This window comes from Methylobacterium sp. FW102-HT35C08 (assembly GCF_058790235.1).
In genome coordinates this window covers 1,607,501-2,505,256 of record NZ_JBYTCL010000002.1, presented here as the reverse complement: position 1 = coordinate 2,505,256, position 897,756 = coordinate 1,607,501, and the positions used below count along the sequence as shown (strand labels likewise).

Sequence of the window (897,756 nt, the reverse complement as noted above, 5' to 3'; positions counted from 1 at the left end):
CGCACCTGCGGCGCCTGCACGCTCTGCTGCAAGGTCTACGACGTCCCGGCGGTCGAGAGCATTGCGGGGCAATGGTGCCGTCACACCAAGGCCGGCCAGGGCTGCGCGATCCACGCCACCCGGCCCGACCATTGCCGGGCGTTCCACTGCCTGTGGATGACGGAGGGCTGGCTCGGGCCGGAATGGAAGCCGGACCGCGCCAAGATGGTGCTGAGCCTCGATCCCGTGACCCGCAACATGAACGTGCAGGTCGATCCCGGGCAGGCCAACGCCTGGCGCCGCGAACCCTATTACGGCCAGCTCAAGCGCTGGGCCGTGGCCTCGGTGCCGCTGCGGCGGCACGTGCTGGTGCACATCAACAAGAGCACCACCGTCATCCTGCCGGACCGGGACGTCATCCTCGGCGTAGTGGGTGCCGACGAACGCATCGTATCCCACGACAGGATGACTCCGCAGGGACCGAGCTTCGACGTGCAGAAGGTTCCTGCCTGAAGGCGACGGGCGTTCGGACTTGCGTTCCCACGCCGCCCCGTCGCAACGCGCCGATGCCCACGATCCAGACCCGGCGAGCCGGCGGATTGCGGCGATCAGCGACGAAGCCCCTCAGCTCGGTTGAGCGCCGCGGACCGGCTCCCTGCGCAAGGCCGGGGATTCGATCACGAGGAACGTCATTTGGAACAGGATCAGGCCGGCGCCATCGGTCACCTCGATGCGCCAATCTTCACCTAGGGCGATGCGGTGAGCGTCGTGCTTCAGGATGTCGCCGGCGAGACGGATGGCCTCCAGCCGGGCGGCTTGCCAGTCCGCGAACTCGGCGCCCTCGACATTCAGCGCGGAATAGCCGTCATGGACGTGGAAGTGAAAGCGCGGCATCCACGCACCCCAGTCAAGTCTAGTCAGGGGGATGCGGCCAACCCTCACTCGCGGCTGGGCCGATAAGTGTCGCCGCGACTGTCGAGCTTGTATGCCGGATGTGCCGTATTGGCTATAATCCACATTAGAATATGAGGCATCGCTCGGCTTACACAGCCAAGGGCGCTGCTTCGGACCTGCGGGTGCACTGGGGCGGACCGGGCCATGAACCTTGCATGCGCGGTCCCTTTGGCCAAGGGATCGGGCATGACAACACTCCACGACCTCACCGTCGCCGCCGCCGATGGCACACCCTATCCGCTCGCGCAGCACCGCGGCCAAGTGCTGCTCATCGTGAACACCGCCTCACGCTGCGGCTTCACTCCGCAATATGAGGGGCTCGAGGCTCTCTGGCGCCGCCACAGGGAGGCCGGCCTGACGGTCCTGGGCTTTCCGTGCAACCAGTTCGGCGCCCAGGAACCGGGCAACGCCGCCGAGATCGAGCGCTTCTGCTCGCTCACCTACGACGTCACCTTCCCGGTGCTCGCCAAAGTTGCCGTCAACGGGCCCGGAGCCGACCCGCTCTACGCCCATCTCACAAGGGCGCGTCCCGGCCTGTTTGGCACGCGCGCGGTGAAGTGGAACTTCACCAAGTTCCTGGTCGGCCGGGATGGCCGGGTGCTGGCCCGTTTCGCACCGGGAACCAAGCCGGCCGCCCTGGAGGCGCGGATCGAAGCCGCCCTCGCGGCGTCTCGATAGGACGCCTGTGCCCGTCAGCAATCCTCGATCTCGGCGACCTCCGGAGCCCGGGCGATCGTGCGGCCGTTCCTGCGCTCACGCAGGCGGAGGATGGTCCGCAGAGGCACCGTCCGGTAGGGACGCACGGCCTCGCGCAGGATTCCGGTGAGGAACCGGACCTCCGCGATCTTGCGCAAGGTCAGGTCCGAGGCGCCCCCCGTCCGCGCCCGGCCTTCGAGGTCCATGAGCGCGTCGAACAGCGCATGGCGGGCACGCTCGTCGCCACACGTCCGCAGAGGCGCAATAAGCGCCGCCAGCTCACCTTCGAATCTGCATTTAACGGACTGATCTCTGCGCATGGGCGACCTGAACACAACAGATTCAGACCCTAATTCAGTCTTCGTGCAGAGTCAGCCGGCAGCGGAGGCCGCCCACCGCGAGTTCGGGATTGTTGCGCAATTGCATCTTCGCAATCGGCCCAGGCCTTGTGACCTCGTCAGCAGCGGGCACCGACGAAGTCGGCCGCAGCCTCGAATTCCGAGCGGCGGGCCTCCAGACGCGCCTCGGCCTCGGCATCCCGGCCCCAGACCTCCGCCTGATAGGTCTCGTCGACATGGGCGGCCGCCCAGGCCTCCGCCGGGGTCAGATGACCGCGCAGAACGGCCAGCGCGATCAGCAGGGATCCGCTGAGGGTTGTCAGGGTGTGCAGGCCCGCGAGCTGGAACGGATCGGTCACGGCCGCCACGGCGTCGGAGAGCGCCCGCACGGTGGCGGGCGGCTGCTCCACGTGCCGGATGCCCTCGCTCAGGATCACCTGCACGCCGAGTTCGTCGCGGGCCCAGGCGAGGATCGGGTCCCAGGCCGCCCCCTGCGCGGCCACGAGCCGCTCCGGATCCCCGGCGCGATAGGCCACGAGGTCGGTGCCCGCATAGGCGCAGAGATCGTCGACCACGGCCGCGTGCCGGGGTGCGACGCCGTCGATGGCCGTGTTCGCGAGCCGCGTGAGCGGCATCCGCGCCGGATCGATCTGCGTGTCCTGCGCCGCCCATTCGGCCGCGACCTTTTCGGCCAGCGCCCGATTGGGCAGGCGCAGCGGATTGCGGGCCGGCGTGTTCGCCGGACGCCCGTCCAGGGTCAGGCGCAACCCGCCCGCCTCCTCGGAGAAGCCGGTCTCGGTGTAGAAGCGCCGGGGCAGGGCGGGCTTGGCATGGCCGCGGGCTGCCCGCACCGGATCCGGTCGCTCATTCTCGCCCGGTCCGCCGAGCCAGTCCGTCGTCTCATCGCTCATGGACACGAGATAGGCGTTCCCGGCCTCGCGCGCGAGCCTTCGCGTGTGCTCGCGAGCCCTGCAGTCTCAGCGGATCGTATCCGCACCGTCGAGGAGTTGCGCCTCCAGCGCGCCAGCACTCGGCACCACCGTGACGGCGCCGGCTCCATAGAGCGCTTCGGGCGGGTGATAGCCCCAGGCCACCCCCACGGCGGCGGCGCCGGCCGCCACACCCATGGCGATGTCGAAAGTGGTGTCGCCGACCATTACGGTTGCCGCCGGCTCGCAGCCGGCCTCGCTCATGGCCTGCCGCAGCATGGCCGGATCGGGCTTGGACGGCGCATCGTCGGCGCTCTGCGTCGTCACGAACCAGTCGTCCCAGCCATGATGCGCGATCAGCCGTTCGACGCCGCGCCGCGACTTGCCGGTGGCGAGGCCGAGGAGCACGTCGTCGCGGGCTTTCAGCGTGGCGAGCAGCTCGGCCATCCCGGGAAACAGCGGTTCCTCGTAGGCGGGGTCGATCCGCAGCCGGTTGTAGGCCTGCTTGTAGCTCTCCGAAAGCGCGGCGACCGGTCCGTCCTCGCCGACGAGGCGCCGGAACGCCTGCGGCAACGAGAGGCCGACCACCGACAGAGCCTCCTGCCGGCCGGGGGCCGGCAGGCCGTTCTCCGCAAAGGCAAGGCCCTGGGCCGCCACGATCAGGTGCTGGCTGTCGACGAGGGTGCCGTCGACGTCGAAGACCACGAGCCTCATCGGCCGCCGGGGATTCGCGGTCGCCCAGAGGCCGCGCGCGGATCACCCGCGCTCACGGCTTGCGGGCCGGCTGCACCGGCTGGCCGGCCGGGGCGGGCTGCACCGCCTGAGCGCGCGTGCGCTCGTAGCCGAGCCGGCACCGGATCAGGAATCGCCGACGCTTGCCGCCGCGCAGGCCGCGCTGGTGCGAGGCGCGGTTGCAAGCCGCGTAGGAGCGACGCCGACGCTCGGCCCGGCCGGCGGAGGCCGAGCGCGGGCTGGCCTGCGCCGGTACCGCGGCCTCTCCGGAACCCGTGGCCGGATGCGGGGCCGCCGCATCGGCCGGGCGAGGGGCGGTCGCCGGGAGGGCGGGTCTGGCCTGCTCGCCCGGCGCGGCGTGCGCGATCGGCCCGGTGAGGCACAGGGCGGCGAGGCAGGCCAGCATCGCGAGCTTCATGCGTCAGGGTCTCGAACCGCGGGGAACCGGCCCCGCGACGGATCGGCGGGGCATGGCGAAGCATATGAGGTGGGGCGACCGGTTGCCAAGGCATGCGCGGCGCGAGACTTTCGGAAGATGGCGCGAACTTTACCGGCGGCAGCGTAGCGCGGTCGATCAGGCGCGCAATGGCTCTCCAGCGGCAGGGGTCGCGATCCGGCGATGAACCTCGTTCTGCTTCCCGGCTTCATGACCGATTCCGACCTCTGGACCGACATGGAGGTTCAGCTCGCGCGGGTCGGCGCAATCCACCACGCTGATCTGAGCCGTGACGCCGCGATCGACGACATGGCGTTCCGGGTGGCAGCGGAGGCGCCCGAACGCTTCGCCCTGGTCGGCTTCTCCATGGGCGGCTACGTGGCCCGCGAGATCGCCCGCCTTGCGCCAGAGCGGGTGCAGGCGCTGGTCCTGATCGCCACTTCGGCCCGGGCCGATACCCGCGCCCAGGCGGCGCGGAAGGCGATCGCCGTCGCACATGTCCGCGAGCAGGGCTTCGCCGGCCTCAGTCGTGGGGCGATCTTCCAGTCGGTACATCCCGAGCGGGCGGGCGACGCCGACCTCACCGGCCGTATCCGGCGGATGGGCGACCGGCTCGGCGGCCCGGTCTTCCTCCGTCAGGCCGGCCAGGCCCGCGCGAGCGATCTCGACCGGCTCGGCGCGATCCGCTGCCCGACCCTGGTCGTGGCGGCGGCTCAGGACGCACTGCGCGGCCTCGACGAGGCGCGGGAGCTTCGGGACGGGATCCCCGGCGCGACCCTGACGGTGATCGACGGGTCGGGGCACATGCTGCCGCTTGAAGCGCCCGACGCCCTCTCCGCCGCGATCGTGCCGTGGCTCCTGGCTCAGGCCTCCGGCGCCTCGACGATCGGGTCGTAGCGGGCGGCGTCGAAGCCGAGGAGGTTCCAGCTCTGGGCCATGTGGGGCGGCAGCGGCGCGCTCACGTCCACGGGCTTGCCGGTCCGCGGGTGCGGGATCACGATCCGGCGGGCGAGCAGGTGGAGCCGGTTCTGGATGCCGCCCGGCAGCTCCCAGTTCTCCACGGAAAAGTATTTCGGGTCCCCGACGATCGGGTGGCCGATATGGGCCGCGTGGGCGCGCAGCTGGTGCGTGCGGCCGGTGACCGGCTTGAACGACAGCCAGGACAGCTTCTGAGCGGCCTGATCGACCATCGCGTAGTAGGTCAGGGCGTGGCTCGCGCCCTCATCCCCGTGCTTGGCGACGCGCATGCGCGCATCGGCATCGGTGGGCTCTTCCTTGGCGAGATAGGTCGAGACGCGGCCCTGCCGTACCCGCGGCACGCCGGCGGTGAGCGCCCAGTAGATCTTCCGCGCCGCCCGGGAGCGGAAGCTCTTGGCCAGCGTCGCGGCGGCGAGCCGGGTCTTGGCGATGATCAGGCAGCCGGCCGTGTCCTTGTCGAGCCGATGGACGAGGCGGGGCTTCTGCCCGTCCGGGCCGGTCAGCGCGGCGAGCAGGCCATCGACGTGGCGGACCGTGCCGGATCCGCCCTGGACCGCGAGGCCGAAGGGCTTGTTGAGGATCATCATGTCAGCGTCCTCGTAGAGGATCAGCGACCGGATGAATTCGGCGTCGTCCTGCTCGCGGGCGGCGTTGCGCGGGCGCTCGGAGGGCTGATCGAGGCGCAGCGGCGGCACGCGCACGCTCATGCCTGGCTCCAGCCGGTCGTTGGGCTTGGCGCGCTTGCCGTCGACCCGCAATTCGCCCTTGCGGACGATGCTCTGAACCCGAGTGAAGGGGAGGAGCGGGAAGCGAGCGGTGAGAAACCGGTCGATGCGCATGCCGGCTTCGTCCGGCTCGACCGTCAGCGTCTGCACCCCGGAGGCGAGGGTCGCGGAAGCGGCGGCGCGCTGCTCGCGCCGGGTCGGGCCGGGGGCGGGAGCGGGTCCTTCGTGCCGCTTCGGCGCAGGTCTCGGCCCGGGCTTGGCGCCCGGTGCACCGCGCCCGGCCGGCGCCGTGTGGCGTGCCAGCGCACCGTCCGCGGCGGCACGGGGTTTTGGCGCCCGAGCAGGCGCGGCGGGTGCCGCACCGCCCCAGGGATCGCGCGCGCCGGCATCGTCGCCGCGGTTGCGGGCGGCGCGCTCGGCAGCGTCGCGGGCGCTGGTGCGCGGGCCGGTGCGGGCACGGCCGTTCGATTGGACCTTGCCGGCCTGTGGCTTACGCCCCTTCGGGCCGCCGCTTCTGGGAGGTCGTGTGTTCATGGTTCCGCCGGCACCCGTCACCGCCTCGGACGGGACGTCCGGGCGCATAGGCCGCGGCGTCGCGGACGTCGGGACCGATGGGGTTGCCCGGCTGTAGCACCGCCCCGGCGCAGCGGCAAAGGCGGAGAGAGGGACGGGAGCGGCGTGAATAAACCGGTCTCGTCCGTCCGCGCCGAAAACGCGCCGCTTCTTGCGGCGTCTATGCGCCGTGGGTTCGGACGAACCTCAGCCGAACACGTGCCCACGTCGGATGATCGTCGGGGGCGGAGCGCTCGTTTCCTGAGCCTCCGATGCAGCCAAGTGGGATCTTGCCTTGGCGGCGAGTTCGCTCCGGAGGTTCTGACAGCGCTTGCGCACGTCGGCGATGTCGAACTGGGCCTGCATCTCCATCAAGGTCTCCATTTCGACCCCGAACACCGTCTCGATCCGTAGAGCCAGTTCCGGAGACAGCGCGGCCTCCTCATTGAGGAAATCGAACAGCGTTTGACGCGGCACATCGAGCAATCCGGCTGCGTCCATGACGGTCAAGTTGCGCGGCTCGACGATATTCCGCCGCACATATCCACCCGGGTGGCCGGGATTTTCCAATCTATAGCTCATCTCTATCGGCCCTCCTTTACTGGTCCCCGTTCGAAAGCGCTACCGACCCGCTCTAATCCAAGACCTGTGTTCGGATAATCCCGATCCTTCCATCGGCACGACACGCGTTCAGTACGCAGCAGCACGTAAAAAGTTCCAAGAGCATACTACGGGATCGAACGTCTTCATTTCTGGTTTAATATAAAAAATACTCGATGTATTGCTTATTATTGAGAGTCTATATCATTATAAACAGAAAGTTACTATCAGTATGCGCCTCTTCACCCTCGCGCGCTGTGGGCACGAAGCCCGCCATCGCCGTCTGATCTGCCCCCATGAGAACCGACAGGGTCCTCGGCCCACGCCGCCACCGCGTTCGGCTTGACGCGGATGAACCGTAAGGCCAAGCTTATCGGCGACGGTTCCCTTCGGGGATCAAAAGGGAACGCGGTGAGGGGCTCGCCCCGAGGCCGCGGCTGTCCCCGCAACTGTAAGCGGCGAGCCCTTCACCACCACGTCACTGGGTCACTGACCCGGGAAGACGGTGCGAGGGCGGCGACCCGCGAGCCAGGAGACCTGCCGTCAGCCGTGGTCACACGCGAAACGCGCTGGGCGGGGTTGTCCTGGCGGGTGTCGAGACGCCCGTGCACCCGCGCGGTCGGCGAGACCTCGTTCGCGGTGACGTGCCACAGCAAGCGCGCCCGCGACACCGCTCCCGATGCCCGTCCTGACCGTATCGATCGCCTTTGGGGTAGCCGCACGCACCTGCGCGTCTGCGCCCACCGAGCTTCCGATGATTCCGAGCAATTGTAATGTTATTACACTGCTTGTAGGACGAGCCGGCTGGCCCGCGCCGCGCACGGACCTCCTCTGCCATGTCACCTACGAACAATCGCACGAGATCGGGCGGGCCCGCACCGCTCTGCGGCGTGCTCCTCGCGCTCTTCGCGAGTACCGCTGCCGCGCAGGAAACCGTCACCCTCGACCAGCTCTCGGTTGAGGGGGAGGGTGGCGGCTCGGACCGTGCCGTCCCGAACAGCCTCAACCTGCGCACCCGTGACCGGACCGCGAGCCGGATCGGCCTGACGCCCCTGGAGACGCCGGCCAGCCTCGACATCGTGTCGGGCGAGACCGCGCGGCTGCGCGGCCAGGACACGATTGCCGAGGCCGTGACCCAGGACGCCACCGGCATCACCACGATCGCCGCCCCCGGCAACGGCAACGGCGCGTTCACGTCCCGCGGCTTCGCCGGCCCGAACTCGATCCAGCAGCTCTACGACGGCACGCGCTTCTACGTGGGCGCCAACACCGTAACCTTCCCGTTCGATACCTGGAACGTCGAGCGGATCGAGGTGCTGCGCGGGCCGTCCTCGGTGCTCTACGGCGACGGCGCCATCGGCGGCGTCATCAACGTGGTGCCCAAGAAGCCGGTCTTCGTGCCGATCAACGCCGCGCGCGCGGTGGTGGGCACCGACGGCGTCGCGCGCCTCGCCCTCGATTCCGGCGGCGCGCTTGGCCAAGCGGAGTTCGGCGACACCTTCGCGTACCGCCTCAACGTCAGCGGCAACCGCGCCGACGGCTGGATCCGCCCCGAGGGCGATTTCCGCAACCTCGCGGTCTCGGCTGCCCTGCTGTTCCAGCCGAGCCCGGACCTGGCGTTCACGCTGAGCCACGACCTCGGCTACCAGGAGCCAGCCCGCTATTGGGGCACGCCGCTAGTCGAGGGGCGGATCCCGGACCTGATCCGGTTCAACAACTACAACGTCCGCGACGCGAAGATCACCTGGGCCGACAACTGGACCCAGCTCAAGACCGAGTGGTCGCCCTCGGCCGACATCACGGTGCGCAACACCGCCTACCGGCTCACCAGCCGGCGCCACTGGCTCGACGTCGAGCAGTATTCCTACAATCGCGGCACTGGGCTGGTGGACCGGGGCGACTATCTAGAGATCTACCACAGCCAGGAGCAGGTCGGAGACCGGCTCGACGCGACGTTCCGGGGCAGCCTCTTCGGCTTCGCCAACCAGTTCGTCGCCGGGTCCGACGTGAACCACATCGACTTCCGGCACACCAACAACTTCTATTTCGACGCTCCGACAACCAGCGTACCGCTCACCGGCTACGATCCGGGCTTCTTCCCGCAGAACGGCCGGGCGCGTCCGGCCTACGCCACGCAGACGAGCCAGGCCTCGGTCTTCGCCGAGGACCGGGTAATCCTGTCGGAGAAGCTGTCGTTCCTCACGGGCGTGCGCCTCGACGTGCCGACGCTGCACCGGGAGGATCTGCAGACGGGCTCGCGGTTCGAGAAGACCTACCGGGCGCTGGGCTACCGGTTCGGCCTCGTCTACAATCCGACGCCGGACAGCGCGCTCTACGCCCAGTACAGCTTCGCCACCGACCCGGTGAACAGCCTGATCACCCTGTCGCAGTCGCTCGCGGGGTTCCAGCTCGCCACCGGCACGCAGGTCGAGGTCGGCGCCAAGGGGCTCGCCTTCGACGGCGCGCTGGAATGGACCGTCGCCGGCTACCGCATCGTCAAGGACAATTTGATCTCGGCCGTGCCAGGGCAGCCGACCCTCTCGACGCAGGTCGGCCAGCAATCGTCGCACGGGTTCGAGCTGGCGCTGGGCTGGCATTTCGCCCCGGGCTGGCGGCTCGACGGCAACCTCGCGCTCCTGCACGCGCAGTATGACAAGTTCGATCAATCGGTGAACGGTGCCACAATCTCGTATGCCGGCAACCAGCCGATCGATGTGCCCGAACGCGTGGCCAACCTCTGGCTGACCTGGGACGTTGCGCGCGACTGGACCGCCCGGATCGGGCTGCAGAATGTGGGCCAAGTCTACAGCGACTTCGGCAACACGGCGCGGCGGCCGGCCTACAACCTCGTCAACCTCGTCCTCGACCATCAGGTCACCGCGGAATCCCGCTTGTCCCTGCGGGTCTACAACCTGTTCGACAAGGTCTACGCGATCAGCGGCAACGCCGTGAACGGGGCCGGCACCAACTGGCTGCTCGGGCGGCCGCGCTCGGTCGAGGTCGCCTACACGGTGACGTGGTGAGGCTGTCGCGGCGGATCGGGAAGGCGGCCCGGCGCTTCCTGCTGCTGTTCCATCGCTGGTCCGGGATCGTCATGGGGCTGCTTTTCGCCGCATGGGTCGGCTCCGGGCTGGTGATGCTCTACGTGCCCTTCCCGACGCTCACCGAGGCCGAGCGTCTGGCGCGGCTTGCGCCGCTCGTCTGGGACCACGTCGCGGTCGCGCCGGACGAGGCGCTCCGCGCCGGCGGCCTCTCGGGCGTCCCGGCCGCCTTCGACCTGGAAATGCGGGGCGCCGAGCCCGTCTACCGCATCGCCGGCCGCGACGGCGGCCGGGCAACGGTCTCGGCGCGGACAGGTGAGCGGCTCGGGCCCGTGACGCCCGAAGCGGCCCTGCAGCTCGCGGCCCCGGGATCCCCGAACGCCCGCGTCACGCCGGTCGAGCGCGACCAGTGGACCGTCACCGCCAGGTACGACCCGCTGCGGCCCTTCCTCAAGGTCGCCCTGGGCGACGCTGCCGGGACCGAACTCTACGTCTCGGAAGTCACCGGCGCCATCGCCCTCGACACGACCCGGTCCGAGCGTGCTTGGAACTGGGTGGGTTCAGTGGTGCACTGGATCTACCTGACGCCGCTGCGCGCCCGCGCGGAGCTGTGGCGGACATTCCTGCTGTGGCTGTCGGGCTTCGCCGCCCTTGGGGCGGTGAGCGGGTTCGCGATCGGGATCTGGCGCCTGCGCCTTCGTCGACGCTATGCGGGCGGCGCGGTGACGCCCTATCGTGGGCTCGCGCGATGGCATCACCTGCTCGGCCTCGCGGGCGGGCTCGGGCTGAGCACCTTCATCCTCAGCGGCTGGATCTCGATGAACCCGAACCGCTGGTTTGCGGCGTCCAGCCCGCCCGTGGACCTGCGCGCCGCCTATGCCGGAGCTCCGCCGGCGCTCGGCCTCGACCCGCCGCGCCTGCGCGCCTTCGCCGCGCTGGAGACCCGCGCCCTGCGGTTTGCCGCCATCGGCGGAGCCTGGTGGGTCATCGCCGAAGCGACGGGCGGTGGCCGCGCGGTCAGGGCAGACGGTGCGTCGGCGCTCGACGCCGGCACCATCGCGGCTGCAGCCGCGGAGGGCTTCGCGGATGGCCGGCTGCGGTCGATGCGCCAACTGACGGCCTACGACGCCTATTGGTACCCCCACGGCGCCGATCCGCGGCCGCTCCCGGTGCTGCGCTTGCGCTTCGGCGACGCGGCTGCGACCTGGCTCCATGTCGATCCCCGGGACGGCACGATCCTCCAGCGCCTCGACCGCTCCGGCCGGATCAACCGCTGGCTGTTCGACGCCCCGCATCGGCTCGACCTGCCGGGCCTCACCGGCAACCGGCCCCTGCACGATGCGGCGCAGTGGGTCCTGAATCTGCTGGCGAGCGGCATCGCGATCACGGGGGTCGTGGCGGGCGGGCGCAGGCTGCGGCGGACGCTGTCGGCCTGAGCCTCGTTCCGCGTGTTCCGTCGAGAGGTTGAGGTCGGCACGGCGGCAGATTCGACCCAATACAGCCGCTGAGACCACGGTCCGCGCTTCCCCAAAGCGGCCGTTCGTCGGTGGGCCGGCAACGTTGGCTCAGGGGTGGATCCTGCCATCGGCTGCCGGTCCGTAAGCGGTCAGGTCGTTTCTCACATCGGCGATCGAGCGGCGTGTCGAACGATTCAAGCTGCGTGAGGCACATGCCGGTGCTGCCAGCCGATCGTCAGAAAGGCCTCGATCTGGTCCCAGCGGCTGAGGAACGCCTCCACGACGCGAGGATCGAAGTGAGCACCGGCATTCTCGGCCATGTGAGCGCGGGCACGCTCCGGTGTCCAGGCCTCCTTGTAGGGGCGCTCGGTCGTGAGCGCGTCGAAGACGTCCGCCACCGCAACAATCCGGCCCGACAACGGGATCGCCTCACCTTTGAGATGGTGCGGGTATCCCGCCCCATCCCAGCGCTCGTGATGGCTCACCGCAATCTCGGCCGCGAGCCGCATCACCGACGAGGCGCTGCCGCCCAGGATGCGCTGGCCGCGGTCGGCGTGAAGCTCCATCTCCCGGCGTTCCTCGGGCGTGAGCGCACCGGGCTTGAGCAGAATGGAATCCGGCACGGCGATCTTGCCGACGTCGTGCATGGTTGCGGCGAGACTCAGCTGCCGGCACTCAGCCGCGGACTGGCCGAGCGCCTCCGCGATCAGCCCCACATAGGCGGAGACCCGGACGATGTGGTCGCCGGTATCCGCATCCCGGTGTTCGGCTGCCCGCATCAGGGTCGAGACGATCTCGCGCTCGCGCTCCTCAACCATGGCCACAGCGGTCGCGACCTCGCGGGCGAGTTGCGCCGCGTGCTCGCGCTGAATGCGATGAGCGGTGGAGAGGGCCAGAAGGTTCGACACGCGTGCGCGGATCTCGACCGGGTCGGCAGGCTTGGCCAGGAAGTCGGTCGCCCCGGCCTCCAGCGCCGCGCGACGGAGGCTGCGCTGGTCGAAGCTCGTGACCATGACAACCGGCACGGTCGCAAGCTCCGGAATGCGGCGCAGCGCCTGGATGAACGCGATGCCGTCCATACCGGGCATCTCGTAATCGGTGATCACCACCCCGATCTCGCAGGCGCGCGCCTCGGCGAAGGCGAGTGCCTCTTCCGGAGCTGTGAAGTCGTGCGGAGTGCACCCAGCAAGCGGCCGAAGCGCGGCCACGATCACCAGGTTGTTCATCTCCGCGTCGTCGAGAATGAGAGCTAACATGGCGGAACATGCTTCATCGTTGTTCTGTCTTCCGATGCGATGCGTCTCTTTCTCATGGCCGCGCTACGCGGCCGCCCGTAGGCCGGGTGCTTTCGACGCCTCGAACGAGCGCACGCAGTTGCGCCCGCCCGACTTGGCCGCGTAGAGGGCGCGGTCTGCCCGTTCGATCGTGTGGTCGACATCACCGTCGGTGAACTCAGCCTCGGCCATGCCGATGCTGATCGTTGCCGTGATGCATTGGCCTTCGGGCTCGAACACGGTGCTGGCCACCGTCTGACGGATCCGGTCCGCGAAGATGGCCGCGCCTTTCAGGTCGGTCTCGCGCAGCAAGACCACGAATTCCTCGCCGCCGAAGCGCGCGACCTTGTCGGTGGTTCGGATCGCCTCGCTGACGATATGCCCGACCTGGCGGATGACCTCATCGCCCGCGGCATGCCCGTACAGGTCGTTGACGCGCTTGAAGTGATCGATGTCGATCATCAGGATACAGATCGCACGCCGATAGCGCTTGAAGTAGCTCATCGCGTCGCTCGCCAAAGGCAGGAACGCGCGTCGGTTGAGCAGGCCTGTCAACGCGTCGGTGTCGGCCAGAACCTGCATGGCATGGAGGTCGGCCCCGATGCGTCTGACGCGGTCCTCCGCAGCATTGACTGCGTTGGTCGCCTCCGCCTCGATGAGGCGCGCATCCGCCTCAGCCGTGCCGATGCGCCTCAGAAGCGATCTGACCGAGGCAGACAGACGCAAAACCTCGGGCGAGCCGTGAACATGGCGCGTCATCCGTGCATCCGGCTCGCGGCCGATGCGGTCGACGGCCTCGGTGAGCTGCGTCAAGGGACGGGACAGGCGCGCCGCGACCCACCAGATCGCAGCAATGCCCAGTACAGCCGTGGACAGCCCGAGCAGGAGTATCAGGCCGGTCAGACGATTCGCCCCGGCCAGCGCGGTGTCGACCGGCTGCAGCGCGACGACGATCCAGCCCAGGCCCGGGTAGTCACCCCGTCCGCGCGTGGCGGCGGCCGTGGCGAGACGATCGCCTTCAGCGCTGTGGACGATGAAATGGCCCGATGTCAGATCTGCGGCCGTGTACGGGGTCACCCCGAGCTCGGATCCGAGCAGAACCTGGCCGGTGTGATCGAGGACGATGACGTCCTCCCTCAGCTCAGGTCTGCGAGACGACAGCACCTCGCGCCGGACGACGTCGGCCCATCGCCAGCTGAGATGAGCGCCGAGAACACCGAGGGTCTGGCCCGCGGCGTCAACGACCGGAACGGCCACATCCACAAACCGGAACGGCGCGCCATCGCTGTTGGGAGGAAGCTTGGATGCCAGCAAGGCCGCCGCGTGCACGTCCTCGACCGCGGATTGCCGAAGGCCATTGATGAACCAGGGGCGCTGGCTGACGCTCGCTCCTTCAAGAAGGCCGCCGGTGGCAGCACGCACTTGGCCGTCGCGATCGGCAAACCCGATCCAGGCGTAATCCGGCAGCGTTTTCTGCATCGTCTCGAGGACTTTGCGCAGGCTGCCGGTCTTCTCCATCCAGTGCGGCTGCAGCGGCTCAAGCGCGCCGACGTTGCGGATTTCCCGCAGACGCTCGGCCATGTCCTGATCGAGCCGATCGGCCATCGACCGGGCGACCTGCAAAAGGGCGTTCTGGGCCATATCGGTGGCCTGCCCGCGCGCCAGCAGGGCGGATCCGATCGTGGTCACGCCGACGATCGCGAGACTGATGGCGCCTGCGAGCAGGCTGATCTGACGCCGCAGTGAAACGCGGTCCGCGAGACGCTTGAACATCTTGAACCATCCTCGACCAGCGAGGAATATGCGGCTCAATTCATGACGGCGCGTGAAATTTGTTCGTAAACAACTCCTGCTTGCATGGCTTGGCGGTAGCAGCGTGACCGCCCGTCCCTGCTGGAGATCCTTGCTTCACCAAGCAGCCGACAAGCGGACATTCCACGCTTCTGCGAAAGGTTGAGAGCGGGCGAAACAGCGATGCCCGCTTCGATGCCAACCCCGCCCGGAAGCAGACAGGCCGAAATCCACCCGTCTCGGGCAACACCACAATCAAGCGGCCTGACATCAAATCCTAGAACCGCGCGGTCAGGAACAGCCGGACGTTCCGCCCGGGCAGCAGGATCTCGTCCTTCTTGAACGAGGTCGAATTGCGGATGTCGTCGTTGAGCAGGTTACGGCCCTGGAGTCCGAGGGTGATCTCGCTCGCGCCGTACACCGCCGGATCGACGGCCTTGGTGTAGCTGACCTCGGCGCGCAGGTCGTCCCAGCCTGGGGTCGGGGTCTCGAACACCGCGGTTGCGAGATGGTCGAATGCGTGGAGCAGGTTCACCCGGGCGAACCACCCGTCGGCCCGCAAGTAGACGCCGCCGCCGAGGCGGTAGGGCGGGATCCGCGGCACGTTGGTGCCGTCGTCGAACTTGGCGCGGACGAAATCGAACTGGGCCTCGATCCCGGCGAAGCCGTTGCCCACCGGGACGAGATCGTACTGGCCGATGATCTCGGCGCCGTAGAAGGTGGCGTTCTGCTGCTGATAGACGATCTGCCGGTTTTCCGTGCCGGTGCCGCAGGAGGCGAAGTCGTCGTCGCAGGTGAGCCCCGTGTAGTTGCGGTAGATGAAGCCGGTGTAGCGCGTGTAGTAGCCGGTGGCGTCGAGGCGCAGCGGTCCCTCCGCGCGCCGGATGCTGGCCTCCATCGTGCGGGCGCGCTCCTTCTTCAGATTCGGATTGCCGATCTCGAAGGTCGCGGTGGCGTCGTGCGGCCCCTGCGAGAACAGCTCGTAGCCGGTCGGCCCGCGCTCGACATAGGAGCCGGTCAGGCTTGCCACGAACCCGTAGGGCAGGTCCTGCAGGGCGCCGAAGCTGGCGCTCTTCGGGGCGAAGCGCCGGGTCCGCGCGTACTGATACGGCTCCTGCCCGTCGACCGGCACGTAATCGGCGGGGAACTGGGCGGCCGTGCTCGACAGCCGGTCGACCTCGTAGCGCCCGGCGGCCTGCAGCCGCGTGCCGGGGCGCAGCTCAAGCTCCTCGAACAGGTAGACCGCGTTGGCGCGGGACTCGGTCTTGGGCAGGAAGGATTCGAGCTGCGTGTTGATCACGCGCCGGTCCGACTGGAAGCCGAGCGCGCCGGTCAGCGTGCCGAATTCCGTGAAGACCGGGACGTGCTGGAGCTCCAGGCGGCCTTCCGCCTCGCGGTTCTTGAAGATCGCCTGGACACCCTCGATCCCGTCCTCGCCGATGCCGACCTCGTTGTGGCGATAGACCGAATAGCCCGCCCAGTAGCGGATCACCTCGAACGGGCCGTCGAGCGGGCGGTACTCGCCGCGAGACAGGACGCGGTCCTGGTTCGGGGTGAGCCGGGTGCGATCCTGCTCGGCCACCCCGCCGGGAATGGCGTAGACCGCGTCGTAATGGCTGAAGGAGATGCCGACGAAGCCGCGGTCGCCGATCGCCGAGATGCCGACCGCGCCGCCCTGCGACTCGTTGTAGGAGTTGCGCTGGATCCCGCCGGGGATCGCGTAGCTGTCGTTGGCGGTCTTGAACCCGTCAGCATGGACCGCGATGCCGTCGCCGCCAGCATCCACGGTCGCCGCCCCGAGCCGGCCATTGTCCACGCTGGAGAAGCCGCTGGTGACCTGCCCCTGCACCCCGTTCGCCGGGATGAAGGTCGGCACCCGGTTGTTGTCGGCCGAGACGACGCCGCCGATGGCGCCCGAGCCGTAGCGCAGGGTCGCGGGGCCGCGGATCACCTCGATCCGGTCGGCGACCAGCGGGTTTACCGGGACCGCGTGGTCCTCGCCGAGATCCGACACGCCGCCATTGACGATGCCGTTTTCCTGGATCCGCACCCGGGCGTTGTCGAGGCCGCGGATGATCGGCCGGGACGCCGCGCCCGGTGCGTAGGTCGTCCCCGAGATGCCGGGCCGATCGAACAGGGCATCGCCCAGCGTCCGCGGCTGGTCGCGGGCGATCTGGTCCTGCGTCACCACGGTGACCGGCGAGAACGTGTTGGTCGCCACTGGCAGGATCCCGACCGGTACCGAGAGATCCGGAATCGGCGCCGTGCGCGGGGCCTGGATCGGGCTCGGACTGGTGACGCTGATCTCTTCGAGCGCGACGGCTTGCTGCGCCCGCGCAGCGGACGAGGCCATGAGGCCGATGCCGACGGTCGAGGACAGGACAGTGCCGGCCAGGAAGCCGAAGGAGCGCGCGAGAGGCATTGAGACTCACAGAGTGTTATATCGTTTCATTGTTGCGGTGCCTCGGTCTGGCGCAAGGGATAATCCGGACTGGGATCAACAGGCGGTAGAAACGTTACATCGTTGCAACAACTCGGTGCGCGGCGAACCGGGCCGGCGATCACACGGATCGGACGGGGAGTCGTGCGGGCTCCGCGAGATCCAAGCCGGATCGGAAAATCATCTGCCGTGAACTCGGCTCGTCAGCCCGGGGACGCGGAGCAACGTCGGGGACCGATCTGCGCCGGGGGGCGATGTCGGGGCGCGTCCTCGGCTCTGGATGGCCCTCCGGCGTAGTCCTGCGGGTCGGGGCTCGCATACGGCGTCCCGGAATGACGGCGCGGAACGCCGATCCTGCCTGCAGTGTCTGGCCGCTGCGGCGCGGCGCCGGCCCGGCTTAGCGGCGCCGGTCAGGCCGGCAGCCCCTCCGTCTCATCCTCGGCCTCGATCTCGGCGTCGGCCTCGGTCACCTGACCGGACGCACCCGCCGCCTCCGCCAGACCGCGTGCGGCCTTGCGCAGGAGCTTGCGGAGACGGCGGCGGTCGGTCTTGTCGAGATGGTCGAGCAGCTCGGCCTCAACCTCCTCCTGGATCCGCTCGATCGCTTCGGCCTTCGCCAAGCCCGCCTCGGTGAGCTGGACCCGCACCACGCGGCCGTCGCCCGATTCGGCCCGGCGCTCGACGATGCCGAGGGCGGCGAGCCGGGTCACGGTCTTCGAGGCGGTGGGGGGTCGCACGCGCAGCAGCGCCGCAAGGTCGCCCATGGTCATCGTGCCGGCCGCGGCCAGAGCCTGAACCACCTGCTCCTGCCCAGCGAACAGGCCGAGCTTGGCAAGCCGGTCGCCGGTGCGGGCCCGGTGCAGGCGCGCCGCCTGCACGAGCGCCCAGCCGACGGAGCGGACGCCCGGCGGCCGCATCCGCTTGGAGGACGGATCCGGGGTCGCCCCATCCCCATCCTGACGATCGCGTTTATGCTTGTCGCCCACCGGAGCGCCCGAGTTCGTGCCGGCGGCCGCCGGATGATCCTGAATCTGCACCGTCCGCCCCCGTCACCGGCCGCCCCAGACCCTGTGGCGACGACCGGTGACGCTGCGATGACGGGACCGGACCAGCCGGCCGTTCAGCAGTGCATGAGGCGCTGGAGCCGGTCCAGGATATCCTCGCCCGTGCAGGGTCGGGCGATGAAATCGGCGTGCTCGGGCATGCGGGCGGGGTCCGGTGCCGCCCGCCCCGAGACGATCAGGATCGGCAATTGCGGGCGCGCTTCCGCCACCGAGCTGGCGAGGTCGAAGCCGTCCGTCTTGCCCGAGAGCTGCACGTCGGTGACCAGCCCGCAGATATCCGGGCGCGCCTGCAGGATGCTGAGCGCCCGCTCGGCGGAGGCGCACTGAACGGTGTCGTAGCCGCCTTCCTCCAAAACGTCGCCGAGGTCCATGATCGTCAGCGCCTCGTCCTCGACGAGGAGGATGACCGGCCGATCGCCGCTTGAACCCGTCTGCTCGCTCGCCACTGTGTACTCCCTCTGGCAGCGTCCGGCCGCGCGGGCCGCCGCACGCGTCTTCAGCCGTAGGCCCAACGGCAGAAACGGTCCCGGGTTGCAGCCGAGTCCGGCGCCCGCGCCCCATCGATGGAACAATCCGACGTCAGGCCATCGCGGAAGCCTGCTCGGTCACGACCGCCGCGACCGCGTCGATCAGCCGGTCAAGATCGGCGCCCGGTATGGTGAGCGCCGGCGTGAGGTAGATGATGTCGCCGAACGGCCGCACCCAGACGCCCCTGTCGAGGAGCCGGGCCTTCAGGACCGCGAGGTCGGGCGTGCGCGCGAACTGCACCGCTCCGATCGCCCCGAGAACCCGGACCTCGGCCACGCCGGGCACCTGCCGCAGCGGCGACAGACCGTCCCGCAGCCGGGCCTCGATGGCGCGGGCCTGATCCAGGCGCGGCTCGGTCTCGAACAGGTCGAGGCTGGCATTGGCCGCCGCGCAGGCGAGGGGATTGGCCATGAAGGTCGGCCCGTGCATGAGCGCGGCCGCCGGATCGTCGGACCAGAACGCCTCGAACACCTCCGTGCGGGCGATCGTGGCAGCAAGCGCCATCGTGCCGCCGGTGAGCGCCTTCGACAGGCACAGGATGTCGGGCACGATCCCGGCCTGCCCGCAGGCGAACAGGGTGCCGGTGCGCCCGAAGCCGGTGAAGATCTCGTCGGCGATGAGCGGCAAACCGTGGGCGCGGGCGAGCCGGGCCACGGTGGCGAGCACCTCTGGGGGATGCGTGCGCATCCCGCCCGCGCCCTGGACCAGCGGCTCGATGATCACAGCCGCCAGGGTCTCGCGATGCGCCGCCAGCGCCGCATCGAGCGCCTCGGTCTGCACCCGAGTCCGCGGCAGGTCGCAGAACAGCTGCGTCGGCAGGTAGGCGCCGAACCGGCGGTGCATGCCCTCCTCGGGATCGCAGACCGACATCGCCCCCATCGTGTCGCCGTGGTAGCCGCCGCGGAAGCTCAGCACCTTCGTCCGTCCGCTCACGCCGCGGTTGAGCCACATCTGCGCGGCCATCTTCAGGGCGACCTCCACGGCCACCGAGCCCGAATCGCTGAGGAAGACATGGTCGAGGTCGCCGGGCAGAAGCGCGGCCAGCCGCGCCGCCAGCCGCTCGGCCGGCGCATGGGTCAGGCCGCCGAACATCACGTGGGGCATGCGCGCGAGCTGGTCGGCCACGGCGCCGGCTATGTGCGGGTGGTTGTACCCGTGCACCGCGGTCCACCAGGAGGCGATGCCGTCCATGAGTTCGCGGCCGTCAGCGAGCACGATGCGGCTGCCGTGCGTGGCCACCGCCTCCAGGGGCGGGGCGGCGACGCGCATCTGGGTGTAGGGCCGCCAGAGATGATGCGCGGGCGTATCGGAATTCATGTGTTCGGCATGGTCGGGCCACGAATAGGGGTCAAGTGTCCGCTGCCTGCCGCTTGACTTTGCTGCCACGGCAGCTCCCATCCGCGCCCTGATGGACAGCCTCGACGCCTTCGCCCGCGGGAAACTCGACGCGCTTGAAGCCGGCAGCCTGCGGCGTCGCCTGACGCCGACCGAGCGCGGCCCCGGCGCCGCGGCGGCGCGGGGCGGCCGGACGCTCGTGTCGTTCTCCTGCAACGACTATCTCGGCCTCTCGCACCATCCCCGCGTGATCGCCGCCGCCCAGGCGGCGGTTGCGGCCCACGGCGCGGGCGCCGGCGGCTCCCGGCTCGTGACCGGCGATCATCCGTATCTCGGTGCGCTGGAGGCGGGGCTCGCGCGCCACAAGGGCGCCGAGGCCGCCCTTGTCTTCGGCAGCGGCTATCTTGCCAATCTCGGCATCACCCCGGCGCTCGCCGGGCGGGGCGACCTCGTCCTGCTGGACGACCTCTCCCATGCCTGCATGTGGGCCGGGGCGCGGCTCTCCGGGGCGCGGGTGCTGACCTTCCGCCACAACGATCCCGGCGACCTCGCGCGGGTGCTCGCCGAGCACCGCGCCCAGCATGGACGCGCCCTCGTGCTCACCGAGCGGGTGTTCAGCATGGACGGCGACCGGGCGCCGCTCGGTGACATCCTGAGCGTTGCGCAGGATTTCGACGCCTGGACACTGGTCGACGACGCCCACGGGATCGGGGTGGTCGAGGACGGGCCGCGGGCGCCGCTCGAGATGGGAACCCTGTCGAAGGCGCTGGGCTCCTACGGCGGCTATCTCTGCGCCTCGCGCCCGGTGATCGACCTGCTGACGAGCCGCGCCCGCAGCTTCGTCTACACCACGGGTCTGCCCCCGGCCTCGGCCGCCGCCGCCCTGGAGGCGCTGGCGATCCTGGAGGCGGAGCCCGAGCGGCGTGCCCGGCCCCTGACCCTCGCCCGACGCTTCACCGCCCGTCTGGGCCTGCCCGAGGCCGAGAGCGCGGTGGTGCCGGTCCTCATCGGGGAGGCCCAAGCTGCGCTCGAGATCTCGGCGGCCTTGGAGGCCGCCGGCTTCCTCGTCGTGGCGATCCGCCCGCCGACCGTGCCGGCGGGGACCGCGCGGCTGCGGGTCGCCTTCTCGGCGGCCCACGACGAGACACAGGTCGATGCCCTCGCGGCGGCGGTGGCGGCCCTCACCGGCCGCGCCTGACAGCCGCTTCCCGTCGGCCCCGCCGGCACCTATACCGGGCCCGACGGAGCGCGCGGCGCTCCGCAACACCCGTCACCGACGAACGGGCGAGCAGGATCGAGAGGACGACGCCATGGATGCCAGCGCGCTGCGGGCCCTTCAGGCTCCCATCAAGGACAAGTACCGCACCGAGCCGGATTCCGCGGTCATCACCCTGAAGGCCAAGGGCACGCTGGACGACACCAAGATCGCCTGCAAGGTCGAGACCGGCCGCGCCATCGCGGAGGCGGGCCTGCACCCGGCCACCGGTGGATCGGGCGCGGAGCTGTGCTCGGGCGACATGCTGCTCGAGGCGCTGGTCGCCTGCGCGGGCGTGACGCTCAAGGCAGTGGCGACCGCCCTGGAGATCCCGCTGCGCGCCGGCACGGTCAGCGCCGAGGGCGACCTCGATTTCCGCGGCACTCTCGGGGTCGACAAGGAGGCGCCGGTGGGCTTCCGCAGCATCCGGCTGTTCTTCGAACTCGACACCGACGCGCCGGAGGACAAGCTCGCGCAGCTCCTCAAGCTTACTGAGCGCTACTGCGTGGTGTTCCAGACCCTGAACCACAAGCCCGAGCTGTCGGTGGCCACGACCACGGTCTGAGAGCGGAGGGCATCATGGCGGGCGGCATCACTCAGACCGAGTACTGGAACGGCGAGGTCGGCACCCGCTGGGCGCGCAACCAGGCGGTCCTCGACGCGATGTTCGTCCCGCTGACCGAGGCCCTGTTCGCGCCGCTGGCGCTGCGCGCAGGGGCATCGGTCCTCGATATCGGCTGCGGCGCGGGGGCGACGACCCTGGAGGTCGCGCGCCGGGTCGGTCCCGGCGGCCGCGTGACCGGCGCCGACATCTCAGCGCCTTTGCTGGCCGTGGCGCGGGATCGCGCGGCGGCCGAGGCCCCCGGAGGCGCTGCGATCCAGTTCATCGAGGCCGATGTCGAGGCCGTCGATCTCGGTCGCTTCGATCATAGTCTTTCGCGCTTCGGCGTTATGTTCTTTCCCGATTCCGCCCGCGCCTTCGCGAACGTTCGCCGGATGCTCAAGCCGGGCGGCCGGCTGACCTTCCTGTGCTGGCGCACCCTGCCCGAGAACCTATGGGTGAGCGTGCCGCGCGACGCGGTGCTGCCGCTGCTGGCGGAGATCCCGCCGCCGCCGGAGCCCGACACGCCGGGGCCGTTCCGCTTCGCCGATCCCGACCCGCTGGTCGCCCTGCTGCGCGGCACCGGTTTCGACAGCGTGACCTGCGATGCGGTCGATCGGGACATCGTCCTCGGACAGGGCGAGACCGACGCGGCGGCGACAGCGGCCGCCACCCACGTCTCCCTGAACCTCGGTCCGAACTCGCACCTCGTCCGCGAGGCCGCGCCGGATCTGCGGGCGCGGGCCGAAGTGGCGGTGACCGAAATCCTCCGCCCTCACGCTGAAGGCGGGACCGTGCGCCTGCGCGCCGCCTGCTGGCTCGTTCAGGCCGAATAGGTTCTGCGCTGCTAATTCGGTCTGGGCCGTTGCTGCGAGCCTGCCGTCTTTGCCAGCGGAATGAAGCAATCCAGGGCAGCGCCACGATCCCAGACGTCCCGCTGCCCTGGGTCACGTCGCTCCGCTCGTGATGACGGAGCGCGTGACACGCGCCGAAGGAGCCGACCGGAAACGGTCTCAGAGCCCCAGCGCGCCGCCGTCCGAGCGTGGATCGTGGGTCGCCTCGATCCGCCCGTCGCGGGGATGCCGGACCAGCATCCCCGCATGACCAAGGGAGTCGATGTAGGAGCCGCCCAGCTCCTCGATGTCATGGCCGAGGCGGCCGAGCGCCGCGATGCAGGCCGGATCGAACCGGTCCTCCACCTTCACGCTGAGCGAGGGCGCGCCCCAGGTCCGACCGTAGAGGAGGCGCGGCGCGTCGACGGCATCGGCGACCGACATCCCGTAATCGGCGTAGCGGGTGAAGATCTGGGCCTGGAATTGCGGCTGCCCGTCACCGCCCATGCTGCCGTAGCTCATTACCCGTCCGTCATCGAAGGCGGCGATGGCGGGAATCAACGTGTGGAACGGCCGCCGGCCCGGCTCCAGCGGGTTGACGGCCTTCGGGTCGAGGGAGAACGACATGCCGCGGTTCTGCCAGCAGATGCCGGTGGCCGGCAGCACCGTGCCGGAGCCGTACTCCCAGTAGACCGACTGGATGTAGGAGACGGCGAGGCCATCCCGGTCGATCGCCCCCATCCAGACGGTGTCGCCGTGGCCGGGATCGGGCAGGGGCACGCGGGCGGCGCGGCCCATATCGACGAGCGCCGCCTCGCGGGCGAGCCGCTCCGGGGTCAGGAAGGCGGCCGGGTCGTGCCGCAGGCGGCCGAAATCGGTGACCACCCGGTCGCGGATCGCGAAGGCCCGCTTCGTCGCCTCGATCAGGCCGTGATAGTGGGCGGTGGTCTCGGGCTCCGTGACGTTCAGCCGGTCGAAGATCCCGAGGATCAGCAGCGCCGCGAGACCCTGGGTCGGCGGCGGAAAGTTGTAGAGGGTCGCGTTGCGCCGCCGGATCGACAGCGGCGCCCGCTCGGCCGCCGCGAAGGCCTCGAGATCCGCCCGGGTCACCGGCGCGCCGAGGCGTTCGAGATCGGCGGCGATCTCCCGCCCGATATCGCCGCGGTAGAAATCGCCGAGGCCCGCATGGGCGAGCTGCTCCAGGGTGGCGGCGAGCCGGGGAAGGGTCCGGATCTCTCCGGCCGGGTAGGGTTTCCCGTCCTTCAGGAAGGTTTTCGAAAAATTCGGCGCGTCGTGAAGCGTGTCGAGTTCCTGGGGCACGTAGCGCGCCTCGGAGGGTGAAACCGGGACGCCGTCCCGCGCCTGCTTGATGGCGTCTGCGAGAAGCGTCTCCAGGGGCAGCCGGCCGCCGAGCGCCCGGGCCAGCTCCAGGGCGAAGCGCCAGCCGCCGACCGCACCGGCCACCGTCACCATGGCGTCGGGGCCGCGCGCGGGGATCGCGTCGTACTGCTTCTCACGGTAGCGCTGCGTCGTGGCGAGGCGCCCGGCCGGGCCGCAGGCCTCGATGCCCCGCACCCGGCCGCCGCGCTCGCGCACTAGCCAGAAGCCGTCGCCGCCGATCCCGTTCATGTGCGGGTAGACCACCGCGATCGAGGCGGCCATCGCCACCATCGCCTCGATGGCGTTGCCGCCCTGAGCCAGAACCGTCTGGCCGGCCTGGGCGGCCAGGCTGTGCGGCGCGGCAACGGCGGCGGTGGAGAAGACGGGGGTCTCGGGCATCGGCGGTCCTGTGGTGTACCAGCCGCAGGGTTAGGCGAGCTTGTGCATCCTGCAAAGTCCGGACGTATCCGGGCTGTGCACCGTGCTATGCTGTGCCCGTGTCGGGACCGATTGCCGAAGCGGCGGAGCGTGGAGTGTCGATCCGTCCAACCCGCTCCCTCATCCTGAGGTGCCGCGCAGCGGCCTTGAAGGATCGCTCCGCCTTCCGGACGCCTCCTGCGAGGCCTCCGCTGCGCCGCGGCGCCCCAGGATGAGGGATTGGACTGGATCCGCCGGTTGCCTCACCGGTGAAGCGCGCATCGCGGATCGCAGCAGCGAGCACCGGAACGGAAGCCTCACGCTGCCGGCCCGTCTCGCGGTCGGCCTCGGCCTCCTGGTCACGCCGGCCATGGCCCAGCAGCAGGTCCGGACCGCGTTCGAGGGCGCGGGCGCCGATCCGCGCGTCTCGGTCTCCCAGCCGGAGACCACCAGCCAGGCCTCGGGCGGCTATGTCCGCTCGGTCGAGCCTTATCTCGGGCCGCTCGGCGATCCGCTGGGGATCCGCCCCGTTCTGAAGGAACGCGGCATCGAGTACAGCCTGACCTACATCGCCGATGTGCTCGGCAACCCTGTCGGCGGAGTCCGGCAAGGTGCGATCGTCGAGGACCGCCTCAACCTGCGGCTCAACCTGGACCTCGACCGGCTCGCGGGCTGGCAGGGCGCCACGGTTCACGCCAACGCCTACTTCATCCACGGCACCGGCCTGTCGCGCTACTATATCGGCAACCTGCTCACCACTAGCGTCATCGAGGCGCTCCCGTCGAGCCGGCTCTACGTGCTCTGGCTCGACCAGAGCCTGATGGACGGCCAGCTCGGCATCCGGATCGGCCAGCAGGCCGCCGATACCGAGTTCTTCGTCAGCCAGACCGCAACCCTGTTCGTGAACTCCACCTTCGGTTGGCCCGCCATCACCGGGCTCAACCTGCCGAGCGGCGGCCCGGCCTATCCGCTCGCGGCGCCGGCGATCCGCGCCAAGTACGTGCCCGGCAACGGCTTCTCGCTGCAGGTCGGGCTCTACGACGGCGATCCGGCCGGTGCGAACCGTCCCGGGGACGATCCTGAGGCGCAGCGCCTCGACCGGACGGGCACCAATTTTCGCCTCCACGACCCGGCCCTGCTGATCGCCGAGGCGACCTACGCGTACAACATCGCCCCCGGATCCACGGGCCTGCCGGGCGACATCACCCTGGGCGGCTGGCAGCATTTCGGCCGGTTCGACAGCCTGCGCTTCGACATCACCGGCGTGCCGCTTGCCGACCCGAACGCCACCGGGATCGGGCGGCCGGTGCGCGGCAATGCCGGCCTCTACGCGATCTTCGACCAGACGCTCTATCGGGAATCGGGCAAGGACGACGAGGGCCTGGGCTTCTTCGTGCGGGCCGCTTGGTCGCCGACCCGCTCCAGCCTGATCGACGCCTACCTGGATACCGGCCTCGCCTATAAGGGCCTGTTCGACGGCCGCGACGACGACACGATCGGCGTCAGCCTCGCCTACGCCCGCATCGGCGACGAGGCCCAGCGGGCCGACCGGGACACGATCCTCTACACGGGCCTGCCGATCCCCCGCCGCCGCGCCGAGGCGGTGATCGAAGCGACCTATCAGGCCGTCGTGGTTCCGGGCTTCACGGTGCAGCCGGATGCCCAATACGTCATCCGCCCGGGCGCCGGCATTGCCGGTCCGGACGGCCGGCGGCTGCGCAATGCGGCGGTGCTCGGCCTGCGCGCGACCGTTCAGTACTGAGCCGGCCTGCGACGGCTCGACCGGGAACGCTCGCACGACCCCGCCTCTTTCAAAGGCATGTTGATCTTCGAGTGGGTCGTCGGCGTGCTGTTCGGCGCGGTCCTGTTGGCCGGGCTGGCGCGGCGGCTCGGGGCGCCCTATCCGGCCTTCCTGGCGCTCGGGGGCGTCGCCCTCGCCTTCGTCCCGGGCGTACCCAACCTGCAGCTCGATCCCGAGCTGGCGCTGGCGCTGTTCCTCGCGCCGGTGCTGCTCGATGCCGGTTTCGACGCCTCCGTGCGGGACATGAAGGAGAACTGGCGGGCGGTGCTCGGGCTCGCGGTCGGCGCCGTCGTGGTGACGACGCTCGCCGTGGCCTTCGTGGCGCGGCTCGTCGTGCCGGACATGCCGCTCTCCGCCTGCATCGTGCTCGGGGCCGTGGTCGCCCCGCCCGACGCGGTGGCGGCCCTGGCCGTGCTCAAGCATGCGCCGATGCCCCATCGCCTCGCCACGATTCTGCGCGGCGAGAGCCTGCTCAACGACGCGGCCTCTCTGCTGATCTACCGGCTCGGCGTCACGGCGGCGATGGCCGGCAGCTTCCACCCGGCCGAGGTGGCGCCGATCTTCCTGCTCGGCGTGGTGGCGAGCCTCATCGTCGGCCCCTGTCTCGGGCTCCTGTTCGTGGCCGTCACGCGGCGCGTCACGGACCCGGCGAGCGCGATCGTGCTGCAGTTCGTGGTCGCCTTCGGAATCTGGCTCGCCGCAGAGCGGCTGGAACTGTCCGGGGTGCTGACCATCGTCAGCTTCGCGGTCACGGTCGCCCGACGGGCGCCGGGCACCACGGCACCGCGCGCCCGGGTGATCTCCTACGCGGTCTGGGACACGGCGGTCTTCGTGCTCAACGTCCTGGCCTTCGTGCTGATCGGCATCCAGGTCGACCCGATCCGGGAGCGGCTGACCGGCGGGGATGCGTGGCAGGCCCTGGTCCTCGCGGCCGCGACCTTCGCCACCGTGGTGGTGACGCGCCTTGCCTGGGTGCTGCCGACCACCCGGATGCGCGGCCTCGGCATCCGCCAGGCCGGGGCTCCGGCGCGCCTCGGGCCCGGGCTCGCGATGTCCTGGGCGGGCATGCGCGGCATCGTGACCGTCGCGGCCGCCCTGGCGCTGCCCGCCGAATTCCCGCACCGGGACCTCGTGGTGTTCACCGCCTTCTTCACCGTGCTCGGCACCCTGATCGTCCAGGGCCTGACCCTGCGGCCGTTGCTGGCCCACCTGCGCTTGGAAGACGACGATCCGGTGGGCCGCGAGACCGGCCGCGCCAGGGCCGCCGCCTACAAGGCCGCCCTGGACAGCCTCGCGGATGCCGAGGACGAGCCGGCGACGGATGCGTTGCGCGCCGAGTTCCGGGCGGCGCTCGCCGAGGCCGAAGAGCACGAGGAAGGCTTGGCGCCCGAAAGCCTGCCAGCGGATGCCGCCCGGCGCCGAGCCGTCGAGGCCGCCCGCGACGCGGTGCTGGCCCTGCGCCGCAAGGGCCGGATCGGCGACGACGCCTATTTCCTGCTGGAGGAGGAGTTCGATTGGGCCGAGCTCAGCGCGACGCCGCGCGCGGAGACGTGAGGGCGGCGCGGATCGGTCGCGCAGCGCAGGGCGATCAGACGCCCTTTCGGGCCGCGACCCGCGCCTCGATCGCATCCCACACCGCCACCGACAGGTCTGGGCCGCCGAGTCGCTGGATCGCCCGGATGCCGGTGGGGGAGGTCACGTTGATCTCGGTGAGGTGGCCGTCGATCACGTCGATCCCCACCAGGATCAGGCCACGGCGCGCCAGCTCGGGGCCGATCGTCGCGCAGATCTCGCGCTCGCGCTCGGTCAGTTCCGACGCCGATGCGGCGCCGCCCCGGACCATGTTCGAGCGGATGTCGTTGGCGGCCGGGACGCGGTTGACCGCGCCCATGGGGACGCCATCCACCAGGATGATGCGCTTGTCGCCCTCGGTGACCCGGTCGAGGTAGCGCTGCACCACCCAGGCCTCCGGGAAGGTCGCGGCGAACAGGTCGAACATCGAGCCGAAGTTCGGATCCTTCTCGGTGACCTTGAAGACGGCCGCGCCGCCGTGCCCGTGCAGCGGCTTCATCGCCACGGTGCCGTGCTCCAGCCGGAACGCCTCGATTTCCGCCTTGTCGCGGCTGATCAGGGTCGGCGGCATCAGCTCGGGGAAGTCGAGGACGAACAGCTTCTCGGGGGCGTTGCGGACCTCGAACGGATCGTTGACGACCAGCGTCTCCGGATGGATCCGCTCCAGCATGTGGGTGGCCGTGATGTAGGCCATGTCGAAGGGCGGATCCTGGCGCATCAGCACCACGTCCGTCTCCGCGAGGTCGATCCGCTCCGGCGGCGTCAGGGTGAAATGCGCGCCCTCGACGTCCTGGACGGTCAGCCGCTCGACCCGCGCGGTCACGCGCCGGCCCTGCATCGAGAGCCGGTCGGGCGTGTAGTACACGAGGGAATGACCCCGCCGCTGGGCTTCCAGCAGCAGGGCGAAGGTGGTGTCACCCGCGATCCGGATATTCTGGATCGGGTCCATCTGAACGGCGACGGTCAGGCTCATCCAATACGCCCCTTGTCGGCGGCGGAATCCTCGACCGCGCGCCGCCTCAATCGTCGGACAGCGACTTGCTGCCCGTGCGCTTGTCGTAGTCGCCGATGGCGGAGCGGCACTCGGGCGAGAGGCGCTTGCGATTGCGCATCATGCAGCGGTCCGCGTCCTGGCTGTTCGGGTCGACGCCGGCGCAGAGGCGGAAGTAGTCATTCGCACAGCCAAGCTGCAAGCCCTGGTCCTCGCGTTGGGCGTAGGCGGGGCCGGCGCTGAGCGCGAGCAGCGCCAGCGCCGCCATGGCCAGGCCGCGGCGGGAGAAGCGCAGGGATCGTTCCGGAACCAGTCGCATCCAGCGGTGTCCTCAAATTTCGCTCGGGCGGAGAACCGACGTGGCGGTCCCCCCTCCACCCGCGTCCGGCATATCGGTCGCGACAGGCGCTAGGCAAGCACCGGAGGTCCACAGGGGTTCCGCACAGCGCCGTCGCGGCCGCGGCTCTCCGGGCTGTGCCCTCCGGGACGCAGCATCGTTCGCGCCGGCAAGAAAAAGGCCCCGCCCGGGATCGGGCAGGGCCTTGAAGTCGAAGGGAGGAAACGCCCGCCATGGGCAGATCAGCAATCGCAAGTCGCGCGCCAACTCGCCTGCACGCCCGTCCGGACCCTGGTCCGAGCCGTCGAACCCCGGAAAGACTCCGTTAACCATGGCGTGCTGGATTGTTTCCGTAGCCCTTGCCGACGCCCTCCGCAGGGCCCGGGCCGGACGCTCGGACCGCCGACAGGAGCCGGAGACCATGACGCTTTTCAAACCACAGGAGATCGGCTGCCCCCGTCTGTCCGCGCAGGCGATCAGCCCGATGCGCGAATCGACCGCAGCCGCCTCGGCGGTCCTCATCCCGTTTCCCGGCCCGGAGGCGCGGCGGACCTGCCGCGTCCCGCGCTCCGGTGAGCGGCGCGGCGAGATCCTGCTGTTCCTCGGCGTGCGCTACGAGCGCCTCGCCTCCTGAGCGGGCGGATGCCCGGACGGCCGCGCGACGTCTCCCACGGTTCTCCCATGCCAGTCCCGGACAGAAGGCGTGTCACCCGCTTCCGCACGGCAGCCTGCCTCCTGCCGACCGGCATAGCCCTGGCCCTGCTCGCGGCTTGCACGCAGAGCGGCGATTTCGGGCGGCCGCGGACGGGCGTCTGGAACGGCCTCATCGACACCACGGGCAGCTTCAGCACCCATGACCGCGGCCGCCTGCTGCTGGACTCGGGCCTGACCGACGACGAGCAGGCGCTGCGCGACCGCGCCTGGCGCTTCGTGCAGCCCGCCAGCACCTTCTCGGCCTTCCAGGACGCCGTACTCGGCCTCGCGAGCGCCCATGCGACGCCGGCCACGTGGCGCGTCGAGGAGATCGGCGCCTACTACGCGACGTTGACCGCCGCACCGTCCCGCTCGCCCGTCTCCCGCTATCGCCAGCTCGGCGACGACGCCACCGCGGATGCCCGCCTGATCCCGATCTTCACGGCGCTCGCGGCCCGGGTCATCGACGCGGATGCCGCCCGGCTGCGCAGCCTGCCCTTCGCCAAGACCCTGAACGATGCCGACATCCGGCTGGCCGCGCAGCGCGTCGCCGAGAACCGCTGCCTCATCGCCTGGGTGCGGGTCGAGGCGGGCCTTCGGCTCGCCCGTTACCGGTTCGCCCTGGAGCACCTGTTCGCCGAGGCGCCGGCCGCCGAGTCGGTCGGGGCGGAGCGGTCGCTGACGATGCTGGCGGCCCGCCGCAACCTGCTCGACCCGCTCCTGCCGCCCGACGCCGCGGCGCGGTGCGGCTTGGAGCCTGTCCCGCTCCCGGTCGCCCAGGCCGGCCCGCTCGTCGTGAAGGACTGAAGCCGCCGCTAGCGGCCAGTGCCCTTGCCGGACGTGTCCTTCGACGTGTCATCCGTCGCCGTGTCGGTCGAGCAGGAGACGGCCTGGACCGCGGCATTGGCGGCGGGGCGCTGGCTCGGCAGGCCGGCGATCACCCGCACCACCACGAAGCCGCGATTGTCCGGCGCGACGATGCGCACGTCGCGGCTCGGGTCGTTCTCGTCGTCGTCGGCGAGCGCCTCGTCGTACTGGGCGCGGGTGAGGATCACGAGGTCGAGGGCGCCGCGGACCGCCGCCTGATCGGTCACCGCGTAGAAGGCGCCACGCCGCGCATGGGCGGCGAGCGACAGCGACAGCGGACCGGTCCGGGCCGAGACGCGCATGGGACCGTCGGTCAGGTCGTAGGCGCAGACACCCACCGCCACCGCCGGATCCGGGATCGGCAGCCAGGCCTCCGGCGGGGAGGGGTCGTCGCCGGTGGCGACCGTGTAGATCGGCTGCGGATGCTCCAGACTCTCGCTGGTGCGGGCGCGCGAGACGGCATCCGTCTCCGACAGGTGCGGGATGGCCAGGACCGCCGCGATGTGGACGATGCCGGCGATCACGAGCCCGAGCAGCGTGGCGTAGACGAAGCGCAGGCTCACGAGGCGCATCCCAGGCGGGTAATGGCCGGCACCGAGGTGCGGTCGAGGGATCCGACGCTCGCGGCGGCTGGTGTGTCGTAGAGGCGCAGCGCCAGCCGCACCGGGCCGCTCGCCCGGGGGCTTGGGAGCCAGTTCCCGGGCTGGACTTCGGGCCCGAGCATCACGGTGAACCGTCCATCGGGCGTCCGCAGGACCTCCGTCGAGGTGAAACCCTCGCGCACCGGCGGACGGCCCGGCTCGCGCGGGCCGCGGCCCGCCACCGTGAGCGTCCAGGCGCGGGCCGGGGGCGTCGCGCCGCCGATCTGGTAGGTGCAGGTGGCATCGAGCGCTCGGCCCATGTCGTCCACCGCCGCCGTCATCAGCAGGCCCTCGCCGACCGCGAGCGGGATCTCGCCCCGCCGGGCATTGACCGCACGCGTGTACGGATCGGCATTCGCCGCGCTGGCCCGGGGCCATGCGGTCCAGGCGCCAACCTGTACGCCGCCGAACGGATAGCCGCCGCTCGTGGCCCAGTCGGCGGTGGCGAGGCCGAGGGCGCCGCCGAGTGCGAGGGCGTAGACGGCCAGTCCCGCCACGGAGCTCTTGCGCCAGAGGCGGGCGACGAGCCGCACGGCGCCGCTACGCCGGGGCCCCTCGACCGCCGACATGCGGCCGAGGGCTTCGGGAATCGCGAGCTTCATGCGCTCACCGCATCTCGATGAAGCCGCCGGCCGAGCGGCCGCCTTCGGCCACAGCGCGGGGCTGGCCCGCCGGTCCGGCCGATGCCCTGTCGTCGGGCTTCTTTCCGGACTTCGGATCCGCGGCGCCGGACCGGGCGCCCGGATCCGCAGCGGGCGCCCGGTCGACCGTGCGGAACAGGCCGTTCAGGCCGCTGATCACCTCGAAGGAGCGGCGCGAGAGCTTGCCGTAGGCGCTGGCATTCGGGTCGGTCGGGGCCGTCGGGCCGCCGGAGGCCTGCTGCTGGGCAGCGCGCGGGCTGTCCTTCAGGCCCGGCAGGCCCTTGATCTCGATGCCCTGGTGGGCCGGCTCCATCACATCGTGCCAGGTCTGGGCCGGGAGCGAGCCGCCGGTCAGCTTGTTGGTCGAGGTGTGGTCGTCGTTCCCGAACCAGACCGCGCCGACGTAATTGCCGGTGTAGCCGACGAACCACGCGTCCCGGTAGGCGTTCGTGGTGCCGGACTTGCCTGCGACCTTCACGCCCTCGAGCTGCGCCCGCTTGCCGGTGCCTTCCTCGACGACCTTGTTGAGCATGAAGTTCATGTCGGCCACGACCTGGGGCGAGAGCACCCGCTCGGGCGCCTCGTCGGCGTGCCGGTAGATCACCTCGCCCGAGGAGTTCTTCACCTCCATGGCCGCGTAGGGCTTGGCCCGGAAGCCGCCGTTGGCGAACACCGCGTATCCGGCCGCCTGATCGATCACCGTCACCTCGTCCGAGCCGATCGGCATCGAGACCGTGTCGATCAGGTTCGAGGTGATGCCCATCTTGTGGGCCAGTTCGGTGATCTTCGCGCGCCCAGCCTTGGCGGCCCGGGCCTCGTGGCTGATGCCCATGGCCTTGCCCAGCGCGATCGAGATCTTGATCGGGATGGTGTTGATCGACTTCGCCACGGCGAGCCACATCGGCACCCGGCCCGCATAGGAGCGGCCGTAATTCTGCGGGCACCAGTTGCCGATGCAGACCGGGCTGTCGACGACCGTCGTATCGGGCTTGAACAGGCCCGAGGCCAGGGCTGCGGAATAGACGTAGGGCTTGAACGACGAGCCGGGCTGGCGCAGCGCGTCCGTGGCGCGGTTGAACTGGCTCTCGCCGTAATCGGCGCCGCCGACCATGGCGCGCAGCGCCCCGTCGGGGTCGAGGATGACCATGGCGGCCTCGTCGACATCCATGGCGTCGCCGGACTTGCGCAGGATGTCGGCCACCACCTCGTCGGCGCGCTTCTGGATCCCGAGGTCGAGGGGCGTCTTCACGGTCAGCACGCGGTCGTTGCGTAGCTTTCCGGCGTCGGCCATGCCCTTGATCTCGCCGAAGGCCCAGTCGAGGTAGTAGTCGGCGGTGATGTCGCGGGTGCGGGTCACCGGCGTCGCCGGGTTGCGCAGGGCCGTCTGGATCTGGCCCTCGGTGACGAAGCCGGCCTCGACCATGTTGTGCAGCACGTCGGCCGCCCGGGCGCGGGCCGCCGGCAGGTTGACGTGCGGGGCGTACTTGGTCGGCGCCTTGAACAGGCCCGCCAGCATGGCGGCCTCGGCGAGGCTGATGTCCTTGAGCGGCTTGCCGAAATAGTAATCCGCCGCCGCCACCGCCCCGAAGGTGCCGCCGCCCATATAGGCCCGGTCGAGGTAGAGCTTCAGGATCTCGTTCTTGGTCAGGTGGCTCTCGAGCCAGAGCGCCAGGAACGCCTCATTCACCTTTCTTTCGAGCGAGCGCTCGTTCGTCAAAAACAGGTTCTTGGCGAGCTGCTGGGTGATCGAGGAGCCGCCCTGCGTGCCGCCGCCGCCCTTCGAGTTGTTCACGAGCGCCCGGAGGGTACCGATCGGGTCGATGCCCCAATGCTCGTAGAAGCGCCGGTCCTCCGTGGAGACCAGCGCCTTGATCATGATGTCGGGAAACTCGTCGAGCTTGAGCGAGTCATCATGCTTAATGCCGCGGCGCCCGACCTCGGTGCCGTAGCGGTCGAGGAAGGTTACGGCGAGGTCCTGCTGCTTCAGCCAGTTCTCGCTGGTGAGCTGGAAGGCGGGCTGCGCCAGCGCCAGCATCAGCACGGCGCCGCCGGTGCCGATGGTGACGGCCTCGCTGGTGAGGTCGAGGGCAAAGCGCTTCCAGCCGCGCACCGCGAAGCGGCTCATGACGCGCTGGAAGCGCTCGTAGGCCTCGCCGGTGGACTGGCCGCCGTCGTACAGGCTGGCATTGACCCAGGCGTCGAACGCGAGGGCGGCGCGTTCGAAGCGGATCTTGATCTCGGTGAGCGTCGGCAGGCGCACGATGTCGAACCCGGCTTGTCGAGCGCCTCTGCGGCGGATGGTGACGCACCCGCGCCGCCGGCGCGAAGCCTGCGCCCGGACCACCGCGCGGCGCTCCCGTCCATAGCAGGATCCGGAACCGTCGGCGAGGCTCTGCGCAGTCTCGCGAATCGCCGCGGACGAGCTTGGGCATAACGCGTGAGGGCGCGATCGGGTCGCACCGCTGCGCCGATCAGGCTTGGAGCCCATCGACCCCCGTGGTTCCGGGGCGCCGAAGCCGAGCCCGGAAGGACGGCGTTGGTCGTGCAGGGCGGCCACACGCATCGCCCAAAAACTCTGGCGCTCATGGGCCGACTGCTACGCTTGCAGCGGTCCCGCGGCTCGGGCAGAGAGACGCACCTCCCGATCGAGAGACCTGAAAGATGCCCAAGCCCGAGGCGCCGCGCCGCGGGGCCGTCGAGCCGTTCTGGCGGACCAAGACCCTCGACGCCATGAGCCCCTCCGAATGGGAGAGCCTGTGCGACGGGTGCGGCCGGTGCTGCCTGATGAAGCTCGAGGACGAGGATACCGGCGAGGTCCACCACACGGATGTCGGCTGCACGCTCCTTGACGGGCTCACCTGCCGCTGCCGCGACTATCCGCGCCGCCAGAAGCGGGTGCCGGACTGCGTCCGTTTGACACCCGAGGCGGTGCGCACGATCGCGTGGCTGCCGCCGACCTGCGCCTACCGTCTCGTCCGGGACGGTGAGCCGCTGTACCCGTGGCACCCCCTGATCTCGGGACGGGCCTCGAGCGTCCACGAGGCCGGCATCTCGGTCCGTGGCAGGCTCTCCGGCAACGAGGAGGAATTCTCCGAGGACGAGTTGCCGGACCGGATCGTGGACTGGCCGGCCCGCGACCCCTACGGGGATTGAGGCCGGGACAGGCGCTCAGCCGGTTCCGGCATCGCGGCCGATCAACCTGCCCCCGGCCAGCCCGTTCAGGGCGATAACGATGGCGACCGCCGCCGCGTGGATCAGGAGGTCGGTCGCCGTCGCATCATGCGGATGAACCGGCATCAGCAGCGCCGCCGCCGCCGCCGCAACCGCGAGGCCGCCCAGAGCCGCCGTGAGATTCGGCCGCAGAGGGCAGGCGCGCCGCAGCATCACGACGATCAGCGCCGAGAGGGGCACCGACACGCAGATCAGGAAGCTGAAGCAGCCCGTCACCGTGTGGGCGCCCGGAATGTCGGATCCCGGCGCGACCCACTCGCGCAGGCAGCCGAGACCGCTCGCCCCGATCCACAGGGCCAGCGGCGGCACGGGCAGGAACGCCCAGCCGGCCGAGCGACCCGGCACGCTGGTGGCGAACGCCGCGAACGCGGCCGCAGCGGCGGTCAGCACGGCGCCCACGGCGGCCAGGGCGAGATCGGGGACGCGCATCCGAAGAATGAACCCGCCGGTGCCGAACCAGGCCGCCAGCCCGAGGCCGATCAGCAGGGCCGAGCCGAGCCACAGGGCCGCGCGCAGGCCCGGAGCCGGGAGCGGCCGCACGGGTTCGAGGTCGCCCGCGAGGTCCTCGACGAGTTGCTCGTGGCGGGACAGGCTGCAGCCGACGCGTTCGGGCATCATTCCCTCTCCTGCGTCAGGCTGGCCCGGAGCGCCTTCAGCGCGCGGTGTAGATTGACCTTGAGCGCGCCCTTGCTCCGGCCGGTGAGCGCCGCGGTCTCATCGAGCGAGAGTTCGCGCAGGCCGAGATGCTCCACCGCCTGCCGCTGCCCCTCGGGGAGGGACGCCACCGCGCGCGCCAGGGCGGCGGCGCGGTCCCGGGCCTCGAGGCCTTGGCCGGGGGCGGGTCCGGGATCGACCTCGGCCTCGTAGGCCAGGGGGTCGTTGACCTCCCGCGGCCGGCGACCCGAACGGCGCAGGCGGTCGATCACCCGCCGCTGGGTGATCGCGCGCAGCCAGGGCAGGAACGGGCGCGTCGGATCGTAGCTCGCCCGCGCCCGGTGGACCGTCATCAGCGTATCCTGCACGACGTCGTCCACCGCCTCGCCGCGCACGCCCTGACCCCTGGCGATCGCCGACACGACCGGCAGGCAGGCCTTCAGCAGGGCGCGATAGGCGGCTGCGTCGCCGCCCTGCGCCGCCACCATCAGAGCCGCAAGATCCTCTTCGAGCGCCATCCGGGCTCCGCCGTTCCGTCCGCCGGCACGCGCCGTCTTTTGCCCGCGTTCGGGTCCCGGCGCCAGCGCCCAGCTGCAGGCATCGGCGCCCGGCAGAGTCAGCATCATCGCAGCGCCTCCCGGTCCGTTGCGGTGCCGGGCTGATCCAGGCGGGCGGCCCCGAGGATGCGCCCGTCCTCCGCCTGCACGAGCAGGGCCGCGGTCTCGCCCTCCGGCAGGCCGGCCGTGAAGGTCGCGGCGGCGCCGGACCAGGGACCGAGCTCGCGGATCGAGCGGACGATGTTGGCCTGCTCGATGGCGCGCCCGGCATTCTCGCCGCGCAGCACCCGGGTGGTGTGGCTCGGATCGAAGCCGATCAGCAGGACCCGGGCGGTGCCGCGGCCGGCCCCGACCTGCGCGGCGACGTGGTCGCCGTCGCGGGACAGCGTCGCCGAGACCGCCGGCCCGGCCTCCCGGGCCCGCGCGATCGCGCCCCGCAGACCGGCCTCGTCGGAGCCGACGAGGCCGGTCCGACCGTCGATCACCGCTTCCGGCGTGTAGGCGCCGCCACCGAGCCGGGCCGCGTAGGCCTCCTGGCGCGCTGTGGCGGCGGGCAGGGCGTAGGGGTCGCGCCAGTTCAGGTGGTTCCAGTAGGTGACGTGGAAGGCGAGCGGCAGGATGTCGGCGTGCTCCCGCGCCAGCCGGCCGAGCAGCGCCTCGGCGGGCGGGCAGGAGGAGCAGCTCTGCGAGGTGAACAGCTCGACGACGACGGGACGCGCCGCCGCGGGGGTCGGGCCAGCGGCCGCGCACATCAGGGCGGCGATCAGCGCCGCAGGACGCAAGATTGGACCAATGACAGGACGCATGGCCGGGGCTCCCGCGCCGGCCCTCTGGGCCGGCGTACCGGCTCTTTCGCAGCGCGGCGGCAGCGGTTACGCCGGTTCCTGCCCGTCGAGCTCGAACGCGTCGACGTCGCGCAGGAGCGCCACGAAAGCCTGCGCCCCGTATTCCAGCGCGGCGTGGCCGGCTTCGGCCGTGCCGAGCCGCGCGTCGCCGATGGCGCCGGAGGGGTGGAGATCCTCGGCTTTCCAGGCGAAAGCGGCAGGGCGGCCGGCGCGCAGATGGGTGAAATCGCGGACCATCGCGCGGGTCCGCGGCGGGAAATCGGCGATCCGGTCGGTCCGCACGAGATCGGGGCGCAGCGCCAGCATCAGCGCGGTCTCGATGCCGCCGGCATGGATGCCGTGGGCGATCTCCTCGGCCGGGAACAGGCCGTCCGGATAGCCGAACCGCGCCCAGGAAGTCGTCACCGCGACCATGCCGAAGCGCGACCGCAGCTCTCCCGCCACAAGGTCGATGAGCGGGCTGTTGCCGCCATGGCTCGTGACGATCACCAGCTTGCGGCAGCCGGCGCGGCTGATCGCGGCGCCGAGCCCCGTCCAGGCCGCCAGCGCCGTCCCGGTCTCCAGGGACAGCGTCCCCGGGAAGGCGTCATGCTCGTCGGATTTGCCCACCGTCTGCACGGGCAGCAGCAGCACGTCGAGCTCCGCTGACACTCGCCCGCGCACGCGGGCGAGGTAGCCCTCGGCGATGTCGCAATCGGTCGAGAGTGGCAGATGGGGACCATGCTGCTCGATGGCGGCCACCGGCAGCACCGCGATCGCCCGCCGCATGTCGCGACGGGCGAAGTCGTTCGTGGTGAGGTCGGACCAGAGCCGCGCCGCCATATCCTGCAGAGGCCTCCTGCCGGCGCCGTGCGGCAACCGGTTACGGACGGCGATCTAACCGGAGCGTGGCCACCGAGTCGACGCCCGGACCGGCGATCCGGAGCGGCGCATCAGGCGAAGAGCGCGTCGATGTCGTCCTGGGAGGGTGTCGCCTCGACCGCCTGGGGGCCGTTGAGCAGCAGATCCTCGGCACGGGCGCGGCGGGCGCGCTCGGCCGGGTCCATAGCGCCGGTATCGCGGGCCTTCACGGCCCCGACGAACCGGGCCAGGCGCTGCTCGAACAGCCTGAGCGACTCCACCACCTTGGCGATCCGCTGACCGGTGATGTCCTGGAACGCGCAGGCCTCGAAGATCGTGTTGATCCGCTCCTCGACGGCGTCGCGGTAGCCGGGGCCGTCCGGGAGCCCGAGCATCGCTTCCGCGGCTTCCATGATGGTGTTGGTGGCGCCGGCAGTCGCCGCGACGACGCTGCCGAGCTCCTCATGCGCCATGGGGATCCGGTCGCGGCTCATCTCGTTCGCCCGCAGCGCGCCGATCTCCTCGCGCAGGTGGGCGATATAGTCCGCGATCTCGATCAACTCGGCGATGACGGCCTGCGGCTCCCGCATCCGCAAATCGGCCTGCCGCGCGACGGCTAACGACATGCTGTCCTCCTGGGATCGATGACCGTCCTGGCCGACCGTGCCGGTCCCGCGTGCCTTATGGCGCGTCGGTGATCCGGCGGGTCGGCGCGGGGGGCGCTGCATGGGGCCGATCAGCTCCCGCAGACCGCCTCGATCTTCGACTTCAGCGTGGCGGCGTTGAAGGGCTTGACGATATAATTGTTCACGCCGGCCTTCTTGGCGGCGATGACGTTCTCGGTCTTCGATTCGGCCGTCACCATGATGAACGGCGTCGTCCGAAGATTTTCATCCGCGCGCACGTGCCGGAGCAGCTCGTACCCGGTCATCGGCTCCATGTTCCAGTCGGAGATCACGAGGCCATACTTGCGGCCCTTGAGGCGCGCAAGAGCCTCGGTGCCATCCGAAGCATCATCGACTTCCTCGAATCCGAGCTGCTTCAGAAGATTACGGATAATGCGGACCATCGTCTGGTAATCGTCGACAACGAGGATCGGCATGCTCAGATCGAGAGCCATCGAACAACTGCTCCGTATTGCCCGGCGGGAAGCCGCGCCGGCTCCCGGATAGATTAACGCTTCGCTAACGCGGCAATTTAGCTGCGCTGCTCGTCATTTTAAATAGCGCACGCGCATTGCGAAGCCGTTAATCGGCGCGGTCGGCGCATGGCCCGGCGTCACGGCCGCGTTCCATGGGCCGGTCGCAGGGGCCCGCTTCGAGGCCTCGCTTGACCCTCCGGGCGCCTTTGGGCAGGGTCCGGCCGCGTCGGGCCCCTCGCGGACATGTCAGGCGAACCCATCCGACCCTTCCCAGCATCCGACCCCGGAACGATGGCCACAGGCGACGCAACGGCCGCGCGACCCTTCACGATCTGCCGCGCCGATGCGCCGGTGCCGCCGGCCCTGGCGGGGGCCGTGGCGGCGATCGGCAACTTCGACGGCGTCCATCTCGGTCACCGGGTGCTTGTCGATAGCGTGCGCCTAGCCGCCGCCGAGGCCGGACGGCCGGCGGCGGTGCTCACCTTCGAGCCGCATCCGCGGGCCTATTTCATGCCGGACGCGCCGATGTTCCGCCTCACCGGGCTCGCCGCCAAGGAGATCGTGTTCGCCCATCTCGGCCTCGACGGGCTGATCGTGCGCCGGTTCGACGGCGCCCTGGCGGCCACGGGCGCGCGCGCCTTCGTGCTCGATTTCCTCAAAGGGTCGCTCGGCCTGTCCGGCGTGGTCGTCGGTCACGATTTCCATTTCGGCTGTGGCCGCGAAGGCACGCCCACGATCCTGGCCGAGCTCTGCCGCGAGGCCGGGATGAGCTGCCGGATCGTCGACCCGGTCGCCCTCGGGGGCGAGACCGAGCCGGTCTCGTCGAGCGCGATCCGCGCCGCCCTCGGCGCCGGCGACGTGACCCGCGCCAACGCGCTGCTCGGCTATCGCTGGTTCGTCCTCGGCCCGGTCCAGCACGGCGACAAGCGCGGCCGCCAGCTCGGCTTTCCGACCGCCAATGTCCGGCTGCCGGATTGCGGGCTCGCCCACGGGATCTACGCGGTCCGGGTCCGCCTCGGGTCCGGTCAGTTCTACGACGGGGTGGCGAGCTACGGACGCCGCCCGACCTTCGACGACGGCGCCCCGCTCCTGGAGACCTATCTGTTCGACTTCTCCGGTGATCTCTACGGGCAGGAGATCGCCGTCGAATTCGTCGGCTACATCCGCGGCGAGGAACGGTTCGACAGCGCCGACGCCCTGGTCGCGCGCATGCACATCGATGCATCCGCCGCGCGGGACCTGCTGGCGAGCGATGAAACCCGGTCGATGCTGACCTGATTCTTCAGAGGCAGCGCGGCCGGCGCGGATCGTGTAGAAGTCCGACATCGATCGGGAGGCGGATGTGCTGGGTCGTTACGAACGCGCGAACAACGGCGAGGCGGTCGTCGAGTACGGCGACGGCACCATGCGGGTGGTCAAGCCGGGCAGCTTCGTGCGCTGCGCGGTGACCGGCGAGCCGATCCCGCTCGACGCCCTGCGCTACTGGAGCGCGGTCCGGCAGGAGGCCTACATCTCTCCCGAGGCGATCCTGAAGCGGCTCAAGGAAACCGGCCGCCCCTGACCGTCACGGCGCGCCGGCGAGCGCGCCCTGAACCTGTCGGCGCAGAGCCCCCGCGTCGTCGAAGGCGAGCCGGACGCGCAGCACGCGCACCCGGGCCGCGAAGGCGGGCGGCAGGCGCACCGCATCCTTCTCGGTGGTGACGAGATCGGCGCCGAGCCGCTGCGCCTCGGCGGCCAGGGTGGCCAGCTCGCCGGCCCGATAGCGATGATGATCGGGAAAGGGGCGCGTCGCCGCGATCACCGCCCCCGCCTCGGCGAGCGTTGCGAAGAACTTGTCCGGTCGGCCGATCCCCGCGAAGGCGAGACAGCGCTGGCCCGCCAGATCGTCCGTCTCCCGGACGAGGCGCGCCCGGTGGACCGGCAGCCCCCGAGCCTCGGCCGTGCGGGCGACCGCCTCGCCCGGTGCCCCGTCCCCGACCAGGATCAGCCCGGCGACGTGCCGCCATTGGCGGTCGAGCGGCGCGCGCAGCGGGCCGGCCGGGACCGGCAGACCGTTGCCGAGGCCGGCGGGACCATCGATCACGGCGAGGCCGAGATCCTTCACGAGGCTCGGGTTCTGCAGCCCGTCATCCATCACGATGGTGTCGGCCCCGAGCGCCCGGCACAGGGCGGCTCCGGCCGGCCGGTCACGGGACACCACCGTCAGCGCCCGGCGGGCCAGGAGCAGCGGCTCGTCGCCGACCGCGTCCGCATCGTGCCGGGCGAGATCGACCTGCACCGGGCCGGCCGTTCGGCCGCCATAGCCGCGGGACAGGAAGGCGGGCGTGCGGCCGAGGGCGGCGAGCACGGCGGCCAGGGCCAAGGCGGCCGGCGTCTTGCCGGCGCCACCGAGAGTGAAGTTTCCCAGGCACAGGATCGGGCAGCCCGCCCGCGCGCCCGGCCGGCCCATGCGCCGGGCCACGAGCGCTCCGTAGGCGGCCCCCAGCGGCGCGAGGCAGCGGGCGGCCGGATGATCCGGCCCCGCCGCCCAGAAGGCCGGCGGCCGCATCAGACCCGCGCGAGCGGGCGCACGGGACCGCCGCGGTCGAGCCGCTGAAGCTTCATCTGCGCGACGAAGGGATCGAGTACCGCGAGGGTGCGCGCGACCGCGCCCTCGAAGGGCCGCAGGGCGCTCTGCCCGGCCTGCATCATGCCGCCGAAGCGTCCCGGATCGCCCAGGAGTTCGCCGGCGACCGCCGCCAGCTCGACGCCGTCGCGCACCGACAGGGCGCCGCCGGCCCGGTCGAGGGCGCTGTAGATCACCGCGAAGTTCTCGGTGTGCGGGCCGTGCAGGACGACCGTGTCCAGACGCACCGGCTCGATCGGGTTCTGGCCGCCGCGCGACACCAGGGAGCCGCCGAGGAACACCAGAGGGGCGAGACGATAGAACAGGCCGAGTTCGCCGATCGTGTCGGCGACGTAGACCTCCACGGAAGGGTGGGGCCGTCCACCGGTGGAGCGCCGGGCGCTGCGCAGGCCGAGGGCGTCCGCGCACGCGACCACCTCGGCGCCCCGGGCCGGATGCCGCGGGGCGATGATGGTCAGGAGTTGCGGGAACCGGGCTTTCAGCACCGCGTGCGCATAGGCGACCATCGCCTCCTCGCCGGGATGCGTGCTCGCCGCCACCCAGACCGGCCGGCCGGCGAGCATGGCGCCCAGATAGGCGAGCTGCTGCGGGTCGGCCGGCGGCACCGGCGCGTCGAACTTCAGGTTCCCCGCGATGCTCACCCGCGGCGCGCCGAGCTTGGCGAAGCGCTCGCCATCCTCCTGCGTCTGGGTCAGGCAGATCGCAATCCGCGACAGAAGCGCCTTGGCGGTGCGGGGGCAGCGTTCCCAGCCATGGAAGGAGCGCTCCGACATGCGCCCATTGACCAGGATCAGCGGGATCTCGCGGTCGTCCAGGGCGAGGATCGTGTTGGGCCAGATCTCCGACTCGGCGATCACCGCCAGGTCCGGCTGCCAATGGTCGAGGAAGCGCGCCATCCAGCGCGGGGCGTCGAGGGGCATGTACTGGTGCACCGCGCCGGACGGCAGGCGGGAGCCGATCAGTTCGGCGGCCGCGCGCGTGCCCGTGGTCACCAGCACGGAGAAGCCGCGGGCGATCATGCCCTCGACGAGGCCGATCAGCGACAGCGCCTCGCCGACGCTGGCTCCGTGCATCCAGGCCAGCGGCCCGACCGGGCGCGCCCGGCCCGGCAGCCCGCGCCGCTCGGGCAGCCGCAGCGGATCCTCCTTGCCGCGCTGCGCCCGCCACGCGAGGAGCCCGGTCAGCGCCGGCTCGCCGATCCGCAGGCCCGCCCGGTAGGCCTGGAGCGGCAGGGTCACAGAGGGGCGCCTCACGCGACGTCTCCCGCCGAGGCCGGGGCGGCCGTCGCGGCCGGATCCCGATAGAGCGCCGCGCGGTCGGCGCGCCCGACCAGCGCGTAGGCGCGCGCATGCACGCGGTTCATCTCGGCCTCGACGAAGCGGCGCAGCGTCTCGAAGGCGTCCCCCTCGCTGTCGCGCGGCACGTAGATGGGATCGCCGAGCACGATCGCGCCGCGCCCGAACGGCAGGCCGAGACAGGCGCGGTCCCAGGATCCAAAGCGCAGGTGCCGGCTCGTGACCACGGCGGCCGGGACGATGGGACGGCCGGAAAGGCGTGCCAGCGTCAGGATCCCGGCGTCGCAGCGACGCGAGATCTTCGGCACGTCCGCGCTGAAGGCGACCGACTCACCCTCCTTCAGGGCCCGGAGCATGCCCCGCAATCCCTCGGCCCCGCCTTTCGCGCGGTGGTCGGTCGTCCGGTTCCGGCCCCGGGCGCCGGAGGCCCGCATCACTCGCACGCCGAGGTGCTCCAACGCGATGGTGTTGATGTTGCCGTCCGGATTCTTCGAGATGATCGTGGCCACCCGGTCTTTCGGACGGCTCATGAACGGCATCATGATGTGCTGGCCGTGCCACATCCCGGCGATGAGCGGGATGTGGGCGTCCATCCAGGCGTCCACGCCTCCCGGAGGCGCGCTCCCGGCATGGATCTCGAAGCGGTTCGTGCGCCGCACCAGCCGGAGATAGGAGGCCGCGAGGCGCCCGAGACTGCGCTGCACGAGGGGATGTCGGAGAAAACGCTTGCCGAGGCTCATGTCATGCCTGGGGCGGCTGGAAAGCCGCCGCCCGATCGGTTCCGGATCGAATTTGACCGCGCATGGTCTAGCTCCCGCGCCGAAGCCGAAACAACCGGCCACGTCCACAACCAGACGTTTGTGATCGGCCCGCCGGGGCGGCCGTCCCGGCGCAGCGCTTGCTCCCGCCGCACGGCAAAAACACGGCACGAGCCCTTGTTTAGACACGTTCCAAACTATAGATTGGAATTCGTCTAAACGGGAATCCAGCCCATGGCAGCCGTTCTCGAAAGCTCCGGTGGCGCGGCCGCGGACGCCCATCGCACCTTCGTCCTGCGCTACGTCCAGCCCGGCCTCGCCGGCTTGATCGACGGCTCCGTGTCGACCCTCGCGCCGATCTTCGCGGCGGCCTTTGCCACGGGTCACAATGGCGCGACCTTCCTGGTCGGCCTGGCTGCCTCGGTGGGCGCCGGGATCAGCATGGGATTCACGGAAGCCCTGTCGGACGACGGCAGCGTCACCGGGCGAGGCGACCCACTGATGCGCGGTCTCGTCTGCGGGGCCATGACGACGCTCGGCGGCCTCGGCCACACCTTGCCTTATGCGATCCCCGAAACGCTTCCCGCGGGCTGGCCGAACCCGTTTCTCCTCGCCACGACCCTCGCCGTGCTGGTGGTAGCCGTCGAACTCGTCGTCATCGCGGCGATCCGCACGCGCTTCATGGCGACGCCGTTCTGGCGGGCCGCGATGCAGGTGATGCTCGGCGGCGCGTTGGTGCTCGCCGCCGGGATCCTCATCGGTAGCGCTTGACGACGGGCCCCGCGCCCGCGATGCGGAGCGCGTCCCGTGGCCGTCTCGAGGGTGACCTCCGGCGTTGACCTTCCGCCTCGCCCATCTCAGCGATCCGCATGTCGGCCCCCTCGGTCGCGTGCGCCTGCACCAGCTCATCGGCAAACGCGCCACTGGCTACGCGAACTGGCGGCGCGGCCGCTCGCGCAGCCACGACATGACCGTCCTGGAAGCCCTGGTTGCCGACCTGAAAGGGCAGGGGGCGGGGCACGTCGCCTGTACGGGCGACCTGTGCAACATCGGCCTGCCGAGCGAGTGGGAAACGGCGCGGACCTTCCTCGAAGCCCTGGGCCCTCCCGAAACGGTGAGCTTCGTCCCGGGCAACCACGACGCCTATGTCCGCGGCTCGCTGGAGGGTTTGCTCGCCGCCTGCGGCCGCTACACGGGCGACGACACCGGGTCTTCGGGACGCTTCCCCTTTCTTCGGCGCCGCGGGCCGCTTGCCCTCGTCGGCCTCTCCAGCGCGATCCCGACCAAGCCCTTCGTGGCCACCGGACGGCTCGGCGCGCCGCAGCTCGCCGCCGCCGAGGTGCTGCTGCGGGCGCTGGCCACGGAGCCGGGCCGGCCGTTCCGCGTCGTGATGATCCATCACCCGCCGCAGCCGGGAGGGGCCTCGCCGGGGCGTGAACTGAAGGACGCGGCCGCCTTCACGGCGATGATCGGGCGGGCCGGCGCGGACCTGATCCTGCACGGCCATAACCACGTCACCAGCAGCGCCGTCATCCCGGGTCCGGACGGGCGCGGCGTGCCGGTCGTCGGCGCGCCTTCGGCCTCGGCCCGCCCCGACGGCCACGGGGCGATCGCCTCGCGCCGGGCCTCTTATCTGCTGTACGAGATCGCTCGGGCCGGAGACGGCTACGCGGTCAGCGCCCGGCGCCGGGGCCTCGATGCGGCGGGGGCAATGGGCGACCTTGGGCCCGTCGGCCTCGCCTGAGATGATCGGCCGGCACGGCTCCCGTCCTCGGTCGCGCCGGCCTGATGATCGTCGATGGTCGTCCGTGGGAGATCAGACGCCGACCGCCGCGAGATCGGCGCGCTGTTGCCGGCTGAGACTCGCTTCGTAGCGCTCGGCCTGAAGACGTGTCAGGCCGCAGATCAGCGCGAGTGCCCCGCGATACACGGTGTAAGTGCCGTCATGTGTCGGCTTGACGCGAATCACCTCTGCCATGGGAGCCTGCCTTTGTTGGAGGTTGCCTGCCTTCGTCTGAGGAGATCGTCCTTTTTGCTGGATTGGCGGGTCGAACGCGCGAACGACGACTAGGTTAGCCGTCGTTTACGGGCTGGCAAGAGTGCGAGGCGGACGAATGCTTAGGTAATTCTGCTGCAGCGCGGCAAACCCTTGCGGGCCCTGACGATCCCCAGCTGCATAAAAAAGCGGCCGCCCGCTTGCATATTGAATTAGGTTCGCGGAGCGCCCGAGGCGCCGCGAATCGCAGGATGGATCGGCCCTGTCGGGCCAGACGAAAGGAACCCCCATGCAGCTCTGGCGTCTGACGGCGACCGATCTCGCGGCCCTGATCCGCGCCGGCCAGGTCTCGGCGCGCGAGGCCGCGCAGGATGCCCTCGCGCGGCTCGACGCGGTCAATGGCCGGATCAACGCCGTGGTCGAGCATCGTCCTGAGGACGTGCTGAGGCAGGCGGACGCCGTCGACGCGGCGCGGGCGCGCGGTGCGGAAGCAGGGATGCTCGCGGGCGTGCCGGTGACCGTCAAGGTGAATGCCGATCAGCGCGGCTTCGCGACGACGAACGGCCTGCGCCTGCAGCGGGACTTGGTTGCCCAGGAGGACAGTCCCGTGGTGGCCAATCTCCGGCGTGCCGGCGCGGTGCTGCTCGGGCGGACCAACACGCCGGCCTTCTCGCTGCGCTGGTTCACCACCAACCAGCTGCACGGCGAGACCAAGAACCCGCGCGATCCGGCACTGACGCCGGGGGGCTCGTCGGGCGGGGCGGGCGCCGCGGTCGCTGCTGGAATTGGAGCGATCGCCCACGGCACCGACATCGCCGGCTCGGTGCGCTATCCTGCCTATGCCTGTGGGGTCCATGGCCTTCGGCCGAGCCTCGGCCGCATCCCGGCCTGGAATCCGTCCTCACCCGAGCGCGGGATCGGGCCGCAGCTCATGGCGGTGTCGGGACCGCTCGCCCGCAGCATCGCGGATATCCGCCTCGGCCTGGAGGTCATGGCAGCGCCCGATCCGCGCGACCCCTGGTGGGTCCCCGCGCCCCTGGTGGGCCCGGAATGCCCGCGGCGGGCCACGCTCTGCGTCCGGCCGGGCGGTCTCGCTGTGGTCCCGGAGGTCGAGGCAGCGCTGCGGGACGCCGCGCGCCGCCTGACCGAGGCCGGCTGGACGGTCACGGAGATCGCCGACACGCCGCCGATCCGCGAGGCGAGCGAGCTCCAGCTCCAGCTCTGGCTGGGCGACGGCTACGCGGCCGTCCGCGCCGCCGCGGAGCGTGAGGGCGACCCTGCCGCGATCGGCCTTCTGGAGAGCTTCCGGACGCGGGCGGAGACGATGACGCCCGACGCCATCGCCCGGGCCCTCACCCGGCGGGCGACCCTCGCCCGGGACTGGTCCCTGTTCCTCGCCGAGAACCCGGTTCTGTTGGTGCCGGTCTCCGGCGAGCTGCCGTTCCCGGACGGGCTCGACCGCACCGGCGATGCGGGCATCGCCCGGGCCTTCGAGGCGAACCTGCTGCAGGTCGGCCTGGCGACCCTCGGCATCCCGGCGCTCACCGTCACCACGGGCCTCGTCGGGCGCACGCCCGTGGGCGTGCAGCTCGTCGCCGCGCGCTACCGGGAGGATCTGTGTCTCGCGGCGGGCGCGGCGATCGAGGCCGGCGGGGTGCCGGACATGCCGGTGGATCCCGCCTGACGGGCGCGGGCCGCAGCGGATGCGGGCTCAGGCCTGCGCCGCTGCACCCAGATCCGCCAGCAGAGCCGCGAACAACTGCGCTCGCTGGGCCAGCGTGTCGATCAGTAGGTGCTCCTCCAGGGTATGATAGCCCTGGCCGAGCGGCCCGAGGCCGTCCAACGTCGGGATGCCATTGGCGCCGGTGAAGTTGCCGTCGGAGCCGCCGCCGGCGCTGCGGTGGGGCAGGGGGTGGCCGAGCGCCTCGCTCAGACGCTGCGCCCGCTCATAGAGGGCCAGGCCGCCAGCATCCGGCTCCCAGACCGGCCGGGTCACACCCCGGGTCACGGTAAAGCGGACGCCGTCCGCCTCGCCAGACAGGGCCAGCATCCGCGCGACGCCGCGGTCGAGGTCGGCCTGGCGCTTGGCCATGCTGAGCGCCTGCCCGCGGCAGACGGTCGGAACGCAATTCACCCATTGCCCGCCCGAGACCACGCCCGTGGAGAAGGTGCAGTCGGCATCCGACATGGCGTCGATCGCGAGGATCATACGGGCCATCGCGCGGATGGCCGAGCGGCCCTCGTGCGGCGAGGATCCGGCATGGCTCGGCCGGCCCAGAGCCTCCAGATCGAAGCGCGCGATGGCATAGCGTCCGGTGACGACGCCGTTCTCGGGCTGACCCGGCTCCGGCACCAGCACGAAGGCGTGCCGGGCGGCCTCGGCCTCGATCAGGTCGCGGGTCGAGGGGCTGCCGACCTCCTCGTCGCCGGTGAACAGGACGGTCACCGGCAGGGGCGTCGCGATGCCGGAAGCCGCCAGGGCGCGGAGCGCCGCCAGCGCGATCACGTTGCCGCCCTTCATGTCGAGGATGCCCGGCCCGTAGGCTCGGTTGCCCTCGATCCGCCAGGGCAGGCTCCCGAGCGTGCCGACCGGATGCACCGTGTCGAGATGGCCGAGCACCAGGATGCCCGGCACGTCCGGCCGGGGGTGCGGGAACCGTGCGCGGACGCAGTCGCTCAGCCCCATCCGGCCCGGGATCGTCTCGACGGCGGCTCCCAGGAGAGCGAGGTCGCGGGCGGCCACGCCCATCATCCGGTTCACCGCCGCCGCGTCGTGGGTCGGGCTCTCGCACTCGACCCAGGGGCGCAGGGTCGCGAGAATCTCGCGCGCGTCGAAGTGGAGATCCGGGATCATCGGGCTTTCTCCTCGGCGAAGGGATCGGCGACCCGCGGCCAGTAGGCGCCCGACCGCTTGGTGTAGGGGATGGCCCCGTAATCCGGCGGCACCGCCCCGGGCGCCGCGAGGTAGCGGACCTCGCTCGCGATCGGCGCGAAGGCGGCGTAGAAATGCTGCATCGACTTCACCACGATGATGCGCTTGTCGTCGAGGCTGAGGCCGAGACCCGTGAAGGCGTCGGGCGCGAAGGCCTGCTGGCGCTTGTGGGTCAGCACGACGTGGATTCCGTCCGCCTCCACCCAGGCCGCGGGGCCGAGATGGGCCCGGCCGCCGCTGAGCCCAGTCTGACTGTGATCCTCCGAGAGGCCGCGCACGGTGACGCGCAGGTCCACGGGGTTACCCGAGGTGACGCCGCACTTGCCGCCGATCCGGAGCGTGAAGGTCGCCCCGAGCCCGGCCTCGTGGCAGATGCCGACCGCGCCGGGATCCCAGATCAAGCCCAGCGCCGCGTCCTTGACGCCCCGCTCGGCGAGACGCGCGAGGATTGCGGTGTTGTCCGAGGGCGCGCCCGCGCCGGCATTGTCGGCGAAGTCGGCGAGCACCATCGGCCGCGGGTCGTCGGAGGCGAGGGCGAGATCGATCGCCGCGTCGATCGTGTCGCAGCGGCTCGCCGCCTCCTCGCGCATGGCCCAGACGACGCCGGCGAGTTCGTCCGCGAGCGCCTGCGCCTTGCCGGCATCGCCGTCGGCAACGACCAGCATCTTGGCGCCGACATCGGCCACGTCGCCCCACGGAAAGCCGTGCCCGAAGGAGACCGACAGGATCCCGTCGCGACCCTCCAGCGCCTCCATCCGGCGCACCAAGCCCGCCACCGGCTCGCGGCTGGTCCGCCACATGTTGATGATCCGGCAATCGGCGTAGGCCATCACCGGCCGGATCTCCTTCGACACCGTCCGCACCACTAGCGGATAGAGGTCGCGGGCGCGGTCGACGATGTCGGTGTGGGGGTATTCCTTGTAGATCACGATGACGTCGGCGCTCGTCCGCATCGTGTCGGTGAGATGGCAGTGCAGGTCGAGCTCGACGCCGATCGTGGCGTCCGGCCCGACGATGGCGCGGACCCGCTCCAGCGTGTCGCCCTCGCAATCGTCATAGCCCTCCGCGACCATGGCGCCGTGCATGAACAGCAGCACCGCGTCGACCGGCATCGCGGCCTTCAGATCCTCCAGCAGGGCGTCGCGCAACTCCTCGTAGACGGCGCGCAGGGTGATCCCGCCGGGCTGTGCGAAGGTCGAGAGACTCTCGACGACAGCGTGCCCGTCCGCCTCGGCCAGGTCGCGCCAGGCCTTGAGGCCGATATTGCTGAGGCTCGGCGGGTTCCGGGTGCCGTCGCGGCGCGCGTAATCGGCCCGGAACGCCGCTCGGCCCGTGGGCAGCGGCGCGAAGGTGTTGGTCTCGGTGGCGAGGCCCGCGATGAAGATCTTCAAGGGTCTGTCCCAATCCGTCCCGACGGCCCGGTCAGGACGCGCACGGGCTCAAGGTGATGATCGTCTCGGTCGCTGCATCCACGGCCGCGCGGCCGTAGAGCATCGGCACATGATCCTGGGCGCCCCAGACCGGGGCGAGGTCGGCGTAGTGCGGGCTTCGCGGGTCTCCCGACTGGCCCGGAACGTTGATGAAGACCGACTTGTCCCAGTCCCCCACGTCCACGACCATGCGGAACGAGGCGCCGTGGGTGAGCCGGAACGTGTCGGTCCGGTACTCCGCGTGCATGACCGTTGCCGCGGACCCGCCCACGGGCAGCGGCCCGACATCCCAGCGGGTTTCGGGCTTCTCAAGCGCGGTGAGGGGATGGGCGAACAGCGCGTGGTGCAGGCGGCCCCAGGACCAGCCTGCGCGGGGTTCGGGATGCGCGGTCGTCTCCGCACCCCGGCCGCCCCCCTCTGTAGGGGAGGGCGTGACGGCGCCTGCCGCTTCCGGTGCGAGCCTGCCCATGGGATCCGGCCCCATCCGTTCCAGGCAGTCGCGGAACGCGGCACCCAAGGCCTCCGCCAACAGCGCGTCGCGCACCGCCGGGTCGAGACTGGTCTCCAGCCGCTCGATCAGGCTCTGCGTGTCGCCCGGCGGCAGCAGGCGGCGCGTTCCGGCATCGAGCACCAGCGCGCCGAGCAGCGCCGGGCGCAGGTGGTGGACCCACAGGACCTCGATCAGGGCGGCCGCAGCGGAATCATGATGCAGCGCCCCGTCGAACGCGGCCAGCAGAGCCCGGGCGGAGGCGATATCGGGATCCGAGGGCGCCGGCAGCGCCCGTATCAGATCGGCGAGACGCAGGGCCGGCTCGGAGACGATGTCGGCCTGGAGCGCCTGCGAGTCGGCGAGGCTGTGCCGGGTCTGCCCGCCGAGCACCGCCCGGATGCGGCGGGCGCGCCAGGGCTCGGCCCACTCGAACCCGACCTTGCGATCCTCGGCCGGAAAGTCCGGCGGCAGGTTCATCTCGTTGGCGGTGGCGAGCCAGCCCGCCTCCGGGTCGACGCTGCGGGGCAGGGCGGCCGGATCGTGGAAGCCGGCCCAGTCGTAGCGGCCATCGCCCGGAACCGGCAGCAGACCGTCATGGGCCGGCCGGACGGGCGCCTTGCCGGCCATGAACCACGCGATCCGGCCGGTCGCGTCGGCGTAGAGCTGATTGACCGAGGGCGCCGACCAGTGACGCAGGGCCGCGCCGAAGGCCTCGGGGCTGGTGGCGCCGAGATAGGCGAGACTGCCGAGATAGGCGGCAGCGCCCGGTTCCGACCAGACGGTCCGCAACGCGAAGGCGCGGCCCCCGGCCTCGCGGATGATCGGCCCGTGCCGGGTGAAGCCCAGCACCACGGTCTCGTCCGGCCCGCCGCGCACCGGGATGCTTTCCGTGATGCGCGCGATCCTCTCCCAGCCATCGCCAGACCGGTAGCGATCGGGATCGGCCGGGTCGGTCGCACAGACAAAAAGATCCTCCTGATCCATCGGCGCGATGGTCAGGCTGAAGGCCGCGTGGCCGTTATGGCCGATGGAGATGCCCGGGAGCGCCGGCTCGCCGGCCCCGATCACGTCGAGACCCGGGGCGGTGAGGTGGACCGCGTAGCGCAGGGACGGCTGCAGGTAGACCCGGTGCGGGTCGCTCGCGAGGATCGGGCGGCCAGTCTCGCTGCGGGCGGGCCCGACCACCCAGTTGTTCGAGCCCTCTGCCGGCTCCTTCGGGGCGGCGCGCGGACCGAGGGTGACGGTGCCGTGCGCATCGACCTTGCTCCAGGCCCAGGCATCGTCGCGGGCGGCCGCCAGGCGCTCGGGGGAGAACCCGACCGTCGCCGTGGCGAGTCGGAAATCGTCGAGGAGGTCGTCCGGCCAGTCCGCCGCGTCGAGCCCGTCCGGGATGACCGGTTCGTGCGGCGGGCTGACGCGCTTGCGCAAATCGTCGGCGGCAAGCCCGGCCTTCCGGGATTTTGCGCGGGCCAGCACCCTGGCGCGGGCGACCTCAGAGAGGACGTTGCGGACCAGGCCGTGGCCGCGGATGCGCACCACGTCCTCCGGCTGCCAGCGGGCCGGGCGCGTGTCCGTCAGGGTGAATTCCGGCGGCAGCAGCTCGGGCCGCACCGCGGTGAGCGCCACGTAGGCGTTCAGCCCCTCCACGAAGGCCGTGACGATCGCCTGCGTGTCCTGCGGCCCGTAGGCGGCCCACTCGGCCGCCATGTCGCCGCGGTAGAGGAACAGCCGGGCGGCGCGATCCTGGGCGAGGTAGCCGGGGCCGAAATCCTCCGCCAGCAGGCCGAGGCCGCGCTTGCGCCACAGGTCGAGCTGCCAGAGCCGGTCCCGGCCGGCGTTGAACCCCTGCGCCCGAAAGGCGTCGAGCGCGGTGCCGGCCCGGATATGCGCCAGCCCCCAGCGATCGACCCGGATCTCGACCGGGCCATCCAGCCCGGGGAGCCGGTAGCGTGTCCCGCTCACAGAGCCACTTCGATGAGGTGCGGCCCCGGATTGGCCAGAGCGTGCTCGAACGCCGCGATGAAGTCGGCGAGCGTTTCGACTCGCCGCCCCTCGACCCCGAAGCCTTTGGCGAGGCTCACCCAATCCACTGCCGGCTCGTCGAGGCTCAGCATGCTGAGCGCCTTGGGGCCGGGATTGAGGGCGCCGACATTGGCGAGCTCCGCCCGCAGGATCGCGTAGGACCGGTTCGACCAGACCAGCGTCACCACGTCCAAGCGCTCGCGAGCCTGGGTCCAGAGCGCCTGCACGGTGTAGAGGCCGCTGCCGTCGGCCTGGAGGTTGATCACCTTGCGATCCGGGCAGGCGACGGCCGCGCCGGTCGCCATCGGGATGCCGAGCCCGATCGAGCCGCCGCTGAGCTGGAGCCAGGTGTGGGGCGCCGCATCCCGGGTAAGGGCGAAGAAGTTCCGGCCCGTGGTGATCGACTCGTCGCAGATCACCGCGCCCTCCGGGATCAACGCGCCGAGCACCTGCCCGATCGTGTCCTGATCGAGGGGGCCGGCGGCCGGGAGCTTCGGGCGGGGCCCGACGGCGACCGGCTCGGCCGGCGGAGCCGCGACGGCCTCGGCCAGCCGCTCCAGGGCGTCGATCTGGTCCTCCTCGGGGGTCGCCAGCGTGATCGTCGTGCTGCCCTCCGGCGCCAGCAGGCTCGGCTTGCCGGGATAGGCGAAGAAGCCCACCGGCGGGGTCGCGCCGATCAGGATGATGTGGCGGAAATCCTTCAGCGCCGCGATGCCCTGGTCGATCGGGTAGGGCAGGCGCTCGATCGGCACGGTGCCGGCGCCGCGGTCGATCCGGGCATTGGAGGTCATCGCCAGCATCTGCGCGCCGGTCTTGCGGGCGATCCGGTCGGCGAGCACCCGGCCCTCACTCCGGACCGCCCGGTCGCCGAGATGCAGGAGCACCTTCTCGCCGCTGTGAAGCGCCTTCACGGCGGCCGCGATCGCGTCGTCGCCGGCCTTTGCCCGCGCGGGGATATCGGGCACGGGCGCCGGCCCGGTGCCGGGATCCCAGGCGGTGTTGGCCGGCAGGATCAGGGTCGCGACCTGACCCGGGGCGGTGCGGGCGGCCGCGATGGCGGCGGCGCCGTCCGGGCCGATCTCGCCGGCACTCATCCCGGTCCGCACCCAGGACGACATCGGGTGGGCCAGACCCTCGATGTCGGAGGTCAGCGGCGCGTTGTATTCCCGGTGATAGGTCGCGTGCTCGCCGACGATGTTGACGACGGGGGTGCGCGCCTTCTTGGCGTTGTGGAGATTGGCGAGCCCGTTGGCGAGGCCGGGCCCGAGATGGAGCAGCGTCGAGGCCGGCTTGTCGGCCATGCGGGCGTAGCCGTCCGCCGCGCCGGTCGCCCCGCCCTCGAACAGGAACAGGACGCAGCGCATGCCCTCGACCCGGTCCAGGGCCGCGACGAAGTGCATCTCCGAGGTGCCGGGATTGGTGAAGCAGACCTCGACCCCACCCTCCACGAGGGTCCGAACGAGGCTCTCGGCCCCGTTCATGTTGCTCGGCGTTCCATCGCTCACGGGCAGCTCCCTCGCGCGCCGGCCCAGCCGGCCGGTGACTCGCATTTTTTATTATCGTGGCGCAGCCGGCGCCACGCGCAAGGGGCGACGTCCGGCATCTTCTGTTCGCCGGACGCAGGGCCTAAGCCTGAGCGTGGCGCGGGATTTGCGGTTGGCGCGCCGCAACTTCGACGAATGGAAGCACATGACAATTCGCCGCCTGATTGCCGCCGCCCTGGCCGGTACCGTCGCTCTGACCGCGCCGGCCAGCGCCGAGAGCGTGCTGCGCATCGCCATGACGGCGTCCGACATCCCCACGACCACCGGCATGCCGAACAACGGCTTCGAGGGCATGCGCTTCCTCGGCTACCCGATCTTCGAGGGGCTGGTGCAGTGGGACCTCAAGAGCACCACCAAGCTTGCCGGCATCATCCCGGCGCTCGCCGAAAGCTGGGAGCAGGATCCGAACGACAAGGCAGTCTGGACCTTCCACCTGCGCCAGGGGGTCAAGTTCCATGACGGCACGCCGTTCAACGCCGATGCGGTGATCTGGAACCTCGACCGCTACTTCAAGAACGACAGCCCGCAATTCGAGGCGCAGGCCGCCGGCATCTCCCGCGCCCGGGCGCCGATCGTCGGATCGTACAAGAAGATCGACGACGCGACGGTCCAGATCACCACCACGCAGGTGGCGTCCTACTTCCCCTACATGGTGGTCTACCTGCTGTTCACCTCGCCGGCCTCGTTCGACAAGGCCGGGCGCGACTGGAGCAAGGTGGCCGCACTGCCGGCGGCCGGCACGGGCCCGTTCAGGATCACCCGCGTCGCGCCCCGGGAGGCGGTCGATCTTGCCAGAAACGACGGCTACTGGGACCCGAACCGGATGGCCAAGGTCGACAAGGTCCGGCTGATGCCGATCCCGGAGGCCAACGCCCGGGTGGCGGCGCTGCGAGCCGGTCAGGTCGACTGGATCGAGGTCCCGGCCCCCGACGCGATCCCGTCGCTGAAGCAGGCGGGCTTCACCATCACCACGGGCTCGTACCCGCATGTCTGGCCCTATTTCTTCAACATCGGCGCCAAGGACAGCCCGCTGAAGGACGTCCGCGTCCGGCAGGGCCTGAATTACTGCATCGACCGGGCCGGCATCGTCGAGCTGCTCAACGGCACGGCCGAGCCGGCTTCGGGTTGGCTCAACGACAAGGACCCGAATTTCGGCACCCCGAAGAACCGCTACACGTTCGACGCCGCCAAGGGGAAGGCGCTCCTGGCCGAGGCCGGCTACACCGACAAGAAGCCGCTCAGCCTCAAGGTGATGATCTCCTCCTCCGGCTCGGGCCAGATGCTGCCGATGCCGATGAACGAGTACCTTCAGGAGAACCTGAAGCAGGCCTGCAACGTCGACGTCAGCTTCAACGTGGTCGAGTGGCAGGTGCTGCTGAACGGCGGCCGGGCGCTGCCCGACGCGCCGAGCCTCCAGGGCGCGATGGCGCTCAACGTCTCCTCGCCCTCGTCGGACGCCGCCGTCATGGCGCGCTACTTCGCGGGCGACCGGTTCCCGCCGAACGGCTTCAACTTCCCGACCTGGAAGGACGACCAGTTCGACGCCGCCCTCAAGGCGCTCGCCGAGACCACCGATGCCAAGGTGATCGACGCGCAGACTAAGATCGCCCACGAGCGCCTGGTGGACAATCCGCCGTGGCTGTTCGTCGTCCACGACCTCAATCCCCGCGGGATGTCGAAGAAGATCCACGGCTTCGTCTCGCCGCAATCCTGGTTCGTCGACCTCACCCTCGTCAGCGTGCAGTAAGTCCGATGCCCGATATCGATCCCGTCCACGCCTCCGCGGCCGAGCTCGGCCAAGCGATCCGGTCGCGCAGCCTCTCGCCGGTTGACGCGGTCGACGCGCTGCTCGGCCGGGTGGAACAGCTGGAGCCGAAGCTCCAGGCCTTCACGGAGGTCTTCGGCGCCGACGCGCGCCTCGCCGCCGAGGGCGCCGACCGGGCGATCCGGTCGGGCCACGCGGTGGGACCGCTCCATGGCGTCCCGGTGGTGCTCAAGGACCTGATCGACCTGGAAGGCCGGATCACCATGGGCGGCTCCGCCGCCCACCGGTCGCGCCGGGCCGAGCGCACGGCCACGATCGCTCGGCGGCTGATCGGCCAAGGCATGATCGTCCTTGGCAAGACCCACACGGTTGAGTTCGCCTACGGCGGCTGGGGCACCAACCAGCATCTCGGAACGCCCTGGAACCCCTGGGATGTCGAGACGCCGCGCACGCCTGGCGGGTCGAGCAGCGGCACCGGCGTCGCGGTCGCGGCGCGGATGGCGCCCTGGGGCATCGGCACCGATACCGGCGGCTCGGTGCGCCTGCCCTCCGCCTTCTGCGGGCTGACGGGCCTCAAGGTGACGGTCGGCCGCGTCTCGACCTGGGGGATCGTGCCGCTCTCGACCACGCTGGACTCGCCCGGTCCGCTCGCCCGCACCGTCGAGGATGCCGCACTCCTCTACGAGGCGATCTCCGGACCCGATCCCCTCGATCCGTCCACCCGCGGCATCCAGCCGGACGCGCCCTGGGCGACGCTCGACCGCGGCGTGCGCGGCCTGCGGCTCGGGCGCATGCCGGCGGCCGAGCGGGAGGGCGTCGCCGCCGACATGCTGGCCGCCTACGACGCGGCTCTGGAGGTCCTGGCCGCACAGGGGGCCGAGATCGTCGATGTCGCGTTGCCGTTCCGGTTCAGCGACTGCGTGGCGATGAGCGGCATCACCAATGCCGAGGCCTATTTCGTCAACGGCGCGCTGGCCGAGGATCCGGCCGCGCAGCTCGGTGACGCCGTCCGGGCCCGGATCCTGGCCGGCGCCAAGGTCTCGGCGCAGGAATATCTCGGCACGCTCCACCGCCGCGCCGCGATGAAGCTGCACTACGCGGCCGCCCTGGACGGGATCGACGCCCTGCTGACGCCGACGACGGAATGCGCGGCCGTGGCTCTGTCCGAGGTGGACGAGGCGCATCTGCCGTCCCGTTTCACCCGGTTCGGCAATCTGCTCGATCTCTGCGCCCTGGCTCTGCCGGACGGCTTCACCGCCTCCGGCCTGCCGCTGTCGCTCCAGATCGTCTGTCGGGCCTACGACGAGGCCATGGCCCTGCGGATCGGGCAGGCCTACCAGCGCGCGACCGACTGGCACCTGCGCCGGCCGCCGGTGGGATAGCGCCGGCCGCGCTCCAGATGAGAAGCCGGCGCGCGGTGGAAGAACGTCCGGCTTCCGAGACCAGGTCCCAGCATCGGCCGTCGCGAGCTTGACTATTCATCGCGTCATCGCGCCGGCCGATGCCAGTCGTCGTCGAACCGCTCGCGGTCATACTCTCGCCGTTTCTTTCGTTCAGGCTCGCGTCATCCTTCATCAACGAGACTGATCACGCGCGCTGCACGAGGCGGCGCGCACAACGTCGAGAGTATCCCCGCATGATCAAGCTGACCGCGGTCGCGGCCCTCGCCGCCGGCCTGACCCTTCCGACATGCCGGCCCGCCAGCGCGGAGCCGAGCACGCATAACGGGCGCTGGTCGGTGGAGCTGGTGACGGAGAGCGGCCTGTGCAGCGCCCGGTACACCTACGCCCTCGCCATCCGCGAGGGGCAGGTGCAGCTCATCTCGGGCGGCGCGGGTGCCCGGGTGAACGGGCATGTCGGCGCCGACGGCAGCGTCGGGCTGACCGTCAGCAACGGGACGGCGAGCGGCACCGGGACCGGGCGGCTCCAGTCCGGCAGCGGTGCGGGCACCTGGAAGGTGTCGTCCCTCTGCTCCGGCCACTGGACCGCGCGGCGCAGCGACACCCGCACCGCGCAGGCCGATTGACGGCGCTCAGGCCGCCGCGGCGAGCCAGGTGCGCGCCTCGTCGAGGCGGGCGCGGTCGAAGACCTTGATCTGGGTCGGCGAGACGAAGTTGAACGTCTCGGCGAGCGCCTTCAGCCACGGTGCGTCCGTCACCAGGGCGACGTGGCTGACGCTCTTCATCATCGAGAAACCGAAGCGCGGGTCCTTGAAGAAGGCCGCCGGCTCCATGCCCTCGAAGGCGCGGATATCCTCCAGCAGCTTGATCTTGCCGCCCTTGTCGAGGTCGGCCTTCATGGCGGTCATCGCCGCGTTCATCTCCTCGTCGGTGATCTTCCCGTCGACCACGATCTCGGCGACATTGGAATCCGGCGTCTTGGTGTAGGTCAGCACTGATCGCTCCTCCGGGAACCGCCCGCGTCCCGTCGCCGGTCTCCGGCCAGGGTCCGCCGCCCGTGGCAAGAGCCATACCCGATCGCGCCGCGATCGGACACGGCTCTGAACCCCTGCTCTCATGCTTCCGGCGGGCGATCCGGATTCGGCTTCGCCGGGAAGCCCGCGAAGTCTCCTACAAAAAGCTCTGCGGGTCGACATCGATGGCGACCCGGACGTTGCCGCGCACCTTCGGGCCGCGGGCGATCCAGGCGCGCAGGTAGCCTTGCAGGTCGACGTTGCGCTCGGTCTTCACCAGCAGCCGGAAGCGGTATCGCCCGCGCACCAGGGCCAGCGGCGCCTCGGCGGGGCCCAGGACCATCACGCCCTCGGGCGGCTCGGCGGCGCGGGCCAGCGCCTGCCCGTGCGCCTCCGCCACCTCGCGCTCGCTGGCCGAGACGATCAGCGCCGCGAGCCGCCCAAACGGCGGCAGGCCGGCCGCCTCGCGGGCCTCGATCTCCTCGGCGTAGAAGCGCTCGGCGTCGCCCGACAGCAGGGCCGCGATCACCGGATGGTCCGGCTGGTAGGTCTGGACGAGGGCCCGGCCGGGCTTCTCGCCGCGACCGGCGCGGCCGGTCACCTGCTGGAGCAGCTGGAAGGTCCGCTCCGCCGCCCGCGGGTCGCCCGAGGTCAGGCCGATATCGGCGTCGAGCACGCCGACCAGGGTCAGGAACGGGAAATTGTGGCCCTTCGCCACGAGCTGCGTGCCGATGACGACATCGCATTCCCCGGCCGCCACCGCGTCGAGTTCCTGCCGCAGGCGCTCGGCGCCGCCGGGAAAGTCGCTCGACAGCACGACGACGCGCCGGTCCGGAAACAGCGCAGTGGCTTCCTCGGCGATCCGCTCGACGCCCGGCCCGCAGGCGGTGAGGTTGTCGAAGGTGCCGCACTCGGTGCAGGCCTCCGGCCGGCGCTCGGCGTAACCGCACTGGTGGCAGACGAGCGCCCGGCGGAACCGGTGCTCCACCAGCCAGGTCGAGCAGTTCTTGCACTGGTAGCGGTGCCCGCAGGCCCGGCACAGGGTCAGCGGCGCGTAGCCCCGCCGGTTGAGGAACAGCAGCGCCTGCTCGCCACGCTCCAGGGTGTGCTTCACGGCACTGACCAGCGGCGGGCTCAAGAAGCGGCCGCGCTCGGGCTGGTCGAGGCGCATGTCGACGGCGGCGATGTCGGGCAGCCGCCGTCCACCGAAGCGCTCGGGCAGCCGCACGTGCCGGTAGCGCCCCCGGGCGGCATTGACCCGGGTCTCGATCGCCGGCGTCGCCGAGGTCAGCACCACGGGGCAGCCCTCCAGCCGCCCGCGCACCACCGCCATGTCGCGGGCGTGATAGTGGACGCCGTCCTCCTGCTTGTAGGCGGTCTCGTGCTCCTCATCGACCACGATCAGGCCGAGACGGGCGAAGGGCAGGAACAGGGCCGAGCGCGCACCCACCACCACGAGCGCCTCGCCCTCGGCCACCGCGGCCCGCAGGCGCTCGCGCCGCTTGCCGCCGATCCCGGAATGCCACGCCGCCGGCCGCACCCCGAACCGGGCCGCGAACCGGTCGAGGAACTGCGCCGTCAGGGCGATCTCCGGCATCAGGATCAGCGCCTGCCGGCCCGCCCGGATGCAGGCGGCCACCGCCTCGAAATAGACCTCGGTCTTGCCGGAGCCGGTGACGCCCTCCAGCAGGACCGGCCGGAGGTCGGTTTCCGCGAGCTCGGGGCGATCTGCGGGCGGGGACGGCTTCCAGGGGAACGGTTCGATGAGGGCCGCCACGGCCTCGGCCTGGGCAGGAGAGAGCGGCGTCCGCGGGAAGTCGGGGTCGGGTGGCGGCGCGACCGGCTCGGGCTCGACCGCAACGGTCTCCAGGACGCCGTCATCGATGAGGCCGTCGACCACAGAGAGCGAGACGCCCGCCTCCTTGGCCAGCGCGCTCTTCCCGCGCAGGGCGCCATCCACGGCGACGGCCAGCACCTTGGTCCGGGCCGGCGTGGGCCGGGACGGGGGCTTGTCGGTGATCCGCACCGCGACCCGGACGGTCTCGGCGGCGGCCGCCTCATCGGGCAGGCGCAGCACCATGGCGAGCGCCGAGCCCTTCGGCGCCAGCGTGTAGCGGGCGATCCAGTCGACGAGGCTGCGCAAAGGCTCCGAGAGCGGCGGGTAGGGCAGGCGGCCGGTCACCGGACGCAGGTTCGAGCCGCCGGCGGTCTCGGCCAGCCCCCAGACGACCCCGACGATCTCGCGCGGACCCAGCGGTACTTGCACGACGTCGCCTACGGCAAGCTCCAGCCCGGCCGGGACCACGTAGCTGTAGGGCGTATCGAGGGCCAGCGGGATCAGGATCTCGGCGACGATGGGCATGCAGGGCTTTTCGGGCGGCTCCGTTCCGGGTCCGTACCACAGGCTCGGAAAAAGAACCCCCCGCCTCAGCGACGCCGCAACCCGGGGACCAGCGGCAAGGCGGCGAGGCTCAGGGCGGCCATCGCCCAAAAGGCCCGGGCGCCGAAGGATCCGTAGAGCGCCCCGGAGGCCAGGGTCGCCAGCACGCCCGACAGGCCGAGGCCGAAGGTGCCGTAGAGCGCGAGCGCGGTCGCGCGCAGGTGGGACGGCGTCGATTCCTCGATCAGGCCGAGGCAGGCGAGGTGCAGCAGGGCGAAGCTCAAGCCGTGCAGCGCCTCCGCGGCGGCCAGCCACGGCACGGCGACGGTCGAGCCCAGCACCGCCCAGCGCAGCGCGCCGGCGCAGGCCGCCACCGCGACGCCGGCCGGGAGCCCGATCCGCGCCAGCAGGAGCGGCCCGACCAGCAGGAAGACCAGCACCTCGGCCGCCACCGACACCGACCAGAGCAGGCCGGCCGTGCCGGCCCCGATCCCGGACGCGCGCCACAGGATCATGGCGAAGCCGTCATGCAGGGCGTGGGCGCCGATCACCAGGGCGGCCGCCAGCACGGTGCGGCGGAAGCGCGGGCGACGGACCAGGTCGGCGAAACCGCGCAGCAGCGGCCGGGTCTCGACCGGCGCGGCCGACACCGCCGGCAAGGCCAGCGCCGCCGCGGCGGCGGCCAGGAACAGGATTCCGCTCGCCGCCAGGGCGGCGGCGAGATCCACGATCCCGATCAGCCAGCCCGCGGCGCCGGTCCCGACGATGAAGGCGGCCGAGCCGGCGGCGCGGACCCAGCCGTACTGGAACGCGGTCCCGCCCCGCGCGGCGGCGAGCGCGAGCGCGTCGGCCAGCGGCGCCGGGGCGGCCGTCCCCGCCGCGTAGAGGAGGGACGGGCCGATCAGCTGGGCGAACCCGGTGCCCGGGAGATGGGCCAGGGTGGCCAGGCCCGCCAGCGCGAGGCTCGCCGCCAGGATCGGACGGCCCGCGCCGCGCCGGTCCGCGACCGACCCGGCCAGCGGGCCGATCACGAGGCGCAGGGCGCCCGCGGCGGCGAGCAGGACGCCGATCGCGCCGGGATCCAGGCCGCGCGCCGCCAGGAACGCCGGAAGGATCGGCGACAGGCCGCCATAGGCCCCGTAGAGCGCTGCGTACAGGAGCAGGAAGCGGGCAAGCCCGCCGCGCCGTCCCGCCCTGTTCACCCCCGCCCGCATGCACGGAGCGTAGCATTGCAGGGCCGGTGGGCGTCAGTGTCTCGAAGCCGGTCTGCGTCCTGAGGGCCGTTCCCGATCACGTGGGGACGGCCAACGGCAGGAAGCCGGTTACTGCGCCCGGTCGCATCATCCCCTCCGCGGCCTCATCCTGAGGTGCGGCGAAGCCGCCTCGAAGGAGGGTTCCAGCCAGCCGCGCGATCCCTGGAAGCCTCCTTCGAGGCCTCCGCTGCGCTCCGGCACCTCAGGATGAGGGCGAGGATGGGACAGACGCACCTTATCGCAGCTCGCCAGCACGCGCCCCGCTCGCGAGGCGTATCGAAACCCGGACGGTCGCGGCTCTCAGTAGATCGGCCCGGTGCTCGGCGGCGCGCCGAGCTGAAGCGGCTCGTCGGACACCTCCTCGGGTTCCTCGGGGGCGACCGTCGCGACCCGCGGCGCCGGCCGGGCCGGGGGCGCCGAGGTGTAGGCCGAGGCCGCCGGCAGGCGTGACGGGGCGCGGGCGACCTGGGTCGGGCTCGCGGCCCGCGACATCGGCGAGACGCCGTACGGATCGTCCTCCTCGACATCCACGGGCGCCTGCGGGGCGGCCGGCTGGCGCGGGGGCGGGACCGGGCGGGACAAGGGCCGCTCGACGCCGGTGCCGAGCTGCGGCGTGAACTTGATCAGCGGCTGGCAGATCCGCTTCAGCCCGCGCGGGTCGTGCCGGGCGAGGTCCACGTGAATGTGATCGTAGTGGAAGACGTTCGAGCCGGGCGCCAGCACCGTGGTGAAGCGCTGGCAGGCGCCGAGGAAGATCTCGCGCAGGAAGCCCTGCTCGGCTTCCGTGCCGCGCCAGCCGCCCTTGACGGTGATCACGTGACCGTCGGCGAGCTTGATCGACATCACGTCGATGGCATTGCCGAAGCCGTGCTCGGAGAGCTTGGCGCCGGGCTGGTTGTTGCGGCCGCGGCAGGAATAGGAGCCGGCGTTGATCTCGGCCACGGGCACGCCGAAATAGAGGTTGGCGGCCGGCTGGATCGTATCGGCGAGCCACGCCTCGGCCTCGGCCAGCGCCGGGCAGCCGAGCGTCATCCGCTGCTTCAGCACCACGGAACCGCCGGCGAGCCGCGTCACCCGGAAGGGCTGCTGCATCCCGCAGGGTCCCGGACCGTCCATCGCCGCAATGGGCGTGATGAACTCCGACGGCTCGACGAGCTTCTTGGCCAGGCAGACCTGCTCCGCCTGATCGCGCCACGGGTCGCGTCGCTCGAAACGGTTGATCGAGCACGCGGTGAGGCCCGCGCCGAACAGCGCCAGGGCCGAGAACAGGGATACGCCACGCCACATGACACGGACGATGCGCACTTTCGCGTAAAGCGTTCGTCAACGGCGTTTTTGGAATGACGCGGCCTGTGGCGGCTCGGTTGACAGCGCGCCGGACCGCGGACTGAATGCATTATGCTTTCGCTCCTCGACCTTCGCGCCCGCATCGCAGCCGGCACCCTGACGCCCGCGGGCGCGATCGACCTGTGTCGCGCCGCGATCGCCGCGCGGGAGCCGGACCTGCACGCCCTTGTCACCCTCGATCCGGCGCCCGCGATCCCGGAGGCCGGCCCCCTCGCCGGCATCGCGGTCGGCGTGAAGGACATCATCGACAGCGCCGGCCTGCCGAGCCAGATGGGCTCGTCGATCTACGCGGGCTGGACGCCCCGGGGCGACTCCGCCGTGGTCAGCCGGCTGAAGCGGCTCGGCGCCGTCGCGCTCGCCAAGACGACCACCACGGCCTTCGCCAGCAGCGACCCGACCGAGACGGTCAACCCGCACGATCCCGGCCACACCCCGGGCGGCTCCTCGGCGGGTTCGGCCGCCGCCGTCGGGGCCGGGATGCTGCCCCTGGCCCTGGGCACGCAGACGGCGGGCTCGGTGATCCGGCCGGCGAGCTATTGCGGCTGCGCGGCGGTGAAGCCGTCGTTCCGGCTGATCCCGACCGTGGGGGTGAAGACCTATTCCTGGGCGCTCGACACGGTCGGCCTGTTCGCCGCCGGGGTCGCGGACGTCGCCCACGCCCTGGCGCTGGTGACCGGCCGGCCGGAGATCGACGGCGCCGAGGCCGGCTCGGCGCCCCGCATCGGTCTCGTGCGCCAGGATTTCGCCGAGGCCCCTGAGCCCGACGCCGAGGCCGCCCTGGCGCAGGCCCGGCAGGCGGCCGAGCGGGCGGGGGCGCGGGTCACGGACCTCGCGCTGCCGGCCGAGCTGGCGCAGGCCTGGGAGCGCCACCGGATCATCCAGAACTACGAGGGCCGGCTGGCGCTCGCCTGGGAGTACGACACCCAGGCCGACGCGCTGCCGCCGCGGGTCCGGGAGCATCTCGATGCGGGCGAGGCGTTCAGCCCCGCCCAATACGACGATGCCCGTCGCCACGCCCATCGCGCCCGGCGGGTGCTCAAGAGCCTGTTCACGGATTACGACGCGATCCTGACCTTCTCGGCCCCCGGCCCGGCGCCCGCGACGCTCGCCTTCACCGGCGATCCCCGCTTCAACCAGCTCTGGACGCTGATGGGCGTGCCGTGCGTGAACGTGCCGGTGCCGGGCCATCGGCTGCCGGTGGGCGTGCAGGTGATCGGCCGATTCGGCGATGACGGCCGGGCCCTGGCGGTCGCCCGGATGATCGAGGACGCCCTGCGCGGCTGACCGGCCGCGCACGTCATTCCGCGACCGCGAAGCGGAGCCCGGAACGACGGCGCTCAGCTGCTCGGCTGCTCGTGGAGGGTGTCCTCCACGTAGAGCTGCTCCAGCAGGACCTTGATCACCGCCATCAGCGGCAGGGCGAGGGCGATCCCCCACAGGCCGAAGATCACGCCCAGGATCAGCTGCCCGGCGAAGATCGTCGCCGGCGGGATGTCCAGCGCCCGCTTCTGGATGAACGGCGTCAGGCCGTAGCTCTCCAGGCACTGCACCGCGAGGTACACGCCCACGGCGCCGATCACCGCCTTGGTACCCGAGGCGAGGGCGGCGAGCACGATCACGATGCCCGCCACCAGCGGCCCGACCGTGGGCACGAAGGCGAGCAGGCCCGCCTGAAGCCCCAGGATCAGCGCCCCGCCGATCCCCAGGAAGGCCAGACCCGCCCAGGTGCACACGAATATCACCGCCATGATGATCAGCTGGCCGAACAGCCAGTGCCGCAGGGTCTCGCCGGCCCCATCAAGGACCTGCGTCGCCCGCCAGCGCCCCTGCGGCGGCACGAACCGGACCGCCCCGTCGCGGTAGGCCTTCGGATCGGCCGCGAAGGCGAGCCCGAGGAAGGCGATCACCAGGACGTTGCCCAGCGCGTCGAACAGCCCGAGGATCACCGTGGCCGCCGGGCCCAGGACGCTGCCCGCGTCGGAGACAAACGAGCTGCCGCCCTTGAGCAATCCGTTGGCGAGGCCGCCGAGGCCGCCCTCGCGCTGGCTGGATTCCGTCGAGCCGTCCTTTCCGCCGCCCTGCTGCGACAGGTTCGGAACGTCGATGCCGCGCTCGGCGAGCCAGCCGGTCACCGTGCCGGCCTGATCCTTGATCGTCGTGCCGAGGTCGCGCCCCTGCTGCACGATCGTGGCGCCGCCGTAGCTGGCGAAGCCGATCACCGCGACCGCGACCGCAAGGCTGGCGATGGTCAGCCGCACGCCGCGGGGCAGGGGCAAAACGCGGCCGAGCCCGCGCGTCAGGCCGTCGAGGAAGACCCCGAGGAGCACGCCGGCGAAGATCAGCAGGAGCGTGCCCACCGACATCCAGGCGAGCGCCAGCGCCGCCACGAAGCAGACGACCGCGATGCCCGACACGGCGAGCGGCGCCACGCCGCGCCAGGGCCCGACCGGGCCTTCGAAATCCTGAATCTTTCCGTCTGACATCATCGCTCCTGCGCAGCGGGCTCACGAACGCCGCGGACCCGCCGGGGTCAAGTGCGGTCAGCGCGCGGCCTGTGCGCAGCGGCGGCGGGACCGGACGGCCCGTCGCGCGTTGTCCGCCCGCGTGACGACCGGCCCGATGGGGGCCGGCCCCTCAGGAGAGCCCGACATGAGCAGCCCGTACGGCGAGACCCCGACCCGCTCCCTCGGCCCCGGCCGGACCGTCGATAACGGCGACCAGCTCAGCAGCGTCATCATCCTGGGTATCGCGGTCGCCGGCGCGGCCGTGGCCGTGCTGCTGAACGCCCTGATCGTGTAGGCGGCCTCAGCCCCACCGGCCGGCCGCCGCATCGTCCTGAGCGGTCGCCGCGACCCAGCCGCCGGTGGTTCCGTCGGCCAAGTGCTCGCGCTTCCAGAACGGGGCGCGGGTCTTGAGGTAGTCCATCAGGAAGTCCGCCGCCTCGAAGGCGGCGACCCGGTGGCTGGAGGCGGTGACCACCAGCACGATTCCGTCGCCCGGGCGCACGCGCCCGTGCCGGTGGATCACCCGCAGGGCCTGGAGCGGCCAGCGCGCCACGGCCTCCTCGGCGACCCGGAGGATCTCCGCCTCGGCCATGCCGGGATAATGCTCCAGTTCGAGCGCCGCCAGGCGCCCGTCCTCGTCTCGGCACATGCCCGTGAAGGTCACGACGGCGCCGGCGCGACCGCCGAGTTCGGCACCGATCCGGGCGATCTCGGCCGCGGTGTCGAAGGGCTCGGCCTGGATGTCGATGCTCGGAACGGTCGCGCTCATGGTGCGATCCATAGGTTTTCGCGGCTTTGCGGGCCAGCCCCGCGCCTGTCACGCCGGGCCGTGCCCCTATATGACACGGTCTGCCGCGCCCTGCCGCGCCGCAGGACGCCGTCCCATGCGGTCGCCGCGTGTCCGGTGCGTTGTGCGCGGTTGTCCGGATCACCGCGCGTGATCCGGCCGGCGGTGGAGAAGGATACCCGTGTGACCCCCGACCTGATCCTGCCCTACGACGGCGTCCAGCCCGATTTCGCCAGCCGACCCGTCTGGTGCGGCCGCGGCAGCACGGTGATCGGCGCGGCCCGGATCGGCGCGCAAGCCTGGATCGGCGACGAGGCGGTGATCCGGGCCGACGGGCAGAGCGTCGTCCTGGGGGACCGCTTCTGGCTCGGCCACCGCTCGACCGTCCACATCGCCACCTTCGCGCAGGGGACGCAGGTCGGCGACCGGGTGACGGTCGGGCGCAACAGCGTCGTGCATGCCTGCACGGTCGGCTCCGACGTGGTGATCGAGGACGACGTGGTGATCCTCGACGGCGCGACGATCGGCGACGGGACGGTGATCGAGGCGGGTTCGACCGTCTTCCCGCGGGCGAACCTGGCCGGCGGCCACGCCTATGCCGGCAGCCCCGCGCGGCAGAGCCGGCCGGTGGGGCCGGACGAGGTCGCCGAGCGCGCCGAGCGGCTGCGCGAGCGGATGGGAGACGGTCCCGCGCTCCCGGCCGGAGAGGCGCCCGAGATCGAGGCCAGCGTGTTCGTGGCGCGCACCGCCCATCTGCGCGGGCGCGTCAGCCTGGGGGCTGGCACGAGCGTGCTGTTCTGCTGCGATCTCAACGCCGAGGTCGGCCCGATCGTGGTCGGCGCCGACACCAACATCCAGGACAACACGGTGATCCGCACCCGGGGCGAGGGCGTCGTGATCGGGCGGGACACGACGATCGCCCACAATGTCCGCATGACCGATTGCCGGATCGGCGCGCGCTCCCTGATCGGCATCGGCGCGAGCATCACGTCCGGCACCCTGATCGCCGACGACGTCATGCTGGCGGCCGGCGCCACCACCGATCCCGGCCAGATCCTGGAGGCCGGCTATCTCTGGGGCGGCCGCCCTGCACGGATCCTCGCGCCCCTCGATGCCGAGAAGCGCGCGATGATGATCCGCATCGTCGAGGGCTATTGCCAGCACGGTCGTGAATACCGGGCCGCGCAGGAGGCGCTTGCCTAGCGCCCGGCCGTCCTCGGCTCTCCCGCCGCCCTCAGTGCTGCAGGATCTTCGACAGGAAGGTCTGGGCGCGCTCGGAGCGGGGGCTGCCGAAGAACTCGTCCTTCCGGGCGTCCTCGACGATCTCGCCGCGATCCATGAAGATCACCCGGTCGGCGACCTTGCGGGCGAAGCCCATCTCGTGGGTCACGACCATCATGGTCATGCCCTCCTTGGCGAGTTCCACCATCACGTCGAGCACTTCCCCGACCATCTCGGGGTCGAGCGCCGAGGTCGGCTCGTCGAACAGCATCACCACCGGGTTCATGGCGAGCGCCCGGGCGATCGCCACGCGCTGCTGCTGGCCGCCCGAGAGCTGGCCCGGGAACTTGTTCGCGTGCGCGCCGAGGCCGACCCGGGCGAGCAGGTCGAGGCCGCGCTTCTTCGCGTCCTCGGCGCCGCGGCCAAGAACCTTGCGCTGGGCGATGGTGAGGTTCTCGGTGATCGACAGGTGCGGGAACAGCTCGAAGTGCTGGAACACCATGCCGACCCGGGAGCGGAGCTTCGGCAGGTTGGTCGCCTTGTCGGCGACCTTGGTGCCCGCCACCGTGATCTGGCCCTTCTGGAACGGCTCCAGGGCGTTGACGCACTTGATCAGGGTCGACTTGCCGGAGCCCGACGGGCCGCAGACGACCACGACCTCGCCCTTGGCGACCTTCGTGGTGCAGTTGGTCAGCACTTGGAAGTCGCCGTACCATTTGCTGATGTTGTCGATGGCGATCATCGTCTCGCCGGGCGCCGCGACGGGCGCGCCGGAGATCAGACTGCCGGACTGTAGGCCGGCATCCTTCGGCGCGTGGGCCGCATCGACGACGGGTTCGGCGGCGGTGGGGGCCGGCATCGGGGACGAGGTCATGACACGGTCTCCAGTGTCGGTCAGCGGATGATGGCCACGCGGCGCTGCAGGCGGCGCACCAGGAACGAGGCCGAGAAGCAGATCGCAAAATAGACCACGGCCGCGAAGATATACATCTCGACGAGACGGCCGTCGCGCTGGGCCACCTTCGAGGCGGCGCCCATGAAGTCTGTGAGCGACAGGACGTAGACCAGGGACGTGTCCTGGAACAGCACGATGGTCTGGGTCAGCAGCAGCGGCAGCATGTTGCGGAAGGCCTGGGGCAGGACGACGTTGCCCATGGTCTGCCAGTAGTTCATCCCCAGTGCCTGCGCGGCGGCGGTCTGCCCCTTCGGGATCGACTGGATGCCCGCCCGCATGATCTCCGAGAAGTAGGCGGCCTCGAAGGCCATGAAGGTGATCAGCGCCGACGGGAAGGCGCCCACCTGGATCGGCGTCGTCGATCCGGTCACGTAGGCGCCGATATACGGCACCAGGAAGTAGAACCAGAAGATCACCAGCACGAGGGGCAGCGAGCGGCACAGCTCGACATAGCCCTTGGCGAGATGGCTGACGCCGGGGATACCCGAGAGCCGCGCCATCGCCAGAAGCGTGCCGATGATCACGCCGCCCACGGCCGCCATGGCGGTGAGCGTCACGGTGAAGACCATGCCCTGACCGAACAGGTAGGGCAGGGACGAGACGATGACGGAGAAATCGAAATTCGAGAGCATCGGGGCCTGTTACCGGTGGCCGTCGGGCGGGGTGGCGGGGCGGAAGCGGGTGGCCGTCAGCGCTGGCCGGGGATCGTCACCGCCTTCTCCAGGAAGGTCGCCGCCGTGACGACCACGAGGTTGATGATCACGTAGAGGATCGTCGCCGCCGTGAACGCCTCGAACACCTGGAAGGAGAATTCCTGCATCGAGCGCGCGCGGGCGGTCAGCTCGAGGAGGCCGATGGTCAGCGCCACCGACGTGTTCTTCAGGTTGTTGAGGAATTCCGAGGTCATCGGCGGCAGGATGATCCGGTAGGCGTTGGGCAGCAGGACGTAGCGGTAGGTCTGGTAGGTCGTGAAGCCCATGGCGGTGCCGGCCATGCGCTGGCCCCGCGGCAGCGACTGGATGCCGGCGCGGACCTGCTCGGCGACGCGCGAGGCGGTGAAGAAGCCGAGGCAGACCACCGCCGTGTAGAACGGCGCGTCGGGCAATTGCTTGATCGCGTCGCCGATCCGGGTCGGGACCACTTCGGGCAGCACGAAGTACCAGAGGAACATCTGCACCAGCAGCGGCACGTTGCGGAACACTTCCACGTAGGCGGTGCCGATGGCGTTCGCGGGCTTCGACGGCAGGGTCCGCAGCACGCCGATCAGGGACCCCAGGAAGAAGGCGATCACCCAGGAGCAGAGCGCGGTCGTGATCGTCCACATGAGCCCCGAGAGCAGCATGTCGAGATACGTGCCGTTGCCCTCCGGCGAGGCGTCGAAGAAGATCCGCCAGTTCCAGTTGTAGTTCATCGCGCCGCTTCTACTGTGAACTTATAGAGACGCACCGCAGGCCGGAGCCCGCGGTGCGCATCATGGCATGAAACCGTACCGAACGGATCTCAGTAGGCTGCCGGATCGGGGCTGGAGATCGGCGTCGTGAACTGCTTCTTCATCTCCGCGCTCATCGGCAGGTTGAGGTTGATGTTGCGCGGCGGGATCGGCTTGGTGAACCACTTGTCGTAGAGGGCCTTGCCCTCGGCGCTCGTGTAGAGCTTGGCGGTGGCGTCGTCCGCGACCTTCTTGAACTCCGTGTCGTCCTTGCGCAGCATGATGCCGTAGGGCTCGGGCTTCGACAGGGCCTCGGTGGAGATCTCGTAGGCCGACGGGTCCTTCGACGAGGCGGCGAGCGAGGCGAGCAGCACGTCATCCATCACGAAGGCGGCGGCGCGGCCGGTCTCGACCATCAGGAACGCCTCGGCGTGGTCCTTGGCCGGCAGGATCGTCAGGCCGAGCTTCCGCTCCGTGTTGGCCTCGTTGATCTGCTTGATGTTCGTGGTGCCCGAGGTCGACACGACGGTCTTGCCCTTCAGGTCCTCGATCGTGTGCAGGTTGGCCGACTTCTTCGAGACGTAGCGGGTCGCGGTCAGGAAGTGCGAGTTGGTGAACCACACCTGCTTCTCGCGCTCGGCATTGTTGGTGGTCGAGCCACACTCGAGGTCGATGGTGCCGTTCGCCATCAGCGGGATGCGGGTGGCGGAGGTGACCGGGTTCAGCTTCACCTCGAGGTTCGGGAGGTTGAGCTTGGCCTTCACGGCGTCGGCGATCTTGAAGCAGATGTCCATCGCGTAGCCGACCGGCTTCTGGTCGCCGCCGAGATACGAGAACGGCACGGACGCGTCACGGTAGCCGATGACGATGGCGTTGGAATCCTTCACCTTCTTGAGGGTGCCGGTCAGCTCCTGCGCCTGCAGGCCCATCGGGGCCAGGGCGAAGGTCAGGCCCAGCGCCGCGGCAACGCCGCGGCGAGTGAAATCAGACTGCATCGGTACGGAACTCCTGGATCAGGCCGAACGGTGTCGGCTGGCGGCGGCGCACGCGGGCCCGCCCGCTCGGGCGACGCCTTTGCAATGATGGTGCCGGGAGACAGGTCGAGGGGCCGCGCGGCGCTGCGGCCGAGTACGGAGAGGGCGCGGCCAAGCTCGTGCGCACGTCCGCAGACGCGATCCCCGCCGTCCTCATGGCCTCCTCCCAGGCGTCGAGCCGGCCCATCGCCCGCGCCGCCGGCATCATGCACACTTCTTAGGCGTACGCACGCGGTGTAGAGGACCGATCCGCCAACTTGGCTGACGAATCCACGGCATAGAAAACGACAGTGCCGCCCCGCACAGTCCTGCGAGGCGAAAACGGCTTGAGACTTACAGAACGACAGCGTGCCGAGACTCACCGATCCCGGAACTTCACTTATTCGGTTGGCGCGTGATCGGACCAAACGACCACCCCGTCATCCCGGGGCCGCGCAGCGGAACCCGGGATCCATGGCCGCCGGCGCGCCAAGCCCTGGCGATGACGGCGGGTCTGGATTCCGGATCCGCCTGCGGCGTCCCGGAATGACGGTGGTCGCGGCCCGTGCGGCTTACTTCGTCAGCTCGTTGCCGCTGTAGTCGATCTTGCCGTCGGCGCCCTTCTTCCACTCGTACATGACGTAGTCGGGCCTGGTGATGTCGCCCTTCTTGTCGTAGGCGATCGGGCCGACCACCGTGTCTACCGCCTTGCCCTGGTGCAGCCACTCGGCGAGCTTCTTGCCGTCGCTGGAGCCGGTCTCGGCCATGGCCTTGGCCAGGACCTGAACGGCCGCGTACGAGTAGAGGGTGTAGCCCTCGGGGTCGATGTTCTTGGCCTTGAAGGCGGCCAGCGCGCCCTTGGCGTTCGGGTTCTTGCGGGCGTCCGGCGGGAAGGTGGTCAGCGTGCCCTCGGCGGCCGGACCCGCGATCGCCACGAGCTCGCGGTCGACCATGCCGTCGCCGCCCATCATCGGCGCCTTGAGGCCCTGGTCGCGCATCTGGCGGAGGATCAGCCCGGCCTCGGTGTAGTAGCCGCCGAAATAGACGACATCGACGTTGGCCGACTTCAGCTTAGACACGAGCGCGGAATAATCCTTCTCGCCCGGGTTGATGCCCTCGTACATCGCCTCCTTGCCGCCCTTGGCCTTGAGCGCCTTCAGGGTCTCGTCGGCGAGGCCCTTGCCGTAGGGGGTCTTGTCGTGGACGAAGGCGATCTTCTTGCCCTTGAAGTGCTCGGCCAGGTAGGTGCCGGCCACCGCGCCCTGCTGGTCGTCGCGGCCGCAGGTGCGGAACGTGTTCCACATGCCGCGCTCGGTGAACTTCACGTTCGTCGAGGCGGGGGTGACCTGGATGATGCCGGCATCGAGGTAGACGTCGGAGGCCGGGATCGACACGCCGGAATTGTAGTCGCCGACGACCATCTTCACGCCTTCGCTGGCGAACTTGTTGGCCACCGAGACGCCCTGCTTCGGGTCGGAGGCGTCGTCGCCGACCGTAACGGTGAGCGTCGTGCCCTTGAGGGTGCCGGCCTTGTTGAGGTCCTCGACCGCCTGGCTGGCCCCGTTCTTGAGCTGCGCGCCAATGGCGGCGCTGTTGCCGGTGATCGGCGCGGCGACGCCGAGCTTGACCTCGGCGGCCTGCGCGGCCGCCACCATCGCGCCGAGGGCGAGCCCGGCCAGCAGAATCGATCTCATCGCGTACTTCCCCTTTAGTGTCAGGACCGCACGTGCGGATCCGGCCGCACTCATCGGACCTCGCCCGCCGCGGGCGCCCGTGCACGCCAGGTCAGCGGTGAGGTCTTCTCGTAGAGCCAGCGGTACTGGCTCGTCATCTGGCGCGTCCGCGTGTAGCGGAAGCCCGCCGCGCCGATGATCATGACGACGGCTGCGTCGACCGCATAGTAGTGCAGCGACAGCAGCGTGCCCGAAAACAGGGCGTAGTGGATGAAGCGCACGGCAGCCGCCACCAGGAGCAGCGCCAGGGCGCAGTGCGAGAACGGCCGCCAGCCCCGGGCGATGCCGCGGGCCGCCATCCAGCCGGCCCAGCCGCCCATCACGACGGTCACGAGCAGGAACAGCCAGGCCGACGGCTCCTCGTACAGGATCCCCTGCAGCACGCTCATGCCCCGACCGGGCCGGCATGGCCCCCCTCCAGATAGGCGGCCTTGACGTTCGGATCGTCCAAGAGCGCGCGCCCGGTGCCGCTCATGGTCACCCGGCCGTTGACCAGCACGTAGCCGCGATGGGCGAGCTTCAGGGCGTGGTAGGCGTTCTGCTCCACGAGGAAGATCGTCATGCCGTCGGTCCGGTTCAGCTCGCGGATCGCGTCGAAGATGCCCTTCACCACCAGCGGCGCGAGGCCGAGCGACGGCTCGTCGAGGAGCAGCAGCCGCGGACGGCTCATCAGCGCCCGGGCGATGGCCAGCATCTGCTGCTCGCCGCCCGACATGGTGCCGGCGCGCTGGTTCAGGCGCTCCTTCACCCGCGGGAACAGGACGCAGACCTTCTCCAGATCCTCGGCGAAGAAGCGCCCGTCGTGGAGCGCGGCGCCCATCTGGAGGTTCTCGTAGACACTCATCCGCGGGAAGACCCGGCGGCCCTCCGGCGACTGGGCGATGCCGAGGCGGGCGATGGCGTGGGTCGGCATCCGGGTGATGTCGCGCCCGTCATAGGTGATCGTCCCCGAGCGCGCCTGGGGGCTGCCGAAGATCGTCATCATCAGGGTCGACTTGCCGGCGCCGTTGGCGCCGATCAGCGTGACGATCTCGCCCTCGGCGACGTCGAGATCGACCCCGCGCAGGGCCGCGACGCTGCCGTAATAGGTCGAGACGTCGCGCACCGCGAGGAGCGGCGGCTTGGCCCCCGCCTGGATCGCCCGGGTCTCCTCGACCAGGACGTTGATGCCGGCGACACTCATGCCGGGGCTCCCGTCTGGGCGTCGGCGTGCGGCACGGTGATCCCGACCTCGGCCTCCACGGCCTCGACCTCCTCGTCCTCGACGCCGAGATAGGCGGCGATCACCTTCGGGTCGGCCCGGACCTCGGCGGGGGAGCCGTCGGCGATCTTCACGCCGTAATCGAGCACGACCACGTGGTCGGAGATCTCCATCACCACCGACATGTCGTGCTCGATCAGCAGCACCGAGGTGTCGTGCTCGTCGCGGATGTGGCGCAGGAGGCCGTTCAGCTCGGCCGATTCCCGCGGGTTGAGGCCGGCGGCCGGCTCGTCGAGGCAGAGCAGCACCGGGTCGGTGCACATTGCCCGGGCGATCTCCAGGCGCCTTTGCGCGCCGTAGGGCAGGGCGCCGGCCGGGTCGTCGGCGCGCTTCATCAGGTCGATCCGGTCGAGCCACGCCTTGGCGCGCTCGATCGCGGCTCCTTGCGCGTCCCGGTAGGCCTTGAGGCCGAGGAGCCCCAGGATCGTGTAGCCCGAGGCGCGCATCAGCGGCGCGTGCTGGGCGACCAGCAGGTTCTCCAGCACGGTCATGCCCTGGAACAGGCGGATGTTCTGGAAGGTGCGGGCCACCCGCGCGGTGCGGTTCACTTTGTGGTTGGGCAGCCGCTCCAGCAGGTGCGCGGTGCCATCCGTATGGGACAGCGTCAGCATGCCCTCGGTCGGCTTGTAGAAGCCGGTGATGCAGTTGAACACCGTGGTCTTGCCGGCCCCGTTCGGCCCGATCAGCGCGGTGATGTCGCCGCGGCGCGCCTCGAACGACAGGTCGGACACGGCGGTCAGACCGCCGAACCGCATGGTCAGGTGCTCGACCGCGAGCACCGGCGGGGCGAGGGGTGACGTCGCCATCAGCCGTGCCCCTCGCTGACATGGGCGCCCGAGACGGCGCGACGCTCGCCGAGCGACACCGAGGGCAGCCGCACCGAGATCAGCCCGCGCGGGCGCCAGACCATCATGGCCACCATGGCGAGGCCGAACAGGAGCAGACGGTACTCGCTCGGGTCGAAGCCCTCGCCGAACACGGCCTTCAGGAAGCCGAGGTTGCGCAGCATCTCCGGCCCGCCGACCATCGCCACCGCGGCGATGGCGACCCCGACCTGGCTACCCATGCCGCCCAGCACCACGATCGCCAGGATGATGGCGCTCTCCAGGAAGTTGAAGCTCTCCGGGCTGATGAAGCCCTGGCGTACGGCGAAGAACGAGCCGGCCACACCCCCGAAAGCCGCGCCCAGCGCGAAAGCCGTGAGCTTCGTGGCAGTGGTGTCGATGCCGAGCGAGCGGCACGCGATCTCGTCCTCGCGCAGGGCCTCCCAGGCGCGGCCGATCGGCAGGCGGCGCAGGCGCAGGGTGACGAAGTTGGTGATCAGCGCGAGCGCGAGGATCAGGTAGTACAGGAAGACGAGCCGGTGCATCGAGTCGTACGGGATGCCGAAGGTGGCCGCGAACCCGTCGTCGCCCGCCGTGAACGGGATCCCGAAGAAGGTCGCCCGCGGGATCGACGAGATGCCGGCGCCGCCGCCGGTCACGTCGGTCCAGTTGATCAGGACGAGGCGGATGATCTCGCCGAAGGCTAGCGTCACAATGGCAAGGTAGTCGCCGCGCAGGCGCAGCACCGGGAAGCCGAGGATCATCCCCCAGAGGCCGGCGAACAGGCCGGCCAGCGGCAGGCAGATCCAGAACGACAGGCCGAAGGTGGTCGACAGCAGCGCGTAGGAATAGGCGCCGACCGCGTAGAAGGCGACGTAGCCGAGGTCGAGCAGGCCCGCGAGGCCGACCACGATGTTCAGGCCCCAGCCGAGCATCACGTAGGTGAGGATCAGGATGCCGAGGTCGATCCAGTAGCGGGCCGAGGACAGGCCGCCGGTGGCGAGCGCCGCGAGGATCGGCAGGGTCAGGGCGACGGCGATGAAACTGTAGAGCCCGACCTTCGAGGTCTTCTGGCCGGCGTCGGGCTCGCCGTGGACCGCCTCGGTGGCCTGGACCGGGGAGGGGGTCAGCGCCCGCCGGGCGTCCCGGCGCAGGAGCACGAGCCGTTGGACGATGCGGGCGACGAAAATCGCCAGGCAGAGTGCCGCCACCAGACCCCAGCGCGGCACGAGCACCAGCTCGCTCCCCGGCCCGGGATCGGTGCGGTAGGCGATGATCGGCACGCAGAGGCCGAAGGTGACGAGGGCGTAGAGGGCAGCATCGCGCAGGATGCCGGCCATCGCGGAGCCCGGGAGCGCAGTCTGGGAACCGGCCATCAGACTTTCTCGACCTCGGGCCGGCCCAGGATGCCCGAGGGCATGAAGATCAGCACGATCGCCAGGATCGAGAAGGCGGCGACGTCCTTGTACTCGATGGAGAAGTAGGCGGACCAGAAGGTCTCGATCAGCCCGATGATCAGGCCCCCGAGCACGGCGCCCGGCAGGGAGCCGATGCCGCCGAGCACCGCGGCGGTGAAGGCCTTCACGCCGGGCACGAACCCGTCGGAGAACGACACGACGCCGTAATACATGAGGTAGAGGACGCCCGCGACGGCCGCCAGCGCGGCGCCGAGCACGAAGGTCAGCGAGATCGTGCGGTCGACGTCGATGCCGAGCAGAGCCGCCATCTTGCGGTCCTGCTCGCAGGCGCGCTGCGCCCGGCCGAAGGGCGTGCGCTGCACGAGGTACCAGAAGCCGGTGAGCAGCACGGCGGTGACCGCCATGATCAGCACCTGCTTCCAGGCCAGGAACACCGCGTAGCCGTCCCGCTCGAACAGGGTGATGCCGCCCGAAAGCATCGGCGGCGTCGGCTTGTTGCGGGCGCCCTGCACGACCTGCACGAAGTTCGACAGGAAGATCGAGACGCCGATCGCCGAGATCAGCGGCGCCAGCCGGAACGAGCCGCGCAAGGGTCGGTAGGCCACCCGCTCGATCGCCCAGCCCCACAGCGCGGTGAGCACCATGGCGACCACCAGCACCACCAGGAAGGCCAGCGCGATGGAGCTGATGCCGAGCCAGACAGTCAAAAGCAGGAACGTGATCAGCGCGATGAAGCAGGAGACCATGAAGACGTCGCCGTGGGCGAAGTTCACCATGCCGATGATGCCGAACACCATGGTGTAGCCGATGGCGATCAGGCCGTAGATCGAACCGAGCGTCAGCCCGTTGATCAACTGCTGTACGAAAACGTCCATGGACTCCCGCGCGCGCTCGTTTCTTGTGCTGCCCGCGCCGAGCGCGGGCGGATCGTCGCCGCAAGTCTCGTACCGCAAGCGTAGCCAACCGGCCACCGGTTTCATCGCCGCCCGGGCGTCGCGTGAAAACAGTCGACCGCACGAGTAACCGGGCCTGAATGGGCTTGCGTCTGGCGTAGTTCGTGCTTCACGTTAACGAACTTTAATGCTCGCTCATCCCGGGCACTGGCGAGGAGCAGTACCGATGGCAGGTTCACGGCTCACGACGATGATCTTCGTCGGCATGCTCCTCGGGATCGCGGTGGGCTACGCCTGCAGTATCACCTGGCCGGATCCGCAGACCGCTAAGGAGATCGCCGGCTATATCGCGCTGATCTCCGACGTGTTCCTGCGGCTGATCAAGATGATCATCGCACCGCTGGTGTTCTCGACGCTGGTCGTCGGCATCGCGCATCTCGGCGACACCGCCGCGGTCGGCCGCGTCGGCGGCAAGGCGCTGCTCTGGTTCGTCGGGGCCTCGTTCTGCTCGCTGATGCTCGGCCTGATCCTGGTCAACATCATGCAGCCGGGCGTGAACCTGAACCTGCCGCTGCCCGATGTCGGCGCCGGCACAGGCCTGAAGACCGCCTCGCTCTCGCTCAAGGAATTCGTGACCCACCTGGTGCCCAAGAGCGCCGTGGAGGCCATGGCCAACAACGAGATCCTGCAGATCGTGGTCTTCTCGATCTTCTTCGGCGTCGCGCTCGCGGCCCTCGGCGAGAAGGGCCACTTCCTCGCAAAGGGCATCGAGGGCCTGGCCGACGTCATGCTGAAGGTGACGGGCTACGTGATGCTGTTCGCCCCCGTGGCGGTGTTCGCCGCCATCGCGGCGACGATCACCACGCAGGGCATCGGCGTGCTCATCACCTACGGCAAGTTCCTGATCGAGTTCTACATCGGCCTCGCGGTGCTCTGGGCGCTGCTGATGGGCGTCGGCTTCCTGCTGCTCGGCGGCGGCGGCATCATGCGGCTGATCAACCTGATCAAGGAGCCGTTCGTGCTCGCCTTCTCGACCGCGTCGAGCGAGGCGGCCTACCCGAAGATGCTCACCAACCTCGAGCAGTTCGGCGTGCCCAACCGGATCACCTCGTTCGTGCTGCCGATGGGCTACTCGTTCAATCTCGACGGCTCGATGATGTACTGCACCTTCGCGGTGATGTTCATCGCCCAGGCCTACAACATCCCGCTGACCTGGGGTCAGCAACTCACGATGCTGTTCCTGCTGATGGTCACCTCGAAGGGCATGGCCGGCGTGCCGCGCGCCTCGCTGGTGGTGATCTCGGCGACGCTGGCGCAGTTCAACATCCCGGAGGCCGGCCTGCTGCTGATCATCGGCATCGACCAGTTCCTCGACATGGGCCGCTCGGCCACCAACGTGCTCGGCAACAGCGTCGCCACGGTGGCGGTCGCCAAGTGGGAGGGCCAGCTCAGCACGACCGACCAGCGCCTCGACCATGTCGGCACCGTGCCCTCGCCGGCGGAGTAGGGGCGGCGCGAGAGCGGGAGGACGGGTGATGGCAATGCGGCTCGTGGCGGCGATGGTCCTGGCGCTGGCTGGCGCGTCGCCGGCTTCCGCCATCGAGGTGCTCACCGGCACGCTCAAGAGCGTCGCCGAGCGCGGCGAGATCGTGCTCGGCTACCGGGAGAGTTCGGTGCCGTTCTCCTTCGTGGAAGGCAAGCAGCCGGACGGCAGCCCCCGGCCGATCGGCTACGCCATCGACCTCTGCGGCGAGATCGCCGACGACGTCCAGGCGGCGATCGGCCGCCCGGTGAAGATCCGCTACGCGCCGGTCACCGCAGAGACCCGCATCGACGCAGTGGCCTCCGGCAAGATCGACCTCGAATGCGGCTCGACCACCGCCAATGCCGAGCGCCGCCGGCAGGTCGCCTTCTCGCCGGTGGATTACATCAGCGCGACCCAGCTGCTGGTGAAGCGGGGATCGGGCATCGCGTCCTACCGGGATCTCGGCGGCAAGACCGTGGTGGTCACCGCCGGCACCACCAACGAGAAGGCCGTGCGCGACCAGCTCGCCCGGCTGAAGATCGCCGCCCAGCTGGTGACCGCCCCCGACCACGCCGCCTCCTACGCCATGGTCAAGGCCGGCAAGGCCGACGCCTTCGCCACCGACGACGTGCTCCTCTACGGGCTGATCGCCACCGACGCGCAGGACGGGGCGAACTACACGGTGCTGCCCGACAAGCTCTCCTACGAGCCCTACGGCATCATGTTCCGCAAGGACGACCCGGAACTCGCCGGCCTCGTGCAGCAGACCTTCACGCGCCTCGCCGAGTCCCGCGCGCTGCGCTGGACCTACGAGCGCTGGTTCCAGAAGCGCCTGCCCAACGGCGAGCGCCTCGACATCCCGATGTCGAACGACCTGCGGGTAAGCTTCCAGCTGATGGGTCTCGACGCGGGCGAGTGAGCGCCGCATCCACCGCGTCATCCCGGGGCCGCGCAGCGGAGCCCGGGATCCAGACACGCCGAGGCTCCAAGAATAAGCACTGACAGTGCGTCTGGATTCCGGGCCCGCCTCCGGCGATCCGGAAGGACGGAGCGGATGGCCCGGCTCACTGCCAGGCGCGATCGCCCGGGCGCCTCGCTTTCGCCCAACCGGCACGCGAGGAAGACCCGGCCTGACCGCTTCCCTCCCGCCGCGAGCGTGCCTTCGCCCATGCTGATCGCCGCGCACTGCCCGAAGCCGCGCGCCCTGGCGCTGGCCGCCCTCCTCGTCTGCGCCGCCTCGGGGGCGTCCGCGCACCCGCACGTCTGGGTGACCGCGAAGGCGCAGCTCGTCTACGAGGGCGGCAAGCTTGTCGGCGTGCGCGACACGTGGAGCTTCGACCCCGAATACACCGCCTACATCACGCAGGGCCTCGACACCAACAAGGACGGCACGCTCAGCCCCGACGAACTCGCCGGGCTCGCGGCCGAGAACACCGCCAACCTCGCCGAATTCGGCTACTTCACGAAGCTGAAGGTTGGCGGCAAGGAGCAGGCCTTCGCCGATCCGAGGGAGCCGGCGGCTCGCATGGAGGACAAGGCTCTGGTCATGACCTTCCTGCTGCCGCTCAAGACGCCGGTCCTGCAGGGTCGGGGTGTCGCCGCCCTGGAGGTCTACGACCCGACCTACTTCGTGGCCTTCTCGTTCGCGGACGGACCGGAAGCCGCGACGCTCGCGGGCGCGCCGCAGGGCTGCGCCGCCACCGTCACCCGCCCGAAGACCGAGCAGCCGAAGACGGCGGAGGCCGGCTCCTCGGGAATGACCGAGGCGTTCTTCGAGGCGCTGACCGCGGCCTCCAGCTACGGGGTGCAGTTCGCCAGCCGGGTTCTCGTGGCATGTCCGTAGGCATCGGGATCGCCGCGCCGGCCCAACCGGGGCGGCTGGGATTGCGGCTCGGCCTCATGGTTGTGGCCATCGGGCTCGCCGCCCTGCTGGCGGCCGCGATCGCGTGGCTCGTTGCGCCCGGCATCGTCGCGCCGCCGCCGCGCTCGCCGTTCGGGATCGGCTTCCGGGAAGCCGCCCCCGCCGCGACGGGGATCGGCGGCGTGATCCTGGCCCTGCAGGCGAGCTTCTCGCGCAGCCTCAACGCCGCGGTGAGCGCGCTCCGGGGCGGCGGCAGCTGGAGCCCGCTGGTCGGCCTCGCCTTCGCGTACGGCGTTTTCCACGCCGCCGGCCCCGGCCACGGTAAGGCGGTGATCGCGGGCTATATCCTGGCGGGCGAGCGGGCGCTCCGGCGCGGCGCGATGCTGAGCGTCTGCGCCGCGCTGCTCCAGGCCTGCATGGCCGGGGCGATCGTCGGCCTCGGCACGTTGGTCCTCAACGCCACGGCGGCGAGCATCACCCGGGCCGGCACGCTGATCGAGACGGTGAGCTTCGCCCTCGTCGCCCTCATCGGGCTGGTGCTGACGTGGCGCAAGGCCGGACGCCTCGCGCATCTCGGCGCCGGCTGCGGCCCCGGCTGCAGCCACCTGCCAGGGCCGCAGGCCCTCGACACCCATGACACGTGGCGCGAGCGGGCCGGTGTGGTGCTGGCGGCGGGCACGCGTCCCTGTGCGGGCGCTGTGCTGGTCCTGGTCTTCGCGGTGTCGCAGGGCGTGCCCGGGGCGGGCGTGCTGGCGGTCTTGGCGATGGCGCTGGGCACCGCGCTCACCACGACGGCGCTGGCCTGTCTGGCGGTCTTCGCCAAGCGCACGGCCCTGCGCCTCGCGGGCGGCCGGGGCCAGGCGGGGCTCCTGGCGCTCGGTGGCCTGGAACTCGTCGCCGCAGCCTTCGTGCTGGTCCTCGGCACCGCGATGCTCTCGGGCCTCGCGCCCGGGCTCGGCGGCTGAGGGGGCCTCGCCTTCCGGAACACGGCGTGCCACGCTGCGCACCCGAGACGGAGAGCGCGCCCATGCATCCCGACTTCGAGACGATCCTGAACTGGCGCCTGCTCGCCGGGTCTCACCCCTTCCCCGGCCCCGACGGCGGAACCTGCATCAACGAGGCCGCGATCGTGGCGGCCGGTCTGCCGTACCAGGCGATCCGCTCCAGCGCGGATTGCCCGCCCTGCTTCTCGCGGCCGATCGCCGCCTACGCCCTCGGCCTCAACGACGCCATGCCGGACGACATCCGGCCGCAGCTCTTGGCCTTCGTGCTGCGGCTCTCCGGCAGCGCCGACACGCCGGAGGTCGAGGCCGCGCGCACATCGCGGCTGGCGCTGGAGAGCGTGCGGCGCATCCTGGCGCCGCTCTGCACCCTCGCCGGCATGGCCGAGGATGCCGAGGCCTGCGCCGGGGCCTCGGACTGGCCCATCGCGCTGGCGGCCGCGAAGGCGGCGGCCTGGCGGGGCGGGGCGCTCGCGCAGGCGGCGGCCCGGGGACGCCGCTGGCGCGAGGGCGCGCTGACCGCAGCAGTGTCCCGGACGGCGACGGCCGCGCAGCGCTCCGGCGACGATGCGCGCTGCGCCGCAGAGGTCGCCGAAGGGGCCGCGCCCTTCGTGGCCGGGACTTGGAGCCAGGCCTGCGCGATCCTCGAGACGGCCCTCAGCCTCGGTCGGCAGGCGCCGGAGATCGCCTTGGCCGGGGCCCGGGAGCGGCTCGACGCGGCGCGCGCCCTCGCTCCGGCCTGATCAGGCCGCCACGGGCGCGGCGTCGAGATCGAGCTCGATCGTGCCGCAATTCTCCAGGAACGTGCCGGTGAGGTGATAGAAGAACGTGCCGTGCCCGACCACCGCGATGGTCCGTTCCGGCCGGGTGCGCAGCCAGTCGCGGAACGCCGCGACCCGGGCGTCGAACAGGTGGCGCGGCTCGACCGGGTAGCCGCCGACCTCGCAGCCGGCTTCCGCGTGCCACCAGATCTCGGGCAGATGGCCGACATCGAGATGCGGGAATTCGGCCGCGATCTCCGAGGCCGCACGGCCGACGTCGCAGCTGCTCTCCTGGCACTCCCGATGCAGCACCTCGACCAGAATGCGGGGCTCGCTCGGATGATCGCCGAACACGATCGCGGCGGTCTCGATCGCGCGGGTCAACGGCGACACCACCACCAGATCGAACGGGATCGACCGCAGCCGCTCCCGCGCGTCCCGGGCCTGCATCTGGCCGCGCGGGGTCAGCCGGGCGTCGGGCAGCCCGGGATCGCCGCGCCCGAGCTTGTGCGCGGCGTTGAACGTCGATTCCCCGTGGCGGAGGCAGACGATTCGGGTCTTGTCCTGCATGGAACTCGGATGCGTCTCTTGAGGGGTCGGCTGCGTTGGTTCCGGGCGTGTCAGGCGAAACGCCCGCCGCGCTGGATGACCTCGATCTTGTAGCCGTCCGGATCCGTGGCGAAGAAGAACCGGGCCAGCACGTCCTCGCTTTGCTTGAGCGCCTTCAGGTCCGTGACCGTGAAGCCCTCGCGCCGGTGCCGCGCATGCTCGGCCTCCACGTCATCGACCACGAAGGCGATGTGCCCGTAGCCGTCGCCCAGATCGTAGGGGGTGTCGCGCCCCTTGTTGACCGTGAGTTCCAGCTCGAACGGCGAGGCCGGGTCGCGCAGGTAGATCAGCGTGAAGTCGGGAAAGTCGTAGCGGTCGGACACCTCGAGGCCGAAGGCGCGGGCGTAATACTCACGCGCGCGCTGCTCCTCAAGGACCCGGATCATGGCGTGGACGGGCTTGGACATGCGTCTCCGGTTCCGTGTGAGCAGGCGACAGGTGGAGGATCCACCCCATGTGGCGCTCCGACCCGTCCCTGAAAAGACCGAGCGCCGCAGAGGCCTGCGCGACATCGACGCTCCGGGGCGCGCCGAACCAGCTCCGGTCGACCGGCTTCTCCTGCGAACCAACGCTTGCACTTGAGCGCAATAGCACGTCGTCCAATACAAATTGCCAAGAACTAATTCTGAGGCCAAATTCGCGAATATCAGTATTATTTATGCGAATAAACCACTCAATCGAGCGATACATATCAAGCATGCCGACTTGAAATTTCGAGCTTTATACCTCATAACAGACAAGAGCGATTAATTACTTTTTTACTCCCCACAGCCAATCCTTCGAATGACCATTCAGAACGGCCATATCGATTTTCAATCCGGGACATGAAGACTGTGATAAGGCTGTCAAACCTCAAGGTTCTGCCCAAGCTGATCGCCGTCATTGCTGTCATCAGCATGATTGTCGGCGCCTGTGTCTGGTATGCACAGGGGCGGATGCGCGAGATCGACCAAGCCTACAGCGACTTCCTCAGCAACGAGACGGTGGCGGCGGTCGAGGCCCGGCGCCTCAACCGCCTTATGTTCGAGCTCAATTACTGGGTCTACCGGATCATCGCGGAGACCGAGGAGGCGCAGATGCAGAGCGCCAACCGAGGCTTCGAGGCCGCCCTTCCGAAGGTGAGGCCGACAATCGAAGCCCTCCGCGCGCATGCGCCGGCCTTCGCGAAATCGATCAACGCGCAGGGCGAGCGCATCGAACGCTTTGTCCAGAACGTCGACGAAGTGCGCCGGCTCGGGACCACCAACCAGAACGACAAGGCCCTCGCGCTGGTCCACTCGGCGATCGACCCGACCTTCTCGGCGATGATCGAAGCCGGCAACAAGGTCGCCGACGACATCGGAGCTTATGTCGCCAAGGCGTCGGACGAGCTGACCGACAAGACCAACGCGACCCGCTACAGCCTGATCCTGTTCAGCGCCCTGGGCATGCTCGCCGGACTCGCCGCGGCGGTGTTCATCGCGGTGGCGGGGATCACGCGCCCGCTCTCGCGCCTCGTGTCGGTCCTGCAGCGCATGGCGCAGGGCGAGATCGATGCCGAGATCGAGGAGGCCGCCCGTCGGGACGAGGTCGGCGCGGTCGGGAAGGCGGTCGAGGGCATCAAGGCCATGGTGGCTCGCAAGGCCGCCGAGGAGGCCGAAGTCCGGCGCATCGCCGACGCGGCCGCCCAGGATGAGCGCAAGCGCACCATGCTGGAACTGGCCGACGGGTTCGAGCAGGCGGTCGGGAGCATCGTCGGGATGGTGTCGTCCTCGGCCACGGAACTGCAGGCCACCGCCCAAACCATGACGGCCAGCGCCACCGAGACGGCCAACCAATCCACTGCCGTGGCGTCGGCCGCCGAGGAGGCTTCCGCCAACGTCCAGACAGTGGCGGCCGCGGCCGAGGAACTCGGCTCGTCGGTGCAAGAGATCGGCCGGCAGGTGCTCGGCTCGGCCAGCCTCGCGCAGACGGCGGTCGGCGAGGCCGACGAAACCCAGCACCTCGTCCAGGCGCTGACCCAGGCGGCCACGCGCATCGGCGACATGGTCGGGCTGATCTCGAGCATCGCGGGCCAGACCAACCTGCTGGCTCTGAATGCCACGATCGAGGCGGCCCGCGCCGGAGAGGCGGGGCGGGGCTTCGCGGTGGTCGCCGCCGAAGTGAAGGAGCTCGCAGCGCAGACGGCGAAGGCCACCGAGGAGATCAGCCAGCAGATCGGCCAGATCCAGGGCGTGACCGGCCAAGCGGTCTCGGCCATCGACACGATCGCGGCGCGGATCCGCGAGATCGATGGGGTCGCGACCACCATTGCCGCAGCCGTGGAGCAGCAGGGCGCGGCCACGCAGGAGATCGTCCGCAACGTCGCGCAGGCGGCGACCGGCACCGACGAGGTGACGAGCAACATCACCGGCGTGGCCCGGGCCTCCGAGGAGACCGGCGCGGCCGCCGCCCAGGTGCTGGGCGCCGCCGGCGAGCTGTCGCGCCAGTCCGAGCATCTCGGCGCGGAGGTGTCCCGTTTCCTCGCGACGATCCGGGCGGCCTGAGACCGACTTCGCACGGCGCGAGCCCGGACGTGCCGAAGCATCCTGGCGCCCACAGCCAAGCCATCCGCGCGTGATGACGCGCGGGCAAAGCCGACCGTGGCCTTCAACCGGCTCCTGTCAGAGCCCCGCTCAGGCCCCGACCCGCACCACCTCGGTCCGGTCGCCGGTCTGCGCGAAGGCGGCCGGATCGGCGCCCGTCATCCAGACCTGGCCGGGCAGGGCTTCCAGAGCCTCGAACAAGCCCGCACGCCGGCGCGGGTCGAGGTGGGCCGCCACCTCGTCGAGGAGGATCACCGGGGCGATTCCGCTCATGGCCCGCACCAGGCGGGCATGGGCCAGGACGAGCCCGATCAACAGCGCCTTCTGCTCGCCCGTGGACGCCGTCCCGGCCGGCACATCCTTGGGACCGTGGCGGACCACGAGGTCGCTGGTCTGCGGCCCGATCAAGGTGCGGCCGGCGGCCCTGTCGCGGTGGCGGCCATTGCGCAAGGCCAGCCGGAACCGGTCCTCCGCCTCGATGGCGGGCCAGACCGCGACGAGATCATCGAGGTCCCCCTCCAGGCGGATCGAGGCCCAGGGGAAGGGCTGCGCATCGTCCCGGGTCTCGGCGATCAGCCGGTCGAGCCGCTCGGCGGTCTCGCGCCGGGCCAGCGCCACCGCGACGCCGAGCTCGGCCACCTCCCGCTCCACCGCCCCGAGCCAGCGGTCGTCGTCGGGTCGATCCTCCAGGAGGCGGTTCCGCGAGCGCAGGGCCCGCTCCATCGCCGAGACCCGCGCCCCGTGCCCGGCATCGACCGCCAGGACGAGGCGGTCGAGGAACCGGCGCCGGTCGCCGGCCGCGCCGCGGAACAGCCCGTCGAGGTCGGGCGTCAGCCAGACCACCCGGAGGAACTCGCTGAAGGCCACCGGCGAGGAGGCCGGCGCGCCGTCGATGCGGCAGAGCCGGCCTGCCCGCCCGTCCGGCCCGGGGGGCTCCAACCCGGTGCCGAGCCGGTGCTCGGCGCCGTCCCGATCGAGGGTGATCGAGACGGCGAAGCCGCCCGGTCCCCCGGTCCGCGCCATGGAGGCGAAGTCCGCCCGCCGTAGGCCCCGGCCCGGCACGAACAGGGAGATGGCTTCGAGCAGGTTGGTCTTGCCGGCGCCGTTCTCGCCGACCAGCGCGACGAACCGGGCCTCGGGCGCGAGTTCGAGATCGGCGTGGTTGCGGAAGTCGCGGGCGATCAGGCGGGTGATGCGCTGGACCGGCTCGTTCGACCCGATCTCCGGATCGAGTGGATTGCTCATCGTCGATCCGCAGGGCTGAGCCGAACGGCGCTCAACGCTCCCCTCTCATCTGCCATCCCGTACAACCACCGCGTCCTGAGGTGCCCGCTATCGGCGGGCCTCGAAGGAGGGCTCCAGAATCCATGTCGCCATCTGGAGGCCTTCTTCGAGGCCTCCACGATGCTCCGGCACCTCAGGATGAGAGCGGGAGCCGGAAGGACCGACGCAGTCCTACACCCGCATCGGCATCAGCACGTAGAGCGCGGCGGCACCCTCGCGGTCCTGAATCAGCGTTGGCGAGCCCGGATCGGCGAGCTTGAACAGGGCGGTGTCGCCCTCGAGCTGCGCCGTGATGTCGAGCAGATAGCGGGCATTGAAGCCGATATCGAGGTTGGCCGCCTCGTAATCGACATCGAGCTCCTCCGTGGCGCTGCCCGAGTCCGGGTTGTTCACCGAGAGGGCGAGACGGCCCTCGGCCAGCCCCAGCTTCACCGCGCGGCCGCGCTCGGACGAGATGGTCGAGACCCGGTCGACCGCCTTGGCGAAGGCGTCGCGCTCCACGGTCAGCCGCTTGTCGTTGTTGGCCGGGATCACCCGCTGGTAATCCGGGAAGGTCCCGTCGATCAGCTTGGAAATCAGGGTCAGGCCGCCGGCGAAGCGCAGGCGGATCTTGGCGGGCGACAGGTCGACCGCGACGGTCTCGCCGCCGTCGTCGAGGAGCTTCTGGATCTCCGCCACCGCCTTGCGGGGCACGATCACGCCGGGCATGCCGACGCTGCCCTGCGGCGCCGGGATCTCGACCCGGGCGAGCCGGTGGCCGTCGGTGGCCACGGCCCGCATCACCGGGCCGGCCTCGGTCTCCAGCGTGTGCAGGTAGATGCCGTTGAGATAGTAGCGCGTCTCCTCGGTGGAGATCGCGAATTGCGTCTTGTCGATCAGGCGCTTGAGATCGGCGCTGGCGATCTCGAAGCCGTGGGGCATCTCACCGGCGGCGAGGTCCGGGAAATCGCCTTCCGGCAGGGCCCCGAGGGCGAAGCGCGAGCGGCCGGAGCGGATCGTCATCTGGCCGGCCTCGCCGCCGGTCTCCAGGGAGACCTGCGCGCCGTCGGGGAGCTTGCGCACGATGTCGTAGATCACGTGCGCCGGCACCGTGGTGGCGCCCGCATCGGCGACGTCGGCCGGAACCCCCTCGGTGACCTCGATGTCGAGATCGGTGGCCCGGAGCTGGAGGCTCCCGCCTTCCGAGCGCAGCAGGACGTTCGACAGGATCGGGATCGTGTTGCGGCGCTCGACGACCCGGTGCACGTGGCCGAGCGACCTGAGCAGGGCCGCGCGCTCGACAGTGACTCTCATCGCAATACTCGAATGGTGTGGGCGGCGCCGCGGCCGGCAGCCGTCGCGGAATATGGCCGTTCAGCTTGGCGAAGGGGACTCGGGAACGCAAGGCCGCCATGGGTGCGCCGCACAGCGACCTCGACCATCCCGTCGGCGCCATGTCGGATTCAGGGTTTCCGTCCAGGCCGCCCCGTGCGAAAGCGCCGCAACCGAACCGAGACCGTCCAGATCATGCTGCAGAGCGTCGAGACCGCAGGCCCCACAGGCACCGCACCGAGCGCCGGGAGGATCCTGGCCGCGAGCTTCGTCGGGACGGCGATCGAGTTCTTCGATTTCTACATCTACGCCACGGCCACCGCCCTGGTGATCGGACCGGTCTTCTTCCCCGCCGGCGCGCCGGGCGTTCAGCAGCTCAGCGCCTTCGCGACCTTCGCCATCGCGTTCATCGCGCGGCCAGTGGGTGCAGCCCTGTTCGGGCATTTCGGCGACCGGGTCGGCCGCAAGGCGACGCTGGTGGCGTCCCTGCTGATCATGGGCCTGTCCACCGTCCTGATCGGCTGCCTACCGACCTACGCCACGGCCGGGTGGTGGGCTCCGGCGGCGCTCTGCATCCTGCGCTGCGGGCAGGGCATCGGGTTCGGCGGGGAATGGGGTGGGGCGGCTCTGCTGGCGGTGGAGAACGCACCGCCGGGCAAGCGCGCGTGGTACGGGATCTTCCCGCAACTCGGCGCGCCGGTCGGCTTCATTCTGGCCAATCTCGGCTTCCTGGCGCTGAGCTTCGGCCTGTCGCCCGAGAACTTCCAGGCCTGGGGCTGGCGGCTGCCGTTCCTGGCCTCCGCCGCCCTGGTCGGCGTCGGGCTCTACGTGCGCCTGAAGCTCACCGAGACGCCCGCCTTCAAGGCCGCGCTGAGCCAGGCCAGCCCGGAGCGCGTGCCGTTCGCCACGATGCTGACGCAGCACGGGCGCGCGGTCCTGATGGGCACCTTCGCCATGGTGGCGGTCTACGCGGTGTTCTACCTGTCGACCGTGTTCGCCCTGGGCTACGGCACCGGCACGCTCGGCTACACGCGGCCGAGCTTCCTGCTGTTCGAGTGCATCGCCGTCTGCTTCATGGCGCTGGGAACCGTGATCTCGGGCGCCGCCGCCGACCGGTTCGGGCGCCGGCCGGTGCTGCTCTCCGGTATGGCCGCCGTGTTCCTGCTGGGCTTCCTCATGGGGCCGATGCTGGGGACGGCCGCCGGCACCGGGACGTGGCCGCCGGTCCTCGGCTTCCTCTGCCTCAGCCTCCTGGCGATGGGCTGGGTGTTCGGCCCGATGGGCGCCCTGCTGCCGGAGCTGTTCCCGACCCGGGTGCGCTACACCGGCGCCTCGGTCACGTACAATCTCGCGGGAATCCTGGGCGCATCCGGAGCGCCCTACATCGCCCAGGAACTCGCGGCCTATGGCGGGATCGGCTTCGTCGGGATCTACCTGGCGGTCGCCGCGACCCTCAGCTTCGTCGCCGTCCTGGCGATGCCGGAAACGTCTGGCCGCTAGAGCCGTTCCGGATCGGATTGGGACGGGGTCGATGGACATGCCCATGCCGGACCACGCGTAGGTTTCCTCTCGCGTGCGGGAGAGATGTGCCCACGCAGTGAGCCGGGTGAGGGATCAGGTCTGCCCAGGCGAGGCGCAACCGGGCCCCGCGGCGCGGACGCCTCACCGTGAAGCGTCCTAGCATTCACCCCAACCCTCTCCCGCACGGGATAGGGGGCATGACGCGGCTGTCTCGGCAGGAGACGCTTGTCGTCCAGGCCGTGGCAACCGGATCGGGAACGGCACTAGGCCCGGCCGGCGCCCGGCTCGAAGCGGCCGAGGAACCGGGTCCGCTCCCACAGCTCGATCGTGTTGCGCTCCAGCATGGCGCGCACCTGGCGCTTCGCTTGGCTGTCGTCCTCGGCCAACACGACCTCGGCCGAGAAGACGCGTCCGGCGCGGTCGAGCTTGAACGCCCGGTAGGCGCGGCTGCGATGGGCGGTATCGGCGTTCAGGGCAAGCATCGGGACCTCCTCTGCGGCCGAACGTTCCAGCAGAGGGTTAACGGCACGTAAACGGCGCGCGGGCCGGGTGTTGCGCCTCGTTACAGCGCGCATCCTGGCCGGGGCGACGGGCCGTGACCGGATCCGGAGCGCTCAGCTCCGCTTGTCGAGGGGTCGGCCCAGCAATCGGGCGAACTCGGCCTCGATCTCCTCCACCGAGAACGGGTTGCCGGCTGATTTGGCGTCGGACCGGGTGACCGGCGGCTCGAACGTCGGAGCGACCTTCGGCAGCACCGGCTGGGCCGGCGGCTGCGGAGCCGGGACCGGCTCCAGCGCTGTCGGGGGTGCGGGCGACACGACCGGAGGTTTCGGCGTGACCGGTGCCGCCGGCCTGTCCGGGATCGCAGCCGCAGGCACCGGCTCAGGCGCGGGCGCCGGAGGGGTGGCGGCCATGGCAGCCGCCACCGGATCGACACCCTCCGGCGCGGCGGGCACCGGGGCGGGCGTGACGGCGGAGGACGGGCGCGAGAGCGCGGCCTGAAGCTGCCGGGCCATGTCGGACAGGATCGCCGGATCGACCGAGCGGCGTTCGGACGGGACGGCGAGGCTCGGGGCTTGCGCCGCTCCCGACTCGTCCGGCTCGGACTCGACCTTTCGCTCGGAGGCGGGGCGCGGCGGGGACTCAGCGAGCGGCGGCGCGGTCCGGCTCAGGATCCGCCGCGGCGTCGTCGACTCGCGTGGCGCCCGAGGCGGCGCGATGGGTGCCTCTGCGACCGGATCCGGCGCCAGGGGCGCGGAGACATCCTGGCCGGGCTCATCACCGCCGAGAAGGGCGGCGTCGAGCGGCAGGGTCACGGGCGGTGCGGCTGCGGAGCGTGGCACGGGTGACGGCACGACCACCGGCATCGCGAAGCCCGGATCGAACAGGGGCTCGGCGCGGCGACCGGCCGTCTCGGCCAGGGCGCGCGGCGGCTCGGGCAGGCGCCCGCCCTGGACCAGGGGATCGGGCAGCGGCTCGTCGAGAGCATCCGGGGCCGGCTCGGACCGGAGGCTCGCCTCCGGCAGCGGGCGCTGGGTGCGCTGGATGTTGCGCTCGACCACCACGTCGTTGGGGCCGCCCACTAGGAGCAGGTGCTCGACATTGTCCCGGCGCAGCAGGATCAGCTGGCGCGCGCGGTCGAGCTCGTAGACATCGACGATCCCGAGCCGGGGCTGCCGACCGCGGCCGCCCGCGCGCCCCGGCAACGCGAGGTTGCGTCCCGTGAGCCGCCGGACCGTGAAGACGATGGCCGCAAGCGCCGTGAAGATGACGGCGAAAATCACGACGTACTGGACGATGGGGGAGCCGTCAGAACCGAACACGGATTGCAGCCATCGCAAAATTACGCACTCGCACGTTCCGGCCGCCGCTGGTTCGCGACCGGCACGGCTTGTCCATACCACGCCGGCAGGGCTGCAAGGCAAATGACGTTAAGAGTTCGTTAACAGACCTTTTAAACCAACGCTATCAAGACAATAGGTTGTGAAGAGGGTCTCGCGCGGGCCCCTCGGGAACCGGATTGCCGCAGCCAGCACATGCCGGCCCCCGACCGCGCGGTCAGAGGCGATCAGGCAGGGACCGGCCTGACCGATCGGCGGCGTGGCCACCCGTCGTTGCTGGCTCACCCACATCTTTAACGCACCGTTAACCATGCAGGCGGCAGATTTTGCCGAGCCCGCCGGCTTCGGCGCGGCCCCGCCGGAGGCGACCTTGGCCCTCACAGACCTGCCCGTGCTCGGCATGCTGCGCACCCGGATGCAATGGGCCCAGGCGCGCCAGGGCGTGATCGCCGAGAACGTGGCCAATGCCGACATGCCGGGCTTCAAGCCCCGCGATCTCGTGGAGCCCCGCATAGACCGGGCAACCGGCACCCTGGTCTCATCGTCGACGACCCTGGCGCTGACCAGCCCGGCCCACATCGCCCCGGCCGGGCAGGGAGCGGGCGACGCCGCGTCGAAGCGCGCGAAGGGCTTCGAGACGCGCCCGAGCGGCAACGCCGTCAACCTCGAGGACGAGATGATGAAGGCCGGCGACAACCAGTCGGACTATCAGCTCGCCGCCTCGCTCTATCAGCACAGCCTGACCACCCTGAAGATCGCCGTCGGCAAGAGCTGAGCATCTGGGACAAAGGCTGTTCGGTCACGGCGCGGAGGGCCTGAACCATGGAATTCAGCAAGTCGCTCACGGTGGCGGCGGCCGGCCTCAAGGCCCAGTCGGGCCGGATGCGGATCATCGCCGAGAATATCGCCAACGCCGATTCCGCGCCCGCATCGCCCGGGGCGGAGCCCTATCGGCGCAAGATCCCGACCTTCACCAGCCATCTCGACGGCGAGACCGGGGCCCGGCTCGTGGAGGCCGGCCGCATCCGGCGCGACCCGTCGGCGTTCCGGACCAAGCACGAGCCCGGAAACCCGGCGGCCAACGCCCGGGGCGAGGTGCAGATGCCCAACGTCAACGCCCTCATCGAGAACATGGATCTGCGCGAGGCCCAGCGCTCCTACGAGGCCAATCTCAACATGGTCACCTCCACCCGCAAGATGCTGGCGCAGACGCTGGCGATCCTGAAGTGACCGCGTAGGAACGCGCAGCAAGGACTCTGGCCATGGCTTCGAGCAACTTCGCGGCGGGCGCCTACGCCGCCGTCCAGGGCCTGGCCTCCGGTCGGCCCACCCCCCGGGTGCAGCCGGCCGCGGAGGCGGGCGGCGACTTCATGCAGCTTCTCGGACAGACGCTGGACAGCGTCGGCGATGCCGGGCGGCGGGCCGACGCGCAGGCCGTCTCGGCCGCGTCCGGCAAGGCCAACGTGGTCGACGTGGTCACCGCGGTGGCCGAGAGCGAGACCGCCCTCCAGACCATGGTCGCGGTGCGCGATCGCATGATCTCCGCCTACGAGGAGATCATGCGGATGCAGATCTGACGCCGCGCCCCGACCGGATTACCGGCATCGGATCATCCAGCCCAGTCCCCTCAGGATGAGGGCGGAGGTTCGGATAGACGTTCGACCGGCGGGAACCGCCCCGCCTCCTGCGCCGCCATCCCGGCTCACATTGGCACCTTCATGACCGGCCTCGCCATTCTCGACATCGCCCGCGACGGCATCTTCGTCTTCCTGAAGATCGCCGGACCGCTGATGCTCGTCTCCCTCGCCGTGGGGCTCGCCGTCTCGCTGGTCCAGGCCCTGACCCAGGTCCAGGAGCAGACCCTGATCTACGTGCCCAAGATCGTCGCGGTGTTCGCCGCGCTGCTGTTGATGCTGCCGTTCATCGGTGACGCCATGGCCGGCTACATGGTCCGCATCGCCGCCCGGATCGCGGCGGGCGGCTGATGCACAATCCCGCCGCGACAGGGGCCAGATTCGCGTGCCATAGGGGCGGCGATGAACCTGCTCGTGCCCGGGATCGCGTCGGCCTTTCTGATCACCTTCGCGCGCGTCGGCACGCTGATCATGCTGATGCCCGGGATCGGCGAGCAGACGGTGTCGCCGCGGCTGCGTCTCGCCTTCGCGGTGCTCACGACGCTGGTGCTGTTCCCGACCGTGCGCCCGCTGCTCGGCGGCACGGAGGGGCTGGCCGGGCCCCGGCTGATCGGACTGCTGTTCGGGGAGACGATCGTCGGGCTGGTGCTCGGCCTCACGGTGCGGATGGTGCTCGCCGCCCTGCAGACCGCCGGGGTGATCATCTCGGCGCAGCTCGGCCTGTCCTACGCGATGACGGTGGATCCGAGCCAGGGCGGCCAGCAGGTGGCGATCGGCAACTTCCTGTCGCTGCTCGGGATCACGCTGATCTTCGCCGCCGACCTGCACCATCTCGCCATCGAGGGCTTGGCCCGCAGCTACGTCGTGCTGCCGCCGGACGGCGTGCCGGCCTTCTCGGACGCGCTGATGCTGGCGACCCGGGCGCTCGCCCGCGGCTTCACGCTGGCGGTCCAGATCTCCGGGCCGTTCATCGCCTTCGGCCTCCTGTTCAATCTCGGGCTCGGCGTGCTGTCGCGCCTGATGCCGCAGTTGCAGGTGTTCTTCCTGGCGGTCCCGGCCTCAGTTCTGGCCGGAATGGTCATCCTGATGGGCGCCCTCGGCGTCATGATGGGAGTCTTTCTGGACGATATCGGCCGGTATCTCGGCGCGTATGTCGGCCGATGACCGTGCCCGCCCCCCGCCGCTTCCGCACGCGCTGAGGTCGATGCGCGATGGCTGAGGGCGCGGATGACGAGGACAAGACCGAGGAGCCGTCCCAACGGCGCCTCGATCAGGCGATCGAGCGCGGCGACGTCGCGAGCAGCACCGAGATCAACACCTTCGCGTTGCTGGCCGCCTTCACCCTCGCCCTGATGGTTGCGGGCCCGAGCATCGCGCAGAACCTCCTGTACGGGTTGAAGGCCTATCTGGCGAACGCCCACACCCTTCCGGACGACGCCACCGCCATGAAGGCCGCCGCGACGCGGGGGCTCTGGCTGTGGCTCCAGGCGGTGGCGGTTCCGGTGGGCCTGGCCATCGTCGCGGGTCTCGCCGCGGGCCTGCTCCAGCACCCGCTGGTGTTCAGCACCGAGACGCTGATGCCGAAATTCGAGCGGCTGTCGCCGATGGCAGGCCTGAAGCGCCTGCTCGGCATCGAGGCCTGGTTCCAGTTCGGCAAGGGACTGGCGAAGATCACGATCGTGGGCGTGGTCGGCGCCGTCCTCCTGTGGAACGACCGCGACCGGCTCGAGGTGTTCGTTCAGCTCGATCCCACCGCGTGCCTGCCGGCGATCCTGTCCCTGAGCCTGCGGCTGCTCGCCGGCATGCTGTGCATGCACCTCGCGATCACCCTGGGCGACGCGCTCTACGCGCGGTTCCGCTGGCGCAAGCGCCACCGCATGACGAAGGAAGAGCTGAAGCAGGAGATGAAGGAGTCGGACGGCAACCCGGAGGTCAAGGGCCGCATGAAGCAGCTGCGCATGGCGCGGGTGAAGAAGCGGATGATGGCCGCCGTGCCGACCGCCACCGTGGTGGTGACCAACCCGACCCACTATGCAGTGGCCCTGCGCTACGAGCCCGGCATGGCCGCGCCGATCTGCGTCGCCAAGGGTGTCGATGCGCTGGCTCTGCGGATCCGCACGGTGGCGGCCGAGCACGGCGTCGCGGTGATCGAGAACCCGCCGCTGGCCCGAGCGCTGCATGCCACCGTGGAGATCGACCGCGAGATCCCCGCCGAGCATTACCGGGCGGTGGCCGAGGTGATCGGGTTCGTCCTGCGCCTGCGCCGGAGGGCCGCGTAAGCCCCGGCCGCAGCGGCGGCCGGACGATCGGCCGGGAAAGCCACGCTTCGTCCACCTTTTTTCGCGAGGCTGTGCCGAGGCTTGGCGCGACGTCAGTGGTGCCGCGCTGCCCTTGCCCTGATATGGCCGGCAGGCCTAACCGGGGGATCGTTCTGGAATGAAGCCGATGGCCGACGTCACTGGACCTCCGGCGCCCGCCGGGGGCCCGCAGAATTCTGGACTGCCGATCTCCGGCGCCCAGGGTCCGGTCCCGCAGGGGACGGGGTCGATCGACCGCTCGGAGCAGCCGGGCCGGGTCGGGCTGCTGCTGGTCCTTGCGGGCCTGCTGGTTGGGGCTGCGATCGGCCTGTCGTTCGTGGCGAACGAGCAGGCTCAGTCGCTGATCGTGTGGCTGCTGGCGCTTCTGGCCATGGCCGGCGTCTTCTTCCTATTCGCCCTTGCGATCGGCGCGCTCCAGCTCAGCGGCAGCGCCGCCCGGGACGACATCACCAAGGGCATCGTCGACGCCTCGCCCGACGGCGCGCTGGTCGTCGAGGATAGCGGCCGGCTGATCTACGCCAACGAGGCCTATCTGCGGATCGCCGGCGGCGAGACCTTCTCGAACCTCGTCCCGGTCGAGCGCATCCTGGTCGGCTCGCCGGAGGTCTCCGAAGCGGTCTACCGCCTGTCGCAGGCCTCGCGCGACGCCCGCGCCCATACCGAGGAAGTGCGGATGTCGCCGCCCCTGGGGCCGGTCGGCGGGGAGCGCAGCTTCGGCTGGTACCGGGTCTCGGTCCGGCCGCTCCTGCGCCCGCGCCGGGCCGCCGCGCTTTGGACGGTCGCCGACATCACCGCCGAGCGCGAGCGCCAGGAGAACGTCTTCCAGGAACTCCAGCACGCGATCGACTATCTCGACCATGCCCCGGCGGGCTTCCTGTCGATCGATCCGGCCGGCGCCATCGTCTACATGAACGCGACGCTCGCCGCCTGGCTCGGCTACGACCTGGCGAGCGTCGGCCCAGGGGGCCCGCACCTCACCGAGATCGCTCCCGAGGCGGACGTCCTGGTGCGCACCGCCGGGCTGCCGGGCGAGGTGCGCACCGACCGGTTCGACCTGGACCTGCGCCGCCGCAACGGCCACACCCTGCCGGTGCGGCTCTATCATCGGGTTGCCTTCGGCAAGGATGGCAAGCCGGGCTCCTCGCGCACCTTCGTGATCAACCGCTCCGCCGGCGCCGAGACCGACGAGCCGCAGCGCGCCGCCGAAGTGCGCCTCGCCCGCTTCCTCAACAACTCGCCCATCGCCATCGCGACCCTCGACCGGACCGGCCGGATCGCCCGGGCCAATGCCTCCTTCACCCGGCTGTTCGGCACGGTGCCGCGCCAGGTCGAGGACGGCGCGATCGGCGTCGAGGGCGCGACGCGGGCCGAGCCCAACGTCGCGGATTCGGTCGCCGACCGCACCGCCCTGGAGGCCGGCCTCGCCCGCGCGACAAGCGGCCTGACCGATCCCGAGCCCATCGAGGTCCAGCTGAACGGCCCGGGCGGCCGCTCGGCGCGGGTGTGGCTCAGCCCGGCCGACGGTGGCGACCCGGTTCAGCAGACCGACGAGGCCGAGCGCGTCATCCTCTACGCCCTCGACACCACGGCGCAGCGGCAGCTGGAGCAGCAGGTCGCGCAGGCGCAGAAGATGAACGCCGTGGGCCAGCTCGCAGGCGGGATCGCGCACGATTTCAACAACGTGCTGCAGGCGATCATCGGCTACTCGGACCTGCTGCTGGCCAGCCACCGGCCGACCGACCCGGCCTTCCAGGACATCATGCAGATCAAGCAGAACGCCAACCGGGCGGCGGGCCTCGTCCGCCAGCTCCTGGCGTTCTCACGGCGGCAGACGCTGCGTCCGGAGGTGATGAATGTCGGGGAGGCGCTCTCCGAGCTGACCCTACTGCTGAAGCGCCTGCTCGGCGAGCGCGTCGCCCTGGAGCTGAAGCACGGCCGCGAGATCTGGCCGGTGAAGGCCGACGTCAACCAGTTCGAGCAGGTGATCGTCAACCTCGCGGTCAATGCCCGCGACGCCATGCCGGACGGCGGCAAGCTGATGATCCGGACCGAGAACGTGACCGATCCGGGCCCTGCGGCGGTGGCGGACGGGCGCGGCGGCGCGCCGGCGGGCGATCATATCCTCATCGAGGTTCGCGACACCGGGCAGGGCATCCCGCCCGAGCTGATGGAGAAGATCTTCGAACCGTTCTTCACCACCAAGGAGATCGGCAAGGGCACGGGGCTCGGCCTCTCGACGGTCTTCGGTATCGTCAAGCAGTCCGGCGGCACCATCGACGTGCAATCGACCGTCGGGGAGGGGACCGCCTTCCGCATCTACCTGCCGCGGCACGTCCCCGTCGCCGAGCACGAGGAAGCGCCGCTCGTAACCGCCACACCGGCCCTGCCGCGGACCGAAGCGGCCGCTCTGCCGTCGCTGTCCGGGCAGGATCGGGCCGGCGGCGCAGCGCCCCCCGCCGGCGAGTCGGCCGCGCGCGCCGAGGCCAAATCCGAGGCCAGGCCCCAAGCGAAGATCGACGCACCGGCGCCGCGCAAGCCGGCGGCCGACCATACGGGGCAGGGGACCATCCTCCTCGTGGAGGACGAGGATCCGGTCCGGGCGGTCAACAGCCGGGCGCTCTCGGCGCGCGGCTACACGGTGCTGGAGGCCGCTTCGGGCCTCGAGGCCCTGGCGATCGTGCGCGAGGGGATTCAAGAGATCGACCTCGTCGTCTCCGACGTCGTCATGCCCGAGATGGACGGCCCGACCCTGCTGCGGGAGGTGCGCAAGCATCAGCCCGACCTGAAGGTGATCTTCGTCTCCGGCTACGCCGAGGATGCGTTCCGCAAGAACCTGCCGGAGGGTGAGACCTTCAACTTCCTCCCCAAGCCCTTCAGCCTGAAGCAACTCGTCGAGACGGTGAAGAAGACGATGGCGGATTGAGGCGGCGGTTCGTTGGCGACCTGCCCGGCACGAGGGGTTCGGCAGCATGCTACGGACGCCTGCGACGGCCGCGTCCAGCAGGTCGGACTGAGGGGCAGCTCCGGAACGGCAGACGGCCCCGGAGAAGCTCCGGGGCCGCCAAATGTCTCGCATCGATGAACCAGCCGCGCCCGTTCTGGCCGCGGTGGGGAGGCTTACGCCTCGCCCTCGTCGAGGTCGTCCGCCGTGGGCGTGGCGTTCTCCAGGATCTTCTCGGCAACGAGGCCTGAATTCTGGCGGATCGAGGCCTCAATCTTGGACGCGATCTCCGGGTTGTCGCGCAGGAACCCCTTCGAGTTCTCGCGGCCCTGGCCGAGGCGCTGGCTGTTGTACGAGAACCAGGCGCCCGACTTCTCGACGATCCCGGCCTTCACGCCGAGGTCGATCAGCTCGCCCACCTTCGACACGCCCTCGCCGAACATGATGTCGAACTCGACCTGCTTGAACGGCGGCGCGACCTTGTTCTTCACCACCTTCACGCGGACCTGATTGCCGATCGCCTCGTCGCGGTCCTTCAGGGTCGAGATCCGGCGGATATCGAGGCGCACCGAGGCGTAGAACTTCAGGGCGTTGCCGCCCGTGGTGGTCTCGGGGCTGCCGTACATCACGCCGATCTTCATCCGGATCTGGTTGATGAAGATGACCATGCAGTTCGAGCGCGAGATCGAGCCGGTGAGCTTGCGCAGGGCCTGGCTCATCAGGCGCGCCTGGAGGCCGGGCTGACTCTCGCCCATCTCGCCCTCGATCTCGGCCCGCGGGGTCAGCGCGGCGACCGAGTCGACCACCAGCACGTCGATGGCACCGGAGCGCACCAGCGTGTCGGTGATCTCAAGGGCCTGCTCGCCCGTGTCGGGCTGCGAGATCAGCAGGTCGTCGAGGTTCACGCCGAGCTTGCGGGCGTAGACCGGATCGAGCGCGTGCTCGGCATCCACGAAGGCGCAGACGCCGCCCTTCTTCTGGGCTTCGGCGATCGTATGAAGCGCCAGCGTCGTCTTGCCGGACGATTCGGGACCGTAGATCTCGATTACGCGGCCGCGGGGCAGACCGCCGACGCCGAGGGCGATGTCGAGCCCGAGCGAACCGGTGGAGATGGTCTCGACCTCCTGCACCTTGTCGTTCTTGCCGAGCCGCATGATCGAGCCCTTGCCGAAGGCACGCTCGATCTGGGCCAGGGCGGCGTCAATGGCCTTGGACTTGTCCTTGTCCACCGGGGGCATGTCGACCACTTTCAATGCGGGCTGGGCCATCTGGCGGGATCCTTATGAAGGGGTTGGGCGCCGTTCACAACGCGCTTCAACACCCGCTCTATGTACCTGTTTTGTTCTCATTCGGCAAGTGCGAGAGAACGGTTCGGGGCAGATCGCTCCACAGTTGAAAGGCCCAGGCCTTCCCTTGGCGAAGCGGCCGTGCCGCAAGCCTAGCCGCTGACGGCGCCCGGTACGGTTGCCAGTTGAAGGCTTCGGTCAGCGGGTCCCGCGTCATCACGAGCGCAGCGCAGGAACCCAGGGCAGCGCGCGCCTCGCCGGCATGGCGCTGTCCGGGTCGCTTCGCTCTGCTTGAAAAGACCGTGGCCTGGTTGTGGGGGGACACACAGACAACGATCGCACAGGTGATGCTTGATCTCCTCGACGCCGGCACAACCAACGCGATCGATCCCGAGGATCTGCGAGACATCCTCGACGGTCGCGATGAGATCGCCCGCGCTTTGAGCGCGTCGGTCAGTGACGCAACGGCTGCGTTCCGACGATTCGGCCTATGACGTCTCGACGGTCTAGCGGCGCCAGGCCCCACGAGAACAGGAGACCACGGCGCGGCCATCCCAGCCACCAGCTCATCCTGAGGCGCCAGCGCGAAGCGGAAGCTTCGAAGGAACCCTCCAGGGATCGCAGGGCTGGCTGGAGCCCTCCTTCGAGGCGCGCAACGCGGTCACCTCAGGACGAGGGAGATGAGATGGATGCCCGACCGATGTACCGCCACGTGCTATCGCGTGCAGCGATCGGCACCTTCCTGGATCCCGGAATGGTCCATGGCTTCGCCACCGCCACCGGTGCAGACGGAGCGATCAGAAAGTCCCGCGCTGTGCGAAGCAGACACCAAATCATCCTGGCGGCGAAAACGCGAAAGCCCCGCGTTGCCGCGAGGCTCCCACCGACAAGACATGACCCAACGTCGGCCCGGGATGCGCCAGGGCCCTGAGACCCCGACCGCCACCCGATCAGGCGGCCTCGCCGGTCTCGGCCTGCAGCGTCGCGTCGCCCTCGACCAGCTTCCAGGTCTTGGTCTTCGAGAACGGGCGGCACTCCTCGATGAACACCGTCTGCCCGACCTTGGCGACATTCGCCTCATCGTGCGCGTGGTAATTCTTCGAGCGACGCACGGTCTTCTTCATCACCGGATGGGTGAAGCGACGCTCCACCTTCACCACGATGGTCTTCTCACCCTTGTCGCTGACGACGGTGCCCTGCAGGATGCGCTTCGGCATGGTTGTCTCCTAAAACCCGCCTCAGCCCTTGGCCTGCTGCAGCGTCTTGGCACGCTGCAGAGTCCGGACACGGGCGATGTCGCGGCGGACCTCACGGACGCGGGCGACGTTCTCGAGCTGGCCGGTGGCCCCTTGAAAGCGCAGGTTGAACTGCTCCTTCTTGAGGTTGATCAACTCGTCATTCAGCTGATCCGGCGACAGGGCCTTGAGATCAGACACTCGTTGGGTCGACTTCACGATATCCTCCGTTCAGTCGGCGATGCGCTGGACGACCCGCGTGCGGATCGGAAGCTTCGCGGCGCCGAGGCGGAGCGCCTCCTTGGCGATGTTTTCGGCAACGCCGTCGACCTCGAACATGATCCGGCCGGGATGGACCCGGGCCGCCCAGTAATCCGGGGCGCCCTTACCGGAGCCCATGCGGACCTCGGTCGGCTTCGACGAGACCGGCACGTCCGGGAACACCCGGATCCAGACGCGGCCCTGGCGCTTCATCTCGCGGGTGATCGCGCGGCGGGCCGCCTCGATCTGGCGGGCGGTGACGCGCTCGGGCTCCACTGCCTTCAGACCGAACTGGCCGAAGTTCAGCTCGAAGCCGCCCTTGGCCGCACCGTGGATGCGGCCCTTGAACTGCTTGCGGAAGCGGGTCTTTTTCGGTTGCAGCATGGCTTCCTACCTTACGCGTGCTCGCGCTCGCGGCGTCCGCGCTCGCGGCCGCCCTCGCCATCGCGCTCACGGCGTCCGCCGGAGCGGCCGCCCTCTTCCTGGGCCTTCTTGTCCTGGGCCATCGGGTCGTGCTCAAGGATCTCGCCCTTGAACACCCACACCTTGATGCCGCAGGTGCCATAGGTCGTGAACGCCGTAGCGGTCCCGTAGTCGACATCGGCGCGCAGCGTGTGCAGCGGGACGCGACCCTCGCGGTACCATTCCTGTCGGGCGATCTCGGCGCCGCCGAGACGGCCCGAGCAGTTGATCCGGATACCCTCGGCGCCCAGACGCATGGCCGACTGGACGGCCCGCTTCATGGCGCGCCGGAAGGCGACGCGGCGCTCGAGCTGCTGGGCGATCGAGTCGGCCACCAGGGTGGCGTCGATCTCGGGCTTGCGCACCTCGACGATGTTGATGGTCACGTCGGCCTTGGTCATGGTGCCGACGAGCTTGCGCAGCTTCTCGATATCCGCGCCCTTCTTGCCGATCACCACGCCCGGACGACCCGAGTGGATGGTGACGCGGCACTTCCGGTGCGGACGCTCGATGACGATCTTGGAGACCGCCGCCTGCTTGAGCTGCTTCATGAGGGCGGCGCGGATCGCGACGTCCTCGTGCATGAGCTTCGCGTAGTCGCCCTTGTTGGCGAACCAGCGGGAATCCCAGGTCCGGTTGATGCCGAGCCGAAGACCGATCGGGTTGACTTTCTGGCCCATCAGTTCCTCCTCAAGCCGCTTCGGCCTGGCGGACTTCACGAACCACGATGGTGAGGTTCGAGAAGGGCTTCAGGATACGCGCGCCGCGGCCGCGGGCGCGGGCGTGGAAGCGCTTGAGAACCAGCGCCTTGCCCACGAAGGCCTGGGAGACGACGAGGTCGTCGACATCCAGATCGTGGTTGTTCTCGGCGTTGGCAATGGCGCTCTCGAGGCACTTCTTGACCTCGGTCGAGATCCGCTTGCGCGAGAACTGGAGCTCGGCCAGCGCCGTGTCGACCTTCTTGCCGCGGATCATCTGCGCCACGAGGTTGAGCTTCTGCGGGCTGACGCGCAGCATGCGCGCGACGGCCTTCGCCTCGTTCTCGGGGAGCGCGCGGGGGGTGGCTTGCTTGCCCATCTCAGCGCCTCTTCGCCTTCTTGTCGGCCGCGTGGCCCGGGAAGGTGCGGGTCGGCGAGAACTCGCCGAACTTGTGACCGACCATCTCCTCGGACACGTAGACCGGGATGTGCTTCTGCCCGTTGTGCACACCGAAGGTGAGCCCGACGAACTGCGGGAGGATCGTGGAGCGGCGGCTCCAGATCTTGATGACCTCGGAGCGCGAGGATCCCCGCGCCGCCTCGGCCTTCTTGAAGAGGTAGCCGTCGACGAACGGCCCCTTCCAGAGAGAGCGTGCCATAGCGATTACTTCTTGCGGTTGTGGCGGCTGGACAGGATGAACACGTCGGTCCGCTTGTTGGACCGGGTCTTCTTCCCCTTGGTGGGCACGCCCCACGGCGTGACCGGGTTGCGGCCGCCCGAGGTGCGACCCTCGCCGCCGCCGTGCGGATGGTCGACCGGGTTCATCGCCACGCCGCGGTTGTGCGGGCGCTTGCCAAGCCAACGGTTGCGCCCGGCCTTGCCGAGCGAAATGTTCATGTGGTCCGGGTTCGAGACCGCGCCAACGCTGGCGAAGCACTGACCATGGACCAGGCGCTGCTCGCCCGAGTTCAGGCGCAGCGTCACGTAGCCCTGGTCGCGGCCGACGATCTGCGCGTAGTTGCCGGCCGAGCGGGCGATCGCGCCGCCCTTGCCGATCTTCAGCTCGACATTGTGGACGATCGTGCCCACCGGCATCGAGCCGACCGGAGCGGCATTGCCCGGCTTGATGTCGACGCTCTCGCCGGCCACCACCTTGTCGCCCGGCTGCAGGCGCTGGGGAGCCAGGATGTAGCTCTGCTTCCCGTCGGGGAAGTTGATCAGCGCGATGAACGCCGTGCGGTTCGGATCGTACTCGATCCGCTCCACCGTGGCAGCGACGCCGAGCTGCTCGCGACGCTTGAAGTCGACGTTGCGCAGCACGCGCTTGTGGCCGCCGCCGCGGAAGCGGACGGTGATGCGGCCGAGATTGTTCCGGCCGCCGGAGGACGACTTGCCCTCCGTCAGCGCCTTCACCGGCTTGCCCTTGTAGAGCTCACGGCGGTCGACGAGCACGAGCTGGCGCAGGCTCGGCGTGACCGGTTTGAATGTCTTCAAGGCCATCGGCTTGGATCCCTAAATCCCGTCCTCAGAGCCCGGTCGTGACGTCGATCGAGTGGCCCTCGGCCAGGGTCACGATCGCCTTCTTCACGTCGGAGCGCTGTCCGCGGAGTCCGCGGAAAATCTTCTTCTTTCCCTTGGTGACAAGGGTGTTCACGGCCGTGACCTTCACGTCGAACAGCTTCTCAACCGCCTCCTTGATCTGAGGCTTGGTCGCCTTGGGGGCGACGCGGAAGACGACCTTGTTCTGCTCGGTCAGGTTCGTCGCCTTCTCGGTGATCACCGGGGAGACGACGATATCGTAGTGGCGCGGATCGGCACTCATTTGAAACGCTCCTCCAGCGCGTCGACGGCAGCCTTCGTCAGGACGAGCGTGTCGCGGCGCAGGATGTCGTAGACGTTGATGCCCTGCACGGGCAGCACGTCGATCTGCGGGATGGCGCGGGCGGCCCGGCCGAAATTCACGTCGACCTCGGCACCGCCGATGATCAGCGCGTTCGAGAGGCCCATCTTGCCGAAGCGCTCGACGAGACCCTTGGTCTTGTGATCCTCGATCTTGATGTCGTCGACGACGATCAGGGTCGAGGCCTTGGCCTTGGCCGACAGGGCGTGACGCAGAGCCAGCGCACGGACCTTCTTGGGCAGGTCGTGGCTGTGGTCGCGCACGACCGGCCCGAAGGCCCGACCACCGCCACGGAACTGCGGCGCCGAGGCCGCGCCGTGGCGGGCGTTACCGGTGCCCTTCTGCTTGTAGGCCTTTTTGCGGGTCCGGTTCACGTCCGAGCGGTTCTGCACGGCGTGAGTGCCGGCGCGACGCTTGGCGAGCTGCCAGCGGACCATGCGCTGCAGCAGGTCGGCGCGGGGCTCCAGGCCGAAGATCTCTTCGTTCAGCTCGACCGAGCCGGCACCGGCGCCGTCGAGGGTTTTGACATCGAGCTTCATCACGCGGTCTCCTCAGCCGCAGCGGCCTCAGGAGCCGGGGCGGACGCGCCGTTCTCACGGAACTTGCCCGGCAGCGGAACGTCGGCGGGGAGCTTGCGCTTCACCGCGTCGCGGATCTGGATCCAGCCGCCGGCGACGCCCGGCACCGCACCCTCGACCAAGATCAGGCCGCGCTCGGGATCGGTGCGCACGACGCGCAGGTTCTGGGTGGTGACCCGCTCGACGCCGAGGTGGCCCGGCATCTTCTTGTTCTTGAAGGTCTTGCCCGGGTCCTGACGGCCGCCGGTCGAACCGATCGAACGGTGCGAGATCGACACGCCGTGGGTAGCGCGCAGGCCGCCGAAGTTCCAGCGCTTGATACCGCCGGCGAAGCCCTTACCGGTCGTGGTGCCGGTGACATCCACGAACTGGCCGGGGATGAAGTGGTCCGCGGTGATCTCGGCGCCGACCGGGATCAGCGCGTCCTCGGACACGCGGAACTCGGCGAGTTTCTTCTTCGGCTCGACCTTTGCGACCGCGAAGCGACCGCGCTCAGCTGCCGAGACGTTCTTGACCTTGGCCTTGCCGACGCCGACCTGCAGCGCGACGTAGCCGTTCTTCTCGACGGTGCGGTGGGCAACCACCTGGCACTGATCGATCTTGAGCACGGTGACGGGGACATGCTCCCCCGCGTCCGTAAAGACGCGGGTCATGCCGACCTTCTGTGCGATGACGCCTGAGCGCATAGGTTCTCTCCCTCGCGCGATGAAACGGGAAGCTCTAAGTCCTCAGCGGACTCAGAGCTTGATCTCCACGTCCACGCCAGCGGCGAGGTCGAGCTTCATCAGCGCGTCCACGGTCTGCGGCGTCGGATCGACGATATCGAGCACGCGCTTGTGCGTGCGCATCTCGAACTGCTCGCGCGACTTCTTGTCGATGTGCGGCGAGCGGTTCACGGTGAACTTCTCGATATGCGTCGGGAGCGGGATCGGACCCCGGATGGTCGCGCCGGTGCGACGAGCCGTGGAGACGATCTCCTTGGTCGACGCATCGAGGATGCGGTGATCGAACGCCTTCAGGCGAATACGGATGTTCTGACCGTTCATGATCCTGGAACCTTGAGAGGGACGGCGGGGTGTGCGGGGCCTGTACCCCGCCGCGCCCTGCTAAGGATGCTTCTCTTGAGCTCAGTCGTTGATGGCGGCGACGACGCCGGCACCGACGGTGCGGCCGCCCTCGCGGATGGCGAAGCGCAGCTTCTCCTCCATGGCCACCGGCACGATCAGCACCACGTCCATGGTCACGTTGTCGCCCGGCATCACCATCTCGGTGCCCTCGGGCAGCGTCACGATCCCGGTCACGTCCGTCGTGCGGAAGTAGAACTGCGGCCGGTAGTTCGTGAAGAACGGCGTGTGACGGCCACCCTCTTCCTTGGTCAGGATGTACGCCTCGGCCTTGAACTTGGCGTGCGGCTTCACCGAACCCGGCTTGCACACGACCTGGCCGCGCTCCACGTCCTCGCGCTTCGTGCCGCGCAGCAGCACGCCGACGTTGTCGCCCGCCTGACCCTGGTCGAGCAGCTTGCGGAACATCTCCACGCCCGTCACCGTCGTGGTCTGCGTGTCGCGGATGCCGACGATCTCAACCGTCTCGCCGACCTTCACGATCCCGCGCTCGACGCGACCCGTCACCACCGTGCCGCGGCCCGAGATCGAGAACACGTCCTCGATCGGCATCAGGAACGGCAGGTCGATCGGACGCTCCGGCTGCGGGATGTAGCTGTCCACGGTCGCCATCAGCGCCAGGACCGCCTCCTTGCCGATCTTCGGCTCCTTGTCCTCCAGCGCCATCAGCGCCGAGCCCTTGGTGATCGGGATGTCGTCACCGGGGAAATCGTACTTCGACAGGAGCTCGCGCACCTCCAGCTCGACCAGCTCCAGAAGCTCCTCGTCGTCGACCATGTCGACCTTGTTGAGGAACACCACCAGCGCCGGAACGCCGACCTGACGCGCCAGCAGGATGTGCTCGCGGGTCTGCGGCATCGGGCCGTCGGCCGCCGACACCACCAGGATCGCGCCGTCCATCTGCGCCGCGCCCGTGATCATGTTCTTCACGTAGTCGGCGTGGCCGGGGCAGTCCACGTGCGCGTAGTGCCGGTTCTGCGTCTCGTACTCCACGTGCGCCGTCGAGATCGTGATCCCGCGCGCCTTCTCCTCCGGTGCCTTGTCGATCTGGTCGTAGGCCGTGAACGTCGCGCCGCCCGACTCCGCCAGAACCTTCGTGATCGCCGCCGTCAGCGACGTCTTGCCGTGGTCAACGTGGCCAATCGTGCCAATGTTGCAGTGCGGCTTGGTGCGGGAGAACTTTTCCTTGCCCATCAGAGCCTCCTAAATTCGAATTCGCGTTGCGGAAGAAGAGATACTTAGGCGTACTTGGCGATGACCTTGTCGGCCTCGCCGCGCGGCACCTCTTCGTAGTGGTCGAACTGCATCGTGAAGTTGGCGCGGCCCTGCGAGAAGGAGCGCAGCTGGTTCACGTAACCGAACATGTTGGCCAGCGGCACCATCGCGTTGATGACGTTGGCGTTGCCGCGCATGTCCTGACCCTGGATCTGGCCACGGCGGGAATTCAGGTCGCCGATGACCGAGCCGGTGTACTCTTCCGGCGAGACGACCTCGACCTTCATCACCGGCTCGAGCAGGACCGAGCCGCCCTTCTGGAGGGCCTCGCGGAAGGCGGCGCGGGAGGCGATCTCGAAGGCCAGCGCCGACGAATCGACATCGTGGTAGGCCCCGTCGACCAGCTCGACCTTCACGTCGACCACCGGGAAGCCGGCGAGCACGCCCGCGCCGAGGACGGAGTTCAGGCCCTTCTCGACGCCCGGGATGTACTCCTTCGGCACCGCACCGCCGACGATCTTCGACTCGAACGAGAAGCCGGCACCCGGCTCGTTCGGCTCGACGACGAACTTCACGCGAGCGAACTGGCCGGTACCACCGGTCTGCTTCTTGTGCGTGTAGTCGATCTCCTGACGACGGGTCAGCTTCTCGCGGTACGCCACCTGCGGCTGGCCGATATTGGCGTCGACCTTGTAGGTGCGGCGCAGGATGTCGACCTTGATGTCCAGGTGGAGCTCGCCCATCCCCTTGAGGATGGTCTGCCCCGATTCCTGGTCGGTGGAGACGCGGAAGGACGGGTCCTCGGCGGCGAGCTTCGAGAGCGCGATGCCGAGCTTCTCCTGGTCGGCCTTCGACTTCGGCTCGACGGCGATCTCGATCACCGGCTCCGGGAACTCCATCTTCTCGAGGATGACGGCCTTCTGCGAGTCGCAGAGGGTGTCGCCGGTGCGGGTGTCCTTGAGGCCGGCCAGGGCGACGATGTCGCCGGCATAGGCTTCCTTGATGTCCTCGCGGTTGTTGGCGTGCATCAGCAGCATGCGGCCGACGCGCTCCTTCTTGTCGCGCGAGGAGTTGAGCACGTTGGCGCCCGACTCAACCTTGCCCGAGTACACGCGGCAGAAGGTGATCGTGCCGACGTGGGGATCGTCCATGATCTTGAAGGCGAGCATGGAGAAGGGATCCGAATCCGTCGGGTGCCGGACGGTCTCTTCCTCGGTCTTGAAATCGATGCCCTTGATCTCGCCGCGATCGGCCGGGGAGGGCAGGTAGTCCACGACGGCGTCGAGGAGCGGCTGCACGCCCTTGTTCTTGAACGCCGAGCCGCAGAGCACCGGGTGGAAGGCGCGCAGCTGCACGGCCTTGCGCACCAGGAGGCGCATCTGGGCCTCGTCCGGCTCGGTACCGTCGAGGTAGGCGGCCATGGCGTCGTCGTCGAGCTCGACGCAGGCCTCAACCAGCTTGGTGCGGTACTCGACCGCCTGATCCTTCAGGTCAGCCGGAATCTCGACCTCGTCGAAGTTGGCGCCGAGCGCCTCGCCCGACCAGACGATCGCCTTCATCTTGATGAGGTCGATGACGCCCTGGAAGTTGGACTCGGCCCCGATCGGCAGCTGCAGGCACACGGGCTTGCCGGCGACGCGATCGATGATGTCGGCCACGCACTTGAAGAAGTCGGCGCCGATCTTGTCCATCTTGTTGACGAACACGACGCGCGGCACGTCGTACTTGTCGGCCTGGCGCCACACGGTCTCGGTCTGCGGCTCGACGCCCTGGTTGCCGTCCAGCACGCATACGGCGCCGTCGAGCACGCGGAGCGAGCGCTCCACCTCGATGGTGAAGTCGACGTGGCCGGGGGTGTCGATGATGTTCAGGCGCTTGTCGCGCCAGAAGCAGGTGGTGGCAGCCGAGGTGATCGTGATGCCACGCTCCTGCTCCTGCTCCATCCAGTCCATGGTGGCGGCGCCCTCATGGACCTCGCCGATCTTGTGGGACTTTCCGGTGTAGTAGAGGATCCGCTCGGTCGTCGTGGTCTTGCCGGCATCGATGTGGGCCATGATGCCGAAGTTGCGGTAGTCCTCGATCGCGTGCGTGCGGGGCATCGAATTGCTCCTGAGAGACGGCGGAACCGCTTACCAGCGGTAGTGCGAGAAGGCGCGGTTGGCTTCCGCCATCCGATGCGTGTCTTCCCGCTTCTTCACGGCGTTGCCGCGGTTGTTGGCGGCGTCGAGCAGCTCGGCGGAGAGGCGCTCAATCATGGTGCGGTCGTTGCGCGAGCGGGCCGCCTGGATCAGCCAGCGGATGGCCAGCGCCTGGCGACGCTCGGTGCGAACCTCGACCGGGACCTGGTAGGTCGCGCCGCCGACGCGGCGGGAGCGGACCTCGATCATCGGGGCAACGTTGTCGAGGGCGGCGCGGAACACCTCGATCGGGTTGGCGCGGGCGCGGTTCTCGACGATGTCGAAGGCGCCGTAGACGATCCGCTCGGCGGTCGACTTCTTGCCCTCGTACATGATCGAATTCATAAACTTCGTCAGCACCACGTCCCCGTACTTCGGGTCGGGGATGATCTCGCGCTTCTCGGCTGAGTGACGACGGGACATTGGGTTCTGCTCTCGAACAATATGGTCTTAAGCGCCCCGCGCAGGCCGCCTGAGCCCTGAGGCCGGCGACATCCTTACGAGGCCGTGGAAATATCCGACCGAAGCGAAACTTACTTCGGACGCTTGGCGCCGTACTTCGACCGGCGCTGCTTGCGGTTCTTCACACCCTGCGTGTCGAGCACGCCGCGCAGGATGTGGTAGCGCACGCCCGGAAGGTCCTTCACGCGGCCGCCGCGGATCATGACCACGGAGTGCTCCTGAAGGTTGTGGCCCTCACCCGGGATGTAGCCGATCACCTCGAAGCCGTTGGTCAGACGGACCTTGGCCACCTTACGAAGCGCCGAGTTCGGCTTCTTCGGGGTCGTCGTATAAACGCGGGTGCAGACGCCGCGCTTCTGCGGGCAAGCGTCAAGCGCCGGAACCTTGTTGCGGCTCCGCTGGATCTTCCGCGGCTGGGCGATCAGCTGGTTGATCGTCGGCATCCTGTGCCCTCTTCCTCGGTCACCTAGTTCGGACCGCGAAGAGCAGTCCGCAAAGCGAATATGCGCCGGAGGGCCAGTCACGGACCCTCGGCGCGGTGTGGGCAGAGGAGCACGTTCGACAGCGAACGCGCTCGTACCTACGGATCTGACTTAGAGCGTCAGGCGATTTGAACCCTCGGAGCGCGCGGGGCGATGGCGGCGGCGTCCGGGGGTATGCCCAAGGGCCGTCGGCAGCCGATGGCCGTCCGAAGTGGCGCGCTTCTAGACGCGGTTGCCCCTCAGGTCAATGCGTTCGCGGCAGAAAACTGCGCCGCGCCGGAGGTTAAGGATCGGTCAAGGCGCGGTTTCGTTCGGACGGGATCCCAGGGGCTCTGGGCGAGGCCGGCACACCTAACGACACGGCATGCGTCGGACAAGGCTTCTCGGGGCGGTTCGACGCGCGGCGCTCCCAGCGGTCACCATCGGCCGCGGGGATCATCGTCCGGCACGCGGAGGCTTCGGGATCGTCGAAATCGGGCTCGCGATCGCCGGAAAAGTTTTTCTCAGTGCCGCTCAGATTTTCTGCAGCAACATGCTCGCTATGACCGCACGAATGAAATTCTTGCCTGTTGCTTCGGAACGGGAACTCAGATGATAATACAGATGATCGGCGATGCGCCATGCAAACTGAATGCTCTAAGCTTCAGATCAGCACGCGCGCCGAGAGAACGGCCGATCGAGGATTATATAGGGTACTTTGATCTCATCATCTCTGGCCGCGGTAAACGTGATGGCCGCGGATACGGTCGGCTGCGGATCGCTCTGATGGAGACACCTGTGCGTCGCCTCTTCGCCTTTGCCCTTGCAACGCTTCTGTCGGTGAGCGCCGCCCAGGCCGACCGGCTAGACGAGATCAGACAGGCCGGAATCCTCCGGGTCGCCGCCTTCGACAGCAATCCGCCATTTGGGTTCGTCGATCCCGCGACCAAGCAGATCGCCGGGCTCGACGTCGACTACGGGCGCGCACTCGCCGACAAGCTGGGCGTGAAGCTCGAGGTCAGGCCGACGAATCCGGCGAATCGCATCCCGCTGCTGACCTCCGGCAAGGTCGATCTGGTGCTGGCAAACTTCACCATCACGGAGGAGCGAGCCAAGCAGCTCGACTTCAGCATTCCATACTTCGCGTCCGGGCAGCAGTTCCTGGCCAAGAAAGGAACCCTGTCGTCGCCCGAGCAGCTGAATGGCCTGCGCTTCGGCGCCGACAAGGGAACCACCAACGAGATCGTTCTACGCCGAGACTTCCCGGAGGCCACGGTCGTCGCCTTCGACGATACGCCGTTCGCATTTACGGCCCTGCGCAACGGCAACGTCCAAGCCATCACGCAGGATGGACCGAAGCTCGTCGGCCTGTTGGCGAAGGTGCCGGATCGCGAGAACTACGAGATCCCCGCCTTCACGATCTCCAATGACTATATCGGCGTCGGCATCCCCAAAGGTGAGACCCGGCTGCGGGAGTTCGTGAACGAGACCCTGCGGGACCTGGAGACGAGCGGCAAGGCGGCGGCGATCTATGACCGGTGGTTCGGGCCGAACACCGAGCAGCCGCTGCCGCGCCTGTTCCGGATCGGGGACCACAGCTGATGGAACGGCGGTGGAGGTGACCCAGCGCTTCGCTAGACTGTTCGGCGACCTTCTGGCGCCGCGCTATCTCGTGTGGCTGCTGCAGGGCTTCGGGGTCACCTTGGCCCTGTCGGCCGCCGTGTGCGTAGCCGGCACGGTCCTGGGCCTCTCGGCGTGCTGCTTGCGGGAAGCGGGCAGCGCGTCGGCACGGCGGGTCGTGTCCGCCGGCATCGGCCTCATCCGCAACACGCCGCTGCTCGTTCAGCTCTTCGTCTGGTACTTCGCGGTCGCCGCTCTCCTGTCGATCAGGCTGACCGTCTGGCTGAACACGCCGCACCGCCTGGAGCTGGGCGTCGGCGCACTGCACTGGCCCGCCTACGAGACGGTGGCCGGGTTCTGCGGGCTGACGCTCTACGCGGCCGCCTACATCGCCGAAGAGGGCCGCGCCGGCATCAACGGCGTCCGTCCCGGTCAGCGGGAGGCGGCCCTTGCCCTCGGCTTCACGCCGGTCCAGGCGTTCCGCCAGGTCGTGCTGCCGCAGGCCCTGCGCATCGCGTGGCTGCCGATCGTCGGCCAGTACCTCAATACGATCAAGAACACGTCGCTGACCATGACGATCGGCCTCGCCGAACTGTCCTACGCGTCCCGGCAAGTCGAGACCGAGACGTTCAAGACGTTCCAGGCCTTCGGCCTCGCGACGCTGCTCTATGTCGGCGCCGTCGCCGCGGTGGAAGCGGCGGGGCAGGTTCTGGCCCGACGCCATCGACCGGCGGGACGGCGCCGGTGAACCTCGCGATCATCGGCGACAATCTCGGCTACCTGCTGCTCGGCGCGTGGCCCGACGGGCCGGTCGGCGGACTGGCGCTGACGCTGATTCTCTCTGGCCTGTCCGGTCTCGCCTCGGCTGCGCTCGGACTCGTCCTGGGGATCGGCCTCGCGATGAGCACGGGGACGACCCCAGGCGCGCTCACCCTGGGCCTCGGGTTCTTCCGCGCCGTGCCGATCGTGATGCTGATCTTCTGGAGCTACTTCCTTCTGCCGATCCTGTTCGGTGTCTCGGTTCCCGAGATGGGCACCGTTGTCGCGGCGCTGTCGCTGGTCGGCGGCGCCTACCTGTCCTACGGGGTTGCGGCGGGCATCGAGAGCATCGGCCGCGGCCAGTGGGAGGCAGGCCTGGCGCTCGGCTTCGGCCGCTGGCGGATCCTGCGCTTCATCGTGCTGCCGCAGGCGCTACGCGCCATGGCGCCGTCCTTCGTCAATCAATGGACCGCGCTCATCAAGGACACGTCGCTCGCCTACGTGATCGGCGTGCCCGAGCTGTCCTTCGTGGCCGCGCAGGTGAACAATCGCGCCATGGTCTACCCGGCCGAGATCTTCCTCTTCGTCGGGGCCGTCTACGCCGGCCTGTGCGCCTCCCTCGACGCGTTGGCGTCCCGGCTGGCGCGAGGATCGCGTTCCGTCACGAAAGCCTGACCGGCTAGCAACGCGACTCGGCACATCCTGCCGAGCTGGCGCGAAGCGGCGTGCCGGATCGGGGCAGGGGGGCGCCGTCACGGTCTACGGAAGATTAAAGCGAACCGTCGAAACGTCGCGATCATCGGGTGGCCGGCAGGTCGCCATGGGTTCGGGTCGAGGATGTTGCGTATGGGTTGCGTCGCGGTCAGCAACGTCGTGCCGTTCCGACGGGCGGTTCCCGTCCAGGCGCCCGGCGAGCGCGAGGCGCGCAATCGCCGTCGCAGCGAGCAGCGTTCGCTCCTCGACGCGGTCTACGCCACCGGCAGCCTGATCGTCGCGGCGGAGGACCGCACGATGAAGCTGACGGCTTCGCGCCTGCAGGTCTACGGCTTCCTGGCCATCGAGGAGCTGGCCGACGACGGCACCGTGCGCCGGCTCCGCCCGTCCGAGGCGATTCGGGCCCGCGCGGAGCGGCCCTGGCGCCTGTCGAAGCCCGCCTGCGGCGGCGCCGTCACCATCCCGAGCCTCGACGGCTTCCTGTTCGAATCTGCCGGCCAGCCGGCCTGATTCCAGCCTCTTCGTGCGGCTTGCGACCGGCGTGCCGAAAGGCGCGCCGGTCGTTCTGCGTCAAAGCAGTCGTCCGTTCCGTCCCAGATCGGATCTCGAGCGCCCTCGTTGCGCACCTGCCGCGCCGAGAAATCCCGCCGCTCGGCTTGCCATTGCCGGCGGTCCGTAGTATCCGCCCGGCCTTCGCGACATTCCCGATGGGTGCTCGCACCCTGTGAACGCGGTGACCGCGCCGGTGTCCCAAGACACCGCCAGCGCGGTCGAACACATGAGCCGGGGACATCAGGTCCCCATCAGGCGTCGTCCGCCGGGCAATACCGCCCGTGTGCGGAAACCCGCCTGAAACAAGGAGTCACGCACGTGATCCAGATGCAGACGAATCTGGACGTCGCCGACAACTCGGGTGCACGCCGTGTGATGTGCATCAAGGTTCTCGGCGGGTCGAAGCGCAAGTATGCCGGCGTGGGCGACGTCATCGTCGTCTCCGTCAAGGAGGCGATCCCGCGCGGTCGCGTCAAGAAGGGCGACGTCATGAAGGCGGTCGTCGTCCGCACCGCCAAGGACGTGAAGCGCGCCGACGGTTCGGTCATCCGCTTCGACAAGAACGCGGCCGTTCTGATCAACAATCAGAAGGAGCCGATCGGCACCCGCATCTTCGGACCGGTGCCGCGCGAGCTGCGCGCCCGCAACCACATGAAGATCATCTCCCTGGCTCCGGAGGTGCTGTAATGGCTGCCAAGATCAAGAAGGGCGACACGGTCGTCGTGCTCACCGGCCGCGACTCGGGTCGCTCCGGCGAGGTCATCCAGGTTCTGCCGAAGGAAGGCCGAGCCTTCGTGCGCGGCATCAACCTGGTCAAGAAGCACCAGAAGCAGACCCAGAACCAGGAAGGCGGCATCATCTCCAAGGAGGCCGCCATCCAGCTCTCGAACATCGCGGTCGCCGACGCCAACGGCAAGCCGACCCGCGTGGGTTTCCGCATCCTCGAAGACGGGCGCAAGGTCCGGTTCGCCAAGACCACGGGGGATCAGATCGATGGCTGAGGCCGACAAGAACGCCTACACCCCTCGTCTGCGCAAGCATTACGAGGAAGTGGTTCGCCAGAAGCTGATCGAAGAGTTCGGCTACAAGAACCCCATGGAAGTGCCGCAGATCACCAAGATCGTGATCAACATGGGCGTCGGCGAGTCCACCGCGGACTCGAAGAAGGCCTCCGTGGCTGCGGGGGACCTCGCGCTCATCGCCGGCCAGAAGCCGGTCATCACCAAGGCCCGCAAGGCCATCGCGACCTTCAAGGTCCGCGAGGGCATGCCGATCGGCTGCAAGGTGACTCTGCGCAAGCAGCGCATGTACGAGTTCATGGACCGGCTGATCACCATCGCGCTGCCGCGCGTGCGTGACTTCCGCGGCCTGAACCCGCGCTCGTTCGACGGCCGCGGCAACTACGCGCTGGGTCTCAAGGAGCACCTCGTGTTCCCGGAGATCTCCTACGACAAGGCCGAGCAGACCTGGGGCATGGACATCGTCGTGGCGACCACCGCCAAGACCGATGCCGAGGCCAAGGCCCTCCTCGCCGCCTTCAAGTTCCCGTTCCGGCAGTGAAGCTTTCGGGCTTCAGACGCGGACACCGGAGATAGACCACATGTCGAAGAAAAGCTCAGTCGAGAAGAACGAGGCCCGCAAGGCGCTGGTGAAGCGCTTCGCGGCCAAGCGGAAGGCGCTCCTCGAGATCGCCAACAACGACGCCCTCGAGATGGAGGAGCGCTTCGAGGCGCGCCTCAAGCTCGCGGAACTGCCGCGCAACTCGTCGGCCACCCGCATCCGCAATCGCTGCGGCATGACCGGCCGTCCGCGCGCCTACTACCGCAAGATGGGCATCTCGCGCGTGGCGCTGCGCGAGCTTGGCAACCGGGGCCTGATCCCCGGCCTGGTCAAGTCGAGCTGGTAAGGAGGTCCCCATGGTTAACGATCCCGTGGGCGACATGCTCACCCGCATCCGCAACGGCCAGCTGCGCCGTCGCAACGTCGTCCAGACGCCCGGCTCGCGCCTGCGCGCCAGCGTCCTCGACGTGCTGAAGTCTGAGGGCTACATCCGCGATTACGCGGCGACCGACCTCGGCAACGGCCGCACCGAGTTCGCTATCGAGCTCAAGTACTATGACGGGCGCCCGGTGATCCGCGAGATCAAGCGCGTCTCGAAGCCGGGCCGCCGAGTCTACTCGTCGGTCGGCGAGCTGCCGCACGTGGCCGACGGCCTCGGCGTCACCATCGTCTCCACCCCGCAGGGCGTCATGGCCGACCACGAGGCGCGCGAGCGCAACGTCGGCGGTGAAGTGCTCTGCACCGTGTTCTGATCGGGACGGAGGAGGTTATCCCATGTCTCGCGTAGGCAAGAAGCCGGTCCCCGTACCGGCGGGCGTTACCGCCACCGTCACGGGTCAGACCGTGAAGATGAAGGGTTCGAAGGGCGAACTGTCGTTCGTCGTTCCCGCCCTCGTCAACGTGGCCCTGAAGGACGGCGCGATCTCGGTCGAGCCGATCAACCAGTCCAAGCCGGCGCGCTCCCTCTGGGGCACGTCGCGGGCGCAGATCGCCAACATCGTCGAAGGCGTGTCGAAGGGCTTCGAGAAGAAGCTTGAGATCACGGGCGTCGGCTATCGTGCGGCGATGGCCGGCAAGGCCCTCAAGCTGTCGCTCGGCTACAGCCACGACATCGAGTACGAGATCCCCGCCGGGATCACGATCGCAACCCCGAAGCCCACCGAGATCACGATCTCCGGGATCAACCGCCAGCAGGTCGGTCAGGTCGCCGCCGAGATCCGCGATTACCGCGGACCCGAGCCCTACAAGGGCAAGGGCGTGCGGTATGCGGGCGAGTTCATCTTCCGCAAGGAAGGCAAGAAGAAGTAAGGAGGGCATCATGTCTCGCAAGCTCGAAGCCCTCGATCGCCGCAAGGCGCGCGTCCGTCGCGCGCTGCGGGCGGCCGCCAACGGCCGTCCGCGGCTCTCGGTGTTCCGCTCGTCGAAGCAGATCTACGTGCAGGTCATCGACGACGTCGCCGGCAAGACGCTGGCCGCGGCCTCGTCGATCGACAAGGCGCTCAAGGGCGAACTGAAGACCGGCGCCGACGTCGCCGCCGCCAAGGCGGTGGGCAAGCTCGTCGCCGAGCGCGCCAAGGCCGCGGGCGTCACGAAGGTCATCTTCGACCGCTCCGGCTACATCTATCACGGCCGCGTCGCCGCCGTGGCGGAGGCCGCCCGCGAGGGTGGCCTGGAATTCTGATCGGGTTTCACCGAACCCCGTCATTCCGGGGCACCGCAGGCGAGCCCGGAAACCAGACCCTCGGCGCGGCAGGATCTGCACCGCCGACGGCTCTGGATCTTGGGCTCCGCTGCAGGGACCCGGGATGACGACAGAAACGGCGGAGGAAAGCGGTGCGCCGCTTTCCGCAGACAAAATCGAGCGAGCAGGCCCGCCGCCTGCGCCAGTGAGATGAACAGGTAGAAACATGGCACGTGAACGTGAAGGCGGGGGCCGCGGCCGCCGCGAGGATCGCGAGGAGCGCGACAGCGAGTTCGTGGACAAGCTCGTCCACATCAACCGCGTCGCGAAGGTGGTGAAGGGTGGCCGTCGCTTCGGCTTCGCTGCCCTCGTCGTCGTCGGCGACCAGAAGGGCCGCGTCGGCTTCGGCCACGGCAAGGCCCGTGAGGTGCCGGAAGCGATCCGCAAGGCGACCGAGGCTGCGAAGCGCGGCCTGATCCGTGTGTCGCTCCGTGAGGGCCGGACCCTGCACCACGACGTCAACGGTCGTCATGGCGCCGGCAAGGTGATCCTCCGCGCGGCCCCGCAGGGTACAGGCATCATCGCCGGCGGCCCGATGCGCGCCGTGTTCGAGACGCTCGGCATGCAGGACGTCGTCGCCAAGTCGCTGGGTTCCTCGAACCCCTACAACCTCGTGCGCGCCACTTTCGAGGCGCTCAAGAACGAGGACAGCCCGCGCTCCGTGGCGGCCCGCCGCGGCATCAAGGTGTCGACGCTCCAGTCGCGTCGCCGCGATGCCGACCCGGCCGACCAGTCCGAAGCCGCAGTCGCGTAAGGGGAGGGTCCGATGGCACAGAAGACCGTCCGCATCGAGCAGATCGGCTCGCCGATCCGCCGCGAGGCCAGCCAGCGCCAGACGCTGATCGGCCTCAAGCTCAACAAGCTCCACCGCGTGTCCGAGCTGGAGGATACCCCCTCCGTGCGCGGCATGATCCGCAAGGTTGCGCACCTCGTGCGCGTCCACGGCGACGTGGCGTGAGGAGGTCCCGATGAAGCTCAACCAGATCAGCGACAATCCCGGCGCCACCAAGGACCGGATGCGCGTTGGCCGGGGCATCGGCTCCGGCAAGGGCAAGACCGCAGGCCGCGGCGTAAAGGGTCAGAAGGCCCGGACCGGCGTTGCCATCAAGGGCTTCGAGGGCGGTCAGATGCCGCTGCATCGTCGCCTGCCGAAGCGCGGCTTCAACAACCTCTACGCTCAGGATCTGAACGAGGTGAACCTCGGCCGGATCCAGGAGGCGGTCGACGCCGGCAAGCTCGACAAGGCCGCCACCGTGACAGTGGCGAGCCTGGTCGCCGCCGGCATCATCGCCCGTCCTCGCGACGGCGTGAAGCTGCTCGGCGTCGGCGAGCTCACCGCGAAGCTCAGCTTCGAGGTCACCCGCGCCTCCAAGTCCGCCGTCGAGGCGGTCGAGAAGGCCGGCGGCTCGGTCAGCACCGTCTACGCCCAGGGTGCCTCCACCCGCGGCGGCAGCGAGGCGGCCACGGCCTGACGGGAGCGCGGAGGGTGCGATCTCGGGGACCCGTTGCACGGGCTCCGCGCACCCTTTAAGCCGATCCTTCGAGCGGCGGCCCTGCGACCACGCGGGCCGCCGTTTTTCGTTTCATCCGGGCCCGACCGCCCGGCGACATGTCCAGGACGCGACGCTTATGGCCTCAGCCGCCGAGCAGCTTGCCGCCAACCTCAACTTCGGTGCGATCGCCAAGGCCGATGAGCTGAAGAAGCGCATCTGGTTCACGCTCGGCGCCCTCGTGGTGTTCCGGCTGGGCACGTACATCCCGATTCCCGGAATCGATCCGGAGCAGTTCGCTCGGAACTTCCAGCAGCAGTCGGGCGGCGTGCTGGGCCTGTTCAACATGTTCTCGGGCGGTGCCGTCGAGCGCATGGCGATCTTCGCCCTGAACATCATGCCGTACATCTCGGCCTCGATCATTGTGCAGCTCCTGACTTCGGTGATCCCGAGCCTGGAGGCGCTGAAGAAGGAGGGTGAGTCCGGCCGCAAGGTCATCAACCAGTACACCCGCTACCTGACGGTGGTGCTGGCGCTGGTCCAGTCCTGGGGCATCGCGATCGGACTACAGGGCTCCTCGGCCGCCATCGATCCGGGCCCGTTCTTCCTGGCCTCGACGGTGATCACGCTGACTGGCGGGACCCTGTTCCTGATGTGGCTTGGCGAGCAGATCACCTCGCGCGGCATCGGCAACGGCTCGTCGCTGATCATCTTTGCCGGCATCGTCGCCCACCTGCCGGTGGCGATCGCGGGCGCGCTCGAGCTCGGCCGCACCGGCGCCCTGTCGCCGGCGATCATCCTAGGTGTGGGCGTCGCCGCGGTGGCGCTGGTCTACTTCATCGTGTTCATGGAGCGGGCCCAGCGCCGGCTGCTGATCAACTACCCGAAGCGCCAGGTCGGCAACCGCATGTACGAGGGCCAGACCTCGTTCCTGCCGCTCAAGCTCAACACGTCCGGCGTGATCCCGCCGATCTTCGCCTCCTCGCTGCTGCTCCTGCCGGCCACGGCCGCGAGCTTCTCCGCCAATGGCGGCGCGACCGGCTGGCTCGGCACGGTCACGGCCTATCTCGGCCACGGCACGCCGCTGTTCATGGTGCTCTACGCGGCGCTGATCATCTTCTTCACATTCTTCTACACCGCCGTGGTCTTCAATCCGCAGGAGACGGCCGACAACCTGAAGAAGCATGGCGGCTTCATCCCGGGCATCCGTCCGGGCGAACGCACCGCGGCCTTCATCGACAAGGTGCTGACCCGCATCACGGTGATCGGCGCCCTGTACCTGACGCTCGTCTGTCTGTGCCCGGAGATCCTCTCGTCCTACGCGGCCGCGAGCCTCGGCTTCGGCGGCACGTCCCTGCTGATCGTGGTCTCGGTGACGATGGACACGGTGGCGCAGATCCACGGGCACCTGATGGCGCACCAATACGAGGGCCTCGTGAAGAAGGCCAAGCTGCGTGGCGCCTCGACCACGCAACGCCGCCGCTGAGGCTGATACAGAGGCGGGACGAAGCCAAGCATCCTCCCGTCTCTGGCCCAAAGGTCCGAGTGTTTCCGCGCTCGGGACCCGCTAGAAATTCTTAAATCCGGCGATGCCAGGGAGGCTTCGCCACCGCGGCTTGAGCCCGAAGCGACCGGGCCGAACGAGGACAACGCCATGCGTATCATTCTGCTCGGGCCGCCCGGTGCGGGGAAGGGGACGCAATCCGAGCGGATCGTGCAGCGCTTCGGTATCCCGCAGCTCTCGACCGGCGACATGCTCCGGGCGGCGGTGGCGGCGGGCACGCCGGTCGGCCTTGAGGCCAAGGCCGTGATGGAAGCGGGCGGCCTCGTCTCGGACCGGATCGTGGTCGGCATCGTGGCCGACCGGATCGAGGAACCCGATGCCCGCCGCGGCTTCATCCTCGACGGCTTCCCGCGCACTGTCGCTCAAGCCGAGGCATTGTCCGAGATGCTCGCCAGCAAGGGCTTGAGCCTCTCCACCGTCATCGAGCTGAAGGTGGACGAGAACGCCCTCGTCGGCCGGATCGAGAAGCGCGCGGCAGAGACCCTGGCCCGTGGCCAGGCTGTGCGGAAGGATGATACCCCGGAAGTGTTCAAGCAGCGCCTGGAAGCTTATCGCGCCCAGACCGCGCCGCTATCGGCTTACTATGCCCAGAAGCGCATGCTGAAGACCGTCGACGGCATGCAGCCGATCGACAAGGTCACGGCCGACCTGATGTCGGTGCTTGAGCCGCACGAGGAGCGTGTGACGTCCTGAGCACCTGTTGCGATGGCGGTCCGCTGCGGGCCGGACGGGGACGCAAGGCTGGAGTGGAAGCGAAGCTCTCCTTGCCGCGGAAAAGGCGCTGTCAGGATGATCGCGTCCGACGGCGATTGGGTCGCCCTCGATCCTGAACCTCTCGCGGGCTCGACCGGTTGATTGGCGCAGCACCGATCGGAAACACCATGACCCTGCGCTTCGTCGCTACGACGGTTGTCCTCAGCCTCACGATCGCGCTGCCGGCCCTTCCGGTCGCGGCGCAGAGCCCCGCCCAATCCTTCGTGTACGGGCAGAAGCGGTTCCGCCACGCCTGCCGACCGCCCCTCAAGTTCGCTGCCGGCGCCTGTGTCCGCCGCTGCCCAGGCGGCTACCAGGATTTGGGCAGCTACTGCCGGTTCCGGAATCAGGGCTTCCGCTAAGAGACCCGGATCAGAGTCGTCCTTCCCGGCGCAGGGTACCGAAGAAGTTGACGACGTCCATCGCCAGGGATCGATGGCCGAATAGACGAAGCGGATAGCCCTCGGGGGTGTCCTCGCGCAGCTCGATCATGGCGGTCATGACGTTGTAGCGGAACACCATCCGGCGGCCCGCGAACGTGGCCCAGAGCAGGATCGGCCCGTGATCCGCGCCCTGAACCGCCACGGATCCCGGCTCTGCTTCGGCGAGCACGCCGCCGATCACCGCCAGTGTCACGGGGACGACTTCGTCCAGGGTCTCGGCGGCTTCCCGCAGGACGGCATCGGCGAAGGCCCGCAGGGTCGCACCGTCGCTGGTCAGCAGGGACATCCAGCCTCCTCGATCTCGTGCATCACGGCCCCGGGGCGTGACGCAGGGCGGCACGTCGAACCGGTCATACCACGTTGACATCGGGCCTTCCGCGCGCTAGCAGGCCCTCCTTCGTCCAGCCAAACGATGGTCCGAGGTGCCCTGTCCAGGGCCGCCCGCGGGCCGCGTCGTCGTTTCACGTGCGCAGGGGCCGGCCTCCACCGGACGCGCACGACACCGGCCCGGATCCTCGGGCCCAACATGGAGAGTGATTGTGGCCCGTATCGCAGGCGTCAACATCCCGACCAACAAGCGCGTCGTTATCGCGCTTCAGTACATTCACGGCATTGGCGCCAAGAAGGCCGAGGAGATCACCCAGAAGGTGAACATCCCCGCCGAGCGCCGGGTCAACCAGCTGACCGATGCCGAGGTTCTCTCGATCCGCGAGACGATCGACCGCGACTACATCGTCGAGGGCGACCTGCGCCGCGAAGTCTCGATGAACATCAAGCGCCTGATGGATCTCGGCGCCTATCGCGGCCTGCGTCACCGCAAGCAGCTGCCGGTCCGCGGTCAGCGCACCCATACCAACGCCCGCACCCGCAAGGGTAAGGCGAAGCCGATCGCCGGCAAGAAGAAGTAATTTTTTGGAACTGGGAGGCCGTGCTCAGCTCGGCCTCCTTCTCATCGCGCCAGGTGTCCCCCAACGGACCCGGCGCCGGCTCGACCGCCCTGCCTGGGCGCTCCGGCCAAGTCCCAAAAAGAATCCCGAGCGCCTGGTGTTACGGGCGTGCCTGAAGGAAGAGTGAGAACAGATGGCCAAGGAACCGCAACGCGTCCGCCGCCGCGAGCGCAAGAACATCGTGTCGGGCGTCGCCCACGTGAACGCGTCGTTCAACAACACGATGATCACCATCACGGATGCGCAGGGCAACACGATCTCGTGGTCGTCCGCCGGCGCGATGGGCTTCAAAGGCTCGCGCAAGTCGACGCCGTACGCCGCTCAGGTCGCCGCCGAGGATGCCGCCCGCAAGGCGTCCGAGCACGGCATGCGCACCCTTGAGGTCGAGGTTTCGGGTCCGGGTTCGGGCCGTGAGTCGGCGCTCCGCGCCCTTCAGGCTGCCGGCTTCACGGTGACCTCGATCCGCGACGTGACGTCGATCCCGCATAACGGCTGCCGGCCGCGCAAGCGCCGCCGCGTCTGATCGAAGTCTCGTGACGGAGAAGCTCATGACGGGATCGAAGCCGCTTCCGGGCGTGCTGCGTTGGAACCTCGGCGACCTCACGGTCACCGTGCTCAACGACGGCTGGTTTCAGGCCAGCCTCGATCTCGTCACGGGCATCTCCAAGGAAGAGGCCGGGCGGCTTCAGCTGGCGGGCTTCCGCACCGAGCAGCCCAAGATCACGCTGAACGCCTTCCTGATCACAGGTCCCGGCCTCAAGCCGACCCTGATCGACACGGGCTATGGCGACCTCGCGCCGGCACCGACCCTCGGCCGGGCCGGCGCGGCGCTGTCGCTCACCGGCGTCAAGCCGGAGGAGATCGGCACGGTGCTCGTCAGCCACCTGCACCCCGACCATGTTGGTGGTCTCGTGAAGGACAGCGCGGCGCGCTACCCGAATGCCGAGATCGTGCTGCACGCCGACGAGGCGGCGCACTGGCTTCCGGATGAGGCCCTGGCCCAGGCGCCTGAGGCCGCGAAGCCTTATTTCGAGGGTGCCCGCAAGGCGCTCGCACCCTACGCCGGCAAGGTGCGCGAGCACCGGGGCGGCGAGGTTCTTCCGGGGATCACAGCGGTGCCTCTGCCCGGCCACACGCCGGGCCATTGCGGTTTCCGCATCGTCTCCGGTGGACAGTCGCTGATGATGTGGACCGACGTGGTGCACCTGCCGGCGATCCAGTTCAAGAACCCTGAGGCCGGCGTCGGCTTCGACGTCGACGGCGACCAGGCACGGGAGACGCGCAAGCGGATCCTGGACGAGGTGGCAAGCGAGCGGGCGCTCATCGCCGGCGGCCATCTCGAATTCCCGGCGCTGGGCTACGTGGACCGGGAGGGGGCTGGCTACAGCTTCGTACCGGTGCTGTGGGTCGGCGGCGAGTAACGGCGGACAGACATTCAGGGACCGTTCGGGGCGCCAGGGGGCGGCGCCGGACGGCCGAAGCGCGGGGACGGTCGTCGCGGATCCCGGGCAAGGACGAGAGGTAGGATCGTGGTCATTCAGAAGAATTGGCAGGAACTGATCAAGCCGAACAAGCTGCAGGTCACGACCGGCGACGACCCCAAGCGGGTCGCCACGGTCGTCGCCGAGCCGCTGGAGCGCGGCTTCGGCACCACTCTGGGCAACGCCCTGCGCCGGGTGCTCCTGTCGTCGCTCCAGGGCGCGGCCGTGACCTCGGTGCAGATCGACGGCGTGCTGCACGAGTTCTCGTCGATCCCGGGCGTGCGCGAGGACGTCACCGACATCGTCCTCAACATCAAGACCATCGCGATCCGCTCGCAGACGGACGCGCCGAAGCGCATGACCCTGCGCAAGATCGGCCCCGGCCTCGTCACCGCCGGTGACATCGGCACGGTCGGCGACATCCAGATCCTGAACCCCGACCTCGTGATCTGCACGCTGGACGATGGCGCCGAGATCCGCATGGAGTTCACGGTCGCCACCGGCAAGGGCTACGTCCCGGCCGAGCGCAACCGTCCCGAGGACGCCCCGATCGGCCTGATCCCGGTCGACTCGCTGTTCTCCCCGGTGACCAAGGTCAGCTACCGCGTCGAGACGACCCGCGAGGGCCAGGATCTCGACAAGGACAAGCTGACCATGACGGTCGAGACCAACGGTGCGGTCTCGCCGGAGGATGCGCTCGCTTACGCGGCGCGCATCATCCAGGACCAGCTGCAGGTCTTCGTGAACTTCGAGGATCCGCGCAAGGAAGAGGCCGCGCCGCTCGCGCCGCAGCTGCCCTTCAACCCGGCGCTGCTCAAGAAGGTCGACGAGCTGGAGCTGTCGGTCCGTTCGGCGAACTGCCTGAAGAACGACAACATCGTCTACATCGGCGACCTCATCCAAAAGTCCGAGGGCGAGATGCTGCGGACCCCGAATTTCGGCCGCAAGTCGCTCAACGAGATCAAGGAAGTGCTCGCCGGCATGGGCCTGCACCTCGGCATGGACATTCCCGGCTGGCCGCCGGAGAACATCGAGGACCTCGCCAAGCGCTTCGAGGAGCATTACTAGGTCGCTCGTTCCCCCGCTCCGCCCTCATCCTGAGGTGCCGGAGCGCAGCGGAGGCCTCGAAGGAGGCCTCCAGGGATCGCGCGGCTGGCTGGAGCCCTCCTTCGAGGCCCGCTGACGCGGCCACCTCGGGATGAGGGTTTCGGTTTGGAGTCCCCGCCGCGGGGTCATGCGGAATCAACCGCCCTGTTCTCAGGGCACCCGGCCGTACCGTGGCACGGCGGCCGAGACGAGAAGGAAGCCAGCACCATGCGTCACGGTTATCGCGGCCGTCGTTTCAACCGCACCGCCGAACACCGCAAGGCGATGTTCGCCAACATGTCCGCCGCGCTGCTCAAGCACGAGCAGATCATCACCACCCTGCCGAAGGCCAAGGACCTGCGTCCGGTCGTCGAGAAGCTGATCACGCTCGGCCGCATCGACAGCGTGCACACCCGCCGTCTGGCGATGGCGCAGCTGCGCGACGCCGACATGGTCAAGAAGCTCTTCACGGTGCTCGGCCCACGCTACAAGGGCCGCCCGGGCGGTTACTGCCGCATCATGAAGGCCGGCTTCCGTCAGGGCGACAACGCCCCGCTCGCCGTGATCGAGTTCGTCGATCGCGACGTCGAGGCCCGCGGCAAGGATTCCGGACCGAGCCAGGTCGCCGAGGCCGCCTGATCCCGACCGGGCGTTCCTACGCCCCTGTCGTTCGAGAAGCCGTTCCGGATCCTCCGGGGCGGCTTCTCGCTTTTTGGCTTCTCGTCTGTGCGGGCCGGCGAAGCAATCCAACCCGCGCCATGCCGACTGACTATGCGGATCACCGGCCCGCCTTGCTGCGCTCGCGATGACGATGCGCTGATCACAAAAAACCCGCCGGCTCGCGCCGACGGGTCTGGAGCAGGGTCCACGTCTTGGATGGTCGCGGGAGCTCGCCCTGGCGGCCCGTATCGGACGGGCCGGGAACTCGACCGCGCCGCGCTCCGAAAACCCCTATCCCTGCTGATACGCGTCCGGTGGACCGTCCTGGTCCGGGTCGTTGTCACGCCTGTGGCGCGGGAAGATGCCGTGATCGCTCATGGTCCACCTCCTCATCGTAACCCGGGGCCCACGGGCCCCACATAGGTTCAATGAGCCGGCAACCGGTCGGTTCCCAGGCCCGGTCAGCCAGCCTGTCCGGCCGCGCCGTCGAGCAACGTGGCCACCCGGGCGGCCAGATCGGCCGAGCGGAACGGCTTCGAGAGAACCGGCAGATCCTCGGGGATCTGCATGGCCTCTGCGTGACCGGTCAGGATTAGGACGGGAAGACCCGGCAGCCTGCCGCGGATCTCGGCCGCCAGCTCGATCCCGCTCATGCCGGGCATGGCCAGATCGGCCACGACCATGTCGAAGCGGTCGTGCCGGAGACTTCTGAGCGCGGCCTCGCCGTCGGCCGCCTCGGTGGTGCTGTGCCCGAAGCCCGTCAGGAACGAGGCCGTCACGTGCCGCACCTGCGGATCGTCATCGACGATGAGGATGCGGGCCCGGCGCCCGGCGACCGGAGCTGCGCCGGCCTCCTCGGCAGGCTGCTCGGGAGCTTGGTCGGCGAAGGGCAGGGCCAGCTCGACGCGCGTCCCCTTGCCGACCTCGCTGTCGATCACCAGCCGACCTTTCGACTGCTGCGCCAGCCCGAAGACCATGGCGAGGCCGAGCCCGGTTCCCTGGCCCACGGCCTTGGTCGTGAAGAACGGTTCGCAGACCCGGCGCAGGATGTCTTCGGGGATGCCGGTGCCCTCGTCGGTGACGCTGATGCCGAGATAGCTGCCGTCGGCGATCTCCGGATCGCCGCTGATGTTGAGCCGCCGTGTCGCCACCGTGATGGTGCCGCCGTCCGGCATCGCGTCCCGGGCGTTGATGCAGAGGTTGAGCACGGCGAGTTCGAGCTGGTCCGGATCCACCTGAACCGCCAAGAGGCCGTCCTCCAGGTCGGTTCGCACGGTCACAAGGCCGCCGAGACTGCGTCCGAACAGGTCGCTCATCCCGGTGATCAGGCCATTCACATCCACGGCCCGGGCCTGCAGGTCGTGCGCACGGCTGAAGCTGAGGAGACGCTTGGTCAAGGACGCGCCGCGCTCCGCAGCTCCGCGGGCGTTCTCGATCAGGCGCTGGACCCGCGGCTGGTCGGCAATCTTCGGACCGGCGAGTTCTAGGCTGCCGAGGATCGCGGTCAGCAGGTTGTTGAAGTCGTGCGCGATGCCGCCCGCCAGCGTCCCGAGGGCCTGCATCTTGTCGGATTGGCGCAGGCGCGCCTCCAGAGTCCGCTGCTCGGTCACGTCGCGCTCGATCACCGCGAGATGGCTGATCGCGCCGCTCGGGTCGCGAATCGGCACCCGCGTCACGTGGCTCCACTGCTCGGCGCCCGTCGGGCCGTCGCTGATCAGGCTCTCGGCCACCGCGCCGGAGCGGATCGCGGCCTCGTCCGCCGTCGTTACCGGACCGGCCTTCGCGCCGAGCAGCTCGGCCTCGCGCCGTCCCAGGCAGGCGGCGATGTCGTGATGGAGAAGGGCTGCCTTGCGGGCGTTCAGCCGCACGAACCGACCGTCCGCGTCCTTGAAGCTGATCGCGTCCTGAGCGTGGTCGAGCAGACCCCGGAGAAGCGCCCGCTCGGTGGCGAGGTCCCGTCCGAGTTGGTGCCGCTCGAAGGCCTGCCGAACCGTGGAGCGCAGCAGGCCCGCATCCCAGGGTTTCGTCACGTATCCGACGATGCCGCCGCGATTGAGGGCGGCGATCACCGCCGTGATGTCGGCGTAGCCGGTGAGCAGGATCGCCTGCGCATCGTGAAAGGTGCGCGCTTCGGCGAGCAGCGCGTCGCCGGTCAGGCCCGGCATGCGCTGGTCGGACACCACCACGGCGATGTCGGGCTCCGCGCGCAGGATCTCCAGCGCCTCGGCAGGGCGCGAGGTCGTCAGCACCCGGTAGGACTCCTCGAACAGGTCCTCCAGGGCGATCAGGATATCCGGCTCGTCATCGACGGCCAGGATCGTCCCTACACCTGCCGTACTGTCACTCATGCACTGGCCGCCTGCCGCGGAATCCCGATCACGAAGCAGGCTCCCCCACCTGGGGCCGTCTCCACGGCGAGCGAGCCGCTATGCGCCTGAACGACGCTGTAGGCAATCGCAAGACCAAGTCCCGTTCCCGATCCCACCGGCTTTGTCGTGAAGAAGGGTTCAAAGATCTTCTCGCGCAACGTCTCCGGTATGCCAGGACCAGTATCGCTGATGCGGATCTCGTCAACATCCGGGGATGATTCGGTGACGATGCGAATCGTGCCGCCCTCCGGCATCGCGTCGGCGGCATTGCCCAGGATGTTCATCACCACCTGATTCAGCAGCGCCGGGGTGCAGTGGATCTCGGGCCTGCCCGCGAAGGTGCGCTCGACGACGATCCGGTCGCCGAGCTTGTGCTGGATCAGGGCCAGCACGGTGTCGATCGCCTCCGGCACGTTGACGAGGGCACGCTCACCCTCGTCGAGGCGCGAGAACTTCCGGAGGTTCAGAACGAGATCCTGGATGCGGGTCAGTCCCATCCGCATCGAGCCGACCCGCTGCCGGGCCTTGTCGATGGTACGGGCGGCCGCGTCCGGCGCAGCGTCCGGCAGCTCGCCGAGCAGACGCTCCACCGTGCCCTGATGAGCCAGGATGAAGGCGAGGGGATTGTTGATCTCGTGGGCGATTCCGGCGACCAGCTCGCCCAGCGAGGCCATCTTGGCGGCCTGGACGAGCTTGGACTGCGCGTCGGTCAGTTGGCGGTTGGCGTCGGCGAGGTCACGGTTCGCCTGCTCCAGGGCGTCGGCGAGCCGCGCCCGGGCCTCGGCCGCCTCGGCCTCGGCGCGGGCCCGCTCCACGGCGCGCTCCCGCTCGCCGAACTGGCCGGCGATGCGCCGATCGTCCTCTTCCAAGAGCCGGCGGCGTACGAACCCGCGCACCCGGAGCGCAAGGACCTCGGCATCGGTCTTCGAGACGACGTCATCAGCCCCCGCCGCGTAGGCCTGGACGAGAAAATCCTTGGCCGGATCGCTCCCGGCGATGGCCACGAGGTGGAAGCCGGCGCCGGCCGCCTGACCCGCGCGGCGCTGACTGATCGCTAGGCAGAGGGCGAGCCCGTCATAGGCGTGGCCGAGCAGGTCGACCGTCACGCAGTCGAACGCTTCGGTCCCGTCGGCCGCGTTCAGGGCCGCCAGGGCCGCCTCCGGCCCGTCCGCCGTGGCGACGTGGTGCCCGTCCTGGCCGAGCAGGCCGGACAGGAAGGTCCGGTAGGTGGCGCTGCCGTCGATCACCAGGATGCGCCCGCGGCGGAAGGCGGCCGCGCCCGGCCCTTCGCCGTCGCTCGCCGAGCGGCGCTCGCGCATCAGGGCACGGATGCGCAGGATCATCAGGTCGCGGTCGGCGGATTTCGGCAGGTAGGCGTCGGCGCCGCTCTCCAGCCCCTGACGCTCGCCACCGCTGCCGCCGGTCAGCATCAGGACCGGCAGGGCCCGGGTGCGCAGCGACAGGCGCATCTGCCGGATCAGCTCGTCGCCGTTCATGCCCGGCAGGTGGTAATCCGCCACGACGAGATCGGGCTGGCTGCGGTTGAGGTGATCGAGGGCCGTCTCGGCGGAGGGACAGCGCTCCACCGCGAAACCGTGCGCCTCGAGCAGGAGGCGCAGTTCGAGCGCCTGCGTCTCCGAATCCTCGACCAGCAGGATCCGGGCGGGCTCCTCGGGGGCGCCGGCCTCGGCCGCCGTCACGGACGCGCCCCCGGCTCCACCAGGCGCAGGACGTGGTCGGCGATCCGGTCCAGCGGAAGGACGGATCGGGCCGCGCCGAGCCGTACCGCGGCCGCCGGCATGCCATAGACGACCGCGGTGCTCTCGTGCTCCGCAACAGTCTGCGCGCCGGCCCGGTGCATGTCGGCGAGACCTGCGGCGCCGTCCTCGCCCATGCCGGTCAGGAGCACGCCGATCCCGGCCGCTCCGGCCTGCCGTGCCATGGAGCGGAACAGAATGGTGGCGGCCGGCCGCTGGCCCGAGACGGGCGCAGCGTCGATCACCCGGAGAACCCGGTTCGACCCGATCTCGAGGTGCCGATCCCCGGGTGCCACGTAGACGCGGCCGGGTTCGGCCCGCTCACCGTCCCGCGCCAAGCCGACGGGCAGCGTCACGACGCTGTCGAGCCAGCTGGCGAACCCGTCCATGAAGGCCGGGCCCATGTGCTGGACGACCAGAACCGGCAGGGGAAAGTCCTTGGGGAGCGCGCCGATCACCCGCGCCAGGGCCGGGGGGCCGCCCGTGGAAGCCCCGATCCCCAGGAGGCTCGGCGCCTGCCCGGGAATCTCGACCGGGGTCGCCTGCGCGACGGGCGCGGTGCGGCCGGCCCACTCGGTGCCGATCGGGCGGCGGCGGATCACCGGGACCTGAGCCATGATCCGCAGCTGCGTGCAGATCTCGCCCGCCACCGCCTCGTAGCCGGCATGGGTCGTGGCTACGGGCTTCTCCACCACGGACAGGGCGCCGGCCCGCAGCGCGTTCATGGAGATCCGCAGGGACGAGTCCTCCACGGAATCCGCCACCACCACGATCGGGGTCGGCTGCTCGGCCATGATCCGGCGCGTCGTCTCCAGCCCGTCGATCCCCGGGAGGCGGATATCCATCGAGATCACGTCCGGCCGTACGGTCCGGAGCTTGTCCAGCGCTTCCTCACCGGACGCGACGGCGGCCACGATCTCGAGCCGGGGATCGCGGGAGACGATGTGGCGCAGCAGCTCGCGCACCACGAGGCTGTCCTCCACGAGCATCACGCGAACCGGCGTCATAGGAGTTGCCCGATCGTATCGAGCAGCTGGCGCTGATCGAACTTCTGCTTGGTCAGGTACGCATCCGCACCGAGATCCAGACCTCGGGCCACATCGGCGGCGTCGCCGCGCGACGTCATCAGGATGGTCGGGAGGCGGGCGAAGCGCGGGTCGGACCGCAGCGCCTGGACCAGGCCGAACCCGTCGAGGCGGGGCATCTCCACGTCTGCGAGGACGAGGTCCACGGGCTCGATGTCGGCGCGCAGCCGGTCGAGGGCATCCTGCCCGTCGACGCAGACGACCACGCGGTAGCCGGCGGCTTCCAAGATTCCCTTCTCCAAGGTCCGGGTGGTGATCGAATCGTCGACGACCAAGATCGTCGCGCGCGCGGATGCGCGCGGCGCTGCATGAGTCGTCGAACGTGGAGCCTGCCCCATCGTTCCGGCCGAAGGTGCGACAGCCGCGCGCGCGGCGAGACCGTCCGGGTCGAGGACCAGCACCGGGACGTCTCCGGGCAGCACCGCGGTGCCCGCGATGAGCTCGGGATCGGCTCCGAAATCGGGGGCTGGCAGGACCAGGAGCGGTCGCACGTCGTGCAGGCGATCGACCGCCAGCGCCAAGCGGGTGCCCCCGGCCCGCAGCACCGCGGCCGTGAGGATCTCGGGGTCGGCCGGATCACCGGCCTGGCCGAGGATCTCAGCGAGTCCGACGACCGGGTGGCTCGTCGCGGCCTTGCCCTCGCCGAGCCGGAGCATCGTACGGCCCATCGCGACCGGCAGCTCCGTCCGTCGCAGGCGCAGCAGGCGCTCCACGGCGCCGCCCGGCAGCGCGTAGACACGCCCGGCCGCCTCGACCAAGAGCAGGCTGCGCCGGGCCGCCGACAACGGCAGGCTGAAGACCAGGGCGGTGCCGGCCGGCTCGCGCGGCTCGAGGCGCACGCTGCCGGCGAGCTGGCGCGCCGCATCCGCCGCCACCGACAGGCCGTATCCGCGCCCGGACAGGGTGTCGACGGCGTCCGCCGTCGAGAAGCCGGGCTCGAACACGAGGCGCAGCAAGTGCTCCGCACCGACGGCAATCTCCGGAGCGAGGAGGCCGCGCTCCCGCGCCACGGCCTCAATCCGGGCGAGATCGGGCCCTGGCCCGTCGTCGAACACCGTGACCTGCAGGCGCGAGCCGCGGACGGCGAGATCGAGTCCCAGACCCAGCGCCTCGGGTTTGCCGGCGGCGCGGCGGGCCTCCGGCGTCTGCCAGCCATGGCTCAGGGCGTTGCGCAGGGCGTGCAGCAACGGATCCTTCAGCACCTGCAGCGTGCCGCGCTCGACCGGCAGATCGAGGCCCCGCAGGTCGAGATCCACCTCGCGTCCCTGCTCGCGGGCGGTCTCGCGGAGCGACCGGGCGAGGGGCGCAAGCACCGTCTCGGCCGGCACCAGGGCCAGGCGTTCGGCCGCCGCGCGGACGCGGGACGCGGCACCCTCGATCGCGCTGGTGGCGGCCGCTTGGCGTCGGGACAGATCCGCAGCCTCCCGGGCGAAGGAACCGACCTCCGCCGCGAAGGCGCGCAATCCCGGCTGCTCCGTGGGCGCCTCGGCGGCGAGCGCCTCCGCGCCGGCGCGCAGGTCGCGAGCCAGGCGAGCGAGGCGGGCGAGGCTTTCGGCTGCGGGAGCCCGGGCCGCCAGGGTGCTCGCGAGGTCGTGGCTCGCACGGGCCATCGCGTCTACGGCTTCGCCGGGAACGCGCAGGAAGGCCGTGCCCGGATCGGCCGGCTCGGCCGCGGACTTCTGGACAACCGGCGCGCTCGCGGTGGCCGCAACCGGCGCCGCGGCCGGTGCATCGACGGCCGGTCTGGACGACTCGGCGGCAGCCGGGGCGCTTTCTTGCGCCGCGCCGGGCGGATCGAGGACCCGGCCGAGCGCCGTCAGGGCGTCCGACGGCATCTCCGGGCCGGCCCCGTCCTTGAGCCCGGCGACGTAAGCCTCGACGCGGTCGAGGGCGAGGTGGACGGCGTTCGCCGCATCGCGGTCGAGGGCCGTCGCGCCGGTCCGCACCCTCTCGAACAGGGTCTCAAGACGGTGGGCGACCGCCTCGACGGCCGGCAGATCGACGGCCCGCGACGCCCCTTTCAGGCTGTGGGCACGGCGAAAGACGTCGTTCCAATCCGGCGTGGCGCTGCCGAGCGCCCCGCGGATCGCCGTGACGTGCTCGCGATGCTCGACGTCGAAGGCGGCGAGCAGGAGCTGGCGGATATCCTCGGCCAAGACGCAGCCGGCCTCAGTGCCGGTAGCGTTCGGCGAGGGCCATGAGCGCCTGGGCCAGCTCCGTCAGGTTGGCCGAGGCGGTCTCGACCTGCCGCGTGCCGGCCGCCGTCTGCTGGCTGGCCTGCCGGATGTTCTGGAGCGCGCCCATCACCTGCTCAATGCCGAGCTGCTGCTGGTTCGTCGACGCGATGATCTGCTGGAAGGTCTGGACATTCTCCTCCACCCGGGCGGTGATTTCCTCGATGGTCCGCTGCGTCGTGTCCGAGCGCGTCTTGCCGGCGGCGGCGCGCTTGACCGCCTCCTCGGTGAGCATCACCGACGTGTTGATGCCCCGCTGGATCTCGCCCAGGATCCCGCGCACCTGGCCGGTCGCCGCCTTCGCCTGGTCGGCCAGCAGCTTCATCTCCGAGGCCACCACCGCGAAGCTGCGCCCGCTCTCACCGGCCGCCGCCGCCTCGATCGCCGCGTTGAGCGCCAGCAGGTGCGTGCGCTCCGAGATGTCGTTGACCGTCTCGATGATGTCGCCGATCGTCTGGGTCTTCTCCGACAGGCTCACGATGTTGCCGGCCACCGCCTCGGCCTGCTCGCGGATCGCGTCCATGGCCTTGGCGGTGTCCGAGACGGCGCGCCGCCCCTGGCGGGAGGTCTGGGCGGTGGCCTGGGCGGTGGCGATCACCTCGGTGGCGCGCTTGCTGATCTGCGCGCCCGAATGGGTGATCTCGTCGACCGTGGCGGCGGTCTCCTGCACGGCGGCGAATTGCTGCTCCACGGAGGCGGCCTGCTCCTGGGCCGAAGCGCGGATCTCGGCCGCGGCCGCGTTCAGGTCGGCGGTGGCGGCGCGGTTGGTGCGCGCGAGGTCCGACAGCCCCGCCACCATCGCGTTCAGCGTCGTGCCGAGGCGGCCGATCTCGTCGCCACCGCGCGCGTCCAGCCGTCCCGACAGGTCGCCCTCGCCTACACGGGCCACGAACGCCATGACCGTCTCCAGCGGGCGCACCACCGCGCGGCTGATCAGCCACGTGACGATGATCGCGAGGAGAACGGCGGCCGCCAGCGTCAGGTAGATCGAGAGGCGGGAGCGGTCGTAGACCTCCTGTGCCGCGCGCTGGCCCAGGGCCATGCCGCCGTCCAGCAGGGTTCTCAGGTTCTTGATCCCCTCCAGGAAGGGCACCTGGAGGCGCGTGATCTCGTCGTTGCGCGCCTCGACGGCGGCCGTGTCCTGCTTGAGGATGGCGGCGAACTGGGCCTCGCTGAGGCTTCGGACCTCGCGGAAGGCGCGCTGGACCTCGCCCGCCGCCGCGGCGATGCGGTCCCAGGCGGCGATGCGGTCGGCGGAGGGCGAGAAGGCCCTGTACTCATTGGAAAGCTGAATCGTGGCGGCGAGGCGGTTCTCCACCTGGGTCGCGGTCTGGCGCCACTTCGCCAGCGTGTCCTCCGTGCGGGTCAATTGCCCCTGAGGCTGAGACTGAGACTGCGTCAGCATCGCGATCACCGCGGTGCGGCGCAGGATCCCGAGATCCCGGGCCTCGTTCCCGAGATCGTCGAGTTGGCGCAGCACCGTCATGTCACGCCGCACGATCGCGTCCGTGGTGTCGCGCACCGCCCCGATCTGCTCCAGCGCGTAAAGGCCGAGCGCCACGATCACCACCGTGACGGCAAAGAAGCCGAGGAGGATTCGTCGTCCGATCGAGAGCGTCACGGTCGAGGGTGGCTCCGGTTGAAGCAGCGCCCGTCAGGGCAGGACGCGGCGCAGAAGGCGGGGGAGATCGATGACGACGAAGTCGGGACGGCCGTCGCTCGTTGCCCCGGGGGCATAACCCGAAGCGGCCTCGTTGCCCAATCCATCGGGATCCGCGATCCCCGACGACGCGGCGGAAGATCCGGCGGCGCGGACGATGCCGAGCACCCGGTCGACCGCGAAGGCGAGCGGCTGGACAAGGCCTTGGTGATGGGGCTGTGCGTGGGACAGCGCGCTCCGCAGCACGACCAAGTGCCCCCCGTCGGCCTCCGGATCGGGCGCGGCGTCCGGGCGTCCGAGCGCGCGCGCCAAGCTGAGCACCCCGACAATCCGGCCCGAGAGGGCGACGAGCCCGATGAGAGCCGGCACCGCGCCGGGCATGGGTGTGCACGGGCGCATCGGCAGGATCTGCGCGACGGCGGTCACCGGCAGCCCGTAGCGCTCGGACCCGCAGGCGCAGACGAGATGGTCGACGCCGGTCTCGGATTCCCCTGCGGCCGCGCCGCGCCGGGCGAGGGCGGCGGCGCGTTCGGCGCGCAGGTCCCGGTCCGTCCGGACGCGCTGATGGCCCTTCGGTCCGCTCGATGTTGCCTCCATCAGGATCTCCTGCGGTCGGCGCCGCGGCCACGTACGAGGCCGGCGCGGGCTGCCGCCGCACCGGCCGCGACCTCGCCGGCGGACGCGCCGTCACCCTCGGGCAGCTCCGTATCCGGCCCGAGGGCTTGGCTCAGGGCAATCGCATTGTCGAGGGCGCGGGCGGCCTCGTCCGGGCGGCCCAAGCCGAGGAGCAACAGGCCGAGATGGTAATGGGCCATCACGAAGGCCCGGTCGAGATAGAGCGCCGCCCGCAGCGCGCGCTCGGCCTCCGCGTCACGCCCGAGGGTGCGGGCGAGCAGGCCCTCGTAGAAGCGCAGGGCCGGATCGGTGGGATCTCGATCGAGAGCGGCGCGCAGCGCCCGCCAGGCTGCGCCAGTCTCACCCGCATCCGCAAGGGCGCGGATCGTGTCGATATCGCCTGAAGACGCCGTCTCGGCGCGGGGATCCGCTTCCTCCGGGGCCTGGCCGGCCGGCTCGCTCGTCGGCTTCGCGCGCGAGGCCGGCGCGCGATCCTGGCCATGCGGAAGTGCGTCTGCGGGAACCAGTGCGGCCGCGTCCTCCGGGCTGGCATGCGCGCGTCCATGCGGCACGGCCGGTGCTTCGACGAAGATCGGGACCGGAGCGGCTGGGGGTGGCGGCAGCGCCTCGACGAGGCGGCGGTAGACCACCGTGCCGGGCAGGCTGACGGGTGCAAGGAAGGACGCGAAAGCCGGGCTCGGCTCGGCATGGCCGAGCAGCAGCCAGCCATCGTCCCGCAGCCTGCCGCTGAGGCCGCGCACCACGGCGCTGACGGTACGGGCGTCGAAATAGATCAGCACGTTCCGGCACAGGATGAGGTCGAACACCTCGCCCTGCGGTGGTCCGGGCTCGGTGAGCGTCAGAAGGTTGCCGCGCTCGAACCGCACCAGCGTGCGGAATTCCGGCCTCAGGGCATAGCCGCCCTCGCGCCGGATCCCGGGGGCAGGCGGAAGCCGGGTGAAGTAGCGCAGCCGGTCCTCTAGCGGCATCGTGCGCAGGGCCCAGCGGCCGTACTCGGCGGCGCGCGCCGTGGCTAGCGCCTCCGTGCTGATATCGGTGCCGAGGATCGCGATCCGCCAGTCGGGCAGCGCCTCCCCGAGAAGCTCCCGCACCAGGATCGCCAGGGAATAGGGCTCGGCCCCCGTGGAGCAGCCCGCGCTCCAGATCCGCAACGAGCGCTCGGAAGCCCGCGCCTCGATCAGCGCCGGCAGGATCGTCTCCCGCAACGCCTGGAACTGCTCGGCGTAGCGGAAGAAGAAGGTCTCCCCGACGGTGATCTCCGCCTCGAGACGCGCCCATTCCGCCTCGCCCTGGGCGCCATCCGACAGGAGGGCGGTGTAGGCGGCGCAGTCGGTGGAGCCGGATGCGCGGAAGCGCCGCCGCAGGCGCTCGATCAGCAGATCGTCCTTGTCGATGTAGTAATGGTGGCCGGTTCGCGCGATGATCCGTGCCTTCAGCGCGGCATAGGCCGGGTCGGCGCCCGGATCGGGGCGGGGCGTACCCGAACGTGGCATCGGGCGGTCAGGCGGTCTGCGGCAGCGCGGCGAGCCGTTCGGCGGCGGCCTGCGACAGCGCGGCGACCCGGGCCTGTTCCTGCGCCGTCAGGAGCCGCTCCGGCGCGAGCGCGTGGATGAGGCGGTCGCCGAGGACGAGCTCGGCCGCGACACAGCCGTTGAGCGTCCCCTCCGCCTCGACCGGCCGGATCGCGGCCTCGGGGACGGTCACGAGGTCGGCGGCCCGATCCACGAGATAGGCGTGCGGCGCGGCGCGGGTGAGGACGAGGTGCGCGTAGAGGCCGGCCGCCGACACGGCCGGACGCAGCCCGAGCAGAGCGGCCAAGTCGATGACCGGGATGGGCGCGCCGCCGAGATTGAGGAAACCGATGAGCCATCCCCCGGCAGCGGGCGGATTGTGCAGATCCGGAAGCGGCAGAACCTCGGCCACGGCCGCACGGGGCAGGGCGCAGGGCGTGCCGGCAACGTCGAGGACGAGATAGGCCGAACCGTTGCTGGCCACCGCCACTCGCTCCCCCCTTATCCGGTCGCGGCCGAACCGGGACGGCTCGCGACATAGGCCGTGTTAACGCTCCCGGCAATGATCGGGTCCGCGGCGCATGTTCAGGCGGAACCAAGTCTTGTCTGAGCCGCTTATTTTCCGACGCAGCGGAATCGCACCTGACGAGGTGCGCGGCCTCGCCTGCGCCGGTCTACGCCAGGGATTGACGATGAAGAAACTTCTGATCGCTGCCGCGTCGCTGACGCTGCTCGCGGGCTCCGCCTACGCCCAGGGCAACTCGCCCTACAATTCCTCCGGCTCGCAGGCCGGTGGCCCGCGCGGCGGCATGGAGCGGGCAGCGGAAGGCGCCGCGATGGAGCAAGGTGCCGCCCCGGCCGCCCGGCCGATGATGCGCAAGCGCATGAAGCACAAGCGGATGATGAAGCATCACCGCCGGATGCGCCATCACATGTAATCACCGTCGGGCCTCGTCGCGCTGAGCGGCGTCGCCCATACGGCTGGCCTGTCGCGACTGCGGCAGGCCTTTTTTGTGCCTGTTCACAGGCCAGAAGCCGGCGGAGCAGCCAAGCAGCATAATGCAGCCGGCTCGCCGGTTGCCGGACACGATAGGGCGGTTCAAGCTCGCGCGAACCCGGCATCGACCGAAGGATGTTCGGAAACGAACACGGTTCGATCCGCGGTAGCGTATCTGGGGAGCGGGGAACCGCGGGGAGGATCGATGTCACGACCGCTCGACCGGAGATCCGAGGACAGGATCGAGGCGACCGGTGTCGAGGGGCGGCGCAGCGCCATCGTGGCCTCGGTACGCCAGCGGGGCTTCGTCACCATCGAGGCCCTGGCGGCGCAGTTCGGCGTCACCGTGCAGACGATCCGCCGCGACCTCAACGAATTGAGCGCCGAGGGTCGCCTCGAGCGCTACCGGGGCGGCGGCGGCCTGCCGTCGAGCGTCGAGAACATCGACTATGCCGACCGGCGCGTGACCCTGCTGCCGGAGAAGACCCGGATCGGTCGCCTGGCGGCAAGCCGGATCCCCTCGCACTGCTCGGTCTTCATCAACATCGGCACGACGCCGGAGGCGGTCGCCCGAGAGCTGACCCGTCACGACGATCTCAGCATCATCACCAACAACCTCAACGTTGCGATCTCGCTGGCGGAACTGACGGAGTTCCGCATCGTGGTGGCCGGCGGCACCGTGCGAAACCGCGACGGCGCGGTGCTCGGCCAGCTTACCTGCGACACGCTCAGCCAGTTCCGCGTCGACGTGGCGGTGATCGGGATCAGCGGCATCGACGCCGACGGGGCGCTCCTCGACTACGATTACGAAGAGGTTCGCGCGACGCAGACCATCCTGGCGCATGCGCGGAAAACCTTCCTGGTCGCCGACCACACCAAGTTCACCCGCCGTCCGATGGTCCAGGTCGGGCGGCTGGACCAGGTCGACACCTTCTTCACCGACCGGACGCCACCCGCCGAGATCGTCGCATTGATGGACCGTCAGGGCGTTACGCTGGCCGTGGCCGAGAGCGGTAGCGAACCCTAACGAACACTCGTTTTTTCGCTTGCGAAAATCCGTGGCAGGCTCAATATATCTCCAACCCGCCGCCAGGGCGGGACAGGAGGAACCATGGCGGCAGCAACGCGCCAGCCCGAGCCGTCGGACGCCTACGATCTCCTAGTCGTCGGTGGCGGCATCAACGGCACCGGCATCGCCCGGGATGCCGCCGGCCGCGGCCTGTCGGTCCTGCTGGCCGAGCGCGGCGATCTGGCCGGCTTCACCTCCTCATCCTCGACGAAGCTGATCCACGGCGGCCTCCGCTACCTCGAATATTACGAGTTCCGCCTCGTTCGGGAGGCGCTGGCCGAGCGCGAGCGGCTTCTGCGGCTCGCCCCGCACGTGATCTGGCCGCTGCGCTTCGTCCTGCCCCATGACGAGGGCCTGCGCCCGGCCTGGATGCTGCGGCTCGGCCTGTTCCTCTACGACCATCTCGCGCGGCTGCGGACGCTGCCGGGCTCGCACGGGATCGATCTGCGCAGTTCCGCCTACGGCGCCCCGCTGCAGAAGCGCCTGAACCGGGGCTTCGTCTATTCCGACTGCTGGGTGGAGGACAGCCGCCTCGTGGTGTTGAACGCCATGGATGCCCGCGAGCGCGGTGCCACAGTGCTGACCCGCACCGGTGTCGTCTCGGCGCGGCGCGCGGGTGACGGCTGGGTCGCGACGCTGCGCGATGAGCGCGGCGGGGCCGAGCGGACCGTCCGGGCGAAGGCCGTGGTCAACGCCGCCGGCCCCTGGGTGAGCGCGACGCTCGGCGGCACGCTCGGAATCAACAGCCGCGCGGCGGTGCGCCTGATCAAGGGCAGCCACATCGTGGTGAAGCGCCTGTTCGAGGGCGACCAGGCCTACATCCTGCAGCAGCCCGACAAGCGCATCATCTTCGCGATCCCCTACGAGCGGGACTTCACGCTGATCGGCACCACCGACGTGCCCTACGACGGCGAGCCCGGCCCGGTCTCGATCTCGGACGCCGAGACCGACTACCTCTGCGGCTGCATCAACCGCTCGTTCGACACCACGATCACGCCAGCCGACGTGGTCTGGAGCTACTCGGGCGTGCGCCCGCTCTACGACGACGCGGCCGAGAACGCCTCCGCGGTGACCCGCGACTACGTCCTCGACGTCGAGGACCAGGGCGGGACGGCCGCGGTGCTCTCGGTGTTCGGCGGCAAGATCACGACCTACCGGCGGCTCGCCGAGCACGCGCTGGAGAAGCTGAAGCCGTATTTCCCGCACCTCAAGAAGGCCTGGACCGGGGACGCGGTTCTGCCCGGCGGCGCCATGAAGGATGCCGACTTCGATCAGTTCCTCGCCAAGCTGAAGGCCGAGAAGCCGTTCCTGCCCGACGAGACCGCCCGGCGCCTCGCCCGCGCCTACGGCACCCGGGCGCGGGACATCGTCGGGACGGCGCAGTCGATGGCGGATCTCGGCGAGGCCTTCGACGGCGGGCTGACGGCGGCCGAGGTCGATTACCTGCGCACCGAGGAATGGGCGGTCACCGCCGACGACATCCTGTGGCGCCGCTCGAAGCTCGGCTTGCGCACGAGCCCGGAGAGCGCCGCGCGCCTGGCCGCCTATCTCGATCGCAGGGCCGAGGCAGCCTGACGATTTCGGACCCGTTCCGGCGCAGACCGACCGGGCATAACAGGGGAGGGAACGATGAGCCGTTACGTCGGGGCCATCGATCAGGGCACCACCAGCAGCCGCTTCATCGTGTTCGACCGGGAGGGCAGCGTCATCGCGCTGGCCCAGGCCGAGCACGCGCAGATCTATCCTGCGCCCGGTCATGTGGAGCACGACGCGTCCGAGATCTGGGCCAAGACGCAAGGGGTGATGCGCGAGGCGCTGGAGAAGGGCGGCCTGCAGCCCTCCGACCTCGCCGCGGTGGGCATCACCAACCAGCGCGAGACGACGGTGATCTGGGACCGGACGACCGGCAAGCCGCTGCACAACGCCCTGGTCTGGCAGGATACCCGCAACGACCGGCTCGTCGCCGAGTTTGCCCGCGACGGCGGCCGCGACCGGTTCCGCGACCTCACCGGCCTGCCGCTGGCGAGTTATTTTTCGGGTCTCAAGCTCCGCTGGCTGCTCGATCATGTCGAGGGCGCCCGCGAGAAGGCCGAGGCCGGCGACGTGCTGTTCGGCAACATCGACACGTGGCTCGTCTGGAACCTCACCGGCGGCACGAACGGCGGCCTCCACGTCACCGACGTGACCAATGCCAGCCGCACGCAGCTCATGTCGCTCAAGACCTTGGAATGGGACGACGGCATGCTGAAGACCTTCGGCATCCCGAAGGCGATGCTGCCGAAGATCGTCTCGTCGAGTGAGGTCTACGGCGAGACCAAGGCGCCGTTCGCGGGTGTGCCGATCGCCGGCATCCTGGGCGACCAGCAGGCCGCCCTGTTCGGCCAGACCTGCTTCGCTCCGGGCGAGGCCAAGAACACCTACGGCACCGGCTGCTTCGCGCTGATGAACACCGGCGAGGAGCCCGTTCCCTCGAAGGCCGGCCTCGTCACGACGCTGGCCTATCGTCTCGACGGCCAGAAGCCGGCCTACGCGCTCGAAGGCTCCATCGCCATCACCGGCGCCCTGGTGCAGTGGCTGCGCGACAACCTGCACATGATCAAGGATTCCGCGGAGGTCGAGACGCTCGCCACCACGGTCGAGGACAATGGCGGCGTCTACTTCGTGCCGGCCTTTTCGGGCCTCTACGCGCCGCACTGGAACGAGGGCGCCCGCGGCCTGATCATCGGCCTGACCCGCTACGTCAACCGCGGCCACATCGCCCGCTCGGTGCTGGAGGCCACCGCCTTCCAGACCCACGAGGTGCTGGACGCGATGGCCAAGGATTCCGGCATCCCCGTCAAGGAGTTGCGCGCCGACGGCGGCATGGTCGCCAACAACACGCTGATGCAGTTCCAGGCCGACATGCTCGACGTGCCGGTGGTGCGCCCGAAGGTGGCCGAGACCACCGCGCTCGGCGCCGCCTACGCGGCGGGTCTCGCGGTCGGCTACTGGAAGGGACTCGACGACCTCAAGCGCAACTGGGGCGTCGACAAGCGCTGGACGCCGAAGATGGATGCCGGCCGGCGCGAGACCATCGCCGCCGCCTGGAGCCGGGCGGTGCAGCGCTCCTTCGACTGGAAGACCGACGAGGATTGACGGCATCGCCCTCGGACCCGTGTGCACGGCGTGCGGCCCGAGGGCCTCGTGACCACCTCCATCACACCCGCGACCTCATCCTGAGGTGCGGCGAAGCCGCCTCGAAGGAGGGGTTCAGCCAGCCGCGCGATCCCTGGGACTCGCCTTCGAGGCCTTCGCTGCGCGTCGGCGCTTCACGATGAGGGAGGTGGATGGGATCCGCGCAGATATCAGTGACCGCCTCCGGCGATCACACGCTCGCACAAGCTTTGGAATCTCACAAAAAGCAGCGAACGGGGGAGACAGGACGATGACATCACCCTTCCTGGGCGAATTCCTGGGCACGATGACCTTGATCGTGCTCGGCGACGGCGTCGTGGCCGGCGCCCTGCTCAAGCATTCCAAGGGCGAGAACGCCGGCTGGATCGCCATCACGGCGGGCTGGGCCTTCGCGGTCCTCGCCGGCGTGTTCGTGGCCAACGCCACCGGTAGCGCCGATGCCCACATCAACCCGGCGGTCACCGTGGCGGGTGCGGTCAGCTCCGGCGATTACAGCAAGCTCGCCACCTACATCCCGGCCCAGATGCTCGGCGCCTTCGTGGGCGCCGTGATCGTCTGGCTCCACTACCTGCCGCACTGGGGCGCGACCCAGGATCCCGGCCTCAAGCTCGCCTGCTTCTGCACCGGCCCGGCGATCCGGGACGCGAAGGCCAACTGGCTCTCCGAGATCATCGCGACCTTCTTCCTGATCCTGACCATCTCCGCCCTCGTGACCACCACGCTGGGCTCAACCGGCGCGATCCCGCGGGCCGTCGCGCCCTATATGGTCGGCATGCTGGTCTGGGGCATCGGCCTGTCGCTCGGCGGCACCACCGGCTACGCCATCAACCCCGCCCGCGACCTCGGGCCGCGCGTGGCCCACGCGGTGCTGCCGATAGTCGGAAAGGGCACCTCCGACTGGGGCTACGCGCTGATCCCCGTCGCCGCACCGTTGGTCGGGGCGGTGCTCGCCGGGCTGTTCGTCCGGGCGCTCGGGATCTGACGGAACGACCACACCCTCAACCGCCGCGGGGCGGCCCGGCGTCGCGGTGGTTTGCGGCGCGCGGCCTTGAGCCTTAAGTCAGGGCGATCCCGACCGCGCCCCCGGGCGCTTCCCCGCGGTGTGGCATGGCCATCGTCCTCGACATTCTGAAGAACGATCCGCGCGCCGCGCGCCTGCGCCATCCCGAGAAGGCGCACCGGCCCGACCAGCCGGTCCAGGCCAAGAAGCCGGACTGGATCCGCGTGAAGGCACCGGGCTCCAAGGCTTGGACCGAGACGCAGAAGATCGTGCGCGAGCACGGGCTCGTTACGGTCTGCGAGGAGGCCGGCTGCCCGAATATCGGCGAGTGCTGGGAGAAGCGGCACGCCACCTTCATGATCATGGGCGACACCTGCACGCGGGCCTGCGCCTTCTGCAACGTGCGCACCGGCCTGCCCGACGCCCTCGACCTGGGCGAGCCGGACAAGATCGCCGATTCGGTGGCCAAGCTCGGCTTGCACCACGTGGTCATCACCTCGGTGGACCGGGACGACCTGAAAGATGGCGGCGCCGAGCACTTCGCCCGCACCATCGCGGCGATCCGGCGGGCGAGCCCCGGCACGACCGTGGAGATCCTGACCCCCGACTTCCTGCGCAAGGACGGCGCGCTCGAGGTCGTGGTCGCCGCCAAGCCGGACGTGTTCAACCACAACCTGGAAACGGTGCCGGCCAAGTACCTCACGGTGCGGCCGGGCGCCCGCTACTTCCACTCGGTGCGCCTGCTGCAGCGGGTGAAGGAGCTCGACCCGGCGATCTTCACCAAGTCGGGCATCATGGTCGGGCTCGGCGAGGAGCGGAACGAGGTCCTCCAGCTCATGGACGACCTGCGCTCGGCCGACGTCGACTTCCTGACCATCGGCCAGTACCTGCAGCCCTCGAAGAAGCACCACGAAGTCGTGCGCTTCGTCCCACCCGACGAATTCAAGGCCTACGAGACCACCGCCTACGCCAAGGGCTTCCTGCTGGTCTCGGCCACGCCCCTGACGCGTTCATCGCACCATGCGGGCGAGGACTTTTCGCGACTTCAGGCGGCGCGTCTGGCCAAACTGTCGCCCGCGCTCTCGGCCTGAGGAAATCCGAACACGATGCCGTCCTTCCGGGTCACCCGCGCGGTGAAACATTCGCCGCAGCAGATGTACGACCTCGTCGCCGACGTGGAGCGCTACCCCGAGTTCCTGCCGCTCTGCGAATCCCTGCGGGTGATCCGCCGGCAGGACATGCCCGAGGGCGGGCAGGTCCTGATCGCCGAGATGGGCGTGGGCTACAAGGCGATCCGCGAGCGCTTCACCACCCGGGTCACCCTCGATCCGGCGAACCTCAAGATCGTGGCGGAGTATATCGACGGCCCGTTCCGGCACCTGGAGAACCGCTGGCTGTTCAAGGATGGCCCGAACGGCGGCTGCAACGTCGACTTCTTCATCACCTACGAGTTCAAGAGCCGCACCCTCGGGCTCCTCATGGGCACGATGTTCGATCGGGCCTTCCGCAAGTTCACCGACGCCTTCGAGGGGCGGGCGGACCGGATGTACGGGGCGCGGGCGTAGCGCCCCGCCGGCGCGGGCGCCGCGACGGTCTCAGGCCCGCGCCGGCATCCGCACGTGCTCGGGCCGCACGCCCATCCCGATCATCCGCGCCGGCAGGACCTGAAGCCGCGGCAAAGCGTCGAGGAGGCGCAGGGCCAGCGGCGCCCGGAACGGCGCTTCGGCCGCTAGCGACGCGGCGATGACGCGGGACTGAATCACCCGCTGCAGCGCCTGCGTGGCCCGCACCGGAAACATCCGCCGGGCCTGGACCCGGGCGAGGTCGGCCTCCGTGGGGCGACCGGCCCGCAGAGGCTCGGCCAGGAGGTTGGCCGCCGCCACCGCGTCCTGGATCGCGAGGTTGATCCCGACGCCGCCCACCGGCGACATGGCGTGCGCGGCGTCGCCGATGCAGAGCAGCCCCGGGCGATGCCAGCGGTCGAGCCGGTCGACCGTGACGGTCAGGAGCTTGACGTCGTCCCAGTCGGCGATGGCCTCGGTGCGGTCGGCCAGGAACGGCGCGAGCTGCGCCACTGCGGCCCGGAAGGCCGGCAGGCCCTTCGCCCGGAGCGCGGCGTCGCCGCCCTTCGGCACCACGTAGGCGCATTGCCACGTGTCGCCCCGGTCGAGGGTGATCAGGATCCGTCCCGGCCCGAACCGCCCGGCCGCCGCCTCCGGATCGCCGTCCCGGCGCGGCAGGCGGAACCACAGCACGTCGATCGGCGCGCCGAAGGCCCGGGGGGTGAATCCCGCCTGCGCCCTCATCCGCGAATGACGGCCGTCCGCGCAGAGCACGAGATCGGACCGGATCTCGACCGGACCGTCCGGCCCGGCGGCGCGCACGCCCGCGACGCGGCCCTCCGCCTCGATCAGGTCCTGCGCCTCGGTGCGGCGGATCAGGCGGAACGCCGGGTAGCGCGCGGCCTCGGTGGCCAGGAAATCCAGGAAGTCCCATTGCGGCATGAAGGACAGGAAGCGGTTCCGGGTCGGCAGCCGGCTGAAATCGGCGACCCGGTAGCTGCGCCCGTCGACGACGCCGGAGAAGTTCTCGACGCGGCGCTGGGGGAGGGCGCGGAAGCGCGCGGTGAAACCCAGCTCGTCCATTAGGTCGAGCGTCGACGGGTGGATCGTGTCGCCGCGAAAGTCGCGCAGGAAGTCCGCGTGCTTCTCCAGCACGGTGACATCGATGCCCGCGCGGGCGAAGAGCAATCCGGCCATCATCCCGGCGGGGCCTCCGCCGACGATGCAGAGGCGGGTCGTCACCGTGTCCATGGGCCGTCCTCCCGTGCCGTGATCAGTCGCTGAGGGCGTCCTCCAGCAGACCGAGCGCGTCGGCCACGGCGGCGCGGCGGATGCCCGCGCGCCCGAGATCGCCGTAGCGCCGCTCCAGATGACGCGTCTCGCCGTCCCGCTGGCCGAGGCCGAAATGCACCAGCCCGGCGGGCTTCTCGGCGCTGCCGCCCCCGGGACCGGCAATGCCGGTGATCGCCACCGCGACGGAGGCCCGCGACGCGGCCAGCGCCCCGGCGGCCATCGCCCGGGCCACGGGCTCGCTGACCGCGCCGTGCCGGCGGATCAGGTCCATAGGCACGCCGATCGCTTCGGCCTTGGCCTCGTTCGAGTAGGTGACGAAGCCGCGCTCCAAGACGGCCGACGAGCCCGGCACCGCGGTGAGCAGGCCGGCCACGAGGCCGCCCGTGCAGGATTCGGCCGTGGCGACGGTGCGCCCGGCCGCCGCGTAGGCCGCGACCAGCGCCTCGGCGCGGGCGAGAAGCTCTGCGTCGTCGATCATCGCGAACGGGCTCCCCTCGGGCGGCGGCGCCCTATCTCATGTTGTGACCCAAGGCCGAGCCCGGCTCAAGGAGCGGCGGGCCCCGATCGGAGACACCCTTTCCATGATCTTCCCCGCGACCACGGCCTTCTACGCCGGGCTGCTCGCCCTCGTGTATCTGGGCCTCTCGGGATGGGTGATCGGGGCCCGCGTCTCCGAGAACGTGCTGTTCGGCGACGGGGGCGACGACACGGTGCTCAAGCGCGTCCGCTCGCACGCCAATTTCGCGGAGTACGTGCCGCTGGCTCTGATCGTCATCGGCCTGCTGGAGGCGAGCGGCGGCAGTCACGGCCTCGTCCGGGCGCTGCTGATCGCGCTGCTGGTCGCCCGGATCCTACATCCGATCGGGATGTTCGCGCCCCCGAACTCGTCGCGCCAGTTCGCCTGCCGCGGTGGCGGCATCATCGTGACGATGGCGGCCCTGGGCGTCGCGGCGATCGCGCTGCTGGTGCGGGTAGCCTGAGACGGGTCGCGGCCCGGCGCGGGTCCCATCGCCTTGTTCCTCTCTCGCCCGGGCGAGCAGATCCGCGCCCGGTGCCGAAGCCGCGTTGCCGAGGCGGACGGGTAAATCGGCGAGCCCCAACGACAGAGGGGCCAGTCGCGTCCCGTCCACGCCCGACCCGAAACCGCTCAGCGCTGCCGCATCGCGGTCTCGGCCTGCGCGTCGAGGGCGGGGCCGTCCTCCTCGGGCAGCCGGACCGTGGCGGCCGCTTGAGCCGCAAGACCCTCGGCTCGCCCGACGAAGCCGAGCTTCTCGGTGGTCGTCGCCTTGATGGAGACCGCCGAGAGCGGCACGCCCGCGATGGCGGCGATGCGCGCCCGGATCTCCTCGCGGTGCTTGCCGATGCGCGGCGCCTCGGCGAGCACGGTGATGTCGAGATGGTCGATGCGGCCGCCGCGGGCGCGGACCAGATCGCAGGCATGGGCCAGGAACTGGTCCGAGGCGGCGCCGCGCCAGCGCTCGTCGGAGGGCGGGAAGTGGGTGCCGATATCGCCGTCCGCGATGGCGCCGAGCAGGGCGTCGGTCAGGGCGTGCAGCGCCACGTCGCCGTCCGAATGGGCGAGCACGCCGCGGTCGGCCGGGATCTTCACGCCGCCGAGCCAGACATGGTCGCCGGTGGTGAAGGCGTGCACGTCGAAGCCGGTGCCGAGGCGGGTCACGTAGGTGGTCATGGCGCGGGCTCCCGGCGCTGGCAATTCGGTGGTCTCGGTCGCGAAGGCGCGGTCCGCCTCGATCAGGTCGGCGGGCTGAGTGATCTTGCGGTTGGCGATGTCGCCCGCGAACACCACCACTGGCAGGCCGGCCCATTCGGCGAGGGCGCCGTCGTCGGTAAAGCCGTCGAGGCCCTGCGCGGCGGCGTCCCGGTGGCCCTTGAGGAGCGGGCCGAAGGCGAAGGCCTGGGGGGTCTGGACCGCGCGCAGGTGCTCCCGCGGCGGGGTCTCGTGCACCCGGCCGATGCCGGGCGCGATGTCGACGACGCGCTTGACCGTGTCGGTCACCGGCACGCCGGGAACGGCCGCGCCGTGGTCGCGCCCGGCCGCGATCGCCCGGGCGATCAGCGCAGAGTCAACGTAGGGGCGGGCGGCATCGTGGACCAGCACGATCTCCGGCGCGTCGCCGGCGGCCAGGGCCTCGAGACCGGCGCGCACGGAGAGTTGGCGCGTCGCGCCGCCCTCGACCGGCGCGGTGATCTTGGCGCGAAACGCGGGCGCGAGTTCCTCCAGGCAGCTCCGGAAGAAGTCCGCTGCGTCGGCGGCGATCACCGGTTGGATCCGCGCGATCGCGTCGTCAGTCGCGAGCGCCGCCAGCGTGCGGGTCAGGACCGCCTGCCCGCCGACCCGGCGGTACTGCTTGGGCGTGCCGCCGCCGATGCGGATGCCGCGACCGGCCGCCACCACCACCGCGGCGACGCCGGCTCCCGCGCTGGCGGGTCCGGTGGCTGGCGTGCCGGTGGCGGGCATGGGCGACGAACTCGTGAGGTCCTGAGGGGCGGAGGGGCGGCCAGCGCGCGGGCCAGCAGTGCCGGCGCAACCCTGCCGCGGAGGGTGCCCGTCGTTTAAGCGGGGGAGGGCCCGAAATCAACGCGCGGCCCCGCTTGCCAGCGGACCGGCCTTGCCTCATTGTTGTGCAGAATGACGACTGACCATTATTTGAGCGCGCTGCGCCGCGACGGTGCGAAGGCTGGAGCGGCAGACCCTGTCCCGCTCTGCCTGCTCGCCCCTCTTTCGGGCGTCACCGACCTGCACATGCGCCGCATCGCCCGCCGCTGCGGCGCCGACGCGGTCATTTCCGAGATGGTGGCGGCCCGGGAATTCACCCGCGGATCCGGAGAGGCCAGGCTGCGTGCCGAGGGTTCCGGCGTCGACCTGCACGTGGTCCAGCTCGCGGGCTGCGAGGCAGCTCCGATGGCGGAGGCCGCGCGGCTCGCGGAGGCCGGGGGCGCTCACGTGATCGACGTGAACATGGGCTGCCCGGCCAAGATCGTGACGGGGATCGCCTCGGGCTCGGCGCTGATGCGCGATCTCGACCACGCCGAGCGCCTGCTCGCGGCGGTGCGGGGCGCGGTGTCGGTCCCGGTGACCGTGAAGATGCGCCTCGGCTGGGACGATGCGAGCCGCAACGCCGCCGATCTCGCCGCCCGCGCCGAGCGTCTGGGCCTGAACGCCGTGACGGTCCACGGGCGGACCCGTCAGCAATTCTACAAGGGCAGCGCCGACTGGGCGGCGATCCGCGCGGTCGTCGCGGCGGTGTCGATCCCGGTGATCGCCAACGGCGACGTGACCGACCTCGCCAGCGCCCGCGCCTGCCTGGACGCCTCGGGCGCCGCGGGAATCATGATCGGCCGCGCGGCGACCGGCCGCCCCTGGCTGGTCGGGCAGGTCGCCGCTGCCCTCGCGGGCCGGCCGGCCGCCGAGCCGTCCCGGGCCGAGCAGGCCGCCTTGGCCGCAGAGCATTACGCGGGGCTGCTGTCGCTCTACGGCCGCGACATGGGCGTGCGCCACGCGCGCAAGCACCTCGCCGCCTATGCCGAGACCGGCGGCGCGCTGGGCCCGGCGGAGCGCGCGACGCTCCTCACCACAACCGATCCGGAGACCGTGCTGACCTTACTGGCCCGGGCCTTCGCGGGCGCGGCAAACCCCGTCCAGGAGGCCGCGTGAGCGACGAGTCCCTCCCGAAAGAATCCGGCAACCGGCGCGACACCGCCGCCGAGGCCGTGCTCAACGCCCTGCCGCTGCCGGTCCTGACCATCGGCGCCGACGAGCAGATCCTTCACTGCAACCACGCCGCTGAGGCGTTCTTCGACTACTCGGCGCGGCTGATGCAGCGCCGCCGCCTGCGCGACATCATCCCGTTCGCCTCGCCGATCATCGCCCTGGTGGCCGAGGTCCGGCGCCGCCGCGCCAGCGTCAGCGAGTACCGGGTGGAGCTGACCCAGCCCCGCCTCGGGCTGGAGCGCAGCGTCGACGTGTTCGCGACGCCGCTCGGCGACGACGGCGACGCCGTGGTGATGATGCTCCAGGAGCGCACGATCGCCGACAAGATGAACCGCCAGCTCACCCATCGCGGCGCGGCGCGCTCGATGGTGGCGCTCGGCGCGATGCTGGCCCACGAGATCAAGAACCCGCTCGCCGGCATCCGCGGCGCGGCGCAGCTCCTCGAGAGCACCGGCGCCGAGGAGGACCGGCTGCTCACCCGCCTGATCTGCGACGAATCCGACCGGATCGTCCGCATCGTCGAGCGCATGGAGCTGTTCGGCGACGAACGCCCCTCGGATCGCGGCGCCGTCAACGTCCACGGGGTGCTCGATCAGGTGAAGCGCTCGGCGCAGTCGGGCTTCGCGCGGCACATCCGATTCATCGAGACCTACGACCCGTCGCTGCCGCCGGTGCTCGGCAACCGCGACCAGCTGATCCAGGTGATCCTGAACCTCGTGAAGAACGCCGCCGAGGCGATCGGCCCGGACGCGGTCGAGGGCGAGATCACCTTGTCGACCGCCTTCCGCACCGGTCTGCGGCTGCAGGTCCCGGGCTCCCGCGAGCGGGTCAGCCTGCCGATCGAGGTGGCCGTGCGCGACAACGGCCCGGGCATCTCGGCCGAGCTGCTGCCGGACCTGTTCGACCCGTTCGTCACCACCAAGGCGCAGGGATCCGGCCTCGGTCTTGCATTGGTGGCCAAGATCGTCGGCGATCACGGCGGGATCGTCGAATGCGATCCCGCCCCGCGCCGCACGGCGTTCCGCATCCTTCTGCCGATGTCGAGTGCCCGGGACGGGCGCGAATCGGCGGTCGATCCGTGATGTCGATCCCCAAATCCGGCCCCCCGTCGGAGGTCTGAGTAGAGAGTCATGCCGAACGGCCACATCATCGTCGCCGACGACGACGCCGCGATCCGCACCGTGCTCAACCAAGCGCTGTCACGGGCGGGCTACGAGGTCCGCTCGACGGGCAATTGCGCCACCCTCTGGCGCTGGGTCGCGCAGGGGGAGGGCGACCTCGTCATCACCGACGTGGTCATGCCCGACGAGAACGTGTTCGACCTGCTGCCCCGCATCAAGCGGGTGCGGCCGGAGCTGCCGATCATCGTCATGAGCGCGCAGAACACCTTCATGACGGCGATCCGCGCCTCGGAGCGGGGCGCCTACGAGTACCTGCCGAAACCCTTCGACCTGAAGGAGCTGATCGCCATCGTGGGCCGGGCGCTGTCGCGCCCCCGCGGCGCGGCGCCGGCCGGCGCGCCCCCCGAGAACGAAGACATCCCGCTGGTCGGCCGCTCGCCGGCCATGCAGGAGATCTACCGGGCGCTCGCCCGGCTGATGCCGACCGACCTCACCGTGATGATCACCGGCGAGTCCGGCACCGGCAAGGAGCTGGTCGCCCGGGCGCTGCACGATTACGGCCGCCGCCGCACCGGCCCGTTCGTGCCGGTCAACATGGCGGCGATCCCGCGCGACCTGATCGAGTCCGAGCTGTTCGGCCACGAGAAGGGCGCCTTCACGGGTGCGCTCCAGCGCTCCGCCGGCCGGTTCGAGCAGGCCGAGGGCGGCACGCTGTTCCTCGACGAGATCGGCGACATGCCGATGGAGGCGCAGACTAGGCTGCTGCGCGTCCTGCAGCAGGGCGAGTACACGACGGTGGGCGGCCGGGTCCCGATCAAGACCAACGTCCGGATCATCGCGGCGACCAACAAGGACCTGCGGATTTCGATCCAGCAGGGCATCTTCCGCGAGGATCTGTTCTTCCGGCTGAACGTGGTGCCGCTGCGCCTGCCGGCCCTACGCGAGCGCTCGGAGGACGTGCCGGATCTCGTCCGCCACTTCTTCGTGCTGGTCGAGCGCGAGGGCCTGACCCGGAAGTCCCTCGACGGCGACGCGATGGAGCGGCTCAAGCGCTACCGCTGGCCCGGCAACGTCCGCGAGCTGGAGAACCTCGTCCGCCGGCTCGCCGCACTCTACCCGCAGGAGACGATCACCGGCCCGGTGATCGAGGCCGAACTCGACACGCTGCCGCTCGCGGCCCCCGCCGCCTCGAACGGCAACGGCGCCGCCCGCAAGGCCGGCGGAGAGTCGGAGAGCCTGTCGAGCGCGGTGGAGCGGCACCTCTCGGACTATTTCTCCGGCTACCGCGACACGCTGCCGCCGCCCGGGCTGTACCACCGGATCCTGCGCGAGATCGAAGGCCCGCTGATCGGCGCCGCGCTGGCGGCCACCCGCGGCAACCAGATCCGCGCGGCGGAACTCCTCGGGGTCAACCGCAACACCCTGCGCAAGAAGGTGCGGGACCTCGATCTGCAGGTTTTCCGGACGGCGCGGTAGGACGTCCGGACCGATCCCGCCCATCACCCCGCATCCTGAGGTGCCCGCGTCAGCGGGCCTCGAAGGAGGGCGCCAGGGATCGCAGCGCTGACCGGAGGCCTCCTTCGAGGCCTACGCGACGCTCCGGCACCTCAGGATGAGGTCCGGGATGGGATGAGCGCGATCCTGTCTGTCCTCAGCGGCCCGGCAGGATCGGGTCGCCGCGCATCAGCGCGTGGAGTCGCTCGGTGTCGAATCCGTTCGGGATGCTGGGCAGGGGCGCCTTCGGCGCGGGCGCGGCCTTCGCCGGGGCCGGAAGCGACCCGGTTGCGGACGGCTCGGCCTGAGCGGCGCGGATCACCGGCGCCGGCGCCAGGTGCGCGAGCCGGTCGGCGCTGACGAGAGCGACGGTCGCCGTCGAGACGAGGACGAGGACGGCGCCGAGGAGGGAACGCAGGATACGCACGCGACCACCCGGAACGCGACTTGAGACGGCAACAGATTAGCGGCGCGGCCGTTAACGAAGCCCCACTCCAAGTCTTCGGGAGGCGATATTGACCAACGCCCAGGCCACTGCGAGCGACAGCCCGTTCATCCAGGGTCGTAATGCCCGCCTCTACGGCAAGCCCGCCAGCGAATGCCCCTATCCGGAAGGCTCCCAGGAGCGCGCCGCCTGGATGGAGGCCTACGAGGAAGCCGTGAATTCGGATCCGCCCGAGAAGCCCTGATCGTGGGACAGGCCTCGCTCCGAGACCGCGGATCCGGGCATCCGGCTTGACCTCGCCGGGTGCGCGGCGCTTCGTGCGCCGCAGCGCAACGCGATCCGCGAGCCCCGATGTCCCTGAAGCCTTCGCCCGACGCCCAGCAGACCTTCGCGCCCGCGACGCGCCTCGTCCATGCGGGCCGGGATCCGGGTGAGCAGCACGGCTTCGTCAACACACCGATCTATCGCGGCTCCACGGTCCTCTATCCGACCTACGACGCCATCAAGCACCGGCGCGGGCGCTACAATTACGGCACCTCGGCCACGCCCACCATGGACGCGCTGACGAGCGCCTGGACGGAGCTCGCCGGCGCCGCCGGGACGGTGGCGACGCCCTCCGGTCTCGCGGCGCTCACCGTGGCGCTGATGGCCGCGGTCTCGGCGGGCGACCACCTCCTCGTCACCGATTCCGCCTACCGGCCGACCCGCCAGTTCTGCGACGGCGTGCTGGCCCGCTACGGCGTCGCGGTCACCTACTATGACCCGACGATCGGGGCCGGCATCGCCGAGCTGATGCGGCCGAACACGAAGGCCGTGCTGGTCGAGGCGCCCGGCTCGCAGAGCTTCGAGATGCAGGACATCCCGGCCATCGCCGCGGTCGCGCACGCCAACGATGCCTGCGTGATCATGGACAACACCTGGGCGACGCCGCTGCTGTTCCCGCCGCATGAGCGGGGGGTCGACATCGCCGTGGAGGCCGGGACCAAGTACCTGAGCGGCGGCTCGGACCTGCTGATCGGCCTGACCTCGGCCAATGCCCGGTACTTCCCGGCGGTGCGCCGAACCTTCGACCATTTCGCCATGTGCGCCGGCGCGGAGGACATCTTCCTGGCTCTGCGCGGCATGCGCACCATGGCGTTGCGGCTGCGCGAGCACGGCCGCGCCGGGCTCGAGATGGCCCAGTGGCTCCAGGCCCGGCCGGAGGTGCTGCGCGTCCTCCATCCCGGCCTGCCGGAGGATCCCGGCCACGCGATCTGGAAGCGCGACTTCTCCGGCGCCTCCGGCCTGTTCGGCGTGATCCTGAAGCCGGTGCCCGAGGCGGCGGTCGCCGCCATGCTGGACGGCCTGCAGCTCTTCGGGATGGGCTTCTCCTGGGGCGGCTTCGAGAGCCTCGTGATCCCGTTCGACTGCGCCGGCTACCGCACCGCCACGCAATGGTCGCCGGGCGGACCGGCCCTGCGCTTCCACATCGGCCTCGAGGATACGGCCGACCTCAAGGCCGATCTCGACGCCGGCTTCGCCCGCCTGCGGGCCGCTTCGTGACCGCGCCGAGCCGGCGCCGTCTCATCCAGGGCGCGGGCGCGCTCGCCCTCGCCGGGACCCTGCCGGCCGCGGCCGCCGACGCGGACGTCACGGGCCGGCTTGCCCGCTACATGGCCTCAGCCGGGGCACAGACGCTGCCCCCCGAGGTGCTGACCGCCTGCAAGCACCGCGTCCTCGACACCCTGGCCGCCATGGTCTCCGGCGCGCGGATGCGGCCGGGCGAGATGGCGCTCACCTACGTGCGCGGCCTGGGCGGGACCGAGCAGGCCGGCGTCGTGGCCTCCGGTTTCCGGACCACCACCGTCAACGCCGCGCTCGCCAACGCCATGTGCGCCCATGCCGACGAGACCGACGATTTCGAGCCGGTCACCAAGGCCCATCCCGGCTGCGCCACCGTGCCGGCGGCCCTGGCCATGGCCGAGCTGCACGGCAATTCCGGCGCGGAGTTCATCCGGGCCGTGGCGCTGGGCTACGATCTCTGCTGCCGCCTGCTCCTGGCCCTCGGACCGGACCACGTGCGCGGCACCCACCGCAGCGCCGAGGGCACGAGCGCGACCTTCGGGGCTCTCGGGGCCGCCGCGGCGCTCGCCCGCCTCGACGAGCAGGGCATGCGCTTCGCACTGTCCTACGCCGCCCAGCAGGTCTCCGGCCTGTGGAGCTGGGTGCGCGACAAGGATCACGTGGAGAAGGCCTTCGACTTCGCCGGCATGGGCGCGCGCAACGGCGTCACGGCGGTCGGCATGGTGGTGGCGGGCCTTACCGGCGTCGCCGACGTGCTCGACGGCCGGCACAACCTGCTGAACGCGCTCTCGACCGCGCCGAAGCCGGACCTGATGCTCGACGGTCTCGGCAGCCGCTTCTTCGTCACCGAGACGGCGATCAAGACCTTCTCGGTGGGCTACCCGATCCAGTCGCCCCTCGACGCCACCCTGGCGCTGCGCAAGCAGTACGGGCTGACGCCGGAGGCCGTGCGGCACATCCTGGTCAAGGTCCCCACCGACGCCGTCGGCATCGTCGGATCGAGCGCCATGCCGGATGTGAGCTGCCAGCATCTCGTGGCGCTGGCGCTCGTGAAGGGTGCGGTCTCCTTCGCCGACAGCCACGATGCCGGCCTGATGCACGATCCCGCGATCGCGGCCGAACGAGCCAAGGTCGAGCTGGTGGGCGACGCGGCGCTGATGGATCCCGCCGCCCCGCGCGGTGCCGTCGTGACGATGACCCTCGCGGACGGCCGGATTGTGGAGCATCACACCCGGCATCCGCCCGGCACGAAGGAGAACCCGCTGAGCACCGAGGCGGTGAACGCCAAGGCGCGGGATCTGATGGCGCCGGTGCTCGGAGCTGACGCCACCGAGCGCCTGATCGCGCGCATCAACACCCTGGAATCGGTCGCCGACATGCGCGAACTGGGCCCGCTCCTCACCGCCTGACGCATGGCCTTCGCACCGTCGCGTATTTGACCTGCCCGCTCGATCCTGATTGACCGGCCCGACATGACCACGAGCCTCTCCGCCGGCGGAACGCCGCGCCTCGCCGCTGCCGATCGGATCGGCCGGGGGCTCGACGCGCTGAGCGTCGGCCACGGCCGGGCGGTGGCCGCCCTCCTGGCGCTCTGCCTCCTTCTGTTCCTGCCGGGCCAGATCTCGCTGCAGCCGATGGACCGGGACGAGCCGCGCTTCGCCCAGGCCTCCAAGCAGATGCTGGAGAGCGGCGACCTCGTCGACATCCGCTTCCAGGGGGAGGCGCGACACAAGAAGCCCGTGGGGATCTACTGGGCGCAGGCCGCCGCCGTCGCGGCCGGCGAGGCGCTGGGCGTCCCGCACGCCCGCACGCAGATCGCCCTCTACCGCATCCCGTCGCTGATCGGCGCCATCGCCTCGGTGCTGCTCGCCTACTGGGCGGCCCTGGCTTTCCTGCCGCGCCGCGCCGCGCTGCTCGCCGCCGCCCTCTACGGCGCCTGCCTGATGCTCTCGGCCGAGGCGCATCTCGCCAAGACCGACGCGCTGCTCGCCGCCTGCGCCACCGCGAGCCTCGGCGCGCTGGCCCGGACCTGGCTGGCATTCTGCGACGGCCGGCCTCCGACGGGCTCGGTCTTCACGGCCTTCTGGCTGGGTCTGGCGCTCGGGATCCTGGTCAAGGGACCGATGGTGCCGCTGTTCGTCGTCCTGCCGGCCCTGATCCTGTCGGTGACGGCACGCTCCGGACGCTGGCTCCTGGCCCTTCGGCCGCTTCCGGGCCTCGCCCTGACCCTCCTTCTGGTCGCGCCCTGGTTCGCCGCCATCGCGTGGAAGAGCGGCGGCGCCTTCTACGCCGAGGCGGTCGGGCACGACATGCTGGGCAAGGTCGGCGGCGCCGCCGAGCGGCACTGGGGGCCGCCGGGCGCCTACGCGCTCGCCTTCTTCGCGATCTTCTGGCCCGGCGCCGCCTTCGCGGCCATGAGCCTGCCCTTCGCGTGGCGGGCACGGCGTGAACCCGGCGTGGCCTTCCTGATCGCGGCGGTGCTGCCGGCGTGGCTGATCTTCGAGGCGGTGCCGACGAAGCTGCCCCATTACGTCCTGCCGCTGATGCCGTGGCTCGCGATCCTCACCGTCCTGGCGATGACGCGGGGGGCGCTCGATCCCCGCCTGCGCGGCGCGCGCCTGACGGCCCTGCTGGTACCGGCCATCCCGGTGGCGCTCACGCTCGGCCTCTGCCTCGCCGGCTGGCGCCTGGATGCCCACACGATCCCATGGCCGGCGCTGCCGCTGCTCGCCGCCGCCTGCGGCGTCGCGGCCCTCGCCTGGATCGCGTTCGCCAGGGGGCCTCTCGCGGGCGCCGCCGAGCGGGCCCTGGTGCTCGGCGTCCTGGCCTCCTGCCTGCTCGGGCCGGCGGTGCTGGGCGTGGCCCAGCGCGCGCTGCCCGCCCTCAAGGTCTCGCCTCGGCTCGCGTCCCTGCGCGACCGGATGCCCTGCACGGATCCGCAGGTGGCGAGCCTCGGCTACCGGGAGCCGAGCCTCGTGTTCCTCGTCGGCACCGGCCTTGCCCTGCCGCCGGACGGCGCCGCCGCGCGGCAGTTTCTGGAAGCGGGCGGCTGCCGGCTGCTGTTCGTGGAGGCCCACGACCGGGACGATTTCAACGCCGCCTGGCCGGTCGGGCGCGGCGTGCCCGCGCCCCTGGCCGAGATCGAGGGCTTCAACCTGAATACCGGCCGGCGGGTCTTCGTCACGGCCTACGCGGTGGCCCCGTGAGCGGCGCCCCGGTTCTCAGCGTGGTCGTGCCGGTGAAGAACGAGGCCGGCAACATCGCGCCCCTCGTGGCCGAGATCGAGGCTGCCTGCGCGGGCCTCGCCTTCGAGCTGATCTACGTCGATGACGGCTCCTCGGACGGCACGCCGGCCGCCCTCGCGGCCGCCCGCGCGGGCCGGCCCTGGCTACGGGTGCTGCGCCATGCCCGCAGCGGCGGCCAGTCGGCCGCGGTGCGCAGCGGCGTCCTGGCGGCCCGGGGTGCGATCATCGCCACCCTCGATGGCGACGGCCAGAACGATCCCGCCTTCATCCCCGCCCTCCTGTCGGCCCTGGAGACGGCCGGTCCCGGCGCCGGTCTCGCGCAAGGGCAGCGGCGCGGGCGCAAGGACGGGCGCTTCAAGATGCTGCAGTCGCGGATCGCCAACGGCGTGCGCGGGCGGATCCTGAAGGACGCCACCCGCGACACCGGCTGCGGCCTCAAGGTCTTCCGGCGTGCGGTCTATCTCCGCCTGCCGTATTTCGACGCCCTCCACCGCTTCATGCCGGCGCTCGTCGTCCGCGAAGGCTTCGCGGTGGTCCACCGCGACGTGATCGACCGCCCGCGGCTCACCGGCACGTCGAATTACGGGCTGTTCGACCGCCTCTGGGTCGGACTTCTCGATCTCGCCGGCGTTTGGTGGCTGATCCGGCGCAAGCGCGCCGATCCCCAGCCTCAGGAGATCACGAGCCCGGTGCCCGCGCCGGCAGACCAGGATGTCGGATGCTGATCCAGCTCGCCCACGATCTGCCGGCCTATTTCTACGACGTCTTCGTCACGCGGCTCGATTTCTGGCTGGTCTTCGGCATCGTCGCCCAGCTGGTGTTCGGCTCGCGCTTCATCCTGCAGTGGATCGCCAGCGAGCGCGCGGGGCGGAGCGTCATGCCCCTCTCGTTCTGGTTCCTGTCGATCCTCGGCGGGATGATGACCCTGGTCTACGGCTTCGTGCGGCGCGAGCCGGTGATCATCATCGGCCAGGGCCTCTCGACCGGGATCTACCTGCGCAACCTCGCGCTGATCTTCCGCGAGCGGCGGCGGAAGCGGAGCGGCGCATGACCCGCGCGCCGCTGCCCGGCTTCTACGACGATCTGGATGCTACGTTCCGCGAAGCGTGGCGCCTGCTCGCCGACGGGGCCGAGCAGGGCCGGAGCGGGTTCCACCTGCCGACCCTGGCGACACGCGGCAGGGACGGCGGCCCGCGGGCCCGGACCGTGGTGTTGCGCGCGGCCGATGGCGCGACCGGCAACCTCCGGTTCCACTGCGACCGCCGCTCCGACAAGGCCGCGGAGATCCTGGCGCACCCGGCCTGCGCGCTCGCCGCCTACGACACCGCCGCGAAGGTCCAGATCCGCGTCGAGGGTCGCGCCACGCTCCACACCGACGATGCCGTGGCGGAGGCGGCCTGGGCCCAGTCCCGGGCGATGAGCCGGGTCTGCTACGGCGCCGAACCGGCGCCGGGAACCGTTCTGCCCGAGGGTAGTGCCTACAGCCTGCCGGACGAAGCCACGGCCGCGACGCTCGGCCGTCCGCATTTCGCCGCCGTGCTGGTCCGGGCCGAGCGCCTGGACTTCCTCTACCTCGATCGCCGCGGTCACCGGCGGGCCGCGTGGCGGCAGGCGGAATCCGGATGGTCCGGCGAATGGATCGCACCCTGATCGAGGGCGCCGCGCCCGCGCAGCCGCCGCCTTGACTTCGGGGATGGCAGCCTTGCGTCGTTCCCCCTGACGCGCACCGCGCTCCCGGGCTAAAGCCTCCCCGCCCGGCCGCCCATCCGGGTCGATCGGGAGGAACCCGTGGGCCTCGTCTACGCGCTCGCCGCCTACCTGAGCTGGGGCCTCCTGGTCCCCGTGCATTTCCGGTTGCTCGGGGCCTACAGCCCGAACCACATCCTGGCCGAGCGTATCGTCTGGTCCAGCCTGTTCGCAGGCGCGCTGGCGCTGATCCTCGCGGCCCGGCATCGCTTGAACCTGCCCTGGCCGCTGCGCCGGCGCCACGCCCTGTTGCTGCTCTCGGCGGCGATGATCGCGGTGAACTGGCTGCTCTACCTCTACGCGATCAGCGGCGGCCACCTGCTCGATGCGAGCCTGGGCTACTACATCAACCCGCTGGTCAGCGTCGCGCTCGGGCGGGTCGTGCTCGGCGAGCGCCTCAGGCCGATGCAGGCAGCGGCCGTCGGCGTCGCGGCCGCGGGTGTGGCGATCGCGGTGGGCTGGGCCGGCGAGCTGCCGCTGTTGTCGCTCTCCCTGGCGGTGTCCTTCGCGCTCTACGGGCTCGCGCGGAAGGTCGCCGCGGTCGACGCCCTGGTGGGCTTCCTGGCCGAGACGCTGCTGCTCCTGCCCGGGGCGATCCTCTGGCTCGTCCTGACCGCCGAGCCGTTTCTCCCCGCGGAGCCGACGAGCCGGGCACTGCTGATGCTGACGGGGCTCACCACAGCCCTGCCGCTGATCTGGTTCGCCGCCGCGGCGGTCCGCCTGAAGCTCACCACCCTCGGCTTGTTGCAATACGTGGCGCCGACCTGCCTGCTCGGCCTGAGCGTGCTGGCCTACGGCGAGCGCGTCGAGCCGCACCGAGCCCTGATGCTCGCGCTGATCTGGGTGGCGCTCGCCCTGTACACCGTCGACGCCCTGCGCCTCCGGCGCAGCCAGGAGACCGGCCCGGTCCGGTCGGATCCCGACGCGATGCGTGTATAAGGCATACCGGTATAAGCCGCCGCGGGGCGGATGACAGGATAGCGCGTGGCCGATGAGCGAGACTGAGGGCGGCGCGCAGGCCGTCACGGATACCGATTACCGGAACCTCGCCGATGCGCTGCCGCAGCTCGCCTGGATCGCCAAGGCCGACGGCACCATCATCTGGTACAATCAGCGCTGGTACGACTACACGGGCACGACGCTGGAGGAGATGCGCGGCTGGGGCTGGCGCACCGTCCATCACCCCGACCACGTGGCGGCCGTGACCGAGCGCTACCAGGCGGCGATCGCGCTGGGCCGGTCCTGGGAGGACACCTTCCCGCTGCGCGCCCGTGACGGGTCCTATCACTGGTTCCTGTCGAAGGCGCTGCCGCACCACGACGCGTCGGGACGGATCCTGCGCTGGTACGGCACCAACACCGACATCACCGGCCGCCGCACCGTCGAGGAGCGCCTGCGCCATTCCGAGCAGCGGTTCCGGGCGCTGGTGGACGCCTCGGCGGCGGTGATCTGGAACACCAACGCGGCCGGCGAGCTGATGCCGCCCCAAGTCCGGTGGAGCACCTATACCGGCCAGACCGAGGAGGCCTACCAGGGCTGGGGCTGGCTCGACGCGGTCCATCCCGACGACCAGGGTCACGCCGCCGACGCCTGGGCGGCCTGCGTGGAGGCGCGCCAGACCTACGAGGTCGAGTACCGCCTGCGCCGCCACGACGGCGCATGGCGCGCGATGGAGGTGCGCGGCGTGCCGGTTCTCGCCGAGGACGGCAGCTTGCGGGAATGGGTCGGCACCTGCGTCGACGTCACCGAGCGGAAGGAGGCCGAGGAGGCGGTGGAGCGCGCCCGGCAGGCCGCAGAGGCGGCCAACCGCGCCAAGAGCCAGTTCATCGCCAACATGAGCCACGAGCTGCGCACGCCGCTCTCGGCGGTGATCGGCTATTCCGAGATGCTCGGCGAGGAGCTGGAGGATATCGGCCAGGCCGCGCTCCTGCCGGACCTGCGCAAGATCGAGGCGGCGGCGCGCCACCTCCTGTCGCTGATCAACGACGTGCTGGATATCTCGAAGATCGAGGCCGGCCGCATGACCGCCTCGGCCGAGACCTTCGCGGTGGCGGACCTGCTCCGGGACGTGTCCGATTCCACCGGCTCCCTGGTGGAGAAGAAGGGCAACCGCTTCGTCCTCGACGCGGGGGCCGGGGCGGGCGCCGCGCTCGGGTCCATGCACCAGGACCAGACCAAGATCCGCCAGTGCCTCCTGAACCTCATCGGCAACGCCGCCAAGTTCACCGAGACCGGGACGATCACCCTGGCGGTGCGCCGGCACCGGGAGAAGGCCGCGGACTGGCTGTCCTTCGCGGTCACCGACACCGGCATCGGGATGAGCGAGGAGCAGATCGGGCGCCTGTTCGAGCGCTTCGTCCAGGCGGACGATTCGACCACGCGCCAGTTCGGCGGCACCGGCCTCGGGCTCGCCATCACCCGCGCCTTCTGCCAGACGATGGGCGGCGACATCAGCGTCACCAGCACGCCGGGCGCGGGAGCGACCTTCACGATCCGCCTGCCCGCCACGCTCAAGCCCGAGGATGCGACGCCGGCCGAGGCCGAACCGCACACGCCGGTCGAGCCGCACGAGCAGCACGAGACGGTGCTGCTGGTCGACGACGACCCGGCCGCCCGCGAGCTGCTCCAGCGTTTCCTGGAGCGCGAGGGTTTCCACGTGCGCAGCGCCAATGACGGCCGCGCCGGCCTGACGCTCGCCCGGGCGCTCCGGCCGCGGGCGATCCTGCTCGACGTCGAGATGCCGCGCATGGACGGCTGGGCGGTGCTGCACGCGGTGCGCAACGACCCCGACCTCGCCGGGACGCCGGTGATCATGACCTCGGTCGTGGCCGAGCAGGGGCTCGGCCAGGCGCTCGGCGCCACCGACTACTTCGTCAAGCCGATCGACTGGGACAGGCTCAAGGGCCTGATGGAGCGCTACCGGCCGGAGGCGCCCGGCGAGGCCCGCATCCTCGTGGTCGACGACGACGCGGATGCCCGCGAGCGCCTGCGCCGGTCCCTGGGCCGCGAGGGTTGGACCGTCGACGAGGCGGAGAACGGCCGGATCGCCCTGGAGCGCGTCAGCCAGGCGCGGCCAAGCCTGATCCTCCTCGACCTGATGATGCCCGAGATGGACGGGTTCGGCTTCCTGCGGGCCCTGCGGTCGCGGCCCGACGGCGACGTGCCCGTGGTGGTGCTCACCGCCAAGGAGATCACCAGGGCCGAGAAGGAGAGCCTGAACGTCCAGGCCGACCGGGTGATCGCCAAGGGCTCCATGAGCCTCGCGGAGATCGGCCGGCAACTGCGGGTGCTCTACGCGCGTTCGGCGAGCGAGCCGGTGCCGGGGCGCCTCCAGGGCCTGATCGACCAGCTGGCGGAGCAGGATGCGGGGGACAGACCATGAGCGATGACGGCATCGACGCGGACAGGGCGGCGGCGCTCCGCCTGCGGGCCCGGCTGGCGGTGGTGGAGCGGGCGGCGTGGTTCGGCCTCGTCCATGCCATGCGGACGCGGCCGGCCGAGACCGAGGCCTACATCACCTCGGAGCGGGCGCGGTGCACGGAGGGGTTCGGCAGCGGCGCCTGGGCCAAGGACCTCACCGACGCCGAGCGGAAGATGCTCGCCGACGAGGTGGATTCCGGGCTGGCGCAGCTGCTGGAGGATGCGCGCGGGGAGGTGTGAGGCGCCGTCCCCTATGACCCCTTCGGTCATCACGCGCGCAGCGAGGTGACCCAGGGCCACACGACATCAGCCGTCGTGGCGCCGCCTGGATTGCTTCGCTCCGCGCGCAAGGACGGCGCCGGCGTCAACCCGAAATGGGCTGAGCGCGCACCGCTACGCATCACCGAACAGATCGCCCCACGCCGGCGGCAGACCGGTCCAGGATAACGACGGCGCCACAGCGTGCCCCGGCAAGCTCGTCGCTGAGAACACGCCGCGCGCCACGGCCCGGGCCAGCACGCGCGCGGCGGCATCGCCCAGACGCGCCATCCCGACCACCGGGTCGGCCAGCGGCACGGCGCCGGTGGCGACGGCGAAGACCAGATCGCCGTCCAGCGGCGTGTGCGCCGGCACGAGCGCGCGGGCCAGCCCGTCCTGCGCCGCCACCGCGAGACGCCGGCACTGCGCCTTGGTCAGCGCCGCGTCGGTCGCCACCACGGCGAGGGTCGTGGCGGCGCCCGGAAGCGCGCGCGGGGAAGGCGAGGGCCTCCGGGGGCACCCGGGCCGGGGAACCGAGACCGCCGAACTCGTCGCCCTCCTCGAAGGGCGCCGCCCAGAAATGCGGCCCGTCACCGATCGTCGCGTTGCCGAAGGCGTTCACGGCGGCGAGCGCGCCGATCCGGAAGCCCGTGCCTGCGACGCGGGCGGACGCCGACCCGATCCCGCCCTTGAGCCTGCCGGTGCGGGCGCCGGTCCCGGCCCCCACGGAGCCCAGGGCGAAATCCTCGGCCGCGGCCGCCGCGGCCTGGAAGCCCAGCTCGCGATAGGGCGGGTAGCGGCCCCAATCCTTGTCGCCGCCGTTCAGGAGGTCGAACAGGATCGCCCCGGGGACGATCGGAACCCGCATGGTGCCGACCGGGAAGCCGCGCCCGGCCTCGGCGAGCCACGCCGTCACGCCGGACGCCGCGTCGAGCCCGAAGGCCGAGCCGCCGGAGAGGACAAGGGCGTCGATCCGGTCCACGGTGCGCTCGGGATCGAGCAGATCGGTCTCGCGGGTGCCGGGCCCGCCGCCGCGCACATCGACGGAGGCGACCACGGGCACGTCGAACACGAGGGCGGTGACGCCGCTGGCGACCGCCACGTCGCTCGAGTGGCCGACCCGCAGGCCGGGAATGTCGGTGATGCGGTTGTGGAGCATGCGCCGACCTTGCCACGCCGCGGGAGCGCCGCAAATCCGGAGGCGCCGTTGACCCCCGGTGCGGGTTTCCCAGGTTGGCGAGCGACACATCAGCGTCGAGGAGCACGGCATGGACGTCGGATTTATCGGAATGGGGCGGATGGGCCGGGCGATGGCCGCAAGCCTGGCGCGGGCGGGCCACACGGTCCGAGCCTGGAACCGGACGCCGGAGGGCGCCCGCGGGATCGACGGGGTCACCCCGGTGGCGAGCGCCGCGGAGGCTTTCGCCGGAGAGGCGGTGATCACGATGCTGGCCGACGATGCGGCGCTGGAGGCCGTGATCGTCGCCGGCGGCCTGCTCGACCGGGCCGAGCGCCCGGGTCTGCATATCGGCATGAGCACGGTCTCGGTGGCCCTGGCCCGGCAGCTCGCCGCCGTGCACGGGCGGGCGGGCGTCCCCTACATCTCCGCCCCGGTCTTCGGACGGCCGGACGTGGCGGAAGCCGGCAAGCTCAATATCGTGGCAGCGGGCGAGGCGGCCCTCCTCGACCGGGCGGCGCCCTTGCTGGACGCCATGGGCGCCAAGACCTGGCGCTTCGGCGCGGAGCCTGTGCGGGCCAATGCCGTCAAGCTCGCCGGCAACTTCATGCTGATCTCGGCCATCGAGGCGATGGCCGAGGCCTGCGCCCTCACGCAGGGCCACGGCGTCGCCGGCGCCGACTTCCTCGACCTGATGACCAACACGCTGTTCGCCTCGCCGGTCTACAAGGGCTACGGCGCCTCGATCGCCCAGAACCGCTACGAACCACCGGGCTTCGGCCTCAAGCTCGGCGCCAAGGACGTGCGGCTGGCTCTCCAGGCCGGGGAGGGCGCGGGCGTGCCGATGCCGTTCGCCAGCGTTCTGCGCGACAACCTGATCGAGGCGATCAGCCACGGCGACGGCGAGAAGGATCTCGCGGCCCTGGCCCGCGTCTCTGCACGACGTGCAGGGCAGAGTTGAGGATGGACGCCAACCGTCGCGTTTTCGACGAAGATTAACTTTCCTTTTAACCTCACGAAAGAGTGTCCGTGTGAGCTATAAGCACGGATACAAGTAGATGCGCACATATTCCTACTCGCTACGCAAGGCGACCTTGTCCACGAAGGTCATCATGCTGGCGATGCTCGCGGTGACACTCACCGCGGGCGCCATCTGGATTACCGTGTCGCGCCAGACATGGTCGCAGATGGAGGAGCGGCAGCACAGCAACGGCGAGCGCAACCTGCGAACTCTGGCCCTCGTCCTGGCCGCGCGCGTCGAGGGCGCCAAGGCCGACCTCGCCGGCACCCGCGTCGTCAAGGTTGCGACGCCGAGCCTGTCGGGCTTCGCCGATGCCGGCGTGGTGGACGACGCCGTCGCCTATTCCGGCGGCTTGGCCACGGTGTTCAGCTACGAGCCCGCCACCGACAGCTTCGTGCGGCGTCAGACCACCGTGCGCCGGGACGACGGCGCGCGCGCGGTCGGTACCGCGCTCGCCGCCGACAGCCCGGCGCAGGCCGCCGTGCGCGCCGGTCAGACCTACGAAGGGCCGGCGGTGCTGTTCGGGCGGCGCTACTACACGGTCTATCAACCGACGGTCGACGCCGCCGGAAAGGTCAACGGCATCCTGTTCGTCGGGCTGCCGATCGAGATGTATTTCGACGCCCATGCCCGGACGATGACGAGCCTCAGCGTCGCCGCCCTGATCATCGCGGTGCTGGCCTGCGCCCTCGTCGGGCTGGCGGCCGCGCGCCTGTTCCGGCCCTTCTCGGCGATCTCCACCCGGATCGAGGCTCTGGCGGCCGGCGACCTCGAATCCCCGATTCCCCATGCGAGCCGCGGCGATGAGATCGGCACGGTGGCCCGCGCCCTGGAGGTGCTGCGCACCGCCGGCCTGCGGACACGGGAACTGGAAGGCCTGCAGAGTGCGGGCGCGGCCGACGAGACGCGGCGGCGGGCCGCCCTCGACCGCGCCATCGCGGCATTCCGCGGGCAGGTCGTCGTTCTGAAGGGCGCCCTGACCGCCAGCACCGGCGCGATGCGCGACCGGGCCGGCGAGATGGCGGCCAGTTCCGCCGAGGCGGAGGTTGCCGTCGCCGAGACCGAGCGCGGCTCCCACGAGACTTCGGCCAGCGTCCAGACCGTGGCGAGCGCCGCCGAGGAACTCTCTGCCTCGATCGGCGAGATCGGCACCCAGCTCGACCAGGCCGAGGCTCTGGTCGCCACGGCCGCCGCGGAGTCGGACGCCATGAACACCGAGATCGGCGAGCTTGCCGAGGCCGCGGGGCGCATCGGCGACGTGGTCGGTCTCATCCGCCAGATCGCCGAGCAGACCAACCTGCTGGCGCTCAACGCCACCATCGAGTCGGCGCGGGCCGGCGCGGCCGGCAAGGGCTTCGCCGTGGTGGCCTCGGAGGTGAAGGCGCTCGCCGCGCAGACCGCGCGGGCAACCGAGGAGATCAGCGGGCAGATCGCCGGCGTGCAAACCTCGACGACGGCGGCCGTGGCGGCGATCGGCCGGATGGGCGAGCGGATGCGGGCGGTCAGCGCCACCACGGGCGGCATCGCCGCGGCGGTCTCGGCGCAGGGCGCGGCAACCGCCGAGATCTCTCGCAACGTCGCCGAGACGGCCGGGGCCACCGAGGCCATCGCCAGCGGGCTGACCACGGTGGCCGGCGCCGCCCGGCGCTCGGCGCGCATGGCCGCCACAGTCACCGAAGCGGCTCAGACCGTGGACAGCGTGGCGGCCGACCTGGAAGGCGAGATCGAGCGCTTCCTGGGGCAGGTCGCCGCCTGAGAGCCCGGCCTCTCAGAGCCCGAAGCGGGCGAAGGCCGCACGCTCCTCGAGGGCGGCCATCGCCCCCTCCGCGAGCCCGCTCCCGATGCCGCCCGGGGCACCGCCGCGGCGCAGCAGGCGGGACAGGAGGCCGCCGCGCGCCTCGGCCACGAGGCGCAGATCGACCTTGTCGCCGTAGCGCGCCCGCATCGCGGTGCGCACGTCGCCGAGGGCATCGACCAAGCCGAGACCGAGCGCCTGCCGCCCGGTCCAGACCGCGCCGGTGAACAGGTTCTCGGTCTGCGACAGGGTCGGGCGGCGGGCCGTGACCAGGCTCGTGAACAGGTCCTGGACGTCGGCCTGGATGCGCTTCAAACGCTCCACGTCAGTCGGATCCTCGGGGCGGAACGGGTCGAGCATCGACTTCGCCTCGCCCTGCGTGTGCACCCGGCGCTCGACGCCGAGCTTCTCGAGCAGGCCGTGGAAGCCGAACCCCGCCGAGACGACCCCGATCGAGCCGACGATCGAGGTCGGGTCGGCGACGATCTCGTCGGCCGCGCAGGCGATCATGTAGCCGCCGGAGGCCGCGACATCCTCCACGAAGGCGATGACCGGCAGCCGTTTCTCGTCGGCCAGGGCCCGGATGCGGCGGTGGATCAGGTGCGACTGAGCCGGCGAGCCGCCGGGCGAGTTGATCACGATCGCCACCGCCTTGGCCCCGGGCATCCCGAAGGCCCGCTCCAGGCTGCCGGCCACGCCTCCGATCGAGAGCCCCGGGCGGATCGGCGAGACCGCTCCGATCGTCCCGGACAGGCGGACCACGGCGACCCGCGGGCGTCGTTCCCGGAAGCGGCGCGGCAGGAAGGCACGGAGTGTGTCGGGAAACGCGAGCGGCATGGGGATCGGACACAGACTCGTCGAAGGGCCCGGCCGGAAGCGGCACGGTGCGGCCTTCCGAAACTGGGCCTTCCGCCGCCGCACGCAAGGGCGACACGTGGGCCGGGCCGGACCGGGCCGGGCCGGCCATCTGCGCAGTCACGACGGATCGAACCGTTTGCCGACCTTGGCGGTTTCTGGCGACGGCGCGAGCCTCGTGCCGGCCCGGATCCGCTGGACTCGGCCGGGCGCTCACATGGGAGAGAAACGATGCGACCCTGGCCTATTCTGGTCCTTCTCGCCGCGCTGCTCGGCGGCTTGGCGAGCGCGCCGGCCCGCGCGGCGCCCCTGCCGGTCCCGGCGACCGCCGAGGCCGCAGCCCCCGCCCCGGTGATCCAGCAGGCCCGCTGGCACTACCGTCGCCACTGGCACCGCCGCCATCACTGGCACCGTCACTGGCATCACCGCCGCCACTGGCACCATCGCCATCACTGGCGCCGGCACCATTGGCATCGCCATCACGGATACCGCCGCCACTACGGACACCGCCATCACGGCTACCGGCACCACGCGTTCCGCGGCCGCGCCGTGGGTCATCGCCACCTCACGTTCTACTGAGCGGACTGCCCCGCATCCCGGCCCGATCCGGCCGGGACGCGGCCCTGCCGAAGCACCTGTCGACGACCGCGCTGCGACCTTGCGGGCGGCCTCGGAAAACCTTATTTAACCGTCTGATATCACTGCTCTTCCGAGAGGCCGTTCCGGCGCATCGCGCGCCACCCGGGAGCGGTCGTGAGCACCGCCCGTCCGGGCCTCAGAACGGAAATCGACTTGGCCGAGAACGATCCGACTGGCGCAGCCCCGCCCGCCAGCGACATCCGCCCCGTCTCCATCACCGACGAGATGCGCCGCTCCTACCTCGATTACGCGATGAGCGTGATCGTGAGCCGGGCGCTTCCCGACGCCCGGGACGGCCTCAAGCCGGTGCACCGGCGCATCCTCTACTCCGCCTTCGAATCCGGGCACCTGCCCGAGCGGAAATACGTCAAGTCGGCGCGCATCGTCGGCGACGTGATCGGCCTGTACCACCCGCACGGCGACCAATCGATCTACGACGCCCTCGTGCGGATGGCGCAGGACTTCTCCATGCGCCTGATGCTCATCGACGGGCAGGGCAATTTCGGCTCGGTGGACGGCGATCCACCGGCCGCCATGCGCTACACCGAATCGCGGCTGGCCAAGCCCGCGACCGCGCTGCTGACCGACATCGACAAGAACACCGTCGATTTCCAGCCGAACTACGACGAGTCGCGCGAGGAGCCGACCGTCCTGCCGGCCCGGTTCCCGAACCTGCTGGTCAACGGCGCCGGCGGCATCGCGGTCGGCATGGCGACCAACATCCCGCCGCACAATCTGGGCGAGCTGATCGACGCCTGCGTGGCGCTGATCGACGAGCCGGGGCTGACCATCGAGCAGCTCACCGAGATCGTGCCCGGCCCGGACTTCCCGACCGGCGGCATGATCCTCGGCCGCGCCGGCACGCGCCAAGCCTACGCGACGGGCCGTGGCTCCGTGATCATGCGGGCGAAGTCGCATGTCGAGGAGCTGCGCAAGGAGCGCGAGGCGCTGATCTTCACCGAGATCCCCTATCAGGTGAACAAGGCGACGCTGGTCGAGAAGATCGCCGAGCTGGTGAAGGAGAAGCGGGTCGAGGGCATCTCGGACCTGCGCGACGAATCCGACCGCTCCGGCATGCGCATCGTCGTCGAGATCAAGCGCGACGCCATGGCGGACGTGGTCCTGAACCAGCTCTACCGGTTCACGCCGCTGCAATCGTCCTTCGGCTGCAACATGGTGGCCCTGAACGGCGGCCGCCCCGAGCTGATGAACCTGAAGGACCTGCTCCAGGCCTTCGTCGACTTCCGCGAGGAGGTCGTCTCCCGGCGGACCAAGTTCCTCCTCGGCAAGGCCCGCGAGCGCGCCCACGTGTTGTGCGGCCTCGCCATCGCGGTCGCCAACATCGACGAGGTGATCCGGCTGATCCGGACCTCGCCGGACCCGAACTCGGCGCGCGAGGCCCTGATGGCCCGCGACTGGCCGGCCCACGACATCGCGCCGCTGATCGCCCTGGTGGACGACCCGCGCCACCGGGTCGCCGACGATGGCACCTATCGCCTGTCCGAGACCCAGGCCCGCGCCATCCTCGACCTGCGCCTGCAGCGCCTCACGGCTCTCGGCCGCGACGAGGTCGGCGACGAGCTGAAGACGCTGGCCGACGAGATCGCCGACTACCTCGACATCCTGCGCTCGCGCGCCCGCATCCAGGGCATCGTCAAGGGCGAGCTCGCCGAGGTCCGGGACCAGTTCGCCACGCCGCGCCGGACCGAGATCGTCGACTTCGACGGCAGCGTCGAGGACGAGGACCTGATCGCCCGCGAGGACATGGTGGTGACCGTGTCGCACGCCGGCTACGTGAAGCGCGTGCCGCTCTCGACCTACCGGGCCCAGCGCCGCGGCGGCAAGGGCCGCTCCGGCATGGCGACCCGCGACGAGGATTTCGTCACCCGCCTGTTCGTGGCCAACACCCACACGCCGGTGCTGTTCTTCTCCAGCCAGGGTCAGGCCTACAAGGAGAAGGTCTGGCGCCTGCCGATGGCCGCTCCGAACGCCCGCGGCAAGGCGCTGGTCAATATCCTGCAATTGCAGGATACCTCCGAGCGCATCACCACGATCATGCCGCTGCCGGAGGACGAGGCGTCCTGGGAGACGCTCGACGTGATGTTCGCGACCGCGAGCGGCAATGTCCGGCGCAACAAGCTGTCGGACTTCACCACGGTGAACCGCAACGGCAAGATCGCCATGAAGCTCGATCCGGGCGACCACATCGTCCACGTCGAGATCTGCCGTCCGGACCAGAACGTCCTGCTCACCACCGCTCTGGGTCAGTGCATCCGCTTCCCCGTCGAGGACGTGCGCGTGTTCAAGGGCCGCGACTCGACCGGCGTGCGCGGCATCCTGCTCGGGAAGGACGACAAGGTCATCTCGATGACCATCCTAAACGCCTTCGACGCCACCGCGGAGGAGCGGGCCGGTTACCTGAAGATGCGGCGCGCCGTGACCGGCGAGGCCGAGGAGAACGGCGAGGCCGAGGCCGAGGACGGCGCCGAGGCGGCGGCGATCTCGCTGGACCGCTACAACGAGATGGGGGCGGCCGAGCAGTACGTGCTCACCCTGTCGGAGCGGGGCTTCGGCAAGCGCTCCTCGTCGTTCGAGTACCGGACCTCGGGACGCGGCGGAAAGGGCATCACGGCGATGCGGGTCAACGCCCGCAACGGCAGCCTGATCGCGTCCTTCCCGGTGGAGGCCTCGGACCAGATCATGCTGGTCACGAACGGCGGCCAGCTGATCCGCGTGCCGGTGGACGACATCCGCATCGTCGGCCGCGCCTCGCAGGGCGTGACGGTGTTCAACACCGCCAAGGACGAGAAGGTCGTCTCGGTGGAGCACATCGAGGGCGAGGACGAGGGCGCCGAGGCCGGCCCGGAGGGCGGCGACGAGGCGTGAGACGCGCGCCGGACGGGGCGGCTACGGCCTGAGGTTCCGTCCGGCGCGAAAATGCTCTAGGTCGGGCCTCAATGACCCGCACCGCCCTCTATGCCGGCTCGTTCGATCCGGTCACGAACGGCCATCTCGACGTGATCCGCCAAGCCTGCCGGCTGGTGGATCGCCTCGTGATCGCCATCGGTGTGCATCCCGGCAAGGCGCCGTTGTTCTCCGCTGAAGAGCGTGCCGCCCTGCTCACCGAGACCTGCGGGCCGGTGGCGCAGGCCGAAGGCGCGGCGTTGGAGATCGTCACGTTCAGCGATCTCGCCGTCTCGGCTGCCCGGCGCTGCGGCGCCGCGATCTTCATCCGCGGCCTGCGGGACGGCACGGATCTCGATTACGAGATGCAGCTCGCCGGCATGAACGGCGCCATGGCGCCCGAGGTGCAGACCGTGTTCCTGCCCGCCTCGACGCAGGCCCGCCCGATCACCGCGACGCTGGTGCGCCAGATCGCCGGCATGGGGGGCGACGTCTCGCCCTTCGTGCCCGCCGCCGTGGCCGCGCGCCTCCGGCAGCGCTTCGCCGCCCATTCCTGACTTGGAAGGATCCAGATGAACCGACGCCACGCCCTCCTCGCGCTCGCCCTCACGCTCGGCACGGCCCAAACGGCCTGGGCCGCCGACGCCAACACGGTCTATCTCCAGACCAAGGACGGGCGGATCACCATCGAGCTGCGGCCCGACCTCGCGCCCAAGCACGTCAAGCAGATCAAGACGCTGGTCTCCCAGGGCTTCTACAACGGCCTCAAATTCCACCGCGTCATCGACGGCTTCATGGCCCAGACCGGCGACCCGAAGGGCAACGGCACCGGCGGCTCCAGCCTGCCGAACATCCCGGCGGAGTTCTCGCAGTCGGCCCAGTTCCGCCGCGGCACCGTGGGCATGGCCCGCTCGCAGGATCCGAACTCGGCGAATTCCCAGTTCTTCATCTGCCTCGCCGACGCACCGAACCTGAATGGCCAGTACACGATCGTCGGCAACGTCACGGACGGGCTCGACGTCCTCGACAAGATCAAGAAGGCCTCGCCCGGTGCACCCGGCGGCACGGTTCAGGACCCCGACAAGATCGTCAGCATGACACTCGCCGAGAAGGCCAAGTAGCGGCCGCATGCCGGGCCGGCGCGCCGCCTCGATCCTGCTGCTGAGCCTGATCCCGGCGGCCGCGGCGGCCTATGACGGCAGCCCGTTCTACGGCTACGCCTTCGAGCCCGGCGGCGCTTATCCCTTGAGCCTGCCGCAGACCCTGCGGGCGACGATCGCAGTGCCGGTTCCCCGGATGGCGACCAAGCCCGCCGACACCCTGGCCGAGCTCTATCCGGCGCTCGCCGCCTGCTGGCAGGCGCCGACGGGTCTCGGGGCGCCGAGCGCGGGGTCCGACGACATCGAGATCACCCTCAGGCTGTCGCTGCGCCGCGATGGCAGCCTGATCGGGCCGCCGCGTGTCACCTACGCGGCGGGCGTCTCCGGGCCTCAACGGACCACCCTGGTCCGCGGGACCCTCGACGCCCTGGCGCGCTGCACTCCGGCCCACATCACGCCGGGCCTGGGCCGGGCGATCGCAGGCCGGCCGGTGGCGCTCCGCTTCGTCTACCGCCCGCCGGCCTGAGCGCCGGCGACCCCGTCACGGGCGCTGGCCGGATCCGGCGCGCGCCGATACAGTTCCCTCAACCGGAAGGACAGACCTATGGCTGACAACGAAACGATCGTGCTGGAGACCACCAAGGGCCGCGTCGTGATCGCGCTGCGCCCCGACCTGGCGCCGGGCCATGTCGAGCGGATCAAGACCCTCGCCGCCCAGGGCTTCTATGACGGCGTGCCGTTCCACCGGGTGATCGACGGCTTCATGGCCCAGACCGGCGACCCGACCGGCACCGGCTCGGGCGGCTCGGACCTGCCGGACCTGAAGGCCGAGTTCAACGCCGAGCCGCACGTGCGCGGCACCTGCTCGATGGCGCGGACGAACTTCCCGCACTCGGCGAACTCGCAGTTCTTCATCTGCTTCGACGACGCCCGCTTCCTCGACAAGCAGTACACGGTGTGGGGCAAGGTCGTGGAAGGCATGGACGTGGTCGACACGATCAACAAGGGCGAGCCGCCGCGCTCGCCGGACAAGATCGTGAAGGCGACCGTCGCGGAAGCCTGAGCTCGGATTAAGCCTGACGTCTGAAGCCATCTCTCGATGGCTTCGGCTCCGCCGTCCTTGCGAGCGGAGCGAAGCAATTCAGTCGGCACGCGGCTTCCTCAGTCGCGCTGCCCTGGGTCACTTCTCTTCGCTCGTGATGACGGCGGAACCGCATCACCCTCGGTCCAGGGCTTCCGCCGCCGCCAGATCCGCCGGCGTGTTGATGTTGAGGAATGGATCCACCGGCTCCGCCGGCCAGGACGCCACTGCCGCTCCGTGGCGCGCGATGAAGGCGCCGACCCGCCGCTCGCCCCGTTCGAGATAATCCCGGAGCCCATCGCGCAGCGCCGTCGGCCAGAGCGCGATCGTGTAATGCTGCCGCGCCCCTGAGGCCGCGAGGGCAATACCCGCCTCTGATCCCGCAGCCTCAAGCCGCGCCACCAGATTGCCCGGCAGGAACGGCGCGTCGCCCGACACGCTCACCACCCGGGTAACACCCTGCGCGGCGGCGTGCTCCAGCCCGGCGAGGATGCCGGCCAGCGGACCCGGCTGGTCCGGCAGCGGATCCGGCAGGACCGGTCCGGGGAACCCGGAAAACCGCGCCGGGTCGCCATTGGCGCTCAGCGCCAATCCCGCCCCGCATTGCGGCCCCAGCCGCTCGACCACCCGTTCCAGCAGGGTCCGCCCGCCGAGCCGCAGCAGCGGCTTGTCGCCGCCGCCCATCCGCCGCGCCTGCCCGCCGGCCAGGATCAGGCCCAAGACCGGCGGAGGGACAGGCGGCGGCGCCACGGCCTCACTCGAAGACGATCTTCGGCGCCGTCCGCCCCGCCGGCGCGCCGGACAGGTTCGCCCAGAGCTGGGCGGCGATGTCCCGATAGACCTTGGCGTGCGGCCCATCCGGATCGGTCGCGACCACCGGCCGGCCCGCATCCGAGGTCTCGCGGATGGTCATGTTCAGCGGCACCTCGCCGAGGAACGGCACGCCGAGCCTCTGCGCCTCGTTCAGCGCGCCACCATGCCCGAAGATGTGCGAGGCGTGGCCGCAATTCGGGCAGACGAAGGTCGCCATGTTCTCGATCACGCCGAGGATCGGCACCGCGACCTTCTTGAACATGGTCACACCGCGCCGCGCGTCGATCAGCGCGAGGTCCTGCGGGGTCGAGACGATCACGGCGCCGGACAGCGGCGTCGCCTGCGCCATGGTGAGCTGCGCGTCGCCGGTGCCGGGCGGCATGTCGACCAGGAGCACGTCGAGCTCGCCCCAGAGCACGTCGCGCAGCATCTGGGTGATCGCCGACTGAACCATCGGGCCGCGCCAGATCATGGCGGTCTCGGGCTCGATCAGGAAGCCGATCGACATGACCTTGAGCCCGTAGCCGACCATCGGCTCCATGGCCTTGTTGTCGACGACGTTGGGCTTGCCCGAGAGGCCGAACAGCTTCGGAACGGACGGGCCGTATATGTCGGCGTCGAGGAGGCCGACCTTCAGCCCCTGCGCCTGGAGCGCCAGGGCGAGGTTGCAGGCGGTGGTCGACTTGCCGACGCCGCCCTTGCCGGAGGCGACCGCCACGATGTGGCGCACGCCCGCGATCTGCGGACCCTGGTTCGGCGGTGCGCCGGGCCGCGGCGGCGCCACCGGCGGCGGCGTCACGGGCCGCGGGGCGGCGCTGCTCTGGGCCGGGTGGCTCTGGTTCCGCTCCGAGGTGAGGCTCGCGAACACGCCCGAGACGCCCGGCATCTGCAGGACCCGGCCCTCCGCCTGCCGCCGCACCGGCTCGAACCGCTCGGCCTCGCTCGGATCGACGAGGATCGAGAACATCACCCGGTTGTTCGGATCGACCACGACCTGGGAGAGCCGTCCCGAGCCGGGCAGGGTGGTGCCGGCAGCATCGACGGTGACGTCGGCGAGCGCCTTCAGCACGTCGTCGCGGGTGATCGCCAAGATGTCCTCCAGCGGGGCAAGCAGGTATGCCAGTGCATGTAACCGAGCGGGCCGAGAACACCAGACCCCGGGCCCGCAATCCGCGTCGGCGCTGGCGGCCTGCGTCCCCGTGGCCGTCTCGTCCCCGTGGCCGTCCCGGCCGAGCGGGTCGCGTCAGTGCGGGCGGGCGATGAGGTTGCATTCCTCCATGGGTCCGCGCACCGCGGTCCCGTCGCCGCGCCGATAGACCCCGTGGCGCAGGCGCCGACAGCCGAGCGGGCCGCGCAGGCGCTCCACGCGCTGGATATGGACGCTGCCGTAGCGCCGGTTCGAGACGTCATGGCCGCCGATGCGCACGCCCGGGCCGAAGCGCACCTCGGCGGCGGCCGGCAGCAGGCAGGGGCCGAGGGCGACCAGCGCCGCCGCTGCGCGGCTCATCACCCGAGCCCGATTCATCCGAACCTCCGTCCTCGCGCGGACAAGCTGAACCAACGGGAGACTGATCCGTTGTCGGGGCAGCCTTCGGCCAGGGGCCCTCTCTGGAGACCCGGCCGGGACCAAAACGACGCGTAGGAGACCATTTTCATGCATCAGGGCAACCACCGCGACCACGAGGGCGCGAAGAAGCTGTTCGAGCTCATCAAGGACGTGAAGATCGCCATGATGACCACCGTCGATTCCGACGGCACGCTCAACAGCCGCCCGATGTGGAACAACGACGCCGACGAGAACGGCGACCTGTGGTTCTTCACCAAGCTGCACTCGCCCAAGACGGCCGAGATCAGCAAGGACAACCAGATCAACCTCGCCTATTCCGACCCGTCGAGCCAGAACTACGTCTCGGTGGCCGGCAAGGCCGAGATCGTCCGCGACCAGTCGATCATCGACGCGAAGTGGAATGAGAGCCTGAAGACCTGGTTCCCGAACGGCAAGGACGACCCTGAGGTCGCGCTGATCCGTGTCCACCCGGAGAAGGGTGAGTACTGGGACAGCCCGAACAGCACGATGCTCCACCTCTACGGCTACGTGAAGGCCTCGCTCACCGGCGAGAGCCCGAAGACCGAGACCAAGAAGGTCGACCTCGCCTGAGCGTCCGAAGCTGACGCACAGCGATGCCGGAAGCGGTTTTCCGGTCTCTGACGTCGGGTCACTGAGCGCATGCTCATGGCCGGCGTCTTTGAATGTCGCCCCCGTCATTCCGGGACTGCGGAGCAGGGCCCGGAATCCAGAACCGCACGGCGTGCTAAATCGGGCGCTGTCGGCGGATCTGGATTGCCCGCCTCCGGCGTGCCCCTCAGGGTCCGGGCTCGCCTGCGGCGCCGCGGAATGGCGGCCGGGAAGCTCTGCAGCCAGGGCGCGAATAGCCTGACCCTGTGAAGCCGAGTTCCAGGTCCGGATGGCCGCCCGTCTCCTTGACGGGGCCGCGCTCGGCATGCGCTCTGCGTGAAAGAAGCGCGCGGTCGAGTTCCGAGAGCATGCTGGATCTGGCGAAGCGAGTCTACGACCACAGCTTCCGCATCGACCCGATCGTGCGGTCGCTGCTCGATACCGATTTCTACAAGCTCCTGATGGCGCAGACGATCCTGCGCCGGCACCCCGACATCCAGACCACTTTCGGGATCACCAACCGCACGCGGCGCATCCGGATCGCCGACGAGGTCGATGCCGGGCTGCTGCGCGAGCAGCTGGACCACGCCCGCACGCTCCGCCTCAGCAAGGGCGAGGTCACGTGGCTGCGCGGCAATGTGTTCCGCGGCCAGGGGCGCATTCTCGGCCCCGAATTCGTCACGTGGTTCGAGAACTTCCGGCTGCCCGACTACGAACTGGCTGTCCATGACGGGCAGTACGAGCTGACCTTCCACGGACCGTGGATCGAGACCACCATGTGGGAGGTCCCGGCGCTCGCGATCCTCAACGAATTGCGGGCGCGCGCCGTGCTGCGGGGCCTCGGCAAGCTCGACCTGCAGGTGCTCTACGCCCGCGCCATGACCCGAGTCTGGGAGAAGATCCAGCGGCTGCAGAAGCTGCCCGACCTGTCGGTGGCCGATTTCGGCACGCGCCGCCGCCACGGCTTTCTGTGGCAGGATTGGTGCGTGCAGGCCATGGCGGAGGGCCTCGGCGCCGCGTTCCTCGGCACCTCGAACTGCCTGATCGCGGCCCGGCAGGAGGTCGAGCCGGTGGGCACGAACGCCCACGAATTGCCGATGGTCTACGCAGCGCTCGCCGAGGACGACGCGGCGCTCGCCCGCGCCCCCTACGCGGTGCTGTCCGACTGGCAGGAGGATTACGGCGGCAACCTGCTGGTGATCCTGCCCGACACCTACGGCACCACCGGTTTCCTGGCGAACGCCCCCGACTGGGTGAGCGACTGGACCGGGATCCGCATCGACTCGAAGGACCCGATCGAGGGCGGCGAGGAAGTGATCCACTTCTGGCAGGAACGCGGGCACGATCCGCGGGACAAGCTCGCGATCTTCTCCGACGGGCTCGACATCAACGAGATCGAGCGCATCCACGCGCGGTTCCACGGGCGCATGCGCATCGGCTACGGCTGGGGCACGCTGCTGACCAACGACTTTCGCGGGCTCCTGCCGGACGGCAAGCTCGATCCGGTCTCCATCGTCTGCAAGGTTACGGAGGCGGATGGGCGCCCGACCGTGAAGCTCTCCGACAATCCCACCAAGGCGCAGGGACCGTCTGACGAGGTCGCCCGGTATCGTCGGGTGTTCGGTGTGGGCGAACAGGAGATACTGCCCGTGGTGGTGTGAAGGGGTGTCAGACCCGGCAGGGTGAAACACGGAGGCTGACGGCCAGCGACTGAATTCATTATCATGCGCGGCAATCGGAGCCGCCGCGGGCGGCCCTGTCCGGGAGAACGCCATGTCGATGAATCGCCGCTCGCTCATCGGGGCCGCGGGCCTCGCCCTTACGGCTCCGGCCCTGCAGGGCGCGCAGGCGGCCGAGGCCGCGAAGCCGGCCGCGAAGGCGCCCCCACCGCCCGTCACGAAGATCCTCGCGCAGTGGATCCTGAGTTCCTCCTACGACACCCTGCCGGAGAACGTCCGCCGCGAGGGCGTGCGCAGCTTCCTCAACTGGGTGGGCGTGGCGATCGGCGGATCGCACCACGAGACCGTGGACGTCGCGGTCTCGGCGCTGCAGCCCTTCTCCGGGCCGCCCCAGGCCGGGCTGTTCGGCCGGACCGAGCGGTTCGACATCATGAACGCCGCCTTCCTCAACGGCGTGTCGAGCCACATCTTCGACTTCGACGACACCCATCTCAAGACGATCATCCACCCGGCCGGCCCGGTCGCCTCGGCGATCCTGGCCTATGCCGAGATGAAGCCCGTTTCGGGCAAGGCCTTCCTCGACGCCCTGGTGGTCGGGATCGAGGCCGAGTGCCGGATCGGCAATGCGGTCTACCCGAACCATTACGACGCGGGCTGGCACATCACCGGCACCTGCGGGCCGTTCGGTGCCGCGGCGGCGGCCGGCAAGCTGATGGGGCTGACCGAGCAGCAGATGGTCTACGCCCTCGGGCTCGCCGCCTCGCAGCCGGTCGGCCTGCGCGAGTCCTTCGGCTCGATGAACAAGAGCTTCAACCCAGGCCGGGCCGCGTCCAACGGCCTGTTCGCCGCGATCCTGGCGTCCAAGGGCTACACCTCGTCCGACGGGATGATCGAGGCCAAGCGCGGCTGGGCCAACACGATCTCCACCAAGCAGGACTGGTCCGAGATCACCGACGGCCTCGGCACCCGCTACGAATCCGCGCTCAACACCTACAAGCCGTTCGCCTGCGGCATCGTCATGCATCCGACGATCGACGCGGCGATCCAGATCCGCGACGAGGACCGGGTCAAGCCGGAAGACATCAAGCGCGTCGACCTCAAGGTTCATCCGCTGGTGCTGGAGCTGACCGGCAAGACCGCCCCGAAGACCGGCCTCGAGGGCAAGTTCAGCATCTACCACGCCGCGGCGGTCGCCTTCGTGGAGGGGGCGGGCGGCGAGAAGCAGTTTAGCGACCGGGCGGTCAACGACCCGCGCGTGGTGGCGCTCCGCCAGAAGGTGGTGCCGGTGATCACGCCCGGCATCGACGCCGCGCAGGTCGACATGACCGTGACCCTCAACGACGGGCGGACCGTCCACCGGCGGATCGAGCACGCCATCGGCAGCGTCGAGAGGCCGATGTCCGATCAACAGCTGGAGGCGAAGTTCGCCGACCTCGCCGCGGGCGTGCTGCCGGAGGCGCAGGCCAAGCGCGTGATGCAGCTGTGCTGGTCGCTCCCGGACCTCAAGGATGCGGGCGACGTGACCCGGGCCGGGGTGCAGGGCGCCTAGCCGGCCGCGGCGGCGGCGGGATCGTTTTCGGGCCCTGTACCGTTCCCATCCGCAAGGCGCCCCGAGACCCCGGCGGGCGCCCGCGCGTGGCGTTCGGGGTGCGGATCACGGTATGGGCACGAGAACCCCGGTCGGGGTCGAGGTGGCGGCGCGACCCGGAACCCCGCCGCGACCGACCCGCGTCGCCGCGGCCGAGACGCCGCGGGCGGCGATGGCCTCGCCGGTCGTGGTCGGGGCCACCATCATCGCGGCCCTGTATTTCGGCCGCGAGATCTTCATCCCGATCGCGATCGCGCTGCTCCTGTCTTTCGTGCTGACGCCGTTGGTGAACCGCCTGCGGCGCCTGCGCCTGCCGCGGCTGGTGGCCGTGGGCCTGGGCGTGTTCCTGACCCTGGGCATCGTGGCGGCCCTCGCGACCCTGATCGGCATCCAGGCGGCCGACCTCGCCGGCGACGTCCCACGCTATCGGACGACCATCGAGCGCAAGGTCGAGGGGCTGCGCGACTCACCCGTCGGCCATCTCACCGCCTATGTGGCCAATATCGGCCGGGCCCTGCATGTCGGCGGCAAGGAGGCGGGCCACGAGCAAGCGCCGCAGGCCGCCGCGCCGCCCGCCGAGCCGGCGCCCGCCCCGGGCCAGGGGCCGGCGGCCCCGAAGCCCGTCCTGGTCGAGATTGCCGCCTCGCAGCCGGGGTCGCTGGAGATGCTCTCGACCGTGCTGTCGCCGGTCATGCATCCGCTCGCCACGGTGGGCATCATCTTCGTGGTGCTGCTCTTCGTGCTGATGCAGCGCGAGGACCTGCGCGACCGCATGATCCGTCTGGCGGGATCGAGCGACCTGCATCGCACCACCGTGGCGATCGACGACGCCGCGCGGCGGCTCAGCCGCTACTTCGTTGTGCAGCTCGCCCTCAACGCCGCCTTCGGCGTCGTGGTCGGTATCGGGCTCTACGTCATCGGCGTGCCGAACCCGGTGCTCTGGGCGATCTTCTCGGCCCTGATGCGTTTCGTGCCCTATCTGGGGGCCGTCGTGTCGGCGCTCCTGCCGATGGCGCTCGCCGCCGCGGTCGATCCCGGCTGGAACATGATGATCGCGGTGGCGATCCTGTTCATCGTCCTGGAGCCGCTGACCGGCCAAGTGTTCGAGCCGATCGTCTACGGGCAATCCACCGGGCTCTCTCCGTTCGCCGTGCTGGTCTCGGCCCTGTTCTGGACCTGGCTGTGGGGCCCCGTCGGCCTGCTCCTGTCGACGCCGCTCACCGTCTGCCTCGTGGTGCTCGGACGCCACGTGGAGCACCTGGAATTCCTCGATGTGCTGTTCGGTGACCGCCCGGCCCTCACGCCCGTGCAGAATTTCTACCAACGGATTCTGGCGGGCGATGCCGAGGAGGTGCTGGGCCATGCCGAGCTGATCCTGCAGCAATGCTCGCTCTCGTCCTACTACGACGATGTGGTCCTCAAGGCCCTCGAACTCGCAGCCCGCGACGCGGCTCGGGGCGTTCTGACGGCGCGCCAGAAGGCGGCGATGCGCACGGCCCTCGGCGAGTTGATCGCGGACCTTTCCGAGCGCAGCGACGCAGTCACCGATGCCGCCGGCGAGACTGCCGAGAGCGCCTGCAGCCCGATGCCGATGGGACCGGCGCCCGATGCTCTGTCCCAGGCCTGGACGCGCCAGGGAGCGGTCCTGTGCGTGTCCGGCCGCGGCTTCCTGGACGAGGCCGCCGCCGCGATCCTCGCCCAGATCCTGGAGAAGCGCGGTCTGGGTGTCCGCACGGTCCCGTTCGCCGAGGCGGCCTCGGCGCGAATCGCGCGCTTCGAGCCGGGGCCGGCCCAGATGGCCTGCGTGGTTTCCCTCGCGCTGGACGGCGAACCGACCCATCTGCGCCGGCTGATTCGCCGCCTGAAAGGCCGGATGCCGGGCGTGCCGATCCTGCTCGGCCTCTGGCTCACGCAGGAGGAGGGGCCGGGTCGGGCGACGGAACAGTCGACCGGTGCCGACGGCCGCGTGGTCTCGTTGCGCGAAGCCGTTGAGGCCGTGCTCGCCGCCGCAGAACGGAAAGCCGAGCCGCAGGCGGACGATCACGCCGGGACGCCCCCACCATCGGATCAAATCGTGGAAGCCGGGGAGGGCACCCCCCGCAAGTCGGCGCGGGCCGATGCATGAGCCGGGGGGCTTGACGGCCGGGGGTGCACCCCGGTTTCGTCACGCATTGTCCGGGCGATCGAACCGACCGCGGACGGAACCAGGGACATGATCCGATGAGCGTCGTCGAACTCGGACGGTTCATGGACGACCTCGCGGACGCGTCCGGCAAGGCGATCCTGCCGTTCTTCCGGGCCCAGTTCGGCCTGGATGACAAGGCCCGCGGAGGCGCCCCCTTCGACCCCGTGACCGAGGCCGACCGGGCCGCCGAGGTCGTGCTCCGGGCGATGATCGGCCAGACCTTCCCGGGCCACGGCATCCTCGGCGAGGAGTTCGGCTCGGAACGCACCGATGCCGAGTGCGTCTGGGTTCTCGATCCAATCGACGGCACCCGGGCCTTCATCGCGGGCTTGCCGACCTGGGGCACCCTGATCGGGCTGACCCGCAACAGCGTGCCGGTGCGCGGGATGATGCATCAGCCCTACCTGGCGGAACGCTTCACCGGGGATGGGCGCAATGCCCGCCTGCGCACGCCCTCGGGCGAGCGGACCCTGCGCGCGCGCCGCTGCGGGGCTCTTGCCCAGGCGATCCTGGCCACCACGGATCCGCGGCTGTTCGCGGCGGGTGAGGAGGCCGAGCGCTTCCGGGCGCTGGAAGGCCAGGTGCGGATGAGCCGGTACGGTGCCGATTGCTACGCCTATTGCATGCTGGCGGCGGGACAGATCGACCTCGTCGTCGAGGCGGGGCTGAAGCCCTACGACATCGTCGCGCTGATCCCGATCGTGGAAGGTGCGGGCGGCCAGGTAACGGCCTGGGACGGGGGCTCCGCCGCGTCGGGCGGCCGGGTCGTGGCTTCGGGCGACCCGCGGCTGCACGAGGCGGCGCTCAAGGTGTTGAATCCGTGAGGGCAGGACCTTTTCCCGCGCCTGAGAAACCGTTTCCCGCGGACCACCGCGGAGGCCTGTCCGCGTGCTGCTGAACGCCCTCGTTCTGCTCACGAGCTTGGTTCCCCGGGCGGAGGCGGGCGCGGAAACCATCCTGCACGCCCTGCCGGTCCCTGTCGTGGCGGCCGCCCCCGCGGAGACGGCGCCGCCGCGCTTCGACCCCGCGACCCGCTCCGTCTCCAACTGGCATGCGCAGACCGGCGCGCAGCTGCTGCCGCGGGCGCTCGCGGTGACGGCCTCCCTGGCGGAGGACCCGCCCTACGTCGCGCGCTGCGTGCGCCTCAACAACGGCTGGTGCATCAAGTCCGCCCGCTGGCCCGGCGAGATCGGCGCCGACGCCGAGGGCCACACCGCCTTCGCTACCCTCGATGACGGGGCCGACGCGGCGGCGAGCCTGCTGCGGCGCTACTATCGCGACTACGGCCGGCACACGGCCCTGGCGATCGTGCGCCGCTGGGCCCCCGCCGAGTGCCGCTCCGTCGCCGCGCCCGCGCGCTCGGGACGTCCGGTGGCGGTCCCCGCGGTCTCGGCCGCGCTCGCGCCCCGGGGGCTCGGACGCACCCTACGGGCTCGGTTCCTCGCCACGCACCGGCCCGGCGGAGCCCCCCGCGGCCGGTCGGCCCTGCGCGTCCAGCCCTGGTCGCCGCTCGCCCGGATGGCCGGCCATGCGGGCCGGCGCCGGGCCCCAGTGCCGCACGTGGCCACGCTCCAGCCGATCCCCGACATCGCCACCGGCCTCACGGCGCCGGCCGACCCGGCCGGACAGACCGCACGCCGACCGGCCCGGGGCGTCGCCGACCCGGCCGCGCTCCTCGACCGGACGACGGATCGCCGGGTGCCGAGCCCCGAGCGGATGGTGGCCGAGTCGGCGCTCCTCCCGGCGATCGCGACCGGGCTGCCGGTCCTCGATCTGCGCCTGCCGGCCCCGCTCTGCACCGGCGACGAGGTGCGGATCCAAGCCTACGCCGCGCGGATCAGCGGCAGCGTCGGGCTGAAGCCCGGCGACGACCTCGACCTGTTCGGGCCGGACGGCGCACCCCGCGCCAATCTCGCACCCGTGATGCTGGCGATGTCGGCGGTGGAACTCGGCACGCTCCGGGCCGGCCCGGATCTCGTCGCGGGGGCGATCGCCCGGTTGCGACCGGTGACGCCGGCCGCCAATAGCGCCGCGCCGTAGCGTCAAGCCTTGCGGTTCGGCCGCCGCCGCGCCACCTCTGCCCGGCCTGTTCCCCTCACGACGAGCTCGCCCGTGCCCCTGACCGACCTTGCCGCGCGCGCCGGCTCGGCCGTCAAAGCCTTCGCCGAAGCCTCGCACGACCTGCTGGTCCAGCCGACCCTGCGGCTCGGCGTGACCGGGCTCGCGCGCTCGGGCAAGACCGTCTTCACCACGGCGCTGATCCACCATCTCGTGGAGACGCACGCACTGCCCGCCTTCGCCCCGGCGCAGGAAGGCCGCCTGCGCCGCGCCCGCCTCGTGCCGCAGCCCGACGACGACGTGCCGCGCTTTCCCTTCGAGGAGCATTTCGGCACGCTGACCGAGGCCCGGCGCTGGCCGCGCTCGACCGACAGGATCAGCCAGTTTCGCCTGGAGATCGCCTACGAGCGCACCGCCGGCTGGCGCACCGGTCCCGCGACCCTGATGCTCGACGTGGTCGATTATCCCGGCGAGTGGCTGCTCGACCTGGCGCTGATCGAGACAAGCTACACCGCCTGGTCGCGGGCCACGATCAACGGTACCCGCCGGCCGGGGCGCGCCGCCGTGGCGGCGCCCTGGCTCGCCGCGCTCAAGGACTTCAACCCGAACGGGCCGCTCGACGAGGTCGCGGCCGAGCGGGCGAGCGACGCGTTCAAAGCCTACCTCGCGGGCCTGCGCGCTGGTCCGGAATCGGTCGCCACGACGCCGCCGGGCCGGTTCCTGATGCCGGGCGACCTCGCGGGCTCGCCCGCGCTGACCTTCGCGCCGCTGGACGGGCTCACGGAGACCATTGCGCCCGACAGTCTCGCCGGCCTGATGGAGCGGCGTTTCGAGGCCTACAAGACCAAGGTCGTGACGCCGTTCTTCCGCGACCATTTCCAGCGGGTCGACCGGCAGATCGTGCTGGTCGACGTGCTCTCCGCGGTCGATGCCGGGCCGACCGCCCTGGCGGAGCTGGAAGAGGCGCTGGACGCGGTGCTGCTCAGCCTCAACATCGGCCGCAACACCGTCCTGTCCCGGCTGTTCGCCCCCCGGGCCGACCGGGTGCTGTTCGCCGCCACGAAGGCCGACCATCTCCACCAGACGAGCCACGACCGGCTCGACGCGCTGCTGCGGCTGCTGGTGTCCCGCGCCATGCGGCGGACCGAGGCGGCCGGCGCCCGGGTCGGCACCGTGGCGCTCGCCTCCGTGCGCGCCACGCGCGAGACCACGGTTCATGATGGCGGCGAGACGCTGCGCGCCGTGGCCGGGACCCCGGAGGCCGGCGAGGTGGTCGGCGACGAGGTGTTCGACGGCAACAGCGAGGCCGCGATCTTCCCGGGCGAGCTGCCGGCGCGCGCCGAGGCCGTGCTGGAAGGCGCGGTCGAGCCGGGCTCCCTGCGCTTCCCGCGCTTCCGCCCGCCGCTGGTGCGGCCCGACGGCTTCGGCCGCCCTGGGCACCTGCCGCAGATCCGGCTGGACCGGGCGATGCAGTTCCTGATCGGCGACAAGCTGGCGTGACGATGTTGGTGAGCCTGCGGAGCATCCAGCCATGACCTCCGGCCAGAAACCCCGCGCCTTCCGGATCACGCCCGAGCGGGACGTCGAGCCGGACGTCGCCACGACGCCGCTCGCCGCCAGGCCGCCCCAGGCCCGGATCGTGGAGGAGCCCTTCGAGATCGTGGATGCCGCCGACGGTGTCGCCGTGCCGATCGCCCCGCGCCGCCGCTCGCCGTGGGGGGCGCTGTTCCTGTCGGCGGTCGGCGCCCTGGTCTCGCTGGGGATCGGCCTGTCGGTCGAGCGGATGATCGCCGACCTGTTCCAGGCGGCGCCCTGGCTCGGCTGGGTGGCGCTCGCCCTGCTGGGCGTCGCCGCCCTGGCGCTCCTGGCGATCGTGGTGCGGGAACTCGCCGGCCTGCGCCGCGAGCGCAAGATCGAGCGCCTCCGCCAGTCGGCCCTCGACGCCCTCGGAACCCGCGACCACACGGGCGCGCAGGCGGTGGTGCAGGCGCTCTCAGCCTTCTACGCCGACCGCGAGTCCCTGTCGGCGGGCCGCGCCCGGATCGACGCTGCCGCCGACGCGATCCTCGACGTGGACGACCGGATCGGTCTGGCCGAGCACGAATTGCTCGCGGGCCTGGACCGTCAGGCGCGCAACGCCATCGCGACGGCGGCCAAGCAGGTCTCGGCGGTGACGGCTTTGAGCCCGCGGGCGATCGTGGACGTCGCCTTCGTGGTCTTCGCCGCCGTCCGGCTGCTGCGCCGGATCGCGGCGATCTACGGCGGACGCCCGGGCTTCCTCGGCTTCCTCCGGCTCGCGCGCGCCGCGGTCGCCCATCTCACCGTCACCGGCGGGATGGCGGTGGGCGAGAGCGTGATGCAGCAGGTGCTGGGGCTGGGGATCGCCGCCCGCGTGTCGGCCAAGCTGGGCGAGGGGGTGCTCAACGGGCTGATGACCGCCCGGTTCGGGCTCGCGGCACTCAATGTCTGCCGCCCGCTGCCGTTCGTGCGCGAGGCGCCGCCGCGGCTCGCCGACGTCGCCGGCGAGTTGCTGCGCTCGGCCGAGGCCGAGTCGAAATAGCAGGGTCGCTCCTGGCCGCGCGTCGCTACTTGCCGCCCGCGGCGGCGCGGCGGTTGGCGATGCGGGAGAACATGTTGCCGGTGTAGTCGGCGCTCTTGGGCTTCTCGGGCTCGCCGAGCTTGGCCTCGAAGGCCTCGATGCGCTTCAAGAGCGTCACGTCGTTGAACAGCGAGCTGTTGAAGTTGGACTGGGCCCGCGGCCCGAGGGCGGTTTGCACCGCGTCGAGTCGTTCCAGAAGCTCTTTACGCGTCACGGTGATCTCCAGGGGCGCCTTCGGGGCGAAGGACCGCCCGAGACGCCACTGGACGGGTCGAGGGTAAACGGAGCGTTAACGAGATCCGGCGGCCCGTCGCGCGGGTTGGCTGCCGCGATCTTCGCGAGCGGAGCGATGCAATCCAGGCGGCGCCACGACCATCCCGGTCGCGCCGCCCAGGGGCCGTTTCGCTGCGCTCGCGAAGACGTCAGGCGCGACCAGGGCGTTCAGGCGACGCAGGCTCACAGCCCCTTCAGAAAGCCGGCCAGACGCATCAGCCCCTCGGGCCAGGGCCCGTGCCCGCTCGCCACGTTGATGTGACCCGACTCGCCGGCATCGACCGTGAGCGCCCCCCAGGCATGCGCGAAATCGTCGGCGCGCGCGTAGCGGCAATGCGGGTCGGTGCGGCTGGCGACGAGGAGCGACGGGAAGGGCAGGGGGTCGCGCGGGACCGGCGCAAAGGCGCGCACCGAATCCGGCAGGCCCGGCGCCTCCTCCACGTCCGGGAAAGCCACCAGCAAGGCGCCGCGCACGACGCCCGGGGTGAAGCGCGGCGCCGCCTCGACGCTGGCCACAACGCCGAGACTGTGGGCGATCAGGATCACCGGCCGGGTCGCGGCGGCGACCGCCGCGGCGATCGTTCCGCACCACGCCTCCGGCGTCGGCGCGTGCCAATCGTCCTGCTCGACCACGCGGGCTGTGGCGAGCCGGCCGGCCCAGCGGGCCTGCCAATGATCCTCCTCGGACCCTCCGAGCCCCGGAACGATGAGGATGTCGCAATCGGCGGTCTTCATGCCCGAATGCCTAAAGCCGTCGCGCGGACGCGTCGAGACCACCGTGTCATTCGGCAGCGATCGACCCCGCGCGCTCCAGCTCGGTGATGTAGCGGGCGATCTGCACCGACGCGCGGTTCTTCGCCTTGGCCTCGATCTCGAAATCCGCCCAAACGAGGTGGCGGGCGACGAGGCTGTTGACCGCCCGGTTCCACATCATGTCGGAATGCGCCGCGAGGTCCCGGACCGCGTGGCCGGCGGTGCGCAGGGCCGGGAAGTCGGGCAGGGCGTCCGGATCGCACTCTTCCGCGACCGCCTCGCGCGACACGCTGATATGGGCCACGGGCCGCACGCCCCGCCAGGACGCCTGCACCTGCGCGATCCGGGGATCGTCCGGCTCGAGATATTCGCCGCCGCTCTGGACCCAGTGGTGGTGCAGGTCGAGCACCACCGGCACGATGTCGGTGAGCCGCAGCACCGCGTCGAGGCCGAAGACGTTCTCGTCGTTCTCCACCGTGACGAGGTCGCGCGCCACCTGGCTCGTCCGTGGCAGGGTCGCGCGGAAGCCGTCGACCCCGGGGTCGCCGGCGCCGACATGGATGTTGATATGGGCGCCGTGCGGATGCCAGCCGCCGCCATAGCCCATGCGGTCGAAGATCTCGGCGTGATAGTCGAGTTCGGACAGGCCGTTCTCGATCGCCGCCGGGTTGCGGCTCGCCAAGAGGCAGAACGGGCCCGGGTGGAAGCTCAGGCGGACCTCGAGGCGGCGCGCCAGCGCTCCCGCCTCGGCGAGGCCGCGCTCGACGAGGGCCGCCATCTCGGGCTCCGCGTAGATCGCCTGGGCAATCGGATGGGTGTAGCCGGGCAGGACATTGCTCGCCATGCGCAGCAGGCGCTCCAGCGGCGGCCGGGCTCCGACCCAGGCGATCTGGCGCGCGAGGGCGTCGAGATTGTGCGCCACGAGGCCGGCGAGCTTCGTACACCGGGCGGCGGGTTCCAGCTTGGCGAGATAGGCCATCGTGACGCTGGTGAGATTCATGTGAAGCGTCGCGTCGCGCTCCGCCTTGAGGGTGGCGTGCGTGCCGGGGGGCTCGTCGAGGACGAACTTGCAACAGAAGCCGAGACGGGGATGATCGCGCATAAATGGCACAACGCGCGGAAGCCCGACCCGTCCCCGCGCCGTTGCGGAACGGGCGCTGCGCGGGGACGTTTGAAGTCCCGAGCGCGGCAGTTCCGCGTGTACGGCACTTCCCGACCCATGCCCCCGTCGCCCTCGCGCCCGAGCGGACAGCCGGATACCGGCTCCATCCTGTGGATCCTGATGCTCGGTTCGGCGCTGGTCGCCCTCGCGGCGGCGCCGGCGCGACGCGGGGTGCCGGTGCTCGCTCGGGACACCGGACCGTCGCGCGACCCCGAGCCACCGCAGGACACGGGCGCGGCCAACAAAGGCGTTGCCGCCGGGGCGCGCTCGATCTCGGGCCGCGCCGCGCAGCTCACGGCGGCCACACAGCCGGAGCGCGGCCGCGCCGCCAACAGCCCCGCCGAGATGACACGATCCGGCTGGAAGGACATCGCGGTCCGGGTCTATCTCGAGTTCAACAAGGACCGGGTGCTGGCGGTCGCCGCCGGCGTCACCTTCTACACGCTGCTGTCGCTGTTCCCGGCGATCGCCGCGCTCGTGACCTGCTACGGCCTGTTCGCCGACGTGACCGTGATCAACGACCACCTCGCGCAGCTGCACGCCGTGCTTCCGTCCGGGGCGGTCGAGCTGATCGGCGATCAGGTCAAGCGCATCGCGTCCCGGGGCACCGGCTCGCTCAGCGTGACCTTCTTCACCAGCCTGCTGCTGTCGATCTGGAGCGCCAACGCCGCCATGAAGGCGATGTTCGACGCGCTGAACGTGGTCTACGAGGAGGAGGAGAAGCGCAATTTCTTCTGGCTGAACCTCCGCTCCCTGACCTTCACGGTGGGGGCGCTCCTGTTCATCGTCATCGCGCTCAACGCGATCGTGGTGGTGCCGGTGGTGCTGAACTATCTGGGCCTCGGCTCGACCGCCTGGCTGCTCGCGGCCCTGCGCTGGCCGGCCATCCTGATCGTGCTGCTCGGCGGCCTCTCGGTGCTCTACCGCTTCGGCCCCAGCCGGGAGCACGCCCGGTGGCGCTGGGTCGGGGTCGGCAGCGTGATCGCGGGCCTGCTCTGGCTCCTCGCCTCGCTGCTGTTCTCCTGGTACGTCGCCAATTTCGGCACCTACAACGAGACCTATGGTTCGCTCGGCGCCGTGATCGGCTTCATGACCTGGATCTGGATCTCCTCGACGATCGTTCTGCTCGGGGGCGAGATCAATGCGGAGCTGGAGCATCAGACCGCCCGCGACACGACCACGGGCGCGCCCTTGCCGATGGGACGCCGGCAGGCGCGGATGGCCGACACGGTCGGCGCGGCGGCCTGAGGGCGGGACTGCCGAAGATCGCCGACGACGCGTAGAGTGCGGCTCCAGAACGGGAGAACGTCATGGCGGATACGTCGACCACCGGTCGCGAGACCCGCAGCGACGCCGCGTGGCGCGCGGCGCTCACGCCGGACCAGTACCGGGTCCTGCGCGAGCACGGCACGGAGCGGGCCGGCACGAGCAATCTGCTCGCCGAGAAGCGTCCCGGCACCTTCACATGCGCGGGCTGCGGACAACCCCTGTTCGAGCAGGAGACCAAGTTCGAGTCCGGGACGGGCTGGCCCAGCTTCTTCGCGCCGATCGAGGGCGCCGTCGCCACGTCGGTCGATCGCAGCCACTGGATGGTGCGCACCGAGGTGCACTGTGCCCGCTGCCAGGGACATCTCGGCCACGTCTTCGAGGACGGTCCCGCCCCCACCGGTCTGCGCTACTGCATGAACGGCGTGGCGATGCAGTTCGAGCCGGCGGCATGACGCGATCCGAGATTTAACCTGGGTTCAAAAAATCGTGCCGCGAGCCGGGATATCGGGGACAGAAGGCGCCGAGGTCGTATCTTCACCGCGGTCCGGTCTTGATTTCGTCGCGTTTTTGCTTAGCGCTCTATAGTCTCATGTTGTCGCTGTCCGGTGATTGGCGGCGGAAGCGGTCAGGTGCGGGTGAATACGGCGTTGCGATCCAGCTTTTACGCCGTCGTCCCCGGTTCCACTTGATCCGGTCCGCCCGATCCGGCGGACCAAGAGGCTGTCCGCCCGAGCGGCGCACCGCCGACCAACCGGGAGGGGTTTTGAGTTCATGAGCACCGTTCGCCGATTCCTGGTCGCCCCGTCCCTGGTCCGCCTGATCCGCAAGGAGCGGGGCGGGGCACGCATCACCGAAGGACATTTCGCGCCGCAGGGCGGTCGCGCCTCCTACGTGCGGGTCGACGGGCAGAACTGCCAGCTCGTGCTCGTCAACAAGGGTGCCGACGGCATCCCGGTCGAGGAGCGCACCGATGTGCCGCGCGCCCACGGCGACGCGCTGCTCGATGTCTGCCCCGGAAAGGCCGCCTACGATCGGACGACCGTGAACGTCGGCGGACGCGAGGTGGCGATCGACCGCTACGTCACGCCCGGAAGCCTGGACCTGATCAGTGTCGTCTTCGAGCACGACGGCGATGCGGCCGGCTTCCAGGCGCCCGGCTGGTTCGGGCGCGAGGTCAGCGGCGAACCCGCGTTCGAGCGGCAGACCCTGGCCATCCAGGGCGTGCCGGCCGCCGAGGAGGTCTCCCTGAGCAACGCCGCGCTGGACGCCGTGCTCGACCTGATCGAGCCGCGGTTCGGCTTCGGCCGCTACGGCAGCAGCAATCGGCCGTCCGAATCCGACGACGGCGCGCTCAACGCGATGCGCCGCATCGTGACACCCGCTGCGCCCGCCGCACCCGTGGCGCCCGCGCCCGCGCCGGAGCCGGTCCACCACGCGGAGCCCGCGGCGCCCGCCGCGGCAGCCCCCGCCGAGCCGGCCCCCGAGCACCACGCCGATCCGGAGCCGGCTCCGGAGCCCGTCCATCACGCGGAGCCTGCAGCGGCGCCCGAGGCGCCTGCGGCACAGGCCGGCTCGCCTGAGACCCTGCACGGCGATGCCCGGATCGACGACGTGATCGAGAGCCTGTCCCAGGCGCTCGGCGCGGCCATCCACCAGCAGCCGGAACCGTCCTCCGAATCCAAGGATGCGAAGAGCGAGGATCCGGCGTCGATGTTCGAGCGCTGGACCGTGCGCCCCCGCCGGACGCAGCAGCAGAACTGAACCGGCCGCCGGCTCGCGCCGGCGCAGATCCGCGGACACACCGGGCCGCCGCGCAGACCGCACGGCGGCCCGTCTGCTGCGTGTTGCGCCCGCGCGGTTCCGGCACGGCCGTCCGCGTTGGGGAAGACTAGGTTGCCGCGACTTGGACGCGTTCAGTTGCGGATGACCACCGCTGCCCCGCCGCGGCTGCGGGCCAAGCTGAACAGAGCGGCCGCATGTCCCGGCGACAGGCGGATGCAGCCATGGCTCGCCCGGCGCCCGAGCGACCCGGTCGCGTAGGTGCCGTGGATCGCGTAGCCGCCCCGGAAGAACATGGCGTGCGGCATCGGCGAGCCGTGATATTTGCGCGAGCGCCACATCGGTGCCATCAGCCCGACCCGGAAACGGCCGTTCGGCGTAAAATAGCCGCGTCGGGCGGTGGACACCGGCCAATCATAGGCCGGAGTGCCGTCGACGAAGACGCGCATGCGCTGGCGCGACTGGTCGATCTGCGCGACGACCCCTGCGGCCGCCGGAGCGGCCAGCGCGCTGGCCAAGATTCCGCCGAGGACCGCGACCCCGGCCCAGTTGAAGACAGCCACGCGTCACCCCCGGAATTAGACTGGATGCCGTTGATCGAACGGCGAAATCCGGCGGCGGCTCGAAACAGCCGCATTTATCGGGATGAGCCCAATTGTCAGACTAGAGAAGTCTTTCTGGCGGGAATCGACAGGTTTTTGTCACGAGGGGTTTAGCGCAGATTACCGAGCTGCCGTTGAGGCGCGGATCGATAATCGCTAGCGTGCCGGCAAATCGGGAGGGTGCGCGGTCGTCGCACGGGATGGACATGGCACAAGCAATCCACGCGACGAGTGCGGCCGCAGCGCCCCGAGAGCCCTGGTACAAGGTGCTCTACATCCAGGTCCTGATCGCGATCGCGCTCGGTGTCCTTCTCGGCTGGTACGACCCCGCCACCGGCAAGGCCATGAAGTGGCTCGGCGACGCCTTCATCGGCCTGATCAAGATGATGATTGCGCCGATCATCTTCTGCACCATCGTGCACGGCATCGCGTCGATCGGCGACCTGAAGAAGGTCGGTCGCGTCGGGCTGAAGGCCCTGATCTACTTTGAGGTGGTCTCCACCGTGGCGCTGCTGATCGGCGTGCTGGTCGGCGAGGTGATCCGGCCGGGCGCGGGCTTCAACGCCGATCCGTCGAAGCTCGACGCCAGCAAGGTCGCGACCTACGCCAGCAAGGCCGCGGCGGATTCCACCGTCGCCCACATCCTGGCGATCATCCCCAAGAGCTTCTTCGATCCCTTCGCCACCGGCGACCTGCTGCAGGTGCTGCTGATCTCGATCCTCACCGGCGTCGTGGTCACGAGCCTGGGCGAGCGCGCGGCTTCGGTGAACCACGCGATCGACACCGCCGGCCAGATCTTCTTCAAGATCATCGGTATCGTGGTGAAGCTCGCGCCGCTCGGCGCCTTCGGCGCGATGGCGTTCACCATCGGCGAGTACGGCATCCAGAAGGTCTACGACCTCGCGTGGCTGGTCGGCACCTTCTACGTCACCGCGCTCCTGTTCGTGCTGGTGGTGCTCGGCACCATCGCCCGGGTCGCCGGCTTCTCGATCCTGCGCTTCCTCGCCTACATCAAGGACGAGTTGCTGATCGTGGTCGGCACCTCCTCGTCCGAGACGGTGCTGCCGCAGCTGATGACCAAGATGCGCCGGCTCGGCGCCTCGGATTCCGTGGTCGGCCTCGTCGTGCCCACGGGCTACTCGTTCAACCTCGACGGCACCAACATCTACATGACGCTCGCGACCCTGTTCCTCGCGCAGGCGGTGGGCGTGGACCTGAGCATCACGCAGTACGCCACCATCATCCTGGTCGCGATGCTGACCTCGAAGGGCGCCTCGGGCGTCACCGGCGCGGGCTTCATCACCCTGGCGGCGACCCTCTCGGCGATCCCGAACAGCCCGGTCCCGGTGGCCGCCATGACCCTCGTTCTCGGCATCGACAAGTTCATGTCCGAGTGCCGCGCGCTGACCAACCTCGTCGGCAACGGCGTCGCCTGCGTGGTCGTCAGCCGCTGGGAGGGTGAGCTCGACGTGGCCAAGCTCAACGAGGTCATGGCCCACCCGGTCTCCATCGGCACCCACATCGCCGACGAGACACCGCAGCCGATGGCGACCGACGGCAAGGTCGCCGCCGCGGAGTGATGGGCCGGCCCGCAGGCGCACGCCTCGGCATCGATCTCGGCGGCACCAAGATCGCCGGGATCGTGCTGGACCGGGACGGCCGCACGGTGGCCGATACCCGGGTCGCCGCCCCGCGCGGCGATTACGGAGCCACCGTCGAGGCGGTGGCGGCCCTCGTGCTGGAGCTCGAGGGGATGGCCGGGACGCCCTGCACGGTCGGCATCGGCATGCCGGGCAGCCTGTCGCCCGCGACCGGCCTCGTGCGCAACGCCAATTCCCACTGGCTCAATGGACAGCCCTTCGGCGCCGACCTGACGCGGCGGCTGGGTCGGCCGCTGCGGATCGAGAACGACGCGAATTGCCTCGCGGTCTCGGAGGCGATCGACGGCGCCGGCGCCGGCGCACGGGTCGTCTGGGCGGTGATCCTGGGCACCGGGGTCGGATCGGGCATCGCCATCGACGAGCGGGTGCTCGCGGGCCGCAACGGCATCGCCGGTGAATGGGGCCACGGCCCGCTGCCCTATCCGCGCGACGACGAGCGTCCGGGCCCCACCTGCTATTGCGGTCGCCGGGGCTGCATCGAGACGTGGCTGGCCGGCCCCGGCCTCGCGGCCGATCACGGTCGGCGGCACGGCGCGCCGCTGACCGCCGAGGCGATCGTCTCCGCCGCCCGGGCGGGCGGCGCGGAGGCGCAGGAAACGCTCGCACGCCATCTCGACCGGCTTGGGCGCGCGGCCGCCCAGGTGATCAACCTCCTCGACCCGGACGTCGTCGTGATCGGCGGCGGCCTGTCGCGCATTGCCGAGCTGATCGACGGCCTGCCCGCCGCGATCGCACCCCACATCTTCTCCGACGCCTTCGACACACCGGTCCGGGCGAGCCTCCACGGGGATGCGTCGGGCGTCCGCGGCGCGGCGTGGCTGTGGGAGGCGGAGCCGGTTTGAGCGATCGCCCGTCCGGCGGCCTCCTCACGGAGACGTCTCTTGCCGGCGTGCAGGGGGCAGGGCAGGACGGCGACGCTCCAGCCTCGATAGCCCGATGATCGTCCGCACCCGGCCCAACCTGCTCACCCTGCTGTTCACCCTGCGCGGGTCGATCCTGCCGCGGGTGGCGCCGAAGCTCGCCGGGATCGTGGCGGTCTCCTGCGCGGTGGTCTGGGCCGAGGCACGCTGGCCCGCGGTATTCCCGATGACGGCCGGCGTCACGCCCTTCACCCTGGTGGGCCTCGCCCTCTCGATCTTCCTGAGCTTCCGCAACAACGCCTGCTACGAGCGCTGGTGGGAGGCCCGGAAGCTCTGGGGCAGCCTGATCGGCGAGGTCCGCAACCTCGCCCGCGCCCTGCCGGCGCTGCTGCCGGATGCGGACGCGGCCCCCCAGCTCCGGCGGCTCTCCGCCTTTGCGCACGGCCTTCGGTCCCGCTTGCGCGGTCTCGATGAAGCCGCGGCCGTCGACGGGAGGGTGCCGGGTTCGGACAGGAGCGGCCCCAACCCAACCGACTCGGTCCTGGCCGCGATCACGCGCGACCTGGCGGCTGCGGTGCGGGCGGGACGGCTTACCGACATCCAGTTCGGCATCCTGGAATCGCGGATCGAGGCGCTGTCGGGGGTGCACACCGCCTGCGAGCGCATCGCCAACACGCCGCTGCCCTTCGCCTACACCCTGCTGGTCTACCGCACCGCCTGGCTCTACTGCCTGCTCCTGCCGGTGGGGCTTACCGGCTCCCTGGGCTGGGCGACGCCGGTCGTCGTGGCGCTGGTCGGCTACACCTTCTTCGGCCTGGACGCCCTCGGAGACGAGTTGGAGGAGCCGTTCGGAACCGAGCCGAACGACCTGCCCCTCGACGCGATGGTCCGCGCCGTCGACCGCATCGTGCATCACGCGCTCGGCGAGCCCATGCCGGACGCGCTGACCCCGGATGGATACTGGCTGCGATAGGGCAGGGCCTAACCGTTCCAGGCCCGCAGGACCGGCTCGGTACGATCATGCTCGTAGCCGAGCACCGAGACACTCGTGGTGCCGAGAACGAGGAGCGCTCCGGCCTCCGGCGGCAGGCCGATCCAGCGTGCGGCGAGCACCCGCAGACAATGCGCGCTCGAGAACACGAGGAGATCGGCATCGAGAGCCCGAGCCCGCGCGATGACCCGGTCCGCCCGGATCCCGACATCGGCGGCCGTCTCGCCGCCCGGGCAGCCATCGCGGAACAGGCGCCAACCCGGGCGCTCGGCCAAGATCGCCGGCGTCGTCCGGCCCTCGTAGGTGCCGTAATCCCACTCGGCCAGATCCGGGTCGATCGCGCGCTGATCGCCGAAACCCGCAAGTTCGCAGGTGGTGGCTGCCCGGCGCGACGGGCTCGACCAGACCGCCGTGTAGGATTGGATCCTGAGGCGCGGCGCAAGGGCTCGTGCGGCGGCCTCGCCGGTCGGCGTGAGCGGGATGTCGCTGCGCCCGGTATGCCGGCCGGAACGGCTCCACGCGGTCTCGCCATGGCGGACGAGCGTGATCTGCGGATAGGGGCTGTCAGGCATGCGCGCCTCCACGGGCCTGCGTTCAACGCAGTCGTCGCGCTCTGGCCCCATGGATTCGGCAGAGCAGGGTCAAGATCGCGCTTGCACGACGCTCGAAACGCACATAAACATATCTTTATGTCTATCGAACGCAGGCAAGAGGCGGGTTCGATCCCATTTCCGGAGGCGCTCGGCGTTCTCCGGGCGGCCGCCGAGGAGACGCGCCTGCGCATCCTGGCGCTGCTCGCGGAGGGCGAGTTGTCGGTCTCGGACCTCACCGACATTCTGGGCCAGTCGCAGCCGCGGATCTCGCGGCATCTCAAGCTGCTGGTGGAGGCCGGGCTTGTGGAGCGCCACCGTGAGGGCGCCTGGGCGTTCTTCCGGCTGTCAGAAGCCCGCGCCGGGCTTGCGGATCCGCTGCTGTCCGGTCTCGACCGGACCGCGCCGCCTCTCTCGGAGGATCGCGCCCGGCTCGACGCCGTCCGGGCGCAGCGGGCTGAGACAGCCGAGACTTTCTTCGCACGGCTGGCACCCAAATGGGACGAGCTGCGCTCCCTGCACGTGCCTGAGGCGACCGTCGAGGCGGCGGTTCTCGTCGCTCTGGGCGACCGGCCGATCGGCAGCCTGATCGATCTCGGTACCGGCACGGGCCGGATGCTCGGCCTGCTCGCGCCGCGCGCCGGGCGCGCCACCGGGCTCGATTCAAGCCATGCCATGCTGTCGGTCGCCCGAGCCAACCTGGAACGACAGGGCCTGACGCGGGTCGACCTCCGACAGGGCGACATCCACGCGCCGCCTTTCGCGCGCGCGAGCTTCGACCTCGTGGTGGTACATCAGGTGCTGCATTATCTCGATGACCCGGCCCGGGCACTGCGCGCCGCCGCCCGGCTCGTGGCGCCGGGGGGCCGCCTCCTGGTGGTGGACTTCGCACCGCACGAGCTGGAGTTCCTGCGCACGAGCCAAGCCCACCGCCGACTCGGCTTCTCCAGCGATCAGGTGTCCGGCTGGCTCGCGGAGACCGGCCTCGACACGGTCGCCACGCGCGATCTGGCACCGCGCGAAGCGGGCCAGCTCACCGTCACCCTCTGGCTGGCTCAGGATGGGCTGGCCGACGCGACCACCGAACAGCCCCGGCGCGCCGTCGCCTGAGGCTCAACCCCATCGTCTGAACCGACCGACATAGAGGACGAGACCCCGATGCGCCGTTCCACTCACCGCGCCAGCCGCGACGGCTACCACCCGATCCGTGTCTCGATCGAGTTCTTCCCGCCGAAGACCGAGGAGATGGAGAAGATCCTCTGGGGTTCGATCGAGCGCCTCGCGCCGCTCCAGCCGAGCTTCGTGTCGGTGACCTACGGGGCCGGCGGCTCGACCCGCGAGCGCACCCACAACACAGTGGCCCGGATGGTCCGCGAGACCAGCCTGAAGCCGGCCGCGCACCTCACCTGCGTGGACGCCACCCGCGAGGAGATCGACGCGGTGGTCCAGTCCTACTGGGACGCGGGCGTGCGCCATATCGTGGCGTTGCGCGGCGACCCGGCCGAGGGCGTCGGCCACGCCTACCGGCCGCATCCCGAGGGCTACGCCTCGACCGCCGAGCTGGTCGAGGGGATCAAGCGGATCGGCGACTTCAAGGTCTCGGTCTCGGCCTATCCCGAGAAGCACCCCGAGGCGGCCTCGCTCGAGGCCGACATCGATGCCCTGAAGGCCAAGGTCGATGCCGGAGCCGATCAGGCGATCACCCAGTTCTTCTTCGAGAACGAGATCTACCTGCGCTACTTGGACAAGGTTCGGGCCGCCGGCATCACGATCCCGATCATCCCGGGCATCCTGCCGGTGCAGAACTTTAAGCAGGCGGCGAACTTCGCCCGCCGCACAGGCGCCTCGGTGCCGTACTGGCTGGCCGCCCGGTTCGAGGGCCTGGAGAACGACGTCGAGACCCGCCGGCTCGTCGCCGCCGCGGTGGCGGCCGAGCAGGTGCTCGACCTCGTGGACGAGGGCGTCAACGACTTCCACTTCTACTCGATGAACCGCTCGGATCTGGTCTATGCGATCTGCCACCTGCTTGGCCTGCGCGCCCAGGCGCCGAAGCTGGCGGCGGCGAAGGCGGCGGCCTGATTTTCGGGGCTGCGCTTGACGCTCCCGACCCGTCATCGCGAGTGCAGCGAAGCGACCCAGGGCAGCGCGACATCCATTAGCGTGGCGCTGCTGGATTGCTTCGTTTCGCTCGCAAAGATTGGGACGCTTCCACGCCCATGGCACGGAAGCGTCTGACAGGACAAAATTTTTTCTCCCTCCTGAGGTGCCGCGCGAGCGGCCTCGAAGGCGGGTTCCGACGATCGCCACAACATCTGGAGGCCTCCTGCGAGGCCTCCGCTTCGCTCCGGCACCTCAGGATGAGGTGATCTGACAGGACGCACGATGACCGATTTTGCCCCCGTCGACGGCACCGCGATCGCGAAGGCCCTGCGCCAGCGCGCGGCGGAGAAGATCCTCGTCCTCGACGGGGCGATGGGCACCGTGATCCAGCGGCTCAAGTATTCGGAAGAGGACTTTCGCGGCGACCGCTTCAAGGATCACGGCCACGATCAGAAGGGCAACAACGACCTCCTGATCCTGACCCAGCCCGATGCGATCCGGCAGATCCACCTCGACTACTTCCTGGCCGGCGCCGACGTCTGCGAGACCAACACCTTCTCGGGCACGACCATCGCCCAGGCCGATTACGGCATGGAGTCGATCATCCACGAGCTGAACGCCGAGGGCGCGCGACTCGCCCGGGAGGCCGCCAAGCTCGCCGAGCAGAAGGACGGCCGACGCCGCTTCGTGGCCGGCGCCATCGGCCCGACGAACCGCACCCTGTCGATCTCGCCGGACGTGAACAACCCGGGCTTCCGGGCCGTGACCTTCGACCAAGTCAAGCAGGCCTATGTCGAGCAGGTCCGCGGCCTGATCGACGGCGGCGCCGAGCTGATCCTGATCGAGACGATCTTCGACACGCTGAACGCCAAGGCCGCGGTGGCGGCGGCCTGGCAGGTCTTCGACGAGACCGGCATCCGCCTGCCGATCCAGATCTCCGGCACGATCACGGATCTCTCGGGCCGCACCCTGTCGGGTCAGACCCCGGCGGCCTTCTGGCACTCTCTGCGCCACTCCGATCCGCTGACCTTCGGCCTCAATTGCGCGCTCGGCGCCCGCGAGATGCGCGGCCACATCGCCGAGCTGTCGCGGATCTGCGACACCCTGGTCTGCGCCTACCCGAATGCCGGCCTGCCGAACGAGTTCGGCCTCTACGACGAGAGCCCGGAGGCGATGGGCAAGCTGGTCGGCGAGTTCGCCGAATCCGGCCTCGTCAACATGGTCGGCGGCTGTTGCGGCACCACGCCGGACCACATCCGCGCCATCGCGGAGGCGGTCGCCGGCAAGGCGCCGCGGCCGATCCCCGAGATCCCCCGCCTGATGCGGCTCTCCGGCCTCGAGCCCTTCGTGCTCACGCCGGAAATCCCCTTCGTGAACGTCGGCGAGCGCACGAACGTCACCGGCTCGGCCAAGTTCCGCAAGCTCATCACCAACGGCGACTACGCGGCGGCGCTGGACGTCGCCCGCGATCAGGTCGCAGCCGGCGCCCAGGTGATCGACGTCAACATGGACGAGGGCCTGCTCGACTCCCAGAAGGCGATGGTCGAGTTCCTGAACCTCGTCGCCGCCGAGCCCGACATCGCCCGCGTGCCCGTGATGGTCGATTCCTCGAAGTTCGAGGTGATCGAGGCCGGGCTGAAGTGCATCCAGGGCAAGCCGATCGTGAACTCGATCTCCATGAAGGAGGGCGAGGAGAAATTCATCGAGGCCGCCAAGGTCTGCCGCTCCTACGGCGCTGCCGTGGTGGTGATGGCCTTCGACGAGCAGGGGCAGGCGGATTCCTACAAGCGCAAGGTCGAGATCTGCACCAAGGCCTACCGGATCCTGACCGAGCAGGTCGGCTTCCCGCCCGAGGACATCATCTTCGATCCGAACATCTTCGCCGTCGCCACCGGCATCGAGGAGCATAACGGCTACGGCGTCGCCTTCATCGAGGCGACCCGCACGATCCGCGAGACCCTGCCGCACGCCCACATCTCGGGCGGCGTCTCGAACCTGTCCTTCGCGTTCCGCGGCAACGAGCCGGTGCGCGAGGCGATGCACGCGGTGTTCCTGTTCCACTGCATCAAGGCCGGCATGGACATGGGCATCGTCAATGCCGGCCAGCTCGCCGTCTACGACGAGATCCCGGCGGAGCTGCGCGAGCTGTGCGAGGACGTGGTTCTCAACCGCCGCGACGATTCCACCGAGCGCCTGCTGGAGGCAGCCGAGCGGTTCAAGACCGGCGCCTCGGCGCAGGCCAAGACCGCCGACCTGACATGGCGCGAGGCGCCGGTCGCGAAGCGCATCGAGCACGCGCTGGTCAACGGCATCACCGAGTACATCCTGGCCGACACCGAGGAGGCGCGGGCTCAGGCCGAGCGTCCGCTCCACGTGATCGAGGGCCCGCTGATGGCCGGCATGAACGTGGTCGGTGACCTGTTCGGCGCGGGCAAGATGTTCCTGCCGCAGGTGGTGAAGTCCGCCCGCGTGATGAAGCAGGCGGTTGCCTATCTCGAGCCCTACATGGAGGCCGAGAAGCTCGCCAACGGCGGTGACGGCAAGCGCCAGGCCGCCGGCAAGGTGCTGATGGCCACCGTGAAGGGCGACGTCCACGACATCGGCAAGAACATCGTCGGCGTCGTGCTGGCCTGCAACAACTACGAGATCATCGACCTTGGCGTGATGGTGCCGGCCGCCAAGATCCTGGAGACCGCCAAACGCGAGCAGGTCGACATCGTCGGCCTGTCGGGCCTGATCACCCCGTCGCTCGACGAGATGGTCCACGTGGCCGGCGAGATGGAGCGTGAGGGGCTCGACGTGCCGCTGCTGATCGGCGGCGCCACCACGAGCCGCGTCCACACGGCAGTGAAGATCCACCCGGCCTACGCCAAGGGTCAGGCGGTTTACGTCACCGACGCCAGCCGCGCGGTCGGCGTGGTGTCGAGCCTGATCTCGAAGGAGACCCGTGGGCCCACGATCGAGAAGGTCCGGGCCGAGTACGCCAAGGTCGCCGACGCCCACAAGCGCTCGGAGGCCGACAAGCAGCGGCTGCCGCTCGCCAAGGCGCGAACCAACGCGTTCAAGATCGACTGGTCGGGCTATAAGCCGGCCAAGCCGACCTTCACCGGCACCCGGGTCTACGGCTCCTACGAGGTCGCCGACCTCGTGCCCTACATCGACTGGACGCCGTTCCTGCAGACCTACGAGTTCAAGGGCCGCTTCCCGGCGCTCCTGGACGACCCCGAGCAGGGCCCGGCCGCCCGCGCCCTCTACGAGGACGCGCAAGAGATGCTGAAGCAGATTGTGGAGGAGCGCTGGTTCAACCCGAAGGCGGTGATCGGCTTCTGGCCGGCCAACAGCGTCGGCGACGACATCGCGCTCTACACCGGCGAGAGCCGGTCCGAGCGGCTCGCCACCTTCCACGGCCTGCGCCAGCAGCTCTCGAAGCGCGACGGGCGCTCGAACACGTGCCTGTCGGACTTCGTGGCGCCTTCCGAGACCGGCATCGCCGACTATGTCGGCGGCTTCGTGGTGACGGCCGGCCTGGAGGAGGTGCGGATCGCCGAGCGCTTCGAGCGGGCGAACGACGATTACCGGGCGATCCTCGTGAAGGCGCTCGCCGACCGCATTGCCGAGGCCTTCGCCGAGCGAATGCACGAGCGTGTGCGCAAGGAGTTCTGGGGCTACGCTTCCGACGAGGCCTACGCCCCCGAGGAGCTGGTGCTGGAGAAGTATGACGGCATCCGTCCAGCCCCGGGCTATCCGGCCCAGCCCGACCACACCGAGAAGACCACGCTGTTCGACCTGCTGAAGGCCGAGAGCCGCATCGGCGTGAAGCTCACCGAGTCCTACGCCATGTGGCCGGGCTCGTCGGTGTCGGGGATCTACATCGCCCACCCGGAGGCGCACTATTTCGGCGTCGCCAAGGTCGAGCGGGATCAGGTCGAGGATTACGCCGTCCGCAAGGGCATGGATGTCCGCGAGGTCGAGCGCTGGCTCGGGCCGATCCTGAACTACGACCCGGCGCGGTATCTCGCGCAGGCGGCGGAGTAGGGGCGGGGGCTCACGCCCCCGTCACCGCGAGCGGAGCCGGGGAGGGCGCCCTGTCCTGAAGTTTCGTCAGGCCGCCTTCCCGACTGTGAAGTCGACGTGCACCGCATCGTAAGGAAACACGATTCGCTCGTCGTCCGTGCGGTTGAGAATGCCGGCGCTCAGGAGCGCGTGCACGTCGGAATGCGTGTTCTTCACGTCCCTGTCCAGCAGTCGCGCCACGGCACGCAGCGACATCGGCTCCTGGCCGGCTAGGGCCTTGATCAGCGCCCAGCGGCGGGGTGTCAGCACGGTCCACAACCCCTCGACGGTGGGGAAGGAGATGAAGGCACCCTGCTTCTCGCCCCGGAAGGCTGCCAGAGCACGGGCGCCGGCTTCCTCGATGGAAGAGACGCCAATCGTCACGGTCCTCATGGCCGCCTCCAAGGTTCGACATCGGCCCAGAAATCCGCCAGCAGGGCCTCCGGACTGGTGAAGCGGTAGGGAACCTCCTCCCGACCGATATGCTTGTGGTCGCCCTTCCCGGCTTCGTTGTCGTAGTGGAGCACGCAGACACCATCGACGACGAGGGCGAGCCGGTTCTTGAAGCTGTGTCCGCTCTCGCGGACCGGCTTCGGCACACTCCAGACCACCAACTCGACGAACGACCGCTCAGGGATGATCGCGATGCGCTCCCTGAGCAGCAGCTCGGCCTTCATGACCGCGAGAATGCCCCCTCTGCCGCATGTTGGCAAGCGCACCAACACACGGTAGAGCAGCCACCATCAGCCGTCCGACGCATGGCCGGGTCCGCACCCTCGATTTCAGCAGGTCCCCGCGCCCCGCGTGTTGACGTACAGCGCGTAGACCGAATGCGTGGACGTCATCAGCAGCAGGTTGCGGTTGACGCCGCCGAAGCACAGGTTGGCGCAGCGCTCCGGCAGGCGGATCCGTCCGATCAGCTTGGCCTGCGGTGAGAGCACGATGACGCCGTCCTCGGCCTCGCTCATCCCCCAGCCGCACCACAGATTGCCATCGACATCGACGCGGAACCCGTCCGGCGTGCCGGTTCCGGCATCGTAGAACACCCGCCCGTTCGCGGTTTTGGTGCCGCTCTCGACCACGTCGTAGACGCGGATCAGGCGGTTCGGCTTCGCCCGCGCCTCGATGACGTAGAGCTTGGACTCGTCCGGCGAGAAGCAGAGCCCGTTCGGACCCGCAACGCCCTCGACCACGACGCTGGCCTGCCCCGTCCTGGGATCGATCCGGTAGACGTTGCCGGGAAGCTCCGGTGCGGCCATCGACTCGTGCGGGTTCGGCCCGAAGGCCGGATCGGTGAACCAGACCGCGCCGTCGGAATGGCAGACGACGTCGTTCGGCGAGTTCAGCGGCTTGCCGTCGAATCGGTCGAGCAGCGTTGTGAGGCTGCCGTCGTGCTCGGTCCGGGTCACGCTGCGAGTCTTGTGCTGGCAGGTGATCAGCCGGCCCTGCCGGTCTCGGGTGTTGCCGTTGGCGTAGTTCGACGGCTTGCGGAACACCGAGAGCGTGCCGGAGGCCTCCTCCCACTTCATGATCCGGTCGTTGACCACGTCGCTGAACAGCAGCGATCCCATGTCGCCGAACCAGACCGGCCCCTCGGCCCAGCGAAATCCGATGGCGACCCGCTCCACCGTCGCCGAGGCGAGGCGGTACTTGGCGAAGGCCGGATCGAGAATCTCGACGGCCGGGTCGGGCACCCGCTGCGACGGCTCCCAGCCGGCTCCGGCCGCCCGCGCGGCGCCGAGCAGGGCCGCTCCGGCGAGCAGCCCCCTGCGTGCGATCATCACCATGGTCCCTCCCTGTGATGTGGCCCGCCGCCTGTTGCCGACGGCTCGGGCCGGTCAGTGAATCTCGGGTTCCGGGATCCCCCCGGCGCCCTCCAGAAAGTCGAAATCGCAGCCCTCGTTGGCCTGCCGCACGTGCTGGGCGAACAGCCGGTTGTAGCCCCGCAAATAGGCCCGGTCCGGCGGCACGAAGGCCTTCACGCGCGCCGCGATCTCGGCATCGTCGAGGTGCAGGTGAATCCGGCGCCCGGGCACGTCCACCGTGATCAGGTCGCCATTGCGCACCGCCGCGAGCGGGCCGCCCGCAGCCGATTCCGGCGCCACGTGCAGGATGCAGGCGCCATAGCTGGTCCCGCTCATCCGGGCGTCCGAGATGCGGACCATGTCGCGCACGCCCTGCCGGAGCAGGACCTTGGGGATCGGCAGCATGCCCCATTCCGGCATACCGGGGCCGCCGATCGGGCCGGCATTGCGCAGGATCATGACGTGGTCGGGAGTGACGTCGAGATCGAGGTCGTTCACCGCAGCGTTCATCGCGTCGTAGCTGTCGAAGACCAGCGCGGGCCCGGTATGGTTCAGGAAACGCGGGTCGGCGGCCGGCGGCTTGATCACGCAGCCGTCCGGGGCGAGGTTGCCGTACAGGATCGCGGTCCCGCCCATGGAGACGATGGGCCGGTCAAGCGGGCGGATCACGTCGTCGTTGAACACCTTCATACCGGCGAGCCCGTCGCCGATCGTGCCGCCGGTGACCGAGCGCGCATCGAGGTGGAGCAGGGGGGACAGGCGCACCATCAAGGCGCGGATGCCGCCTGCGATGTGGAAATCCTCCATCAGCCACTGCCCCGAGGGCCGAAGGTTGGCGATCACCGGCACCTTCTGGGCGAACTCGTCGAACTCGGTGAGCTTGACCGGGATACCGGCGCGCCCCGCCATGGCCACCAGGTGGATCATCGCGTTGGTGGAGCCGGCGAGCGCGTTGTGGACCACCAGGGCGTTGTCGATCGAGCGACGGTCCAGGATGTCGGAGGGCTTCAGGTCCTCCCAGATCATCTCGACGATCCGCCGGCCGCAGGCGCCGGCCATGCGGGGGTGGTCGGCGTCCCCCGCCGGGATCGAGGCCGAGCCGGGCAGGGACAGTCCCAAGGCCTCGGTGATCGACGTCATGGTCGAGGCTGTGCCCATGGTCATGCAGGTGCCGGCGGAGCGGGCGATGCCCGCCTCCATGTCGTTCCATTCCTGCGTGGTGATGTTCCCGGCCTCCTTCTCGGCCCAGTACTTCCAGACGTCGGAGCCGGAGCCCAGGATTGTGCCGCCGAAATGCCCGCGCATCATCGGTCCGGCCGGGAGGAAGATCATCGGCAGGTTCATGGAGATCCCGCCCATGACGGTGCCGGGCGTGGTCTTGTCGCAGCCGCCCATCAGCACCGCGCCGTCGACGGGATGCTGACGCAGCAGCTCCTCCACCTCCATGGCCAGGAGGTTGCGGTAGAGCATCGTGGTCGGCTTGACGAAGTTCTCCGACAGCGAGAGCGCCGGCAATTCGATCGGGAAGCCGCCCGCCTGCCAGACGCCGCGCTTCACGTGCTCCACGCGCTCGCGGAAATGCAGGTGGCAGGGGTTGATGTCGCTCCAGGTGTTGATGATGCCGACGATCGGCTTGCCGGTGAAATCCGCGCGCTCGTAGCCCATCTGCAGCATGCGAGAGCGGTGGCCGAAGCTGCGCAGGTCGGTGGCGCCGAACCAGCGCTGGCTGCGCAGGTCGCCCAGGGTCTTGCGTGCGGTCATCGCGCTGTCTCCGATCTCACGGGTTCGGGCGCCCGGGCTGGCCTGCGCCTTCCGCGTCGAACCGCCGATCCGCCGACATCCTGCCCGGCCGGACCGCGACCCATGTGATGGCTCCGGACGCGACGGCACAAGCCGCCAGGAAGTAAAGTCCGGCCTCGTAAGTGCCGGTGTAATCCTTGAGCCAGCCCAGCACATAGGGACCGACGAACCCGCCGAGATTGCCGATCGCGTTGATCAGGGCGATCCCGCCGGCCGCCGCCGGCCCCGACAGGAATTCCCCCGGCATCGCCCAGAAGGCGGGCTTGCTCCCGTAGAGCCCGATCGTCGCCACCGACATCGCCGTGAGCGCCCAGAGGCTGCCCAGCATCGGACCGGAGGCGATGAGGCCCAGGGCGGCGACCAGCGCGGCGATCACGAAGTGCCAGCGCCGCTCGTCGCGCCGGTCCGACGACCAGCTCCAGGCGATCATGCCGACGGTCCCCACGACGTAGGGCACCGCCGTGGCCACGCCGGTCTCCCAGTCGGTGAGATGCAGGCTCTTCAGGATCGGCGGCAGGAAGAAGGTGATGCCGTAGGTGGCGGTGCCGATGTTGAAGTAGATCGCGCCGAGCGCGAGCACTCGCCGGTCGGTGAGGACCTGCCGGAGCGTGAAATGCCCGTGGGTCCGGAGCGTCCCCGCGCGCTCCGCCGCCAGCGTCTCCGCCAGCCAGGCACGGTCCTCCGCATTCAGCCAGGTCGCCTGGGCCGGCCGGTCCGTCATCAGCGCCAGAACCGCAAAGGCCAGCAGGATCGAGGGCACCGCCTCGAGGATGAACAGCCACTGCCAGCCGTGCAGCCCCCATGTTCCGTCGAGCTGCAGGATCGCCCCCGAGATCACCGCGGTGAGGGCGTTCGAGCCCGGCACGGCCAGGAACAGGGCGGCCACCACCCGAGCCCGGTACCGCTGCGGAAACCAGTAGGTGAAGTAGAGGATCATGCCGGGGAAGAAGCCGGCTTCGGCGACGCCGAGCAGGAAGCGCAGGGTGAGGAAGCTCACCGGGCCGGTGATGAAGGCCATGCTGCCCGCGACCAGTCCCCAGGTGACCATGATCCGGGCGATCCAGAGCCGCGCCCCGGCCCGCTCCAGGAGGACGTTGCTCGGCACCTCGAAGATGACGTAGCCGAGAAAGAAGATGCCGGCCGCCCAGCCGTAGACCGTGGCGGAGAACCCGAATTCCCGGTTCAGGCCGAACGAGGCGAAGCCGACATTGGTCCGGTCCATGTAGGCGACGAAGTAGATCAGGACGATCAGCGGCAGGAGACGCCACGATACCTTGGCGATCGTGCGCCGCTCGATCTCCGGTACTGCCGTAACCGTGGGAATGCCCGCCGTCATGGCGCCCTCCGAGCCGAAACCGTGACGTCACGGCCCGGCACCGATTGGCGACCGCACCCGGAGCGGGCGGAAGCGGCCCGCTCAGCGTCCGGTCCGCTGCCGCCAGGCGGCGAAGTCGGTCAGGCTCTGTTCGTCGGTCGCAGGATAGAGGCCGAGGATTGTGCGGCCCTTGCGTACCTCCTCGGTCACGAAATCCTCGTAGGCGGTCATGTCGACGGCCTCGTCGGCGATCGCGTCGGCGAGGTGAGCCGGGATCACCGCCACACCGTCGCCGTCGCCCACGATCACGTCGCCGGGGAAGACGGGGGCATCGCCGCAGCCGATCGGCACGTTGATGTCGATGGCCTGATGGATGGTGAGGTTGGTCGGCGCCGAAGGCCGTACGTGGTAGCTCGGCATGGCGAGCTGGGCGATCTCGTCAGCATCGCGGAAGCCGCCATCGGTGACGAGCCCCGCGCAACCCCGCACCATCAGCCGCGTGGCCAGGATCGAACCGGCGGAGGCCGCCCGCGCATCCTTCCGGCTGTCGATCACCATCACGGCGCCGGGCGGGCACTCCTCCACGGCCTTGCGCTGCGGGTGGGCGCGGTCCCGAAACACCGTGATCGGGTTCAGGTCCTCGCGGGCCGGAATGTAGCGCAGGGTGAAGGCCTCGCCGACCATCGTGCCGCCGCCGGGCTTCAGCGGCCGCACCTCCTGGATCATCTGGTTCCGGAAGCCCCGCTTGAAGAGGGCGGTCATCAGGGTCGCCGTGCTGACGGTCTTCAGCTTGGCGCGCGTCTCAGGGGACAACCCAGCCATCCGCTCCTCCTCCCGGGCCTCGGTCTCGGCGCCCGCCGACGGTGACAATCACGCGTCGCTTGCACCGGCCTTGGCTCCCGTCCGCGCTGCGCACGAACTGATATCCCAGATCTTGAGTAACACGGCGCGCCGCGCCATTGTCAACCGGCGCAGGTCGCGGCGGACACGGCCTGACATCGACGGGGAAGCCCTTGGCCGGATTGGGATTTGCGGGCGACGGGAGCCCGGCCGAGGCGCAGAGGCCGCGCTCGCTGGCCGAGACCGCCTACGACGCCATCGAGCAGATGATCATCAGCCGCCGCCTGACCCCGGGCGCGATGGTCTCTGAGGGCGAGCTCGGCGCGGAACTGGCGCTCGGGCGCACCCCCGTCCGCGAGGCGCTGGCGCGTCTGAAATCGATCGGCTTCGTCGAGGTTCACCCGCGGCGCGGCGTGCTCGTCACACCGGTCGACATCCTCAAGCATCTCGAGCTTCTCGAGGTCCGGCGCCCCCTGGACGAGACCGTGGCGCGCTGCGTGATCGCGCGCGGCTCGGACGACGACATGGCGCGACTGCAAGCCTGCGTCGCCGCTTTGCTGGCGGCTGCCGAAGCGCGGGACCGCGAGATCTATTTCCGGACCAAGCGGTCCTTGCACGAGACCTTGGTCGGGGCGGCCTACAACACCACCCTCGCCAGCACCATGACGGCCCTCCACGCCCAGTCCCGGCGGTTCTGGTACACCCACGAGCCGACCGCCGGCTTCCTCGATTGCGCCGGCCTCCACGCCGCCATCGTCTCGGGCATCACGGCCCGCGATCCCGAGACGGCACTTGCCGGGATCGGCCGGCTGTTCGACTTTCTCGATCAAATGACCCGGCGCGCCCTCGACCGCAGGCCTCTCGTCTGACAGGCTGGAGCGTATCGGGATGCCGCAACCCGCACTGGGATATCAGATGTATCTCAGGAGGTGGCGGGCGGCATGACCTGCAAGAGGCTTCGGGCGCGGCCCGATCGCCAAGGAGGAACGGCTTGAGCGGATTGCCCTCACGCACCGGCGCGCAGGTGCTCGTCGACCAGCTGCTCGCGCAGGGCGTCGAGCGCGTGACCTGCGTTCCCGGCGAGAGCTACCTGGCGGTTCTGGACGCCCTGCGCGACAGCGGGATCGACGTCCTGGTCTGCCGGCAGGAGGGCGGCGCGGCGATCATGGCGGAGGCCGCCGGCAAGCTCACCGGCCGGCCCGGCATCTGCTTCGTCACGCGGGGGCCGGGCGCCACCAACGCCTCGGCGGGCGTCCATATCGCCCGCCAGGATTCGACGCCGATGATCCTGTTCGTCGGCCAGATCGCCCGGCGGATGCGGGACCGCGAGGCGTTTCAGGAGATCGACTACCGGCAGATGTTCGGCGGCGTCGCCAAGTGGGCCGTGGAGATCGACGACGCGGCGCGCATCCCGGAAATCCTGGCCCGGGCGTTCCGGGTTGCCCTCCAGGGCCGCCCGGGGCCGGTGGTGATCGCCCTGCCGGAGGACATGCTCGACGATGTCGTGGCCGCGACCGACGCGCCGCGCGTGGTCCCGACCGAGCCCGCCCCGTCCCCGGGCGACGCGCAGCGCCTGCGGACGATGCTGGCGGAGGCGCGACGGCCGGTGGCGCTCCTCGGTGGCTCGCGCTGGACCGCCGGGGCGGTGGCGGCGTTCGCGGCCTGGGCCGAGCGCCACGACATCCCGGTCGCGGTCTCGTTCCGGCGGGCGCAGCTGTTTCCCGCCGATCACCCCAACTTCGCGGGCGAGCTCGGCATCGGGCCCAACCCGTTCCTCCTGGCCCGGATCAAGGAGGCCGACCTGCTGCTGATGGTGGGCGGGCGCCTCTCCGAGATGCCCGCGCAATCCTACGGCCTGCTCGGGATCCCCGATCCCGGCCTGCCCCTGGTCCATGTCCATCCCGACGCGGCGGAGCTCGGCCGGGTCTACCAGCCCGCCCTCGCCATCGAGGCGACCCCGGACACCTTCTGCGCGGCGCTGCCGGACTTCGCGGCGACCGGTCAGGGGCGCGCCGCCGAGGCCCACGCCGCCTATCGCGCCTGGTCGGAGACGCCGGAACCGAAACCGGGCGCCTTCCAGTACGGGCAGGCGATCACGTGGCTGCGCGAGCGGCTGCCGCCGGACGCGGTGATCTGCAACGGCGCCGGCAACTTCGCGACCTGGGTCCACCGCTACTATCGGTTCCGCGCCTTCGGCACGCAGCTCGCGCCGACATCGGGCTCGATGGGCTACGGCCTGCCGGCCGCCGTTATGGCCAAGCGCAGCGCGCCCGAGCGGATCGTCGTGGCGCTGGCGGGCGACGGCGACGTGATGATGACCGTGCAGGAATTCGCCACCGCCGTTCAGTACGGCATCGCCGTCGTGGTGGTCGTCCTCGACAACGGCATGTACGGCACGATCCGGATGCACCAGGAGCGCGAGTATCCCGGCCGGGTCTCGGCGACGGAGCTGCGCAATCCCGACTTCGCGGCGCTGGCCCGCGCCTGCGGCGGTCACGGCGAGCGGGTCGAGCACACCGAGGCGTTCGCCCCCGCCTTCGAGCGCAGCCTCGCCTCCGGCCTGCCGGCGATGATCCACTGCCTCGTCGATCCCGAGGCGCTGACCCCGACCATGACCCTCGCGGCGATCCGCGAGAAGGCGTTCGCGGCGCAGCGGGGCTGACGGCCTCCGCCATGGCCGTCCCGGTGCGGCGCGGTCGCACCCTTATGAAGAGGAGCAGCTCATGACCGTGCGCGGCGAGAACCTGATCGGGACCGAGGCCCGGCGCGGCCGGGAGGCTGCGTTCCGGGCGGTGGCGGCGGCCACTGGCGAACCGATGGAGCCCGATTTCCCGGGGGCGAGCCTCGCCGACCTCGACCGGGCCTGCGCGCTGGCCGAGGCCGCCTTCGACGCCTATCGCGAGACCGATCCGGAAGCCCGGGCCGGCTTCCTCGAGGCGATCGCCGCGAACATCCTGGAGATCGGGGACGATCTCGTCACCCGCTGCATGGCCGAGACCGGGCTTCCCCGCCCGCGGATCGAGGGCGAGCGCGCCCGGACCGTCGGCCAGCTGCGCCTCTTCGCCAGCGTCGTGCGCGACGGCAGCTATGTCGCGGCGCGCATCGACCCGGCGCTGCCGGACCGCAAGCCGCTGCCGCGGCCGGACCTGCGCCTGCGCCGCATCGCGGTGGGGCCCGTGGCGGTGTTCGGGGCGTCGAACTTTCCGCTCGCCTTCTCGGTCGCGGGCGGCGACACCGCCTCGGCCCTGGCGGCCGGCTGCCCGGTGATCGTCAAGGCCCATCCGGCCCATCCCGGGACCTCGGAACTCGTCGGCCGGGCCGTCCAGAAGGCGGTCGCATCCTGCGGCCTGCCCGAGGGGACCTTCTCGCTCCTGTTCGATGCCGGTCAGTCCATCGGCCAGGCGCTGGTCGCCGATCCCCGGATCGCGGCCGTGGGGTTCACCGGCTCGCGCCGGGGCGGAACGGCCCTGATGGCGATCGCGGCCGGGCGCCCGACACCGATCCCGGTCTACGCCGAGATGAGCAGCATCAACCCGGTGCTGCTGTTCCCGGCCGCGCTGGACGAGCGCGGTGCGGCGATCGGCAAGGCCTTCGCGGCCTCGCTGACCCTGGGTGCCGGCCAGTTCTGCACCAATCCCGGCCTGATCCTGGCCCTGCCCGGGCCGGGCCTGGACGCGTTCCTCGACGCGGCCGCGGCGGCGCTCCGGGAGAGCCCGGCCGCGACCATGCTGACGCCGGGCATCCAGCGCGCCTACCGAGAGGGCGTCGCCCGGGTCGCGGGCCACAACGCCGTCACCCTACTGGCCGAGGGGCCGGAGGGTGCGGCGTCGCAGGGGCGGGCGACCCTGTTCGCCACCGACTCGGCCGCCTTCCTGGCGGATCCCGCGCTGCAAGAGGAGATGTTCGGGGCCTCCGCCCTCGTCGTCCGCTGCCCGGACTTCGTGGCGATGCGGGCGGTGCTGGAGCATCTCGAAGGCCAGCTGACGGCCTCGCTGCACCTCGCTGCCGCGGACCACGCGGCGGCGCGCGATCTGCTTCCGCTCCTGGAACGGCGGGTCGGCCGCATCCTGGTCGATGGGTTCGGGACCGGGGTCGAGGTGGCGCATGCCATGGTGCATGGCGGACCGTACCCGGCGACCTCGGACGGGCGCACGACCTCCGTGGGCAGCCTCGCGATCGACCGGTTCCTGCGGCCGGTGAGCTATCAGGACGTCCCGGACGCCCTGCTGCCAGCCGCGCTCCGCGCCGCCAACCCTCTCGGCCTGCCGCGGCGCATCGACGGCGCCCCCGAGCGCGCCTGAGCCCGTGTTCGGGCGAAGGATCTTCGGACGCGGGGCCGGAACGGCTCCGCGTCCGCGATCTGCGCTTGCCAGGTGCCCCACTGGCGTCTAGACAGCGACCGCCCACCTTGGGGCGTCGCCAAGTGGTAAGGCAGCGGTTTTTGGTACCGCCATTCCCAGGTTCGAATCCTGGCGCCCCAGCCAAGCTTCCGCTAAGTCGTTGATCTGATTGCATTCGGTTATCGGCCGCTCTCGCGGCTAGGCCGATTGTACGCAGAGCTGTTGCACGCGCTTGTCCACAGGGGCAGGCCGTTGACGATTTGTTCTAACGTGTACCGTCGCGGGGCGGTATACTGGTGGCGAAGGCGATTCCGTTGCGATGAGCGGACACGACCGCTTGGTGCTCCTGCAAAAGGGACCTCCACGACGGTCGCTCTGAGCCTGGGCACAACCGACCCAGCAAGTGCGCGCACACTCGGCTGGGCTCTCAACGCGGAGAGCCTCCGCGTACAGGGTCATCCCAACGTGGGCACCGCTAGCCAGATCCGCGAGCACCTCCGCGCTTACGTCGACCGCGAGCGAAGCGCGCGTTTCGCGCGCCTGCGCCGCGACCTCGATCCGCCAAATGCCCCGCTTGTAGGTGATTGGCCTGCGCTGATGGAGAGGCGCGAGCGGGAGTACCGCATCTTCGGACGCCTTCAGGCCCTGGCAGCCGAGGAAGGCTTCGAGGCCGGGTACGACAGCGAACTTGATGCCCGCTTGAAGCAGGAAGGCTTCAGCCTGACAGAACGTGGAGCAATTAAGCGGCGCGTCACGAACGGCTACCTGCGCGATCTCGGACGTCCAGATGAGACCGGCCGGTTCACGCCGCCCCGCGCCTACCTTGAGGCGATGCTGATCAGCATAGGCGAGCCGGTGACCGAAGCCGGTCTAGCTCGATGCCTGCGCGGCCTCGCGGCCATCTCCGGCCATGTCTCGCGCGCGTTCGCGACAACCTAAGCCGAGGCTCGCTGCGACCCGCGTGAGGCCTGGGCTAATCTTTCGGCGATGCGCGCCAAGGGTGAGATGCCACGCGACGAGCTGGGCTGGGCTAGGTCGGATTTCGATGGCGCGGACAGCTCCGAATGGGGCGACTTTGAAGTTCGGGTCCCAGCCATGTCTCAGCAGGCGGTGGGCGAACACGAGGATCCGGCTCCTTCTAAATCTGAGTCTGCCCGCCGTCCGGCATCTCAGCAGGGCGCTTCGCCGGGTCGGCAACATTCATCATCTGCGGCGGCAACTTCGTCGTACCCTTTTGAAACTGACGGCGCGCCGCCCGGCGAGGCCTCAGGACCATCTAGCTTGACGTCTGAACCCGAGGGGGAAGAGCTCGTCCAAGACGATACCGATCACACCGCAGACCTCGACCAGCGGGATTTAGACGATGCCAACGCGGAGCTGGCCTCCACCGCAGTCATGGAGTCTCTGACGGAGACGGTCGAGCAACTCATCACCCACAAAGGCGTCACCTGGGACGAGAAGACCCGACGACAGCACCGGGCCGTCGCCCAGATGCTGAGAGGCATCGCCGGCACTGATGACCTGCGGCAGATCAAGCACGCCCATCTTATCGCTTACGTCCAGAACCTGTCGAACCTACCTAAGTCCTACGGCAAAAGTTCACGCGATGCGGAGCTGTCGATCGCGGACCTCGTCGAGCGCGGGCGGAAGATGCGTGCTGCGGGACAGGCCGAGAAAGTCGGGCTAAGTCCCGCGACCGTCAACCGTCACATCACGCAGCTCTCGACGATCGCGAAGTACTGTCGGGCCAAGCAGTACCCAATCGGCCGTTTCGAACTCTTGAGCGATTTCCGTCTGACCGACCCGGAACGCGATGGCGAGAAGCGGCCAGCCTTTGAAATCGATGAGGTGAAGAGGCTCTTCACACACCCGGTCTGGATCTCGACGGCCACGGAGCCGGAAATGCTGCGGATTGCGCGGACGCAGCAGATCTTCGCGGCCGTCTACTGGCTGCCGCTTCTCGGCTACTACACCTGCGGGCTCCTGTCCGAGTTGGCTTATTTAGAGGTTGGCGACGTCGATGTGGAGCGGAGCACGCTCAAGATCCAGCCGACACGCAGGCGACGTCTCAAGAATGCGGTGTCGCGACGGACACTGCCGATCCACCCCGAACTCATCCGACTCGGCTTCTTAGATTTCGTGCATGCTAATTCTGGCAGACGGCAGGATCTGATCTTCTCGGAAATCGCACAGCTTGGAGAGAACACGCCTCTGTCGAACCTGTTCGACAAGCGATGGACCATCGTCTTGGACGAAGTCTTGCCCTCGGCGCGGGAGGAGGGAAAGACGTTCCATTCATTCAGGCATTTCGGCAACACAGAGATGATCCGGCAGTTGGTGCTTGATCCGATCCGCGAGTCGATGCTGGGCCATGAGGGCGCTACGGTGAACTCGCGCAACTACAAGAAGACACTCAAGCCCGAAGATTTGCGGACCGCAATCGCAGCCATACCCGAGGTCACACGGGATCTGCGAGCGTATGACTGGCCGCTTCTCGGAGTGGCGCTCCCAAATGGATTGTCGAAAGAGCGAGCATCGGAAGCGCGACAGGGAGTGCGACGTGCATCATCTCCGGCATCGCCTCGGCATTCCACGTGCAAGAATGACTCTGTCGTACCTGGACGGACTTCGTTGTCTGCCGGATCCCGTTCGCAGCCCGTCCAAAAACCGATCTGAATGACCTGAAGCTCAATGCTGCAAGGCCGCTTTAATGCTGATACTGCTCGAAGCAGACCTTCCGGAATGCGCCCATCTTGGTCATTTGAGGAGTTCCGGACGCTTCTCCAGAGCGGACATTCGGCGGACGCTCGCCTGAAAGCGCTTGTCGACCCTGTCACTTCGGCAGGTCCGGTCCCTCAACGAATCGGCACCTTTCGATCTCAAGGGCTCTGCGGCCGAGGACTTCTTCATTGGTAAGCCCAGCGGAAGCCCCGACGAATCCGTTCGCGTCCCATCAGACCCCCGCGCAAGTGGCGGTGGAACAGTCTACCCATGGCAAACACCGCGCCATCATACTCGGCCCCACACTCCGCTGCTCGCTCTTTCGGAAGGTCGCCGCGGCTGACGAGATAGCCGAAGGCGCGCTTGTCCGATCCGTAGGCAAGACACAGGAGGTTGTAGAGGCGTTGCCGGAATAGGCCGTGGCTGTCGGCGAGTTCCTCCTTCTCTGCTTTCTCCTCCGCGCCGTAGCTCGCGAACAGGAAGGCGCTGCCGTTGATGAAGTGTCGTGCTTGCGCGGGGTCCAGGCGCAGCAAAACCAAAGCGGCGAGCTGGTCAGCGGCGTCCTCCTCTCGGCCGAGGACGGGCACGTCGAGCAGGTGGAAGAGAGCGTGAGCGGTTTCGTGCAGGAATGCCTGGGCGATCGGGCCGACGATGGCCTCATGCCGGGTCACGCCGGATGGGGAGGTCTCCTCCGGAGCCCGGTCCTGCACGTCTTGGATGAACTCGTAACAGACTGTGACCGACCGACTTTCGGGCGCGTACCAGGCATTAACCCGGCCGTCGCAGTTGGCGAGGCGCAAGGTAAGGGGTTTGGGCAACCGAACGATGCTGCCGACATGGCGCAGGCCTTCCAGCAGGCGGCGTGCTCGCATCTCGCGATAGATCGTCTGCACCTCAGCCGTCTTCGGAGGTTGGTAGAGGACACGGATACGACTTTCGGCGGTCCTGGTCCATGCCGGCCCGACGCATAGGATGAGCGTCAGAGCCACGATCGGGGAAAGTTTCCGGATCATCGTCCGGCCTCCCATTTCAGGGGACTGGCAGCGCCCGAAGGGTGGCGCGCGTGCCGCCGACGCTCAGGTCATTGTCGACCTGACGCAGGTCCGGGCCGGGACGCCGATCTCCCCGCCTCCAATTCATTAACGGCTGGCCACGACCGCAATCGGCGTATGGCCGGCTCGAAGCCTGAACATCCCTCCCACGACTCACGACGAGCCGCTGATCAGCGTAGCGCCACTGATCGCGAAGCGTCGGCAGAAGCGAGACGGCGCGATCTACACCCGCGAAGCCGCTGGGTGCATCAGGGTAACCAGAATTCCCGGGCGCCCGCCATACCGACGACCGTATCAGTAGCGCCGCTCCATTCTTCGGGCGTGCCGATGCATCCTTCGTTCATGCCGATGCAACCGGCGCTCCATTCTTCGATCGTGACGAGCCATCCTCCGGACGTGGCGGCGCTCCATTCCTAGTGTTTGCGTCTTGATGACCAGCCTACCGGCCACATCAGACAGGTCCAGTGCGGAGTGAGTGTTGCTGAGTGGGGCAGCTTTCGCTGCATTTACGGGCCCGAATGTAAGCGCGGCAAAGAAAGAGAGCGCCACAAACTTCAGATGCGTCATGACTGTGCCTCCTCTACATGGCGCGGTCCTCGCAATCGCTGCCGCCGCTCATTATTGCAGCTTGTACGTCTGCTGCTTGATCATACGAGACTCGGTTTTAGGTCGCCGGGGCATCCAGGAAACCTTCAAGGCCTTCTGCTTGCCAGGAAGGCGGCCTGAACTCTCGCCGCTCACTTCGAAAGCCTCTTCTGATCGTCAGCGTCATCGCCGCTGCTGCATCGGTAGCTGGCTCCATGGGGTTCGTGAAAGGTTCTGGCAACCCTCTGGCCGGAGAACGCACATTTTCCCGTCCAGCAGATCGCGTGATCCTGCACGCGTTGCAAAGCCAGTGGAGTGCCGCGCTGAGAGGGCTCACGAGGCGCGTGATGCGTTCGTCTGTGCGATGACCCGGCTGGTCTGCATGCTTCTCGACGACGCCACCAAGTCACAGTTGGCCGGGATTGCCGGGGATTGATCCCGCCCTCTCAATGACATCCCGCGGGCCCGCCTCGTTCTGCTCTCGGCCGAGCGCCTGAGCGTGCGCTGCCGAGTCGGCGTCAGTCGGCCTGCGGTCTAGCGCCGGCAGCAGCGCTGCGGCGAAGAAGCCGTCGATAGCCTGCTGCGCGACAGGACCTGTCTGGCCAGCACGCCACCTCTCCAACGGTCGAGGCCGCCGTCACAGCGGGCAAGCGCGCCCACGTGGTCCTGGACAACTCTGGCAGCCACAAGCGTCCGCAGGTCGGTACCTGGCTCACCTGCTCCCGCGTCGGATCTTCCAATTCACGCCGGCCCCGACGCGTAACTCAGCACGGGTGAGGGCTGCTTCTCAGCCCTCACCCGTGGCTGTGGAAAGCGCGGTATCAGCACCGGCCTTGTCAATCTGCCGCCGGCCTTCAAACGCTACAGCGCCTCGCACAACCGAAGGCCCAGACCCTTCGTCCGGAGCAAACCCGTGCCGGCGATCTTCAAGGCCCTGGGCCAAGCCCCTGACGCGTCCGTCTGAGTTAGGGCACTAGCGGCGGCCGCGGCCACCATAGAAGCCTCGTCCGCCGCCATGGAAGCCTCGTGCGCCCCCGTGGAACCCTCGCCCACCGTAGAACCCTCGCCCACCGTAGAAGCCGCGACCGCCGTAGACCCGCCCGCCCCGGTAGCCGTACACGCCTCCGCGGCGATAACCATAGACGCCCCCGCCGCGGTAGCCGTACACGCCGCGACCGCCATAATAGCGTGGCGCCCCGTAATAGCCGCCATAGAAGTTCCGTCGGCAGCCGCCATAAGGGCCGCGGTGAAAGCCGATGCCGCAGCCTCCCGCCGCCTCGGCCATGCCGATGCCGATCTGGCCTGTCTTGAGCGTGCCCAAACTAAGCCAGGCCCCAAAGGCCAAGGCGGCAAGCGTCACAAATCTGAAGCGTCGCATTCCGTACCCTCCAGCGTGAGCCGGGGACGGCCAAGCGGGTGGTCGCGCCGGCGTTCCTCCCAGCGTTCGCGGCTCCTCGCGGGGCGCGACGCAGGCCAGTATTAGAGCACCAGTCCGACCGAGTGTCACCGCCGAAATTATGACGAGGGTGACATTCGGACTAGGTATCTATGAGGATCAAGTGACATGAAATTTATATTTGATCAAGCCGATCGAGAGGATCGGCTAGACCTGGTTGAAACGGAACAGCTGAGCATCGGCACAGGAGATCAATAAAAACTAATTCTCACGAATATCAAATGATGAGCAGTTATTATTGATTTGCGATAATCTATTATGTCTTTACATTCAAAATTAAATTTTTGCCAACGCTCGTACCGTCCTTCGGGATGCTTCGGAGATATGGCACAGGCTGAACCGAGCGCCCTCATCGCACAGGCCGGTCGAAGCCGCGCGCGTGCTCGAAGCGCCTCACAACACCGATCATCGTTTCGATGATGATGCGTGAGGGATCGCCCTAAAATCGCAGACGGGCACCTGCAGAGCCATGCCAGCCGATCGAATCGTCATCGGCGTATCCCGGAAGCGTCAATTCGACGGCCGTCAGGCAACTCCGGTTGAGTGGCGGTGAGCCGCCGTTGAGTTGCCACCCGCGATTCGACATTCAGCCTTGGTCATTCCCGCCCTACAGAATGTCCGGTCGGGCTCTTCGACGCGGGCAACGAAATCGGAGGTGCCGCACCTGAGTTCTCGCGCCTCATCGCGAGCAGCGCTGGTAGCCTACCCCTGTCGTGTCCTGATCATTGTAGTAGCGCTTCAGGACCGTACTTCCAGGCGCCATCAGAACCCTGACCTCGTTACCAGCCACGGCATTCGTGCAGTCGAGGAGAAGAAGTTGACGGTCCCCAGATGGCCGGACCGATTTGATCTGGCACGATGCCATCGGGGTTCTCAGGCGCTTGCCGGAGACGATGAATGCCGGCGCGAAAATATCGACCGGCTTCTTGAACGCCGTCGCCTTTCTGTCAGAGGCATAGACATCTGAGCAGTCGCGTCCCTCCAAGACCCAGGCGCCCTGGTAACCCGACAGACCAGCTTGAGCCGCCCACGCATCGGGCGCTTCGGCCAAAAGAGCGAGGCATAGCCCGAGCGCCGCAAATCCCGTGATACGCGCGGTTCTCATCGAGATCTTCTCCGGTAGTAATTCGGCCCCTTTGACTGCCCTGCAGGTCAGCTTGCTCGGGATGATGAGTTTGGCTTTTCCGGCTCGCTCAGGGAGTCGGGAGCCGAGCTATGCACGATGATTGGTTCTCGCGCCGCCACGCGCTCGGAGGGACGAGCTTGCCGCGGTCGAAAAGACGGGGATCGAGCCCGAGCTCGGCAAGGAGGACGTCCGGATCAGCGCCGAGTTCAAGAAGCGTGGCGTGAATGGCCGGCCAGACTCCAGGGCGGTGTAAGGCAATTGGGGGCGGCGTCCCGTCCGCTCCGGGATCCACCGGCCACCCTGAGTAGCTCGGCGATCCTGCCGTGACAGAAGAGGTCATGGCGCCCTTTCTGTTCAAGCGCCGAACCGACGCAAGCTACGCCATAACCTAGATTAAGAGCGCCTAACAGAACCGTTTGATCTGGTTGAGTGTGATGAGGCTGGCCGCGAGGCTGGTGAAGGCCGCGTAGATGTCGGCGCGTCGCTCGTAGCGGACCGGCAAGCGCTGGAAGCGATTGAACCAAGCGTGCGTGCGCTCCACCACCCATCGGTGCCGGCCCAGTCTCTCGCTGCTCTCGATGCTGCGGCGTGCGATGCGCGGTACAATCCCACGTGCCCGGCACTCGTGTCGGCGCGGTCGAGCGTCGTAGGCTTTGTCGGCGTGCAGTTTGTCCGGGCGGTGTCGCGGCCGGCCTCGCCGACCGTTGCGCACGGGTGGGATGGCATCGAGGGTCGGTGCCATCATCACGCTGTCGTGCCGGTTGGCCCCACTCAGGCAGACGCCGAGCGGCGTACCGCGCGCGTCGGTGACGAGGTGGCGCTTCGTGCCCGCCTTGCCCCGGTCCGTCGGGTTCGGGCCGGTGGCAGAGCCCCTTTTTTGGCCGGGACAGAGGCGCTGTCCAGGCTCGCTCGGCTCCAGTCGATCTGACCCGCCCCGTGCAGGCGCTCCAAGAGCACTTGATGCAGGCGCGCCCACACGCCGGCCGCCTGCCAGTCCCGTAAGCGGCGCCAGCAACTCATCCCGCAGCCGCAGCCGATCTCCGCTGGCAGCATCTCCCACGGAACGCCTGAGCGCAGCACGAACAGAATGCCGGTCAACGCAGCTCGGTTCTCGATCGGCCGACGGCCGCCTTTTGGACGTGGGCGGGGCGGCGGCAGAAGCGGCGCAATCTCGGTCCAGAGATCATCGGGCAGAAGCGGACGAGCCATCACCACCAACGCCCGCCCACGCAATCCGTGCCCGTTCCGTTAGGCGCTCTAAGGCTCACCGGTCGCTATCGCCGCACGGCAGGCTGGGCTCAAGCTCGCCCTCCTGCTCAAGAGGCAGGCTCTAACCCGCCCGGCATCGGGAATGTAGTTCTGACACAGGCTCATGGCGTCTGGTGTGCAGGCTTGTTGCTGTTCCGGTGTGCCCTGAAAAAACGATAGTCCAACGCAGGCGGTCATCAGCTTGATGTTCATGGCCCCTCACACACAGCGCTTCCTCGACAGCCCCCAGGATACCTCGCGGTACATCTTCCGGTACCCACTTCCGCGCTCGCCGCAATACACGCAGCGACCATCGTCGACGCGCGCGCCGCCGGAACCGGCGCAGAAGCCTTTCGAAGCTCAAGCAGGACACTGCCTTGTGAGTCGCCGAGACCCCAGAAGCTTTGAGCGGAAAGGCCGGGGGATTCTGAGGCATTCATCTGAGCCCCGCAGAAAGTCCGCTTCACTGCTTTGCCCGCTCCGAAGCGGACTGGCAGGTTTCGGCCAGCACCTGCCGCAGCCCACTGCCCGGACGAACGTCTCAAATGGGTGGTTTTCCGCCGGTCTGCTTTCGGGGAGTAATCGATAGAAGCGGACATCGCCTCCGTGCCCGCTCACGACCCTTCTGGGACCCTCGGAAGGTCCGCTCCGCGGCAGTTCGATCTGCGGCGATCTAAGACCGAATTGGGTGGTTTGCAGGCATTCATGGCCCTAACGTAGGCCATGCTCCGCGCCGCCTTCTTACCCAATTTCAAGGGGTCCAACACCCTCCTGGTCTGGGGGGATAACTCAGACATGGCACGTCTGCGTGATGGTCTGTCGGAACTCCGCCGGGATGATCGTCACATCTTTGAAATCGAGGGCGGTCAAGGTCTCAGTGCTTTGCAGGTGCGGGTAGGTCGGGGCGATTGGATGTCACGAATTTCAGGGTCGAAGACGCCCTTGAATGGGTTTGCTCGCCGGATGTCTTGGAGGATTGTCTCGGCCTGATCAAGCCCTTGCTCCCGTCAGCAACGGGTCACCAGTATGTGGATGCACAGGGCGGTCTCGCGGATCGCGCTATGATCGCTGTCAACGAGTATCCGGATGACTTCCGACGCTAGGTCCGCAAAGACTGGAGAGCAGATAACCTGGTGGATTTTCTGCTAAGATCAGGTGACGCCCGGTTGTTGGAAAGCGCGTACCTTTATTGCTTCCTGAGCCGGAATCTCCCGGTCTATTAAATCGGCTAAAACGGGCTGATGCGGGTCTATTCAGTGCCATATGCGCAGCGCTTGTATGTTGGCATATTATCATAATGGGTGATCCAAACTGGAAAGCCTCTCATTTCAAAATTAATTACTTGAATGATTGGCAGCCGATCTGGCGACAAACGCTGTATGCACCCGTTGTGCTTATACTAACGATTTGTTCAGTCGCTGGTTTTTCGAAAGCCCTTCGGCCATACCGGGCGCAACATCACTGGAGGACCGGAATCTCCAAAGTCCGCTGAGGGTGGATTTCAGCCGGTCCGGTTTCGGGCGACAGTGGCGTGAAGCGGACATCGCCGCCTCGCCTATCTTCAGCCTCGTCGGCGGAATTGTCCCGTCGTGCCAGCTAAGGCAGGATGAGGCTATGGGGCCCGACGAGGTAATAGATGACTTGGCGGCTACATTGGCTTGAGGCGTCCGGCGATCTGGAGCCTTGGCGTAGCACCATCGTCGAGGAGGTCGAGATAGCTCGAAAGGCTGTGGCGGGTGTACTGCCAATGTCGCCGCTCGACATCCTGGTGCAACGCTTGCCTGGCGCGGTGATCCCGGAGACGGGCACGACGGGACAGGCCATGCGCCCTGGCCTATTCTCCGTCACCATCGACCCCGACAATCCCAACTTCGCGCGCGCGCTGCGTGATGGAGATCTGCGCCGGACCGTAGCGCACGAGGCCCACCACTGCATGCGCATGGCCGGTCCCGGCTACGGCTGGACGCTGGGCGAGGCCCTCGTGAGCGAGGGCCTGGCGGGGCAGTTCGTCAGCCGCCTGTTCAACTCGCCGCCCGAGCCATGGGAATGCGCCGTGACCGACGAGGTGCTTGCGGCCAACCTGCCGGACAACGCGACGCTCGTGAGCAACGGGCACGACCACCGCGCATGGTTCTTCGGCGTCGGAGGACGGTATCCGTGCTGGCTCGGCTACACCCTCGGCTACCGGATCGTAGGCGACTGGCTGGAAGCGGGGGCGGACACCAGCGGCGACGCCTGGATCAACGTCCCCGCGCACGAAGTCATTAAGGCGGCCCGCGGACACACGCTGTCGAATCTCTGATCGCCAATCAGCAGGGGCCGCTTTCGACCCAGTCAAAGTTGCCAATGGCCGACGATGGTTGCTTCCGGTAAGCACCGACGACTGTCGCGACTACTGGCATAGGTCAAGAGCGGGAGGACCGCTCCAGGTGGTTTGCTGCACGTCCACCGCTAGAGGGCGGGCGCATCGAAGCTAACTTAGCCGCGAGCGCCGATCATGCCCCTTGGCGGACGATGGTCGTCCGCATTGGCACGCACTCATCAGTATGCTCCAGCATCCGTGGTCGATCACCCATGAGGAGGTCCCAGCCCGTTGCCGTGTAGAACCCTACGGCCTCCGCTGCGGAGTTGACGAACAGCGTGTGGACACCAAGCTTGCTCGCATATCCTTTGACCATCGTGTCTAGGATGCGGCCGTGCCCTTGTCCACGGATGGCAGCGTGGACGGCGGTAAGCCGCACGATACCCGTACCATCGCGCAGGTCATCGAGCCTCGTCGTACCGATCCCTCGTCCCTCGTACTTCAGCAGCAGGGGATGATGGTAGGAGAGCCGCTCCTCGGGACGGGCTTCGTCGTAGCCGTCGAGGCCGCGCTCCTGCCACAACACCGAGCGCCGTATGTCGTGGTAGTCCTGCCAGTCGGCCGCGTCGGTGACGCGAACGAAAATGTGTGCCATCCCGCCAGCCTAGCGCCTCGAAAACTGCTTTCCAGCCCGAGCCTAAGTTGACGGGCAGCGGATGAGTGTCCGCTTCTGGGAAGCGCCGATGTTCGTGCGAATGGCTGGCATGGATCGCAAGCCGAACGGCGGCTCGGGGTGGTTTTCTGCCGGTCCGCTTCCGGACGGCGGATGCATCGAAACGGACGTAGCCACTGGGATCGCGTCTGGCCCTAATCAGCCCTTGTCAGCGCGCTCGATGGCAACATCCAGTGTAGTCCAGTTGAACACTTCGATGCCCGTCTCGTCGTAGATCAGGTATCCGTGGACCGACCCTTCGGGCACCTCGATGGCTGTGACCCACCCCTCGCCCATGCGCTGCGATCTCGGCGTTAGGCTGGAGGCCAAATCGGCCAGTTCACGTTCAGTGAAAGGCTCGAGTGCGCGAGCACCTGCCTCGGCGGCTCCCGTCGTGGTGGCGAACACTTCGGTGAGGGTCTCGTAAGGGACAGGCGCTTTCCAGGGCGGGAAGACCGCCAACTTGACCGTGTAGCTCATGAGCCTACCAGTGCCACTGGAGGTCCTAACGCCGAGTTCCGCTGCCCCCGAACCAGACTTCCAGGGGATCGTGGAGCTCAAGATGCGCCTTTGCCATCAGTATGCTAGTTTCTCGTAAGTTATTCGTACCTGATGTGGGTCACGTAAAATGTCCGCGGCTACATCGACGCATATTCCACACATTGCCCTCGCGGTTTTGATCGTCGGGGGATTGTTCTGGGGTCTTCTGGAAAATCTGAGGCTTAGATCGAGAAGGAATGCCAAGCATTGCCCTGGGGGAGAGGCATTTGACGGCCGTTGTGTAGATATCGGCTACGCCAACCATACCACTCATGATACATGCTCTCACAACAGCGGAGGGTATGGTGGAGATAATTGCCACGTCGATTGACACGAGCGCGCGAGGGCATCGCCTCGTGCGCTTTCCACCCTAAGCAGCAGGCTCAATCGATAACGATGCGCGCGATGTCCGCTCGGATAGTCCCGTATGCGCCGAAGCAAGGTCCGAGTTCGATCAGCCACTCGCCCGTCTGGCATCCGACGCCAAGTTCCCAGGGCTTCATCTCGCGCTCATCGGCTCTCCGGAGCTTCAGATTGCCGATGACGTTCTGAGCACTGAAGCCGCGCATCTCTACGTCGATCCAGGCGGCCATCTCGAAAATGACGACAGCACGCTTGCCCCGGCAGTCCAGCGCGATGCTCAGACGGCTAGGACCTTTGCGATCCAGGAGCAAGCCGACGATTTCAGCGTCCCCGAACTCGGGCGCACCCTCGAACCACTCGATCAGATCACGACCGCCGGGGATATGGGCGAGCGAGGCAGCAAGCTCTTGCCGCGCCACCGCCTGCATCTGGATTGCTTCGTCCAACGATTGGCTCATGACGGCTATCCACCTTTAGCAGCCATTGATCATTCCGCTTCGCTGTAGATGTCTAGGCCAAGCCGCAGGCGACGGACGCCCAGCATCGACATCACCTCAGGCGACAACTCCACTCCCTCGTTACCGTCCCGCATGAACAACCCGCAGAAAACATCGCACTCGTAGTGCTCGGTGAGTTCACGCCAGATGGTCGGATCGCTCGGAAGCTTGGTCAGGAGCGCGCCAATCTGCGTGTTGAAGTTGCCGGATAGATCAGCATCGAGCCGCCAAGAACCGGATTGGGCGACGACTTCGCGACCAGACGCCGTGCGATGGGTATCGCCTTTGTGGGCGCAACCTGTAGGGGCGATGCCGAGCAGGCGCGTGATTTCGTCGGGATCGAGGGCATCCCCGAAGATACGCAGGCCGACCCTAGCGCGAGCAATCTCAGGCATACCGCCGATCATGGCGCAGCCGCGAACATCCGCAAACCACCCCGAGCTGAAGTTGCCAGATAGCGGACCAACGTCCGCTTCGGGGGAACGTCGATAGCGCGTCAGGCGGCTGAGTTGGGTCGGCAGCGGCCCGTCCGCATCGGGTAGGAGGTGGACTGCCCGCTCAGAAGGTTGGGGGCGATCCTCCGGATAACCAGTCGATCGCGGCCTCGATCGCGGCGACCGCCTCGTCCAGCGTGAGAAGGGCCGTATCCACTACTAGGTGTATGGTCCCGGGATGAGGTGTGACGGGTCGATCCTGAAGCGATTGGGCTCTTTCGTCCAGGCGTTCAGGATGAACTCGGTGGGTGTCAGGCCCCGCAGGGTCTTGAGCCGACGAGCGTGATTGTAGGCATCGACGAACAGGTGCAGATGCGTTCGAAGCTGGTCGTGGCTGTCGTAGTGGTAGCGCTTGACCGTCGCATCCTTGATGGTGCGGTTCATCCGCTCGACCTGCCCGTTGGTCCAAGGATGGTTCACCTTGGTCAGCCGATGCTCGATGTTGTGCTCGTCGCAGACGCGGTCGAAGATGTGCTTACTATCGTAGATGTCCTGTCGACGTGATGTGAACTGAACGCCGTTATCTGTGAGCACGGTGTGGATGCGGTAAGGCACCGCCTCAATGAAGTCGCGCAGAAACTGGGCGGCCTCCATCTTGCCGGCGCTCTCCACGAGCCGCACGAAGGCAAATTTGCTGGTTCGATCGATGGCTACGAACAGCCTGAGCTTACCTTCGGCCGTGCTCACCTCGGCGATGTCGATGTGGACGTAGCCAATGGCGTAGGTCGCAAAGCGCTGCTTCTTGGGTTTGTCGCCTTCGATCTCGGGTAGTCGGCTGATGCAGTGCCGTTCCAGGCAGCGATGCAGCGAGGATCGCGTCAGGTGCGGGATGGTCGGCTGCAAGCCATAGAGGCAGTCGTCAAGCGGCAGCAGGGTATGCCGGCGGAAGGCGACAATGATCGCTTCCTCCTCGACGGTGAGCACGGTGGAGCGCGGTTCCTTGGGGCCCATCCGGGCATCCGCTGTGCTCGTCCGTTTGCGCCACTTCTGCACCGTCGTCGGGCTGACGCCGTAGCGCTTGGCCAGCGCTCTTACGCTCTCTTCACGTAGCTGGATCGCGCGACGGACTGCCTCCGTCGTGGTGGCGCTTCCATGAAGAACCTGGCCCATAGCGCATCCCTCGCAGCATGGTGGTCAACCGTACCACCACACCGCGGGATCAAACACCTAGCCTAGGCGAGGTCCACGGCACGTAATCGCGTCCGAGGACTGACGACCACGAGGGAAGCTTAGAGCGCCTAACGGAACGGGCACGGATTGCGTGGGCGGGCGTTGGTGGTGATGGCTCGTCCGCTTCTGCCCGATGATCTCTGGACCGAGATTGCGCCGCTTCTGCCGCCGCCCCGCCCACGTCCAAAAGGCGGCCGTCGGCCGATCGAGAACCGAGCTGCGTTGACCGGCATTCTGTTCGTGCTGCGCTCAGGCGTTCCGTGGGAGATGCTGCCAGCGGAGATCGGCTGCGGCTGCGGGATGAGTTGCTGGCGCCGCTTACGGGACTGGCAGGCGGCCGGCGTGTGGGCGCGCCTGCATCAAGTGCTCTTGGAGCGCCTGCACGGGGCGGGTCAGATCGACTGGAGCCGAGCGAGCCTGGACAGCGCCTCTGTCCCGGCCAAAAAAGGGGCTCTGCCACCGGCCCGAACCCGACGGACCGGGGCAAGGCGGGCACGAAGCGCCACCTCGTCACCGACGCGCGCGGTACGCCGCTCGGCGTCTGCCTGAGTGGGGCCAACCGGCACGACAGCGTGATGATGGCACCGACCCTCGATGCCATCCCACCCGTGCGCAACGGTCGGCGAGGCCGGCCGCGACACCGCCCGGACAAACTGCACGCCGACAAAGCCTACGACGCTCGACCGCGCCGACACGAGTGCCGGGCACGTGGGATTGTACCGCGCATCGCACGCCGCAGCATCGAGAGCAGCGAGAGACTGGGCCGGCACCGATGGGTGGTGGAGCGCACGCACGCTTGGTTCAATCGCTTCCGGCGCTTGCCGGTCCGCTACGAGCGACGCGCCGACATCTACGCGGCCTTCACCAGCCTCGCGGCCAGCCTCATCACACTCAACCAGATCAAACGGTTCTGTTAGGCGCTCTTAAACCCGGCTATGTCCGCGGTTCTGGCCTCGACGCGGCGTCGATGCTCAACCCCATCGCTACAGATGACCTCGATCTCCAGCAGGCGTACGGCCTCTCCATGCGCCACGTCTCGCCAGCCCTTTCGGCTCTCCGGGACTGGATTGACGCTGTCGGCGATCACGAGGCTGCCGAGCCTGAGGTTCGATGCGGCAACGGCGAAGGCAACCACGTAACCTATCGCACCGATGTCGGGGCCGAGCTTCGCATGGTGGGTCAGCGCATGCTCGATCTCGTCCACGCGGACGTAGGCAGCGGAACGCTTGACCGCGAGGGCCTTTCCCAGGGTCGTCTTGCCTGTGCCGGGTAGTCCGCCGAGGACGACGAGCATGCGGGCCTCCAGGGCTCTGCTACGTCCGCTTATAGGGTCAGCCGGGTTGATCGTGAACGACTGCGTCGGGTCGCTATAGGACCGTCCGCTTTTCCGGCAAACCTTCTCAGAAGCGGACCAGCTGCTTCCGGCCAGACTACGCCACGCCGGATCGCCTGGCCGGGCAGAACCGGACATTCGGCTTGGCGCCCAGTCCTGACGAAGAGGTCGTGCCGCCGACATCTCGAAAGCAGACATCAACTCTGGACTGGTTTCTCTGCCGCCAAGTCGAGGGAGGCCTACCGCAGACGGAGGCGCTGGCCTATAGGCAAAGCACTTGATTAACCCTAATCCGGCTTGATGAACTTGCACTTGCCCCGCAGTGACCACGGTCCCCGCGCCCCGGCCTCGGCGCAGAACGTATCGACCGCCCGGGTCACACCCGGGAAGCGGCCGCCCAGGCGGTCGTAATCGTCGGCGATCAGGAGGCCTCCAGGTCGCAGGACCGGCCACCAGGCGCGCAGGTCCGCCGCGACGGACGCCTCCTCGTGCCCGGCATCGAGATGAATGACATCGGCGGTCACGCCGCGCAGACGCAGAAGTTCCGCGGCATTCACCGAGTCAAGCGGTAACGGCACGATGTGGTCCGTCATGCCTTCGCGCAGCACATTGGCCAGGAAAGTTCGGTAGAGGCTCGGATAGCCATGCTCGGTGGCGAGTTCCGCGAAAAGCGTCTCGTCCGCCCAATGATCGACGGCTCCGAGCCACGTATCGACCGCGATCACGGTGCCGGCGACGTTGTGCTCGGCCATGGATCGCGCAAGAAAGAGCGCGCTGGCTCCCTTCCAAGTCCCAATTTCGACGACCACGCGTGGCCGGAACTCGATCACCGCCTCCTCGAGGTAGGGATGGATGCTGCGCCAGCCTTGAAGGTCGCCGGCGCGTAGGTCCGTCGGGGGATCCGCGAAGGGGTCGCGGCCGTGCCACAGGGCGGCGATCAGGTCCTGACGAGTCATGTCACTCTGACTTGAGGGTGTTGGAAGGGCGCAAGAGGGGCAGCCATGCGGGAAGAGCGGTGGGGTCACCCGACGGCGCAGGCCTGCGCGTAGAGCGCCTCGCATCGGTCGAGCCACCGTGCGCGGGTGAACAGGCGCAGGACACGCCCGCGCGGGACCGGCCGCGGGATCGCGATCGCCTCGCCGATAGCGCGGGCAAGACTCTCCTCGTCCCCCGGCGCAGCGAGGGATCCAGCTTCGCCAACGACCTCCGGGACGGCGCCCCGGGCGAAGCCGGCGACCGGCAGGCCACAGGCCATCGCCTCAATCGCCGCCAGCCCGAACGGCTCGTCCCAGCACGGGGTGGCCAGGAACACGGAGGCGCGGCCGACCTCCGCAGTCAGATCCGCGCCGCTGAGTTGACCGCCGTAGCGGATCGATCCTCCGAGCAACGGTGCGACCTGCCCCTCCCAATATCCGGGCTCCTCGATCGGGCCGAACAGGGTCAGCGGTAGCCCGGCCCGACGCGCCGCCGCGATCGCGTGATGCGCGCCTTTGACCGCTGTGAGGCGCGCGCACCAGACGGCGCTGCCGTCGCCGCGCGGTCGGTAGGGCCAGGCGGCAGGATCGATGCCGTTGTGGAGCACCGATGCCTCCGGGGGCACTCCGTCCGGCCACCACGCATCCAGCTGCGCCCGGGACGTCGCGGTGATCCGGTGTCCCGGGGCGGGGCTCGCCTGCACGAACCAGCGGAGGGCATCGTAGGGCGGCACGTGCAGCGACGTGACGGTCGGCGTCGCGGCGGTACGCCGCTTCTCCAGGGGCAATCGGCTCAGGCTGTTGTTGTGGAGCACGTCGAATCCTCCGGCCGCGATCCGGTCGCAGGCGGCGGCGTAGCCGCCGTCGAGATGACTCTTCAGCCCCACATCGCCCCGGTGCTCCAGGCCGGCATGGCTCCGTTCGTGATGGACCGGGATCACAGGATCCAGGGCGAAGCGCGCGTCGCTGTCGCCGGAAGCGAACAGCGTGACCGCGTGGCCGCGGGCGGCGAGGCCGTCCGCGAGGCTCCAGGTGTAGGCCTCAAGGCCGCCCGCGAAGGGCGGGGCGATCGGGTGGCGGAGATGAGCGAGGAGCGCGATCCTCACGCCGTCACCGGCGCGGGCTCGCCCGCCCGGGCCTCGATGGCACGGATCACCGAAGCTGAGTTGGTGTAGGGCTGGTGGCCCTGCTGGCCGGTCAGCGCAAGATCGGCGGCGTCGGGCCGGCGCAGGATGCGGATCGGCCGGTCGGGCGTGTCGTCGATCAGGCCCATCACCTTGAAGGCGTAGAGCCAGTGGCCCATCGTGCGGTAGCCCCACTTGGCCTCGAACAGCTCGGCGTTGCGCACCACGCTCTCGAGGTGATGGACCGGCGGCATGTGGTGCGGGTGGTACTGGTGATAGGCACGCGCGCCCTTCATCCAGGCGATCGGGATGCCGCTCCGGTCGAGGAGCTTGCCGAAGTCGGTGTCCTCGCCGCCATAGCCGGTGTAGCGCTCGTCGAAGCCGCCAGTCGCCAGGAAGGTGGCCCGCCGGATCGCGAAGTTGAGCGACCAGAAGCAGCGGTAATCGTTACAGATCTCTATGCCGGAAGCCGGAGGGCCCCGGCGGTCGGAATGCTTCTCCGCCACGGCGTCAAGCCCGGCGTAGTCCCAGGCTTCCGTCGTGGCGCGCTCGGGCAGGTGCAGCACCTCGCCCATCAGCAACCCGTCGAGCTCGGAGAGCCCCCGCGCGTAATCGGCGACGAGTTCGGGCGCCGGGATGCAATCGACGTCGAGGAAGACCACAGCATCGCCGGATGCCGCCGCCACGCCGCAGTTGCGCGCGGTCGCCAGCGGCAGCTCACGGCCCGGAACAAGGATCTGGCGCACGGGGAAGCTGACCACGGGCAGGTCGTAGGGCGTGTCCTGCATCACCGCGACGATGAACTCGGCGGGGGCTTGCGTCTGGCGCTCCAGGCCAAGGAGCACGTTGCGCAGATGGACCGGCCGGCCCTTCGCGAGGGTCACGACGGAGACGGTGGACATGCGGGGGGCGGGCTCCGGTCGATGCGGGGGGAGGGAGGCGTTCATTCGGCCGCGATGTCCTGAAGCGGGCTGGGTTCGACCCCGGCGGGTCCGAGGTCCCAGAGCGCGTCGGTCAGCTCTTCGAGCCAGCCGGCGGCGCGGGCGGCGGCTTCGGGGGCATAGAGCCCGCGCAGGGCGGTCCCATCCAGGGCGCGGGCTCGGGTGAGGAGGTCGCGCCAACCCTGGAGATCGCCGGGCCAGATGGGGGCTTGCACGGCGGCCCCGAGGCGGACCAGCGCCTCGGCCTTGCGGGTCTGCTCGGCGAAGTAGCGCCATTCCGGCATGACGATCAGGCGACCGCCGACGCGGGCCACCTCATGGACCGTATTGTCGCCCGCCGAGGCGATCACAATGTCGGCGGCGGCGAGGTAATCAGTGACCGACGGCACCCAGCCGAGTTCGCGCAGATTGGAGAAATCGGTCTCGTGGCCCTCGCGATGGGTCGGCCCGAGCGTGAGCCACAGGGCATCGGGTTCGGCGCGGGCTGCGACCGTGAGCGGCGCGTAGGGCGTGCCGCTGCCGCCGCCGCCGGTCACCGCCACGACGATCTCGCGCTGAGGGTCGAGGCCAAGCTTGGCGCGGGCCTCCGCGCGCTCAGGCACCCGGTCGACGCTGGTGCATAGGCCGCCACTGTAGAAGGTCTTGGCGCGCAGGTGCGCCGGGTACTCGTCTTGCTCCAAGCGCTCGTCGAAGGGGGCGAGCATCCCGACGCAGGCCTCGTAGGCACCGACATGGCCGATATCGGAACGGTCGCCGTGCATGCGGATCTGCACCGCCGGCACGCTGGCGATGCGCGCGAGCAGCGCGATCTCCGCCGAAACATCGACCACGAACAGGCCGATTCCGCGCTCGTCGAGATGGTCGAGAATAGCCCGCATGGTCCGGCGCATCGCGTCGAGACCCAGGGGGACGCAGTGCATCACCTGGGGCGTCGGCTCGGCGTAGAGGCGCGCCGTCGGCACGGCGGCGCCGACCATGTTGGGCAGCGCCACGATCTCGATGTCGCGGCCGAAGCCGTCGAACAGGTGCGGATCGGCGGTCAGCACCGAGACGGCCCGGTCACGGGCAAACTCGGCGGCTACAGCCATCGTGCGGTTGGCATGGCCGCGGCCCTGGTGATGAACGAAGAACGCGATCGGCTTCTTCATGGGGAACGGTTCGGTCTCGATCTCAGGAGAACAGGGCGTCGGGCCGCAGGGCCGCGGCGATCTCGGGTCCGGTCGGCAGGCGGATCAGGCGGATCGCTGGGGCGTCGGCGTCCCAGTCGATCAGCCCGGCCTCGCGGAACTGGCCGAGCCAGTAGGTCATGCACCAGCGCCCGTGTCGTGCCCGGAAGCGCGTCGCGTTGGCGAGGATCGGCGCGAAATGCTGCAGCGGCGGGATGTGGACCGGGTGGTGTTGGTGATAGGCGCGGGCGCCCGCGACCCAGAAGGTTGGCAGCCCGGAGGCGGCGAGCCGGGCGGCGAGGTCCGTCTCCTCACCGCCGTAGCCCACGAAGGCCTCGTCCATGCCGCCGGCTGCGCCCCAAGCCGCGGCCGGCAGGGCGAAGGACAAGCCCCAGAGCTGGCCGGCATCCGGCTCCGGCCGCAGGCCGGTTTCGGGCAGGGCGGGCCGGGCGGGATGGGCCCGGCCGAGGCGGTCCAGCACCGTCGGCTCGGAGTCGCCGGCGCCCGCCCCCGGCGGAAGGTAGAAAACCTCGCCGAGGAACAGCCCCCGCACCGTGGCGCCGGCCCGCGCATAGGCGACCGTCAGAGTCGGCGACGGGATGCAATCCACGTCGAGGAAGATGAGGAGTTCAGCGCGCGCTGCCTCGGCGGCCCGGTTGCGCGCGGCGGCCAGCGGCATCGGCTCGCCCGGCACGTGGAGGTGCCGAACTGGGCAGCCCGGATCGGGCAGGTCCGGCGCACGCTCCGACTGCATCCAGGCGATGACGAGTTCGCGCGGGGGCAGCGTCTGGCGGGCGAGACCCTGCATCAGGTTGCGCAGGCGGTCGGTCCGGCCGCGGACCAGGGTCAGGACGCTGGGAGCCGGCCCACCCCCGTGCTCAGCCGACATCGGCGAGCATCCGGCGGAAGTGCGAGACCCCTTCGATGATGCCCCGGGCGTGGGTCCGGCGGGACACGTAGGAGTGCTTCAGGGCGGCATGGCTTGCGAGGTCGTCAGAATAGTTCGCCACGATGATCGCCTGCACCCGGGCGCCCAGCATCTCGATGTCGTTGCCGGAATCGCCGGCCACGAACACGGCGTGCTCCGGCAGGTCGTACAGGGCCCGGACGTGGTCGACGGCAGTACCCTTCGAGGCCGCCTCGGGCAGGACGTCGAGATACCGTCCATGACTGTGGATCACACGCGCGGCGATACCGGCCTCTGCCAAGCGCGCGCGGACGCGCCGTTCGGCCGCGGTATCACCGAAATAGCTCAGCTTCAGGACCCGCTGCTCCAGAGGACCCTGGGGGATCAGCCCGTCGAGCCCGTCGAGCGCCGCCCGCACGGCGGGCCGATCCCAGCCGGGCGCGATAATCTGGCGCCACGCGGCGTCCGCCGTGTAGGTCACGCCGTTGGCGTCGAGGTGGTAGATTTCGGACCCCACCGAGGTGATCATCACCTGCGGCCGGGGGCTGTCCTGTTGCTCCAGCACAGCCATCGCGCTGTGGAAGGACCGGCCGGTTGCGACGCCGAAGGCCAGCCCCGCCTGCCGGCTGCGCCACCGGCGGAAGATCCCCATGGCTGCATCGCAGCCGACCAGTGTGTTGTCGATGTCGCAGACGAGCAGTTGCCGGGGTGTTTGGGTGGACGGCTCCGCGGCCAGCAGCGCGCGCAGCAGGACGTGATAGCGCGCGGCGTGCCGGTCCCAATCGTAGGCCGCAGCCGCCCGGGCGCCGCCAGCAACGCAGCGTGCGTAGAGGGCCGGATCGCCCAGGATCCGCAGGCACGCTTCCGCGATCGCCCCGTGGGCGCGTGGATCGACCAAGAGCCCGTTGCCGCAGGTCTCGACGATGTCGTTGGGGCCGCCGCTGTCGGTGGCGACCAGCGGCAGGCCGGCGGCCGAAGCCTCCAGCAGCGTCAGGCCGAAGGGCTCGTTGAGGGCCGGGTTGACGAACAGGCCGCCCCGGGCCCGAGCATGGGCGTAGATCGCCGGCACGTCCTCCGGACGGTGTGTCTTCGGGTAGGCGACGCGCCCGTACAGGTCGTAGCGATCGATCAGGACGAGGAGGTCGCGCATGGTCGCGGCCATGTCGCCGTCGAGGGTATCGATGTCGTCGCGAGTCCCGGCGACGATCACGAGATTGGCGCGGGCCTGGAGCGCACGACTCTCGCCGTAGGCGCGCACCAGCGCCGCGAGATTCTTGCGCGCCACCGGCCGGGCGAGTGCCAGGATCGCCGGCTTGTCCGGATCGTTCAGGAAGCGGTCGATCGCGGCGTCGACCCGGGGATGCGGCTTGGCCGCGGCGAAGCGCGCGAGGTCGCTTCCCGGCGGTAGGACGCGGACGCGCCCGGGATCGTAGGCCGCATAGCCGGCGTACTGCACCTCGGCCTCGTCCCGCGAGGAGGCGATCACGAGCTGGGCCCGCGCTAGCGCCTCCTCCTCGGCGGCGATTCGGCGCGCGAGATCGGGCTGGACAGGGACCGCGCCCAGCATCGTCGCCTTCACGCGTCCGAGGGAATGGGCCGTGAACACGAAGGGGATGCCAAGGCGATCCTCCACCAGGGCGGCCACTGTCGCCGCGTCCGCGTAATGCGCGTGAATGAGATCCGGCGGCCGGTCCTGGGCGGTGATCCAGGTGATGAGATTTTCTGCGAAGGACGCGACCTCGGCGTGCATCGCCTCCTTAGCGCGGTAGTCCGGGGACGCGCTCGCGAGCCGCACGAGCGTGACCTTGTCGGCGATCGGCTCTTCGGGCACGGCGTAGGCCGCGCCGAGGGAGCCGCGAAACAGACGGGTCGCCACCACGATCCGAGTAAGATCGCGGTCCTGCACCGAGGCTGAAACCAGATCGAGCAGGTAGCGGATATGGCCACCGGTGTCGGAGGTGAGGCCGTAAATGACGCCGTCGCCGCGCAGGCAGCCCTGCAGGGCGATATGCAGGACGAACATCAGGCGTACGCTGCGGCTCTCGAGTGGCCCTGGATATTCAATTTATGTAAAGCGATCGCCGCGCCCCGGCTTAACATATGTAAAGAGGTTGCCGTGCTTCGCGTCGCGCAGGTCGCTCCGAACATTTTTCCCGTTCCCCCAGGCCATCACGGCGGCACCGAGCGGGTTGTGCACGATCTCAGCACGGCGCTACGAAGCTTGGGCGTGGAACTAACATTGTTTGCTTCTTCGGACAGTGCGACAGACTTGCCGCGCGTCGGCGACTATCCGAGCCTTGCGGCTCTGGAACAGCAATACGGGCGCGTCGCACCCGGGGTACCGGCCGCCCTGGACGCCTTGCAGCTGGAGGCCCTTCGCCAGCGGCTAGACGCGTTCGACATCATTCATTGCCATGGCGAATTCGCGCATGCGGCTTTCCTGGGCGCGCGTCGCCCGCACAGCCTGACCACCATCCACTGGCGGGTGGACGAACTCGACCGGGCGCTTTTCTTTCAGGGCTTCCCCGACCTTCCCGTGGCGGCGATTTCGGCCGCGCAGGCGGCTGGTGTTCCGGCTGCGAACCGGGCCGGCATCGTGCATCACGGCATCGACCGAACGCGCTACGAGTTGTGCGCCGTGCCCGACGACCATGTGGCCTTCGTAGGTCGCATGACCGACCAGAAGCGGCCCGACGTGGCGATCCGCGTCGCCCGTGCCGCCGGCCTGCCGATCCGGCTCGGCGGCACGATCGATGTCGGCAACCCGGATTATTTCGACCGCTGCGTACGCCCCCTGCTGAGCGCCGACGCGACCTATCTCGGACCCGTGGACGACCATCAGAAGGGCGAGCTTCTGGGCGGCGCCCGGGCGCTCCTCTTCCCGATCGACTGGCCCGAGCCCTTCGGACTCGTGATGATCGAGGCGATGGCCTGCGGGACCCCCGTGGTCGCCTGGGACCGCGGCTCGGTTCCCGAGATCGTCGAGGACGGGGTCACGGGCTTCATCGTCTCCAGCGAGGCCGAGGCAATCGCAGCCCTCGCCCGGATCGGGCAGCTCGACCGCGCAACAGTCCGCCGCCGATTCGAGGAACGGTTCACCGCCGAGCGCATGGCGCGGGATTACCTGGCCCTCTACCAGCGCCTGCTCGCCGCCTGATGCGCACAGCCCTTTTGACCTGGGACTACCCGCCATCCCCGAGCGGCCTGTCGACCGCGGCCCGGGAGATCGCCGAGAGCCTTGCGGAGGCCGGCGCAGAGGTGACGGTCTTCACCCTCGACCGGACCGGACATGAACGGACGGGCGGCGTCGCGGTGTCGGGCCTCGCCCTGACACCCGGAAGTCCACTAGCGCGCCTGCGCCTCTGGGGCTCGGCCGGTCATCTCGCCGCGCCGCTCGCCTTCCGGCTCGCCGTCCTCGCCGCCCACGACGAGGCGCCGTTCGACGTCGTCGAGGCGACGAACTGGTACGCGCCGGCCGCGTTGCTGGCCGGCCGTCGAGACCTGCCGCTGGTGACCCGCAGCTCGACGCCGGCGACCTTCACACGCGACCCGGCCGCCAGCTTGCGGAGCCGCCTCGATGGCTGGATGGCCGACGGCCTGGAGCGCCGACAGGCCGCGGCAAGCGCCGGGCTCATCGCCAACACCGCGGCGCACGGCGCGGTGATCGCTCGGGCCTATGGGCTGACCGGACGGCAGCCCGAAGCGGTGATCGGTCTCAGCCTTCCCCCCGAAGTCGACGCTGCCGCTCGCGGCGCCGCCTATCCCCAGACGGCGGAACCGGTCCGCCTGCTCTTCGTCGGTCGGGCGGAGGCGCGGAAAGGGTTCGGCGCCCTTCTCTGCGCGGCCGCGATCCTCGGTGACGAGCATGCGCAGGGCACGCTGCCCGCCTTTCGGCTCGACCTCGTCGGGGTCCCGCCAGACGATCTCCCGGCCGATCTGCCCGAGGCTGCGCGGCGGCACATACAGGCTAGGGGTCGGATCGACGGCCGATCGCTGTCAGAGGCCTATGCCGAGGCCCATGCGGTGCTCGCGCCCTCGCGCTACGAGAGCTTCGGACTCGTCTACCAGGAGGCGCTCGCCTACGGCCGACCGGTCGTGGCCTGCGCCGAGGATGCGAGCGCCCGCGCCTTCGTCGGCGCGCCCGGCGCCGGTCCCTTGGCCTCGGCAGCGACCGGACCGGCCCTCGCCGATGCCCTGCGCCCGCTCCTCACCGATCCGGACCTGCGCCGCGCCTATCGCGCCCGCGCCCTGGCGGCGGCCGGGCGCTTCAGCCGGGCGAGCCTCGGGCGCGAGACCCTGGCGCTCTACGAACGGGCGATCGCGGCGGCGCGCGGCGGCTAATCGTGCAGCCGCCGCGGATCCGGCCTGCTCCGACCCGTCAGTCTGTGTAGGGACGCAGCAGCGCGGCCTCCTCCTCCAGACGTCCGCGACCGGGATCGAGCGCCTCGTAGCGTCGCGAACGTGCCCGCACATGGGCCGAACTGAGGCGGTGCTCGATCCAACCGTGCAGGGCGATGAGACTCCCCGGCCAGCCGCCGTCGAGAACAGGGCGCTCGTGGACGCGACCGGCGTACAGCAGACTGGTGCGATTCAACCGATACTGGACATCCGGGAAGACGTCCGAGAGGACACCGTCGACCCGGTTCGCCCGGGCGAGGCCAACGGAGACCACGCCTTCCGCCTCGGCGAGGGCCGCCAAGGGGGGCAGCAAGCGGCCGGTCGCCGGCTCAAGCGTCTCGTCGGCGTCGAGCTGCAGCATCCAGCCGTGGCGGGCGAGGCCCTGGAGGGCATTGCGCTGCGCGGCGAAATCCCCGTTCAGGGGTCGGCCGGCCACGCGCACCGCCCCCGGGGCGAAGCCCGCGACCATGACCGACTCCGCCGCCAGCGCCGGCCCGTCGATCAGGATCACGACGTCGTCCGTCCAATCAGCCTGCACCGGCAGCGAGGCCAGGACCGCGTCCCGGTCCGCCGGACGGCAGATAAGGCCAAGGGACACCGGGCGTCCGTCGGCGGCTTCAAGGGCGAACAGCTCAGCTTCGGCCGCCCGGGTACCGTGGGGGTGCCGGAGTTCCGCGCGGCCGGCCTCGTCGCGGGGACAGGCGCCGAGCCGCCAACGGGTCGCGGCGCTACGTAGGGTGTAAAGGTCGAGGCCGTAGGGCGCTTCCCGGTCCGGCGCGAAGACGGGACCGGCGAGGCTTCGGGCCAGATGCGCGCGGCACGCCTTCGCATCCCCATTCCCCACGAGCAGGACCCCGCAGGCGTTGCAGGCCAGCGGGAAGGCGCGGCGCTCACCATCCGGATAGGACAGGGTCCGGTCACTCGGCCCGATCGTGGCGGCCGCACAGACGAAACACCGCCGCATGATCCGCTCTCCCGCACCCGCGATCAGGCAGGAGAGGCCTGGATGCGTCCGGCCCGCGCCTTACCTTCGCGGTTCCCATAACCCCTGCCGCACGTGCACCCAGACGTCGACCCCCTCTCCGCCGGACGCGCCGGCCTGCCCGCCGACGGGTCCCTCGCCATCGTGGGCAACGCGCCCAGCACGGGTGCATGGGGACTCGCGATCGATGCGGCGGACAGCGTGGTCCGCTTCAACAATGCGCCCGGTTTCGGCGCCGCCGCCGGCCACCACATCACGCATCTCGCACTGGTCAACCGTGGCGGCCAGACGCGGGAATGGCTGGCGGACCGGAACTTCCTCCAGCGTCCGGTGGTCCGCGCCGCGCAGGCCTTCATCCTGCCCTTCCCGATGCTGCCGGCGGAGCACAACGTCCCTGAGCCGATCTGCTGGACCCGCGAGCTTCTAGCGCTGCTGCAACCGCTGGGCCGCCCGGTTCTCCTCCTTTCCGAGACGCTGCAGCAGCAGGCTCACACCCAGCTCACCCCCCGCACGGCGGGATGCCCGAACCCGAGCACCGGCTTCCTCGTGACGCTCGCGCTGCTACTTGGCCGCCCGGCGAGTGCCAGACCGGCGCAGGCCTTTGGCTTCGGGTTCGACGGCTGGCCCGGTCATCCCTGGGCGGCCGAGCGCGCATGGTTCGCCGACGCCGAGGCGGCCGGACGCATCCGTGTGCATCCGCCCCTCTCCGGCCGAGCAATAACGTCATGACCACGCTGATCACCGTCCTGAAGGGCGGCGGGCGCTACGACGCCACCTGGGTCGCCCGTCTCGCAGGCGGCATCCGCCGCCATGCCCCGGCCTTCGAACGAATCGTCTGTCTTACGGACATGCCCGTGGCCGTCCAGGGCGTGGAGACGATCCCGCTCCGGCACGCTTGGTCGGCCTGGTGGGCGAAGATGGAGGCGTTCCGGCCCGGTCTCAGTACAGGTCCGACCCTCCTGTGCGACCTCGATACGGTGCTGACCGGCCCGGCCGATGCCCTGGCCGAGCCCGGCTTCGCCGCAATGGAGGACTATTTCCACTCGGGTCGCCTCTCCAGTGCGTTGCTGCGCTGGTCCGGGGACGAGCTCGCATCGCTCTACACGACCTTCGCGGCCGACTCCGACCGCTGGATGAGCCCGGGGTCCTGCGGCCCTGTGCCGAACGCCGTGCATGGCGATCAGGTCGTCATTGACCACCTGCTGCGCCGGAGCGGCCGGCAACCGCATTTCATCCAGCGCCTCCATCCCGGCCTGCTCGATTTCTATGATCCCCGGCGCGACTCTCATGGCCTGGTCGTGATCTTCATCGGAGCGGCGAAGCCGGATACGGCGACTGGGGCCGTGCATGCTGCATGGACGCGGAGCTGATGGAGGACTTCCGACGCAGTCTCGGCCGCAGCCATCTTTAGCGTTGGTGTGATCAGGTCGACCGCAGGAAATACGACCTATCCGGACAGCAGCTTCGAAGCTGCTTTTTGCCTACGGGCTACGTTCTCGTATGACCCTAGGCGTGTCAGTGGGCCGCCGTCGCGTTGGAAGAAGAATGTCCGCGTTTCGGGCGGCGGCATTCCGGAGCGGAAGAGCAGGTTTCGGCCAGACTACGCCACGCCGGATCGCCTGGCCGGGCAGAACCGGACCTTCGGCTTTGCGCCCGTCACGGTCGTTCAGGATCTACCGAGCTGTTATCTAAAGCGGACTTCTCCACACTTAGTGCCCGAACTCGTTCCCGGTGACATCGTCGTCATGGATAACCTCGGCAGCCACAAGGGGCCGGCCGTGCGAGCCGCCATCGAGGCGGCCGGCGCACGGCTGTTGTTCCTCCCGCCCTACAGCCCCGACTTCAATCCCATCGAGATGGCCTTCTCGAGCTGAAAGCGCTGTCACGCAAGGCCGCGGAGCGGACCGTCGAGGGGCTGTGGTCGGCCATCGGGCGCCTCGTCGACACCGTCACACCCGACGAGTGCGCCAGCTTCTTCGCCGCCGCAGGCTATGAGCCAGATTAAACCGAAAACGCTCTGGTGCTCGACAGCCGGCGCGAGATTTCAATGTTGCCGCCAAATGTAGCTTCCAGACCAGAGAACAGCCGCGCAAAGTCCTGATGAGCGCCGCAGCAAACCCATAATTTGCCTCGTTGATTCGAAATACCAGCAAGAATTGGCAGACCGCTCCACAAAGATCCAAACAATATAATGAGTATTTCGCTCCTGGACAGAGATTAGCTGTTCAATTCGCTACGGACCAGCTTGAGGAAGGCCAAAGCGGCGGTCGATAGCGGGTGGCCCGGACTGCCCAGGACGGTGACAGAATACGTCACCGTGGGCCGTAGGCTGCGCGCGGCAACCTGTGCATTCAGGCCTTTCACCGTCACCGCCTCCGCTATGGTGAAGCCCAGGCCCGCGGCGACCATGGCGCAGGCCGCGGCCGCGTTCTGTGTCTCGGCGACGAGGCGAGGCGTGATGCCGTTGATCGTGAAGAGCTCGTCGACCTGATCGCGAAGGCGGTACTGTCGACCGAGCGAAATATAGGGCTCGTCGTGAAGCTCGGAGAGCGGAACGGTCTTGTTGCGCGCGAGGCGATGACGAGGCGGCAGGACCACTAATCCGGGCAGCTCGATCGGCGGCGCTGCGACGAGCGCACTACGCCCGACCGGCAGGGCAAAGCCGAGATCGGCATTGCCGGCCTGCACCAGATCATGGACCTCGCGCGAGCTTGCCACCACGAGCGAGATCCGCACAGGCCGCACCTCCTGAGCGAATCTCGCAAGCAGCCGGGGGACGAGCGACAGGCCCATGAGCGGCATGGCCGCGACGCGCAGTTCGCCGCTCCCGATACCGCGCATGTCGTCGATCGTGCGATCCAGGCGGTCGGCGGCCGCAAACAGGTCCGCCACGGCGCCCTCCAGCTTCACGGCTTCCGGCGTCGGCTGCAGGTGGCGCCGGGAGCGGTCGAAGAGCGGCAGCCCGGTCTCATCTTCGAGGCCGCGCAGCAGCTTCGTGACGGCCGGTTGGGAAAGATACATCCGCTGCGCCGCGCGGCTGACCGAGCCGCTCTGCATGACCGCGCGGAACGCTTCCAACTGGCGGAGCCGGCTCGGCGTCATCCAAAATCCTGCTTTCGCTACCAAAAGTAATGAAACGGCAAAAATTATGAATTTGTTTCTCTCGTCAAGAGACTGCACGTTTATGAGAATTCGGGAAGCAAAGATTTCTGAGATGCTCGACACGAGAGCGTTTTGCTCAATTAATATCCACGGATAGCTTTCCGATTGCTCACGGAGGCAAGGCAATGCTGCGGCCGATACTGGCGCTCTTCATCGCAACGGCTACCGGGCTCGCCGTGACGGTACCACTGGCCTGGGCCGAGCAGCGCCTGACCGTCGCCGGCTACGGCGGCAGCTACGAGCAGATCATGCGCACCAGCGTCATCCCGGCCTTCGAGCGCCAGAACGGCATCCGGATTGACTATCTGACCGGCAATTCCTCCGACAACCTCGCCCGGATGCAGGCGCAGCGGGGTAACCAGACGGTCGGCGTGGCGGTGCTTGACGACGGTCCCATGGTCCAGGCCGTGTCTCTCGGACTGTGCCGGAAGCTCCCGGACGCGGTCCGGGACGCAGTCTACCCGATCGCCGTACTGGGCGATGATCACGCCGTCGGCTCCGGCTTCGGCTACACCGGCATCGCCTACAACACGAAGCTGTTCGCGGAGCGCGGCTTCCCGGCGCCGACCTCCTGGATGGATCTGGCCCGGCCCGAATACCGGCAGCGGATCGCGATCCCCGGCATCGACAACACCTACGGCGTCCACACCATGGCGATGATGGCCCGCATCCACGGCGGCAGCGACAGCGACATCGCCCCGGGGCTGAAGGTCATGCGCCAGCAGATCAACCCCAACGTGCTGGCCTACGAGAGCAGCCCCGGTAAGATGAGCGAGATGTTCCAGTCGGGCGAGATCTGGCTCGCCGTCTGGGGCTCGTCCCGGGTCGCCGCCATGCAGCAGGCGAGCTTTCCGCTCGCCATCGCCCGGCCGAAGGAGGGCGCCGTCGTCCTGATGACGGCGGGCTGCGCCATCACGGGTAGTCCTGAGCCGGCGCTCGCCGACAAGTTCCTCGCCTATCTCGTCTCGCCGAAGGTCCAGGAGATCTTCGCCACGCAGTACGGGGCGGGCCCGACCAACCGCTCGACGAAGCTGCCGCCGGAGGTCGCCGACCGCGTGATCTACGGCGAGGATCAGGTGCGTTCGCTGATCGGCCTCGACTGGGACGTGGTCAACCGCAACCGCGCCGATTGGACTCGGCAATGGCAGCGGCAGGTCGAGCGCTGATGTCCGCGCCCGCCTTCCTCACCCTCGACGGGCTCGGCAAGGATTACGGCACCGTCACCGCCGTCCGCGACGTCAGCCTCGCGGTGGCGCCCGGCGAGTTCCTTGGCCTGCTCGGGCCCTCCGGCTGCGGCAAGTCCACGACGCTGCAGATGATCGCCGGCTTCGAGGCGCCGAGCCGCGGCCGCATCCTGATGGAGGGGCGCGATCTGACCGGCACGCCGCCGGCCAAGCGCGGCATCGGCCTCGTGTTCCAGTCCTACGCGCTGTTTCCGCACATGAGTGCCGCTGAGAACGTTGCCTTCGGCCTGGAGATGCGTGGCGTGCCGAAGGCGGAACGGGCCAAGCGCGTCGCCGAGGCGATGGCTCAGGTCCGCCTCGGACACCTCGCCGAGCGCTTTCCCCGCAACATGTCGGGCGGTCAGCAGCAGCGCATCGCCCTGGCGCGGGCGCTGGTGGTCGAGCCGCGGCTCCTGCTGCTCGACGAGCCGCTCTCGAACCTCGACGCTAAGCTGCGCGAGGAGATGCAGGTCGAGCTGCGTGAATTGCAACGGCGGATCGGCGTCACCACGGTGCTGGTCACCCACGATCAGGCCGAAGCGATGGCCCTGTGCGACCGGGTGGCGATCATGCAGGGCGGCCGGGTCGTGCAGATCGACGCGCCCTGGCAGGCCTACGACATTCCGGCAGATTCCTTCGTGGCCGACTTCCTCGGCCGCAGCAACCGCCTGCCGGCGCGCGCCGACTCCGGCGAGGCGGAGGCCGCAGGCCACCGCTTCTCCTTGCCGCCGGAACTGGCCGACCGGCAGGGCGACATCCTTCTGACGATCCGGCCCGAGCGCTTGCGCATCCGCTGCGAGCGCACGCCCGAAGGCGCTCCGGGCCTTGAGGGACGCGTGCAGGCTCGGCTCTTCCTCGGCGGCTACTGGCTCTACACGGTGGAGACGGCCTTGGGCGCCTTCGCCGTCATGGCACAGAACACCGGCACTCCGCCGCTGGACGAGGGCGCCGCGGTGACCCTCGACTGGGACGCCCACAGCCTGCGGCGGCTGGAGCCGGCATGACCCGCCTCGACCGCCTCACCCCCGCGCTTCTCACGGCGCCCTCCGCCCTCGTCTATGCCGGGGCGCTGCTGGTCCCGCTCGCCGGCGTGCTGGCCTTGAGCCTGCACGGCTTCGACTTCGAGAAGGGGGTGCTCCCCGGTTGGGGGCTCGCCAACTACCAGGATCTCTTCACCGATCCGCTGTTCGGCGAGGCCCTGACGCGCACCTTCCGCATCGCCGGGCTGACCACGCTGATCTGCGTCCTCGTCGGGGTGCCGGAGGCCTGGATCATCCACCGCATGGATCCGCGCTGGCGCGGGCCGATGCTCCTCGTCGTGGTCGGGCCGCTGCTCGTCTCGGTGGTGGTGCGGAACTTCGGCTGGATGGTGCTGCTCGGCACGAACGGCCTCGTCAATCAGGTGGTCACCGCCCTCCACGTGCCCGGAGCGCCCTTCCGGCTGATGTTCACGGAACTCGCCGTGGTCATCGGCCTGGTCCACGTGATGGTGCCGCTCATGGTGTTGTCCGTCTGGGCTAGCCTCGGCCGGCTCGATCCGGTGCTGGAGCGCGCCGCCACGAGCCTCGGGGCAGGGCGGGTGACGGTGTTCACCCGCGTCGTGCTGCCCAACGTCATGCCGGGCGTCATGGCGGGCGCGCTGATGGTGTTCTGCCTCTCGGCCTCGGCCTTCGCAACGCCCGCCATGCTGGGGGGCAAGCGCCTGAAGGTCGTCTCCAGCATGACCTACAACGAGTTCCTCAACACTCTGAACTGGCCGCTCGGCGCCGCGCTTGCCACCGTGCTGATGGCGGCGATCCTGCTCGCGACGCTCCTCTGGACGCGGCTTGTCGAGAAGCGGGCGCTGCGCCGCCTCGGCGAGGTCGCGCAGGGAGGCCCGGCATGAGCCGCAACGGTCCCCTTGCGCTGGCCTTCCACGCCCTGTTCCTCGCCTTCATCCTGGCGCCGCTCGTCGTGGTGATCGCCGTCTCATTCACTGGCCAGGGCTACCTCGCCCTGCCGTTCGACGGCCTCTCCCTCCGGTGGTGGCGGGCGATCGGCGACAACCCGCGCTTTCTGGAGAGCTTCTGGTACAGCACCCGCCTCGGGGTGACGGCCGCGACGCTCTCGGCCCTGATTGTCGTCCCGGCCGCCCTGGCGATCGCCCGCTGGCGTTTCCCTGGCCGCGGCACCCTCGTGGCGATCCTGGCCTCACCGCTGATGATCCCCCATGTGGTGCTCGGCGTGGCGCTGCTGCGCTTCTTCTCCGGCTTCGGGCTGTCCGGCAGCTTCGCGGGCCTTGTGGCGGCCCATGTCATCGTGATCACGCCCTACATGCTGCGCCTCGTCGGTGCCGGCCTGTCGGGGCTCGATCCGCGCATCGAGCAGGCCGCCGAGAGCCTTGGCGCCGACCGGTTCACCGTGTTTCGGCGCGTGACGCTGCCGTTGATCGCGCCCGGTCTCGCGGGCGGCTGGATCCTGGCCTTTGTGACCAGCTTCGACGAATTGACCGTGAGTCTGTTCCTGGCCTCGCCCGCGGCCAACCCGCTGCCGGTGCAGCTGTTCAACTACATCGACCAGATGACCGACCCGCTGGTCGCGTCGGTCTCGGCGGCGCTGATCCTCGTCACCGCCCTGGTCCTCTTAGGGCTCGATCGCTTCTACCCGATCGACCGCCTGCTCACCGGGGAGCGCCGCGCATGACAGCGACCAAACGAGAGATGTGCGACGCGATCGTGGTCGGCGGCGGGCTCGTGGGTGCGGCGATCGCGTACGGCGTTCAGAAGCAGGGCTTGTCGACCGTGATGCTCGACGAGGGCGACGTCGCCCACCGGGCGAGCCGCGGCAATTTCGGGCTGGTCTGGGTGCAGTCGAAGGGCCTCGGCGCGCCGCATTACCAGCATTGGACCCATGCCTCGGCCCGGGCCTGGCCGGAGCTGGCCGCCGACCTCCTCGCGACGACCGGCATCGACGTCGGGCTGCACCAGCCGGGCGGCCTGCATTTCTGCTTCTCGGACGACGAGATGGCCCAGCGCGATGCGCTGATGGGGCAGCTGCGCCGGGAAGCGGGCAACGCTGGCTACGAACATCGCATGATCCCGGCCGCGGAGCTGCGCGACATGGTGCCGGGCCTCGGCCCAAAGGTCGTGGGCGCCTCGTGGACGCCCTACGACGGCCACGCGAGCCCGCTGCATCTCCTGCGCGCGCTCCACGCGGCGTTCCAGGATCTGGGCGGCCTCTACCGACCGAACGCACGGGTCACAGCCATCGAGGCGGCCCCGCGCGACTTCACCGTCGCGATCGGGTCCGAGACCGTCCGGGCGCCGCGGCTCGTCCTCGCCTCCGGCCTCGGCAACGCCGACCTCGCCCCTCTGGTCGGCCTCTCGGCGCCCCTGCGGCCCGAGCGCGGGCAGATCCTCGTCACGGAGCGCACCCGGCAGGTGCTCGCCCTTCCAACCCACGTCGTCCGACAGACCGAGGAGGGCTCGCTGCTCCTCGGCGACAGCAAGGAGGATATGGGCTTCGATACCCTGACCCAGACCCCCGCGATCATGCGGGCCATTGCCCGCAGGGCGGTCCAGACCTTCCCGTGGATCGCCGAGCTGAACATCGTCCGGGCCTGGGCGGCGCTCCGCGTCATGTCGCCGGACGGCAAGCCGATCTACGACGCATCCGAGCGCTACCCCGGCGCCACCATCGCGAACTGCCATTCCGGCGTCACCCTGGCTGGCTCGCATGCGAGCCTGCTCGCCCCGATGATCGCGGCCGGCGCGCTGGCGCCGGAGATGTCCCCCTTCAGCGCGAGACGGTTCGATGTTCAGAATGCGGCCTGAGGCCCGGCCGGCCCCCGGCGATCGGCTGGTGGAGGTCATCGTCGCGGGCCGGCCCGTCCGCGTGCCCGAGGGCGCCTCGGCCGCCGCCGCTGTTCTGCTGTCGGGCGCACCGGCGATCCGCACGACGCCCGTCGGCGGTGCACCGCGGCTGCCCTACTGCATGATCGGCGTCTGCTTCGACTGCCTCGCCGAGATCGACGGCGTGGCCAACCGCCAAGCCTGCCTCGTGCCGGTCACCCCCGGCATGCGGATCGAGCCGCAGGTCGGCGCCCGCGCGGCGCGGATCGACGACGCCGCGCCGGAGGCCGCATGAGCTACGATCTCGCCATCGTCGGCGCCGGCCCCGCGGGCATGGCCGCCGCCATCGAGGCCGCATCCCTCGGGCTGTCGATCACCGTGCTGGACGAGCAGCCCGCCCCCGGCGGACAGGTGTTTCGGGCGGTGGAAGCTGCCTCCGGCGACCCGGCGCTCGCGGGCGAGTTCCTCGATGCCGGCGGCGCCCTGGTGGAAGCCTTCCGCGGCACGCGGGGCATCCATTACCGACCGCGGACGACACTCTGGCACCTCGATCCCGACGCGGGCATCCTGTCCGTGACCTCGGCGGGCGCGACCGAGGAGAACGAGGCTAAGCGCATCCTGCTCGCCACTGGCGCCCAGGAGCGGCCCGTACCGATCCCGGGTTGGACGCTTCCCGGCGTCATGAGCGCGGGCGCAGCCCAGATCCTGCTCAAGACGGTCGGCGCCGTGCCGGAGGGATCCGTGGTGATCGCCGGTCAGGGTCCGCTCTGCTGGCTGCTCGCCGTGCAGCTGCTTCGCGCCGGTCTCGAGCGGCTGACGCTCCTCGAGACCGGCTCCGGCGGCGCGCTCCGCGACGCTTTGCGGGCGGGCGGGCTCTGGACCGGCCGCAGACTGCTCGCCAAGGGTGTCGCCCTGATGCGGGAGACCCGGGCGCGGGGCCTGCGCGTGGTGCGCAACGTCCGCGACGTGCGGGCGGAGGGCGACGGCCGGGTCTCGACCGTGCGCTGGCGGCAGGGGGGCAGCGACCATGCCCTCGCCTGCGACACGCTCCTCCTGCATGAGGGCGTGATCCCGTCCACGCACGTCACCCGGGCACTGGGCCTGGATCACGACTGGGATAACCGGCAGCTCTGCTGGCGGCCGCGCCTCGATGGATGGGGGGCGGCGAGCCACCCGAACGTCGCGGTCGCGGGCGATGGTGGCGGCATCGGCGGCTGGGAGGCCGCAGCCGCGACGGGACGGTTGGCCGCCATCGACGCGGCCTACCGCCTCGGCCGGCTCGATGCCACCGGCCGCGACGCCCGCGCCGCGGATGCGTCGAAGGCCCGACGCGCGGCCCTCGCGCTGCGGCCCTTCCTCGATCGCCTCTACCAGCCGGCTCCTGGGATTCTCGCCCCCGCCGACGACACGGTCGTGTGCCGCTGCGAGGAGATCACGGCCAAGCAAGTCCGCGACGCGGCACGCCTCGGAGCCGCCGGCCCGAATCAGGTCAAGGCGTTCCTTCGGGCCGGCATGGGTCCCTGTCAGGGCCGCATGTGCGGAACTGTTGTCGCCGGGCTAATTGCCGAGACCCGTGGCGCCTCAATGGAAGTCGTTGGTGCGCTGCGACCGCGCGCGCCCTTCAAGCCATTGACCGTGGGTGAGCTGGCCATCGAGCGGCCGGATGCGATCCCGGAGCTCACCGCGTGAGCGTGCCGGACCAAACCCGCGCGGTGATCGTGGGCGGCGGCCCCGCCGGTCGCGCCGCCCTGGCTGAACTGCCGGGCGGAATCCTGATCGCTCGGCCTGGGGTCACGGCTTGGCACGCCGAGCCCGGCCACCTCTGGGTCGAGAGTTCCGGGCGGGTCTGGGCGGAGCCGTTCGACGTCCTGCTCGTCTGCGCCGACGAGCCCCTGCTGCTGGCGGCACTCGGCTGCGCCGTCTCGAACGGACGGGTGCTCACCGATGCCGAAGGGCGGACGAGCGTGCCGGGCGTCGCGGCGGCCGGGCGCGTCGCGGGCGCGGTCACACTCCAGGAAGCGGAGCGTCAGGGGTTCGCCGCGGCGCGTGCCGTGCGCGCCGGACGACCAGTCGTAACGTCGGCGCCGTTGAATGCGGACCCCGACGTGACGCGGCTCGATCCCGTCGCGCTGGCGGCGCTGCTGGAACAGCCTGCCGGCCCCGCGCGGACCCAGGCCGCCCTCGCGCAGCGCGTGCTTCTGGGCGCGGTGATTCCGGCCCGGCCAGTCGGGCTCGCAGCTTTGGCCGCTCTTGTCGCGACGATGCCGGAGCCGATCCCGCCCCAGAACGACCAGGGCGCGCTCGCATGACTGATCCCGACATCCTCGTCGTCGGCGGCGGCCTGCATGGCCTGTCGGCCGCCCTCTTCCTCGCGCGAGCCGGTCGACGGGTCCGCGTGCTGGAGGCTCGGCAGATCGCGGCTCATGCGTCGGGCTTCTCGGCAGGCGGCGTGCGCACGCTGGGTCGCCACATCTCCGAGGTGCCGCTGGCCCTGGAGGCAGTCGCGCGGTGGCACCGGATCGTGGACCTCGTCGGCGACGGCTGCGGCTTTCAGGCCGGCGGTCAGGTCCGTGTGGCCGAGACCCCGGCGGAATTCGCGCTCCTCTCCGAGCGGGTTGCGCGGATGCGCGCCGAGGGCTGGACCCACGAAGAATTGGTCGATGCCGCGACGGTGCGGCGGCTGCTCCCCGCCGTCGCGCCCCACGTCGTCGGGGGCATCGTCGCGCGCCGTGACGGTTTCGCGGCCCCCCTGCGGACAACGCTGGCCTTTGGCGCCGCGGCGCAGACCGCAGGAGCAGAGATCATCGAGGGCGCTCCGGTCAGGTCGGTGGACCGCCGCGCCGGGCTTTGGCATCTGAGGACCCGGGCGGGCGACGTGCACGTCGCCCGCCTCCTGTTGAACGCCTCGGGCGCCTGGGGCGGCCGCCTCGCCCGTGCGGCCGGTGACCCGATTCCCCTCGGCTTCAACGCCTTCCAGATGGTGCTGACCGACGCTCTGCCACCGTTCCTGACGCCGGTGGTCGGGGCGACCGGGCGGCCTCTGTCCTTTAAGCAGTCCGACAGCGGGCACGTGATGATCGGCGGTGGCCACAAGGGGCACGCGGATCTTGAGACAGGCACGGTGCGGCTCGACGTCCTGCGCCTCGCCTACTCGGCGCGCACCGCCGTCGACCTCTTCCCGATCCTGCGCGGCGCGCGGATCGTTCACGCCTGGGCCGGGATCGAGGGTGTCACGCCGGACGAACTTCCGGTCATCGGCCGATCCGCCGTCGCGGACGGGCTTGTGCACGCCTTCGGCTTCTCCGGACACGGATTCGCCCTGGCGCCCCTCGTCGGCGAAATCGTCGCGAGCCTGCTGCTCGACAGTGCCGCGCACCACCCCATCGCGGCGTTCGCTCCGGCCCGCTTCGCGCAGGCCGACGCCGTCTCCGAGACCCGGTCGTCCCTGCTGCAACCGGCCGGTTAGAACTGCAGTCGAGAGAAGGACCCGTTTCGATGATCCAACGCCATATCCGCACGCCCATCATGCACCGCGTGGTCGAGCACAGCGGCGTTCTCTATTTCGGGGGCATCGTGGCGGAGGATCGAGCCGCCTCGATGAAGGGTCAGACGGAACAGATCCTGACGCGGATCGACGCGCTGCTCTCGGAAATGGGCAGCGACAAGACCAAGATCCTCACAGCCACGCTCTACATCACCGACATGGCGCTCAAGGACGAGATGAACGCCGCCTGGACCGCGTGGTTCGCCCCTGAGATCCTGCCGAGCCGGTCCACCATCGGCGCCGCCGAACTCGGCCCCCAGATCCTGATCGAGGCGGTGATCACCGCCGCGCGCTGAGCGCCGGTTGCTGCAACCAGGATCCGGGCCCCGACAGACCGGGCGGGACGCCCGCTACGGCGTCCCGGGCTGCGACGGCCCGAGCACGTTAACCCACAGCACCACCGCCCGGCCCCGCGCTCTGGGATTGCCGAAGCGGTGCGGCCGGCGGCTCTCGAAGCGGAAACTGTCCCCCGCCGAGAGCTGAAGCGTCCGCGTCTCAACGACGAGAGTCAGACGTCCCTCCAGAACGAGGCCCGCCTCCTCGCCGTCGTGGCTGAACAGCTCGTCGCCCGTGCTGGCACCCGGCTTCAGGACCATGTGGAACAGGCTCATGCCCTGCGTCCCACCGGGAGGCGTCAGCAATTGCTTGGTGATGCCGGCACGCCAGAGCTGGAGCTCCGGCCGGTCCTTCTCGAACACCACGATGGGATCGGCTTCGGGCTCCTTCGGAGCCGGCTCGAACAGGCCCCCGATCCCAATCTGCAGCGTATCCGCCAGGAGCGCGAGCACTTTGAGCGACGGCGAGGACAGGCCACGCTCGACCTGACTGAGGAACCCGATCGACAGGCCGGTCCGCGCGGCGATCGCCTCCAGCGACAGCCCTCTGGCGCGCCGCAGCACGCGAAGACGCTGGCCAACGGCCCGGTCGACCGGGTCCGTGACCGTGCCGCCACCCTCAGGAATGCTCACCGCCCCGCCATCCTGCTCGCCTGCGGACTTTCATGCACGTGAAACTCGCTTGCGTCGACGGGCAAAGCATGCGGTATTCTTCACAAGAATGAAAAGGACCGATGGCCACCGCCAATCGGTTCCATGGCCGGGATCGGAGAGCCGTGATGAGAAGACGATTGGTCAGCCTGTGCCTGGCGTCGGCGCTTCTGTTCGGGACATCCGTCAGTGCTCAGACGTTGAAGGTCGGCTCGACGCCGACGGGCCTGCCCTTCACCTTCCTGGACACGAAGACCAATACCATTCAGGGCGTCATGGTCGACCTCGTCAACGCGGTCGGCAAGGAAGTTGGCTTCGCAGTTGCAGTGGAGCCCCTGCAATTCTCGACGCTCATCCCGGCGCTGACCGCTTCGAAGATCGACATCATCGCGGCGGCGATGTTCATCACGCCTCAACGCCAGGAGGTCGTGGCCTTCTCGACGCCGGTCTACAGCTACGGTGAAGGCCTGATCGTCCCGAAGACCGACACGAAGGACTACACGTCCTTCGCCGACCTTAAGGGCGAGACCGTCGGTGCCCAGGTGGGCACGGCCTTTGTCGAGCCGCTCAAGAAATCCGGTTTGTTCGGCGACGTGAAGATCTATGACACGATCCCCGACATCATCCGCGACGTGAATTCGGGCCGGCTGAAGGCCGGCTTCGCGGACGCGCCGATCCTCGCCTACTACGTCAAGCAGGGCGTATTCCCCGGGGTTCGCTTAGTCGAGACCTTCAAGCCGACCGTCGTCGCCTCAGTGGGCCTCAGCGTCCGCAAGACCGATGCGGCGCTCCTGGCGAAGATTGATGCGGCGCTGGCCAAGCTCAAGGCGGACGGGACGCTGCAGGCGATCCTGACCAAGTGGGGCCTGCCGCCGTCGGCCGACCGGTCCTGAGCTTGATGCGCGAGTTCCTCGCCGACGCCCAGGATTACCTGCCGATCCTGCTCCAGGGCGTGCAGCTCACCGTCCTGATCACCCTGGCCTCCCTGGTGGTCTCGACGCTGCTCGGTCTGGTCTGGGCGGTGATGCGTGTGTCGGGGATCGCCGTTCTGGCGGGTTTCAGCGCGGTGATGATCAACATCCTGCGCGGCATCCCGATCATCGTGCAGCTCTTCTATATTTACTTCGTCATGCCGGATTTCGGCCTGTCACTCACCGCCGTCCAGGCGGCGATCATCGGCCTCGGGATCGCCTACTCGGCCTACCAAGCGGAGAATTTTCGCGCCGGCATCGAAGCGGTGGATCGCGGACAGGTCGAGGCGGCACTGTCGATCGGCATGGGCTGGGGCATGACCATGCGGCGGGTGATCCTGCCGCAGGCGATCCGGATCGCGCTGCCGCCCTACGGCAACATCATGATCATGATGCTGAAGGACTCGTCGCAGGCCTCGACCATCACGGTCGCCGAGCTGGCGCTCCAGGGGAAGCTGATCGCGTCCTCGACCTTCAAGAACACCAGCGTCTACACGATGGTGGCGCTGATGTACCTGGCGTTGAGCCTGCCGCTGATCCTGCTGGTCCGTCACTTCGAGGCCAGGGGGCGGCACCGGTGATCGTCCTGGAGAATGTCCGGAAACACTACGGCGCCCTGGAGGTGATCAAGGGTGTCTCGGCCGAGGTAACCAAGGGCGAGGTGGTCTGCATCATCGGACCCTCGGGCTCGGGCAAATCGACCCTGCTCCGCTGCATCAATGGTCTTGAAGCCTATGACGGCGGCGAGATCCGCGTCGACGGCCAGCGGGTCGACCGGAATAAGCGCACCATCAAGGCGATTCGCACCCGGGTGTCCATGGTGTTCCAGCGCTTCAACCTGTTCGCCAACCGCACCGCCCTGGAGAACATCGTTGAGGGGCCGATTCACGTGAAGGGCGAGCCTCGGCCGCAAGCCGAGGAACATGCCCGCGCTCTGCTCGCGAAGGTTGGCCTGTTGGACAAAGAGCACGCCCGGCCCGACGCGCTCTCCGGCGGTCAGCAGCAGCGCGTGGCTATCGCCCGGGCGCTCGCCATGCGGCCCGAGGCGATCCTGTTCGACGAGCCGACCTCGGCTCTCGACCCCGAACTCGTCGGCGACGTGCTGCGGGTGATGCGCGGCCTCGCCGACGAGGGCATGACGATGGTCGTCGTGACCCACGAGATGGGCTTCGCCCGGGAGGTGGCCGACCGGGTGCTGTTCCTCGACGGCGGCCGCATCGTCGAGCAGGGATCGGCCGCCGAGATCCTGAACCGTCCGCAGAACCCGCGCACCCAGGACTTCCTGCAGCGCGTGCTGCATCCACTCTAGGACACGCCGTGGCCGAACCGTTCCCGCTCGCCCCGTCGCTCTGGGCCACCACGGCGGCGCCCGCACCGGAGACTCCACCCCTCGCAGAATCCGGGCGTGCCGACGTGGTGATCGTCGGTGGTGGCTTCTGCGGCCTGTCCACCGCCCTGCATCTGGCCGAGCGCGGGATTCAACCGGTGGTGTTGGAGGCGCGCGAGGTCGGCTTCGGCGGTTCCGGCCGCAACGGCGGCCAAGTCATCCCGGGGTTGAAATACGACCCCGCCGACCTGATCGCCCGGCTCGGCCGCGAGCGCGGCGAACGGCTCGCACGCTTTGCTGGCGGCACCGCCGACACGGTGTTCGACCTGATCGCCAAACACGGAATGGATGTGCCATACCGGCGGGAAGGATGGATCCAAGGCGCTCATACCGAAGCCGGACTGGTCGAAGTCGAGCGACGGGCCTCTCAATGGGCCGAACTCGGTGCGCCGACCCGCGTCCTCGACAAGGCCGAGACCGACCGCCTGCTGGGGACTGAACGCTATCTCGGCGGCTGGCTTGATGGCCGCGGTGGTGCCATCCAGCCGCTGAGCTATGCCCGTGGTCTGGCTCGGGCCGCCCTGAAGGCCGGCGCGGCGATCCACGGCGGATCGCCAGTCACCGAACTGAGCCGGATCGGATCAGGATGGATCGTCAAGACGGCGCAGGGTGCTCGGCTCACGACGGAGCGGGTCGTCCTCTGCACCAACGGCTACACGGGCCCACTCTGGCCAGGCCTCGCCAAGACGGTGATCGCGGCGAACTCCTTCCAAGTCGCAACAGTGCCGCTGTCCGACAACCTGCGCCGCTCAATCCTGCCCGAGGGTCAGGTCTCCTCGGATACGCGCAAGCTGCTGCTCTACTTCCGCCTCGATCATACCGGCCGCCTATTGATGGGCGGGCGCGGCCCGTTCCGGGAGCCGCGCAGCCAATCGGATTGGGCGCATCTCGAACGAATTATTGGCAAGCTGTTTCCGCAGCTCAATGGTATTGCTTTCGACCACCGCTGGTGCGGCCGCGTGGCGATCACCCGGGATTACCTGCCCCATCTTCACGAGCCGGCGCCCGGCCTGCTCATCGACCTCGGTTGCCAAGGCCGCGGCGTCGGTCTCCAGTCAGCGCTGGGACGCGCCATGGCCGCGTATATCGCCACCGGCGATACTGACAACCTTCCGCTGCCGCTGACACCGGTCACGCCGCTGCCGCTGCATGCCCTTCATCGCCTCTACGTATCGGCGATCATCGCTTGGTACCGCGTGAGTGACGGCGGCATTCGCTGACCCGTCGCGCGACCGATGGAAGAGGTGTTTGGCCAAGGCCGGCCGCCGCTAAACCTTCCGCAATAAGAAGGCGCGTTGAACAGGGGCTCGATCCAAACTCAGGAGCTTCGGAACTGCGGCGCTGCTTCCGGAATGCGGCCGATGCCGCCGTAAATCTGAACTCGGCGGAGTCCCGGAAGTGGACGTTGCGGTGTCCCTGCCCCTCAATCGCTTCTGAGACGCCTCGCCTCGTCAGGCAAGGCGACCGAGAGCAGCAGTGCCGGAGGCACGGGCTCACCAGCCGAAGCGCGCTGCCGAGGAGGCGGGCCCAGAGCAGCGAGCGCAGCACGATCTTGCCGCCCCCGCTGGGATTCTGACATTGCCATTGCCTCGGCGATGACGACGATGACCAGGGCGAGCAGAAACAGCATGAGCTTGTCGCCGCCCGAGACGGGTGTCGCCACCGGCCGCGCATCCACCGCGAAGAGCTCGCTCCCCATCGCTATTCTCCTTGGCCCACTTTCGGGGCTGGCCGTTGCTCCGTCTGCCAGTCTTGATCGCCGGCTTATCGATTGATCCTGTCGATCGGTGCGCGAAGCGGGGGGCCTAGCCCACGTAACCGAATGCTATGGCGGGTTCGGCGGCGGTCTCGACCCAGATGCTCTTGGTTTGGGTGTAGGCCATCAGCGCCTGGCGGCCCGAGGAGCGGCCGAAGCCCGAGCGGCCGAAGCCGCCGAACGGAGAGGCCACGTTGATGGTCTTGTAGCCGTTCACCCAGACGGTGCCGGCCCGCAAAGCCGCCGCGACGCGGTGGCCACGCCCGCCGTCGCCGGTCCAGACCGCGCCGGCGAGGCCGTAGGGCGTGCCGTTGGCCAGCGCGACCGCCTCGTCCTCGCCGTCGAACGGCAGGACCGCCAGGACCGGGCCGAACACCTCCTCCCGGGCGATCGCCGCGTCCGGCGCGACGCCGTCCACGATGGTCGGGCCGTAGTAGAAGCCGCCCGTGTCGCGCAGGGCCGCCGGGCAGGCCCCGCCCGCCGCGATCGTGGCACCGGCCCCCGCGGCGGCCTCGACCATGTCGGCGATCTTGTCCCGCTGGCGCCGGTTGTTGATCGGGCCGATCTGCGTCGCCGGGTCGGTCGGCGCACCCACCGGGATGCGCGCGGCGGCGTGGGACAGGCGCTCGACGAAGGACGCGTGGATCGAGCGGTGCACGAGGAGCCGGGAGCCGGCCACGCAGCTCTGCCCGGCGCCGCCGAAGATCGCGGCCTGCGCGCCGATCAGCGCCCGGTCGAGGTCGGCGTCGGCGAACACGATGTTGGCCGACTTGCCGCCGAGCTCCAGCACGCTCGGCACGATGGCGCGGGCCGCCGCGGCGGCGATCTGCGCGCCCGCCTCGGCCGAGCCCACGAACACGACGAGCCGCGTCTCGGGGTGGGCCACCGCGGCGGCGCCGGTGGTCGGGCCGGCGCCCGCCAGCACCGAGACGAGGCCGCGCGGCATCCCCTCGGCCCGGTCGCAGATCAGGCCGAGGGCAAGCGAGGTCAGGGGCGTCAGCTCGGAGGGCTTCAGCACCACGGCGTTGCCGGCGCAGATCGCCGGCGCGATCTGCCAGCCCGCCGTGAAGATCGGGGCGTTCCAGGGGGTGATCTGCACCACGGTGCCGAAGGGCTCGTGGCGGGTGTAGTTCAGGTGCGAGGTCGGGACCGGGATGACGTCGCCGTGCAGCTTGTCGCACCAGCCGGCGTAGTACTCGAACATCTCGGCGACCTTGGCCACCTCGCCGCGCGTGTCGCGGATGGGCTTGCCGGCCGAGAGGGTCTCCAGCTCGGCGAGCGCGCCGGCATGCTGCCGGACCAGGGCGGCGACCGCCCACAGCGCCCGGCCGCGGGCGGCCGCGCTCATGCCCCACCACGCGCGCTGGGCGTCGCGGGCCGCCGCCATGGCAGCCTCGACGACCGACGAGCCAGCATCGGCGAAGCTTGCGAGGACGCCGCCATCGGCGGGGTTGACGAGGTCGAGGCTGGCGCCTGTCCCTTCCAGGATCTCACCGGCCACGACGCTGCCGATGCAGCCGCCCGGCAGCAGGTCGGCCAGGAGTGCGGTGACCCGGTCGGCGGCGGGCGAGTGCGGCGTGCCGGACATCAGTGGGCTCCCGTGGGATCGCGGTAATCGGCCATGCGGGTGAAGTCGGCCGTGTCGGGGATGGCGGCCTGCGTCGCCTGCCAGATCCGCTTCACCTCGGCGGAGAGCGGCAGGTCGATCCCGCACGCGGCGGCGAGGTCGAGGGCGAGGCGCACGTCCTTGCGCATCAGGCCGGCCGAGAAGCCGCTGTCGAAGGTGCCGGACTGGACCCAGCGCGGGACCATGACCTCGCTGATCGCGCTGCGGCCGGTCGCGGTGTTCACGACCTTGACGGCCTCCTCGGCCGAGAGGCCCGCCGCCTCGGACAGGCGCAGGGCCTCGCCGGTGGTCACGAGATGGGCCGCCACAAGGAGGTTGTTGACGAGCTTGACGATGTTGCCGGCGCCCGAGGGCCCGACATGCGGCGCGCGGGCCGACATGGCCTCCAGGACCGGCCGCGCCAGTTCGTAATCCGCCTCCGCCCCGCCGACCATCATGGTCAGGGTGCCCTCGGCGGCGCCGGACGGGCCGCCGCTCACCGGGGCGTCGAGGAGCGCGTGACCCGCCGCGGCGAGGCGCTCGGCGAGGCGCCGGGTCGTGCCGGGATCCGAGGTCGAGGTGTCCACCACGACCACCTTCCGGTCGGTCCGGGACAGGAGGCCGCCCTCGGCGGTGACGACCGCCTCCACGTCCCGCGCCAGCGGCAGCGAGAAGACCAGGGCGTCGGCCCGGCGCAGCACGTCGTTGAGGGCGCCGAGGACGGTGACGCCGGCCGCCTCGGCGGCGGGGCGCCGGCCCGCGTCGATGTCGTAACCCAGGACCGCGAAGCCCTTGCGGGCCAGGGTCGCGGCCATGCCCAGGCCCATATTGCCGAGCCCGACGACCCCTACCGTTGCGATGGTCATGCCGATCCGTCCTCACGAAGCGGCACGATAATTCCGACAATCGAGTGTTGCGACAACAGCCGATTTCTGCACGTTCCGTGCGGAAATTCCGCACGCTCGCGTCAGGCCGACGGCGGGCGGAACGCCACCATGTGGTCGGCCAGCCAGCCGAGCAGCCGCGCCGCGCCCTCTGGCAGACGCCGCCCCGCGCGGATGACGAGGTGGGCACTCGCCTCCGACAGGATCGCGTCGCGCAGCGGCACCGCTGCAAGGTGACCGTCGCGCAGCTCGGCCGCGACCACGAAGCGGGGCAGGAACGCGACGCCCATGGCGGCCATCACGAACCGGCGGTGCATCTCGAAGGACGCGGTCTCCAGTCGCGGCATCAGCCGGAAGCCGCCATCGGCCTCGACGCGGCCGATCAGCTGGCGCACGCCGTGGTCGGGCGGCAGGAGGGCGGCGGGCTCGGTGGCGAAGCTGCGCAGCGGGACCGGGGCCGCCCCGTCGGCGAGGGGATGCCCTTTCGGCAGGACGGCGAGCAGGGGCTGCCGGGCGGAGACGATTCCGCGGACATCCGGGTGTGCGGGCGGATTGTAGACGAGGCCGATATCCGCATCCCCCCGGGCGATCGCCGCGAGGATCCCGTCGGTGGTGCCGATCTCAACCTGATAGGCGATGCCGGGATGGTCCCGGGCGAAGCCGGCCAGCGCGTTGTCGAGGAGGTCGATCAGGAAGCCGGCGCCGCAGCGCAGGCTGATCGTGCCCCGCTGCACCCCGCGCAGGCGCTTCAGCTGGTCCTCCAGCAGCGCCGCCTCGTCGGCCTGCCGCTGCGCGTGCGCGGCGACGAGACGCCCGGCCTCGGTGGGGACCACGCCCCGGGGCAGGCGCTCGAGCAGGGTCTCGCCGACCTGCGCCTCCAGCTCGATGATCTGCCGGCTTACCGCCGAGGCGGCGACGTTCAGCAACTCGGCCGCCGCCCGGACCGAGCCCGCGCGCACGACGGCCAGCAGGTAGCGCAGCGCGCGGTCGTTCACGGCGGCGGGTCCCCGGCGGCGCGGCGGTCGACCGCGACGGCGCCCCGCGCCACGACGAGCGCCGGCTCCTGGCGCTCCACGATCACCTGCGGCACTCCGCCGGCGGCGAAGGCGACCAGGTCGGCCCGCGCGCCGGGCGCCACCGTCCCCGGACCGAGGCCGAGCACCCGTGCCGGGACGGCGGTGATCGGCGCCAGCAGCGCTGCGAGGTCCGCGTCGGTGCGCAGGTCGAACCGACAGGCGGCGAGTTGGGCCCGGGCGACCATGCTGGTGACGGTGGCGGGATTCCAGCAGTCGCGGACATTGTCGGTGCCGAAGCAGACCGGGACGCCGAGCTCCTGCAATCGCGGGATCGGCGGGCATCGGGACCCGCCCGGGATGCTGCTGAGGATCGCGACGCCGGCCCGGTTCAGGGCCTCCGCGATCCGGCCGAGCTCCAAGTCGCCGGCCTCTGCCAGGGCGAAGGCGTGGCTGATCGTGACTTGGCCGCCGAGCCCCGCCGCCTCCGTGCGGGCCGCGATCGCCGCGATCGCCGCGATCGTGCCGAGTCCGGCCGCGCCGCCGTCGTGAAGGTGGATGTCGATGCCCCTTCCGTGCCGCTCGGCCAGGGCGAAGACGATGTCCAGGTGAGCGTCGCGGTCGCCGTCGATGCCGACGGGGTCGAGACCGCCGACGAGGTCCGCGCCCATCCGCAGGGCCTCGCCCAGGTCGGCCGCGACCGGCGGGCAGCCCAGGATCCCGCTCTGCGGGAAGGCGACGATCTGGATCTGCAGCCGGTCGGACCAGCGCGCCCGCAGGTCGAGGATCTGGGCGAGATGGTCGATTCGCGTGACGTCGTCGATGTCGACATGGGTCCGCAGGCTCGTCGTGCCGCCGCGGAGCATGCGTTCGAGCAGCGCCTCGGCGCCCTGCTCGGCGAGCGGGATCCGCGTGGCGCGGCGGAATGCCTTCTCGTCGTCGATGATCGCGCGGACGGACCCGCTCGCCCCGTGCGGGCGCCACGGGAGGCCGAGCAGGCACTTGTCGAGGTGCACGTGCCCGTCTGACAGGCCGGGCAGCACCAGGGCACCGCCGAGATCGATGGTGCGGGTGGCGGGCGGCAGCGGCGCGCCGGGATCCCGCAGGGCGGCGACGCGGTCGCCCAGGATGTCGATGGTCGCCCGGCGGCCCTCGGCGAGCGTGGCGTCGTGGAGGCGCAGGTCGCAGGGGGCGCCCGCGCGCGGTTCGGTACTCGGCGTCATGGCGGGGCTCCTGTCAGAGCGGTCGGCCCGCGGCCACGACGGTCCGGATGGCGAAGCTCGATTGCAGCCGGGCGACCCCCGGCAGCCGCGACAGCACGTCCTTGTGCAGCCGCTCGTAATCGGCCGCGTCGATCACCTTGAGCTTCACGAGGTAATCGGCCGTCCCGGTCATCAGATAGCAATCCTGCACCTCGGGACAGCGCCGGACGGCCGCCTCGAACCGGTTGAGATAATCCTCGGTCTGGCGATCCAGGGTGAACTGGGTGAGGACCACGAGCCCTGGCCCGTCGACCGCGCCGCCGATCAGCGCCGTGTAGCCCCGGATGACCCCGGTTTCCTCCAGCAGCCGCACGCGGCGATGGCAGGCGGACGCCGACAGGCCGACCATCGCGGCGAGATCCGCGTTGCTGATCCGGCCGTTGCCGCGCAGGGCCTGGATGATGCGGCGGTCGATCGCGTCCAGAACACGACTCGCAGGAATTTCGAATAGGGCGCAGAAACTTGCACGGCCGAGCTTGGAACTCAAATCTCTTCGCCAAAATCGACGCGTGTTCGACGATCCTTCGTGTAGCCTCCCGGCATCGCATCCGAGCGCCGTCCCGAGGGTCGCCATGAGCATGATCGATCGCGATCTCCGGCCCGATGCGGGCCCGGCCAGGACGGCCTCCACACTCCTCACGATCGATCTCGCGGCCATCGCGGAGAATTACCGCCTGCTCGCCGCCCGGGCGGGGAGCGCGACCTGCGCGGCCGTCGTGAAGGCGGACGCCTACGGTCTCGGCGCCGACCGGGTCGCGCCGGTCCTGGCCGCCGCGGGCTGCCGGCACTTCTTCGTCGCCCAGGTCGGCGAGGGCGTCGCCCTCCGGTCCATCCTCGGGCCGGGCGCGGCGATCGCCGTGCTCAACGGCGCCGCCCCGGGCAGCGAGGCGACCTGCGCGGACCATGACCTCGTACCCGTCCTTAACGACCTTTCCCAGCGCGACGGCTGGCAGGTCCTGGCCCGGCGGCGCGCGCGGCGCCTGGCGGCGATCCTCCAGATCGACAGCGGCATGGCCCGCTTCGGCTTCGCGCCGGACGAGGCCTGCGCGCTCCTCGACCAGCCTGACGCCTTCGCGAGCCTCGATCTGCAGCTTGTGATGAGCCACCTCGCCTGCGCGGGCGAGCCGGACAGCCCGGTCAACGCGGCGCAGCTGTCCGCCTTCCAGGCCGTCCGCCAGCGCCTGCCGGCGGTGCCGGCGAGCCTCGCGGCCTCGTCGGGGATCTTCCTCGATCCGGACTTCCACTTCGACCTGGTGCGCCCCGGCGCCGCCCTCTACGGGATCGCCCCGCAAGAGGGCGCAGAGAACCCGATGCGGCCGGTGATCGGCCTGCGGGCCCGGGTGATGCAGACGCGCAGTGTCCCGGCGGGGACGCCGGTCGGCTATGGGCACACGGCCGCGATCGCCCGGGACAGCCGCCTCGCCACGGTCGCGATCGGCTACGCGGATGGGTTCTTCCGCAGCACGGCGGGCGGGGCGGCGTGGTTCGGCGGCGCCCGGCTGCCCGTGGTCGGGCGCGTCTCGATGGACAGCCTCGTCCTCGACGTCACCGACGTGGCGCCCGGCACCCTCGGGCCCGGCGCGGTCGTCGACATCATCGGCCCGGAGCGCGACGTCGACGCCGTCGCCGCGGCGGCCGGCACGATCGGCTACGAGGTTCTGACCAACCTCGGCCACCGCTTCCACCGCATCTATCTCGGAGCCTGAGGCCCGCCATGCACGTGATCATCCTCGGCGGCGGCGTTGTCGGCGTCACCTCGGCCTACTACCTCGCCCGGGCCGGCCATCAGGTCACCGTGCTGGAACGCCAGCCGGGCTCCGGCCTGGAGACCAGCTTCGCCAATGCCGGCCAGGTCTCGCCCGGCTATTCGGCCCCCTGGGCGGCGCCCGGGATCCCCGTGAAGGCGCTCAAGTGGCTGATGATGCGGCATCGGCCCCTGGTGCTGTGGCCGCGTCTGGAGCCCCGCCTCTACGTGTGGCTGACGCGCATGCTCGCGAACTGCACCGAGGAGGCCTACCAGCGCAACAAAGGCCGCATGGTCCGGCTCGCCGAGTACAGCCGCGACGCGCTGCGCGACCTGCGCACCGAGACCGGCTCGCCTACGACCACCGGGAGAAGGGCACGCTGCAGCTCTTCCGGACGCGCAAGCAGCTCGACCATGTCGGCGACGACACCCGCGTCCTCGACGCCTATGGCGTACCCTACACAGTGCTGGATCCGGCCGGCTGCATCGCTGCCGAGCCGGCGCTCGCCGCCGTGCGCGACGTGTTCGTCGGCGGCCTGCGGCTGCCGGGCGACGAGACGGGCGACGCGCACCTGTTCACGCAGCGCCTCGCCGCGCTCTGCGAGGGCCTCGGCGTGACCTTCCGCTACCGCACGGCGATCGCGCGCCTGCATCACACCGGGGACCGGGTGACGGCGGTCGAGACCGCCGACGGCGACCTTCTGCGGGCGGATGCCTACGTGGCGGCGCTGGGCAGCTACACGCCGGCCCTGCTACGCCCCCTCGGGATCGCGCTGCCGGTCTACCCGGTGAAGGGCTATTCCCTGACCTTGCCGATCACCGATGCGGCGGCCGCGCCGGTCTCGACGGTGATGGACGAGACCTACAAGGTCGCGATCACCCGGCTCGGCGACCGCATCCGCGTCGGCGGGACCGCCGAGCTCGCCGGATTCAGCAGCGCCCTGCGTCTACCGCGCCGCGAGACCCTCGCGCGCTCGGTGCAGGACCTGTTCCCGGCCGGCGGCGATCTCGACCGGGCCTCGTTCTGGACCGGCCTGCGGCCGATGACGCCCGACGGCACGCCGATCGTCGGGGGCACCCGGGTCGGGAACCTGTTCACCAATACCGGCCACGGGACGCTCGGCTGGACCATGGCCTGCGGCTCGGGCCGCCTGCTCGCCGATCTCGTGTCCGGCCGGACCCTCGAGATCGAGAGCGACGATCTGGCCTTCGACCGCTACGCCGCGTGAGACGACTTGCGCGCTCGGTCAGACACTCAACGGGGCTATCTATCGAGAGAGTCAGCAAACGCCCGCCGTCGCGTCGCGCTTGGACTGCCCGACGTTCAGGACAAGTCGGGAATGGCTCGTCTGCTGCATTTGCGCCGCTGTCCTGGGGGGACTGCCGGAGGCAGTAAATCTGAGATTTTGAAAGGTCCTTGAGAGCTGAGACAGCGACATGTGGTGCGGTTTTGCGGCGCACTACCGCATTGGATCACACGGCCGCTTCACCATGCTGACGGTTCGGAGCGGACCGACTGCCTTCGGCCAGATCCGGCCGGCGGCAGCACCTCGACGCCCCCATCATGGAGGCGAGGATCGGCCACTCGTTTCCCGAGCAGGCCACCAGAATTGATAGCTATCGGGCGACCATGGGCAACTCGGTGGCTAGTTGTTGAAAGATCGTGATCGATCGTTCGAGCTGCTCCAGGTCGATGAACTCCTCCGGCTTGTGTGCCTGCTCCATGGAGCCCGGACCGAGGATCAAAGTCGGCGCCACCGTGGCGAACTGCGAGCCATCACTGCCGAACGCGCCGACATCGGGCGACGCCGCGGTGACGGCCGCGGCCAACTGCACCAGGGGATGCTCGACCGCCAGTTCGGGCGGTGTCCCCTCCTGACGAACGACGAGGTCCAGGCCCTGACGGCGCGCGGCCGTCTCGACGCGCTCGATAACCCAAACCGGATCGATCGCCTTCGAGTACCGGAACTTCATCCGGCAGGTCGCCAGCGGCGCCGTGATGTTGGTCGCTGTGCCGTGGTTGTCGACGATGATGTTGAGGTCGCACCAGGGCGGTGCGTAGCTCGGATCCTGGAGCCGGGGATCGGCACGCAGGGTGAGATAGATGTCTCGCATCTCGGACAGGAACGGGATCAGCGCGATGTTGGCGTTCAGCCCATCCGCGGTCGAGGAATGGGCCTGGATGCCGCGGGCCGTCACGGTGAACTGGACGTCGGAGCGATGCCCGCGCAGGGGACGCAGCTCCGTCGGTTCGGCGACGAGTATGCCGGCGGGTGGGTGAGCCTTGAGCATCTGGCTCTCGGCGACGATGCGCCGGGCACCCGCCTTGGTCGTCTCCTCGTCGCACGTCAGCAGCAGCATCGCGGCGCGGTCGGCGGGCAGGCTGCGAGCCGCGACGATGACCGCGGCCATCGGCCCTTTCATGTCGCAACTCCCCAGGCCGTAGAGCCGATTGTCCAGGACTGCAGGTTGGAACGGATCGCGCGTCCAGCCGACCGGCGGCACCGTGTCCATGTGCGCCGAGAAGGCGAGGCAGCCCCCGGCCTCGCCGCGCAGGGCGACGAGCGCGGTTTTCTCGACGCCCTCCGGGTCGGTGAAGTCCAGCCGCTCGACCGCGAATTCCGGCAACTCGCCGACGATCAAATCGGCGAGTACGCGATTGCTGCGGCTGCTGCGGGTGTCGAGCGCGATCAACCGCGAGGCCAGGCCGATGACTTCTGAGCGTGGGAACGACATTGCGCGATCCTGGACGGCGTGGGCGCCGAGATGAAAACGACTTCGCAATTTAACCGAAGATCAGAGCTGAGACGTCGTAACGGCCTCCTTCACCTCAGGAAGCCTCCAGCGCGGCGTAGACCATGGCGCGGGTCAGCGTTCGGTAATGCTGGCGCTGCGCGGCCGATGACGTCTGCATCATCAGGAGGGCGAAGAAGCCCGCCGTCGGATCGACCCAGAAGTAGGTGCCCCCGACGCCGCTCCAGAACCAGTCGCCGACGCTGCCCGGAACCGGCGCCTCGCCGGCCGCGAGCCGGACCGCCACCCCCAGCCCGAAGCCGTAGCCTGGCCCAGGCGGATAGTAGGCGCCCTTCGCGATCGCCGTCCCGAGATGATCCGAGGTCATGAGCCGTACGCTGGACGGGGCCAGGATCCGCACGCCGTCGAGGGCGCCGCCGGTCAGCAACATGCGCAGGAAGCGGGCGTAATCCGCGGTGCTCGACACGAGGCCGCCATTGCCTCGCTGACTGCGCCGGGGCTCGGTCGGATCGTGGAAGGCTGGCCGCTGCCCGGGCGCTTGCGGCAGCGGCTGGGCGACGCGACCGGCCCGCGCCGCCGGGATCCGGAACCGGCTGTCGGCGAGGCCGAGGGGCCCGAGGAGGGTCGCGTCGAGGACGCCCTGCAGATCTGCGCCGCCGGCCACCTCCAAGACGCGGCCTAGCACGTCGGTGGCGTGCGAGTAGTGCCAAACCGTGCCGGGCTCGTGCTCTAGCGGCAGGCGGGCGATCCGCGCGGCGAAGGCCTCATTGTCGAGATCCTCGGTCAGCAGACCGTCAGCCGCGTAGGCCCGCCGCGCCGGCCCGTTGCCGAGATAGCCGTAGGCGATCCCGGCGGTGTGGCGCAGCAGATCCTGAACGGTCGGCGCGCTTGTGGCCGGTCTGACCCCGCCCTCCGGGTCCAGCACCGTGAGATGTCCGAAGGCGCGGATGAAATCCGCGACTGGCTGATCGAGGCGCAGGGCGCCGCGCTCGGCGAGGACAAGGGCGGTGACCGAGACCACGACCTTGGTCATCGAATAGATGCGCCAGAGCGCGTCGGGCTCGAGGGCGACGCCCGCGGCACGGTCGCGGAAGCCGACAGTGCGCCGCCAGATGTCGTCATCCGCCCCGCCGACGAGGAGATCGGCGCCCGAAATCGCGCCCGCCGCGACATCGGCGGCCAGGCGGTCGCCGAGGCGATCGAGGCGGGGCAGCGAGAAGACCGGCGCGTTCGGCATGGCCACGATGTAGCGCATGGCCGCCGCGGCGGCATCGCTGGGGCCATGCGCTACCCAATCTCGTAGACGGGCTCGCCGTAGGGATAGAAATCGCCGGGCTTCAAGTGCTGGTAGGGGAGGGCGTCGAGGTGCACGGTCCCGACGAACGGCTCCGGTGGCTCGACCAGCAGGATCGTCCTCGCATAGCCGCTGTCGTCAAAACCCCGGCGGAAATGGACCCGGGACTTGATCGCCACCACGTCGAAATCCTCCGGCGCGAGGCCGAGGTCCCAGAGTTCCGAGGGCTCCATGATCTGGACGAGGTAGGGGCTGAGGACCAGCACGTTGCCCCGGCCGAAAGCGACGCTGAGCCAAGTGCCGGCACCCCGGCCGGTCGTGCCCGCGACGATGGCCTGCACCGTCCCAGTGACGCGGACCGGGACGCCCGCTGAAGGCTCCGACTCACCGCTCACGGGGCCGCCGACTTCCGCGTCGAATGGATCGCCGGTCTTCACGCCCCCGGCCAGCAACCGGTCCAGGAGCGTGGGCGAGGCGACCGTAGCGATCAGCGTGCGCTCCAGCCCCTGCGCCAGCACCTCGGCGAGGAGCCAGGTCGCCCGGCCTGAGCGGTCGCTGTAATCGGCGAGCACAACCGGCGCCTCGCCCGCGCGCACGGCTTCGACCGCCCGGGCGATCCCGTCCCGCATCGGGTGGATCGCGACGCTCGACACAAGGGCCACGCGGTGCCGCCACGTCCAGGCCGCCATGTCGCGGGCGATCCGGTCGGCGAGGGCGGGATCGCCGTTCGTCATGACCTGGACCGCCATGCCGGCGTCCGGCACGTCCGACCAGGGGAAGCCGAAGAACACGTTGACGAACACGTCGGGCTCCCGCGCTTCCCAGACCAGGGCGCGCTGCACGAGGTCCGACCAGGGCGGGGCACCGGTCCACATCACCACGGTCGGGGCGAGGATCGGGATGGAAATGGTCCGGTGCGCCGGCCGGAAGCTGCCGCGGATGGTCCGCACCAGCATCCGCGCCGCGCGCTGCCCCTGAAGATGCATGTCGTAGTGCGGGAAATACTTCACCGCGAACGCCATGTCGGCGTGAAGCAGGAACTCCGCATCCTCGTTGCCGTGCGGGTCAAAGGTCGCCGCGATGGGCACGCCCGGCCCTACGATGGCCCGCACCCGCCGCGCGATCTCGGCCTCGGGGCGCGGCACACCGCGCACCGCCATCGCGCCGTGCAGGGCGAGGTAGACCCCGTCGAACGGCGCCCCCGCCTCCAGCTCCGCCAGCATCACGCCAAGGAAATGCGCGAACGCGTCCTGCGTCACCCAGCCCGAGCCGATGCCGGTGCACGGCCAGAGCGGCGAAGTCAGGCCGACGACGTCGACCCCTTCGTATTCCCGGGCGACCTGCACGAAGCCGCCCATGTAGCCCTTGGGATCGGTGGCGAGCAGCGCCTCGCCGCTTGCCGGGGAGCCCGGATAGACGAAGTCGTCGCGGGTCGTGTCGTTCGGCAGGAACGTCACGGTCTCGTGGGTGAACTGGAGCACGGCAATGCGCATCGGCTTCGGTCTCTCCAGGGCGCGCGCCGCCGACGCGAAGGCCGATGCGGGGCAGCGGCGAAGGCCGTCAGGCGGGCCGGACGTCGTAGAATTGCGGGAAGCCGGAGCGCAGGCCCGTCAGCCCGCGATAGGCGGTCGCCTCATAGTAGGCGCCGAGCGGCAGGTACGGCACGTCGATGAAGAACTGCCGCTGGATCTCGGTGCAGATTGCCTTCTGGGCCGCGGGATCGGGCGCGGCAAACCATTGCGCGCGCAGCTCCTCCAGCCGCGGGGCCCGGGGCCAGCCGAACCACGCCTGATCGCCGTTGCCGCGGATGCCGAGCTGGCCAGCGGGATCGAAGTTGTTGGTGCCGTTCAGGTAGGTAACGAAGGTGCTCCAGCCACCTTTATCCGGGGGCTGGCGACTGGCCCGGCGCTGCACCAGGGTGCCCCAGTCCATCGCGACGACGTCGACATTCAGCCCGCTCTTCTGGAACGCCTCGGCGGCGACCAGCGCCAGCGGGTGGGTGGCGGGATAGTCGGTCGGGTCGAGCATGACCACGCGCTCGCCCTGGTAGCCGGCCTCCGTGAGGGCGCGCTTCACCGCGCCGAAGTCGCGGGGCCCGACCAGAACCTCGGTGCCCGCCCGCGTCGCCATCGGCGCGTCGGGGCAGAAGACGCCGACATGGTCCTTCCACAACGCGCGCTCGTCCCCCGCGACCGCGCTCATGAACTCGGTCTGGTCGATGGCGCCGAGCAGCGCCCGGCGGATGGCGGGATTGTCGAAGGGCGGGTGCAGGTGGTTGAAGCGCAGGCAGCCGATGCCGCCGACCGGATCGAGCACCTCGAGCCGGATCTGCGGCTTTGCCCGGAGCAGCCCCTGTAGGTCCGGCGTGGGGTTCTGCCACCAATCGACCTCGCCGGCCGTCAAGGCACTTGCAGCCGTGGAGGCGTCGGGCACGATCCGCCACTCGACCCGGTCGTAATGCGCGCGCTTCGGCCCGGCGGTGAAGCTCGCCACGCCGTCCGGGCGGGGCACGTAGCCGTCGAAGCGCTCGTAGACGGTGAGCGCCCCCGGCACCCGCTCGTCCGCCTTGAAGCGGAACGGCCCGGAGCCGACCATCTCGGTGACCTGCGTGTTGGAGTCGGTCTTCGCCAGGCGCTCCGGCATGATGCAGGGCATCGAGGTGCCGGTCTTGCCGAGCGCCGCGGGCAGCAGCGGGAAGGGCCGCCTCAGGCGGAACACCACGTCGCGATCGGAGGCGGCGCTGAGCTCGTCGGTGGCCTCCATCAGCGCCCGGGCGAAGGCGTCGCGGGCGGCGAACCGGCGGATGCTCGCCACCGCGTCGCGGGCCAGCACCGGCTCGCCGTCATGGAATCGCAGGCCCTCGCGCAGGGTGAGCCGCCAGTGGCGGCCATCCGCCTCGATCGCATGCCCCTCCACCATTTGCGGCTGGAAATCGTAGCGCGCGGTCTGGCCGTAGAGTGTGTCGAAGACGAGGTAGCCATGGTTGCGCGTGACAGTCGCGGTCGTCCAGATCGGGTCGATGACCGCGACGTCGCTTTCCGGAATGAAGCGCAGGACTTTAGCGGGCTGCGCCACCGCGGGCCGCACGACGGAGGCGGCAGCCAACGCGGCGAGAACCTCGCGGCGCCTCATGCGCGATCGCTCGTGCGTGGCACCATCAAGATCATGCGCCCTTTACGCTGGTGGCTTCGCAGAGTGCCCTTGGATCAGCGGCGAGGCAAGTTGGAGCGCCGGACGAAGCGGTACCATAACTAGCGGGGCGACGGGGCCTATGACCAGTGTCTTCACTGCCCGAGGCGCGGGCCGGCCGATCCGTGTCGCGCGCTGCCGTCATAAAGCCGACATTCGGCTTCGCGCCCAACCCGGCCATTGAGCCGCTTGTTGAACCGTCTCGTAACCAGACGCAGCCAGCTGCACCTGGCTTGGCCCTAATGAGCGAGATGCGTGTCGAAGAAATGCGCGATCTCCTCGAACACCGCCCTGGTTTCCGGCGCGGTGTCGTCCCTTATGTATTGAGCGTGAGATTGGCCTTCCCCGACTTGGAGGAAGGCTTCCACGCCGGCCTCGCGCAGCTTGCGATGAACACGCACCGTGTTCGAGAGCAGCAGGTCTCGCGTGCCGGTGGTGAGGATGGTGGGCGGGAAACCCGTGAAGTCACCGTAGACGGGCGAGAGCATCGGATCCTTGAGGTCGTGACCGTCCGCGTAGACCTTGGCACCGTCGTCGCAGAAGCCGTCCGGCGAGACCAGCACGTTGTCGAGCATGGCGTTGGTCACAAAGCTGTCGCCGACCTTGGTGGTATCCGACATCGGCGTGCCAGGCGCGATGGCGGCTGGCAAGGGCAGACCCTCCTGTTTCGCCCGCAGCACCATGGCCAGGGTCAGCGCGCCGCCGGCAGAAGTGCCGAAGATCGCGGTCTTGCGCGGATCTGTTGTTCGCATCACGGCCTTCCAGATTGTCATGGCGTCGTCGTGGGCGGCCGGATAGACGGCCTCCGGCGGCATGCGGTAGTCGACCGAGATCACCTTGAAGTGGCCGAATCCGGCCATGAACAGCGCCTCTGGCAGCCCGGCCTCGCCCGGATTTAGCACGTAGCAGCCGCCGTGAACGTGGACGAGGACCCGGTCGCGGTTCTCCGGCGGGACGACGTCCGGGGTCACGATGAAGGCCCGCACGCCGTCGATGGTCGTGCGCTCGACCTTCACGTGCAGGCGCTCGATCATGCCGGGCACGAGTTTCCTGAGCGCCTCCGCGCCGGCCTCGGCGACGGGCTTCCAGGCCGCGCCGTCCTTCGGGTGGATGTCCCAGTTCGTCCGCAGCGGCAGGCCGATGATCTTGCCCATCTGCGGGCTGACGTCGGTGGGCACCGGCACCGACTTGGCCGGCACGTGCAGCGGGGCGCCCTGCTGCTGCGCTGCGGCGGGGCCGGCGGCGAGCGCCGCCAGAGCCGCGCCGATCGCGATCGCCGTCTGTCCGATCATTGCCTGACCCCTCACTGTCTCAACGGCCGCGCGGCGCAGCCGCGTCCAGGAAATCCCGGACGGCCCGATTCATGAAATCCACGTCCGCGGCCTTGGTCGCCGTGGCCGTCGTATGGCCCTGCACGGACGGCACGGCGACGACGCTCGCCTGCGGGATGTAGGCACCGGCCTCGCGCGCCTCCTCGACCGGATTGTAGAGGTCGAGGTTGCCGCCGGTGAGGATCAGCGTTCGGGCTTTGATCGCGGCGAGCGCCTTCCGGACATCGCCGCCGAAACCGGGGGTCTGGCCGATGTCGTGGCGGTCGTAGGCCCAGGTCTGGGCGATCCAGTCGTTGGCGTCGAAGCCGGCCTTGAGCACCGCCTCCTCTTGCGCGCGCATCCAGGGCAGGATGTCGAGGGGCTGCGGGGCGATCCCGCGCAGGGCCTCCGGCGTCCGGGCAGCCAGCGCCTGCAGGATGTCGGCGCGCAGCCGCCAGCCCTGCTCGGGCTGCCTTTCGTAGGCACCGTCCTTGAACGCAGGATCGAGCATCAGCGCTTTGCGGGTGGCCTCGTTGACGGCGATCGACCACGGCGCGGTGCGCGCCATCGGGGTCAGCGCCACCAGGGCGTCCATAAAGCCGGGATGGCTCACGCCCCATTGCAGCGCCTGCATGCCGCCCATGGAGGCGCCCGCTACGGCCACGAGGTGGGTGATCCCGAGCCGGTCCAGGAGGCGCTTCTGGCTCTCGACCATGTCGCGGATGGTGAAGTGCGGGAAAGCAGTGCCGTGTTGGCCGACGCTGTTGCTCGGGCTCGTGGTCAGCCCGTTGCCGATCGCATCGGTGGCGACGACGAAGTACCGGTCCGTGTCGAGGGCCTTGCCGGGGCCGATGAGGAAGTCGATCCGATGATGGTTGCCGCCGATCGCGGTGGTCATCAGGATCGCGTTCGACTTGTCGGCGTTCAGCGTCCCGTGGGTGACGTAGGAGATCGCGAAGTCCCGGATCGTCTCGCCCGTCTCCAGCGGCAGGTCGCCGAGCGGCTCCAGGCGGTGCGGCGGCGCGTTCGGATCGTGCGCGCCGGATGGCGACAGGCCGGCGGCCAGCAGGGCGGCGGCCAGGGCCCATCTCAGGGGCCTGCGGTGTGGTGTGCGCATCCGCGTCTCGCCTTCGAAGGTGTTGATGCTTCCCGCAGGCCGAAATCCGCCGCCATTCCGGAGCGCCGGGTGCGGCTCCGGGATGGCACGGGGATGTGATGTGCGCTCAGGCGATCGGGCGTGGCACCGCGCTGCGTGCCCCGGAGGCCGCGCCGGCCTCGGTCGGCGTGGGGCCGGGCTCGAGGCTCTCCAGGCTTTGACGGCGCGGCTCGACGCCGAAGACGGCGACCGCCACGATCTGCAGGGCCAGAAGCCCGATCATCAGGCCCGTCACGCCCGCGATGCCATAGGCCTCGAAGAGGCTCACGACCAGGAACGGCGTCACGATCGTCGCCCCGCGCCCGACCGTGTTGCACAGGCCGGAGGCCCGCAGCCGCACCTCGGTGGGGAACAGCTCGGGAATGTAGATCCCGAACAAGAGCGCCACCAGCACGTAGATCGGCACGGTCAACCCGAAGCCGACGAGCGGCAGCAGGACCGGATCCTGGGTCATCGGGTAGAGAATCCCGAACAAGATGGCGGCCGCCGAGGCGCCGATGATCGTCGGCTTGCGGCCCCAGCGGTCGGCGGTCAGCGCGCCGATGGCGCTCCCCACCGGCGCCCCGAGGCCCATCAACAGCGCGTAGCCGAAGGAGGTCGCCACCGAGAGGCCCTGCCGGATGAAGAAGGTCGGCAGCCACGTTACGAAGCCGTAGAGCAGCGTGTTGATCACCACGAGGCACAGGCAGCCCAGCAGCAGCCGCGACAGCAGCGGCGGCCGGAACAGGGCGGCGAGCCCGAGCTGCGGCACGGGCGCCATCGCGGCGGCGGCCGGCAGGGGCGCGCCTCGGCTCGCCTCGGCCTCGATCGTACGCATCAGCGCCTCGGCCTCGGCGTGCCGCCCCACCGCCTCAAGCCAGCGCGGCGATTCCGGCAGGCTCTTGCGGGCGTACCAGACGGCCAAAGCCCCGACGCCGCCCAGCGCGAACATCGCCCGCCAGCCGAAAGCCGGGATCACGAGGTATCCGACCAGGGACGCCGCCGGCAGGCCGGTGACCACGAACACCGCCATCAGTCCGAGGAAGCGCCCGCGCGCCCGCGCCGGCACGAACTCGGTCATGGTCGAGTAACCGACCACGTTCTCGGCCCCCAGGCCGACGCCCATGATGAAGCGCAGGATGATCAGGACCGTCATGTTCGGCGCGAAGGCCGCGCCGATGGCGGCGAGTCCGAAAACCAGCAGGTTGGCCTGATAGGTGAAGCGCCGTCCGTAGCGGTCCCCGAAGAAGCCCGTGAGGAACGAGCCCGCCATCATCCCCACGAAGGTCGCCGAGACGAACCACGCGTTCTGCGGCAGGGTCGAGAAGCCGCTCTTCAGGGTCGAGCCCAGCACGGTCGCGGCGATGTAGATGTCGAAGCCGTCGAAGAACATGCCGACCCCGATCAGCCACATGATGCGGCGATGGAATGGGCCGATCGGCAGGCGGTCGAGGCGGCCTCCGGCGTTGACCGCCGGGTTCACGGACGCGGGCATGGGCGTTTCCTTCCGGGGGAGGGGAGCCGGCGCGGAAGGGGTCCGTCTGGCGCGGACCTCGCATCCTCCCGCGCCGTCATCGTCAGTTCAGGCGGCGCTGGCCAGCCGTGTCGCGGTACCAGTCGAAGGGCCCGTCGCCGGTGGCGACCATCACGCTCTTCACGTCGAAATGGTCGTTGAAGCTCTCGATGCCGCATTCGCGGCCGAGCCCGCTGTCCCCCACCCCGCCCCAGGGCGAGGCCGGGTCGAGGCGGTGGTGGTCGTTGATCCAGACGATGCCGGCCTTGACCGCGTGCGCTACTCGGTGGGCGCGGGCGACATCCCGGGTGCGCACGGCCGCGGCGAGGCCGAAGGGCGAGTCGTTGGCAAGCCGGAGCGCGTCGGCCTCGTCCTCGAAACGCGTGACGCTGGTGAACGGCCCGAACACCTCCTCCTGGAAGATGCGCATGTCGGCACGCACGTCGGCGAAGACCGTCGGCTCGACGAAGTAGCCGCCCTCGAAGCCCGGCACCTGCGCGGCGCGCCCGCCCGCCACCGCGCGGGCGCCCTCGTCGCGGCCGTAGCCGGCATAGGCCAGGACCCGCTCGCGCTGGCGCTCGGAGATCACCGGCCCGAGCTGGGTCGCCGGGTCGAAGGGGTCGCCCAGGCGGATCGAGGCGGTCTTGGCGGCGAGCCGCTCCACGAACTCGTCGTAGATTGAGGCCTGGACGAGGTGGCGGCTGCCGCACACGCAGGTCTGGCCGGCGCCGATGAAGGCGCCGAAGGCCGCGTAGTTCACCGCCCGCTCGACGTCGAAATCCTCGAACACCATTACGGGCGTCTTGCCGCCCAGCTCCATGGTCTGGTGGGCGAAGACCTTCGCGGCCGCCGAGCCGGCGATCCGGCCGGCCTCGGTGCCGCCGGTGAGCACAAGCTTGTTGATGTCGCGGTGCTCGGCGAGGGCCTTGCCGGTGGAGGCGCCGAGCCCCAGCACGATGTTGAACACGCCCGGCGGCAGGCCGGCCTCGGTGAAGATCTGCGCGAGCTTCAGGGTCGTGAGCGGGGTGTACTCGGAGGGCTTGACCACCGTGGTGCAGCCGGTGGCCAGCACCACCGCCAGCGACTTGCACAGGATCATCAGCGGGTGGTTGAACGGCGTGCAATTGGCCACCACCCCGATCGGGGTGCGGCGGGTGTAGTTGAGGTAGTTGCCCTCCACCGGGATCACGTCGTCGCGGCGCGCCAGCGCCACGCCCGCGAAGTAGCGGAAGAAGTCCGGTAGCCGGGAGAGCTGGGCGCGGGTCTCGTTGACCGGCCGGCCGTTGTTGGTGGTCTCCAGCCGGTAGAGCGTGTCCAGGTTGGCCTCGAACGCATCGGCCAGGCGATTGACCAGCCGGGCGCGTGCCCGGAGATCCATCCCGCCCCATTCCTTGCCCTCGAATGCGGCCCGGGCCGCACGCATCGCCCTGTCGACATCGGCGGGACCTGAATTGGGAATCCGGGCGATCACCGTGCCGGTCGCGGGATTGCGCACGTCGATCAGCGTGCCGTCGCCGGCCTCGACCTCGCGGCCGTCGATGAAGTTGCCCCGTGTCTCGACCGAGGGTGCCGGCGCGTGCAGGGTCATGGCGTCTCTCCCGTATCGTTTCGAACCGCGTCCTGGGCTTCGCGCCTGAGGCGGCGCTGCTCAGAGGACGATCGCGCTGCGCTCCAGTGCGGTCAGGATGCGTCGCTCGGCCTGGCCGACATGCTCGCGCACGAGGCGCCGCGCGCCGCGGCCGTCGCGGCGCTGGAGCGCGTCGATGATACCGGCGTGCTCGGCCACCAGCTGCGCCGGATCGCGCCCGCGAATACCGTCGAGGCTCACGCGCACCAGCCGGTCCGCCTGCTCGACGAGGTCGCGCACCGTCGCGGCCATGCGGCGGTTCCCCGACGCCTCGGCCAGCGCGATGTGGAAGGCGCGGTTCTCCGCGATGAAATCGGCGCCCTCGGCCACGGCGCGGAACGCGTCGAGCGCGCTGAGGACGGCATCGGGCGCGTTGGCCGCGGCCTCCGCCGCGCAGGCCGGCTCGAGCGCGAAACGCATGCGCAGCAGATCCCGCGCGTCGGCGACCGAAATGGCGTTGATCTGATATCCCTGCCGCGCGTGAACCGTCACGAGGCGCTCGCGCTCCAGGCGCAGAAGCGCCTCGCGGACGGGCTGGCGGCTGACGGCGTAGCGCTTGGCTAGTTCCTGCTCGCGGACCTCAGTGCCGGGCCGGAGGGTGCAGGCCAGGATGTCGGCGCGGATCGCCGCGTAGATGTTGTCACGGAGCAGCACGGCGGCCTCATTCAATCGACACATGCTGCCATTCGTGAAATATCACGTCAACTGGATTGCGGCTGCGCGCGTCGGATGCGACAGCGGGCTGAAGGCGTCGGCAAGGGCGGTGGGGAGGTCTTGAATGCAGGCGTTGATCGCGGAGGAAACCGTTGCGGTTCGGGAGTTCGGAGCTGGGCCGCCCCTGGTCCTGCTGCACTCGCTGCTTGCCGATGCCACCAGCTTCGACCCAGTGGTCCCGGCGCTCAGCCGTGACTTCCGGGTCCTCGTCGTGGACTTGCCGGGCTTCGGCGGCTCCGCGCCTGTCCCGGGCGGTTTCGAGGCGGTTGCCGACCGGGTCGGCGGGGCGGTGCGCGCGGCGACAGGCGGGCGGCCGGCGGCCGGGCTTGGCAACGGCTACGGCGGCTTCGTGCTGCTGCTCTGCGCCCTGCGCCACCCGGAATTGTTCGACCGCCTCGTCTTCGCGGATTGCGGCGCCTGCTTCTCCGAGCCGGGCCGCGAGGCCTTTCGCGGCATGGCGCGCGTGGCGGGCGAGAAGGGGCTGCCGGCCCTGGCCGAGACGGCGATGCGCCGGCTGTTCTCACCCGCGTTCCAGGCCGCCCATCCGGCCTTGATGGCCGAGCGGCGGGCCGCCTTCCTGCAAACCGACATCGGCGTATTTCAGAATGCCTGCGCGGCCCTCGCGGGCCTTGATCTGCGCCCCCGGCTGGCGGAGCTGCGCGCGTCGGCCCTGGTGCTCGTCGGCGAGCACGATGAAGCGACGCCGCCGGCTATGGCGCGTGAGCTCGCGGCCGGGCTGGCGGATGCCCGGTTCGTGATGCTGCCGGACTGCGCGCACGTCCCGCAGCTTCAAGCCCCGGAGATGTTCGCCCGAGAGACCTTGGATTTCCTCCAGCGGTGACCTGACCAGCGCGCAGTGGACTGAGCCGGCCGAGGGGCAATCCGACGGACGTGAGCGCCGAGCAGCGAATGCTCGAGCGCTGCCGCGGTGCGGTCAGCGGATTCCGGAGCGAACCCTGGCACGGGCGCGCCCATGCCGACCGCCTCGATCAAGCCGCATCGATCCCGACGGCCGACGCACGCCCGATGTCCGCGGTGCTCTGCGGACCGACGATCCCGTCCCGCGCCGCGCCACCGGAGCGACGATCCTGCCAGTTCGCGACTCAGGCCCCCTGCAGGGCTGCCTTCACCTTGGCCGCGGTGAACGGCACGGACCGCACGCGCACGCCGGTCGCGTCGAAGATCGCGTTCGAGACCGCCGCCGGCACGATGGCGGCGGAGGGCTCGCCGGCTCCCCACGGCTTCTCGCTCGGCCGATCGATCAGGTCGATCACGACCTCCGGCACGTCCGGGAAGGTGAGGATCGGGTAGCTCGACCAGTCGAGGCTCGTCACGGCGCCGCGATCGAAGGTGACCTCCTCCAGCAGCACCCGGCTGACGGTCTGGATGACGTTGCCGTCGAGCTGGTTGCGCACGCCGTCCGGGTTGATGATCTGGCCGCAATCCTGGACCACGAAGAAGCGCGGCACCCGCACCTGCCCGGTGTTGCGATTGACTTCGACCTCGGCCACACCGGCCACGTAGGTGCGGTTGAGCTCGTACTTCACGTAGGAGATCCCGCGGCCGCGCAGGACGTCGCCCGCGACGTCCTTCACCGGCGAGGGGCGCGCCTGCCACTTGGCGAGATCGCCAACCCGCTTCAGCACCTCGATACCGCGCGGATCCTTTAGCGCGCGCAGGCGGTACTCCAGAGGGTCGGCGCCGGCTGCCGCCGCGCACTCATCGAGGAAGGCCTCGTTGGCGTAGGTGTTCTGCATCCGCCCGGGGGTGCGGATCCAGGAGGGCCGGAACGGCGTCGAGGCCAGACGATGACAGACCGTGTGCACGTTCGGGAAGGCGTAGGGCAGGGCCGAGTTACCGATGATATTGCCGGGCGCCATCGTGGTTTCGTGCGGCAGGTCGGCCAGTGAGGCTGCCACCAGCGGCACGTTGCCGGCCGCCCCTTCCGGAATATGGAACTGGGAGGACCAAGCGGTGACGTTGCCCTGCGGATCAAGGCCGGCCTTCAGGTCGATCAGGGTCGGCGGTCCTTTCGGATCCCAGCCATGCTCGTCCGCGCGCGACCACTGGACCCGCACCGGCCGTCCGGTTGCGCGGGCGAGGAGGGCCGCATCGCCGGCCGCGTCCTCGTGACCGTTGCGGCCATAGCAGCCTGAACCCTCCACGTAGATGCACCGGACCACCTCCGGCGCGAGGCCGGTCATGGCCGCGAGCTGCTTGCGCAGGGCGTGCGTCATCTGCGAGGCCGTCCAGCAGGTCAGGAACCCGTCCTTCAGCTCCGCGATGGCGCAGGACGGACCGATCGACCCGTGGGTGTGGATGGCGAAATCATAGGTGGCTTCGAGCCTCCGGGCCGCCTGGCCGAGTGCCGCCTCGGCATCGCCCGTGCTGCTCGTGACGTCATCCTTCGTCACCTTCGTGGCGCGCACGTGCTGCCAGAGCTTGTCCTGCTCGGGCAGGCCCTCCCATTTCGACCACGTCGCCTTCAGCTGCTTGGCGGCCTTCACGGCCGCCCACTCCTTCTCGGTGACGACGGCCAGGAAGTTACCCTGGCGCACGACCTTGATCAGTCCCGGGATGTCCGCGACCGAGGCCTCGTCCACGCCCTGCAGATCCGCCCCGATGGTCGGGGGACGGACCACCCGGGCATGCACCATGCCGGGCACGCGGTAATCCTGCATGTAGGTGAAGCGGCCGGTCATCTTCTCGGGGATGTCGACTCGCGCCACCGACTTGCCGACGAGGGCGAACTGCGCCGGGTCTTTCGTCTTGACCGCCGGATCGACCTTGAGGTCGAGGCGCCCATCCTTCACGAGGTCGGCGTAGGAGAGGCCCTGTCCACCAGCTTTCGGGCGGACGGTGCCGTTCTCGCTCACCAGCGCGTCGGCCGGTACGCCGAGGCGCTCGCTGGCCATCTGCACGAGGCGCGCGCGGGCCGTCGCCGCCGCCTGCCGGATCTCGACGCCGCCCTTCTGGATCGAGAGGCTCCCGTAGGTCGGCCCCTGATCCGGCGTCAGCGCCGTATCGCCCTGGACGATGGTCACGCGGTCGAGCGACAGGTCGAGTTCGTCGGCCGCGATCTGCGTCAGGGCGGTCTCAACGCCGGTGCCGAGATCGACCTTGCCGGAGAAGATCGTCGCGCGACCGTCGGCGCCGAGCGCCAGGAAGCTGTCGACCCGGTCCGGGGCGACGGGCTTCGCGAAGCCGTTGGTGGCGACCGGCGCGAAGGTCTGGGCACTGGCGCCGCGGCCGGACAGCGAGAAGCCGACCACGAGGGCGCCGCCCTGGAGGAGCAGGCTCCGGCGGGAGAGGACGGGTGCGTTCATGGCAACAACCTCTGTCAGAGCGTGCCGGCCGCGCGCTGGACGGCGCGCACGATCCGCTGATGGGTGCCGCACCGGCAGAGATTCTGGGCGAGCGCTTGCCGGATCGCGGTTTCGTCGGGCTTCGGCGTTTCGCTGAGCAGGGCGGCCGACTGCATGATCATGCCGTTGATGCAGTAGCCGCATTGCGCCGCCTGCTCGGCGATGAAGGCCGCCTGCACCGGGTGCGGCTTGTCCAGGCTGCCGAGCCCTTCGAGCGTGACGATCTTGGCCCCCGCCTTCAGGCTCGAGACCGGGGTGATGCAGGAGCGCACCGCCTGCCCATCGACATGCACCGTGCAGGCGCCGCACTGGCCCAAACCGCAGCCGAAGCGCGGCCCGTGGAGGCCCAGATCGTCGCGCAGGACGTAGAGGAGCGGCGTATCGGGGTCGTCCAGGCTCACGGGCGCCGCGCGCCCGTTCACGTCAAGCGACATCGGCTGCGCCATCGGGCATCTCCCTGGAACCATTCTGGGGTGCTCGGCCTATACCTGGCGTAGATCCGGAGCAACGCGGCGGCGTGACAGCGAAACCCATTCGCTGCACGGGGCCGTGCTGGCCCCCCGGCGCCGTCAGGGAAGTGCATGCCTTCGCAGAACCGCAGCCGATGCATCCTCGCTGTCGTCCTCGCGCTGTCCGCGGGCTCTGCAGGCGCCGCCGAGCTCTTCGCGCAGGACTGGCCCGAGGCATCCCGCAGGGCCGCTGAGGCCGTGGCTGACAAGTACGGCGCACCGCAGGAGCAGACGGCGACGCTGCTGATCTGGCACCGCAACGGTCCGTGGATCCGGACGGTGGTGCACAAGGTCGGAGCCGAGCACGATTTCCCGGCCAAGCACAGCGACGTGCTGGAGCAGAGCCTGCCCTACAAGGTCCCGCTCAACCTCTTCAGCGCCGTCGCGACCTTCAACGGGAGCGTCATCCCGGACCGAACGCGGGGTACGCTCACCGCCTACGGCGCGAATGAGACCGAGAACGTCCTGAGCCTGAACCTGGCCCGGGCGGTGGTGCGTGGCGCGCTCACGGCGGAGCAGGCACGGGATAAGGAAGTCGCGGCCGCGCAGCAATTGGCAAACGGGCAGGTGCCGGACCTCGCGGCCAAGCTCACCGTCGATCAGCAGCAGGAGGGCGACGTTTCCGACCCGGACACCGCGATGATCCTGCCGCCCAGCCGAACGCGATAATCCGGAATACGCGGCCGTCTACTCTGGCTACGCGTTGATCCACGGGCGCCCGCCGGCCGGGATTGTGGATCCTCACGCGGCGCGCTGTTCGACGCTCGATCACGTTCGCACAATACGCCCGTGAAGGCCGCCGCGTCCTGTTCCAATCAGCGCGCGGCGGCCGCCGCATCCTGCCGTCGAGGCATCGGGGCGCTTGGGATCTCCCGGCGAAACGCCGCGATCCAGTCGAGAAGCGGCCGGCCCGCGCCGGGCCGGCTTGTTCGTGGCCGCCGCTCGGGACTGGGCGTCAAACGCCCAGAACGATCTTTCCGAGATGCTCGTTCTTCCTCAAGCGGGCGAGCGCGGCCGGCGCCTCAGCCAGCGCGTAGCGGCTGACGATCGGCAGACAGAAGCTAGGCTAAGATCGCCGGCCACAGGTCGGCCCAGACGCGCGGTGATCGCGCGCTGAACTTCGATTGATCGAGTCCGGTTGGTCGCGCCGATTTAGCTGATGCGCTTCGTGGGGCGCGGGTCGAACTCGCTGCAGCTCCAGGTCGTTTCAGGCCGCAGCCTTGCGGGAGTCACCCGAGAGCGCAGCGATGAGCTCGGCCTTGACGACTTCGGCGCGCGCGTTGGCGATCTGGCAAGTCCCGGCAGCTCGGTGCCCGCCGCCACCAAAGTCAAGGCATAGCGCACCGACATCGACCTGTGAGCCGCGATCGAGGATCGATTTCCCGATGGCGAAGACGGTGTTCTGCTTCTTCAAGCCCCACATCACGTGGGCCGAGACGTCGCAGTCGGGAAAGAGAGCGTACACGGTGAAGCGGTTGCCCGCGTAGATGACCTCCTCGTCGCGCAGGTCGATCACCGCCAGCTTGCCATGGACAGAGGTGCAGCGGCGGAGCTGGTCTACGAAGGACTCGCGATGCGCGTTGTAGAGGTCGACGCGCTCCCTGACGTCCGGGAGCGCCAGGACCTCCGCGATGCTGTGGTCGCGGCAATGCTCGATGAGCTGCATCATGAGGTCGTAGTTCGAGATCTGGAAATCGCGAAAGCGTCCGAGCCCGGTGCGCGAATCCATGAGGAAGTTCAGCAGCACCCAACCCTGCGGGTCGAGGATCTCCGCGCGGGTGAACTGCGCCGAGTCGGCCTTATCCACGGCGGCCATCAGTTCGGCGCTGATCCGCGGGAAGGCTGCGGCGCCGAAATGCCGATGTACGACGCGAGCCGCGGACGGCGCCGTCGGATCGATCACATGGTTCGAGAAGGTCCGCCCGGCATGACGCGTCATCTCGCTCGCGTGATGGTCAAAAGCGAGGTGACAGCCCTCGACGTATGGCAGATTGGTGATGATGTCGCGACCCCCGATCGGTACGATGCCGTCCTGCATGTCCTTGGGGTGGACGAACTTGATCTCGTCGATCAGGTCGAGTTCGCGCAGCAGCATGCCGCAGACGAGCCCATCGAAATCACTACGCGTCACAAGGCGGAATCGCTGCGGCATGGTAAGTCACTCTTTCGACTGATGCAGGAGCGTCCCACAGCGTACTGAAGGTACCGTTACGCCTTCTCGGCCTGAAATGGTCTTGGTTTAGAAGGGCTTCCTAATTCCGGTCGATTGCCGCCGGACCAGTCAGCGGCTGGACGAGAAGAGGATTCCGTGTGTCTGCTTCGGTGGCTCAGGTGCGGAAAGCCGCCATTCTGCTATCGGCCAGACTACGTTATGCCGGATCGCAAGTGCGCGGAGCAGACGTTCGGCTTAACGCCGTTTATGTTAAAAAACCCCGGGACCCGGTTAATGCAGTACCGCTCAGGGCGTCAGCTAGAGAAAATTCTACTCGTAAAACGCCCTGAATCCGCTGCGGGAATGGGGTCGCACCGTTTACGAGAGACCAACCATCTCCCGTACGCTACCTTGGACTGCGCTTGAGGCGCTGCCTTCGCGTTTTTCAACAAAATCCGTCGGTACCAATTGTTCGAAGCCGATGGACAACGTCCCCGGAGCGGACGTCGAGTCAATCAGAGCACGGGTCAGTGCGGGCCAGAACACCACTTCGGCGGCATGCTCGTCGGCGGATATCCAAGGAACCCGAAGGGGCACGCGCTCGCTGCGGCGGAACGTCAACGCCTGGCGACCCGTCGTCATAGGGTCAAAGCGATGGAACCACGCCTCACACCGCGGCCCTGAATCGAAGGGTGGGCGGTGCACCTGCCTCAAGCAGGCCTGCCAATGTCTCCAGTGCCTCTCGAAGCGTTTCTCGATCAGGCGCCGCGTTGACGCAGACGCGCACGGTATCGCTTTGGTGCAAAGACGACACCTCGAACAGGCTGATCGGCGTAACCCCAACGCCGGCCTCCTCCGCGGCCTGCGAATAGGCTTCCGCTGACCAGCCGTTCCCCAACTTCAGGCAGAAATAATACGCGTTTGCTTGGGTGAGGACGGCTTGCCGAGGCAGAAGGCCAGCAACGAGATTCTGCCGCGCTTGCGTTTCCGCGCGCATCGCGGCGATCACTTGATCGATCCGCTGCGACTCCAAAAGGCGCGTCGCCCATTCCGCGTTGAACGGCGATGCCATCAGCGTGGTCGCACGCAGCGCGATCCCGAAAGCAGAAACCAGATGCCGCGGCACACGCAGGAAGCCGACACGCAATCCCGGGCCTGCAAGCTTCGACAAGCTTGAGATATGCACGACCCGGTCAGGCGCTGATGCAGCCAGTGGTCTCAGCACTGGGTCGGGCAAGAAGCCATAGACATCATCCTCGACGATCAGGACATCGTGGCGAACACAGACTTCGATCACCTCCCGACGCCGCTCGTCCGACATCGTTGCGGTGGTCGGATTGTGCAGCGTCGGCGTGCAAACGAGGACTTTCGCTCCGGTTCGGCGGCAGACCACGTCGAGGTATTCAGGCACGATGCCTTCGCGATCCATGCGGACCCCGACCAGCGAGCGACCCAGCATGCCGGCCGCTGATTTCAGGCCGTAGAAGCTCAGCTCTTCGGCCAAGACGACATCGCCCGGATGCGTCAGCGCCATCAGGGAGAGCAGCAGGCCGTGCTGGCCGCCGCAGGTGACAAGCACCTCGTCGGCCTCGGCCTCGATCCCGAAGCGATCCAGCCATCGCGCGGCGATGGCCCGATGCCTGTGAAGACCGACGTCGACCTGGCTCGCGAGCAGAGCCGCGAACTCGACAGCGCCGTCGAGTTCGCGGCGGATCATTGCCAGCGCAGGGTGATGCATCGCATGCGCCGGGAAGTTGTGCGACAGGTCGACGAAGGTCTGACGCGGGACCGGCGCCCGAAGGGATGGCGGTCCGTCCGGATCCTGCGCGTGGTTGAGGAAGGTGCCGCGGCCGATCTCGCCTCTGACAAGGCCCAGCCGCTGCATCTCGGCATAGGCCCGGCTGACCGTCCCGATGTTGAGCGACAGCCACGCGGCCAAGTCGCGCTGCGGCGGCAGCCGATCGCCCGGTCGCAGGGCGCCGGTCCGCAGCGCGATCTCGACCGCGCCGACGATGGCCAAATAGCGGGCGCCGGCCGTCCGCTCGACGGCATGGGTCCATTCGGGTCGACTCATCCTTGCACCGATTGTCCCACATATTGTCTCGGTCCGACCGGAGCTGCGACCGAAATTCGGGCGCGATGCCGCCGATATCCGCGAGCCAGCTCCGACAATGTCGCCTAGCTTGATCATGACAATACGGCCCTGAACCTGGGTCCGGGACATTACGCGGGTCAAGCCTGCGGAACGGAGATCGCGGTGCCGAAGACACAATCAGCCCCGTCGGCCATGCTGTTCCACATGGTCTCCGGTGGGCCGCAGCCGGTCGCTCCCTTCAGCCACGCGGTCGAGGCCGACGGCTTCGTCTTCGTCACAGGGCAGATGCCGGACACGCCCGGCAATCCGGGCATCCTGCCGGACGGCATCGAGGCGCAGACCCGCAACGTGATGGCCAACCTCGAAACGGTGCTGGCCGGGCTCGGCCTGGGGCTGGAGCACGTGGTCGTCGCGCGGGCCTTCCTGACGGAGTTCAAGCGCGACTACGCGGCGTTCAACGCCACGTACCAATCCTTCTTCCCGCACGACCGCCTGCCCGCGCGGACCTGCGTGGGCACGACCGGGCTCGCCTACGACGCCTTAGTCGAGATCGACCTGATCGCCCGTCGCGGCGATGCGCCATCCCTTTCGTCGAGCGCGCAGAAGGACTGAGCCATGGCTTTCGTTCGGGACAGGATCCTCGGCATCGCCGTCGCGGCGACGCTGAACTTGAGCTTCGGCACGTCACCGTCCTTTGCGGCGAGCCTCGACGAGATCAAAACCAAGGGGTCCATGGTCGCCGCGACCGAGGACAGCTACAAGCCGTTCGAATACGTCGAGAACGGCAAGCCGATGGGCCTCGACCACGACCTCCTCGCGCTGCTGCGCAAGGAGGCGCCGCTCAAAATCGACCAGCAGATCATACCCTGGACGGGGCTTCTGGCCGGCGTCGCAACCGGGAAGTACGACGTGGCCCTGACGGCGGCCGTCATCACCCCCGATCGCGTCCAGAGCCTCGCCTTCACGATGCCGATCGCCGAGGCGACGCAATACTACGTGGTCCGCGCCGACGAGACCCGGATCAAGGGCGTCCCCGACTTGGCCGGCAAGACGGTCGGCGTGCAGTCCGGCGGCGCGTCCTACGCGGCCCTGGCCGATCTCGAACCGACGCTGGCGAAGACTGGCGGCAAGCTCGGCAAGGTGGTGCAGTACACCTCGCTGCCGGAGGCGTATCAGGACCTTGCCAATGGCCGGCTCGACTACGTGATCAATGGCGTCGTCAACCTCGTCAGCCTGACGAAGGACCAGCCGAAGCGCTTCAGGATGGGCGAGGCTGTCGGCGCGCCAACCTATGCGGCCTGGGCCGTCGCCAAGGGGAACGACAGCCTCCTGGCCTACCTCGACCAGTTCATGGCGAAGGTGCGGGCGAGCGGAGAACTCTATGCCCTGCAGGAGAAGTGGCTCGGCCGCACCTTCAAGGACATGCCGTCAGCGCCGACCAAGTAGCCTGGGAGCGCGGGGCGACGGACCCGGACGCGGAGAGTGACGGCCATGACCTGGCCAGCGATACGCACCATCCTCGACGGCGCGGTGGTCACCGCCGCGCTGGCAGCAGTCAGTATTCTGCTGAGCCTACCTCTGGGCCTCCTCCTCGCGCTCCTGCGCGAAGGTCGTATCCCCGTGGTCCCGGGTCTTCTCGCCGCTGTCGTCAGCCTCGTCCGGGCGACACCGTTCGTGACGCTCGTCCTGTTCGTCTACTTCGTCCTGCCGGCGGCCGGATTGGAGCTTGAACCGGTTCCGGCCGCCATCGTCGCGCTCACGCTGAATACGGCGGCGTTCAGCAGCGAGATCTGGCGCTCGGCACTCCTAACGTTTCCCCGGGATCAACTCGAGGCGGCCGCCGCCTTCGGCATGTCGGGGCGAACCACCTTCATCCGCATCGTCTTCCCGCAGATCTGGCGGGCAAATCTCGGGCCCCTGGTCAGCGAGGTCACGATCCTCCTGAAGTGCACCCCGGCCGTGGCCGTCATCGGGGTGGTCGAGATCACCCGCGCGGCCGGCCGGATCGGCGCAGAGACCTACGAGCCGCTTCCTCCCTTCCTCGTGGCGACGCTCATCTACACCGCGCTGATCGCGACGCTCGTGCGAGGCCAGCGCGTCGTCGAGCGCAGGATCGCCCGGCGCTTCGGTTTGGTGCGCCCGTGAACGGACTTCTGGTCATCTGGGAGAGTCGGGACGTCTTCCTCTCAGGTGCGGCCAACACCCTGTCGCTCGTGCTGGGGTGCCTCCTGCTCAGCCTACCGTTCGACATCCTCGGCGCCGTCGTCCTCACAGAGGCGCCGGCTTCGCTGCGCCGCCCGTTCGCTGAGGCCGTCGATCTCCTGCGGTGCGTGCCGTTCCTGCTGCTCGCCTACGTCGTCTACTACGGCCTGCCCGAGCTCGGCCTCAGACTCGATCCTTGGTGGGCCGGACTGCTGTCGCTGACCGTCTACACGACGGCCTACCTCGCGGAGATCTTCCGAGCGGCGTTCCTCGCGGTCGCCCCGGACAACATCGAGGCGGCGCATGCCTTCGGCCTGTCCCGCAGCCTGATCTACAGGCGCATCATCCTGCCTCAGGTCGCCATCACCGCTGCCCCGGTGATCGGGAATCAGGTGATCACGACCATCCGGGACAGCGCGCTCCTCATGATCATCACGGTACAGGAACTGACCTTCGCGGCGAACTTCGTCAGTGCGAACCACTTCACGCCGTTCGCACCATTCGCCGCCGCGGTCGGCCTCTACCTGCTCATGTCGCTCGTAGTCGAGGCGAGCGTGCGCCGCATGGAGCGGGTGAGAAAGGTACGCTATGGCTGAGACTGACGCCGCGATCTCGGTCCGGGGTTTGTGCAAGGATTTCGATGGGTTCGAAGTCCTGCGTGACATCGACCTCGACCTCGCGCCCGGCACGACGACCTGCATCTTGGGGCCGAGCGGCTCGGGCAAGTCGACCTTTCTGCGCTGCCTCAACTGGCTTGAGGCGCCGAGCGCGGGCTCCATTCGCATCGATGGCAAGCCCATCGGGCAGAGGGGGGACGGCAGGGCCACGAAGCCGATGGCGCGGCGCGAGTTGGCTTCCGCACGAACGCGCATCGCCATGGTGTTCCAGCACTTCGCCCTCTGGCCGCATCTGACCGTGCTCGGCAACGTGACCGAGGCGCCAGTCCACGTCCTCGGCCGTGCCAAGCGAGAGGCCGAGGAGGAGGGGCGCGCCATCCTGGCGCGTGTTGGCCTCACCGAGAAGGCCGACGTCTACCCGCACACGCTGTCCGGCGGTCAAAAGCAGCGCGTCGCGATCAGTCGCGCACTCGCCATGAGGCCGAAGGTCATCCTCTTCGATGAGCCGACCAGCGCCCTCGATCCCGAGATGGTCGGAGAGGTGCTGGGCGTCATCCGCGAGCTTGCGCGGGAGGGGCTGACCATGGTGATCGTGACCCATGAGATGAGCTTCGCGCGTGACGTCGCCGACACAATCGTCTTCATGGACGGGGGCCGCATCCGAGAAGTTGCGGCGCCGACGGATTTCTTCACTGATCCTCAGTCCGACCGGGCTCGACGGTTCATCTTTCGACATTGATCGACGCCATGGGCTCTCGCGGACCGGCGTCTTCTTGAGCAAGCGCCAGCGCACTAATGTTAGTGTTTGCTGAAATGGGGTGGTCACATCCGCAAAAGGCAAGCCCAGGGTCACGTTTTCCCGTTGACCGTCTTCAAAAGAAAACCGTGCTGGCGCGAATGAGCAGGCAAGTTGCTGAAAGTACTGCGCAGAACAGGTGATTCTTCTCTCGCGCGCAGACCCGACAAAGGTGCGCGCGCGAGGCCTCAGGGGCATCCGAGTGCAATTACGTTCCTGGATGAGATGCCTCAACCAATAGCTGTGAAGATGCGGTCAGCTGCCTCGCTTGAGTGGCATGTGCCTTGCTGTGCGGTGGGAAGCTTTAGGAGTTTCTTGGCTTGTCCCGCAGATCCCATGTGACCGACCTCTCCCGCCGCACGGTTCTGGCGCTTCCCCTCAGTCTCGCTGCAGCCGCAACGGGCGCCCAGGCTGCCGAGGCGAAGCGCGGGGGTACGATGGTCATGATCGTCCATCCGGAGCCCTCGACCCTGGCGCATTACGCGGTGTCGGCGGGCAATATCCCGCCGATCGCCACGCAGGTCTACGAGGGGCTGTGCACCTACGACTGGGACCAGAACCCGCAGCCGAACCTCGCGAAGTCGTGGGAGGTCGCGCCCGACGGCAAGACCATCACGTTCAAGCTTCAGGACGGCGTGACCTTCCACAACGGCAAGCCGTTCACCAGCGCCGACGTGCAGTACTCCTTCATGGAGATCCTTAAGAAGTACAATCCGATCGCGCCGGTCATGCTCGCGGAATTGGTCGCCGTCGACACGCCGGACCCGATGACCGCCATCCTGCGGCTCGCCAATCCCGCGCCCTACCTCATGAAGGCGCTCTCCGGGCGGGACCTGCCGATCCTGTGCCGCTCGGTGTTCGAGGGCACGGACGTCCTCCAGAACCCCAGCGCCAACAAGCCGATCGGCACCGGTCCGTTCAAGTTCACGAGCTGGGAGCGCGGCCAGTTCGTGCGCCTCGATCGCAACGAGACCTACTGGAAGCCGGGCCTGCCGTATCTGAACCGGATCGTCGCCCGGTTCATCCCGGACGCCGCCACCCGCTCGGCCGCCATGGAGGCGGGGGAGGCGCATTTCGCCGGGTACAGCGCGGTGAACTACGCCGACCTCGCGCGGATGAAGACCAATCCGATCCTCGATCTGACGACCAAGGGCTACGAGATGACGCCGGCCCAGAGCGTCCTCGAGCTGAACGGCCGTCACCCGCATCTCCAGAAGAAGGAGGTGCGCCAGGCGATCGCCTACGCCATCGACCGCAACGTCATCCTCAAGGACGTGATGTTCGGCTACGGCCTGCCCGCCACCGGCCCGCTCAGCCGCAAGTTCAAGGCCGCTGGCCTCTACACCGACGACGTGCGTCAGTACGACGTGCCGGACCGGCTGGACATCGCCAACCGGCTGCTCGATCAGGCCGGCGCACCGCGCGGCGCGGACGGGACCCGCTTCGCCCTGCACCTGGAGGTGAATTCCTTCGGCGAGCAGTGGCTGCGGCAGGCCGAGTACCTGAAGCAGGCGCTCGCCGTCGTGGGCATCGCCGTGACGCTGCGCTCGGAGGACACCGCGACCTGGCTGCGGCGCGTCTACACCAACTACGATTACGACCTGAACGAGCCGTTCCTGAGCCAGAGCGTCGACCCGGTCTACGGGTTGAACAAGCAGTTCCTCACCAGCCAGATCCGCAAGGGCGTGACCTTCGTCAACGACACCTTCTACAGCAATCCCGAGGTCGACCGCATGCTCGGCGAGGGGGCGCGCGAGCCGGACGCGGAGAAGCGCGCCGCGCTCTACAAGAAGGTCCAGCAGGTCCTGGCGGAGGACAGCCCGATGATCTGGCTCATCGACGTGCAGTACGTCAGCGTCTTCAACCGACGCCTCAAGGACCACACGACCGGCCCCCTCGGAACCCAGCAAGCCTTCGAACGGGCCTGGATGGACAAGTAATCCCGTGCGGCTCGCGCGTTTCCTCGGTTACCGGCTGCTGCTGGCGATCCCGGTGGTGCTCGGCATCGTCGTGCTCAACTTCTTCCTGATCCACCTCGCCCCCGGCGACGCGGCCTCCGTGCTGGCGGGCGAGAGCGGCGCGGCGAGCCCCGAATACATGGAGCAGCTGCGGCACAAGTTCGGCCTCGACCAGCCGCTCGCCACGCAGTTCGGCGTCTACCTGCTGAACATGCTCCACCTCGATCTCGGCTACTCGTTCCGCAACGACAGCCCGGTGGGAAGCCTGATCGTCGACCGGCTCTGGCCGACCGGGCTGCTGATGCTGACCGCCTTCGCGGCCGCGTTGCTGATCGGCACGCTGCTGGGCCTCGTGGCGGCGACCGGGCGCAATTCCTGGCGCGACGCGGTCATCTCCCTGGTCAGCCTCATTGCCTACGCGACCCCGGGCTTCTGGCTCGGGCTGATGATGATCGTGGTCTTCGCGATCCGCCTCGGCTGGCTGCCCACCAGCGGCTACGACACGGTCGGCGCCGACAACGAGGGCTGGGACGAGGTCTGGGACGTCGGCCGCCACCTCGTCATGCCGGCGGTGGCGCTCGCGCTGTTCTACCTTGCGGTCTACGCCCGGGTGATGCGCGCCTCCGTGCTGGAGCAGGTCGGCATGGACTACGTCACCACCGCGCGCGCCAAGGGCCAGACCGAGGCGCGGGTGATGACCGGGCACGTCCTGCGCAACGCGCTGCTGCCGGTGGTCACCATGGCGGGCGTGCAGGCCGGCAACCTGATCGGCGGCTCGATCGTGGTCGAGACGGTGTTCGGCTGGCCGGGGGTCGGCACGCTGGCCTTCAACGCGCTCCAGTCGCGCGACCTCAACCTGCTCCTCGGCATCTTCTTCGTCTCGGCCTGCCTCGTGGTCGTGATCAACCTCGCCGTCGACCTCGTCTACGTCTGCCTCGATCCGCGGTTGGAGCTCTAGCGATGCGCACGGGCTTGGCGCGGTTCGCGCGCAACCGCCTCGCGCTCGCGGGGGCGGCGGTTCTCCTCGGGCTGGTCGTCCTCGTGGCGCTCACGCCGCTCCTCTATCCCGGCGATCCGTTCGCGCTTGTCGGCCCGGCCCTCCAGCCGCCGGGCGGCCCATTTCTGCTCGGCACCGACACGCTGGGCCGGGACGTGGCCGCCGAGATCGCGTACGGCGCCCGCACCTCCCTGATCATCGGCCTCAGCGCGACCGGGGCTGCGATCCTGCTCGGGACCCTGATCGGCGGGCTGGCCGGCTACTACCGGGGCGGTGTCGAGGTCGCGCTGATGCGGCTCACGGAGTTCTTCCAGACCATCCCCGCCTTCGTGCTGGCGATCCTGATCGTGGCGATCCTGTCGCCGTCGCTCTTCAGCGAAGTCGTGGCGATCGTGGCCGTCTCCTGGCCGGGCATCGCCCGCCTCGTCCGGGGCGAGTTCGTGGCGCTCGGCGGCCGCGAGTTCGTGCTGGCCTGCGACGGCCTGGGGGCGGGCGACGCCCGCATCGTCTTCCGCCACATGCTGCCGAACTGCACCGCGGCGATCATCGCAGTCGGCACGCTCCTGATCGGCACGGCGGTCCTGATCGAGGCGGGGCTCGCCTTCCTGGGCTTGAGCGATCCCAACGTGATGAGCTGGGGCCTGATCATCAGCTCGGGCCGCGCGGTCCTCCGGTCGGCCTGGTGGATCTGCACGTTCCCCGGGCTGGCGATCCTGCTGACCGTCCTCGCCATCAACCTCGTCGGGGATGGCCTGAACGAGGTCCTGAACCCGAGGCTCCGAGAGCGATGAGCGACGCCGTCCTCGAGATCGAGAAGCTGACGATCACGCTCCCGCCCGGCGCGGACCGTCCGAACGCCGTCACCGACCTGAATCTCGTCCTGCGCCCCGGCGCGGTCACCTGCCTGATCGGCGAGAGCGGATCGGGCAAGTCGATGGTGGCCCGCGCGATCCTCGGCCTGCTCCCGGGACCGCGCGTGCGCGTGGCCGGAGGGCGCATCCAGTTCGAGGGCGCGGATCTCGCCGCGATCACCCCGCGTCAGATGCGCAAAGTCCGGGGTGCCCGCATCGCGATGATCTTCCAGGAGCCGATGACGGCCCTGAACCCGCTCCACACGATCGGGCGGCAGATCGACGAGGTCCTGCGCATCCACACGACGCTCGGGCGCGCGGACCGCCGGGCGCGCATCCTCGCGCTGCTGGCGAGCGTCCACCTCCCGGACCCGGCCCGGCTGCTGCGCGCCTACCCGCACCAGCTCTCGGGCGGCCAGCGCCAGCGGGCGATGATCGCCATGGCGCTGGCGCTGAACCCGCGGCTGCTCATCGCCGACGAGCCGACCACGGCGCTCGACGTCACCACGCAGGCGCAGATCCTCTCCCTGATCCGCGACCTGCAGCGCGAGCACGGCACGAGCGTCCTGTTCATCACGCACGATTTCGGCGTCGTGGCCGACATCGCCGACACGGTGGCGGTCTTGCAGAAGGGCATCCTGGTCGAGCAGGGGCCCGCGGCCTCGGTGCTCGGGGCGCCGAAGCATCCCTACACGCGCGCGCTCATCGCCGCCGTGCCGAAGCTCGTCCCGCCGCCGCGGCGCACGCCCAGCACCGCCCCCCTGGTGGTGGAGGCCAAGCGGGTCGAGAAGACCTACGGCGCCCGCGGCCTGTTCGGGGGCCGCGTCACCCGGGCCCTCGACGGCGTGGACATCCTGTTGCGGCGGGGCGAGACCCTGGGTCTCGTCGGCGAGAGCGGCTCGGGCAAGAGCACGCTGGCGCGGGCGCTCACCCGGCTGATGCCGGTCGACGGCGGCGAGATCCTGCTGGCCGGGCACAGCGTCGCCGACCTGAGCCGCCGCCAGATGCGCCCGCATCGCCGGCGCGTGCAGATGGTGTTCCAGGATCCCTACGGCTCCCTCGATCCGCGCCAGCGCGTGGTCGACATCGTCGCCGAGGGGCCGATCATCCACGGCACCGAACCCGGCATCGCGCGGGTCCAGGCGTGCGAGATGCTGGCGCTGGTCGGCCTGGATCCCGCGGCGGCGCAGCGCTACCCGCACGAGTTCAGCGGCGGCCAGCGCCAGCGAATCGGCATCGCCCGGGCGCTCGCCATGAAGCCCGAGATCCTGGTGGCCGACGAGCCGGTCTCGGCCCTGGACGTCTCCGTGCAGGCGCAGGTCCTGGCGCTGCTCGCCGACATCAAGGCGCGGCTGCACCTCAGCATGCTGTTCGTGACCCACGATCTCCGGGTCGCGCTGCAGGTCTGCGACCGGATCGCCGTGATGCGGTCCGGTCAGGTGGTCGAGGTCGCGCCGACCTCCGAGATCTTCTTCGCGCCGAAGCACCCCTACACCAAGGCGCTGTTCGCCGCCGTGCCCGGCGCCCAATGGCAGGAACCGATCCCCGCATGACAGCCGCACAGCCCCTCTCGACGGACCCGTTCCTGCCCGGGCCGCGCGTGCGCGTCGCCGGATCCGCGATGGGGCCGCTCGCCGGCCTCGCCTTCGCCGTCAAGGACCTGATCGACGTCGCGGATAGCCCCACGGGGGGCGGCAACCCGGACTGGCCGCGCGTCTACCCGACGCCGACCCGCCATGCCCAGGTAGTGCAGACGCTGCTCGATGTGGGCGCCTCAATCGTCGGCAAGACCGTGACCGATGAGGTCTCGCTGGGGATCCTCGGCGAGAACGCCCATGACGGCACGCCGCTCAATCCCGCGGCGCCCGATCGAGTGCCCGGCGGCTCGTCGAGCGGCTCGGCCTCCGCGGTGGCCGCGGGCGCCTGCGACTTCGCCCTGGGAACGGATACGGGCGGCTCCGTTCGGGTGCCAGCGAGCTTCTGCGGGCTCTACGGCATCCGGCCGACGCACGGCCGCATCGACTTCGCCGGGATCTGCGTCCAGGCGCCGAGCTCGGATACCTGCGGCTGGTTCGCCCGGGACGCGGTAACCTTCGCGCGGGTGGGCGAGGTGCTGTTCGGCCAAGCCGTGCCGGATCACCTGCCGCGCACGCTCCTCGTAGCAGCGGACGCGCTCGGCTTCGCCGACGCGGCGGTCCAGGAGGCGCTGGCCCCGCAGATCGACCGCTTGGCCGCCCTGGTTGGCAATCGGCGCGACGTGACCCTGGCGCCGCAGGGCCTGTCCGTGTGGCAGCGGGCGCAGCGCGTCCTGCAGAGCAGCGAGGCGTGGCAGACCTTCGAGCCCTGGCTCGATGCCTGCAATCCACGCCTGGCCTTCTCGGTCGCACGCTCGCTGATTCAGGGCTCGATGATGACCGATGCCGAGCGCAGCGCCGCGAGCCTGATGCGGATCGAGGCCCGGGCTCGCCTCGCCCGGCTTCTGCCCCCCGGCACGATCCTGTGCCTTCCGACCACGCCGTTCCCGGCGCCGTTGCGCGGGCTGCCGCTCGACGCGCTGCACCCCCTGCGGGAGCGCATCGCCTGCCTGACGAGCCACGGCGGCCTCACCGGCGTCCCGCAGGTCAATCTACCGGGCGCACGGGTCGACGGCGCTCCGGTCGGCTTGTCGATCCTCGGTGCGCGTGGGACCGACCTTGACCTGATCCGTACCGCGGTCGCCCTGGAGGCCTGAATGGACGTGACTGTGAACCGCCCCGAGGTCGTGGCCGAGATTACCGCCCTGTTCGAGCGCTACGAGCGGGCGCTCGTCGAGAAGGATGTCGCCGTGCTCGACGAGACCTTCTGGGATAGTCCGCACACGATTCGTTTCGCCCTCCATGAGAACTGTTACGGCTTTGCCGAGGTCCACGCCGCACGCGTCGCAGCCGATCCGCCGCCGGGCGGGACCAAGGAGGCGCGGATCCGGCTGGAGGTCCTGACGCTCGGGAGCGACTTCGCTACGGTCAATCTGGAATTCAAGCCGCGCGGCAAGCCCGGCATCGGGCGTCAGAGCCAGACCTGGATGCGCTTGCCCGACCTTGGCTGGAAGGTGGTGTCCGCCCACGTGTCGATCATGCCGATCGCGGCCTGAATCCCGGAGCGCCGGATTTTTGCTGCATCACTCCGGCGCTGAGCGCCCGCATGAGGTCCATTACTGAGCGTCGGCCAAGGTTCTCATCCGCGCTGAATTTTCCGAGCCCTCAACGAAGCGCGGCTGTCGGGAAGCATCGATAGCTGTCCTGACGGTTGGCATGGGTCGGTAGGAGGCCATCCGATTATCCGGCGCGTCTGCTCTGGAGCAACCATTCCGCTTACGGCCAGACTACGTCACGCCGGATCGCCAGCGCGCAGAATCGGCCATTCGGCTTTGCGCCCATTTCGGTCATACGGCCAACTGCAGCGGCATCCCACGACCGGACCTTTTGCGTCGCCCCAGTTCGGTCAGTCCGCACTGGATCCCTAGCCGCCGATGCATCCGGACCAACCGGAATGCGAGGGCGATCTCTCTAGGGCTGGGCCGCGGCCTCGTTCCTGCAAGCCAGCGGATTGCCGGTTTTGGTGACCGGATTACTGCGAGCGCATGTACGGTAGTCGCCCGAGCAGAGCGGGAGTTGTCTGATGAAGCGGCGTACACTGTTGCAGGGAGCTGGGGCCTTCGTAGCCAGCGCTGTCGCGGCACCATCCCTGGTCCGCGCGGAGGCTGCCGCGACCTTGCGCTTCATCCCGCAGCAGGATCTCGTCACGCTCGATCCGGTGACGACCTTCGCGTACATCACCCGCAACCACGGCTACATGGTCTTCGACACCCTCTACGGCATGGACGGCGCCTTCCGCGCCACGCCGCAGATGGTCGAGGGCCACAGGATCGAGGAGGACGGGCGCCGCTGGGACCTGACCCTGCGCGAGAACCTGCGCTTCCACGATGGCACGCCTGTCCTCGCCCGGGACTGCGTCGCCTCCTTGCGCCGCTGGGCCAAGCGCGACCCGTTCGGCGGCTCCCTGATGGAGGCCACCGACGAGCTGTCGGCGCCCGACGATCGGACGATCCGGTTCCGCCTTAAGCGCCCGTTCCCGCTCCTGCCGATCGCGCTGGGCAAGGCCTCGGTGCCGGTCTGCGCGATGATGCCCGAGCGCCTCGCCGTCACGGACCCGTTCCAGCAGGTGCCGGAACTCATCGGTTCGGGGCCGTTCCGCTTCAAGGCGGACGAGCGCGTGCCCGGCGACCGCGCGGTCTATACCCGCTTCGAAGGCTACGTGCCCCGCAAGGACGGCGCACCCACCTGGACCTCGGGTCCGAAGGTCGTCCACTACGACCGGGTCGAGTGGCGCGTCATCGGCGATACGTCGACGGCCACCTCGGCGTTGGTCGCCGGCGAGGCAGATTGGCAGGAATACGCCTCGCACGACCAGCTGGATCTGCTGAAGGCCACCAAGGGCGTGACCACCCGCACTCTCGACCCGACGGGCTTCGTGACGATGCTGCGGGTCAATCACCTGCAGCCGCCCTTCAACAACCCGGCGATCCGGCGGGCGCTCTGGGGGGCGATCGACCAGACGTCCTGCATGCAGGGCGTGGTGGGCGCCGACGATCCCAGCCTGTTCCACGTGCCCCTCGGCTTCTTCTGTCCGGGTACGCCGATGGCCTCGACGGACGGGCTCGGGCCACTCACCATACCGAGGGATCCGGCCAAGGTGCGGGCCGACCTGAAGGCGGCCGGCTATGCCGGCGAGACCGTGCTGCTGATGGTGCCGTCGAACTCGGCCCCGCTTCTGGCGCTCGGCCAGGTCGCGGCCGACCTGCTCCAGCGCGTCGGCATGAACGTCGAGGTCTACGCGGTCGAGTTCAACGCGATGCTGCAGCGGCGCAATCGCAAGGGGCCGGTCTCCGAGGCCGGCTGGAGCGCCTTTGTCACCAACTGGTCCGGCATGGATTGGCTCAACCCCGCCGGCTACATCGCCCTGCGCGGCACCGGCGAGAGCGGCTATGCCGGCTGGGCCACGACCCCGCGGATCGAGGCCCTGCGCGACGCGTGGTTCACGGCCCCCGACGAGGCGGCCCGCGCCGCCCTCTGCCGGGACATCCAGCTTCAGGCGATGCAGGACGTGCCCTACTATCCCCTCGGGCAGTACCTGCAGCCGACCGCCTACCGCTCCGGCCTCACCGGAATCCTCGATGGGTTTCCGACCTTCTGGAACGTCCGGCCCACCTGAGAAGCCCGGGGTCTCACAGCCCCGGGAAGGTTGGTGGCGCGATGGCGTCGGGGCCACGCCCAGCCCAGTCGAGTTGCCGGATCTGCGCCAGCGCGCGGCCCTGCGCCTCCTCCAGGGCCGCGGCCGCCGCCGCGTAGTCGACCGTCAGAGCGCGGCCGTCGCGCACGATCTCGCGGCCCCCGACGAAGACCTGCCGGACCGCGCGGTCGCCGGCCGAGTAGATCAGCGACTGCACGGGATCGCGGCACGGCCGCATGGCGGGATGCGCGCAGTCGACCAGGACGAAGTCGGCCTTGCAGCCCGGCGCGAGCCGGCCGATGTCGGTGCGCCCGAGCGCCTTGGCACCGCCCACCGTGGCGGCTTGGAACACGTCCGCCGCGCGGGTGTCGCGGGGATTCTCGGCCACGACCCGGGCGAGGTATGAGACGAGGCGCATCTCGTCGAGCATGTTGTGCGGGTAGACATCGGTGCCGATGCCCATGTTGACCCCCGCCTGGACGTAGCGGCCGAAATGGTTGAGCGCGATGCCGCGGCGGGCGAAGACCGTCGGGCAATGGGCAACCGTCGCGCCGCGCTCGGCCAGGCGGCGCATGTCCGAGCCCGGGCTATGCCAGTGGGTCCAGGGATGGTCGTCGAGAAAGATCCCGTGGCCCACGATCGTGCGCTCGGTGAGCACGCCGAGATCGTCGAGCCACTCGATCGGCGTCATCCCGGTGCGGCGGGTGATCTCGTGGAATTCCGAGAGGGACTGCGCCGCATGGGTGTGGAAGCGCAGGTCGCGCGTCACCGCCTCGGCGTGGGCGTCCCGTAGCAGCTCCGCCGTGCAGGTGTCGACCTGCGCCGGGCACAGCATGCCGGACAGACGCCCGCTCGGATGGCGCTGCGCCGCCTCGATCTCGGCAAGCGCCTGCTCCAGGCCGCGCCGGCCCGCCGCCGCGTCCCACTCGTACTCGACGCTGTGGCCGTTCCGGGTCAGCCAGCGCCCGGAACGGAACATCGGGGCGATGCAGACCCGCAGGCCCGAGGCACCGAGGAGGTCGAGCCAGCCTTCGCTCGGTAACGCGAGATCGCAGACGGTGGTGACGCCCGAGAGCGCCAGCTCGGCGAGCGCCACTCCGTAGGCGGCGCGGGTGCCATCCGCGTCGGGCCGCAGGATCGGCAGGTACTCGTAGAGCGACGTGTTGTAGAGGCGCGGGCTGCCGACCTCGTCCCACATGCCCTTGTTCATCGGTTCCGAGAACAGATGGGTGTGGATGTCGACGAGCCCCGGCATGATCAGGCAGCCGGCGGCGTCGATGGTCCGGGCGGGCGGCGGCCCCGCGTAGCCCGGACCGACATGGGTGAGAACGCCGTCAGCGAACACCACGTCCGCGCCGGTCTGGTAGACGTGTCCGCCGTTCTCGGAGTCCCAGGCGACGACCCACCGGGCCCCCGTCACCCGCGTGACGCTCGTCGTCCCGTCCGCAGCTTCGCCGTGCATCGATCACCTCTTCCTTGGGTCGAGTGGATGGGCAAGATCGGTGCCTCCTGAGTTACACCGATGGTTGCGCGGCCCGGGTTTCGCTTCGCGGAATCCTCTGTCGTGAGCGGCAGGCTATCGCGTTGGCTCCGCAGGAGGCGGCATGCAAGATCCCGGCGCCGTCAGGTCCGCGCGCATCCTAGTCATCAACCCGAACTCCTCTCCAAGCGTGACCGCCGCCATCGACACGGCGCTGGATCCACTGCGTCTGGCCGGCGGCCCCGCCATCGTGGTGACGGACCTGCCTGAGGGGCCGGCAAGCATCGCGTCCCAGCAGGACGCCGATTCTGTGGTCATACCGCTCGCCCGCCGCATCGCGTCCGATGCGGCGGACGCCTTCGTCATCGCCTGCTTCAGCGACCCGGGTCTGCACACCGCCCGCGAGGTCGCCGGCTGTCGTCACGTGATGGGCATCGCCGAGTGGGGCATCCTCCGGTCGCTCACCCTGGGCGAGCGTTTCGGCATCGTCGCTCTGTCGGAAGGCAGCGTGAGGCGCCAGCGCCGGATGGTCCGCCAGATGGGCGTCGGCGAACGCTACGCCGGCAGCCGGCCCGTTGAGGCACGGGCGGACGAGACCGCGGGCGCGGCCATCCGCGATCGTCTGATCGCAGCGGCGCGGATCCTGGTCGAGCGAGACGGCGCCGACGCCATCGTACTCGGCTGCGCCGGCATGGCGCCACACAGGTCCACGATCGAGCAGGCGATCGGGTGCCCGGTCGTCGAGCCCTGTCAGCAGGCGGTGGCGGCCGCCCTCGGTGCGGTCCTGCTCCACAGGGCCACCTAGGAAGGACCCGGCGATGCATTACGACCTGCTGATCCGCGGCGGCACCTGCGTCACCCCCTGGGGAACCGAGCGGATCGATCTCGGCATCCGCGACGGGCGCATCGCCGACCTCGCGACGCCGGCCCACGCCACCGCGGAAACGGTGATCGACGCGGCGGGCCTGCACGTCCTGCCCGGCCTCATCGACAGCCACGTCCACCTGCGCGATCCCGGCGACCCGGCGGTGGAGACGATCGAGACCGGAACGCGGGCCGCGATGCTGGGCGGGATTGCCACCCTGTTCGACATGCCCAACACCGTCCCGCCGATCGCCGATATCGAGCGCCTCGCCTGGAAGCGCGACTACGTGGCAGGCCGGAGCTGGTGCGACATCGGCCTCTACGTGGCCGGCACGAAGGCCAATATCGACGCCCTCGCCGAGCTGGAGCGTGCGCCGGGTGTCTGCGCCGTCAAGGTCTTCGCCGGCAGCTCCACGGCGGCGCTGATGATCGAGGACGACGCGCATCTCGAGCTCGCCATGCGCGCCGGCCACCGGCGTATGGCCTTCCACAGCGAGGACGAGGACCGGCTCCAGGCCCGCAAGAACCTATTCAGCCTGGGCCAGCCCTATCGGACCCACATGGAGTGGCGCGACGAGGAATGCGCCTTCCTGGGTACGCGGCGCCTCATGGCGCTCGCCCGGAAGACCGGCCGGGCGACCCACATCCTGCACGTCTCGACGGCCGAGGAGCTCGCCTATCTGCGCGATTTCCGCGACGTTGCCACCGTCGAGGTGCTGGTTAATCACCTCACCCAGGTGGCCCCGGACTGCTACGACACCCTCGGCGGCTTCGGCGTGATGAACCCGCCGATCCGCGACGAGCGGCACCGGGCGGCAGCCTGGGCGGCCGTGCGTGACGGCACCGTCGACACGATCGGCAGCGATCACGCGCCCCACGCGCGGGCGGCCAAAGAGCGGCCTTGGCCGGACTGTTCGGCAGGCCTCACCGGGGTCCAGACACTGGTGCCGATCATGCTCGACCACGTGGCGGCCGGGCGGCTGTCGTTGGCGCGCTTGGTCGACCTGATGGCTACCGGGCCGGCCCGCGTCTACGGACTCGCCGGCAAAGGTCGGATCGCCGCCGGGTACGACGCCGACTTCACCCTCGTGGACCTGAAGACCCACCGCAGGATCGAGGAGTCTTGGATTGTCTCGCCCTGCGGCTGGACGCCGTTCGCCGGCACCGACGTCGTCGGCTGGCCGATCGCCACCATCGTGCGCGGCCACCTGGTCATGCACGACGACACAGTCCTTGGTGCGCCCATCGGCAACCTCGCGCGCTTCGCCAGCTGACGGGCATCCGCCATCAGCCGCCACCGGCCAAGCGGAGAAATTCTTTGCTACAGGTCTGCATCGTTGCTTGAAGCAGACCTACTGCTTCGCGCATGTCGATTATTCGGTGGCCTCCGCCGGTGTCTCCGAAGCGGATCTCGGTTCAGCCGGATTGCAGGACCATGGCGCGCTGGGAGCTCGGAGCCCCTCAGCAGACCGATTGCCAGCTGCCTCAACGTACTGGCCACGGTTCGGGACCGCTTTACCTCGTGAGAGCTCATGCTCGTTGTGAGGTGAGTGATGCTGAAATGGGACGCAGTCTTGAGCCAAGGCATCTCAGCGGGCGACGCCTTGTTTGCGCCAGCCGTCCTCAGGAACAGAGAGGCGATCCTCGCTGTCCTGCGCCATCTGCTCCCCGCCTCCGGCTTGGTCTTGGAGGTGGCCAGTGGGTCGGGCGAGCACATCATTCATTTCGCGTCCGCGTTGCCCAGCTTGTCCTGGCAACCCGGTGATGCCGATCCAAAAGCCCTGAGAAGCATCGCGGCGCATATGCAAACCGCTGGCTTGGCCAATATCCTCGCTCCCCTGCCGCTTGATGTGCGTGCACAGCCCTGGTCCGTGCCGCGCGCCGATGCGGTGCTTGCGATCAACATGATCCACATCGCACCGTGGTCGGCGACGGAAGGATTGATGGCAGGCGCTGGCGGCATCCTTCCTGACGGCGGCCTGCTCTACCTGTACGGACCGTTCAAGGTGGCCGGTGCGCACACGGCTGAGAGCAACGCGAGCTTCGATGTGAACTTGCGTGCGCGGGACCCTGCTTGGGGCGTCCGAGATGTCGAGGCGATTTCCGAAGCGGGCTTGGTTCAGGGTTTGAGCCTTGTCGAGCGCATTCCGATGCCGGCCAACAACTTCAGCTTAGTTTTTCGAAAGGGACGTCATTGCAGTCCATGGGCAAGGCATACCAGATCCGGTTTGCTGCACCCGGTGACGCGCGAACAGAGACGCTGTTGTGCGCCAGTTCCGTACCTCGACTCGCCGACCGGTAGGGACGCTCTGCTTCGCGCCCCTCCCGGTCATTCGGGCTGATTCGGACGCCTCTCAGGCACGAATATGGATTTTGGAAGCCCACTCAGCTCGGCAGTTCCGGCTGAACCCGAAAATCCAGCTCGCGGCGCCTCTTTCTGGATACCTCGCGTCGCCGCTCCCATAGACCGCCTGCGCGGAGCCGAAAGCAAACGTTCGTGACCCTTCGTTTCAGGGTACGTCGGCGGCAATCCACGCCTGTACGGCTGGCCGGGATTGCAGGCGCTGCCGGTACGCGATGAGCGTCGGCGTCGATGGTCGCGTGATGGGCGTCAGGAGCCATCGTTGAAGCGAAAGGCCGACCACCACGTCGGCCAGGGTGAAGGTGTCACCGACGACATAACCACCGGCCTCGGACAAGTGCTGCTCTAAGATGAGCATCAAGTCATTCCATCGTTCAACGCTCCGTGCAATCGCAACTTGATCATGCCTGTAAACAGGATTCTTTCTGACCAAGCCCAGGAAAGCCGCCTGCCAAGCACAATTCAGATCGGCGGCCTGCCAGTCCATCCACTTTTCCACGGTCGCACGCGCGAACGGAGTATCGGGCAGGAGATCATGCCGGCCTGATTTCGCAACCAGATATCTGCAGATCGTATTGCTCTCCCAGAGGACACCCTCCGCGCACACGAGAACGGGAACGAGCCCATTCGGGTTGAGGGATCTGAACTCTGGACCTTGCGTGTCTTTGGTCAGAGCCCAGTCGTTTTCGTGCTCGAAGCTCAACCCGGCCTCGGCCGCGGCCCAAAGAACCTTGCGGACGTTGATCGAGGTCGAGCGGCCGAGGATGCGCATCATGAACTTGCCTTGGCATAAGACGTCTGATCCGGCCGTCCGATGCGGCCCGTCAGAGCCCAACGATTACCTCCCCGGCCTCCACCGATGACCGGAGTTTCACTCAGGTCTTTCTGATGTTCCAGAGGATGGGAAACCCGAGGACCCGGCCCGTCAGATTGCGCCTGTAAGAGGTCATGGATCGATAGGAGCCGACCGGTATGTAGACCACTTGGTCGAGCGCGATCCGCTGCATCTCCGCGCAGAGCGCCTTGCGCGCATGCGTATCCGGAGCAGCGAACCAGGCCGTGCGGAGTTCCTCCAGCTTCGGAATCGACGGCCAGCCGAACCAGGCACCGGCGCCGTTGGCCCTGAGCGGTTGAAGCGCGGCCGGATCAGCATTGTCGAACGACGAGAACGTGGTCAGCAGCACGGACCAGCCGCCCTTGTCGACGGGCTCGCGTGAGACGCGGCGCTGGATGACCGTACCCCAGTCGCTCAGGGCCAGATCCACGTTGAAGCCGATACGGGGCAGCAGATCGGCCGCGACCTGTGTGATCGCCGAGGGCGCCAGAATGTCCGTCGGACCGATCAGCCGGACCTTCGTGCCGCTATAGCCCGCCGCTCTCAGCGCCGCCCGCGCCGTCTCGAGGCTACGCGGCCCCGTGAGCACCTCCATGCCGGCATCCGACGCCATCGGCGTTCCCGGCGTAAAGATCCCGCACCGGTCGTCATAGTTGGCGGGATCATCACCGGCCACAGCTGCCATGAAGTCGCTCTGGACGATGGCCGGCAGCACCGCCCGGCGCACCTCGACATCGTCGAACGGCGGCTGAAGGTGGTTCATGCGCAGGATGGCTGGATTGGTGAAGCGGTCGAGCCCTTCCACGACGATGTTGCGATTGCGGGCGAGGAGTTGCTGGAGTTCCGGCGGCGGCTGCTCGTACCAGTCGATCTCGCCGTTCTGCAGCGCGGCCGCCGCAGTGGCGCCGTCGGCGATGATCTGCCACTCGACCCTGTCGAAATGGGCGACTTTGCCGCCAGCGGTCAGGCTCGGGGCACCGGGAGCGGGCACGTATCCCGCGTGCCGCTCGTAGACCATCAAGCTGCCCGAGTTGAACTCGTCCGCCTTCCAGCGAAACGGCCCGGAGCCGGTGGCGTCCGTGATCTGCTTGAACGGATCAGTCTGCGCGATCCGCTCCGGCATGATGAAGGCGGGTTGGCTGACGCTCGCCAGCGCGTTCGGCAGCAGCGGGAAAGGCGCCTTCAAACGAAAGACGATGTTCGCGTCACCGTCGTGCACGATCTCGTCCGTCGCGGCCATCAACGTCTGGCCGAACCCGTTCCGCGCGGCCCAGCGCCTGATGCTGGCGACGCAATCCCGCGCAAGAACAGGGGTGCCGTCATGAAAGCGCAGCCCCTCGCGGAGGGCGATCGTCACCTTCCGCCCATCCTGCTCGATCCGGTAGCCGGCCGCCATCTGGGGCTGGGGCTGCAGGTCGGCATCGAGGCCGAACAGAGTATCGTAGACGATATAGGCGTGATTGCGCGTCACGATCGCGGTTGTCCAGATCGGGTCGATGGACGTCACGTTCGCCTGGGGCACCATGCGCAGCACCCGGGCGTCCTGCGCTCGGCCGACGAGCGGCGCTGCCAGTGTCGAGGCACCTGCGGCGAGGAATGTGCGTCGCTTCATTGTGGCCCTCAGCGAGATGCGTGAGCATAGCAACGGCCAGACCAACGCGAGAGCACGCGCCATGTCTTTGCGATCGCTGTTGCAATGAGTCCCGATTGTCGCCGGGGAACAGCCCGTGAAGCGCCCGGCGCATCCGTCGACGGTAACCGCGAGCTTTGCTCCGTGCGTCCCGGATCAGTGCGGTATGCGGCAGCTATCGCCCACCATCAGTAGCTCGCGCCACTGATCAGACTACCCTGAAGCCGACGTCGCAGGAGCCTGAGCTGGGTCGGCTGCGGAAGTTGAGCGCCTAGCGTATGCGAACGATCCGCAATGCGCCCATTCCGGTCGTGCAAGTGACCGCAGTACCATCCCAGGAACGGACATTCTGTGTCGATCCAGCCCAGACCGTCACCCCGAGGGCACTGGTCCCTGATGCGGTCAGATCAGCCAAATTCTGAGGCCTCTCCTTCCAGGATTGGATCGCGGCCTCGTTCCTGACGACCTTCGCTTACTTCACCCGCAACACGGCTACATGGTCTTCGACACCCTCTACGGCATGGACGGCGCCTTCCGCGCCACGCCGCAGATGTCGAGGGCCACCCGCCGATCGCCGATACTGTGTCCATCCCACTGCTCCCGGTGTGCGGGTCCGGAGCGGACCTCGATGGCGACACCCTGCCACTTCGTGCCGCCCCACCGGAACGATCCTTGCCACCGGCGAGGGCCGGGCTCGCACAAGGCGCAGGGGAGACAGCCAAAATGGTGGACACGCGGCCGACGGCCAGGCTCGGAATGCTGACGCCGTCCTCGAACAGCATCCTCGAACCGATGACGGCGCGCCTGCTGGCGGGGCAGCCCGGGATCACGGCCCATTTCGCGCGCCTGCGGGTGACGCAGATCGGCCTGTCGACGGCGGCGCTCGATCAGTTCGATCAGGCGCCGATGCTAGCCGCCTCCGAGCTGCTCGCGGATGCCCGGGTCGCCGCGATCCTGTGGAACGGCACGGCGGGCGCCTGGCTCGGCTTCGCGAACGATATGGCCTTGTCCAAGGCGATCACACGGCGGACTGGCGTGCCGGCTTCGACCTCGGCGCTCGCCTTCCGCGACCTGTTCCAGCGGCGCGGGATCGGGCGCGTCGGGCTGGTCACGCCCTACACGGGGGATGTCCAGGCGCGGATCCAGGCGAACTGGCAGGCCGACGGACTCGATTGCTCGGCCGAGCGGCACCTCGGCCTGTCGGAGAACTTTGCCTTCGCGGAGGCGGAGGAAGCCGAGATCGCCGGGATGGTCCGTGCCGTGGCGGCCGAGGGTGCCGAGGCGGCCGCCATCGTGTGTACCAACCTTGCGGGCGCCGCCCTCGCGCCCGCCCTCGAAGCGGAGCTCGAGATCCCGGTCTACGATTCCGTGACGGTCAGTCTCTGGAAGGCGATGGATCTCGCCGGGCTGGATACAGCTGCGATCACCGGGTGGGGCAGCGTGTTCGCGCCGGCCTGATAGGCCTGTCTCAGGCGTCGTCGCGCTCGATCCAGCGCCGCAGGGCCGGTGCCAGGCCGGTGGCGGGCTTGGCGGGGGGCCGGGCGAAGCGGCCCGTCAGCGGCGGACGCGCGCCGAGCCGGACCAGCCCCTGCGCCTGACCGAGCGCGGCCGCCAGCGGATCGACCAGCGGCACCGGCACCGCCTCGCCGATCCGCGCGGCGAGGCCGGTCAGCGGGGCGCCGGCGAGGATCACCGCGTCGGCCCCGTCCTCGGCGGCGGCCCGGTTGGCGAGGGTTACGATCTCCGCCTCCAGCTCATGCTGCACCTCCGTGACCGAGCGGAAGGCCGCCGAGACCGATCGGACGCAGGCGCAGCGGGCCGACAGCCCCGAGAGGGCAACCGCATCCTCGTACCAGGGCAGCAGCGTGCCCGAGAAGGTCACGATGCCGAAGCGCTGGCCGAGCAGGCAGGCGGTGAGCATCGCCGCCTCGGCCATACCGACGATGGGCAGATCGAACAGCTCCCGCGCCGCGATCAGCCCGGGATCGCCGAAGGCCGCGATGACGGCGGCGTCGAAGCCGGCTTGATGCTCGGCCAGACTCTCCAGAACCGCGGCCCCCGCGAGCTGTGCCTCCGCGCGACTCGCGATGTAGGGCAGGCCCCGGGCGGCCGTCAGCGTGGTGAGCGTGACGTCCGGGGCGAGTGCGGCTGCGGCGGCCCGCTCCATCCGGGCCGTCATGGCGACCGAGGTGTTCGGGTTGACGAGAAGGAGCCGCACGCCGTCAGACGCGCGAGCTGGGGCGGTAGAACGGTTCGTGCCGCGATGGGTCGATGTAGTCGGCGTAGAAGCGTTTCGCGTGCGGCAGCAAGGCTTTGGAGAGTTGGCGCCGCTCGACCTCGTCGTCCGACAGCGCCCGCGACAGGTCGTCGTGAAGCGCCTTCAGGGCGGCGTCCTTGTCGACCCGGGTGAAGCGCCCATCGGCGTAGAGCACCTCGCCCTCGCACAGCACCGTGGTGACGCCGCCGGTCTTGGCCCGCTGGATCACCGCGTCGAGGAGCGGCGTCTCCGGGTCGAGATACGGGTAGGCGATCTGGTCCCAATCGATCAGGACGAGGTCGGCGCCCTTACCGACTTCGATCGTGCCGAGGCTGTCGCCGTAGGGGGTGGTGCGGGCGCCGCCGACGGTCGCCATGCGCAGCACCTGCGCCATGCTCGGCACGTCGGCCTCGTCCATGCCGGGCACCCGGTGGGCGCGCAGCACGAGGCGCATCTCCTGCAGCATATCGCGGTCGTCGTTGATGCCGGCCTCGTCGAGGCCGATCGCGGTGTTGATGCCCTTGGCCTCGAAGCGGTTCAGCGCCGCCACCCCGGAACGCAGCCGGAAGTTCGACGAGCAGTTGTGGCAGATGCAGGTGCCGGTCGCCGCCACCTGCTCGATGTCGGATTCGTTGAGCCAGACGCCGTGGCCGAGCGTCAGGCGGGGCCCGAGCATGCCGAACCGGTCGAGGTACTCGAGGGCGGTCCCGCCGCCGCGCTTCTCCGCGTATGCCTTCTGGTAGGCGGTCTCGACGAGGTGCATGTGCATCGGCACGTCGTAGGATTCGGAGAGCCCCGCCAAGCCTTCGAGGGCCGCGTCCGAACACCAGTGCAGGTTGGCAGGCGCGAGCTGGACCTTGGCCCGCGAGGCCCCGGCCTGTCCGCTATGCAGGCTGCGGAACAGGGAGAAATTGTCCTCCAGGGACATCTGGAAGCGCTCGAACCAGCGCTTCATCGGGTCCTGCAGCGGGGTCGGCAGGCTCGCCACGAAGTCCATGTCGGCCTGGTAGACGAGGCGGTTCTGGTCGCGGACCGCGAAGCAGTACGAAACCCGCATGCCGATGTCGCGATAGGCACGCAGCACCTCGTTGGAGCGCGCCTCGACCTCCTCCAGGCTGCCGGGCATCCAGCCGTGGATATGCTGGACCGTGGTGATCCCGGAGCCGACCATCTCGAAGGCCGAATACAGGGTGTCGAGGTAGAGGTTCAGGTTGCGCGCCACCATGCGGGTGACGAACCACAGCTCCAGCGGCATGTCGGGCGAGCCGAGCTGTACCGGCGTCAGGCCGACATGGTGGTGGCCGTTGACGAAGCCCGGCAGCAGGATCTCACGGCCGGAGCCGATCACGGGGGCGTCGGGGTAGCGGGCATGCAGGTCTGCGTAGGTGCCGACCGCTGCGATGATCCCGTCCGTCTGCAGCACCGCGCCGTCGGCGATCTCCTCCCAACGGTCGTGGTCGAGGGTGCGGGTGATCATCCGCCGGCTGCGGATCAGCGATGTGGCCATGGTTGGGTCCGTCTTGATCGGGAAAGGGTCAGACGAGCGCTTCCTGCTCGGCGAAGGCCCGGTCGACCTCGTCGCGCAGGAGCTCGGTGAGGTGCCGCCGCAGCGCCTCGGCCTCGGGCGAGAATGGGTCGCGCGGGCGGGCGAGGTCGTTGCGGACGATCGTCTTGATCCGCCCGGGGCGGGCGGTGAACACCACCACCCGGTCGGCGAGCGCCACCGCCTCGTCGATGTGGTGGGTCACGAACAGCACCGAGGCGCCGCTGTCCCGCCAGACGTCGAGCAGGAAGTCCTGCATCTTCTGGCGGGTCTGGACGTCGAGCGCCGCGAAAGGCTCGTCCATCAGGAGCACCTTCGGGCGCATGGCGAGCGCCCGGGCCACCGCCACCCGCTGGCGCATGCCGCCGGACAATTCGTCCGGCCGCTTGTCGAAGGCTTCGGCAAGGCCGACGCGCTGGAGCGCGGCACGGGCGACGCTCCGGCGCTCGGCCTCCGGCACGCCCTTCAGCGACAGGCCGAAGCTGACGTTCTGCCAGACGCTGAGCCAGGGCAGCAGCGAGGTTTCCTGGAAGATCAGGCTGCGCTCCGGCGACGGTCCGGTGAAGGCCTCGCCGAAGGCCAGGAGTTCACCCCCGGAGGCGGCCTCCAGACCGGCGATCAGGTAGAGCAGGGTGCTCTTCCCGCAGCCCGAGGGCCCGAGGAACACCACGAACTCGCCGGGTCGCACGGTGAGGTCGATGTCGCGCAGGGCCTCGTGGGCGCGGGCGGTGCCGGCCGCCCAGATTTTGGCGACGCCGCGGCACGAGACGGCGTCCTGGGAGAGGGGATCAGAGGCCAAGGGAAGACCCCGCGTCGCGTGGCAGCCAGTAGAGCATCCGCCTCTGGACCAGCCGGAACAGCAGGTCGAAGGCGAAGCCGAGCAGGCCGATCAGCGTGATGGTGAAGAACACGAGCGACGGGTTGAACGTGTTGCGCGCCAGCATGATCACCTGGCCGAGCCCGTAGCCCACGCCGGTCGCCTCCGCGACGAGCACCACCATCCAGGCGCCGAACAGGTTGAGGCGCAGCACCGCGAGCAGGCCCGGTAGGATCGCCGGCACGATCACCCGTGCGTAGATCTGGCGCTTCGACGCGCCCATGGTGCGGGCGACGTTGATGTAGTTGCGGTTGACCCCGTCGATCTGGTGGATGGTCGAGAGGACCATCGTGAAGAACAGGGCGATGAACACCATGAAGATCGCCGGGGCGTTGCCGATCCCGAACATGAAGATCGCCACCGGCAGCCACGCGATCGGCGAGACCGGGGCGAGCAGCGTGATGGTCGGAAGCGTCAGCCGCTCGAACAGCACGACGTAGCGGATCGCGACGCCGACGAGGATCGACAGGGTCGCCGCCAGAGCGAGACCCGCCAGCACTCGGCCCGTGGAGGCGAGGACCGTGATCAGCACCGCCATGGCCGGACTCGGGCCGGCATTCATCCCGGTGCCGATCTGCCAGCGCTGCGCGGTGTTGAAGAAGCGCGCCTGCTCGGCGAGGTTGCCGAGGAAGATGTGTGGCGGCGGCAGCAGCTTGGCGTCGGCGATGCCGAACGCCCAGAGCAGCTCCCAGAGGCCGGCGAAGCAGCCGACCGAGACCAGCATCCAGCCGGTCCGTTGCAGGAGGGGGACGAATCCGTCGGGGAGCGCGAGGCGCTGACCGAACGGGAGGCGCGGCCGGATGTGCGGGACGGCGGCGCGGGCGAGATCGACGGCCATCCGCTCAGGCCGACTTCAGCTTGAGCTTGCCGTAGAGATCCGGGTTTTCGGCGATGACCTGTTCCAGCAGGGTCCAGTCGATCGCGTCGCGGCCGGGCTTCTTCTTGATGTAGCCCATCTCGGCGACGGAATCGGTCCGGTCGAGGATGAACTGCGTCTGGTTGCGGGCGTCCACCACCGAGGGCTGCCGGCCCATGGCGAGCTGGGCGTTGCTCATCGAGGTCTTGTAGTAGGAGCCGACGAGCTTGTTCAGGGCGGCCTGGGGGTCACCCTCGGCTAGGGCCTGGGCCTTCATCATGCCCTTGATCAGGGCCTTCACGGCCGCCGGGTTCTTGGCGATCAGCTCGTTGCGGACCGCCAGCACGCAGTCGGTGTAGCCCTTGCCGTAGATGTCGGTGCCGTCGGAGAGTTTGACCGCACCCTTCACGTCGGTGAGCAGCGCCGTGCCGTAGGGTTCGATCGTCGAGATGATGTCGAGGGCGCCCGCGCGGAACGCCTCCACGGCCTCCGGGGTCGAGCCCATGTAACGGACCGTGATGTCCTTGAAGGCGACGCCGTTCTTCTTCAGCCAGTCGTAGGGCAGCACTTCCAGCGTATCGAGCTGGAAGGTGCCGAGCGTCTTGCCCTTAAGCTTCTCGGGGCTGTCGAGGCCTGGCTGAGCCACGAGCACACAGCCCTCGATGCCGCCGCCGGCCACGATCGTCACCGGGGCGCCCGCGTCGTAGAGGGCCATGAAGCTCGTATAGGGCATCACGCCAGCATCGACCTGGCCCATCCCGAGGAAGGTGACCTGATCGGAGAAGGTCGGCGTGTTGACGAAGTCGATGGTCAGCCCGTCGTCCTTGGCGAGTTGCATCGCCTCGGCCAGGAAGAAGTTCAGGTTGCAGAACCCGGTCCCATGGGTCGCCCGGATGCCGGTGGCGGCCGCGGCCGGGCTCGACAGTCCCGGACCCACCGCCAGCGTTAGCGCGGCGGCGGTGCCGCCGAGGAAGCGCCTGCGGCTGGGCTTGAACCGCGTGAGATCCGGGACGCGATAATTGCCGTGACGGTCGCACATATCGACTCTCCTCAGAGGGCGGATCGGACGATCCGCCGGACGGCGCGTGCCGGTCCTGCAATGGAGGGATCAGAACTTGGGACAGGTTCAAGGCAGTCGCGGAGATCCGGTCGCCCGGCACCTCACCACATCGACGGCACGCCAACCTCTAGCTGCCGCCGGGGCGACGCTGCGCTGGTCGATACGAACCAAGAAGCGTGCCAAATGGGGAATCGGCCGAATTGGCGGCGCGAGACCTGTCCGCCTCGGGGCTTTCGTATCCAGCAGGTTCGCCGCGTACACCCCGTTTCTGCAAGCTGTCCTTCCGAACATCCGGAAAATTCGCTACCGCGCCGTCAGCATTTCAGGCCGACCTTCTCCAAAGCGGACCGGCGGCTTTCGGCCAGCTTACGTCCTGCTGAATTGACAATGCGCGCAGAACCGGACGTTCCGCCTTGCGCCCAATTCACCCGCTTGATGCGAAGGTAGGCGTTCTCGAAAGCGGATGCGTATCAGCCTGGGTGCATTGAGGCCGATCAGCGGCCGGACGTCACTGTTTCTGCGACTAAGATGGTCCGACCGGATCGTGATGAGGTCTATCGCTCAACGCTCGGATCGGCATGCAAGGGTCAACTTAAGCGGATGGACGGCCTCATGCCGCCCGCGTGAGACACCGTTGAGCTCTGCATCGAATGGTTGAGGGGAGGGGGCTGGAACTGACGAACCGGAGGCCCTTCCGTCCTCGCCGCGATGCTCGGCCCTTGGCTCACTGATACCCCTTCGGGAACGGGTCCGGCTTGATCAGCTCGGGGCTCGTGTAGACAATCTCGAACTGGCCATCGGGCTTGGCCTTGCCGACCCGGGTCTTCGACCAGAGGTGATGGTTCGAATCGATCCGGACGTAGCCTTCCGGCGCACCCTTGAACTCCAGCCCGGGGGAGGCCGCCGCCACCTTGTCGACGTCGAACGAGCCGGCCTTTTCGCAGGCCATCTTCCACAGGAACGGCCCGAGATAGGCCGCCTGTGTCACGTCGCCGATGACGGTCTTCTCGCCCCACATCTTCTTGAACGCCGCGACGAACGCCTTGTTGTTCTCGTTGTCGGTCGACTGGAAGTATTTCATGCACGAATAGGCGCCGGCGATGTTCTCACCGCCGATGCCGTCAATCTCGTCCTCGGTGACCGACAGGGTGACCAGCACCTGCTTGGACAGATCGATCCCGGACGCCTTGAGCTGCTTGTAGAACGCCACGTTCGAGCCGCCCACGATTGTGGCGAAGATCACCTTGGGCTTGGTGAGCTTGATCTTATTGATCACCGAGTTGAACTGCGTGTGGCCGAGCGGGAAGTATTCCTCGCCCACCACCTTGCCCTTGAGCACGGTCTCGATGTGCCTGCGGGCGATCTTGTTGGAGGTGCGCGGCCAGATGTAGTCCGAGCCGATGAAGTAGAAGCTGTCGCCGCCCTTCTCCTTGTGGACCCAGTCGAGGCCGGCGAGGATCTGCTGCGTGGCCTCCTGGCCGGTGTAGAAGACGTTCTTCGACTGCTCCAGGCCCTCGTAGAAGGTCGGGTAGTAAAGCAGACCGTTGTACTGCTCGAAGACCGGCAGAACCGCCTTGCGCGACGCCGAGGTGAAGCAGCCGAACACCGTCGCGCAATGGTCGTTGACGAGGAGCTTCTTGGCCTTCTCAGCGAAGGTCGGCCAGTCGGAGGCGCCGTCCTCCTGGATGATCTTAATCTTGCGGCCGAGCACCCCGCCAGCCTCGTTGATCTGGGCGATCGCGAGCTTCTCGCCCTGGCTCGGTCCCGTCTCCGAGATCGCCATGGTGCCGGTGATCGAATGCAGGATGCCGACCGTCACCTCGGTGTCGGTCACCGCAAGGCCGCCCTCGGCCGCTGCCGCGATGCGTGGCAGAGACGCTGTGAGCGGCGTTGCCGCGAGGCCGAGCAGCAGGCGGCGGCGGAGGGTGAAGTGCGCAGAATCGTCTGTCGCCATGGCAGTCCCAGTCTCCAGATCGTTCCAAGCCGGCGAGCCGCGAAATCTGCCGCGGATCGGCCATCGCGCATGGAATCGTCCTCCGCATTCATTTCTTCCAAGGAAACAATATTTCCTCAAGATGAAAACGAAGGCAGCGTGCCTATATCGTCGGCTGCATATGTCCGGCGCCCGGCCGCTACTTGCGGCGCCGCGCCGGTTCGAGGCCGGTCATGGCAGTGAAGGCGCGGCCGGCCGCCGCCTCGAGACCCGCCGCCAGGGTGCCACCGTCGGGCGCGAGGAGCCGGAAGCCGAGCCCGGCCGCATTCGGCAACGGACTGATCCCGCTCCAGCAGCCCGTGTGGTCGACCGCGGTTTGAAGCTCGGCAGCATCCGGCAGGGACGCGGGCGGCCCGAGGATGACCAGAGCGCCGTAGGCCCGCCAGTTGCCGAGCGGTGAGGCCGGATCCTGAAATTCGGCTCCCGTGATCTCGGCCCGTTCGCGGACCAGCGGCGTCCCGTCCGGGCTCTCGATGCTGAGCGACAGCGCGACGTTCGCGAACGGCCGCTGGCGGCCTTCGGGGTCGTGGCAGGCGATGCTTTCGGAGACGATGGCGCAGGCGCCGGGCTCCAGCGTGACGCGGGTCGACGCTGCCAGCGCCGCGCCGGGAAACAGGATCAGCGGATCGGGCACGCAGTGCAGGAAGGCATCCGTGCCGACGCGGATCCGCGTGTCCTGCCGGGCCGGATGATCGGCGCTGCGATGGATCACCGTGGCAGCCTGGGTTGTGACATGCGCTGCCGAGCCGGGACCCATCGCGATGTCGAGGCCGAGATGGTCGCCGCGGTAGAGGCCGCCAGAGGCCGATTGCAGGTACAGCGTGATCAGGTCCGGCCGCTGGGGATACAGGCGGAAGGGCCGCGTGATATGGAACGGATAGGGCACGTGCTGCTCGGCGAGCACGCTGGTGCCGCCGCCGCGCACGAAGCCGAGGCGCGCCGTCGCGTGCCGTCCGGACCGGATGTCATCGGACACGGTCAGGGCGCGAACAGCACGGCGCGGCCGATCGCGTCGGCCACGTGGTCGATGCCGTGGCCCGAGCGCGCGTTCGTGGCGACGACCGGCTTGCCGTTTCGGACGCGGCCAGCCTCCGCCAGCATCCCGTCGAGATCCACGCCGACATGGGGCGCGAGGTCGACCTTGTTGATCACGAGGAGGTCGCAGCGCAGCACGCCCGGGCCGCGCTTGCGGGGGATGTCGTCGCCGCCCGCCACGTCGATCACGAAGATCCACCAGTCGACCAAGTCGAGGGAGAAGGTCGAGGCGAGGTTGTCGCCGCCGGATTCGAAGATGAGCAGTTGCAGGCCCGGGAAGCGCGCCTCGAGCGCGTCGCCCGCGGCGATGTTGAGGGTCGGATCCTCCCGGATCACCGTGTGCGGGCAGGCGCCCGCCTCCACCGCCTCGACGCGGCTCGGATCGATCAGCCCCGAGCGGCGCAGGCGCTCGGCATCCTCCTTGGTGACGAGATCGTTCGTGATGACGGCGAGATCGACGCCGCGCGCCTGCAGCACGGGGATCAACCGCTCGATCAGCGCGGTCTTGCCCGATCCGACCGGGCCGCCGATCCCGATGCGGGCGGCGTTCGCAGGTATGGCTTCGGTCATTGAGGGCAGCGCCGTGAGAGGGGGATTGCGGGCTCGCTCAGCGCAGCATGTAGCGCTGGGCGAGGGGCAGGGTCCAGGCCGGCTCGCAGGTGGCGAGCACCCCATCGACGAAGACGTCGAAGGTCTGCGGGTCGACGCGGATGTCGGGGCAGAGGTCGTTCCAGAGCATGTCGGCCTTCGTCAGCGTGCGGGTTCCGCGGGCGGGCAGGAGCGCCTTACTCAGGCTGAGCCGGCCGCCGAGATCGGCCTCGATCGCCAGGGGGTGGACGAAGCAGGCCGAGAGCGCCTGCTTGGCGCGTCCGAAGGCGCCCCATTGCGGTCGCAGCAGCATCGGCTCGCAGGTCATGAGCGAGGCGGCGGAATCGCCCATCGCGCCCCAGGCGATGAAGCCGCCCTTGATCACGAGCTCGGGCTTGATGCCGAAGAAAGCCGGGCGCCAGACGACGATATCGGCCATCTTGCCGGGCTCCAGCGAGCCGATATGGTCTTGGATGCCGAAGGTTCGGGCGGCATTGATCGTATACTTGGCGATGTAGCGCTTGATCCGGGCATTGTCGCCGAAGCCCGGATTCTCCTCGGGGAGCGGACCGCGCTGGTCCTTCATCTTGGAGGCGAGCTGCCACGTCCGGCAGATGACCTCATGGATCCGGCCCATGCCCTGGCTGTCGGAGCCGAGCATCGCGATCGCCCCGATGTCGTGCAGGACGTCCTCGGCCGCGATCGTCTGGGCACGGATGCGGCTCTCGGCGAACGCCACATCCTCCGGCAGGGCCGGATTGAGGTGGTGGCACACCATGGTCATGTCGAGGTGCTCGTCGAAGGTGTTGACCGTGTAGGGATTGGTCGGGTTCGTGGACGAGGGCAGGCAGTGCGGCAGCCCGGCGACCCGGATGATGTCCGGCGCATGGCCGCCGCCGGCCCCCTCCGTGTGGTACATGTGGATGGTGCGGCCACCGATCGCCGCCAGCGTGTCCTCCACGAAGCCCGACTCGTTCAGCGTGTCGGTGTGGAGTTGGACCTGGAAGTCGTATTCGTCGGCGAATTCGAGGCAGGAATCGATCGCCGCCGGCATCGCCCCCCAATCCTCGTGGATCTTGAGGCCGAGGACGCCGGTCTCAAGCTGCTCCTTCAGGGCGGCTGGCCGGTGCGTGTTGCCGCGCCCGAGGAAGCCGAAATTGACCGGCCAGTCCTCGGCGGCCTGGAGCATCCGGCCGGTGTTGAACGGGCCGCCCGAATCGATGCCCACCGTGATCGGCCCCAGCGAGCCTCCGAGCAGCGTCGTGACGCCCGAGGCGATCGCGTGGTCCGGCAGACCGGCGGAATCAAAGTGCGCGTGCACGTCGATCGCCCCGGGGGTCGCGATCAGGCCCTCGCAGTCCCGCACCGTGGTCCCGGCCGACACGATCATGCGCGGGTCGACGCCGTCCATGATCGCCGGATTGCCGGCCTTGCCGAGCGCCACGATCCGCCCGTCCTTAATGCCGAGATCGCCTTTCTGGATGCCGAGGACGGGGTCGATCACCACGACGTTACACAGGAGAAAGTCGAGCGCCCCCTGGGCGGCGGTCACCCCAGGCGCCATTCCGATCCCGTCGCGCAGGGTCTTGCCGCCGCCGTGGAGGCATTCGTCCCCGTAGACGGCGTGGTCGTGCTCGACGACCGCAACCAGGGAGGTGTCGGCGAGCCGGACCCCGTCGCCGGTGGTCGGCCCGTAGAGGGCAGCGTAGTCGCGGCGGGGGATCGTCACCATGGCGTTCTCCTCAGGCGCCCTTGAAGCCGCGGGCCTTCGCGCGGCCGAGTGCCGCCGCCCGCGCCGCGTCGTCGGGCAGCGTCCCCTGCGTCAGGTTGTTGAGTCCGGTCAGTTCCCGGGCGCCGCCGAAGCCGACCAGCGTCACGGTCTTGCGTTGGCCCGGCTCGAAGCGGATCGCCGTCCCGGCCGGGATGTCGAGGCGGTGTCCCAGGGCCGCCGCCCGGTCGAAGTCGAGCGCCCGGTTCACCTCGAAGAAGTGGTAGTGCGAGCCGATCTGCACCGGGCGGTCGCCGGTGTTGACGACGTCGATGGTGACCCGCGGGCGGCCGGCAGCGAGCTCGATCGCGCCGTCGGCCGGGAGGATCGCGCCGGGCTCGAGGGCATCGGCTGGCGCTCCCGCCTGGGCACGGATCGGCTCGTGGACCGTGACGAGCTTGGTTCCGTCCGGAAAGACGCCCTCGACCTGCAAGATCGGCAGCATGGCGGCGATGCCCGGCATCACGTCTTCGATCGACAGGATCGTGGAGCCCCAGCCGATCAGGTCGGCGACGCTGCGGCCGTCGCGGGCACCCTCCAAGATCTCGTCGGTGATGAGCGCCACCGCCTCCGGATAGTTGAGCTTGAGGCCGCGCGCCCGGCGCTTGCGGGCGAGTTCGGCCGCGGTGAAGATCGTGAGACGTTCGAGCTCGGTGGGCGTGAGCAGCATCGCGCGCTCCTAATTGGCGAACAGGCGCAGATCGGCGCGCGCGTGCCGCATGGCCGCGACCTCGATCAGCGGCGTGAAGCCCGTGAGGACGATGGCGCCGCCCGGTTCTTCGGCCACCGGCCGCTCGGCAATCTCGGCGACGAGTGGCAGCACCGTCTGGAGGGCCTGCTGGCCCTGGATGGCGCCGATCTGGCCAAGCCGGACCGCGGCCGAGACGAGGCCGGAGACGAGCTGATAGCCGGCCACCGCCGCCGCCTCCGGCTCCGACAGACCGAGGGCGCGCCACAGGGCGCCCTGCACGGTCGCGAGGTGTCCCAGCATGAGGCCGGACCGGATGGCGGCGCTGAGGTCCTCGGCACCCGTAGTGGCGAGCCTGACATGCGTCGTCAGCAAAGAGGCGCCGTTGCGCCGGCTGCCGATGCGCATCGCCTCGACGAGCGTGGCGGCCTCCACGGCGGCGTCGATGCAGTCCAGACCGCTCGGGTCGGGGCCGGTCCGATGGGCGAGGATCAGGGCGACGCGGTCGCTCTCCGCCCACCGGGAGCGGACGAGACCTGTCAGCGTCCGGATGAGGCTGGCCGTGTCGAAGGCGGGATCGCTCGCGACGAGCCCCTCGATGCCGTTGGAGAAGGCGAAGCTTCCGCTCGGGAAGGCGGCATCGGCTTGCTGGAGCGACAGGAGACGGCTCAGCACGTCTCCGCCCCGTCCAGGACTGCGTATGTCACCTGCCCGTCGGTGATGAGGGTACCGAGACGGACGAGGCAATCGTCGGCCTGCCCGTCCAGGGCCACCAGGAGGGCCCCGTCGGCGAAGCGCACGCGCCAGTGCAGATTGCCAGCGTGGTAGCCAAGCTCAAGGGCGGTCGCTGGGCTGCCTGGGATGAGGCGGAGCCATCGTTCGCCGCCGACCCGGGCGACGAGAGCCCGACGATCGTCCAGGGCCAGCACGGCGCCGTCGAAGAGCGGCTCGTCCCGCGGCAGAGCCAGGGCGATCTCCTCGCCGGCCTGCGTCGTCGCGCGGAGTCGACGTCGGGCGACGTCGGTGCTCGACACGACGAGGACGTCCACGGCGCCATGATGAGAAAGGTGATGCAGACGATGGGCCATCTCGGCGTCGTGACGGCTGCCCAGGATGCGATGAATGACCCGCATGTCGCTCGTTGTTCCGCTCTTCCGGGGCCGTCTCCGGGAGCGCCTTGCAAAACCGATTCCGTCGGAGGTTCACACAGTACGGCGGCCGCCTGTTTCTATGCCCCGCTCGTGCCGAAGTCCGTCGGCGCGGCGATGCGTGCGATGTTCGGTGCAACGACGCCCGTCGGTATTTCGCCGGCTCTCTCGACGCGAAGGCTGAGGTAAGACCGCTTTGGGGAAGCTCCGATAACGTCCCAGGCGGCGAGTTCGGGTCGGTAGGAGGCCGTCTGCTTCTCCAGCCCGCCTTCTCAGAAGCAGCCATTCCGCTTTCGGCCAGCATCTGCCGCGACGCCCCGCTCGTCCGAATGTCCCAGATGGGTGGATTTCGGCCGGTCCGCTTTCGGGCGGCAAAGCATAGAAGCGGACACCGTCGCCGCGCCCGCTCACGACCCATTACCAAAGCCGGGAATGTCGGCATGCAGGCTGCTCAGTAGGGCAGCGATCTGCGGCTGGGGCCGAGCGGCGTCAGCCAGCGGCGCCCCGTTCGGTAGGACACCAGCATGGCGTTGGCCGTGTCGATCCGGCAGGATCGTCGACCGAGGCGAACGACGTCCGCGTGCCGGAATTCCAGGTCTCTCCGGGTCGAGAGACGTCGCCGCCGGTGCGGCCAGGAGAGGAACGCAGGAACTCGACCGGCGCTGTACGTGATCGAGCCGCCATCGATCCGGGCGTGGAGCGGTCGACGCATGGTCCCGTCGCCCTGAGCGCCGATCCCGTCAGGCAGGGAGTCTGGAACCCCTTGGCCGACACACTGGCGAAGGATCGGCTCGTGGTGAGCTACTTCCTCCTGGCGCTGCAGAGCGGGCAGCATACGGTGCAGCGCTGGCGGCCCTATCTCAGGCAGGCCGTGGGCAAAAAGCTGGCTGCCCGCGTAGAGGCGTGGCACGCGCAGGCGCGGGGTACGCCGGAGCATGTGCGTACCTTGACCGATGCACGGCGCGTGACGGGTGGCTGGAACTTCAACGCTGTCGATCGTGTCTGCCGCCACCGCGGTGTGAGGACACCTGAGATATGAGTATCCCCAAGAGACCCGCCAGCTCGGCCGCGACGGGCCTGCCGCAAACCCGTACGGCTCTTCGTTCACGGGTCGTTAGCCATAGCCGCCCAGCTTGCCGTCTCCGCTTTCGGAGCCGGCCCATGATCCTGTCCGCCATCGCCGCCAAGCTCAAGCAGCGCGCCAAGGCCGACTTCCACGGCCGGCACTTCGAGGCAGCCCTGATCGTCCAGGCTGTCTCATGGTACCTGCGCTAGGCAAGGAGGCGGACGCAAGCGTCGAGCAGCATCTTGGTCCCGCTCGTCACCTGGAAGGTGACCGGCGCAGGCGAGGCGAAGGGATTTCCCCCCGAGCGTACCGCCCTGTCGACATCACTCGCCCTGAGCCAATTCCCCCACAGTCGGATCAACATGCTCGACAACGCTCTTGGAAACGAATCGGCGATGATGCCTGGGCGGCCGGGATACCGTCCTCTAACCCACGCCACGGCTACAACTAGGCGCTCAACTCAAGGTTCGTAAGGCTTTCGTCGATCACGAGCCCCTTCTCGGCCGCCCCTTATCAGCGGCCTCGCGCTGCCGGCGGAGGCGCTCGCCGCGCATCTGCTCCGGGCGCGGGAAGCGGATGTATGAGTATGCCATGGCCATGACGGCGACCGTATCGACGCCCAAAGGTCAGGGCCAACTTTATGGGACTCGACATGAGGACGTTGTGGTCGCCGGACCGATCATTCCATCTCAACGGCAGTTGTCGGACTCCAAGCGGCCATTCAGGTGGTTTTGCTCGAAGGTCCGCTGATGGCGCTTTGCCGACGGCACCTCGTGCATGGCTGAAGCTTGAAGCCATGAAGCGCCTCGTCTGATTTTCGGCTTGCCGCGATCACTTGTGGAGCATCGGAATGAGCCCTTGGCACGAGGCGCAGGATCGTATCAACTGCCTGTGCGCACGAAGTTGAAGCGCATGCAAATCCAATGACTTGGATCGAATCTTAAGCTGAGTTCGCGCTGGGTGAGAATCCTGGCGCCCCAGCCAAACGCCTGTGATGCTCAACCCGCCGTTGCTTCTCCGGCTGTTTTCGGACCCGCCCGGTCCGATCGCAACGTCCAGGCCCACTCGGGATGTCCGCAGTTCTGGACGGCAGGGAATCACGCCTTGCCCCTCACCAACCTCCACCGCCGCCGACAGACGATCCTGTTTCGTCGTACATCCCCCACGATCTGCGCCCACGGTTCGGTCAGCGTGAGATCCTGCGCTCCCTAGGCCACGCCACACCCGGCCAGGCCCAGCGAATGGCGCAGCGTTTGTGGGAGAGGACAGGGACCTTGTTCACCCTCGTCCGCTTCAACCGATCGCTTACACCCGCAGACATCGAAAGGCTCGCCGAGCGATACCTCGAATCTGAGTCCCTTAGGCACGACGGTCTGATCGCGACCATCGGGCACTATCCCGAACCTGAGGATCTGCCCGCCGCCGACACAGTTTTTGGACACGCCCCAGTCTACGGCGGCGATCCAGCCGAGCTGGCCGTCATTGGAGGGCCGCCCGATAGCCGACATTCAATTTGAGGTCTGATGCCGCTCTGTCGTTGAACTTGGCAGCACCCCGGAAGCAGACGCTGACGCAATCAAGTTTGATCGTCTGGGTGATGGCACAAGATCGCGTGCCACCCGAATCCCTTCCGACACGAAATGCACTAAGCTCGGCGCCAACGGGCCCCAATGCCCGCTTGCAAGTCCGCGTTCGAAGAGGTCGGATGCCTCCGCGCGGCCAAAGGGAGGCACAGGCGCGCCATGCTCGGCCAGATGCAGGACTGGCCCCTGCTCATTCACCGCATCCTCGACTATGCCGAGGCCCAGCACCCTCATCGGGCCGTGATCTCGCGCTCCGTTGAGGGACCGATGCACCGCACGACCTATGCGGAGATCCACGAGCGAGCGCGGCGGCTCGCCAAGAGGCTGGAGCGGGACAGCATCCGTGCGGGCGACCGCGTGGCGACGCTGGCCTGGAACACGTGGCGCCACTTGGAGGCGTGGTACGGCATCACCGGTATCGGTGCGGTCTACCACACGGTCAACCCTCGCTTGTTCGAGGATCAGATCGCCTACATCATCAATCATGCGGAGGACCGGATCCTCCTCCTCGACCTGACGTTCTTGCCGCTGGTCGAGCGGTTGGCCGAAGATTTGCCCACGATCGAGCGCTTCGTCATCCTCACCGACGCGGCTCACATGCCGCAGACGAACCTGCGCGACGCGGTCGCCTACGAGGCGTGGATTGCAGAGGCGGACGCGGACTTCGCCTGGGCGCGCCTCGACGAGAACGCGGCGGCAGGCCTCTGCTATACCTCCGGCACTACGGGCAAGCCGAAGGGCGTGCTCTACTCGCACCGGTCGAACGTGCTGCACGCAATGGCCAACAACAGCCCGGACTACATCGGGCTCAGGAGCCGCGACGTCGCGATGCCGGTGGTGCCGCTGTTCCATGCCAACAGCTGGTCGCTCGCCTTCCTGGCTCCGATGACGGGTGCGGGCTTGGTTCTACCCGGCCCCCGGCTCGACGGTGCATCGCTGCACGAGTTGCTGGAGCGGGCGGACGTCACTGTGACGGCGGGGGTGCCGACGGTTTGGCTCGGGCTGCTTCAGCACCTCGACGCCACGGGGCGCAGGCTCGCTCACCTGCGGCGTATCCTGATCGGCGGGTCGGCCTGTCCGCGCGCTATGACTGAGCGCTTCGAGCGCGACTACGGGGTCGCCGTGATGCACGCCTGGGGGATGACCGAGATGAGCCCGATCGGCTCGTTCTGCGCGCTCAAACCCGAGGTCGAGCGCCTGGACGAGGCGTCGAGCCTCGACCTCAAGACGAAGCAGGGATACCCGCCCTTCGGGGTCGAGTTCCGCCTGACAGACGATTCGGGCAGCGATCTACCCTGGGACGGCGCCACGCTCGGCCGCCTCAAGGTTGCAGGCCCAGCGGTGGCCAAGGCCTACTTCCGGGACGGCACGCCGATCCTCGACGACCGCGGGTTCTTCGATACCGGTGACATCGTCACCATCGACCCGAATGGCTACATGTCGATCACCGACCGCTCCAAGGACGTGATCAAGTCGGGCGGCGAATGGATCTCCTCGATCGAACTGGAGAATCTCGCGGTCGGCCACCCCGACGTGGCGGAAGCGGCGGTGATCGGCATCGCCCATCCCAAATGGGACGAGCGCCCGCTGCTCGTAGTCGTGCCAAAGGCCGGCCGCACCCCTGACAAGGCTGAGATCCTCGCGTTCATGCGCCCGAGCATCGCCAAATGGTGGCTGCCGGATGATGTCGTTCTGGTCGAGGAGATCCCGCACACGGCGACGGGGAAGATCCAGAAGACGAGGCTGCGGGATCAGTTCCGGGACTATCAATGGCCGGGCGTGTGATGCCGGGTCGAGCACTGACCGCGCGAACCCTCTGGCGAGGGTTGAACCATTTGAGCTTCGGCCGCGGATCGGTCGTTTGCCGTCTGCTTTCGTGGCCCATTCGCTCAGAAGCAGACCGGCGGCTTTCGGCCAAATCCTGTCCCGACGGCGGGCGCATCTAAAGGGCTAGGCTGGGTGGATTTCTGCCGTTCCGCTTTCAGGCGAGAATCGGCAGAAGCAGACGCCACCGTCGCGCCCACTCACGATCCAAGCCGGTCGTGGGGACCTTCGCTGTGGCATCCCAAAGCAGCCATCGCAGTACGCCGCTCAAAGCAGCATTGCGGTCGGACGGTTGCCACGCCCGACCGCCGAACGCTCATGTGCGATTGTCGATCTCCGGCACACCGCTGCTACGGTCCGCATAGGCAGCGATGAAGGCCGGACGGGACTGCCAGCGCCGCCAGAAGGCATCGAGATGCTCGAACCGCTCATCGAGCGGGGTGGCGTTGACGGGGAACTTGGAGAACGCGATGGCCGTCGCCAACGTGATGTCCGAGAACGTCGGCTGATCGCCTCCCAGCAGCCACGCCCGGCCGTCGGAGAGGTGCCGGTCGACCAAACCGGCATGCGCCAGGGCCACCTTGCGGGAATGCTCGCCCCAGGCCGGATTGCTGGTCAGTTCGAGCTTCGGGCCCAGACCCTGATGCAGGACGTGGAATGCCGTGACGATGGGATAGAGGATGTGGACCCACACCCGGTTGTCCCACATCTGATCGAGGCCACGCTCGTGCGCCGTCCCGCCCATGATCTTGCGGCCTTCGAACGTGTCGTCGAGGTAGCGGGCGATGGCGGAGGTCTCGCTCAGGTAAGAGCCGTCGGCGAGCGCGAGCGTCGGTGTCTCGCCCCAAGCGTTCATCTTCAGGTGCTTCCAACCCCGCTGCTCGCCCACCGGTGACATGTCGTAGACTGTCTCGTCGAAGTGAGCGGCGATGCCCTTCTCGTGCATGAAGATCCGCAAGCGCTGCGGGTTCGGAAAGGCCGAGGGTGAGGTGAAGAGCTTGAGCTTGTCGGACATCGTCGGCTCGCTTTCCTGAGGCATTTGTCTGTCTGTCATATGACAGGTTGGAAGCTAGGACCGAGATCTTGTGCTGTCAACCCCTGTCTGCCATATGACAGGCGGAGGTTGAACATGGCAGCGACGTCAAAGGGGAATGTGAGAGAGGCCATCCTCGTGGCCGCCAGGGAGGCGGCGATGGCCTATGGCTACGGCGGCCTCAACTTCCGCGACCTCGCGGAGAGCGTCGGCATCAAGGCTGCCAGCATCAACTACCACTTCGCCACTAAGGCTCTCCTCGGCGAGGCGGTTGCACGGCGCTACTGGGAAGATATCGTCCGCGATCTCGAAGCCATCTCGACGAATGCCCGAAGCCCAACCGAAGCGTTGCAGCAATACCCGAGCATCTTCCGGCTATCCCTGGAGCGCAACAACCGCATGTGCCTGAGCAGCTTCATGGCGACGGAACATGACGAGCTGCCCGAGCCAGTGTTGAAGGAGGTGCAAACTTTCGCCGACGTGAACGTTGCTTGGCTATGCGAACATTTGATCGCTGCCAAACTCGCCTCGCCAGCCGAGGGTGAGTTAAGGGCCCGCGCCATTTATGCTGCTGTCGCGGGGGCGCAGATGATCGCTCGCAGCCGTTCGGATGTAAAAGTGTTTGATAACTTGATCGAAAGCTACCAAAAAATCGGATTGCTTCCAACCTAGTTAAGCTTCGTATCTGGAAATTGCGTGTTTGGGTGCTTCCGCCGGATCAGATCCACGCCGGACGACCGGTTCAGCGCATATCTCATCCAGACGCAGACCAGCTGTTTTTCACCCTGTGCGGTCGTTCCACAACCGCCCCGTTCCGGGCCACCCGGCGAGGACGACGAGCATGAGAACTCGCCAACGTAACGCCGACGGGCGAAGTCAATCCGCCAGTGTCTTGGACATCCATATGTACGCATGGCCGGGAGGCACATCGAGCAACCGACACTCCTCCACATATCCCGACTTCCTGTAGAACTCCGGGGCCTGAAACGTCATCGTCGCCAGCCTGACCCTACGGCACCCATGTTTGCGCGCCGCGTCTTCGGCCTTCCGTAGCAGACGCTGTCCGATCCCCTGCCGCCGTCTTTCCTCCTCCACCCAGAGAATCAAGACGACGAACCAGTCCCACTGTATCAGGCCCTTGAGACCGCCCAACACCTGTCCCTGGTCGTCACGGCATACAAGCCAGAGGGGCTTGGTCGGGTCGGGGCCGTTGTGAAGTTCGTTGAAGCGGTCCAGCCCATCCTCGACAATCTTCGCCGTTTCCGCATCGATGTCAGCACTGACCGTGATGCGTTCGCGTGTCATGGGCGGTCTCCAGGTCGGTCCGCTCCGCCGTAGGGCGGCATTGAGGCGTTGGCCGCGGTATCAGATGTTCGACGACGTGCGCCCGCGCCGGGGCCACCGGGTCCTTTGCCCGGCCCAGGTCCGGCGGTCATGCTGACGGTGACACAATCACCGGGCGTCTGTGTAGTGACAGTGCCCACGAGGGGGCCCTTGATCGCCGGGCAGCCCGTCGTGACCGGCGGCGCGAAGTTGGCGCGGTTGGTGCTCGCCCCGCCGGCGGCACAGATCATGTCGGCTCTGGCGGTGGCGTTGTTGTCGCCCTGGATGGCCTGCGCATCGGTCGAGTTCGCGGACAGCGAGCAGGCGGTTGCCGACAAGTTGGCGTTCTTCTCCAGGTGCCCGCTGCCCTTGGCTGCGGGATCGAGGGTGAGCAGGCACAGGCGCATCTTGCCCTGATGGTGACGGTCGAGCGCACCGTGATCGGCACGATCTCGATCCCCACGAAGGCGCCGAAGGCGAGCTTGAAATTGTCGGTTGCAGTCACCTACCCCGAAACGCCATTCCGGTCGCGGCTGATGCGTTGCGTGGTTGCGACAGGCGAACGCCTCAGCTCACCAAAACAATATGAATTGCCAAGTACAACGCGGTAACCATTCCTTGAGAAAAGTAGATATTGCACTGCACATGCCGAACAGGGCCGTGATTGCTTAACGGATAAGCCTCTATGATTGCCCTGATCTAGTAGGGGTCGTAATGTATCCGATCTCAGCTGAGGGAGCGGGCATCCCATTCAAAAATGATACGGTCGGAGATGCCGCCGCGGCGTCCGACTACGATGCCCAGCGTCTTGCTGAGATCGCTGCCCAGTTCGGCCGCTGGCGCATCAACGTACCCGACCGGACCATTCGCTGGACGGAGGGCGTGGCTTCGATCTTCGGCGTTGCCATGCCGGATCGTGGCTTGATGCCACTCGATCAGCACCTGCGCTTCTACCATCCGGACGAACGCGACGCGGTCCGCACGCGCATCGAGGCCGTGATCCATGGAACAGAGCCGAGCCTGCAGGGTACCTACAACGGACAAGCTCGCATCGTTCGACCGGATGGCGCAGAGCGCACCGTCATCATCCGCGGCGTGCCAAAACGCGACGCTTCGGGCGCGGTCACCGCTATCGTCGGCATCCTCCTGGATGTCACCGAGCAGGCATGGATGCAGGAGAAGTTGCGCGAGACGAGCGAGCTTCTGCGCACCACACTGGAGAACATGGATCAGGGGCTGATCCTGTACGGCCCAGACATGTGCGTGCGCCTGCATAATAGGCGCGCGAGGGAGCTCCTCGACCTGCCGGAAAGCGTTCTGTGCGAGGGCAGCCCCTACGACGTCATCAACGCCTATCAGGTCGCCCGTGGCGAGTATCAGACGAGCCCGGACTCGTTGATGGGCGCTCTCGATGCCGCCGACCTCGCCAGCTTGCCCGACGTGTACGAGCGGGCGCGACCAAACGGAACAAGCCTTGAGGTGCGGGTCGTACGGCTTCCGGACGGGGGCTATGTGCGCACGTACAGTGATACGACACGACGGGCCGAGAGCGAGCGCGCGCTCTTGGCGAGCGAGGCGCGACTGCGCGCGAGCGAGGATCGCCTCGCCCATGCCTTGGACAGCGGCAACGACGGCCTCTGGGACTGGAACCTGGTGACGGGCGAAGCGTGGTTCTCCGACCGCTGGTTCCGGATGATTGGGTACGAGCGGGGCGAGTTGAGGCCGAACCTCGAACTGTGGCCGCAGGTCGCCCATCCCGAGGATGGCGAGCGCGCTGTCAGCGCCATGCGCGACCACCTGCGCGGCCTGACAGCGACGTATGAATGCGAGTACCGGCTCCTGACGAAGAGCGGTGGCCAGATCTGGGTTCTCACACGCGGCAAGGTCGTCGGTCGCGACGCGAGCGGTCGCGCGCTCCGGGTCGTTGGCACGCAGATCGACATCACACGGCGCAAGGCGGCCGAGCAGCAGGTGGCCCACATGGCCACGCACGACGGCCTGACCGGACTGCCCAATCGAGCGCTGTTCCGCGACCGGCTCGAACAGGCGTTCGCGGCTTCACGGCGCCACGGCGACGGTTTCGCCCTGCTAGTCTGTGATCTGGACCGCTTCAAGGTCGTGAACGACACGCTCGGCCACTTGGCGGGGGACGCAGTCCTACAGGTCGTCGCCGAACGGTTGCGCGCTGCCGTGCGCGACGGCGACACGGTCGCGCGACTTGGCGGAGACGAGTTCGCGATCATCGTCAGCCGCCTTGATGGTTCACAGAGCGCGGGTGTGGTTGCTCGCCGCGCGATCCAGTCGATGGAGCAGCCGATCGAGCTTGACGGACGACGGATGAGCGTCGGCATCAGCATCGGCATTGCCCTGGCACCACAGGATGGCTTCGACGGCCAGAGCCTGTTCAACCACGCTGACATGGCGCTCTACATCGCCAAGACGGCCCCGCACAGCGAGTGCTGCTTCTACGATCCCAGCATGAGCACGATGGTTGCGGTGCAGGGCGAACGCGAGCAGACATTGCGGGAAGCGGTGTGGCGCGACGAGTTCACGCTGCACTACCAGCCGATCGTGTGTGCCGCAGATGAAACGGTCAGCGGGTTCGAGGCGTTGCTGCGTTGGCAAAATCCGACGCGCGGCTTGATACCGCCCTCTGAGTTCATCCCGCTGGCCGAGGAAACGGGCCTGATCGTCGCGCTGGGTGAATGGGCCCTGCGCGCCGCCTGTCGCGAGGCCGTGTCGTGGCCGGATGACTTGCGTGTGGCGGTCAACGTCTCGGCCGTGCAGTTCCAGCAGCCCGGGTTGGAGCAGGCCGTCCTGGGGGCGTTGCTCACGTCGGGACTGGCGCCGCATCGGCTTGAGCTTGAGATCACCGAGAGCGTGTTGATGCGGGACAGCGAGGCGGTGATCGCCTGTCTGCACCGGCTGAAGGCTCTCGGCGTCCGCATAGCGCTGGACGATTTCGGCACCGGTTTTTCATCCCTGAGCTACTTGCGCAGGTTTCCGTTCGACAAGATCAAGATCGACCGCACGTTCATCCGCGACATCGCTGACCCGGATACGGCCTCGATCGTGCGAGCGATTGTCGGCATCGGCTCTCGACGGGGAGCTACTATCACGGCTGAAGGTGTCGAGACGCAGGATCAGTCCGAGAAGGTGCAACAGGAAGGCTGCACCGAGATGCAGGGCTTCCTGTACAGCAAGCCCGTGACCGCGTCCGACGCTCTAAGCTTCATACGAACGCACCGGAGCAGGCACGCGGCTTGATGTCACGAGCAACATCGCAGATCCTGAGCGGCCATGCCGCTTTCGACCCGTTGCAGCCGTCCAGACAGCCGTCCGCGCTTCCCGAAAGCGGCCGTAGACGCAATGCTGTTCAAGGTCGGCTCAGTGTGGTCAGCGGACCTCACCGAGGCTGAACGCCGAGACCAGGTCAGGCCAATGAAGGCGCAAAGCGGGTCGGACGCCCCCGCCCGGCACGTCATGCATGCTTCGCTCAACAACTACGCCGCCAAGACGTTCGTAGAAGCGGCGGGCCGGCATATTTTGCTCGTAGCACCACAAGTAAATTCCAGCCCTTCTATAATTATTCGCCGACCATTCTGCAGCATGTTTCAACAGTATTGCGCCCAGTCCTCGTCCTTTTGCCGCCGGCAGGAGGTGAAGATTGTCAATCAACGTCCCCCATTGATCATCCTCAGCCCCCACGGCACAAACAAAGCCAATAGGCTCGTCAGCGGCTTCGGCGATGATGATGAGTTCGTGCGGGTCCTGCTGCGCGATCCGGGACATCCAAGCGCTGAGCCGATCCTCCTCGATCGGACCGGCCAGGAAGTTAGGATTGAGGATTGCACGATAGGCGCTTCGCCAACTCGCCGTGTGGAGACGTGCGATCAGCGCCCCGTCGTCTGCCGTGGCAATCCGCATCTGCATGGCTGATCTTTAAGGCAGCGCCGCCACGGTTCGCAATGCGTCGAAAAAAGGCGCGGCCGCTACGTTTGCTTCCCTGTCGATGCATTGCTGCCCCGAAGCGGCATGGCGAAAAGCCATCCGAACCGACCAGGGCCTTCTGTGGGGTCTTCTCGTCCTGCTGGCCGCCCGCGGGCACCAGCACCGCCGACAGGTGCCTGCGATCGGGTCCTCACCCGATGACGCGCTGGCTCTCTTACGTCCTCGCGGCCATCACCGCCGATCTCTACTGAACAAAGAGTGCGCAGGCTGCGTTGATGTACGATCCCAGACTTGGGACGATTGAGGAAACGCCCATGCGCATGAAGATATACGGCCTTTCGGCCGCGCTTGCTGTTGCTCTCACCAGCACAGCCTATGCCCAACAGCCGGCCGGCGGCGGTAGCGCTACGGGCAACATGAACAACCCGGGTTCCGTGAAGAGCGAAGGGCAGAAGGCGACCGAAGAGACAACAGGTACCAGCACCCGCTCACCCGCAACCGGCGCCGCGGCGGTGCCTGGAACCGGCACCGTGCGTCCTGGCGTCGGCGCAGGCGGGAGCACAACCGCACCCGCACGATGAAGTCCTCGGGCGTACCCGCACGACACGATCGGTGAGTTCTTGGCAGGGGCCGCCTTGGAGGCGCCTCTGCCAATACCACGCTGTCGAGCAGCAGCTGGAGGCATCACGGCAGCCACCCGGGTCTGCTCCCGACCCAACCCGGCCGCCCGGACAGATGTCGGCGTTTCTCCAAAGCGGCCGTTCGTCAAACCGCCCGCAATTTCGGCTCGGCTGGCAACTGGACCTTGGCCCTTCGTCCTGAAGCCGACGCTCTATCTCCGGCCTGCGGCGATCTCTGCCCGTTGTCCAAGCATGCGCCGAAGCAGGCGTCGTCGGCGCTCGGCCCGCTCCAACAGGGCCGTATTCCTTCATAGCGCCAGATTAGCTCGGCGGCTGCTGCCCTTGCCCACTAAATGGTTTTGCCAAACTTGCTTGTTCTCAATTGGTATAACGTTCTAATACCGACATAGAAATCTGTTATGGCCAAGATAAAACGTGGATGTGAGTGTAATTAAGCTCAAATTTTGAGCAGTTAGGGTATGAAACCTTTCAATTCGAAGCCCGTTCGAACCAGTAGATCTGAAATCGGGGGTATGAAAACTTCATACATGTTAGGAGATGGTCCATGAGGGCGCTGGTTTGGCACGGCACTGAGGACATCCGCTGCGACACGGTCCCGGACCCCAAGATCGAGGATGATCGCGACGCGATCATCAAGGTCACCGCCTGCGCGATCTGCGGCTCGGACCTGCACCTCTACGACCACTTCATGCCCGGCATGGAGAAGGGCGACGTCATGGGCCACGAGTTCATGGGCGAAGTTGTCGAGACCGGCAAAGGCGTTGATGGCGCGCTCAAGAAAGGGGAGCGCATCGTCGTGCCGTTCACAATCATCTGTGGCGAGTGCGACCAGTGTAAGCGCGGCTACTTCTCCGTCTGCGAACGCTCGAACCGCAACAAGGACATCGCCGACAAAGCCTTCGGGCACACCACCGCGGGACTGTTCGGGTACACCCACCTCACGGGCGGGTACCAGGGCGGGCAGGCCGAGTACGTCCGCGTGCCGTTTGCCGACAAGACCCACATCAAGGTGCCGGAGAACCTGAGCGATGAGCAGGTCCTGTTCCTCGGTGACATCTTCCCCACCGGCTGGCAGGCAGCGGTACAGGCCGATATCCAGCCGACCGATACGGTCGCGATCTGGGGCGCTGGCCCCGTCGGTCAGATGACGCTGCGCTCCGCGCTGCTGCTCGGGGCAAAGCAGGTGGTCTGCATCGACAGCGTGCCCGAGCGCCTGGAGATGGCACGCGCAGGCGGTGCCATCACCATCGACAACAGCGAGGAGAGCGTAGTCGAGCGGCTGAACGAACTCACGGGCGGCAAGGGCCCGGAGAAGTGCATCGACGCCGTCGGCATGGAGGCGCATTCACCGCGCGCGCTCGAACACGCCTACGACCGCGTCAAGCAGGCGGTGATGCTGGAGAGCGACCGCGCTTCAGTGCTGCGCGAGATGATCTATGTCTGCCGGCCCGCCGGCATCCTCTCGATCCCGGGCGTCTATGGCGGGCTCATCGACAAGGTGCCGATGGGAGCCCTCATGAACAAGGGACTGACCATCCGCACGGGGCAGACCCACGTGAACCGGTGGACCGACGACCTCGTCAAGCGCATCGACGACGGTCAGATCGACCCGTCCTTCGTCATCACCCATCGGGCCAAGCTCGAACAAGGGCCCGAGATGTACAAGACATTCCGCGACAAGAAGGACAACTGCATCAAGGTGGTGCTCAGACCCTGAGTGGTTCCACGGCCCGTCGCGCTGCGGCGGGCCTGCTCCCTTCGCCCTCCCTGGTGCAGCGAGGAAGTCAGCATGTCCGAGGCCATGTCACAACGCCGCCGGAGCGGCGCTCCTGATCGCTCCGAGTTGCCGAGCTACCTCGTGTCAGACCCGCGCCGCAGGCCAGATCCCGCAACCAGGGAACTCGCCCAAGGCTTAGGTTGGTTCTCGATCGGCCTCGGGCTTACCGAGGTGGCGTGCGGCGGCGCCATCGCTCGCTGGCTTGGAATGCCGCGCTCGGCCCCAATCATCCAAGCCTACGGTGTGCGCGAACTCCTGCAAGGGATCGGGATCTTGGGCGCAAGAGATCCGACCCCGTGGATCTCGGCACGTGTCGCCGGCGACGCGCTCGACATCGCCACGGTGCTGCCTGGGCTTGAGGGTCATAATCCGCGCAAGGACAACGTGGTGATCGCCCTTGTGGCTTTGGCCGGCGTCACCGCAGCCGACGTGATCTGTGCGCGGAACCTCTCGGAAGCCCCGCTCGCTCCGTCTGAGAAGGTCCGACGCGATTACCGCCAGCGCAGCGGCTTCCGCCGTCGTGCCGAGGCGATGCGGGGCGCGGCACGCGGCTTCAAACCGCCGCCCGACATCATCGGCCCGGAAGCGATGCGTCCTTGGACCCTAACCAACGCCTGAGGTCGGAAGGATGGCTGGCCTGATCCTGCCCGTCCTCGAACAGGCATCGGGCGTGCTCGTCATGGGCCTCGTCCTCGCCGACATCTTCCTGACGGTCCTCTGCGCGCGTATCGGGACAGGCCTGATCGCGGACAGGGTCGCCCATCTCACCTGGGCGATCTTCCGCGCCGCCGCCGATGCGGCCGGGCAGAAGCGGGGCGCTGTGCTGTCCTTCTGCGGCCCGGTCGTCCTCATCGTCTACGTCCTGCTCTGGACCTTGGGGCTGACCCCCGGAGCCGGTCTGATCATCCACCCCGCGCTCGGTGGGGCGGTCCGGGCGAGCAGTGGCGAGACGCCGGCCGACTTCATGACCGCGCTCTACGCGGGCACCAGCAGCACGGCGTTCCGCTCGTGCGCGCGCCTACACGCTCAGGTTTACGGGTGAGGGCCTGACAGAACCGATGCGGTCGCTGGGACGCGCTGAATATCAGGGGAGCTCGCTCAGGATGCGCTTGCGCCGCTCCCAGCTCGCGACCTTGCGCAGAAGGCGCGAGAGCTGCTCGACCGAGTATGGCTTGTGCAGCAGCTCGAACCCATAGGTGCCGTTCTGTGCCAGCACGTGGCTGTAGCCGGAGGCGAGCAGCACCGGCAGGTCGTGGTGCCGGCGGCGGATCTCGTGGGCGAGGTCGATGCCGTTCATCCCGGGCATCACCACGTCGGAGAACACCACGTCGAAGCGGTCGGCATCCTTGGTCAACTCGGCCAGCGCTTCCTCGGCGTCGATCGCCCAAACGGTGACGTAGCCGAGCTCGGTCAGGGTCTGGGTCGCGAATGTGCCCACGTCGGGGTTGTCCTCGACCACGAGGACACACATGCCATGCCCGTCGACAAGGGGTTCCGGATCCGCCTGGGGCGGACGGGTCGCGGCCTCAACGCGCGGCAGGTACAGGACGAACATCGTACCCTGTCCGATCGTGCTCTGGACACGGACCTCCCCACCCGATTGCTTGGCGAAGCCGAAGACCTGGCTCAACCCGAGACCAGTTCCCTGTCCTACGCCCTTCGTCGTGAAGAACGGTTCGAAGATGTGCTCAATCTGCTCGGGGGCGATGCCGGAGCCCGTGTCTTCGATGCCCACAGCGACGAAGTCGCCGCTCACGGCAGGATGGGTGCGGATCGACGGGATTGTCGCCACAGGGTTCACTGTGATGGTCAGAGTGCCATCGCCCTCCATGGCATCCCTGGCGTTGACGGCCATGTTCACGAGGGCCGTATCGAACTGGCTCGGATCGGCATCGACAAAGCAAGGTTCGTCCGCGATGTTCGTGACGATTCGAACGCGCGAGCCGCTCAGGGTGCCGACCATGTCGCTGATGGTGAGGACGCTCCGGCCGGCGTCGAAGACCTCGGGCTTGAGCGCCTGCCGCCGCGCGAAGGCCAGGAGCTGGCCCGTGAGCTTGGCGGCGCGTGCGACGGTGTCGGAGATGGCGCCGACGTAGCGTTCGCGGCGGTCCTCCGGCAGGTTCGGACGCTTCAGGAGGTCGGTCGAGGACTTGATCACGGTCAGCAGGTTGTTGAAGTCGTGCGCGACGCCGCCTGTGAGTTGGCCCACCGCCTCCATCTTCTGCGCTTGGCGCAAGGCTTCCTGGGCTGAGGCCAGCTCCGCCTCGCGCGCCTTCGCGAGGGTGAGGTCGCGGCCCACCGCGATGAAGTTGGCGCCGTCGGGCTCTGGCGCCACCGTCCACTCGATAAGCTTCCATCGACCGTCGTCGGTGGCGATACGGTTCTCGAAGCGCGTCGGCTGCCGCGTCTCACCCATCCGGGCGAGGGCGGCGAGCGTCGGGCCCATATCGTCGGGGTGCATGAACGTCCCGTACGGCCGCGACAGGAGCTCGGCCTCCGACCAGCCGAGCACCCGTGTCCAGGCCGGGCTGACCGCCGACATCATCCCATCGTAATTGGCTCGCGCCAGCATGTCCTCGGACAAGATCCAGAGCTGGTCGCGCTCGGCCGTACGCTGGTGGACCTGCTGCTCCAAGGTCGCGTTCAGGTCTTGGAGCGTCTGCTCCATGCGCTTGCGCTCGGAGATGTCGCTGAAGAGCACCGCGACCCGACGCGCCGCTGGATCGCCGACACGCAACGCGCGCACGTCGAACCAACGTCCGAACACGTCGGCCCGGTTCTCGATATGAGCGGGTTCGCCCGTCAGCGCGACGCGCCCATAGGTGTCGAACCAGTGCTGTTCGAGGTCGGGAGCAAAGTCGCTGACCCACCGGCCAACGACGTTGGCGCCAGTCTGCCGCTCGTAGGCGGGATTGGCCTCGACGATTTGGAAATCGATGGCTCGATCCGCGTCGTCGAATCGCACCTCGATTATGCAGAAGCCGACGTCAATGCTCTCGAACAGCGTGCGGTAGCGGCTCTCGCTCTCGGCCAAGGCAGCCCGCGAGCGGATCTGTTCCGAGACCTCGTAGCCGCCCACGAAGATGCCGGTGACATCCCCTGTGGCACCGCGGATGGGCTGGTAGATGAAGTCGAGGTACCGGTCGCCGTCCTCACCGACCAGCCGGATAGGCAGGGCCTGCGCCACGAACGGTTCGCCCGTCGCGTAGACATGGTCGAGAAGCTCGTAGAAGCCTTGCCCGGCCAGCTCCGGGAACACCGCGCGCACGTTCCGCCCGATGTAGTCACGACGGCCCGCCACCGTAACGTAGGCATCGTTGACGTACTCGAAGACGTGGCCCGGGCCGCGCAGCACTGCGACGAAACCTGGCACCTGCTGGAGCAGCGCTTGCTGACGCTGGCGCTCGGACGCGGCCTGCCGCTCGGCGAGAACCTGACGGGTCGTCTCGGTGCAGGCGCAGAACAGGCCGGTGATTGTTCCGTCATCCCCCGGCACGGGCGTGTAGGAGAATGCGAAGTGCGTCTCCTCGGGATAGCCGTTGCGATGGAGGGTGAGAGCCAAGTCGTTCATGTGCACTGGGTCGCCGGCGTACACACGATCCATCAGCGCACCGACCTCTCCCCGCACCTCGGGCCAGGTCTCGAAGAACGGGCGACCTAGGGCCGCGGGGTGGCGCTCACCCAGCATGGGCGCATAGGTGTCGTTGTAGATCAGCGTGCGGTCCGCGCCCCAGGCGATGAACATGGGCTGGCGCGAGTTGAGCATGACCCGCACGAGGGTCAGCAGCGACGGGGGCCAGCGCTCCTGCGGCCCCAAAGACGTGGTCGTCCAATCGAAGGCACGCACGCGCGCGCCCATGAGGCCACCACCGTGGAAAGCCGACGTCTCCGAAGCCACGGGCTCAGCCCCGAGCCGGACCGGGCCGCGGGAGCGGCGAGAGAGACCGCGCGGCCGTACGGACCGGGCCGCCGGTGGCACGCTGACTGTCGTTCCCGAGGAGTGGGGTTCGCGTCGAGGTGCTGTCGAGGGCGTATTCGAGGTGCATACGAGCCTCCTAGCACATGCGGTATTGCGGGTGTTTCCCGCTGATGCGCCGGATTGCGGCCTTTCGCATCAAGGTCGGACGAAGGCGTGAAGGCTCGTCACGAGAGAGGCTGCTACTCGGTGCCGGGCAACGGCATGCGCACGGACACTCTTAGTCCGTCTGGCGCGAAGTCGACATCCACTTCCGCCCCGGTCTGGGTGGCCAAGACCTTGTTGAGGAGCCGGTGGCCGAAGCCCTGGCGCGTGGGATGCGCGGCAGGCGGCCCGTCATGCTCGGCCCAGTTCCAGCGGAGGGCTCGGCCGGACGTGCCATCCTCGACCCACCATGTGACCTGGAGGCGGCCGTCCGGATCGGCAAGCGACCCGTGCCGCAGGGCGTTGGTGGTCAACTCGTGCAGGGCCATGCCGACCGGCACGGCGAGTTCGGACGGCAGCACCACCTTCGGCCCGTCCAGGGTCAGGCGGCCCCGTTCGCCGTACGGGTCGAGCTCGGCCCGCAGCAGCCCCTCGAACGAGGCGGCCTGGGCAAGGTCCTCGGTGATCAGCGCGTGCGTGCGGGCCAGCGAGGCGATCCGGCCCGAGAAGGCGCGGATGAACTCGGAGATCGAGAGGGGGGAGCGCGCGGTGGCGTTGAGCACGGCCTGGACGGTGGCCAGCGTGTTCTTCACCCGGTGGTGCAGCTCACGCACCATGAACGCCTGACGGTCCTCGTGGGCGCGCCGTCCCGTCACGTCCCTCTGCGTCGCGACCCAGTGCGTGAGGCGCCCGTCGGCCTCCCGCACCGGCGTGATCAGCCACTCGACCACGTAGGTCGAGCCATCCTTGCGGTAGTTGACCGCCTCGGCCTGCGTGGCTTCTCCGGCCTCAAGGGCGGCGCGCAAGCCGTCCAGGACGGTCCGGTCCGTCAGGGGTCCCTGCAGGATGCGCGGCGACAGGCCAACGATCTCGCGCGCCTCGTAGCCGGTCATCCGGGTGAAGGCGGGGTTGGCGTACTCGATCAGCGGGCCCGGCTCGTCGACGTCAGCCGAGGTGATGAGGATGGCCTCGCCGGACGCCTCGACCGCCGCGCGCAGGAGCCTGGGATCCGGTGCCGCCGTCCTCGCATTGTCCTGAGCCTCCAAGGTCGTCTCCCGACCCAGCTCGAAACCGCGGGGTTGCCCAGCAAACCTATGACGCAGCTGCAGGTTGCGCACCTGTGTAACTGGCGCTCAGCGACGTCCCGCGCCCCGTCGCCGCAGACCGCCGGTATAGGGACCTCCTAGATCCCTACGATGCGGTGCCGCGAGCGCTGACAAGGACTTGGCAGGCCGCTACCGTGCCGGCTCGCCAAGGTCCGCCCCTCCCCACGGAGCCTCGACCGACGATGACCAACACCACGACGAGCCGCCCGACCGGCGAGGCGTCCCGTATCTCGACCGGGGTCACCGGGCTCGACGAGGTCCTTTGCGGCGGCCTCACGCCGAGCCGGCTTTACCTGCTGGAGGGCACGCCCGGCACCGGCAAGACGACGCTGGCCCTGCAGTTCCTGCGGGAGGGTGTCGCCCGCGGCGAGCGCGCCCTCTACGTCACCCTGTCGGAGACGGCCGACGAGCTCAGCGCGGCCGCGGCGACGCACGGATGGGACCTCGACGGCATCGACGTTTACGAGCTCGTCGACGAAAATGGCCTCGACCCCGACAGCGAGCAGTCGATCCTGCACCCGTCCGAAATCGAGCTCGGCGAAACCGTCAGGGAGGTCATCGCGCGCGTCGAGGAGACGAAGCCGGACCGGGTCGTATTCGACAGCCTGTCCGAGCTGCGCCTGCTGGCCCAGAACCCGCTGCGCTACCGACGCCAGATCCTCGCGCTCAAGCGCTTCTTCGCCAAGCGCGCCTGCACCGTGCTGATGCTGGACGACAAGACCTCCGAGACCGGGGACGTGCAGCTCCACAGCATCGCGCACGGGGTGATCTCGCTGGAGCAGGCGCCGCGTGAATACGGCTCCGAGCGGCGCCGGGTACGCATCATCAAGATGCGGGGCATCAAGTTCCGCGGCGGCTACCACGACTTCGTCCTGGAGACCGGCGGCATCCAGGTGTTCCCGCGCCTGATCGCCGCCGAGCACCACGCGAGCTTCGATGCGCGGGGCAAGTCCACCGGCTCGCCCGAGCTCGACCTGCTGCTCGGCGCCGGGCTTGTGCCGGGCACCAATACGCTGCTGCTCGGACCTTCCGGCGTCGGCAAGACCACGACCGCCGTCCGCTGCATGGTAGCCGCCTTGGAGCGCGGCGAGAGCGCGACCTACTACCTGTTCGACGAAGGGCTCGCGACGCTGCTCGCCCGATCCGCCATGCTCGGGATGGACCTCGCGCCCCACGTCGAGGCGGGGCGACTGACCATCACGCAGATCGACCCGGCCGAACTCTCGCCCGGGGAGTTCTCCAGCCTGGCTCGACAGGCGGTCGAGGAGCGGGGGGCCAGCTTTATCGTGGTCGACAGCCTCAACGCCTACCTGCACGCGATGCCGGGCGAGGAGTTCCTCATCCTGCAGATGCACGAGCTCCTGAGCTACCTGAACCAGCAGGGCGTCACCACGCTCCTGGTTCTGGGCCAGCACGGCGTCGTCGGTGAGGTTCGGACGGATGTCGACCTGAGCTATCTCAGCGACAGCATCCTTTTGTTCCGCTTCTTCGAGGCCAAGGGCGAGGTCCGTACTGCCCTCTCGGTGGTGAAGAGCCGCGTCAACGCGCACGAGCGCAGCATCCGCGAGATGAAGCTGACGACGGGCGGCATCCAGGTCGGGGAGGCGCTCACCGACTTCGAGGGCGTGCTGACCGGGTTGCCCTCCTATCGCGGGGAGATGGCGATGCTGACGGGCCAGGGCCTCACCGAGGGCGCGCGCCGGTGACCGCGCCGGACTCGCACGAGGAACGCATCCTCATCCTGGCGCCGCGCGGGCGCGACGCCCAGGTCGTGGAGCAGGTGCTCGCCCGGGCAGGCACACGCGCCGAGGCTTGCTCCGACATCTCGGGCTGGCTCGCCTGCCTCCAGACCGGGGCGGGCGCCGCCCTGATCACCGAGGAGGCGCTGGCCGAGGCCGGCAAGCCGGACGACCTATTCGCCTGGCTTGACGCGCAGCCGCCCTGGTCCGACTTCCCGTTCATCGTGCTGGCGACCCGCCAGGCCGGGCGCCGCTCCGAGCGCGCCTCGCGCCTGCTCGCCCGCCTCGGCAACGTCGTCCTGCTGGAACGGCCGGTCAACGCCGAGACGCTCGCCAGCGCCGCGGCCTCGGCCCTGCGGGCACGCCACCGCCAGTACCAGGCCCGCGAGCACCTCTTGGAGCGGGAGCGGGTGCAAGAGCAGCTCCGGCTCGCGAACGAGGACCTGGAGCGGCGCGTGGCCGAGCGCACCCGGGAGGTCGAGGCCGCGCACGAAACCCTGGCTTTCGCGCTCGACGCGGCTGGTATGGCCTCGTGGGACCTGGACTACCGCACCGGCGCCTCGCGGCGCTCGCCCCGCTTCGATGCCGTCTTCGGCTATGACGGGAATGGGGCGCGCTGGGACCGGGAGAGCCTCCTCGCCCACGTCGTCGCGGAGGACCGCGACACCGCGGAACGCGCATTCGCTACGACGCTCGAGACCGGCATCCTCGACCTGGAGTGCCGCATCCACCGCGCCGACGGGCAGGTTCGCTGGATCGCCATGAGGGGGCAGATCAAGCGTGACGAAGCCGGCCTGCCGCTGCGCATCGCCGGCATTCTGATGGACCGCACCGACCAGCGCCTGACCGAGGAAGCCTTGCGCCAGGCCCAGAAGATGGAGGCCATCGGACAGCTCACCGGCGGCGTGGCCCACGACTTCAACAACCTGCTCACCGTCATCGTCGGCGGTCTCGACATGATCCTCCGGAGGCCCGAGCACGTCGACCGTGTGAAGCGGCTGGCCGAGGCGGCGATGGGTGCCGCGCGGCGTGGTGAGCAGCTGACCCAGCAACTCCTCGCCTTCTCGCGGCGGCAGATGCTGCGGCCCCAGACGCTCAACCCGAACCGTCTGCTCATCGACTTCAAGCCGCTCGCCGAGCGCGCGGCGGGCGGGGCCGTCGAGCTCGTCTTTGACCTCGACCCGGCGCTTGACCCGATCCGCATCGACCCGGCCCAGTTCGAGGCGGCGGTGCTGAACCTCATCGTCAACGCGCGCGACGCCTTGGAGGGTCATGACCGCCACGCCCGCATCGTGGTGACGAGCCGCAACGTCCACCTCGGGACGGCAGCCGTCGCCGACAAGGGCGTGGCGCCTGGCCCCTACGTGGCGGTGTCGGTCAGCGACACGGGCAGCGGCATCCCGCCCGAGGTGCTGGGACGGATCTTCGAGCCGTTCTTCACGACCAAGGAGGTCGGCAAGGGGACCGGGCTGGGGTTGAGCCAGGTCTACGGCTTCACGCGCAGCGCCAAGGGATTCGCACAGATCGAGTCCGAGGTCGGCGGGGGCACAACGGTCAGCCTGTACTTCCCGCGCTCGACTGACCCGGCCGGCGAGGAAGTCGGGACGGGTCCGGGGGCGACCATCCCGCTTCGCCGCGCCGGGGACGGCGAGACGGTCCTGCTGGTCGAGGACGACGAGCAGGTGCTCGGCATGGCGGTCGAGAGCCTGGAGGAGCTGCGTTACCGGGTCGTCGTCGCCCGCAACGCCGCCGAGGCGCTGGAACATCTGACGGGCGTGGAGCGCATCGACATCCTGTTCTCGGACGTGGTGATGCCGGGCGGCATGAACGGCTCGCAACTGGCCGTCGAGGCGCAGAGACTACGTCCCGGCATCAAGGTGCTGCTCACCTCGGGCTATGTGGCGAACCTCGATGAGGGGCAGGTGATCGGCCGGGGAGACCTGCCGGTGCTGAACAAGCCGTACCGACGCGACGAACTCGCACGGTCCCTACGCTTGGTGCTGGCCGGCGAAGGGCGCTGAACGGATAAGAGCAACCGGCCCCGCCTGGTTCAGCGCATCGCGATCACCCTCCCTCAGGGTCACGAGCGAATAGGCCGCGCGGCATGTCCGCTTTCCCAAGATTCGGCTAGGAGCATACTGGCCGCAATCGGCTAGATGGCAGCACGCCTGACCGCCAATGCCGGCAAGACCGGAGGTTTGGCTTTGCGCCCGACCCGGTCATCCAGCTGGTCAGGGCCGCATCCCGCGGGCGGACGCTGCCGATCCTGATGCCCTCATTGCCGATCGCTTTGTCCGAGGTTGAGGCATTGAGGAGGCCTCGGACGAAGATGAGGCAGTGCTTCAGGTCTCGCCTGCAATCACTGTTGCCGTGCGCGGCACACGAACAACATCAGCCGGCAGCGCAGCAGCCACGGGAGTCGAAGCAGTCCCCTCAAGGGCGAGCAGCAGCGCCGCAGGTTGGTAGGGCTTGGAGATCAGCGGGAAGCCCGCTTTGATCGCCCTGGCTGCCTGCTCGCTGTAGCCGGTGGCCAACAACACCGGTAACGCGGGCCAGCGTTCGCGAACGCGCAGGGCGAGATCAAACCCGTTCATCTCCCCTGGCATCACGAGGTCTGACAGGATCACATCGAACGACTGACCCCCGTCCAGCACGTGCAGAGCCTCCGACGCATTGGCGCTGCTCACGACCCTGTGGCCGCGCTCAGCCAGGATCGAGGCGGCGACCTCCGCCACCTGCGCGTTGTCCTCGACCACAAGAACGCGAAGGGAGCGCCCCGGATCGTCAGGTTTCAGGCTCTCCCTTCGAGCCTCGACGACCGGCGCATGCGTGCGCGGCAGTGAGAACGTGAAGGTCGTGCCGCGGTTGACCTCGCTCGTGATCCGGACGGAACCGCGTGACTGCTGTACGAAAGCGTAGACCTGCGGCAGGCCGAGCCCGGTGCCCTTGCCGACCTCCTTCGTGGTGAAGAACGGCTCGAAAGCACGGGCAACCACCTCGGGCGGCATGCCGGACCCGGTGTCAGACACCGCAATCGCGATGCTCTGTTCAAGTTCGCTGCCTGGCGCAGTGACGTTCTCGGTTCTGATCCGAAACTCACCACCTCTGGGCATAGCGTCACGCGCATTCACCGCGAGATTGATCAGCGCGATCTGTAGCTGGGCCGGATCGACCTCTACAGGCCAAAGCCCTTGCGCGAGATCGAACGCCACCCGGATGTCGCCGCGCAGGGACTGCTTGAGCATGTCGTCCATACCGAGGATCAGCCGGTTCAGATCCAGGACTTCGGGCTGGTGCAGGTGCCGACGTCCGAAGGCGAGCAACTGCTGAGTCAGTTTGCGGCCCTGCTCCACAGCTTGCACCGCGTTGTTGATCAGGCGCTCTCGCCGCTGCTCGGGCGCGCGGCGGAGGAGATCGAGATTGCCAAGGACGACGGTGAGGATGTTGTTGAAATCGTGCGCGATTCCAGAGCTGAGCCCGCCGAGCGCCTCCATCTTCTGCGCCTGAAATAGGGACGCCCGGGCCTTCTCCAGTGCTTCCTGCGTGTTCTGCCGCTCGGTGATGTCGCGGGTGACTTTGGCGAAGCCGATAAGCCGGCCGGTCTCGTCGCGGATGGCGTCGATGACCACGCTCGCCCAGAAGCGGGTGACGTCCTTGCGCACCCGCCAGCCCTCGGCCTCGAACCTGCCTTCTCGCGTAGCCGTCTCCAAAGCTCTGGCAGGCTTGCCTGCTGCCCGGTCCTCCGCGTTGTAGAAGCGGGAGAAGTGCTGCCCGACGATCTCGGCTTCCGTGTAGCCCTTGATCCGAGCCGCGCCTGAGTTCCAGTTCGTTACCACACCCTCTGGGTCGAGCATGAAGATGGCGTAGTCGGTGACCCCCTGTACCAGCAGCCGGAACCGCTCCTCGCTCTGGCGTAACGCTTCACGGGCGGCCTTCTGAGCGCTGATGTCCCGCGTGATCTTGGCGAAGCCGACGAGCGTACCGGACGGGTCGCGGATGGGGTCGATGATCACGTGGGCCCACATCCGGGCGCCGTCCTTGCGGACGCGCCAGCCTTCCTGCTCGAACCGCCCCTCATTGACTGCGGTCGCAAGCGCCCGATGCGGCAAACGGGTCTGACGATCCTCCTCGGTGTAGAAGCGGGAGAAGTGCTGACCGATGATCTCGGCTTCCGTGTAGCCCTTGAAGCGCTCTGCCCCAGGGTTCCAGCTTGTCACGATGCCGGTGGGATCGAGCATGTAGATGGCGTAGTCGGTCACCGACTGGACCAGAAGCCGGAAGCGCTGTTCGTCTGCGCTCTCGGTGGCGGACCCAGACTGGGATGCCATGCGTGTTCCTTCCTGCACGGGCAGGCCCCGAGCGAGGGGCTACCCAGTGACGCGCGTCGCGCTTAGCCAAGGCTGTGTATCGGGTCTTGGTTCCTATGCTCGGCCAGCGGCGCGGCCGGTAGATGCGCGAGCGGCACACAGCACTTCTGGATCGAAGGCGGACAGGATCTTGAGGTGGCGCCTGCACACATCTCAAAAGCGATCTTTGACAACCTTGTCGAGAGTGTCGATTGCTGCACGCGGGTGAGCGAGTACAACACGGGTTTAAGTCATGCGCTCCCGCGCCAGATCGTCAGCGCCCACAGGACTGAACCTTCGGGTTGGCGCCTGCCCCGGTCGTTTGAAGAGCCTCAGGCGCTGTTTCTGAGCGGAGATCCAGCGTCTCGCGCCGGCTCGATCGCCCAGTCGATTATGGCAAGGCCTTCAGATGCTAACGTAGGACCCGAGACCTTGGCAGACCGCGGGAATACCCATGCCCGTCAGGGCTATCTTTGTCGGTCGCGAAAGCGCAGAGTGCCGACATCACCGGATCGGCTGATCCAGGCTCCGGTGGCTGAGGGTCCATGCCCCCGCCTGCAACGGACAGGCGCGCATGGCGGACATCATCACGTTCTCCACCAAGCCCCGCTCGCGGCACGCGCGCCGTACCTATCAGGTGCATCGGTTCGCTCAGGGCGGCGGCGTGCTCAGGTCCTGCATCATCACCGCCCGCGACGATGGTGACGCCAGGCGGCAGGCGGCGCGGCTGATCGACGGCCATCGCACCGAGCTCTGGGCCAGCAATCGCCTCGTCGCCGTTTTCGGTTCGGTCAGGGCTCCGCTCGCGACCGCGATCCAGCCTGCGGACCAGCCCACGATCGGACGGTAAGGACGGCTCCGTCCGGCCTCTCAGCACATCCAGGAGCAAAACCATGGCGACGGAAAAGAAGCGCGGAAATCGCGAGACCAAGAAGCCGAAGAAGCCCGTGCCCAAGACCAACGCGGCGGCGCCCTCGAACAAGGGCACGGTCGCGGCTGCCATGAAGACCAGCGGTCGAGGCTGAGGCGATGTCCGACCACCATGGCTGCTCGGTATGGTAGAGCCCGTTCGACCCCGGATGTGCCCGGTGATGCGGAAGTTGATCGGGACGATCGTCCGCATGTCGCAGCGTCCTGGCCTTCAGGAGCGGGGACAGCTGATTGATCAGCTCACGGAACTTGAAACCGAGGGCCTCGCCCAGGATGTTCCTTGGCGGACCGTGGAGGCAATCCGGGCCACCCGGTTGAAGCTCCGCGTCGAGGGCCTGATGCCCAGGACGCCTCTCCCGCGCGGTCACTGATGGTTCGGTGCATGATCGGACACGAGGCGTGCTTGAGCGAGCTACGCGCATTCGTCAGCCGGGCAGACCGGGACGATTTCGCCGCCGCCCAGCAGACCCTGCTGCAATTTATCTTGCACGCGGACAATGGGGAACAACGGCAGAAGGCACTCGACGGGCTGCTCAACGAACTCAGGCGCGATGATCACGCAGGCGCGTGCTCGCGGGAGCAGCACGCCTTCCGCACGGTGCTGCTCGCGATGGTTTAGCGGACCCGTGAGATGGCAGGATCGGCGAAGGGGTGACGCCCGCCGCGGGACGGACCTCTGGAAGCCGAACCTTGCCGCCTCGAGCGGTTCGTTGGCCCAGTCGGGCTTACCACATCTCTTCGCTGATGAGCGCGCCGCTCGCGTCGAAGATGCCGCGCCAGCCCCTGTCATGCAGCCGGACGGTCACGCGAGTCAGACAGACGCCGTCCCCATCGCTGGACACGACACGGGCATCGACCCGTCCCAGCCGGTTCGTGCGCTTCAGGTCTGCGGTGCTCACCCCGAGTCGAGGCGCCAGTTCGCGGGGATCGACGAGCCAGTCACCCATGCGGCCGAATGCGAGCTTCACGGAGCAGGCCTCCATCAGCGCGGCAGCATTTTGCGGGGCTGAGACCGACCATAGCACCCTTCCTTCTCGTCCGTACGCCCGCGTCTCGAGCGACGATACGGCCGAGCCGTTCGGCGGAGCCCGGCGGCGCTCCCGGATCCCGATCAGATGCCGATGCTGGCAGCCCCCGCGGTGGCGGCCTGTTGAACGGTGGCACCGTTCCGCAGCGCCATGGCTATGGCGATCGACATGGTGTCGATCGCGAGGGCACGGTCCTGTCCGTAATCGTACGAGCTGTTCCGGCCCGAGCTCAGCCTCGCATAGTAGGCATCGGGAAACTCCTGATCGATCCGAGTCCTGAGGAGGCGTGCAGCCGCGGCGTAGTTTTCCTCGAACTTCCGATCCTTGCTCGCAGACGCGCCCTCGAAAGCTCCGTTTTCCTTCCGCTTAGCGATCGCGTCGAACTTTCGCTCCTGCGCGCTGCCCAGGAAAAACTGGATCGTTTTGGAGATCAGCCACCGGATGACGGGCATCGGAATCTCCTGAGCGGGCAGCGACGGGCGCACCCTGACGGACTTGATAGCACATCCCGAGGGTCCTGAGCGTCGAGGTGCCGTCAGCGTTCAGCGCCACGCCACCTCCCTGCGCGGATCACCGCCGAGCAAGAGCCGGCTTGCTGCAGTCCCGGCGGCACGATCTACAGACCCGGATTCACGAGGAAGGCCCCGCGCTCGGAGACCTTCCACACCGGAAAGGATCCCTCGCGAACGAACATGGCAAAAGCTTCGACCGTCTCCGGTCGATCGAAGTCCCGGTCGTCATGCACGGCGCGGCCGACGATACAGGCCGCATCCGGCGCATCAGCCGTCGGAGAGTGGCTATCCAGCGAGTACATCACGCCGGAACGATCAGGCCTGAGGGTGTCCGGCAGCGCGTTGATCCTGCGCCATAGGCAATGCCATCGGGCGCAGGTCTCCGGACGCTGGGTGTATATCCCGCAGCCCGTTCCGGTGTTGTGCCGGCACAGGACCCCCGCGGGTTTGTTGAGGGCCTGGATCTCCAGAACACGACAACACAGCGTGCAGGAGCCGCAGGATCGATCCAGGTGGGGAGGATCGGCGGACAAAGGAGCCACTCCTCGTGCGCCGCCTTGGACGCGTGTGTCGCTCGTCATCGATCTGTCCTCGCGGATATGTCGGTGACTTTTGCGGTGCGCCGCCACCCCCGCCCGAAGCGATGCCAAGGGCCCGCTGCCGGGAAGCATCGCTGGGCTCCCGCGTCGCACCCGAGCGGGCCCGGAACAGGACCGGGACGGGTCGGACGCCCGCATGCGGCAGACGCCCCCGGACCTGTGCCCTCAAGCCTTCTGGGGTGGCCTGCCGGTCCTGTTTCTGATCTTCGGCTCTGGGGGGAGAGGTTCAGGCTTGTTGGCCAAGAGGCGCTTTACACGCTCGTTGAAGTCCTCGGGCGTGACCGCCTGTGCTTTGCCGGTCGTAAATTCGCGCGCCATGTCTGTCAGTCTCCGCTTCGTCGCCCAGAGCACGGGATTGCGCGGAGGGAGTACGGTGCTATGCACCTTCTCGGATCAAAGTACCACTGCCAATTCTTGGATCGGGCGGCAGGGCACCGGAATTTGCTGGCGTTTGGACGTGGTGTCCTGCTTACGCGATCGGCTCACGCCGCCGGACGCCTGACGTGCCGCCACGCCGCGATCGCGCTCCGTCTCGCCTCGAAGGTCGTGCGCAGCCGCGTGCCGGGCGCACCCTGACGCTCGGCGCCGAAGCCGTGGAGCAGAACCGCATCCGGTCCAAAAGCCCGCTGCATCTCGGTGCGCCACAGGCGGTCCGCGACGGTGAGGGTGCTCTCGGTCTCCGCGAGGTGATCAAGGTCCACAGCCGATCTCCTCGGTTTGCCGCTTCCTATCACAACGCACTGTCCCGTCCGGAGGTCCGACTCGACGGTGAAGACAGTCCGGGCCGCGGCTCGGATCCGCGCGCGCAATGGCCGGTCAACGCCGCGCAAGAAAGAGCGTGCTGCCATGCGGGTGCCTCTCGGAGCTTGGCCGCATTGCTGGATGAAGGGGTCGGATCAGAGGGCCCGTGCGAGACCTGCCTCCAGATCGAGTGCGCTGGCCGTCTGCTGGGAAAGGCGGACACCCGTCGGCTCGACGGTCGCGTCCTCCTTCACCGCGCGACGCACGATGGAGAGCGCCTCGTTCTCGGATGTGGTGATCGCGACGTAGAACATCACCAACTGCCCGGATAGCTCCGCCTCATCAGGCCGCGTCACCTTGAGGATAAAGGCCGTCTGATTGGGTTCGATCATCGCCGCTTCGGACGAATGGGCAGGCGTGTTCATCATCGTAGGATTCAACGGCCTTGATCTCCGGCTGCCCGTCACATCTCCGCCGAACCAACACGCCTCAGCGGATGCACGTTGCAGCACGCCATCTCCGTAAGCACGGCCGGTCGGCCGACCACGCTCAGGACGCGTGCGTGAGCTCACCCTCCCGCACCGCACGCTCACCGCCCGCGGACCTGATCCGATACGTCGGCTCGCCGGAACGATCGTCCGGCGTCAGGCGAACCACCTCGAAGAGACCGTCGACGATGCTCTTCCCGCCGGCATAGCTGATCCCCAGCTGCCGGACCTGTTGGCCGATCTTGAACTTGTGAGACATGATGCGTTCTCCAGGGTGATGACGCGTGCAGGCTGAGGCCGACCTACCGGCGGGCCCGCGCCTTGCGCGCCGCAAAACGCGCGTCGCGCGCGGCCTTCTGTTCGCCCGCAAGGGCAGCCTGCCGCTCCACCTTTTCCGCAGCCTGACGGGAGCGCTCGGCGGCGGCATCTGCCTCCGCAGCCAGAATCTCAGCCTCGTGCTCAGCCTGCGCGGCGAGACGCGCCGCTTCCCGCTCGGTCGACCGCTCTTCCCGGGCCTGAGCGAGCGCCTGCCGCGTGGCCTGGCGGGCGAGGACAGCCGGATCATCGGCCGCCGGGCGCGCCCGAAAGCGGGCCAGCGTGTCTTGCCGCGCTTTGGCCGTCGCTTCGAGACGATCTACGAGCTGGTTGCTTTTGAAGGGCTTCACGTACGCTCCTGAGGCGCACCAGAGTTCAGCTCCGGTGGCGAAAAACAGTAAAGCCGTTCCGCGATGGGAACGGCTTCGAAGCGCGTCACGGGCGGACGCGCAACGCTCAAGCGGCCTGAAGGCTGCCGGCAGATTGTTTGCCGCTCCGGCGATCGGTCTCCATCTCGTAGGAAACCTTCTGGCCTTCACTCAGGCCCTGCATGCCAGCGCGCTCGACGGCCGAGATGTGGACGAATACGTCCTTGCCGCCGTCATCCGGCTGGATGAAGCCGAAGCCTTTGGTGTCGTTGAACCATTTAACGGTGCCGATGGTCATCAGTAATCCATATCAAGTTAGGCAAGCAATAAGGCCGGGCGCGTGAATCGTACGCGCCCGGTCGCTGATCGTCGAAAATGGGAGAGATGCAGAACGCTCGCCCTGTTGAGGCGATACGGCCGGATGTCTGGCCAAAAGTCGATGGATCATCTATACGCTATCTGTGCGACGAACACAACCGCGCGGCAAAATCATGTAATTCGTGCCGGGCCGCGCGGAAAATATTTATCCTGCAAGTCCGTCTTGGGCACTCGCGCGGACAGCTCGAACGAGGAGTGAAATCGGCTCCCAGCTTGCCCCATCGCAGATCTGGCCTTCCGGTTACCCGTGGCCGCTACCATGCAGTAGCCTCCCACTCGGCTCGGCCCAAAATACCGGTCAGGTCACGAGAAGGGCGCACAGCAACTGGGAGGAAAGACTGGGTCTATTTCGGAACGAGACGGTCCGACCGCAGCTGAGCGGGGCAGGAGAATCGGACCCGCACCTCGGAAGTTTTAGAACGGGAGGAGCCGCCGAAAGCGGGCAATGTTCACGAGCGCCACGAGGGACGCGGCCACGTAGGTGAGGGCTGCGGCGCGCAGTACGGTGCGGGCGCCGGGCATGTCGCCTGCGTCGAGGAAGTGACCCGTCTCCAGGATAGGCAGGGCCCGGCGGAAGCTGGCGTCGAGTTCGACGGGCAGCGTCAAGACGTGGAACACGAGTCGAACACCGAGGAGTGCGATGCCGACACCGACCTGTAAGGCGAGTAAGATCGGCGAATGGACGATCGCGAGCACCACAGGCGCAGTCATCATCACCACGGCCGCGGCGAACTCGAAGCCCTGCACGACCGGGGCGAACCTCACCCGCGCGGCGAAGAGCCGGTCCCCCGCCGCGTGCTGGAGCGCGTGGGAGACCTCGTGCGCCGCGACCGCGACCGCCGTGACCGAGCGGCCGTCATGGTTCCCCGGCGACAGCCGCACGACGTTCGCGGCTGGGTCGTAGTGGTCAGCTGGCGCGATCTCCACGGGAACGTGCTTCAGCTCCGCCAAGTCGAGTAGATGGCGGGCGAGTTCACCTCCGGTCCCGGGCAGATCCGGCCGCTCGGTCGCGTATTGCCGCATCGCCCGGCGCACCCACCATTGGGGGCCGAACACGAGACCGATCAGCAGGGCGCCGAGCGCTAGGAGGATGGGCACGTTGGATATGTAGTCGTGCCACCGTATCCGTGAAAGCGCGGTGCATGCCTCCGCCTCCGGCACGTCTCGGGCTCCCCCCGACGTGGGGGTCGGGAAACCGAGGCGCGGGCTGATCGCGGGCGGGGTGAGATGCTGATGGCTCCTCAAACGGGGCTCCATCATGCCCACGACGGTCGAGACTACCCGCCGGCCTCGGAACCTCGGCCGCTTGATCGGACCCAAGCCGCCGTTCAAGCCTAAGCACATCGGGGCGATTTCACCCGCCTGCAGCACGAGGGCCGCATCCGCGACCTCGCCTTGTTCAACACCGCCATCGCCAGCACGCTGCGCGGCTGCGCCCTCATCCGCCTCCGCGTGGCCGACGTCCGCCTCTGCGACAGTGTCTTCCAGCGCACCACCATCGTCCAGCAGAAGACCGGCCGGTCCGTCCCGTTCGAGTTGATCGAGACGACCCGCGAGACGCTGACGGCTTGGCTTAAGATGCGAGGTCTGCGGGCGAGCGGCTGGCTGTTCCCGAGCCGCAGCCGCTCGGGCGAGCAGGTTACGACCGGTCAGTACGGCCGACTTGTCGATGAGTGGGTGATGCTGATCGGCCTCGACCCGGCGGGCTACGGCACGCACAGCCTGCCCCGGACGAAGGTCGTGCTGATCTACCGGCGCACAGGCGATCTGAGAGCCTGCCAGCTGCTGCTCGGCCACTCGAAGCTTGAGAGCACGATACGCTACCTCGGCATCGAAGCAGACGATGCGCTGGTGATGTCGGAGCAGACCGATATCTGACACTCACCGCGGCGGCCCCCTGGGCCGTCGCACGTAATCCCTTCTCCGTCCGAAAAGGGTAGTGAGCGGCCTTCGGCACTGCGGCCGGAACCAGACTTTCAAGCCAGCAGCGGTTGGTCTGGTTTGGATGCGCCTTTAGCAGACCGCTGTTCGTGGCCACTTCGATCTAGAGCGTTCAGCGAGGATAAGCCTTATTGGACCGTCCGGCACACAGCGCGCTCCCACGCCGAACCGAGCCGCTGTCCCATTCGGTCAAGCTTTCCTGCTCAGCCTCTGTACGCTGCCGCGCGCCGCCATCTCATGTGGTTCTCGAAGTTTGCCCTTGTCGTTCTGAGGGTTGGCAAAACCGATCGGCGAGGGGGGCGCTGCATCCGGACCGTCATAGGGGATCGGGATCTGTCCTGAAGCCGCCGGCCTGAGCGCGCATTTCCAGGAGGCAGACATGAGGAGAAGTCGAAGCCTGAACGGCATCGACCGACGCATGTTGCTGCCGACGCTTGCCCTGCTGCCAGCTCTGCCGGGAACCCTCATCACTGCTGCCGCACAAGCAGGAGTACCGGGCGGCTTGCTGCCGTCTTGGAGCGACGGGCCGGCGAAGCAGGCGATCTTCGATTTCGTCCGCGCCACAACGGAGCAGTCGAGCCCGACCTACGTGGCTCCAGACGACCGGATCGCCGTGTTCGACCAAGACGGAACCCTCTGGGTCGAGCAGCCGATCTACGCGCAGGTCGCCTATTGCCTGGACCGTGTCCCGGCCGTGGTCGCGAAGAAGCCCGAGCTGCGAATTGTCGAACCCTTCAAGACTGTGCTGTCCGGCAACCGCGAGGCGATGGAAGAACTCTCCTTGGAAGATCTTGAGACGATCCTCGCTGCCACGCTCACGGGTATGACGGTGGAGGCGTTCCAGTCCGAGGTGTCAAATTGGCTTGAGACCGCCCGGCATCCACGCTGGAGTCGCCCCTATACCGAGCTGACTTTTCAGCCGATGCAGGAGGTCCTGCGATACCTGCAGAGCAACGCTTTCAAGACCTACATCGTCACCGGCGGCGGTCAGGACTTCGTGCGCGTCTACGCCGCGAAAACCTATGGCATCCCGCCCGAGCAGGTGGTCGGCACCGCGGGCACGACGAAGTTCGGCTACGGCCAGGACGGCAAGCCGCTCCTGACCAAGGAGCCGAAGCTACTGCTCAACGACGACAAGGCCGGCAAGGCCGAAGGCATTCACTTCATGATCGGCCGACGTCCGTTGGCCGCCTTTGGCAACTCCATCGGCGACCGCGAGATGCTGGAATACACGCGCGCAGGCCAGGGCGCCCGCTTGGCGATGCTGGTGCTCCACGACGACCCCTCGCGCGAATATGCCTACGGTCCCGCGGCCGGCCTGCCCGACGGCAAGATCGGCACCTTCACCCCGGAGCTTTACGAAGAGGCGCGAGAGCAGGGCTGGACGGTGATCAGCATGAAGAATGACTGGAACCGAGTGTTTGCCTTCGAGGCATAAGAAGAATGCAGACCTGAGAACTTCGGTCGGCTTCCTTCGTGCCTCGCTAGCAGACACGCAAAACCGAATGCCACGGAGCAGACATTGTGCGGGTCTGCTCAGGGTGGAAAGCAGACCCGCGCTTTCAAGCCCGAAGCTGACATTCTATCTCCAATTGATGACAAGCATAAGCAAAGTAAATTCATTTTTAACTGTCTTAAAAATCGAAATCTTTGTTGGCAAACCCGTACCTATGTTATCGCACCTGGAATCTGACGAGTTAAAAACCATTTTTCTGAAGATTTATCTTGACCACGAGCGCCAGTTAGAAAATGGCTGCACGATCTTACGGGTAAGATTATAGCCATTCCAAGCATAGGCACGGTGCTGGCGCCGGAGCGGCAATTGAAATGCGCGAGCTAGGGCAATGGATCATCGCCTTTCTGATCATCGAAGTGGTTTGGATTATCTACCTCGTTATGGCTTTTTCCGCGGCGAATATTGCGATTGACCAGCAAGCAGAAACGGCAGAGCTTGGGCCGTTTTACGCGATGCCGCTTGTGATGTTTCTGTTCGTCGGCATGGGATTATGTCTGATGGCGGCAATAGCTCGCGTGTTGACCATCTTAGCTCGTTCAACTGTGCGTTTCTGAATAACTTCGATTGTGTTATGGGTTCTAAAGCTGAATTTCGACCGCCGTCTCTATAAAATCATGGCTCAAGACAAAAAATCCGACAAAAATTTGACGGATTGAAGTTCCAATGCGCAGTTTACGCCTCGATTTGCTTCAGAAAGCATTAACTTCGAACTAAATCAGCTCGCAAATAGCCGCCTCTGGCGGCATCGTTCCAGCTGTTTCAACGTAAAATTAAGGCTGCACAACCAGATGTAAACTGGAGTGTTGCGCAGAGGCGGGGGCCTCAGGAGAGCGCGCTGAGAGGTTTCGATGCGGCGAGATATTCGGCGCTGGCTGGCCTCCCCGGAAAAGGGCGAGGGCGGCAATGTCGTGATTATTTTCGGTCTGGGGCTACCTCTGCTCCTTGGTGCAGGCGGCCTGGTGATCGATTACGGCAATGCCGTGCGCATCCGCTCTGTCGAGTCCAGTGTCGCCGACGCGACCGCTCTGCTGGTCGCCAACGCCGACACCGTCGCGGCCGCCACCGAGGGCCTGCGCCTCGCCAGTGCCCAGCTCACCTCGCGGCTGGGCTCGGCCAACACGACCAACGGTTTTCAGGTCAATGGCACGTGGATCGACGGCGCGAACTACCGGGTGACGATCTCGACGACGCTGAAGACGAACCTCTTACACTTCCTGCCCGGCATGCCAAGGCAGATCACGATCGGGACCGCCACAACCGTCAATCGGGTCGCCCCCGTCTACCAGACCAGCCCGCCGACGTTCAGCCAGCTGTCGCCCGAGGCCGCCGACTACAACCGGATCTACATGTATTGCTACTCGTCCGATCCCAAGCGCCAGGCTGAGGCCGACAAGGGTCGCCGAGGGATAGTCGCAATCGCCGACAACGGAACACCTCCGACAGATTACTCCAAGGCCACTCTACCAACCTGCGGCGCCAACGAGGCGCCGAGCTATATGCTGCACAATGTCCGAAACGCCCGTAGCAACCCGTCCGCCTGGAACGACAAAAATCAGGAGACGTACGAGTACTACACTGACACAACGATCGACACAGGATCGCGCGTGCAATCGATGAGTATGAAGGGTTACCGTGTCTACAACGGCAGCACTTTGACTCCGATCAGCATGGTCTCAAATCCGATCTTGGAGACGATCGTCTGCGATACCCTGAGCCAATGCAAGAACAAGTCGGACGGGGGCATCCTGCCGAACAGCCATACGACCCATAACCCCGCCACGGCGACCACAGGCTGCAGCGATGGGAAGTATATGTATTATGGCTGGGAGGATCGTCCGCCGAACGCCGGCAGCGACATGGACTACGACGACATCCGGGTCATCGTATCCTGTCCGACCTTGGTGAAGGTTTCCGATAAGAAGCTGCGGATCGTAGAGTAGGACGGAAAGACATCGATCGACCATGCCGCCTGTCCGAACGCCCCGTATGGCTCCTACCCTCCGGCCTCTAGCCCCACTAGTACATGCTTGCGTATTTCCCGCTCGCAAACTTGCTGACGCGCGGGAGGGCGCGACCGCCGTCGAGTTCGCGCTGGTGGCCCTGCCGTTCCTGAGCCTGCTCGCGGTGATCGTTCAGACCGCGATCATGGTCTGGACGGCGCGTAATCTCGATGATGCCCTCCAGCGCGCCGGGCGGACGATCTACACGGGCCAGTTCCAAAAGGCGAACCACGGGCAATCCGACTCCACCACCCTGCTCGCTGCCATGAAGACTTCCATGTGTGGAACGAACGCCTCGCGAGTGGCGGGCCTGTTCGACTGCAGTTCGCTCAAGCTTAATGTCGCCGTGAGCAGCACCTTCGCCAGCGGGGTCGTGCCGACGCCACTGGACGCGAATACAGGCGATTGGTCCAAAGGCTTCGGCACGAATTACAGTTGCGCAAAGCCTGGGGACATTGTTGTCTTCACCGCGGCGGTCAAATACCGGCTTGCCTTCAGCTTCCTCTACGCGGGCGTGCCCGGCTTCAGCGACGGGTCGAGACTTCTTCAGTCCACAGCGGTGTTCCGGACCGAACCCTACGACACCTCGTCCGGACAGGGATGCTGAGGTGATGAGGCCGGCGATGGACATAATCATCAGGCGTGATCGAGTAGCCCCACACTTCCGAGATGATGCGCAGGGTGTGGCGGCGATCGAGTTCGCGCTCATCCTGCCAATTATGCTGGCGCTGCTTTTCGGCACGACGGAGTTTGGGCGCGCGATCGACCATTACCGCAGAGTTACGCTTCTGGCGCGCGCGGTGGCGGACCTCACCTCCCAAGGAGACGGACAGGCCACGATGGCGGCGGGGTCGTTGACCGATATCGTAGCTGCGGCCAAACTGGTGCTCACGCCTTACCCCAGCAGCGGGGCCAAAATCGTCATCAGCGCACTCAGCGTTCCCGCTGACGGTGCCGGTCAGCAGCCGCGCGTGTGTTCCAGCTACGCCACCAGCAACGGGATCGCGCGGACGGTTGGGGCAGCGAGCGACCTCAAGGTACCCGAGGGCTTTCAACTCGCCGGGATGCGCTACGTGCTGGCCGAAGTGAGCGTGCCGTATCCTGCGATTTTCGGCAGCAGCGTCATGCGGCTCGTGGGTGGGGCAAGCAACCAGTTCTTATTCAAGGCAACTGTTCCCTGGCCAGTTCGGGCGGGACAGACCTATAAATCAACTTACAACGAGATCGTTTTGCCGAACGGGAAGGCGTGCACTTCCTGAATGCTGCCTACAAAAACTCTGAAATCCTCAGCGGGCCCTTGAACCCTCGCCTGCGCGCGATCCAAGGTTCGGAACAGAGAAGCCACAGCCAGCGATGCTCGGTGCAGCGCGGCTGCCTGCGTCAGACGGCGGGCCGGATGCATCGCGGGAGATCGTCGGCGATCCCGACCGCTTGCATCTGGCCGTCAGCAACCTGCAGTTGAATGGGTTCAAGGACGCGTCGGACAGCGATCCCGTCCGGCTGCGGGCATGGACCAGACATGCGACGGTCCTTGCCCTGAGCCCGGGGAAGCTCTGGCCTGGATCAGCATACGAGGGCCTGTCCGGTCAGCGACGTGCTTGTGGTTGGCCGGCAGCCTCAAGGATGAGGTCCGCGACGTCCTGGGCCTGCGAGATCAGGGACAGGTGGCTTGCCTTGAGTTCCACTGTCCTCGCGTTCATGCGCTTGGCCATGAACCGTTCGAGGTCCGGATTGATGGTCCGGTCCTCGGTCGACACCGCGTAGAAGCTCGGCTTCGATCGCCAGGCTGCCCGGGTCGTCCTCCCGGTCAACAACGCCTTGTGGAACGGCTGCTGGACTGCGAACAGAACCCTGGCCCGGTCGACCGGCAGGTCGCCCGCGAAGTCCCTCAGGAAGGCCGTCTCGCTCAGACGCCCCTCGTCGCCGTCGAACACGATTCCCGCCGAGGCGGGCGGTGCCGGATAGGTCTTGGCGAGCGCCGTGTAATCCTCGCCGGCATCGGGCGCCCGGGCCGCGACGTAGACGAGGGCGGACACCTTCGGGTCGAGGCCGGCCTCGGTCACGATCATGCCGGAGAACGAGTGGCCCACGAGGACGGTCGGTCCCTCCTGCCGGGCCAGAACGCGCTGTGCGGACGCGACGGCCTCCTCGAAGGTGGTCAGCGGGTTCTGCACGGAGGTGACGTTCAGGCCCTTCTCCTGCAGCCGCGGGATCACCTCCGACCAGCACGACCCGTCGGCGAACAGTCCGTGGACGAGGACGACGTTGCGCGCGCGCGGCAGATCCTGGGCCGAGGCCGCACCGGGAAGCAGCGCGGCGGCCGCGCCGGCGACGAGGGTATGGCCGAGTATTCTCCGGGTCATCATGGCGGGCATCTCCGTTCCAGGCCGGCAAGTGCAGGACGTGCCGTCCCAGTTCGCCGGCGGCGCGGGGAGGATACATCCGGGACCGCCGGGCTGCGCCCGGGTGCGGTCCGGCGCATGGGCAGGACGCGGACGCCCCTGATCGGCGGCCTCCCTGTCGAGCCCATTGCGAGCCCATCGCGAGCCCATGGCGGAATGTCCGCTTCCATTCACGGAGCGTCCGTGAGCGGGCCAGCCGCAATCACCACGCAGACCTGCGGGCGCGTTTCGGAAGGGTGGAAAGCGGTCTCCCGCGTCGCGGCTGAAACCGGGGGCGCCCTCATAAGAAATGCATTCCGGCGCCATTGATGCGCGCAGCGGATGCGGAGCTAATAGGGCCAACGTTGAGGGGGGCACGATGATCAGGCTCGCAGGACGGCTCCGCAGGCTCTGTCTGCTCGCGATCTCCGTCTGGAGCCTCGCAACCAATGCCCATGCGGCGGATGTCACCGTCCTCTGCTCGCAGGCCCTGAAGACCGCTCTGGACGAACTCATCCCGCACTTCGAGCGCGCGAGCGGCAATCGCCTCGTCGCCACCTACGATACCTCCGCCATCCTCAAGGCGCAGATCGAGACGGGCAAGCCGTTCGACGTCGTGGTCCTGACCCCGCCTCTGATCTTGGCCCTCATCCAGCAGGGCAAGGTTGTCGACGGCAGCGCCACCACGCTCGCGCGAACAGGCGTCGGTCTGGCCGTGAGGAAGGGTGCGGCGAGGCCCGACATCGGTTCCGCCGAAGCGCTCAAGCAGGCGCTCACCCGGGCTGAGTCGGTGGCCTACAGCACGTCCGGCGCGAGCGGAGCCGTCTTCGCAGCCGCGCTGCAGAAGCTCGGGATCGCCGACGCGGTGAAAGCCAGAGGCAGAGCCATCCCGAACGGCCTGACCGGCGATGTCGTCGCTCGGGGCGAGGCGGACCTTGCCGTGCAGCTGATGCCCGAGTTGATGGCGGTCTCCGGGGTGGACGTGGTCGGTCCGTTCCCTCCGGAGCTTCAGTCCTCCGTGGTGCTGACTGGGGGAATCTCGGCCACCGCCGACAAGGCTCGGGCTGAGGCGTTCCTCGCGTTCCTCAGATCCCCTGCCGCGGCCGCGATCATGCGCGCCAGAGGTCTGGAGCCCGGCTGATGGATCCGTTTGGCTGTCGATCGCAGAGGCGCGGGCCACGCACAAGCCCGGATTGGCCAGACATCGCATGACCCTCAAGGCAGCGATCAGACCTTGGCGCCCTCATCCGGACGCAGACGTTCCACGTCCGGCTCGCAGCGGAGGTGGGCCGGGCCCTCACGCCCTCAGCCGAGCGGGATTTCCGACAGCGGTTGCGCCGGGCGGGATGTCGCGCGTGACCACGCTGCCCGCACCGATGATGGCGTCATCGCCGATTGTCACGCCCGGCAGGATGATGGCTCCACTGCCGATCCAGACGTTCGCGCCGATCACGACAGGGCGGCCGTACTCGAGCATCTGCCGACGCTGAACCGGATCGCGCGGATGATCGGGCGTCATGATCTGCACACCGGAGCCGATCTGGGTCAGGTCGCCGATGGTGACCTGCACCACGTCCAGGATGCAGCAATTGAAGTTCAGGAACACGCCACGGCCCAGGCTGATGTTGTAGCCGTAGTCGCAGTGGAAGGGTGGACGGATGTTGCAGCCCTCGCCGACACACGCGAAGGCTTCCTCCAGGAGTGCCTGCCGCTCCGGCTGGCTCTTGGTGTTCGTGGCGTTGTAGCGATCCAGCCATTCGGAAATGCGCCGGTTGTCGGCGGCAAGCTCGGGGTCGTCGGCGATGTACAACTCACCGGCCAGCATCTTCTGCTTCTGAGTCTTCATGGTTGTGGAGTTCTCCTCGCGACCGCTGATCCCCCTGGACCCGCGGCCCAGGCCCGCGGACGGGATGAACGCCGCGCCCGCCTGAGCTATGCGTACAGACGTACACATCAAGGCCGGAAGCCGAGCCTCTGAGGAGATCCTGCTTGCCCAGCGCTCAGCGCCGCCACGACCCGGGGCGCCGGGCGCGCATCATCCAGTCCACGCTCGATGTCATCGCCGAGCACGGCGTTGCCGGTACGACGCACCGCCGCGTCGCGGCGGCTGCCGACGTCCCGCTCGGCTCCATGACCTACCATTTCAAGGACATGGACGAGCTTCTGACCGCGGCGTTCACGCGCCTGGCCGATACGGTCGCGGCACGGTTCACCGCGCGTCTGTCCGCCGCGTCAACCGTCGATGAAGCCTGTGAGGCGGTGGTCGATCTCGTCCTGAACGACGACTGGGCAACGCCGCGCACCATGCTGCTGAGCTACGAGCTCTACGCCTTCGCCGCCCGGAACCCGCCTCTGCGCCAAGTCATGCGGAACTGGATGGCGAACAGCCGTGCCGCACTCGCGCAACATTTCGAGCCTGACACGGCCAAGGCGCTGGACGCCATGATCGAGGGGCTCACCATCCACCGATCGGTCGATCCGAAACCTGCGGATCGACGGGAGGTGCGCGCGATTGTCGAGCGGCTCATCCGCTAGAGCACGTCGAGACGGTCGACGACAGCTCACAGGTCGTTGCGTCAGGTCGGGTCATCCTCCCCGCCCTCATCCTGAGGGTCGGACGCCGGCCATCCTGATGAGGCGATCCCGCGATCCATCTTGGGTTCAGAGATGCGCCGTGGCCTAGGATCCGCTGATCGCGGAGGCGATCCTGTATTCGCGCGGGGCCATGCCATGACGCGCTTTGAAGCGGCGGGCGAAATGGGCCTGGCTTGCGAAACCGCAGCCGTAAGCCAGCATGCCGATCGACAGGTGGGCGCATGCCGGATCGGCCAAGCGCATGGCGGCCGCCTCCAGCCGGCGCTCCCAGATGTAATCGGAGATGTGCCGGCCGCGCTCGTGGAACAGCTCCTGCAGCCGGCGCAGCGACACGCCCATCGCGACGGCGAGCTGAGGTGGGTCCAAGTTCGGGTCGCTCAGGTTCGCCTCGACATAGGCCTTGGCGCGCTGGACCGTGACGTTGCCGTGGATGGAACCCGGCACCTCCTGCGCCATCCGTTCGGCGAGGCTCGCTATGATCAGGTCCGTTCCGATCGACGCCATGCGCGCGGCCGCGTCGGGCGTGAGCTGATCGCCCACGCGCACCAGCTCCTGGATGAAGGTGTTCGCCAGGATCGTGGAGGCGAGGTCCGCTCCGACCGGGAGTGCACAGAACAGCCGGGACGGGCCCAGCATGGCCTCGAAGCGCTCGCGCGGCAGATCGACGACAAGGGAAATACCCGTGTTTGCCTCGCAGACGGCCGGGCGTGCGTCGATAACGACGAAATCGCCCGTCCGGGTCACGGCCTCCCGGTCGCCTTGCTGGAGGGTGTCGTGTCCGGAGAGCTTCATGGACGCGTAGAGGCGGTCGGGCTGCCCATGGCGCCGGATCGCGTCGGGCGTCGCTTCGGTCCGCATGGCTGTGTGGGCCATTCTAGAGATCGGCACAGGCCCGATGCTGGTGACGTCCAGCCTTCCCTGAAACGGAACCTCGTGAAGGGGTTGCTGGTCGATCGGGATCAACCGCTCGCACACCATCTCCCGCCATTGGCGGAATGCGTTCCTGGGATGGATCCCGTCCGTCGAGAATAGCGGTTGCATCCGGGTCGTGGCACAAAGCTCGCCAGTCGCTGGCGGAAACTGATCGCCCGGCCGTCTATTGTATATAATCTAACGACTCAAGCTTTGCGTTCTGAGGTCGGGCGCGGCGGTGACGCGCGCTTCCAAGCACGGCCGCCCGAGAGCGGACCGATAGACATCCGCCCCGAGCCAAAGCAGTCAGAGAGCTGACCAACGGCCGTTTTCGGGACGCGCCGACAGTGGTGCGGGCGGCCGACGTGGGTCGGAACCGGAACGTCCGCATCCGATGCGGTAGGTCGTCCCGAGCGCCCGCGCTCCATCCGGCAGCGGCCACGCCTCACAGCCTGCCTCACGGGCTGATCGGAGCCACGGCACCGACACGTGCCGCCCGATGCTTCAGCCTTCCGGCGGCCGCGGCGTAGCCTCCGCCAGCGCCATCGATGAAGTGCATGTGCCCGCTGCCGGGCACCGGAGGGCTGATGCAGGTCAACTGCGCAGCCGATTGCCGTTCCAGGCCGAAATGGCAGATCCCCTGCGCCTCTGCGGCGGCGAGCTGCGCCTCCAGCTGATCCGCGAAGGCCTCGGTGCAATCCAGTGTCATCCGCAGCGCATCATCGTACTTGCGGAAATCCGTATTCGCGACGATCTCGTGCCGCAGCACGGCGGGATCGAACGCTCCGACCCGCAAGCCTGTGCGATAGATCAGGTATTCAGGGATCGATCGTGCCAAGAGGCGGAGTTTGCGCCAGAGGCGGCTCTGACGAGAGCCCGGCACGGCGCGCAGTTCAAGATCCAGCCCCGCCCACGGTCCGTGCATCTGCGGTCCCTCATCCTGCATCGGACGTGCGACCTCGGCACTGATCTCCACACTGTGCAGGATCTCCTGCACGAGTTGCCGGAAGGCCGGCGCGTCGCCGCCGTGCTGCGGCACGAGCATGAGCGAGAGCATCAACGCGTGGCTGGGACGGATCTCCTGCCAGCGGCAGGAGAGGCCGGTCAGGTCCGGCTGGCTGCCGGGCTCGGCCGGCGCGACGGCGTAGTCGCCGGCCTTCATGGCGGCCTCTGCCCAGGGCAGGCCGCCTCCGCTGAACATGGCGTAGGACACGTGAGCACTGGGCGCGTAGCGCGCGACGCGCACGTCCAGCCCGCGATCGCGCACGACCGAGACCGGCACCAGAGCGGTGCGCAGCTCGAGTTGCAGCGCCTCACGAACCCAGACGGCCGTTGCCGCCAGCGCGTCTCTGGCGGTGTCGACGTCCTCCGGGGCAATGGCGAAGCTGGCCCCGTCGCCGCCGAAGGCGAAGGGGAACTCGCGGCGGCCGAGGGCATTCGAAACGGCCGCGATGGTGGCTGCGCCGGCCGCGTTGACCGCCTTGTAGCGGCCGAGCCCGATCTGCTGCTGGGAGCCGACGACATCGGCCACACCGAGCCACCAGGTCGTGGGCAGCGGCCGATAGAGGCCTGGATCCATGAGGCTGGAGAAGGCGGTGAACCGGGGCAGGCTCTCATAGAAATCAGGGGCCGTGCGGCGCATGGCGGGCTCGCCCTGCCGAGCCGATCCTGCCGATTTCCGCGTCGCCGCCATCGCCCTGCTCCCCGGCGCAGCCTCCGGCCGCGTGACGCGCCCGGATCCCGGCACCGACATCATCCCCGGTGAAACCACCATCACCACGGTCACGTGCACGCCTTCAGGCGAACGCGCTACGGCGGCGACACACTCGCGACCGCTCCGCACAGGAGCGAACCACACCTCTAACGCGGTTGCGGTTCGCGTTTCGATAGTCGCGCGGCGTCTTCGGGACGAATGGGACGGAAGTGCCGTCACTCAGTCCGTCGTCGCAGCCAGCGGCGGTGTCAGGCGATGGGCCAACCGGCCGCCGCTGCGTGTGCAGCGGCGGCCGGTCGCTCACCGGGGCCTCAATGAGCCGAAGACGGATGCTCCGTCAGCTGCAGACGCGCTCATGTCCGAAGAACAAGGGGTTGTAGACGAAGCGGCAATCCCTGAAATCCGAGCTGAGGAAGTAGCCGCCCGCGGGATAATCCCAGTTGAACCCGCCGAAGTGCCGACGGTAGCCGCGGTGGTGGAAGTATCGATGGTGGCCGAACCCGCCGTACCCGAAGCGGCCATACCCGAATCCGCGATGGCCGAAGCCGCCATGATGGCCGAAGCCGCCGTGACCAAACCCGCCGTGACCGAACCCGCGGGCGTCGGCGCTGGCGGCACCGCCGGCCAGTGTCGCGAGCGCGAGACCCGCCACCGTCATCATCTTCGTCGAAGTCGTCTTCATCGTGCTTCTCCCTGTTGGGGTGACAGCACGTTGCGCCCGACGATGGCCGGCCGCTGTGACCCCGGTCACAGAGACCCGGACGCGTGGCGCGGGATCTACGGCAGCGGCGCAGGTTCGCGCTTCAACCAAACCTCGATGGGTTGGGACCGTCCGCGAATGGAAGCCGTCCGCCGCTCGTCGAAGAGGCCGCCAGGCTCATTGATGCCGGCAGCCGTCAGGAGATCGGCGCTGACGGCGAGGCGGGCCTTGGCCTCCGACGCCACGGCCAGCAGGCGGCTCGCGACGTTGACGGTATCGCCCGTCGCCGTGACCTGCTGATTGGTGTCGCTGCCGAGGCGCGAGAGGATCGCCGGTCCGGAATGCGCGCCGATCCGCACGTCGAGCGCCCGTCCGGCGCCTGCCAGTTCGGGATCGCGCGCGATCCAATCGCGGGTCCGGACGATGAGATCGCCGGCTGCCCGCACGGCGTTTTCCGCCTGCGCGGGATCGGGGTCCAGCGCGCCGAACACGACCATCGCGCCGTCGCCCATGAAGTTGACGACGAGACCTTTGTGCGACGAAGCGGTCTCATCCACGAGATCGTGGAACGTCTTGAGGAGGGCGCGGGTGCGGATCGGGCCGAGGCGCTCGCTCTGGCCGGTGAAGCCGGTCAGATCGATGAAGAGCACCGGGATCTCGCGCGTGAGCGGCGCAGCCAGATAGGTCGGGTCCCAGGCGAGCCGTTCCGCGAGCGCGGCGGGTTGAAGCCGGCGCAGGGCCTGCTCCGATCGTGCGAGCCTCAGGCCCTGGCGGCGATCCAGTGTCTGGCGGGCCACCGCGCACAGGAGCGTCGGCAGGCCAGCGGCTGCGAGCGGCAGGGCGGCGCTCAGCCAGATGCCCTGGCTGAAGGCGACGGCGCCCAGAGCGAACCAGGCGGCCAGGAGGAGGAGTACGAGGATGGCTGCTGGGAGCGGAGGGGCCAGCGCGATCAGGAGCACGGCAGCGCCCGCGAGAACCACGGCCGCCACCCCGTCGAGCCGCCGCACGCGCGCATCGCGCACGAGTCCGTCGCCCGTGGTCAGATGGGCGATGCCGGTCGCCAGCAATTCGACGCCGGGCATCACGGGATCGAACGCCGTCGCGAAGGTGTCGCTGCCCCCGAGTGCCGTCGCGCCGATCACGACGATATGGTCCGCCAGAGCGGCGACCGGAACCGTCCCGTCGAGAAGTGCGGCGGCGCTCACGGTCTGGATCGTGCGCCGCGGCCCGTAGGGACGGAGCGGAAGGTGATAGCCGAGGTCGAGCCGGATGACGGCAGACCCGATCCGTACCTGTCCCTCGCTCAGAACCGGATCGCTTCGGGCGGCCAGGGCCGCTGTGCGCAGGACGAAAGCGGCGGCAACGCCCTCGTCCGTCCGGGCAACGAGGGGAAGGTGCCGCGGCACGCCGGCGGCGTCCTCGGACAGGTTGACGAGGCCCGACTGCGCAGCCGCGCCGATCGCCGGGATCGGGCGATGCACGGCGGTGGCGACCGGGATGCCTCCCTCGTTCGTGGCCTCGTCGAATACGGCTGCCGCCGCCAGGACGGCAGGCAGCTTGCGGAGGGCGGCGGCGAGGGCACGATCCGCCTCCGGCTGGCGCCCGTCTTCCAGGAACAGGACATCGACGGCGAGCGCGCGGGGGTGGGCTGTGGCGATCGCTTCGATCAGCCGTGCCATTGTCGCGCGCGAGACGGGAAAGCCGCCTTCCCGGCGGACGATCGCGTCGTCGATGGCGACGATGGCGACATCGTTGGGCGGCGTGCGTGGACCGGCCAGCCGCATGCGCAGGTCCGTCGCCGCCGCCTCCAGGTAATCGAGCGGCGTCGCCTGTCCGGCGATGTGCAGGTGAGCGAGCCAGCCGCTCCATCCCAGCGCGGCCACGAACATGAGGAGGGCGAAGCGTCGCTTGGTCCGCCGGGAGGTCGGGATCGACTCAAGCCCCGGCTTCAGACCCGCGGCTCTCACCGCCCGAAGCGCTCGAGCAGGCTTCTGACGCGCTCCTGCGGCCACCGTCGCACGTCCAGGGGGCCCTGATCCTCACCGACATCGACGCCCTCGCCCGGGCCCAATGTGACGGACACGGCCGGGGCGTTCCGGCGCGCGACGGCGACGCGGCCTCGGGCCACGAAAACCGCAGTCTTGGCGGTGGTCACATCGACGGCGTAGATCGTGCCGCGCACGGAGGCGATGGCGTGGGGGGTGAGGATCTGGAAGCCGCCCCGGCGCGTGTTCGAGTGCGGTGGCAGGGTCACGAGGACGGCACTGCCGCCGATCTCCGCCCCCTCGAGCTGCCCGTCGCCATCCCGATCTATGGGCCGTAACGGGGCCGCTCGCTCGGCTTCGAGGGTGAGACCGTCGGTGCATCGCAGGATCCGCAGAGGCGGGTCGAAGCGGGTCGATTCCGTGCAGCGCGTCTGGGCGTGGACGGTAACCGGGACGACGAGAGCCGCGAATGCGGCCGCGGCTCGCGCGAGAGGCTTCATGTGGTGGATCCTTTCTGTCGCCTCAGATCCGTGAGGGCTCGCCGAGGGCCGCCAGACGCGGCGCGACCTTCACACGCACGCGTGAGCGCCCAAGATCGATGATGCCGGATCGACGCCAATCCTGAAGGACGCGATTGACGCTTTCCCGCGCCGCACCAACGTAAGCGGCGAGCTCTTGCTGTGTCACCTGGATTTCTGCGCCGTAATCCTCGGACAGCATAACCAGACGCCGCGCCAGCCGGGCATCGAGGGGAAGGAGCGTGGCCTCCTCCATGCGCTCGCTCATCCAGCGCAACCGTCGGCAGAGGAAGCCGATGATCCGCGCCGCCAGGGTCGCGTCGTGCGCCAGGAGTTCGAGGAAATCCCGCCGGTCGATGACGAAGAGGTCCGTCGCCTCGAGCGCGATGGCCTCCGCGGTGCGGGCATCGCCATCGAGGAGGGCGATCTCGCCGAAGACGTCGCCCGGGCCGAGGAGGTTGAGCGTCACGGACCGGCCATCCTCGGTGCCGGTGGCGATGCGGATCTGCCCACGCCGGATCGCGTAGAGGGCATCGCCGGGATCCCCCTTCTGGAACAGGATCTCGTGCCGCGCGACGCTCCGCATCCGGCAAAGGCCAGCGATGGCTTGGAGGGCATCCTGGCCCAGCTCGGCGAAGAACGCATTGGCGGCCAGGAGCCCGGCCAGCCTGTTCGGCGTGCTCACGACATCATCTCTCGACTGCGCCGATCCTGGCCCGTGTGCGCGCCGCAAGGGGCTCCGTGGCGCAGCCTCGTGTCAGCACGATACCGCACCGTGTCGTCCCCGACCGGCCGGCGCGTCCGTGCCAAATCTCACAGGCCGGCATGGCCCCGCCGTCCCATGGGGCCCGGCTATCGGCGTATGGCCGCCACCGCCTTGCGCGGAGCCTCGATCCAGGCTGCCCGCTTAAACCCGCCGGACGGCCCTGCTCGGAAGGAGGTTCGCAGAGCCTGGATGCAGCTGTGACCGAGGGATCGATCCGCCACGGGGTATTGCGGACGGCCGGACCGGGATGCAGCCCTGTCCGCACGATCGACAACACTGGCATGTGGGCGAACGCAGCCTATCGCGAGACGCGCGGCATGCAGATCCGCGATCAATCACCGTAACGCATTCGGGGATCGCTGCGAACAGGCCCTCGTAAACTTCAGCCCGCGCCTCCGGTGTGACGTCGATCACAGTCGCGGAGGTCGAAGGCGTGGAAGACCCACCGAAATCCCAGCGACTCAGGAGCTCTGTCGCGGGACCCGCAATGATGGCGGGGGAAGCCGTAATGTTTTTCCCAGCAACGGCAGCGCGGCAGAAGAAGGATTTCATATCTCATGAGCCAGTCCCGTCTCGAAGACCGCGAATCATCTCGGCGCGCACAGGAGAACCAGCGGCGCCTCGTCAGCGAGCTGCGGTCGCAATACGACGTCATCATTTGCGGCGCCGGCTCCTCAGGCTCGGTCGTGGCGCGGCGCCTCGCGGAGAATGCCGACCTGCGCGTGCTGCTGATCGAAGCCGGGGGCAGCGACGAGGCCGAGACGGTGCTCGACCCTGCACAATGGCCGGCCAACCTGGGCAGCGAGCGGGATTGGGGATTTCAGGCGCAGCCGAACCCGCACCTGAACGGTCGGGCCCTGTCGATGGCGATGGGCAAAGGTCTCGGGGGCGGCTCCAGCATCAACGTGATGGTCTGGGCGCGCGGGCACCGCAGCGACTGGGACTACTTCGCGGCGGAGGCCGGCGATGCCGGGTGGAGCTACGACAACGTTCTCCAGATCTATCGTCGAATCGAGAACTGGCAGGGTACGCCGGATCCCCGGTATCGCGGCAAGTCCGGGCCGGTCTGGGTCCAGCCTGCCGCGGATCCCAGCCCCATCGCACACGCGATGCTCGATGCGGCCCGCGAGGTCGGCATCCCGACCTTCGCGCATCCGAATGGCCTGATGATGGAGGGGCCGGGCGGCGCCTCCATCTCGGACATGCTGGTTCGCGACGGCCGGCGCCAATCGCTCTACCGGGCCTATGTCCACCCTTGGCTCGACCGCCCCAACCTGACGGTGCTCACCGACACGACCGTGCGGCGCGTCCTGATCGAGCAGCAGCGCGCGGTCGGCGTCGAAGTGGTTCGCGCCGGGCAGGTCCTGGAGATCAGAGCCCGGGCCGAGGTGGTGCTGTCCCTGGGCGCCATCCAGACGCCCAAGGTCCTGATGCATTCCGGCATCGGGGACCATGCGGAGCTGACGCGCTTCGGCATCCCGGTGGTGCAACACCTGCCGGGCGTCGGACAGAACTTCCAGGACCACGTCTCGTTCGGATGCATCTGGGATTATGCCGAACCCATCGCCCCCCGTAACAGCGGCAGCGAGGCGACCCTGTACTGGACGAGCCGTCCCGGGCTCGATGCGCCGGATGTTCTCTTCTGCCAGGTCGAATTTCCCGTGCCGAGCGATCGGACCGCGGCGCGCGGTGTGCCGGCGCAGGGCTGGACGATGTTCGCCGGTCTGGCGCGCCCGGCGAGCCGCGGCCGGCTTCGTCTGACGAGCGCCGATCCCTCGGTGCCGTTGGCGATCGAGGCCAACATGATGTCCGATCCCGCGGATCTGACGACGGCCGTCGCCTGCGTGGATCTGTGCCGCGCGCTGGGCAACGCACAGGCGTTTCGGCCGCATGTCCGCGGCGAGGCCATGCCGGGCGACATCGAGGGAGACGCGCTCGAAGACTTCATCCGTGATGCCGCCGTGACCTACTGGCACCAGAGCTGCACGGCCAAGATGGGCCGCGATGCCCTGTCGGTGGTCGATGCCTCGCTGAACGTCTACGGGATCGACGCTCTGCGCATCGCGGACGCTTCGATCATGCCGCGCGTGACGGCGGGAAACACGCAGGCCCCCTGCGCCATCATCGGGGAGCGGGCGGCACAGATGATCGCCCAGGCTCACGGCCTGTGATCACCCTGCGGGTCGCGGCCCGGCACGGTTCTGAGCCTGCCGGGCCGGGCTCTTCTCCTTCAAGCGCCACGCCGCGTCGTGGTGATCATCACTCTGGCGGTCGCCGATGACTTTCCAAGACGTTGAACGCACGCTGCGGCAGTTGGGCGATGCGGCAAGAGGCCTTGCCGCGATCGGTGCAGCCTTACGCCTGCGGCAGGAGACGCTGGAGGTTCATCCCGAAGTCGCGCGCCGGTTGCACGATGTGGTTGCCGCCGTAGTGCCCGGCGACCTCGGTGACCTTGATCAGGCGCAGGTCTCCGCGTCCCTGGCCTCCGTCACGCACGCGCTGCAGGAGGCGCGGGACCTGTTGGACTGTCCGGAGCGACCGCCCGTCTGGCAGGTCCGCGACCCTGCGATGTTGCAGGCCCAAGGCCAAGCTTCGCGCGTCGTCATCCGGCGCTTGGCGGCCTTGGCAGCCGAGCGCCCGGCGCTCGCAGCCGCACTGACCGGGCGCTTCCTGGATGTCGGCACGGGTGTGGGCGGCATCGCTCTCGAGGCCGCAGCGCAGTGGCCCGCGCTGCATGTCGTGGGCCTGGATATCTGGGAGCCGGCTCTCGCACTGGCCCGTGCGAACGTGGCGGCAAGCCCTTTCCGCAGCCGGATCGACCTCCGCCTGCAGGACGTGACCCAGTTTGATGATCCGGCCGGCTACGCGCTGGCGTGGCTTCCGGCCCCCTTCCTCTCCCGGGACGCGGCCCGGACGGCGCTCGACCGGCTGACGGCTGCCCTCGAGCCGAGCGGATACCTTGTTGTCGGGCTCTACGCGCCGCCTCCGGATCCGGTCGGCGCCGCGCTTGCAGCCCTCCGGCTGGCCCGCAGCGGCGGCCACCTCTGGGCGTGCGCCGCCATGGAGGATGAACTCCGCGCCCGTGAATTTACCGCCATCGAGACTTGTGCGGGACAGCCGGTCACGCTCGTGATGGGACGACGCGCGTAGAACGCTCGCCGTCGAGGCGTCGGCGCGGCGGGAGGAGGCTTGGTCGACGCGTCTTACGCGCGCCATGGTACGGGGGCCTTCTCGAAGGCTCGGAAGGCATTCCGGAAGCGGCCCGGCGATGGCAGTCGCCGGGCCGCAGGTGCTTATCGGGCACGCAGGCTGAACGAGAGGCCGTAGGCCGTGCGGCGGGCTTCGAAGATCTCGTCCTTCGGCGCGTCGATGCCCTCGGCCAATTGGCCCGGATCGAAGATCCCCCCGTCGCAGGTCTCGTTCGGCTCCAGGGCGGTCACCGCGATCGTGCCGAGTGTGATGGCCTTTCGATCGTCCTCGTTCTTCCACCGGAGGGTGATGTCGTTCGTCAGGTCGTCGCCGGGCTCGGCCAGCAAGGCCACGACGTCGAACCGCGCCGGGCCCTTCGACAGGTGCTCGCTCAACGCGGCGACCAGGAACTGCGGTGGCTTACCCTTCGCCTCGTCGTCGCTCAGCACGATCTCGCCGGCTTGCGGAACCACCCTGAACTTGAAAGGCACGGTGCGCCCCGCGGAATTCACCCCCGTGAAGGTGTGCACGCCCCAGTAGACGATGCCGGCATAGCTGCCGGGTAAGGGCTTGCCCGCGACGAACGCCGCCTGGCGCGTCGTCTCCGGATTGGCCTTCGCGAAGGCCGCGATCGCCTCCGGGTTGGGCTTTCCATCGGCGCCCGGCGCGCGGACCTGCAGGAAGCCGAGCATCTGGTCGAGCGTCCGGGCGAAATGCACCGGGGCGTTCTCGAACAGCAGATGCGTCTCGCCGCCGTCCGAGAGGATCTTGATCGAGAAGCCTCGGAGGACGGTCCTGGCCGTATCCGGCGCGGAGGGATTGCCGCCGCCGACCGAGAACCGGCCGACCAAGGGCCACGGCCGCGTGAAGCTGATCGACCGCGTCACCTGTCCGACGTCGGCCGAGGGCGTGTAGGTGCCGCGCACGCATTGCCCCTTGGCGAAGGTCGCACGCACGCCCGGCGGCTTCCCGGCCACCGTCTTCAGGGCCTCCACCAGGCTCTGCGCATCGGCCGCGGTCGCCGCGGTCGACAGCGGGAGGAGCGCGAGCAGGGCTCCGCCGAGGAGCGGGAGCGTCACCGCCCTGAGCAGGGTCGACACCCTGCCGGAGACGCGGCCGGAGAGGCGGCCGTTCCTGGCCGACGGCCGCGGCGCTGCCACGGACGGGGGTGGATCGTCGAGGCGGGCATATGGCATGATGGTCCTTCCTTCTCTGATGCTTGGAGGGGGATCTCTCGGCGGTTCGGCGATGGCAGTCGCCGGACCGCTTCGTGGCTAAAGGCCTAGTTCTGCGGGGCCACCTTGCCCGGCAGCGACAGGTTGCCGGAGGCGACCTTGAAGACGTCGCTGACGCAGAGCAGCGGCGCATGCAGGTTGCCGTTGACCTTGAGACCGGAGGTCACCCCGTCGAAGGACACATCCTTGATGCCGGTGATCAGCGAGACCGGAATCTCGACCTGTACGGCATCACCCCGGACGGTCGTCGGATAGTCCGGGCTGTCGATCAGGAGCGGCACCTTCGGCCAGGTCGGCGGAACCTTCGGCTTCGAGCCCTTCGGGATGTCGACCACCTTCAGACCGCCGCCGCAGGCCGGGTCCTTGGCGAGCACCACCCAGTGCGGGTGCCAGATGTGCCGGTTCACACCGCCGTTGGCCGCATCGTCGAAGTCGGGGTGGAAGGTGACGGCCAGCGCCACGATGCCCTGAGCCTTGTCGAAGCCGATCGCGTCGCTGTCGAGCGTCGTCGGCCAGACATAGGCGTAGACGCCGGAGCCCGCGAACTGGCCCGTGGCGTCGGGCCTGTCCGTGCCGGCCTCGCCGCGGACACGGGTCGTGAACACGGCCGTATCGCCTCTGGTGACGATCGTCGTCTCGACGATGTCGAACGATGCCAGGACCGCCGCGTCAGGCTGCGCCTGGATGGGACCGGCCGAGGCGCTCGTGGCGAGCGCGCACAGGGCCGCCGCACCGAGGCCGAGGCCCCGTGCCTTCATTCGTCTCATGACAGCTTGTCCTTCTCAGGTCTCAGGTCGTGCTTGGAGGGGCGGCGATCCGTCGGCGAAGGACGTCCAGGTGGCAGCCTGAACGTCGGGATCGGCCGCTTCATGCTCGCCACAATCGAGCCGGAGATCCCGGGTCCCGATCGGGGCGTTCACGAAGGCGCAATGATGGGGCTTGGCCGCGTCCGGATGGGCATTCGGCCTGAAATGGCGGCAGCTGACGCACATCCGCTGGAGGGGGATGGCGCCGGCCTGCTGCAGGGTCCGGATGAGCTTGATCTGGGTGAGCAGAAGGTCGGCCTGCTCTGTCGGCGAAAGCCGGGCCAGAGCGGACATCACCTGTGAGGTCGCCGAGGCCAGAGCCCGCCCGAGGGCGCATCCTTCCTCCGTCGGGCGGACGATCACGGCCCGGGCATCGGCGGCATCGGGTGCGCGCGTCAGGAAGCCCTTGCGTTCGAGTGCGGCGAGGGTGTCGGCCATGCTCGGTGCCGAGACGGCGAGGTGCGCGGCGATCAGCTTGGCTCTCAGGCCCGCCGGACGCGCCGCGAGCAGGGCGAGCACCTGCGCCTGAGCCGGGTTCAGGCCGGCCTCACCGGCCGCCGACCAGAGATCGGCACGCAGCACCAGCGCGACGCGCTCGAAGCCCTCGCGCAGGCGGATCAGGACAGGATCCGGGTCATCCGCGTGGTCCATGCGGTTTTAATTAGGACTCCTAATTATTAGCGTCAAGCGGATGCCCGGCTGTCGGGCAGGTCGGCGCAGCTCATGCAGGCCGATGTGCACGTGAGGCACGAAGCGAGGCAAGGGTCACGTGATCTTGCGGACCCGTCCAGGGAAGGCGCGATGCCCCGGGGGCGCGCTCCCGCGGCGATCGTCTCCGATCTGTGCGGTGCCGGTGAGGTGTGGCTACCGTCCAGAAACGTCCTGCCCATCTCAGCATGAAGCCCGAGCGGCCTCGATCCGACCTCGCGCCCGGGACAACGCGTCCTGTACGTGCCTTCTGTCGCCCGTAATCCCGCCAGCCACATGGCCGCTGAGCCGCCACCGTTGAGACGTCACGCTGCCGCCTGGTCTTCCTCACTGCGCTGAATCGTTGCCGACCTCTCGGTCGAGTAAAGGGGCGGATCAGCGCGAACCAGGGCTCGCATCTGCGACCAGCCGGCATGAACCTGCACCGGTCACGCCCGGTTTTGACTAAAATTCCAGAGCGAATAAATTGATTAAACTAACAAATTCAATTTATTTTTGCTTCAAGAAAATTTGACTAAACTGCAGACCTGTACGTTAAATAGTCCATGAAACCAGTTCGTTTGTCTTCGTACCGCACCGATGTGCATCTGCGAGATGAAAGACACCGGCACTACGACAAAAATCCAATTTCTTGACATTTATCAAGCTACTTTGTTTCTTAATATATAGGAAAATACCATATTGAACGGTTTTACTCAGATCAGGCAAGTTTTCGCCCAGATCGAGTCCTGGTTCGAGGTCCCGACATACGCCAGTCGGCCTCCGAATAGCGCGAGGGCCAGAATCAGCCCTATGTCCGCGCAATGAAAGCAAACTTCAAATACGAATAAAGTAAAAAAGTGAGGGAGGCCATGCTCAATTTACCACAATTTCCCACAGTCCGGCACTTAACCAGTGCAACCAGAAAGATCATGCATCGTTTCGAGCGCTCGTTCCAAGACGAGAGACGCTATCGAGAATGGCTGTCGAGCCATGAGACGACCTTCGATCGGTGGGCGGACGGCTTATCGCGGGACCTTTGCCGCGAGGCGGTGGCATTCGAGAAAGACCTGTACGCCTTCGCGCAAACTCAAGATTTCCCCGTCCACATGGGCGGGAATGCATATGTCAGGCTCCTGTACTTCCTAGCCAGATACCTTCAGCCCGAAACCGTTGTCGAGACCGGGGTTTCGATCGGGTATTCCAGCCAAGCGATGTTGAGCGCCCTGGCCATGAATGGCAAAGGGCAACTCTACTCAAGCGAACTGCAATACCTTCATGACAACCAGTCCCATAAATACATTGGTCTACTGGTCAGCCCTGAATTTCGAGATCGATGGACGTTGCTGACAGAGGGTGACCGCATCAACCTGGCGCAGATCGCACAGCGGGTGGGCCGCATCAATCTTTTTCACTACGATTCCGACAAGAGCATTTCCGGGCGCATTTTCGCGTGCAATATCGCTCTCGAGCGCATGTCGAAGGGCGACGTTCTCGTCCTGGATGATGTGAATGACAACGATCATCTGCTGTCTCTGTCCAACCAGATCGGTCGCGCTCCGACCGTGTTCACCACGAAGTACAAATCGATCGGCCTCTTCATGATGTGACGACGGCTCGCCGCCAGGGGCCCGCGCGCATGCGATCGCGCGCGGGTGGAACGCGGCGACTACGCGTAGGCGAACGGTCGCGCGCGCACCTGCGTCGTGGAGCGGGGCGTGCACATCTCGAACTGGGTGGTCCCGTCGCGCCGGCTCACGTCGAGGCTCTGAACCGGCAGCGTGTCGATCCGGCTGAGGTGCACCCCGCGCTTCGCCGTGCTAGAACGGAGACAGAACAAACCCGACGGGCCGGGTCGGTTCAATCTGCGGGCGGACAGGATCTTCCGCGGCGGATGGATGTGAACGCGGCTCGAAGATGCCAAGCGCGGCGCGGCCTTCGACGGCGCCCGTGGCTGGCGGTGAATCTGCGGCCGACCTGGGCGACGAGAGACGACGATGGCGATGAAGACGGCGTTCGTGGTGCAGCCGTTCGAGGTGCACCGGAAGCGGTTGCGGCCGGCCCGGCAGGAGCCGGCGCAGACCGAGAGCGGGGCGCTGAAGAAGGCCGAGAACCTGGCCAAGCGGATGCCCGGCGCGGCGGCGCTGAAGGTGGTGGCCGACGACGAGACGGGCGAGCTGGAAGGCGTCACCATCCTCGGGCAGTGGGGCGAGATCCCGGACGACTTCGCCGAGAGCCTGCAGGGCGCGTAGGCCAGCGTTTACCAGCGGGGCGGGAGAGCGCCATGGCGGCCGTTCGGCGGGTCGGGAACTTCCTCCAGGTGCAGGACGGTGACGGCTGCCGCCACCTGCTGCGCGTGACGAGCGTTCAGGCGCTCAGCGACACGGACCTGATGCGCAACGAGACGTTCATCACGGCGGCCGGGCGAACGATCCGCGTGACGCAGCCGCTCGACGAGATCGTGGAGCTGGTGGCGCCCGGCGAGCGAACGGCGTCGGAATCGGAGGAGGCGTGGCCGTTCTGACGCGGCGTCCGGCCGGTCGCGTCATCTGCTCGGTCCCCCGATCGGCGAGGAAGCGTCCGATGTCGCCGGCGTGGGTCGGGCCGATACGCGACCGCTCCACTCGAGAGCGCCGATGCAGGAATCGGCGCAGCGCACGCGCGGCCACCAATGGCCGGCTCGCGCGTTGGCTGCACGGTTCGATCTCGCTTTTCGATCTCGTTTGGAGCGCCTGATGCTCGCCCGATCCGCGTTGTTGCTCGTGATTCTCACGTCGAGCGCCCAAGCCGCGGCCTTCGACGACCTGAAGGGCTATCTGGCTTCTTGCCTGCGGTTCGAGATGGGGGGCTCCGCCGCGCAACGGGGCACGCCCTTGTCATCCCGGGTCCACGACGCGCTGGATCGTTGCTCCGACGACGTCGCCCGGCTCGAACGGGCGGACGGGCGCCGTCTGCGCGGCGATGGTGGGATCAGCCCATCGACCAAGGAGGTGATCCAGAGCGTCGTGGGTCGCGGCGGTAGCGGTATCCGCAATGTCGGGTACTGAACGCCGCGATCAAAGCCCTCCGTGCCATAGGCTCTGAAAAAGCCCGCACCGGCGGACCGGGCGGGCTGACGTGATCGCGTCATGGGGACGCTCTGAATGGCGCGATTTCGGACCCACGCGCCGCGTCTGTTCGGATGACGCCGGCGAGACAGTCGCGCGCAGCGCCAGGGGCGCGGGTGGTCTCGTCTTCAGAACGGAGATTCCGGTCGCGCCGAGCGGGTCCGCCGGGCATGCAAACCGCAGGGCGCCCGGCGTCGTTTGAAGGCAGAGGGCGACGCTGGGCTGACCGCCCGGCTCCGATCCGCTCACGCAGCAGACCAGCGTCCGATCGGCTTACCGGTAATAGCCGCCGCACACGAGATGACCGTGCTGATTGCTGACGCCCGTGCCGCCGCAACGGGACGCGAAGATCCGGCTCCAGCGGGCCCCACCGTACCCGTCACCGCAGAGCGCCGTGAGGTAGGGACCTTCCATGTGGATGCGGTGACAGCTCGCTGCGTATGAGCCGCCGGGGAAGGCGAGAGCCGGAACACAGCCGAGCGATGAGAATATCGCACCTGCAACAAGCTGTTTGCGCATCTAAATCGACCCACGCTAATGTTTTCGGATCCACAACATGAGGATCTGTTCGAGATTCAGAGCTGTACAGCGCTCCGTTTTGGGCGTCTCCTGCTATCGTGTTGCGACCGTAACCTTGCGCCTCATCCCTCCTTGGATCACGAGCACGAAAAAGCCCGCACCGGCGGACCGGGCGGGCCAAGGTGGTTCGTGGTCTCAGGAACGAACGAGAAGCCCGTCTGGCAAGGTGCGTTCCAAAGGTGTGCCCCGAGGATCACTTCGAGCCGCCGCTGCCGGTCGAGCCGACCCGAGAGGGCTGACCCTCGTTGCCGGCCGCTGCAGAGTCGGTTGCGATGCTGTCCGCGGCGCGTCCCGTCGGCGAGTAGGTCGCCGCAGCGGCATCGCCGGTCGATCCGGGCTGGCGGGTCACGACGCCGGGCGCGCCGGGCGGCACGATGACGGTCGTGCTGGTCGGAGTCTCGATGATGGCCTGAGCGAAGGCTGGGGTCGCCAGAGCTGTGGCTAAGGCAGCGGCGAGGGCGAACTTGGTCACGTTGATCTCCTGTCGGGATTGATGCGGCAGGAAACTCCTGAAGCGTTCGCCAACAAGGACCGCGCGCAATCGATCCAAATCTCAGCACATGACGGAACGCCCGTGTGTGCAGGCGCACCCGAGACATAAAGAGAAACAGACTTCGTCTTGCGCTCGACGACCGGATTGGGAAAAGCCCGCCGCGGCGAAGCGAACGGACTGAGAGTAAGTCTCGGGCTTAGCGCCGCGTGAACGCATTGAACACGCGCTGCGACAACACTCACCCCATGCTCAACGCGAGCACGAGCTGCTGGGCGGCGAAGGCCAGACCGGTCAGGAGCCCACCGACCACGAACACGTCGGCGAAGCCGCGCTCCGGTCGGCTTCTGGCAGCAGTCCGGCTCGGCGCGCGCGGCTCGCGCAGCCACACCACGTTACCCGATTGTCTCATGACCGCCTCCAGCATCATTGCTGGGTCGTATCTGGGTCCGGTGGCGATCGCCCGCCATGCGCCAGCGCACATGCGAGGCGCGCGGGAGTGGCAGCATGACCCGAACGGCGGCCTCGCGCTGGTCCGCGACCGCCAAGCGCGCCTTGCGCGCCTCGACTTCGCTCTCGGCCTTCCCGGACGGTCGATCCCTTGGGCGGCATGCCGGAGCGCCATAGGTCAGCGTGCACTCAACGGGCGTACACGAGACCAATCTTGCGGCCGTTCTGCCAGGCGACCCTGCAGGGCTGGTCGACGCGCAGTGCTGCCGAGATCAGCCGCACCTCTCTGGGCAACATCAGGTCTGAAGCGACTTCGATCGTCGCACCGGCTTTGTTGCGATCCCATACGAGGCAATCGCGACGTTCCAGGGGTTCGCCAAAATAGACCTGTCCGGTTTTCAGGGCGGCCCTGTGTAGCGGGTCTGTGCAATCCTCAGACATCGCCCGGCTCTGCATTGAAGATTCAGCTGGGGCTAAAGAGTCCGCACGGCCCGATTCCGTTCCAAAATTTCCACGCTCGGCGCGCGCGGCAGCGCGAGGGCGGCCGAGGACGGAGGATGCCCGCAGGTCTGGCTGCCGACATCGGCGCCCGGCGTCGTCATCCACTCGGGAATGCCCGGCGGGGCCGCCTCGTCCGATCGGGCCTGACCACCCGCCAGGAGAGCCGCCGCAGCCGCCGCGCCATGCGCGAGGAAGCGGCGCCGCGTCGCCGGCGGTTCATCGTCGTGGCTCATCGCATCGAACTCCGGCCTGCGCCCGTTCCAGACCGCCCCTGAAGGCGCGTGACCCTGGGATCGATCCGTTGTTCATCGATCACAAGCCGGACTGCAACAATCGGGGATTTTCAGGAGTATATTGCCCCGATTGGAACGTTAATACGTTTACCTCCCGAAGATCGATTGCAGAGAAACGCAGTCCGTCTCTCGGATCCGCAGGCGCCAGATGGACGTCAATGGGCGACGAGACGACGTGAATGGATCGACATCCGCCGCCCGTGATGGCGCGGCCGCAGGCCGTGCCGTGTCCAGCATGGGAACGGAAGCGGCATTGTTCGTCTAAAAATTGGACGAACAAGCTATAAAATCAGCTGTAAATGAAAGCAATTTCCTCGATGATGAAATTGTATTTCGTATATACCGGCCGGGCTCGACGGACAGCCCGGTATATGTGCTTGTGACATCTCGATTTCGGACGCGCTTCAGCGCCTCGCCACTGCTCCGAGCGGCTTTCGCGACGGCCGCCCTGAGCCTTTGCCTCTCGGCGCCGGCCCAGGCCCTCGACAGCGTCAAGGTCGGCCTCGCCATACCGCCGACGGTCACCGACGGCAGCGTTCAGGCGGTCGCCGAGGAACTCGGGTTCTTCAAGCAGGAAGACCTGGACGTCGCCTACGTGGTTCTTCCCGGGGCGGGTGCGCTGCTGCCGCAGCTGCTGCAGAAGACCATCACGATCGCTCTGCCGCTGCCCGAGACCCTGCTCGCCGCACACAAGGCCGGCGAGAAGCCGCTGCCGGTCGCCTATTTCTACAATGCCGGGCCCCGCAACACGCTCGAACTCGCCGTCCGGGCCGATTCCGACATCCGCAGCCTCGCCGACCTGAAGGGCAAGCGGATCGGCGTCGGCGCCCTGACCTGGGGCACGATCCCCCAGACGCGCGCCCTGATGCGCTCGGTCGGCCTGGAGCCCGGACGGGATGTGAGCATCGTGGCGGCCGGGGTGCTCGGGGCCGGCTTCCACGCGTTGCGGGAGGACCGGGTCCAGGCGCTCAACTTCAACAGCTCCTGGATCGACATCATGGAGGACCAGGGCATTCCGGCGCGCCGGCTGGATTATCCGCCCGTGTTCCGGCGCATGGTCGTCAACGGGTTCCTCGCGCACCGGTCGACGCTGGAGCAGAACCCCGCGCTTCTCGAGCGCTTCGGACGGGCGTGGACGAAGGCGCTCGCCGTCTGCGACCTGAATCCGAAGGCCTGCATCGAGGCGTTCTGGCGCAAGAACCCGTCCGTGGCGCCGCAGGCGGACCGCGACAAGTCCCTGGATGCGAGCACCCGGCTGCTCAGGCGGTGGATCGAGCCGGTAATGCGGGACGAGGCCGGTGCCGCCCGCGTGCCGGGTGCCTTCGATCTCACGATCATCGCCGCCTATGTCCGCGAGATGCATCGCTACGGCGAGTTCGCGACGGCCGACCTGCCCCTGGACGCCTATTTCTCGAACGCCCTCGTGCCGGGCTTCGCACGCTTCGACCGCGCGGCCCTCGAGGCGCAGGCGCGCGCGCTGCCATGACGGCCGCGCCCGCTTCCGACCATGTCCGCCTCGAGGCCGTCCGCTTCGCCTATGGCGGGTCGGCGGGAGCCCCTGTCCTCGAGAACCTGTCGCTGTCGGTGGAGGAGGGGGCCTTCGTGGCGATCCTCGGGCCGTCGGGCGGCGGCAAATCCACGGTGCTGAAGCTCCTGTCCGGCCTGGTCCGGCCGCAGGGCGGGACCATCCGGATCGGCGGCACGCCGGTGACCGGCCCGCGCCGGGACGTCGGCATGGTGTTCCAGAAGCCGATGCTCCTGCCGTGGCGGAATGTGCGCGACAACGTCCTGCTGCCGGCCGGCTTCGCGCGCGCGGCGTCCGCGCGCGAGGTCGCGCGCGCCGACGCGTTGCTGGCGACCGTCGGCCTCTCCGACAGCGTGAAGCTCTATCCGGGCCAGCTCTCCGGCGGCATGGCGCAGCGGGTCGGGCTGGCCCGGATGCTCCTGCACGATCCGCGCCTCCTGCTGCTCGACGAACCCTTCTCGGCCCTGGACGCGATGACCCGGGAGCACCTCTCCCTGGAGCTGCAGCGACTCTGGATGGAGGAGCGCCGCACGGCCCTGTTCGTCACCCACTCGATCCCCGAGGCGCTGTTCCTGGCCGACCGGGTCGTCGTGCTCGCGGGGCGGCCGGGCCGCATCCTCGCCGACATGCCGGTGCCCCTGCCGCGGCCGCGCACCCTCGAGACGCTCAGCGGCGCGCAGTTCGGGACCCTCGCGCTCGAACTCCGCCGGTTGTTCGACGCGGCGGCCCGGCCCGGAGCCCGCGCCGCATGACCCTCCTGCGCAACACCGTCCCGCCTCTGATCACGCTGGCCCTGGTGCTGGCTCTCTGGGCCTACGTCACCGGACCGGGCGGGCTGCCGAGCTACCTGCTGCCGGATCCGGTCTCGGTCGGTCGGGCGCTGTGGACCGGGCTCGTCAGCGGCGAGTACGGGCCGCACATCCAGTTCACCCTGACCTCGACGCTCCTCGGCTACGGCATCGGGTCGGTCGCGGCCGTCGCGATCGGCGTCCTGGTGGCCGAGAGCCGGACCTTCGAGCGCTTCGTCTTCCCCTACATCGTGGCGATCCAGGCGATGCCGAAGGTCGCGCTGGCGCCGCTGATCCTCGTCTGGTTCGGCTTCGGGCTCGCCTCCAAGGTCGTGCTGGTCGCGCTGATCTGCTTCTTCCCGCTCCTCGTGAACACGATCGCGGGCATCCGCCGGACCGACCCCGAGCTCATCGACATGGCCCGGTCGTTCTCCCGGCCGGCCTGGTGGATCTTCCTGCACGTGAAGCTTCCGGCGGCCGCGGGGGCGATCTGCGCGGGCCTCGAGATCGGGATCGTGCTGGCGCTGATCGGCGCGATCGTCGGCGAGTTCGTCGCCGCCGAGAAGGGGGTCGGCTACCTGATCGGCTCCGCGACGGTGAACATGAACGTCGCCACCATGTTCGCGGGCGTCCTGCTGCTTGCCGGGTTCGGCATCGCGGGAAGCGCGCTCGTGCGCTTCGCCCAGAGGCGGATCGTGTTCTGGGAACGGGCGCCGGATCCATCGACGCGGGGAGAGCGCGCATGAGCCTGGATGCAACGCTGCCGGAGGCGCTCGCCTTCGCGTCGGCGACCGAACTGGTCGGGCGCCTGAAGGCGCGGGAGTTCACGGCACGCGCGCTGCTCGAATTCCAGCTCGCGCGCGTGGCGCGGCTCAATCCCGAGATCAACGCGATCGTCTACACCGACCTTCCGGCCGCGCGGGACCGCGCCGACCAGGCCGACGCGGCTTTGGCCCGCGGCGAGGATTGGGGGCCGCTCCACGGGCTGCCGATGACCGTGAAGGAGACGAACAACGTCGCCGGCTGGCCGACCACCTACGGCGATCCCGCCCTGGCCGAGGCGGTCCCGACGCACAGCGCCGTCATCGTCGAGCGGCTGCTTGCGGCCGGCGCGATCCTCTTCGGCAAGACCAACGTGCCGATCAACGCCCTCGACTGGCAGAGCTACAACGCGATCTACGGGACGACGCGCAATCCCTGGGATCTCGAGCGCACGCCGGGCGGCTCGTCCGGCGGCTCCAGCGCGGCTTTGGCCGCGGGGCTCGTGCCGCTCGAACTCGGGAGCGACGCCGGCGGCTCGATCCGCTTCCCGGCCCATTTCTGCGGGGTCTACGGCCACAAGCCGACCCCCGGCATCGTCCCCGTCGCCGGCAACGAGCGCGGGGCAAGCCTCCTCGACAACGACCTCGTGGTGAGCGGCCCGCTCGCCCGGACGGTGGCCGACCTCACCTGCGCCCTCGACGTCCTCGCGGGACCGGCGGGGCCGGCCGCCAAGGCCTGGCGCCTGGACCTCCCGGCGCCGCGGGCGACGCGCCTCGCCGCATTCCGGGTGGCCTACGTGACCGACTCGCCCGTCGCCGAGGTGGACGAGCCGGTCCGGGCCGCGATCCGGGCCCTGGCCGAGCGCCTCGCGGGCCTGGGCGCCCGGGTCACGGCCGACGCGCTTCCCTTCGACGATCACGCCGCGCATCACGCGACCTATCTCCAGCTGCTGCGCGGATCGGCGTCGGCCCGCCTCCCGCAGGCGGTGTTCGAGGAGGCCGTCCAGCGCCTCACGGAGCCGGGCACGAACGCGACGCCCTACGTGGCGCGGATGGCGCAGGCGCACGCGCAGCGCCACCGCGACTGGATCCTGGCCGAGGAGCGCCGGGCCGCGCTGAGGCGGGATTGGGCAGCCTTCTTCGAGGACTACGACGTGCTCCTCGCCCCCGCCACGGTCTGCGCGGCCTTCCCGATCGACGAGGCGCGGCCGCGGGAGGAGCGCGTCCTGCAGATCAACGGACACGCGGTCGACTACAACGACCAGCTGTTCTGGGCCGGTCTGGCGACGTTGCCGTCCCTGCCGGCGACGGCGGTCCCGATCAACTATGACGGCCACCTGCCGATCGGCATCCAGGTGATCGGGCCGCATCTCGAAGACCGGACGACGCTTGCTTTCGCGTCCGAGCTCGAACGTCTGCATCCATTCGCGCCGCCCCCGCGCTACGCGCCGTCCGCTGGCCCGTGACACGGAAATCGGCCCGCGCGACCGGCTATCTGAGCCCGTCTCCGTAGTAGGGGGGCACATTGCCGGTTTCGCGCGAGAATTATCTGCTTCCGGACCGCTCAGCGCAGGCAGAACCTTCTGCCGACATCCGGCAGCAGAGCGTGAATCGATCAAACACGCGGCGCGCGGAGCGACAAGCCGGCAAAGTCCTGGCACGGTCCATGCCTCTGTGGGATGCTCACCAGGCTCGGTAAGCGTCTCATCCGCTCTCGGTGGATGCGTTCGCCGCGGCCGTCCTTGCGAGCGGAGCGAGGCAATCCAGAGGGCGTCGCGATCGTCGAGGTCGCGCGGCCCTGGGTCATGTCGCTGCGCTCGTGATGATGGCGGGAAATGCATCGCGCGATGCGCTCAAATGGAAACCGTCTCAGGGGAACTATGCGGAAGCCGCACGGCGATCTGGCATCCATTCAGCCGATGAGCGTGGTCGGCCTGCCTTCGGCCACGCTGAAGGCGAACCAAGCCTACGACACCCTGCGGCGGGAGATCGTCTCCTGCCGCCTGCTGCCGGGCACGCGCTTCACCGAGACCGAGCTGATGGAGCGTTTCGCGCTGGGCAAGGCCAGCTGCCGGATCGCGCTCCAGCGCCTGACGCAGGACGGCTTCGTCGCCTCCATGCCGCGGCACGGCTACCGGGTCGCGCCGGTCACCGTGAAGGACGTGGACGAGATCTTCGCCCTGCGCACCGAGCTGGAGCCGCTGGCGGCCCGCGGCGCGGCCGGGCGGGTGAACCGGGGGCAGCTGGAGCGGCTCGAACAGGCCTGCCGCCGGCGCATTAACGTCGATGTCGGCAACCAGATCGACTTCTTCCTGGAGGCCAACCGCAGCTTCCACATGGCGATCGCCGTCGCGTCCGGGAACCAGCGGCTCTGCCGCGCCCTCTCGGGCCTCCTCGACGAGATGACCCGCCTCGTGGCGCTCGGCTTCGGCGTGCAGGGCGTGCGGCCCAACATCGAGAACGACCACACCGCCATGATCGAGCATCTCGTGGCGGGGGATGCCGAGAGCGCCGCCCAGGTGGCGCGCCGCCACGTCGAGACCTTCCGCGCCATGACCCTGGAGAAGGTGATCGCGAGCCTGCGCGACACCGCCGTGATCGGGCCGGCGGCGCCCGTCCAGTCGGACGGGAGCGAGCGGTGAACGCGGTCGAGATCGACCATGTCGGAAAGTGGTTCGGCCAGCGCGAGGGCGCGCCGCTCCACGTTCTCCAGGACATCGCCCTGACGGTGCCGCAGCGGGCGGTGGTGGCGATCGTCGGCGCGTCGGGCTGCGGGAAGAGCACGCTGCTCAACATCATCGCCGGGCTGATCGAGCCGGATGCCGGCGGCGTGCGCCTGTTCGGGACGGCGGCCCGGGAATTCCGCGACTGGCGCGCCATGACCTACATGTTCCAGGAGGACCGGCTCCTGCCGTGGCGCACGGCGGCGCAGAACGTCGCCTTCGGGCTGGAGGCCGGCAGCATGCCGGCCGCGGAGCGCCGCCGGCGGGTGGATGAGACTCTCGAGCTCGTCGGCCTGTCGCGCTTCCGCGATGCCTACCCGCACGAGCTTTCCGGCGGCATGCGCAGCCGGGTCGCGCTGGCCCGCAGCCTCGTCACCGAGCCGAGCCTCCTGCTCCTCGACGAGCCGTTCTCGAAGCTCGATCCGACGATCCGCGCTCAGATGCACGCCGAGCTGCTGCGCATCGCGGCCTTGCGGGCGATGACCCTGATCTTCGTCACCCACGACGTGGAGGAAGCGGTGGTGCTGGCCGACCGGATCGTTGTGCTGCAGCCCAATCCCGGCCGCGTGCGCCTCGTTCAGGAAGTCGCCCTCGACCGCCCGCGGGATCCGCTCTCGGAGGCGGTGACCGAACAGGTCCGCCGCCTGCGCCTCGCCCTCTCGGAGGAGCCGGTCCCATGCTAGTCCGGACACCCGAGGCCATGCTGCGCCGTCCGAGAGCCGGCGTCGTCCGCACCCATGGCGGCACGCTCCTGCAGCGTCTGGCCCTGATCGGGCTGGCCCTGGCCGCCTGGTATGTCGGCTCTCTCCACGCGCCGAGCTTCGTCCTGCCGAGCCCGGCCCGCGTCTGGACGGCCTGGACCGGCCTCGTCGCCACGCCGAGCTTCGCCGCCGATCTCGGCATCACCCTCGGCCGCGTCGCCGCGGGCTTCGCCCTCGCCGCCCTGGTCGGCCTGCCGCTGGGCCTCGCGCTGGGCGCAAGCCGGGCGCTCGGCGGGTTCTTCGAGCCGGTGCTCACGGTGATGAACACGGTCTCGTCGGCGATCTGGGCGATCTTCGCGCTGATCTGGTTCGGGCTGTCGAACTGGACCACGATCTTCGTGGTGTTCATGACCGCGATGCCGCTGATCCTGACCAATGTCTGGCAGGGCACCCGGACGGTCAGTGCCGAGCATCTCGAACTCGCCCGCACCTTCCGCATGCCCCGGCGAAAGGTGCTGACCAAGATCTACCTGCCGACCATCCTGCCGGCCTTCTTCTCGGGCGCCCGGCTCGCCATCGGCTTCGGCGCCCGGGTGGTGCTGGTGGCCGAGAGCCTCGGGGCGAGCAGTGGCATCGGATACCGGCTGCGTCAGGCCGCCGACCTCGTGCAGACCGATCAGGTCTTCGCCTGGACCCTCACCCTCGTCGCCCTGATGATCGGCCTGGAGACCCTGGTCCTCAAGCCGGCGGAGCGGCGCCTGTTCGCCTGGAAGAAGGCGAGCCCGGCATGAGCGCGGCCTCTGATCTCCCTCGTCGCCCCGCTACCAGAGTTCAGGAGGCCGCGTTGAAACGGATCGGTGCCCTTCTCGCCTGCGCGCTGCTCGCGGCGGCTCTGCCAGGCCGCGCCCAGGCCGAAACGGTCCGCATCGGCTACTGGAGCTCGGGCATCAGCCTCGGCTTCGGCGCGGTGCTCGAAGCCGGCCAGTTCATGGAGAAGCAGGGGCTGACGCCGGAATACGTCAAGTTCCCCGACGTCAACGCGCCCACCAAGGCGATGGCGGCCGGCGCCATCGATTTCGCCATCGCGGCGAGCGCCGGAACCTCGCTGAGCGTCACCGCCGACGGCCTGCCGCTGAGCATCGTGCTGGCGACGCAGGTGGCCGATCTCGACTTCGTCGTGCCGGAGGATTCGCCGATCCGCACGATGGCGGATCTCAAGGGCAAGAAGATCGGCACCTCGCCGGCGGGCAGCGGCACCGCCGCCATCGCGGCCGCGATCCTCGAAGGCAATCACGGCCTCAAGCCCACGGATTATCAGGCGGTGCCGGGCAACGACTCGCGGCTGGCGCAATTCCTCGTCCAGAAGGACATCGACGCGGCCGCCTTGCGGACCGTCACCCTGGCGCTCCTGCCGGACGTCAAGATGCGCCGGCTCGGGACGTTTCGCGAGGAATGGAAGCGCCTCACCCGGCAGGATGCCCCGCCCGTGCTCGGCGTCGGCCTGATGCGCAAGGCCTGGATGACGCAGAATCCGGACGGCCCCGCCAAGGTGGTCGCGGCGATGCGCAAGGCGTTCGAATACGGCAAGGCCGATAAGCCCGGCGTGGCCAAGATCCTGATGGCCTCCGCCAACCTGAATGCCACCGATGCCGCGGCCTACGCGGCGCTCTGGGACGGCATCTACACCGTCAGCCTGGAACCCGCCGACATCGCGTCGCTCAAGCGGGAATTCGAGGTCTTCAAGGCGGTCGGCGCCGTCCAGGGCAGCCTGCCCGAGGGAGCCCTCGTGCCAGGCCCCTACGAGCAGTCGAAAGCCATCCCTTAGAGCCGTGCGCGATCGCGCTGCGATCGGTCTCGGCTCTAAGGTCTTGTTTTAACGCGCTCCCTTGCGCCGAACCGAGGTCCACTTCGGCGGAGAGCGCTCTAACCGTCGGCCAGAAGACCCGACGCCGTACCGAGAGGAAACAGGTCCCCATGGCAGACACGATGCGAGCCCTCGTGCTGGAGGCGCACGGCGACATCGATACGCTGAAGGTCGTCGCCGACTATCCGAAGCCCGCTCCGGGCCCCGACGAGGTCCTCATCCGGGTGGGCGCCTCCTCGTTCAACTACCACGACGTGTTCACCGTGAAGGGCATGCCCGGCATCAAGGTGCCGATGCCGGTGGTGATCGGCCTCGACATGGCCGGCCAGATCGTCGAGCTCGGCGCGGGCGTCGCGGATTGGCGCGTCGGCGACCGGGTGCTGGTCAATCCGCTGAACAAGGCCAAGGGCCTGATGGGCGAGATGCTCGACGGCGGCATGGCCGAGTATTGCCGGGTCTCGACGAGCCAGCTGATCGCGATGCCGCCCGACGTGAGCTACGCGGACGCCGCCTCGCTGCCCGTGGCCTACGGCACCGCCCACCGGATGCTGATCACCCACAACACCGTGAAGGCCGGCGACAAGGTCCTGATCCTGGGCGCCAGCGGCGGCGTCGGCACCGGCTGCGTGATGCTGGCCAAGCAGCTCGGCGCCGAGGTGATCGCCTGCGCGGGCAGCGCCGAGAAGATGGAGGCGCTGAAGGCGCTCGGGGCCGATCACGTGGTCAATTACCGCGAGACCGACTTCTCGAAATGGGCGATCCAGACCTACGGCAAGCCGCAGCGCCGGACCTACGAGGGCGGCGTCGACGTGGTGATCAACTTCACCGGCGGCGACACCTGGGTGCCCTCGCTCAAATGCCTGAAGCGCGGCGGCACGCTGCTCGTCTGCGGCGCCACCGCGGGGCACGATCCGAAGGAGGATCTTCGCTACATCTGGAGCTTCGAGCTGAAGGTGATCGGCTCGAACAGCTTCTACGACGACAATCTCGCGGCCCTGATGGACATGATCCAGGCCGGCACCCTCAAGCCCACGATCGACAGGGTCCTGCCCCTGGAGGAGGCGGCCGAGGGCCTGCGGATGATCCGCGACCGTGAGGTCATGGGCAAGATCGTCGTCACGCCGTAGGAGCACCTGCCATGTCGGATACCCAGACGCCCGCGCCCCTGAGCCGGGAAGACGTGGAGGCCTTGCTCCTGCGCGGCCCGTTCCACCAGTGGCTCGGCCTCTCCGTCGTCTCGGTCGGCGCGGGCACGATCGAGCTGAAGGCGACGTGGCGTCCCGAATGGGTCGTCAACGCCGAGCGCGGCTACGTCCATGGCGGCATCCTGGCGACCCTGGTCGACCTGACCGCCGACTGGGCGCTGGTGTCCAAGACCGGCCGCGGCGTGCCGACCGTGGACCTGCGCGTCGATTATCACCGCCCGGCGATGCAGGGCGACCTGACCTGCCGGGGCAATGTGGTGAAGTTCGGCGGCCAGCTCTCGGTGGCCGAGGCGCAGATCCTCGATTCCGAGGGCCGGCTGCTCGCCAGCGGCCGCGGCGTCTACATGACCGCGCCGCCGAAATGAGCGACGCCGCGGGGAGGGCGGTCCGGCCGGGTCCCGCCCTCGATCACGTGGTGATCAACGTCCTCCGCCGCATGGATGCGGCGGCGGCCCTGTTCACCGAGCTCGGCTTCCAGCTGACGCCGCGCGGGCGCCATTCGCTCGGGTCCATCAACCACCTGATGATGACGCCCGGCGCCTATCTGGAGCTGGTCGGCGTGCCCGAGGACGGCCCGCAGCGCCAGGACGTGCTCGACAGCCCGTTCGGGCTGAACGGTCTCGTCGTGGCGAGCGCCGACGCGGACGAGACCTTCGCGCGCCTCTCGGCGGCCGGCCTGCCGGTCGGGCCGCCGGCGGCGTTCTCGCGGCCGGTCACCCTGGGGGACAGGACCGAGGAGGCCCGGTTCCGGACCGTACGCCTGCCGACGTCGCTGTTTCCGGCCGGCCGGATCTACCATTGCCAGCACCTGACCCCGGATCTGGTCTGGCGGGAGCCCTGGTTCGCACACCCGAACGGGTTCTGCGGCATCGGCGGCTTCACGGTGGCGAGTCCGGAGCCCGCGGCGGAGGCGCCGCGCTATGCCGCCGCCTGCGGCGCGGTTGTCGAGCGGGCCGGGGCGGCGTGGACCTTCCGCCTGGGCGAGACCTGCGTGACGATCGAGCCGGGCCCAGCGGCGCGCTTCGCCGGCCTCGTGCTGCACTTCACCGACCTGACGGCGCTCGAGGCCCGGGCGCGCGCCGTACCGGACGCGGACTGGATCCGGCTCTCCTCCGAGGAGGCAGAACTGGCGCTGCCGGACTTCCAGCTCACGCTGCGCTGCAGGAGCGCCCGATGCGCCCCGTGACCAATCTCGGCGCCCTCGCCGACCCCACCGGCGATCCCGACGCCCCCATGATCATCGGATTGCGTCCGGGCGCCGAGCCGGCAATCCTGTCGCGCGCGGCCCTCGACGCGATGGCCGACGCTTTCGCCCGGGGGCTGCTGCGCGGCGGCCTGCGGCGGGGCGAGCGCATAGCCATCCTGTCGGCCAACCGGCCCGAGTTCATCGCGCTGCTGCTCGGGGCGATGCGCGCCGGGATCGTCCCGACGCCGGTGAACCACAAGTTCCCCGCGGCCACGATCCGGAACGTGCTCGCCGATTGCGGCGCGCGCCTCGTCGTCTGCGACGCGCCGCGGCGCGCGCAGCTTCCCGCCGACCTGCCGCCGGATCTGCGCGTCGCCGCGTTCGATGCCACGGGTGCGGACGGGATCGGGCCCTGGCTCGATCCGGGCCCGTTCGACCCGATCGACCCGCACCCGGACGAAATGGGCCTGCTCCTGTATACGTCCGGCTCGACCGGCCGTCCGAAGGGCGTGATGCTCTCGCATGCGAGCCACCTCTGGGTGGTGCGCACGCGCATGGCGGAGGACGACCTGCGGCAGGACCGCGTCCTGATCGCGGCGCCGCTCTACCACATGAACGCGCTGGCCCTGGCGCTCCTGGTCTGCGCGTCCGGCGCCACCATGGTGCTGCTGCCGCAATTCGAGGCTCGCGCCTATATCGAGGCCATCAGCCGGCACCGCTGCACGTGGCTCACCGCCGTGCCGCCGATGATTGCCATGATGCTGCGGGAGAGCGACGCGCTCGCGCAGGCCGATCTGACGAGCGTGCGCGTGGTGCGGATGGGATCCGCCCCGGTCAACGACACCCTGGCGCACCAGATCCGGGCCCTCCTGCCCAATGCCCGCATCATCAACGCCTACGGCACCACCGAGGGCGGTCCGATCGTGTTCACGCAGCACCCGGACGGGCTGCCGACGCCGATCGCCTCCGTGGGATATCCCCATCCGGGCGTCTCCGTGCGTCTCGTCGGTTCGAAGGCTCCGGAAACCGGCGTGCTGCAGATCCGCAGCCCGGCCCTCATGCTGGGCTATCACAACAGGCCGGAGACGCCGTCGCCGATCACCGCGGATGGCTACTATGACACCGGCGACATCTTCCGCCGGGACGAGCACGGATTCCACACCGTCCTGGGCCGAACCGACGACATGTTCGTCTCCGGCGGCGAAAATATCTTCCCGGGCGAGGTCGAGCTCGTCATCGAGAGCCACCCGGACGTGCTGCAGGCCTGCGTGGTCCCGGTCGAGGACGCGATCAAGGGCACCAAGCCGGTGGCTTTCGTCGTGCTGCGCCCGGGCGCCGCGGCCGACGAGGCCGTGATCAAGCAGCACGTCCTCGCCAACGCCCCGGCCTATCAGCATCCCCGGCGGGTTTGGTTCCTCGATGCGATGCTGCTCGCCTCGACCAACAAGATCGACCGGAACGGATTGCGGCAGCGGGCGGCGGCGGCGGTTCGGGCCGTGTGAATCACGCCGCGTCAGCCGCAGCGCCCGTCACGTCCTTCAAACGTGATGGATGAATCGTACGCTGCAAATCATCTGTTTGCAGGTTCAAAATTCTGCCCGCTTCGTCCACTGACTGAAACGCGGCCGCAAGATCGCAAACAACACTTCCTGGCCGGTCCGCCATCGGACAATGCCTGTGAACGGCACCCACCCGAAGACAGCCATCTAATATTGCAATCAATGCGCCAGAATAGTACGTTTCGGCGCGTAAATAGAGATCATCGAACCGGTTAGGATTTTGGTCTGCGCCATTGCGGGTCGATCCTGGAGGTTTCCCGCATGCTCAGGGATGCGTCATCTCATTCTGCAGCAAGTACACGCCGGCTCTGCGCAATCATGAGCGCCGATATAGCCGGATACAGCCGCATGATGGGACATGACGAGGAGGGAACACATGCGCGGATGAGCCGGTATCGACGGGACATCGTCGAGCCGACCGTTCTGGAGCACAGCGGCACGATCATCAAACACATGGGCGATGGGTTCCTGGCCGTCTTCGACAGCCCGCTCGAAGCGACGCGCTGCGCGATCGTCATTCAACAGACCATTGCCGCCCGCAACGCCGCGGTATCGGACAAATCCAGCTGGCTGCAGTATCGCATCGGCATCAATCTTGGCGATATCATATGCGAAGAGCACGATGTCTTCGGAGACGGCGTGAACGTCGCCGCGCGCTTGCAGACCGCGGCAAGACCTGGCGACGTCAACATCTCGGGCGGCGTGTACGAGCAGATCAAGAACAAGCTCGTCTGCGGTTACCAATCTCTCGGCGATGAGCGCCTGAAGAACATCACCGATCCCGTCCGGATCTACCGCGTCCTGCCCGATCCGTCGGCTGTCGTCCGGGCCGAGCACGGGGTCAGGCGCGCCGTTCGCACGCTCATCCCGATCGTCGGCGCCTGCGGGGCGACCTTTGCCATCGGCGTCTGGTTCGCGACCCACAAGATGACCGGCAGCCCTGAGCCGGTCGGCATCGTCATCGGCCCCGGCGAGGTGCCGGCGCCCGAGGCCGCTCCACGGCGCGGGATCAACACGGCCCAGATTCCGGTCCCCGCGCCCGTGATCGACACGGCGAGACCCGAGATAGCCGCCGCAGCCCCGCCCGCGCCCAGCCCGGAACCCGTACCGGTCGCGTTCGCCGTACCGCCGCCGCCGGCCCAGAAGCCGGAGCCGCCCGCGTCGTCCGGTGCGTTGAAGGACTGCGCCGACTGCCCCGAGATGCTCAAGCTGACCGGCGGGGTCTTCCGGATGGGGGGCTCGTCGGATGCGTCCGAGAAGCCGGTGCATCAGGTCGTCATCGCGCCGTTCGCGCTCAGCCGCCTGCCCGTCACGAAGGCGCAATGGCAGGCCTGTGTCCGCGCGGGTGCCTGCACATACCGGCCGGACGGCCCCGACGACCTGCCGGTGCGCAACGTGAGCTGGAACGACGCCCAGCAATACGTGGCGTGGCTGTCGAAGCTGACGTCCAAGCCGTACCGCCTGCCGAGCGAGGCCGAGTGGGAATATGCAGCGCGGGCCGGGACGGCAACCGCCTACTGGTGGGGCGCACAGATGGTGCCCGGTTTCGCCAACTGTAAGGGTTGCGGCACGCCGCACGACCTGGAGAAGCCGATTCAGATCGGCCTGCTGCCGCCGAATGCCTTCGGGTTGCAGGGCATGGGTGGGGGCGTTGCGGAATGGGTCCAGGATTGCTGGCACAGTAATTACCAGGGTGCCCCGCGCGTCGGAGCCTGGACCTCCCCGAAGTGCCGCGAGCACGTCCTGCGCGGCGGGTCCTGGTTGAGCGAGCCCGCCGATATTCAAGTCAGCAGTCGCGAACACTACGACACCAACGTCCGGTACCCGGCGCACGGGTTCCGGGTCGCTCTGGGCGAGTGAGGAGGCGGGCAGTGAGGACGACACTCCACGGTGTATGCCTGATCGGCATTGTTCTGGCGGCGACGCCCTGCTCGGCCCAGACCCCCGCGCCGGAGGATGCGGAACTCTACTTCATCTCACCGCGCGACGGCGCGAAGCTCAGAGGCCCGATCACGGTCCGCTTCGGCCTGAAGCATATGGGCGTGACCCACGCGGGCGACACGACGCCCAATATGGGCCACCATCATCTTCTGGTTGATGTCACGGAGCCGATCAGCCCAACCGAGCCGCTTCCGTCGAACAAGCGGTATCTCCATTTCGGATCCGGTCAGACCGAAACGCAGGTGGATCTTCCGCCGGGACCGCACACGCTGCAATTGGTCCTGGGAGATGCCAACCACAAACCCTTCCAACCGCTGGTCGCGTCGAAGACCATTCACATCAGGGTTCTGCGGCCGAATACGAGCACCGCAACGAAAAATTAGAGCCCAATTCAGAGTTTGCGATCCCGCCAGACCGGCTTTCGTCGGAACGGCCGCGCGCCAACAGACAGATCAAGTCATTCCAAGCGCGGCGCCGGGCCGCAGACCGGGTTTCTGACTTCTCCATCCCAGGACGGGTGGTGCTTCAGGCCATGATGAAAGCGGCTCACGGTGGAGACCACGTCTCCTGGATGCAGCCCTATGTCTTCAAGGCATCGACAATCGAGCCGGCACAGATCGCGGCCGCAGGCTTTGGTGGCGAACAGAGAGCGTAGGGAAACGGCTATGTGACTCAGCATCGGTGCCTCCCCATCTAGCCAGGGGAGAACGATGCCGCGTCGCGGCCCCGCAAGTCGGTGCTGATCCGCACGTCCGGCGCGGAAGTTTGTGCGTCGGCGTCGTCAATGATCCGCGGTCGATCAATTGATGTCGTGATCTTCTGAAGCGGTCGAGCACATGGCCTGTGGACGTCGGACGGCGCGCAGCGATCTCGCGTCCATCTTGGCCGCCTATCTTGCAGCATCGGCCGCGACGTGCCCGCCCGGTGGAACTGGCGCTTGCTGAGACCGTCCCGGTGACCCTCAACGCGCGCGCGACCGCGCACTCCGGGCTGAGAGACGCAGGCGCCGGCCGCCAGGCGTAGCCAGCACCGATTTCCGCCAGCGGCGAATAGCCGTGCCGTACACGCGATCGGCCAGCTCGGGCGGTTCGGCCGCTTGGTCGTTCGGCCTCGTCGGAGATGATGCCATGGGGCGCTCCGGATACGGGCCGCGGGAAGCCCGGTGCTAGACGCCGAGGGTTTCAGGCTGCTCTGTGCAGGTGAACACGACGTCCCCGGTTCGCTCGCAGGTCACGCTCACGGAGGTCGCGCCACTCTGGTCGCGCTGGAGCGGCAGCTGTGCCCTGGCATGGGCGATGGCGGCTTCGAGGTCGCAGGGCCAAAGCTTTGTGGCGCTGACCCGTTTTCCCTTTCGGAAGGTGATCTTGTAGGCCATCGGTTCCTCCATTTTGGCGGAGGATACACCTTCCGTCGAAGAGGACACGCCCGCGGTGGGCATGGCAACGATGCGCCGTCGGCTGGGAGCGCAGACCCGGCGGTATTGGCGTTGCGGGCTTTGAAATCCGCCCGCAACGCGTTCGATCATGGCCTGCCTTACCGGGTCGGCACCGCTGTGGCGACGACCCGCGGGGTGGCCGGGGCGGTCGGAACGAGACGCGGCGTCGTGGTCAACTCGGAAGCCGGGCGCAGGGTGGCCGTCGAACGGGCCTGCGCCCGATAGAGCGGCGGTGTCAGGCTGATGGTCTCGTCAGCCAGCGCAGGACCGACCAGCGAACCGGCAGCGAGGGTGGCGAGAACGAAGGAGCGAAGGGTCATGATGTGCAATCCTCTCGATGGCCGGTCTCAACCCGGCGTCGAGGCGTTATCTACGCTGCACAGCAACATGATCCAAACAGATGTGATCGATAACCCATATCGATGATGTCAATGATCGTCAGCGTCGAAGACGCACGGAGCGAACGCCATGCGGGACGGGCCGGGGCTCCGCGGCGTTTGCACGTTATGCGTACGATTCTCGTCGGTCTCATCGTCTTGGTCCGGTTCGGTCCGGACATCGCCTACGCGGCAAGCCTGTCGATGACGCCGGCGCCCTCTTCTGTCCGGAGCACCACTTCGGACGAGCTCATCAGCCCGCCCGCTTCCGTCCTGGTTCGCCCGGCCCGTCGACCTGAGCCCGCCGCTTCCCCGGCAGTGAGCCCGCCGCTCCCGCGGCAGGATAAACGGCTAGCGCCGTGATCGGCCGGTTAATACAAAATTAATTTCCGACTCGGAGAGTCGGGCGCACAGTCGCCGGGCTTTACGCTCACGAAGATCGGATGCCCGAATCTGATCTTCTCTCGCGAAAGGAGTCCGAATATTGCTGATTGCGGCCCTCCTTTTCGCGCTGGGTATGGCCGAAGGCTGGAACTACCGGGCGACGGCGCTGATGGCGAGTTCGATGCTCGTCAGCTTGGGCTGGCTGGCCCTCTGGGCGTTCGTCTGGACGACGCTCGATATCGAGAAGATCCTGCTGCTGTTCGCCGACCTCGCCGCGCACCAGGCCGGCTACCTCGTCGGCGCCTATTGGAACGGCGCGACCGACGAGGATCGCTGAGCGCTGGGCCCCCGGCGCCTTTCCGTCCGGCCGCGCATCAGTGATGCATCGGCTGGGTCATCGGCGGCTGGGGTGTCGCCGAGTGCGGCATGGCCGATTTGGGCATGGCCGGCATCATGTTGGAATTCATGTTGCTCATGATCCAGACCGAGCCGCCGACCACCAGCACCACGAACAGCACGCCGAAGGCCAGCGCCATGACATTGTTGGTGTTGTCCGGCCCCGTGGTGATGTGGAGGAAGAACACGAGGTGCACGCCCATCTGCGCGATGGCGAAGACCAGGATCGCCACCGGCACGGCCGGCGCCCAGACGAATTTGGCGTGCACGATCGCGAAGGAGCAGATCGTCAGGAGCGTCGCCAGGGCGAGGCCGATCAGATAGCCCCGGACACCCTTGCCGATATCCTCTTCGTCGTATTCCTCGCCCGGAGCGAGGTCGGCATGGTGCCGGTCGAGACCGTCCGCGCCGGCGTGATCCGCGTGGCTCATGTGATCGACCCCATCAGGTAGACGATGCTGAAGACCCCGACCCAGACGATGTCGAGGGCGTGCCAGAACAGGGCGAAGCACAGGGTCCGGCGCACGATGTCGGACCGGAACCCCTTGGCCAGCACCTGGGCCATCATGGTCAGCAGCCACAGCAGGCCGATCGTGACGTGCAGCCCGTGGCAGCCCACCAGCGTGAAGAAGCTCGATAGGAAGGCGCTGCGAGACGGGACGATGCCCCGGCTGACGAGGTCGTAGAACTCCATCACCTCCAGGGCGACGAAGCCCGCGCCCAGGAGGAAGGTCACCGCCATCGCCACCTGGAAATACAGCATCCGGCGGGCGCCCAGCGCGAGGCTCGCCATGCCGCAGGCGAAGCTCGACAGGAGCAACAGTCCCGTCTCAAGTGCGGTGTTGGTGAGGTCGAAAATCTCGGGGCCCGTCGGCCCGTCCGAGACGCCGCCCTGCAGCACCGCGTAGCTCGCGAAGAACGACGCGAACATCACGATGTCGCTGAGGATGAAGATCCAGAACCCGTAGGCGACGACGATGCGCTTCGGCGAGGGACCGCCAGTCCCGCGGCCGGTGGCCCGGGACTCGCCGTGGCCGTCCCGGCTGTGGCCGAGATGGTTCGGGTCGCCGCGGAACGCGGTGACCGAGCCGGGGGCAGCGGTGCTGGTCATGCGGCCCTCCGCTGCCCGACGCCCTGGAGCGCCTCAAGCCGGGTCGCGCGGTTCGCGCGGTTGACCTTCGCCACCTCGGAGGCCGGGATCTCGTACTCGACCGTGTCGCGCCACGCGAAGACCACGAAGGTCAGGAAGGCGCCGACGAGGCCCGCGGCGGCGAGCCACCAGATGTACCAGATCATCGCGAACCCGATCAGCGTCGCGAAGAAGGCGCAGATGAAGCCGGTCGGTGAGTTGAGCGGCATCTCGATCGGCTCGTAATCCGGCTCGTCGCGCAGGCGCAGCTGCTCGCGGGCGCGGCTCTTGATCGCCCAGTACGCCTCCTCGCCGTGGACCTCCGGCAGGGCCGCGAAGTTGAAGACCGGGGGCGGCGAGGCGGTCGCCCATTCCAGCGAGCGGCCGTCCCAGGGGTCGCCGGTGACGTCGCGCAGTTCCTCGCGGCGGCGGATCGAGACCACGAGCTGGATCACCTGGCAGACGACGCCCGCGATCATCACCACGGCGCCGAAGGCCGAGACCAGGATCCAGGGCCGCCAGTCGGCCACGTCGTAGTGCTGCATCCGGCGCGTCATGCCGAGGAGCCCCAGCCAGTAGAACGCCCCGAAGACGATGACGAAGCCCGTGATGCCGAACCAGAAAGCGGCCTTGCCCCACCACTCGTCGAGCCGGAAGCCGAAGGCCTTCGGGAACCAGTAGGTGTAGCCGGCGAACGCCGCGAACAGCACGGCCGAGACCATGACGTTGTGGAAGTGGGCCACCAGGAACATGCTGTTGTGGAGCACGAAGTCGGCCGGCGGGATCGCGAGCAGCACGCCGGTGGCGCCACCGACCACGAAGGTCACCATGAAGCCCAGCGACCACAGCATCGCGGTGGTGAGCCGGACCCGGCCGCCATACATGGTGAACAGCCAGTCGAAGATCTTCACGCCGGTCGGGACCGCGATGATCATCGACGTGATGGCGAAGACGCCGTTGACGTCGCCGCCCGGGCCCATGGTGAAGAAGTGGTGCAGCCACACCGTGAACGAGAGCAGGCAGATCGACATCGTCGCCAGCACCATCGACCGGTAGGCGAAGAGCGGCTTGCCCGAGAACGTCGAGATCACTTCCGAGAACACCCCGTAGGCCGGCAGCGCCAGGATGTAGACCTCCGGGTGCCCCCAGGCCCAGAACAGGTTCATGAACATCATCGAATTCCCGCCGTGGGAATCCGTGAAGAAGTGGAAGCCGAGATAGCGGTCGAGCGACAGCATCGCGAGCGTCGCGGTCAGGATCGGGAAGGCCGCGACGATCAGCAGGCTGGAGGCCAGCGCGGTCCAGCAGAACATCGGCATGCGCAGGTAGCTCATGCCGGGGGCGCGCATTTTCAGGATGGTCGCGACGAAGTTCACCCCGGTCATCAGCGTGCCGACACCGGAGATCTGGATCGCCCAGAGATAGTAATCGACGCCGACACCGGGCGAGTAGGTGATCTCGCTGAGCGGCGGCGCCGGCCACCAGCCGGTGCGGGCGAACTCGCCCACGACCAGCGAGACGTTGACCAGCAGCGCCCCCGAGGCGGTGAGCCAGAAGCTGACGGAGTTGAGCGTCGGGAACGCCACGTCGCGCACGCCGAGCTGGAGCGGGACCGCGAAGTTCATCAGCCCGATCATGAACGGCATCGCGCCGAAGAAGATCATGATCACGCCGTGGGCGGAGAAGATCTGGTCGTAGTGCTCGGGCGGGAGATAGCCGGCGGCCTTGTAGGCGAAGGCCTGCTGGGACCGCATCAGCAGCGCGTCCGAGAAGCCCCGGATCAGCATCACCAGCGCGAGGAGGCAGTACATGACGCCGATCCGCTTGTGATCGACGCTCGTGATCCACTCCCGCCAGAGATAGGGCAGGTGGCCGGCCAGCACGATCCAGGCGACCACCCCGAGGACGATGGCCACGACCACCGCCCCCGCGATCAGCGGGATCGGCTGGTGGAGCGGGATCGCTTCGAGGGTGAGCTTACCCAGCATGGAGTGATGTCCTCGGGTCTGGAACCGCTGCCGGTCGGGGAGGGGGCTCGGACAGGAGCCGCCCCTGATCAGGATCCGCCTTTGGGCCGCACGGCCTCGACGCCGCCCGCGGCCGGCCCCGGCCCCGGGGGGACAGTCTGCGCGACGATGCCGTCGAACAGGCCCGGCTCGACGGAGCCGAAGCTGCGCGGCGCATCGGCGATGCTCTGCTTGGCGACCTCCGCGTAGGCCGCCCGGTCGAGGGCCTTCCCCGAGCCCTTCGCGCCGTTGACCCAGTCGGCGAAGGCCGCGTCCGAGACCGACCGCACCGGGAAGTTCATGTCGGAGAAGCCGTCGCCGCTGAAATGCGTCGACAGGCCGTAGAGCTCGCCCTCCTGGTCGGCCATGAGGTTGAGCCGCGTGACCATGCCCCGCATCGTGTAGATCATGCTGCCGAGCTTCGGCACGAAGAACGAATTCCAGACGCTGCTGGAGGTCAGCCGGAAATTGACCGGCGTGGCGGCCGGCACGACCAGCTCGTTGACGCTGGCCACGCCCTGATCGGGGTAGATGAACAGCCACTTCCAATCGAGCGAGACGACCTGCACCTCCAGGGGCTTCTTGTCGGAGGCGAGCGGCGTGGCCGGGTCGAGCTGGTGCGCGCCGATCCACGCAATGCCGCCCAGGAACGCGATGGTCAGGAAGGGCACCGACCAGACGACGAGCTCGATCCGACCCGAGAAGGCCCAGTCGGGCCGGTAGAGCGCCTTCGGGTTGGATTCCCGGTACCAGAGCGCGAACACCACCGTGGCGATCATCGTCGGTAAGATGATCGCCAGCATGATGACCGTGGCGATGATCAGGATGTTCGCCTCGGCCGACCCGACGGGACCTTTCCCGTCGAGGATGTTGTGCTGCTGGCACCCGGAGAGCAGGGGCAAGGCTGCGGCGAGAAGCACCGCGCGGAGTGGAAGGCCGGGACGACGGCGCATCGTGCCGTCAGGCGGCCGGAGGGCGGACGGCGCGCGAACGCACGGGTCGAAGAGTGCTCATTCGAAGCCTCCGGTCGGTCTCTGCCCCGATAGACCAATCCCGAAGTACATCAGCGGGTTTCGTCCTAAAATAACATCATTTGTCCTGCGGCGATGTTTTTTCTTAACATAGATTGCCTCTGGTCATTTCTGATCTTATCCGCGGCCAGGAATGCTTTCATGCGGCAAATACTAACATGAACGAAGGCAAGGCTGCCGGGAACGCGCGAACGTCGCGACCTGTCCGCCATCGCGTTCGTGCCGCATGCAGCCGTCCCGTCGCCCGGCCGAGATCCCGGCCCGATCCGCGAAGAGCGCCGCAGAAGGCGGCGTCTCGGGATGCCGCACGTGACTGCGCAGGGCAGCGCGCTGCTGCTGGCGGCCTGCTTCACGTTCGGCTGCGCGGCGATCTACGAGATGCACGCCTGGGCCCAGGCCCTGACCGGCATCCTGATCCGCGTGGCTTTCTACCTCGGTTCCATCATGGTCGTCGTCGCGCTCCCGCGCTGGCCCGGGGAGCCCGCAAGGCAACCGGTCCCTCCGACAAACGCGGCAGCCCTGCCGCTGGAGCGACGGCCGGTCCCGGTCGTCCGGGGAGCCGAGCGGCTGCCGGACGCTCAGCGGCCGAGATCGACCGGGATACTGAGGTCAGCGACGCCCGCCCCGCCGAGCAGCGCGGCCGGCGGCGGAGCCAGCGGGCCGGCGCCCTGAACCAAGCCTGCGGCCTTGCCCTGCACAGCCCCCTGGACGGCGCGGAGCGCCCGCCGATCGAGGTCCGGCACGCCGGAACTCCGCTCGATCTCGATCCGCTGCAGTGACCCGTCCACGGCGATCTCCACGTGAACCACCACGGTACCGGCCCGCCGGCCCGATCGTGGCCGGGCGCCAGCGCGGTCCACGGCATCGATCCGCGTGATGAGGTCCGAGATCCAGGCGCGCACCCTCGGGCCCTCAGCCCCGCGCGCCGGCGCGGCCCAGGGAACCAGGAGCAGACCGACCGCGACGATCCCCGGGGCGAGCATTCGTGACGACATAGGGACGGCGCTCCGGGCGCGTGGCGACCGGCCCGACACGCGCCGGCCGGCCTCTCGCACTCCCGGTTAGCCGAGTGCGCTCAGGAAACCGTTACCGCTTTCCGGCCCTTCGGCCCGGCCGCGGCCAGCATGACGTCGTCGCTGCCGACCTCTAGGCCGGTGTAGCCCAGCATCTCGGCGAGCTGTGTCCGGGCGCGCCAGACGCGGCTCTTCACCGTGCCGATCCGGCAATTCATCACGGCCGCCGTCTCTTCGTAGGTGAGGTTCTCGATCGCCACGAGAACCAGGGCCTGCCGCATCAACGGCGCGAGGCGGTCGAGGGCGGTGCGCACGTCGCTCAAGTCCAGGTGGCCGCCCTGCTCGGGCAGCGACACCATCCGCTCGGCCTGCGTGCCATCCTCGTCCTGCACCTCGCGGCCGCGCTTGCGGTGCTCGTTGTAGAACTGGTTGCGCATGATCGTGAACAGCCACGCCTCCAGGTTTGTGCCCGGAGCGAAGCTGGCGCGCGACCGCCACGCCCGCAGAAGCGTGTTCTGCAGGAGGTCGTCGGCCCCGACATGGTTGCGCAGCAGCGAGCGCGCGAAGCGCTGCAGGTTCGGCACCATGGCGAGCAGGGAGGTCTGAAACTCCTTCTCGCGACCGTCCTGCGCCTTGCCGAACGCGGCATCGAGCAGCGTCAGGAGTTCGGCGAAGCGGTCCGCGATGGAAGGCTCGACCGAATCCTGCGCGTAGGTCGCCGCCAGAAGATGGCCGAGGTGATACTGCACGCTGTCGGGGAGCCGGGGCGCCTGCGTGTCGATTGTATCACCGTCGAGCGAGAGTTCGAGCATGACAGCCGATCACCTGAGAGGGATGAAAGAGCGGGTTCGGTTATTAATCCCCAGGCACCGGCATGTTGCCGCAACATAGATCAGCGGATGGGCAGATCATAAGACTGATCTATGATACAAAGCATGATCAACGCGACAGATATGCGGAGCGGGACAACGTCTTTGATGAGAGAATTTCCAATCCAAATCTGGCCGCCGCCACGCCGAGTCTGCGGCAACGCACGGAAGATCCTCGCGACTGCGAGATCCGAGCCGCGCCGCCGCCTTTACCCGGACCGCAGCTCAGGACGACACCCATGAACCGACTGACCGACCTCGAGGACGATCCGGCGTTCCAGCAGGCCGTCCTGGCCGTGCGCGGAGCGGCCAGCACGCTCAGCGGCCGAGCCGTGACCGTGGAGGAGGCCCGCTTCCTCGTCGGCATCGCGCTGACCACCTTCGCTCATGCCGGCGGCTTGAACGAGCCGAGCCGGAGCCGGCTGGCCCGCTTCTCCGAGACGGTCGGGCAGGGCGCGGTCGTCGAGACGCTCACGAAGCACTGAGCCCGAGCCGTCCGATGCCTAGCCGGCCTCCGCCATGGCGGCGCGCAGGACGCGCTCGAGGTCCGCCAGCACCGCCGCCCGATCCGCCGCGTGAAGCGCGAGATCGAGCCCCACCGTCACGTGCTGACCGATGATCAGGAGGCCGACTTCGCGCAGGGCGGCCGTCGCGGCCCGGATCTGCTGGATCTCGTCGAGACAGTGCCGATCCGCCTCGACCATCGCTCGCAGGCCGCGCACTTGGCCCTCGATCCGCCCCAGCCGCCGAACCAGCGGAGCGCGCTCCGCGTCCGTTCGGGCGAGGCAGACACGACCATCGATGACTGTGCCGCTTGTCACCGCTCTGCGCCTCCCTGTTCCGACCCGGTGTCAGGCCCTGGGAACGGACGGTGCTCCGAAGGATCATCCGCCTCCGGAGCACCGCGCCGTCAGCCGATCTGCTCGGACTGGGCCCCGCTGTCGGGCCGTGCCGGGCCGAGCACCGGCTCCTCGCCCATGGGCTGGTTCTGGACCACGCTGAACTCGCCCTTGCCGTCGAGGGACGGACCCTGCGTCCAGCGGCCGGCCGGGGGCGGCGAGCCGTCCGCCGACGTCGAGAAGAAGTTATAATTGAACTTCTGGTTCTCCTCGCTCTGCGGGAAGGAGTTCGGGATCGGCAGCGTGCCGGCGTGCCCCCCGAGTTCCTCGATCACCGACAGCCATTGCTGCTGGTGCATCGTGTCCCGGGCGATGAGGAAGCTCCACATGTCGCGCATGCCGGCATCGTTGGTGGCGTTGTAGAGCCGGACCGCGAGGACGCGGCCGGTGCTCTCGGCGGCGACGTTGCAGTACATGTCGGCCGCGATGTTGCCGCTGGCGTAGATGTGGCTCATGTCGAAGGGCAGGCCGTCGGAATTACCCGGGAAGGCCGCCATGCCGGCCGACAGCAGCGTCTTGTGCAGCATGCCTTCGGCGATGTGTCGCGGATTCTCGCCGCCCATCACGGCGCCGACGATGGCGTCGGCGGCCCCGGCCTCCTGCACCTTGGTGGGGGCGTTCTCCAGATTCATCGCCACCGCGGTCGCGAGCATCTCGATATGCCCGAGTTCCTCGGTCGCGGTGTTGAGCAGCATATCCCGGTACTTCGTGGTCGGAGCGCGGTTGCCCCAGGCCTGGAAGAAGTACTGCATGCAGACCCGGATCTCGCCCTCGATCCCGCCAATCGCCTGCTGGAGCATCCGGGCATAGATCGGGTCCGGGCTGTCGACCTTGACCGGGTACTGAAGTCGCTTGTCGTGATAATACATGGTGTCTGTCCCTCGCGAGAGGCACGGCGCGCCCTAGCTCACCGCACGATCGGCCGCGGGCTCGGTACTCCCTGGGAGCATAAGCCTTCGCATCCTGACCAACCCGGCTTCAGGACCTCGGTTCGATGTTCCAACACATTTGGAACGATCAAGACGCCCGCGATTCGATTTTTCGCTGTTGAATCAAGCTACAACGACCAAAAATATTTCCTAAAGCCGCGCTTGATCGCCGAAATGCGGCACCAACGCATGTTAATGTGCCTCAACGCAGGTTAGTATTTTGCGGGTGCAGCGCCCTCACCATGCAGAAGCTTGACGCGCGGACGATCGGGCCGGCGGCGAAGAGGCTCCCGGGCGGATCGATCCGCGCAATCCGACCCGCACGCCAGCGCTTACCAGCCCCGCATCATCTCCAAGCTTGGCATGTATTCGACGCGTGGTGACGCGAGTTAAAACGGCATTCGCTGTCGGTACGGTAGCGTACACTTAATATAATGCAGGATCATCCGTTACCATGAATACATCGAGTGAACTTATACTTGAAAATGCGCCATCTTATTCTGCGCGCCTAATCCGCGGTCGGCGCGGGGCCAACGGCTTGGAGTGCATCGATGCTCACCGTCCAGATCGCCGATTTGGCAGCCCTCCTAGAGACCCGCCCGCTCACCCCGGACGGCTTCGCGAAAACCTTCGATCTGCCCGTGCGCGAGCGCTCGATCCCGAAGCAGCACGACCTGCTGCTGCCCGGTGCCGAGCCGGAAGTCGCGCACCTGCTGCTGGCCGGTCACGCCTGCCGCTATCGCATGCTGCGGGACGGCCGCAGGCAAATCACCGCCATCCTGGTTCCGGGCGACCTCTGCGACCTGGGTGCGATCCTCGCGAGCCGCGCGGATTACGCGGTCAACACACTCACCCGCTGCACGGTCGGCGAGATCCCGATCGCGCGGCTCTCCGCTCGCGACAGCCCGGACCTCGCCGCAGCCTTGGGCCGCCGCCTGCGGCGCGACGAGGCCGTCGCCCGCGAATGGATCGTCAGCCTGGGCCGGCGCGTCGGTATCGAGCGGATGGCGCATCTGCTCTGCGAGCTGCGCTGGCGGCTGGCGACCGTCGGCCTGGTCACCGACGACAGTTTCGAGATGCGGATCACGCAGAACGATTTTGCGGACGCGCTCGGGCTGACGTCGGTGCACGTCAACCGCGTGCTGAAATACCTGCGTGACAGCCAGCTGATCCACCTGAAGAGCGGACGGCTCACGCTCCTCGACCGTCCGCGGTTGGAACGACTCGCGCAGTTCGATCCGGCCTATCTGGAGATCTGGTCCGATTCTCTTTGAGTCTGCCCCGTCGTCCGGGCTGCGCGCGATCAGAGATACCCGGTCCGGCGGGCGAGCATCATCCCGAAGGCGAGGCACGCGGCCAAGCTAACGGCCAGCATGGCGACGTTCGTCCAGAACCGCACGGGCCGGCTGGAGCCATCGAGCCCGCTGGCGCGCAGGCGCACCCACGGTACGTAGAGGTAGAGGGCGGTCAGGGTCAGGATCAGGAAGGCCAGGGTGGCGAACCGGCCGGTGACCACAGCGGCGCCGGCGAGGATGGCCCATCCGATGACGAGGCCCAGCATCGTGATCAGGGCTGTCGAATTCACGTCCGCACGATCCCTTCAGCGCATGGATTCGGCAGGGCGGCCGCAGCGGAAACTCAGACTGCGACGAGCTCTCTCACGGAACACATAGCATCAGCGAACCGGCTACAAGATCGGAGAGAGTGCTGGTGCTGCGAGAGAGGATTGAACTCTCGACCTCTTCATTACCAATGAAGTGCTCTACCACTGAGCTACCGCAGCAGGTGGCCGGGGCGCCCCCACGGGGGGCGTGTCCGTCCGGCTGAGTGGGGCCATAACGGATCGCCGACGCGTTGGCAACGCCGCGTTGCGCATCCGCGTGCTTTACGTGCGGCACGCAGCGCGAATGATGGCGGCAAGCCCCGGCTCGGACACAGCCTCGGCCGCCTCCGCGGGCGTGAACCAGCGCAGCTCCCGCTGATGCTCCTCGGGAAAATGCTTGAGCTGCTTGCGCACCTTGAGCGGGAACACCTTCACCTGACACAGGACCGCGTCGAGGTTCTTCAGCCGCTTCTGATAGAGGTAGTGGCCGATCGGCCGCTTGCCGACCGCACCGCGCAGGCCCGCCTCCTCGTAGGCCTCCCGGGCGGCGGCCTGGAACGGCTTGCGGCCCTTCATGGGCCAGCCCTTCGGGATGACCCAGCGTCGGCTCTCCCGCGACGTCACGAGCAGGATCTTGGGCTTCCCGTCCCGCCCGAGCCGGAACGGCAGGGCGCCGACCTGCCGCCGCGGCTCGTTGTCGTCGTCGAGAAGCGTCACGGCCGCACCGCGCCGCGCGGCATCCGCGTCGAATCCGACCGGGGTGGGGACGTGTCCGGGGCGGGTACGGTGCGGCGGATGATCGAACCCTCGGTCGGTGACGCTACGCACAAGCTACACGGTACCGTGGGTCCGGCAACTCATAGTGGCTAAACCGAACACCACGAACCTCTGTTCGCGGCGTCGCAGCAGCACCCTGCGCGCCGGGCAGACCGGTCATCCAATCTTGCGCACGGCGCGCTCGGCCCCGGAGGCCGGCAGCGCGGCGGCCGCCATGCCGGCCGAAACGGGGTCCGACCCGGCAGCCTTGTCCCCGCTCGTGGGGGCCGGCACGAGGGTCGGCAGCGGGGCCGCCTTCGATTCGCTCGCGTGTCGATCCGTTACGCTTGCGCGCGGCGGGTTCAGGCCGTCACTTGGACCGGCCGGCGCCAGGACGGGCGCGGCGGGCTTGGGCTCCGGCTCCGGATCCACGGCGGGCGCGGCCACCAAGGTGTTCGGCGGCTCGCGCCACGCGAACGCGTCGAGACGTCCGGTGACCGGCGAGACGGGGGCCCAGGTGTCGGAGGCGACGCCGTCGGCGATCCAGACGGGATCGCGCGGCGCCCGGGCGGCGCGGGCGAGCCACTCGCGGGCCTGGCCGGAGGCGGCGCCGTGCTCGGCCTCCTCGATCGCCGCCATCATCAGGCAGGCGCGCACGGTCGGTCGGTCGGCGAGAAGCGGCTTCGCGGCTTCGCGGGCGCGACCGTAATCCCGCGCGTCGAGGGCGGCCTGCGCCACGGCGAGTCGGGCCTCCGGATCCCAGGAGGACAGCTTGGCCAGGGTCTCGGCCCGGGCGAGGCGGTCGCGGACCGAATCGCCGGGCCGGAGGCCGAGATAGACCTTGGCGAGATCGGGATGCGGGTTGGCCTTCCAGGCCGCCTCGACGATGCGGGCGGCCTTCTTGAGGTCGCCGCGGCGGGCGAGGAGCCGGCCGGCGATGCAGGCCGCCGGAACGAGGTCGGGCGCGAGCTTGACCGCCTGCAGCACGCGCTCGCCGGCCAGCTCCGGCTCGCCGGCCTCGCGCTCGCCCGCGATGGCCGTGAGGAGGACGGCCCTCTGACGGCGGGCACTCGCCTTGTCGATCAGGCCCAGGGAGGAGCGCCGCTCGATGGTCTCCAGGGCCGCGGCCCAGTCGCCGTCGGCGCTCTGCGCCTCGAGCAGCGCCTCGTTGGCCCAGGTGACGCTCGGAGCGAGGCGCGCGGCCTCCGTGGCGTAGGCGCGGGCGGCGGTCTCGTCCTCCCGGCGCCGGGCCTCCACGAACAGCCCGCGCAGGCCCAGCACCCGCGTCTCCGGATCGTCGACCATGCGCTGGAAGGCGCTCTCGGCGGCGTCGCGGTCGCCGGAGATCTGCGCCGCCTGCGCCTTGAGCAGCAGGGTCAGCGGCTCGCTGCCGAGGAGGCGCTCGGCGTCGCCCGCGTAGCGGCGCGCCGCCAGCGGATCGCCCGAGCCGACCGCCACCATGCCGCGGGAGAGGGCCGAGAGCCCCTTGGCCCGGCGCCTCTCCGCGGAGCCCCGGACCAGGGCCTCGGGCAGGCTGATCACGCCGCGCACGATCGCCCAGAGCAGACCGAGAACGATCGCGGCCGCGATCACGCCGACGAGGGCGACCGCCAGGCTGGTACCGATCTGGTAGCCGTTCCAGACGACGGTGACGGTACCGGGCCTGTCGGCGATCCAGACCGCGCCGAAGGCGGCGAGTGCGAGCAGGGCCAGGAAGGCGAGGGCGCGCCACATGGGGTCAAAGTCTCCTGTCGACGGCCGCCTGGCGGCCGCCGCGGGGTACGGGAGAGGCGGGGCGCCTGCGCGCCCGCCCGGAGAGGTTGCAGCCGCGCACGGCGCGGGTCGGGACCGTCACAATCCTATCGTCCCGGTGCCGCGGCGGGCGCGGCCGGCGCCGCCGCATTGCCGGCCGGCAGGGCCTTGAAGGCGGTATCCAGCAGCGTCCGCGCGGCCGTCTCGGCGGTGGCCCGCGCCTTCAGCTTGGCGCCGAAATCGCCCGCCTCGTCCTGCGCCGCGGCCGGCAGGGCCGCGAAGGCCGCATCGGCCGCCGGCAGATCGCCGCGGTCGAGGGCGGCCTGAACCTTGGCTTCCGGATCGTCGGGGGCCTCGGGGGCCGGCGCGTCGACCTTGCGCACCTGCACGATGCCGTCGGCCATGCTCAGGAGCTTGGAGCGGAAATCGCCGGTCTCGGCCGCGCTCCTGGCCCGCTGCGCCCGGCTCTTGGCGGCGATCCGCTCGCCGATCGGGCGGAAGCCGTCGGCGAGCTGGCCGGCCGTGGGGGCGCCCGATCCCGCGAAGGGCGCGAGCGCCTTGGTCTGCGCCTCGGTCGCCGGATCGAGCTTGCGCAGGGTGGCCAGCGGCTCGGCATAGGGCATCCCGGATTCCAGGGCAGACACCACGCGATCGGCCGCGACCACCCTCAGGGCGGCCTGGACGGTCCCGACCTCGGCGCGCTGGGCGACGCTCTTGTCGAGGGCGGCGATCTGATCGGCCTGCTCCTGCAGACGCCGGTCGACCGCCTTCGCGGCCTCGGCGGCCTGGGCCTGTCCGGCCTCGGCGGCCGTGCGGCTCGCCTGCGTGGCGGCCTGAACCGCCTCGGTGGCGGCCTTCACCCGCGCGTCGAGATTCTGCTGGAGCGCGTCGAGCCGCTGACCGAGGGCGGCGTCGGCATCGGCATTCACCTTCGTCTTCTGCTCCACCTCGCTCTGCAGCGCGGCGACCTTCTTGGACGCGTCTTCGGCCGCCGTCTTGTTCGCGCCGTTCTCTTCCAGGGCCTTCAGGCGCGCATCGAGGTCGGCGACCTGCTTGGTGGTGTCCTGGAGCGCGTTGAGCTTGGCCCCCGCCGGCTGGTCGCGGCCGGGCTCCTGGCCGGGCTCCTCCTGAAGGGCGGCCACGCGCTGGTCCAGGCTGTCGAGGCGCGCCACCAGGTCGGCCGGGATGGACTGCGCCTGCCCGGCCGCTTGCCCGTCCGTCGGAGCCGCGGCCGGCGTCGGCGCACCCGACGCCTTGTCGAGCGCCTGCTTGGCGGTTGATTCGGCGGAGGCGACCCGCTTGTCGAGGGCCGCGAGGGCGTCACGCGGGGCGAGCCCGTCGAGGCGCTTGTCGAGGGAGGCGAGCTGGCTGGACAGCCTCTGGTCGAGGGCGTTCAAGCGCGGATCCGGCCCGATACCGGCCTTCTCGGCCCCGAACAGCAGGCCCGCCCCGATCACGCCGCCGAGCAGTCCAGCCGCCGCGATCGAGCCGAACCCGGCCCGGGCGCGGGCCGCGGGCGGGGTCACCGGCGGGGTCGTGGCCTTCGACGCATCAGCGGGAATCGGTCCCCTCGGTGGCTCCTTGGCCGCATCCTTGACGCCATCCTTCGACGGCTCCTTGGCGCCGGGCGTCGGGTCGGGGACGCGCTTAGCCTTCAGGTCGATGATGGGCCCGGCCGTCACGGCACTCGCGGCCGCCGCGCCGGCGGCCCCAGCCGCAGGTTCGCCCGGCCGGTTGCCGGGCTGCGGGCCGGAACCGGGCTGGCCCACCTTCGGCGGCTCGGCCTTGGTGGCGTCAGGCTTTGTCGGATCAGGCTTCGCGCCGGTCGCGGCCTTCGCGGCATCCGGCGACGCGGAGGTCGGGCTGCCCGCCTTGGCAGGTTCGATCTTGCCCGGATCAGCCTTGCTCGGATCGACTTTGCCCAGTTCTGTCCTGACGGCGTCGGGTTTTGCGGCCGCCGGCTGGGCGCCGGTGCTCCCCGCCGGCTTCGGGGCGTCCGCGATGACGGTCCCGGAACCCGGCTTGGTGGTCTCTGGCTTGCCGGTCTCGGGCTTCACCTCGGTCGTGCCCGGCTTGGCGGCCACCACCGGCTCGGTTGCCGGCTTGGGCGGCGTGCCGGCACCTGGATTCGGCTTGGCGCCTTCCGAGGGCCCCGGTGCAACCGGCTTTACGCTGGCGGCCAGGGAGCCCGCGGAGCGGTTGTCCGTCGCGGACGGAGTGCCCTGACCGGGCTTCGCGGTCACGGGGTCCGGCTTCCGGCCGCCGGGGCCGGGCTTGTCGGCGTCGCTGGGCGGTGGCGTCACGGGCAAGTCCTCCAACTCTACGGCGTCGCCGCGCCCCCCTAGCACCGCGGCGGCCTCCGGCGCGAGGGCGAGATACGGCGGCCCGGTCTCCCTGTCACCGCACGGTCAGGTGCGGCTTGGCGTAAGGGCGTCGAGCAAGTCCGCTTCACGCGGGCGCGCCGCCACGAAATGGATCGGGACGCCAACCGCTTCCAGGGGGGCGGCGACGTCCACCGACAGGCAGTAATGCTTCAGGGCGCGGAAAGCTCCGCCGTGACCCGCAGCATCCGTCAAGGCCAGGGTGATGGCGGCGCTGCGCCGGGAATAGTGGAGGGCCGCGTCGAGCCCGCCGCTGGTGAGCGCGCCGTCGACCGCATCAGGCAGGGCGGGCAGGGCCTCGGCGGCATAGGCCACGACAGTCGCGATCCGGAATCCGGCCGCGATCAGCGTCGCCTCCGGCTCGCGCTTGCGCTCGGCGCCGGCCCTGTGGAGCAGGCGCGCGCCCGGCGGCAGCAGGCCGGCCGCGAGCGCGGCGAGCCCTGCCGCGTCGCCCGGCCCCTCGCGCACCGGCCCGAGCCCGGCCTCCGCGGCCAGCGCGGCCGTCCGCGCCCCGACCGCGAAGACCGGCAGACCCCGCAGGGACGCGGCCTCCCGCGGCTCCGGCACCGCGTTGGCGCTGGTCAGGAGCAGGCCGTCGAACGAACCGTCGGGCAGGGCGGCACCGGTCGGTCGCACCACGAGCACGGGGGCCACGAGCGGCGCGTGGCCGCGCGCCGCAAGGGCCGCGCCGGTGCGCGTCGCACCCGGCTCGGGCCGCGCCACCCAGATGCGCAACGGTCAGCCTTCCAGTGTCAGGCGGACACCGTGGCGCGCCTCGGCACCCGGGGCGAGCAGGCGTTGCGCGTCGCGCTCCGTGAGATCCCCGGAGAAGCCGGCCCAGTCGGCGTAGCCCGTCCAGCATTCCAGCGACAGGAACGGCGCCGTCGGCTTGGTCCAGACCGCGAGATGCGGGAAATCCGCCATCTCCATGCGGATCGCCTTGCCGGGCCCGGTGAAGCGCATCCGGCGGCTGCGGGCGTTCCGGATCACGAAGGCCTCGGTGAAGATCGCCGGGTCGAGGGGCAAGGTATCGCCCGCGAGCGGGATCGGCTGCTCGTCGCGCAGCAGCAGGCCGCCGGGGCCGACCTGCGGGGCGAAGGGGCGCTCCGCCTGCTCGAATTCCACCGCGTAGCCGCCGTCCCGGGCGCGGGTGCCCCCCGCGAAGGGCCATGGGTAGGCCGGATGGAAGCCGAGGGCGTAGGGCAGGGGCACGGAGCCGGGATTGCCGACGGTCACGTCGAGGTCGAGTCCGCCCGGCCGCACCCGGGCGGCGACGTCGAGCCGGAAGGCGAACGGGTAGTGCACCCGGGTCTCAGGACCGTCGGTCAGGCACAGGGTCACGGCATCGGCACGCTGCTCGATGACCTGGAAAGGGAGGTCGCGGGCGAAGCCGTGCTGGCCCATCGGGTAGCGCGCGGAGCCGACCTTCACGTGGCCGCCGGCCGAGGCGCCGACCACCGGGAAAAGCCAGGGGGCGTGGCGGTTCCAGTGCTCCGGGTCGCCGCTCCAGAGATACTCAGTCCCGTCGATTCGCCAGGAGACCGGCTCGGCGCCGTGGGTCGAGAGCGCGGCGGTGGTACCGTCCGGGGCGGTCAGGTCGATGCGCGTGCTCACAGGGGTCTCCCGCTGATCCTCGGAGAGCCGAGGTAACGGATGCAGGGCAGGGGGCAAGGGCCGCCTCTCATCGGGCCGCGCCTCATGCGGCCGTGCCGAGTCCCGGCAGCACCGCCTCGGGCGGCCCGGAGGCGACGAGCCGTCCGGCCTCCAGCACGTGGACCGCGTCGGCGCCCTCCAGGGTCGAGAGGCGGTGGGCGATCAGGATCAAAGTCCGCCGGCCCGACAAGGCGCGCAGTGCCCGCATCACCGCCGCCTGCGTCTCGTCGTCGAGCGCCGAGGTCGCCTCGTCGAACACGATCACGTCCGGGTCGTGGTAGAGCGCCCGGGCGATGCCGATGCGCTGGCGCTGGCCGCCGGACAGCCGCGCGCCCCGCTCCCCGACCCGCTCACCGTAGCCGTGCGGCAGGGCCGCGACGAAATCGTGGGCGCCGGCGAGCCGTGCCGCCCGCTCGACCGCCGCGAGGTCGGGCGCGTCGAGACCGAGGGCGATGTTCTCCGCCACCGTGCCGTCCACCAGAAACACCTCCTGCGGCACGTAGCCGATCCGGTTCTGCCAGGCCGGCAGGGTGGCGGGATCGAGGGCGACGCCGTCCACGGTGATCCGCCCCGCGCCGGGGCTCAGCACCCCGAGGAGCAGGCCGGCGAGCGTCGTCTTGCCCGAACCGGTGCGGCCCGCGAGCCCGACCGTGGTGTTGACCGGGATCGTCAGGTCGATGCCGGCGAGCGCCGGCCGGCCGGTGCCGTAATCGAAGCCGAGCCCCTCGATCCGGATCGCCGTCGTGAACGGCAGCCGCTCCGCGGTGCGGGGCTGGGGCGCCCGCTCGTCGGCGAGCTCGTCGACGATCGCCCGCACCGCCGGCAGGGTGAAGCGCATCAGCGCCACCGAGGTGAAGATGTTCTGGAAGGCCGGGAGCATCCGATAGCCCGCGAAGGCGAACAGGCCGAGCAGCGGCAGGATCCCGGCCACGTCCAGGCCTTGCGCCAGCGCGAACAGCACCACCACGATCACCCCGCCGAAGGCCAGGGCCTCAATGACGAAGCGCGGCATCTGGCCGGTGAGCTGGCTTGCCGCTGTGGCGATCGCGTAGGCGCGCGCCGGGGCGTCGAACCGACCCGCGAAGGCCTCCGCGCGCCCGTAGAGCTTCAGCTCGGTGAGCGCCCCGAAGGTCTCCTGGACGATGCGGAAGCGCGCCTCGTTGTCGGCCACCGTCCGGGCGCCGAGCCGGGCGAGGCGGGCCCGCATCACCATGTAGATCCCGACATAGAGGCCGCCGAAACCGCCCCCGAGGATCAGCGCGAGCTGCGGCGCGTAGGCCAGCAGGAAGGCGATCACCGCGAGGGCCGAACTCGCCCGCGAGGCGAGCACGGTGGCGGGCGTCAGGGCGCCGATCACCAGCCGGTCGGTCTCGGACAGCACGTTCTTGGCGAGCTCGGCGCTGTTGGCCTGCGTGAAGAACAGCCGCTCCCGGTCGAGGTAGCGGAACAGCAACCGCCGGCTGAGGCTGTAGCCGGCCAGATGGGTGAAGCGGAGCTGCGCGTAGGTCAGCCCGGCATTGACCAGGGCCGTGACCAGGATCGCCGCCAGCGCCGCACCGCCGGTCACCAGCAGGAAGCTGCGCTCGTCGGCGAGCCCGAGGAACGCCCGGGTCTGCGCGAGGTAGGGGATGCGGGTCGCCGCCGACGGGTCGCCGACCAGCGTCAGGAACGGGATCACCGCGGCGACCCCCACCACCTCGAGAAGGGCCGCCACGGCGAGGCCGAGGGCGATCAGGGCGAGGCGCCGCCGGTCGGGGGCCCGCAGGGCGCGGACGAGGTCGATCAGCGCGCGCATGGCGTCGGACAGGTCGGCGGGGCGGCTCGCATGGCGGGCCCGGGCTTAAGGGTGCCGCCCCGGCCTGTCCACGCCGGGCTCAGCCGAGCTTCTTCAGCGAGCCGAGATCGACGTCGCCGTCCTGGCTGGCGAAGGTCAGCGTCTTCGAGGATCCATCCGCCTGCGACACGCCGCCGATCCGGTGGTCGCCGCTGTCGTAGGTCGAGACCTGCCCGTCGCGCTCGATCAGCAGGCGCTTCTTGTCGGGGAAGACGGCGTATTTCATCCCGTTCTGCGCGCCGCTGGTCGCGGGCTCGCCGAGATCCTTCGGCCACCAGGGCTCCATGCCCTTCATCGGCTCCATGGGCTTCATGGGTTCCATCGGTTTCATCGGCTCCACGGCGCCACCTCCTGTCGGCTGAGAGACAGGAGGACGCGGCAGGGCGGGAAGGGTTGCATGCCACCCCGCCCCCGGCGGGGGATCACACCGGCGGCCGCGCGGGCGCGGGCTTCTCCCGGACCTGCCCGTCGAAGCCGACATGAAGCTGATGCTAGCGCCCGTCGCGGTCCCTGGCGGCGACGTCGAGGTGGCGCGGGCCGCGGCCGGTGACGCGCACGTCGCTGTAGCCGGCCGTCTGCACGGCGGCCGTCAGGGCGGGCAGGTCGGGCTTCGGCCCGAGGCCGATCCGGTCCTTGGCCCAGTCCAGGCTGCCCATGGCCGGACCGCCGGCCGGGCCGAGCACGATCGTGCGCCCGTCGCCATGGGTCAGGACCCGGGCGTGCAGGAAGCCCGTCTCGAACCGGCCCTGCACCGTGACGGCCTCGCCCTTGGCGACGAGCTTGCCGTCCTCGCCCTCGCGACCGGTCTCGACCAGGGCGCGACCGGTCGGATCCTGGACCACGAACTTGTTGCCGAAGATCTCGGCCACCGTACCCTTGATGGCGGTCGCCCCGGAGGGCGCCAGCGCCTGGATCGCCACCGGCTCGACCTGCGTCGGCTGGAAGGACGTCCCCTGCGCCAGGGACAGGCCCACCGCGCCCATCGCGAGCGGGGCCGCCAATGCACCCACCACCCAGGTCCGCCGGGGGATCGCCCGGCGCGCCGAGCCAGCGGGCTCGGGATCGCGGATTTCCCGCGCAGTGCCGTCGATCGTCTTGTCGTCGCTCATGGTTCGGTCCTTCGAGAGGTCCGGATCCGTTCGATCCGATGCCCCTTCGTAAGGCGCCCCCGGCAATCCGGACTGAACCGCCCGGTTCAGCCCCGGTTAAACCCGGCCGCCTAGAGCGTGACGCACGGAACCCGTGCGAACGCAAAGACTTGGCAGCGCGGGCTGATGTTGGTCGGCTGGTTGGAGCCTGCACGCGTCCCCTCGGCCGGGCCGCATGAGAACACGACGCCAAGGCCCGATCCGGGTTGGATTTGCCGCCGCGACATGGTGGCAAGGCGAGAGGAACCAGATGGCTTTGCCACCGCAATCTTTGCGAGCGGAGCGCAGCAATCCAGCTGGCGCCACGTGTCCGGGTGTCGCTCTGCCCTGGGTCACTTCGCTCCGCTCGTGATGATGGGCGGATCAACCCCCTCTCGGAAGCGGAGCGCGACGGTCAACGGAAGGCGTGAGGGCCTGAGCGAGGAGGGGACGGGTGAAGATTCTGCTGGTGGAGGACGACGCGGCCCTCGCCGCCGAGGTGGCCAAGGTACTGCGCGCGGAGAACTTCGTCCTCGACCACGCCGCCACCGGCGAGGATGCCCAGCATCTCGGCGAGACCGAGGGCTACGACGCCGTCGTGCTCGATCTCGGCCTGCCGAAGGGCGACGGGGTATCGGTGCTGCGGGCCTGGCGCGGGGCCGGCCAGACCCTGCCGGTGCTGGTGCTCACCGCCCGGGACGGCTGGAGCGACAAGGTCGCGGCCTTCAAGGCGGGGGCCGACGATTACCTCGTCAAGCCGGTCCGCGTAGAGGAGCTGGTGATCCGCCTGCGCGCGCTGGTGCGCCGGTCGCAGGGCGGCGGGGCGAGCCGCATCGTCTGCGGCCCCTTGAGCTTCGATCCGGGGCTCGGCGCCTTCGAGCATGAAGGCCTGCCGCTCAAGCTCACGGGCCTCGAATGGCGGGTGCTGTCCTGCCTGGCGCTGAACCGCGAGGCCGTAGTGCCGCGCCTGCACCTGATCGAGCGGGTCTACGAGGGCGATGCCGACGTCGATTCGAACTCCGTAGAGGTGATCATCACGCGGCTGCGCCGGAAGATCGCCCCGGCCCGGATCGAGAACGTGCGCGGCCATGGCTACCACCTGCACGCGGAACCCGCCTGATGTCGGACGCGACGCCGCGCCGGTCGCTCCGCGCCCGCCTGCTCGCCGCCGCCCTGGTGCTGGTGCTGGCGGCCCTGCTGGTGGCCGGCCTCGCCATCGGGGTGATCCTGCACCGGTTCGTGCGCGGGCAGCTCGACGGGCGGCTGGATGCGCAGATCACTGCCCTGCGGACCGGGCTCGAAGCCGGAATCCTGCCCGGGAGCCTCGACACGCCGCCGTTCGACCGGCCCGGTCCCGGCTGGGCCTGGGAGGTGCGCCGCGGGCCCGAGACGATTCGCTCCGGATCCCTGCGGGGCGGTGACATCCGCCTGTCCGATCCGGGGCCAGAAGCCGCGTCCGACCGGCCGCACCCGGCTTCCGCGACGGGGCCGCGGGGCGAGCCCCTCGTCGCCCGCGTGCTCACCCTGCCGGGGCCGCCGGCCGCGACCATCGTGGTGGCCGCGCCGGAGGGCGAATTGCGCGCTCCCCTGCGCGAGGCGCTGACGAGCCTCGCCCTGGCGCTCGGGATCCTCGGCCTGTGCCTGCTCGCTGGGCTGGCGTTCCAGGTGCGCCTCGGTCTCACGCCGCTGACGCGCCTACGGGTCGACCTCGCGGCCGTGCGGGCCGGGCGGCGCGAGCGCGTGCCGGAGGACCAGCCCGCCGAGATCGCGCCCGTGGTGGCCGAACTCAACGGGCTCCTCGACCAGAACGCGCAGAATCTGGAGCGGGCTCGCGGCCACGTCGCTAACCTCGCCCATGCCCTCAAGACACCGCTCGCCACCCTGTCGATGGCGCTGGCCGACCCCGCCCGCGACCCGGACGGGGCGCTGCGCCGGCAGGTGGACGACATGGACCGGCGGGTGCGCCATCATCTTCGCCGGGCCCGGGCCGCGGCGCTGGCCGGCTCGACCCGGCGCCGGACGCCGCTGGCGCCGCGCCTCTCGGACCTGCGCGACGCGCTGGCGCGGCTCTACGCCGAGAAGGGCGCGGCAATCGATCTCGCCGTGCCGGAGGACCTTTCCGTACCCTGCGAGGGCCAGGATCTCGACGAGATGCTCGGCAACCTCGTGGACAATGCCTGCCGCTGGTGCCGCAGCCGCGTCCGGATCAGCGTGGCCGCCCGCGACGATGGCATCCGCGTGCGGGTGGAGGATGACGGGCCGGGCCTCGACGCCGAGGCCTCCGCCTCCGTCATGGCGCGCGGCCGGCGCCTCGATGAGGGCGTCCCGGGTCACGGCTTCGGGCTGCCGATCACCCTGGAACTCGCCGAACTCTACGGCGGCGGGCTGAGCCTCGGGCGGTCGGATCTCGGCGGATTGCGGGCGGAGCTGGTGCTGCCAGCGTGATCCGGCACAACCCGGACCCCAGGATGACGTGTCCTCGAAGCGGCCCGGGCAAAGGCTTGGTCCGAGCTTCGGCTCAGGAAACCCCGGTTGTCAGCCCAGCGCCTCCCGCAGGATCGGCCGGATGCGCGGGTCGATGCAATGGGCGACGTTGAAGCGCATGTAGCCGTTCCAGGCATCCGACAGGCTGAACGAGGTGCCCGGCGCCAGCACCATGCCGCGGGCGAGCGCCCGGCGGGCGACGTCGGCCCCGTCGCGCCCGTCCGGCAGGCGCATCCACAGGAAGAACCCGCCCCTAGGCTGCGACCAGGGTTCCAGGCCGCAGGCGCGCAATTCCGCGGAGGCCTGCACCATCGCCCCGGCGATGCGGCGGCGGGTCTCGGCGAGGTGGCGCCGATAGGCGCCCTCGCTGATCAGCGTGTGCACCAGCGCCGCCGTGACGTGGCCGTTGCCGAGGCTCAGCGCCAGCTTGAGATCGACCAACGGCTCGACCCAGTCCGCCCGGAGCGCGATCCAGCCGCAGCGGGCGGCGGCCGAGAGGGTCTTGGAGAAGCTGCCGATCTGGATCACCCGCTCCAGCCCGTCGAAGCCGGCGAGCCGCGGCGCCGCCTCGGGTTCGAGGTCGCCGAAGATCTCGTCCTCGACGATGAGCGTGTCGTGCGCCTCGCACAGCTTCAGGAGCCGGTGCGCCACATTCGGCGCGAGGCTCGCCCCGGTCGGGTTCTGCAGCGCCGCGTTGGTCAGGTAGAAGCGCGGCCGGTGCCGTTCCAGCAGGGTCGCGAGCGCCCGCAGGTCCGGGCCCTCCGGCGTCATCGGCACCCCGACCACCGCGACCCGCTGCGCGCGCAGCAGCGCCAGGAAATTGAAGTAGCAGGGATCATCCACCAGCACGGTGTCGCCCGGCTGGAGCAGGAAGCGGCAGACGAGATCGAGCGCCTGGGTGGCCGATTCGACCAGCACGATCTGGTCGGGCTCGGCGCCGACGCCCTTCTCGCCGACCTTGCGGGCGATCTGGTTGCGCAGGGGCTCATAGCCGAGCGGCCGGTCGTAATTGGTCATCTCGGCCAGATCGGCTCGGGCCACCCGGCGCAGGCCCCGCCGGATCGCCTCGTGGGGCATCCAGGAATCGGGCAGCCAGCCCGCGCCCGGCTTGAGCTGGTCGGACCCGGCCTGCTGCGCCTGCCGGGTGATCCAGAGCGGATCGACGATCCGGTCCAGCCGCGGCCCCATCGCCTGCAGCGAGAGCGGCCGCGTCTTGCCGGCGACGTAGAAGCCGGAGCCCGGCCGGGCCACCACGGCGCCCTCGGCGGCGAGCCGCTCATAGGCCTCCACGACGGTCGATTTCGACACCCCCATCGTGTCCGCGAAGGCGCGCACCGACGGGATGCGCACGCCCGGGACGAGCCGCCGCGCCGCGATCCGCTCGCGGATCTCGCCAATCACGGCCTCGACGCGGGTCCCGGGACTTCTGACTGCGATCGACATCCGTACTGCTCGTTCGTCCGGACAATTCTTCCAAACCGTACCGAAGTGTTCCTGTCGCCGCCAGCCCCGGACGGCCAGGATCGCCCGGCCCCAGAGAGATGGAGGAGGGGATCATGGACCGGTGCCTATCCGAGACTGCCAAGGCGCAGACCCCGTGGATCACCCGTGCGGCCACGCTGTTCGCCGCATGGGTGGCCAAATGGGCGGCCGAGGTGCGGGCCGGCCTGTCGCGCGCGGCCATGAACCGCCGCGTCCTGCAGCGGCTCTCGACGCTGTCGGAGCGCGAACTGAAGGATATCGGGCTGACGCCGCAGGACGTGGCGGATGCCTGCGCGCCGGGCGCCAGCGATGCCATTCACCTGCTCGTCGGCCGCCGCGACGAGCGCCGGACGGCGCGGGCGGCGCGCCGGTGGTGACTGCGCGGGCAGGATCGTAAGATCCGCCCATGACGCTGCGCGACGTGCTGGCCGCCCTCTTGGTGGTTACGATCCTCGGGCTGGCCTTCGTGGCCATCAAGGCCGGCCTGGAAACAGTCCCGCCGCTGATGCTGTGCGCCCTGCGCTTCGCCTTCGCGGCGGTGCCGGCGGCCTTTGTGATCCGGCCGCCCCGCGCGCCCGGCGTGCTGGTGGCGGCGTTCGGGCTTGCCCTCGGCGTCGGCCAGTTCGGGCTGCTGCTGAGCGGGATCCGGCTCGGGATGCCGGCCGGCCTGTCGTCACTGCTGATCCAGATCCAGGCGCCGTTCACCGTGGCGCTCGCCTGGGCCGTGCTGGAGGAGCGCCCGCGGATCCTTCAGATGCTGGGCGGCGCGGTCGCGCTCCTCGGCGTCGTCGCGGTCGCGCTCGGGCGAGGCGGAGTCGCCCCGCTGGGGCCATTGCTGATGGTCGTCGGCGCGGCCCTGGGCTGGGCCAGCGCGAACATCATCGTGAAGCGGATCGGCCGGGTCGACATGCTGGCCCTGATGGTCTGGGGCAGCCTCGCCACCACGCCGCCGCTTCTTGCCCTGTCGCTTATCGTGGAAGGGCCTGCCTCCCTCACGGCGCTGACGCACCCCAGCTGGGCGGCGATCGGATCCATCGTCTTCCAGGCCTACCCGACGACACTCCTCGCCTTCGGTCTCTGGAACCGGCTCCTGACCCGCTACCCCGCGGCCACCGTCACGCCCTTCGCGCTGCTGGTGCCAGTGGCGGGAATCCTGAGCACGCATTTCGTGCTGGGCGAGCCGCTGAGCGCCGACATCCTGGCCGGGGGCGGGCTCATCCTGATGGGCATCGCGCTGAGCCTGCGCGGCGGGCGACGGTCCGGATCCGACAGGGCGTCGCGGCCGGCGCCGCCAGCGCAGGCGGCGTAGATCGGCCGATCCGCACGGCATTCCACGGCGCCTGGGAACCAGACGCAGAAATGCCCGCAACTCGGGAACCGAATCTGGCTTGATGGGAGAAAGGGACGTGGCGCGGGCGACGGGGCTCGAACCCGCGACCTCCGGCGTGACAGGCCGGCACTCTAACCAACTGAGCTACGCCCGCACGGCGTGGTCGCCTCGAAGGGGCGTTTCGCCCGGCGACGGGGCGGGGTTTATGGGGCGCTTCGGGACCTGTCAAGCGCATCCGCGTCGGATTCGGCTGACCCGCGACACGCGGCACCTGCGCGCTTCCGTCGTGTTGCAGGCATGCTGCCCAACCCCATTTCAGGGGAGCACTGACAGCGCGCTTTGTGCGACGCGACAAGCCATTGTCACGGGCCGGCGGCTCGACTAAGCCTCCGGCCGCGCGCATCCTGGCATAAGAACAATTCCACGGGCGAGTCCGGGTCGGCGTCGCACCGCGGTTTCCTACGTCTCGCGAGGCCCTGGCATGACCGGATTGTTGGCGGATTACCTGCCGCTCATCGTGTTCATCGGCGTGGCGCTGTTCATCGCCACAGCTCTGCTGGTCGTACCGTTCCTCGTGGCGTTCAAAAGCCCCGACCCGGAGAAGCTGTCGGCCTACGAGTGCGGCTTCAACGCGTTCGACGACGCCCGCATGAAGTTCGACGTGCGCTTCTACCTCGTCGCCATCCTGTTCATCATCTTCGACCTTGAGGTCGCGTTCCTGTTCCCCTGGGCGATCACCTTCGGGGATCTGGGCTGGTTCGGCTTCTGGTCGATGATCGTCTTCCTGGGCGTGCTGACCGTCGGCTTCGTCTACGAGTGGCGCAAGGGCGCCCTCGAATGGGACTGAGATCTCGCCGCTCGCTGCCCGCACAGAATTCTTGAGTCGCCGATGGCCCTGATCACCGATACCAACCGCGCTCCCGCGATCGCGCCCCAGCCGAAGGGGATCATCGATCCCAACACCGGCCGCCCGATCGGCGCGGACGACCCGACCTTCCTGTCGATCAGCGACGAGCTGGCCGACCGGGGCTTCCTGCTCACCACCACGGACGAGCTGATCAACTGGGCCCGCACGGGCTCGCTGATGTGGATGACCTTCGGTCTCGCCTGCTGCGCGGTCGAGATGATGCAGATGTCGATGCCGCGCTACGATTGCGAGCGATTCGGCTTCGCGCCCCGCGGCTCGCCGCGTCAGTCCGACGTGATGATCGTCGCCGGCACCCTGACCAACAAGATGGCCCCGGCGCTGCGCAAGGTCTACGACCAGATGCCGGAGCCCCGCTACGTCATCTCGATGGGCTCCTGCGCCAACGGCGGCGGCTACTATCACTATTCCTACTCTGTCGTGCGCGGCTGCGACCGGGTGGTGCCGGTTGACATCTACGTGCCCGGCTGCCCGCCCACCGCCGAGGCGCTGCTCTACGGTGTGCTGCTGCTGCAGAAGAAGATCCGCCGGACCGGCACGATCGAGCGCTGAGGAGCGGCCATGACGAACGGCATCTCGATCCTCCCCCACACCCAGCCGGTCTACGGCGAGGACGCGGTCGCGGCCATGGCCGAGCGCGTCGTCGGCGCCCTGGGGCCGGCGGTGGTGTCGCACACCATCGCGTTCGGCGAGCTGACACTGGTGATCCAGGCGTCCGACATCGTCTACGCGCTCACCTACCTGCGCGACGATCCAGCCTGCGCGTTCCGCAACTTCATCGACATTTGCGGCGTGGACTACCCGCAGCGCGAGAAGCGGTTCGACGTCGTCTACCACCTGCTGTCGCTGCGCCATAACCTGCGCATCCGCGTGAAGGTGCAGACCGACGAGGTGACGCCCGTCCCGTCGGTGATCGAGGTCTTCCCGGCGGCAAACTGGTACGAGCGCGAGACCTACGACCTCTACGGGATCCTGTTCTCGGGCCATCCCGATCTGCGCCGCCTGCTCACCGATTACGGGTTCGAGGGGCATCCCCTGCGCAAGGACTTCCCGCTCACCGGCTTCGTCGAGGTCCGCTACGACCAGGATCAGGCGCGGGTCGTCTACGAGCCGGTGAAGCTGACGCAGGAATTCCGGAACTTCGATTTCCTCTCGCCCTGGGAAGGCACGGATTACGTGCTGCCGGGCGACGAGAAGAAGTCGGCCTGAGAACGGGGCCGTCCGATGACCGAACACAACATCCGAAACTTCGCGATCAACTTCGGCCCGCAGCATCCGGCGGCGCACGGCGTGCTGCGCCTCGTGCTGGAGCTCGACGGCGAGGTGGTCGAGCGGGTCGATCCGCATATCGGACTGCTCCATCGCGGCACCGAGAAGCTGATCGAGTACAAGACCTACCTGCAGGCGACGCCCTATTTCGACCGGCTCGACTACGTGTCGCCGATGAACCAGGAGCACGCCTTCTGCCTGGCGATCGAGAAGCTCGCCGGGATCGAGGTGCCGCGCCGGGCCAAGCTGATCCGCACGCTCTACTGCGAGATCGGCCGGCTCCTGTCGCACCTGCTCAACGTCACCACGCAGGCGATGGATGTCGGCGCCCTCACGCCACCGCTCTGGGGCTTCGAGGAGCGCGAAAAGCTGATGATCTTCTACGAGCGGGCCTCCGGCGCCCGGCTCCACGCCAACTACTTCCGGCCGGGCGGCGTCCACCAGGACCTGCCGCCGAAGCTCATCGACGACATCGACGCGTTCTGCGACCCGTTCCTGCAGGTCGTCCAGGATCTCGACGACCTCGTCATGGCCAACCGCATCTTCAAGCAGCGCAACGTCGATATCGGCATCGTGTCGGTGGACGAGGCGATGGAGTGGGGCTTCTCGGGCGTGATGGTCCGCGGCTCCGGCATCCCGTGGGACCTGCGCAAGGCGCAGCCCTACGAGTGCTACGAGGAGATGGAATTCGACATCCCCGTGGGGAAGAACGGCGACACCTACGATCGCCAGGTGATCCGCATGGAGGAGATGCGCCAGTCGGTGCGCATCATGAAGCAGTGCATCGCCAAGCTGCGCGAGCCCGCCGGCCAGGGGCCGATCGCGGCGCTCGACGGCAAGTTCGCGCCGCCGCCGCGCCGGGAGATGAAGCGCTCGATGGAGGCGCTCATCCACCACTTCAAGCTCTACACCGAGGGCTTCCACGTGCCCGAGGGTGAGGTCTACGCGGCGGTCGAGGCGCCCAAGGGCGAGTTCGGCGTCTATCTGGTGTCGGACGGGACCAACAAGCCGTATCGCTGCAAGATCCGCGCGCCGGGCTTCGCGCATCTTCAGGCGATGGACTGGATGTGCCGCGGGCACCTCTTAGCCGACGTGTCCTGCGTGCTCGGCACGCTCGACATCGTGTTCGGCGAAGTGGATCGGTAAGACAGAAGCGATGGCAAACCGCAGACTCGCCCCCGCCTCGGAGCAGCCCCAGAGCTTCGCGTTCTCGCCCGAGAATGCCGAGTGGGCGAAGACCCAGATCGCCAAGTACCCGGAAGGGCGGCAGGCCTCCGCGGTGATCCCGCTCCTCTGGAAGGCGCAGGAGCAGAACGGCGGCTGGCTGCCGCGCGCGGCCATCGAGGCGGTGGCCGCGGAACTCGGCATGCCGAACATCCGCGTGCTGGAGGTCGCGACCTTCTACACGATGTTCGCGCTCGAGCCGGTCGGGCGCTTCTGGATCCAGGTCTGCGGCACGGTGCCGTGCGATTCCTGCGGTGCGCGCGGGCTGAAGGAGATGCTCCAGGCGCGGCTCGGCGCGCCCGGCCACGTCTCGCCGGACGGCAACTTCTCCTGGCTCGAGGTCGAGTGCCTCGGCGCGTGCTGCAACGCCCCGATGGTGCAGATCAATCAGGATTACTACGAGGATCTGACGCCCGAGTCGCTCGGCCAGCTGATGGACGACCTCGCGGCCGGCCGGCCGGTGAAGATCGGCTCGCAGACCGGACGCGTCTCATCCGAGCCGCTCGGCGGCGCCGACACGCTGACCGACCCGACGCTCTACGACGGCTCCCGCGTGGGCGCCTGGCGGAAGCGTTTCGAGGAGGCCGGCAAGAGCGAAGAATTGGCCGCCAAGACCGGTGAAGCCGCGTCCAGCACACAGCAGGCCGCCGAGAACCCGAAGCCGGCGCGGCCCGATGCCGGTCGCCCGGTGGAGCGCACGGTCAGCGATGCGCCGGCGCAGCGCGCCGCCAACGGCGAGACGCCGGTCAAGCCCGAGGATCGGGCCGACGCGGCCGAGCGCGGCCGGTCCACCGCCAAGCACGGCGCCGCGCGCCAGGGCGACGCGGACGTGCTCGACTCGCCGGCCAAGCGCGTCACCGAGGGCGAGCCCGCCGCCGGCGAGCAGGGCCACCAGGAAGCGCCGGCCCGCGACGCGGTTCCGCAGCAGCCCGAGGCCTCCGGCGCCAGCGAGGGCGAGGTCGCCGCCGAGGCCGAGGAAGCGCGCGTCGCCGGTGCGCTCGCGGCCCTGCCGAAGGATGCAAGCCCCGAGCAGAAGGCCGACGCGGTCGGCAAGCGCCCCGCCGGACTGGACGCGGCGCGCGCCGGGCAGCCGGACGACCTGACGCGTATCAGGGGTATCGGCCCGGGCAACAGCCAGCGCCTGAACGGGCTCGGCATCTACCACTTCGACCAGATCGCCGCCTGGTCCCGCGACGAGATCACCTGGGTCGGCACCTACCTCGCGTTCCCAGGTCGCATCGACCGGGAGAACTGGGTGGGGCAGGCCAAGGCCCTGTCGGCGCCGGCTCAGTGAGGACCTGACATGCTGTCGGATCAGGATCGCATCTTCACCAACCTGTACGGGCTCCAGTCACCGGGCCTGGAGGCCGCCAAGAAGCGTGGCGCCTGGGACGGGACCAAGTTCCTGCTGGAGCAGGGCCGTGACTGGATCATCGAGGAGATGAAGGCCTCAGGCCTCCGCGGCCGCGGCGGCGCGGGCTTCCCGACCGGCCTCAAGTGGTCGTTCATGCCCAAGAAGTCGGACGGGCGTCCGCACTACCTCGTGGTCAACGCCGACGAGTCGGAGCCGGGCACCTGCAAGGACCGGGAGATCATGCGGCACGACCCGCATCTCCTGATCGAGGGCTGCATGCTGGCCTGCTTCGCGATGAACGCGCATGCCTGCTACGTCTACATCCGCGGCGAGTACGTCGCCGAGAAGCACGCGCTCCAGAAGGCCGTGGACGAGGCCTATGCGGCCCGCCTCGTCGGCCAGTCGAACGTCCACGACTACCCGTTCGACATCTACGTCCACCACGGCGCCGGCGCCTATATCTGCGGCGAAGAGACGGCCCTCATCGAGAGCCTGGAGGGCAAGAAGGGGATGCCGCGGCTGAAGCCGCCGTTCCCGGCCAATATGGGCCTCTACGGCTGCCCCACGACGGTGAACAACGTCGAGTCGATCGCGGTCGCCGGCACGATCCTGCGCCGGGGCGGCGCGTGGTTCGCCGGGCTCGGCGGCAAGAACAACACCGGCACCAAGCTCTTCTGCGTCTCCGGCCACGTCAACAAGCCGTGCAACGTCGAGGAGGAGATGGGCATCACCTTCCGCGAACTCATCGACCGCCATTGCGGCGGCATGCGCGGCGGCTGGGACAATCTCCTGTGCTCGATCCCGGGTGGCTCCTCGGTGCCGCTGGTGCCGGGCGAGCAGATCATCGACGCCAAGATGGACTTCGACACCCTGCGCAACCTCGGTTCCGGCCTCGGCACCGCGGCGGTGATCGTGCTCGACAAGTCGACCGACATCGTCGCGGCGATCACCCGCATCTCGTACTTCTACAAGCACGAGTCTTGCGGTCAGTGCACGCCCTGCCGCGAGGGCACCGGCTGGATGTGGCGCGTCATGCAGCGCATGACCGAGGGCCGCGCGCAGAAGCGCGAGATCGACATGCTGTTCGAGGTGACCAAGCAGATCGAGGGTCACACGATCTGCGCGCTCGGCGACGCGGCGGCTTGGCCGATCCAGGGCCTGATCCGGCACTTCCGCCCCGAGATCGAGAAGCGCATCGACCGCTACACCGCCAACCCGCACAGCGAGCCTGTGCCGATGGCCGCGGAGTAGCGGCGCAATGCCGGTGTCCAACCCACAGCCTCGTCCTGAGGTGCTCGCGTCAGCGGGCCTCGAAGGAGGCCTCCAGAGATCGCGAGGCGGGCTGGACATCTCCTTCGAGGCTCGGCTGCGCCTCGCACCTCAGGATGAGGGCGTGGGTGGGATCCGGCCTCGCGCGTTTGGGCCAGTTTACGAGACGATCCGATGACAAAAATCCTCGTCGACGGCACCGAGGTCGACGTCCCCGCCGATTACACGCTGCTCCAGGCCTGCGAGGCCGCGGGGGCCGAGATCCCGCGCTTCTGCTTCCACGAGCGCCTGTCGATCGCCGGCAATTGCCGCATGTGCCTCGTCGAGCTGAAGGGCGCGCCGAAGCCGGTGGCCTCCTGCGCCTATGCGGTGAAGGATTGCCGTCCCGGCCCGAACGGCGAGCCGCCGGAGGTGCTGACGCGCTCGCAGGGCACCAAGAAGGCGCGGGAAGGGGTGATGGAGTTCCTCCTTATCAACCACCCGCTCGACTGCCCGATCTGCGACCAGGGCGGCCACTGCGACCTGCAGGACCAGGCCATGGCCTACGGAGTCGATTCGACCCGCTACAAGGAGAACAAGCGCGCGGTCGAAGAGAAGCATATCGGCCCGCTGGTGCGGACCGCGATGAACCGCTGCATCCACTGCACCCGCTGCGTGCGCTTCCTCGCCGAGGTGGCGGGCGTGCCGGACCTCGGTGCCATCGGCCGCGGCGAGGACATGGAGATCACCAGCTACCTCGAGCAGTCGATGGCCTCGGAGCTCCAGGGCAACGTCGCCGACCTCTGCCCGGTGGGCGCCCTCGTTCACCGGCCGCAGAGCTACAACATCCGCCCCTGGGAGCTGAACAAGACCGAGTCGGTCGACGTGATGGACGCGGTCGGCTCCTCGATCCGCATCGACACCCGCGGCCGCGAGGTGATGCAGATCGAGCCGCGGATCAGCGAGGAGATCAACGAGGAGTGGATCTCCGACAAGACGCGCTACCACATCGACGGGCTGCGCATGCAGCGCCTCGACCGGCCGTACCTGCGCGAGAACGGTCGGCTGCGGCCCGCCTCCTGGGGTGAGGCGTTCCAGGCCATCGCCGCCCGGGTGAAGGCCGCGGATCCGAAGCGCGTCGGCGCGATCGTCGGCGACCTCGCGGGCGTCGAGGAGATGTTTGCGCTCCGTGAGCTGATCAAGAGCCTCGGCTCGCCGAACCTCGACTGCCGCCAGACCGATGCCGGCCTCGACCCGGCGCTCGGCCGCGCCTCCTACATCTTCAACCCGACCATCCCGGGGATCGAGGCCGCGGACGCGATCCTGATCGTCGGCGCCAACCCGCGCACCGAGGCCTCGCTGCTGAACGTGCGCATCCGCAAGCGCTGGCGCATGGCGCCGCTGGCGGTGGGCGTGATCGGCGAGCCGGTCGACCTGACCTATCCGAGCCACTACATCGGCGCCGGCCCCGACTCGCTCACTGCGCTCGCCCGCGGCGAGCACAGCTTCCTCGACGTGCTCAAGGAGGCGAAGGCGCCGCTCGTGATCGTCGGTGCCAATGCCGAGCCGGGCATCCTGGCCGCGGCGGCCACGCTCGCCAAGGCGATCGGCGCGGTCTCGGCCGCGTGGAATGGCTTCGGCGTGCTGCACACGGCCGCCGCCCGGGTCGGCGCCCTCGATCTCGGCTTCGTGCCGGGGGAGGGCGGCCTGACCTTTGCGCAGATGCTGGAGCCGGGCGCGCTGGACGTCCTGTTCAACCTCGGCGCCGACGAGCGCGACGTCGCCCCGGGCGCCTTCGTGATCTACCAGGGCAGCCACGGCGACCGCGGGGCCTCCCGCGCCGACGTGATCCTGCCGGGGGCCGCCTACAGCGAGAAGTCAGCGACCTGGGTGAACACGGAAGGCCGGGTCCAGATGGGCAACCGCGCCGCGTTCCCGCCGGGCGACGCCCGCGAGGATTGGGCGATCCTGCGCGCCCTGTCGGACGTGCTGGGCAAGCGCCTGCCGTTCGACTCGCTGACCGCGCTCCGCCGGGCGCTCTACGCCGCTCACCCGCATTTTGCGGCGATCGGGGCCGTAGAGCCCGGTACCGTCGCGGAGGCGGTCGACCGGCTCGCCGGCTTCGGCGGCTCAGCGAGCGGACCAGCCTTCGCGTCGCCGGTGACCGACTTCTACCTCACCAACCCGATCGCCCGCGCCTCGCGGATCCTCGCGGAGTGCTCGCGCCTCGCCCGGGAGCGCGCCGCCGAGGCGCGGCCCCTCGCGGCGGCCGAGTAGGAGCTCAAGACCGATGACGTCGCTCGAAATCCTCGGGACCGTGCTCCTGATCGTGCTGAAGAGCTTCGTGCTCCTCTCGGCGCTCCTCGTGTTCATCGCCTACGCGCTGCTCGCCGACCGGAAGATCTGGGCGGCGGTGCAGCTCCGGCGCGGCCCGAACGTGGTCGGGCCGTTCGGCCTGTTCCAGTCCTTCGCCGACCTGATCAAATTCGTGATCAAGGAGCCGGTGATCCCGGCGGGCGCCAACAAGGCGATCTACCTGCTGGCGCCGCTGGTTTTCGCGATGCTCGCCCTGTCGAGCTGGGCGGTGATCCCGCTCGCCGACGGCTGGGCGATCGCCGACATCAACGTCGGCATCACCTACATCTTCGCGATCTCGTCGCTCGGCGTGTACGGCGTCATCATGGGCGGCTGGGCGTCGAACTCGAAATACGCCTTCCTCGGCGCCCTGCGCTCGGCGGCCCAGATGATCTCCTACGAGGTCTCGCTCGGCTTCGTGATCATCTGCGTGCTGCTCTGCGCCGGCTCGCTCAACCTCTCGCGCATCGTGATGGCGCAGGACACCAGCCTCGGCATCTTCGGCTGGTACTGGCTGTGGCTATTCCCGATGTTCGTGGTGTTCTTCGTCTCGGCGCTGGCCGAGACGAATCGCCCGCCCTTCGACCTGCCGGAGGCCGAGTCGGAGCTCGTGGCCGGCTACATGGTCGAGTATTCCTCGACCCCGTACCTGCTGTTCATGCTCGGCGAGTACGTCGCCATCATGAGCATGTGCGCCCTCGGGACCATCCTGTTCATGGGCGGCTGGCTGTCCCCGATCCCGTTCGCGCCGTTCACCTGGGTGCCGGGCGTGATCTGGTTCACCCTGAAGGCCAGCTTCCTGTTCTTCCTGTTCGCCATGGTGAAGTCGATCGTGCCGCGCTACCGCTACGATCAGCTCATGCGCCTCGGCTGGAAGGTCTTTCTGCCCATTTCGCTCATCTCGGTGGTGGTCGTGGCCTTCGTCCTGAAGCTCACCGGCCTGGCCCCGGGCGCCTGACGCATGAAACCGGAGATCGCGGCATGAAGCTCGATCAGATTGCGAAAAGCCTTCTCCTGAAGGAGTTCGTGTCGGGGATGATCCTCGGCATGCGCTACTTCTTCAAGCCGAAGGCCACGATCAACTACCCCTTCGAGATGGGCCATCGCGGGCCGCGCTTCCGCGGCGAGCACGCGTTGCGCCGCTACCCCAACGGCGAGGAGCGCTGCATCGCCTGCAAGCTCTGCGAGGCGATCTGCCCGGCGCAGGCCATCACCATCGAGGCCGGCCCCCGGCGCAACGACGGCACCCGCCGCACGACGCGTTACGACATCGACATGGTGAAGTGCATCTATTGCGGCATGTGCCAGGAGGCCTGCCCGGTGGATGCCATCGTCGAGGGTCCGAACTTCGAATTCTCGGTGGAGACCCGGGAGGAGCTTCTCTACGACAAGCAGAAGCTCCTGCTGAACGGCGACCGCTGGGAGCGCGAGATCGCCCGCAACATCGCGATGGACGCGCCTTATCGCTGATGCATCATTCCGAAAGGTGGTCACCGGCTTTCGGAAGAAGATGATGCGAAAACAAGGCTCTAGAGCACGGCACCGGTTCCCGTTTCCGGTGCGATGATCTAGAGCCATACCGGGGGCGCGGTTGTGCCCTCGCCGACCGGGTTCTATAGACGGGCCGCCCGCTGCGGACCGTCTTCACGCACGGCAGAAGGGGCCGCTCCGGCGGCCGATCCCGACCAGCGCATGACCGCAGCAGCCGCCTTCTTCTATCTGTTCGCGAGCATCACGGTCGCGTCGGGCTTCATGGTGATCGCCGCGCGCAATCCCGTCGCCTCGGTGCTGTTCCTGATCCTCGCCTTCGTGAACGCCGCCGGCCTGTTCGTCCTGATGGGCGCCGAGTTCCTCGCGATGATCCTGGTGGTCGTCTACGTGGGCGCGGTGGCGGTCCTGTTCCTGTTCGTGGTGATGATGCTCGACGTCGACTTTGCCGAGCTGCGCCAGGGCTTCCAGCAATACCTGCCGGTCGGCGCCCTGATCGGCGCGATCTTCCTGGTCGAGCTGCTGCTGGTGGTGGGCTCCTGGAGCATCGATCCGGGCCTCGTGCAGGCACCGCTCGGCAACGTCGCGGCCGCCGAGAACCTCACCAACGCCCAGGCTCTGGGGCGGGTGATCTACACGGACTACGCCTACTTCTTCCAGCTCGCCGGCCTGATCCTGCTGGTGGCGATGATCGGCGCGATCGTGCTGACGCTGCGCGACCGGCCCGGCGTCAAGCGCCAGAACATCGCGGTCCAGAACGCCCGCACCCAAGCCATGGCGGTGGAGACCCGCAAGGTCCCGTCGCGCCAGGGTGTCGAGGTCTGATGATCGCCCGGAGATTCGAACGATGATCGGCCTGAGCCACTACCTCACCGTCGCGGCGATCCTGTTCACGCTCGGCGTGCTCGGCATCTTCATCAACCGCAAGAACATCATCGTCATCCTGATGTCGATCGAGCTGATCCTGCTCTCGGTCAACATCAACCTCGTCGCCTTCTCGACGCAGCTGAACGACATCACCGGACAGGTCTTCGCCCTGTTCGTGCTGACGGTCGCGGCCGCCGAGTCGGCGATCGGCCTCGCCATCCTGGTGGTGTTCTTCCGCAACCGCGGCTCCATCGCGGTGGAAGACGTGAGCATGATGAAGGGCTAGGGCCTCCTCACCCCGCCGCCCCGATTCACATCCGGACGCCGCCGCATCGCGGCCGGCCCGGAGGACGGACTGCAAGAGAGCGATGTATCACGCGATCGTCTTCTTCCCGCTCATCGGCTTCCTGATTGCCGGCCTGTTCGGCCGGTACATCGGGGCGCGGGCCTGCGAGTACATCACCACGGCGTTCCTCGCCTTCACGGCGCTGATCGCCTGGGGCGTGTTCCTCGACGGCGGCCACGCCGAGCGGGTGCAGGTCGCGTCGTGGTTCTCGGCCGGCGACCTGCAGGTCGACTGGGCCTTCAAGGTCGACACCCTGACCCGGGTGATGCTCGTGGTGGTCACCACGGTCTCGACCCTCGTGCACCTCTACTCCGTGGGCTACATGGAGGAGGATCCGCACCGGCCGCGCTTCTTCGCCTACCTGTCTCTGTTCACCTTCGCCATGCTGATGCTGGTGACGGCCGACAACCTCGTGCAGATGTTTTTCGGCTGGGAGGGCGTGGGCCTCGCCTCCTACCTGCTGATCGGCTTCTGGTACGAGAAGCCCTCGGCCAACGCCGCCGCCATGAAGGCGTTCATCGTCAACCGCGTCGGCGATTTCGGCTTCTCGCTCGGCATCTTCCTGACCTTCGTGCTCACCGGATCGGTGGCGTTCGACGCGATCTTCGACAAGGTCGACGCGATCAAGACGCTCTCGTTCCACTTCCTCGGCTACGACTGGAACGCCCTGACGCTCGCCTGCCTGCTGCTGTTCATGGGCGCCATGGGCAAGTCGGCTCAGTTCCTGCTGCACACCTGGCTCCCGGACGCCATGGAGGGCCCGACCCCGGTCTCGGCGCTGATCCACGCCGCCACCATGGTGACCGCCGGCGTGTTCATGGTCGCCCGCCTGTCGCCGCTGTTCGAGGAGGCGCCGAACGCGCTGATCGTCGTGACGGTGATCGGCGGCATCACGGCCTTCTTCGCCGCCACGATCGGCCTCGTGCAGAACGACATCAAGCGGGTCATCGCCTACTCGACCTGCTCGCAGCTCGGCTACATGTTCGTGGCGCTCGGCGTCGGCGCCTACTCGGCCGGCGTGTTCCACCTGTTCACCCACGCCTTCTTCAAGGCGCTGCTGTTCCTCGGGGCCGGCTCGGTCATCCACGCGATGCACCACGAGCAGGACATGCGGAACATGGGCGGCCTGCGCCGCTACATCCCCTACACCAGCGCCATGATGGCGATCGGCTCCCTGGCGCTCATCGGCTTCCCCTACACGGCCGGCTACTACTCGAAGGACGCGATCATCGAGGCGGCCTACGCGTCGACCCGGCCCGGGCACACCCTCGCCTTCCTGTGCGTGGTCGTGGCGGCGTTCTTCACCTCGTTCTACTCCTGGCGCCTGTTCTTCATGACCTTCGAGGGTCCGGCCCGTTGGGGCGCCCACGCGACCCATGACCACCACCATGACGCCCCCGCGGTGGCCCACTCGACCATGGCGCACGAGGCCGACGGCGCACCGGGCCACACCGAGGGCGTCGCCCACGACGACAAGGGCCACGACATCGAGCCGGCGCATAGGAGCGACCTCGTCGCCGACGATCATCACGGCCATGGCCATCACGGCGACCACACGCCCCACGAGAGCCCGCTGGTGATGACGATCCCGCTGGCGATCCTCGCCTTCGGCGCGCTGTTCGCCGGGATCATCTTCCACGACCGCTTCATCGGCGAAGGCATGGACGCGTTCTGGGGCCACGCCCTGGCGCACGGGCCGAACAACCACATCATGCACGAGATCCACGAAGTCCCAGCGCTCGTCTCCTACTCGCCGCTGATCATGCTGATCCTCGGCTTCGTGCTGGCCTTCTGGATGTACATCCGCCGGCCGGAGCTGCCGGGCGCGCTCGCCGCCCAGCAGCCGTCACTGTATCGGTTCCTGCTGAACAAGTGGTACTTCGACGAGATCTACGACCGGATCTTCGTCCGCCCGGCCAAGGATTTCGGCCTGTTCCTCTGGAAGCAGGGCGACGGCCGGATCATCGACGGGCTCGGGCCGAACGGCATCGCGGCCCGCGTCGTCGACGTGACCCGCGGGGTGGTCCGCCTCCAGACCGGTTACCTCTACCACTACGCCTTCGTGATGCTCATCGGCGTCGCCGGCCTGATCAGCTGGTACCTGATGTCCGGCCTGCCCAAGGGGGCTCACTGACATGCTCGGCCTCGGCATCCTCTCCGGCCTGCTGATCGTGCCGCTCTGCGGCGCGGCCTTCATCCTGACGCTGAACGGCGACGAGGAATCGGTCGCGCGCAACAGCCGCTGGGCCGCGCTCGCCACCACGGTGGTCACCTTCCTGCTCTCCCTGGTGGCCTGGAACCGCTACGACGCGGCCTCGTCGAGCTTCCAGCTGGTCGAGAGCCACGCGTGGCTCACCGAGACGATTCGGTTCAAGCTCGGCGTCGACGGCTTCTCGATGCCGCTGATCCTGCTGACCACGTTCCTGATGCCGTTCTGCATCGGCGCATCGTGGCACTCGATCCACTTCCGGGTGAAGGAGTACTTCGTCGCCTTCCTCGTCCTCGAGACGACGATGATCGGCGTGTTCGCCTCCCTCGACCTGCTGCTGTTCTACCTGTTCTTCGAGGCCGGCCTGATCCCGATGTTCCTGATCATCGGCATCTGGGGCGGGCAGCGCCGGATCTACGCCAGCTTCAAGTTCTTCCTCTACACCCTGCTCGGCTCGGTGCTGATGCTGCTGGCCGTCATGGCGATGTACTGGCAGGCCGGCACCACCGACATCCCGACCCTGCTGCAGTACCGCTTCCCGGCGCAGATGCAGACCTGGCTGTGGCTCGCCTTCTTTGCCTCCTTCGCGGTGAAGATGCCGATGTGGCCGGTCCATACCTGGCTGCCCGACGCCCACGTGGAGGCGCCGACCGCGGGCTCGGTGATCCTGGCCGGCATCCTCCTGAAGATGGGCGGCTACGGCTTCATCCGGATCTCGCTGCCGATGCTGCCGGTGGCGAGCCAGGAATTCGCGCCGTTCGTCTTCGCCCTCTCGGTGATCGCCATCATCTTCACCTCGCTCACCGCGATGATGCAGACCGACATCAAGAAGCTGATCGCCTACTCGTCGGTGGCCCATATGGGCTTCGTGACGCTCGGCCTGTTCACGCTGAACGAACAGGGCATCCAGGGCGCGCTGTTCCTGATGATCTCCCACGGCATCGTGTCGGGCGCGCTCTTCCTCTGCGTCGGCGTCGTCTACGACCGGATGCACACCCGCGAGATCGCCGCCTATGGCGGCCTCGTGAAGCGGATGCCGCTCTACGCGGTGGCCATGCTGATCTTCACCATGGCCAATGTCGGCCTGCCGGGCACGTCCGGCTTCGTCGGCGAGTTCCTGGCGATGCTCGGCGCCTTCAAGGCGAACCCGAACGTGGCGTTCTTCTCGACCTTCGGCATCATCCTGTCGGCGGCCTATGCCCTGTGGCTCTACGCCCGGGTGATCTACGGCAAGCTGGAGAAGCCGAACCTCCAGGGCATCCTCGACCTGGATCTCCGGGAGAAGATCATCCTGGCGCCGCTGGTGGCCCTGACGATCTATTACGGCGTGCACCCGGCCCCCGTGCTCGACGTGTTCGCGCCTTCGACCGACGCGCTGATGACCAGCATGAAGGCCGCCCTGTCCAACACCCAGACCGCGGCCGCCGCGCTGCCGGTCGCGCGCTGAGACGGACACCATGCCCACCGTCCACTCCGTCCTGCCCTCGCTGGCGCCGCTCCTGCCCGAGCTGATCCTCGGGATCGGCGTCATGGTCCTGATCCTCTACGGCGCGTGGCGCGGCGACCGCTCCGCCGAGACCGTGAGCCTCGGCGCGCTGGTCCTGCTGCTCGTCGCCCTGTCGGTGGTGATCTCCCAGCCGGTCCACGGCCGGGTCACGACCCTGTCGGGCGCGTTCGTCTCGGATGCCTTCTCCAAGGTGATGAAGTCGCTGGTGCTGCTCGGCTCCTCGGCGACGATCCTGCTGGCGCACGACTTCTTTAAGCGCGAGCGTATCGACCGGTTCGAGTTCCCGGTGCTGATCGTGCTCTGCACCATCGGCATGATGGTCATGGTCTCGGCCAACGACCTGATCGCGCTCTATCTCGGCCTCGAGCTGCAGTCGCTCGCCGCCTACGTGATCGCGGCGTTCCACCGCGACGACGTGAAGTCCACCGAGGCCGGCCTCAAGTACTTCGTGCTCGGCGCGCTCTCGTCCGGCATGCTGCTCTACGGCGCCTCGCTGGTCTACGGCTTCACCGGCACCGTCTCGTTCCCCGGCATCGTCTCGGCGCTGAACGAGAACGCGGGTCTCGGCATCGTGCTGGGCATCGTGTTCCTGGCGGCCGGCGTGTGCTTCAAGCTGGCGGCCGTGCCGTTCCACATGTGGACGCCCGACGTCTACGAGGGCTCGCCGACCCCGGTGACGGCCTTCTTCGCCTCGGCGCCCAAGATGGCCGCGGTGGCGATGACCGTGCGGGTGTTCATCGGCGCGATGCCGGACGTGACGGCGATCTGGCAGCAGATCTTCATCTTCGTCTCGGTGGTGTCGATGGCGCTGGGCTCCTTCGCGGCGATCGGCCAGACCTCGATCAAGCGCCTGATGGCGTACTCGTCGATCGCCAATATCGGCTACGCGCTGATCGGCCTGGCCTGCGGCTCGGAGGAGGGGATCAGCGGGCTCGTCACCTACATGATCATCTATCTCGCGATGACGCTCGGCACCTTCGCGATCATCCTGTCGCTCCGGCGCCGGGACGTGATGTTCGAGAAGATCGAGGACCTGTCGGGCCTGTCGCGCACGCATCCGTGGCTGGCCTTCTGCCTCGCCGCGATGATGTTCTCGCTGGCCGGCATTCCGCCGCTCGCCGGGTTCTTCGCGAAGTTCTACGTGTTCGCCGCCGCCATCAAGGCGGGCCTCGTGACGCTGGCGGTGATCGGTGTGGTGACCAGCGTGGTTGGCGCCTACTACTACCTGCGCGTCGTGCGGATCATGTATTTCGACGAGCCGCAGGAGCCCTACGAGGCGATGGCGCCGGGCCTGCGCGTGGTGCTCGCCCTGTCGAGCATCGTGGTGGTGCTCTTCTTCCTGCTGCCCGGCCCGCTGGTCGGCGTCGCCGGCCGGGCCGCCAAGTCGCTGTTCTAGGACGGCCTTGAGCTACCGACTCGGGCCCGCGGCGCGCGCCGCAGGCCACCGCCTGCACGTCCATGACAGCCTCGGCTCCACCAACACGGAGGCGATGGCTCAGGCGCGGGCAGGGGAGACCGGCCCCCTCTGGGTGGTGGCCCACCGTCAGGAGGCGGGCCGCGGCCGCCGGGGCAACAGCTGGGCCTCGCTGCCGGGCAACCTCGCGGCGAGCGTGCTCTGGCCGGTGACCGGCGTCGCGCCGGAGCATCTCGCCGAGCTCGGCTTCGTGGCGGGCCTCGCGCTGGTCGAGGCGCTGGAGGCGGCCTGCGGCACCCTGCCGGATACCGCTTCCGGCCACGGCACCCGATCTGTGAAGCTGAAATGGCCGAACGACGTGCTGCTCGGCGGCGCGAAGCTGGCCGGCCTGCTTCTGGAGGCTGAGACGCTGCCGGGCGGCCGGCGGGCCGTGGTGGTCGGCTTCGGCGTCAACGTCGCGGCGGCCCCGGAGGGCTTACCCGCCACGAGCTTGGCCGTGACGGGTTACGCGGGCGGCGCCGAGGCGCTACTGGAACACCTCTCGGACCGGATGGCCGCGCGGGCGCGCCTCTGGGACCGGGGACAGAATTTCGCTGCCCTGCGCGGGGACTGGCTGGAGCGGGCCGCGGGTCTCGGATCGGAGATCGCGGTGCACAGCGGCGGACACATCCTGCGGGGCGTGTTCGAGACGATCGACGAGGGGGGGCGGCTCGTGATCCTCGCCCCCGATGGGAACCGGCATACCGTGACGGCGGGCGAGGTGCATTTCGGATCGGCCGCGACGGCGGCCTGAGTTTGGACGACGACAGATGGCAATGGGACAGGAGGAGCTGGTCTTCCTGCCGCTCGGCGGCGTGGGCGAGATCGGGATGAATGCGGCGCTCTACGGCTTCGGCCCGGAGAAGGGCCGGAAGTGGATCATGGTCGATTGCGGCATGGGCTTCGCCAGCGAAGAGAAGATGCCGGGCGTCGACCTGATGTATCCGGACCTCGCCTTCATCGAGGAGCGGCGCAAGGACCTGCTGGGGATCTTCATCACCCACGCGCACGAGGATCATATCGGGGCGATCTCGGAGCTGTGGCCCAAACTCAAGGTCCCGGTCTACGCGACCCGCTTCGCCAAGAACCTGCTGGAGACCCGGCGCCTGTCCGAGCCCGGTGCCCCCAAGGTCGACCTGCGCGAGGTGAAGCCCGGCCGGCGCGTGACCGTCGGGCCGTTCGAGCTCGAATACGTGCCGGTCTCGCATTCCATCCCGGAATCCAACGCCATCGCGATCCGCACCGCGGCGGGCCTCGTGCTCCACACCGGCGACTGGAAGATCGATCCGACGCCGGTGGCCGGCTCGGTGACATCCCCGGAGGCGTTCACGGCGCTTGGTGACGAGGGCGTCCTCGCCATCGTCTGCGACTCGACCAACGTCGTGCGCGAGGGCTTCTCGCCAAGCGAGAAGACCGTCGCCGAGACCCTCAAAACGCTGATCGCCGACGCGCCCCACCGGGTGGCGGTGACCACCTTCGCGTCGAACGTCGCCCGCATTCGCGCGGTCGCCGAGGCGGCGGCCGCCTGCGGTCGTGAGGTCATCGCGGTCGGCCGGGCCATGGACCGGGTGATCGATGTCGCCCGCGAGTGCGGCTACCTCGACGGACTGCCCGAGTTCCGGCGCTCGGATTCGTGGAAGAGCCTGCCGCGCGAGCGGGTCGTGGCCCTGCTCACCGGCTCGCAGGGCGAGCCGCGGGCGGCGCTGGCCCGGGTGTCCCGCCGAGACCACCCGGATATCAGCCTCGCCCCGGGCGATCAGGTGATCTTCTCCTCGCGCGCCATCCCCGGCAACGAGCGCGATGTCGGGTCGATCATCAACGACCTGATCGAGCAGGGCGTCGAGGTGATCACCGACCGCACCGAGCTGGTCCACGTCTCGGGCCACCCGCGCCGCGACGAGATGGTCGAGATGTACCGGTGGACCCGTCCCGGCACCGCGATCCCGGTCCACGGCGAGGCGCTTCACCTCGACGAGCATGCCCGCTTCGCCCGGGCGCAGGGCGTGCAGAACGTCGTCAAGGCCCGCAACGGCAGCCTCATCCGCCTGAGCCCCGGCACGCCGGCGGTGATCGATAACGTCAAGGCCGGCCGCCTGTTCAAGGACGGCGACGTCCTGATCGACGAGAAGGACCGGGCGATCCCGGAGCGGCGCAAGCTCATGCAGGCGGGCCTCGTCTCGGTGGCGATCGCCATCGACGAGGACGGCGTCGTGCTGGGCGAGCCGGCGGTGGACATCATCGGCCTGCCGAACCGTGGCCGGTCGGGCGAGCCGCTGATCGAGACGGTGGTCGATGCCGTGTCCCGGACCCTGTCGGGCATGTCGCGGGGCAAGCTCAAGGACTCGGAGAGCGTCGAGAAGACGGTCGACCGAGCGGTGCGCACTGCGGTCAACGAGGTCTGGGGCAAGAAGCCCGCCTGCCACGTGCAGGTCGTCGAGGTTTAGGGTACGAAACCGACACGACGCATCACGGCAGATCCGGCCCAAATTCCTCATCCTGAGGTGCCCGCGTCAGCGGGCCTCGAAGGCGCCCTCCTTCGAGGCCTCCGCTGCGCTCCGGCACCTCAGGATGAGGCCGATGGTTGGAGACGGCGTCAGCCTGCTGATCGGTGCGCGAATGGGGAGGAACAACCATGATCGGCCGTCTCAATCACGTGGCCATCGCCGTGCAGGATCTCGACGCCGCCTGCGCGGTCTATCGCGACACGCTGGGCGCCACGATCACGCCGCCGCTGCCGCAGCCCGAGCACGGCGTCACGGTCGTGTTCGTCGAACTGCCGAACAGCAAGATCGAGCTGATGGCGCCGCTCGGCGAGGGCTCGCCGATCGAGGCCTTCGTGGCCCGCAATCCCGGCGGCGGCATCCATCACGTCTGCTACGAGGTCGACGACATCCTGGTGGCGCGTGACAAGCTCAAGGCCCAGGGCGCCCGGGTGCTCGGCACCGGCGAGCCGCGGATCGGCGCCCACGGCAAGCCGGTCCTGTTCCTGCATCCGAAGGACTTCCTGGGCACGCTCGTCGAGCTGGAACAGGTCTGAGTCGGATGATGGCGACGCTCGCCCGCTCGACGCCGATCACGCTGGCCGTCATCACCGTGCTGGTCGCCGCCTTCGTGGCGGCGGGGGTGGGCCTGTTCAAGCTGACGGTGGGCGGCGCGATCGCCCTCTACTTCGTCGTCTGGTGGACTCTGCTCTTCGCGGTCCTGCCCCTGCGCAACCAGCCGGAGACGCGGCCGAGCCACGTGGTTCCGGGGCAGGACCCGGGTGCGCCGGCGGCGCCGCGTCTGCGCGAGAAGGCCATCTGGACGACGCTGGTGGCGGGCGCCGCCTTCCTGATCGCCCTGGCGGTGTTCCCGCTCACCGGGCTGTAGGACGGCTCGGAGCGGCGATCCTGCACTGCCCGGACGCCGGCCGGCTCACAGCTTTGGCCCGCCCCGTCCGACACGGGGCCGAACGGGCGGGTGCTCCGCATCGGCCGCGCACGACGCGCTGCGCTGGCGAGCCAGGATGGATCCGGCGAAGGCGGTGAACCCAGCGACCGCCAAGAATAAAAAAAGCAAGGCCAGAGGCCTTGCTTTTCAAGCTTCAATGGCTCGACCTTTATAGATCCCACGCATTGGCTGCGGGGCGGTCGCTTTTCCTCCCGAGACTCGGACCTTGCGCCACCTCTTCCGGGCGTCGCAAACATCGCGGGATGCTTATAGGAACAACAATTCGTGTTGTCACCGGGTCTGCGAGAAAAATCTGCGCTTTCTTGCCGGCAAATAGGCAAAGCGCTTTTCGCGTGGGCAACCCACCGTCCGGTCAGGTCCATCGCCTCGGCTTCGCCGCGATTACGCCGCGCCGTGGTCGCGCAGTGCTTGTAATTTGCGGCTCCGGCGTGTTGTGTGCCGGCGTGCCGCGGCTCCCCCCGGCCGGCCCCACTTCCAAGATTTCGACGACATGCGTCTCTCCCGCTACTTCATGCCGACCTTGCGCGAGACGCCCAAGGAAGCCGAGATCGTCTCGCACCGGTTGATGCTGCGTGCCGGCTTGGTCCGTCAGGAATCGGCCGGCATTTACGCGTGGCTGCCGCTTGGCCTGCGGGTCCTGGAGCGCGTCTGCGCGGTGATCCGCCGGGAGCAGGACCGATCCGGCGCCATCGAGATCCTGATGCCAACGGTGCAATCCGCTGAGCTGTGGCGCGAATCCGGCCGCTACGATGCCTACGGCAAGGAGATGCTGCGCCTGAAGGATCGGCACGACCGCGAGATGCTCTACGGCCCCACCGCCGAGGAGATGGTCACCGAGATCTTTCGCGCGAGCGTCCGGTCGTACAAGGATCTCCCGAAGAACCTCTACCAGATCTCGTGGAAGTTCCGCGACGAGGTGCGGCCGCGCTTCGGCACGATGCGCTCGCGCGAGTTCCTGATGAAGGACGCGTACTCGTTCGATTTCGATCAGGCCGGCGCGCGCCACGCCTACAATCGGATGTTCGTGGCCTACCTGCGCACCTTCGCGGGCCTCGGCCTGAAGGCGATCCCGATGCGCGCCGATACCGGCCCGATCGGCGGCGACCTGTCCCACGAGTTCATCATCCTGGCCAAGACCGGCGAGAGCGAGGTCTTCTGCGACAAGGCCTATCTCGATTTCGACATCCCGCCGGAGACCGTCGATTTCGACGACGTCGCCAGCCTCCAGGGCATCGTCGATGCCTGGACCTCGCACTACGCCGCCACCGAGGAGATGCACGAGCCGGAGGCCTTCGCCGAAGTGGCCGAGGACAGCCGCCTCGCGGCCCGCGGCATCGAGGTCGGGCACATCTTCTATTTCGGCACGAAGTATTCCGAGCCGATGGGCGCCAAGGTCGCCGGGCCGGACGGGATCGAGCGGCCGGTCCATATGGGCTCCTACGGCATCGGCCCGAGCCGGCTGGTGGCGGCGATCATCGAGGCGAGCCACGACGAGGCCGGCATCATCTGGCCGGCTTCGGTCGCGCCCTTCGACGTCGCGCTGATCAACCTCAAGGTCGGCGATGCCGCCACCGACGCCGCCTGCGCGCAGATCCAGTCGGATCTCGAGACCGCCGGCCTGTCGGTGCTCTACGATGACCGGGACGAGCGTCCCGGCGCCAAGTTCGCCACCGCCGACCTGATCGGCCTGCCCTGGCAGGTGATCGTCGGGCCGAAGGGCCTGGCGGAGGGCAAGGTCGAGCTGAAGCGGCGCGCCGGGGGCGAGCGCGAGAGCCTCGCGACCGTCGACCTGCTGGCGCGCATCCGGCGCGTCTGAGCCGTGCCGATGGCGGCATCAGCGGCGCTGGACCGGGCCAGGATCTTCGCGGCCTCGCTCCGCCAGGGCACCGCACCCTTCGCACCGTTCGAGTGGATCCTCGCCGGCCGCTACCTGCGCGCGCGCCGCCGAGGCGGCGGCGTCTCGGTGGTGGCGTTCTTCTCGGTGCTCGGCATCGCGCTCGGCGTCGCCACGCTGATCATCGTGCTCTCGGTGATGAACGGATTCCGGGCAGAGCTGCTGTCGAAGATCGTCGGCATCAACGGCCACCTGTTCGCGACGCCGATCGACCGGCCGCTCAACGACTGGACCGATCTCTCGGAGCGTCTGTCGAAGGTGGCGGGGGTGCGCGCCGCGGTGCCGCTGGTGGAGGGGCAAGCCTTCGCCTCGTCGCAATACGGCGGCTCCGGCGTCATCATCCGCGGCGTGCGCGCCGCCGATCTCGACGCCCTGGCAGCCGTGTCGTCCTCGATCCGCGGCGGCACCCTGGAGGGCTTCGACGACGGCACCGGCGTGCTGATCGGCCGACGGCTCGCCGACACGCTGGGCCTCCAGGCCGGCGACACCATCACGCTGGTCACGCCCAAGGGCTCGTCGACGCCGTTCGGGACGGCGCCGCGCACCAAGAGCTACACGGTCAAGGCGGTCTTCGAAGTCGGGATGACCGAGTTCGACCAGACCTTCGTGTTCATGCCGCTCGCCGAGGCGCAGGCCTTCTTCAACAAAGACGGCGACGTCAGCATGATCGAGATCTACGTCGACGATCCCGACCATGTCGGCGACATGCGCGAGCCCCTGGAGATGGCGGCCGAGCGCCCGATCCTGCTGACCGACTGGCGCCAGCGCAACCGGACCTTCTTCGGGGCGCTGGAGGTCGAGCGGAACGTGATGTTCCTGATCCTCAGCCTGATCGTCGTGGTGGCGACGCTCAACATCGTCTCCGGCCTGATCCTGCTGGTGCGCGACAAGTCGAGCGACATTGCGATCCTGCGCACCATGGGGGCGACGCCCGGCACGATCATGCGGGTGTTCCTGATCAACGGCGCGCTGATCGGCGTCGTCGGGACCCTCAGCGGGCTCGGGCTCGGCATCCTGATCACCCTGAACATCAAGCCGATCCAGCACGTGCTGTTTCCGGGTGCCTGGGACCCCACCGTCCGGTTCCTCGCCGAGATCCCGGCCCAGATGAACCCGAAGGAGATCACCGCCGTGGTGGTCACCTCCCTGCTGCTGTCGCTCGCCGCGACGCTGTATCCCTCCTGGCGCGCCGCCCGGCTCGATCCGGTGCAGGCCCTCCGCTACGGCTGACGGGCCGCCCACCGATGAGCGATTCCAGCCAGACGGCCGGCGACCAGCCGGTCCCGGCCCTGTTCTTCTCCCGCGTCGAGCGGCGCTATCCTCAGGCCGAGGGCGCCCTGGAGATCCTGCGCGGGGCCGACCTCGCGATCTGGCCGGGGGAGCTGGTGGCGCTGGTGGCGCCGTCGGGCGCGGGCAAGTCGACCCTGCTGCACCTCGCCGGCCTCTTGGAGCGGCCGGACGGCGGCGAGGTCTATATCGGCGGCCAGCCGACCGCCGCGATGCCCGATGCCGAGCGCACCCGCCTCCGGCGCGAGGAGATGGGCTTCGTCTACCAATTCCACCATCTGCTGCCGGAATTCTCGGCGCTCGAGAATGTGGTGATGCCGCAGCTCATCCGCGGGCTGAAGAGCGCGGAAGCGAAGGCCCGCGCCACCGAGCTGCTCAGCTTCCTCGGCCTCAAGGAGCGCCTGCCGCACCGTCCGGCCGAGCTCTCGGGCGGCGAGCAGCAGCGCGTCGCCATCGCCCGGGCGGTCGCCAACGGCCCGCGGCTGCTCCTGGCCGACGAGCCCACCGGCAACCTCGACCCCGGCACGGCCGGCCATGTCTTCTCGGTGCTGCTCGCCCTGGTCCGCGCCTCGGGTCTCGCCGCGCTGGTGGCGACCCACAATCTGGACCTCGCCGCCCGCATGGACCGGCGGGTGACCATCCGCGACGGGCTGATCACGCAGCTCGATTGACGGCCGCCAAAGGCGTACGAGACGGTCCGAGCCACCTGGCCAGGGTGTGGGTGCTGCCTGACGGGCCTGCGCGCGTCCGACCGCGCCGTATGACACCGTCACCGTCTCCGAAACACGCCGAAGACCACGCGCATTTTAATCCAGCCCGCCGCGTGCGGGGAGGCACGCCACAAAAGACGTCAGCTCCCTATATTGCAATCACGCAAGACAAAACAGAGCCGACCAACCGGCCTGTACTGCGTTATCTCTGGAGCGACGCCGTGAAGAACCGTATTGTTATTGCCGTGACTGCTCTGATGCTTGGCGCCGCCCCGCTCTCGTCCGCCCTGGCGGCCAACGAGGGCCGGTGGGCCGGCTTCGCCCCGTATACGCCCGAGACCACCGGCGCGCTCGGCCTCGGGGTCCAGGACGCCCCCTTCTACGAGGGCTGCCCGATGAGCTCGGCGGCCGAGGGCAACGCCAATCAGCAGACCCGACCCATCAAGCAGTACGGCCAGACCGCCGGCGGGTACCGCTGCTGATCCGGCGGGGAAGCGGATGAAGCTCAAGGCCCTGTCCTACGCGATGATCGGCGCATTCGTGAGCGGCCTTGTCGTGACGCTCGTCGGCTCGGCCAACGTCCTGCTGAGCCACTGACAGACCGGCGCCGCCCCGCGTGGGCGGCGCTTCGGCGTTCCGCCCCTCAGCGCGCCGTCGTGGATCCGGCCCGGGCGTCCGGCGCAGCGAGGGCCTCCACGTAATCACAGGCCTGCGCGATCGCGTCGCGACTCTCCATCATGCGCGCCCGGGCCGTCGCGCAGGCCTGCGCCACCGCCGGATCTGCGAGCAGCCGCCCCAGGACACGGGCGGCGCGGGCGGGCCGGAAACCGCGGCGGCTCAGGGTGGTGCCGAGATTGCGATCCTTCAGGCGCCGCCCCTCGTCGAAATGGTCGAACGCCACCGGCACCACGAGCTGCGGGATGCCCGCGGCCAGCGCCTGCGCCACCGTCCCGACGCCGCCGTGATGGACCAGGGCGTCGCTGCGCGGCAGCAGCCGGCTCAGAGGGGCGTAGCGCAGATGGATGATCCCGGGCGGAAGCGGCCGGGGAATCTGCCCGTCCTGAGGGGCGAGCAGAACGCCGCGACGGCCCATCCGCCGGCACAATTCCACCGCGGTGTCGAAGAAGGCCGCGCCCTGGCGCATGGCCGAACCGTAGGTGAACACGAGCGGCGCGTCGCCCGTGTCCAGGAAGGCCTCCAGCTCCGGCGGCAGGGCGGCGACGTCGCCGAACCGGTCGACCAGCGGGAAGCCGAGCTGGACCGCCTGCGCCGGCCAATCCACCTGCGGCGCCGCGTACCAATCCGGGAACATGAGCAGCATGCGCGTCGGGCTGTTCCACCAGTGCCGCAGCCGGTAGACCGGATCGAGGCCGAGGCGCGCGCGCAGGGCGTTGAGCGGCGGCAGCGTGAACGGGCCGACCGCGACCTTGTCGACGCCGAGATTCACGTAGGCGCGCAGCGTGGCCGGCAGGAAGCGCGGCATCTGCAGGCCCGGGAGCCGCGGCGGATCGAACCGGCTCTCGATCAGGAACGGCATCACGTGCAGCGTGGCGGTCGGGAGATCGTAGAGATCCTGGGCGAGCCGCGCACCCCAGGCCAGGGGCGAGGCGACCACCACGAGGTCGACGCCGCGGGCCCGGGTCGCCCCGAGCCACAGGCAGGCGGGCTCGGCCACCTGCAGGGCATAGTCGAACATCGGCCGGAAGCCCTGCTGCGGGTGCCACAGGTCCGGCTGGCGGATCACGGCCTCGTAATCGGCCACCGTCCCGAGAGGCTGAAAGGCGAGGCCGGCGCGGCGCGCCATGGCCTCGAACGGCGCCGGTGCAGCGAGCGACACCCCGTGGCCGCGCTTGAGGAGTTCGTGGCCGAGCGCGATGAACGGCAGCACGTCGCCGTGTGTGCCGACGGCCACAAGGGCGACGTCGACCTGTTCGACCGTCCGGTGCGCGGGAATGGCTTGCTCCTTCGAACCCCCCGGTCAGAAATCGAGTTCGTCTGGGCGCCGGCCATGCCAGCCTGCCCGCTCCGCATCAAGACACTTTTTACCATGACCGGACGTCACGGCCGTCCTGGGACAACAGACGCTTCCATTAGAACAAAACATGAACATACTGAGGGGCGAAACCAGGAGGCACGGCGATGCTGAAGCGATTGGTCCTGACCGGAATGGCCGAGCTCATGGCGTTCGGAATGCTGTTCGCGGCGGTGGGTGCGTGGGCCATAGCCTTGGCACCGGTTCGTTAGCCGGTTTTTGCCGGAGGCCGCTCGGTTCCCGCCTGAACCGGCTTATGCACAGGCGATCGGCCTCCGGACGCCGATTGTCCACAAGGGCGCCGCGGAGTGGTGCTCCCGGGGCACGACCGGTGGATATCGTCCCCGAAGGGCCCGGCGCACGTCGACTTGAGGCCGGCAAGCGGGGATGCTGGACGATCCCGGAACAAGGTCGGCCATGCCACGCCAGCTCAAGGAGGTCGGATTCGTCCACCTCCATGTCCACTCGTCCTATTCCCTCCTCGAAGGGGCGCTGAAGGTCGGCTCCCTGATCAAGGCCGCGGCCGCCGACCGGCAGCCGGCCCTGGCGCTCACCGACACCAACAACCTGTTCGGGGCGCTGGAATTTTCCGAGAAGGCGGCCGGGGAAGGCATCCAGCCGATCGCCGGCGTTCAGCTCTCGGTGGCGTTCGAGGCCGCGGATCCGCACCAGCGGCAGGCGCCGACAAGTCACGGAATCGTGCTCCTCGCCCAGAACGAGACCGGCTACGCCAACCTGCTGCGGCTGGCGAGCCGCGCCTATTTCGACACGGCGCTCGGCGAGCCCCCCCGCCTCGACGCGGCGGCCCTCGTCGGATCCTCCGATGGGCTGATCGCGCTCACCGGCGGGCTGTCGGGACCCCTCGACACGGCGTTCCGGGCCGGCCGTCCCGAGCTGGCGCTCGCCCGGCTGAAGCGGCTCAAGGAGGCCTTCGGCGAGGACCGGCTCTACGTCGAGCTGCAGCGCCACGGCCTGCCCGAGGAAGGGCGGATCGAGACCGCGCTCCTCGACCTCGCCGGCCGGCACGGTCTCGGGATCGCCGCGACCAACGAGCCCTACTTCGCCAAGCCCGACGATTACGACGCCCACGATGCCCTGCTCGCCATCGCGGAGGGCCGCGTCGTCTCGGACGAGCGCCGCCGCCGGCTGACGCCGACCCACGCCTTCAAGACCCGCGCCGAGATGGCCGAGCTGTTCCGCGACCTGCCGGACGCGCTCCAGGCCACCGTCGAGATTGCCATGCGCTGCGCCGTGCGGGCGCGGACCCGCAAGCCGATCCTGCCGAACTTTTCGCAGGTCGCGGCAGGCGAGACACCGCCCATGGCGGAGGCCCTGGCGGACGCCGCGGATACCGGCGTGCAGGCGGTCTCGGCTGACGAGCCGACCGAGCTGCGCCGGCAGGCCGAGGCCGGGCTGGAGCTGCGCCTGAAGCAGCACGGCACCGCGCCGGGCTTCTCCGAAGAGGATTACCGCAAGCGCCTCGCCTTCGAACTGGACGTCATCGTCAAGATGAAGTTCCCGGGCTACTTCCTGATCGTCTCGGACTTCATCAAGTGGGCCAAGGACCACGACATCCCCGTCGGTCCGGGCCGCGGCTCCGGCGCCGGCTCGCTGGTGGCGTGGTCGCTGCTGATCACCGACCTCGACCCGCTCCGGTTCGGCCTGCTGTTCGAGCGATTCCTCAACCCCGAGCGCGTCTCGATGCCGGATTTCGACATCGACTTCTGCGTCGAGGGCCGCGAGCGGGTGATCAAGTACGTGCAGCAGCGCTACGGCGAGGGGCAGGTCGGGCAGATCATCACCTTCGGCACGCTGCTCGCCCGCGGCGTGCTGCGCGACGTCGGCCGCGTCCTCGAGATGCCCTACGGGCAGGTCGACAAGCTGACCAAGCTCGTGCCGCAGAACCCGGCCAACCCCGTGACCCTTGCCCAGGCGATCGAGGGCGAGCCCAAGCTCCAGCAGGCCATGGAGGAGGAGCCGATCGTCGGCCGGCTCATCGACATCTCCAAGAAGCTGGAGGGCCTGCACCGCCACGCCTCGACCCACGCCGCCGGTGTGGTGATCGGCGATCGGCCCTTGGAGGAGCTGGTCCCGCTTTACCGAGACCCGAAGACCGGGATGCGGGTCACCCAGTTCAACATGAAGTGGGTCGAGCAGGCGGGGCTGGTGAAGTTCGACTTCCTGGGCCTCAAGACCCTGACGATGCTGCGGTGCTGCACGGACCTCCTGAAGCAGCGCGACATCCACATCGACCTCGCCTCGCTGCCGCTCGACGACCCGAACACCTACGGGCCCATGGGCCGCGGCGAGACGGTCGGCGTGTTCCAGGTGGAATCGGCCGGCATGCGCAAAGCGCTCTGCGAGATGCAGGCCGACCGGCTGGAGGACATCATCGCCCTGGTGGCGCTCTACCGGCCGGGCCCAATGGCCAACATCCCGGTCTATTGTGAGCGCAAGCTCGGCCGCGACGCCGGCAACGAGGCGTCCTGGTACCCGGACCCGAAGCTGGAGCCGATGCTGAAGGAGACCTTCGGCATCATCGTCTACCAGGAACAGGTGATGGAGATCGCCAAGGTCCTCGCCGGCTACTCGCTCGGCGAAGCCGACATGCTCCGGCGCGCCATGGGCAAGAAGATCCGCGCCGAGATGGACGCGCAGCGCGACCGGTTCCTCAAAGGTTGCACCGAGCGCGGCCTGACCAAGGCCAAGGCCAACGAAATCTTCGACCTCCTCGCCAAGTTCGCCGATTACGGCTTCAACAAGAGCCACGCGGCGGCCTACGCGCTGCTCACCTACCAGACCGCCTACCTGAAGGCGAACTACCCGGTCGAGTTCCTGGCGGCCGCCATGACCCTCGACATCGACAACACCGACAAGCTCGCCGAATTCCGCCAGGACGCGCAGCGCCTGAAGATCGTGGTCGAGCCGCCGTCGATCAACACCTCCGGCGAAGTGTTCGAGGTGCGCGACGGCAAGATCTTCTACGCTCTGGCCGCTATCAAGGGCGTCGGCCGCGAGGCGGTGCGGGCGCTGGTGGAGGCCCGCGGCGACCGGCCGTTCAAGGACCTCGCCTGCCTCGCGCGCCGGCTGAACCCGCGGATGATCAACAAGCGCACCCTGGAGAGCCTCGTCCAAGCCGGGGCGCTGGACTGCATCGAGCCGGACCGGGCGCGCGCCTTCGCGGCGGTGGAGCCGATGATGAAGCTCGCCGCCAGCGCGGTGGAGGCCGAGACCGCCGGCGTCACCGACATGTTCGGCGGCGTGGTGGCGGACGACGTGTCCCTGCGGATCCCGCCGCACGAGATCTGGCCCATGGCCGACACGCTCAAGCGCGAATACGCGGCGATCGGGTTCTTCATTTCGGGCCACCCTCTCGACGAGTATGGCGACCTGCTCGACAAGCTGCGGGTCCAGAGCTGGGCCGATTTCTGCCGCGCGGTGCGGGCCGGGACCTCGAGCGTCGGCCGAGTCGCGGCCTCGGTGCTCGACCGGGCGGAGCGGCGGACCAAGACCGGCAACAAGATGGGCATCGTCACCCTCTCGGACCGGACGGCGCATTTCGAGGCGATCATCTTCTCCGAGGGGCTCGGCCAGTACCGCGACATCCTTGAGCCGGGCCGGCCGCTGGTGCTCCAGCTCCAGGCCAACCTGGAGGGCGAGGACGTGCGCGCCCGCATCCTCACCGCGGAACCCCTCGACCAAGCGGTGGCCCGCCACCAGAAGGGGATCCGAATTCATCTCAGCGACCCGCGCGGTGTCGCGCCCGTGCAGCAGCGGCTGTCGATGCGCGGCGAGAGCGAGGTCTCGCTGATCCTCAAGCTCGACGGCGGCGGGCGCGAGGTGGAAATCCGGCTGCCGGGCAAGTTCCAGGCGACGCCGACGCTCGCCGGCCAGCTCCGGACCGTGCCGGGGGTGGTGCAGGTCGAGGTGAGCTAGCCTCCCCCGGCGTGCGGGAAAACCGGCCCGTCATTCCGGGACTGCGGAGCAGGGCCCGGAATCCAGAACCGCCGGTGTTTGCCTGGTTTCGTCGGGAGGACTGCCCCCACCGATCAGCGCCGGAGGCTCTGGCTTCCAGGCTCTCGCCCGAGGCGAGCCCCGGAATGACGGCGCGGGTGCCTGACTGAGAACACTCCCGAAACCCGGCCGGTTGGACCTCGGCGCACCCTGCGACGAGGATCCATGGACCAGCCCCGCCCGAAGCCCGACACCGACGATCCGACCAGGCCGCGCGAGAGCGGCAGCTTCCTCCACGCCCTCGGCACCGGCGTGATCACCGGCGCGGCCGACGACGATCCCTCCGCCATCGGCACCTACGCGAGCGCCGGCGCCCGATACGGTCTTGCGTTCCTCTGGATCGCGCCCGTCGTCCTGCCGATGATGGTCGTGGTCGTCTACGTCTCGGCCAAGCTCGGGCAGGTCTACGGCAAGGGCCTGTTCGCCATCGTGCGCGACCGGTACCCGCGCTGGATCCTCTATCCGCTCGTGCTCGGCGCCTTCACAGGCAACGTCATCGAGGCGGCGGCCAATCTCGGCGGGATCGGCGCGGCCCTCAACCTGCTGGTGCCGGTGCCGATCCCCGTCATCGTGGTTGCCGCCGCCGCGGCGATCCTCGGCCTCCAGATCTTCGGCTCCTACACGCTCCTGCGCGACATCTTCCGCTGGCTGGCGCTTGCCCTGTTCGCCTACGTGGCGGCCGCGATCCTGGCCAAGCCCGATCCCGCCGAGATCCTGCGCGGCACCCTCGTGCCGCAGATCCGGTTCGATGCCGACTTCCTGTCGATGATCGTCGCCTGCATCGGCACCTCGCTCTCGGCCTACATCTACACGTGGCAGTCGAACCAGGAGGTCGAGGAGGAGATCGCCCTCGGGCGCCACACGCTGCGGCAGCGCAAGGGGGCGACCGACGCCGAACTGCGCAAGACCCGCCGGGACGTGGTGATCGGGATGCTGTTCTCGAACGTGATCCTCTACTTCATCATCCTGTCCACGGGCGCGACGCTGCATCAGGCCGGACAGACCGAGATCGAGAGCGCCGCCCAGGCGGCGGCCGCGCTGGAGCCGCTGGCGGGGGCAGGCGCCAAGTATCTCTTCGCGCTGGGCGTCGTCGGGGTCGGCTTCCTGGCGGTGCCGGTGATGACCACCGGCGCGGCCTACGATCTCGTGCAGGGGATCGGCCGGGAGGGGAGCCTCCATGCCCGCCCGAGCGAGGCCAAGCTGTTCTACGGCACCATCGCGGCCGTGACCGTGGTGGCGGTCGGGTTGAACTTCCTCGGCTTCAACCCGATGCGGGCGCTGGTCTGGTCCGGCATCGTCCAGGGCTTCTCGGTGCCGCCGCTCCTGCTCCTGATGATGCTGATGACCAACGACCGGGCCGTGATGGGCGGTCGCGTCAACGGCCGCCTGACGAACGGGCTCGGCTGGATCACCACCGCGGCGACGTTCCTGGCCACGGCCTGCCTCGTCGTGACGTGGGTCCTGTGAGGCGCCTCAGAACGGCGCCGCGAGGCAGCCGGCCAGCGCGCCCTTCAGCGTCGCGGCATCGGCTTCCGCCACCGTGACCGTCGCCGTCAGGGCCGGATCCTCGCTCCGCGGGCTCGCTTGCGTCCAGGTGAGCTTGGTCCCGGGCTGGGTGAGAGCCAGGGCGACGCCGCGCAGCGGATCCTCGCCGCGGTGGGCTCCCGCCACCGTCAGGGTGAAGCCTGCATCCGCCCCGGCCGCCGCGCCCTGAACCGGCATCCGCACCGAGCGGACGCTGCCGGCGCTGGAGACCAGGATCCCGGTGAGCGGCGCCGTGCTGCCGCCTTCGAGCCCCGCGAAGTCGAAGCGCGGCGCCAGCTCGGCGAAGCGGGGCACGATCAGCGCCGCCGACAGGCCGGCGCCGCCCGGATCGCAGGCGACGTGCAGGGTCACCGGACGCTGGTCCGTGCCGAGGGCTGCCGTGCCGGACAGGTCCGCACTGCCCCCGGACGCCCGGGTGGCGCCGGCCAGCAGCGGCGTCCGCCCGGTGACGATGTCCGACAGCCTGTCGCCGCGGCTCAGCGGTCCCGCCAGGAGGGCTGCGACGGCAATCACCACCACCGCCAGGGCCACGCCGATCCGGAGCCGCATCCCATCCTCCGCCTGTGGACATCCCGGGCCGGCGGCATAGACGATCGCGGCCCTGCCGCAACCCTCCGTTCACCACAAATGCGAGAACTGCATCGCGAACGCGCCCGCGTGCGTTGCAGCAACTCCGTAAAAACCGATCGATTCTATGCACCGTCGCTCAAGCTTGAGCGTCGCCATGCGCACGAAGATCCTGCTCGCCCTCACCCTTCTGGTCTACGTCACCACCGGCCGCGCCCCCGGCATCCGGGAGCCGCGCAATCCGGATGCCGAGCATGGCGGTAGCCGTGTCGTGATCGCGATGAAACGGGCCTGGGCCTGAGCCGCTGCGCGCGCGATGACGGCTGCATCGACGCCACCGACGGGAGCTGGGCTCACGCCGCCGGCGCGCAGGCCCTGAGCCGCGCGGCCACCAGGGCCTGAAGGCTCCAGAGATGCCGGTCGCGGATGCCGAGGCGCTCGCAGGCCTCGACGGTCCGGAACAGGTACTCGGCGCTCGGCCCCTTATGCCCGCAGGCGGCGGCGATCTTCTCGGCGATCTCGGCGTCCGACAGGCGGCCGGCGTAGCGGTCGCTGGTGCGGTTGGCCAGGAAGGTCAGGGCCGAGACGGTCCCGGCCTCGGTGGCGACCGGCAGCCAGCGGGCGACGTAGCCGCGGCCGCGCATCTCGCGGCGCCAGACCGGCATCAGGGCCTCGCGGATCTCCATGCCGGGCAGGCGGAAGGCCACGCCTCGGCACAGGCCGCCGCGGTCCAGGGCCAGGACGAAGCCCGGCCGCTCCGGCGTGCCGCGGAACCGCCGCTGGAGCAGGCAGAACCGGCGATGGAAGCCGCGCACCGTCCCGATCCGGCGCTCGGCCACCGGAAATTCCGGGTTCCACATCAGCGAGCCGTAGGCGAAGACCCACAGGTCGCTGCCCTCACGCCCGGCGACGATCGCATCGAGCCCCGGGCGCAGCTCCGCATCCGAGAGAACTTCGAGGGCGCTCGGGTCGTCGGGGATCGGGACGGAATGGGCGCGGGCGATCAGGTCCAGGCTGAGGTCGAGGGTGCGGGTGGGCGCGGAGGGCATGGCCCTCAACGCGGCGGCCTCAGGGCTTGTTGCCCAGCGCGTCGAGCTCCGGGAAGGGGCGGGTGCGGTGACCCGTGCAGACCTCGTCATCATCGAGCACCGTGAGCCGGTCGCTCGCGTAGCGCAACGCCACCTTCGGGCGCTCGGGCTTGCCGAAGGTCCGGCCGTACATCCGGCCCGACACGCAGTAGATCACGCGGCCGCCATCCTCGATCGGCCCGGCGATCCGGCTGCCCTCGAACCGCACCGGCAGCAGCGAGACCGAACCGAACGCGACCTGCTTCAGCGCCAGGGCGGCGATCCGCTGGAGGAGGGCCGGGGACGGCGCTGCCTCCGGCGCGGGCTTCGGTGCCCGCGGGGCGGCCTGCGCACCGAGGGCGACGAGGACAAGGACACTGGCGAGGGCGAGGCGGGGCATCGCTCATCGCTAGCGGGCGAAGGCTGCCCGAAGCTGGACGGCGGGCGGGCAGCGCCGGACGCCGCGGCTTCCTATATGGAAGAGACCAAGCGGTGCGCGTCCGGCGCGCCGCGCCCCTCTCACGCCGCGACGCGACGCTCGATGCAATGGACCGACGACGCCCTGGTGCTCGGCCTGCGCCGGCACGGGGAGACCGGCGTCATCCTGGAGGCGATGACCGAAGCCCATGGGCGCCATCTCGGCCTCGTGCATGGCGGGCGCTCGCGCCGGATGCAGCCGGTGCTGCAGCCCGGCAACCGGGTGCGGCTGACGTGGCGGGCACGCCTCGACGACGGCCTCGGCTCCTACGCGGTGGAACCCCTCGAGTCGCAGCTCTCCCGGCTGATCGGGTCGAGCCTCGCCCTCTACGGCATGAACCACATGGCGGCCCTGTTGCGGCTCCTCCCCGAGCGCGACCCGCATCCGGCGCTCTACGAAGCGGCCGGGATCCTCGTGGAGCATCTCGACGACCCGGCGATCGCCCCGCCCCTGATGGTGCGCTTCGAGCTGGCAATCCTGTCAGAACTCGGCTTCGGCCTCGACCTGACCGCCTGCGCGGCCACCGGCGGCAACGACGCCCTGGCCTATGTCTCGCCGAAGAGCGGCCGGGCGGTCAGCGCCTCGGCGGGCGAGCCCTACCGGGACCGCCTACTGGCGCTCCCGACTTTCCTGCACGCGGGCGGGTCCCCGGGTCCGGACGGCGTTGCACAAGGGTTTACCTTGACGGGGTACTTCCTCGACCGGCACGTCTGGGGGCCCCGCGGCCTCGGGCCGCCCGAGGAGCGGGCGCGATTCGTTGCGCTCGGCCGCGAGGCCGGGTAATGTTCACGTTATGTTCTAAAAACGTCCGGGCTTGAGCGCCGCTCGACCCGAGACACACAAACCCGTCATTCCGGGGCCGCGAAGCGAAGCCCGGAATCCAGAAGCGCACGCGGCCCGGCAGGATCGTCCGTCTCCTCCCGCAGGGCAGGCGGGTCTGGATTCCGGACTCGCCTCCCGCGCCCCGGAATGACGGATTGCTGCATGAGGTGGCGCGGCCGTTCGGCGGCCCCGCCCTGAGACAGGAGCCGTCATGGGCCAGCCCTTCGAGCCGCCGTCCGGCGACGGAATCGAGAGCGTCGAGCTGAAATCCGCGCTGGAGGAGCGCTACCTCGCCTACGCGCTCTCCACGATCATGCACCGCGCCCTGCCGGATGCCCGCGACGGGCTGAAGCCCGTGCACCGGCGCATCCTGTACGGCATGCGGCTGCTCCGGCTCGACCCGAACACGGCGCACAAGAAATGCGCCAAGATCGTCGGCGACGTGATGGGCGACTTCCACCCCCACGGCGACCAGGCGATCTACGACGCGCTGGTGCGGCTCTCCCAGGATTTCGCCCAGCGCTACCCGCTGGTCGACGGCCAGGGCAATTTCGGCAACATCGACGGCGATGGGCCCGCCGCCTACCGCTACACCGAGGCGCGGCTCACCGAGGTCGCGCGCCTGCTCCTCGACGGGATCGACGAGGACACGGTCGACTTCCGGCCGTCCTACAACGGCGAGAAGGAGGAGCCGATCGTCCTGCCGGCGGCCTTCCCGAACCTCCTGGCCAATGGCAGCCAGGGCATCGCGGTCGGCATGGCGACCTCGATCCCGCCGCACAACGCCGCCGAGCTGTGCGACGCGGCGCTCTACCTGATCAACCACCCCGAGGCGACGTCGGGTCAGCTCGCCAAGTTCGTACAGGGGCCCGACTTCCCCACCGGCGGCATCCTGGTCGATTCGGCCGAGTCGATCGCCGAGGCCTACCGGACCGGCCGCGGCGCCTTCCGGGTTCGCGCCCGCTGGGCCAAGGAAGATCTCGGCCGCGGCACGTGGAACATCGTCGTCACCGAGATCCCGTACGGCATCCCGAAGGGCCGGCTGATCGAGAAGATGGCCGAGCTCCTTCAGGAAAAGAAGCTGCCGCTCTTGGCCGATGTGCGAGACGAATCGGCCGAGGACGTGCGCGTGGTGCTCGAGCCACGCTCGCGGACGGTCGACCCGGTCATCCTGATGGAATCGCTGTTCCGGCTCACTGAGCTGGAGGCGCGGATCCCCCTTAACCTCAACGTCCTCGTCGGCGGCCTCGTGCCGAAGGTGATCGGGCTCGCCGAGTGCCTGCGGGAATGGGTCGACCACCGCCGCGTGGTGCTGCAGCGCCGCTCGCGCTACCGCCTGGGCCAGATCGACCGGCGCCTGGAGATCCTCGGCGGCCTGCTCATCGTCTATCTCGACCTCGACGAGGTGATCCGCATCATCCGCGAGGAGGACGAGCCGAAGGCCGCCCTCATGGCCCGGTTCGAGCTGACCGAGCTTCAGGCCAACGCCATCCTCGACACCCGCCTGCGATCGTTGCGCAAGCTGGAGGAGATGGAGCTGAAGCGCGAGTTCGAGGCGCTCACCGCCGAGAAGGCCGAGATCGACGCGCTGCTCGCCTCCGAGCCGGCGCAGTGGAAAGCGATTCAGGCGCAGATCCGCGCCGTGAAGAAGACCTTCGGGCCCGAGACCAAGCTGGGTAAGCGCCGCACGACGCTGGCGAGCCCGCCGGATGTCGGCGGCATCGACTTCACGGCGGCACTGGTGGAGCGCGAGCCGATCACCGTGATCGTCTCCACCAAGGGCTGGATCCGGGCGCTCAAGGGCCACGTGGCGGACCTGTCCGGGGTGGCGTTCAAGGGCGACGACACCCTGAAGATCGCCTTCCCGACCGAGACAACGCAGAAGATCCTGCTGCTCGCCACCAACGGCAAGGTGTTCACGCTGGAGGCCTCGAAGCTGCCGGGCGGCCGCGGCTTCGGCGACCCGGTGCGGCTGATGGCCGACCTCGACGACGGCACCGAGATCGTGGCGGCGCTGCCCTACCGGCCGGAGACCAAGCTGCTGATCGCGGGCTCTGACGGACGCGGCTTCGTGGCGCCCGCCGACGCGCTCGTAGCCAACACCCGCAAGGGCAAGAGCGTGCTCGGCCTCGACGGCGACGCCAAAGCGGCCGTGCTGGTGCCGGCGGACGGCGACCACGTGGCGGTGGTCAACACCGAGAAGCTGCTCTTGATCTTCCCGATCTCCGAGGTGGCCGAACTCGCCCGCGGCAAGGGCGTCCGGCTCCAGCGCTGCCGCAGCGGCGGGCTCCTGGACGCGCACGTCTTCAAGCTGACGGACGGCTTGCCCTGGCAGGACGGCTCTCCGGAGGGCCGGCTCGCCAACGTGTCGGTGCTGGAGAAGTGGCTCGGCCACCGGGCCGAGGTCGGGCTGATGATGGCGCGCAGCTTCCCGAAGTTCGAGCGGTTCGGGCGGTGACGCGGGGTTAGGAAGTGACGGGCTTCCAACCCACCGCCTCATCCTGAGGTGCCCGCGTCAGCGGGCCTCGAAGGAGGACTCCAGGGATCGCGCGGCCGGCTGGAGGCCTCCTTCGCGGCCTCTGCTACTGCTCCGGCACCTCAGGATGAGGGCGCGGGTGAGACAAACCCTGTCTCAGTGCGAACGCTGATCGAGCCAGAGCGCACCAAAGGCCAACACACCGCTGCCAAACGGGACAGCGAGCAGGAGGAGGAACTGGGCTGTCGTCATGGGAGAAGATCCCGAAGCGCGTGCCTCACACCCCAATGTATGGCGCCACGCATAATCCAGCAAAGTACCATCGTAACGAGTACGGGCGCGAAGTGCGGACGGTCCGATAGGGCGGTCGATATGCACGGCGCGAAGCCGCCCAGGGCAAAGATCGCCACGGCAAGGCCGTTGGCATAAGTGGCGGAGAATTTGATGCGCTCATTCGCGACAAGCTTGTCGCGCGCGTCCTCGTCCACGTCCGACATCAACCAAGCCCCCCGGCTGGCGGTCAAATTAATCCGGCCTCGCCATGCGGGAAAGGAAGCCTGCCGCCCGCCTCACCGCCCCTTCACGACCGCCTCATCCGCCGCCCAGAGGTGCTGTGCCGCGTAGGCCCGGAATGGCCGCCACGCCTGGGCCCGAGCCAGGAGCGCAGCCGCGGTCGGACGCCCGGTGCCGCTTTCCAGCGCACGCAGAAGCCCGACATCACCCACCGGCAGGGCATCGGGCAGCTTGAGCGCCCGCATGGCGATGTACTGCGCCGTCCAGGGCCCGATCCCGCGGATCGCCGTGAAGCGCAGCACCGCTTCCTCCAGCGATTCGGCCGGGGCGAACAGGTCCGGGTCGGCGAGCGCGGCCGCCGCCAGCGCCCGGATCGCCGCACCGCGGGCGCGCGGCATGTTGAGCGCCAGGGCGACATCCGCCTCGACCAAGTCCGCCGGCGCGGGAAAGACGTGGGTCAGGCCGCCCATCGGCTCCGCGAGGGGTGTGCCGAACGCCGCCACCAGCTTGCCGGCGAGCCCGATCGCGGCGGCCACCGAGACCTGCTGGCCGAGGATCGCCCGGCAGCCGGTCTCGAACGGGTCCCACGCCCCCGGAAGCCGCAGGCCCGGTCGCGCCGCCACGAGCGGGGCCAGGACCGGATCCCCGGCGAGGCAGGTCGCGATGGCGCCGGGATCGGCGTCGCAGTCGAACAGGCGGCGCAGGCGCCCGCCGACAGCTTCGGCGTGCGCGGCCTCGACGCCGCGCAGCGCGACGTGCAGGCAATCCGCGCCGGGCGCCACCGTCAGGAGCCCGTGCCGCCCCGCGACGCTGATCGTGCGCGCGTAGGCCGCGGGATCCGTCGTCTCGACGCCCGGGATCGCCCGCTTGGCTAGGAACGCGCGGATTGCCGCCCAATCGTAGGGCGGTCGATAGGACAAGCGGAGCGCGTGCGCCTCCGCAAATACGAAGGGCGGCCTCTCGGCCGCCCCGCTGGTCGCGTCCCGCGACAGGTCCCGCCTCAGCCGCGCTGGTCCACCGCCACGTAGTCGCGCTGCGCCGGCCCCACGTAGAGCTGGCGCGGGCGGCCGATCTTCTGTGACGGGTCCTCGATCATCTCGGCCCACTGGGCGATCCAGCCGACCGTGCGGGCCACCGCGAACAGCACGGTGAACATGTCGGTCGGGAAACCCATCGCCTTGAGGGTGATGCCCGAGTAGAAATCGATGTTCGGGTAGAGCTTCTTCTCGATGAAGTACTCGTCCTTGAGGGCGATCTGCTCCAGCTCCATGGCGACGTGGAGCAGCGGATCGTCGGTCTTGCCGAGCTCCTTCAGCACTTGGTGGGTGGTGCTCTGCATGATCCGGGCGCGCGGGTCGTAGTTCTTGTAGACCCGGTGGCCGAAGCCCATCAGGCGGAACGGGTCGTTCTTGTCCTTGGCCTTGGCGACGTACTTCCCGACGTTCTCCGGGGTGCCGATCTCCATCAGCATCTTGAGCGCCGCCTCGTTGGCGCCGCCATGGGCCGGGCCCCACAGGCAGGCGATGCCGGCCGCGATGCAGGCGAACGGGTTGGCGCCGGATGAGCCTGCGAGCCGCACCGTCGAGGTCGACGCGTTCTGCTCGTGGTCGGCGTGCAGGATGAAGATCTTGTCGAGCGCCCGGGCGAAAACCGGGTTCACCTCGTACTCCTCGCACGGCACCGCGTAGCACATGCGCAGGAAGTTCGACGTGTAGTCGAGGTCGTTCTTCGGATACACGAACGGCTGGCCGATCGAGTACTTGTAGGCCATCGCGGCGAGCGTCGGCATCTTGGCGATCATGCGGATCGACGCGATCAGCCGCTGGCTCTCGTCCGTGATGTCGGTCGAGTCGTGGTAGAAGGCCGAGAGGGCGCCCACCGAGGCGACCATGACGGCCATCGGGTGCGCGTCGCGGCGGAAGCCGGTGAAGAACCGGTTCATCTGGTCGTGCACCATGGTGTGGCGCGTGACCCGGTACTCGAAGTCGGCCCGCTGGGCGGCGGTCGGCAGGGCGCCGAACAGCATCAGGTAGCAGGTCTCGAGGAAGTCGCCCTTCTCGGCGAGCTGCTCGATCGGGTAGCCGCGGTAGAGCAGCACGCCCTCGTCACCGTCGATGTAGGTGATCTTCGATTCGCACGAAGCGGTCGAGGTGAAGCCCGGGTCGAAGGTGAAGGCGCCGGTCTGGGCGTAGAGCTTGCCGATATCGATCACGTCCGGCCCGATCGTGCCGGTTTTCACCGGCAGTTCGATCGACTTGCCGTCCACGGTGATGGTGCTGGGTGCGCTCATGGATCGTGGACCCTTCTCTGGCGACGTGGCGGATGCCGGCCTCGGGCTCCCCTGAGTCGGTCCGGGGGGCCTGAGCACCACGCATTATGCTGCGGGTGCTCACAGGCATGGGTTACCCAAACGGCACTGCAGCAGCAACGGGGTCGGTGACAACCGGACCCCGACGCCAAGCAAATTCCACCAAGCGAAATCCGGGCCGGGGCGCAGGGTTCCCGGGCGCGTATGGAGACCGGGCTGCAGGCTCGCGGCGGCGCGGCCGATTGCGGCACGCAACAACCGCGCCGTTCGTCCGGAGTGCCGTCTTTGAGCCCTGCTGGGCGCGGCTTGGTTCTCGTTTCGGGGGCATGCGGCGCAGGCGTCACCCCGCCCGCCCGCTCACCTCAGCCCTGCGGCGCCTGATCGCCGAGGCGCGCGAGGGTCTCGTCCCGACCGAGCACCGCCATCACGTCGAACAGGGGCGGGGAGGTGGTGCGGCCGGTGAGCGCCGCGCGCAGGGGCTGGGCCACCTGCCCGAGCTTGCAGCCGGCCTTCTCGGCGTACTGACGCACCGCGTCCTCGGTCGACGCCGCGCTCCACGCAGGCAGGGCGTCGAGCGCCGGGCGCACGCCGGCGAGCCGCGCGCGGCCCTCGTCGGTGAGGAGGGCGCGGGCCTTGTCGTCCAGCGCCAGGGGGCGCTGCGCGTACAGGTAATAGGCACTGTCGAGGAGCTCGATCAGCGTCTTCGCCCGCTCCTTCAGCCCCGGCATGGCCTGGATGAGCTTGTCCTTGAGATCGGGCTGCAGCGGCGCCGACAGGCCGCGCTCGGCGCCGACATTCGGCAGGATGGTCTCGATCGCCGCCACGAGGTCGGAATCGGCACTGGTGCGGATGTAGAGGCCGTTGAGGTTGGCGAGCTTGGCGAAATCGAACCGCGCCGCGGAGCGCCCGACCGATCCGAGGTCGAAGGCCGCGATCATCTCGTCCGTCGAGAAGACTTCCTGGTCGCCGTGGCTCCAGCCCAGCCGCACGAGGTAGTTGCGCAGGGCCGCCGGCAGGTAGCCGAGATCGCGGTAGGCCTCGACGCCCAGTGCACCGTGGCGCTTCGAGAGCTTGGCCCCATCGGCCCCGTGGATCAGCGGGATATGGGCCATCCGGGGAATGTCCCAGCCGAGCGCCGAGAAGATCTGGCTCTGGCGGGCCGCGTTGGTGAGGTGGTCGTCGCCGCGGATGATCTGCGTGACGCCCATGTCGTGGTCATCGACCACGACGGCGAGCATGTAGGTCGGTGTCCCGTCCGAGCGCAGGAGGACGAGATCGTCGAGGTCCTTGTTGGCCCAGGTCACCCGGCCCTGGACGGCGTCCTCGACCACGGTCTCGCCCTCGACCGGCGCGCGCAGGCGGATCACCGGCTTCACCCCGGCGGGCGCCTCGGACGGGTCGCGGTCGCGCCAGCGGCCGTCATAGCGGGGCGCGCGGCCCTCCGCGCGGGCGGTCTCGCGCATCTGCGTGAGTTCCTCGGCGGTGGCGTAGCAATGATAGGCGCGGCCGGCGGCCAGCAGTTCCTCGGCGACGGCACGATGGCGCTCGGCGCGGGCGAACTGGAAGACCACGTCGCCGTCCCAGTCGAGGCCGAGCCACGTGAGTCCGTCGAGGATCGCGTCGATCGCGCCTTTGGTGGAGCGCTCCCGGTCAGTGTCCTCGATGCGCAGCAGCATCGTGCCGCCCGTGTGGCGGGCGTAGAGCCAGTTGAACAACGCCGTGCGGGCCCCGCCGATATGGAGGTAGCCGGTGGGCGAGGGGGCGAAGCGCGTGACGACGGCTGAGGACATCGGTCCGGTGTGTTCGGGGGCGGGTCGCGGAGCGGAGGCGGAGAGCGGCGAGGGCTCGACACGGCGCCCGTAGCACGAAGCACCGGCTGTAGCACGAGGCCGGCAGTGCGTTAAGAATCGTCGGAGGAATCGCTCGACCGTCCGCACAGGTCGCGCGGATCGGGGCGGCGGCAATGCGGCGGATCGGCGCGAGGGCAGCGGGGAGCGCGGTGGCGCTGCCGGGCCCGCGCGCCCTGGCCCGGCCGGCAATCGGTGCCTGGATCGCCGGGGGCCTCCGCTGGGAAGCCGAGCAGCGCCGCCTGTTCCCCTGGCTGGCGGTGGCCTTCGGCACCGGGATCCTGGTCTATTTCGCGGCCGTCGACGGCACGCCGGTCCTGGCCGCACCGCTGGCCGGGGCGGCGCTCGCGGTGGCGCCGATCCCGTTTCTCGGCGCGCGACCGGCGGCGCTGGCGCTCGCCCTCGCGATGGCGGCCGGCTTTCTCGGCTTCGCGGCGGCAACCTGGCGGGTCTCGCAGGTGGCCGCCCCGATCCTCGCCCGGACCACGATCGGGCCGCTCACCGGGATGATCGAGGCCCTGGACGAGCGCGAGGTCGGAGCCCGGCTGATCGTCCGGGTCGAGACCTTCGCGGGCCTCGCGCCGAACCTGCGGCCCGCCCGCGTGCGGGTCTCGTTCCGCAAGGCGCCGGCGCTGCGGCCCGGAGATGTCATCACCGCCACCGCGCGTCTGCTGCCGCCGCCCGAAGCGGCCCGCCCTGGCGGCTACGACTTCGCCCGGGACGCCTATTTCCAGGGGATCGGCGCGGTGGGTTCGCTGCTCGGCGCGGTCCGGATCGAGACGCCGTCGGTCGCACCGCCCCTGCGCCTCAGGCTCGCCGCCATGCTGGACGAGGCCCGCAATGCGCTCACCCGGCGGATCGCCCAGGCCGAGGGCGGCCAGGCCGGTGCGGTAGCGGCGGCCCTGGTGACCGGCAAGCGCGGTCTGATCGGCCCGGCGACCAACGATGCGCTGCGCGCCGCCGGCATCTACCACGTGGTCTCGATCTCGGGGCTGCACATGGTGCTGGCCGCCGGCGTTGTGTTCTGGCTGGTGCGGGCGGCCCTGGCGCTGATCCCCCATTGCGCGCTGGTCTGGCCGATCAAGAAGATCGCGGCCGGCTTCGCGATGATCGGGGTCACCGCCTACTGTGCCTTCTCGGGCTGGGACATCGCGGCCGAGCGCTCGCTGATCATGACCCTGATCATGCTGGGCGCGATCCTGGTGGACCGGCCGGCCCTGTCGATGCGCAATCTCGCGCTCGCCGCGCTGATCGCCCTGGCCCGCGAGCCCGAGGGGCTGCTTGGCCCGAGCTTCCAGATGTCGTTCGGCGCGGTGGCGGGGCTGATTGCCTGCGCGCGGCTGATCGACGGACGGCTGTTCTTGCGCCCCGGGGCGGGGCGGATCGGGCGGATCGTCGGCACCGGCCTGTCGGCGGTCACCGGCACGCTGGCGACGACCCTGGTGGCGCAGATCGCCACCGCCCCCTTCGCCACCTACCATTTCCAGACAATCCAGCCGTTCGGGCTGATCGGCAATGCGCTGACGCTGCCTCTGGTCTCCCTGGTGGTGATGCCCTCCGCGGTGATCGGGATCCTCGCCTATCCGTTGGCTCTCGACCGGCCGATCTGGTGGCTCATGGGGCAGGCAGTCGGCGGTATGCTGGCGATCTCCGAATGGATCGCCGGGTTCGAGCGGGCAACGCTGGTGCTGCCGGCGTTCGGAACCGGGGCGCTGGGACTGCTCACGGCCGGGCTGCTGCTGGCGACGCTCCCGGTCTCGCGGCTGCGCTGGCTCGCCCTACCGCCGCTCCTGCTCGGCCTCGGCCTCGCGGCCCTGCCGGAGCGCTACGATCTCTACATCGACCGGCAGGGCGGAGGCGCCGCGGTGCGGGGTCCCGACGGGCGCCTTTCGGCGCTCGGAAATCCCTCCGGCTTCGTCCTGGAACAATGGCTGAAGGCGGACGGCGATAACCGCACACCCGAGCAGCGGAGCCGCCCGTCCGCGGGCGGGCGCTGCGACCGGCTCGGCTGCACCGCGATTCTGCCGAACGGCCGGGCGGTCGCCCTGGTTCGCGACTGGCGCGCCTTCCCGGAGGATTGCGCCCGGGCCACCGTGCTGATCACGGGCCTTGCGGCGCCCCCGACCTGCACGGGCCCGCTGGTCATCGACCGCGGCTTCCTCGCCAGTCACGGAGCCGTGGCCCTGCGCGCCGAAGCGGGCGGCTTCGCGATACAGGGCGCCCGGACCGATCAGCGGACGGTCCCCTGGCGGGCCCGCGCGGTGCCCCGCCCCGCCGCCGCTGCGCGGACCGGGACGGATCCTCCTGCGGACGCCTCCGGAGGGATGGCCGCGTCGGAGAGCGATCCGACAGGCGCCAACCCGGCTCCGGACGACGCGCCGGCCGCCCCGCTTCAGTAGCGGCGGACGAGGCTGACGAGCCGACCCTGGATCTGGACCCTGTCGGGACCGAGGACGCGGGTCTCGTAGGCCGGGTTGGCGGCTTCCAGGGCGATCGAGGAGCCGCGGCGGCGCAGGCGCTTGAGCGTCGCCTCCTCGTCGTCGATCAGGGCCACGATGATGTCGCCGGTGTTGGCGGTGTCCTGCTTGCGGATCACCACGAGGTCGCCGTCGAGGATGCCGGCCTCCACCATCGAGTCGCCGCGCACCTCCAGGGCGTAGTGCTCGCCGCCGGCCAGGAAGTCGGGCGAGAGGGTGATGGCGTGGCTCTGGTTCTGGATCGCCGAGACCGGTGTACCGGCCGCGATCCGGCCCATGACGGGGATCGACACGGCGCGGCCGGCCTCGTCGATCATGCGGGCATTGGCGGGCAGCGGCGGCTGCTTGGACTTGCCGCCCTCGACCACGCTCGGCGTGAAGCGGCGCGGCTCCGCCGGCGCCGCGGCAGCCGGGGACGTCAGGCTCTCGGGAATGCGGATCACCTCGATGGCCCGCGCCCGGTTCGGAAGGCGCCGCAGGAAGCCGCGCTCCTCCAGAGCCGTGATCAGACGATGGATGCCCGATTTCGACTTGAGATCGAGCGCATCCTTCATCTCGTCGAAGGAGGGGGGAACGCCGCATTCCTGCATGCGACTCTGGATGAATCGCAGGAGGTCCAGCTGCTTGCGCGTGAGCATCGAAGGGGGCCTCGCGGCTTGGCGGACCGCCTCGGGACGGTCTCGGAAACAAATCACGAACAGGTTAAACGTTCCGCAAGTGTTCCGCAAGCGTTATACGGCCACGCTTCTGCTGGCGCCGCGCTCCGAGGCAGAAACGAATTGACGGCGCAAGCGGAGCCGTTTCAATGCACCCACACGCCGCCGGACAGGGCGGCGGAGCCGGGGCGGGCTGAGATCGGGCTGGGATGACGAGGATGCGACGACCCGCGGCTCTGCTGCCTCCCGCCTTGACGGCCGTGACTCTGGCCTCCCTCGCTTTGGCGCTCGCGGGCTGCACCACGGGGTTCTCGTACATCTCCCGCAACTACGTCGCGCTCACCCCGCAGGTGGTCACGATCGGCTGCAAGGAGCCCTATGAGGTCTACGACAACCGGCAGTTGCGCCGGATGCTCATCGTCTCCAATGCCCTGCGTGAATATGCCGGCTGCAACCTGAGCGAGGTCCGGATCGATCCCGAGCCGGCGGCGACCCGGGTGAATCGCTTCCGCACCGCCGCCCGCACCTATCTCGACGAGACTGTGCGGGAAGATTGCCGGATCACCGGCGAGACCGTGTTCGATCCGCTGAAGACCGAGTTCGCCTACGCGTGCGACGCGCCGATCGAGAAGCGGGGCACGGTGGTGCCGCGCCTTCCGGGCCGCAACCCGGGCCTCGGCCCGCGCTGATCCGTCGGCGGCGGGCTCTCAAACGCCCGGCTTCGGAAAAGTCCGTTCCGCCGCATCTCCGGCGGCGGCCAGCAGCGCGCGGGCAAAGGCCCGAGCCTCCGCCCGGTCGAGCACGATCGCGGCGGTGACCGGACCTCCGCCCAGGTCGGACAGGGCGAGTTCCAGACGCACCCCATCGGGCACGGCGCTCGCCTGAAGGCTCCAGCCGGAGCTTCGATCCGCGCTCTCCACCATCTCACGTTACTCCCGCCTGCCCGGGAAAACGCCGCAGGCGCCCGCCGGAACCGGCCGTGCCCGGGCCTGTTCCCGAGCCGTGCCAAGCGCTTCCCTGCCTCGCCTGAACGCGTTCCTCAAGACCGCGGGCCCCGGACTCGTCGTGATGCTCGCCGACACGGATGTCGGCAGCCTGATCACGGCGGCCCAGAGCGGCGCACGCTGGGGCTACTCGCTGCTGCTCCTGCAGATCCTGCTGGTGCCGATTCTCTACGTCGTTCAGGAGCTGACGGTGCGGCTCGGCACCGCCACCGGCCGCGGCCACGGCGAGCTGATCCGGGCGCATTACGGGCCGGTCTGGGCCTGGATCTCCTACGGCGGCCTCGTGGTGGCCGGGATCGGCGCCATCGTGACGGAATTCTCCGGCATTGCCGGCATCGGCGACCTGTTCAGGGTGCCCCGGCTCGTGAGCCTCGGACTGCCAGCGGTCCTGCTGCTCGCGCTGGTCTTTACCGGGAGCTACCGGCGGGTCGAGGTGGTGGCGATCGTCGTCGGCCTGTTCGAGCTGGTCTTCATCGGCCTCGCCATCGCGGCGCGGCCGAACGTGGCCGAGATCGTCGCCTCCTTCGGGCACATGCCGCTCGGGGACGGCCAGTACCGGGTACTGATCGCCGCCAATATCGGCGCGGTGATCATGCCGTGGATGATCTTCTACCAGCAATCGGCAATCGTCGACAAAGGCCTCGGCTGGGACCACGCCCGGAGTTCGCGGCTCGACACGCTCGTGGGTGCCGTGATCTCGCAATGCGTGATGGGGGCAATCCTGATCGCGGCCGCCGCCACGATCGGCAAGGCCGGCCAGGGCACGAAGGACGGACTCCAGACCGTCGGTGACCTCGCGAGCGCCTTCACGCCGGCCTTGGGGCCCTGGCTCGGGCAGGTGGTGTTCGGGGCCGGCATCACCGCGGCGGCCTTCGTGGCGCTCAATGTCGTGGCGCTGGCGCTGGCCTGGGGCTTCGGCGACGTCACGGGCAAGCCGCATTCCCTTGCGCAGTCGCCCCGGGAGGCGCCGGCCTTCTACGGCGCCTTCGCGCTCGTGGTCGCCGCGGGCGCCTTCGCCGTGCAGCTCGTGCCGAACCTCGTGGCGCTCAACATCGCCGTGGAGGTGATGAACGCCCTGCTCCTGCCCCTGGCGCTCGGCCTGCTGATCCTGCTCGCCACCCGGGCCTTGCCCGACGGACAGCGCGTGGCAGGGGCTTACAAGTGGGTGGTCTACATCATCTCCGGCGTGACGATCGCCTTCGCGCTGGTCGGCGTGCTCGACGGGGTCGGTCTGCTCTGAGGCGATTGACGCAAGCCCTCCGATGATGTCTCCCGCGGGCTCCGATCAGGTGGAGTTCGAACATGCAAGAGATCTGGTTCCGCACGGGCGAGGCCACGGTGCTGGCGGCCGAGGGCCAGTACACCGACGCCATGCCGGAGGTGCTGATCGGCTCGGTGCGCGGTCCCGTCGGCCAGGCCTTCGCCTCGATGATGGGGCAGGTCCAGGGCCACACGCGGATGTTCGTGGTCCGCGACCTCAACCAGCTCGTGCGCCCCGCCACGATGATGACCACCAAGGTCACGATCCACACGGCCGAATATGCCGAGCTCCTCGGCGGCGTGGTCCAGGCCGCCACTGGCGACGCGATCGTGGACTGCATCATCGAGGGCATCCTGCCGAAGGACGGGCTCGACGAGCTGTGCATGATCATCATGATCTGGCTCGATCAGCGCTGCGCCGAGGACGACAACCTCGACCAGAAGGACCTCTACCGGACCAACTACGAGGCCACGAAGCTCGCCATCGCCCGCGCCCTCAAGGGCGAGCCGACGGTGGACGAGCTGATCGCCAACCGGAAGACGGTGAAGCACTACGCGCTCGACGGCGTGATCGAGTACTGATCAGGCCCGCGCCACGCATCCTGCCGGCTCAGGTCCGCCTCATCCCGGCGGGATGCGCCCCACCGAGCAGAGGGTCCGCATCGTGCTGCTGCCCGGGTCGGTGTAGCAGGAGGCCGACCAGCCGTTCTGCTGGATGAACGACTTGCGCCGCTCCGCCAGCGAGGTCCGGTAGGCGTTGGTGATGATCGGCTCGACGGTGGCGGCGGACTCGCCGATCAGGATCTCCGAGGCCACCGACAGATCGCGGAAGAAGGTCGCCGAGGGGGCGGGCTCGGCGGAGGTCGCCTGAACGATCGGCTCGGCCCGGCAGGTGACGTCGAACTTGATCGGGCCGGCCATGCGGATGTCGATGCTCGGGCCGGCGCGCTTGCCGACCTTGCCGCCGATCGCGCCGGCGATCTGGCGGGTGAGGTCGTCGCAGCTGTCGGCCCGGGCGGCCTCCGCCAGGAGGGGCAGGGCCGCGCAGGCGGCGAGGAGAAGGCGCGGAACGGCGAAGCTCGACATCCCCGCACTCTACGCGCGGCGCGGGGCCTGTCGAGGGGCGCCCCTCAGTGGAAATCCCGGCTTCGATACACGCGCCGGTCCGGGGGCACGCCGAAATCCGTGGTCTCGGGCGGCAGCTTCAGGCCGGCCTCGCGCAGGTCGCGGAGCGATGCGGTGAGGTCGCGAAACCCCTCTGCCACGAGGTGGACCACCCCGTCCGCCCGCTGGATCCGGCCGCGCACGGCGAGGAACCGGGCCTGCATGGCGGCCCGGCGGTTGGCTTCGAACACCGCCTTCCAGACGATCACGTTGGCGATACCGGTCTCGTCCTCCAGGGTCAGGAAGACCACGCCTTTGGCGGTGCCCGGCCGCTGGCGGATCAGCACGAGCCCCGCCACCGTGACCCGCGCTCCCTGGCGCAGGGCCGGGTCGAGATGGGCCCGGGCCGGGATCGCGCCGATCCGGGCGAGGCGCCCCCGGAAGAACGCGACCGGGTGCCCCTGCAGGGACAGGCCCGTGGCGGCGTAATCCTCGGCCACCGCCTCGGACGGGGCCAGGGACGGCAGCTCCACCGCCGGCTCGTGCCGGAACAGGCCGTCATCGGCGTGCCAGGCGAAGAGCGGCAGCGGCGCGTCCAGCAGATGGGCCCGGCGCGCGCTGCCATCGGCCTTCGCGGCCTTGCGGGCCGAGGTCCCTTCCAGGGTGCGAACCATCCACAGGGCGGCACGCCGGTCGAGGCCGAGCGAGCGGAACGCATCGGCCTCGGCCAGGCGCTCCAGGGTGTTGCGGGGCAGGGCGAGGGCGGCCTGAAGGCCTTCGATGCTGGCGTATCCGTTGGCCCGCAGCCGCACGAGCCGGCGCATCGCGGCCTCCGGCAGGCCGTGCACCACGCGCAGGCCGATCCGCACGGCGTGCAGCGCCGGATTCCCGGCCGGCTCCAGGGTGCAGTCCCAGTCGCTGGCGTTGACGCAGACGCCCCGCACCTCGACCCCGTGGGCCCGCGCGTCGCGCACCAGCTGGGCCGGCTGGTAGAAGCCCATCGGCTGGGCGTTGAGGATCGCGGCCAGGAAGACGTCGGGGTGCCGGCACTTCATCCAGGCCGAGGCGTAGACGAGCAGCGCGAAGCTCGCCGCGTGGCTCTCCGGGAAGCCGTAGGTCGAGAAGCCGCGGATCTGGGCGAAGCAGCGCTCGGCGAAGTCCGTCGGGTAGCCCCGGCGGGTCATCCCGCCGACGAACTTCTTCGCGAAGCCGCCGATCGAGCCGACATGGCGGAAGGTCGCCATCGCCCGGCGCAGGCCGTCGGCCTCGGCCGGGGTGAAGCCCGCCGCCGTGATGGCGATCTGCATGGCGTGCTCCTGGAACAGCGGCACCCCGTAGGTCTTCTGCAGGACCTCCTTCAGCTCGTCCGCCGGGCCGTGATCCGGATGCGGCGCGGGGTACTCCACCGGGTCGATCCCGGAGCGGCGGCGCAGGTAGGGATGGACCATGTCGCCCTGGATCGGGCCGGGGCGCACGATCGCGACCTGCACCACGAGGTCGTAGAACTCCTTGGGCTTCAGGCGCGGCAGCATCGACATCTGTGCCCGGCTCTCGACCTGGAACACGCCGACGGAATCGGCCTTCGCCAGCATCGCGTAGGTCTCGGGATCCTCCTGCGGCAGGTCGGCCAGGGTCGCGTAGAAGGTGCCGTGATCCTTCTCCAGAAAATCGAGGCCGCGCTTGAGGCAGGTCAGCATGCCGAGGGCCAGCACGTCGACCTTCATCAGGCCGATCGCGTCGATGTCGTCCTTGTCCCACTCGATGAAGGTGCGGTCCGCCATGGCGCCGTTGCCCACCGGCACGGTCTCGTCGAGGCGCCCGCGGGTCAGCACGAAGCCGCCGACATGCTGCGACAGGTGGCGGGGGAAGCCGATCAGCTGGTGGGCGAGATCGAGCGCCTGCCGGATCGCGGGGTTCTCCGGGTCGAGGCCGGCCTCGCGGACGTGCTGGTCCGGCATGCCGGTACCCCAGGAACCCCAGACCGTGTCGGCGATCGCCGCGGTCACGTCCTCGGTCAGGCCCAGGACCTTGCCGACCTCGCGGATCGCCATGCGCGGACGGTAGTGGATCACGGTGGCGCAGAGGGCGGCGCGCTCGCGGCCGTAGCGGGCGTAGAGGTGCTGGATCACCTCCTCGCGGCGCTCGTGCTCGAAATCGACATCGATGTCGGGGGGCTCGCCGCGATTCTCCGAGATGAAGCGGGCGAAGAGCAGTCGGTGCTTCGACGGGTCCACCGCGGTGATGCCGAGGCAGAAGCACACGGCGGAATTGGCCGCCGAGCCCCGGCCCTGGCAGAGGATGCCCTGTCCGCGGGCGAACTCGACCACGTCGAACAGGGTCAGGAAGTAGCGGGCGTAGTTCATCGTCGCGATGAGCCGCAGCTCCTCGCACAGCGTTTTCGCGACCGAATCCGGGATGTCGCCGGCATAGCGCCAGCGCGCCCGCTCCCAGGTCTTCTCCTCCAGATATTCCTGCGGCGTGCGCCCGGGGGGCACAGGCTCTTCCGGATACTCGTAATGCAGCTGCGACAGGCTGAAGCCGCAAGCCTCGGCGATCTCGACGGTGCGGGCGAGCGCTTCAGGATAATCGGCGAACAGCCGCGCCATCTCGGCGCCGGGCTTGAGGTGGCGCTCGGCGTTGGCCTCCAGGCGGTAGCCGGCGTCCTCGATCCGGCAGCCTTCGCGGATGCAGGTGACCACGTCCTGCAACGGGCGCCTTTCGGGATGGTGGTAGAGCGCGTCCGAGACCGCGACCATCGGGGCGCCTGAGGCCGCGCCGAGCTCCGCGAGCAGCCCCAGGCGCCGCCGCTCGTCGCCGCGCCGCGTGTGGCTCGCTCCGAGAAAGGTCCGGCCCGGCGCCGCGGCGGCGAGCGCCTCCAGCCGCGCCCGAAAACCCTCCGGCAGGCGCCGCGCCGGGGGCATGGCGATGAACATCTGCCCCTCGGCGGCCTCCAGCAACTCGGCGAAGGAGAAGCGGCAGTCGCCCTTGCGGACGCGCCGGTTGCCGAGCGTGAGCAGCCGGCACAGGCGACCCCAGGCCGCCCGGTCCATCGGGTAGGTGACGGCCTCGAACCCCTCCTCGGTGACGAGGCGCACCCCCGGCAGGACCCGGATCTTCGGGCTGTCCGCTTCGAGCGCCCGCGCTGCCGCGTGCGCCCGCACAACGCCGGCCACGGTGTTGCGATCGGCGATGCCGATGGCCCTGAGGCCGTAGGAAGCCGCCTGCACCACGAATTCCTGCGGGTGCGCGGCGCCGTGCAGGAAGGAGAAGTTCGTGGTGACGGCGAGTTCGGCGTAGGGGACGTTTTCCGGGCCGCTCACGCGAACAGCCCGTGGACGTACCACGCGGCCGGTCGGTCGGGCGCGTGCGGGCCGTCGCGGTAGAGCCAGAGCCGGTGCCCGGCCTCGCACTCGATGCGGTAATAGTCGCGGTCTTTTCCAGGCTCGCGCCACCATTCGGCGGCGATCCGCTCCGGCCCCTCGGCATGGACGACCTGGTGGATCTGCGCGCGCCAGCGGAAGCGCCGGGGCGGCCCCTCCGGGATGGTCGAGAGCACGTCGCAGGCGGCCTCGCCCCGGGGGAACAGCACCAGGGGGCGGGGCGGGAGGTGGTCGGGCCAGGGGGAGGGGATAGCAGGCGCCTTCCCTGCCACCTCTGCGCAGCGATGTTCACCCATCTCGGTCGGGCGCCGACCTTGGTGAGGGAGCGCGACCGGCCCCCTCTCCCGTGCGGGAGAGGGTTGGGGTGAGGGCCGAGAAGGCACAGAACGGCGCACGCCATCAACGCACTGACTAGGCGCGCCTTTTCCGGACAATTCTCGACCCTCACCCTGTCCCTCTCCCGCACGGGAGAGGGGACCTGTGAGCGATCCTGACGCCGCCCTGCCGGCCCCGATGTTGGAATCCACCAGTCCCGCGGCGGCAGAGGGGGGAAGGAGACGCGCCCGCGGCCGGCCGACGCCTTGATCGGCCGACGATCCGTGCCCCTCTCCGGCAACCCAGATGCGGCCCCGGTCGGCCCGCTCCGGCAGATGGCTCGCCCGCGGCTCGAGCCGGAGCAGCGCCCGCCCGAGACGCTGTGCCAGGGCGTCGGCCAGGTAGCCGACCCCGTCGCCCGCGGCTTCCGCATCGAATTCCGTCTGACGGGCCGACATGGCCCCCGTCACCATCACGGCGAGCGCCACGGTCTCGAAGCCGAAGCCGGCATCGAGGGCGGAGCCCAGCCGGTCGAGGCGCAGGGAAACGAGGGCGGCGACCCGCTCCGGATCGCGCTCGGGTCGGGACAGGCCGAGATCGAGGGCGCGCACCGCGCCGTCGACCCGGTGCAGGGCGAGGCGCAGGGCGCAGGCGCCGAGGCCGTCCCGTTCCAGCCGGGGAGCGATCTCGGCCATCAGGTCCCGGGCGGTCCGGACGATGTCCGATTGACGGCCGATCGGGTCGAGGAAGCCGCGGGCCGCGGCGTGCGCGGCGGCATCCGACAGGGGCGCCAGCGGCTCGGGACGGCGCGCCAGGGCCTGGTCGAGGCGCAGCAGCAGGGTCTCGCCGAAGCGGCGGGCGAGGGGGCCGCGGGGCAGGGCGTCGAGCGCGCCGACCCGGCGCAGGCCGAGCCGCCGGAGACCCGCGGCCATGTCGGGATCGAGGCGCAGGGCCTCCACGGGCAGGTCCCGCAGGGCCTCGGCAGCGCCGCCCGGCGGAACGACGATCCGGTCGGCCACGCCATGGCGGGCCAGCGCGAAGGCGGCGCCGGGCGTGTCGGCGAGGGCGATCCGCGCCGGGATGTTCCCGCGCGCGAGCCGGGCGGCCAGATCCGCGACGAGGTTCGCCTCGCCGCCGCGCAGGTGGCTCGCCCCAGCGACGTCGATGTAAAGCCCGTCCGCCGCCTCGGCCGGCCCGAACGGCGCCACGAGGGGCGCGTAGGCCGAGGCCCAGCGGCAGAGCCGGAGCAGGGAGTCCCGGTCGGCGGCCGGGTCGGCAGGGTAAACCTGGAGCGGCACGCCGATCCGCGCCCGGACCCGGCCGAGGGGCTCGCCGGGGTTCAGGCCCAGGGCGCGGGCCTCCGGATCGAGGGCCACGAGCCGCAGGCCGCCAGGGCCGTCGGCCGCCACCGCCAGCGGGCCCCGCTCAGGCGCGAGACCGGCCCGTCGCAGCCGCGTCACCGGCCAGTGGCTCAGGCAGATGCAGACGATGCGCGGCATGGTCCCACTCCAGAAGCCAGTCGCCGCCGCGCCCGTTGCGGCAGCGTTCGAGCCGCGCCCGCCAGCGCGGCCGGTCGAGGGTGCCGAACCGGTCCCGCGCCGCGGGCGCCGCGGCGATACGCCAGCGGGTTGCGGCCCCGTTGGGCAGCCCGGCGGGTGCCGGCCGCAGGATCAACAGGAGCGGCGGCGCGGATCCTTCCGCGGCGAGTTGCAGGCGCCGGCCCGGCTTCAGCGGCATCCCGTCCCGCAGGAGGCCGATCAGGGCCGTGAGCGCCCGCGCGTGCAGGGCCGCCTCCAGGGCGCGGAACACCTCGGCATCGCTGCCGGCCTCCAGAAGCAGCAGACGGCTGGGGTCGAGGCCGAGGCCGGCCAAGCCGTGCCCGTATGGCAGGGGCTGGCCGGGCGCGGCGGCGATCAGCGCCTCGCCCGGTTCCAGGGCGAGATGGCGAGCGCAGAGCGCCAGGGCGAAGCCCAGGGCCGCGATCGCGTCCGCGGGCTCGGCCGGCGCGATCTCGTGGGGTGGCCCGAGGACGAGGCCGCCGCCGGGCAGGTGCGTATCGAGGGCGGGCAGGCCCAGAGGCAGGACCGGGCGTCGGTCCCGGCCGTCGACCGGCGGTGCGAGGCGCGCCCGCAGGGCCGCCAGCCGCTCTCGGGACTCGCTGCGCGCGGGCTGCCGCTCGGCTTCGTCCGCAGGGTCCAGCCCCATCTCCGTCGGCTCCGATCATGCTGGACGATAGGAACATAACAGGAACGCAAACAAACCGTTTCGGGGCGGTCGCGGAATCGCGCACCGCCGCAGGGGCTTGGCCTGTGGATGGCTGTGGACGCGTGTGGAATCACCGCGACGAGCGGTTTCGACGGCCACGGTTGACCCCAACCGTGGCGCGAGACCAATAGGCGGCCGCCGCGTGCGTGACGCGGTCGATATGGACCGCGCATGCGCCCAGCCCTCGCCCTGATGATCCTGCTCACTCTGTCGGGGGCAGCGCTCGGCCAGCAGCCGGATCCGCCGGGGGCCGCAGGCCCGGACCCGGCCGCCGCGCGGTCGCGCCCGGCCCGACCGAAGGTGCGGCGCCCGCAGGTCCCCAGCCAGCCGATCATGGTCTACGACGCGCGGATCGAGGCCGGTGACCTGCGCATCTCCGGCTCGGTGCGCAAGCCGGGCGCGATCGTGGTGATGGACGACGACATCTCGATTCAGGCCGATCGGCGCGGACGCTTCACCTTCCGGCTGCCCTACCGGCCATCGACCTGCGTGGTGACGCTGAAATCCGATCCGGACGAGCGGGAGGCCGCCATCGCGAACTGCGCCCCCGAGGGTCCTCCGGGACCGCCCGGCCCTCAGGGGGCCGCGGGGCCGCCCGGCGAGACCGGCCCCAAAGGTGATCAGGGTCCGAAGGGCGATCAAGGACCCAAGGGGGAGACGGGGCCTCAGGGCGAGACCGGCGCGAAGGGAGATGCCGGTCCTCAGGGTCCGGTCGGTCCGCAGGGCGCACCGGGTCCGAAGGGTGAGCCGGGAACCCCGGGCCTCCAGGGGCCCCCGGGTTCCAGAGGCCAAGCCGGACCGCAGGGGGGGCCGGGCCCGAAGGGCGAAGCCGCGGCCTCCACGCTGCGGCCGGTGCGCAAGCCCGACTGCGCGGGCGGCTGCACGATCACCTGCGAGGCCGGCGAGACGCTCGTCACCGCCCATTGCCTCAAGGCCGGCACGCCGGTCTACGACGGGGAGGGCGCCAGCTGCCCGGCCGAGGCTTCGGGGATCGTCGGCTTCTGCACGCGGCCCTGAGACGAGGCCTCAGCCGCCGGTGTCGCGCAGCCAGTCGCACATCCCGGCGGCGGCCGCGCGGCCGCCCGCGAAGGCGCCCTGGAGCAGGTAGCCGCCAGTCGGGGCCTCCCAGTCGAGCATCTCGCCGGCCAGGAACAGGCCGGGATGGTCGCGCAGCATGGACCGCCCGTCGAGGGCGTCGAGCCGGACCCCGCCCGCCGTCGAGATCGCCCGCTCGATCGGCGCGGACGCGGTGAGGGTGAGCGGCGCGGCCTTGATCAGCCCGGCGAGCGCCCCGGGATCCGCCGGAAGGGCGGCGCCGGCCGCCTCGCGCAGCAGCCCCGCCGCCACGGGGGCGAGACCCGCGGCCTTGCGCAGCCGGGTCGCGGCCGAGTCCCCCGGCCGAGCGCCGGACAAGCGGCGGGCGAGGGCCTCCCGGGTCAGGTCCGGGCGGAGATCCACGACGAGCCGCGCGCTGCCCCCGGCCGCGATCGCCTCGCGCAGGGGGCGCGAGAGCGCGTAGATGGCCCCGCCCTCGAGGCCGGCTTCCGTGACTACGGCCTCGCCCCGCACCGTGGCGCCGTCGCAGGCGAGCGCGACCCGCTTCAGCGGCGCGCCGGAAAAGCGCTCCCGGAACAGGTCGGACCACGCCACCGCGAACCCGGCATTGGCCGGGCGCAGGGGCGCCACCGCCACGCCGAGCCCTTCGAGGAGCGGCACCCAGCGTCCATCCGAGCCGAGCCGTGGCCAGCTCGCCCCGCCGAGTGCCAGGAGGGTCGCCCGCGACCGGATCGCGACGGGACCATCCGGCGTCTCGAATTGCAGCGCCTCGACGAGCCCCGTGAGCCGGTGGCGGGTACGGATCCGGACGCCGAGGCGGTCAAGACGCGCCAGCCACGCCCGCAGCAGGGGCGAGGCCTTGAAGCTCTGCGGGAAGACGCGCCCGCTCGACCCGACGAAGGTCGGCTCGCCGAGTTCCGCGCACCAAACCCGCAAGGCCTCGGGAGGAAAGGCCGCGACGGCGGCGTCCAGGGCGCCCGCCGGATGATAGCGCGCGAGGAAATCGGTCCGCGGCTCGCTGTGGGTGAGGTTGAGCCCACCCCGGCCGGCGATCAGCAGCTTGCGGGCCACGGAGGGCATGCGCTCGTAGACCGTGACCGCGCGGCCGGCCTGCGCCAGCACCTCGGCAGCCGCCAGACCGGCGGGACCGCCGCCCACGATGGCGATGTCTGTCGTGTAATCCGGCATCCGACCGGAGAGCGGCAGGCCGTGGGTCCCTGTCAAGGCGGATGGTCCGAAACGGCAGGCCCGCGCGTCACGATGTCGGGCCGCGCGACCTGCCCCGGACGAACCGCCTCCTGTGTCCGGTTCGTCCCGGCCGGAAGGAGCCGTGCGCTGCGCGCTCGGCAGGTTCCTCAACGACGCGATGGGAACTCAGGCGACCTGCAGATACGTTCTTCTCCGCTTTCCAGCTTGCGTAGATCGGTTATTCCCTCGATCGAGGGCCATCGACGCATCCCTTCTCGCTTGCCGCCCAGCATCGCCCTCCGCCGCGGATGGCGGGCCGGGTCTGCGGCCCGGACTGAGGTAGACACACGTGGGCAGCCCCATCGCCGTCCCCGTGATCCCCGCGCAGCCGGCTGCCCTCGCCCCGCAGGACCGCCTCAGCCACAGCGAGATCCGCGCGATCGTGTTCGGGCTGATGACCGCGATGCTGCTCGCGGCCCTCGACCAGACGATCGTGGCGACCGCGATGCCGACCATCGGGCTCGATCTCGGCGATGCCGCGAACCTCCCCTGGATCGTCACCGCCTACCTGCTGGCCTCCACGGCGGTGACCCCACTCTACGGCAAGCTCAGCGACATCCACGGCCGGCGGATCATGCTGCTGATCGCCATCACGACCTTCGTGCTCGGGTCCGTCGCCTGCGCGCTCGCCCCCACGATGGTGACGCTGGCGCTCGCCCGAGGCCTCCAGGGCGTCGGCGGCGGCGGGCTGATCGCGCTGTCGCAGACGATCCTCGCCGACATCATGTCGCCTAAGGAGCGGGCGCGCTACCAAGTGGTGATCGCGGGGGTGTTCGTGACGGCCTCGGTGGCGGGACCGCTGCTCGGGGGCTTCTTCGCCCAGCACCTGCACTGGTCGCTGATCTTCTGGATCAATCTGCCGATCGGCGTCCTCGCCTTCGCGCTGACCAACGCCAACCTGAAGCGCCTGCCGCGTCACGACCGCCAGCACCGGCTCGACTGGCCCGGGGCCGCCCTGATGGTCGCGGGCTCGATCGCCCTGCTGCTGGCCCTGAGCTGGGGCGGCGTGCGCTATCCCTGGACCTCCGCGCCTGTCCTCGGTCTCCTGGTCCTGGCGGCATTTCTGGGCGCCGGCTTCGCGGCGCGGCTCGCCACGGCGGCCGAGCCGCTGATCCCCACGGAGGTGCTCAGGAATCAAGTGGTCTACAGCGCGACGCTCGCCGCCTGCTTCGCCATGGGCACGTTCATCGGGCTCACGATCTACGTGCCGATCTTCCTCGAAGGGGTGATCGGATTGTCGGCGAGCGAGTCCGGCGTGGCGCTCGTGCCGCTGATGGTCGGCACCGTCACGGGCGCCACCCTGTCGGGCCGGTCGATGATCTATTTCCGGCACTACAAGCGCGTGCCGCTGGCAATGATGAGCATCAGCCTCGCCTGCTGCACGGTCATCGCGTGGCAGGGACGGGCGCTGCCCTTCTGGCTGATGGAGCTGCTGTTCGCGCTGCTCTCCATGGGGATCGGGACGATCCTGCCGCTCTCCACCATCGCGATCCAGAACGCGGTGGCGCGGCACCAGCTTGGGATCGCCACCGCCTCCATGAACTTCTTCCGGTCCCTCGGCGGGGCGCTGATCGTGGCGGCCTTCGGCACGATCGTGCTCGGCGGCGCCGCGGATGGCGCAGGCGGGCACGACGTGGAGAGCCTGATCCGCGGCGCCGACCCGGCGCAGCTCGCCCTGACCTTCCGGTTCGTGTTCCTGGCCGCCTGCCTGGGACTCCTGCTGGCCTTCACGTTCCTGGCGCTCATGGAAGAGCGCCCCCTCGGCGAGCGCAGCTCGCCGAGGATGGACGGTAGGGGGCCGGACAAGCCGGCCTGAGGGGTCACACCGGGCCTGCTCCGTCGCCGTGCTGGCCGCAGCCGCAGCCCGCCGCATGCGCGCCGCCGGGCCAGCGGGAGGCGCGGATCACGCTGCAGAAATTCCCCTTGCGGAAGCCCGGCTCCTTGTCGGCGATGACATCGGCCTTCACGTTGCCGAAGGTGGTGTCCGGCTTGTGCCGGATGCCGTCGTAGAAGGCCTGGATGATGTCCTCCTTGAAATCCGCCGTGCGGGGAAAGGCGGAGACGACCGCCTCCCGCTCGGCATCGGAATATCGGCTGTAGGTCAGCCCCAGCACATCCATCTCGACGCCGGCCGTGACCAGGGCGACCACCGGATGCATGTGAACCGGAATGCCGGGCGTGGTGTGGAGCGCGATGGCCGTCCAGACGGTGTAGACCTCCGCCTCGGGCACGCCGTGCGCCTTCAGGAAGTCGCGCGCGGCGTTGGCCCCATCGACCTCGAAGCGTTCCTCGGCGCTGCTGTGCTCGGGCATCAGACCGAGATCGTGGAACATGGCGCCCGCGTAGAGCAGCTCGCGGTCGAAGGTCAGGCCGCGATGCGCGCCGGCGAGCGCGCCGAACTGATAGACGCGGCTCGAATGGTTGAAGAGCAGCTCGGTCTCGCTGTCGCGGACGAATTCGGTGATCGCCCGAGCGAGGGTGCTGTCGGGGATGGCGGCCTCGGAACGGATGCTCATGGAGGGATTCCTTTGCGCTGGCGGTCCCCATGAGCTACGTGGCCACCCTCGTGGCATCAATCGCCGTATCACGACGATTTCTGCCAAACTGCCTGCATCCCCGGCCATGGAGTCCGCATGGCGCCCCGATCGATCGCCCTCCTCGCCCTGCCCGACGTCCAGCTCCTCGACGTGGCCGGTCCGCTCGACGTTTTCGCCGAGGCGAATGCGCAGAGCGGCCGCGACGCCTACGGCCTGTCGCTCATCGGTACGGAGCCGGGCCCGATCACGACCTCGTCGGGCCGGCGCCTGATCGCCGACCTCGTGGCCCCCGCCGAGGCCGGCGCAGCCTTCGACACGCTCCTCGTCGCCGGAGCGCCCCGGATCCACGAGGCCGCAATCGCGGCCGATCTCCTCGCCTGGCTCGCCGATGCGGCGGCACGGAGCCGGCGCTACGGCTCGGTCTGCAGCGGCGCCTTCCTGCTCGGGCAGGCCGGTCTCCTCGACGGCCGGCGGGTGACGACACACTGGGCCGTGGCGGAGATGCTGGCCGCGCGCTACCCCGGCGCGCGGATCGAGCCCGACGCGATCTGCCTGTTCGACGGGCCACTCCGGACCGCGGCCGGCGTCACGGCGGGGCTCGACCTCGCCCTGGCGCTCGTGGAGGAGGATCTGGGTGTCGAGATCGCCCGCCGGGTGGCGGCTCAGCTCGTCATGTTCTTCAAGCGCGGCGGCGGCCAGATGCAGTTCAGCCGCCGCGGCGTCAGCGCGCCCAGCGGCCGCTCCGCCCTTCAGGAGGTACAGCGCTGGGTCGCCGCCCACCCGGCGGAGGACCACGGCGTCGAGCGGCTCGCCGCCAGGACCGGGATGAGCCCGCGCCATTTCGCGCGCGTGTTCCGCACCGAGACGGGCCTGACCCCGGCCGCCTATGTCGAGACCGTGCGGATCGAGGCGGTGCGCCGCCTCCTCGAGACCCGGGACATCGCCCTGAAGCAGGTCGCGGGCGCCTGCGGGTTCCGGGATGCCGACACGCTCCGGCGCGCCTTCACCCGGCGGGTCGGCACGAGTCCGGCCGAGTACCGGCGGCGGCACGCACGCGGCTGACGCGCGCCGCGTTCCCGGCCCTCCGGACGCGATCGCCACCTGCGACCCAAAGGGCCGAGCTTCGGCCGTCCGGGGGTCTGCCCTTGATTCGCCCGGTTCGCCCGCTTAACTCGCCCCTATCGGCTGCGGGCCCCTCTGGCGGGCGCTGTTTCAGCGCCCGTGATGTCGGAGCCGATGCTTTCCGTCCGGAATCAGCATCAGGTCCCGCAAATGATGGATGTTCTCACCATCGAATGGCTCGGCAAGCCATTGTGGATGTGGCTCGGGTTCCACGTCCTGATCGCGTGCCTGCTCGCCTTCGACCTCGGGCTGCTGCATCGGGACAAGGAGCACGAGATCGGCGTCCGGGAGAGCCTGGCGCTCACCGGCTTCTATCTCACCCTCGGATTGGCCTTCGGCGGCTGGGTCTGGTGGTATCTCGGGCCCCAGGCCGGCGAGGAATACGTCACCGGCCTCGTGGTCGAGAAGTCGCTGTCGATGGACAACGTCTTCGTCATCGCCATGATCCTGACGGCCCTGGGCATCCCCCGGGCGGCCCAGCACCGGGTCCTGCTCTGGGGCATCCTGGCGGCGGTGGTGCTGCGCGGCCTGATGATCGGGCTCGGCGCCGCCCTGGTGCATCAGGTTCACTGGGTGCTGTCGCTGTTTGCCGCCTTCCTGATCTACGCGGGCCTGAAGATCCTGCTCTCCGGCGACGAGGAGGAGGGCGACTTCCAGAACAGCGCCGTCGTGCGCTGGTTCAAGACGACCTTCCGGGTCACGCCCGACCTGCACGGCCAGCGCTTCACCGTGCGCAAGACCGATTCGAAGACCGGCAAAGTCGCCCGATACTTCACCCCGCTGGCCCTGGCCCTGGTTCTGGTGAACGGCGCCGACGTGATCTTCGCGGTCGACAGCGTGCCGGCGATCTTCGCGATCACCACCGACACGTTCGTGGTCTACACCTCCAACATCTTCGCGATCCTGGGCCTGCGCGCCCTCTATTTCGCCCTTGCCGCGATGGTGGACCGGTTCGCCTATCTCAAGACCGCGCTCGCCTTCATCCTGATGTTCATCGGCGCCAAGATCGTGGTCGCCGACACGTTCGAGCTCGTGACCGTGCCGCCCTGGGTCTCGCTGGTCGTGACCCTGACGCTGCTGGCCGCGGGCGTCGCCTACAGCCTGTGGCGCACGCGGGCCGACGCGCCCGCCCAGGTCGCCCCGGAGCCCGGGCATCCGCACGAGGCCCGGGCCCACCGGGCCTGACGATCAGGCCGCCGGCAGGGCCGCGATCAGGTCGCGCAGGGTGGTGATGGTCGAGGCATCGGCCACGCCGTCCACCCGCGCCTGCCGGAAATGGCGCTGGAACGCGGTGACAACCGCGTGCGTGCGGGCGTCGAACAACCCGGTGACCGGCAGGTCGTACCCGTAGAGGGCGAACATCGCCTGCAGGGCCTCCACGGGCTGGCCGGCATCGCCCTGCGCGAAGAAGCGGCCGTCCCGGATGGCGGCGGGCGGCACGAGATGGCCGATCCCCGCCGCGGCGAGGCGGTCCCACGGAAAGGTCTCGCCCGGATCCTCCTTGCGCTCCGGAGCGATGTCGGAATGGGCGAGCACCCGCTCCGGCGGGATCGGCCAGCGGGACAGGACGTCCCGCGCCAGCGCGATCACCGCGGCGATCTGCGCGTCCGGGTAGGGCGGCAGCCCACCGGCATGGCCCGGATGGACGATCTCGATCCCGATCGCCCGAGAGTTGATGTCGGTCTCGCCTTTCCAAGATCCCGCGCCCGCATGCCAGGCCCGCCGGACCTCCGGCACCATCTGGACGATGCCGCCATCCTCGAACACGAGGTAGTGGGCCGAGACCTCGCTCAGCGGGTCGCGCAGGCGCGCCAGGGCGGCGGCCCCGCTCTCCATGCCCGTGTAGTGCAGGACCAGCATGTCGGGCCGGCCGGTCCGGCGCTCGCCGTGGTTCGGCGAGGGCGCGACGCGGCGGGCGAGGGGGCTGTCCGGGACGAGACTCACCGCAGCCCCCGCTCCTGCGCGATCCGGTCGTAGGCCGCGTTGATCGCGGCCAGACGGCGCGTGGCGATCGCCACCGCCTCGGCGGGCAGGCCACGGGCCAGCGCCCGGTCAGGGTGGTGCTCGGCGACGAGCGCCCGGTGGCGCGTCTTCAGGGTTGCGTCGTCGATCTCGCGGTCGAGTCCGAGCACGATGTAGGGATCGTCCGGCAGGCGCACATGCCGGGCGGCGATGCGCTGGAACGCGGTCTCGTCGAAGCCGAAGATGCCGGAGACGGCGCGCAGGTAGCGTTCCTCCGCCTCGTGGAGCGCCCCGTCGGCGCCCGCGATCTGGAACAGGCCGTCGAGCACGTCCTCGAGCAGGGCCGGCTCGTCGCCGAACGTCGCGGCGAGCTGACGGGCGTAGGCCTCGAAGCCGTTGGTGGTCTTCTTGGCGAGGTCGAACAGGCGCTCGACGCCGGCGCGCGCGGCCGGATCGACCTGCACGACGCGGCCGAACGCCTCGACCTCGGACGGGAGCACGACGCCGTCGGACTTGGCCATCTTGGCCGCCAGCGCCACGAGGCCCGTGGTGAACACCACGTCCCGGGGCGTCCGGCCGAAAGGCGCGCCGACGCGGTCGAGCAGGAAATGCCCGGCGACGCCGCCGACCAGCGCCCCGAGCGGACCGCCGATGGCCAGACCGAGACCGGCCCCGCCGATCTTGCCCCAGACGCCCTGAGCCCGATCGCCCTGGTTCATAGGCGGCGCGACCCCGGTGCGACGGGTAGAAGTGGTGCAATCATTGGCGGCGGCGTGCGTCCGTCACCGGGGACGCGCCCGGCCGAGCGCCGGGATAGCCGCTCCTCACGCGGCGCGGAAGGGCCGGGACGCGCCCGGCCCCCGACGCAGCCGGCTCAGCGGCAGTAGATGTTGCCGTAGGCGTCGCGGTAGGTGCCGTAGGGGCAGCGCGGCGCGGTCGAGGCGCCCACGATGGCGCCGCCGGCGCCGCCGATCGCCGCGCCCGCGAGGGCGCCGCCGGCCCGCCCCGTGGCGGCCGCGCCGATCGCCGCACCGGTGAGCGCGCCGAGGCCGGCGCCGCCGAGCGCCCGGTCCTCCGGCGTGTTGCAGGCGCCCAGCGAGAGGGCGGCGATGGTGGCGAGGGCCGCGGCAGTCAGCTTCTTCATGGTCCCCAGAACTCCCTTGTGCATCTGATCCGGCCGGTGGCCGTGACCGCGGCGGATCGCGCCGAGCTTAGCAGGAAGGGAATGTCGACTATATGGCTAAGGTTCCACCCGGGTCGTCCGGAGTTGCGCCGGGCTCGCGTCTCGCCCTATGCCTCAGGCCTGAGGCGGCGCCCGGACGGGGCCGCAGCGCCAGATCCGGCCTCCATCCGAGGGTCCCATGCCGACAGCCACCACGATCGTCCGCCGCGCCGCGGTGCGCGCCGACCGCATCGCCGACACGGTGAGCCTCGACCACGCCGCGCGGGAGGCCGTCGCGGGGTCGCTCGTCGCCGAGGGCGGCCTCGACTTCGCGGTGGCGCTCACCAAGGCCGCGCCCCTCGAGGATGGCGACGCCCTGCGCCTCGACGACGGGCGGCTGGTCGCGGTGCGCGCCGCCACGGAGGATCTCCTCGAGGTGCGCGCCGAAAACCCCGCCCGGCTGATGCGCCTGGCCTGGCAGCTCGGCGGCAGCCACGTGCCCGCCGAGATCGCCGCCGACGTGCTCTACGTCCCGGCAACGCCTGCGACGGCCGAGCTGGTGCGCGGCCAGGGCTGCCACGCGAGCCCAGTCTCCCGCGCCTTCCGTCCCGAACGCGCGGCCCACGATCACAGCACCTGCGGCCACGATCACAGTCATGACCATCACAGTCATGACCATCACAGTCATGACCATCACGGGCATGACCTTCACGGGCACGATCACCACCATGCGGGTGATCTTGGACACGACCACGCCCACGATCATGGTCATGCGCACGTGCACGGTCCCGGCTGCAGCCACGACCACTAGAGAACGCTTGACCGGAGCCTGGACGCTCCGGCTTGAGGCGGCATGAAGCAGGCTCCGGAGCGGCGCCCGATCGAAGTCCGATCGGGCGCCGTTCTTCTTTCCAGTCCGTGCCGAACAGCGCACGGCAGCTCCCCGCCGCATGCGACATTCAACACAATATTACATGTCACTCAATCCGCCTATTACAGTACATTTCCTCAGATAAACATCGTCACGCGTGGTTTAAAAGTCCGACAAACGCAAATCTTATCCAAATATGCTACCAATATACTTGATTTTTTCTGTTGCAACACGGACACAGACGGATCATTTGGATTGAGATACGTCGGCATCGGCATCGAATTCTCGGAACCGACCGACATGAAGAACATCCTCACATCCGCAGTTATCCTCGCCACCCTGACGGCGGCTGCCTCGGCGGCAGATCTGCCCCGCCGCGCGCTTCCGCCGGCCCCGGTCCCGCTGCCGGTCTTCACCTGGACCGGCGCTTACTTCGGCATCAACGCCGGTTACATCACGTCAACCAGGGATGTCGCCGATACCGCGGGCGTGATCCGGACGAGCACCGGTACCCCGCTTGGCACCTATTCAACCTCGGCGCCGTTGCAGCGGGACGGTTTCACGGGCGGCGGCCAGGTCGGCTACAATCACCAGTTCACGCCGGGATCCGGTTTCGTCGTCGGCGTCGAGGCCGATGCGGCCTATACCGATCTGCGCGGTCGTAACAGCTACAAGAGCAATCTCGCCGGAACCAACAGCTTCCGCCAGTCGGGCGACTACCTCGGGACCGTGCGCGGCCGCGTCGGCTATGCCTTCGACCGTACCCTGGTCTACGCGACGGGCGGTTTCGCCTATGCGGGCCAGACCTACCGCGCCAGCCTCTTCCAGACGGACATCCAGCCGAACTACTACGGGAGCCGCGCGCGTACCGAGACCGGCTACGCGGTCGGTGGCGGCGTCGAGTATGCCCTGCCGACCGATTCCTTCCTGAACTTCTTCCGCTCCAGCGCGGTGACGGTGAAGGGTGAGGCGCTCTACTACGACCTCGGCACCCGCACGATCCCGGTCCTCCCGACCTACCGGAACGTCAACGCCTTCGCGACGCGCTTCCAGAACGAAGGTGTGCTCGGCCGAGTGGGTGTGAATTACAAGTTCGGCAGCTACTGAGCGGCCCGGCCCTGGCCTTCGGCTGAGCCTCCCCAGCCCGATCAGACTGGTCGCCCCGTCGAAGGCCGCCCCAGGACTCAACTCCTGGGGCGCTTCGCGTTCATGGATCGGGCGTGTCGCGTCCGAGCGATCAGAGGCGCTTCGGCACGGGCCGCCGGCAATAGGCCCGGGCGTCCGCGGACGAGAGACCGTTCTGCGCGGCGGCGCATTGGTCGAGCGTCAGCCCGATGCTGGCTGCATAGGGCTCGTTGGGGGACAAGGCCTCGCGGGCGAGGTTTGCGAGGTAGAGCAGGAACGCCGCCGCTGCGAAGACCAGGGCGACCACCACGGCACGGTTCAGCATCGCGTCCAGCCCCCGGTGGCACCGGCCGATCTGCTCCGACCGCTCACGGTATCCCCCCGAGCAGGAGCGCGAGTGCGAGCATCGCGAGACCGATCCCGATCAGCGCCGCAGCGGTTCGGTCGAACCCGGGCCGGCGCATCGCAGGGCCCCCGACCCGGATCAGGCATCACGAACCGAAGCGGCATGTCGCGTCCGGCTCACTGCAGCAGCCCCCACAAACCCGTGGCCAGGCCGAAGGTGAGGGAGAGCATCGCCGCGCCGAGCAGCGCGCGATCAATGACGCGGGCGGTTCGGTCCTCAGGTCGAATGTCGATCATCCGGGCGCCTCCTCTCCGCCAAGATTGACGAACCCCTGTTGCTGACCTGTGTCGACGCAGCGCCCGCCGCTGTAGTCCCGCATTCCAACCCGGATGAGCGTCTCTGATCCCCGGGACTCGATCGAACCGAACGCGTGGACGCGGACCTGGAACACCCCGGACGCGGGGCGGTTGGACCGGCACCCCACCCGGAGACCACGCGTGACCACTGATCCGCTCAGCAAGTATCCCCGTCCGCCCTTCGAGGCGCAGCCCCAGAGCTTTCCGGGCAAGACCGGCCGCATGGCGCCCGAGCCCGACCACGGCGAGGCGAGCTACACGGGCTCGGGCAAGCTCACCGGCAAGGCCGCGCTGATCACTGGCGGCGACAGCGGCATCGGCCGCGCCGTCGCCATCGCGTTCGCCCGGGAAGGAGCCGATGTCGCCATCTCCTACCTGCCGGAGGAGCAGGCGGACGCCGAGGCGGTGGCCGGCTGGATCGAGAAGGCGGGCCGGCGCGCGCTGCTCCTGCCGGGCGACCTCAAGGACGCCGCCTACGGGCGCCAGATCGTCGCCCGCACGGTGGAGACGTTCGGGCGCCTCGACGTTCTGGTCAACAACGGCGCGTTCCAGCAGCCGAACGAGGACCTCGCCGCCATCGAGGATTCCATCTTCGAGGACCATTTCCGCACCAACGTGTTCGGGCCGTTCTACGTGACCAAGGCGGCGCTGGCGCATCTCAAGCCCGGCGCTTCGGTGATCTTCACCTCGTCGGTGAACTCCAAGCACCCGATGCCGTCGCTCATGGCCTACAGCGCCACCAAGGGTGCGCTGAGCAACATGGTGCTGAGCCTCGCCCAACTGCTCGCCGAGAAGGGCGTGCGCGTGAACGGCGTGTTGCCGGGTCCGATCTGGACGCCGTTCATCCCGTCCGGGATGAGCCAGGATTCGGTGAAGACGTTCGGCAGCCAGGTTCCGTTCGGGCGCCCCGGCCAGCCGGCCGAGCTCGCCTCAGCCTACGTGATGCTGGCTTCCGAGGAGAGCAGCTACACGTCCGGCGCCCTCGTCACCGTCGCGGGTGCGATGCCGGTCTTCTGAGCGGCACCGGCCGCGCCGGGCACAAGTCCGAGCCTTGAAACGGCGGGTTGCCCCCTCAAGCCGCGCGCATATCGGCGAGGAAGCGCACCACTTCGGCCCGCAGCGCCTCCGCGCTGCGGCTCACACCGCCGGCCGCCTCGCCCACGTCATGCGCCAGCCGGCACGCCTCGTCGGCGGCGGCGGAGGCCGACACCACCGTGTTGCTCACCGCGTCCGTGCCCTGGGACGCCTCCTCGATGTTGCGCGAGATATCGCCCGTGGCGGCGCGCTGCTGCTCGACCGCCGCCGCGATCACGCTGGCGATCGCGTTCATCGTATCCACCGTCCGGCCGATCGACTGGACCGCGCCCACGGCCACGGAGGCCTCGTGCTGGATGGCGCCGATCTGCGCGGTGATCTCCTCGGTCGCCTTCGCGGTCTGCCCGGCCAAGCCTTTCACCTCGGCCGCCACCACGGCGAAGCCGCGCCCGGCCTCGCCGGCCCGCGCCGCCTCGATCGTGGCGTTGAGGGCCAGCAGGTTCGTCTGCGCGGCAATCGCCGAGATGATCCGCACCACTTCGCCGATCCTCTCCGCCGCGCCCGCGAGCCCGCGGATCTGATGGTCGGTGAGCCCGGCCTCGCTCACCGCCTGGCCGGCGATCTCCGCCGATTTCAGGGCTTGGCCGCCGATCTCCGCGATCGAGGCGGTCAGCTCCTCGGTGGCCGCCGCCACGGTCTGCACGTTGGCCGAGGCCTGCCGGACCGCGAGCGCTGCCGAGCCGGCCTGCTTGGCGGTCTCGACGGCGGTCTCCGACATGGCGCGGCAGGCCTCCCGCATCCCGGACGCCGCGCTGTCGACCTGCTGCAGCAGCGCGCTCGCGCTCCGGTCGAAGCTGCGCGTGAGATCCTCCATCCAGCGGGCGCGCTCCTCCCGCTTGGCCTGCTCGGCCAGCCGTTCGGCGGTCAGCGCGCGCTCCTTCAGCATGCTGTCGCGGAACACCTCGGCCGCCTCGGCCATGCGGCCGATCTCGTCATTCCGACCCGCACCCGGGATCGCCAGGGTCAGTTCGCCGCCGGCCAGCCGGCGCAGGGCGCCCGTGAAGGCCGCCAGAGGCTTGGTGACGCTGCGGACCAGCAGGATGCTGCCCGCGACGATCGCCAGACAGAGCGGGCCCAGCCACAGCAAGGACCGCAGCATCCGCGCCCGGCCGGCCGCCTCGATGTCGTCCACATAGAGGGCCGAGGATAAGACCCACTGCCAGGGTTCATAGGCCAGCGAGTACGCGACTTTCGGTGCCGGCTCGGTCTCGCCGAGCCGCGGCCAGCGATACGCGGTGAAACCGCCGCCTGCCCGACCCTGCTCGATCATCCATCCGACGAAGGTCTTCATCATGGCCGCGTCGTCGCGGCTCTTGGTGCCCTCGATCTTTGGATCCGGGTGGACGACATTACGGCCCAGATCGCCCGGCGTCGTGCCGTAGACGAAGACGTAATCGCCACCATTGTAGCGGATCGCGCGCAGGACCTCGGCGGCTTTCCGCTTCGCCGCATCCTGGGAGATCGTCCCGGCCTCCGCCTGCTTACCGAAAGCGAGGACGATGCTGTGCGCGGCCTCGACCTGATGGCGGATTGCAGCCTTGCGCCCGTCCATCATCAGATCAAGACTCGAAAATATTTCGAAGCCCAGGATGACCGCAGATGCCAGTACAATGCTCGCCGTGAGAACATAGATCTTTGCTCTGATGGTCGAGCTCGAACGCTTCGTCGCATTAATCGAGCGAATGAGACCGCGCCTGTTCTTTGAAAAAAATTTGCTCATCACCCCTGCCTCCCCAGAAATGGATGATGAACCTCCTTAATCTCTCAGGAACAATTTCACAATCGATGGCGTCAACAATAACTTCTAGTTTTTATCATTATTTACAAAGCAACACTCTGATTTATATACATGGTCATTGAAATTATCTTGCAATTCTCCGAATAAAATTTGTCTTTCTGCATGCCGACAACAACGGAGCAGCAATTCCCGAACGTCAAGATCAATGACACCGGGCGGCCCGGCAGGTCCGCACGCGCCGCTCAAGAGCGTGCCGCCAAGGTCCGGCCAGACTGGCCAGAGGCCGACCCGGGACCGGGATCAACGCTGCGCGAGGAAACCGATCGGCTGCCGCTGCGGTCCCTCCTGCTTCAGGGTGCGCAGCATCTCTTCGTATTCCCGCTCCATCTCGGGCGTCACCGAGGGCCGGGTCTCTCGCGCCGCCTGCTCGAAATGGGCGCGCCGCACCTGGGTCGCCTCGATGGATTCCCGCAATGCCAGCAGGCCGGCCCGGCGGGTGAGGTCCTCCAGATCGGCGCCGGTGAAGCGGGCCGTGCGCTCGGCCACGGCGTCGAGGTCGACATCCTCGGCGAGTGGCATGCCCTTGGTGTGGATCGCCAGGATCCGGCGGCGGCCGGCCGCATCCGGCACCGGCACGTAGACCAGTTCGTCGAATCGCCCGGGGCGCAGCAGCGCCGGGTCGAGAAGATTCGGGCGATTGGTCGCCGCCATGACTACGACACCCTGCAATTCCTCCAGCCCGTCCATCTCGGCGAGGATCGTGTTGACCACCCGCTCGGTGACGGCCGGCTCGCCGAGGCCGCCGCCACGCGCCGGGGCGAGGCTGTCGATCTCGTCAATGAACACCACCGTCGGGGCAACCTGCCGGGCGCGCTGGAACAGTCGCGAGACCTGCTGCTCGGATTCGCCGTACCATTTCGACAGGAGGTCGGAAGATTTGGTGGCCACGAAATTCGCCTCCGCCTCCCGGGCGACCGCCTTGGCGAGCAGGGTCTTGCCGGTGCCGGGCGGTCCGAACAGCAGGAAGCCCTTGGCCGGGCGGATGCCCAGGCGCCGGAACGCCTGCGGCGAGCGCAAGGGCAGCTCGACACCTTCACGCAGGCGCATCTGCGCCTCGGCGAGACCGCCGACATCGTCCCAGGTGACATCGGGCACCTGGATCATGATCTCGCGCAGCGCCGAGGGCTGGATCCGCTTCATCGCCGAGAGGAAGTCGTCCCGCCCGACGCTGAGTCCCTCCAGCACCTCGGCCGGGATGCCTTCGCGCAGGTTCACCGCCGGCAGGATGCGGCGGACCGCATCCATCGCGGCCTCGCGGGCCAGGGCGCCGAGATCGGCCCCGACGAAGCCGTAGGTGGTGCGGGCGATGGCATCGAGGTCGACATCCGCGGCGAGCGGCATGCCGCGGGTATGGATGCCCAGGATCTCGCGCCGGCCCGGCTGGTCGGGCACGCCGATGATGATCTCGCGGTCGAAGCGGCCGGGGCGGCGCAGGGCCTCGTCGATGGCGTCGCGCCGGTTGGTGGCGCCGATCACCACGACGTTCTGGCGCGGCTCCAACCCGTCCATCAGGGTCAGGAGTTGCGCCACGATCCGCCGCTCGACCTCGCCGGTGACCTGCTCGCGCTTCGGGGCGATCGAGTCGATCTCGTCGATGAAGATGATGGCGGGCGCGTTCTGGGCGGCCTCCTGGAAGACCTCGCGCAGGCGCTGCTCGGATTCGCCGTAGCGGCTGCCCATGATCTCGGGCCCGGCGATGTGGAAGAACCGGGCCTCGGTCTCGTTGGCCACCGCCCGCGCCAGCCGGGTCTTGCCTGTGCCGGGCGGGCCGTGAAGCAGCACGCCCTTGGGCGGATCGATCCCGAGGCGCTGGAACAGCTCGGGGTGCCGCAGGGGCAACTCGACCATCTCGCGGATCTGGTCGACCGTGTCGCCGAGGCCGCCGATATCGTCGTAGGTCACATCGGCCCGGTGGCCGTCGCGGGGTTCCTCGTAGAGCGGGCGCAGCTCGATCTCGGTCCCTTCCGCCACGTAGACGATGCCGCGCGGCTGGGTCGCCACGACGCTGAGGCGGATCTCCTGGAGGCCGTAGGCGGGCAGGTCGAGGTAGGAGCGCAGCTGCGGCGGCAGCCGCGGGTCGGGACCGCCGCTGCGCTGGGTCGCGGTGGCGATGACGTCGCCGGCGATCAGGGGCCGGCGGAAGAAGGTCCGCCGCAGGGCCTCGCCCGAGCCCTGGAGGCGGACGTTCTTCTGCGCCGGGGCGACCACCACGCGGGTGGCCGCCCGGATCTCGGCCCGGCGCACCTCCACATGGTCGCCGCTCGACGCGCCGGCATTGACGCGCTGCAGGCCGTCGAGGCGGATCAGGCTGAGGCCCTGGTCCTCCTCGTAGGGCCCAACCGCCACCGCGGCTGTGTGACGCTTCCCGACGATCTCGATGATGTCGCCCTCGTGCAGGCCGAGTTCGTCCAGCGACGCCTGCGGCAGGCGGGCGATGCCGCGGCCGCCGTCCTGGGGCCGCGCGTTGGCGACCTGCAGCCTGAGGGGCTGTCCGTCGGATTCCGCCATCCGGTTCTCCATCGGCAGCGCGCAGGGCGCTGCGCCGCCCGTCCGGGCGCTGGGTGTTCCTCAGGCAAACCGCGCCGCGGCGGCCCGGTTCGGCGGAGGCCCGGCTGAGCCCTCCTTTTCGAGGATCCCCGTCCCGTGGTATCCGGCCGTCTTCTCCCCCATGTCGCCGGATAACGGGCGCGGCACCTCCGGCAGCCCTGCCGCGTCGGAGCGCAGGGGTCACGGGAAAGCTTGGATATGGGAACGTGACGGCGGCTGACGAACGCGGCGCACTGGCGGGCTGGCGCTTTTCCGTCGCCCCGATGATGGACTGGACGGACCGCCATTGCCGGGCGTTCCACCGGACCCTTTCGGCGCGGGCGCGGCTCTATACCGAGATGGTGACCACCGGCGCGGTGCTGCACGGCCCGCGCGAACGCCTGCTCGGCTTCTCGGACCTCGAACACCCGGTGGCGGTCCAGCTCGGCGGGTCGGACCCGGCGGAGCTGGCCCAGGCCGCGCGGATCGCCGCGGAGTTCGGCTACGACGAGGTCAACCTCAATGTCGGCTGCCCGTCGGATCGGGTGCAGGAGGGCCGCTTCGGCGCCTGCCTGATGCGCGAGCCGGCCCTGGTCGGCGACTGCGTGGCGGCCATGAAGGCGGCGGTCGCTGTGCCGGTGACGGTGAAGTGCCGGATCGGCGTCGACGATCAGGACCCCGAGGCGGCGCTCAACAGCCTGGCGGATGCTGTGGTGGCGGCCGGCGTCGACGGGCTGATCGTCCACGCCCGCAAGGCCTGGCTTCAGGGTCTCTCGCCCAAGGAGAACCGGGACGTGCCGCCCCTCGATTACGGCCGGGCGGCGCGGCTGAAGCAGCGGCTCGCCGGGCTTCCGGTCTCGGTCAACGGCGGCCTGCGCGACCTCGCGGCGGTGCGATCGCAGCTCGACGCGGTCGATGGCGTCATGGTCGGCCGGGCCGCCTATACCGAGCCGGCGCTGCTGCTCGACGTCGATCTCGCGCTGTTCGGCGTCCCCGCGCCGGCCTCCGACGCCTTCGCGGCGGTGGCGGCGTTCGAGCCGTATGTCGCTTCGGTCCTGGCCCGGGGCGAGCGCCTGCACGCGGTCACCCGCCACATGCTCGGGCTGTTCAACGGCCGCCCCGGGGCCCGGGCGTACCGGCGCCACCTCTCGACCTGCGGGATGCGGCCGGAGGCCGACCTCGCGACCCTGCGCGACGCGGTGGCGCTGGTCGCCCGCGCGGCCCCGGAGGCGCGGGCCGCCTGAACGGGGCTCAGGGCCGCCGGAGGATCAGCCGGTCGCCCCGGACCTCGTAGCCCGAGAGCCGTGACAGGAAGCTCTGGCCCAGAAGGTTCGCCGAGAGTGCGCCGGGCTTGGCCACCATGGCGTTCACCCGCCGCTCGGTGATCGTGCCGACCGTGAGCGCATCGAGCTGGATCGGCGCCGCGTAGGTGATGCCGTTGGCGGTGGAGACGCGGGCGGTGAATTCGGACGGCGCCGGCGTCAGGCCGAGGGCGGCGGCGTTCTCGGCGGTCAGCACCACGCTGCTCGCGCCCGTGTCGAACAGGAACGGCTGGACCCGGCCGTTGACCTCGGCCTCCACCCGGAAGTCGCCGTCCGCCCGCCGGGTGATGGTGACGGCGCCGTTCGCCCCGGAGGTCGCGGTCCCGGGCCGAAGCTCGCCGACCACCCGCGACGTGATCCCCTGGATCCGGTCGCGGTAGCTGTAGCCGATGACCAGGGCGAGGCCGATCAGCGCCCAGGCCAGGAGCGCCCGTAGGTTCGCGCCGAGCCGGGCGGTGAATTGCCGCCAGAACCCGGCCACCACGAGGATCAGGATCATGCCCGTCCAGGCGAAGCTGGCGAGCTGGTCGGGCTCGATCACGCCGCCGACGCTGTCGCTGCCGTCGCTGAGGACCAGGGCGACGAGGACGAGGGCGATCGCGGCCAGCCCGAGATAGATCATGACGGCAGCGGCTCCTCCAGGGGCACGAGACCGGCAGCGCGCATCCGGGCTTCGAGCCCGGCCATGATGGTCCGGCGCTGCGCCTCCGACAGCGAGCCCCAGGCGCCGATCTCGTCGCGGGTCCGCCCGCAGCCGCAGCACAGCCCGGTCGCGGCGTCGAGCACGCAGACTTTGGTGCAGGGCGAGGAGGGCTTCTGGGCGGGCAACATCGGGAAACCTTGGCCGCGGGATCGTGGCCGGGTCATGGCCGCGGGCGGACCGTCACGCCGCCACCGCCGCGACCAGGGCCACCAGGGCGGCGATCTCCGAGACCTGCTGGCAGGCGCCGATCACGTCTCCGGTCTGGCCGCCGATCCGCGCGCGCGCGAGCCTGACCAGGGCCAGCGCCGCGAGGCCCGCGCACAGGATCATCAGCGCCACGCCGCCGAACGGCAGGCCGAGCGGCACCGCGAGGATCGCCAGCACCGCGCCGAGGACGAGGGCGGTGGCCAGGCTCGTCCGGTCCGGACGCCCCACCGAGGCCGAGAGCCCGCCCGGGCGGGCCGGCGGCAGCAGCACCATCGGGGCGAGGGCGGCGACCCGCGACAGGGCCGCGGCCAGAATCAGGCCGGTGGCGGCGGCGTAGCCGGTCCGGTCGAGGAGCGTCGCCAAGGCGCCGATCCGCAGGGCCAGCGCCAGGACCAGGGCCGCGCCGCCGTAGGCGCCGATCCGGCTGTCGCGCATGATCTCCAGGCGGCGCTCCCGGGTCGTGCCGCCGCCGAAGCCGTCCGCGACGTCGGCGAGCCCGTCCTCGTGGAGCGCGCCGGTCGCCACCACCAGGACCGCGATGGCGAGCGTCGCGGCCAGGAACGGCCCGAGCCCGATCCGCCAGCCCGCCGCCAGGACCAGGGCGGCCGGCAGCGCGAGGATCAGGCCGGCCAGCGGCAGCATCCGGGGCAGGGTGGTGAAATCGGGGTTCCGGTGCGGGTCCGGCTCGCCGGGCAGTTGCGGCACCGGCAGGCGGGAGTAGAAGCGCAGGCACCCGGCGAGGTCGTAGAGGGCGCCGCGCCCGGGCCAGTCGGCCTCCCCGCCGGTCTGCCTGTCCATCGCGGTCTCTCGCTTCCGCCCGCCATCGCGCCCCGGTGGAGCGAGCCGGTCCAGTATAGTCGCCCCGATCCGGCTTCGTCTCCCCGTCGAGGGGCGCCCACAGGAAATCATCGCCGCCATGTCCGACCCGGTGACCGACCCGATGACCGCTCCCGAACCCGGCCCCTTCGACGACATCCGCAACCTGCTGAAGGCCATGCCCGGCCCGGACCGGGACGCGCAGGCCGCCGTCGCGGCCCGCGACGCGACCCTGACCAAGCCCGCGGGCTCCCTCGGGCGCCTGGAGAGCCTCGTGTCCTGGCTGGCCGCCTGGCAGGGCAAGGCGCCACCGAGCTTCGACCGGCCGCTGGTCTGCGTCTTCGCCGGCAGCCACGGGGTCACGCGCCGAGGGGTCTCGGCCTTCCCGGACGCGGTCAACCGACAGATGCTCGACAATTTCGCGGCCGGGGGCGGGGCGATCAACCAGATCTGCGCGGCCTACGGGCTCGGCTTCAAGGTGTTCGACCTCGCCCTCGACATGCCGACCGGCGACATCACGGAAGCGCCCGCCCTCGACGAGCGCGCCACGGTCGCCACTATGGCGTTCGGCATGGAGGCGGTGGCCGCCGGCACCGACTGCCTCGGCATCGGCGAGATGGGCATCGGCAACACCACCGTGGCGGCCGCCCTCTACGCCGCCCTGTTCGGCGGCGACCCCGCCCACTGGGTCGGGCGCGGCACCGGCGTGGACCGGGACGGGCTCGGCCGGAAGGTCGCCGCCGTGGAGGCGGCGCTCGCCCACCATGCCGGGCATCTCGACGACCCGCTCCAGGTGCTGGCGCGCCTCGGCGGCCGGGAGATCGCCGCCATGGCGGGGGCGATCCTGGCGGCCCGGCTGCAGCGCATCCCGGTGGTGATCGACGGCTACGTGGCCACCGCCGCGGCCACCGTGCTGCACGCCGCCGACCCGAGCGCCCTCGACCATTGCCTGGCCGGCCACGTCTCGGCGGAGGGGGTCCACGCGGAGGTGCTGGAGCGGCTGGGCCTTGTGCCACTACTGGCGCTCGGCATGCGGCTCGGCGAGGCCTCGGGCGCCGGCATGGCCATGGGCCTGCTCAAGGGCGCGCTCGCCTGCCACACCGGCATGGCGACCTTCGCGCAGGCCGGGGTTTCCGAGAAGGCATCCGGCTAGGCGGCACAGGGACCGATTTGGTGCTATGAGGGGCCCGACCCGATAACGGATCCGACGATCCCGCATCCTCCCACCAGATCACCTCATCCTGAGGTGGCGCGGCGCAGCGAAGCCCTCGATGGAGGGCTCCAGCAAGCGACGCGCGCCCTGGAGGGCTCCTTCGAGGCCCGCTCCCGCGGGCACCTCAGGATGAGGGTGCGGGTGGGATCGCTGCGACGAAGCCGATGAGAATCACCCAAGCCTTCACCTTCGAGGCGGCCCACCGGCTGCCGAACGTGCCCGAGACCCACCGCTGCCATCGGATGCACGGGCATTCCTACCGGGTCGAGTTGACCGTCGCCGGGCCCGTCGATCTCCAGACCGGCTGGGTGATCGACTTCTACGACATCGAGTCGATCTTCGGCCCGCTGCTGGCGCGGCTCGACCACCATTGCCTCAACGAGATCGAGGGCCTGGAGAACCCGACCGCCGAGAACATCGCGGCCTGGATCTGGCATCGGTTGCGGCCGGACCTGCCGGGGCTCGCCCTGGTTCGGGTCGCCGAGACCCCGATGTCCTGGGCGGAGTACGATGGCGAATGACCCTGTCGGCCCCGGGGACCGCGCCGCGCTGGTGCTGTTCTCCGGCGGCCAGGATTCGGCCACCTGCCTGGCCTGGGCGCTCGACCGGTTCGATCAGGTCGAGACCCTGGGGTTCGATTACGGCCAGCGCCACCGGGTCGAGCTCGACCGGCGCGCCGCCCTGCGGGAGGGGCTGACCCGGATCGTCCCCGCCTGGGCAAGCCGGCTCGGCGAGGACCATACGCTCGCCCTCGACGCCCTCGGGCAGGTGTCCGAGACGGCACTGACCCGGGACGCTGCGATCGGCTACGAGGCGTCCGGCCTGCCCAACACCTTCGTGCCCGGCCGCAACATCGTGTTCCTGACCTTCGCGGCGGCGCTCGCCTACCGGCGGGGTCTCCGCCACGTGGTCGGCGGCATGTGCGAGACCGACTATTCCGGCTATCCCGATTGCCGCGACGACACGATCAAGGCGCTGCAGGTCGCGCTCAACCTCGGCATGGAGCGCCGCTTCGTGCTGCACACGCCGCTGATGTGGCTCGACAAGGCGCAGACCTGGGGGCTGGCCGAGTCCCTCGGCGGCCGGCCGCTGGTCGACCTGATCGTCGAGGAGAGCCACACCTGCTACCTCGGCGAGCGCGGGCAGCGCCATCCCTGGGGCTACGGCTGCGGCACCTGCCCGGCCTGCCGGCTACGGGCGGACGGCTACGCGCGATTCACCGCGGCCTGAGGCCCTCGACCAGCACGGCCAGCGTCCCCTCGAAGGAGGCGGGGCTCGCGAACAGGCGCTCCATCAGCAGCGCGCCCTCCAGGGTGGCGATGACGTAGCGGGCGAGCACCGCGGCCTCCGCGCCGTCGCGGATCGTCCCGTCGGCCTGGCCCTCGCGCAGGATGGTCGCGAGCCAGGCGAGATGTCCCTCGAAGAACGCCGCGATGTCCCGGCGCAGGCGCTCGGGCAGGGCCTCGCCCTCGATGGCCAGCGCCGCGCAGAGACAGCCGAGCCCCTGCTCGACGCCGCCGAGATACAGCTTCCCGTAGGCCGCGACCCGGCCCGGCCCGTCCGCCACCGTGGCACGGATCGTGTCGAGGGCGGCGGCATAGCGGGCCGCGTAGGCCGCGACCAGGGCGGCTCCGAGATCGACCTTGGTGGGGAAATGGTGGTGGATGCTGGCCTTGCGGATCCCCACCGCCTCGGAGAGGTCGGCGTAGCTGAATCCGGCATAGCCGCGCCCCCGGACCAGGGTCTCGGCCTGAATCAGCAATTCGGCGCGGGTATCCCTCATCGCGGCCCTCGTCGCTCCGGCTCACGCGAACGTGCGCCCCGCCGGCTCCTCACCGACTGTCTGACACTTGACGGCGAAAAAATCTACCTACTTAATGGTAGACAACAAGAACAGGGAGGTTCCGGCATGACGGCGTCCGCCGTCCATCCACGGGAGTCGTTCGGCGCCGGGCGCACCCTGTCGCGGCGGCATGCCCTGTTCGCCGGCCTCTGCCTGTGCTGCCTGCCGACCCTCGGCCGGGCCGCGGACGCGTTCACGATGGAGGAGGTCGGCCCCGGCCTGTTCGTGCGCAAGGGTCTGATCGCCGACGCCACGCCCGATAATGCCGATGCGATCGCCAATATCGGCTTCCTCATCGGCCGCGACGGCGTGCTCGTCACGGAATCGGGCGGCAGCCTCGCCGACGGCCAGTGGCTGCGCGCCGAGATCGTCAAGCGCACGCAGAAGCCGATCACCCACGTGGTCCTGACCCATGTCCACCCGGATCACGTCTTCGGGGCGGGGGCGTTCGTACAGGACAAGCCGGTCTTTATCGGTCACGCCAAGCTCGCCGAGGCGCTCTCCGCGCGGGGCGAGTTCTACCGCAAGCGCCTGATCGACCTCCTGGGCGAGGACCGGACCGGACCGGTTGTCTACCCGACGATGACGGTCGCCGACACGGCCGAGATCGACCTCGGCGACCGCCGGCTGACCTTCACGGCCCATGGGCCGGCACACACCACCTCGGACCTGTCGATGCTGGATTCCGGCAGCGGCCTGCTCTTCCCCGCCGACCTGCTGTTCGTGAATCGGATCCCGTCGCTCGACGGCAGCCTCAGGGGCTGGCTGAAGGAAGCCGAGCGGCTGAAGGGCCTGGGCGCCACCCGCGCCGTGCCGGGCCACGGTCCAGTGACGGTCGATCTCGGCCCGGCGCTCGCCGATCTCACCGGTTACCTGACCGACCTGCGCGACGGCACCCGCGCGGCGATCGCCAAGGACGTTCCGATCGAGAAGGCGGTCATGACCGTTGCGGCGGACCAGAAGGACAAGTGGGCCCTGTTCGACACCTATAATGGCCGCAACGTCACCGTGGCCTACCAGGAACTCGAGTGGGAATAGGCTTTTAAGATCCCCATATCCGACATCATCGGGAGGCATGCCATGACGCTCAGGACCGGAAAAACGCTCTCCAGCCTCGCCCTCGGTGTCGTCCTCGCGACGACCGCCCTGTCGGGACCGCTGGCCCTCTCGGCCCGGGCCGCCGGCGCCTCCGACACCGATCAGGAGCGGGCGGCCCGCTGGCAGGAGATCGCCAAGTCGATCTTCGGCGACCGCCAGATCGCCCCGACCGACAGCCTCGTGAAGATCGAGGCTCCCGCTCGCGCGCTCGACGCCGCCCTGGTGCCGATCACCCTGACCATGCCTCAGGCCGGGCAGATCAAGGCGGTCTCGCTGATCATCGACGACAACCCGGCGCCCTACGCCGCCAAGTTCGAGTTCGGCCCCGCCGCGGATCCGGCGGAGCTGAAGCTGCGCGTGCGGGTCAACAACTACACGGACATGCACGCCGTGGTGGAGACGCAGGATGGCAAGCTCTACGAGGCCAAGCAGTTCGTGAAGGCGTCCGGCGGCTGCTCGGCCCCGATGGGCATGAGCGACGAGGAGGCCATGAAGGGCATGGGCGACATGCGCATGAAGTTCGCCGACACCCAGCCCGGCAAGCCCGTCGAGGCGACGCTGATGGTCCGCCACCCGAATTTCTCCGGCATGCAGATGAACCAGGTCACCCGCGAGTACACGCCGGCGCGCTACATCGACAAGCTCACCGTCTCGGCCGGCGACCAGAAGGTGTTCACCATGACGGGCGACATCTCGATCGCCTCGAATCCGGTGATCAACTTCGCGTTCAAGCCGGACGGCAAGCCGATCCAGGTGGCGGCCTCCGACAACCAGGGCGGCCACTGGCAGCACAGCTTCATCCCGCCCGGCGCGACGAACTGAGCATGCGTCGCCTCGTCCTGACAGGCCGGATTGCGGCGGCCTGCACCGCGCTCCTCTGCCTCGCTGCCGCACCGGCCGATTCCCCGGTGAACGTGCCCGAGCCGGACGGGCTCTACGCGGGCCCGCCGAAGGGCTACACGCCGCCGACCCTCAAGGGCGCGCAGGTGGTCGACGCTGATGCGCTGGCCGCCCTGATGGCGGGGCCGGACAAGCCGGTGCTGATCGACGTCGCGGCGCCGGATCGCAAGCCGTCGAACTTTCCCGAAGGCCGCCTCTGGCTGCCGGTGCACCCCTCGATCCCCGGCGCCGTCTGGATGCCGGAGGCCGGGGCCGAGCCCCTGGCGCCGGCACGCGAGGCACAGTTCTACGCCCGGGTCGCGGAGCTGACCGGCGACGACAGGGCTAGGCCCGTGGTGGTGTTCTGTCATGTGGAGTGCTGGGGCAGCTGGAACGCCGCCAAGCGCCTCGTGCTGAAGGGCTATACCGGGGTGCGCTGGTTCCCCGAGGGCGTCGAGGGCTGGCAGGAGAAGCACGAGACCGCCAACCTGCGCGTCGATCCGGCCTGGAAGGCGGGAAGCGAGCCGCAGGCGGGGCGCTGACCCAGGGCGTCGGGCGGTGTAAGAGGGGCGGCCTCTCTCGCGTGCGGGGCTCGAAGATATTCAGTAACCGGACCGGGATCTCTCCTGCCCCTTGTGGGGAGGAGTTGGAGGTGGGGGTGATGCAGGAGGCACCGGAACGCTTGATCCTGCACCATCCCCACCCCTAGCCCCTCCCACAAGGGGAGAGGAAACGCCCGGGCCAGAAGAGGTCTGAACCATGTCGCAGGTCGTGCAGTCCCGCCGGCTCCGGGCGATCGATATCGGCAAGCGCAAGGTCGAGGGGCGCAAGATCACCGCGCTCACCGCCTACCACGCGCACACGGCCGGCATCGTCGACGCCTATTGCGACTTCATCCTGGTAGGCGATTCCCTCGGCATGGTCATGCACGGGATGGAATCGACGATTCCCGTGACCCTGGAGATGATGATCCTCCAGGCGCAGGCGGTGATCCGCGGGACCGAGAAGGCGCTGGTCGTGGTCGACATGCCGTTCGGCTCCTACGAGGCGAGCCGCGAGCAGGCCTTCCTCAACGCCTCCCGGGTGCTGAAGGAGACCGGTGCCGGCGCGATCAAGATGGAGGGCGGCGCCCATTTCGCCGAAACGGTGGCGTTCCTCGTCCAGCGCGGCGTGCCGGTGATGGGCCATATCGGCCTCACCCCGCAGGCGGTGAACACGATGGGCGGCTTCAAGGTGCAGGGCCGGGCGCCCGACGACGAACGCCGCCTCATGGAGGATGCCAGGGCGATTTCCGAGGCCGGTGCCTTCGCGATCGTGCTGGAGGGGATCGTCGAGCCGGTGGCGCGGGCGATCGCCACCTCGCCCCGGGTCACGGCCGCCACGATCGGCATCGGCGCCTCGGCGGTCTGCGATGGGCAGATCCTCGTTCTGGAGGACATGCTCGGCCTGTCCGAGCGCACGCCGAAATTCGTCCGCCAGTTCGGGAGCCTGCGGAGCCACATTGAGGAAGCCGTGAAAGCCTACGCCGAGGAGGTCCGGGCCGGGCGGTTCCCGGCCGACGACCACACCTACGGATAGGGCGGGGGCCGGCAAGCCGACGCGGCCGAGCGGCCCTCGGCCCGGCCGCCAGGTGCCCGCGGATTCTTGAACGGGCCGCGCCGGCCCGGTTCAGCCAGAGCGGTGTATCCGTCTGCCGGTCGTGCCATCGGGAGTGTGCGCCGTGAGGCTTGTCATCGCGTTCGCGGTCTGCGCCGCCCTCGCCGGACCGGGACGGGCCTTTGCACTCGGGAACCCGGCCTCGGCCTTCTGCGCGACCATGGACGGTCAATCGATCCTCGCGAAGCTGCCCGACGGCAGCACGATTGGGCTGTGCTCCCTTCCGGGCCGGAAGATCGTCGAGGAATGGACGCTGTACCGGATGCTCCACGGTGTGAAGCCGACACCCGACGCCAATCCGTTCCGATAACCCGGCCGGTGCGGTTCTCGGACAGTCTTCGTCCGCCTCTCATCGGCCCGGCACCCGCATTCGAGGCGCGACCCATGCCGGCGTGATTGATTTCGCCGGCCAGACGATGCCACTCTCGTCATCCGAGCTCTCTCAGGCGGGATCGACGACTCATGCAGCGGGCTCGATCGCGCCGACGCCTCGTCCGCGCGTGCCTCGCCCTCGGCCTGATCGCGACCGGGCCCGGAGCCGGATCCGCCGGGACGATCACGCGGGCGCAGGTCGAGGCGCAGCTGCCGGCGCTCGAGGCGATGGCGCAGCGGACCATTGACGCGGGCGCGGTGCCGGGCCTCGCGGTCGCGGTCGTCCTCGGCGACGAGACGCTCCTCCTGAAGGGGTTCGGCCTCAGGCAGGCCGGGAAGCGCGAGCCGGTCGACCCCGACACGGTCTTCCAGATCGCCTCCCTGTCCAAGCCCGTGACCGCGACGATCGTGGCGGCCCTGGTGGGCGACGGGGTGGTCGACTGGGATTCGCGCGTCGCGGATCTCGATCCCGCCTTCCAGCTGCACGAGCCCTATCCGACCGCGCAGGTCACGGTGCGCGACCTCCTCGCCCATCGTAGCGGGCTGCCGGGGACCGCCGGCGACGATCTGGAGGCGATCGGCTTCGGCCAAGACGCGATCCTGCACCGGCTCCGCCTCGTGCCGCCCGCCTCCAGCTTCCGCGCCGGCTACGCCTACAGCAATTTCGGCTTCACCGAGGGCGCGGTCGCCGCCGCGAGGCCGACCGGCCAGCCCTGGGAGGCCATCGCCCGGGACCGGCTGTTCCGGCCCCTCGGAATGGCCGCCACCGGCACGACCCACGCGGAGTTCCTGAGCCGGACCAACCGCGCGGCGCTCCATGTCCGGGCCGACGGTGTCTGGACCGCCAAGGTCGAACGGAACCCCGATGCCCAGGCCCCGGCCGGCGGCGTCAGCGGCCCTGTCCGCGACCTCGCGCGGTGGCTGCGGCTCGTGATCGGCAACGGCCGCTTCGAGGGCGCGCAACGCGTCGCGGTTTCTGCCCTGGCGCAGACGCACGTCCCGCTCATGGCCCGCGGCCGCAATCCCGTGACCGGCGCCGCGTCCTTCTACGGCCTCGGCTGGAACGTCGAGTATGGCCGCCACGGCCTTGTCTGGGGCCACGCGGGCGCCTTCAGCGTCGGGGCACAGACGCTTGTCTCGATCCATCCGGAGGCCGGGCTCGGGATCCTCGTCCTGACCAACGCCTTCCCGTCCGGCGTGCCGGAGGGGCTCGCCGACAGCTTCGCCGACCTCGTCTTCGACGGCCGCGTCGGTCAGGACTGGGTGAAGGCCTGGGGCGCAGCCTACGAGAACCTGTTCGCGCCGGGCATCGCCGCCGACAAGGCGGCCTACGGGACGCCGCCGGCGCCGCCCTCCGCGCCCCTGGCGCCGTCGGCCTACGCGGGGCGCTACGCCAACGCCTATGTCGGCGAGGCCGTGGTGGCGGAGGCGGACGGCGCCCTGACGTTGACGGTCGGCCCCGAGGGCACCCGCCGCTATCCCCTCCGGCACTTCGACCGCGATCTCTTCCTGAGCTTCCCGGACGCAGAGGCACCCGACCGGCCCTCCGCCATCCGCTTCGCCATCGGGAACGACGGCCAGGCTGCCGCCCTGACGGTGGACGCGCTCAACGCGAGCGGGCTCGGCACCCTCGCGCGGCGGGACTGAGCCCGGCCGTCACCCGACCCGCCGCGACGGCAGCCGCAGGCCCGGGGCGGGGCGCTCCAGCAGCACCTCCCGGCGGAAACGCACCAGCCGCGCCGGCCGGCCGGCAGCGCCGCTGGTGACGCTCTCGGTCTCCTCGACCAGCCCCTGCTGCGCCACGAGCCGGCGGAAATTCTGCTTGTGCAGCTGCGTCCCCGACAGGGCCTCCACGGTCTTCTGCAGCTGCAGCAGGGTGAATTCCGGCGGCATCAGCTCGAACACCACCGGGCGGTACTTGATCTTGCCGCGCAGGCGCCCGATCGCGGTGGCCAGCACCCGGCGGTGGTCGAAGGCCATGGGCACGCCGGTCGGATCGTTCGGCAGGGCCGGGCCGGGATTGCCCCGCGCCTCCGGGATCAGCCCGGCCTCGAACAGCAGCTCGTAGCGCTCCAGCACCCGCTCCTCGTTCCAGGTGCCGCCGTTCATGCCGAAGGTCAGGCCGAGCCGGTCGAGGCGGCGGGTCCGGGTGGCGCAATCCTCGGGCTCGGCCGCCCAGGCGGCGAGCCGCGCCTCGATAGCGTCGAGCTGGCGCGGGCGGCCCTGCCGGAAATCCTCGTAGGGCAGGTACCGGTACCAGTTCTGCCACGCCGCCTCGGCGAGGCCGGCCGGCCGCTCCTCGCGGACGAGGGCCAGATAGGCCACCGACAGGGAGTGCACCTCCGACATGTCGGCGGTCCCGGAGCGGTCGCGGTCGCCGAAGGTGTAGAGCTGCTCGACGTAGCCGAGGCGCTGATGCGTCTGCCGCTCCACCCAGGCGCGCAGGCCGCGCTCCAGGGTGGCGTGCTCGGGGACGAGGGGGCCGGCCGGCAGGCCGTCGCCGCGGCCCGACGCCTGATCGGGCACCCGGATCGTCAGGGCGCGCGGTTCCCCCTTGGTCGCGGCGACGATCACCGCGACGAGGCCTACGGAGGAGCGCTCCGGCGGGGCCTGCGCCCCGCGCGCACCCGTCTGCGCCGCGGCAACATCCATCGTCCCTCGACCGCCTCTCCCCCGGATGCGCCGCGCTCGGCGGCGGATCACACCTATAGGGGTACAGGATCGTGCCACGTCAACGCCACCGTATGACGGTGCCGCGCCGGGGCGCTGACCGAGTCCGCTTGCCAAGGCGACGGGGCCTGCCCAAACAGGGGCGCCCGAGAGGGCCGGCACGGGGCCGGCGCAGGGCGGGTCCGGCAAGGGCGAGCGACGACGATGCCAGCGAGCACGAATGCGCCAGCGGGCGGGAGCCGCCCGGTCGACCTGCGCCTGTACGGGCTGCTCGACGTCGGGGTGTGCGGCACGGACGGCGCGCGGCTGGCGCAGCTCGGCGCCGAAGCGGTGGCGGGGGGCTGCACCCTGCTGCAGTACCGCGAGAAGGACATCCCGGATGCCCGCGCCGCCCTCGCGCGGATCCGGGCGATCCAGGAAGCGGTGGGCGGCCGGGTGCCGGTGCTCGTCAACGACCGGATCGACCTCGCCCTGGCGGCCGGCGCGGATGGCGTGCATCTCGGTCAGAGCGATCTTCACCCGGCCGATGCGCGCCGCCTCCTCGGGGAGGGCGCGATCATCGGCCTCACCGTGAAGAAGGCGGCGCAGGCCGACGAGCTGTATCGGCTGCCCGTCGACTACGCCTGCATCGGCGGCGTGTTCGCCACCACCAGCAAGGACAATCCCGACCCGCCGGTCGGCCTGGAGGGCTTTTCCAGCATCGCCTTCCGGGCCCGGCTCGCCCGGGGCGCGGGCCTGCCGCTCGGTGCCATCGCGGGGATCGGCCTGGAGAACGCCGCCGACGTGATCGCCGCGGGCGCGGACGGTGTGGCGGTGATCACCGCGCTGTTCGGTGCGGAGCCGGTCCGGCAGCACGCCCGGGCGCTGCGCGCCCGGATCGACGCCGCCCTGTCTGACCGGGCGCAGGCACGATGAGCGGACCTGCCCCGATCGCCGTCACCGTCGCGGGCTCGGATTCCGGCGGCGGCGCCGGAATCCAGGCGGATCTCAAGACCTTCTCGGCGCTCGGGGTCTACGGCGCCAGCGTCGTCACGGCGCTGACCGCGCAGAACACCCTCGGCGTCCAGGGCATCCACGACGTGCCGGCGGAGTTCGTGACCCGGCAGATCGACAGCGTGTTCTCCGATCTCGCCGTGAAGGCCGTGAAGATCGGCATGCTGTCCAGGATTGCGGTGATCGCCGCGGTCGCCGACGGCCTCGCCCGTCACGCCGGGACGATACCGGTGGTGCTCGACCCCGTGATGGTGGCCACCAGCGGCGACCGGCTGATCGCCGACGAGGCCGTGGCGGTGCTCCGCGACCGGCTGCTGACGCGGGCCGACCTGATCACCCCCAACCTGCCGGAGGCGGCGGTGCTGCTCGGCGAGTCGGTGGCCGAGGATGCGGCGACCGCGGTGGCCCAGGGCCGGCGCCTCGTGGCCCTCGGCGCCCGGGCGGTTCTGATCAAGGGCGGCCACGGGCACGGCCGCGAGAGCATCGACCACCTGGTCACGGCCGACGGGACCCTGCGCACCCTGGCGGCGCCGCGGATCGCGACAGCGAACACCCACGGCACCGGCTGCACCCTCTCGGCCGCAGTCGCGGCCGGGCTCGCCCAGGGCCTGACGCTGCCGTCGGCGGTGGCGGCGGCCAAGGACTACCTCACGGCCGCCCTCGCCGCGGCGGACCGGCTGGCGATCGGGGCGGGACACGGGCCGGTCCACCACTTCCACAATCTCTGGCCGTAGGTCGACCGAGACCACGGCTTTCCGCCCGTCGCCGCCATATCCGCCTTGCAACCGCGCGATGATTGCGTTTGAAGAAGCGTACGATCGTTCGGATAACGGAACGGTGCAGACGGACCGGTGACGATGCAGGACCAAGCGGAACGGCCCGAACGGGGGCGCGGGCGCGACCTGCTGACCGGGGCGCAGGCGCTCTCAGGGCAGCTCGGCAAGACCATCCAGCGGCTGCGGAAGGCCTACAATCTCTCGCTCTCGGAACTCGCCGAGCAGTCGGGCGTGGCCAAGTCGATCATCAGCCAGATCGAGCGCAACGAGACCAACCCGACGCTGGCGACGATCTGGCGCCTGTCCCAGGCCCTCGACGTGTCCATCGAGCGGGTTCTGGCGGCCGGCGACGAGGAACCGTTCATCGAGAAGACCTCGCGGGCGGACACGCCGATCCTGGTCTCCGAGGACGGCAAAGTGCGGCTGGCGATCATCGGCTGGCTCAAGACGATCGAGTGGCTGCAATGGTACGAGGTCACGGCCGATCCCGGCGGCGTCCTCGACTCGGACCCGCACCAGCGCGGGTCGGTGGAGTCGCTGTCGGTCTCTGAGGGGGCGTTCGAGGTCGAGATCGGCGGCGTCGTGCAGCGCGCGCGGACCGGCGAGACCCTGCGCTACCGCTGCGACCGGCCCCACCTCGTGCGCTGCACCGAGGGGCCGGCCCGCGCCACCATGGTGGTGATCATGAAGGCCGCCGTGATGGAGTGAGGCGCCCTCAGCGCCCCGTATTCACCCAGCGCACCACGTCGGCCAGCACGGTCACCAGCGCCTGATCGAGGGCGCGGGCGCCGTTGCCGGCATCGATCTTGGCCACCGGCACCCGGGCCGTGAAGATCCGCGCGGCCGTCACCTTGCCGGTGCCGTCGGCCACGAGCTTGAACGACAGGTCGACCACCGCCTCGCCGGTCCCGGCCTGGACGTCGAAGGCGCGGATCTCGCTGATCAGCTGATAATCGGCCACGACCTTGTCGCCCGGCCGGCTCACCGAGCGCAGCCGCCCGGAATTCTCCAGGCTCTGGATGATCCGCGTCTGGATCAGGCGCGGCAGCCGGTCGGCCCACTGGCCGCCACCCAGGAAGGAGAGCGCGCCGCCGTTCTCGCGCACGATGATCCGGTCGGCCTCGAAAGGCTGGATCCCCACAGGTTCGGACACCGCGATCGAGCGGCCTGCCATGACGGGCCGCCCCGTCGGCGGCAGCGCCTCGAGGTCGAAGGTGAGGGGCACCGCGCCGCCGCCGCAGCCGCCAAGAAGGGCGGCGAGCAGCGCAGCGGCGGCCATGTGGGACGAGCGGACCATACACATAACCTGAGAAGCCCCACCGGCGTGCGGCGGAGCTGTATAAGCTGTGCGGTTAAAACTAATCCGCTTTGGCATCTGTGCCGTGCGCCCGGACACATCCGTCCGGATCCGCACGTTTTCAGCGGCCGCCGTTGTATTCCGGCAACGATGGCTTGCCGCCGAAGATCACCTGGCTCGGGTCGCGCTCCAGGCTGCGCACCGTGCGGTTGAGGGTGCTCAGCGTCCGCTGGCCGTCGCCCGAGAGGGCCTCGACCTCCCGACGGCCGGTGCCGCTCAGGCGGCCGAAATTCGTCGAGATGCTGGCAGTGCGCTTGTCGAGGTTCTCCGACATGGTCCGGAACGCCTTGCCGGCGTCGCGCACCGAGATCGCGGCGGCGCGGATCTCCGCGAAGGTGCTGGAGCCCTCCTGACCGGAGGCGGAACCCAGGAAGCCCTGCGCGCCGTTGAGCACCGCGTCGATCTTGTCGGCCGAGGCGTTGAGCTTGGCAGCGAGCGATCGGGCATCGTGCAGGCCCGCCTCGATATCGGGGCTCGCCTTGGACAGGGCCGCCGAGAAGCGGTCGGCGTTGTCGATCACGTGGCCGAGCTTCACCCCGTCCACCGCCTTGACCAGCGCCGAGATGTTCGGGCCGGCATCAGCCAGCGTCTTCGAGAAGGTCTCGACGTTGGTGAGCGAGCGGTTGATCGCGCCCTCATTGGCGGAGACGAGCCGGTCGAGGCGGGCCAGCATGTCGTCGGCCCGCTGCGCGACCTGGCGAGCCAGAGCCATCATGTCCTGCATGTCGGAGGAATCGGCGAAGATCGTCGGCGGCTCGCCGTTGGCCATCGGCGTCAGCACCGGCGCGTCGGCGTTGCCGCCGGAGAGCGAGATGACCGAGACGCCGGTCAGCATCGCCGAGTCCAGACGGGCGCGGGTGTCGGCCCGGAGAGGGGTCGCGGGCTCGACCTTGATCTGGGCGAGCACCCGGCGCGGGTCCTGCGGCGCGAGGCGGATGTCGGTGACCTCGCCGACCTTGATGCCGTTGAAGTTCACGCTCGAGCCGCGGGACAGGCCGCCGACCGAGCCCGAGAAGACGATGCGGACGGTCTGGCTGACCTGCCGCGACGATCCGCCGGAGAGCCACAGCACGGTGCCGAAGCCCGCCAGGATGACGGCGATCGTGAAGGCCCCGATCAGGGCGTAGTTCGCGCGGGTTTCCATGCGGTCAGCCTGCGGTTCTGCCCGGCGGACGGGGTCCGGCCGGGCCTCTGGCCCCGGCTCCCGGACGGGAGCGGGGCGGGATTGGGGTGGGGCGGCGCTCAGGCATGCAGGGCCGTGCCGCCCGTGGCGATGGTCCGGGCGCGCTTGCCGTGGAAGTACGAGCGCAGCCAGGGATGGTCGCTCGCCAGCATCTCGTCGATCGTGCCGGCCGCGATGATTTGGCCGTCGCCGAGGGCGGCGATGCGGTCGCAGGCGGTGTAGAGGCTGTCGAGGTCGTGGGTGACCATGAAGACGGTCAGTCCCAGCGTCTCCTTGAGGGTCGAGACGAGGTCGTCGAACTCGCCGGCGCCGATCGGGTCGAGGCCCGAGGTCGGCTCGTCGAGGAACAGGATCTCGGGATCGAGGGCCAGGGAGCGGGCGAGCGCCGCGCGCTTGATCATGCCGCCGGAGAGTTCCGAGGGCAGCTTGTCGGCGGCGTCGGGCTTCAGGCCGACCATCTCGATCTTGAGCCGGGCGAACTCGTCGAGCAGGCGCTCGGACAGGTTCAGGTGCTCGCGCATCGGCACCTGGATGTTCTGCTTGACGGTGAGCGCCGAGAACAGGGCGCCCTGCTGGAACAGCACGCCCCAGCGCTGCTCCATCCGCCGCCGCTCCGCGTAGGTCAGCTCATCGACGTCGCGGCCGAACACCTCGATCGTGCCCGCCCGCTTCGGGTTGAGGCCCAGGATCGTCCGGGTGAGGACCGACTTGCCCTGCCCCGAAGGCCCGACGAAGCCCAGGATCTCGCCGGCGCGGATGTCGAGGCTCAGACCTTTCAGGATGTTGCGGTCGCGGAAGCCGACCACGAGGTCGCGCACGCGGATGATCGGGCGAGGGGCGTCCAGCGGGGCGGTCATCGCGGCGGTCTCAAAAATCGATCGCGGCGAAGAAGACCGCGAACAGGCCATCGAGGACGATGACCATGAAGATGGACTTCACTACCGAGGCGGTGACGTGGCGGCCGAGGGATTCCGCCGAGCCCTCCACGGCGAAGCCCTCGATCGTGGCGATCACCCCGATGGTCAGCGCCATGAACGGCGCCTTGATCAGGCCGACCATCACGTGGTGGACGCCGACCGCCGCCTGGAGCCGGGCCAGGAACTGGTCGAGCGTCAGCCCGCCGTAGAGCATCGCGGTGAGGCCGCCGCCCGCGAGAGCCGAAAGGTCGCCGATCAGCGTCAGCATCGGCAGGCCGATCATCAGGGCGAGGACCCGCGGCACGATCAGGATCTCGACCGGGTCGAGGCCCATGACCCGGAGCGCATCGACCTCCTCGCGCATGCGCATGGAGCCGATCTCGGCGGTGATCGCGGAGCCGGAGCGGCCTGCGACCATGATCGAGGTCAGGAGCACGCCCATCTCGCGCAGGATCAGCAGGCCGATCAGGTTGACCACGAAGGTCTGGGCGCCGAAGCGCTGGAGCTGGAAGATGCCCTGCTGGGCGACGATGCCGCCGACCAGGAACGAGATCAGCACGATGATCGGCGTCCCGTTGAGCGCCACCTGCTGGATCTGATTGATCAGGGCGTTGCCGCGGAACGTGCCGGGTCGCAGGGCGACGCGCCCGCACGCGGCGATCAGCTCGCCCAGAAAGGCGAGGGCGGTGACGAATTCCTGCCCGCCGCGCACGGTCTGCCGCCCGGTGGCGTCGAGCAGGCCGACGACCGGGCCATGCCGCCGCGTCGGCGCGGCGTCGGGCTCGCGAAGCCGGACCTCGCCGAGCAGGGTGCGGTGCTCCGGCCGGGCGCCGAGATAGGTCAGGGTGCTGCCCGCCTGCTCGATCTCGACGCGGGTCCGCTCCAGCACCCAGGCGCCGAGCGTGTCGAGCCGTTCGATCGCCGACAGGTCGACCGCCACCGGACCGGCGCGGCCGGCCGCGGCGATGCGCGCGGCCGTTGCCTCGACGGTCGGTGCCTGGTCGGCGGTCCAGCGGCCATCGAGCGCCAGCCGGCCATCGGCCGGCCGGTCCCGCAGCCCGGCGCCGGCAACAGTGCCCTCGCTCAGCAAGACCCTCACTCCTCGATCGAGGCACCACCCTGCCGTGTGGTTATGTCGACATTACGGTTGATGAAGCGTGTCCAACGTCACCCCGCGCGACGGGCCGCCCGTCCGGATGCGACGGCGAGCCCGAGGCCGGCTGCGGCCAGCGGCGCCATCAGCAGGAAGGCGAGGGGGCCGCCGGCCCGGTAGGCGAGGCCGCTGACCAGGGTCGCGCCCACGGAGATGCCGGCATTGACCGCGCTGAGCGTGCCCTGTGCCCGCCCGCGGGCGCCGTCCGGGGCGTAGGCCGAGACCGCCGCCATGGCCCCGAGCTGGGTCGCCCCGAAGGTCAGGCCGTGCAGGCATTGGAGCGGCACCAGGGCGGCAAGGTGGTCGCCGAGGAGGAACATGCCGACCGCCCGCAGGATCGCGGCGGTCCCGCCGAGGGCAAGGAGCCGCACCGGGCTGCGCCAGGGCGCCGGCAGGGTCGGCATGGCGGCGAACAGCACGATCTCGGCGAGCACGCCGGTCGCCCAGAGCGATCCGACCCAGGCCGCCGGGATGCCCTGGCTCGTCCAGTAGATGCTGCCGAACCCGTAGATCGCGCCGTGGCTCGCCTGGATGGCGGCGGCGGCGCCGATGCACAGCCACAGCGCGCGCGGCAGACGCGGCCGTCCGGCCCCCTCCGGCGCCTGCGGCAGGCCCGCCACCGAGCGGCTGCGCCAAGCCACCAGGGAGGCCGACAGGGCCAGGCCGGTCAGCAGCAGCGGCACCGCGAGCCGGCCGCCCAGCGCCGTCAGCAGCAGGCCGCCCGCGAGGTTCGCCAGCAGGAACGCGACCGAGCCCGCCATCCGGATCCGCGAATAGGCGAGGCGGGCATCGCGGCGTACGGCCGCCAGCGTCAGGTAGTCGATGCAGGGCACGAGCGGCGCACCGGCCACGGCATTGAGCACCACCAGCCCGGCGAGGCAGGGCCAGCCGATGCCCGCGGCGGCGGGCATCAGCGCGTAGGTCAGGCCGACCGCGAGGCTGCCCAGCATGATCAGCCGGCGCGGCCCGAGGCCGCGGTCGAGCAGGCTCATGAGCGGAGCCGTGGCGACAATCCGCGTGCCGATCGGTAGGGCGAGCAGCACGCCGATCACCGCGGCGTCGAGGCCGAGCGCGTCGAGCCAGACCGGCATGAACGGCATCGCGATGCCGATCTCGGTGAAGACGACGGCGTAGAGCAGCGACAGGCGCGCCGGGCCGGACGGGCGGAGCAAGGCGGGTCTCGGGAGAGGGCTGGGATGGACGGTGCATCGGGGCGCCCGCGGGCGGCCGACCGGTAAGCGCCCGTTATCGTGGAGCCCGTCAAGGGGCTGAACGCATCGGCGTCCGTTATCGCAGCCGCGGCACGGCGTATGCCAGCGAGCGCACAGCGCGAAAGCGGACATGCCCGCCGTCGGTACCGCGGCAGCGACGCGCCCGGACCAGCCTGTCAGCGGCTTCCGCGGGATCTCCGAAGCGATCGACGACCGTCAGCGGCCGACCCGGGCATCCCACCCCAACATCGTGAGCTGGGCGACGGCCTCAAGCTCCGCGCGGCTCGCACCATCGCGGGCCTGGAGCGACATGCCGTTCTGCACCGTGAGCACGTAGCGGGCGAGCGCGGGAACGTCGATTGCGGCACCGAACTCGTTCTCCGCGACCGCGCGATGAAGCCGCGCCTCGACCCTCTTGAGGCCTTCGGCACGGGCCGTCCGCACCAATTCGCCGAGTTCCGCGTGTCCTTCGCTGCCGGCCGCCGACAGCGTCACCATGCATCCGAGCGGCTCCTCGCGTCCGCAGAAACCTGTGAGCGCAGCGGCCGAATCCATCAGGAGCGCCTCGACGGCCGCGCGGGCGGTCGGTGCCGCGGCGAAGTTGGCCCAGGCCATCGCCTCGTATTGCTCACCGTAGTGGCGCAGGGCCTCGGCGTAGAGTGCCTCCTTCGACCCGAACGCCGCGTAGAGGCTTGGCGAGCCAATCCCCATTGCCGCCGTGAGATCCGAGATGGATGTCGCGGCAAAGCCCCGGCACCAGAACAACCGCATCGCCTGCCCCAGAGCAGCCTCACGGTCGAAAGCCCGGGGCCGGCCGCGCCCGCGGGCGGGCGCTGCCTCAGCGTCGGCTGACGGCGACGACGATTTCTGCATCGATCGCTATATAAAGCGCTTGACCCAGCTCCGCAACGCATCTAGCCGTTTATGTGTCGTTCACTACAGAAAGACCGAGGCATGAGCGAACTGGCTGGCAAGCGCGCCCTGGTAACGGGCGCATCACGCGGCATCGGCGCCGCCATTGCTCTGGCGCTCGCCGACCGAGGCGCGGATGTCGCCATCACCTACGAGCGCTCCGCCGAGCGGGCGGCCGACATCGTGCGCGCCATCGAGGCGAAGGGCCGCCGCGCCATCGCCATCCAGGCCGACAGCGCCGACGCATCAGCGGTGAAGCGCTCGGTCGATGACGCGGCCGAGCGCCTCGGGGGGCTCAATATCCTCGTCAACAACGCCGGCATCGCTCGTGGCGGACCGGTTGCGGAGATGAGCCTCGCCGACATCGACGCCATCCTCGACGTCAACGTCCGCTCCGTCGTACTGGCATCGCAGGCGGCCATCCCGCACCTCACGGAAGGCGGCCGGATCATCTCCATCGGCTCATGCCTCGGGGAGCGGGTCCCGTTCCCTGGCGTGACGGTCTACTCGATGTCGAAATCGGCCTTGCTCTCGTTCACGCGCGGGCTGGCGCGTGAACTCGGTCCGCGCGGCGTCACCGTGAACCTGGTGCAGCCGGGATCGACCGACACCGACATGAACCCGGCGGATGGCGCGCAATCGGACATGCAGCGGGCGATGACCGCGCTCGGCCATTACGGGAAGCCCGAAGATATCGCGGCCGCGGTGGCGTTCCTGGCGAGCCCGGCCGCGCGCCAGATCACCGGCACCACCATCACCGTCGATGGTGGGGCGAACGCGTGAGCCTCTTCAGCGGACGCGGTCCCCTCTCGGGCTCCCTCGGGTAGGATCGGCCTCTGCCGCTCCGCGTCCACACGGAGCGGCTCTCGTGCTCGGTTATGCAAGGCTGGAGCCCGCCATACCCTGACCGTGTGGGCCCGAGGCGAGGCGTGGCACGTCGGCGTCTGTGAGAACCTCGACGAAGCGCTTGGCGCGCGTGACCACCAGCAGCCCGCTCGGCCGCGCCGTAAGCCGGTGCGTTCAGACCACCGGGTCGAGAGCCGCCAGACCAAGAGTCGCCCCGTCGCGCGGCGGCGCCGCCCGCGCGTGGCTGCTCGGAAGGGGCCGATCGCGAAATCCGATTTCGGCAACGGGTCCCAGGGAATGACCTCGGATCAGCGTCGGGGCGGACGAAGGCCGCGCGTTGCGGATAACCAGGAACGGTCCTCCCGGGACCGCGCGCGAAGGGCCGAACGGTAAACACATCAAGAATTTAGTGTTAGGCGCCCGTTAAAGGCGCCCTGGCAGAGTGCGGGCTTCCGGACCGTGCCCTGCGCGGGCCGTGCCTGCATTGCGCCTTCAGGGAAGCTCATGTCCGGTTCCACCAGCCTGAGCGCGAGCCCCTCGGCCGAGTACGAGACCATCGAGGCGGCGATCTCCGCCACCGAGCGCGGGCGGTGGTTCCTGGCCGAGCACGCCCGCCGCAACCGGGGCGCCGAGACCGAGGTGCTTCTCGGGGCGATCGCCCGCCTCGAGCGGACCGTCACCGAGGATCGCGGACACGAGGCCTTCGGGAACCTGCGCGGCAACCTCGTCGACATGGCCGACGCGATCAGCCGCACCAAGGCCGAGATCGCGGCGATCAGCGCCACAAACACCGAACAGACCCGCCTGACGCAGGCGTCCCTGGCCCTCGACGCGATCGTGCGCGAGACCGAGCAGGCGACCTCGGACATCCTCGGCTCGGCCGAGGCGATCCAGGAGGCGGCCTGGACCTTCCGCGAGCGCGGAGCCGACGCGTCGGCCTGCGATGCCCTCGACCGGCACGCCACCGCGATCTACACCGCCTGCTCGTTCCAGGACCTCACCGCGCAGCGGACCGCCCGCATCGTCTACACGCTGCGCTACCTCGAGGACCGGCTCTCGGCGATGATCGCCATCTGGGGCAACGACGCGGAGCGCATCCCGCCGCTGCCCGGCGTCAAGCCGACCGGCGCTGAGGCCGAGCCGTCCGATCTCAACCAGAGCGACATCGACCGCTACATCAGCATGGATGTCCCGGCCGTCACGGCCGCCGCCCTCGTGGCCCGGCCCGGGAGCCCGGCGCTCCACGAAGATCTGGTGTTCCTGCCGGTGGCCAGCGCGGCGGACGACGAGCCGGTCGACGGAGCCGAACCCGCGACTGAGGACGCGGTCGGCGTGCCCGGACCGACCCCGGTCACCGAGGCGGCTGCGCCGGCCGAGGACGACGCCGTCCTCGACTGGGCCGCCCTCGTCGCGGCGGCCCCGGAGCCGGGCCCGGCATCGGACGAGCCGGCGCTGAGCCTCGCCGAGATCGAGGCCCTGTCGCCGGAGCAGCGGCTCGCCCTGTTCGCCTGACAGGCGCGCCGGGGCGCGGACCCTGCTATCAGGGCCGCCCTGCCGAGAGACCTGAGAACGCGCGTCCGTGGCCCTGCACCTGATCAAGCTCTGCGTCGGACCTGCCTCCATCGCCGATCTCGAGGCGCGGCAGGCCCGGTTCCTGACGGAGGCCCTCCGGGACGGCCGGACGGCCGCGCCGTTCCACGTCACCCGGACCCTGCCCAAGCGCCACCGCGAGATCACCGGACAGGGCTCGATCTACTGGGTGATCCGCGGGACCCTGTCGTGCCGGCAGGCGATCACCGCGATCGAGCCGCTGACCGGCGAGGATGGGATCCCGCGCTGCCGGCTGGTCTTCGATCCGCACCTCGTCCCGGTGGCGCCCCGGCCCTACCGGCCGTTCCAGGGCTGGCGCTACCTGACGGCGGGCGACGCGCCGGCCGATCTCGGGGCGGAGGCGTCGGGCGATCTCGCCGAGATGCCGGAAGCCCTCCGGCGCGAGCTGGTCGGCCTCGGCCTGCTGTGACCAGGATACGCCCGTCCGCCCCTCAGGATGGGGGGAGGGTTGGATGAGTCTCTCCCGTTGGCGTGCCTCCCGCCGGCGCCGCGAACGGCCCCGGCGGGATCGGTCCTACGCCCCGTCGAAGCGCCCGCTGGCATGGGCCAGCATGGTGTAGACCTTGCCGGTCTCCGAAGTGAGGTAGGCGTCGGTCCGCTTGGCGTCGCTGTCGTTCTTGAGCACGTCGCCGAGCAGGCGCTCGAACTCGCTGACGTAGCGGTCGACGCTGCGGCGGAACTCCGCATCCGACCGGTAGCGGCGCTGGATCTCCGCGAAGGTCGCCCGGCCCTGCGGCGTGTAGATCCGTGGGTCGAACAGGTTGGGCTCGCCGCGCCGGTAGCGTTCCCACAGATCGACCGCGGTCCGATGCTCGATCATCTTGGCGATGTCGGTGGAGATCGTGTCGAGGGCGATCCGTCCGGTCTCCGCCGCGGCCGGGGGCGAGGCCCGACGCCCCGCCTGCGCGGTGACCGGCGCCTCGGCCGCGGGGGCCGCCTCCTCGTCGTCGTCCAGCGAGGCGCGGGTCAGCAGGTCGGACAGCCAGCCGCGCTTGTCCCCGGCCTGGGCCGGGCCGGCGGTGCGGGCCGGGGCGGCCGGGCGCGCCGCCTCGATCCGGGCCGGGGCCGCCGCGGAAGCGCGCGGTGCGGCCGCGGGGGCCGGCAGAGCCGGCGCGGCGGAGGCCGTCGGCGCGAGAGGCGCTGCGGCGACCGGGCCGGCCGGCGCGGCCACCGCGGCGCGGCTGCCGCCCTCGGCGACCCGGCGCTGGGTCTGCGGCTGGGCGACGTCCACGCTGCGGCCGGAGCGGGAGACCAGGGACGAGAGCTCGTTGAGCGCCTTGATCTGGTCGGCCACGACCCGGCGCATCTCGCCGGTCGCGTCCTGCGTCTCGCGCGGCAGTTCGAGCACGCCCTTGGCCAGCTCGGCGCGGGTCGCATCGAGCTCGCCGCGGATCGAGCCCGCCATCTCGCGCAGGGCCGAGAAGGAGTCGCCGAAGCTGGCCTGGGCCTCCTGGAAGCCGCTGCGCATCTCGCGCGACGCTTCCTCGATCGCCTGTCGGACGCCCTGGGCGGCCTTCTCGCCCTCGGCGCTGGCGCTGTCCTTGAGGTCGGCGAAGGCGCTCGTCACCGAGGCGCCGGCGCCCTGGGCCGACTGGGCCAGGGACTCGCCCACGCTGCGGGCGCGCTCCTCGGCCGCGCGCAGCGTCTGCTCGATCGTCTGCGCGAGGGCGCTGCCGTTCTGCTCCAGAGCGGCGGCACGCGCCTCGAAGGCGCTCATGGCCTGGGTCAGCGCGGATTCGCGGCTCGACAGGGCCGTTCCCAGACGCTCCTCGATCGCGGCCAGCGAGGCCGCGGCCCGGTCGAGCGCCGCCACATGGGCGGCGGTCTGCTCGCCGAGCGAGCGGCCGCGGCCGTCGAGAGTCTCGGCCAACCGGGCGGCCTCGCGCAGCGCGCCGTCGGCGGCACCTCGCAGGGATTCGACCTGAGACGAGACGCCCGCGCTGGCCCGGCCGGTCTCGGCGGCGATGCGCTCCAGAGCGCCCTGGACCTGCTCGATCCGGCCGGCAAGGCCCTGCTCGATCGCGCCGAGATTGGTGTCGGCGCCGGCCACGAGCTCGGTGAGGGCAGTGTTGGCGGCCTCGATCCGCTGGAGCAGGGCGCCCAGCTCCCGGCCCATCCGGTCGTTGGTCTCGAACAGCTCCGAGAGGGTGCGGCCCGCCCCGTCCTCGACGGCGGCGCGCAGCAGCTCGGCCGAGGCCCTGGACTGCACGGCCAGCTCCTCGGTCCGCTCCCGCAGGCTCTCGGCCAGGGGCACGCCGGTCTCGGCGAGCGTCCGCTCGATCGCCTCGGCCCGGTCCGCGAGGGCGCGGGACAGGTCCATCATCGGCCCGTCGATCGCGGTGCGCAGGCGCTCGACATGGCCGTCCAAGCTGTCGCCGACCGCACGGCCGCTACCCTCGACACTGGCGAGCAGCGCCCCGCCGCGCTCCTCGATGGCGCGGACCAGGGTCTCGGCACTCTCCGCGAGGCGGCGCGACAGGGCCTCGCCGCGGGAATCCACCAGGGCGCCCAGGGCCGTGGCCCGGCGCTCGAACCCGGCCCCGAGAGCCTCGGTGCGGGCATCGATCAGGCCCGCCAGGGCAGCCTCGCGGCGGCTGAGCGTCTCGGCCAGCGCCGCGTTGTGAGCGTCGACCTGCTCGGCATGGGCGCGCGCCCGCTCGTCGAGGGCGGCAACCAGGGCTGCCGTGCGCTCGTCCATGAGACCCGCGAAGGCGTCGTGGCGATCGTCGAAGGCGGTGGCCAGCGTATCGGCGCGCTGGGCCACCAGGGTCGCGAACAGCCGCATGCGGCTGTCGATGCGCTGGGTAAAGGCGTCGGCGCGGGCATCGACGCCGCGAGCCAGGGCCTCGCTCTGCGCCTCCACGGCCTGAGCCAGGGCCGCCGTGCGGCCCTCCACGACACCATCGAGGTCGCGCAGTCGGGCGTCGAAGGCCTCGACCAGCGCGCCGGTCCGGCCCTCGACGGCACCGTCGAGAGCACGCAGGCGGGCGTCGAAGACCTCCACCAGGGCGCCCGTGCGGCCTTCGGCAGCCGCCACCAGGGCCTGGCTACGGTCCTCCAGGAGGCCCTCGATCGCCGCGCGCGCCTGCTCAAACGTCGACCGCAGGGCCTCGATGCGCGCGTCGACCCGCTCGGACACATCGCGGCCGGTGCCCTCGACGATCGTGCCGAGGCGGTTCTGCACCCGCTCGAACAGGGCCTGCAGCTCGCCCGAATGCTCCTTGAGCGTCTCGGCGAGGCGGGTCTCGCGCTCCTCGAGCAGGCCCGCAATCGCCGGGTTCACCTTCTCGATCGTCGCCTGGAGGGCCTGGGTCCGGTGCTCGATCGTCCCGGCGATCTGGCGGCCACGGCCGTCCACGAGCCGGTCGATCTCGCCCTGCGCCCGCTCGAACAGGCCCTGCAGGTCCGCCAGACGGGTGTCCAGCATGTCGGCCATCTGGGCAGGCGCAGCGTCGAGGGTTGTGCGCAGGCCCTCGGTCCGGACCGCGATGGCGTCGGCGACCTCCTGGCCGCGCCCGTCCACGAGTTCGCGCAGGCCGGTCTGGGCCTCCTCGAACAGGGTCTGGAGGCGCTGGGTCCGGGCGTCGAGGGTCGCGGCGAGCTGGCGCTCACGAGTCTCGACCAGTGCGGAGACGGCGGCAGGCGCCTCCTCCAGCACCGCGCGCAGGGACTGGATGCGGGCATCGACCGTGGCGGCGAAGCGGCCGCCGCCGCCCTCCACCACCGCGTCGAGGGCGGATTGCGCCTCCTCGAACAGGGTGCGCAGGGATTGGGCCCGGGCGCTGAGCGTCTCGGCGAGGCGGTTGCCACGCCCCTCCACCAGGCCTTCCAGGGTGCCCAGCCGCTCGTCGAACAGGCTACCGAGCTGCCGCGTCCGGTCCTCGAGGGCCCCGTTTGCGGTGCCGAACGCGCCCTCCAGGGCGGCGACCAGCGCCTGGCCGCGGCCGTCCAGCGCCTCGTTGATCGGGCCCATGCGGCCGTCGAGAGTCGCGGCCAGGGTGCCGGCGTGGTCGTCCAGCATCACGCGGATCTGGTTGGTGCGGTCGTCGAGCAGGGTGTGGACCGTGCGCACGCCGTCATCGAGCAGGCCGCTGATATCGACGGTGCGGCTCGAGAGGGTGTGCCCCAGGCGGCCCTCGCCGGCATCGAGCATGCGCTCGGCATCCGCGATGGTCTGCTGGAGCTTGGACAGCACACTCTCACCGCGCTGATCGATCAGCTCGGCGAGCGACGTGCCGCCGCGGTCGAGCAGGCGGGCGAGTTCGGTGATCCGGCTGCCGATCGCCCCGAACACGGCCCGACCCTTCTCGTCGAGTTCGCCCGACATGGCGGCGATGCGCTCGTCGATGAGGCGACCGAGGAGTTCCGCGCGCTCCGAGAAGGCGGCGCGGACGGCGTCGGTGTGGGCCGTGAGGGCCGCGTTGGCGCTCTCCGTGCGCTCGTCGATCTCCCGGACGAGGGCCTCCGTGCGGGCCGCCAGCGACGCCTCCAGGTCGCGGGTGGAGTCCGCGATGGTCGTCGTGAGCGCGCGGACGCGCTCGGCCATGGCGCCGTCGAGGCCGCCGGTCCGGTCGGAGATCATCGCCACGAGATCGCGGGTCCGGCCGGCCAGCTCCTCGTCGACCGCACGGGTGCGGGCTTCGATGAGGCGGATCGCCTCGAAGGCCTGGACGCCGAAGCTCTCGTCGACGAGGCGCGCGCGCTCGTCCAGGGTCTCGGCGATCGCCTGGAGGCGGCCGATGACGCCGGCATCGAAATGGCCGGCGCTCTCCTCGATCCGGCGGGCAATCTCGCCGGTGTGCCGGGCGATGTCCTGGCCGAGGCCGCTGGTGCGGCCCTCCAGCATCTCGATCAGGCTGCGGTGACCCTCGGCCATGATCCGCGCCATCTCGTCGGTGCGGGCGCGCAGCGCCTCGTCGACGGCGCCGACGCGGCTGCCCAGATGCCCGTCGATGTGGCTGACGAGGTCGGCCACGGCCGCACCGATCTCGGCGGCCCGCTGGGCGGAACGCGCCTCGAGGCCGCCGAGCTGGGTTTCGATCAGGCTGCCGGCCTCGCGGGCCTGGGCCGAGATCGTCTCGGCGACGGCCTGGCCCTTGCCGGCAATCAGCCGGTCCATCTCTTCCAGACGGGCGCCGACGGTCTCGCCCAGGGCCGCCGTGTCGCGGCCGATCCGGTCGGCCAGGATGTCGCCGCGGGCGATGGTCTCCTGCAGGGCAGCGAGGCGATTGCCCAGCGTCTCGTCGATCGCGCGGACCCGGCCGTCGGCGGTCTCGGCGAAGCTCGCGCCGGTCTGGCTGAGCGTGTCGGCGATGCGGGCACCCTGGCTCGCCACCGCGAGCACGATATCGCGGCCGGTGCCGCTGATGCGGGCCTGGGTCTCGTCGGCGTGGCTGGCGAGCAACTCGGCGACGCCGCGGCCATGCGCGCCGAAGGCCGCCTCCATCTCGCCGATCCGGGCGGCGAGGTCAGCCGAGACCGCGCGGGCGGCCTCGGCGAGGCTGCCGGTGGCGTCGCCCGTGCGGGCGGCAAGCTCGCGGTTGAGATCGTCGAGGGCCGCACGCACGGCCGACACGGCGGCCATGCCGCGCTCGCCGAGTTCCGTGCCGGCGCGGTCGGCGGCGTCGCGGAAGCGGGCCGTCAGGATCGCGGTCTCGGCCTCGACGGCGCCGGTGACCTCGGCGGAGGCGTTCTGCAGGGTCTCCAGCGCACCGGCGAGCCGGGCAGCGGCGTCCCGGGTCTGCGTCTCGGCGGCATTGCCCGCCTGGTCGGCGGCGGCGCGCAGCGCCTCGGCGGCTTCGGCCGCGCGCGCCGCGAGCGCGGCGGCAGATTCCGCCACCCGGCGCTCGAAGATCTGCACGGCCTCGGCGGCGCGGCCGCCGAGCGCGCCGGACAGCCCTTCGACGGTGCCCTGCAGGGAGCCGACCGCGGCGGCGGCCCCGGCCTCGAAACCCTGCCCGAGAGCCGCGAAGGCGGCCTCCAGGCGCGCTGTGGCCTCCTGCGTCCGATGCGCGAGGCTGCCGCCCGCACGCTCGGCCGCGTCGGCGACACGGTTCTCCAGATCCGCAGCCCGCACCGTCACGGTCTCGTCCAGGCGCGAAGCGATGCCGTCCATGCGGTCGGTGAGGGCGCTACCACGGTCCGAGAGCGCCTCGGCAATCCGCTCGGCGGTGTCGATCAACGCGTCGCGCACCGTGCCGGCGCGCGCCGTCAGGGTCTCGCCGGCGCCGCTGGCAGCCAGCGCCAGGGCGGCCTGCGCGTCGCGCCCGCGGCCCTCGATCGTCTCGGCGACGGACAGGCCCGCGCTCTCGATCTCGGCGCGGAGCGCCAGGCCGCGGCCGGCGATGTCCTCTGTGAGGGCGGAGCCGGTCTCGGCGAAGCGCGCGGTGATCTCGGCACCCATCGTGCCGAAGCGCTCGGTCAGCTCCGAGCCGCGCGACAGGAACACGGTCTCAAGCCCGGTCACCGAGCGCTCGAAGCTCTCGCGCACCGTGCCGGCCTGACGCTCCAGCGCCTCACTCACGCGCGTGCCGGTCTCGGCGATGCTCTGGGCGAGGGTCCCGGCATTCTCGGACAGGCGGCCGGCCAGGGCGGTGCCGGCAGCCTCGAAGGCGCCGGTCGCGTCGCCGGCGCGGCTCTCGAAGGCGCGCGTCAGAGTCTCGCCGACCTCCTGCAGGGTGCCGCGCACGTCCTGGCTGGTGGCCGCGAGATTGTCGATCAGGTCGCTGCCGCGGGCCGTCATCAGGCTGACCACCCGGTCGCCCGCGTCGCCCAGGGAGGCGGTGATCTCGGCGCCGCGGGTTTCCAGCGCGCCGGTCACGCGCTCGCCCGCGCCGGTCACCGCGGAGACGATCCGGTCGGAGGCGCCCTCCAGGTCCTGGCTCAGGCTCTGGTGCGACCCGGTGATGGCGCTGCGCACCCGCTCGGCGTTCGTGACGATCGCCTCGCGCTGCGCCACCAGCTCGTCGACGAGGGAGCGGATCCGGATCTCGTTGTCGGAATAGGCCCGCTCCAGCGTGGCGATCTCGCCGCGAACCAAAGTCTCCAGCTCGCCGGCCCGGGCGAGCGCCCGCTCGACGCCGTCGCCGACCGCCGCCACCTCGCGGCGCACCGTCTGCGACATGGTCAGGACCGCGTCGGTGGAGAAGCTCTCGGGCTCGGCCAGACGCACCGCGACCTCGCCGACCGCGCGGGCGACGAGGCGCATCTCCTGGGCGCGCACCGCCAGCATGGCGGCGATCACGAACAGCACCACCGGGCCGAACAGGGCCGCGGCGCCGACGCTCGCCTGCAGGGCGGTCAGGCCCGAGACGACGGCGCGCAGGTCGCCCTCGGACTTCGACCACGCGATCAGCACGAGAGCGCCGATCCAGACGAGGCCGGCGGCGAGCGCGAACAGGTAGGGCTTGGGCGAGGAGCGCACCCGCAGGGTCTGCTGCAGGATGCCGATGTTGCGCCGGTCGTCGTTGGCCACCAGCGAGCGGTCAGGAGGCAGGAGCCCGCCCTCGCGCCGCGGGCGTTCCAGGCCGGGCGGAGGCAGGTCGGAGACGAGCGGCGCGTCGAGGTCGAGGCGCGGCGGCATGGTCCGGCCGGCCGGGTCGAGCGTCCCGTCGAGGAGCGGATCGGCGTCACCGACATCGGGCAGGCGCGGCTCGGCGCGGCCATCGGTGCCGTTCGGCGTCAGGGCGTCGAGGTTCAGCGCCTGCTCGATCGCAGAGAGCGCGGCCTCGGCCGGATCCTTCAGCTTCTTCTCGGTCGCCATTCAACGCCTCGTTACACGGGTTCACCGGCGCCTGGAGAGGCTTATGCCGGAGACGCAACGCCCCGTTTACCATTACAAGACTAAACTCGGGCATCGATTGCCGATACCCGAGCTACCGTGCGGCCCCAGAAAACGTTAACCGAATAGTTACCGGGCCCGCCGCCTTTCGGCCGCGCCATCTTGCAGCAGACGGGCCCGTCCGCGCGATCCCCCCGTGGCGAATCGGGGGGTGAATCATGGGGATCGGTCCGACAACCCCCAGAAGAATGCGGGGTCGGGAGCCGGATCATGCAGGCTATTGACCGCACGGAGCTCGATGCGCAGACCGGCGGCGACGCCGACCTCGCCCGCGAGGTCCTGGACCTGTTCGCCGGCCAATGCCGGTCGATCCTGGCGCGCCTGACCGATCCGGCCCTGCCGCGGGACCGGCGCGCCGACCTCGCCCACACGCTCAAGGGCTCGGCCGCCGGGGTCGGGGCCGCTCAGGTGTGCGCGCTGGCCGACGTCGCGGAGACGCACCTGCGGTCCGGCGCCGGACCAGTCGCCCTCGACGCCCTCGCGGACGCGGTCACGGCGGCGCTGTCCGAGATCGCGGCCGCGCGGACCTGAAAGCCGCCCTCCGGGCGCCTTCGACGCGCGCGTTCTTGCAATGCGGCGATCGATCCGGGACCGGCGTCAACCGCCGCGCTTGCATTCCGCGTTTCCAGCCGCCAAGCAGGCACGCCGCCCGTCGGACAGAGTGCGCTCGACGCGAGCCCGGAGCCCCCAGCATGCCCAAGATCACCTACGTCGACCACGCCGGGACGGAGCGGACCGTCGAAGGCAGCGTCGGCGCGACCGTGATGGAGACGGCGCTGCGCAATAACGTCCCGGGGATCGATGCGGAGTGCGGCGGCGCCTGCGCATGCGCCACCTGCCACGTCTACGTCGCCGACGCCTGGATCGAGACGGTCGGCAAGGCGCAGGACATGGAGCAGGACATGCTGGATTTCGCCAGCGACGTCCGTGAGAATTCCCGCCTATCCTGCCAGATCAAGATCACGCCGGCGCTGGACGGCCTCGTGGTGACGACGCCGTCCCAGCAGGGCTGACACGGCACCGTTCAGGGCGTTCGATCACATCCCGTCATCGCGCGCGCAGCGAAGCGACCCAGGGTAGCGCGATATCCGTGTATGTGGCGCCGCTGGATTGCTTCGCTGCGCTCGCAAGGACGGCATCGCCTCCGCCCGCATCGCGCGGTGAGACCCTAAACCCACCTGTTATCGCACAAGCGCCCGCGCCGCCGCGTCGAGTCCCTCCAGGGTCAGCGGGTACATCCGGCCCGAGACCAGCCGCTGCATCATGCCGATCGACTGGGTGTAGCCCCAGTGGGTCTCGGGGACGGGGTTGAGCCACGCCGCCTTCGGAAAGTGGTCGAGGAGCCGCTGCATCCAGACGGCGCCGGCCTCCGCGTTCCAGTGCTCCACCGAACCGCCGGCTGTGGCGATCTCGTAGGGGCTCATCGAGGCGTCGCCCACGAAGACGAGCCGGTAGTCGCTGCCGTAGGTGCGGATCACGTCGAGCAGCGGCGTCTTCGCCTCGTGCCGCCGCCGGTTCTCGGTCCAGACCGCCTCGTAGGGGCAGTTGTGGAAGTAGTAATGCGCGAGGTGCTTGAACTCCGAGCGCGCCGCCGAGAACAGCGCCTCGGCCTGCTCGATGTGCCAGTCCATCGAGCCGCCGACGTCCAGGAACAGCAGCACCTTCACGGCATTGCGCCGCTCCGGCCGCAGCTTCACATCGATGTAGCCCTGGCGGGCGCTTTCGCGGATCGTGCCGTCGAGGTCGAGTTCCTCGGCCGCGCCGGTCCGGGCGAAGCGGCGCAGGCGCCGCAGCGCAAGGCGCATGGTGCGCGCGCCGATCTCTCGGTCGTCGTCGAGATCCTTGAACTCGCGCTTGTCCCAGACCTTCACCGCCCGGAAGTTGCGGTTGCCGTCCTGGCCGATGCGGATCCCTTCCGGGTTGTAGCCGTAGGCGCCGAAGGGCGAGGTGCCGCCGGTGCCGATCCATTTCGAGCCGCCCTGGTGGCGCCCCTTCTGCTCGGCGAGCCGCTGCTTCAGGGTCTCGAACAATTTGTCCCAGCCGAGCGCCTTCAGCTCCGCCTTCTCGGCCTCGGTCAGGTATTTTTCCGCGAGCTTGCGCAGCCACTCCTCGGGAATGGGTGTGGGCTCCACCGCCTCCCCGAGGCTCTCGAGACCCTTGAACACCTTGCCGAACACCCGGTCGAACCGGTCGAGATGCGCCTCGTCCTTCACCAGCGCCGTGCGCGACAGGAAATAGAATGCCTCGACATCGTGCCCGGCGAGGCCCCGGTCGAGGGCGCCGAGAAGCGTCAGGTACTCCTTCAAGGAGACGGGCACCTTGGCGTCCCGGAGGGCCGTGAAGAACTGCAGCAGCATCCCGGGAGAACGCGCCACCCGGAGGCGCGGGTCAAGCCCGAGCGAATCGATGACGGCAGTGCCGCGCTCGGGAAGAGTTTTAGACCGCGATTCTGAATCTTCGCGGATGGTCGACAAGATGCAGCGCTATGAACAGCGCTGATTCAGACGGCCACGCGAGTCTCTCCGCACAAATGGGACTCGTAACCTGGGCATAACTCGCCGAATCTGTTGATATGTGCCCGGACAAGCCTGGCCTGGTCACTCATTCGGTCATGGGAATCGCTCAACTCGGTACATCGAGTGTGTGCGGACGCGGCAACGCGGCCCGCGCAGGGCAAGCGAGGAGACCCGCGATGGCGGTCATCCTGCGGAATCTGGCGGACTTCAAGCGGTTTCTCGGGAAGCCGGGGGCGACGATTCAGCTGGTGCGCAACACCTTCATGGACCGTCAGCCGGACGCGACCCGGGAGGCCTACCGGGACAAGGGCATGTACGCGCCGCGGGCCGTGCAGGCCCTGTCGCGCAAGGCCGCGGTGTTCACCCTGCGCGGCTATCCCGGCACGGTCTGGCTCTATTGGGACAAGGGCGCGCGCGGCTGGCGCTTCTCCGGAGATACCGTGACGGTGCCCCTGGTCACCGGCCTCGGGCCGCCGGACGAGCTGGTCTACCGCTGCAGCTTCGCCGACGGGTTCGAGCCGGCGCCGCGCAGCCGCGTGGCGCGGCGGGCCAAGCACGACGAGGCCCAGCGCGCCTCGGTCTAAGAGACCCGTCACGCCTCCTGGCCGGCCGCCACCTCCTGACGCTCGGGCTCCCGCTTGGCCGACGGCTTGCCCAGAGCTTTGCCCACCGTGCGGCGGGCGCGGAAGATCGGCTTCGCCTCGTTCTCGCGCTTCTTCAGCAGGGTCCGGTACTCGTCCCGACGCTCATGGATCGACGCGATGACGAGTCCCATCGGCACGCCGACATCGACCAGCACGGCCTCGGAGAGCTGCAGGGAGGCCTCGATCGTCTCTGGCACCGCGTCGTCGACGCCGAGTTCGTAGAGGGACGACGCGTGACGGGCGTCGCGGGCACGGGCCACGATGGTCAGGTCCGGCCGCTCCGCGCGGGCCGCCGACACCGCCGCCTCGACGGCGCGCGGATTGTCGAGGGTCACCACCAGGGCCCGGGCCGTGGCGATGTCGCAGCGGCGCAGCATCTCGGTGTTACCGCTGTCGCCGAAATAGACCGGCGCGCCGGCGCGGCGCTGCTCGGCGACCCGGGCGGCGTCGGAATCGAGGGCGAGATACGGGATCTTGTGCCGCTCCAGCATCTCGCCGACCTGTCGGCCGACGCGGCCGAAGCCCGCCACGATCACCCGGTTCTCCACCCGCTCAGGCCACGGCTCCGCCTTGACGGCGGCCTGAGCGCTGGCCGTCGCCCGCATCTTGAGCCGCCGCCCGATCGCCGCCAGAGCCGGGATCATGATCATCGTGACGGTGGTGACCACCAGGGCGGCCGCCCCGACCTCTTCCGGCACCAGCCCGGTCGCCATGGCGCCGCCGATCAGCACGTAGGCGAACTCGCCGCCCGGCCCGAGCAGCAGCGCCGTCTCCAGGGCCACCGGCCGGGGGATCTTCAGGACGGGGGCTGCCATCATCACCACGGCGGCCTTAATCAGGACCAGCGCCAGGGACAGGCCGAGGATCGCCCCCGGCGATGCCATGAGCTGGGCCGGGTCCAGGTTCATGCCCACCGAGACGAAGAACACGCCCAGCAGCAGGCCCTTGAACGGGTCGATCGTCGCCTCGATCGCCCGGCGATACTCGGTCTCGGCGAGCAGCAGGCCGGCCACGAAGGCGCCCAGGGTCATCGACAGGCCGCTCGCCGCCGCGGTCAGCGCCGTGCCGACGATGACCAGCAGGCAGGCCGCCATGAACAGCTCCGTGGAGCGCGTGCGCGCCACCAGCTGGAACAGGGGGCGCAGCGCGAGGCGCCCCGCGACCACGATCAGCACCAGCGCGATCGCCGCCTGGCCGAGCGCCATGGCCAGCGCCCAGCCCTTGTCGCCGCCATCGTCGCGGCCGAGCACCGCGATGGCGAACAGGACCGGCGCCACCGCCAGATCCTGAAACAGCAGGACCGCGAAGCTGGTGCGGCCGGTGGGCGCATTGAGCCGTTTCTGCTCGGCCAGAACCGGCAGCACCACGGCGGTCGACGACAAGGCGAGGCCGATGCCGACGATCACCGCGCCGGTGGGCGGCACGTTGAGCCCGTAGAGGATCGCCCCGAGGATCAGCGCGGAGCAGCCCACCTGCAGGGAGCCGAGGCCGAAGACCAGGCGACGCAGGATCCGCAGGCGCTCCCAGGACAGCTCGATCCCGATCATGAACATCAGGAAGATCACGCCGAACTCGGCGAGATGCGCGATCTCGGCGCGGTTGCCGATGGTGAAGAGGTGAACGGAGGGGTAGGTGTCGGCCAGCCGGCCGAGGCCGAAGGGTCCGAGCAGGGCGCCGGCACCGATGAAGCCGAGAACCGGCGAGATCCGCAGGCGGTGGAACAGCGGCACCACGATGCCCGCCGTGACGAGGAATAGGATCGCTTCCTTGTAGGAGCCCGAATGGACTCCCGAGATCTGGACCTCTGGCATCGGCGGCGGATCGAACCTCGTCTCTCGGGGCGGCGGGGATGCCGATCACGGCTTAGCGATCATGGGTCGGCGCTCCTGCGGGAGCAACCGGTTTCCGTCCCGGATCGGTCCCGCGCAGGTGCGTTCTGACACAAGCCGGATACACGGCCGGGGTGAGACATTTCGGTCACCGGCACGCGGGATGCAGACGGCCATCCAGAGGATGCGTGCAGTGAAGACGTGCAACGCGGCGCAAAATCGGCACAATGCGCGCATACACGCCTGAGTTAACCGGGGGTTAAGCTCGGCCGGGCCGTGCCCGAGACTGGACCCGATGGATGCGACGAGGCCGATGATCTCCATCAAATCGATATTTTCCGGTCCCGCTTCGCCACCCAACCGCGACCTGAAGCGCGAGCAGCGCGAGTGGAAGCTGGAATCGGATCGCTGGCGCCACCAGCGCCACGTCGACAAGGGCTACCGCATCAAGTGGGGCTACGTGGGTATCGCGTACCTCGTCGAGTTCATGGTGATCGGCGCCTCGCTGTGGGGCGCGTGGCTGTTCGCGGGCGTCTATAGCGACGGTGACTGGCACGCCTTCTACTTCATGCTGCTGGCGCCGATGGTCTACGCCGCGGTGGAGCTGTGCCGCGTGCCGCTCGGCATCCTCGCCCGGACCCAGCGCTCGTACTTCGTGCGCGCGCTCGCGGTGATCGGCATCATCTTCGCGGCGGGCGTGACCACCAAGTCGGTGTCGCAGCTCGGCGAGATGATGTTCCATCCCCGCCTGATGGAGGCGGCCCGAACGAAGACTGCCCTGAAGGACGCGCAGGCCGACCGCGCCACGATCGGCGACCGCATCAAGGCGGCCGACGAGCGCGTGGCCCAGTACACCGCCGAGCTCGACCAGATCGAGAAGCGCTCCGCCGACAACGCCCAGCAGCTCGCCGGCCTCCCGGCCCAGCGCTGCGAGCGCGTGTTCGGCACCAACAGCAAGGGCCGCAAGTACCAGAACCTGAAATGCGTGGCCGATCCCCGGGTCGCCGCCCTGTCGCAGGGCGTCGCCAAGGCGTCCGCCGACCGCGCCGGCATGATCAAGGACCTGGAGGAAGCCCGCAAGGCGCGCGCCGCCCTCGATCCGGGGGCCGCCGACCGGCGCGTGGCCGATGCCGAGCAGGGCTACCGCAACGCGGTCAATCGCTCGCAGCTGCATTCCTTCACCGCCATGGTCTACGGCGTCGACCCGATCGACGTGACCGAGAGCCAGGTCCACGCCTTCCTGCGGATCTTCGTGTTCCTGCCGGCGATCTGCGCGGCCTTCGCGTCGACGATCCTGGCGCTCTGCGCGGTCTCGACCCGCCGGACCTTCATGGACGAGGACGACCTCGGCGCCGCCGTGAACCCGGAGGCCGCCCCCTACATGCTGGACGCGATCGCCGACGCCCTGCGCTCGCATCCTGAGCCGATCCTGCCGCGCGCCGCCAACGCCTCGGGCGCGGTGATCCCGATGAACCGACCGGCCCAGGGCCAGCAGGCTCTGCCCAACCAGACCCTGCCGGGCCAGACCCTACCTGCCGCGGGAGCGGGCGCATGAACTACGTCGCGGGCGGAACTCCTGAGAACATCGCCCTCGCCCAACAGGTGAATTCCCGCCTACGGGCGGATTCGAGCTACGTCGCCGCCCGGGCCTTCCTGTTCCGGGCGCTGGGCTTCGGCGCCTTCGCGTGCCTCGCCGGCATCGGCGTCGGGGCGGCGGCCTATGGCTGGGCGACGTTGAACCAGTTCGACACGGCAGCGGAGAAGATCGCCGCCGCCATGCAGGCCGCGCTCTCGGACGTGACCCTGAAGACCAAGGGCGAGGTCACGCTCACCGACAACACCCTCAAGCTCGAGGGCCTGCCCAAGGTCGCCGCCTCCCCGACGCCCACCAAGGCGCAGCTCGGCAGCGACGCCGCCCCGGCCTCCAAGGCGGCGGTGAACACGACCTTCACGGTGTTCAAGCAGGTGCCCTACCTCGACGGGCAGATCGTGACCGGCTGGAACTTCAAGGACAGCGCCGACCAGCCCTACCAGCAATACTGCTACTTCTCCCGCCGCTCCAACGAGGCGAAGGGTCAGGTCGAGATCAAGATCGACCTCGCCATGGACGGCAAGACCCTGCCGCAGCCGCAGAAGTCGGACGTCAACCTCGAGATCCTGGCCCGGAACTGCGTCTGGCACGAGAAGGGCTGATCAGGCTCAGGGCTTAGCCCGAGACTCAAACCCGCTCCCTCATCCTGAGGCGCCGGAGCGCAGCGGAGGCCGCGAAGGAGCTCTCCAGCCAGCTGCGCGATCCCTGGAGCCCTCCTTCGCGGCCCGCCGACGCGGGCACCTCAGGATGAGGGCTGGAGTGGGAGAGGCGCTGTCGGCAAAGCCGCGGCAGAGCGCTTGCGGCCCTGCGGCGCCCCGCGTTACCCGTGACCCCAGGCCCACCTCATCGAGACCGCGATGCGCTTTTCCGGCACCGAGACCTACGTCGCGACCCCCGACCTCACCGCGGCGGTCAACGCCGCAGTCGTGCTCGAACGCCCCCTCCTCGTGAAGGGCGAGCCCGGCACCGGCAAGACCGTGCTGGCCGAGGAGATCGCCAAGGGGCTGAATGCGCCGCTGATCGTCTGGAACATCAAATCGACCACCAAGGCGCAGCAGGGCCTCTACGAGTACGACGCGGTCTCGCGCCTGCGGGATTCCCAGCTCGGCGACCCGCGGGTCTCGGAGATCGGCAACTACATCCGGCGCGGCAAGCTCTGGGAGGCGTTCACCGCGCCCGAGCGCCCGGTCCTGCTCATCGACGAGATCGACAAGGCCGATATCGAGTTCCCCAACGATCTGCTGACCGAACTCGACCGGATGGAGTTCCACGTCTACGAGACCGGCGAGACCGTCAAAGCCGTGCGCCGGCCGATCGTGATCATCACGTCGAACAACGAGAAGGAATTGCCGGACGCGTTCCTGCGCCGCTGCTTCTTCCACTACATCAAGTTTCCCGATTCCGAGACGCTGCAGCGCATCGTCGGCGTCCATTATCCGGGCATCAAGCACCGCCTCGTCGAGGAGGCTTTGCGCACCTTCCTGGCAATGCGCGAGGTCCCGGGCCTGAAGAAGAAGCCCTCGACCTCGGAACTGCTCGACTGGCTGAAGCTCCTCGTCTCCGAGGACATCGCCCCCGAGACCCTGCGCGAGCAGGACGGCCGCAAGCTGATCCCGCCCCTGCACGGGGCGCTCCTGAAGAACGAGCAGGATGTCAGCCTGTTCGAGAAGCTCGCCTTCATGATGCGCCGGGACCAGCGCGGCGGCTGAGCCGCCGGCGCCCTTCCCGAGGCCGCCTATCGGCCCGCGTAGATGTCGGTGATCTGCCCGAGCAGCTTCAGCGCGTCATCGCGGGAGCGCTGGAAAGCGTTGCGCCCGACGATCGAGCCGAAACCGCCCCCGGCTTGGATCGCCCGTATCTCGTCGAGGAACTTGGCCTCCTCGGCGTGGGCGCCCCCGGAGAAGATCACGATCCGCCGGCCGTTGAAGGCGCATTGCACCACGTGGCGGACGCGCTCGGCCGCGGTGCCGATCGGAATCTTGGTCGACTCGTAGACCTTACTGGCCGCCGGCTGCTCGATATGGGCGGTGGGCAGCTTGACCTTGATGATGTGTGCGCCGAGCTGCGCGGCGATCTGCGCCGCGTAGCCGATCACGTCGATGGCGGTCTCGCCCTCCCTCGACAGGGCCGAGCCCCGTGCGTAGGACCAGATCATCACCGCGAGCCCGACGCTCTTGGCTTCCTCGGCGATGGCGCGGATCTGGCCGTACATGGCGTTGCGGTGGGTCGAGCCCGGATAGATCGTGAAGCCGATGGCGCAGGCGCCGAGCCGCAGCGCGTCCGCCACCGAGCCGGTGATGGCCTGCTCGGGATCCTCCTCGTCGGCCAGGAGATCGTGGTCGTTGAGCTTGAGGATCAGCGGGATCCGCCCGGCATAGTCCCGCGCCCCCGCCTCCAGGAAGCCCAGCGGCGCCGCGTAGGCGTTGCAGCCCGCCGCCAGGGCGAGCTCGAAATGGTAGCGCGGATCGTAGGCCGGCGGGTTCGGACCGAAGCTGCGAGCGGGACCGTGCTCGAAACCCTGGTCCACCGGCAGGATCAGCATCTTGCCGGTGCCGCCGAGCCTGCCGTGCTCCAGCATGCGGGCGAGGTTGGTCAGCGTCCCGGGGCTGTCGGCCCCGTACCAGGACAGAATCTCGGTGACGCGGGGCGATCGTTCCATCGGGCAGCCTCCTTCGCCAAAGGCCGACGCGCCGTCTACTGGGGCGCCGCGGCCCGCGTTCCGAACCGGGCGAGGAAAGCCGAGGTTCCCGCGCGCCGCACTTTCGGCTAACCGGTCGAGGGACGTCCACGGGGTCGGTCCGGCGAAAGCCGCGCGCCCCGCCCCGAGACGACGCCACGAATGGCTCCTTCAAAGGCTCATGGGATGCGCAGGCTGATCCTGTTGCGGCACGCCAAGTCGGACCGCCCGGCGGGCGTCGCCGACCGCGAACGTCCGCTCAACGACCGCGGCCGCCGGACCGCGCCGGCCGTGGGCGCCCATCTGGCGAAGGAGGGGTTCCGCCCCGACCTCGCCCTGGTCTCGACGGCGCTGCGGACGCGGGAGACCTGGGATGCGATAGCTTCCGCGCTCGGCAATCCCGAGACGCGCTTGCAGCCGGAGATCTACGAGGCCCCGGCCCGCCGGATCCTCGACATGATCAAGACCGCGCCCGATACGGCGGCCGCCGTGATCGTCGTCGGCCACAACCCGGGCCTCGGCGACCTTGCGGTCGATCTGGCGGGGGAGGGGCCGCGGGCCGCCCGCGACCGCCTCGCCCTGGAGTTCCCGACCGCCGCCTACGCGGTGATCGAGTTCGACGCCGCCCACTGGTCGGAGATCGCCTCGGACCGGGGCCGCCTGGAGCGGTTCGTGCGCCCGCGCGACATCGACCCGGACCTCGCCGGCTGAGATCTCACGCCACCGGCACCGCGGCGGCGTGCGCCTCGACCTCCGCGTGGGAGGGCAGGGGCGAGCCCGGCGCGAAGGCCTCGAAGGCCGCCCAGAAATCCTGCCGGATCGCGTCGCGCTCGGTCAGGATCTCGTGCCGGGAATCCGGCAGGACCAGGATATGGCCGGCCTTCAGCCGGGCCGCGAAACGCTCGGTGTCAGGGGTGCCGCAGACCGGGTCGGCGCCCGCCGCGAGGATCAGCGTCGGCAGCGCGATGCGCGGTGCCGCGCGCGGGTCACGCAGGCGCGCCATGGCCCGGAACGCCTCGGCCAGCCACGCGATCGTCGGATCGCCGACGGCGCCGGCGCCGACCTGCCGGGCCGCCGCGGCATTGCGGGCGTAGCGGACGGGGTCGCGTGAGAGGCGGTTCCCCGCGAAGGGTTTCGTCGCGATCGAGATCGGCTTGCCGAACGGGATGTAGCGGCTCCCCAGCCCGAGCCGATGCAAGCCCCGCGACAGCAGGGCGGCGCCCGCCGGCCAGCGGATCATCCGGATCGACAGCATCGGCGCCAGCGTCACCAAGCGCCGGAACGGCAACCAGCCGTCGAGAGCCCCGAGGAGGGCGACGCATCCGCCCATCGAGTGCGCGAGGCCGATATGCGGCTCCGGCATCAGCGGGACCAGCACCGTCTCGGTGACGGCCTTCAGGTCGAGGCGGTACTCGTCGAAATGGGCGACGTGGCCCTTGTGCGGGTCGTCCACCCGCCGGTCCGACTCGCCCTGGCCGCGCCAGTCGAAGGCGACGACCGCGAAGCCGCGGCTCCGCAGCTCCTGGATCGTCTCGTAGTACTTCTCGATGAACTCGGCACGGCCCTGGAGCAGGCAGATCGTGCCGCGGCAGCTGCGCGCCGTGGTCTGCCAATAGGCCGCCCGCAGGGTGCAATCGTCGCGCGTGCCGACCGCGATCAGGGTGCCGCCGGGCGGCACCGGGTTATCCGGCGTGCTGCGCAGGGTCAGGAGCGGCGGCTCTCGCCCGATCTCACCGTCGAACCGTCTCACAGGGCTCACCTCAAGCGTGTCCGTACGCGGTCCGACCGTAGCGAAAAAAACTCGATTCTTGCTATCGCCCGGGGTCTTGAACCCGGTTTTTCCGCCTCCGATATCTCTCGTGTGCCGGCCATCAGGCGGCACGAAAGACGGGTCCGGCCCTCTGGGCGGACCGGAATTGCATGTTGCTCACACGAGGATATGTCATGCGTCAGTTCGATCTCGCGCCCCTCTACCGTTCCACGGTCGGCTTCGACCGGCTGTTCTCCGCTCTCGACCAGTTCGCGAGCGCCGAGGCTGCGCCCACCTACCCGCCCTACAACATCGAGCGGACCGGCGAGAACGCCTACCGCATCACCGTCGCGGTCGCCGGCTTCACCGAGTCCGACCTATCGATCGAGGTGCGGGAGAACGCGCTCACGCTGAAGGGCGAGCGCAAGCCCGAGGGCAAGGCGGAGTTCCTGCATCAGGGCATCGCGGCCCGCGCCTTCGAGCGCCGCTTCCAGCTCGCCGACCATGTTCAGGTGACTGGCGCCGCGCTTGAGAACGGCCTCCTCCACATCGACCTCGTCCGGGAGGTTCCGGAGGCGAAGAAGCCGCGCCGCATCCAGATCGCCACGGCGGGCCGCGCCAGCGCCCCGGTGATCGAGGGTGACGTCCGCACGGACGCCGTCCAGCAGGCCGCCTGATCCGGCCGGACTTCCAGTCCGACTGACCGGGACCTGAGAGTGACGGAGCGCCCCAGCCGAACGCTGGGGCGCTTTTCTTGTGGCGGCTGTCATAATGGCGTGTGCGTTCGTGCTCTTAAGTCCCCAGGACGGTGCAGGACGCGCACCCGGAGTGATCCCCGACCATGGTCGCCAATCTCGCCCGCGGAGCCTACAGCGCACTCGGAGCCGGCTGGCACAAGGGCGTGCAATGGGGCGTCGGCGCGCCGATCGCCAAGCTGCGCCGTCGGCAGATGCAACCGCGCCTGGACGATCTCGGTCCAGCCGGCATCGCCGATGTCCTCTCGGCCGATCGCGCCATCCGCCTGCCGGATCCGTTCGAGGGGCGTAGCCTCGGCCGCATCGGCAGCCTGGAGGTGCGGCTGGCGACGCGGAAATCCGAGATCCGCCGGGCGCAGCGCCTGCGCTTCAAGGTGTTCTACGAGGAGATGTCGGCGATCCCGACCGGGCTCGCCGCCCTGTCCCGGCGCGACGTCGACAGCTACGACGCGCTCTGCGACCACCTCCTCGTCCTCGATCATGCCGCTCCGAAGCGGACGAAGCCGTTCGTCGAGCCCCGGCCCAAGGTGGTCGGGACCTACCGGCTGCTGCGCAGCGAGGTGGCCGCGCGCCATGCGGGCTTCTATTCCGAGAGCGAGTACGACCTCGGGCCGCTGCTCGCCGCGCAGGGGCATCGGCGGCTGCTGGAACTCGGCCGGTCCTGCGTGCTGAAGCCCTACCGGAGCAAGCGCACCGTCGAGCTGCTCTGGCAGGGGATCTACGCCTATGTCCTGCACCACCGGATCGACGCGCTGATCGGCTGCGCCAGCCTGGAGGGCACCGATCCGGACCGGCTGGCGCTGCCGCTCGCCTTCCTGCACCACCACGCCCGTGCTCCCGAGGACTGGCGCGCCTCGGCACTGCCTGAGCGCGCGGTGGCGATGGACCGGCTGCCGAGGGAGGCGGTCGATCCCAAGGCGGCCCTGCTGGCCCTGCCGCCGCTGATCAAGGGCTACCTGCGCCTCGGCGCCACCTTCGGCGACGGGGCGGTGATCGACCGCCAGTTCGGCACCACCGACGTTTTCGTGACTCTGCCGGTCGAGGCGATCGGCGCGCGCTACCGGGGTCACTTCGCGCCGGCGGGGTGAGGGGGTTGGATCGGACAACCGGAAGTTAAGGCCCGCGCCGTCCTTGCGAGCGGAGCGAAGCAACCCAGGGCAGCGCGGCCTCGGTGAGCGTGGCGATGCTGGGTTGCTTCGCTGCGCCCGCAAAGACGGGTTCCGCGAGAGGCCTTTAAAGATCCCCCAGGGCCAGTTGCCCCTGATTGCGCGCCTTCGGAGGCGGGGCCTTGCGCTCTTTGGTCCGGCCGGAGGCAGAGCGAGCGGCGGCCGACTTCTTGGGTTTGGGATCGCCGCGCATCCGGGCGACCGCCTTGTCGCGGGCCACGGCCTCGGGGGCGCTCGGATCGTCCGTGAGCCACTTGCCGCGCTTGATCACCTCGTTGACCCGGCCCTGGTTCACCCCGACCTTGAAGGCGATCTCCTGCTGGGTCATGCCGGTCGTGGCGTGCAGGTCCAGGATCGCCCGAGCGAGCTCCGGGGTCATCTTCTGTCCGGTCAGCCGCCGGGCCGGCTTGACCGTGCGGGTCGCGCGGTCGCGCTCGCGCAGGCGCTCCAGCAGCGCCAGCGCCATGTTCATGCCGTGCTCGCGCAAGGCTTCCTCGAATTCCTTCAGGGTCGCCATCGGCGCCATCCTCCGCCGCGCTCTTGAGCCGGTACTGGCTGGGGAACGTGCCGGGAACGGAGCGGTTGCGCAAGCGCTGCGGCCGGGTGCGCGACCCGGTGTCGGTGGACGCGCAATGTCATCCACCGGAAATGCCGCCCCTGGCCTGCCCGAGGCGCCTCGGCTACAGGGGCGCACCCGACATGGCAGGCCCAGCCCGCGCACGATGATCAGCCCGATCCGCAGAGTCGCTCCCGGCGAGACGCCCGGCTCCTTGGCCCGGGAGTTGGAGGCCGGGGCGGTCCTGCTGTTCCCCGATCTGCCCTTCCCGTTCAGCGAGTTCGAGCACCGGTTCACCGAGCGGCCCTTCGCGGACGGCAAGGCCAAGAACGTCAACATCCGGGGCGAGGCCGCCGAGCTGCGCGGCGCGGCCGGCACGCCGGAGGAGCAGGAGGCGCTGCGCCAGCTCCTGATCCGGTACCGCGCCTTCGCCCGCGACCTGATCGGCACCTACCTGCCCGAATACCTCGACCGAGTGAGCCTCGCCGGCACCTCCTACCGGCCCTTCGACGTCGACCGGCGCAAGCTGAGCTGGCGGCGCGACGACACGCGGCTGCACGTCGACGCCTTCCCGTCGAACCCGATCGGGGAGAAGCGGATCCTGCGGGTGTTCCGCAACGTCAACCCCGCGGGCGAGCCGCGGCGCTGGCGGGTCGGCGAGGATTTCGGATCGATGGCGGAGAAGTTCCTGCCGCGGCTGCCGGGCTACTCCCCGCTTTCGGCGCGCCTGCTCGCGGCTCTGCGCATCACCAAGGCGAAGCGCTCAGAATACGACCACCTGATGCTGCACCTGCATGACGCCCTCAAGCAGGACGAGACCTATCAGGCGTCGGCGCCCCAGGCCGACGTGGAGTTCCGCCCCGGCGAGACCTGGGTGACCTTCTCCGACCTCGTGATGCACGGCGCCATGGGCGGCCGCTACATGCTGGAGCAGACCGCCTACCTCCCGGTCACCGCCCAGGCCGACCCGGCCCTGAGCCCGCAGCGCATCCTGGCGGCCAAGCTCGGCCGCGCCCTTCGCACCTGAGACAGGAACCGCACCGATGATCCTCGAAATCGCGCAGATCGAGATCAAGCCCGGCCTGGAGGCCGAGTTCGAGAAGGGCATCACCGAGGCCTCGGCGATCTTCAAGCAGGCCAAGGGTTGCCGGCATTTCGAGGTGCGGCGCTCCATCGAGCACCCGCAACGCTACCGGCTGCTGATCCATTGGGACACGCTGGAGGCCCACACCAAGGACTTCACCGGCTCGCAGCCCTGGCAGGATTACCGCGCCCTGGTCTCCCACTGCTTCGCCGGCCCGGTGGCCGTCGAGCACGCCGAGCAGGTGCTGAAGGCGTTCTGAGCCCCGGCGCGAGGCCGGGCAGGGCCTCGCGCGATCCGAAGCGTTGCGAGCCCGACCGCCGGTGCTAGGCTCCCGCGCGACGGGACCCGGGACGAATCATCGGGGTTGCGGCGGGTGGGGAACAGGCTGATGGCGCGGCTCGGACGGCTCGCGGGTGCCCTGGCGCTCCTCGGAGGAATCGCGGGCGTTCCGGCCCTCGCCCAGACTCCGCTCGCCCAGACCTCGCCGGCGGCCCGCACCGCGCCGCGGCCGGTCACGGCCGTCGCCGCGCCGTTCGCCAAGAGCTTCGTCCGGGCCGACCTCGCCAGCGCGGCGGTCCGCCTGGAGACCGCGCTGAAGGCGGAGGCCGGGGGCCCGCTCCGGCCCGCCGGCCAGTCCCGCGCCGCCGGGCTGGCCCTGCTCGCCGCCGACAAGCCGGACGAGGCGCTGGCGCCGCTCACCGCCGCGGTGGCGGCCGACCCGGCCGACGGCCGCAACTGGCAGGCCTATGCCCGCGGGGCCGCGGCGGCCCTGGGCGCGCTCGAGGACAACGACTACCAGGGCCGGTCGCGCCTGCGCGGGCGGGTGACGGCCGCCGCCTACCGCGCCTACGAGCGCGCCGGCACGGCCGCCGACGCGGCGGCGTCGCTGGCCGCGCTCGGCGCCGCGGAGGCCGAGCAGGAATCGTGGCGGCCTTCCCTCGACGCCTACGCGGCGAGCCTCGCTTTGGCCGAGACCGGTTCGGTCCGGGAGACCTACGAGACCCTGCGGGCGGAGCACGGCTTCCGCATTCTCGACTACAAGGTCGATTCCGACGCGGCCGCCCCGCGGGCCTGCTTCACCTTCTCGGAGGCGATCAGGCCCAAGACCGACTACGCGCCGTTCGTCGCCGTCTCGGGCAGCAGCGCGGCCGCCGTGACCGGGGAGGGCTCCCAGGTCTGCGTCGACGGGCTGAAGCACGGCGGCCGCTACGCCATCGTGGTCCGCCAGGGCCTGCCCTCAGCCGTCGGCGAGAGCCTCCTCAAGGCCGCCGATTACGAGATCTACGTCCGCGACCGCGCTCCGCAGGTGCGCTTCACCGGGCGCAACTACGTCCTGCCCCGGACCGGGCAGGCGGGCGTGCCCCTGGTCTCGGTGAACGCGCCGAAGCTCGACGTCGAGGTGCTGCGGATCGGCGACCGCGGCCTGTTGCCGACCCTGCGCTCCGAGGATTTCCTGGGCCAGCTCAGCGGATCCACCGCCCGGACAATCGCGTCCGAGAAGGGCCAGCGCGTCTGGAAGGGCACCCTCGACACCGCCAAGGCAGAGGTAAACCAGGAGGCGGTCACCGCCTTCCCGGTCCTTCAGGCTGTGGGCAAGCTGGAGCCCGGCCTGTACGTGATGCTGGCCCGTCCCTCGGGCACGGCCGCCTCCGACGAGGAGTACGACACCCAGGCGACCCAGTGGTTCGTGGTCTCCGACCTGGGGCTGACCGCCACCAAGGGCCGGGACGGGGTCACCGTGGTCCTGCGCTCGCTCGCCTCCGCGCAAGTGATGGCGGGCGCCGAGATTCGGCTGGTCGCCCGCAACAACGAGGTGCTGGGCACCCGGACCACGGATTCGCAGGGGCACGTCGCCTTCGATCCGGGGCTCGCCCGCGGGGAGGGCGGCTTGGCGCCGAGCCTCGTGGTCGCCCAGGCGGGCGGCGATTACGGCTTCCTCGACCTCAACCTCGGCGCCTTCGACCTCACCGACCGCGGCGTGAAGGGGCGGCCCGAGACCGGTGGCCTCGACGCCTACCTGTTCCCGGAGCGCGGGGTCTACCGCACCGGCGAGACCGTCCAGCTCACCGCCCTTCTGCGTGACCCCCGCGGCGCCGCCGTGCCGGACCTGCCGCTGACCCTGGTGGTCAAGCGGCCGGACGGCGTCGAGTACCGGCGCGTCTCGGTGCCCGACCAGGGGCTCGGCGGCCGGGCCCTGCCGCTGCCGCTCCTGTCGGGGGCGATGCACGGCACGTGGCGGGTCTCCGCCTACACGGACCCGAAGGCGCCCGCGATCGGCGAGACCAGCTTCCTCGTGGAGGATTACGTCCCCGAGCGGCTGGAGGTGACCCTTAAGGCCCGTCAGGCGGCCCTGAACCGGGGCGAGGCCGCGCAGGTCGACATCGCCGCCCGCTACCTCTACGGCGCCCCGGGCGCCGATCTCGACGTATCGGGCAGCGTGACCGTGCAGGCGGCAGCCACCAGCGGCATCAAGGGGCTGGAGACTTACGCCATCGGTCTCGACGACGAGGCCGTGGAGCCGGCGACCCAGGAGCTGCAGGACCACGCCACCACGAACGCGCAGGGCGGCGCCATCGTCACGGTGCCGGTGCCGCAGGTCGCGGCGCCGCGGGCGCTGGAGGCGAAGATCACGCTGGCGGTCGGCGAGCCCGGCGGCCGGGCGCTGTCGCGCAGCCTGACCCTGCCGATCCTCCCGGCCAACCCGGTTCTCGCCCTGCGCAAGGGCTTCACCGACCTGAAGGAGGGCGGGATCGCGGGCTTCGACGTGGTGTTCGCGAGCCCCGACGGGGCGCTCCTCGTCCGGCCGGGCGTGAGCTGGACCCTGTCGCGGATCGACTCCTCCTACCAGTGGTACCGGGCGGACGGGCGCTGGTCGTTCGAGGCGGTCAAGTCCGCGCGGCGCATCGCCAGCGGCACCGTCGATCTCAAGGCCGCCGGTCCGAGCCGGATCGAGGCGCCGGTCGGCCTCGGCCGCTACCGGCTGGAGGTCTCGACCGCGGGCGCCCCGGAGGCGAGTGCGAGCCTCGGCTTCGAGGTGGGCTGGGGCGGCTCCGAGACCGCGGAGGCGCCCGACCTGCTCGATCTGACCCTCGACAAGGCCGCCTACGCGGCCGGCGACACGCTGCGGGCCAAGCTCAGCCCGAAGTTCAGGGGTCAGGCCAGCCTGATGGTCGTCAGCGACCGCGTGCACCAGACCCTGGAGGTCAGCGTGCCGGAGGGCGGCACCACGGTCAGCATCCCGGTGAAGGCTGAGTGGGGCGCCGGCGCCTACTTGGTGGCCACCGCCTACCGGCCCCTCGACCAAGCGGCCAAGCGCCTGCCGGGTCGGGCGCTGGGTCTGGCGTGGTTCTCGGTCGACCGCGAGCGGCGCAGCCTCGGGGTCGCCCTGAAGGCGCCGGAGCGGGCGCGCCCGCGCCAGGACCTGACCCTGCCGGTCCAGCTCACCGGGCTGAAAGCCGGCGAGCCGGCGCGGATCACCGTGGCGCTGGTCGATGTCGGCATCCTCAACCTGACCCGCTACGCGGCGCCGGACCCGACCCAGTACTTCCTCGGCCAGCGGGCGCTCGGACCGGAGGTCCGCGACCTCTACGGCTACCTGATCGACGGCATGCAGGGCTCGGCCGGGGCGATCCGCTCCGGCGGCGACGCGGGCGGCGGCGAACTCGCCGATTCCCCGCCGACCCAGGCGCCGCTGGCGCTCTATTCCGGAGTCGTCACCGTGGGGCCGGACGGCGCGGCCAGCGTGACCTTCCCGATCCCGGCCTTCAACGGCACCGGCCGCGTCATGGTCACTGCCTGGAGCGGCGACCGGGTTGGGCAGGCGCAGGCCGACGTGATCATCCGCGATCCGGTCGTGCTCAGCGCCACGCTGCCGCGCTTCCTCGACACCGGCGACCGCTCGCGCCTGTTCGTAGCCCTCGACAATGTCGAGGGGCCGGCGGGCGAGTACACGGTCGACCTGAGCCCGGCCGGCCCGGTCGTGGTCGGCGCCAGCGCGCTGCGCCAGACGCTGCGGCTGGAAGCCGGCGCCAAGGGCCAGTTCGCGATCCCGCTCACCGCCGCCGGACCGGGCACGGCACGCCTCGACCTCGCTTTGTCGGGGCCCGGGCTCCCGGGCGCCCTGAACCAGAGCTTCGCCCTGGGGATCTCTCCGGGGACCGGCGCCCTGCTGCGCCGCTCGGCGCGCAGCCTCGCCCCGGGGGCCGGCCTGACGCTGACCTCGGACCTCCTCGCCGACCTGCAGCCGGGGACCGGCAGCGTCTCGCTCTCGGCCACGGCACTACCGGGAGTCGACGTGGCGGCGCTGCTCCGGGCCCTCGACCGCTACCCCTACGGCTGCTCCGAGCAGGTGGTGAGCCGGGCGATGCCGCTCCTCTACGTCAACAAGCTCGCGGCCCTGGAGAAGCTCGCCCTCGACAACGGCGCCGACGATCGGGTGCGCGAGTCGATCGAGCGCCTGCTCGCCCGCCAGGATTCGAGCGGCGATTTCGGCCTGTGGTCGGCGCAGGGCTCGAGCGACCTCTGGCTCGACGCCTACGTCACCGACTTCCTGACCCGCGCCCGCGAGCGCGGCTTCGCGGTGCCGCAGAAGGCCTTTGCCCAGGCGCTCGACTACCTGCGCAACGCGGTGGCCAATGCCACCGAGGTGCGCAACGGCGGCGCCGACCTCGCCTACGCGGCCTACGTGCTCGCCCGGAACGGCCGGCCGGTGATGGGCGACCTGCGCTACCTCGCCGACACCAAGATCGGCGACTTCTCCTCGGCCCTCGGGCGCGCGCAGCTCGCCGCCGCCCTGGCGCTGCTGGGCGACCGCGGCCGGGCCGCGAAGGCGATGGACTCGGCGCTCACCGTGCTGCGCGCCGAGCGCGACAAGGGCCTGTACCGCGCCGATTACGGCTCCCGCCTGCGCGACGGCGCCGGGCTGATCACGCTCGCCGCCGAGAGCGGGCTGGCGCAGGGGGCCCTCGGCCCCGTCGCTTCCGTGCTCGGCGAGGAGCAGCAGGCCGAGCGGTCGACGAGCACGCAGGAAAATGCCTGGATGGTGCTCGCCGCCGAGAGCCTGTCGAACGAGGCGGGCGCGCTGTCGTTCACCCTGGACGGCGCTCCGCAGACCGGCCTGCTGGCCCGAGTCTACCGGGAGGCGGCCCTGGCCGACCGGGGCGTTCAGCTCACCAATACCGGGCGCAGTCCCGTGCAGGTGGCCGTGACCGTCAACGGCAGCCCTCTGGTGCCGGAGCCGGCAGCGCAGCAGGGCTACACGATCGAGCGCAGCTTCCGGCGGCTGGACGGCAGCGTCGTCGACCCGGCGAGCGGCCTGCGCCAGAACGACCGGCTCGTGGTCGTGCTCAAGGTCACCGAGGCCAAGGCGGAAGCGGCGCGGCTCCTGCTGGTCGATCCGCTGCCGGCGGGGCTGGAGATCGACAATCCGAAGCTCCTCGACGCCGACGCGCTCCAGGGGCTCGCCTTCGCCAAGTCCGACGTCCAGCCGGTCCACACCGAGTTCCGGGACGACCGGTTCGTGGCGGCCTACGACCGCGATCCGAGCCAGTCGGCCTTCTTCACGGTGGCCTACACGGTGCGGGCGGTCTCGCCCGGGACCTACGTCCACCCGGGCGCCACCGTGGAGGACATGTACCGGCCGGCGCGGTTCGGCCGGACCGCCTCGGGCAGCGTGACGGTCGGGGCGGCGAAGTAGGGCGGGCGGCGCTCGAGCGCCCCCGCTCGACGTGGCTTTCCCGTCTTTGCGAGCGCAGCGAAGCGACCCAGGGCGGCGCGCCGTCGGTGAGCGTGGCGCTGCCCTGGATTGCTTCGCTACGCTCGCAGAGACGGGGTGCCGAGGCCATCGTCCGGGCCCGACAAGGACGCGACGGCGCAACCCGCCGGGCCGGGTCGCTGCGTTGCGGCGAGCACATGGTGCATTGCGGAACCCCCGCGATCGCCCACCCATTCCCATGGAGTCCCCTTCGGAACCCGTGGAGCGTTGCCCGATGCCGGACCTCGACGCGCTCGCCGGCTCCGCCGCCCGCGTGCTGGCCTACCTGCCGTGGTGGGCCGAGAGCCTGATCCTCATCGTCGCCTGCTGCGCCGTGGTGATGCCCCTGCACCGGGTCGTCTATCGGGCGATGAAGCGGGCGGTCGCCGGCAAGAGCCTGTTCTGGCGCTCGCTGGTGTCGCGGACCCACGGCCCGAGCCGTCTCGGCCTGATCGTGGTGGCGATCAGCCTCGCCTCGACCACTGTGCACCTGTCCTGGGAGGTGCGGATCGCCCTCAACCAGATCCTGCTGGTCGCCTTCGTGACGCTGACCGGTTGGTGCTGCGCCACCGCGCTCCACATCGCCACGGTGATCTACCTGCGGCGGTTCAAGCTCGACGCCGAGGACAATCTCCTGGCGCGCAAGCACTTCACGCAAATGCGCATCCTTGAGCGGGCGGGCGTGACACTGGTGGCGCTCGTCACCCTGTCGGTGGCGCTGATGACCTTCGAGCCGGTGCGCCAGTACGGCGTCAGCCTGCTGGCCTCGGCGGGCGCGGCGGGCCTCGTCCTCGGCCTCGCGATGCAGCCGGTCCTGTCGAACCTCGTGGCCGGCATCCAGATCGCCATCACGCAGCCGATCCGGATCGAGGACGCGATCATCGTCGAGAACGAGTGGGGCTGGGTGGAGGAGATCACCGCCACCTACGTGGTGGTCCGCCTCTGGGACTGGCGCCGGCTCGTCCTGCCGCTGACTTACTTCATCCAGAAGCCGTTCCAGAACTGGACCCGCGACGGCGCCTCGCTGATCGGCAGCGTGTTCCTCTACGTCGATCACCGGGCGCCGGTGGCCCTGATGCGCGAGAAGCTCGCCGAGATCGCCACGGCCACGCCCCTGTGGGACGGCAAGGTGGTCAACCTCCAGGTCTCGGACGCGAAGGAATCGACGATCGAGATCCGGATGCTGGTGAGCGCCCGCAACGCGCCCCAGGCCTGGGACCTGCGCTGCGTCGTGCGCGAGGCGATGATCACGTGGCTCCAGGCCGAGCACCCGGAGGCCCTGCCGCGGCACCGAACGGAATGGGTCGGAACCGAGGAGCCGGCCCTGCGCCGGGCGGAGGCACGGCGCTTCGCGGCGTGAGGCACAGCGTCATCACGCGCGCAGCGAAGACGATGGGGCACCTTTCACGCTCGTCGAACTCCCAGCCACGCCCTAATCCTGAGATGCCGAGGCGCAGCGGAGGCCTCGAAGGAGGGCTCAAGGGATCACAGCGCCTTCTGGAGGCCTCCTTCAAGGCGGCTTCGCCGCACCTCAGGATGAGGGCGCGGGTTGGACGTCGTCCATTGGACCGCCGCTCAGTCGTCGGCACCGGCGTAGAAGCTCTCCACGCCGATGCCCTCCTCCTGCATCAACCGGGCGCGGGCGCGCAGCTTCTCGGTCTCGCTCTTGAGCTGGCCGCAGGCCGCCAGGATGTCTCGGCCCCGGGGCGTGCGCACCGGCGAGGCGTAGCCGGCGTTGAACACGATCTCGGAGAAGCGCTCGATCCGGTCCCAATCGGAGCACTCGTAGCGGCTGCCCGGCCAGGGGTTGAACGGAATCAGGTTGATCTTGGCCGGGATGCCCTTGAGCAGGCGCACCAGCTCCCGCGCATCCGCGTCCGAGTCGTTGACGCCCTTCAGCATCACGTACTCGAAGGTGATCCGGCGGGCGTTGCTCAGGCCCGGATAGGCGCGGCAGGCCGCGAGCAGCTCGGCGATCGGGTATTTCCGATTGAGCGGCACCAGCTCATTGCGCAGGTCATCGCGCACGGCGTGGAGCGAGATCGCCAGCATAGCGTTGGCCTGCTCGCCGAGTCTCGGGATCTGCGGCACGACCCCCGAGGTCGAGACCGTGATCCGGCGGCGGGACAGGCCGAGGCCCTCCTGGTCCGACATGACGCCGACCGCATCGACCACGGCGTCGAGGTTGTAGAGGGGCTCGCCCATGCCCATGAACACGATGTTGGTCACGAGCCGGCCGACATCGCCGGAGCCGCCGGCGTCGCGGCTCGGCATCTGGCCGGGCCAGTCGCCGAGCTCGTCCCGGGCCGTGACGAGCTGCTGGACGATTTCGGCCGCCGACAGGTTGCGCACGAGGCGCTGCGTGCCGGTGTGGCAGAACGAGCAGGTCAGGGTGCAGCCGACCTGGGAGGACACGCAGAGCGTGCCCCGATCCGGGCCGGGAATGTAGACGCACTCGATCTCGGCGCCGCGATTGTGCTCCTGCCGGTTGGTCGGCGCCATGCGCAGCAGCCACTTGCGGGTACCGTCGCGGGAGACCTGCCGGCTCGCCACCTCGGGGCGCTCCAGGGTGAAGTGCTCGGCGAGCTGCGCCTTCAGCGCCTTGCCGACATTGGTCATCTCGGCGAAGTCGGACGCCCCGCGGAAATTGACCCAATGCCAGACCTGGCCGGCGCGCATCCGGCTCTCGCGCTCGGGCACGCCCATGCCGACAAGCTGCGCCTTGAGGGCGTCGCGGGTCAGGCCGACCAGCGACGGGCGGCGGCCCGGCAGCGCCTCGGGGAGGAAATCGGGCGCCTTCTCGATCGCGGCATCGGCCGCGCGGGCGCTGTCGAGCGACGGCGTCGCCATGGCGTTCAAACGATCCATACGTTGGAAAGGGTCTGATATAGGCGATCGCGGCGGCGAATGCGAATGCGCGCTGCCCACAGGGGCCCTGACGGAGAGCCATGGCGACCGACACCCGAGCCGGGCAGGCGATCTACAACCCGCGGACGCTGCAGATCTACGACCTCGTCGTGCTGCGCCTGTCGAACCCGCTGATCTGGCGCTGTCCCACGGCGCGGATCCTGGATCTCTACGACCGGCACGCCGGCCTCGCGCATTGCGATGTCGGGGTCGGAACCGGCTGGTATCTCGACCGGTGCCGCTTCCCCACGCCCGCACCCCGCGTTGGCCTGATGGACCTCAACGCCGACAGCCTCGCCTTCGCGGCCGACCGGATCGCGCGCTACCGGCCCGAGACCTACCGGGTCGACGTGCTCGGCGCCCCGGCCAGCGGCATCGCGCCGTTCGACTCGATCGGGATGACCTACCTGCTGCACTGCCTGCCGGGCGACATCGCCGCGAAGGCGAAGGCCTTCGACACGGTGCGTCCGTGCTTGGCCGACGACGGCGTGGTATTCGGCGCCACGATCCTGTCGGGCGGCGTCCCGACCACGGGTGCGGCGCGGGCACTGATGCGGGTCTACAACCGCAAGGGGGTGTTCTCGAACGCCGCCGACACCCTGCCGGACCTGCGTGCGGCGCTGGACCGGCGCTTCCGATCGGTGGAGATCACGGTCGTCGGCTGCGTCGCCCTGTTCGTGGCGCGGGAGCCGCGCTGATACGGCCACCATCTTCGCGGGCGGGGCGAAGCAACACAGCGGCGCCACGCCGGCCGAGCTCGCGCTGCCCTGGGTTGCTTCGCTGCGCTCGCAAAGCCAGGCATGAAAAAGGGCGCCCGCAGGCGCCCTCATCCATGGTGCCAAGTCCCAAAAGAATCAGGCGGCGGCGGTCTTCACCGGCACGCCCTTCTCGGACAGGAAGGTCTGCAGCTCGCCCGACTGGAACATCTCGCGGGTGATGTCGCAGCCGCCGACGAACTCGCCCTTCACGTAGATCTGCGGGATGGTCGGCCAGTTCGAGAAGGCCTTGATGCCCTCGCGGATCTCCTGGTCGGCCAGGACGTTCACGCCCTTGAACGGCACGCCGAGGTAGTTGAGGATCTGCACCACCTGCCCCGAGAAGCCGCATTGCGGCATCTGCGGCGTGCCCTTCATGAACACCACCACGTCCTGGGAGGCGATCTCGTTCTGGATGGTCGTGTTTGCGTCGGTCATCGCTCTGTCCTTGTTCGTCGGTCGTATGTGAGGTCCGAATCAGCGGCGCGCAACCGATGTAGCGATCGTACGAAGTGCGTGCTCTATGTCGAAAGTCTCGGTCAGCAGATCCTCAGGACGGATCGGGCAGGACTCCGGCAGCCCCGGAAGCAGCGCGTTCCCATAGGCACCGAGACCAGCCTCCGCGGCCGTGACGGCGGATTTCCAGATCCTGTTCCAGTTCAGCCTTTGCCGCATCGACGCTTCGTAGGTGTTCCAGGCGGTGATCTGGAAGGTCGCGATCTCCTCCCGCCAGTGCAGGCTGGCCGGCGCGAGCGGGGCGGATGCGCGCTTGAGGAGGTGGGCGAGCGTCTGGATCAGCAGACCTTCGACTGCCCGCAGATGCGAACGCCCCACGCCCTCGATCTCCTCGGCAACGTTCTCCCAATCGACCGCGTTCGACAGCTCAGGCCGCTCGGCCAGCGCGCGCAGGGCCGCCGCCTGCTCCTCGGCCCAGGTCACGATGTCGTCGTCGTAGAGACTCGGTCGGTCCATCGGGAGCGCTCCCGCCAGAAGCCTCAATCCTGCGGGACGCCCGTGGTCAGCGCAAGGGCGTGCAGCACGCCGCCCATCCGGCCCTGGAGGGCGCCATAGACCATCTGGTGCTGCGCCACCCGGGTCTTGCCCTTGAAGGCCGCCGACAGGACGGTCGCGGCGTAGTGGTCGCCGTCGCCCGCGAGGTCGCGGATCTCCACCTGCGCGTCCGGCAGGGCCTCGCGGATCATGCGCTCGATCTCGCCCGCATCCATCGGCATCGGGAAACTCCTTACGGGGAACAGGGCTCAGGCGGCGGGCGCGGCCGGCTGGCTCGCCATGTAGTCGGGCAGCCAGCCCTCGTGCGCCGCTGTCAGGTCGGCGAGCGATATGGTCTCGCCGCCCGGCAGGGTCAAACGGTCTGAGCCGGTGACGCCGACCGAGGCTGCCGCCACGCCCTGGGAAGCGGCGGCCGAGAGGAGATCGGTGGCCGCCTCCGGCCGTACCGCCAGCAGGTAGCGGCCCTGGTCCTCGCCGAACAGATAGGCGTGGGGCGGCAGGTCCACCGGCACGTCGGAGAGCGCCGCCCCGAGCCCGCCCGCCATGGCCATCTCGGCGAGCGCCACCGCGAGGCCGCCATCCGCGAGGTCATGGACGGTGTCGACGGTGCCCGCCTGGATCAGGCCGCGGACGAAATCGCCGTTGCGGCGCTCCAGCGCGAGGTCGACGGGCGGCGGCGCGCCCTCCTCGCGGCCCTCGATCACCGACAGGTAGGACGACTGGCCGAGCCAGCCCTCGCTCGCGCCGATCAGCACGAGCACGTCGCCTTCGCGCTTGAGGTCGATGGTCGCGTGGCGCGCCACGTCGTCCAGCACGCCGACGCCGCCGATGGTCGGGGTCGGCAGGATGCCGACGCCGTTGGTCTCGTTGTAGAGCGAGACGTTGCCCGACACGACCGGGAAGTCGAGGGCCCGGCAGGCCTCGCCGATGCCCTGGAGGCAGCCGACGAGCTGGCCCATCACCTCGGGCTTCTCGGGATTGCCGAAGTTCAGGTTGTCGGTGATGGCCAGCGGCTTGGCGCCGACCGCCGTGATGTTGCGCCACGCCTCGGCCACCGCCTGCCGGCCGCCCTCGACCGGGTCGGCCTCGCAGTAGCGCGGGGTGACGTCGCAGGTCAGCGCGAGGCCCTTCGGCCCGTCTTCGACCCGGACGATGGCGGCATCGCCCCCGGGCTTCTGGACGGTATTGCCCAGGATGAAGTGGTCGTACTGCTCGAACACCCAGCGCTTCGAGGCGAGGTCGGGGGAGCCGACGAGGCGCTTCAGCGCGTCGGTCAGCGAGGCCGGGGCCGGCACCGCGGCGGCCGCGATCACCGGCTGGTGGGTGTTGGCCAGATACGGCCGGTCGTAGAGCGGCGCCTCGTCGCCCAGCTCCTTGATCGGCAGGTCGGCCACGGTCTCGCCGTGCCACTTGATGACGAAGCGGAGCGTATCGGTGGTCCGGCCGATCACCGCGAAGTCGAGCCCCCACTTCACGAAGATCGCCTCCGCCTCGGCCTCCATGCCGGGCTTGAGCACCATGAGCATGCGCTCCTGGCTCTCGGAGAGCATCATCTCGTAGGGGGTCATGCCCGCCTCGCGGGCCGGCACCTTGTCGATGTCGAGCTCGACGCCGAGGTCGCCCTTGGCGCCCATCTCGACCGCCGAGCAGGTCAGGCCCGCCGCGCCCATGTCCTGGATGGCGATGACCGCGCCGGAGGCCATCAGCTCCAGGCAGGCCTCCAGCAGCAGCTTCTCGGCGAAGGGGTCGCCGACCTGCACGGTCGGGCGCTTCGACTCGGATTCCTCGTCGAACTCGGCCGACGCCATGGTGGCGCCGTGGATGCCGTCGCGGCCGGTCTTGGAGCCGAGATAGACGATCGGGTTCCCGATTCCGGCGGCGGCCGCGTAGAAGATGCCGTCGGTGCGGGCGAGCCCCACCGCCATGGCGTTGACCAAGATGTTGCCGTCGTAGCGCTTGTGGAAGCCGGTCAGGCCGCCGACGGTCGGCACGCCGAAGGAATTGCCGTAGCCGCCGACGCCCGCGACCACGCCGGAGACGAGGCTGCGGGTGCGCGGGTGGTCCGGAGAGCCGAAGCGCAGGGCGTTGAGCGCCGCGATCGGCCGCGCGCCCATCGTGAAGACGTCGCGCAGGATGCCGCCCACGCCGGTCGCCGCGCCCTGGTAGGGCTCGATGTAGCTCGGGTGATTGTGGCTCTCCATCTTGAAGACGCAGGCGTGGCCGTCGCCGATGTCGATGACGCCCGCGTTCTCTCCCGGCCCCTGGATCACCCACGGCGCCGAGGTCGGCAGCCCGCGCAGGTGCTTGCGGGAGGACTTGTAGGAACAATGCTCGTTCCACATGGCCGAGACGATGCCGAGCTCGGTCAGCGTCGGGTCGCGCCCGATCAGGCCGCGGAAACGCGCGTACTCGTCCGGCGTCAGGCCGTGCTGGGCCACGAGCTCGGGGGTGATCGGAACGTCGTTGCGGAACATGCGGCGGTCTCGGCAAAAAGCGGCCCGTCCCGGAAGACGCGTGCCGCGGCGAGCCCGGACCGGGCCGGGATCGAGGTTGCCCCGGCTCTAAAGCGGAAGCGCCCGCGCTGGCAACATCCCAGGTGGGGGCCCGGACTACGGGGCCGGACTTATGGGTTGCTCGGGATGCAAGCTTCCAGACCACACCGAGCGCCGACGGAGGGCCGTATGATCCGGGTGTCTGTCATCGTCAGAGGCGTCGCGCGCTCCTCCTCTGAGCAGCACGACCTTCGTCGCAGCGTCCGAACGCAAATCGGCCGCCTCGACGTCCAGGCCTCCGATATCCGCCTCGAGTCTGAGTTTCTGCGGTGGATTCCAGCCGCAGCGCAAACATCTTGACCAACCAGAACGGGGGCGCCCGACAGCAACCGAAGGTTTCGGCGCCCCCAGGCCCGGGGCGATCACGGCTTCAGCGGCGTTCCCTCCGTCGGGATCCGATCTGTTTCCGGTGCAGCGCGAATACAGCTGCGCTCCGGCGCGCTGGCGCGCGTTATCCAGCGCCAGCATCAAGACTATACAAATAGCACAATACAGAGATCCTCAGGCGCCCTCGACGTCACTTTATGATCGCGTTTCTCGCGAAAGCGATGTCGCATTCGAAGATCTGACCGGTCTGGGAATCTCCCCATCCCGGGCCGATCCAGACAGGATGCAACCCTTTGCTCCGCAGGTCCGAGACCACGACGTCGAACGATTTTGCACCCTCATACGATGGAATCAGCGACGCCTCGAGCAGAAGCAGATCGATTTCCTCGAGATGGCGTCCAAGACCGTCCAGCACTTGCGGTTCAAAACCCTGCACGTCGATCTTGAGCATGAGCGGTCTGGGAGGGGTCGGGGACCACATTTCCTGCCAGAGCGAATCAAGGCGCCGAACCTGCACTGTCTGTTGAGCGACGGGCGCGATGGGCGCATGCGCCTCTATGGACCAAGCCCTCGCCGGCAGAATCGAGCTGCTGAAGCGATTGGCGGAGACATTGATGACGGCCTCGCCCTCCTCAGAGCCGAGAGCCAAGTTGAAGCAATGCCAGTTGGGATACGCGCTCGCGTTTTTCGTTAAATCTTGATAGCAGTCATTCAGCGGCTCAAAAGAGACCACAATTCCCGGAAATCCCCGCTGAAACAGGGCCCCGCCGAACTGCCCGGAATTGGCCCCAACATCCAAGACGCAGTTAATTCCCATCGCCTTCATTAAAGTAGTTATATTATACTCACTGCCAAACATGCTGCTTTCCATCCTAAAAGAGGGAGCAATGCGATATAATAAACCGAATGCTTGTCTCTTTGATTGAGACAAACACGGTTCATAAGCTGCAGCATGGACACAGGCAACCGATTGCGGCGAACGCGTTTCTAAAAATCTAAACAAATCTACTACGATCCGCGATTTTTCTACCCTAAGAACAGATTGACTTAGAAGTTTACAACTTCGCTGGCACGCATCGCTTGGCCCTGCGGAAGAATGAGGTGGGGTTGATGCAGGCCACGCGCCGCATGCCCCAGACGCAGGCGAGACTGCCATCCGGCTGGCGGCGCAATCCTTTCCGGTGCCTGGCAACCGGCGCGCAGCGTGGCGCGGATTTTCAGCCTGCCCAACCAGCGCACTACACGCAGCGAACCGCCCGCATCGGCAACCCTGGTCCGGATCGCGATCTCCTGAAGCAGCCGGGGCTCAGCGGGATCGGGCCTGCAGCACGCGATTCTGCGAAGTCGCGGGTGAGGAGCCGAGCGATCCGCGCCTGGCACGAGCAGCTTCGCAACGGTTCCGGTCTCCTCACCACCGGTGCGTCGACGCGAACCGACCGGTGCGTTCAGAGGCATCCTGCTTCCTACCCAGCATCCTCACGCCGCCGGCGGATGGGCCAGAAAATCGGCGATCGCCGCCACGAACTTGTCGCCGTAGGCCTCGCGCTTGCGCTCGCCGACCCCATGCACGGTGCGCAAGGCCCAGAGATCGACGGGCTTCTGCCGGGCCATCTCGATCAGGGTTCGGTCGGGGAAGACCATGAAGGCCGCGATGCCTTCGGCCCGGGCGATGGTGGCGCGCAGGCCACGCAGGTGCTGGAACAGCGCCTCGTCTGTCTCCGACAGCGCGATCTCGCCGTCCTCGCGGGGCGCGGCACGGCGGCGCTCGCGGGATTCGGCCTTCGGCTCAGGATCCGGGCGAAGCTGCACAGGCTCACGCCCGAACAGGATCGCCTCGCCCTTCTCGGTCATGGACAGGCCGCCGTAGCCGTCGGCATTCTCCGCGATCGCCCCGGCGGCGAAGAGCTGGCGCAGGATCGCCCGCCACGCCGCCACCGGCTTGTCGGCGCCGACCCCGAAAGTCTTCAGGCCGGCGTGGCCGTTTCGACGGATCTGCTCGCTCTCCTTCCCGTGGACCACGTCGCAGATATAGGCCGCGCCGAAGCGCTGGCCGGTGCGCACGATCGCCGAGAGGATCTTCTGGGCCGCGACCGTTCCATCCACCAGGGTGACGCCGCCGCGGCACAGGTCGCAGCGGCCGCAAGCGCCGCTCGCCTCGCCGAAATAGGCGAGCAGCGACTGGCGCCGGCAATTGGCCCCCTCGCACAGGGTGATCATCGCCTCGAGCTTGCGCCGCTCGACCCGGCGGCGCTCGTCGGAGATCTCCTTCTCGTCGATCTGCCGGCGGCGGAGCGCCATGTCGTCGAGGCCGTAGAGGGTCAGCGTGTCGGCCGGCAGCCCGTCGCGGCCGGCGCGGCCGATCTCCTGATAGTAGCCCTCGACGTTGTTGGGCATGTCGGCGTGGCAGACGAAGCGCACGTCGGGCTTGTTGATGCCCATGCCGAACGCGACGGTGGCGGTCATCACCACCCCGTCCTCCTGCAGGAACCGGTCCTGGTTCCGCATCCGCGTCGCCTGGTCGAGGCCGGCATGGTAGGGCAGGGCGTCGAAGCCGTCCTTCCGGAGGGTCTCGGCGAGCTGTTCGGTGCGCTTACGCGACGAGCAGTAGATGATCCCGCTCTCCGCCCTTCGGTGCTTCAGGAACCGCTCGATCTGCCGGGCCGGGTTGTCCTTGGGCTGGAAGGTCAGCCGGATGTTCGGCCGGTCGAAGGAATGGACGAAGATCTTCGGGGGCCGCCCCTGCGGGAACAGCCGCTCGGCGATCTCGGCGCGGGTCGCGGCGTCGGCGGTGGCGGTGAGCGCCAGGGTCTGGACGTTGCCGAGGGTGGTCCGGGCGCGCGCGATCTCCCGATACTCGGGCCGGAAATCGTGGCCCCATTGCGAGACGCAGTGCGCCTCGTCCACGGCGAGCCGCCGAACGCCGGCCCCGCGCAGGGCCTCGATGCAGCCGTCCATCAGCAGGCGCTCGGGGGAGACGAACAGCAGCCGTAGGTCGCCCGAGCGCAGGCTGCGCCAGGTCTCGCGGGACTCGGATTCCGCCACCGTCGAGTTGAGGGTCGCGGCCTGGATGCCGACGCTTCTCATCTGCTGCACCTGATCGTGCATCAGCGCGATCAGCGGCGAGACCACCACGGTCAGCCCCGGATCGACCAGAGCCGGAAGCTGGTAGGTCATCGACTTGCCCGAGCCCGTAGGCATCACGGCGAACACGTCGGCGCCGTCGAGCACCGCGCCGATCACCTCGTCCTGGCCGGGCCGGAAATCCTCGTAGCCGAACGTCTTTTTCAGCGCGGCGCGGGCCTCATCGAGGCGGGTCATCGGGATCCTTGGTCGGAGTTCTGGCCGCCCTTGCGGCAGGGGTGTGTAGACACTAGCCTCCCCGTGTCTACACGGGGGCCGCCATGCCGCTCAACATCCGCAGCGAAGAGGTGAATCAGCTGGCCGAGAAGCTGGCATCGCGGGCCGGTGTGAGCAAGACCGAGGCGGTGCGCCTCGCGCTCACGAACGAGCTGGCGCGGCGGGACGAGTCACTGGCCGAGTTTCTGGAGAAGATCCGCCCGATCCAGGATGCTCTTGCCGCATACCCGAAGACCGGTCTCAAAGCCGACAAAGCCTTCTACGACAGCCTCTACGAGGACTGATGTTCGTCGATGCGTCAGCTCTCGTCGCGATCCTGTGCCGGGAGCAGGGCTTTGAACGGGTGGCCGATTGCCTCCGCCAAGCTCCACACCGTCTGACCAGCGCCCTCGCCCTGTTCGAGGGCATCCTGGCGGTGGCCCGCATTCAGTCAGTGCAGCCGGAAGCCGCCGAAGGCATTGTGAACGGCTTCCGTAAGACGATCGATATGACGGTGGTTTCTCTCGGCATCGCGGAAGTCCGCATCGCCCTCGCGGCCCACACCCGCTACGGCAAGGGCCGCCACCCGGCGCGCCTGAACCTCGGCGACTGCTTCGCCTATGCCTGCGCGCAGGTGCACGGCGTGCCGCTGCTCTACGTCGGCGACGATTTCCCGCAGACCGACATCCGCTCGGCCCTCGGCTGACTGCCCCGTCCGAATCCGATGTCGGCACCCTCGTCTTTGCGAGAGAAGCGAAGCAATCCAGGAAGCGCCGGCCGACAAGCCGCGCGCCGCCCGGGTCACGTCGCTGCGCTCGTGATGACGGCGAGCGGGGCCTCAGCCGCCGTGGAACTCGGCCACGTGCTGGGCCACGATCGCGTCGAAGGACGCGTCCGCCCGGAAGCCCAGGGCCAGGGCGGCCTCCGGCTCGAACGCCTCCGGCCAGGAGCCGACGATCCGCGCGATGGTGGCGTCCGGCGCGCGCCGGATCAGCGCCACGGCCTTGTCGCCCGCCGCGCGCCGCAGGGCCTCGATTTCTTCCGCCACCGTCGCCGAGACGCCCGGCATGGTCAGGCTGATCCGGGGACCGATCGTCGCGAGGTCGAGCCCGGCGGCGTGGATGAGGAAACCCACCGCCGCCGCGGGGCTGGCGAACCAGTGCCGGACGGTGTCGGGCACCGGCAGGATCGCCTCCTGGCCGGCCAGCGGCTCGCGGATGATGCCTGAGAAGAAGCCCGAGGCCGCCTTGTTGGGCTTGCCCGGCCGCACGCAGATCGTCGGCAGGCGCAGGCCGATCCCGTCGAGGAAGCCGCGGCGCGCATAGTCGGCGAGCATCAGCTCGCCCATGGCCTTCTGGACCCCGTAGGAAGAGGCGGGGCGCAGGATGTGATCGTCGGGGATCACCTTGGGGAAGGGTGGCCCGAACACCGCGAGGGAGGAGGTGAAGACCAGCTTCGGCCGGTAGCCGTCCGCCGCGTTGGCCGCGCGGATCGCGTCGAGCAGTAGCCGGGTGCCGTCGAGATTGACCCGGTAGCCGAGTTCGAGGTTGGCCTCGGCCTCGCCGGAGACCACGGCGGCGAGGTGGAAGATCACCCCCGGCCGCTCGGCGATGGCGGCCTCGGCGGCGCCGGGCGCCGTGAGGTCGGCGGCCTCGGCCCGCACCGGGCCGGAGAAGCCCTCGGGCGCCGACGGCGGGACCACGTCGAGGAGGGTGAGGGCGGTAAGCGGCTCACCGCCGACCCGGCCGTCCTTCACCAGGGCGTCCACGAGGCGTCGGCCGATCATGCCGGCGGCGCCGAGAATCAGGGCGTGCATAGAGTACCTCCCGTCGGGTTGTGCGGTTTCAGCGCATCACCCCGGAACCGGAACCGGGGCGATGCGCTCATTCTCTGGTTCCGCATCATCTTCTTCCGAAAGCCGGAAGCCACCTTTCTGGATGATGCTTAGGCCATCATGTCGAGGGCGCGGCCGAAGAAGTCAGGGCCGCCGAAATTGCCGGATTTCAGGGCGAGCAGCATCGGCTCGGGCCGGCCCGCGGTGCGCAGCACGGGCACGCCCGCCGCGATCTCCGGCCCGAGCAGGAAGGCGGTGAGGCCGAGCCGGTCGACCACCGCGCCGGAGGTTTCGCCGCCCGCGACCACGAGCCGGCGTACGCCGTGGGCGACGAGGCCCTCGGCGATGGCGGCCAGGGCGGCCTCGATGGCGTGGCCGGCGGCATCGACGCCGTGCTCGGCCTGGAGGGCGCGCACCGACTCGGGCGGGGCCGAGGTGGCGATCAGCACCGGGCCGGAGGCAAGGCGCTCCGCCGCGAAGGCCAGGGCCTCGGCGACCACGTCGTCGCCCGCGAGCAGCCGCGCCGGGTCGAGGCGCAGCACCGGCATGATCGCCTCGGCGGCGGCGACCTGCTGGAGCGTCGCCTGCGAGCAGCTCCCGGCGAGGCAGGCGGAGGTCCCACCCACGGGCTCGCCGACTGCCGCTCCGGCAGCGTCCGTCGTACCGCGCCCGTCGGCGACCAGGGCCCGTGCGAGGCCGAGGCCGAGGCCGGAGGCCCCGACCGAGAATTGTCGGTCGATGATCGCCCGACCGAGCACTTCGAGGTCGCTGTCGAAGATCGCGTCCGCGATGGCGGCGCCCTTGCCCTCGGCGGCCAATGCGTCGAGGCGGGCGGCCACGGCCTCCGCGCCCCGGGCGACCGTGGCGGTGTCGATCAGGCCGACCGGGCTGCCGCTCTGGCGCCCGAGCACGCGCACGAGGTTGGCGTCGCGCATCGGGTTGAGCGGGTGGTCCTTGAGCGGGCTCTCGTTCAGCGGCACCGCGCCCACGAACAGGTTGCCCTGGTAGACGCTCCGTCCCGTCTCGGGGAAGGCAGGCGTGACCAGCGCGATGGTCTCGCCGGCCTCCGCCCGCAGGGCGTCCATCACGGGTCCGATATTGCCCGCATCGGTCGAGTCGAAGGTCGAGCAGACCTTGAACATCACGTGGGCGGCGCCCCGGGCCCGCAGCCACGCTTCCGCCTCGCGGGAGCGCGCCACCGCCTGGTCGGCCGGGATCGAGCGGCTTTTCAGCGCCACCACGACCGCGTCCGCCTCCGGCAGGGCGCGGCCCTCCTCAGGCACGCCGATGGTCTGGATCGTGCGCAGGCCCGCCTTGGTCAGGGTGTTGGCGAGGTCCGAGGCGCCCGTGTAATCGTCGGCGACGCAGCCCAGTGCGAGGCTCATCGTTGGCTCTCCTTGTAGGCGGCAAGCCAGCCGAGGCCCGCGACGGTCTCGGCGGCCGGAATGTACTCGCAGCCGACGAAGCCGGCGTAGCCGAGCCGGTCCAGCTCGTCGAACAGGAAGAAGTCGGCCATCTCGCCGGTGCCGGGCTCGTGCCGCTCGGGCACGCTCGCGGTCTGAACGTGGCCGATGATCGGCATCAGGGCGCGCAGCCGCATGGTCACGTCGCCGTGCAGGATCTGGCAGTGGTAGAGGTCGAACTGGAGCTTCAGGTTCGGCAGGGCGAGGTCGCGGATCAGGTCCGCCGCCCGGCCGAAATCGTTGAGGAAGTAGCCCGGCATGTTCCGGCCGTTGATCGGCTCCAGGACGAGGTCGAGACCGGCAGGCGCCAGCCGCTCCGCCGTCCAGGTCACGGCCCTGCGGTAAGCTTCGGCGGCGCGCGGGTCATCGTGGGGCGCGAGGCCTGCCATCAGGTGGAGCCGGCCGACGCCAGTCGCCTCGGCGTAGCGGAGTGCGGTGTCGACACCGGCCTTCAGCTCGTCGAAGCGTTCAGGAAACGCCGCCAGGCCACGCTCACCCTTGGTGAAATCGCCCGGTGGCAGGTTGAACAGCGCCTGGGTCAGGCCGTTCGCCCGGAGCCGCTCGCCGATGGCCTCCGGCGGATGCTCGTAGGGGAACAGGAACTCGACGGCGTCGAACCCGGCCCGGGAAGCGGCCTCGAACCGGTCGAGGAACGGCACCTCGTTGAACATCAGGCTCAGGTTGGCGGCAAAGCGCGGCATTCTTCTGGGACTCCCTGCGCAGTTCTTGATACCTGTCCGATCCGCTCAGCGGACCGTCATCCAACCCAATCCCCTCATCCTGAGGTGCCGGAGCGCAGCGGAGGCCTCGAAGGAGCCCTCCAGTCAGCACGGCGATCCCTGGAGCCCTCCTTCGGGGCCCGCTGACGCGGGCAGGATGAGGAAGGGGGTGGAATCAGACTTCCTCAAGCCGTCACCGGCAGCTTCGCGCCCGAGACCTGCGCGTAGAGCCGCGCCACGGAGGCGTCGTCGTCCCGGCCCATGCCGGCGCCGGACGCCATCAGGAACATCTGCAGCGCCGCCGCCGCCACCGGGACCGGATACTTCTCCGCCCGGGCCATGTCCTGCACGATGCCGAGATCCTTGACGAAGATGTCGACCGCGCTCTTCGGGGCGTAATCCGCGTCGAGGATGTGGGGCACCCGGTTCTCGAACATCCAGGAATTGCCGGCCGACTTGGTGATCACTTCGTAGACGCGGGCCAGGTCGAGCCCCTGCTTGGCCGCGAAGGCCATCGCCTCGCAAGCGGCGGCGATGTGGACCCCGGCGAGCAGCTGGTTGATCATCTTGAAGGCCGCGCCCTGGCCGGCCGCGTCGCCGAGCTCGTAGAGCGTGCCCGCCATGGCATCGAGGGCCGGTCGCGCCTTGGCGAAGGCCGCCGCCGAGCCCGAGGCCAGGAACGTCAGGCCGCCGTCGGCCGCGCGAGCGGCACCGCCGCTCATCGGGGCATCGAGATAGTGGCGGCCGGTGGCCTCCAGCCGCGCCGCCAGGGTCCGGGCGATGGCCGGGTCCATGGTGGCGGAGGAGACGAACACCGCGCCCTCCGGCATCGCGGCGGCGGCGCCGTTCTCGCCGAACAGCACCGCCTCGGTCTGCGCGGCGTTGACCACCACGCTCACCACCACGTCGGCGCCCTCGGCGGCCTCAGCCGGGTTGACGGCGCCCCGGCCGCCGGCGGCCGCGAAGCGCGCCACGGCCTCCGGGTTCACGTCGCAGGCCGCGACGGAGAAGCCGGCGCGCAGCAGCGAGCCGGCCATGCCGGAGCCCATCGAGCCCAGGCCGATCACCGCGGCGCGGTGTGTTGCGTTGGTCATCGGGGGCGGCTCCTGCATGAAGGGATGAGCGCCTCTGCATCACCGTGTGAGGCGGGGGGCGTCTCTCCACCCAAGTCGGGCTTGCCCGACCTGGGCTTCGGGATGCGGATCTCGGACAAGCCCGAGATCCGTCGGGAGAGGGGGTAGGTCGCGGCCGGATCGAAGGTCAGCGGTTGACCATCCGCGCCGGTGTGACGAACACGCACACGGAGCCGACCACCAGCATGACGGCCAGTGCGTACATGCCGGCGGCGGTGCTGCCGGTGGCGTCGCGGAGTGCCCCGATGACGTAGGGGCTGACGAAGCCGGCGAGGTTCCCCACCGAGTTGATCAGTGCGATGCCAGCCGCCGCGCCAGCGCCGCTCAGGAAGGCGGTGGGCAGCGACCAGAACAGGGGCGAGCAGGTCAGCACGCCGGCCGCCGCCACCGAGAGCGCCGCCACCGCGATCGTGGTCGAGCCCGCACTGGCCGAGACCACGAAACCGACGGCGCCGAGCAGGGCGGGCACGATCAGGTGCCAGCGCCGCTCGCGCATCCGGTCGGCGGAGAGGCCCAGCAGGACCATCACGATCGCCGCGCACAGGAACGGGATCGCGCTGATCAGGCCGATGTTGAAGTTGCCCTGCACGCCCGACGCCTTGACGATCGTCGGCATCCAGAAGGTCAGGCCGTACTGGCCGGTGACGAAGGCGAAGTAGATCAGGCTCATGAACCACACGCGGCCGTTCCGGAACACGGTGGCGATCGAGTGCGGGCTCGATTCCTTGCCCTGGTTGTCGGCGGCGATGTCGCGCTCGAGGAGCTGCTTCTCGGGTTCGCTCAGCCACTTGGCCTCGGACGGGCGATTGTCGAGGTAGAAGAACACCGCGAGGCCGATCAGCACCGCCGGCACCGCCTCGATCAGGAACATCCACTGCCAGCCGGACAGGCCGTGCGCGCCGTTGAGCGCATCCATGATCCAGCCCGACAGGGGATTGCCGAAGATGCCCGAGATCGGGATCGCCGCCATGAACACCGCGATTACCTTGGCCCGGCGATGGGCCGGGAACCACGAGGTCGTGTAGAGGATGACGCCCGGGTAGAAGCCGGCCTCGGCCAGCCCCAGCAGGAAGCGCATCCCGTAGAAGCTCCACTCGGAGTTCACGAACAGGAACGCGCCGGAGATCACCCCCCAGGTGATCATGATCCGGGCGATCCAGACCCGGGCGCCGACCCGGTGCAGGATCACGTTCGAGGGCACCTCGAACAGGAAGTAGCCGAGGAAGAAGATGCCGGCGCCGAGTCCGTAGACCGTCTCGGAGAACTTCAGCTCCTGGGACATCTGGAGCTTGGCGAACCCGACATTCACCCGGTCGAGATACGCCACCACGTAGCAGAGCATCAGGAACGGCACGAGGCGCCAGAACACCTTCGCGTAGGTGCGGTCGGCGAAAGACTTCTCGTCCGCGGGTGCGGTGGCGCCCCCCAGCGGGGCGGCTTGGACCGGCATGGGCGTTCTCCCTGGTCCGGGCTCTAGGCCCCTGGACATTGGTCTTCACCGCTCGTCGGGCGGCGCTGGGGTGGTGCCATATCGCCTTTTGGCAGCGCTGCCAATCCGGTTGTGCGAGATAATGCAGGCCGCTATGTCAGTCGTCGATCGCCGAGGACGGTCTTCCCATCGATCCCCCCTCATCTTGAGGTGCCGGAGCGCAGCGCAGGCCTCGTAAGAGGCCTCCAGAGGTCGCAGCGCTTTCTGGAGCTCTCCTTCGAGGTCCGCTTTGTGGTCACCTCAGGTTGAGGGGGATCGATGGGAGGTTCGACGGGCGTCATGAAAAATCCGCGTCGGGAGAGCGGGGCCATGGACGACATCCAGCCGCCGGGGCGGCTCGTCACCCTCACCGATGTCGCCCGCGCGGCGGGCGTCGGCGAGAGCACGGTCTCGCGGGTCCTGCGCAATCACGGATCCTATTCCAAGCGCGCCGGCGAGCGGGTGGCGGAAGCCGTGGCCCGGCTCGGCTACGTGCCGAACCGTCTCGCCGGCAGCCTCGCGGGGCAGGGGGCGAGCGCGCGGCTCGTCGGCGTCGTCATCCCGTCACTCGCCAACGTGGTCTTCCCCGACCTGCTGCGCGGCCTGACCGCCGCCCTCGACGCCGAGGGTATCCCCTGCGTGATCGGGGTGAGCGACTACGATCCCGACCGCGAGGAGGCGCTCGCCGCCGCGCTCCTGTCCTGGCGCCCCGCTGCGCTGCTGCTCACCGGGCTGGAGCACAATCCCGGGACGGTGGCCCTCGCGAGGGCCGGGGGCGTGCGCGTGATCGAGATGATCGACACGGATGGCGATGGGATCGACACCGTTGTCGGCTTCTCCAACCGGGCGGTAGGCGCGGCGAGCGCCCGCCACCTCGTGGCGCGCGGCTACCGCCGCATCGCCTATCTCGGCCACGACCTGCGCGTCGATCTGCGCGCGGGCAAGCGGCTCGCCGGGTTCGAGGCCGCACTCGGGGAGGCGGGGCTGGCTCTCCAGGCCAAGGAGATCCGGCCGGGCCCGTCCTCGCCGACCTCGGGCCGCGCCGGGCTGGAGGCGCTACTGGCGCGCGTGCCCGATCTCGACGCGGTCTACTTCTCCAACGACGACATGGCGCTCGGCGGCTACTTCGCCTGCCTGTCGGCGGGGCTGGCGGTGCCGGAACGGATCGCCCTGTTCGGCTTCAACGGGCTCGACTTCGCCGCCGCGATGCCCCAGCCCCTGTCGACGGTGCGCACGCCGCGCCTGGAGATCGGCCGGCAGGCCGCCGCCTGCCTGACCGGCGAAAGCCCGAAAAAAATTGATCTCGGATTCGAGCTGATCGAGGGAGCGACCGCATGAGCGACGAGAGCCGGCTGCGCGAGGAGATCTGCCGCTACGGCCGCTCGCTGTTCGAGCGCGGCCTGACGCCGGGCTCGTCCGGCAACATCTCGCTGCGCCTGCCCGACGGCGGCTGGCTGGTGACACCGACCAACGCGTCGCTCGGCTTCCTCGACCCGGCCCGGATCTCGCGGCTGGACGAGGCCGGCCGGCTCGTCTCAGGCGACAAGCCCACCAAGGAGATCCCGCTGCACAGCGCACTCTACGAGAGCCGGATCGAGGCGAAGGCCATCGTCCACCTGCACTCGACCCACGCGGTGGCGGTGTCGATGCTGCCGGAGGTCGACCCGCGGCAGGTGCTGCCGCCGCTGACGCCCTACTACCTGATGCGCACCGGCGGCACGGCGCTGGTGCCCTATTACCGCCCGGGCGACCCGGCCGTGGCGGATGCGATCCGAGGGCTCGCGGGCCGGTACAGCTCGGTGCTGCTCGCCAATCACGGCCCGGTGGTGGCGGGCGACAGCCTGGAGGGTGCGGTCTTCGCCACCGAGGAGTTGGAGGAGACCGCCAAGCTCTATCTGCTCCTTCGCAACCTCAACCCGCGGCAATTGAGCCCCGGGCAGGTGGCCGATCTGGTGCGCCATTTCGGGCTGACCCTGCCGGATCCGGACGACCATGCCGAGCACGATCACGGGTGAGGCGCGGACGCCAATTTTCTCCCGCTCCATCCCCAGCCTACAGCGCTCCCTCCCGCACGGCCCCCGGATCCGCCAGCGCGTGGAGGATGCGGGCGGCGCTATGGGCGAAGCGCAGCGTCACGGCCTTGCGGCGGGCACCGCTCAGCGGGTGGTCGGGCGGCTCCCGCAGGATCCCCGCACCGTAGGCGTCGGCGACGATCAGGCCGCATTCCTCCGGGATCAGCGATTCCGGAACCTCCTCGGGGATCGCGAAGAAGAACCGGTCGCAGAAGTCGCGGTAATCCGGCCATTTCCGGTCGGCGCGGAAATCCGCCACGCTCGACTTGATCTCAACGATGGTGAGCTTGCCCGCCCCGCACAGCGCGATCACGTCGGCCCGGCGCCCATTCGCCAGCGAGAATTCCGGCAGTGTGACGCAGCCCATCTCGGAGAACAGCCGGCGCACGCCGCGCTGGATGCGCAGGGCCGTGGGCGATTGCCGCCGGTCGACAGGCAGGAGCGCCTCGGCGATCGGGGGCGCGGAATCAGGCAAGCTGAGGGAAGCGGACATCAATCAGGGGGATGCGTCTGTGCCGAATCGGGACATCCTGCCAAGTTGCGCCCGGTCCGTCACCTGCGGCGCGGGATCACTCCGTTGGCCGCCACCCCGAAACACTCATCCCAGGCAGGCCTGGATCGCGTCGAACCCGTCGGTGAGCGCGGCCGGGCCGGGTTGAAGGATCAGCGGCGCCTTGATCTCGTGGATGCGCCCGTCGCGCACCGCCGGGATCGCCGCCCAGCCGGGGCGGGACCGGATGCGCTCGATGTTGACCCGCTTCCCGCACCACGAGGCGAGGATCACCTCGGGCGCTGCCGCGATCACCTGCTCGGACGTGACGATCCGGTCCTTGGCGGCCGCCTGCCGGCTCAGATCGGGGAAGACGTCCCGGCCGCCCGCGAGGTCGATCAGGTCCGAGACCCAGCCGATGCCGGAGATCATCGGTGCGTCCCACTCCTCGAAGTACACGTGCACCGGTCGGCGCTGCCGCGCCGCCGCGGCGGCCTCCGCGAGCCGGGCCTCGAAGCCGGCCGCCAGGATCTCGGCCCGCTCCGGCACGCCGACAAGGGCGCCGAGGGTGCGGATCATCGCGAGGCAGCCCGCCACGTCGCGCTGGTTGAACAGGTGGACCGCCACGCCCGCCCGGGCGAGGTCGGCGACGATGTCGGCCTGGAGGTCCGAGAAGGCCAGGACGAGATCCGGCGCCAGGGCCAGGATCTTCGGGATGTCGGCGCTGGTGAAGGCCGAGACGCGCGGCTTCTCCCGCCGGACCCGGGGCGGCCGCACCGCGTAGCCCGAGACGCCGACGATCCTGTCCTCCTGGCCAAGCAGGTACAGGGTCTCGACCGTCTCCTCGGTGAGGCAGACGATGCGCTCCGGGGGGAAGCGGCGCATCAGCGGTCGAGCCAAGTCATCGGTCGAGCCAAGTCAGCAGCCCGGCTCCGGGCGCCAGCAGCACGAAGGCCCAGACCAGCGCCGATGCGAGGTTGGCGAGCTGGAACGGCAGCCGCGCCAGGCCGAGGATGCCGGCGAAGAGCGGGACCAGCGCCCGGGCCGGCCCGAAGAACCGTCCGAGCGCCACCGCGGCGATGCCCCAGCGGCCGATGAAGGCCTCGGCCTTCGCCATGAGTTCGGGATAGCGCCGCAGCGGCCACTTGGTCTTGGCGCCGGGGCCGAGCCAGCGCCCGGCCTCGTAGGAGATCCAGTCCCCGAGCGCAGCACCCAGCGCCGCGGCGATCACCACCGGCCAGAACGGGATGTCGGCCCCGCCCACCAGGGCGCCGATCCCGACCAGGATCACGGTCGCCGGCACGAACAGCGACAGGACCGCGATCGATTCGCAGAAGGCGAGCCCCCCCGCGATCAGCGGCGTCCAGACCTTGTGCGCCTCGACGAAGGCGAGGGTCGAGGTGCGCAGGGCTTCGATGTCCATGGGGCTCAGCGTGTGACCGGGGATCGGTCCCATCTGAGGTGCACGGGGGAGGTCGGCAAGGGATGGGGGTGCGGGCGGGGCGGGAACCGGCTAACCGTAGCGTGACCACGAGCGAGTCGCGCGTTGAACGTCCTGTCGATCCAGTCCCACGTCGCCTACGGCCATGTCGGCAACGCCTCGGCGGTGTTCCCCATGCAGCGGCTCGGGGTCGAGGTCTGGCCGGTGCACACGGTGCAGTTCTCCAACCACACCGGCTACGGCGCGTGGCGCGGCCCGGTCTTCGATGCGGCGATGATCCGCGACGTGGTGCGCGGCATCGGCGAGCGCGGCGTGCTCGGAACCTGCGACGCGGTGCTGTCGGGCTATATGGGCTCGCCCGAGATCGGGGCCGCGATCCTGGAGGCGGTGGCCGCCGTGCGGGCGGCGAATCCCGCGGCGCTCTATTGCTGCGACCCGGTGATCGGCGACGTGGAGGAAGGCGTCTACGTCCGGCCCGGCATCGAGGCGTTCCTGCGCGAGCGCGCGGTGCCGCAGGCCGACATCCTCACCCCCAACCAGTTCGAGCTGGGCCTCCTCACCGGCCTGCCGAGCCGGACGCTCGCCGAGGCCGGAACGGCGATCGCCGCCCTCCAGGCATCCGGGCCCCGCGTAGTGCTGGTGACCTCGGCGCTCTGCGCCGACACGCCGCCGGACAGGATCGACCTGCTCGCGGGGGCGGAGGGGCAGCTCTTCCGGGTGCGCACCCCGCGCCTCGCGATCGCGGTCAACGGTGCGGGCGACTGCATCGCGGCCCTGTTCTTGGTCCACTACGCCCGCACCGGTTCGGCCGCCGCGGCGCTCGGCGCGGCGGCGGCCTCGGTCTACGGGCTCCTGAAGCGAACCGCCGAGGCGGGGTCTCGAGAGATCCTGACGGTGTCCGCGCAGGACGAGTACGTGAATCCGAGCGAGACCTTCTCGGTCGAGGCGGTCTGAGACACGGTCCGGCCGCGCTGCGCGGCCGGACCGGCACAGCGAGAGCAGGAAGGTCCGACACGATGGCGCGCCGCTTCGTCACCCTGGACGTGTTCACCGAGCAGCGGCTCGCGGGCAATCCGCTCGCGGTGGTGGTCGAGTCCGAGGGGCTCGACGACGCGGCCATGCAGGCCATCGCGCGGGAGTTCAACCTGTCCGAGACGGTGTTCGTGCTGCCGCCCGCGGAGGCCCGGCACCGGGCGCGGCTGCGCATCTTCACCCCAAGTCGGGAACTGCCTTTTGCCGGCCACCCGACGGTCGGCGCCGCGGTGCTGCTGGCGCTGCAGGATCCGGCCCGGGGCGATGCCCGCGCCTTCGGCCTGGAGGAGGGCATCGGGATCGTCCCCTGCGTGGTCGAGACCCTGGCCGACGGCACGGGCGGCCGGGCGCGGTTCCGGCTGCCGACCCTGCCGGAGTTCCTCGGCCCCGGTCCCGAGCCCGACATTCTGGCGCCGCTCCTCGGCCTGACGCCCGGGGACATCGGCACCGGCCGACACGTGCCGAGCCGCCACGGGGTCGGCCCAAGCTTCACCTGCGTGCCGGTCGCCTCGGTGGCGGCCCTCGACGCCGCCCGGCCGGCCCAGGCGCCGGATCCCGCGGACGGGCTCTACCTCTACACGCCCGATCCCGAGGGGACCGGCCAGAGCTGGCGGGTGCGGATGTTCGCGCCGAATTTCGGCGTCCCGGAGGACCCCGCCACCGGCGCGGCGGCCTCCGCCTTCGCGGGAGTCCTGATGCAGTTCGAGACCCTGGGGGAGGGCACCCACGACGTGGCGATCCGCCAGGGACAGGCGATGGGCCGGCCGAGCACGATCGCGCTCCAGATCACCATCGCGGCGGGTGCCCTGCGGGGCGTCGAGATCGGCGGCGCGGCCGTGATCGTCTCGGACGGCGTCCTGCATGTCTGAGGGCTTCCGCATCACGCGCCTGACCGGTGTCACGGCGCGGATCGTGGCCTACGACTGGGCCTTTCCCCGCGAGAACGCTGCCGCCATCGCCGCGCATTGGCAGGACCGGATCCGGCGGAGCCCCGGATTGTTCGACGGCACTGTCCTCCTGAGCTGCGGCCACAGCGTCGCGGACGGGACCGCCCGGGTCGATCTGTTCGCCGTCCGCTATTCCACCTTCACGGCGTACCGGAACTTCAGGGTCGCGGACGCGCAGGTCGCCAACGCCTTCGCGGCGATCGTGCCCTGGACGGCGGACGGCGCGGTCCTCCTCGGCGAGATGGGCGCCCACACGGCCAATGCCGGCCAGCTCTACTTCCCGTGCGGCACGCCGGACCCGGACGACGTGTGGGGCGACCGCGTCGACCTCGCCGGCAGCGCCGCCCGGGAACTCGCCGAGGAGACCGGCCTGGCGCTGCCCGAGGGCGCCGCCACCGAGTGGGTGCTGCTGGACGGGGAGGGCCAACTCGCCTTCCTGCGTCCGGTGCGCTTCCCGGCTTCGGCCGCGGCGCTCGACGCGCGCATCGGCGCCCATCTCCGCGGCCAGGCCGAGCCGGAACTCGCCAGCCTGCACAGCGCGCGGAGCACCGCGGATATCGACGCCGCGCGGATGCCGGGCTTCGTGCGCGCCTATCTCGCGGACGCGTTCGCGTCCCGATCCTGAGGCGCAACCGCGCCCGGCCCGGCGCGGTTGCGCCGACATGGTCCGCTGGCATCTGCGGGGAGAGACCTAGATCGTCTCGTGCACGTCAGTTCGACGCGATGTTCTTGTACGATGCGCGTGCAATACAGAATCCCATCTCCTTGCTCGTCGCTGACGCAACCATAAACTCGGCCGTCCCGAAGGGCTCGCGCGTCGCGGGCCGCAGACGGCGATAGGCTTCATGCGCACCGAATCTCACGCTCGTCCTGCCGGCCACCGGCTCGCGGCCGTCCTGCTGGCCGCCACCGTCACCGTGGCCTCGGCGGCGGTATCGCTCGCGGCCGACACGGTCGTCCTGCGCGTCGGCGATCAGAAGGGCGGGAACCGGTCGCTCCTGGAGATCGCCGGCGCCGCGAAGGATCTGCCCTACCGGATCGAGTGGTCGGAATTCCCGGCCGCGGCACCGATCCTGGAGGCGCTCAACGCCGGCGCCCTCGACGTCGGCTATACCGGCGACCTCTCCTTCCTCACGGTCTACGCGGCCGGGGCGCCGATCAAGGCGATCGGCGGCACCAAGTCGGATCCCCGGACCCAAGCGATCCTGGTCCGGGCGGATTCGCCGATCCGCTCGGCCGCCGATCTCAAGGGCAAGCGGCTCGCCGGCACCCGCGGCGGCTGGGGCCAGTTCCTGATCAGCGCGACCCTGGAGAAGGCCGGGATCGCGCCGTCCGAGGCCATCTTCGCACCGCTCAACCCGGTCGACGCCAAGGTCGCGCTGATGGCCGGCTCGGTGGATGCCTGGGCGGTCTGGGACCCCTACGTCTCGTTCGCGACGCTCAAGGACAAGGCCCGCCCGATCGCCGACGGCGCAGGCCTGACGCCGACCATCACGTTCATCGTCGCGTCGGACAGCGCCATCGCCACCAAGCGCGCCGCCCTGCAGGACTTCCTGACCCGCCTGAACAAGGCGCGGCTGTGGTCGCTGGACCACCTCGATGCCTATGCCCGGAACACGGCCGAGCTGACCAAGCTGCCCGAGGACGTCCTGCGCGCAGCCTACACGGCGCAGCGGACCAGCCCGGTCGCGATCGACGACGCCGTCGTGAAGGAGGTCCAGGAGGCCTCGGACCGGGCGACCCGGTACGGCATCCTGTCGAAAACGCTCGATGTTGGCCGGGCCGTCGACCGCAGCTTCACGGCCGCGGCCTCGAACTGAGGCGCTGGCGTGCGGCGTCGGTGATTTTTGCGGCAGCGCGGGAGCTTCGCTGTTTTCGGCACGTTCACCAGGGGCTCCCCGCAACGGCACGTGGCCGGGCGGGTCGCGTTCCGGAGTGTTCATGTCCGATACCCGTCGTCCCGCATCGCAGGCCCGCGCGACCCGCTCGCGCATCCAGGAAGGCCAACCCTATCCCCTCGGCGCCACCTGGGACGGGCTCGGCGTCAACTTCGCGCTGTTCTCCGCCTACGCCACCAAGGTCGAGCTCTGCCTGTTCGACGACCAGGGCGAGCAGGAGATCGAGCGGATCGAGCTGCCCGAGTACACCGACGAGATCTGGCACGGCTACCTGCCCGATGCCCGGCCCGGCACGATCTACGGCTACCGGGTCCACGGCCCCTACGAGCCGAAGGCCGGCCACCGGTTCAACCCCAACAAGCTGCTGATCGACCCCTACGCCAAGGGGCTCGTCGGCTCGATCACCTGGAACCCGGCCCTGTTCGGCTACCAGATGGAATCGGGAGACGACCTGACCTTCGACGAGCGCGACAGCGCCCCCTACACCCGCCGCTCGCGGGTGATCGACCCGGCCTTCACCTGGGGGCGGCACCAGAAGCCGCTGATCCCGTGGGAGAAGACCATCGTCTACGAGACCCACGTCAAGGGCATGACCAAGCTCGACCCGCGGGTGCCCGAGAAGCTGCGCGGCACCTATGCCGGCCTCGGCACGCGCGACGTGCTCGACTACATCAAGAGCCTTGGCGTCACCTCGGTGGAGCTGCTGCCGGTCCACGCCTTCGTGCAGGACGATTACCTCGAGCAGAAGGGGCTGGTGAATTACTGGGGCTACAACACGATTTCGTTCTTCACCCCCGCCCGGCGCTACGCGGCGGTGCCGGATTTCGCCTTCTCCGAGTTCAAGGAGATGGTCTCGCGCTTCCACGGCGCCGGCCTCGAGGTGATCCTCGACGTGGTCTACAACCACACCGCCGAGGGCAACGAGAAGGGCCCGACCCTGTCGTTCAAGGGGATCGACAACGCCTCCTACTACCGGCTGCTCCCCAACGAGCCGCGCTACTACATCAACGACACCGGCACCGGGAACACCTTCAACCTGTCGCATCCGCGGGTGCTGCAGCTCGTCACCGATTCGCTGCGCTACTGGGCGCAGGAGATGCAGGTGGACGGCTTCCGCTTCGACCTCGCCACGATCCTGGGCCGCGAGCCCTACGGGTTCGACGAGGGCGGCGGCTTCCTCGACACCTGCCGGCAGGATCCGGTCCTGAATTCGGTGAAGCTGATCGCCGAGCCGTGGGATTGCGGCCCGGGCGGCTACCAGGTCGGCGGCTTCCCGCCGGGCTGGGCCGAGTGGAACGACCGGTTCCGCGACGACGTCCGGGCCTACTGGAAGGGCGATGCCGGGCTCCTGCCGGACCTCGCCGCGCGCATCGCCGGCTCGGCCGACAAGTTCAACAAGCGTGGGCGCAAGCCCTGGGCCTCGGTGAACTTCCTCACCGCCCATGACGGCTTCACCCTGCACGACACGGTCTCGTACAACGACAAGCACAACGAGGCGAACGGCGAGGGCAACCGCGACGGCCACTCGCACAACCTCTCGTACAATTACGGCGTCGAGGGTCCGACCGACGACCCGGAGATCCGGGCGGTGCGCCTGCGCCAGATGCGCAACATGCTGGCGACCCTGTTCCTGTCCCGCGGCACGCCGATGCTGCTCGCCGGCGACGAGTTCGCCCGGACCCAGCAGGGCAACAACAACGCCTATTGCCAGGACAACGAGGTCTCCTGGCTGGACTGGGGGGCGATCGGGGAGGAGGAGCAGGACCTCGCCGAGTTCACCCAGCGCCTGGTCATCCTGCGCAACGCCCTGCCGATCCTGAGCCGCGGGCGGTTCCTCACCGGGCAGTACGACGAGGAGTTCGGCGTCAAGGACGTGGCGTGGCTGCGCCCGGACGGGAGCGAGATGACGCCCGAGAACTGGACCGACGGCGGCGCCCGCGCCTTCGCGGTTCAGCTCGACGGCCGCGCCCAGGCCACCGGCCTGCACCGCCGCGGCGGCGACGCGACCCTGCTGATCATGTTCAACGCCCACCACGATCTCGTCACGTTCACGCTGCCCGAATCCGTGGGCGGCGTGGCCTGGACGCGCCTCCTCGACACCAACCTGCCCGACAGCCAGGACGTGGAGAGCTTCAAGTTCGGCATCGGCTACGACGTGACCGGGCGCTCGCTGCTGATGTTCGTGCTGAAGCCCGAGGACAGCCCCGGCGACGGCGACAACGCCATGGAGCGCTCATACCAGCACGTGATGCAGGCCTTCGAGCGGGCGAACGTGGAGCATGTCCGGTTCCACCTCGACGCGGAAGGCTGAGACCCACGGCCGGGCGGTTTTCGCACCGCCCGGCCGTCTCCGCCTTGCGCGCGGCGGCGCACCCGGCTAACAGCACGGCACCGCGCGGCCCTGGCTGCGCCCGGCGCCCCACTTGCGCGCCCGGGTGGCCTGTCCGCGGCTGGAGGGGTGGCCGAGTGGTTGAAGGCGCACGCCTGGAAAGTGTGTATACCGGAAACGGTATCGCGGGTTCGAATCCCGCTCCCTCCGCCAGCCATTATTGATCAGACAAGCTTTTTTGAACTGACAGGGGCTTACCCCACCATTCACCCCACCAGCAGTGGAAGGTCGGGGCAGCGAAGGCCTCCGATATATGAACGGCACGCTCGGGCCGTCATCGACGTGAAGGCATGGCGCTCGACTCAAGGCCCCCGAGGAGCGTTCGATTGGTGGTTCGCGATAGCCCGGGCTATGCCAAGATCCCTACACGCTGCGGCGCCCGACAGGGCTGGAATATCCGCCAGCGCATCTTGGACGCCTGAGTCTGATACCGCGACCGAACTCGCTGAACAGGCTGGCCTGCCAGGTTGAAAGCCAACGAGCCCCGCATTCGGGACGCGATGAGTGACCAGCGGCAGCATAGCTAGGTCTCGCTGACGGTGATGTCCGTTTATGGGTCGGTACTCGCCCAGAGCCGACGGGCAGGAAACCACCCATCTGAGACGGTTATGTGCCCAGCGGCACCAGTACCCGCCCGGCCGCCTAAGACTTCACGGCAGCCAAATCCTGCAGGGAGAGATCGATCGCACGGAGGAGCCGCTCGGCAGTATCGGTTACGGCCGGGTCCTGCGACATTGCCATTGCGGCTTGCTGCAGCGCGCGGAACTCCCGAAGACGTGCGCCAGGATCAGCCCCTCGGACGATGGCTGACTGTATGAGGCCCTGGACCAGCTCCCGTGCCAAGCGCTCATCGACGCCCCACGCCATCCATTCCGAAGGCGGCGGAGAGGTCGTGTTCGTACATTTCTCAGCTGTCGAGCGGGCTGGCCTGCGCCACTTGAAGGGATGCCGGCCATCCACGCGCTCGACCAAGCCTTCCCCCTTCAGAACGTTGCTCGCCAGTTTGACGACCTCGCCCCGCCGCCGCGCTGTGATGCCAGCCCGATCCGCAAGTTGCGGATTGCCGATCGGCTGGTCGGTCAGGACGCGGGCACGAAGTGAGGGTGATCGGCTCATGGTCACACGGACCCCGTTCGACACGATAACGGCGGGCTGCCGTCCAACGTCGCTGCCCCCGCAACGGTTTAGCCGCCTGGACCGTTCATGGACCGATCAAGGAACACCTGCAGCCTGCCGGATGCCTGAGCCGATGCTGACTAAGCGATCTCAAGGAGAGAGCGAGACAGAGGCCCCGACCGGAGCAGGTCAGGCGCTGATGATGGGGGAGGCCGTTGCTGGTGCTTTCGTGGAGAACGGCGGCGAGTTGGGTAAGCTCTGTCGCGAGACGCTTGCCCGCGACCTTGCAGACGTCGTGCAGCCGCTCCTGAGCACGTGCACCAACGCGGAGTGGATTGAGGCCATCAACGCGCGTCTCGACTTGCTGGAACGCGATACCGGCAAGCCGGGCCCCAGGCTTGTACGCTTCGAGGCAAACGGCGTCGCGGAGATGACCGCACCGGCGCGCTGAGATCCGTGTCGGGCAGACTTGGTTCGACCCTCCGGCCTGGCGACATGATGCCGGCCGAGCGGAAACGCGCATCTCAAAGCCAAGCTGACCGCATCCATGCATTCATCGCACGGGTGGTATCTGGCATTTGGTATGCCAAGGAGCGCGGTTCGATGTCATAAATGCTGCACCGCAAACGCCAGCACGGACTGCCGCCATGATCGCTCTCGCTGTTACCGCTCTCGTCGCCGCCGTTGCCGCCAACGTCGCGCTGGTCCCGTTCTTGGCCGACTGTCTGAGCCCGAAGAGCAGCGCCCCGGCCGCAGTTGGTTCCACGCTCCTGGCGAGCAACGAAAACTATGCTGCCGTGGCGAAGATCGCCGCGTAACCGCGCTATTCCTCGTTGCACTGCGAGCAGATCAGCCCCGCCCGGCCCAGTGCCCGGCGGGGCTTTTCATGTCCGCTCAATAATGGCGTTCGCTGTTCTCGCTCATCCGCCTCGGGATGTAATCGCCGGAGCGGGACTGCTGACCGAACACCAGCCAGCCGAGACCAAAGCCGATCGCACCCGCGATGAACAGGCCGGTCATCGTCCCGGTGTCCATGTCGCCGACTGCGCGACTGCCCTGGCGGTAGTAGCGGGAACCGTACTCAGAGGCGTTGTCCCAAGCGTCTGAGGCCCTGCTGGTGGCGTCCCGCAGCGTCTCCTTGGCCTGGTCCGCGACGCCAGCACCGCCGCCGGATGAGCCGCCCGCACTGCTGCCGCCCGATTTACCCGCTGACGCGCCGGATAGGCCGCCCGTCTGTCCTGATTGGTTGTCTGCCATGGTCAGCTTTCCTCCTACGCTCTGAGTGGCTCATGAGGGGGAACCACTCAGAAGCGGAGGTGATCCCCCGTAGGGATTCAGACCGTATATTGTGTTGGGCGGCTACGTCGTGGAGCCGAGCCTCATGCGGATGGCCGATCTCAGTCGGCAGCGTCACTTACGTGACCTCATCAGGATCATCTGAATGACCGGCATGGGCGCTCAGCAGCCGGCCGGCCCTGGCCGAAACCAGAACGAACAGCTGCTTCGGAGGCCCGCCGCGAAAGCGGACGGGCTATTGAGCTGGCCGACAACGCCAGGGCCCCGGCCGACGCCGGCACGAACGAACAGGCACTCGCCCGCGTGGTGGATCTCCAAGACCTTGGCGCGGCCGGTGCCGAGCACGTCGGCGACGAGGCTGCAGGCTTGGCTGAGCACCTCGTCCAGGTTCTGGCACGTCAAGGCGAAATCGCCGACGTCGGCCAGCATCCTCTGACGCTTGAGCATCTCTCGGATCCGGTCGGCATCGGACATCGCCGTTCCCCATCGCTGGAAGTCTCCGCGCCTCGGCGATGAACTGCGAGTTCAGCCCCTGCTCGGCACCTCGGCTCTTTGGGGAACACACGAAGTCATGTTGCGTGCACGATGAGCGCTGGCGCGTCATGAGCGGACATTTGCCCGAGCACCAATGGTCGGTGCGACGACGCGGCTGGGCCCGTGCGTGGATGAGCATGCGGTTTGGAACCGTCCAGGCGCCCACGGCGCTACTGACGGTATGGACCATCTCAAACACACCGTGCGCTCCATCCTCGCACACGCGGGGTCCTACACGCCCGGCACCATCATTGAGGCCGAGCGGATTGTGGACGCTTACCTCGATGATTTCGCGGGCTATCGGGCGCGTCGCGCCGCGATGGATGCGCTGCTCCATGAACTCGCCTTGCCGGAGCACCACGCGCGCAACCGTGGTGGCCTGTTCGAGCTGATCGGGCTCCACCTGAAACGTCGGCATCGCGAAGCGGCACGGCTGTTTCAGTAGCCGCCTGCCGTCCATCAGCCGGCGTGAACAACCCTAAGCCGCGCCCGAGTGGGCTGCGGACGCCCGGAAGGACGGCCCTGAATGCCTTCCCGGCCGTCCGTCCCGCGTGAGGGGAGAGCCTCTTGCGGGTCCGGGAGATCTGCTCGACCGACTGGGTGTCGGAGCATGACACCGCACCTTCGCCCCGAAGCTCGCGGTCGCCGGGCCCGGCGTCGCGCTCCGGGGCCTGCACGTGGGCTTCAGCCGACGTTTCGAGCAAGCCCCAAGGTGCCACCTCGTCGTTGCTGCTGGCTTTCCTCGGCTTCGCCACGTCGACCGTCGGCATCGTGGGGCTCATGACTGCGCTCGGCACACTCGCCTGAAGCATCCGGCCTACGCGAGACGGGGCGACCGTTCCTCATCATATCCCGTCCGGATCTGCTCCTTGTCGAGCACGTGAGGGAAGGTCACCGTCACGACCGTTCCGAGCTGGCCTTCATCCAGCTCGACGGTGAGGCTTCCATCGCATGACCGAGGCCGCCCGGGTCTGGTTCATTCTGCAGCACTTCGGGGTGCCGGCCGCCGTGCTCGACGGCGGCTAGCCGGCCTTGGCTGCGCAGCCGGCGTTCCGGTCCGAAACCAGGCAGGTGGTACCGACGCCGGTCACGCTCAGTGCGACCCTGGGCGAGCATGGCCCCGTAGGCCTCGTGACCCGTCGGGAACTCCGGGACGAACTTGGCACGGGCACGCAAGTGTTCGACGCGCGCAGACCCGCCGAGTTCACGGGGGAGGACTTGCGCAAGAACGCCCGCGGCGGGCACCTGCCCGGGGCCCGCCGCGTCGGCCACGCCGACCTGCTGACCGCTGAAGGCCGCTTAAGGCAGCCGCAGGAGTTGCGCGCCATGCTGGAGAGCGCCGGGTTCAGACCGGGAGAGCGGATCGTCACCCACTGCGACGGAGGCGGTCGCGCGGCTCTGGCGGCGCTCGCCGCGGTGCAGGCTGGGTTCAGCCGGGTGGACACCTACTACCTCAGCTTCTCCGACTGGGCGAAGGACGAGAGCTGCCCCATCGTGCGGGATGGCGAGAGCTGAGACCCTGCCGGAAGGTCTATGGACCGCTCAACTCAATGGCTGCGTGAGTTGGACCAAGTGCAAAGGCGATAGGTTCAGAAGGCAAAGGCACCTGGGTTACACAGTCCTCGGCGAAACCGCCGCGGCTGCGGACCCGACTGAGAAGACACGCGTTACTGACCTCATGGCGCACATGAACGATGATCAGGGACCGCCGGAACACGCCGGCGGTGGACACGAGAGCTCGGGCGAGCCTGCACGCGGCAGCATGGACCAGGGGGCGCTTGAGCCCCTCGGCCGTCCAGGTCTGCGCCACTGGCAGCAGAGCACCATCACCGATCCGGACCTGAGCGACCGCGGTGGCGTCTTCTTCGCCGCCGTCGAGATGACCCGGATGCCGATGATCCTGGCCGACCCTCGCCAGGACGACACACCCATCGTGTTCGCCAACAACGCCTTCTTGGACCTGACCGGCTACGAGGAAGGCGAAGTCCTCGGCCGCAACTGCCGCTTCCTGCAGGGCGCGGGCACCGACCCGGATCACGTCCGGCAGCTCCGGGAAGCCCTCCTTGAAGGCAGGGCCACCGCACTGGAGATCCTGAACTACCGCCGGGACGGCACGCCGTTCTGGAACGCGGTGTTCATGGGTCCGGTACACAACCCCGAAGGCGAGATCATCTACTTCTTCGCCAGCCAACTCGACGTGACGAACCGGCGCGAGAGCGAGCAGCAGTTTCGGCAGGCGCAGAAGATGGAAGCCATCGGCCAGCTCACGGCAGGGCTGGCCCACGACTTCAACAACCTGTTGCACGTGATCAACGGTAGCCTCGAGCGGATGGCGGCCAAGCGGCACGATGAGCAAGCCTTCGAGCGCTATCTCGTAGCGGCCACGACGGCGGCTGATCGCGGAGCCAAGCTCACCCATCAGCTTCTCGCCTTCGCCCGGCGTGGGCGCCTGGAGCCGAAGGGCATCGACTTGAGCGACCTCGTCAACTCGGTTGCCGAGTTGCTGGAGAGCTCGGTCGGCAGCAAGGCCACGCTGCACCTGAACCTGCAGCGGCGCCTGCCGCAGGTGCGGGTGGACGCCACGCATCTGGAGATGGCCCTCCTGAACGTCGTCGTGAACGCCCGCGACGCCTCGCCGAATGGCGGCGCCATCACGGTCACCACGAAGCGGGTTCACCTCAACGGCGACGCCGCCTCGCGGCAGCTGGAGCCAGGAGATTACGCGCTGCTCTGCGTCTCGGACGAGGGCACCGGCATGGCGCCGCACATCGTGGCCCGGGCGACAGAGCCCTTCTTCACCACCAAGCCGCGCGGCGAGGGAACGGGCCTGGGCCTCGCCATGGCGTCAGGCTTCGTGCAGCAATCGGGCGGGAGACTGGAGATCGACAGCGGGGTCGGACGCGGCACGACGGTCCGCATGCTGTTCCCCATCCTTGAGAGGCAGGCGGACGAATTCGCGCCGGGAACGGCTCCGACCGGCTATCAAACGCGCCCGCTCGATAATCCGACGGCGCCGCCTCTGGTGCTCGTAGTCGACGACAGTCGCGAGGCTGCCGCGATGGCTGGTGAAGCCTTGCAGGACATCGGTTACCGCGTCGTCGTCGCCCACAGCGCCGAGGAGGCCCTGCAGCGCTTCGACGAGGCGCACGGTGGCGGTGACGCGTTCAAGCTGGTGTTCTCGGACGTCATCATGCCGGGCGGGGCGAACGGCCTGGTCTTGGCCAAGCATGTCGCCGACCGCGACCCGACCGTGCCGGTCCTGCTCACGACGGGTTACAACGACGAGATGGCCATCGACGGTCCCCAGCCTCACGCGATGGACGTACTCGGCAAACCGTACCGGCGCAGCGAGCTGATCGACCGCGTTCAGGCGGCCTTGCGAAGGGGGGCACGCACGGGACCGGGTCGAACGACGTCCGATTTCGGGCACGCCCAAGCCTGAGCGGTAAGATCCGCCACCGACCCCGCAGACCTGCGCCCGCTCAGCTGCCCTGGGCGAACCGGGCGCACCCGGCTTCTACTCGGGTGCCGAGGCGACGGGGCCGACGTCCGCCTGATTGACGCGGCTTACCGGATGAAGGGCTGCTCGTCGCTCGGCGTCCTGCGCTACGCCGCGCTCGTGCGCATCGAGGAGAACGGCAAGCGCCGTCTGGCGCTCGTCGACCTGGAGGAGGCGATCGAGCCCGCGGCGCCGACGGCCCCTGGCGCAGAAATGCCGGTGGACCCGGATGCGCAGGCCGCCTGGAGGTGCGTCTCAGGATGTGGGCGTTGTGTCCTTGCGCGCCCGCAATATGAGCGGGTGCACGTGCCAGAGCCCGACCAGCAGCGCGAGGGAGGCGAGGGCCGCAATCAGCCCGGCCAAGTTCGATGCGACGACCTTCGCAACGACGACGCCGAGATCGACCGAGATGCCGAGGGCGAGTGTCACGCTTGCGGCAAGGAGGAATCGGGTGCCGAGCGCGTGGAATTCGGGTGTGTCCTCGCCAGCGTAGACGATGCGGTGGAAGGCCGCCGGCGCCATCAGCCAGACCACCGTCAGGGCCAGCAGGGCCAGCGCGACAAGGTGCACGACCTTCGCCGCGAAGGTCAGCTTCTCGAACGCCTCCGAGAAGGTGATCACCAGCTGGAAGCCGAGGAGCGCTTGGGCGCCGGGCAGGACGACCCGGGCCTCAGTCAGCATCTGCTCGATCTTGGTTTCCAGCGGGGTGTGCTCGTGCTCGGGTTCGCGGTCGGTCATGGTGCGCTCCCGTTGTCCGGCGGTTCGTGTCATCAGCGCCTCCAACCCGTACCAGAACAGGAGGGCGAGGCCGCAGAAGAAGAGGCCGACGGCAGCGCCGGGGCCGAGCCCCAGGACCGGATTGACGGCGAGGTACAGGTCGGCCCCGAGCGCCAGCGCGAAGGGCCCGAGTGCGAGGCCGGCGTAGCGCCCGATCACGCCTAGCAGGCGCTTGGTGTCCCGTCCGCCCTCGACCACGCGGTGCTGGACCGACGGCGTGATGAGGAGCGCGATGGTCAGGGTGATGAGGGCAAGCGCCGCGACCCAGATCACGCGGTCATGGAATGGCAGGCGCTCGAAGGTTGGGCGGAAGGCGCCTTGGAACTGGAAGCCCAGCAGGATCTGCGAGCCGAGGATCAGGATGCGGGTCTCGTCGAGGCCGACCTTCACCTTCTTCGACAGGGACATTCGCAACGAGGTCCAATTGAGCCGGGATGCAGCAATCGAGCACCGCCACGTCGGGTTCCGAAGGCTGACCCGGAGCGCGTATGACGCACTTTTGCGGCTAGCAGCGACGGGCTCGCCCAGGCGCACGATGGTTTCCATGCCCTGCGGCGTGTGCTCCAGGATGTCACCTGCTGGCCGCCACGCGCCGGGCGAAGGCGAGGAGTTGCGCCGTCAGCTCGGCGGCACGCTCCACGGGGTCGGACACTGCGTCCATGTAGCGGGTGCGGCGTTCCGCCGGCAGGTTCGGGTGGCGCAGGAAGTCGATGGACGAACGGATGATGGTCAGCAGGTTGTTGAAGTCGTGCGCGACGCCGCCGGTGAGCTGGCCGATGGCCTCCATATACTGGGCGGACGGCGCCGCCTCGGCGAGGCTGGCCGTTCGGCATCAGCCATTTGCGATCATCTCGCGGATGCGCACGCCGAGAGTCTCGACCACGAAAGGCTTGGTCAGCACCGCCATGCCGGGCTCCAGGTGGCCGTTGCCCACGACCGCATTCTCGGCATAGCCCGTGATGAACAGCACCTTCAGGTCGGGCCGACGCTCGCGGCCGGCATCGGCCATCTGCCGCCCGTTCATGCCGCCGGGCAACCCCACGTCGGTGATCAGCAGGTCGACCCGCACGTCCGATTGCAGAACCTTCAGTCCCGAGGCGCTGTCGGCCGCCTCGATGGCGGCGTAGCCGAGCTCCTCCAGGACTTCGGTGACCAGCATGCGCACGGTCGGCTCATCGTCGACCACCAGCACCGTCTCGCCCTGCTCGGCACGCTGGACCTCACTGAGGGCGGCCAGCGGGTCGATCTCCTCGACCGTGCCATGGTGGCGGGGCAGGTAGATGCAAACGGTCGTGCCCTCGCCGACCTCGGAGTAGATCCGCACCTGCCCGCCCGACTGCTTGGCGAAGCCGTAGATCATGCTCAGCCCGAGCCCCGTGCCCTGGCCGATGGGCTTGGTCGTGAAGAACGGATCGAACGCCTTGGCGATGACGTCGCCGCTCATCCCCGTGCCGGTGTCGGTCACGCAGAGCGACAGGTACTGCCCCGGCGGGATGTCGTGCTTCCGGGCCGCGTACGCGTCGAGCCACTTGTTGGCGGTCTCGACCGTGATGCGACCGCCCCTCGGCATGGCGTCGCGGGCGTTGATGCACAGGTTGAGGAGCGCGTTCTCAAGCTGGTGCGGATCGACCAGGGCCGGCCACAGCCCGGAGGCGCCGACCACCTCGACTTCGATCTCGGGGCCGACCGTCCGCCGGATGAGCTCTTCCATGCCGTGGACGAGGGCGTTCACGTTGGTGGGCTTGGGATCGAGGGTCTGACGGCGGGAGAAGGCGAGCAGACGGTGCGTTAGCGCGGCGGCCCGCTTCGAGGCGCCCTGGGCCGCGGTCATGTAGCGGTCGAGATCGGTCAGCCGACCCTGGGCCATCCGGGTCTGCATCAGCTCCAGCGAGCCCGAGATGCCGGCAAGCAGGTTGTTGAAGTCGTGCGCGAGGCCGCCGGTGAGCTGGCCGACCGCCTCCATCTTCTGCGCCTGCCGCAGTTGCTCTTCGAGCCGCGCCTTCTCCTCGGCTGCCGCCCTCTCGGCGGTGACATCGCGCCCGATGCCCGCCAGCCGCTCGCCGCCGGGCTCGGGCGCGAGCTTCCACGCGATCCAGCGCCAAGTCCCGTCGGCCGCCTTGACCCGGTCCTCGAACCGAACCGGCTTGCCCGTGGCCCGCATGTCGAGCAGCGCCTCCATCACGACCGGGAAGTCGTCGGGGTGGACGATCTCGGCGTAGGGCCGCGTCAGCAGGGTTTCCTCGTCATGGCCGAGCAGGGCCGTCCAGGATGGGCTCACCCGCAGGAGACGGCCCTCGTAGTCGGCGTTGACGAGCAGGTCCTCGCTGAGGTCCCACAGCCGGTCGCGCTCGGCGGCGAGCCCGGCCTCTGCGTCACGCTGGGCGGTGACGTCCTGCACGAACACGTAGAATCCGTCGACCTCGCCCCGGGCGTCCTGCCGCGGCTCGTAGCGGATATCGGCGATGCGGCGCCTTCCGTCCGGCCAAGGCCAGGGCAGGTCGAGGCGGACCGGCGTGCCGGCGAGCGCCCGCTCCATGTACGGCAGGCGCGCCTGGAAGCCGGCCTCGTCGACAAGGTCGGGGACCTTTCGACCGACCACCTCCTCCGGCGTGCGGTCGAACCAGTCGCGGTAGGCGGCGTTCGCGAACCGGTAAGTCAAGCTGCGGTCGACGAAGGACACCAGCAGGGGCAGCGCGTCGGCGACGAGCCGCAGTTGGGCCTCGCTCGCGCGCCGTGCCTCCTCGGCCGTGATGCGGCCGGTCTCGTCGCGGGCGACCTTCAGGAAGCCGCGCGGGCGGTTCTGGGCGTCATGCGGCAGCGGGTGAACCGAGCCGTTCAGGAAGACACGCCGGCCATCTTTGGTGACGTGCCAGCGCTCGTCGGTGGCGCAGCCCTCTCGGGCCGCCGTGGCTATCTCCCGGAGGTCGGCACCCCGCTCGCGGTCCTCGGGGGTGAACGTGATGGCGGCTGGCTGCCCGACCGCCTCCCCGGGCGACCAGCCCAGCACCGCCTGCGCGCCGGCCGACCAGCGCGTGATGACGCCGTCCGTGTCGGTGGTGAGGATGACGTGGTCCCGGGCGCTCTCGACGACGAGGCGCAACTCCTCCTCGCTCTCGCGCAGGGCCGCCTCGGCGAGCCTGCGGTCGTGCACGTCCTCGACGACGCCGTACCAGCGGATGACCGTGCCGGCCGCATCCCGGCGCGGGTAGGCGCGGGCCCGCTGCCAGCGGTACTCGCCGGTGGCGGCGATGCGGATGCGGTAGTCGACGTCCACGGGCTCGCCCGACCCCAGGCGGGCCGCGAACACCGCCGCCGTCGGCTCCAGGTCGTCCGGGTGCAGCGCCTTGGTCCAGCCCGTGCCGTCCGGCTCGCCGGGTGCCTGGCCCGTGAGTTCGAGCCAACGGTGCGAGTAGGAGGTGATGTTGCCTTGCGGGTCGCAGGTCCAGGGCACCTGCGGGTTGAGCTCGACCGTCTGTCGGTAATGCTCCTCGCTCTCGCGCAGCGCGCGGTCCGCCAGCACGCGCGCGGTGGACTCGTTGGTGAGGACGAAGAGACCGGTGACGCGGCCCTCGCCGTCGAGCACGCGCGAGTAGGAGAACGAGAACCAAGTCTCGGCTGGGCCGCGGTCGGTGCCGAGCTTCCAGGGCAGGTTATCGAAGCGTCGGCTGCGCCCCGCGAAGGCGTCGTCGATGATGGGCTTGGCCTGGTCCCAGGCGTCGGCCCAGACCACGTCGAAGCGCTCGCCCATGGCCCAGGCGAGCCGTGGCCCGAGCAGGGGCGCGTAGGCGTCGTTGAAGAAGAAGTGGAGCTCGGGGCCCCAGGCGAGGATCATCGATTCCGGCGAGTTCAGCACTAGGCTGAGCGCGGTGCGGAGCTCCACCGGCCAAGTCTCGGGTCGACCGAGGGGATGGTCCGACCAGTTGCGCGCGCGAATCTGGCGGGCGGCCTCGCCGCCGCCGGCGAGGAAAGCCAGTTTGTCGCTCACTGGATCAGGCCTCGCCGGGCGCCAGCGCCCCTTCGCGATAGGCCTGGCAGGCGACCTCGCGCTCTTCGAGAAGGCGCAACGCCGTGCGCATGACCTCGCTCATGTTGTCGGAGCGGCCCGAGGCGAGCAGCCGCTCGGCGACGGCCAGGAGCTCGGGGCTGAGCGAGATCGTGACGGACCTTCGGACGGGCATGAGGGCCTGTGGCCTATGGGATCAGGTCGTACAACGCGGCGGCGCGCCGCAAAGATGCCGCCGCACGATGCCCGCGCCCGCCCCCAGAACCAGTACGATCGTGGCCGCGTGCGTCTCCATGGCCGCCTACGGGGCGCCGACGCAGGCCGAGGGGCCGGCTCTTCCGGACAGCCAGCGGAGCGGCGCCGGCGCGGATGCCGGCCAACGCCTCCGGCCGCATCCGGCATGCGGACCGTTCTCAGCCCAGGACGACCCGTAGCTTGTTCGCGAACTCGTCGCGCAGGGCTTTGGAGCCGGATACCTCGCCCAGGTGGCGGCGTCTGCCCAGGCCCGTCTCGGACCCCACGAATTACCTCGCAGCCTCACCCAATCCACGGCTCCACCGGGACGCCGCGCCTGAGCCCGCCCTTGTCCAGGCACACCCTCAACCGCCTTCCCACCTTCGGGAAGGACGACCATGTCCACGTCGTCGAGACGCCAAAGGGCAGCCCGAACACGTACGCGTTCTCGGGGTCGTTCGGGGCATTCCCGTTCAAGATGATCCTGCCGGAGGGCACCAGCTTCCCGTACGACTTCGGCATGATTTCCTCGACCAGGGGCGCCGACGCCGACCCGCTCGACCTCCTCCTGGATGCGCCTGCCTTTCCGGTTGCGTATCGGAGGCACGTCTTGTCGAGGCCGAGCAGCGCGAGCGCGACGGCACCTGGGAGCATAACGACCGGCTGATCGGCGCGACCGTGAAGGCACGCGCGCGCATGCACGTTGACGCGCTCCCCGACCTGCAACCAGGCATGCTGGACGAGGTCGCGGCGTTCTTCGGCCACGACAACCAGCTCGCCGACAAGGACTTCAGGCTGCTCCGGAGCGGCGACGCAGAGACCGCACGCGCACTCGTCCGGCACGGGAACAAGGCATCGAGCGGGGCCTAGTCCCGGCGTCCCGTGTCTCTGGCCCGGTCCAGGGAGCCGCCAAGGTGGCGTCCATGGCAGCGGAACGGCCCTAGGAGCCCGTCTCGCGCAGCAGGCGCGGGACCTCGCCGGGGATCTCGCGGGCGAGAAACCCGACTGGGCCGATCGAGGCTGCCAGGCGCTTTCCGGCCTCCCCGTGCAGGAACACGCCCCATAGCGCCGCGGCCAACGGCGCCAGACCGCGCGCGAGCAGCCCGACAATGATGCCGGCCAAGGCGTCCCCCGAACCGGAGGTCGCCAGGCCGACGCCACCGCCCTCGTAGCGCCAGCGCGCGCCCTGCGGGTCGACGATCCAGGTCTGCGCCCCCTTCATCACCACGACGGCGTGCAGCAGGTTGGCCGCCGCGAGCGCCGCGTCGAGCGGGTCCGCCTCCACCGCCTCACGGCTCCGGTCCAGCAACTGCGCCATCTCGCCAGCATGCGGCGTGATCACCACCCGTTCCCCATGCCGGCAGACGTCGCCGGCATGCGGGGCGAGCCCGCAGATCGCTGCCGCGTCGAGGATGAAGGATGCGTCAGGCAGCGCCTCCAGCAGGTCTACGGCCAGCTTCGTGGTCGGACCGTCCTCGACCAAGCCGGGACCGATCAGAAGGCCGTCGCAGCCCTTCGTCACCTTGAGCAGGCAATCCTTGGCGCGCGCGCCGTCGACGCCGCCCTCCAGTGTCTCGGGAAGGCCGACGACCATGGCCTCGGGCACCGCGAGCCCCATGCCGGCGGCCCCGCTCTCGACGGTCGCGATCTTCAGCTTGCCCGCGCCCGCGCGCAGGGCGGCGATTCCGGCCAGCAGGGCAGCGCCAGGAACCGAACGAGAGCCCCCGAGCACCAGCGCGCTGCCGCGCTCGTCCTTGCTGCCCTCGTGCGGCATGGGGAGGGGGAACGCCTTGAGGCTGTCCGCGGTGAGGATCTCGTGCGTCATCGGGCGGCCACGTTCGCGTCGGGCTCGGAGGTGATCGGCGCCCCGGCCTCGGCGACGGGCGCGACGAAGTTGTAGCGTGCCAGCGCCAACCTGCCGGTGGTGCCGACGCTTGGCCGGAACGCGTATTCCGTCACCGAACAGTTCGCGACGTCACCCGCGGAGTCGACGGCCAGGATCTCTGACTCGGTCATCTCCTCGATCAAGTAGCGCAGGCACAGCACGACGACCTGATGCGCGACGATGAGAACCCGCTTGCCGCCATGGTGCAGCGAGACCGTGTCCAGCGCGCTCCTCAGGCGCAGGATCACGTCGCACCAACTCTCGCCGGATGGCGGGCGGTGGTAGAACTTGCCGAGGCGCCGGCGCATCTCGGCTTGCTCGGGATGCAGTTGCTCGACGCCAGTCCACGTCAACCGGTCGAGGATGCCGAGTTCCTTCTCGCGCAATCGCTCGTCGACCACGTGTGCCGGCGCGTCCTCCGTCAGGCCGCCCGCGGCGCGGATGCGGTCGGAGGTCTGCCTGGCCCGCAGATACGGCGAGGTCAGAATGGTTTCAGGGCGCTCGCCCGCCGGGAGGTCTGCGAACCAACTCCCAACGGCGTCGGCCTGCCGTTCGCCGCGTGGGCTGAGTGGCACGTCGACGTCCCGCTCGGCTATGTCGATCCGCGCCAGGCTCGCACCGTTCGCCGCCTCGGCGGCGACGTTGCCGGCGCTCTCACCGTGCCGCACGATCCACAATCGGCTCGGCCATCGCTGCTGCATGTGTCGGCCGTCCTCTCTCGGTGTTCGGCAACGTCCGTCGCGCCAGCCGGTTCGCATGACGACGCCCGCGGCCTCACCGCCTCGCGACCGCCCCTTGCTGAAGCGGCCCCGGCGCAGGGCCCCGCGATCCCACCCGACCGGGACGACGGGCCGAGAACCCCTGGCCCGCTCATCCGCCACTCGCCGCCCGGAGATTTCACGCCCGCATCCGCATTGTCGGTCATGCGGCCTCCGATCCCCCTTGGGGTTCAATTTTCCGTCACGCGGGCAGCGTCCCGCCGGCGCCTGCCACCGGCCACCTTGCGAAGCATGCGCGAGACCTGGTCGGCCGAGTACGGCTTCTGCAAGAGTTCGAAGCCGTTCGAACTCTCCTGTGCCAGGACGTGGCTGTAACCGGAGGCCAGGACCACCGGCAGGTGCGGCAGCCGCCGCTGCAGGATGCGGGCGAACTCGATCCCACCCATACCCGGCATGACGACGTCCGAGAACACGACGTCGAAGCCGGCGCCGTCGGAGCCGAGCTTGTCGAGCGCCTCTTCGGCGTTGGTCGCCCATGTGGTGATGTAGCCCAGGTCCTCCAGGATCTGGGTGGCGAAGCGTCCGACCTCGACGTTGTCCTCGACCACCAGCACCCGTTGGCCTGCTCCGCCCGGATCCACGGATGCCGCCTCCCCGGCGTCCCCGCGAACGGCGAACTCCGCCTCGACCTCGGGCAGGTAGAGCGTGAAGGTGGTGCCCTGGTCCGGTGTGCTGTGCACGTCGACATCGCCGCCCGACTGCTTGGCGAAGCCGAAGACCTGGCTGAGGCCGAGGCCGGTGCCCTTGCCGACCTCCTTCGTGGTGAAGAACGGCTCGAAGACGCGGGACAACAGGTCCGCTGGTATTCCCGAGCCGGTGTCGCTGAGAGAGACAGCCGCGAAGGGGCCTTCCGCGCCGGCATGGCCGCGGATCGGTGGCAGCGGTGCGCCGCATCGAAGGCGCAGCGTCAGCGATCCCGAGCCGTCCATGGCGTCGCGTGCATTCACCGCCATGTTCACCAGCGCCGTCTCGAACTGGCTGGCGTCCACACGGACGAAGCACGGGTGATCCGGCAGCTCGGTCACCACCCGGATGCGGGCGCCCGTGACTGTGTCGAGCAGGTCTCCGACGACGGCCAGGCGTGCGCCGACGTCGAGCGTCTCGGGCTTCAGGGTCTGCCGCCGGGCGAAGGCGAGGAGCTGGCCGGTCAGTTTGGCCGCGCGATCCACCGTCTCCGAGACGGCGTTGAGGTACCGGCCCCGGCGCTCCTCGGCGAGGTCCGGCCGTCGCAGGAAGTCCACCGACGAGCGGATGATGGTCAGCAGGTTGTTGAAGTCGTGGGCCACGCCCCCGGTCAGTTGCCCAACCGCCTCCAGCTTCTGCGATTGCCGGAGCGCCTCCTCGGCGTCCCGGAGCGCCTCCGCCTGCACCTTCTCGGCGGTGACGTCGCGCCCATAGGCGTAGACGAGGTCGCCCTCGATGGCCGTGCGCCATGAGATCCAGCGCGGGGTGCCATCCTTGTGCCGGTAGCGGTTCTCGAAGTCGGTGAGCGGCCCCGACGTCACGGCCCGTTCCAGGGCCGACTGGGTCGACTCGGCATCGTCAGGCCAGATGAATTCGCCGAAGTGCCGGCCCGTGACCTCCGCGGGGCCGTAGCCCAGAATGGCCTCCCAGGCCGGGTTCACCGCCTTGAACACGCCGTCGGCGCCCACCACGACCAGCAGGTCGCGCGAGTTGCGCCAGACCCGGTCGTGCTCGGCGGTGCGCTCGGCGACCCGCTGCTCCAAGGCCTCGTTGAAGCGCACGAGCTCGGCCATCACGCGTTTCTGGTCGTCGATGTCGGTGCTGGTGCCGACCCAGCGCACGACCGCGTTGTCGCCCGCCAGCACCGGCTGCGCCCGAGCCAGGAACCAGCGGTAGGTCCCATCGGCGCGCCGCAGGCGATACTCGCACTCGTAGTTGGTGAGGCTTCCGACCGCCGCCAGCCACTCCCTGGCCACGCGCTCTCCATCGTCAGGGTGGATGATGGCCCGCCAACCGTTCGCGTCGAGCTCGCCCGGCTCGACACCCGCATAGGCGTAGACACGCTCGTTGAACCAGTAAGCGCGGCCATCCGGATCGGTGACCCAGACGAAATTCGGCAAAACCTGGGAGAGGACGCGGAACTGCTCCTCGCTGTCGCGCAGTGCCGCCTCGGCCTGCTTGCGGGCGGTGATGTCGATGGCCGTGCCGATCACCCGGATGCAGCGCCCGCCCTCGAAGACGCCGCGGCCCTTGGCGGCCACCCAGCGCACGACGCCGTCCTCCTTGCCCACCGTGCGATACTCGACGTCGTAGACGGCGCGCCGGTCCGGGTCCGCGGCGGCGGCATAGGCCGCACCGGTGACCTCCCGGTCCTCCGGGTGCAGCCCCGCATAGTAATCGGCCATGGAGACCGGCACATCCGGCGAGATCCCGAACATCGCCTTCACCCGAGCCGGCCAGAACATCGTACCGTTGACCTCGTCCACGTCCCATAAGCCGACCTCGGCGGCATCGGTGGCCAGTCGCAGGCGCGCCTCGCTCTCGCGCAACTGCTCCTCGGTGTTCCTGCGGGCGGTGTCGTCGAGGTGCAGGCCGTCCCATATGACTTGGTTGTCGACCACGCGCGGCGCGGAGATGATGCGGGTCCAGACGAGGCTGCCGTCGGGACGGCGCATGGGCGCCTCGACGTCGAAATGCGCAAGGTCCCGCACGGCGGCTGCCTCGGCCTCGGCGATGCGGGGGCGGTGCTCGGGGAGGATCAGGTCGTAGGCCGCGGCCGGATCGGCCAGCACGGCCTCGGCCGGGACGCCGGTCATGCGCTCGAAGCCCTGCGAGACGTACAGAAAGCGCCGGCTCGAACCGTCGCGAGGCGTGGCGATCTGGTAGACGTACCCGCCCGGCAGGTGGTCGGTCACGGCCCTGAGGCGTGCCTCCGCCTCCCGCAGCCCGGTCTCGGCCAGCACGCGCCCGGTGGTCTCGGTGCAGGCGCAGAACATGCCGGCAACGCGCCCGCTCTCGTCGCGCACCGGCGAGTAGGAGAAGGTGAACCAAGTCTGCTCGTCGAAGCCGCGCCGGTTCATGGTCAGCGGCATGTCGTCGGACCAGGTCGGCTCGCCCGCGAGCGCCGTCTCCACGAGCGGCGCGATGTCGGGCCAGATCTCCGACCAGATGTCTTGGAAGCGAGCACCGAGCGCAGCGGGATGCTTGCCGCCGAGAATCTCCGCATAGGCGTCGTTGTAGAGGAAGCCGAGTTCAGGCCCGAAGGCCACGAACATCGGGAAGCGCGAACCGAGCAGCAGGCTCACGGTGGAGCGGAGGCATGGCGGCCAGGTCGCGGGCGGTCCCAGCGTTGAGCCGGACCAATCGTGGCAGCGCATCATCGCGCCCATCTGACCGCCCCCTGCGAGGAAGAGCGGGAACTCGGAGGTGGCGCTTTCTGGCATGCGGCGTCGGTCGGTTTTAGCCGGTTAGCAGGACCCGCGCAGACGCAGCCCCCGGTTTCCGGCGAGAAGCGATTGTTTAGCGGAGACCTGAGGGTAGATCCCGGGCGGTGGCAAGCTGGCGACGTTGCCTCGGAGCAGCGCCGCCTTCGGCCTGCCACCGACGGCGACCTTGCCCGAGCATACCCAATCCGAGCCGCGATAGGCACGCGCGGAACCACGCAGGGTGGCGCCAGAGGCCTCGCACGCGACCGAGAGGCTCGCAGATGCGGCTCTGCGGAAGCGCGGCAGCGCGCTGCTGGTCGACGACGGGTAACGCGTGCGCCCGGGCACGGCCGACTTGCTGGGCGAACTCGGATCTGCCGTGGTCAAGGCAATCTCGGGCGAGGCGGCGTTGGGCATGGTCGACCGCGGCGAGCGCTTCGACCTGCTCGTGACCGACCACTGCATGCCCGGCATCACCGGCACCGATTTGGCACGCCCCGTCCGGGGCCTGCAGCCTGATGGGCCCGTGCTCTTGGTTTCCGGCTACGCGGAGAACGACGGCGTCGCGGCCGTCCTGCCGCAGCTCACCAAACCCTTCCGCAAGGATGAGCTCGCGCCGAGCCTCGCCCGGTTGGATCACGCCTTATCCTCAGCCCGTGTTGCGGGCATTGCTGCTCGTTCTTACCAAGATGTTCATCTAACCGTGTGAGCGGAGGACGCCACGGCACATCTCCCAGACCGAGATCCAGCTATTGCGCTGAAGTCTTCGGAGCTGCGCCCTCGGTGAGCGGTAGATCGACGGTGCAAATCAACTCGGTCTCGCCGAGATTGTAGCTCGTGCGAGCCTGAAGCGCGTAGGGTAGTGCCCGCTCGATCAACTCGCGCCCGTAGCCACCTCGCTTCGTCGGGCTCTGCTCCTCGCGCTGACGCACAAGCCCGATCTCCCGCCAGTCCATCACCAGCCGTCGACCAGTCTCGTCCGTATACGTCCGCCATGCCACCCGCAGCTGACCGCTGTCAGTCGTGAGAGCACCGTACTTCCGCGCGTTGGTGGCCAACTCGTGCAGGGCCAGCGCCAAGGTCTGCACTGTGCCCTTGCGCAGGCGCACCTTCGGTCCCTGCACCGTCACGCGCTCCGGGATGTCAGCCGCACCGAGCGCATCCAGCTCCGAGCGGATAAGCCTGTCCATCGTGATCGGTTCATCCCCTGCTCGGGACAGCAGCCCCTGCACGCGCGAGAGAGCGCCGAGACGTTCGTTGAAGGCCGTCCTGAACTCGTCCAACGACGCGCTTGTGCGCAGTGTCTGTTGCGCCACGGACCGCACCACACCGAGGAGGTTGCGCGTGCGATGCTGCAGCTCCGCGACGAGGATCGCTTGCGTGTCCTCGACCTGCTTCTTCCGCGTCATATCGCGGAAATAGACAGACAGGCCACCATCGGCGGTCGGGTAGATGCTGATATCGACCCAGTGATTGAGGATGGGCGACATGGCCTCAAGCCTGACCACCTCCCGTGTCTCTGCCGCCCGGAGGTGCGCCTTGTGAGATGCGGACCCGATCGCCTGCGGGAACTCTTCCCAGAATACTTTGCCGAGCAGATCCTGGCGGTCACGTCCCCACCACGCTTCGGCTTCACCGTTGACGTAGGTGAACCGCCACTCAGCATCGACCGCATAGAAGGCGTCCGAGATGCTCTCAAGGATCTTCGCGCTTCGGTCGCGCTCCGTGCGTAGCGCATCTTCGACGTGCTTGCGGTCGGTCACGTCGCGCCAGAATACGGCGAGCGTCCCGTCGGACGTCGGGTACGCTCGCATGTCGAGCCAGTACGCTCGGCCATCCGCCCAGATGTAGCGGTGCTCCAGGGCAGCCGGCTCGCGCTCGGACATGGCCCGTTTCAGCAGGCGGCCGATCTCCGAATGTTCGCTGCCAGGGTAGGCCTCCCAGGGCGAATGCCCGACGATCTCGTCACGGCTACGTCCGTCCAGGCGCAGCGCCTCATGATTGTGTTCCAGGATTGTGAAGTCAGGGGCAAGCAGGCCAAAGCCCTCGCCCATACCGTCGAGCACGCGGTGCAGCCGCGCCTCGCCTTCACGCAGTCTTTGTTGCACCAGATGTTGCGCGGTGATGTCGAAGCTGACGCCGTTGATGATCCAGGGCCTGTCGCGCTCGGCGCGCCCGCGCCACTGGATCCAGCGACCCGCATTCGGGCCTATCGCCACCTGCACCTGATCCTGAAATTCCTGTTCAGGGACGATGAGCTTCGCGGTCACGGCTGCGAGAGAGGCCGCGCCCTCCGGGTACATCAAATCGGCATACACCGAGGCCGGGTGCAGCGCGTCGGAGAACGAGACGCCCCATAGGGCTTGGAAGGCGTCGTCCGCCCGAACCAGACCGCTACGCGTGTCCCATCGCCAAGCACCCATCCCGCCGCTCGCAAGCGCGATGCGGCGAAGTTCTTCGCTCTCGCGCAGTGCTGCCTGCGTGCGACGGCGATCGGTGACCTCCACCAGGATCTCCAGAGCGCCCCCGAACCCGTCGGCTCCGTCGGGGATCGGCGACCATGTGGTGTCGAACGCCCGCTCCTCAGGCTGCCTATCCGGACCGAGCAGCGTGACGCAGAGATCGGCGATCCGGGTTGCCCGGCCCGCCAATGCGGCCTCCATCACGGGGGCAAGCACCGCGGCATGGATTTCCGGCCAGCCCTCCGCTGCTGGCCGGCCGAGCAACTCGGGATGCCTGTCCCGAGCGATCGCGATGTAGGCGTCGTTGTACAGCTGAACATGGGCGGGCCCCCACAGGATGTTGGCGGGCCCCGGCATGGCCAGGATCATGTTCACTGCCATGCTCAGGCTCTGTGACCATCCTTCGATCGGTCCGAGCGGTGTCGCAGCCCAGCCGAAGTCGCGGATGCGAGCGGCCATCTCGCCATCGCCCCTGGGCCAGAGAACACCGGTCAATGTCATGAACTCCCAGGCGCAGGTGCGATCACGTCCGAAAACCGATGTAGATCAGGTCATCTCCCACGCGTAAGATCCGTGCGCCGCTCCTTCATCTGAAGTCGCATCGACTCAGATCGGCTGAAGCATCCGCTCCGCCCAGATTCGCTGACGATTGAGCCGGCAGGACAGCCTCACATCTTCTGCGAGGGTCAGAGAGGCCGCAATCCACCGGCCCACAGTGCAGCACGAACGACCGCCCCAAGGACGCTGGCATCGCAACGTAGGCTAGCCATCTTGACTGACAGGACCTCCGTCTACGGATCCGCCTGTCTGCCGGACGATCACCACGGCCGGGTTGCAATACGATCATAAACAGCTAAGCTCCTCGGTATGGAATACTGAGGAGGGCGGCCATGAAACCAGTCTATCCCCTCGAGGAAGACCGCCCAGGAGCAGCGATTCCGCCCGCGACGGCACGTCACCCGCCGCACGAGGACGAACTCCGTCAGCAGCAGATGCGCCGCCAGCACAACACCCGTGCCCGCGAGCGCGCCGCACGGCACCATCGCGCCGGCCGATCTCTGCTCTGAGCGCGCGGCCATGCTGGACGCCCTGCTCCTCGTCTGCGCCGTCGTGGCGATCGTCGGGACGGCGATCCGGATCGGCATCGCGGCGACCGCCCCCTCCGTCCGGCCCCGACGCATCACGTGGGACGATCCCTGAGACGGCGCCGATCCCGCGCGTGCGAGGCGCGCTAACGCGGATCGCCGGCTTCTCGGATGATGCGCACGGGCCGGAAGGCGCGCAAAGCGACCTCGGCCTCGACCCAGGCGCGCGCCGCATCCGTCGAGGGATGATCGGCATAGGCGGGGGGTCGCGGCGGCCATTCCGAGCCGGATTGCACGACGTATCCTCGCATGCCGCCAGTAACAGGCCCGACATAGCCGAACACCTTGCCGGTCCCGTCAACGAGGTCGGTGCAGTGAACCGGGCCGTCAGCCCAGCGGAGATCAGGCATCCTCACGCCCCACATGCGCGATTCGGGTTGACCGCGTCATAGCACTCGGCCGATGCCGATCGACGCGGGACCGGGCCGCCCCTATACGCGCATCGCGGGCGCGGCGGTGACCGGTGCCTTCGAACCCGCGGGGGATCCGGCGTGGCGGAGAGCGTGGCAATCGTCGGTCTGGGCTATGTCGGGCTCCCGCTCGCCCTGGCCTTCGGCCGAGTGCGGCCCACGATCGGCTACGAGCAATCCGCCGCTAAGGTGGCCGCATACCGGGCCGGAACCGATCCGACGGGCGAAATCGACGCCGGGGCGTTCCGGGCCGCCACGCATCTCGCGATCACCGACGACCCGACGGCCCTGTCGGCCGCCGACGTGATCATCGTCACGGTCCCGACCCCGGTCGACGCGGCGCAATGCCCGGATTTCGACCTGCTGACCAAGGCTGCCGCGCTGGTCGGGCAGCACATGACGCGCGGGGCGACCGTGGTGTTCGAATCCACGGTCTATCCCGGCGCCACCGAGGAGATCTGCATCCCCGTCCTGGAGCGGCATTCCGGCCTGCGGTGGAAGACGGATTTCTTCGTCGGCTACTCGCCGGAGCGGATCAATCCCGGCGACACGGAGCACGGCCTGACCCAGGTGGTGAAGATCGTCTCGGGCGACACACCCGAGACGCTGGACCGGCTCAAGGCCCTCTACGGCACGATCGTCCCGGCGGGCCTCCATGCCACCTCGTCGATCCGCGTCGCGGAGGCCGCCAAGGTCATCGAGAACACCCAGCGCGACCTCAACATCGCGCTCATGAACGAGCTGTCGCTGATCTTCGACAAGCTCGACCTCGACACGCAGGAGGTCCTCCGGGCGGCCGGGACCAAGTGGAACTTCCTGCCGTTCCGGCCGGGCCTCGTCGGCGGCCACTGCATCGGGGTCGACCCGTACTACCTCACCCACAAGGCCGCGATGATCGGCTACCACCCGCAGGTGATCCTGGCCGGGCGCCGGATCAACGACAGCATGGCGGCCCACGTGGCCCGCAGCACGGTGAAGCGGATCGTCCGGCGGGGCGGCAGCGCCGGACACGCCCGGGTCATCGTGCTGGGACTCACCTTCAAGGAGAATTGCGCGGATCTGCGCAATTCGAAGGTGGCCGACCTCATCGCGGAGCTGGAGGCGTTCGGCTGCGCCGTGGCGGTCCACGATCCGCGCGCGGGCCGCGCGGAGGCCCGGGACGCGTACGGCCTCGACCTCCTCGACTGGGCCGACCTGCCCGCGGCGGCGGACGCGGTCGTGATCGCCGTGCCGCACCGGGACTATGCCGAACTCGGGCCGGAGGCGATCGCCGCGCTGGCGAAGCCGGGGGGCCTGATCGTGGACGTGAAGGCGCTTCACGACCGGGCGGCCTTCGAGCGGCTGGGCTACGAGGTCTGGCGGCTGTGACGGAATCGGACATCAGGGCGCACGCCATGAACGAGACGGGCAACGACGCCGCTTCGATTGCGGACCGGCATGCGCGCTACCCCGACGCGCAGATCCGCGCGATCCTGAACAGCACGCGCACGATCGCGCTGGTGGGTGCCTCGGCGAACCCGGCGCGCCCGAGCTGGATCGTGCTCAAATACCTGATCGACCGGGGCTATGCGGTGATTCCGGTCAATCCCGGCCTCGCCGGCCAGGACCTGCTCGGGCGCCGGGTGGCGGGCTCGCTCGCCGAGGTCCAGGGGAGCTTGGGCGGGCAGCCGATCGACATGGTCGAGATCTTCCGCAATGCCGCCGCCGCCGGCCCGCTGGTGGACGAGGCGCTCGCCCTCGATCCCTTGCCGAAGGTGATCTGGATGCAGCTCGGCGTGCGCGACGACGCGGCCGCCGCCCGGGCCGAGGCCCGCGGGCTGACGGTGATCATGAACCGTTGCCCCAAGATCGAGTACGGCCGCCTCTCGGGGGAGATCGGCTGGACGGGGGTGAATTCCCGGATCCTGAGCGCCAGGAAACCGGTCCTCGCGGGCCGGGGGGTCCAGAAGCTCACCATCGCGGAGCGGGGCCGGCGCGGCGACTGAACGCGATTCCGACAGCGTCCCGTAGCGCGGTACTATGATACCTCATCGATCAAGCTGCTCTGATTGCTCGCCTTTTCGCGATCGTCGATTTTGCTGTTGACCCGGCTGCCGGGTCCGGCTATGCACCCGCCACCGCCGCCGCGTGCCCCCCACGCGGCGGCTCGTTTTTCGGCACCCCGATGCCTTCGGATCCCGACGCGTCGGGATCCGGCCCGTCGGAACCCCTGGGATTTGGCTATGAAGACCACCTCGCTGAAGCCCGCCGAGGTCGACAAGAAGTGGATCGTGATCGACGCGGAGGGCCTGGTCGTCGGCCGTCTCGCCTCGATCGTGGCGATGCGCCTGCGCGGCAAGCACAAGGCCGCCTACACGCCCCACGTCGATTGCGGCGACAACGTCATCGTCATCAACGCCGAGAAGGTGAAGTTCACCGGGCGTAAGTACAATCAGAAGAGCTACTTCTACCACACGGGCTATCCGGGCGGCATCAAGGAGCGCACGGCCAAGTTCATCCTCGAGGGCCGGTTCCCCGAGCGCGTGGTCGAGAAGGCTGTCGAGCGCATGCTGCCCCGCGGCCCGCTCTTCCGTCAGATCCTCGGCAACCTCCGCGTCTACAAGGGCGCCGAGCACCCGCACGAGGCCCAGCAGCCGCAGGCGCTCGACGTCGGCGCCCTCAACCGCAAGAACGTGAGCGCTTGATCATGGCGACCCTGCAGTCCCTCGCCGACCTCAACCGGGCGAATACCGGCGCGGTCGACCCCGCCAACGAAGCCCCCGTCCACGTCCAGAAGCTGGACGCGCAGGGGCGCGCCTACGCCACCGGCAAGCGCAAGGACGCGGTCGCCCGCGTCTGGATCAAGCCCGGCAAGGGCACGGTCACGGTCAACAAGCGCCCGGTGGAGACCTACTTCGCCCGTCCGGTGCTGCGCATGATCCTGCGCCAGCCGCTGGAGATCGCCGGCCGCGTCGACCAGTACGACATCACCGTCACGGTGGCGGGCGGCGGCCTCTCGGGCCAGGCCGGCGCGGTGCGCCACGGCCTCTCGAAGGCGCTGACCTACTACGAGCCGGAGCTGCGCGGCCCGCTGAAGCGTGAAGGCTTCCTCACCCGCGACGCCCGCGTGGTCGAGCGTAAGAAGTACGGCCGCAAGAAGGCCCGCCGCAGCTTCCAGTTCTCCAAGCGCTAAGACATCCGGTCATACCGGTGTCACGGAGAGGGCGGTTCCTGCGGGGGCCGCCCTTTCGCGTTTCAGGACTCGGTTCAAGGCTCGGCCGTTGACAGGCTGCCGCACGGCGCGCACCTGATCCCCGGCCGCGATGCCCGCCTCGGGCGGCATGCATTTCGGAGAAAGCGAGACGGACGATGGCTGGCCAAGGCGCGACGAAGCCCACCGTGTTCATCGACGGCGAGGCCGGCACCACCGGCCTCGGCATCCGCGAGCGCCTGGAGCGCGACGGGCGGGTCGCCCTGCGCAGCATCGCCCCGGAGCACCGCAAGGACCCGGAGGCGAAGCGCGCGCTGCTGGCCGAGGTGGACCTCGTCGTGCTCTGCCTGCCGGACGAGGCCGCCAAGGAGACGGTGGCGCTCGCCGACAGCCTGCCCGGCGGCGGGCCGCGCGTCCTCGACGCCAGCACCGCCCACCGGGTCGCCCCCGGCTGGACCTATGGCTTCCCGGAGCTGACCCGGGAGCAGGGGGCGGCCGTGGCGCGTGCCCGGCGGGTGGCCAATCCCGGCTGCTACCCGACCGGCGGCGTCGCGCTCCTGCGCCCGCTGGTGGAAGGCGGCCTGATCCCGGCCGATCACCCGATCAGCGTCAACGCGGTCAGCGGCTACAGTGGCGGCGGCAAGAGCATGATCGAGGCCTACGAGCAGGGCACGGCGCCGCCGTTCCAGCTCTACGGCCTGGGCTTCGCCCACAAGCACCTGCCGGAGCTGCAGCTTTACAGCGGTCTTTCCCGGCGGCCGATCTTCGTGCCGTCCGTGGGCAATTTCCGGCAGGGCATGCTGGTGAGCGTGCCGCTTCACCTGGACACGCTGCCGGGCCGGCCCGCGGCCGCCGATCTGGAGGCCGCCCTGCGCGACTGGTACGCCGGCCAGCCGCTGGTGCAGGTGGTGCCGGGCGCCGGAACCGGCGCGCACCGCGAGAAGATCGAGCCGGAGGATCTCAACGACACCGACCGGCTGGAGCTGCGGGTGTTCGGCTCGTCCGAGCACGGGCAGGCGGTGCTGGTGGCGCGGCTCGACAATCTCGGCAAGGGCGCCTCCGGGGCGGCGGTGCAGAATCTCGGCCTGATGCTCGGGCTCGACGGCTGAGGCTCAGGCCGCGCACTGAGACCCAGCGGAAGACGTGCGGCGGACCGGATCCCGTGTCCGCCGGCGCGCGGTGCCCCCACGTCGACATCCGACGCAGTCCACGCATGCGCGCGGATCGGGGGATCTGATCCTTTAGGGACTGGTCGTCCCAGGCGGGTGGAGAAGTCGGCTTCGGCCAGCTACACCTCGCGACGCCGACGACCCTGCCCGCGTTTCGGAGGGCTCGGCACGAAATCCTGGCGGAAAGGCTCGGGCGCGATTTGATGGGTGCGGACGTCGATCATCATCGGGACTTCGTCGATCTCGCGCAGGGCAGCGCGTGGACACGCGTCGGCCCGGACGGCTCGTCACCGGCCGGAGCCGATGGGTACGCCACAGCGATCGCGATCGACCTCGGCCAGCGGTTTCCCGTTCACAGCCTTCAGATCGGCGCCTCCGGGGACGCGGGCGCGGCCGACATCCGTGTCGCCTTCTCCGACGACGGCACGACGTGGTCGCCGCCCGAGCGCGTACCTCCGGCCGACGACGCGGCGCCCGCAGCCGAGATCCGGATCGCTCCGGGGAAGGCCGCCTGGGCCCGACACATCCGCGTCTCGACCCCGAGCCCCGCGGCCCAAGGCGACCCAGCCGTGCAGATCTGGTGCGAGCGTGCCGCGTTCGACCTGATCGTGCTGCGCAAGCTTCTGGACGCCGATTTCGACATCGTGTCCGAGCAGCCGGGCAGCGACGTGTACCGAGCCTACCGGCTCCGGAGCAATCCGGACCAGACGGGCCTCTCCCTCGTCGGCGTCGATCTCTACGAGAACGGAGCCTTCGGGAACTTCATCATCCAGTGCCTGATCGCCATCGGGATCTGCCGCGCGCTCAAGCTCAAGTACCTCAAGCTGTCCATCATGGACAGGAGCGAGGTCCTCGACTTCGTGCAGGCCCGCGAGATCGGCGGCATTACCTTCATACCGGCCAACGATCCCCTGCCGCCGGACGGCTACTTCCTGTCGGGGATGTTCTTCGACGTCCGGGTCCAGAAGCTCGCGGGCGATCTCGACCAGAAAGAGACGCGCCGCATCATCAAGGATTACATCCGTCCCCTGTTCAACCGTATCCCGACGCGCTTCGAGGAGAAGCCGGCGGAGGAGCTCCACATCCACATCCGATCCGGCGACATCTTCAGCACCTGGGTCGCGCCGCACTACCCGCAGCCGCCGCTCGCCTTCTACAAGCTCGTCATCCAGCGCCTGCTCGCGGAGAAGCGCATCACGTCGATCAAGATGGTGTTCGAGAACCGGCTGAACCCGGTGATCCCCGCCCTGGAGGCTTACATCGCCGAGATCGGCGTGCCGCTGACGACGCAGAGCGGGACGCTCGCCGACGATGTCGCGGCGCTCGTCAATGCGCGGTACTTGGTCTTCGGTCTGGGGACGTTCGGGCCGGGCGTGTGCCACCTGTCCGACCATGTCGAGCAGGTGTTCTACTTCGCCTCGGGATGGCCTCAGCATTTCAGGGGCATCTCGACCATCGGGAAGATCACCGAGGTCGTGGACGTGGCCGGCGCCTACACGAAGGTCGGTGAGTGGGACAACTCGCCCGAGCGGCGTGCCCTCATGCTCGATTACCCGGCCGCGAATCTCGCCTTCGACGACGCCTGATCCGCCGGACCGGCCCACCTTGCCGAAGACCGGAAAACCGGTGACAAGCGCCCAGCCGTTCCGCCGGAGGACAGACTTGGCCAGCGCTGACCCGTCAACGGAAGCCCTGCGCGTCAACGCCTTCGCGATGCACCGGGCCGAGGTGCTGATGATGCAGCGGCGCCGGCTGCGACCGCGCCACACCACCCTGGTCAGCTTCGCCGCGAAGTACCACTACGTGGAGAGCCAGCGTCGGCTGGCTGCGGCGGCCGCCGCCACCGGCGATTTCGACACGATCGAGAGCTGGTCACCCGACCGGCTGCGCGAGACGCCGTTCTACCGAGAGCACCGGGAGATCCTCGACCGGTCCCGGGGCGCCGGGAACTGGGCCTGGAAGCCCTACGTCATCGCCGAGGCGCTCGAGAAGCGCCGCGACGGCGACTTCATCCTCTTCAGCGATACCGGGATGCAGGCGGTCGGCGACGATCCTCTGCCGCCGGTGGCGCCGCTCCTGACCTGGCTCGCCGGATCCGAGCGGCGGGTCGCGGTCGGCGTGCTCCACGGCCGGCCGCAGCGGGTCTGGACCAAGCGCGACTGCTTCGTGCTGATGGGATGCGACGCGGAACGCTACTGGGAGGCCGACCAGATCCAGGCCTCCTGGATCGCCTTCATGGTCAGCCCCGCCACCCGCCATCTGGTCGCCGAGTGGCTGCGCTACGCGAGCGACCCGCGGATCGTCACCGACATGCCGAGTGCGATGGGGCTACCGGATCTCGACGGCTTCATCGACCACCGCTTCGACCAGAGCATCCTGTCGAACCTGATCTACAAGCTCGACCTGGAGATCCCGCCGCTGCGGCAGCCCTCGAAACAGATCCGGACCCTGATCGAGGAACTCGAGACGGACACGCTGGTGGCGACCCGGCCCTCCGAGAACATCGCCGCAGGCAAGACCTGGACGGCTAGCTCCGCGTCGCCCTGGTCGGGGACGACGGGCGTCTATGGCGCGCGCACGACCGGCGACCCGTCGTTCTTCTTCCACACGGCGCTGGAGCGGAACCCCTGGTTCGTCCTCGACCTCGGTGCGGTGGAGCGGGTCTCGGAGATCCGGATCTACAATCGCTGGGGGCAGCTCAGCGAGCGGGCGCAGCTGATGCGCGTCTGGCTGGGCGAGACCGAGGACAGCTATCGCCTGGTCTTCGACGCCGTGGACGCCCACTGCCATCCCGGCCTGCCCCTCCATCTGCGCTTCGACACCGCGCGGTTCCGCTACCTCAAGATCGATCTCGACGAGGAGCAGTACCTGCACCTCGACGGCATCGAGATCTTCGCGGCGCGCTGAGGCCCCGGCAGCGCGCGACGGCATGAGCGCAGAGATGTCAGACAAGCCGCTCTTCCCGTTCGGGCCGATCCTGTTCTTCGGCGATTCGGTGACGGCAGGACTGACGGCCGGGGCACCGCAGCTCTTTTCCGGGCCGCAGACGGTCGCGCGCGGGATTGCCGGGCAATCGACCCGGGACATGGTGCGGCGGCTTCGCTCCGACATCGCCCTGTACGGTGCCCGGGGCCTTCACCTGATCGCCGGCCGCGACGACATCCTCAGCGGCGACGGCGCGTCATCGCTGGAGCAGATCACGGCCGACATCGCCACCATGCTGCAGGACGCCCGCGACCTCTATGTGCGGACCTGGGTCGGCTCGATCCCGCCGGTCGATCCGGCCGCCACGGCCGGGCTGCCGGTCGCGCGCATCGGGCAGGTCAATGCGTGGCTGCGCGAGCACGCTCCGGCCTACGGCGCGCAGTTCATCGACTACGATCCCGTCCTTGCCACCGAGACGGGCGCGCTCCGGCCCGCGTTCAGCGACGACGGCATCCGGCTCAATGCGGCCGGCGAGGCGGCGCTCCGGGCCACGATGATGGCGGCCCTGACCGCCCCGGGCGTCGAGCAGATCTGGGCCCCGCCGGAGAGCGAGGATGCCGCGCGACGGCGCAAGTTCCTGCATCATTTCGGCTATCTCGACTCGAACACGCGCTATCCGAGCCCGTTCATCCAGTTCGCCGGCAAGCCGGGGGCGAGCCATTACGGCGTCCCGTTCGATGCCAACGGCTTCCTGAACGCGGCGCCGATCGCGGAGCGAAAGCCGGCCGGCGAGACCCGGATCCTGGTCGTCGGCGACTCGACCACGATCGACGGCGGCGACATCGCCAAGACCCTCCCGGGGCGCATCGAGCGGATCCTGCGTGCGGACGGGCTGGCGGGCGCGAAGGTCTACAATTTCGGGGTGATGTCGAGCTGCCTCACGCAGATGACGCACCTGATCTGGTCGCGTCTGGTGAACTACAGCCCGGACGCGCTCATCGTGGTCAGCGGCAGCACCGACCTGTTCCAGCCCTGGACCTACGATCCCCGGCCCGGCTACCCCTACAACGCCTTCATCACCGAGCGGCTCTACGACCATTTCTTCGACACGCACGATCCCCGGGCGCGCGAGGACGGTCTGTCCTACGATGCGCTGATCACGCTGATCTACGGGGAGCTGAAGCGGCTGCGCGCGGAGGTCGGCTGGCAGAGCCCGGGCTGGGAGGACGCGGTCGTGCACCAGTACGAGCGCGCCGCGCACCGCCTGACCAAGCTGTCGCACGATCACCGGGTGCCGGTCGTCAGCGTGCTGCAGCCGACGATCCTGCGCAAGCGCCACCTCACCGAGGTCGAGCGCGGCGTCGCCTCGGGGGCGTTCCTGGCCTATCTCGACCGCCAGTACACCAAGCTGGAGGCCTTCACGGCGCAGCTCGCGGCCCGGCGCCCGTACCGGCGCACCTTCACGGCGCTGGACCTCAGCGGCATCTTCCGCGACCGGGAGGAGGGGACCTTCTACGACATCGTCCATTACGACGATCCGGCCCGCGAGATCGTCGCGGCGCGGTTGGCCACCGAGATCCGTGGCGCCCTGGAGCGAGCCCGCCCGCGGACGCCCTTCGCGCGCGCGCTGCGCCTTCTCGGCAGCCGGCGGCGCTGAGACTCCAGCCCACCGAGGTCATCGCGGGGTCACTCCGGCGACGGGTGCGTCGGGCGGCACCCTTCGCCGCCGGTCTCCCTCGTTCGCCTCTGACGTCCCGCGCCGGACACCATCAACCCTGCCCGGCCTGCAGGTCTGCGCCGTCGGCACACCCGGCTCGGACATTCCGCCGACCGCGCGGCTCTACGCCGGCCTCTCGCGCCCGCCGGGCTGCTGTTCGAGGTGGGCGCGCAGGATCGCGTATTGCTCCACGACGCGGTCGAGTTTCGCGGCGTTCGCCGCTTTGATCGTCTCCGACCCGAGATCGGGCTCATAGGTGGCCGCAAAATGCGCGGCGTACGCTTTCAGCTTCACGGCGACGAAATCCATGTCCGCCGACCAGACGGCTTCCGCGCGGACTTGCTGGAGGCGCCGGGAGATCGCGAGCCAGTGCAGATCGAGGGCGATGCCGCTGCCCATCTGCCTGAACAGGTCGAACATCGAGTCGAGGATCTCGTTCGCGCTACGGGTCGGCATGGCAGAACGCTCCGTCACGCCTGCGCCGGGAGGAGATCGGGCCGTACGTACCAATCGTCGAATAGGGAGAGGTGCCGGAACCGTCGGCGGTACCCCAGGCCGGTCAGAAGATCGTAGATCTTCCCGCGGCTGTCCGAGAAATTGTGCTCGACGCTGATCAGGGCGATGTCGCGGCTCGCGAAATCGAAGCTTTGCAGAACATCGAACTCCCCGCCCTCGACGTCGAGGCTCATGTAGTCGATCTGCCGGGGTGCGCGGGCCTCCGACAGGAAACGGTCGAGCGAGATCGTCTTGACCGCGTATTGAACGCCCTGCTGGCGCGCATCCGCGTGGAAATCGCCCGTGATGAGATCCTCGACCCCCGACAGCTCGCCGATGTCGACCTCGTTGAACAGGACCTCAATGCCATCGGTTTTGTAGACGCACTGATCGGTGATGTAGCAGTTGCGATTGCGATACAGCGCCGCGTGCCAGGCGCGGGCCGGCTCCGCCAGAGCCCCCTGCCAGCCGAAGGTCTTCTCGAGCAGGAGCGTGTTGCTGAGGCTGACGCCGTCACAGGCACCGAACTCGACGAAATAGCCGTTCCGCTTCTCCTTCAACTCGTACAGGACCCACAGATCCTGCAGCAGCTGCGCGTTGGAATAGGGGGCCATCCGCGCGGCGAACGACAGGAATTCGAGATCGGACTGGAGGATGTGGGGCTTCTCGTCCAGGTTGTCCCTGAGATGGATCAGCGCGTTGAAGACCGTCAGAAGCTCGGCACTCATGGTCCGCGGTTGCACCTTCTGGCTAGCATTGCTCGATACCGACGGGGCCGTGCGATCGCGTCAGGGATGGACACGGCCGAGGGGCCGGGTGCCCAGGATCCGGTTCGAGCCGTCGAACAGAACGGCGTGCTGGAGCGAGTCAGGCCCCTGGTCGGGGACGGCGCCCGCCGCCTTTCGGATGGCCGACAGGAAGAGCTTCCGGCTGAACCCGTAGGGGCGCAGGCTGCCCAGCAGCGCGTCGACCAGCGTGGCCATGGCGTCGGACCGCGCGCGGGCCTGGTCGCGGTCGCGCAGGGCCGCGTCCCGCTCAGCCCTGATCACCGCCAACGCGATCTGCTGCTGCTGGATCTGACGGATGTAGCGCGTGTCGAGGTCGTGGACGGGGTTCTTCGTCATACGGCAGCCTTGAGGGCCCGGAAGGAGATCAGGCCGGGACACGGACGGCGACCGGCGTTGCCGATCGCACGCCGCGGTGTGCCCCAGATCCGCGGCACCATAGCGACGGTCCGCAGCGCTGTGCAGGCGGTCGAGACGGTTTTGCGCATCACCGCGCGCGAAGGCCCGGTTCGATCCGCGCGTGAGGCGTGTGGCGGATCATACCGTTCCGCCCGGCCGTCAAGCCCCAGCCCCCTCGTCCGCCATGGCTGACGCGGCGGCCTTCAGCCCCCACCGCACGAGGTCCTCGGCGTCCCGGGCCGATCTGGCCTCCGCGTAGCATCGCAGTTCCGGAGCGTTGCCCGAGGCGCGGAAGTGGATCGTCCGTCCACCGTCCAGATCGATCCTGATGCCGTCCTGCTGATCGATGGCCTGCGGCGAACCGATCGGCCGGAGGAAATCGTCCCGGAAACCCGCCTCGCCGAGACGGGCGAGAAAGGCGCTGCTCCGCTCCGCGGGCGTGTTCGGAAGCCGGTCGCTCGCCATCTCGCCCGCATCGAGCGAGGCGACCAGATCGGCCAGCGACAGGCCGGCCGCGCGCGCCGCCGCGAGCGAGGCCAGGATGGGCAGCATCGCATCGCGGGTCGGCAGGATACCCAGGACGTTTTCGCCGACGCGGACGTCCGACCCCAGCAGGAAGCCGCCGTTGGCCTCGAAGCCGATCACAGCCCGGGCCCCGGCGCGTCGCGCCTGCTCCATGCCGGCGATGACGAAGGGCGAGCCGACCCTGGTGCGGATGACCTGCTTGAAGCCGCCCGATCGCTCGAGGGCCGAGCAGGCCGTCACCGGCACCACGGCCGTATCGGCGCCCAGGTAGCGGGCCGTGATGAGCCCGAGCACGTCGCCCCGCACGATCTGCCCGATGCCATCCGCCATCAGGGGCCGATCGGCGTCACCGTCGGTGGTCACCAGCGCGTCGTAGTCGCCGGACGCCATGACGCCGCGGATGAACGCGACGTCCTCGGGACGGTGCGCCTCGGTATCGATCGGCACGAAGGTGTCGGACCGGCCGATCGGCGTCGCGCTGGCACCGAAGCCGGCCAGCAGGTCCGTCAGCAGATCGCGCGCCACCGAGCTCTGCTGATACACCGCGATGCGCAGACCCTCCAAGGTCCGGGGCGCGAAGGTCGCGCGGTAGCGCTGGCGATAGCGCGCGATGGCATCGGGCTCCGGCAGGGGCGGGACGGGGGACGTCGTCGCGTCGGACGCTTCGCTATCGCCCAGAGCGGCCAGGATGGCGGCCTCGTCGGCTTTGGTGATCTCGCCGTCGGGGCGGTAGAATTTCAGACCGTTGCGGTCCTCGGGAATGTGGCTGCCGGTGACCATGACGGCGTAGGCGCCGCGCCGCATCGCCTCGAGGGCGAGGGCCGGGGTGGGGAGGGCGCCGCAATCGACCGCCGAGAAGCCAGCTGCCGCAGCCGCATGCGCCACTGTCTCGGCGAGGCCGGGGCTGCTCGCCCGCAGGTCCCGCCCGATCACGACTTCGCGCCTGCCGTTCCCGGCCGGAACCGATCGGAAGAAAGCGCCCGCATAGGCGTAGCACGGGCTGCCCACGAGGTCCGTCACGAGACCCCGCAGCCCGCTCGTCCCGAATTTCAGACTGCTCACGGCATTCCTACCGATGCTGACGCTGCGACATGCGCGTGACCCATGCCCAAAATCGCGCTCCGTCACAACGCTCGGCCTGCGGACACGACGCCGGACGCGAACGCCGTCAGGACGATGGCTGGGTTCTCCTGCCGATCTCAGGCGCGGCACGGCGCCCGTGTGCGACGGGCGCGGATGTGTCGTTGCGGATCCTGAAGCGGCTGCGGCTGCCCCTCAGCCGCGTCTCTCAAGCCGCGAGCGCCGCCTGACCGTCCCGGCCGTGCGCCTGGTCCATGATCTCGCCGATCCGCTCGCCGACCGCGACCGCGATCGCCACCGAGGCCGGCCCTTCCAAGCCCTGCCGGCAGATCCGGTCGAGGACGTCGGTCACCCGCTGCTCCATCACGCCGAGGATCGCCGCGGCCGCCTGGGGCTGCGCGCCGCGCAGCACCGCCGCGAGGTCGCAATAGGCGTCGTGAAGAAGCCGGAGCGTCAACCGCTCGACCGCTTGCTCGTCCGCCGCCGCCAGTGCCCGCATGTCGCGCCTCTTCACCCCACTGCCGGCAGCCTCGCCCGGACCTGTTAACAACAGGTGAAGACGACAGGCGCAAAGCAAGACTCGGCTAACCTATCGGATCCTGGGGGGTGCTGGCATCCGGCGCGGCGCTTGATGCCCGCGCGTCGATCCCGCGCCGGAGACGATCTCGGTCACCGAGCGGGCGAGATCGGATGGAACTTGGCGCGCCCCCAAGTGTCGGATCTGCGAGACCCTTCACCACGGGAGTTCCTCATGCGCGCGCTTCTCCTGGCTGGCCTCTGCCTGTCGTCAGCCGTCACCACCCCCGTCCTGGCACAGGTGCAGCAGAACAATCCCAATGCCGCCAACCAGTCGATGGGCCTGAACAGCCAGATGCGCACCCTGCAGCAGGACCAGACGACCCAGAGCAACACGCTCCGGATGAACATCCAGCGGAACGAGGCCGCGACGCCGGCCCCGAACACCGGCCCCAACGCAATCGGCCCTGTCGGTGCCCGGCCGGGCCCCGTGGGGCGCTAGAGCTGTTCCCGACCCCGTTGAGCCGGTCGACCACGGGGCGCCGGCGTGGTGTTGGATCATCCCACCCTCGTCCTCATCTTGAGTGCGGCGAAGCCGCCTCGAAGAGAGGCCCCAGCCAGCCGGGCGATCCCTGAAGCCATCCTTCGAGGCCCGCTGACGCGGGCACCGCAGGACGAGGAGATTGGACACGGAAACGGCCTGGTCGTCGCGGCTTCAAGACGGCTTCGGTGGTGTCCTCCGCGACCGGCCGAAAGCCGTGCTTCTGGCTGCTGCCTGCGCGGTTGCCTGATCGGCGGCGGCTCTGGAGGCGTGCGTCCGGATCGATCAGGACCGGCTACCGGTCCGAAAGGCTCGATCCGACGCAGCCCGAGAGATGGCTCGGTGTTCCGAGCTGCGTACCGTTCGGGTTAGTGTCCAGGCTCAACTCTGGAGCGACGAGGCCGCCAGGGGCTGATTGGACGGCTGGACAGGTTCAGAGGCCGGCTTGCTGCCAGCGAGGGGAATGACAACGCGATCGGGTCGAATCTCGGTCTCACCAGACCCTGACAGATTGGTATCATCACGTCGGTCGGCTGGCAGATCGGCCTCATCGTGCCCTGGACGCACGTGCAGCGGCAGAGGGCTGACGCAGGGGCCGGTAGCAGCGATAAGGGAGACGGCGAGCATCAGTGAGCGCATGGTGACCAGCCCAGCGCAACCTGGAGCGCGCCCGAGCGCCGCCAGGCCGCTCACCCGGGTTCAATCAACGGAGCGCCGATCCGCCGCGGTGACCGGGTTGTCGGGCCGAGGCCAGACCGCGGCATCGTCGGGCAGGGTGCGCAGCACCGTGCAGCCCATGCCGATCATGGCCCGCTCGCCGATCTTCAGACCCTGGAGCACTTTGGCGAGGGGACCGACCAGGCTGTCCGCACCGATCGCGCAGCGGCCGCCGATGAAGGCCGCGGGCGAGATCGTCGTGTTGTCGCCGATCGCCGCGTCGTGGCCGATGATCGCGCCAGTGTTGACGACGCAGAACCGGCCCAACCGGGCATCGACGTTGACGATCACCCCATGCGCGACGAACGCACCCGCGCCGAGCGCGACGCCCTGGCTGACGATCGCATGCGGCGACACCAGGGGCGGGCAGGGGAGCGCATGCCGGTCGAGCCAGGCAATGATCTCGGCGCGCGCCTGGATCGCGGCTCGGCTCACGCCGCCCACCGCGAGGGCCACACCGTCGAACTCCGCGCGATCGGCCAGCAGCGCGTCGAGGTAGCCCCGATAGGATCCAACCTGGGCGGTCGGCTGGCTCGAGTAGGTCGCCTCCACCGTGTAGCCGCGCATCTGCGCGACTTCGGCGATCTCCTTGGAGAAGCCGCCGCCGCCGATCAGGGCCAGGCGCTTGGTCGCGCGCGTCACCGGACTCTGTCCGTCACAGCGTCGCCCCGCCGTCGACCCGCAGGATCTCGCCGGTCACGTGCCGGGCCTGAGGCGACATCAGGAACGCGATGGCTTCGACCACCGACTCGACGGTCGCGGCGCCCGCGGGGCTGCGCTTCTCCAGCGCCTCCTTGAACTCCGCGCCGTACATGCGGGCATGGGCCTGGGTCATCTCGGTGTCGAGCCAGCCCGGCGCGACCGCGACCGCCCGCCGGGGGGCGAGTTCGCGGGCGAGGCCCCGGATCAGCGCGTCGAGCCCCGCCTTGGAGGCGGAATAGGGGACGATGGCCGGCTCCGGGCGCTGCGCGGCCACCGAAGACACGGCGCAGAACACGGCGTCGCGGGTCGAGATCCGGGCGCTGCCGAAGGCGGAGGCGAACAGGGTCGGGGCGACGAGGTTCGTCTTGTAGAGCCGCTCGACCTCGTCCACGCCGAGGCTGCGCATCGGCTTGATGATCTGGACTCCGGCGCAGTAGACGAGGCCCGTGAGCGGGCCACGCTCGGCAACGGCCGCCTGCAGCACGCCGCCGATCGCCGCGAGATCGGTCACGTCCGCCGCGATGGTGGCGATCCCGGCCGCTGCGAGTTCGGCCAAGCGGTCCGTCCGACGGGCGAGGGCGGTGACCGCCCCCTGCTTGGCGAACCGCTCGGCCACGGCCCGTCCGATGCCGCTGCTCGCTCCGACGACGAGGATGTGCCCCTCGGCCTCCGCCATGGTCCCGGCCTCAGGCTTGCAGTTTCGTGCCGGCGATGCCGAGGAGATCGTCGGTGGTCGCGGCCTCCGCGATCCGCGACGGCTCGACCTCCAGACCCAGCGTGTCGAACAGCGCCATGATGTTGAGGATGCCGAGGGAGTCGAAGGTCTCGATCTCGCCGAGCTTCTGGCCGCGCGCGAGCGGCCCCGGCCGATCCAGGATCGCGCCGAGCTCGTCCAGGAACCCAGCCTCGGTCATCACGCGGTCTCCTCGAACTTCAGGACGGGCGGTGCGTAGATCCGGTCGGTGGTGATCGCGCACGCACCCCAGCTCAGCCCCACGCCGAATCCGGCCAGCACCGCGCGCAAGGGCCGGTGTGAGAAATCCTCCGCCAGGAACCCCGAGATCGTGCCCGGGATCGAGGCCGAGTTCTGGTTCCCGTAGACGGATTGCGTGCCTGAGGGAAGCTTGCCGTCGTCGAGGCCCAGGCGCCGCTGCAGGTTCTTCAGGATGTACTTGTTCGGCTGGTGCAGGACGTAGAAATCCGGCTCCTCCGGCCGCAGGTCGGCGGCCGCCAGGATGTCGGTGATCAGGGACGGCACGCGCTTCAGCGTGAAGTTGAACACCTGCGCGCCGTCCATCTGCATGGAGGCGGGCTTGTCGCGGTCCTCGGCATCGGCGCGCAGGCCGCTATGCGGGATGAACAGGGCCTTCTCGCCGGACCCGTCGCTGTGGAGCTGGAACACGCTCTCGGTCGCGCGGCGTTCGATCAGCACGGCGGCGCCGGCATCGCCCATGATGGGGGTGATGGCCCGGTCGTCCTTGGCGACCATCCGGCTCGCCACGTCGCCGACGCAGAGCAGGATCCGCTTCAGCCCGGATTCGACGAGGCTGTAGGCGACCGAGAGGCCGTACACGAAGCCGCTGCAGCCCAGCCGCATGTCGAAGCAGAGCGTGTCGGTGCGCATGCCCAGCCGGTGCTGCAGGCCGATCGCCGTCGAGGGCGAGCTGTAATCCGGCGTCTGGGTGACCAGGATCAGCCCGTCGAGATCCTCCGGCCGCAGGCCGAGCCCGTCGAGGAGGTGCCGGGCGGAATGCTGACAGAGGTCGGCCGTCGTGGTGGTATCGCGCACGACGACGTGGCGCGTGGTGAACCCCATGGCGCGCTTGAGCCGCTCGGCCTCGTCCGGCGCCATCCCGAGATCCGCCGCCTCCGCGTCGAAGGCCAGCGCCCGGCCGCCGACCGTGGTGACGAGGCCGGCGAGGCCCGCGTTCCGGAACCGGAGCTCAGCCACGGTTCACGGCTTCCGCCACGTAGTCGAACCAGCTCTGGATCCGGCGCAGCGGCGAGCGCGTGCTGTCGAGGATGCTCTCATCGGCCAGCGGGACGTAGCGGCCCACGGCCTTCTCGACCTCGGACTCGGTCTCGAGCAGCAACTCGACCACCGCGAAGGAATCGATCTTGTCGAACAGGTCGTCCTCGGGCCCGAGCGCGCCCAGCTCCGGGCGGCCCCAGGTGTCGACGAGGCGATCCAGGGTGGCGCGGGCCGCGGCGGCGGCGCTCTCACTCCGCGACGATGTGGATGTAGGCGGTGTCATCCGGTCCTCGGGTCAGTCGATAGTCCTTGCCCTCGGGGCCAGAGCCGATGAGCGCGAACCCGTTCTCGTCCAGGAAGGTCTCGACCATGCGGTTCTTCGGGCTCGGGCGGTAGTGGGCCCGCAGCGCCGGATCGGCCTCCTGCTGGCAGATGTAGCGCAGGACTTGGCTCTCAATGCGGCGCCCCAGCGCCCGGCAGCTCATCAGGAAGGTCTCGAGCGCGCCATCCCGGACGATCGCGACCCCGACGACACCCATGTCGCCGAACCGGTCGACCACCCGGGCCGCGTAGACGCTGCCCTGCCGCATCGCGGAGGCGACCTCGTCCTCGGTGTAGCGGCGCGTGGTGAGATTGAACTGGTTGGTCTTGTTGATCAGCTGCGTGACCCGCCGTAACGAGCCCGGATTGTTGCGGGCCATGTGCACGCGGATGTCGAGAGAAGCGAGGTAATCCTCCATCGAAGCGGCCGAGCGCTGCAGCTCCTGCCGCTGCGCCTCGCCCCGGTACTGCTCGGTCTTGGCTAGATCCTCGGCGGTGACGTTCCGGGCTCGCAGGGACGCGATCCCATCGAGGAGCGCGAGGGCCAGCTCCGGACGCGTCCGGTCGAACAGGTGGCACTCGACGCCGGGCAGCCGCGCCCGGACCTCCTCGATCTCGAAGGGGTTGTCGTCGAGGAAGATGAAGCTGTCGAGGCCGAGATTGAGCGTCTCGGCGAGTTCGCGGATGTTGTCGCTCTTCTCCGACCAGTTGCTGCGGTAGGCCACGAAATCGTCGAGGCGCAGCGGCATCGCGCGCTGCGCGAAGACCGAGCGGAAATCCTCGTCGTTGTTCTTGGTCACCGCGCAGAGCAGGATGCCCAGGCTCTTCAGGCGCAGCAGCTGGCGCTGGAGCTGCGTGTGGACGATCCCCGGATAGTCGGTGTCGACCTCGAGGTTCTCGACGCCGTCCTCGCCCACGACGCCGCCCCAGAGCGTGTTGTCGGCGTCGACCACCACGACCTTCCGGCGCGCCCGCAGCCGGACCGCGACGGCGTCCGCGTAGCGCTCGACCAGCGCGTCCACGGCGGCCGGGGCGTAGGGCATCTGGTAGAGGAGGCGGTTCCGCTCGCGGAACGCGTTGGCGAAGCCGAGGATCGCGAGGGCGCCGGCCGCGTCGACCACGCTGACCCGTTCCTGCGCCCGGGCGAGGTCGAACAGCACCGCGTTCACCCGGGCCAGGGCTTCGAGCTGATCGTGGAGATCGCTCTCCACCGACGAGACCGGCACGAACGGCACCGTGTTGAGGATGACGGTGCCGGGGCCGCGCCCGAGCCGGGCCGAGACCAGCTCGGCGAGGGCCCGCGCGCGGGCGACCGCGCCGGCATCCGGGGCGACGTCGAAGAACCAGCGATGGTCGAGATGCACGATCAGGACGTCGACGGAGGCCGGCCCCGCCAGGACCTGCTCGATCTGCCCGATGGGGAAGTGTTCGCAGCTCGCGTCCGCGAGGTCCGCGAGGCGGCCGGACACTTTCCCGAACGGGTTGGTGACGACGTTTCCGACGAAGCCGATCGACAGGGCGCGAGCCGTGGTCATCCTCGATACCGGTTCCTGCGGCGTCCCGGTGGATGCCTGCCCTCCGGCGGTTGACCGGCCCCTTTCCGTGCGTGCGCGTGCCGCCCTCTTGCGAGATCCCCTGTCATAAAGCAAGGGGCGAAGCGGTTCGCGCCGGTGCCTCCGTGCTGCACGCGGGCGCTCGGTCGCGGCCCCGTCGGGGCCGAGGCCGCGGATGAGGAGCTTCCCGATGAACGGACCCGGGTCGGACGATCCCCCCGCGATGACGCGGGTCTGGACCGAGGCGCATCAGATCGCCTTCGCGCGGGCCACCGGCGACGTGAACCCGATGCACATGGATGCGCGCGTGGCCCGCCGGACGCTCGCCGGCGACAGGGCCGTTCACGGCGTTCATGCCGCCCTCTGGGCCCTCGATGCCTGTGCGGACAAGCAGCCGCTCGCGCGGCTCGCGACGCTGCAGATGCGGTTCGAGCGCTTCGTGCTGGTCGGAGATCGGGCCGAGGTCACGGTCCACGACGCGGATGCGCGGCAGATGCGCCTGTCGGTGTCGGTGGACGGGGTCCGTACGGTCACGATCCAGGGGACATTCGCGGCCGAGCGGGCGCCGGCCGAGACGGTCGACGCGGCACCGACCGAGATCCCGGACGCGCCGGACGTGATCGATCCGGCGACGATCGCCAGTCTGGCGGGCACGTTCCGGCTTCCCGATCCTGCGGCAATCGCCGCGCTGGCGCCGCGGCTCGCGCAGGCGATCGGCCCCGCCCGCGTTGCGGGGCTGGGTGGCCTCTCGACCCTCGTCGGGATGTTCGTGCCCGGGCTGCATTCGATCCTCTCGAAGATCGACGTGACGGTCACCGACGCGGTGCACGGATCGCGCCTTGCCTACGCGGTCAAGCGGTTCCAGCCGATGCTGCAATCGGTAACCCTCGAGGCGAAGGGGCCGGGCCTCACCGCGCGGGTCGAAGCCTTCGTCCGTCCGCGCCCGGTCGAGCAGGAGAGCCTCCAGGAGATCGCCGCGCTGGTGCAGCCGGGCGCGTTCTCCGACGTGTCCGCCCTCGTCATCGGCGGTTCGCGGGGCCTGGGCGCGGCGACGGCCAAGCTGATCGCCGCGGGGGGCGGTGCGGTCTGCATCACCTACGCGTCGGGCGTCGACGAGGCGGAGGCGGTCGCCCGGGAGATCCGGGACGGCGGCGGCCGCTGCCAGGTGCTCCGCTACGACGCCGCGGGTCCGGTCGCCGCGCAGCTCGATGCGCTGGCGATGCGCCCGTCCCAGCTCTACCATTTCGCGACGCCCCGCATCTTCCGCCAGAAGCGCGCGCCGTTCGAGCCGCCCTGCTTCGAGGAGATGATGCGCGTCTACAATTACGCCTTCTACGAGTTGAGCCTGTTCTGCCTCGGACGCCGGGATGCGGTGTCGGCCTTCTATCCCTCGACCACCGCCATCGACGAGCCGCCCCGCGACACGCTCGAATACGTCATGGCGAAGAGTGCCGGCGAAACCCTCGCCGCGACGATGGCGCGGACGATCCCGAACCTGCGGACCGTGATCGAGCGCCTGCCGCGGGTGCGGACGGATCAGACGGCCACGATCTTCCCCGTCCCGGCCGCTTCCCCCGGCGCGCTGATGCTGCCGATCATCCGGCAGATGTCGGCGACGGTCTGACCCGCACGCCGACCGCCCCGGGACGAGCGGCCCCGCTCACTCGGCTGCGGCGTCGCTGTGAGGCTCGTCCTCGGCAGACCTGTCCTCGGCCGGACCAGCCTCGCCCACGGCCTCTTCGGGCTCCCGGTCCGAGCCCGGTGCGGCGGTGAAGAAGTCGCCGTTCCGGACCGCTTCGCCGCCCGTCACCATCATGCTCAGATAGGTGTTGAGGGTGTTGGGTGCGACGTCGGGGAGCCGTTCGGCGATCTCGGCATGCGACAGGCCCTGCGGACCCGCACTGCCGAGCAGCCCCTTCAACCGGCCCTTGGCCGAGTTCGCCCGCGGACCGCGGGCGCCGCGCCGTCCGCCCTGCTGTGGCGCAGCGCGATCACCGGCGGTTGCCCGCGGGGCCTCCGAGGAACGCGGATGCCCCGTCTCCTCGAGCGGAACGCCCTCCACGATCGAGGTCAGCGCGGCCTCTGCCGCGCGGAGCTTCGTCAACTCCGCCGCGATCCGATCGTAATCGCTCTGCAGGGCCGCGCGGCGCGCCCTGACGTCGACCAGAGCTTTTGTCAGCGTGTTGTCTTCAGCCACGGGATGGCCTCATCCTCAAGATCGCTCAAGGCCGGCCATACGTCATAGGCCCCTTCGGACGTCAACACGCGGCAGACCTGTTGCCACTCTGTCGGGAGGCAGGATCGGTGGGCGTCAGCGCGCGTTGTGACGCCGGCGCTACATGGCCTAGAGACATCCGGAAACGCCTCTACCGAATTCGAACGCACTCGCGTAGCGTCGTCCGGCAACGGTTCCGATCACAGCGCTCCGATCCCGTGGCTGCCACGGCAGAAGACGGGGCCACTTCCCCGGCCTCGAAGCGCGGCCCTCCGGCCGCCGGCACAGACCGCATCGGGCGGGGACGCAGACGTCAACCCACAGAGAACAGTATGTCGCTGAACATCTTCGATAAAGGCGAAAATAACGTCATCGATATCGATGTCCGCGACCAGCAAAACCAGGCCGGAAAGATATACATAAACGGCAGCAACAATTATGTCCGCATCGGAAGAGGCTGCGTTTCGGACAAGGATATGCACATCGTCATCGAATCGAATTGCCGGTTCGATGTCGGAGAGGATGTCCGTCTCTCGATGGCCAACATCTATATCGGTCCGGGCTCGGCGCTCAGCATCGGCGACCGGACGGGCTTCACCGGTTTGGTCCACCTCAACCTCATCGAGGCGAAAACGATCGAGATCGGGACGAACTGCTCGATCGCTTCCGGCGTGTGGATGACGACGAGCGACTTCCACTCCGTCGTCGGCCTGGATACCGGCGCGCGGCTGAACCCCGCCAAGCCTGTCCGCGTCGGCAATCACGTTTGGATCGCCAACCAGGCCACGCTCCTCAAGGGCTCCGTCATCGGCGACAACGCGATCGTCGGCGCCCATGCGGTCGTGACGGGAATCGTGCCGCCCCATTGCGTGGCCGCAGGAAATCCCGCGCGTATCGTGCGGGAGAACGTGACTTGGCGCTCGGACCTCATCTGAGCACGTCCCCGCGCGCGGAACTCCGTGCTCCCGGTCGGCGAAACCAGCGTTGTTTACCCCGCGCGCGCGTTCCGATAGGGCGGTGGGCCGCCGCTGCGCCTCCCGGGCCGACGCGGCGCCCGGCCTTCAATCCAGCCTGCGCGAACACATGCTCATCCGAGCTTCAGGTCCCGATCGATCCGCCAGCGCGAGCCGCGCGTCGGCACGGACCGATCGTGCGGCATCGGTCGATGGCGGCACGATGATCGACGGAGCGCCGCAGATCCCGATGCCGGGCGCATCGGCCGATGAGCCGAGAGCGGTGCTTTGAGGACGCTCTACGGACTGTACCTCCGCTGGGCCGGCATGGGCTCCGTCCGCGCGAGCAGCAACCCGCTGGTCCGGCTCGCAGCGCGTGGCGGCCTCCCGGCCGCGAACGACCTCGCCACCGCGGAGGCGCAGATCGCGGCGCTGGCGCCGTCTTTCGATGCGGGCTTCTACGCGAGCTGGTACGGGATCGCGGCCGATCCGGTGCGCGACTACCTCGTCCGGGGCTGGCGCGAGGGCCGCGACCCGCGGCCCGACTTCTCCTCCGCCGCCTACCTCGCCGCCCGGCCCCATCTCGCCCGGGCCGGCATCAACCCGTTCCTGCACGCCCTCTCGACGCACAGGCGCCGGTCCGGACGGACGGGCGGCGCCGACACGGGCGCGGGCGCGGCCCTGCCGAAGCCCGACACCGCCCAGGCCGAGCGCCTCGCCCGCCGCCTCGTCGACGGGCCGTTCTACCTCGCCGGCAACCCCGACCTCGCGGCCGCCGGCGTCGATCCGGTCGACCACTACATGGCCTCGGGCTGGCGCGAGGGCCGCGAGCCGTCGCCGCGCTTCGACACCCTGGCCTACTGCCTGACCCGCGAGATCACCTACGCCACCCAGAACCCGCTGGTGCACTACGTCCTGCACGGCGGAGCCGCCCGGCCGGAGCCGGCCGAGGCGCTGGCGCTGCGGGTCGCGACGCTCGCGCCCTACTTCGACGCCGCCCACTACCGGCGGCGGCTGAGCGCCGCGCAGGCGGAGGCCTGGGCCGGCGCCACGGACGCGGAGCTGCTGCGCGCCTATGTCGAGGGCGGCTGGCGGGCGCTCGTCAGCCCGCGTCCGGACTTCGACCCGGCCGGCTTCGTGCAGGCGCGCGCCGGCAGCCGGGCGGTCGCGGACGACCCGTTCTTCCGCTACGTGGCCGAGACGCGTCTGTCCGGGCGCGCGCCGTTTGCCGAGCCGGAGCGGCTGAACGTGCCGGCGGTGGATGAGGCCTGGTACCGGGCGACCTACCCGGATGTGGGCGGGCGGGAGCCGTACCTGCACTTTGCCGGTCTGGGCTGGCGGGAGCTGCGCGATCCGGGGCCGGGGCGCTCGACGCTGGCGGCGCTGCTGCGGGTGTGCGGGTTGCGTCCGGCGCGGGCGCCCGTCGAGGACACCGGCTGGCTGGGGGCGATCGGGGCCGAGCCGGTGGCGCGTGGGGCGCTGCTGGAGCTGCAGGCGCGGCTGGTGGCGGGGCATTTCGACTACGGCTTCTACCGAGCGCGCTACGGGCTGCCCGCGGAGGCCGACGCGGTGCGCGACTACTGCGACACCGGCTGGCGCAAGGGCCGAAACCCACGGCCCGACTTCAATGGCTGGGCCTACCGGGCGCATCACCCCCACGTCGAGGCGACGGGTCTCGCCCCCTTTGTCCACTTCCTCGCCATGGCGCTGCTTCGCGGCGTCGACCTCACGGATCCCGCCTTCGATCCGCGCTACGGCAGCCCGCCGCATGAAGAAGATGCGGAGCTGATGAAGCAGGCGCGGCTGATCGAGCCCTATTTCGACGCTCCCTGGTACCTGAAGCGCTACCCCGACACGCGCGGGTTCGAGAACGGTCCCGCCATGCACTTCCTGTCGCACGGACAGGAAGAGGATCGCGATCCCAGCAAGGCCTTCGTGACCCGGTTCTACCGCCGGGCCTACGGTCACCTGTTCGGCCCGGGGGAGTCGCCGTTCCTGCACTACGTCCGGACCGGGCGGGCGGCCGGGCTGCTGGCCGCGCCCGAGGATCTGGGCACCGCCCCGCCCATGACCGCCCCCGCAGCCCAGGACTGGGACGGCCTGCCGCAAGCCCTGCCCATCGATCAGGCCCGCGTCGTCGTCATCGTCCCCGTCTACAAGGGACGCGGCGAGACCCTGCGCGCCATCCACGCCTGCCTGTCGGCCCCGCAGCAAACCCCCTTCACCCTGCTGGCCGTCAACGACCGCTCCCCCGACCCGCAGCTCACCGCCGAGCTGGCCGACCTCGCCCGCAGGGGCCTGTTCCACCTCGTCGAGAACGAGCAGAACCTCGGCTTCGTCCGCTCGGTCAACCGCGCCCTCGGCCTCCGCCAGGGCCGCGCCGTCGTCCTGCTCAACTCCGACGCCCAGGTCTTCGGCGACTGGCTCGACCGCCTCGTCGCCCATGCCGAACCCGAGGCCGAGCCCGATGCGGAACCCGCAGGCGCCGCCCGCCCGCGCGTGGGCAGCGTCACGCCGCTGTCCAACAACGCCACGATCTGCTCCTACCCGCGCTTCAACGCCAACAACACCATGCCGCTGGAGATCGACCGGCCCGATCTCGACCGCTTGGCCGCCCAGATCAATCGCGGCCGCGCCGTGCCCGTGCCCACCGGCGTCGGCTTCTGCATGTACATGACCGCCGAAGCGCTCGACGCCGTCGGCCCCCTCGACGCCGAGGCCTTCGGCAAGGGCTACGGCGAGGAGAACGACTGGTGCCTGCGCGCCACCAAGGCCGGCTTCGTCAACCTGCTCGCCGAGGACGTCTACGTCTACCATGCCGGCCAGATCTCGTTCGGGCTGGATGAGGGCGGCGAGTACGACCAGGGCCAGGCGGCGCTGCTGTCCAAGCACCCCGACTACCCGGCCCGCGTCGGGCAGTTCGTCCAGGCCGATCCGGGCCGGGGCGGGCGGGCGCGCCTCGACCTCGCCCGGCTGGCCCGGCACTGCGCCGGCCGGGCGCTGCTGTACGTGACCCACAGCTGGGGCGGGGGCATCCAGCGGCACATCGACGACATGATCGCAAAGGCCCGGGCCGAGGGCCTGTCGGTGGTGCTGCTGCAGATCGACCGGACCCGCAACCTCGAGGTCCAGGTCGCCTACCGGGGCGCCGAGTTCCTGTACCTGCCCAACCTCGGCAGCCTGTACCTGCCGCGCGACGCCGAGACGGTGTTGGGCTTCATCGCGGCGCTGGCGCCGGTCCTGATCCACGTGCACTCGCTGGCGGGGCTGCGCTGGGCGGCGGCGGGGGCGCTGATGGACCTGGTGGCGGGCTCGGGCCGGCCCTATGCCTGGACGCTGCACGACTACTCGCCGGTCTGCCACCGCAACCACCTGGTGCAGCCGGACGGGCGCTATTGCGGCCTGGCGCCGGTCGCCGAATGCCGGGCGTGCCTGGCGGCGGATGCGGAGGGGTTCGAGGAGCCGGATCCGGGTGAGCGGCGGGCGGTGTTCGGGGCGTTCCTGGCCGGGGCGGCGCGGGTGTTTGCGCCCTCGTCGGACACGGCGGCGCGGATCCGGGGGGTGTACCCGGACCTGGCGATCACGGTGCGGCCGCATCTGGAGCCGGAGCGCGCCGTGCGCGACACTACCCTGCAGCGGCCCGGGCGCGTCCGGCGGGTCGCGGTGCTGGGGGCGATCAGCCTGCCCGAAGGCGGGCTCCTGCTGCAGGCACTGGCAACGGATGCGCGCAAGCGGGATCTGCCGCTGCGGTTCTCGATCGTGGGCTTCTCCGACCCGGCGCTCACGGGCGGCCTGGAACGCGCGGGCGTCACCGAGACGGGATGCTACTCCACCGACGACACGACCCTCGACCGGCCGGCACGCGCGGCCCTCCAGATCGCCCAGACCGACCGCCACTGGGACGACGACGAGTTCCTCGACCTCGTGAACCAGATTTCAGCCGACCTGATCCTGCTTCCGTCGATCTGGCCGGAGACGTACGCGTACACGCTGACGCTGGCTCTGCGCACCGGCCTGCCGGTGGTGGCCTTCGACCTCGGCGCCCAGGGCGAGCGGCTCTCCCTCTACCCGAACGGCCACCGCCTGCCCTACGCTCTGGTCACCGACCCGGCCGCCTGCAACGACCGGCTGCTGGCCATCGACATCTCGGAAACCGGGCGGCTCTCCGGCCCGATCCAGGCCGCCGCCTACCGGAGCCTCATGCGCGACTATTACGGTCTCAGGCCCTGATTCCGCTCTCCGGCGGCACATTGGGCCGCCACGCTTCGGTTCGTTCCCGGCCGCAGACCGTGCTTCACGATATGGCGGCGGATCATGGACCCAATCCAGGCCGGACGCGATCGTACCGACCTTACCGGCGCATTCGAGGCCTCAATATGCGTGCTATGTGCGGACAGATCCGGATCGGGGCCCGTCAGACACTACCACACCCATAGTGGTGCAGCGGGGCGTGCGCCCAGCCCAGGCTTCGACGGCAAACTGGACCTGTCGGTCTACCCGGACGCTCGCGACGCGGGCGTACACCTGCTGCACTTCATGAAGTGGGGGCCAAGAAGGGCGGCTGGACGCCGTGCAGCTTGATTTGTCCGACGACAGGAGCGAATCGCCTGAACACGCCCGGCGACGCAGTCGGTGAGACGTCGGCCGTGTGGGCGCAGATAATTGCGATACTGCAGGGCCGCGTACTGTCGAGGTCGAACCCGTCGCTCGTCGGCGCCGCGCCGGCCTCCGGATCCGCTACACGTCCGGCAGGCGCCGTCCCTTCACGACGACCCGCGGCCAGCGGTCGAGGCCGATCGGCATCAGGACCGCGATCTGGTGCGGGATCTCGGCATCGCCCAGGAGGCTCTCGAGGGAGATCCGGCAGGCCGCCTCGAGTTCAGCCCGGGTGCGCGCACCCGAGGTCTTGATATCGGCGATCAGAAGCGCCGCGATTTCATGAGCGAAGGCATCGCCATCCGACATGCCTGCCTCCCGAAGCGAATCAGATCAGAATAATCTTCTTCGCAAACTTTCAACATCAGGACAGAACTACGTATCCACGCCTCGTTTGTTGATATTTATCCTCCAGCTGCCTCCGTCCCCGGCAATGGCGGTTCGGGACGGCATCGCGAGACCCTTTGCCGGACGTGAGCCCGGCTCGGCTCAGGCGTCCAGGTTCCCACGATACCGCGCCCTGACCGTCTCGCCCGTCCCGTCGGAGGCGGGTAGGGTCCGGCGGTCGAAGGGCAGGCGCAGGCCGGCGACGACCGGATAGACCGCCGGCAGCACGACGAGGGTGAGCAGCGTCGCGGAGACCAGGCCGCCGATCACCACGGTCGCCAGCGGTCGCTGCACCTCCGCCCCGGCGCTCGTGGAGAGGGCCATGGGCAGGAAGCCGAGGGCGGCCACCAGCGCGGTCATGATCACCGGCCCAGCCGCATCGCGGCGGCGCGCATCGCGGCCTCCCGAGGCGCCAGGCCGGTCGCCTCCAGGTCGCGGATGTAGCTCGTCAGCACGACGCCGTTGAGCATCGCGATGCCGAAGGTCGCGATGAAGCCGATCGCCACGGAGATCGAGAACGGCATGTCGCGCAGGGTGAGCGCCGAGATCCGCCGCGATGGTGACGGAGACGAACATGTTGGCGCGCAGGAGATCGCCCGGATTGTCGAGCTCGATCCGCGCGGGCGCCGTGCTGGTCGCCGGATCGAGGGCGGCGTTCACCGAGCGGACACGTCTCTCGAAGGGGGGACGGCCTGGGATCGGGCTCTCCACCGCGGCGGAATCGCCGGCCTTCACCCGCGCGGTATCCGGCCCGTAGAGATTCGCCAGCACCAGGATGCGGGTCGGGTCGGCGACCGTGATGGCGTCGCGCCCGGTATCGACCATCTCGCCGAGGGTGACGCCGACACTGGTCACGATGCCGGAATCGGGGTGACCACGGCGCTGGTGCCGGGCGCGGCCCCCTCGGCGGGGGCGAGGCGCCGGTACTGCGCCCGGTACAGCTCGACATTGGCCTCGGCCGATTGGATGGCGGCCCGGGCCTTGGCGAGGTCCACCTGACGCCGCTCGACCTCCGCCCGGGCGACACCGCCGAACTTGAGCTGCTCCTGGCCGCGCTTGAGCTGCAGCGCCGCCACCGCCTCGGAGGCCTGCGCCTCGCCGAGGGCCGCCTGCGCGGCCGTGAGGCCGTTGCGCGCGTCGAGGAGGCCGGCGGCGTCGAGGGTCGCCAGCACCTGGCCGGCCTCGACCCGGTCGCCCGGCTGGACCGCGAGGCTCAGGACGCGCCCCGGGGTCCGCGGCTTCAGATGCGTCACCCGCCGCTCGTCGAACGCGACGGTGCCGGGGGCGCGCACCGGCAGCACGATCCAACGGGTCTCGGCCTGCCCGACGGCGAGGCCGATCCGCGTCTGGCCGGCCGCGTCGAGGGTGACGCTGTCCGGATCGGCCGGGGCCTCACCGCCCTTCGGGTCGGACGCCCACGTCAAGGGCGCATCGAGTACCAGACCCAGCCGGTCGCGGATCGGCGCGCCGCCGAACCAGCCCGCGACGGCGAGCGCCGCGGCCAGCAGGGCGAGGCGCGGGAGGACGCGCCCAGAGCGCCGGGTCGGCGGTCGGGCCGATTCACGATTCTCCGCGTGCGCCGACGCGGCGGGCGCGACGCGATCGTCCGCCCCGGAATCCCGGGCGGCCGATTGCGGATCGGCGTTCAGCGACATGCGCGACGCCGCAACCGGCCGGGCAGGGCGGCGGCCAAGCCCCGGAACTTGCGCTGCCTTATGCGTCAAGGCACGGCGGCAGGACATCCTCGGTGACGAACCGGCCGGTCTCGACCTCGCGGATTACGACCTCGTAGCCTTCGCAGCGCAGCTCCTTGAGCCGCGCGAGGGAGACGTAGGTCCCGGTCTCGACGTCGTACAGGCGGCTCTGTGCGTAGCGGTTGATCAGGCGCCGCGGGCGCCGCTTCCTAGGCATGGCCCATCGGCCTCCCGCCGAACGGGACGGCGTGGATCGGGCAGGGGCATCGGGACCGGGGCTGCATCGTTGGAATTCGAAGAGCGCGCCGTCCGGCGTGGCGCGCGGGAACGGGCTAGAGTCATTCCAACAAAGGGGCCAACGTGATGCGGTGCCATTAAATTCGGGTTCACAGTGGCGGAGGGGCAATTTGTGCCGCGAAGTCCGCCACAAGGGAGTCGAGCCGGTTCGCGCGCCGACGCGTGAACCGGAGGCGGGGGCGGGGCGTGGCGAGGCTGCTGCTCATCGAGGATGATTCCGAGACGGCGGCGGACGTGCGCGACGACCTGCGCGGGCGCGGCCACGACGTCGCCTGGGCCGCGACCGGACCCGAGGGCGCGCGGGCGGCACGGGAGGGCGGCTGGGGGGCGATCATCCTCGACCGGATGCTGCCCGGCCGCGACGGCCTCAGCGTGCTCCAGGATCTCCGCCTGGAGGGGGACCGCACCCCGGCGCTGGTCCTGAGCGCGCTGGGCGACGTCGACGAGCGGATCCGCGGCGTCCGGGCGGGCGGCGACGACTACCGCGCCAAACCCTTCGCGCTGGGCGAACTCGCTGCGCGCATCGAGGCGCTGCTGCGGCGGCCGGTCGACAGCCCCGAGACGGTCCTGCGCGTCGGCAGCCTGGAGATCGACCTGATCGCCGGCACCGGCCGGCGCGGGGCGCGCGACCTCGAGCTGCTGCCGCGCGAACTCAAGCTCCTCGCCTACCTAATGCGCCGCCCCGGCCAGATCGTGACCCGGGCAATGCTGTTCGAGGAGGTCTGGAACTACCGCTTCACGCCGAAATCCAACCTGATCGACGTCCATGTCGGGCGCCTGCGCCGGAAGCTGGAAGCGGGCGGCGAGGCGCCGCTGATCCACAGCGTGCGCGGCACCGGGTTCACGCTCGCGCCCGATGGCTGACCTGCTGCGCTCCACCGCCCTCCGCTGGGCACTCGGCATCGCCCTGTGGTCCGCCCTGCTCGCCCTGGCGATGTTCGCCTTCGTCTACTGGCAGACGGCCGACTATCGCCGCGAGGAACTCGCCGAGACGCTGCGGCTGGAGGTCCGGGCGGCGGCGGCCGATGACGCGGCCGCCGCGAACCGCGTGGACACGTGGATCGCGATGGATCCCCACGCCACCCATTACGGCGGCCTGTTCGGCCCGGACGGGACGCGCCGGGCGGGCAATCTCGGCGCGGTGCCGGACCATCTGGCCCGCGACGGCGACGCCTACCGGGTGAGCGCGACGGTCGACCTCGCGGGACGCACGCTTCAGGACGAGATCTGGGCGGCCGCGCTGACCCTCGCCGACGGCCGCATCGTGGTGATCGCGCACGACACCGACGAGATCGACCGGGTGAAGGCCACGACCCTGCGGGCCCTCGGGCTCGGGCTGGTGCCGACGCTGGCGCTCTCCGTCCTCGGCGGCCTGCTGCTCACGAGCCGCGCGCCGGCGCCTCGCCGCCACCGAGGCCGCCGTGGCCGCCGTGGCCGCCGTAGCCAAGGTCATGCGCGGCGACCTGCGCCGGCGCCTGCCGGTCGGCGATCACGACGACGAGTTCGACCGGCTGACCCGGACGGTCAACCGGATGCTCGACGAGATCGAGCACCTGATGGGCGAGGTCCGCAGCGTCGGCGACGCGGTGGCGCACGACCTGCGCACGCCGCTCACCCGCCTGCGCGCCCGGCTGGAGCGCACGCGCTCGCAGGCCCGGAGCGTCGCGGAGTTCCACGAGGCGATCGACCAGGGCCTCATCTGGATCGACCAGACGCTCGCCATGGTCACCGCCGTGCTGCGGATCGGCGAGATGGAGGACGGGCGCCGCCGCGGGGCGTTCGCCCGGGTCGACCTCGGCGAGGTCGCGGCGGTCGCGGTCGAGTTCTTCGCGCCGCTCGCCGAGGAGAAGGACATCAACCTCGCGCTCTCGGTCCCGCCCGGTGCGCACGTCATCGACGGCGACCGCGACCTGTGCTTCGAGGCGGTCTCGAACCTGCTCGACAACGCGCTGAAATTCACGCCGCCCGGCGGCCGCGTACGCGCCGGTCTGGAGCGCGCCGACGACGCGGTCGTCGTGACGATCAGCGATACCGGGCCCGGCCTGCCACCGGGGGAGCGCACCACCGTGTTCCACCGCTTCTACCGCGCCGAAGCGGCGCGCCACACGCCGGGTCACGGCCTGGGCTTGAGCCTCGTGGCGGCGATCGTGAAGCTCCACGGCGCGGGCGTGACGATCCGGGACGCGCCGGGCGGCGACTGCCATGTCGCGCTGCGCTTCCCGATGGCCCAAGCGGCCGAGGCCCAGGCCGATACGGGTCGGTCCGGCCACAATCCGGCACGATAGCCTCGGATCCGAGCACCTGTCTCACCTTCGCGCTCGAATACCAGTCCTCCACAGGATGAACTCGAGTCTAACCCCGAGCGAAAGCGGTGGTTAAGGCTCGCCATGCCAATCCGTCGGACCCGACCGGGGCCTGGCGTGGATGTGCCGATGATTCTGTTGCGGCACTTGAACGCGTGCCTCAGGTCGGCCCGGACCTGGATCGCGCTCGGCGTCCTCGCGCCGGTCGGCATGCTGGCGGCGTCCGGCCTGATGCTGCTCGATCTGCGTCAGGATGCCTGGGACAGGGCCGAGCAGACCTCGCGGAACCTCCTGCAGGTGCTGGAGCGCGACATCGCGCGCAATGTCGAGATGTATGATCTCTCGATCCGGGCCGCCGTCGAGAACCTGCGGGCGCCGGGCCTGGGGCAGGCCAGCGCGCAGATGCGCCAGCTCATCCTGTTCGATCGTGCGGCCACCGCCCGCGACATGGGCGTGATGCTCATCCTGGATGAGCGCGGCGAGATCGTCGACGATATCGATGCCGTGCCGGCCCGCAAGGGCAATTACGCGGACCGGGAGTACTTCCAGGTTCACAAGGCGCGCGCCGGGCTGGGCCTTCATGTCGGAACGCCGATCGTCTCGCGCCTGACCGGCGAGCCCATGCTCCCGTTCAGCCGGCGCGTCGACAAGCCGGACGGCAGCTTCGGCGGCGTGGTCCTGGGCAGCCTGAAGCTGTCGTACTTCGCGCACCTGTTCGGCGAGATCGATCTCGGCCGCGGCGGCGCGATCAACCTCTACCTGAACGACGGCACCCGCCTGATGCGCTACCCGTCCGAGCAGGCCGATATCGGGGCGAACATCGCGCAGGCGCCCACATTCCGGAGATTCATGCGGGAGGGACGCGGCAGCTTCGTCGCCACCTCCGTGCGCGACGGGATCGAGCGCTACTACACCTTCACGCGCATCGGCGCCCTCCCGCTGATCCTGAACGTCGCCCTGTCCACGCGGGACGTCGAGGCCGACTGGTACGCGCGGGCGATCGTGATCGGCAGCGTCCTGCTGGTGCTCTGCGGGCTCACGATCGCGCTCTCCCTGCTGTTCGGGCGCGAGCTGCGCCGGCGGGAGGCGATGCGGGCCGAGCTGGCCACGCTGTCGCGCACGGACGCCCTGACGGGCCTGCCGAACCGCCGCTGCTTCGAGGACAGGTTCGCGCTGGCGCGCGCGGCGGCCTGCGACGCGGGCCGACCACTGGCGCTGCTCATCGTCGATGCCGACCATTTCAAGCGCTACAACGACCGGTATGGGCACCCGGTGGGCGACGAGGTGCTGAAGGGGCTTGCACGCCGCCTGTCCGCGAGCGTCCACCGCCCGGAGGATCTCGTCAGCCGCATCGGCGGCGAGGAATTCGCGATCCTGCTGCCGGACACCGACGAGGCCGGCGCCCTGCGCATCGCCGACAGGGTCCATGCAGAAATCCGCGCGCTCACGGTGGCATCCGCGGGGATCGGTGCAGGCGCCGTCACGGTGAGCATCGGGCTCGCCTGCGCGGTGCCGAGCCATGGCCGGGGCCCGTCCGTGCCGGACCTGTACCGGCTGGCCGACGGCGCGCTTTACGAGGCCAAGGCGGGCGGCCGCAATCAGACCCGCTGCGCCGCGCCGCAGGGCGTGCCGGCGACGCCCCCGCGGGGAACCCTGCAGCTGGTGAGCGCCTCCTGAGCGCATGAGGATACGCTTCGGAACCGTTGCATCCGCCGGTCCGGAGACTCGACGCGGCCCCCTCGACCCGATTCATCGCACTCGGACGGTCGCGACCCGCGCGTCCGGACGCGGCCTGGCGTGCGCGCGTTGTACCCGCAGCCTCGTCAGCGTGTCAGGATGCCGAGGGAATCCCGGGCCTGGCTCTCGACGCCAGTACCGTCGGAGCGCGCATCCGCCTGCGTCAGCGCAAGGGACCGGCAGCCCCGAGGGTGTCGGCGCGGGTCCTAGGCCGCGGCCCTGTGGCCCCGTGTCCGCCGGTCGAGCCCCGCCACGGTCGCGTCGAGCAGCCGCTCCAGCGCGTCGCACGTGGACGGCGCTTCGGCGCAGGCCGAATCCCGGGCCGCCAGCTCGATGGCCCGCAGCGGCTCGACCAAGGCACGCGCGCCGATGTTGGCGCTCATGGATTTCAGGCTGTGCGCGGCCCTGGCGATAGCCGGCTGGTCCGAGGCGGTGAGAGCGGCGCGCAGAGCGGACAGCGCCTGGGGGGCCTGCGCCCGGTACAGGTCGAGAATGCGGTCCAGGAAGGCGCCGTCCCCGAGGCCGAGAAGGCCGTCCAGCACCTCGGCGTCGAGCAGATCGTCGGGCGCCGGTACGGCCGCCGACAATCCTTTCGGTTGCGCCGGGGTAATGGCGTCCGGTGCCCCGTCCCGGAGCTCAGGCGCGTGCGCCTGCAGGAGCTCGGCCAGCTGCCGCAGGGTGAAGGGCTTCGCCAGCGTCCCGTCCATGCCGGCCGCCGCCGCCGCCTCGGCCGCCTCGGCCAGGACATGGGCGGTGAGCGCGATGATCGGGGTGCGGCGGCCGCCGGCGGACGCCTCGCGCCGACGGATCGCCCGGGCGGCGGCGAAACCGTCGAGCACCGGCATGCTGCCGTCCATCAGGATCAGGTCGAACGGCCGCGCGTCGGCCTCCTGCACGGCCGCGGCCCCATCCTCCACCGCCACGACGTCCGTGACGCCGCAGCGTGCCAGGGCCTCCAGGGCCACCTCGCGGTTGACCGCGCTGTCGTCGGCCACGAGCACGCGCAAGCCGGGGAAGCGCGGCAAAGCCTCGGTCGGCACGGCGCGCGCGGCGGGGGCGGCGAGGGCGTTGCCCTCCGCGAGCGCCGCGAGGACGGGCTGCCACTCCGCCTGGACCACGGGCCAGCGCAGGACCTCGTCGGCGAGCCCGGCCCGGAGCACCCGGTCGGCGGCCTCGTCCCCCGGCGGCCCGAGGGCGAGGACGCGCGCCGCGTCCGCCGGCCGGCGGCCCGCCGCCGCGAGGGCGGCGGCGTCGAGGATCCAGTGGGCCGTCACACCGCCGGCCGCCTCGACGGCCTCGAACCCGGACGCCGCGAGGCTGGACGCGAGGGCATCCCGAGTGGCGGGACCGGCCGTGCGCAGGACGACCGGAGCCGGCACGCCCGGTTGCCGCCGGATCGGCCGGGCGCCCCCGACGGTCTCCACGGGGATGCGCGCCGAGAAGGTCGATCCCACGCCGACGCGGCTCGCCACCGCCACGGTGCCGCCCATCGCCTCGACGATCCGCTGGGCGATGGAGAGCCCGAGCCCGGTGCCGCCGAAGCGCCGGGTGGTGGATTGGTCGGCCTGCGCGAAGGCCGAGAAGATCGTGGCGAGCTTGTCCTGCGGGATGCCGATGCCGGTATCGGTGACGGCGACGAGCAGGCATCCGTCGGCCTCGATCGCCAGACGGACGGAAACGTGCCCGGCCTCGGTGAACTTCAGGGCGTTCGACACGAAGTTGCTCACCACCTGCCCGAGGCGGACCGGATCGCCGAGGATCGCCCGCGGCACGTCCGGCGCCACCGAGGCCGCGAGGTCGAGCCCGGCCGACCGGGCCCGCTCGGCGAACAGGGTGATGGCCGTGTCGACGATCTCAGCGGGATTCACGGCCACGCGCTCGAGGTCGAGCTTGCCGGCCTCGACCTTCGCGAAGTCGAGGATGTCGTTGATGATCGCCATCAGCGACTGGCCGGACCGGGCGATCACCTCGGCGTAGCGGCGCTGGCGCACCGGCAGGTCGGAACTCGCCAGCAGCTCGGCCATCACCAGCACGCCGTTCATCGGCGTCCGGATCTCGTGGCTCATCGTGGCGAGGAAGCTCGACTTGGCGGCGTTGGCGCTCTCGGCGACCTGCTTGGCCTCGCTCAGGTCCGCCGTCCGGGCGCGGACCTCCTCTTCGAGGTGGGCACTGTGGGCGGCGAGCTGGTGGTCGCGCGCGTTCACGGCCGAGAGCAGGTCGTTGAAGGTGCGCGCCAGCGCGCCGACCTCGTCGTCGCTCTCCACCGGGGCGCGCTGCGCGTAATCGTGGCGCAGGCGCGCCGCGTCCATGGTGCGGGCGAGCGCCGCCAGCGGGCGCGTGACGCTGCGCTGCAGGTACAGCGAGACGCCGAGGCCGATGGCGATGGCGAGGAGCGCGGCCAGCGCGGCGTTCTCGCCGGCGGCCCGGACGTGGTCGAGGATGTCGTCGGTCTCGCCGATCAGGACGACGCGGCCGACCGGGCGGCCATTCTCCATGATCGTTGCGGCCACCCGCAGGGTCCGGGTGGCGAGCATGCGCAGGAGGGACAGGTCCTCGCCGTCCTGGGCGGCGTCCTGAATCAGGCGCAGGCCGAGTCCCTGCTCGGCGAGCACGGACCCGTCGAGCCGCTCGATCGCGCCGTAGACGATGGACGGCACCTGGCCGATCGCCCGCAGGGACGCGGCCGCAGCATCGGCGTCGTTCTCCGCCGTCGCCCGGGCGCCCCCATGGGCGAAGACCTGGGCGACCGCCTCGAGCGCGGCGTGCTTGTCGGCGGCGTAGCGGGACACCTCGCGCCAGACCGACAGGGCGGCGGCCAGGATGAGCGCCGCCGTGACGGCGCCGGTGACGGCCAGGGCGAGCCGGCCGGCCAGGGAGCGTTTCGGCCTGAGCCACGCGAGGTGCACGGTACGCTCCTGTACGGGGCCCGGACGGGCCTGATCGAGGGGAGGGCGGGAGGCGGTGGGTCGGATCAGGCGGCGGCCCGGATCCAGGTCTGCTCCACCTCGTCCCAGCCGGAGAGGAAGGCTTCGACGCAGCGCGGATCGAAATGGAGGCCGGCCTGATCGGCCACGAAGGCCCGCGCGCGCTCGAGGGGCCACGCGGTCTTGTAGGGGCGCTCCGTCACCAGGGCGTCGAACACGTCGGCCACCGCCACGATGCGGCCGGAGAGCGGGATCGCCTCGCCCTTGAGGCCCTTCGGATAGCCCGTGCCGTCCCAGCGCTCGTGGTGGCTCTCGGCGATCTCGGCGGCGAGCCGCACGACGTCGGAGCTGCTGCCCTCCAGGATCCGGCGCCCGCGCTCGGCGTGCTTCTCCATCTCGGCGCGCTCGTCGACGGAGAGTGGCCCGCGCTTCAGCAGGATCGAGTCGGGGACCCCGATCTTGCCGACATCGTGCATCGTGGAGGCGAGCTTCAGGGTCTGGACCGCGGCGAGCTCGAAGCCGAGGTTCCGGGCGATCACGCCCACATAGCCCGCCACCCGGGCGATGTGATCGCCGGTATCGGTGTCGCGGTGCTCGGCGGCGCGCATCAGCAGGGCGATGATCTCGTGCTCGCGCGCCTCGATCACCGAGACCGCGGCCGCGACCTCGCGGGCGAGCCAGGCGGTGCGGTCCTGTTCCTGCCGGTGCGCCGTGCTGATCCGCATCAGGTTGGTGATGCGCGCCTGGATCTCGACCGGATCGCAGGGCTTGCCGAGAAAGTCGGTGGCGCCGGCGCGTAGGGCCTCATGACGCAGGCTGCGCTGATCGAGGCTCGTCACCATGACGATCGGCACATGCGCGAAGCCCGGCACCGCCCGGGCGGCCGCGATGACCTCGAGACCGGTCAGGCCGGGCATGTCGTAATCGGTGACGACGACGCCGATCCGGTCGACATGCGCCCGCAGGAAGTCGAGCGCCGCCCGAGGGCAGGTGAAGGCTACGGGCTCGCAGTCGGCCACGGGCTTCAGCGCCTGCAGCATCAGCAGGTTGTTCATCTCGGAATCGTCGAGGATCAGAGCGAGCATCGCGTCACTCCCCGGCGACTGTCCATCGGTGCGGGCCCGGCATCATCACTCCACTCACTGCGTGATCAGCAGCTTGCCGCTGATCGGTCCCACGCCCTTGGGCACCGGGACGCTCGTCGCGTCGTAATTGGCGTTGAGGTAGAGGTTCGGCCCCTCGTAGAGATTGACCTGCTGCGCCACCACGACGGTGTAGGCGGACTGATCCGCCACCGGCTTGTCGGCATCGATGACGAGGCGTCCAGCCGGCAGGTAGATGGTGCCCAGCATCGTGCGGGCGTTGTTGCTGATGATCCGGTAGATCCGCATCGGCTTCGTCTGGCCGAGCGGCGGCGGCGTCGGCGGCAGCAGCAGGCCGGTGACATCGTCGATGAGGCCCAGGGCCGGATCGATCGGGTTGGAGACGGTCGTCTGCTCGGCCATCAGCAAGCCCGCCATGTCGCCGGTGGTCGGCGCCGTCAGGCTGACGGTCGTCTTCTTGTCGAAGAGCAGGCCTGCCTTGTCGCCCACGAAGTAGAAGCCGACATCCGTGCCGGTGAGCGTGGCATTGTCCTTCACGATCAGAGGCCCGTCCTTGAACACGTAGATGCCGGGCCGCATCGTCACCACGGCCTTCTTCTTGATCTGGAGGCCGAAGCAGTAGGTCCCGGGATCGAGCGTGACGTCCTTGTCGATCGTCTGCATCTGGGTGAGCGGCAGCAGGTTGAACGGGAAGGGCAGGCTCGCGCAGGCGCCGACCGGCGGGTTGGCTCGGCCCAGCAGCGGATCCGCGATCACCGGGCATCCGGTCTGCGGCGGCGGCGCGAAGTTCGCGCGAACCCCGAGATAACCGCCGGCCGAGCAGATGGTGTCGGCCCGCGCCAGCGAGCTGTCGCCGCCGACCATGCCGGTCGGGTTGGTCGAGTTGGAGTAGAGCGAGCAGCCGTTGGCGGTGACTTGCGCGTTCTTCTGCAGATTGAAGGCGCCCGGTGCCGACGGGTCGAGGGTAAGCATGCACAGCCGCATCTTGCCGACGACGCTGGCCTTGGCGCGGACCGAGATGGTCTGTGAACGGATGCCGAGGAAGGGGCCGAAGGCGAGCTTCACCGTGTCCTGGACCTGCGCTGCCACGCTGGTCTTGTCGCTCGCCACCGCCACGGTCACCGTGAACGGCTGGTCGGGCGACGACGGCGCATTGGTGCGGATGGCCTGCTCGGTCACGCCCTGCACGGCGGCGATGCTGGACGCGGCAAGCTTCATGGTGTTTCCACCGGACAGCACGCCCACGTCGGCAGCGTTCTGCAGCTGCGCACGGCGCGACGCGACGCGCGCGTAGTCGATGCCGCCGCCGACAAGGCCGAGCAGGACAACCGCGCTCAGGCCGAAGGTCACCGCCACGCTGCCGGACCGGTTCGGCAGGGCGCTCACCAAGCCCAGGAGCATGCGCCGCAGGTAGGAAATGATCGTGTCCTCGGGACGGGCTGACGCTCTGCATTATCAGGCGGCCCCTTAAAGAATTCGTCGCGCCGGGCCACAGTGCGTGCAGGCCAGTTCCGATCGGCGGGGATCCCCGCCACGCCCGCGGGGATATGGTCAACGCCGCGCTAAGCAACCTTAAATTGTTGCCAGAGTTGATGCATGTTATTCTGTCTTGTCCTTGTGGCTGGCGGAACTAATGCTGCTGCTTGTGGGCAAAGCGAAGTTTTACCACGCGCCCCTCTGAAAGCCGGACGATTATTGGCTGTCTGGAACGCTTTCTAAACGGGCAGCCGGCAAACTCGCCCGAGATCGTGCCCTGCGAAGAGACGGCGCCGGCGCACGACCTGCAGAGTTCCCGCGTATGACAGGCATCCTTAGGCGTCTCGCGATCCCGGCTCTTGGCCCCGGACGAGGCATCCCGGTCGCTTCCTCTGACGCGCGGCGTGCGCGGGTGCATCCGCGGTTTCGCGTCGGGCGTTTCGCCCGTCACCGGGGCGGCGCCTCCGCGGTGGAGTTCGCGCTTCTCGCGGCCCCGTTCCTGGCCCTGCTGGGCGTCGTCGCGGAATCCGGTCTCGTCGCCCTGGAGCAGCAGACGCTGGACATGGCGGTGGACCGGGGCGTCCGTCAATTGCGGACGGGGATCTTCCAGGATGCCGCCGACGGCAGCGATCCGAGCCAGCGCTTCCGCAAGATCGTCTGCAGCGGGCCCTCGGTCCTGTTCCCCTGCACGGATCTGCGCCTCGACGTCTCGCGGGCAGCCTCGTTCGCCGCGACCAAGCCCACGGAGCCGTTCGACCGGACCAAGAAGACCTGGACGGTTGGGTTCGGCACGCGTTTCGACTGCCCTCAGGGCGGCGACACCGTGACGGTGCGCGTCGCGGTCCCGGTGATGCGCCTGTTTCAGGTGATGGACTTCACGGGCCGGATCATGTCGGACAAGTCGCAGATGCTGGTCACGACGGAGATCTTCCGGGCCGAGGATTACGAGCCGAAACCGTGCTGAGCGGTGGTCTGCGCACCGGCCTGATCGACTTCACCGCCAGCCGGAACGGGGTCAGCGCCGTCGAGTTCAGCCTGATCGCGCCGATCCTGCTCTTGATGTTCATGGCCTCGATTGAGTTGCCGCGCGCCTACATGATCGGCAAGCGCCTCGACAACGCGACGGCCACGATGGCCGACCTGATCTCCCGCGGCAACTACACGGACCTGTCACCGGTCTTCGCGGCCCTGGAGGCGATCGCCAACCCGTACGATGTATCCCGCGCGAGCATCGTCCTGACGGCGGGGGGCACGTACCAGACCCAGACCGGCGCCGCGGCCACGACGCAGGTCTGTTCGAGCGCCCAATCCAACGGGCAGGCCCGTCTGGCCGGATCGTCCCTCGGCCTTCCGCCGGCCGGCCTGGACCGGGCCGGCGACCGCTTCGTGATGTCGGAGGTGACGATGCCGTATCGCCCGATCTTCCCGGTCTTCTCGTCGCTCGTCGGATGGACGTTCCGGTACAAGAGGACATGGCCCGTACGGGGCGGCGACATCTACAACGGGCAGAGCGAGATCGTTCTGCCCAGTGGAAAGCCCTGTCCCAAGTAAAGCCCTGTCCCAAGTGACGCGTCGCGGGAATCGCCATGCCCGGTCCGGAACCCGGACCTTCGGCAGAGGCGGACGGTCTCGACCCGCGGGCTGACGTCCTGTGAGCGCGCGGGCCCGCGCCGGGCGCGCCGTCACGCCGGGGCGAGAGCCGACCCCGATCACGCTGGCGCGCCCGCGCGATCCCTCGTAAACGCCTGGATTGCCGCAGCCCGAGCCCGTGAACACCGCATTGGCCGATCTTCCGCCCTCCGGAGGCCATCCGGAACTCAGTTTCCTCGCGGGGGGAGGCGAGCTCGGGGCCCTCATCCGCGGCCATGATTGGGCCGCCACACCGCTCGGCCCGGCGCCCGCGTGGCCCCAAAGCCTCAAGACCGCGGTGCGCATCATGCTCACCTCGCGGCAGCCGATCTGGATCGGCTGGGGGCCCGGCCTGACCTTCCTGTACAACGACGCCTACAAGTCCATCATCGGCGGGAAGCATCCGAACGCCCTGGGGCGGCCGACCGCGGATGTCTGGCGCGAGATCTGGGCCGATATCGGCCCCCTGCTGGCGACCGCCATGGGCGGCGTCGAGGGGACCTATGTCGAGGAGCAGCTCCTGATCATGGAGCGCAACGGCTATCCGGAAGAGACCTACTACACCTTCTCGTACAGCCCGATCCCCGGCGACGACGGCCAGCCGGGCGGGATCATCTGCGCCAACAGCGAGGACACCCACAGGGTCGTGGGCGACCGACAGCTCGCCTTGTTGCGGGAGCTGGCCGCCGAGACCGTGCAGGCCCGGTCCTGGCGGGCCGCCTGCGAGCGCAGCGCGACCGCCCTGGCGCGCGATCCGCACGACATCACCTTCGCGCTGCTCTACGTCATCGAGCCCGGGCAGGACGTGGCCGAACTCGCCGCCAAGGTCGGCCTGGCCCCAGGAGCGGCCGGCCCCGGCGACCGGATCGCCCTCGATGCGGCCGGCCCCTGGCCGATCGGGTCCGTGGCGCGAACCCACACGGTGTCGGTCGTCGCAGATCTGGAGGCGGCCGGCCTCGGCGGCGCGACCGGAATTTGGAATCGCCCGTCCGAGCGGGCAGCCCTCCTGCCCGTCCCCGCCAGCAGCGACACCGGACGCGGCGGCGTCCTGATCGTGGGCCTCAATCCCTACCGGCTGTTCGACGCGGATTACAGCGCGTTCCTCAGCCTCGTGGCGGGCCAGATCTCGGCCGCCATTGCCAGCGCCGACGCCTACGAGGAAGAGCGCCGGCGCGCCGAGGCCTTGGCCGAGCTCGACCGGGCCAAAACCGCGTTCTTCTCCAATGTCAGCCATGAGTTCCGTACGCCGCTCACCCTGATGCTCGGCCCCCTCGAGGAGGTGCTGGCGAGCGGCACGGCCGGCGCGGCCGTGCGCGCCCAGGTCGAGCTCGCGCACCGGAACGGCACGCGCCTGCTCCGGCTGGTCAACAGCCTGCTCGACTTCTCGCGGATCGAGGCGGGCCGCGTGCGCGCCGCCTTCGAGCCGGTGGATCTGGGCGCGATCACCGCCGAGATCGCCTCCGGTTTCCGCTCGGCCGTGGAGCGGGCCGGTCTCGAGCTGGACGTCCGCTGCCAGCCGCTGCCGCTGTCGTCCTACATCGACCGGGAGATGTGGGAGAAGATCGTCCTCAATCTCCTCTCCAACGCGTTCAAGTTCACGCTCAGCGGCGGCATCCGGGTGACGACCGAACCCGCGGCAGACGGGCGATCGGCCCGCGTCTCGGTCGCCGATACGGGCATCGGCATCCCGGCCGGCGAGATCCCCCGCCTGTTCGAGCGCTTCTACCGGGTCGAAGGCGCGCACGGGCGCAGCTTCGAGGGCAGCGGGATCGGGCTCGCGCTGGTGGCGGAACTCGTCCGGCTCCACGGCGGCGAGATCACGGTCGAGAGCATCGTCGGCCAGGGGACGACCTTCACGGTCGTTCTTCCCCTGGGACGCGCCCACCTCCCGGCCGCTCAGGTCCGCGACCGCGCGGATGCGGCCACCGCCGTCGTGCGCGCGCACGAGTACCTGGATGAGGCGCTGCGGTGGCTGCCGGAGGCCGCGCCGATGGAGACCGCCGGTGCGCTGTCGACGGCCGGGCTCGGCGCGATCACCCCCGACGGGGCCCTCCGGGTCGGCGCCGGGAAGGACGTGCTGCTCGCCGACGACAATGCCGACATGCGCAGCTACGTGGCGCGGCTGCTCGAAGGCCAGGGCTACCGGGTGACGGCCGTGGGCGACGGTGCGGAGGCCTTCGCCGCCGCCGCAGCGGCGCCGCCCGACCTGATCCTGACGGATGTGATGATGCCGAAGCTCGACGGCTTCGGATTGCTGCGGGCGATCCGCCAGGAGCCCCGCACGGCCGGAATCCCGGTGATCATGCTCTCGGCGCGCGCCGGCGAGGAGGCCAAGATCGAGGGTCTCGATGCCGGGGCCGACGATTACCTCGTGAAGCCCTTCGCGGCCCGCGAACTCCTCGCCCGGGTCAACGCGAACATCCAGATGGCCGAGATGCGCCGCGAGGCCAGCCGGGCGATCTGGGCCAGCGAGCAGCGTTTCCGCATCAGCCAGGACCGGCTCTCCATGGCGCTCTCGACCGGGGGCGTCGGCATCTTCGAATGGGAGATCGACACCGACACCGTGGCCGTGCTCGGGCCGATCGCGGAGCTGTTCGGGGTGAACCGCGCGGAGGCCGAAGCCGCCGGGCTGCCGCTCGCCGCCTTCGTGGCGGGCATCCACCCGCAGGATCGGTCCCGCGTGCAGGAGGCGATCGCCGGGGCCATCGCGACCTCGACCCCCTACCAGGCCGAGTACCGCGTCACCGGCAGCGACCGGGAGCGCATCGTGCTGGCCATGGGAAGGCTCTCGTCAGAGCCCGAGCGGGGCCGGCGGCTGGCGGGCGTGATCATCGACGTCACCGAGCAGCGGCACGTCGAGCAGGCCCTGCAGGCGCTGAACGAGCGCCTGGAGCAGCGCATCACCGAGGAGGTGGGCGAGCGGCTGAAGGCTGAGGATGCCCTGCGCCAGGCCCAGAAGATGGAGGCCGTCGGCCAGCTCACCGGCGGCCTGGCCCATGACTTCAACAATCTGCTGGCCGGCATCTCCGGCTCGCTTGAGCTGATGCAGACCCGCATCGGCCAGGGCCGGCTCGACGATATCGGCCGCTACATGGCGGCCGCGCAGGGCGCCGCCAAGCGGGCCGCCGCCCTGACCCACCGGCTGCTCGCCTTCTCGCGCCGCCAGACGCTCGATCCCAAGCCGACGAACGTCCATGACCGCATCACCGGTATGGAGGACCTGATCCGGCGCACGGTTGGACCCGGCATCGCCGTCGCGGTGACGGAGGCGGCCGACCTCTGGGCCGCGCTCGTCGACCCCAACCAGCTGGAGAACGCGCTCCTCAACCTCTGCATCAACGCCCGCGACGCGATGCCGGACGGCGGCCGCATCACCATCGCGACCGCCAACCGCTGGCTCGATCCCGGCCCGGCCCGGGAACGCGACCTGGCACCCGGCCCGTATGTCAGCCTGTGCGTGACCGATACCGGCACCGGCATGGCGCCGGACGTGATGGCCAAGGCCTTCGAGCCGTTCTTCACCACCAAGCCGATCGGCCAGGGCACAGGCCTCGGCCTCTCGATGATCTACGGCTTCGCCCAGCAATCCGGCGGGCAGGTCCGCATCACCTCGGAGATCGGGCAGGGCACGACGGTATGCCTTTACCTGCCGCGCCATGATGGGCGCGCGGACGCTGAGGCAGCGCCCTCAAGCGTCACGCAGGCGCCGCGCGCCGAGCAGGGGGAGACGGTTCTCGTCGTCGACGACGAGCCGACGGTGCGCATGCTCGTGACCGAGGTGCTGGACGAGCTGGGTTACACGGCGATCGAGGCCACCGACAGCGCGTCAGGCCTGCAGGTGCTGCAATCGGACGTCCGGATCGACCTTCTGATCACGGATATCGGCCTGCCGGGCGGGATGAACGGCCGCCAGATGGCCGATGCCGCGCGCGCGCAGCGGCCCGGTCTGAAGGTTCTGTTCATCACCGGCTACGCGGAGACCTCGGCTCTCGGCAGCGGCCAGCTGGCGGCGGGCATGGCCGTGCTCACCAAGCCGTTCGTGATCGAGACGCTGGGGGCGCGGATCCGCGAGATTATCGCGGGTCCGTGAGTCGCGGCGCCGGGCTCCGGCCGCGCTGGCTGCAGCCGCACGGGCGGCGAAGCGGCCGCCCGTTGACCGGACGCCCACAGCGCTTGGCCGCGGCTCAATGCGCCAGCAACTTCCGGGCAAACATCGCCGCGGCGAAGACCATCGCTGCAGCGGCGGTAATCAGGCTGGTCATCAGGATCCGTCGCGGCTCGGTGGCGGATTGGGCCCTGATCGCCGGGACGATGGGCACGAAGGCCTCGGCCTTCTGGGCCGCGAGGATGCGCGCGCGCTCGAACGCCAAGCGCACCTGCTCACGATACTTCTCTTCGTAGGTGCGCTTGCTTTCGAGGGCTTCGGACTGCGTCAGCGCGTTCGAGAGCCGCCGCTTCTGATCCGGATCGACGGTCGCCAGCTCCCGCTGGATGCGCGCGATGTTGTTGTCGAGATCCTTGATCTGCTGCTTCAGATCGACGATGGGCCGCGCCTCGGGGTTGAGGTCGCGCTGAAGGACTGCGAGCTGGATGGACAGCTTGGCGCGGGACAGCTGAAGCTCGGAGACGGTCTTGAGCGTGACCTCGTTCGATTTCACCGCGTCCAGCACACCCTCGCGATTGCGCAGCGCGTTCAGGGCTGCGCGCGCCGCCGCCACGCGCTCGTCGGCGAGCTTCAGCTCGCGCGCGCTCTCGTCCACCGCATCCTGGCGCGGCTTGATGCTCAGCTCGTTCACCATCCGCTCGGCTTCCGCCATCACGGCTTGTGTGATCGCGAGCGACTCGTCCGGATCGAAGGCTTCGACGGACAGCGTCATGATGCCGGTGCCGGACTCGATGTCGACGCTGACGCGCCGCTTCCAGTAACGGAGGAGCTTCTCGATCGGCTTGTCGGGGTTGAGACGGGATGGATAGTCGATGCTGTCGCTGCTGAACCACGTGCGGATCGGCAGCTGCGCCTCGATCGCCTCCAGCATCGGCCGGCTCAGGATGTATTCCTGCGCGATCAACGTATCCTGGGCGATCATCTCCTTCGGAACGCCGGCATTGGTGCCGACCGCGTCGGGCGTGGCCTTGTCGGCCGTCCCGAACATGGGTCGGATCGCGAACTGTGCCTCCGTGACGTAGCGGTCGGAGGCCAGGAGGCCATAATACAGACCGCCGGCCAGCGTCGGCAGCACGAAGCAGAGGACGAACAGGATCGGAAGCCAGGGATCGCTCTTGATGTGGCTCTGGTAGGATCGGACGCCCTTCTTGCGTTCCGCGAGTCCGGGCACCCGCGCGATCTGCCGCAGCGACTGCGAAATCCCATTCTGCCGATCGGCAGCCTTGAGAAGCCGCCCCTCGGCTCTCCGAGCCTGCATGTTCATCGCCTGCTTCTCGACTGTGGAGCTGTCCTGCCCGCGATCCCCGGACGCGTCCGGGACGTTGCCGGGGTCAGTGGCACGGACAGGCGGCGAAAGCATGTCCGTGATACGCCCGCAACTCCGGCCTCGCGCCCGCCCCGGCGCGGGTCGATTCACCCTTGGGAAGCTCCAGCCTGTCTCAGGACGACCGCCCGCCTGTGACATGGTCTGGTGAGGTCGGGCTATCGGCCCGCATCCGGCCCTACGACAGTCCGTCCGTCAGGGCGCGCCGGAATGCCTCCTCCTCGATCGCGGCCGCGAGCCGGCTCACGCCGCCCGCGGATGACGCGATCAGCAGGCCCCCGGCCAGGATGCCCGTGCCCGACAGGCCGTAGCGCAGGACCGGTCCGGCTGGCGCCCCGTGATTCCCCCGCGGGCCGAACGAGGCCCGGCTCAAGGCCAAGTCGTCGAGTCGGCCGCTGATCGCATGGGGCACGATCTGCAGACGCCTCTCATCGCGCAGGCCGAAGATCCGCCGGGACGGGGCGAGGGCGACCGTGACCCCGGCGTCGAAGTGCAGGAAGCCTTCCGCTGTGAGCGGGCGATGTCCCGCCCGGAAGCGATCGAACACGGCGAGACCCGAGAGATCGTCCAGCAGCACGAAGGCCCGGACATGCCGGTAATCGGGCCCGTGCACCTGCGTCTCGATGCAGTGCACGACAGCATCGCCCAAGCGGAAGGCCGCCCGCGCGAAGCCCGCCCCCGCACCCGGTTCCCGGCCGTCCGGGATGGCGACATTGTGCGCCCGCGCCGTCGCCAGGTGCTGGCCCGCGCTCTCGGTGATCCAGCGCAGGCCGCCGGTGGCGAAGGTGAAGGAGGTGCAGTCCCGGTGATCCTGTGGGTCGACCTGCTCGGAGAAATCGGCCGTGAAGGCGGACCAGCCCGCCCCGTCCCCCGACCGGCGCACGATGAGGGTTCCGGGCCGGCTCGCTCCGGCGGCGCGGGGCCATCCGTCGCCCGCCCGCCCGAAGTCGGGCGCCGCCATCCCGGGCCGGTCATGCGCGGCGGCCACCCGCTCCAGCCAGCGATACCGGTCGGGGTGGCCGGGCGTGTCGCCGAAGGGGGGCAGGGCACCGTCCGGCTCGAACAGGGCGACCATCCCGGCCCAGGCCTTCGGCACGCGCGCGTCGAGGATCCCGGCCAGCGGCGTCAGATCCGGCCGGGCCTTCAGGATGGGGATGAGGACCAGAGCGAGGGTGAGGATCTCGAGGCTCCGGTGATACGAGGCCTCCGCGACGGCGCCGTCGGGGTCGATCATCGCCTCGAAGCCGCGCTGCAGGGCGAGCACCGCGAGGGCCGTCCAGTGCCGCGCCATCGGGAAGGCGGGGAGGGCCAGACCGGCCGCCAGCAGAGCGGCTGCGACCTGAAGCTCCAGAAGCGAGCCTGCCACCGTGTGCTGCGCCAGGATCTCCGCCAGAGCCACGGCGTGACGCACGACCTCGCCGCCCAGGATATCGATCGCGCGCCCATTCGCGCCGGCCGCGTCACGCGCCGCCGCCTGCAGGAGGCTCAGCAGCGCCTCCAGGCGCCGCGCCGTGCAGGCGGGATGCTGGCTCAGCGAATCCGCCGGTTGGCCCCAAGGGTTCGCGCGGGACCAGGACACGGCGATGGCGACCGCGCGCTCCCGAACCGCGCGCTCCGGACTCTCGGCAGCGCCCCAGGTCCAGTCCAGGGACTGGTACGCCAGGCGCCACGCCTGCGACCGGAACGGGTCGGCCGCCCAATCCGGGACGTCCGGAAGCGGCCAGGCCGGCCGGGATGCGAGGCGGATGGCTCCCTCCGCCCAGACGCAGGCCTCGGCCCCGTCCCGCAGGCGCGCGAAGCTGCGCAGGGGCGACGGCCGCTCAGCCAGGAGGGCGGCATCGAGGTAGGGCCGGATCGATCCCGCCCCGACACCGCCGTCGTGAAGAGGGCCGAGGCGGCCGAGCAGCCGTGCCAGGACCGCCTCGGCCCCCGGATCCGCGTCGTCCGTCAGATTCGCCAGGCGCAGGTCGTCGTCGAGAAGCGCGTCGGGCGCGGCCGCCAGCGCGAGACCCGGATCCGCCTCCCAGGTCCCGAAGCCGATCTCCAGGGTTGCAGCCTGCAGCGGCGGAGAGACCTTCAGGGTGAAGCGGTAGGCCTGTCGGTGGACCGGGATGTCCAGGAAGGCCGGAACCGACAGCGTGGACAGGGTGTCGGGGTAGGGGGGCGGGATCGGGCTGCCGCCGGCATCGCGGAAGCAGATCTGGGCCAGGGCGCCCTCCGTCCGCCCCTGCGCGATCACCTGCCCCCGGAAGACGAGCGGGCGCCCCGGGACGAGGCCATGCCGGAACCAGACAGGATGGGGACCGAGGTCGATCCGTCCGTCCTGGGCCAGCCGGCCCCGCGGTGGAGCGGCCCCGTCAGCGGCCGCGTCCTCTGCGGAGGACGCGCTCGCGCCGGCCGGCCGGATCTCGGGACCAATGATTCGGAAGGGGTGCGCGTTGCGCCAGCTCCGGATGACCACGGCCACCCCGGCGGCGGGAGCCGGCAGGTAGAAGCAGCGGCGCACGGAGACGGCGCGGGCACCCGCGCCGCCCTCCCAGGCCGGCCCGGCGAGCCAGTCGCCATGCGCATCCATCGAGGTCCGGGCCAGCCCGGGCACCCGCGCGAAATCAATCTCCGATCCGTCCTGCGACAGGAACACGACGCCGAGCATCGCGAAGTCCCTGGCATCCGAGACCGACTCGGCACCGTCGCAAACCACATATGCGCTAAACTCATACCATTGACCGGCGGTCAGGCGCTCAAAGCTTAACATGACGCGCGACCAGCGATTCCTGCTGCCCACGACGTAATCGGCGCCGATCGTGCTCACCGAGCCCGCATCGTGTCTCACTGCGGCCGGCATGGAGGCGGAACGATCGTTCATGAGGCCTGAGAGGATGTTGCAGCATCAGGGCGGAAGAGCTGGGAAAAGATCACCTTGGATCCTCCGAATTGCGACCCACCATCGTCTCCAGGCCTCCGAATTTTGAAAACAATTTCTGTAAAAATGAGATCAATCCCGCCACGAAGTTTGAGTTTTTGACGCGCCTGTCAGAAAAAATCACATCGTCGAGACTCGTACCGAACCGTTGACCCAATCTCCTGCTTACGGCATGTGAGGAAAGCCGAGCAAACAACTTTCATCGCGGCTGCATAAGACAGCTCGCGGAACTTTAATATCGACGGAGTCTTGTGACAATGTATGTCATTGTCGATGCGCGACCGATAGTAACCGATGGATACGTTGCCAACTTCAGCAGAGAAGGCATCACGTCCGTCGGTTTACTGGGCGGCGATTTCGAAGACTGGCTGCAGACGGCGCCTGCGACCGATCTGGATGCGGTCCAGGGATTCCTGCTGGGCGATTGCGAGCAGCGGCCGGACTTGCCGGAGTTGATCCACAAGCGGTCCCGCGCACCCATCATCGCAATGATCGAGACGCGCTGCCTGACCGAGACGCTGAATCTCTTCGGCGCCGGCATCGACGACGTCGTCCGCAAGCCGGTTCACGTCCGAGAAATTCTCGCCCGAACCGAAGCGGTGTGGCGCCGATCGCAGCGCGAGGCCGCGAAGGACACGACGGTGATCGATCGGTCCGCACGGCTGAAGGTGTACTTCGATGGGCGCGACCCCGACATCGACGGGGAGAAGATGACACTGCCCCGTCGCGAACGTCAGATCCTCGAGTTCCTAGTCCGCAACCGCGGACGCCGGATGACGAAGGAACAGGTGTTCAACGCGGTCTACGGCGCGTTCACGAGCGACGTGGATGAGAGCGTGATCGAGGGCCACATCAGCAAGCTGCGGAAGAAGCTCCGACAGAAGCTGAGCTTCGATCCAATCGAGGTCCGGCGCTATCTCGGATATGCCTTCGTCAACTGACCGTTCGGGGCCGGCCGTCGGGCTCGCCTGAGTGCTCGGCACGATCGACCGGCCGGATCAGGCGCCCCCCCGGCTGCGAGTGCTCCCAGGGATGCGCCCCCCGTCGGAGCCACGTCCTGCGCCACCGCTGCGACGCGCCAGCGACCGCGTCCGTCGGCGATGCTCGCCAGCGACATCGGCGGGCGCCACAGCCGCAAGGTACGAGGCGCCCGGAAGACCGCTCGCGCAAGCTTCGGACAAGACAGGGCGCGCAAAGATCCGCCGACAGGAAACTGTTGCCACGGACTCGACGGCGAAACCAACGCGTCGATCAGGAGCATGTTCCAACCGAACGGGACGGCTTCTGCCGCAGACTTTGCTAAGACGGGAAACCGACAGGTCATGAACCCAGTCTTTCTGTTCAATCTCGCATCCCGACAGCTGCAGCACTTGACCGCGCGTCAGGCCGTGATCTCGGGCAACATCGCGAACGCCAACACGCCCGGGTATCGCGCGCGCGATCTGACCCCGTTCCGGGATCTGCTGGACAAGACGATGCTGACGATGGCGGCGACCCGTGCCGGCCATCTTGAGAGCGAGGGTCCCGGCGCGCGCCCGGCGCGGGCGGGCGCCTCACAGGGCTGGGATGTGGTCCATTCCGGCAACTCGGTCAGCATCGAGGAACAGCTGATGAAGTCCGGCGAGGTGAGCCGTGATCAGGCCCTCAACGGCAGTGTGGTTAAGGCGTTCAACCGGATGCTGGCCCTGAGCGTGAAGGCCGGACAATGATCGATCCCCTGGCCGCCTCCTCGCGGATCGCGGGCTCCGGCATGGAGGCGCAATCCGAGCGCATGCGGGTCATCGCGGAGAACATCGCGAACGCGCAGTCGACCGGACAGACCGCCGGGTCGGATCCCTACACCCGCAAGACGATCACATTCCGTACGGCGCTCGATCGTGCCTCGGGGACCACGGCGGTCGCCGTGCGCCAGATCGGTGAGGACAAGGCGCCGTTCCGGGTCGAGTACGATCCCGGCAACCCGGCCGCGAATGCCGACGGCAACGTCAAGCTGCCGAACGTCAACATGCTGATCGAGATGGCCGACATGCGAGAGGCCAACCGCTCGTATGAGGCCAACCTGCAGATGATCAAGCAGACCCGCTCGATGATCGCCAGCATCATCGAACTTCTGAGGCCGTGATGATCCAGTCCCTCGCCGCCCTCACCAGTGTCTCTGACAAGAACTCCGTCTTCGGCGCGTCCGAACTCGGCCTGTCGATGCCGGGAGTCCGGCAGACGAACCCGGGGGCGTCCGTCTCCAGTTTCGGCGATCTCCTGACGCAGATGGCCGGGCAGATGCGCGATACGGTGAAGACCGGCGAGGCGGCCGCGATCTCCGGGATCCAGGGCAAGGCCTCGACCCAGGCCGTGGTCGAGGCGGTGATGTCGGCCGAGCAGACGCTCCAGACCGCCGTCGCGATCCGCGACAAGGTCGTTGCCGCCTACCTCGAAATCGTCCGCATGACGATCTGAAGCGGCGCCCGCTCCACCTGCAGAAGCCCGCCTTTCCCGGCGGGACACGCCGCAAACTCCCCGACCACACGCACATTCCGCTTCGGCGCAAGGATCCGATCATGAGAGCGCTCGCCATCGCGGCTACGGGCATGAACGCCCAGCAGCTGAACGTGGAAGTCATCGCCAACAACATCTCGAACCTGAACACGACGGCATTCAAGGCGGCCCGCGCAGAGTTCAAGGATCTGATCTACCAGGCGGAACGCCCGGCGGGCGTGCCGATCCAGGCCGGCGAATCGGCGGTTCCCGAAGGCGCCATGCTGGGACTTGGCGTTCGCAACACGGCGATCCGGAACCTGCACCGACAGGGTCCGCTCTCCAACACGACGAACCCGCTCGACTTGGCGATCAACGGCCGCGGCTGGTTCCAGGTGACGATGCCGAACGGCGAGATCAACTACACGCGCGCCGGCTCCTTCAACAAGAACGCGGACGGACGCCTCGTCACCGCGGAAGGCTACAGCGTCGATCCGGCGATCATCATCCCGCAGAACGCGGTCGATGTGGTGATCAACGAGACCGGCCAAGTGATGGTCAAGGTCGATGGGCAGCAATTGCCGCAGACGATTGGCCAGCTTCAGCTCGCCAACTTCACAAACGATGCCGGGCTCGAGCCCCTAGGCAACGGCCTGTACCGCGAGACCCCGGCCTCGGGCCTGCCCGTAACCGGCTTCGCCGCCGACCCCGGCTTCGGCAAGCTCAACCAGGGCTATCTGGAGATGTCCAACGTCGATCCGGTCCGGGAGATCACCAACCTGATCTCAGCCCAGCGGGCGTTCGAGATGAACTCGAAGGTGATCCAGGCCGCGGACGAGATGGCCGGCACGGTCTCGAAGGGCCTTCGCTAACATCATGACCCGAGATGCTCGCCTCGTGAGGATCGCGGCGCGGAAAGCCCGGGTGCTGGGCGCCGCCGGCTTGCCGTTCGCGTTTGCGGCCAGCTTGGCGGCCGGTCCGGCCGCCGCGGCCGAGCAGATGCTGCCGGTGCCGGTCGCGACGATCTACGCGGGCGACGTCATCAAGCCGACGATGCTGCGCGATCAGGCCTTCCCGGAGAGCTACAAGCCGCGTCAGCCGGTCGCCGACACGGCGGCGCGCGTGGTCGGCCGGATCGCGCGGCGAACGCTCCTGCCGGGCGAGACGATTCCCGCCATCGCCCTGGAAGAGGCGAAGCTCGTGACCCGCGGCGCGCCGACCGTGATCATCTTCGAGGAGCATGGCGTCACGATCTCGACGCTGGGCACTGCCCTGGCCAACGCGGCCGTGAACGAAGCGGTCAGCGTGCGGAACACCGCTACGGGGCGGGTTGTCCAGGGCATCGTCCTGCAGGACGGCCGCGTGCGGACGGGACAGCCGTGATGCGCCGGCTGATCCTCGCTCTCCTGGCCGGTCTCGCGCTCTGGCCGGCACCCGCGGCGGCGACGCGCATCAAGGACATCGCGTCGCTCCAGGGGGTGCGCGATAACCAGATCGTCGGCTACGGGCTCGTCACCGGCCTGCAGAGCACCGGCGACACCCTGCGGAACTCGCAGTTCACCGAACAATCCCTGCAATCGATGCTCGATCGGCTGGGCATCAATGTGCGCGACCAGCGGCTGCGGACCCGAAACGTCGCGGCCGTGATGGTGACGGCCAATCTCCCGGCCTATGTCGAGCCAGGCTCGCGCGTCGATGTCGCCGTGAACTCCATGGGCGACGCGACCTCCCTGCGCGGCGGCACGCTGCTGATGACGCCCCTGTCTGGGGGCGACGGGCAGGTCTACGCCGTGGCGCAGGGCGCCCTCGTCGTTTCCGGCTTCAGCGTCACGGGTCAAGCGGAATCGCTGGTCTCCGGTGTGGCGACGGCAGCCCGCATCCCCAATGGGGCCCTGGTCGAACACGCGGTCGCCGGCACGTTCAGCGAGCTGCCCGGCATGGCGCTCGAGCTGAAGAATCCGGACTTCCACACCGCGGTCCTGATCTCCGACGCCATCAACGCCTACACGCTGCAGAAATATGGACGGCGCGCGGCGAGCCCGCGCGACTACCGCACCGTGGTCCTGTCCCGCCCCGGCCATGTCGGGCGGACGCGGTTCATGGCGGAGATCGGCGAGTTGCAGGTCCAGCCCGACATCCCCGCGAAGGTGGTGATCGACCAGCGGACCGGAACCGTAGTCATCGGCCGGAATGTCCAAGTCTCCACCGTGGCGGTGAGCCATGGCGACCTGACGGTGCGCATCACCGAGACGCCGCAGGTGTCGCAGCCCGCGCCGTTCTCCGATGGGCAGACCACGGTCGTGCCCCGCACCGACATCGAGGCCGGCGAGCGGATGGCGCGCCTCGCCATTGTCTCGGGACCCGACCTGCAGACGCTGATTCGCGGCCTGAACAATGTCGGGATGAAGCCCACGGACGTGATCGCCATCCTCCAGGCGGTCAAGACGGCGGGCGCCTTGCAGGCGGAGCTGGTGATCCAATGACCCGTCCGGCTCACAGGCGCCGTATCCTCGGAGGCGGCCTGCCCGGCTGGCTCGGGCTTGCCTTCGCGGCGGCCGCTCTGCTGCCGGGCTCCCGGGCGGAGGCCCAGCAGAAGCCGGCCGAGCCGACCAAGGCGGAGGACGGCCGGCCGGCGCAGTACTGTGCCGGCATCGCCAACGCCGCCGCCGACGCCCGCTTCACATGGCAGAAGGAAGCGCTGACCGCGCTCGCCAAGGATGTCGAGGTGCGCATCGGCCAGCTGGAGGCCAAGCGTGCCGAGTACGAGGAGTGGCTGCGGCGCCGGCAGGCCTTCCTCGCGAAGGCGGACGAGAGCGTCACGGCGATCTACGCCAAGATGCGGCCCGAGGCGGCGTCACAGCAGCTGACCGCCATGGACAGCGAGGCCGCCGCCGCCATCCTGACCCGCCTCGACGCGCGGACCGCCAGCGCCATCCTGAACGAGATGGAGCCCGGACGGGCCGCGCGCCTGGCCAACGTCATCACCAACACGCCCCCGAAGAAGCCGGCGCCGTCCAGGCTTGACGATACATCCAAGGCGTCGCCCAAGCCGCGCTCGGACGAGGGGGAGCGCCGCCCGCAGGACAGCGAGAAATCAGGATGAAGCGGCTGGCCGCCATCGCGGCGCTCACGGCCCTCGGGGCCTGCGCGACCCCCGTCCAGGAGATCGGCCGGGCACCGGCCCTGAGCCCGGTGGGCATCGGTATCGATCCGAACCACGACTCCGTGCCGCCGCTCTACGTGGCGTCGCAGGCGCAGGGCTACCACTCGACCTGGGCCCAGCAGAGCGCCGACCTGTTTCAGGACCCGCGCGCGAAGAATATCGGTGACGTGCTGACCGTGCTCATCGCGATGAACGACAAGGCGCAGTTCGACAACGCCACCGACCGGTCCCGCGATTCGCGAGCCAAGTCGAGCGTCGACCTGCAGTTCGACCTCTTCGGCCTCACGCCGGAATCGAAGAACCATTACGAGGTCAACGGCAATTCATCGACCAAGGGGCAGGGCACGATCGACCGCAAGGAACAGCTGCGGCTCTCCGTGGCCGCGGTCGTCACGCATGTCTTCCCCAACGGCAACATGCTGATCAGCGGCTCGCAGGAGGTGCGGGTCAACTTCGAAGTCCGCGTCCTCAACATCGCCGGCATTGTCCGGCCGCGCGACATCTCCCGCCGGAACACGATCGACTACGACAAGATCGCGGAGGCGCGGGTCTCCTACGGTGGCCGCGGGCGTCTCATGGAAGTCCAGCAGCCCGGGGTGGTCCAGCAGGTCTACGACCTCGTCTCTCCGTTCTGATCCGGACACGATCCATGGCCTCCGACAAAGCCGCCCGAAGCGCCAGGCTCCGCTGGCTGCTCCTCCTCGCGATGCTCACCGTCCTGGCGGTCGGGGTCGGGGGGGCGAGCGGCCTCTACATGATCGCGAAGGTCGAGAAGGCCTTGGACGAGCGGAAGAAGGCCGAGGAGGAACAGGTCCAACGGGTAGCCACCTACGATGCGGGCTCCACGCTGACCCATCTCGGCACCGTCGTGACGAATCTGGCGAGCCCCAGCGATGTCTGGATCCGCCTCGAATCATCAGTCGTCGTGAAGACCGGGACGTTCACCAATCCCGAGGCCATGGCCGCCGAGATCCGCCAGGACATCCTCGGCTACCTGCGGACGCTGTCGATCGCTCAGATCGAAGGGCCGAGCGGCCTGAGCCATCTGCGAGAGGACCTGACCGAGCGGGTCCAGGTCCGCAGCAAGGGCCAGGCCCGCGACTTCTTCATCGAAACGCTCGTCGTCCAGTAGGGCGCCCGGTCGGCATCCCGCCCGCGGGCCTCGCCGACGAACATCAGGACCGGTCACGCCATGCTGCGTCGCGTATTTCTGGCGAGCCCGTTGCTCCTCGTCGCCACGGCTGCGAGCGCCCAGAGCTTCAGCCTCGACCAAGTGCTGCCCCCCGGGAACGGGTCGGCCAGCGGGCGGATGATCCAGCTCATCGCGCTGATGACCGTCCTGTCGATCGCGCCGGGCCTCCTGGTCATGGTGACGAGCTTCACCCGATTCGTCGTCGCGCTCTCCTTCCTGCGCTCGGGGCTCGGATTGCAGAGCGCCCCGGCGAATCTGGTGCTCATCAGCCTGTCGCTGTTCATGACCTTCTACGTCATGGGGCCGACCTTCGACCGCGCGTGGCAGGACGGCGTCCGGCCGCTCACCGAGAACCGGATCACCGAGGAGGAGGCGTTCGCCAAGGTGACGGCGCCGTTCCGGGACTTCATGCTGGCGCATGTCCGCCCGAAGGATCTCGATACCTTCGCGGACATCGCGTCGGCGAATCTCTCCAAAGCGCCGGATGGCGGCAGGACCGATTTGAGGATTCTGATCCCAGCCTTCATGATCTCGGAACTGCGTCGCGGCTTCGAGATCGGGTTCCTGATCGCGCTGCCCTTCCTGGTCATCGACTTGGTCGTCGCCGTGCTGGTCATGTCCATGGGCATGATGATGCTGCCACCGACCGCGATTTCGCTCCCGTTCAAGATCTTATTTTTTGTACTCATTGACGGATGGAACCTACTGATAAGTGGGCTTGTCCGCTCGTATCTGTAATTCTCTAGTTTTTTATCAAAAGTTAAGTGCCAATCCGCCTTAAAGCGCAGGATCGAGTGAGCAGGCGTTGACTTTCAACTCAAACTTGGTCATCTCAGTCTTGTCGACGAGCGAACAATCGAAATCGGCGAGTGATCTCGCCTTCGGTTCGCCCACGATATCATAGCAGATTGATCTTCCGTGCGCTGCACAGCAGATCAAAGACATGACGCCGCTCTGCTATTCCGGTGAGAATCCGGCATGTCCCACCTTGTTATTTCCTCAAAGGGACATCTGATGTCGAGCCTGTTCACCAATACCGCCGCGATGACGGCGCTCACCACGCTCAAGATCACCAACCAGGATCTCGAGCGGTCCAGCAACCGCGTCTCGACCGGCCTGAAGGTGGCCACCGCCGCCGACAACGCCGCCTACTGGTCGATCGCCACCACCATCCGCGCCGACAACGGCTCGCTGAACGCCGTTCGGGACTCGATCGGTCTGGGTCTCGCCACCGTCAATTCCGCGGTCAACGGCCTCGAGCAGGTCAAGAACACGTTCCTGGATCTGAAGAACAAGCTGACCGCCGCGCTCAGCCCGAGCGTGGACCGGAACAAGATCCAGTCCGAAATCACCGCCCGCATGACCGACCTGCGGACCTCGGCCACCAGCGCGACGCTGAACGGCGAATCGTGGCTCGCCACCGATTCGGGCGCCGGCAACTTCTCGGCGGATCGGAAGATCGTCGCCTCCTTCACCCGCGTCCAGGGCCAGATCTCGGTCGGCACGGTCACGGTCAATATCGACGAGACCAAGCTCTATGACGCCAAGGCGGCGACGGGCGCCGCGGCCGGCACGACCGGCGCCCAAGCGTACAGCACCGCTGCCGCGACGGCCGCGATCAACACTTGGACTACCGCCCAGAATAACTGGACGGCGGCCCAGGCGACTTTTTCGTCGAGCGATTTCGGCACGACCGCCGTGGCAAACCGCGACGCTGCGAAGGCCACCTATGACGCCGCGGCCGCGAGCTACCAGAGCTCCGTTGCAACCATCAACAAGGGTGCGACCGCGGGTACCGACGGCAAGGGCGGCATCCTCGACAAGAACTGGGCGGTCACCGGCGCCGACGAGACCGGCTTCAACCATGCCTATGAACTGTCCGTCGACAAGATCGACATCTCGTCGATCCAGAACAGCGACCTCTCGAAGCTGCGCGCCTACGTCAACATGGCCGACAAGGTGCTCACCGCCATCACCAACGTCGCCACCAAGCTCGGCGCCGTGCAGAGCCTGATCCAGTCACAGTCGAACTACGTCGACACGCTGATCAAGAACAACGAGAAGAGCATCGGCATCCTGGTGGACGCCGACATGGAAGACGAGTCGACCAAGCTGAAGGCCCTCCAGGTCCAGCAGCAGCTCGGCATCCAGTCGCTCACGATCGCCAACCAGAGCACGCAGCAGATCCTCAGCCTGTTCCGGTCGTAAGCCCGGACCTCGCGATCAACCGCATCGGCCTTCGGGCCGGTGCAGGCCGCGCGTCTTCGGGCGCGCGGCCTTTTCCTTGGCGCCGGCCCGCTCCGCGTCACCATCCCCACGCAAGATTGATCCGCCACGCTGGCGCCGAGCCACTGCGGTGGAGACGTGAGTCCTGTCGATGCCCGGTCGCGAGCACCTTGAGAAGCTTTGGCACAACATCCTGGAGCTGGGTCCGCGGCGCCTGATCGCCCTCGGGCTGGTGGGGCTCACGGTGTTCCTGGCGGTGGGCCTCGGCGCCTATTATCTCAGCCGCCCCCTCCGCGAGACCCTCTATTCCGGCCTCAGCCGGGATGACGTGAGCCGGATGGGGTCCGTGCTCAAGGATGCCGGCATCCCCTTCGACGTCAGCGCGGACGGCACGGCGGTGCTGGTCAGCTACGGGCAGACCGCGCAGGCCCGCATGCTGCTGGCCGAGAAGGGCCTGCCGCAGAGCGGCAAGTCCGGCTACGAACTCTTCAACGATCTGGGCTCCCTCGGCCTGACCTCGTTCATGCAGGACATCACCCGGGTTCGCGCCCTCGAGGGCGAGATCGCCCGCACGATCCAGACGCTCAAGGGCGTCAAGGCGGCACGGGTCCATATCGTGATGCCGGATCCCGGCTCGTTCCGCCGCGAGCAGCAGCCCGCCTCGGCCTCGGTGGTGGTGCGCACCGAACCCGCCAACGACCCCTCGGTGGCGCCGGCCATCCGCCAGCTCGTCGCGGCCGCCATCCCGGGCATGAAGCCCGACAAGGTCACCGTGCTCAACACCGATGGGACGGTCCTCCTCGCCGGGGACGACAGCACCACCGCGCCGGCCGGCCGCTTGGCGAGCCTTGAGCAGACGGTCAATCGGGAGATCCAGGACAACATCCGCCGGACGCTCACCCCTTATCTCGGTCCGAACAATTTCGAGGTCAGCGTGGTGGCGCGGCTGAACACCGACAAGACCAAGACCGACGAGACGATCTTCAATCCCGATCAGAAGGTCGAGCGCTCGCTGCGGACCGTCAAGGAAACGGAGAGCGCGCAGAACCGCGCGCCGCAGAGGCCGACCACGGCCCAGCAGAACCTGCCCGATCAGCGCGTCCGCGCCGAGGGAACCGAGAGCTCGAACTCCGAGAGCCAGCGCCGCGAGGAGCTGTCCAATTTCGAGATCTCCTCCAAGACGGTCTCGACCGTCAGCGACGGCTATTCCGTGAAGAACCTCTCGGTCGCCGTGCTGGTCAACCGGTCCAGGCTGGAATCGCTCGCGGGCGGCGCCAAGGATGGAACCCGGGTCGAGATCGAGCCCAAGGTCGCCGAGATCGAGCAACTGGTCGCTTCGGCATCCGGCTTCAACAAGGCACGGGGCGATCAGATCAAGGTGGCGGCCGTCAGCTTCGTGAACGACGGCCAGCCCCTCGCTCCCGTCCCGGCTCTCGGGTTCGGGGACGCGCTGATGCGCCAGTCCGGCACGCTGATCAACGCGGCCACGATCCTCATCGTGGGGTGCCTGCTGATCTGGTTCGGCCTGCGCCCAGCGGTCAACGCGATCCTCGCCCGTCCGCCGGAGATCGGAACGGAGCTCGCCCTCGCGACACCGGCCGCCGAGGGTGCGTTCGATATGGCGCAGGCGGAACAGAGTGCGGCGGCGAATACCAACCTCATCGAGGATCTGACGGATCAGATGGCGCGCTCGCCGATCCGCAAGCTGGAGCAGCTGGTTGATCTCGACGAGGAGCAGGTCGCCAATATCCTGAAGCAGTGGCTGACTCGCGAAGAGGCTGCGTGATGGCGGTCGTGCCTCCGGTCTGGACCGTCTTCGCGGGCACGGGTCAGCGATCCTCCTCGACCTTCTCTGCGCTCGCCCCGAAGCGCGTGGATGCGGAGCCGCCGCAGCCGCCGGATCTCGAGGCCCTCGCGGCAGCCGCGCGGGACGAAGGCCGCCGCGAGGGGGAGGCATTGGCGCAGCAGGCCGTCGAAGCGGCCGTGGCGGCGGAACGGGACGCAGCCGCCGCCGCTCTGGCGGCAGCGCGGCAGCTTTGGGTGGAAGCCGAATCGGCGGTCCTGGCGAGCACTTTCACCGCGCAGGCCGAGGCCCTGGAAACGCGCTTGGCCCAGAGCCTTGCGCGGGCTCTGCAGCCCTTCCTGGCGGAGGCCCTCCGCCAAGAGGCGATTGGCGACCTGCACGCAACGCTCGCGTCCATTTTGGCGGACGGCCCCTCGGGGACTCTCGACGTCACGGGCCCGGCGGATCTCGTCGCGGCGCTCGCGCGGCGCCTGGACCTGGCATCGGAGCGGCTCACGGTGGATTCCAACGGCAGCCCTGACGTGCGCATCCGGACGAACGGAACCGTGATTGAGACACGGCTCAAGGCCTGGGGCGAGCGCATCGCCGCCTTGGTCGAGGAGCGTTGAGCATGGCCCCCCCATCCGAGATCATCATCGTTCGGCGTACGGCCGAGGAGGAACCCGTTCATCACGGGGGTGTCTGGAAGATCGCCCTTGCGGACTTCATGACCACGATGATGGCCCTCTTCCTCGTCCTGTGGCTCATGAAGATCACGAACGAGGAAACCAAGACCAGCATCGCAAACTACTTCAATCCCATCAGCCTCTCCGAGGCCTTGCCGGTCCGGAAAGGACTGACGGATCCGCAACCCACCTCGACGGATCCGGAACCGGGCACCAAGGCCAGTGAGGCCGAGGCGACTGTCCGGGACCGGTCCGGTAACCTGCCGCCGGGATCCGCGGCTCGGGAACGCGAGCTGTTCCAGGATCCCTATTCTGTGCTGGCCAATCTCGCGGCCGCGATCGAGCCGGACAAGCCTCGGAGCGCCACGATCGGCGATCTCGGCGAGGTGGGACGCCGGGGCGGCGAGGTTCCGCGTGACCCGTTTGATCCTCTGTACTGGCAGGTCACCACCCTGGCACCCGCGCGGGCCGAGCGTCCCGCGTCCGCCGGCATCGCGCCCCCGCCGACCCTGGCCAAGCCGGATGCGCGCGGCGCCGGGACTGTCACGCGCCGGGACGCAGAGGCCAAACCGGGGGAGGCCAAACCGGGGGAGCCCCAGCCTGAGAGCCAAGAGAACGCGGTCAGGGCCGAGGGCGCCATGAACGGGCAAAACCCTGCAGGCGCCGACCTCGCGGCTGCCCAAGCCGCGCTGAAAGCCGAGATCGCCAAGATCTTCCCGCCTGCCGCTTCCGGCACGCCCGGCCCCCGTGTCGACGTCCAGGGCACGCCGGAAGGGCTCCTGATCAACCTGACGGACGACCTGAACTTCAGCATGTTCGCGGTGGGCTCGGCCGAGCCCAGACCGGAGATGGTGCGGGCCATGGAGCGCCTCGCCAAGGCGCTCGCCGCGCGGCCAGGGCGGATCGTCGTCCGCGGCCATACCGACAACCGCCCGTTCCGCTCCGAGGTCTACGACAATTGGCGGCTCTCGACCGCGCGCGCCCATATGGCAGCCTACATGCTCACCCGGGCCGGGATCGATCAGGCGCGGATCTGGCGCGTCGAGGGAGCAGCCGATCGGACGCCGCGCAACGCCGCGGATCCGAAGGCGCCCGAGAACCGGCGGATCGAGATTCTCCTGCAGGGGTCTCCGGGATGAGGGTGACCAGGATTGAGCGGACCCTGCCGGCCGTTCTGGGCCTGCTCGCCACAGCGATCGCCAATCCGGTCGCCGCGGAACCGGCCTCCGCGTCGGTTGCCGTTGCGCGGCCGGACCAGCCCGCACCGTCAGGCCCCGTGCCGGCTGCGCCCCCTGTTCCCGAGCCGTCGGAGCGGAAGGGCACGCCTGTCGAGTGGGTGCGCACGCTGCAATTGCTGCAGGATCGCGTGGCAGCCGGATCGCTGGCCGCTCACGCGAGCCAGCCCGTGCTGATCGCCCGGATCAACGCGGATCTCCTGAGCGCACCGCCCGAGGTCTGGGCCGACCGTCACAACATCCGGTCGGCGATCACGTTCGCTCTCAGCGGCGGCGGCTCGGCGATCCTGCGGAACCTCACCGCTCGGGACGGAATCGGCGAACCCGAGGCGACGCTCGCGCGCGGCGCACTCGCCTATATCGAGGGGCGGGAGGCCGAAGCGAATCGGCTGCTCAGGGATGTCGACACGGCGGATCTGCCGCCGACGCTGGCTGGGGCGGTCGGGCTCACACTGGCCTCGCTGACGGTGACCGAGAATCCGAACCGGGCCATCATCCTGCTGGACGGCGTCCGCCTGCTGGTGCCGGGGACCCTGGCCGAGGAAGGAGCCCTGCGTCGCGAGATCTTCGCCCTCGGGCAGCTCGGCGAGCTGAAGAAGTTTGAGGCGTTGGCGATCCAATACCTGCGCCGGTTCCCACACTCGGTTTATGCGGGCAATTTTCGGCAGCGCCTCGCCTATCAGTTGACCCAGTTCGATGTCGGGCGGGATGAGGAGCGCTTCGCGGTCCTCAACAAGATACTGAACGAGCTCGGTCCGGAGAGCCGGCGGGACCTCTACCTGCTGATTGCCCGGACGGCGATCCAAGAGGGTAAGACGGCTTCGGCTCTCCTGGCTGCCGACAAGGCCCTGGCGCTCTGCGCGCCCGGAAGTCCGGGGGCGATGCAGGGCCGGCTCTATCGAGCCGCCGCCGAGATCGTGAATCTCACGACGTTTCAATCCGGGCTCCAGACTCTGAGGAGCCTCGACAGGGCCAAGCTGACGGCCCGCGACGTCATCCTCCTCGATACGGCCCTGTCGACGGCCGAGGAGATCGGACGCGGGCTGACCGGACGGCCCGGTCTGCCGGAGGCCGACCTCGCCACCGCTAAGCCGGCGCAGGCCGTTGCGGAATCTGCTGGCGAGCCCGCGAGCCTGATCCCGAAAGCGCAAGCCACGATCGATCGGATTGATCTGCTCCTCAGTAAGGCAAGCCCGTGACCACGATCACCGCCGCGGTTCAGAAACCCAGCCCCAAACACGAGCGGGAGGTCCCGCCGTCCCGTGCGGAGGACGATGTCCAGAAGCCGCCGGCCGCCGAACCGAATAGCCGCTTCGGAGCCGTGATGCGTGCGGTCTCGAAACCGGCTGCCGCGCCTCGGTCCGGGACCGACGCGCCCGAGGCGGACGATCCGGATCGTGCGCCCGGCGACAGGGACGGGGCGGACGCCGCTTCCGAGGCAGGCCTTCTCGTTCCGCCTGCTCCGAGCGATGCCACTGCGCTTCTCGCCACGATCCTGAGCGCAGCCCTCGCGACGGCCTCGCCGGGATCCGGCACGGCAAACGGAACGAGTACTGCGGTCTCGATTCCCGACACATCGCGTTCCGGGGCACAGGGCGTCCCGATGGCGACCGGCACAGGCGCAACAGCCGCGCCCGCGGGTTCTTCGGCGGAATCCGGACCCGGTCCGGACTTCGGGGTGGGGGTGGGTGGCAACGTGGCCGCGGGCGTGGCCCCGCCCACCGGATCCGGTCTGGGCGGCCCGCCGAACATTTCGGTGCTGGACCGTGCGGTTCACTTCAAGCCGGTCCGATCCGTCACGGCGCAACGCGTTCCCACGCTGCCGGCCTCCCCAGCGCCGGCCCTCTCAGGCACCGCCGACACCGCAACGCAATCCGACCAGACAGGATTGTCGAAGCTGATCGTCCCTCGGCTTCAGCCTGCCCACCCCGGAGGGGCGGACGGCGTCGCCGACACGTCTCAGCCGGGTCTGGCCGGCTTGCCGGACCAACACGTCGCAGCGGCGGCGATCGGCGCGCCCCGCCTCCAAACTGAGCCGGAGACCCGCACCGCCGACGAGGCGGCTCGGACCGCTGTCGCGGGGCTCGACAAGGGGGACATCGCGGCGCGCGAGGACAGCCGTGCGCTCTTCGGGATCGCCAAGACGATCCTTGAAGCCACCGACCGACGCACGCGGGACGGCAGTCCCATTGCGGGGACGCAGGACCGATCTGGAACCGGCCCAGGCCTGCCCGCGGCTTCGCTGCCGACGATCGCGGCGGCGATCAAAGACGAGATCGACCGTGCGGCCTCTGCGGCTTCGACGGGATCGGAGATGCGGGTCGCCGGCGACCCTGCCGTCAAGGCAACACCGGATGGGCCGCTGCGGACGCTGAGGATCCAGCTCAGGCCCGAGGACCTCGGGACCGTCACGGTGGAGTTGCGGCTCGCGAACGGACAGCTCGAGACGCATCTGCGTGCGTCGCGGCCCGAGACGGCGGCGCTGCTGCACCGGGACTCGGCCATCCTGACCGACCTGCTCAAGCAGGCCCACTATCAAGCGGCAGTCACGGTCAGTCAGAGCCGCCCGGCCGAATCTGGGAACTGGGCCGGAGGCGCGCCGTCACAGGGGCAACCCTCCTTCGCCGACGGCGGTGCCCGGCCGGGCCAAGGAGGGGACAGGCAGCGGCAGGCGGAGCAGCCCCTGCCCGCCGACAGACGGGAAGGAGAGCGGACGGATGAAACGGTACGTCCTCGCGACGGCGGCGTTTATCTGTAGCGCAGTCCCGGTGGCGGCGAATGTCTGCGAGGCCGAGATGGGCCGCGCCTCTGTGCAGTACGGCGTTCCGCTCGGCGTGCTCTACGCTGTCGGCCTGACGGAAACGGGCAAGCGCGGCTCGCTCCAACCCTACGCCATGAACATTGAAGGGGCAGCCTACTTCGCGACCGGGCCGAGGGACGTGATCGCCCACTTCACCGAGGCCCGCCGCAGGGGCGTGCGCCTGATCGACCTCGGCTGCATGCAGATCAACCACCACTATCATGGTGCAAAGTTCGGATCGATCGAGGCCATGATCGATCCACGCGCGAATGTCGATTATGCCACGCAATTCCTACGCGAGTTGAAGAAGCGGGAGGGCAGCTGGACGTTGGCGGTGGCGCGCTACCATGCCGGCCCGCACAACAACGCCGCCCAGAAGCTCTACATCTGCCGGGTGATGGCCAACATGGTTGCCACGGGTTTCGGCCAGTGGACCCCGGCCGCCACGCAGTTCTGCCGGTAACGGTGCGCGTCAGGGGCTGCTTTCGTTATCCGCGGGCGGTGAACCCCCACGCCTCAGCAATGGCGAAAGGAAGCTGAAGGTTGGCCTCGCAGACGATGTCGAACGTCGCGCGATATACATTCATGAGAGACCAGACATCGAGACGGTGATACGCATCGAAAGACACTGAGAACCGCTCCTGTTCGTCACCCCGTCAGAACCGGGTGAAACGACAACACGCGCGGGCGCACAGGGTTCTGCGGCCGGGAGCCGATGCGGCGAACGGACCGCTTGGTCCCCGATGTGGTCCAACGAAACGTGTGGAGGACGCCCCACCGGCGAAGGCATCTCCGGCCGTCTCAGGTCGCTCCCGTCCGCCAACGTCCCGATCCAGATCCCCGGCGGCCAGCGGCCGTCATAAACCGCGGCACGTGCCGTAGCTGACCTTGACCTCGTTGCGATCCTCTGGGTTCAGCTGCGCCTCGACGAAACTCAACTTGCTCAGATCAATCAACAAGAAGTAAACACCGTTCTGGCACTTGATTGCATTGCGTGGCGTGCGCTCATTCAACCGCGGGGATGCGGGTTGGCACTCGTAATAATCGGAGCGGCCAGCGGAGATCACGGTCAGCAGTCCGCCACTGGAGACGAGCGAGAACGTTCGGGGCTTGCGCGGCGCCTTCACGCCCTCCGCCGCGCCTGCCATATCCAGGCCGACCGACACGTCCTCCGTACAGGTCAGCGGGCGGCGCAACTGAGAGGCCGACGGCGCGATGCTCAGCAGGAGGAGCGCGCCAGCGAGCGCTACCCGTTTGGCGATCATCGGTGGGGTGCCCATGATTCGTGGGTAGTTTCTACCGACAAGCTAGGCTGCTGTACGCGGGTGTAAATGCCGCAGGCCCAAGTAGAATCCTTGATCAACAGATATGGCGCGACATTCGATCTCTTCCCGTCGGTGATTTCCGATCGAACGAGGCGCCGGAGCGGAATTCGGCCCTACAGTGCTGCGGCTGGCCGCAGGTCATGGATCTGATATGCCTCTACGCGGCGGAAGACGTCGCGATTCAGGCGTCTCGGTCATCGTGAGACGGCCCAGGGGCCGGACCGCTTCCGAGCCGTCAGTCGTCGGCCGCGTCATCGGACGTTTCCGGATTGTCATTGGCGGCGCCCGCCTCGCGTTTCGCCGCAATCTCCCGGCCGATCTCTAGCAGCAGCAAGCGCGACAGGTGCTGCATCATCGGCGTGCCGTGCAGGGCCATCAGCCGATGTGCTCGGATGGCCGCGCGCGCCATGCGGTCGAAACCATCCTCGTTGGACATGGCGGCGGGGTCGCTCAGTTGAATGCGAGCATACAACCTAAAGGCTAGGCTTGAGTTCGATCGCGGCCTCGGAAAGTGCTCGGCCTCGCGCGTCGATCCGGATCTCCTCGGCGGACGCCGCTCGTGTCCGGCCGCAGGCTTCGATGGGCCCGGGCCGGACGTCCCGGAGACGCCGGACCGGAGAGATGCTGTCGACCCGCGCGCACGATGTCTCGCTACCGCGCGCTCGGCTTTACGGCGTGGGCGCTCCCGGTGCGGCCGCATAGGTCGAGACAGAGGCCGGCAATTGCGCCTTCTCGCGCTGGGCCGATCGTGAATCGCGCTTCTCATAGAAGGCGTTGCCGCCGGCGACAGCCACGTAATGCATGTTGTTGTAGGGGAAGTGCCGGCCCGCGGTGTGGAAGTACATCGCCTTCCCGACCTTCGGGTGCCGCTCGCCTGCCAGGACGGCGTCGGCCGCATCGGCGACCTTCTGGAGGTCCTTGTCCTGCATCGGCTTGGTCAGGACGCCCGGAGCGAACTGTCCCGGCTGGCCCACCACGGCGCAGATGCCGCCCGGGAAGATCGCGTTCTCCAGCCGATTCATGACAACGGTGCCGACGGCGATCAGCCCATCCCCGTCGCTGCGGTTCGACTCGAAATACATGGCCCGACCGAGACAATCGCGCTCGGCATCGCTGACGACCATCGGCGGCTTGTGGCCCGGAATCGACCCTGTCGTGAGCACCGGCGCGCCAGTATTGCAGGCGCCCAGGGTGCAGGTCATCGCGATGACACCCAGGACAGGAGCAATCTTCGTCCTCTCGCTACCCTGCATGCATCTGCGCTCCGTGCTCCTTCAGCCTCGTTCCGCCACGCGGCGGCCGCCCTGTTCGGGCCGGCGCCTCTCACCGACCTGGCGTCGGCCAAGCTTGACTGCACGTTCACGGCGATGATGTGGCGACGGCCAGCTGCACGGCTCAGGTCTCTGGCCTGGTCGGGCAGCCGAGGCGCGGGCACGGCGGTGTCGTGCGCAGGCCACAGCGCGCGTGAACCCGGGCCGGCCCGTTGACCTGCTCCGGGCGCACGACCCATGGTGCCCGCGACGGTTCCCCTCGGGGATCAAAAGGGAATGCGGTGCGGGTTCGACCCAAAGCCGCGGCTGCCCCCGCAACTGTAGCGGTGAGCCTTCGCGTCACCACGTCACTGGGCGGCCTCGCCCGGGAAGACGACGCGAGGGCGGCGACCCGCGAGCCAGGAGACCTGCCGTCTGCCGTGGTCACACGCGAGGTCCGCCGGGCGGGGTGTCCCGGGGGATGCCGGAGACGGTCGCGGGAGCGGCCGGCACGGCCTCGTTCGCGGTGACGTGCCACTGCCGCCGCCCGAGGTCCCGTGTCCCGTCCGTCCGTGCGCTCCGCGCTCCCAGCCCTTGCCGCCTTGGCAGCCCTGACGTCCGCCGCCTCCGCCCAGGACCGGTCCGGCCCCGTCTCCGGCGCCGAGACGCAGCTCGAAGAAATCTCGGTGACCGCCGAGCCGACGGTCCCCGCACGGATCGGCTTGTCGGCGAGCGCCGGGTATGTCGGCGGCACGACCGGGATCGGCGGCCCGCTGCTCACCGTGGACTCGGCCAGCGCCGGCGTGATCACGGGCGCGCAGCTCAACAGCCGGCCGGTGACGCGCCCCGGCGAGGTGCTGGAGGCGGTGCCGGGTCTGATCGTCACCCAGCATTCCGGGGAGGGGAAGGCCAACCAGTACTTCCTGCGCGGCTTCAACCTCGACCACGGCACCGATATCGCCATCAGCGTCGACGGCATGCCGGTGAACATGCGCACCCACGCCCACGGGCAGGGCTACGCCGACCTCAACTTCCTGATTCCGGAGCTTGTCGGCGCAGTCGCGTTCCAAAAGGGGCCATACTTCGTGCGTGACGGCGACTTCGCCTCGGCGGGCTCGGTGCGGATCGACTATCTCGACACGACCGCCAAGAACCTCGCCCTGACCTCGATCGGCTCGTTCGGCTACAAGCGGGCCCTGTCGATCACGACCGTGCCGCTCGGGGAGGGCAACCTCCTCCTAGCAGGCGAAGCTCAGGTCTACGATGGCCCTTGGGTGGTCCCGGACGCGCTGCGCAAGATCAACGGGGTGGCCCGCTACAGCCAGGGCACGGCGCTGAACGGGTTCTCGATCACCGGCATGGCCTACGCGGCCCGCTGGACCGCCACCAACCAGATCCCGGAGCGCGCCGTGGGGGAAGGGCTGATCGGCCGCTACGGCACGCCCAATCCCACGGATGGCGGCGACAGCGGACGCTTCTCGCTCTCGGGACGGTTCAGCGCGACGGACGAGACCGGCGTGACGCGGGCCTCGGCCTACGTGATCCGCTATCAGATGAACCTGTTCAACGACTTCACCTATTTCCTCAACGATCCCGTCAGCGGCGACCAGTTCCACCAGCGCGACCAGCGCATCCTCGGCGGCGGCGAGGTGCTGCACATCTTCCAGGGGGACCTGTTCGGCCGACCGCTGGAGGTCGAGATCGGCGCGCAGACCCGCACCGACTCGATCCGGGTCGGCCTGTTCAACACCGCCTCCCGCCAGTACCGCGCGACCGTGCTCGACGACCGGGTGCTGGAGTCGAGCGGTGCCCTCTACCTGGACACGCGGGTGCGCTGGACCGAGTGGCTGCGCACGAGCGTGGGCGTGCGCGCCGACGGCTACTTCGCCGATGTCCGTTCGGACACGCTGGCCAACTCGGGCAAGGCGACCGACGGGATCGTCAACCCGAAGCTCGGGCTCGTGCTCGGTCCCTGGCTCGACACCGAGTTCTACGTGAATTACGGCGGCGGCTTCCACTCGAACGACGCGCGCGGCGTCACCGCCACGGTGGATCCCGCGAGCCCCCTGTTCAACATCACCCGCTCGCCGTTCCTGGTGCCCTCCACGGGCTACGAGGTGGGCCTGCGCAACCGCTCGCTCCCTGGGCTTGAGACGAGCCTCGCCCTGTTCCGGCTCGACTTCGCGTCCGAGAACATCTTCCAGGGCGATACCGGCACCACCGAGCCGAGCCGTCCGACCCGGCGCTTCGGGGTCGAGTGGACGAACCGCTACGCGGTGACGCCCTGGCTCTCGCTGGAGGGCGATCTGACGATCACCAATGCCCGGTTCTCCAGCTACGACCCGGTGGGCAACCGGGTTCCGGAGACGCCCACCACCATCGCGTCGGCCGGCGTCACCTTCGGCGAGCCGCTCGGCTGGTTCGGATCGTTGCGGTTCCGCTATTTCGGGGGCCGGCCGCTGATCGAGGACGATGCGATCCGCTCACGAGCGACCGCGCTCTTCAACGGCCGGATCGGCTACGCCTTCGACAACGGCGTCAGCGTCTCGCTGGACGTGCTGAACCTGACCAACAGCAAGTCCGACCAGATCACCTACGCGTATGTCTCGCGGCTGCCCGGCGAGCCCGCCGAGGGGCTGATCGACCGGGTGTTCCACCCGGTGGAGCCCACGGCCGTGCGCCTGACCATCGCGGGCCGCTTCTGAGGCCTGTCTGGCCGCGACGAGCCCGGTCGCAGGGGCTCTGACGAGGCGCGCGGCTTCAGTGCTGGCCCTGGCCGGCGGCCAGGATGGTGACGCCCACGGCGATCACCGCGATGCCCGCCAGCATCGTCGGGCTGATCGCCTCGCCATAGAGCCACGCGCCGCCGAGCGCCGCACCGATCATGCCGACGCCGGACCAGATCGCGTAGACAACGCCGATCGGCAGCATGTCCATGCTGGTCGACATCAGCCACAGGGCGGTGCCGTACCCGACCGCCACGATCAGCGTCGGCCCCGGCCGCGTCAGGCCGTCGGCCGCCTTCAGCGCCAAGGTGGCGGTGACCTCCGCGCCGATGGCGAGCCCGAGGATCAGGTACGGATTCATGGGACGGAGAACTTTCGGGCTGGGCGCGCTTCGCGGACCGGGCGGTCGGGGCGTGTCGGGACCGGGTTCGAAACGGATGCCCAAGCAGACGATGCGTCGCGACCGCGGTCCGAGCCTGCGCCGGATCGGTCGCAGACCATCGAGAGTCGCCGCCGATCATATCGCCACAGAATCCATGAACATTTCAGAACCGGCGCCGCTCCCTATCTCTCCGGGTGACCGGGGACTGACGGAGGCTCCCGCCGCGCCCGCAGCCCCGGCCGACCCAGGGCCGGTTTGAGGCTTTCGTTAAGGCCTCCTGATCATCGTGCTGATCATCTTGGCCGCGCGCTGCCGCCTGGGCGGCCCCACGACAGCGACGTTTCAGAGCAGCACAGATCGAGCATGACCGCGTCCCCGGCGATCCCGGATTCTCCGGCCCCCACACGCCGGGGCCGACGCTGGGGCGTGACCGCGGCCGTCGGCGCCGCCGCCGTGGCGGGCAGCGCCTGGACGGCTGCCGCGCTGATCAACGTCCCCGATCCCGTCACCCTCGCGGCGCTCGCCGTCATCGAGCCTTCGGCGGTTGGCCCGTGGTTCCCGAGCCGGGTCATCCAGGCCCCCGCGCGGGCGCGCGACCTGCCGTCCCGGCCGCGCCCGATCCTGGACCGCGTCGCCTGGAAGGGCCGGACGGTCCCGCTCATGGACATGCTGGCGGCGACCCATACCAACGCCTTCCTGGTGGTGCAGAACGGGAACCTGGTCCACGAGTGGCAGCGCCCCGGCACCGGGCCGGCGACGCTGTTCCCGTCCTGGTCGGTGGCGAAGTCGATCGTCTCGCTGCTGGTCGGCGACGCGGTGGCGCGGGGCCAACTCGCGGAGACCGACCGCGTCTCTACCCTGCTGCCCGACCTGAAGAACGGCGCGGTCTTCGGCCAGATCACCGTGCGCAACCTCCTCGACATGGCGAGCGGGATCGCCGTGCCGGAGAACTACGATCCCCGCCACCCCCTGACCGGGACGGCCGGAATGTACCTGACCCGGGACATCGCGGGCTTCGTGCGGGACAACGCGCACCTGGCGTTCAAGCCCGGCAGCCAGGGCCGCTACCGCAGCATCGACACCGAATTGCTCGGCCTGATCCTGGCCCGGGTCGAGGGCAAGCCGCTGGCCGACATCCTCTCCGAGCGGATCTGGAAGCCGATGGGTGCACAGGCCGACGCCACCTGGAATCTCGATCGGCCCGGCGGCCTCGAGAAGGCGTTCTGCTGCATCAACGCGACCGCCCGCGACTTCGCCCGCCTCGGCCTGCTGGTGGCCGACCAGGGCCGGGCGGGCGGAAACCGCATCATCCCGGCCCGCTGGATCGACCGGATCCTGACGCCGGCCCGGCGCGCGGTCGATGGCTGGCAGTACTCGGCCCAGTGGTGGCACGCCCCCGGCGGCAGCGACAGCGACATCTCGGCGATCGGCGTCTACGGCCAGTACGTCTACGTCAACCAAGACACCGGCACGGTGATCGTGAAGCTCAGCGACCATGGCGCCGAGCAGGACGAGGTCGACACGCTGTCGGTGATGCAGGCGATCGCGGCCGACCTCGCGGCCACGGCCCGACAGGATCCGTGACGCGGATCCCTGCCGCGGGGAGACCGCCGCCGCCGGGACGGTCAGGCCTCGGTCGGGCCGGGCTGCGGCTCAGGGGCGCGGCCGGTGATCCGGTGCAGCCGGGCCAGGGAGCGCGCCCGCCAGTTGCGCACGAGCCGCCATCCGACGCGCTTCCAGGCGATGGACGGCACCGATGAGACGGGATCGATCAGGGCGCTGAGCGCCCGCGTGTAATCGAGCACCAGCCCCGGGGTCCAGGTCATGGACCGGGCCCCGTTGCGCAGGAACGCCGCCGCCCAGAATTCCGGGGTGGTCAGCGCCTTAGCGAGCGTCCGCCAGGGATGGCCGCCGCGGCTGAAGGCGCCCTCGGCCGCGACATCGAGGGCCCGGGCCGCCGTCGTCGAGCAGTTGCGGCTGATGAAATTGTAGGTGGTGTTCTGGCGGTAAGCCTCCCAGAACGCCCGCAGCCGGGCGGCGTCGATGCCGTTGAGCGTCACCGCGACGGTGGCCGGGCACCAATCGGCGACCTCCGCCGCGTGGGAGGGCAGGAAGCGGCCGGGCACGTCGTTCTCGGGGCCGGCGCGCAGGCTGGAGCGCAGGTTGACGGGCGAGCGGTCGATCTCCACGGCCGGATAGTGGCTGATGTAAAGATCGTCGCCCTGCCCGAGGGCGGCGTGGCCCGTGGAGAACCGCCCCGCCTTGTCGACGGAGGCCACGTAGCGCCGGATCAGCCGCTGGCCGGCGGGGGTCGTCGCCTGCCCGGTCGGAGTCCAGACATAGACCGTCAGGCTGCCGGGCTCGGCGGCGGGGGCGGGCGGCCCGGCCTCCTCGGCGCCCAGCCGCCGCGTGCGCAGGCCGACCAGCGCGAGGTTGGCGCCGTTCAGGATCAGGAACATCCCGATGCAGTAGCCCACCGTGCCGGCGTACCATGTCGGCCATGGCTGGAGGTGGAACAGGCCGAAGGCGACGCTGAGAGCGCCCAGCGCCACCGAGATCCGCCAGCCCGTGAATTTCAGCAGGCTCGCGATCGTGATCCGGACCACGCCGTCGACCGTGAAGGCGAGGCCGAAGATCATGGCGAGCAGGAAGGTGCTGTGCCGCGTCGCCATCATGATCAGGACGGCCATGATCGACAGCAGCACCCCCTTGAACAGGCGCAGCCGGCGGGCGGCCCCCAGGGCGGAGACGCCGACGGCCAGCGAACTGACGCCCTCAGCGAGCAGGATCAGGCCGAACCACCGATCCGGGACATGGAGGGCGCCGTCGAGGGAGTCGATGACGACGAGGATGCCCAGCAGCGACCACAGCAGGCCGGTCGCCAGGATGAGGTACCAATGCCGCCGCACGGCCGCGCGGCCCACGAGCAGCATCCAGAGGGGCGCCATCCGGCCGCCATCCGCATCCGCGCGGCTCGGCCCGGATGCGGCCACCGACGCCAGGGCGCGCGGGAGGGGGGTCGAACACAGGCCGGACATGAGCGGTCGCCCTCGAAAGCGCGTATGGGACAGCGTCCCCGCAAGGTTCGCCGCTCCCGTCCGACAGGAGAGAACCTCCGGTGCGCGGACGCTCTGCGGAGCGCTCCGGGTGCAAGATCCCTGACTTGCCTGATGACTTTGTTAATCGAGGCCCGGAGCGCCGGCCAGCGAATGCCGAAGGCGCGCGGATAACCTTAACGAAAGCCGATAACGCGTCGGATCACCGTGCCCGTGTGGCCGGAACGGATTCGGTGCCGTCCGACGCTTGGGTCTTCCGCATCCGCCAGCGCAGGCGATCCGGCGGTTGCGCCACGGCCGGCGTGACGCGCCTGTATTCGAAATAGGAAATTATCAAAGCGATCCAGCACGCTGGTTGCGCATATTGCTTCGGTATATTCCGATTAACGCTGAGTTACCTCCCCGTCAGAAAACGTAACCACTCCGAATAGCGAACACCATGATCAGACTAGATGGATCGACTGATCATTGGGTGCCACACGAAGTCCAGACGAAACGAGATCGCTTGGAGCGCGGGCCACGCGGCCCCGCGTACCTACAGGACGCGGCAACCGCATGCCGAGGCTCCGATTTCGGCCGCCGATTCGGATTCTCAGGGCTGATTCGCGGTCCTTAAGCCTGTCATGGCCGCTCTGTTCGCAATCATCACCGCCATGAGGCGGATCGATCTCGGAAGGTGCGCAATATTTGCTGCGGCGACGAACTCGACAAACCTCACGTTGCCGAGCAAGAACACATTGTGTTCAAATATTATCCTAAGATAAACACTGGACAAATTGCCTGAGTTTTGTATTGTTAGGTGCCAATGTTGGCAGATCCGAAGCACTCAGACAGAGATCGTAGCGATAAAAACCGATCACCGTTCCGGTTCATCGCCGATCTCTTCGATACGCTTCGCTTCTCTGTTGTGGGTGGTTCATGGACACTATCAATTTGCATGAAAAATCCGCCGATCCGAACACGGATCTGATCAAATGCACGACATCCCTGGTCGCCGCCTACGTGTCGCGGAACGCGGTGGGTGTTGGCGACCTTTCGGGACTGATCGATCAGGTTCATACGGCGATTTCGGTTCTGCAGGGCGGCGGGTCGGGCGCCGGCTGGACCGGACCGACCGCCGCGCAGATCGAGGCCTCGATCCAGCATGACGGCCTGATCAGCTTCATCGACGGCCGGTCGTACAAGACCCTGAAGCGCCACCTCACCGCGCACGGGCTCACCCCGGAGCGCTACCGGGCGAAGTACGGGCTGCCGGCCGATTATCCGATGGTCGCCCCCGGCTACGCCGCCAAGCGTTCGCAGATCGCCAAGGCCATCCAGCTCGGCCACAAGGCGGCCTGACGAACACACGATCCGCTTCGCTGTCCGCCGACGGCCCGACCGGGCTGCCGGCGGAGCGCCGCGCTCGGACGCTCCGGAGCGCGCCCTGCAGGATGAGCGTCCGGCTCAGCAGGCTGCGCACACGGAGGTTCGTCCATCGGGATCGGCTGGGGGGCCGAGCCCGACAGGCGCTGCGCAGGGCGAAGCGGGTCGTGTGACCGGCAGCGCACAGGCCCGCGGCCCGCCTCAAGCCCCAGCGGGATGCCGGGCGCATCCGCATCCTGCGCCACGCTCGAAGACCCCAACCGTCCGGCAGCCGCGTTCAGGCCTTGGCGACCGCCAAGGTTCCATCATCCATGGCGACAAACCGGATCCCAGCGCGGCGCAGCGCCTCGACGGCGAGGAGCCGGGAGCGGCTTCCCCGGTGCTCGCTGCCTTCCTCCAGGCGCCGAACCGTGGAGTGCGAGAGGCCGCTCGCCTGAGCCAGGTCCATCATCGACCAGTCGAGCAGCGCCCGCGCGGCGCGCAGGTGATGGCCGGTCACCGATTGCTCGAGACCCTCGCGCAGGACCGCCGGCACGCGCGAACTGGCGCCGGCGGGATATTTGAGGCCGCACCGGCCGAGATACGTCCCGTCCGGGTCCCAGACCGGCATGGTGAGGATCCGGAAATGCCAGAGCTCGCCATTGGCGAGGCGCTCATGCGCCGTGCTCTGGAAGAAGCTGCGCCGCGCGATCTGCTCGCCGGCGAGAACTTGGAACGCCTTCCGCTCCTCGGGAACGATCATGAGATAGGGATCGGCGCAGATCTCCTCGAGCGGAAGGCCGTGGACCTGCGAGACTTCGAAGGGCATTTCCCGGACGAGGTCGAGGCCCACCGAGAAGGTGGTGATGTGCTCGGTGAGGTAGAGCGCGCCCCGCCGCCGCCGCTCCTCATGCCGCAGATGGGCCAGTTGCTCGCGATCACTCACGTCGAGCGCCGTGCCGTTGACGGCCACGGGCCGCCCTTCGGCCGAGAAGCGCATCTCCATCGTCAGCGAGAGGGTGCGTATCGTGCCGTTGGGTCGAATCACCCGGGCTATCGTCTCCCGCGGGACATGGCCCTGCCGGACATCGGCGATGGAGGGCAGCAGGCGCCGGTCTTCCGGGTGGATCAGGGTGAGCAAGAGTTCGTAGCTCGCCTTCGCAGCATTCGGGACAAGGCCGAGCAGGCGGTAGAAGCCGGGGGACCAGAGCTGCTCGCCGCCTGCGAAAACCCAGCTCCACGCGCCGCTGACACCGCGACTTTCGGTGATCGTGAGGAATTCTCCTGACGAGAAGGTCAGAGCGCTTAAGGCAGAATGGAACATAATCGACTACCTGGATCGTACCGTTGATCATGCTTCCCGGCCTAGATTGGCCCGCAGTTGGAATGATATTGCTCTAATATTTCTGCGAGGCCTACGCCATCGGTTAAAATCGACATTGTGTATTATTTCATAGCTTCGATTTCTCGGCAACAGGGAGATGTCTCATGATGATTGTCGCTGTCATTCCCGCGAAGGCTCGACATTGCTTTCAGCTCAGAATTGCAACCTGAAAATGTTCATCTATGTGCTTCATTCACTTATACGCGACCACGCCGTTGTCGAACGAAAGACCCAAGGGGATATCAATCGCGGCCCGCACAATGTTCCCTGCCAGATCAGAGCTAATTCATGATTAACTCCTGAGCGATTCGGTGTATAATTCGAAGCTCTCACGCAGAAGCATACGATGTATGCAGAATTATCATAGGATATGCTGCCGGAAATTGACGGCGATGAATATGTTATCGATTATATCTATTCCGATGTGCCACAAATCAATATAAATATTGCGCACAACACTTCACGTCGAACAGACGTATTCCGGATTTGAATAATGGGCTCATCTCCGGCTGGCGGCAGCCTCCGACGCCGGACAGGTAGCCGCGGCCCACGCGACGGGGCCCGATCAGGCGCGAGCGTCCGGCGCGCGATTGACAGGCCGGGCCGCACGGTGCGGAAAAGCGTTGGCCTGTCGGGAGGAGCCGTATGAAGGTTGCCTGCATCGGCGAGTGCATGGTCGAGCTGTCGGAGCGTCCGGACGGGAGTCTCGTCCGCGGCTTCGGCGGCGACACCCTGAACACCGCCCTCTACCTCGCGCGCCTGGGCGTCGCGGTCGACTACGTGACGGCTCTGGGTGACGACATCTGGAGCGACGAGATGGCGGCGGCCTGGAGCCGCGAGGGGATTGGCCTCGATCAGGTCCGACGGATGCCGGGCCGGATGCCGGGCCTCTACATCATCCGCACCGATGCCGACGGTGAGCGCAGCTTCCATTACTGGCGCGAGCGCGCGGCGGCCCGGGACCTGTTCACCGGGCCGGGCGCCGCCGAGACACGGGCCGCCCTCGAGACCTATGATCTCGTCCACTTCTCCGGGATCAGCCTGTCGCTCTACGGCGAGACCGGGCGCGCGGCCCTGTTCCAGACCCTGGCGGACCTGCGGGCCCGGGGCGGGCAGGTGGCCTTCGATACCAACTACCGTCCCCGCGGCTGGCCCGACCGGGACGAGGCCTGGGCGGCCTTCCGCACAGCCCTGGCGCTGGCCGACCTGATCTTCGCTTCGGCGGAGGATCTGGACTGGCTGTTCGGCGAGACGGGCGAGGACGAGGTGCTGCGCCACCGCGGACGCGCCGAGATCGTGCTCAAGGCGTCGAGCGGATCCGCACCGGTTGCCCAGGTGCTGCACGGGGCGAGCGACGTCTCCGTGCCGGCGGGGCCGGCGACCCGGGTCGTCGACACGACGGCCGCGGGGGACAGCTTCGCGGCGGGCTACCTCGCCGCGCGCATCGCCGGGCTGGCCCCAGAGGCGGCCGCCGCCGAGGCACATCGCCTCGCCGGGGCGGTGATCGGACACCACGGCGCCGTGATTCCCCGGGAGGCGATGCCAGCCCTCGCCCTGCCTCCCACTCTTCGGCAGCCCGCTCCGGAGACCTGAGGGCCGCCGGGTCCGGGGCGGCCCATGCCCTTGAGGCGGGCCAGCGCAACCGCTACCTCTGCCGTCCGGGGGGATGGCCCTCCGCAGCAGGATCGCCGCACCTGGCGCGGCCGAGAGGGCACCCGTGGCGCCGAGTCCCCCGCCGATTCAGGTTCCCGAGCCCGACGCGTCCGCGCCCGGCACCACCCCGAAGACGCGGGTCAGCGCGCGGGGGAGGCTGCGGACCTACTTCCTCACTGGCATCATCGTGGCCGGGCCGCTGGCCATCACCGCCTACATCACGTGGTGGTTCATCGCGCTGATCGATTCGTTCGTGAAGCCGCTGGTGCCGGCGAGCTACCTGCCGGACCATTACCTGCCGTTCTCGATTCCCGGCCTCGGACTCGTCATCGCGTTCCTCGCGGTGACGCTGCTCGGCTTCCTCACGGCCAACCTCGTCGGCCGCTCGGTCATCGAGTTCGGTGAGGTGCTGCTGGCCCGGACCCCGGTGATCTCGGGCCTCTACAAGGGCCTACGCCAGATCTTCGAGACGCTGTTCTCGGCCAACGGCACCTCCTTCCGCACGGTGGGGCTGGTGGAGTTCCCCGTGAAGGGCACGTGGTCGGTGGTGTTTCTGTCGGCCCCGGCGGCGCCCGAGGTCGAGGGCGCATTGCGGGAGCGGGGCGCCGCGGCGGACGAACTCGTGGGCGTGTTCCTGCCCTGCGCGCCCAACCCGACCACGGGCTTCTTCTTCTACCTGCCGCGCGCCGAGGTGGTGGAGCTCCACATCAGCGTCGACGACGCGGCCAAGCTGGTGATGTCGGCTGGGGTGATCCAGCCGGAAGATCCGCAAGGGCGCCTCAACGCCATGGCGGCCTCCCTACGGGCGGCCCATCAAGCGGGCGGCCCGGCGCCGCAGCGGGAGCCTCAGGACGCGTGACGGCCCGAACCCGAACGCACCGTCTGTGATCGAAATGCCGCGCCCGTCATCGCGGGCGCCGCGAAGCGACCCAGCCCAGCGGAATATCCCGGATAGGGCGCCGCCGGCATGGACCGGGCGCCCGTCTCGGCGTCGGCTACGAAAAAGGCCGCCCCGCATGGGACGGCCCTGAACTCCAGATCGTCAGGAGCGGCTCAGCGCTGTAGCGAAGCCGTCTGCGGCGCGAGGGTCGGCGGGGTCGCCTGCGCCACCGTCACGGCGCTGCGGGGCGCGGCCGGCGTCCAGCCGGTGACGCATTGCACGGCCAGGGCGAGGCCCAGCGCGACGCAGAGACCGTTGGCGAACAGCCAGAAGGGGCGGGCGGCCTGCCGTACGGCAGCCTGCAATTCGTCCGCAGACTTGCCCACCGCCGCGGCGGCGCGATCCGAGATCGGCAACAGCCAGGGCTCGTTCGGCAGGGCTTGAACACCGGCCATCTCGTGGGAGCCCGGCAGGTTTTGGAACAGTCCGTTCGACATGTCCGTCCTCCAGATTCGTCCGTGATGTCCCGGCTTACCGGGCCATTCGTTCATCTCCAGTTAAGGGAAGATTGTGGCTGATGCAAGGTCACGAGGCCTGCCTGCAGCCCGCCGCGCCGCCATCCGGCCGCCGCCAAGCTTCCGACTCGCCCCGTCAAGCTTCTGAAATCATTACCTTTTATCGAGCGTCTGTGACATCGCCGCATCGGACGACCGATCCGACGATTGGCTTCGATGGGGGAGCTGGCCGTTCATGAACGCCGGACTTTCCTGAACGACACCGTTCATCCGGCCCCGATCAGCCGGATCGCGGCCTCGCGCTCGAACATGTAGAGGAGCGCCCGCAGCGCCTGCCCGCGGGGGCTCCTGAGGCCGGGATCACGCTCGACGATCATGCGGGCGTCGTCCCGGGCCGCCTCCAGCAGGGCGCCGTCGCTCTCCAGCCGCGCCAGCCGGAAGGCCGCGAGGCCCGATTGGCGGGTGCCGAGCACCTCGCCCTCGCCGCGCAGCTTCAGGTCGGCCTCGGCGATGCGGAAGCCGTCCTCGCTCTCGCGCATCATCTCGAGCCGCGCCCGCGAGACTTGCCCGAGGGGGCCCCGGTAGAGCAGCAGGCAGGACGAGGCCTTGGAGCCGCGGCCGACCCGGCCGCGGAGCTGGTGCAGTTGCGCCAGCCCGAACCGTTCCGCGTGCTCGATCACCATGATGGTCGCCTCGGGCACGTCGACCCCGACCTCGACCACCGTGGTCGAGACCAGGAGCTTGGTCTCGCCGGCGGCGAACCGGGCCATGGCGGCATCCTTCTCAGGGCCCGGCATCTTGCCGTGGATCAGCCCGACGGCGTCGCCGAAATGCTGTTTCAGGTCGTCGAAGCGCTCCGCGGCGGCGGCGAGGTCGATGAACTCGGATTCTTCCACCAGCGGGCAGATCCAGTAGACCCGCTCGCCGCTGGCGATCGCCCGGGCGAGGCCGGCCACCACCTCGTCGATCCGCTCGGTCGGCAGCGTGATGGTGCGGATCGGCTGCCGGCCGGCCGGCTTCTCGTCGAGGATCGAGACGTCCATGTCGCCGAAGAAGGTCAGCGCCAGGGTGCGGGGAATCGGCGTCGCAGTCATCACCAGGAAGTCGACCGCCTCGCCCTTGGCGCCGAGCGCCAGGCGCTGGTGCACGCCGAACCGGTGCTGCTCGTCGACCACGGCCAAGCCGAGGTCGCGAAACGTCACCGCCTCCTGGAATAGGGCGTGGGTGCCGACCAGGATGTCGATCTCGCCAGCGGCGAGGGCGGCGAGCGTGCTCTTGCGCTCCGCGGCCCGGTCGCGGCCGGTCATCAGGCGCAGGCGCAGAGTCCCGGCCAGTGGCTGGAGCCGATCGAAATGCTGGCGGGCCAGGATCTCGGTGGGCGCCATCAGCGCCGCCTGACGCCCGGCCTCGACCGCCGAGGCCATGGCGAGCAAGGCTACCGCGGTCTTGCCCGAGCCGACGTCGCCCTGAAGCAGGCGCAGCATCCGGCGCGGCACCGCGAGGTCGGCGCGGATCTCCGCCACCGCCCGGGCCTGGGCGGCGGTCAGCGCGAAGGGGAGGGCGCTCTCGATGCGGGCGCTCAGGGCCCCGTCGCCGGCATTGACCCGGCCGGCCTTGCGCCGCTGGCGGGCGCGCAAGAGGGCCAGCGCCAGCTGCGAGGCGAGGAGCTCGTCGTAGGCCAGCCGCTTCCGGGACGGCGTCGCGGGCGGCGGCTGGAGCGGATCCTCGGCCTTCGGGGGCGCCTCCTCCGGGCGGTGCTCGAGGCGCAGCGCGTCCGCGAAGGCCGGCAACCGGTTCCGCTCCAGCCAGGCCGGGTCCTGCCATTCGGGCAGGACCGGCAGGCGGTCGAGGGCCGCGACCGCGAGCTTGTTGATCGCCCGGGAGGTCAGCCCCTCGGTGGCGCCGTAGACCGGCTCGACCGCGGGCAGCTCGGCCAAGCCCGCCTCGTCCACGATCCGGGACGGGTGGACCATCTGGCGAGTGCCGTCCCAGAGATCGATCCGGCCGGTGATGTAGCGGTGGGCCCCGAGCGGCAGCATCTTCTCCACGCGAGCTCGGGGCATGCCGAAGAACACCAGCGAGATGTCGCCGGAGGCATCCTCCACCAGCACCCGGTGCGGGCGCTTGCCCGATCCGATCTGGGCCGGGCGGTGCGCCACCACGGTGACGCCGATTGTCACCGGCTCGCCGGTCGGCGCCTCGCTGATCGAACCCATCAGCTTGCGGGCCACGCCGCCCTGGGGGAGGTGGAACAGCAGGTCCACCACCCGGGCCTCGCGCTCGGGGGTGCCGAGCAGCTTCTCGATGAGCGGCGCCATCTTCGGGCCGATCCCCGGCAGGGCGCGGGCCGGCGCGAAGAGCGGATCGAGGATGCTCGGGCGCAGGGCCGGTGCGGCGGGCGCACGGCCAGCTTCCTCCTCCGGTGCCTCGGCGGCTTCGGAATCCTTCAAGGCCGGGTCCTGAGTCGCGCGTGCATCTGTCATGGCGGTTCGGCGGACATGGTGCCGGAGGCGCCTTATCATCCGGTGCATCCTGCCGCGCCAGTGCGGCGCGAGGGAGACCGACACCCATGGCCAGCGACTTCCTGCCGGGCTTCGCGCGGCACCGGATCGAGACCGAACCGGGCGTGACGATCAACGCCCGCTCGGCCGGCTCCGGCCCCCCGGTCCTGCTGCTGCACGGCCATCCGCAGACCCTGTCGACGTGGCTCCACGTGGCGCCACGCCTCGCGGAGCACCGCAGCGTCGTGGCCATGGACCTGCGCGGCTACGGCGATTCGTCGAAACCTCCGGGCGGCGAGCGGCACGCCCATTACGCCAAGCGCGTCATGGCGGCCGACGCGGTCGCGGTTATGCGGGCGCTCGGCCACGACCGATTCGCCGTGGTCGGCCACGACCGGGGCGCGCGCGTCGCCCACCGCCTCGCCCTGGACCATCCCCGAGCCGTGGAGCGGCTTGCCCTGTTCGACATCGCGCCGACCGCGACCATGTACGCGCGCACCGACAAGGCCTTCGCCACCCGCTACTTCTGGTGGTTCTTCTTCATCCAGCCCCACCCCCTGCCGGAGACGCTGATCGGCGCCGATCCGGAATACTTCCTGCGTCACCACGTCGAGGGCCAGTCGAAGACCCCGGGCTCGACTCCGCCGGAGCTGTTCGCCGAGTACCTGCGCTGCTATGCCGACCCCGCCTGCCGCCACGCGATCTGCGAGGATTACAGGGCGGCGGCCGGGATCGACCTAGAGCACGACGCCGCCGATTCGGAGGCGCGCGTCAGGGCGCCGCTGCTGGCGCTCTGGGGCGCGAAGGGCACGGTGGGCCAGACCTACGACGTCCTGGAGACGTGGCGCGAGAAGGCCACCGACGTGTCCGGCCGGGCGCTCGATTGCGGCCATACTCTCCAGGAGGAGCGCCCGGACGAGGTCTTTTCGGAGTTGGCGGCGTTCCTGGGCTGACCGGCTGCGGCGCCGTGGCGCCCGGCCGCCGGACTTGGCAGGCGTGGCAAAAGCCGCAGATACGGCAGCGTGCCGGGCTCGCCACAGCGGCTTCGGTCGCTTCGGCGCCGCCGTCCTTGCGAGCGGAGCGAAGCAATCCAGGAAGCGCCAGGATCTGAGAGATCGCGCTACCCTGGGTCACTTCGCTGCGCGCGTGATGACAACGGAGGGCCCCGCGCCAGATTCTTTCGGAGGGGACGCCTCAATCGTGCAGGAGATCATGCCGGAGGACGCCAACACGATCTTCGACGTCGCCGTGGTCGGCGCCGGGGCCGCGGGCCTCGCCGCCGCGCTGGCGATCGCCCGGGAGGGCATCCCGACGGCCCTGGTCGGCCGCCACGCCCCCGTGGCGGACGGGCGCACCGTGGCGCTGCTCGACGGGTCGGTGCGGTTCCTGGAGGCCCTCGGCGCCTGGGAGGCGGTGGCGCCGCACGCGAGCCCGCTCTGCACCCTGCAGATTGTCGACGATACCGGCAGCCTGTTCCGGCCGCCGCCGGTGCGGTTCCAGGCCGCCGAGATCGGCCTGGACGCCTTCGGCTGGAACGTCGAGAGCGCGCGCCTGGTCGAGAGCCTGCGCGCCCGCGCCCGGGCCCAGGACAATCTCACCCTGATCGAGGCGGATGCCTGCGGCGCCACGCCCGGAGAGGCGGCCGCGCGGATCGCCCTAGCGGGGGGCGGCGCGGTCGAGGCGCGGCTGGTGGTGGGCGCGGACGGCGCACGCTCGCCGCTCCGGGTGGCCAGCGGCCTGCCCGTCCGCGACTGGACCTATCCGCAGAGCGCCATCACGACGATCCTGGCGCATGATCGCCCGCACCGGGACGTCTCCACCGAGTTCCACACGCGCTCCGGCCCCTTCACCCTGGTGCCGCTGCCGGGCGGGCACCGCTCCAGCCTGGTCTGGGTGACCGGGGAGGGCGCGGCCCGCCGGCTGGCCGCCCTCGACGACGCGGCCCTGGGCCAAGCGGTGGAGCGGCAAGCCCGGGCGATGCTCGGCGCCATGCGGGTCGACGGCCCCCGCGGCCTCGTGCCGATGCGCGGGCTCGCGGTGGCGCGCCCGGTGTCGCAGCGGCTGGCGCTGATCGGCGAGGCCGCCCACGTCTTCCCGCCGATCGGCGCGCAGGGGCTGAATCTCGGCCTGCGCGATGCCGCCACCCTGCGGGACGTGGTGCTCGGCACCGCCCGGGACGGGCGCGATCCGGGGAGCCGTCCGGCGCTCGACGCCTATGCCCGGGCCCGCCGGATCGACACGGCCGCGCGCACCGCCGCGGTGGACCTGCTCAACCGGAGCCTGCTTACTGACCTGCTGCCGGTGGACGCGCTCCGCGGCGTCGGCCTGCTGGCGATGGCGCAGCTCGGCCCTCTGCGTCGGCTGGTGATGCGGGAGGGCGTCCTGCCGCGGCTCGGGGCACCGCAACTGATGCGCCCGGCGCGCTAGCGGGCGGAAGCGGATTGCGCGATTCGATGGTGAGGGTGCAGCGGTGCGCTTCGCAGCGCGCCCTGCGCCCTGAGGGATGCCGCACCGGCCCGGAAGGGGGCCACAGGTGCGACGGGGTCTTCAGAGATCCGGCTGCGCGGCCACGTAGGCGCCGAGGCGGGTCGCAAGATCGACCGGACCGCCGGCCCGGGCCTCGCCCGAATCGCCGATGAGGATGACCGGAATGCCGCGGTCGCGCAGATGGCCGCGCAGGCGGGCGGCGCGCCGAGCATAGCCGGGATCGCGGCGGGTCGGGGCCTGGAGCAGGACGGCGGCCGGGCGGGCGATCACGGCGAGAACGTCGTCCGCCGCCTCCATGGAGGCGGTGACGCTCGCGTAGCCGAGGCTGGCCAGCTCGCCCGAAAGGGACCGGTCCACGGCGCGAACGCCGTCGTCGACCACGAGCACTTGTTGCAGCGCACCCATAAGCTTGAGCGGTACTCCATCCCGGACGGCTTGGAAAGATAGCCGTCACGACAATCCGATGCAGAACCCACGAACAGGCGGATCGGATCCGTCGGTCCGTGTGCAGATGCGAGATTATCTGTGGCGCCTGAGCGCGGGATGAACCGCCGATCGTCCGCCGTTCAGGCGCGCTCGACGCCGAGCGCGATTCCGCCGGATAGGACCGGACGATAGCCCGCCCCCTGCCACGCCTGCGCGTCGGTGTCGGGGATCTCGCCGCGGGGCAGGGGCGCCGCCGCGCAGGCCGGTCCGCGATAGGACAAGCTGCCATCGGCCCCGCGGGCGAGGGCCAGCAGGGTGCGGGGCAGGGGCGCCCGCTCGGGATAGGCCAGGGTCGCGGCCAGGTCGCGCAGGCCCGGGCGCGTCAGCACCGCGTCCTCGCCGAAGACCAAGGAATCCAGCCTCTGCGGGCCCGTGGTTCCGGATGTGGACCGCGGGGTCAGCGGCGTCGGTGCCCGATGCACCACGTGGAGGGCGCGCACGGTCCAGGGCAGGGGCAGGGCGGCGAGCGCCGGCTCGATCAGGGCCGGGACGACGAGCCGGGTCGGCACCGGCCGCAGCAGGGCGCTGCGGAATCCCGTCTCGTCGAAGGGCAGCGCGGTTTCCAGTCCGGCCCCGGCCGCCAGGGCCGCGCCGAGACCGGTGACGAGGCCGCGCAGGTCATGGGCCGGCAGGAGCGTCAGGATCCGCTCATCCGCGCCCACGGGGAGCGCGTCGAGATGCGCCTCGACCGCTGCGGCGAGCGCGGCGGCCGTGCGGTAGACGGGCTGGGTCGGATCGCCGTCCGAGAAGGTCACGAGACCCAGGCTCGCGGCCGGTTCGATGATCCCGCGCTCCAGCGCCATCGCATCGAGGCTGATCACGCCGTCCGGCACCCCCGGCCCGAACGCCGCGAGGTAGCGCAGGCCGAAATGGCGCATGGCCGCGTTGGCGAGGTCCTCGGCCGGCCGCCGCTCCCCGCGACGGCCCTCCGTCAGCACCGCGACCAGGCCGGCCGCCTCGATTCCCGCGGAGAGCTGCTCGGCATCCCAGACGGCGGGCATCGCGCAGGGTAGGTGTCCGGACGCCTCCACGGCGAGGTGAGCCAACGCCGATTCGGCGCCCCCGGAGAACCACAAGCCGATCCGGCTGCCGGCCGGGAGCCGCCACGCACCGATCCCGCGGGCGAGCCGGCCGACGATCTCGGCGGCGGCCGCGTAGGTCCAGGTGATCGCCGGGCGGGCGCACCAGGCGACGCGGTCGCCCGAATCACGCAGGACCGTGCGCTGCGGGCCGGCGAGCGCCCCCGCGAACAGGCAGGCGGACAGGCCACCGGACCGCGCGGACGCGTCCGGTGCGGCATCGGCCGCCCTCTCCGCCACCGCGAACGCGCTCAACCCGCCGCCCCCACCGCTTCTGCAGACCCGACGGCATGGTCGGCCGGTTACGGTTAACCGACCGCTAAGATTGCCGGAAGCCGGCTTCGCGCCCGGCCCGTCGCCGGGATGGGCCGGGCCGCCGGACCGGGTCGATCACGCGCTCGTGCAACGCCGCGCTTGCGGCCGGGCAGGCGCGGGCCTATCGGGGGCCGGCCGCGGCCCGATGGGCGATGACGCACCCGCCAGGCCGCGGTGTCATGCCTTCGCCTCATTCGAGGGGAAAGGCAGGCCGCCCGGTCGCCAGGGTGGGAGATGCGCGCATCCGTGCGCCCGTCCCGTCCGATGGCCGGACCGATTCATCCGGAGCTCCGGGAGGCACGCCACACTGGCGCGCGACCGGGCGGTCCGGCGGACCTGCCGCCAGGCCGGCTTCGCATCCAGCAAGCCACACCACGTCTCTTCCAAGGGGTCAGAGCCGATGTCCTTCACCCGCACCGCGACGCTCGCGCGCGCCGCCCTCCTCGGCCTCGCGGGCCTCGGCCTCGCAGCCGCTCCGGCGCTGGCGCAGCCGAAGAAGCCCGCGGCCCCGGCGCCGACCGCGCCCGCGCCGGCCGCTCCGGGCGGCACCCCGGCGGCCAACACGCCGGCCGCGCAGACCGGCCCGCAGATCGTGACCGTGAAGTCCGAGCCGAGCCAGGCCGACTGGACGAAGGTCTGCGGCAAGGACCAGGGCTCGGGCACCGACATCTGCTACACCACCCGCGACTTCGTGTCCGACCAGGGCCAGCCCGTCCTGGCGGTGGCCGTCTACGAGATGAAGAACGCCGCCCAGAAGCAGGAGGTGCGCGTGGTGCGCTACCTGCTGCCGCTCGGCCTGCTGCTGCAGCCGGGGATCCGGTTCAACGTCGACAGCCAGAGCCCGACGGCCGGCCGCTTCGCGGTCTGCTTCCCGAACGGCTGCTTCGCCGAGGCCGGCGGCGTCGATGCCGGCGTGATCGCCGCGATGAAGAAGGGCACGACCCTCAACGTCTCGGTCCAGAACCAGACCCAGCGCGAGGTCACCTTCGCTGTGCCGCTGGCCGGCTTCGGCAAGGCCTTCGACGGCCCGGCCATCGACCCGAAGGTCCTTGAGGAGCAGCAGAAGAAGCTCCAGGCCGAGCTGGAGAAGCGCTCCGAGGACATGCGCAAGAAGCTCGAGCAGCAGGGTGGCGCCGCCGGCGCGGCTCCGGCCGCCGGCGGCGCGGCCCCGGCCGCCAAGTAAGCGATCCCGCAACCGTTCGGTATCGGCCCGCCGCCTGCGCGGCGGGCTCGTCGAGGGCCAGGCCGCAAGGTCTGGCCCTTCGTGTTTTCGAGATCCGGCCTGGGAGCCGTGCCCGATCGCACGGCGCCGGCGTTCACGATTCGGCAAGAGACAGCGCGATCCCGGGCTCGCGCCGGAGCACCAGCCCGCCGGCATCGAGCTCGGCGGCACTGTCGTTGGCGCGGTCCGGGGCGCGGAAAAGGCCGGCGGTCAGCAGCGCCGCGGCGGCGAGTCGGATCATGGCGGCGGGCTCAAGCGACGGCACCGGCCGTCGCGGGAGGCTATCGCGGCGGTCTTGCCAGGATCTTGCCAGGATCTTGACGACCCCGTCCCGCTCAGTTCGTGGCGCGGTCGCGCATCCGGTAGCCGCCGGCGGCGTCGCGTTCGAACATCTCGGCGATGCCGGCATGGCGCAGGGCCTCGCCCGACGTGTCGGGCAGGAGGTTCTGCTCCGACACGTAGGCGACGTACTCGGTCTCGGCGTTCTCGGCGAGGAGATGATAGAACGGCTGGTCCTTGCGCGGCCGGACCTCCTCGGGGATCGACAGCCACCATTCCTCGGTGTTGTCGAAGACCGGATCAACGTCGAACACAACGCCCCGGAACGGGTAGATCCGGTGGCGCACCACGGCCCCGATCGCAAATTTCGCGGTTCTCAGAGTTACGTCCGTCATGGTTCAACCCGTCCAGATCGGACAGATAGGTCCGAAGACGGATTGTGTCACCCGGCCGCCGCGGATGCCTGCGTTTCCGCAATGCGGACCAGACGATCGCGGACGGCGATCGCTTCCGGCAGCGGCCGCCACAGGACGGTCATCTCGGCGATGCGACCGGCCGCGTCGAGGCGCCAGTAATCCATGCCGTCGAGCCGGCTCGGACCGGCCGCAGCCCCGAAGAACGCGGCGGCATGCCCGGGTCCCTCCAGGATCTCGCGGATCTCGAAGGCGTCGATCACCTCCAGAAGCGCGTCGACCACCGGCCGGATCGCCGCCTTCCCGCACACGGGCTCGGCGGCCAGCGGCGTGTTGAGCACCACTTCCTCGGCCATCTGCGCCAGCATGGCGTCCCGGTCCTTGGCCTGCAGGGCGGCCGCGAAGGCGTGAACGTGGGTGAGATCCATCGGAGATCTCCTAGAGCTAGAGGGTGTGGATGCCGAGTTCGGCGGCGATCGCCCGGGCGGTGGCCTCGCGCCGGGCGGTGATGTCGGCGGCGGCCGAGCGCGCCCGCGCCACGATGGCCGGCGGAGCCGTGCGGGGTGTGCCGCTGTCGAACGGCGGCTCGGGGGCGTACTGCATGCCGAGCTGGATCGCCTGGGCGGCCTCGTCGCCGCGCAGTTCGGCGGCGAGCCGCAGCGCCCCGTCGATCCCGGCCGTGACGCCGGCCGCGAACACCCAGGTGCGGCCGTCCGCATCGCGGTCGATCACGACCCGTTCGTCCACCGGCATGGCCCCGAACAAGGGGAGCAGGTGAAAGGCGTTCCAGAAGGTCGTGGCCCGTCGCCCGACTAGGAGGCCGGCCGCGCCGAGGACCAGCGCGCCGGTGCAGACCGAGAGGACGTGGCCGGCGCCTGCCGCTTGGTCGCGGATCCAGCCGAGCACGGCGGCATCACGCATCAGCGCCTCCTGGCCCTGGCCGCCCGGGACGTGCAGCACGTCGAGACGCGGCGCCTCCGCCAGGGTGGCGTCCGGTAGGATCCGGAGGCCGCGGACGTCGCGGACGGGTTCGAGGCGCGGTGCGTAGACCCGGTAGGTGCTGTTGGGCACCCGCGACAGGACCTCGAACGGGCCGGTGAGGTCGATCTGGTCGAGCCCCTCGAACAGGAGCGAGCCGATCTGCAGGTGGGTGTCGGGCGGGATCATGCGGAGCCTCCGTGGTGGACAGGGGCACCTTACCGCGCCAGGATCTGGCCGAGATGCCAAAGATCCCTCGTTTCTCGCCAGATGCGCGGCGACCCGTGGAGGTGCTGGCCTTCCCGGCGGTGCAGCTCCTCGACGTGGCCGGGCCGCTCCAGGTCTTCGCCACCGCCAACGAGCAGGGCGGCGTCGGGCTGCCCTACGCGCCGCGGGTGATCGCGGCCGGCGACGTGGCGCTCACCGCCTCGGCGGGCCTGCGGCTGGTGGCCGACCCGCTGCCGGAACGCGACGCGCCGGTCGACACGCTGGTGATCGCGGGCGGGCCGGGCGTCCTGGCGGCCTGCGCCGATCCGGCGCTTTCGGCCTGGGTGCGGGCGCGGGCGGGCCAAGCCCGCCGGGTCGCCTCGGTCTGCACCGGGGCGTTCCTGCTCGGAGCGGCGGGGCTCCTCGACGGGCGGCGGGCCGTGACCCACTGGAAGCACTGCGGCGCGCTGGCCGCACGCTACCCGCAGGCCCGGATCGAGCCCGACCCGATCTTCGTGCGCGACGGCCCGGTCTGGTCCTCGGCGGGGGTCACGGCGGGCATCGATCTCACCCTCGCCCTGGTCGAGGAGGATCTCGGCCGCGCCGTCGCCCTGGCGGTGGCGCGCCACCTCGTGATGTTCCTGAAGCGCCCTGGCGGGCAGGCGCAGTTCAGCGCGACGCTCGCTCTGCAGGCAGGAGAGGAGCGGTTCGGGCGGCTCCACGCCTTCATCGCCGACAATCTGTCCGGCGACCTGTCGCTGCCGGCGCTCGCCGCGGCGGCCGGGATGAGCGCGCGCAGCCTGAGCCGGCACTATCTGGAGGCGACCGGCCTCACGCCCGCCAGGGCCGTGGAGCGCCTGCGGGTCGAGGCCGCCCGGCGCGCGCTCGCCGAGACGGCGCAGCCGGTGAAGCGCGTCGCCCGGACCTGCGGCTTCGGCTCCGAGGAGACGATGCGGCGCAGCTTCCTGCGGCACGTCGCGGCGACGCCGCAGGAGTACCGGGCGCGGTTCGGGGCGTGAGAGGGGCTCAGACCGTCGTGCGGCATTCGAGGGCCGCGCATCGGGACTTTTCCCATGCACTTCCTCTTCCTGAGGTGCGGCGAAGCCGCCTCGAAGGAGAGCTCCAGGGACCACAATGGCTTCTGGAGCCCTCCTTCAGGCCCGCTCGCGCGGGCACCTCAGGATGAGGGGGGTGGATGGGAGGAGGCCGGTTCGAACCCGCGACGCGCCACCTCTCCCGCACGGGAGAGGGGACCCGCGCTTCGTCCAGTCAACGCGGCGCCGCACACGACGCCCGAGTCCGGGAGCCCGCTCAGCCCAGCTTGTAGACCGCCGCAAGCTCCGGGTCCTTGGCCGCCACGAGCTTCGCCAGATCCACGATGACCTTGGCCTGCTTCCAGGTGGCGTCGTCCTGCATCTTGCCGTCGAGCATCACCGCGCCGGTTCCGTCCGGCATGGCCTCGACGATCCGGGCCGCGAAGGCCACTTCGGCCGGATCCGGCGCGAAGACCCGCTTGGCGATCGCCACCTGGCTCGGATGCAGCGTCCAGGCGCCGGCGCAGCCCATCAGGAAGGCGTTGCGGAACTGCGCCTCGCAGGCGTCGCCGTCGGAGAAATCGCCGAACGGGCCGTAGAATGCCTTGATGCCGTTGGCCATGCAGGCATCGACCATCCTGGCGATCGTGTAGTGCCAGAGATCCTGCTGGGCCGTAGCGCGGGGGGCATCGCCGGAGGGGTCGCTGAGCACCCGGTAATCCGGGTGGCCGCCGCCGACCCGGGTGGTCTTCATGCCGCGGGATGCCGCGAGATCCGCCGGCCCGAGGCTCATGCCGTGCATCCGCGGCGAGGCCGACGCGATGGCGTCGACATTGGCCACGCCCTCGGCGGTCTCCAGGATCGCGTGGACCAGGATCGGCTTCGTGACGCCGTGGCGCGCCTCGAGCTGGGCGAGCAGCTGGTCGATGTAGTGGATGTCCCAGGGCCCCTCGACTTTGGGCACCATCACGACGTCGAGCTTGTTGCCGACCTCGGCCACGATCGTGAACAGGTCGTCCAAGATCCAGGGCGAGTTGAGGGCGTTGATCCGGGTCCAGAGGCCGGTGCCGGTGGAGGCGAAGTTGGTGGCCTGAGCCATCGCCACGAAGCCCTTGCGCGCGGCCTCCTTCTGGTCGGCCGGGACCGCGTCCTCCAGATTGCCCAGCACCACGTCGACGGTCCCGGCGAGATCCGGTACCCGGGCGCGGACCTTGTCGTTGTGGGGCGGCACGAAGTGGATCATCCGCTCCAGCCGCACCGGCAGCTCGCGGAACGGGGCCGGCGCGCCGGTGGCGAGGGGCTGGAAAAAGCGGCGGGGCAGTTTCATCGGGTGCCTCTTGTCAGGGCTGGCGTCTGGCCCCGTTAAGGCAGGCTTGGGCGGGCGCGTAAAGCCGCGCCGCGCACACGTGATCTCGGACTTTCGGTGCAGACCGGCTTCAGCCCCGCCGGCCGCCGCGCTCGCTCATCCCGATCCGGCCGAAGAAGTCGCCGGTGCTGCCGGCCACCACCACGAGGCGCCGGACCTCGCCCCGCAGGAACGCCTGCAGGAAGCGGTTGTAGTCGCGGAATGAGACGCAGCCGTTCGAGGCACCCGGCTGGCGCAGCATGTAGGTGTGGGCGAGCAGGCCGTCGCGGCCGTGGATCGCGGCGCTGCCGCCGACCGGGTTGAGGCGGATCGCCCGGACCCCGTGGAACAGGCGCTCGCGCTCGGTCAGGTCGTAGGTGCCGGGCGGCGTCGAGCCGCGCATGCGCACGTGGACGAAGCGCGGGTTGTCCATGGCCTCGCCGAGGCCGGAATGCGCCTCCAGCACCTCGCCGGAGGGCAGCGTCACCGTGCGGGCGCTGATGTCGTAGACGGCCGTGCCGGCGACGGATTCGGGGGCGGGGCTGACCCGGGTGCGCGGCGCCTCCCGCGGCAGGGCGTCCGGGCTGGCATAGGCCAGCGCCTGGCGCGGCTCCTGACGGTTGTCCTGAGACGGCGCGGCGCCGCCGACCCCGAACAGCTTCTCGAAGAAGGACGGCTCCTCGGCCATCGCGGCGCGGAACACGTCGCGGGTGCGGGGCAGGGCACGAGCGGCGACGCGAGTGGGCGGAACGGCGGCCTGGCGCCGCAGCTCGGCCGGACGCGCCACCGGCAGCGGGACCAGGACGGAGGCGGGCACGAGGGCGGCGGGCGTGGTCTCGGCGGCGGCGACCCGGACCGGCGCCTCGGCGACCTTCTCGGCCACCCGGGCCTGCGCGACCCGCATCTGGGCGACGCGGGCCTGCTCGACCTTGATCTGCTCGGCCTTGATCTGCTCGGCCCTGGCAACCTGCCGGGCGATCTCCCGGACCGCCAGGGACGGCTCGGCGACGGCGACCTGGAAGGCGGGGGTGGGCAGAGCCTCGCCGCCGAAGGCGGTCGCGGTGCCGGAGCCCAGGGCCGGGCTCGGGTCGAGCATCCAGGCGATGCTCGGCTTCGACGCAGCGCTGCGGGCGACCGGCCGGACCGGAGCGGCCGGCGAGAGCGCGGGCGCCGCCTCGGTGGCAGCGGCAGTCTGCTCGTCGTACCGGGCCGGCCCCTGCGGGTGGCTGAGCACGGCCCAGCCGGCCAGGGTCATGGCCGTCAGGGAGATGAGCGCGGTCAGCCGGGCGCGGCGGCGGGCACGCCGCATGGCGCTCGGATAGGGCGCCCGGGTCCGGATGACGGGATCGTAGGCGGTCTCGACGTAGGTGATGCGCGGCGGCGCCCGGCGCAGGGGTTCCGCGCTCGGATACGCGGTCTGGAACGCGGCTTGGGACAACGCAGCCTGGGCCATTCGGGAAACTCGCGTACGCGCTTCCCCGTGGGCAGCCGCCGCCGTTCGCCCGCGAGAGCCTGTCTCGCGCACGTGGCTTGGGTCGCCCGTCTGGGGAGGACATCAACCGTCCGCCCCATTAAGCCGCAGCGTGGTTAATCCCCGCTAAAGAGATAGTTTCCGCGGGCGTTCCCGAGTTGGGACACAGCCTCAGGTCGTTGATCCGGGCGTTTCGCCAGGCGCGTCCATCGGCCCGTGCCGACGCGCGACCAGCAGGCAGAGCAGGGCCACCGGCACGCCGATCAGCGACGTGCCGACGAAGAACCACGCGAACCCGGTCCATTCGATCACGAAGCCCGAGAACCCGGCGAGCAGGCTGCCGGGCAGGGCGCAGAGGGAGGTCAGCAGGGCGTACTGGCTCGCCGCATGCGCGGTGGCCGAGAGCCGGGACATGTAGGTGATCAGCACGATCGACGCGAAGGCGTAGGCGAAGCCGTCGATGCCCACGGTCAGCGCGAAGGTCCAGAACGCCGCCCCGCCATGGCCGCCGTGCCAGGCGAGATAGGCGAGGGCCAGGTGCGAGGCCGAGGCCGTCACGGTGCCGATCAGCAGGCTCGCCATTATGCCGATCCGCGGGATGATGGCGCTCGCCAGGAACGTCCCGCCCAACGCGATCCAGAAGCCGAACAGCTTGGTCACGGTGGCGATGTCGGTGTTGGAATAGCCCAGCGTCTTGAACAGCGGGATCGCCATGGCGTTCGAGACGTAGCCGGGCATCCGGAAGCCCGCGACCAGTGCCAGCACCGGGATGGCCAGCGGCCCGAGCCGGGCGAGGAGGTCGCGGATCGGCGCCCAGACGGTCTCGACAAAGCCGCCGGTGGCAGGCGTCTCGGGGGCGGGGGGCTCGGGGGCGAGGAGCGCCGCGATGGTGCCCGGGGCCATGAGCGCGGCCATGCACAGGTAGGCGGCGCGCCAGCCATACGCATCGGACAGGTAGAGGGCGCCCGCCCCTGCCGCGAGATTGCCGACCCGGTAGCCGATCTCCGACCAGGACGACATCAGCGCCTGCTGCTCGGGCGGCGCGGCGGTGATGCGCCAGCCGTCGATCACCACGTCCTGGGTGGCGCCCGCGACGCCGAGCGCCAGCGAGAACGCCACCGTCCAGGCGAGCCAGTGGGCCGGATCGCCGAAGGCGACGCCGGCGAGCGCCAGCGCCACCAGGATCTGCGTGGCGACGATCCAGCCGCGGCGGCGCCCGAGCCAGCGGCCCAGCAGCGGCGCATCGTGGCGGTCGAGGAACGGCGCCCAGAGGAACTTGAGCTTGTAGGCGATTGTCAGCTCGCTCATCAGCCCGATCGTGGCGAGCGGCACCTTCGCCTGGACGAGCCACGCCGACTGGGTCGCGTAGACGAGCAGGAATGGGATGCCCTGCGCGAAGCCGAGGCCCAGCACCGCGGCGACGCGCCGGTCGGTGAACAGGGGCGTGAGGAAGGCGCCTGTGGCGGCCTTCACCGGCTCGGGCGCGCCGGTGACCTGCGCCGGGTTTGCCATCCACGCGTCTCCTGACCGCCGCCCCTCAGGATGAGGGGTCATGCCCGGGCGCGCGAGGCGCCCCTCACCCTCACGCCGCCTTCTTCCCCCGCTCGGCGATCTTCACGAGGCTGCGCAGCACCTCGGTGGCGGTCTTGAGCCGCGCCGGGACCGTATTCAGCTCGCGCACGAACACGACGCTCATGTCGGGCCGCACCTTCGCGAACGAGGCCTGCTCGGCGACGTAGGCCACGAGCCCCTGCGGGTTGGCGTAGGAGCGGTCGCGGAAATGGACCACCACGCCCTTCGGCCCAGCCTCGACCTTCTCGACGTTCGCCTTGAGGCAGAGGATCTTGATCGTGCCGATCTTGAGGAGCTGCTCCACCTCCGGCGGCAGCGGCCCGAACCGGTCGATCATCTCGGCCCCGAAGCTCTCCATCTCGGCATCGTCCTGGAGGGTGGCGAGCCGCCGGTAGAGCGCCAGCCGCACCCCGAGATCCTCGACGTAATCCTCCGGGATCGTCACCGGCGCGCCCAGCGCGATGGTCGGCGACCACGCCTCCTCGGGCACGTCCTCGATGCCGGCCTTGAGCGCCGTCACCGCGTCCTCCAGCATCTGCTGGTAGAGCTCGTAGCCGACCTCCTTGATGTGGCCCGACTGGGCGTCGCCGAGGAGGTTGCCGGCGCCGCGGATGTCGAGGTCGTGGGAGGCGAGCTGGAAGCCCGCGCCCAGCGTGTCGAGCGATTGCAGCACCTTGAGCCGCTGCTCGGCCTGTGCGGTGAGCTGACGGTTCGCCGGCGTCGTGAACAGCGCGTAGGCGCGCGCCTTCGAGCGCCCGACGCGGCCGCGCAGCTGGTAGAGCTGGGCCAGACCGAACATGTCGGCCCGGTGCACGATCAGCGTGTTGGCGGTGGGGATGTCGAGGCCCGATTCCACGATCGTGGTCGAGAGCAGGACGTCGAACTTGCCCTCGTAGAAGGCGGTCATCACGTCCTCGAGCTGGCCCGCCGCCATCTGGCCGTGGGCCACCGCGACCTTGATCTCGGGCATCTCGGCGTCGAGGAATTTCTTGACCTCGGCGAGATCCTCGATCCGCGGCACCACGTAGAAGGCCTGGCCGCCGCGGTAACGCTCGCGCAGCAGCGCCTCCCGGATGGTCAGCGGGTCGAACGGCGTCACGAAGGTGCGCACCACCAGCCGGTCCACCGGCGGCGTCGCGATGATCGAGAGCTCGCGCACCCCGGTCATGGCGAGCTGGAGCGTGCGCGGGATCGGCGTCGCCGACAGCGTCAGCACGTGCACGTCCGCCTGGAGCGCCTTCAGCCGCTCCTTGTGGGCGACGCCGAAATGCTGCTCCTCGTCCACGATGATCAGGCCGAGATCCTTGAAGGCGATGTTCTTCGCCAAGAGAGCGTGGGTGCCGACCACGATGTCGACCGTGCCGGCGATGAGCCCCGCCCGCGTCTGCTTCATCTCCGCCGCGGAGGCGAAGCGCGAGAGCTGCGCCACCTGGACCGGCAGGCCCTTGAAGCGCTCCGCGAAGGTCCGGAAATGCTGGCGGGCCAGCAGCGTCGTGGGGACGATCACCGCCACCTGCTTGCCGGAGATCGCCGCCGCGAAGGCGGCGCGGAGCGCCACCTCGGTCTTGCCGAAGCCGACATCGCCGCAGACCAGCCGGTCCATCGGCCGGCCGGCATTGAGGTCGTCCAGCACCGCGTCGATGGCGTTGGCCTGGTCCTCGGTCTCCTCGAACGGGAAGCGGGCGGCGAATTCCCCGTAGAGCCCCTCGGGCGCCTGCAGCGCGGGGGCCTTCCGGACGAAGCGCTGGGCCGCGACCTTGATCAGCTCGCCCGCCATCTCGAGGATGCGGCGCTTCATCTTGGCCTTGCGGGCCTGCCACGCGCCGCCGCCGAGGCGGTCGAGGGCGACCTCGGAATCCTCCGAGCCGTAGCGGGTCAGGAGTTCGATGTTCTCCACCGGCAGCAGCAGCAGGCCGCCGGTGTATTGCAGCTCCAGGCAATCGTGCGGGGCGCCCGCGGCGTGGATCGTCTTGAGGCCGACGAAGCGGCCGATGCCGTGGTCGGCGTGCACGACGAGGTCGCCGGGCTGGAGCGCCTGCACCTCCAGGATCACGTCCTGGGGCCGCTTGGCCTTGCGCTTCTGGCGGACCAGCCGGTCGCCCAGGATATCGCCCTCGGAGACGACGGCCAGCTCGCCCGCGGTGAAGCCCGCCTCCAGGCCCCAGACCGCAACCGCCGCGTCGGTGCCGCGCTTCAGCGCGTAGACGTCGGTGAGCCGGGTGATCGCCACGGGCTTCTTGAGGCCGTGGTCGGTGAGCACGCCGCAGAGCCGGTCGCGGGAGCCGTCGGACCACGCGCCCAGGATCACGTGATGACCGGCTCCCTGGAGGTCACGGATATGCGCCACCGCGGCGTCGAACACGCTGGTGTTCTCGTCGGCCCGCTCCGGCGCGAAGCTGCGTCCGGCCTTGGCGCCGCAATCGATGACGGCGCGTTCGGACGATTCGGGCTGCGCGAACGGGGTCAGCCGCGCCACCGTGGCGGTGGCGATCCGCTCCTTCAGCTCGTTCGGCGTCAGATAAAGGGCGCGGGGCGGCAGCGGCTTGTAGGGGGCGACGCCGGCCTGCGGCGTCTTCATCGCACCCTCGCGGGCTTGGTAATAATCCTGGACGAGGCTGATCCGCTCGGCGGCGGCATCCTCCACCTGCGGGTCGAAGACCAGCGGCACGCCGCCGAGATAGTCGAACAGCGTGTCGAGGTGGTCGTAGAACAGCGGCATCCAGTGCTCGAGGCCGGCATAGCGCCGCCCCTCGCTCACGGTCTCGTAGAGCCGGTCGTCCCGGGTCGCGGCGCCGAAGCTCTGGATGTAGCCCTGGCGGAAGCGCCGGATCGTCTCGGTGGTGAGCTGGACCTCGCTCATCGGCATCAGGTCGAGCGAGCGGAGCTGACCGGTGGTGCGCTGCGTCTCCGGGTCGAAGGCGCGGATCGATTCCAGCGTGTCGCCGAAGAAGTCGAGGCGGATCGGCGCCGGCAGGCCGGGGGGCGACAGGTCGAGGATGCCGCCGCGAACCGCGTACTCGCCGGTGTCGCGCACCGTCCCGGTGCGCAGGAAGCCGTTGGCCTCGACCCAGGCCACCACATCGTCCATCGCCACGACGTTGCCGATCGCCGCCGAGAACGCCTCCTTGGCGATGTGGGTGCGGGGCGGGACCCGCTGCACGAGGGCGTTGACGGTGGTGCAGAGGATCCGCGGCCGGTCCTCGGCGGAGCGGGTGCGGGCGAGGCGGGCCAGCGCCGTCATTCGGGCGGCGGCGACCGCGGTGGTCGGCGAGACGCGATCGTAGGGCTGGCAGTCCCAGGCCGGAAGGCTCATCACGTCCATCTCGGGCGCGACGAAGCCGAGGGCCGCCTGGAACGAGGCCGAGCGCCCGGAATCGCGCGCCACGTGGACCAGCACGGCCGGCGCATCGACGGTCGGCGCCAGGGCGCGGGCGAGGTCGGCGAGCGCGAGGGCGTCGAAGCCTTCCGGGGCGTTCGCCAGCACCGGGCTGTCGCCGCGCTTGAGGGCGTCGATCGCCTTGGCGAGGGCCGAGGATTTCGGCAGCGCGAAGCGCGCGACCTGCGGCTTGGGGGCGGGCGCAGAAGGCTTCGGTTGAGGCTTGGCCATCGGGTCTTTCGCGGGGAGGCCCGCCGGGCGCGTCAGGGGTGGTGATCAGGTGGCGTTAGCCCATCGGGCCAGCGCGATAAAGCGTCCCGACGGAAGCGTCCGGGCGGCTGAACGCACCCTATATGGTGGTTCTGGTACGGGGTTGAACGGCTGCCGTCTGTGCGCGCGTAACGAAGCAATCCAGGGCCGCGCCATGGCTCCCGAAGTCGCGCCACCCTGGGTCACTTCGCTCCGCTCGTGATGACGGAGCGCGCTGCAACAGCCGAAAGCTGCGATGGGATGCGGTTGGAGCCCCGGCCGGGCCCCTCACGCGTCGGGCCCGACGATCTCCGCCAGCGCCGCCTCGACCCGGCCGCGGAAGAAATCCGCGTTGGGCATGGGCTCGGTCATCGCGGCGGCCCGGGCCGTGGCCTGCCGCAGGATCTCGGCGCGCAGTGCCGGATCGGAGCGCTCCATCATCTCCAGCATGATCCGCACCACCAGCTCGGTGGCGATCGACCGGGCCGGGTGATCGTAATTGGGCTTCGGCTCGTCCATCGGGGGCTCTCTCAGGCGGGCTCTCTCAGGAATGGATCGGCGCGTCGTGCCGGTGGAACGCGCGCACGCGCTGCCAGACCGAGGTGTCGTAGTTCGAGGGCGTCTCGACCTCGCCGGTGAGCCACTTGAACAGGTCGCGGTCGGGGACCTCGATCAGCGCCTCGAACTGGTCGAGCTCCGCCTCCGACAGCTCGCCGATCGCGGCGTCGGCGAAGCGGCCCATGATCAGGTCCATCTCGCGGATTCCCCGGTGCCAGGCGCGGTAGAGGAGGCGGCGGCGGCGCGGATCGAGGTCGGCGCTCGTGCGGGTGGTGCCGGACATGGATCTCGGACCTCGGCTCGAACAAGGGGTAGGCGCTAGATAGGCCCCCCGCGGCGACGGATCCAGAACGGGGCCACGACCGGACGAGTTACAACTGGAGGGCGAGACGGCAAAAAGAAATTGCCTCCGCCGGGCGCTCCGTTATCTCGGGCTGCAACGCCCCCGGACGGGGCGGCGAGCGGGAGTCCAACGATGCCGAAGGCGATCCGGGTCTACGAATATGGCGGCCCCGAGGTGATGCGCTTCGAGGACGTGCCCCTGGCCGAGCCGGGCCCCGGGCAGATCCGGGTCAAGCAGGCCGCCATCGGCGTTAACTTCATCGACATCTACTTCCGCACCGGCGCCTACAAGTCCCCGCACATGCCCTACACCCCCGGCAAGGAGGGCGCCGGCACCGTCACGGCGGTGGGCGAGGGCGTCACCCAGTTCAAGCCGGGCGACCGGGTCGCCTACGGCTCGGTGGCGGACGGCTGCTACGCCGAGGAGCCGGTGATCCCGGCCTCCGCGGCCGTGCCGATCCCCGACGGCGTCGACGAGACGACCGCCGCCGCCATGATGCTCAAGGGCCTGACCGTCGAGTACCTGCTGCACCGGACCTACGCGGTGAAGCCCGGCGACACGATCCTGTGGCAGGCGGCCGCCGGCGGCGTCGGCCTGATCGCCTGCCAGTGGGCCAAGCACCTCGGCGCCACGGTGATCGGCACCGCCGGCAGCCCCGAGAAGGCAGAACTCGCCAAGCAGAACGGCTGCGACCACGTCATCCTCTACCGCGAGGAGGACGTCGCCAAGCGCGTGCGCGAGATCACCGGCGGCAAGGGCGTCCCGGTGGTCTATGACGGCGTCGGCCAGGCGACTCTGATGGGCTCGCTGGACAGCCTCGCACCGCTCGGCCTGCTGGCGAGCTTCGGCTCGGCCTCCGGGGCGATCACCGGGCTCGACCTCGGCCTGCTGGCCCCGCGCGGCTCGCTCTACGTGACCCGCCCGACGCTCGCGACCTTCTCGTCGAACCGCGCCACGCTGGAAGAGGCGGCCGCCCGCCTGTTCAAGGTGGTCCGCGACGGCGCGGTGAAGATCGCCGTCAACGCCACCTACCCGCTGGCCGAGGCGCAGCAGGTCCACCGCGACCTCGCGGGCCGGGAGACCACCGGCTCGATCGTGATGCTGCCCTGAGGCCTGCAACCGTGACGCCCGGCAACGCCGACCTGCTCCTCGTCGTCGACGTGCAGGTCGACTTCCTGCCGGGCGGGGCGCTCCCCGTGCCGGAGGGCGACGCGGTGATCGGCCCGATCAACGCGCTCCAGCACCGCTTCCGGCACGTGGTGCTGATGCAGGACTGGCATCCCCCGGACCACGTCTCCTTCGCCGAGACCCATCCGGGGCGGGCCCCGTTCGAGACGGTGATGCTGCCCTACGGACCGCAGGTGCTGTGGCCGCGCCACTGCGTCCAGGGCAGCCCGGGCGCCGCCTTCGCGCCGGGCCTCGCCACCGACCGGGCGAGCCTCGTGGTGCGCAAGGGGCTGGATCCGCGGATCGACAGCTACTCGGCCTTCCTGGAGGCCGACCGGGCCACGCGCACCGGCCTCGCGGGGGCGCTCCGGGAGCGCGGCATCGCCCGCGTCGCCGTGTGCGGCCTCGCCACCGATTTCTGCGTCGCCTGGAGCGCGCTCGATGCACGCGACGCGGGCTTCGAGGTCTGGGTAGTGGAGGATGCCGTGCGCGGGATCGACGTGGACGGATCCCTCGCGCAGGCCTGGGCGCGGATGGAGGCGGTGGGCATCCGCCGGATCGGGGCGGCCGCGATCGGCTGAGGATGTGCGGGGACCGGAGGCGAACCGCCGCACGGGGCGCGGGAGACCGTCTCCGCCTCGGTGCGTTGGCCCGACATCAGCATCCGACAGGAGCCTGCATGTCGTCCAAGCATCTGAAGACCGAGACCCCGACCGACGCCGACCTCAAGGGCAATCCCGGGATCGGCACCTCGAAGGGCATGAGCGGCGCCGATCCTGCCGATCTGCAGGCGGATTCGACCTTCGAGGGTGACGTGGACAACGAGACCAAGGTCGATGGCGGCATCGACCCCGACCACCGGCCGCGCAAGAACGCGTGACGGGATGCCCGGGCCCGTGCGGCCCGGGCCGATCTCAGCGGCTGCGCACCGGCGCCTTCTGCCGCTGCGGCGCGGGGGCTGCGGGCCTGTCGTTCGGGCCGCCTGCCGGAACGTAGATCTGGGCCGGGCTCGCGGTGTAGCCGCGCAGCTGAGCCGCGTTGGCGGCTCCGAAAGCGGATGTGCCGTCCGCGCGGGCGGCGCCCGCCGCGCAGACCGGGAGAAGCACGGCGGCCATGGCCAGAAGGGCGTGCTTCGACATCGGCAGGGTCCTTGCGTTCGCACGGGCTCGGACAACCCCGATCCGTGCCGGATCGCTCCGCTCTGGGACCGATCCCGCCTGCCCGACGTGCGGAACCGCACAGGCGCAGTGCCGCGCATGACGGAGCGGACGCTTGCGCCGGAGGCCGTGTCAGACCGCCAGCCCGAGTTGCTGCGGCCCGTCGGGCTCGTCCTGAGCGAAGCCCGACAGCGATACCCCGATCAGCCGCGCGCTGCGCCGAAGGGGGAACAGGCCGGCGAGTAGGTCGAGGCCGATCCGCTCCAGATTGGTCCGGTCGGCCACGGGAACGGTGAGCGATTTCGCCCGGGTGACCTGGGCGAAATCCGAAAATTTCAGCTTCAGGGTCACGGTCCGGGCGCGCATGCCCTTGGCGTCGGCCCCGGTCCAGACCTTGTCGAACAGCGGCGCCAGCCGGGCGGCCAGAACCTCGAAGGCGGCTGTGTCCTCCGAGAAGGTGGTCTCCGCGCCGATCGACTTGCGCACCCGGTGGGCGCGGACCGGCCGCGCGTCGATCCCGCGGGCGACGGCGTAATAGTAGGCGCCCGCCGATCCGAAGGTCTCGCGCAGGCGCTCGGGCGTCCAGGCGCGGAGATCGGCCCCGGTCTCGATCCCGAGCCGCTTCATCTTCGCCTCGGTGACCGGGCCGACCCCGTGGAACCGGCCGATCGGCAGTTCCGCCACGAAATCCGGTCCCATGGCGGGGGTGATGACGAACAGGGCGTTCGGCTTCCTGTGGTCGGACGCCACCTTGGCGAGGAACTTGTTGTACGAGACCCCCGCCGAGGCGATGAGCCCGGTGCGTTCCAAGATCTCGGCCCGGATCGCCTTCGCCACGGCCGTCGCCGTCGGGAGCCCCAGGAGGTTCTCGGTGACGTCGAGATAGGCCTCGTCGAGCGCCACCGGCTCGATGATCGGCGTGTGCCGGGCGAAGACCGCCCGGATCTCCTCAGAGACCGCCCGGTAGACCTCGAAGCGCGGCTTCACGAACAGCAGATCCGGGCAGAGCCGGCGGGCGGTGGCCGACGGCATGGCCGAGCGGACGCCGAACTTCCGGGCCTCGTAGCTCGCCGCCGCCACCACGCCGCGCTCCCGCGAGCCGCCCACGGCCAGCGGCAGGCCGCGCAAGGACGGGTCGTCGCGCTGCTCCACGGAGGCGTAGAACGCGTCCATGTCGATGTGGATGATTTTTCGGAGCGCGACCTCCGGATCCATCGCCGCCTCGGAGATACGCCGTGGGTTCCTGCTCTGTTCCGAGAAAGCGCGGCGGGCCGGCGGGGTCAAGCCGCGCTGGACGTGGCGTCAACAGAGATGTCCCACCCGCGCCCTCATCCTGAGGTGCCCGCGTCAGCGGGCCTCGAAGGAGGGCTCCAGGGATCGCCGTATCTTCTGGAGATCTCCTTCGAGGCCTCTGCTGCGCTCCGGCACCTCAGGATGAGGACGCGGTTTGGAAAGTCGCTACGGCGCGCCGCCTCAGGCCACGCTGCCGTAGAGGTCGTAGGCCTCGGCCCGGTCGATCTTCACGGTGACGATATCGCCGACCCGCACCGGGCGCCGGAAGGCGGCGTGGACAGTGCCGTCGATCTCCGGCGCGTCGGCCTTGGACCGGCCCCGCGCAACCCCGCCCTCGACGGAATCGACGATGATGGGCAGCCGCTTGCCGACCTTGGCCCGCTGGAGCCTCAGCGCGATCCCGTTCTGCGTCTCCATGAACCGGCGCTTGCGCTCGGCCTTGACCTCCGGCGGAACGAGGTCGCCCAGCGCGTTGGCGGTGGCGCCCGCCACCGGCTCGTACTCGAAGCAGCCGACCCGATCGAGCTTGGCCTCCTGCAGCCAGGCCAGCAATTCCTCGAACTCGGCCTCGGTCTCGCCGGGGAAGCCGACGATGAAGGTCGAGCGGATCGCGAGGTCCGGGCAGATCTGCCGCCAGCTCCGGATCCGGTCGAGCTGGCGTTCCTGGTTGCCGGGGCGGCGCATGCGCTTGAGCACCGAGGGGCTCGCGTGCTGGAGCGGCATGTCGAGATAGGGGAGCACCTTGCCCTCGGCCATCAGCGGGATGACCTCGTCCACGTGCGGATAGGGGTAGACGTAGTGCAGCCGCACCCAGGCCCCGAGCTCGCCGAGCTCCTTGGTGAGGTCGTAGAACTTCGCCCGGACCTGACGGTCCTGCCACGGGCTCTCACTGTAGCGGATATCGACGCCGTAGGCGCTGGTGTCCTGGCTGACCACCAGCAGCTCCTTCACGCCGGCTTTGACCAGTTTTTCCGCCTCGCGCAGCACGTCGGCGGCGGGGCGGCTGACGAGGTTCCCGCGCAAGGACGGGATGATGCAGAAGCTGCACCGGTTGCTGCACCCCTCCGAGATCTTCAGGTAGGCGTAGTGGCGCGGGGTGAGCTTGATTCCCTGCGGCGGCACGAGGTCGAGGAACGGGTCGTGGGCCGGCGGCACCGCCTCGTGGACGGCCGCCACCACCGACTCGTAGGCCTGGGGGCCGGTCACCGCCAGGAGGTCGGGATACTTCTCGCGGATCTCCTCCGGCTGCGCGCCCATGCAGCCGGTGACGATGACCCGGCCGTTCTCCGCCATGGCCTCGCCGATCGCCGAGAGCGATTCCGCCTTGGCCGAATCGAGGAAGCCGCAGGTGTTGACGATCACCACGTCGGCGCCGTCGTGCCGGCGGGCCAGCTCGTAACCCTCGGCGCGCAGATGGGTCAGGATCCGCTCGGAATCGACCAGCGCCTTCGGGCAGCCCAGCGAGACGAAGGAGATCTTGGGGGCCGAGGCCTTGGGGGCAGGTATGGCGGTGGCGGTCATGGGCGCATTCGACGGGTCGGACACCGCCCGCGCGCGTGACCTGTGGGACAGTCACACGGAACGCGAGGGCGAGAATTCGGGATGGGGCTCCTATAGCGATTCCCGCCGGCCTGCGCGAGACCGGCCGCCGCAGGGGTGCCCGGCCCCGCGCGCGAGGCTGACTGTCGCCGGCAAACTTGGCTGTTGGGCAAGTCTTTACCGGCCGATCCTGACACCACACATCAAGAAGCGGCGGCGCCGGCCGGCGCCGAGGACCGAGGCCGTGCGCGCCGCGCGGCGGTGCCTGCGTGGAACTGCCGCTTCCCCCGCGGCATCGCCTGTGCGACGGCAGCGTGCGCGCGGCCTCCAAGGACATCAGCCCCGAACCCGGTCATGTGGACCCGAGAGATCCCCCTCATCGATCCCGTCGCAGCGGCGGCCCGGCTGCGGGCCCTGCCGGGGCTCGCCTTCCTCGACAGCGCCATGCGGCACGATCCGCTCGGGCGCCATTCGATCGTCGCCGCCGAGCCGTTCGCACGCTTCCGGTTCCGCGACGGACGCGCGACCCTGGATGGCCGCCCGGTGCCGGGCGGGCCCTTCGCGGCCCTGCGGGCCTGCCTCGCGCCGTACCGGATCGCGCCCGGTCCGGACGAACCGTTCCCGGGCGGCGCCATCGGCTATCTCGCCTACGATCTCGGCGCGCAGCTGGAACGGGTCACGGTGCCGGCCCGACGGGCAGGGCTCACCGACGACATCGCCTTCAATCTCTACGACACGGCCCTGGTCATCGACCACGCCGCCGGCACCGCCCGGCTGGTCGCCACCGGCTTCCCCGAGCGCGAGCCCGCCGCCCGGCAGAACCGCGCCGAAGCGCAGCTCGCCCGCTTCGCCGACCTGCTCGGCGCCGCGGCGGCCCCGGCCCCGCCGCCGTCCGAACCCGCCGAGAAGCTCACGTGGCGTTCCAATTTCGACCGGCAAACCTATGAAGACGCTGTCGAAAAGGTGCGCGCCTATATCCGGGCCGGCGACATCTACCAGGCCAACATCGCTCAGCGTTTCTCGGCGGACCTACCGGCCGGCTTCGACCCGTTCGCGCTCTATCGCCGCCTGCGCGAGACCAATCCCGCGACCTTCGGTGCCTATCTGGAGCTGGAGGGACTGACGGTGGCGTCCTCCTCGCCCGAGCGCTTCATCCGGCTGGATGGCCGGCACGTGGAGACGCGCCCGATCAAGGGCACCGCCCGCCGCCTCGACGATCCCGCGGCCGACCGGGCGGCGGCCGAGGCGCTGCTGGCCTCCGTCAAGGAGCGGGCCGAGAACGTCATGATCGTCGACCTGCTGCGCAACGACCTGTCCCGGGTCTGCGCGCCGGGCAGCGTCGCCGTGCCCACCCTGTGCGGCCTGGAGACCTACGCGGGCGTCCACCATCTGGTGTCGGTGGTGACCGGAGACCTCCGCGACGGGCTCGACGCTCTCGACCTCCTGGAAGGGACCTTCCCCGGGGGCTCGATCACCGGCGCCCCGAAGATCCGCGCCATGGACATCATCACGGAGATCGAGGGCGACGCCCGGGAGCTCTATTGCGGCGCCATCGGCCGGGTCGGCTTCGACGGGGCGCTCGACACCTCGATCGCGATCCGGACGGTGTTCATGGACGATCACCAGGCCGTCCTGCAGGCCGGCGGCGGCGTGACCCTGCTGTCGGAGCCCGGCCCGGAATACGACGAGACCCTGGCCAAGGCCGAGCGCGTGTTCGAGGCCTTCGCATGATCCTCGTCCTCGACAACTACGACTCGTTCGTCTTCAACGTCGTCCGCTACCTGGAGGAGCTGGGGGAAGAGGTCCGGGTCGTGCGCAACGACGCCCTCGACGTCGCCGGCATCCGGGCGCTGGCGCCCGAGGCCCTGGTGGTCTCGCCCGGCCCCTGCACCCCCGCGGAGGCCGGAATCTCGCTCCCGGCGATCCGCGACCTGTCGGGGGCGGTGCCGATCCTCGGGGTCTGCCTCGGCCATCAGGCGATCGGCGCGGCCTTCGGCGGCACGGTCGCACGGGCGCAGCGCCCGCTTCACGGACAGATGACGCCGATCGCCCACCAGGGCGAGCGGCTGTTCGCCGGGCTGCCGGCACCGATGCCGGTGGGGCGCTACCACTCGCTGGTGGTGAATCCCGGCCCCGACATGGCGCAGCATCTCTCGGTCGACGCGGTCTCGCAGGAGGGCGAGGTGATGGCGCTCTCGCACCGGACCCACCCGACCTACGGCATCCAGTTCCATCCGGAATCGGTGCTGACCGAGGGCGGCCACGCCCTGTTCGGCAATTTCCTGGGACTGGCACGCGCGTGGCGGGCGAGCCGCGACCGACAGGCGGGGCCGAGCGATGCTGTGGCGTGACGGCGCGATCGTCGCCGGGACGACCGCTGCGCTCGACCTCACCGATCGCGGCCTGACGCTGGGCGACGGCCTGTTCGACACGGCGCTCGCCCTCGGCGGCCGCGTCGCCTTCGAGGCGGCGCATATCGACCGGCTCGTGGCCTCCGCCGGCAGGCTCGGGATCCCCGCCGAGCCGGAGCGGATCCGCGAGGCTCTCCGGGCACTCGCCGGGCAGGGGGAGCGGCTGGCGATCCGCACCACCCTCACCCGCGGCTCCGGTCCGCGCGGCCTCAAGCCGCCGGACGATCCGCGCCCGACGCTGTTCGCCACCGCGGCGCCGAGCGCCCGGAGCGCGGCCTTCGCGCCCCTGCGCCTGTGGCCGACGCCGGTCGCCCGCAACGAGACCTCGCCCGCCGCCCGGCTGAAGACGCTCGGCTACCTCGACGCGGTGCTGGCCGCCCGGGAGGCCGCCGCGGCGGGCTTCGACGAGGCTTTGTTCTGCAACACGCGGGGGTACGTCGCCTGTGCGGGCACCGGCAACCTGTTCGCGCTGTTCGGGCAGAGTCTGGTGACGCCGCCGCTCACCGACGGCGTGCTGGCCGGCATCGTCCGGGCGGAGATCCTCGGCCTCGCCGCCGGATGCGGGCTGCGGGCCGAGGAACGGTCGCTGAGCCTGCCGGAATGGCGCGCGGCCGAGGCCGTGGTCCTGACCAACTCGCTGCGGCTCCTGGCCCCCGTGACGGCGATCGGCGACACCGCCTTCGCCAGCGCCCGGCACCCGGCGGTGGCCCGACTGAGCGCGGCGCTCACGGCCTCGGTGGCCGAGGCCTGCGGCGTGTCGACGGACGTCGTCGCGTGACCGATCCGGCGCTCGCGACGGGCCGTCGGCGGCTCCGCTACGGGCTCGCGGCCCTCTACGCTTGCATCGGGATCGTGCATCTCGCGGCGACCGACGCGATGCTGCCGCTGATGCCCGGCTGGGTGCCGGCGCCGCGGCTGGTCATCCTGGCCACCGGCGTGTGCGAGATCGCCGGCGCCATCGGGCTTCTGACCCGGCAGTTCCGGCGCGCGGCCGCGATCGGCCTCGCGCTCTACGCGGTCTGCGTCTACCCGGCGAACCTCAAGCACGCCTTCGCGCACGTCCACATCGACGGCATCCCGGATTCCTGGTGGTACCATGGCCCGCGCCTGGCGTTTCAGCCGGTCTTCCTCTGGGCGGCGCTCTGGGCCGGCGGGCTGACCGACTGGCCGTTCCGCCGGCGCGGGCGGTCGTTCGGGGCCGGCGCCAAGACATCCGGGGATGCCCCGCCACCCGGTGGGGTCGTCCCGCGCGACCGGCCAGCAACGATCCAGGAACCTTGATCACAGGATCCTGGGATCCCGGGATCACGGCAGGCTTTGATCCTGTGATCCGGGCGATAGACTGCTCGCCAGCTGCCGCGCGCGCCGGAATACCGGGCCGCGTGGCCCCGATACGGGCGGATTCCATGACGAGGCGCCGCGATCCGGGCCGAACGCGCCCGCCGCTTCCGGACACCCTGCCGGATCGCGACGCGGTCGAGCGCGCCCTCGAGATCGCTCTGGACCGCCTGCAGCCCAAACCGTCGGGGCCCAAGGCAGCGAGACCTAAGCCACTGGGGATCAAGCCGGCCGGATCCGACCCGGCGGGCGTCGGCCCGGGCCGCAAGACGCGCCCGGACGGGGCGGGCACCTGAGCCGCGAAAGGTTCCTCCACAGGGCGAAGATATCGTCCGGATACGACCGGCGGGACCCGCGTTCCCCGTCCGGAAGCCGCGCTACCCGCCAGCGGCCCCCGATGGAGACAGACCGCCATGGCCAAGCAGAAGACGCTGCACGACGCCTTCTACGAGACCCTGAAGGACGTCTATTACGCCGAGAAGCAATCGGTGAAGGCCCTCAAGAAGTCCGCCAAGTCCGCGGAGCACGCGGAGTTGCGCCAAGCCTTCGAGACCCATGCCGAGGAGAGCGCCCAGCAGGTGGAGCGCCTGACGCAGGTCTTCGAGATCATCGGGAAGCCCGCCCGCGCCAAGACCTGCGAGGCGATGCAGGGCATCGTCTCCGAGATGGAGGAGGATCTCGAGGATTTCGAGGGCAGCCCGGCCGCCGACGCGGTGCTGGCCGCCTGCGCCCAGGCGGTGGAGCATTACGAGATCAGCCGCTACGGCACCCTGAAGACCTGGGCCGGTCAGCTCGGCTACGGCGAGGCCGCCAAGCTCCTGGACGAGACGCTGCAGGAGGAGAAGAAGACCGACGCCCTGCTCTCGAAGATCGCCGAGTCGATCAACGCCGCCGGCGATGCCGAGGACGGCGAGGCTCCGAAGGCCAAGGGCTCGAAGAAGGCCGCCTGAGCGCACCTGCATCCGGCACCGCCGCGGTGGTGCCGGACCGCGCCGATCCCGGCACCGGCCGCCCGGCGGAACGCGACGGGCTCAGCCCGCTTTCTCGATCGCGCTGAGCGGGGTCCAGTAGCAGCGATCCTGATTGTTCGTCAGGGCGAGGCAGCCGTAGCTCATCGTCCGGGATTCGAGCCGGACCTCCTCGCCGAGCTTCCAGGACCGGCATTCGCCGCTGGCGAGACTGCCGCGCAGCAGCCGCCCGAACCCCTCCTCGTCGCCGGCCATGACCAGCTTGAACAGGCGGTCCGTGACCTCCTGGGTGTGGCAGCCGAATCGTTCCTGGACGATCGTCTCGGCAGCGGCGGGCCGGGACAGCGACGCCAGAGCGGCGAGGGCGGCGAGCGTTGTGAGGATGGGCAGGATCGGGCGCATGCGCGGAACATATCCGCCGAACGCCGCCTGTCGAGCCCTGGAGTGCAGCCCCCGCGCGGGCGATCGCCGCGCCCGCTCACGCGCCGCCGGCCGCCTCGTCGCGCTTAGCCGCCTGCCAGGCCGCCTCCATGGAGGCGAGGTCCGAGCGGCCGAGTTCGCCGCCTGCCGCCCGCAGGTGCTCCGCCATCGCGGCGAAGCGGCGCTCGAACTTGGCGGTGCCGTCGCGCAGGGCCGTCTCCGGGTCGATCCCGGCATGCCGCGCGAGGTTGGCCACCGAGAACAGGAGGTCGCCGATCTCCTCCGAGAGCGCCTGCGGGTCGCGCGCCTCCAGGGCTTCGGCGACCTCGTCGGTCTCCTCGCGGACCTTGTCGATGACCTGCGCGGCGTTGCCCCAGTCGAAGCCGTAGGCCGCCGCCCGCCGGGAGATCTTCTCCGCCCGGGCAAGGGCCGGGAGCGCGTATGCGACGCCGCCGAGCGGGTCGGGCGCGGCCTCCGCGGCGCCGGAGGCCGCGGACCGGTGCGCCCGCTCCTGAGCCTTGATCGCCGCCCATTGCGCCTCGACCTGCGCCGGATCGCGCAGCGGCGAGCCTGCGGGCAGGGGCTGCCCGTCCCGGTCGAAGACATGCGGATGGCGGCGGACCAGCTTGTCGCCGATCGCCCGCGCCACGTCGTCGAACGCGAAGGCGCCGGCCTCCTCGGCCATCTGCGCCTGGAACACCACCTGGAGCAGCAGGTCGCCGAGCTCGTCGCGCAGGTCGTCGCGATCGCCGCGCGCCACCGCGTCGGCGACCTCGTAGGCCTCCTCGATCGTGTAGGGCACGATGGTCGCAGGTGTCTGCGCCACGTCCCAGGGACAGCCGCGGACAGGGTCGCGCAGGGTCGCCATCAGGCGCAGGAGCCTGTGCAGCGGTGCCTCCCCAGGCAGCTCCCGGGACAGCTCCTGGGACATCGCCCCGGCGGTCGCCTCGCTCATGCCGGATCGTCCCTCGTCGCGCAGGTCACTCACGCTCCGGGCGTTAGACCATGGCGGGTGAAAGGGGAATCCGCGCGGGCGGGAGCCCGGTCAGACCCGGGCGTCGCGCTCGCGCACCTGCTCGTCCTGCAGGCCGTTGAGATAGGCGGTGAGCCGTCCGCTGACCGCCGGGTCGGCGCACTGGACCCAGAGCGGGGCCGGAAGGGTCCGGACCGGCAGGCGTAGCAAGAAAGCCTCGGCCGAGAGGGCCGCCTCCCGCTCCGAGGCGGCGGCCAGCAGCCGGGCGCCGGCCTGCGTGCCGATCAGGATCGCGATCGTTGCCATCAGGGATACGCCATGGACCGACAACGGCGCGCGGGTCCCATGTGTTGCGTCCGGGCTCAGCTCGTGGGCCGGACGCAGAGCGGCTCCCGGGCCAGCGCCAGGCTGAACGACCACAGGATCCGCCCGACCGGATCCATCAGCACCGCCCCGGTCAGCAGCATGCCGGCGGCCTTGCGGCAGAGTTCCCGGGCCTTGAGGATCGCGGCGTCGGCATCGGCCGCCTCCAGGCTGTCGGAGGCGAAGGCGAGGCCCGAGCGGCCGTCCGCGTGCTCCAGGATCCGTCGGAGAAAGGCCGGCATCGCTCGCTCCACCCTGTGGAGAATGACCGGCCACCGCAGCGCCGGCGACGTCCGAGGCTCGAGGCTCGAGGCTAGCGGCAGCGCCGACCGATCGGGCTGATTCAGATCAGGAGAAACCGCATTCCCCGGCCTCGCGCCCGCCGCAGGCCGGCTCCAAATGTCGCAGGGCGCCTGGCTCGCCTGCGGGCCGATGCGCCCCGCCCCTGCGCGAGGTCCGCGCCAGGCCGTGCCGGGTCTTGTTCCAGCGCTCCGGGGCGCGGAGCAGTTCGGCCAGCGCAAGCCAGGCGGCCAGGCTGATCAGGAGGAAGTAGAGCGGCATCCAGACGGCCGACCGGGCGAGGTCGCCCCAGCCGCGCCGGGCGCAGCCGAGCAGGGCCGGCAGGATCAGCGACGCGAGCCCCGTCCCGAACAGCGTGATCGCGAGCCCAGTAGGGAGGTTGTCGAGGAAGGCGGGCGCCGCCGCGATGTCCAGGACCAGGAAGTCCCAGGCCGCTGCGGCGAGGCAGACCGGATAGGCGAGCGCCGACACGACCGTGCCCGGCACCAGCGCGGCGGCGCAGAGCGTCTCCAGCACGCCGAGGCTGCGCGCGTTGGCGAGCGGCCGGCGCCCATGGGTGAGGCTGGTCTGGATCAGGCCCTTCAGCCAGCGGGTGCGCTGGGCGAGCCACGCGGCGAGCCGGGCCGGCGCCTCCTCGAAGGTGGGGCTCGGCAAGTCGCCGACGGTATAGCCCGCCAGCGCCAGGCGAATCCCGAGATCGGCATCCTCGGTGACGTTGAACGGATCCCACCCGTTCAGCGCCCGCAGCACATCGGTGCGTAGGTGCATGGAGGTACCGCCGAGCGGCACCGGCAGGCCGCACCGTGCCAGCGCCGGGTTCAGCACGTCGAAGAGGCCCGCATATTCGAGGGCGAAGGCGCGGGCGAGCCGGGAATCGCCGGCATTGTCGATCACCAGCCGCCCCTGAAGACAGGCGACGCGGTCGGGCAGGCGCGCGAAAAGGGTAGCCGCCAGCCGCAATTGCCCGGGATCGGGTGCGTCCTCGGCGTCGTAGACGGTCAGCAGGGCGCCGCGGGCGAGCGGCAGCGCCGCGTTGAGGGCCCGCGGCTTGGTGCGGGGGCCGCCGGGCGGCACCGTAATCACCTCGAACCGCGCCGGCAGCGGGATCCGGGCGAGGGCCGGGCCGGTCTCCGGGTCGTCCGCCTCCAGCAGCAGCTTGATGTCGAGCTTGGCCGCCGGATAATCGAGGGCGGCCAGCGCCTTGAGCAGGTGCGGCACCACCGCCGCCTCGCGGCGGAGCGGGACCAGCACCGTGTAGACCGGCAGATCCGCATCGGCGAGCGGCACCGTCGCGTCCGCAGCCACCGGGGCCGTGATGGCCAGGGCGGCGAGCCGGAAGCTCGCCATGGCCAGGAACAGGCCCTGGGCGGCCAGCATCGCCGTCCGGGCGAGCCACGCCGGGAGCGCCGCGCACAGGCAGAGCGCTGCGGTGAGCCCCAGTCCGAGGACCAGCAGCCACCAGACGGCCGGCTCGCGCGCGGTGGCCCGCTCGGGCGTGCGCCGCCGCAGCTCGTGCGACGCGTAATCCGCCACCTGCTCGGGGATCGCGGCGAACACGGCCTCGCGCAGGCGTGTCGGGCTGGTGATCGCCGGCCTGGACGCCCGGCGCGGGCCGTCGAGGAGGTCCGCGATCATCCGGCCGCGGGGCGCCAGCACGCAGGGCGCCACCGCCCCGGGTGCCAGCGGCGCGAGACCGGCCGCCACGCTGTCGGGGAAGCGCAGGCCCAGGCCGAACGGGATCGGCCCGTCGAGGTAGGGGGCGTCGAGCGCCCGGGCCAGGGCCCGGTAATAGGCGGCCTCCGCCATCAGGCCGGCCTGGAGCAGGGCGGTCGCCGCGTCGGTCCCGGCCTCGGCCGCGGCGGCGGCCGCCCGGATCAGCAGCTGGCCGTCGACGCCCTCGGCTTGCAGGAAGGCGATCTCCGGCGGCAGGGCTGCCTGCCCCGCGGGCGGGCGCTGGAACGACACGCCGTGCGCTCCCCCGGTGGCCCCAGGTCGTGGTAGAGGAGGGAGGTGAGCCAGTCCCCGCCCCCACGCTCCGAGAGGAGCACCACCCCCTCCCGATCGTCAAGAGGCGATAGGACAGGCATCCCATTCCGGTTCGCGGCGGCCGCGCTCGCCGCCGTGCTCCTCTGGCCGCCACCCGCCGGTGCCGCGGCGCCGACGGAGCCCCAGGCCGCGCCCGCCGCACCTCCCGCCGTCACGGTGCCGGATTTCTGGAACCCGCGCAGCCGGGGCGAGCGGATCGAGGCGCCTCAGACCGGCCGGGCGGTTCGCTTCCTCACGGACGACGAATTCCCGCCGCTGCACTTCGCCGGCCCCGACGGCAACCCGACGGGCTTCGTGGTCGAACTCGCCCGGGCCGTCTGCGAGAAGTTGACGATCACCTGCACGGTGCAAGCGCGCCGCTTCGACACCCTGCTGGACGCCCTCGACGGCAAGCAGGGCGACGTGGTCGCGGCGGCCATCCCCCTCACGGCGACGCTGCGGGAGAAGTTCCTGACGACGCGGCCGTATTTCCGCTGGCCGGCGCGCTTCGCGGCGCGGATCGACAAGGGCCTGCCCGTCCCCTCGGCGGCGGCGCTCGCCGGGCGCAGCGTCGGCGTGATCGCCGGCAGCGCGCACGCGGCCTACCTCAAGGCGTTCTTCCCGAAGGCCGTCCCGAAGGACTTCACCGACCTCGCGGCGGCCGAGGGCGCGCTCAAGCGTGGCGAGATCGACTACCTGTTCGCCGACGGCCTGAACCTCGCCCTCTATGTCGGCGGCCAGGACGCGGAGGCTTGCTGCGCGCTGACCGGCGGCGACTACCTGGAGAACCGCTACTTCGGGGAGGGCATCGGCCTGATCACCCGCCAGGAGGACGCGGCCCTCTCCCGGGCGCTGGACGACGCGCTCCAGCGGGTCTGGGACGACGGCAAGTACACCGAGCTGTACCTGCGGTTCTTCCCGGTGAGCCCGTTCTGAGGGCTTTCATCGCCAGCGGGAACCGGGAATCCTGACCGCCGGGCTTCGGCTGTCGGATGTCACCATGACGGATCTTTTCGAGACGGCCGTGGCCAAGGCGTGCGGCCTGTCCCCGGACCTTCAGGACGAGATCGCCCGGCTCATGCTGGCCTTCGTGGGCGCTGGGGGCTCGGTCTACCGGTTCACTCCGGAGGAGGCGGCGGAACTCGACGCGTCCGAGGCCGCCGAGGCGCGGGGCGACTTCGCGACAGAGGCGGAGATCCGCGCCATCTGGGCCAAGGATCGGCTCCAAGAGCCTGTTTGACCCGGGATTTCCCCTCCTCGCCCTCATCCTGAGGTGCCGCGCAGCGGCCTCGAAGGAGAGCTCCAGCCAGCGCGGCGGTCTCCGGAGGGTTCCGTCGAGGCCTCCGCTGCGCTGCGGCACCTCAGGATGAGGGCGAGATTTCGGAGATCCGGAATTCGCGACTCGGCTTGGCACGCTCAGGAAGCCGAGCGGATCAGGCGTGCGTCTGCCAAGCCGAAACCGAGATGCGCTGTCATAGGCCTCACGCGCGGGCCCGCGATGGAACCCCACAATGCACCGTCGGGCGTTCCGCTCCGATGCGAACCGCTCTAGGGTGCGCGCTCCCCATTCGCTTTCAGCCCTGAAGATCATCCCCGACGACATGCCAGCCGCTCCGCCAGCCCTGATCCTCGATCCCGATATCATCGAGGCCGCCGCCAACGCCGCCGCCTGGCCCTTCGAGGAGGCGCGCAAGCTCGTGGCGCGGCTGGAGAAATCCGGCAAGAAAGAGGTGCTGTTCGAGACCGGCTACGGCCCCTCGGGCCTGCCGCATATCGGCACGTTCGGCGAGGTCGCCCGCACCTCCATGGTGCGGCACGCCTTCCGGGTGCTCACCCGCGACGCGGTGCCGACCCGGCTGATCGCCTTCTCGGACGACATGGACGGGCTGCGGAAGGTCCCGGACAACGTGCCGAACCGGGAGATGCTGGCCGACCATCTCAACCAGCCGCTCACCCGCGTGCCGGACCCGTTCGGCACCCATGACAGCTTCGGGGCGCACAACAACGCCGAGCTGCGCCGCTTCCTCGACGCCTTCGGGTTCGCTTACGAGTTCCGCTCGGCGACCGAGTGCTACCGCGCGGGCGTGTTCGACGCGACGCTGCTGCGCGTGCTGGAGCGCTACGATTCCGTGATGGAGATCATGCTGCCGTCGCTGCGCGCGGAGCGCTCGGCGAGCTACTCGCCTTTCCTGCCGCTCCACCCGGTCACCGGCCACGTGATGCAGGTGCCGATCGATGAGGTGAGGGCGGAGAGCGGCACGATCGTGTGGCGCGATCCCGCCACGGGCGAGCGCTACGAGACCCCGGTGACCGGCGGCCACGCCAAGCTGCAGTGGAAGCCCGACTGGGCGATGCGCTGGGTGGCGCTCGGCGTCGATTACGAGATGGCCGGCAAGGACCTGATCGACTCGGTCAAGCTCTCGGCCAAGATCGCCCGGGCGCTCGGCGGCGAGCCGCCGGAGGGCTTCAACTACGAGCTGTTCCTCGACGAGAAGGGCCAGAAGATCTCGAAGTCGAAGGGCAACGGCCTGACCATCGACGCGTGGCTCACGTACGGCACGCCGGAATCGCTCGCCCTGTTCATGTACAACAAGCCGCGCGAGGCCAAGCGCCTGTTCTTCGACGTGATTCCCCGGCACGTCGACGAGTATATCGGCTTCCTCGACCGCTATGCCGGCCAGGACGCGAAGCTGCGGCTGGGCAACCCGGTCTGGCACCTCCACGCCGGCAACCCGCCGGAGCCCGAGCGGGTCGAGGGCGCCAGCCTGACCTTCGCGATGCTGCTCAACCTCGCGGCGGTCGCGAACACCGAGGATCCGGCGGTGTTGTGGGGCTTCATCCGCCGCTACGCGCCGCAGACCGGGCCGGAGACCCATCCGGGCCTCGACCGGCTGGTCAGGCACGCGCTGAAGTACTTTTCGGATTTCGTGCGGCCGGCCAAGACCTACCGGGCGCCCACGCCCGAGGAGCGGGCCGCCCTGGAGGATCTCTCGGAGACCCTCAAGGAGCACACCGGCTCCACCGATCCGGAGGCCCTGCAGGCCGCAGTCTACGAGGTCGGCCGGCGCCACTTCCCCGACATGTCCGGCAAGGCCAAGAGCCCGGACGGGCGGCCCGGCGTGTCGCAGGCGTGGTTCACGAGCCTCTACAACGTGCTGTTCGGCGAGGCGCGCGGACCCCGGTTCGGCTCCTTCGTGGCTCTCTACGGGGTCGACGAGACCCGGGGCCTGATCGCCGCTTCCCTGTCGGGGGCGTTGGTGGCGGAGCACGAAGCCTTCGCGGCCGGCAAGGCTCCGGTCGCGTGAGCGCGCGATGATCGTCGACAGCCTCGCCGCGCTGGAGGCGATCTACCACGCGCCCCTGGCGCCCGCCTCCACGGTGAAGGTGGCGGGCGCGATCACGCCGGACTACGCGGCGCTGATTGCGGCCTCGCCCTTCGCGGTGCTGGCGACCGCCGGCCCGGAGGGCCTCGATTGCAGCCCCCGCGGAGACCAGCCGGGCTTCGTGCGGGTCGCCGATCCGCGCACGCTGATCCTGCCGGACCGGCGCGGCAACAACCGGATCGACTCGCTGCGCAACATCGTGCGCGATCCCCGCGTCGCGCTGCTGTTCCTGATCCCCGGCTCGGGCACGACGCTGCGGGTGAACGGGCGGGCGGTGATCTCGGCGGATCCGGACCTGCTCGCGACGTTCCAGGTCGAGGGTCACGCGCCGCGCACCGCGATCGTGATCACCGTCGCGGAGATCTACTTCCAGTGCGCGCGGGCGATTATCCGGGCCAGGCTGTGGGATCCGGAAGCCCGCGTCGACGCGGCGAGCCTGCCGACCCCCGGCGCGATCCTGGCAGCCCTGACCGCGGGCGAAGTCGGCGGCCAGCGTTACGACGCGGAATGGCCGGAGCGGGCGGCCAAGACGATGTGGTGAGGGCGGGCGGCGTCCGCGCCGCGCCGCGATCGTTGCCGGTGCGACTCCGCGAAGCCGGGCCGGTGCGGGACGCGGACACCACCGTCCTTGCGAGCGGAGCGAAACAGTCCAGGGCAGCGCGACATCGGCGGACGTGGCGCTGGGTTGCTTCGCTCCGCTCGCAACGACGCGGCGGCCGACGGACCTCAGCCCACCAGCGCCAGATCCTGCAGCTCGGTATCGGGGATTACGTCGACCTCGACCTTGAGGCGCTGCTTGCCCGAACCGCTGACGATGCCGTCGATCGGCGCCACGTCGCCGTAGTCCCGGCCGCGGGCCACCACGATGTGGTCGTCCCGCACCGCCACGGCGTTGGTGGGATCGAGGCCGAGCCAGCCGTCGCCGCACCAGACCGCGACCCAGGCGTGGCTCGCATCCGCCCCGCGCAGGCGCGGGCGGCCCGGCGGCGGCACGGTCCGCAGATAGCCGCTGACATAGGCCGCCGGCAGGCCCATGCCGCGTAAGGCCGCGATCATCACATGGGCGAAGTCCTGGCAGACCCCCGCCCGCAGCGCGAAGGACTCGGCGAGCGGCGTGTAGACATGGGTGGCCTTGGCATCGAAGCGGAAATCCCGGCCGATGCGCAGCATCAGGTCGTGCGCCGCCCCGTAGGCGCTGCGGCCGGGCGAGAAGCTCGGCCGCGCGTAGTCGGTGACTTCGGAGAGCAGCGGGACCCGGCCGCTCGGGAACAGGAAGTGCACCGGCGCGCGGCCGCCGAGGTCCCGCCCGGCCACCACGGCGTCGCGAACCCGCTCCCAGGGCATCCCGGCCTCCGGCGGCGGCGGGGCGGGGCGCTCGACCCGCACGGTGGAGAGCGCCTCGACGCTGAAGGTGGTGTGGGGCGTCTCCAGCGTGACCGCCACCGCGTCGATGCCGAAATAGTCGCGCCGCATCACCGCGCGGGCGGGGCTCGGGTCGATCGTGACGGCGCTCGCCAGCACGCTCTGGCCCTCGCAATCCTGCGGCTTGAGCCGCAGGGTGCAGCGGGCGAAGTGCACCGGCTTGCCGTAGCGGTAGGTGGTGCGGTGGCGCAGTGTGTAGATCACGCCAGCCCCGTCAGCTTCTCGGGGCGCAGCGCGTTCGGCCCGGTGGGGAAATAGCGGGCCGCGATCCCGTCCGCGAGCCGCTCCAGGTCGGTCGCCAGCGCGGTGAGGCGCACGGCGTCGAAATCGGCGGCCTCGCCGCTGCGCAGATCCGACAGGATCCGGGCGGCGAGGCGGCAATGCGGCTCGGGGAGGCCATCGGCGGCCAGCGCCGGCAGGTCGGCGAGGTGGCGGGTGATCGCCTCCGCCTGGAAGGCGATCGAGCGCGGATTGTAGGGGTCGAGCAGCACCATGTCGCGGACCGGGTCGAGAGCCGCGCCCTGCAGATAGCGGCGTCCGTAGCTGATCTGCGAATCGCAGAGCGACAGCATCACCCCGAGGCAGCCCGGGGTCGCCTCGTCGTTGGCGAAGGCCAGCGCGAAGGTGCAGGTGTTGATCGCCCGCTCGATCCGCCGGCCGAGCTCGACGAAGTGCCAGCCCTCCGCCCGGCTCATGTTCTCGTGGGTCAGGCCGGACAAAGCCGCGAGGTGGCTCAACGCCCGCTCGGCGCGACCCGCGAGCTGCGACTCGGTGAAGGTGCGCTCGGTGTTGAGGGACAGGAACTCGTTCAGGTCTGCGAGCACCCGCCAAGCCTCGCCGGACAGGCGCGCGCGCAGGGCTGCGGCGTTGCGGCGGGCCGAGACGATATGGGCGCGGGCCGAGCCCGGCCGGTCGTGCCCGGCCAGCGCCTCCTGGGCGAGGCGGGCGGTGGGCAGGCCGGCCGCGCCGATGCTGCCCCACTCGTGCAGCAGGGCGCGGAGCGCCAGGGCCGCCGGGGTGTCGAGGGCGCCCGAGATGTCGGCCCCGACCGCGTCGCCGACGCTGCGCAGATGGGCGAGGACGAGCCGAATCACCGCCTCGGCGCGTTCGAGATAGCGGCCGAACCAGAACAGGCCGTCCGCCGCCCGGGACGGCAGGTGGCCGCCGACCCGCCGCACCCGCGGGGCCGCCTGCGCGCCGATCAGGGGCGCGGCGACGGGCTTCTCCGACAGGATCCAGACATCGGCCGAGCGGATACCGAGCCGCAGCTCGATCGGATCGACGTCCTCGCGTTCCGAGACCCGGCAGAAGCCGCCCGGCATGACCTGCCAGCCGAGCGGCGTCCGGGTGGCGAAGACCCGGACCACGAACGGGCGGGGCACCAGGGCGAGGCCGTCCGGGCCGCGCTCCCAGCCCGGCATGGTCGAGAGCGGCGCCGCCTCCTGGGCGACGTAGTCGAAGGGCCGGTCGCGCAGGGCCGCCACGACCCGCTCCCGCTCGGCCGCCAGGACCGGGCCCGCCAGGATCGCGTCGCGCCCCGCCCCGCGCTGGGGCGTGGCGGCCGGGCGCAGGGTCAGGCTGTCGAGGTTGGCCCGTGCGTGTGCCAGGCCCTCGAGATCGCCGCACCACCACGTGCGCGGATGGCCGAGCCGCAGGGGCTCGCCCAGCACCCGGCGGGCGATGCCGTCGAGATAGGGCGCGAGCGCGGCCGACTCGACGAGCCCCGAGCCCGGCATGTTGGCCATCACCAGGGAGCCGTTGCGCAGGGCGTCGAGGATGCCGGGCACGCCGAGCCGCGAGGCCGGGTTCAGCTCCAGCGGGTCGAGGAAGTCGGCGTCGATCCGCCGCCACAGGGCGTCGGCGCGCTTCAGGCCGGAGACGGTGCGCACGTGCAGGCGCCCGTCCTGCATGACGAGGTCGTCGCCCTCCACCAGCATCAGGCCGAGATAGCGGGCGAGCGCCGCCTGCTCGACATAGGTGCTGCTGTAGGGGCCGGAGGTCAGCAGGCAGATCCGCGGGTCGGACCGCTCGGCGCCCAGCGCCAGCCCGTCGCGGAACGCCTGGAAGAAGGCCGGCAGGCGCTCGACATGGAGGTCTTGGAAGAAATCCGGGAAGGTCCGGGCCAGGACCATGCGGTTCTCCAGCGCCCAGCCGAGGCCCGAGGGCGCCTGCGTCCGGTCGGCCAGCACCTGCCAGCGCCCGTCCGGACCCCGGCCGAGATCGGCGGCGTAGAGCTTCAGGTAATGGCCGCCGGGGGGCGTGACGCCCTGGAGCGGGTGCAGGAACTCGGGCGTGCCGGCCACGATCGCGGCGGGCAGCAGACCCTCCTGGACCAGCCGGCCCTCGCCGTAGGTGTCGGCGAGGATCGCCTCCATCAGCTCCGCGCGCTGGACGATCCCGGCGCTGAGCGCCGCCCACTCCGCCCCCTCGATCACCAGGGGCAGGCAGCCGAGCGGCCAGGGATGCTCGCGCTGGTCGCCGGCGATGCGGAACGAGATGCCCGCGTCCCGGATATGCCGCTCCGCCGCGACGAAGCGGGCCATGATCTCCGGCTCGGTGAGGCCGCCGAGATGGTCGAGCAGGCGCGGCCACGCCCCGCGGGGCTGGCCGTCGGGACCCAGGAACTCGTCTGGCCGACCGGAGGCGGGGCGATAGCCCGCGACCCAGCGGGCGACGCGCGCCCGCTGGGTCTCGACCGGCTCGGCCCGGGCAGTGCTGTCCGCGAGCGCCGCCTGCATCATGGCACCCCGGTCATTGCGGGGCCGGCGTCCGCAGGTCGAGGGTCAGCGGGAACTCCGCGCTCGATTCCGGACGGGGCATCTCGAGCCGGCCCGGCGTGTGGCCGTGCGGCTGGAACCGGGCGAGCCGGCGCCCCTCCGCCTCGTAGGCATTGACCGGATGGGTCTCGTAGTTGCGGCCGCCCGGATGGGCGACGTGATAGCGGCAGCCGCCGAGGGAGCGCCCGCTCCAGGCATCGAGGATGTCGAAGGTCAGCGGCGAGTGGGCCGGAATGGTCGGGTGCAGCGAGGAGGCCGGCTGCCACGCCTTGAAGCGCAGCCCCGCCACGGCCTCGCCGCCGCGGCCGGTGGAGGTCATGGGCAGGCGTCGGCCGTTGCAGGCGATGACATGCCGCTCGGGCACGAAGCCCTCGACCTTGACCTGCAGCCGCTCGACCGAGCTGTCGACGAAGCGCACGGTGCCCCCGCTGGTCCCTTCCTCGCCCATCACGTGCCAGGGCTCCAGCGCCTGGCGCAGCTCCATCCGGACCCCGCCCTGCTCGACCGTGCCGAAGACGGGGAAGCGGAACAGCGCCTGCGCCTCGAAGGCGACCGGATCGAAAGCGTACCCCGCCGCCCGCAGATCCTCCAGCACCGAGAGGAAGTCGGACCAGAGGAAATGCGGCAGCATGAACCGATCGTGGAGGTTCGTGCCCCAGCGGACACAACTTCCGGTCTGCGGCTCGCGCCACAGCCAGGCCACGAGGGCGCGGAGCAGCAATTGCTGGGCGAGGCTCATCCGCGCGTCCGGCGGCATCTCGAAGGCGCGGAATTCCAGGAGGCCGAGGCGCCCGGTCGGCCCGTCCGGCGAGTACAGCTTGTCGATGCAGATCTCGGACCGGTGGGTGTTGCCGGTGACGTCGACCAGGATGTTGCGGAAGATCCGGTCGACGAGCCAGCGCGGGATGTTGGGCGCGTCCGGGGCCGGCACCTGGGCGAGCGCGATCTCCAGCTCGTAGAGCCCGTCGTGGCGGGCCTCGTCCATGCGCGGCGCCTGGCTCGTGGGCCCGATATAGAGGCCCGAGAACAGGTACGAGAGCGCCGGGTGGCGCTGCCAGTACAGAACGAGGCTCTTCAGCAGGTCGGGCCGGCGCAGGAACGGGGAATCGTCCGGCGTCACACCGCCCATGACCACGTGGTTGCCGCCGCCGGTGCCAGTATGGCGCCCGTCGACCATGAACTTCTCCGCGCCGAGCCGGGTCTGGCGGGCCTCGGCGTAGAGGTCGGTGGTGATGGCGACCGCCTCCCGCCAGGAGGCGGCCGGGTGGACGTTCACCTCGATCACGCCCGGATCGGGGGTGACCTTGATCACGCCGATCCGCGGGTCATAGGGCGGCTCGTAGCCCTCGAGGTGGATCGGCAGGTTCAGCGCGGCGGCGGCCGCCTCGAGGTGGCCGGCGAGTTCGAGATACTCGTCGGCGCGCTGCACCGGCGGCATGAACACCCGCACCACCCCGTCACGGGGCTCGATCGACAGGGCCGTGCGCACTGCGACGCCGGTGATGCCGGAACCGTTGACCACAGACGCGCCGGGATGGCCGTCGGGGAGGGGCGGGCGCGGCTCCAGAGGGTCCTGCGGCTGGTAGTAGGGATAGTGCTCCGGCGGCACGTAGGGCAGCGACGACAGGGGCAGGCGGAAGCCCACGGGCGAATCGCCCGGCACCAGGAAGGCGGCGCCGCGCCGGAAATCCCACTTTTCCGAGATCCAGACCCTTTCGGCCTCGCCGTCCTTGCCGGTGGGTAGGCTCGCGAGCGGCAGGACGTAGCCGGCCGCCTCTCCGAGGCCCCGCGCGTAGACCCGCTTGATCCGGGCATCGAACTCCACCGAGCCCGACTTGGCGTCGGCCGGCGTGACGTTGACCGGCAGCGCCGCGGTCTTCTTCTCCCAGAGCTCGCCGTCCTCGAAGGCCGGGAAGACGTAGTCGGCGAGGCCGAGGCGGCGGGCCAGCGCGTCGGCGAACGCCTTGGCCTGCGCGATGGTGGCCGTGCCCGCCTCCCCGGGGGCGGCTTCCGGGGCGATCAGATCCGGGTTCCGCCAGATCGGCTGGCCGTCCTTGCGCCAGTAGAGCGCGAAGGCCCAACGGGGCAGGCTCTCGCCGGGGTACCACTTGCCCTGGCCGTAATGGAGCAGGCCGCCGGGCCCGAACCGGTCGCGCAGGCGCCGGATCAGCTGGTCGGCGCGGCCGCGCTTGGTCGGGCCGACCGCGGCGATGTTCCATTCGGGCGATTCGAAATCGTCCACCGACACGAAGGTCGGCTCGCCGCCCATGGTCAGGCGGACATCCTGCGTGGCCAGATCGGCATCGACCCGCTCGCCCAGCGCGTCCATCGACGCCCAGACTTCCTCCGAGAACGGTTTGGTGATCCGCGGCGTCTCGGCGACGCGGGTGATGCTCATTCCGAACTCGAAGGTCGTCTCGGCGGGCTCCATCGCCCCCGAGATCGGCGCGGCCGAATGGTAGTGCGGCGTCGCGGCCAGCGGGATGTGGCCTTCGCCGGTGAGCAGGCCCGAGGTCGCGTCCATGCCGACCCAGCCGGCGCCCGGCAGGTAGACCTCGGCCCAGGCGTGCAGGTCGGTGAAGTCCGCCGCGGCGCCGGTCGGCCCGTCGACCGCGGTCGTGTCGGGCACGAGCTGGATCAGGTAGCCGGACACGAATCGGGCGGCGAGCCCGATCCGGCGCAGCACCTGCACGAGCAGCCACGCGGAATCCCGGCAGGAGCCGCTCTTGAGCCTCAGGGTCTCGGCGGGCGTCTGGACGCCCGGCTCCATGCGGACGCCGTAGGCCGTCTCGCGGGCGATCTGGCCGTTGAGCGCCACGAGGAACTGGACGGTGCTGGGCTCCTCAGGGAGCTGGGCCAGCAGCGCCTCCATCTCGGGACAATCCGCGTCGACGGGCGCGAGATACGGGGCCAGCTCCTCGGCGAGGGCGGGATCGTACGCGAAGGGCCGGACCTGCGCGTAATCCTCCACGAAGAAGTCGAACGGGTTGATCACCGCCATGTCGGCGGTGAGGTCGACCTCGATCTTCAACTCGTCGGTCTTCTCCGGGAAGACGATGCGGGCGAGCCAGTTGCCGCTCGGATCCTGCTGCCAGTTCAGGAAGTGGTTGGCGGGCGTCACCTTCAGCGCGTAGGCCGGGACCTTGGTGCGCGCGTGCGGGGCCGGGCGCAGGCGGATCACCTGAGGGCCGAGGCTGATCGGCCGGTCGTAGCGGTAATGCGTGACGTGGTGCAGGGCGGCTTTGATCGACACGATGGCTCCGTCGAAAGGATCGAACGCGGTTCTCGATGCCGGTCCCGGGCGCCGGACCCCACCGCGCGGTTATGCGATACAGACGGCGTCACAAGCAATTTCCGTGCGGCGGGCGGCGCGGGTACGGATGCGTGCGGGCGGCGGCACGCCCTGACACGCCGTCATCCCGGGACTGCGCGGCAGGGCCCGGGATGACGGCGGCGCTGTTCCAGGCCATCGCCGGGCCCGGCGACATCGTGGATCCGGAACGCGAGCCCGGCGGTCCGGGCCGCTGGCAGGAACTTTGCCGCCCGGCCCTGCTTGACCGGCAGATGGGCCGGAGGCCGGCCCGGGACCGCACGATGAAGATCTTCCAGTGCCAGGCCTGCGACCAGCCGGTCACCTTCGAGGCGACCGGCTGCGAGAGCTGCGCGCGGCCGCTGGGCTACGTCTGCACGGTCCACGAGGTCTCGGCCCTGGAACCGCAGGGGCTCTCGGCCCATCCGCTGATGGGCGGCGCCCAGGTCTTCCACGCCTACGCGGATCCCGGCCGGCGCTACCGCCTGTGCAACAACGCGGTCTCGGCGGCCTGCAACTGGCTGGTTCCGGAGGACAGCCCCGACATCCACTGCACCGCCTGCCGCCACAACCGCGTGGTGCCGGACCTGTCGCAGAGCTGGAACCTCACCCGCTGGCGCCAGATCGAGGCGGCCAAGCACCGGCTGTTCTACTCGCTGCTGCGCCTGGAGCTGCCGCTCGCCACCCGCGCCCGGTACACGGACGGGCTGGCCTTCGACTTCCTGGTCGACCCCTCCGAGAGCTTCTCCGGCGGGACGCCGGTTCTGACGGGCCATATCAACGGCCTGATCACCATGAACATCGCGGAGGCCGACGACGTCGAGCGGGAGCGCCGCCGGATCCTGTTCGGCGAGCATTACCGCACCCTGCTCGGCCATTTCCGGCACGAGATCGGGCATTACTTCTGGTACCTGCTGGTGCTGAACAGCCCCTCTTGGGAGCCCTTCCGGGCACTGTTCGGCGACGAGCGCCTCAACTACGTCCAGGCCCTGCAGGACCATTACGCGAAGGGCGCGCCGGCCGATTGGGACGAATCCTACGTCTCGGCCTACGCCACCGCCCATCCCTGGGAGGACTTCGCCGAGACCTTCGCGCATTACCTGCACATCGTCGATACGGTGGAGACCGCCTCGACCTTCGAGCTGCACGTCCGTCCGCGCCTGCGCCATGGGCAGGCGGCGCCGACGGTGATCGACTTCGATCCCTACAACACGCTGGATCTCGACCGGCTGATCGCCGCGTGGCTGCCGCTGACCTACGCGATCAACTCGCTGTCCCACAGCATGGGCCAGCCGGCGCTCTACCCGTTCAAGCTGACGCCCACGGTGATCGCCAAACTCGCCTTCGTCCACGAGCGGATCTACGCCTCGCGCACCGGCACCCTGCCGGATGCCGGCGAGGCCGGGGCCGAGATGCTCCGGGCGGTGATCATGGGCCTGCGCCAGAAGGTGGCGGCGCCGACGGTGTGAGGGTAGGACGGCACGCCGTCCTTGCACGCGCAGCGAGGTAATCCGGTCGGCGGTCGGAGCGGCGCCTCACGTCCCCCCGCGCCGCTCCGCGAAGGCGCGGAACGCCTCGAGCGTCTCGGCGCTGACGTGGTGCTCGATCCCTTCGGCGTCCCGGCGGGCCGTCTCGGGGCTCACCCCCAGCGCGCGCAGGAAGCGCTCGACGATGCGGTGGCGCTCCCGGGCCTGGGCGGCCAGCCGGCGGCCGGCCTCGGTCAGGAACACGCCGCGATAGGGCCGCTGCTGGACGAACCCCTCCTCGCACAGGCGCTTCAGCATCTTGGCGACGGTCGGCTGGGCCACGCCGAGACGGGCGGCGATGTCCACCTGGCGCGCCTCGCCGCCGTCGCCGATCAGGTCGTCGATCAGCTCGACGTAATCCTCCACGAGTTCCGAGCGCCGTGCCTCGCGGGCCTGGCGGAAACTCTCCACGTGCCGCTCCGGATCGACCAGCACGGTCTCGGGCGAGCCCGGGTCGGACGGTTCCTGCATCGGCTTCCCCCTCTCGGCTCGCATGCGCCGCCCCGGCCCTGTCTAGCAAACACCGGTACCGGCAGGGGAGTCCCGTCAGACTCGCACAGACCCGCACGGAGACCTCTTGCATCCGGCGGCGACAGCCCCGAGTATAGCTCACGCTATATTTTTGAGGAGAGGGTGAGCATGGTGGCGCCGAACGCCGCGACGGCCTCCGGTGGTCCGGCGCCCGAAGGAGCCGCCCGCGGGGCGATGAGCCGGCGCACCGAGGGCGCCATCCGGGACGTCCTCGACGGCCGCCCCGGCGGCCGGGCCCGGTTCCTGCTGTTCGCCGGCCCCGCCGTGACGGCGTCGATCGCCTACATGGACCCTGGCAACTTCGCCACCAACATCCAGGCCGGGGCCCGCTACGGCTACGGCCTGCTCTGGGTGGTTCTGCTCGCCAATCTGACGGCGATGCTGTTCCAGGCGCTCTCGGCCAAGCTCGGCATCGTGACGGGCAAGAATCTCGCCGAGCATTGCCGGGACGCGACGACGCGCCCGGTGCGCCTCGCGCTCTGGGGCATCAGCGAGGTCGCCGCCATGGCCACCGACCTCGCGGAGTTCTTGGGCGGCGCCATCGGCCTGTCGCTGCTCACCGGCATGCCGCTGATGGCCGGCATGGCGATCACCGCGGTGGTCACCTACGCGATCCTGCTCCTGGAGCACGAGGGTTTCAGGCCGCTGGAGATCGCCATCGGCGCGATGGTCGGCACGATCGGCCTCTGCTACGCGGTCGAGCTCCTGGTCGCGCCGGTGGCCTGGGGCGCGGCCGCCAAAGGGCTCGTCACACCGAGGATTCCCGACGCGCAGGCGCTGACCATCGCGGTCGGGATCATCGGCGCCACCGTGATGCCGCACGCGCTGTTCCTGCATTCGGGCCTGACCCAGGGCCGGGGCAACCCCCGCACCGAGGCCGACCGGCGCCTGCTGGTGCGCTACTCGAACCGCGAGGTCGTGGTGGCTCTGCTGCTCGCGGGCCTCGTCAACATGGCGATGGTGATCATGGCGGCGGCGGCCTTCCATGTCGGCCACAGCGAGGTCGCCGAGATCGGCGAGGCCTACCGCACCCTGACGCCGCTGCTCGGGCCCGCCGCGGGTGCGGCCTTCCTGGTGTCGCTGCTCGCGTCCGGCATCTCCTCCTCGGTGGTCGGCACGCTGGCCGGGCAGTTGGTGATGCAGGGCTTCACCGGCTGGCGGATCCCGCTCCTCGTCCGCCGGCTCGTGACCATGCTGCCGGCCTTCGTGGTGGTGGCGATCGGGGTCAACCCGACGCAGGCCCTGGTCCTGTCGCAGGTGGTGCTGTCGCTGGCCCTGCCGGTGCCGATGGTGGCCCTGGTGGTGTTCACCCGCCGCCGGAGCGTGATGGGTCCCTTCGCCAACGGACCGCTCACCCAGGCGGCCGCCCTGGCCGGGGCGGCGGTGGTGCTCGGCCTCAACATGGTGCTGCTGGCGGCGGCCTTCGGGGTGCCGGTGCCGGGGCTGGAGTGACCGCTCCCCTCACGTCGCCCGCACCACCACCTCCACGAGGTTGGCGCCGCCCGACCGGATCCCGGCCTCGATCGCCGGGGCGATGTCGGCGGCCCGGGTCACCCGGCGGGCCGGTACGCCCATCGAGGCGGCGAGCGCCGGGAAATCGATCCGCGGATCGGTGAGGTCCATGGCGATGAAGCGGTTGGCGCGCACCGAGGCGTAGTGCGCCTGGCCCTTCATGAAGGTCTTGAGGATGTTGTACTCGGCGTTGTTGATCACCACGAAGGTGACCGGCAGCTTCTCGTGCGCGGCCGTCCAGAGGGCCTGCGGCGAGTACATCGCGGCGCCGTCGCCCACGACGCAGACCACGGGCGCGCGGTCGAGGCCCAGCGAAAACCCCACCGCGGCGGGCATGCCCCAGCCCAGCACGCCGCCGCGCATCGCCGCGTACTGGTGCGCCGAGGGGCTGTCGAGGAAGGTGCGCAGGTGGGTGAGCGTCGCGGGTGCCTCGTCCACGATGGTGGTCTCGGCCCCGACCGCGCGGGCCACCTCCCGGGCGGCGACCAGCGGGGCGATCACCGGATCCTCGAAGGCCGCATCCGCGGCGGCCGCGAGCGTCGCCCGCCGCTCAACCCGGGCGGTCACGGCTCTGGCGCGCAGGTCCGCGAAATCCTCGGCCCGGTCGGCGAGGCGGGGACCGAGCAGCGGCAGCAGGGCGTCCAGCGAGGCGCGGATATCGCCCACCGTCGACAGGGAAGTGGCGTAGGTGCGCCCGAGATCGCGCACGTCGGCCGAGAGTTGAAAGACCTGCACCCCCGGCGGCACCGCCGAGACTTCCGAGTAGAGCACGGTGATCAGCGACTTGCCGCCTAGCGCGAACACCGCGTCGTAGCGCCCGAGGATGTCGGCGATGGCGTCGGCCCGGGTCGGCAGGTTGCCGGCCCAGAGGGGATGCGCGGTGGGGAAGGGGATGTGGGCCGGCCAGGACGAGCCGTAGACCGGCGCCGCCAGCAGGTCGGCCAGCGCCACCATCTGCGCGGACGCGTCCGAAGCGTCGATCTCGTCGCCGGCGATCAGGGCGAGGCGCCCCGGCGCGATCGCGGCGAGCTTCTCGGCCAGCCGGTCGAGGGAGCCCGCCACCGCCCGCTGGTCGATAGTCGAGGTCTCGCCGGCCGGGACCGCGCTCATCGCCTCCATCACGTCCATGGGCAGGGACAGGAAGACCGGGCCGGAGGGGGCGGCCCCCGCATCGTGGAAGGCGCGGCGCAGCAGGATCGGGATCTGGTCCGGGCTGGTCACCTCCCGGGCCCACTTCATCACTGGGTCGGCGATGGCGACGAGATCGCCCATCAGCAGCGGGTCGGTCAGCGCGTGGCGGAGATCCTGCTGCCCGGCCGTGACCACCAGCGGCGTGCCGGAGACCTGGGAATTCACCAGCCCGCCCATGGCGTGGCCGAGGCCGCCCGCCGTGTGCAGGTTGAGGAAGGCGGGGCGCCGCGCGCCCTGCGCGTAGCCATCCGCCATGGCGACCGCGGTCGCCTCCTGCAGGGCGAGGATGTAGGCGATGTCGGGCGCCTCGGTGAGCGCGTCGATGAGCGGCAATTCGGTGGTGCCGGGATTGCCGAAGATGTAGCGGACCCCTTCCGAGCGCAGCACCTCTACCAGGAGGTCGGCGCCCCGGCGGCGGCCGGCATTCTCCACGGTCTCGATCGGCATCGTCCCAGGTCCCTCCGGCGGAATCAGCCGGGGAGGCTAAACCATGGGCAGACCAGGGCAATGCCGGCACCCCCGCCGGGTTCGGCCCCGAGGCCATCGGGTCGAGCGATCCGGCTCACCGGCCGGGCTGGGCTTCCGTGCAGGCGATAGGGAGCTTGCCCGCCTCCGTCCAGGTCACCGCGCGTCCCCGGCCGCGCAATTCGTGGTCGGCATCCCCGTACCGGATCCCATCCGCGTGCGGCAGCACGGGCAAGGTCAGCGCCGGCCCGCCGGGCGGTTCGACGACGGCCGGCGCGCTCGGATCGACGGTGTCGAACGCGACCACAAGGACCTGCCCGCTGGGGCACGCGAAGGCGACCCGGCGAAGGGCAGGGGCTGCGGCACCCGCTTGTGCCGCCGGGACGGCGAGTCCCGCGACGAGAAAGACGGCCATACCACCCCGTGCGAGCAAGGAACTCACCTGTCCTCCTGCGGTGCTGGTTCTGGCGGCTGTCCGGCACGCGGGAAGCGCCTCTCACGCAACGCCCGATATCGGGGAACGCGTCCTTGGGGCACCCCGGTGCCGCGCGTCTCGTGAGCCCCCCTGAGTTTGGGCCTGCCCGTCCGGGAAGGCAATTCGCCCCGATACCGGAACCACCCCGTTTCGGCAGCCTGCTCAGCTCCTGAGCTGCGCCACGAAGGCCTGAATGAACGCCGGCAGCCCGTCGAAGTCGCGCAGGCACAGGGTCAGGTCGCGCCGCGCCCAGGGATCGGCGAGGGGCACAACCGCGAGGGCGAGTCCCTGCGCGGCCCGGGCGGCCGCGCTCTCGGGCAGGATCGCCAGGCCGACGCGGGCCTCGACCAGCCGGCACACGGCCTCGAAGTCGCGCAGCTGCACCCGCAGGCGCATCGGCCGTCCCGCCCGCACCGCCTGAGCGACGAGGAACCGGCTGATGGCGCTGCGCCGGTCGAGGCCGACGAGATCGTGGTCGAGCACCTCGGCGAAGGGAATCGTCGCGCGGGCCGTCAGGGGATGGTCCCGGGCCGCCACCAGCACGAACCGGTCCTCCCGGAACGGGAAGGTCTGGAGCGAACCGGTATCGACCGTGCCGGACAGGATGCCGAGATCGGCCGCCCCCTCGGCCACCAGCCCGACGATCTCCTCCGAGGTGCGCTCGTCGATCTCGACGCCGATCCCGGGATGGGTGGCCAGGAAGGCCGAGAGCGCCTCCGGGAGGAATTCGGTGAGCGCATTGGTGTTGGCCAGGACCCGGATCTGGCCGAAGGCACCGCCCGAGAAGGCCGACATCTCCTCGCGCAGGCGCTCCACCCCGGCCATGACGTCCCGGGCATGGACTAGGAGCGCGCGCCCGGCCGGGGTCGGGCTGACACCCTGCCGTCCGCGCGTCAGGAGCGCGGCCCCGAGTGACTCCTCCATCAGCCGGATCCGCGTCGAGGCCGCCGCCAGGGCGAGGTTCGCCCGCGCCGCCCCGTGGGTGATGGAGCCGGCCTCGACCACGTGCCGGAACAGGCCGAGATCGGTGAGATCGAACCGCATCATCGCCGTGGCACCTTCCTGGCCTTCGGACCCGTCCCGCAGCCCCCGCGCCGCCGGACGGCCGCGCAGGCAAGCTCACCCATCGCGGATCCCGGAGCACGACGCCAGGGTCAGGCGCCTGCATCGATCCTGTTGATACCGTCCGGACAAACATCTACTATTTCTGCACATGTTTATCTTCTATCCGATATTAAAGTCACAATAAGTCTGCGTATATTCATTTCAAGACGGCTATTAAAACGGTTAATATCGGAACATCTGAAAATCCATTCGAGCGCACACGATTTATAGTTTTACGACGTGTTAAGACGGAGTCCTGCAACACTTACGTCCGGCCCCTGAAACCTACGATTCGATGACGGAACCGCCGATCCTCTGCGTCACCGCGCCAGATCACGCACATCCGCGGCGGCTCGGCGTCGAACCCGGTCGCCTGGCCAGTCCATCGGACGGCCGGTACGGCCGCGTCGGGTGCCTCGCAGGCAGGATTTCACCGCGGACCTCCGCCCTAATCCCTCTCATGCCGGCGCCTGGCGCGCCGGAGAAACGGCACGAGACCCCATGATAGACGCGCTCCTCGTCGACGACAGCGCGACCATGCGCCTGCGGATGCGCCGGCTGCTGGAGACCAAGCCCGGCGTCACCGTGACCGACCATGCCGATCCGGAGGCCGCGCTGGTCGAGGCGCAGATGCGGGCCTTCGACCTCGTGCTGGTCGATTGCCACATGCCCGCCATGGACGGAATCACCTTCATCCGGCGCATGCGGACCATCCCGCACTACGCACAGGTGCCCGTGGTGATGGTCACCAACGACATCTCGGACGCGGTGCGGCTCGCCGCCCTGGAGGCGGGGGCGACCGACTTCCTCGACAAGTCTATGCAGGGCGTCGAGCTGACGGTGCGGCTGCGCAACATGATCCGGCTCGCCAAGGCGGTGCGGCGGCTGGCCGAGCAGGCGGCCTGGCTCGACGGCGAGGTCGAGGCTGCCCTGCGCCACATGCGCGAGCGCGAGGAAGAGATCATCTTCCGCCTGGCTCTGGCCGTCGAGTATCGCGACAACGACACCGGGGACCACACCTGGCGGGTGGCCCGTTACAGCCAGATCGTCGCCGAGGGGCTCGGCCTCGCCCCGGATTTCTGCCGCAACCTGTATCTCGCGGCTCCGCTGCACGATGTCGGCAAGGTGGGCATCCCGGACGGCGTCCTGCTGAAGCCCGGCCGGCTCGATCCGGACGAATTCGCCCTGGTCAAGACGCATGCGGCCATCGGCAAGCGCATCCTGGGCGGCAGCGCCTCCGAGCTGATCCGCCTCGCCGCCGAGATCGCCGAATCGCACCACGAGAAATGGGACGGCAGCGGCTACCCGCAGGGGCTCGCCGGGACCGCGATCCCGCTCGCCGCCCGGATCGTCGCGGTGGCGGACGTGTTCGATGCGCTCACCACATCGCGGCCCTACAAGGAGGCGATGTCCTTTGAGGCGGCCATGGCCTGCATCCGCGCCGAGAGCGGCCGCCACTTCGACCCGGCCTGTGTCGAGGCCTTCTGCGCGCGCTGGCCGGATATCCGCATCACCGGCGGACAAGATCAGGCCGCGATCCGGCCGAGCGCCCGAGCGATCACCGAGCCCTGGGCGAGGGTCCCCACCCTGCTCCGCGAGATCGCCGCCGAGCCACCGAGCCCGTGCGGATGGCGCGTCCAGGAATGGCTCGTCCAAGAACGGCACGGGCCCGTCGAATCGCACGCGCGCGTCGGCCGGGAGAACGGGCCGGTGAACCATCTCCCGGTTCCGTCGTTGATTCCTGAGCCTCCGGAATCACCCGTGGAGCCCCGGCATGGACGCACGATGGATGACGCTGCCGGAGATCGCGCAGGCGCGCCGCATCTCTCTGGAAGCCGCACAACGCCTGGTGGACGCGACAGACTGCCCGAAAGTCTTCCGCAACGACGGCACCGTCTACCTCATCTGACTGCGTCGCGGACGGATGACGCGCGTCTCCGGGAGGCTTAACCTCCCGAGATGCGCATCTTCCATACGCCGGATTCCGCCCGTCATGACCCGGAGCGCTACTGGCGGCGCGGCACGCCGATCCCGCATCCCGAGCAGGCCTCCCGCTACGCGATCCTGCAGGAGGCGGCGCAGGCGGCCGGGCACGGCCTCGCGGCGCCCGGCGATCACGGCCTCGACCCGATCCGGGCTGTCCACGATGCCGATTACGTGACGTTCCTGGCCGAGGCCTGGACCCGGCGGGCGGAGATCCCGGGACTCGCCGACGAGATCCTCACCGGCGCCTTCGCCCGGCCGCAGATGCACCGGAAGCCCGCGGGCCTGCTCGGGCGCGTCGGCCTCTACATGGCCGATACCTCGACGCCGATCCGGGCCGGTACATGGGCGGCGGTGTACGGCTCGGCGCAATGCGCGGTGTCGGCCGCGGATGCGGCGCTGGAGACGGGCCATGCCTACGCCCTGTGCCGCCCGCCGGGCCACCACGCCTACGCGGATTCCGCGGGCGGCTTCTGCTTCCTCAACAACAGCGCGATCGCGGCCGCCCGGATGCTGGCCGCGACCGGCGGCCCGGTGGCGATCCTGGACATCGACGTCCACCACGGCAACGGCACGCAGGGGATCTTCTACGCGCGCCGCGACGTCCTCACGGTCTCGGTGCACGCGGATCCATCAGACTACTTCCCGTTCTATGCCGGCTACGCCGACGAGACCGGAGCCGACGCCGGTGCCGGCTTCAACCGCAACCTGCCGCTGCCGCCGGGATCGGGCGACCGTCCCTGGCTCGAGGCCGTTGAGGCGGGCCTCGCGGCGGTCGCCGCCCAGGAGCCGCGGGGGCTGGTGGTGGCCCTGGGCCTCGACGCCTCGGAGGACGACCCGATCGGCGCCCTGCGGGTAACCCGGGCGGGTTTCGCGGGGGCCGCGGAGCGGATCGCCCGGGCCGGGCTGCCCACCGCCCTCGTCCAAGAGGGCGGCTACCTGTGCGCGGCACTTCCCGAGAACCTCACGGCCTTCCTGGCGGCCTTCGACGCCGCGCGCTGAGCCCGGTCGAGCGCGACAGCGCGACGGAAATGTGACCCCGGAATCGCCCGAACCCGCGCCGACACGGCGTGGCCGACCTGTATACCAGGCCGGGGCGGGCGCCGGGGAGGCGCCCCGGGAGGAAGGAACGAGCCATGGTCGCGGGTGACGTCCGGCTGCGCGAGACCGCCAGCGCGCCCTGGCACGCGGGTCTCACCCGGCGCCATTGGCGCATCCTCTGGGGCAGCTATCTCGGCTGGATCTTCGACGGCTACGAGGCCGTGGCCCTGATCTACGCCCTGCGCCCCGCGCTGGCCTCGATCCTGACCCCCGAGCAGGCGCAGGCGCCGGCCTTCTACGTGGGGCTCGCCATCGGCATCACGCTGCTCGGCTGGGGGATCGGCGGCCTGATGGGCGGGATCGCCGCCGACTATATCGGCCGCAAGCGCATGATGATGGTGTCCATCCTGGGCTACGCCATCTTCACCGGGCTCACCGCCTTCGCGGAGAGCTTCACGCAGCTCGCGCTCCTGCGCTTCATCACCGGGCTCGCCATCGGCTCGGAATGGTCCACCGGCATCGCCCTCGTGGCCGAGACCTGGCCGAACCGGGCACGGCCGAAGGGCTGCGGCTTCCTGCAATCGGGCTTCGGCGGCGGCGCGGTGCTCGCCGCCATCGTGTGGGCGGTGCTGGCCGCTACCAACCCGATGGGCGACCAGTCCTGGCGGATCATGTTCGCGCTGGGGGCGCTCCCGGCCTTCGTCTGCCTGTACCTGCGGCGGGCGCTCGAGGAATCCGAGCAGTGGATGCAGGCGCTCAAGGCGCAGCGCTGGGCGGCCACCACGGAGGATGCGGCCCACGCCCCGCGGAGCGCGCAGCGCCCGTTCTCCCTCACGGAGATCTTCCGCGAGCCCGAGAGCCGCCGGCGGGTGCTGCTCGCCACGCTGCTGTCCTTCGCCACGACGGTCGGCTGGTGGGCGGTCTCGTCCTGGCTGCCGGCCTACACGGAGGGGCTCGCCAAGGCCGCGGGCGAGCCGGCCAATCTCTGGGGCCCGCGCATGGGCATCATCTACAATATCGGGGCGATCTCGGCCTACGTGATCTCCGGCTTCGTGGCCGACGCCATCGGCCGCCGCGCCTTCCTGCTGGTCACCTATGTCGGCTGCATCGCCACATCGCTCGCCTGCTATCTCTGGACCGGCGGGCTGATGCCGTTCATGGGGCTCGCCTTCCTGAACGGGTTCTTCACCCTGGGCTTCGCCTTCTCGTGGATGGCGATCTACCTCGCGGAGCTGTTCACCCCGGCGGTCCGGGCGACGGCGGCGAGCGTCGTGTTCAACGGCGCGCGGCTGATCGCCTGGATCTTCCCGATCATCGCCGGGCAGATTGTGACCGCCTTCGGAGGCGTAGCCGCAGCGGCACTGACGCTGTCCGGCGTCTACGTGATCGGCCTGGTCGTGCCGTGGTTCATGCCGGAGACACGGGGCCAGCCGCTGCCGGAATAGGTCGATCCCGTTTCTGCCCCGCTGGCAGGCGCTCTCAGGTCCGGCCGGACGCGAAGCGGCCCCCGACTCCGATGGAGCGGGGGCCGCATCCTGCATGGGCCGTCCTGGGGGCCACCCGGCCGAAGGCCGGGGGCGTCGGCGGGTCCTACTCCTCGTCGTCCTCGTCCTGATGCCGGCCCTTGAGCTTGGCGAAGACCGAATCGGCGTCGATCCGCTCCTCGCGGCCGCCATGGGCGTCCTCGTGCTCGTGATCCGGCTCGTCGCGGGCCGTGGAGACCTCGGTCGGCAGCAGCGAGGCGCCGGACTCGGCCGCGATCGCCGCCGGGCGGTCGGCCGCCGCGCGCTGGACCTCGAAGTCGAGGTTGATCTGGGTGGTCAGGCCGAGAGTCACCGGATCCATCGGCTGGAGCGAGCCCGAGTTCCAGTGGGTGCGCTCGCGGATCTGCTGGATCGTCGACTTGGTGGTGCCGACCAGCCGGATGATCTGCGAATCCTTCAACTCCGGGTGGTTGCGGAGCAGCCACAGGATGGCGTTCGGCCGGTCCTGACGGCGCGACAGCGGGGTGTAGCGCGGCCCCTTGGTGGTGCGCTTCACCTCCGGCAGCTTCACCTTCGAGACGGCGGGCTTGAGCTTGTAGTGCGGCGCCTTCTGGGCCTTCTCGATCTCGTCCCGGGTGAGCTGGCCGGTGGAGACCGGGTCGAGCCCCTTGATGCCGGCCGCGACCTCGCCGTCGGCGATGCCCTTCACCTCCAGCGGGTGCAGCTTGCAGAAATCGGCGATCTGCTCGAAGGCGAGCGAGGTGTTCTCGACCAGCCAGACGGCGGTCGCCTTGGGCATCAGCGGACCCTGGGACATGTCTTCTCGTGCTCCGGCCTGGCGGGACGGGGGCCGGGCATCGGGCCGCGGGCTCCGGATGACCGATCCGGAAGTCCCGTCTCACGCTGTCGAATGGGGATGACGCACTATAGGCCCGAGCGGGGAGGGGCGCAATCGCGGGTTGGGCCCGTTCGGAGCCCGGCGTGCCGATTCACCGGCGCCGCTGGGGCCGCGCCCAGCCCGCGCGGGGGCCGGGCGCCTCTCAGCGCGGGCGCACCCCGTCGAGGAACAGCCGCACCGCCGCCTGCCGCCGCCGCTCCTGCGCCTCCGGGTCGGTGGCGATGCCGTAGAGGGTCGCCTGGGACGACCGGCCGAGGACGAGGCTGAGGAACAGGTCGGCCGCGATCTCGGGCTCGGCCACCGCGATCCGGCCGCGCCGGGCGAAGGCGTCGAGCAATTGCGCCACGGCGCGTACGCCGCGCAGCCAGCCCTCCTCGTGGGCGAGGCGGGCCAGTTCGGGGAATTGCAGCGCCTGGGCCACGAGGTTGCGCTTGAGCATCGCCGCGCCCGGCGACTGTCCGTGGGCCAGCAGGGTCCGGCTCAACGCGTGCAGGGCGGCCTCGACATCGTCGGTCCCGGCCTGCGCGGCCTGCGCCTCGGCAGCCGCCGCCAGTGGCGCCAGCCACGCGGCGATCCGCTCGCGCAGGACCGCCTCGAACAGCGCCCGCTTGTCGCGGTAGCGGGCATAGACCGTCGGCTTGCTCATCCCGGCGGCCTCGGCCACCGCGTCGATGGAGGTGGCGTCGAAGCCGCGCTCCATGAACAGGGTGGTCGCCACGGCGATCAGATGCGCCTCACGCCGGGCCGCCTCCGCGCGGGTCGGCCGGCCGCCCCGCCGCGGCGTCACCTCCGGCGGTTCGATGTCCGTCACCGTCACCCACAATCCTCCTTGCTCACGGTCGCCGCCCGCATTATTAAAACGATACCGTACCGTTTTGATTGTGACCAGACCCGATGGACGCACGTCGCAGCGACAGCTTCAAGAGCGCCGGCCCGGTCGCGGGGGGCGTCGCGGCCCCCGCCGCGTCGGCGGCTCCCGCGGCGCAGCCGCGCCGCGGCCGGGCGCGGATCGTTTTGCCGTTGGTCGGGCTCCTCGCGCTGGGCGGGGCCGGAAGCTACGGCTGGCATTGGTGGACCATCGGGCGCTTCCTCGAGACCACCGACGACGCCTATCTGCAATCCGACAAGGTCACGGTGGCGCCGCGCATCGCCGGCATCGTCGCCGAGGTGATGGTCGGCGACAACCAGCCGGTGAAGGCCGGCGACGTGATCGCGCGACTCGACGACCGCTCGTACCGGGTCCAGCTCAAGCAGGCCGAGGCCGAGGTCGACAAGGACCGGGCGCAGGTGCTCGGCGTCGCCGCGGCGATCGTCCAGCAGCAAGCGCAGGTCGCCTCGTCGCGAGCCGACCTCGCCAATGCCGAGGCCGCGCTGACCTTCTCCCAGCAGGAATACACCCGCTACCAGAACCTGCTGCAGACCGGCTCGGGCACGGTCCAGCGCCAGCAGCAGGCGGATGCCGACCTGCGCCAACGCCACGCCGCCCGCGACAAGGCCGCCGCCTCCCTGGACGCCGCGCAGAAGCAGATCGACAGCCTGAAGGCGCTCGAAGCCAGCACCCGGGCGAGCCTGGAGGGTGCCGAGGCCAAGGTCGAGGGGGTGAGGCTCGACCTCAGCTACACCACCATCGTGGCGCCGATCGACGGCGTGGCCGGCGACCGGGCGCTGCGGGTCGGCCAGGTGGTCTCGCCCGGCACGGGTCTCCTGACCCTCGTGCCCATGGGCCGGGACATCTACCTCGTGGCGAATTTCAAGGAGACCCAGACCGGGCACATGGTCGAGGGCGAGCGCGTCACCTTCACGGTGGACGCGTTCGGCGACCACGCGTTCGCGGGCCGGATCGAGAGCTTCTCGCCGGGCACCGGCTCGCAATTCGCCCTTCTGCCGCCCGAGAACGCCACCGGCAACTTCACCAAGGTGGTGCAGCGCGTGCCCGTGCGCGTCGCCCTCGACCCGGCAGACCCGCTGGTCGCGCGCCTGCGCCCGGGCCTGTCAGTGGAGGCCACGGTCCACACCGCCGACCCGGTGGAGCCGGTCGACCAGGCCCGGCACCGGCCGAAGCCCGCCCCGGCGGCCCTCGTCAGCGAGGCGCTGCCCCGATGAGCGCCGTGCCGGCCGTGGCCATGCCCAGACCAGTGCCCGAGGCGAAGGCGAGCGGCCGGGACTGGCTCGCCGTGTTCGGCGCGATCCTCGGCGCCTTCACGGCGATCCTCGACATCCAGATCACCAACGCGTCGCTCGACGACATCCAGGGGGCGCTCGGCGCCTCCACCGAGGAGGGGAGCTGGATCTCCACCGCCTACCTGATGGCCGAAATCATCGTGATCCCGCTCACCGGCTGGCTGTCCTCGGTGATCGGCCTGCGCCGCTATCTCGCGGTGAACACGATGCTGTTCACCGCCTTCTCGCTCGCCTGCGCGCTGTCGACGACCCTGAGCCAGATGATCCTGTTCCGGGCCGGCCAGGGCTTCACCGGCGGCGTGCTGATTCCCACCGCCATCGTCATCGTGCGCACCCGGCTCTCGAAGGTGCAGCAGCCCATCGGCATCGCGCTGTTCGGGCTGACCGCGACCTTCGCGCCGGCCATCGGCCCGACGGTCGGCGGCTGGCTCACCGACAACCTGTCGTGGCACTACATCTTCTACCTGAACCTGATCTTCGGCCCCGTGGCGGCGGCGATCCAGCTCGGCGCCTTCGACAGCGTGCCGGCGCGCTGGGGCGAGCTGCTCAAGGGCGACTGGATCGGCATCGGCCTGATGGCGACCGGCCTGCCGGCGCTGACCTACGTGCTGGAGGAGGGCCAGCGCAAGGACTGGTTCGGCTCGCAGATCATCGTGAACATGTCGCTGCTGGCGGCGGCCGGCATCACCGGCTTCATCGTCCGCGAGCTCACGACCGAGCGCCCGTTCATCAACCTGCGGGTCCTGGCCAACCGCTCGGTCGGGGGCGCCTGCGTGCTGATGACCGTGCTGGGCGCGGTCTCGTTCGGGTCGATCTACATCATCCCGGTCTATTGCGCACAGATCCAGGGCTACAACGCCCAGCAGATCGGTTACGTGGTGATGTGGTCGGGCCTGCCGCAGCTGGTCCTCTTCCCGATGATGCCGCTGCTGATGCGGACCTTCGACGCCCGGGTGCTGGTGGTCACCGGCACGCTGTTCTTCATCGCGAGCTGCTGGATCAACGTCGGCCTGACCCACGATGTCGGCGCCGACCAGCTGATCCTGCCGCAGCTGATGCGGGCCATCGGCCAGCCGCTCTTCACCATCCCGCTGTCGCAGCTCTCCACCGTCGGCCTCGCCCCGCGCGACACCGCGGACGCCTCCGCCCTGTCGAACATGATGCGCAACCTCGGCGGCTCCATCGGCATCGCCATGCTGTCGACCATGATCGACCGGCGCGAGCACTTCCACTTCTCGATGCTGGCCGAGGCGATCACCGTCAACGCGACCCGCACCCAGGACCGGCTCGCGGCGCTGGCGGCCGGGATGCACGCCCGCATCGCCGACCCGCTCGCCGCCAAGGGCGTGGCGCTCGGCCAGCTCGCCGCCCAGGTCCGCCGCGAGGCCTATGTCATGGCCTACGCGGACGGGTTCTGGCTGGTGGGGGTGAGCCTCGTGGCGAGTCTCGCCGTGGTGGCGATCCTCAAGAAGCCGGAGCGCGCCGCCGGGCCCGTGGAGGCGCACTGACCGGCTCGGGACAAGATCGGCCGTCTTCCAGCCCTCCGTACCGTCGTTCCGGGGCGCCGCAGGCGAGCCCGGACCCGGAGGGGCACGCCGCAGGCGGGCAATCCAGAACCGCCATGAGCGCCAGAACTTGGCGCCTCGGCGGGTCTGGATTCCGGGCTCCGCTGCGCGGCCCCGGGATGACGGGGAGGGGCGGGCAGCCCGGCCGAGCCTGCCGCCCTACTTGCCCGGGAGCCCGTGGACGATCGGGAAGAACGTATCCTTCCAGTCCTTGGGCTCGGCCTTGATGGTCTTCATGGCGTAGAAGTGCCGGGCCTGGAGCATGATCCCGTAGGGCGTGGTGGAGAAGTTCGTCCCCGGCTCCTTCATGATCTCGACCAGCGTCTCGGGCGGCGTCTTCTCGTTGGTGGCTGCCACGTAGTCCTTGGCGGCCTTGAGCGGGTCCTTGGCGATCTCAGCATTGGCCTCGTCGATGGCGGCCACGATGGCGGCGGCGAGCTTGGGATTGCGGTTGAACCACGCCGTACGGGCGTAGAAGATCGCGTTGCTCACCGGCTCGCCGACGAGCTCGAAGGAGTTCAGCACCTTGTGGATCGCCGGATCCTGCAGCTCGCGCTGCTGGAACGGCGGCAGCGAGAAGTGGCTGTTGACCTCGTTGTGCGGGCTCGCCAGGGCCGCCACAGCGTCGGGATGGCCGAGCTGGACGGTGAGCGGGTCGAGCTTGGTGGCGTTCTCGGGCCCGAACGCCTTCTTGGCGGCGATCTGGAGCAGCACCGCCTGGGATGAGACCTTCACGGAGGGCAGGGCGATCTTGTCCTTGGACGAGAAGTCCTTGAGTTCCTTCACATCCGGGTTGCGGGTGAGCAGCAGCATCGGCGTCGAGCCGACCCCGCACAGGCCCTTCACGTCGCCCTTGGTGCGGTCGTTGAGCAGCAGCATGTTGGTCGAGCCGCTGTCGACGATGTCGATATTGCCCGACAGGAGCGCGTCGTTGCCGGCCGCGCCGCTCGTCAGGTTGACCCATTCCACGGTCACGTCCCCGAGGCCGGCGGCCTTGGCCTGCTTCTCGATCAGCTTGTGCTGCTCGGCCAGCACCGCCGGCAGGTAGACGAAACCCGGCTGCCGGCTGATCCGGACCTTGGCATCGTCGGCCCGGGCGGGGGTGGCCAGCGCCAGCCCGGCCAGCAGGAGGACCGATCCCGCCCGCAGGAGCCGGCGGCGGCCCAGCAGCGACGAGCCCGTCCGCGACGTACGCACCATGACGCTTCTCCCTGTGGCCCGGCGGTTTCCTGGGGAGACCGGGCTTTCGTTGGACCGGGAGTGGACAGGCTTGAGCCCGCGCGCGCAAGGCCCCGACTTCACGGTCCGCTAACGGAGAAGCTGCACTATAGCGCAACTTGACATCGTCATCGCGGAGGCTTGCGTGAAGATCGGGCTGGGAGCGAAGCTGCACACCATCACGGCCGCCGCGCTGGTCGGCATCGTCGCGGTCTCGGGGATCGGCCTCGTCAGCCTGAAATCCCAGGTCGAGCAGGACCGGATGGCCAAGACCCGCAACCTGACGGACGTGGCCTACGGAGTCGCGGCCTATTTCGAGGGCGAGGAGCGGGCCGGGCGCCTGTCCCGGGCGGCGGCGCAAGGGGCCGCGATCCAGGCCCTCAAGGCCCTGCGCTACGACGACAAAGAATACTTCTGGGTGAACGACATGCAGCCCCGCATGATCGCCCACCCGATGAAGCCCGAGCTGGAGGGCAAGGATCTCGCCGCCGTGCAGGATCCCACCGGCAAGCGCCTGTTCGTCGATTTCGTCGAGACGGTGAAGCGGCAGGGTCAGGGCTTCGTCGATTATTATTGGCCGAAGCCCGGCGCCGACGCCCCCGTACCGAAGCTCTCCTATGTGCGCGGCTTCGCGCCCTGGGGCTGGGTGATCGGCACCGGCATCTACGCCGACGACACCGCGGCGATCTTGCGGGACGCGGCCTGGAAGGCGGCGGGCGGCATGCTCGTGGTGGTGGCGCTGATCGGCCTGCTGGCGGCGCTGATCGGCCGGCGCCTGACGCGGCCGATCCTCGCCCTGAACGGGGCCATGCACCGGCTGGCGGCCGGCGAGACCGCGGTTCCGGTGCCGGCGCGGGAGCGCAGGGACGAGATCGGCGCCATGGCGGGCGCTGTGCAGGTGTTCAAGGACGCGCTGATCGCCAAGGCCGAGTCCGACGCCCACGCCACCTCCGCGGCCGAGGGCGGCGCCCGGCGGGCAGCCGCCCTCGGCCGGCTGACCCGGTCGTTCGAGGCACGGGCCGGCGCGCTGAGCCGCGGCCTCGCGACGGCGGCCGCCGACCTCGAGGCCACGGCGCGGACGCTGACCGTCACGGCCGCCCACACCACCGAGCGCACCGGCGCGGTCGCCGCGCAGGCGGCCGGCACCTCCGCCGACGTCCAGACCGCCGCTGCGGCCACCGAGGAGATGTCGGCCTCGGTTCAGGAGATCGCCGGGCAGGTGAACCGCACCTCGGAGATTGCCGGGCGGGCCGCCGCCAGCACCCGTCAGGGCGAGGCAACCGTGCGGGCGCTCGCCGCCGGCACCGAGAAGATCGGCGACGTGGTCGGGCTGATCGCCTCGATCGCAGGCCAGACCAACCTGCTGGCCCTGAACGCCACCATCGAGGCGGCCCGCGCGGGTGCGGCCGGACGCGGCTTCGCGGTGGTCGCCTCGGAGGTGAAGGCGCTGGCCGAGCAGACCGCCAAGGCCACCGAGGAGATCTCCGGCCAGATCGGCCGGATCCAGGGGGAGACGCGGGACGCGGTGGCGGCGATCGGCGAGGTCGGCCGGACCATCGAGGAGATGCGCGCCATCGCGGTCGGTGTCGCGGCTGCCATGGAGGAGCAGAACGCCGCCATCCAGGAGATCGTCCGCGGGGTGGCGAGCGCCGCCACGGGGGCGCAGGGCGTGTCGGAGAACGCCGTCGACCTGCGCCGGGGCGCCGACGAGACCGGGATCGCCTCCGAGCAGGTGCTGGCGGCCGCCCGCGGCCTCACCCGGGGCTCGGACGAGCTCGACCAGGCGGTGAAGGCGTTCCTGGCGGAGGTCCAGGCGGCCTGAGCGCCGGGCAGGGCGCTCAGGCCGCCGAAAAGCCCCGCACCGCCGCCCGCACCAGGGCGTCGATCATCGGCCGCACGTCGTCCACGCCGAGCGGCCCCAGGCTGCCGAGATCGGCGAGATAGGTCATGCCGTGGACGCTGGACCAGAGCGCCCGCGCCATCACGGGAATCGCCGCCTCGGCGAGGCGGCCGCCGTCGCGCAGCACCCCCTCCAGGATCGCGAACAGGGCCGCGATGTCGGCCTGCACCGAGTCCGGCGCCGCCACGGTGCGGCGCTCGAAGATCGCCGCCCAGGCCGCGTGGTTCGCGGCCGCGAAGGCGAGATACGCGTCGGCCAGGCACAGGAGCCGGGCCTCCGTCTCCCGCGACGGGCAGGCGGCCAGCGCCCCCGCCAGGGTGTCCCGGAGGCGGCGCATGGTGACCGCGTTGGCCTCCAGCCGCAGCAGCTCCAGGCTGTCGAACTGCGTGTAGACCGAGCCCACCGCCGTGCCGGCCCGCTCCGCGACGCCGCGGGCGGTCAGCGCGGCGACGCCGCCCTCGTTCAGGATCGCCACCGCGGCCTCGATGAGGGCCCGGCGATCGGCCTCCCGGTCGCCCGGCTCCTTCCGCGGCCGCCCGCGCAGTTTTTTATGAACCTCGTTCATTTTATCCCTTGCGGCCCGGCGCGTCTCATGTTTATCTGTTTCATGAACGGCGTTCAATCAATTCCGGACCGGGTCCGGATCGTCGTTCCCGCGAGGTGAACCGTGATGAGGACCCTCTCCTTCCTGATGCGCGGCGTGATCGCCGACAACGCCCAGGCGATCCACGACGCCCACGCCGTGACGATCCTGCGCCAGCAGATCCGAGACGCCGCCGGCGCCCTGGCGACCGCCCGGCGGGAACTCGCCGTGGCCATGGCCTACCACGCCGCCGAGGCGCGCGCGCTGGCGGCGATCGGCGGCCGGATCGACACCCTGTCGGACGGGGCGCGGCGGGCCCTCGGCGACGGCCGCGAGGATCTCGGGACCGAGGCGGCGATCCACATCGCCGCCCTGGAGGACGAGCGGGCCGACCGCCGGGCCGCCGCCGAGCGCTTCGCCGCCGAGGTCGAGCGGCTGAAGCGCCTCGTCGCGCAGGGCGGCGAGCGGCTGCGGGATCTCGACCGCGGGCTCCAGACCGCCCGCACCACCGAAGCCCTGCGCCGGGCGGGGCTGGAGGGCCGCCGGGCCACGACCCTGTCGGCCGGTGCGCTGGGCGAGGCCGAGCGGACCCTGGAACGCCTGCGCGCCCGGCAGGCGGCCGAGGCGGATGTGGCCGCCGCGCTGACCGAACTGGAGGCCGAGGCTACGGGCGGGATCGAGGCCGACCTGGAGGCGGCCGGCTACGGCCGTCCGCGCACGGACCCGCGGGCGGTGCTCGACCGCCTCAGGGCCGGGACCTGACCGGATCGCACGCCTGAACACCACGCAACACCCACGCAGGAGCACATCATGACACCGCAGATGCCCCATACCGGCGCCTGGAAGACCTTCACGCTGGTCAGCTTCGCCGCCGCCGCCGCCATGCTGACGATCGGGATCTTCTTCCTGCCCGCGGATATCTGGATCAAGGGCTACCTCGCCATGGCATCCCTCTTCCTCACGGGCACGACCTTCACGCTGGCCAAGACCCTGCGCGACGAGCACGAGGCGAACCGGCTGATCAACAAGATTGAGGATGCCGCCGCCGAGCGGGTCCTGCGCGAGGCGGTGCCGGGCCGGCTCTGAGACCGCTCCGGATCAGCCCGCAGCGTCCAGGAACCCGGCGAGGATCTTCGAGAATTCCGGGGTGCGCAGGTAGCCGTAGGATTTGTGCCGGTTCTCGGCGCCGTCCGGCCTCCGGTAGGCGTTGATCACCGGCACGTCCCGCACCCGCACGCCGGCGGCGTTCGGCGCGTAGAGGCCGGCGAGGTCGTCGCCCACCGTGGCGATGTCCTGCCGGTCCATCAGGTTGGTCCAGGCGGTGAGCGCGGCTGGCACCCGCAGGTCGCCGTGCTCGTCGGCGAGCTTTAGCTTCAGCTCGGCGAGCCCGAGGGGCGAGCCGACGGTCGCCAGGGCGCAGCGGGGCAGGGGCGTCCCGTCGGCCTCGGCGGCGCGCAGGACGTCGTAGGCGATCAGGCCGCCCATCGAGTGCGCGGCGATCAGCACGTCGTCCTCCGCGGCCTCGGCCAGGGCGACGCGCAGGCGCTCCCGGGCCGCGTCCCGGAACGCCGCATCCTCGTAGTAGCCCCAGAGATCGTCGAGGCGGTATTCCAGGATCAGGTCGTCCAGCGGGGTCAGCCCCGTGGCCTCCTGCAGGTGCGAGAGGCCGCGGTAGATCCGGTCTGTGAGGGTCGGCTCGGCGCTGTCGGCATCCCCCGCCGGAGAGGGGAACGGCCCGAGGCCGTGATCGGGGCGATAGGGCTCGCGGTTGCCGTCGCCGGAGAGCGGCTGCGGGTAGCGGAGATCCGCCCAGTAGACGAAGGTGAAGCGCAGATCGGCCTCGGCCACCTGCAGCCCGAGATTGCGGTCGAGCCCCTCGCGGATCGCGGCGCGCCACCACGCGGCCTTCTCGTCGCGCGGCGGCTTGTTGGCGAGGCCGTGGATGCCGATGATGTGCGCCCGACGCAGTGTCCGCTCCCAGACCAATGACGCTGTCGGCCGGGCAAGATAGGGCCATCGTGCGCGCGCGGAACTGCGGCTTAGTTACCGAGTCACAGGCCGCGTTCGCGGTACCCGTCAGTCGAACAGGCTGGAGACGCTGGATTCCGTCGCGGTCCGGCCGATCGCCTCGCCGAGCAGCGGCGCGATGGTCGCCACCCGGATGTTGCGGGCGAGCTTGACCGCCTGCGTCGGCTGGATCGAATCGGTGATCACCAGCTCCTTCATCCGCGAGGCGGCGATGCGGGAGACCGCGCCGCCCGAGAGCACCCCATGGGTGATGTAGGCCGAGACGTCCTTGGCGCCGGCATTCAGCAGGGCCTCGGCGGCGTTGACCAGGGTGCCGCCCGAATCGACGATGTCGTCGACCAGGATGCAGGAGCGGCCCTCGACCTCGCCGATGATGTTCATCACCTCCGATTCGCCGGGGCGCTCCCGGCGCTTGTCGACGATGGCGAGCGGGCAGTCGATCCGCTTGGCGATGGCCCGGGCGCGCACCACGCCGCCGACGTCGGGCGAGACCACCATCCGGTCGGCGCTCGGCAGCCGCTCCTTGATGTCGCGGACCATCACGGGGGCGGCGAACAGGTTGTCGGTCGGGATGTCGAAGAAGCCCTGGATCTGGCCGGCATGCAGGTCGAGGGTCAGAACGCGGTCGGCGCCGGCCTCGGTGATCAGGTTCGCCACCAGCTTGGCCGAGATCGGGGTGCGGCCGGAGGTGCGCCGGTCCTGCCGGGCGTAGCCGAAATACGGGATGACCGCCGTGATGCGCCGCGCCGAGGACCGACGCGCGGCGTCGATCATGATCAGCAGCTCCATCAGGTGGTCGTTGGCCGGGAACGAGGTCGACTGGACGATGAACACGTCCTCGCCGCGCACATTCTCCTGGAGCTCGACGAAGATCTCCATGTCGGCGAAGCGCCGGACCATGCACTTGGCCAGCGGCAGCTCGAGATAGGCCGCGATCGCCTCGGCCAGGGGCCGGCTGGCATTCCCGGCAATGATCTTGATCGAGGATTTCATGGCGAGGACTTCATGGGCGGCCGCTCACGCGCGGCCGGACCCCCGCCGCGCTCCGAAGCCCGGTCCCTTGACGGGCCGGAACGATGCGATGACGGGCGAGGCTCTTAGCAGCGGGCAGGAAGTGTCACAATGCCTTCACGCGGCCTCGGCGGCAGCACCGCACAGGCCACGTGCCCCGCTCAGGGCGTCGGCGGCTCCAGCAGCCGGTGCAGATGGACCACGAAGTAGCGCGTCTGCGCGCTGTCGACGGTGGCCTGCGCCTTCGCCCGCCAGGCCGCCTGCGCGGACGCATAGTCGGGAAAGATGCCGACGATGTCGAGGTTCTTGATGTCCCGGAACCGAACCCCGTCGAGATCCTGCAGTTCACCGCCGAAGACCAGGTGCAGCTTCTGGTCGCTGTCGATCGCCGTCGCCATGGCCTCTCCTCACATGTTGCCCGCGGCGCTCGCAAATGGCGCGCCTCCGGTCAAGCCGGAACGCGCGCAGCCGAGCAATGCCGCGTTCGCACGCCTCCGCACCGTCGGGGGTGTCGCGGGGATCTCGGGTGCCTTGGGGGTCTCGGGTGCCTTGGGGATCTTGGGCCTGCCGGAGGCGCGGCGATGGCGCGGCTGCGAAAGCGGCGGGGCGCCGTGCTAGAAAAGCGGGCATGACGCGCAGGCTTCTCCGCATCGCCGCCGTGGCACTCGCTCTCTCGGCGATCCCGGCACTGGCCCAGCAGCCGGCCCGGGCGCCCGGCCGGGCGGCCGCCGACAAGGCCGGCCAGGACAAGGGCGGCCCCGACCGGCGCGGCGGGCCGCCGGTGATCGGCTGCCCGTCGCTCGCCAATTACCGGATGCTGCTGCACGACGGGCCGCAGGCCGCCGCCGCGCGCCTGACCGATCCGAAAGCGGACCATCTCGGCTGCTCCGTCCTGACGCGCGCGGAGATGACCGGCATCGTCGACCGGGTGGTGCTGGGCGGGCAGAGCTACGATTGCGCGGGCGTGCGGGGCACGACGGTCTGCCACTGGATCGAGGCCGGAGCCTCCGCGCGCGCCGGCGCGGCCGGACGCTGACCTGCGATCGCTGAGGATCCGGACGGCCTCAGCGCAGGTGGCCGCTGGCGCGCAGATCCCGCTCCACGGCCTCCTGGATGGCCCGGAGCGGGTTGTCGTTCGTGGCGCCCGGCGGATGCAGGGGCACCATCGCGGCCGGCTTCGTGTCCAGCCCCGGCAGGATGGTGGGGCCCGCTTCCCCCTGCCGTGCAGGCCGGCGCAGGGCGAGCAGCCGCAGCGCCTCGCGGGCGCCGGGCGGGAGGAGCGTGGCGAGCTTGTCCAGCATGTCCGAACCTCAACGCGCGCGGCCGGCGACGGCCGGTGGGAACGGGACCACGGAGGCGGAGCTGTTCGTCACGGAGGCACCAGCACAGGATCGACCGAGCACGGGAAACGGACCGGGGCACGCACCGTTCCGTTGAGCCATGATTGCCGGTTTTGCCGCATGTGCCGCCCAGATACCAGCGAACACTGCTTTTCAGCTTGGATTGTATAGAACCTGGCGGAAGCGGATGGGAATCGAACCCACCGTACGCTGTTGGCGTACCACTGGTTTTGAAGACCAGGAGGGCCACCAGACCCCGTTCGCCTCCACGATCGGGGTTACGGGCGGGTGCCGGCAGGGTCAAGATCCGCGGGCTCGCCGCGCCGCCCTCCCGGGCCTGCAGCGCGCAATGGTCGCGCCTGCCGCGCCGCGGGAACGCGCTCTTCAGCGCTCCCGCTCGTCCCGCGCGACCGCTGGGGTGACCGAGGTCCCGGTGCGGGCCGAGATCAGGGCCGCCTCAAGGCAGGCCATCACCCGAACCGCCTCCAGCGCCGCTGCGTCGTCGTGCGATCCGCGGGCAATGGTCTCGACCACCGCCCGATAGAAGCACCGCTGATCCCCGGACACGGCCGGCCTGCGCGTCACCGGCCCGGTGCCGTCATGGATCTCCAGTCCGTCCGGGTCCTCACCCCATCCCAGTGCGCCCGGGGCGAGCCCGGCCAGCAGCTGCCCTTCCTGGGGGTCGGGACCGTGCTTGATCAGGCTGCCGGCCTCGCCATGGACCACGAAGCGGGGCGATCCGCCGGCGACGAGCATGCTCGCGTGGAGCACCACCCGCAGCCCCGGATAGTCCAGCACCGCGTGGGCCCAATCGTCGGAGGACGCTCCGGGACGGAGCCGGCCGAGATGCGCCGTCACCCGATCGGGCAGGCCGAAGAGCTGGATCGCCTGATCCACGAGATGCGGCCCGAGATCGTACCAGATCCCGCTGCCGGAGCCGGCATTCTCACGCCACCGGTCCCGGACACGGGGCCGGAAGCGGTCGAAGTGGGACTCGAAGTGCCGCACCGCGCCGATCACGCCGGCAGCGATGGCCTCGCGGACGGTCAGGAAATCGCTGTCCCAGCGGCGGTTGTGAAACACCGCAAGCACGCGGCCCCGGCTCGCCGCCGCCGCGCGCAGGACGCGCGCCTCGGCGAGGGCGAGGGTGAAGGGCTTGTCGACGACGACGTGCTTGCCCGCCGCCAGGGCGGCGCGCGCCAGCGGTGCGTGACTGTCATTGGGTGAGGCAATCACCACGAGGTCGACGGCCTCCGACGCGGCGACCGCGAAAGGGTCGGCGACCACCGTCAGGCCGGGGCGATCGGCCTCGACCTTGGCGGGATCGCTGGATCCGACCAACCGGAGGTCGAGGTCCGGCACGGCGCTGATCAGCGGCGCGTGGAAGGTCCGGCCGGAATAGCCGTAGCCGATCAAGCCGACCCGGATCGGGGCGCCCATCGCATCACCTCTTCAATCCGGAACAGGCGCGGCATCTCACTGACTATCGGATACGAGGCGCCGCGCATTGTCCGTCGTTACGAATAACATTTCCGCTCATCCAAAGATAAGAATGATAATGTCCGGGCGCTCACGCACATCGTTCAACACATCAGATCGGTCATGGCTCTTATCGCCGTTCGCGATTTTTCTTAGCGCCCGTCTTCGAGGCGGCCAAGCCGTGGAGCTATGCTTTGCGGCGGCGTCGAGGATCTTTGCCGATGCCGAAGGTCGACGGGCGCGGCCGGTCGCGTTCGACTGCGATCCGATGAGTTCGGGTCCGCTTTGCGGCGTCCATCTGATCCGGATTCGTATTAATTCCGCCACACTGTTGTGGCCCTGCACCAGTCATGCCGTTCCTGAGACGCTTACGGAAAGAGGAAGGCCCGTCGCCCGAACCCGAAGGGTCCGGGGAGGGGGTGGGCCCGGGCGCGCCCCTGGCGGAGTCCCTGAAGCCGGGCCCGCGCGGTCCGGGCTGGATCGGCGCGGCCATGGTGGTCACCGCCCTGGTCTCGGCGCTGGCGACCTTCCTGATCCTGGCCGGGGTGATCCGGGTGACGCCGACGCCGGCCTACGGCGTGACGCTGCTCGCCATCAACGCCGCCCTGGTGCTCGGCCTCGCCGTCATCATCGCCTGGGAGGCGCGGGTCTTCCTGCACGCCCGCAAGGCCAACGCGGCGGTGGCGCGCCTGCACACCCGCATCGTCGGGCTGTTCTCGCTGATCGCGATCCTGCCGACGATTCTGCTCGCCGTGGTGGCGTCCGTGACCATCGACCGGGGCCTGTCGCTCGGCTTCACCGACCGGGTCCGCGACGTGGTGCTGAAATCCGTGGAGGTGGCCGACGCCTACCAGGAGAACCAGTGCCAGAGCCTCGCCCGCGAGATCCGCATCCTCGCCGACGACCTGACCCGCGCTCGGCCGAACTTCGATGTGAACCGGGACTGGTTCCAGACCTTCCTGACGACCCGGGCGACCAATCTCGGCCTGCCGGTGGCGCAGATCATGCGCGGCCCCACCGAGGTGGTGGCGCGGGCCAAGATCGACGTCCTGAAGACCAACCGGCTGCCCTCGGCGGCGGCCTTCGAGGATGCGGCCAACTCGGCCGACCCGATCTGCCTCCTGCCCGCCGAAGGCCGGGTCTTCGCCGCGCTGATGCGGATGCCGGCCTACGACGACGCCGTGCTGATGGTGCAGCGCGAGGTCAGCCAGCTCGCCATCGACTTCCCCGGCGTGTCCCGGGCGGCGGCGGCCGAGTACCTCACCTACGATTCGCTGCGGCGCTCGATCCAGATCACCTTCGCGTCGGTGTTCCTGCTGATCGCGCTGATCGCGCTGCTCTCGGCCGTGTGGTTCGGCATGAACTTCGCCAACCGGTTCGTGGCGCCGATCCGCCGGCTGATCAACGCCGCCGACCAGGTGGCATCGGGCAATTTCTACGCCCAGGTGCCGACCAAGAAGACCAGCGGCGACCTCGCCCATCTCGGCGAGAGCTTCAACAAGATGACCCAGGAGCTGCGCCGCCAGCATGCCGGCCTGATCGCCGCGAGCGACCTGATCGACACCCGCCGCCGCTTCACCGAGGCCGTGCTCTCGGGCGTCTCGCCCGGGGTGATCGGCCTCGACGCGGCGGGCTTCGTCACCATTGCCAACCCGGCGGCTGAGCGAATGCTCGACCTGGAGAGCGACGCCCTGGTGGGCCAGTCCCTCGCCCAGGCGGTGCCGGAACTCGCGCCCGTGCTCGCCGAGAGCGAGGCCCGCCCGCGCAGCCTGCAGCAGCAGCAGGTCCAGCTCACCCGGTCCCGGGGCGAGCGCACCATCACGGTGCGGGTCACGAGCGAGCAGGCGCAGGGCGCGTCCCGCGGCTCGGTGGTGACGCTGGACGACATCACCGACCTCGTCCAGGCGCAGCGCAGCTCCGCCTGGGGCGACGTGGCGCGCCGCATCGCCCACGAGATCAAGAACCCGCTGACCCCGATCCAGCTCTCCGCCGAGCGGATCCGGCGCAAGTACGGGAAGGTCATCACCGCCGACAAGGAGGTGTTCGACCAGTGCACCGCCACGATCGTGCGCCAGGTGGACGAGATCAAGCGCATGGTCGACGAGTTCTCGGCCTTCGCGCGGATGCCGAAGCCCGCCATCGCGCCGAACGACCTCACCGAGATCGCCAAGCAGAACCTGTTCATGATGCGCGTGGCGCACCCGGACATCGACTTCGCGTTCTCGGCCCAGGGCGGCGCGGGGAGTGCGGAAAAGATTGTGGCGGCCTTCGACATCAGGCTGCTCAGCCAGGTGATCACCAACATCCTCAAGAACGCCGTCGAGGCGGTGGCCGAGGTGCCGGAGGCCGAGCTCGGCAAGGGCAAGATCTCCTTGAGCCTCGCCGTCGAGGACGGGTTCGCGGTGATCGCCGTCACCGACAACGGCAAGGGATTTCCGGCCGAGGGGCGCCAGCGCCTGCTCGAGCCCTACATGACCACCCGCGAGGGTGGGACCGGACTGGGGCTTGCTATCGTCAGCAAGGTGCTTGAGGAGCACGGCGGCGGGATCGAGCTGAACGACAATCCCGCCGGCCGCGGCGGCCAGGTCCGGATGCGGGTCCCGCGCGAGCACGGGCCCGAACCGGCCGCGGCGCCGTCTGAAACCAGTCCCGTCACGACAGAGGAGAAGGGCGCCGCGCCGACGGCCCCCCGGATCGCGGAGATGCACGCATGAGCGCCGATATCCTGATCGTCGACGACGAGGCCGACATCCGCGACCTCGTCGCCGGGATCCTGGACGACGAAGGCCACCGCTGCCGCACGGCCGGCGGCTCGGACGAGGCGCTCGCCGCCATCGAGGCGCGCCGGCCGCACCTCGTCTTCCTCGACATCTGGCTGCAGGGCTCCCGGCTCGACGGCCTGCAGGTGCTCGACCTGATCAAGGCGGCCAATCCCGACCTGCCGGTCGTCATGATCTCGGGCCACGGCAACATCGAGACCGCCGTCTCGGCGATCAAGGCGGGCGCCTACGACTTCATCGAGAAGCCGTTCAAGGCCGACCGGCTGATCCTGGTGGCCGAGCGGGCGCTGGAGGCCTCCCGGCTCCGGCGCGAGGTCCGCGACCTGACGGCGCGGTCAGGGTCGGCCAACCGCATCGTCGGCGGCTCGCTGGCGATCAACCAGCTGCGCCAGACGCTCGACCGGGTGGCGCCGACCAACGCCCGGGTGATGATCACGGGCGCACTGGGCTCGGGCAAGGAGCTGGCCGCGCGCAGCCTGCACAAGGCCTCGGCCCGGGCGAACGGTCCGTTCGTGCTGCTCAACGCCGCCGCGATCCTGCCCGAGACCATGGAGGCGGAGCTGTTCGGGGTCGAGGGCGAGAGCGGCCGCCGGGTCGGCGCCCTGGAGGAGGCCCATGGCGGCACCCTCTACCTCGACGAGGTCGCCGACATGCCGCGCGAGACCCAGAACCGGATCCTGCGCGTCCTCGTCGACCAGAATTTCCAGCGGGTCGGCGGCACGACGCGGGTGCATGTCGACGTGCGGATCATCTCGTCCTCGTCCCGGGATCTCCAAGAAGAAATCGCCGCCGGCCGGTTCCGCGAGGACCTGTTCCACCGCCTCTCGGTGGTGCCGATCCGGGTACCGGCCCTGTCGGAGCGCCGGGAGGACGTGCCCGAGCTGATCCAGTTCTTCATGGACAACATCTCGTCCCAGACCGGCCTGCCCAAGCGCCGGATCGCCGAGGACGCGATGGCGGTGCTGCAGTCGCACAACTGGCCGGGCAATGTCCGCCAGCTCAAGAACAACGTCGAGCGGCTGATGATCCTCACGCAGGCCGACCCGGAGCAGGAGGTCACCTCGGAGATGCTCCCCTCCGAGATCGGCGCCCTGGTGCCGACCACCCCCGGGGGCGCGGGCGGCGAGAAGCTGATGAGCCTCGCGCTGCGCGAGGCCCGGGAGATCTTCGAGCGCGAGTACCTCGTGGCGCAGATCGCGCGGTTCTCGGGCAACATCTCCCGCACCGCCGAGTTCATCGGCATGGAGCGCTCGGCCCTGCACCGGAAGTTGAAGTCCCTCGGCATCGGCCCCTGAGGGGCGGGGGCGTGAGAGCGGTGCCGATCCGTCACGGATGATTCCGGCGCGGGGGTTGCTTGCGCCCACGCTTTCGCCAAGTCATGGTGCTTGTATACAAAGCCGTGGGCGGGATGACCGGACAATCCGGCCCGCGGCATACCCATCCCGGGCGGCTCGATCCGGGACAACAAGAAGGCCAAGAAGATGGCGGGCGAACGCGCACAGAACCTTCAGGACACCTTTCTCAACCATGTCCGCAAGAACAAGATTCCGCTGACCATCTTCCTCGTCAACGGCGTCAAGCTCCAGGGCGTGGTGACGTGGTTCGACAATTTCTGCGTGCTGCTGCGCCGGGACGGGCACTCGCAGCTGGTCTACAAGCACGCGATCTCCACGATCATGCCGGGCCATCCCGTGCAGCTGTTCGAGCCGGACGAGACCGCCGAGAAGGCGTGATTTTTACGATGGGCGAGGGTGGGGCCGCGTCGGGAATGATCGTCTCCCGGGCGTAGCCACGGGCCGCGCGTCGGCGACCCGCGCGGTCATTCCGGGGTGCCGCAGGCGAGCCCCGGATCCACGAACGCGATAGGTGCCGGAATCCGGCACGGCGGCGGATCTGGATCCCGGGCTCCGCTGCGCGGCCCCGGGATGACGCGGCGGCTGCGGATATCCGCCGCGTTTCCGGCCCGGCATCTTGGCCCGGCCCGTCCGCATCCCCATTCTGTCGAATCCGACCTCTCGAACGAAGCCGCCGGCGCCCCGGCGGCGCCAAAGGCCGTATGACTGAAACGCTGACGTCCGGCGAAGCCCGCCTCCAGGCGCAGGCCGCCCCCGAGGGCGAGATCGCCGCGGCGACCCACACCCTGGTAATCGGCCCCTACCTCGCGCGCAGCGCGCACGGCGCCGGGCACGGACCGGCCGCGCCGACCCGCTCCGTCGAGGCGCGGCTCGACGAGGCGACCGGGCTTGCCGCCGCCATCGAGCTGGACGTTCTCGAGAGCCTCGCGATCAGCCTGCCGCGGATCCGGCCCTCGACCTATCTCGGCAAGGGCCGGGTCGAGGAGATCGCCGGCCTGATCCGCGCCCGCGAGATCGGCCTCGTAGTGATGGACTGCGCCCTCTCGCCCGTGCAGCAGCGCAACCTGGAAAAGGCCTGGGGCGCCAAGGTTATCGACCGCACCGGCCTGATCCTGGAGATCTTCGGGCGGCGCGCCTCGACCCGCGAGGGCACGCTCCAGGTCGAGCACGCCCACCTCGCCTATCAGAAGTCCCGGCTCGTCCGCTCGTGGACCCACCTGGAGCGCCAGCGCGGCGGCTTCGGCTTCCTGGGCGGCCCCGGCGAGACCCAGATCGAGGCCGACCGGCGCATGATCCAGGAGCGCATGACCCGGATCGAGCGCGACCTCGACGCCGTGGTCCGCACCCGCGGCCTGCACCGGCAGAGCCGGGCGCGGGTGCCCTACCCGATCGTGGCGCTGGTGGGCTACACGAACGCCGGCAAGTCGAGCCTGTTCAACGCCCTGACCCGCGCCGAGGTCACCGCCAAGGACATGCTGTTCGCGACCCTCGACCCCACCGCCCGGGCGACCAAGCTGCCCCACGGCGAGACCGTGATCCTGTCCGACACGGTGGGCTTCATCTCCGACCTGCCGACGCCGCTGATCGCGGCCTTCCGGGCGACGCTGGAGGACGCCATCGAGGCCGACGTGCTCTTGCACGTGCGCGACGTCTCCCACGTCGATTCCGAGGCCCAGGCCGAGGATGTCGGCGCGGTGCTGCGCGAGCTCGGTATCGAAACCAGCGCCGACCGGATCATCGAGGTCTGGAACAAGGCCGACCTCCTCGACGACGACGAGCGCACGCGGCTCCTGAACCTCAGCGGCCAGGCCAAGACCCGCAACGATCGCGACAGCGCCGCGCCGGTCCTGGTCTCGGCGCTGACCGGGGAGGGGCTCGCCGCGCTGTCGGCCCGGATCGAGGCGCGGATCGGGCGCAACCGGGCGAGCTTCGCCGTGGCGCTGCCGCCGGAGGACGGGGCGGCGCTGAACTGGCTCTACGAGAATGCCGAGATCCTCGACCGCCGTGCCGAGGCCGACGGCACCCTGCACCTCGCGGTGCGGATCGCTCCCGAGAAGGAGCCGCGCTTCCTCAACCGATTCGCGGCGGCGCGGCGCCTCGGCCGGGGCGGTTGATGGTCTCGGGCAGCGTCGGCAACCTGCCGCTTCCCATCCTTCAGGACGCGCCGGCCGAGAGCCGGGTGGATCCGGGATCGGACGACAAGGCGGTGCTGCGCGCCATGCAGGCCGGCGGCGGCCTGCGGCTGCTCGGCCTGCGGGTCGTGATCGTGCTGGTGCTGCTGATGGCGGCCCAGGCCTATGACGGCTCGCTGCACGCCCTGAGCCACTGGCTCATCCTCGGCCTCTACGGGCTCGGCACGGTCTGGTTCGGCTTGGGCGAGCGGAGCGGCGGCCCGCGCGCCGAGGCCTATAGCTGGGCCGGGACGCTGCTCAATGCCGGGCTCGCCGTTTACGTCATCATCGAGCACATGCTGGCCGGGGGCGGGGCCGGGCTCGGCGCCGACGCGGTGAGCCGCCTGCCGGCCTTCCTGCTCCTGCTCCAGACCGGCCTGAGCATGCGGGTGGCGCAGACGCTGCTGTTCTGCGGCCTGGTCACCGCCTGCTGGAGCGTGGCCTTCCTGGTCGGCGTTCTGTATCCGGAGCTGTTCCCCGGCCCGGACACGTTCCCTACCGCGCAGATCACGGGCCTCGCCACCTTCGCGGCGGCGGGCCTGCTGGTGGTCGACGGCACGACCCGCCTGCGCGCCGCCGTGACGCGGGCCCTGCGGATGGAGCACGAGCGGACCCAGCTCGCGCGGTTCGTGCCCGACACGGTCGCCCTCGACCTCGCCGCCGAGGACGGGGACTCGGCGCTGGGCGTCCACCGGCGCCACGCCTGCCTGATGATCCTCGACATCCGCGGCTTCTCGCGGCTCTCCCGCGAGCACCCGCCCGAGGCGATGGTGACGGCGCTGCTGGCCGTCCGGGCGGTCGCGCAGGCGGCGGTGTCGGAGCAGGGCGGCGTCGTCGACAAGTATATCGGTGACGCGGTGCTGGCACAGTTCGTGTTCGGCCAGCCCGGCGCGCAGGCGCAGGCGGCCTTGGCCTGCACCCTGTCGATCCGCCGGCGGATGGCCGCCCTCAACGCGGCGCGGGCGCGGGAGGGCCTGTTCACCCTGCGCCTCGTCGTCGCCCTGCACGCGGGCGACCTTCTGGTCGGGGTCTTCGACGACGGCGTCCGGGCCGAATACACGGTGCTGGGTCCGGCGATGAACGCCCTGGCGCGGATCGAGACCCAGGCCAAGGCGGCCGAGATCGAGGTCGCGGCCTCGGGCGATTTCCTGGATCTGCTCGACGGGGCGCTCCCCGCCGGCCTCCGTGCCGTTCCGGTGCCGCAGGCGCGGCTGCCCGAGCCGCTCGCGCTGTTCGCCCTCGCGGCGTGACGGCGGGGCACGGATGTCGCGGCGCGGATGTCGCGGCGCGATCCAGGGCGAGGCCGGAACCCGGCCGATGTTGATCCGTTCGGTCCGCGCGGCGCAGGGTCGCGGGGAGACATTCGTCCCATGAACAAGATCATTCTCGGCGCGACGCTCGCGCTCGGCCTCGTCCTCGGCGCGGCCAGCCCGAGCCTCGCCTCTCCGGGCGACGGCCTCGACCGGAACGCAGCTGCGCAGGGCAACGGCCGCTTCGGCGGCATGCACCGCAACGCCCGGATGGAATCGCGGATGATGCGGCATCGCGCCCACCGGATGCACCGCCACCATCATCGCCACCACCGCTGATCCGTCCAGCCACGCGGGGCTGATCGGACATCCGACACCTTACGGTTCGGCCGGTTTTCGGCGATCCGTCGTGCCGGACGGTGGCGGGCGAGCAGGCTTCTGCTACGCCCGTCACCGGATCGAGCGCCCCTCCGTAACGGGCGCGGCGCCACGAGGGATCGATGCCGGGATCGGGATGGTTGGGGCGCCTCGCCCTCGGGTGCCTCGTGACTCTGGCCGCATCGGTTCCGGCGCGGGCGCAGGACAAGGCGGTCCCGCCCCTCGTCTTCACCGGCATCCCCGACCAGGACGAGAGCCGCTTGGTCGCGCGCTTCGGCAAGGTCGCAGCCTATCTCGAAGCCAGGCTCGGCGTGCCGGTGCGCTACATCCCGGTGAAGAGCTACCCGGCGGCGGTCACGGCCTTCACCAACGGGCAGGTGCAGCTCGCGTGGTTCGGCGGCTTCACCGGCGTCCAGGCGCGCAAGGCCGTCCCGGGCTCGCAGGCGATCGCGCAGGGCGCCGAGGACGCGGCGTTCAAGACCTACCTCATCGCCAATGACGCCACCGGGCTGAAGCCCGGGAGGGACTTCCCGAAAGACATCGCCGGCAAGACCTTCACGTTCGGGGCCCGGGCCTCGACCTCCGGGCGGCTGATGCCCGAGTATTTCATCCGGCAGGCTTTCCCGGGGCGGAGCCCCGACCAGGTCTTCCCCCGGGTCGGCTTCTCGGGCGACCACACCCGCACGATCCAGCTGGTCCAGTCCGGCGCCTTCGCGGTCGGCGCCGTCGACTACTCCGTCTGGGACCTCGAGACGAAGGCCGGCAAGGTCGACCGACACGCCGTCACGGTGATCTGGGAGAGCCCGGCCTTCCCCGACTACCAGTGGACCGTGCGGGGTGAGGTGGAGCAGACCTACGGGGCCGGCTTCACCGACAAGCTGCGGAATGCCCTGACCGGCATCACCGATCCGGCGATCCTGGAGCCGTTCGGGCGCTCGAAATTCGTGCCCGTGACCAACGCCGCCTACGCGCCCCTGCTCGAGGTCGGCCGGTCGACCGGCCTGCTGGACTAGGGCCGTGTCGGGCGGGGCCGGATCCCGGGCGGCGATCGTTCTCGCCGATGCTGCGGCGTCCTATGGCGGGCGCCCGGTGCTCTCCGGGATCGACCTGACCGTGCGGGCGGGCGAGCGCGTCGCGCTGATGGGCCGCTCGGGCGCCGGCAAGTCGACCCTGATCGGCCTGATCCACGAGCAGGCGCCCGAGCGGGTGGCGCTGGTGCCCCAGGCGGCCGCCCTGGTGCGGCCGCTCTCGGTGTTCCACAACGTCTATATGGGCCGCCTCGACCGGCGCTCGACCCTGCACAACCTGCGCACTCTGGTCCGCCCGGCCCGGGCCGACGTCGCCGCCGTGGAGGCGGTCCTCGACCGGGTCGGGCTGGCGGACAAGCTCTGGGCGAAGGCCGGTGCCCTGTCGGGCGGCCAGCAGCAGCGCGTCTCGGTGGCCCGCGCCCTGTACAACGGCCGGCCGATCCTGGTGGGCGACGAGCCGGTCTCGGCGCTCGACCGCCAGCAGGGCGCGCGGATCCTCACCGCGCTGGCGGCGAGCCACGAGACCCTGATCCTGGCCCTCCACGACGTGGCCCTGGCGCTCGCCCATACCGACCGGATCGTGGTGCTGGAAGCCGGCCGGATCGTCCTCGACGCGCCGGCGCGGGATCTCGACCCGGCGCGGCTCAGCCCGTTCTACGAGGCCGCCTGATGCGGCCCGCCGCGTTCCTGCCGCGGCCCGGCTACGCGGCGGTGAGCCGCTGGTTCCTGGCGGCGGCGCTGGCCGGACTGCTGGCGGCGGACCTGCAGGTCACGACGCTCCATCCGTTCGCCGACCTCGCCCGCCTGCTCGGCGGCCTGATCCGGCCCGACTTCCTCGCGGTCGAGGGCTGGAGCGTCCTCTACACCGTGGCCTTCGCCATGCTCGGCGTCGGGCTCGGGGCCGGGACGGGACTGCTGCTGGCGATCCCCTTCGCGCGCTCCCGAACGGTCCGGCTCGCCTGCGCGGGGATCCGCGCGGTGCACGAGCTGTTCTGGGCGCTGCTGCTGATGCAGGTGTTCGGGCTCTCGGCGACCACCGGCGTGCTGGCCATCGCGCTGCCCTACGCGGGGATCTGCGCCAAGGTCTATGCCGAGCTGATCGAGGAGGCCGACCTTGCGGCCGTCCGGGTTCTGCCCGCCGGCACCGGCGCGGTCTCGGCCTTCCTGTACGCCCGCCTGCCCGAGGTCGCCGGGCGGATGCGCGACTACACGCTCTACCGCCTGGAATGCGGCCTGCGCTCCAGCCTCGTGCTCGGCTTCATCGGCCTGCCGACCATGGGCTTCGCCTTCGAATCCGCGTTCCGCCAGGGCCGCTACGCCGAGGCCGGGGCGCTGCTGCTGATCTTCTACGCGCTGATCGGCACCCGCCGGTTCTGGGTGCGGGCCCGGACCGTGCCCGTCCTGCTGGTCGGCGCCGCGCTGGCCCTGCCGCCGGCCATCGGTAGCGCGGCCATCGGCCCGAACCTCGCGCGCTTCCTCGGCCACGACGTCGTGCCGGCGCCGCTGCGCGGGGCGTCGCTCGCGGACGGGGAGACCTGGGCGCGGCTCTGGTCCTGGCTGCGCCCGATCGTGACCGAGCAGATCCTGCCCGGCACGGCCCAGACCCTGATCCTGGCGCAGATCGCGCTCGCGGCCACGGCGCTCGGGGCGCTGGTCCTGTTCCCGCTCACTGCACGGCGCTTCGCCGGCCGCCTCGGGCATCCCCTCGGACGGGCGCTCCTCGTGGTGGTGCGCTCCACCCCGGAATACATGCTGGCCTATGTCTGCCTGCAGCTGCTCGGCCCCTCGATGCTGCCGGCGATCCTCGCGCTGGCGCTGCACAATGCCGGGATCGTCGCCTACCTGATGGGCCGGCACGCCGACGCGATCCCCTACCGGGCCGACGCGCCAAGGGGCCTCGACCTCTACGCCTACGAGACCGTGCCGCGCCTCTACGGGCAGTTCCTGGCCTACCTGCTCTACCGCTGGGAGCTGATCCTGCGGGAGAGCGCGATCTTCGGCATCCTGGGGGTCGCGACGCTGGGCTTCTACGTCGATGCGGCGATCTCTGAGCTGCGCCTCGACGTGGCGTTGGTGCTGATCGCCGCCACCGCCCTGGTGACGATGGCGGTCGACGCGCTCTCGCGGGCGCTGCGCCGGTCCCTCCGGATCGACGCCCTGCCGACCCGGCTCTCCGGGCCGCAGCCGATCACCGGGGCGGAGGCGGCGGACGGCTGAGCGGCGCCGGCTCGGTGCTCGGTCCCGGCCGATCCCGTCCGTCGCCGGTCCGGCAGCGCCGGCCTCCGCGGCGCCTTCCGGCCCGCGCGGTGCTTCGGGCGGCTCTGGCTGAGGAAGGTGGATCCGAACGCGACCGGCTTCGACCGCCGCTCCGTCTCAGCGGCCGCGGCGCCGGCCCGCCTCGGGGCGCAGGTGCAGGAAGCTTCGCTCGCCGGTGGCGGCTTCGGCCACGTGCTGGATCGTGTCGAGCAGGTCGGCCACCGCCTGGGGTGCGGTGGGACGGAACTGGGCCTTCGGCTCGACCCAGCGCTTCTGGATCCGGCCCACGGCGATCTGCGCCTCACTGAGCGCGTCGAAGTCCCGGCGTCGCGGCATGGCTGATCCCTCCATGGGAAAATCTGCCCGAAATATGGTTGACGAAGGGTTAATATCGGGGTGCGGCCGGTGCGGCGCGATGCTGCGGGCCGCCCCGGCTTGATCGCCGCACCGGCGGCGCCTAAACAGAAAAACCTAAGGCAAATCAATAGATTAGTGTGATTATAAACTGCAGCCCTCGAGCGGCCGCCTGCCCTAGCGCCGGATCCCGGCCGCGGTGACCGTGTCCGCCGGACTCGCCCTCGGGACCCGGGTCGTCGACACCCTGGCGGCCTTGCGCCCGCTGGCGCCGTTCTTCTGCCTGTACGTGTCCTTCGGGGCCACGCTCGGCTTCCTGTCCGGCGGGGCGCCGCTGATCCTGCGGGCGCGGGGCGTGGAGCTGGCCGAGGTCGGGCTGCTGCAGCTCATCAACCTGCCGGTGGGGCTGACCTTCCTCTGGGCGCCGCTCCTCGACCGCCTGCGCGTGCCTGTCCTCGCGCACCGGATCGGCTGGATCGCGGCCGCGCAGGGCGCGGCGATCCTCCTGCTGGCGACCTTGAGCTTCGGCGAGGACTGGCCGCTCCCGGCGCTCCTGGCCCTGGCGATCGCGGCCTGCGCCTGCGTGGCGACCATGGACATCGCCCTCGAAGCCCTGGTGGTCGAGACCGTGCCGGCGGCGCAGCGCGCCCCCATGGCCTCGGCCAAGCTGTGCGGAGCCTCCCTCGGCGGCATCCTGGGCGTCGGCGTGCTGGTCGGCGCCTATGACAGCCTCGGCTGGCGCGGCGCGGTCCTGGCCTGCGCCGCCCTCGACGCCCTCTGCCTCCTGCCGATGCTCGGCTACCCGGAGACCCGGCGTCACGGCGTCGGGGGCAGCCCGGAACGGTGGTCGGGGTCGCTCGCGCGGCTGCGCCTGCTGGCGGGCCGGGTGCTCGCGCTCGGGGCCTATTTCGCCGCCTCCTACCTGCTGGCCGGGCCCAACACCCTGGCCCTTCTCGATCTCGGCGTGTCCCTCGCGCAGGTCGGTTTCCTGACCGGCACCGTGCTGCCGGCGATCAACCTGGTCATGGCGCTGGCGGCCGGCGGGCTCGCCGCCCGGTTCGGCACGGTCCGGCTGATCGCCGCGGGGGCGCTCGGCGTCCTCGCCTCCGGGGCCCTGATGGCCGCCGCCTGCGCGGCCGGATCGGCCGATTTCGGGGTCGCCGCAACGATCCTGAACTTCGTCGCCGGCGGGTTCCTGGGCGTACCGGTGTTCAACATGATCTATCGCTGGGCCCAGGGGCCGAAGCCCGCCACCGACTACGCGCTTCTGTTCGGCGCCGCCTTCTTCGCGGCCATGCCGCTGCGGGTGGCCGCCCCGGCACTCGCCGGCTGGATCGGCTGGCCGGGCTACTTCGCCGCCACCCTGCCGCTCTACGCCGCCGCGGTGGTGTGGCTCGCCGTCACGGTGGGCCGGACCCTGCGGGCCGACGGGGCGGCGCGATGATCGCCGAGGTCGCCGCTCAGGTCCCCGACTCCCTCGCGGCCTACCGGGGCGGCGTCGCGGCCGGGCCCGGCGGGGCGCAGGCCCTGCCACTCTGCGCGCTGCGCGACCCCGACCTGTTCGACGCGACCCTCTCGGCCTTCGCGGCGGGGCTCGGCCAGGATGGCGGCACCGGCTGCGGCACCGGCTGCGGCACCGCCTGCGCGCTTCCCGACCGACGCGTCCTGGTCTCGTACTGGAGCCAGTTCTACCTGGCCGCGCTGGCCACCCCCGCCCTGACCGCCCTCATGCGCCTCGGCCGGCCGCTGCCCCTCGCCTTCGACGCCCTGCGCCTCGAACTCGACGCGACTGGCCGCCCCGTCCGCTTCCTCATCCCCGAGGCGGAGATCGGCTGCGACCCGGCGCCCGGCCTCGCCGGACTGGTCGAGGCCCATCTGCGTCCGTTCGTGGAGCTGTGCCAGGCCCGCTGCGGGATCGCGCCCCGGGTCCTCTGGGGCAATGCCGCGGTGATCCTCGACTACGTCGCCCGCGAACTCGATACTGCGCTCGGAGACGGGGCGGGGGCGGCCTGTGACGACGTCGCGTCCTGCCTCGGATGGCGCGCCGGCCCGGCCTGCGCTAGGAGCCCCCTGTCGCAGGCGCTCTGCCCGGGCGCCGCGGGCTGCCGGCGGCGACGCGTCTGCTGCCTGCGCCACCGCCTGCCGGGGGTGCCGTCCTGCGGCGCGCTCTGCCCCGCCGCCTGCGCCGCCCAGAGTTGATCCGAGCCGCGATGCTGAAGGCCTTCCTCGCCTATTACCGGCCGTACCGGACCCTGTTCCTGGTGGATTTCGGCTGCGCGGTGCTGTCGGGCCTCTTGGAGCTCGGCTTCCCGGTGGCCGTGAAGGGCTTCATCGACAGCCTCCTGCCCCGGCAGGATTGGGGCCTGATCGTGCTCGCCGCCGCGGCTCTGGCGCTGGTCTACGTCGCCAATGCCGGACTGATGGTGGTGGTGACCTATTGGGGCCACGTGCTCGGCATCAACATCGAGACGACGATGCGGGCCCGGGCCTTCGACCACCTGCAGAAGCTCTCGTTCCGCTTCTACGACGGCCAGAAGACCGGCCACCTCGTCGCCCGGGTGACCAAGGACCTGGAGGAGATCGGCGAGGTCGCCCATCACGGGCCCGAGGACCTGTTCATCGCCATCATGACGCTCTTCGGCGCCTTCGCGCTGATGCTCATGGTCCACGCGCCGCTGGCGCTGATCACCGCGGCGATCCTGCCGGTGATCGCCTTCGTGTCGATCCGCTACGGCGGCCGCATGACCCGCAACTGGCAGGCGCAGTACGGCCGGGTCGGCGCCTTCAACGCCCGGATCGAGGAGAATGTCGGCGGGATGCGGGTCGTCCAGGCGTTTGCCAACGAGCCGCACGAGCGCGCCCTGTTCGCCCGCGACAACGCCCGCTACCGCGACACCAAGCTCGAGGCCTACCGGCTGATGGCGGCCGGCCTGTCGATCAACTATCTCGGCCTGCGCCTCGTCCAGATCGCGGTGCTCCTCGGCGGCGCCGCCTTCGTGGTCCGGGGCGACCTGACGCCCGGCGGCTTCGTGGGCTTCCTGCTGCTGGTCGGGGTGTTCTACCGGCCGCTGGAGAAGATCGGCGCCGTGGTCGAGACCTACCCGAAAGGCGTGGCCGGCTTCCGCCGCTACCAGGAGTTGCTCGCCACCGAACCCGACATCACCGACCGGCCGGACGCCCGCGCCGTCGAATCCCTGCGCGGCGACATCCGCTTCGAGGGCGTGGGGTTCGGCTACGGCCCCGGCCGCCCGGTCTTCACCGGCCTCGACCTCGCGGTGGCGGCCGGCGAGACGGTGGCGTTCGTCGGCCCGTCGGGTGTCGGCAAGACCACCCTCTGCGCCCTGCTGCCGCGCTTCTACGAGGTCGAGGCGGGCCGCATCACCGTGGACGGCATCGACATCCGCGCCATTACCCTGGCGAGCCTGCGCCGCCAGATCGGCATCGTGCAGCAGGACGTGTTCCTGTTCGCCGGCACGATCCGCGAAAATATCGCCTACGGCCGCCTCGACGCCACCGAGGCCGAGATCGACGCGGCGGCCCGGCGCGCCCGGCTCGGCGCGCTCCTGGACAGCCTGCCGGAGGGGCTCGACACGGCGGTGGGCGAGCGCGGCGTGCGCCTGTCGGGCGGGCAGAAGCAGCGCCTCGCCATCGCACGGGTGTTCCTGAAGAACCCGCCGATCCTGATCCTCGACGAGGCGACCTCGGCGCTCGACACCGAGACCGAGCGGGAGATCCAGCGGGCGCTCGCCGAGCTCGCCCGCGGGCGCACGACCCTGGTGATCGCCCACCGCCTCGCCACCATCCGGGACGCCGACCGGATCGTGGTGCTGGGGGAGGGCGGCGTGGTCGAGGCGGGCCGGCACGCGGCGCTTCTCGCCGCGGCAGGCCCCTACAGCCGCCTGCACGCGGCCCAGTTCGGGAGCGGAGAAGGCAACCCAGTCCTCGCCGCGGAGTAGGGCGGCACGCGGCACCGACCGGATAGAGGCCGGACAGGCAGCAGCATCCCCGTCTTTGCGGCAGCCTGCGCGTGGTCGAAATCCGACGCTCGGTCCTTACTCGCGGCGTCCGAGAGGGGTGGATTTCCGCCTGTCGGCTTTCGGGCAGCAGCGCAAAAGAGCGGACGTCATCGTCGTTCCCCCGCACGCCCCCATTCGCCCCCTAGAGAGGGCCGCCTCCAGGGGGGCAGAGCCGATCAAGCATGTGCCTCGAATCGCGAGCCATGCAGTGGCGGATGTCTCTCGTCTGACCGAGCCACAGTTCACTCAGGTTTGCCGCATCTAGAAATTGAGAGCATGATCGACGGTCAAGCCCAAAGTTGATCGACGCTTGGGCATGCTGCGACGTTTGGAACGCCGATGAATCACCGCCTCCATCTCGCAGATCGGAGCCTTGAGGTTGCCCGCGAGTTGCGTGCGGCGGCCGAGGAAACAAGGCGGACGCTGGATGCATCGCGTGAGCTCGTCCGGCGCTCACGGGTGCAGTCGAACTCCATGGCTGGCTCAGCGACGCTCAGCGACGACGTTGCGCCCTCGCAGCATCTCGTGGAGTGCCTCATCGAAGCCTACGAGGCCGCGGAAGATGAGCCCGACGCCCGAACGCGCCACCTCCTCGGTCAGGTGCTCCATCATGTCGGCCGTCGCATCGCGAGAGCGTTCGGACCGAAGGCGGTCGGGCTCGCAACGCATTGATCGACGGCCCGCAGGCGCCAGTGGAGGGGCCAGATGAACGGCGACGATCCGCAGTCCGGCTGTGACACTGACGCACTGGACCGCATTGCGCACGCCCTGGGCGTTCCCGTAGCGGCTTTCCTCACAGACAAACCGGATGAGGCCCCAGACATCGCAACTGCGGTGATGGCGATGGGTGATCCGGCTCAGGTCGTGGCGTTGCTGCGCCTGTTCGCGCGGCTGAAGAGTCCCGAAGCCCGAGCCCGCTGCCTCGCCTACGTCGTGCAGGAGGCCACGCAGGACGGCTGATCCGCGCGGTCATCCTCGACATCGGGTGAGAACGCAGGATGCTGAAACCCGACGAACGGGGTGGCATCGATCCGAGGGCTCAGAACGCGGTGATGGACCAAGACCACTTTCCAATTGTCGGCATCGGCGCGTCCGCAGGCGGCATCGAGGCGATGCGGAGCTTCTTCCGTGGGGTGCCCGAGACGCTCAGGGCTGCCTTCGTGGTCGTCACGCATCTCAGTCGGGAACATAAAAGCCAGCTTCCGAACGTGCTAGCCCGGTTCACGCCGCTCGAGGTCGAGGACGCCGCCGACGGGGTGCCGGTCCGGCCGGGCCGCGTCTACGTCATGCCGGCCGGTTTCGTCATGGGTATCGCGGGCGGCCGGCTGACTTTGACGCCGCTGGGGCCAACGGGCCGCGAGACCAAGCCGATCGACCTTTTCCTGACTGCCCTGGCCCTCGACCAAGGCGAGCGCGCGGTCGGCGTAATCCTGTCCGGTGGCGACGGCGACGGTGCCATCGGCGTCAAGGCGATCAAGGAGCACGGTGGCCTGACCCTGGCTCAAACCGCGGATGGCTACGGCCCCGAGACCGCCGACATGCCGCTCAGTTCGCTCCGGACCGGCTTCGTCGATTTCGGCGAGATTGCCGAACGGATGGGCGACCGGATCGCCGCGCACGCCGCCGCGCACCTCGCCGCCGCGCCGGACGCGCTGGCCACCCAGGCCGACGCGGTCGCGCGGGGGCTCGACGCCGAGCTGCTCACCGAGATCTTCGCCATCCTCCGCCGCCAGGTCGGCCACGACTTCTCGGGCTACAAGCCCAGCACCTTCGTGCGCCGCCTTCAGCGCCGCATCGGCATCGTCGGCGCGGCCGGGCCGGACGGCTACCTCAAGCTGCTGCGTGCCGACCCGGCCGAGGTCGGGGTGCTATTCCGGGACCTCCTGATCGGCGTGACGAACTTTTTCCGCGACACCGCCGCCTTCGAGGCCCTGGCCACCCAGGTCATCCCGAAGCTGCTCGACGCACGCGCGGCGACCGATGTGGTGCGGATCTGGGTACCGGCCTGCTCGACCGGCGAGGAGGTCTACTCCCTGGCCATCCTCCTGCGCGAGAACATGCTCACCATGGCGGATCCGCCGCGGGTGCAGATCTTCGCCACGGACATCGACGAGCGTGCGCTCGCGGTCGCCCGGACCGGCCGCTACCCGAGGGCTTACCTTGATGCTGTCTCTCCCGAGCGGATCGCGCAGCACTTCAGCGTCGAGGGCGACAGCGCGGTGGTCGGGAAGGCCGTGCGTGACCTGTGCACGTTCGCCCCGCACAGCGTGCTGCGCGACCCGCCATTCTCGCGCCTCGATCTCATCTCCTGCCGCAACCTGATGATCTACCTCGGCGTCGAGGCCCAGCAGCAGCTGATGCCGGTGCTGCACTACGCCCTGCGGCCGCGCGGCTACCTCTTCATCGGGATGGCCGAGAACGTCACGCGGTTCGAGGACCTGTTCGAGACGATCGACAAGCGGAACCGCATCTTCCAGGCTCGCGACGCGATCCCGCCGGCGCGGTTGCCGCCGATGTCAGGGCCGGACACGCCGACCTTCACGAGTACCGGCCAGCCGTACCGGCGCCACGTGACGACGCACGCTGCCCTGCGGCACGCAGTCGAGACGCAGATGCTGTCCGAGTTCACACCGCCGCACGCGGTCGTGACGCGGACGGGCGAGGCCGTGCACTACTCGTCGCGGATCGGCGATCACCTGGAAGTCGTGCCTGGCCAGCCGACCCGGGAACTGGCCGCGATGGCGCGCAAGGGCTTGCGCCTGGATCTCCGGACAGCCCTGCGCGAGGCGATCGAGGGCAACACCCTGGTCTCGCGTGGCGGCATCGGCGTCGAACTGCCGGACGGCCGTCTCCAGTCGATCTCCCTGGTGGTCAAGCCGCTGAACACGCCCGGCGCGATCGAGCCGCTTTTCCTGGTCGTGTTCAACGAGGCCGCTGCCCCCATCGAGAAGGAGCGCCAGCAGGCGCTGGAGGCGAACGAGCGGGACACGGCGCTGCAGGGCCTTGAGCGTGAATTGAGTGTGACGCGGGAACGGCTCCAGGCTGTGATCGAGGAATACGAGACCTCCCTCGAGGAACTCAAATCGTCGAACGAGGAGCTGTACTCGGTCAACGAGGAAATGCAGGCCGCAAACGAGGAGCTGGAGGCGTCGAAGGAGGAGACACAGTCTCTGAACGAGGAACTTCAGACGGTTAATTCCGAACTCACATGCAAGATTGAGGCCATAGATCAGTTGACCGACGATCAGGCCACGTTGTTTGAGGGCATGAACGTCGCGAGCGTTCTTCTGACTCCGGATCTCCACATCCGCATGTTCACCAACGCGGCGGCGCAAATCTTCGGCCTACAACCGAGTGACGTGGGGCGGTCCCTGCGCAACTTCTCTGCGCCGATTCCCCTGGCGTGGATGTTGGACGAGATCCCGACGGTGTTGGCGGTGAACCGGCCCTCCGAGCGGACGATCGAGGGGGCTGACGGCGCCCGCTACCGGGTCCGGCTGATGGCCGCGACCCGCAAGGGCAGCCGCATGCCCGGGATCGTCGCCAACTTCACGAACCTGATCGAGCAGGAATGACCGACCGGTTTGCACGCCGCGCCTGGGGCCTCGGCAGCCCACACGCACTGGCGCGACGCAGACACAGGAGACTGCGCGAGCGTGGCAAGGTTGCTACGGCTTTGCAGGGCCCAGCCGCCTTTAAGGTACAGCAGAGAGCGAATCCTGTCGCCGACCACGGCCGAAGGTAGAACGTTAGCTATCCGGCAGCAGACCAAGCTCCGATTGCCACTCCGAGCCGAAGTTGCCTGTCGGCCGAGGTTATGACCGCTTATGGGAGGTGCTCCCCGCGCTCTAAGTGGCTGAGCTGGGTCGGGGAAGCAGACCTGACGGCGGGTACCAAGCGTCGGATTTCGACCATTAAAGCTGCGGCCGTGTCCCAGCCTCCGTGGACTCGCGCACGACGAGGCGGGTGGGGAACAGCTTCTGCGCGAGGTCGTCCGGCGTGCGCGTGCCCTCGATGACTTCCACGAGCGTTGCGAAGGCGAACCGGACCATCTCCAGGGTCGGCCCCTCGATCGAGGTGAGGCTCGGGATCGTGAAGGCGCTCTGGACGCTGTTGTCGAAGCCGACGACCCGGATCGCCCCGGGGACGCGGACGCCGCGATCGTGCAGCGCCTTCAGCACCCCGAACGCCACCCGGTCGTCCGCCGCCACGATCGCGTCCGGTCGATCCGGACGGTCGAGCAGGCTGAGCGTCGCGCGATGGCCGTCCTCGGATGACCAGCCGCACGGGACGACGAGATCGTCGCGCAGGGGCAGCCCCGCTTCCGCCAGGGCGTCCCGGTAGCCCCGGAACCGCTCGGCGACGGTCGGCGACCGCCGCCCGTCTTGCGCGCCCTTGAGGAAGCAGATCGACCGGCTGCCCGTTCGGGCGAGGTAGCGCACCGCCTCGTAGACCGCGTCGCGCTCGGCCCGCGCCGCGAAATGCGCGCCGGGCGCGTCGAGGCCGAACACCACGAACGGGAAGCGCTTGGCCTGCAGCATCGCGATCAGCGGATCGTCCCGACAATCCGCGAAGACCACCATGCCGTCGACCCGGGCCTCGCTGACCAGGCCGGTGATCCGGCTCAAGCCGTCCGGAGCGTCGCGGCACCAGCGCCGGTGGATCAGCGTGTAGCCGTGCTGGTCGGTCACGGTCGCGAAGGCCTGCAGGAGGATGCCCTCGTCGGTCTCCTGCATCAGGCCGGCCGCGTCGTCGGGCCGGGCGCCCACGGCGAACACGCAGGCGATGCTGCGGCTCGGCTTCTTGCGCAGCGAGCGGGCCGCGAGGCTCGGTACGAATTCCAGGTCGCGCATGGCGGCCTCGATGGTCTCGCGCGTGGTCCGAGCGACCTTCTCGGGATGGTTCAGGACCAGGGAGACCGTCTGGAAGCTCACGCCGGCCCGCCGCGCGACATCCTTGATCGTCATCTGGCCCATCGTCACCTCAGCCCCGGTTCGCCCGGCAGGGCCGGCGCGCCCGAGACGCGCGGTGCCGCGCGAAGCCCGAACGCGGCCTCGTCCGATCGGTCAGTCTAGGGCCGGCCGGATCGGAGATAAAGCTGCACACCGAGCGCGGAGACACCGGCTAATAGGATGAATACCGGCAAACCGGACACGAGAACCGGTATCGCCAAGCCGGTATCGCCAGGATCGGCCCGCTGATCCGGGCGCGATGCGGGAGCTTGAGCAGGAACCTTGTCCGCGTCGTGAGGTTCGCCAGGCAGCACCTCAGCGATGATCGGGGCGTCGGGTGCCTCATCCCATTGGAACCTGTCCTATGATGCACCGTCGCGACATCCTCACCACCATGCTGGGCGCCACCGCGGCCCTGGCGCTCACCCGCACCGCCATCGCGCAGGTCACACCGGCCGGCGCGATCCCCACCGGCGCCTATCTCCAGATGGCGACCGCCGGCGGCCTGTTCCTGGAGAACACGGCCCGCGACGCCCACGAGAAGACCACGAACCCGATGGTCAGGAAGTTCTCCCGCGCCGAGGTGATCGAGCAGGTGAACCTGTCCCGGAAGATCAGCGCCTATACGGGCGGCGCGCCGATCCCGGCTCCGGGCCCCGCGGCCGCCGGCCCCGGCGGCCTGATCGGCGGCCTCGTCGCGGCACCGGTGGCGGTGGCCGGCGCCGCCGTGAACACGGCGGCCGGCGTCGCGGGCGGCGTTGCAGGCGGGGTCGCGGGCGGTCTTGGCGTCGCGTCGCCCCAGGGTATGACCACCGACGCGCAGAAGGCGCAGATCCTCTCGCAGCTCACCGGCATGCCGCCGGGACCGCAATACGACGCGACCTTCGTGAACGCCTCGCTCCAGGGTCACCAGGAGGCGCTCGGCATCCACGGCAGCTACGCCCAGTCGGGCGAGGATCCGAGCCTGCGCCGGATCGCCCGGGGCGCGCTGCCGCTGATCAACCTGCACATCGGCCAGCTCAGCCGCATGCAGGCGCGGATGGGCGGCCAGCAGCCCGGCTGACGCGGGGCCGGGACCCGGTTCGGCGCGGGCACCGCGCCGAACCCGAGAAGAAGCCCGCCGCGGCAGAAGCCGGGCGGGCTTGAAGGTGGTCTCGTCTCGGAGATGGCGCGATCCTAGCGGCCGCCCCGGGGCGGCACATCCCCCATCCGGGTGATGGCCGCCACACGATCCTGCGACCGGGTCAGGACCGCGTCAGGCGGCTCAGCACGTCGGCGAGGCTCAGGGAGAACAGGATCGCCGACCAGAACAGCCCGCAGGCCGCCGTGAGGCGGATGAGGGCGTTCGCCCGGTCGAGGCGCATGAACAGCAGCGCGACGAGGCCGGCCTGCGTGGCGGCGATGCCGAAGCTGACCGCCACGGTCCAGGCGCCCAGCGGCGCGTAGGCGGCGGCGCAGCTCAGCGCCAGCAGCGCCATCAGGCCGAGCCAGACCGGCAGGACGTGGCGCCAGACCGTGCCCGCGGAGACGCCGCCGCTCATCCCGCGCGCCCCGCGAGGTAGAGGGCCGGGTAGAGGAACAGCCAGACCATGTCGACGAACCCCCAGTAGAGCAGTGCGACCTCGACCTGCGGATTGCCGGGGAGGCGGTCCCGGTCGCGCCAGCCGATCACGATCAGCCGCGCCACGAGGCCGATGCCGATGGCGAGATGGCCCCCGTGGATGCCGGTCGACAGCCAGTAGAAGCCGAAGAACAGCTGCGCGGACGCCTCGGGCAGCTTGAAGCCCGCCCCCGGCACGAGGTGCTCGGCGATGTCCGCGCGGTATTCCAGCCCCTTCACCGCCAGGAAGGCGAGGCCGAGGAGGGCTGTTGCCGCGAGGCACCAGAGCACCATCCGGCTCAAGGAGGCGTGCTCGGAGGCGCGCGAGGCCGCGGCCGCGGTCAGGCCGCTGGTCAGCAGGAGCGCGGTGTTGAGGGTGCCGTAGACGATGTTGGTCTCGCGGGCGGCGGCCGCGAAGGCCTCCGCGTGCTCGGCCCGCATGGCGGCGTAGAATAGGAACAGCGCCCCGAAGAACAGCACCTCGCTGGCGATGAAGATCCAGATCCCGAAGGTCGCGCCGAAGCGCTGCTGGGACAGCGCTTCATCCTCGGACAGCCTGAGCCCGTCCCAGGGTTCTCGGAGCAGCGCCTCGGGGGCGATGGCGGGATCGCTCATGTCAGCGAGCCCTGCGAGGGCATGCGCGGCTGGTCGTGCACCGGCTCCGCGCCCTCGGGATGGTAGTTGTAGGGTTTGCCGAGGACCGCCGGATGGCCGAAGAAATTGTCCCGCGGCGGCGGCGAGGTGGTGCGCCATTCGAGGCCGGAGGCGTTCCACGGATCGTTCACCGCCCGCTCCCCGAAGAACAGCGACCACGTGAGGTAGCCGAGCGGCATCAGGTAGGCCGCCGCCAGCACCGCCGCCCCCGAGGAGGAGAGCACGTTCCAGACCTGAAACTCCGGCGGGTAGACGTGGTAGCGCCGCGGCATGCCGAGGTAGCCCGCGATGAATTGCGGGAAGAAGGTCAGGTTGAAGCCGAAGAACATCAGCACCGCGGCGAACTTGGCCCAGACCTCGGGATACATCCGCCCGGTGAATTTCGGCCACCAGAAGTGCAGGCCGGCGAAGTAGGCCGACACGGTGGCGCCGACCATGATGTAGTGGAAATGCGCGACGACGAAGTAGGTGTCCTGCACGTGCACGTCGATCGGGATCGAGGCCAGGAACAGCCCGGTCAGGCCGCCGACCGTGAACAGGCCGATATAGCCCAGCACGTAGAGCATCGGCGATTCGAACCCGACCTGCCCGCGGTAGAGCGTGGCCGTCCAGTTGAACACCTTGATGGCCGAGGGCACCGCGACCACGAAGGACAGGAACGAGAAGATCAGGGCCGCATAGGGCGACATCCCCGAGGTGAACATGTGGTGGCCCCAGGTGAAGAAGCCGATCACCGCGATCGCCACCAGGGCGTAGACCATGAAGTCGTAGCCGAAGATCCGCCGCCTCGCGAAGCAGGTGATCACCTCCGAGACGATGCCCATGCCGGGCAGGAGCATGATGTAGACGGCCGGGTGCGAGTAGAACCAGAACAGGTGCTGGAACAGGATCGGGTCGCCGCCCCGGGCGGGATCGAAGATCGGCAGGCCCAAGGATCGCTCGGCCACCACGAGGAGGATCGTGAGCGCCAGGACGGGCGTCGCCAGCACGAAGATGATGCTCGTCGTGTACATGGCCCAGACGAACAGCGGCAGGCGGAACCACGTCATCCCGGGCGCCCGCAGCAGGTGCGTGGTGGCGATGAAGTTCACCCCCGTGGCGATGGTCGAGAAGCCCGAGACGAACACCCCGAGCACGCCGATCGTCACGGCGGTGTTGGAGAAGGTGGTCGAGTAGGGGACGTAGAAGGTCCAGCCGGTGTCGATGCCGCCGGCCAGCACCGCGGTCGCGGTGATCAGGCCGCCGAGGACGTTGAGATACCAGCTCGCGAGGTTGAGCTTGGGGAAGGCGAGGTCCCGCGCCCCGATCATCAGGGGCAGCAGGAAGTTGCCGAAGGTGGTGGGGATCGACGGGATCAGGAAGAACCACACCATGATCACGCCGTGGAGCGTGAACAGCTTGTTGTAGGTGTCGGCGCCGACGAGGTCGGCCTGCGGGGTGAACAGCTCCAGCCGCACCAGCGTGGCGGCGGCGCCCCCGATGAAGAAGAACAGGGTCACTGACAAGGCGTAGAGGATCGCGATGCGCTTGTGGTCGGTGGAGGTCAGCCACGACCCGAGCGTGCCGCCGGCCGACAGGTAGCTCTCGGGCAGGCCGAGGGCGAGCTCGTCCGGATCGGCGAGGCTCGCCGGGCTCTCGGCGACGCGCGTGCTCATGCGGGCACTCCGGTTCGGGATGTCTGCGCGGGGATCACGGCCGCACCGCCGGTCCGGCGGGGGCCGGCGTGTCGGCGACGGGGGCGCCGGGCACCATGGCGGGGCTGCGCTCGGGCGCCGTGCCGGGCACCCGCGAGGACAGCGGCGGCAGGCCGGGCGTGCGGATCTCCCGCGGCCCCGCGCCCAGCGAGCGGATATAGGCGGTCAGCGCCTGGATCTCGCCGTCCGAGAGCAGGCCCTGGTAGCTCGGCATGATCGGCGCGTAGCCCGCCACGACGTCCCGCTTCGGCTGGAGGATGGAATCGCGCACGTAGGCGGCATCGACGGTCGCGAGCCTGCCGCCATCGAGTTGCACCGCCTGCCCCCAGATGCCGGCGAGGCTGGGCGCATGCACGGGGGAGCCGGGCGCGTGGCAGCCCGAGCAGCCCCGCTCCGAGAAGAGCCGCGCGCCATGGTGGGCGAGGTCGTCGCCCTCGGGCTGGGCCGAGAGCCAGGCCGCGTAATCCTGCGGCTCCATGACGATCACGCGGCCGAGCATGCGGGCGTGGTCGGTGCCGCAATACTCGGTGCACATGAGCTGGAACGTGCCGGTCTTGGTCGCCTGGAACCACGCCTCTGTGGTCTGGTCGGGCACCGCGTCGCGCTTCAGACGGAAGGCCGGGATGTAGAAGGAATGGATCACGTCCTGCGAGGTCAGGACCAGGCGCACCGGCACGCCCACCGGCACGTGCAGCTCGTTGATCTCGCGGGCGCCGTTGGAACTTTGCGTCTTCCACATCCACTGCTTGCCGACGACGTGGACTTCGAGCGCGTCCTTGGGCGGCGAGAAGGCCCCGATCTCGGCCGAGGCCGCCCACCAGAAGATGAACACGAAGATGAACAGGGTGGCGGCGGTCCAGCCGATCTCGAACTCGCGGGAGACCACTTCGGGGAGCGGCCCCCGGTCGGCCTTCGAGCCGCGGCGGAAGCGGATCGCGAAGGTGACCACGAGGCCGACCACGAGGAGCACGATGAGGGCCGAGATCAGGGTCAGGCCGAGGAAGATCCGGTCGACCTTGGCAGCCTGCGTGGAGGCGGCGATGGGCATCAGCCAGGCCGGCATCAGCGATTCCATCAGCGGGTCCCCTCGGAGGCGGCGCGCTGGTGGCTACCGGGCTGCCCGTCCGGCGCGGGGAGGGCGCTCGAGGCGCCGCCGCGGCTCCCGAGCGGCGGCACCTGCTCGGGCTGGACGGGCGCGGCGAAGCCGGCATCACCCTCCGCGGCAAGGCGGGCCATCGCCGCATCGATCGGCATGCGGGCGATGCCCCTGTCGCGGTCGATCCAGGCATAGCCGGCGAGCCGCGCCGTCTGGTCTCGGAGGAAGGCGTCGAGGTCGCCCGCCGGTGCCCGCTGCAGGCGCGGCTCCGGGAAGGTGCGGGGCGGCCGCATGAGCGGCAGGCTCACGGTGAGCGTGTAGTAGAGGCGCAGGCCCGCCAGCGTCGCGCCCACGAACAGCACGATGAACAGGCCGGTGAGCAGCACCGGGCGCAGGGCGAGGGTCGCCGCCTCGGTGCCCGGGCGGGCGTGCCCCACGGCGTCGTCGTGCACGCCGGTATGCAGCTGGCCGTCGGCCGCCTGTTCAGGCATGGCGCGGCCTCCGCGACGGTCCGATCCGGGCGAGGCGGCGGCCGACCGGCACCGACGCCAGGGCCAGCAGCGCGAGACCCGGGACCGCGAACGCGGCGGCGGCGCCCGCACCGGACCCGTAGGCCGGCAGGACGTACCACGCGAGGTGCAGGGCGACCCCGATCAGCACGAGGAGGCCGATCACCCGCAGGGCGGCGGCGCTCCGCCGGATCCGGGCGAACAGCAGGGCCGCGAAGGGCAGGAGCCCGCCGATCGCCAGCGACGCGAGGAGGACGGCGATCCAGGGGCCGGTGCCGCGCTTCAGGTACCAGGCAGCCTTCTCGGGCAGGTCGCCGTACCACGCGACGATGTAGGACATCAGGCCCAGGTAGAGGACCCCGAGAAGCGTCGCGAGGATCAGCCCGGCGAGGTCTGAGGCGCGGTCCTCGTCGAGCCGCGGCGGGCTCGCCATCGCGGCCCAGGCCAGGGCCGCCAGGATCTGGTGGAGGGCGATGTTGGCCGCGAAGGCGGAGGACGTGAAGTGCGGCTCCACCGAGAGGATCCAGTCGACCGCCACGAGGCTGATCGTGAGGCCGTAGAAGCTGAGGCCCAGGGCCGCCACGAGGGGGGAGCAGCGGCCGGCGAGGCACAGCAGGGTGAGGACCGACCAGCCGACCAGCGCCAAAGCCGCCCGCAGATCGAACAGGGCCGGGTCGAGGTAGAGCTGGACGATGTCCGGCTTCACCGTGCCGGGATCGGCCGCCCAGGGGTAGAGGGCGGGCAGGCTGACGCCCACGCCGAGGAACGCCAGGGCGGCCAGCGGCACCAGGGCGGCGGCCGGGCGCAGGGCGGGGGCCAGGGCCTCGCCCCAGCGGCCGCCGGTGACCCGGTGGATCAGCATCAGGACGAGGCTGCCCACGGGTACCGCGCTCCAGACGAGCCAGGCCAGAAGCCAGCCCCGGGCCAGGGATTCGATCATGGCAGCCGCTCCGCGAGGCCCGGCACGTCGGCGACCCGCGCGCCCTGCGAGAGCTGCAGGGCGCGGATATAGGCGGCGATCGCCCAGCGGTCCCGGGGCGCGACCCGGGCGGCGTAGGGGTACATCACCCCGTAGCCTTTGGTGATCACGTCGACGAAGTACCGGGCCGGCGCCGCCCGCAGGCGGTCCTCGTGGTAGGAGGGCGGGGACGGGAAGCCGCGCTGCACGATCATGCCGTCGCCGTGGCCGGAATAGCCGTGGCACGGCGTGCAGATCGCCTCGTAGCGTTCCTTGCCGCGCGCGAGCAGGGCCGCGTCGAGATGGGGCGGCGTGTCGAGGTCGGCCGCGTCGGCGGCGTCGCCCTGCGCGACGGTCCCCGGCGGGGGCGTCTGCGTCTCGGCCCCGCCCGGGAAGAGCGGTGCCTTGCCGTAGACCTCGTAGCGGTTCTGCACCCGCATCGATGGGTCGTCGCAGGCTCCGAGGCACAGGGCCGGAAGGGCCGCGAGGAGGAGCACGCGCCTCATCCGTGCATCTCCGAGACGAGGAGCGCTCCGGCCTCCTCCAGCCGGCGGCGCAGGGGCGCGGGCCCGTCCTTCGGGGCGACGAGCAGCAGGAACCGGTCCTGGCTCGCCCGCTCGAATTGCGGCATGTCGTGGACCGGGTGGTTGAGCCGCGGCAGGCCGCAGGCCCAGAGCATCGTGGCGAAACCCGCCAAAGCCGCCGCCAGCACGCCGAACTCGAACGGCACCAGGGTGAAGACCGGCCAGGAATGGAGCGGCCGCCCGCCGGAATTCAGCGGGTAGGCGACGACCGCGCTGTACCATTGCAGCCCGTACATCGCGGCCGCCGCCCCGAAGCCCGCCAGAGCCATGACCAGCCGCACGGGGTTGCGCGGCGGCGCGAGGGCGCCCGACAGCTCCTCCAGCGGGAAGGGCGTGAAGGCGTCGAGCAGGCGGTGGCCGTCGGCGCGGGCGAGCCGCAGCGCCCGGACCAGGGCCTCAGGGGTCTCGAACTCGGCGAGCAGGGGCGCGCTGGTCGGGGCGCTCATGCGGCTGCCCCCTCGTCGTGGCTGACCTGCCGGACCTCGTGCATCGAGACGATCGGGAAGATCCGCACCAGCACGAGGAAGCCGAGCACGAACAGGCCGAGCGGCCCGAACAGGATCGCGAGGTCGTAGAGGCTCGTGTGATAGGTCCGCCACAGGCTCATGGCGTGGCCGTGCGAGAGCGTGTTCCACACGATCAGGATGCGCTCGAACCACATCCCGATGTTGATCACCACCGAGATCGCCGCGAGCGCCCAAAGGTTCCGGCGCGCGAACGGGAACCACAGGGCCTGCGGCACGACGCAGTTGCAGGCGATCAGGGCGTAGTACAGCCAGCGGTAATCGCCCGCGAAGAAGTACCGGACCACGTCCCGGTCGGCATGCTCGCCGCCGTACCAGGCCATGAACCATTCGGTGGCGTAGGACAGGGTCATGACCACGCTGGCGAACAGCATGACCTTGCCCATGACGTCGAAATGGGCCGGCGTGATCACCGCCTGGAGGCTCAGGCCCCAGCGGATGAAGATCGCGATCACCACCACCATGGCGAAGCCGGAATACATCGCGCCGACGACGAAGTAGGGCGGGAAGATGCTCTCCTGCCAGCCCGGCATCAGGCTCGCCGCGAAGTCGAGGCCGACGATGGAGTGCACCGAGCAGACCAGCGGCACGGCGAGCGCCGCCATGGTCTTGTGGTAGGTCTCGTAGACCTGCCAGTGCCGAGCGGAGTTGCGCCAGCCGAGCGCCAGGGCGCCGTAGAGGATCTGGCCGGCCCGGGTCGTGGCCCGGTCGCGCATCGTGGCGAGGTCGGGCAGGAGCCCGGTGAACCAGAACAGGGCCGAGAACAGGATGTAGCTGAGGATCGCCCAGAAATCCCACACCAGGGCCGAGCGCCATTGCGGCCAGAGATCCATGGTGTTGGGATAGGGCGCCAGCCAGTAGGCGTAGAGCGGCCGCCCGAGATGGATGATCGGGAAGATCCCGGCGATCCCGGCGGCGAACAGGGTCATCGCCTCGGCGAAGCGGTTGATCGAGGCGCGCCAGCGCTGGCGCGTGAGCAGCAGCATCGACGAGATCAGCGTGCCGGCATTGCCGATGCCGATCCACCAGACGTAGTTGGCGATCGAGAAGCCCCAGACCACGGTGGTGTTCACCCCCGACAGGCCGATCCCCACGGTGAGCACCGCGCCGATCGCCCCGAGCGTCACCAGCACGAAGGGCAGGGTGGCGAGCAGCGCGATGAACCAGACCTTGCCCGGCCTCCGCTTCTGGATCGGGTCGGCGATCGCCGCGGAGATCGCGCCGTGGCTGAGCTGAGCCGGGGCGATCCAGCGATGGGCCTGCGTGCCGCCGCTCATGTCCGCCCCCCGAGATCCGGGTTCGGGGCATGCAGGTCGGCGAGGTAGGTGGTGCGCGGCCGCGTGTTCAGCTCCTCCATCAGGGCGTAGTGCCTCGGATCTTGGCGCAGGGCGCGGATCGGATCATCCGGCTTGGCAAGGTCGCCGAAGGCGATTGCCCGGGTCGGGCAGGCGGACTGGCAGGCGGTGGCGACCGGCCCCATCGGCCGGTCGTCGCGCTCGGCTTCCTGCCGTGCGTTGGCGATCCGCTGGATGCAGTAGGTGCACTTCTCCATCACGCCGCGGGCGCGGACCGTGACGTTCGGGTTGTGCTGCGCCTTGATGCTCTCGGCGCCCATGGTCGCGTAGGGCTGCCCGTCGGCATAGCCGAAGAAGTTGAAGCGCCGGACCTTGTAGGGGCAGTTCGCCTCGCAGAAGCGCGTCCCGACGCAGCGATTGTAGACTTGGAGGTTGAGCCCCTCGCCGTCATGGACCGAGGCCGCCACCGGGCAGACCGGCTCGCAGGGCGCGTGCTCGCAATGCATGCACGGCACCGGCTGGAACCCGGCGTTGACCGCTTCGGGCGTGCCGGAATCGTAGAGATCGACCCGCAGCCAGTGCATGATCCGGCCCCGGGCGATCTCCTCCGGGCCGACCACCGGCACGTTGTTCTCGGACTGGCAGGCGACCACGCAGGCGTTGCAGCCGATGCAGGCCTGCGTGTCGATCACCATCGCCCAGGCATGGCCGTCCGCGTCGCCCTGCCACGGATCGAGGAGCGTCGGCTGGTCGGCGCCGATGCCCTTAGACTCTGCGCGAGGAAGCTCTGCCAAGGCTATCTGCCGGAACAGTTTTTTCGTCTCGCCCTCGATCTGCGTGTAGTTCTGGGTGCGCAGCACCTCGCCGCGGTGTCCGGTCTTTCCCAGGCTCACGCCGGCCAGGAGGCGCGGGGCCGCAATCGTGGTGAGGCGATAGCCGTCCGCGCCGACGCCGTTGCCGATGGCCCCGGCCCGGGGGCGGCCGTAGCCGAGGGTGAGCTCCCCGGCCCCGTCGGCGACGCCCGATTCCACCGCGACCAGCGCCTCGATCTGGCGGCCGTTCAGCCCGACAGCGACGAGGTCCCCCGCCTCCAGGCCGCGCCGCGTCGCCTCGGCCTGCGACAGCGCCAGCGCGTTGCCCCAGACCTGCTTGGAGACCGGCTTCGGGCATTCCTGAAGCCAGGCATTGTTGGCGTAGCGGCCGTCATACAGGCAGGGATCGGCGCGCAGCTCCACGGCAAAACCCTCGGCCGGGGGCGCCGGCAGGGTCGGCAGCCGCGCTGCGCCCGGATCGACCTGCTTGGCGGCGCTGTCGGGGATGAGTCCGTCGTGCAGCGCCTTCCGCCACCAGCCTTCGAAATCGGCGCCGCCCTGATCGCGCCACGTCGCCCGCACGATGTCGTAGCCGGCGGTGGCGGGTGCGCCGGCGAGCAGGGACAGGATCTCGTGTGCCGAGCGGCCGCCGTAGAGGGGCCGGACCAGCGGTTGGACGAGGCTCGCGGTGCCGTCGCGGGCGCGCAGGTCCGACCAGCTCTCCAGCTCGTGGGCCAGCGGCAGGTGCCAGTGCGTGACGCCGGCGGTCTCGTCGCCGTGCAGCCCGGCATGGACCGAGAAGCCGGCGCGCCCGAGCCTGTCCGCGAAGCTGAGGTCGGCGGGCGCCGTCTGGACCGGGTTGCAGCCGAGGATGGCCAGGCAGGTGACCGCGCCGGCCTCGAGATCCGCCGCCAGGGACGCGAGATCGGCCGGTGCGCGGTCGCCCGCCACGTCGAGCGGCGCCGTGTAGGTGACGGGCGCCTTGAGCCGGTCGTTGATCCAGTGGCCGAGGGCGTGCAGCTCGGGCGGCAGGGCGTCGCCGACCAGGACCAGGGCCCGGCCCTCGGCCTCGCGCAGATCCGCCGCCGCAGCGGCGGAGAAGCGGGCGGCCTCTTGCGGCAGATCGGGCGCGGGGAGGGCCGCGCCGAGCGCGTTGGCCAGGGCGGCCAAGAGGGCGCCCGCCTCGCGGGGATGGAGGGCGCAGCGGGCATCGGCCTTGATGCCGGTCTGGGTCAGCGCGGTCTCGGCGACGTAGAGCCGGCCGAACCGGGCCGGGTCGCGGCGGCGGTCCATGAAGGTGCGGCCGAACCGGATCTGGTCCGGACCCGGCCCGAGCGGGTCGGCGCCGACGCACAGGATCGTCTCGGCCCGGCCGGGATCCGGCAGCGCCCTCAAGCGGCGGCCGAAGGCGAGCTCCGCCCCGCGGAGCGACGCCGCGTCGTCCAGGGGCTCGTGGACGTGCCAGGCGGCGTCCGGCATCGCCTGGAGCAGGGCCGCGATCTGACGCAGGAGCGTCGGCGAGGTGACCCGCCCGGTGAGCAGGCGCAGACCCCGGCCCTTCTGCCGGCGCGCCTCCGCCAGGGGCGCGGCCAGCGCCCGCTCGACCATGTCCCAGGAGGCGATGCCGTTCACCCGCTCGGTGACCGTGCGCGCGCGGTCGGGATCGTAGAGGTCGAGGATCGCGGCCTCGGCGAAGACGTCGGTGGCCCCGAGGCTGCCCGGGTGCAGCGGGTTGCCCTCGATCTTGATCGGCCGCCCGTCCACCGCGATGGCGTGGACGCCCCGGGCCCAGCCGCCGAGCGACAGCGCGGTGGCGTAGCGCTCCGGCACGCCGGGCAGCAGCCGCTCCGGCTGCACCACGTAGGGCACCAGCTCCTCGGGGGGTTTCGAGCAGGCGCCGAGGCCCGCCGCGAGGCCCGCGGAGAGCAGGCCCAGGGCCTCGCGGCGGGAGGGCGCGGTCAGCGGTGGCATATGGAGCACTCGCTGAGCCGCTCGGGGGACTTGATGTGATAGGCCTTCACGAGCTCGGCCCCGACGGTCTTCTGGTCGGGCGGCGGCGTCCAGCGCGTGTCGAACACAGCCTCGCGGGGGCGCAGGTTCGGGGCCGGGTCGCGGTGGCAGTCGAGGCACCAGCCCATGGTGAGCGGGGCCACCTGCCGGATCAGCTTCATGGTCTGGACGTCGCCGTGGCAGGTGGTGCAGCCGACGCCCTTGGCCACGTGCACGGCATGGTTGAAGTAGACGTAGTGCGGCAGGGTATGGACCTTGCGCCACAGGAGCGGGCGCCCCTCGGCCAGGCTGGTCCGCACCGGCGCCAGCATCGGCGCGTTGGTCCAGATCTGCGAGTGGCAGCTCATGCAGGTCTCGGTCGGCGGGATCCCCGGGAAGGCGGCCTTCTCCACGGCGGTGTGGCAGTAGCGGCAATCGATCCCGAGGCCGCCGACATGGTGCTCGTGGCTGAACGGGACCGGCTGCTCGCGGGTCACGTCCTGCTGGGTGGCGTAGGGCGACCGCCAGACCGCGTAGGCGAGGCCCATCGACAGGACCGGGACCACGGCCACCGAGGCCAGGACGACCCGGGCGACCGTGTCGGCACCCGGGCGGAAGATCTGCACCATGCCGCGGGTCCACCTCCGCGAGGCGTGAGAACGTCAGGCTTGTGGCGCGGCCGTCGGTGCCGCGGCTCCGGCCCGAGGGATAGCGGTCGCCCCCGGTCCGGGCGTCAATCTATGTTGCTGGTCCCGCCGGAAGCCGCGGGCGCGTAGCGCCGGACCATGGCGGCGCAGAACTCCGCGTATTCCGCGCGGACCAGCGGCGCACTGGTGTGATGGGGCGTGATGCCCCGGTGCTCCGGCGTGAAGCAGAAGGTGACGGTGACGTCGAAATCCTTCAGCGCCTCCATCTGCCGGTCGAACCAGTCGAGCGCCCCCGGGCGGAAGCTGTCGGCCCAGGACAGGCCGGTGCGCAGGTAGCGCACGCCCAGCCGCTTCATCCACGCCACGGCCTCGTCGAGCCGGTGATCCTCGAAATGGAACCACTGGCACAGGCCGATCTCCGGCGTGTGGCGGGCGAAGCTCTCCAGGGCGATCTTCGGCGTGCCGTCCTGGCGCAGCAGGCCCATGTGGAAGTGCCGGTAATAGGAGGAGCCCTCGGCCTCCCTGTGGCGGGTGGTGGCCTCCCATTCCCGCGGCAGGTCGTAGAGGCTGTACCAGTGGATCCGCGGCGCCCGGCCGGAGAGCAGTTCCAGGGTCCGGCGCAGGCCCCAATCCTGCACCTCCTCGGCGCCGAAGGTCGAGACGCCGACCTCCGAGACCCAGACCGGCAGGTTCGTGACCGCGCGGATCTCGTCGACCTTGGCCGGCCAATCGTGGATCGACCACAGGTTCCAGTCGAGGGGGAAGCCGTGCACCGCCACCGCGTCGACGGCGTCGAGCACGCCGCGTCCTTCCATGTTGCGGATGAAAATCGGATCGATCGGCGAGATGCCGCCGAGCACGCGGGTCAGGGCCGGGTTCACCGCCCGGATCGCGTGGCCCGCCTCCTTGACCATCTCGGCGAAGAGCAGCCAGTCGGGGTCGATCTCAGGGTCCCAGTGCGACTTGTTGTTGGGCTCGTTCCAGAGCATCACCGAGTCGATCATCGCGTGCTTCCGCGTTCGTGAGTCGCCGCCCGCGCGGGGTATTCGGCTCCCAGCCCGTAGGGGACCGGCGCGGTGCGGCAGAGATAGACCTCGGCCTCGGGCTGGGCCGCGATGGAGAAGCCGCTCGCCCGCAGCATCGCCTCGATGCCGGCACGGTTCGGGATCCACCAGTTGGTCCAGTCGTGGGCGTAGGCATGCTCGACGAAGTGCATCTTCGGGTAACCGGGCCGCTCGAACTGGTCCATGTCCCAGAAATCGTAATCCTCGGCGACCGGCTCGACCGCCCGGCTGCCGCGCAGCATTGACTGGAACACGAGCAGGTCGCCGGCCACGTGCTCGCGGATCAGGTCGAGGGCGAGCAGCGGGTGGCGCAGGTGGTAGAGCACCCCCATGAACAGCACGATGTCGAACCGCTCACCCAGCGCGCCGACGTCGTAGACCGAGAGGTTGCGGAACTCGATGTCGTGGCCGAGGCTAGCGGCGGCGAAGCGGGCCTGGGCGAGGTAGCGGTCGTCGGCATCGAGGCCGAGCACCCGGGCCGCGCCGCGCCGCTTCATCTCGATGGCGTAGAAGCCGCCGTTGCAGCCGATATCGAGGACGCTCTTGCCGGTGAGGTCGGCGGGCAGCGCGTCGGCGAAGCGCCGCCACTTCACCCCCGGATAATCGCCGAGGAAATGGTCCGGGGCGGTCCAGATCCCGCCGCCGAGATCGATGTTGTGGAACCAGGGTCCGAGGGCGTCGGCCTGCCGGCGCAGATCGGAGGCCGTCATGGTGCGATCCGTTCGTTGAGGGAGACGACGCGCCCGCCCCCGGGCCAGAGGGCGAGCTCGCTGCAGGAGGCCGGATCGACCACGATCCGGTCGTAGGCGTCGAGGCCGAGGCCCAGGACCCGTAGGAGCGCGGCCCGGATCACGTCGGCATGGCTCACCAGGATGGCGGGCGCGCCGTCCTCGGCGAGGCTCTCGAGGACCCGGCCGATCCGGCCTTGCGCCTCCGCCATGCTCTCGCCGCCCGGCGGCCGGGCCGTGGTCCGGGCCGTGTTCCAGAGGGTCCAGGCGGGCTCGGCCGCGAGGTCGTCGACGGCGCGGCCCGTCCAGTCGCCGAACGCGATTTCGTCAAGGCCCGGCTCGGTCACGACCGCAAGGCCGAGGGTCGTGGCGATCGGGGAAGCGGTCTCGGCGGTGCGTTCGCGCGGGCTCGCCAGCACGAGACCGGCGCCGCTCCCGGCGAGACGGCGGGCGAGGGCCTGCGCCTCGGCGCGTCCGGTCTCGCTCAGCGAGACGCCCGGCATGCGCCCGCACAGGATCCGCCCGAGCCGGTCATGGCTGCCGTGGCGGACGAGGAAGACCTGCCTCATGAGGCGGTCGGGCTCGCCATGGACGCGGCTCTCCCCGGCGCGAGCCCCGCCATCACGCCTCCTCGCCGACCACGAAGCGCAGGGTCCGCTCCCGCGCCTCCGTGTCGGTGAACTGCCGGGGCGGCGACTTCATGAAGTAGCTCGACGGGCCCTCGAGGGCGCCGCCGAGGCCCCGGTCGAGGGCGAGGCGGGCGCAGCGCACCGCGTCGATCACGATGCCGGCGGAGTTCGGCGAATCCCACACTTCGAGCTTCAGCTCGATGTTGAGCGGCACGCCGCCGAAGGCGGTGCCCTCCAGCCGGATATGCGCCCATTTCCGGTCGGTCAGCCACGGCACGTGGTCGCTCGGGCCGACATGGACGTCGCCCGGTGCCAGCGGCGTGTCGAGCTGGCTCGTCACCGCCCGGGTCTTCGAGAGCTTCTTCGATTCCAGCCGCTCGCGCTCGAGCATGTTCAGGAAGTCGGCGTTGCCGCCGAAATTGAGCTGGTAGGTCCGGTCGAGCCGCACGCCCCGCTCGCGCATCAGGTTCGCCAGCACCCGGTGCACGATGGTGGCGCCGACCTGGCTCTTGATGTCGTCGCCGACGATCGGCAGCCCCTTGGCGGCGAAACGCTCCGCCCATTCCGGGTCCGACGCGATGAAGACCGGAATGCAATTCACGAAGGCGCAGCCGGCCTGGAGCGCGCATTCGGCGTAGAACTCGGTGGCTCCTTGAGAGCCCACCGGCAGGTAGGAGACGAGCACCTGCGTGCCGGTGCGGGTGAGTTCGGCCGCCACATCGGCCACCGGCTCGGGCGATTCCGCGATCACCCCCTCCAGGTAGCGTCCGATCCCGTCATGGGTCGGCCCGCGCCGCACCGTGACGCCGGTCGCCGGCACCGCGGCGAAGACCTGCGTGTTGTTGGGCTCGGCCAGGATCGCGTCGGCGAGATCGCGCCCGACCTTGGCGGCGCTGACGTCGAAAGCCGAGACGACCGCGATGTCGCGCACCCGGTAGCCGCCGAGATCAGGCGACATCAGGCCGGGTACGGCCTCGCCGGACGCCGCGTCGCGATAATGGTGCAGCCCCTGCACGAAGGACGAGGCGCAGTTGCCGATCCCGACGAGGCCGACACGGATGGGAGAGACGGCCATCAGCGCCTCGGCCGCAGGAAGCGGGGTTCAGCCGGCGACAAAGGCGCGCTCCTCGATCGATGGCAGCGGCCGGCGCGGGGCGATCTCGCGGGAGAACCACGCGATCGTCGCCTCCAAGCCTTCCTCGAGCGACACCTTGGGCGACCAGTCGAGCAGGGTCTCGGCGCGGGTGATGTCGGGCCGGCGGCGCTGGGGATCGTCCACCGGCAGCGGCCGGCGCACGATCCGGGACGGGGTCTCGGTCATCCGCACGACGAGATCGACCAGCTCGCCCACGGTCATCTCCCGGGGGTTGCCGAGGTTGACCGGGCCGTCGAGGGGCGTCTCGGCGCGCATCAGGCGCAGCAGACCGCCGACCAGATCGCTGACGTAGCAGAAGGAGCGGGTCTGCTCGCCGTTGCCGTAGACCGTGATGTCGTCGCCCGCGAGCGCCTGGCAGATCACGTTGGAGACGACGCGGCCGTCATCGGCCCGCATCCGCGGCCCGTAGGTGTTGAAGATGCGGGCGACTCGGATGTCGAGGCCGTGGCGGCGCTCGAAATCGAAGGTCAGGGTCTCGGCGGAGCGCTTGCCCTCGTCGTAGCAGGCGCGCGGCCCCGTGGGGTTCACGTTGCCCCAGTAGGATTCCTGCTGCGGGTGCCGCTCCGGATCGCCGTAGACCTCGCTGGTCGAGGCCTGGAGGAAGCGCGCGCCGGCGTCCCGGGCGAGTTCCAGGAGCCGGCCGGTGCCGAGCACGCTGGTCATCATCGTGTGGACCGGATCCGCCTGATAATGCGGCGGCGAGGCCGCGCAGGCGAGGTTGAACACGCGGTCGAAGCGCGGCAGCGGCGGCAGCGGCTCGGTCACGTCCGCCTCGACGAAGTCGAGGCGCGGCTCGTTGGCGAGATGCGCGAGATTCGCGTGCCGCCCGGTCAGCAGGCTGTCGATGCAGGTGACGCGGGCCCCGTCACCGATAAGCGCGTCGATCAGATGCGAGCCGATGAACCCTGCGCCGCCGGCGACGAGGACTCGGAGACCCCTCCCGTTTGCCACCATCATTCTCCCGCGTACCTAATGACCGATGATCGCGAGGTCGGACGCGGCCGGACGGCCGGCGCCCCGCCGGGTTCGCGCTTCCGCGAGGACATGTTCGAGATCCGCCGCGCGCGCGGCCGCCGTGTGCCGGGCGAGGATCGCCGTGCGGGCCGCCTGACCCAGGCGGCGCCGCTCCGCCTCGGACCGCGTGCGCAGGGTGGACAGGACCGCCTCCGGCCCCTCCGGCAGCAGGATCTCGCGCTCCGGGACGAGCAGCGTCTCGAGCCCGTCCCAGCGATCGGAGATCACCGGCGTGCCGCAGGCCCCCGCCTCGAACAGGCGCACGCTCGGGCTCCAGCCGGCCCGGACCATGTCGGCGCGGGTGACGTTCAGGGTGTAGCGGCTCGCCGCGTAGAAGTCGGGGTGCCGGTCCGGCGGCAGGTGCTCGATCCGCTCGACGTTGGCGGGCCAATCGATGCCGGCCGGGTATTGGGGACCCGCCACCGCGAAGCGCAGCTCCGGGGCGCGGCGGGCCGGCTCGATCAGCAGGCGCTCCAGCGCGGGCTGCCGGTCCGGGCTGTAGGTCCCGAGATAGCTGAGATCGTAGCGTGCCGGCCGGTCGAGAGCCGGGTAGGCCTCCGGATCGACCGAGCAGTAGAGGGCCCGGGCGGCCGGTGCCCCGTAGGTCCGCTCCAGGCGTCGCAGGGTCGGGCCGCCCGTGAACGACAGGTAGAGGTCGTAGTCGCGGATCTGGTCGGCCGCGAGATACGCGCAGGTGCCGGTCTCCAGCGCCGCCAGGGTCACCGGCGTGTCGATGTCGTAGAAGGCGGTGACGCCCCGCGCCCAATCGAGCACGCGCGCGCCGGCCGCGATTCCGTCGGGCACGTAGGAGCCGACGATCACGGCATCCGCCGCGGCGATCGCGCCGCGGTACTCCGCGAGTCCGTCGAGGTCGGCGTAGAGGGCGAGGTCGCAGAAGCCGGGCTCGGGCAGGTCGCGGTGGGCGGCGTACCAGGGCACGTCGCGCTCCAGGAACAGCACGTCGTGGCCGCGGCCGGCGAAGGCCTTGAGCAGCGCCCGGTACGTGGTGGCGTGCCCGTTCCCCCAGGACGAGGACAGGCTCAGGCCCAGGACGACGAGGCGCAGCGGGGCCTGCGGGGCCGCGCTCACGCGACGCTCCGCCGGGCCGCGCCCGCGGCCTCCGCCTTGCGGGCCGCCTCGGCCCGCAGGATCGCGTCGACCTCGACGGCCCGGCGCGCATAGGTGTGCTCGGCCGTGATGCGGCGACGCGCGGCCTCGCCGATGGCGCGGGCGCGCTCCGGAGTCAGGGCGGCGACGTGGTCGGCAACGTCCCGCCCGTCCCGGGCGACCAGCACCTCGCTCCCGTCGTCGAGGAACAGGCCGAGGCCCTCCCAGGCGTCGGTGATCAGGCAGGCGCCGGCCCCCGCCGCCTCGAATACGCGGGTGGCGGGGGAGAAGCCTACCGCCGCCATGCTGTCGCGGGCGATGTTCAGGACGGCCAAGGGCGTCGTGTTGAAGGCGTTGTGCTCGCGCGTGTAGACGTGCCCGAGATGCCGGACGTTCAGCGGCAGGCCGCGGCTCTCCCAGCCGTTGCCGCCGATCAGGAAGGACCGCTCCGGCAGGCGCGCCGCGGCGGCGAGGAAGAACTTCTCGACGCGGGCCTCGCGGTCGGGCAGGCGGTTGCCCAGGAAGGCGAGATCGGCCGCGAAGCGCGGCTCCGGCGGAACCGGGAAATGGGTGTCCGGGTCCAGGGCGTTGTAGATCGGGATGCAGGCCCGGGCGCCGAAGCCCTCGTAGGCCGTGACCACCGGCGGGCCGCCTCCGTAGGTGAGCACGAGGTCGAGGTCGGGCAGGGCGCGGCGGAGCGCATGATCGGTGTCGGCGCGCATCTCGGCGAGCGTTGCCGGGGCGTCCACGTCCCAGAAGATCCGCACCGCCTCGGGACGGGATGCGGCGATCACGCCGTGGAGCAGTTCATCGTCGAACACCCCGACGCCGCTCGCCTTCACCACCACGTCGGCCTGCGCCGCCTCGGCGATGACCGCGCGCGCCGCCTCGATCGTCGCCGGGTAGACCGTCACCGCCGCGTAGGGCGGCGGCTCGATATCCCGGTGCTGCTGCCGGTCGAAGGCGTCCGGCTCGTAGAAGGTGATCGTGTGGCCGTGCTGCGCCAGGGCGCTGAGCATGCCCCGGTAATAGGTCGCGGCGCCGTTCCAGTAGGACGACAGCAGGGAGGAGCCGTAGAAGGCGATCTTCATGCGGTGGCCTCCAGGGTGGCGGGCGCCCGCAGGCCTCCGGCAAGGTCCTCGGCGATGCCGAGCAGTTCCTCGGCCCGGTGCGCGCAGGTGTGGCGCGCCCGGATCGTGGCGAGGCCGGAAGCCGCGAGCGCGGCCCGCAGGCCGGCATCCGCCTGCAGGGCGCGCAGGTGGCTTTCCATCTCGGCGCCGGTGCGGGCCACGAGGTAGTCCCGGCCCGGCCGGAACAGGTCTTCCGCGTCGTCCCAGGGGGCGCAGACCAGGGGGATGCCGCAGGCGAGCGCCTCGAACACGCGGATCGTCGGAATGCCGGGCAGGCGCTCCACGTAGAAGCGCCGCGGCACGTGGATTGTGGCGAGATGCCGGGCGAACAGGCCCGGCGCCGCAGCGTTCGCCGCCCAGCCGTGATAGCGGGCGCCGGTGCGCCTCAGGGTCGCGAGCGCCGCCTCGGGGTAGCGCACGCCGTAGATGTCGAGGGGCAGCCCGACCTGGGCGGCCGGGCGGAACAGGTAGGTCTCGAGTTCCGCGCTGCGCTCGTCGTCGCCCCAATTGCCGATCCAGACGAGCCCGGCGCGCGCGCCTTCCTCGGCGGGCGGATGGAACAGGCGGGTGTCGGCGGCCTCGTGCCAGACGAAGACGCGGCGCCCCCAGCCTTTCGCCCGGTAGACGGCGGCCAGGGTCTCCCCGAAGGCCAGCACGCCGTCGTAGCCGGAGAGATCGAAGCGCTCCATCTCCACCGGGGCGCTCACCGCCCGGTGGTGCGTGTCGTGGAACAGGAGCGTGTAGCGCGCGCCGCGGCGCCGGGCGGCGCCCAGAGCAGCGACCAGGGCCGGATCGCTCCATTCGTGGACCAGGACGAGGTCACAATCCGCCACGCGTTCGACCACGGCATCGACCGCCGCGTAGCGCGCGGAGGCGAGCTCCGGATAGGCCGCCCGATAGGCGTCGAGGCCGGCTTCGCCGTGGTCGCGCAGGAGGTTCTCGAGGCTCCAGGCGCCCTCCGGCTCGTAGGCGGCGACATCGTGGCCGCGCGCCATCAGCGCGCGCAGGACGCCGCGCAGGAAATGGGCGTTGCCGTGGTTCCAGCACGAAGCCAGCGAGTGGGTGAAGTAGGCGATCCTCATGCGGCGGCTCCGCCGAGCCGCGCCGGCGCCCCGGCGAGGAGGCCGTGCAGCACGCCGAGCACGCCCTCGGTCATGGCGTCGGCTCCGTAGCGGGCGGCGCGCTGTGCAGCGGCCGCGCCGGCGGCTTCGCGCCGGACGGGATCGTCCAGGAAGCCCTGCACGGCTTCAGCCGCGGCGGCATCGTCGTCCGCGCCCACGAAGGCCGCGGCCCCGTCCCACAGCTCGCGGAAGCTCGGGATATCCGACAGGACGAGGGCGCAGCCCGAAGCGGCGGCCTCCAGCACGGCGAGGCCGAACGGCTCGTAGCGGGCGAGCGAGATGAAGACCGGTCGGCCGGCGAGTTCCGCGGCGATCCCCGCGTCGTCGAGCCGCCCGAGACGGTGCAGGTGGCGCGTCTCGCCCCGCGCACCGTTCGGCCCGTCCTGGGCGCCGGCGGCGCGCAGCGGCACCGACAGGCGTGCGGCGACGCGGTCCAGGGCGGCAGCGTTCTTCGCCCGGTCCCAGAGGCGGCCGGCCGTGAAGGCGACGGGCGCGGCAGCCCGAGGCGGCACGCCGCTCGGCGCGCGCCCGTTGCGGACCACCACGGGCGGCCGCGCGAGGTCGCAGACCCGGGCGGTCGCGAGCGCGTGCGCCCGGGTGGGGGCGAGGAGGGCGTCGGCGGCGCGGCAGCCCCGGACGGTGAGGTCGTGTCGCCAGGCGAGGTCGGCCGGCAGCGGCCCGCTCTCGACGGCATCCCACCACGTCGCCACGCAGGAATGGCACACGGCCGCCACCGGCACGGGGAAATCCGCGAGCGCCAGGGCGGGGCTGTGCAGGTGCACGAGATCGGCGCCCAGCGTCCGGGCGAGCCCGGCGAGCGCCCGCGCGGCGTCCAACACGGCCTCGGGCGTCTCGGCGGTCCAGTCGAGGGACAGGTCGGTGGCGACGATCCGCGCGCCCGTCGCGCGCTCGGCCGCGGCGATCCGCGCCTCCGACGGCGCGGGCCCCAGGACCGCGACGGTCACGGCCAAGCCTCGCCGGACCAGGCCGGACGCGAGGTCGAGGCTGTACTGCCAGACGCCGCCCACCGCATCCGCGCTCATCAGGACGTGCGGCGCCGTCTCCCGGAACTGGTTCAGCAGCACCCGCATGCGGCCTCCAGCTCGGGCAGGGGCAGGGGGCGCTCGTCCTGGATGTCGCTGAACTGCGTGAACTGGCCGAGATAATGGGCGTGCGCCCGCTCCCAGGCCCGGTCGTCGGGCTCGCCCCAGAGCCGCCGGTAATCGGGGGAACTCGGGTAGGGGTAGAGCGGCACGGGATCGTTCGCCCAGACGCCCTGGCCGCGCAGGCGGTCGCGCCACGTCGCCACGAGGTCGGGGTCGTCCCCCGCCACGGCGATGAGGTTCGCCTGCACGAACGGCACCGAGCGGCGGGCGTGGATCAGGCGCTCGGCGAGGTCGTCGGTCGAGGCGCGGCAGCGCTTGTCGAGGGCGGCGCGGCCCGCCTCCGTCAGGCTCTCGATCCCGGCCTCGATGGAGACGCAGCCCGCCGCCCCGAGGAGGTCGAGCATGTCGGGCTTCCACAGGTCGATCCGGGTCTGGATCCCGAAGCGGATGTTTCGGGCGACCAGCGCCTCCAGCAGCGGCTTCTGCGGCAGGAAGATCTCGTCGACGAAGTAGACGTAGGTGACGCCCTGCGCGATCAGCCCATCGATCTCGTCGAGGACGATCCCGAGATCCCGGCGCCGGTAGGCATCGCGAAAGTCGATCTTGGCGCAGAACGAGCAGGTGTAGGGGCAGCCGCGGGAGGCCTCGACCTCGGCGCCCGGACCGTCCGGCGCGGCCTCGAACCGGTGGTGGTGGTGGCGGTGCCGGGCGATCCAGTGGTCCGGCCAGCGCAGGGCCGGCAGGTCGGTGAAGCGGCCGGCATGGGGCGGCCCGGTCACGACGGCGGCTTCGCCGTCGCGGAAGGCGAGGGCGGGCACGGCCCGCAGGGTCTCCGGACGCAGATCGGGCAGGCCGGCGAGCCGCGCGACGACCTCCTCGCACTCGCCGCGCACGACGATGTCGCAGCCGAGCTTGTCGAGGGCCGGCCGCGGGGTGGCCGAACCGTGGGGGCCGACCGCCACACGGACCCCGCCCCGGCCCGCCAGGGTGTCGAGGAAGGCCCGCGGCACCCGCAGCTCCGGCGGGGCGCAGCGCCAGAACAGGTAGGTCGGCGCCGTCGTCACCACGGTCATGGCCGGCGCGAAGGCCGCCACCCGGTCGGCGGCGGTCCCGGCGTCGAGGCCTTCCAGATGCGCATCGACCAGCAGCGTCTCGTGCCCGTAGGCGGCGAGCAGCGCGGCCGCGTAGGCGAGTTCCAGGGGCAGGTGCGGCTCGCGGCACCCGAAATAGATGCTGTTGCGGTAGTCCCAGGGCGGGTTGACGAGGGCGACTTTCATGGAGCGACCCTCATGCGGCGGCTCCCGCGATCGGCGCGGCGGCGCCCGGCTGCGCGCGCGCGGCGGTCAGCCAGCCGGCGAGGTCGGCGACCCCGTCGCGCCAGCCCGTGAAGGGTTCGAGCCCGAGCCGCGCGACGGCCCGGCGCGTGTCGGAGACGTAGTAGCGCTGGTCGCCCGGGCGCCAGGCCTGGAAGCTCCGCTCCACCGGGCGGCCCAGCAGGGCGCCGACATGATCGAGGAGCTGCAGCAGGCTCACGGCGTTGCCGGGGCCGCCGCCGATGTTGAAGGCGTGGCCGGCCGCGTCGCCGATGCGGGCGAGCGCCGCCCGGTAGGCCGCCACCACGTCGCGCACGTGCAGGATGTCGCGCACCTGCCGCCCGTCGCCGTAGAGCGTGACCGCCTCGCCCGCGAGGGCGCGGATCAGGAAGTGGGCGACCCAGCCCTGGTCCTCGTTGCCCATCTGGCGCGGGCCGTAGATGCAGCTCATCCGCATCACCGCCGCCGGGAGGCCGAAGCTCCGCGCGTAGTCGAGGACGTACTGGTCGGCCGCGCCCTTGGAGCAGCCGTAGGGCGTGTGGAAGTCGAGGGGCCGGTTCTCGCCGATGCCGCGGGCGCGCAGGCCGGCATCGGCCGGCAGGTAGGCGTCGCCGATCGCGTCGAGGGCGATGTCGGGCAGGTCGCCGTAGACCTTATTGGTCGAGGCGTAGAGCACCGGCACCGGCCGCGTCAGGGTGCGCACGGCCTCCAGCAGGTTCACGGTGCCGAGGAGGTTGATCTCCATGTCGGCCCGGGGGGCGACGAGGCTCGTGGTCACGGCGACCTGGGCGGCGAAGTGGAACACCGCCCCGGCCTCGGCCACCGCGCGGGCGAGTTCCTGATCGTCCCGGATGTCGGCGACGACCGCGGTGATCCGGCTGCCGTGGCGCTGCCGCAGCCAATCGAGGTTGGCCGCGACGCCGGGACGCGAGAGGGCGTCGTAGACGATCACGGCGTGGCCGTCGGCCGCGAGGCTGTCGGACAGGTTGGCGCCGATGAACCCGGCGCCGCCGGTGACGAGGATCGGCCGCCCGCTCACGCGACGAGACCGCGTGCTTCGAGTTCGCGCCGCGCCTCCGCGACGCGGTCGATGGCCTGCTGCTCGGCCACCCAGGCGGCGAGTTCGGCGAGCCCCTCCTCGAAGTCGCGGCGCGGGGCGTAGCCGAGTTCGCGCTGGATCTTGCCGATATCGGCGATGCAGTGGCGGATGTCGCCGAGCCGAGCCTGACCGGCCAGTTCCGGCTCGGTGCCCTCCCGGCCCATGGCGCGGGCGAGCAGCCGGGCGACCTCGCGGACCGTCCGGTCCTGGCCGCTGCCGACGTTGTAGACCTGTCCGGCGGCGGCGGGATGCTCCAGGGCCAGCGCGAAGGCCTGGGCGACGTCCTCCACGTGGACGAAGTCGCGCCGCTGCTCGCCGTCCTCGAAGATCATCGGCGGCTGGCCATTGTGCAGGCGGGCCGCGAAGATCGCCAGCACGCCGGTATAGGGGTTCGACAGGGCCTGCCCCGGCCCGTAGGCGTTCCACAGCCGAAGCGCCACGCCCTCCATCCCGTAGGCGGGGGCGAGCGTCAGCGTCAGGCGCTCCTGCGTGTACTTGGTCAGGGCGTACACGGAGGCCAGAGCCGGGCGCTTCGATTCCGGCGTCGGGATCGGCCGCATGGGCTGCCCGTGCGCGTCGAGGGGATCCCAGGGCTCGCCGGGCCGGCGCGGGCGGCGCACCACCTCCTCGGCGGTCCCGCCGTCGGAGGTGCGGTAGAGCCCCTCGCCGTAGATGCTCATGGACGAGGCCACGACCACGCGCTTCACCGGCGCTTCGATGAGCTGCTGGAACAGCACCGCCGTCCCGCAATCGTTGACCGAGACGTAGCGCTCGACCGCGTACATGCTCTGGCCGACGCCGACCTCGGCGGCGAGGTGCACGACCCGGTCGACCCCGCGCAGGGCGCGGCTCACCGCCTCGCCGTCGCGGACGTCGCCGCGCTGGAACTCGACCTCCCGGGGCAGAACCTCGGCGCCGCCCTTGTCGGCGCCATGGACCTGCTCAATCAGGCTGTCGAGTACGCGCACACGGTAGCCGCGACGCAGCAGTTCGGCGGAGAGGTGACGGCCGATGAAGCCGGCACCCCCGGTAATGAGCACACATTCCGGCACGAGGCGTGGAAACTCCCCTGCAAGGACTTAAAGCTATGTAGATCGGGAATCCGATCCCGAAGAAACAACTCAGGTTAAATTCTGCGTTCAAGCGCCGAAAATCCGGTTTTTAATGCTAAGCTCACGGAAAATATGGGCTATTCCTCATTGAAATGGAAAAATCTTCAGGAGACAATCGGTCCCATCTGGTCACCGGCTTGAACCTCCCTAGACCGACAACAAGCCGAGAACTTCGAAGCAGCACTGGCAGATACGTCCTCGTTGATTCAGATGAACCATCCAGTGAGACGCAACAGGAATATATTCTTGCCACACATCTATTTCGTGTGCGTCGGAATCGAGGTCTCGCGGAGCAATCCGGACGTAGAGACGCCCTCAACGACGCCATTGCACGGCGTGAGACGGTGCCGCCGCACGCGCAGGATCAGGCCGGGATCCTCTCGCAGGCGGAGCATGGAACCCACAGACCAGTCTTGGCTGCCGGCCGAAGGGCACGGGTACGCTGCCGCCTCCGCGCGCAGCGGGGTCATGACGACCGGGCCGCGCGTTCCGGGCGGGAACCGCCTCAGCCGCCGAAGGCGCGGGGCGGCAGGCCTCTGACGCCGACATCGAGCTCGAACAAGGCCCCGGCCGCCGGCACGTGCTCGGCACCCCGCGACGCCGAGGTGACGAACAGGCGGTTCAGGCCCGCGCCCGCGAAGGCGCAGCTCGTAATGTTGGGGGCGGGGAGGGCGATCGCACGCATCAGGCGCCCCTCCGGATCCAGGCGGCTGATCCGGGCGCCGCCCCAATGGGCGATCCAGAGGCAGCCCTCCGCATCCGTGGTCATCCCGTCGGGCCAGCCCCACGCGTCCGGAAAGCGCAGGAAGGCCCGCTTGCCGGACAGCGTGCCGTCCCCGGCGAGGTCCAGGGCGTAGACCGTCCGGGCGGCGCTGTCGCTGTGATAGAGGATCCGGCCGTCGAGGCTGAAGGTCGGACCGTTGGCGACGCCGTACGCGCTGTCCATCCGCCGCCAGGTCAGGTCGGGGTCGAGCCGGTGCAGGGCGCCCGACACCGCGGTCTCGGCCTCATGCATGCTCCCCGCCCAGATCCGGCCGGCGACATCGACCTTGGCGTCGTTCAGGCGGTTGTCCGGATATTCGGGCTCGGGATCGCCGATCGGGGTCAGCCGGTCGGCATCGAGGTCGAAGACCGCAAATCCGCTCTTCAGGCCGACGATGAAATCCCGCCGGCCGGCCCGGGGGATGATCCAGCCCAGCGGCTCCGGAAAAGGGCGGGTGCCCACCGCACCGCTCGCGAGGTCGAGCCAGCGCAGGGCCGGCGCCTCGATGTCGACCCAGAAGAGGCGCTCCCGCTCCGGCACCCAGACGGGTCCCTCCCCGAGCCGGTCGCGCTCGGCCCGGGCGACGCTGCCGGTCCGAGGGCGCCTGATCGGCGATCGGACCGATGCGGATCTGCGGGTCCATGGTCCCCCTCTCTGGTCCGATCGCCGATCAGGCGCCCTCGGACCGGCAGCCGGAGGCGCCCGGCCGGCAGCCCCAGAGCGCGTAGAACAGGACGTAGAGCTCGCAGGCCGCCGTGATCAGGAAGGCGTGCTGCAATCCGAACCGGTCCGCGGCCCAGCCCTGCACCACCACCAGCGAGCCGCCGGCGATCGCCATGATCAGCAGACCCGATCCCGCCTCGGTCAGCGACCCGAGCCCGCGGATTCCGAGGGTGAAGATCGTCGGGAACATAATCGCGTGGAACAGCCCGACCGAGATCAGCGCCCACATCGCCACAGGGCCCGCGGCGAAGGCTGCGACCAGCATCACCGCGCAGGCGCCGATGGCCGCACCGGCCAGCACGGCCTCGGCCGTCTGGCGCTGCATCAGGTAGCTGCCGACGAAACGGCCGACCATCATCCCACCCCAGAGCAGGAACAGGTAGCGCGCGGCCTGGGCGTGCGTCAGGTCGCCGATCTCGGGCTGCGCCACGAAGTTGATGAACAGGTTTGAGACCCCGATCTCGGCGATCAGGTAGATGAAGATCGCCGGCACGCCGAGGACGAGGTTGCGGTGGCGCCAGAGCGACAGGCCGGCGCGCTCGGTCTTGGCGATCTTGGCGGCCGGCGCGGCGGCACCGTCCGCGCCGCCCATCGCGGGCAGCGGGAACCGGGCGATCACCACGGCGAGCATCACCAGGATCGCCGCCACGATCAGGTAGGGGAGCTGCACCGACTGCGCATCGGCCAGGCGCTCGGCGGGGGTGAGCACGGTCCCGGCCGCGGCGTTGCCGGAGGCGGAGCGGCCCAGGATCAGGTAGCCGCCGAACAGCGGCGCCAGGGTGGTCCCGAGGGAGTTGAACGCCTGCACGAGGTTGAGCCGCGCCGGGGCGCTCTCGCTCGGGCCGACCACCGCCACGTAGGGGTTGGCGGCGACCTGCAGCAGGGTGATGCCGCTGGCGATCACGAACAGGGCGGTGAGCGTGATCGCGTAGGAGACCTGGTGGGACGCCAGGACCATCCCGAGCGTGCCGAGCGCCATGATGCCGAGGCCCGTCACCAGGGCGCGCTTGTAGCCGACGCGGGCGATCAGCTTCGCCGCCGGGATCGAGGCCACGAAGTAGGCGATGAACCAGACCGACTCGATCAGCGTGGTCTGCGTGTAGTCGAGGTCGAACACGCTGCGCAGGTGCGGCAGCAGCGTGTTGTTGATGACCGTGATGAAGCCCCACATGAAGAACAGGCTCGCCAGCAGCGACAGGGCCGCGCCGTAGCCGCGCCGGTCGCGCGCGACCGCCGCAGCCGTCCGGGCGGCTGACAGATCGACGCGCGCGATTGGTCCTGCCATCGGGCCTTTCCTCTCCGATCGGGCCACCTGGCCGGGGCACCGTGTTGTAGATTTCATTTGTCTGAGTATATATCGGGGCCGCGGACGTCAACCGCGGCCGCCCGTCACGAGTCGGTGCAGGACCGGCAGGACGGAGCACGACACAGGGGGGATCCATGCGTGGCTTGGGAACGGTGGTGCTCTGCGCCTGCGCGGGACTTCCGGCTCTGGCCCAGGCGGCCGAGCCGGCCCGGACAGTGTTCGGCACCCTGCCGGACGGTCGCACCGTCGAAGAGGTGACCCTGACCAACGGCAAGGGCGTCACCGCGCGCATCCTGTCCTGGGGGGCATTGCTGCGGGTGCTCGAGGTGCCGGACCGGACCGGCAAGGCGGCCGACGTCGTGCTCGGCTACAGCGACCTCGCCAGCTACCTGAACAAGGGCAGCTATTTCGGCGTGAGCGTCGGGCGCTACGCCAACCGGATCCGCGCCGGGCGCTTCACCCTCGACGGCCAGACCTACGCGCTGGCCACCAACGACGGACCCAACGCCCTGCACGGCGGCAGCGCGGGCTTCGACAAGCGGCTCTGGACGATCACCGCGGTCAAGGGCGGCGCGGCCCCGTCGGTGACCCTGCGCTACGTCAGCCCGGACGGCGAGGAGGGCTATCCCGGCACGCTGACGGCGACCGCCACCTACACACTGGAGGCGAGCGATACCCTCTCGGTGACCTACGAGGCCACGACCGACAAGCCGACGATCGTCAACCTGACCAACCACAGCTTCTTCAACCTCGCGGGCGAGGGGTCGGGCCGCTCGATTCTGAACAATGTCCTGACCATCCCGGCCGAGCGCTTCACGCCGGTCGACGCCACCCTGATCCCGACCGGCGAGCACCTGCCGGTGGCGGGCACGCCCTTCGATTTCCGTACGCCCACGGTGATCGGCGCGCGCATCCGCGATGGGCGGGACGTCCAGATCGTGCGCGGGCGCGGCTACGACCACAACTGGGTCGTGACGGACGCGCCCACGGCCGAGCCGCACCTCGTCGCGCGGGTCGAGGATCCGGATTCGGGCCGCGTTCTCGACGTCTCGAGCAACCAGCCGGGCGTGCAGTTCTACGCCGGCAACTTCCTCAACGCGACCGTGATGGGTAAATCCGGCCTCGTCTACCGGCAGTCGGACGCCCTGGCGCTGGAGCCGGAGCTGTTCCCCGACACGCCGAACCAGCCGGCCTTCGGCTCGGCCCGGCTGGATCCCGGCAAGACCTACCGGAACGTCATCACCTACCGCTTCTCGACCAGCCCCGCCCACCGGACCCACAAATGACCGACCGACCGATTGCACGGCCCCTGCGCTCGCGCGCCTGGTTCGATAACCCCGACAATATCGACATGACGGCGCTCTACCTGGAGCGCTACCTGAACTTCGGCCTCAGCCTGGAGGAGCTGCGCTCGGGCAAGCCGATCATCGGCATCGCCCAGACCGGCTCGGACCTGTCCCCGTGCAATCGCCACCACCTCGTCCTCGCGGAGCGGATCCGCGAGGGCATCCGCGAGGCGGGCGGAATCGCCCTCGAATTCCCCGTCCACCCGATCCAGGAGACCGGCAAGCGGCCGACCGCCGGCCTCGACCGCAACCTCGCCTATCTCGGTCTCGTGGAGTTGCTCTACGGCTACCCGCTCGACGGGGTGGTGCTGACGACGGGCTGCGACAAGACCACCCCGGCCTGCCTGATGGCGGCCGCCACCGTGAACATCCCGGCCATCGCTCTCTCGGTGGGGCCGATGCTCAACGGCTGGTTCAAGGGCCAGCGCACGGGCTCCGGCACGATCGTCTGGAAGGCCCGCGAGATGCTGGCGGCGGGCGAGATCGACCAGGACGGCTTCATCAAGCTCGTGACCTCATCGGCCCCCTCGACCGGCTTCTGCAACACGATGGGGACCGCCACCACGATGAACACCCTGGCCGAGGCGCTCGGCATGATGCTGCCCGGCTCGGCGGCGATCCCGGCGCCTTACCGCGACCGGCAGGAGGTCGCCTACGAGACCGGCAAGCGCATCGTCGCCATGGTGGCGGAGGATCTGAAACCCTCGGACATCCTCACCCGTGACGCGTTCCTCAACGCCATCGTGGTCAACTCGGCGATCGGCGGCTCGACCAACGCGCCGATCCATCTCGCGGCACTCGCCCGGCACATGGGGGTCGAGCTCGATATCGCCGACTGGCAGACCTACGGGCTCGACGTGCCGCTCCTGGTGAACCTGCAGCCGGCCGGCGCCTATCTCGGCGAGGATTACTACCGCGCCGGCAGCCTCCCGGCCGTCGTGGCGCAGCTGATGAGCCGCGGGCTGATCCGCGAGAACGCGCGCACGGTGAACGGGCGCTCCATCGGCGAGAATTGCCGCGGCGCCGTGATCGAGGACGAGGACGTGATCCGGCCGATCGACCGGCCCCTCAAGGAGGCGGCCGGGTTCCTGGTCCTGCGCGGCAACCTGTTCGAGGCCGCGGTGATGAAGACCAGCGTGATCGGCCCGGAATTCCGCGCCCGCTACCTCTCGAACCCCGAGGATCCCGATGCGTTCGAGGGCCCCGTCGTGGTGTTCGACGGGCCGGAGGATTACCACGCCCGGATCGACGATCCGGGCCTCGGGATCACCGAGGAGACCCTCCTGGTGATGCGTGGGGCCGGGCCGGTGGGCTATCCCGGAGCGGCCGAGGTGGTGAACATGCGCCCGCCCGCGCAGCTGATCCGGGCCGGCGTACACGCGCTGCCGTGCCTCGGCGACGGGCGCCAGTCCGGCACCTCGGCCTCGCCGTCAATCCTCAACGCCTCGCCGGAGGCGGCGGCGGGCGGCGGCCTCGCCCTGCTGCGCACCGGCGACCGCGTGCGGGTCGATCTGCGCCGCGGCACCGCCGACATGCTGGTCGATGCCGACGAGATCGCCCGCCGCCGCCGCGCCCTGGAGGAGGCCGGCGGCTACGCTTATCCGGCCTCGCAGACCCCCTGGCAGGCGATGCAGCGCGCCGCCGTCGGGCAGATGCATACCGGCGCGATCCTGGAGGGCGCCGAGCGCTTTCAGCGGATCGCCCAGACCAGCGGCCTGCCGCGCGACAACCACTGAGACGCGGCGATCCCGGACCCGGCTGGGTTCTGGATCACCCTGCGGGTTCGATTTCCGCCCCAGCATTCCGGGGCGCCGCAGGCGAGCCCGGAATCCAGAGCCGCCAACAGCGCAGATCCCGGCTCGACCTGCGATTCTGGGTTCCGGGCTCCGCTACGCGGCCCCGGAATGACCGGGTGGTGACGGAACCACCGCCCGCAGGAACCTGGCGGCGCCGGTCGCGGCACGCGCTGGGTCGAACACTTGGAAGGGTTCGGGACCTTCGCGGGTTCGGGGCGGAGCCTGCTGCCCGGATTCACCCGCCGGACGCATCCGGGCTCCGTCCTGATCACCCGCCGCAGGGCAAGCCCGCCGAAACCCGGCCCCTCAGGGCCGCAGCGCCATCTCGGTGTCGGAGAGGGCGAGGCGGATCAGCTCGGTCATCGTCGCGCGGGCGGCGGCCGGGTCGCCCGACACGATCGCCTCGTAGAGGGCCCGGTGATCGGGCATCGGGTCCCGCGGTAGGACCTGGCGCCGATACTTGAAGATCGTCGTCCAGGTGACCGCCGCCGCGATGGAGCTCGACAGGGCCATCAGGGGGCCATTGCGGGCGGCCTCCAGGATCAGGTCGTGAAAGGCTTGGTCGGCGGCCCGCCCGGCTTCGGTGGCGAGGCCGTGGCGGCCCATCTCCTCGAGGGCGTGGCCCATCCGGGCGACGTCGAGGCTCGAGCGCCGCTCAGCGGCCAGCGCGGCCGCGGCCGGCTCGACGATCATCCGCAGCTCGAACAGGTCTCGGATGAAGGCCTCGCTCGGCTCCGCCTCGAAGGCCCAGGCCAGGATATCCGGGTCGAGCAGGTTCCACCGGCTCCGCTGGCTGACCCGCGTCCCGGTGCGCGGCCGGCTCTCGACGAGACCTTTGGCGCTCAGGATGCGAATCGCCTCGCGATACGCGGTGCGCGACACGTTCAGCTGTTCCGAGAACTCGATCTCGCCCGGCAGCACGTCGCCGGGCGCGTAGCGGCCGCCCAGGATCGCGACGCCCAGGTCCCGGGCGACCGATCCGTGGATGCGCCGCGAGCCTGAGGCAAGCGGAAGCTTGATATCCTCCAGACCGCGACCCTGCCTCACCACGTCACCTCCGGTCCGAGCCACCGGTCCGGGGCAGGATCGCCGCGATCGTACTTGGAAGTTGTAGGAGCGCAAGCGGCGACACCCCCTGGGCGGGCAGGTCGCGGCGCTTGCGGCGCAGAGCAAACTGACCTAGTTTAATTGTATGAGTAAACAAGCTGCAGAGCCCGGAGCGATCCGGGGCAGCGCCCTGATCGGCGCCGCGGAGGTGACGACCGGGGAGACCTTCCAGGCGTTCGATCCGGCGACCGGGGCGGCGCTGGAACCGCGATTCGCGGTGGCCGGAATACGGGAGGTCGAGGCGGCCTGCGCCCTCGCTGACGCGGCGTTCCCCAGCTTCTCGGAGACCGATCCCGAGACGCGCGCACAGGTCTTGGAAGCCGCGGCGGCGGGCATCGCCGATCTCGGCCCGTTCCTCATCGAACGGGCGATGGCCGAGACCGGGCTGCCCCGCGCGCGCCTGGAGGGCGAGCGGGCCCGCACGGTCGGCCAGCTCCGCCTATTCGCGGATCTTGTCCGGTCGGGCGCATGGGTGCGGGCGACGATCGATCCGGCACAGCCGGAGCGACATCCGCTGCCGCGGCCGGACCTGCGCCGGCGCCATGTCGCGATCGGGCCGGTGGCGGTGTTCGGAGCGAGCAACTTCCCGCTCGCCTTCTCGGTGGCGGGCGGCGACACCGCCTCGGCCCTGGCGGCCGGCTGCCCGGTCGTGGTGAAAGGTCACCCCGCCCATCCCGGAACCGGGGAGCTGGTAGCGCGGGCCCTGCGCGCGGCTCTGGCCGCCGCGGGCCTGCACGCGGGCGTATTCTCCTACCTTCCGGGACCATCGGATGCCCTCGGCGCCGCGCTGGTCGCCGACCCCCGGATCAAGGCCGTGGGCTTCACCGGGTCGCGCGGGGGCGGGCTCGCGCTGATGCGGGTGGCGGCCGGCCGTCCCGAGCCGATCCCGGTCTATGCCGAGATGAGCGCGGTCAATCCCGTCCTGCTCCTGCCCGGCGCCCTGCGGGACCGAGGGACCGCCCTCGCGGCCGGCTTCGTCCAGTCGCTGACGCTCGGCGCCGGCCAGTTCTGCACCAATCCGGGCCTGCTGATCGGGATCGCGGGTCCCGAACTCGACGCCTTCGCGGAGGCGGCCGGAGCGGCGATCCGGGCGAGCGTGCCGCACACGATGCTGACCGCCGGCATCCGCGACCGCTTCCAGCACGCGGTCGCCGCGATGGCGGCCCGCCCGGGCGTGACCGTCGCGGCGCGCGGAGGCTCGGCCGGACCGGGCGGCGCCCCAGCCGCCCTGCTGCGCACGGACGCGCGCACCTTCCTCGCGGAGCCGGCGCTCGCCGACGAGATGTTCGGACCCGCGGCGATCCTGGTGGCGGCCGCCGACATGACGGAGCTCATCCGGGTCATCGAGGCTCTCGGGGGGCAGCTCACAGCGACGCTGCACCTCGACCGCGCGGACGAGCATCTCGCCGCCAGGCTGGTGCCGCTGCTGGCGCGCAAGGCCGGCCGCATCCTCGCCAATGGCTGGCCCACCGGCGTGGAGGTCGCCCCCGCGATGGTGCATGGCGGCCCGTTCCCGGCGACCTCGGACAGCCGCAGCACCTCGGTCGGCACCCTGGCGATCGAGCGGTTCCTGCGCCCGGTCTGCTACCAGGACCTGCCCGACGCGCTCCTGCCGGCGCCCCTCCGCCCGGGTAATCCCTGGCGCCTCGCCCGCCGGATCGACGGCATCGTCAACCCGCCGCCTGGACGCTGACCAGGCCATCGCGCCCGCAGAAGGCGCGTCTTCGGAGCCGCCCAGCGCGGCCGCTCTTGGGAGGAACGCAACATGGGACGATCACTCCTACAATTCCGTCGCGCTGACGGGACGCGGGGCGTCGCGCTGCTGGCCGACGGTCGGGTCCGGCAGGTTCTGGGCGTCGACAGCGTCCTCGCGCTGGCGCGAAAGGCCCTCGCGGCCGGGGATGATCTGGCCGCGACGGCGGTCCGGGCCGGGCTGGGCGAGGCCGTCGATCTCGACGCCGTGCACCTGCTCCCGCCGATCGACCACGCGGATCCCGCGCACCTGCTGCTCAGCGGCACCGGCCTGACGCATCTCGGCTCCGCGGAGGGCCGGGACAAGATGCACCGCGCCGCGGCGGCCGATCCGGCGCCGACCGACTCGATGCGCATGTTCCGGATGGGCGTCGAGGGCGGCAAGCCGGCGCCGGGAGAGACGGGCGTCCAGCCCGAATGGTTCTACAAGGGCGACGGCTCCTGCCTGGTCGCCTCCGGCGAGCCGCTGGTCTCGCCGGCCTTCGCCCTCGACGGCGGCGAGGAGCCGGAGATCGCCGGGATCTACCTGATCGCCGCCGACGGCACGCCGGTTCGTCTCGGCTTCGCCCTCGCCAACGAGTTCTCCGACCACGTCACGGAGCGCGGCAACTACCTGTGGCTCGCGCATTCGAAGCTCCGCCCGGCCGCGCTCGGCCCGGAGCTGTGGCTCGGCACCCTGCCGCCGGACGTGCGCGGCGTGAGCCGCATCCTGCGCGGCGGCACCGTGCTCTGGGAGAAGCCGTTCCTCTCGGGGGAGGCGAACATGTCCCACACGATCGCGAATCTGGAGCGGCACCACTTCAAATACGCACCGTTCCGCCGGCCCGGCGACGTGCATGTCCACTTCTTCGGGACCGCCACCCTGTCGTTCAGCGACGGCGTCACCGCCCGGCCCGGCGACGTGTTCGAGATCGAAACCGCCCCGTTCGCGCTGCCCCTGCGCAATGCCCTGGCGGTCGCCCCGGCGGCCGATCCAGCCGTGACGGTGCGGTGAGATGGCGAACCCGATCCGCATCGGGCTGGTAGGCGTCGGCAAGATCGCCCGCGACCAGCACCTGCCGGTGATCGGCGCCTCGCCGGACTACACCCTGGCGGCGGTGGCGAGCCGCCAGGGCACGCATGACGGGGTGCCGAACTACCGGACCCTGCCCGAGATGCTCGCAGCCGGGCACGGTCTCGAGGCGGTGGCCCTGTGTCAGCCGCCGCAGGCGCGGTTCGAGGCCGCCCTGGCGGCGATCGAGGCGGGGCTCCACGTCTTCCTAGAGAAGCCCCCGGGGGCGAGCCTGGCCGAGATCGGCCTTCTCGCGGCGGCGGCGCGGGCGCGGGGCGTGAGCCTCTTCGCGAGCTGGCACTCCCGGTACGCGTCCGGCGTCGAGCCCGCGCGGCGCTGGCTGGCGGGGCGCCGGATCCGCGCGGTGTCGATCGCCTGGATGGAGGATGTCCGCCACTGGCACCCGGGCCAGGACTGGATCTGGGAAGCCGGCGGGATGGGCGTGTTCGATCCGGGGATCAACGCCCTGTCGATCGCGACCCACATCCTGCCGCCCTTCTTCCTGACCGGCGCGACCCTGTCGGTGCCGGAGAACCGGCAGGCGCCGATCGCCGCCGATCTGCGCTTCACGGACGCCGCCGGCAGCCCGATCCGGGCGGTGTTCGACTGGCGCCAGACCGGCCCGCAGACCTGGGACATCCGGGTCGAGACCGAGGACGGCTTCCTGGTGCTGTCGCGGGGCGGCGCGGTCCTCACGATCGACGGCCGGGACCAGCCTCTGCCGCCCGAGGCCGAGTACCGCGGCCTCTACGACCGTTTCGCCGCCTTGGTCCGCTCCGGCGCCAGCGACGTCGACCTGAATCCGCTCACCCATGTCGCCGACGCCTTCCTGCGCGGCGAGCGCCGACTCGTGGAGGCCTTCACGGACTGACCGGCACGGGTCCGAGCGGAACACGAACGCGACAGAGCCGATCAGGGCCGCGCGTCACTGGGGGAGTCAATCATGAGGAAGACCACGCGATGGGCGGCGCTCGCCTTGTGCGCCGCCACGGTCTCGGCGGGCCTAGGGCCGGCCGAGGCACAACAGGCGGATCCCGCCCTCGACGGGGCACCGGCTCTGGTGCGGCCGGGCCCGAAGGCGAGCCGCGCGCAGAAGGCCCAGTACCGCGCGAACCGTGCCCGGCGCCGGACCATCCGTGAGGCCCGGAGCTTCGCGGGTGCCAGCAGCGCGGCGGCCTCGAGCATCGCGCAGGGCAGCACCGCGGCCCCGCCCAGCCTGCCGCCCGGCACGCTCGACCTCGGCAACGGGATCACCATGGTCCTGAACTACACGGGCGAGTTCGCCGCCAACCCGAAGGGCGGGATCCGCCAGGGCTCGGATTATGCCGGCCAGGTGTTCTTCGGCCTCGACGCCGATCTCGGCCGACTCGCCGGGATCGACGGCGGCGCGGTCCACGCCATCGTGACGGAGCGCCACGGGCGTAGCCTGTCGAACGACTTCATCGGCAACACCACCAGCGTGCAGGAGATCTACGGCGGCGGCCAGACCGCGCATCTCTCGTCGCTGTCCTACGAGCAGAAGCTGTTCGACAACCGCCTCGACGTCGAGGTCGGCCGCCTCCTGGCCAACCCGAACTTCCTGGCCTCGCCGTTCTACTGCAACTTCCAGAACAACGGCATCTGCGGCGCTCCGAAGGGGGTGTTCAAGATGACGAACCTGACATGGTGGCCGATCGCCACCTGGGGCGCCCACGGCAAGGCCTGGGTCACCGATAGGGTATTCGTGCATGCCGGCGTCTACGAGGTGAACCCGCGCGATCAGCAGGACGACCAGAACGGCATCGACTGGTCGACCCGGGGCGCCACCGGCGTCGTGGTGCCGGTGGAGGTCGGCTACTCGACCAATTTCGGCAACGATTCGCTGCCGCGCAACTACGGCATCGGCGCCATCATCGACCAGTCGGACTACAAGGATCCGGTGCAGGACGTCCGCCGCGGCTCTTACCTGCTCAGCGGCCTGAACGAGCTGACCCGGTTCGGCCGGTCGGCGATCTACGCCCGGTTCGACCAGATGGTCTGGCGACCGGATCCGACCGCCGTCCAGGGCCTGACCCTGTTCGGTGCGTTCCTCGCCGGAACGGGCGGCCGCCAGTATGAGGATTACTTCCTGAACGGCGGCGCCGTCCTCACCGGTACCTTCCCGGGCCGTCCCTACGACACTCTGGGCGTCGGCTTCGCGCTGGAGCATTTCTCCCCGCTCGGCCTCGCCAATTACCGGGCTGCGCGCGCGTCGCTCGGCCTCGACAACCGCAGCATCGCCGCCATGCAGACCATCCTGGAGCTGAGCTACGGTATCCAGCTCACCCCGGCGGTGCGCCTGATGCCGAACCTGCAATACGTCATCAACCCGCAGCCGCAGGAGAAATTCGCCTTCCGGCCGCGGGCGATCCCCGATGCCGTCGTGGTCGGCGCGAAGCTGTCGGTGGACCTGTTCACCCTGGCAGGCCTCGCCAAGGGGCCGGGCAGCAACTGACGCCGGCTCCCGACCGTCGCGTGCCGGCCCGCGACGCAGAGAGCCGATCGAGACCGGCCGCGCGGATCGTCTGCGCGGTCGCTCCGTTTTCAGGCCCACCTCAGCGCCCGGACGAGCCGGCGCCGTCGGGCGCCCGGCCGGGGAGGGGCCGATACCCGGGATGGTGCGCCATCCGCCGGAACCTCCGGACCGGGTCCGCATTGACTCCTAGATTATAGCTGTTCTAATTCGCAAGAGAGAACGGCACGACGCCGATCCGATCAGGAGACCCGCGACATGGCCAACGCGCATTGCGAGAGCTGCAAGTTCTTCGACGAGCACAAGGGCAATGGCGCCGCCGCCCTGGGCGATGCCGGCCTGTGCCGGTTCAACCCGCCGGTCAGCCAGCCGGAGCCGGAATCCAAGGGCCTGTGGCCGGTGGTCTCGTCAAGCGACTGGTGCGGCCACTTCACGGCCGAGATGAGTGCGGCCGAGTAAATCCGCCGCCGCGGCGAATGATCGGGGCCAGCCATCGCGGCTGGCCCTTTTTCGTGCGCGACGCCGCGCTGGGCGCGCTCAGCCTGGCCCGGCGGCCACGTCGATCGCGTAGAGATGCGCCTTGGACGTGATGAACAGGCGCGCCTCGCCCGGACCGAAGCAGCAATTCGAGCAGACCTGCGGGGTCGGGATCAGCCCGAGCCGGTGGCCGTCCGCCGAGAGGACCTGAATGCCGGCCTCGGAACTCGTCCAGATCCAGCCGCGGTGGTCGACGCACAGCCCGTCCGGAACGCCGGGCTCGACCGCGGCGACGACGCGCCGCTCGCCCAGCGTCTGATCGGCCGCCACCGGGTAGGCGTAGATCGTGTGCCCGTCGCCCCCCGCCGTGCGGGACGTGTCGGTGACGTAGAGCGTGCGCCCGTCGGGCGCGAAGGCGAGGCCGTTGGGCTGTCCGAGTTCGGCGACGCGCGTCAGGGCGGCGCTGGCCGGATCGAAGCGGTAGACGCTGTGATGGCCGAGATCGGACTCGGCGAGGCGGCCCTGCCGCGGCGTGTTGAGCCCGTAGGCCGGGTCGCTGAACCACAGGGCCCCATCCGCGGCGCAGACCACGTCGTTGGGGGAGTTGAAGCGGTTGCCCCGGTAGGACTCCACCAGCACCTCGTAGTGCCCGTCCGGTCGCGTGCGGGAGAGGCGGCGGTTGCCGTGCTCGCAATGGACGAGATGGCCGTCGCGGTCGACCGTGTTGCCGTTGATGAACGGCGTCGCGTCGATCACCACCTCGACCCGCCCATCCGGATGCCAGCCGAGAACCCGCCGCCCCTCGATATCCGACCAGGCCAGGATCCCGCGGGCCGGCCACCAGACCGGCCCCTCGCAGAACACCGCCTGATCGTAGAGCGCGACGAGCCGGGCCGCAGGCGGCATCACGGCAGCGAAGCGGGGATCCTGCGCTTGCGGCGGATCGACATGCGGAACCGGATCGGACGGCCCGGCAGGACGCAGCAGGTCTGGCATGGCGGGATCAGGTTCCTTCCCGGGAATGGTCCCGCGCCGGGTCGACACCCGGTCGGCACCGTCCTCCGGTTCCGGGCGGCGCCACGGGCGGCATGAGAGCGGGGCCCGGACGGGGCCTTGAGACCGCTCAGCCCGGACAACCGTGCCGGGCAGCCCGGGTTCTCGGCCCTGAAGCAGCCCGTTCGACTCGGCACCCGATGCGCGCGCCGGACCGCACCGCACACATCATCGCGGATCAGCAGAATGTCCCATTCGGCGAGCAGTTCGAGAGTAATTTATCCCAGATATGGCTCGCTCAAGAGACTAAAACGTCGTCTGCGGCTGATCTCAGACAGGCGGGCATGATCGACCGCGCGCAATCCGCGAATCCTGCGGGATAAAACAAGGCTCGAAAACCGCGATCGTGAGGAGAATGTTTTTCTCTCAAGGACGAATTCGGAAAGCCGTTTCATTGACGTCGGTCGCGCCGGCCATCAATTCTGGTGGCTAGTTTGGATGTCCGATCGCGCAGCCTCCGCTCCTCCCGACGGGAGCGATTCGCCATCCCGCTCCACCGCAAGGCATCGAGAATGACACGACCGAGACTCGTCGGGCTGAGCGCGAACCTGCAGCGCCCGTCCAAGACACGCACCCTGGTGGATGCGGTGCTGCGCGAGGCGAGCGCCCAAGCCGCCCTCGACGCCCGCATCCTCGACTTCGTCGATGCCGGTCCGGGTCTCGGTGCCGCCTGGAGCCGCGACCAGCTCGCGCCGGCCGCCCGCAGCGTGCTCGCGGCGATCGAGGAGGCGGACGGGCTCGTGGTCGGCTCCCCGGTCTACAAGGGCGCCTATACCGGCCTGTTCAAGCACCTGTTCGACCTCGTCGACCCGGCAGCGCTCGCTGGCAAGCCCGTAGCCATCGTGGCCACCGGCGGTGGCCCGCGCCACGCCCTCGTGGTCGAGCACGCCTTCCGGCCGCTCTTCGGATTCTTCGGCGCGCTCCAGATCCCGACGGCGGTCTACGCTTCCGATTCCGATTTCAGCGAGGGCGTGCTCACCGAGGGAGGCGTGCGCGCCCGCGCCACCGAGGCGGGCGGGCAGCTCGCCGCGCTGCTCCTCCATCGTGCCGACCCGCTCGCGCTTGCCGCAGCGGAGTAAGGCGGCCGATGCTCGACCGACGCGCCCTGCTGGCCGCCCTCGCGGCCCTTCCCCTTGCACCGGCTCCGGCCCGGCGCGCCGTCGCGGCCGAGTCCGGCTTGGTGCGCATCGGTTACCAGAAGAACGGCATCCTGGTCGTCGCCAAGCAGCAGGGAATCATTGAGCGGCGCCTGGAGCCCCTCGGGCAGTCGGTGCGCTGGGTCGAGTTCTCCTTCGGGCCACCGCTGCTGGAAGCCCTGTCGCTGGATGGCATCGATCTCGGCCAGACCGGCGATGCGCCGCCGATCTTCGCGCAGGCCGCCCGCTCGAACCTCGTCTACGCGGCCGCTCAGGAGGCCGGCGGGTCCGGTGCCGGGATCCTGCTGCCGAAGGATTCCACGATCCGCAGCCTCGCCGCGCTGAAGGGCAAGCGCGTCGCCTTCGCCAAGGCGTCGAGTTCCCACAACCTGACCATCGCGGCGCTGGAGAAGGCCGGCCTGAGCTACGCCGACATCGAGCCGATGACGCTGGCGCCCGCGGATGCCGCGGCCGCCTTCGCCCGGGGCAGCATCGACGCCTGGACAATCTGGGACCCGTATTTCGCCATCGCCGAGCAGGGGGAGGGGGTGCGCGTGCTGGCACGCGCCACCGACATCACCCCGCAGAACAACTTCTTCCTGGCGAGCCGGCCCTTCGCGGAGACCCGCGCCCCGGTGCTCACCGCGGTGATCGACGCGCTCGGCGAGGTGGCGGCCTGGTGCACGCAGCACCGCGGTGCGGTGGCGGACCTCCTGTCACAGGGCACGGGCGTGCCGCTGGCCGCGACGCGGCGGGCGGTGGACCGGACCGACTACGTGATCGGCCCGATGACCGACCGCGTCGCCGCCGAGCAGCAGCGGGTCGCCGATCGCTTCCACGCCCTCAAACTGATCCCGAAGCCGATCCGCATCGCCGACGCGGTCTGGACACCCCCCGCCCGCAACGGCTGACGCCTCTCGAGATCCATGACCGACCGATCGCTCCGCACCCTGTCCCTGCCGCCCGCCGGACTCGCGCCGAACCGCCGGCTGCTTCTGTCCGCCGGACTCGGCCTCGCGGCGGCCGCGATGCTGCGCCCCGCCCGCGCGGCCGGAAGCATCCGGATCGGCTACCAGAAATACGGCTCCCTCGTGCTGCTGAAGGGTCGCGGCACCCTGGAGAAGGCGCTCCAGCCGTTGGGCACGACGGTGGCGTGGTCGGAATTTCCGTCCGGACCGCCGCTGCTGGAGGCGCTGAATGCCGGGGCGATCGATTTCGGCTCGGCGGGCGAAGCGCCGCCGATCTTCGCCCAGGCCGCGAGCCCGGAGCTGCGCTACGTCGCCACCGAGCCGCCGGCGCCACGGGGCGAGGCGATCCTCGTGCCCAAGGACAGCCCGATCCGCAGTGTCGCCGAGCTGCGCGGCAAGACCATCGCGCTCAACAAGGGCTCGAACGTCCATTACCTGCTGGTGCGCGCCCTGGAGCAGGCCGGCGTGCCCTACGACGTCGTGAAGCTCGCCTTCCTGGCGCCGGCCGACGCCAACGCCGCCTTCGTGCGCGGCTCCGTCGACGCCTGGGTGATCTGGGACCCGTTCCAGGCCGCCGCCGAGCGCGCCACCGGGGCCCGGGTCCTGATCGACGGGCAGGGGGTCGACGGGCGAGGGGTCAACGGTCAGGCGCTCGCCCCCAACCGGCAGTTCTACCTGTCCCGGCGCGGCTTCACGGATGCGAGCCCCGAGATCGTCTCGGCCGTGCTCAAGGCGATCGGGGAGGTCGATGCCTGGGCCGAGGGCCATGCCGAGGCGGTGGCGGCGGAACTCGCCCCCTCGGTGGGCATTCCCGCGCCGGTCCTCAGCGTCGCGCTGGGGCGCCTGTCCTACGGCGTCGCACCCCTCGACGCGACGGCGATCGCCGACCAGCAGAAGGTGGCCGACGCCTTCCACGGTCTTGGCCTCCTGCCGAGGCCGATCCGGGTCGCCGACGCCGTGTGGACGCCGCCCGGGCCCACGAACGACACCAAGTCCGAGAAGCGGACGGAGAACCGTTGATGCGCCCCTCCAAGCTCGAGCGTCTGCGCGACACGGCCCTGCCCTGGCTCGTGCCGGCGGTGATCCTGCTGGGCTGGCAGGCCGCGGTCTCGGCCGGCCTGGTCTCCAACCGGTTCATGCCGGCGCCCCTCGACGTGGTCCGGGCCGGCTGGGAGGCCGGGCGGACCGGCGAGCTCTGGACCAATCTCGGGGTCAGCACCCTGCGAGCGCTGGCGGGCTTCGTGGTCGGCGGCGGCATCGGCTTCGCGCTCGGCCTCGCCAACGGCCTGTCGCGCCTGTCGGAGCGGCTGACCGACACCTCGGTGCAGATGGTGCGCAACGTGCCCCACCTGTCGCTGATCCCGCTGGTGATCCTGTGGTTCGGCATCGGCGAGGAGGCCAAGCTCTTCCTGGTCGCGCTCGGCGTGTTCTTCCCGATCTACGCCAACACCCTGCACGGCATCCGCTCGGTGGATCCGGGCCTCGTGGAGATGGGCCGGGTCTACGGCATGTCCCGCACGGAGCTGTTCACCCGGGTGGTGCTGCCCGGCGCCCTGCCGTCGATCTTCGTCGGCCTGCGCTACGCGCTCGGCATCATGTGGCTGACGCTGATCGTCGCCGAGACGATCTCGGCCTCCTCGGGGCTCGGCTACATGGCCATGCAGGCCCGCGAGTTCATGCTGGTCGACGTCGTCGTGCTGGCGATCCTGATCTACGCCGCCCTCGGCAAGCTCGCCGACGCCCTGACCCGCCAGCTCGAGCGCGCCTGCCTCGCCTGGAACCCCGCCTACAGGAGCGCCTGATGCTGCTCGACGCCGTCCGCCGCGAGGCCCTTCCCGACCTCGGCACCGATCCCCGGCAGGCCGCCGCCGCGCCGGCGCGGCCCCTCGCGGAGCCCGCCGGCCGCGGGATCGCCGTCACCGTCCGCGACCTGCACAAGAGCTTCGACGGCAACGCCGTCATCGAGGGCCTGAACCTGTTCCTGCCGGCCGGGGGGTTCACCGCGGTGGTCGGACGCTCCGGCTGCGGCAAGAGCACCCTGCTGCGCCTGATCCTCGGCCTCGACACGCCGACCGGCGGCCGCATCGACCTCGAAAAGCCGGACAGCAGCAGCCCGCGCCGGTCCGAGCCGCCGAAGCGGATCATGTTCCAGGAGCCGCGCCTGCTGCCCTGGGCGCGGGTCGTCGACAACGTCGCGGTCGGCCTGTCCGGCCACGGCTCCCGGGCCGAACGCCGGGAGCGGGCGCTCGCCGCGCTGGCCGAGGTCGGCCTCTCCGACAAGGCCGGGCAGTGGCCCGCCACCCTGTCGGGCGGCCAGCGTCAGCGCGTGGCGCTGGCACGGGCGCTGGTGAGCCGGCCGGGCCTGCTCGCCCTCGACGAGCCGCTGGGCGCCCTCGACGCTCTGACCCGGATCGGCATGCAGGACTTGATCGAGCGGATCTGGCAGGCGCAAGGATTCACGGCGCTCCTCGTCACCCACGACGTCGCCGAGGCGGTGGCGCTGGCCGACCGCATCCTCGTGGTCGACGAAGGCCGGATCGCCCTCGACCTGCGGGTCGACGTGCCGCGCCCGCGCCGGCGCGGCGACCCGGATCTCGCCCGCCTCGAGGGCCGCATCCTCGATCACCTGCTCGGCACGCAGCCGAGCGACTGATAGCAGGCCGCCGTTGCCCCGAAGCGGCAGCCTGCTCTAGCTCTTGGAGATCGCCGGATGCGAGACGTCGGATCCGGCTTTTCCGCATCCGGCCCCGGCCGCAATGGAGATTCCGATGACCGCACCGACTGACGGGCGCGCCGACGTCCTCTGGTTCCTGCCGACCCACGGCGACGGGCGCTATCTCGGCGCCCAGGAGGGAGCCCGGGAGGTCTCGCTCAGCTACCTCCGTCAGATCGCGCAAGGCGCGGACGAGCTCGGCTATTACGGCGTGCTGCTGCCCACGGGACGCTCCTGCGAGGATTCCTGGATCGTCGCCTCGGCGCTGGCGCCGCTGACCAAGCGCCTGCGCTTCCTCGTGGCGGTGCGGCCGGGCCTGATGGAGCCGTCCGCGGCGGCGCGCATGACCGCGACCCTCGACCGGATCTCGGACGGGCGCCTCCTGATCAACGTCGTCACCGGCGGCGACCCGGTGGAGCTCGCCGGCGACGGCGTGTTCCTGTCCCACGACGCGCGCTACGCGGTCACCGACGAGTTCCTGACGATCTGGCGCGGCCTGCTCGCGGGCGAGACCGTGACCTTCCAGGGCGAGCACCTGCGCACCGAGAACGGCCGGGTGATCTTCCCGCCGGTGCAGAAGCCCTATCCGCCGCTCTATTTCGGCGGCTCCTCGCCGGCCGGGATGGAGGTCGCGGCCGAGCATTGCGACGTCTATCTCACCTGGGGCGAGCCCCCGGCCCAGGTCGCCGAGAAGATCGCCGCCGCCCGGCAGGCTGCCGAGGCGAAGGGCAAGACCTTCTCGTACGGCATCCGCCTGCACGTGATCGCCCGGGAGACGGAGGCCGCCGCCTGGGAGGCGGCGGAGCAGCTGATCTCGAAGCTCGACGACGCCACGATCGCCAAGGCGCAGGAGACCCTGAAGCGGCAGGATTCCGTCGGCCAGAGCCGCATGATGGCGCTCCATGGCGGCAGCCGCGACAAGCTCGTGGTGGCGCCGAACCTCTGGGCCGGCGTCGGCCTCGTCCGCGGCGGCGCCGGGACGGCGCTCGTCGGCTCGGCCGATCAGGTCGCCGACCGGATGAAGGAGTACATCGACCTCGGGATCGACCGCTTCATCCTCTCGGGCTACCCGCATCTGGAGGAAGCCTACCGCTTCGCCGAGCTGGTCTTCCCGAAGCTGCCGCTGCGCCCGACCACGGGCCGGCCGGTGGGCAATGCCCGTAACGACGGCCCGTTCGGCGAGATCATCGCCAACGACCTGGTCCCGACCCGCCGCGTCGGCGCGCACTGACCGGCAGATCGGCTTGGCCCACAATATTGGGCATGGCTGATCTGCAATCGTGCCATCCGGGTGTCATGGTGACGCCATCCTTGGCGTCCATCCGCCCCGCCCATTGCCGCGCGACGCGCTCGCGCGGCTTGGACGAGTAAAGGATGTCCATGACTACGACCAAGACGGCCCTGTTGGCCATCGGTCTGTGCCTCGGCCCGGCCGCGGCCTTCGCGGAGCAATCCCCGGCCCGGGAGGCGCTCAAGCAATACTGCACCGGCGACTACATGGATTACTGCAGCGCCTACGCGCCGGGCGGACCGGAGGTCGAAGCCTGCTTCAAGGCCAATCTCAAGAAGCTCTCCCCCGGCTGCTCGGCGGCGATCACCGCCTACAAGAAGGAGCAGCGGGCGACCCGGCGCGTCAGCGAGGCGCGCTGAGCGCCGTCGCGGCTTCGCCCCGTCTCGGGACGAGGCGGCGGCCTCAGCGCAGGATCCGGGGGCGGCTCCGGGCCGCCGGCCTGCACGATAATTTAAGCGCCTCGCTGTCATCAGGTTACGACAGAGTCCGGCCAAGCTTGAAGCCCGTGAACCCGCGGCGATCCGCACGCGCGCCAGCACGGGATCTGCCGCGTCGGTCCGATCGGGACTTCGAGCAGCGGAAGATGTGCTGATGACGACAGCCGAGATAGCGCCCGCCGCGGCCGAACCCCGGGCGGATGCCCGGACGGCGCTGCTGCGCGCGGCCCGCATCGTCGCGGCCGCGGCCGTCACCGTGATGGTGCTGCTGCTCGACCTCATCAGCTACGCGCAGCTGATCTTCTCGGGGCCTCTGGCGGAGAGCCGGGCCGCCGGCCTGTCGGCGCTGCTCGCGGCCTACGTTCTGGGCAGCCTGGTCTTCATCGCGATCCGCCGGACCGCGCGGGTCTCGCTCTCCTTCATCGGTGCGGCCGCGATCGTGCAGGCGGCCATCGCCGCGGCGGTGGCCGGGCAGCTGGAGGAAGCGGGCGTGACCGATCCGGAGACGGTCGGCCAGCTCGTTCTCGTCGCCTGCGGCGTCTCGACCTTCGCGGCCGGCGTGGTCTTCGCGCTGCTCGGCACCCTGCGGGCCTCGCTGCTGGCGCAGCTCCTGCCCTACCCGGTGCTCGCCGGCTTCCTCGGCGGCGTCGGGCTGCTGTTCCTGCGCAGCGGCGTGCAGATCGGCGGCCATGTCGACGATCCGCTCGGGGCGGTCGTCCGCGCCATCGATCCGGCGACCCTCGATTCGGGCCGGATCGATGCGGGCGCCCTCGCGCGCATCGCCCTGACGCTCGCCATCGGATTCTGCGCCTTCTACCTGCCCCGGATCGTCCGGCACTGGGGGACCTATCCCACGGTCATCCTGGCGAGCCTCGTCGTCGTGCATCTCGGCCTGGCCTGGACAGGCACCAGCATCGGGGCCGCGCAAGGGGCGGGCTGGCTGATCGAGCCGCTGCCGGCGGGCTCCCTGCTGCGCCCGCCGGCCATCGGCAGCCTTCTGGCCTTCGATCCGCACCTGCTCCTGCCGATCTGGCCCAAGATCGCCACCCTGGTGATCGTCGCGGTGATCATCCAGATCCTCTACGTGGTCAGCGTCGAGCTGGAGATCCGGCGCGAGCTCAACATCGACCGGATCTTCGTCGCCTCCGGTGCCACCAACCTCGTCGGCAGCCTGTTCGGCAGCTCCGCCATGGGCTTCGGCCGGACCTCGACGCTGCTGCTGCACAATATCGGCGGCGGCCACTGGCTCGGCTGGTGGCTGACCCTCGCGGTCATGGCGGCGCTGCTGGTGATCGGCGCCAGCCCCCTCGCGCTGCTGCCGCGCCCGTTGGCCGGCGGCGCCCTGATCGCCATCGGCATCGGCCTGCTGTTCAACCTGTCGCTCGCGTGCCGCACCCTTCCCGGCTGGGAGATCGCCATCGCGCTGGTCGTGTGCGCGTCCACCGCGTTCTTCGGCGCGACCACGGGCTTCCTGGTCGGCGTCGTCCTGGCGATCCTGATCTTCGGCGTCGAGTACGGGCAGATCGGCGCGATCCGCCGGTCGCTGTCCGGGGCGGACAGGCGCAGCAGCGTCATCCGCGGTCCCGACGCAGCCGCCCGGCTCGAGGCGGCCGGCGGCCGCACCCGGATCTACACCCTGCAGGGCTACCTGTTCTTCCTCAACGCGCAAGCGGTCTACCGGCGGGCCGCCGCGGAGGCCGGGCCCCTGCGCGTCCTGATCCTCGATTTCCGCGAGACGGTGGGGCTCGACAGCTCGGCGCTCATCGCGTTCCGCAAGATCGGGCAGCTCGCCGAGCAGCGCGGCTTCGACGTGCTGCTGGTCCATCTCACACCGCGGGCGCTCCGGCAGGTCACGCGCAACGGCCTCGCCGGCGAAGCGCGGATCCGGATCCTCGACACCCTGGACGAGGCCCTGCGGGCCGCGGAGTCGACGCTGCTCGCGGAGGCCGGGGGCGCCGGTCCGGGCGAGGTCGCGGTGTTCGCCCGGCACATGGCCGACCGGCTGGGCGGCGCGTCCGGGCCGGGCGACTTCGCCCCCTACATGACGGTGCGCGACCTCTCGGCCGGCGCGGTTCTGATGCGCCAGGGCGAAGCGGCCGAGGCGCTGTACTTCCTCGAGACGGGCGTCGTCTCCATCGAGATGGAGGTGCCCGGCCGCGCCAACCTGCGGTTGCGCACGACCACGGCCGGGACGGTGATCGGCGAGATCGCGCTGGTGCAGGGCGGCCGGCGCACCGCCACGGCCATCGCCGAGACGTCCTGCCGGGTGGTCGGGATCGATCGCGCCGCCCTCGCCCGCATGGAACGGGAACGGCCCGACCTCGCGCTGTTCTTCCAGCGCTTCCTGATCCTGGAACTCGCCGGCAAGGTCTCCGACACGAACCGCCTGCTCGAGGCCGAGATGCAGTGAGTCGCCCGGGGGCACCGGGAGGCATGCCGCGGCTCAGCCCGCGGCCAGCACCACGGCGAGCCCGATATGGGTGACCTGATGCAGGAACTGGTCGGCGCCGATCAGCCACCAGAACCGGGCGTCCGTGGGCGGCAGGCGCGTCCGCTGGCCGACCAGGGCCTTGCCGCGGTCGATCGCCGTGTGGATCGCGAAATCCACAAGCGCCAGCCACCACAGGGCCGGCTGGACCATCAGGGCGATCAGCAGGGTGCCGAGGCCGTGCAGGGCGGTGTGGGCGCAGAGCGGGGCGAGCCAGCCCGAGCCGCGCTCCTTACCCTGCGCCATCCAAGTGCTCTGCAGGAGGAAATCCGCCCCGAGCTGCTTCACCGCGAAGGCGAGGAACAGCAGCGCGAAGGCCCCAACCGGAACAGGCGTGTCGACGGACGGCATCGCGGCCCTGGCTCTCCTCCTCCGGCCCCGGGGAACAGGTCCGAGACCCGAATCGGGGACGGGCCAGCATACACGCCCGGTCCTGCCCTGACGCGCAGCGGGGCGTGGACGCCGGGTGCCCGGGGGCCCGTGCCGGCCCCAGCATAGAGAATGAAAAATTCAGAACGCCGGCAGGAGGAAAGTATCTTCCCACGGTCGCAAAGCAAAAAATCCCGTGGTTTATCTATAGACCTGATGTCGATGAGTTTTTAATCGTTCTAATTCATGAAGATAAATATTGTTTGGTAAATGGTGCGCGTGTTAGCCGTCACACCTGCATGGACCGTGCAAGCGTGACAATGTGAGCGCGACAGTGGCGACCTTGAAGCGCGACGTCGGGCACGACGTCATCCACGACGGCCGCGATGAGACCACGAACGCGGCCGGGTTCGGCGCCCTCGCGGTGTTCGAGCGCCATCGCGTCACCTATCTCGCGAGCGCCCGCCGCATCCTCGGCTGCCCGGCACAGGCAGAGGACGTGGTCCAGGATGTCATGCTCCGGCTCATCGCCGATCCGCCCGCGGCCGCGGAGGGCATCCTGGCCGCCTATGTCGGGCGGATGGTGCGCAACCTCGCCCTCGATCGGGCGCGGCGGCGCGGCTTCGAACGGCGCCTGTTCACCGGCCTCGACGACGCCCCGGACCCGGCCGATGCCGGGGCGGGGACGCCCGAGGGGGCCGCGGCCTCGCGCGAATCCCTGCGGCAGGTCGAGGCCGCGGTGGCCGAGCTGCCGGAGCCGGTGCGCACCGCGTTCCGGCTGCACCGGGTCGAGGGCGTGCCGCAGACCGAGATTGCGGCCCGGCTCGGCGTCTCACGCGCCCTGGTGTGCGGTCTCGTGCGTCGGGGGCACCTGCACTGCCTCGCGGCCCTCGACCGCCGCTGCGAGGCCTGCCCGGCGCGCCTCCGCGAGCCAGGCGAGCATCAGCACCAAGCCCAGCCCGTCCGCCAGGATCTCCGCCGCGACCCGGCTGGCGAGCACCCCCGTGTAGCCCATGAGCGGCGGCAGGATCAGGAGCGTCGGGATCAGCGCCAGCCCCTGCGCGGCCAGCGACACCGCCGCGGCCCGGCGCGGCGCGGCGATCGCCTGGAACAGGGTCGCGGCGGTGAGCTGTAGGCCCACGGGCACGAAGGCGGCGGCGAAGACCGTGAGGGCGCGGGCGCCTTCGCGGGCTGTGTCGGAATCCTGTGCGAACACCCCGACGAGCGGCCCCGCCAGCGCGAGCATCAGCCCGCCGACTGCGGCCCCGTAGGCGAGGGCAGCGGCCAGCACGAAGAACAGGGCGCGGTGGAGGCGGTCCCGGCGGCCAGCGCCGGCGGCGTGGCCGAGCACCGCCTGGGCGCCCGCCATCATGCCGAGCAGCGGCAGGGCCGCCACCAGGGTCAGGCGCAGGGCGATGCCCTGGGCGGCGACCGCAGCGTCGCCGTAGGGGGCGGCGGCCTCCACGAACAGCGCCATCGCGAAGGCCGCGAGCAGGCTGGAACCGGTGGCCGGAACGGCGAGCCGCAGGGCCTCCGGCAGCAGACCGGCCGCGCTCCGGCCGCCGGGCCATCGGAACCGGATCCGGTCCGGGCCACGCGCCCGGGCGAAGTGCAGGCCGTAAGCTCCGGCCCCCGCGAGCTGCGCGCCGATGGCCGCCCAGCCCGCGCCGGCGGTGCCGAGGCCGCAGACGCGGATCAGCACCCAGTCGAGCAGGATGTTCAGGCCGAAGCCCGCCATCATGATGGCGCCGCTCAGGCGCGCGTGGCCCTGGGCGCGCACGATGAAGCCGCCGACGATCATCACCAGCATCAGGGCCGTGCCCAGGGTGGACAACGCGGTGTAGGGGGTGGCCGCTTCGGCCAGCGCGGCATCGGCCCCGAGGAGGCCGAGCCAGAACGGCGTGTCGATCAGGATCGCGGCCGTCACCGCCAGCCCGGCCGGCAGGCTCAGCCAGAAGCCCAGGGCGGCGGCCGCGTCGGCCCGGCGGCGGTCGCCCGCACCCAGCGCCCGCGCGACCTGCGAGGCCGCCGCGATCCCGGCGCCGTAGCCGAGCGCCGCGACCAGCAGCGTCACCGGGTACGCGATGGCGATGGTGGCGATGGCCGCCGCGCCGAGATCGGCCACGAACCACGCATGGACCAGCATCTGCAGCGTGTGGGCCGAGATTCCGAGGATGGCGGGGCCCGACAGGCGCAGGACCAGGGCGACGACCCCGTCCTGGTCGAGGTCGACCGGCCGCCTCACGGCGCCGTCGCGGCGGGCCGGATCGCGGCGCGGGCCGCGCGCTCCGCGTCGAGGATCGTCCGCGCGATGGCGCCGGCCCGCACCGGCAGGATCGACAGAAGCGTCTCGGTCAGCCCGTGGGTCGGCTCGCTGAAGCCCTGGAGGTGCAGGCTCACCCGCGGCTCCGCGGAGACGAGCGGCAGGCGGTAGTGCCGGTCCGCGGTCGCGCCATCCATGTACGGGCGCACGGGATCGAGGATCGCCGGCACCGTGGCGCGCTGGTAGCCGGTGGCGCAGATCACCGCCGCGTAGGGCTGCCGCTCCTCAATCCCGGCGACGTCGTCGCGCAGGGTCGCGCACAAGCCCTCGGCGGCCGGCTCCAGCGCCACCACCCGGGTGCTGCGCCGCAGCCGGTAGCGGGTCACGCCGCTGACCTCCTGCTCGTAGAGTGTCGCGTAGAAATCCTGGATCAGGTCCGCGTCGACCACCGCGTAGTTGGTGGACCGGTGCGCGGCGATCAGCTCGGCCCGCACCGGTTCCGGGGCGTCGTGGACGCGGTCGACGGCGGCCGGGTCGAAGATCTCGTTGACGAAGGGGCTGTCGTCCGCAGGCTTCAGGGCCGGTCCGCGGATCGCGAGATCGACCAGGGCGCGCGGGTAGCGCTCGCCGAGATCGGTGGCGATCTCCACGGCGCTCTGACCCGCGCCCACCACCAGGATGCGCGGCTCCGGCCCGTCGAGGCGCGGCGCACCGAGGGCCTGCGCGATCCCCGGCAGGTACCAGGACGAGTGGATCACCCGCCGGTCCTGGGCGTGCGCCGCGAAGGGGGCGGGGATCGCCGGGTCGCCGCCGGCCGCCACGACCAGGTGCCGGCAGCGGCGCAGGCGGCGCGCCCCGGCCCCGTCCCGGGCCTCGACCACGAAGGCGGCGAGCCGCCCGTCCCGGGTCTCGGGCCGCACGGCCTCCACGGTCTCGCCGTAGGCCACCACGTCGGAGAAGCGATCCGCCGCCCAGGCGAGGTAGTCGTTGTACTCCACCCGCGACGGGTTGAAGATCTTGAGGTTGAGGAAGGTGCTGAGCCGCCCCTTCACGTGCAGGTAGTTGAGGAAGCTGAACGGGCTCGTCGGGTCGCGCAGGGACACGAGGTCCTTCACGAAGCTGATCTGCATGTCGGCTCCGGGCAGCATCATCGCCCGGTGCCAGCCGAACTGCGCCTGCCGCTCGATGAAGCGCATGGCGGGTCGGGGCGGCCCGTCGCGCATGGCGTCCTGCAGGGCGATTGCCAGGGACAGGTTGGCCGGGCCGAAGCCGATGCCGATGATGTCGTCGGTTGCGGGGTGATCCGTCATCGCGCGCGTCTCTGCTCGATCGGAGGAGGGTCTAGACCGGCACGGACGGGGGTCGCGGCGCCGCGTCGGCGGCCGCGGCGCCCGGCACCCAGAGCCGGTCGCGGACGAAATGCGCCCGCGACAGGGCGACCAGGGCCGCGCGCTTGTGCGGGAAATCGACGGTGGCGATCGTCGCGAAACCGGAGGCGTGGAGGTTCCGGATCTGCTGGGCGTGGTCGGCCCGGGGCTCGCCGACGATGCGCTGCGTGCGCGGCTCGTCCAGGAACAGATAGTGCATCAGCGAGGGGAGCCAGGCCGAGAGGTACGGCCGCCCGCGCACGGCGTCGTCGCCGATCGCCACGTGCCAGCCGCGATCGTAGGGGCCGGATTCGTAGAGCGGACCGAGCCGGCTCTCCCGCGCCCAGTACAGCTCGAAATAGCCGAACGGCGCCCCGTCGAGACAGCCGAACAACGGCAGGGTCGCGGGGTCGGCCTGGAGCTGGGCGATATGGGCGGCGTGCGCCGCGAGGCTGCCGGTCTCCTGCCAGACAGCGGCGACCCGGGGATCGTTCATCCAGGTCGAGAACAGGATGATGTCGCCGGGCTCCGTCAGGGTCCGGAAGCTCAAGCGCCGGCCGAGCCAGGGGATGGTGCGCGCGTAGACCGTGCCGGCCGGCGTCTCGGGCCGCAGCGGGTGCCGACGGCCCTGCGTGACGGTGAACAGCTCGGGGAAGGGGGGCCGGACGGCCGGGAGCCAGCGGGCGGCGCATTGCCAGAGCAGGCCCGGCAGGATCTCGACGCCGCCGCCGATGCGCCGGGCGGCCCCGAGGGCGAGCAGCCGCCCGGCCGTGTCCGGATCGGCCTCGACGCCGATGCGCAGCACCCGCGTGTCCGCGGCGGTCAGCGCCTCGGCGCGCGCGAGGATCGCCGCCGCGGCCTCCGCCGGATCGCCGAGGCCGTTGAGGCCGTTGAGGCGGATCACCGGCGCCTCCCGCGTCCCGTCCAGGGCGAGCGAAACCCGCGCCGCGTCGTCCGTCCCGCCGTCGTGCGTGCTGGGCCTCGAAGCGTCCGTCATCCGTCCTCCGGGTGGCGCCGGCGCGTGTCGCCGGCACCTCCCTGACGGTTGGGGCCGCGCGGTGTTCAGGCGATGGGCGCGGATGCCGTTCCGGCCGCCACGGGTACGCCGCCGTGAACGCCACCCCGCTTCAACCGTCAGTCCGTCGAGGCCCGGAGCGGCGCAGGAGCGAGCGGATGGACAGGCAGGCCGGCCAGGAGGCGAGTGCGGAGGCGAGCGCGGAGACGCGAGCGGATTGGACGCTGGGCCCGGTGGTGGTGGCGTTCGACCGGGCCGGGCACGGCGCGTTCTGGCCGGCTCGGCGCGCGCTGCCCGCCGGCTGGACGCGCGCCTGCGATCCCTGCGGGATCGACGCGGCGCGCGCCTGGATCGCGGATCCGGCGCACGCGCCCGGGCCGTCCCAGGCGACGCAGCCCGCCCCCGACGCCGACCGCGAGACCGTCCCGGCCCGCCTCGCCCGCCTCGCCGCGGCGGCACCGGAGCGGCCGGCCGTGCTGTTCGACGGGGAGATCCTCACCCGCGGCGCCCTGGACGCCCGGGCGGCCGCCCTGGCGGCCGGGCTCGCCGCGCGCGGGATCGGGCGCGGCGACCGGGTCGCGGTGGCGCTGGACCGGTCCCCGGACCTGATCGTGGCGCTGCTCGGCGTGCTGCGCGCCGGTGCCGCCTTCCTGCCGCTTGATCCCGCCTACCCGGCGGCCCGGGTGCGGATGATGCTGGCGGATGCCGCCATTGCGCACTGTCTCACGATCCCCGAGATCGCCGAACGCCTCGCGCTGCCCGCCGGGATCGCGCGGCTCGATCCCGCCGCCTTGGCCGCCACCTTCACCGCCGCCTTGCCCGACGGCCCGGCCACCGCCATGCCGGAGCCGGGGGATCCGGCCTACCTGATCTACACCTCGGGCTCGACGGGCACGCCGAAAGGCGTCCTCGTCGAGCACGGGCCGCTCGCCATGCATTGCCGCACCACCGCGGCGGCCTACGCTATGGGCGAGGCCTCGCGCGAGCTCCACGTCCTGTCCTTCGCCTTCGACGGCGCCCACGAACGCTGGATGACGCCCCTCATCGCCGGCGGCTGCGTCGTGCTGCGCGGACCCGAGCTCTGGACCGCGGCCGAGACCCTGGCGCAGATCCGCCGCCACCGGGTGACCCATGCGGGCTTTCCCACGAGCTTCATCGGCCAGCTCGCCGAATGGGCCGAGCGGCTGGGCGCCACGCCCTCGGTCGAGGTCTACTCCTTCGGCGGCGAGGGCATGGCCCGCGAGACCTTCGCGCGGCTCGGCCGCGCGCTGAAGCCCCGGCTGCTGATCAACGGCTACGGACCGACCGAGTGCGTGATCTCGCCGCTGATCTGGAAGGTGCCGCCGGAGACGACCTTCGACGAGCCCTACGCGCCGATCGGCGGACCGGTCGGGGCCCGGGCGGCCTACGTGCTGGGGCCCGACCTCGAACCCGTGGGGGAGGGGGAGACCGGCGAGCTCTACATCGGCGGCGGCCTCGCCCGGGGCTACTGGCGGCAGCCCGCGCTCACCGCCGAGCGCTTCCTGCCGGACCCGTTCGCGGAAGGCGGCGGCCGGATGTACCGCACCGGCGACCGGGTGTGGCGGCGGCCCGACGGCAGCCTCGCCTTCGCGGGCCGGGCGGACGACCAGGTCAAGATCCGCGGCCACCGGATCGAGATCGGCGAGGTCGAGGCGGCGCTCCGCGGGCTGCCGGGGGTCGCGCAGGCCATTATCCTGCGCCGGGACGGGCCGGCCGGCGCCTATCTGGCGGGCTACGTCGTCCCGGCCCCCGGCCGGCGTCTCGAGGCCGGGCGCCTGCGCGCCGGCCTCGCCCGCACCCTGCCGGAGCCGATGGTGCCGGCGAGCCTGACCCTGCTCGACCGGCTGCCGGTGACCGCCAACGGCAAGCTCGACCGCAACGCCCTGCCGGATCCCGCCGCCGACGACCGGCGCGGGCGGCCGCCGGGCACCGCCACGGAGCGGCGGCTCGCGGGAATCTGGTCCGAGGTGCTGGGCTTCCCGGTCCGGGTCGCGGATCGGCGCTTCTTCGACCTCGGCGGCGATTCCCTCTCGGCCCTGCGGCTGGTGGCGCGCCTGCGCCTGATCGCGCCCCGGGGCGGGATCGGGGTGGCGGATCTCCTGCGCGATCCGACCATCGCCGAGCTGGCGGCCCGGATCGAGGCCGGGGCGGCCTCCGCCGAGGACGGGCCGGCCCCCATGGTCCGGCTGTCCGCCGGACGCCCGGGCAGCGGCCGGCCGCTGCTCGTGCTGTTCCCGGGGCTGCTCGTCAGCACTCGGGAATACGAGCCCCTGGTCGCCCATCTCGGACCGGAGCAGGCGGCGCACGGCTTCCTCTGCGCCTCGCTGGTCGAGGACGTGCGGCCCCTGCCGGCCGTCGCCGACCTCGCCGCCGCCTATGCCGAGCGGGTGCGCGCCCTGATGCGCGACCGGGCGGGCCGTTGCGTGTTCCTGGGCTGGTCCTGGGGCGGGGTTCTCGCCTACGAGACCGCCCGCCTTCTCGGCCCGGACTTCCCCCTGGACTGGGTCGGGATGCTCGACGCCTGCGGGCTGGAGCCCACCTTCGCCCCCGGCGCCGGGCGGCCCCTCGGGCCCGAGGAGCGGGCGGCGCACGCGGCGATGCTGGCGGCCTGGCTCGAACGCGCGCCGATGCGGCCCCATTGGGAGGCCCTGCGCGCCCGCATGGATCCGGAGGCGGAGGCGCAGTTCCTGCGCTTCCTCGCCGCCGAGCCGCAGCCGCTCCCCGCCGACGGACCCGAGGTCGGCAGCCGGGAGCGGATGCTCTGGACGCTGGTCGACCACGCCATCCAGTTCCGCGCCCTGCGGCTGGAGCCGGGCGCGGTGCCGATCCGGAGCTTCGTGGCCGCGGACTCCCTGGCTCGCGGCCTGCCGGTGATCGACTGGGCTCCGCTCACCGGCCGGCTCCTCGCGGTGGAGACCGTCCCGGAGACCGACCATCTCGACATCGTGCTGTCGCCGCACCTGCACGCCCGGATCGCCGCGCTGACGGCCGCGTCCCCGGTCTGGAGCGCGGCCTGACCATGCGGGACCCCGATAGCGCGTTCGAGGCCCTGCGCGACGCCCATGTCGCGGCGCTGACCGGCTCCCTGATCGACGGGGTCGAGCACGGGCCCGGAGGAGCCGGCTACGTCTGGTCGCGCGGCATCCCGGACCCGACCCTGAACTTCGCCTACGGGGTGCGCCGTCCGGACCAGTTCGCCTGGGCGGGGGCGGCGGCCCTCGGGCGCGCCCGCGCGCCGGCCTTCCTGGCCCGCGACGCCGCGGAGGTCGCGGCCCTGGACGCCCTGTTCGAGCCCGCAGCCCGCTATCCGGCGTGCTGGATGGTGGCGCGGCCGCCGGCGGCGCAGGCCGTCTCGGGCGCCTCGGTCGCCGTGCACGCCGCCCCCGCGCCCGGACCGGATTTCGAGGCGGTCTTCGCCAACCTCTCCGACGACCCCGCCGTGCGCACGCATCTGCGCCGCCACTACCTGCCGGCGCTCCGGGCGGCCCGGGGGCGGCCTGGGCTCGCGCCGGTCCACATCGTCCTCAGCGATGCCGGCGGCCCGGCGGCCTGCGCGAGCCTCTACCTGCGCGGCGACACGGCCGGGCTCTACAACGTCAGCACCCGGGCCGACCGGCAGCGCCGGGGACTGGGCACGGCCGTGACCGCCGCGGCCCTGCGCGAGGCGCGGGCGCGCGGGGCCGCCCAAGTCTTCCTGCAATGCCCGGCCGGCGGCGCCGTCGAGGCGCTCTACGCCAGGGCCGGCTTCCGGGCGGTCTGCGCGCCGACCCTGCTGTGCACGAGCCCGCCCTAGCGGGGGCGGCCCGTCCCAGGTCGTGCGCCGTGTCGGGGTGCGCCCCGCGCCTGACAGTCCCCCACGCCCTCAGAAGGCCTCCTCGCCATACCCGTAGGGCGTCACGCTGAAGACGAAGCCGATCGCGGCTTCGGCGTCGCGCAGCGCCAGGGCGCTGACCGGCCCGGTCAGGATACGGGCCGCGCCCTCCGCGCGGGCCGCGTACCGACCCCGGCGGTCGAGGGCCGTCAGGCTCGCGAGGACGTGGCGCGCGGCCCGGGGGCGCCGGACGCCGTTCTCGTCGAGCCAGAGCGCCTCATCCTCCGGCCAGGCGCGCACGGGCACAGGGTGCCCGGGCCCGTCCGGGCGGGCGCGGAGGCTCATGGGCGGAGGCTCATGGGAGGAGGCTCATGGGAGGAGGCTCATGGGCGGAGAGCCCCAGGCCGCGTGCAGGACCCGCAGGGGCGGCACCGAGGCCGGCGCAATCGCGCGGACCGTCCGCGACGCGGACAGGGCCGGATCGGTCACCGCCAGACGGACGATCTCGGCAGCCAGGGCCGTGTAATCGGCGAGATGGACGCCGTCCCGGTACAGGCCCGGCCCGGCAAGGCCCCCGGGGCCGTCGCGCAGGGCCGCGAACGGGTCGATGAAGCCGTGGCCCCGCTCCGCGCAGAGCGCCGCGAGGCGGCCGGAGAAGGCGGCGATCGCGGCCGGATCCCGGCCGGTCGCCCACGCTCCGATCGGCGGGACGGCGGCTACGAGGACCCGCGCCGACCAGCCCTCCAGGATCCGCAGGATGCGTCGGGCCTGCGCCTCGAAGCGCTCGACGCTCCGGGCCCGCTCCGGATGCCGCCAGCGCTGGATGTCGTTGGTGCCGATGATCAGCACCGAGGCCGCGCAACGGACCGGAACGCGCAGAGCCGCCAGATGCCCGGCGCAATCGGCCGCGGTGCTGCCGCCGACGGCGAGGTTGATGCAGGGCCGGCCACCGAAATCCGGCGTCCCGAGGAACTCCGCGTGGGAATTGCCGGCGAGCAGCACGCTGTCCGGCCCGGCGGCGCGGAGCGCGATGCCGATGGCGGGGCGCCGCTCGGCGAAGCGGCGGCCGACGATCCGGCCGTGACGCCAGTGCCGGGCGGCTTTCCCGATCCATGAAGCGCGCATGCGTGTCCTGAGCAGACGTGGAGGATCGCGCACCCGGAATGAGTGTACGGGCGCTTGACGAAGATCGCCGCTGCCGCTCGACCGATTACTGGCGGCAGAATGTCTAGTGATCGCGCCCAGAGACGCCGGAAACAGATCGAAATACGAACCAATACATCGGGTCGTGTCACCAACGTTTATGTGGGAAAAACTCACACGTCAATGGCCAAGCTGACGGTCCGGCGCGACGGGCCGGGCGGGGGCGTCTTCCGGCCTGCCCGGCGCCGCGCTACGTCACGTGTCGAGGCCGGGCGGCCGTGTCGCCCGGGACAGGGGGAACCAGGATGATCAAGGACCGGGTCTTCATCGTCACCGGGGCGGGTTCGGGCCTGGGCGAGGCGACCGCGCGCGGGCTCGCGGCGGCGGGGGCCCGGGTGGTCGTGGCCGACATCGCCCGGGAGGCCGGCGCCCGGGTGGCGGCGGATCTCGGGGTGCAGGCCCGCTTCGCCGAGACGGACGTCACCCGCGAGGCGGACGGCGCGGCGGCGGTCCGGACGGCGCTGGACGCATTCGGGCACCTCCACGGGCTGGTGAACTGCGCCGGCATCGCGCCGGGGGAGAAGGTTGTCGGCCGCGACGGGCCGCACCGGCTCGAGACCTTCGCGCGGGCGGTCTCGGTCAACCTCGTCGGCACCTTCAACATGATCCGGCTGGCGGCCGACGCCATCGCCCGGGAGGCGCCGGATGCGGCGGGCGCCCGGGGCGTGATCGTCAACACCGCCTCGATCGCCGCCTTCGACGGCCAGATCGGGCAGGCCGCCTACGCGGCCTCGAAGGGCGGGGTGGTCTCCATGACCCTGCCGATCGCCCGGGAACTCGCCCGGCACGGCATCCGGGTGGTCACCATCGCGCCGGGCATCTTCGAGACGCCGATGATGGCGGGGCTGCCCCAGGACGTGCAGGACACGCTCGGCCAGAGCGTGCCGTTCCCGCCGCGTCTCGGCCGCCCGTCGGAATACGCCGACCTCGTCCGCCACATCTGCGAGAACCCGATGCTGAACGGCGAGACGATCCGGCTCGACGGGGCTTTGCGGATGCCGCCGCGCTGACGGGTCAGCCGATCGACACGCTGGTCAGGACCTCGGCGGCGCGGCGGACCTCGGCGGCGATCATCTCCTCGCTCGACCCGTCGATCGGCAGGTCCGACAGGATCGCCGCCACGTCGCGCTTCACGTCCTCGCGGATCTCCGGATTCTCCTCGGAGAGCCGCCCGATCAGGACGCCGAGCACGATCTCCAGGGCGGACAGCTTGGCGTGCAGGCGCGTGAAATCGTCCAGCGGCTCGGGCTCGTTCGCGGTCATGGCCTGCTCCATCCGTGGGTGAGTCCGCCGGCGCCCAGGGGACACGCCGGATCACCCGCGTCTCATATAGAGGCATCCGCCTCCCGTCTCGCCGGGCGGCCGCCCCCCGCGACGGCGCGCCTCTCCGCGAACGCGGCGCGGGCAGCCGAATTTTTTCCCGATTGCGGGCAACCGGATTTCCGGACCCGACGTTTCACGCTCCCGTGAACGAACCCGCAAAGGGACATCCGCCATGATCACCCGTCTCACCGCTGCAGCCGGCCTGCTCGCCCTCTCCGCCAGCCTCGCCGTGGCCCAGACCCCCGCGGCGAAGCCGGCCGAGCCCGCCACGAAGGCCGACAGCAACCTGAAGGAGTGGCAGGTCGCCAAGGCCGCCAAGGTCAGCCTCGCCCAGGCGCTCGCCACCGCCGAGTCGCAGGGCGACGAGAAGGGCGGCCGCGCCATCGACGCCGATTTCGAGAAGGCCGGCAGCAAGGATCCGGCCCATTACGCGATCAAGGTCGTCTACCCGAGCGGCAAGCTCGTCGAGTACGGCATCAACGCCGATACCGGCGCCCTCTACAAGACCGAGAACCAGCCGATCGAGCGCTACTTCACCCGGCTGAAGGCCTCCGACTTCCAGAACGCCAAGACCTCGCTGAAGGACGCGCTCGCCATCGCCGAGCAGAAGGCCGGCGGCGGCAAGGCCTACGAGGCCGAGGTCGAGAAGGACGGCTCCGCGGTCCAGTACGAGATCAAGGTCGCCGGCGCCGACAAGGAGCAGGAGATCAAGGTCGGGCCGGACGGCAAGGTCCTGAACTGAGGGCGCGGGCTGCGACGGGACTCCGTCGCAGCCCCGTCCGTTCTTGCGCGCGGCGCGAAGCCATCCAGGCAGCGCCACGCTGATCCAGGGCGCGCTGCCCTGGGTCGCTTCGCGCCGCGCGCGATGACGCCTGGGTCGGCACGGCCGCTGCATCCTGTCGCCCCACCGCCCGGGGAGCCGTAAAGCCCTCACGGCGCTTCCCCCCTTTGCGATGCGGCCCGACCGGCCGCGGACGGGGAGGGCGGCATGGACGCGCGCGGGCGGGAATCCGACAGGCATCTCGGACAGGCCCATACCCGGATCGAGGGCCCCGACAAGGTCACCGGCCGGGCCCTCTACAGCTCCGATCTGACCGGGCCTGAGACCGGCGCGGCCCACGCGGCCCTGGTGACCAGCACCATCGCCCGGGGCCGCATCACCGGGTTCGACCTCGCGGCCGCCGAGCGGGTGCCGGGAGTTCTGGGGATCTTCACCCACCGAGACTTCGCGGGTGCGGTGGCGCCGGTGAAGCACCTGATGGCCGGCGGCTTCGCGAACAGCTCGCACCGGCCGCTGGATTCCAACGCCGTGGCGTATGCCGGCCAGATCGTGGCGCTGGTCGTCGCCGAGACCCTGGAGGCCGCCGAGGCGGCGGCCGGCGCGGTCAAGGTCTCCTACGCGGCCGAACCCGCCGCCGGCGGCTTCGACGCGCCCGGCGCCGAGACCGTGCGCCTTGCCGACCTCAAGCCGCACCACGAGGACATCGCCCGGGGCGACGCCGAGGCGGGTCTGCGGGATGCGGCCGTCCGGGTCGAGGCGCGCTACGCGACGCCGGTCCAGCACCACAACCCGATCGAGCTGTTCACCACCCGGGCCGCCTGGGACGGCGACCGGCTCACCGTGCACGAGCCGACCCGCTATGTCGGCGCCGTGCAGCACGGGCTCGCGGCGCAGCTGGGGCTCGATCCCGCGAACGTGCGGGTGGTGGCAGGCCTGATCGGCGGCCATTTCGGCTCGAAATTCGCGCTGTCGCAGCACACGGCCCTCGTCGCCCTGGCGGCGCGGCGCCTCGACCGTCCGGTCTCCCTGGTGCCGAGCCGGCGACAATGCTTCACCATCGCCAATTACCGGCCGGAATCGCGCCACACGATCCGCCTCGGCGCCGACCGGACGGGCCGGTTCACCGCCCTGATGCACGAGGCCGAGACCGTGACCTCGCGCTTCGACCCCTTCGTGATGGAGGGCGCGGAGGTGACCGCGCGCCTCTATGCCTGCCCGAACATCCGCACCGAGGAGCGGGCCGTGCGGGTCGACCGCAACACGCCCGGGCCGATGCGGGCGCCCCCGGAGGTGCCGTTCCTGTTCGCCCTGGAGAGCGCCGTCGACGAGATGGCGGTGGCCCTCGGCATGGACCCGATCGAACTGCGCCGCCTCAACGACACGGCGATCGATCCGGTCAGCGGAAAACCGTTCTCGACCCGGCCGCTGATGGCCTGCTTCGACGCGGGCGCGCGGGCGTTCGGCTGGCCGCGCCGGGTGCCGCGTCCGGGCGCGATGCGCGACGGTCCCTGGCGGGTGGGTCTGGGCTGCGCGACCTCGGTGCGGCCTGTGAAGATCGCCGCCGCGACCATGCGGGTCCGGCTCGGCCCGGACGGGTCGGCAGAGGTGGCCTGCGCGCACCACGAGATCGGCAACGGCATCACCACGCTGCTCGCCATGGGGGCGGCGGACGGGCTCGGCGTGCCGGTGGAGCGGGTCACGGTCCGGCTCGGCGACACCGACCTGCCGGCCGCCGGCATCTCGGGCGGGTCGAGCACCACGACCAGCCTGATGAACGCCCTGGCGCTCGGCTGCCGTCAGATCCGCGAGGTCCTGGCGCAGGCCGCGGCCGGGCAGGGGGGCCGCCTCGCCGGCCGGGATCCGGCGCGCTTACGCCTCGCGGGCGGCCGGCTCGTCGCCCCGGACGGGACCGGGATCGCGCTCGCAGAGGCGATCGGCTCAGAGGGCGTCGAGACCGTCGCGGCCTTCGTGCCCGAGGGCGGCGACCGGGAGACGGCGCTCAAGGGGCTCCACGGCGGCCATATCGGGCTCGCCTTCGGCGGGGCCGGGAAGGCCGTGGCCTGGGCGTTCGGAGCGCAGTTCGCGGAGGTCCACGTCCATGCCGAGACCGGTGAGATCCGGGTGGCGCGACTCACCGGCGCCTTCGCGGCGGGACGCATCCTCAACCCGCTGACCGCGAAGAGCCAGCTCACGGGCGGGATGATCTGGGGGCTCGGCTCGGCGCTGCTCGAAGAGACGGTGGTCGACGGCGCCGCCTATCGCAACCCGGACCTCGCCGAGTACCTCGTCCCCACGGCGGCCGACGCGCCGGAGGTCGAGGCGCTGCTGGTGCCCGATCCCGACGATCAGGTCGATGCGCTCGGTCTGAAGGGTCTGGGCGAGCTCGGCATCATCGGGGTGAACGCGGCCATCGCCAACGCAATCCACCACGCCACCGGCCGCCGGATCCGCAGCCTGCCGATCCGGCTGGAGGATGTGGCGTAGAGGAGGGCGGCTCTCCTCCCCCGGCGATCCCGGGCTTGCCCGGGATCGCTCAAGCTTGCGGGGAGGAGTTGGAGGTGGGGGTGGGGGTGGGGCCGGATGAGGCTTGGTGGCTCCTTCTGAGCCACCCCCACCCCCTGCCCCCTCCCCGCAAGGGGGAGGGGAATAACGCGTGCGACCCCTACTCCATCGTCGGCGCGAGCTTCTTCACGCTTGCCACGTCCTCGCCGAGCCACGCCGCGTTCTTGGCGGTGCCGTCGAAGGTGGCGCTCGTCTTGAACAGCTCGTACTTGCCCTCCAGCGCATAGGGCTTCGAGCGCGACAGCAGCTCGGCCACCGCCGCCTTGTCCATCGGCTTGAAGGTCTTCACCGCCTCGAAGGCCTGATCGAGGTCGCGCTGGTTCTGGATGCCGGTGATCACCACCGAGACCGGCAGGTTCAGCGAGAAGTGCAGGTACTCGAGCGGCTTGATCGGCGCGTCCGCCTTCAGGATCACCCCGTCGCCGAAGGTCTTCATGGCGAGCGGCGCGATACCGTTCTGCACGAGGTAGGGCAGGACGAGGTGGCTGAACGAGCGGAAATGCGCGTCCATCACGTTGACGGGCATCTGTACGGAATCGAAGTGGAAGCCGCGCTCGGCGGCGACCTCCAGCATCTGCAGGTGGATGCGCGGGTCCTTGTGGCCGGTGAAGCCGATGTAGCGCAGCTTGCCCTGGCGTTTGGCCTCGAGGAATCCCTCCATGGCGCCGCCCTCGGCGAAGACCCGGTCCGGATCGTCGTAGCGCAGGATCTCGTGGTGCTGGACCAGATCGATCCGGTCGGTGCGCAGGCGCAGGAGCGACTGGTCGATCTGCTTGATCGCCTCCTCCTTGGTCCGCCCGTCCATCTTGGACATCAGGAAGACCTTGTCGCGGTAGCCGCCCTGGGACAGGGCCGCGCCCATGCGCAGCTCGGAGCGCCCGTCGTTGTAGTCCCAGCAATTGTCCATGAAGGTGATGCCGCGATCGATCCCGGCATGGATCAGCCGCGTCGCCTCGTCGTCCGTCACGGCGCTCTTGCCGAGGTGGAACCCGCCCATCCCGATCGCCGAGATTTTTTCCGACGTCTTCCCGAAGGTCCGGTAGAGCATCTCGCCCCGGCGCTCGCCGGGATCGGTGACGAAGGGCAGGTCCGCCGGGTCCTGCGGGCGGGTGTTCGGGAGCGCGGGGGCGTTCACGGCCGCACCTGCGCTGCCGGCGCCCGCGAGGCCCGCGCCGAGCACGGCGCCCTGAAGGAAGCTGCGGCGTTCCATCGGCTGTCTCCGTTCGAGAATATCCAGGTGAGGGCAGGTAACGGTTCGTGCCGCGTCATCGTTCGCGCTCCTCGGCGAGGCGTCCTGCCGCGTGGAGCAGGCGCAGGGCGGCGCAGGCGGCGCCGTAGCCGTTGTCGATGTTGACCACCGTGATGCCGGGGGCGCAGCTCGCCAGCACGGCATCGAGGGCGGCCCGCCCGCCCGCCGCGACGCCGTAGCCCACGGAGGTCGGGACCGCGATCACCGCCCCGGCCACGAGGCCGCCGACGACGCTGGGCAGCGCCGCGTCCATGCCGGCGGCGACGATCACCACCGGGTGCGCGCGGATCTCCTCGATCCGCGCGGTCAGCCGCCACAGGCCGGCGACGCCGACATCGGCGAAGAGCGAGGCCGCCCGGCCGGCATAGGCCAGCACCCGCAGGGCCTCGCGGGCGACGGGCACGTCCGAGGTGCCGGCCGCCACCACCGCGACGCGGGCCGGGCCGCTGACCCGCTGCGGCTCACCGAACACCGCCGTGCGCGAGACCGGGCAATAGTCGAGCCGCGCGGCTTGGTTGAGCCGCTCGCGCTTCTCCGGGTCGAGGCGGGTGAGGAGCAGCGAGGCGCCCCGCGCCCGGGCGGCCTCCAGGATCGCGTCGATCTGCTCCGGGCTCTTGCCGGCGCAGAAGATCGCCTCCTCCAGCCCGATCCGCTCGGGCCGGGCGAAATCCAGGGTGAATTCTTCCGTCACGCTCACGCCCGGGCCTCCCGCGGCTCGACCAGGAAGGCGCTGCCGACCCGGTAGGGCGCGAACCGGACCGGGCCCGCGAGACGCGCCGGCGCCATGTCCCGGATGCCCGCCCCGAGTTTTTCGCGATCCTCGGCGTCGAGGGCCGCGAGGCTCCCGGGATCGAGCTCCACCACCACGCCCTCGGCGCGAACCCGGCAGCGGACCGCGCGCTTGGCACCGGCCCCCGCATCGAGCGCCCCGCCCACCAGCCGCTCGACGGCGTGGATGAAGCTTAAGGTCTCCGGCTCGATCGCGATGCCGGTCTCGACCCGGCTCGACAGGCAGGGGGCGGCCGGCAGCTCCGCCACGGCCCCGAGGCCGAGGTCGCGGGCGAGCGCCCGGACGGACGCCTTGTCGAACCCGGCCTCCACGTAGGGATGGCGAACGCCGTGCTCCCGGGCGGCGTCGAGGCCGGGGCGGTACTCGCCGAGATCGTCGCGGTTGGCGCCCGACAGGATCTGCCGGTCGGTGACGCGCCGAACCGCGCCGTAGAGATTGGTCTTGCAGAAGAAGCAGCGGTTGACCGGGTTCGCCCGGTAGGCCGGGTCGGCGAACTCGCCGGCCTCGATCACCCGCAGGTCCCAGCCCTCGCGGGCGCCCTCGGCGCGGACCCGCGCGGTCGCCTCCGCGGGCACGGCCGGCGAGACCGCGTGGACCACCAGGGTCGCCCCCGGCGCCAGCCGGTGGGCGAGGGTGGCGAGCGTCAGGCTGTCGACCCCGCCGCTCACCGCCACCGCGACGGGGCCGAGGCCGGCGAGGACCGATTCGAGATGCTGGCGCGTCACCGCTCCTCCTGCTCCTGTTCCAGCGCGAGGCGCTCGGCCTCATGGCGCAGGGCGGCCCGGACCGCGTGGCCCGCCTGGCCGCGGGCGTCGTCGGCCTCAGCCTTGGCGGTGCGCCCGCCCGGCCGCTCCACGACCTTCACACGAACGGACAGGCCGTCGTGCTCGACCGTGCGGGCGGCGCGCGCGAGCATGGCGCCCTCCACCCGGTGGTAACGCAGGCCGATGGTCGTGGTCTCCCGGAAGCAGGCCTCGATCGTCGCCGCGAGGCTCTCCGGGCTGACCAGGACCTGGATCCGGGCCATCATCCGGCCCTTCTTGCCGATGACCGGCATCTGCACGACGTCCACAACACCGGGCTCCGCCCGCAGCCGGTCGAGGCCCATGGCGAGGTCCTCGCCGGACTGGTCGTCGACCTCGAAGGCGATCACCGCGAGATCCCGCCGGCCGGGGCCGGACGCGGCGCCGTCTTCCAGCACCAGGGCGCGCAGGCAGTTGCTCAGGCCCGGCAGGACCTTGGTGCCGAAGCCGATGCCGGTGCGACCGAGGATGCTCCGGGGACGACCCCGCCCGGGATCGTCGCCGCAGAGATGGCGCAGGATCGCCGCCCCGGTGGGGGTGACGCGCTCGCCGGGGATGCCGTCGTCGAGGGTGGAAAAGCCCGCGAGCAGCAGCGTCGTGGCGGGAGCCGGGACGGGGAGGGGGCCGTGCTGGGTCCGCACCCGGCCGGAGCCCAGCGGCAGGGCCGAGACGCTCCAGCTCCGCGCCTCCAGCTTGGCGATCAGGTGGGCGGCGGCCACGATGTCGGCGATCGAGTCGAGGGCGCCGACCTCGTGGAACGCCACCGCCTCGACCGCGATGCCGTGGACCCGGGCCTCCGCCGCGGCGAGATGGCCGAAGATGCCCAGGGCGTGCGCCCGCACCGCCGGCGCGAGGTCGGCGGCCTTCAGCGCGGCGCGGATCTCCGACCAGGGCCGGTGGCCATGACGGTTCCCATCAGCGTGCTCATGAGCGTGCCCATGACCATGCCCATGACCGCTCGCGGGATCGTGGTGATGCCCGTGATCATGCCCGTGATCATGCCCGTGACCCTGCCCATGAGCATGGCCCTCGTGCGTGTGATGGCCGTGCCCGGCGGGTCCGGACTCCGCGTCGGGTCCCGAGACGACAAAGCGCGCGCCGGACAGGGTGCCGTCGTTGTGCGGGCGAAGCGCGCAGGCGATGCGGGCGTCGACCGCCCGGACGCTCGCGCGCACGCCCTCGTGGTGCTCGGGAAAGGCGTCCAGCAGCGCGGCGGCGAACATGTCGCCGGCCACGCCGCCGAGCGCGTCGAGGTGGATGTGCATCGTCTGCCGGTCGACCTACCGCGGAAATCGGGAGTCCCGCTCAGATCGGCTCCGCCCGCCGCAAGGCAAGGTTTGCCCGGTGACGCATGCGGCGCCCCAGGCCGCGGCGTATCGACCGCGGCGTATCGACCGCGGCGTTCAGGTGAGCTGCAGGTAGGCCGGGTCGAACAGCCCGCGCTCCATCAGGGCGCCGAGGTCGCGGATCGCCAGGCGCCGGCTGCGGAGTGTGACGAGGCCGCTGGTGCGCAGCTCCTTGAGGGTGCGGTTGATGTGCACGCTCGTCTGGCCGAGGGCGTCGGCGAGGTCCGGCTGGGTCACCGGCATCGGCAGCGTCGTCCCGTCGGCGAGGCCGACCCGCGCGAGCCGCAGGTGCAGCTCGCAGAACAGGTGCGCCAGACGCTCGATCGCCGAGCGGCGGCCGACGCTGGCGATCCACTCGCGATGGATGGCGACCGTGGAGAGCGTCTCGCGCCACAGGCATTCCTCGATCACCGGCCGGCCTCGGACGGCGTCGCTCATCTGCTCCGGGGTGATGCGCGCGACCGTGACCGGGGTGAGCGCCCCGATGGCGTGGTCCATGCGCGCCCGGCGAAACACGAACGGATCGCACATGTCGCCGGGCAGCAGCAGCGCGACGATCGCCCGCCGCCCGTCCGGGAACTGCTTGTAGCGGCAGGCCCAGCCGTCGAGGATGAGGTGGGTGTGGTGCGCGTCGCCGTGTTGCCCTTCGATGTCCTGGCGGGCCGCGACGTGGCGGATATGCTGGCGCGCGAGGCCGTCGAGGACCGCACGGTCCTCGGGCGCGAGCCGGACATGCTGCTCCAGCTTCCGCACGAACGGGTTATCCACGCCCGCCTCCGGTCAGATCGCGGCCGCGCCGAGGGCGTGCGCGCGGGCCCGTCTCACGCCGCGGGCGCGCCGATCCGGGGGCGCCTGGCACCCGGGACCGGGCCTGCCGCCGCGTCGCGCGGCCCGGCCCAGAGGCGCCGGATGGTCCGCTGATCCACTGGTCCGCACGCGAGCGTCGCCGAAGGTGTCGATGAAGTATCGAGGCACGGAAAATTCTATTCGCAAAAGGCAAGCGGTCTTCCGAACCTCGAAGTCCGGATCTGCTTGAGCGGCTTGTGCCTGGGCCTCAGAAACGCGCGCCAACCTGTGTTAAGGCGCCCCGCCGCACGTTTGTCACGGACGCAGCGGCGTTCCCGATCGCTGCCGCACGGGCCGCGCACATGAGGGGCGCCGCCTGACCGGGGGACGAGGTGGCCTATTCCGCCGCGGCCCCCACCGTGTCGGCCATGCGCGCCCGCCGCGTACCCAGGGGCTGGGGCTCGCCGACGGTCGTGTCCTCGGCGGTCTGATGCTCCATCTCGGCATTCACCTGGGCACCGATCAGCACGATCATGGTCGAGAGCCAGATCCAGGTCATGAAGCCGATGGCCGCGCCGAGCGAGCCGTAAGTCTTGTTGTAGCTGCCGAAATGGGCGACGTACCAGGAGAACAGCAGCGAGGCGACGATCCACAGCACGGCCGCCAAGGCGCCTCCGGGCGTCACCCAGCGCCAGCGCGGCGCGTCCCGGCTGGGTCCGTAGCGATAGAGCAGGGCGAGCCCGAGCAGGACCGCCACGAGCAGCGTCGGCCAGCGCAGCAGCGTCAGCCACCACGCATCCGTGCCGAGCCCGACATACGACAGCACCACCGGCAGCACCACGATGGCCGACAGCGCCAGGATCAGGAACAGCAGCGCGCCGGCCGTGAAGGCGAGGGAGACGAGGTTGAGCACGATGAAGTTGCGCTTCTCGCGCTCGTTGTAGACGAGGTTGAGCGCGTCGAAGACGTGCTTCACGCCGCCGTTGGCGCTCCAGACCGACAGGGCGATGCCGAGGATCAGGCTGAAGCCGAGCGTGGTGTTGCCCTGCTCGTTCAGCCGCTTGACCTGATCGCCGACGATGTCCAGCGCCCCCTGGGGCAGGATGCCCTGCAGGCTGGCGAGCTGGTCGTTGATGGTCGAGGCGTCGGCGATGAGCCCGTAGCAGGACACCAGCGCCGCCACCGCCGGGAAGATCGCCAGCAGCGTGAAGAAGGTGACGCCGGCCGCGATCAGCGACAGGCGGTTCTCGCCGATGTCGTGATAGGTGCGCAGCGCGATGTCCTTCCAGCCCTTGGCGGGGATCTCGGTCGGACCCGAGGCGGTGCGCCCGCGATCGGACTGGCTCCGGGCGACGGCCTCAGCCTCGCCACCCTCGTGCGAGGGCGAGGGCCGCCGCGCACCGTCCTGGCTGCCGCCCCCATGCCCCGCGCGATGATCCGTCCGATGACCCGACCGGCCGGAGGATCCGCCGGCCGGCCGCGCCGCCCGGCGCGGGAACGCGACCAGGCCGATCAGCGCGGTGGCGAGCGCCAGCGTCCAGACCGTCGAGGCGTGCCCCTCGGGACCGGCGGCCTCGGCGCGGACTGGATCGGGGGCTGGCATCGGCGGACCTCAGGGGTTGGACATCGGGCAAGCGTCGAACGGCACCCGCGAAGGCACGTTCGAATGGCCGCAGCCGCGAAGGGGAACGCCGTCATGCGCGCAACGGTTCGCCGTGAAGTTGCAAAGCGGCGTGGAGAACAGGCATGGCGCGGCTCAAGGGCGGGACGGTCGTCATCACGGGCGCCTCGAGCGGCATCGGCCGGGCCGCCGCCGAGGCCTTCGCGGCCCGGGGCGCCCGGGTCGTTCTGGCGGCGCGCCGGGCCGAGGTGCTCGACGCGATCGTCCGGGACCTGCGCGCATCGGGCGCCGAGGCCGTGGCAATCCCCACCGACGTCACCGACCCGGATGCCGTGGCGGCCCTGGCCCGGGCGTCGATCCGCACCTTCGGCGGCATCGATGTCTGGATCAACAACGCGGGGGTCGGCGTGTTCGGCCCCCTGCTCGACGCGCCGCTCGACCTGCACCGGCAGACGATCGCGGTGAACCTGCTGGGCGCGGTCCACGGCGCCTACGCGGTGCTGCCGCACTTCCTCGAGCGCGGCCGGGGCACGCTGATCAACACGGTGTCCATGGGCGGCTGGGCGCCGACACCCTTCGCGGCCGCCTACACGGCGAGCAAGTTCGGCCTGCGGGGCTTCTCGGCAAGCCTGCGCCAGGAACTCGCCCGCCACCGGGACATCCATGTCTGCGGCGTGTTCCCCGCCATCGTCGACACGCCGGGCCTGGAGCACGGCGCCAACGTGACGGGCAAGCGGCTCAATCCCGGACACCTGTTCTACGCACCCGAGGCCGTGGCCGAGACCTTCATCCGCCTCGTGCGTCGCCCGCGCGACGAGGTGGCGGTCGGCTGGCCGGCCCGCCTCGCGCAGGTGGGCTACGCCCTGGCCCCGTACCCGACCGAGCACCTCATGGGCCTCGGCTTCCGCCTCGCCCTCGACCGGGCCGATCCGGGCCCGCGCACCCACGGCGCCCTGCGCGCTCCGTTGCCGCAGGGCACGGGCGCGGACGGGGGCTGGCGCGCCCGGAAAGGCGTGCCGTCCGCTGGCGCGCTGAGCGTGGGCCTCGCCGCGGCCGGAGCCTGCGCGGCCCTGCTCGTCGGGGTCGCGGCGGCGCGGCGGTTCAGCCCCCGGGCCTGACACCCCGTTCGGGCAAAGGGCTAACCCATGTTGCGGCATGGGGCGCCTCGGCGCGCCACAACCGGTGGTACGGGCGCGACCGGCCCGCACGCCGACGACCGGACCTGAATGCCCGTTACCGAAGGCTCATCGCTGCTCGATCCCGTCGAGGATGTGTCCCGCGCGGACCCGGCCGGGGATCCCGTCGAGGAGACCCGGCACGGCCTGCCCGAGGCGGTGCGCGCGCATCTCGGCACCCTGCTCGGCCACGCCTACGACCGGATCGGCCCGGCGCCGGGGGCGACCTCGGATCGCTTCTCCGAGTTGCTGGCGCGCCTCGAGGCCGCGCTGGTGCAGGCCGAGGGCGAACGCGACGGGACGTTCCGCGCGGGTCTGCTGGAGGTGGTACCGGCGCTGCACCGGTTCGCCGTCTCCCTGACCCGCGACCCGGCTGCGGCCGACGACCTCGTGCAGGACACGCTGCTGCGCGGCTGGCGCGGGCGCGGGGGCTTCACCCCCGGCACCAATCTGGAAGCGTGGCTGTTCACGATCCTGCGCAACGTCTTCTACAGCCAGCACCGCAAGCACGGCCGCGAGGTCTCCGATACCGACGGCAACCACGCCGAGCGGCTGACCAGCGTGCCCGAGCAGGGCGGCCATCTCGACCTTCAGGACGTGCGCGCCGCCCTCGATCGGCTCGCGCCGGTGATGCGCGAGGCGCTGGTCCTCGTCGCGATCGAGAACCTGAGCTACGAGGAAGCCGCCGCCGTGATGAACTGCCGGATTGGCACCGTGAAGAGCCGCGTCTGGCGCGCCCGCGAGCAGCTCGCGCGGATGCTCGGCTACAGCGGCTCCGAGATCGGCAACGACGGGGTCATGCTCTCGGTGACCGGCGCCACGGTCTGATCCGGTTCCCGAGCAGCCTTCCGTCGCGTCTCACGAGCGGCGTGACGGCGTCGCATGTGGCACCGCCCTGACGTGCTGCGCTTCGGCCGCGAAGACGGCGGCGCTGCGGTTCCAGACCCGAGACGAGACGCTTTCGGCGCGCCGTCGCCGATTCGCCGCATCGACCGGATCAGACCCGGGCCGGTCCGGCTTTCAATGCCGAATACGAGAATTCGACATTTCTCTCGCGGTATTCAGCGACGAATTTGACTTAGGTGAAAGCGCGCCGGCCCGCTCCTGGGCGACATGAAGCGGGTTGGGTCGATCCGTCGGCTCGGCTCGGCTCCCGTCGGTGCGACATCCCCCCGATCCACCGATGGGAGCCCCCCGCCGGGTTTCCGCACCGGGGACGCGCTCACTGAGTGGCCCTCAGGTCGAAGCGCCGCCCGCCCGGTCCGCGTCGAGCTGCTGCAGCAGCTCCGCCAGCCGCGGATCCAGAGCCTCGTCGATCACCGGATCGTAGAGCGCCCGCAATTGCTGGCCGAGCCGCAGGCGCGTCCGCGCGTCGAGGATCGGGCCGCTCGCGACGGGAACCACCCGCAGGGCGCCCGGCGCGCCGCCGGACGCGGCGCGTGCGGGAGGTCTCGGAGCGGCATGTTGGTGTTCGGGTTGGGGCATGCCTCCTACATCGGCCCGGACCGGCGCGACGGCAACCACCCGGCCCGGCGGAGTTTCAGGCATCGTCCTCGGGCGCGAACACCTCGCCCTTCTCCGCCAGGACCGTGTCGGCCTCGTCGCGGGCCAGCGCGTCGCCGGCGGGGATGGCCGCCGCGCCACGCCCGAACAGCCGCGCCAGCGCGCCTTCCCAGCCGGGCGGCAGGGCTTGCCCCTGCCCGGCAAGGATCTGCCCGACGCGCCGGCAGACCCGCTCCCAGGCCGTCGCATCCAGCGCGGTGAAGTCGGTCCCGAAACCGAGCTCGGTCCCGGCGCGCGTCGCGGCCTCGGCCCACCCGGGCGGCGGAATCGGCGTGTCGGTCATGGTGTGCAGCCTCGTGCCGGATCAGGGAGGCGGATAGATAGGGCATCCGCGGCCAGCGGTCCCGGGACGGGCGCCGGGTCTCAGCGCAGCCCGTGGGCGGCGAGCTCCTCCGGCACGAGCGCGGCGGCCTCCTGGCGCGCCAGGATGGCCGAGAGGGTGGCCGGGCGATCATTCCAGGCATCGACGCCGACATCGCAGGAGCGGGTGGTGTCGGGCAGCCAGCCGTGGCTGTGTCCGTAGAGGTGGCGCGTCTCCCGCCACAGGCCCGGCCAGGCCCGGTGCGCGTAATGCGACAGGAATAGGCGGTGCGCGTGTCCCTGCGCGTCCGGGACCGACAGGCGAACGCTGTCCACCGGCGGCTCCGCCCAGGGCAGATCCAGCACCCGGTTCGAATCGTGGTTGCCGCGGACGAGGCGCTTCGTCCCGTTCAGCCGCGCGAAGATCGCCGCGCAATGGTCGCGGCTCGCATGGGCGGCGAAGTCGCCGAGATGCCAGACGGAATCCTCCGGTCCGACGACGGCGTTCCAGCCGGCGACCAGGGCCTCGTCATGGGCTTCGACGCTGCCGAAGCGCGCCCGGCGATGGCGGAGGATGTGCGGATCGCCGAAATGCGTGTCCGCGGTGAAGTAGATCGCCATTCCGTCGAGACCCGCGCCCGAGATCGCATCCACGATACCGTCACGGCGGTCCGTGCGGTTCCGGAGCGAGGTGGGCCGGGCTGCGCCCCGAGCAAGGCTGCGCGGCATCCTGCCTCCGGACTGCGCCCGGGCCGGGCGCTATGATCCGCCCGGTGCGGCGCCACGCGGCTGAGGCGATGCTGGATCCCGACATCTATGCCCATCTGCTGGACGCGGCCGGCGCCCATCCGCCGCTGCGTGCGGCCCTCGTGGAGGCCGGGCCGATCGCCATCGCGCCGCCCGCGCACCCGAGCGTCGCGGATCGCCTGTTCGTCGAGGTGGTCAACCAGCAGCTCTCCACCCGGGCCGCCGCGGCGATCTGGGCGCGGATCGAGGCCGCAGCCATTGCGGCTGCCTCGAGCCCGCGCGGCCTGTTCGAGGCCGGTGACGCGGATCTGCTGCGCGGCTGCGGAATCTCGGGCAACAAGGTCCGCGCCCTCCAGGCGATCGTCGCCGCGGAGGCGGCGGGGCTGCTCGGGCCCGACCTCGCCGGGCTTCCGCACCCGGAGCGCGCGGCGATCCTGTGCGGCATCCGCGGCGTCGGCCCCTGGACCGCCGACATGGTCGGCATCTTCCATTTCCACGACCCGGACATCTGGCCCGAAGGCGACGTGGCGGCGGTGGGTTGCCTGCGCCGCCTCACTGGCCGGGACGACACGCGCGACGTGGCAGCGGCCTTCGCGCCGTACCGCTCGATCCTGGCCCGCTACCTGTGGCGCATCAAGGACACGGCTGTGGCGCCCGCCAGCGCGCCGCGCCCGGAGCCTCGGCCCGTCACCGGAAACCGGGTGACGGCCGGCCGGGGATCGGCTATCCGTCGGCGCCGCCCGGGCCCGTAGCTCAATGGTTAGAGCCGGCCGCTCATAACGGTCTGGTTGCAGGTTCGAGTCCTGCCGGGCCCACCATGCGGCCTGTCCGGGGCCCGTCGGGCCGACCGCGTCGCTGCGGAACCGTTCGACCGCTCGCGGGTCTACCAGGCAGATCTCATGGCGCGACACCCTTCAGCCCGCCCGGCTCGCCGGCGCGGGTTTTTCTCGGGCCGGTGCCGATGCGTCGGCACCATCAACCCATGTTGGAAAATGCACAGAGCCGCTGCCCTGACCGTGGGTTACCTCCTGGAAGGTGGTTCACGGAGAGGGTGATGGCCCCGCCACTTCTTCGCCATTCACGACGGCCAGTTCCAGCCCGATACGGAAGGAACGGAGTGCGCGGATTTCGAAGCGGCCCGCCGGGAGGCGATGATCAGCCTGCCGGAAATCGCGCGCTGGATCATCCCGAGCGACGGTGACAATCACGCCTTTACCGTGCCGGTCCGGGACGAGGGCGAGGCTGTTGTCGACACGGCGCCCCTGACCTTCGCGGTCCTGAGGCTGGACAGCGGGCCCGAGGCCGGGCGCGGCCCGATCGGGTGGCGGCCGTGCCGCTCGCCCGCGATCGGCCTTGAACAGGATCCGCCCGCTGGCGTTGCCCCTCTGTCGCCCCCGAGAGGCGGCGCGAGGAAACACGCGAGGGCTCCCCCATGAAGACGCTGATATCCCTGATCGCCGCCGGTCTCCTGGCAACGGGCTCGGTGGCCCTGGCCGCCGAGGGCACCAACGCGTCCGGCAGCGCCGCTCCGCACGGCAACCGCATGCAGGGTTCGCCGAACGCGGCCGGCTTCACCGGGAAGAGCGACACGACCGGCTCGACCGCTGTCGGCGCGCCGGGCTCGGAGATGCCGAAGCAGGACGGCCGGATGCAGGGCTCGCCGAACGCGGCCGGCTTCCAGAAGGATCACGGCGGCACCGGCAGCTCCGGCGGCCGCTGATCCCGGCGCGCCCCGTCGGACGGACCGGGTTGAACCCGCGCGCCGGCGTTGCGATAGGCCGCCGACAGCCGCGGCGGCTGCGCCACGAGGACGATCCATGAAGCACGGCGCGCGCAACGACATCCCCGCCACGGTGACGGCCATCAAGCGTGGCGATGTCATGGCGCAGGTCGAGGTGGAGCTCGTCGGGACCACCTACCGCATGGCCTCGGTGATGACGGTCGATTCCCTTGAAGAGCTGGGTCTCAAGGAGGGCGACACCGTCCGCGTCCTGGCCAAGGCGGTGAACGTGCTGCTCGTGACGCCGTAGCGGCGGCACGGGGTTCGCATGGGCGAGGCCGCGAGGCCTGCCTTCCGCTTCGGCGGATCGGTCATCCAGCCGTCATCGGGCTGGCCTAGGGCGGCGCCTCTCGCCCAAGCCAGCCCCTGCGATGACGGGATGCGTTGACCCGATGGATTGGTTCGACTTGCCTGACGACACCCACCGGCCGGCGGACGCCGATCAGAGCCGGATGCGGCTCTACATCGCCGCCGGCCTGTTCGGCATCGGCGCCCTCGGCATGGTCGGCGGCCTCCTGCACATCCTGCCGGCCTGAGGGCGGGACGCGTCAGGCCGCACGGTCCGCCCGCGGCTCCGGGACCATCGCGCGCCGCCCGGCCGCCGTCTCGGCCCGGCCGAACCGCGCGTAGAGCGCCGGCAGCACCACCAGGGTCAGCAGGGTCGCGCTGATCAGGCCGCCGATCACCACGGTGGCCAGCGGCCGCTGCACCTCCGCCCCCGTCCCGGTGGCGAGCGCCATCGGCACGAAGCCCAGGGAGGCGACCAGCGCGGTCATCGCCACGGGCCGCAGCCGGGTGAGGGCGCCCTCGCGGATCGCCGCCCGCAGCGGCCGGCCCTCGGCGACGAGCTGCTTGATGAAGGTCAGCATCACCAGGCCGTTCAGCACCGCCACCCCCGAGAGGGCGATGAACCCGACCGCGGCCGGCACCGACAGCGGCATCCCGCGCAGCCACAGGGCCGCGATCCCGCCGGTGAGCGCCAGCGGCACGGCGCTGAACACCAGGAGCGCGTCCCACGCGCCGCCAAGCGCCGAGGTGAGCAGCAGGAAGATCAGGAAGAAGCAGACCGGCACCACCACGGTGAGCCGCGCCTGAGCCGAGGCGAGGTTCTCGAACTGGCCGCCCCAGGTCACGGAGGAGCCCGCCGGCAGGGTCACCTGTGCGGCGACCTTCCCTTGCGCCTCCGCCACCAGCGAGCCGATGTCGCGCCCGCGGACATTGGCGGTGACCACGACCCGGCGCCGGCCGTTCTCGCGGCTGATCTGGTTCGGCCCCTCGCTCACCGAGAACCGCGCCACCTGCCGCAGCAGCACGGAGGCGGCCTTGCCGTTCGGCCCCGGGGGCAGGGGGACCGGCAGGTTCTCCAGGGCCTCCCGGTCCTCGCGGACCTGATCGGTCAAGCGCACGACGATCGGCACGCGCCGGTCGCCCTCGAACACGACCCCGGCATCCCGCCCGCCCATGGCGGCGCCGATCACGTCCTGGATCGCCCCGGTGCTGAGACCCAGCCGCGCCGCCTCGGTCCGGTCGATCTTGATCTCGAAGACCGGCAGGCCGGTGATCTGCTCGACCTTCACGTCGTCGGCGCCCGGGATCCCGCGCAGGATCGCGGCGATCCGGTTGGCGGTCTCCAGCATCGGCTCGAAGGCCTCGCCGAACACCTTCACGGCGAGGTCGCCCCGGGTCCCGGCGAGCAGCTCGTTGAAGCGCAGCTGGATCGGCTGGGAGAACTCGTAGACGTTGCCGGCGAGCGCGCTTAAGGACGCCTCGATCCGCTCCTGCAGTTCGGCCTTCGACAGGCCCGGATCGGGCCAGTCCGCCTGCGGCTTGAGCATCACGAACGTGTCGGAGGAATTCGGCGGCATCGGGTCGGTGGCGACCTCGGCGGTGCCGGTCTTCGAGAACACGGTGGCGACCTGCGGGAATTGCGCGATGGCCCGCTCGACCTTGAGCTGCATCGCCTGCGACTGGGTCAGCGAGGTGGACGGGATCCGGGTGGCGTTCAGCGCGATGCTCTTCTCGTCGAGGAGCGGGATGAACTCGGTCCCGAGCCTTGCAGCGAGCAGGCCGGCCCCCGCGAGGAGGAGCAGCGCCGCCCCGACGAACGGGGCGGGCGCGCGGATCGCGGCGCCGAGGATCGGCCGGTAGAGGGCCTTCAGGCCGCGGAGGAGGGGGCTCTCGGTCTCGGTGATCCGGCCGGTCAGCGCGATGGCGATCAGGGCCGGCACGAAGGTCAGCGACAGCACGAAGGCCGCCGCCAGCGCGAGGATGACGGTCAGGGCCATCGGCTGGAACATCTTGCCCTCGACGCCCGTGAAGGTCAGGAGCGGGACGTAGACCAGGATGATGATCGCCTGCCCGTAGAGGGACGGCTTGATCATCTCCTCGGCCGAGTCCCGGACCGTCTCCAGGCGCTCCTCCAGCGTGAGGGGCCGCCCGAGTGCGTGCTGCCGCTCGGCGAGGTGGCGCAGCGCGTTCTCGGTGATGATCACCGCCCCGTCGACGATGAGCCCGAAATCCAGCGCCCCGAGGCTCATCAGGTTGGCCGAGATCTTCCCCTCAACCATGCCGGTCACGGTCATCAGCATGGCGACCGGGATGACCAGCGCGGCGATCAGCGCCGCCCGGATGTTGCCGAGGAGCAGGAACAGGACGACGATCACGAGGGCCGCGCCCTCCGCGAGGTTCCTGCCGACCGTGCGGATCGTGGCCTCGACGAGCTGCGTCCGGTCGAGGACCGTCTGGACCACGATGCCAGGGGGCAGGGCGCGCCGGATCTGCGCCATGCGGGCCTCAACGGCGGCCGCCACCGTGCGGCTGTTCTCGCCGATCCGCATCAGGGCGGTGCCGATGACGGTCTCACGACCGTTCTCGCTGGCCGAGCCGGTGCGCAGGTCGCGCCCGATCCGCACCGTGGCGACGTCGCGGATCCGCACCGGGACGCCGCCGCGGCTCGCCACGACCACGTCGGCGATCGCCTCCGGGCCCTCCAGGCGGCCGGCGGCGCGGACCACGTAGCTCTCGCCGTTGTCCTCCAGGTAGCGGGCGCCCTGGTTGGCATTGTTGGCCTGGAGCGCCCGGGCGACGTCCGCGAAGGAGAGGTCGAGGGCGGTCAGCGTCGTCGGGTCGGGCTGGACATGGTACTGCTTCTCGAAGCCGCCGATCCCGTCGACGCCGGCCACGCCCGGGACGGACTTGATCTGCGGCCGGATGATCCAGTCCTGGACCGTGCGCAGGTAGGCGACCTGCTCCAGCTCGGTCCTGAGCGCCTGTCCCTCCGGGGTCCGGTAGCTCCCGTCCGGCTGCCAGCCCGGCCGGCCCGCCGGCACGGTCGCGCGCTCAGGCAGCGGCGCGTACTGGACCGACCACATGGTGATCTCGCCGAGACCCGTGGAGATCGGGCCCATCCGCGGCTCGACCCCGGAGGGCAGGTCCTCCCGCACCTGGGCGATGCGCTCGGCGACCTGCTGGCGGGCGAAGTAGATGTCGAGGGATTCGGCGAAGACCGCGGTGATCTGCGAGAAGCCGTTGCGCGAGAGCGAGCGGGTGTATTCGAGGCCCTTGATGCCGGCGAGCGCGGTCTCCACCGGGTAGGTGACCTGCCGCTCGACGTCGGCCGGCGACAGGGACGGGGCCAGGGTGTTGATCTGCACCTGGTTGTTGGTGATGTCGGGCACCGCGTCGATGGGCAGCTTCGTGAGCGCGACGGCGCCGAAGCCCGAGGCCAGCAGCACGAGGAGCAGCACCAGCCAGCGCTGGCGGACCGAGACGGCGAGGATGCGGCTGATCATGGCGCGATCCTCAATGGTCGTGGTCGGCGTCGGCCTTGCCGAGCTCGGCCTTCAGCAGGAAGGAATTGCCGACCGCGATCTCGGCTCCGGGCTCGAGCCCCGCGGTGACCTCGTAGGCCTCGTCGTCGGAGCGGCCGAGGGTGACCGGCCGCTTCTCGAACCCGTCCGGACTGCGCACGAAGACGACGCTCCGGCCCGCGATCGTCTGGACGGCCGCCTTGGGGATCCGGACCGGGACCTTGTCCTGCGCGATCTCGACCTCGGCGGTGACGAAGGTGCCGGGCCGCCACGCGAGGTCGGGATTCGGGAGGGCGACGATCACCCGGGCCGAGCGCGTGTCGGCATTGAGGAACGGGCTGACGAAGATCACCCGCCCTTCCGCGCGGCGCTCCGTCTCGCCCGTCCGTCCGGGCGTGACCGTGACCCGGGCGCCCTCCCGCACCTGGGCGAGTTCGAGGGTCGGCACCGACAGCTCGATCCAGACCGTAGAGAGGTCCGCCACCGTGTAGAGGTCCGCCGGATCCCCCTCCTTGCCGACCGCCGTGCCGACATCGACCCGCCGCTCGACGATGCGGCCGGCGAAGGGCGCCCGCAGGGGATAGCGGCGCAGGCTCGACTGGTTCGGCGTCGCCTCGTCGCGCTTCTGGGCGGCCGCCACCTCGGCGGCGTCGAGGCCGAGCGCCGACAGCTTCTGACGGGCGAGGTCGACCCGGAGCTGGTTCTCCAGATAGGTGGCCCGGGCGGTCTCGAAGGCCGCCTCCGAGGCGGTGCGCGAGGCGAGCAGCTTCTGCTGGCGCTCGAAGTTGATCTTCTGCAGCTCGGCCTGGACCAGGGCGGTGAGGTACTCGCTCTTGGCGTCGGCGACCTCGCGGCTGTCGAGGATGGCGACGATCTCGTTCGCCTGCACGGCATCGCCGAGGCGCTTGCGCATCTCGGCCACGGTGCCGACCACCCGGGCCGGGACGCGGGCGATCCGGTCGGTGTCGGGGGTGATGGTGCCGGGCACGAGGAGATGACGCGCCAGCGTGCCGCCCGCCACCGTTCGGGTGACGATGTCCTGGGCGGCGACTTGGTCGGGCCGCATCCGGATCGCATCTTCCTCCGCGTGGGCCTCCCCCAGCTCGTGCCCGTGCGCGTCGTGGGCCTGGCCGGCGACCGCCGGCCGGTCCTGCGGATCGGAATGGTCCGGATCGCGGCCCTCGCCGGCGGCCGGGGGGCGCACCAGGCCGGCGGCGGCCAGTGCCTGGCGCAGGCTGTCGGGCAGGGGGGACAGGGCAGCGCCGACGGCGATGCCGGCGGCCAGGAAGGCCGCGGACGGGAGAATGCGCATGGGGGGTGCCGTGGGACTTGCTCAGCCGGGACGGCCGGGCGCCGCGCGGCGTCCCGGAGGGTCCCGTTCAGGTGTCGCGGAGGGATGGGCCCGGGGCCGAGGCCGGCCTTCGGGCGGGACGCGCGCCGGTCGGCGGCGTCAGCTCACGCGCGCGGAGGCCGGGGCAGCCGGTCGGGCACGAAGGAGGGGAGCGCCCGCGCGAGCTCCGCAGGGAGTGGCCGGCCCGGAACCGTCGGGGGGGCGACGTCGGCCGCGTCCAGGCGGGCGGCCTGATGGCAGCCGCAATGGAGGTGCTCGCCGAGGCCGGGATCGACATTCGACGACGCAGCCGGCGTGTCGAGAACCGGTCCCTCGCTCCGGCTGTGATGACCGCCCGCGTGGAAGGCCAGATCCGCCGCGAGACCGATGCCCGGCGCAGCGAGGGACAGGGCCAGGACGAGCGCCAGCATGCGGGCGGCGATCGCCCACACACCCTGCGCCCGTGCGGCGCGCCTGCCCCGAACCTGGAAGGTCATCGCGTCCTTATGGGCGATCCGGGGCAGGGCGCACAAGGGTCGGCATACAGGGGTCGACATACACGGGTCGACGTGCCCCGGCGTTCAGGCGGCCAGTTTGAGAACCCAGTCGTAGAAATCCGTCCAGGTCTCCGCCCGGGCCGGATCGCCGGACGCCTCGGCCGCGTCGGCCTGGTGGGCGCGGAGGTCACGGGGGGCGCAGCCGAACGCGGCCTTGAAGGCCTGGGCGAAATGCGCGGGGCTCTCGAACCGCCAGCGATACGCGACCTCCGAGATCCGGGCGGAGCGTCCGTCGGCGGCGAGGTCCCGGTACGCGCGGGCGAGCCGGCGCTGCCGGATATAGCCTGACACGCCTCCGAGGGGCACGAACAGGCGGTACAGGGCGCTGCGCGACAGGCCGAACTGCCGGCCGAGGGTCTCGGCGCTCAGGTCCGCGGAGGCCAGTTCGGCTTCGATGAAGCGCCGGATGGCGAGAAGGAGCGGCGTCCCCACCGGGGCCTGGGCGAGGCGGTCCTCCTCCGGCAAGCCGAAAGCCGCCGCGCCGAGCAGCGCGGCCGTCGCCTGCGCGGCCGCGGCAGCCTCCCGCTCTGAGAATCCGGTGGCGTGCGCGCTCAGGGCGCGCAGATGGTCGTTGACCATCCGGCCGAACGGGGTCGCCCCCCGGATCACCGCCCCGTGGAGGCCGTCGAGCGCAGCCTGGTGCGCGCCGAACAGCGCCCGCGGCAGCACCACGGTGATGGCTTGGTAATCCGTGGACTCGGCCGACAGGGGGCGCGACAGGTCGAGCAGGCAGATATCGCCCGGCGCGCAGTCGCGCTCGCGGCCGCCGATCGCGATCCTGGACTGACCGGTGAGGCGCACATGCGCCAGGATGTGGTCGACGCCCATGCGGGCCACGAGGGCGGGCTCGCGCTCGAACCGGAGGCCCGAGGCGCTGGCCCGGCACAGGATCGCCGTGCCGAGGTGCCGGACCCGCGACTGGCCGTGGAACGCGGCGACGTCCTCCTTCCGGATCGCGAAGTCCCAGAACGGCGCCACGGCATCGCGCCACGCGGCAGCCTGATGGATGCCGGGGCGCTCACCCGTGAGCTGCAGGACAGAATTCGACCGCATCGCCGGCGTTACGTGGTCCTGCCCTTGAGTTCTCACCCACGGGCTACTCTTACGACGAGTCCGGATCCACAGAAAAGGGCCTGTAACCCGCCGAGGGGTTGCCCACGCCTCCACGGGACGGCCTGCCATCCGGACATCGCCGGCTCGGCCCCCAACGGAAGACCTGACGAGGATGACCGGCCTCATCCCCGGCCGCAGACCGGATGTCCGGCCCGAAAACAGAACGTCCCGCGTGCCGGATGGCCGCGGGACGGGAAGTTGCACGGTTGTGAGGACCGGTGAATTCGGCCCTGAAGGTTAACGTTGCGTTACTTCCCGCTCGGCGCCGCGCCGCTGCCGGTGGCGCCGTTGCCACTGCTGCCGCTGCCGGCGGGAGCGCCCGATGTCGAGGTGTTGCCGTTGGGCGTGCTCTGCGCGGCCGCCAAGGAGGCGCTTCCGGCCACGAGCGCGAGGGCGAGCAGAGCGGATTGGACGGTTCGGCTGGTCATGGCTCTCCTGAATCCCGATCGGGGTCTCGACGTGCTGGCCCGTGCCGGCATGGTCGGGATAACGGCCGCCCGCTTGAGCGTGTTCCATTTCAAGTTGAAATCTGAAAGGGGCTGCCTGGCGGGACGCGCGCACCTTCGGTGTCGTCCGTGGCGCGGCCGGATCTGTTCGCCCCGTTCCTTTCCACCGGGAACATCGCCGCGGCCCCCAAGCTTGTCCGAGCATCGAGCACGGGAGCGTGGCGTGCGGATGTTTCGGATCATGCAGGCGGCGACGGGCGCTATCCTCTGGATCGGCTCGGCGCTGGATCCCCTGAGGGCCCTGGACGCGATGGCGCGGACAGCCGGCTACCGCGACCGGAACGGCATCCCCGCCCACCTGTATGCCGGCGGCCTCCATGTCGAGGAGGTGGAGGCCTGAGCCGCCGCCCGACGGAAGCCGGAGACGCATCATGACCAAGCTGTTCATCGCGCAGATGCGCGACCCGGGCGGGGACAAGCCCCTCGTGACCGTCAGGGCCGAGGCCGAGGGCGAGGCGCGCCTGTTCCTGAACGCCGCCTACCCGGATGCGGAGATCGCCAGCATCAGCGAGCCCAGCGACTGGACGAGTGACGCCGATACCGGAACCCGGGCCGGCGACATCCGCGAGCATCCCGGCGTGATCTGGCAGCCGCCGTCGAGCCTGGCCGGTTGAGGCCGGGCCGGCCCGGTAAGCCGGGAGGCCGCTCGCGGATGGACGTCCCGGAGGCCGATGACGACAAATGTCGCGATCCGATTCACGGGTCATCAGCGCGGATCGCCGAGGCTGCGGCATGACTTCCGGTGATCCGACACCGCGCCTGTTCGCGGCCGGGGCCGCCCTGACCGGCACCGGCATCCTGATGTGCCGCTCGGAGCCGTCCTGGGACGGGATCCTGGTCGGCCTGCTCTGCCTCGGGCTCTGGGCCCTCGGGACGCTCGCGGCGCGGCCGGCACGCCCGTCGAGACGCGCGCGACCGAAGCGGCCTATGATCCTGGAGGCGGTCGTCGTCGAGACACCTCGGGCCGCGCCACTCCTGCTGCCGGCTCCCCGGATGCCGGCCGGTGTCCCGACCGCCGCCTCGCGGCTGCCCGAGGTGCTGACCCACCGGCAGCGGGTCGTCGAGCGGCACATCCGTCACCGCCGGTAAGGCCGGCCGGCACCATCCAGATCGAGCGCGACGCGCTCGTCCGGCGGGGCGAGCATCCGGAACCGCTTGCGGATCGGTGATCGCCCGCCGCGCTGGCCGGTGTGGGGCGGTCGCGAGATTCTGCCGCAGCACCGATCCGGTGCGTCCGGAGTTGGCCGAGAGCCAACCCAGGAGACAGCATGGCGGACAAGGCTGACGTGACGACCTACACGGTGAAGCAGGCGCTGGCCGCCAAGGTCGACGACCACATCGAGATCGCGGTCGAGACGCAGGACGGCACCACGTTGAAGCTCAAGGCGACCGCCGACCAGCTGGATGCCCTGGTGGGCGATCTGGAGACGATCCTGGACGCCGAGGATGCCGAGGGCGAGGCCGCCTGAGCGGCCTGTCCCGAAGCGGAAGCGGGCCGGGCGCGCGAGCGTCCGGCTTCGGCAACAGCGCGGCGCCCGATCGCAGACCGATCGGGCGCCGTTGCCTTTGGGGCGTCCGGCTGAAAGCCGGGGGGCGAACGGTCCGGTTCAAAACCAAACCGGCTCCCGTGCGGTTGTGCCCTTGAGCGCGGGCCATCCGCGCGCGCGTACCGGAGTCCCCATGGCCACCGAGCCGAGTGCCGCCCCGCGCCAGCCCGCGCAGGTGCCGCCGCCCCTCGTACCGGGCCTGCGCGGCCTCCTGACCCTCGCGGTCGGCGTGGTCCTGATCGCCGCCCTCTACCTCGGACGCGAGGTGTTCATCCCCCTCGTTCTGGCCGTCCTGCTCAGCTTCGTCCTGGCGCCGGTGGTCAACCTGCTGCGCCGGTTGCACTTCGGGCGCGTCCCCTCGGTCATCGTCGCCGTGCTGCTCGCCCTCGGGGTCATCGGCGGCATCGGGACGGTCATCGGCACCCAGGTGGCAGGGCTCGCCGGCAACCTGCCGCAGTATCAGACCACCGTGCAGAGGAAGGTGGCGGGCCTGCAGCAGGGCTGGCTCGGCGAGGCCAACCGGCTGCTGCAGAAGTTCAACCACCAGGTTCACGATGCCACCCAGAAGGCCGACGCCGCCGGCACGACAGCCGAGCCGGGACCGGCCGGGGATACGCCCAAGGCGCAGCTCGTGCGCGTCGAGCAGCCCGAGCCCTCGCCACTGGCACTGGCCCAGAAGGTGCTCGGGCCCATCGTCTCGCCGCTGACCGACGTCGGCATCGTGCTGGTGGTGGTGGTGTTCCTGCTCATGCAGCGCGAGGACCTGCGCAACCGCATGATCCGCCTATTCGGGTCGAGCGACCTGCATCGCACGACGGTGGCCATGGACGACGCGGCCGGCCGCCTCGGCACCTACTTCCTGGCCCAGCTCGGCATGAACGCCGCCTTCGGGGTGCTGATCGGCATCAGCCTCTGGTTCATCGGCGTGCCCAACCCGATCCTGTGGGGCGTGTTCTCGGCGATCATGCGCTTCGTCCCCTATATCGGCGCCTTCGCCTCCGGCCTGCTTCCCGTAGCCCTCGCCGCCGCCGTCGACCCGGGCTGGTCGATGGTGATCGCGACCGCAGCGCTGTTCCTGATCGCCGAGCCGATCTTCGGGCAGGTGATCGAGCCGCTGCTCTACGGCCATTCCACCGGCCTCTCGCCCTTCGCGGTGATCGTCTCGACCCTGTTCTGGGGCTTCCTGTGGGGCCCCATCGGCCTGATCCTGGCCACCCCGTTCACCGTCTGCCTCGTGGTGCTCGGCCGCCACGTCGACAGCCTGGAATTCCTCGACGTCCTGCTCGGTGACCGGCCGCCGCTGACGCCGGTCGAGAACTTCTACCAGCGCATGCTGGCGAGCGACCCGGACGAGGCGCGCGACCTCGGCGAGGCCATGCTGAAGGAGCGCTCCCTGTCCTCGTACTACGACGAGGTGGCCCTCAAGGGGCTGCAGCTCGCCGCGAACGATTTCGCGCGCGGGGTCGTGACGCCGGCGCAGCTGGAGAACATCCGCAACTCGGCCCGGGCGCTGGTCGAGGATTTCGAGGACCACCCCGATGCCGAGCCGGCCGGGGACGACGCGACGGTCAACCCGAGCGCGACCCCGACCTTGGCCGAGCGGACCCACACCCGGACCGAGGCGGTGCCCGGCCAGGCGCCGCCGCGCGAGGCCCTCCCGGAGGCGTGGCGTGGGGAGGCGCCCATCCTGTGCGTGGCGGGGCGCGGCCCCCTCGACGAGGCCTCCTCGGCGATGCTGGCCCAGTTGCTGCGCAAGCACGGGCTCGGCGCCCGGGTCATCGGCTACGAGGCCGTCTCGCGCGACCGCATCCGCGACCTGGACCTCGCGGGCGTGGCGATGGTGTGCATCTCCTATCTCGACATCAGCGGCAGCCCCGCGCATCTGCGCTACCTGCTGGAGCGCCTGAAGCGGCGTGCTCCGCAGCTGCCCGTGCTGGTGGGCCTCTGGCCTGTGGGCGAGAAGGTGCTCACCGATGCCGCGCTCGGCCGGGCGATCGGGGCCGACGTCTACGTGTCCTCGCTGCGCGACGGGGTCGAGGCCTGCCTGCGGACCGCGCAGACCTCCTCGGGCAGGGGCGCAGAGGCCGCCTGAGGGCTCTGTCGTGTCGGCGTGCCGCGCCCAGGCCGGGCCTGTCGGAGCTGGGCTGCGCCGCTAAGCCCGGCCGGACCCCATCCGGGGCGTCGATACTTCTGCTATGGATCGCTGTCGGAGCTTCGCGTTGAGGAGGCGTTGGGTGTCGCGCTGCGTCGTCGCCATCCGGGATGGTGAAGGGTCGGCTGAACCGGATCCGGTTCGGCGCGCGTGCCGGCGCGCCCCGTGCGCGGCGCCGCGCCGCGGCCCGATCGTCGCCTGGGCGCCATGACCGGCCCGGACGCCACCACGGACCCGGGCTCGGCTCCGCCGCCGGCGCGCTACCGGCTGCAATGCGTCGTGCACCGGGAGAGCGCGAGCGGCATCATCATCCACGACGAACCGATTTTCGGGCTCTCCGAAGACGCTGCGGTTGCGGACGCGAAGGCGCGGTTTGCGCATCTGCTCGCCGGCCGCTCGGGCTCGGCGGCCCTGCGGGATGCGGCCGGACGGGTCGTCTGGTCCACGCAGCAGAAGGCTTCGGCCGGGGTGCCCAAACCCCTGTAACGGCCTGTCCGGTCGCGCGGTGCCGCCGGCAGCCCTCAGCGATTCGGTTCCAGGTCGATCACCGGGCCGCCGACATCGAAGAACTCGTCCTCGAAGGACAAGCTTTCTCCAAGTTCATCTTCCTCTCTCCGCCGCAAAGGCACGATCGAGGACAGTACTCCGAGGCAGAGCGCTCCGGCAATGAAGGCAATCAGGATGGCGATGCTCATGACGGAACACCCGGACGCAGCGTGCAGCTGCAGCAAGCACCGACAAGATTAAGACTCAGTTCCCGGTCGACGCAATCGAAATCGGCGCCGCCGGTGACCGCAGGCCGGATCCGGCCCCGAACGGCAGGGTCCGGCCCTCGCCCGGCGGCCGTCAGCCCAACGGCCGGTGCAGCCCCGAGCGGGACCGGAGTCCCTGCACGCGGGCCGTGATTCGCGCCCGGCTCAACCCTGCGCGGGGACCTTATCCTTCTGGTGATCGACCTCGTCGCGGATGCCGTGGCCGGCCATCAGGATCTCGGCCATGAACGCGCCGATCGCCGCCACCGTGCAGACCAGCGCCGCCCCGAAGCACACGAACAGGATCGACGCCGTGGCGGCGTCGCGCAGCGCCCCGACGAACAGGGTCAGCACCGCCATGCCGATCAGGCCGCCCCCCAGCGAGGCCAGCACGACGGCGAGGTCGAGGACGAAGGAGCGCCGCCGCAGGAAGGTCAGGCGGCGGCCCAGGCGTGCGGCCTCGGCGCTCGTCGCCTTGGCGGCCTCCGCCGAGAGCGCGTCGACCTTGTCGGAGATCCGGCCGAGCCGGGTCGAGAACACGTTCAGCAGGGTCGCGAGCGCCGAGAGCAGGAACGCGGGCGCGAGCGCCACCTGGATGATATGCGCGATGCTGTCGGGCTCGGTGGAGCTGAGGGAGAATCCGAACATCGACGCTACGCCCGCGGCCGCGTCATGCCCGGGCAGATCGCGGGGCCAATCCCGGATATGGCCTGGAAGGCGGCAGGGGCTCGCGAATAGACCATGCCGGGAGGGTCACCACGGGAGGCCCTCCGCGTGCAACCCGACGACGAGCAGCGCCAGGGCCGTGAGGAACGCGACCGTGAGGTAGGGAGCCGGGGTGTCGGTCACCGGAGCCTCCACACCCGCGGATTGGTGGCGACCACCGCCAGGACGTAGAAGGCCACGCCGAGCGGCGTCCCGTAGGCCACGACGGCAACGCCGATCCCGATCCAGGCCGACAGTAGGGCCAGCATCGACAGCAGCGCGAGCGGGTTCATGCGCGTCTCCCCGAGGTTTCAACCGCTGCGCCGGATCGTCATCGCGCGGGCGCCCGTGCCTGCGCGACGAACGCCGTCGGCACATAGCGCCGGATGCAGGCGAGGGAAGCCGCGAGCGCGGGCCGGCTGAGGAACGGCCCGAACACGACCGGCGCATCGCCCGGCGGCGCCGCGAAGGCGTCGCCCGCATCGAAGCGGGCCGGGAGCCCGCAGCCCCGGCCCGCTTGCGCGATCGCCGCGCCCGCGGGCGTGGGGTCTTCCGGCCCGATGAAGCGCGTCAGCAGCGTGCTTCGGATCGAGCCGGCATAGATCCACCAGCCGACCGTCTCCTCCTCGACCGCCCCGACCGGCCTCGACAGCCCGGACAGCGCGGCGGCGACGAGCCCGCACGCCGCGAGCTGCCGCGCGATCCGCCCGTTTACCCTCGGCATCCGTCGCTTCTCCACAGGTCGCCTGTCCCGTCCCCGCACAAGTCCTGCCGATGGCAGAGCGTGTGTGGCCTGAGGTTCCGACCCGCAACCCGGCGGGTTCGAGCCAGGTTACGATGATCAGAACGGTGATGCCAAGAACTGGTCCGCGCCGGGACAGTTTCCGAGCGCAGGGACTTCGCCGCGCGCCTGGATCAGGACTGTGCGGCGACCGCACCGGCCCGCAGGACAACGTCCCGGATGCGGACCGGACCCGGACGGCGATTGCCAGGCTGCCGGCCGTTCACGCCGGCACGGCAACCGGCCGCGTCGTAAATTAATGTTAACCGCGTTCCGCACCCCGGAGCAGGCTTGCGGGCCGATCGCCGGTAGGATCTAAGAAATGATGAAGCTTCCTGGTTGGTCCTGGGAACATTCACGAGCGAACTCGAGCCCCGTCCGCCACCGCGCGGCGGGGCTTTTTGTTTCCGGAAACATTCGGATACGCTCTCGCATCGCTGCTTGAGCCGGCGAAAAGCGGGATGTGCTCTAACGCACTAGGCCGCCTCGGCCCGAAAGCCTGGATTCCAGGCTGTTGCAGCGCTGCACTATCGCGTCCTCGCATCCTGTCGTTCTTGTCGCCGGGTCAACATCCCGCCCAACGGGAGACAGAGGACCAGATGATCAAGACGCTTCTTCTCGCGAGCGCCGCCACGGCTCTCCTGGCCGGCGCCGCCTCGGCCGCCGACCTGCCGCGCCGCGCCGCTCCGCCGCCGGTGTTCACCCCCGTCCCGGTCTTCACCTGGACCGGCTTCTACGCGGGCTTCAACGCCGGCTACGCCTTCGACGCCAGCAGCAACAACACCAACAGCTTCGCCGTGCCGGGTGGCCCGGGCGGCTTCACGGGCGGCGGCCCGGGCACGACGGCCTTCTTCAGCCAGCGGAACCAGGAAGGTTTCACCGGCGGTGGCCAGATCGGCTACAATGTCCAGTTCACCCCGGGCTCGGGCGTGGTCGTCGGCATCGAGGCCGACGCCCAGTACCTCGACTTCGGCCGCAACCGGAACAACGGCTTTGCTGCCGGCCTGTCGCCCGCCTACTACGTGACCGACCCGCGCGGCCTGTCGAGCCTCGACTTCTTCGGCACCGTGCGCGGCCGCATCGGCTACGCCTTCGACCGCGTGCTGGTGTACGGCACCGGCGGCTTCGCCTACGGCTCGGGCAGCGCTGACCGCTCGTTCGGCGGCTTCGCCGGCAACGACAGCTTCCGCACCGGCTACGCGGTCGGCGGCGGCATCGAGTACGCCCTCCCGACCGACTCGTTCCTGAACTTCTTCCGCTCGTCCGCCGTGACGCTGAAGGTCGAAGGCCTGTACGTGAACCTCGACCGCAACACCCGCAACCAGGGTGCGCTCGTGATCAACGCCGCCTCGAACGCCCCGGCCTATTACAGCCCGGTCGGCCGCCGCGACGACGAGTTCGCCGTCGTCCGCGCCGGCCTGAACTACAAGTTCGGCTCGTACTAAGGGCGCTTCGCGAACGCTCCCTTCGCGCCGAACGGCGCGGAGGGGGCCTCCCGGTGATCGGGATCTTGCGTGGCCTCCGGCCTGCCGCACCCCGCTCGACCTTGAGCATCCCCAGCCCGATCAGACTGGCCGCTTGAGCCGAGGAGCGTCCCGGGAGTCACTCCCGGGACGTTTTGCTGTCTGGAGAGCCTCTGGCCGGGTTCAGGCGTGGACGGCGTGCTCGAGCTGCGCCTTCGACATCCGCGACCGGCCCGGCACGTTCTGCGCGCGGGCCTTGCGCATCAGCTCCGCCTTCGTCGTGGGGTCCTTGTCGCCCTTGCCGGCCTTGCGCGCCGCGGCGGACTTCTCGGCGGCCGCCTTCGGCTGCTTCGAGAACTGCTTGCCCTTGCGCGTGTCGGCCCGCTTCTTGGCCGTGCTGGCGGCGTATTCCGTGTCGGTCAGGCTCTCGCGGGCCTTCTTGGGCAGATAGCGCTCGCCGGTCTTGCCGCTCGCCTTGCCCGACTTCGTGCCCCACTCCTCGTCGGTCCACTGCTTGAGGTGGTTGTCGTCCGCCTTCTTGCCGGCGTAGCCGCCCCCTTCCTTCTTGTATTCGGCCGTCGCCATCTGCGCCTTGCGCGCCGACCACTGGCCAGGCTTGCCGCCCTTGTTCGACTTCGTGACCTGCGTCTTGACCTTGTCCCACAGCTTGGGATCGGTCTTCTTGGCAGTTCCTGACATCGCCGCGCCTCGCGAATTAAGATTTGGCGGACAACACGGGACGTGCTGCTCCGTTCCTGCGGTCCGGTGACCCGGCACGAAGCCGGGCCCCGGGGCGGGGGCGATCCCGGTCACGGCGGCCGAAGGACGCGCATCCTGTTCCCGGCCCATCCGCTCCTGGGCGCCTTGCGCGCGGCCCTGCAGAACGTCCCGGATACGTCGGCGGTCTTGCCGGGTTGGCCACGAGGGACAGGCGCGCCGGACGTCGACCTCACGGACTTCGAAAAGGATGCAGCATGGCCGACGCGCCGAACGACACGCAGGCCCAGCGGATGCCCCACGGCAAGCCTGAGAGCGAAGGGCTGGCGAACGCGCCCCTCGACACCGCGACCGGCACGGTCAAGCCGCAGGACGGTCCGATGGAACGGGCCGGTACCGAGAAGGAAGAAGCGCGCCGGGGTGGAACGAGCCTCGGGGCGGAGCGGGACCGGCCGAGCGGCAGCCGGGGCTGAGCGCGGACGGCGCGTCCGGGTCCGGACCCGGACGCGCGATCATGGAGAGAGGAAGACGCATGCGGATTCGGCACAAGCCCCTGCGTGAGCAGGTGATCGTCATCACCGGCGCCTCCAGCGGGATCGGCCTTGCCACGGCCCGCGCGGCCGCGCGCCGGGGCGCCCGCGTCGTCCTGGCGGCGCGCAACGCCGCCGCCCTCGACGACATCGTTCACGACATCCGGGAGCAGGGCGGCGAGGCATGCGCCGTCGTGACCGACGTGTCGCGCCGGGAGGATATCGAGGCCCTGGCCGCCGAAGCCGTGCGCGCCTATGGCGGCTTCGACACCTGGGTCAACAATGCCGGCCTCTCGATCTTCGGCCGCCTCGAGGAGGTCTCGGACGCGGACCATCGCCGGCTGTTCGACGTCAATTTCTGGGGGATCGTCTACGGCTCGACCGTGGCGCTGCAGCACCTGAGGCGATCGGGCGGCGCGCTGGTGAACCTGGGCTCGGTGGCCTCCGATCTCGCCTTCCCGATCCAGGGCATGTACTCCGCCTCCAAGCACGCGATCAAAGGCTTCACGGACGCGCTCCGGATGGAGCTGCAGGAGGAGGGCGCTCCGGTCTCGGTGACGCTCATCAAGCCGGCCTCGATCGACACGCCGTTTCCGGAGCACGCCCGGAACTACATGACGCGGGCCCCGAAGCTGCCGCCGCCGGTCTACGATCCGGCGGATGTCGCGGAGGCGATCCTGTACGCCGCGGAGCACGGTCCGCGGGATGTCTATATCGGCGGCGGCGGCAAGCTGATGAGTTCGCTGCGCAAGCGCGTTCCCGCGGCGACCGACTGGATGGGCGCCGCCGTGGTGTCCAAGACCCAGAAGGCCGGGGTGGCCGGGCGGGACCGGAACGGAGCCCTCTACGCGGCCGGCCGCGACGGCGCCGTCCGGGGAGGCTCGCCCCACCACGTCATGCGCAGCGTCTACACGCAGGCCTCGATCAACCCGGTCCTCACCGGGATCCTGCTCGCGGGCGCCACGGCGGCCGCGGCCTCGCTGCTGGGCCGCCCGGGCCGGTCCTAGGCGCCCGCGACGCGAGGCCGTCCCGGCCGGCAGGGAAGCCGATCTTTCAGCGCGGGATCGCGCGCATCCGAGCGCGCGATCCCGCTTCTGTCGGGAGAGTCCATGGCCCGCGATCAGAGCGGCGGCGCGACGCCGTCTCCCGAGGAACGGGCGGCGGGGGCCCGCGCCGGCCGGAAGCACCTCGGCGAGGACGGCCGGCCGCAGACGCGCCCCACCCCCGAGGCGCAGGAGGCTGACCGCACCGCGATGACGGTGGCCGGGAAGCCGGAGCCGATCCCGCGCACCACCGAGGACGGCCTGGACGAGGCCTAAGCTCTTCACGGGCGCGTTCGCCGGCGACGGCCCGGGAATAAAGCCGGCGGCCTGTCGGTTCTTGATCCCGTGACTCAGGGCTGCAGGGTGGCGCCCCATGGCTTCGCTGGATCTCGACGGAGGCCCCCCGGCCCGCTGCGCCGCCGGGTGGACCCTATGACCACCCTGGCGCGCGCGCGCTTCAGCCAGCTCGTCCTGCCGCGCCTCGACGAGGGCTACCGCCTCGCGCGCTGGCTCACCGGCAACGCCACCGATGCCGAGGACGTGATGCAGGAGGCCTGCCTGCGCGCCTACCGGGCGATCGAGGGTTTCGCCGAGGGCAACGCCCGGGCGTGGTTCCTGACCATCGTCCGCAACACGGGCTATTCCTGGCTGCAGCGGCACCGGCCACGGGCCGTGATCTTCGCCGAGGACCTCGCGCCGGAGGCCCAGGCCGCGCTGGAGACCGGAGGCCTCCTGGCCCAGGCGCCGGAGACGCCCGAGGCGGCGCTCATCGCCCGCGACGATGCGGGGCATCTCGCCCGGGCGGTGGAGGCCCTGCCGGTCGCCTTCCGGGAGGCGCTGGTCCTGCGCGAGTATCACGGCCTCAGCTACCGGGAGATCGCCGCCGTGACGAACGTCCCGATCGGAACCGTGATGTCGCGCCTCGGCCGCGCGCGGCAGCACCTGCTGGCTCGGCTAGCGGAGGACGGGCGATGACCGACGACGACGAGACCCTCCTGCTCCTCAGCGCCTACGCGGATGGCGAGCTGTCGCCCGGCGAGGTCCTGGCCATGGAGCGCCGTCTCGCGGCCGAGCCCGGAGCACGGGTTGCGGCGGAGCGTCTGCGCACCCTCTCGACGGCGCTGCGCGAGACCCTGGCCGGCCCCCCCGCCCCGGAGGCCCTGCGGGCGCGCGTGATCCAGGAGATCGGCTTCGCAGATCCGCCGCCCGAGCACGCATCGGAAGGCGCGTGGGGCGGCCGTTCGGGAGGAGGCTGGCGCGGGTCCTGGCGCGGGTCCTGGCGCGGATCCTGGCGCGGATCCTGGCGCGGATCCTGGCAGGCGCTGGCCGCGACGCTCCTTCTCGGCCTCGTCGGCGGCGCCGCGCTCGGCAGCGGCGCCTATCGCGATCGCCCCGAGACACCGGCCACGATCGAGGCCGTGCTGGCCGGCCACCTGCGCGGCCTCGCGGCGCCGCAGCCCTTCGACATCGCCTCCTCCGACCGGCACGTGGTCAAGCCCTGGTTCAACGGCCGGACGACTATCGCCCCCGACGCGCCGGATCTCGCCGACCAGGGCTTTCCGCTGATCGGCGGCCGGGTCGACATCGTCACCCACACGCCCGTGCCGACCCTCGTCTATCGCCGGGACCGGCACGTGATCAGCGTCACGGTGGTCCCGGCCGCCGACAGCCCGCCGGCCGGCGAGGAGCGGCGGGACGGGTCCACGATCGAGCGCTGGAGCCTCGGCGATCTGACCTACTGGGCGGTTTCGGACCTGAACGCGCGCGACCTGCGCGGCTTCGTCGACCTGTACCGGTCCCGGACCGGGCGACCGGGATAGGACGCCCCGGGAATACAATCATCGTCCCACGGTTTATCACTCTATCGCCCCATCGATTTGATGAGGATCCGCGCGTGATCGCCGAACTTGGACCGAATAGGGCAATATCCGGAGACGTATCCGGATCCGCGCCCGGACCCGTGCGGGCCTGGCGGTTCATCGCCGGCGGGAGCGACCGCACCGCCTTCGACCCGGTGCTCGTCGAGACGGCGCTTCACCTGCTGATCGAGCATTTCGAGCAGGGGCTGGCGGTCACCGACCGGTGCGGACGCGTGCAGTTCCTGAATCGCGCCGCCCGCGCCTATCTCGGCCGGGGCCTCCTGCGCCTCGAGCGAGGCTGCCTGCGCGGGACCAAGCCCGCGGATTCCGCGGCCCTGCGCAGGATCATCGCGGATGGCGTCGCCGGGCATTGCGGCTCGGTGCGCCTCGAAGGCGACGGCGCTCCGCTGCTGGTCGCTGCCTGCGCGATCCCTCCGCCCGCCGGCGCAGTGCCTGAGGGCGCCGTGCTCCTGCGTCTCGTCGATCCCGCGGCGGCGCGCCTGCCGACCGCCGCAATGCTGCAGGACCAGTTCGGCTTCACCCCCGCCGAGGCGGCTCTGGCGGTGGACATCCTGGCCGGACACGACCTCGCGGCGAGCGCGGCGCACCGCCGGATCACCCGGAACACGGCGCGCGTGCATCTGCGCCACCTCTTCGAGAAGACCGGCGCCCGCCGGCAGGCGGAGCTGATGCGCCTGCTCCTGCTCTGCCCGCAGCCGATCGCCGCCGCACAATCTGGCGGCACCGAAATATCCGCTTTCGGGCCGTTCAGTAGTTCAAATGGAGGATGCAAATACAGATCAATACAGCGAAGTTGACTCGGCCGATCGTGGATAGACCACAGATCTCTCGGCTCAACGGAGGCTGAATAATGATCTTCTCGCTCCTGAGCTCTATCCAGAAGCGTCGCACGGCGGCGCGGAATTTCCGTGTCCTCTCGGCTCTCGACGACGAGATGCTCCACGATATCGGTCTGGACCGGCGGACGCTCCACGCCTTCTGCGAGAACGGCTGCACGCACACGCCCGTCCCGCCGAGCCGGCCGGACGCGCCCTGGGCGGCCGTGATGCCCGGCCCGCTGGGGGCCGCCTTCCGCTGAACGCCCGATCCGTCCCCCCGGGGCCGCTCAGATCTCGACGCAGATCTTGCCGAAGTGGCGGTTGCTCTCCTGGTGGCGGAACGCCGCGACGAGCTCGTCGAGCGGATAGCGACTGTCGACCACCGGCCGCAGCCCGCAGGCCTCGATCCCGCGGACCATCTCGATCTGGTGGCGACGGCTTCCGACCAGCACGCCCTGCAGGCGGATCTGCTTCAGAAGCGCCGGGACCAGCGGTAGCTCGCCCGCCACGCCCGTCAGGATGCCGATCACCGAGATGTGGCCGGCGACCCGGACGGCGGCCATGGACTGTTCCAGCGTCGCCGGCCCGCCGACGTCGAGGACGTGATCGACGCCGCGCCCGTCCGTCAGGCGCCGGGCGGACTCGCCCCAGGCCGGGTCGGCGCGGTAGTTGATGACGTGGTCGGCGCCGAGCGCGCGCAGGCGCTCCAGCTTGGCGTCGCTGGAGGAGGTGGCGATCACCGTGGCGCCGGCCGCCTTGGCGAATTGCAGGCCGAACAGCGATACGCCGCCGGTGCCCTGCACCAGCACGACGTCGCCGCTCTTCAGGCCGGCATCGGCGTGCAGCGCCCGCCACGCGGTCAGGCCGGCGGTGGTCAGCGTCGCCGCCTCGGCGTGATCCCAGCCCCGGGGGGCGCGGGTGAAGGCGGTGGCCGGTGCGGTCACCCGCTCGCGGGCGTAGCCGTCGACCCCGTCGCCCGGAACGGTGGCGAAGCCCTCGACCAGCGGCGTGCCCTCGAGCCAGGTCGGGAAGAAGGTGCTGACCACCCGATCGCCCACGGTGAATTCGGTCACGCCCGGCCCCACGGCCTCGACCGCGCCGGCCCCGTCGGACATCGGGATGCGCGGCTCGCTCGGGCCCCACATCCCGCTGACCACGGCGTAGTCGTGGTAGTTGAGGGAGCTCGCCCGCAGGCGGACGGTGATCGCGCCGGGCCCCGGCTCCGCTACCAGCCGCTCCCCGAAGGTCACGCGTTCGAAGCCGCCGCCCGGCTGGACGATGACGGCCCGGGCTGTCGATCCGGTCATGACGCACCTGTCGCTCCGCGGCCTCCGCCGCCGGGAGGCGGACCCTGGCAGGCGGCGCGGCCGACGTCGAGGGGCCGGGCGGCCTCGGTCAGCCCGGGCCCGTAGCCCGCGGCGGACGTTCCGGCCCGGATGGGCGCGCATGCGCCGCGCGCCCTTGCCGCTGCGCTGCGGCACCGGCAAGGTCATAGGTCAGATTCCGTCCGTCGAAGGAGGACAGACCGTGTTGACCGAGCGCGTCGTTCTGACCGAAAGCATAGCGCCGACAGCGTCCAAGGTCTTCACGCAGGCCGGGATCGGCGACATCCGGCAATGGCCTCGGGCCGTCAGCCCCGAGGATGCCGGTGATCTTGCCGGCGCCACCGTCCTGGGCATCCGCTCGCGCACGAAAGTCACCGCCGCGCTGCTCGACGCGCTGCCCGACCTGACCGCCGTCGGGTGCTTCAGCGTCGGGACCAACCAAGTCGACCTCGAGACGGCGCGCGCCCGCGGCCTGCCGGTCTTCAACGCGCCGTTCTCGAACACGCGCAGCGTCGCCGAACTCACGATCGGCGAGATCGTGATGCTGCTCCGGCGCATCCTGCCACGCTCGGAATCCGCCCATGCCGGCGGCTGGGACAAGTCGGCCACCGGCGCCTTCGAGGTGCGCGGCAAGACCCTCGGGATCGTCGGCTACGGGAATATCGGCGCGCAGCTCTCGAACCTCGCCGAGGCGATGGGCATGCGCGTGATCTTCTACGACCTGACCGACAAGCTCCGTCACGGCAACACCGAGCCGGCCGAGAGCTTCGAGGCGCTGCTCGCCGCCAGCGACGTCGTCAGCCTGCACGTCCCGGAGACGCCGCTGACCCACGGGCTCATGAGCGCGGACCGGATCCGCGCGATAAAGCCCGGGGCTTACCTGATCAACAACAGCCGCGGCACCGTCGTGGACCTGGACGCGCTGGCCTCGGCCCTGCGCGACGGGCATCTCGCCGGGGCCGCGATCGACGTCTTCCCGGTGGAGCCCACCTCCAACGCGGAGCGCTTCGTGTCGCCCCTGCAGGGCCTCGCGAACGTCATCCTCACCCCGCATGTCGGCGGTTCGACGGAGGAAGCCCAGGACCGCATCGGCGCGGAGGTGGCCCGCAAGCTGGTCGACTACGTCCAGACCGGATCGACGCTGGGCGCGGTGAACTTCCCGCAGGTGCAGCTGCCGCCGCGCCTGTCCGGCGCGCGCTTCCTGCACGTGCACCGGAACGTGCCCGGCGTGCTCGGGCAGATCAACGCGATCTTCTCGGGCCGCGCGCTCAACATCGACGCGCAGTACCTGCAGACGGACGGCGAGTTCGGCTACGTCGTGGTCGATGCCTCGGTGCGGCCGGACGAGGCGGAGGCGGTGCACCGCGCGCTGTGGGCCATCGACGGCACGGTCCGGACGCGGCATCTCCGGCCGGCGGCGGGGTGAAGAGCCCGGATTCGAAAGGTCCGGGACCTGCTGCGGGTGCAGGACGAAGCCCTGCCGAGACACAGCATCAGGGCTCCGCCCCGATACCCCGCCCAAGGGCATGCCCTTGGGGATCCCGCAACAGGGCGCCGGCTCAATGCCGCGGCAGGGTGTGCAGCGCCCTCAGGAAGGCGTCGACATCCGCGCGGGTGTTGTAGAAGGCGAGCGAGGCCCGCACCGACTGGTCGACCCCGAACCGGCGCAGGGCCGGCAGGGCGCAGTGGTGGCCCGAGCGCACCGCGATGCCGTGCGCGTCGAGGTGGTGGGCCACCGCCTCGTTCGCCTGTCCCTCGATCACGAAGGACATCACGCTCGCCTTCTCCCGGGCGGTACCGATCAGGCGCAGGCCCTTCACGTCGGCAAGGCCGCCCTGCGCATACGCCAGGAGGTCGTGCTCGTAGGCGGCGATCGCCGGCATGCCGAGGCCCGCGAGGTAGTCGAGCGCCGCCCCGAGACCGGCCGCCCCGGCGATGTCGGGCGTGCCCGCCTCGAACTTCTCGGGCGCGCCCTTGTAGACGGTCTTCGCGAAGGTGACGTCCTCGATCATGTGGCCGCCGCCCTGCCAGGGCGGCATCGCCTCGAGCAGGTGGGTCTTGCCGTAGAGCGCGCCGATGCCCGTCGGCCCGAACACCTTGTGGCCGGAGAAGACCAGGAAATCGGCGTCGAGGGATTGGACGTCCAGCGGCATGTGCGGCGAGGATTGCGCCGCGTCGACCAGCACCGGCACCCCGTAGGCGTGGGCGAGCTGGATGATCTCCCGCACCGGGTTCACGGTGCCGAGCGCGTTGGCCACCTGCGTCACCGAGACGATCTTCGTGCGGCCCGACAGCAGCGCCGCGTACTGCTCGAAGATCATCTCGCCCCGGTCGTTGACCGGGATCACCCGGAGCGTCGCCCCGGTCTGCTGCGCCAGCAGCTGCCAGGGCACGATGTTGGCGTGGTGCTCGATGGTCGAGACGATGATCTCGTCGCCCGGGCCGATCTGGGCCCGGCCGTAGGAATTGGCGACGAGGTTGATCGCCTCCGTGGTGCCGCGCAGGAAGACGATGTCGTCCTTCGACGGGGCGTTGAGGAAGCGGCGCACCGCCTCGCGGCCACCCTCGAACAGGTCGGTGGAGCGCGCCGCCAGGGTGTGGGCGGCCCGGTGGATGTTCGAGTTGTGCCGCCCGTAGAATTCCGCGGTCGCGTCGATCACGGCTTGCGGCTTGTGGGTGGTGGCGGCGTTGTCGAGCCAGACCAGCGGGTGGCCGTTGACGCTCTGGTGCAGGGCCGGGAAATCCCGGCGGACATGCTCCACGTCGAAGGGCGCCGCCACCGGGCTCGACCCGTGCGACGTCACCCGCGGCGCCGGGCCCGGGTCGCGGGCCGGTTCGACCCGCGGGCTCGCCGGCACCCTGCGGGCCGGCCCGGGGCCGAGGTTCAGGAAGTAGTAGTCGGAGGGCGGCGCCTCGGGCGCCCGGGACAGCCGGCCGGTCCGGGCGGAGCGCTCCTGCGCCGCATCGCGCCCGGCCTGCGACGGGTCGGCCGGCACGAGCTGCGGGGCGAGGGCGTGCGCGAAGGCGTTGGCGCGCGGGTGGTCCGCGGCGATCTGCCGGTGCAGCTCCGGACCGCCGGGGAGGGCGGCCGCCAGCGCCGGGGCGCCGGCGAAGGCGAAGTCCGGCAGCACGGGGCGCGGGCTCGCCGGGTGGACCGGCGGGATCGCCGCCGGGATCACAGCCCTTTCCGCGAAGGCCGGGCTCGCGGGTGCGAGATTCGGCAGGGTCGGCCCGGAGAGGCCCGGCAGGCCGACCGGCGGCGCCCCGAAGGAGCGCGCCGCCAGCGCCGACGCGTCGGGCTGCAGGCCGGCGGGCTGGCCGCCGGCAGGCGCCGAGGGCACGCCCAGGGACGCGCTCGGCAGCGGCGCGCCGCCCGGGCCCTGGGGCAGGCTTTCGAGAGCCTGCGGGACCTGGGGGCTGGCGGGGATCGACGGGGCGAAGGGCTGGCTCGCGGCCTGCCCCTGCCCGACGATCTCCCGGGCGAGGCGCCCGACGAGATCCGCGTGGAGACGGTCGGACGGCGCCACATCGCCTGGGCTCGCCCCGGGCAGCCCGAGGGCGAAGGCCTCAGGCGTAGTCATGGTAATTGCCCAGCAGCACGTTATCGAGGCGGGCGATCGCGTCCTCGACCAGCACGGCGGCCGAGAAGTAGCGGGTCACGAGGTGCGAGGCGATCGAGTGGTCGTTGGTGCCCATGTAGCGCACCGACAGGCCGGGCTCGATCTCGCCGGTCACGCCGGACTTCTGCAGGCCGACCACGCCCTGCTCGCCCTCGCCGACCCGCAGCAGCAGGATCGAGGTGGTCTCGGCCCCGGTCACCGGGTCGATGTCGATCGGCAGCTTGTCGCTCGGCACCAGCGGCACGCCGCGCCAGGTGATGAACGGCGCGCCGAACAGGTGGACGACGACCGGCGGCACGCCGCGGCGGGTCGCCTCCCGGCCGAAGGCCGCGATGGCGCGGGGATGGGCCACGAAGAAGGCGGGCTTCTTCCAGACCAGCGTCAGCAGCTCGTCGAGGTCGTCCGGGGTGGGCGGGCCGCCGCGGGTCGGGATGCGCTGGCGCGGGCCGACCTCGTGGAGCAGGCCGAACTGCGAATTGTTCAGGAGTTCCCACTCCTCGCGCTCCTTCACGGCGTCGACCGTGAGGCGGATCTGCTCGCGGAGCTGGTCGATCTCGTTGGAGTAGAGATCGGTGACCCGCGTGTGGGTGTTGAGGATCGTCTGGATGGTCGAGAGGTGGTACTCGCGCGGATCGACCTCGTAGTCGACGAAGGTCGTGGGCAGGCGCGGCTCGCCGGCATGGACCGCCAGCAGCTCGATGCCCTGCTCGCCGTAGGAATTGGTGTGCCCTTTGAGGCGGTCGCGCTCCTCGCGGTACTGCGCGATCTTGGCGCGGATCTCCTCGCTCTCCACCGCCGCGGCGTCGAGGGTCAGGAGGGTCACGGCCGACAGGGCCTTCACGGCCGGGGCGGGGGCGCGCTCACCGGCGAGACCGGCATCGCCGAAATAGTCGCCCTTCGTGGCCAGGCCCTGGCGCAGGCGGCCCTTGTAGGGGCCCGACAGGGTCAGCTCGACCGTGCCGTCGGCCACGACCGTGAGGCTGCGGCCCGCGGAACCCTCCTCGTGGATCACCGCGCCCGCCTGGTGCCGGCTCTCGGTGAACTTGGCCGCCAGCGCGGCGAGCTCGGAATCGCCGAGCCGGCTGAACAGCGGCACGGCGCGCAGCGAGGCGGGACGGATCACCCGGCTCTTACCATCTCCCTTGCCGTCGCCCTTGCCGTCGCCCTTGCCGTCGCCCTTGCCGTCGCCCTTGCCGTCGCCCTTGCCGTCGCCCTTGCCGTCGCCCTTGCCGTCGCCCTTGTCCTCGGCGGCGAGATCGATCCGGCCGGGCTTGGCCAGCACGACGGCGCGGCGGTTGACGCGGTAGACCCCGCCCGCCACGTCCACGAAGGGCAGGAGCCGCAGCAGCCAGCGCGGCGTGTTGGCCGCGTTCTGGACCGAGGTGACGGTCGCCGTCGCAAGATTGCGTGCCGCCGTGGCGCTCACGCTCAGACCCGGTCCGCTCATCGTTCGTCCTCACTCCAGTCAGGGTTGCAGGCGCGCCGCATCGATCCGCGCGGCGGCTTTTCGCCCCGCAGCCTGTGCAGGGCGGTCGTAAAACGTCACGATCAAGACTTGATGACGAGAACGGCCCGTCGAAGCCGCATCGTCGATAGATGAGTCAGGTGTTTTCCGGCGTTCGGATCACATTTCTTCGCCGCTCAGCAGGCCTCAATGCATCCCGTCTCCGTCAGATCCTAGATAAAGTCTGATTCGGCCGGGGGTCAACGAAATGGTTTCCCAATTTTGATCTGGAAACTGGAAGGCGATCCTCTGGCATGCACAGCGCATAGGACATCACATTCGTCCGGACGCGAGTTCCGAGAATTTAATTTTGTCGGATCGGCGTGCGCGGCGGCGGCCGGACGACTTTGTTTTAAAGAAGAATTTCTCGGCGTGCCTCAGATCCCGTCCCCGTAGCCGAAGGACTGGTCCATGCTGAGTGCCGGCTCCTCGTCCACGGGCAGGCGCGAGACGACCCGGGCCGGCACGCCCGCCACGGTCGTGTGAGGCGGCACGTCCTGCAGCACCACCGCGGCGGCCGCGACCTTGGCGCCCGCGCCGACCCGGATGTTGCCCAGCACCTTGGCGCCGACGCTGAGCAGCACCCCGCGCTCGATCTTGGGATGCCGGTCGCCGCTCTCCTTGCCGTTGCCGCCGAGCGTCACCGACTGGAGGATCGAGACGTCGTCGGCGATCACCGTGGTCTCGCCGATCACCACCCCGGTGGCGTGGTCGATGAACACGCCGGAGCCGATCCGGGCCGCCGGGTGGATGTCGCAGCCGAAAACCTCGGAGATCCGGCTCTGGACGTGCAGCGCCAGGGTCGCCCGGCCCTGGTGCCAGAGCCAGTGACCGACCCGGTAGGCCTCCAGCGCCGCCAGACCCTTGTAGAACAGGAACGGGTCGAGGTAGCGGCGGCAGGTCGGGTCGCGCTCGCGGATCGCCACGAGGTCGCGCACCGCGTGGGCGCCGGCCTGCGGGTCGGCCTCGAAGGCCGACAGGCACAGGTCGCGCATCGACAGCCGGGCCAGGTCGCCGTCCCCGAGCCGGTGGGCGAGGCGGTAGGCGAGGGCCTGGGCCAGCGAGCGCTGGTCGAGGATCGTCGCCTGGATGATCCCGGCATAGAGCGGCTCCTCGATCAGGGCCGCCTCGGCCTCGGCGCGCAGGGCCGCCCAGACCTCGGATTCCGCGGTGCTGCGGCTCGTGGCGCGCAGGGGCGGCTGGGTCGAAGCCAGGGCGGTCATCGCAGAACGATCACGGCACGGGCCGGAACAGGTCGGGCAGGTAGCGCTCCAGGATGGCGTACCCCTGGAACTCCACGTCCCTCGTGGCCGGTGCGTCGCCCGCGCGGTGGATGCCCACCACCCGGCCCCGGGCGTGACGCCAGATGCCCAGGATCTCGGCGAGGTCCGGCCGCGCGAACACGACCGCGTCGCCCTGCATCATCGTCGCTGAGGCCATCCGGCCGGTCCCCCTGGATTGGCCGCGCGCGGCGGCCCGATTCTGCGGCGGTCGTCGCCGGACCTGCGATCGGCCCGGTCGCGAAAAGTCGTTTTCGGATGCCCGGGCGGCGGAGAACGTTTCGGTCGCACAGGGCCGGAACGGGAGCATCATTTTTCGCTAAGTCTTTGTTACAGAACGATATTTATGGATCGTCCCGCATTTGGCAAGCCCCGCTCGCAGGGACGTGTGCCGGTGCGGGGGCTCGGGATCGCGCGCAGCCGCGGCGGCCGCTCCCGCGCCGGACCTCACCTTCTGCTCCGGGATGCGCCTTCGACGAACAACCTGCGCTGCAAGTCCTCGCCAATTTGGCAGCACATTCTCGGTCTCGGCCGCTAGATTGAGAGGGTCGACGGACAGTCGATGCAGAGCCGGATGAGGTTTGCCGTGAGCGCCAGCAATGATCGGATCGCCCTGATGACTGTGCCGTGTCTGCCGTGTTGCCGCGTCCAGAAGAAGGAGACCGCACGACATCAGACACGAGAGGCGACCAGCGATGCTGACCTATGAGACGGCCCGGAACACCCAACCTGACCTGAGCGCCGAAACGGCCGCGTCCCTCGGCCGAGCCCTGTCCCGGAGCGTCCGCTCCCACCCCTCCCATGAACGCGCCGCCCTGGCGAGCGCCCTCGACGACGGGCTGATGCCCGACGAGGTGGCCCGGATCCTCGCCGGCCGGCGGGTGGCCGAGGCCTTCCCGGTCCGCTGGGGCGAGAGCCCGGAAGCCTACGCGTCCCGGACCGTCTCCGAGATGTTCGTCGCCTACCTCCAGTAGCCGCGCCCGCCGCCCCGATCACCTGGACTGGAAACCTGCCATGTCGGTCTTCCCCCGCGGGTGGAAGCGCCGGACGGGAACGGCTGCCTGCGCGCTTGCCCTGGCGCTCGGCACCGCGGGCCCGACCGCCGCCGGGCCCCTGCCGAAGGGCCGCGCCTCTGCGGCGGGCGGGCCGGACATCCCGGCCCGGCTCACGATCGGCCCGGGCGGCCGGGACCTGCGGCTCGCGGGCGACCTCACCGAGGGCGTCGCCGCGCGGGTCGCGGGGATCCTCGCCGCGCAGCCGCAGATCGGGCGCATCCACCTCACCAGCGACGGTGGCCTGGTGGAGGAGGGGGCGGCGATCGGGGCGCTCGTGGCGGCGCGGGGGCTGTCCACCTACGTGCCCGATGCCTGCGCGTCAGCCTGCACGCTGATCTTCGTCCGCGGCCGGACCCGCGCCCTCGCGACCGGAGGACGGCTCGGCTTCCACGCGCCCTACGAGCTCGGCGCGCACGGCCGGATGCGCCCGGTGGATTCCGCGCCGGAGCGGGCGGCCTATCGCGCCGCCGGCCTGCCGGCCGCCTTCGTGGCGCGGGCCCTGGCGGTGCCCCCGGCCGGGATCTGGATCCCGGAGGCGGAGGAGTTGCGCGCGGCCGGCATCGTCACCGAGATCGTCGGACCAGACCGCTTCCCCGATTCCACCCTCGACGCGGATCCGAGCGAGGCCGGGGCTCGGGCCGCGATCCTGCGCGCCCTGCCGATCCTGCGGCAGGCCGAGGCGGCGGGGCTCGATCCGATCGCCCGGTGGTACCGGGACGGCTACGCGGCGGGACGGCCGGAGGCGGAGGCGGCGGCGGGCCTGAAACGGCTGGCGGCCGCCTATCTGCGGCGGCGCTTCCGGGCGGCCGATGACGGCGTCGTCCGGGCGCTGGGGCGCCGGGTCCTGGCGATGATGCGGGCCGCCGAGCCGCGGGACGCGTCCGCCTGCGGGGCTCTGGCCGCCGGCGACTTGGTGGCGCTCGACGCGCGGCTCCGCACCGAGAGGCCCGGCGCGTTCGGGCTGGCCCCGCTCCTCGCGCGGACGCGCGGGGCGCTGCCGGGCCGGAGGGACCCGTCCGATCCCGTGGCGGGCGCCCCGATCCCGAGTCCCCTCCGATCGGAGGATTGCGCCAGGCGGATCGCCGGCGCGACGCACGCCCTCGCGCTGCCGCCCCGCCAATCGGCGGCGGCGCTCCGGTCCCTGTTCCTGGCCGAGCCGCAGCAGACGCTCGCCAACGGCGCTGCGCCGTAGCGCCCCCCTCGACACGCGGCGCCGGCGCCTATCTTCGCACCGTCAGTCGGGCCACGGCAGGGCGCCGACCGGTCGGGAGGAAGGACGGATGCCGGATTATCGCCTGCGCGGGGCGGCCCGTGGCGAGGACGGGGAGATCGGCGCGCCGATCGTCGACGAGGTGCTCACGGCGGTCGACGCCAAGGAGGCGGTGCGGCTGGCCAACAGCCGCTCGGTCACGGTCGACGACGAGGCGGTCAACGCCCTCTGGCTGGTCGATGCGAACGGGACCCTGCTCTGGTCCCTGCGCCGGGCCGACCGGGAGAGCTGACGGCGCCGTTCCGCGTCGCCTCGGCGCGGTCGTCAGGCCGGCGCAGGGACGCGCGAACCGGGCGACCGGTCGGAGGCGGGGCGCGCGGCGCCGCCGAGATACAGGGCCTGGACGTCGTCCCGCGCCCGCAGGGCCGCTGCGCTGCCGGCGAGCGCGCTGCGTCCGTTCTCCAGCACCACGGCGTGGTGGGCGTGGCGCAGGGCGAGGCGGACATTCTGCTCGGCCACCAGCAGGGTCAGGCCCTCCGTCCGGTTCAGGCCGGTGAGCACCCGGTAGATCGCCTCCACCACCTTGGGCGCGAGCCCCATGGAGGGCTCGTCGAGGACGAGCAGCCGGGGCCGGCCCATCAGCGCCCGGCCGATCGCCGCCATCTGCTGCTCGCCGCCCGAGAGCAGGCCCGCGGCGACGTCCCGCTTGGCGGCGAGAGCGGGGAACAGGCCGTAGACCCGCTCCAGGTCGGCGCGCACGGCCCCGCGGCTCGAGCCGCGCCCGAGGCCGCCCGCGACGAGATTGTCCCGGACGCTCAAGCCCCGGAAGCAGTGGCGCCCCTCCAGCACGCCCACGAGCCCGGCGCGGACGAGGGCATCGGTCCGAGTCCGCGTCACGTCCCGTCCGTCGAAGGCGAGGCGCCCGGCCGTGACCTGCCCGCGCAGGGCCGGCAGCAGGTTCGACGCCGCCCGCAGCAGCGTGGTCTTGCCGGCGCCGTTGGCGCCGACCAGGGCGGCGATCTCCCCCGCCCGGACCGCGAGACCGACGCCGTGCAGGGCGTGGACTGCCCCGCCGTAGACGACCTCCAGCGCTTCGACCTCGAGGAGCGGCCGACCGGCGCCGTCGCTCATCGGCCCGCCGCGGCGGCCTGCTGGCCGCCCTGGCTGTCGGCGGCCTCCTCGGCCGCGCAGTCGCGCGGGGTGAGGCCGTGCTCCTTGGCGTAGGCGGTCGACGAGGCCTCGATGATCGGGCGCAGGCTCGCCCAGTCGGGGGCGATCCAATCGGACACGACATTCCACTTCGCCCCATCCCATTGCTGGAAGGTGACGCGGCCCTCGCCCTCGTGGTTGGCGCAGGTGACGTTGATCGAGTGGAACAGACCCTTGGCGCCCAGCGCCGCCACCCGGGCCTCGTCGAGGCGGAGGTGCTCGAAGCCCCAGCGCACCTCGTCGCCCGTGAGGGTCCGGTGGCCGAACCGCGTTTGCGCGATCCGCACCGCCTCGACGTTGAGGATGCCGTTCAGCACCCCGAGATTGTGGTAGACGCTGCCGATCCGCTTCCGGTCGGCGAGGTTGCCGTTGCCGGCCCCGTAGACCTTGCCGACGACCTCCTGGATCACCGGGTAGGCGGTGCCCGAGGCCTGGGTCGTGATCGCGACGTAGCCCTTGGCGGCCTCGCCCGCCGGGATCACGTCCTCCTCCGAGTTCGACCAGACATTGCCGACGATGCGGTCGGCCGGGAAGCCGGTCTTCTGGGCGGTCTTCAGGGCCACCGGGTTCATCACGCCCCAGCCGCGCAGCACCACGAAGTCGGGCCGCAGGCGCCGGATCGTGAGCCACTGCGACTGCTGCTCGTTGCCGGGATGGGGCACCTCGATCTGCGCGACGGTGAAGCCGTAGCGCTTGGCGAGCTGCGCGTAGATCGGGATCGTCTCCTTGCCGTAGGGCGAGCCGTGGTAGAGCACCGCGACGGTCTTGCCCTTCAGCTTGTCGAGCCCGCCCGCCCGGGTGCCGAGATACTGGATGATGCCGCTCGTCTCGCTGTAGGGGTTGAGCAGCAGCGGGAAGACGTAAGGAAAGACCCGGCCGTCGGTGGAATCGGTGCGGCCGTGGTTGATCGTGATCAGCGGCACCTTGTCGGCGGTGATCCGATCGATCATCGCGTAGGCGATGCCCACGGAGAGCGGGTTCCAGGCGGCGATGCCGGGCCGGGATTTCAGCCGCTCGTAGACCTCGACGCCGCGCTCGACCTCGTACTGGGTCTCGCCCTCGCTCCAGGTGAGCGTCACGCCGTTCACGCCGCCGTCGCGGGCGTTGATCAGGGTCAGGTAGTCGATGAAGCCCCCGAAGAAGCCGGTCCCGCCGGCCGCGTAGGGGCCGACCCGGTAGCTCTGGAGCGGGAAATACTGCTCGTCGGCGGTTGCGGCACCGGCGGCACCGGCGAGGAGGGTCGCGCCCGCGAGGAGCGCGGCGCGGAGGCGGATCTTCGGCATCATGGGCGTCCTGTGATTGGTCGGGCGGGGGGGCGGGTGCCAACCCCGTCAGTCCGGGGCGCCGCAGGCGAGCCCGGACCCGAAGGGGCACGCCGGAGGCGGGCAATCCAGAACCACTGGCGGTGCCGTGACTTGGCATGTCGGCGGCTCTGGATCCGGGGCTCCGCTGCGCGGCCCCGGGATGACGGGGTGTTGCGCGGGGCAAGCCGATTGGCCGTCGGCGAACGGGGTCCGGGTGGTGCGGCGGCGCAGGCGATCGGATCGCCTGACGGCGGCCACGGCCCGGTCGAGCAGGGCCGCGAGCCCCGCGGGCTCGCGGATCAGCACGGCGACGATCAGGGCGCCGAGCACGATGCGCTGGACCATCTCCAGGGTGCCGGAATCGAAGCCGTCGCCGAGGAGCGCCGCGCCGAGGCGGGCGAGCAGCAGGGGCAGCACCACGATGAAGCCCGCGCCCAGGGAGGCGCCGCGCAGGGTGCCCAGACCGCCGATGATGACGATGAACAGGATCTGGAAGGAGCGGTCGAGGTTGAACCCCGCCGGCTCGACGGTGCGCAGATACGCGAAGGCCCACAGCACCCCGGCGATCCCGATCACGAAGGACGAGACCGCGAAGGCCAGGAGCTTGGTCCGGGCGACCTTCACGCCGACCAGGCGCGCGGCGGTCTCGTTGTCGCGGATCGCCACGAGGTTGCGGCCCGTGGGCGCGCTCACGAGGCGCCAGGCGAGGAAAGTCAGCAGCGTGACCGCGCTCAGCGAGAACAGGTAGCGCCCGCGCGGATCGTCGAAGGACAGGCCGGCCACCACCAGCCGGGGCGCCGTGATGATGCCCGAGGGGCTGTCGTTGGAGATCCAGCCGATCCGGTTCAGCGCCCAGGCGACGAAGAACTGCACGGCGAGCGTCGAGACCGCGAGGTAGAAGCCGCGCAGCCGCAGCGCCGGCAGGCCCGCCGCCAGCCCGGCGAGGGCGGAGACGAGGCCGGCGAGCAGGATCGCCGCCGGCAGGGGCAGGCCGGGCAGGCGCAGCGACAGGTTGAAGGCCGCGTAGGCCCCCACCGCCATGAAGGCGGCCGAGCCCAGCGAGAGCAGCCCGGCATAGCCGGTGAGCAGGTTGAGCCCGAGGCCGGCCAGCGCCAGCGCCAGGAACGGCGTCAGCAGCGCCTCGAACAGGTAGCTCGTGCCGACGCGCGGCACGATCCCGTAGGCCACGACCAGCAGGGCGGCGAGGCCGAGGGCGCCGGCGGACAGGCGGGGGCGCGGCACGGCGCGGGGGAGGGCGACCATGGCGGCTCAGACCCGCTCGACGGCGCGCAGGCCGAACAGGCCCGAGGGCCGCACCAGCAGGAATCCGAGCGCCGCCACGTAGGCGATCCAGCCCTCGATCCCGCCGCCGATGACCGGCCCGAGATAGACCTCCGACAGCTTCTCCACCGCGCCGACGATCAGCCCGGCCACGATCGCCCCGGCGATCGAGTCGAAGCCGCCGAGGACCAGGACCGGCAGGGCCTTGAGCACCACCAGCGACAGGGAGAACCGCACGCCGAGCCGCGCGCCCCAGAGCAGGCCCGCCACCAGCGCGACGATCCCGGCGGCGATCCAGACCGCCGACCAGATCCGGGGCAGGCGCAGGCCGGTGTTGAGGGCGGCCAGCGGATCGTCCGCCACCGCCCGGAAGGCGAGGCCCGTGCGGGTGTAGCGGAAGAAGGCGGAGAGGAGCGCCACCATCAGGCCGGCGGTCGCGGCGGCGAACAGGTCGAACCGGCTGACCAGCACGCCGCCGAGATCGAGCGGCGTGTCGTCGATGCCGAGGTCGAGCCCGTGGACCTGGGTGCCCCAGGCGAGCTGGGCCGCGCCCTCGATCACGTAGGCGACCCCCAAAGTCGCCATGAACAGGGTGATCGGCGGCTGGTTGACCAGCGGCCGCAGCACAATGCGCTCCACGCCGAGCCCGACCACCACCATCACGGCGAGCGTCGCGGCCAGTGCCGCCGGGAAGGGCAGGCCGCGCTCGGTCAGGCTCACGAAGGTGAGGGCGGCGAACAGCACCATCGCGCCCTGCGCGAAGTTCAGCACGCCGGAGGTCTTGTAGATCAGCACGAAGCCGATCGCCACGAGGGCGTACATGACGCCCGAGAGCAGGCCGCCGACCACGACCTCGACCAGGAAGGCGAGATCCGGGCTCATGCGGTCTCCGCGTCCGCATCGGCATCCGCGAGCCCCAGATAGGCGGCGATGACGGCCGGGTCGGCCTGCACCTCCGCCGGCGTGCCGGTGGCGATGCGGCGGCCGTGGTCGAGCACGGTCACCCGGTCGGAGAGGCGCATCACCACGCCGATATCGTGCTCGATCAGCACGATCGCGGCCCCGGAATCCTCCCGCGCCGCCTGGATGAAGCCGGACATCTCGGCCTTCTCGGTGGCCGTCATGCCGGCCATCGGCTCGTCGAGGAGCAGGAGACTCGGCCGGGCCACGAGGGCCCAGCCGAGTTCGACCCGCTTCTGGAGCCCGTAGGGCAGGCGGCCCGCCGGTCGGTCGGCCACGGCGGCGAGGCCGAGGCGGCCGATCACCGTCTCGGCGGCGTCGCGGTGCGCCCGCGCCTCCCGCCGGGCCGCCGGCAGGCCCAGGATCTGAGCCCAGAGCCCGGCCCGCCGCGCCGCGGCGAGCCCCGACAGGACGTTGTCGCGGACGCTCAGGCCCGCGAACAGGGCGAGGTCCTGGAAGGTCCGGGCGACGCCGAGCGCGGCGAGCCGCCCCGCCGGGACCCGGGCGAAGGCGGCCTCTCCGATCCGCACGCACCCGGCCCCCGGCGCGTAGAGGCCGGTGATCGCGTTGATCAGCGAGGATTTCCCGGCGCCGTTCGGCCCGATCACCGCGTGGATCTCCCCTGCGCCGACCGCGAGATCAATCTCCGCAAAGGCCACCGTCCCGCCGAAGGCGAGGGACAGGCCCTCGACCGACAGAACCGACTTCAGGCGGTCTTGATCCGCCGCACCGCGCGGCGCCGACTGTCTGCCCGCGCGGGCAGCCAGTCGGTGGTCGGGCCGGGGCACGGCCTTCCTGTCCCGTCCCAATCGGACGCGGCGCAGCGCAGGCTGCATGATCTCGAAATCCGTCCCGGACGCGGCGACCGCGTCGGCAGAACCCGGCGGCGCCTGTTGAGAGAAGACGATACGCCAGACGACGGCCGATCGTTGCTTGACAGGCCAGCGTCTTGACACGCCAATCTTTGATGCGGGACTTCCGGCAAGTCAAAAGCATAGCCGTTCTTATTTCGGCAGACCGCGCGAACATTCTCCCGCGGCCAGCCCGGCGCGCGGGATCATTTTCGCCTTGCCCGGCCCGGCCGCGGGGCAGCGTCATAGCCTGTCGGCTTGGACCGGCTGGCTTGGACCGGCTGGCTTGGACCGGCTGGCTTGGACCGGCTGGCTTGGACCGGCTGGCTTGGACCGGCTGGCTTGGACCGGCTGGCTTGGACCGGCTGGCTTGGACCGGCTGGCTTGGACCGGCTGGCTTGGACCGGCTGGCTTAGACCGGCTGGCTTAGACCGGCTGGCTTAGACCGGCTGGCTTGGACCAGCCGCAGAGCGCGCCGGCGGAGGATCGATCAGCCTGCGTCCTACAGCGGCCCTTTCGATACCATAATCTAATCTGTATAAGTATTCACTGGCCGTATCTCAATGTAGGCCCCTGTTCCCACGCCAATGCGGAGAACCAGTCGTGTCAAATCCGCTCGTGCGCAAACTGGAACGCTACGTCCATCTCCCGGAGGCGGACCGGCTGTGCTTGGCCGGATCGATCGGCCCGGAGCGCATGGTCGCCGCGCGCACCGACATCATCCACGAGGGTGACGACCCGCGCGCCGTCAACGTCATTCTCGACGGCTGGGCCTGTCGCTACCGGCAATTCGCCAACGGGCGCCGCCAGATCGTCTCGCTGCTCCTGCCGGGCGATCTGTGCGACCCGCACATCTTCCTCCTTGAGGAAATGGACCACACGATCGGGGCGATCACACCCGTGCTCCTCGGCCAGATCTCCGGGCCCGCGCTCCAGGCGGCCGTGGCGCGCAGCCCGCAACTGGACCTCGCCTTCCACCGCGAGGCGCTGGCCACCGCGGCGATCCAGCGCGAGTGGACGGTCAGCCTCGGCAGCCGCACCGGCATCGAGCGCCTCGCCCACCTGTTCTGCGAGCTGCACGCCCGGCTGTCCGCCATCGGCCTCGCGGACGGACAGACCTGCCCGATGCCGATCACGCAGAACGACCTCGGCGACGCGATGGGGCAGACCAGCGTCCACATCAACCGGACGCTGCAGGAGCTGCGCGGCATGGGGCTGATCACCCTGCGCAGCCGTCGCCTGACCATCCACAATCCTGCCGCCCTGGCCCGGCTCGCGCATTTCGACGCCGCCTACCTCCACCTGACGGCGGAGAACGACCGCCCCGTCGCACGCCAGGTGTGAACCGCGCCCGCGTCGCGGCGATTGAGCCCAGTTGGACGACATCCGGAGAGGCCCTGCATGACAGACCCCCGCGACTTGGCCGCCCGCGACATGGCGGAGCGCCTCGCCGCTCTGGAGGCCGACAATACCCGCTTGCGCCGGCTGCTCGACGAGGCCGGCGTGCCCGACAGCCTGCGCCACGGGATGCGCAACACGATGGCGATGATGCGGACGGTCATCCACCGCTCGGCCGAGCAATCCGCGGATGTCGAAACCTATGTCGCGCATCTCGACGGCCGGTTCGGGGCCGTCATGCGCGTGCAGGCCGCCACGGACGCGTTCGGCGATGCCGACCTGCACACCCTGATCTCCGACGAGCTGATGTTCCACCTCGTGCGCGAGGGCGAGCAGGCCGCGCTCACCGGGCCGCGGGTGCGGCTCCGGCCGAAGGCCGCCCTGGTCCTGGCGCTGGCGCTGCATGAGCTGACGAGCAACGCGGTGGAGCACGGGACCCTGGCGCTCCCGCAGGGCCGGGTCACCGCCGCGTGGCGGGTCGCCGACGCGGAGCCGGGGCCGCCGGTCCTGACCCTGGACTGGGCCGAGACCGGAGGCAGCGGGGTGCAGGCACCGGCCCGGCGGGGCTTCGGCACGGACGTGCTGGAGGACATGCTGGCCTACGATCTCGGCGCGCAGACGAGTCTGCGCTACGCGCCGGACGGGCTGCGCTGCACGATCCGCCTGCCGCTCACCGCCCGCGTCGGGCACAGCGTGGCGGAGGATCCCGAGACGGCCTGGGAGAGCGAGGCCCGGTGAGGCATGCCCGCACGGGGACGCGTCCGCGTCCCTAGAGGCGCTTGAACGCGCACACCTGCGCAGTGAACCGGCGTCTCCTCCGGCGGAGCGTGCTAGGCGCCCCCCGCGGGGCCGTAGATGGCGCCCGCCAGATCCTCCAGCTTCTCGCGGTCGACCACCGTGATGCGCCCGCGCCGCGCCCGGATCATGCCGGCGCCTTCGAGCAGGTGGGTCGCGGTCGTCACGGTGGGCCGACGCACGCCGAGCATCTTCGAGAGCACTTCGTGGGTCAGGGGCAGCTCGTCCTGCTCCAGGCGGTCGTGGATCATGAGGATCCACCGGGCGAGCCGCGCCTCGACGGTCAGGTCGGCATTGGCGTAGACGGTCTGCCCCACCTGCACGAGCAGGCTCTGCACGTAGCGGCCGAGCACCCGGCGCAGGCTGGCGCTCGCGTCGAGGGCATCCTCGAGCGCGCCGGCCGCGATGCGCAAAGCCTCGCCGCTGGCCTGCACGATCGCCGTCTGGGGCGTGGTCTGCGCGCCGAGCACGATCGGCACGCCGATGAAGCCTTCCCGTCCGGTGAGGCCGACCTCGATGCGGCCCTCGCAGGTGTCGGCCACCAGGGAAACGATCCCCTCCTCGACGAAGTAGGCCTGCGCGATCGGCTGCTGGGGCGCGATCAGCACCGCGTGCAGCGGCAGCGGGACCGGCTCGAGCTGCGCGGCGAGACGGCTGAAATCCTCCGGCGCCAGGGCGGCGAGCAGACGGTTGCGGACGGCAGATTGCTGCGGCTGAGCCATGGGCTGCTCCCGGTCCGGGCAGGAGCACGGGCGACCTCCCAGTCACCCGCGCCCGACGATCCGGCGGATGATCGCCACTGTCTCACACCAGACCGAAGGCCAGTATGGGGTAGATTAGTTTTCGCCAGCCGATCCAACCGGATACCTGTTCCGCGGCGCCCGCGGCTCCGGATTCGTGCCTCCGGCGCCGCCGGGACAGGCAGCTGCCGGCCCGCGAGACGGTCGCGCGGCGGCGACTGCCTAAATATGTGGCACATGAATTGCGAGGCCGCAGCGTCTCAACGAAGACGACGAAGGGCACCGCCGTGAAAGCATTTGGAACTTGGGCGTCAGCCGCCGCGCTGGCTGCCGGGCTCGCGATGAGCACGCTGGGGGCGGGCGCCGCCCGGGCGCAGGAGACCATCAAGGTCGGCATCCTGCACTCGCTCTCGGGCACGATGGCGATCTCCGAGACCACCCTCAAGGACGCGATGCTGATGCTCATCGCCGAGCAGAACGCCAAGGGCGGCGTGCTCGGCAAGAAGCTGGAGCCGGTGGTGGTCGATCCGGCCTCGAACTGGCCGCTCTTCGCCGAGAAGGCCCGCGAGCTGATCAGCAAGGACAAGGTCGCGGCCGTGTTCGGCTGCTGGACCAGCGTGTCGCGCAAGTCGGTGCTGCCGGTGTTCAAGGAACTCGACAACATCCTGTTCTACCCCGTCCAGTACGAGGGCGAGGAGAGCGAGCGGAACGTGTTCTACACCGGCGCCGCCCCGAACCAGCAGGCGATCCCGGCGGTGGATTACCTGATGTCGGAGGATGGCGGCGGCGCCAAGCGCTGGGTGCTGGAGGGGACCGACTACGTCTACCCGCGCACCACCAACAAGATCCTCGAAGCCTACCTCAAGTCCAAGGGTGTTAAGGACGAGGACATCCTGATCAACTACACGCCGTTCGGCTTCTCGGACTGGCAAACCGAAGTGTCGAAGATCAAGGCGTTCGGCTCGGCCGGCAAGAAGACCGCCGTGGTCTCGACCATCAACGGCGACGCCAACGTGCCGTTCTACAAGGAGCTCGGCAACCAGGGCGTCAAGGCGACCGACATCCCGGTCGTGGCCTTCTCGGTGGGCGAGGAGGAGCTCGCCGGCATCGACGCCAAGCCGCTGGTCGGCCACCTCGCCGCCTGGAACTACTTCGAGTCGATCAAGACGCCGGAGAACGAGGACTTCATCAAGAAGTGGCAGGCGTTCCGGAAGAACCCGAAGGCCGTCACCAACGACCCGATGGAGGCCCACTATATCGGCTTCAACATGTGGGTGAAGGCGGTGGAGAAGGCCGGCACCACGGACCCCGACAAGGTGATCGACGCGCTGCCGGGCATCGAGCAGAAGAACCTCACCGGCGGCACCGCGAAGATGCTGCCGAACCACCACATCACCAAGCCGGTCTTCATCGGCGAGATCGAGGCGAACGGCCAGTTCGACGTGGTGTGGAAGACCGACAAGCTGATCCCCGGCGAGGCGTGGTCGAAGCAGCTCGAGGGCTCGAAGGACCTCGAGGCCGACTGGGTCAAGCTCAAGTGCGGCAACTACAACACCAAGACCAAGTCCTGCGGCGGCGCCTGAGGCGCTGCTCGTCCCCTCCCCAGGCGATCCCGGGCCTGCCCGGGATGCGCTCAAGCTTGCGGGGAGGGGTAGGGGTGGGAGTGGTTCAGAAGGCACCGCTCCGCTCGATCCTGCACCACCCCACCTCCGGCTCCTCCCCGCAACGGGGAGGAGAGTTCGGCCGCGCCAGAAGTGCCATGCTCCGTCTCCTCACCCTCCTCTACCTGCTGCTCTGCGCCCCGGCCCTCGCCCAGGCGCCGGATCCCTACGCGCAGCTCGCCGGTGACGGCTATGCCGAGATCGAGGCCGGCGTCTCCGGCCTCGCCGCCTCCGGCGCCCCACGCGCCGACGCGATCCTCTCGGCCCTGTCGGACGGCCGCCTGCTGGTGAGCCCGGACAAGACCCTGCTCATCCGGCAGGGCGGCGCCGTCGTGGATGCGAAGACCGGCGCCCCGGCCGCCGACAGCCCCGACCTCAAGCCGGTGCGCGCCAACAACCGCGTCCGCCGGGCGATCGAGGCCGCCCGCGGGCAGCTCGACCTCGCGAGCCCCGACCCGGCCAAGCGCCGCGCCGCCGCCGACGCGGTGTTCAAGGCGCGGGATGCGGCGGCGCTGCCGGCCCTCGACGCGGCGCTCGCCCGCGAGACCAATCCGGGCGTCCGGCAGGCGCTGACCGAGGCGCGGGCCGCCGTGCTGCTCGCCAGGCCCGGCACCGCCGAACCCGACCGGATTGCCGCAATTCCCGCCATCCAGGCCCGGGGCGATGGCGACGCGATGGGCATCCTGCGCGGTCTTGCGGCGGATCCGAGCGAGGCGGTGCGGGGAGCCGCCGCCCGCGGCATCGCGGCGATCGAGACGCGGCTCGCGATCCTCGGGGCCCTCCAGAACGTCTGGTACGGCATCTCGCTCGGCTCGGTCCTGCTGCTCGCCGCCATCGGGCTCGCCATCACCTTCGGGGTGATGGGCGTGATCAACATGGCGCACGGCGAGATGGTGATGCTCGGCGCCTACACGACCTATGGCGTGCAGGAGCTGATCCGCACCCAGGCGCCGCCCCTGTTCGGCTGGTCGCTCGCGATCAGCATCCCCTGCGCGTTCCTGGTCGCCGGCCTCGTCGGCGTGCTGATCGAGCGGTTCATCATCCGCTTCCTGTACGGGCGCCCGCTGGAGACCCTGCTCGCCACCTTCGGGGTCAGCCTCGCGCTGCAGCAGGGGGTGCGCTCGCTTTTCGGCCCGACCAACCGCGAGGTCGGCGCACCGGCCTTCATGAGCGGCGCCTTCGATTTCTACGGCCTGTCGATCACCTGGGGTCGGATGTGGATCATCGTGTTCGCGATGGCCGTGTTCCTCGGGCTGCTCTTCGTCCTGCGGAAGACGTCGTTCGGCCTGAAGACCCGGGCGGTGACCCAGAACCGCCGCATGGCCGCCGCGATGGGCATCCGCACGCCCTACGTCGACGCGCTGACCTTCGGACTCGGCTCCGGCATCGCGGGGATGGCCGGGGTGGCGCTCTCGCAGATCGACAACGTCTCGCCCAATCTCGGCCAGGGCTACATCATCGACTCGTTCCTCGTGGTGGTGTTCGGCGGCGTCGGCAACCTCTGGGGGACGCTGGTGGCGGCCCTGACGCTCGGCGTCGTGAACAAGCTGGCCGAGCCGTATATCGGCGCGGTCCTGGCCAAGATCGGCCTCCTGATCTTCATCATCCTGTTCATCCAGAAGCGCCCGCGCGGCCTGTTCGCGCTCAAGGGCCGGGCGGTGGAATCGTGAGCCCCATGCCGCCCCGCACCCCCCTCATCGACCTGAAGGGCTGGATCTTCCTCGCCGTCCTGGCCGCCTTCTGCCTCGCCGTGCCGGTGCTGAACCTCGCGGTGCCGGAGGGCTCGGGCCTGCACCTGCCGACCTACCTCGTCTCGCTGTTCGGCAAGTACCTCGCCTACGCGCTGCTCGCGGTCAGCCTCGATCTCGTCTGGGGCTATTGCGGCATCCTCTCGCTCGGCCACGGCGCGTTCTTCGCGCTCGGCGGCTACGCGATGGGCATGTACCTGATGCGCCAGATCGGCTCCCGGGGCGTCTACGGCAACCCGGTCCTGCCCGACTTCATGGTGTTCCTGAACTACAAGGCGTTGCCCTGGTACTGGTACGGCTTCGACCACTTCGCCTTCGCGGCCCTGATGGTGCTGCTGGTGCCGGGCCTGCTGGCCTTCGTGTTCGGCTGGCTCGCCTTCCGGTCGCGAGTCACGGGCGTCTACCTGTCGATCATCACCCAGGCGCTGACCTACGCGCTGATGCTCGCCTTCTTCCGCAACGACATGGGGCTCGGCGGCAACAACGGGCTGACCGACTTCAAGGATTTTTTGGGACTCTCGGTTCAGGCCCAGAATTTCCGTGTCGGCATCTTCGTGGTGACGGGCCTCGCGCTGGCGCTGGGCTACCTGATCGCCCGGATCATGACCGTGTCGGCCTACGGAAAGATCCTGATCGCCGTGCGCGATGCCGAGAGCCGCACGCGCTTCCTCGGCTACCGCCCGGAGCACTTCAAGACGCTCGCCTTCACGGTCTCGGCCATGATGGCGGGCGTCGCCGGCGCGCTCTACGTGCCGCAGGTCGGCATCATCAATCCGGGGGAGTTCGCCCCGACCAATTCCATCGAGACGGTGATCTGGGTGGCGGTGGGCGGCCGCGGCACGCTGGTCGGCGCGGCCCTCGGTGCGGTGCTGGTCAACTACGCCAAGACCGTGCTCACCGGCGCGATGCCCGACGCGTGGCTGTTCGCGCTCGGCGGCCTGTTCGTGGTGGTGACGCTGTTCCTGCCGCGCGGCCTCGTCGGCACCGCGATCGAGCGGTTCGGCTCCCGGCGCGCCGCCGCCAAGCTGCCGCCGGAGCCCGCCATCGCCCCGAAACTCGCGGAAGAAGGGCAGGGCTCGTGAGCACCGACCTCCTCGAACGACCGGATGCCCGCGGCCCCGCCAACCGGAAGCGCGAGACCGACGCGCTCCTCTACCTCGACGACCTGCGGGTGACCTTCGACGGCTACAAGGCCCTGCGCGGCCTGTCGCTGACGCTGGCCCGCGGCGAGCTGCGGGCGATCATCGGCCCGAACGGCGCCGGCAAGACCACCATGATGGACTGCATCACCGGCAAGACCCGGCCGGACAGCGGGATCGCCCTGTTCGACGGCACCCACGACCTGCTCAGGAGCGACGAGCCGGCGATCGCCGACCTCGGCATCGGCCGCAAGTTCCAGAAGCCGACCGTGTTCGAGAGCCACACGGTGGCCGACAACATCCTGCTGGCCTTGAAAGGTCCGCGCGCGGCCTTCGCGTCCCTGTTCGGCTGGCGCAACCGGGTTGAGGCCGCGCGGATCGATTCCCTGCTGGAGACCGTCGGCCTGCTGGCCCACCGGGGCCGCCCGGCGGCCGACTTGAGCCATGGCCAGAAGCAGTGGCTGGAGATCGGCATGCTGCTCGCCCAGGACCCCAAGCTCCTGCTGGTCGACGAGCCGGTGGCCGGCATGACCGACGCCGAGACCGCCGAGACCGCCCGCCTGCTGCGGCGGATCGCCGGCGAGCACGCCGTCTTGGTGGTCGAGCACGACATGCACTTCGTCCGCGACCTCGGCTGCCGGGTTACCTGCCTGCACGAGGGCGCGGTGCTGGCCGAGAGCTCGATCGACGCGGTCTCGGCCGACCCGCGGGTGGTCGAAGTCTATCTGGGACGATGACCATGCTCTCCGTCGACGGCATCGACCTCTATTACGGCGCCGCGCAGGCGCTCCGCGGCGTCTCCCTGACGGCCGAGGCCGGGCGGGTCACGACGGTTCTGGGCCGCAACGGCGTCGGCAAGACCTCGCTGCTGCGGGCGATCGTCGGCCAGCAGCCGGTCCGCTCCGGCGCGATCCGCCTCGACGGCCGACCGATCCAGGGGCTCGCCCCCTACGACCGGGCCCGGGCCGGGATCGCCTTCGTGCCCCAGGGCCGCGAGATCTTCCCGCTGCTCACCGTCAAGGAGAACCTCGAGACCGGCTTCGCCCCGCTCAAGCGCCGCGACCGCCACATCCCCGGGGAGATCTACGACCTGTTCCCGGTGCTCAAGGACATGCTGCACCGGCGCGGCGGCGACCTCTCGGGCGGCCAGCAGCAGCAGCTCGCCATCGGCCGGGCGCTGGTGACCCGGCCGAAGCTCCTCGTGCTCGACGAGCCGACCGAGGGCATCCAGCCCTCGATCATCAAGGATATCGGCCGGGCGATCACCTACCTGCGCGGCAAGGGCGAGATGGGAATCGTGCTGGTCGAGCAGTATTTCGAATGGGCCCGCGACCTCTGCGATTCCTATGCGGTGATGGATCGCGGACAGGTGGTGCTGGCCGGGCCCCGGGCCGGGATGGTCGAGGCCGACGTGCTACGGTGGATGTCCGTCTAGCTCCGGCGACGCGAGAGGGCCGCCAGGCGCCGCGACTGCGCGGAGTGCGTCGGCGGCGCCGTCGGGCGGCCGCAGCACGGGCGCGTAGGGGCGACGGAGGCGCGGGTCAGCGGAGGGGCTCCAGGCTGAAAACCGTGCCGATGATGTCGAAGGCGGCCACCTTCGGACGCTGGGCCAGGCAGGCCTTCCGGCGCGGCGGCCGGCGGGAACAGGCCCGCGTCCGCTTCCGGACGTATTCAGGAATCGCAGACGATCACACCAACATGTCCGGCGAAAACTGTGGATTTTGCCCCAATTGGCCAAGTTAAAACACAATTCGGGTTCGCCATGGCGGCTCAACACAGGAGCGCCCATGACGATCCTCGATCCGATTACCGGCGAACTGGTCACCATCGCCGTGCCGCGGCCCCGTCCGCGAGGCGGCGCCCGCTGAGCGGGCAGGGCGGGATTCCATTGATTGCCCCCGAGGGCCAAGCCCACCGACGCACCGGCCGCCGCCACACGGGGCCGGACGCTCCGGTCCGGATCCGGACCGTCCCGCCGGGCCTGCTGCTGGTCGGCGGGGATCCGGGCGGCGAGCGGACCGGCGCGGACCTGATCGCCCAGGCCCGGGCGGCCCGCCGGGAGGCCGCGGACCGGGGCTGACGCGTCCCGGCCGCGCTTCAGGCGGGCACCGCCTGGATCACGTTGCGCAGGGTGCCGAGGCCGACGATCTCGGTCTCCATGACGTCGCCGGGCTTGAGGAATTCGGGCGGCTTGCGCGCGTTGCCGATGCCGGGCGGCGTGCCGGTGGCGATGATGTCGCCGGGCACGAGGGTGAGCCCGCGCGACAGTTCGGCGATGATGCGGGCGACCTTGAAGTACATCTGCTTGGTCGAGGCATCCTGCTTCACCACGCCGTTGACCCGCGTGATCAGGTGCAGGTCGCCCGGATCGAGGTCGGAGGCCGGCACGATCCAGGGGCCGATCGGGCCGTAGCCGTCCAGGCTCTTGCCCTTGAACCACTGGCCGCCGTGGAGCTTGATCTGCATGTCGCGGGCGGTGGTGTCGTTGATGACGCTGTAGCCGAAGACGTGGCCCATCGCGTCGGCTTCCTTGATGTTGCGGCCGGCCGTGCCGATGATCACCGCGAGCTCGACCTCCCAGTCGATCGCGGTCGAGACCTCCGGGTCGTACGGGATCGGGTCGTAGGGCCCGTTCACGGTGTTCACGCCCTTGGTGAAGAACACCGGATGCGCCGGGTACTCGGCGTTCGTGCCGCGGACCGCCTGCCCTTCCGCGAAATGCTCCAGGTAGTTCCAGCCGACCGCGTAGATGTTGCGCGTCGGCGCGGGGATCGGCGCCAGCAGCCGGACGGTCTCGACCGGGGGGCCGTCACCCGAGGCCGCGGCCTGCCGGACGGCCGCGAGGGCGGCGGGCCCCGCCTCGATGAGCGAGACCATCCGGGCCGGGTCGAAGCCCTGCGCCGCGCCGCGCGACAGGTCGACGACGCGCCCGTCCGCGCGCACGGCGCCGAGGCGCGGCGCGCTGCCCGCGTCGGGCCTGAAGGTGACGAGGCGGAGCGCATCGCCGCCGGCGGGCGGAATCGGACGCCCCGGGCCGGAGGCGGCGGAATTCTGCGCCGGGGCCTGCGCGAGGGCCGGCCCGGCCAGGGCACCGGCGGCCGTCACGGCCGCGGACAGGTGCAGGAAATCACGCCGGGTGCTCATGGGTCGCTCTCCTCCGCGCCCGCCCTTCGACGGGGCGATGCGCGCGGAGCTTCGAATACCTGCATTCAAAATGCAATCACGGGGCAGGGGGCTGCGGGGCGCGGATCGAGAACACGTGACCGGGCCGCGCGGCGACCGGAGCCGCGCGGTCAGGCCGGCGGGTCGCCCGCGAGCGCCTCGGCCGCGTAGCGCGCGCGAGCCGCCGCATCCGGCGACAGCCCGGCCCGCGCGCACCAGGCCGCGAAGGCGTCCGGCGCGATCGGGACGCGCACGACCGAGACGCCGCTGCGCTGGACCTCCCGCTCCATCTGCTCGGTGGCGACGCGCCACGTCTCGTAGAGCGGCGGCAGCTTGTCGCCATCCGCGAGGCGCGCGCGCAGCGCCGCGTAGGAGTCCTCTTCATACCAGGGCAGGCCGACAGAGCGGGGGCGGTCCATCATGGGCCTCTTCGAACGGTCACGCTGACGGGCGTCAACGGTCCGAGACCGCCGCCGGTTCGGCGCCGCCCCTGTTCAGCGCTCCGCCGGTCCGAGGGTGTCGGCCGCGTAGGCCTCCCGGGCTCCGAGCGGCTTCGGCCGTCCCGTCGTGCTGTCGCGCGCCGTCTGCCGCTCGATCTCGGCGTTCAGCTCGGCGCCGAGCAGCACGATGACGACCGAGAGCCAGATCCACGTCATGTACCCGACGGCGGCGCCGAGGGAGCCGTAGACCCGGTTGTAGCTGTCGAAGCTGGCCACGTACCACGAGAAGGTGACGGAGGCGCACACCCACGCGACGGAGGCGGCGACGCCGCCCCAGCTCACCCAGCGCCATTTGGCCTCGCGCCGGCTCGGGCCGTAGCGGTAGGTCAGGGCCAGCCCGAGGCCGACGAGGAGCAGCAGCCCGGGCCAGCGGACGATGCGCAGCGTCACGTCGGTCAGCACGCCGAGGCCGAGCCGGTTGAGGACGATCGGCAGGATCACGACCATGCCGGTGGCCGTGAGGGCGAACAGGATCCCGGTGAGCGTGAACAGGAGCGTCGTGGCGTAGAACCGGACCAGCGAGCGCTTCTCGCGCTCCTTGTAGATGACGTTGAGCGCGTCGAAGAGGGCGCTCACCCCCGAATTCGCGCTCCAGAACGCGATCGCGACGCTCGCGAGCGAGGCCGTGCTGAGGGCGCCGGTCCCCTGCCGGGCGATGCGGACGAGCTGGTCGGACAGGAGCGTGAGGACATCGTTCGGCAGCACGCCCGCGAGCAGGCGCACGTGCTGGCTGATGACGTTCGGGTCCGAGAACAGGCTGTAGACCGACACGATGGTGGCGAGGGCCGGGAAGGTCGACAGCAGGGTGAAGAAGGCGACGCCCCCCGCCGTGGCGAGCACGCGGTCGCGCGGCACGGCGCGCAGGACGCGCCAGAGGATGTCCCGCCACCCCGGGGCCGGGATCTGGGCGGGATCGTCGGCGTCACGCCCGCGGCCGGGCTCGCGCGCGAGGCGGCGGGCATCCGCCGGGTCGGGCCGCCGCGTGCCGACGGAGCGCCAATCCTCGGCCTCGTCCTCGTCCTGAATCTCGTCCGGGCTCACGAGAGATCCTGCGCGGCGTTTCCCCGGCGCGCACTATGACGTGGATTGGCGGCGCGCCAAAAGCCGCGGGCGCCCGGAAACCGCCTGTTAAGCCTCTTGGCGCTTCCTCGTGGCCCGGAAGGCCCGCCCCGCCCGGGCGCGCGAGACCATCGAGACGCCGCGCTTGTCCCACGCACGCGCCCACGACCCCGCCGCGCATTGCGGCGTGGAGACCGGCATCGGCCGCGCGGCGCCGGGCCCGGATTGCCTGCTGACGATCCTGATCCCCTGCCTCAACGAGGCGGAGACGCTGGCGGCCTGCATCCGCCACGCCCTGGCCTATCTCGCGGAATCCGGGGTGGCCGGCGAGGTGCTGGTCGCCGACAACGGCAGCACCGACGGCTCGCAGGCCATCGCGGCGGCGCTCGGCGCTCGGGTCATCCCGGTCGCGGTGCGCGGCTACGGCGGCGCCCTGGCCGGCGGCATCGCGGCGGCGCGCGGGCGCTACGTCATCATGGGCGATGCCGACGACAGCTACGACCTGCGCAACCTCGACGCCTTCGTGACGGAGCTGCGGGCCGGGGCCGACCTGGTGATGGGCAACCGCTTCCGCGGCGGCATCGGGGCCGGCGCGATGCCGTTCCTGCACCGCTACCTCGGCAACCCGGTCCTGACCGCGATCGGCCGCCTGCTGTTCCGCAGCCCGGTGCGCGACTTCCACTGCGGCCTGCGCGGGTTCGACCGCGCCCGGATCCTCGGGCTCGGCCTGCGAACCACCGGCATGGAATTCGCCAGCGAGATGGTCGTCCGGGCGAGCCTCGCGGGCCTGGTGATCCGGGAGGTGCCCACCACCCTGCGCAAGGACGGGCGCAGCCGGCCGCCGCACCTGCGCACGTGGCGCGACGGCTGGCGGCACCTGCGCTTCCTGCTCCTGCACAGCCCGCGCTGGATGTTCCTCTATCCCGGCCTGGCGCTGTTCCTCGGCGGCGCGGTCCCCGCCCTGGCGCTGCTCGGCGGCCCGCGCCACATCGGCCCGCACCTGTCGCTCGACATCCACACCTTCGTGGTCGCCTGCGTGGCGATGCTCGTCGGCATCCAGATCGTCACCTTCGGCATGATCGCCCGGCGCTACGCCGCGCGGCAGGGGCTGCTGCCCGGTGGCCGCCACGGCCGCGTGCTCGGCGCGCTCAGCCTCGAGACCCTGCTCATTGCCGCCCTCCTGCTCCTGGCGGCCGGCGGCGCCGGGATCGGGTGGTCGGTCCTCGCCTGGAGCCGCACCGGCTTCGGCGAGCTCGCCGGCGGCGCGCTGCTGCGGCCGCTGATCCTCTCGGCCTGCTCGGTGGCGGCTTCGGTGCAGCTGGCCTTCTCGGCCTTCCTGCTGGGCATCCTCGAGCTGCCGGGCGGCGACGCCCGCGCCCGCCTGGCGAGCCTGCACGCGGCGATCGGCGCGGTCGAGGCCTAGCCCATGGCGGAGATCCGGCACCTGATCGTCACCGGGGCGAGCGGCTATGTCGGCCGCGGCCTCGTCGCCGCGGCGCTCGCCGAGGGACGCGCCGTCACGGCGCTCGGGCGCGGGTCGCGCGGGCTGCCGGCCGGCCTCCGGGTCGTGCCCTGGAGCCTCGGCGACCCGCTGCCGCCCGCCTGCCTCGACCCGGCCCTGCCGCCGGACCGCCAGGCGCTGGTCCACCTCGCCCATGACTGGCGCGAGCGGGCGCCGGGCGACGACCGCAACCGCGCGGGCACCCGCCTGCTCCGGGACGGGGCGCGGGCCCTCGGCCTCGGCCGGATCGTGTTCGCGTCCTCGCAATCCGCCCGGCCCGACGCGCCCAACGCCTACGGGCGCGCGAAATGGGCGATCGAGCAGCTGTTCGACGGCCCCGGCGAGCTCTCCCTGCGGATCGGCCTCGTCTACGGCGGCCCGCCGATGGCGATGTACGGCCTCCTCCGGCGTCTCGCGCGGCTTCCGGTCATCCCGATGGTCGCCCCCGGCACGCGCGTCCAGCCGATCCATCGAACCGAGGTCGCGCGCGGCGTCCTGCTCGGCCTCGACGGGCCGCTCCGCGGTGCCGTCGGCCTCGCCGGTCCGGTCCCGGTCACGTTCGGGGCCGTGCTGACCGCGCTGGCCGTCGGCACCGGCGGCCGCCGGCCGCTCATCGTGCCGATCCCGCTGCGCCTCGCGCTCCTCGGCTGCGCGGCGCTGAACGCGATTCCGTTCGGCCCCCGGATCGACCGCGAACGCATCCTCGGCCTCGCCGGCACGCGCCCGATGCCGAGTGCGGCGGATCTGGCGCGCCTCGGCCTGCCGGTCCGCCCGCTCGCGGACGGCCTGCTCGGCGAGCCCGCCGCCCGCCGGGCACTCCTGGAAGAGGGCCGGATCCTGGAGCGCTACGTCCTGCGCGCGCGGCCGGGCGGCGCCCTGGTCCGGCGCTACGTGCGGGCCCTGACCCGCGACGGCGCGGCCGCCCCGCTGGCGCTGCCCCTGCCGGTCCGGGCCGCGCCGGGGCTGCTGCGCTTCATCGAACCCCTCGACCGGAACGCGCCGCTCGCCCGGCGGCTCGCCCTGGCCATGCGGCTCGTCGAGGCGAGCCCCGCCGGCGAGGCGGCGCTCGGCCGGCCCGGCCGGGCGCGGCGGCTCGCCGGCCTCGCCGCCGACGGCGCGCTCGAGATCCTGGCGATGCCTTTCCGCGCCACCCGCGCCCTGCTGCGATGACGGCACCGGACGCCGACGTGGTCGTCGTCGGCAGCGGGCCTGCGGGCGTCAGCGCCGCCTGGCCGCTGGCGGAGGCGGGCCTGCGCGTCCTCCTGCTCGACGCCTCGGAGCCGGGCGCGGGTCCCGGTCTCGCCCCGGCTCGGCACCGGGCCGATCCGGAGCATTGGAAGACGCGATTCGGCGCCGACCTCGCGGCGGTCGAGGCGCCGCCGGACGTGTCGCCGAAATTCGGCACGCCCCGCGCGCGCGCCGCGCGCGCCGGCTTCCCGGATCGGATCGGGCTCTCGACCGCCGGCTTCTTCGCCGCCGGCTCCCTCGGGCGCGGCGGCCTCTCGACGATCTGGGGGGCGCTCGCGACGCCGTTCACCGCCGCCGAGCGCGCCGACCTGCCGTTTCCCGCCGCCGAGCTCGACGCCGCCTACGCCCGCGTCGCCCGCAGGATCGGGCTGGGCCCGCCCGCACCGCCATCGAGCCCGGCGGCCCGGTTCGTCCTGGCGCGGCACGCCTCCAGGCCCGGGCGGACCGGTGTCCGGCTGGAGCCGGCCCCGAACGCCGTGCTGGACGCGCCCCTCGACGGCCGGCAGGCCTGCAACCTGTGCGGGCTGTGCCTCTACGGCTGCGACCGCGGCAGCATCTACGCCAGCGACCTGGAACTGCCGGCCCTGACCCGCCGGCCGAACGTCGCGTACCGGCCCGGCCATCTGGTCCGCGCCGTCGAGGCCGACGGCGCGGGTCATCGCCTCCGGGTCGAGACGCGCGGCGGGGCCGTGACCGTGACGGCGCCCCGGGTGGTGCTCGCCGCCGGCACGATCGCCACGACCGGGCTCGCCCTGGCGCGGCTCGGCCTGTTCGACCAACCGGTGCGGCTCCTCAGCAACCCGGCGGCGGCGGCGGCCTTCCTGGTGCCGCGCCTCGTCGGGAGCGACCGGCCCGCGGGCGGCCTGGGCCTCGGGCAGGTGTTCTACCGGGCGGGCGACGCGGCGGGCGTGCTCTACGGCGCCGACACGCTCCCCCTCGACATGCTGGCCGGGCGCCTGCCGCTGGGGCGCCCCTTCGCCCTGCGCATGGCCCGCGCGCTCGCACCGGCGCTGCTGCTGGCGACCTGCTACCGGCCCGGCGCGCAGAGCCGGAACACCCTGACGGTGTCGCGGGTGGACGATGCGACCCGGCTGTCGATCCGCGGCGCGCGGACGGCCGAGGCCGGGGCGAGCCTGACGGCGGACCTGTCCCGGCTCGGGCGCGCCCTGCGGCGCGCCGGCGCGCTGGCGCTGCCGGGCTCGACCGCGATTTTGGAGCCCGGGGCGGACGCGCATTACGCGGGGACGCTGCCGATGGGCGGGGGCGGCCTGGCCGCCACGAGCGCGGACGGCGCGCTGGCCCGGGTGCCGGGCCTCTACATCGCCGACGGCGCCGCCCTCCCGACGCTTCCGGCCACGCACCCGACCCTGACCATCATGGCCAATGCCGACCGGATCGGCCGCGCGCTCGCCCGCCGCGCGCGCTCCGGCGAAGCGCCGCGATGACCGGCGCGCTCCCCCTGCAGCCGGATCGGCCCGGGCGCTCCGGGCTCCCGGTCCGATCCGGGGTCCCCGCGATCCGCGCCGGGACGGACGGCGCGGCCCTGCCGGAGCCCGGGCAGCGCTGGATCGACCGGGCCGCCCTCGGGCTGACCGCCGCCGCATGCCTGGCCTATCTCTGGGTCGCCCTCGCGGCCTCCCGGAAACCCTACTGGATGGACGAGGTCCTCGCGGTCTGGACGGCGCGCCGCGGCAGCGTTGCGGCGGTGTGGGAGGCGCTGCGTCAGGGCGCCGAATTCTCGCCCCCGCTCTACCATATCGTGCTGCGGGCGATCCTGGCCGCCGGATTCGACGACCCGGTGATCCTGCGCCTGCCCTCGATCCTGGCGATCGCCGTCGTCGCGCTCGCCGCCTTCGTGCTGGCGCGTCGACGGTTCACCCTCCCGGTGGCGTGCCTCGCCCTGGTCTTCTGCCTGTCGGGGCCCCTGGTCACCTACGCCATCCAGGCCCGGCCATATGCCGGCGTGGCGGCGTGCTTCGCGCTGGCGTGCCTGCTCTGGGACGGGCCGGCCGCGCGGCCCGTCTCCGGCCGGCGCGCGCTCGGGATCGCGCTCCTGCTCGCCCTCGCCGTGGGGATGCATTTCTACGCGATCCTGCTGGCCGCCGCCCTCGGCCTGATGGAACTCGTCTGGATGCTCCGGCACCGGCGCATCCGGTGGCCGATCGTCCTGGCGCTCCTCGCCGCCGCGGCCTCGCTCCTGCTCTGGCTCCCGATCATGCGGGCGGTAAGCGCCTACAACCATGGCGACACGGCCGCGCCGGACTACTATGCGCGGCCGACGATCGAGCGCCTGGTCGCCACCTATGTCGAGCTGGCCGGCGGGGACGATCTGCTGCCGCCGGCGCCCCTCGTGATCCTGCTGGCCGCGATCGGCGCCCGGCTGCTCGCCGGCCGCGGCGGCGCGCAGGCGGACGGCCTCGGCCCCGTCGCCGGAATCATCTGCGCCGTCCCCCTGCTGGTGTTCGCCTTCGCGGCCGTCGTGACCGGGACGTTCAACGCCCGCTACGTGATCGTGACGGTGCTGGGCGTCAGCCTCCTCGTCGCGCAGGGGGTTGCCGCGCATCGGCGCAGCGGCGTCATCGCCTGTGCCCTGATCGGGGTCTCGGCCGCCGCCCTCCTCTGGACGGCGGGCAGGCCGTGGACCTTCCGCAGGGAGGCGGCGATCGACCTCGCGACCCGTGCCCCGGCGGGCCTGCCGATCGCGACCGGCAACGGGCTGCGCTTCTTCGAGATCTACGACGGCGTCGACCAGGCGACGCGCAGCCGGCTGGCCTTCCTGCAGGTCCCCGATCTCAGCCGAAGCCCGGATCCGACCAACGATCATCAGGTCGAGCGCTGGGCGCGGATCGATCCCGCGCTGCCGATCGGGCCGATGGACGCGTTCCTCGCCGCCCATCCCGAATTCCTGTTCTACACCGACACGACCGCCCCGGATCAGGCCGCGGACCTGCTGCGGGCGCGCGGCTACGCGGCCGCGCCGGTCCTCGCACGCGCCGGGATGAGCCTCCAGCTGGTCCGCCGCCCGGCCGCGGGGCGTCCGGATCCGGACGCGAGCCGGCGCTGACGCTCGGCGCGCCACGCCGCGGCATCCGACACGCGGGCGCGACGGCTGTGGCTCGGATGGCCGGCCAACCGCCGAGCCCGATGCGCCGCCGGACCGAAACCGCGCTCCGCGCCCGGGTCCCGGCGCCTCAGTGGCGCGGCTCGTCCTCCGGCTCGGGCAGGAAGCGGGCGAGTTCGAAGCCGATCTCGATCATCAGGTGCTCGATGCGGTCCGTGAGCGCGGGCCGGTGCAGGGCGCGGGCGAGGTCGCGCAGGGCGATGATGTGCTCCGCCATCCGGTTCACGACGCGCTCGCTCTGCACGAGATTGGCCGCCTGCTCCTCGGTCCGGTCGATGGCGATGCCGCGGCCCCGGATCGCCCGGCCGGTGGGATCGCGCTCGATCCGGCCGCGCATCAGCAGCGTGCGGATGCCGGTCCGGGTGTCCCGGGTGCGGAACTCGGCCTCCATGGGACCGCCGGTCTCGGCCACCGCGTGCAGGTAGCTCTCGATCCGGATGCGGTCCTCGGGATGGGTGCGGTCCAGGAAGGCTTCGAGGGACACGCCGCGCGCCGCCGCCTCCGGGTCGAGGCCGAGCAGGCCCGCCAGGGAGGCCGAGAGCGCCAGCTGTCCGGCCCAGTAATCGTGGACCCACGTGCCGACCACGCCCGAGGCGTCCAGGACGGATTGCGGGATCGGGGCTTCGGCCATGCCATTCCTCGCCGAGACGTCCGAGATCTCTAAACTTGAGGTTTCCACCTCCAGCAAGCTCCTCATCTCACCTGCGAGCACGCTACGGTATCCTGGTGGCGCTGGGAAGGCTGTTAACCCATTCTACGCCAGAAATCTTAACCTGAAGTTTAAGAACCTGTCGTCGAGGACTGCCACGCGCAGGTAAAGTCCTGGCAGGATGCCCCCTTAACCCCCCGTTAACCATACCGGCCGCACCGTACCCGGGAGCATCCTTGGGTCACAGGATCGTGGCACGCCGCGACGCAGTCACCTGAGGTTGGTCCCGTCGGTGCAGCGACCGGGAGTCGCGGCCGCCCGGACGGAGTCACGGGGCCTTCTGGAGGACGCCCAGGATGAAAGCGATCACCTTCGTCACGCAGAAGGGCGGCAGCGGCAAGAGCACGCTGTGCATCTCCCTGGCGGTGGCCGCCCGGGAGGCGGGCCATACGGTCTGCATCCTGGAGATGGACCGCCAGGCTACGATCTCGGACTGGCTGGACCATCGCACGGCCGACGGGCCGGAGGTCGCCCAGATCGACGCCACGCAGATCGACGCGGTGATGGAGCGCCTGCGCGACTCGGCCTACGACTACGTGTTCATCGACACGCCGGGCGTCGATTCCACCGGCACCCTGTCGGCGATCCGCGCGGCGGATCTCTGCATCATCCCGTGCCGGCCGACGCCCGCCGACCTGCGCGCCTTCAAGCCGACGCTGGCGGCCGTCTACCGGCTGGAGAAGAAGTTCGCCTTCGTGCTGAACCAGACCCCGCCGCGCTCGTACCGGGTCCGCGATGCGGCGGACGGGCTCGCGGTGCTCGGCATCCTGCCGGACGTGAACATCGTCGCCCGCACCGACCATCAGGACGCGATCGGCCTCGGTCAGGGCGTCACCGAATTCAACCCCAAAGGCCAGGCCGCCGGGGAGGTCCGCCGCCTCTGGTCCTGGATCGAGCGCCGCACGCAGTCCCTGAGGACGGGTCAGAATGTCCAAGCCGCCTAAGCTCAGCCTCGCGGCCATCGTCGCCTCGGCGAGCCCACCGGCCCGATCCGTCCCGGCCCATCGGCCCCAGGGCGCCGAGATCGTGGCGCTGGCCCTCGCGCCGCCGGCGCCGAAGCCGGCGGCCACGCTCAAGCAGCGCGCCCGCCAGATGTCGGTCTACCTGGAGCCGCCGGTCTACGATCAGCTGCGGGATCTCGCCTATGCCGAGCGGACCAAGATGCACGCCCTCCTGCTGGAAGGTCTCGACCTGCTGTTCAAGCAGCGCGGCGCCCGGTCCATCGCGCAGCTGACCGAGACGCAGCCGCGCTGAAAATCCGGCCGCGCGCCAGAGCGGCCGAGTACTGCAGCGCAAATTCAGGTGCCTTCTCAACGCGTTCAGCGTTGTCCTTACCGCACAGCATGAACGACGTGGATCGGCTGAACGGCGGCCGAACCCCGCCGCCGTTCAGGCTTCCTTTACGCGACCGATACAATTCTCGGTGGACCGGCTGACCGCCTCCAGGGCCAGCCGGTTCCGGTCCGGTTGCCGGGCCCCGGTCACGCGTAGAGTTGGTGAAGTCCACGATGGTGCGCACGACGCTCCCCCGGCCGGCGCGCCTCGCCCTGCGGCTCATGGCCGTGTCGGGCGTGGCCCTGGCCACGGCGAACTGCGCCACCGCGCCCCAGCAGAAGCTGGCCGCCGGCAACGGCATCGATCCGAAATACGGGGTCAAGGCCAGCCCGCGCCTCTACAACGAGGGCGACGTGATCCCGAAGGGCGGCGGCCGCCGCTACACCGGCAAGCCCTACGTGGTCGCCGGCCAGACCTACGTGCCCAAGGAGGATCCGAACGGCTACGTGCGCGAGGGCCTCGCCTCCTGGTACGGCTCGGCCTTCCACGGGCGCATGACCGCCAACGGCGAGGTGTTCGACCGGCACTCGATCGCGGCCGCCCACCCGACCCTGCCGCTGCCGAGCTACGCCCGGGTGACCAACCTCGACAACGGCTACTCGATGGTAGTGCGCGTCAATGACCGCGGCCCCTACCATGCCGGCCGCGTCATGGATGTCTCGGAGGAGGCGGCCGACGCGCTGGGCTTCCACCGCCGCGGCACCGCGCATGTGCGCGTCGAGTATGTCGGCAAGGCCTCGGTCGCCGGCAGCGACGACCGCAAGCTGCTCGCGAGCCTGCGCACCGACGGCCGGCCGGCCGGCCGCTCCACCGTGATGGTGGCCGATCTCGGCTCCTCGGCGGAGACCGAGCGCTACGCGCGCTCGGCCCCCGCGCCGCTCGCCTTCAAGCCTGTCCAGGACCCCGCACAGGCGCGCGAGGAGCCCGCCGAAGCGCCGGCGCCCCGTCCCGAGAGGCCGGCCCCGATACGCGCGCCGATCGTGCTGGCCTCGGCGGCCGTGACGGTTCCGGCGGCCGTGCAGCCCACCGCCCCGCGCGTGCGGGAGTTCCGGCCGCAACCCGTGCAGGCTGCCGCGTCACGGGGCACCGCCCCGACGGTGGCGGGCCTCAACCCGGCCCTGGCCCACGGCGCGCCGCCGGCGCCGGGGCGCGGGGCCGTCCTGAAGATTGCGGCGGGCCACGCGGCGCCCGTGCAGGCCGCCCTGCGGCCGACCGCATCGCCTGCCCCCGCGCGGCTCGCCAAGGCCGCGCCCGCAGCGCTTCCACCCTCGGCCAAGCTCGCCATGGCGCGTCTGGCCAGCGCGGCGGCACCGAAAGCCCCCGCGGGCGCGGCGGTCCCGTCCAAGGCCCCCGGAACCGCGGGGATCACCAAGGCCGCCGCGACCGCCCGGTCGGCGGCCCCGGCCAAGGGCGCGGCCCCGAGCAAGACGGCGGCGCCTGCCGGCGCGCACCACGCCCGCCTCGCCGGGATCTACTGAGGACGGCCCGGCGGCGCCCACGCCGGCCGCAGCCTCTTGATCGCGATGCGGCATTTCGCATTCGATCCCGGCGCGAAACCGTAATATGGTCACGCTTGTTATCCGGAAACGGCCGAGGCTCTCCCGGCCCGACGGCAGGCGCGGGACGGAACGGCGATGCGCAGACCCCTTCTCACCCTTCTCGCGGCCGCCTGCGCGCTGGGCGCCGGCCTCGCCGCCGCCGCCGCGCAGGGCTTCCAGACCGCGGCCCCGCACGCGATCCTGATCGACGCCGATTCCGGCTCGGTCCTGTTCGAGAAGGCCGCCGACGAGCGCTTCTCCCCGGCCAGCATGGCCAAGCTGATGACCACCGACATCGTGTTCGAGGCGCTGAAATCCGGCCGCCTGTCGATGGACACGGAGTTCACCGTCACCGAGGACGCGTGGAAGCGCGGCGGGGCGGGGGGCGGCGGCTCGTCGATGTTCGCGCAGGTCAACAGCCGCATCAAGATGGCGGACCTGCTGCGCGGCCTGATCGTGCAGTCGGGCAACGACGCGGCGATCACCATCGCGGAGAACATGGCCGGCTCCGAGGAGGCCTTCGCCGGGCTGATGAACCAGCGCGCCAAGGAGATCGGGCTGACCAACTCGACCTTCCGCAACGCCACCGGCTACGCGGCGCCCGACCAGAAGGTCACGGCCCGGGACATGGCGAAGCTCGCGCTGCACATCATCGAGACCTACCCGGACTACTACAAGATCTTCGCCGAGAAGGAGTTCACCTGGAACAAGATCCGTCAGCAGAACCGCAACCCGCTGCTGGCCCTCGACATCGGCGCGGACGGGCTCAAGACCGGCTACCTGGAGGAATCCGGCTACGCGCTCACCGGCTCGGCGGTGCAGAACGGCCAGCGGCTCGTGCTGGTGGTCTCGGGCCTCAAGACCGCCCGGGACCGCGCCGCCGAGTCGCGCAAGCTGATGGAATGGGGCTTCCGCGCCTTCGAGCCCCGGCAGGTCTTCGCGCCGGGCGAGACCGTGGCCGAGGCCTCGGTGTTCGGCGGCCAGTCGGGCTCGGTGCCGCTGGTGGCGAAGAAGCCCGTGCGGGTGCTGCTGCCCCGCGGCTCCAGCGACCGGGTCAGCGCCAAGGTGATCTATACCGGGCCGCTCGTCGCCCCCGTGGAGGAGGGCCAGCGGGTCGGAATCCTGCGCATCCAGCGCGGCGACACCGTCGCCCTCGACCAGCCGCTCGTCGCCGGCGCCGCGGTGGAGCCCGGCACCCTGTCGCAGCGGGCGATGGATGCGGCGCTGGAATTCGGCACCGGCCTCGTCCGCAAGGCCCTCGACCGGGCCGGCAAGGGGAGCGACAAGGGCGGTGACAAGGGCGCTGCCGGGGCGGCCAATCCGTCGTGACGGCGCGCGCGTGACCGTGCCGCGGCTCGGGGATCCCGCGGAAGCGGGCGGCGCCTTCATCACCTTCGAGGGCGGGGAGGGGGCCGGCAAGTCGACCCAGATCGCCCGCCTCGCCGCGACCCTGCGCGCGCGCTCGGGCCGGCCCGTCTGCGTGACGCGCGAGCCCGGCGGATCGCCGCGGGCCGAGGAGATCCGCACGGCGCTGCTCGACGGCGTCGCCAAGCCCTACGGCCCGTTCGCGGAAGCGCTGCTGTTCAGCGCCGCCCGGATCGATCATCTCGACCGGCTGATCCGCCCGGCTCTGCGCCGGGGCGAGACCGTGCTGTGCGACCGCTTCATCGACTCGACCCGCGCCTACCAGGGCGCCGCGGGCGGGCTCGATCCCGGGATCGTCGACGCCCTGGAGCGGGTCGTCGTCGGCCCGACCCGGCCCGACCTCACCCTGATCCTCGACCTCGCCCCCGAGGCCGGCCTCGCCCGCGCGGCCGGGCGCGGCGCCGGGACGGGGCAGGGGGCCGACCGGTTCGAGGCCGAGGCTCTCGACTTCCACATCCGGCTGCGGGAGGCGTTCCTGGCGATCGCCCGGGCCGAGCCGGAGCGCTGCGCGGTGATCGACGCGTCCCGCGAGCCCGACGCGGTCGAGGCGGCGATCCGCGCCGCCGTCGCGGCCCGGCTGCCGGCGCTCCTGCCCGACCGGCCGGCGGGGGAGGACCGGAGCGGCGATGCGGCGTGAGTTGCGGTGTGCGGCTATACCCGGCCCGACCGATCCCATCCCAGCCAGCAACCGTGTCGGCGGCCCCGGCGGGAGCGACGAACCGCCCCGAACCCGCAGGCAGCGCCCTGAAGCCCGTTCCATGAAGCCCGTCCCATGAAGCCCGTCCCATGAAACCCACCGACCGCGCCGCCGACGACGTCGAGCCCGGGGACCTCGCCGGGATCCCGCGCCCGCGCGAGACCCTCGGGCTCGTCGGCCACGCGGCCGCGGCCGACGCCTTCGCGTCGGCGATCGCGGCGGGGCGCCTGCACCACGCGTGGCTGATCGGCGGCGCCCCCGGCATCGGCAAGGCGACCTTGGCCTACCGGGTCGCCCGGCGCCTGCTCGCCTACCCCGCGGGCGGGGGCCCGGCGGGCCTCGCCGTGCCGGCGGGCGACGCCGTCCTCGGCAAGGTGGCGGGCCTGTCGCACCCGAATCTCGTGGTCCTGCGCCGCCACCGGGTGGCGGGCGCCAAGGCGCTGCCGACCAAGATCTCGGTCGACATGGTCCGCCGCGCCCTCGACCTGTTCGCCACGACGGCGGCGGATTCCGGCTGGCGGGTCTGCATCCTCGACAGCGCCGAGGACCTGAACGCCAACGCCGCCAACGCCCTGCTCAAGGTGCTGGAGGAGCCCCCGCCCCGGGCGCTGTTCCTGATCCTGTCGCACCAGCCCGGCCGGCTGCTGCCGACGATCCGCTCGCGCTGCCGGGCGCTGATGCTGCGCCCCCTCCCGGCCGAGGACGTCGCCCGGGTCGTGCGCGGCCTGCCCGAGCCCTTCCCGCAGCCCGACGAGACCGCCCTGGCCAGGGCGCTGGCCCAGTGCGAGGGCTCGGTCGCCCGCGCGCTGGCGATGCTCGATCCGGTCACCGCCGGCCTCGTGGCCGAGATCGAGACCCTGCTGGCGCGGGCGCGCAATCCCGACTGGGGCCGGGTGCTCAAGCTCGCCGAGACCCTGGCGGGCCGCGACGCCGAGGGGCGGTTCGAGGCCGCCCAGGACGCGGTGCTGCGCTTCGTCTCGGCCGAGATCGACCGGCGCCGGGACGAGCCCCCCGCCCGCCTCGCCGCCCTGGTGGAGGTCGCCGACCGGTTCGGCCGCGCCGCCCGGGAGGCGGCGATCTACAACCTCGACCGGCGGCCGGTGGTGCTGTCCCTGTTCGGGGATCTCGCGGAGGTGGCGTAGGCTTCGCCCCTGGGCAGCCAGGGCGGCTGCCCAGGGGCGAAGCGGGTTACGGGGTGGACCGGGGACGTCGCGTCGCCCGCCGCCCGACCGTAGCGGAGAGCCGGCGGACCTAGAGCGACCGGAGGGCCGGGATCGAAGGCGCAAAGAAATACTCTCCCCCCTCCATGCGCACGAAGCTCCTCAGAGTCAGATCGGGCTTCCCGGCGACGTTCCTGGAAATGGGCGCGGCACCCCTGAAGGGCCGGACGGCGCTCGGACTCTGCCCGATGATCGGATCGATCCCGCTCCCTTCCTGCGAGAAGTCCGCCGCGTTACTCCATTGCTGCTGAACGAACTCGAACTGGCCCTCGATGGACGTGACATAACACTTGAAGAGAAGCCCGCGCGTGTGATCCCCGCCGTTCGAGGTTCCCGACAGGGCTTCCTCCTCGGTCAGCTCAGGACCGAACGCGATCCCGCGCCGCAGCATGCGATGGGTCTGCGTGAACGCCTCCGCCCGATCCACATCCGCCGGCGGGGGGCTGGTGTCATGACGGACATCGTCCCGCGGATAGGTTTTGCGGATATGGGCGGCCCAGGGGCAGATCAGCCCCTCCCGATCGTCACCGAACTCGAATTTGTTCGCGTCGGGCGTGTTGTCACCCAGGGCACGGTTGTCCCGCGTCGGGGCCTGGATGAGCGCAGCGCCGCTCTTCCAGCGGCCGACCAGCTGCGCGCCGAGCAAGTCGGGGTCGGCCTGATCGGATGAGGCCGGAAGGCTCTGGGAGGCCCGCTTCACGGAGGCATTGAATTCCGGAACCAACTGGGCCAGGCGCCGGATGACGAGAAACGATCCATTCAGCATGAACGGGATCGGGGGCGTCCTCTCAGGCCCCTTCTCGGGGAACGAAGCGGCTCCGGGATTCTGGGCCGGATAACCGAACACGAATTCGCCGGGCCACAGCACGTCCTGACCGGGGGCGGCCTGATCCGGCTCGCTGTCCTGGCCGTTGCTGTCCTTGAGCCCGGGATTCAGCGCGACCGTCTCGGCGATCCGCCCCCGAATGCCGGGTTGCGAGACCCCGTCCGCATAGCCGAAATGCTCGTGGCCCAGGACCGGCTCCGGGCGGACCTGCCCCACCTCCTCATCGATCAGGCGCCATCCGTTGGCACCGGGAGGCGCCAGGCGAAGCGACATCACGTTCGCGACCTCGGCGTGCGTGGCTCCGGTCACGATGAAGACACCGTGCAGCCGCTTGGACGGCCGCAAGGAGCGCCAGGATGAAGCGGGCGGATCGTTCAGAACGGCTTGCCGGCTGGCCATTCCGCCCTTGAAAGCGTCGATTCCGGTCGCACCGGAGACCTGGCTGACGCCAATCCGGGCCAGTCCTGCGGCCGTGAACGCGATGTTCAAACCGGGGGTCGGGATGAGCGCGTGACTGACCTGCCTCTGTGCGGCGATCTCGTCGCGGAACCGCAGACAATCCTGCATGCTGGTGATGTCGAGCCGCTCAAGAAATTCCTTGAAGGCCGCGACGTCGATCACCTCGAAAAACATGAGATGCTCATGACGTTTCGGCAGACCGACCAGGATGTCACCCTGTATGTCGGCAATCGGAAACAGGGGCTCCAATCTAGCGTCATGAGACATTGAAAAACCTCCCCGCATATCGGCACGAATGGCGCACAATCCGGTTTGATATCAACCCGAATCAGTCATCAATGTCCTTATTCTGGTTCCAATAGAAAATCCTAGCAACGCAATATCCGCATCGTCTATTTGAAGGACGTTGAATATGAGAATTTGGATATTTAATACATAAATTGAAGACATTATTTCGGGGACAGGCGTGCGAATCGTGTCCCCATTCCGGCAGAATGTCCTCACGTCGCGGAGCCGGCCGGTCGCTGCCCGGCGTGATGCTGCCGGATTGCGCCTCCGACCCCGAGACCCTGAAGACGGGATGGCGCAGTCGACCGGCCAGGGCGGTCGCGCTCGGGTTTCAGACACCACCCGGCGCGGCGCCGGGCACGCTCCGACCTTGACAATGTTCCTATTTTGTGCTCATTAGCCGCCACCTGCCCACGGCGGTCCGGGAGCGATCCCAGGGCGTCCTTGACGGGGCCCGCCCGGTGGCTGACCGGGTGGGTCCGTGGCGCGGGGCGGTGCCCGCGTCGGTGGCTCTCAGCCGCCATCGCCCCGGGCGGCGTGCCGGTACGGGGCGTGTCTCGGTGGCGGGCGTGAGACCGGGCGGCAGTCTGCCCGGCGGGGGCCGAAATGTCCCCGCGCCGACCCGCCACTGGGCCGACCCTACGCACCCTGCGGATCCGCCCACTACGAGGCGGGCACACGGCTGGAAGGCCACGGCATTGATAGCGGGTTCCGGAGGCGCGTGCGCCTCGCCTGAGACCGCTTGGCAGGCCGGCGCAGGACCGGGACGTCGGAGACACCGCGACGAGAAAGACGGCACCGGCCAGGGACCATGCCCGGTCGATGCCGCGGGCGCCGCGGGGATCGGATCCCGCGCGTTGACTGGCCGACACCTGGGTTCCCGCGGCGTCCCGCGTCCCGCGTGTTCGTCTCTTGGGCCATGCCCCCGGCGCCGAACGGCGCGCGGGGACGATCGCGCATGGCGGGAGACGACCGAGATTCCCCCGCCGCCCGGGCCGGCCGAGGACGTGGTTCCGACGGGCCCGCAGGCTGCAACGGTTGCGTCCCGGCTCCGGCCGCGCGACAACGCGGACAGCCTCCCGCGCTCATCCGGAACACCACAGACGTGACGTCCAACGCCCCGGCGAATCCCCGAAAGACCTTCGGTCTCTCGACCGCGATCTCCTACCCCAACGGCGCGCCCCATATCGGCCACGCCTACGAGGTGATCGCCGCCGACGCGATCGCGCGCTTCCACCGGCTCGACGGCTACGACGTGCTGTTCTCCACCGGGACCGACGAGCACGGGCTGAAGATCCAGCAGGCCGCGACCCGGGCCGGCACCACGCCGCGCGCCTTCGTCGACGGCACCGCCGCCCGGTTCCAGGCGATGGCCGACCGGATGGACTGCGCCTACGACCGCTTCATCCGCACCACCGAGCCCGGCCATTACGAAGCCGCCCAGGAAATCTGGCGACGGATGGAGGCCAACGGCGACATCTACCTCGACAAGTATGCCGGCTGGTACTCGGTCCGTGACGAGGCCTATTACGACGCGTCCGAGACCCGGCTCCTGGAGGACGGCAGCCGCCGCAGCCTCGCCACCGACACGCCGGTCGAGTGGATGGAGGAGGAGAATTTCCTGTTCCGGCTCTCCGCCTACCAAGACAGGCTGCTGAAGCTCTACGACGAGCAGCCCGGCTTCATCGGGCCGGAGACCCGGAAGAACGAGGTGGCGAGCTTCGTGCGCTCCGGCCTCAAGGACCTCTCGGTCAGCCGCACCAATTTCGACTGGGGCGTGCCGGTGCCCGGCCACCCGAACCACGTCATGTACGTGTGGGTCGACGCGCTCACCAATTATCTCACCGTCACCGGCTTCCCCGACGCGGAGAACCCCAAACGGAAATTCTGGCCGATGGACCTGCACGTGATCGGCAAGGACATCGTGCGGTTCCACGCGGTCTACTGGCCGGCCTTCCTGATGTCGGCCGGGCTGCCCCTGCCCAAGCGCGTCTTCGGCCACGGCTTCCTGCTCTCCAAGGGCGAGAAGATGTCGAAGTCGCTGGGCAACGTCCTCGACCCGTTCGAGCTCGCCGACACCTACGGCGTCGACCCGGTGCGCTACTTCGTGCTGCGCGAGGTGCCGTTCGGCGGCGACGGCAGCTACAGCCACGAGGCGATCATCGGCCGGATCAACGCCGATCTGGCCAACGATCTCGGCAACCTCGCCCAGCGCTCGCTCTCGATGGTCGCCAAGAACTGCGACGGCGCGGTGCCGGATCCGGGCAGCCTGGACGCGGCCGCCACGGCCCTGCTGGCCCAGGCCGATGCCCTGCCGGCGCGGGCCCGGACCCTCATGGGCGAGCTGGCGCTCCACACCGTCCTGGCCGAGATCTGGGCCGTGGTGGCCGAGGCCAACCGCTACTTCGCCGCCCAGGAGCCGTGGAAACTGCGCAAGTCCGACCCGGCGCGGATGAACGCGGTGCTGTACACGACCCTGGAGAGCTTGCGCGCCTTCGGCATCCTGACCCAGCCCTTCGTGCCGGGGGCGGCGGAAAAACTCCTCGACCTGCT

The 897,756-nt window shown here is 70.1% G+C and carries 834 protein-coding genes, 6 tRNA genes, 14 pseudogenes and 2 riboswitches (2 of these 856 only partly in view); of the genes and pseudogenes, 444 read left to right on the top strand and 410 right to left on the bottom strand.

What is annotated here, in order from left to right; all coding sequences use genetic code 11:
- Window positions 1-492: the 3' portion of a hypothetical protein gene (locus AC3WSN_RS11925; protein ID WP_492538182.1), read on the top strand. Its footprint begins 42 nt before the window's first position; 492 of the gene's 534 nt are visible here — the last part of the coding sequence; the start codon falls outside the window, past its left edge; it ends in the stop codon at window positions 490-492.
- Window positions 493-603: 111 nt separating this feature from the next.
- Here the strand turns inward: AC3WSN_RS11925 and AC3WSN_RS11920 are convergent, their stop codons facing one another.
- Window positions 604-873, bottom strand: coding sequence for a DUF6894 family protein (locus AC3WSN_RS11920; protein WP_492538180.1), 270 nt, complete (start codon window positions 871-873; stop codon window positions 604-606).
- Between the two features lie 246 nt (window positions 874-1,119).
- Here AC3WSN_RS11920 and AC3WSN_RS11915 point away from each other — a divergent pair, with 246 nt between their 5' ends.
- Entirely contained in the window at window positions 1,120-1,611 is a 492-nt protein-coding gene (locus AC3WSN_RS11915) for a glutathione peroxidase (RefSeq protein ID WP_492538178.1), read from the top strand.
- 14 nt (window positions 1,612-1,625) lie between these two features.
- On the opposite strand, the gene AC3WSN_RS11910 is transcribed toward AC3WSN_RS11915, so the two are convergent.
- The 4 genes from AC3WSN_RS11910 to AC3WSN_RS11895 all read right to left on the bottom strand — a co-directional run bounded on the left by AC3WSN_RS11910 (window position 1,626) and on the right by AC3WSN_RS11895 (window position 4,046).
- A complete protein-coding gene (locus tag AC3WSN_RS11910) occupies window positions 1,626-1,835 on the bottom strand; it encodes a hypothetical protein (protein WP_492538176.1) in 210 nt (69 codons plus the stop codon).
- Window positions 1,836-2,086: 251 nt separating this feature from the next.
- The gene (locus tag AC3WSN_RS11905; RefSeq protein WP_492543082.1) at window positions 2,087-2,878 is read right to left on the bottom strand and encodes an ATP12 family chaperone protein; all 792 of its coding nucleotides are present in this window, start codon (window positions 2,876-2,878) and stop codon (window positions 2,087-2,089) included.
- Between the two features lie 66 nt (window positions 2,879-2,944).
- Complete coding sequence (locus AC3WSN_RS11900; protein ID WP_492538174.1) at window positions 2,945-3,610, bottom strand: HAD-IA family hydrolase; 666 nt, start codon at window positions 3,608-3,610, stop codon at window positions 2,945-2,947.
- A 52-nt stretch (window positions 3,611-3,662) separates the two neighbouring features.
- A complete protein-coding gene (locus tag AC3WSN_RS11895; protein ID WP_492538172.1) occupies window positions 3,663-4,046 on the bottom strand; it encodes a hypothetical protein in 384 nt (127 codons plus the stop codon).
- Between the two features lie 201 nt (window positions 4,047-4,247).
- Here AC3WSN_RS11895 and AC3WSN_RS11890 point away from each other — a divergent pair, with 201 nt between their 5' ends.
- Entirely contained in the window at window positions 4,248-4,961 is a 714-nt protein-coding gene (locus tag AC3WSN_RS11890; RefSeq protein ID WP_492538170.1) for an alpha/beta fold hydrolase, read from the top strand.
- Here the strand turns inward: AC3WSN_RS11890 and AC3WSN_RS11885 are convergent.
- Window positions 4,928-6,301, bottom strand: coding sequence for an RluA family pseudouridine synthase (locus AC3WSN_RS11885; protein ID WP_492538168.1), 1,374 nt, complete (start codon window positions 6,299-6,301; stop codon window positions 4,928-4,930). The genes AC3WSN_RS11890 and AC3WSN_RS11885 overlap by 34 nt on opposite strands.
- A 225-nt stretch (window positions 6,302-6,526) precedes the next feature.
- Window positions 6,527-6,901, bottom strand: a complete 375-nt coding sequence (locus AC3WSN_RS11880; RefSeq protein ID WP_492538167.1) for a HigA family addiction module antitoxin — start codon at window positions 6,899-6,901, stop codon at window positions 6,527-6,529.
- Window positions 6,902-7,282: 381 nt separating this feature from the next.
- A riboswitch (cobalamin riboswitch) is annotated at window positions 7,283-7,478 on the top strand.
- Window positions 7,479-7,755: 277 nt separating this feature from the next.
- Between AC3WSN_RS11880 and AC3WSN_RS11875 the strand changes: the two genes are divergently transcribed.
- Both AC3WSN_RS11875 and AC3WSN_RS11870 read left to right on the top strand, forming a co-directional pair.
- Window positions 7,756-9,942, top strand: coding sequence for a TonB-dependent receptor (locus AC3WSN_RS11875; RefSeq protein ID WP_492538165.1), 2,187 nt, complete (start codon window positions 7,756-7,758; stop codon window positions 9,940-9,942).
- Entirely contained in the window at window positions 9,936-11,396 is a 1,461-nt protein-coding gene (locus tag AC3WSN_RS11870) for a PepSY domain-containing protein (protein ID WP_492538163.1), read from the top strand. The genes AC3WSN_RS11875 and AC3WSN_RS11870 overlap by 7 nt, the downstream gene beginning before the upstream one ends.
- Before the next feature lie 215 nt (window positions 11,397-11,611).
- Here the strand turns inward: AC3WSN_RS11870 and AC3WSN_RS11865 are convergent, their stop codons facing one another.
- The 6 genes from AC3WSN_RS11865 to AC3WSN_RS11840 all read right to left on the bottom strand — a co-directional run bounded on the left by AC3WSN_RS11865 (window position 11,612) and on the right by AC3WSN_RS11840 (window position 19,831).
- Entirely contained in the window at window positions 11,612-12,673 is a 1,062-nt protein-coding gene (locus tag AC3WSN_RS11865) for an HD-GYP domain-containing protein (RefSeq protein ID WP_492538161.1), read from the bottom strand.
- A gap of 63 nt (window positions 12,674-12,736) precedes the next feature.
- The gene (locus AC3WSN_RS11860; RefSeq protein WP_492538159.1) at window positions 12,737-14,464 is read right to left on the bottom strand and encodes a diguanylate cyclase; all 1,728 of its coding nucleotides are present in this window, start codon (window positions 14,462-14,464) and stop codon (window positions 12,737-12,739) included.
- Window positions 14,465-14,759: 295 nt separating this feature from the next.
- Complete coding sequence (locus AC3WSN_RS11855; protein WP_492538158.1) at window positions 14,760-16,904, bottom strand: TonB-dependent receptor; 2,145 nt, start codon at window positions 16,902-16,904, stop codon at window positions 14,760-14,762.
- Window positions 16,905-17,332: 428 nt separating this feature from the next.
- Window positions 17,333-17,959, bottom strand: coding sequence for a MarR family winged helix-turn-helix transcriptional regulator (locus AC3WSN_RS11850; protein ID WP_192708878.1), 627 nt, complete (start codon window positions 17,957-17,959; stop codon window positions 17,333-17,335).
- An 83-nt stretch (window positions 17,960-18,042) separates the two neighbouring features.
- Window positions 18,043-18,432, bottom strand: a complete 390-nt coding sequence (locus AC3WSN_RS11845) for a response regulator (protein WP_192708877.1) — start codon at window positions 18,430-18,432, stop codon at window positions 18,043-18,045.
- A 133-nt stretch (window positions 18,433-18,565) separates the two neighbouring features.
- The gene (locus AC3WSN_RS11840) at window positions 18,566-19,831 is read right to left on the bottom strand and encodes an adenosylmethionine--8-amino-7-oxononanoate transaminase (protein ID WP_492538155.1); all 1,266 of its coding nucleotides are present in this window, start codon (window positions 19,829-19,831) and stop codon (window positions 18,566-18,568) included.
- Between the two features lie 91 nt (window positions 19,832-19,922).
- Between AC3WSN_RS11840 and AC3WSN_RS11835 the strand changes: the two genes are divergently transcribed.
- From AC3WSN_RS11835 to AC3WSN_RS11825, 3 genes are all read left to right on the top strand, one after another.
- On the top strand, window positions 19,923-21,047 hold the full coding sequence (locus tag AC3WSN_RS11835; RefSeq protein WP_492538154.1) for an aminotransferase class I/II-fold pyridoxal phosphate-dependent enzyme: 1,125 nt from the start codon (window positions 19,923-19,925) through the stop codon (window positions 21,045-21,047).
- 112 nt (window positions 21,048-21,159) lie between these two features.
- Complete coding sequence (locus AC3WSN_RS11830; protein WP_492538152.1) at window positions 21,160-21,669, top strand: OsmC family protein; 510 nt, start codon at window positions 21,160-21,162, stop codon at window positions 21,667-21,669.
- A gap of 14 nt (window positions 21,670-21,683) precedes the next feature.
- Window positions 21,684-22,541 (top strand): class I SAM-dependent methyltransferase, encoded by an 858-nt coding sequence (locus tag AC3WSN_RS11825; protein ID WP_492538150.1) that lies wholly within the window; start codon window positions 21,684-21,686, stop codon window positions 22,539-22,541.
- Window positions 22,542-22,718: 177 nt separating this feature from the next.
- Here AC3WSN_RS11825 and AC3WSN_RS11820 read toward each other — a convergent pair whose 3' ends face one another.
- A complete protein-coding gene (locus tag AC3WSN_RS11820) occupies window positions 22,719-24,317 on the bottom strand; it encodes a gamma-glutamyltransferase family protein (protein ID WP_492538148.1) in 1,599 nt (532 codons plus the stop codon).
- A gap of 388 nt (window positions 24,318-24,705) precedes the next feature.
- On the opposite strand from AC3WSN_RS11820, the gene AC3WSN_RS11815 reads away from it, so the two are divergent.
- Together AC3WSN_RS11815 and AC3WSN_RS11810 are read left to right on the top strand one after the other, a co-directional pair.
- Window positions 24,706-26,097, top strand: coding sequence for a carbohydrate porin (locus AC3WSN_RS11815; protein WP_492543080.1), 1,392 nt, complete (start codon window positions 24,706-24,708; stop codon window positions 26,095-26,097).
- A 57-nt stretch (window positions 26,098-26,154) separates the two neighbouring features.
- Complete coding sequence (locus tag AC3WSN_RS11810) at window positions 26,155-27,690, top strand: cation:proton antiporter (RefSeq protein ID WP_492538146.1); 1,536 nt, start codon at window positions 26,155-26,157, stop codon at window positions 27,688-27,690.
- Between the two features lie 34 nt (window positions 27,691-27,724).
- Here AC3WSN_RS11810 and gshB read toward each other — a convergent pair whose 3' ends face one another.
- Both gshB and AC3WSN_RS11800 read right to left on the bottom strand, forming a co-directional pair.
- Window positions 27,725-28,681, bottom strand: coding sequence for a glutathione synthase (gene gshB, locus AC3WSN_RS11805; protein WP_492538144.1), 957 nt, complete (start codon window positions 28,679-28,681; stop codon window positions 27,725-27,727).
- 46 nt (window positions 28,682-28,727) lie between these two features.
- Window positions 28,728-29,018 carry a hypothetical protein gene (locus AC3WSN_RS11800; protein ID WP_492538142.1) on the bottom strand — a complete coding sequence of 97 codons (291 nt, stop codon included), beginning with the start codon at window positions 29,016-29,018 and terminating at the stop codon, window positions 28,728-28,730.
- 439 nt (window positions 29,019-29,457) lie between these two features.
- Between AC3WSN_RS11800 and AC3WSN_RS11795 the strand changes: the two genes are divergently transcribed.
- Together AC3WSN_RS11795 and AC3WSN_RS11790 are read left to right on the top strand one after the other, a co-directional pair.
- Window positions 29,458-29,670, top strand: a complete 213-nt coding sequence (locus AC3WSN_RS11795; protein ID WP_192708868.1) for a hypothetical protein — start codon at window positions 29,458-29,460, stop codon at window positions 29,668-29,670.
- A gap of 47 nt (window positions 29,671-29,717) precedes the next feature.
- Window positions 29,718-30,536, top strand: coding sequence for a hypothetical protein (locus AC3WSN_RS11790; RefSeq protein WP_192708867.1), 819 nt, complete (start codon window positions 29,718-29,720; stop codon window positions 30,534-30,536).
- An 8-nt stretch (window positions 30,537-30,544) separates the two neighbouring features.
- Here AC3WSN_RS11790 and AC3WSN_RS11785 read toward each other — a convergent pair whose 3' ends face one another.
- Genes AC3WSN_RS11785 through AC3WSN_RS11775 form a run of 3 tightly spaced genes read right to left on the bottom strand, consistent with a single transcriptional unit; the run spans window position 30,545 to window position 34,138 of the window.
- The gene (locus AC3WSN_RS11785) at window positions 30,545-31,168 is read right to left on the bottom strand and encodes a DUF1254 domain-containing protein (protein WP_192708866.1); all 624 of its coding nucleotides are present in this window, start codon (window positions 31,166-31,168) and stop codon (window positions 30,545-30,547) included.
- Window positions 31,156-31,839, bottom strand: coding sequence for a DUF1214 domain-containing protein (locus AC3WSN_RS11780; protein ID WP_492538139.1), 684 nt, complete (start codon window positions 31,837-31,839; stop codon window positions 31,156-31,158). Before AC3WSN_RS11780 ends, AC3WSN_RS11785 begins: the two co-directional genes overlap by 13 nt.
- Before the next feature lie 4 nt (window positions 31,840-31,843).
- Window positions 31,844-34,138, bottom strand: coding sequence for a transglycosylase domain-containing protein (locus AC3WSN_RS11775; RefSeq protein WP_492538137.1), 2,295 nt, complete (start codon window positions 34,136-34,138; stop codon window positions 31,844-31,846).
- A 401-nt stretch (window positions 34,139-34,539) separates the two neighbouring features.
- Between AC3WSN_RS11775 and AC3WSN_RS11770 the strand changes: the two genes are divergently transcribed.
- Window positions 34,540-35,031, top strand: coding sequence for a YcgN family cysteine cluster protein (locus AC3WSN_RS11770; protein ID WP_192708863.1), 492 nt, complete (start codon window positions 34,540-34,542; stop codon window positions 35,029-35,031).
- 15 nt (window positions 35,032-35,046) lie between these two features.
- Here AC3WSN_RS11770 and AC3WSN_RS11765 read toward each other — a convergent pair whose 3' ends face one another.
- From AC3WSN_RS11765 to AC3WSN_RS11740, 6 genes are all read right to left on the bottom strand, one after another.
- Window positions 35,047-35,727: an NrsF family protein gene (locus AC3WSN_RS11765; RefSeq protein ID WP_492538135.1), complete on the bottom strand. Its 681-nt coding sequence runs from the start codon at window positions 35,725-35,727 to the stop codon at window positions 35,047-35,049.
- A complete protein-coding gene (locus AC3WSN_RS11760; protein WP_492538133.1) occupies window positions 35,724-36,281 on the bottom strand; it encodes a sigma-70 family RNA polymerase sigma factor in 558 nt (185 codons plus the stop codon). The genes AC3WSN_RS11765 and AC3WSN_RS11760 overlap by 4 nt, the downstream gene beginning before the upstream one ends.
- A 104-nt stretch (window positions 36,282-36,385) precedes the next feature.
- Window positions 36,386-37,102, bottom strand: coding sequence for a DUF1223 domain-containing protein (locus AC3WSN_RS11755; protein WP_492543078.1), 717 nt, complete (start codon window positions 37,100-37,102; stop codon window positions 36,386-36,388).
- A 90-nt stretch (window positions 37,103-37,192) separates the two neighbouring features.
- Window positions 37,193-37,987, bottom strand: coding sequence for a creatininase family protein (locus AC3WSN_RS11750; RefSeq protein ID WP_492538132.1), 795 nt, complete (start codon window positions 37,985-37,987; stop codon window positions 37,193-37,195).
- Window positions 37,988-38,097: 110 nt separating this feature from the next.
- Window positions 38,098-38,631: a protein phosphatase CheZ gene (locus AC3WSN_RS11745; RefSeq protein ID WP_192708861.1), complete on the bottom strand. Its 534-nt coding sequence runs from the start codon at window positions 38,629-38,631 to the stop codon at window positions 38,098-38,100.
- 110 nt (window positions 38,632-38,741) lie between these two features.
- Window positions 38,742-39,125 (bottom strand): response regulator, encoded by a 384-nt coding sequence (locus tag AC3WSN_RS11740; protein WP_012317888.1) that lies wholly within the window; start codon window positions 39,123-39,125, stop codon window positions 38,742-38,744.
- 312 nt (window positions 39,126-39,437) lie between these two features.
- On the opposite strand from AC3WSN_RS11740, the gene AC3WSN_RS11735 reads away from it, so the two are divergent.
- Complete coding sequence (locus AC3WSN_RS11735; RefSeq protein WP_192708860.1) at window positions 39,438-40,424, top strand: bifunctional riboflavin kinase/FAD synthetase; 987 nt, start codon at window positions 39,438-39,440, stop codon at window positions 40,422-40,424.
- Between the two features lie 64 nt (window positions 40,425-40,488).
- Complete coding sequence (locus AC3WSN_RS11730) at window positions 40,489-40,707, top strand: DUF2093 domain-containing protein (RefSeq protein ID WP_192708859.1); 219 nt, start codon at window positions 40,489-40,491, stop codon at window positions 40,705-40,707.
- Between the two features lie 3 nt (window positions 40,708-40,710).
- On the opposite strand, the gene lpxK is transcribed toward AC3WSN_RS11730, so the two are convergent.
- The 3 genes from lpxK to AC3WSN_RS11715 are packed head-to-tail and all read right to left on the bottom strand — an operon-like array spanning window position 40,711 to window position 43,807.
- Window positions 40,711-41,694, bottom strand: coding sequence for a tetraacyldisaccharide 4'-kinase (gene lpxK / locus AC3WSN_RS11725; protein ID WP_492538128.1), 984 nt, complete (start codon window positions 41,692-41,694; stop codon window positions 40,711-40,713).
- A complete protein-coding gene (locus tag AC3WSN_RS11720; protein WP_492538126.1) occupies window positions 41,694-43,025 on the bottom strand; it encodes a 3-deoxy-D-manno-octulosonic acid transferase in 1,332 nt (443 codons plus the stop codon). Before AC3WSN_RS11720 ends, lpxK begins: the two co-directional genes overlap by 1 nt.
- The gene (locus tag AC3WSN_RS11715; RefSeq protein WP_492538124.1) at window positions 43,022-43,807 is read right to left on the bottom strand and encodes a lysophospholipid acyltransferase family protein; all 786 of its coding nucleotides are present in this window, start codon (window positions 43,805-43,807) and stop codon (window positions 43,022-43,024) included. The genes AC3WSN_RS11720 and AC3WSN_RS11715 overlap by 4 nt, the downstream gene beginning before the upstream one ends.
- A 300-nt stretch (window positions 43,808-44,107) precedes the next feature.
- Here AC3WSN_RS11715 and AC3WSN_RS11710 point away from each other — a divergent pair.
- Window positions 44,108-44,596 (top strand): annotated as a pseudogene (locus tag AC3WSN_RS11710) (VIT1/CCC1 transporter family protein); the annotation flags it as partial.
- A 64-nt stretch (window positions 44,597-44,660) separates the two neighbouring features.
- On the top strand, window positions 44,661-45,569 hold the full coding sequence (locus AC3WSN_RS11705; RefSeq protein WP_492538122.1) for a metallophosphoesterase family protein: 909 nt from the start codon (window positions 44,661-44,663) through the stop codon (window positions 45,567-45,569).
- Between the two features lie 72 nt (window positions 45,570-45,641).
- Here AC3WSN_RS11705 and AC3WSN_RS11700 read toward each other — a convergent pair whose 3' ends face one another.
- Window positions 45,642-45,803: a hypothetical protein gene (locus AC3WSN_RS11700; RefSeq protein WP_192708853.1), complete on the bottom strand. Its 162-nt coding sequence runs from the start codon at window positions 45,801-45,803 to the stop codon at window positions 45,642-45,644.
- A gap of 307 nt (window positions 45,804-46,110) precedes the next feature.
- Between AC3WSN_RS11700 and AC3WSN_RS11695 the strand changes: the two genes are divergently transcribed.
- Window positions 46,111-47,505: an amidase family protein gene (locus AC3WSN_RS11695; RefSeq protein ID WP_492538120.1), complete on the top strand. Its 1,395-nt coding sequence runs from the start codon at window positions 46,111-46,113 to the stop codon at window positions 47,503-47,505.
- A 27-nt stretch (window positions 47,506-47,532) separates the two neighbouring features.
- Here the strand turns inward: AC3WSN_RS11695 and AC3WSN_RS11690 are convergent, their stop codons facing one another.
- Genes AC3WSN_RS11690 through AC3WSN_RS11675 form a run of 4 tightly spaced genes read right to left on the bottom strand, consistent with a single transcriptional unit; the run spans window position 47,533 to window position 54,176 of the window.
- Window positions 47,533-48,675 (bottom strand): M20/M25/M40 family metallo-hydrolase, encoded by a 1,143-nt coding sequence (locus AC3WSN_RS11690; protein WP_492538118.1) that lies wholly within the window; start codon window positions 48,673-48,675, stop codon window positions 47,533-47,535.
- Entirely contained in the window at window positions 48,672-50,144 is a 1,473-nt protein-coding gene (locus AC3WSN_RS11685) for a M81 family metallopeptidase (RefSeq protein ID WP_492538116.1), read from the bottom strand. Before AC3WSN_RS11685 ends, AC3WSN_RS11690 begins: the two co-directional genes overlap by 4 nt.
- 31 nt (window positions 50,145-50,175) lie before the next feature.
- The gene (locus AC3WSN_RS11680) at window positions 50,176-52,635 is read right to left on the bottom strand and encodes a penicillin acylase family protein (protein WP_492538114.1); all 2,460 of its coding nucleotides are present in this window, start codon (window positions 52,633-52,635) and stop codon (window positions 50,176-50,178) included.
- The gene (locus AC3WSN_RS11675; RefSeq protein ID WP_492543076.1) at window positions 52,632-54,176 is read right to left on the bottom strand and encodes an acetolactate synthase large subunit; all 1,545 of its coding nucleotides are present in this window, start codon (window positions 54,174-54,176) and stop codon (window positions 52,632-52,634) included. The genes AC3WSN_RS11680 and AC3WSN_RS11675 overlap by 4 nt, the downstream gene beginning before the upstream one ends.
- Before the next feature lie 208 nt (window positions 54,177-54,384).
- On the opposite strand from AC3WSN_RS11675, the gene AC3WSN_RS11670 reads away from it, so the two are divergent.
- The 3 genes from AC3WSN_RS11670 (at window position 54,385) to AC3WSN_RS11660 (ending at window position 58,030) form a co-directional block, all read left to right on the top strand.
- On the top strand, window positions 54,385-55,986 hold the full coding sequence (locus AC3WSN_RS11670) for an ABC transporter substrate-binding protein (protein WP_492538112.1): 1,602 nt from the start codon (window positions 54,385-54,387) through the stop codon (window positions 55,984-55,986).
- Window positions 55,987-55,991: 5 nt separating this feature from the next.
- A complete protein-coding gene (locus AC3WSN_RS11665; protein WP_492538110.1) occupies window positions 55,992-57,386 on the top strand; it encodes an amidase in 1,395 nt (464 codons plus the stop codon).
- 254 nt (window positions 57,387-57,640) lie between these two features.
- Entirely contained in the window at window positions 57,641-58,030 is a 390-nt protein-coding gene (locus AC3WSN_RS11660) for a hypothetical protein (RefSeq protein ID WP_192708846.1), read from the top strand.
- Between the two features lie 6 nt (window positions 58,031-58,036).
- Here AC3WSN_RS11660 and AC3WSN_RS11655 read toward each other — a convergent pair whose 3' ends face one another.
- The 4 genes from AC3WSN_RS11655 to AC3WSN_RS11640 all read right to left on the bottom strand — a co-directional run bounded on the left by AC3WSN_RS11655 (window position 58,037) and on the right by AC3WSN_RS11640 (window position 63,337).
- Window positions 58,037-58,399: a SpoIIAA family protein gene (locus AC3WSN_RS11655; protein WP_192708845.1), complete on the bottom strand. Its 363-nt coding sequence runs from the start codon at window positions 58,397-58,399 to the stop codon at window positions 58,037-58,039.
- Window positions 58,400-58,574: 175 nt separating this feature from the next.
- A complete protein-coding gene (locus AC3WSN_RS11650) occupies window positions 58,575-60,779 on the bottom strand; it encodes a primosomal protein N' (protein WP_492538107.1) in 2,205 nt (734 codons plus the stop codon).
- Between the two features lie 65 nt (window positions 60,780-60,844).
- Window positions 60,845-62,011: an MFS transporter gene (locus tag AC3WSN_RS11645; protein WP_492538105.1), complete on the bottom strand. Its 1,167-nt coding sequence runs from the start codon at window positions 62,009-62,011 to the stop codon at window positions 60,845-60,847.
- 339 nt (window positions 62,012-62,350) lie between these two features.
- A complete protein-coding gene (locus AC3WSN_RS11640) occupies window positions 62,351-63,337 on the bottom strand; it encodes an extensin-like domain-containing protein (RefSeq protein ID WP_492543074.1) in 987 nt (328 codons plus the stop codon).
- A 111-nt stretch (window positions 63,338-63,448) separates the two neighbouring features.
- Between AC3WSN_RS11640 and AC3WSN_RS11635 the strand changes: the two genes are divergently transcribed.
- The gene (locus AC3WSN_RS11635; protein WP_492538103.1) at window positions 63,449-64,681 is read left to right on the top strand and encodes an amidase; all 1,233 of its coding nucleotides are present in this window, start codon (window positions 63,449-63,451) and stop codon (window positions 64,679-64,681) included.
- Between the two features lie 53 nt (window positions 64,682-64,734).
- Here AC3WSN_RS11635 and AC3WSN_RS11630 read toward each other — a convergent pair whose 3' ends face one another.
- On the bottom strand, window positions 64,735-65,880 hold the full coding sequence (locus AC3WSN_RS11630) for an AI-2E family transporter (protein WP_192708840.1): 1,146 nt from the start codon (window positions 65,878-65,880) through the stop codon (window positions 64,735-64,737).
- A 166-nt stretch (window positions 65,881-66,046) separates the two neighbouring features.
- Here AC3WSN_RS11630 and AC3WSN_RS11625 point away from each other — a divergent pair, with 166 nt between their 5' ends.
- Entirely contained in the window at window positions 66,047-66,196 is a 150-nt protein-coding gene (locus tag AC3WSN_RS11625) for a hypothetical protein (RefSeq protein ID WP_192708839.1), read from the top strand.
- A gap of 6 nt (window positions 66,197-66,202) precedes the next feature.
- Here AC3WSN_RS11625 and AC3WSN_RS11620 read toward each other — a convergent pair whose 3' ends face one another.
- Window positions 66,203-66,670, bottom strand: coding sequence for a molybdenum cofactor biosynthesis protein MoaE (locus AC3WSN_RS11620; RefSeq protein WP_492538101.1), 468 nt, complete (start codon window positions 66,668-66,670; stop codon window positions 66,203-66,205).
- A 201-nt stretch (window positions 66,671-66,871) separates the two neighbouring features.
- Here AC3WSN_RS11620 and AC3WSN_RS11615 point away from each other — a divergent pair, with 201 nt between their 5' ends.
- Window positions 66,872-67,891 carry a DapH/DapD/GlmU-related protein gene (locus AC3WSN_RS11615; protein ID WP_192709060.1) on the top strand — a complete coding sequence of 340 codons (1,020 nt, stop codon included), beginning with the start codon at window positions 66,872-66,874 and terminating at the stop codon, window positions 67,889-67,891.
- Window positions 67,892-67,922: 31 nt separating this feature from the next.
- Here the strand turns inward: AC3WSN_RS11615 and AC3WSN_RS11610 are convergent, their stop codons facing one another.
- The 10 genes from AC3WSN_RS11610 to AC3WSN_RS11565 form a co-directional block, all read right to left on the bottom strand.
- Entirely contained in the window at window positions 67,923-68,651 is a 729-nt protein-coding gene (locus AC3WSN_RS11610) for an amino acid ABC transporter ATP-binding protein (RefSeq protein ID WP_238195621.1), read from the bottom strand.
- A gap of 152 nt (window positions 68,652-68,803) precedes the next feature.
- Window positions 68,804-69,496: an amino acid ABC transporter permease gene (locus AC3WSN_RS11605; protein WP_192708837.1), complete on the bottom strand. Its 693-nt coding sequence runs from the start codon at window positions 69,494-69,496 to the stop codon at window positions 68,804-68,806.
- Window positions 69,497-69,552: 56 nt separating this feature from the next.
- Complete coding sequence (locus tag AC3WSN_RS11600; protein ID WP_192708836.1) at window positions 69,553-70,275, bottom strand: amino acid ABC transporter permease; 723 nt, start codon at window positions 70,273-70,275, stop codon at window positions 69,553-69,555.
- Between the two features lie 89 nt (window positions 70,276-70,364).
- Entirely contained in the window at window positions 70,365-71,288 is a 924-nt protein-coding gene (locus AC3WSN_RS11595) for an amino acid ABC transporter substrate-binding protein (protein WP_492538098.1), read from the bottom strand.
- 590 nt (window positions 71,289-71,878) lie between these two features.
- Complete coding sequence (locus AC3WSN_RS11590) at window positions 71,879-73,000, bottom strand: branched-chain amino acid ABC transporter substrate-binding protein (protein WP_192708834.1); 1,122 nt, start codon at window positions 72,998-73,000, stop codon at window positions 71,879-71,881.
- Window positions 73,001-73,050: 50 nt separating this feature from the next.
- A complete protein-coding gene (locus AC3WSN_RS11585) occupies window positions 73,051-73,419 on the bottom strand; it encodes a DUF6867 family protein (RefSeq protein ID WP_192709058.1) in 369 nt (122 codons plus the stop codon).
- Window positions 73,420-73,424: 5 nt separating this feature from the next.
- Window positions 73,425-74,222: an ABC transporter ATP-binding protein gene (locus AC3WSN_RS11580; protein WP_492538096.1), complete on the bottom strand. Its 798-nt coding sequence runs from the start codon at window positions 74,220-74,222 to the stop codon at window positions 73,425-73,427.
- A complete protein-coding gene (locus tag AC3WSN_RS11575) occupies window positions 74,219-75,106 on the bottom strand; it encodes an ABC transporter ATP-binding protein (protein ID WP_492538094.1) in 888 nt (295 codons plus the stop codon). The genes AC3WSN_RS11580 and AC3WSN_RS11575 overlap by 4 nt, the downstream gene beginning before the upstream one ends.
- Window positions 75,106-76,500, bottom strand: coding sequence for a high-affinity branched-chain amino acid ABC transporter permease LivM (livM, locus tag AC3WSN_RS11570; protein WP_192708831.1), 1,395 nt, complete (start codon window positions 76,498-76,500; stop codon window positions 75,106-75,108). The genes AC3WSN_RS11575 and livM overlap by 1 nt, the downstream gene beginning before the upstream one ends.
- On the bottom strand, window positions 76,500-77,417 hold the full coding sequence (locus AC3WSN_RS11565) for a branched-chain amino acid ABC transporter permease (RefSeq protein ID WP_192708830.1): 918 nt from the start codon (window positions 77,415-77,417) through the stop codon (window positions 76,500-76,502). Before AC3WSN_RS11565 ends, livM begins: the two co-directional genes overlap by 1 nt.
- Window positions 77,418-77,661: 244 nt before the next feature.
- On the opposite strand from AC3WSN_RS11565, the gene AC3WSN_RS11560 reads away from it, so the two are divergent.
- The 5 genes from AC3WSN_RS11560 (at window position 77,662) to AC3WSN_RS11540 (ending at window position 82,565) form a co-directional block, all read left to right on the top strand.
- Window positions 77,662-78,942 (top strand): dicarboxylate/amino acid:cation symporter, encoded by a 1,281-nt coding sequence (locus AC3WSN_RS11560; RefSeq protein WP_192708829.1) that lies wholly within the window; start codon window positions 77,662-77,664, stop codon window positions 78,940-78,942.
- A 28-nt stretch (window positions 78,943-78,970) separates the two neighbouring features.
- Window positions 78,971-79,879, top strand: a complete 909-nt coding sequence (locus AC3WSN_RS11555) for an amino acid ABC transporter substrate-binding protein (RefSeq protein ID WP_492538091.1) — start codon at window positions 78,971-78,973, stop codon at window positions 79,877-79,879.
- A gap of 249 nt (window positions 79,880-80,128) precedes the next feature.
- Complete coding sequence (locus tag AC3WSN_RS11550; protein ID WP_492538089.1) at window positions 80,129-80,803, top strand: DUF1007 family protein; 675 nt, start codon at window positions 80,129-80,131, stop codon at window positions 80,801-80,803.
- Window positions 80,794-81,786: a nickel/cobalt transporter gene (locus tag AC3WSN_RS11545; protein WP_492538087.1), complete on the top strand. Its 993-nt coding sequence runs from the start codon at window positions 80,794-80,796 to the stop codon at window positions 81,784-81,786. The genes AC3WSN_RS11550 and AC3WSN_RS11545 overlap by 10 nt, the downstream gene beginning before the upstream one ends.
- Window positions 81,787-81,848: 62 nt before the next feature.
- A complete protein-coding gene (locus tag AC3WSN_RS11540; protein ID WP_492538085.1) occupies window positions 81,849-82,565 on the top strand; it encodes a hypothetical protein in 717 nt (238 codons plus the stop codon).
- On the opposite strand, the gene AC3WSN_RS11535 is transcribed toward AC3WSN_RS11540, so the two are convergent.
- Window positions 82,566-83,153 (bottom strand): histidine phosphatase family protein, encoded by a 588-nt coding sequence (locus AC3WSN_RS11535; protein ID WP_492538083.1) that lies wholly within the window; start codon window positions 83,151-83,153, stop codon window positions 82,566-82,568.
- Between the two features lie 50 nt (window positions 83,154-83,203).
- Window positions 83,204-83,599 (bottom strand): VOC family protein, encoded by a 396-nt coding sequence (locus AC3WSN_RS11530; RefSeq protein WP_492538081.1) that lies wholly within the window; start codon window positions 83,597-83,599, stop codon window positions 83,204-83,206.
- Window positions 83,600-84,016: 417 nt separating this feature from the next.
- Here AC3WSN_RS11530 and AC3WSN_RS11525 point away from each other — a divergent pair, with 417 nt between their 5' ends.
- The gene (locus AC3WSN_RS11525; protein WP_492538079.1) at window positions 84,017-85,717 is read left to right on the top strand and encodes a methyl-accepting chemotaxis protein; all 1,701 of its coding nucleotides are present in this window, start codon (window positions 84,017-84,019) and stop codon (window positions 85,715-85,717) included.
- Between the two features lie 129 nt (window positions 85,718-85,846).
- Here AC3WSN_RS11525 and recF read toward each other — a convergent pair whose 3' ends face one another.
- The gene (recF, locus tag AC3WSN_RS11520; RefSeq protein ID WP_492538077.1) at window positions 85,847-87,001 is read right to left on the bottom strand and encodes a DNA replication/repair protein RecF; all 1,155 of its coding nucleotides are present in this window, start codon (window positions 86,999-87,001) and stop codon (window positions 85,847-85,849) included.
- Between the two features lie 210 nt (window positions 87,002-87,211).
- Window positions 87,212-88,333 carry a DNA polymerase III subunit beta gene (dnaN, locus tag AC3WSN_RS11515; RefSeq protein ID WP_492538075.1) on the bottom strand — a complete coding sequence of 374 codons (1,122 nt, stop codon included), beginning with the start codon at window positions 88,331-88,333 and terminating at the stop codon, window positions 87,212-87,214.
- A 213-nt stretch (window positions 88,334-88,546) separates the two neighbouring features.
- On the opposite strand from dnaN, the gene AC3WSN_RS11510 reads away from it, so the two are divergent.
- Window positions 88,547-89,851 carry an MFS transporter gene (locus AC3WSN_RS11510; protein ID WP_492538073.1) on the top strand — a complete coding sequence of 435 codons (1,305 nt, stop codon included), beginning with the start codon at window positions 88,547-88,549 and terminating at the stop codon, window positions 89,849-89,851.
- A 284-nt stretch (window positions 89,852-90,135) separates the two neighbouring features.
- Here the strand turns inward: AC3WSN_RS11510 and AC3WSN_RS11505 are convergent, their stop codons facing one another.
- Together AC3WSN_RS11505 and AC3WSN_RS11500 are read right to left on the bottom strand one after the other, a co-directional pair.
- On the bottom strand, window positions 90,136-90,354 hold the full coding sequence (locus AC3WSN_RS11505; RefSeq protein WP_192708818.1) for a hypothetical protein: 219 nt from the start codon (window positions 90,352-90,354) through the stop codon (window positions 90,136-90,138).
- A 132-nt stretch (window positions 90,355-90,486) separates the two neighbouring features.
- Entirely contained in the window at window positions 90,487-91,695 is a 1,209-nt protein-coding gene (locus AC3WSN_RS11500) for a hypothetical protein (RefSeq protein ID WP_492538071.1), read from the bottom strand.
- Window positions 91,696-92,083: 388 nt separating this feature from the next.
- Between AC3WSN_RS11500 and flgB (AC3WSN_RS11495) the strand changes: the two genes are divergently transcribed.
- From flgB (AC3WSN_RS11495) to cckA, 7 genes are all read left to right on the top strand, one after another.
- Window positions 92,084-92,488 (top strand): flagellar basal body rod protein FlgB, encoded by a 405-nt coding sequence (gene flgB, locus AC3WSN_RS11495; protein WP_492538069.1) that lies wholly within the window; start codon window positions 92,084-92,086, stop codon window positions 92,486-92,488.
- 47 nt (window positions 92,489-92,535) lie between these two features.
- The gene (flgC, locus tag AC3WSN_RS11490; RefSeq protein WP_192708815.1) at window positions 92,536-92,943 is read left to right on the top strand and encodes a flagellar basal body rod protein FlgC; all 408 of its coding nucleotides are present in this window, start codon (window positions 92,536-92,538) and stop codon (window positions 92,941-92,943) included.
- A gap of 32 nt (window positions 92,944-92,975) precedes the next feature.
- Window positions 92,976-93,290, top strand: coding sequence for a flagellar hook-basal body complex protein FliE (gene fliE, locus AC3WSN_RS11485; RefSeq protein WP_192708814.1), 315 nt, complete (start codon window positions 92,976-92,978; stop codon window positions 93,288-93,290).
- A gap of 141 nt (window positions 93,291-93,431) precedes the next feature.
- The gene (gene fliQ / locus AC3WSN_RS11480) at window positions 93,432-93,698 is read left to right on the top strand and encodes a flagellar biosynthesis protein FliQ (protein ID WP_192708813.1); all 267 of its coding nucleotides are present in this window, start codon (window positions 93,432-93,434) and stop codon (window positions 93,696-93,698) included.
- 51 nt (window positions 93,699-93,749) lie between these two features.
- Entirely contained in the window at window positions 93,750-94,511 is a 762-nt protein-coding gene (gene fliR / locus AC3WSN_RS11475) for a flagellar biosynthetic protein FliR (RefSeq protein ID WP_192708812.1), read from the top strand.
- 47 nt (window positions 94,512-94,558) lie between these two features.
- A complete protein-coding gene (gene flhB, locus AC3WSN_RS11470) occupies window positions 94,559-95,626 on the top strand; it encodes a flagellar biosynthesis protein FlhB (RefSeq protein WP_492538066.1) in 1,068 nt (355 codons plus the stop codon).
- A gap of 166 nt (window positions 95,627-95,792) precedes the next feature.
- Window positions 95,793-98,588 (top strand): cell cycle histidine kinase CckA, encoded by a 2,796-nt coding sequence (gene cckA / locus AC3WSN_RS11465; protein WP_492538064.1) that lies wholly within the window; start codon window positions 95,793-95,795, stop codon window positions 98,586-98,588.
- Between the two features lie 194 nt (window positions 98,589-98,782).
- On the opposite strand, the gene recA is transcribed toward cckA, so the two are convergent.
- Window positions 98,783-99,844: a recombinase RecA gene (recA, locus tag AC3WSN_RS11460; RefSeq protein WP_492543071.1), complete on the bottom strand. Its 1,062-nt coding sequence runs from the start codon at window positions 99,842-99,844 to the stop codon at window positions 98,783-98,785.
- A gap of 395 nt (window positions 99,845-100,239) precedes the next feature.
- Between recA and AC3WSN_RS11455 the strand changes: the two genes are divergently transcribed.
- Window positions 100,240-100,386 (top strand): hypothetical protein, encoded by a 147-nt coding sequence (locus AC3WSN_RS11455; protein WP_492538062.1) that lies wholly within the window; start codon window positions 100,240-100,242, stop codon window positions 100,384-100,386.
- 456 nt (window positions 100,387-100,842) lie between these two features.
- Here the strand turns inward: AC3WSN_RS11455 and rpsQ are convergent, their stop codons facing one another.
- From rpsQ to rpsL, 15 genes are all read right to left on the bottom strand, one after another.
- Entirely contained in the window at window positions 100,843-101,109 is a 267-nt protein-coding gene (rpsQ, locus tag AC3WSN_RS11450; RefSeq protein ID WP_492538060.1) for a 30S ribosomal protein S17, read from the bottom strand.
- Window positions 101,110-101,130: 21 nt separating this feature from the next.
- A complete protein-coding gene (gene rpmC / locus AC3WSN_RS11445; RefSeq protein WP_158169164.1) occupies window positions 101,131-101,346 on the bottom strand; it encodes a 50S ribosomal protein L29 in 216 nt (71 codons plus the stop codon).
- Between the two features lie 12 nt (window positions 101,347-101,358).
- Entirely contained in the window at window positions 101,359-101,772 is a 414-nt protein-coding gene (gene rplP / locus AC3WSN_RS11440; RefSeq protein ID WP_012319193.1) for a 50S ribosomal protein L16, read from the bottom strand.
- Window positions 101,773-101,783: 11 nt separating this feature from the next.
- The gene (gene rpsC, locus AC3WSN_RS11435; RefSeq protein ID WP_012319192.1) at window positions 101,784-102,530 is read right to left on the bottom strand and encodes a 30S ribosomal protein S3; all 747 of its coding nucleotides are present in this window, start codon (window positions 102,528-102,530) and stop codon (window positions 101,784-101,786) included.
- A gap of 10 nt (window positions 102,531-102,540) precedes the next feature.
- Window positions 102,541-102,927: a 50S ribosomal protein L22 gene (gene rplV / locus AC3WSN_RS11430; protein WP_012319191.1), complete on the bottom strand. Its 387-nt coding sequence runs from the start codon at window positions 102,925-102,927 to the stop codon at window positions 102,541-102,543.
- Between the two features lies 1 nt (window position 102,928).
- Entirely contained in the window at window positions 102,929-103,207 is a 279-nt protein-coding gene (rpsS, locus tag AC3WSN_RS11425) for a 30S ribosomal protein S19 (protein ID WP_192708807.1), read from the bottom strand.
- Between the two features lie 5 nt (window positions 103,208-103,212).
- Window positions 103,213-104,049, bottom strand: coding sequence for a 50S ribosomal protein L2 (gene rplB, locus AC3WSN_RS11420; RefSeq protein ID WP_020094256.1), 837 nt, complete (start codon window positions 104,047-104,049; stop codon window positions 103,213-103,215).
- A gap of 25 nt (window positions 104,050-104,074) precedes the next feature.
- On the bottom strand, window positions 104,075-104,371 hold the full coding sequence (locus AC3WSN_RS11415) for a 50S ribosomal protein L23 (protein ID WP_020094257.1): 297 nt from the start codon (window positions 104,369-104,371) through the stop codon (window positions 104,075-104,077).
- Complete coding sequence (gene rplD, locus AC3WSN_RS11410; protein WP_160536267.1) at window positions 104,368-104,988, bottom strand: 50S ribosomal protein L4; 621 nt, start codon at window positions 104,986-104,988, stop codon at window positions 104,368-104,370. The genes AC3WSN_RS11415 and rplD overlap by 4 nt, the downstream gene beginning before the upstream one ends.
- Window positions 104,988-105,713, bottom strand: coding sequence for a 50S ribosomal protein L3 (gene rplC, locus AC3WSN_RS11405; RefSeq protein WP_043351246.1), 726 nt, complete (start codon window positions 105,711-105,713; stop codon window positions 104,988-104,990). Before rplC ends, rplD begins: the two co-directional genes overlap by 1 nt.
- Window positions 105,714-105,764: 51 nt before the next feature.
- Window positions 105,765-106,073 (bottom strand): 30S ribosomal protein S10, encoded by a 309-nt coding sequence (gene rpsJ, locus AC3WSN_RS11400; RefSeq protein WP_043351245.1) that lies wholly within the window; start codon window positions 106,071-106,073, stop codon window positions 105,765-105,767.
- An 81-nt stretch (window positions 106,074-106,154) separates the two neighbouring features.
- Window positions 106,155-107,345 carry an elongation factor Tu gene (gene tuf, locus AC3WSN_RS11395; RefSeq protein WP_192711805.1) on the bottom strand — a complete coding sequence of 397 codons (1,191 nt, stop codon included), beginning with the start codon at window positions 107,343-107,345 and terminating at the stop codon, window positions 106,155-106,157.
- Between the two features lie 44 nt (window positions 107,346-107,389).
- Window positions 107,390-109,465: an elongation factor G gene (gene fusA / locus AC3WSN_RS11390; protein WP_492538053.1), complete on the bottom strand. Its 2,076-nt coding sequence runs from the start codon at window positions 109,463-109,465 to the stop codon at window positions 107,390-107,392.
- Window positions 109,466-109,495: 30 nt separating this feature from the next.
- Window positions 109,496-109,966, bottom strand: coding sequence for a 30S ribosomal protein S7 (gene rpsG, locus AC3WSN_RS11385; RefSeq protein ID WP_007557567.1), 471 nt, complete (start codon window positions 109,964-109,966; stop codon window positions 109,496-109,498).
- Between the two features lie 110 nt (window positions 109,967-110,076).
- Entirely contained in the window at window positions 110,077-110,448 is a 372-nt protein-coding gene (gene rpsL / locus AC3WSN_RS11380; protein ID WP_007557568.1) for a 30S ribosomal protein S12, read from the bottom strand.
- A 642-nt stretch (window positions 110,449-111,090) separates the two neighbouring features.
- On the opposite strand from rpsL, the gene AC3WSN_RS11375 reads away from it, so the two are divergent.
- From AC3WSN_RS11375 to AC3WSN_RS11295, 17 genes are all read left to right on the top strand, one after another.
- Complete coding sequence (locus AC3WSN_RS11375; RefSeq protein ID WP_492538050.1) at window positions 111,091-112,068, top strand: ABC transporter substrate-binding protein; 978 nt, start codon at window positions 111,091-111,093, stop codon at window positions 112,066-112,068.
- A 16-nt stretch (window positions 112,069-112,084) separates the two neighbouring features.
- A complete protein-coding gene (locus AC3WSN_RS11370; protein WP_492538048.1) occupies window positions 112,085-112,834 on the top strand; it encodes an amino acid ABC transporter permease in 750 nt (249 codons plus the stop codon).
- Window positions 112,831-113,520 carry an amino acid ABC transporter permease gene (locus AC3WSN_RS11365; RefSeq protein ID WP_492538046.1) on the top strand — a complete coding sequence of 230 codons (690 nt, stop codon included), beginning with the start codon at window positions 112,831-112,833 and terminating at the stop codon, window positions 113,518-113,520. Before AC3WSN_RS11370 ends, AC3WSN_RS11365 begins: the two co-directional genes overlap by 4 nt.
- A 171-nt stretch (window positions 113,521-113,691) precedes the next feature.
- Window positions 113,692-114,069: a hypothetical protein gene (locus tag AC3WSN_RS11360; protein ID WP_492538044.1), complete on the top strand. Its 378-nt coding sequence runs from the start codon at window positions 113,692-113,694 to the stop codon at window positions 114,067-114,069.
- Between the two features lie 360 nt (window positions 114,070-114,429).
- Complete coding sequence (gene rplN, locus AC3WSN_RS11355) at window positions 114,430-114,798, top strand: 50S ribosomal protein L14 (protein WP_010686182.1); 369 nt, start codon at window positions 114,430-114,432, stop codon at window positions 114,796-114,798.
- Window positions 114,798-115,112, top strand: coding sequence for a 50S ribosomal protein L24 (gene rplX / locus AC3WSN_RS11350; protein WP_161392856.1), 315 nt, complete (start codon window positions 114,798-114,800; stop codon window positions 115,110-115,112). The genes rplN and rplX overlap by 1 nt, the downstream gene beginning before the upstream one ends.
- Window positions 115,105-115,671, top strand: coding sequence for a 50S ribosomal protein L5 (rplE, locus tag AC3WSN_RS11345; protein WP_192711551.1), 567 nt, complete (start codon window positions 115,105-115,107; stop codon window positions 115,669-115,671). The genes rplX and rplE overlap by 8 nt, the downstream gene beginning before the upstream one ends.
- A 40-nt stretch (window positions 115,672-115,711) precedes the next feature.
- Window positions 115,712-116,017, top strand: coding sequence for a 30S ribosomal protein S14 (gene rpsN / locus AC3WSN_RS11340; RefSeq protein ID WP_010686179.1), 306 nt, complete (start codon window positions 115,712-115,714; stop codon window positions 116,015-116,017).
- A gap of 10 nt (window positions 116,018-116,027) precedes the next feature.
- Entirely contained in the window at window positions 116,028-116,423 is a 396-nt protein-coding gene (rpsH, locus tag AC3WSN_RS11335) for a 30S ribosomal protein S8 (RefSeq protein ID WP_010686178.1), read from the top strand.
- A gap of 22 nt (window positions 116,424-116,445) precedes the next feature.
- Window positions 116,446-116,979, top strand: a complete 534-nt coding sequence (gene rplF, locus AC3WSN_RS11330; RefSeq protein WP_192711550.1) for a 50S ribosomal protein L6 — start codon at window positions 116,446-116,448, stop codon at window positions 116,977-116,979.
- A gap of 10 nt (window positions 116,980-116,989) precedes the next feature.
- Window positions 116,990-117,352 (top strand): 50S ribosomal protein L18, encoded by a 363-nt coding sequence (gene rplR / locus AC3WSN_RS11325; RefSeq protein WP_010686176.1) that lies wholly within the window; start codon window positions 116,990-116,992, stop codon window positions 117,350-117,352.
- A 226-nt stretch (window positions 117,353-117,578) separates the two neighbouring features.
- Complete coding sequence (gene rpsE, locus AC3WSN_RS11320; RefSeq protein WP_012319173.1) at window positions 117,579-118,166, top strand: 30S ribosomal protein S5; 588 nt, start codon at window positions 117,579-117,581, stop codon at window positions 118,164-118,166.
- Between the two features lie 12 nt (window positions 118,167-118,178).
- Window positions 118,179-118,370 (top strand): 50S ribosomal protein L30, encoded by a 192-nt coding sequence (gene rpmD / locus AC3WSN_RS11315; protein WP_020096280.1) that lies wholly within the window; start codon window positions 118,179-118,181, stop codon window positions 118,368-118,370.
- A 10-nt stretch (window positions 118,371-118,380) separates the two neighbouring features.
- Complete coding sequence (gene rplO / locus AC3WSN_RS11310; RefSeq protein WP_492538038.1) at window positions 118,381-118,884, top strand: 50S ribosomal protein L15; 504 nt, start codon at window positions 118,381-118,383, stop codon at window positions 118,882-118,884.
- A gap of 157 nt (window positions 118,885-119,041) precedes the next feature.
- Entirely contained in the window at window positions 119,042-120,388 is a 1,347-nt protein-coding gene (gene secY / locus AC3WSN_RS11305) for a preprotein translocase subunit SecY (protein WP_043387379.1), read from the top strand.
- Between the two features lie 168 nt (window positions 120,389-120,556).
- Window positions 120,557-121,159, top strand: coding sequence for an adenylate kinase (locus AC3WSN_RS11300; protein ID WP_492538036.1), 603 nt, complete (start codon window positions 120,557-120,559; stop codon window positions 121,157-121,159).
- Between the two features lie 188 nt (window positions 121,160-121,347).
- Window positions 121,348-121,581, top strand: coding sequence for a hypothetical protein (locus tag AC3WSN_RS11295; RefSeq protein WP_492538034.1), 234 nt, complete (start codon window positions 121,348-121,350; stop codon window positions 121,579-121,581).
- 10 nt (window positions 121,582-121,591) lie between these two features.
- Here AC3WSN_RS11295 and AC3WSN_RS11290 read toward each other — a convergent pair whose 3' ends face one another.
- On the bottom strand, window positions 121,592-121,948 hold the full coding sequence (locus AC3WSN_RS11290; protein ID WP_492538032.1) for a hypothetical protein: 357 nt from the start codon (window positions 121,946-121,948) through the stop codon (window positions 121,592-121,594).
- A gap of 253 nt (window positions 121,949-122,201) precedes the next feature.
- Between AC3WSN_RS11290 and rpsM the strand changes: the two genes are divergently transcribed.
- From rpsM to rplQ, 5 genes are all read left to right on the top strand, one after another.
- Window positions 122,202-122,570, top strand: coding sequence for a 30S ribosomal protein S13 (rpsM, locus tag AC3WSN_RS11285; protein ID WP_050732928.1), 369 nt, complete (start codon window positions 122,202-122,204; stop codon window positions 122,568-122,570).
- Between the two features lie 172 nt (window positions 122,571-122,742).
- Window positions 122,743-123,132, top strand: coding sequence for a 30S ribosomal protein S11 (rpsK, locus tag AC3WSN_RS11280; protein ID WP_007557606.1), 390 nt, complete (start codon window positions 122,743-122,745; stop codon window positions 123,130-123,132).
- A 25-nt stretch (window positions 123,133-123,157) separates the two neighbouring features.
- On the top strand, window positions 123,158-124,030 hold the full coding sequence (locus tag AC3WSN_RS11275; RefSeq protein WP_492538029.1) for an MBL fold metallo-hydrolase: 873 nt from the start codon (window positions 123,158-123,160) through the stop codon (window positions 124,028-124,030).
- 108 nt (window positions 124,031-124,138) lie between these two features.
- The gene (locus AC3WSN_RS11270; RefSeq protein ID WP_492538027.1) at window positions 124,139-125,158 is read left to right on the top strand and encodes a DNA-directed RNA polymerase subunit alpha; all 1,020 of its coding nucleotides are present in this window, start codon (window positions 124,139-124,141) and stop codon (window positions 125,156-125,158) included.
- Window positions 125,159-125,404: 246 nt separating this feature from the next.
- Window positions 125,405-125,815, top strand: coding sequence for a 50S ribosomal protein L17 (rplQ, locus tag AC3WSN_RS11265; protein ID WP_192711544.1), 411 nt, complete (start codon window positions 125,405-125,407; stop codon window positions 125,813-125,815).
- A 482-nt stretch (window positions 125,816-126,297) separates the two neighbouring features.
- Here the strand turns inward: rplQ and AC3WSN_RS11260 are convergent, their stop codons facing one another.
- From AC3WSN_RS11260 to AC3WSN_RS11225, 8 genes are read right to left on the bottom strand one after another with little or no spacing between them, the layout of a single operon-like run.
- The gene (locus AC3WSN_RS11260) at window positions 126,298-128,184 is read right to left on the bottom strand and encodes a response regulator (RefSeq protein WP_492538025.1); all 1,887 of its coding nucleotides are present in this window, start codon (window positions 128,182-128,184) and stop codon (window positions 126,298-126,300) included.
- Window positions 128,181-129,905, bottom strand: a complete 1,725-nt coding sequence (locus AC3WSN_RS11255) for a response regulator (protein ID WP_492538023.1) — start codon at window positions 129,903-129,905, stop codon at window positions 128,181-128,183. The genes AC3WSN_RS11260 and AC3WSN_RS11255 overlap by 4 nt, the downstream gene beginning before the upstream one ends.
- Entirely contained in the window at window positions 129,902-130,969 is a 1,068-nt protein-coding gene (gene cheB / locus AC3WSN_RS11250) for a chemotaxis-specific protein-glutamate methyltransferase CheB (protein ID WP_192711541.1), read from the bottom strand. Before cheB ends, AC3WSN_RS11255 begins: the two co-directional genes overlap by 4 nt.
- Complete coding sequence (locus AC3WSN_RS11245; protein ID WP_492538021.1) at window positions 130,966-133,203, bottom strand: hybrid sensor histidine kinase/response regulator; 2,238 nt, start codon at window positions 133,201-133,203, stop codon at window positions 130,966-130,968. Before AC3WSN_RS11245 ends, cheB begins: the two co-directional genes overlap by 4 nt.
- A gap of 13 nt (window positions 133,204-133,216) precedes the next feature.
- Window positions 133,217-134,902 carry a methyl-accepting chemotaxis protein gene (locus tag AC3WSN_RS11240; RefSeq protein ID WP_492538019.1) on the bottom strand — a complete coding sequence of 562 codons (1,686 nt, stop codon included), beginning with the start codon at window positions 134,900-134,902 and terminating at the stop codon, window positions 133,217-133,219.
- Between the two features lie 33 nt (window positions 134,903-134,935).
- Complete coding sequence (locus AC3WSN_RS11235) at window positions 134,936-135,538, bottom strand: chemotaxis protein CheW (RefSeq protein WP_492538017.1); 603 nt, start codon at window positions 135,536-135,538, stop codon at window positions 134,936-134,938.
- On the bottom strand, window positions 135,538-137,070 hold the full coding sequence (locus tag AC3WSN_RS11230; protein ID WP_492538015.1) for a CheR family methyltransferase: 1,533 nt from the start codon (window positions 137,068-137,070) through the stop codon (window positions 135,538-135,540). Before AC3WSN_RS11230 ends, AC3WSN_RS11235 begins: the two co-directional genes overlap by 1 nt.
- A gap of 7 nt (window positions 137,071-137,077) precedes the next feature.
- Window positions 137,078-137,572 (bottom strand): chemotaxis protein CheW, encoded by a 495-nt coding sequence (locus tag AC3WSN_RS11225; RefSeq protein WP_492538013.1) that lies wholly within the window; start codon window positions 137,570-137,572, stop codon window positions 137,078-137,080.
- 208 nt (window positions 137,573-137,780) lie between these two features.
- On the opposite strand from AC3WSN_RS11225, the gene AC3WSN_RS11220 reads away from it, so the two are divergent.
- From AC3WSN_RS11220 to AC3WSN_RS11190, 7 genes are all read left to right on the top strand, one after another.
- The gene (locus tag AC3WSN_RS11220) at window positions 137,781-138,026 is read left to right on the top strand and encodes a hypothetical protein (RefSeq protein ID WP_192710505.1); all 246 of its coding nucleotides are present in this window, start codon (window positions 137,781-137,783) and stop codon (window positions 138,024-138,026) included.
- Between the two features lie 264 nt (window positions 138,027-138,290).
- Window positions 138,291-139,112, top strand: coding sequence for a DeoR/GlpR family DNA-binding transcription regulator (locus tag AC3WSN_RS11215; protein ID WP_192710506.1), 822 nt, complete (start codon window positions 138,291-138,293; stop codon window positions 139,110-139,112).
- A gap of 84 nt (window positions 139,113-139,196) precedes the next feature.
- Window positions 139,197-140,729, top strand: a complete 1,533-nt coding sequence (gene glpD, locus AC3WSN_RS11210; RefSeq protein ID WP_492538011.1) for a glycerol-3-phosphate dehydrogenase — start codon at window positions 139,197-139,199, stop codon at window positions 140,727-140,729.
- 54 nt (window positions 140,730-140,783) lie between these two features.
- Window positions 140,784-142,289, top strand: a complete 1,506-nt coding sequence (glpK, locus tag AC3WSN_RS11205) for a glycerol kinase GlpK (RefSeq protein ID WP_192710508.1) — start codon at window positions 140,784-140,786, stop codon at window positions 142,287-142,289.
- Between the two features lie 289 nt (window positions 142,290-142,578).
- Window positions 142,579-143,310 (top strand): MIP/aquaporin family protein, encoded by a 732-nt coding sequence (locus AC3WSN_RS11200; RefSeq protein WP_192710509.1) that lies wholly within the window; start codon window positions 142,579-142,581, stop codon window positions 143,308-143,310.
- Between the two features lie 125 nt (window positions 143,311-143,435).
- Window positions 143,436-144,419, top strand: a complete 984-nt coding sequence (lipA, locus tag AC3WSN_RS11195) for a lipoyl synthase (RefSeq protein ID WP_192710510.1) — start codon at window positions 143,436-143,438, stop codon at window positions 144,417-144,419.
- Window positions 144,420-144,434: 15 nt separating this feature from the next.
- Entirely contained in the window at window positions 144,435-144,893 is a 459-nt protein-coding gene (locus tag AC3WSN_RS11190) for a type II toxin-antitoxin system RatA family toxin (protein WP_192710511.1), read from the top strand.
- A gap of 30 nt (window positions 144,894-144,923) precedes the next feature.
- On the opposite strand, the gene AC3WSN_RS11185 is transcribed toward AC3WSN_RS11190, so the two are convergent.
- Window positions 144,924-146,141 (bottom strand): FAD-dependent oxidoreductase, encoded by a 1,218-nt coding sequence (locus AC3WSN_RS11185; RefSeq protein ID WP_492538008.1) that lies wholly within the window; start codon window positions 146,139-146,141, stop codon window positions 144,924-144,926.
- Between the two features lie 22 nt (window positions 146,142-146,163).
- Window positions 146,164-146,661, bottom strand: a complete 498-nt coding sequence (locus tag AC3WSN_RS11180) for a CinA family protein (RefSeq protein WP_492538006.1) — start codon at window positions 146,659-146,661, stop codon at window positions 146,164-146,166.
- A 103-nt stretch (window positions 146,662-146,764) separates the two neighbouring features.
- On the opposite strand from AC3WSN_RS11180, the gene AC3WSN_RS11175 reads away from it, so the two are divergent.
- Window positions 146,765-147,163, top strand: coding sequence for an MAPEG family protein (locus AC3WSN_RS11175; RefSeq protein WP_492538004.1), 399 nt, complete (start codon window positions 146,765-146,767; stop codon window positions 147,161-147,163).
- Between the two features lie 167 nt (window positions 147,164-147,330).
- Here the strand turns inward: AC3WSN_RS11175 and AC3WSN_RS11170 are convergent, their stop codons facing one another.
- On the bottom strand, window positions 147,331-148,662 hold the full coding sequence (locus AC3WSN_RS11170) for a bifunctional 2-C-methyl-D-erythritol 4-phosphate cytidylyltransferase/2-C-methyl-D-erythritol 2,4-cyclodiphosphate synthase (protein ID WP_492538002.1): 1,332 nt from the start codon (window positions 148,660-148,662) through the stop codon (window positions 147,331-147,333).
- 171 nt (window positions 148,663-148,833) lie between these two features.
- On the opposite strand from AC3WSN_RS11170, the gene dusB reads away from it, so the two are divergent.
- Genes dusB through ntrC form a run of 3 tightly spaced genes read left to right on the top strand, consistent with a single transcriptional unit; the run spans window position 148,834 to window position 152,513 of the window.
- Window positions 148,834-149,859: a tRNA dihydrouridine synthase DusB gene (gene dusB / locus AC3WSN_RS11165; protein ID WP_492538000.1), complete on the top strand. Its 1,026-nt coding sequence runs from the start codon at window positions 148,834-148,836 to the stop codon at window positions 149,857-149,859.
- On the top strand, window positions 149,856-150,998 hold the full coding sequence (locus tag AC3WSN_RS11160) for a two-component system sensor histidine kinase NtrB (RefSeq protein ID WP_192710517.1): 1,143 nt from the start codon (window positions 149,856-149,858) through the stop codon (window positions 150,996-150,998). Before dusB ends, AC3WSN_RS11160 begins: the two co-directional genes overlap by 4 nt.
- Before the next feature lie 48 nt (window positions 150,999-151,046).
- Window positions 151,047-152,513, top strand: coding sequence for a nitrogen regulation protein NR(I) (gene ntrC, locus AC3WSN_RS11155; protein WP_238197113.1), 1,467 nt, complete (start codon window positions 151,047-151,049; stop codon window positions 152,511-152,513).
- A 175-nt stretch (window positions 152,514-152,688) separates the two neighbouring features.
- Here ntrC and AC3WSN_RS11150 read toward each other — a convergent pair whose 3' ends face one another.
- Window positions 152,689-152,958 carry a hypothetical protein gene (locus AC3WSN_RS11150; RefSeq protein ID WP_192710519.1) on the bottom strand — a complete coding sequence of 90 codons (270 nt, stop codon included), beginning with the start codon at window positions 152,956-152,958 and terminating at the stop codon, window positions 152,689-152,691.
- A gap of 88 nt (window positions 152,959-153,046) precedes the next feature.
- On the opposite strand from AC3WSN_RS11150, the gene AC3WSN_RS11145 reads away from it, so the two are divergent.
- The 10 genes from AC3WSN_RS11145 (at window position 153,047) to AC3WSN_RS11100 (ending at window position 163,190) form a co-directional block, all read left to right on the top strand.
- Window positions 153,047-153,220: a ribosome modulation factor gene (locus AC3WSN_RS11145; RefSeq protein ID WP_492537997.1), complete on the top strand. Its 174-nt coding sequence runs from the start codon at window positions 153,047-153,049 to the stop codon at window positions 153,218-153,220.
- Between the two features lie 107 nt (window positions 153,221-153,327).
- Window positions 153,328-154,518, top strand: a complete 1,191-nt coding sequence (gene metC / locus AC3WSN_RS11140) for a cystathionine beta-lyase (RefSeq protein WP_492537995.1) — start codon at window positions 153,328-153,330, stop codon at window positions 154,516-154,518.
- Entirely contained in the window at window positions 154,515-155,948 is a 1,434-nt protein-coding gene (locus AC3WSN_RS11135; protein WP_192710521.1) for an MmgE/PrpD family protein, read from the top strand. Before metC ends, AC3WSN_RS11135 begins: the two co-directional genes overlap by 4 nt.
- Window positions 155,949-156,011: 63 nt before the next feature.
- Complete coding sequence (locus AC3WSN_RS11130) at window positions 156,012-157,745, top strand: ArnT family glycosyltransferase (RefSeq protein WP_492537994.1); 1,734 nt, start codon at window positions 156,012-156,014, stop codon at window positions 157,743-157,745.
- A complete protein-coding gene (locus AC3WSN_RS11125; protein ID WP_192710523.1) occupies window positions 157,742-158,509 on the top strand; it encodes a glycosyltransferase in 768 nt (255 codons plus the stop codon). The genes AC3WSN_RS11130 and AC3WSN_RS11125 overlap by 4 nt, the downstream gene beginning before the upstream one ends.
- On the top strand, window positions 158,503-158,835 hold the full coding sequence (locus tag AC3WSN_RS11120; protein ID WP_192710524.1) for a lipid-A-disaccharide synthase N-terminal domain-containing protein: 333 nt from the start codon (window positions 158,503-158,505) through the stop codon (window positions 158,833-158,835). The genes AC3WSN_RS11125 and AC3WSN_RS11120 overlap by 7 nt, the downstream gene beginning before the upstream one ends.
- Window positions 158,832-159,434, top strand: a complete 603-nt coding sequence (locus tag AC3WSN_RS11115; RefSeq protein WP_192710525.1) for a pyridoxamine 5'-phosphate oxidase family protein — start codon at window positions 158,832-158,834, stop codon at window positions 159,432-159,434. Before AC3WSN_RS11120 ends, AC3WSN_RS11115 begins: the two co-directional genes overlap by 4 nt.
- 138 nt (window positions 159,435-159,572) lie before the next feature.
- Window positions 159,573-160,469: an EamA family transporter RarD gene (gene rarD, locus AC3WSN_RS11110; protein WP_492537991.1), complete on the top strand. Its 897-nt coding sequence runs from the start codon at window positions 159,573-159,575 to the stop codon at window positions 160,467-160,469.
- 52 nt (window positions 160,470-160,521) lie between these two features.
- On the top strand, window positions 160,522-162,912 hold the full coding sequence (locus tag AC3WSN_RS11105; RefSeq protein ID WP_492537989.1) for a NepR family anti-sigma factor: 2,391 nt from the start codon (window positions 160,522-160,524) through the stop codon (window positions 162,910-162,912).
- On the top strand, window positions 162,909-163,190 hold the full coding sequence (locus tag AC3WSN_RS11100; RefSeq protein WP_492537987.1) for a hypothetical protein: 282 nt from the start codon (window positions 162,909-162,911) through the stop codon (window positions 163,188-163,190). The genes AC3WSN_RS11105 and AC3WSN_RS11100 overlap by 4 nt, the downstream gene beginning before the upstream one ends.
- A 153-nt stretch (window positions 163,191-163,343) precedes the next feature.
- On the opposite strand, the pseudogene AC3WSN_RS11095 reads toward AC3WSN_RS11100, so the two are convergent.
- A pseudogene (locus AC3WSN_RS11095) lies at window positions 163,344-164,367 on the bottom strand (P1 family peptidase).
- Between the two features lie 88 nt (window positions 164,368-164,455).
- On the opposite strand from AC3WSN_RS11095, the gene AC3WSN_RS11090 reads away from it, so the two are divergent.
- A complete protein-coding gene (locus AC3WSN_RS11090; RefSeq protein WP_373622899.1) occupies window positions 164,456-165,346 on the top strand; it encodes an NAD(P)-dependent oxidoreductase in 891 nt (296 codons plus the stop codon).
- Between the two features lie 97 nt (window positions 165,347-165,443).
- Window positions 165,444-167,162 (top strand): methyl-accepting chemotaxis protein, encoded by a 1,719-nt coding sequence (locus tag AC3WSN_RS11085; protein ID WP_192710531.1) that lies wholly within the window; start codon window positions 165,444-165,446, stop codon window positions 167,160-167,162.
- 12 nt (window positions 167,163-167,174) lie between these two features.
- Here the strand turns inward: AC3WSN_RS11085 and AC3WSN_RS11080 are convergent, their stop codons facing one another.
- On the bottom strand, window positions 167,175-168,038 hold the full coding sequence (locus AC3WSN_RS11080; RefSeq protein WP_492537985.1) for a S49 family peptidase: 864 nt from the start codon (window positions 168,036-168,038) through the stop codon (window positions 167,175-167,177).
- A 249-nt stretch (window positions 168,039-168,287) separates the two neighbouring features.
- Here AC3WSN_RS11080 and AC3WSN_RS11075 point away from each other — a divergent pair, with 249 nt between their 5' ends.
- The 6 genes from AC3WSN_RS11075 (at window position 168,288) to AC3WSN_RS11050 (ending at window position 173,762) form a co-directional block, all read left to right on the top strand.
- Window positions 168,288-168,635: a hypothetical protein gene (locus AC3WSN_RS11075; protein WP_192710533.1), complete on the top strand. Its 348-nt coding sequence runs from the start codon at window positions 168,288-168,290 to the stop codon at window positions 168,633-168,635.
- Between the two features lie 213 nt (window positions 168,636-168,848).
- The gene (gyrA, locus tag AC3WSN_RS11070; RefSeq protein WP_192710534.1) at window positions 168,849-171,581 is read left to right on the top strand and encodes a DNA gyrase subunit A; all 2,733 of its coding nucleotides are present in this window, start codon (window positions 168,849-168,851) and stop codon (window positions 171,579-171,581) included.
- Between the two features lie 71 nt (window positions 171,582-171,652).
- Window positions 171,653-172,156, top strand: a complete 504-nt coding sequence (gene coaD / locus AC3WSN_RS11065; RefSeq protein ID WP_192710535.1) for a pantetheine-phosphate adenylyltransferase — start codon at window positions 171,653-171,655, stop codon at window positions 172,154-172,156.
- A 15-nt stretch (window positions 172,157-172,171) separates the two neighbouring features.
- Window positions 172,172-172,720 carry a peptidylprolyl isomerase gene (locus AC3WSN_RS11060; RefSeq protein WP_492537983.1) on the top strand — a complete coding sequence of 183 codons (549 nt, stop codon included), beginning with the start codon at window positions 172,172-172,174 and terminating at the stop codon, window positions 172,718-172,720.
- Window positions 172,721-172,727: 7 nt separating this feature from the next.
- Window positions 172,728-173,225, top strand: a complete 498-nt coding sequence (locus AC3WSN_RS11055; RefSeq protein ID WP_492537981.1) for a UCP034077 family protein — start codon at window positions 172,728-172,730, stop codon at window positions 173,223-173,225.
- A 78-nt stretch (window positions 173,226-173,303) separates the two neighbouring features.
- The gene (locus AC3WSN_RS11050) at window positions 173,304-173,762 is read left to right on the top strand and encodes a peptidylprolyl isomerase (RefSeq protein ID WP_091715579.1); all 459 of its coding nucleotides are present in this window, start codon (window positions 173,304-173,306) and stop codon (window positions 173,760-173,762) included.
- Between the two features lie 153 nt (window positions 173,763-173,915).
- On the opposite strand, the gene mobA is transcribed toward AC3WSN_RS11050, so the two are convergent.
- The 3 genes from mobA to AC3WSN_RS11035 form a co-directional block, all read right to left on the bottom strand.
- On the bottom strand, window positions 173,916-174,530 hold the full coding sequence (mobA, locus tag AC3WSN_RS11045) for a molybdenum cofactor guanylyltransferase MobA (RefSeq protein ID WP_492537979.1): 615 nt from the start codon (window positions 174,528-174,530) through the stop codon (window positions 173,916-173,918).
- A gap of 4 nt (window positions 174,531-174,534) precedes the next feature.
- Complete coding sequence (locus AC3WSN_RS11040; protein WP_492537977.1) at window positions 174,535-175,683, bottom strand: Mrp/NBP35 family ATP-binding protein; 1,149 nt, start codon at window positions 175,681-175,683, stop codon at window positions 174,535-174,537.
- 153 nt (window positions 175,684-175,836) lie between these two features.
- Complete coding sequence (locus AC3WSN_RS11035; protein ID WP_192710599.1) at window positions 175,837-176,100, bottom strand: hypothetical protein; 264 nt, start codon at window positions 176,098-176,100, stop codon at window positions 175,837-175,839.
- Window positions 176,101-176,247: 147 nt separating this feature from the next.
- Between AC3WSN_RS11035 and AC3WSN_RS11030 the strand changes: the two genes are divergently transcribed.
- The 8 genes from AC3WSN_RS11030 (at window position 176,248) to AC3WSN_RS10995 (ending at window position 186,839) form a co-directional block, all read left to right on the top strand.
- Window positions 176,248-176,751: a pyridoxamine 5'-phosphate oxidase family protein gene (locus AC3WSN_RS11030; RefSeq protein WP_024830124.1), complete on the top strand. Its 504-nt coding sequence runs from the start codon at window positions 176,248-176,250 to the stop codon at window positions 176,749-176,751.
- 386 nt (window positions 176,752-177,137) lie between these two features.
- Window positions 177,138-178,430 carry a nicotinate phosphoribosyltransferase gene (gene pncB, locus AC3WSN_RS11025; RefSeq protein WP_492537974.1) on the top strand — a complete coding sequence of 431 codons (1,293 nt, stop codon included), beginning with the start codon at window positions 177,138-177,140 and terminating at the stop codon, window positions 178,428-178,430.
- A 112-nt stretch (window positions 178,431-178,542) separates the two neighbouring features.
- Window positions 178,543-179,997 carry an MmgE/PrpD family protein gene (locus tag AC3WSN_RS11020; protein ID WP_492537972.1) on the top strand — a complete coding sequence of 485 codons (1,455 nt, stop codon included), beginning with the start codon at window positions 178,543-178,545 and terminating at the stop codon, window positions 179,995-179,997.
- Window positions 179,998-180,109: 112 nt separating this feature from the next.
- Window positions 180,110-182,161 carry an AI-2E family transporter gene (locus AC3WSN_RS11015; RefSeq protein ID WP_492537970.1) on the top strand — a complete coding sequence of 684 codons (2,052 nt, stop codon included), beginning with the start codon at window positions 180,110-180,112 and terminating at the stop codon, window positions 182,159-182,161.
- Window positions 182,162-182,256: 95 nt separating this feature from the next.
- Window positions 182,257-183,045, top strand: a complete 789-nt coding sequence (hisN, locus tag AC3WSN_RS11010) for a histidinol-phosphatase (RefSeq protein WP_492537969.1) — start codon at window positions 182,257-182,259, stop codon at window positions 183,043-183,045.
- Window positions 183,046-183,109: 64 nt separating this feature from the next.
- Entirely contained in the window at window positions 183,110-184,261 is a 1,152-nt protein-coding gene (locus tag AC3WSN_RS11005) for a hypothetical protein (protein ID WP_492537967.1), read from the top strand.
- Window positions 184,262-184,333: 72 nt separating this feature from the next.
- Entirely contained in the window at window positions 184,334-185,779 is a 1,446-nt protein-coding gene (locus AC3WSN_RS11000; RefSeq protein WP_192710544.1) for a YcjX family GTP-binding protein, read from the top strand.
- A 31-nt stretch (window positions 185,780-185,810) separates the two neighbouring features.
- Entirely contained in the window at window positions 185,811-186,839 is a 1,029-nt protein-coding gene (locus tag AC3WSN_RS10995) for a YcjF family protein (RefSeq protein WP_492537965.1), read from the top strand.
- A 25-nt stretch (window positions 186,840-186,864) separates the two neighbouring features.
- Here the strand turns inward: AC3WSN_RS10995 and AC3WSN_RS10990 are convergent, their stop codons facing one another.
- From AC3WSN_RS10990 to AC3WSN_RS10980, 3 genes are all read right to left on the bottom strand, one after another.
- Window positions 186,865-187,092: a hypothetical protein gene (locus tag AC3WSN_RS10990; protein ID WP_192710546.1), complete on the bottom strand. Its 228-nt coding sequence runs from the start codon at window positions 187,090-187,092 to the stop codon at window positions 186,865-186,867.
- A gap of 242 nt (window positions 187,093-187,334) precedes the next feature.
- Window positions 187,335-187,886 (bottom strand): RBBP9/YdeN family alpha/beta hydrolase, encoded by a 552-nt coding sequence (locus AC3WSN_RS10985; RefSeq protein WP_492537963.1) that lies wholly within the window; start codon window positions 187,884-187,886, stop codon window positions 187,335-187,337.
- A gap of 46 nt (window positions 187,887-187,932) precedes the next feature.
- Window positions 187,933-189,006 carry an apurinic/apyrimidinic endonuclease family protein gene (locus tag AC3WSN_RS10980; protein WP_492537961.1) on the bottom strand — a complete coding sequence of 358 codons (1,074 nt, stop codon included), beginning with the start codon at window positions 189,004-189,006 and terminating at the stop codon, window positions 187,933-187,935.
- 117 nt (window positions 189,007-189,123) lie between these two features.
- Here AC3WSN_RS10980 and AC3WSN_RS10975 point away from each other — a divergent pair, with 117 nt between their 5' ends.
- The 3 genes from AC3WSN_RS10975 to AC3WSN_RS10965 all read left to right on the top strand — a co-directional run bounded on the left by AC3WSN_RS10975 (window position 189,124) and on the right by AC3WSN_RS10965 (window position 192,096).
- Window positions 189,124-190,314 carry a YihY/virulence factor BrkB family protein gene (locus tag AC3WSN_RS10975; protein ID WP_492537959.1) on the top strand — a complete coding sequence of 397 codons (1,191 nt, stop codon included), beginning with the start codon at window positions 189,124-189,126 and terminating at the stop codon, window positions 190,312-190,314.
- Window positions 190,315-190,376: 62 nt separating this feature from the next.
- Complete coding sequence (gene msrB, locus AC3WSN_RS10970) at window positions 190,377-190,787, top strand: peptide-methionine (R)-S-oxide reductase MsrB (protein WP_492537957.1); 411 nt, start codon at window positions 190,377-190,379, stop codon at window positions 190,785-190,787.
- 319 nt (window positions 190,788-191,106) lie between these two features.
- Window positions 191,107-192,096: a hypothetical protein gene (locus AC3WSN_RS10965; RefSeq protein WP_492537955.1), complete on the top strand. Its 990-nt coding sequence runs from the start codon at window positions 191,107-191,109 to the stop codon at window positions 192,094-192,096.
- Window positions 192,097-192,248: 152 nt separating this feature from the next.
- Here the strand turns inward: AC3WSN_RS10965 and AC3WSN_RS10960 are convergent, their stop codons facing one another.
- The gene (locus AC3WSN_RS10960) at window positions 192,249-192,677 is read right to left on the bottom strand and encodes a L,D-transpeptidase (RefSeq protein ID WP_492537953.1); all 429 of its coding nucleotides are present in this window, start codon (window positions 192,675-192,677) and stop codon (window positions 192,249-192,251) included.
- 245 nt (window positions 192,678-192,922) lie between these two features.
- Between AC3WSN_RS10960 and AC3WSN_RS10955 the strand changes: the two genes are divergently transcribed.
- The 3 genes from AC3WSN_RS10955 to AC3WSN_RS10945 all read left to right on the top strand — a co-directional run bounded on the left by AC3WSN_RS10955 (window position 192,923) and on the right by AC3WSN_RS10945 (window position 196,210).
- Window positions 192,923-194,296: a dicarboxylate/amino acid:cation symporter gene (locus tag AC3WSN_RS10955; protein WP_492537951.1), complete on the top strand. Its 1,374-nt coding sequence runs from the start codon at window positions 192,923-192,925 to the stop codon at window positions 194,294-194,296.
- The gene (locus AC3WSN_RS10950) at window positions 194,296-195,219 is read left to right on the top strand and encodes an ROK family protein (RefSeq protein WP_492537949.1); all 924 of its coding nucleotides are present in this window, start codon (window positions 194,296-194,298) and stop codon (window positions 195,217-195,219) included. The genes AC3WSN_RS10955 and AC3WSN_RS10950 overlap by 1 nt, the downstream gene beginning before the upstream one ends.
- A 94-nt stretch (window positions 195,220-195,313) precedes the next feature.
- Window positions 195,314-196,210, top strand: a complete 897-nt coding sequence (locus tag AC3WSN_RS10945) for a bestrophin family protein (RefSeq protein WP_492537947.1) — start codon at window positions 195,314-195,316, stop codon at window positions 196,208-196,210.
- An 8-nt stretch (window positions 196,211-196,218) separates the two neighbouring features.
- Here the strand turns inward: AC3WSN_RS10945 and AC3WSN_RS10940 are convergent, their stop codons facing one another.
- Complete coding sequence (locus AC3WSN_RS10940) at window positions 196,219-196,800, bottom strand: histidine phosphatase family protein (RefSeq protein WP_492537945.1); 582 nt, start codon at window positions 196,798-196,800, stop codon at window positions 196,219-196,221.
- 117 nt (window positions 196,801-196,917) lie between these two features.
- Here AC3WSN_RS10940 and AC3WSN_RS10935 point away from each other — a divergent pair, with 117 nt between their 5' ends.
- The 3 genes from AC3WSN_RS10935 to metH all read left to right on the top strand — a co-directional run bounded on the left by AC3WSN_RS10935 (window position 196,918) and on the right by metH (window position 202,953).
- Complete coding sequence (locus tag AC3WSN_RS10935; protein ID WP_492537943.1) at window positions 196,918-197,928, top strand: ArsR/SmtB family transcription factor; 1,011 nt, start codon at window positions 196,918-196,920, stop codon at window positions 197,926-197,928.
- A 48-nt stretch (window positions 197,929-197,976) separates the two neighbouring features.
- Complete coding sequence (metF, locus tag AC3WSN_RS10930; RefSeq protein WP_192710557.1) at window positions 197,977-198,897, top strand: methylenetetrahydrofolate reductase [NAD(P)H]; 921 nt, start codon at window positions 197,977-197,979, stop codon at window positions 198,895-198,897.
- A 303-nt stretch (window positions 198,898-199,200) separates the two neighbouring features.
- Complete coding sequence (gene metH / locus AC3WSN_RS10925) at window positions 199,201-202,953, top strand: methionine synthase (RefSeq protein ID WP_492537941.1); 3,753 nt, start codon at window positions 199,201-199,203, stop codon at window positions 202,951-202,953.
- A 66-nt stretch (window positions 202,954-203,019) separates the two neighbouring features.
- On the opposite strand, the gene AC3WSN_RS10920 is transcribed toward metH, so the two are convergent.
- The 6 genes from AC3WSN_RS10920 to AC3WSN_RS10895 all read right to left on the bottom strand — a co-directional run bounded on the left by AC3WSN_RS10920 (window position 203,020) and on the right by AC3WSN_RS10895 (window position 208,713).
- Window positions 203,020-203,364 carry an HVO_A0114 family putative DNA-binding protein gene (locus tag AC3WSN_RS10920; RefSeq protein ID WP_492537939.1) on the bottom strand — a complete coding sequence of 115 codons (345 nt, stop codon included), beginning with the start codon at window positions 203,362-203,364 and terminating at the stop codon, window positions 203,020-203,022.
- Complete coding sequence (locus AC3WSN_RS10915) at window positions 203,361-203,648, bottom strand: toxin-antitoxin system TumE family protein (RefSeq protein ID WP_492537937.1); 288 nt, start codon at window positions 203,646-203,648, stop codon at window positions 203,361-203,363. The genes AC3WSN_RS10920 and AC3WSN_RS10915 overlap by 4 nt, the downstream gene beginning before the upstream one ends.
- Before the next feature lie 105 nt (window positions 203,649-203,753).
- Window positions 203,754-204,758: an SMP-30/gluconolactonase/LRE family protein gene (locus AC3WSN_RS10910; protein WP_492537935.1), complete on the bottom strand. Its 1,005-nt coding sequence runs from the start codon at window positions 204,756-204,758 to the stop codon at window positions 203,754-203,756.
- 51 nt (window positions 204,759-204,809) lie between these two features.
- Complete coding sequence (gene araD / locus AC3WSN_RS10905; protein ID WP_492537934.1) at window positions 204,810-206,537, bottom strand: L-arabinonate dehydratase; 1,728 nt, start codon at window positions 206,535-206,537, stop codon at window positions 204,810-204,812.
- A gap of 16 nt (window positions 206,538-206,553) precedes the next feature.
- On the bottom strand, window positions 206,554-207,912 hold the full coding sequence (locus AC3WSN_RS10900; protein ID WP_192710562.1) for an MFS transporter: 1,359 nt from the start codon (window positions 207,910-207,912) through the stop codon (window positions 206,554-206,556).
- An 81-nt stretch (window positions 207,913-207,993) separates the two neighbouring features.
- The gene (locus AC3WSN_RS10895) at window positions 207,994-208,713 is read right to left on the bottom strand and encodes a ribonuclease activity regulator RraA (RefSeq protein WP_192710602.1); all 720 of its coding nucleotides are present in this window, start codon (window positions 208,711-208,713) and stop codon (window positions 207,994-207,996) included.
- Between the two features lie 191 nt (window positions 208,714-208,904).
- On the opposite strand from AC3WSN_RS10895, the gene AC3WSN_RS10890 reads away from it, so the two are divergent.
- From AC3WSN_RS10890 to AC3WSN_RS10865, 6 genes are all read left to right on the top strand, one after another.
- Window positions 208,905-209,600, top strand: coding sequence for a GntR family transcriptional regulator (locus AC3WSN_RS10890; RefSeq protein ID WP_492537931.1), 696 nt, complete (start codon window positions 208,905-208,907; stop codon window positions 209,598-209,600).
- Between the two features lie 122 nt (window positions 209,601-209,722).
- Window positions 209,723-211,393, top strand: coding sequence for a thiamine pyrophosphate-binding protein (locus AC3WSN_RS10885; protein ID WP_492537930.1), 1,671 nt, complete (start codon window positions 209,723-209,725; stop codon window positions 211,391-211,393).
- Between the two features lie 61 nt (window positions 211,394-211,454).
- Window positions 211,455-213,032: an aldehyde dehydrogenase (NADP(+)) gene (locus AC3WSN_RS10880; protein WP_492537928.1), complete on the top strand. Its 1,578-nt coding sequence runs from the start codon at window positions 211,455-211,457 to the stop codon at window positions 213,030-213,032.
- Between the two features lie 108 nt (window positions 213,033-213,140).
- Window positions 213,141-213,215 (top strand) — tRNA-Gln (locus tag AC3WSN_RS10875).
- 321 nt (window positions 213,216-213,536) lie between these two features.
- A complete protein-coding gene (locus tag AC3WSN_RS10870) occupies window positions 213,537-214,010 on the top strand; it encodes a hypothetical protein (RefSeq protein ID WP_492537926.1) in 474 nt (157 codons plus the stop codon).
- A gap of 66 nt (window positions 214,011-214,076) precedes the next feature.
- Window positions 214,077-215,747: a site-specific integrase gene (locus AC3WSN_RS10865; RefSeq protein WP_492537924.1), complete on the top strand. Its 1,671-nt coding sequence runs from the start codon at window positions 214,077-214,079 to the stop codon at window positions 215,745-215,747.
- Between the two features lie 230 nt (window positions 215,748-215,977).
- Here the strand turns inward: AC3WSN_RS10865 and AC3WSN_RS10860 are convergent, their stop codons facing one another.
- The 4 genes from AC3WSN_RS10860 to AC3WSN_RS10845 all read right to left on the bottom strand — a co-directional run bounded on the left by AC3WSN_RS10860 (window position 215,978) and on the right by AC3WSN_RS10845 (window position 221,220).
- Window positions 215,978-216,805: a DUF4344 domain-containing metallopeptidase gene (locus AC3WSN_RS10860; RefSeq protein WP_492537922.1), complete on the bottom strand. Its 828-nt coding sequence runs from the start codon at window positions 216,803-216,805 to the stop codon at window positions 215,978-215,980.
- Window positions 216,806-218,402: 1,597 nt separating this feature from the next.
- Window positions 218,403-218,807 (bottom strand): GCG_CRPN prefix-to-repeats domain-containing protein, encoded by a 405-nt coding sequence (locus AC3WSN_RS10855; RefSeq protein WP_492537920.1) that lies wholly within the window; start codon window positions 218,805-218,807, stop codon window positions 218,403-218,405.
- A 757-nt stretch (window positions 218,808-219,564) separates the two neighbouring features.
- Window positions 219,565-219,990 carry a hypothetical protein gene (locus AC3WSN_RS10850; RefSeq protein ID WP_492537919.1) on the bottom strand — a complete coding sequence of 142 codons (426 nt, stop codon included), beginning with the start codon at window positions 219,988-219,990 and terminating at the stop codon, window positions 219,565-219,567.
- A gap of 424 nt (window positions 219,991-220,414) precedes the next feature.
- Window positions 220,415-221,220 (bottom strand): IS5 family transposase gene (locus AC3WSN_RS10845; RefSeq protein WP_492543068.1). Its coding sequence is split into 2 segments (ribosomal slippage): window positions 220,415-220,890 and window positions 220,890-221,220, totalling 807 coding nucleotides; the frame shifts between segments, so codons are not numbered across the junction.
- A gap of 1,786 nt (window positions 221,221-223,006) precedes the next feature.
- Here AC3WSN_RS10845 and AC3WSN_RS10840 point away from each other — a divergent pair.
- The gene (locus AC3WSN_RS10840) at window positions 223,007-223,561 is read left to right on the top strand and encodes a DUF2268 domain-containing putative Zn-dependent protease (RefSeq protein WP_492537917.1); all 555 of its coding nucleotides are present in this window, start codon (window positions 223,007-223,009) and stop codon (window positions 223,559-223,561) included.
- 193 nt (window positions 223,562-223,754) lie between these two features.
- Here the strand turns inward: AC3WSN_RS10840 and AC3WSN_RS10835 are convergent, their stop codons facing one another.
- The 5 genes from AC3WSN_RS10835 to AC3WSN_RS10815 all read right to left on the bottom strand — a co-directional run bounded on the left by AC3WSN_RS10835 (window position 223,755) and on the right by AC3WSN_RS10815 (window position 227,277).
- Window positions 223,755-224,216 carry a GNAT family N-acetyltransferase gene (locus AC3WSN_RS10835; RefSeq protein ID WP_492537915.1) on the bottom strand — a complete coding sequence of 154 codons (462 nt, stop codon included), beginning with the start codon at window positions 224,214-224,216 and terminating at the stop codon, window positions 223,755-223,757.
- A gap of 216 nt (window positions 224,217-224,432) precedes the next feature.
- Entirely contained in the window at window positions 224,433-224,753 is a 321-nt protein-coding gene (locus AC3WSN_RS10830; RefSeq protein ID WP_492537913.1) for a hypothetical protein, read from the bottom strand.
- Window positions 224,754-225,196: 443 nt separating this feature from the next.
- Window positions 225,197-225,634 (bottom strand): hypothetical protein, encoded by a 438-nt coding sequence (locus tag AC3WSN_RS10825; protein WP_492537911.1) that lies wholly within the window; start codon window positions 225,632-225,634, stop codon window positions 225,197-225,199.
- 29 nt (window positions 225,635-225,663) lie between these two features.
- Complete coding sequence (locus AC3WSN_RS10820) at window positions 225,664-226,080, bottom strand: DUF4279 domain-containing protein (protein WP_492537909.1); 417 nt, start codon at window positions 226,078-226,080, stop codon at window positions 225,664-225,666.
- A gap of 246 nt (window positions 226,081-226,326) precedes the next feature.
- The gene (locus tag AC3WSN_RS10815; protein ID WP_373622127.1) at window positions 226,327-227,277 is read right to left on the bottom strand and encodes an IS481 family transposase; all 951 of its coding nucleotides are present in this window, start codon (window positions 227,275-227,277) and stop codon (window positions 226,327-226,329) included.
- 171 nt (window positions 227,278-227,448) lie between these two features.
- Here AC3WSN_RS10815 and AC3WSN_RS10810 point away from each other — a divergent pair.
- Window positions 227,449-228,254 (top strand): IS5 family transposase gene (locus tag AC3WSN_RS10810; protein WP_492537907.1). Its coding sequence is split into 2 segments (ribosomal slippage): window positions 227,449-227,779 and window positions 227,779-228,254, totalling 807 coding nucleotides; the frame shifts between segments, so codons are not numbered across the junction.
- Here AC3WSN_RS10810 and AC3WSN_RS10805 read toward each other — a convergent pair.
- From AC3WSN_RS10805 to AC3WSN_RS10775, 7 genes are all read right to left on the bottom strand, one after another.
- Window positions 228,251-228,631, bottom strand: a complete 381-nt coding sequence (locus AC3WSN_RS10805; RefSeq protein ID WP_492537905.1) for a P-loop nucleotide/nucleoside kinase family protein — start codon at window positions 228,629-228,631, stop codon at window positions 228,251-228,253. The genes AC3WSN_RS10810 and AC3WSN_RS10805 overlap by 4 nt on opposite strands.
- Before the next feature lie 326 nt (window positions 228,632-228,957).
- Complete coding sequence (locus AC3WSN_RS10800; protein WP_192710924.1) at window positions 228,958-229,626, bottom strand: class I SAM-dependent methyltransferase; 669 nt, start codon at window positions 229,624-229,626, stop codon at window positions 228,958-228,960.
- A 65-nt stretch (window positions 229,627-229,691) separates the two neighbouring features.
- Complete coding sequence (locus AC3WSN_RS10795; protein ID WP_492537903.1) at window positions 229,692-230,750, bottom strand: glycosyltransferase; 1,059 nt, start codon at window positions 230,748-230,750, stop codon at window positions 229,692-229,694.
- Window positions 230,747-231,670, bottom strand: a complete 924-nt coding sequence (locus AC3WSN_RS10790) for a galactosyltransferase-related protein (protein WP_492537901.1) — start codon at window positions 231,668-231,670, stop codon at window positions 230,747-230,749. Before AC3WSN_RS10790 ends, AC3WSN_RS10795 begins: the two co-directional genes overlap by 4 nt.
- 41 nt (window positions 231,671-231,711) lie before the next feature.
- Window positions 231,712-232,857, bottom strand: a complete 1,146-nt coding sequence (locus AC3WSN_RS10785) for a glycosyltransferase (protein WP_492537899.1) — start codon at window positions 232,855-232,857, stop codon at window positions 231,712-231,714.
- 22 nt (window positions 232,858-232,879) lie between these two features.
- The gene (locus AC3WSN_RS10780; RefSeq protein ID WP_492537897.1) at window positions 232,880-233,764 is read right to left on the bottom strand and encodes a glycosyltransferase family 2 protein; all 885 of its coding nucleotides are present in this window, start codon (window positions 233,762-233,764) and stop codon (window positions 232,880-232,882) included.
- Window positions 233,754-235,805 carry an HAD-IIB family hydrolase gene (locus tag AC3WSN_RS10775; protein ID WP_492537893.1) on the bottom strand — a complete coding sequence of 684 codons (2,052 nt, stop codon included), beginning with the start codon at window positions 235,803-235,805 and terminating at the stop codon, window positions 233,754-233,756. The genes AC3WSN_RS10780 and AC3WSN_RS10775 overlap by 11 nt, the downstream gene beginning before the upstream one ends.
- A gap of 93 nt (window positions 235,806-235,898) precedes the next feature.
- On the opposite strand from AC3WSN_RS10775, the gene AC3WSN_RS10770 reads away from it, so the two are divergent.
- Together AC3WSN_RS10770 and AC3WSN_RS10765 are read left to right on the top strand one after the other, a co-directional pair.
- The gene (locus AC3WSN_RS10770) at window positions 235,899-236,939 is read left to right on the top strand and encodes a glycosyltransferase family 4 protein (protein WP_492543066.1); all 1,041 of its coding nucleotides are present in this window, start codon (window positions 235,899-235,901) and stop codon (window positions 236,937-236,939) included.
- Entirely contained in the window at window positions 236,939-238,123 is a 1,185-nt protein-coding gene (locus AC3WSN_RS10765; RefSeq protein WP_492537891.1) for a glycosyltransferase family 4 protein, read from the top strand. The genes AC3WSN_RS10770 and AC3WSN_RS10765 overlap by 1 nt, the downstream gene beginning before the upstream one ends.
- Window positions 238,124-238,160: 37 nt before the next feature.
- Here the strand turns inward: AC3WSN_RS10765 and AC3WSN_RS10760 are convergent, their stop codons facing one another.
- A complete protein-coding gene (locus AC3WSN_RS10760; protein ID WP_492537889.1) occupies window positions 238,161-239,144 on the bottom strand; it encodes a glycosyltransferase family protein in 984 nt (327 codons plus the stop codon).
- A 93-nt stretch (window positions 239,145-239,237) separates the two neighbouring features.
- Between AC3WSN_RS10760 and AC3WSN_RS10755 the strand changes: the two genes are divergently transcribed.
- The 3 genes and pseudogenes from AC3WSN_RS10755 to AC3WSN_RS10745 all read left to right on the top strand — a co-directional run.
- Complete coding sequence (locus AC3WSN_RS10755; RefSeq protein ID WP_492537887.1) at window positions 239,238-239,891, top strand: glycosyltransferase family 29 protein; 654 nt, start codon at window positions 239,238-239,240, stop codon at window positions 239,889-239,891.
- Entirely contained in the window at window positions 239,888-240,532 is a 645-nt protein-coding gene (locus AC3WSN_RS10750; RefSeq protein WP_492537885.1) for a hypothetical protein, read from the top strand. Before AC3WSN_RS10755 ends, AC3WSN_RS10750 begins: the two co-directional genes overlap by 4 nt.
- Window positions 240,533-240,871: 339 nt before the next feature.
- Window positions 240,872-241,167, top strand: a pseudogene (locus AC3WSN_RS10745) (transposase); the annotation flags it as partial.
- 212 nt (window positions 241,168-241,379) lie between these two features.
- Here AC3WSN_RS10745 and AC3WSN_RS10740 read toward each other — a convergent pair.
- Window positions 241,380-242,264, bottom strand: a complete 885-nt coding sequence (locus AC3WSN_RS10740; protein ID WP_492537883.1) for a LysR family transcriptional regulator — start codon at window positions 242,262-242,264, stop codon at window positions 241,380-241,382.
- Between the two features lie 185 nt (window positions 242,265-242,449).
- On the opposite strand from AC3WSN_RS10740, the gene AC3WSN_RS10735 reads away from it, so the two are divergent.
- Genes AC3WSN_RS10735 through AC3WSN_RS10690 form a run of 10 tightly spaced genes read left to right on the top strand, consistent with a single transcriptional unit; the run spans window position 242,450 to window position 251,217 of the window.
- The gene (locus AC3WSN_RS10735; protein WP_492537881.1) at window positions 242,450-243,490 is read left to right on the top strand and encodes an ABC transporter substrate-binding protein; all 1,041 of its coding nucleotides are present in this window, start codon (window positions 242,450-242,452) and stop codon (window positions 243,488-243,490) included.
- On the top strand, window positions 243,490-244,551 hold the full coding sequence (locus AC3WSN_RS10730) for an ABC transporter ATP-binding protein (RefSeq protein WP_492537880.1): 1,062 nt from the start codon (window positions 243,490-243,492) through the stop codon (window positions 244,549-244,551). Before AC3WSN_RS10735 ends, AC3WSN_RS10730 begins: the two co-directional genes overlap by 1 nt.
- Window positions 244,548-245,432, top strand: a complete 885-nt coding sequence (locus tag AC3WSN_RS10725; RefSeq protein WP_492537878.1) for an ABC transporter permease — start codon at window positions 244,548-244,550, stop codon at window positions 245,430-245,432. The genes AC3WSN_RS10730 and AC3WSN_RS10725 overlap by 4 nt, the downstream gene beginning before the upstream one ends.
- Window positions 245,429-246,229, top strand: coding sequence for an ABC transporter permease (locus AC3WSN_RS10720; RefSeq protein ID WP_492537876.1), 801 nt, complete (start codon window positions 245,429-245,431; stop codon window positions 246,227-246,229). The genes AC3WSN_RS10725 and AC3WSN_RS10720 overlap by 4 nt, the downstream gene beginning before the upstream one ends.
- Entirely contained in the window at window positions 246,226-247,359 is a 1,134-nt protein-coding gene (locus AC3WSN_RS10715; protein WP_492537873.1) for an NAD(P)/FAD-dependent oxidoreductase, read from the top strand. The genes AC3WSN_RS10720 and AC3WSN_RS10715 overlap by 4 nt, the downstream gene beginning before the upstream one ends.
- Window positions 247,340-247,672: a (2Fe-2S)-binding protein gene (locus AC3WSN_RS10710; protein ID WP_492537872.1), complete on the top strand. Its 333-nt coding sequence runs from the start codon at window positions 247,340-247,342 to the stop codon at window positions 247,670-247,672. The genes AC3WSN_RS10715 and AC3WSN_RS10710 overlap by 20 nt, the downstream gene beginning before the upstream one ends.
- Window positions 247,669-249,066 (top strand): FAD/NAD(P)-dependent oxidoreductase, encoded by a 1,398-nt coding sequence (locus tag AC3WSN_RS10705; protein WP_492537870.1) that lies wholly within the window; start codon window positions 247,669-247,671, stop codon window positions 249,064-249,066. The genes AC3WSN_RS10710 and AC3WSN_RS10705 overlap by 4 nt, the downstream gene beginning before the upstream one ends.
- The gene (locus AC3WSN_RS10700) at window positions 249,063-249,686 is read left to right on the top strand and encodes a hypothetical protein (RefSeq protein ID WP_492537868.1); all 624 of its coding nucleotides are present in this window, start codon (window positions 249,063-249,065) and stop codon (window positions 249,684-249,686) included. The genes AC3WSN_RS10705 and AC3WSN_RS10700 overlap by 4 nt, the downstream gene beginning before the upstream one ends.
- Window positions 249,683-250,843 (top strand): NAD(P)/FAD-dependent oxidoreductase, encoded by a 1,161-nt coding sequence (locus AC3WSN_RS10695; protein WP_492537867.1) that lies wholly within the window; start codon window positions 249,683-249,685, stop codon window positions 250,841-250,843. The genes AC3WSN_RS10700 and AC3WSN_RS10695 overlap by 4 nt, the downstream gene beginning before the upstream one ends.
- Before the next feature lie 29 nt (window positions 250,844-250,872).
- The gene (locus AC3WSN_RS10690; protein ID WP_492537865.1) at window positions 250,873-251,217 is read left to right on the top strand and encodes a RidA family protein; all 345 of its coding nucleotides are present in this window, start codon (window positions 250,873-250,875) and stop codon (window positions 251,215-251,217) included.
- Window positions 251,218-251,271: 54 nt separating this feature from the next.
- Here the strand turns inward: AC3WSN_RS10690 and AC3WSN_RS10685 are convergent, their stop codons facing one another.
- Entirely contained in the window at window positions 251,272-251,889 is a 618-nt protein-coding gene (locus AC3WSN_RS10685; RefSeq protein WP_492537863.1) for a cupin domain-containing protein, read from the bottom strand.
- 146 nt (window positions 251,890-252,035) lie between these two features.
- Here AC3WSN_RS10685 and AC3WSN_RS10680 point away from each other — a divergent pair, with 146 nt between their 5' ends.
- From AC3WSN_RS10680 to AC3WSN_RS10665, 4 genes are read left to right on the top strand one after another with little or no spacing between them, the layout of a single operon-like run.
- Complete coding sequence (locus AC3WSN_RS10680; RefSeq protein ID WP_492537861.1) at window positions 252,036-252,800, top strand: ABC transporter substrate-binding protein; 765 nt, start codon at window positions 252,036-252,038, stop codon at window positions 252,798-252,800.
- A gap of 5 nt (window positions 252,801-252,805) precedes the next feature.
- Window positions 252,806-253,459 carry an amino acid ABC transporter permease gene (locus AC3WSN_RS10675; protein WP_492537859.1) on the top strand — a complete coding sequence of 218 codons (654 nt, stop codon included), beginning with the start codon at window positions 252,806-252,808 and terminating at the stop codon, window positions 253,457-253,459.
- Complete coding sequence (locus tag AC3WSN_RS10670) at window positions 253,456-254,187, top strand: amino acid ABC transporter ATP-binding protein (RefSeq protein WP_492537858.1); 732 nt, start codon at window positions 253,456-253,458, stop codon at window positions 254,185-254,187. Before AC3WSN_RS10675 ends, AC3WSN_RS10670 begins: the two co-directional genes overlap by 4 nt.
- A gap of 8 nt (window positions 254,188-254,195) precedes the next feature.
- On the top strand, window positions 254,196-255,485 hold the full coding sequence (locus AC3WSN_RS10665; protein WP_492537856.1) for an NAD(P)/FAD-dependent oxidoreductase: 1,290 nt from the start codon (window positions 254,196-254,198) through the stop codon (window positions 255,483-255,485).
- Window positions 255,486-255,688: 203 nt separating this feature from the next.
- Here AC3WSN_RS10665 and AC3WSN_RS10660 read toward each other — a convergent pair whose 3' ends face one another.
- The 6 genes from AC3WSN_RS10660 to AC3WSN_RS10635 all read right to left on the bottom strand — a co-directional run bounded on the left by AC3WSN_RS10660 (window position 255,689) and on the right by AC3WSN_RS10635 (window position 261,210).
- On the bottom strand, window positions 255,689-255,964 hold the full coding sequence (locus AC3WSN_RS10660; protein ID WP_492537854.1) for a hypothetical protein: 276 nt from the start codon (window positions 255,962-255,964) through the stop codon (window positions 255,689-255,691).
- Window positions 255,965-256,070: 106 nt separating this feature from the next.
- The gene (locus AC3WSN_RS10655; RefSeq protein ID WP_492537852.1) at window positions 256,071-257,609 is read right to left on the bottom strand and encodes an aldehyde dehydrogenase family protein; all 1,539 of its coding nucleotides are present in this window, start codon (window positions 257,607-257,609) and stop codon (window positions 256,071-256,073) included.
- Window positions 257,609-258,493, bottom strand: a complete 885-nt coding sequence (locus tag AC3WSN_RS10650; RefSeq protein WP_492537850.1) for an NAD(P)-dependent oxidoreductase — start codon at window positions 258,491-258,493, stop codon at window positions 257,609-257,611. The genes AC3WSN_RS10655 and AC3WSN_RS10650 overlap by 1 nt, the downstream gene beginning before the upstream one ends.
- Window positions 258,494-258,594: 101 nt before the next feature.
- A complete protein-coding gene (locus AC3WSN_RS10645) occupies window positions 258,595-259,506 on the bottom strand; it encodes a LysR family transcriptional regulator (RefSeq protein ID WP_492537848.1) in 912 nt (303 codons plus the stop codon).
- Entirely contained in the window at window positions 259,503-260,747 is a 1,245-nt protein-coding gene (locus AC3WSN_RS10640) for an amidohydrolase family protein (RefSeq protein WP_492537846.1), read from the bottom strand. Before AC3WSN_RS10640 ends, AC3WSN_RS10645 begins: the two co-directional genes overlap by 4 nt.
- A 13-nt stretch (window positions 260,748-260,760) precedes the next feature.
- Window positions 260,761-261,210: an Lrp/AsnC family transcriptional regulator gene (locus AC3WSN_RS10635; protein ID WP_492543065.1), complete on the bottom strand. Its 450-nt coding sequence runs from the start codon at window positions 261,208-261,210 to the stop codon at window positions 260,761-260,763.
- 148 nt (window positions 261,211-261,358) lie between these two features.
- On the opposite strand from AC3WSN_RS10635, the gene alr reads away from it, so the two are divergent.
- A complete protein-coding gene (gene alr, locus AC3WSN_RS10630) occupies window positions 261,359-262,492 on the top strand; it encodes an alanine racemase (protein WP_492537844.1) in 1,134 nt (377 codons plus the stop codon).
- Between the two features lie 8 nt (window positions 262,493-262,500).
- Window positions 262,501-263,759, top strand: a pseudogene (locus AC3WSN_RS10625) (D-amino acid dehydrogenase).
- A gap of 388 nt (window positions 263,760-264,147) precedes the next feature.
- Here AC3WSN_RS10625 and AC3WSN_RS10620 read toward each other — a convergent pair.
- The 9 genes from AC3WSN_RS10620 to AC3WSN_RS10580 form a co-directional block, all read right to left on the bottom strand.
- On the bottom strand, window positions 264,148-265,266 hold the full coding sequence (locus AC3WSN_RS10620; RefSeq protein ID WP_492537842.1) for a M20/M25/M40 family metallo-hydrolase: 1,119 nt from the start codon (window positions 265,264-265,266) through the stop codon (window positions 264,148-264,150).
- 94 nt (window positions 265,267-265,360) lie between these two features.
- A complete protein-coding gene (locus AC3WSN_RS10615; RefSeq protein ID WP_492537840.1) occupies window positions 265,361-266,539 on the bottom strand; it encodes a serine hydrolase domain-containing protein in 1,179 nt (392 codons plus the stop codon).
- Window positions 266,540-266,571: 32 nt separating this feature from the next.
- The gene (locus AC3WSN_RS10610; RefSeq protein WP_492537838.1) at window positions 266,572-268,071 is read right to left on the bottom strand and encodes a M81 family metallopeptidase; all 1,500 of its coding nucleotides are present in this window, start codon (window positions 268,069-268,071) and stop codon (window positions 266,572-266,574) included.
- 67 nt (window positions 268,072-268,138) lie between these two features.
- A complete protein-coding gene (locus AC3WSN_RS10605; RefSeq protein ID WP_492537836.1) occupies window positions 268,139-269,710 on the bottom strand; it encodes an ABC transporter substrate-binding protein in 1,572 nt (523 codons plus the stop codon).
- A gap of 296 nt (window positions 269,711-270,006) precedes the next feature.
- The gene (locus tag AC3WSN_RS10600; protein ID WP_492537834.1) at window positions 270,007-271,059 is read right to left on the bottom strand and encodes an alpha/beta hydrolase; all 1,053 of its coding nucleotides are present in this window, start codon (window positions 271,057-271,059) and stop codon (window positions 270,007-270,009) included.
- A 19-nt stretch (window positions 271,060-271,078) separates the two neighbouring features.
- Window positions 271,079-272,194: an alpha/beta fold hydrolase gene (locus tag AC3WSN_RS10595; protein WP_492537832.1), complete on the bottom strand. Its 1,116-nt coding sequence runs from the start codon at window positions 272,192-272,194 to the stop codon at window positions 271,079-271,081.
- A 106-nt stretch (window positions 272,195-272,300) separates the two neighbouring features.
- Complete coding sequence (locus AC3WSN_RS10590) at window positions 272,301-273,707, bottom strand: MFS transporter (protein ID WP_492537830.1); 1,407 nt, start codon at window positions 273,705-273,707, stop codon at window positions 272,301-272,303.
- An 82-nt stretch (window positions 273,708-273,789) separates the two neighbouring features.
- Window positions 273,790-275,313 (bottom strand): aldehyde dehydrogenase, encoded by a 1,524-nt coding sequence (locus AC3WSN_RS10585; RefSeq protein ID WP_492537828.1) that lies wholly within the window; start codon window positions 275,311-275,313, stop codon window positions 273,790-273,792.
- 60 nt (window positions 275,314-275,373) lie between these two features.
- A complete protein-coding gene (locus tag AC3WSN_RS10580; RefSeq protein WP_492543063.1) occupies window positions 275,374-276,006 on the bottom strand; it encodes a GntR family transcriptional regulator in 633 nt (210 codons plus the stop codon).
- A gap of 124 nt (window positions 276,007-276,130) precedes the next feature.
- On the opposite strand from AC3WSN_RS10580, the gene AC3WSN_RS10575 reads away from it, so the two are divergent.
- The gene (locus AC3WSN_RS10575; protein ID WP_492537826.1) at window positions 276,131-276,907 is read left to right on the top strand and encodes an alpha/beta fold hydrolase; all 777 of its coding nucleotides are present in this window, start codon (window positions 276,131-276,133) and stop codon (window positions 276,905-276,907) included.
- Window positions 276,908-277,169: 262 nt separating this feature from the next.
- On the opposite strand, the gene AC3WSN_RS10570 is transcribed toward AC3WSN_RS10575, so the two are convergent.
- Window positions 277,170-279,392: a xanthine dehydrogenase family protein molybdopterin-binding subunit gene (locus AC3WSN_RS10570; RefSeq protein WP_492537824.1), complete on the bottom strand. Its 2,223-nt coding sequence runs from the start codon at window positions 279,390-279,392 to the stop codon at window positions 277,170-277,172.
- 14 nt (window positions 279,393-279,406) lie between these two features.
- The gene (locus tag AC3WSN_RS10565; RefSeq protein ID WP_492537822.1) at window positions 279,407-279,877 is read right to left on the bottom strand and encodes a (2Fe-2S)-binding protein; all 471 of its coding nucleotides are present in this window, start codon (window positions 279,875-279,877) and stop codon (window positions 279,407-279,409) included.
- 135 nt (window positions 279,878-280,012) lie between these two features.
- Between AC3WSN_RS10565 and AC3WSN_RS10560 the strand changes: the two genes are divergently transcribed.
- Window positions 280,013-280,609 (top strand): hypothetical protein, encoded by a 597-nt coding sequence (locus AC3WSN_RS10560; RefSeq protein WP_492537821.1) that lies wholly within the window; start codon window positions 280,013-280,015, stop codon window positions 280,607-280,609.
- A 538-nt stretch (window positions 280,610-281,147) separates the two neighbouring features.
- On the opposite strand, the gene AC3WSN_RS10555 is transcribed toward AC3WSN_RS10560, so the two are convergent.
- On the bottom strand, window positions 281,148-282,035 hold the full coding sequence (locus AC3WSN_RS10555) for an exopolyphosphatase (RefSeq protein ID WP_492537819.1): 888 nt from the start codon (window positions 282,033-282,035) through the stop codon (window positions 281,148-281,150).
- A 724-nt stretch (window positions 282,036-282,759) separates the two neighbouring features.
- Window positions 282,760-284,166 (bottom strand): aminotransferase-like domain-containing protein, encoded by a 1,407-nt coding sequence (locus AC3WSN_RS10550; protein ID WP_492537817.1) that lies wholly within the window; start codon window positions 284,164-284,166, stop codon window positions 282,760-282,762.
- A 213-nt stretch (window positions 284,167-284,379) separates the two neighbouring features.
- On the opposite strand from AC3WSN_RS10550, the gene AC3WSN_RS10545 reads away from it, so the two are divergent.
- The 12 genes from AC3WSN_RS10545 (at window position 284,380) to AC3WSN_RS10490 (ending at window position 296,858) form a co-directional block, all read left to right on the top strand.
- Complete coding sequence (locus AC3WSN_RS10545; protein ID WP_192710966.1) at window positions 284,380-284,799, top strand: RidA family protein; 420 nt, start codon at window positions 284,380-284,382, stop codon at window positions 284,797-284,799.
- Between the two features lie 3 nt (window positions 284,800-284,802).
- Window positions 284,803-285,633 carry a transporter substrate-binding domain-containing protein gene (locus AC3WSN_RS10540; protein WP_492537815.1) on the top strand — a complete coding sequence of 277 codons (831 nt, stop codon included), beginning with the start codon at window positions 284,803-284,805 and terminating at the stop codon, window positions 285,631-285,633.
- 45 nt (window positions 285,634-285,678) lie between these two features.
- A complete protein-coding gene (locus AC3WSN_RS10535; RefSeq protein ID WP_492537813.1) occupies window positions 285,679-286,332 on the top strand; it encodes an amino acid ABC transporter permease in 654 nt (217 codons plus the stop codon).
- Complete coding sequence (locus tag AC3WSN_RS10530) at window positions 286,329-286,985, top strand: amino acid ABC transporter permease (protein WP_492537811.1); 657 nt, start codon at window positions 286,329-286,331, stop codon at window positions 286,983-286,985. Before AC3WSN_RS10535 ends, AC3WSN_RS10530 begins: the two co-directional genes overlap by 4 nt.
- On the top strand, window positions 286,978-287,745 hold the full coding sequence (locus AC3WSN_RS10525; protein ID WP_492537809.1) for an amino acid ABC transporter ATP-binding protein: 768 nt from the start codon (window positions 286,978-286,980) through the stop codon (window positions 287,743-287,745). Before AC3WSN_RS10530 ends, AC3WSN_RS10525 begins: the two co-directional genes overlap by 8 nt.
- A gap of 395 nt (window positions 287,746-288,140) precedes the next feature.
- Window positions 288,141-289,742 (top strand): ABC transporter substrate-binding protein, encoded by a 1,602-nt coding sequence (locus AC3WSN_RS10520; protein ID WP_492537807.1) that lies wholly within the window; start codon window positions 288,141-288,143, stop codon window positions 289,740-289,742.
- 4 nt (window positions 289,743-289,746) lie between these two features.
- Window positions 289,747-290,718 carry an ABC transporter permease gene (locus AC3WSN_RS10515; protein ID WP_192710907.1) on the top strand — a complete coding sequence of 324 codons (972 nt, stop codon included), beginning with the start codon at window positions 289,747-289,749 and terminating at the stop codon, window positions 290,716-290,718.
- Window positions 290,719-290,720: 2 nt separating this feature from the next.
- Window positions 290,721-291,548, top strand: coding sequence for an ABC transporter permease (locus AC3WSN_RS10510; RefSeq protein ID WP_492537804.1), 828 nt, complete (start codon window positions 290,721-290,723; stop codon window positions 291,546-291,548).
- A complete protein-coding gene (locus AC3WSN_RS10505) occupies window positions 291,545-293,161 on the top strand; it encodes an ABC transporter ATP-binding protein (RefSeq protein WP_492537802.1) in 1,617 nt (538 codons plus the stop codon). Before AC3WSN_RS10510 ends, AC3WSN_RS10505 begins: the two co-directional genes overlap by 4 nt.
- On the top strand, window positions 293,158-294,339 hold the full coding sequence (locus AC3WSN_RS10500; protein WP_192710910.1) for an amidase: 1,182 nt from the start codon (window positions 293,158-293,160) through the stop codon (window positions 294,337-294,339). Before AC3WSN_RS10505 ends, AC3WSN_RS10500 begins: the two co-directional genes overlap by 4 nt.
- Complete coding sequence (gene hpxZ, locus AC3WSN_RS10495) at window positions 294,340-294,738, top strand: oxalurate catabolism protein HpxZ (protein WP_492537800.1); 399 nt, start codon at window positions 294,340-294,342, stop codon at window positions 294,736-294,738. It abuts the gene before it with no gap.
- 527 nt (window positions 294,739-295,265) lie between these two features.
- Window positions 295,266-296,858 (top strand): ABC transporter substrate-binding protein, encoded by a 1,593-nt coding sequence (locus AC3WSN_RS10490; RefSeq protein WP_492537798.1) that lies wholly within the window; start codon window positions 295,266-295,268, stop codon window positions 296,856-296,858.
- A 13-nt stretch (window positions 296,859-296,871) separates the two neighbouring features.
- Here the strand turns inward: AC3WSN_RS10490 and AC3WSN_RS10485 are convergent, their stop codons facing one another.
- Complete coding sequence (locus tag AC3WSN_RS10485) at window positions 296,872-298,338, bottom strand: amidohydrolase family protein (RefSeq protein WP_492537796.1); 1,467 nt, start codon at window positions 298,336-298,338, stop codon at window positions 296,872-296,874.
- 142 nt (window positions 298,339-298,480) lie between these two features.
- Between AC3WSN_RS10485 and AC3WSN_RS10480 the strand changes: the two genes are divergently transcribed.
- From AC3WSN_RS10480 to AC3WSN_RS10470, 3 genes and pseudogenes are all read left to right on the top strand, one after another.
- Entirely contained in the window at window positions 298,481-299,161 is a 681-nt protein-coding gene (locus AC3WSN_RS10480) for an aspartate/glutamate racemase family protein (protein ID WP_192708101.1), read from the top strand.
- A gap of 13 nt (window positions 299,162-299,174) precedes the next feature.
- Window positions 299,175-300,494 (top strand): dihydroorotase, encoded by a 1,320-nt coding sequence (locus tag AC3WSN_RS10475; RefSeq protein ID WP_492537794.1) that lies wholly within the window; start codon window positions 299,175-299,177, stop codon window positions 300,492-300,494.
- 279 nt (window positions 300,495-300,773) lie between these two features.
- Window positions 300,774-301,409: pseudogene (locus tag AC3WSN_RS10470) on the top strand (DUF938 domain-containing protein); the annotation flags it as partial.
- Window positions 301,410-301,730: 321 nt separating this feature from the next.
- Here the strand turns inward: AC3WSN_RS10470 and AC3WSN_RS10465 are convergent.
- Together AC3WSN_RS10465 and AC3WSN_RS10460 are read right to left on the bottom strand one after the other, a co-directional pair.
- On the bottom strand, window positions 301,731-302,357 hold the full coding sequence (locus AC3WSN_RS10465; protein WP_492537792.1) for a glutathione S-transferase family protein: 627 nt from the start codon (window positions 302,355-302,357) through the stop codon (window positions 301,731-301,733).
- A 100-nt stretch (window positions 302,358-302,457) separates the two neighbouring features.
- Complete coding sequence (locus tag AC3WSN_RS10460; protein ID WP_492537790.1) at window positions 302,458-304,029, bottom strand: ABC transporter substrate-binding protein; 1,572 nt, start codon at window positions 304,027-304,029, stop codon at window positions 302,458-302,460.
- 741 nt (window positions 304,030-304,770) lie between these two features.
- On the opposite strand from AC3WSN_RS10460, the gene AC3WSN_RS10455 reads away from it, so the two are divergent.
- On the top strand, window positions 304,771-305,505 hold the full coding sequence (locus tag AC3WSN_RS10455) for a maleate cis-trans isomerase family protein (protein ID WP_192708106.1): 735 nt from the start codon (window positions 304,771-304,773) through the stop codon (window positions 305,503-305,505).
- 10 nt (window positions 305,506-305,515) lie between these two features.
- Here AC3WSN_RS10455 and AC3WSN_RS10450 read toward each other — a convergent pair whose 3' ends face one another.
- From AC3WSN_RS10450 to ureE, 12 genes are all read right to left on the bottom strand, one after another.
- Window positions 305,516-306,265 (bottom strand): aspartate/glutamate racemase family protein, encoded by a 750-nt coding sequence (locus tag AC3WSN_RS10450; protein WP_192708107.1) that lies wholly within the window; start codon window positions 306,263-306,265, stop codon window positions 305,516-305,518.
- 4 nt (window positions 306,266-306,269) lie between these two features.
- The gene (locus tag AC3WSN_RS10445; RefSeq protein ID WP_192708108.1) at window positions 306,270-307,811 is read right to left on the bottom strand and encodes an amidohydrolase family protein; all 1,542 of its coding nucleotides are present in this window, start codon (window positions 307,809-307,811) and stop codon (window positions 306,270-306,272) included.
- A gap of 28 nt (window positions 307,812-307,839) precedes the next feature.
- The gene (locus AC3WSN_RS10440) at window positions 307,840-308,646 is read right to left on the bottom strand and encodes an ABC transporter ATP-binding protein (RefSeq protein ID WP_192708109.1); all 807 of its coding nucleotides are present in this window, start codon (window positions 308,644-308,646) and stop codon (window positions 307,840-307,842) included.
- On the bottom strand, window positions 308,636-309,562 hold the full coding sequence (locus AC3WSN_RS10435) for an ABC transporter permease (protein WP_192708110.1): 927 nt from the start codon (window positions 309,560-309,562) through the stop codon (window positions 308,636-308,638). Before AC3WSN_RS10435 ends, AC3WSN_RS10440 begins: the two co-directional genes overlap by 11 nt.
- Before the next feature lie 4 nt (window positions 309,563-309,566).
- Complete coding sequence (locus tag AC3WSN_RS10430) at window positions 309,567-310,619, bottom strand: ABC transporter substrate-binding protein (RefSeq protein WP_492537786.1); 1,053 nt, start codon at window positions 310,617-310,619, stop codon at window positions 309,567-309,569.
- A 745-nt stretch (window positions 310,620-311,364) separates the two neighbouring features.
- The gene (urtA, locus tag AC3WSN_RS10425; protein WP_492537784.1) at window positions 311,365-312,594 is read right to left on the bottom strand and encodes an urea ABC transporter substrate-binding protein; all 1,230 of its coding nucleotides are present in this window, start codon (window positions 312,592-312,594) and stop codon (window positions 311,365-311,367) included.
- Between the two features lie 178 nt (window positions 312,595-312,772).
- Complete coding sequence (locus tag AC3WSN_RS10420) at window positions 312,773-313,609, bottom strand: urease accessory protein UreD (RefSeq protein WP_492537782.1); 837 nt, start codon at window positions 313,607-313,609, stop codon at window positions 312,773-312,775.
- A 2-nt stretch (window positions 313,610-313,611) separates the two neighbouring features.
- Entirely contained in the window at window positions 313,612-314,238 is a 627-nt protein-coding gene (ureG, locus tag AC3WSN_RS10415) for an urease accessory protein UreG (protein ID WP_492537780.1), read from the bottom strand.
- A gap of 37 nt (window positions 314,239-314,275) precedes the next feature.
- Entirely contained in the window at window positions 314,276-315,988 is a 1,713-nt protein-coding gene (ureC, locus tag AC3WSN_RS10410; RefSeq protein ID WP_492537778.1) for an urease subunit alpha, read from the bottom strand.
- A 10-nt stretch (window positions 315,989-315,998) separates the two neighbouring features.
- A complete protein-coding gene (locus AC3WSN_RS10405) occupies window positions 315,999-316,694 on the bottom strand; it encodes an urease subunit beta (RefSeq protein ID WP_492537776.1) in 696 nt (231 codons plus the stop codon).
- Window positions 316,695-316,703: 9 nt separating this feature from the next.
- Window positions 316,704-317,387 carry an urease accessory protein UreF gene (locus tag AC3WSN_RS10400; RefSeq protein ID WP_492537774.1) on the bottom strand — a complete coding sequence of 228 codons (684 nt, stop codon included), beginning with the start codon at window positions 317,385-317,387 and terminating at the stop codon, window positions 316,704-316,706.
- Window positions 317,381-317,845, bottom strand: coding sequence for an urease accessory protein UreE (ureE, locus tag AC3WSN_RS10395; RefSeq protein ID WP_492537772.1), 465 nt, complete (start codon window positions 317,843-317,845; stop codon window positions 317,381-317,383). The genes AC3WSN_RS10400 and ureE overlap by 7 nt, the downstream gene beginning before the upstream one ends.
- A gap of 778 nt (window positions 317,846-318,623) precedes the next feature.
- Here ureE and AC3WSN_RS10390 point away from each other — a divergent pair.
- The 4 genes and pseudogenes from AC3WSN_RS10390 to AC3WSN_RS10375 all read left to right on the top strand — a co-directional run bounded on the left by AC3WSN_RS10390 (window position 318,624) and on the right by AC3WSN_RS10375 (window position 322,294).
- Window positions 318,624-318,899, top strand: coding sequence for a hypothetical protein (locus AC3WSN_RS10390; RefSeq protein ID WP_492537770.1), 276 nt, complete (start codon window positions 318,624-318,626; stop codon window positions 318,897-318,899).
- 122 nt (window positions 318,900-319,021) lie between these two features.
- Window positions 319,022-319,132: pseudogene (locus tag AC3WSN_RS10385) on the top strand (IS6 family transposase); the annotation flags it as partial.
- An 864-nt stretch (window positions 319,133-319,996) separates the two neighbouring features.
- Window positions 319,997-320,443, top strand: coding sequence for a DUF6538 domain-containing protein (locus tag AC3WSN_RS10380; protein ID WP_492537768.1), 447 nt, complete (start codon window positions 319,997-319,999; stop codon window positions 320,441-320,443).
- Between the two features lie 225 nt (window positions 320,444-320,668).
- The gene (locus AC3WSN_RS10375) at window positions 320,669-322,294 is read left to right on the top strand and encodes a long-chain-fatty-acid--CoA ligase (RefSeq protein WP_192710585.1); all 1,626 of its coding nucleotides are present in this window, start codon (window positions 320,669-320,671) and stop codon (window positions 322,292-322,294) included.
- A 355-nt stretch (window positions 322,295-322,649) separates the two neighbouring features.
- Here AC3WSN_RS10375 and AC3WSN_RS10370 read toward each other — a convergent pair whose 3' ends face one another.
- Complete coding sequence (locus AC3WSN_RS10370) at window positions 322,650-323,348, bottom strand: glutathione S-transferase family protein (protein ID WP_492537766.1); 699 nt, start codon at window positions 323,346-323,348, stop codon at window positions 322,650-322,652.
- 114 nt (window positions 323,349-323,462) lie between these two features.
- Here AC3WSN_RS10370 and AC3WSN_RS10365 point away from each other — a divergent pair, with 114 nt between their 5' ends.
- A complete protein-coding gene (locus AC3WSN_RS10365) occupies window positions 323,463-324,038 on the top strand; it encodes a TetR/AcrR family transcriptional regulator (protein ID WP_192710587.1) in 576 nt (191 codons plus the stop codon).
- Between the two features lie 204 nt (window positions 324,039-324,242).
- On the opposite strand, the gene AC3WSN_RS10360 is transcribed toward AC3WSN_RS10365, so the two are convergent.
- The gene (locus tag AC3WSN_RS10360) at window positions 324,243-324,671 is read right to left on the bottom strand and encodes a GNAT family N-acetyltransferase (RefSeq protein ID WP_492537764.1); all 429 of its coding nucleotides are present in this window, start codon (window positions 324,669-324,671) and stop codon (window positions 324,243-324,245) included.
- A 189-nt stretch (window positions 324,672-324,860) separates the two neighbouring features.
- Here AC3WSN_RS10360 and AC3WSN_RS10355 point away from each other — a divergent pair, with 189 nt between their 5' ends.
- Entirely contained in the window at window positions 324,861-325,106 is a 246-nt protein-coding gene (locus AC3WSN_RS10355) for a hypothetical protein (RefSeq protein ID WP_492537762.1), read from the top strand.
- A gap of 297 nt (window positions 325,107-325,403) precedes the next feature.
- Entirely contained in the window at window positions 325,404-327,956 is a 2,553-nt protein-coding gene (locus AC3WSN_RS10350) for a sensor domain-containing protein (RefSeq protein WP_492537760.1), read from the top strand.
- A gap of 129 nt (window positions 327,957-328,085) precedes the next feature.
- Here AC3WSN_RS10350 and AC3WSN_RS10345 read toward each other — a convergent pair whose 3' ends face one another.
- A complete protein-coding gene (locus tag AC3WSN_RS10345) occupies window positions 328,086-328,622 on the bottom strand; it encodes a GNAT family N-acetyltransferase (RefSeq protein ID WP_492537758.1) in 537 nt (178 codons plus the stop codon).
- A 332-nt stretch (window positions 328,623-328,954) separates the two neighbouring features.
- On the opposite strand from AC3WSN_RS10345, the gene AC3WSN_RS10340 reads away from it, so the two are divergent.
- From AC3WSN_RS10340 to AC3WSN_RS10325, 4 genes are all read left to right on the top strand, one after another.
- Window positions 328,955-329,221: a hypothetical protein gene (locus AC3WSN_RS10340; RefSeq protein WP_492537756.1), complete on the top strand. Its 267-nt coding sequence runs from the start codon at window positions 328,955-328,957 to the stop codon at window positions 329,219-329,221.
- Window positions 329,222-329,825: 604 nt separating this feature from the next.
- A complete protein-coding gene (locus AC3WSN_RS10335) occupies window positions 329,826-330,998 on the top strand; it encodes a zinc-dependent alcohol dehydrogenase (RefSeq protein ID WP_492537754.1) in 1,173 nt (390 codons plus the stop codon).
- Window positions 330,999-331,070: 72 nt separating this feature from the next.
- Complete coding sequence (locus AC3WSN_RS10330; protein WP_492537752.1) at window positions 331,071-331,676, top strand: cyclase dehydrase; 606 nt, start codon at window positions 331,071-331,073, stop codon at window positions 331,674-331,676.
- A gap of 10 nt (window positions 331,677-331,686) precedes the next feature.
- Complete coding sequence (locus tag AC3WSN_RS10325) at window positions 331,687-332,100, top strand: hypothetical protein (protein ID WP_492537750.1); 414 nt, start codon at window positions 331,687-331,689, stop codon at window positions 332,098-332,100.
- A 42-nt stretch (window positions 332,101-332,142) separates the two neighbouring features.
- Here the strand turns inward: AC3WSN_RS10325 and AC3WSN_RS10320 are convergent, their stop codons facing one another.
- On the bottom strand, window positions 332,143-334,917 hold the full coding sequence (locus AC3WSN_RS10320) for a PAS domain-containing protein (protein WP_492537748.1): 2,775 nt from the start codon (window positions 334,915-334,917) through the stop codon (window positions 332,143-332,145).
- A 299-nt stretch (window positions 334,918-335,216) separates the two neighbouring features.
- Window positions 335,217-336,224, bottom strand: coding sequence for an HWE histidine kinase domain-containing protein (locus AC3WSN_RS10315; protein ID WP_492537746.1), 1,008 nt, complete (start codon window positions 336,222-336,224; stop codon window positions 335,217-335,219).
- 242 nt (window positions 336,225-336,466) lie between these two features.
- Here AC3WSN_RS10315 and AC3WSN_RS10310 point away from each other — a divergent pair, with 242 nt between their 5' ends.
- Both AC3WSN_RS10310 and AC3WSN_RS10305 read left to right on the top strand, forming a co-directional pair.
- The gene (locus AC3WSN_RS10310) at window positions 336,467-337,990 is read left to right on the top strand and encodes an ATPase domain-containing protein (protein ID WP_492537744.1); all 1,524 of its coding nucleotides are present in this window, start codon (window positions 336,467-336,469) and stop codon (window positions 337,988-337,990) included.
- Window positions 337,987-340,044 carry an ATP-binding protein gene (locus tag AC3WSN_RS10305; RefSeq protein WP_492537742.1) on the top strand — a complete coding sequence of 686 codons (2,058 nt, stop codon included), beginning with the start codon at window positions 337,987-337,989 and terminating at the stop codon, window positions 340,042-340,044. Before AC3WSN_RS10310 ends, AC3WSN_RS10305 begins: the two co-directional genes overlap by 4 nt.
- 321 nt (window positions 340,045-340,365) lie before the next feature.
- Here the strand turns inward: AC3WSN_RS10305 and AC3WSN_RS10300 are convergent, their stop codons facing one another.
- The gene (locus tag AC3WSN_RS10300; RefSeq protein WP_492537740.1) at window positions 340,366-342,351 is read right to left on the bottom strand and encodes a hybrid sensor histidine kinase/response regulator; all 1,986 of its coding nucleotides are present in this window, start codon (window positions 342,349-342,351) and stop codon (window positions 340,366-340,368) included.
- A gap of 592 nt (window positions 342,352-342,943) precedes the next feature.
- On the opposite strand from AC3WSN_RS10300, the gene AC3WSN_RS10295 reads away from it, so the two are divergent.
- From AC3WSN_RS10295 to AC3WSN_RS10285, 3 genes are all read left to right on the top strand, one after another.
- Window positions 342,944-343,219 carry a hypothetical protein gene (locus AC3WSN_RS10295; RefSeq protein WP_192708137.1) on the top strand — a complete coding sequence of 92 codons (276 nt, stop codon included), beginning with the start codon at window positions 342,944-342,946 and terminating at the stop codon, window positions 343,217-343,219.
- A 43-nt stretch (window positions 343,220-343,262) separates the two neighbouring features.
- Window positions 343,263-343,394 carry a hypothetical protein gene (locus AC3WSN_RS10290; RefSeq protein ID WP_283214871.1) on the top strand — a complete coding sequence of 44 codons (132 nt, stop codon included), beginning with the start codon at window positions 343,263-343,265 and terminating at the stop codon, window positions 343,392-343,394.
- Window positions 343,395-343,702: 308 nt separating this feature from the next.
- The gene (locus AC3WSN_RS10285; RefSeq protein ID WP_492537738.1) at window positions 343,703-343,918 is read left to right on the top strand and encodes a hypothetical protein; all 216 of its coding nucleotides are present in this window, start codon (window positions 343,703-343,705) and stop codon (window positions 343,916-343,918) included.
- Window positions 343,919-344,024: 106 nt separating this feature from the next.
- Here AC3WSN_RS10285 and AC3WSN_RS10280 read toward each other — a convergent pair whose 3' ends face one another.
- From AC3WSN_RS10280 to AC3WSN_RS10240, 9 genes are all read right to left on the bottom strand, one after another.
- Complete coding sequence (locus tag AC3WSN_RS10280; protein WP_492537736.1) at window positions 344,025-344,267, bottom strand: DUF6522 family protein; 243 nt, start codon at window positions 344,265-344,267, stop codon at window positions 344,025-344,027.
- A 143-nt stretch (window positions 344,268-344,410) separates the two neighbouring features.
- Entirely contained in the window at window positions 344,411-344,779 is a 369-nt protein-coding gene (locus AC3WSN_RS10275) for a hypothetical protein (protein WP_492537734.1), read from the bottom strand.
- A gap of 164 nt (window positions 344,780-344,943) precedes the next feature.
- Complete coding sequence (locus tag AC3WSN_RS10270; protein WP_492537732.1) at window positions 344,944-345,420, bottom strand: hypothetical protein; 477 nt, start codon at window positions 345,418-345,420, stop codon at window positions 344,944-344,946.
- Between the two features lie 500 nt (window positions 345,421-345,920).
- Window positions 345,921-346,139 carry a hypothetical protein gene (locus tag AC3WSN_RS10265; RefSeq protein ID WP_192708142.1) on the bottom strand — a complete coding sequence of 73 codons (219 nt, stop codon included), beginning with the start codon at window positions 346,137-346,139 and terminating at the stop codon, window positions 345,921-345,923.
- Between the two features lie 195 nt (window positions 346,140-346,334).
- Window positions 346,335-346,607: a hypothetical protein gene (locus AC3WSN_RS10260; protein WP_238197044.1), complete on the bottom strand. Its 273-nt coding sequence runs from the start codon at window positions 346,605-346,607 to the stop codon at window positions 346,335-346,337.
- Between the two features lie 121 nt (window positions 346,608-346,728).
- Window positions 346,729-346,926, bottom strand: a complete 198-nt coding sequence (locus AC3WSN_RS10255; RefSeq protein ID WP_192708143.1) for a hypothetical protein — start codon at window positions 346,924-346,926, stop codon at window positions 346,729-346,731.
- A 43-nt stretch (window positions 346,927-346,969) separates the two neighbouring features.
- Entirely contained in the window at window positions 346,970-347,332 is a 363-nt protein-coding gene (locus tag AC3WSN_RS10250) for a DUF6481 family protein (RefSeq protein ID WP_492537729.1), read from the bottom strand.
- A gap of 106 nt (window positions 347,333-347,438) precedes the next feature.
- Window positions 347,439-347,648 (bottom strand): cold-shock protein, encoded by a 210-nt coding sequence (locus AC3WSN_RS10245; protein WP_091715344.1) that lies wholly within the window; start codon window positions 347,646-347,648, stop codon window positions 347,439-347,441.
- A gap of 494 nt (window positions 347,649-348,142) precedes the next feature.
- A complete protein-coding gene (locus AC3WSN_RS10240) occupies window positions 348,143-348,826 on the bottom strand; it encodes a zinc metallopeptidase (protein WP_492537726.1) in 684 nt (227 codons plus the stop codon).
- A 160-nt stretch (window positions 348,827-348,986) separates the two neighbouring features.
- Here AC3WSN_RS10240 and AC3WSN_RS10235 point away from each other — a divergent pair.
- The 6 genes and pseudogenes from AC3WSN_RS10235 to AC3WSN_RS10210 all read left to right on the top strand — a co-directional run bounded on the left by AC3WSN_RS10235 (window position 348,987) and on the right by AC3WSN_RS10210 (window position 354,444).
- Window positions 348,987-349,606, top strand: a pseudogene (locus tag AC3WSN_RS10235) (tyrosine-type recombinase/integrase).
- A 442-nt stretch (window positions 349,607-350,048) separates the two neighbouring features.
- Window positions 350,049-351,107 (top strand): HAD family hydrolase, encoded by a 1,059-nt coding sequence (locus AC3WSN_RS10230; protein WP_492537724.1) that lies wholly within the window; start codon window positions 350,049-350,051, stop codon window positions 351,105-351,107.
- A gap of 389 nt (window positions 351,108-351,496) precedes the next feature.
- A complete protein-coding gene (locus tag AC3WSN_RS10225; protein ID WP_492537722.1) occupies window positions 351,497-351,739 on the top strand; it encodes a hypothetical protein in 243 nt (80 codons plus the stop codon).
- A 294-nt stretch (window positions 351,740-352,033) separates the two neighbouring features.
- Window positions 352,034-353,125 carry a pilus assembly protein TadG-related protein gene (locus tag AC3WSN_RS10220; RefSeq protein WP_492537720.1) on the top strand — a complete coding sequence of 364 codons (1,092 nt, stop codon included), beginning with the start codon at window positions 352,034-352,036 and terminating at the stop codon, window positions 353,123-353,125.
- A gap of 22 nt (window positions 353,126-353,147) precedes the next feature.
- The gene (locus AC3WSN_RS10215; protein WP_492537719.1) at window positions 353,148-353,792 is read left to right on the top strand and encodes a TadE/TadG family type IV pilus assembly protein; all 645 of its coding nucleotides are present in this window, start codon (window positions 353,148-353,150) and stop codon (window positions 353,790-353,792) included.
- Between the two features lie 16 nt (window positions 353,793-353,808).
- Complete coding sequence (locus tag AC3WSN_RS10210; RefSeq protein WP_492537717.1) at window positions 353,809-354,444, top strand: TadE/TadG family type IV pilus assembly protein; 636 nt, start codon at window positions 353,809-353,811, stop codon at window positions 354,442-354,444.
- Between the two features lie 327 nt (window positions 354,445-354,771).
- Here AC3WSN_RS10210 and AC3WSN_RS10205 read toward each other — a convergent pair whose 3' ends face one another.
- Window positions 354,772-355,551, bottom strand: a complete 780-nt coding sequence (locus AC3WSN_RS10205; RefSeq protein ID WP_492543060.1) for an alpha/beta fold hydrolase — start codon at window positions 355,549-355,551, stop codon at window positions 354,772-354,774.
- Between the two features lie 325 nt (window positions 355,552-355,876).
- Here AC3WSN_RS10205 and modA point away from each other — a divergent pair, with 325 nt between their 5' ends.
- Window positions 355,877-356,707 carry a molybdate ABC transporter substrate-binding protein gene (modA, locus tag AC3WSN_RS10200; protein WP_492537715.1) on the top strand — a complete coding sequence of 277 codons (831 nt, stop codon included), beginning with the start codon at window positions 355,877-355,879 and terminating at the stop codon, window positions 356,705-356,707.
- Between the two features lie 156 nt (window positions 356,708-356,863).
- Here modA and AC3WSN_RS10195 read toward each other — a convergent pair whose 3' ends face one another.
- On the bottom strand, window positions 356,864-357,412 hold the full coding sequence (locus tag AC3WSN_RS10195) for a sugar O-acetyltransferase (protein ID WP_192708152.1): 549 nt from the start codon (window positions 357,410-357,412) through the stop codon (window positions 356,864-356,866).
- A gap of 143 nt (window positions 357,413-357,555) precedes the next feature.
- Here AC3WSN_RS10195 and AC3WSN_RS10190 point away from each other — a divergent pair, with 143 nt between their 5' ends.
- Window positions 357,556-358,101 (top strand): TetR/AcrR family transcriptional regulator, encoded by a 546-nt coding sequence (locus tag AC3WSN_RS10190; RefSeq protein WP_492537712.1) that lies wholly within the window; start codon window positions 357,556-357,558, stop codon window positions 358,099-358,101.
- A 144-nt stretch (window positions 358,102-358,245) separates the two neighbouring features.
- Here the strand turns inward: AC3WSN_RS10190 and AC3WSN_RS10185 are convergent, their stop codons facing one another.
- The 6 genes from AC3WSN_RS10185 to AC3WSN_RS10160 all read right to left on the bottom strand — a co-directional run bounded on the left by AC3WSN_RS10185 (window position 358,246) and on the right by AC3WSN_RS10160 (window position 364,675).
- Window positions 358,246-359,202: a helix-turn-helix domain-containing protein gene (locus AC3WSN_RS10185; protein ID WP_492537710.1), complete on the bottom strand. Its 957-nt coding sequence runs from the start codon at window positions 359,200-359,202 to the stop codon at window positions 358,246-358,248.
- A gap of 328 nt (window positions 359,203-359,530) precedes the next feature.
- Window positions 359,531-360,766 (bottom strand): DUF3095 domain-containing protein, encoded by a 1,236-nt coding sequence (locus AC3WSN_RS10180; RefSeq protein WP_492537709.1) that lies wholly within the window; start codon window positions 360,764-360,766, stop codon window positions 359,531-359,533.
- 358 nt (window positions 360,767-361,124) lie between these two features.
- Window positions 361,125-361,469 (bottom strand): hypothetical protein, encoded by a 345-nt coding sequence (locus AC3WSN_RS10175; protein WP_492537707.1) that lies wholly within the window; start codon window positions 361,467-361,469, stop codon window positions 361,125-361,127.
- Between the two features lie 95 nt (window positions 361,470-361,564).
- Entirely contained in the window at window positions 361,565-363,454 is a 1,890-nt protein-coding gene (locus tag AC3WSN_RS10170) for a CHASE2 domain-containing protein (RefSeq protein WP_492537705.1), read from the bottom strand.
- Window positions 363,451-363,972, bottom strand: coding sequence for a FecR domain-containing protein (locus tag AC3WSN_RS10165; RefSeq protein ID WP_492537703.1), 522 nt, complete (start codon window positions 363,970-363,972; stop codon window positions 363,451-363,453). Before AC3WSN_RS10165 ends, AC3WSN_RS10170 begins: the two co-directional genes overlap by 4 nt.
- 22 nt (window positions 363,973-363,994) lie before the next feature.
- Window positions 363,995-364,675, bottom strand: coding sequence for a Crp/Fnr family transcriptional regulator (locus AC3WSN_RS10160; RefSeq protein WP_192708157.1), 681 nt, complete (start codon window positions 364,673-364,675; stop codon window positions 363,995-363,997).
- Window positions 364,676-365,313: 638 nt separating this feature from the next.
- On the opposite strand from AC3WSN_RS10160, the gene AC3WSN_RS10155 reads away from it, so the two are divergent.
- Together AC3WSN_RS10155 and AC3WSN_RS10150 are read left to right on the top strand one after the other, a co-directional pair.
- Entirely contained in the window at window positions 365,314-366,927 is a 1,614-nt protein-coding gene (locus AC3WSN_RS10155; RefSeq protein WP_492537701.1) for a GMC family oxidoreductase, read from the top strand.
- 142 nt (window positions 366,928-367,069) lie between these two features.
- Window positions 367,070-367,906, top strand: coding sequence for an SAM-dependent methyltransferase (locus AC3WSN_RS10150; protein ID WP_492537699.1), 837 nt, complete (start codon window positions 367,070-367,072; stop codon window positions 367,904-367,906).
- Between the two features lie 143 nt (window positions 367,907-368,049).
- On the opposite strand, the gene AC3WSN_RS10145 is transcribed toward AC3WSN_RS10150, so the two are convergent.
- The 3 genes from AC3WSN_RS10145 to AC3WSN_RS10135 all read right to left on the bottom strand — a co-directional run bounded on the left by AC3WSN_RS10145 (window position 368,050) and on the right by AC3WSN_RS10135 (window position 370,637).
- Window positions 368,050-369,141, bottom strand: coding sequence for a catalase family peroxidase (locus AC3WSN_RS10145; RefSeq protein WP_492537698.1), 1,092 nt, complete (start codon window positions 369,139-369,141; stop codon window positions 368,050-368,052).
- An 86-nt stretch (window positions 369,142-369,227) separates the two neighbouring features.
- On the bottom strand, window positions 369,228-369,947 hold the full coding sequence (locus AC3WSN_RS10140) for a hypothetical protein (protein ID WP_492537696.1): 720 nt from the start codon (window positions 369,945-369,947) through the stop codon (window positions 369,228-369,230).
- Window positions 369,948-369,962: 15 nt separating this feature from the next.
- Entirely contained in the window at window positions 369,963-370,637 is a 675-nt protein-coding gene (locus tag AC3WSN_RS10135; protein ID WP_492537694.1) for a MarR family winged helix-turn-helix transcriptional regulator, read from the bottom strand.
- 968 nt (window positions 370,638-371,605) lie between these two features.
- Between AC3WSN_RS10135 and AC3WSN_RS10130 the strand changes: the two genes are divergently transcribed.
- Window positions 371,606-372,283 (top strand): O-methyltransferase, encoded by a 678-nt coding sequence (locus AC3WSN_RS10130; RefSeq protein WP_492537692.1) that lies wholly within the window; start codon window positions 371,606-371,608, stop codon window positions 372,281-372,283.
- Window positions 372,284-372,342: 59 nt separating this feature from the next.
- On the opposite strand, the gene AC3WSN_RS10125 is transcribed toward AC3WSN_RS10130, so the two are convergent.
- A complete protein-coding gene (locus tag AC3WSN_RS10125) occupies window positions 372,343-372,477 on the bottom strand; it encodes a hypothetical protein (protein WP_492537690.1) in 135 nt (44 codons plus the stop codon).
- 193 nt (window positions 372,478-372,670) lie between these two features.
- Between AC3WSN_RS10125 and AC3WSN_RS10120 the strand changes: the two genes are divergently transcribed.
- The 3 genes from AC3WSN_RS10120 (at window position 372,671) to AC3WSN_RS10110 (ending at window position 373,720) form a co-directional block, all read left to right on the top strand.
- The gene (locus AC3WSN_RS10120; protein ID WP_192708164.1) at window positions 372,671-372,925 is read left to right on the top strand and encodes a hypothetical protein; all 255 of its coding nucleotides are present in this window, start codon (window positions 372,671-372,673) and stop codon (window positions 372,923-372,925) included.
- Between the two features lie 32 nt (window positions 372,926-372,957).
- On the top strand, window positions 372,958-373,197 hold the full coding sequence (locus tag AC3WSN_RS10115; protein ID WP_238197023.1) for a hypothetical protein: 240 nt from the start codon (window positions 372,958-372,960) through the stop codon (window positions 373,195-373,197).
- A 112-nt stretch (window positions 373,198-373,309) separates the two neighbouring features.
- Window positions 373,310-373,720 carry a hypothetical protein gene (locus AC3WSN_RS10110; RefSeq protein ID WP_492537688.1) on the top strand — a complete coding sequence of 137 codons (411 nt, stop codon included), beginning with the start codon at window positions 373,310-373,312 and terminating at the stop codon, window positions 373,718-373,720.
- Window positions 373,721-374,552: 832 nt separating this feature from the next.
- On the opposite strand, the gene AC3WSN_RS10105 is transcribed toward AC3WSN_RS10110, so the two are convergent.
- The 4 genes from AC3WSN_RS10105 to AC3WSN_RS10090 all read right to left on the bottom strand — a co-directional run bounded on the left by AC3WSN_RS10105 (window position 374,553) and on the right by AC3WSN_RS10090 (window position 376,033).
- Window positions 374,553-374,831 (bottom strand): hypothetical protein, encoded by a 279-nt coding sequence (locus AC3WSN_RS10105; protein WP_192708169.1) that lies wholly within the window; start codon window positions 374,829-374,831, stop codon window positions 374,553-374,555.
- Window positions 374,832-375,090: 259 nt separating this feature from the next.
- The gene (locus AC3WSN_RS10100) at window positions 375,091-375,261 is read right to left on the bottom strand and encodes a hypothetical protein (RefSeq protein WP_492537686.1); all 171 of its coding nucleotides are present in this window, start codon (window positions 375,259-375,261) and stop codon (window positions 375,091-375,093) included.
- A 227-nt stretch (window positions 375,262-375,488) separates the two neighbouring features.
- The gene (locus tag AC3WSN_RS10095) at window positions 375,489-375,740 is read right to left on the bottom strand and encodes a hypothetical protein (RefSeq protein WP_492537684.1); all 252 of its coding nucleotides are present in this window, start codon (window positions 375,738-375,740) and stop codon (window positions 375,489-375,491) included.
- A 32-nt stretch (window positions 375,741-375,772) separates the two neighbouring features.
- Window positions 375,773-376,033, bottom strand: a complete 261-nt coding sequence (locus AC3WSN_RS10090) for a twin-arginine translocation signal domain-containing protein (RefSeq protein WP_492537682.1) — start codon at window positions 376,031-376,033, stop codon at window positions 375,773-375,775.
- A gap of 439 nt (window positions 376,034-376,472) precedes the next feature.
- Here AC3WSN_RS10090 and AC3WSN_RS10085 point away from each other — a divergent pair, with 439 nt between their 5' ends.
- The 14 genes from AC3WSN_RS10085 to AC3WSN_RS10020 all read left to right on the top strand — a co-directional run bounded on the left by AC3WSN_RS10085 (window position 376,473) and on the right by AC3WSN_RS10020 (window position 390,729).
- Window positions 376,473-377,579 carry an ABC transporter substrate-binding protein gene (locus tag AC3WSN_RS10085; protein ID WP_492537680.1) on the top strand — a complete coding sequence of 369 codons (1,107 nt, stop codon included), beginning with the start codon at window positions 376,473-376,475 and terminating at the stop codon, window positions 377,577-377,579.
- Entirely contained in the window at window positions 377,576-378,370 is a 795-nt protein-coding gene (locus tag AC3WSN_RS10080) for an ABC transporter ATP-binding protein (RefSeq protein ID WP_192708173.1), read from the top strand. The genes AC3WSN_RS10085 and AC3WSN_RS10080 overlap by 4 nt, the downstream gene beginning before the upstream one ends.
- Window positions 378,367-379,152: an ABC transporter permease gene (locus tag AC3WSN_RS10075; protein WP_492537678.1), complete on the top strand. Its 786-nt coding sequence runs from the start codon at window positions 378,367-378,369 to the stop codon at window positions 379,150-379,152. Before AC3WSN_RS10080 ends, AC3WSN_RS10075 begins: the two co-directional genes overlap by 4 nt.
- Window positions 379,149-380,633 carry an amidase gene (locus tag AC3WSN_RS10070; RefSeq protein WP_492537676.1) on the top strand — a complete coding sequence of 495 codons (1,485 nt, stop codon included), beginning with the start codon at window positions 379,149-379,151 and terminating at the stop codon, window positions 380,631-380,633. Before AC3WSN_RS10075 ends, AC3WSN_RS10070 begins: the two co-directional genes overlap by 4 nt.
- Window positions 380,634-381,047: 414 nt before the next feature.
- Window positions 381,048-381,809, top strand: coding sequence for a GntR family transcriptional regulator (locus AC3WSN_RS10065; RefSeq protein WP_492537674.1), 762 nt, complete (start codon window positions 381,048-381,050; stop codon window positions 381,807-381,809).
- Entirely contained in the window at window positions 381,806-382,573 is a 768-nt protein-coding gene (locus AC3WSN_RS10060; RefSeq protein WP_192708176.1) for an ABC transporter ATP-binding protein, read from the top strand. The genes AC3WSN_RS10065 and AC3WSN_RS10060 overlap by 4 nt, the downstream gene beginning before the upstream one ends.
- The gene (locus AC3WSN_RS10055; protein WP_192708177.1) at window positions 382,567-383,382 is read left to right on the top strand and encodes an ABC transporter permease; all 816 of its coding nucleotides are present in this window, start codon (window positions 382,567-382,569) and stop codon (window positions 383,380-383,382) included. The genes AC3WSN_RS10060 and AC3WSN_RS10055 overlap by 7 nt, the downstream gene beginning before the upstream one ends.
- A 53-nt stretch (window positions 383,383-383,435) precedes the next feature.
- Window positions 383,436-384,416: an ABC transporter substrate-binding protein gene (locus AC3WSN_RS10050; RefSeq protein ID WP_192708178.1), complete on the top strand. Its 981-nt coding sequence runs from the start codon at window positions 383,436-383,438 to the stop codon at window positions 384,414-384,416.
- A 161-nt stretch (window positions 384,417-384,577) separates the two neighbouring features.
- Window positions 384,578-385,582, top strand: a complete 1,005-nt coding sequence (locus AC3WSN_RS10045) for a zinc-binding dehydrogenase (RefSeq protein WP_209578359.1) — start codon at window positions 384,578-384,580, stop codon at window positions 385,580-385,582.
- A gap of 11 nt (window positions 385,583-385,593) precedes the next feature.
- On the top strand, window positions 385,594-386,025 hold the full coding sequence (locus AC3WSN_RS10040) for a PaaI family thioesterase (protein WP_192708180.1): 432 nt from the start codon (window positions 385,594-385,596) through the stop codon (window positions 386,023-386,025).
- Window positions 386,022-386,846 carry a VOC family protein gene (locus AC3WSN_RS10035; RefSeq protein ID WP_492537671.1) on the top strand — a complete coding sequence of 275 codons (825 nt, stop codon included), beginning with the start codon at window positions 386,022-386,024 and terminating at the stop codon, window positions 386,844-386,846. The genes AC3WSN_RS10040 and AC3WSN_RS10035 overlap by 4 nt, the downstream gene beginning before the upstream one ends.
- Complete coding sequence (locus AC3WSN_RS10030) at window positions 386,834-388,348, top strand: class I adenylate-forming enzyme family protein (RefSeq protein WP_492537669.1); 1,515 nt, start codon at window positions 386,834-386,836, stop codon at window positions 388,346-388,348. Before AC3WSN_RS10035 ends, AC3WSN_RS10030 begins: the two co-directional genes overlap by 13 nt.
- A 318-nt stretch (window positions 388,349-388,666) precedes the next feature.
- Window positions 388,667-390,265 (top strand): SUMF1/EgtB/PvdO family nonheme iron enzyme, encoded by a 1,599-nt coding sequence (locus AC3WSN_RS10025; RefSeq protein ID WP_492537667.1) that lies wholly within the window; start codon window positions 388,667-388,669, stop codon window positions 390,263-390,265.
- Window positions 390,266-390,303: 38 nt separating this feature from the next.
- Window positions 390,304-390,729: a DUF4399 domain-containing protein gene (locus AC3WSN_RS10020; protein WP_210331754.1), complete on the top strand. Its 426-nt coding sequence runs from the start codon at window positions 390,304-390,306 to the stop codon at window positions 390,727-390,729.
- A gap of 782 nt (window positions 390,730-391,511) precedes the next feature.
- On the opposite strand, the gene AC3WSN_RS10015 is transcribed toward AC3WSN_RS10020, so the two are convergent.
- Together AC3WSN_RS10015 and AC3WSN_RS10010 are read right to left on the bottom strand one after the other, a co-directional pair.
- Window positions 391,512-391,721 (bottom strand): hypothetical protein, encoded by a 210-nt coding sequence (locus AC3WSN_RS10015; protein WP_192708185.1) that lies wholly within the window; start codon window positions 391,719-391,721, stop codon window positions 391,512-391,514.
- A gap of 158 nt (window positions 391,722-391,879) precedes the next feature.
- Window positions 391,880-392,101, bottom strand: a complete 222-nt coding sequence (locus AC3WSN_RS10010) for a hypothetical protein (RefSeq protein ID WP_192708186.1) — start codon at window positions 392,099-392,101, stop codon at window positions 391,880-391,882.
- 541 nt (window positions 392,102-392,642) lie between these two features.
- Between AC3WSN_RS10010 and AC3WSN_RS10005 the strand changes: the two genes are divergently transcribed.
- Window positions 392,643-392,879, top strand: a complete 237-nt coding sequence (locus AC3WSN_RS10005; protein WP_192708187.1) for a hypothetical protein — start codon at window positions 392,643-392,645, stop codon at window positions 392,877-392,879.
- 37 nt (window positions 392,880-392,916) lie between these two features.
- On the opposite strand, the gene cyoD is transcribed toward AC3WSN_RS10005, so the two are convergent.
- From cyoD to AC3WSN_RS09975, 6 genes are all read right to left on the bottom strand, one after another.
- Window positions 392,917-393,369 (bottom strand): cytochrome o ubiquinol oxidase subunit IV, encoded by a 453-nt coding sequence (cyoD, locus tag AC3WSN_RS10000; RefSeq protein ID WP_492537664.1) that lies wholly within the window; start codon window positions 393,367-393,369, stop codon window positions 392,917-392,919.
- Window positions 393,366-394,049 (bottom strand): cytochrome (ubi)quinol oxidase subunit III, encoded by a 684-nt coding sequence (locus AC3WSN_RS09995; RefSeq protein WP_192708189.1) that lies wholly within the window; start codon window positions 394,047-394,049, stop codon window positions 393,366-393,368. Before AC3WSN_RS09995 ends, cyoD begins: the two co-directional genes overlap by 4 nt.
- Window positions 394,046-396,055, bottom strand: a complete 2,010-nt coding sequence (locus AC3WSN_RS09990; protein WP_192708190.1) for a cbb3-type cytochrome c oxidase subunit I — start codon at window positions 396,053-396,055, stop codon at window positions 394,046-394,048. The genes AC3WSN_RS09995 and AC3WSN_RS09990 overlap by 4 nt, the downstream gene beginning before the upstream one ends.
- Before the next feature lie 68 nt (window positions 396,056-396,123).
- Window positions 396,124-397,026 carry a ubiquinol oxidase subunit II gene (gene cyoA / locus AC3WSN_RS09985; RefSeq protein WP_492537662.1) on the bottom strand — a complete coding sequence of 301 codons (903 nt, stop codon included), beginning with the start codon at window positions 397,024-397,026 and terminating at the stop codon, window positions 396,124-396,126.
- A gap of 656 nt (window positions 397,027-397,682) precedes the next feature.
- Entirely contained in the window at window positions 397,683-398,099 is a 417-nt protein-coding gene (locus AC3WSN_RS09980) for an energy transducer TonB (protein ID WP_492537660.1), read from the bottom strand.
- Window positions 398,100-398,179: 80 nt separating this feature from the next.
- Window positions 398,180-398,929 (bottom strand): sigma-70 family RNA polymerase sigma factor, encoded by a 750-nt coding sequence (locus AC3WSN_RS09975; protein ID WP_192708193.1) that lies wholly within the window; start codon window positions 398,927-398,929, stop codon window positions 398,180-398,182.
- Between the two features lie 296 nt (window positions 398,930-399,225).
- On the opposite strand from AC3WSN_RS09975, the gene AC3WSN_RS09970 reads away from it, so the two are divergent.
- A complete protein-coding gene (locus AC3WSN_RS09970) occupies window positions 399,226-399,471 on the top strand; it encodes a hypothetical protein (RefSeq protein WP_192708194.1) in 246 nt (81 codons plus the stop codon).
- An 18-nt stretch (window positions 399,472-399,489) separates the two neighbouring features.
- On the opposite strand, the gene AC3WSN_RS09965 is transcribed toward AC3WSN_RS09970, so the two are convergent.
- Both AC3WSN_RS09965 and AC3WSN_RS09960 read right to left on the bottom strand, forming a co-directional pair.
- Window positions 399,490-399,807: a metal-sensitive transcriptional regulator gene (locus tag AC3WSN_RS09965; protein ID WP_238196998.1), complete on the bottom strand. Its 318-nt coding sequence runs from the start codon at window positions 399,805-399,807 to the stop codon at window positions 399,490-399,492.
- 89 nt (window positions 399,808-399,896) lie between these two features.
- Window positions 399,897-400,754 (bottom strand): manganese catalase family protein, encoded by an 858-nt coding sequence (locus tag AC3WSN_RS09960; RefSeq protein ID WP_192708196.1) that lies wholly within the window; start codon window positions 400,752-400,754, stop codon window positions 399,897-399,899.
- A 701-nt stretch (window positions 400,755-401,455) separates the two neighbouring features.
- On the opposite strand from AC3WSN_RS09960, the gene AC3WSN_RS09955 reads away from it, so the two are divergent.
- Window positions 401,456-402,088, top strand: a complete 633-nt coding sequence (locus tag AC3WSN_RS09955; RefSeq protein WP_492537657.1) for a Crp/Fnr family transcriptional regulator — start codon at window positions 401,456-401,458, stop codon at window positions 402,086-402,088.
- A gap of 29 nt (window positions 402,089-402,117) precedes the next feature.
- Here AC3WSN_RS09955 and AC3WSN_RS09950 read toward each other — a convergent pair whose 3' ends face one another.
- From AC3WSN_RS09950 to AC3WSN_RS09905, 10 genes are all read right to left on the bottom strand, one after another.
- Entirely contained in the window at window positions 402,118-402,399 is a 282-nt protein-coding gene (locus AC3WSN_RS09950) for a hypothetical protein (RefSeq protein WP_192708198.1), read from the bottom strand.
- 123 nt (window positions 402,400-402,522) lie between these two features.
- Window positions 402,523-402,597: transfer RNA gene (locus tag AC3WSN_RS09945), tRNA-Thr, on the bottom strand.
- Window positions 402,598-402,699: 102 nt separating this feature from the next.
- Window positions 402,700-403,134 (bottom strand): NUDIX hydrolase, encoded by a 435-nt coding sequence (locus AC3WSN_RS09940; RefSeq protein WP_192708282.1) that lies wholly within the window; start codon window positions 403,132-403,134, stop codon window positions 402,700-402,702.
- A gap of 216 nt (window positions 403,135-403,350) precedes the next feature.
- Window positions 403,351-404,907: a heme biosynthesis protein HemY gene (locus AC3WSN_RS09935; RefSeq protein WP_492537654.1), complete on the bottom strand. Its 1,557-nt coding sequence runs from the start codon at window positions 404,905-404,907 to the stop codon at window positions 403,351-403,353.
- Window positions 404,908-405,032: 125 nt separating this feature from the next.
- Complete coding sequence (locus AC3WSN_RS09930; RefSeq protein WP_492537652.1) at window positions 405,033-407,228, bottom strand: COG4223 family protein; 2,196 nt, start codon at window positions 407,226-407,228, stop codon at window positions 405,033-405,035.
- Between the two features lie 105 nt (window positions 407,229-407,333).
- The gene (locus AC3WSN_RS09925) at window positions 407,334-408,041 is read right to left on the bottom strand and encodes a uroporphyrinogen-III synthase (protein ID WP_492537651.1); all 708 of its coding nucleotides are present in this window, start codon (window positions 408,039-408,041) and stop codon (window positions 407,334-407,336) included.
- A gap of 3 nt (window positions 408,042-408,044) precedes the next feature.
- Entirely contained in the window at window positions 408,045-408,920 is an 876-nt protein-coding gene (locus AC3WSN_RS09920; RefSeq protein ID WP_492537649.1) for an aldose 1-epimerase family protein, read from the bottom strand.
- An 82-nt stretch (window positions 408,921-409,002) separates the two neighbouring features.
- The gene (locus AC3WSN_RS09915) at window positions 409,003-410,754 is read right to left on the bottom strand and encodes an ABC transporter ATP-binding protein (protein ID WP_492537647.1); all 1,752 of its coding nucleotides are present in this window, start codon (window positions 410,752-410,754) and stop codon (window positions 409,003-409,005) included.
- Window positions 410,755-410,833: 79 nt separating this feature from the next.
- The gene (locus AC3WSN_RS09910; protein WP_492537645.1) at window positions 410,834-411,115 is read right to left on the bottom strand and encodes a hypothetical protein; all 282 of its coding nucleotides are present in this window, start codon (window positions 411,113-411,115) and stop codon (window positions 410,834-410,836) included.
- 169 nt (window positions 411,116-411,284) lie between these two features.
- Entirely contained in the window at window positions 411,285-411,902 is a 618-nt protein-coding gene (locus AC3WSN_RS09905) for a DNA-binding protein (protein ID WP_492537643.1), read from the bottom strand.
- A gap of 472 nt (window positions 411,903-412,374) precedes the next feature.
- On the opposite strand from AC3WSN_RS09905, the gene AC3WSN_RS09900 reads away from it, so the two are divergent.
- The gene (locus AC3WSN_RS09900; RefSeq protein ID WP_492537641.1) at window positions 412,375-413,040 is read left to right on the top strand and encodes a response regulator transcription factor; all 666 of its coding nucleotides are present in this window, start codon (window positions 412,375-412,377) and stop codon (window positions 413,038-413,040) included.
- Entirely contained in the window at window positions 413,040-414,365 is a 1,326-nt protein-coding gene (locus tag AC3WSN_RS09895) for a sensor histidine kinase (RefSeq protein ID WP_492537639.1), read from the top strand. Before AC3WSN_RS09900 ends, AC3WSN_RS09895 begins: the two co-directional genes overlap by 1 nt.
- 90 nt (window positions 414,366-414,455) lie before the next feature.
- Here the strand turns inward: AC3WSN_RS09895 and AC3WSN_RS09890 are convergent, their stop codons facing one another.
- The gene (locus tag AC3WSN_RS09890) at window positions 414,456-415,847 is read right to left on the bottom strand and encodes an aminotransferase-like domain-containing protein (protein ID WP_492537637.1); all 1,392 of its coding nucleotides are present in this window, start codon (window positions 415,845-415,847) and stop codon (window positions 414,456-414,458) included.
- A 113-nt stretch (window positions 415,848-415,960) separates the two neighbouring features.
- On the opposite strand from AC3WSN_RS09890, the gene AC3WSN_RS09885 reads away from it, so the two are divergent.
- A complete protein-coding gene (locus AC3WSN_RS09885) occupies window positions 415,961-416,263 on the top strand; it encodes a DUF1127 domain-containing protein (RefSeq protein ID WP_192708293.1) in 303 nt (100 codons plus the stop codon).
- 29 nt (window positions 416,264-416,292) lie between these two features.
- Window positions 416,293-417,195, top strand: coding sequence for an EamA family transporter (locus AC3WSN_RS09880; RefSeq protein ID WP_492537635.1), 903 nt, complete (start codon window positions 416,293-416,295; stop codon window positions 417,193-417,195).
- 98 nt (window positions 417,196-417,293) lie between these two features.
- Here AC3WSN_RS09880 and AC3WSN_RS09875 read toward each other — a convergent pair.
- A tRNA-Asp gene (locus AC3WSN_RS09875) sits at window positions 417,294-417,370 on the bottom strand.
- 327 nt (window positions 417,371-417,697) lie between these two features.
- Here AC3WSN_RS09875 and AC3WSN_RS09870 point away from each other — a divergent pair.
- The 22 genes from AC3WSN_RS09870 (at window position 417,698) to AC3WSN_RS09765 (ending at window position 441,284) form a co-directional block, all read left to right on the top strand.
- Window positions 417,698-418,063: an NADH-quinone oxidoreductase subunit A gene (locus AC3WSN_RS09870; RefSeq protein WP_007560754.1), complete on the top strand. Its 366-nt coding sequence runs from the start codon at window positions 417,698-417,700 to the stop codon at window positions 418,061-418,063.
- A 42-nt stretch (window positions 418,064-418,105) separates the two neighbouring features.
- Window positions 418,106-418,693 (top strand): NuoB/complex I 20 kDa subunit family protein, encoded by a 588-nt coding sequence (locus AC3WSN_RS09865; RefSeq protein WP_010686017.1) that lies wholly within the window; start codon window positions 418,106-418,108, stop codon window positions 418,691-418,693.
- Between the two features lie 9 nt (window positions 418,694-418,702).
- Window positions 418,703-419,350: an NADH-quinone oxidoreductase subunit C gene (locus tag AC3WSN_RS09860; protein WP_192708295.1), complete on the top strand. Its 648-nt coding sequence runs from the start codon at window positions 418,703-418,705 to the stop codon at window positions 419,348-419,350.
- Window positions 419,351-419,365: 15 nt separating this feature from the next.
- A complete protein-coding gene (locus AC3WSN_RS09855) occupies window positions 419,366-420,556 on the top strand; it encodes an NADH-quinone oxidoreductase subunit D (RefSeq protein WP_192708296.1) in 1,191 nt (396 codons plus the stop codon).
- A gap of 10 nt (window positions 420,557-420,566) precedes the next feature.
- The gene (gene nuoE / locus AC3WSN_RS09850) at window positions 420,567-421,928 is read left to right on the top strand and encodes an NADH-quinone oxidoreductase subunit NuoE (protein WP_492537631.1); all 1,362 of its coding nucleotides are present in this window, start codon (window positions 420,567-420,569) and stop codon (window positions 421,926-421,928) included.
- Between the two features lie 9 nt (window positions 421,929-421,937).
- On the top strand, window positions 421,938-423,239 hold the full coding sequence (nuoF, locus tag AC3WSN_RS09845; RefSeq protein WP_192708298.1) for an NADH-quinone oxidoreductase subunit NuoF: 1,302 nt from the start codon (window positions 421,938-421,940) through the stop codon (window positions 423,237-423,239).
- A 192-nt stretch (window positions 423,240-423,431) separates the two neighbouring features.
- Window positions 423,432-425,513, top strand: coding sequence for an NADH-quinone oxidoreductase subunit NuoG (gene nuoG, locus AC3WSN_RS09840; protein WP_492537629.1), 2,082 nt, complete (start codon window positions 423,432-423,434; stop codon window positions 425,511-425,513).
- Between the two features lie 13 nt (window positions 425,514-425,526).
- The gene (gene nuoH, locus AC3WSN_RS09835; protein WP_192708300.1) at window positions 425,527-426,549 is read left to right on the top strand and encodes an NADH-quinone oxidoreductase subunit NuoH; all 1,023 of its coding nucleotides are present in this window, start codon (window positions 425,527-425,529) and stop codon (window positions 426,547-426,549) included.
- Window positions 426,550-426,572: 23 nt separating this feature from the next.
- On the top strand, window positions 426,573-427,061 hold the full coding sequence (nuoI, locus tag AC3WSN_RS09830; protein ID WP_091776990.1) for an NADH-quinone oxidoreductase subunit NuoI: 489 nt from the start codon (window positions 426,573-426,575) through the stop codon (window positions 427,059-427,061).
- Between the two features lie 222 nt (window positions 427,062-427,283).
- Window positions 427,284-427,904 (top strand): NADH-quinone oxidoreductase subunit J, encoded by a 621-nt coding sequence (locus AC3WSN_RS09825; RefSeq protein ID WP_192708302.1) that lies wholly within the window; start codon window positions 427,284-427,286, stop codon window positions 427,902-427,904.
- A 22-nt stretch (window positions 427,905-427,926) separates the two neighbouring features.
- Window positions 427,927-428,232 (top strand): NADH-quinone oxidoreductase subunit NuoK, encoded by a 306-nt coding sequence (gene nuoK, locus AC3WSN_RS09820; protein ID WP_043351891.1) that lies wholly within the window; start codon window positions 427,927-427,929, stop codon window positions 428,230-428,232.
- Window positions 428,233-428,314: 82 nt separating this feature from the next.
- Window positions 428,315-430,426, top strand: a complete 2,112-nt coding sequence (nuoL, locus tag AC3WSN_RS09815; protein ID WP_492537625.1) for an NADH-quinone oxidoreductase subunit L — start codon at window positions 428,315-428,317, stop codon at window positions 430,424-430,426.
- A 1-nt stretch (window position 430,427) separates the two neighbouring features.
- On the top strand, window positions 430,428-431,948 hold the full coding sequence (locus tag AC3WSN_RS09810; protein WP_492537623.1) for an NADH-quinone oxidoreductase subunit M: 1,521 nt from the start codon (window positions 430,428-430,430) through the stop codon (window positions 431,946-431,948).
- A 10-nt stretch (window positions 431,949-431,958) separates the two neighbouring features.
- The gene (gene nuoN, locus AC3WSN_RS09805) at window positions 431,959-433,404 is read left to right on the top strand and encodes an NADH-quinone oxidoreductase subunit NuoN (protein ID WP_192708305.1); all 1,446 of its coding nucleotides are present in this window, start codon (window positions 431,959-431,961) and stop codon (window positions 433,402-433,404) included.
- Window positions 433,405-433,411: 7 nt separating this feature from the next.
- Window positions 433,412-434,215, top strand: a complete 804-nt coding sequence (locus AC3WSN_RS09800) for a biotin--[acetyl-CoA-carboxylase] ligase (RefSeq protein ID WP_492537621.1) — start codon at window positions 433,412-433,414, stop codon at window positions 434,213-434,215.
- A gap of 16 nt (window positions 434,216-434,231) precedes the next feature.
- Window positions 434,232-435,905, top strand: a complete 1,674-nt coding sequence (locus AC3WSN_RS09795; RefSeq protein WP_492537619.1) for a ribonuclease J — start codon at window positions 434,232-434,234, stop codon at window positions 435,903-435,905.
- A gap of 188 nt (window positions 435,906-436,093) precedes the next feature.
- A complete protein-coding gene (gene mce, locus AC3WSN_RS09790; protein WP_492537617.1) occupies window positions 436,094-436,498 on the top strand; it encodes a methylmalonyl-CoA epimerase in 405 nt (134 codons plus the stop codon).
- 5 nt (window positions 436,499-436,503) lie between these two features.
- On the top strand, window positions 436,504-436,830 hold the full coding sequence (locus tag AC3WSN_RS09785; RefSeq protein ID WP_192708308.1) for a DUF1467 family protein: 327 nt from the start codon (window positions 436,504-436,506) through the stop codon (window positions 436,828-436,830).
- Between the two features lie 571 nt (window positions 436,831-437,401).
- Window positions 437,402-438,727 (top strand): proline--tRNA ligase, encoded by a 1,326-nt coding sequence (proS, locus tag AC3WSN_RS09780; RefSeq protein WP_492537615.1) that lies wholly within the window; start codon window positions 437,402-437,404, stop codon window positions 438,725-438,727.
- Between the two features lie 9 nt (window positions 438,728-438,736).
- Window positions 438,737-440,035, top strand: coding sequence for a lipoprotein-releasing ABC transporter permease subunit (locus AC3WSN_RS09775; RefSeq protein ID WP_492537613.1), 1,299 nt, complete (start codon window positions 438,737-438,739; stop codon window positions 440,033-440,035).
- Window positions 440,036-440,049: 14 nt separating this feature from the next.
- A complete protein-coding gene (locus tag AC3WSN_RS09770) occupies window positions 440,050-440,763 on the top strand; it encodes an ABC transporter ATP-binding protein (protein WP_192708311.1) in 714 nt (237 codons plus the stop codon).
- A 260-nt stretch (window positions 440,764-441,023) separates the two neighbouring features.
- Window positions 441,024-441,284 (top strand): hypothetical protein, encoded by a 261-nt coding sequence (locus AC3WSN_RS09765; protein WP_492537611.1) that lies wholly within the window; start codon window positions 441,024-441,026, stop codon window positions 441,282-441,284.
- A gap of 161 nt (window positions 441,285-441,445) precedes the next feature.
- On the opposite strand, the gene AC3WSN_RS09760 is transcribed toward AC3WSN_RS09765, so the two are convergent.
- Window positions 441,446-442,714, bottom strand: coding sequence for a glycosyltransferase (locus tag AC3WSN_RS09760; RefSeq protein WP_492537609.1), 1,269 nt, complete (start codon window positions 442,712-442,714; stop codon window positions 441,446-441,448).
- Between the two features lie 537 nt (window positions 442,715-443,251).
- Between AC3WSN_RS09760 and dnaE the strand changes: the two genes are divergently transcribed.
- Together dnaE and AC3WSN_RS09750 are read left to right on the top strand one after the other, a co-directional pair.
- On the top strand, window positions 443,252-446,770 hold the full coding sequence (gene dnaE / locus AC3WSN_RS09755; RefSeq protein ID WP_492537607.1) for a DNA polymerase III subunit alpha: 3,519 nt from the start codon (window positions 443,252-443,254) through the stop codon (window positions 446,768-446,770).
- Between the two features lie 243 nt (window positions 446,771-447,013).
- Window positions 447,014-448,315: an Nramp family divalent metal transporter gene (locus AC3WSN_RS09750; protein WP_492537605.1), complete on the top strand. Its 1,302-nt coding sequence runs from the start codon at window positions 447,014-447,016 to the stop codon at window positions 448,313-448,315.
- A 6-nt stretch (window positions 448,316-448,321) separates the two neighbouring features.
- On the opposite strand, the gene AC3WSN_RS09745 is transcribed toward AC3WSN_RS09750, so the two are convergent.
- Window positions 448,322-448,942 carry a hypothetical protein gene (locus tag AC3WSN_RS09745; RefSeq protein WP_492537603.1) on the bottom strand — a complete coding sequence of 207 codons (621 nt, stop codon included), beginning with the start codon at window positions 448,940-448,942 and terminating at the stop codon, window positions 448,322-448,324.
- A gap of 175 nt (window positions 448,943-449,117) precedes the next feature.
- On the opposite strand from AC3WSN_RS09745, the gene AC3WSN_RS09740 reads away from it, so the two are divergent.
- Complete coding sequence (locus AC3WSN_RS09740) at window positions 449,118-449,261, top strand: hypothetical protein (protein WP_192708317.1); 144 nt, start codon at window positions 449,118-449,120, stop codon at window positions 449,259-449,261.
- A gap of 52 nt (window positions 449,262-449,313) precedes the next feature.
- Here AC3WSN_RS09740 and AC3WSN_RS09735 read toward each other — a convergent pair whose 3' ends face one another.
- Together AC3WSN_RS09735 and AC3WSN_RS09730 are read right to left on the bottom strand one after the other, a co-directional pair.
- Complete coding sequence (locus AC3WSN_RS09735) at window positions 449,314-450,009, bottom strand: gamma-glutamylcyclotransferase (protein WP_192708318.1); 696 nt, start codon at window positions 450,007-450,009, stop codon at window positions 449,314-449,316.
- Window positions 450,010-450,028: 19 nt separating this feature from the next.
- Complete coding sequence (locus AC3WSN_RS09730) at window positions 450,029-450,427, bottom strand: hypothetical protein (protein WP_492537600.1); 399 nt, start codon at window positions 450,425-450,427, stop codon at window positions 450,029-450,031.
- Window positions 450,428-450,568: 141 nt separating this feature from the next.
- Here AC3WSN_RS09730 and recO point away from each other — a divergent pair, with 141 nt between their 5' ends.
- Both recO and parC read left to right on the top strand, forming a co-directional pair.
- A complete protein-coding gene (recO, locus tag AC3WSN_RS09725; protein ID WP_492537599.1) occupies window positions 450,569-451,288 on the top strand; it encodes a DNA repair protein RecO in 720 nt (239 codons plus the stop codon).
- 250 nt (window positions 451,289-451,538) lie between these two features.
- Entirely contained in the window at window positions 451,539-453,785 is a 2,247-nt protein-coding gene (parC, locus tag AC3WSN_RS09720; RefSeq protein WP_192708321.1) for a DNA topoisomerase IV subunit A, read from the top strand.
- A gap of 587 nt (window positions 453,786-454,372) precedes the next feature.
- On the opposite strand, the gene AC3WSN_RS09715 is transcribed toward parC, so the two are convergent.
- From AC3WSN_RS09715 to gltX, 3 genes are all read right to left on the bottom strand, one after another.
- Entirely contained in the window at window positions 454,373-455,236 is an 864-nt protein-coding gene (locus AC3WSN_RS09715; RefSeq protein ID WP_492537596.1) for a DNA-3-methyladenine glycosylase family protein, read from the bottom strand.
- An 80-nt stretch (window positions 455,237-455,316) separates the two neighbouring features.
- Window positions 455,317-456,606 carry a citrate synthase gene (gltA, locus tag AC3WSN_RS09710; RefSeq protein WP_192708322.1) on the bottom strand — a complete coding sequence of 430 codons (1,290 nt, stop codon included), beginning with the start codon at window positions 456,604-456,606 and terminating at the stop codon, window positions 455,317-455,319.
- A gap of 380 nt (window positions 456,607-456,986) precedes the next feature.
- Window positions 456,987-458,414, bottom strand: coding sequence for a glutamate--tRNA ligase (gltX, locus tag AC3WSN_RS09705; RefSeq protein ID WP_492537594.1), 1,428 nt, complete (start codon window positions 458,412-458,414; stop codon window positions 456,987-456,989).
- Window positions 458,415-458,587: 173 nt separating this feature from the next.
- Here gltX and AC3WSN_RS09700 point away from each other — a divergent pair, with 173 nt between their 5' ends.
- A complete protein-coding gene (locus tag AC3WSN_RS09700) occupies window positions 458,588-460,870 on the top strand; it encodes a ComEC/Rec2 family competence protein (protein WP_492537592.1) in 2,283 nt (760 codons plus the stop codon).
- Here the strand turns inward: AC3WSN_RS09700 and lexA are convergent.
- On the bottom strand, window positions 460,864-461,586 hold the full coding sequence (gene lexA, locus AC3WSN_RS09695; protein ID WP_192708325.1) for a transcriptional repressor LexA: 723 nt from the start codon (window positions 461,584-461,586) through the stop codon (window positions 460,864-460,866). The two genes, AC3WSN_RS09700 and lexA, sit on opposite strands and share 7 nt — an antisense overlap.
- Before the next feature lie 236 nt (window positions 461,587-461,822).
- On the opposite strand from lexA, the gene AC3WSN_RS09690 reads away from it, so the two are divergent.
- Complete coding sequence (locus AC3WSN_RS09690) at window positions 461,823-462,293, top strand: hypothetical protein (RefSeq protein WP_492537590.1); 471 nt, start codon at window positions 461,823-461,825, stop codon at window positions 462,291-462,293.
- An 18-nt stretch (window positions 462,294-462,311) separates the two neighbouring features.
- Here the strand turns inward: AC3WSN_RS09690 and AC3WSN_RS09685 are convergent, their stop codons facing one another.
- On the bottom strand, window positions 462,312-462,527 hold the full coding sequence (locus AC3WSN_RS09685) for a hypothetical protein (RefSeq protein ID WP_192708327.1): 216 nt from the start codon (window positions 462,525-462,527) through the stop codon (window positions 462,312-462,314).
- 145 nt (window positions 462,528-462,672) lie between these two features.
- Between AC3WSN_RS09685 and AC3WSN_RS09680 the strand changes: the two genes are divergently transcribed.
- Both AC3WSN_RS09680 and fae read left to right on the top strand, forming a co-directional pair.
- On the top strand, window positions 462,673-463,848 hold the full coding sequence (locus AC3WSN_RS09680) for an NRAMP family divalent metal transporter (RefSeq protein ID WP_492537588.1): 1,176 nt from the start codon (window positions 462,673-462,675) through the stop codon (window positions 463,846-463,848).
- 62 nt (window positions 463,849-463,910) lie between these two features.
- Window positions 463,911-464,450: a formaldehyde-activating enzyme gene (gene fae, locus AC3WSN_RS09675; RefSeq protein ID WP_020092273.1), complete on the top strand. Its 540-nt coding sequence runs from the start codon at window positions 463,911-463,913 to the stop codon at window positions 464,448-464,450.
- A 39-nt stretch (window positions 464,451-464,489) separates the two neighbouring features.
- On the opposite strand, the gene AC3WSN_RS09670 is transcribed toward fae, so the two are convergent.
- From AC3WSN_RS09670 to AC3WSN_RS09655, 4 genes are read right to left on the bottom strand one after another with little or no spacing between them, the layout of a single operon-like run.
- Window positions 464,490-464,954 (bottom strand): hypothetical protein, encoded by a 465-nt coding sequence (locus AC3WSN_RS09670; RefSeq protein ID WP_192708329.1) that lies wholly within the window; start codon window positions 464,952-464,954, stop codon window positions 464,490-464,492.
- Between the two features lie 44 nt (window positions 464,955-464,998).
- Window positions 464,999-468,292: an error-prone DNA polymerase gene (locus AC3WSN_RS09665; protein ID WP_492537585.1), complete on the bottom strand. Its 3,294-nt coding sequence runs from the start codon at window positions 468,290-468,292 to the stop codon at window positions 464,999-465,001.
- The gene (locus tag AC3WSN_RS09660; RefSeq protein WP_492537583.1) at window positions 468,289-470,166 is read right to left on the bottom strand and encodes a Y-family DNA polymerase; all 1,878 of its coding nucleotides are present in this window, start codon (window positions 470,164-470,166) and stop codon (window positions 468,289-468,291) included. The genes AC3WSN_RS09665 and AC3WSN_RS09660 overlap by 4 nt, the downstream gene beginning before the upstream one ends.
- Window positions 470,093-470,872: an ImuA family protein gene (locus AC3WSN_RS09655; RefSeq protein WP_492537581.1), complete on the bottom strand. Its 780-nt coding sequence runs from the start codon at window positions 470,870-470,872 to the stop codon at window positions 470,093-470,095. Before AC3WSN_RS09655 ends, AC3WSN_RS09660 begins: the two co-directional genes overlap by 74 nt.
- Window positions 470,873-471,103: 231 nt before the next feature.
- On the opposite strand from AC3WSN_RS09655, the gene AC3WSN_RS09650 reads away from it, so the two are divergent.
- Window positions 471,104-471,949: a collagen-like protein gene (locus tag AC3WSN_RS09650; protein WP_492537579.1), complete on the top strand. Its 846-nt coding sequence runs from the start codon at window positions 471,104-471,106 to the stop codon at window positions 471,947-471,949.
- A gap of 9 nt (window positions 471,950-471,958) precedes the next feature.
- Here AC3WSN_RS09650 and AC3WSN_RS09645 read toward each other — a convergent pair whose 3' ends face one another.
- Window positions 471,959-473,176, bottom strand: coding sequence for a TIGR03862 family flavoprotein (locus tag AC3WSN_RS09645; protein ID WP_492543058.1), 1,218 nt, complete (start codon window positions 473,174-473,176; stop codon window positions 471,959-471,961).
- Window positions 473,177-473,525: 349 nt separating this feature from the next.
- Here AC3WSN_RS09645 and AC3WSN_RS09640 point away from each other — a divergent pair, with 349 nt between their 5' ends.
- A complete protein-coding gene (locus AC3WSN_RS09640) occupies window positions 473,526-475,052 on the top strand; it encodes an MDR family MFS transporter (RefSeq protein WP_492537577.1) in 1,527 nt (508 codons plus the stop codon).
- Between the two features lie 4 nt (window positions 475,053-475,056).
- Here AC3WSN_RS09640 and AC3WSN_RS09635 read toward each other — a convergent pair whose 3' ends face one another.
- Window positions 475,057-475,752: an HD domain-containing protein gene (locus AC3WSN_RS09635; protein WP_492537575.1), complete on the bottom strand. Its 696-nt coding sequence runs from the start codon at window positions 475,750-475,752 to the stop codon at window positions 475,057-475,059.
- Window positions 475,753-475,869: 117 nt separating this feature from the next.
- Between AC3WSN_RS09635 and AC3WSN_RS09630 the strand changes: the two genes are divergently transcribed.
- Both AC3WSN_RS09630 and AC3WSN_RS09625 read left to right on the top strand, forming a co-directional pair.
- Complete coding sequence (locus AC3WSN_RS09630) at window positions 475,870-476,835, top strand: GlxA family transcriptional regulator (RefSeq protein WP_192708335.1); 966 nt, start codon at window positions 475,870-475,872, stop codon at window positions 476,833-476,835.
- A 210-nt stretch (window positions 476,836-477,045) separates the two neighbouring features.
- Window positions 477,046-478,080, top strand: a complete 1,035-nt coding sequence (locus tag AC3WSN_RS09625) for a TerC family protein (protein WP_492537573.1) — start codon at window positions 477,046-477,048, stop codon at window positions 478,078-478,080.
- Window positions 478,081-478,083: 3 nt separating this feature from the next.
- Here AC3WSN_RS09625 and AC3WSN_RS09620 read toward each other — a convergent pair whose 3' ends face one another.
- From AC3WSN_RS09620 to AC3WSN_RS09610, 3 genes are all read right to left on the bottom strand, one after another.
- Window positions 478,084-478,839 carry an N-acetylmuramoyl-L-alanine amidase gene (locus AC3WSN_RS09620; protein ID WP_192708337.1) on the bottom strand — a complete coding sequence of 252 codons (756 nt, stop codon included), beginning with the start codon at window positions 478,837-478,839 and terminating at the stop codon, window positions 478,084-478,086.
- Window positions 478,836-479,576, bottom strand: a complete 741-nt coding sequence (locus tag AC3WSN_RS09615) for a TerB family tellurite resistance protein (protein ID WP_492537571.1) — start codon at window positions 479,574-479,576, stop codon at window positions 478,836-478,838. The genes AC3WSN_RS09620 and AC3WSN_RS09615 overlap by 4 nt, the downstream gene beginning before the upstream one ends.
- 155 nt (window positions 479,577-479,731) lie before the next feature.
- The gene (locus AC3WSN_RS09610; RefSeq protein ID WP_007560631.1) at window positions 479,732-480,001 is read right to left on the bottom strand and encodes a YMGG-like glycine zipper-containing protein; all 270 of its coding nucleotides are present in this window, start codon (window positions 479,999-480,001) and stop codon (window positions 479,732-479,734) included.
- Window positions 480,002-480,218: 217 nt separating this feature from the next.
- Between AC3WSN_RS09610 and AC3WSN_RS09605 the strand changes: the two genes are divergently transcribed.
- Window positions 480,219-480,830: an urease accessory protein UreE gene (locus AC3WSN_RS09605; RefSeq protein WP_492537568.1), complete on the top strand. Its 612-nt coding sequence runs from the start codon at window positions 480,219-480,221 to the stop codon at window positions 480,828-480,830.
- 360 nt (window positions 480,831-481,190) lie between these two features.
- On the top strand, window positions 481,191-481,997 hold the full coding sequence (locus AC3WSN_RS09600; RefSeq protein WP_192708340.1) for an outer membrane protein: 807 nt from the start codon (window positions 481,191-481,193) through the stop codon (window positions 481,995-481,997).
- Between the two features lie 130 nt (window positions 481,998-482,127).
- Here AC3WSN_RS09600 and AC3WSN_RS09595 read toward each other — a convergent pair whose 3' ends face one another.
- Window positions 482,128-482,340, bottom strand: coding sequence for a hypothetical protein (locus tag AC3WSN_RS09595; protein WP_492537565.1), 213 nt, complete (start codon window positions 482,338-482,340; stop codon window positions 482,128-482,130).
- Window positions 482,341-482,858: 518 nt separating this feature from the next.
- Here AC3WSN_RS09595 and AC3WSN_RS09590 point away from each other — a divergent pair.
- Entirely contained in the window at window positions 482,859-483,734 is an 876-nt protein-coding gene (locus AC3WSN_RS09590) for an SDR family oxidoreductase (protein WP_192708342.1), read from the top strand.
- 55 nt (window positions 483,735-483,789) lie between these two features.
- Here AC3WSN_RS09590 and AC3WSN_RS09585 read toward each other — a convergent pair whose 3' ends face one another.
- Both AC3WSN_RS09585 and AC3WSN_RS09580 read right to left on the bottom strand, forming a co-directional pair.
- On the bottom strand, window positions 483,790-485,367 hold the full coding sequence (locus AC3WSN_RS09585; protein WP_492537563.1) for a methyl-accepting chemotaxis protein: 1,578 nt from the start codon (window positions 485,365-485,367) through the stop codon (window positions 483,790-483,792).
- Window positions 485,368-485,850: 483 nt separating this feature from the next.
- Entirely contained in the window at window positions 485,851-488,118 is a 2,268-nt protein-coding gene (locus tag AC3WSN_RS09580) for a CDC48 family AAA ATPase (RefSeq protein WP_492537561.1), read from the bottom strand.
- 245 nt (window positions 488,119-488,363) lie between these two features.
- Between AC3WSN_RS09580 and dusA the strand changes: the two genes are divergently transcribed.
- Entirely contained in the window at window positions 488,364-489,380 is a 1,017-nt protein-coding gene (gene dusA, locus AC3WSN_RS09575) for a tRNA dihydrouridine(20/20a) synthase DusA (RefSeq protein WP_492537559.1), read from the top strand.
- Between the two features lie 7 nt (window positions 489,381-489,387).
- On the opposite strand, the gene AC3WSN_RS09570 is transcribed toward dusA, so the two are convergent.
- Genes AC3WSN_RS09570 through cobS form a run of 3 tightly spaced genes read right to left on the bottom strand, consistent with a single transcriptional unit; the run spans window position 489,388 to window position 491,166 of the window.
- Entirely contained in the window at window positions 489,388-490,080 is a 693-nt protein-coding gene (locus AC3WSN_RS09570; RefSeq protein ID WP_492537557.1) for a retropepsin-like aspartic protease family protein, read from the bottom strand.
- A complete protein-coding gene (locus tag AC3WSN_RS09565) occupies window positions 490,077-490,289 on the bottom strand; it encodes a DUF1289 domain-containing protein (RefSeq protein WP_492537555.1) in 213 nt (70 codons plus the stop codon). Before AC3WSN_RS09565 ends, AC3WSN_RS09570 begins: the two co-directional genes overlap by 4 nt.
- Window positions 490,290-490,341: 52 nt before the next feature.
- Window positions 490,342-491,166, bottom strand: coding sequence for an adenosylcobinamide-GDP ribazoletransferase (gene cobS / locus AC3WSN_RS09560; RefSeq protein WP_492537553.1), 825 nt, complete (start codon window positions 491,164-491,166; stop codon window positions 490,342-490,344).
- A gap of 118 nt (window positions 491,167-491,284) precedes the next feature.
- Here cobS and cobT point away from each other — a divergent pair, with 118 nt between their 5' ends.
- The 3 genes from cobT to queC all read left to right on the top strand — a co-directional run bounded on the left by cobT (window position 491,285) and on the right by queC (window position 493,627).
- Complete coding sequence (gene cobT, locus AC3WSN_RS09555) at window positions 491,285-492,337, top strand: nicotinate-nucleotide--dimethylbenzimidazole phosphoribosyltransferase (RefSeq protein ID WP_492537551.1); 1,053 nt, start codon at window positions 491,285-491,287, stop codon at window positions 492,335-492,337.
- A 224-nt stretch (window positions 492,338-492,561) separates the two neighbouring features.
- The gene (queD, locus tag AC3WSN_RS09550; protein ID WP_492537549.1) at window positions 492,562-492,918 is read left to right on the top strand and encodes a 6-carboxytetrahydropterin synthase QueD; all 357 of its coding nucleotides are present in this window, start codon (window positions 492,562-492,564) and stop codon (window positions 492,916-492,918) included.
- Window positions 492,908-493,627 (top strand): 7-cyano-7-deazaguanine synthase QueC, encoded by a 720-nt coding sequence (queC, locus tag AC3WSN_RS09545; protein ID WP_492537547.1) that lies wholly within the window; start codon window positions 492,908-492,910, stop codon window positions 493,625-493,627. The genes queD and queC overlap by 11 nt, the downstream gene beginning before the upstream one ends.
- Here the strand turns inward: queC and AC3WSN_RS09540 are convergent.
- Entirely contained in the window at window positions 493,614-494,180 is a 567-nt protein-coding gene (locus AC3WSN_RS09540; protein WP_492537545.1) for a TetR/AcrR family transcriptional regulator, read from the bottom strand. The genes queC and AC3WSN_RS09540 overlap by 14 nt on opposite strands.
- A gap of 126 nt (window positions 494,181-494,306) precedes the next feature.
- On the opposite strand from AC3WSN_RS09540, the gene AC3WSN_RS09535 reads away from it, so the two are divergent.
- The 6 genes from AC3WSN_RS09535 to AC3WSN_RS09510 all read left to right on the top strand — a co-directional run bounded on the left by AC3WSN_RS09535 (window position 494,307) and on the right by AC3WSN_RS09510 (window position 499,892).
- Complete coding sequence (locus AC3WSN_RS09535) at window positions 494,307-495,278, top strand: quinoprotein relay system zinc metallohydrolase 2 (protein WP_492537543.1); 972 nt, start codon at window positions 494,307-494,309, stop codon at window positions 495,276-495,278.
- A 42-nt stretch (window positions 495,279-495,320) separates the two neighbouring features.
- A complete protein-coding gene (locus AC3WSN_RS09530) occupies window positions 495,321-496,160 on the top strand; it encodes a quinoprotein dehydrogenase-associated SoxYZ-like carrier (RefSeq protein WP_492537541.1) in 840 nt (279 codons plus the stop codon).
- Window positions 496,161-496,162: 2 nt separating this feature from the next.
- Window positions 496,163-496,759, top strand: a complete 597-nt coding sequence (locus tag AC3WSN_RS09525; RefSeq protein ID WP_492537540.1) for a rhodanese-like domain-containing protein — start codon at window positions 496,163-496,165, stop codon at window positions 496,757-496,759.
- A 217-nt stretch (window positions 496,760-496,976) separates the two neighbouring features.
- Entirely contained in the window at window positions 496,977-497,795 is an 819-nt protein-coding gene (panB, locus tag AC3WSN_RS09520) for a 3-methyl-2-oxobutanoate hydroxymethyltransferase (protein WP_492537538.1), read from the top strand.
- A gap of 142 nt (window positions 497,796-497,937) precedes the next feature.
- Complete coding sequence (locus AC3WSN_RS09515; RefSeq protein ID WP_373622524.1) at window positions 497,938-498,183, top strand: DUF333 domain-containing protein; 246 nt, start codon at window positions 497,938-497,940, stop codon at window positions 498,181-498,183.
- A 152-nt stretch (window positions 498,184-498,335) separates the two neighbouring features.
- Window positions 498,336-499,892, top strand: coding sequence for a serine hydrolase (locus AC3WSN_RS09510; RefSeq protein WP_492537536.1), 1,557 nt, complete (start codon window positions 498,336-498,338; stop codon window positions 499,890-499,892).
- Window positions 499,893-499,901: 9 nt separating this feature from the next.
- Here AC3WSN_RS09510 and AC3WSN_RS09505 read toward each other — a convergent pair whose 3' ends face one another.
- On the bottom strand, window positions 499,902-500,897 hold the full coding sequence (locus AC3WSN_RS09505; protein ID WP_192708379.1) for an NUDIX hydrolase: 996 nt from the start codon (window positions 500,895-500,897) through the stop codon (window positions 499,902-499,904).
- A gap of 222 nt (window positions 500,898-501,119) precedes the next feature.
- On the opposite strand from AC3WSN_RS09505, the gene thiE reads away from it, so the two are divergent.
- From thiE to AC3WSN_RS09490, 3 genes are all read left to right on the top strand, one after another.
- Entirely contained in the window at window positions 501,120-501,830 is a 711-nt protein-coding gene (gene thiE, locus AC3WSN_RS09500; RefSeq protein ID WP_192708380.1) for a thiamine phosphate synthase, read from the top strand.
- The gene (gene thiD / locus AC3WSN_RS09495; RefSeq protein ID WP_492537533.1) at window positions 501,827-502,642 is read left to right on the top strand and encodes a bifunctional hydroxymethylpyrimidine kinase/phosphomethylpyrimidine kinase; all 816 of its coding nucleotides are present in this window, start codon (window positions 501,827-501,829) and stop codon (window positions 502,640-502,642) included. Before thiE ends, thiD begins: the two co-directional genes overlap by 4 nt.
- 123 nt (window positions 502,643-502,765) lie before the next feature.
- Window positions 502,766-503,392: a helix-turn-helix domain-containing protein gene (locus AC3WSN_RS09490; RefSeq protein ID WP_192708382.1), complete on the top strand. Its 627-nt coding sequence runs from the start codon at window positions 502,766-502,768 to the stop codon at window positions 503,390-503,392.
- A gap of 7 nt (window positions 503,393-503,399) precedes the next feature.
- On the opposite strand, the gene AC3WSN_RS09485 is transcribed toward AC3WSN_RS09490, so the two are convergent.
- The 6 genes from AC3WSN_RS09485 to AC3WSN_RS09460 form a co-directional block, all read right to left on the bottom strand.
- Window positions 503,400-503,981, bottom strand: a complete 582-nt coding sequence (locus tag AC3WSN_RS09485) for an ABC-type transport auxiliary lipoprotein family protein (protein WP_492537531.1) — start codon at window positions 503,979-503,981, stop codon at window positions 503,400-503,402.
- A gap of 121 nt (window positions 503,982-504,102) precedes the next feature.
- Entirely contained in the window at window positions 504,103-505,185 is a 1,083-nt protein-coding gene (locus tag AC3WSN_RS09480) for an MlaD family protein (protein ID WP_492537529.1), read from the bottom strand.
- Between the two features lie 98 nt (window positions 505,186-505,283).
- A complete protein-coding gene (locus tag AC3WSN_RS09475) occupies window positions 505,284-506,081 on the bottom strand; it encodes an ABC transporter ATP-binding protein (protein WP_492537527.1) in 798 nt (265 codons plus the stop codon).
- Between the two features lie 10 nt (window positions 506,082-506,091).
- A complete protein-coding gene (locus tag AC3WSN_RS09470; protein WP_373622523.1) occupies window positions 506,092-507,240 on the bottom strand; it encodes an ABC transporter permease in 1,149 nt (382 codons plus the stop codon).
- A 68-nt stretch (window positions 507,241-507,308) separates the two neighbouring features.
- Window positions 507,309-508,466 (bottom strand): MFS transporter, encoded by a 1,158-nt coding sequence (locus AC3WSN_RS09465; protein ID WP_492537525.1) that lies wholly within the window; start codon window positions 508,464-508,466, stop codon window positions 507,309-507,311.
- Between the two features lie 255 nt (window positions 508,467-508,721).
- The gene (locus AC3WSN_RS09460; RefSeq protein ID WP_492537523.1) at window positions 508,722-509,378 is read right to left on the bottom strand and encodes a TetR/AcrR family transcriptional regulator; all 657 of its coding nucleotides are present in this window, start codon (window positions 509,376-509,378) and stop codon (window positions 508,722-508,724) included.
- An 81-nt stretch (window positions 509,379-509,459) separates the two neighbouring features.
- Here AC3WSN_RS09460 and AC3WSN_RS09455 point away from each other — a divergent pair, with 81 nt between their 5' ends.
- From AC3WSN_RS09455 to AC3WSN_RS09445, 3 genes are all read left to right on the top strand, one after another.
- Window positions 509,460-510,200 carry a 3-oxoacyl-ACP reductase family protein gene (locus AC3WSN_RS09455; RefSeq protein WP_492537521.1) on the top strand — a complete coding sequence of 247 codons (741 nt, stop codon included), beginning with the start codon at window positions 509,460-509,462 and terminating at the stop codon, window positions 510,198-510,200.
- Window positions 510,201-510,767: 567 nt separating this feature from the next.
- On the top strand, window positions 510,768-511,775 hold the full coding sequence (locus tag AC3WSN_RS09450) for a hypothetical protein (protein ID WP_192708390.1): 1,008 nt from the start codon (window positions 510,768-510,770) through the stop codon (window positions 511,773-511,775).
- A gap of 67 nt (window positions 511,776-511,842) precedes the next feature.
- On the top strand, window positions 511,843-512,283 hold the full coding sequence (locus tag AC3WSN_RS09445; protein ID WP_492537519.1) for a DUF1489 family protein: 441 nt from the start codon (window positions 511,843-511,845) through the stop codon (window positions 512,281-512,283).
- A gap of 105 nt (window positions 512,284-512,388) precedes the next feature.
- Here AC3WSN_RS09445 and AC3WSN_RS09440 read toward each other — a convergent pair whose 3' ends face one another.
- Window positions 512,389-519,636, bottom strand: a complete 7,248-nt coding sequence (locus AC3WSN_RS09440; RefSeq protein ID WP_492537517.1) for an apolipoprotein A-IV repeat region-like domain-containing protein — start codon at window positions 519,634-519,636, stop codon at window positions 512,389-512,391.
- 288 nt (window positions 519,637-519,924) lie between these two features.
- On the opposite strand from AC3WSN_RS09440, the gene AC3WSN_RS09435 reads away from it, so the two are divergent.
- Both AC3WSN_RS09435 and AC3WSN_RS09430 read left to right on the top strand, forming a co-directional pair.
- Window positions 519,925-520,245 (top strand): Hpt domain-containing protein, encoded by a 321-nt coding sequence (locus AC3WSN_RS09435; RefSeq protein ID WP_192708393.1) that lies wholly within the window; start codon window positions 519,925-519,927, stop codon window positions 520,243-520,245.
- Window positions 520,246-520,406: 161 nt separating this feature from the next.
- Complete coding sequence (locus tag AC3WSN_RS09430; protein WP_192708394.1) at window positions 520,407-520,727, top strand: 2Fe-2S iron-sulfur cluster-binding protein; 321 nt, start codon at window positions 520,407-520,409, stop codon at window positions 520,725-520,727.
- Between the two features lie 168 nt (window positions 520,728-520,895).
- On the opposite strand, the gene AC3WSN_RS09425 is transcribed toward AC3WSN_RS09430, so the two are convergent.
- Window positions 520,896-522,071 carry a vWA domain-containing protein gene (locus tag AC3WSN_RS09425; RefSeq protein WP_492543056.1) on the bottom strand — a complete coding sequence of 392 codons (1,176 nt, stop codon included), beginning with the start codon at window positions 522,069-522,071 and terminating at the stop codon, window positions 520,896-520,898.
- A gap of 335 nt (window positions 522,072-522,406) precedes the next feature.
- On the opposite strand from AC3WSN_RS09425, the gene AC3WSN_RS09420 reads away from it, so the two are divergent.
- Window positions 522,407-522,814: a hypothetical protein gene (locus tag AC3WSN_RS09420; RefSeq protein ID WP_492537514.1), complete on the top strand. Its 408-nt coding sequence runs from the start codon at window positions 522,407-522,409 to the stop codon at window positions 522,812-522,814.
- Window positions 522,815-522,822: 8 nt separating this feature from the next.
- Here AC3WSN_RS09420 and AC3WSN_RS09415 read toward each other — a convergent pair whose 3' ends face one another.
- The gene (locus tag AC3WSN_RS09415) at window positions 522,823-524,685 is read right to left on the bottom strand and encodes a cation:proton antiporter domain-containing protein (RefSeq protein ID WP_492537513.1); all 1,863 of its coding nucleotides are present in this window, start codon (window positions 524,683-524,685) and stop codon (window positions 522,823-522,825) included.
- Between the two features lie 313 nt (window positions 524,686-524,998).
- Between AC3WSN_RS09415 and AC3WSN_RS09410 the strand changes: the two genes are divergently transcribed.
- From AC3WSN_RS09410 to AC3WSN_RS09400, 3 genes are all read left to right on the top strand, one after another.
- A complete protein-coding gene (locus AC3WSN_RS09410) occupies window positions 524,999-526,258 on the top strand; it encodes an ATPase (protein ID WP_192708397.1) in 1,260 nt (419 codons plus the stop codon).
- Entirely contained in the window at window positions 526,255-526,896 is a 642-nt protein-coding gene (locus AC3WSN_RS09405) for a hypothetical protein (protein ID WP_492537511.1), read from the top strand. The genes AC3WSN_RS09410 and AC3WSN_RS09405 overlap by 4 nt, the downstream gene beginning before the upstream one ends.
- 255 nt (window positions 526,897-527,151) lie before the next feature.
- The gene (locus AC3WSN_RS09400) at window positions 527,152-528,003 is read left to right on the top strand and encodes an AAA family ATPase (protein ID WP_192708399.1); all 852 of its coding nucleotides are present in this window, start codon (window positions 527,152-527,154) and stop codon (window positions 528,001-528,003) included.
- Between the two features lie 26 nt (window positions 528,004-528,029).
- Here AC3WSN_RS09400 and AC3WSN_RS09395 read toward each other — a convergent pair whose 3' ends face one another.
- Window positions 528,030-528,953, bottom strand: a complete 924-nt coding sequence (locus AC3WSN_RS09395) for a class I fructose-bisphosphate aldolase (RefSeq protein ID WP_492537508.1) — start codon at window positions 528,951-528,953, stop codon at window positions 528,030-528,032.
- Between the two features lie 204 nt (window positions 528,954-529,157).
- Between AC3WSN_RS09395 and AC3WSN_RS09390 the strand changes: the two genes are divergently transcribed.
- Complete coding sequence (locus tag AC3WSN_RS09390; protein WP_492537506.1) at window positions 529,158-529,682, top strand: SixA phosphatase family protein; 525 nt, start codon at window positions 529,158-529,160, stop codon at window positions 529,680-529,682.
- 4 nt (window positions 529,683-529,686) lie between these two features.
- Here AC3WSN_RS09390 and AC3WSN_RS09385 read toward each other — a convergent pair whose 3' ends face one another.
- The gene (locus AC3WSN_RS09385; protein ID WP_492537504.1) at window positions 529,687-530,721 is read right to left on the bottom strand and encodes an alpha/beta fold hydrolase; all 1,035 of its coding nucleotides are present in this window, start codon (window positions 530,719-530,721) and stop codon (window positions 529,687-529,689) included.
- 194 nt (window positions 530,722-530,915) lie between these two features.
- Between AC3WSN_RS09385 and AC3WSN_RS09380 the strand changes: the two genes are divergently transcribed.
- Together AC3WSN_RS09380 and olsB are read left to right on the top strand one after the other, a co-directional pair.
- The gene (locus AC3WSN_RS09380; protein WP_192708402.1) at window positions 530,916-531,398 is read left to right on the top strand and encodes an Hsp20 family protein; all 483 of its coding nucleotides are present in this window, start codon (window positions 530,916-530,918) and stop codon (window positions 531,396-531,398) included.
- A 164-nt stretch (window positions 531,399-531,562) separates the two neighbouring features.
- On the top strand, window positions 531,563-532,564 hold the full coding sequence (gene olsB, locus AC3WSN_RS09375) for a l-ornithine N(alpha)-acyltransferase (protein ID WP_492537502.1): 1,002 nt from the start codon (window positions 531,563-531,565) through the stop codon (window positions 532,562-532,564).
- Between the two features lie 145 nt (window positions 532,565-532,709).
- On the opposite strand, the gene AC3WSN_RS09370 is transcribed toward olsB, so the two are convergent.
- Window positions 532,710-533,159 (bottom strand): RNA polymerase subunit sigma-70, encoded by a 450-nt coding sequence (locus AC3WSN_RS09370; RefSeq protein ID WP_192708404.1) that lies wholly within the window; start codon window positions 533,157-533,159, stop codon window positions 532,710-532,712.
- 205 nt (window positions 533,160-533,364) lie between these two features.
- Here AC3WSN_RS09370 and kdoO point away from each other — a divergent pair, with 205 nt between their 5' ends.
- The 4 genes from kdoO to AC3WSN_RS09350 all read left to right on the top strand — a co-directional run bounded on the left by kdoO (window position 533,365) and on the right by AC3WSN_RS09350 (window position 541,394).
- Window positions 533,365-534,225, top strand: a complete 861-nt coding sequence (gene kdoO / locus AC3WSN_RS09365) for a Kdo hydroxylase KdoO (protein ID WP_492537500.1) — start codon at window positions 533,365-533,367, stop codon at window positions 534,223-534,225.
- A 16-nt stretch (window positions 534,226-534,241) separates the two neighbouring features.
- Complete coding sequence (locus tag AC3WSN_RS09360) at window positions 534,242-534,541, top strand: antibiotic biosynthesis monooxygenase family protein (protein WP_010685588.1); 300 nt, start codon at window positions 534,242-534,244, stop codon at window positions 534,539-534,541.
- Between the two features lie 129 nt (window positions 534,542-534,670).
- Entirely contained in the window at window positions 534,671-539,977 is a 5,307-nt protein-coding gene (locus tag AC3WSN_RS09355; protein ID WP_492537497.1) for an alpha-2-macroglobulin family protein, read from the top strand.
- Between the two features lie 292 nt (window positions 539,978-540,269).
- Entirely contained in the window at window positions 540,270-541,394 is a 1,125-nt protein-coding gene (locus AC3WSN_RS09350; protein WP_492537495.1) for a mechanosensitive ion channel family protein, read from the top strand.
- Window positions 541,395-541,609: 215 nt separating this feature from the next.
- Here the strand turns inward: AC3WSN_RS09350 and rlmN are convergent, their stop codons facing one another.
- A complete protein-coding gene (gene rlmN, locus AC3WSN_RS09345; RefSeq protein ID WP_192708408.1) occupies window positions 541,610-542,884 on the bottom strand; it encodes a dual-specificity RNA methyltransferase RlmN in 1,275 nt (424 codons plus the stop codon).
- Between the two features lie 98 nt (window positions 542,885-542,982).
- On the opposite strand from rlmN, the gene AC3WSN_RS09340 reads away from it, so the two are divergent.
- Window positions 542,983-543,639 carry a class I SAM-dependent methyltransferase gene (locus AC3WSN_RS09340; RefSeq protein ID WP_492537493.1) on the top strand — a complete coding sequence of 219 codons (657 nt, stop codon included), beginning with the start codon at window positions 542,983-542,985 and terminating at the stop codon, window positions 543,637-543,639.
- Window positions 543,640-543,795: 156 nt separating this feature from the next.
- Here the strand turns inward: AC3WSN_RS09340 and grxD are convergent, their stop codons facing one another.
- The 6 genes from grxD to recQ form a co-directional block, all read right to left on the bottom strand.
- A complete protein-coding gene (gene grxD, locus AC3WSN_RS09335; protein WP_010685583.1) occupies window positions 543,796-544,134 on the bottom strand; it encodes a Grx4 family monothiol glutaredoxin in 339 nt (112 codons plus the stop codon).
- Between the two features lie 39 nt (window positions 544,135-544,173).
- Window positions 544,174-544,668: a DUF29 domain-containing protein gene (locus tag AC3WSN_RS09330; RefSeq protein WP_492537490.1), complete on the bottom strand. Its 495-nt coding sequence runs from the start codon at window positions 544,666-544,668 to the stop codon at window positions 544,174-544,176.
- 23 nt (window positions 544,669-544,691) lie between these two features.
- Complete coding sequence (locus AC3WSN_RS09325) at window positions 544,692-544,928, bottom strand: BolA family protein (RefSeq protein ID WP_007568343.1); 237 nt, start codon at window positions 544,926-544,928, stop codon at window positions 544,692-544,694.
- Between the two features lie 27 nt (window positions 544,929-544,955).
- Window positions 544,956-547,181, bottom strand: a complete 2,226-nt coding sequence (purL, locus tag AC3WSN_RS09320; RefSeq protein ID WP_492537488.1) for a phosphoribosylformylglycinamidine synthase subunit PurL — start codon at window positions 547,179-547,181, stop codon at window positions 544,956-544,958.
- Between the two features lie 595 nt (window positions 547,182-547,776).
- Window positions 547,777-548,445 carry an FkbM family methyltransferase gene (locus AC3WSN_RS09315; RefSeq protein ID WP_192708412.1) on the bottom strand — a complete coding sequence of 223 codons (669 nt, stop codon included), beginning with the start codon at window positions 548,443-548,445 and terminating at the stop codon, window positions 547,777-547,779.
- A 617-nt stretch (window positions 548,446-549,062) separates the two neighbouring features.
- Entirely contained in the window at window positions 549,063-550,904 is a 1,842-nt protein-coding gene (gene recQ, locus AC3WSN_RS09310; protein WP_192708413.1) for a DNA helicase RecQ, read from the bottom strand.
- A gap of 83 nt (window positions 550,905-550,987) precedes the next feature.
- Between recQ and AC3WSN_RS09305 the strand changes: the two genes are divergently transcribed.
- Complete coding sequence (locus AC3WSN_RS09305) at window positions 550,988-551,227, top strand: type II toxin-antitoxin system VapB family antitoxin (RefSeq protein ID WP_192708414.1); 240 nt, start codon at window positions 550,988-550,990, stop codon at window positions 551,225-551,227.
- The gene (locus AC3WSN_RS09300) at window positions 551,227-551,628 is read left to right on the top strand and encodes a type II toxin-antitoxin system VapC family toxin (RefSeq protein ID WP_192708415.1); all 402 of its coding nucleotides are present in this window, start codon (window positions 551,227-551,229) and stop codon (window positions 551,626-551,628) included. Before AC3WSN_RS09305 ends, AC3WSN_RS09300 begins: the two co-directional genes overlap by 1 nt.
- Window positions 551,629-551,760: 132 nt before the next feature.
- Here AC3WSN_RS09300 and denD read toward each other — a convergent pair whose 3' ends face one another.
- From denD to AC3WSN_RS09275, 5 genes are all read right to left on the bottom strand, one after another.
- Window positions 551,761-552,738 (bottom strand): D-erythronate dehydrogenase, encoded by a 978-nt coding sequence (gene denD / locus AC3WSN_RS09295; RefSeq protein ID WP_192708416.1) that lies wholly within the window; start codon window positions 552,736-552,738, stop codon window positions 551,761-551,763.
- A gap of 128 nt (window positions 552,739-552,866) precedes the next feature.
- The gene (gene otnK, locus AC3WSN_RS09290; protein ID WP_492537483.1) at window positions 552,867-554,141 is read right to left on the bottom strand and encodes a 3-oxo-tetronate kinase; all 1,275 of its coding nucleotides are present in this window, start codon (window positions 554,139-554,141) and stop codon (window positions 552,867-552,869) included.
- Complete coding sequence (gene otnI, locus AC3WSN_RS09285; RefSeq protein ID WP_192708418.1) at window positions 554,138-554,920, bottom strand: 2-oxo-tetronate isomerase; 783 nt, start codon at window positions 554,918-554,920, stop codon at window positions 554,138-554,140. Before otnI ends, otnK begins: the two co-directional genes overlap by 4 nt.
- A gap of 203 nt (window positions 554,921-555,123) precedes the next feature.
- Window positions 555,124-556,032, bottom strand: coding sequence for an L-threonate dehydrogenase (gene ltnD, locus AC3WSN_RS09280; RefSeq protein ID WP_492537480.1), 909 nt, complete (start codon window positions 556,030-556,032; stop codon window positions 555,124-555,126).
- 166 nt (window positions 556,033-556,198) lie between these two features.
- The gene (locus AC3WSN_RS09275) at window positions 556,199-557,521 is read right to left on the bottom strand and encodes an MFS transporter (RefSeq protein WP_192708420.1); all 1,323 of its coding nucleotides are present in this window, start codon (window positions 557,519-557,521) and stop codon (window positions 556,199-556,201) included.
- A 348-nt stretch (window positions 557,522-557,869) separates the two neighbouring features.
- On the opposite strand from AC3WSN_RS09275, the gene AC3WSN_RS09270 reads away from it, so the two are divergent.
- Window positions 557,870-558,877, top strand: a complete 1,008-nt coding sequence (locus AC3WSN_RS09270; RefSeq protein WP_492537478.1) for a LacI family DNA-binding transcriptional regulator — start codon at window positions 557,870-557,872, stop codon at window positions 558,875-558,877.
- A complete protein-coding gene (gene otnC / locus AC3WSN_RS09265) occupies window positions 558,874-559,554 on the top strand; it encodes a 3-oxo-tetronate 4-phosphate decarboxylase (RefSeq protein ID WP_192708422.1) in 681 nt (226 codons plus the stop codon). The genes AC3WSN_RS09270 and otnC overlap by 4 nt, the downstream gene beginning before the upstream one ends.
- Window positions 559,555-559,591: 37 nt before the next feature.
- Here the strand turns inward: otnC and AC3WSN_RS09260 are convergent, their stop codons facing one another.
- From AC3WSN_RS09260 to AC3WSN_RS09250, 3 genes are all read right to left on the bottom strand, one after another.
- Window positions 559,592-560,104, bottom strand: a complete 513-nt coding sequence (locus AC3WSN_RS09260; RefSeq protein WP_192708423.1) for an MmcB family DNA repair protein — start codon at window positions 560,102-560,104, stop codon at window positions 559,592-559,594.
- 105 nt (window positions 560,105-560,209) lie between these two features.
- Entirely contained in the window at window positions 560,210-560,986 is a 777-nt protein-coding gene (locus AC3WSN_RS09255; protein ID WP_192708424.1) for a cobalamin-binding protein, read from the bottom strand.
- Window positions 560,987-561,002: 16 nt separating this feature from the next.
- Entirely contained in the window at window positions 561,003-561,524 is a 522-nt protein-coding gene (locus AC3WSN_RS09250; protein WP_192708425.1) for a DedA family protein, read from the bottom strand.
- A gap of 123 nt (window positions 561,525-561,647) precedes the next feature.
- On the opposite strand from AC3WSN_RS09250, the gene pdxY reads away from it, so the two are divergent.
- From pdxY to AC3WSN_RS09205, 9 genes are all read left to right on the top strand, one after another.
- A complete protein-coding gene (gene pdxY, locus AC3WSN_RS09245) occupies window positions 561,648-562,496 on the top strand; it encodes a pyridoxal kinase PdxY (protein ID WP_492537475.1) in 849 nt (282 codons plus the stop codon).
- Window positions 562,497-562,558: 62 nt separating this feature from the next.
- On the top strand, window positions 562,559-563,443 hold the full coding sequence (locus tag AC3WSN_RS09240) for a PhzF family phenazine biosynthesis protein (RefSeq protein WP_192708427.1): 885 nt from the start codon (window positions 562,559-562,561) through the stop codon (window positions 563,441-563,443).
- Window positions 563,436-564,146, top strand: coding sequence for an NUDIX hydrolase (locus tag AC3WSN_RS09235; protein ID WP_492537472.1), 711 nt, complete (start codon window positions 563,436-563,438; stop codon window positions 564,144-564,146). The genes AC3WSN_RS09240 and AC3WSN_RS09235 overlap by 8 nt, the downstream gene beginning before the upstream one ends.
- Window positions 564,147-564,366: 220 nt before the next feature.
- Complete coding sequence (locus tag AC3WSN_RS09230) at window positions 564,367-565,341, top strand: ABC transporter substrate-binding protein (protein ID WP_492537470.1); 975 nt, start codon at window positions 564,367-564,369, stop codon at window positions 565,339-565,341.
- Window positions 565,342-565,462: 121 nt separating this feature from the next.
- Window positions 565,463-567,730: a glycogen debranching protein GlgX gene (gene glgX / locus AC3WSN_RS09225; protein WP_192708430.1), complete on the top strand. Its 2,268-nt coding sequence runs from the start codon at window positions 565,463-565,465 to the stop codon at window positions 567,728-567,730.
- A gap of 141 nt (window positions 567,731-567,871) precedes the next feature.
- Window positions 567,872-567,961 (top strand) — tRNA-Ser (locus AC3WSN_RS09220).
- A gap of 792 nt (window positions 567,962-568,753) precedes the next feature.
- Complete coding sequence (locus AC3WSN_RS09215; RefSeq protein ID WP_492537468.1) at window positions 568,754-568,909, top strand: hypothetical protein; 156 nt, start codon at window positions 568,754-568,756, stop codon at window positions 568,907-568,909.
- A gap of 148 nt (window positions 568,910-569,057) precedes the next feature.
- On the top strand, window positions 569,058-569,375 hold the full coding sequence (locus AC3WSN_RS09210) for a hypothetical protein (protein ID WP_192708431.1): 318 nt from the start codon (window positions 569,058-569,060) through the stop codon (window positions 569,373-569,375).
- Between the two features lie 196 nt (window positions 569,376-569,571).
- Window positions 569,572-569,742: a hypothetical protein gene (locus tag AC3WSN_RS09205; protein WP_492537465.1), complete on the top strand. Its 171-nt coding sequence runs from the start codon at window positions 569,572-569,574 to the stop codon at window positions 569,740-569,742.
- Between the two features lie 76 nt (window positions 569,743-569,818).
- Here the strand turns inward: AC3WSN_RS09205 and AC3WSN_RS09200 are convergent, their stop codons facing one another.
- Both AC3WSN_RS09200 and AC3WSN_RS09195 read right to left on the bottom strand, forming a co-directional pair.
- Window positions 569,819-570,181 (bottom strand): hypothetical protein, encoded by a 363-nt coding sequence (locus AC3WSN_RS09200; protein WP_492537463.1) that lies wholly within the window; start codon window positions 570,179-570,181, stop codon window positions 569,819-569,821.
- Between the two features lie 201 nt (window positions 570,182-570,382).
- Entirely contained in the window at window positions 570,383-570,694 is a 312-nt protein-coding gene (locus AC3WSN_RS09195) for a hypothetical protein (RefSeq protein ID WP_492537461.1), read from the bottom strand.
- 241 nt (window positions 570,695-570,935) lie between these two features.
- Here AC3WSN_RS09195 and AC3WSN_RS09190 point away from each other — a divergent pair, with 241 nt between their 5' ends.
- The 4 genes and pseudogenes from AC3WSN_RS09190 to AC3WSN_RS09175 form a co-directional block, all read left to right on the top strand.
- Window positions 570,936-571,199, top strand: coding sequence for a hypothetical protein (locus AC3WSN_RS09190; protein WP_192708434.1), 264 nt, complete (start codon window positions 570,936-570,938; stop codon window positions 571,197-571,199).
- 587 nt (window positions 571,200-571,786) lie between these two features.
- Complete coding sequence (locus AC3WSN_RS09185) at window positions 571,787-572,269, top strand: sulfurtransferase (RefSeq protein ID WP_492537459.1); 483 nt, start codon at window positions 571,787-571,789, stop codon at window positions 572,267-572,269.
- A gap of 43 nt (window positions 572,270-572,312) precedes the next feature.
- On the top strand, window positions 572,313-574,196 hold the full coding sequence (locus AC3WSN_RS09180) for a PAS domain-containing protein (RefSeq protein WP_492537457.1): 1,884 nt from the start codon (window positions 572,313-572,315) through the stop codon (window positions 574,194-574,196).
- Window positions 574,197-574,268: 72 nt separating this feature from the next.
- Window positions 574,269-574,514 (top strand): annotated as a pseudogene (locus AC3WSN_RS09175) (DUF2252 family protein); the annotation flags it as partial.
- On the opposite strand, the gene AC3WSN_RS09170 reads toward AC3WSN_RS09175, so the two are convergent.
- From AC3WSN_RS09170 to AC3WSN_RS09155, 4 genes and pseudogenes are all read right to left on the bottom strand, one after another.
- Entirely contained in the window at window positions 574,509-575,438 is a 930-nt protein-coding gene (locus AC3WSN_RS09170; protein ID WP_192708436.1) for a DUF6328 family protein, read from the bottom strand. The pseudogene AC3WSN_RS09175 and the gene AC3WSN_RS09170 overlap by 6 nt on opposite strands.
- Window positions 575,439-575,613: 175 nt before the next feature.
- Window positions 575,614-575,859: pseudogene (locus tag AC3WSN_RS09165) on the bottom strand (histidine kinase dimerization/phospho-acceptor domain-containing protein); the annotation flags it as partial.
- A gap of 3 nt (window positions 575,860-575,862) precedes the next feature.
- On the bottom strand, window positions 575,863-579,015 hold the full coding sequence (locus AC3WSN_RS09160) for a PAS domain-containing hybrid sensor histidine kinase/response regulator (protein WP_492537455.1): 3,153 nt from the start codon (window positions 579,013-579,015) through the stop codon (window positions 575,863-575,865).
- 4 nt (window positions 579,016-579,019) lie between these two features.
- The gene (locus AC3WSN_RS09155) at window positions 579,020-579,208 is read right to left on the bottom strand and encodes a ribbon-helix-helix domain-containing protein (protein WP_492537453.1); all 189 of its coding nucleotides are present in this window, start codon (window positions 579,206-579,208) and stop codon (window positions 579,020-579,022) included.
- Between the two features lie 15 nt (window positions 579,209-579,223).
- Between AC3WSN_RS09155 and AC3WSN_RS09150 the strand changes: the two genes are divergently transcribed.
- Both AC3WSN_RS09150 and AC3WSN_RS09145 read left to right on the top strand, forming a co-directional pair.
- Complete coding sequence (locus AC3WSN_RS09150) at window positions 579,224-579,934, top strand: inorganic diphosphatase (protein ID WP_492537451.1); 711 nt, start codon at window positions 579,224-579,226, stop codon at window positions 579,932-579,934.
- A 65-nt stretch (window positions 579,935-579,999) separates the two neighbouring features.
- Window positions 580,000-580,137: a hypothetical protein gene (locus AC3WSN_RS09145; protein ID WP_492537449.1), complete on the top strand. Its 138-nt coding sequence runs from the start codon at window positions 580,000-580,002 to the stop codon at window positions 580,135-580,137.
- 70 nt (window positions 580,138-580,207) lie between these two features.
- Here the strand turns inward: AC3WSN_RS09145 and AC3WSN_RS09140 are convergent, their stop codons facing one another.
- The 3 genes from AC3WSN_RS09140 to AC3WSN_RS09130 all read right to left on the bottom strand — a co-directional run bounded on the left by AC3WSN_RS09140 (window position 580,208) and on the right by AC3WSN_RS09130 (window position 585,338).
- On the bottom strand, window positions 580,208-581,092 hold the full coding sequence (locus AC3WSN_RS09140; protein WP_492537447.1) for an NAD(P)H-hydrate dehydratase: 885 nt from the start codon (window positions 581,090-581,092) through the stop codon (window positions 580,208-580,210).
- Window positions 581,089-581,853 (bottom strand): histidine phosphatase family protein, encoded by a 765-nt coding sequence (locus AC3WSN_RS09135; protein ID WP_492537445.1) that lies wholly within the window; start codon window positions 581,851-581,853, stop codon window positions 581,089-581,091. Before AC3WSN_RS09135 ends, AC3WSN_RS09140 begins: the two co-directional genes overlap by 4 nt.
- 248 nt (window positions 581,854-582,101) lie before the next feature.
- Complete coding sequence (locus tag AC3WSN_RS09130; RefSeq protein WP_492537443.1) at window positions 582,102-585,338, bottom strand: PAS domain-containing protein; 3,237 nt, start codon at window positions 585,336-585,338, stop codon at window positions 582,102-582,104.
- Window positions 585,339-585,654: 316 nt separating this feature from the next.
- Here AC3WSN_RS09130 and AC3WSN_RS09125 point away from each other — a divergent pair, with 316 nt between their 5' ends.
- On the top strand, window positions 585,655-586,029 hold the full coding sequence (locus AC3WSN_RS09125) for a response regulator (protein ID WP_492537441.1): 375 nt from the start codon (window positions 585,655-585,657) through the stop codon (window positions 586,027-586,029).
- A gap of 40 nt (window positions 586,030-586,069) precedes the next feature.
- Here the strand turns inward: AC3WSN_RS09125 and AC3WSN_RS09120 are convergent, their stop codons facing one another.
- Window positions 586,070-588,241, bottom strand: coding sequence for a PAS domain-containing sensor histidine kinase (locus AC3WSN_RS09120; RefSeq protein WP_492537439.1), 2,172 nt, complete (start codon window positions 588,239-588,241; stop codon window positions 586,070-586,072).
- Window positions 588,242-588,796: 555 nt separating this feature from the next.
- Here AC3WSN_RS09120 and AC3WSN_RS09115 point away from each other — a divergent pair.
- Complete coding sequence (locus AC3WSN_RS09115; protein ID WP_492537437.1) at window positions 588,797-588,982, top strand: hypothetical protein; 186 nt, start codon at window positions 588,797-588,799, stop codon at window positions 588,980-588,982.
- Window positions 588,983-589,013: 31 nt separating this feature from the next.
- Here AC3WSN_RS09115 and AC3WSN_RS09110 read toward each other — a convergent pair whose 3' ends face one another.
- Window positions 589,014-589,277 carry a hypothetical protein gene (locus AC3WSN_RS09110; protein ID WP_492537435.1) on the bottom strand — a complete coding sequence of 88 codons (264 nt, stop codon included), beginning with the start codon at window positions 589,275-589,277 and terminating at the stop codon, window positions 589,014-589,016.
- A gap of 141 nt (window positions 589,278-589,418) precedes the next feature.
- On the opposite strand from AC3WSN_RS09110, the gene AC3WSN_RS09105 reads away from it, so the two are divergent.
- The 8 genes from AC3WSN_RS09105 (at window position 589,419) to AC3WSN_RS09070 (ending at window position 598,278) form a co-directional block, all read left to right on the top strand.
- Window positions 589,419-590,705: a nucleotide sugar dehydrogenase gene (locus AC3WSN_RS09105; protein ID WP_492537433.1), complete on the top strand. Its 1,287-nt coding sequence runs from the start codon at window positions 589,419-589,421 to the stop codon at window positions 590,703-590,705.
- Window positions 590,706-590,731: 26 nt separating this feature from the next.
- Complete coding sequence (locus AC3WSN_RS09100; protein WP_192708447.1) at window positions 590,732-591,322, top strand: CoA-binding protein; 591 nt, start codon at window positions 590,732-590,734, stop codon at window positions 591,320-591,322.
- A 237-nt stretch (window positions 591,323-591,559) separates the two neighbouring features.
- Entirely contained in the window at window positions 591,560-592,021 is a 462-nt protein-coding gene (gene rplM / locus AC3WSN_RS09095; protein WP_160534646.1) for a 50S ribosomal protein L13, read from the top strand.
- Between the two features lie 2 nt (window positions 592,022-592,023).
- Window positions 592,024-592,509 (top strand): 30S ribosomal protein S9, encoded by a 486-nt coding sequence (rpsI, locus tag AC3WSN_RS09090; protein ID WP_492537430.1) that lies wholly within the window; start codon window positions 592,024-592,026, stop codon window positions 592,507-592,509.
- Between the two features lie 176 nt (window positions 592,510-592,685).
- Entirely contained in the window at window positions 592,686-593,636 is a 951-nt protein-coding gene (argC, locus tag AC3WSN_RS09085; protein WP_192708449.1) for an N-acetyl-gamma-glutamyl-phosphate reductase, read from the top strand.
- A 263-nt stretch (window positions 593,637-593,899) separates the two neighbouring features.
- Window positions 593,900-595,282, top strand: coding sequence for a coagulation factor 5 8 type domain-containing protein (locus AC3WSN_RS09080; RefSeq protein WP_492537428.1), 1,383 nt, complete (start codon window positions 593,900-593,902; stop codon window positions 595,280-595,282).
- A gap of 76 nt (window positions 595,283-595,358) precedes the next feature.
- On the top strand, window positions 595,359-596,603 hold the full coding sequence (locus tag AC3WSN_RS09075; protein WP_492537426.1) for a hypothetical protein: 1,245 nt from the start codon (window positions 595,359-595,361) through the stop codon (window positions 596,601-596,603).
- A gap of 34 nt (window positions 596,604-596,637) precedes the next feature.
- A complete protein-coding gene (locus tag AC3WSN_RS09070) occupies window positions 596,638-598,278 on the top strand; it encodes an SGNH/GDSL hydrolase family protein (RefSeq protein ID WP_492537424.1) in 1,641 nt (546 codons plus the stop codon).
- 183 nt (window positions 598,279-598,461) lie between these two features.
- On the opposite strand, the gene AC3WSN_RS09065 is transcribed toward AC3WSN_RS09070, so the two are convergent.
- The 5 genes from AC3WSN_RS09065 to AC3WSN_RS09045 form a co-directional block, all read right to left on the bottom strand.
- Window positions 598,462-598,758: a hypothetical protein gene (locus AC3WSN_RS09065; protein WP_373622517.1), complete on the bottom strand. Its 297-nt coding sequence runs from the start codon at window positions 598,756-598,758 to the stop codon at window positions 598,462-598,464.
- Between the two features lie 50 nt (window positions 598,759-598,808).
- Window positions 598,809-599,561: an FkbM family methyltransferase gene (locus tag AC3WSN_RS09060; protein WP_492537422.1), complete on the bottom strand. Its 753-nt coding sequence runs from the start codon at window positions 599,559-599,561 to the stop codon at window positions 598,809-598,811.
- A gap of 60 nt (window positions 599,562-599,621) precedes the next feature.
- Complete coding sequence (locus tag AC3WSN_RS09055) at window positions 599,622-599,957, bottom strand: hypothetical protein (protein WP_192708455.1); 336 nt, start codon at window positions 599,955-599,957, stop codon at window positions 599,622-599,624.
- A 219-nt stretch (window positions 599,958-600,176) separates the two neighbouring features.
- Window positions 600,177-601,604: a phosphohexomutase domain-containing protein gene (locus tag AC3WSN_RS09050; RefSeq protein WP_492537420.1), complete on the bottom strand. Its 1,428-nt coding sequence runs from the start codon at window positions 601,602-601,604 to the stop codon at window positions 600,177-600,179.
- Window positions 601,605-601,830: 226 nt separating this feature from the next.
- On the bottom strand, window positions 601,831-602,121 hold the full coding sequence (locus AC3WSN_RS09045) for a hypothetical protein (RefSeq protein ID WP_192708457.1): 291 nt from the start codon (window positions 602,119-602,121) through the stop codon (window positions 601,831-601,833).
- Between the two features lie 252 nt (window positions 602,122-602,373).
- Here AC3WSN_RS09045 and AC3WSN_RS09040 point away from each other — a divergent pair, with 252 nt between their 5' ends.
- A complete protein-coding gene (locus AC3WSN_RS09040; protein ID WP_492537418.1) occupies window positions 602,374-602,640 on the top strand; it encodes a hypothetical protein in 267 nt (88 codons plus the stop codon).
- Window positions 602,641-603,378: 738 nt separating this feature from the next.
- Here the strand turns inward: AC3WSN_RS09040 and AC3WSN_RS09035 are convergent.
- From AC3WSN_RS09035 to AC3WSN_RS09010, 6 genes are read right to left on the bottom strand one after another with little or no spacing between them, the layout of a single operon-like run.
- Entirely contained in the window at window positions 603,379-604,038 is a 660-nt protein-coding gene (locus AC3WSN_RS09035) for an LbetaH domain-containing protein (RefSeq protein WP_492537416.1), read from the bottom strand.
- Window positions 604,039-604,051: 13 nt separating this feature from the next.
- On the bottom strand, window positions 604,052-604,774 hold the full coding sequence (locus AC3WSN_RS09030) for an SDR family NAD(P)-dependent oxidoreductase (RefSeq protein WP_492537414.1): 723 nt from the start codon (window positions 604,772-604,774) through the stop codon (window positions 604,052-604,054).
- A gap of 10 nt (window positions 604,775-604,784) precedes the next feature.
- Window positions 604,785-605,012, bottom strand: a complete 228-nt coding sequence (locus AC3WSN_RS09025; protein ID WP_192708461.1) for a hypothetical protein — start codon at window positions 605,010-605,012, stop codon at window positions 604,785-604,787.
- Window positions 605,012-606,049, bottom strand: a complete 1,038-nt coding sequence (locus tag AC3WSN_RS09020; protein WP_192708462.1) for a ketoacyl-ACP synthase III — start codon at window positions 606,047-606,049, stop codon at window positions 605,012-605,014. The genes AC3WSN_RS09025 and AC3WSN_RS09020 overlap by 1 nt, the downstream gene beginning before the upstream one ends.
- Complete coding sequence (locus tag AC3WSN_RS09015; RefSeq protein ID WP_238200138.1) at window positions 606,042-606,353, bottom strand: hypothetical protein; 312 nt, start codon at window positions 606,351-606,353, stop codon at window positions 606,042-606,044. Before AC3WSN_RS09015 ends, AC3WSN_RS09020 begins: the two co-directional genes overlap by 8 nt.
- Window positions 606,319-607,926, bottom strand: a complete 1,608-nt coding sequence (locus AC3WSN_RS09010) for an HAD-IIIC family phosphatase (protein WP_492537412.1) — start codon at window positions 607,924-607,926, stop codon at window positions 606,319-606,321. Before AC3WSN_RS09010 ends, AC3WSN_RS09015 begins: the two co-directional genes overlap by 35 nt.
- Window positions 607,927-608,134: 208 nt before the next feature.
- Between AC3WSN_RS09010 and AC3WSN_RS09005 the strand changes: the two genes are divergently transcribed.
- Window positions 608,135-609,568 (top strand): MaoC family dehydratase, encoded by a 1,434-nt coding sequence (locus tag AC3WSN_RS09005; RefSeq protein WP_492537410.1) that lies wholly within the window; start codon window positions 608,135-608,137, stop codon window positions 609,566-609,568.
- Window positions 609,569-609,604: 36 nt separating this feature from the next.
- Here AC3WSN_RS09005 and AC3WSN_RS09000 read toward each other — a convergent pair whose 3' ends face one another.
- Window positions 609,605-610,141 carry a hypothetical protein gene (locus AC3WSN_RS09000; protein WP_192708465.1) on the bottom strand — a complete coding sequence of 179 codons (537 nt, stop codon included), beginning with the start codon at window positions 610,139-610,141 and terminating at the stop codon, window positions 609,605-609,607.
- Between the two features lie 350 nt (window positions 610,142-610,491).
- On the opposite strand from AC3WSN_RS09000, the gene AC3WSN_RS08995 reads away from it, so the two are divergent.
- Both AC3WSN_RS08995 and AC3WSN_RS08990 read left to right on the top strand, forming a co-directional pair.
- The gene (locus AC3WSN_RS08995; protein WP_492537407.1) at window positions 610,492-611,094 is read left to right on the top strand and encodes an acyltransferase; all 603 of its coding nucleotides are present in this window, start codon (window positions 610,492-610,494) and stop codon (window positions 611,092-611,094) included.
- Window positions 611,095-611,439: 345 nt separating this feature from the next.
- Window positions 611,440-615,342 (top strand): glycosyltransferase, encoded by a 3,903-nt coding sequence (locus AC3WSN_RS08990; RefSeq protein ID WP_492543054.1) that lies wholly within the window; start codon window positions 611,440-611,442, stop codon window positions 615,340-615,342.
- Window positions 615,343-615,849: 507 nt separating this feature from the next.
- Here AC3WSN_RS08990 and AC3WSN_RS08985 read toward each other — a convergent pair.
- The 5 genes and pseudogenes from AC3WSN_RS08985 to AC3WSN_RS08965 all read right to left on the bottom strand — a co-directional run bounded on the left by AC3WSN_RS08985 (window position 615,850) and on the right by AC3WSN_RS08965 (window position 618,066).
- On the bottom strand, window positions 615,850-616,077 hold the full coding sequence (locus tag AC3WSN_RS08985; RefSeq protein WP_192709091.1) for a hypothetical protein: 228 nt from the start codon (window positions 616,075-616,077) through the stop codon (window positions 615,850-615,852).
- 180 nt (window positions 616,078-616,257) lie between these two features.
- A pseudogene (locus tag AC3WSN_RS08980) lies at window positions 616,258-616,703 on the bottom strand (efflux RND transporter permease subunit); the annotation flags it as partial.
- Between the two features lie 61 nt (window positions 616,704-616,764).
- Window positions 616,765-616,980, bottom strand: a pseudogene (locus AC3WSN_RS08975) (efflux RND transporter periplasmic adaptor subunit); the annotation flags it as partial.
- Window positions 616,981-617,006: 26 nt separating this feature from the next.
- Window positions 617,007-617,810: an efflux RND transporter periplasmic adaptor subunit gene (locus AC3WSN_RS08970; protein WP_492537405.1), complete on the bottom strand. Its 804-nt coding sequence runs from the start codon at window positions 617,808-617,810 to the stop codon at window positions 617,007-617,009.
- A 58-nt stretch (window positions 617,811-617,868) separates the two neighbouring features.
- The gene (locus tag AC3WSN_RS08965; RefSeq protein WP_492537403.1) at window positions 617,869-618,066 is read right to left on the bottom strand and encodes a polyhydroxyalkanoate synthesis regulator DNA-binding domain-containing protein; all 198 of its coding nucleotides are present in this window, start codon (window positions 618,064-618,066) and stop codon (window positions 617,869-617,871) included.
- Window positions 618,067-618,332: 266 nt separating this feature from the next.
- On the opposite strand from AC3WSN_RS08965, the gene AC3WSN_RS08960 reads away from it, so the two are divergent.
- Window positions 618,333-619,010, top strand: coding sequence for a response regulator transcription factor (locus AC3WSN_RS08960; protein ID WP_492537401.1), 678 nt, complete (start codon window positions 618,333-618,335; stop codon window positions 619,008-619,010).
- Here AC3WSN_RS08960 and AC3WSN_RS08955 read toward each other — a convergent pair.
- Window positions 618,988-619,599 carry a hypothetical protein gene (locus tag AC3WSN_RS08955; RefSeq protein ID WP_492537399.1) on the bottom strand — a complete coding sequence of 204 codons (612 nt, stop codon included), beginning with the start codon at window positions 619,597-619,599 and terminating at the stop codon, window positions 618,988-618,990. The two genes, AC3WSN_RS08960 and AC3WSN_RS08955, sit on opposite strands and share 23 nt — an antisense overlap.
- On the opposite strand from AC3WSN_RS08955, the gene AC3WSN_RS08950 reads away from it, so the two are divergent.
- Both AC3WSN_RS08950 and AC3WSN_RS08945 read left to right on the top strand, forming a co-directional pair.
- The gene (locus AC3WSN_RS08950; RefSeq protein ID WP_492537397.1) at window positions 619,568-620,431 is read left to right on the top strand and encodes a HAMP domain-containing sensor histidine kinase; all 864 of its coding nucleotides are present in this window, start codon (window positions 619,568-619,570) and stop codon (window positions 620,429-620,431) included. The genes AC3WSN_RS08955 and AC3WSN_RS08950 overlap by 32 nt on opposite strands.
- A 147-nt stretch (window positions 620,432-620,578) precedes the next feature.
- Complete coding sequence (locus AC3WSN_RS08945) at window positions 620,579-622,126, top strand: sensor domain-containing diguanylate cyclase (protein WP_492537395.1); 1,548 nt, start codon at window positions 620,579-620,581, stop codon at window positions 622,124-622,126.
- A gap of 266 nt (window positions 622,127-622,392) precedes the next feature.
- Here the strand turns inward: AC3WSN_RS08945 and AC3WSN_RS08940 are convergent, their stop codons facing one another.
- From AC3WSN_RS08940 to AC3WSN_RS08930, 3 genes are all read right to left on the bottom strand, one after another.
- Window positions 622,393-625,092 (bottom strand): ATP-binding protein, encoded by a 2,700-nt coding sequence (locus AC3WSN_RS08940; RefSeq protein WP_492537393.1) that lies wholly within the window; start codon window positions 625,090-625,092, stop codon window positions 622,393-622,395.
- 65 nt (window positions 625,093-625,157) lie between these two features.
- Window positions 625,158-626,195 (bottom strand): HD-GYP domain-containing protein, encoded by a 1,038-nt coding sequence (locus AC3WSN_RS08935; protein WP_492537391.1) that lies wholly within the window; start codon window positions 626,193-626,195, stop codon window positions 625,158-625,160.
- A gap of 54 nt (window positions 626,196-626,249) precedes the next feature.
- Window positions 626,250-627,614, bottom strand: a complete 1,365-nt coding sequence (locus AC3WSN_RS08930) for a pilus assembly protein TadG-related protein (protein WP_492537389.1) — start codon at window positions 627,612-627,614, stop codon at window positions 626,250-626,252.
- A gap of 544 nt (window positions 627,615-628,158) precedes the next feature.
- On the opposite strand from AC3WSN_RS08930, the gene AC3WSN_RS08925 reads away from it, so the two are divergent.
- The 3 genes from AC3WSN_RS08925 (at window position 628,159) to AC3WSN_RS08915 (ending at window position 633,408) form a co-directional block, all read left to right on the top strand.
- On the top strand, window positions 628,159-628,653 hold the full coding sequence (locus AC3WSN_RS08925; RefSeq protein ID WP_284202035.1) for a TadE/TadG family type IV pilus assembly protein: 495 nt from the start codon (window positions 628,159-628,161) through the stop codon (window positions 628,651-628,653).
- A complete protein-coding gene (locus AC3WSN_RS08920; RefSeq protein ID WP_192709100.1) occupies window positions 628,647-629,240 on the top strand; it encodes a TadE/TadG family type IV pilus assembly protein in 594 nt (197 codons plus the stop codon). The genes AC3WSN_RS08925 and AC3WSN_RS08920 overlap by 7 nt, the downstream gene beginning before the upstream one ends.
- Window positions 629,241-629,457: 217 nt before the next feature.
- Window positions 629,458-633,408, top strand: coding sequence for an ATP-binding protein (locus AC3WSN_RS08915; RefSeq protein ID WP_492537386.1), 3,951 nt, complete (start codon window positions 629,458-629,460; stop codon window positions 633,406-633,408).
- A gap of 94 nt (window positions 633,409-633,502) precedes the next feature.
- On the opposite strand, the gene AC3WSN_RS08910 is transcribed toward AC3WSN_RS08915, so the two are convergent.
- Together AC3WSN_RS08910 and AC3WSN_RS08905 are read right to left on the bottom strand one after the other, a co-directional pair.
- Window positions 633,503-634,747 carry a KpsE/RkpR family capsule polysaccharide export protein gene (locus AC3WSN_RS08910; protein ID WP_492537384.1) on the bottom strand — a complete coding sequence of 415 codons (1,245 nt, stop codon included), beginning with the start codon at window positions 634,745-634,747 and terminating at the stop codon, window positions 633,503-633,505.
- Between the two features lie 238 nt (window positions 634,748-634,985).
- Entirely contained in the window at window positions 634,986-637,460 is a 2,475-nt protein-coding gene (locus AC3WSN_RS08905) for a heparinase II/III domain-containing protein (protein WP_492537382.1), read from the bottom strand.
- A 527-nt stretch (window positions 637,461-637,987) separates the two neighbouring features.
- Between AC3WSN_RS08905 and AC3WSN_RS08900 the strand changes: the two genes are divergently transcribed.
- From AC3WSN_RS08900 to AC3WSN_RS08815, 18 genes are all read left to right on the top strand, one after another.
- Window positions 637,988-638,671, top strand: coding sequence for a response regulator transcription factor (locus AC3WSN_RS08900; protein ID WP_492537380.1), 684 nt, complete (start codon window positions 637,988-637,990; stop codon window positions 638,669-638,671).
- Between the two features lie 381 nt (window positions 638,672-639,052).
- Entirely contained in the window at window positions 639,053-639,439 is a 387-nt protein-coding gene (flgB, locus tag AC3WSN_RS08895) for a flagellar basal body rod protein FlgB (RefSeq protein ID WP_492543053.1), read from the top strand.
- Window positions 639,436-639,852, top strand: a complete 417-nt coding sequence (flgC, locus tag AC3WSN_RS08890) for a flagellar basal body rod protein FlgC (protein ID WP_238195641.1) — start codon at window positions 639,436-639,438, stop codon at window positions 639,850-639,852. The genes flgB (AC3WSN_RS08895) and flgC (AC3WSN_RS08890) overlap by 4 nt, the downstream gene beginning before the upstream one ends.
- Window positions 639,852-640,184, top strand: coding sequence for a flagellar hook-basal body complex protein FliE (fliE, locus tag AC3WSN_RS08885; protein ID WP_238195642.1), 333 nt, complete (start codon window positions 639,852-639,854; stop codon window positions 640,182-640,184). Before flgC (AC3WSN_RS08890) ends, fliE (AC3WSN_RS08885) begins: the two co-directional genes overlap by 1 nt.
- Window positions 640,185-640,285: 101 nt before the next feature.
- Window positions 640,286-641,074, top strand: a complete 789-nt coding sequence (gene flgG, locus AC3WSN_RS08880) for a flagellar basal-body rod protein FlgG (RefSeq protein ID WP_492537377.1) — start codon at window positions 640,286-640,288, stop codon at window positions 641,072-641,074.
- A gap of 4 nt (window positions 641,075-641,078) precedes the next feature.
- Window positions 641,079-641,585, top strand: a complete 507-nt coding sequence (gene flgA / locus AC3WSN_RS08875) for a flagellar basal body P-ring formation chaperone FlgA (protein WP_492537375.1) — start codon at window positions 641,079-641,081, stop codon at window positions 641,583-641,585.
- Window positions 641,585-642,685, top strand: coding sequence for a flagellar basal body P-ring protein FlgI (gene flgI / locus AC3WSN_RS08870; protein WP_238195645.1), 1,101 nt, complete (start codon window positions 641,585-641,587; stop codon window positions 642,683-642,685). Before flgA ends, flgI begins: the two co-directional genes overlap by 1 nt.
- Window positions 642,682-643,305 carry a MotE family protein gene (locus AC3WSN_RS08865; protein WP_492537372.1) on the top strand — a complete coding sequence of 208 codons (624 nt, stop codon included), beginning with the start codon at window positions 642,682-642,684 and terminating at the stop codon, window positions 643,303-643,305. Before flgI ends, AC3WSN_RS08865 begins: the two co-directional genes overlap by 4 nt.
- Window positions 643,302-644,000, top strand: coding sequence for a flagellar basal body L-ring protein FlgH (gene flgH, locus AC3WSN_RS08860; RefSeq protein WP_492537371.1), 699 nt, complete (start codon window positions 643,302-643,304; stop codon window positions 643,998-644,000). Before AC3WSN_RS08865 ends, flgH begins: the two co-directional genes overlap by 4 nt.
- A gap of 14 nt (window positions 644,001-644,014) precedes the next feature.
- A complete protein-coding gene (locus AC3WSN_RS08855) occupies window positions 644,015-644,497 on the top strand; it encodes a flagellar basal body-associated FliL family protein (protein WP_492537369.1) in 483 nt (160 codons plus the stop codon).
- A 60-nt stretch (window positions 644,498-644,557) separates the two neighbouring features.
- On the top strand, window positions 644,558-645,295 hold the full coding sequence (gene fliP, locus AC3WSN_RS08850; protein ID WP_492537367.1) for a flagellar type III secretion system pore protein FliP: 738 nt from the start codon (window positions 644,558-644,560) through the stop codon (window positions 645,293-645,295).
- Between the two features lie 276 nt (window positions 645,296-645,571).
- Entirely contained in the window at window positions 645,572-646,765 is a 1,194-nt protein-coding gene (locus AC3WSN_RS08845) for a flagellin N-terminal helical domain-containing protein (protein WP_492537365.1), read from the top strand.
- A 169-nt stretch (window positions 646,766-646,934) separates the two neighbouring features.
- Window positions 646,935-648,569 (top strand): flagellar basal-body MS-ring/collar protein FliF, encoded by a 1,635-nt coding sequence (gene fliF / locus AC3WSN_RS08840; protein WP_492537363.1) that lies wholly within the window; start codon window positions 646,935-646,937, stop codon window positions 648,567-648,569.
- A gap of 86 nt (window positions 648,570-648,655) precedes the next feature.
- Window positions 648,656-649,195 carry a hypothetical protein gene (locus AC3WSN_RS08835; RefSeq protein ID WP_492537361.1) on the top strand — a complete coding sequence of 180 codons (540 nt, stop codon included), beginning with the start codon at window positions 648,656-648,658 and terminating at the stop codon, window positions 649,193-649,195.
- Between the two features lie 2 nt (window positions 649,196-649,197).
- Window positions 649,198-650,391, top strand: a complete 1,194-nt coding sequence (locus tag AC3WSN_RS08830; RefSeq protein WP_492537359.1) for a MotB family protein — start codon at window positions 649,198-649,200, stop codon at window positions 650,389-650,391.
- Entirely contained in the window at window positions 650,388-651,686 is a 1,299-nt protein-coding gene (locus AC3WSN_RS08825; protein WP_492537357.1) for a chemotaxis protein, read from the top strand. Before AC3WSN_RS08830 ends, AC3WSN_RS08825 begins: the two co-directional genes overlap by 4 nt.
- Window positions 651,683-653,245, top strand: coding sequence for a flagellar hook-length control protein FliK (locus AC3WSN_RS08820; RefSeq protein ID WP_492537355.1), 1,563 nt, complete (start codon window positions 651,683-651,685; stop codon window positions 653,243-653,245). Before AC3WSN_RS08825 ends, AC3WSN_RS08820 begins: the two co-directional genes overlap by 4 nt.
- Window positions 653,205-653,750: a transglycosylase SLT domain-containing protein gene (locus AC3WSN_RS08815; protein WP_238195656.1), complete on the top strand. Its 546-nt coding sequence runs from the start codon at window positions 653,205-653,207 to the stop codon at window positions 653,748-653,750. The genes AC3WSN_RS08820 and AC3WSN_RS08815 overlap by 41 nt, the downstream gene beginning before the upstream one ends.
- A 394-nt stretch (window positions 653,751-654,144) precedes the next feature.
- Here AC3WSN_RS08815 and AC3WSN_RS08810 read toward each other — a convergent pair whose 3' ends face one another.
- The 3 genes from AC3WSN_RS08810 to AC3WSN_RS08800 form a co-directional block, all read right to left on the bottom strand.
- Window positions 654,145-654,552, bottom strand: a complete 408-nt coding sequence (locus AC3WSN_RS08810; RefSeq protein WP_492537353.1) for a hypothetical protein — start codon at window positions 654,550-654,552, stop codon at window positions 654,145-654,147.
- A 295-nt stretch (window positions 654,553-654,847) separates the two neighbouring features.
- Window positions 654,848-655,048 carry a hypothetical protein gene (locus AC3WSN_RS08805; protein ID WP_192709107.1) on the bottom strand — a complete coding sequence of 67 codons (201 nt, stop codon included), beginning with the start codon at window positions 655,046-655,048 and terminating at the stop codon, window positions 654,848-654,850.
- A gap of 232 nt (window positions 655,049-655,280) precedes the next feature.
- Entirely contained in the window at window positions 655,281-655,865 is a 585-nt protein-coding gene (locus AC3WSN_RS08800; RefSeq protein WP_192709108.1) for a cell wall hydrolase, read from the bottom strand.
- A 251-nt stretch (window positions 655,866-656,116) separates the two neighbouring features.
- A riboswitch (cobalamin riboswitch) is annotated at window positions 656,117-656,312 on the top strand.
- A gap of 107 nt (window positions 656,313-656,419) precedes the next feature.
- On the opposite strand from AC3WSN_RS08800, the gene AC3WSN_RS08795 reads away from it, so the two are divergent.
- Window positions 656,420-658,567, top strand: coding sequence for a TonB-dependent receptor (locus tag AC3WSN_RS08795; protein ID WP_492537350.1), 2,148 nt, complete (start codon window positions 656,420-656,422; stop codon window positions 658,565-658,567).
- A 55-nt stretch (window positions 658,568-658,622) separates the two neighbouring features.
- On the opposite strand, the gene AC3WSN_RS08790 is transcribed toward AC3WSN_RS08795, so the two are convergent.
- Window positions 658,623-658,949 carry a DMT family transporter gene (locus AC3WSN_RS08790; protein ID WP_192709110.1) on the bottom strand — a complete coding sequence of 109 codons (327 nt, stop codon included), beginning with the start codon at window positions 658,947-658,949 and terminating at the stop codon, window positions 658,623-658,625.
- 384 nt (window positions 658,950-659,333) lie between these two features.
- On the opposite strand from AC3WSN_RS08790, the gene AC3WSN_RS08785 reads away from it, so the two are divergent.
- On the top strand, window positions 659,334-660,554 hold the full coding sequence (locus tag AC3WSN_RS08785) for a serine hydrolase domain-containing protein (protein WP_492537348.1): 1,221 nt from the start codon (window positions 659,334-659,336) through the stop codon (window positions 660,552-660,554).
- A gap of 41 nt (window positions 660,555-660,595) precedes the next feature.
- Here the strand turns inward: AC3WSN_RS08785 and AC3WSN_RS08780 are convergent, their stop codons facing one another.
- Entirely contained in the window at window positions 660,596-661,918 is a 1,323-nt protein-coding gene (locus AC3WSN_RS08780; protein ID WP_373622510.1) for an HdeD family acid-resistance protein, read from the bottom strand.
- Window positions 661,919-662,944: 1,026 nt separating this feature from the next.
- Between AC3WSN_RS08780 and AC3WSN_RS08775 the strand changes: the two genes are divergently transcribed.
- Window positions 662,945-663,367 (top strand): Ros/MucR family transcriptional regulator, encoded by a 423-nt coding sequence (locus AC3WSN_RS08775; protein ID WP_192709113.1) that lies wholly within the window; start codon window positions 662,945-662,947, stop codon window positions 663,365-663,367.
- 301 nt (window positions 663,368-663,668) lie between these two features.
- Here AC3WSN_RS08775 and AC3WSN_RS08770 read toward each other — a convergent pair whose 3' ends face one another.
- A complete protein-coding gene (locus AC3WSN_RS08770; RefSeq protein ID WP_492537345.1) occupies window positions 663,669-664,694 on the bottom strand; it encodes a PAS domain-containing protein in 1,026 nt (341 codons plus the stop codon).
- A 705-nt stretch (window positions 664,695-665,399) separates the two neighbouring features.
- Here AC3WSN_RS08770 and AC3WSN_RS08765 point away from each other — a divergent pair.
- A complete protein-coding gene (locus AC3WSN_RS08765) occupies window positions 665,400-666,347 on the top strand; it encodes a sugar kinase (RefSeq protein WP_492537343.1) in 948 nt (315 codons plus the stop codon).
- Between the two features lie 124 nt (window positions 666,348-666,471).
- Window positions 666,472-667,266: a DUF502 domain-containing protein gene (locus tag AC3WSN_RS08760; RefSeq protein WP_192709116.1), complete on the top strand. Its 795-nt coding sequence runs from the start codon at window positions 666,472-666,474 to the stop codon at window positions 667,264-667,266.
- Between the two features lie 194 nt (window positions 667,267-667,460).
- Here the strand turns inward: AC3WSN_RS08760 and AC3WSN_RS08755 are convergent, their stop codons facing one another.
- Both AC3WSN_RS08755 and recG read right to left on the bottom strand, forming a co-directional pair.
- Window positions 667,461-667,784, bottom strand: a complete 324-nt coding sequence (locus AC3WSN_RS08755; protein WP_492537341.1) for a hypothetical protein — start codon at window positions 667,782-667,784, stop codon at window positions 667,461-667,463.
- 284 nt (window positions 667,785-668,068) lie between these two features.
- Window positions 668,069-670,285, bottom strand: a complete 2,217-nt coding sequence (gene recG / locus AC3WSN_RS08750) for an ATP-dependent DNA helicase RecG (protein WP_492537339.1) — start codon at window positions 670,283-670,285, stop codon at window positions 668,069-668,071.
- Between the two features lie 86 nt (window positions 670,286-670,371).
- Here recG and AC3WSN_RS08745 point away from each other — a divergent pair, with 86 nt between their 5' ends.
- Window positions 670,372-671,256 (top strand): alpha/beta fold hydrolase, encoded by an 885-nt coding sequence (locus tag AC3WSN_RS08745; RefSeq protein WP_192709119.1) that lies wholly within the window; start codon window positions 670,372-670,374, stop codon window positions 671,254-671,256.
- 259 nt (window positions 671,257-671,515) lie between these two features.
- Window positions 671,516-672,730, top strand: a complete 1,215-nt coding sequence (locus AC3WSN_RS08740; protein WP_492543051.1) for a UbiH/UbiF family hydroxylase — start codon at window positions 671,516-671,518, stop codon at window positions 672,728-672,730.
- 120 nt (window positions 672,731-672,850) lie between these two features.
- Here AC3WSN_RS08740 and AC3WSN_RS08735 read toward each other — a convergent pair whose 3' ends face one another.
- Both AC3WSN_RS08735 and AC3WSN_RS08730 read right to left on the bottom strand, forming a co-directional pair.
- A complete protein-coding gene (locus AC3WSN_RS08735) occupies window positions 672,851-673,195 on the bottom strand; it encodes a hypothetical protein (protein WP_192709121.1) in 345 nt (114 codons plus the stop codon).
- A 161-nt stretch (window positions 673,196-673,356) separates the two neighbouring features.
- A complete protein-coding gene (locus AC3WSN_RS08730) occupies window positions 673,357-674,610 on the bottom strand; it encodes an AMP-binding protein (protein ID WP_492537336.1) in 1,254 nt (417 codons plus the stop codon).
- Window positions 674,611-675,070: 460 nt separating this feature from the next.
- Here AC3WSN_RS08730 and AC3WSN_RS08725 point away from each other — a divergent pair, with 460 nt between their 5' ends.
- Window positions 675,071-675,853: an invasion associated locus B family protein gene (locus AC3WSN_RS08725; protein WP_492537334.1), complete on the top strand. Its 783-nt coding sequence runs from the start codon at window positions 675,071-675,073 to the stop codon at window positions 675,851-675,853.
- A 133-nt stretch (window positions 675,854-675,986) separates the two neighbouring features.
- Here AC3WSN_RS08725 and AC3WSN_RS08720 read toward each other — a convergent pair whose 3' ends face one another.
- From AC3WSN_RS08720 to AC3WSN_RS08705, 4 genes are all read right to left on the bottom strand, one after another.
- Window positions 675,987-676,133, bottom strand: a complete 147-nt coding sequence (locus AC3WSN_RS08720) for a hypothetical protein (RefSeq protein WP_192709325.1) — start codon at window positions 676,131-676,133, stop codon at window positions 675,987-675,989.
- Between the two features lie 94 nt (window positions 676,134-676,227).
- Window positions 676,228-676,566, bottom strand: a complete 339-nt coding sequence (hspQ, locus tag AC3WSN_RS08715; RefSeq protein WP_192709123.1) for a heat shock protein HspQ — start codon at window positions 676,564-676,566, stop codon at window positions 676,228-676,230.
- A gap of 47 nt (window positions 676,567-676,613) precedes the next feature.
- The gene (locus AC3WSN_RS08710; RefSeq protein WP_492537332.1) at window positions 676,614-677,012 is read right to left on the bottom strand and encodes a nuclear transport factor 2 family protein; all 399 of its coding nucleotides are present in this window, start codon (window positions 677,010-677,012) and stop codon (window positions 676,614-676,616) included.
- 16 nt (window positions 677,013-677,028) lie between these two features.
- A complete protein-coding gene (locus AC3WSN_RS08705) occupies window positions 677,029-677,751 on the bottom strand; it encodes a DJ-1/PfpI family protein (RefSeq protein ID WP_492537330.1) in 723 nt (240 codons plus the stop codon).
- A gap of 53 nt (window positions 677,752-677,804) precedes the next feature.
- Between AC3WSN_RS08705 and AC3WSN_RS08700 the strand changes: the two genes are divergently transcribed.
- Complete coding sequence (locus tag AC3WSN_RS08700) at window positions 677,805-678,788, top strand: GlxA family transcriptional regulator (RefSeq protein ID WP_492537328.1); 984 nt, start codon at window positions 677,805-677,807, stop codon at window positions 678,786-678,788.
- A 292-nt stretch (window positions 678,789-679,080) separates the two neighbouring features.
- Here AC3WSN_RS08700 and AC3WSN_RS08695 read toward each other — a convergent pair whose 3' ends face one another.
- The 6 genes from AC3WSN_RS08695 to AC3WSN_RS08670 form a co-directional block, all read right to left on the bottom strand.
- A complete protein-coding gene (locus tag AC3WSN_RS08695; RefSeq protein ID WP_492537326.1) occupies window positions 679,081-680,130 on the bottom strand; it encodes an HpcH/HpaI aldolase/citrate lyase family protein in 1,050 nt (349 codons plus the stop codon).
- Window positions 680,131-680,239: 109 nt separating this feature from the next.
- Window positions 680,240-681,601, bottom strand: a complete 1,362-nt coding sequence (locus AC3WSN_RS08690; RefSeq protein ID WP_492537324.1) for a DUF2778 domain-containing protein — start codon at window positions 681,599-681,601, stop codon at window positions 680,240-680,242.
- Between the two features lie 189 nt (window positions 681,602-681,790).
- Window positions 681,791-683,131: an AmpG family muropeptide MFS transporter gene (locus AC3WSN_RS08685; protein ID WP_492537322.1), complete on the bottom strand. Its 1,341-nt coding sequence runs from the start codon at window positions 683,129-683,131 to the stop codon at window positions 681,791-681,793.
- Between the two features lie 70 nt (window positions 683,132-683,201).
- Window positions 683,202-686,798: a transcription-repair coupling factor gene (mfd, locus tag AC3WSN_RS08680; protein WP_492537321.1), complete on the bottom strand. Its 3,597-nt coding sequence runs from the start codon at window positions 686,796-686,798 to the stop codon at window positions 683,202-683,204.
- A 306-nt stretch (window positions 686,799-687,104) separates the two neighbouring features.
- Window positions 687,105-687,335, bottom strand: a complete 231-nt coding sequence (locus AC3WSN_RS08675; RefSeq protein ID WP_192709131.1) for a hypothetical protein — start codon at window positions 687,333-687,335, stop codon at window positions 687,105-687,107.
- A 25-nt stretch (window positions 687,336-687,360) separates the two neighbouring features.
- Entirely contained in the window at window positions 687,361-687,657 is a 297-nt protein-coding gene (locus AC3WSN_RS08670) for an FAD assembly factor SdhE (protein ID WP_192709132.1), read from the bottom strand.
- A 192-nt stretch (window positions 687,658-687,849) separates the two neighbouring features.
- Between AC3WSN_RS08670 and AC3WSN_RS08665 the strand changes: the two genes are divergently transcribed.
- From AC3WSN_RS08665 to AC3WSN_RS08655, 3 genes are all read left to right on the top strand, one after another.
- Window positions 687,850-688,827 carry a quinone oxidoreductase family protein gene (locus tag AC3WSN_RS08665; protein ID WP_492537318.1) on the top strand — a complete coding sequence of 326 codons (978 nt, stop codon included), beginning with the start codon at window positions 687,850-687,852 and terminating at the stop codon, window positions 688,825-688,827.
- Window positions 688,828-688,838: 11 nt separating this feature from the next.
- Window positions 688,839-689,465 carry a bifunctional nicotinamidase/pyrazinamidase gene (gene pncA / locus AC3WSN_RS08660; protein WP_492537316.1) on the top strand — a complete coding sequence of 209 codons (627 nt, stop codon included), beginning with the start codon at window positions 688,839-688,841 and terminating at the stop codon, window positions 689,463-689,465.
- 98 nt (window positions 689,466-689,563) lie between these two features.
- Window positions 689,564-689,764, top strand: coding sequence for a hypothetical protein (locus AC3WSN_RS08655; protein WP_192709135.1), 201 nt, complete (start codon window positions 689,564-689,566; stop codon window positions 689,762-689,764).
- Window positions 689,765-689,798: 34 nt separating this feature from the next.
- On the opposite strand, the gene AC3WSN_RS08650 is transcribed toward AC3WSN_RS08655, so the two are convergent.
- The 3 genes from AC3WSN_RS08650 to rimO all read right to left on the bottom strand — a co-directional run bounded on the left by AC3WSN_RS08650 (window position 689,799) and on the right by rimO (window position 692,855).
- The gene (locus AC3WSN_RS08650; RefSeq protein WP_492537314.1) at window positions 689,799-690,023 is read right to left on the bottom strand and encodes a hypothetical protein; all 225 of its coding nucleotides are present in this window, start codon (window positions 690,021-690,023) and stop codon (window positions 689,799-689,801) included.
- Between the two features lie 150 nt (window positions 690,024-690,173).
- Window positions 690,174-691,256, bottom strand: a complete 1,083-nt coding sequence (gene dinB, locus AC3WSN_RS08645; RefSeq protein ID WP_492537312.1) for a DNA polymerase IV — start codon at window positions 691,254-691,256, stop codon at window positions 690,174-690,176.
- A 258-nt stretch (window positions 691,257-691,514) separates the two neighbouring features.
- Window positions 691,515-692,855 carry a 30S ribosomal protein S12 methylthiotransferase RimO gene (gene rimO / locus AC3WSN_RS08640; RefSeq protein ID WP_492537310.1) on the bottom strand — a complete coding sequence of 447 codons (1,341 nt, stop codon included), beginning with the start codon at window positions 692,853-692,855 and terminating at the stop codon, window positions 691,515-691,517.
- A 372-nt stretch (window positions 692,856-693,227) separates the two neighbouring features.
- On the opposite strand from rimO, the gene pabB reads away from it, so the two are divergent.
- The 6 genes from pabB to AC3WSN_RS08610 all read left to right on the top strand — a co-directional run bounded on the left by pabB (window position 693,228) and on the right by AC3WSN_RS08610 (window position 697,572).
- Window positions 693,228-694,604 carry an aminodeoxychorismate synthase component I gene (gene pabB, locus AC3WSN_RS08635; RefSeq protein WP_492537308.1) on the top strand — a complete coding sequence of 459 codons (1,377 nt, stop codon included), beginning with the start codon at window positions 693,228-693,230 and terminating at the stop codon, window positions 694,602-694,604.
- Complete coding sequence (locus AC3WSN_RS08630) at window positions 694,601-695,224, top strand: anthranilate synthase component II (protein ID WP_192709140.1); 624 nt, start codon at window positions 694,601-694,603, stop codon at window positions 695,222-695,224. The genes pabB and AC3WSN_RS08630 overlap by 4 nt, the downstream gene beginning before the upstream one ends.
- Window positions 695,211-696,062 (top strand): aminotransferase class IV, encoded by an 852-nt coding sequence (locus AC3WSN_RS08625; protein ID WP_492537306.1) that lies wholly within the window; start codon window positions 695,211-695,213, stop codon window positions 696,060-696,062. The genes AC3WSN_RS08630 and AC3WSN_RS08625 overlap by 14 nt, the downstream gene beginning before the upstream one ends.
- Window positions 696,059-696,565, top strand: coding sequence for a DoxX family protein (locus tag AC3WSN_RS08620; protein ID WP_492537304.1), 507 nt, complete (start codon window positions 696,059-696,061; stop codon window positions 696,563-696,565). The genes AC3WSN_RS08625 and AC3WSN_RS08620 overlap by 4 nt, the downstream gene beginning before the upstream one ends.
- A gap of 125 nt (window positions 696,566-696,690) precedes the next feature.
- The gene (locus tag AC3WSN_RS08615; RefSeq protein ID WP_492537302.1) at window positions 696,691-696,918 is read left to right on the top strand and encodes a hypothetical protein; all 228 of its coding nucleotides are present in this window, start codon (window positions 696,691-696,693) and stop codon (window positions 696,916-696,918) included.
- Between the two features lie 117 nt (window positions 696,919-697,035).
- Entirely contained in the window at window positions 697,036-697,572 is a 537-nt protein-coding gene (locus tag AC3WSN_RS08610) for a YciE/YciF ferroxidase family protein (RefSeq protein ID WP_238195688.1), read from the top strand.
- An 81-nt stretch (window positions 697,573-697,653) separates the two neighbouring features.
- Here the strand turns inward: AC3WSN_RS08610 and AC3WSN_RS08605 are convergent, their stop codons facing one another.
- From AC3WSN_RS08605 to AC3WSN_RS08585, 5 genes are all read right to left on the bottom strand, one after another.
- On the bottom strand, window positions 697,654-697,992 hold the full coding sequence (locus tag AC3WSN_RS08605) for a hypothetical protein (protein ID WP_492537300.1): 339 nt from the start codon (window positions 697,990-697,992) through the stop codon (window positions 697,654-697,656).
- A 76-nt stretch (window positions 697,993-698,068) separates the two neighbouring features.
- Window positions 698,069-698,965 (bottom strand): nucleoside triphosphate pyrophosphohydrolase, encoded by an 897-nt coding sequence (gene mazG, locus AC3WSN_RS08600; protein WP_492537298.1) that lies wholly within the window; start codon window positions 698,963-698,965, stop codon window positions 698,069-698,071.
- A gap of 90 nt (window positions 698,966-699,055) precedes the next feature.
- Window positions 699,056-699,289, bottom strand: a complete 234-nt coding sequence (locus AC3WSN_RS08595; RefSeq protein WP_192709146.1) for a hypothetical protein — start codon at window positions 699,287-699,289, stop codon at window positions 699,056-699,058.
- A gap of 56 nt (window positions 699,290-699,345) precedes the next feature.
- Window positions 699,346-699,588: a hypothetical protein gene (locus AC3WSN_RS08590; RefSeq protein WP_192709147.1), complete on the bottom strand. Its 243-nt coding sequence runs from the start codon at window positions 699,586-699,588 to the stop codon at window positions 699,346-699,348.
- 106 nt (window positions 699,589-699,694) lie between these two features.
- Window positions 699,695-701,611 carry a glycosyltransferase family 2 protein gene (locus tag AC3WSN_RS08585; protein ID WP_492537296.1) on the bottom strand — a complete coding sequence of 639 codons (1,917 nt, stop codon included), beginning with the start codon at window positions 701,609-701,611 and terminating at the stop codon, window positions 699,695-699,697.
- Window positions 701,612-701,767: 156 nt separating this feature from the next.
- Between AC3WSN_RS08585 and AC3WSN_RS08580 the strand changes: the two genes are divergently transcribed.
- From AC3WSN_RS08580 to AC3WSN_RS08565, 4 genes are all read left to right on the top strand, one after another.
- The gene (locus tag AC3WSN_RS08580) at window positions 701,768-702,607 is read left to right on the top strand and encodes a transporter substrate-binding domain-containing protein (protein ID WP_492537294.1); all 840 of its coding nucleotides are present in this window, start codon (window positions 701,768-701,770) and stop codon (window positions 702,605-702,607) included.
- 64 nt (window positions 702,608-702,671) lie between these two features.
- The gene (locus AC3WSN_RS08575; protein WP_492537292.1) at window positions 702,672-702,911 is read left to right on the top strand and encodes a hypothetical protein; all 240 of its coding nucleotides are present in this window, start codon (window positions 702,672-702,674) and stop codon (window positions 702,909-702,911) included.
- Window positions 702,912-703,272: 361 nt separating this feature from the next.
- Entirely contained in the window at window positions 703,273-704,976 is a 1,704-nt protein-coding gene (locus AC3WSN_RS08570) for a lysine--tRNA ligase (RefSeq protein ID WP_492537290.1), read from the top strand.
- 7 nt (window positions 704,977-704,983) lie between these two features.
- Window positions 704,984-705,595, top strand: coding sequence for a pyridoxamine 5'-phosphate oxidase family protein (locus AC3WSN_RS08565; protein WP_192709151.1), 612 nt, complete (start codon window positions 704,984-704,986; stop codon window positions 705,593-705,595).
- Window positions 705,596-705,780: 185 nt separating this feature from the next.
- On the opposite strand, the gene AC3WSN_RS08560 is transcribed toward AC3WSN_RS08565, so the two are convergent.
- From AC3WSN_RS08560 to AC3WSN_RS08550, 3 genes are read right to left on the bottom strand one after another with little or no spacing between them, the layout of a single operon-like run.
- Window positions 705,781-706,680 carry a transglutaminase family protein gene (locus tag AC3WSN_RS08560; protein WP_492537288.1) on the bottom strand — a complete coding sequence of 300 codons (900 nt, stop codon included), beginning with the start codon at window positions 706,678-706,680 and terminating at the stop codon, window positions 705,781-705,783.
- Window positions 706,677-709,214, bottom strand: coding sequence for a circularly permuted type 2 ATP-grasp protein (locus AC3WSN_RS08555; RefSeq protein WP_492543049.1), 2,538 nt, complete (start codon window positions 709,212-709,214; stop codon window positions 706,677-706,679). Before AC3WSN_RS08555 ends, AC3WSN_RS08560 begins: the two co-directional genes overlap by 4 nt.
- A 13-nt stretch (window positions 709,215-709,227) precedes the next feature.
- The gene (locus AC3WSN_RS08550; protein WP_492537286.1) at window positions 709,228-712,506 is read right to left on the bottom strand and encodes a transglutaminase family protein; all 3,279 of its coding nucleotides are present in this window, start codon (window positions 712,504-712,506) and stop codon (window positions 709,228-709,230) included.
- 341 nt (window positions 712,507-712,847) lie between these two features.
- Between AC3WSN_RS08550 and AC3WSN_RS08545 the strand changes: the two genes are divergently transcribed.
- Window positions 712,848-714,032, top strand: coding sequence for a zinc-binding metallopeptidase family protein (locus AC3WSN_RS08545; protein WP_492543047.1), 1,185 nt, complete (start codon window positions 712,848-712,850; stop codon window positions 714,030-714,032).
- A gap of 66 nt (window positions 714,033-714,098) precedes the next feature.
- Here AC3WSN_RS08545 and mntR read toward each other — a convergent pair whose 3' ends face one another.
- Window positions 714,099-714,560: a manganese-binding transcriptional regulator MntR gene (gene mntR / locus AC3WSN_RS08540; protein WP_192709157.1), complete on the bottom strand. Its 462-nt coding sequence runs from the start codon at window positions 714,558-714,560 to the stop codon at window positions 714,099-714,101.
- A gap of 168 nt (window positions 714,561-714,728) precedes the next feature.
- On the opposite strand from mntR, the gene AC3WSN_RS08535 reads away from it, so the two are divergent.
- On the top strand, window positions 714,729-716,072 hold the full coding sequence (locus tag AC3WSN_RS08535) for an Nramp family divalent metal transporter (RefSeq protein WP_192709158.1): 1,344 nt from the start codon (window positions 714,729-714,731) through the stop codon (window positions 716,070-716,072).
- 9 nt (window positions 716,073-716,081) lie between these two features.
- Here AC3WSN_RS08535 and AC3WSN_RS08530 read toward each other — a convergent pair whose 3' ends face one another.
- From AC3WSN_RS08530 to AC3WSN_RS08520, 3 genes are all read right to left on the bottom strand, one after another.
- A complete protein-coding gene (locus AC3WSN_RS08530) occupies window positions 716,082-717,770 on the bottom strand; it encodes a thiamine pyrophosphate-binding protein (protein ID WP_492537284.1) in 1,689 nt (562 codons plus the stop codon).
- 115 nt (window positions 717,771-717,885) lie between these two features.
- Window positions 717,886-718,230 carry an MliC family protein gene (locus tag AC3WSN_RS08525; protein WP_492537282.1) on the bottom strand — a complete coding sequence of 115 codons (345 nt, stop codon included), beginning with the start codon at window positions 718,228-718,230 and terminating at the stop codon, window positions 717,886-717,888.
- A gap of 195 nt (window positions 718,231-718,425) precedes the next feature.
- Window positions 718,426-719,310, bottom strand: coding sequence for a LysR family transcriptional regulator (locus tag AC3WSN_RS08520; RefSeq protein WP_192709161.1), 885 nt, complete (start codon window positions 719,308-719,310; stop codon window positions 718,426-718,428).
- A 558-nt stretch (window positions 719,311-719,868) separates the two neighbouring features.
- On the opposite strand from AC3WSN_RS08520, the gene AC3WSN_RS08515 reads away from it, so the two are divergent.
- The 3 genes from AC3WSN_RS08515 to AC3WSN_RS08505 all read left to right on the top strand — a co-directional run bounded on the left by AC3WSN_RS08515 (window position 719,869) and on the right by AC3WSN_RS08505 (window position 723,836).
- Complete coding sequence (locus tag AC3WSN_RS08515) at window positions 719,869-721,317, top strand: HD domain-containing phosphohydrolase (protein ID WP_210331843.1); 1,449 nt, start codon at window positions 719,869-719,871, stop codon at window positions 721,315-721,317.
- A gap of 9 nt (window positions 721,318-721,326) precedes the next feature.
- A complete protein-coding gene (locus tag AC3WSN_RS08510; protein WP_192709162.1) occupies window positions 721,327-722,352 on the top strand; it encodes a histone deacetylase family protein in 1,026 nt (341 codons plus the stop codon).
- Window positions 722,353-722,486: 134 nt separating this feature from the next.
- A complete protein-coding gene (locus AC3WSN_RS08505; protein WP_192709163.1) occupies window positions 722,487-723,836 on the top strand; it encodes an MFS transporter in 1,350 nt (449 codons plus the stop codon).
- 145 nt (window positions 723,837-723,981) lie between these two features.
- On the opposite strand, the gene AC3WSN_RS08500 is transcribed toward AC3WSN_RS08505, so the two are convergent.
- Window positions 723,982-724,692, bottom strand: coding sequence for a DUF1013 domain-containing protein (locus AC3WSN_RS08500; RefSeq protein WP_192709164.1), 711 nt, complete (start codon window positions 724,690-724,692; stop codon window positions 723,982-723,984).
- 223 nt (window positions 724,693-724,915) lie between these two features.
- Window positions 724,916-725,590, bottom strand: coding sequence for a TetR/AcrR family transcriptional regulator (locus AC3WSN_RS08495; protein WP_192709165.1), 675 nt, complete (start codon window positions 725,588-725,590; stop codon window positions 724,916-724,918).
- Window positions 725,591-725,667: 77 nt separating this feature from the next.
- Between AC3WSN_RS08495 and AC3WSN_RS08490 the strand changes: the two genes are divergently transcribed.
- Window positions 725,668-726,876: an HlyD family secretion protein gene (locus AC3WSN_RS08490; protein ID WP_492537278.1), complete on the top strand. Its 1,209-nt coding sequence runs from the start codon at window positions 725,668-725,670 to the stop codon at window positions 726,874-726,876.
- Window positions 726,873-728,462 carry a DHA2 family efflux MFS transporter permease subunit gene (locus AC3WSN_RS08485; protein ID WP_492537276.1) on the top strand — a complete coding sequence of 530 codons (1,590 nt, stop codon included), beginning with the start codon at window positions 726,873-726,875 and terminating at the stop codon, window positions 728,460-728,462. Before AC3WSN_RS08490 ends, AC3WSN_RS08485 begins: the two co-directional genes overlap by 4 nt.
- Before the next feature lie 216 nt (window positions 728,463-728,678).
- Here AC3WSN_RS08485 and AC3WSN_RS08480 read toward each other — a convergent pair whose 3' ends face one another.
- Window positions 728,679-729,719, bottom strand: coding sequence for an ABC transporter substrate-binding protein (locus AC3WSN_RS08480; RefSeq protein WP_192709168.1), 1,041 nt, complete (start codon window positions 729,717-729,719; stop codon window positions 728,679-728,681).
- A gap of 163 nt (window positions 729,720-729,882) precedes the next feature.
- On the opposite strand from AC3WSN_RS08480, the gene AC3WSN_RS08475 reads away from it, so the two are divergent.
- The gene (locus AC3WSN_RS08475) at window positions 729,883-731,559 is read left to right on the top strand and encodes a cache domain-containing protein (protein WP_492537274.1); all 1,677 of its coding nucleotides are present in this window, start codon (window positions 729,883-729,885) and stop codon (window positions 731,557-731,559) included.
- Between the two features lie 16 nt (window positions 731,560-731,575).
- On the opposite strand, the gene AC3WSN_RS08470 is transcribed toward AC3WSN_RS08475, so the two are convergent.
- Window positions 731,576-732,202 carry a WHG domain-containing protein gene (locus AC3WSN_RS08470; RefSeq protein ID WP_192709170.1) on the bottom strand — a complete coding sequence of 209 codons (627 nt, stop codon included), beginning with the start codon at window positions 732,200-732,202 and terminating at the stop codon, window positions 731,576-731,578.
- A 105-nt stretch (window positions 732,203-732,307) separates the two neighbouring features.
- Between AC3WSN_RS08470 and AC3WSN_RS08465 the strand changes: the two genes are divergently transcribed.
- Window positions 732,308-732,982 carry a PspA/IM30 family protein gene (locus tag AC3WSN_RS08465; protein ID WP_492537272.1) on the top strand — a complete coding sequence of 225 codons (675 nt, stop codon included), beginning with the start codon at window positions 732,308-732,310 and terminating at the stop codon, window positions 732,980-732,982.
- Window positions 732,983-733,030: 48 nt separating this feature from the next.
- Window positions 733,031-733,306: a YiaA/YiaB family inner membrane protein gene (locus AC3WSN_RS08460; RefSeq protein WP_091788466.1), complete on the top strand. Its 276-nt coding sequence runs from the start codon at window positions 733,031-733,033 to the stop codon at window positions 733,304-733,306.
- 12 nt (window positions 733,307-733,318) lie between these two features.
- Here the strand turns inward: AC3WSN_RS08460 and AC3WSN_RS08455 are convergent, their stop codons facing one another.
- From AC3WSN_RS08455 to AC3WSN_RS08445, 3 genes are all read right to left on the bottom strand, one after another.
- Window positions 733,319-734,206, bottom strand: coding sequence for a hypothetical protein (locus tag AC3WSN_RS08455; RefSeq protein ID WP_492537270.1), 888 nt, complete (start codon window positions 734,204-734,206; stop codon window positions 733,319-733,321).
- Window positions 734,207-734,296: 90 nt separating this feature from the next.
- The gene (locus AC3WSN_RS08450; protein ID WP_012318471.1) at window positions 734,297-735,241 is read right to left on the bottom strand and encodes a ribose-phosphate pyrophosphokinase; all 945 of its coding nucleotides are present in this window, start codon (window positions 735,239-735,241) and stop codon (window positions 734,297-734,299) included.
- A 179-nt stretch (window positions 735,242-735,420) separates the two neighbouring features.
- Complete coding sequence (locus AC3WSN_RS08445; RefSeq protein WP_492537268.1) at window positions 735,421-735,657, bottom strand: DUF4170 domain-containing protein; 237 nt, start codon at window positions 735,655-735,657, stop codon at window positions 735,421-735,423.
- A 230-nt stretch (window positions 735,658-735,887) separates the two neighbouring features.
- Here AC3WSN_RS08445 and AC3WSN_RS08440 point away from each other — a divergent pair, with 230 nt between their 5' ends.
- Window positions 735,888-736,295 carry a hypothetical protein gene (locus AC3WSN_RS08440; protein ID WP_192709174.1) on the top strand — a complete coding sequence of 136 codons (408 nt, stop codon included), beginning with the start codon at window positions 735,888-735,890 and terminating at the stop codon, window positions 736,293-736,295.
- Between the two features lie 28 nt (window positions 736,296-736,323).
- Here the strand turns inward: AC3WSN_RS08440 and AC3WSN_RS08435 are convergent, their stop codons facing one another.
- The 3 genes from AC3WSN_RS08435 to AC3WSN_RS08425 all read right to left on the bottom strand — a co-directional run bounded on the left by AC3WSN_RS08435 (window position 736,324) and on the right by AC3WSN_RS08425 (window position 738,039).
- Window positions 736,324-736,560, bottom strand: a complete 237-nt coding sequence (locus AC3WSN_RS08435) for a hypothetical protein (protein WP_492537266.1) — start codon at window positions 736,558-736,560, stop codon at window positions 736,324-736,326.
- 214 nt (window positions 736,561-736,774) lie between these two features.
- Window positions 736,775-736,867, bottom strand: a tRNA-Sec gene (locus AC3WSN_RS08430).
- A gap of 116 nt (window positions 736,868-736,983) precedes the next feature.
- Window positions 736,984-738,039 carry an oxidoreductase gene (locus tag AC3WSN_RS08425; protein WP_192709176.1) on the bottom strand — a complete coding sequence of 352 codons (1,056 nt, stop codon included), beginning with the start codon at window positions 738,037-738,039 and terminating at the stop codon, window positions 736,984-736,986.
- A 389-nt stretch (window positions 738,040-738,428) separates the two neighbouring features.
- On the opposite strand from AC3WSN_RS08425, the gene AC3WSN_RS08420 reads away from it, so the two are divergent.
- From AC3WSN_RS08420 to AC3WSN_RS08380, 9 genes are all read left to right on the top strand, one after another.
- Entirely contained in the window at window positions 738,429-740,792 is a 2,364-nt protein-coding gene (locus AC3WSN_RS08420) for a sensor histidine kinase NtrY-like (RefSeq protein ID WP_492537264.1), read from the top strand.
- On the top strand, window positions 740,789-742,153 hold the full coding sequence (gene ntrX, locus AC3WSN_RS08415; RefSeq protein WP_192709178.1) for a nitrogen assimilation response regulator NtrX: 1,365 nt from the start codon (window positions 740,789-740,791) through the stop codon (window positions 742,151-742,153). The genes AC3WSN_RS08420 and ntrX overlap by 4 nt, the downstream gene beginning before the upstream one ends.
- 186 nt (window positions 742,154-742,339) lie before the next feature.
- Complete coding sequence (hfq, locus tag AC3WSN_RS08410) at window positions 742,340-742,591, top strand: RNA chaperone Hfq (protein WP_007563033.1); 252 nt, start codon at window positions 742,340-742,342, stop codon at window positions 742,589-742,591.
- Between the two features lie 323 nt (window positions 742,592-742,914).
- Window positions 742,915-744,327, top strand: a complete 1,413-nt coding sequence (hflX, locus tag AC3WSN_RS08405; RefSeq protein WP_492537260.1) for a GTPase HflX — start codon at window positions 742,915-742,917, stop codon at window positions 744,325-744,327.
- On the top strand, window positions 744,327-745,634 hold the full coding sequence (locus tag AC3WSN_RS08400) for an adenylate/guanylate cyclase domain-containing protein (RefSeq protein WP_492537258.1): 1,308 nt from the start codon (window positions 744,327-744,329) through the stop codon (window positions 745,632-745,634). Before hflX ends, AC3WSN_RS08400 begins: the two co-directional genes overlap by 1 nt.
- Before the next feature lie 120 nt (window positions 745,635-745,754).
- Window positions 745,755-745,973, top strand: coding sequence for a hypothetical protein (locus AC3WSN_RS08395; RefSeq protein WP_192709181.1), 219 nt, complete (start codon window positions 745,755-745,757; stop codon window positions 745,971-745,973).
- 161 nt (window positions 745,974-746,134) lie between these two features.
- Complete coding sequence (locus tag AC3WSN_RS08390) at window positions 746,135-747,025, top strand: putative selenate ABC transporter substrate-binding protein (protein WP_492537256.1); 891 nt, start codon at window positions 746,135-746,137, stop codon at window positions 747,023-747,025.
- Between the two features lie 4 nt (window positions 747,026-747,029).
- Window positions 747,030-747,710 (top strand): ATP-binding cassette domain-containing protein, encoded by a 681-nt coding sequence (locus AC3WSN_RS08385; protein ID WP_492537254.1) that lies wholly within the window; start codon window positions 747,030-747,032, stop codon window positions 747,708-747,710.
- Window positions 747,710-749,257, top strand: coding sequence for a PhnE/PtxC family ABC transporter permease (locus AC3WSN_RS08380; protein ID WP_492537252.1), 1,548 nt, complete (start codon window positions 747,710-747,712; stop codon window positions 749,255-749,257). The genes AC3WSN_RS08385 and AC3WSN_RS08380 overlap by 1 nt, the downstream gene beginning before the upstream one ends.
- 156 nt (window positions 749,258-749,413) lie before the next feature.
- Here the strand turns inward: AC3WSN_RS08380 and AC3WSN_RS08375 are convergent, their stop codons facing one another.
- Window positions 749,414-749,632 (bottom strand): hypothetical protein, encoded by a 219-nt coding sequence (locus AC3WSN_RS08375; protein WP_192709185.1) that lies wholly within the window; start codon window positions 749,630-749,632, stop codon window positions 749,414-749,416.
- Between the two features lie 217 nt (window positions 749,633-749,849).
- Here AC3WSN_RS08375 and AC3WSN_RS08370 point away from each other — a divergent pair, with 217 nt between their 5' ends.
- Genes AC3WSN_RS08370 through AC3WSN_RS08360 form a run of 3 tightly spaced genes read left to right on the top strand, consistent with a single transcriptional unit; the run spans window position 749,850 to window position 753,606 of the window.
- The gene (locus AC3WSN_RS08370; RefSeq protein WP_492537250.1) at window positions 749,850-751,094 is read left to right on the top strand and encodes an MFS transporter; all 1,245 of its coding nucleotides are present in this window, start codon (window positions 749,850-749,852) and stop codon (window positions 751,092-751,094) included.
- Window positions 751,091-751,849 carry a siderophore-iron reductase FhuF gene (fhuF, locus tag AC3WSN_RS08365; protein ID WP_492537248.1) on the top strand — a complete coding sequence of 253 codons (759 nt, stop codon included), beginning with the start codon at window positions 751,091-751,093 and terminating at the stop codon, window positions 751,847-751,849. Before AC3WSN_RS08370 ends, fhuF begins: the two co-directional genes overlap by 4 nt.
- Window positions 751,850-751,860: 11 nt before the next feature.
- The gene (locus AC3WSN_RS08360; RefSeq protein ID WP_492537246.1) at window positions 751,861-753,606 is read left to right on the top strand and encodes an ABC transporter ATP-binding protein; all 1,746 of its coding nucleotides are present in this window, start codon (window positions 751,861-751,863) and stop codon (window positions 753,604-753,606) included.
- Window positions 753,607-754,149: 543 nt separating this feature from the next.
- Here the strand turns inward: AC3WSN_RS08360 and AC3WSN_RS08355 are convergent.
- Complete coding sequence (locus AC3WSN_RS08355) at window positions 754,150-754,278, bottom strand: hypothetical protein (protein ID WP_373622508.1); 129 nt, start codon at window positions 754,276-754,278, stop codon at window positions 754,150-754,152.
- A gap of 93 nt (window positions 754,279-754,371) precedes the next feature.
- On the opposite strand from AC3WSN_RS08355, the gene AC3WSN_RS08350 reads away from it, so the two are divergent.
- Together AC3WSN_RS08350 and AC3WSN_RS08345 are read left to right on the top strand one after the other, a co-directional pair.
- The gene (locus AC3WSN_RS08350; protein ID WP_192709189.1) at window positions 754,372-754,626 is read left to right on the top strand and encodes a hypothetical protein; all 255 of its coding nucleotides are present in this window, start codon (window positions 754,372-754,374) and stop codon (window positions 754,624-754,626) included.
- A 38-nt stretch (window positions 754,627-754,664) separates the two neighbouring features.
- Window positions 754,665-757,241, top strand: a complete 2,577-nt coding sequence (locus tag AC3WSN_RS08345) for a CheR family methyltransferase (protein ID WP_492537243.1) — start codon at window positions 754,665-754,667, stop codon at window positions 757,239-757,241.
- A 339-nt stretch (window positions 757,242-757,580) separates the two neighbouring features.
- Here AC3WSN_RS08345 and AC3WSN_RS08340 read toward each other — a convergent pair whose 3' ends face one another.
- The gene (locus tag AC3WSN_RS08340; protein WP_492537241.1) at window positions 757,581-758,633 is read right to left on the bottom strand and encodes a LacI family DNA-binding transcriptional regulator; all 1,053 of its coding nucleotides are present in this window, start codon (window positions 758,631-758,633) and stop codon (window positions 757,581-757,583) included.
- Between the two features lie 352 nt (window positions 758,634-758,985).
- On the opposite strand from AC3WSN_RS08340, the gene AC3WSN_RS08335 reads away from it, so the two are divergent.
- Entirely contained in the window at window positions 758,986-759,681 is a 696-nt protein-coding gene (locus AC3WSN_RS08335; protein ID WP_492543045.1) for a DUF4142 domain-containing protein, read from the top strand.
- Between the two features lie 181 nt (window positions 759,682-759,862).
- Here the strand turns inward: AC3WSN_RS08335 and AC3WSN_RS08330 are convergent, their stop codons facing one another.
- The 25 genes from AC3WSN_RS08330 to AC3WSN_RS08210 form a co-directional block, all read right to left on the bottom strand.
- The gene (locus tag AC3WSN_RS08330) at window positions 759,863-760,159 is read right to left on the bottom strand and encodes a cytochrome C oxidase subunit IV family protein (protein ID WP_192709192.1); all 297 of its coding nucleotides are present in this window, start codon (window positions 760,157-760,159) and stop codon (window positions 759,863-759,865) included.
- Entirely contained in the window at window positions 760,156-760,833 is a 678-nt protein-coding gene (locus AC3WSN_RS08325) for a cytochrome c oxidase subunit 3 (protein WP_492537238.1), read from the bottom strand. Before AC3WSN_RS08325 ends, AC3WSN_RS08330 begins: the two co-directional genes overlap by 4 nt.
- Complete coding sequence (gene ctaD / locus AC3WSN_RS08320) at window positions 760,830-762,527, bottom strand: cytochrome c oxidase subunit I (protein ID WP_192709194.1); 1,698 nt, start codon at window positions 762,525-762,527, stop codon at window positions 760,830-760,832. Before ctaD ends, AC3WSN_RS08325 begins: the two co-directional genes overlap by 4 nt.
- 34 nt (window positions 762,528-762,561) lie before the next feature.
- Complete coding sequence (coxB, locus tag AC3WSN_RS08315; RefSeq protein ID WP_492543043.1) at window positions 762,562-763,644, bottom strand: cytochrome c oxidase subunit II; 1,083 nt, start codon at window positions 763,642-763,644, stop codon at window positions 762,562-762,564.
- The gene (locus AC3WSN_RS08310) at window positions 763,641-764,153 is read right to left on the bottom strand and encodes a hypothetical protein (RefSeq protein WP_492537236.1); all 513 of its coding nucleotides are present in this window, start codon (window positions 764,151-764,153) and stop codon (window positions 763,641-763,643) included. Before AC3WSN_RS08310 ends, coxB begins: the two co-directional genes overlap by 4 nt.
- Entirely contained in the window at window positions 764,146-765,111 is a 966-nt protein-coding gene (locus AC3WSN_RS08305) for a hypothetical protein (RefSeq protein ID WP_492537234.1), read from the bottom strand. Before AC3WSN_RS08305 ends, AC3WSN_RS08310 begins: the two co-directional genes overlap by 8 nt.
- On the bottom strand, window positions 765,108-765,635 hold the full coding sequence (locus AC3WSN_RS08300; RefSeq protein ID WP_492537232.1) for a c-type cytochrome: 528 nt from the start codon (window positions 765,633-765,635) through the stop codon (window positions 765,108-765,110). Before AC3WSN_RS08300 ends, AC3WSN_RS08305 begins: the two co-directional genes overlap by 4 nt.
- On the bottom strand, window positions 765,632-766,159 hold the full coding sequence (locus AC3WSN_RS08295) for a DUF3341 domain-containing protein (RefSeq protein ID WP_192709198.1): 528 nt from the start codon (window positions 766,157-766,159) through the stop codon (window positions 765,632-765,634). Before AC3WSN_RS08295 ends, AC3WSN_RS08300 begins: the two co-directional genes overlap by 4 nt.
- Window positions 766,156-767,514: an NrfD/PsrC family molybdoenzyme membrane anchor subunit gene (gene nrfD, locus AC3WSN_RS08290; protein WP_492537230.1), complete on the bottom strand. Its 1,359-nt coding sequence runs from the start codon at window positions 767,512-767,514 to the stop codon at window positions 766,156-766,158. Before nrfD ends, AC3WSN_RS08295 begins: the two co-directional genes overlap by 4 nt.
- Window positions 767,511-770,315, bottom strand: a complete 2,805-nt coding sequence (locus tag AC3WSN_RS08285) for a 4Fe-4S dicluster domain-containing protein (RefSeq protein ID WP_492537229.1) — start codon at window positions 770,313-770,315, stop codon at window positions 767,511-767,513. Before AC3WSN_RS08285 ends, nrfD begins: the two co-directional genes overlap by 4 nt.
- Entirely contained in the window at window positions 770,303-770,962 is a 660-nt protein-coding gene (locus AC3WSN_RS08280; RefSeq protein ID WP_492537227.1) for a cytochrome c3 family protein, read from the bottom strand. The genes AC3WSN_RS08285 and AC3WSN_RS08280 overlap by 13 nt, the downstream gene beginning before the upstream one ends.
- A gap of 104 nt (window positions 770,963-771,066) precedes the next feature.
- Entirely contained in the window at window positions 771,067-771,984 is a 918-nt protein-coding gene (locus AC3WSN_RS08275; RefSeq protein WP_192709202.1) for a glycoside hydrolase 5 family protein, read from the bottom strand.
- On the bottom strand, window positions 771,981-772,754 hold the full coding sequence (locus AC3WSN_RS08270; protein WP_192709203.1) for a TIGR04290 family methyltransferase: 774 nt from the start codon (window positions 772,752-772,754) through the stop codon (window positions 771,981-771,983). Before AC3WSN_RS08270 ends, AC3WSN_RS08275 begins: the two co-directional genes overlap by 4 nt.
- On the bottom strand, window positions 772,751-773,341 hold the full coding sequence (locus AC3WSN_RS08265) for a histidine phosphatase family protein (RefSeq protein ID WP_492537224.1): 591 nt from the start codon (window positions 773,339-773,341) through the stop codon (window positions 772,751-772,753). Before AC3WSN_RS08265 ends, AC3WSN_RS08270 begins: the two co-directional genes overlap by 4 nt.
- 52 nt (window positions 773,342-773,393) lie before the next feature.
- Window positions 773,394-774,476, bottom strand: a complete 1,083-nt coding sequence (locus AC3WSN_RS08260) for an inositol-3-phosphate synthase (protein WP_492537222.1) — start codon at window positions 774,474-774,476, stop codon at window positions 773,394-773,396.
- 27 nt (window positions 774,477-774,503) lie between these two features.
- The gene (locus AC3WSN_RS08255; RefSeq protein ID WP_373622507.1) at window positions 774,504-775,508 is read right to left on the bottom strand and encodes a UDP-glucuronic acid decarboxylase family protein; all 1,005 of its coding nucleotides are present in this window, start codon (window positions 775,506-775,508) and stop codon (window positions 774,504-774,506) included.
- Between the two features lie 18 nt (window positions 775,509-775,526).
- Entirely contained in the window at window positions 775,527-776,660 is a 1,134-nt protein-coding gene (locus tag AC3WSN_RS08250; RefSeq protein ID WP_492537220.1) for a CgeB family protein, read from the bottom strand.
- Complete coding sequence (locus AC3WSN_RS08245) at window positions 776,657-777,769, bottom strand: CgeB family protein (protein ID WP_192709207.1); 1,113 nt, start codon at window positions 777,767-777,769, stop codon at window positions 776,657-776,659. The genes AC3WSN_RS08250 and AC3WSN_RS08245 overlap by 4 nt, the downstream gene beginning before the upstream one ends.
- Window positions 777,766-778,890: a CgeB family protein gene (locus AC3WSN_RS08240; RefSeq protein WP_492537218.1), complete on the bottom strand. Its 1,125-nt coding sequence runs from the start codon at window positions 778,888-778,890 to the stop codon at window positions 777,766-777,768. The genes AC3WSN_RS08245 and AC3WSN_RS08240 overlap by 4 nt, the downstream gene beginning before the upstream one ends.
- Entirely contained in the window at window positions 778,887-780,020 is a 1,134-nt protein-coding gene (locus AC3WSN_RS08235; RefSeq protein ID WP_492537216.1) for a glycosyltransferase family 4 protein, read from the bottom strand. The genes AC3WSN_RS08240 and AC3WSN_RS08235 overlap by 4 nt, the downstream gene beginning before the upstream one ends.
- Window positions 780,005-781,312: a TIGR04295 family B12-binding domain-containing radical SAM protein gene (locus tag AC3WSN_RS08230; protein WP_492537214.1), complete on the bottom strand. Its 1,308-nt coding sequence runs from the start codon at window positions 781,310-781,312 to the stop codon at window positions 780,005-780,007. Before AC3WSN_RS08230 ends, AC3WSN_RS08235 begins: the two co-directional genes overlap by 16 nt.
- 10 nt (window positions 781,313-781,322) lie before the next feature.
- Window positions 781,323-782,387 (bottom strand): SDR family NAD(P)-dependent oxidoreductase, encoded by a 1,065-nt coding sequence (locus tag AC3WSN_RS08225; RefSeq protein ID WP_492537212.1) that lies wholly within the window; start codon window positions 782,385-782,387, stop codon window positions 781,323-781,325.
- Entirely contained in the window at window positions 782,384-783,499 is a 1,116-nt protein-coding gene (locus tag AC3WSN_RS08220) for an NAD-dependent epimerase/dehydratase family protein (RefSeq protein WP_192709212.1), read from the bottom strand. Before AC3WSN_RS08220 ends, AC3WSN_RS08225 begins: the two co-directional genes overlap by 4 nt.
- A 565-nt stretch (window positions 783,500-784,064) precedes the next feature.
- The gene (locus AC3WSN_RS08215; RefSeq protein WP_492543041.1) at window positions 784,065-784,931 is read right to left on the bottom strand and encodes an SMP-30/gluconolactonase/LRE family protein; all 867 of its coding nucleotides are present in this window, start codon (window positions 784,929-784,931) and stop codon (window positions 784,065-784,067) included.
- A 61-nt stretch (window positions 784,932-784,992) separates the two neighbouring features.
- Entirely contained in the window at window positions 784,993-786,330 is a 1,338-nt protein-coding gene (locus tag AC3WSN_RS08210; protein ID WP_492537210.1) for a sugar MFS transporter, read from the bottom strand.
- Window positions 786,331-786,485: 155 nt separating this feature from the next.
- Between AC3WSN_RS08210 and AC3WSN_RS08205 the strand changes: the two genes are divergently transcribed.
- On the top strand, window positions 786,486-787,637 hold the full coding sequence (locus AC3WSN_RS08205) for an aldose epimerase family protein (RefSeq protein ID WP_492537208.1): 1,152 nt from the start codon (window positions 786,486-786,488) through the stop codon (window positions 787,635-787,637).
- Window positions 787,634-789,433, top strand: a complete 1,800-nt coding sequence (locus AC3WSN_RS08200) for an IlvD/Edd family dehydratase (RefSeq protein ID WP_492537206.1) — start codon at window positions 787,634-787,636, stop codon at window positions 789,431-789,433. The genes AC3WSN_RS08205 and AC3WSN_RS08200 overlap by 4 nt, the downstream gene beginning before the upstream one ends.
- Window positions 789,434-789,799: 366 nt before the next feature.
- On the opposite strand, the gene AC3WSN_RS08195 is transcribed toward AC3WSN_RS08200, so the two are convergent.
- Window positions 789,800-790,540, bottom strand: a complete 741-nt coding sequence (locus AC3WSN_RS08195) for a FadR/GntR family transcriptional regulator (RefSeq protein ID WP_192709217.1) — start codon at window positions 790,538-790,540, stop codon at window positions 789,800-789,802.
- 145 nt (window positions 790,541-790,685) lie between these two features.
- Here AC3WSN_RS08195 and AC3WSN_RS08190 point away from each other — a divergent pair, with 145 nt between their 5' ends.
- The 5 genes from AC3WSN_RS08190 to AC3WSN_RS08170 all read left to right on the top strand — a co-directional run bounded on the left by AC3WSN_RS08190 (window position 790,686) and on the right by AC3WSN_RS08170 (window position 796,353).
- Entirely contained in the window at window positions 790,686-792,293 is a 1,608-nt protein-coding gene (locus AC3WSN_RS08190) for an aldehyde dehydrogenase (NADP(+)) (RefSeq protein WP_492537204.1), read from the top strand.
- 72 nt (window positions 792,294-792,365) lie between these two features.
- The gene (araD1, locus tag AC3WSN_RS08185; RefSeq protein WP_492537202.1) at window positions 792,366-793,346 is read left to right on the top strand and encodes an AraD1 family protein; all 981 of its coding nucleotides are present in this window, start codon (window positions 792,366-792,368) and stop codon (window positions 793,344-793,346) included.
- Between the two features lies 1 nt (window position 793,347).
- Complete coding sequence (locus AC3WSN_RS08180; RefSeq protein WP_492537200.1) at window positions 793,348-794,274, top strand: Gfo/Idh/MocA family protein; 927 nt, start codon at window positions 793,348-793,350, stop codon at window positions 794,272-794,274.
- Window positions 794,275-794,346: 72 nt separating this feature from the next.
- On the top strand, window positions 794,347-795,876 hold the full coding sequence (locus AC3WSN_RS08175; protein WP_492537198.1) for a carbohydrate porin: 1,530 nt from the start codon (window positions 794,347-794,349) through the stop codon (window positions 795,874-795,876).
- Window positions 795,877-796,152: 276 nt separating this feature from the next.
- Window positions 796,153-796,353 (top strand): hypothetical protein, encoded by a 201-nt coding sequence (locus AC3WSN_RS08170; RefSeq protein WP_492537196.1) that lies wholly within the window; start codon window positions 796,153-796,155, stop codon window positions 796,351-796,353.
- A gap of 78 nt (window positions 796,354-796,431) precedes the next feature.
- Here the strand turns inward: AC3WSN_RS08170 and AC3WSN_RS08165 are convergent, their stop codons facing one another.
- Entirely contained in the window at window positions 796,432-797,367 is a 936-nt protein-coding gene (locus AC3WSN_RS08165) for an SMP-30/gluconolactonase/LRE family protein (protein WP_492537194.1), read from the bottom strand.
- A 569-nt stretch (window positions 797,368-797,936) separates the two neighbouring features.
- Between AC3WSN_RS08165 and msuE the strand changes: the two genes are divergently transcribed.
- The 8 genes from msuE (at window position 797,937) to AC3WSN_RS08125 (ending at window position 806,379) form a co-directional block, all read left to right on the top strand.
- On the top strand, window positions 797,937-798,503 hold the full coding sequence (gene msuE / locus AC3WSN_RS08160) for an FMN reductase (RefSeq protein ID WP_492537192.1): 567 nt from the start codon (window positions 797,937-797,939) through the stop codon (window positions 798,501-798,503).
- Between the two features lie 8 nt (window positions 798,504-798,511).
- Window positions 798,512-799,471 carry an aliphatic sulfonate ABC transporter substrate-binding protein gene (locus tag AC3WSN_RS08155; protein WP_492537190.1) on the top strand — a complete coding sequence of 320 codons (960 nt, stop codon included), beginning with the start codon at window positions 798,512-798,514 and terminating at the stop codon, window positions 799,469-799,471.
- Between the two features lie 15 nt (window positions 799,472-799,486).
- Window positions 799,487-800,548 (top strand): sulfonate ABC transporter substrate-binding protein, encoded by a 1,062-nt coding sequence (locus tag AC3WSN_RS08150; protein ID WP_492537188.1) that lies wholly within the window; start codon window positions 799,487-799,489, stop codon window positions 800,546-800,548.
- Window positions 800,548-801,330: an aliphatic sulfonate ABC transporter permease SsuC gene (gene ssuC, locus AC3WSN_RS08145; RefSeq protein WP_192709227.1), complete on the top strand. Its 783-nt coding sequence runs from the start codon at window positions 800,548-800,550 to the stop codon at window positions 801,328-801,330. Before AC3WSN_RS08150 ends, ssuC begins: the two co-directional genes overlap by 1 nt.
- Window positions 801,330-802,181: an ATP-binding cassette domain-containing protein gene (locus AC3WSN_RS08140; RefSeq protein WP_492537186.1), complete on the top strand. Its 852-nt coding sequence runs from the start codon at window positions 801,330-801,332 to the stop codon at window positions 802,179-802,181. The genes ssuC and AC3WSN_RS08140 overlap by 1 nt, the downstream gene beginning before the upstream one ends.
- Window positions 802,182-802,296: 115 nt before the next feature.
- Window positions 802,297-803,472 carry an FMNH2-dependent alkanesulfonate monooxygenase gene (gene ssuD / locus AC3WSN_RS08135; protein ID WP_238195766.1) on the top strand — a complete coding sequence of 392 codons (1,176 nt, stop codon included), beginning with the start codon at window positions 802,297-802,299 and terminating at the stop codon, window positions 803,470-803,472.
- A gap of 149 nt (window positions 803,473-803,621) precedes the next feature.
- Window positions 803,622-803,891 (top strand): hypothetical protein, encoded by a 270-nt coding sequence (locus AC3WSN_RS08130; RefSeq protein ID WP_192709230.1) that lies wholly within the window; start codon window positions 803,622-803,624, stop codon window positions 803,889-803,891.
- A gap of 232 nt (window positions 803,892-804,123) precedes the next feature.
- A complete protein-coding gene (locus tag AC3WSN_RS08125) occupies window positions 804,124-806,379 on the top strand; it encodes a cyclic nucleotide-binding domain-containing protein (RefSeq protein ID WP_492537183.1) in 2,256 nt (751 codons plus the stop codon).
- Window positions 806,380-806,412: 33 nt separating this feature from the next.
- On the opposite strand, the gene AC3WSN_RS08120 is transcribed toward AC3WSN_RS08125, so the two are convergent.
- Complete coding sequence (locus AC3WSN_RS08120) at window positions 806,413-806,808, bottom strand: DUF3307 domain-containing protein (RefSeq protein WP_192709232.1); 396 nt, start codon at window positions 806,806-806,808, stop codon at window positions 806,413-806,415.
- A 340-nt stretch (window positions 806,809-807,148) separates the two neighbouring features.
- Here AC3WSN_RS08120 and AC3WSN_RS08115 point away from each other — a divergent pair.
- Window positions 807,149-807,634, top strand: a pseudogene (locus AC3WSN_RS08115) (sigma-70 family RNA polymerase sigma factor); the annotation flags it as partial.
- A 24-nt stretch (window positions 807,635-807,658) separates the two neighbouring features.
- Here AC3WSN_RS08115 and AC3WSN_RS08110 read toward each other — a convergent pair.
- From AC3WSN_RS08110 to AC3WSN_RS08100, 3 genes are read right to left on the bottom strand one after another with little or no spacing between them, the layout of a single operon-like run.
- The gene (locus tag AC3WSN_RS08110) at window positions 807,659-809,071 is read right to left on the bottom strand and encodes an MATE family efflux transporter (RefSeq protein WP_492537181.1); all 1,413 of its coding nucleotides are present in this window, start codon (window positions 809,069-809,071) and stop codon (window positions 807,659-807,661) included.
- A complete protein-coding gene (locus AC3WSN_RS08105) occupies window positions 809,068-810,399 on the bottom strand; it encodes a lysine N(6)-hydroxylase/L-ornithine N(5)-oxygenase family protein (RefSeq protein ID WP_492537179.1) in 1,332 nt (443 codons plus the stop codon). Before AC3WSN_RS08105 ends, AC3WSN_RS08110 begins: the two co-directional genes overlap by 4 nt.
- Window positions 810,400-810,430: 31 nt before the next feature.
- Window positions 810,431-811,453, bottom strand: a complete 1,023-nt coding sequence (locus AC3WSN_RS08100) for a GNAT family N-acetyltransferase (protein WP_492537177.1) — start codon at window positions 811,451-811,453, stop codon at window positions 810,431-810,433.
- A gap of 176 nt (window positions 811,454-811,629) precedes the next feature.
- Between AC3WSN_RS08100 and AC3WSN_RS08095 the strand changes: the two genes are divergently transcribed.
- Together AC3WSN_RS08095 and AC3WSN_RS08090 are read left to right on the top strand one after the other, a co-directional pair.
- Complete coding sequence (locus tag AC3WSN_RS08095; RefSeq protein ID WP_492537175.1) at window positions 811,630-814,509, top strand: amino acid adenylation domain-containing protein; 2,880 nt, start codon at window positions 811,630-811,632, stop codon at window positions 814,507-814,509.
- 2 nt (window positions 814,510-814,511) lie between these two features.
- Window positions 814,512-815,285 carry a GNAT family N-acetyltransferase gene (locus tag AC3WSN_RS08090; protein WP_492537173.1) on the top strand — a complete coding sequence of 258 codons (774 nt, stop codon included), beginning with the start codon at window positions 814,512-814,514 and terminating at the stop codon, window positions 815,283-815,285.
- 69 nt (window positions 815,286-815,354) lie between these two features.
- Here the strand turns inward: AC3WSN_RS08090 and AC3WSN_RS08085 are convergent, their stop codons facing one another.
- Both AC3WSN_RS08085 and AC3WSN_RS08080 read right to left on the bottom strand, forming a co-directional pair.
- Window positions 815,355-815,648: a hypothetical protein gene (locus AC3WSN_RS08085; protein ID WP_492537171.1), complete on the bottom strand. Its 294-nt coding sequence runs from the start codon at window positions 815,646-815,648 to the stop codon at window positions 815,355-815,357.
- 24 nt (window positions 815,649-815,672) lie between these two features.
- Window positions 815,673-816,428: an SGNH/GDSL hydrolase family protein gene (locus AC3WSN_RS08080; RefSeq protein WP_492537169.1), complete on the bottom strand. Its 756-nt coding sequence runs from the start codon at window positions 816,426-816,428 to the stop codon at window positions 815,673-815,675.
- 323 nt (window positions 816,429-816,751) lie between these two features.
- Here AC3WSN_RS08080 and AC3WSN_RS08075 point away from each other — a divergent pair, with 323 nt between their 5' ends.
- Window positions 816,752-817,516, top strand: coding sequence for a 3-hydroxyacyl-CoA dehydrogenase (locus AC3WSN_RS08075; RefSeq protein ID WP_192709240.1), 765 nt, complete (start codon window positions 816,752-816,754; stop codon window positions 817,514-817,516).
- A 4-nt stretch (window positions 817,517-817,520) separates the two neighbouring features.
- Here AC3WSN_RS08075 and AC3WSN_RS08070 read toward each other — a convergent pair whose 3' ends face one another.
- Window positions 817,521-817,769, bottom strand: coding sequence for a hypothetical protein (locus AC3WSN_RS08070; RefSeq protein WP_192709241.1), 249 nt, complete (start codon window positions 817,767-817,769; stop codon window positions 817,521-817,523).
- Window positions 817,770-818,001: 232 nt separating this feature from the next.
- Between AC3WSN_RS08070 and AC3WSN_RS08065 the strand changes: the two genes are divergently transcribed.
- Window positions 818,002-818,571, top strand: coding sequence for a PepSY domain-containing protein (locus tag AC3WSN_RS08065; protein ID WP_192709242.1), 570 nt, complete (start codon window positions 818,002-818,004; stop codon window positions 818,569-818,571).
- 246 nt (window positions 818,572-818,817) lie between these two features.
- Window positions 818,818-821,094, top strand: a complete 2,277-nt coding sequence (locus AC3WSN_RS08060; protein WP_492537166.1) for a xanthine dehydrogenase family protein molybdopterin-binding subunit — start codon at window positions 818,818-818,820, stop codon at window positions 821,092-821,094.
- A 178-nt stretch (window positions 821,095-821,272) separates the two neighbouring features.
- Here the strand turns inward: AC3WSN_RS08060 and AC3WSN_RS08055 are convergent, their stop codons facing one another.
- The 6 genes from AC3WSN_RS08055 to AC3WSN_RS08030 all read right to left on the bottom strand — a co-directional run bounded on the left by AC3WSN_RS08055 (window position 821,273) and on the right by AC3WSN_RS08030 (window position 827,749).
- Window positions 821,273-822,382 (bottom strand): aldo/keto reductase, encoded by a 1,110-nt coding sequence (locus AC3WSN_RS08055; protein WP_492537161.1) that lies wholly within the window; start codon window positions 822,380-822,382, stop codon window positions 821,273-821,275.
- Window positions 822,383-822,437: 55 nt separating this feature from the next.
- Window positions 822,438-823,118, bottom strand: a complete 681-nt coding sequence (larB, locus tag AC3WSN_RS08050) for a nickel pincer cofactor biosynthesis protein LarB (RefSeq protein ID WP_492537158.1) — start codon at window positions 823,116-823,118, stop codon at window positions 822,438-822,440.
- Entirely contained in the window at window positions 823,115-823,936 is an 822-nt protein-coding gene (gene larE, locus AC3WSN_RS08045; RefSeq protein ID WP_492537156.1) for an ATP-dependent sacrificial sulfur transferase LarE, read from the bottom strand. The genes larB and larE overlap by 4 nt, the downstream gene beginning before the upstream one ends.
- On the bottom strand, window positions 823,933-825,279 hold the full coding sequence (gene larC / locus AC3WSN_RS08040; protein ID WP_492537154.1) for a nickel pincer cofactor biosynthesis protein LarC: 1,347 nt from the start codon (window positions 825,277-825,279) through the stop codon (window positions 823,933-823,935). Before larC ends, larE begins: the two co-directional genes overlap by 4 nt.
- 138 nt (window positions 825,280-825,417) lie before the next feature.
- A complete protein-coding gene (locus tag AC3WSN_RS08035) occupies window positions 825,418-826,128 on the bottom strand; it encodes a Crp/Fnr family transcriptional regulator (RefSeq protein WP_192709248.1) in 711 nt (236 codons plus the stop codon).
- A gap of 415 nt (window positions 826,129-826,543) precedes the next feature.
- On the bottom strand, window positions 826,544-827,749 hold the full coding sequence (locus AC3WSN_RS08030) for a YihY/virulence factor BrkB family protein (protein ID WP_492537152.1): 1,206 nt from the start codon (window positions 827,747-827,749) through the stop codon (window positions 826,544-826,546).
- 143 nt (window positions 827,750-827,892) lie between these two features.
- Between AC3WSN_RS08030 and AC3WSN_RS08025 the strand changes: the two genes are divergently transcribed.
- On the top strand, window positions 827,893-828,885 hold the full coding sequence (locus AC3WSN_RS08025; RefSeq protein ID WP_492537150.1) for an SDR family oxidoreductase: 993 nt from the start codon (window positions 827,893-827,895) through the stop codon (window positions 828,883-828,885).
- Between the two features lie 108 nt (window positions 828,886-828,993).
- Window positions 828,994-829,770, top strand: coding sequence for a sigma-70 family RNA polymerase sigma factor (locus tag AC3WSN_RS08020; RefSeq protein ID WP_492537148.1), 777 nt, complete (start codon window positions 828,994-828,996; stop codon window positions 829,768-829,770).
- 408 nt (window positions 829,771-830,178) lie between these two features.
- Here AC3WSN_RS08020 and AC3WSN_RS08015 read toward each other — a convergent pair whose 3' ends face one another.
- From AC3WSN_RS08015 to AC3WSN_RS08005, 3 genes are all read right to left on the bottom strand, one after another.
- Window positions 830,179-830,427 (bottom strand): hypothetical protein, encoded by a 249-nt coding sequence (locus AC3WSN_RS08015; RefSeq protein WP_492537146.1) that lies wholly within the window; start codon window positions 830,425-830,427, stop codon window positions 830,179-830,181.
- Between the two features lie 55 nt (window positions 830,428-830,482).
- Window positions 830,483-830,788, bottom strand: a complete 306-nt coding sequence (locus AC3WSN_RS08010) for a hypothetical protein (protein ID WP_492537144.1) — start codon at window positions 830,786-830,788, stop codon at window positions 830,483-830,485.
- Window positions 830,789-830,868: 80 nt separating this feature from the next.
- Entirely contained in the window at window positions 830,869-831,426 is a 558-nt protein-coding gene (locus AC3WSN_RS08005; RefSeq protein ID WP_192709321.1) for a metallophosphoesterase, read from the bottom strand.
- A gap of 176 nt (window positions 831,427-831,602) precedes the next feature.
- Between AC3WSN_RS08005 and AC3WSN_RS08000 the strand changes: the two genes are divergently transcribed.
- The 6 genes and pseudogenes from AC3WSN_RS08000 to AC3WSN_RS07975 all read left to right on the top strand — a co-directional run bounded on the left by AC3WSN_RS08000 (window position 831,603) and on the right by AC3WSN_RS07975 (window position 833,868).
- Window positions 831,603-832,304 carry a DNA-3-methyladenine glycosylase family protein gene (locus tag AC3WSN_RS08000; RefSeq protein ID WP_492543039.1) on the top strand — a complete coding sequence of 234 codons (702 nt, stop codon included), beginning with the start codon at window positions 831,603-831,605 and terminating at the stop codon, window positions 832,302-832,304.
- Window positions 832,295-832,370 (top strand) — tRNA-Ile (locus AC3WSN_RS07995). Before AC3WSN_RS08000 ends, AC3WSN_RS07995 begins: the two co-directional genes overlap by 10 nt.
- A 255-nt stretch (window positions 832,371-832,625) precedes the next feature.
- Window positions 832,626-832,988, top strand: a pseudogene (locus AC3WSN_RS07990) (DUF6894 family protein); the annotation flags it as partial.
- Complete coding sequence (locus AC3WSN_RS07985) at window positions 832,985-833,272, top strand: hypothetical protein (RefSeq protein WP_492537142.1); 288 nt, start codon at window positions 832,985-832,987, stop codon at window positions 833,270-833,272. The pseudogene AC3WSN_RS07990 and the gene AC3WSN_RS07985, both read left to right, overlap by 4 nt.
- Window positions 833,273-833,369: 97 nt before the next feature.
- Window positions 833,370-833,582: a TOBE domain-containing protein gene (locus tag AC3WSN_RS07980; RefSeq protein WP_492537140.1), complete on the top strand. Its 213-nt coding sequence runs from the start codon at window positions 833,370-833,372 to the stop codon at window positions 833,580-833,582.
- Window positions 833,583-833,724: 142 nt separating this feature from the next.
- Window positions 833,725-833,868, top strand: coding sequence for a hypothetical protein (locus AC3WSN_RS07975; protein WP_492537139.1), 144 nt, complete (start codon window positions 833,725-833,727; stop codon window positions 833,866-833,868).
- 12 nt (window positions 833,869-833,880) lie between these two features.
- Here the strand turns inward: AC3WSN_RS07975 and AC3WSN_RS07970 are convergent, their stop codons facing one another.
- The 5 genes from AC3WSN_RS07970 to AC3WSN_RS07950 all read right to left on the bottom strand — a co-directional run bounded on the left by AC3WSN_RS07970 (window position 833,881) and on the right by AC3WSN_RS07950 (window position 840,569).
- Entirely contained in the window at window positions 833,881-837,123 is a 3,243-nt protein-coding gene (locus tag AC3WSN_RS07970) for an efflux RND transporter permease subunit (RefSeq protein WP_492537137.1), read from the bottom strand.
- 10 nt (window positions 837,124-837,133) lie between these two features.
- Window positions 837,134-838,453 carry an efflux RND transporter periplasmic adaptor subunit gene (locus AC3WSN_RS07965; RefSeq protein ID WP_492537135.1) on the bottom strand — a complete coding sequence of 440 codons (1,320 nt, stop codon included), beginning with the start codon at window positions 838,451-838,453 and terminating at the stop codon, window positions 837,134-837,136.
- Between the two features lie 143 nt (window positions 838,454-838,596).
- The gene (locus AC3WSN_RS07960) at window positions 838,597-838,968 is read right to left on the bottom strand and encodes a hypothetical protein (protein WP_492537133.1); all 372 of its coding nucleotides are present in this window, start codon (window positions 838,966-838,968) and stop codon (window positions 838,597-838,599) included.
- A gap of 84 nt (window positions 838,969-839,052) precedes the next feature.
- Window positions 839,053-840,081 (bottom strand): helix-turn-helix domain-containing protein, encoded by a 1,029-nt coding sequence (locus AC3WSN_RS07955; protein ID WP_492537132.1) that lies wholly within the window; start codon window positions 840,079-840,081, stop codon window positions 839,053-839,055.
- 308 nt (window positions 840,082-840,389) lie between these two features.
- On the bottom strand, window positions 840,390-840,569 hold the full coding sequence (locus tag AC3WSN_RS07950) for a hypothetical protein (protein ID WP_192709261.1): 180 nt from the start codon (window positions 840,567-840,569) through the stop codon (window positions 840,390-840,392).
- A 259-nt stretch (window positions 840,570-840,828) separates the two neighbouring features.
- On the opposite strand from AC3WSN_RS07950, the gene AC3WSN_RS07945 reads away from it, so the two are divergent.
- From AC3WSN_RS07945 to AC3WSN_RS07920, 6 genes are all read left to right on the top strand, one after another.
- Window positions 840,829-840,987 carry a hypothetical protein gene (locus tag AC3WSN_RS07945; protein WP_192709326.1) on the top strand — a complete coding sequence of 53 codons (159 nt, stop codon included), beginning with the start codon at window positions 840,829-840,831 and terminating at the stop codon, window positions 840,985-840,987.
- Window positions 840,988-841,018: 31 nt separating this feature from the next.
- Complete coding sequence (locus AC3WSN_RS07940; RefSeq protein ID WP_192709262.1) at window positions 841,019-841,261, top strand: hypothetical protein; 243 nt, start codon at window positions 841,019-841,021, stop codon at window positions 841,259-841,261.
- A 118-nt stretch (window positions 841,262-841,379) separates the two neighbouring features.
- Window positions 841,380-841,736, top strand: coding sequence for an energy transducer TonB (locus AC3WSN_RS07935; RefSeq protein WP_492537129.1), 357 nt, complete (start codon window positions 841,380-841,382; stop codon window positions 841,734-841,736).
- A 179-nt stretch (window positions 841,737-841,915) separates the two neighbouring features.
- The gene (locus AC3WSN_RS07930; RefSeq protein WP_192709264.1) at window positions 841,916-842,116 is read left to right on the top strand and encodes a hypothetical protein; all 201 of its coding nucleotides are present in this window, start codon (window positions 841,916-841,918) and stop codon (window positions 842,114-842,116) included.
- A gap of 211 nt (window positions 842,117-842,327) precedes the next feature.
- A complete protein-coding gene (locus AC3WSN_RS07925; protein WP_492537127.1) occupies window positions 842,328-844,286 on the top strand; it encodes an AI-2E family transporter in 1,959 nt (652 codons plus the stop codon).
- 225 nt (window positions 844,287-844,511) lie between these two features.
- Window positions 844,512-844,832 carry a hypothetical protein gene (locus AC3WSN_RS07920; RefSeq protein ID WP_492537125.1) on the top strand — a complete coding sequence of 107 codons (321 nt, stop codon included), beginning with the start codon at window positions 844,512-844,514 and terminating at the stop codon, window positions 844,830-844,832.
- Between the two features lie 35 nt (window positions 844,833-844,867).
- On the opposite strand, the gene AC3WSN_RS07915 is transcribed toward AC3WSN_RS07920, so the two are convergent.
- The 4 genes from AC3WSN_RS07915 to AC3WSN_RS07900 form a co-directional block, all read right to left on the bottom strand.
- On the bottom strand, window positions 844,868-845,041 hold the full coding sequence (locus tag AC3WSN_RS07915; RefSeq protein WP_238195802.1) for a hypothetical protein: 174 nt from the start codon (window positions 845,039-845,041) through the stop codon (window positions 844,868-844,870).
- A gap of 222 nt (window positions 845,042-845,263) precedes the next feature.
- Window positions 845,264-845,746: a DUF2721 domain-containing protein gene (locus tag AC3WSN_RS07910; protein WP_492537123.1), complete on the bottom strand. Its 483-nt coding sequence runs from the start codon at window positions 845,744-845,746 to the stop codon at window positions 845,264-845,266.
- Between the two features lie 197 nt (window positions 845,747-845,943).
- Window positions 845,944-846,096, bottom strand: a complete 153-nt coding sequence (locus tag AC3WSN_RS07905) for a hypothetical protein (RefSeq protein ID WP_192709268.1) — start codon at window positions 846,094-846,096, stop codon at window positions 845,944-845,946.
- Between the two features lie 38 nt (window positions 846,097-846,134).
- Window positions 846,135-846,527 (bottom strand): hypothetical protein, encoded by a 393-nt coding sequence (locus AC3WSN_RS07900; RefSeq protein ID WP_492537121.1) that lies wholly within the window; start codon window positions 846,525-846,527, stop codon window positions 846,135-846,137.
- Window positions 846,528-847,183: 656 nt separating this feature from the next.
- Here AC3WSN_RS07900 and AC3WSN_RS07895 point away from each other — a divergent pair.
- Entirely contained in the window at window positions 847,184-848,029 is an 846-nt protein-coding gene (locus tag AC3WSN_RS07895) for an outer membrane protein (RefSeq protein WP_192709270.1), read from the top strand.
- 201 nt (window positions 848,030-848,230) lie between these two features.
- On the opposite strand, the gene AC3WSN_RS07890 is transcribed toward AC3WSN_RS07895, so the two are convergent.
- Window positions 848,231-848,746 (bottom strand): hypothetical protein, encoded by a 516-nt coding sequence (locus AC3WSN_RS07890; protein WP_492537119.1) that lies wholly within the window; start codon window positions 848,744-848,746, stop codon window positions 848,231-848,233.
- Between the two features lie 275 nt (window positions 848,747-849,021).
- Between AC3WSN_RS07890 and AC3WSN_RS07885 the strand changes: the two genes are divergently transcribed.
- The 7 genes from AC3WSN_RS07885 to AC3WSN_RS07855 all read left to right on the top strand — a co-directional run bounded on the left by AC3WSN_RS07885 (window position 849,022) and on the right by AC3WSN_RS07855 (window position 853,295).
- Window positions 849,022-849,237: a hypothetical protein gene (locus tag AC3WSN_RS07885; RefSeq protein ID WP_192709272.1), complete on the top strand. Its 216-nt coding sequence runs from the start codon at window positions 849,022-849,024 to the stop codon at window positions 849,235-849,237.
- 59 nt (window positions 849,238-849,296) lie between these two features.
- Window positions 849,297-850,301, top strand: a complete 1,005-nt coding sequence (locus AC3WSN_RS07880) for an SDR family oxidoreductase (protein ID WP_492537117.1) — start codon at window positions 849,297-849,299, stop codon at window positions 850,299-850,301.
- A 102-nt stretch (window positions 850,302-850,403) separates the two neighbouring features.
- Window positions 850,404-850,613, top strand: coding sequence for a hypothetical protein (locus tag AC3WSN_RS07875; RefSeq protein WP_492537115.1), 210 nt, complete (start codon window positions 850,404-850,406; stop codon window positions 850,611-850,613).
- Between the two features lie 156 nt (window positions 850,614-850,769).
- Window positions 850,770-851,312: a sigma-70 family RNA polymerase sigma factor gene (locus tag AC3WSN_RS07870; RefSeq protein ID WP_192709274.1), complete on the top strand. Its 543-nt coding sequence runs from the start codon at window positions 850,770-850,772 to the stop codon at window positions 851,310-851,312.
- The gene (locus AC3WSN_RS07865; protein ID WP_492537113.1) at window positions 851,309-852,157 is read left to right on the top strand and encodes an anti-sigma factor family protein; all 849 of its coding nucleotides are present in this window, start codon (window positions 851,309-851,311) and stop codon (window positions 852,155-852,157) included. The genes AC3WSN_RS07870 and AC3WSN_RS07865 overlap by 4 nt, the downstream gene beginning before the upstream one ends.
- A 140-nt stretch (window positions 852,158-852,297) precedes the next feature.
- A complete protein-coding gene (locus AC3WSN_RS07860; RefSeq protein ID WP_492537111.1) occupies window positions 852,298-853,014 on the top strand; it encodes a helix-turn-helix transcriptional regulator in 717 nt (238 codons plus the stop codon).
- Window positions 853,015-853,067: 53 nt separating this feature from the next.
- Entirely contained in the window at window positions 853,068-853,295 is a 228-nt protein-coding gene (locus AC3WSN_RS07855) for a DUF1127 domain-containing protein (protein ID WP_192709276.1), read from the top strand.
- Between the two features lie 27 nt (window positions 853,296-853,322).
- Here AC3WSN_RS07855 and AC3WSN_RS07850 read toward each other — a convergent pair whose 3' ends face one another.
- Entirely contained in the window at window positions 853,323-854,342 is a 1,020-nt protein-coding gene (locus AC3WSN_RS07850; protein WP_492537109.1) for a zinc-dependent alcohol dehydrogenase family protein, read from the bottom strand.
- A 220-nt stretch (window positions 854,343-854,562) separates the two neighbouring features.
- Here AC3WSN_RS07850 and serA point away from each other — a divergent pair, with 220 nt between their 5' ends.
- On the top strand, window positions 854,563-855,786 hold the full coding sequence (serA, locus tag AC3WSN_RS07845) for a phosphoglycerate dehydrogenase (protein WP_492537107.1): 1,224 nt from the start codon (window positions 854,563-854,565) through the stop codon (window positions 855,784-855,786).
- Between the two features lie 133 nt (window positions 855,787-855,919).
- Here serA and AC3WSN_RS07840 read toward each other — a convergent pair whose 3' ends face one another.
- The 4 genes from AC3WSN_RS07840 to AC3WSN_RS07825 form a co-directional block, all read right to left on the bottom strand.
- The gene (locus AC3WSN_RS07840) at window positions 855,920-857,941 is read right to left on the bottom strand and encodes a family 2A encapsulin nanocompartment cargo protein cysteine desulfurase (protein ID WP_492537105.1); all 2,022 of its coding nucleotides are present in this window, start codon (window positions 857,939-857,941) and stop codon (window positions 855,920-855,922) included.
- The gene (locus tag AC3WSN_RS07835) at window positions 857,928-859,427 is read right to left on the bottom strand and encodes a family 2B encapsulin nanocompartment shell protein (RefSeq protein WP_492537103.1); all 1,500 of its coding nucleotides are present in this window, start codon (window positions 859,425-859,427) and stop codon (window positions 857,928-857,930) included. The genes AC3WSN_RS07840 and AC3WSN_RS07835 overlap by 14 nt, the downstream gene beginning before the upstream one ends.
- Window positions 859,428-859,861: 434 nt before the next feature.
- On the bottom strand, window positions 859,862-860,707 hold the full coding sequence (gene cysE, locus AC3WSN_RS07830) for a serine O-acetyltransferase (protein WP_492537101.1): 846 nt from the start codon (window positions 860,705-860,707) through the stop codon (window positions 859,862-859,864).
- Between the two features lie 10 nt (window positions 860,708-860,717).
- Window positions 860,718-860,924, bottom strand: coding sequence for a hypothetical protein (locus AC3WSN_RS07825; protein ID WP_492537099.1), 207 nt, complete (start codon window positions 860,922-860,924; stop codon window positions 860,718-860,720).
- A gap of 535 nt (window positions 860,925-861,459) precedes the next feature.
- On the opposite strand from AC3WSN_RS07825, the gene AC3WSN_RS07820 reads away from it, so the two are divergent.
- The 3 genes from AC3WSN_RS07820 to AC3WSN_RS07810 all read left to right on the top strand — a co-directional run bounded on the left by AC3WSN_RS07820 (window position 861,460) and on the right by AC3WSN_RS07810 (window position 863,321).
- The gene (locus AC3WSN_RS07820) at window positions 861,460-861,738 is read left to right on the top strand and encodes a hypothetical protein (RefSeq protein WP_192709283.1); all 279 of its coding nucleotides are present in this window, start codon (window positions 861,460-861,462) and stop codon (window positions 861,736-861,738) included.
- A 40-nt stretch (window positions 861,739-861,778) separates the two neighbouring features.
- Complete coding sequence (locus tag AC3WSN_RS07815) at window positions 861,779-863,011, top strand: COG3904 family protein (protein ID WP_492537097.1); 1,233 nt, start codon at window positions 861,779-861,781, stop codon at window positions 863,009-863,011.
- Window positions 863,012-863,099: 88 nt separating this feature from the next.
- Window positions 863,100-863,321 carry a hypothetical protein gene (locus AC3WSN_RS07810; protein WP_192709285.1) on the top strand — a complete coding sequence of 74 codons (222 nt, stop codon included), beginning with the start codon at window positions 863,100-863,102 and terminating at the stop codon, window positions 863,319-863,321.
- 32 nt (window positions 863,322-863,353) lie between these two features.
- Here the strand turns inward: AC3WSN_RS07810 and AC3WSN_RS07805 are convergent, their stop codons facing one another.
- The 5 genes and pseudogenes from AC3WSN_RS07805 to AC3WSN_RS07785 all read right to left on the bottom strand — a co-directional run bounded on the left by AC3WSN_RS07805 (window position 863,354) and on the right by AC3WSN_RS07785 (window position 868,619).
- The gene (locus AC3WSN_RS07805) at window positions 863,354-864,160 is read right to left on the bottom strand and encodes an ABC transporter ATP-binding protein (RefSeq protein ID WP_192709286.1); all 807 of its coding nucleotides are present in this window, start codon (window positions 864,158-864,160) and stop codon (window positions 863,354-863,356) included.
- The gene (locus AC3WSN_RS07800; protein WP_492537095.1) at window positions 864,157-865,524 is read right to left on the bottom strand and encodes an ABC transporter substrate-binding protein; all 1,368 of its coding nucleotides are present in this window, start codon (window positions 865,522-865,524) and stop codon (window positions 864,157-864,159) included. Before AC3WSN_RS07800 ends, AC3WSN_RS07805 begins: the two co-directional genes overlap by 4 nt.
- Before the next feature lie 258 nt (window positions 865,525-865,782).
- Window positions 865,783-866,805: pseudogene (locus AC3WSN_RS07795) on the bottom strand (branched-chain amino acid ABC transporter permease); the annotation flags it as partial.
- 6 nt (window positions 866,806-866,811) lie between these two features.
- Window positions 866,812-867,705 (bottom strand): branched-chain amino acid ABC transporter permease, encoded by an 894-nt coding sequence (locus tag AC3WSN_RS07790; protein ID WP_492537093.1) that lies wholly within the window; start codon window positions 867,703-867,705, stop codon window positions 866,812-866,814.
- A complete protein-coding gene (locus tag AC3WSN_RS07785) occupies window positions 867,702-868,619 on the bottom strand; it encodes an ABC transporter ATP-binding protein (RefSeq protein ID WP_492537091.1) in 918 nt (305 codons plus the stop codon). The genes AC3WSN_RS07790 and AC3WSN_RS07785 overlap by 4 nt, the downstream gene beginning before the upstream one ends.
- 618 nt (window positions 868,620-869,237) lie before the next feature.
- On the opposite strand from AC3WSN_RS07785, the gene AC3WSN_RS07780 reads away from it, so the two are divergent.
- Both AC3WSN_RS07780 and AC3WSN_RS07775 read left to right on the top strand, forming a co-directional pair.
- On the top strand, window positions 869,238-869,978 hold the full coding sequence (locus tag AC3WSN_RS07780; RefSeq protein ID WP_492537089.1) for a Crp/Fnr family transcriptional regulator: 741 nt from the start codon (window positions 869,238-869,240) through the stop codon (window positions 869,976-869,978).
- A 57-nt stretch (window positions 869,979-870,035) separates the two neighbouring features.
- On the top strand, window positions 870,036-870,770 hold the full coding sequence (locus AC3WSN_RS07775; protein WP_492537087.1) for an HWE histidine kinase domain-containing protein: 735 nt from the start codon (window positions 870,036-870,038) through the stop codon (window positions 870,768-870,770).
- 92 nt (window positions 870,771-870,862) lie between these two features.
- Here the strand turns inward: AC3WSN_RS07775 and AC3WSN_RS07770 are convergent, their stop codons facing one another.
- A complete protein-coding gene (locus AC3WSN_RS07770; RefSeq protein WP_192709292.1) occupies window positions 870,863-871,549 on the bottom strand; it encodes a Crp/Fnr family transcriptional regulator in 687 nt (228 codons plus the stop codon).
- A gap of 359 nt (window positions 871,550-871,908) precedes the next feature.
- On the opposite strand from AC3WSN_RS07770, the gene urtA (AC3WSN_RS07765) reads away from it, so the two are divergent.
- The 6 genes from urtA (AC3WSN_RS07765) (at window position 871,909) to AC3WSN_RS07740 (ending at window position 878,195) form a co-directional block, all read left to right on the top strand.
- Window positions 871,909-873,150, top strand: coding sequence for an urea ABC transporter substrate-binding protein (gene urtA, locus AC3WSN_RS07765; protein ID WP_492537085.1), 1,242 nt, complete (start codon window positions 871,909-871,911; stop codon window positions 873,148-873,150).
- Between the two features lie 176 nt (window positions 873,151-873,326).
- On the top strand, window positions 873,327-874,898 hold the full coding sequence (gene urtB / locus AC3WSN_RS07760) for an urea ABC transporter permease subunit UrtB (protein ID WP_492537083.1): 1,572 nt from the start codon (window positions 873,327-873,329) through the stop codon (window positions 874,896-874,898).
- A 5-nt stretch (window positions 874,899-874,903) separates the two neighbouring features.
- Window positions 874,904-876,058: an urea ABC transporter permease subunit UrtC gene (urtC, locus tag AC3WSN_RS07755; RefSeq protein ID WP_492537081.1), complete on the top strand. Its 1,155-nt coding sequence runs from the start codon at window positions 874,904-874,906 to the stop codon at window positions 876,056-876,058.
- A complete protein-coding gene (urtD, locus tag AC3WSN_RS07750; RefSeq protein ID WP_492537079.1) occupies window positions 876,055-876,852 on the top strand; it encodes an urea ABC transporter ATP-binding protein UrtD in 798 nt (265 codons plus the stop codon). The genes urtC and urtD overlap by 4 nt, the downstream gene beginning before the upstream one ends.
- Before the next feature lie 2 nt (window positions 876,853-876,854).
- The gene (urtE, locus tag AC3WSN_RS07745; protein ID WP_091681479.1) at window positions 876,855-877,550 is read left to right on the top strand and encodes an urea ABC transporter ATP-binding subunit UrtE; all 696 of its coding nucleotides are present in this window, start codon (window positions 876,855-876,857) and stop codon (window positions 877,548-877,550) included.
- A gap of 453 nt (window positions 877,551-878,003) precedes the next feature.
- A complete protein-coding gene (locus AC3WSN_RS07740) occupies window positions 878,004-878,195 on the top strand; it encodes a hypothetical protein (protein ID WP_492537077.1) in 192 nt (63 codons plus the stop codon).
- Window positions 878,196-878,212: 17 nt separating this feature from the next.
- Here the strand turns inward: AC3WSN_RS07740 and AC3WSN_RS07735 are convergent, their stop codons facing one another.
- From AC3WSN_RS07735 to AC3WSN_RS07725, 3 genes are all read right to left on the bottom strand, one after another.
- Window positions 878,213-879,259: a fumarylacetoacetate hydrolase family protein gene (locus tag AC3WSN_RS07735; protein ID WP_492537075.1), complete on the bottom strand. Its 1,047-nt coding sequence runs from the start codon at window positions 879,257-879,259 to the stop codon at window positions 878,213-878,215.
- A 149-nt stretch (window positions 879,260-879,408) separates the two neighbouring features.
- Window positions 879,409-879,699 carry a DUF8829 domain-containing protein gene (locus AC3WSN_RS07730; protein WP_373622496.1) on the bottom strand — a complete coding sequence of 97 codons (291 nt, stop codon included), beginning with the start codon at window positions 879,697-879,699 and terminating at the stop codon, window positions 879,409-879,411.
- Window positions 879,700-879,771: 72 nt separating this feature from the next.
- The gene (locus AC3WSN_RS07725) at window positions 879,772-880,818 is read right to left on the bottom strand and encodes a YihY/virulence factor BrkB family protein (RefSeq protein ID WP_492537073.1); all 1,047 of its coding nucleotides are present in this window, start codon (window positions 880,816-880,818) and stop codon (window positions 879,772-879,774) included.
- A gap of 109 nt (window positions 880,819-880,927) precedes the next feature.
- Between AC3WSN_RS07725 and AC3WSN_RS07720 the strand changes: the two genes are divergently transcribed.
- Genes AC3WSN_RS07720 through AC3WSN_RS07705 form a run of 4 tightly spaced genes read left to right on the top strand, consistent with a single transcriptional unit; the run spans window position 880,928 to window position 886,649 of the window.
- Window positions 880,928-882,259: a glycosyltransferase family 2 protein gene (locus tag AC3WSN_RS07720; protein WP_492537071.1), complete on the top strand. Its 1,332-nt coding sequence runs from the start codon at window positions 880,928-880,930 to the stop codon at window positions 882,257-882,259.
- 3 nt (window positions 882,260-882,262) lie between these two features.
- The gene (locus tag AC3WSN_RS07715) at window positions 882,263-883,507 is read left to right on the top strand and encodes an NAD-dependent epimerase/dehydratase family protein (protein ID WP_492537069.1); all 1,245 of its coding nucleotides are present in this window, start codon (window positions 882,263-882,265) and stop codon (window positions 883,505-883,507) included.
- Window positions 883,504-885,030, top strand: coding sequence for an FAD-dependent oxidoreductase (locus AC3WSN_RS07710; RefSeq protein WP_492537067.1), 1,527 nt, complete (start codon window positions 883,504-883,506; stop codon window positions 885,028-885,030). The genes AC3WSN_RS07715 and AC3WSN_RS07710 overlap by 4 nt, the downstream gene beginning before the upstream one ends.
- Window positions 885,027-886,649, top strand: coding sequence for a hypothetical protein (locus tag AC3WSN_RS07705; protein ID WP_492537065.1), 1,623 nt, complete (start codon window positions 885,027-885,029; stop codon window positions 886,647-886,649). Before AC3WSN_RS07710 ends, AC3WSN_RS07705 begins: the two co-directional genes overlap by 4 nt.
- A 127-nt stretch (window positions 886,650-886,776) precedes the next feature.
- Here AC3WSN_RS07705 and AC3WSN_RS07700 read toward each other — a convergent pair whose 3' ends face one another.
- Window positions 886,777-887,337 carry a PAS domain-containing protein gene (locus AC3WSN_RS07700; RefSeq protein ID WP_192709303.1) on the bottom strand — a complete coding sequence of 187 codons (561 nt, stop codon included), beginning with the start codon at window positions 887,335-887,337 and terminating at the stop codon, window positions 886,777-886,779.
- A gap of 374 nt (window positions 887,338-887,711) precedes the next feature.
- Here AC3WSN_RS07700 and AC3WSN_RS07695 point away from each other — a divergent pair, with 374 nt between their 5' ends.
- From AC3WSN_RS07695 to AC3WSN_RS07670, 6 genes are all read left to right on the top strand, one after another.
- Complete coding sequence (locus AC3WSN_RS07695; protein WP_192709304.1) at window positions 887,712-888,359, top strand: division plane positioning ATPase MipZ; 648 nt, start codon at window positions 887,712-887,714, stop codon at window positions 888,357-888,359.
- Entirely contained in the window at window positions 888,343-888,669 is a 327-nt protein-coding gene (locus AC3WSN_RS07690) for a ribbon-helix-helix domain-containing protein (RefSeq protein WP_192709305.1), read from the top strand. The genes AC3WSN_RS07695 and AC3WSN_RS07690 overlap by 17 nt, the downstream gene beginning before the upstream one ends.
- Before the next feature lie 254 nt (window positions 888,670-888,923).
- Entirely contained in the window at window positions 888,924-890,228 is a 1,305-nt protein-coding gene (locus tag AC3WSN_RS07685) for a septal ring lytic transglycosylase RlpA family protein (RefSeq protein ID WP_492543037.1), read from the top strand.
- 156 nt (window positions 890,229-890,384) lie between these two features.
- Window positions 890,385-891,617 (top strand): D-alanyl-D-alanine carboxypeptidase family protein, encoded by a 1,233-nt coding sequence (locus AC3WSN_RS07680; RefSeq protein WP_192709306.1) that lies wholly within the window; start codon window positions 890,385-890,387, stop codon window positions 891,615-891,617.
- Window positions 891,618-891,627: 10 nt separating this feature from the next.
- Window positions 891,628-892,350, top strand: coding sequence for a dTMP kinase (tmk, locus tag AC3WSN_RS07675; RefSeq protein WP_192709307.1), 723 nt, complete (start codon window positions 891,628-891,630; stop codon window positions 892,348-892,350).
- 149 nt (window positions 892,351-892,499) lie between these two features.
- Window positions 892,500-893,552: a DNA polymerase III subunit delta' gene (locus AC3WSN_RS07670; protein WP_492537062.1), complete on the top strand. Its 1,053-nt coding sequence runs from the start codon at window positions 892,500-892,502 to the stop codon at window positions 893,550-893,552.
- Between the two features lie 109 nt (window positions 893,553-893,661).
- Here the strand turns inward: AC3WSN_RS07670 and AC3WSN_RS07665 are convergent, their stop codons facing one another.
- Window positions 893,662-895,164: a Dyp-type peroxidase gene (locus AC3WSN_RS07665; protein WP_492537060.1), complete on the bottom strand. Its 1,503-nt coding sequence runs from the start codon at window positions 895,162-895,164 to the stop codon at window positions 893,662-893,664.
- Window positions 895,165-896,308: 1,144 nt separating this feature from the next.
- Here AC3WSN_RS07665 and metG point away from each other — a divergent pair.
- On the top strand, window positions 896,309-897,756 hold the 5' portion of the coding sequence (gene metG / locus AC3WSN_RS07660) for a methionine--tRNA ligase (protein ID WP_192709310.1). Its footprint extends 130 nt past the window's final position; the window shows 1,448 of its 1,578 coding nt (coding positions 1-1,448); the start codon lies at window positions 896,309-896,311; the stop codon falls past the right edge of the window.

Excerpts from the sequence above, each read along its gene's own strand:
- AC3WSN_RS11920 (WP_492538180.1), bottom strand. The coding sequence starts at position 873 with ATGCCGCGCTTTCACTTCCACGTCCATGACGGCTATTCCGCGCTGAAT.
- AC3WSN_RS11915 (WP_492538178.1), top strand. The coding sequence starts at position 1,120 with ATGACAACACTCCACGACCTCACCGTCGCCGCCGCCGATGGCACACCC.
- AC3WSN_RS11910 (WP_492538176.1), bottom strand. The coding sequence starts at position 1,835 with ATGGACCTCGAAGGCCGGGCGCGGACGGGGGGCGCCTCGGACCTGACC.
- AC3WSN_RS11905 (WP_492543082.1), bottom strand. The coding sequence starts at position 2,878 with ATGAGCGATGAGACGACGGACTGGCTCGGCGGACCGGGCGAGAATGAG.
- AC3WSN_RS11900 (WP_492538174.1), bottom strand. The coding sequence starts at position 3,610 with ATGAGGCTCGTGGTCTTCGACGTCGACGGCACCCTCGTCGACAGCCAG.
- AC3WSN_RS11895 (WP_492538172.1), bottom strand. The coding sequence starts at position 4,046 with ATGAAGCTCGCGATGCTGGCCTGCCTCGCCGCCCTGTGCCTCACCGGG.
- AC3WSN_RS11890 (WP_492538170.1), top strand. The coding sequence starts at position 4,248 with ATGAACCTCGTTCTGCTTCCCGGCTTCATGACCGATTCCGACCTCTGG.
- AC3WSN_RS11885 (WP_492538168.1), bottom strand. The coding sequence starts at position 6,301 with ATGAACACACGACCTCCCAGAAGCGGCGGCCCGAAGGGGCGTAAGCCA.
- AC3WSN_RS11880 (WP_492538167.1), bottom strand. The coding sequence starts at position 6,901 with ATGAGCTATAGATTGGAAAATCCCGGCCACCCGGGTGGATATGTGCGG.
- AC3WSN_RS11875 (WP_492538165.1), top strand. The coding sequence starts at position 7,756 with ATGTCACCTACGAACAATCGCACGAGATCGGGCGGGCCCGCACCGCTC.
- AC3WSN_RS11865 (WP_492538161.1), bottom strand. The coding sequence starts at position 12,673 with ATGTTAGCTCTCATTCTCGACGACGCGGAGATGAACAACCTGGTGATC.
- AC3WSN_RS11860 (WP_492538159.1), bottom strand. The coding sequence starts at position 14,464 with ATGTTCAAGCGTCTCGCGGACCGCGTTTCACTGCGGCGTCAGATCAGC.
- AC3WSN_RS11855 (WP_492538158.1), bottom strand. The coding sequence starts at position 16,904 with ATGCCTCTCGCGCGCTCCTTCGGCTTCCTGGCCGGCACTGTCCTGTCC.
- AC3WSN_RS11840 (WP_492538155.1), bottom strand. The coding sequence starts at position 19,831 with ATGAATTCCGATACGCCCGCGCATCATCTCTGGCGGCCCTACACCCAG.
- AC3WSN_RS11835 (WP_492538154.1), top strand. The coding sequence starts at position 19,923 with ATGGACAGCCTCGACGCCTTCGCCCGCGGGAAACTCGACGCGCTTGAA.
- AC3WSN_RS11830 (WP_492538152.1), top strand. The coding sequence starts at position 21,160 with ATGGATGCCAGCGCGCTGCGGGCCCTTCAGGCTCCCATCAAGGACAAG.
- AC3WSN_RS11825 (WP_492538150.1), top strand. The coding sequence starts at position 21,684 with ATGGCGGGCGGCATCACTCAGACCGAGTACTGGAACGGCGAGGTCGGC.
- AC3WSN_RS11820 (WP_492538148.1), bottom strand. The coding sequence starts at position 24,317 with ATGCCCGAGACCCCCGTCTTCTCCACCGCCGCCGTTGCCGCGCCGCAC.
- AC3WSN_RS11815 (WP_492543080.1), top strand. The coding sequence starts at position 24,706 with ATGGCCCAGCAGCAGGTCCGGACCGCGTTCGAGGGCGCGGGCGCCGAT.
- AC3WSN_RS11810 (WP_492538146.1), top strand. The coding sequence starts at position 26,155 with ATGTTGATCTTCGAGTGGGTCGTCGGCGTGCTGTTCGGCGCGGTCCTG.
- gshB (WP_492538144.1), bottom strand. The coding sequence starts at position 28,681 with ATGAGCCTGACCGTCGCCGTTCAGATGGACCCGATCCAGAATATCCGG.
- AC3WSN_RS11800 (WP_492538142.1), bottom strand. The coding sequence starts at position 29,018 with ATGCGACTGGTTCCGGAACGATCCCTGCGCTTCTCCCGCCGCGGCCTG.
- AC3WSN_RS11795 (WP_192708868.1), top strand. The coding sequence starts at position 29,458 with ATGACGCTTTTCAAACCACAGGAGATCGGCTGCCCCCGTCTGTCCGCG.
- AC3WSN_RS11790 (WP_192708867.1), top strand. The coding sequence starts at position 29,718 with ATGCCAGTCCCGGACAGAAGGCGTGTCACCCGCTTCCGCACGGCAGCC.
- AC3WSN_RS11785 (WP_192708866.1), bottom strand. The coding sequence starts at position 31,168 with ATGCGCCTCGTGAGCCTGCGCTTCGTCTACGCCACGCTGCTCGGGCTC.
- AC3WSN_RS11780 (WP_492538139.1), bottom strand. The coding sequence starts at position 31,839 with ATGAAGCTCGCGATTCCCGAAGCCCTCGGCCGCATGTCGGCGGTCGAG.
- AC3WSN_RS11770 (WP_192708863.1), top strand. The coding sequence starts at position 34,540 with ATGCCCAAGCCCGAGGCGCCGCGCCGCGGGGCCGTCGAGCCGTTCTGG.
- AC3WSN_RS11765 (WP_492538135.1), bottom strand. The coding sequence starts at position 35,727 with ATGATGCCCGAACGCGTCGGCTGCAGCCTGTCCCGCCACGAGCAACTC.
- AC3WSN_RS11760 (WP_492538133.1), bottom strand. The coding sequence starts at position 36,281 with ATGGCGCTCGAAGAGGATCTTGCGGCTCTGATGGTGGCGGCGCAGGGC.
- AC3WSN_RS11750 (WP_492538132.1), bottom strand. The coding sequence starts at position 37,987 with ATGGCGGCGCGGCTCTGGTCCGACCTCACCACGAACGACTTCGCCCGT.
- AC3WSN_RS11745 (WP_192708861.1), bottom strand. The coding sequence starts at position 38,631 with ATGTCGTTAGCCGTCGCGCGGCAGGCCGATTTGCGGATGCGGGAGCCG.
- AC3WSN_RS11740 (WP_012317888.1), bottom strand. The coding sequence starts at position 39,125 with ATGGCTCTCGATCTGAGCATGCCGATCCTCGTTGTCGACGATTACCAG.
- AC3WSN_RS11735 (WP_192708860.1), top strand. The coding sequence starts at position 39,438 with ATGGCCACAGGCGACGCAACGGCCGCGCGACCCTTCACGATCTGCCGC.
- lpxK (WP_492538128.1), bottom strand. The coding sequence starts at position 41,694 with ATGCGGCCGCCGGCCTTCTGGGCGGCGGGGCCGGATCATCCGGCCGCC.
- AC3WSN_RS11715 (WP_492538124.1), bottom strand. The coding sequence starts at position 43,807 with ATGAGCCTCGGCAAGCGTTTTCTCCGACATCCCCTCGTGCAGCGCAGT.
- AC3WSN_RS11700 (WP_192708853.1), bottom strand. The coding sequence starts at position 45,803 with ATGGCAGAGGTGATTCGCGTCAAGCCGACACATGACGGCACTTACACC.
- AC3WSN_RS11695 (WP_492538120.1), top strand. The coding sequence starts at position 46,111 with ATGCAGCTCTGGCGTCTGACGGCGACCGATCTCGCGGCCCTGATCCGC.
- AC3WSN_RS11690 (WP_492538118.1), bottom strand. The coding sequence starts at position 48,675 with ATGATCCCGGATCTCCACTTCGACGCGCGCGAGATTCTCGCGACCCTG.
- AC3WSN_RS11675 (WP_492543076.1), bottom strand. The coding sequence starts at position 54,176 with ATGAACGGGGCCGAGAGCCTCGTTCGGACCCTCGTGGAGGGTGGGGTC.
- AC3WSN_RS11670 (WP_492538112.1), top strand. The coding sequence starts at position 54,385 with ATGACAATTCGCCGCCTGATTGCCGCCGCCCTGGCCGGTACCGTCGCT.
- AC3WSN_RS11665 (WP_492538110.1), top strand. The coding sequence starts at position 55,992 with ATGCCCGATATCGATCCCGTCCACGCCTCCGCGGCCGAGCTCGGCCAA.
- AC3WSN_RS11660 (WP_192708846.1), top strand. The coding sequence starts at position 57,641 with ATGATCAAGCTGACCGCGGTCGCGGCCCTCGCCGCCGGCCTGACCCTT.
- AC3WSN_RS11650 (WP_492538107.1), bottom strand. The coding sequence starts at position 60,779 with ATGCCCATCGTCGCCGAGATCCTGATCCCGCTGGCCCTCGATACGCCC.
- AC3WSN_RS11645 (WP_492538105.1), bottom strand. The coding sequence starts at position 62,011 with ATGCGGGCGGGGGTGAACAGGGCGGGACGGCGCGGCGGGCTTGCCCGC.
- AC3WSN_RS11640 (WP_492543074.1), bottom strand. The coding sequence starts at position 63,337 with ATGTGGCGTGGCGTATCCCTGTTCTCGGCCCTGGCGCTGTTCGGCGCG.
- AC3WSN_RS11635 (WP_492538103.1), top strand. The coding sequence starts at position 63,449 with ATGCTTTCGCTCCTCGACCTTCGCGCCCGCATCGCAGCCGGCACCCTG.
- AC3WSN_RS11630 (WP_192708840.1), bottom strand. The coding sequence starts at position 65,880 with ATGTCAGACGGAAAGATTCAGGATTTCGAAGGCCCGGTCGGGCCCTGG.
- AC3WSN_RS11625 (WP_192708839.1), top strand. The coding sequence starts at position 66,047 with ATGAGCAGCCCGTACGGCGAGACCCCGACCCGCTCCCTCGGCCCCGGC.
- AC3WSN_RS11620 (WP_492538101.1), bottom strand. The coding sequence starts at position 66,670 with ATGAGCGCGACCGTTCCGAGCATCGACATCCAGGCCGAGCCCTTCGAC.
- AC3WSN_RS11610 (WP_238195621.1), bottom strand. The coding sequence starts at position 68,651 with ATGATCGCCATCGACAACATCAGCAAATGGTACGGCGACTTCCAAGTG.
- AC3WSN_RS11605 (WP_192708837.1), bottom strand. The coding sequence starts at position 69,496 with ATGCTCTCGAATTTCGATTTCTCCGTCATCGTCTCGTCCCTGCCCTAC.
- AC3WSN_RS11600 (WP_192708836.1), bottom strand. The coding sequence starts at position 70,275 with ATGAACTACAACTGGAACTGGCGGATCTTCTTCGACGCCTCGCCGGAG.
- AC3WSN_RS11595 (WP_492538098.1), bottom strand. The coding sequence starts at position 71,288 with ATGCAGTCTGATTTCACTCGCCGCGGCGTTGCCGCGGCGCTGGGCCTG.
- AC3WSN_RS11590 (WP_192708834.1), bottom strand. The coding sequence starts at position 73,000 with ATGAGATCGATTCTGCTGGCCGGGCTCGCCCTCGGCGCGATGGTGGCG.
- AC3WSN_RS11580 (WP_492538096.1), bottom strand. The coding sequence starts at position 74,222 with ATGAGTGTCGCCGGCATCAACGTCCTGGTCGAGGAGACCCGGGCGATC.
- AC3WSN_RS11575 (WP_492538094.1), bottom strand. The coding sequence starts at position 75,106 with ATGGCGACGTCACCCCTCGCCCCGCCGGTGCTCGCGGTCGAGCACCTG.
- livM (WP_192708831.1), bottom strand. The coding sequence starts at position 76,500 with ATGGCCGGTTCCCAGACTGCGCTCCCGGGCTCCGCGATGGCCGGCATC.
- AC3WSN_RS11565 (WP_192708830.1), bottom strand. The coding sequence starts at position 77,417 with ATGGACGTTTTCGTACAGCAGTTGATCAACGGGCTGACGCTCGGTTCG.
- AC3WSN_RS11560 (WP_192708829.1), top strand. The coding sequence starts at position 77,662 with ATGGCAGGTTCACGGCTCACGACGATGATCTTCGTCGGCATGCTCCTC.
- AC3WSN_RS11555 (WP_492538091.1), top strand. The coding sequence starts at position 78,971 with ATGGCAATGCGGCTCGTGGCGGCGATGGTCCTGGCGCTGGCTGGCGCG.
- AC3WSN_RS11550 (WP_492538089.1), top strand. The coding sequence starts at position 80,129 with ATGCTGATCGCCGCGCACTGCCCGAAGCCGCGCGCCCTGGCGCTGGCC.
- AC3WSN_RS11545 (WP_492538087.1), top strand. The coding sequence starts at position 80,794 with ATGTCCGTAGGCATCGGGATCGCCGCGCCGGCCCAACCGGGGCGGCTG.
- AC3WSN_RS11540 (WP_492538085.1), top strand. The coding sequence starts at position 81,849 with ATGCATCCCGACTTCGAGACGATCCTGAACTGGCGCCTGCTCGCCGGG.
- AC3WSN_RS11535 (WP_492538083.1), bottom strand. The coding sequence starts at position 83,153 with ATGCAGGACAAGACCCGAATCGTCTGCCTCCGCCACGGGGAATCGACG.
- AC3WSN_RS11530 (WP_492538081.1), bottom strand. The coding sequence starts at position 83,599 with ATGTCCAAGCCCGTCCACGCCATGATCCGGGTCCTTGAGGAGCAGCGC.
- AC3WSN_RS11525 (WP_492538079.1), top strand. The coding sequence starts at position 84,017 with ATGAAGACTGTGATAAGGCTGTCAAACCTCAAGGTTCTGCCCAAGCTG.
- recF (WP_492538077.1), bottom strand. The coding sequence starts at position 87,001 with ATGAGCAATCCACTCGATCCGGAGATCGGGTCGAACGAGCCGGTCCAG.
- dnaN (WP_492538075.1), bottom strand. The coding sequence starts at position 88,333 with ATGAGAGTCACTGTCGAGCGCGCGGCCCTGCTCAGGTCGCTCGGCCAC.
- AC3WSN_RS11510 (WP_492538073.1), top strand. The coding sequence starts at position 88,547 with ATGCTGCAGAGCGTCGAGACCGCAGGCCCCACAGGCACCGCACCGAGC.
- AC3WSN_RS11505 (WP_192708818.1), bottom strand. The coding sequence starts at position 90,354 with ATGCTTGCCCTGAACGCCGATACCGCCCATCGCAGCCGCGCCTACCGG.
- flgC (WP_192708815.1), top strand. The coding sequence starts at position 92,536 with ATGGAATTCAGCAAGTCGCTCACGGTGGCGGCGGCCGGCCTCAAGGCC.
- fliE (WP_192708814.1), top strand. The coding sequence starts at position 92,976 with ATGGCTTCGAGCAACTTCGCGGCGGGCGCCTACGCCGCCGTCCAGGGC.
- fliQ (WP_192708813.1), top strand. The coding sequence starts at position 93,432 with ATGACCGGCCTCGCCATTCTCGACATCGCCCGCGACGGCATCTTCGTC.
- fliR (WP_192708812.1), top strand. The coding sequence starts at position 93,750 with ATGAACCTGCTCGTGCCCGGGATCGCGTCGGCCTTTCTGATCACCTTC.
- flhB (WP_492538066.1), top strand. The coding sequence starts at position 94,559 with ATGGCTGAGGGCGCGGATGACGAGGACAAGACCGAGGAGCCGTCCCAA.
- cckA (WP_492538064.1), top strand. The coding sequence starts at position 95,793 with ATGGCCGACGTCACTGGACCTCCGGCGCCCGCCGGGGGCCCGCAGAAT.
- recA (WP_492543071.1), bottom strand. The coding sequence starts at position 99,844 with ATGCCCCCGGTGGACAAGGACAAGTCCAAGGCCATTGACGCCGCCCTG.
- AC3WSN_RS11455 (WP_492538062.1), top strand. The coding sequence starts at position 100,240 with ATGCTTGATCTCCTCGACGCCGGCACAACCAACGCGATCGATCCCGAG.
- rpsQ (WP_492538060.1), bottom strand. The coding sequence starts at position 101,109 with ATGCCGAAGCGCATCCTGCAGGGCACCGTCGTCAGCGACAAGGGTGAG.
- rplP (WP_012319193.1), bottom strand. The coding sequence starts at position 101,772 with ATGCTGCAACCGAAAAAGACCCGCTTCCGCAAGCAGTTCAAGGGCCGC.
- rpsC (WP_012319192.1), bottom strand. The coding sequence starts at position 102,530 with ATGGGCCAGAAAGTCAACCCGATCGGTCTTCGGCTCGGCATCAACCGG.
- rplV (WP_012319191.1), bottom strand. The coding sequence starts at position 102,927 with ATGGGCAAGCAAGCCACCCCCCGCGCGCTCCCCGAGAACGAGGCGAAG.
- rpsS (WP_192708807.1), bottom strand. The coding sequence starts at position 103,207 with ATGGCACGCTCTCTCTGGAAGGGGCCGTTCGTCGACGGCTACCTCTTC.
- rplB (WP_020094256.1), bottom strand. The coding sequence starts at position 104,049 with ATGGCCTTGAAGACATTCAAACCGGTCACGCCGAGCCTGCGCCAGCTC.
- AC3WSN_RS11415 (WP_020094257.1), bottom strand. The coding sequence starts at position 104,371 with ATGAGTGCCGATCCGCGCCACTACGATATCGTCGTCTCCCCGGTGATC.
- rplD (WP_160536267.1), bottom strand. The coding sequence starts at position 104,988 with ATGAAGCTCGATGTCAAAACCCTCGACGGCGCCGGTGCCGGCTCGGTC.
- rplC (WP_043351246.1), bottom strand. The coding sequence starts at position 105,713 with ATGCGCTCAGGCGTCATCGCACAGAAGGTCGGCATGACCCGCGTCTTT.
- rpsJ (WP_043351245.1), bottom strand. The coding sequence starts at position 106,073 with ATGAACGGTCAGAACATCCGTATTCGCCTGAAGGCGTTCGATCACCGC.
- tuf (WP_192711805.1), bottom strand. The coding sequence starts at position 107,345 with ATGGGCAAGGAAAAGTTCTCCCGCACCAAGCCGCACTGCAACATTGGC.
- fusA (WP_492538053.1), bottom strand. The coding sequence starts at position 109,465 with ATGCCCCGCACGCACGCGATCGAGGACTACCGCAACTTCGGCATCATG.
- rpsG (WP_007557567.1), bottom strand. The coding sequence starts at position 109,966 with ATGTCCCGTCGTCACTCAGCCGAGAAGCGCGAGATCATCCCCGACCCG.
- rpsL (WP_007557568.1), bottom strand. The coding sequence starts at position 110,448 with ATGCCGACGATCAACCAGCTGATCGCCCAGCCGCGGAAGATCCAGCGG.
- AC3WSN_RS11375 (WP_492538050.1), top strand. The coding sequence starts at position 111,091 with ATGATCGGCGATGCGCCATGCAAACTGAATGCTCTAAGCTTCAGATCA.
- AC3WSN_RS11360 (WP_492538044.1), top strand. The coding sequence starts at position 113,692 with ATGGGTTGCGTCGCGGTCAGCAACGTCGTGCCGTTCCGACGGGCGGTT.
- rplX (WP_161392856.1), top strand. The coding sequence starts at position 114,798 with ATGGCTGCCAAGATCAAGAAGGGCGACACGGTCGTCGTGCTCACCGGC.
- rplE (WP_192711551.1), top strand. The coding sequence starts at position 115,105 with ATGGCTGAGGCCGACAAGAACGCCTACACCCCTCGTCTGCGCAAGCAT.
- rpsN (WP_010686179.1), top strand. The coding sequence starts at position 115,712 with ATGTCGAAGAAAAGCTCAGTCGAGAAGAACGAGGCCCGCAAGGCGCTG.
- rpsH (WP_010686178.1), top strand. The coding sequence starts at position 116,028 with ATGGTTAACGATCCCGTGGGCGACATGCTCACCCGCATCCGCAACGGC.
- rplF (WP_192711550.1), top strand. The coding sequence starts at position 116,446 with ATGTCTCGCGTAGGCAAGAAGCCGGTCCCCGTACCGGCGGGCGTTACC.
- rplR (WP_010686176.1), top strand. The coding sequence starts at position 116,990 with ATGTCTCGCAAGCTCGAAGCCCTCGATCGCCGCAAGGCGCGCGTCCGT.
- rpsE (WP_012319173.1), top strand. The coding sequence starts at position 117,579 with ATGGCACGTGAACGTGAAGGCGGGGGCCGCGGCCGCCGCGAGGATCGC.
- rpmD (WP_020096280.1), top strand. The coding sequence starts at position 118,179 with ATGGCACAGAAGACCGTCCGCATCGAGCAGATCGGCTCGCCGATCCGC.
- rplO (WP_492538038.1), top strand. The coding sequence starts at position 118,381 with ATGAAGCTCAACCAGATCAGCGACAATCCCGGCGCCACCAAGGACCGG.
- secY (WP_043387379.1), top strand. The coding sequence starts at position 119,042 with ATGGCCTCAGCCGCCGAGCAGCTTGCCGCCAACCTCAACTTCGGTGCG.
- AC3WSN_RS11300 (WP_492538036.1), top strand. The coding sequence starts at position 120,557 with ATGCGTATCATTCTGCTCGGGCCGCCCGGTGCGGGGAAGGGGACGCAA.
- AC3WSN_RS11295 (WP_492538034.1), top strand. The coding sequence starts at position 121,348 with ATGACCCTGCGCTTCGTCGCTACGACGGTTGTCCTCAGCCTCACGATC.
- AC3WSN_RS11290 (WP_492538032.1), bottom strand. The coding sequence starts at position 121,948 with ATGTCCCTGCTGACCAGCGACGGTGCGACCCTGCGGGCCTTCGCCGAT.
- rpsK (WP_007557606.1), top strand. The coding sequence starts at position 122,743 with ATGGCCAAGGAACCGCAACGCGTCCGCCGCCGCGAGCGCAAGAACATC.
- AC3WSN_RS11275 (WP_492538029.1), top strand. The coding sequence starts at position 123,158 with ATGACGGGATCGAAGCCGCTTCCGGGCGTGCTGCGTTGGAACCTCGGC.
- rplQ (WP_192711544.1), top strand. The coding sequence starts at position 125,405 with ATGCGTCACGGTTATCGCGGCCGTCGTTTCAACCGCACCGCCGAACAC.
- AC3WSN_RS11260 (WP_492538025.1), bottom strand. The coding sequence starts at position 128,184 with ATGAGTGACAGTACGGCAGGTGTAGGGACGATCCTGGCCGTCGATGAC.
- cheB (WP_192711541.1), bottom strand. The coding sequence starts at position 130,969 with ATGACGCCGGTTCGCGTGATGCTCGTGGAGGACAGCCTCGTGGTGCGC.
- AC3WSN_RS11235 (WP_492538017.1), bottom strand. The coding sequence starts at position 135,538 with ATGGAGGCAACATCGAGCGGACCGAAGGGCCATCAGCGCGTCCGGACG.
- AC3WSN_RS11230 (WP_492538015.1), bottom strand. The coding sequence starts at position 137,070 with ATGCCACGTTCGGGTACGCCCCGCCCCGATCCGGGCGCCGACCCGGCC.
- AC3WSN_RS11220 (WP_192710505.1), top strand. The coding sequence starts at position 137,781 with ATGAAGAAACTTCTGATCGCTGCCGCGTCGCTGACGCTGCTCGCGGGC.
- AC3WSN_RS11215 (WP_192710506.1), top strand. The coding sequence starts at position 138,291 with ATGTCACGACCGCTCGACCGGAGATCCGAGGACAGGATCGAGGCGACC.
- glpD (WP_492538011.1), top strand. The coding sequence starts at position 139,197 with ATGGCGGCAGCAACGCGCCAGCCCGAGCCGTCGGACGCCTACGATCTC.
- glpK (WP_192710508.1), top strand. The coding sequence starts at position 140,784 with ATGAGCCGTTACGTCGGGGCCATCGATCAGGGCACCACCAGCAGCCGC.
- AC3WSN_RS11200 (WP_192710509.1), top strand. The coding sequence starts at position 142,579 with ATGACATCACCCTTCCTGGGCGAATTCCTGGGCACGATGACCTTGATC.
- lipA (WP_192710510.1), top strand. The coding sequence starts at position 143,436 with ATGGCCATCGTCCTCGACATTCTGAAGAACGATCCGCGCGCCGCGCGC.
- AC3WSN_RS11190 (WP_192710511.1), top strand. The coding sequence starts at position 144,435 with ATGCCGTCCTTCCGGGTCACCCGCGCGGTGAAACATTCGCCGCAGCAG.
- AC3WSN_RS11185 (WP_492538008.1), bottom strand. The coding sequence starts at position 146,141 with ATGGACACGGTGACGACCCGCCTCTGCATCGTCGGCGGAGGCCCCGCC.
- AC3WSN_RS11180 (WP_492538006.1), bottom strand. The coding sequence starts at position 146,661 with ATGATCGACGACGCAGAGCTTCTCGCCCGCGCCGAGGCGCTGGTCGCG.
- AC3WSN_RS11175 (WP_492538004.1), top strand. The coding sequence starts at position 146,765 with ATGATCTTCCCCGCGACCACGGCCTTCTACGCCGGGCTGCTCGCCCTC.
- AC3WSN_RS11170 (WP_492538002.1), bottom strand. The coding sequence starts at position 148,662 with ATGCCCGCCACCGGCACGCCAGCCACCGGACCCGCCAGCGCGGGAGCC.
- dusB (WP_492538000.1), top strand. The coding sequence starts at position 148,834 with ATGACGACTGACCATTATTTGAGCGCGCTGCGCCGCGACGGTGCGAAG.
- ntrC (WP_238197113.1), top strand. The coding sequence starts at position 151,047 with ATGCCGAACGGCCACATCATCGTCGCCGACGACGACGCCGCGATCCGC.
- metC (WP_492537995.1), top strand. The coding sequence starts at position 153,328 with ATGTCCCTGAAGCCTTCGCCCGACGCCCAGCAGACCTTCGCGCCCGCG.
- AC3WSN_RS11130 (WP_492537994.1), top strand. The coding sequence starts at position 156,012 with ATGACCACGAGCCTCTCCGCCGGCGGAACGCCGCGCCTCGCCGCTGCC.
- AC3WSN_RS11120 (WP_192710524.1), top strand. The coding sequence starts at position 158,503 with ATGCTGATCCAGCTCGCCCACGATCTGCCGGCCTATTTCTACGACGTC.
- AC3WSN_RS11115 (WP_192710525.1), top strand. The coding sequence starts at position 158,832 with ATGACCCGCGCGCCGCTGCCCGGCTTCTACGACGATCTGGATGCTACG.
- AC3WSN_RS11105 (WP_492537989.1), top strand. The coding sequence starts at position 160,522 with ATGAGCGAGACTGAGGGCGGCGCGCAGGCCGTCACGGATACCGATTAC.
- AC3WSN_RS11100 (WP_492537987.1), top strand. The coding sequence starts at position 162,909 with ATGAGCGATGACGGCATCGACGCGGACAGGGCGGCGGCGCTCCGCCTG.
- AC3WSN_RS11085 (WP_192710531.1), top strand. The coding sequence starts at position 165,444 with ATGCGCACATATTCCTACTCGCTACGCAAGGCGACCTTGTCCACGAAG.
- AC3WSN_RS11080 (WP_492537985.1), bottom strand. The coding sequence starts at position 168,038 with ATGCCGCTCGCGTTTCCCGACACACTCCGTGCCTTCCTGCCGCGCCGC.
- AC3WSN_RS11075 (WP_192710533.1), top strand. The coding sequence starts at position 168,288 with ATGCGACCCTGGCCTATTCTGGTCCTTCTCGCCGCGCTGCTCGGCGGC.
- coaD (WP_192710535.1), top strand. The coding sequence starts at position 171,653 with ATGACCCGCACCGCCCTCTATGCCGGCTCGTTCGATCCGGTCACGAAC.
- AC3WSN_RS11060 (WP_492537983.1), top strand. The coding sequence starts at position 172,172 with ATGAACCGACGCCACGCCCTCCTCGCGCTCGCCCTCACGCTCGGCACG.
- AC3WSN_RS11055 (WP_492537981.1), top strand. The coding sequence starts at position 172,728 with ATGCCGGGCCGGCGCGCCGCCTCGATCCTGCTGCTGAGCCTGATCCCG.
- AC3WSN_RS11050 (WP_091715579.1), top strand. The coding sequence starts at position 173,304 with ATGGCTGACAACGAAACGATCGTGCTGGAGACCACCAAGGGCCGCGTC.
- AC3WSN_RS11035 (WP_192710599.1), bottom strand. The coding sequence starts at position 176,100 with ATGAGCCGCGCAGCGGCGGCGCTGGTCGCCCTCGGCCCCTGCCTGCTG.
- AC3WSN_RS11030 (WP_024830124.1), top strand. The coding sequence starts at position 176,248 with ATGCATCAGGGCAACCACCGCGACCACGAGGGCGCGAAGAAGCTGTTC.
- pncB (WP_492537974.1), top strand. The coding sequence starts at position 177,138 with ATGCTGGATCTGGCGAAGCGAGTCTACGACCACAGCTTCCGCATCGAC.
- AC3WSN_RS11020 (WP_492537972.1), top strand. The coding sequence starts at position 178,543 with ATGTCGATGAATCGCCGCTCGCTCATCGGGGCCGCGGGCCTCGCCCTT.
- AC3WSN_RS11015 (WP_492537970.1), top strand. The coding sequence starts at position 180,110 with ATGGGCACGAGAACCCCGGTCGGGGTCGAGGTGGCGGCGCGACCCGGA.
- hisN (WP_492537969.1), top strand. The coding sequence starts at position 182,257 with ATGAGCGTCGTCGAACTCGGACGGTTCATGGACGACCTCGCGGACGCG.
- AC3WSN_RS10995 (WP_492537965.1), top strand. The coding sequence starts at position 185,811 with ATGACCTCCGGCCAGAAACCCCGCGCCTTCCGGATCACGCCCGAGCGG.
- AC3WSN_RS10985 (WP_492537963.1), bottom strand. The coding sequence starts at position 187,886 with ATGAAGACCGCCGATTGCGACATCCTCATCGTTCCGGGGCTCGGAGGG.
- AC3WSN_RS10980 (WP_492537961.1), bottom strand. The coding sequence starts at position 189,006 with ATGCGCGATCATCCCCGTCTCGGCTTCTGTTGCAAGTTCGTCCTCGAC.
- AC3WSN_RS10975 (WP_492537959.1), top strand. The coding sequence starts at position 189,124 with ATGCCCCCGTCGCCCTCGCGCCCGAGCGGACAGCCGGATACCGGCTCC.
- msrB (WP_492537957.1), top strand. The coding sequence starts at position 190,377 with ATGGCGGATACGTCGACCACCGGTCGCGAGACCCGCAGCGACGCCGCG.
- AC3WSN_RS10965 (WP_492537955.1), top strand. The coding sequence starts at position 191,107 with ATGAGCACCGTTCGCCGATTCCTGGTCGCCCCGTCCCTGGTCCGCCTG.
- AC3WSN_RS10955 (WP_492537951.1), top strand. The coding sequence starts at position 192,923 with ATGGCACAAGCAATCCACGCGACGAGTGCGGCCGCAGCGCCCCGAGAG.
- AC3WSN_RS10950 (WP_492537949.1), top strand. The coding sequence starts at position 194,296 with ATGGGCCGGCCCGCAGGCGCACGCCTCGGCATCGATCTCGGCGGCACC.
- AC3WSN_RS10945 (WP_492537947.1), top strand. The coding sequence starts at position 195,314 with ATGATCGTCCGCACCCGGCCCAACCTGCTCACCCTGCTGTTCACCCTG.
- AC3WSN_RS10940 (WP_492537945.1), bottom strand. The coding sequence starts at position 196,800 with ATGCCTGACAGCCCCTATCCGCAGATCACGCTCGTCCGCCATGGCGAG.
- AC3WSN_RS10935 (WP_492537943.1), top strand. The coding sequence starts at position 196,918 with ATGTCTATCGAACGCAGGCAAGAGGCGGGTTCGATCCCATTTCCGGAG.
- metF (WP_192710557.1), top strand. The coding sequence starts at position 197,977 with ATGCGCCGTTCCACTCACCGCGCCAGCCGCGACGGCTACCACCCGATC.
- metH (WP_492537941.1), top strand. The coding sequence starts at position 199,201 with ATGACCGATTTTGCCCCCGTCGACGGCACCGCGATCGCGAAGGCCCTG.
- AC3WSN_RS10920 (WP_492537939.1), bottom strand. The coding sequence starts at position 203,364 with ATGAGGACCGTGACGATTGGCGTCTCTTCCATCGAGGAAGCCGGCGCC.
- AC3WSN_RS10915 (WP_492537937.1), bottom strand. The coding sequence starts at position 203,648 with ATGAAGGCCGAGCTGCTGCTCAGGGAGCGCATCGCGATCATCCCTGAG.
- AC3WSN_RS10910 (WP_492537935.1), bottom strand. The coding sequence starts at position 204,758 with ATGGTGATGATCGCACGCAGGGGGCTGCTCGCCGGAGCGGCCCTGCTC.
- araD (WP_492537934.1), bottom strand. The coding sequence starts at position 206,537 with ATGACCGCACGCAAGACCCTGGGCGACCTGCGCAGCCAGCGCTGGTTC.
- AC3WSN_RS10900 (WP_192710562.1), bottom strand. The coding sequence starts at position 207,912 with ATGACGGCGGGCATTCCCACGGTTACGGCAGTACCGGAGATCGAGCGG.
- AC3WSN_RS10895 (WP_192710602.1), bottom strand. The coding sequence starts at position 208,713 with ATGGCTGGGTTGTCCCCTGAGACGCGCGCCAAGCTGAAGACCGTCAGC.
- AC3WSN_RS10880 (WP_492537928.1), top strand. The coding sequence starts at position 211,455 with ATGACCGTGCGCGGCGAGAACCTGATCGGGACCGAGGCCCGGCGCGGC.
- AC3WSN_RS10865 (WP_492537924.1), top strand. The coding sequence starts at position 214,077 with ATGCCACGCGACGAGCTGGGCTGGGCTAGGTCGGATTTCGATGGCGCG.
- AC3WSN_RS10860 (WP_492537922.1), bottom strand. The coding sequence starts at position 216,805 with ATGATCCGGAAACTTTCCCCGATCGTGGCTCTGACGCTCATCCTATGC.
- AC3WSN_RS10855 (WP_492537920.1), bottom strand. The coding sequence starts at position 218,807 with ATGCGACGCTTCAGATTTGTGACGCTTGCCGCCTTGGCCTTTGGGGCC.
- AC3WSN_RS10850 (WP_492537919.1), bottom strand. The coding sequence starts at position 219,990 with ATGAGAACCGCGCGTATCACGGGATTTGCGGCGCTCGGGCTATGCCTC.
- AC3WSN_RS10840 (WP_492537917.1), top strand. The coding sequence starts at position 223,007 with ATGTCGCCGCTCGACATCCTGGTGCAACGCTTGCCTGGCGCGGTGATC.
- AC3WSN_RS10835 (WP_492537915.1), bottom strand. The coding sequence starts at position 224,216 with ATGGCACACATTTTCGTTCGCGTCACCGACGCGGCCGACTGGCAGGAC.
- AC3WSN_RS10830 (WP_492537913.1), bottom strand. The coding sequence starts at position 224,753 with ATGAGCTACACGGTCAAGTTGGCGGTCTTCCCGCCCTGGAAAGCGCCT.
- AC3WSN_RS10825 (WP_492537911.1), bottom strand. The coding sequence starts at position 225,634 with ATGAGCCAATCGTTGGACGAAGCAATCCAGATGCAGGCGGTGGCGCGG.
- AC3WSN_RS10820 (WP_492537909.1), bottom strand. The coding sequence starts at position 226,080 with ATGATCGGCGGTATGCCTGAGATTGCTCGCGCTAGGGTCGGCCTGCGT.
- AC3WSN_RS10815 (WP_373622127.1), bottom strand. The coding sequence starts at position 227,277 with ATGGGCCAGGTTCTTCATGGAAGCGCCACCACGACGGAGGCAGTCCGT.
- AC3WSN_RS10805 (WP_492537905.1), bottom strand. The coding sequence starts at position 228,631 with ATGCTCGTCGTCCTCGGCGGACTACCCGGCACAGGCAAGACGACCCTG.
- AC3WSN_RS10800 (WP_192710924.1), bottom strand. The coding sequence starts at position 229,626 with ATGACTCGTCAGGACCTGATCGCCGCCCTGTGGCACGGCCGCGACCCC.
- AC3WSN_RS10790 (WP_492537901.1), bottom strand. The coding sequence starts at position 231,670 with ATGTCCACCGTCTCCGTCGTGACCCTCGCGAAGGGCCGGCCGGTCCAT.
- AC3WSN_RS10785 (WP_492537899.1), bottom strand. The coding sequence starts at position 232,857 with ATGAAGAAGCCGATCGCGTTCTTCGTTCATCACCAGGGCCGCGGCCAT.
- AC3WSN_RS10780 (WP_492537897.1), bottom strand. The coding sequence starts at position 233,764 with ATGTCGGCTGAGCACGGGGGTGGGCCGGCTCCCAGCGTCCTGACCCTG.
- AC3WSN_RS10775 (WP_492537893.1), bottom strand. The coding sequence starts at position 235,805 with ATGTTCGTCCTGCATATCGCCCTGCAGGGCTGCCTGCGCGGCGACGGC.
- AC3WSN_RS10765 (WP_492537891.1), top strand. The coding sequence starts at position 236,939 with ATGCGCACAGCCCTTTTGACCTGGGACTACCCGCCATCCCCGAGCGGC.
- AC3WSN_RS10760 (WP_492537889.1), bottom strand. The coding sequence starts at position 239,144 with ATGCGGCGGTGTTTCGTCTGTGCGGCCGCCACGATCGGGCCGAGTGAC.
- AC3WSN_RS10750 (WP_492537885.1), top strand. The coding sequence starts at position 239,888 with ATGACCACGCTGATCACCGTCCTGAAGGGCGGCGGGCGCTACGACGCC.
- AC3WSN_RS10740 (WP_492537883.1), bottom strand. The coding sequence starts at position 242,264 with ATGACGCCGAGCCGGCTCCGCCAGTTGGAAGCGTTCCGCGCGGTCATG.
- AC3WSN_RS10735 (WP_492537881.1), top strand. The coding sequence starts at position 242,450 with ATGCTGCGGCCGATACTGGCGCTCTTCATCGCAACGGCTACCGGGCTC.
- AC3WSN_RS10730 (WP_492537880.1), top strand. The coding sequence starts at position 243,490 with ATGTCCGCGCCCGCCTTCCTCACCCTCGACGGGCTCGGCAAGGATTAC.
- AC3WSN_RS10725 (WP_492537878.1), top strand. The coding sequence starts at position 244,548 with ATGACCCGCCTCGACCGCCTCACCCCCGCGCTTCTCACGGCGCCCTCC.
- AC3WSN_RS10720 (WP_492537876.1), top strand. The coding sequence starts at position 245,429 with ATGAGCCGCAACGGTCCCCTTGCGCTGGCCTTCCACGCCCTGTTCCTC.
- AC3WSN_RS10715 (WP_492537873.1), top strand. The coding sequence starts at position 246,226 with ATGACAGCGACCAAACGAGAGATGTGCGACGCGATCGTGGTCGGCGGC.
- AC3WSN_RS10710 (WP_492537872.1), top strand. The coding sequence starts at position 247,340 with ATGTTCAGAATGCGGCCTGAGGCCCGGCCGGCCCCCGGCGATCGGCTG.
- AC3WSN_RS10705 (WP_492537870.1), top strand. The coding sequence starts at position 247,669 with ATGAGCTACGATCTCGCCATCGTCGGCGCCGGCCCCGCGGGCATGGCC.
- AC3WSN_RS10695 (WP_492537867.1), top strand. The coding sequence starts at position 249,683 with ATGACTGATCCCGACATCCTCGTCGTCGGCGGCGGCCTGCATGGCCTG.
- AC3WSN_RS10690 (WP_492537865.1), top strand. The coding sequence starts at position 250,873 with ATGATCCAACGCCATATCCGCACGCCCATCATGCACCGCGTGGTCGAG.
- AC3WSN_RS10680 (WP_492537861.1), top strand. The coding sequence starts at position 252,036 with ATGAGAAGACGATTGGTCAGCCTGTGCCTGGCGTCGGCGCTTCTGTTC.
- AC3WSN_RS10675 (WP_492537859.1), top strand. The coding sequence starts at position 252,806 with ATGCGCGAGTTCCTCGCCGACGCCCAGGATTACCTGCCGATCCTGCTC.
- AC3WSN_RS10660 (WP_492537854.1), bottom strand. The coding sequence starts at position 255,964 with ATGGGGAGCGAGCTCTTCGCGGTGGATGCGCGGCCGGTGGCGACACCC.
- AC3WSN_RS10655 (WP_492537852.1), bottom strand. The coding sequence starts at position 257,609 with ATGTCCGGCACGCCGCACTCGCCCGCCGCCGACCGGGTCACCGCACTC.
- AC3WSN_RS10650 (WP_492537850.1), bottom strand. The coding sequence starts at position 258,493 with ATGACCATCGCAACGGTAGGGGTCGTCGGGCTCGGCAATATGGGCCTG.
- AC3WSN_RS10640 (WP_492537846.1), bottom strand. The coding sequence starts at position 260,747 with ATGACGCCGAGTACCGAACCGCGCGCGGGCGCCCCCTGCGACCTGCGC.
- alr (WP_492537844.1), top strand. The coding sequence starts at position 261,359 with ATGAGCATGATCGATCGCGATCTCCGGCCCGATGCGGGCCCGGCCAGG.
- AC3WSN_RS10620 (WP_492537842.1), bottom strand. The coding sequence starts at position 265,266 with ATGTCGTTCCCACGCTCAGAAGTCATCGGCCTGGCCTCGCGGTTGATC.
- AC3WSN_RS10615 (WP_492537840.1), bottom strand. The coding sequence starts at position 266,539 with ATGCGCTACATCGTGGCCATGCCGAACGCGCCGGTCTTCTCGCTGCCC.
- AC3WSN_RS10610 (WP_492537838.1), bottom strand. The coding sequence starts at position 268,071 with ATGCGCATTGCCGTGCTCCAGTTCACCCACGAGACCGTGACGTTCCTG.
- AC3WSN_RS10605 (WP_492537836.1), bottom strand. The coding sequence starts at position 269,710 with ATGAGGCGCCGCGAGGTTCTCGCCGCGTTGGCTGCCGCCTCCGTCGTG.
- AC3WSN_RS10600 (WP_492537834.1), bottom strand. The coding sequence starts at position 271,059 with ATGATCGGACAGACGGCGATCGCGATCGGCGCGGCTCTGGCGGCGCTC.
- AC3WSN_RS10595 (WP_492537832.1), bottom strand. The coding sequence starts at position 272,194 with ATGCGCACACCACACCGCAGGCCCCTGAGATGGGCCCTGGCCGCCGCC.
- AC3WSN_RS10590 (WP_492537830.1), bottom strand. The coding sequence starts at position 273,707 with ATGCCCGCGTCCGTGAACCCGGCGGTCAACGCCGGAGGCCGCCTCGAC.
- AC3WSN_RS10585 (WP_492537828.1), bottom strand. The coding sequence starts at position 275,313 with ATGACCCTGCACGCGCCGGCACCCTCGGTCGAGACACGGGGCAACTTC.
- AC3WSN_RS10575 (WP_492537826.1), top strand. The coding sequence starts at position 276,131 with ATGCAGGCGTTGATCGCGGAGGAAACCGTTGCGGTTCGGGAGTTCGGA.
- AC3WSN_RS10570 (WP_492537824.1), bottom strand. The coding sequence starts at position 279,392 with ATGAACGCACCCGTCCTCTCCCGCCGGAGCCTGCTCCTCCAGGGCGGC.
- AC3WSN_RS10565 (WP_492537822.1), bottom strand. The coding sequence starts at position 279,877 with ATGGCGCAGCCGATGTCGCTTGACGTGAACGGGCGCGCGGCGCCCGTG.
- AC3WSN_RS10560 (WP_492537821.1), top strand. The coding sequence starts at position 280,013 with ATGCCTTCGCAGAACCGCAGCCGATGCATCCTCGCTGTCGTCCTCGCG.
- AC3WSN_RS10555 (WP_492537819.1), bottom strand. The coding sequence starts at position 282,035 with ATGCTGCTGCGCGAACTCGACCTGATCGACGAGATCAAGTTCGTCCAC.
- AC3WSN_RS10550 (WP_492537817.1), bottom strand. The coding sequence starts at position 284,166 with ATGAGTCGACCCGAATGGACCCATGCCGTCGAGCGGACGGCCGGCGCC.
- AC3WSN_RS10545 (WP_192710966.1), top strand. The coding sequence starts at position 284,380 with ATGCTGTTCCACATGGTCTCCGGTGGGCCGCAGCCGGTCGCTCCCTTC.
- AC3WSN_RS10540 (WP_492537815.1), top strand. The coding sequence starts at position 284,803 with ATGGCTTTCGTTCGGGACAGGATCCTCGGCATCGCCGTCGCGGCGACG.
- AC3WSN_RS10535 (WP_492537813.1), top strand. The coding sequence starts at position 285,679 with ATGACCTGGCCAGCGATACGCACCATCCTCGACGGCGCGGTGGTCACC.
- AC3WSN_RS10525 (WP_492537809.1), top strand. The coding sequence starts at position 286,978 with ATGGCTGAGACTGACGCCGCGATCTCGGTCCGGGGTTTGTGCAAGGAT.
- AC3WSN_RS10510 (WP_492537804.1), top strand. The coding sequence starts at position 290,721 with ATGCGCACGGGCTTGGCGCGGTTCGCGCGCAACCGCCTCGCGCTCGCG.
- AC3WSN_RS10505 (WP_492537802.1), top strand. The coding sequence starts at position 291,545 with ATGAGCGACGCCGTCCTCGAGATCGAGAAGCTGACGATCACGCTCCCG.
- AC3WSN_RS10500 (WP_192710910.1), top strand. The coding sequence starts at position 293,158 with ATGACAGCCGCACAGCCCCTCTCGACGGACCCGTTCCTGCCCGGGCCG.
- hpxZ (WP_492537800.1), top strand. The coding sequence starts at position 294,340 with ATGGACGTGACTGTGAACCGCCCCGAGGTCGTGGCCGAGATTACCGCC.
- AC3WSN_RS10490 (WP_492537798.1), top strand. The coding sequence starts at position 295,266 with ATGAAGCGGCGTACACTGTTGCAGGGAGCTGGGGCCTTCGTAGCCAGC.
- AC3WSN_RS10485 (WP_492537796.1), bottom strand. The coding sequence starts at position 298,338 with ATGCACGGCGAAGCTGCGGACGGGACGACGAGCGTCACGCGGGTGACG.
- AC3WSN_RS10480 (WP_192708101.1), top strand. The coding sequence starts at position 298,481 with ATGCAAGATCCCGGCGCCGTCAGGTCCGCGCGCATCCTAGTCATCAAC.
- AC3WSN_RS10475 (WP_492537794.1), top strand. The coding sequence starts at position 299,175 with ATGCATTACGACCTGCTGATCCGCGGCGGCACCTGCGTCACCCCCTGG.
- AC3WSN_RS10465 (WP_492537792.1), bottom strand. The coding sequence starts at position 302,357 with ATGATGCGCATCCTCGGCCGCTCGACCTCGATCAACGTCCGCAAGGTT.
- AC3WSN_RS10460 (WP_492537790.1), bottom strand. The coding sequence starts at position 304,029 with ATGAAGCGACGCACATTCCTCGCCGCAGGTGCCTCGACACTGGCAGCG.
- AC3WSN_RS10455 (WP_192708106.1), top strand. The coding sequence starts at position 304,771 with ATGGTGGACACGCGGCCGACGGCCAGGCTCGGAATGCTGACGCCGTCC.
- AC3WSN_RS10445 (WP_192708108.1), bottom strand. The coding sequence starts at position 307,811 with ATGGCCACATCGCTGATCCGCAGCCGGCGGATGATCACCCGCACCCTC.
- AC3WSN_RS10435 (WP_192708110.1), bottom strand. The coding sequence starts at position 309,562 with ATGGCCGTCGATCTCGCCCGCGCCGCCGTCCCGCACATCCGGCCGCGC.
- AC3WSN_RS10430 (WP_492537786.1), bottom strand. The coding sequence starts at position 310,619 with ATGTGCGACCGTCACGGCAATTATCGCGTCCCGGATCTCACGCGGTTC.
- urtA (WP_492537784.1), bottom strand. The coding sequence starts at position 312,594 with ATGGCGACAGACGATTCTGCGCACTTCACCCTCCGCCGCCGCCTGCTG.
- ureG (WP_492537780.1), bottom strand. The coding sequence starts at position 314,238 with ATGACCGAAGCCATACCTGCGAACGCCGCCCGCATCGGGATCGGCGGC.
- ureC (WP_492537778.1), bottom strand. The coding sequence starts at position 315,988 with ATGGTGACGATCCCCCGCCGCGACTACGCTGCCCTCTACGGGCCGACC.
- AC3WSN_RS10405 (WP_492537776.1), bottom strand. The coding sequence starts at position 316,694 with ATGCTGCTCACGCCCACCGAGCTCGAACGTCTCACGATCTTCACCGCG.
- ureE (WP_492537772.1), bottom strand. The coding sequence starts at position 317,845 with ATGCGGGTCATTCATCGCATCCTGGGCAGCCGTCACGACGCCGAGATG.
- AC3WSN_RS10380 (WP_492537768.1), top strand. The coding sequence starts at position 319,997 with ATGTCCGCAGTTCTGGACGGCAGGGAATCACGCCTTGCCCCTCACCAA.
- AC3WSN_RS10375 (WP_192710585.1), top strand. The coding sequence starts at position 320,669 with ATGCTCGGCCAGATGCAGGACTGGCCCCTGCTCATTCACCGCATCCTC.
- AC3WSN_RS10370 (WP_492537766.1), bottom strand. The coding sequence starts at position 323,348 with ATGTCCGACAAGCTCAAGCTCTTCACCTCACCCTCGGCCTTTCCGAAC.
- AC3WSN_RS10365 (WP_192710587.1), top strand. The coding sequence starts at position 323,463 with ATGGCAGCGACGTCAAAGGGGAATGTGAGAGAGGCCATCCTCGTGGCC.
- AC3WSN_RS10360 (WP_492537764.1), bottom strand. The coding sequence starts at position 324,671 with ATGACACGCGAACGCATCACGGTCAGTGCTGACATCGATGCGGAAACG.
- AC3WSN_RS10350 (WP_492537760.1), top strand. The coding sequence starts at position 325,404 with ATGTATCCGATCTCAGCTGAGGGAGCGGGCATCCCATTCAAAAATGAT.
- AC3WSN_RS10345 (WP_492537758.1), bottom strand. The coding sequence starts at position 328,622 with ATGCAGATGCGGATTGCCACGGCAGACGACGGGGCGCTGATCGCACGT.
- AC3WSN_RS10340 (WP_492537756.1), top strand. The coding sequence starts at position 328,955 with ATGCGCATGAAGATATACGGCCTTTCGGCCGCGCTTGCTGTTGCTCTC.
- AC3WSN_RS10335 (WP_492537754.1), top strand. The coding sequence starts at position 329,826 with ATGAGGGCGCTGGTTTGGCACGGCACTGAGGACATCCGCTGCGACACG.
- AC3WSN_RS10330 (WP_492537752.1), top strand. The coding sequence starts at position 331,071 with ATGTCCGAGGCCATGTCACAACGCCGCCGGAGCGGCGCTCCTGATCGC.
- AC3WSN_RS10325 (WP_492537750.1), top strand. The coding sequence starts at position 331,687 with ATGGCTGGCCTGATCCTGCCCGTCCTCGAACAGGCATCGGGCGTGCTC.
- AC3WSN_RS10320 (WP_492537748.1), bottom strand. The coding sequence starts at position 334,917 with ATGGGCGCGCGCGTGCGTGCCTTCGATTGGACGACCACGTCTTTGGGG.
- AC3WSN_RS10310 (WP_492537744.1), top strand. The coding sequence starts at position 336,467 with ATGACCAACACCACGACGAGCCGCCCGACCGGCGAGGCGTCCCGTATC.
- AC3WSN_RS10300 (WP_492537740.1), bottom strand. The coding sequence starts at position 342,351 with ATGGCATCCCAGTCTGGGTCCGCCACCGAGAGCGCAGACGAACAGCGC.
- AC3WSN_RS10295 (WP_192708137.1), top strand. The coding sequence starts at position 342,944 with ATGGCGGACATCATCACGTTCTCCACCAAGCCCCGCTCGCGGCACGCG.
- AC3WSN_RS10290 (WP_283214871.1), top strand. The coding sequence starts at position 343,263 with ATGGCGACGGAAAAGAAGCGCGGAAATCGCGAGACCAAGAAGCCGAAG.
- AC3WSN_RS10275 (WP_492537734.1), bottom strand. The coding sequence starts at position 344,779 with ATGCCCGTCATCCGGTGGCTGATCTCCAAAACGATCCAGTTTTTCCTG.
- AC3WSN_RS10270 (WP_492537732.1), bottom strand. The coding sequence starts at position 345,420 with ATGACGAGCGACACACGCGTCCAAGGCGGCGCACGAGGAGTGGCTCCT.
- AC3WSN_RS10260 (WP_238197044.1), bottom strand. The coding sequence starts at position 346,607 with ATGATGAACACGCCTGCCCATTCGTCCGAAGCGGCGATGATCGAACCC.
- AC3WSN_RS10255 (WP_192708143.1), bottom strand. The coding sequence starts at position 346,926 with ATGTCTCACAAGTTCAAGATCGGCCAACAGGTCCGGCAGCTGGGGATC.
- AC3WSN_RS10245 (WP_091715344.1), bottom strand. The coding sequence starts at position 347,648 with ATGACCATCGGCACCGTTAAATGGTTCAACGACACCAAAGGCTTCGGC.
- AC3WSN_RS10230 (WP_492537724.1), top strand. The coding sequence starts at position 350,049 with ATGAGGAGAAGTCGAAGCCTGAACGGCATCGACCGACGCATGTTGCTG.
- AC3WSN_RS10225 (WP_492537722.1), top strand. The coding sequence starts at position 351,497 with ATGCGCGAGCTAGGGCAATGGATCATCGCCTTTCTGATCATCGAAGTG.
- AC3WSN_RS10220 (WP_492537720.1), top strand. The coding sequence starts at position 352,034 with ATGCGGCGAGATATTCGGCGCTGGCTGGCCTCCCCGGAAAAGGGCGAG.
- AC3WSN_RS10215 (WP_492537719.1), top strand. The coding sequence starts at position 353,148 with ATGCCGCCTGTCCGAACGCCCCGTATGGCTCCTACCCTCCGGCCTCTA.
- AC3WSN_RS10210 (WP_492537717.1), top strand. The coding sequence starts at position 353,809 with ATGGACATAATCATCAGGCGTGATCGAGTAGCCCCACACTTCCGAGAT.
- AC3WSN_RS10205 (WP_492543060.1), bottom strand. The coding sequence starts at position 355,551 with ATGATGACCCGGAGAATACTCGGCCATACCCTCGTCGCCGGCGCGGCC.
- modA (WP_492537715.1), top strand. The coding sequence starts at position 355,877 with ATGCATTCCGGCGCCATTGATGCGCGCAGCGGATGCGGAGCTAATAGG.
- AC3WSN_RS10195 (WP_192708152.1), bottom strand. The coding sequence starts at position 357,412 with ATGAAGACTCAGAAGCAGAAGATGCTGGCCGGTGAGTTGTACATCGCC.
- AC3WSN_RS10185 (WP_492537710.1), bottom strand. The coding sequence starts at position 359,202 with ATGCAACCGCTATTCTCGACGGACGGGATCCATCCCAGGAACGCATTC.
- AC3WSN_RS10180 (WP_492537709.1), bottom strand. The coding sequence starts at position 360,766 with ATGGCGGCGACGCGGAAATCGGCAGGATCGGCTCGGCAGGGCGAGCCC.
- AC3WSN_RS10175 (WP_492537707.1), bottom strand. The coding sequence starts at position 361,469 with ATGAAGACGACTTCGACGAAGATGATGACGGTGGCGGGTCTCGCGCTC.
- AC3WSN_RS10165 (WP_492537703.1), bottom strand. The coding sequence starts at position 363,972 with ATGAAGCCTCTCGCGCGAGCCGCGGCCGCATTCGCGGCTCTCGTCGTC.
- AC3WSN_RS10155 (WP_492537701.1), top strand. The coding sequence starts at position 365,314 with ATGAGCCAGTCCCGTCTCGAAGACCGCGAATCATCTCGGCGCGCACAG.
- AC3WSN_RS10145 (WP_492537698.1), bottom strand. The coding sequence starts at position 369,141 with ATGCCATATGCCCGCCTCGACGATCCACCCCCGTCCGTGGCAGCGCCG.
- AC3WSN_RS10140 (WP_492537696.1), bottom strand. The coding sequence starts at position 369,947 with ATGAGACGAATGAAGGCACGGGGCCTCGGCCTCGGTGCGGCGGCCCTG.
- AC3WSN_RS10135 (WP_492537694.1), bottom strand. The coding sequence starts at position 370,637 with ATGGACCACGCGGATGACCCGGATCCTGTCCTGATCCGCCTGCGCGAG.
- AC3WSN_RS10130 (WP_492537692.1), top strand. The coding sequence starts at position 371,606 with ATGCATCGTTTCGAGCGCTCGTTCCAAGACGAGAGACGCTATCGAGAA.
- AC3WSN_RS10120 (WP_192708164.1), top strand. The coding sequence starts at position 372,671 with ATGGCGATGAAGACGGCGTTCGTGGTGCAGCCGTTCGAGGTGCACCGG.
- AC3WSN_RS10115 (WP_238197023.1), top strand. The coding sequence starts at position 372,958 with ATGGCGGCCGTTCGGCGGGTCGGGAACTTCCTCCAGGTGCAGGACGGT.
- AC3WSN_RS10110 (WP_492537688.1), top strand. The coding sequence starts at position 373,310 with ATGCAGGAATCGGCGCAGCGCACGCGCGGCCACCAATGGCCGGCTCGC.
- AC3WSN_RS10100 (WP_492537686.1), bottom strand. The coding sequence starts at position 375,261 with ATGAGACAATCGGGTAACGTGGTGTGGCTGCGCGAGCCGCGCGCGCCG.
- AC3WSN_RS10095 (WP_492537684.1), bottom strand. The coding sequence starts at position 375,740 with ATGTCTGAGGATTGCACAGACCCGCTACACAGGGCCGCCCTGAAAACC.
- AC3WSN_RS10090 (WP_492537682.1), bottom strand. The coding sequence starts at position 376,033 with ATGAGCCACGACGATGAACCGCCGGCGACGCGGCGCCGCTTCCTCGCG.
- AC3WSN_RS10080 (WP_192708173.1), top strand. The coding sequence starts at position 377,576 with ATGACGGCCGCGCCCGCTTCCGACCATGTCCGCCTCGAGGCCGTCCGC.
- AC3WSN_RS10075 (WP_492537678.1), top strand. The coding sequence starts at position 378,367 with ATGACCCTCCTGCGCAACACCGTCCCGCCTCTGATCACGCTGGCCCTG.
- AC3WSN_RS10070 (WP_492537676.1), top strand. The coding sequence starts at position 379,149 with ATGAGCCTGGATGCAACGCTGCCGGAGGCGCTCGCCTTCGCGTCGGCG.
- AC3WSN_RS10065 (WP_492537674.1), top strand. The coding sequence starts at position 381,048 with ATGCGGAAGCCGCACGGCGATCTGGCATCCATTCAGCCGATGAGCGTG.
- AC3WSN_RS10055 (WP_192708177.1), top strand. The coding sequence starts at position 382,567 with ATGCTAGTCCGGACACCCGAGGCCATGCTGCGCCGTCCGAGAGCCGGC.
- AC3WSN_RS10045 (WP_209578359.1), top strand. The coding sequence starts at position 384,578 with ATGCGAGCCCTCGTGCTGGAGGCGCACGGCGACATCGATACGCTGAAG.
- AC3WSN_RS10040 (WP_192708180.1), top strand. The coding sequence starts at position 385,594 with ATGTCGGATACCCAGACGCCCGCGCCCCTGAGCCGGGAAGACGTGGAG.
- AC3WSN_RS10035 (WP_492537671.1), top strand. The coding sequence starts at position 386,022 with ATGAGCGACGCCGCGGGGAGGGCGGTCCGGCCGGGTCCCGCCCTCGAT.
- AC3WSN_RS10030 (WP_492537669.1), top strand. The coding sequence starts at position 386,834 with ATGCGCCCCGTGACCAATCTCGGCGCCCTCGCCGACCCCACCGGCGAT.
- AC3WSN_RS10025 (WP_492537667.1), top strand. The coding sequence starts at position 388,667 with ATGCTCAGGGATGCGTCATCTCATTCTGCAGCAAGTACACGCCGGCTC.
- AC3WSN_RS10015 (WP_192708185.1), bottom strand. The coding sequence starts at position 391,721 with ATGGCCTACAAGATCACCTTCCGAAAGGGAAAACGGGTCAGCGCCACA.
- AC3WSN_RS10010 (WP_192708186.1), bottom strand. The coding sequence starts at position 392,101 with ATGACCCTTCGCTCCTTCGTTCTCGCCACCCTCGCTGCCGGTTCGCTG.
- cyoD (WP_492537664.1), bottom strand. The coding sequence starts at position 393,369 with ATGAGCCACGCGGATCACGCCGGCGCGGACGGTCTCGACCGGCACCAT.
- AC3WSN_RS09995 (WP_192708189.1), bottom strand. The coding sequence starts at position 394,049 with ATGACCAGCACCGCTGCCCCCGGCTCGGTCACCGCGTTCCGCGGCGAC.
- AC3WSN_RS09990 (WP_192708190.1), bottom strand. The coding sequence starts at position 396,055 with ATGCTGGGTAAGCTCACCCTCGAAGCGATCCCGCTCCACCAGCCGATC.
- cyoA (WP_492537662.1), bottom strand. The coding sequence starts at position 397,026 with ATGCGCCGTCGTCCCGGCCTTCCACTCCGCGCGGTGCTTCTCGCCGCA.
- AC3WSN_RS09980 (WP_492537660.1), bottom strand. The coding sequence starts at position 398,099 with ATGTCGTCACGAATGCTCGCCCCGGGGATCGTCGCGGTCGGTCTGCTC.
- AC3WSN_RS09975 (WP_192708193.1), bottom strand. The coding sequence starts at position 398,929 with ATGCTCGAACTCTCGCTCGACGGTGATACAATCGACACGCAGGCGCCC.
- AC3WSN_RS09970 (WP_192708194.1), top strand. The coding sequence starts at position 399,226 with ATGAACCGACTGACCGACCTCGAGGACGATCCGGCGTTCCAGCAGGCC.
- AC3WSN_RS09960 (WP_192708196.1), bottom strand. The coding sequence starts at position 400,754 with ATGTATTATCACGACAAGCGACTTCAGTACCCGGTCAAGGTCGACAGC.
- AC3WSN_RS09935 (WP_492537654.1), bottom strand. The coding sequence starts at position 404,907 with ATGTGGCGCGCCCTCGCCTTCCTGGCCCTGCTCGCACTCGCCGCCTTC.
- AC3WSN_RS09915 (WP_492537647.1), bottom strand. The coding sequence starts at position 410,754 with ATGCGCGCGCTGATCGACCTCGTCCGCGCCCTGCGGGCCCCCGACCGG.
- AC3WSN_RS09910 (WP_492537645.1), bottom strand. The coding sequence starts at position 411,115 with ATGGAACCCATGAAGCCCATGGAGCCGATGAAGGGCATGGAGCCCTGG.
- AC3WSN_RS09905 (WP_492537643.1), bottom strand. The coding sequence starts at position 411,902 with ATGAGCGACGACAAGACGATCGACGGCACTGCGCGGGAAATCCGCGAT.
- AC3WSN_RS09895 (WP_492537639.1), top strand. The coding sequence starts at position 413,040 with ATGTCGGACGCGACGCCGCGCCGGTCGCTCCGCGCCCGCCTGCTCGCC.
- AC3WSN_RS09890 (WP_492537637.1), bottom strand. The coding sequence starts at position 415,847 with ATGTCGATCGCAGTCAGAAGTCCCGGGACCCGCGTCGAGGCCGTGATT.
- AC3WSN_RS09885 (WP_192708293.1), top strand. The coding sequence starts at position 415,961 with ATGGACCGGTGCCTATCCGAGACTGCCAAGGCGCAGACCCCGTGGATC.
- AC3WSN_RS09880 (WP_492537635.1), top strand. The coding sequence starts at position 416,293 with ATGACGCTGCGCGACGTGCTGGCCGCCCTCTTGGTGGTTACGATCCTC.
- AC3WSN_RS09870 (WP_007560754.1), top strand. The coding sequence starts at position 417,698 with ATGACCGGATTGTTGGCGGATTACCTGCCGCTCATCGTGTTCATCGGC.
- AC3WSN_RS09865 (WP_010686017.1), top strand. The coding sequence starts at position 418,106 with ATGGCCCTGATCACCGATACCAACCGCGCTCCCGCGATCGCGCCCCAG.
- AC3WSN_RS09860 (WP_192708295.1), top strand. The coding sequence starts at position 418,703 with ATGACGAACGGCATCTCGATCCTCCCCCACACCCAGCCGGTCTACGGC.
- AC3WSN_RS09855 (WP_192708296.1), top strand. The coding sequence starts at position 419,366 with ATGACCGAACACAACATCCGAAACTTCGCGATCAACTTCGGCCCGCAG.
- nuoE (WP_492537631.1), top strand. The coding sequence starts at position 420,567 with ATGGCAAACCGCAGACTCGCCCCCGCCTCGGAGCAGCCCCAGAGCTTC.
- nuoF (WP_192708298.1), top strand. The coding sequence starts at position 421,938 with ATGCTGTCGGATCAGGATCGCATCTTCACCAACCTGTACGGGCTCCAG.
- nuoG (WP_492537629.1), top strand. The coding sequence starts at position 423,432 with ATGACAAAAATCCTCGTCGACGGCACCGAGGTCGACGTCCCCGCCGAT.
- nuoH (WP_192708300.1), top strand. The coding sequence starts at position 425,527 with ATGACGTCGCTCGAAATCCTCGGGACCGTGCTCCTGATCGTGCTGAAG.
- nuoI (WP_091776990.1), top strand. The coding sequence starts at position 426,573 with ATGAAGCTCGATCAGATTGCGAAAAGCCTTCTCCTGAAGGAGTTCGTG.
- AC3WSN_RS09825 (WP_192708302.1), top strand. The coding sequence starts at position 427,284 with ATGACCGCAGCAGCCGCCTTCTTCTATCTGTTCGCGAGCATCACGGTC.
- nuoK (WP_043351891.1), top strand. The coding sequence starts at position 427,927 with ATGATCGGCCTGAGCCACTACCTCACCGTCGCGGCGATCCTGTTCACG.
- nuoL (WP_492537625.1), top strand. The coding sequence starts at position 428,315 with ATGTATCACGCGATCGTCTTCTTCCCGCTCATCGGCTTCCTGATTGCC.
- AC3WSN_RS09810 (WP_492537623.1), top strand. The coding sequence starts at position 430,428 with ATGCTCGGCCTCGGCATCCTCTCCGGCCTGCTGATCGTGCCGCTCTGC.
- nuoN (WP_192708305.1), top strand. The coding sequence starts at position 431,959 with ATGCCCACCGTCCACTCCGTCCTGCCCTCGCTGGCGCCGCTCCTGCCC.
- AC3WSN_RS09795 (WP_492537619.1), top strand. The coding sequence starts at position 434,232 with ATGGCAATGGGACAGGAGGAGCTGGTCTTCCTGCCGCTCGGCGGCGTG.
- mce (WP_492537617.1), top strand. The coding sequence starts at position 436,094 with ATGATCGGCCGTCTCAATCACGTGGCCATCGCCGTGCAGGATCTCGAC.
- AC3WSN_RS09785 (WP_192708308.1), top strand. The coding sequence starts at position 436,504 with ATGATGGCGACGCTCGCCCGCTCGACGCCGATCACGCTGGCCGTCATC.
- proS (WP_492537615.1), top strand. The coding sequence starts at position 437,402 with ATGCGTCTCTCCCGCTACTTCATGCCGACCTTGCGCGAGACGCCCAAG.
- AC3WSN_RS09775 (WP_492537613.1), top strand. The coding sequence starts at position 438,737 with ATGGCGGCATCAGCGGCGCTGGACCGGGCCAGGATCTTCGCGGCCTCG.
- AC3WSN_RS09770 (WP_192708311.1), top strand. The coding sequence starts at position 440,050 with ATGAGCGATTCCAGCCAGACGGCCGGCGACCAGCCGGTCCCGGCCCTG.
- dnaE (WP_492537607.1), top strand. The coding sequence starts at position 443,252 with ATGCCACGCCAGCTCAAGGAGGTCGGATTCGTCCACCTCCATGTCCAC.
- AC3WSN_RS09750 (WP_492537605.1), top strand. The coding sequence starts at position 447,014 with ATGGACCAGCCCCGCCCGAAGCCCGACACCGACGATCCGACCAGGCCG.
- AC3WSN_RS09745 (WP_492537603.1), bottom strand. The coding sequence starts at position 448,942 with ATGCGGCTCCGGATCGGCGTGGCCCTGGCGGTGGTGGTGATTGCCGTC.
- AC3WSN_RS09740 (WP_192708317.1), top strand. The coding sequence starts at position 449,118 with ATGCGCACGAAGATCCTGCTCGCCCTCACCCTTCTGGTCTACGTCACC.
- AC3WSN_RS09735 (WP_192708318.1), bottom strand. The coding sequence starts at position 450,009 with ATGCCCTCCGCGCCCACCCGCACCCTCGACCTCAGCCTGGACCTGATC.
- AC3WSN_RS09730 (WP_492537600.1), bottom strand. The coding sequence starts at position 450,427 with ATGCCCCGCCTCGCCCTCGCCAGTGTCCTTGTCCTCGTCGCCCTCGGT.
- recO (WP_492537599.1), top strand. The coding sequence starts at position 450,569 with ATGCAATGGACCGACGACGCCCTGGTGCTCGGCCTGCGCCGGCACGGG.
- parC (WP_192708321.1), top strand. The coding sequence starts at position 451,539 with ATGGGCCAGCCCTTCGAGCCGCCGTCCGGCGACGGAATCGAGAGCGTC.
- gltA (WP_192708322.1), bottom strand. The coding sequence starts at position 456,606 with ATGAGCGCACCCAGCACCATCACCGTGGACGGCAAGTCGATCGAACTG.
- gltX (WP_492537594.1), bottom strand. The coding sequence starts at position 458,414 with ATGTCCTCAGCCGTCGTCACGCGCTTCGCCCCCTCGCCCACCGGCTAC.
- AC3WSN_RS09700 (WP_492537592.1), top strand. The coding sequence starts at position 458,588 with ATGCGGCGGATCGGCGCGAGGGCAGCGGGGAGCGCGGTGGCGCTGCCG.
- lexA (WP_192708325.1), bottom strand. The coding sequence starts at position 461,586 with ATGCTCACGCGCAAGCAGCTGGACCTCCTGCGATTCATCCAGAGTCGC.
- AC3WSN_RS09690 (WP_492537590.1), top strand. The coding sequence starts at position 461,823 with ATGCGACGACCCGCGGCTCTGCTGCCTCCCGCCTTGACGGCCGTGACT.
- AC3WSN_RS09685 (WP_192708327.1), bottom strand. The coding sequence starts at position 462,527 with ATGGTGGAGAGCGCGGATCGAAGCTCCGGCTGGAGCCTTCAGGCGAGC.
- AC3WSN_RS09680 (WP_492537588.1), top strand. The coding sequence starts at position 462,673 with ATGCTCGCCGACACGGATGTCGGCAGCCTGATCACGGCGGCCCAGAGC.
- fae (WP_020092273.1), top strand. The coding sequence starts at position 463,911 with ATGCAAGAGATCTGGTTCCGCACGGGCGAGGCCACGGTGCTGGCGGCC.
- AC3WSN_RS09670 (WP_192708329.1), bottom strand. The coding sequence starts at position 464,954 with ATGTCGAGCTTCGCCGTTCCGCGCCTTCTCCTCGCCGCCTGCGCGGCC.
- AC3WSN_RS09660 (WP_492537583.1), bottom strand. The coding sequence starts at position 470,166 with ATGCCGCGCATCGTCTGCATCTGCCTGAGCCACTGGCCGGTGACGCGG.
- AC3WSN_RS09655 (WP_492537581.1), bottom strand. The coding sequence starts at position 470,872 with ATGGGGCTGGACCCTGCGGACGAAGCCGAGCGGCAGCCCGCGCGCAGC.
- AC3WSN_RS09650 (WP_492537579.1), top strand. The coding sequence starts at position 471,104 with ATGCGCCCAGCCCTCGCCCTGATGATCCTGCTCACTCTGTCGGGGGCA.
- AC3WSN_RS09645 (WP_492543058.1), bottom strand. The coding sequence starts at position 473,176 with ATGCCGGATTACACGACAGACATCGCCATCGTGGGCGGCGGTCCCGCC.
- AC3WSN_RS09635 (WP_492537575.1), bottom strand. The coding sequence starts at position 475,752 with ATGAGCATCCGTTCCGAGGCCGCCATCCCCGACAGCACCCTCGCTCGG.
- AC3WSN_RS09630 (WP_192708335.1), top strand. The coding sequence starts at position 475,870 with ATGGCGCCCCGATCGATCGCCCTCCTCGCCCTGCCCGACGTCCAGCTC.
- AC3WSN_RS09625 (WP_492537573.1), top strand. The coding sequence starts at position 477,046 with ATGATGGATGTTCTCACCATCGAATGGCTCGGCAAGCCATTGTGGATG.
- AC3WSN_RS09615 (WP_492537571.1), bottom strand. The coding sequence starts at position 479,576 with ATGAACCAGGGCGATCGGGCTCAGGGCGTCTGGGGCAAGATCGGCGGG.
- AC3WSN_RS09610 (WP_007560631.1), bottom strand. The coding sequence starts at position 480,001 with ATGAAGAAGCTGACTGCCGCGGCCCTCGCCACCATCGCCGCCCTCTCG.
- AC3WSN_RS09605 (WP_492537568.1), top strand. The coding sequence starts at position 480,219 with ATGCCGACAGCCACCACGATCGTCCGCCGCGCCGCGGTGCGCGCCGAC.
- AC3WSN_RS09600 (WP_192708340.1), top strand. The coding sequence starts at position 481,191 with ATGAAGAACATCCTCACATCCGCAGTTATCCTCGCCACCCTGACGGCG.
- AC3WSN_RS09595 (WP_492537565.1), bottom strand. The coding sequence starts at position 482,340 with ATGCTGAACCGTGCCGTGGTGGTCGCCCTGGTCTTCGCAGCGGCGGCG.
- AC3WSN_RS09585 (WP_492537563.1), bottom strand. The coding sequence starts at position 485,367 with ATGATGGACGGGCGCAAGGCTGCAATCCGCCATCAGGTCGAGGCCGCG.
- AC3WSN_RS09580 (WP_492537561.1), bottom strand. The coding sequence starts at position 488,118 with ATGGCGGAATCCGACGGACAGCCCCTCAGGCTGCAGGTCGCCAACGCG.
- AC3WSN_RS09570 (WP_492537557.1), bottom strand. The coding sequence starts at position 490,080 with ATGATCTATCTCGGGCTGGCCGCGATCGCCCTCGTCCTCGTCGCCCTG.
- AC3WSN_RS09565 (WP_492537555.1), bottom strand. The coding sequence starts at position 490,289 with ATGTTGCCCGCCCAGAAGCCCTCCTCGCCCTGCACCAAAGTCTGCGTG.
- cobS (WP_492537553.1), bottom strand. The coding sequence starts at position 491,166 with ATGGACAGGCAGACCGGCGGGGAGGCCGACTGGCCCGGGCGCGGCGCC.
- cobT (WP_492537551.1), top strand. The coding sequence starts at position 491,285 with ATGTCCGACCCGGTGACCGACCCGATGACCGCTCCCGAACCCGGCCCC.
- queD (WP_492537549.1), top strand. The coding sequence starts at position 492,562 with ATGAGAATCACCCAAGCCTTCACCTTCGAGGCGGCCCACCGGCTGCCG.
- queC (WP_492537547.1), top strand. The coding sequence starts at position 492,908 with ATGGCGAATGACCCTGTCGGCCCCGGGGACCGCGCCGCGCTGGTGCTG.
- AC3WSN_RS09540 (WP_492537545.1), bottom strand. The coding sequence starts at position 494,180 with ATGAGGGATACCCGCGCCGAATTGCTGATTCAGGCCGAGACCCTGGTC.
- AC3WSN_RS09535 (WP_492537543.1), top strand. The coding sequence starts at position 494,307 with ATGACGGCGTCCGCCGTCCATCCACGGGAGTCGTTCGGCGCCGGGCGC.
- AC3WSN_RS09530 (WP_492537541.1), top strand. The coding sequence starts at position 495,321 with ATGACGCTCAGGACCGGAAAAACGCTCTCCAGCCTCGCCCTCGGTGTC.
- AC3WSN_RS09525 (WP_492537540.1), top strand. The coding sequence starts at position 496,163 with ATGCGTCGCCTCGTCCTGACAGGCCGGATTGCGGCGGCCTGCACCGCG.
- panB (WP_492537538.1), top strand. The coding sequence starts at position 496,977 with ATGTCGCAGGTCGTGCAGTCCCGCCGGCTCCGGGCGATCGATATCGGC.
- AC3WSN_RS09510 (WP_492537536.1), top strand. The coding sequence starts at position 498,336 with ATGCAGCGGGCTCGATCGCGCCGACGCCTCGTCCGCGCGTGCCTCGCC.
- AC3WSN_RS09505 (WP_192708379.1), bottom strand. The coding sequence starts at position 500,897 with ATGGATGTTGCCGCGGCGCAGACGGGTGCGCGCGGGGCGCAGGCCCCG.
- thiE (WP_192708380.1), top strand. The coding sequence starts at position 501,120 with ATGCCAGCGAGCACGAATGCGCCAGCGGGCGGGAGCCGCCCGGTCGAC.
- thiD (WP_492537533.1), top strand. The coding sequence starts at position 501,827 with ATGAGCGGACCTGCCCCGATCGCCGTCACCGTCGCGGGCTCGGATTCC.
- AC3WSN_RS09490 (WP_192708382.1), top strand. The coding sequence starts at position 502,766 with ATGCAGGACCAAGCGGAACGGCCCGAACGGGGGCGCGGGCGCGACCTG.
- AC3WSN_RS09485 (WP_492537531.1), bottom strand. The coding sequence starts at position 503,981 with ATGGTCCGCTCGTCCCACATGGCCGCCGCTGCGCTGCTCGCCGCCCTT.
- AC3WSN_RS09480 (WP_492537529.1), bottom strand. The coding sequence starts at position 505,185 with ATGGAAACCCGCGCGAACTACGCCCTGATCGGGGCCTTCACGATCGCC.
- AC3WSN_RS09475 (WP_492537527.1), bottom strand. The coding sequence starts at position 506,081 with ATGACCGCCCCGCTGGACGCCCCTCGCCCGATCATCCGCGTGCGCGAC.
- AC3WSN_RS09460 (WP_492537523.1), bottom strand. The coding sequence starts at position 509,378 with ATGCAGAAATCGTCGTCGCCGTCAGCCGACGCTGAGGCAGCGCCCGCC.
- AC3WSN_RS09455 (WP_492537521.1), top strand. The coding sequence starts at position 509,460 with ATGAGCGAACTGGCTGGCAAGCGCGCCCTGGTAACGGGCGCATCACGC.
- AC3WSN_RS09450 (WP_192708390.1), top strand. The coding sequence starts at position 510,768 with ATGTCCGGTTCCACCAGCCTGAGCGCGAGCCCCTCGGCCGAGTACGAG.
- AC3WSN_RS09440 (WP_492537517.1), bottom strand. The coding sequence starts at position 519,636 with ATGGCGACCGAGAAGAAGCTGAAGGATCCGGCCGAGGCCGCGCTCTCT.
- AC3WSN_RS09435 (WP_192708393.1), top strand. The coding sequence starts at position 519,925 with ATGCAGGCTATTGACCGCACGGAGCTCGATGCGCAGACCGGCGGCGAC.
- AC3WSN_RS09430 (WP_192708394.1), top strand. The coding sequence starts at position 520,407 with ATGCCCAAGATCACCTACGTCGACCACGCCGGGACGGAGCGGACCGTC.
- AC3WSN_RS09425 (WP_492543056.1), bottom strand. The coding sequence starts at position 522,071 with ATGCTGCTGCAGTTCTTCACGGCCCTCCGGGACGCCAAGGTGCCCGTC.
- AC3WSN_RS09420 (WP_492537514.1), top strand. The coding sequence starts at position 522,407 with ATGGCGGTCATCCTGCGGAATCTGGCGGACTTCAAGCGGTTTCTCGGG.
- AC3WSN_RS09415 (WP_492537513.1), bottom strand. The coding sequence starts at position 524,685 with ATGCCAGAGGTCCAGATCTCGGGAGTCCATTCGGGCTCCTACAAGGAA.
- AC3WSN_RS09410 (WP_192708397.1), top strand. The coding sequence starts at position 524,999 with ATGGATGCGACGAGGCCGATGATCTCCATCAAATCGATATTTTCCGGT.
- AC3WSN_RS09405 (WP_492537511.1), top strand. The coding sequence starts at position 526,255 with ATGAACTACGTCGCGGGCGGAACTCCTGAGAACATCGCCCTCGCCCAA.
- AC3WSN_RS09400 (WP_192708399.1), top strand. The coding sequence starts at position 527,152 with ATGCGCTTTTCCGGCACCGAGACCTACGTCGCGACCCCCGACCTCACC.
- AC3WSN_RS09395 (WP_492537508.1), bottom strand. The coding sequence starts at position 528,953 with ATGGAACGATCGCCCCGCGTCACCGAGATTCTGTCCTGGTACGGGGCC.
- AC3WSN_RS09390 (WP_492537506.1), top strand. The coding sequence starts at position 529,158 with ATGCGCAGGCTGATCCTGTTGCGGCACGCCAAGTCGGACCGCCCGGCG.
- AC3WSN_RS09380 (WP_192708402.1), top strand. The coding sequence starts at position 530,916 with ATGCGTCAGTTCGATCTCGCGCCCCTCTACCGTTCCACGGTCGGCTTC.
- olsB (WP_492537502.1), top strand. The coding sequence starts at position 531,563 with ATGGTCGCCAATCTCGCCCGCGGAGCCTACAGCGCACTCGGAGCCGGC.
- AC3WSN_RS09370 (WP_192708404.1), bottom strand. The coding sequence starts at position 533,159 with ATGGCGACCCTGAAGGAATTCGAGGAAGCCTTGCGCGAGCACGGCATG.
- kdoO (WP_492537500.1), top strand. The coding sequence starts at position 533,365 with ATGATCAGCCCGATCCGCAGAGTCGCTCCCGGCGAGACGCCCGGCTCC.
- AC3WSN_RS09360 (WP_010685588.1), top strand. The coding sequence starts at position 534,242 with ATGATCCTCGAAATCGCGCAGATCGAGATCAAGCCCGGCCTGGAGGCC.
- AC3WSN_RS09355 (WP_492537497.1), top strand. The coding sequence starts at position 534,671 with ATGGCGCGGCTCGGACGGCTCGCGGGTGCCCTGGCGCTCCTCGGAGGA.
- AC3WSN_RS09350 (WP_492537495.1), top strand. The coding sequence starts at position 540,270 with ATGCCGGACCTCGACGCGCTCGCCGGCTCCGCCGCCCGCGTGCTGGCC.
- rlmN (WP_192708408.1), bottom strand. The coding sequence starts at position 542,884 with ATGGCGACGCCGTCGCTCGACAGCGCCCGCGCGGCCGATGCCGCGATC.
- AC3WSN_RS09340 (WP_492537493.1), top strand. The coding sequence starts at position 542,983 with ATGGCGACCGACACCCGAGCCGGGCAGGCGATCTACAACCCGCGGACG.
- grxD (WP_010685583.1), bottom strand. The coding sequence starts at position 544,134 with ATGACCGACGCAAACACGACCATCCAGAACGAGATCGCCTCCCAGGAC.
- AC3WSN_RS09330 (WP_492537490.1), bottom strand. The coding sequence starts at position 544,668 with ATGGACCGACCGAGTCTCTACGACGACGACATCGTGACCTGGGCCGAG.
- AC3WSN_RS09325 (WP_007568343.1), bottom strand. The coding sequence starts at position 544,928 with ATGCCGATGGATGCGGGCGAGATCGAGCGCATGATCCGCGAGGCCCTG.
- purL (WP_492537488.1), bottom strand. The coding sequence starts at position 547,181 with ATGTTCCGCAACGACGTTCCGATCACCCCCGAGCTCGTGGCCCAGCAC.
- AC3WSN_RS09315 (WP_192708412.1), bottom strand. The coding sequence starts at position 548,445 with ATGTTTGGCAGTGAGTATAATATAACTACTTTAATGAAGGCGATGGGA.
- recQ (WP_192708413.1), bottom strand. The coding sequence starts at position 550,904 with ATGACCCGCCTCGATGAGGCCCGCGCCGCGCTGAAAAAGACGTTCGGC.
- AC3WSN_RS09305 (WP_192708414.1), top strand. The coding sequence starts at position 550,988 with ATGCCGCTCAACATCCGCAGCGAAGAGGTGAATCAGCTGGCCGAGAAG.
- AC3WSN_RS09300 (WP_192708415.1), top strand. The coding sequence starts at position 551,227 with ATGTTCGTCGATGCGTCAGCTCTCGTCGCGATCCTGTGCCGGGAGCAG.
- denD (WP_192708416.1), bottom strand. The coding sequence starts at position 552,738 with ATGCACGCCCTGATTCTCGGCGCCGCCGGCATGATCGGCCGACGCCTC.
- otnK (WP_492537483.1), bottom strand. The coding sequence starts at position 554,141 with ATGAGCCTCGCACTGGGCTGCGTCGCCGACGATTACACGGGCGCCTCG.
- otnI (WP_192708418.1), bottom strand. The coding sequence starts at position 554,920 with ATGCCGCGCTTTGCCGCCAACCTGAGCCTGATGTTCAACGAGGTGCCG.
- ltnD (WP_492537480.1), bottom strand. The coding sequence starts at position 556,032 with ATGACCAACGCAACACACCGCGCCGCGGTGATCGGCCTGGGCTCGATG.
- AC3WSN_RS09275 (WP_192708420.1), bottom strand. The coding sequence starts at position 557,521 with ATGCCGGTCCAAGCCGCCCCGCTGGGGGGCGCCACCGCACCCGCGGAC.
- AC3WSN_RS09270 (WP_492537478.1), top strand. The coding sequence starts at position 557,870 with ATGGACGACATCCAGCCGCCGGGGCGGCTCGTCACCCTCACCGATGTC.
- otnC (WP_192708422.1), top strand. The coding sequence starts at position 558,874 with ATGAGCGACGAGAGCCGGCTGCGCGAGGAGATCTGCCGCTACGGCCGC.
- AC3WSN_RS09260 (WP_192708423.1), bottom strand. The coding sequence starts at position 560,104 with ATGTCCGCTTCCCTCAGCTTGCCTGATTCCGCGCCCCCGATCGCCGAG.
- AC3WSN_RS09255 (WP_192708424.1), bottom strand. The coding sequence starts at position 560,986 with ATGCGCCGCTTCCCCCCGGAGCGCATCGTCTGCCTCACCGAGGAGACG.
- AC3WSN_RS09250 (WP_192708425.1), bottom strand. The coding sequence starts at position 561,524 with ATGGACATCGAAGCCCTGCGCACCTCGACCCTCGCCTTCGTCGAGGCG.
- AC3WSN_RS09240 (WP_192708427.1), top strand. The coding sequence starts at position 562,559 with ATGGCGCGCCGCTTCGTCACCCTGGACGTGTTCACCGAGCAGCGGCTC.
- AC3WSN_RS09235 (WP_492537472.1), top strand. The coding sequence starts at position 563,436 with ATGTCTGAGGGCTTCCGCATCACGCGCCTGACCGGTGTCACGGCGCGG.
- AC3WSN_RS09230 (WP_492537470.1), top strand. The coding sequence starts at position 564,367 with ATGCGCACCGAATCTCACGCTCGTCCTGCCGGCCACCGGCTCGCGGCC.
- glgX (WP_192708430.1), top strand. The coding sequence starts at position 565,463 with ATGTCCGATACCCGTCGTCCCGCATCGCAGGCCCGCGCGACCCGCTCG.
- AC3WSN_RS09215 (WP_492537468.1), top strand. The coding sequence starts at position 568,754 with ATGCCGGCCATCCACGCGCTCGACCAAGCCTTCCCCCTTCAGAACGTT.
- AC3WSN_RS09210 (WP_192708431.1), top strand. The coding sequence starts at position 569,058 with ATGCTGACTAAGCGATCTCAAGGAGAGAGCGAGACAGAGGCCCCGACC.
- AC3WSN_RS09205 (WP_492537465.1), top strand. The coding sequence starts at position 569,572 with ATGATCGCTCTCGCTGTTACCGCTCTCGTCGCCGCCGTTGCCGCCAAC.
- AC3WSN_RS09200 (WP_492537463.1), bottom strand. The coding sequence starts at position 570,181 with ATGGCAGACAACCAATCAGGACAGACGGGCGGCCTATCCGGCGCGTCA.
- AC3WSN_RS09195 (WP_492537461.1), bottom strand. The coding sequence starts at position 570,694 with ATGTCCGATGCCGACCGGATCCGAGAGATGCTCAAGCGTCAGAGGATG.
- AC3WSN_RS09190 (WP_192708434.1), top strand. The coding sequence starts at position 570,936 with ATGGACCATCTCAAACACACCGTGCGCTCCATCCTCGCACACGCGGGG.
- AC3WSN_RS09170 (WP_192708436.1), bottom strand. The coding sequence starts at position 575,438 with ATGTCCCTGTCGAAGAAGGTGAAGGTCGGCCTCGACGAGACCCGCATC.
- AC3WSN_RS09155 (WP_492537453.1), bottom strand. The coding sequence starts at position 579,208 with ATGCCCGTCCGAAGGTCCGTCACGATCTCGCTCAGCCCCGAGCTCCTG.
- AC3WSN_RS09150 (WP_492537451.1), top strand. The coding sequence starts at position 579,224 with ATGGGATCAGGTCGTACAACGCGGCGGCGCGCCGCAAAGATGCCGCCG.
- AC3WSN_RS09145 (WP_492537449.1), top strand. The coding sequence starts at position 580,000 with ATGCTGGACGAGGTCGCGGCGTTCTTCGGCCACGACAACCAGCTCGCC.
- AC3WSN_RS09140 (WP_492537447.1), bottom strand. The coding sequence starts at position 581,092 with ATGACGCACGAGATCCTCACCGCGGACAGCCTCAAGGCGTTCCCCCTC.
- AC3WSN_RS09135 (WP_492537445.1), bottom strand. The coding sequence starts at position 581,853 with ATGCAGCAGCGATGGCCGAGCCGATTGTGGATCGTGCGGCACGGTGAG.
- AC3WSN_RS09130 (WP_492537443.1), bottom strand. The coding sequence starts at position 585,338 with ATGCCAGAAAGCGCCACCTCCGAGTTCCCGCTCTTCCTCGCAGGGGGC.
- AC3WSN_RS09120 (WP_492537439.1), bottom strand. The coding sequence starts at position 588,241 with ATGGCCGCTCGCATCCGCGACTTCGGCTGGGCTGCGACACCGCTCGGA.
- AC3WSN_RS09110 (WP_492537435.1), bottom strand. The coding sequence starts at position 589,277 with ATGCCTGATCTCCGCTGGGCTGACGGCCCGGTTCACTGCACCGACCTC.
- AC3WSN_RS09100 (WP_192708447.1), top strand. The coding sequence starts at position 590,732 with ATGAACGAGACGGGCAACGACGCCGCTTCGATTGCGGACCGGCATGCG.
- rplM (WP_160534646.1), top strand. The coding sequence starts at position 591,560 with ATGAAGACCACCTCGCTGAAGCCCGCCGAGGTCGACAAGAAGTGGATC.
- rpsI (WP_492537430.1), top strand. The coding sequence starts at position 592,024 with ATGGCGACCCTGCAGTCCCTCGCCGACCTCAACCGGGCGAATACCGGC.
- argC (WP_192708449.1), top strand. The coding sequence starts at position 592,686 with ATGGCTGGCCAAGGCGCGACGAAGCCCACCGTGTTCATCGACGGCGAG.
- AC3WSN_RS09080 (WP_492537428.1), top strand. The coding sequence starts at position 593,900 with ATGGGTGCGGACGTCGATCATCATCGGGACTTCGTCGATCTCGCGCAG.
- AC3WSN_RS09070 (WP_492537424.1), top strand. The coding sequence starts at position 596,638 with ATGTCAGACAAGCCGCTCTTCCCGTTCGGGCCGATCCTGTTCTTCGGC.
- AC3WSN_RS09065 (WP_373622517.1), bottom strand. The coding sequence starts at position 598,758 with ATGTTCGACCTGTTCAGGCAGATGGGCAGCGGCATCGCCCTCGATCTG.
- AC3WSN_RS09060 (WP_492537422.1), bottom strand. The coding sequence starts at position 599,561 with ATGAGTGCCGAGCTTCTGACGGTCTTCAACGCGCTGATCCATCTCAGG.
- AC3WSN_RS09055 (WP_192708455.1), bottom strand. The coding sequence starts at position 599,957 with ATGACGAAGAACCCCGTCCACGACCTCGACACGCGCTACATCCGTCAG.
- AC3WSN_RS09045 (WP_192708457.1), bottom strand. The coding sequence starts at position 602,121 with ATGCGGGCACTGGCGGCGGCGGACGAGCAAGCGGTCGAGCGGTTGACG.
- AC3WSN_RS09040 (WP_492537418.1), top strand. The coding sequence starts at position 602,374 with ATGCGCGCGCTTCTCCTGGCTGGCCTCTGCCTGTCGTCAGCCGTCACC.
- AC3WSN_RS09030 (WP_492537414.1), bottom strand. The coding sequence starts at position 604,774 with ATGGCGGAGGCCGAGGGGCACATCCTCGTCGTCGGAGCGAGCAGCGGC.
- AC3WSN_RS09025 (WP_192708461.1), bottom strand. The coding sequence starts at position 605,012 with ATGACCGAGGCTGGGTTCCTGGACGAGCTCGGCGCGATCCTGGATCGG.
- AC3WSN_RS09015 (WP_238200138.1), bottom strand. The coding sequence starts at position 606,353 with ATGACACCGCCTACATCCACATCGTCGCGGAGTGAGAGCGCCGCCGCC.
- AC3WSN_RS09010 (WP_492537412.1), bottom strand. The coding sequence starts at position 607,926 with ATGACCACGGCTCGCGCCCTGTCGATCGGCTTCGTCGGAAACGTCGTC.
- AC3WSN_RS09005 (WP_492537410.1), top strand. The coding sequence starts at position 608,135 with ATGAACGGACCCGGGTCGGACGATCCCCCCGCGATGACGCGGGTCTGG.
- AC3WSN_RS08995 (WP_492537407.1), top strand. The coding sequence starts at position 610,492 with ATGTCGCTGAACATCTTCGATAAAGGCGAAAATAACGTCATCGATATC.
- AC3WSN_RS08990 (WP_492543054.1), top strand. The coding sequence starts at position 611,440 with ATGGGCTCCGTCCGCGCGAGCAGCAACCCGCTGGTCCGGCTCGCAGCG.
- AC3WSN_RS08985 (WP_192709091.1), bottom strand. The coding sequence starts at position 616,077 with ATGTCGGATGGCGATGCCTTCGCTCATGAAATCGCGGCGCTTCTGATC.
- AC3WSN_RS08970 (WP_492537405.1), bottom strand. The coding sequence starts at position 617,810 with ATGTCGCTGAACGCCGATCCGCAATCGGCCGCCCGGGATTCCGGGGCG.
- AC3WSN_RS08965 (WP_492537403.1), bottom strand. The coding sequence starts at position 618,066 with ATGCCTAGGAAGCGGCGCCCGCGGCGCCTGATCAACCGCTACGCACAG.
- AC3WSN_RS08955 (WP_492537399.1), bottom strand. The coding sequence starts at position 619,599 with ATGACCTTGGCTACGGCGGCCACGGCGGCCACGGCGGCCTCGGTGGCG.
- AC3WSN_RS08945 (WP_492537395.1), top strand. The coding sequence starts at position 620,579 with ATGATTCTGTTGCGGCACTTGAACGCGTGCCTCAGGTCGGCCCGGACC.
- AC3WSN_RS08935 (WP_492537391.1), bottom strand. The coding sequence starts at position 626,195 with ATGCTCGCTCTGATCCTCGACGATTCCGAGATGAACAACCTGCTGATG.
- AC3WSN_RS08930 (WP_492537389.1), bottom strand. The coding sequence starts at position 627,614 with ATGCTCCTGGGCTTGGTGAGCGCCCTGCCGAACCGGTCCGGCAGCGTG.
- AC3WSN_RS08910 (WP_492537384.1), bottom strand. The coding sequence starts at position 634,747 with ATGAACATGCAGGCTCGGAGAGCCGAGGGGCGGCTTCTCAAGGCTGCC.
- AC3WSN_RS08905 (WP_492537382.1), bottom strand. The coding sequence starts at position 637,460 with ATGCTCGGCGTCGTGTTCCTGTCGCAGGACGGATCGGAGATTGATTTC.
- AC3WSN_RS08900 (WP_492537380.1), top strand. The coding sequence starts at position 637,988 with ATGTATGTCATTGTCGATGCGCGACCGATAGTAACCGATGGATACGTT.
- flgB (WP_492543053.1), top strand. The coding sequence starts at position 639,053 with ATGAACCCAGTCTTTCTGTTCAATCTCGCATCCCGACAGCTGCAGCAC.
- flgC (WP_238195641.1), top strand. The coding sequence starts at position 639,436 with ATGATCGATCCCCTGGCCGCCTCCTCGCGGATCGCGGGCTCCGGCATG.
- fliE (WP_238195642.1), top strand. The coding sequence starts at position 639,852 with ATGATCCAGTCCCTCGCCGCCCTCACCAGTGTCTCTGACAAGAACTCC.
- flgG (WP_492537377.1), top strand. The coding sequence starts at position 640,286 with ATGAGAGCGCTCGCCATCGCGGCTACGGGCATGAACGCCCAGCAGCTG.
- flgA (WP_492537375.1), top strand. The coding sequence starts at position 641,079 with ATGACCCGAGATGCTCGCCTCGTGAGGATCGCGGCGCGGAAAGCCCGG.
- flgI (WP_238195645.1), top strand. The coding sequence starts at position 641,585 with ATGCGCCGGCTGATCCTCGCTCTCCTGGCCGGTCTCGCGCTCTGGCCG.
- AC3WSN_RS08865 (WP_492537372.1), top strand. The coding sequence starts at position 642,682 with ATGACCCGTCCGGCTCACAGGCGCCGTATCCTCGGAGGCGGCCTGCCC.
- flgH (WP_492537371.1), top strand. The coding sequence starts at position 643,302 with ATGAAGCGGCTGGCCGCCATCGCGGCGCTCACGGCCCTCGGGGCCTGC.
- AC3WSN_RS08855 (WP_492537369.1), top strand. The coding sequence starts at position 644,015 with ATGGCCTCCGACAAAGCCGCCCGAAGCGCCAGGCTCCGCTGGCTGCTC.
- fliP (WP_492537367.1), top strand. The coding sequence starts at position 644,558 with ATGCTGCGTCGCGTATTTCTGGCGAGCCCGTTGCTCCTCGTCGCCACG.
- AC3WSN_RS08845 (WP_492537365.1), top strand. The coding sequence starts at position 645,572 with ATGTCGAGCCTGTTCACCAATACCGCCGCGATGACGGCGCTCACCACG.
- fliF (WP_492537363.1), top strand. The coding sequence starts at position 646,935 with ATGCCCGGTCGCGAGCACCTTGAGAAGCTTTGGCACAACATCCTGGAG.
- AC3WSN_RS08830 (WP_492537359.1), top strand. The coding sequence starts at position 649,198 with ATGGCCCCCCCATCCGAGATCATCATCGTTCGGCGTACGGCCGAGGAG.
- AC3WSN_RS08825 (WP_492537357.1), top strand. The coding sequence starts at position 650,388 with ATGAGGGTGACCAGGATTGAGCGGACCCTGCCGGCCGTTCTGGGCCTG.
- AC3WSN_RS08815 (WP_238195656.1), top strand. The coding sequence starts at position 653,205 with ATGAAACGGTACGTCCTCGCGACGGCGGCGTTTATCTGTAGCGCAGTC.
- AC3WSN_RS08810 (WP_492537353.1), bottom strand. The coding sequence starts at position 654,552 with ATGATCGCCAAACGGGTAGCGCTCGCTGGCGCGCTCCTCCTGCTGAGC.
- AC3WSN_RS08805 (WP_192709107.1), bottom strand. The coding sequence starts at position 655,048 with ATGTCCAACGAGGATGGTTTCGACCGCATGGCGCGCGCGGCCATCCGA.
- AC3WSN_RS08800 (WP_192709108.1), bottom strand. The coding sequence starts at position 655,865 with ATGCAGGGTAGCGAGAGGACGAAGATTGCTCCTGTCCTGGGTGTCATC.
- AC3WSN_RS08790 (WP_192709110.1), bottom strand. The coding sequence starts at position 658,949 with ATGAATCCGTACCTGATCCTCGGGCTCGCCATCGGCGCGGAGGTCACC.
- AC3WSN_RS08785 (WP_492537348.1), top strand. The coding sequence starts at position 659,334 with ATGACCGCGTCCCCGGCGATCCCGGATTCTCCGGCCCCCACACGCCGG.
- AC3WSN_RS08780 (WP_373622510.1), bottom strand. The coding sequence starts at position 661,918 with ATGGCGCCCCTCTGGATGCTGCTCGTGGGCCGCGCGGCCGTGCGGCGG.
- AC3WSN_RS08775 (WP_192709113.1), top strand. The coding sequence starts at position 662,945 with ATGGACACTATCAATTTGCATGAAAAATCCGCCGATCCGAACACGGAT.
- AC3WSN_RS08770 (WP_492537345.1), bottom strand. The coding sequence starts at position 664,694 with ATGTTCCATTCTGCCTTAAGCGCTCTGACCTTCTCGTCAGGAGAATTC.
- AC3WSN_RS08765 (WP_492537343.1), top strand. The coding sequence starts at position 665,400 with ATGAAGGTTGCCTGCATCGGCGAGTGCATGGTCGAGCTGTCGGAGCGT.
- AC3WSN_RS08755 (WP_492537341.1), bottom strand. The coding sequence starts at position 667,784 with ATGTCGAACGGACTGTTCCAAAACCTGCCGGGCTCCCACGAGATGGCC.
- recG (WP_492537339.1), bottom strand. The coding sequence starts at position 670,285 with ATGACAGATGCACGCGCGACTCAGGACCCGGCCTTGAAGGATTCCGAA.
- AC3WSN_RS08745 (WP_192709119.1), top strand. The coding sequence starts at position 670,372 with ATGGCCAGCGACTTCCTGCCGGGCTTCGCGCGGCACCGGATCGAGACC.
- AC3WSN_RS08740 (WP_492543051.1), top strand. The coding sequence starts at position 671,516 with ATGCCGGAGGACGCCAACACGATCTTCGACGTCGCCGTGGTCGGCGCC.
- AC3WSN_RS08735 (WP_192709121.1), bottom strand. The coding sequence starts at position 673,195 with ATGGGTGCGCTGCAACAAGTGCTCGTGGTCGACGACGGCGTTCGCGCC.
- AC3WSN_RS08725 (WP_492537334.1), top strand. The coding sequence starts at position 675,071 with ATGTCCTTCACCCGCACCGCGACGCTCGCGCGCGCCGCCCTCCTCGGC.
- AC3WSN_RS08720 (WP_192709325.1), bottom strand. The coding sequence starts at position 676,133 with ATGATCCGACTCGCCGCCGCGGCGCTGCTGACCGCCGGCCTTTTCCGC.
- hspQ (WP_192709123.1), bottom strand. The coding sequence starts at position 676,566 with ATGACGGACGTAACTCTGAGAACCGCGAAATTTGCGATCGGGGCCGTG.
- AC3WSN_RS08710 (WP_492537332.1), bottom strand. The coding sequence starts at position 677,012 with ATGGATCTCACCCACGTTCACGCCTTCGCGGCCGCCCTGCAGGCCAAG.
- AC3WSN_RS08705 (WP_492537330.1), bottom strand. The coding sequence starts at position 677,751 with ATGATCCCGCCCGACACCCACCTGCAGATCGGCTCGCTCCTGTTCGAG.
- AC3WSN_RS08700 (WP_492537328.1), top strand. The coding sequence starts at position 677,805 with ATGCCAAAGATCCCTCGTTTCTCGCCAGATGCGCGGCGACCCGTGGAG.
- AC3WSN_RS08695 (WP_492537326.1), bottom strand. The coding sequence starts at position 680,130 with ATGAAACTGCCCCGCCGCTTTTTCCAGCCCCTCGCCACCGGCGCGCCG.
- AC3WSN_RS08690 (WP_492537324.1), bottom strand. The coding sequence starts at position 681,601 with ATGGCCCAGGCTGCGTTGTCCCAAGCCGCGTTCCAGACCGCGTATCCG.
- AC3WSN_RS08685 (WP_492537322.1), bottom strand. The coding sequence starts at position 683,131 with ATGGCAAACCCGGCGCAGGTCACCGGCGCGCCCGAGCCGGTGAAGGCC.
- mfd (WP_492537321.1), bottom strand. The coding sequence starts at position 686,798 with ATGGCCAAGCCTCAACCGAAGCCTTCTGCGCCCGCCCCCAAGCCGCAG.
- AC3WSN_RS08675 (WP_192709131.1), bottom strand. The coding sequence starts at position 687,335 with ATGGACGAGCCGAAGCCCAATTACGATCACCCGGCCCGGTCGATCGCC.
- AC3WSN_RS08670 (WP_192709132.1), bottom strand. The coding sequence starts at position 687,657 with ATGTCCGGCACCACCCGCACGAGCGCCGACCTCGATCCGCGCCGCCGC.
- AC3WSN_RS08665 (WP_492537318.1), top strand. The coding sequence starts at position 687,850 with ATGCCGAAGGCGATCCGGGTCTACGAATATGGCGGCCCCGAGGTGATG.
- AC3WSN_RS08655 (WP_192709135.1), top strand. The coding sequence starts at position 689,564 with ATGTCGTCCAAGCATCTGAAGACCGAGACCCCGACCGACGCCGACCTC.
- AC3WSN_RS08650 (WP_492537314.1), bottom strand. The coding sequence starts at position 690,023 with ATGTCGAAGCACGCCCTTCTGGCCATGGCCGCCGTGCTTCTCCCGGTC.
- dinB (WP_492537312.1), bottom strand. The coding sequence starts at position 691,256 with ATGGATCCGGAGGTCGCGCTCCGAAAAATCATCCACATCGACATGGAC.
- rimO (WP_492537310.1), bottom strand. The coding sequence starts at position 692,855 with ATGACCGCCACCGCCATACCTGCCCCCAAGGCCTCGGCCCCCAAGATC.
- pabB (WP_492537308.1), top strand. The coding sequence starts at position 693,228 with ATGTGGACCCGAGAGATCCCCCTCATCGATCCCGTCGCAGCGGCGGCC.
- AC3WSN_RS08630 (WP_192709140.1), top strand. The coding sequence starts at position 694,601 with ATGATCCTCGTCCTCGACAACTACGACTCGTTCGTCTTCAACGTCGTC.
- AC3WSN_RS08625 (WP_492537306.1), top strand. The coding sequence starts at position 695,211 with ATGCTGTGGCGTGACGGCGCGATCGTCGCCGGGACGACCGCTGCGCTC.
- AC3WSN_RS08615 (WP_492537302.1), top strand. The coding sequence starts at position 696,691 with ATGACGAGGCGCCGCGATCCGGGCCGAACGCGCCCGCCGCTTCCGGAC.
- AC3WSN_RS08610 (WP_238195688.1), top strand. The coding sequence starts at position 697,036 with ATGGCCAAGCAGAAGACGCTGCACGACGCCTTCTACGAGACCCTGAAG.
- AC3WSN_RS08605 (WP_492537300.1), bottom strand. The coding sequence starts at position 697,992 with ATGCGCCCGATCCTGCCCATCCTCACAACGCTCGCCGCCCTCGCCGCT.
- mazG (WP_492537298.1), bottom strand. The coding sequence starts at position 698,965 with ATGAGCGAGGCGACCGCCGGGGCGATGTCCCAGGAGCTGTCCCGGGAG.
- AC3WSN_RS08595 (WP_192709146.1), bottom strand. The coding sequence starts at position 699,289 with ATGGCAACGATCGCGATCCTGATCGGCACGCAGGCCGGCGCCCGGCTG.
- AC3WSN_RS08590 (WP_192709147.1), bottom strand. The coding sequence starts at position 699,588 with ATGCCGGCCTTTCTCCGACGGATCCTGGAGCACGCGGACGGCCGCTCG.
- AC3WSN_RS08575 (WP_492537292.1), top strand. The coding sequence starts at position 702,672 with ATGACGGATCTTTTCGAGACGGCCGTGGCCAAGGCGTGCGGCCTGTCC.
- AC3WSN_RS08570 (WP_492537290.1), top strand. The coding sequence starts at position 703,273 with ATGCCAGCCGCTCCGCCAGCCCTGATCCTCGATCCCGATATCATCGAG.
- AC3WSN_RS08565 (WP_192709151.1), top strand. The coding sequence starts at position 704,984 with ATGATCGTCGACAGCCTCGCCGCGCTGGAGGCGATCTACCACGCGCCC.
- AC3WSN_RS08555 (WP_492543049.1), bottom strand. The coding sequence starts at position 709,214 with ATGCAGGCGGCGCTCGCGGACAGCACTGCCCGGGCCGAGCCGGTCGAG.
- AC3WSN_RS08545 (WP_492543047.1), top strand. The coding sequence starts at position 712,848 with ATGAAGATCTTCCAGTGCCAGGCCTGCGACCAGCCGGTCACCTTCGAG.
- mntR (WP_192709157.1), bottom strand. The coding sequence starts at position 714,560 with ATGCAGGAACCGTCCGACCCGGGCTCGCCCGAGACCGTGCTGGTCGAT.
- AC3WSN_RS08535 (WP_192709158.1), top strand. The coding sequence starts at position 714,729 with ATGGTGGCGCCGAACGCCGCGACGGCCTCCGGTGGTCCGGCGCCCGAA.
- AC3WSN_RS08530 (WP_492537284.1), bottom strand. The coding sequence starts at position 717,770 with ATGCCGATCGAGACCGTGGAGAATGCCGGCCGCCGCCGGGGCGCCGAC.
- AC3WSN_RS08520 (WP_192709161.1), bottom strand. The coding sequence starts at position 719,310 with ATGATGCGGTTCGATCTCACCGATCTCGGCCTGTTCCGGCACGTGGTC.
- AC3WSN_RS08515 (WP_210331843.1), top strand. The coding sequence starts at position 719,869 with ATGATAGACGCGCTCCTCGTCGACGACAGCGCGACCATGCGCCTGCGG.
- AC3WSN_RS08510 (WP_192709162.1), top strand. The coding sequence starts at position 721,327 with ATGCGCATCTTCCATACGCCGGATTCCGCCCGTCATGACCCGGAGCGC.
- AC3WSN_RS08505 (WP_192709163.1), top strand. The coding sequence starts at position 722,487 with ATGGTCGCGGGTGACGTCCGGCTGCGCGAGACCGCCAGCGCGCCCTGG.
- AC3WSN_RS08500 (WP_192709164.1), bottom strand. The coding sequence starts at position 724,692 with ATGTCCCAGGGTCCGCTGATGCCCAAGGCGACCGCCGTCTGGCTGGTC.
- AC3WSN_RS08490 (WP_492537278.1), top strand. The coding sequence starts at position 725,668 with ATGGACGCACGTCGCAGCGACAGCTTCAAGAGCGCCGGCCCGGTCGCG.
- AC3WSN_RS08485 (WP_492537276.1), top strand. The coding sequence starts at position 726,873 with ATGAGCGCCGTGCCGGCCGTGGCCATGCCCAGACCAGTGCCCGAGGCG.
- AC3WSN_RS08480 (WP_192709168.1), bottom strand. The coding sequence starts at position 729,719 with ATGGTGCGTACGTCGCGGACGGGCTCGTCGCTGCTGGGCCGCCGCCGG.
- AC3WSN_RS08470 (WP_192709170.1), bottom strand. The coding sequence starts at position 732,202 with ATGAACGAGGTTCATAAAAAACTGCGCGGGCGGCCGCGGAAGGAGCCG.
- AC3WSN_RS08465 (WP_492537272.1), top strand. The coding sequence starts at position 732,308 with ATGAGGACCCTCTCCTTCCTGATGCGCGGCGTGATCGCCGACAACGCC.
- AC3WSN_RS08460 (WP_091788466.1), top strand. The coding sequence starts at position 733,031 with ATGACACCGCAGATGCCCCATACCGGCGCCTGGAAGACCTTCACGCTG.
- AC3WSN_RS08450 (WP_012318471.1), bottom strand. The coding sequence starts at position 735,241 with ATGAAATCCTCGATCAAGATCATTGCCGGGAATGCCAGCCGGCCCCTG.
- AC3WSN_RS08445 (WP_492537268.1), bottom strand. The coding sequence starts at position 735,657 with ATGGCGACGGCGATCGACAGCGACCAGAAGCTGCACCTGGTCTTCGGC.
- AC3WSN_RS08440 (WP_192709174.1), top strand. The coding sequence starts at position 735,888 with ATGACGCGCAGGCTTCTCCGCATCGCCGCCGTGGCACTCGCTCTCTCG.
- AC3WSN_RS08435 (WP_492537266.1), bottom strand. The coding sequence starts at position 736,560 with ATGCTGGACAAGCTCGCCACGCTCCTCCCGCCCGGCGCCCGCGAGGCG.
- AC3WSN_RS08425 (WP_192709176.1), bottom strand. The coding sequence starts at position 738,039 with ATGGGCGCCCCGATCCGGGTCGGCTTGATCGGCTACGGCTATTCCGGC.
- AC3WSN_RS08420 (WP_492537264.1), top strand. The coding sequence starts at position 738,429 with ATGCCGTTCCTGAGACGCTTACGGAAAGAGGAAGGCCCGTCGCCCGAA.
- ntrX (WP_192709178.1), top strand. The coding sequence starts at position 740,789 with ATGAGCGCCGATATCCTGATCGTCGACGACGAGGCCGACATCCGCGAC.
- hfq (WP_007563033.1), top strand. The coding sequence starts at position 742,340 with ATGGCGGGCGAACGCGCACAGAACCTTCAGGACACCTTTCTCAACCAT.
- hflX (WP_492537260.1), top strand. The coding sequence starts at position 742,915 with ATGACTGAAACGCTGACGTCCGGCGAAGCCCGCCTCCAGGCGCAGGCC.
- AC3WSN_RS08400 (WP_492537258.1), top strand. The coding sequence starts at position 744,327 with ATGGTCTCGGGCAGCGTCGGCAACCTGCCGCTTCCCATCCTTCAGGAC.
- AC3WSN_RS08395 (WP_192709181.1), top strand. The coding sequence starts at position 745,755 with ATGAACAAGATCATTCTCGGCGCGACGCTCGCGCTCGGCCTCGTCCTC.
- AC3WSN_RS08390 (WP_492537256.1), top strand. The coding sequence starts at position 746,135 with ATGCCGGGATCGGGATGGTTGGGGCGCCTCGCCCTCGGGTGCCTCGTG.
- AC3WSN_RS08380 (WP_492537252.1), top strand. The coding sequence starts at position 747,710 with ATGCGGCCCGCCGCGTTCCTGCCGCGGCCCGGCTACGCGGCGGTGAGC.
- AC3WSN_RS08375 (WP_192709185.1), bottom strand. The coding sequence starts at position 749,632 with ATGCCGCGACGCCGGGACTTCGACGCGCTCAGTGAGGCGCAGATCGCC.
- fhuF (WP_492537248.1), top strand. The coding sequence starts at position 751,091 with ATGATCGCCGAGGTCGCCGCTCAGGTCCCCGACTCCCTCGCGGCCTAC.
- AC3WSN_RS08360 (WP_492537246.1), top strand. The coding sequence starts at position 751,861 with ATGCTGAAGGCCTTCCTCGCCTATTACCGGCCGTACCGGACCCTGTTC.
- AC3WSN_RS08355 (WP_373622508.1), bottom strand. The coding sequence starts at position 754,278 with ATGATGGAGCACCTGACCGAGGAGGTGGCGCGTTCGGGCGTCGGGCTC.
- AC3WSN_RS08350 (WP_192709189.1), top strand. The coding sequence starts at position 754,372 with ATGAACGGCGACGATCCGCAGTCCGGCTGTGACACTGACGCACTGGAC.
- AC3WSN_RS08345 (WP_492537243.1), top strand. The coding sequence starts at position 754,665 with ATGCTGAAACCCGACGAACGGGGTGGCATCGATCCGAGGGCTCAGAAC.
- AC3WSN_RS08340 (WP_492537241.1), bottom strand. The coding sequence starts at position 758,633 with ATGACGATCAAGGATGTCGCGCGGCGGGCCGGCGTGAGCTTCCAGACG.
- AC3WSN_RS08335 (WP_492543045.1), top strand. The coding sequence starts at position 758,986 with ATGCACCGTCGCGACATCCTCACCACCATGCTGGGCGCCACCGCGGCC.
- AC3WSN_RS08330 (WP_192709192.1), bottom strand. The coding sequence starts at position 760,159 with ATGAGCGGCGGCGTCTCCGCGGGCACGGTCTGGCGCCACGTCCTGCCG.
- AC3WSN_RS08325 (WP_492537238.1), bottom strand. The coding sequence starts at position 760,833 with ATGAGCGATCCCGCCATCGCCCCCGAGGCGCTGCTCCGAGAACCCTGG.
- ctaD (WP_192709194.1), bottom strand. The coding sequence starts at position 762,527 with ATGAGCACGCGCGTCGCCGAGAGCCCGGCGAGCCTCGCCGATCCGGAC.
- AC3WSN_RS08310 (WP_492537236.1), bottom strand. The coding sequence starts at position 764,153 with ATGCCTGAACAGGCGGCCGACGGCCAGCTGCATACCGGCGTGCACGAC.
- AC3WSN_RS08305 (WP_492537234.1), bottom strand. The coding sequence starts at position 765,111 with ATGATCGAATCCCTGGCCCGGGGCTGGCTTCTGGCCTGGCTCGTCTGG.
- AC3WSN_RS08300 (WP_492537232.1), bottom strand. The coding sequence starts at position 765,635 with ATGAGGCGCGTGCTCCTCCTCGCGGCCCTTCCGGCCCTGTGCCTCGGA.
- AC3WSN_RS08295 (WP_192709198.1), bottom strand. The coding sequence starts at position 766,159 with ATGAGCGCCCCGACCAGCGCGCCCCTGCTCGCCGAGTTCGAGACCCCT.
- nrfD (WP_492537230.1), bottom strand. The coding sequence starts at position 767,514 with ATGAGCGGCGGCACGCAGGCCCATCGCTGGATCGCCCCGGCTCAGCTC.
- AC3WSN_RS08285 (WP_492537229.1), bottom strand. The coding sequence starts at position 770,315 with ATGCCACCGCTGACCGCGCCCTCCCGCCGCGAGGCCCTGGGCCTGCTC.
- AC3WSN_RS08280 (WP_492537227.1), bottom strand. The coding sequence starts at position 770,962 with ATGGTGCAGATCTTCCGCCCGGGTGCCGACACGGTCGCCCGGGTCGTC.
- AC3WSN_RS08275 (WP_192709202.1), bottom strand. The coding sequence starts at position 771,984 with ATGATCGACTCGGTGATGCTCTGGAACGAGCCCAACAACAAGTCGCAC.
- AC3WSN_RS08270 (WP_192709203.1), bottom strand. The coding sequence starts at position 772,754 with ATGACGGCCTCCGATCTGCGCCGGCAGGCCGACGCCCTCGGACCCTGG.
- AC3WSN_RS08265 (WP_492537224.1), bottom strand. The coding sequence starts at position 773,341 with ATGAGGCAGGTCTTCCTCGTCCGCCACGGCAGCCATGACCGGCTCGGG.
- AC3WSN_RS08260 (WP_492537222.1), bottom strand. The coding sequence starts at position 774,476 with ATGGCCGTCTCTCCCATCCGTGTCGGCCTCGTCGGGATCGGCAACTGC.
- AC3WSN_RS08245 (WP_192709207.1), bottom strand. The coding sequence starts at position 777,769 with ATGAAGATCGCCTTCTACGGCTCCTCCCTGCTGTCGTCCTACTGGAAC.
- AC3WSN_RS08240 (WP_492537218.1), bottom strand. The coding sequence starts at position 778,890 with ATGAGGATCGCCTACTTCACCCACTCGCTGGCTTCGTGCTGGAACCAC.
- AC3WSN_RS08235 (WP_492537216.1), bottom strand. The coding sequence starts at position 780,020 with ATGCGGGTGCTGCTGAACCAGTTCCGGGAGACGGCGCCGCACGTCCTG.
- AC3WSN_RS08230 (WP_492537214.1), bottom strand. The coding sequence starts at position 781,312 with ATGAAAGTCGCCCTCGTCAACCCGCCCTGGGACTACCGCAACAGCATC.
- AC3WSN_RS08210 (WP_492537210.1), bottom strand. The coding sequence starts at position 786,330 with ATGGCAGGACCAATCGCGCGCGTCGATCTGTCAGCCGCCCGGACGGCT.
- AC3WSN_RS08205 (WP_492537208.1), top strand. The coding sequence starts at position 786,486 with ATGCGTGGCTTGGGAACGGTGGTGCTCTGCGCCTGCGCGGGACTTCCG.
- AC3WSN_RS08200 (WP_492537206.1), top strand. The coding sequence starts at position 787,634 with ATGACCGACCGACCGATTGCACGGCCCCTGCGCTCGCGCGCCTGGTTC.
- AC3WSN_RS08190 (WP_492537204.1), top strand. The coding sequence starts at position 790,686 with ATGAGTAAACAAGCTGCAGAGCCCGGAGCGATCCGGGGCAGCGCCCTG.
- araD1 (WP_492537202.1), top strand. The coding sequence starts at position 792,366 with ATGGGACGATCACTCCTACAATTCCGTCGCGCTGACGGGACGCGGGGC.
- AC3WSN_RS08180 (WP_492537200.1), top strand. The coding sequence starts at position 793,348 with ATGGCGAACCCGATCCGCATCGGGCTGGTAGGCGTCGGCAAGATCGCC.
- AC3WSN_RS08175 (WP_492537198.1), top strand. The coding sequence starts at position 794,347 with ATGAGGAAGACCACGCGATGGGCGGCGCTCGCCTTGTGCGCCGCCACG.
- AC3WSN_RS08170 (WP_492537196.1), top strand. The coding sequence starts at position 796,153 with ATGGCCAACGCGCATTGCGAGAGCTGCAAGTTCTTCGACGAGCACAAG.
- AC3WSN_RS08165 (WP_492537194.1), bottom strand. The coding sequence starts at position 797,367 with ATGCCAGACCTGCTGCGTCCTGCCGGGCCGTCCGATCCGGTTCCGCAT.
- msuE (WP_492537192.1), top strand. The coding sequence starts at position 797,937 with ATGACACGACCGAGACTCGTCGGGCTGAGCGCGAACCTGCAGCGCCCG.
- AC3WSN_RS08155 (WP_492537190.1), top strand. The coding sequence starts at position 798,512 with ATGCTCGACCGACGCGCCCTGCTGGCCGCCCTCGCGGCCCTTCCCCTT.
- AC3WSN_RS08150 (WP_492537188.1), top strand. The coding sequence starts at position 799,487 with ATGACCGACCGATCGCTCCGCACCCTGTCCCTGCCGCCCGCCGGACTC.
- ssuC (WP_192709227.1), top strand. The coding sequence starts at position 800,548 with ATGCGCCCCTCCAAGCTCGAGCGTCTGCGCGACACGGCCCTGCCCTGG.
- AC3WSN_RS08140 (WP_492537186.1), top strand. The coding sequence starts at position 801,330 with ATGCTGCTCGACGCCGTCCGCCGCGAGGCCCTTCCCGACCTCGGCACC.
- ssuD (WP_238195766.1), top strand. The coding sequence starts at position 802,297 with ATGACCGCACCGACTGACGGGCGCGCCGACGTCCTCTGGTTCCTGCCG.
- AC3WSN_RS08130 (WP_192709230.1), top strand. The coding sequence starts at position 803,622 with ATGACTACGACCAAGACGGCCCTGTTGGCCATCGGTCTGTGCCTCGGC.
- AC3WSN_RS08125 (WP_492537183.1), top strand. The coding sequence starts at position 804,124 with ATGACGACAGCCGAGATAGCGCCCGCCGCGGCCGAACCCCGGGCGGAT.
- AC3WSN_RS08120 (WP_192709232.1), bottom strand. The coding sequence starts at position 806,808 with ATGCCGTCCGTCGACACGCCTGTTCCGGTTGGGGCCTTCGCGCTGCTG.
- AC3WSN_RS08105 (WP_492537179.1), bottom strand. The coding sequence starts at position 810,399 with ATGACGGATCACCCCGCAACCGACGACATCATCGGCATCGGCTTCGGC.
- AC3WSN_RS08100 (WP_492537177.1), bottom strand. The coding sequence starts at position 811,453 with ATGACGGACGCTTCGAGGCCCAGCACGCACGACGGCGGGACGGACGAC.
- AC3WSN_RS08095 (WP_492537175.1), top strand. The coding sequence starts at position 811,630 with ATGGACAGGCAGGCCGGCCAGGAGGCGAGTGCGGAGGCGAGCGCGGAG.
- AC3WSN_RS08090 (WP_492537173.1), top strand. The coding sequence starts at position 814,512 with ATGCGGGACCCCGATAGCGCGTTCGAGGCCCTGCGCGACGCCCATGTC.
- AC3WSN_RS08085 (WP_492537171.1), bottom strand. The coding sequence starts at position 815,648 with ATGAGCCTCCGCGCCCGCCCGGACGGGCCCGGGCACCCTGTGCCCGTG.
- AC3WSN_RS08080 (WP_492537169.1), bottom strand. The coding sequence starts at position 816,428 with ATGCGCGCTTCATGGATCGGGAAAGCCGCCCGGCACTGGCGTCACGGC.
- AC3WSN_RS08075 (WP_192709240.1), top strand. The coding sequence starts at position 816,752 with ATGATCAAGGACCGGGTCTTCATCGTCACCGGGGCGGGTTCGGGCCTG.
- AC3WSN_RS08070 (WP_192709241.1), bottom strand. The coding sequence starts at position 817,769 with ATGACCGCGAACGAGCCCGAGCCGCTGGACGATTTCACGCGCCTGCAC.
- AC3WSN_RS08065 (WP_192709242.1), top strand. The coding sequence starts at position 818,002 with ATGATCACCCGTCTCACCGCTGCAGCCGGCCTGCTCGCCCTCTCCGCC.
- AC3WSN_RS08060 (WP_492537166.1), top strand. The coding sequence starts at position 818,818 with ATGGACGCGCGCGGGCGGGAATCCGACAGGCATCTCGGACAGGCCCAT.
- AC3WSN_RS08055 (WP_492537161.1), bottom strand. The coding sequence starts at position 822,382 with ATGGAACGCCGCAGCTTCCTTCAGGGCGCCGTGCTCGGCGCGGGCCTC.
- larC (WP_492537154.1), bottom strand. The coding sequence starts at position 825,279 with ATGCACATCCACCTCGACGCGCTCGGCGGCGTGGCCGGCGACATGTTC.
- AC3WSN_RS08030 (WP_492537152.1), bottom strand. The coding sequence starts at position 827,749 with ATGCCAGCCCCCGATCCAGTCCGCGCCGAGGCCGCCGGTCCCGAGGGG.
- AC3WSN_RS08025 (WP_492537150.1), top strand. The coding sequence starts at position 827,893 with ATGGCGCGGCTCAAGGGCGGGACGGTCGTCATCACGGGCGCCTCGAGC.
- AC3WSN_RS08020 (WP_492537148.1), top strand. The coding sequence starts at position 828,994 with ATGCCCGTTACCGAAGGCTCATCGCTGCTCGATCCCGTCGAGGATGTG.
- AC3WSN_RS08015 (WP_492537146.1), bottom strand. The coding sequence starts at position 830,427 with ATGCCCCAACCCGAACACCAACATGCCGCTCCGAGACCTCCCGCACGC.
- AC3WSN_RS08010 (WP_492537144.1), bottom strand. The coding sequence starts at position 830,788 with ATGACCGACACGCCGATTCCGCCGCCCGGGTGGGCCGAGGCCGCGACG.
- AC3WSN_RS08005 (WP_192709321.1), bottom strand. The coding sequence starts at position 831,426 with ATGGCGATCTACTTCACCGCGGACACGCATTTCGGCGATCCGCACATC.
- AC3WSN_RS08000 (WP_492543039.1), top strand. The coding sequence starts at position 831,603 with ATGCTGGATCCCGACATCTATGCCCATCTGCTGGACGCGGCCGGCGCC.
- AC3WSN_RS07985 (WP_492537142.1), top strand. The coding sequence starts at position 832,985 with ATGAAGACGCTGATATCCCTGATCGCCGCCGGTCTCCTGGCAACGGGC.
- AC3WSN_RS07980 (WP_492537140.1), top strand. The coding sequence starts at position 833,370 with ATGAAGCACGGCGCGCGCAACGACATCCCCGCCACGGTGACGGCCATC.
- AC3WSN_RS07975 (WP_492537139.1), top strand. The coding sequence starts at position 833,725 with ATGGATTGGTTCGACTTGCCTGACGACACCCACCGGCCGGCGGACGCC.
- AC3WSN_RS07970 (WP_492537137.1), bottom strand. The coding sequence starts at position 837,123 with ATGATCAGCCGCATCCTCGCCGTCTCGGTCCGCCAGCGCTGGCTGGTG.
- AC3WSN_RS07965 (WP_492537135.1), bottom strand. The coding sequence starts at position 838,453 with ATGCGCATTCTCCCGTCCGCGGCCTTCCTGGCCGCCGGCATCGCCGTC.
- AC3WSN_RS07960 (WP_492537133.1), bottom strand. The coding sequence starts at position 838,968 with ATGACCTTCCAGGTTCGGGGCAGGCGCGCCGCACGGGCGCAGGGTGTG.
- AC3WSN_RS07955 (WP_492537132.1), bottom strand. The coding sequence starts at position 840,081 with ATGCGGTCGAATTCTGTCCTGCAGCTCACGGGTGAGCGCCCCGGCATC.
- AC3WSN_RS07950 (WP_192709261.1), bottom strand. The coding sequence starts at position 840,569 with ATGACCAGCCGAACCGTCCAATCCGCTCTGCTCGCCCTCGCGCTCGTG.
- AC3WSN_RS07945 (WP_192709326.1), top strand. The coding sequence starts at position 840,829 with ATGCAGGCGGCGACGGGCGCTATCCTCTGGATCGGCTCGGCGCTGGAT.
- AC3WSN_RS07940 (WP_192709262.1), top strand. The coding sequence starts at position 841,019 with ATGACCAAGCTGTTCATCGCGCAGATGCGCGACCCGGGCGGGGACAAG.
- AC3WSN_RS07935 (WP_492537129.1), top strand. The coding sequence starts at position 841,380 with ATGACTTCCGGTGATCCGACACCGCGCCTGTTCGCGGCCGGGGCCGCC.
- AC3WSN_RS07930 (WP_192709264.1), top strand. The coding sequence starts at position 841,916 with ATGGCGGACAAGGCTGACGTGACGACCTACACGGTGAAGCAGGCGCTG.
- AC3WSN_RS07925 (WP_492537127.1), top strand. The coding sequence starts at position 842,328 with ATGGCCACCGAGCCGAGTGCCGCCCCGCGCCAGCCCGCGCAGGTGCCG.
- AC3WSN_RS07915 (WP_238195802.1), bottom strand. The coding sequence starts at position 845,041 with ATGAGCATCGCCATCCTGATTGCCTTCATTGCCGGAGCGCTCTGCCTC.
- AC3WSN_RS07910 (WP_492537123.1), bottom strand. The coding sequence starts at position 845,746 with ATGTTCGGATTCTCCCTCAGCTCCACCGAGCCCGACAGCATCGCGCAT.
- AC3WSN_RS07905 (WP_192709268.1), bottom strand. The coding sequence starts at position 846,096 with ATGAACCCGCTCGCGCTGCTGTCGATGCTGGCCCTACTGTCGGCCTGG.
- AC3WSN_RS07900 (WP_492537121.1), bottom strand. The coding sequence starts at position 846,527 with ATGCCGAGGGTAAACGGGCGGATCGCGCGGCAGCTCGCGGCGTGCGGG.
- AC3WSN_RS07895 (WP_192709270.1), top strand. The coding sequence starts at position 847,184 with ATGATCAAGACGCTTCTTCTCGCGAGCGCCGCCACGGCTCTCCTGGCC.
- AC3WSN_RS07890 (WP_492537119.1), bottom strand. The coding sequence starts at position 848,746 with ATGTCAGGAACTGCCAAGAAGACCGATCCCAAGCTGTGGGACAAGGTC.
- AC3WSN_RS07885 (WP_192709272.1), top strand. The coding sequence starts at position 849,022 with ATGGCCGACGCGCCGAACGACACGCAGGCCCAGCGGATGCCCCACGGC.
- AC3WSN_RS07880 (WP_492537117.1), top strand. The coding sequence starts at position 849,297 with ATGCGGATTCGGCACAAGCCCCTGCGTGAGCAGGTGATCGTCATCACC.
- AC3WSN_RS07875 (WP_492537115.1), top strand. The coding sequence starts at position 850,404 with ATGGCCCGCGATCAGAGCGGCGGCGCGACGCCGTCTCCCGAGGAACGG.
- AC3WSN_RS07870 (WP_192709274.1), top strand. The coding sequence starts at position 850,770 with ATGACCACCCTGGCGCGCGCGCGCTTCAGCCAGCTCGTCCTGCCGCGC.
- AC3WSN_RS07865 (WP_492537113.1), top strand. The coding sequence starts at position 851,309 with ATGACCGACGACGACGAGACCCTCCTGCTCCTCAGCGCCTACGCGGAT.
- AC3WSN_RS07855 (WP_192709276.1), top strand. The coding sequence starts at position 853,068 with ATGATCTTCTCGCTCCTGAGCTCTATCCAGAAGCGTCGCACGGCGGCG.
- AC3WSN_RS07850 (WP_492537109.1), bottom strand. The coding sequence starts at position 854,342 with ATGACCGGATCGACAGCCCGGGCCGTCATCGTCCAGCCGGGCGGCGGC.
- AC3WSN_RS07840 (WP_492537105.1), bottom strand. The coding sequence starts at position 857,941 with ATGACTACGCCTGAGGCCTTCGCCCTCGGGCTGCCCGGGGCGAGCCCA.
- AC3WSN_RS07835 (WP_492537103.1), bottom strand. The coding sequence starts at position 859,427 with ATGAGCGGACCGGGTCTGAGCGTGAGCGCCACGGCGGCACGCAATCTT.
- cysE (WP_492537101.1), bottom strand. The coding sequence starts at position 860,707 with ATGACCGCCCTGGCTTCGACCCAGCCGCCCCTGCGCGCCACGAGCCGC.
- AC3WSN_RS07825 (WP_492537099.1), bottom strand. The coding sequence starts at position 860,924 with ATGGCCTCAGCGACGATGATGCAGGGCGACGCGGTCGTGTTCGCGCGG.
- AC3WSN_RS07820 (WP_192709283.1), top strand. The coding sequence starts at position 861,460 with ATGCTGACCTATGAGACGGCCCGGAACACCCAACCTGACCTGAGCGCC.
- AC3WSN_RS07815 (WP_492537097.1), top strand. The coding sequence starts at position 861,779 with ATGTCGGTCTTCCCCCGCGGGTGGAAGCGCCGGACGGGAACGGCTGCC.
- AC3WSN_RS07810 (WP_192709285.1), top strand. The coding sequence starts at position 863,100 with ATGCCGGATTATCGCCTGCGCGGGGCGGCCCGTGGCGAGGACGGGGAG.
- AC3WSN_RS07805 (WP_192709286.1), bottom strand. The coding sequence starts at position 864,160 with ATGAGCGACGGCGCCGGTCGGCCGCTCCTCGAGGTCGAAGCGCTGGAG.
- AC3WSN_RS07800 (WP_492537095.1), bottom strand. The coding sequence starts at position 865,524 with ATGATGCCGAAGATCCGCCTCCGCGCCGCGCTCCTCGCGGGCGCGACC.
- AC3WSN_RS07790 (WP_492537093.1), bottom strand. The coding sequence starts at position 867,705 with ATGAGCCCGGATCTCGCCTTCCTGGTCGAGGTCGTGGTCGGCGGCCTG.
- AC3WSN_RS07785 (WP_492537091.1), bottom strand. The coding sequence starts at position 868,619 with ATGCAGCCTGCGCTGCGCCGCGTCCGATTGGGACGGGACAGGAAGGCC.
- AC3WSN_RS07775 (WP_492537087.1), top strand. The coding sequence starts at position 870,036 with ATGACAGACCCCCGCGACTTGGCCGCCCGCGACATGGCGGAGCGCCTC.
- AC3WSN_RS07770 (WP_192709292.1), bottom strand. The coding sequence starts at position 871,549 with ATGGCTCAGCCGCAGCAATCTGCCGTCCGCAACCGTCTGCTCGCCGCC.
- urtA (WP_492537085.1), top strand. The coding sequence starts at position 871,909 with ATGAGCACGCTGGGGGCGGGCGCCGCCCGGGCGCAGGAGACCATCAAG.
- urtB (WP_492537083.1), top strand. The coding sequence starts at position 873,327 with ATGCTCCGTCTCCTCACCCTCCTCTACCTGCTGCTCTGCGCCCCGGCC.
- urtC (WP_492537081.1), top strand. The coding sequence starts at position 874,904 with ATGCCGCCCCGCACCCCCCTCATCGACCTGAAGGGCTGGATCTTCCTC.
- urtE (WP_091681479.1), top strand. The coding sequence starts at position 876,855 with ATGCTCTCCGTCGACGGCATCGACCTCTATTACGGCGCCGCGCAGGCG.
- AC3WSN_RS07735 (WP_492537075.1), bottom strand. The coding sequence starts at position 879,259 with ATGAGCACCCGGCGTGATTTCCTGCACCTGTCCGCGGCCGTGACGGCC.
- AC3WSN_RS07730 (WP_373622496.1), bottom strand. The coding sequence starts at position 879,699 with ATGATGGACCGCCCCCGCTCTGTCGGCCTGCCCTGGTATGAAGAGGAC.
- AC3WSN_RS07715 (WP_492537069.1), top strand. The coding sequence starts at position 882,263 with ATGGCGGAGATCCGGCACCTGATCGTCACCGGGGCGAGCGGCTATGTC.
- AC3WSN_RS07710 (WP_492537067.1), top strand. The coding sequence starts at position 883,504 with ATGACGGCACCGGACGCCGACGTGGTCGTCGTCGGCAGCGGGCCTGCG.
- AC3WSN_RS07705 (WP_492537065.1), top strand. The coding sequence starts at position 885,027 with ATGACCGGCGCGCTCCCCCTGCAGCCGGATCGGCCCGGGCGCTCCGGG.
- AC3WSN_RS07700 (WP_192709303.1), bottom strand. The coding sequence starts at position 887,337 with ATGGCCGAAGCCCCGATCCCGCAATCCGTCCTGGACGCCTCGGGCGTG.
- AC3WSN_RS07695 (WP_192709304.1), top strand. The coding sequence starts at position 887,712 with ATGAAAGCGATCACCTTCGTCACGCAGAAGGGCGGCAGCGGCAAGAGC.
- AC3WSN_RS07690 (WP_192709305.1), top strand. The coding sequence starts at position 888,343 with ATGTCCAAGCCGCCTAAGCTCAGCCTCGCGGCCATCGTCGCCTCGGCG.
- AC3WSN_RS07685 (WP_492543037.1), top strand. The coding sequence starts at position 888,924 with ATGGTGCGCACGACGCTCCCCCGGCCGGCGCGCCTCGCCCTGCGGCTC.
- AC3WSN_RS07680 (WP_192709306.1), top strand. The coding sequence starts at position 890,385 with ATGCGCAGACCCCTTCTCACCCTTCTCGCGGCCGCCTGCGCGCTGGGC.
- AC3WSN_RS07670 (WP_492537062.1), top strand. The coding sequence starts at position 892,500 with ATGAAACCCACCGACCGCGCCGCCGACGACGTCGAGCCCGGGGACCTC.